Below are 922,746 nucleotides of genomic sequence, written 5' to 3'. Positions count from 1 at the left end.
CGGTCCATTGGGACCTCGACAACTTCAAACCCTTCAACGATCTCTACGGTTATCGGGCTGGTGACGAGATCATTCAACTCACCGCGCGAATCCTTCGGAGCGCGTGCGATAGCGAGGTCGACTTCGTTGGCCACATCGGAGGCGACGACTTCCTGTCCCTATTCTGCTCAGCTGATTGGGAGGAACGTATCCAGCGGGTCCTCATCGAGTTCGACAGCCAGGTGAGAGGCTTCTTTACGGAAGAGGACCGAGACGCTGGCGGCTTCACCACGCTCAACCGCCAAGGCGAGCGTGTTTTCCATCCGCTGACGTCCCTGTCTGCCGGCGCGGTGAAGGTCTCTGAAAACAGCTATGAAGCCCCGGCGCAGCTGGCCCGTGCGCTGAGTGGCGCTAAGAAGCACGCCAAACGGATGGACGGGAGTGCCTACTTCGTCGAGCGTCGACGTCCGGAACAGCCGATTAATCTGAGCGAAAACGCGGATATTCGACGCGGGCTGGCGACGCTTTGCACGGCGATCTAGCGAGCCCCGCTATCGTCCCTGGCTTGGTACTTGGGCGACGCGTGGCTCCAATTGTTGACCGGGCAGCTTGTCTCACCAATACCGTTGGCCGATGATAGCGGGCGTCGCGCAGAGCGCACCTGCTTCGACCCGTTCTCCCGATCGCAGCAAACTCGGTCCCCATTGCATGAATCAACGGATTCTCAAGCTGACGTTTCCGCTGGATGCACTGTCGTCCGTCCTTGCGTCACCCGCGCTCAGCGCCGCGCAGGCGCCCCACAAGCAAGTCTTCTGCGACGAGTACTTCGACACTCCCGACCTCGCGCTGGTACGTGCTGGTGTCGAGCTCAGGGTTCGGCATAGCGGCGGTGGTCGTGAAGCGCTCGTTCGCAGCCATGAGCCTGATATCCATGCAGTGATGGAGCATGTGGAGTGGGCGGGCGGGGGCGTCGCGTCCGAAACCTTCGAATGGATTACAGACGAGAAGACGCGCCAGCTGCTCGACACGCATCAGCCAAGGCTGCAGCCGCTGTTCCGGATCGCACAACAGCGAGAACTACGCGTACTGCGCCCGCGCGACGAGGTTGAGATCGAGGTGGTGATCGACACCGGTGAACTTCGCCACGAGTCGTCCTGCCTTCCGATTGCGGAGCTGAGCCTGCGCCTTCGTCGCGGACGCTTTGCCGATCTCCTCACTCATGCGATTGCACTCTGCGACGGGCTTTCGTTCTATCCGATCGGCCACAGCAAATCCGCCCGTGGCTACGCACTGGCCTCCCCGGCTTCTATTCGGCCTGTGCGTTCGAGCGCGCTCAAGCGGCCTGCCTGCAACGATGTAGTGGGTGTGTTTGTCGGGTTGGCGACGCAATTGCATTGCTGCTGGCGAACCAACCTGTGGGGCGCGCTGGGTTCCTCTGATCCGGAGTTCATTCATCAGTTTCGTGTTGCCATCCGGCGGCTGCGAGCGCTGATCCGCCTCTTCAAACCGGTGTTGCCGGGCGGCTTCGTGAAGCGCTGGGTTCGACTGTTGCGCGATGTGGCCAATACGGTCGGTAGCGCCAGGGACCTGGACGTCATCCTCGATTCGATCATCCGGCCCGCGTACCAGCGACGACCTGAGCCAGCCGTCGCGGCACTGATACGTCAGATCGAAGCAGCCCGCGCGCGGACTCGGCGAGCCAGCCACGATGCGTTGATCGCAGGTTCTCACGGCGTGCTGTTGCTCGACTTCCTGCACGACCTCGAATCCTTGCCGTCGCCCCCAGACCCAATGCCGCTTGGCGCATTTCTTGGGCGTCGGCTGGATCGAATGCGGGCGCGAGCAAGTTCGCGCCTCGCCGACGCCGAGCAGAGCGGACGTGCCGATGACCTTCACCGTCTTCGGATCGCGCTCAAGAATCTGCGCTATGGCTGCGATGTGATGGTCGTTCTGTTCGGCACACAAGCGGTCCGCGCGTACTCACAGCGACTGTCCGCACTACAGGATGATCTGGGCTACCTCAACGACCTTGCCGTGGCGCTGGAGCTGATCGCGAAGTGGGAACAGAGCAGTACGGTCACACAGGGGGCCCGACAAGCGGTCGCCCTCGAACACGCAAACCGCTCGGAAACTGTGGCGCTCTCCGCAATACGGACAGCGCACGACAGTCTGAGCGAAGCGGCGCCCTGGGCGGTCTAGCCTTCCCTGCCCCACCGCCATTAAAGCCTGCGCAAGGACACCACAGTGTCGGGCCGGATCACGCCTGAGCTCTCCGCCGTCATGAGTTCGTCATCACCTCGTCACGCCGTTATCAACACGCATCGCTAGGGTCATCGCAGCCGCCGTAGAAGGTCGGCGCCAACTGCGACACAGGAGCCCCCGATGATTCGAACGCTTGCGACGACGGCACTACTTGCCCTCACCCCCACGCTCTGCCTGGCGACGCCGATCACCCCATCAGACGGTTGGCAAACGTTCTATTTTGGCGATGCCGGTTCAGCGTGGCTGGACGCCCCGGCATTTGACGACGCAGCGCTCCCAACACGGTTCGAGTTCACGCTCGATGGGCCAGCACGGCTGGATGTAACGGATCTCGGCCTCGCTGGCGATCGCTTTGAGGTGGTCGTGAATGGTGTGCGCCTTGGCCTGACCTCCGCCATGCCCATCAACGATACCGACGTGGGCCTGGACTTCGACACGGCTTTCACCTCGCCGGCTTGGAGTCATGGCAGTTGGACGCTTGCGGCGGGCACCTACACAGTGTCCGGCCTCGCGAGCGATTCGCCATTCGGCGCAGGGGTTGGCGCCATACGGCTTGCTGCGGTACCCGAGCCCGCGACGATCGCGTTGCTGTCGGCCGGGTGTTGCCTGCTTGGTTTGCGTCGCCGTTCGCGCTAATGGGAGAAGCCGTCATGATGCGTTCAACCGTTCTAGCTTCGCTTCTGGCGCTGGCGGCGCCGAGTTTCGCCGCCACATGTGCGAACCCCGATACTCGCCCAACCGTTGTCATTGGCACAACGGACACGCTCGTTCCAAATCGCGATGCCGATGGCGCCGGTTCCGGTACCTGCACGATCAACGATCTGCTCGCCGCGAGCCTGCCCAATACCACTTGGAGTAGCCGCGCCCAGTTCGTATCCAACGCCAATCGCGTCATCGCGGGGCTGCCGGCTGACGTTGTCTCTGCAGCCCAACGCAGGGCGCTGCTTGAAGCAGTCGCCACATCGGATATCGGCTCCACGCTGACCGTCAAACTCATCGGCTTCAACGACTTCCACGGCAACATCAACCCAGTCTCGGGTAACTATTTCGGCGTGACCGGACCGACCGGCGGGGTCGCATACATGGCCAGCGCCGTAGCCGCCCTCAAAGCACAGAACCCGAACAACGTGGTGGTCTCCGCGGGGGACTTGATTGGCGCGAGTCCGCTCGCATCCGCGCTTTTTCACGATGAGCCGGCCGTTGAAGCGATGAATCGGCTCGGGCTGGAGTTCAACGCCGTCGGTAACCACGAGTTCGATGAAGGCCGCGACGAACTGGTCCGAATGCAGAACGGCGGCTGTCACCCGGATGCTGCCGAGCAGGCAAATGGTCACACCTGCCGTGGTGCAGAGGTCGGAACCCCCGTGCCATTCGAGGGTGCGAAGTTCAAGTTTCTGGCAGCAAATGTGGTTGATCGCGCGACAGGCAAGACCTTGTTCCCTGCCTACAAGGTCAAGACCTTCCGCGGCATTCCGGTCGCCTTCATTGGCATGACCTTGAAGGGCACGCCCAACATCGTCACGCCGTCCGGCGTCGCGAGTCTGGAGTTCCGCGACGAAGCGGAAACGGTGAACAGGTTGATCCCTCAACTAAAAAATCAGGGGATCCGCGCCATCGCGGTGATCGTCCACGAAGGCGGCTTCACCACCGGCGGCAAAGACGACTGCAACGGGGCTTCAGGCGCGATTCTGGACATCGTGAAGCGCCTCGATCCTGAGGTTGATGTTGTCGTTAGCGGACACACGCACTGGGCCTACAACTGTGTCTATGACGGGCGCCGTCTGACCAGTTCAGGGGCGTTCAGCCGGATGCTGACGGACATCGATCTGACGATCGACACGGCAAGTCGCAATATCGTCGCGACCTCGGCAACCAATCGCGTCGTGACCAACGCGGGCGCAACGCCGACGCCCGAAGTGAAGGCGATCATCGATCGCTACAACGCACTATCGGCGCCCCTTGCCAACGCCAAGGTCGGCTACATCACCGCCGATATGACCAAAGCGCAGAACAGTGCGGGCGAATCCATTGCCGGAAATCTGGTTGCGGACGCGCAGCTCGACGCCACGCGCCCTGCGGCGAAGGGCGGCGCAGTAGCCGCGTTCATGAACCCGGGCGGCCTACGCGGTACCGATCCGGTGCTCGGTTTCACTTCGAGTGCGGCCGGAGAAGGAGATGGTGTCATCACCTACGGCGAAGCGTTTACGTTCCAGCCGTTCGGAAACAGTTTGGTGGTCATGACCCTGACAGGCGCTCAGATCAAGCAAATGCTGGAGCAGCAGTTCGTGCCGTCGGCCACTGCTTCGGCCGCCTGCAAAGCCTACAACCCGCAAACAACGCAGCGAATCCTGCAACCCTCTGCCAGCGTTGCCTATAGCTGGAGCCCGGCGCGACCGGATTGCGACAAAGTCGACGCCACGACCCTCAAGATCAATGGCGTCACGGTCGATCCGTCCGCCAGCTACCGCATCACCGTCAACAGTTTCCTGGCGACGGGGGGCGACGGCTTTGCTGTGCTCTCGTCAGGCACCGAACGCGTGGGTGGGGATGTCGATCTCGACGCGCTGGTGAATTACTTCGGAAAGGTATCGTCGCCGTCCACTCCGCTTGCTCCACCCGCGTTAGGCCGCATCACGCGCTATTGAGCGAGTGCGCCTCACCGTGCGCGTTGCGCTCGTCCTCACCGGCCTCTTGCTGGGGCAGACGGCGGCGAGCGCGCACGGTGTCCATACGTCACCTCCTCTAGCCATCAATGAAGATGGCCCACTGGCCGGCGGTGCGCGTGAGGCGCTCTCATGTGACGGCGAGATCTCCGATTCGGTGTTTGAGTATGACCTGTGTCTGGACTCGCGATGGCCTGCGGTCGAGCCGAGCGCCGACGCCCGCCTTGGCTTCTGGCTGATCGCGACGCTCCGGGCGTATGGCGCGGCCGAGAATGGCTACCCGGACGCGCAAACCTATCTGGCCCACTATCGCGAACGCCTCGACGCGACGCAGCGGGAGACACGTGCACCGGTTGTCCAAGCGCTCTGCCAGGCGCTCGCGCTGCGCTGCCCGCTCGGGCTATGACTGTTACGTGGTCGCCGCAACGTCGCTGCGCTTTGTACGCCACGGCGACCATTCCGCGGGCGGCTTCAACTTCAAGGGCCTCGGTGGAAGCCGCCCGTATTGCGACGACGGCCTCTCTATAGCGAATGTTGTCGCCCGTTCTTCGTCACCTAAACGCGGTAACCCGAAACGCTCTCACTAAGCCGCGCAGCCACGCCCTCAAGATGCCCCGCCGCGTCTCGGGCTTCCCCTGCCGCGGCGGCATTCTCTTCCGTCAGTCGCGCGATTGTTTCCACGCCCCGGGCGATTCCCTGAGCGGCTTCGCCTTGTTGGCGGATCGCATCGGAGATGTCCGAAACATGCTCGACCGCCCTTCTGGCGCCGTCGCCGATCAGGCGAATCGCGCTGGTTGCCCCGTTCGCATCGGCAACGCCGCGCTCAACGCCCACGACCGCGTCACGCATGCCCGCCGCCGCCTGCTCAGCACTGGTTGCGATGTGAGCGATGATTTCGGTGATGTGCCGGGTCGACTTTGCGGTCCGTTCGGCGAGCTTGCGTACTTCGTCAGCGACGACTGCGAAGCCCCTGCCCTGCTCGCCAGCGCGCGCGGCTTCGATCGCAGCGTTGAGCGCGAGCAGGTTCGTCTGCTCGGCGACCTCACGGATCACCGCCACCACCTGGCCGATCTCCTGACTGTGGTGCTCAAGCTCTGCGAGGCGATCGGAGGCACGACCAACGGTCGACGCGATTTCGTTGATGCGCGCAACGGTCAGCGCGATTACTTGTTCGCCCTCTTGCGCCAAACGGCCAGACTCCTCAGCAATTGCGCGCGCTTCGACTGCGCGATCGGCGACATGGTTGATGCTGACGGTGACCTCTTCCATGGCCGCTGCCATCTCGGCAACTCCATCCGACTGCGCCAGACTGCGGTCCGACAGATGCTGGGCCGCACCGCGCATCTCGCCCGCTACGTTCGTGAGTTCGCCGATCCCGCTCCGGATGGTGCCCAGGTTGGCTCGTAGCGTGCCCAATAAGCGGTTGAAAGCAGCCACCGTGTCGGCCACTTCTGCATGGCCGTCCGCTGGCGCTTCAAGCAGGAAGTCCCGCTCGGCTTCGACCCTCACAACGACATTGCGCAAGCCGGCAAGGGGGCGTGCGGTATGGCGGTAGATCCGGCGCCCATACAACGCCATTAGCGCCGCTCCGATCAAGGTGATTGCAGCTCCCATCCACACAATCGTTCGGAACGTGGCGTTCGCGTCGCGCGCCTGCGCATTCGCCTTCTGCTGCAGGAATGCTTGGTGGGATGCCAGCGCTTGCGCCACCTTTTCCGCGAGCGGTGCCGCATCGAGCAGCGTGTCGCGCGCCTCGACCATCACTTGGTCTCGGTTGAATTGCAACGCTTCATCCATCTTGGCCAAGTAGGCGTTCAGTGCGGCACTTGTTGCCTCCAAAAGGCGGCGTTCGTCATCGCTGTTGGCTTGCGTTCTCTGAGCATTCAGCGCCTTCTCCAACGCAGAACGACGCTCAGCCAAGAGCTTGTCCACCTCGGCGATCTTCACCGCGTCGTTGTTCAGCACATGGAAGTTGGCCAGTGCTCGAATCTCGGCAAATTCGCTTCGCGCGCCGCCGAGCGCCTGAATCTCCGGCAGCGTGTGAGAGTAGACGTAATCGAGGCTCTGGTTGATACGACCGGCTTGCCAAGCACCGGTCCCACCGACAATCAACAGGAAGAGGATTGAGGCAACAACAAAGACGATCAGGCGATGCGCGATAGACATGGTTCGTGGAGATCCGGGGGGATACAAATTCAAGTGACCAGCCCTTATCGGCGCGGCACGTCCGGTATGAAGGCCTTGTCACGAAAGGTTCACACGCGGTCGGCCTGGCCCTTGGACGATGTGAAGCACGCTCGGGGCTTCGGCTCAGCTCCGCTGCGTCCGTTGAAATCTATCCACAGAAGTTGTGGGTACCTCTGTGGGCAATCTGTGGAAAAAGGTTGCTCGATCCTTACAACCCGACTGCCTGGGAGCTGCTGCCTAATTCTTGTGCGTAGGCGCTCCTGCGATCCGGCAGGTCGCAACGCGATCAGCTGATAGGCCGCGCTCAGCGAGCTCAAACTTGTGTATCAAGTCATCGGCAGATAGAGGGCGGCTGAAAAGATAACCTTGGCCATACTCGACACCGCGTCCTTGCAGATAGTCACATTGCACCTCCGTCTCAATACCCTCGGCGACCGTGGCGAGACTGAGGGAATGGGCCATATCGATGATGTGACTGATGACGCCCCTATCGGACTCTGGGCTGTCGATTGTCATCACGAACATTCGGTCGATCTTCAAGGCGTCCAAAGTCACTTCCTGCAGCAGACCTAGGCTCGAGTAACCAGTGCCAAAGTCATCTAGCGCAACCATGTGACCCGCCTCGCGAAGCCTTCGAATAACCTCGATGGCCGCTTGCGGCGTGATGAAGCTCCGCTCGGTTGCTTCTACTCTCAGCTGAGCAGGCTGAAGATCATGCGTTCGGGCGCCTTCGCGCAGAATTGGAAGAATGCGCGGTGCCGTCAGGTCCTCAGCGGCGAGGTTCAAGGCGATGTAGAACTCAGGCCGCCTGTGAAGAAAGCTACCCAATTCGCGCAGGCTCCGCTCCACAACAAGGTCGGTGAGGCGTTGCACCACGCCAAGCCGCTCCGCGAGCGGCACGAACTCGTCAGGCCGTAGTGTCGGCGTATCGTCTTCGGGCCATCGCGCGAGAACCTCGCAACCAACCCAAGAGCGATCCGCTAAACGCACGATGGGCTGGTAAGCCAGATCAATTCGACCATCCTTTAACAGGCGCGTCAGGCGATGCTCGGGCTTGCGTTCGTCCTTAATGCGCCTTGCAGCGATGAACACAAGAACAAGAGCAAGCAATCCCGCCACTGGCAACTGTGTCTTCAGGTAGCGGTCAGCCAACGCATCGGCAGCCCATTTAGGCGAAGAAACCCGAGCACGAACCGGGAAGCGTTCGGAAGCGTGTTCGGTCTCAACGAAATCAGTCGCGTTCACCGTGCCGCGCTGGATATCTGCAAGTAGCCGACCTTGATCGCTCAAGATCGAAATGCGCACAGCGGGGAGCTCACTACTTCGAACATCGACGAACTGGCGCGGGTCCAGAAGGACGTTGTGGTCAGCCCACTGGACGACCATTGACCTTGCGCGGGGGGAAGCCAGGGGTTTGATTGAGAACCAGATCCGGAAGCCCTCACTGTCATCCCAGTCGGGAGCACCCGACCACAAAGGTGGGCCCACAACGCCAAAACTTGTGCAAAGCAGCCAGTTGCCCGCGACGAACCCCGCTTCGCGCAGGAAAGCGGATTCGAATGCGACCTCTCTTAGCCGCGCAATGTGCTCAGGACCGCAATCTTTGGGTTCCTGCTCATGTAATTCATGGAGAACGTCACCCGCTTCATTAAGCACGGTATCTGTGCGATCGATTGCCTCACTCGCGATGCGTTCAATCGCATGCAGCTGGTCCTGACGGGCAAGGTAACCAGCCACGAGGAGCGCAATACCATACAAGGCGGCAACGCCAGCGAGCACGATCAGCCAGGTTTTCAGCTGTCGTAAGCGCTGGCGTTTCATGCGGGAACTCGAAGCATTCCGCCATTCTCAGCAATCTTGTTTCGATTGTGTGACAGCGGCGCTATAAGCTACGGCCACCTCGTGCACGCGAGGCAGCCTTGGTCGCACCCTTACTTTGCGGGCCGCCCAGTCTTTATCCGCTCCACGCGATCTAAGATCACGTGCAGGTTCTGCGATGACATCGCTGCCAGGGCCATCAACCCGGCGCGAAGAACCTCACTTTTTTTCACCTCACGACCTGAGTCCAAGGCGCGTCGCTTGATCTCTGCAATAAGCGCGAAGTCGCTTTCCGGAAATGTGAAGCTATCGCGAATCAGTTTCAGCTTCTTCGAAGCCGGCTTCTTGACCTTCGGGAGCTTCTCGGGTTCGACCGCAGCGTCAGCCGCAGTGCCGACCGCTGACTTCCGCGCACGAACCGGCGTCTTGCGCCCCTCCGTCGCGGTGGCTCGTTTTGCGGGACGTGCGCTTGCGGTTGCACCTTGCCCCTTTGCCGTTGAAGCTGTGCGCGTTGCTGGCGAGGCGCGCTTTGCCGTGCTTCGTGTCTGTCGCACTGGTACCGCAGAAGTGTCCACTTCGGCGCTGGCAAGTGGTGCCATTTCGGCAGCTGCGGCAATCGTACCGACAGGCGTCGGTACAGATGCATCTGATTGTCCGTTTTCACTCGCCCCTTTAACGCTGTTACTGCGTGATGCGCGACCTGCCATGACTGTCCTCCCGAATTGAACGATATAAATCGTATAAACGGTTTATATAACGTTCGGCGGATCCACCGCAAACTGAAAGACCAGGCATCTGGGCTGTCCGCTTGACGGCCGAGGGCAGGCCCCCTGTTCACATGATCCACAAGCACGCGAGCGTGCACTGCTTGCGGCATAGTTTCGCGCCCCGCTTGTTGGCGGCTGGGACGGATGTGCGCACGATTCAGTTGCTGCTGGGTCACCGTAGCGTGCAGACCACAATGATCTACACACACGTCGAGGCTACCGCGCGCAATGCGATCAGCACGCTTGATCTGCTTTGACACTCGGGTACGCGAGGGTGGCGTGCGCACCCCTCGCAGCCGAACCGCCGCGCCGCCGCGTCAGGGCCGGCGGTCGAGGCGTCTCAGACCTGCGCGCCACCGCCAATCCGAAGTCTCCGTGGTAGTGGGTGCAATTCCCGAGAGCTGCCGTTCGAATGGCCGCTTGTAAGAGAGTTGGGATAGATGCCCTGCCTGGCAATGAAGGACTGCTTTGGGTCGAGTCCTGCCCTTAACCTGCGACCTTCGTCTGACCGCTTCCAGCCTCTAGCAGACAACAACACCATAGTGCCCATGACATCTAGTGTCTGGACCCAGAAGGGACTTTGACGCCAAGAATCGGCCCCTCCACTGGGCCTCAAGCGCGAGTCGCGCCAGCCATATCTGCCTTCGGATATGACCACCGGCGAAATGGACACGCAACGCGCCATTGAATTGGACTGCATCCTCACTATAAGGAACTGGTTGCTTTTGTATCATTATTGCGAATCGTTCGCATTCGTATTATGGTGCACGTCGCCACGAACCCAGACAGAAACAAGAAGATGCCTACGACATCGCTTCACTCGCCCATCCAACGCCTGCAACCGCTAGCGCTCGCAATGATTTGCGCCTTTGCCGCCCCCGCCTTTGCCGCCGAAACCCAGCTTGCCGACGTGGTCGTCAGCGCCACCCGGCGCGACAGCAACGCCGACGACGCTGCGCTCACCATCACCCAGCGCAGCGGCGCCGACATCGAAACGCAGCAGCCGGTGGATGCCACCGCGCTGGTGGCAGACGAGCCGGACGTCGCCGTCAGCCGCGACCGCCGCCGCTTCGGCGCCACCAACTTCAACATCCGCGGCATCGAGGACAACCGCGTGCTGATGCTGGTCGATGGCGTGCGCCTGCCCGACTACTACTCGCGCGGCGGCCCCTCGAACATTTCCACCGCCACGCGCGACATGCCGGAACAGGACTTCCTCAAGCGCGTCGAGATCGTGCGCGGGCCGGCCTCCAGCCTGTATGGCTCGGATGCGATCGGCGGCGTGGTCAGCTTCGTCACCAAGGACGCGAGCGACTTCATCACCCAGGGCAAGACGGTCGGCGGCGAGCTTGTCCTGCACGCCGCCAGCGCCGACCAGAGCTGGGGCACGACTGGCAGCGTCGCCGTCAAGGGCGAAACCGTCGAAGCCTTGTTGATGGTGAGCCGTCGCGAGGGCCACGAACTGGGCAACCAGGGCGATGTGGATACCGTTTCGGTCAGCCGCACCGCGCCGAACCCGCAAGACAACACCGCCACGGCAACGTTGGCCAAACTGGGCTGGACGCCCAGCGCCGAGCACCGCTTCACGCTTGCACACGAAACGCGCAAGTCCGAGTCCGAGACCGAACTCAAGCGCCTCTCCAGCTCGCTGCCACGCGTCACCGCTGCCAATGGCACCGAAGACAACGAGCGCCAGCGCGCCACCCTTGGCTACACCTGGACGCCCGCCAGCGGCGTGCTCGACCGCCTCGTCACCAGCGCCTCGTGGCAGAAGAGCGACATCGCTACCGATACCCTACAGCGGCGCAGCAACACCAGCGCCACCTGCTCCGCCACGCTCGCGGGCAAGAACAACTGCGACGTTCAGCTCGGCTTTGAGTTCGCGCAGGAGCAGTGGGCGGCTTCGATCCAGGGCGAGCGCACGTTCGCCTGGGGCAGCAGCACGCACCTGCTGATCGGCGGCCTTGACTGGCTCGACACGCACAGCGAAGAGCTGCGCACCGCCACCCGCAGCAACCTCACCACCGGCAGCGTATCGAACGCCCTGGCGGGCGAGACCTTCCCGCTGCGGGACTTCCCGCCCGGCAGCACGCAGCAGATCGGCCTGTTCCTGCAAGACGAGATCCGCCTCGCGAACGATCGCGTGATCATCACCCCCGGCCTGCGCTGGGATCGCTACGAGCTTTCGCCCGAAGCCGATCCGCTCTACGACACCCACACCGCCAAGCCGGCGGTCTCGAAGTCAGATTCCGCCTTCTCGCCGCGCCTCTCGGCCGTGTGGCGCCCGACCGATCCGCTCACGCTCTACGCGCAGTGGGTCACCGGTTTCCGCGCCCCGAGCTATGAAGAGGTGAATGGCAGCTTCATGAACCTTGCCCAGGGCTACGGTTCCAGCCCCAACCCCGACCTGGAAGCCGAAAGCAGCCAGGGCATCGAGATCGGTACCCGCTGGACGACGCAGAGCCTCGCGCTGAGCTGGGCGGCCTACCACAACCATTACGAGAACTTCATCGAGCAGGTCGTCCTCAACTGCCCGGCTGACCCGGCCTGCATTGCCGGCCTCAAGACCACCTACCAGTACCGCAACCAGAACAAGGTCACGATCTACGGCACCGAGCTGCGCGGCGCCTGGCAGTTCGCGCCGCAGTGGAAGCTTGACGGCGCCACCGCCTGGGCACACGGCACCAACAACACCACCGATCAGCCGCTCAACACGGTTGAACCGCTGCGCGCCACGCTCGGCCTGAGCTGGCAGCGCGACGCGCAGGCCACGCTGGGCACCAGCCTGCGGATGCGCGCGGCCGCCGGGGTGAGCCGTGTCGATGAAAGCAGCGGTGAGCTTTACAAACCGGGCGGCTGGACCACCTTCGACGTGTACGCCTGGTGGAAGCCACTCGCCAACACCCGCCTAAACCTGGCGCTCACCAACCTCGCCGATCGCAAGTACTGGCTGTGGAGCGATGTGCGCCAGGTCGGCCTGGCGGCCAGCGACCCCGGCCTCGACTTCTACACCGCCACCGGTCGTGCTGTGTCGGCCAGCCTTGCGGTGAGCTTCTGATGCGCCCACTCTTCGGCGGCAGCTTTGCGGTGCCGCGCCTGATCGTCAGCGTCTGCATGCTGGCGCTGCTGCTGTGGTGGACCACCGCGCCCGCCACGGCGGCAACACCCACCGTGCGCATCCTCACCGCCAACCCGGTGCCCGCAGCCAAGTTCGCGCTGCTCGCCGAGGCCGGCCGCAAGGCTGGCGTTGCGCTTGAGCACCGCTACGCGGAACAGCTCTCGCCCGACGAGGCGGCCGGCTGGCTGGCCGGCGCGGCGTTCGTGATCGTCGATGCGCCGCGCGCGCACATCGTCGATTTCGTCATGAGCAAGCTCGGCCCCGCCTGGGCCGAGGCCAGCACCCCGCGCGTGCTGCTGATGACCGAAGGCGCACGCGCCTTCGGTACCGACGCGGCTTTCGCCAGCAGCCTCAACAGCTACTACCAGAACGGCGGCGTCGCCAACTTCGATGCCGCCATGCGCCTGATCGCCGCGCGCCAGCTCAAGCTGCGCGAGGACGCTACGATCCCGCCGCCGATCGTCTTCCCCAAGGCGGCCTGGTACCACCCGAAGCTGCCGCAGGGCGTGAGCCCGCGCATGAGTGATCTGCCCGGCCGCAGCGATGTGCCGCAGATTGCGATCGCGCTGCATCAGGCCTACGTCAGCAGCGGCGAAACCGCCTTCATCGACGCGCTGATCCGCGACATCGAGGCCGCCGGCGGCCGCGCGCTGCCCTTCTACACCCCGATGATGGAGCCGGACGCCTTCACCCGCCTACTCGCCCCCGCGGGCAAACCGGTTGCGCAGGCGCTGATCAACACCCAGATCGTGCTCGACGCGCAGGCGCGCAAGGCGGAGTTCGAGAAGCTCGGCATCCCGGTGCTGCAGACCATGGCCTACCGCAAGGGCGACGCAGCAGAATGGGCGCGCGACCGCGAAGGCGTGAGCCTGATGGATGTCCCCTTCTACCTCGCGCAACCGGAGATCGCCGGCACGATCGATCCGATAGTCGCCGCCGCCGTCGCCAAGCCCAGCGGCCGCACCGAACCCATCGCCGCGCAGGTGCGCAGCGTGGTCGGCAAGGCGATCAACCTCGCGCGCCTGCAAACCACCCCCGCGGCCGAAAAGCACGTCGCGATCCTGTTCTACAACTACCCGCCCGGCGAGCGGAACCTCTCGGCCAGCTTCATGAACCTGCCGGCGAGCCTGCACAACACGCTCGCCGCGATGAAACAGCACGGTTACAGCACCGATGCGCCGGACGAGAAGACGCTGATCGAGCAACTCGGCCGCCTGCTCGCCCCCTTCTACCGCGACGGCCAGCTCGAAACCCTGCTCGACGCCGGCCTCGCCGCATGGCTACCGATGCGCGACTACCGCCGCTGGTTCGATGCGCAAACGCCCGAACTGCGCGCCGAAGTCAGTGCCCGCTGGGGCAAGCCGGAAGCCAGCGCGATGGCCACCACCCGCAAGGGCGAAGCGGGTTTCGTGATCCCGCGTCTGGCGCTCGGCAATGTCGTGCTGATGCCGGTACCGCCGCGTGGCGAACGCGACGAAGCGAAGGAAAAGGCGATCTACCACAACACCAAGGAACCGCTGAACCACTTCTACCTCGCCGCCTACCTGTGGGCACGCGAGGGGCGCAACGCGCTGGTGCACTACGGCACCCACGGCACGCAGGAATGGACGCCCGGCAAGGAACGCGGCCTCGCGGTCAGCGACCAGCCCTTCGTCGTGCTCGGCGATGTGCCGGTGGTCTATCCCTACATCGTCGACGACGTTGGCGAAGCGATCCAGGCCAAGCGCCGCGGCCGCGCCACCATCGTCAGCCACCAGACGCCCGCCTTCCGCCCCGCCGGCCTGCACACCGAGCTGAACGACTTGCACGACCTGCTGCACCAGGTGGTGGCGCAGGAAGCCGGCAGCGTGCGCGAGCGATTGGTCGCGCAACTCCTCGACCGCTCGGAGAAGCTGCATCTCTTCGCTGATCTGGGCACCTCCCGCGCCGCCGCGCAGGCCAATCTGCCCGCCTGGCTGAACCAGATGCACGACCACCTGCACGCACTCGCCAGCCAGTTGCAGCCGATCGGCCTGCATACCTTCGGCCGCGCGCAGCGCGACGAAGTGCGCCTGTTCAGCACCATGGCCATGCTGGGCAAGGACTTCCTCGCCCGCGTCTTCCCCGAGGAGCCCGAGGAGCTGTTCGCGCAGGATTTCTCGCGCATCACCGAATCAAGACCCTTCATCTTCCTCAAGCCCTACGTGCTCGAAGGCCGCCCGATCAGCGAGATCCGCGACGCGAAGCTGCGCGAAGATGCCGAGCGCGCCCAGCGCTACTTCGCCGCACTCGACCCCGCGCCGGAACTCGCCGGCCTGCTCGCCGCGCTCGACGGCAAGCACCTCGCCAGCAGCACCGGCGGCGACCCGATCCGCAACCCGGACTCGCTCACCACCGGCCGCAACCTGTACGGCTTCGACCCCTCGAAGGTTCCGAGCAAGGCGGCCTGGGAAGCCGGGCTCGCCGCCACCGAAGCCCTGCTCAAGGATCACCGCGCCCGCAAGGGCAGCTACCCGAGCAAGCTCGCCTTCAATCTGTGGAGCGTCGAGACGATGCGCCATGCCGGCATCCTCGAAGCACAAGCGATGGCCGCGCTCGGCGTGCGGCCGAAGTGGGACGAAGGCGGACGGCTGGTCGGCGTCGAACTGATCCCGGCGAAGGAACTGGGCCGCCCGCGCGTGGACGTGGTGCTCTCGGCCACCGGGCTCTACCGCGACCACTTCCCCAACGTGATGAAGTGGCTCGCCCAGGCGGTGAAGCTCGCCGCGGCCGCCGACGAACCGGACAACGCCGTCGCAGCCAGCACCCGCGCAATCCGCGGCGCGCTCGCCGCCAAGGGCTTGCCGGCGGCGAAGCTCTACAACCTTGCGCTGACCCGCATCTTCTCCAGCGAATCGGGCGCCTACGGCACCGGCCTGGACGAAGCCACGCTCGCCACCGACACCTGGGGCAACGACGCAGGTGAAGCGCGCGGCGACCGGCGTGCCGGCGAAGCGAAAATGGCGCAGCTCTACCTTGCCAAGATGCAATTCGGCTACGGCCCGGACGAAGCCGAATGGGGCAGCAAACTCGAAGGCGGCAACCTCTACGCCGAAAACCTCAAGGGCGTGCAGGCCGCGCTGCTGGCACGGTCCAGCAACCTCTACGGCATGCTCACCACCGACGACCCCTTCCAGTACCTCGGTGGCCTCGGGCTCGCGGTGCGCCACCTAACCGGCAAGTCGCCCGAGCTGCTGATCTCCAACCTGCGCGACCCGCGCGACGCCCGCACCGAAACCGCCGCCGGCTTCCTTTCCACCGAACTGCGCACGCGCCAGTTCCACCCCGGCTGGATCCAGGCCATGCAGGCCGAAGGCTACAGCGGCGCGCTCAACGTGCTCGACGCGGTGAACAACTTCTGGGGCTGGACCGCCGTGGCGCCGGAGATCGTGCGCGACGACCAGTGGCAGGAATTCGCCGAGGTGTACGTGCGCGACAAGTACAAGCTGGGCGTGAACGAATGGTTCGAACGCGAGGCCCCGCAAGCCCAGGCACAGATCATCGAACGCATGCTCGAAGCCGCCCGCAAGGGCTACTGGAAGACCGACGAGAAGACCGTGCGCGAACTCGCGCAGCGCTGGCAGCAGCTCGCGAGCAAACACGACCTGCGCAGCTACAACGCGAAGTTCAGTGCCTACGTGGCCGAGCAGGCGCAAGGCGCCACACCGGCCGGCTACGGCGTGGCACGCCAGGCTGCCACACCGGCCGCCGCGGCGCCCACCCCATCGCCCACGCCAAGCCCTGCGCAGACCGTGCAGCCACCGATGGAAGCGGTAAAGCCCAAGGTGCAGGGCATGGTGCTGGAGCAGAAGAAGCCCCGCGTCGAAACGGCGCCGGTGGCGCTGAGCTGGTTGATCGGCGGCGCGCTGATGCTGTGGGCGCTGCTGGGCGGGGCAGTCCGCCAGTTCGCGCGACCTGCGGCCCGGCTGCTGGATTTGCCTGCACGCGGGAATGCGGGCGCGGTCAGGAAGGTGGCTTGAGTGATGGCAATGCCTTCAGAGCCGCTGCGCGCGTTTAGCTGTCGTCGCCCTCAATCCGGGTCGCGCCCCAGCCGGCACAGCCGGGCGCAGCCGGGCGCGATTTCCGCAGCCGCCCCACCCTAAGCCTAACGGCGCCGGCCGCGGAATCATCATCCCACTCATTCACCTTATAACCGAGACCTAACCTCATGCAGTCCACCGTCCTCGAAACCCTGATGTACGACATCGCGCAGCTCTTCATGCTGCCCGTCCTGATCCTCGTCGCCGCCGCGTTCCTCTACGCCTTCTGGGCCCTTGGCAGCTTCGCGATGCAAACCGTGCAGCGCGTCCGCAACCGGCCCGGTGCGGGCCCCGGCTATCCGCTGATCGCGCATGTGCACGCGCACCACCTGCATCTGCGCGACGACCAGGAGCTGGCCGCCCACAAACTGATGGAAACCGATCGCATCGTCACCCGCGTGTGCCCGATGCTGGGCCTGGTGGCGACCATGATTCCGATGGGGCCGGCGCTCAAGTCGCTCTCGGATGGCCAGCTCGCGGCGGTGAGCCAGAACCTGATGATCGCGTTCTCTGCAGTGATCCTGGCGCTGATCGCGGCGAGCATCACCTTCTGGATCGTCAACGTGCGCAAACGCTGGCTGGCCGAAGAACTGCAATGGCTCGCGGCGCATCCGCATGCGGCGATCCACGTGCTGGCGCCCACGTCAGCAGCAGTCGGGGCGGCGGCATGAAGTTTCTCGCCGACCACGACAGCGACGATCCGATCCTTTCGGTCGTGAACCTGATCGACGTGTTCCTCGTGATCATCGCCGCGCTGCTGATCACGGTGGCGCAGCATCCGCTCAACCCCTTCACGCTGCAGGACGTCACCGTGATCAAGAACCCCGGCAAGCCGGACATGGAGATCGTGATGAAACAGGGCGAAAAGCTCACCCGCTACGAAGCGAGCGGGAAGATCGGCGGCGGCGACGGCGAGAAGGCCGGCGTCGCCTACAAGATGAAAGACGGTTCGATGGTCTACGTACCGGAGGGCGAAAAACCATGATGCCGACGTCCGACACCAACGAGGTGGAGCGCAGCCGGCCGGAACTGGCGCTCGCCGCCGCGCTGCACCTGCTTTCGTCCTCGGTGGCGCGCGGCATCACCGCCGCGAAGACGCAGGCGCTGGTGCAGCACCTGCAGCATCTGGCGGCCGACCCCTCACTCGATCCTGCACTGCGCCAGGTGTGCAAGCAACTGCGCGCGCAATGGGCCGGCACCTTGACCTCACATTGCGCAGGCTGTGCGCTGCCGGCCACCTATCATTGAGCATGACACGCACCCTGCTCACCGCATTGCTCGCCGCCGTGCTCGCCGGCGGCCCCATCACGCAGGCACTCGCCACCCAGCCCGATCCGGCGACGCTGGCTCACGCCATTGCGCCCTACCCGCTGGTGCTGCTTGGCGAGGTACACGACAACCCGCAGGTGCACCAGCTCCGGCTCGATGCGCTGCGGCTGCGCATCGCCGCCGGCTGGCGCCCGGCGCTGGTGATGGAGCACTTCGACCGCGAGCGCCAGGCCGACATCGACCGCGCCCGTAGCGAGCACCCGCGCGACGTCGACCACCTGATCGAACAGGCTGGTGACAAACGCTGGCCCTGGCCGATGCTCAAACCCTTGCTCGTGCTGGCGCTTGATCACGACTTGCCGATCATCGCCGCCAACGTCTCGCGTGCCGATGCCGGCCGCGCGATGCGCGAGGGCCTTGGCGCGGCGCTGCCAGCCGAAGTCCTTGCCGCAGCCGGTCTGCCGCAGCGTGCACGCCCGGTCCTCGAGGATGAACTCGTCGCCGGCCAGCAGCGGTCCATCGACGCCGGCCACTGCGGCCAGACACCGCCGGACATGCTGCCTGGCCTGGTGCAGGCGCAAGTCGCGCGCGATCTGTTCATGGCCGCCCAGCTGCGCGCCCAAGCCAGCCGCGGCGCGGTGCTGCTGGCCGGCAACGGCCATGTGCGGCGCGATATCGGCGTGCCGCTCTGGCTGGCCGACCTGCCCGGCGTGTTCGCCGTGAGCCTTGGCGAAGACGATTCCGACGCCGCCAAGTTCGACCTCAACTTCACGCTGCCCGCCGTCGAGCGCGACGACCCCTGCGCCGCACTCGCCAAGCCCGCGAGCCGCTGACTTTCACCCTGCTACGGAGTATCCATGTCCCGTTTTACCGGCCCTCGCCTCAAAGCCATGCGTGCCGTCGGCGTCGAACTGCCCGGCCTGTCGCGCAAATCGATCGCCGATCGCCCGCACCCGCCCGGCCAGCATAGCAACCGCCTGCGCAAGAAATCGGGCTTCGGCCTGCAGTTGCAGGAAAAACAGAAGCTGCGCCTGAACTACGGCCTCTCGGAACGCCAGATGCGCCGCGTGATGAGCGATGCCAAGCGTGCGCAAGGTTCGGCCGGCGACAAGCTCGCCGAATTGCTCGAACGCCGGCTCGACAACGCGGTGTTCCGCGCCGGTTTCGCGCCCACGATTCCGGCGGCGCGCCAGCTGGTGAATCACTCGCATTGCCTGGTCAACGGTCGTGCGGTGAACATCCCCTCGTACCGCCTGCGGATCGGCGACGTGATCGCGCTGCGCGAAAAGAGCCGCAAGCACCCGGTGGTGCAGCAAAGCTTCGCGGAGCCCGCGCTCACCCGGCCCGAATGGCTCAACTGCGATGAGGTCGCCCACACCGCCACCGTGGCGCACTTGCCGGCGCTGAGCGACATCCCCTTCCCGATCGAGATGCAGCTGGTCGTCGAGTACTACGCACAGCGCTTGTAACCGAGCAGCGGCCCGCGGGCACGGTAACCTCAACCGGATCCGATGCGCTGCTGGCGCTAGGATTCAGCCCGCCGGCTTTGACGGCGCGATCGTTGACCATCTATCCACTCGACGGCTTACGATCGCGCGTCCTTTTTCATTTGGACTTTTGCGGCTTGCAACGTGCACATTGCACCCGACGGGGTCCCCGGCGCGGACTTGTCCCGGCGTGTTCGTTGGCGGCGGTTCTTACCTTCGAACGGACTTGGGCATTGAACCGGCCTGCCGATCATCTGGCGAGCGCGGCGACACATCTTTGAGACAGTGCTTTAAGCCTTAGAACGAGCGTTCCCGAGTGCCGACAACTTCGTAGTCGAAGCGCTATGTCGTGGAACATGAGCGCGAGCGTTCGGCGTCCTCCATCAAGCGCGTCCGACTGAACGATCGGTATGGGGTGGCGAACGGACCTTCGAAACGCAGGCCGTCGAATGACCGGTCTTATGTCCTGCCGACGCTCACGTGTTGCAAGCGAATGTCCGTTTCCCAGCCTTCACTGACCGCTTGTGTCGTCGTTGGGAGCGACTGCTTCTGGATGGACGCCGACTAGTGCATCGGTGCTCGTTAGCTGACGTTCGCTGTCAATTGGCCCCGGAGCTCACCGACCGCTAAGGCCGAATCCGGACACCGTGCCCCGCAATAAAAAGCATCTAGACAGGCGAAGGGGCTTCAGAAGGCGCAACTTTCTGGGCTCTCCAGAACGTCATGCTCTTCAATTTCGGACGCAGGGGAGAGCGTAGCGCGTGCCCCGAACTGTGCGCATCGCGACGCATGCCGACAAAGCTGAATTTCGCCCCACTCCACCGCGCTCGCGCCTGATCCAACAGCGAAATCTGAGAACGACCGCCAGCCGCCGTCGCTGCGCACGACTGCGCAGATGCGGCTGACGCGAGGATCGCCGGTATCACACAGCGAAATCGGAAAGGGATCGAGTTGTGGCACGCACATCGACGCATCTCCGGAAAGATCCGTCAGACACTAACAGGCCGGCGCATACGGCTAAGCGCCCGATCCGCTCTCGCAGCCGCTTAGGGTGGAGGCCTACGTGTATAGCTTTGGAGACCTTCTCACAAGGCGGCCTCCATGCCGACATCCCCGCAGTCGTCCTTCGTCAATTACTACTCGTGCCGGACGTGCGGCCACTTCCATCAGCGCGCAGGCACGTTACTGCAGCGGGGCCGCTGCCCCAAGTGCCACTCCGATACGCCGGCTGCGCTCTGCGACGAAATGATCGATGGCTTGGGCATCGTCATCGTGCATCAGGGCGACTTTGACGCGCTCCGCGATACCCAGCTCGAAACGTGATCACCATGATCAGACGGTGTATTTGATTGAAATCGCCGCCCGATCGGCGGTGACCGCGCATCAAATCCTGTGCTGACGTCAGCCAAAATTGGGACAGGCTTAGCGGGGCGCCGCTGGCCGGATCCGCAACCACTATTCAAACCTATTTTGGAGGAACGCATGGCACAACGACTAATCCGGATGCGCGAGGTCACTCACCGCGTCGGACTGCAGAAGACGGCGATCTACCGGCGCATTCAGCGGGGCGAGTTCCCCCGCCCCATCAAGGTCGGCCGAGCGTCGGGGTGGATCGAGATCGAGGTCGAACAGTGGATTTCCGCGACGATTGCTGCAAACCGCGCCTTCGCGCAATAGCGACGCCGCCCGCCCCGCAGGCGCCGACTGCCTGACCAAAGCCCTCGGTGACAACCTTCGCCGAGGGCTTTGTCCGTCCACCGTCTCAACGACAAAGTGCCCGGACCCGTTCAAATCACGCTCGAAGCCCCGCTCATTTCGGGACAGTTAGCGGCGCCGCAATGAGCATCCGGATGATGGGTTTTATGATGGGTAAAACAAATGCGCCCCGAAAGGCGCATGTTTGTTAGTGCGGTGGCGGATGGGGTGGGATTCGAACCCACGAGCCCCGCGAAGGGCCGCCGGTTTTCAAGACCGGTGCATTCAACCACTCTGCCACCCATCCACAATTTGCTATTTTAACACGGTGGGCCAAGAATCGATCGCTGAGCGGCTCGCAGAACCATTCGGCGCACGCTCGGTCTTAATCGCAACTGAAACACTCCACTGGAGGATCTGAATGACCCTGAACACCTACGCGTCTGGCGGCATTGCTGCATCGTCGCGCAACCGCGTGCTGCGCAATACGTATGCGCTGCTTGCACTATCGATGCTGCCGACGATCCTCGGCGCCTTCATCGGCGTGCAACTCGGCTTCTCGTTCTTTGCCGGCAGCCCGATGCTGGGCTTCATGCTCTTCATGGCGGTCGCCTTCGGCTTCTTCTTCGCGATCGAAAAGTTCAAGAACAGCAGCGTGGGCGTTCTGCTCCTGCTTGGCTTTACCTTCTTCATGGGCCTGATGCTGTCGCGAAGCCTGCAGTACACGCTGGGCTTCTCCAACGGCGCAAGCCTGATCGCGTTGGCCGCAGGCGGCACCGGCGTGATCTTCTTTGCGATGGCAGGGCTTGCGACGGTAACGAAGCGCGATCTCTCCGGCATGGGCAAGTTCCTGTTCGTCGGCATGATCGTCGCGCTGATCGCGGGCGTGGCAAACATCTTCCTGCAGTTGCCGGCGCTGTCGATCGTCATGGCGGTCGCGTGCCTCGGCATCTTCTCGGCATACATCCTCTACGATGTGAACCGGGTCGTTACCGGCGGCGAGACGAACTACGTCACCGCCACGCTGGCGATCTACCTCGACATCTACAACGTATTCGTCAGCCTGCTCCAGTTGCTCGGCATCTTCGGCGGCGACCGCGACTGATCACGTCGCCAGTCAATGCAACGGGCGGCCTCGGCCGCCCGTTTTCTTAGTCGCGCTCGAATAGGGCGATCGACTCCACATGCGAGGTATGCGGGAACATGTTCGCCACCCCCGCACCCTGCAGTCGGTAACCCTTCTCGTGGACCAGCACTGCCGCATCACGCGCCAGCGACGACGGATTGCACGACACGTAAACGAGGCGGCGCGGCGCATCGTCACCCAATGCCTTGACCACGGCAATCGCGCCCTCGCGGGGCGGATCGATGAGCATCTTGTCCAGCCGCCCTAGCGCGGCAATGCTCCGCGGCGTTGCCTCAAAGAGGTTGGCCACCGAGAACTCGCTGCGCGCGGACAGGCCATTTGCCGCGGCGTTCGCGGCAGCACGCGCGACCAACGCGGCACTGCCTTCAACGCCGACGACGTGCGCCCCTTTGCGCGCAATCGGAAGGCTGAAGTTGCCTAGACCACAGAAGAGATCCGCAATACGTTCGCCCGGCTGAGGATCAAGCAACAGCATCGACCGCCGAATCAACAGACGATTGATGTCGACATTGACCTGCGTGAAATCGGTCGGGCGGAATGCGAGCCGCAAACCGAATTCCGGCAGCGTGTAGAACAGCTCGCGCCCCTCGCCCTTGGCCAGCGGCTGCACGGTGTCTGGCCCCCCGGGCTGCGACCACATGCTGAATCCATGCGCTTCGCCAAACGCCAACAAGGTCGAAACGTCGGATGACGTCAAAGGCACAAGGTTGCGCACCACAAGCACCGTTCGATCCTGCGTCACCGCAACTTCGATCTGCGGAATCCGATCCGGCGCTGAGAGTTGCGCGACCAGTTCGCGCAATAGCGTCAATTTGTGGCCGATCTGCGGCGGCAGGATCTCGCAGGACCGCATGTCCGCGATGTAGCTGCTCTTCTTCTCATGGAATCCGACCAGCACGCCGCCGAGCCTCGGCACCTGTCGCACGCTTAGCCGTGCACGATACCGGTAGCCCCAGGTCGGCCCCTGAACCGCCGGATAAACGATTGCAGGACGTATCCGTGCAATGTGCCAGAGGTTGTCTTCAAGCACCCTTTGCTTGGCCGCCACCTGGGCACTCGGCTCCAGATGCTGCATGCTGCAACCGCCGCACACGCCGAAGAACTCACAGCGCGGCTTGACGCGCTGTGAGCTCTGCGTGATCGAGCGAGTCATCGTCGCCTGTTCGAACTTCGGCTTCTTGCGGTAGCTGGAGTACTCAACCCGCTCACCCGGCAAGGCGCCTTCGATGAAGATCGCCTTGCCGTCCACGCGCGCCACGCCACGCCCTTCGTGGTCCAGCGATTCAACCTTAGCGACTGGCATTTGCAAGCCCCTTGAAGCCATGCTTAAAAGGGGCCGGATTGTACCAGCCGGCCTCCGAACGGTCGTCGCTATAATCTTGCGATGATCTCCACTCTTCTTGGCGGCCTGAGTGCCGACGAATTTCTTCGCGAATACTGGCAGCGCAAGCCGCTCCTGGTACGTGGCGCGCTCAAAGATTTCAAGGGCGTGTTCAGCAAACCCGAGCTGCTTGAGCTGGCCACCCGCGACGACGTCGAATCGCGTCGCGTCTGGAACACCGACGGCCAATGGCAGCTGGAACGCGGGCCTTTCAGCAGTCGCGCGTGGCGCCAGAAAGGCCCCTGGACAGTGCTTGTTTCCGGCACAAACCTCGTCTCCGACGAAGCCGACGCGCTTCTCCGTCAGTTCGATTTCATACCCCAGGCACGTCTTGACGATCTGATGGTCAGTTACGCCACCGACTGCGGTGGCGTCGGGCCGCACTTCGACAATTACGACGTATTCCTGATCCAGGGTATCGGCCAGCGTCGCTGGCGCATTGGCGCCCAGCGTGACCTCACCGTCATTGAAGGGGCACCGCTGCGCCTGCTGAAGGACTTCCGCCCCTCGCGGGAGTGGGTGGTCGAGCCTGGCGACCTCCTGTACCTCCCCCCGCAATACGCTCATGACGGCGTCGCGATCGGCGAATGCATGACCTATTCGGTTGGTTTCCGGACAGCAACTAACCAGGAGTTGGCGGAAGCCTTTCTGGGCTATCTGCAGGAGAACTTGTCGTTGAAGGGGCGCTATGCGGACCCGGGTTTGAAGCGCCCGAAGAATAGCGCCGAGATCAGCAACGAAATGATCGAGCAAGTCGCAGCCACCCTCGCCCGGATCAGCTGGAACAAACAAACAGTTGCAAATTTTCTCGGCGCCTACCTCAGCGAGCCCAAGCCCCACGTCTTCTTTGAGCCGCCGGAGTTGCCGATGAGCGAGCGGAAATTCGCGACAACCGTTGGCCAGCGCGGCTTTCGGCTCGACATCAAGACACAGCTGCTATACCGCGGAAACCGCTTCTTCCTGAACGGCGAACCGTTCGACGCCGAGCCTGCGCAACGCGCCGCCCTGAAACTTTTGGCGCGCGATCGAAAACTGAGCGCAAATGCTGTCAACCCGACGCTGCTTTGTGCGTTTTATGATTGGTATTGCAGCGGATTTGGGGCTCCGGCGTAACAGCAGCAGTAGGCGCAGAGCGCTTGAGCTTTGAAAAACATGCTAGAATCTGAGATCGGTTAGGCGTCTAGCCGTGCCGACCAAAAGAATTTGGCGTTTGTCTTTATCGATAAGGGAAACCAACAATGAAGCAATCTCTCCTCGTCGCCGCCCTCGTGGCGCTGGCCGTTACCGCTTGTGGCAAGAAAGAAGAAGCGCCGGTTGAGCAATCCGCTCCGGTCGCTGTTGAGCAGTCCGCTCCGGCTGCTGAGCAATCGGCTCCGGCTGCTGACCAGTCGGCTCCGGCCGCTGAAGCTCCGGCCGCTGAGCAATCGGCTCCGGCTGCTGACCAGTCCGCCGCCAAGTAATTCGCGCCAGCGGAAGAAAGAGCCGACCTTCGGGTCGGCTTTTTTTCGTCTAACAACTTGGTAGCACGCGGCCATTTGGCCCACCCAGATCTACAGGCAAAAAAAACGCGCCCGACGGGCGCGTTTTTGTGGGTGTCGCCAATTACTTGAGCTGCTCGTAAAGCAACTTTAGGATCTTGCTGGCCTCTTCACCCTTGTCAATGTTGCCATCCTTATCGAGAACGCGCACCAGCGACCGCTTGTCGTCGCCCTTCACGAAGATCCGATAAGCCGCACCGGCCTTAAGCTGCGCAGCGGGGCTTACGACCGGCTCAGCCGGCGCACTGCGCCAGAAAGCCAGCTTGTCGAGCCAACCGCTCTCCTGCTTCTGCTCGACCTTCGCGCCTGCAACGCGCACATCGAACAGGCCGATATCGCGATCGCGATCCTCGACCAACAAACCGTTGCGATCCAGCGCAAGACCAACCTGACGCCATGCGTCGTCGATCGAGCCCGCCAGGATCAGCGCCGCGCCGCCATCGGCAGCACGCTCGAAACGCGCCTTGTCGGTTGCAGGCGAACCAGCCATCAGTTCCTTAGCACGATCTTCGGACGCGCCGAGCGACAGCATCAGGCGGCGAAGCATCTCGGCCTCCATGCCCGGATCCGGCTTGCGCCAGGTCCAGACGGAGGAGTCTTTCTCCACGCCGCCCGTCAGTACCTCTTCGAGCCCACGGTGGCTGATGAACACGTCAGTTGAACCCGGCTGGGCGCCCGGCTCGATACGAGTACGGAAGCGATCCTTCTCCGGCGAGCTGTACATGCCATCGAGGAACTTGCCGACGGTGTCGCGGACGATGTCTTGTTTGATCTTCGTACGATTCTCAAGCCAGTCCGTTTCGAGAATGCCGACTTCAGGACTATCGACGACGAGTGCATAGCCGTTCTGCAACCAGAAGGTCTTGATCTTCGGGTAGAGCTGGGCCGGAGCAAGTGGCACCGTCAGCCAACGCTCTGAACCAGCACGGCCGATCGTCATTTTGGCAACGTCGGGAACAACCTCGGGGCCGCTGGCAACCGCCATGCCGCCAGCCGACGGCTTACGCCCCGCCTGATATTCAGACAGGGTCGCGGCGGCCGACTCTCCTTCGACCGCATAGCGGTCATCGCGGCCCGGCTTGGTCAGGTCAGGCGGAACATCCAGAGGCGTTGCGCGCTGTTGAGCGCCCGCCTTGTAGTCGACCTTGCCCACATCCTTGGTTGAAAACGTGCACGCGCCGAGCACGACGAGCAGGCACACCGGTGCAACGCTTTGCAGCTTGAACATACTGCAGACTCCTCAGGCCTCAATGCCGGCCTGACGCAGTGCGTCGAGCAGCTTGGATTCGTTTGCGACGGTCAGTCGCGTCAATGGAAGACGGATACCCGAACCGATAAGCCCCATACGCTCAAGGGCCCATTTCGCGGGAATCGGATTGGGTTCGCAGAACAGGTGCTTATGCAGACCGACCAGCTTGGCGTTGATCGCACGCGCGCGAGTCAGGTCACCCGCAGCCGCCGCAACGCACATTTCGTGCATGGCGCGCGGCGCGATGTTGGACGTCACCGAGATGACACCGTGGCCGCCGAGCAACAGGAAGGCCAGCGAGGTCATGTCGTCGCCGCTGTAGAGCGCGAAATCGGCCGGTGCTCGCAAAATCAGATCGAGCGCACGATCGATCGCCCCGGTTGCATCCTTGAGGCCGACGACGTTCGGAATCTCGGCAAGGCGCAGCGCAGTGTCGTTCGACATGTCCGCCCCGGTCCGCCCCGGGACGTTGTATAGGATCACCGGGATATCGACTGCTTCGGCGATCGTGCGGAAGTGCCGGTACAGGCCCTCTTGCGTGGGCTTGTTGTAGTACGGTACCACCGACAGGATGCCGTCGGCTCCGGCAGACTTTGCAAATTGCGACAATTCAATCGCTTCTGCCGTCGAGTTTGCCCCAGTTCCGGCAATCACAGGCACACGGCCGGCGGCATGACCGACCGCAGTCCGGATCAGTTCGCAATGCTCTTCGACGTTGACGGTCGGCGATTCACCGGTCGTCCCGACGATGACGATGCCGTCGGTTCCTTCCGCGACGTGCCAGTCGATAAGACTCTTGAGCCGCGCCAGGTCAAGGCTGCCATCCTCACGCATCGGCGTGACGATCGCGACAATCGAACCCTTAATCATGCGTTTGCCGCCACAAAGACAAAGCCGAGATTCTAGCGCATACGTGGAAAATCAGCGTCAAAGGTCCGCCAGCGCCTTGATATGAGCAACCGCACTGCGCGCAAGTGCAGACAGCGCATAGCCCCCCTCGAGCATCGACACGATGCGGCCGCCGCAATGCTGCTCGGCAAACAGCCGCAACTGCTGTGTCACCCAAGCGTAGTCCGCCTCGACGAGGCCAAGGGACGCCATATCGTCTTCGTAGTGCGCATCGAACCCAGCCGAGATGTAAAGCATCTCCGGTGCGAAGTTCCGCAAGGCCGGCAACCAGACGTCTGTGACGATATCGCGGAAAACATCGCCACGCGTACCGGCAGGCACCGGCACATTGACCATGTTCGCCGCGGGTTTATCCGCCCCGGTGTAGGGATAGAAGGGGTGCTGGAAGAAGCTGACCATCAGCACCCGCTCGTCGCCGGCGAAGATGTTTTCCGTGCCGTTGCCGTGATGCACATCGAAGTCCACCACCGCGACTCGCTTCAAGCCGTGCGATTCGAGCGCATGAGACGCCGCAACGGCGATGTTGTTGAAGAAGCAAAAACCCATGGCGCGATCGCGCTCGGCGTGGTGCCCGGGCGGCCGCACCGCACAGAACGCGTTGTCGACTTCCCCGCGCATCACGAGATCTGTTGCCAGCACGCCGGCGCCCGCGGCACGCAGGGCGGCACGGATGGTGTGCGGACACATGGCGGTATCGGGGTCGATATGCTTGATACCCCGCTCCGGCGCACTGCCGATAAGATCCTCGACATGCCGCTTCGGATGAACGCGCGACAATTGTTCGATGCTCGCCTGCGGCGCGTCATGAAAATTGAGGAACGAATCGATGCCGGAGGCGATCAATCTATCCTGAATCGCAGAGAGGCGATCCGGGCATTCGGGGTGCATGGCCCCCATGTTGTGCATCCAGCAATCCGGATGCGTGATGAATGCGGTCGCCATGTGGCCCCTCGCCGCCTCGTTCTGATCTGAATAAATGGGCCGACCAAACGCGACGACCCTCCCCCATACCGATATTATCCGACCGACACCATGAGCCCACAACAAAAACTGCCCATCACCGAAGCGCGCGCCCTGGCCCATGCCATTGCCGCCGCGGTAGGCGAATCCATTCTCGGCAAATCGGCGCAGATCCGGCTCGCAGTCGCGTGCCTGATTGCGCGGGGCCATCTGTTGATCGAGGACGTACCCGGCGTCGGCAAGACAACCCTGGCGCATGCGCTGGCCGATGCCTGCGGCCTTGCCTGGCGGCGCGTGCAGTTCACCAGCGATCTGCTGCCGGCGGACCTGGTCGGCGTATCCGTCTGGGAAAGTGCAAACGCACAGTTCGCCTTCCGGCCAGGCCCGGTGTTCTCGGAAGTGCTGCTCGCCGACGAGGTCAATCGCGCCTCACCCAAGACACAGAGCGCCTTGCTGGAAGCCATGGAGGAACGCCGCGTCTCGGTCGACGGCGTAACGCATCCGCTGCCGGATCCGTTCTTTGTTATCGCGACGCAAAACCCTGCCCACCATGCGGGCACGTTTGAACTGCCGGAATCGCAGCTGGATCGCTTCCTGATGCGACTGGCGCTCGGCTACCCGCCGGCAGATGCCGAACTCGCCCTGCTGGCCGGGCGTGACCGGCGAAATCGTAGTGTCGTCGCACGCGTCACCGACCGAAGCACCCTAACAGCGCTACAGGCCAGTTGCGCCGACGTCTTCGTTGGCGAACCGGTCGCGCGTTACGTGCTGCGCTTGGTCAGCGCAACACGCAGCCATCCAGCGATCGCGCTCGGCCTGAGCCCGCGGGCCGGCCTTGCGCTCCTGGCTGCGGCGCGCGCCTATGCGCTCACCGAGGGGCGCGACTTCGTGGCGCCGGAGGACGTTCAGGCGGTATGGCATCCGGTGGCAGCGCATCGCCTGCACACGCCCGATGGTCGTCATCTGCCGGACGCGCTGGTCGCCGAATTCCTGCAGGGCACGCCTGTCGCGTGAGCCTCTCGATGCGGCAAACCCTGCGCGAGCGCCTGCAACGCTGGATGCTGCGCGGCCGGCCACCGGAGCAACTGCCGGTCACGCTCGGCCAGCGACGCATCTACGTGCTGCCAACCGGCCCCGGCCTGAGCTTCGGCCTGCTGCTTCTGGCGATGCTGCTGGCAAGCCTCAACTACACCTTGTCGCTCGGCTTCGCGCTGACTTTCGTGCTGGCCGGCGTGGGCCACCTCTCCATGGTGCGGGCGCATCGCAACCTACTTGGCGTCACGCTGCAGAGCGGACGCTGTGACGCCGTGTTTGCCGGCGAACCGCGTGCGCTGTCCCTGGTCATGCAGGAGCAAGCGGGGCGCGAACGGCCGTCGCTGGCGATCATGCATACCGCGTCGGCACCAGTGGGTTTCTCTATCCCCGCACGAGGCGCACAAGCGCTGAGCTTGCCGCTGCCCGCCCAATCGCGCGGCCGGCACCCGGTCGGGCGCCTGCGTCTGGAGACCCGCCATCCACTCGGGCTGATCGTCGCCTGGAGCTATTTCGAGCCCGCCGTGTACGGCCTCGTCTATCCGACCCCGGAAGTAGAGCCGCCGACGGCGCCCTCGCATCACGGGAACGGCGAGGGGCGCCCGGTTCCGGGTAGCGACGGCGTGCTGTTCGACAGCCTTCGCCCCTACCGCGCCGGTGATCCGCTGCGTCAGATCGCCTGGCGACAGCTCGCGCGGGGCGGCACGCTGGCAACCAAGCACTTTGCGGCCGAGGCTGGCGGTGAGCAATGGCTGCGCTGGGCCGACTGCCCGGCATCGATGGACACTGAAGCACGCCTTTCGCGCCTGTGCGCCTGGGCACTCAAAGCGGACGAAGCAAAGCAGCGCTTCGGCCTCGAACTACCGGGCCGCCACATCGCCCCCGGTAGCGGCACGGCACACCTGCGCGAAGTACTCGAAGCACTCGCCCGCCATGGGGTGACTGAGCATGCGTAAATCCGAGCCAGTCGATCGCCATGGCCAGCTGTGGATCCTCGCAGCGGTCTTGCTGACCCTGCTGCCTTTGCTGCCACGCCTGACGCTGGAAGTCGGCCTGGTCGCGGGCCTGCCGCTGCTATGGCAAGGGTGGCGGCTGCACGCTGCAACGCCCGCTCGCCCGCCCAATCGAGTCGTGTTGCTGCTGATCGCGGCTGTCGCAGTGGCGACCACCGTTGCGCGCTATGGCACCGCCTTCGGGCGCACACCCGGCCTTGCGCTGCTGGCCATGCTGCTGGGGCTGAAAATGCTGGAAGCCCGCACGCGGCGCGATGCGCACATCACGATTCAGCTTTGCTTCTTCGTGCAACTGGGCTACTTCCTCATCGAACAGAGCGCACTGACCGCCGCCTGTGCCCTGGCCGCCTGCGTGCTGGCGCTGACTGCGCTGCTGCGGGTTGAGCAACCGGACTTGCTTCTAAAGCCGGCCCTCAGCGGTAGCGCGCGGATGGTGGGCATTGCGCTGCCGCTGGCTGCGCTGCTGTTCGTGCTGTTCCCGCGCATCGACACGCCGCTCTGGGGCATGCCCACCGATGGCGCCAGCGCCACCACCGGAATGTCGGATCGCATGCGCCCCGGCTCCATCGCAGACCTCTCGCTGTCCGGCGAGATTGCCTTTCGTGTCGAGTTCTCCGGCTCGCCGCCCCCGCCAGCAGAACGCTACTTCCGAGGCCCGGTGATGAGCCAGTTTGACGGGCTTGAATGGCAGGCAAGGCCGGCGGTTCGCGCGACATCGCTGCCGCAGGGGAAAAGACGGATCGACTATGTGATCACACTGGAACCCCACCAGAACCGCTGGCTCTTCGCGCTAGAGCACGCAACTCCGCGAGAAGGTCAGACACTCGATGCCTTCAACGTGCTGCTCGCTGGGGCGACGATACGCAGCCGCGTACGGGCACCGATGACAAGCTATGCCGACGCCCAAATAGGCCTGGACGCCTCGCCGGCCGCCCTGGCCGTCAACCTCGCTTTACCCGCCGGCAGCAATCCGCGCACCGCTGCATTCGGGGCGAAGCTTCAGCAAGAGCAGACAGCACCAGCCGATCGCGTGGCAGCGGCGCTACGATTCCTGCGCGAGGGCGACTTCGTCTACACGCTGTCACCTCCGCGTCTTGGCCAAAATGCCGCGGATGACTTCCTGTTCGAGACGCGACAAGGCTTCTGCGAGCACTTCGCGAATGCCTTCACGGTCTTGATGCGCGCGGCGGGCGTGCCCGCCCGCGTCGTGGCCGGATACCAAGGGGGCGAAATCAATCCGATTGACGGCACCTTGGTCGTTCGACAATCCGACGCCCACGCATGGTCGGAGGTATGGCTCAGTGAGCGGGGCTGGGTCCGTGTGGACCCAACCGCCGCTGCGGCCCCGAAGCGCATTGACGGCGGACTGACTGCGTCCCTGCCCGCCAGCGACCCGATTCCCGGCTTGGTGCGTATCGATTCGCAATGGTTGCGTACGCTGCGCAACCGCGCCGAGGCACTGTCGCACACATGGAATACCTGGATTCTCGGCTATACCGCCCAACGGCAGCGCGACCTCTTTGCCGGGCTGGGCATTGATGCCGACTGGCGCAACCTGACGCTGGGGCTCGTCGCAAGCGGCGCCCTCTGGCAAGCAGCGGTGTGGATCGGCATGTTCCGCAGCCGACGCCGCCTGACGCCAGCCGAACGTGCGTGGCAACTGCTGCTACGCAAGCTCGCGCAACAAGGACTCGTGCCGGCGATCAGCGAAGGGCCGATTGCCTTCGCGGCGCGTGCAGGTACCATCCACCCCGAATGGCAGGCTGCGCTCACGGATTTCGCAGCGCGCTACGCTCGCCTCATTTACGGCCCCACAGCATCGGCGGAAGACGCCGAGGCGCTCAGAATCGCAATCACCGAATGGCTCGCACGCACCTTCTGAAACACATCACCATCGCCCTTGCCATCACGCTCGGCGCACATTCGCTCGCACACGGCGCCTCGGCACCCGAGCCACAACCCTACGGCGAACGCGACGAGGTCAAAGCCTTCGCACACGAACTCGCGCAGAAGGAATCGCTGAACGAGACCCAGGTGCTCGCCACCCTCGCCGAAGCGCGCTACCTACCCGCGGTGATCAAGGCCATCCTTCCGCCTGCGAGCCCGAGCGTGAAATCCTGGGTACGCTACCGGGCCCGATATCTCGACCGCACGCGCATCGCCGCCGGTACCGCCTTCTGGCGCGAACACGCCGCCACCCTTGCGCGCGCCGAGGCAGAGTTCGGCGTACCGGCCGACATCATCGTCGGCATCATTGGCGTCGAAACCATCTACGGCCGCAATCAGGGCAACTTCCAGACCCTCTCCGCGCTCGCCACGCTCGCCTTCGACTACCCGCCACGCGCGGAACTCTTCCGGCGCGAGTTGGGAGAGCTGTTCCTGCTGGCGCGCGATACCTCGATGCCGGTCACCAGCTACAAAGGGTCCTACGCAGGCGCGCTTGGTCTGCCGCAGTTCCTTCCGAGCAGCATCCGGCGCTACGCGGTCGACTACGACGGAGACGGCAAGGTATCGCTCGACGCAAGCGCCGACGACGCCATCGGCAGTGTTGCGAGCTTCCTAAGTCAGCATGGATGGGAACGCGGCGGCGCCATCGCAGTGCCGGCACGCGTGACGGATCCGCAACGCGCGGCCGCTTTGGTGGAGGCGGGCATCGCACCCAGTTTTCGCAAGCAGGACTTCGAACGCCTTGGGGTTGCGGCCGATACACCTGCGGCCGAAGACAAGCCCGCGGCGTTGATCGATCTCGTCTCGCCCGATGCGGCAACCGAATACTGGCTGGGGTATCAGAACTTCTACGTGATCACGCGTTATAACCGCAGCAGCTTCTACGCAATGGCGGTCTTCCATCTGGCCACGGCGATTCGGCTGGAGCGGGAGCGCGGCGCGTAGCCGCACAGACAGCGTCTGGCGGGCTCAGAGCAGAACGTCGCGGGAGACTCCGCGACGTTTGAGGATCCGCCGCAGTTGCGCAAGCGCCTCAAGCTGGATCTGCCGCACCCGCTCACGCGTCAAGCCAAGTTGCAGCGCGAGCTCTTCCAGCGTCTGCACATCGCAGTCGTCGAGTCCGTAGCGACGCTGGATCACCATGCGCTGCTTCTCCGATAGCTGCCCGATCCACTGACGAACCAAGTCTTCGATTTCGGCGTTCTGCAGCGTGGATTCCGGCCCGTCTGAGGCTTCGTCGGCGAGCGATTCGCCGATTGACAGGTTGGGGTCGATATCAAGCGGTGCATCGAGCGAGGCCGTGTGCTCATTGAGCGCCAGAATCGCCCGCACATCGTCGACCGGCCGCTCGAGGCGCTTTGCCACGTCCTCGATCGTTGCGCCACCGTGGCTCGATTCAATCGAGCGCTGCGCGCGCAAGACCTGGTTCAGTTCCTTCACCACGTGAACCGGCAGGCGGATCGTGCGCGACTGGTTCATGATCGCGCGCTCGATGTTCTGCCGGATCCACCAGGTTGCGTACGTGGAGAATCGGAAGCCGCGCTCCGGATCGAACTTCTCCAAAGCGTGAATCAAACCCAGATTGCCCTCTTCGACCAGATCGAGGAGCGGGATTCCACGGTTGAGGTAGTGCTTGGCGATATTCACAACCAGGCGCAGGTTGTGCTCGATCATCTTCTGCCGTGCAGAGAAGTCGCCGAGTCGCACACGGCGCGCCAAGGCCACTTCTTCGTCGGCGGTGAGCAGCGGATTCGCGCCGATCTCGTTGAGGTAGATCTGCGTGACGTCGTTGAGGAATTCATTCTCGGGCGGCGCCTGAACAGGCTCCGCGCCGAACGCTTCGATCTCAGGTGGAAGATCCGGTTCCTTTTCGTCTTCGTCGTCGAAAAAGGTTGCCGGATCGTACATATCCCACCCTTAGCGTTTAGGAAGGTACTTCAGAGGATCAACGGGTTTGCCTTGACGCCGAATCTCGAAGTGCAGCTTGGCGCGATCCGCATCACTGTCACCCAACGCCGCGATCTCCTGCCCCTTTTTCACTGACTGCCCTTCTTTCACCAGAATCTTCTGGTTGTGGGCGTAGGCACTGAGGAAGGTCGCGTTGTGCTTGATGATGACGAGATTTCCATAGCCACGCAAGCCGGCACCGACATAAACAATTTTGCCCGCCGCTGCGGCGAGCACCGGCTCACCAATCTGGCCGCCAATATCAACGCCCTTGTTGGTCGAATCATTGAAACCGTTAACGACCTTTCCGGCTGCCGGCCAAACCCATTCGAACTCGTCGTCCGCGGAAGGCTTCGCCTCATCCTTCTTGGGTTCTTCCTTCTTCGTCGCGTCTGCGGCGGGTTTCGCGTCAGCAACCGGCGCAGCAGCAACCGGCTTTACGCCGGCGCGCGAGGTTTCGTCAGCCTTCACGGCAGCTGCAAGCGCCTGATCCGAGTAGGCGACCTTTCCACCCTTGGGATCACGCCGCAATGATTCGTCCACCTTGCCCGACGGAGCCGCCGCGGTTGTCTTCGGCTCCAATGGTTTGGATTCGATCGTCGGTGAAACGACAGGCTTCGCGGCAGTACCGTCGGCCGGCTTGACTCGAAGCTCCTGCCCAACCAGGATCAGATTCGGATTCTCGATCGCGTTCCAGTTGGCAATGTCACGCCAGTCCTGACCGTGCTCCAAAGCGATGCTGATCAGCGTGTCGCCACGCTTAACGATGTAGTAGCCCGGTCTCGCAACGGCGGGCGCTGCATCCTGCGCGGGCACGCCGGCAGTGGGCCGCGACGGCGCCGTACGGTCTTCCACCGGCGCACGGCCACTGCTGGTGCAGCCAGCGATTCCAATCAGGGCAATCAAAGCAAAGGGCAGCCCGCTACGGGCGACAAACAGTCTCATTCGGTTCCTGCCAACAACGGTACAAATCGAACCGCATCGTAACGCGATTCCTTAAGCCTTCCATCCGCCGAGCGCTCCACCATCAACAAGGTCTGGTCGACGCTGCCCAACGGAAGGATCAGTCGCCCAAGTGGGGCCAACTGCTCCAGCAATGGTTTGGGCACACTCGCCGTGCCGGCGGCGACGATGATCGTGTCAAAAGGCGCCGCCTCCGGCAATCCAACGCTACCGTCACCGTATTTCAGCCGCAGGTTCGGTAAACGCAGCGGTCGAAGATTGTCCTTCGCACGTTCGATCAGCGTACGGATTCGCTCAATGGCGTACACCTCCTTCGCCATGCAGGACAAAACCGCCGCTTGGTACCCGCACCCCGCCCCTACTTCAAGCGTTTTGCCAAGTTCACGCCCGTGCGCAAGCAACTCGATCATGCGCGCAACGACGTAGGGCTGCGAAATCGTCTGCTGGCAGCCAAGCGGCAGCGCGGTATCTTCGTAAGCGCGGCTAGCTAGGGCTTCCTGAACAAACAGATGGCGGGGAACCTGGTTCATCGCTGCGAGCACGCGCGAGTCCGCAATTCCCTGTTCGCGAAGGCGCTCGATCATCCGTGCGCGAGCGCGAACAGCGGTCACGGCCGAAGCACTCCGCTGATTCATGCGGACAAACGCTCCTGCCACGACGATAACGCCGAAAACTGTGTCAGATCCACCTGCAGCGGCGTTATCGAAACGAAACCGTTCGCGACCGCATGGAAATCAGTGCCTTCGCCCGCATCCTGGGCTGCACCAACAGCCCCGACCCAGTAGATCGTCTCGCCGCGTGGATTGACCGACCGCACAACTGGCTCCGCCATGTGACGCTTACCCAGGCGAGTGACCCTGCGGCCCTTCATTGCCGACGAGGGCAGATCCGGAACGTTTACATTGAGCAGATAAGGGGCGCCGGACGCATCGTCAGCGCAGGCACGTACAACGTCGGCAGCAACGGCCGCTGCGGTACTGAAATGATTCAGTTCGCGCCCGACGAGCGATACGGCAATTGACGGTATCCCCAACAGGTAACCTTCCATTGCGGCAGCGACCGTGCCCGAGTAAATCGTATCGTCGCCCATGTTGGCGCCGTGATTGATGCCGGAAACCACCAGATCAGGGCGAAAGCCAAGAAATCCAGTGACAGCAAGATGCACGCAATCGGTCGGCGTACCATTCACGAAATGGAAACCACTCGGCGCACGCCGCACAGAAAGCGGACGATCCAGTGTGAGGGAATGACTCGCTCCGCTGCGATCACGCTCGGGCGCTACAACGAAGACTTCTGCGAATCCAGACAAGGCCTCTGCCAACGCGGCGATGCCTGGGGCAAAGTAGCCGTCGTCGTTACTGAGGAGGATTCGCATGGACCGAGCGCTCTAAGGTATTGAGTAAAGCCGAAGGACGCCGGAGGGGAAGAATTTGGTCGGGGCGGCGGGATTCGAACTCGCGACCCCTTGCACCCCATGCAAGTGCGCTACCAGGCTGCGCTACGCCCCGACACGGCAAAAATTATAGCAGGATTCGAAACTCCTGCTGGATTTATTTAACTCCGCAGTAGCGAGAGCACATCTTCCAGCTCGCCGCGGATTGCGCCGAACAAAGCCTCTTCGCGTTCGCTCTGCGCGGCCTGCTCACGCTCGCGCTCGGCCTGGTCATCCAGACGGTTGCGCGCACCACTGATCGTGAAGCCGTCGTTGTAGAGCAGATCGCGGATCCGGCGCACCAGCAACACTTCGTGATGCTGGTAGTAGCGACGGTTACCGCGGCGCTTGACCGGCTTGAGTTGCGTGAACTCCTGCTCCCAATAGCGCAGCACATGCGGCTTCACACCGCATAGTTCGCTAACCTCACCGATGGTGAAGTAGCGCTTCGCGGGAATCGGAGGCAGTTCAGCCGCATCAGGCGGCGCGCTGGTTTGCGACATTGACCTCTGCATCACTCAACAAGTCCACCGCCGCCTTGAGTTTCTGGCTGGCGTGGAAGGTGACCACACGGCGCGCCGTGATCGGGATCTCCTCCCCGGTCTTGGGATTGCGACCAGGACGCTGCGGCTTATCGCGCAACTGGAAATTGCCGAAACCGGACAGCTTCACGGTTTCGCCCCGTTCCAACGCATTACGGATTTCGTCGAAGAAGCCATCAACCATGTCTTTGGCTTCCCGCTTGTTCAGGCCGACCTTCTCGAACAGAAGATCGGCCAATTCGGCTTTCGTTAGCGTCATCGACACAATCAGCTCCTCAATTGGGCGCCCAACCGCTCACTGGCACGACCAACCAATACGTCGATTGCGGCGTCGACTTCAGCGTCTTCAAGCGTCTGGTCAGTATGTTGGAAGCGTACCCGGAAGGCAACACTCTTGCTGTCCGGATCGATACCTTTGCCCTGGTAAATATCAAATATTTCAATCGCCTGCACGATGTTCAAGGGTGCCTCACGCAGCACGGCAAGCAGCTCCCCAACCGGCGTCGCGGCACGAACAACCAAGGCCAGATCGCGCACCACCATCGGGAATTTCGACGGCGCAACAAAGGCCGGCAGCGGGCGGTAGGCCGCGGCCTGAAGGTCAAGCTCGAAGACCACCGGCGCTGTCGCGAGGTCGTAGCGTTGAACCCAGTTTGGATGCAACTCACCGATCCAGCCGATGGCAACCCCATCGCACCGCACTTCTGCAGCACGTCCTGGGTGCAGAGCGGGATGCGTCAAACGCACAAACTCCAGCGAGCGGCCATCAAGCATGGCCTCGACATCAGCCTTGACGTCAAAGAAATCCACTTTCCGGGTAGCAAGACCCCACTGCTCCGCCGACGCAGGCCCCCATGCAAGGCCCGCAACTTTCATCGGCTGGCGATAGCCTGCAACCGGCTGACCGCTGGCGTCCTTCGCGAAGCAACGACCAATCTCGAAAATCCGCACGCGGGACGCACGGCGACGCTGATTGGTCGCCAGCGTGCCGACCAGGCCACCAAGCAGACTCGACCGCATGACGGAAAGATGGCTCGCGATCGGGTTCGCCAGGCGGATCGGATCAAGGTTGCCGCAGAAGTCGCGCTCCCATGCCTCTTCCACGAAGGCGTAGTTCACAACCTCTTGGTACTCGCGCCCTGCCAGCAGTCGGCGCAAGGCGGAAGCGCTGCGCCGGGACTCCGGCAGTGGCAGCATGCCAAGTGTGCCTTGCGGCAGGTTCTCCGGGATGTTCTCGTAGCCATGAATACGCGCGATCTCTTCGATGAGATCTTCCTCGATACGCAGGTCGAAGCGATAGGAAGCGGGCGTGACGGTCACGCGATCTTCCTCGATCGTCACCGGCATACCGAGGCGCCCCAGGATCTCGCCAATCTGCGCAGCAGTGAAGGGAATGCCAATCACTTGCGAGGCGCGCGACACGCGCAATGTCACGGACTCCCGCTTTGGCAAGGCCTGAGCATCCAGCGACTCGACCGCCGGACCAGCTTCACCGCCGCAGATCGAGAGAATCAGTTCAGTGGCGCGCTCCATCGCGCGCGGCGCCAGTTCAAAATCGACGCCGCGTTCGAAGCGATGTGAGGCATCAGACGAGAATCCGTAAGCGCGAGCGCGACCAACAATCGCGTCCGGCTGGAAGAACGCGCTCTCAAGAAACACATCGCGGGTCGCGTCAGTAACACCGCTCAGTTCGCCACCCATGACCCCAGCCAGCGCAAGGGGGCCCGATGCGTCGGTAATCAGCAAGGTGCGAGCGTCCGGCTCCACCTCCTGCCCGTTCAGCAGCAAGAGCTTGTCGCCAGCCTGCGCCCAGCGAACAACAACATCGCCTTGAAGCTTGTCGTTATCGAACGCGTGCAGTGGCTGTCCAAGCTCCAACATCACGTAATTGGTCACATCAACGATGGCACTGATCGAGCGCACTCCGCAGCGCTCCAAGCGCTGCTTCATCCACGCCGGCGTCGGTCGCGTCGGATCGACATTGCGCAGAACACGCCCGACATATCGAGGGCAACCATCCGGCGAAGCGAGACGCACACCGCGAGTGATCTCGTGACGCGCCGGCACCGGGGTGACCACGGGCTCAGTCAGCGCGGTACCCGTGAGCGCGGACACATCGCGCGCGACGCCAAGCAGACTCAGACAATCGGCACGGTTAGGCGTGAGCTTGATCGTGAAGCAGACATCGTCGAGCGCCAACGCATCGCGGATGTTCGTCCCCACCGTGAAGTCCGCCGGCAATGCGAGCAGCCCTTCGTGCGCATCCGAGATGCCAAGCTCGCGCGCCGAGCACAGCATGCCGAAGGATTCGACGCCGCGCAGCTTGGCCGCCTTGATCTGAAAGTCTCCCGGCAGCACCGCACCAACTACCGCGCACGGGACTTTCATCCCCGCAGCCGCATTCGGCGCACCGCAAACGATCTGCAACGGCTCACTCGCCCCTACATCAACCTTGCACACGCGCAAACGGTCGGCGTTGGGATGCGGATTGGCTTCCAGGATTTCGGCGACGACGACGCCCTCGAAAGCCGGCGCCACCGCGTCGGATTCCTCGACCTCGAGGCCCGCCATGGTAAGCAAATGCCCCAACGCGGCGGAATCCAGCGCGGGACTGACAAACGTACGTAACCAGTGCTCGGAGAACTGCATGGCTTACCTGAATTGGCTGAGGAAGCGAAGATCGTTTTCGAAGAAGAGGCGCAAGTCGTCGACGCCGTAGCGCAACATGGTGAGACGATCGAGCCCCATTCCGAATGCAAAACCGGTGTAACGCTCCGGATTGATACCGCCGTTGCGCAGCACGTTCGGGTGCACTACGCCGCAGCCCGCAATCTCGAGCCACTTGCCCTTGTTCGGACCGCTCATGAAGGCGAAATCAATCTCGGCGGACGGCTCGGTGAACGGAAAGAACGACGGCCGGAAGCGCACCTGCAGCGCATCCGTTTCGAAGAAGCGGCGCAGGAATTCGGCGATTACGCCCTTGAGATCGGCAAAGCTCACGCGCTCGCCAACCCAGAGGCCTTCGATCTGATGGAACATCGGCGAATGCGTCGCATCGTAGTCGACGCGATACACGCGCCCCGGCGCAATGATGCGAATTTCGGGCATCACTTCGGCAGCCTCGTACTGCGCGACATGCTCACGCATGTAGCGCACCTGAACCGGGCTGGTGTGCGTTCGCAGCAGCACGCCCGGGGCGTCCTGCAAATAGAACGTGTCATGCATTGAACGCGCCGGATGATTCTCAGGCGTATTCAAGGCGGTGAAGTTGTACCAATCCTCTTCGATTTCGGGGCCGTCCGCGACCTCAAAGCCGATACTGGCAAACAGTTGTTCGATTCGGTCCAGCGTGCGCGTCACCGGGTGAAGGCCGCCACTACCCTGACCGCGCCCCGGCAAGGTGACATCCAGAGCCTCGGCTGCAAGCTGTTCGGCAAGTGCGGCCTCGCGCAGAGCTTCGCGACGAGCTTCAAGGGCCTGCTCAACCGCGACTTTCGCGCGATTGATGGCGGCCCCAGCCTCGCGGCGCACGTCCGGATCCATCTTGCCGAGCCCCTTCAGGAGATCGGTCAGCGACCCGCTTTTGCCAAGATATGTCGCCTTGGCCTGTTCAAGGCTGTTGGCGTCCGATGCAGCGCCGAAATCGGCGATCGCTTGTTCTACAAGCCGTTGCAGATGATCCACGAACACGCTTCCGGGATGTTTGGGACAAAAAAAAGGAGGCCAGGCCTCCTTTTTTTACGCTACGACAACTTACGCAGCGAGCTGGGCCTTGGCCTGGTTCGCAATCGCGGCAAACGCCGGCTTGTCGAACACGGCCAGGTCGGCCAGCACCTTGCGGTCGATCTCGATCGATGCCTTCTTGAGGCCGTTCATGAACTTCGAATAGTTCAGACCGACTTCACGAGCAGCTGCATTGATACGAGCAATCCACAGCGCGCGGAACTGACGCTTGCGCTGACGGCGGTCACGGTAGGCATATTGACCCGCCTTCATCACCGCCTGTTTGGCGATGCGATAGACGTTCTTGCGACGACCGCGGTAACCCTTGGCCTGGTCGAGGACTTTTTTGTGACGAGCACGTGCGGTAACACCGCGTTTTACGCGAGACATGACGTTCCTCCTGAATTACGCGTAGGGAAGCATCGACTTGACCTGGGCGACGTCGGACGCGTGCACGCCCTCCATGCCGCGCAGCTGGCGCTTGGTCTTGGTCGTCTTCTTGGTCAGGATGTGGCGCTTGAACGCCTGCGAACGCTTGATGCTACCGCTCGAGCGCACCTTGAAACGCTTCTTGGCGCCGCTCTTGGTCTTCATTTTGGGCATGAAACACACTCCAAACTGTTAGTCGATGAAGCCGGGTGGCCTTCCGCAGAAGACGCTTCTGGAACCTGGCTCCACTTGTATGCAGCCCCTTTCGGGGCTGTTTCCTGGAGCTGCTTGCGCAACTCCGGAATGCTTTTGCTGCCGGCGATCAGACCGGCTGCTTCTTCTTGCTCGGCGCCAGAACCATGATCATCTGGCGCCCTTCGAGCTTCGGAAACTGTTCAACCGTGCCCACTGCCTCAAGATCAGCCTTGATCCGCTCCAGCTGGCGCACACCAAACTCCTGGTGAGCCATTTCGCGGCCGCGGAAGCGAAGGGTCACTTTGACCTTGTCGCCCTCCTGCAGGAAGCGCGTCATGTTGCGAAGCTTGATCTGGTAGTCATTCTCGTCGGTGCCCGGACGGAGCTTGACTTCCTTGACCTGAATCTGCTTCTGCTTGAGCTTGGCCTCGTGCGCCTTCTTGGACTCTTGGTACTTGAACTTGCCGTAGTCCATAAGCTTGCAGACTGGCGGCTTTGCGAGCGGCGCGATTTCAACGAGATCAAGCCCGGCCTCTTCGGCCATTTCAAGTGCTTGTCGCGTCGCAACGATACCGAGCTGCTCGCCTTCTTCTCCTACCAAGCGCACTTCGGAAACATTGATTTCTCCGTTAAGGCGCTGCGGCTTTTCCTGAGCGATGGTCTAAGTCTCCAAAAAATAAAAATTAAGCCGCACTGCCACGGGTTTCCACCTCGTGGCGCCAGCGATCGAGCAATTGATCGAGAGGCATTTGGCCAAGATCTTGACCGCCTCGGGCACGTACGGCCACTACGCCAGCCGCCTTTTCTTTCTCACCGACGACCAGCTGATAGGGTAGCTTTTGCAAGCTATGTTCTCGAATTTTATAGGAAATTTTCTCGCTGCGCAAATCCGTCTCGACGCGGAATCCAGCCGCAATCAGCGCGCGAGCAACATCCTCAGCGTAGTCCGCCTGATGCTCCGAGATGCTCATTACGACGGCCTGCTTCGGTGCCAACCACAGCGGGAAATTGCCGGCAAAGTTCTCGATCAGGATGCCAATAAAGCGCTCGAGCGAACCGAGGATCGCGCGGTGCAGCATGACGGGACGCTTGCGCGTGTTGTCTTCGGCGACGTACTCGGCATCGAGACGCTCCGGCAACACGAAATCCAGCTGCATCGTGCCGCACTGCCACGAGCGACCCAGCGCATCCTTGATGTGGTACTCGATCTTCGGACCATAGAACGCCCCCTCGCCGGGGAGCTCCACCCACTCGACGCCTGACGCCTTCAGCGCGTCACGCAAGCCCTGCTCCGCCTTATCCCAGACCTCGTCCGACCCGGCACGCTTTTCCGGCCGAAGCGATAGCTTGACGACGACATCCTTGAAGCCGAAATCGCGGTACACCGCCATCAGCAGATCGTTGAACGACTGCACTTCGGAAACCACCTGATCTTCGGTACAGAAGATATGCGCGTCGTCCTGCACGAAGCCACGAACCCGCATCAGGCCATGCAAGGCACCAGAAGGCTCGTTGCGATGACAGGATCCGAACTCTGCAAGACGCAAGGGAAGCTCGCGGTAAGAGCGCAGACCGTGATTGAAGATCTGAACATGGCCAGGACAGTTCATCGGCTTCACAGCGTAGTCGCGCTTTTCCGACTCCGTGACGAACATGTTCTCACGGTAGTTCTCCCAGTGGCCAGAGCGCTCCCATAGGACGCGATCCATGACCAATGGTGTCTTTACTTCACTGTATCCCGCAGCATCGAGACGCCGACGCATGTACTGCTCGATCTGCTGCCACAAAGTCCAGCCCTTGGGGTGCCAGAAAACCATCCCGGGCGCCTCATCCTGGAGATGGAACAGGTCGAGCACTTTGGCCAGCTTGCGGTGATCGCGCTTTTCCGCCTCTTCGATCATATGCAGGTAGGCATCAAGATCTTCTTTGCTTGCCCATGCCGTGCCGTAGATCCGCTGCAACTGCTCGTTACGCGAGTCACCACGCCAGTAGGCACCAGCGACCGACATCAGCTTGAAGTGCTTGAGCTTGCCCGTAGACGGCACGTGCGGGCCGCGACACAGATCGACGAAGTCGCCCTCGCGATAGAGCGAGATTGTCTGGTCCGCTGGAATGCTGGCGATGATCTCCGCCTTGTAAGCCTCGCCAATCCCCTTGAAAAACTCGACTGCAGCATCACGAGCCCACTCTTCGCGTACCACCGGGATGTCGCGGCGGGACAGTTCAGCCATACGCTCCTCGATACGCACGAGGTCATCAGGCGTGAAGCCGCGCGGGAACGAGAAGTCGTAGTAGAAGCCGTTTTCGATGACCGGGCCGATGGTGACCTGCGCCTCGGGAAACAACTCCTTCACGGCATACGCCAGCAGGTGGGCCGTAGAGTGGCGGATCACTTCAAGACCTTCGGCATCCTTGGCCGTCAGGATCGAGAGCTCGCAGTCCGACTCAATGAGGTGGCTCGCATCCACAAGGGTGCCATTCACACGCCCTGCAAGGGTCGCCCGAGCAAGGCCTGCGCCAATGTTCGCCGCCACATCGGCGACAGTTACCGACTTTTCGAAGGACCGGACCGAACCATCCGGCAGACGCACGTTAGGCATGAATACTCCCGCTTGGGCAAAAAAAAAGTGCGGCCATGGGGCCGCACTTTTTCGTTCAATCGAAGCGTATGAACCCGGCGAACCCGCGTACTACGGACAAACCGTGGTGCAAGTTCGCAGAATCATCACCGCTCCGCATGGGTGTTGGTAGGCGCGATTGGACTCGAACCAACGACCCCCACCATGTCAAGGTGGTGCTCTAACCAGCTGAGCTACGCGCCTGAAAGAGAAGCGATTATAGCCTGAATTTCTGGGCTGTCAAAACTTTTTTTGAAAATCAGCCCTGTCACCGAGCCGGGCTGTCACCCGCGCCAAACCGCTATGCACGCCGTGCAGCGATCGCCCGCTCGGCCGCTGCACATTGCGCTCCGTCGATCACGCCGGCCACACATCGGGCGCGCAACAAGACGTGCAGGGTCGCAAACGCGCGACGCTCACATTCCGCAGTGACGGACTTCAAGTCGCCGCCTTGCCACGCACTCCACACGGCTGCGTCGTCAAGCGCGCGCGCCGGGGCTGCGCCAAGCAGGCGGATCAGTTGGTCGACGGGAACGTCCAAATCCGGTGAGGCGCCCTGCAACTGACCTGACAGGTCTGCGACGCGCCCCAGGAGCTCAAGCGCGTCTTGCTGAGCACTGCTGCGCTTCACGCAAACCTGCGCGGCATGAGTCAGCGCGCGCAATCGAAGGATAGGTATCTGGCGGCGCATAGCGCCCCAACACGCCACTTCCCCGTCGCGCGCCGCGAGTCGTGCGACAAAGCGCTCGATCAGTAGCCCCTCATCCCGATCGGCGGCGGACAAAGAGGACACTGTCAAACCGGCGTCACCCCATTCGGCAAGCGAGATCTCGACCACGCGCTGAAGGTGCGGCGGCAAATTGTCGCCACCGCTGGCGGCGCGCTGGCGCTGGAATGCGTACTCGGCCACATCACCATCGGACAGTGCGACATCAAGGTCGTAGATACAACGAATGCCGGCTATATCCGGCACGGTGACGATCTCGAACGCCACCGAAGAAGGCTTGATCGCTGTCACCCCGGAAACACCCCGGTGGAGAGGTAGCGGTCTCCACGATCGCAGACGATGGACACGATCACTGCATTCTCAAGCGTGGCCGCTAGGCGCACAGCCACTGCCATGGCGCCGCCCGATGAAATGCCTGCAAAAATGCCTTCCTCACGCGCCAGGCGACGCGTCATCTCTTCCGCTTCCGCCTGAGCCACCGACTCGACCTGGTCGACGCGATCCGCCTGATAGATCTTCGGCAGATATTCCTGGGGCCACTTCCGGATACCGGGAATTTGGGCGCCATCGGCTGGCTGACAACCAACGATGCGGATGGCCGGGTTTCGCTCCTTGAGAAAGCGCGACGTTCCCATGATCGTACCGGTGGTACCCATGCTGCTAACAAAGTGGGTAATGCGCCCGCCGGTTTGCTCCCAGAGTTCAGGCCCAGTGCCCTCGTAGTGAGCGAGCGGGTTGTCCGCATTGGCAAACTGATCAAGGATGATGCCCCGCCCCTCGTCGCGCAGGCGTTCCGCAACATCGCGAGCCATCTCCATGCCGCCTTCGCGCGGCGTGAGGATCAACTCCGCGCCAAACGCACGCATCGTCTGGCGCCGCTCCAAGCTCTGATTCTCGGGCATGACGAGAATCATCTTGTAGCCGCGCATCGCCGCGGCCATCGCCAAAGCGATACCGGTGTTGCCACTGGTGGCTTCCACCAGCGTATCACCGGGCTTGATGTCGCCGCGCGCCTCGGCATGCTGAATCATCGACAACGCGGGGCGATCTTTCACCGAACCGGCGGGGTTATTGCCCTCCAGCTTGGCGAGGATCACGTTGTTGCGCCCAGCATTGATCCGCTTCAGACGCACCAAGGGTGTGCGACCAACGTAGTCCTCAAGCGTCAGAAACGTCATGCGAACCCCTGGCTCAGACGCCGGCACGCTGCTGCAGCGTGGCGACGTACTTGCCAACACCCTGGGCAACATCGTGGAAGGCGTCTGCGTAACCGGCATCACGCAGCAACGAGATGTCGGCCTGAGTAAAACTCTGGTATTTGCCCTTCAGCGCCGCGGGGAACGGGATGTACTCAATCACGCCCTGAGCCTGCATTTCGGCGAGCGAAAGCGCAGCCTCACCCTTTGCCGCGCGGCACGCATTCACGGTTGCGACGGCAACATCGTTGAAGCTCTGCGCGCGGCCGGTGCCAAGGTTATAGATGCCGGACAGCGCGGGGCTGTCGAGGAAGTACAGATTGACGTTTACAACGTCCTCAACGAACACGAAATCGCGCAACTGGCCGCCATTGCCGTAGCCGTCCTGACCTTCAAAAAGCTTGACCTTGCCATGCTCACGGTACTGATTGAAGAAGTGATAGGACACAGAGGCCATACGCCCCTTGTGCTGCTCATTCGGCCCGTAGACATTGAAATAGCGGAAGCCCGCGATTTGCGAGCCACCTTCGGTCAGCGCCCGCCGCACCACCTGATCGAACAGGTACTTCGAATAGGCGTAGACGTTCAAAGGCGCTTCGTACTGGCGGTCTTCCTTGAACACGGAACCACCGCCATACACCGATGCGGACGAGGCGTAGAGAAACTGTGCCTCCTGCTCCAGGCAGAAACGCAGCAGCTCAAGCGAGTACCGATAGTTGTTCTCCATCATGTACTGGCCGTCCTGCTCCATCGTGTCGGAACAGGCACCTTGATGCAGGATAGCCTCGACCGAACCGTCCAGTTCGCCACCCTCGATCATTTCGAGGAAGACCTTCTTGTCGAGGTAGTCGGCGATCTCGCAGCCGACCAGGTTCTTGAACTTGTCGCCCTTCGAGAGGTTATCGACCGCGATGATGTTATCGATACCCTTGGCGTTGAGCCCGGCAACGATGTTGGAGCCGATGAAGCCGGCGGCGCCGGTCACGACGTAGTAGCGCGACATACGCGTCTCCTCAGTCTGGAATCTTGATTTCGTCGAGCGTCACGGTCGCCGTGCCGAGCTTGCCGACAACAATGCCCGCGGCGTGATTGGCCCAGCGCATCGCGTCGGCCATCGGCGCCCCCGCGGCAAGCATGACGGCCAGCGTCGCGATCACGGTATCGCCTGCACCGGATACATCGTAGACCTCGCGTGCGCGCGTACCTTCATGAAGCGCCCCTTCGTCGCGGAAGAGCGTCATACCCTCCTCCGAGCGCGTCACAAGCAGCGCGTCGAGGGCAAGCTCTGCGCGCAACTTCTGCGCGCGCGCAGCGAGATCGGCGTCATCGCGCCACTTGCCTACCACCTGGCGCAGCTCGGAGCGGTTAGGCGTCAGCAAAGTGGCGCCGCGATACTTCGAATAGTCATCCCCTTTCGGGTCGACCAGCACAGGCTTGTTGGCCTCTCGTGCCAGCTGAATCATCTCGGCAACGTGCGTCAGGCCGCCCTTGCCGTAGTCGGACAGCACCACGACGTCGACGTTCGGCAAGCGCGCGCGAAATTCCGCAAGCGTCGCCTGCAAGGATTCGTGATTCGGCCATGTTTCGAAGTCGATGCGCAGCAACTGCTGCTGACGGCCAATGACACGCAACTTCACCGTCGTGGCCAAGTCCGGGTCGGTTTGCAGCGAGGCCACAACGCCTTCGCTTTCGAGCAGACGACCAAGCGCTTGCGCTGGCTCATCCTGCCCCACCACCGATAGCAACACGGTATGCGCCGCGAGCGCCGCAGCGTTGCGCGCCACGTTGGCTGCGCCACCAGGTCGCTCCTCGCTGCGTTCAACCTTGACCACCGGCACCGGCGCCTCAGGGGAGATTCGGCTTACATCGCCAAACCAGTAGCGATCCAGCATCACATCGCCGACCACCAGCACGCGAGCACGGCTCGTATCAGGAAGCGGAGGCAGGTTTCGCATATCAGGCCCGCCCGATTGGCAGGTATTCGAGGCCAAAGCTGCGCGGCAGCTTGGGATCGTAAAGGTTACGCCCATCGACGATCACCGGACTCTTCAAGACGCTCTTGATGCGCTCGAAGTCCGGGCTGCGGAACTCTTTCCATTCAGTGACGATGAGCAACGCATCGGCCCCTTCGAGGGCATGCATCGGCGAGTTGGCGTAGGCAAGACGCGCCTCGTCGCCAAAAATGCGCCGCGCCTCGTTGATCGCGACCGGATCGTACGCAGTCACGGTCGCGCCACGCTTGAACAACTCGTCGATCACCACACGGCTGGTCGCTTCGCGCATGTCGTCGGTATTGGGCTTGAATGCCAAGCCCCACAGCGCGAACTTCTTGCCGCTCAAATCGGCGCCAAAACGATTGACGATCTTTTCCACGAGAACAAGCTTCTGCGCGTCGTTGGCGTCTTCGACCGCCTGCAGCACCTTGAGGCCTTGGCCGGCGTCGCTCGCAGTCTTGATCAGGGCCTTCACGTCCTTCGGGAAGCAGGACCCGCCGTAGCCGCAGCCCGCGTAGAGGAAGTGGTAGCCAATGCGGGGGTCCGAACCGATGCCCTGGCGTACCAGTTCGATGTCCGCACCGAGCTTCTCGGCAAGCAGCGCAAGTTCATTCATGAACGAAATGCGCGTGGCGAGCATCGCATTGGCCGCGTACTTCGTCAGCTCCGCCGAGCGCACATCCATCACAACCAACTTGTCGTGATTGCGCTGGAAGGGCGCATAGAGCGCACGCATCAAATAGACGGCCTGCTCGTCGTCAGCACCCACAACGATACGGTCCGGCTTCATGAAGTCTTCGACCGCAGCGCCTTCTTTCAGGAACTCCGGGTTCGACACGACCGCATACTTGATGTCCACGCCGCGCTTTTCGAGTTCTTCGGCAATTGCCGCGCGCACCTTGTCGGCGGTCCCCACCGGCACCGTGCTCTTGTCGATGACCACCTTGTAGTCGGTCATCAAACGACCAATGTTCCGCGCGGCCGCCAACACGTACTGCAAATCCGCCGAACCGTCCTCGTCGGGCGGGGTACCCACCGCGATGAACTGCAGCGTGCCGAAGCGGACCGCCTCTTCGACGTCAGTCGTAAAGTGGAGCCGGCCCGCCGCCACGTTCCGCTCGACGACCTTGTCGAGACCCGGTTCGTGGATCGGAATGCCGCCTTCCTTAAGGATGCGAATCTTGTTCGGATCGACGTCGAGGCAGAGCACGTCGTTGCCCATTTCCGCCAGGCAGGCGCCCGACACCAAGCCCACGTAGCCAGTGCCGACAACGGTAACTTTCACCTTGGTGACTCCATTCAGGTCAACGCCCTATCAAGGCGTCAGGTCGAATTCTTCACTGCGCCGCGGCGGGTAAGTCTCCCATCCGCCGCAAGCGGGGCAGCGCCAGTAGAACTGACGCGCCTTGAAACCACAGGCATCGCAGCAGTAACGGGCGACACGACGGGTGTGGCCATGGATCAGGCCTTTCACCATCTCGATATCCTGCCGCTGCTCCGGCTGAGCATTCAGCAGTGCCGCCTCGAGCAACTTGTCGAGCCCCAGCACCGTCGGATTACGCTTGAGCTCTTCACGTACCAGCTTGTACGCCGCATCGGGGCCATCGCGCTCAAGCTCCCACTGGAAGACCGCGTCAAGCAGATCGAGCGACGGATAGCGCTCCAGGTACGAATGCACCAGCTGCATGCCGTCGTCCTTGCGCCCCAGGCGACGGTACGCATCCATCATACGTTCCGCTACGAGCGCGAGATAAACCGGATTCTGCTGCTCCACACGCTGCCAAGCCTCGATGGCCGCAGCCGCATCGTCACGCGCCAGATGCACATCGCCAAGCAGCATGTTGGCGCGCACGCACTGCCGATTCACATCCAGCGCACGCTGGAGTTCGGTTGCGGCGTTATCAAGCTGCCCGCGTGCGAGCTCGTTGGCGCCCAGTTCGCAATGGAAGTTGGCAATCTCCTTGAGCATCAGCGCCGAATCAGCGTTCGGCAACGCGCGGGCCACTTCGATCGCCTTGGCCCAGTCTTTTTCCTGCTGATAGATCTCAAGCAACTGCTTCAACGCAAACTCGCGCATGCCCGTCTCGCGCAACTTCACGAATACGGCTTCGGCGCGATCTAGCAAGCCCGCCTTAAGGAAATCCTGCCCCAGTTCCGACAAGGCGTTGGAGCGCTGCTCCGCGCTCAAGTCATCGCGATCGACCAGCGTCTGATGCATGCGGATCGCGCGGTCAAGCTCACCGCGACGGCGGAACAGGCTGCCGAGCGCAAAGTGCAACTCCACCGTCTGCGGGTCGATCTTGACCGCTTCCAGAAAGGCGTCGATCGCCTTGTCCGGCTGCTCGTTAAGCAAGAAATTGAGGCCGGTGAGATAGGAGCGCGGCAACGCACGCGACTCTTTCACCAGATGTTTGATGTCAATACGGGCCGCAAGCCAACCGAGCGCAAAAAAGATCGGAAAGGCCAGCAGCCACCAGAGTTCGAATTCCATGGACTCAGAGCGATCGCAGGTAGTCGGCGGGCGGGGTGTCCCGCACGGAAATGGCTGAAACCGATGCCGAAGCGCCAGACGCGTTCTCGCGCAGGCGACGGATCTCGCGCCGTTGATTGCGCAGCGTCAGCACAGCCGCTGTCACGCCAAGCAAGACGCCAACAACAAAGGTCAGCAGGATCACCGCGATCAGCGGCAATCGCCATTCGGTTTCAAAGAAGAAGCGGAGCGTGACAATCCCATCGTTCTTGAGCGCGAAGCCAAGAAGAAGGAAGAACACCAATCCCCGCAGGAGCCAAAGCAGTAAGCGCATCGCGCAATTATCCCGCAATACGGCGCGACTCGCCAAAAAAGCGAAAGGCGGCTTTCGCCGCCTTCCTGGTACTGCAACCGCCACAGGCTTACTGCGCGTCTACACGCTCACGCAGTTCCTTGCCGGCCTTGAAGTGTGGCACGTACTTTTGCGGTACCTGCACCTTCTCACCCGACTTGGGATTGCGCCCCATACGCGGCGGACGGTAATTCAACGCAAAACTGCCGAAACCCCGGATCTCGATGCGGTCCGCACGCGACAACGCGAGCGTCATCGCATCGAGAATCACTTTCACGGCGTAGTCGGCATCCTTCACACCAAGCTGCGGAAAACGCTCCGCGAGCCTGGCAATCAACTCCGACTTCGTCATGACAGACAAGGCTTACTGCTGCGGGTTGTTGAGCTTGGCCTTGAGCAGCGCACCAAGGTTGGTGGTGCCGCTGGCAGCCGAACTGTCGTTCGAGAACTTCTGCATCGCTTCGTTCTGCTCAGCCTGATCCTTGGCCTTGACCGACAGGTTGATCGAACGGGTCTTGCGATCCACGTTCACGATCATCGCCTCGACAGCGTCACCGACCTTCAGCAGCTGCGACAGGTCTTCAACGCGCTCACGGGCGAACTCGGACGCGCGCAGGTAGCCTTCGACGTCATCGTTCAGCGCGATCACGGCGCCGCGAGCGTCAACCGACTTCACCGAACCATGGACGACGCTGTTCTTGTCGTGCGTGGCGATGAAGTTGGTGAAGGGGTCCCCATCCATCTGCTTGATGCCCAGCGAGATGCGCTCCTTCTCGACGTCGATCGACAGCACGACGGCCTCGACTTCGTCACCCTTCTTGAAGTTGCGGATCGCTTCTTCACCCGGCAGCGACCAGGAGAGGTCGGACAGGTGGACCAGGCCGTCGATCGCACCGGTCAGGCCGATGAACACGCCGAAGTCGGTGATCGACTTGATGGCGCCCTTGACGCGGTCGCCCTTCTTGAAGGTCTGAGCAAAGTCATCCCACGGATTGGCCTTGCACTGCTTCATGCCCAGCGAGATACGACGACGGTCTTCGTCGATTTCGAGGATCATCACTTCGACTTCGTCGCCCAGCTGGACAACCTTGGTCGGGTGAATGTTCTTGTTGGTCCAGTCCATTTCGGACACGTGGACCAAGCCCTCGATACCCTGCTCGACTTCGACAAACGCGCCGTAGTCGGTGATGTTGGTGACCTTGCCGAACAGGCGGGTGCCCGACGGGTAACGGCGAGCGATGCCCACCCACGGATCTTCGCCCAGCTGCTTGAGGCCCAGCGAGACGCGGTTCTTTTCGGCGTCGAACTTGAGGACCTTCGCGGTGACTTCGTCGCCAACCTGCACGACTTCCGTCGGGTGGCGGACACGGCGCCAGGCCAGGTCGGTGATGTGCAGCAGGCCGTCGATGCCGCCGAGGTCAACGAACGCACCGTAGTCGGTGATGTTCTTGACGATACCCTTGACGACAGTACCTTCCTGCAGCGACGAGAGCAGCTTCTCGCGCTCTTCGCCCATGGAGGCCTCGAGCACGGCGCGGCGCGACACAACGACGTTGTTGCGCTTGCGATCGAGCTTGATGACCTTGAATTCGAATTCCTTGCCTTCGAACGGGGTCGTGTCCTTGACCGGACGCATATCGACCAGCGAACCCGGCAGGAATGCACGGATGCCATTGGTCATGACGGTCAGACCGCCCTTGACCTTGCCAGTCACGACGCCCTTGACCAGATCACCGTCGTTCAGTGCGGCTTCAAGGTGGTTCCAGGCGGCGATGCGCTTGGCCTTGTCACGCGACAGACGGGATTCACCGAAACCATCTTCGAGGGCTTCGATGGCGACCTGGACGTAGTCGCCCGCGGCAACTTCGAGCTCACCACGGTCATTGCGGAACTCGTCGAGCGGAATGTAGCTCTCGGACTTGAGGTTGGCGTTCACAACGACGAAGTTGTGATCGACGCGCACGACCTCAGCGGTGATGACTTCACCGGCACGCATTTCCTGGCGATTCAGGCTCTCTTCAAAGAGGGCCTCGAAGCTTTCCGGAGCGGGAATAGAAGTAGACATGGAAAAATTGACCTGTTGCCGTCTTGCGACAGCGGGAAAAAGAAAAAACAAACCCGGTCCGCGGCGAAAAACGCAGCGGCCGGAGCCTCAACCATCGGACTCAGTGCTTCAGCAGAGCTTGTGCGTCTGGGCTTGCTGCAGGACGAATGCGACCGCCTCGTCAATCGTAAGCGGCGTGGTGTCCAGCAGGATGGCGTCTTCACAGGGCTTCAGCGGCGCAACCGGGCGACTGGCGTCGCGTGCGTCACGCTCGCGCAACTCCTGCACAAGACTATCTAGGTTAGCAGCCAATCCCTTTTCAATCAACTGCTTATAACGCCGCTCTGCGCGCGCCTCAGCGCTGGCGGTGAGAAAAATCTTCAGCGGCGCGTCCGGGAAAACCACTGACCCCATGTCGCGACCATCACCGACGAGGCCGGGCGCCTGACGAAAGGCGCGCAGGCGCGCCATCAAGGCGGTCCGCACACCCGGCAGCACGGCAATCTTCGACGCGGCGTTGCCGGTGGTTTCGCGCCGTACATCGAGACTGGCTTCAACCCCGTCAATGTAGATGGCTTCGCCATCAAAACGCACTTCGAGCTTAGGCGCCAGGTCGGCCAGGCTTGCCTCGTCGTCGAGCGCGATACCTCGCTGCAGACCGGCGAGTGCCAGAACGCGGTAAATCGCGCCGGAATCGAGGTAATGCCAGCCCAGGGCACTGGCCACGCGCGCGGCCACCGAGCCTTTACCCGACGCGGTCGGGCCGTCGATTGCGATGACGGGGGTGTTCATGTTCGGTCCTTCCAGTTCCACCACTTGAGCAGTTCAGGGTCGTGTGCCGTGTGCCGCGCGAAATACGCGGCACAACGGAAGGTGTAGAGCACGCAGGGGTCTTGCCGCGCACCCGAGAGACGGCACAGGCGCTCATAGAGCACCTGTGGATCCGCCTCGACAAGATCCGCTACCCGCCGGATGCCGAGCGCGTACAGATCGCCCGCCATCGCCGGCCCGATGCCCGGGATGCGCAGCAACTCGGCCGCAACATCCCGTGGCAGCGCAGCCGGCGCGCGGGGCATTTACATGACCTCGAGCGTGGCGATGCCGAGCAAGCCGAGGCCAGTCTTGATCGTGTCCGCCGTCAGGCGGCACAACTGCAGGCGGCTGGCCCGTTGTGCGCCTTCGCTCTTGAGCACCGGGCAGTTCTCGTAGAAACGGCTGAACACCACGGCAAGCTCGAACAGGTAGGCGCACAGTTGGTGCGGTGCCGTGTCCTTCGCAACCGCATTCAACGCGTCAGCGAAACGTGCAAGTTGTAGCGCCAGCACTTGCTCGGCACGTTCTTCCAGAATCACCGGCGCATCCGCCACGGCCGAATCCGCCGCGTCGCGCAAGACCTTGGCGCTACGGGTGTAGGCGTACTGCAGGTAGGGCGCAGTGTTGCCGTCGAAGGCCAGCATCGACGACCAGGAGAATACGTAGTCGCTCGCGCGGTTCTTTGACAGATCGGCGTACTTCACGGCGCCGACGCCCACAGCGCGGGCGATCTCCCAGCGCACATCCTCGGCGAGATCGGGGTTCTTTTCCGAAACCAAGACGAAGGCACGTTCGACGGCCTCTTCGAGCAGTTCCGCCAGCTTGACGGTGCCACCCGACCGCGTCTTGAACGGCTTGTTGTCTTCGCCAAGCATCACACCGAAGCCGACATGCTCCAGCGACACGGAGGCATCGGCGTAGCCCGCCTTGCGCGCCAGCGTGAACAGTTGCTGGAAGTGCAAGCCCTGACGCTGATCGACCACGTAAAGCACGCGGTTGGCCTTGAGCTCATCGACGCGATAGCGAACAGCCGCCAGGTCCGTCGTGGAGTACAGGAACCCGCCGTCCTGCTTGCGCACGATGTACGCCTGCGGCTCGCCTTCCTTGTTCTTGAATTCGTCGAGGAACACGACCTGCGCGCCTTGGCTCTCAACAGCAAGGCCCTTCTGCTGCAAGTCGGCAACGATGCCCGGCAGTGCGTCGTTGTAGGCACTCTCACCACGCAGGTCGGCACGCGTCAAGCCGACGCCAAGCGTCTCGTAGACCGCCTCGCAGTGATGCATCGACACTTCAAGGAAGCGCCGCCACAGCATGTTGATGTGCGGATCGCCGCCCTGAAGCTTGACTACGTATTCGCGTGCGGTGTCGGCAAAAGCGGGGTCCTCGTCCATCCGCTGCTTCGCGCGGCGGTAGAAGTCCTCCAGGTCGGAGAGCGCCATCTCAGTATCGGCGCCCTGCTCCACCTCGACCAGGAAGGCGGTCAGCATGCCGAACTGGGTCCCCCAATCGCCGATGTGATTCTGCGCGATGACCTCATGGCCGAGGAAGCGCAGCACGCGCGCCAGCGCGTCACCGATGATGGTGGAGCGCAGGTGCCCGACGTGCATTTCCTTCGCCAGATTGGGCGAAGAGTAGTCAACAACCACTCGCTGCGGCGCGGGATGTGGCACAGCCAGATCTTCACGGCCAAGCGCCGCAGCCACGCGCTGAGCGAGGAAGGCCGGATCGAGCGTGATATTGATGAAGCCCGGCCCTGCGATTTCGACCTTGCTGGCGATGCCGCCAAGATCGAGCTTGTCGACGACCTGCTGCGCCAGCTCGCGCGGGTTTTGCTTGCGGGCCTTGGCCGCACCCATCACGCCATTCGCTTGGTAGTCGCCAAATTCAGGGCGCGCAGCCGGTGTAATCACGGCAGGCACACCCTCGCACCCGGCTGCGGCGAGTGCGGCCGAAACGCGGGAATCGAGAAGCTGATAGATCGTTTGTGTGAATGTCATGGCACATCTGAACGGGCGGCCGCCAACGGCGCCGCGGCGTTCTTATCTCCTGCAGACCGACGCGAAGGCGTCGAAGTAATCGGGGAAAGTCTTGGCGGTGCACTTCGGGTCGTTGATGCGCACCGGCGCGCCACCCAGGCTCACCAGCGAGAAGCACATCGCCATACGATGATCATCATAGGTGTCGATCGCAGCGTCCGCGGTGAGCTGTGACGGCGCCGTCACACGCAACCAGTCCGGCCCCTCCTCCACCGTTGCACCGACCTTGCGAAGTTCGGTCGCCATCGCTGCGATGCGGTCGGTTTCCTTGACGCGCCAGCTCGCAATGTTCGTCAGGCGGCACGGGCCGTCGGCAAACAGCGCGGCGACAGCCAGCGTCATTGCCGCGTCCGGAATGTGGTTGAAATCGCGGTCGAAAGCGCGAAGTTTGCCGTTGGCTGGCGCCGCAGCCTCGATCCAGTTGTCGCCCATGCTGATCTGCGCACCCATTGCTTCCAGCGCCTCGGCGAACTTCACGTCGCCCTGGATGCTGGCACGCCCTACCCCTTCAACACGCACCGGGCCACCGCCAATCGCGCCGGCGGCCAGGAAGTAGGAGGCGGACGAGGCGTCGCCTTCAACATGAATCACGCCGGGGCTGCGATAGGCCTGCCCGGGGACATGGAAACGCGCCCAGGCGTCGCGCTTCACCTCAACGCCAAAACGCGCCATCAGGTTGAGCGTGATCTCGATGTAGGGCTTGGAGATCAGTTCGCCGACGACCTCGATCGTGGTGTTCTGGCCCGTCAGCGGCAGCGCCATCAGCAGTGCAGTCAGGAACTGGCTCGACACATCACCGCGCACCTTGACCACCCCACCCGCGGTGATCTTCGATGGCAGCAGCTCAAGCGGCGGGAACCCCTCGTTGCCGAGGTAGCGGATATCGGCGCCCAGCTGGCGCAGCCCGTCGACGAGGTCGCCGATCGGGCGCTCGTGCATACGCGCCACGCCAGAGAGCTTGTAATGACCGCCGGCAAGCGCCAGTGCTGCCGTCAACGGGCGAAACGCGGTACCCGCGTTGCCCAGGAAAAGATCCGCCTGTGCCACCGGGAAACGCCCACCGCCGCCGGTCACGGCCCAGCTCGATCCGCCCAACGACTCGGGCGGCAGCCCCAGGGTGCGCAGCGCCTCGAGCATGCGATCCGTATCGTCAGAGGCAAGCAGATCGCGGATCTCGGTGCGGCCCTCGGCCAGCGCCGCCAGCAACAGCGTGCGGTTGGAGATGCTCTTTGAGCCGGGCAAACGGATGTTGCCGACAGCACCCTTAGCAGGTGCAAGGTCCAGGTATTCCATGGGTCAGTCTCAGAAAACGTCGTTGTGCCGACGACAAACGCGTGGCGCAGGGTCGGTCGCCTGCACGCCGAGATCGAAGCGCACCGCACAGCTATCCATACGGTAGTGCAAAGCTTGCAGCTTCGAAATCGGCGGGGGCAGCGGAATCATGCGCAGCCCGTCAGGCGTCGAAACGGCCGGCCAGCCATGCCTCGCGGGCGTCGCGCGCTTCGCTGAAGAGTTTCAGCAGCGAATCGCCGTCGCCTTGCGACAGCAGCGCCCGAATCCAGGCCAGTTCGGTGATGTAGGTGTCGAGTTCGGCCAGCAGCGCATGGCGGTTGGCCACACTGATGTCGCGCCACATCTCCGGATGGCTGCTGGCGATCCGGGTGAAGTCGCGGAAGCCGCCGGCGGCGAATCCGAAGAGCTGTTCCGCATTGGCACGCCCCGCGATCTCATGGACCAGCGCGAAGGCAAGCAAATGCGGCAGATGACTTACCGCAGCGAACACACGATCGTGTTCCTGCGGCGACATGTCGTGTAGCGATGCGCCCGTCGCAGCCCAGGCCTCGCGCACGCGGGCCACAGCCTCGGGGCGATTCTCGGACAGCGGCGTGATCACGACCTTGCGGCCCGCGTAGAGGTCCGCGCGCGCGGCGTCCGGGCCACTCTTCTCGGCCCCGGCGATCGGATGCGCCGGCACCACCTGCTCAAGATGAGACTTGAGGTTCGAGTAGATCGCCTCGATCACATCGCGCTTGGTGCTGCCCGCATCGGTGACCAAAGTATCGGGCCCGAGATGCGGCGCCATGGCCTGCATCACGCCGAGCATCTGTCCCACCGGCATCGCCAGCAGCACGAGTTCAGCACCGTCGAGCGCGGTCGCCCAATCCGTGGCGAAACGATCGATCACGCCCAGTTCGCGCGCGCGCTCCAGCGACGCCGTCGTCCGGCCGATGCCCACCACCTCGCGCACCAGACCGCGCGCTTTCAAAGCGAGCGCAAACGAGCCGCCAATCAGGCCAACGCCGCAGATGACGACACGACCAAATGGCTTCATGCGCGGCCCAGCGCCTTGGCCAAGGCGCCAAGGAAGCGCTCGTTCTCGGCCGGCAAGCCGATGGTGACGCGCAGCCACTCAGGCATCTGGTAGCTGGCGATCGGACGCACGATCACCCCTTGCTCCAGCAGCTTGCGATTGATCGTGGCTGCATCGCCGACGCGGAATGTCAGGAAGTTGCCCGAGGACGGGATGTACTCAAGCCCGAGCGCCTTCAGGCCCGCAATGATCTGGGCCATGCCATCACGGTTGACCGCATAACTGCGCGCCACGAACGCTTCGTCCCCCAAGGCCGCAGCAGCCGCCGCAAGGGCGACGTTATTGACGTTGAAGGGTTCGCGAACACGATTGAGCAGATCGGCCAGCTCCGCGCGCGCCAGACCGTAGCCGACACGCAAACCACCCAGACCGTAGATCTTGGAGAAGGTACGTGTGATGACGAGGTTCGGATACTTCTCGAGCCATGCGACGCTGTCGTAGCGCTGCTCCGGCTCAAGGTATTCGTTGTAGGCCTCGTCGAGCACGACCAGCACGTCGTCGGGCGCCGCATCCAGGAAGGCCTCGATCTCCACCGCAGGCAGGAAATTGCCGGTCGGGTTGTTCGGGTTCGCGATGAACACGATCCGGGTGTCAGGACGAATCGCCGCCAGCATTGCCGGCAGGTCATGCCCGAATTCGCGTGCAGGCACTTCAATGCCGTGCGCCCCGGCGCTCTTGACCGCCAGCGGATACACCGCGAATGCGTGCTGCGAGAACACAGCCGAAGTCTCGTGGTTCAGGTACGCCGCCGCGCACAGGTTGAGCAGATCATTCGAGCCATTGCCGAGCACGATCTGTTCCGGTGCAACGCCAAACTTCTTGACCAGGGCCGCGCGCAGCTCGAAGCCATTGCCATCCGGATAACGGTGGATTTCGGAAATCGCGCGCTGAGCAGCTTCCAGCGCCTTCGGGCTCGCGCCCAGGGGGTTTTCGTTGGACGCCAGTTTGACGATGTCCTGCTCGCGCAGCCCCATCTCGCGCGCCAGTTCCGAAATCGGCTTGCCCGGGATGTAGGGCGAGATCGAGCGGATGTACTCGGGTGCCTGCTGGACGACTTTGCTCATGCGGAATCCTTAAAGCGCTGCGGCCGGGTAGCTGCCCAGCACCTTGACGAAAGCGGCACGGTCCTGCAGATCAGCGAGCGCCTTCGCCACCGCCTCGTCCGCCCGGTTGCCTTCGACATCGATATAGAACACGTACTCCCAAAGGCCGGTACGCGACGGACGCGATTCGAGCTTGGTCATGCTGACGCCGTGCTTCGCGAACGATTCGAGCAGGAAGAACACCGCGCCCGGGCGGTTCGGCGCGGAACACACCAGCGAGGTCTTGTCCTTGCCGGAAGGGCCGGCATCGTGCTTGCCGATGACCAGGAAGCGGGTCGTATTGTTCGGATCGTCTTCAATGTCCGAAGCAAGGAAGCCCAGGCCGTAGAGTTGCCCCGCCGCCTCGCCGGCGATGGCGGCAGACTCCGGGTCGGTCGAGGCCATGCGCGCCGCTTCCGCATTGCTCGCGACCGGCACCCGATCAACGCCAGCGGCGTGGCGCGCCAGCCAATCCTGGCACTGCGCGAGCGACTGCGAATGCGAGTAGATGCGCTTGACGTCGCCGATCGACGTCGCCTGCGACAGGAAGTGCTGGCGGATGCGCAGCTTCACCTCGCCGCAAATGCTGGCCGAGCTGGCAAGCAGCAGATCGAGCGTGCGGCCCACAGCACCTTCGGTCGAGTTTTCGACCGGCACGATGCCGTAGGCGACACCGCCGGATTCGACCGCGTGGAACACCTCATCGATCGTGCCCTGCGGCAGGAAATCCGGCGCGCCGCCGAAGTGCTTGCGTGCGGCAGACTCTGAGAAGGTACCGGCCGGCCCGAGGAATGCCACTTTCAGCGGCTGCTCGAGTGCCAGACACCAGGACATGATCTCGCGGAAGATGCGCTGGACCGCCTCGCCCGATAGCGGGCCGGGGTTCAGGTCCGCGATCTTGCGCAGCACCTGCGCTTCGCGTTCCGGCCGATAGATCGGGCCGCGTTTGATCTCGCCAATTTTCTTCGCGCAGCCGGCACGTTGGCCGAGGCGCTCCAGAATCTCTCGATCGAGCCGGTCGATATCGGCCCGCAGACGGGACAGTTCTTCTTCGCTCACGGACAGCCCTCAGGCGCGGGTTTGTTCAAATTCGCGCAGGTATTCGACCAGCGCCTGCACACCCTCGATCGGCATCGCGTTGTAGATCGACGCACGCATGCCACCCACCGACTTATGGCCCTTGAGCTGCAGCAGCCCGCGCGCCTTCGCGCCGGCGAGGAACGCGTCGTTCAACGACTCGTCACGCAAGAAAAACGGCACATTCATGCGCGAACGCACCGACGGATCGACATGGCAAACATAGAGCTCACTGGCGTCGAGCGCGTCGTACAGCAGCTTGGCCTTGGCAATATTCTGCCGCTCGATCGCCGCGACACCGCCCTGCTGCTTGAGCCACTGGAAGACCAGCCCCGCGATGTAGATCGGGTAGGTCGGCGGCGTGTTGAACATCGAACCGTTCTCAGCCACGGTCTTGTACTGGAAGGCCGAGGGGCACGCCGCCTGCGCCTGATCCAGCAGATCGTCGCGCACGATCACGATCGTCAGCCCCGACGGACCGATATTCTTCTGCGCCCCGCCAAACAGCAGCCCGAATTTCGAGATGTCCATCGGACGCGACAGGATGTCCGACGACACGTCGGCGACAACCGGCACATCGGGCGCACCGAGCGCAGCCATGTCCGGCCATTCGAAGTACTCGACACCGTCGATCGTTTCATTGCTGCACAGATGCAGGTAAGCCGCGTCACTGCGCAGACGCCACTCATCAAACGACGGGATACGCGTGTACTTGCCCTGCGCCGCGTCCGGATCAAGGCTGGATGCGGCGATGTGCACATCACCGTAGCGGCGCGCCTCTTTCAGCGACTTGGTGGTCCACGAGCCGGTCTCGACGAAATCGATCTTCGGATTCTTGCCCGCAAGGTTCATCGGGATGATCGCGTTCTCCGCGATCGCCCCGCCCTGCATGAACAGGATCTTGTAGTTCGACGGCACGCTCATCAGCGCACGCAGGTCCGATTCGGCCTGCTCGATGATGGACATGAACTCCTTGCCGCGGTGGCTCATCTCCATCACCGACATGCCGGATCCGTGCCAGTCGAGCATTTCCTCTGCGGCTTGGCGCAGCACCGCCTCAGGCAGCGCCGCCGGGCCGGGCCCGAAGTTCCACGGGCGCGTCATTCTGCGGCTCCGGTATCGGCGGCTTCTCCCTCTTCGCCTTCAGCGCCATCGACCGCAGCGTCACTCTCGATGATCTTCTCGATGCTCGCCAGTTTGGCGCCGTCATCGAGGTTGATCAGGGTCACGCCCTGCGCCGAACGGGACGTTTCACGGATGGTGTCGACATGGGTACGGATCAGCACGCCGTTGTCTGCGATCAGCATCACTTCGTCGGACGGATCAACCAGCACCGCGCCCACCAGCTTGCCGTTACGCTCGGAGCCCTGAATCGCGATCATGCCCTTGGTGCCACGGCCGTGCAGCGTGTAATCGCCGATCGGCGTGCGCTTGCCATACCCGTTCTCGGTAGCCGTCAGGACATGCTGGGTTTCGCCGTTGGCGACCAGCATGCAGATCACGGACTGTCCGTCTTCCAGCATCATGCCGCGCACACCGCGCGCAGTGCGGCCCATCGGGCGCACATCGGTTTCATCGAAACGCACCGCCTTGCCGGCATCCGAGAACAGCATCACCTGCGAGTTGCCATCGGTGATCGCAACGCCGATCAGGTAGTCACCCTCGTCGAGCCCGACCGCGATGATGCCGGCCTTGCGCGGGTTAGCGAAATCGGTCAACGGCGTCTTCTTCACGGTACCCTGCGAGGTTGCCATGAAGATGAAGTGCCCCTCGTCAAACTCCTTGACCGGCAGCACGGCGGTAATCTTTTCGCCCTCGACCAACGGGAACAGATTGACGATCGGCTTGCCGCGCGAATTGCGGTTGCCTTCCGGCACTTCGTACACCTTCAGCCAATACAGGCGGCCGCGGCTCGAGAAGCACAGGATGTGGTCGTGCGTGTTGGCGATGAAGAGCTGATCGACCCAGTCGTCTTCCTTCACCGATGCAGCCTGCTTGCCGCGCCCGCCACGCTTCTGCGCGCGGTAGTCAGCAAGCGGCTGACGCTTGAAGTAACCGGTGTGCGACAAGGTCACGACCATGTCCTGCGGCGCGATCAGATCCTCGATGTTGATGTCGGCCGCGTGCAGCACGATCTCCGAGCGACGTGGATCGCTGAACTGCGTGCGGATCGCGGTGAGTTCGTCGCCGATGATCTGCGTCACGCGTGCCGGCTTGGCAAGGATATCGAGCAGATCAGCGATCAGCTCCATGACCTCGCGATACTCATTGACGATCTTGTCCTGTTCCAGCCCGGTCAGGCGCTGCAGGCGCATCTCAAGAATCGCCTGAGCCTGCGTATCCGACAGGCGATAGCCTTGCGACGAGAGGCCGAATTCCGGCAGCAGACCTTCAGGCCGATAGTTGTCGGCCGCTGCACGCGACAGCATGTCCTCGACCAACTGCGACCGCCAGGTGCGCGCCATGATCTCGACCTTCGCGACCGGCGGGGTCGGCGCAGCCTTGATCAACGCAATGATTTCGTCGACGTTCGACAACGCGACCGCCAGACCTTCCAAGATATGGCCGCGCTCGCGCGCCTTGCGCAGTTCGAAAATCGTGCGGCGGGTCACCACTTCGCGGCGATGCGACAGGAAGCAGTCGAGCATCTGCTTGAGGTTCAGCAGACGCGGGCGGCCGTCGACCAGCGCCACCATGTTCATGCCGAAGCTGTCCTGCAGCTGGGTCTGCTTGAACAGATTGTTCAGCACAACCTCGGGCATCTCATTGCGCTTGAGTTCGATCACGATCCGCATACCGTCCTTGTCGGACTCGTCGCGGATCTCGCTGATGCCTTCGATCTTCTTGTCGTTGACCAGCTCGGCAATCTTTTCGAGCAGCGTGCGCTTGTTAACCTGGTACGGGATTTCGTCGACGATGATCGCCTGTCGATTGCCCTTCTCCATGTCTTCGAAGTGCGTGCGCGCACGCATCACGACACGGCCACGGCCGGTGCGGTAGCCCTCGTGTACGCCGTGCAGGCCGTAAATCAGTGCGGCGGTCGGGAAGTCCGGCGCCGGCACCAGCTTGATCAGATCCTCGATGTCGATATCGGGGTTGGCCAGCAGCGCGTGGCAAGCCTCGATCACTTCGCCCAGGTTGTGCGGCGGAATGTTGGTCGCCATGCCCACCGCGATACCGCTGCTGCCGTTGATCAGCAGGTTCGGAATGCGGGCCGGCAGCAGCAGCGGCTCTTTTTCGGAGTTGTCGTAGTTCGGCCCGAAGTCGACGGTTTCCTTGTCGATATCGGCCAGCATTTCGTGGGCGATACGCGACAGGCGAACTTCGGTGTATCGCATCGCCGCGGCGCCGTCGCCGTCGATAGAACCGAAGTTGCCCTGACCATCTACCAGCATGTAGCGCAGCGAAAACTCCTGCGCCATGCGGACGATGGTGTCATAGACCGATTGGTCGCCGTGCGGGTGATACTTACCGATCACGTCGCCGACAATACGAGCCGACTTCTTGTAGGCCTTGTTCCAGTCATTGCCCAGTTCGTGCATGGCAAACAGCACGCGGCGGTGAACCGGCTTGAGGCCGTCCCGGGCATCCGGCAAGGCACGCCCCACGATCACGCTCATCGCGTAATCGAGGTAGGAATGCCGCATCTCGTCTTCGAGGCTGATCGGTAGCGTTTCTTTGGCGAAGGAATCCATGTGTCGCGCGATGAAGTGTCCAGCTTTGGGCCGGAGAGACGGCAAATTGCCAAAAGCTTAAGATTTTAGCACGTCCGGCAACCCCACCCTAAGCCGCCTCCGGCGGGCGAGAAACCAGCCCGTTCCCGCGCCAGCTACGCGCCACAAATGCTCGTCAGCCCCGCTGCGCTTGGCTAAGATCGCGCCACCCCGCCACGGAGCCAGACGATGCACCCAGCAGAACCCGTCGACCTGTTGATCACGCCACGCTGGCTGATTCCGGTCGAGCCGCACGCCGTGACACTGGAAGACCATGCCGTCGCCGTGCGCAACGGTCGCATCGTCGCGGTATGCCCGGTCACCGAGGCGGAGACACGCTTTGCACCGGCCGAGCGGACAGACCTGCCGGACCATGTCCTGATTCCGGGCCTCGTCAATCTACATACGCACGCAGCGATGAGCCTGATGCGTGGCATTGCGGATGATCTTCCGCTGATGCGCTGGCTGCAGGAGGCCATCTGGCCCGCAGAGGCAAAACACGCCAGCGCGGACTTCGTCCGCGACGGCACCCTGCTGGCTGCCATCGAGATGCTCCACGGCGGCATCACTTGCGCCAACGACATGTATTTCTACCCTGACGCGGCGGCCGACGCCTTCTCACAAGTCGGCATGCGCGCAGTCATCGGCATGACGGTGATCGAGTTCCCAACCGGCTACGCCGCCGACGCGGAGGACTACCTGCGCAAGGGCCTTGCGGCGCGCGACCGCTGGCGCGGCGAAGGGCTCCTGCGTTTCGCCTTTGCCCCGCACGCCCCCTACACCGTATCGGACGCAAGCTTCGAACGTATCGTGCAGCTTGCCCACGAGCTTGGCTGCCCGGTCCACATGCATCTACACGAAACCACGCACGAGATCACCGAGAGTATTGCCACCTGCGGACAACGACCGCTCGCGCGACTGGAACGACTCGGCCTGCTCGACACCGACCTGATTGCCGTACACGCAGTACACCTCGACCTACACGAAATCGAAACGCTGGCGGCACACAATTGCAGCATTGCTCACTGCCCGACCTCAAACATGAAACTTGCCAGTGGCGCAGCGCCGATCAAAACCATGCTCGCGCGTGACCTGCGTGTCGCGCTCGGCACAGACGGTGCGGCCAGCAACAACCGGCTGGACATGTTCCAGGAGATGCGGCACGCGGCACTGCTTGCGAAAGTCACAACCGGCGATGCTTCGGCCTTTGATGCCCACGAAGCACTGCGAAGCGCCACGCTTGCGGGCGCCACGGCACTGCGAATGGAGAACGAGATCGGTTCGATCGTGGCCGGCAAGGCTGCCGATCTTGTTGCTGTATCGCTTGCGTCGCCTGAGTGCAGCCCCTGTTTCAGCCCTGCAAGCCATCTGGTCTATGCAGCCGGAAGGGAGCACGTCACCCATGTGTGGGTCGACGGCAAGCCGCGTATCCGCGACAACACACTGTTGTGGCAGCACAACAAGGAATTGCTGCAGCGCGTTCGCGTGTGGCAAACTTTCCTGAAAGAATCGGCTTCTAGCCAATAATTTCGGGCGTATCGTTCATACAACACGGTGCGCCGGGGGACCTCGGGCCATCACGGTTCGCAAAACACTTGCCTTGCAACGAGGAGAATATGAAACACGGTTACACGAAGCTGGTGGTGGCGTTTGCCGCCGTTCTGGGCATGGTGCCTGCTGCGATGGCGCAACAGCAGGAAATCAAGATCAACCCGACCTCGAAGATCCTTCCGTATTCCATCGACGCGCGTAACGTCGTTGTCCGCAGTTCCAACGGCCTTTGCTGGCGCACCGGTTACTGGACCAAGGAACTCGCCGCAACCACCATGGTGGAAGGCAGCGAATTCCCGGTTGGCTGTTTCTGTGACAAGGACCTGCTGCCGAAGGAAGTCTGCGAGCCGAAGCCGGTTGAGCAGAAGAAGGAAGAGAAGCCCGTCGTTCCGGCCACCAAGCCTGCAGCCGAGAAGGTGACGATCGCTGCTGACGCCCTGTTCGACTACGACAAGGCCGTGCTGCGCGACGAAGGCAAGGCTACGCTGACCGAGTTCGCGGCCAAGGCGAAGGCGCTGTCTATCGAAGTCATCATCGCGGTCGGCCACACTGACCGCCTGGGTGGCGACAAGTACAACCAGGCTCTGTCCGAGCGCCGCGCTGCTGCGGTCAAGGAATTCCTGGTCGGCCAGCAAATCGACCCGAACCGTGTCTACACCGAGGGCAAGGGCAAGACCCAGCCGGTCTCGCAGTGTAAGAACCTGGGCGCGGAAAGCGGCAAGAACAAGAAGCTGGTCGAGTGCCTGCAACCTGATCGCCGCGTTGAGATCGAAGTCATCGGCACCAAGCAGCAATAAGCCGGGAACTTCCGAAAAAAGCCCTGCTCTGCTGAGCAGGGCTTTTTTTTCGCCTCTTATCGCCGGACAATGCCGCCCTTGCCTGCCACCTTTGCAGTAGGACCATGAACACCACTGTCACCCAGCAGAATGCCGATCCGGCCGAACTCCAGAAATTCAGCGAGCTTGCACATCGCTGGTGGGATGCCGAGTCCGAATTCAAGCCGTTGCACCAGATCAACCCGCTCCGCCTCGACTGGATCGACCAGAACGTCGGCCTAGCGGGAAAGCGAGTCATCGATATTGGTTGCGGAGGCGGCATCCTCGCCGAAAGCATGGCTGCCCGCGGCGCACAGGTAACCGGCGTCGATCTCTCGGACAAGGCGCTCGGGGTCGCTCGGCTGCATTTGTTCGAGAGCAACCTGACGGTCGACTATCGCAAGATATCTGCCGAGGACATTGCAGCGGCGGAACCCGAATCGTTCGACGTCGTCACTTGCATGGAGATGCTGGAGCACGTCCCAGATCCAGCAAGCACTGTCGCCGCGGCGGCGCGCCTTGCAAAACCAGGCGGCAGCGTCTTCTTCTCTACGCTCAACCGCAATCCGAAGTCCTATCTTTTTGCGGTGATTGGCGCGGAATACATCCTCCGCATGCTGCCGCGCGGCACGCATGAGTACGCCCGCTTCATCAAACCGTCGGAACTCAGCCGCTTTGCGCGCGATGCAGGCCTGGAGGTCGAAGAAGTGATTGGCATGACCTACAACCCGATCACCAAGGTCTACGCGCTCGGCCGCGACACCGATGTGAACTATCTCGTCCGCTGCCGCAAACCCGCATGACCCAAGCCCCGACGTGCTGCGTGCTGTTCGATCTGGACGGCACGCTGGCCGACACCGCGCCGGACCTCGGCGCAGCGCTTAACCATGTGCTTGAGGAAGAAGGGGTCGCCCTGCTTCCGATCGAAGCGACGCGACCAGTCACATCCCAGGGCGTACGCGGTCTGCTCCGGGTCGGACTCGGCATCGGCCCCGACGATACCAATTACCAGACACTCGCGCAGCGCGTGCTCAAGCACTACGCAGCGGGCATCTGCCGGCACACCCGGCTCTTCGATGGCATGCCAGGCGTTCTCGCCACGCTTGAATCGCGCGGCATCAAATGGGGCATCGTGACCAACAAGCATGCACGCTTCACTGAGCCGCTGGTCGACGCACTGGGCCTCATGCAGCGCGCCGCATGCGTCATCAGCGGCGACTCTGCAGCGCACCCCAAGCCACACCCGGCGCCGCTGCTCATGGCGTGTGAGCGCGCAAACGTCGCGCCCACCCACAGCATTTACGTCGGCGACGATCTGCGCGACATTCAGGCAGGGAAAGCCGCAGGGATGTGCACGATCGCCGCTGCCTGGGGCTATCTCGGCGAGGGCGAAGCAATCCATGAGTGGGGCGCCGACCATATCGCGCCGACACCGGAAGCTTTATTGGACGTCGTGTTCAGCATCAACGTACAATGAGCGACTTTCCCGGCTGCCTTGAAAACGCGTCCGGGAACCCAATATCAAGAACATGGGGGCGACCTGGTCTCGACGGGGGTCGCGAAGCAGCTTGGTGCATACCGAGGACCAGTCACCTCGTAAATCCATCTGGAAAACCACAAACGCCAACGACGAGCGTTTCGCTCTAGCCGCTTAAGGCTGGACCACTGCACTGATTGGTCTCTGGGTCAGGCGGGGCAACCCGCAGCAGTGTCATTTACAGAGAATCGTGATGCGTCGGGTTACTTGGCGCAGAACTAAATCCAAGGTGACTCGCTTCGTACCGGCCTGTCGTCCGGCTAAGTGCGGGGTTAAATCAAAATAGGCCGACTAAGTATGTAGATCCAGTTGTAGAGGGCTTTCGGACGCGGGTTCGATTCCCGCCGCCTCCACCAAAATAGCATCCAAGTAGATGCAACAAGGGCTGTCCCGTTAAGCATAAAGTGGCCATCTGGCCACCTTATGCTTGATGTTCCGACGGGACATATTTTGATTTTCCGACGTTTTGTGACATGCGCGGGAGCGCCCTCACGGTCGGACGCAGGAAACAATAAAGCCGGCAAATCTGCCGGCTTTTTTTTGCTTTCGCGGCGTTCATAGGGAACCGCCGAGGACTGAGGGCCTGACGCCCCCGACTTAGCTTTGTCGATGAATGGTCGCCCGAACTTCGTCAACCATGTCGAAGAGTGAATCGACACTCGCGAGAATCGGTTTGGGGACACGCGTTTCGAGTTCGCGCAGGCTGATGGCCCGACCTTCGTCGAGCACGGCACGGCATGCCGCTTCGACATAGGGTCGAGCGTGAGCCTGCCTAGCTTCAGCGTTCATCCTCAGATGCGCCTTCCAGCGCTCGCCCAAAACGCGCGCCTCGCGGTTTGCACGCAAATAGAGATGGCGCGCATCAACTTCGAGACAGCGCCCTGCTTCCGAGACGCTGATTGGGTTGGGCGAGTGAGCAAACTCAGTCAGCCTCATTCGAATTTCATTCCAATCCAGATGGCGAGGCGTCCCCCGTCTGTCGTGTCCCTTCGTCGAAAGCGGAAGCTCTAACTGCCCCATCTGCGGGGGAGTCCAGCCGGACAAATCGCCTCGGAGCATTGCTGGCAGGGCCAGCCCAGCATGCGCAGCGATGGCAAGGCTACCCGCCAGTGTCGGGATGCCATCTTGCTGAAGCCAGTGGTGGAGGGTCGACTTGCTCAAACCAACCCTGCGCGCAAATACCGCACTCTTGCCACTATCCATCCGGCTGATGACCTCCACCACGGCGTCGCGCCAAAACTGTCGCGAGGGCGTCTGCGTAAGCGAGCCTTGTTCCGCCAACAGCAATCCGACCTGGCGGGCTGTCCATAGCTCTTCAGGCGAAGCGGGCCGGCACCCCGCCTCCCCGGTCCCCAAGAATGAACCACAGTGACAACACCACCCCGGAACAACATAAGTACCCTTGTGGCGGGTCCCGACACGACCGCAGTCTGGACAGGTATCGGCCAAGACGACACGATGGCGATAGCAGGCGGTGACAGCACCAATGTCCCAACCCAGACGAAAATAGGGGTCACGGCTTTCCGCGAGGTCCTCTGCGAAGCACTGCGGACACCATCTTGCCCGCGTCGTAGCGAGCCCTTTCAACGCCATTACTTCGCGCCAAGGCTGTTGAGGATCACCAAAAACTGACCCACTTATAGGGTCCGCGATCGCCGAAAACTGACCCACGTAGAGACACTGTCCCGCTCTGAGCTGAGCGGGGGAAACAGGAGTGATCAGCGTGGGCATGTTGGCCAAGATCAGGCGGCTGCATTTGCGCGATGGACTGTCCATCCGCGAGGTGAGTCGTCGCACGGGGTTGTCGCGCAACACCGTGCGTGAGTGGTTGCGCCAGGAGGGCGTAACCGAACCGAGGTACGCGAAGCGCGAGCGCCCCAGCGTGGTCGCGCCGTGGGCCGAGCAATTGGAAGCGGCGCTGCGCGCCGATGCGCATCGACCGGTGCGCGAGCGTCGTACGGCCAAAGCGCTTTTCGAGCAGATCCAGGCGTTGGGCTATTGCGGCAGCTACCCGCGCGTGGTGGTATGGGTGCGCCGCTGGCGCGAAGCGCAGGCGGCCGCGCCCCGGCGTGCGGCGTTTGTGCCGCTCGCCTTCGAACTCGGGGAAGCCTTCCAGTTCGACTGGAGTTGCGAGTACGTCTTCATCGGCGGCCTGCGTCGGCGCCTGGAAGTCGCGCATACCAAGCTTGCCGCCTCGCGTGCGTTCTGGCTTAGCGCCTACCCGAGCCAGAGCCATGAGATGTTGTTCGATGCGCATGCACGCGCGTTTGGCGCCTTCGGTGGTGTGCCGCGGCGCGGCATCTACGACAACATGAAAACGGCTGTCGATAAGGTCGGCGTCGGCAAAGCGCGTGCGGTGAATGCACGCTTCGCCGCGATGTGTTCGCACTACCTGTTCGAGCCCGAGTTCTGCAACCGCGCCAGCGGTTGGGAGAAAGGGATTGTCGAGAAGAACGTCCAGGATCAGCGACGCACGATCTGGCGCGAGGCGGCCGAGCAGCGCTGGCCGGATCTGGCGCACCTGAACGACTGGCTCGCCTCGCGTTGTCGCCAGAGCTGGGAAGACACTGCGCATCCGGACTGGCCGCTGCTGACTGTCGCCGACGTGCTGCAGGATGAGCGCGCCCAGTTGCTGCCGCTCGCCCAACGTTTCGATGGCTACATCGAACACCCGGTACGCGTCTCGCACACCGCGCTGATTCATTTCCAGCGCAATCGCTATAGCGTGCCGACCGCACACGTGAATGCCGTGTTGAGCCTGCGCATCTATCCGGAAGAGCTCGCGCTGATCGCCGAAGGTGGCATCGAAGTCGCGCGTCATCCGCGCTGTTTCGAGCGCGATCAGACGCGCTACGACTGGCGTCACTACATCGACCTGGTGCAGACCAAACCCGGTGCGTTGCGCAACGGCGCACCGTTTCGCGTCATGCCCGAGGCGCTGCAGCGCCTGCAGCGTCACCTGCTGCGCCACGCCGGGGGAGATCGCGTGATGGCGCAGGTGCTCGCGGCCGTGCCGATCCATGGGCTCGACGCCGTGCTGGTCGCGGCCGAACTCGCGCTGGAGGCCGGCCGCCCCAGCGCCGAGCATGTCCTCAACGTGCTCGCGCGGCTCAAGGAGGGCACGCCCAAGCATGTATCAACCGCCGCCTTGGTGCTGACCCTCAGCGAGGAGCCGCGGGCCGATGTGGATCGCTACGACCGACTGCGCGGAGGGCTGCAATGAGCAACGCGATTGTGATGCGCCTGAAGGCGCTCAAACTCCATGGCATGGCGGCCAACTGGCCGGAACTGCTGGCCCGCTGCCAGCATGCTGCGCTCGGCCCCGAGGCGCTCATCGAACAACTGCTCGAAGCTGAAACGGCCGAACGCACGGTGCGTTCGATCGCCTATCAGATGAGTGCGGCGCGCTTCCCGGCGCATCGCGATCGGGCGGGCTTTGATTTTGCGGCCGCACGCGTCGACCAAGCCCTCTTCGATACGCTGCACACCACGGCCTTCACCGAAGCCGCGCACAACGTGGTGTTCATTGGCGGTCCCGGCACCGGCAAGACGCATCTGGCTACCGCGCTCGGCGTGGAAGCGGTGCAGCGACACGGCAAGCGGGTGCGCTTTCACGCCACGATTGAGTTGGTGAACGCGCTCGAACAGGAGAAGGCAGCCGGCAAGGCCGGACAGATCGCGCATCGGCTGATGTACGCCGACATGCTGATCCTCGATGAGCTCGGCTATCTGCCGTTTAGCCAGGCGGGTGGCGCCTTGCTATTTCACCTGCTGAGCAAGCTCTACGAGCACACCAGCGTTGTGATCACCACCAACCTCAGCTTTTCCGAGTGGGGCTCCGTGTTCGGCGACGCGAAGATGACCACGGCGCTCCTCGATCGCCTCACCCATCACTGCCACATCGTGGAGACGGGCAACGATTCCTGGCGCTTCCGGCACAGCACAACCACCGCTGACGCACTTCGCGCCGCATCATCCAAGAAACGAAAAGGAGGAAAAACCGAACCGCAGGAACAACTGACTTTCACAGACCAAGGCCCCCTCGGGTAGCCTTGCAGGGTGGGTCAATTTTCAATGATCGCGCTGGGTCAGTTTTAGGTGATCCTCAACAGACGTCCATCGACCGCATCAGCCAGCACCATTAGCACGTGGGAGCGCCCCTCCTCGATAGCCGCTATCGACCCCTGCTAGCCCCAGGCTACAAAGCATCCGCACTAACCTGACTGCAGGCGCGGGCAACTGGTAGCCACCTTGGCGGTCATCGCTGGCATCAGCTGCTGGCCGTGACCGTGACCATCTCCAGACGGCCAAATCTAGGCGTTCGGCTTCTTGTTCCGGGAACGTCGGGAAACTGAGGACGGCGGTCAGACCGGATTGCCTCTCGCCACCAAGTCCTCGGCCAAAGCGGTCGGTCAAGAGGCAAACCCACGAACGACCGCTAAGTACTACGAACGCTAGCCCCCCCGCCGGAAGCAGTCCTCCGGAACGGCCGGTTCAAGCCAGCGTGGGTCCTCTCTCCGAGCTGTTTAAAGAGGCAGTCCATAATCCCGCCTCAGTCCCTCTCTGCAAAGCGATGTAGTCACCAACAAGCTCCGCAACACGCCGAACGATGCGACTTGCCGCTGGTCTTGAATCTGACGAAAGCCAGCTCGCGTCAGCTCCGAACCGGTAGCGACGAACCCATTTTGCTAGCGCCTCATCGGTCCATAGCTTCTGGAATGCGGGCCGTCTCCGCACCCGAGGCAGATTATCGGTGAAGGTCTGCAGTAACTCGGCCCGCCGAACCCGTGCGCACATGTCCGCAGACTCTTGGAGTTCAAACTCAGCGCTACTCTCCGCCATTCCCTCAGAACCTAGGTTTTGACATACGGGCACCAAACGGGCACCAGAACACTGCCGGAGGGCCAGAAAGCAAAAAGCCCAGTCCGAAGACTGGGCTAAGTGCTTGAAGAAGTTGGTACACCCGGAGCGATTCGAACGCCCGACCCCCTGGTTCGTAGCCAGGTACTCTATCCAGCTGAGCTACGGGTGCAACCGAGAGCAGAACTATAGACTACCTAATTCCGCTTTGCAAGTATTTTTTTAACACCTGCATTTTTCTGTTTGGCGGAGAGTGAGGGATTCGAACCCTCGATACGAGTTTTAGCCCGTATGCTCCCTTAGCAGGGGAGTGCCTTCGACCTCTCGGCCAACTCTCCGCACTTAAGAGGCGCGACTATAGCGGTTTTTTACCTCCGCCGTCAATCGCGCCGGTACAACTTTAGTTCGCGTGATCCAGCTCGAAAGCCTTGTGCAGCACGCGAACAGCCAACTCCAGGTACTTCTCGTCGAGCACGACAGAAATCTTGATTTCGGAAGTCGAGATCATCTGGATGTTGATGCCCTCTTCTGCCAGCGTGCGGAACATCTTGCTCGCGACGCCCGGATGCGAGCGCATGCCAACGCCTACGGCAGACACCTTGCAGATACCCTTGTCGCCGACCACTTCACGGGCGCCGATATGGGCCTTGACCTCTTCGAGCACGCCGCGGGCCTTGTCGAACTCGCTGCGATTGACGGTGAAGGAGAAGTCGGTGGTGCCGTCGTGGCCGACGTTCTGGATGATCATGTCGACATCCAGGTTCGCATCCGCGATCGGGCCGAGAATCTGATAAGCGATACCGGGACGGTCCGGCACGCCGAGAACCGTAAGCTTGGCTTCGTCACGGTTGAACGCGATACCCGAAATGATCGGCTGTTCCATGCTGCTATCTTCCTCAACGGTAATCAACGTGCCCTCTCCATCTTCCTGGAAGCTGGAGAGCACGCGCAGTTTGACTTTGTATTTGCCAGCGAATTCGACAGAGCGGATCTGCAGCACCTTGGAGCCAAGGCTGGCCATCTCGAGCATCTCTTCGAAGGTGATGCGATCAAGCTTGCGTGCTTCCGGAACGATGCGCGGGTCGGTCGTGTAGACGCCGTCGACATCGGTGTAGATCTGGCATTCATCGGCGTGCAGGGCTGCGGCCAGCGCAACGCCGGTGGTATCGGAACCGCCGCGCCCCAAGGTCGTGATGTTGCCGGCCTCGTCGACACCCTGGAAACCGGCCACGACAACGACATGGCCTTCGTCCAGATCCTGGCGGATACGGTCCTCGTCGATCTTGAGGATGCGCGCCTTGGTGTGCGTGTTGTCAGTCAGGATGCGGACCTGCGGGCCGGTGTAGCTGCGCGCCTTGAGGCCCTGCTCCATCAGCGCCATCGACAGCAATCCGATGGTGACCTGCTCACCCGTCGACACGACCACGTCCAGCTCACGCGGATCGGGTGAGGCCTGAATATCCTTGGCCAGACCGATCAGGCGGTTGGTCTCTCCGGTCATCGCGGAGACAACAATCACCAGCTGGTGACCTTCCTTCTGGAAGCGGGCGATCCGCTTGGCCACGTTCTTGATACGCTCAGTGGTACCAACCGACGTGCCGCCGTACTTTTGAACAATCAGAGCCATCGTCTTATCTGTTTCGCGTAGGACCCGCGATTGTACACGAACTCCCCTGCCCGCCGCAGATCCCGGGTGACACTGTTTAACAGTTGCTCGCACAATGGCTTGGCATATGGAACTATGGCAATCAGATATTGATCTATAATTCGGGAACTGGACGATCAGTTTCCGGTCTTCGCAAGGCAGGCCGTTTTTATAACGACGGTCGGGGAAGCGCAAAAAAACGAAGTGAGGTTGCCATCATGAAGAGTACTAACGACAAGGTTGATGTTCGCGAGATCCGCCGCAAGCTTGGACTGAATCAATCCCAGTTCTGGTCGAAGATCGGCGTCACGCAGAGCGGGGGCTCGCGCTATGAAAGCGGTCGCAACATTCCGCGCCCGGTTCAAGCCCTGCTCCGTCTGGTGCACGTTGAACAGGTCGACATCGGCAAGATCCGCAAGGATGATCTGGACGTGATCGAGTACTTGAAGCAGGCCGATCCGGATCTGCTGAAGAATCTGAAGAAGGAAGCCAAGGCGAAGAAGAAGGCTGGCTAAGCCCCGACTTCCCGGCATAATGAAAAACGGCATCCTGCAGGATGCCGTTTTCTTTTGCTGACTCCGGTACGGACTCAGCAGGCAGCACCAACGCACCCGTAAGACCGCAGAACATGAAAATTACCCGCCGCCTGGAGTTCGATGCAGGTCATCGAATCCCGCACCACGCCAGCCAGTGCCGCAATCTGCATGGCCACCGCTACACGCTGGAACTGACGCTGCAAGGCGAGCCGATCAGTACCAAGGGGTCGTCGGACGAAGGGATGCTGCTGGATTTTTCCGACGTCAAATTCATCGCAAAACGCGAGATCGTCGATCGCTGGGATCACGCGTTCCTGGTGCACGCCGACGATACGGCGGTCCGCAGCTTTCTGGAATCGCTGCCGGATCACAAGACGGTCGTCCTAGCGCTCGTGCCAACGGCCGAGAATCTGGCACGAATTGCGTTTGACACCCTCGCACCGCATTTTGACAACGCGTATGCCGGTCGGCTGAAGCTCGCTCGGGTTCGGCTGTACGAAACGCCCAACTGCTGGGCCGACGCAGAGGCCTGAGCGTCGCCCCAAAAACGCACACCAGCGCGATCAAACTGACCCATAAGCCTCAGGCTCCGCTGCCTAGGCGGAGGGGCATGTAGCCGGGAGTGTCAGGTGACGAACCGTTCGAGCGTGCGGGCGATGGTGTCGCTATCGTTGGGCCCCGCGAGCCAGTCTGCGGCCGCGCGGACTTCTGGCAGGCAGCCCGCCATTGCAACGCCAACGCCAGCGAGTTCAAGCATGCTGATGTCGTTGGGGCTATCGCCAAAGGCGATCACGTCTTCAGGGGCGATGGCGTTCTCGGCAAGCCAGCGGGCGAGCAGCGCACCTTTGCTGTTGCCGCCTTGCGCGATATCCACGCGGTTGCTGCCTGACCATTCGCACGCCAACCCCATTTCACGCTGAACCTCCGCAACGAGCTCGACCAAGGGCTCCGCGATCGGATGCGTGAGCGCGAACTTCCAGACGATGTCGGCGGTGACCGCCACATCCTCGAATCGAGCGACTTGCTGGAAGGCGGCGCGGTCTGACGGGTGCTGCGTCTCGATCCACTTGAGCAAGCGCGCTAGGTGGGGTTCGATGCGCTCGTAGGTGATGGTATCGCGGATGTACATCAAAGCGTGGATGCCGCTCTCGCGAATCTTGCGCAGGAGGAACAGCGCCTGGGTGCGCGACAACGGATTCGGCATCAGCGCCTCTCCACGCGCGTAGTCGTACAGGTAGGTGCCGTTGCAGCAGATGGCCGGTAGTTCAAGACCGAGCGCGCGATGGTAAGGGGCCGCTGCGGCGTGGTGACGACCGGTCACCAGCATCACGTCGACACCGCGCTCACGCAAACCTGTGATTGACGCAACCGACTCGGGGCGGATCTGCAAGCGGCTGTCGAGCAGCGTACCGTCCAGATCAAGCGCCACGAGGCGGATTGTCATCCCCTGATCCCTTTCTGCAAGGCCTCGAAGGCAAAGTTCGATAGCGGCGCCATCAACTGCGGATCGACCAGCGGATGAGGCTCGGTGTCGCAGGACTTGCGATAGCCGCTCGGGCTGATGCCGACCCGTTTTCGGAACACGCGCGAGAAGTAGAGCTGGTCTTCGTAGCCAACGATTTCCGAAACGCGCGATACGGGCGTGCGCGTGCTCTGCAGCAGGTGCTTTGCCAACAACACACGCTGATCTTCGCGCCAGCGCACGATGTTCATGCCCATCTGCTCGCGGAACAGGTGGGCGAGCCGCGAGGGCGACAGGCACACATGCCGCGCAATGTCGTCCAGCCCCAGGTCGTCGGCAAGGTTCTTGGCGATGAACTGGCAAGCAGCCTGCACGCGGCTGTCGATCGGCTTGGGGAGATTCTCCGGGCGCTCTTCGTAGGCCCGGATCAGCAGCCGTTCGAGCAGGTTGATCGCGAGCTCTTCCGACGTGCGCCGCTCGCCGCGATGGGTGCGGTCGATTTCCTGGAACAGCGCATCGAACTCGGCGATCAGTTCCGGCGAACCGAGGCTCAGCTTGCCCACGCGTCGCGTCGGGTGTGGCCATTTTAGCCAGTTGGCCCAGTAGCCACGCGGACGGAAGTACACCCAGCGGTGATACCAGTCCGGGCTGCCCGGCGCGCGGCCGTAGTAGTGCGGGGTTTCAGGCGAGAACAGCAGCAGGTCGCCAGTGCGGCAGATGAAGGATTCATCGCCGTCAACCACCTTGCCCTCGCCCTTCACCGTCATGTTGATGATGAAGCCCTTCATGCCGTTCGGGCGGTCGATGAAGAAATCCAGCGGCCCGTTCTCGATGATCGGGGTCACCCCTGCTACCAGATACAGGTTGAAGGAATAGCCCGGCAACAAGGGGTTGAGCTGCTTGCCCCCATTGTCGCCGTAGTTCATCGCGGATGCCGGCATCGGCTCATGCATCGCAAGCGCTCACTTGTTCTTGTTGTAGACATCGACGAACACGGCGGCGACCAGCACCAGGCCTTTGATCACCTGCTGGTAGTCGATACCGATACCCAGGATGGACATGCCATTGTTCATCACGCCCATGATGAATGCGCCGATCACTGCGCCCATGACCTTGCCCACCCCGCCGGAGGCCGACGCGCCGCCGATGAAGCAGGCGGCGATCACGTCGAGCTCGAAACCCAGGCCCGCCTTCGGCGTTGCGGTATTCAACCGCGCAGCGAAGACCAGGCCGGCGAGCGCCGCAAGCGCGCCCATGTTGACGAAGGCGAGGAAGGACAGCCGTTCGGTCTTGATGCCCGACAGCCGTGCGGCCTTCTCGTTGCCGCCCAGCGCGTAGATGCGGCGACCGATCGTCGTGCGCTTGGTAACGAAGTCGAACATCAGCGTCAGCGCCAGCATGATCACCAGCACGTTCGGCAGGCCCTTGTAGCTGGAGAGCAGGTAGGTGAAGAACAGGATCGCCGCTGCAAAGATGCCGGTCTTCGCGAGGAACAGGCCTAGCGGCTCAACCTGCGCACCGTAGCGCGTCTTGTTCGCCCGCGCCCGCAGCCCGGTATAAAGCAGCGCTACCGCACCGACAACGCCGAGCGCCATCGAGGTCAGCCGTAGCGCTTCACCAGCAAATGGATCTGGGATGAACCCCGAAGACAGCAGTTGGAACTCGGGCGGGAAAGGGCCGACCGACTGCCCGGCGAGCAAGGCCAGCGCCAGCCCCTTGAACACCAGCATGCCACCCAGCGTGACGATGAAGGACGGGATCTTGTGGAAGGCTACGAGGTAGCCCTGCAGGCCGCCGACCACCGCGCCGACGCCCAGGCATACGAGCGCCGCCGGCAGATAGTGCCAGTGGTAATTGACCATCAGCACCGCAGCGAGCGCGCCGATGAAACCTGCAACGGAACCGACCGAGAGGTCGATATGCCCGGCAACGATCACCAGCAACATGCCCAGCGCCATGATCACGATATAGCTGTTCTGCAGCACCAGGTTCGTGATGTTCAGGGGCTGCAGCAGCGTGCCTTCGGTCATGTACTGGAAGAACACCATGATGACCGCCAGCGAGAACAGCATGCCGTAGTCACGCAGGTTGGTCTTCACAAAGCCGAGCAGGGATTTGCCACGGCTGGCGGCCGGTGCCGCACTTTCCATCATCGTATCCATGTCTTTCATTTCCCGACTTCAGCCTTCTTTGCCGGCCGTGACGATGGCCCGCATGATTTTTTCCTGGCTCGCTTCGGCGGCCGGCATTTCGGCCACGAAAGCACCTTCATTCATCACATAGATCCGGTCGCTCATGCCCAGCAGTTCGGGCATTTCGGACGAGATCAGGATGATGCATTTGCCCTCGGCCGCCAGTTGCGCCATCAGACTGTAGATCTCGAACTTCGCGCCAACGTCGATGCCGCGAGTCGGCTCGTCGAGGATCAGCACTTCGGGCTCCGAGAACAGCCACTTCGAGAGCACGACCTTCTGCTGGTTGCCGCCCGACAGGTTGCCAACGTGCTGAAACACGTCCGCGCTGCGGATGCGCATCTTGCGGCGGTACTCGGTGGCGACCGAGAACTCGCGGCCAACGTCGATGACCCCACGCGCGGCGACACCCTTCAGGTGTGCCAGCGAGATGTTGTGCTGGATCTCGTTCTCGAGCACCAGGCCGTAGCCCTTGCGGTCTTCGGTGACGTAGGCCAGACCGTTATGCACCGCACGCTCGACGCTGCTGACGTCGATCTGCGCGCCCTTCAGGAAGGCGTTGCCCTTCACATGCCGGCCGTATGAGCGGCCGAACAGGCTCATTGCAAATTCGGTGCGCCCCGCGCCCATCAGGCCGGCGATACCGACGATCTCGCCGCGGCGCACGTTCAAGCTGACACCCTTGGTGACCTCGCGCTCGCGGTGCAGCGGATGCATCACGGTCCAGTCACGCACCTCGAACACGACATCGCCGATATTCGGCGTGCGCGGCGGGTAGCGATCGGCCATCTCGCGGCCGACCATGTTGCGGATGATCACATCCTCGCTGGCAGGCCCGCCGCTGCAGTCGAGTGAGGTGACCGTTGAGCCGTCGCGCAGCACGGTGATGGTGTCGGCGACGCGCGAGACTTCGTTGAGCTTGTGCGAGATCAGGATGCTGGTGATGCCTTGCGACTGGAACTCCAGCAGCAGGTCGAGCAGCGCCTGGCTGTCGTTCTCGTTCAGGCTCGCCGTCGGTTCGTCGAGGATCAGGAGCTTCACACGCTTGGAGAGCGCCTTCGCGATCTCAACCAGCTGCTGCTTGCCGACGCCCAGGTCTCCGACCGGCGTATCCGGCGACTCCGAGAGCCCTACTTTCGCGAGCAGCTCGACCGTGCGGCGATGTGTCTGTGCCTCGTCGATGATGCCGCGACGTGATTGTTCGTTGCCAAGAAAGATGTTCTCGGCGATCGACAGCATCGGCACCAGCGCCAGTTCCTGGTGGATGATGATGATGCCCTGTTCTTCGCTGTCGCCGATCGATTCGAAGCGCTGTTCCCGCCCTTCGAAGCGGATCGTTCCTTCGTAGCTGCCGTAGGGGTACACGCCGCTGAGCACCTTCATCAGCGTCGACTTGCCCGCGCCGTTCTCGCCGACGATCGCGTGGATCTCGCCGGCTCGCACCGCGAGGTTCACGTCCTTCAGCGCAACCACGCCCGGAAAGCGCTTGGTGATGCCGCGCATCTCGAGGATGGATTCCACTCTGCTCCTCCGATTACCGGGCGTGCGGCGCACCGCCCACTCGGTTTCAAACGCAGCGGTGCCGCACCGCGCGGCACCGCATCCGGCTTACTTCAGCTGGTCGGCGGTGTAGTAGCCGCTATCCACCAGCACCTGCTTGTAGTTGGTCTTGTCGACGGCAACCGGCTTGAGCAGGTAGGACGGCACGACCTTCACGCCGTTGTTGTAGGTCTTGGTGTCGTTGATCACCGGCTGCTTGCCCTGCAGCACCGCGTCGACCAGGTCGGCCGTGACCTTCGCGAGCTCACGCGTGTCCTTGAACACGGTGGAGTACTGCTCGCCGCGCAGGATCGACTTGACCGACGGGATCTCCGCATCCTGGCCGCTGACGTACGGCCAGGGCTGACCGGCCGTGCCATAGCCAACACCCTTCAGGGAGGAGAGGATGCCGATCGACAGACCGTCATACGGTGACAGCACCGCGTTGACTTTGTCCTTCGTGTAGAAGGCCGACAGCAGGTTGTCCATGCGCGCCTGCGCAACAGCGCCGTCCCAGCGGAGCGTCGAAACCTTGTCCATGCCCATCTGCTTGGAGCGCACCACGAGCTTGCCGCTCTTGATGTAGGGGTCGAACACCGACATCGCGCCGTTGTAGAAGAAGAAGGCGTTGTTGTCATCCGGCGAGCCGCCAAACAGCTCGATGTTGAATGGGCCCTTGCCCTGCTTCAGACCCAGCGCGTTCTCGAGCGACTGCGCCTGGATCACGCCGACCTGGAAGTTGTCGAAGGTGGTGTAGTAGTCGACGTTCTTCGAGTTCTTGATCAGGCGGTCATAGGCGATGACCTTGACGCCCTTGTCGTGCGCCTTCTGCAGCACATCGGTCAGCGTGGTGCCGTCGATCGACGCGATCACCAGCACCTTGACGCCCTTGGTGACCATGTTCTCGATCTGCGCGAGCTGGTTCGGGATGTCGTCGTCTGCGTACTGCAGGTCGGTCTTGTAGCCGCGGCTCTGGAAGACCTTGACCATGTTGTTGCCGTCGGCGATCCAGCGTGCCGAGGACTTGGTCGGCATCGAGATCCCCACCAAGCCTTTGTCGGCCGCGCTCAGTACGGGCATGTAGGCGGCTGCGGCCAAGGCCAGCGCGGTCGCCAAAGCAGTTCTGCGTTGCATCTTCTCGTCTCCTGTCTTGTTTGTGTCCGGAGTGCAGCCCCCGCTCTTCTGCGGTGCGCCACGCCCCCTTGTCCGGCAGCCGGTTCGGCCTGCCGCCTCCTGCATCACTACCGCCCCCGGTAGTGACTCTCTCCACATCCGGGGCCCGCCATTCGTCCATATCGGCGCACCCCGCGTTCCACACAAAAATCCATAAAACAGCACCGAGCACAACTGTTCGGGCGCCCTTGCATCCAGTGTTTTGCGTGAAATGCACCCACTGAACCGCCCGATTTCGCGTCGGCCAGCACGCACAGGCCAGTCCAACCCGAAACACAGAAATGCACGCCAAACCTTGCATTTACTTGCCTTGAAGACCAACTTGACTCCCCACCTCAAGGCTGCTCGACGACGCGGAACGGATCATAAGTCCCGATGATCGACCCATAAAAGGCTCTGCAAGACCAAACAGGCGGACTCAGCCGTTTTGTCCATAACTACGACAGAACTCAGTCAGTCCATCCATTTACTGCGCCGCAACATTCGGGGTCATAGCCGAAAAGTGCATGAAGCCAGCCGCCCCCTCCTGACACCCCTCTGACTCGAACTCCTAAGGTTCGCCACATCGATGGCATCAACGCGATGCCGCTGTCTGGAGATTCGATTCGTGCAAGCAAGCCCTTCAAGCGCCATCGCGATTGGCCTCGATTTCGGCAGTGACTCAGTGCGTGCGCTGGCGGTGCGCTGCGGCGACGGCGCAGAGCTGGCCACCCATGTCGCCTGGTATCCACGCTGGAAGCGCGGCGAGTTCTGCGACCCGGTGCGCAACCAGTTTCGCCACCACCCGCTTGATTACATGGAGTCGATGCAGGCAGCGGTGCGCGAAGTTGTCGCCCAACTCAGCGCCGAGCAACGCGCCGCGGTGGTCGGCATCGGTGTGGATTCCACCGGCTCAACGCCGGCGCCGGTGGACGCAGCCGGCCATGTGCTGGCGCTGCATCCGGACTTCGCCGACAACCCGAATGCGATGTTCGTGCTGTGGAAGGACCACACCGCGATCGACGAAGCCGAAGCGATCAACGCGCTGGCGCGCAGCGGCCAGTTCCGTGACTACACCCGCTACATCGGCGGTGTGTATTCCTCGGAATGGTTCTGGGCCAAGATCCTGCATGTCACCGCGGCGGACGAGCGCGTACGCCGCGCAGCGGTAAGCTGGGTTGAACTGGCCGACTGGGTGCCTGCCCTGCTCTCGGGCACCACCCGTCCGCAGGACATTCGCCGTGGCCGCTGCGCCGCCGGCCACAAGAGTCTTTGGCACCCGGAATGGGGTGGCCTGCCCGAACGCGGTTTCATCGAAGCGCTCGATCCGAAACTCTTCGAAGCGCTGCAGTACCCGATGTTTGCCGACACCTGGACGGCGGAACGCCCGGTCGGCCGAATCACCCCGGAGTGGGCCGAGAAGCTCAACCTGCCCGATACGGTGATCATCTCGGGCGGCGCCTTCGACTGCCACATGGGTGCGGTCGGTGGCGGTGCCGGCCCGCACACGCTGGTCAAGGTGATCGGCACCTCTACCTGCGACATCCTGATGGCGGACGCCGCCACGATTGGCGAGCGCGCCATCGCCGGCATCTGCGGCCAGGTCGATGGCAGTGTGCTGCCCGGCAAGATCGGCCTCGAAGCGGGCCAGTCCGCCTTTGGTGACATCTACGCCTGGTACGCGCGCCTGCTCGGCTGGCCGCTCGAATTCGCTGCCAAACACAACCCGTCGCTCGCCGGTCCGCTGGCCGAGGCGCAGGCACAGTTGATCCCGGCGCTCGCCGAGGCCTGGGCCGCCTCGCAGGATCTGGATCACCTGCCGGTGGTGCTGGACTGGTTCAACGGCCGCCGCACGCCCTTCGCGAATCAACGCCTCAAGGGCGTCATCACCGACATCAACCTCGGCACCGATGCGCCCGCATTGTTCGGCGGCCTCATCGCCTCAACAGCCTTCGGCGCCCGCGCGATCATGGAATGCTTCATCGACCAGAAAGTCGCCGTGAACAGCGTGCTCGCGATGGGCGGTATCGCGCGCAAGGCGCCGACGGTGATGCAGGTCTGCGCCGATGTGATGCAGCGACCGATCGACGTGGTTGCGTCGGATCAATGCTGTGCGCTGGGCGCCGCAATCTTCGCGGCCGTCGCAGCCGGCACCTACGGTACGGTGGAAGCCGCGCAGCAGAAGATGGCCAGCCGCATCGAACGCACCTTCACGCCCGATGCAGCACGCACCGGCAAGTTCGACGCGCTGTACCAGCGCTACCTCGAATGGGCCAAGGTCGGCGAACCGCTCTTCGCGGCGGAGATCCACTGATGTCGACCCTCGCCCTCCGCGAAGCGGTACTCGAAGCCAACCTCGCCCTGCCCCGCCACGGCCTGGTCACCTTCACCTGGGGCAACGTCAGCGGCGTGGATCGCGAGCGCGGCCTGGTTGCGATCAAGCCCTCCGGCGTGGCCTATGAGCACATGACCACCCGCGATATCGTGGTGCTGAGCTTGAGCGGCGAAAAGGTCGAAGGCGAGCTGCGCCCGTCGTCCGACACGCCGACGCATCTGGCCCTGTACCGGCGTTATCCCGAAATCGGCGGCATCGTGCACACGCACTCCACCCATGCCACCGCATGGGCGCAGGCGCACAAGCCGATACCGGCCTTCGGCACCACGCATGCCGACTACTTCCATGGCGAGATCCCCTGCACGCGGCCGCTCAGCAACGCCGAGGTCGAGAGCGAATACGAGCTGAACACCGGCAGCGTGATCATCGAGACGCTGGGCGAACGCAGCCCGCTCGCGATGCCCGGCATCCTCGTGTCCGAACACGCGCCCTTTGCCTGGGGCAAGTCGGCGGATGACGCGGTGCATAACGCGGTGGTGCTCGAAGAGGTCGCGCGCATGGCGCTGCTGACGCTCTCACTGAATCCACGGCAGGGGCCGATCGCCGACTACCTGCTCGACAAACACTACCTGCGCAAGCACGGCGCCAAGGCCTACTACGGCCAGGGCCGGGGCTGACGCACGCATCCATCCAAGGAAGGACATACCGTGGAACGCTACAAACAACTCGAAGTCTGGTTCGTCGTCGGCAGCCAGTTCCTGTACGGCCCGAAGACGCTGCAACAGGTTTCGGACAACGCCACGAAGCTGGTCGCCGGCCTCAACGCCGAAGCCGGCCTGCCGCTCAAACTCGTGCTCAAGCCCACCGTGAAGAGCGCGGAAGAAATCCTCGCCGTCTGCCGTGAAGCGAACAACGCGCCGGACTGCGTCGGCCTGATTACCTGGATGCACACCTTCTCGCCCGCCAAGATGTGGATCGCCGGCCTTCAGGCGCTCAACAAGCCGTGGATGCAGTTCCACACGCAATTCAACGCATCGGTGCCCTGGGCGACGATGGACATGAACTTCATGAACCTGAACCAGACCGCGCACGGCGGCCGCGAGTTCGGCTTCATCGGCGCACGCATGCGCAAGAGCTACGAGGTGGTGGTCGGCCACTGGCAAGACCCTGCCGCGCAGGCCAAGCTGGGCCGCTGGATTCGCGTGGCCGCAGCGGTGCACGACATGCGCCAACTCAAGGTGGCGCGCTTCGGCGACAACATGCGTGACGTGGCGGTCACCGAGGGCGACAAGGTCGAGGCGCAGATCAAGTTCGGCTACGCGGTCGATGGCTACGGCATGGGCGACCTCGTGAAAGACATCGAGGCGGTCGAAGACAGCGCCCTGAAGGCGCTGGTGGATGAATACGAAACGAGCTACACGCTGGCCGACAACGTGCGCGCGGGCGGCGAGAAACGCGTCAACCTGCTGGAAGCCGCGCGCATCGAGCTGGGCATCAAGAACTTCCTCGAACGCGGCAAGTTCGGCGCTTTCACCACCACCTTCGAGAACCTGCACGGCCTCGTGCAGCTGCCAGGCCTCGCGGTGCAGCGCTTGATGCAGCAGGGTTACGGCTTCGGTGCCGAAGGCGACTGGAAGACCTCCGCGCTGCTGCACACGCTTAAGTTCATGAGCGAAGGCCTGCCGGGCGGCGCCTCGTTCATGGAGGACTACACCTACGATTTCGCGATGTCGGGCGACCTCGTCGTCGGCTCGCACATGCTGGAGGTCTGCCCCTCGATCGCCGGCGACATGAAGCCAAAGCTCGACGTGCTGCCGCTGTCGATCGGCAAGAAGGATGACCCGGCGCGCCTCATTTTCAACGCCAAGGCCGGCCCGGCGGTGAACGCGAGCCTGATCGACATGGGCAACCGCTTCCGCCTGATCGTCAGCGAGCTCGATGTCATCGACCCGCCGCACGATCTGCCCAAGCTGCCCACCGCGCGTGCGGTGTGGAAGGCACTGCCGAGCCTCGCGGTGTCGGCCGAAGCGTGGATCCACGCGGGCGGCGCGCACCACGCCGTATTCACGCAGGCGCTGGATGCCGACACGCTGCGCATCTTCGCCGACATGCTCGACATCGAGTTCCTGCAGATCGGCCGCGACACGCGCATCGAAGCCTTCCGTAACGAAATTCGGTGGAACGAGCTGGCCTATGCTTTAAAGCACTAAGTCACCCGAAGATTGACTGGTTGAATGCCGCGTCCAGCGGCTGCGCATTTCAAATCACACAAGGCGCCAAAGAGCGCCGCAAGACCGGAGCAGGAAACACAGGCACACGCGGTCGGAGCCCCGCCAAAAAGGCCCCAAACACCAAAGGAGACAAGAAGATGAGCATCAGCAGACGTTGTGTCCTCACGCTGGCGGGTGGCTTGCTGCTCGCAGCAACTGCCGGCGTACAGGCAGCGGACAAGAAGATCACGCTTGGTTTTGCACAGGTGGGGGCAGAAAGCGAGTGGCGCACCGCCAACACGCAGTCGATCAAGCAGTCGGCCAAGGAAGCCGGCATCAACCTCAAGTTCTCCGATGCACAGCAGAAACAGGAGAACCAGATCAAGGCGATCCGCTCCTACATCGCGCAGAAGGTCGACGTGATCGCCTTCTCGCCGGTAGTGGAGAGCGGCTGGGAAACCGTGCTGCAGGAAGCCAAGGCCGCGAAGATCCCGGTGATCCTCACCGACCGCGCCGTCAGCGTGAAGGACGATTCGCTGTACGTCACCTTCATTGGCTCGGACTTTGTTGAAGAAGGCCGCCGCGCAGGCAAATGGCTGCTCGACAACTACAAGGGCCAGGGCGATGTGAACATCGTCGAGCTGCAAGGCACCGTTGGCTCCGCCCCTGCGATCGACCGCAAGAACGGCTTCGAAGAAGTGATCAAGGCCCAACCGCGCTTCAAGATCATCCGCTCGCAAACCGGCGACTTCACCCGCGCCAAGGGCAAGGAAGTGATGGAAGCCTTCCTCAAGGCCGAGGGCAAGAAGATCAACGTGCTCTACGCACATAACGACGACATGGCGATCGGCGCGATCCAGGCCATTGAAGAAGCTGGCCTCAAGCCGGGTAAGGACATCATCATCATCTCGATCGACGCCGTGAAGGGCGCGTTTGAGGCGATGATTGCCGGCAAGCTCAACGTCACGGTTGAATGCAACCCGCAGCTCGGCCCGCAGCTGATGGAAGCCGCAAAGGCCGTGGTTGCCGGGAAGCAACTGCCCAAGCGCATTGTGACGAAGGAAGGCGTGTTCCCGATGGAAGTCGCGGCCAAGGAATTCCCGAACCGCAAGTATTGAGCCCCGCCTGATCGCACCGGGCTCGCCCGGTGCGACGGCTGACGCGCAACCGGTTCCGCCGCGGGGCATCCCCGCGGTAGTGGCCCGCCGGGGCCCCGCGACGGAATCCTTTCCAGCAAGGGACGGTCATGGTCGTCAACGCTTTACAGCCGGTGCTCGAAATGCAGGGCATCGACAAACGCTTTCCGGGCGTTCATGCGCTCTCGAAAGCCGCGCTGCGCCTTTTTCCCGGCGAAGTGCATGCCCTCATGGGGCAGAACGGCGCGGGCAAATCCACGCTCATCAAGGTGCTGACCGGCGTAGAAGCGCCGGACGCCGGCGAGATCCGCCTCGGCAACGAGGTCGTGCACCCCGAGTGCGTCGGGCACGCTCAGCAGTTGGGCATCAGCACCGTGTATCAGGAAATCAACCTCTGCCCGAATCTCTCAGTGGCGGAGAACATCTACATCGGCCGCTTCCCGATGCGCCACGGCATGGTGAACTGGAAGCACATGCAGCAGGACGCTGTGGCCGCCCTGAAGGCGTTGAACGTCGATGTCGACGTATCGCTGCCACTTGGCCACTACCCGGTCGCGATCCAGCAGATGGTCGCGATTGCGCGTGCGCTGTCGACCGACGCACGCATCCTGGTGCTCGATGAACCGACATCCAGCCTCGACGAAGACGAAGTCGCGCGGCTGTTCGATACGCTGCGCGGGCTCAAGGCGCGCGGTATCGCGATCCTCTTCGTCACGCATTTCCTCGATCAGACCTACGCGATCTCCGACCGCATCACCGTGCTGCGCAACGGCGAATTCGTCGGCGAATACCTCGCGGCCGAACTGCCGCGCATGGCCTTGATCGAAAAGATGGTTGGCCGCGCGATTGAAGAAAGCGCCTTCGCGCGCCCCGCCGAAGACGCCAGCGCCGAACACGCCGCGCAGGACACCGGCGCCCCGCTGTTCAGCGCCCGCGGCCTCGGCAAGCGTGGCGCGGTGCAACCGCTCGATCTGGAGTTCCGCGCCGGCCGCGTGCTGGGGCTCGGTGGCCTGCTCGGCTCCGGCCGCACCGAGACCGCGCGCCTGCTGTTCGGCATCGACCGTGCAGACGCCGGCAGCGTGGATTGCGGCGGCGCCAAGCGCCAGTTCCGCAGCCCGGCCGATGCGATCCGCGCGGGCATCGGCTTCTGCCCGGAAGACCGCAAGACCGAGGGCATCGTCGCCGAACTGTCGATCCGCGAGAACATCGTGCTCGCGCTGCAGGCGCGGCGCGGCATCTTCCGCTACATCCCGAAGCGCAAGCAGCGCGAGATCGCCGACCGCCTGATCGCGCAGCTCGGTGTGCGCACACCGGACGCCGAAAAGCCGATCGGCCAACTCTCTGGCGGCAACCAGCAGAAGGCGCTGCTCGCGCGCTGGCTCGCCACCGAACCGAAGATGCTGATCCTCGACGAACCGACACGCGGCATTGACGTGGCGGCCAAGCTGGAGATCATGGACATGGTGAAGGCGCAGTGCCGCAAAGGCCTTGCGATCCTGTTCATTTCGTCCGAGATGGCCGAGGTGCTGCGTGTGAGCGACCGCATTGCGGTGCTGCGCGACCGCCGCAAGGTCGGTGAAATCGACGGGGCCGGCGCGCAAGAGCGCGACGTGTTCCGCCTGATCGCCGGAGCCGAACAATGAAAGCCGAGACCATGCCTCAACCCGCCCGCTTCGCACTGCCGGCCCCGCTGCAAGGGCTGACCCGCCGCCGGCTGTTCTGGCCCTGCGCCACGCTCGCGCTGCTGCTGATCATCAACGGCGCCTTCAACCCGAACTTCTTCAGCATCACGGTGAAGAACGGCCACCTCTACGGCGCACTGATCGACATCCTCAACCGCGCAGCGCCGCTGATGCTGGTCGCGATCGGCATGACGCCGGTGATCGCCACACGCGGCATCGACATCTCGGTCGGCGCGGTGGTTGCGATCTGCGGTGCAGTGGCCGCAAGCCTGATCGGGGGCACGCTGATCATCCAGAACGGCACACCGGTGTATGTGTCGCAGACCCCGATGGCGCTGGCACTCTTGATCGCACTCGGCGCCGGCCTGCTGTGCGGGCTGTGGAACGGCGCGCTGGTCGCCGGTGCCGGCATGCAGCCTATCGTCGCCACGCTGATCCTGATGGTGGCGGGCCGTGGTGTCGCGCAGTTGATTACCGAAGGCCAGATCATCACGGTGTACTACGAGCCCTTCTTCATCATCGGCAACGGCTTCCTGTTCGGCCTGCCGGTCGCGCTCTACATCGTGGCCGCGGTGGCGCTGCTGATGTTGCTGCTGGTGCATCGCACCGCGCTGGGCCTGTTCATCGAAGCGGTGGGCATCAACCCGGTGGCGGCGCGCTTTGCCGGCCTCAACGCCCGCCGCATCCTGATCATGGTGTACGCGTTCTGCGGTTTGTGTGCCGCGATCGCCGGGCTGATCGTCGCTTCGAACGTGAAGAGCGCAGACGGCAATAACGCCGGCCTGCTGATGGAGCTGGACGCGATCCTCGCCGTCACGCTCGGCGGCACCTCGCTCGCTGGCGGGCGCTTCTCGCTTGCAGGCAGCCTGATCGGTGCGCTGATCATCCAGAGCCTCACCTACGCGATCTACTCACTGGGCGTGCCGCCGGAAATCAACATGGTCGTCAAATCGGTGGTGGTGCTCACGGTCTGCCTGATGCAGTCCGACAGCTTCCGCGCCACCTTGCTGCAACACCTGCGTCGGGAGCCCCGCTGATGAGCCGCAACCGTCTCTTCAACCCCGCCCTGCTGCCGCTGGCGGTCACGAGCCTCTTGTTCGTGCTGACCTTTGGCTACGGCGCAGTGGCCTACACCGGCTTCCTCTCCAGCCAGGTGTTCCTGAACCTGCTGATCGACAATGCCTTCCTCGTCGTGGTCGCGATCGGCATGAGCCTGGTGATCCTCACCGGCGGCATCGATCTGTCGGTCGGTTCGATCATCGCGCTGGTCACCATGGTGTCGGCGAGCCTCGTCGAGCATCACCACTGGCCGGTGTATGTCGTGGTGCCACTGTGCCTCGCGATCGGCGCGGGCTTCGGTGCGCTGATGGGCTGCCTGATCCACTTCTTCCAGTTGCAGCCCTTCATCGTCACGCTCGGCGGCATGTTCCTCGCACGTGGCCTGTGCTACGTCATCAGCATCGATTCGATCGAGATCACGGACCCCGCCTACATGGCCATCGCGCACCACAAGATCATGCTGTGGGGCGAGAACTTCATCTCGATCAACGTGGTGATTGCACTCGCTGTGGTCGCGCTCGGCGTGTTTCTCGCCCACTACACCCGCTTCGGTCGCACGGTTTACGCGATCGGCGGCAACGAGCGCTCCGCGGTGCTGATGGGCTTGCCGGTCGGCCGCACCAAGATCCTCGTCTACACCTTCAGCGGCACATGCTCCGCGCTCGCCGGCGTGGTCGTCACCTTTTACATGCTCTCCGGCTACGGCCTGCATGCGCAGGGCATGGAGCTCGATGCGATCGCCGCGGTGGTGATCGGCGGCACCCTGCTCACCGGCGGCGTCGGCTATGTCGCCGGCTCGCTGGTCGGCGTGCTGATCCTCGGCGTGATCCAGTCGCTGATCACCTTCGACGGCACGCTCAGTTCCTGGTGGACCCGCATCGCCGTCGGCGTGCTGCTATGCGCCTTCTGCCTGCTGCAACGTGGCCTCGAGCACGGCGGCAAACGGCAACTCGCCACCGCCTGATCGCACAGCGCAACCCTCGGGACGCCGGCACCCCCGCGAACACCGCCCGCGTCCCATTTCCTCCCGCCCGGCATCATCCCGCCAGGCGCTACGGTGACCCCGGATTCGTCCGGGGTCTTTTTTTGCCTGGCGTCATTTCGGTGTGAACAAGGGCGTAGGCAGCCGACAGGGCTTGGGGCAATATCATGGCTGGTAAACGTCAGAATCGAGGCAGCCATACCTCGACCGCAGGAGCGTCGGTCAATAGTGAAACTCGCCTCGCTATCCCGCTTCCGGATATTTCACGGAGTGATTGCTCGACCATGAGTTACGTATTGCAGATATGGGAGCAGCGGCTGGACCTGGCCGTGCCCACGACCCTCTTCGAGGCAAGCCAGCTGGAAGAGCAACTCAGCGAGCAGCGCACGCAGCAGAACCCGAAGTTCATTGAGCTGGCGCGCCGGCTGAACGAACAGTTTCCAGTTAGCCACGACGACCCCGATGGCGACGACGCCGTGTCGATCTGGGCCGAAGCTCCGCCGACAGGGCGCAGCGATCGGCCGGTCTTGGTACTCGGGCTGAACGACGAACTGCTGGCCGTCGCGATCCCCGCGGTGCGCCGGGCTGCACTGGCGCTGGGCCTGGTGGTGTTCGACATGCAGGCCGCCGAGGCGGCTCTGGCCGATGGCAGGCTGTTGACCCTGCCGGGGCGAGCGCCGGTCGACTTCGCGGCCCCGTCGCCGGAAGCGGATGCGGAGCCGAGCAAGGCCGAGGTGCTTGCGTATGCGCAGGCGCAACTGCAACCGCTGATGGCGCGATACGGCTTCGTCTGGAACGCAGCGGATGAGGCGTTTCGTCAGCCGAACACGCACTGGTGGATCAGCTTCTACTACCGCGATGGCCTGTGCCGGGTCGGATCGAGTTGGGCAAGTAGCGCCTTGACGGCCTTCGAGCATTACCTCTGCGAGTGGGACACGGAAAAATTCCCCTTAACGGTGTACCGCTGCGACATGAAGCAGTTCGCCGCGCATGCCAAACTGCCCGAGGCAGCTCGACCCGATCCGGCGCTGTTCGAGGATTTAGGTTACCGCTGGGGAGTCGGCACGCAGTCCCGCATGCGTGCCAACATGGAACAACTTAAGACCTACTTGGCGGACGCGGTGCTCCCGGTGCTCGACGATTGCCAAGATTGGTTTCGTATCGACCGCCATACCAACCAGCATGGCCCCGATGGCAGCCTGATCGACCGCCGCGCGGGCGCCTTATCCATTCCATCGCTGGCAGCCTCATTTGCCGCTTACATGGCCCGCAATCGCGACTTCGCCACGGTGGTGGACGGCGTTCGTGGCATCGACTTGCTGTTCGGCCGTGCCGTCGCGCTGCTCACAACCCCCGACACCGCGCTGCGTTTTGCCGAGGCCGAGCCCTTGGCGCAATCCAATACGGCGGCCATGCCGGACGATGCAGCCTTGCAAGGCCCGGCGCAGATCCTGGCGCATATGCGCGACGCCTTGCAGCCCATGATGGCCCAACACGACTTTGCTTGGGATGCCGCGCGCCGCGCCTTTGTGCGCCACTACCCGGATTTCAATCATGTGCTCAGCCTGGTCTGCGAGGGCTGGCAGGCGCCCTTCAAGTTCACCGTGCATGTGCACGTATGGGACAGCCCGGCCTACAAGGCGTTGTTGGCACGCGTCAAGAAAGTGGATCTGGACTATCCGTTTCTGGAGAGTGGTCTGCGCGCAAGGCTGGGCAGCTTTGCGCACTATGCAAAAGTGCCGGTGCCCGCGCTCGAGAAGACAGATCACTTCCGCCTGAGTCTGCAGACCGTGGACGAACTCAAAGCCTGTCAGGGCGTTTTCGCCGCCTACCTTGCCGATGCGGTCTTGCCGGTGCTGGCTGATTGCGCTGACTGGGCCGGGGTGGATCGTTATTGCAACCATCCGCCGCCCGGGGTCGAGCCTTTCTTCTTTGAAACATACGCACCGCCGAAGAAGGGAATGGTCACAAAGTGCTGGCCCGCTGAGGACGAGTGTCCCTTTGGGACATTCAGCGCGCTGGAATACTGGATTGACTCGCTCAAGATCAATCGCTATCGCGTGGGCGTGGACAGCACCGCAAAGGCGCTCGTGGCTCACCTGGCCGGCAACCCGGATATTGCAGACCTGTGTGAGCAGTTGGAACCCATGAGCGGCGTCTACTGCAGACTTCTGCTCGTCGAATTCCAGGAGCGTGTGCGACCGATTGTGTTGGCACGAACGGAATCGTCTGGTCTAGTGGAGTAGCGCGTGTGTTTCACTGAGCTTAGCGAAACCGAGTAATCAACGAAGTAAACCGCCTCCGCCGTGGCGGTTTCGCCGAACTCACCCTAACCTACAACGCTCGCAACCAGACCTGACGTCACCCACGATCATGAGATTCGACGGCACATTGACGAAATGGAACGATGACCGGGGCTTTGGTTTTGTGACGCCGGATATCGGTGACGGCGAGTTGTTCGCCCACATTTCTGCGTTCCCGAAAGGTGGGGGGCGCCCGACGGTCGGGGAACGCATTTCATTCGAAGTCGCGGCAGATTCGGCGGGCAGGAAAAAATCGTTGAACATCGCCTATCTGGAGCGACCGTCGCGCCGAAATTCGCCACGGCGCGAACGTCCAGCGGCGGCCCGATCCTCTTTCAGCAGTTTGGTCAGCGCGATGTTGGTCTTGCTCGTTGCAGTCGGCGGCTACTACGTTTATGGAACGAGAAGTCAGGCGGGATCGGCGCACGCGATCGCGACGCCACAAACGGAAAGCCAGTCGGCTCGATTCTCATGCGACGGCCGCACGCATTGCTCACAGATGACCTCGTGCGCAGAGGCCACATATTTCCTGCGTCATTGCCCAGGCGTAGAAATGGACGGTGATCACGACGGCGTGCCCTGCGAGCAGCAATGGTGCACAACGCCGTTCTCAAAATAGTCGTGAGACGCGCGGGTCTCGAACACTCACGCAGCACCGCCTGGCATTGTGAACTAGCTGCAATCTGATGCGAGCGTTGCGAAATCAAAGCATTGCCAGGGCCGCGCGCCATTTCGAATCCGCCACAACCATACATTGCCATACCGAACCGCCATGACGACCAGCATCGTGATCCGCGACGAACAAAGCGCGGACGCAGCCCAGATTGCCGCAGTCACCCTTGCCGCTTTCGCGACGCTGGAAATCAGCGGCCACACCGAGCACTACATCGTTGATGCGCTGCGCGCCGCCGGGGTGCTGACGGTGTCGCTGGTCGCGGAGATTGACGGGCGTATCGTCGGCCACATCGCCTTCTCGCCGGTACGGATGTCCGACGGCAGCGCTGGCTGGTACGGGCTCGGCCCGGTGTCGGTGGCGCCAGATCTGCAGCGCCAGGGCATCGGCACCGCACTGATTTCCGAGGGGCTTGCGCGATTGCGAGCGATCGGTGCAAGCGGTTGCTGCCTGGTGGGCCACCCGGCTTACTACGGCCGATTCGGTTTCAGCAACCCGCCGGAACTGGCGCTCGCGGGCGTGCCGCCAGAGGTGTTCTTTGCGCTGTCGTTCACGGGGCAAACACCTCGCGGCGAAGTCGTGTTCCACGATGCATTCAAGGCGACCGGGCCAACGCCAGCCTGAGCGGGAAAACGGCGCAACCAAGTTACTGAACTGCAAAGAGGATTTCACATGATCAGCCTCTCCACCCTGATCGCCTTCACACTGCTCAACATGAGCTTCGCGCTCATTCCGGGGCCGGACGTGCTTTGCATCCTGACCAACTCGGTATCACGCGGCACGCGTGCCGGAGTGCAGGTTTGCCTGGGCATCGCCTGCGCGGCGCTGGTGCACGTCACCGCAGCGTCGCTCGGCCTGAGCGCTTTTCTCGCTGCCGTGCCCACGGCCTTTGTGGCGGTGAAGGTGCTCGGGGCAATGTATCTGGTGTGGATTGGCTGGCAGATGCTGCGCAGCCCCGTCACGGTATCCGCCGAGCCGCGCCCAAGCCGCTGGAACGCGCCCTTCGCACAAGGCGCCGTGTCGAACCTGCTGAACCCGAAGATAGCGATCTTCTTCCTTGCGATCCTGCCGCAATTTGTCGACCCGGCCCGCGGCCACCCCGGCCTTCAGGCGGCGTTGCTAGGTATTGTCTCGATTGTCTCGGGCACAGCGGTCAACCTTTGCACTGCGACGCTGGGCGGCCGCGCGCGCAGCTTCATCATCGAACGGCCAAGCCTGTTCCAGCGTTTTCAGCAGTTGGCCGGAGCAGCACTGGTCGGGCTCGGGATCAGGGTCGCGCTGGACCGGGCGCGATAGTAGCGCCGCGTGGCCGCAGTGCTCCGGACGCCTCTTCAACTGGCTCCAAAGTCGAGTCGCGGCGAGCCTTTCTTCAACCCAAAAGCACGTCACCCACCGCCCAGGAGCAAGCATGCGTGGCACAGCCGTAGCCGTCATCGGTATCGCGTTCGCGTCAATTGCAGCCCCCGCTTTGTCGCAGACGCCAGACAGCAAGCTTCCGCGCCTTGTCATCGACACTGGCCGTCAGTACGCGCAAGGCAGCTTCCCGCGCGCGGCGAAGTGGCAAGGGCTTTATTGCGACAAGTCGGGATGCGAGCTCAAACCGACCCAGCTTCGCATCACGACCGCGAGCGCGCGCAACGTGCTTGACGAGGACGAAGCGCTGGATGCGCTCACCCCGGATGGCGCACCGCTGGTTCTGTTTGCGGACATGGCGCTGAACGCGGGAAAAGTCGTGTCCTGGTACTGGGCGAGCCCGGACGGTGCCGAGTCGTCACCGGGGCTGCGGCTGGCGAAGCTGGGCAAATGGGTGATGCCGTGGGGCGCACGGCCGCTCACCCTTTCTTGGGTCAAGACGCCCGAGGGCTACAAGCGCTACCACGTCAGCGACGGCACGACCAAGCAGTTCCTGTTCAGCGTCGAGTCGGAGAGCCACTACGGCGGCGACACCACGCCGATCATCCACTGGGTGGGCGACCTGGACGGCGACGGCATGCTGGATCTCGTGCTCAGCATCCCGGATGACAACTGCGGTTTCGACGAACGGCTCTACCTGTCGTCCGGCGCGGGCGATGGAAAGCTTTTGCGCAAGGCGGCGCAACTGGCCGGGCAAGAAGCCGCCTGCGGGTGCTGAACGCGCCGTGAAAGCGCCCGCTGCGTGCGGGCCGTTCGTTCAGTCGGCTCTCGTGTCGCTGCCGGCGGGCACACTGTTAAGGTGGGTGATCAGTTCGTCGAGCAGCCCCTTGAGCGCAATGCCCTTTTCGATCGGCAGATTCAGCGATTCGAACATCGCAGTCGGCACGCAACCGCATCGGCCCTTGAGTTCGGCGCCAGCGTCGGTAAGGCTGATTTGCACAACGCGCTCGTCCGCTGTGCTGCGGGTGCGACGCACATAGCCGAGTTGTTCGAGCCGCTTGAGCAAGGGGGTTAGCGTATTGGTGTTGAGCATCGCGCGTTCGACGATGTGCGACACGGTACAGGGGGCGTCTTCCCACAGGATCATCAGCACAATGTACTGCGGGTAGGTGAGCCCGAGCGGTTCGAGCAGCGGCTGATACAGCCGCGTCACAAGCCGCGATGCGGCGTAGAGCGGAAAGCAGAGCTGACGGTCGAGCCGCAGGTAGTCGTCGGTATTCGGGGCCTGCGGCTGCGACACATCAGTCATTTCAAACTCCAAGGGCTGTGCGGATCTCGCCCTCGATTTTCGCCGGTTGCGCGGTGGGCGCAAAGCGCCGCAGCGGTTGACCGTCGCGCCCGACGAGGAACTTCGTGAAGTTCCACTTCACGTTGCTGCCCAACAAACCAGGCAGTTTCGCTGTGAGCCACTTGAACACCGGGTGCGCTTTGGGGCCCTTCACGTCAATCTTCTCGAAGATCGGGAAGCTCACGCCGTAGTTGATCAGGCAACTGCCCTCGATGGTGCTGGCGTCGCCCGGCTCCTGGTTGCCGAACTGGTTGCAAGGGAAGCCCAACACCACAAGCCCGTCTTTTGCGTACTTGCGGTACAGCGCTTCGAGCCCCTCGTACTGCGGCGTGAGGCCACACTTGCTTGCGGTATTGACCACCAGCACCACCTTGCCTTCGTAGCGCGACAGGGGGATCTCCTCCCCCCGCAACGAACGGGCGCTCAGCGCATGGAATTCGCTCATGCCGGGCTCCCGCCGCGCCTCAGCGCAGCACCAGTTCGACGTTGATGTTGCCGCGCGTCGCGTTCGAGTACGGGCATACCTCGTGCGCCTTTTCCAGCAGGGCCTGGGCTACGTCGCGCGACACATCCGGAATCGTCACTTCGAGCTTCACCGCCAGCGCGAAGCCGCCGGCGCCGTTCTGGCCGATGCCCACGGTGGCGTCGACGCGGGTGCCGGTCAGTTTGATCTTCTGCCCCATCGCGACGAAGTTCAGCGCGCTGTCGAAACACGCGGCGTAACCGCAGGCGAACAGTTGCTCGGGGTTGGCAGCAGCGCCGCCGGCACCGCCGAGGCTCTTGGGCATCGCGAGTTGCAGGTCGATCACGCCATCGTCGGTGGTCACTCGACCATTGCGGCCGCCGGTTGCTGAGGCATGGGCTTCGTAAAGTGCTTTCATGGGATTCTCCGTTTGTTGTCTCATGCGATTCGATCGCGTGCGATCTATATTCCATCAAGCCGGATCGTTCGTCAAGCGGGCACATTCACCAACCGCCCCGATCCCCACTCAGCCGTCTGCGCCGCCAATACGCTGCACCGCGCGCCATGCGCGATCTAGAATCACCGCACCGGCACCCTCCGCTCATCGCGGACACGCCAAGCCCCGCGCGACGCGCTGCTCGCCCCACCACCACCCAGCCAGGATGACGACATGCTGATCCGCGAGATCGATGCCAACGCAACCGACGAAATCGACCTTGTCGCCGCGCGCATGCGCGCCACGGTTGTAGAAGTTGAGGGCGAGGAGAACGCAGATCGGCTGCATTCGCGGGAATGGATACGCGAACGGCTCCTGTGGCATGTCACCGGCACCGATGTCGTCGCCAAGGTACTCGTCGCATCGATCAGCGGGCACGGCATCGTGGGCCACACCATCCTGCGGCGCGAAACCGACGCAGCGGGCCAAGCGTTCGGACTGTTCTCGACCAGCTATGTCGCGCCGGAGCATCGCCGCCAAGGCATCGCCAACGCCTTGCTCGAAGCCGGCGAAGCGTGGTTTGCCACAATCGACCTGAACGCCTTCGCAACGTGGACCTCAAGCACCAACAGCAAGCTGATCCGCCTTTACGAACGCCACGGCTACCGCATCACTGAACGCGGCCCCAACGACGTAACCGGCACCCCGATGGTTCGGCTCAGCAAGACCATCTGAAGCCGCACCGGAGCGGCACAACCGTCCCCCAAGTCGCGGAGGAGCACCCATGACGACGCCCGACACCCCAAACAACACTTCGGCCTCGCAGCAGATCGACCACAAGCTCGCCGAGCTCGGCGATTGGCGCGCCGAAACGCTCGCCAGGATTCGCGCACTGATCAAGGAAGCCGACCCCGAGGTCGTCGAAGCCATGAAGTGGATGGGCACACCGGTCTGGGAGCACGACGGCATCCTGTGCACCGGCGAAACCTACAAGGCGAAGGTCAAACTCACCTTCACCAAGGGGGCCGCCCTGCCCGACCCGTCGGGTCTATTCAACTCAAGCCTAGACGGCAACGCGCGCCGCGCGATCGACATCGCGGAAGGTGAGTCGATTGATGCCGATGCCTTCAAGGCGCTGATCCGCGAGGCCGTGGCACTGAATCGTTCCGCCAAACAGAGCAAACGGGCACGGTAGGTTCGCCGCGGCGTAACAAGAAGGCAGCGCCGCCGCGCATAGAATCGACCCCTGACTCCATCAATACCGAGCCCCCCGAGAACATGGAAAAGACCCGATCGCCCAGCAGCGCAACCGGCGGACTGACCGAGGTCGAACGCCAACAACTCGCGCAACACCACCGCCTGTGGGCGGAACGCGCTGCGCGCACCAAACCGCTTGAGCGGGCCGTGATCGAACCACTCGTCCGCCAGCTCTATGCGCAGGCCGGACTGCGCGAACCAGCCGTCGTAGCCGCATCCAGCCCCGGCGTGATGGCCGTCGCCGGTACGCTCGCGCGCTTCATTCTGGAGGACCTGCCCGGTGGGGCCGCCAGCGTATTGCCGCTTCCGGCTGCCGATACGATCGCCTGCGACGCCCAATACCGCCCGCTGGTCCGTGAAGTTATCGGCACCCTCGGCGAGGTGCTGGCGAATGCCGCGCCCGACCCCGTGGCTGACACACGCATCAATGCCTGTGACCGCACGCTTAGCGCAAGCTACGCCCGCGTCGACCCGCTGATCGCCGAAGCCTTGGATCGCCCGACCTACACCACCATTAGCCGGACCTGCGACCACGCGCCGCTGCAAGATATGGCGAACGCCATCAAGGATTCGATGAAGGACGACTTCGGCAACTCGGTGCTGACCGAACTCATGCGTGGCCATGTCGATGCCTGGGTGCACGCACTGGCCACCGCTGTCTTCAAGAACGATGCCGCCGCGGACAAAGCGCTTGAGCAGGTATGCGACTGGTGGATGAGCGCGCAACCCGGCGCCGCCGATTGCTACTGGGACTTCTGCCTCACCGCGGCGCGCGACGTGCTGGGCATCCGCGTCGACGGGCTGGCGCAATACGCCGTCTGGGAAGCGTGCAACACGCACAGCGCCTACCGCTACATGCGCCCCAGCTTCTGCCTCGCGTGCGAGCTCCCGTCGAGTATCACGGACAAGCAAGCCGCCAGCTATACGCTTGGCACCGGCCAGAACCTCTACCGTTGGAACGACGGCTGGACCGTTTAGCCCACGACAGCGCCACGGCCTGACCGATCAACCATGAGAACCGTGTTCGCCCTGCTTTGCGCGGGCGCACTCATGCTGCCAAGTGTGACCTTGGCTGCCGTCGGCCTGTCCGAGCTACCGGCAACGTCCGCCAGCGGGCCGCTCACGCTGCTCTACCCAAGCCGTACTGAGGCGCACGCGCTTGAACGCGCCGGTTTCCATCTTCAGGCCGCCGTCGATGGGCCACCCGACACGGGCAATGGCAAGTTGATCGCCATCTCGCATGGCTCGCCCGCGCCGGTATGGGTGTATTTCGACCTGGCGCGTGCGCTGGTCGAAGCCGGCTACGTCGTGGTGCTGCCGGAACATGCCGGTGACAACCCGCGCGATGGCAGCGCCGTTGGCCTTGAGAGCTGGAAGCGTCGACCTCAAGAGGTTTCCGCCGCAATCGACCGCGTCGCGACCGACGCCCGATTCGCGCGGACGCTGGATTTTGCGCATGTCGGCGTCTACGGCATGTCGGCCGGCGGCCTCACCGCCTTGTCGCTTGTCGGCGGACGCTGGTCGCCCGCGCGGCTGAAGGCGCACTGCGAGCGCCACATCACGGAAGATTTCCATGCCTGCGCCGGCCCCGCCATGTCGCTTGACGGCGGTGCGTTTGACGGACTGAAACGCTGGGTCGTCGGCACGGTGCTCGCATGGAAACTGGACGATGCCCAAGCCTACGGTGGCCGCGACCCACGAGTGGCTGCGGCAGTGGTTGACGTGCCGTTCGCGGCGCACTTCGATCCGCAGAGCCTGCGCGAGATTTCCGTGCCGGTAGGCATCATCTCCGCGCAGCGCGATCGCTGGCTGAATCCGCGCTACCACAGCGAGCAGGTGCTGCAGCACTGCCCGCGCTGCAGCCGCCTGCTGGATCTGCCCACCGGCGGCCATGGCGCGCTGCTAAGTCCCCTACCGGACGCGGCAGCGGCCGCTGGTTCGTTGGTTGCCGATCCGCCGGACTTCGATCGCCCGCACGAAGTGCCACGCATCAACGCGGCAATCGTCGACTTCTTCAAGCAGAATCTGCCGCGATGAACGAGGGCCGCTTCAAGCCCTGCACCCCAACCTTTCCCCCGAACAAACCCGCCATGCAAATCAGGGAAGCCCAGCCCGAAGACAACGCCACGCTCGCTAAGCTGATCAGCGAGTCGAACAAGGACGTCGTCACCCGCTTCGGTTTGAACGCCGACAACTGCCCGAAGCATCCATCGTTCTGCACCGCAGCCTGGGTCAGCGCCGACTTCGCACGCGGCGAGCGCTACTTCGTCGCCGACGTCGAAGGCGAGCCGGTGGGCTGCGTGGCCTATGAAGTGCCGAATCCATCCGTGGCCTACCTGAACCGCCTCTCGGTGCTGCCCGGCCATCGCCGGCAGGGGCTAGGCGAGCGGCTGGTTCAACATGTGCTTGCGCTCGCTCGCGCCGACGGCATCGCTACAGTGAGCATCGGCGTGATCGGCGAACACGCGGAACTGCAGCGCTGGTACGCCAAGCAGGGCTTCGTGGCCGGCGAGCAAAAGCACTTCGCGCATCTGCCGTTTTCGGTGCGCTACATGTCATTCGCGACCGCAGCGTAGGCCCGCTCATGCAGAACCACACCGGCCGGCTGCCGGGCCTCGACTTGCTGCGCAGCATCGCCATCGTCTGGGTGATGCTGTTCCACTCCTTCCTGCTCGGCGGCCTCGGGCCGGACTGGGAATGGCTCTCGCGCTACGGCTGGATGGGCGTCGATCTGTTCTTCGTGCTAAGCGGATTCCTGATCGGCACACAGGTGCTGCAGCCGCTGGCGCGCGGCGAACGGCTCTCGTTCGCGGATTTCTATCTGCGCCGCGCGTTCCGCATCCTGCCCGCCTACTGGGCGGTGCTAGCGATCTACCTCGCCTGGCCCGGCTTCCGCGAAGCGCCGGGCATGGAGCCGGCCTGGAAGTTCGTCGCCTTCCTCACCAACCTGAGCATCGACTACAGCGCGAACGCAGCCTTCTCGCATGCCTGGTCGCTGTGCGTCGAAGAGCACTTCTACTGGCTATTCCCGGTGCTCGCGGTATTGCTGATGCGCCGGCCCGCGGCGTGGAAGTTCGGCGCACTGTGCGCAGCGCTGGTGCTGGGCGGCATCGCGCTACGCGCCGGCATCTGGCTGCACCACACCGCGCTGGACCCGAACTTCCTGCGCAACTGGTTCATCGAAGATCTCTACTACCCCACCTGGAACCGGCTCGACGGCCTGCTCTGTGGCGTCGCACTGGCGGTGTGGAAGTGCTTCCGGCCGCAGCACTGGGCCCACGCCCGGCGCCATGCCAACGCTGCGACGCTGGCCGGCATTGCCCTGGTCGCGCTGGCGTGCTGGCTGTTCCGCGACCGCATCGGCCTGCTCGGCAACAGCCTCGGCTGGCCGGTGCTCTCGGCCAGCCTCGGCCTGCTGGTGTTCGCCGGCGCGGGGCGCGACAGCCTCATCGGCCGCTGGCAGGTGCCCGGCGCAGGCTGGCTCGCCGCGATCTCCTACAGCCTCTACCTCGTCCACAAGGCGATCTACCATGTCGTGCAGGCTCACTGGGGCGACGCACTCGCCGGTCACGGGCTGCTCGCGTTCGCGGTGTACGGCGCAACGGCCCTCGCTGCCGGCGCGGCGCTGCACTACGCGGTGGAGCGACCTTTCCTGCGGCTGCGCGACCGGCTTCCCTTCTTGACTCGCCGCGCAGTGCAAGCAGCGGTGCCCTGAACGAGGTCGCACGGGGTGCCGTCCGCGCTGACGACCGATTGCCGCAGGAGAACAGCGAATGACGATTCCCGACTCCCTTCGCCCGTTCTGGGAGGCATTCAAGCGCGCCCGCAACGGCGTCAGCGACGCGCAGTTCTACGACGTCTGCACCTTCGGCGACAGCGCCGAGTTGATCGACGAACTGGCGGAGCTGGTACTGCGCGGCACCAAGCGCGCCACCACGGGCGCCATGTGGGCCTACGAAGCGGAGGGCTGCCGTGTGCCCCGCCCGGGGGATCTGAGCATCGTCACCAACGCGGCCGGCGACCCGCTCTGCGTCATCGAAACGCGCACAGTCGAGGTCGTGCGCTTCGATGCGGTGACGGCCGACTTCGCTGCGGCGGAAGGCGAAGGTGACGGCTCGCTCGCGTACTGGCAGGAAAGCCACCGCGCCTACTTCGAACGCGAGTGCGCGCAGGCGGGCCGTCACTTCTCGCCTGACATGCGGGTCGCCTGCGAACGCTTCGATGTGGTCTACCAACCAGTGCGAGGCGAGCACCCACCGGTTGGCGATTCCACCGCCTGAACCCCGCCTACAACGCTGCGCGGTCCAAATGGAGCCGGGTTCCAATATACTGGAACCATGGATTTCGACGCCGCCCTTTCCGCCCGCGTCCGCGCCCTGCGCAAGGCGCGCGGCTTCACGCTGGATCAGCTCGCCGAACTGAGTGGCGTGAGCCGCTCGATGATTTCCCTGATCGAGCGGCAGGAAACCAGCCCCACCGCCGCCGTGCTGAACAAGCTGGCCGATGCGTTGAGCGTATCGCTGCCGACGCTGCTCGCACCCGACGCGCCCTCGCCCGCACCGCAGCCGATTGCGCGGCAGGCGGATCAGCCGGTGTGGACCGACCCCGGCTCCGGCTATGTGCGCCGGCAGCTCTCACCCGCCGGCTGGCCTTCGCCGATCGAGCTGGTGGAGCTGCGCTTTCCGGCCGGCCAACGGGTCAGTTTCGACAACCCGACACGCAGCATCACGATCCACCAGCAGCTCTGGCTGCTCGAAGGCGTGATGGCGATCACCGCGGGCGATCAACACTGGCAACTCGAAGCCGGCGACTGCCTCGCGATGACGCTGGGCGACCGCGTCGTATTCCACAACCCGGGTAAGCAAGACGCCCGCTATCTGCTGGCGCTGAGCACCAGCGCCCCACAGCCGACACCCGCGACGAGATCCACATCATGAGTACGCACACCCTGATCGATTGCACGTTGGAGCGCCACGCCGACGCGATCCTCGCGATTTTCAACGAGGCCATCGTCAACTCGACCGCGCTGTACGACTACACGCCCCGCCCGCCCGAAAGCATGGTCACCTGGTTCGAGACCAAGCGAAAAGGCGGCTTTCCGGTGCTGGGTATCGAGGATGCGGATGGCCGCCTGCTCGCCTTCGGCAGCTACGGCACCTTCCGCGCCTGGCCGGCCTACAAGTACAGCGTCGAGCACTCGGTGTATGTGCATAAGGATCACCGCGGCAAGGGCCTCGGGCCGGAGCTGATGCAGGCGCTGATCGCCGCCGCACGGCGCAACGGCGTGCACGCGATGATCGGCGGCATCGACGCCTCCAACGCAGGGAGCATCGCGCTGCACCAGCGGCTCGGCTTCAAGCATGTCGGCACCCTGCCGGAGGTCGGCTTCAAGTTCGGCCGCTGGCTGGATTTGGCCTTCTACCAGCTGCTGCTCGACACGCCCGCGCAGCCGGTGGATGGCTGAACGCGCAGCCGGCCGACGACAATGAACGTCTCCCTCACCCTCGCCATGCTCGCCGCCGCGGGCGCCGCACTGGTGATCCAGAACCTGCTGATGGTGCGGATCACGCAGTCGGTGTCCACCATCGTCATCACGCTGGTCGCGAACTCGGCGGTCGGGCTGGTGCTGCTGGTCAGCACCCTGCTCGCGCGCAACGGCGTCGCCGGCATCACCGAAGCGCTCGGCGCTGCACGGTGGTGGTGGCTGCTGCCGGGCCTGCTCGGCTCCTACTTCGTGTTCGCCGGCATCATGGGCTACCAGAAGGTCGGCGCCGCCGCGACGATCTCGGTGCTGGTTGCAAGCCAGCTGCTCGCCGGCCTCGCCGCCGACGCCCTGAAGGCCGAAAGCCCCCTTTCGCGGCTCGGCCTGCCCTCGCTCATGGGCGCGGCGCTGCTCGTCGCTGGCGCCTACCTGATCGTGCGCGATCGGGTCTGATCTCCGAGTCAGTCCGCGCGCCCCGTGCCTCATCAGGCGGTTCGCGCCACACACTCATTGCAAGGTGTGACGCGCCGTGGCCAGCCAGCCGGCATTCTGAGAGCATTGGCTGTTCCCTTACCGGCCACGCGTTGGAGTACCCCATGAGCCTACGGAGTCTGCTCACCACTGCCGCCACCGCTGGCGCAATCAGTCTCAATGCCGCCCACGCGGCCCCCGCCGCATCGGACCTGGTATTCGATGCCGATCACTACGTGAAGCGGGAAGTCGAACTGCGCGGCCAGCGCATCGTCGTGCGCGCCTACGAGAACATCGTCTACGTCGCCAAGCCGGTCGACGCGAGCCTACAGGCGATGAACATCTACGTGCCGGACGCCTACTTCCGGGGCGAACGGATCGGCGACTTCACGGCCGACACCGCGCCGATCTTCCTGCCCAATCAGGTCGGCGGATACATGCCCGCGCCACCGGGGTCGCTCGACGGCGCCAAAATGCCCGGCCCGCCCAACCGCCCGAACACCATCGCCGAAGCCCTGCTGCGTGGCTATGTCGTGGCCGCCCCCGGCGCACGAGGCCGCACCAGCCAGGGCGCCGACGGGCGCTATACCGGAAAGGCCCCGGCCGCCATCGTCGATCTGAAGGCGGCGGTGCGCTACCTGCGCTTCAACGACGCCCGCATGCCCGGCAGCGCCGAGCGCATCATCTCCAACGGCACCAGCGCTGGCGGCGCACTGTCCGCCCTGCTGGGCGCCAGCGGCAACAGCGCCGACTACGACGCCGCCCTGCGCGCACTGGGCGCCGCCCCGGCACGCGACGACATCTTCGCCGTCTCGGCCTACTGCCCGATCACAAATCTCGAACACGCCGACGCCGCCTACGAATGGCAGTTCCAGGGCGTGAATGACTACAAGGCCATCTCGATCGCCATGCTCGACTTCAAGGTCGAGCGCAAGGAAGTCGCTGGCACCCTCACGCCGGACCAGGTGACGCTCTCCAGTGCATTGAAGACGCGGTTCCCGACGTACCTCAACAGCCTCGCGCTACGCGGCCCCGACGGGCGCGCGCTGACGCTCGATGCCGACGGCAACGGCACATTCAAGGACTACGTGAAGCAGCTGCTGACTGCATCGGCCCAGCAGGCCCAGGCCGCCGGCCAGCCAGTCGGCTCGGCGCCCGGTGTGAAGTTGGAAGACGCCAAGGTGCGTGACATCGACTTCGCCGCCTACGTACGCGGCATGGCTCGCCAGAAACCGCCGCCGGCGTTCGACGCGGTGGACCTCGGCAGCGGCGAGAACGACCTCTTCGGCACCGAACAGGTCAAGGCACGCCATTTCACCGACTTCTCGTTCGCGCACAGCCGCGTCGCCGGCTCAATACGTGCCGATGCGCAGACGGTGCGCATGATGAACCCGATGAGCTACCTGGGCGCCCCCGGCGCCACGCCAGCCAAGCACTGGCGAATCCGCCACGGCGCGAGCGACCGCGACACTTCGTTCGCGATTCCCGCCATGCTGGCGCTCGCCCTGCAAAACAAAGGGCTGGATGTCGACCTCGCGCTGCCCTGGGGCATCCCCCACAGCGGCGACTACGACCTCGATCAACTGTTCGCCTGGATGACCCAGATCACCGGCACGCCGGCCACCGAGCGCTGAACACAGCCCTTCGCCCACGCCGTCTCGGCAAGCGTTTGCCCAAGGGGCTTGCGGCGAACTCAACCAGCCGGGCGACACGCTAAACTCCTGCCGGCTGCAACCCGTTCGCGCACAACCCAACGTCCGGCACTGAGTCTTTTGATCGATGGACCGCGTTTCATATTTTCTGGCTGGCGCCACCTTGATCGCCGCGCTGATTGCCTCGACCTTCTCGCTGGGCATCGCAGCGTTCGCCCTGGCACTCGCCTTCGTGTTCTTTCGCGCGCCACGCTGGATAGACAACGACGCCCCGCTGTTTTCCGACCCAAGCGACAACAGCGAAGACCGCAGCGACTTCGAAGTGCTGTCCGAGTCTGAAGACGAGCTGACCATCCGCGGCAGCTTCCAGGCGCTCACCCTCAATCGCAAGACGAAGTCCGTTTCGAACGTAAGAGGCGTGCTGTGTCGCTTCGACCAGGTGCGCCACATCCGCGTCGCGGACGTTTATGCGCACGAAGGCAGAACGAACAGCCGCTATGCCGTCTCGCTGTCGCTGGGCGGCTTCTCGTCGATCGCGCTCGGTGAATCCAACGACGATGTCGGCGCATCGATCGCCGCCGCAAAGCTCAGCACCTGGACCGGCAAGCCGGTTAGCACCTGATGCGCGTTCGCTGGTGCTGCGGCGCAGCCCTCGGTCGCGCGCCCTTCGCCCAGACGTTACGCGGCCAGGTCGGGCAGCGAAGTCGCGCTGGAGCTCCGCAGAGAACGTCGCCGCGGGGCGGATACGCGTCGCGGTGACAACGAACCCATAGGCAGGCGACGGCGCTTGCGGCAAGATCATGTGGCGCCGCCGCCAGGGCGCCAAATGTGGTGTCGTGGGTCCAGCGATGCCGCACGGCAAGGGGGCACGGTCGTAGTGCGCGCCTCGGTCAAGTCCGACTTGGCGCACGAAAGTACGCCTTTGATCTCGATACGGTTCGTGCGGCGCTCACGCCGATGGATATCCGGCGGACTTGGGTTGCTGACGCATAACTCGGAATACCCATGGCGAAGCACGATATGAGCGAATCGATACTGACGATGAACGCGCAAGCGAACTGGGAAGCCTGGCTCGAGCAACATGGCGCCACTTCGCCGGCGGTATGGCTGCGCATTGCGAAGAAAGGGGCCGCGCAGCCAACGCTCACTTATGCCGAGGCCCTTGAGAGCGCGCTGTGTTTCGGCTGGATCGATGGGCAGAAGAAGTCCCAGGATGAGCACTACTGGCTCCAGCGATTCACGCCCCGAACACCGAAAAGCATCTGGTCACAGGTCAACAAGGCCAAGGTGGAGACGCTGATCGCATCGGGCAGGATGCGAGCCGCCGGCCTGCTGGCGATTGAGCGTGCGAAGGAGGATGGACGCTGGGACGCGGCCTATGCCTCTGCCAGCACGGCAGAGGTCCCCGGCGATTTGCAGCAAGCACTGGACGGGAACAGTGAAGCAAAGGCGTTCTTCGCGGGGCTCGACAGCCGGAATCGATACGCCATCCTCTTCCGCGTCCACAACTGCAAGAAACCGGAAACCCGCGCCAAGCGGATCGCTCAATTTGTGGACATGCTGAGCAAGGGCGAAACGATTCATCCGAAGTCAGGCAGCAATGCCTAGCCCTTCCGTCGAGGTCACTTCACCCGGCACGCGGGGCGCCGCCGCTCATCTCGAACGTCGCCACCCGGCCAGCGGCCGTGGCAGGCCCCGTCGCCGGCGGGATCTGGCAAATCCGCCATGCTCGCCGTACGCTCGGCGGGCGCGCGGACGCCGGAAGCTCCGCGCTTTGGCCGGTCGCCCGCAGGTCAAGATTCGAGTCGGGTTTTCAAACACTCAAGGCCCCAATCCGTGAGCAAAGCATTCGCCGCAATTTATGTCGTCGCCGTGCTAGCGCTGGCCGCGTGCGTCGTGTTGATATGGCGACTGCGGTGCGAAAGCTTCGGGTGCATGGGCATCGGGGTGGCGTGGTTTGCCTGGGTGCTGGCGTACTTCCCGGTGCTGCTGGTCGGCGTGCTTGTCAGGTCGCGCGAATCGCTGGGTGCGGGGTTACGGAAGCTCATGCGGGCGGCGGTGTGGGCGCAAGTTGCCATGGGTGCGGCCCTGGCGGTGGTCTGGGTGCTCAAGCAGGCGGGCTGAGCGGGCAACCGGTGTCGCATTCGATGCGGTTGCGCATCGCGCCGAACCAAGTCGAACATTCGGGCATGGTTTGAAATCGAGGGGGACGGCAATGACGCGAGTGCGAGTCGAGAGCTTCACGATTTCCCTGGATGGCTACGGCGCCGGTCCGGATCAGGACATCAACAACCCGCTGGGTGTGGGCGGTACAGATTTGCACCAGTGGGCTTTTCCGACGCGCACCTTCCAGCGCGCGCTGTTCGGTGTGGACGAAGGTACCACGGGCGTCGACGACGAATTCGCCCAGCGCGGCTTCACCAACATCGGCGCGTGGATTCTCGGGCGAAACATGTTCAGCCCGATGCGCGGCCCGTGGCCGGACCTGAACTGGAAGGGCTGGTGGGGCGACGAGCCACCCTACCACGTACCGGTTTTCATCCTCACGCACCACGCCCGCCCTTCGATCGAAATGGCGGGCAACACGACGTTTCACTTCGTCACCGGCGGCATTGTCGAAGCGCTCGATCGCGCGCGCGAGGCAGCCGGCGACAGGGACGTGCGTATCGGTGGCGGCACCAACACGATTCAGCAATATCTGCGCGCGGGCCTGATTGATGAGATGCATCTGGCCATCGCGCCAGTGCTGCTGGGCCGCGGCGAACGCCTGCTGGAAGGCGTTGATCTGCGCGCCGCCGGGTTCAGATGCGTGCAGCATCTAGCGAGCGAGAATGCGACTCATGTTGTGCTTCGATGCGACGCCGAGGGCAATTGAACGCCGCTTTGAGTCAAACACCGCGCAACGCTGGCCCGCAAACGCCGCACCAAGCTGCTAGGCTTTTGTCCCCAGCGCGCTCGCGCCCCGTTCATCGAACACCGATTCACCAAGGAATCCACCCGTGAAGATCGCACAACTCGCCCTCGCCCTTTGCCTCAGCACCGCCGTACTGCCAGCCTTCGCGGCTGATCGTCCGGCCAGCGAAGCGTCGGTCAAGCGCCTCATCGAAGTCACCGACTCGAAGAAGCTGGTGGACAACGTGATGCTGCAAATGGATTCAATGATGAAGGCATCCATGAAGCAGGCGTTGGCGGATCAGGCGTTCACCGCTGAGCAAGAAAAGGTGATGCTTGAGACGCAGGACAAGCTGGCGGGCCTGGTAAAGGATGAATTGAAATGGGAAGCCCTCGAACCGATGTTCCTCGACATCTACCAGAAGTCATTCACCCAGAAAGAGGTGGATGGGATGCTGTCGTTCTATAAGTCACCGGCGGGCCAGGCGGTGATCAAGAAGATGCCGCAGGTGATGCAGACCACGATGCAGATCATGCAGGCGCGCATGTCCAAGCTCGTGCCGAAGATTCAGCAGATCACCGCTGAAGGCGCGGAGAAGATGAAGGCGCTGTCACCACAACCGAATAGCTGAGGGCTGGTCAGCCGCTGATCAAGAAGCCGGAGCATCAGCCGCCCACTGCGCCGAACGAAGCGGGAAGCCCTTTCATGCGCACCACACTTCGCCTGCTGACAGCCCTCGTCTGCCTGCTCTGGATGGCGCCGCCCGTCTTGGCGCAGGGCCGGCCGACGCGGCTGGTGACCTTCGACTACCCGCCCTTCATGGTGGCCGATAGTGCAGGCCAACTTTCCGGTTTGATGATCGACGTGGTCACTGAAGCGTTCAAGCGCATGGGCAAGGCGGTCAGGATCGAGTTGTATCCGTTTTCGCGCTGCCTCGCGATGGTCGAAGCCGGCGACGCCGACGCCATGTTCACCATCAAGAGGACGCCGCAGCGCGAAGCGCGCTACCTGTTTCCCAAAGAGCCGGTGCTCACCCAGCACTACGTCTTCTTCGTGCGCAGCAACTCGGCGCTCGAATTCAAGGGAACACTGACCGACTTCGCGAACACGACCATTGGCGTGGTGGATAACACCTCTTACGGCGGCACTTTCGACGCCGCGGTCAAGCAAGGCGTGTTCAAGAAACTCGACACCGCACCCAACTACGAGAGCAACTTCAGGAAGCTGCTCGTGGGGCGCGTCGACGCGGTCATCATCAGCCAGGTCGTCGGCCAGGCCATCGTCAAACGGCTCAACGCGGCCGAGCAAGTCAGGGTCAGCGGGCCAGCGGTCGAAACCGCCATGAGCTACATGATGTTCAACAAGAAGACCCAGCCCGCGCTCATCAGCGAGTTCGACAAGGCCATCGCCTCCATGCGCGAGGACGGCACGCTGGGCCGAATCCAGAACGCCTACAGCCAATAGGCCACCCGCACGCCGCACCGGCTGGCGCCCGTTTCACCTGCATACAGGCGCCCCGTCATACCGGGCAACTTGGCTGAGGCGCAACCCGCCTCAACGAGCCACCGAAACGCAATTCGCACGGCAATACGGTAGGCAGCCCACACACCTTGCGGCATCATCCGCAACGGCGCCACGCCACATCGACGCCGAGCCCCCAACCCGACCGTTCAGCAAGGCCCGCGATGCCGATTGAACTCGACAAACTCGACCGCCAGCAGGCCGTCGAGTCCATCCAGCGATACTTCTCCGAGAACATGGAAGCGCCGATCGGGAACATGACGGCCGGCGCGCTGTTGAACTTCTTCCTCGAAGAGATCGGCCCCTGCATCTACAACAAGGCCGTCGCCGATGCGCGCGCACGGATGCAAGCGCGCCTCGACGACCTTGAGTTCGAAGTGCAGGAAGACGTCTTCACCTACTGGCGGAAGTTCGACAAGGCGCGCGGCAGAAAGGGCTGAGGATGAACGGAGCGACGCGCGATTGGGTTTCTCGGCCGCTCTGCGCGCTGGGCTTCATTTCATTCAGCCCAACCTACCGCGCTGCAATGGTTTTGACTTTGGTTCCCGTCGAGAGCGCCGAGTGGCGCAGCGGGGTCGGGGGATCGGCGCGCAGCGCCGACGGCGAGGACTGTTTGAGGCCCGCAGGGCCGAGTTCCGCAGCCGCCCGACGTCGCGAGCACGCGAGGGAAGTCAGGCGCAAGGCGCCTGACCGCGAACGCCGGGCGGCACTCTTTGCTTACTTTCTGGTGCTGTTGCCAGAAAGTAAGACGCCCGCCGGGGGCGGGACCCCGGCCGACGCACCGTCGCCATGCGGCGGCGGTTGCGAAGGCGTTGGGCTTCGCTGCGCTCAACCCAACCTACGGCCTGAGGGCTCTAGGGAAACACAGGCGTCGTGGTTACACTGGCCATGGAGCTCCATTGCATTCAAACCAGCCCGTCGTGCGCAAAAGGTTCGGAGAGGTTGGATTGCGAAACGCGGCGTACAAAGATCCGAGAAGGTCTATGCAAACTAAATAAATCGTTGATCGATTTAAGATCGCTCAAGACAGTCTAGTTATTCAGCAGTCCGACTTCTCTTTGGCTGCGATTCACAACATGGTCTCAAACGGTGCCATAAACGTGTCGCCGCATTACCAGCGGCGCGACAGGTGGCCGACCGACAAGCAATCCGCCCTGATTGAATCGTTTCTTCTAAATGTCCCCGTACCCCCTATCTATCTGTCAGAAGATGAGTACGGCCAGTACAGCGTCATTGATGGCAAGCAACGCATAACGGCCATTGAGGATTTTCTCAATGGCAGCTTGCGACTCCGAGCATTGAAGAGGTTTCCGGAGTTGGAGGGGTCGCGTTTCAAGGATCTACCTACGCAACTGCAGAATGCACTCACGGTCCGGCCATACATCCGCGTTACGACTCTTTTGAAACAGTCGGACGCAAACCTAAAATATGAGGTCTTCCTCCGACTTAATACCGGTGGAGACAAGTTAAAGGACCAAGAAATACGGAACGTAGCCTATGCAGGACCACTTAACGATATGCTGTTCGTACTATCCGAACACGCCTTCCTAAAGGATCGCCTCAAGATCTCTGGTGAGAAATCCGCCGCCTATCGGAATATGGACGACGTTGAGCACGTCCTTAGATTCTTCACACTTCATGAACGCTGGGAGGCAATGGGAGGTTCTCTCAGCGAGGCGATGGACGAGTTTATGGCTCGTTTCAGGAACGTGTCCTCAACGGAAATGGAATCCCTATTTCTTCACTGCCTAGAGTCTTGCCAGCGGATATGGGGACGGAATGCCTTTCAAAAGCCCACATCGTCAGGTTGGCGCGACCAGCTGATCTCCCCCCTTTATGACGCTCAAATGGTTGGAGTCTCTTTCTTGTCGGAGGCAGAGGTGGAGGCGGTCGCCGGCAACCGTCCGGCGGTGGTCAGGGCCACTCGCAAGCTATTTACTGATTCCGCCTTCTTAAAGGCCGTAACTCAGGGAACAAACACCCCGTCATCAGTTCGTTATCGAGTGGCTGAGGTGCGCAACATGCTCAAGCACGTGGCTGCTCTCTAGCAGTGTCTAGCGCCCGAACACTATTTCTCAGCCGCTTAGAATCGCTGAGGAAATCGCTTGCCATTGACGCCGTCACTTCTCGTGCTCTAACTGAGCGAGCACACAACGATGTGGCGCGGATGTTGCGAAACGGGCTTGCGGTGGTTGGCTTCGCGGCCCTTGAAGACTTCTTGAAGTCAAGAACCTCCGAAGTCCTCTCCGAAGTTGGCAAAACAAACGTTCCGTTCCGGGATTTGCCCGAGAAGCTACGTTTCGCGACCACCTTCGAGGCAATATCAGCCTTGACTTACCAACTTTCCATCAGGCCAAAGTCAGATCGCGTTTTGTATATTCAGGAGCAAGCGCAGAAAACTGCGTCGACAGCCGCAGCCGCTTACGAGCTATCGCCGCACGCTCTTGGGTTCGATCAAGCAAACCTCCCAGACGGCGTGATCAAAGACATTCTCAAGTGCTTTCTGATCGAAAACCCATGGGGAGAAATGGCGCAATTGTCTTCGCGCCTTGGACTGACAGCGCTCCCACTTGATGAGACCTATAGAACCGCTGCACTCCGCCGCCACCGAGCCGCTCACGTTGCTCACGCGGACACTCCACAGACCGACTTAATCCAGTTCGCAAGGGAAGCTCTAGCAATCGCGATTAGTTTTGACGCCTTGATCACACGCGCACTGACCAAAATGCAACGTCATGATGCCCATTACTTGACGAGCACCCAGCGCATCACGGCAGCCTCCATCGTGATCCGTTCTATACACCCCAAGGGAAACAAGTGGCGCGAGAGCGTTGAAGGTCGGGCGGCGGCGGTAAAGATTGAATCGGCAGCGGATGCGCTCCTTGCGTTGGCAAGGCCACGTGCTATAGCAGGCAACAACCTCTTGGCCATCTACGATTCCAGTTTGCAACTCTCCGGATGGGAGTGCTACTAGCCCCGGTCTATTGGGCTGAGCCAGAGAAACCCAACGCAAGCTGCGGATTACGGAATGATCAAAGAACAAAGCCGCCCATTAGGGCGGCTTTTTCATTCCTGCCGCAGGGCTTTGGCCCCGGCTTCTTAGCTACTGCGACCCCTCAAACACAAACCGAATCGTCCCCTTCCCCACTTGCCCCGGCCGCAGGATGCAGCCGGACCAGGCGCGCTGGTTTGGGCTGTCTGGTGGGTAGCCGGGTTCGAGGGCGATGCCGGCGTGGGCGGTGTATTGCTGGCCGCCGCGAGCGGGGATGCCGGTGAGGAAGTTGCCGGTGTAGCACTGGATCGCGGGCTGGTCGGTGTAGACGCGCATCGTGAGCTTCCAGTCGGCGGAGGCGAGTTCGGCTGCCGGCACGGTGGCGTGGCGGCAGGCTTCGTCGAGCAGGTAACTGTGGTCGTAGCCGGCGCCGTTGCGCAGTTGTTCGTTGTCGCGTACCGCGTCGGGCCAGGCGCTGCCAATGCGGCAGGGTGAGCGGAAATCGAAGGGTGTGCCGGCGACCTCGGCCGGTTCGCCCAAAGGGGCCAGCGTGGCGTCGACCGGCACGTAGCGCTCGGCCGCGATCTTCAGCGTCTGGGCGCGGATGTCGCCATCCGGCGTAACGCCGTCGAGGTTGAAGTAAGCGTGGCTGGTCAGCGCGATCGGGCAGGCCTTGTCGACTTCTGCCGTGAAGTCGATCTGCACCGTGCCGGCGTCGGTGAGTGCGTAGCGCACCTGCACCTGAGCGCGGCCGGGGAAGCCCTGGTCGCCATCGGGCGAGTCGATTGCGAGCACCAGCTCGGTCGCGCTGTGCGAGACGAGCGTCCAGCGCTGGCGGTCGAAGCCTTCCGGGCCGCCGTGCAGGTTGTTGGGGCCGTTGTTGGCGGCGAGGGGGTATTCCTGCCCGTCGAGCGTGAAGCGGGCGTCGGTGATGCGGTTGGCGTAGCGGCCGATGATGGCGCCGAGGTACGCGCTCTGACCCACGTAGTCCTCGGCGCTGTCGCAGCCGAGCAGCACCTCGCGGTGCCGGCCACCGGCGAGCGGCACTTCACAGGACAGCCAGGTCGCCCCGATGTCCATCACCGCGATGCGCAGACCGCCCGGGTGCTCCAGTTTGAAGATGCGTGCCGCTGCCGTGTCCATCATGCTTCCCCTGCTCCATTTGTTGCCCTGCACACGTACACCGTGGCCGGTTTGCCTTCCGGCGAGCGGTACTGCGCCGCCACTGCCGCTTCCACCGCGGCGACTTGCGCCAGCGGCACCAGCGCGACGACGCAGCCGCCGAAGCCGCCACCCGTCATGCGCACGCCGCCATCTTCGCCGATGACTTCCTTGACGATGTTGACCAGGGTATCGATCGGCGCGACGGTGATCTCGAAATCGTCGCGCATCGAGGCGTGCGAGGCGGCCATCAGCGCGCCCATGCGGCGCAGCGCGCCGGCGGCCAGCGCGTCGGCGGCAGCCAGGGTGCGGGCATTTTCGGTGACGACATGGCGGGCGCGGCGGTAGGTGAGCGCGTCGAGCCCGGCCTTGCCGACTTCCAGCGCTACTTCGTCGATGTCGCGCAGCGCCTTGACGCCGTAGTGGCGCGCGACGGCCTCGCATTGCTCGCGGCGGGTGTTGTACTCGCTGTCGACCAGACCGCGGCGCACGTTGGAATTCAGGATCATCACCGCGACGCCTTCGGGCAGCGCGACGGCGCGGGTTTCCAGCGAGCGGCAGTCGATCAGCAGCGCGTGCGCGGCCTGACCTTGCGCGGAGATCAGCTGGTCCATGATGCCGCAGTTGCAGCCGACGAACTGGTTCTCGGCCTGCTGGCCGTTGAGCGCGAGTTCGGTGGCCGACACCGGCAGGCCGAACAATGTCTTGAAGGCCTGACCGACGGCGACTTCGAGCGCGGCGGAGGACGAGAGCCCCGCGCCTTGCGGCACGTTGCCGGAGATCACCAGATCCGCGCCGCCGAGCTTCAAGCCACGGGCGAGCAGGAACTTGACCACGCCGCGCACGTAGTTGGCCCACATCGCGTCGTCGCGCGGCACGATCTCCGCATCCAGCGAGAACTCGTCGAGCGCGTCAGCGTAGTCGGCGGCGATGACGCGCACGATGCGGTCGGCACGCACGCGGCCGGTGACCGCGGTTTCGTAGTCGATCGCGCAGGGCAGCACGAAGCCGTCGTTGTAGTCGGTGTGCTCACCGATCAGGTTCACCCGGCCCGGCGCGCGGACGGTGATGCCGCCGTCGCCGAAATGTTTGGCGAAGGTGTCGCGGGTGCGTTCTTGAGGGGTACTCATTCCGCAGCCTCCAGATAGTGGACATCGCTGACGGCGCGCAGCTTGTCGGCGGCCTGTTCGGCGGTGAGGTCGCGTTGCGCCTCGGCCAGCATCTCGTAGCCGACCATGAACTTGCGCACCGTGGCCGAACGCAGCAGCGGCGGGTAGAAGTGCGCGTGCAGTTGCCAGTGCTCATTCTCTTCGCCATCGAACGGCGCGCCGTGCCAGCCCATCGAGTACGGGAAAGAGCACTGGAACAGGTTGTCGTAGCGGCTGGTGAGCTTCTTCAGCGCAATCGCGAGGTCGGCTTTCTGTGCAGGCGAGAGCTCGGTGATGCGGCGCACATGGGCGGCCTTTGGCATCAGCAGGGTCTCGAAGGGCCACGCAGCCCAGTAGGGCACGACGGCGAGCCAGTGTTCGGTTTCGACCACGGTGCGGGCGCCATCGGCGACTTCACGCGCGGCGTAGTCCAGCAGCAGCGGTCGGCCGTTCTTCGCGAAGTACTCGGCCTGCGTGCGTTGCTCGGCGGCGGCTTCGTTCGGCAGGAAGCTGTTGGCCCAGATCTGGCCGTGCGGGTGCGGATTGGAGCAGCCCATCATCGCGCCCTTGTTCTCGAAGACCTGCACCCAGGGGTAGGTCTTGCCGAGATCGGCGCTCTCAGCCTGCCAGGTGTCGATGACATGGCCGATGGCCGGCAGCGTGAGCTCCGGCAGCGACTTGCTGTGGTCCGGCGAGAAGCAGATCACCCGGCTGGTGCCGCGCGCGCTCTGCAACTGGAACAGCGGGTCGGCCGATTCCGGCGCGGCCGGCGTGTCGGTCATCAGCGCGGCGAAGTCGTTGGTGAAGACAAAGGTGTGCGCGTAGTCCGGGTTGGTTTCGCCGGTGACGCGCTTGTTGCGCGCGCACAGGTAGCACTCGGGGTCGTGCGCGGGGCGCGCGCTGCGGTCCGGCGTTTCTTGCTGGCCTTGCCAGGGGCGCTTCGCGCGGTGCGGCGAAACCAGCACCCAGTCACCCTTGAGCGGGTTGTAGCGGCGATGCGGGTGATCGATCGGGTCAAACATCTGGGGTACCTCTTTCCTTCAAATTCAAGATTCGGACAGCCGGGTGACGATTCGCGGTCAGGCGTCCTGATATCCATTGGGGTTGAGCGACTGCCACTTCCAGGTGTCGCGCGTCATGTCGTCGAGGCTGCGCGTGGCGCGCCAGCCCAGTTCGCGTTCGGCGTAGGCCGGGTCGGCCCAGCATTCGGCGATGTCGCCGGGGCGGCGATCGACGAGCTTGTAGGGCAGCTCGCGGCCGACCGCGCGGCCGAAGGCGGCGACCATTTCGAGCACGCTGTTGCCGTGGCCGGTGCCGAGGTTGAACACGTGCACGCCTGCCCTGCCCTGGCGTGCCTTCAGCGCGGCGATGTGGCCGTCGGCCAGATCCATCACATGGATGTAGTCGCGCACGCCGGTGCCGTCCGGCGTCGGGTAGTCGCTGCCATACACCGAGAGATACTCGCGGCGGCCGACGGCGACCTGCGCCAGATACGGCATCAGGTTGTTCGGGATGCCTTGCGGGTCTTCGCCCATCAGGCCGCTGGGGTGCGCGCCGACCGGGTTGAAGTAGCGCAGCAGGGTCACCGACCAGTCCGGCGTGGCGTGCTGGAAGTCGGTCAGCACCTGCTCCATCATCAGCTTGGTCCAGCCGTAGGGGTTGGTGGCGCGGGTCGGGAAGTCCTCGCGGATCGGCACCGAAGCCGGGTCGCCATACACGGTGGCAGAGCTGCTGAAGACGAAGTTCTTCACGCCGGCCGCGCGCATCGCTTCGAGCAGCACGAAGGTGCCACCGAGGTTGTTCTCGTAGTACGCCAGCGGCTTGGCGACCGATTCGCCGACGGCTTTGAGCGCGGCGAAGTGGATCACCGCGTCGATCTTGTGCTCGGCGAAGATGCGGTCGAGCAGCGCGCGGTCGCGGATGTCGCCGGTGTAGAGCGTGGGGCGGCGGCCTGCGATGTGTTCGATGCGGTCGAGCACCTTGGGGCTGGCGTTGCAGAAGTTGTCGACGATCACCGGCTCGTAGCCGGCGCCGATCAGTTGCACGCTGGTGATGCTGCCGATGTAGCCGGCGCCACCGGTCACGAGGATCTTCATGGTCTTCCTTTCGCGGCGCAGGCGTTACCGGCGCCGTTCTTGAAAATGGGGGCTGGCCGCCACCACCCCGGGGGGAGGGATTGGGGGATTAGGGTGATGCGGCCAGCGTACTGCACGGTCAGGCCATCTGCACTTCAGGTGCAGCGTGGCGGCTTGTTTCGTTGTTGAGCCAGGGCAGTTTGAAGCCCGCCAGCTCATGGCACGGGCGCGGCAGCGCCTGGCCCGCATCGTCGAACAGGTGGCAGGCGGCAGGCGGTATGCCCAGCGCGACCATCTCGCCGCGCGGCACAGGCTGGTCGCCCTTGGCTTTGGCGATCAGCGCATCGGCCGAGCAGGCTTGTTCGAGGTAGATGAAAGTCGATTCACCGAGGCGCTCGGCCCACATGACCTGGCGATTCAGCGTCTGCATATCGGTGGCGCCCGGCTGGATGTGCTCCGGCCGCACGCCCAGCGTGACCTTCGCACCCAGCCGCAGGCGCGTCGCGTCGAGTTCGGCTGTCAGCAATTCGCCGGTTTCGATGCGCACCTCGGCGTGTGTCGGGGTGGCGGACACCAGCATGCCGGGAATCAGGTTCATCTTCGGCGAGCCGATGAAGCCGGCCGCGAACAGGTTGCGCGGGCGGTGATAGAGCTCAAGCGGCGAGCCCACCTGCGCAATGCTGCCGTAGCGCTGGGTGTCTTCGCCGGTGTTCAGCAGCACGATCTTGTCGGCCAGCGTCATCGCTTCCACCTGGTCATGCGTCACGTAGATCATGCTCGCCTTGCCGAGCTTGCGCTGCAGGCGGGCGATCTCGATGCGGGTCTGCACACGCAGCGCTGCGTCGAGGTTGGAGAGGGGCTCGTCGAACAGGAACACGCCCGGCTCACGCACGATGGCGCGGCCGATCGCCACACGCTGGCGCTGGCCGCCAGAGAGCTCCTTCGGCTTGCGTTCGAGCAGGTGTTCCACCTGCAGGATGCGCGCGGCCTTGTCCACGCTGCCGTCGATCGCCGCCTTGGCGGTGTGCGCGAGGCGCAGCGCGAAGCCCATGTTGCGCGCCACCGTCATGTGCGGATACAGCGCGTAGCTCTGGAACACCATCGCGATACCGCGCGCCGAGGGCGGCAGTGTGTTGACCAGTTTGCCGTCGATCAGCAGGTCGCCCGAGGTGATGTCTTCCAGCCCCGCGACCATGCGCAGCAGCGTCGACTTGCCGCAGCCCGAGGGGCCGACGAATACGCACAGCTCGCCGTCGGCGATTTCGAGATCGACGTCGCGGATCACCGGAACGTTGCCGGCGTAGGACTTGTTGATGCCGCGGAAGGAAATGCTGGCCATGCTTGGTTCTCCTGATGTGTTGCCGGTGGTGAGCGAACTCACCACTCCGCGACGCTGCCGTCGGCGTGTCGCCAGACCGGGTTGCGCCAATCGGGCGCATCGCGGCTGGCGGCGATCACGCTTGCCTCGTCGATCTCGACGCCCAGGCCCGGCCGTGGCAGCGCTGCGATGCAACCGCCATCGATGCGGAAGTCTTCGCGGTTAACCACGTAGTCGAGCAGATCTGCGCCCTGGTTGTAATGGATGCCAATGCTGTGTTCCTGCAGCACGGCGTTGTATGCGACGAAATCAAGCTGCAGGCAGGCCGCCAGCGCGATCGGCCCGAGCGGGCAATGCGGTGCGAAGGCCACGTCGTGCGCTTCCGCCATCGCGGCGATCTTGTGGCATTCGGTGATGCCGCCGGCGTGCGAGGGGTCGGGCTGCAGGAGCGCGAGGCCGCCCTCGGCCAGCACGCGCTTGAAGTCGAAGCGGGAATACATGCGCTCGCCGGCCGCCAGCGGAATCGAAGTGCTGTCGGCAAGCCGGCGGTAGTGCTCGGCCTGCTCGGGCAGCACCGGCTCCTCGACGAAGAGCGGGCGGAAGGGTTCGAGCTCGCGCAGCAGCACACGCGCCATCGGCGCTGAAACGCGGCCGTGGAAGTCGATACCGAAGTCGACCCGCTCGCCGAAGGCTTCGCGCACCGCGACGACACGCGCGACGACGGCATCCACCGCGCGCGGGCCAGCGAGCATCGCCAGTTCTTCGCTGCCGTTGAACTTGAAGGTGTCGAAGCCGGCTTCGAGCTGTTCGCCGATCGCGGCGACAAGTTCGGCCGGACGGTCGCCGCCGACCCAGCGGTAGGTGCGCATGCGGTCGCGCACGCGGCCACCGAGCAGCTCGTAGACCGGCACGCCGAGCGCCTTGCCCTTGATGTCCCACAGCGCCTGGTCGATGCCGGCGATCGCACTCATCAGCACCGGGCCGCCGCGGTAGAAGCCGCCGCGGTACAGCGTCTGCCAGATGTCGTTGATCTGTGCCGGGTCGCGGCCGACGACGTATTCGGCCAACTCATGCACCGCGGCTTCCACGGTGCGCGCCCTGCCCTCGATCACAGGCTCGCCCCAGCCGGTGATACCGGCGTCGGTCTCGACCTTCAGGAACAGCCAGCGCGGTGCGACGCGGTAAGTCGTGAAACGGGTAACTTTCATGCTGCAACGGCCTCCATTGCCGCTTGCAGCGCGATCGCGCGCGCGTAGGTCTGGCGCGCCGTCTGGCCAGCGCGGTAGAGCGCCCCGCCAAGGCCGGCGCCCGTGCAGCCGGCAGCGATGAAGGCCGCCAAGTTGCGCTCGTCGATGCCGCCCACCGCGTACAGCGGTACCGGCGGCAACACCGCGCGCAGCGCCGCAATGAAGCCGGTGCCGAGGCTCGCGGCCGGGAAAATCTTCAAGGCCGCAGCGCCTGCTGCCAGCGCGGCGAAAGCTTCGCTCGGCGTGGCGACGCCAACCACCGCTTCGATGCCCTGCGCTGCCGCCGCATGCACCACCGCATCGTTCAGGTTGGGTGTGAGCACGAAATGCGCGCCGATGCGTGCGACGCGCGATAGCGCCGCGGCATCCAGCACCGTGCCGGCGCCGATGCGCATCTGCGTGCCGGCGTAGCCCAGCGCGGCTTCAAGCGAGGCTTCGGCCCCCTGCGCGTTGAGCGGAATCTCCACGGACTCGATGCCCGCTGCGCGCAGCGCATCGAGCTGCGCGGCGACCTCGTGCTCACGCACGCCACGCAGGATCGCGATGATGCGCGGCGTGCTCACAGCGCACCTCCGAACCGGGTTTCGGCGAGCCCACGCAAGCCGGGAATCCGCAGTTCGAGCATTGCGCCGGCAAGCGGTTCGCGCCGCTGCACATCCGGCGGCAGGAAGGCGCGCGCGGTGGCCACATAGAGCCGCTCCAGCGCCGCACCGCCGAAGCCGGGGCACGCCGGCTGGCTCACCGGCAAGATGTATTCGTCGCTGATGCGGCCGCGTGCATCCAGCCGCACCACGCGGCTGCCGCCCCACAGCGCGCACCACACACCGTCGGCGTCGTCGACGACCGCGCCGTCCGGTTCCACGCCGGCGCCGAAGTACGGGCCGAAGGGGCGCACCGCGCTCACGCGACCAAGCTCGGCGTCGTAGTCGGCGCAGCGCATGCGCGAGTCGAGCGAATCGGCGAAGTGGATCCGCGAGCCGTCGCGGCTGAAGCACAGACTGTTGGTGATCACCACCGGCGGCAACGCCAAGGGCTGCAAATCGCCAGCCGCGGTATAGCGCCAGAAGCTCTCGCGCGGCGTGCGATCGCGTTCGTTCTTCAGGCCGAACACGAAGTTGCCGGCGCGGTCGCAGCGGCCGTCGTTGATCCGCAGGCCGGCGCCGATTGGCAACTGGCACAGGTCGGTCAGCGTTGCAGTGTCGAGGTCGAAGCTCGCGAGGGTGCGTTCAAGGCCCAGCAGCACGCGACCGGGCTGTTCACCCAGCGCGAAGCAGGCGAGCCGCGACGGCATTGCCCAGCGCTGGACTTCGCCGCTGGCGGGCGTCCAGGCGTAGAGGCAGCGACCCTCGATATCGGTCCACAGCAGGCGGGCGGCGTCGGCATCCCAATGCACGCATTCGCCCAGCTCGCACCGCAGGCCGGTAAGCGAGAACGGCACGGCCGCGATCGGCGGTGTGACGATGCCGTTCATGACCAGCCCCCGTCGATAACGAAGTCCTGCCCGGTGCACATCGCGCTGTCGTCCGCCGCGAGGAACAGCGCGAGGCGCGCCACATCCCCCACCTGAAGACGCTGGCGCAGACATTGATTGCGTTCGATCTCTTCGTCGGCACCGGGGCCGACCCACAGCTTGAGCTGGCGTTCGGTCATCACCCAGCCAGGCACCAGCGTGTTCACCCGCACCCCGGCGGCGCCGAACTCGCGTGCGAGGCTGCGCGTGAGGCCGTGGATCGCCGCCTTTGCGGCGGCATACAGCGGATAGCCCGGCGCCTTGATCATCCAGCCATTGGAGCCGACGTTGATGATCGCGCCGCGCCCCGCCGCACGCATATCGGGGAACACCGCCTGCGCGGCGAAGAAGTGATGGCGCAGGTTCACCGCGAAGGCCTGCTCCCAGTACTGCGGGCTCACTTCGCCGACGGTATGGCGTTCGTCGTTCGCGGCGTTGTTGATCAGCACCTCGATGCCGCCGCGCGTGCTGCGCGCCTGCACGATAGCCGCCTCCAGCGCCGCCACGTCGCACACATCGCAGGCGACAAACAGCGGGCGATGGCGCACGCCGGCCAACCGGGCGACGAGTTGCTCGCCCGCTTCGCGGTCGATGTCCAGAAAGCTCACGCGCGCATGCTGCTGCGCAAAGTGTTCGACGAGGCTCGCACCGATGCCGTTCGCGCCACCGCTGATCAGCACATGGCGGCCGGCAAGGCTGGGGTAGTACGCGTAGGCTGTGCTCATGCCGGCACCTTCGCGCGCGCAGGTTTGCGCCGTGTCGCCACCGCAGCGGGCTGCGGGAAAAAGGCTTCCGGCACCAGGCCGCGCACGCGTGCAATGCACAGCGCGCCCCAGCCGGCCAGATCGGCCTGTTCGATATCGCTGGTGACCGTGACACGACCAGAGAAGAAATCGTCCCCCGCCACCAGCAGCGCCAGCGCCTCGCGCAGCAGCGGCTTGCCGGTGATCACGAACTGCGTGCCGGGGCTCATGCGCACTGCGCTGCTGTTCTTCAGCGTCATGAGATCCGCCGCCAGCACCGCGCCAAGCAGGTAGTTGGCCCGCGCGTTGCGGCCATACACCGTGAACTGATCGAGGATGCGCACGACAAAGCCTGCGCGGCCGAGGCCGATGTCGCGCGCGGCGCGCGCGCCGGCCAGCAGCATCTCGGCGTCGATCGAGTCGGCGAAGCCGCTCTCCAGCGAACCGGCCAGAATCGTGTTGTGCGTGAGCACATGCAGCAGCTCGCCCGCCAGCGTGGTGACGCAGCCGATCACCTGCTGCTGCGCATCGAGATGCACGAACTTGGAATGCGAACCGGGCAGCACAACGACCGCCGGCGCGGCGATGCCGACGCGGTCGATGAGGCCCATCGTCTCGGTCTCTTCGCCGCGCATCATGTCCATCGCCTCGCAGTTGTGCAGGCCGAGATCGGCGGCAACGTTGCGCACGCCGGGCACGAACCACAGCGTCTTGCGGCACACCTCGGGGATACGCGCCGAGGCCATCGCGGCGGCCAGCACATCACGCCCCGCCGGTACATCAACATGCGGCACCTGACGCAGCCCCAACTCCGAACTGATCATGCCCGATGCGATCACCCGCGTGACCGCATCGATGCCGATGCCAGCGCCTTGCAGCGCATCGGCAATCGTGTCACGCACACCGGCCTTCAAGATCTCACTGCTGCCGCTGATCGCGGTATCGCGAACGCCGACCTGGCGTGCCGCGCGATGCAGCACCGCGCCGTCGCGCCACACGGTGACGCGGGTGTTCGTGGTGCCGGTATCGATGGTGAGGACGTTCATGGGTCTTCGTGTCTGCCGCGATGCGACGGAGTGATCCTGAAAACTGCGCTCTCAGACTGAGTGCCATCTTCGCGATCGCGGGCGCGACGATCAAACGATCAATACTTGGGCTTTCGCCTCATTTTTCTTAACGACAACACGCCATCGAAATGCGGCACTCCGAAAGCAGGATTTCGCGAGTGCCGCACCCAAACTGCAGCCGGAAGTCAGCGTTCGCGGATACGCTTCGCGGCCGCGCCCAACAGCTCCGCAGGGGCCTTGCGGCCTTCGACGATGCCTTCCAGCGCGGTTTCCATCGGCGCCCAGAAGTAGGTCATCTCCGGGTTGTTCGGCATCGGTGCGCCGTTGCGTGCAGCCTCGCTCATGCCGCGCACATGCGGGTCACTCGCCAGCTCGGCGCGCACGCGCAGATCCGCTGGCACGCCGAGCGACTTGTCGGCGTTGCACGCCTTCAAAGCGGCCGGCGTCAGCAAGGCGTTCTCGATGAACTCGGCGGCGATCTTACGGTTGGGGCTGGCGCGACTCACCATTGCGCCGGTGACTCCGACAAACGGCGCGCCCGGCTTGCCACCAACGCGCGGAATCGCTGCGGTGCCGAAGTCGATGTTCGCGTCCTTGAGCTTGTCCCACACCCAGGGGCCGTCGATCGTCATGGCGACCTTGCCTTCGAGGAAGGCACTTTCGGCTTCCTCGCGGCTGGCGCCGTTCGGCAGCACGCCGTCTTTCACGAGGCGCGCGAGCAGATTGGCGCCCTTCTGCGCGCCGGCGTTCGCAACGCCCACGTCGTTGGCGTTCCAGCCGTCTTCACGCGACTTGAATGCGTAGCCACCATTCGCGGCGAGCAGCGGCCAGCTGTAGTAGATGTGCGAGAGATCCCACAGGATCGCCTTGCGGTTCTGCGGTGCAAGCCGCTTATCCAGCGCCACGACGTCGTCAAAGCTCTGCGGCGGTGCGTTCACGTAGCGCTTGTTGTAGATCAGGTGGATCGCTTCGATGCCGATCGGGTAGCCCCAGAGCTTGCGGCCAAGCGAGAAGGCCTGCCAGCCCTGCGGGTCGATGGCGTCGCGCACCCGCTGGCTCGGCACCACCGGTTGCAGCAGGCCATCGGCGACCCAGCGGCCGAGGATGTCGTGCGCCCAGATCACCACGTCCGGCCCTTTGCCGGCCGCGGCGGCGTTGTGGAAGAAGTCGGGAATGGTCGCTTCGACCTTCACCGGCACACCGGTCTGCTTCGTGTAGCGCTCGGCCGTGCCAACCCAGGCATCGAAGCATTTGTCTTTGTTGACCCACACCAGCAATTTGCCCTGCTCGGCAGCGGCAACACCGCCCGCTGCGAGCGCGAGACTCAGCGCGGCAAGGCAACGAAGGCGACGAGTCCGTATTTTGTTTTTCATCATGCGCTCCGCAGTGCATCGCTGCAGCCGACGCGCGATGCACGAAAAAAATGCCGTCTTACCTCCGGGCAAGACGGCAACCACAGGAAGGAGGTGACCTTCCAGTCAAAGGAGGAATGCAGCGGTCCACACCCGTGCCCGCTTACGCGGGCACGGAGCCGACTCTTACCACCAGCTCTCGGCCTGGATGCCGAAGGAGCTGCCGCTGGTCTGCGTGCCGTAGGCGTCGTACGCAACCCAACCCTTGGCGTTCTCGTTCCAGGTTGCGTAGGTGTAGAACACGCGCAGTTCCGGGCGCGAGTACGGCGTGCGGCCGGCCGCTGCGGTCAGCGCGATCGTGCCCTTGGTCAGGTTGCGCGACTTGTCGTCACCCGAGGACTTCAGCTGCGTCCAACCGATTTCGGTCGCCACACCCCAGATGTCGTCGAAGTGGTAGTGCGGGCGGGCACCGACCGAGAACCAGGTCTGGTCTTTCCAGATGTCGGTACGCTTGTCTTTGCGGTAGATGACGTTCGCCAGCGCGGTCCATTTGCCATCGCCCGAGGTGTAGCTGACGTTGTCCAGAATCTGGAGGGTGTCGTCATCCTTCGTCGTGTCGGTCGCGATCTGACCGAAGTTGCCGTTCGCCATCGACGCGGTACCGTACTGAATGCCAACACGGTTCCAGGCGTTCAGGCTGCCCAGCTGCGCATCGTAGAAGGCGCCGACGTACCAGCCGTCCTCAGCCTTGTAGGCCTTGTTGCGGCTTTCCTTGCCCATCGCAAAGCCGGCGTTGACCGTGAGATAGCCGTTGTCGTGCAGCTTGACGCTTTCGAGCTTCAGCAGGTTGGCGTAGTACAACGTGTCGTCGTCGGTCTTGCCCGAATCGTTCCAGGTCACAGCGGTGCGTTCGATCGCGTAGCTGAACTTGCCGAAACCGAAGTCGAGGTTCTCGATACCGGCGCCGTCACCATCGCTGTTCTGGTACTTGTAGTCGAGGATGTGGATGTCCGGGCGGTCGTAGTAACGGCGGCCGGCCCAGATGCTCGCGCCCTTCAGCACGCCTTCACCCAGGTTGTGGCCCGACAGGTACAGCTGCGACCAGTTCACATCGGCGCCGTTGATCGAGTTCGGATAGCCCTTCCAGCCGGTCACCATCGCGTGGCCTTTCCACACGGTGCCATTGGCCATCGCGGGCGCTTCGACATCCAGGCCCAGTTCAGCGTAGTTGTCGCATTCGTTACCCAGACGGTACTTCGCCGGGCCGAGGCCGAAACAGGCCTGATCGCCCTCGTCGCTGGCGCCAAAGCCGGCGCGGAAATAGCCGTTGCTGGAAAGCCCCGGCGCAGCGATTGCGCTGGTGCCGGCCATCATGAGTGCAGCTGCAATCACACGCATCGGAAACCGTTTTTTCATGATTTGTTTTCTCCTCAAAAAACCTTGTCCACCCACTGTGGCGTGCTGCCGCCCGCATCGATTGCGGGCTGACATTCCTGTTGTCGTCGCCGACGACATGCGGGTATCGGCGACGATGTATTTCCTGGATCAGGTGCCGCGTCGCGCTCGAAACTCGCGTGTGACCGGCGGCCTGTTTTGCATTGTTCGTTTGACTGGAATTGCGCTGCAAACGAGCTTTTTTGGGCGCTTCGTCAAATTTGATTTAACGAAGCGCTTGCCTTCGAAGGCGTGCAGAAGCCTTGCCCGGCGCGGGGTTCGCGCAGGCGACGACTGGCATTGAGGCTTGCTGTTGCTGCGCTGCGCGCTAAGGCGCGCCAGCCCTGGGTGGGCCGCAGCCGGGTAGTTGTGTGCGCGTCATCGGATCAGGCCAGCCGATAGGCCGAGATGGCCCGCTGCATGTCGACCGCGAGGCCGTCGAGCTCGCGCGCAAGCGATGCGCTGACGCTGGAGGAGCGACTTGCGTCCTCCGCCATCTGCGCGATCTGCTCGACACGTTGCGCTACTGCAACACTGGTACGGCCCTGCTCGCGAATCGCATCGCTGATCTCGGTGACGCGCGCTTCGGCGCTCGCGTTCGCATGGGCGATGCGCTGCACCGCGTGGCTCGCATCGTTGGCACGCGCCACGCCCTGCGACACGCAGTCGACAGCGTGATCCATGCCCTCGATCGCTGCGCGTGCGCCACCGCGGATCGCGTCCACCATCTTGGTGATCTCGCGTGTGGAACTCGCTGTACGTTCGGCGAGCTTGCGCACTTCGTCCGCCACCACCGCGAAGCCGCGCCCCTGCTCACCCGCTCGAGCAGCTTCGATTGCGGCGTTGAGCGCCAGCAAATTGGTCTGTTCGGCGACTTCACGGATCACCGCCACGACGGACGAGATGCGGTCGCTGTCCGCACCCAACGCGCGGATGCGGTTGGAGGCCTCATCCACCGCCGCGGAAATCTGGGCAATGTCGTCCAGCGTGCGGCCGATCACCTCGCCACCGCTGGCGGCCAGCGCGCCGGATTCGCGCGACAGTGAATGCGCTTCGCCGGCCTGGTCACCGATATGCGACACGGTGACCGTGAGCTGCTCCATTGCCGCGGCCATTGCGGCGGCGGCTTCGCTCTGCGCATCGGCACTCGCCGCGCCGTCGTCTGCGCCCTGCGCCACGCGCGCTGCAGCGGTACCGACCCGCGACGCACCACCGGCGAGCGCCGCCAGGTCCGCCTGCAGCGATTCGAACAGCGTGTTGAGCGATTGCGCGATGCGGCCCAGCTCGTCGGCGCGCACCACCGGCACGCGCAGCGTGAAGTCGCGCTCGGCGCCGATGCGCGTCACGGTGTCCTGCACGCGCCGCAACGCGTCGGCAATGCCGCGCACCAGCATCGCACCGAGGCCCGCAACCGTTGCAATCGCCAGCACGATCACCGACGCAATCATCAGGTGGCCGCGCTGCGCGTCGTCGGCCGCGGCCTTGGCCGATACGCTGGAGCGTTGCGCGTTGTAGTCGGCATGCGCACGCAGCGCGGCGAGCGCCTTGGCGCCCGCGGGCAGCAGATCGTTTTCAACTGCGTGGCGCGCGGCGTCGTCCATGTTCTTGCGCGACAGGTTCAGCACTTCAGGCACCACCACCAGAAAGGCTTTGACGCCCTCGCGGTCGGCCTTCATCAGCTTGCCCTCATCGGCACCGTTGACGCGCTTTTCCTGCGCGGCGAGTTGCTGTTCGAGCGCCGCGAGGTCGGCGTTCAACGCCTTCTCGATTTCGTCCTTCTTGCCGTCGGCAATGTTGGTCATGTGGCTCAGCACGTTGACCTGTGCGCGCAGCAGCGCAGTTTCGGCGCCGTCGATCGCGGTGATCGACGGAATCGTCTGCCCGTTCGCAACGCCCAGCGCGCGGTCGAGCGCGCCAGCAGCCAGCAAACCTGCAGCGCCCACCAGCAACAGCGCCGCCGCAGACACGCCGACGATCAACCACAGCCGAAGCGATATTCCTTTGTGCTTCATGGAATGTCCCCCACTCCATTGTTTGATTCATGCCGGGCGCGGCTTGTGACTGCGCCCGGCATGCCGCTCAGTTCGCGCCGTCGCGAATGAACTCGAAGTCGTCGAGGTTGCCCCAGTTGCCGGTCTGGCCGTCGATCGCAACACCCACGGTGCAGGCACCGTTGGTCACCTTGATGCCGCTGACGGTGTATTGCGCCCACTTCTGCCAGCCGGTGTTGGTGATCGTCTTCGTGTAGCGCTTGCCGTCGCCACAATCGCGGGCGATCAGTTCGATCGACTTCTCTCCACCGCCGCCCGCAGCCCAGGCCTTGAGGCTGTAGGTGCCGTTAGGAATGCCGGCGTAGCTGCGGGTCGCCTCAACCTTGAACGGCTCGCCGAGCCAGTAGTGCATCGATTGCTGGCCGGTCTTCGCATTGCCGGGGTTGCGTTCGTTGCTGATCGCCGCTGCGGTGCCGGTGATCGTCCAGCCTTCCAGCTTGCCGTTCTCGAAACTCGGGTCTTCGATCAGGTTGCGGCGCGGCACGACCGCGACCGCCGCCTCGACCGGTACATCGAAGTTGCTCAGGTGGCCGACGAGCTTGAAGTTGCCAGCCTGCTTGAGTTGCTCGGCCGATACGTCGTTCCAGCTGACCCAGACCTCGCGCTGCGCATCGTCCGAGAACGCGACGCGGATCTTCTCCGGCGGCGCGAAGTTCTCACCCACGTAGGTCGTCAGCTTCAGTGGCGCGACAGGCAGCAGGGTCGGCACATCGGCCGCCGTGCCCGCTTCGCGAACCCGCTTGAACACGGCCAGCGAGGGCAGCGCGCGGCCCTTGAAGTCGAACATCGCCTGGTTGTCCCACGCGTTGCCTTCGCCGGTACGCCAGCCTGCTCCCTTGACCGGAATCCAGCCCGGCTCCCAGTAGAAGACGCCAGCACCGCGCTGCCCCGGCACTTGCGCAACGGCGTTGATCACGTCACGCACCAGGCTCGCCTGCCCCTGCGATGTGGCCTTGTAGCCCACGCTCTTCTGCATGTCGCGATTGAACAGGTTGGGGAAACCGTCGCCGTCTTCCGTGGTGTAGGCGTAGGCGGTTTCCATCACGACCACTTCCTTCGCGTAGCGCGAGGAGATGTCGTCGACGTTGCTCTGGAAATCGTCGAAGGTGCCGTGCCAGTACGGGTAGAAGGACAGGCCGATGACGTCGTAGTCCACACCCTTCTTGGTCAGCAGATCGAACACGCGACGGTAGAGATCATTGGTCGCACCGTTCGCGAGATGCACCGCCACCTTGGTCTTGCGGCTCGGGTCCGATTCGCGCACCGCCTTGATGCCCTGGCTCAGCAGCGCGACGAAGCCATCGTCACCACCGATCTGCTCTTCAGGCTTGGCTTTCCAGGTCTTGCCATCCGGCCACAGCATGCCGCCGTTGAGCTCGTTGCCGATCTGCACCATGTCCGGCGAGGCATTCGCCTCACGCAGCGCCTTGAGCACATCGGCGGTGTATTGATGCACCGCAGCTTCGAGTTCCTTGCCCTTGAGCTTTTCCCACGCAGCCGGCTTGAATTGTTTGTCCGGATCGACCCAGAAATCGCTGTAGTGGAAGTCCAGCAGGAACTTCAGGCCCTGCGCCTTGGCGCGTTGCGCCATGCGGATCGTTGCAGCGAGGTCGTTGTTGCCGCCGCCGACCGGCTCGCCCTTGCGCGAGATGGTCTTGCCGCCTTCCACCACGTCGGCCGCGTTGACCGGGTTGTTCCAGATCCGCAGGCGGATCCAGTTGACACCGTTTTCCTTCAGGATCGCGAAGATGTCTTTCTGCTGGCCCTGCGCGTCATAGAACTTGCCGCCGAGTTTTTCGATCTCGTCGGTCATCGACACATCGGCGCCCATCATGAAATCGGCGCGCAGCTCGGGCACCGGTTGCACCGTCACCGCGGCGGGCGCGGCAGCGAAGGCAGCGTTCGGCAGCGCGGCAGCGCACAGCAAGGCGACGGCCAGCGTGCGCAGTCGGAACGAAGTCTGGTTCATGTTCGTTTGTCCCCTGTTATTTTCGGTCTGTGTTGCGTGGTCGATAGGCGTGCGCCGCCCGCACCGGCCGCCGAACGGCCGGTGACGGAGACACGCTTGTGGAGAGATTCAGCCCTTGACTGCGCCCGAGGTGAGGCCCGAGACGAGCCACTTCTGCGTGACAAGGAAGAGCACGGTCAGCGGCATGCCCGCGAGGATCGCCGTCGCCGCGAAGTCGCCCCACAGGTAGCGCTGATTGAAGAGGAAGAGCCGCGAGCCGATGGCGAGCGTGAGCTTGCTCTCGTCGTGCATCAGCACCGACGCGACGGGGTACTCGATCATGCCGCCGAGGAAGGCGAGCACGAACACCACCACCAGAATCGGCACTGCCATCGGCAGCAGCACATGCACGAAGGCCTGGAAGGGTGTTGCACCATCCACGGCAGCCGCCTCTTCGAGTTCGCGCGGCACGCTGTCGTAGTAACCCTTGATCAGCCAGATGTGCTGCGCCACACCGCCGGTGTAGGCGAGCGCCAGGCTCCAGTGGCTGTTGAGGCCCAGCCAGGGCACGAAGTCGCCGATGCGGTCGAACAGTGCGTAGATCGCCACGAGTGCGAGCACCGACGGGAACATCTGCAGCAGCAGCAGCGCGTTGAGCATCGTGTCACGCCCGCGGAAACGCATGCGGGCGAAGGCATAGGCACTGGTGATCGAGAGCACCAGCGACACGATCGCGGAGATCAGCGCCACCTTCATCGAGTTGATGATCCACTGCAGCACCGGGAACGGCGGCTTCACCAGCGTACCGTCGGCGTCGATGTAGGACATGCCGAGCGCGAGCTTCCAGTGCTCGAAACTGATGTGCGAGGGGATCAGGCTGCCGCCGGCGAAGTTGCCGGGGCGCAGCGAGATCGACACGATCATCAGGAAGGGCATCACCGTCAGCGCGATGAAGGCAATCATCGCGGCGTGGGTGGCAAACACGCGCCAGCGGTGCGATTTCTTGAGAACGATGGCCATGGTCTTGGATCCTTCAGGCGTTGGCGTGGTTGACCTTGAACAGGCGCAGGTTCACCACCGCCAGCGTGGCGACGATGAGGAACACGATCGACGAGATCGCGCAGGCCAGTGCGTAGTTCTGCCCCGAGTCCTGGAACGCGATGCGGTAGGTGTAGGACGCCAGCAAGTCCGTCGCCCCCACCGGCACCTGGGTGTCGAGGTAGTCCGGCGCACCGCCGGTGAGCAGCGCGATCAGCGTGAGGTTGTTGAAGTTGAACGCGAACGAGGCGATCAGCAGCGGCGCAATCGGGCGGGCGATCAGCGGCAGCGTGATGCGGAAGAAGTTCGTCAGCGGGCCGGCACCGGCCAGCGCCGAGGCTTCGTAGAGCTCCGACGGGATCGCCTTGATCAGCCCCATGCACAGAATCATCATGTACGGGTAGCCGAGCCAGGTATTCACGATCAGCACCATGCTGCGCGCCAGCGTGGCGTCCGAGAACCAGCTCGGGCGCACGCCGAAGAACATGTCGAGCACCATGTTGATCTCGCCGAGGTTCTCGTTGAACAGCCCACGGAACACCGGAATCGAGATGAAGGCCGGCACCGCATACGGCAGGAACAGCATCAGCCGGTAGAAGTTGCGGTAGCGCAGCGCGTCCCAATTCAGCGCATTCGCCAGCAGGATGCCAATCGCGAAGGTGAGGATGGTGTTGATCGCGGCGAAGCTGATCGTCCAGCCGAACACCCGACCGAAAGGTTCGAAGAAGCGCGGATCCTTGAAGATCTGCACGTAGTTTTCCCAACCGACATACACCCGGAAACCCGGCTCGACCGGATCGCCGTTGGCGCGCAGCCAGTAGCCGCGGGCGAAGTCGGCCGTCAGGCGCGAGCCGTCCGCCGCATCGGTGAGCGAGCCATCCTTGTTGCGCGAGAACGCCGGGTGCATTGCCGAGAAGCGACGCAGGCTGCTCATGCGCATTTCGGTGCCGTCGGGCATCACGGCGACGAGATCCTTGATCTGCGCCTGCAGGCCAATCACATCCTTGAGCGTTGCCGGCTCGCCTTGCGGTTCATCGGCGACCGCTGCCACCTTAACGCGCTGCACACCACCGAGCTTCACCGGCTCGGATGCGAAGTGCTGCTCCGCGTCGTCGGTAAACACGAAACGGTAAGCGCCGCCCTGCTCCGGCAACATGCGGAAGCTCATGCCTTCGCCACTGCTGACGGTGCGACCGAGCAGCACATCGGTTGCCCGCTCGAACGACAGCAGGTGTGCCGAGCTGTAGTTGGTAAAACCGATGGTGAGCGTGTAGGCCATCGGGAGGACGATGAAGAGCAGCGCGGCAAAGATGCCCGGCACCACATAGCGCCACGCATAGAAACGCGGCGACAGGTAGATCCAGACCGAACCGCCGATCAGCCCGAGCGCGGCAAGCGCCAGCGCGGGCTGGCGCGCCATGTAGAACACCACCACCAGCGCAAAGCCAGCCACCAGCGCAATCACGCCGAGTGCCGCCAACGCCATGTGCAGATACGAGCGCTTCATTCCCTCACCGCTTTCATCATCACTTCCCGATTAACCTGTTTGCTTCACTCGCCGCGGATACGCTTGGCTGCGCGGGCGAGGCCGTCCTTCACCGATTCACGACCCTGGGTGATGTTCTGCAGCGCGGCCTGCATGGCCGACCAGAAGCGCGTCATCTCGGGGTTGTTCGGCATCGGCGAGCCCGCCTGCGCAGCCGCCATGGTGCCGGCGATCAGCGGATCGCTCTTCAGCTCGTTGTAGAACGCCTTGTTGGCCGGAACACCCAGCGGCACATGTGCATGCATTGCCTTGAGGCCGTCTTGCGACAGAAGGTAGTTCTCGAGGAACTCGTTGGCCGTTTCCTTGTTCGGGCTGGCGGTGCTGACCATCGCGCCGAGCACGCCGACAAAGGCGCCACCCTGCTTGCCATCGACCTTCGGGAACGGAGCAACGCCGAAGTTGATCTTGCTCTTCTTCAGGTTGTTCCACGCCCACGGGCCGTTGATCGTCATCGCCACGCGGCCTTCGTTCATCGCCGCTTCGGCCTCGGCGTAGCTCGCCGTCTTCGGCATCACGCCGGCCTTGATCAGCGACATGATGGTTTCCATGCCGCGGATTGCGCCGGGGCTGTCCATGCCGGTGTTCTTGGCGTCGTAGGTGCCGTCGTCGTTACGCTTGAAGGCATAGCCGCCGCCTGCCGAGAACAGGCCGTAGGAGTAGTAGATCTCGGTCATCGGCCACATGATGGCGCGCTTGCCCTTCGGCGCCAGCGTCTTGTCCAGCGCGATGACTTCTTCCCAGGTCTTCGGTGCGGTCGGCACGAGATCCTTGTTGTACAGCAGCGCCACGGCTTCGATCGAGATCGGGTAGCCCCAGGTCTTGCCGCCGATGTTCCAGGCTTTCCACGCCAGCGGATCGATCGATTCGACTGTCTTCTTCGACGGCGTTACCGGCGTGACGAGGCCAGCCGAGATCCAGCTGCCGGCGCGGTCGTGCGGCCACATCCAGATGTCCGGGCCCTTGCCCGCTGCCGCGGCCTGCTCGAACTTGGCGATCGCGTCTTCCGGATGCTCCACCTTCACCGCGATGCCGGTGTCCTTGGTGAACTTCTGCGCGATCTTGGCGATGCCCTCATAGCCCTTGTCGCCGTTGATCCAGATGAGCAGGCTGCCCTTCTCTGCCGCCATGGCCGGGAAGGCGGCACTGCCCAGTGCGCCGATCACGCCTGCTGCAATGAGACCCAGCGCCCGACGACGGGGAGTGAATACTGTCATTACATGTCTCCTGATTTTTCTAACACCCGAACTCACGCCGCGCACCCACTGGCGCACGACCCACCTTGGGCGGCCCGCAACCGGGGCCACCCCCCAATTGCTAGTAACCCAGTCGCTCGCAGGCGCGGCCATCGGCGTCGAACAGATGGCAAGCCTGTGGTGGTACATGCAGCCGCACGGCGTCGTCGATGCGCACCGCGTGCGTACCATCGATGCGCGCCAGCAGATCCTCACCTTCACCGCCATCGAGGTAGGCGAAAGTCTGGTCGCCAAGGTGCTCGACCCAGCGCACGCCGCACCCAATCGTATCGGCGTCGTGGCTGGCGCACAGCGCCACATGCTCCGGGCGCACGCCCAGCGTTGCACGGCCACCCACGGCCAGCGCGCCCGGCTTGACAGCCGCGTTGAGCACATCACCACGGCGCGTGCGCACCTGTACGCCCTGCGGCGCGATGCCGCAGACCTCGACATCGATGAAATTCATCTTCGGCGAACCGATGAAGCCCGCCACGAACCGATTGGCCGGCGCGTTGTAGAGCTGCATCGGCGAGCCGACCTGCGCCACGCTGCCGTAGCGGGCGACGTCGTCGCCGGTGTGCAGCAGCACGATCTTGTCCGCCAGCGTCAGTGCTTCCACCTGGTCGTGCGTCACATAGATCGTGCTGGCCTTGCCATATTCGCGGTGCATGCGGGCGATCTCGACGCGCATCTGCGTGCGCAGCGCGGCATCGAGGTTCGACAGCGGTTCGTCGAACAGGAACACCCCCGGGTCGCGAACCAGGGCGCGGCCAATTGCCACGCGTTGCCGCTGCCCGCCGGACAGCGCACGCGGCCGGCGCGCCAGCAGGCGCTCGATCTGCAGCATCTCGGCGATCTTCGCCACGCGGCTCTTGATCGTTTCCTTGTCGTGGCCGGCGAGCCCCATACCGAAAGCGATGTTGGCCGCCACATCCATGTGCGGATACAGCGCGTAGTTCTGGAACACCATCGCGACGTTGCGTTCCGACGGCGCGAGGTCATTCACCCGTTGCTCGCCGATCAGCATGTCACCGGCAGTGATGTCTTCCAGCCCGGCCACCATGCGCAGCAAGGTGGACTTGCCACAGCCGCTCGGCCCGACGAACACGCAGAACTCGCCGTTGGCGATTTCGAGCGAGACATCCCGTACGACCGGCGCATTGCCGTCGTAGGACTTGCTGACGTTCTTAAGCGTTACCCCTGCCACACCATGCTCCGATTCTGTGAGTCGTCTGTTCGGTCAGATCGCCGAAGCGAGGAGTGCCTCGCGCCATGCACTGAGCTTGACCGTCACCAGGCAGCCGCGATGCGCGGCATTGTTCAGACGCTCACGCGCCGCGGCCTCCAGGAAGATCGGCAAATCGGGTCGTGCAGCGACGATGCGCAGTTCAAGCGTTGGCCACTGACCGTCGCGGATGAAGCGATCGAGGCCGACGTACCAGGGTTCGCCGTCGAAGAAGTTGTCGTCGACCAGCACACCATCGGCGTAAAGCCGGGCAGCGTCGCCAACGTAGTTGATCTCAGCCAGCAGGCGGCCCTTGATGCCGGCCCATTCGGCGGGCGGCTGCAGGCGCACCGTCGTGGCGTCTGCAAATTCAGCGTCGTCCGGTGCGAGCGGCACCGGGCCGGAGCGCCAGGAAATGTGCGGACCGAGGCGCACGGCCGGCGGCATCGGCTGATCCTGCTGCACCGTGAAACCGACTTCGGCGGCGAGCGGTGCTGCCGCGGCTTCGGCCACCGTCACCCGCACGATGCCGGCGCCCAGCGCATCGCCGACGAGGTCATCGCCGGGGAAGAAGCTGATCGTCGCGGCCTGCGCGGCGGGCGAAGCCACCACGATGTCGGCGCCGCGCTGGTAGGTCGCATGCTCACTGAATGCCAGCCGCTCACGGCCACGGAACTGCACGCGGGCGGCCTGCTCGGCGAGCTGGCGGTCGAGCAGCAGCACCTCGTGCTGCACACCCGAGGCATCAATCAATTGCAAGCGCGTTGCCGGGGCGCCGCCAGCCGGGCGAACGATCAAGTCGTTGCCTACGGTTTCAAGCGTCGCGCCGCCGGCGTCGACAACCGTGACGGTTGTGGCGTCGAACGCAAGGCTCGGCGCGATCGACGGATGCACGAACGCAACCCAGGTCGTGCGGCCATCCTCGACCCAGCGCGTCAGCGGCTGCACGGTAGCGTTGCGCAGCACCGCTGCGCCGATACGCGCACCCAGCGGCCAGATCGTGTAGGCGCCGGTCGGCACGTCGACCTGCGGGAAGCGCTGCTCACCGGCCGTCGTCTTGACTGAAATCTGCACTGCGGGGAAATCCGGCAGCGGGTGGTGGCGCACATGGTTGTTGATGAACACGAAACCCTGCTCGCCGGCACCGCGCGCGGCAACCCGCAGCGGCTCACGTGCCGCGGCGTCGAGGCTCGCGCCCTCGGCCATCACAGCTTCCATCGGCGCCAGTTCCTCACCGAAGGCCTGCAGGAACAGGTGCAGACAGCGCAGCCGGCCATAGGATTCGCGCGTCTGGCCGTACTGCCCGAGCGGCGCGCGGAAGTCGTAGCCCAGCACTGCAACGTCGTTGGGGTAGCCGGTGTCCTGCGTTTCGTTATAGCGGCGCGGGCCAAGCGGGTTGGTGCCGCCGTGATACATGTAGTAACCGTACAGCGAGGCGCCGGAGCCAATCTGCACCAGCGTCGTCGCGGCCAGATCGTCGGCCATCAGCGTCGGGCGGCGGTGGTAGGAAACATGCATGCCGCCGCCGGCCTCGGCGAGGAAGAACGGATAGTGCGTCTTGTCGACACGGCCTTCGGCTGGCGTGCCGCCAACGTTGCCCATCTCCCCGATCGCGCGTTCGGTGTTGAACACGAACACGCCAGACGGCGGCAGCGGCTCGCTGCTGCCCTGCCAGAAGCCATCCGGATAGGCGCCGGAAACCGGCACCACATCGTGCGGCGGAATATCCAGCGTCGGCCAGCCGGTCACCGTGTAGAGGGGCACGCGCAGGCCAGCCTCGATCGCGATGCGCTTGAGCTCGGCGATGTGCTCGGCGCCACAGCCAGGGCCGGTCCGGTCGTATTCGTTTTCAAGCTGCACGCCAACGACCGGGCCGCCGTCCGCCCACATCAGGCCCGCCACTTGCGCGCCGATCTGCTGATAGAAACGGGTGACTTCAGCGAGATAGGCCGGCGCATTGCAGCGCAGTTCGCCGATGCCGATCAACCAGTCCGGGAAGCCGCCATAGCGCGACTCCGCATGCACCCAGGGGCCGGGACGCAGATAGACGTAGAGCCCCGCGGCGGCTGCGAGCTGCACGAAACGACGCAGATCGCGCGAGCCCGCCCAGTCGAACTGCCCTCGCTCGGCTTCGTGGTGATTCCAGAACACGTAGCTGGCTACGATGCTGACGCCACCGGCGCGCATCTTGCGCAGTTCTGCCTCCCACTCGTCGGCCGGATAGCGCGAGTAGTGGAACTCGCCCATCACTGGCAGCCACGGCTTGCCATCGAGTTCAACGTAGCGGCTGTTGACCGTCAGGCGGCGCGTCGCCGGCTGGTAGTGCCCGAGGTTGAGGAAATCACGCTCCACGGGAGCGAGGTCGGCAGGAAGGCTGAGCGAGATCAGAGAGGTCACGTTTTTGGTTAAGCGTTTAAGTTTCGGCGCAGTCTCAGGTTTCGATGATACACAAGCAATGAGGGTAAACCCCTACGTATTCGCAATTCTCGTCAAACATAGAACCCTTGCTTGGTCGCCAACCCTTTGCTGCACAAGGCCCTCACAAAGCAAACACCCAGCGCGCTTGCACGTTCGGCATGTAGCCAGGGCTTTTGATCCAACGCAAAAACCAAACCCCACCCGTACAAGCCAGGTGACAAGAATCGGCGGACGCGTATGATTCGCAGCGCGTTAATCGCTTAACCTCACCAATAGGATTCGTCGGAACATGGAGCCCCTACCCGCCCGGACGATGCAGCTTGGCGTCTGCTACTACCCCGAACAATGGCCGCAGGCAATGTGGGCCGACGACGCGCGTCGCATGCACGCGATGGGTATCCGCATTGTCCGGATTGCCGAGTTCGCCTGGAGCAAGCTCGAGCCGAAACCGGGCCAGTACGACTGGGCGTGGCTCGATGAAGCAATCGAGACACTGGCTGGCGCGGGGCTGCAGATCGTACTCGGCACGCCGACCGCCGCGCCGCCACGCTGGTTGCTCGACCAACACCCTGACATGCTGGCGCTGGATGCCCACGGCCACCCGAAAGGCTTTGGCTCACGCCGCCACTACTGCTTTTCCAACGAAGCCTTTCACGCCGCCAGCCGCAGCATCGTCGAGGCGATGGCGCGCCGCTACGGCCAGCACCCGGCGGTGATCGCCTGGCAGACCGACAACGAGTATGGCTGCCACGACACGGTGCTCTCGTACTCGGCCGCAGCCGTGCAAGGCTTCCGGCGCTGGCTGGCCGAGCGTTACGGCACGATTGCCGCGCTCAACGAGGCCTGGGGTAACGTGTTCTGGAGCATGGAATACAGCAGCTTCGAGCAGATCGGCGCGCCGGTGGCCTTGCCGACCTTCGCCAATCCGATCCACTCACTGGATTACCGCCGCTTCGCGTCCGACGAGGTGATCCGCTTCAACCGCATGCAGGCGGAGATCCTGCGCGTGCACTCGCCGGGCCGCGACGTGCTGCACAACTTCATGGGCTTCTTCGCCGAGTTCGAACACCACGAAATGGGCCGCGACCTGGACGTGGCGAGTTGGGACAACTACCCGCTCGGCTTCACCGACATGGCGCACTTCATCCCGGACGAAGATCGCCTGCGCTGGATGCGCACCGGCCACCCCGATGTGTCCGCCTTCAACCACGATCTCTACCGCGGCGTCTGCAAAGGCCGCTGGTGGGTCATGGAACAACAGGCCGGCCCGGTGAACTGGGCCAACGCCAACCCCGCGCCGCTGCCCGGCATGGTGCGCACGTGGACTTGGGAAGCCTTCGCGCACGGCGCCGAAGTCGTCTCCTACTTCCGCTGGCGCCAGGTGCCTTACGCGCAGGAGCAGATGCACTCGGGCCTGCACACGCCCGACAATCAAATCGACATCGGCGGCACCGAGGCCACCCAGGTCGCGCGTGAGCTCGCCCGCCTGCAGCCCGGCCCCGCCGGCCGTGCCCGGGTTGCGCTGGTGTTCGACTACAGCGCGAAGTGGATGCACGAGATCCAGCCGCACGGCGCCACCATTGACTACTACAGCGAGGTATTCAGCTGGTACAGCGCGCTGCGCCGGCTCGGCCTCGACATCGACATTCTGCCCGCCAGTACTACCAGCTTCGCCGGCTACGCACTGATCGCCGTACCCGCACTGAGCACGATCAGCGAAACACTCGTCGAGCGTCTGCGCGCCAGCGGCGCCCAACTTGTGTTCGGCCCGCGCAGCGGCGCCAAGACGGCGCGCTTCTCGGTGCCAGAAGGGCTGCCGCCCGGCGCGCTCAAGACCCTGCTGCCGATGCGGGTGACGCGAGTGGAGAGCCTGCGGCCCGGTATCAGCATCCCGGTGCTGGCGGCCGGCCGTGAGCTGGGGAGTGCCGGCACATGGCGCGACTTCGTCGAACCGCTTGGCGCCACCGAGGTGCTGGCGCGCTTTGGCGACGGCCACCCGGCGATCCTGCGCCATGGCAACGCGCGCTATTTCGCCGGCAGCTTCGCCGCCGCGCTGCTGCTCGACCAGCTCGAAGGCTGCGCACGCGAGGCCGGTGTGATGGTCCGGCGGGTTGACGACGGCCTGCGCCTGCGCCGCCGCGGCAAGCTCCAGTTCGCGATCAACCACGGCCCGCACAGCGCGCGCGTACCCGCGCCAGCCGGCGCGCGCTTCGTGCTCGGCAGCGAAGTCCTGCCTGCCGCCAGCGTCGCAGCATGGGAAGTCGGCCCCCAAGACGAGCCCGCCTGATGGATACTCGCCCCCTTGACCGGAACCGGAGTCAGCCATGAGCCCGTACACGCCAACAGACAACCGCTACGGCGCCCTGCCCTATCGCCGCTGCGGCCGCAGCGGCCTAAAGCTGCCCGCAGTCTCGCTCGGCCTGTGGCACAACTTCGGCGGCGTCGATCGTTTCGAGAACGCGCGGGCCCTGGTGCGTTGCGCCTTCGATCACGGCATCACGCATTTCGACCTCGCGAACAACTACGGCCCGCCGCCCGGCTCCGCCGAGGAGACTTTCGGTGCCCTGCTCGCAGGGGATCTGAAGCCTTATCGCGACGAGTTGGTGATTTCGACAAAGGCCGGCTACACCATGTGGCCCGGCCCCTACGGCGACTGGGGCTCGCGCAAGTATTTGGTGGCGAGCCTGGACCAAAGTCTGCAGCGCCTAGGGCTGGACTACGTGGACATTTTCTACCACCACCGGCCGGACCCGGAGACGCCGCTCGAAGAGACGATGGCAGCCCTCGCGCACATCATCGCCAGTGGGCGCGCGCTGTACGTCGGCCTCTCCAACTACCCGGCGGAGCTCACACGCCGCGCGGCGGCGATGCTGCGCGAGCTGGGTACGCCCTGCCTGATCCACCAGCCGCGCTACAGCATGCTGGATCGCTGGGTGGAAGGCGGCCTGCTCGACGCACTTACCGATGAAGGCATAGGCGGCATCGCCTTCTCGCCGCTCGCGCAAGGCGTGTTGAGCGACCGCTATCTCGGTGGCGAGATCCCTGCCGACTCACGCGCGGCGCGCGGCGCCTTCCTGAAGCCGGAGCAGATCACGCCGGCGCGCCTTGCGCTGGTGCGTGCTCTCAACGACATCGCCGCGGCGCGCGGGCAGAAGCTCGCGCAAATGGCGCTGAGCTGGGTGTTGCGCCAGCCAGCGATCAGCTCGGTGCTGATCGGGGCGAGTCGAAGCGAGCAGATTCTCGATGCGGTGGCCGCAGCAAACGCAGCGCCGCTCACTCAGGAAGAAATCCACGCCATCGAAGCTGTTTTGAGCACGCACTGAACAGCCCACCTGCGGTCACGCTGCTAAGATCCACACATGTCCACCCTCGTCGAAGTCGGGCGCCTGGCCGGCGTTACCCCCGCCACCGTATCCAATGTGCTGCGTGGCCGTGGCCGCGTGAGCGACGCAACCCGCGAGCGCGTTCTCGCCGCCGTGCAGCAACTGGGCTACCGCCCGAATCTGAATGCACGCGCGCTGGTCGAGGGGCGTCCGCACACGATCGCGCTGATCGTTTCCAGCATCGCAAACCCGTTCTATCCCGAGTTCGCACTCGCGGTGGAAAAGGCGGTGCGCAAGCGCGACTACTTCCTGCTCGTCTGCAACACCAACAACGATCCGGCGCAGGAAGCGGCCTACCTCGATGCGGTGGGCGGCTCGCTGGCGCAGGGCGTGCTGGTGATGAACGCGGACTTCGTGCGCGTTGAAGAGCTGCTCGCACTGCGTCGCCGCGGCGTGCCGGTGGTGCTGTGCATGTGGGAAAAGCCGGACGAAGCGCCGGAACTGCCCTACATCGGCGTGGACTTCCACCAAGCCGGCGTGATCGCGGCCGAGCATCTGCTCAAGCTTGGCCACACACGCATCGGCGCCGTGGTCGGCAGCGAGCCGACCGGCAACCACATCTGGCGTTACCGCGGTTTCTGCGATGCGCTGGCGCGCGCTGGCGTGCCGCACCCACCCGAGGAAGTGCGCTTCGGCGGCGACACCATCGACGCTGGCCGCAACGCTGCGCACGGCCTGCTCGCCGCGGTGCCGGATCTGTCTGCGATCTTCGTCTCGAACGACCTACCGGCGATCGGTGTGCTGCAAGCGGCGGCGGATCTCGGCCTGGAAGTGCCGTCGGATCTGTCGGTCATTGGCATTACCGACATCCAGCTCGCGCACCAGGTTCGCCCCGCGCTGACCACCGTCGCCGTGCCATCGGAGGAGGCTGCGGAACTGGCCGTGCAGCTGATGATGGAGGTGATCGAGGATGGCAACAACGCCGTCCCGCGCCATGCGATGACCTCGGTGCCGCAACTGGTGGTGCGTGATTCCACCGCGCGGGTGCGCAGGTCGCGCAACTGAGCGCGACCCACACGCCCCCCTGATCTAGTCGCTGTAGGCCTTCAAGGCCTCGGTCAGGCGACCATTGCTGTCGACCGCGCCCATCGTGTAGCCCTGCCAACCGGGCCAAGCGAGCGGCTCCCAGTAGAAAACGCCGCGCCCGTACTCACCCTGTTGCGCAATGCGGGCGATCAGGTCGCGAATCATCGCGCGCGAAGTCGCCGCCTTCTGCCAATCCATGCCGACTTCGGTGACGATCACCGGTTTGCCGTAGCGACTCACCATATCGGCCATCGTTGCGCCAATCAGCTGGTTGTAGCGCAGCCAGTCATTCGCGGGCGGATAGTGCGACATCCCGATCACATCCCACTGCCCGCCCGCTGCCTTCAGCGCATCGAAGAACCAGCGGAACAATGAGTCGTCGCTGCCGTTTTGCAGATGAACCACGACCTTCGCTTCCGGATACACCGACTTCACCGCCGCGTAGCCGCTGTTGATGAACCCGGCGAGCTGGTCGAAATGCTGATAGCTGCCTTCCGGCCACAACATGCCGCCACCGATCTCATTGCCAACCTGGACCCATTCCACGCTCACGTTGGCTTGCTTGAGCGCCGCCAACACGTCGCGGGTGTGCGCGGCAACATCATCCTTCAGCGCAGCATAGTCATGCGTCGCCCAGGCGGTCGGTTTCGTCTGGTGCCCGGGGTCGGCCCAGGTATCGCTGTAGTGGAAGTCGATCATGATGCGCTGCCCGGCAGCCTGCGCCCGGCGCGCCTTCGCCACGACATCCGCAACGCCGTTCCAGCCATCGGCCGGATCAACCCAGACACGCAGGCGGATCGCATTCACCCCGTTCGCGCCGAGCAGCGCGAAGGCATCGGATTCGACGCCGCTTGCGCTCTGAAAGCGATAGCCCGCCGCTTCTTCTGCACTCAGCCAGCCCACATCAGCACCGCGAGCAAATGCGGCAATCGGCTTGGCGGCAGGCGGGTCGCCTCCCGACGAGCCTCCATCTGTCGCCCCTCCACCTCCACCACACCCGACCAGAGCCAGCATCAACGCGAGGCATAGCCCGCGACCGCATTGTTGCGGATTCATCATTCAAGTCTTCCCAGTTAAAGACGCCAGACGGGCGACCGACACCACTACAGCGAAGGAACACGCATCTTCGTACGCAAGCTGCAAACAGAGTTGCCGGACCACGCCGACCAACCCCACCCAATCCAAACCCGGGCGATCGCCCGCCCATCTTCCTCCACGCGCGAGCTCAACGCCTTCACGGCGTGCTGCGATGCGCAATCGCTGCACAGTTCCAGTTGGCGCCACTCGAAGCCATATCCGGCTCCATCTTTTCGCGCCGCACCAGAGCCCATTCGAGAGTGCCGCCCGGATCTCCCATGTTCAGCGGCTCAAAACGGCAGTTTTGCTTAAAGCTTAAATCTCAAGACAAGCGCCCCCTTGGCAGACTCCGAACACGCACGAGAGCGCCTTGTTTTTTCTAACATTATTTGACACCCATGACCGCCTGGCGCCACAAGATAATCCTTGACTGCGGCGCGGCAAATGGCAAACTACATAAACTTAATGAAACGATTAATCAGACTCAAGGCATGCACGCACGCAGACGATTACCGCCGCTCAACGGGTTACGCGTGTTCGAGGTCGCAGCGCGGCACATGAGCTTCACTCGCGCCGCAGACGAACTGTGCGTCACGAATGCCGCGGTGAGCCACCAAGTCAAACAGCTTGAGGAGTTTCTCGGCCTGAAACTGTTTGATCGCCATAACAACCAGTTGCTGCTGACCGGAGCCGGAGAGAACTACCTGCCCCGCATCCGCGAGGCCTTCCGCTCGGTCCAGCAGGCCACCGAATTACTGCTCTCGGACACCGCCCGGCCACTCCGGATCGGCGTCCCCCCCGCACTTGGGAGCAAGTGGCTGGTGCCGCGTCTGTTCAGGTTCCTCAATGCCAACCCGGACCTACGCGTCGAGGTCATCACCGAACCCGAACTGCAATCGCTCGACTCGCTTGACCTCTTGATCGCCGAGCGCCAATCCGCCGAGCGCGGCACCGTCACCGAACGCTTCGCCACAACGGGCTTCTTGCCAGTCTGCAGCCCCGCGGTCGCGGCAGAGCTCGACGGCCTGCCCAGCCTGCTTGAGCACAACTTGCTGCACGACCGCAGCGCCCAACGCCTCGCGCACGTGCCAACCTGGCGGCAATGGCTGGAAGAAGTCGGGCTGTCGGAAAACCAGGCGCGCCGCAGCATGGGGCTCAGCGACACACAACTCGCCCTGCAAGCAGCGATCGATGGCCAGGGCATCGCCCTCGGCCAGCAGCTTCTCGTCGAATACGACCTCGCCGCCGGCCGACTCGTCAGCCCTTTCCGCACCGAAGTGTCGCTCCGGCTCTCCTACTACCTGATGTATCGGGACGGATTGCTGGAGCAAGAAGGCCCCGCCGCGCTGCGCCAATGGCTCATGGATGAGGCCCGGCCAAACACGCCGGACTCCTAAGAAGACGTAACGGACAGAAGACTCCGGGGCTGCCAACATTGTCGAAAGTCGTAAATCTAGCCAAAGGGCTCTCGACGCGTCGACGTCGATAACAGCGACATATGCCGCCTAATTCTGCATGGCAAATCTCCCGCTCCGATCAAGGTCTGGCGAGCATCTAGCTGGATCGAACAAGAGGTACACCGTTAGCTCGCATGGCTCGTCGCCGCCCAACGAACGTAGTCAGCACGAATTCGCCGCCCTCACGGCACAGGCAACAAGCAAACCAACGCCCCCGGCAGTGTCAGCCGGGGGCTTATCTCTTTAGCGCGGCGACTGCGCGTTGCCTTTAACTGCTGGGCAGAACGTGTTGTTGAAGGCCGGCGCGGTAGAAACAGCCTTGAATGCGCTGCCCTTGCGGGCGCCCAGTTGCTCAGCCATCACCGGCCTCTGCGCTCTGGGCGTTGAGCACCGAGACCTGCTCGCGCGTGAGCAGGCGCGCTTCGACCACCCGGATCGCCGGCGTGGTGGCGACCGTCGCGCCAGACGCAACCCAATTGACGTTGATCCGGTTTGATTAGCAGGGTGTCGACTCGGACAGCCAGCTCGCCGAGGACGCCGCGGTGCATATAACTTCACGTATAGCGACGAACCCCCATTCGCGGCCCCTTCGAGTGAAGGCGAACGGGTGTGACGAATGGCCGCGTCGCGGCTTAGGGGCAGCATGGCCTGCACCCGGTCTGGACGCCCGGTCGGCCATTCGTGCGGGCGGACGCCACACGTGCCCCAAAACGATAGGGCGCCCCACGCCTTCCGCGGTCCGCTGCGCGCACCGCTACACGCGCGGGAAACCCGCTCAACCGTCTGTGCTGAACGCACCGCCGGCTTAGGCCTCGCCTGCGGTCTCCCTCCGTTTCGACTTGACCGGATTTCCCGCGCCTGCGGCTCGGGGCGCCGGGGCGTTGCCGCCCCTGCTGGGGCAGGTTGCGGCGCCGGGGGCTGCGGGCTGTGCTGCCCTTGCCCCATGCCACTCCCTACGGTCGCGTCGCGGCGCCCCTTCGTCGCTCGCAGTCCGCCAAACGACTGCGCGCTAGGAGCTTGCCGCATTCATGGCACGGACCGTCCCCGGACCGTGCGAGTCGTCGCGTCAGAGCTGCCGCGACAACCGGCCCCGACGCACCGGAGGCCCCGCTGCCTCCCAAGTCCATCGCCGAACCATTGGCGAACATCCCCCAGGCCGGCCAAACGGCAAGGACCATTGGCACCCGATGCGCTCTTTCATCCGGTCCCTGCGGGCTGCGGCTTCAGCAGCACCCTTGCGCTTCCGACCTGTGGGCTAGGCGCCTTTGCGCTAAGGGCGACGAACTCAGGAAGTACGGCAGCAAGCACAAGGCCCCTCAACGCCAAGCCGGGAAGGCACGAGGGGACTCGGAATCTAGGAACCCGGTCTATTGAATGAAAGGAGCTCCATCGTGGAGCAACACCAAAACACCAGCGAATCGGAAGTCTGCAACCTGATTTATGCCTACACGCGAGCCAATGCAATCGCGGACAGCACTCTGGGGGACGCCAGTGAGACCGGCGTCCGAGTCGGTTGCCTTGACACATTCCGCAGTGCCACGAACGGACTCACAATCTTTGACCATCATCAATTGCGATGGCGACACCTCTCCACATTCATTGGTCCTGCGCAAGTAGAATGGGCGCAAGAACTAATCGTTCTGAAATTGGCAAACCTGCCGAAAGGCTGGGACGCAAAGCTTCTGGGCTACAGCGCAAAGGGAAACGCGATGCCAGCAGGGCTGCCGATGCAAAGCATCGTCAATCATCGGGCCCCGTACCTTCTTTGCGCTGATACTGAAAAACAAAGAACGAACCGGAGGTGCGATTTGAATTCACTCGTCAAGTCAAATGCGCGTCATATACGTACGCAGCGGCGCTTACGCGACTTACTTTTAGCTTCACTTGCCTTTTTGGCCTGCCCGGGGTTCGCTTGGGCGGAAGCGTCTGCAATCGCTTTCAGCAGTGACAAGCAATGGGGCTGGGCAACGCGCGCCACTCAACAGGAGGCAAACACGGTTGCCTTGCAGAGCTGTAACAAAGTTGCCAAGACAATGGATTGCAAACTGGACGACACCAAAGCCATTGTCCGCGCTGAAGGCAAAGGCAGGGTTGGAATCGCGAGAAGTTCTTTGGGCCTTGACGACGCGAAGAAGCGAGCACTGCAGAGCTGCGGCAAACCGGATTGCAAAGTCGTCGTCAAAGTTGCGAAACCTGGTTTCTATTCAGTTGCAGAGCCTGATGAGGGCGACGGAAACTACTTCATCGCCTATCACTATAGCGACAGCGACAAAGCCGACGCCGAGGCAAACCAAGGCTGCTTCGAACTGAATGGCAAAGCCTGTCGAGTGCTTTGGTCGGGAGCAATAGCGGGCACTTACACGACTGGGTCCGCACCAGCCGCACGCCCATCTCCTGTGGCATCCGAGAGGAATTGCCGTCCAAACACCCCAACAATTCGCTGTTCGTCCCAATGCACAAATGGCGATTGCACCGTCACATATGAGAACGGCTGCAAAATGCGTGTTCAGGTTCAACCGTTGTTCGATAGTTTTTCGAATCAATGGACCTATCCGGCGCCAAGCTGCTAGCCTTCTAGTTGCATCATGGGAAGGTGAGACGCAGTGGCCCGCTTGGTGTTGTGGCTCAATAGCAGGGTTGCAACTGTGGCTCAACGCCAAATTGATGTCGCGTAACGTATTGAATTTATAGCGCTTTAAAAACAAGCCTCAGATTCCGCCCATCACCACCAAGGCATTCAAGGCCGCTGATTCCGCAAGGATCAGCGGCTTTTTCATTTCCGGCAGCCGTCACCGCCACCCCGCTTCGCACACCCACGGCCAAGCACGAGGCAGGCGGGACAACCGTCGCCATACTAGGGCGCGACGCGGGCCGCCGCAATCGCGCGCCGGGTCGGCGCAAGCGACATCCGCCGTCGTTGCCGACGCACACATGCTCATTGCAGCGGCTTGGTCGGGTTAAAGTAGTACTTGCGGTAATCGAAATCGATGCGGTCGATGTCAGGGGTTTCCAGCGCGAAAATCCGGCGCGACCCAAGTTGCGCGAACGTCAGCGCGTCGCGGTATTGCGCAAGCCAGAGCTTGCGCGCCGAGCCGTCGAGCCGTCGAGCCACGCAGCCTGCAGCCCTTCCGTGATGCGGCGCAGGATGCGGTCATTCTTCTTGTTGGAAAAGAAGAAGCGCGGCAGCAAATAGGCCAGCGCAAAGCTACGGTCATAGTCGAGATTGCGGATGTGCGCGTGCGCCCTGAGCTCTGGTTCGAGTTCGTTGATGCCACGGCAGAACAGATCGAAGCGGCTTGACGCGACCATGCCGAACAACGCCTCGTAGCCCCCGACCTCCTCCACCCTGAAGCCGTTATGGCGCAGGATGCCGACATCGGCCCAACCACGCCCCTGCCCGATGCTGAACTTGCGCAGCGCATCGAGCGTGCTTACCTGGCTCACCGCATCGCGCGCTTCGGGCGAGACAAAACAGATCCGGTAGCCGGTGACACCAAAATCCACCGGGAACCGCACGTAATCGAAACCGTCGTCCAGCAGTCGGTTTTCGAACGTGGTCATCACGATCAGGTTGGGCAGCGAGCCTGCGCGGGCCTCTTCGATCGCGCGGGCTGTGTTCATCGGCGGGCTGATACGGATCTCGAATTCACCTGATCGGGCGCGCGTCTTCTCCAGCGCAAGCTGAACCAACTGCACGTTGTAGGCAGTGCGCGGATCGTTGCTGCTCTCGGGCGCTGTCAGCGTGACGATGTCGATCGCGCCGGCGAGGCGTGGCATCAGGCAAGCCACCAGCAACACGCAGACTCGCGGGCAGCGCAGTGCGCCGATCATCAAGGCAAACATCCGGTTCCCGGGCGTGGTGGCGTTCGGTCCATTCTAGTTGCGGTCCATGCGTTCGTCACGGCAAGTAGCCGCACCCTGCGGCCACCGCTACGGCGAATGTCCCCTGTTGTTTGCCGGCTCAACAACTACGATGGAAGTTGATGTCGCGCCAGCGGCCGGAGGCACAGGAATGAAGGCGGTGATCGCACTGTTGTCGATGCTGATGCTGGGTGCCTGTTCCTCGATGGCGCCAGGCCCCGGCGCGCCTGCGCTTTTCAACGATCAGGCGTTTGCGGCACCCACCGCCCGCGTTTCCGCACAGCAGGTGTTTGCCGTCAGCGAGGCGATGCAGCGCTATCTGCAAGGCCCGGCAGCCGAGCGCATGAGCCGGCTGGGTGTGAAGGCCGGTCTGGTCGATGCGCTCTACCGCCAGGACCAGCTCAAGCTGGAGTACGACTCCGAAACCACGCGCACGGCGGCGGAGGCGTTCGACGCGAAGTCCGGCAATTGCCTCTCATTGGTGATCATGACGGCGGCCTTCGCGAAGGAGCTCGGGCTGGCGGTCCGTTTCCAGCGCTACACGGCCGATCCGGCACTGGGGCGCAGCGCGAACCTTCAGTTCTCGATCGATCACATCAACGTCACGCTGGACACCCGGCCGCCCGATCCGCGACTGAGCCAGTTGATGGTCGACTCGATGACGGTGGACTTCCTGCCACCGGAAGACCTGCGTGGTTTGCGCGTACGGCAGGTCAGCGAGTCCACCGTCATCGCGATGTTCATGAACAACCGCGCCGCGGAGTCCCTTGCCCGCAGCCAGGTCGACGATGCCTACTGGTGGGCCCGCGAAGCGATCCGTGCGGACCGCCGCTTCACCAGTGCGTACAACACCCTTGGCGTGATCTATCGGCGGCACGGGCAGCCTGCGGCCGCGATCCGGGCGTTTGACGAGGCGCTGGATCTGGAGCCCACCAACACGCAAGCGCTCTTCAACCAAGCCGACGTGATGACGGAGCTCGGTCGCGTCGCAGAAGCCGCCGCGCTGCGCGAGCGCCTGGCGAAAGTGGACCCGGAGCCTGCATTCAGCTTCTTCGAGCGCGGTCGCGCCGCGATGGATGCCGGCGACTACGCTGCCGCGCGTGACCTGTTCACGCGCGAAGTTGCGCGAGCGCCCTACTACCATGAATTCCACTTCTGGCTTGCGCTTGCGCACTTTCATCTTGGCGAATTGCCGCTTGCCCAGCGTGAGTTGCAACTCGCGCGCGAAAACAGCACCACCGGCAAGGACCGCTCACGCTACGGCGCTAAACTCGAGCATCTGCGCAGCCTCGAAGCCGCCCGTTGACCACGCTTGACCCCGCAGCCCTGCCCGCCCGCCCTGCGGCACGCCTGATCGTGCTCGATGCGTCCGATCGCGTGCTGCTGTTTTGCTTCTGTCACAGCGCAGGCCCGCTTGCGGGCAGCAACTTCTGGGCAACGCCGGGCGGCGCATTGATGCCCGACGAATCCTGGCGCGACGCGGCTGCGCGCGAGCTGCGCGAAGAGACCGGATTGGCGGGCCTCGCGATCGGGCCAGAACTGGGCGAACGCAGCTTCGCCATGCCGCTGCCGGACGGCACATGGGTCCGCGCCGAAGAACGCTTCTATCTCGTGCGAACGACGCACACCGAGATCAGGCACGACGGCTGGAGCGAAGCGGAGCGCTCCATCATGCAGGAGCACCGCTGGTGGTCCGCCGACGCGCTGGCTACCGCGCACAACGAGCGCTTCCCGCGCACGCTGCCCGAACTGCTCGCGGCAGCGGCGCGCGTGAGATGAGGCGCACTCAACGCGGCGTCAGTTCCACCTCCCGGCGGTACATCGTCTGCATCATGCAGGCGTAGTCAGCCATTGAAGGCAGCCCCATCGCTGCACGCCGACTCTCCAGCGACTCTGGCGCCTCAACCGGCTGCAACACCAGCCGACCATCCTTGTCGTCGAACTGCGAACCGTAGCGCTGTAACTTGCCTTCGCCCACAAGTGTCCGGTCGGTCAGCAAGGCGATGTCGTCCTTTCGTACACCGTAGCGCTCCGGCTCTGCCAGAAAGGCCTCCAGCGCCTTCTTCTGGAATGCCCGATCGGTGTCTGCATGCTGGATCAGCAGCCATGCGGCGCGAATCCCGTCATCGCCCACTTCCGCGCGCGCCGGGAATCCACGCCGCTCGACGTCGGCCTTAAGCCAGGCGAGGTTGCGCGCGTCGACTTCCTTGACCTTGCTGATCGCCTCGGCGTTGCTCATGTCGCGCACCAGCTCGTCGCGCAGTGCCTGATCCTCGGCCACGCGCTCAAGCAACGCGGCCTGGCGCGCCTTATCGGTTGCCACAACGGGCGCCGGCTCCTTTTCGGCCGACTGCTTCGCGTAGAAGGCTGCAACGCCGGGGCAGGCCTTGAACAAGGCCGCCTCGTCAAAGTCCGCGCGCGCTGTCGCCAGCGGCGCCCATGCCAGCGCCGCCGATAAGATCACGCCAAGTCGCAATTGCCGCATCGCACCGCCCTCCGGAAGATGAAGGCGTCATCATGCCGCAGGGCATGCGGGACGACCGTGATGCACGCCGCGGCACGCCCCCTCGCGACTTAAGGTGCGAGACGTAACACCTGCAACGACTGAGGCGCCACGCGGATCTGCGACGGAGCCTCGGAGGCCTTGGCAGAACGTTGACCCTTGGGTGCTGCAGCCTGGCCCAAACGCAACGCGGTCGCTGCCGGGAACACGGGTGCCCAGGCCGCCGCATCGAAATCTGCGGGCGCCGCGATGCTGGCCTCGCGTGCCGAATAGTTGATCAGCACCAGCAACTTCTCCCCGCCTGCCTCACGCGTGAAGGCAAAGATCGCGTCGTCATCCTGCGACCACAAGGTGAAGTCGCCGGTCTGCAGCGCCGGATGCGCGTTGCGCAGGGCGATCAGCTGGCGGTACCAGTACAGCAAGGAATCGGTATTCGCCTCCTCGGCCGCCACATTGTGCGTACGCCAGTTGTCGACCAGCGGGCGAAACGGCGTCGCCGTGCTGAAACCCGCGTTCGCCTCGGCGCTCCAGCTCATCGGGCCACGTATCGATTGATCCTGGTAGTCCACCGGCTGCGCGTGCGAGAGGCCGATCTCCTCGCCGTAGTAAAGGAAGGGGTGGCCGGGTAGCGTCAACAGCGTCGCGGCGGCCAGCTTGTAGCGCGGCTCGTCGCCACCGAACTGCTTGAAAGGGCGCGCACCGGCGTAGTAATCGTGGCTGGAAAGGATCGTGCCCATGCGCGCCACCGGCATCGTGCGCAGCATGTAGCGCAAATCCGGCATCACGCGGCCCATCTGGATGCTCTTGATGATGTACTTCTGCAGGCCGAACGAGAACGCGCTGCCGCAGGAATCCTCGCCCGAGAAGGCCACCGGATCGCTCGCTGCCTCGCACACCATGTAGCGCTTGCCGTAGCTCGCCAGCAGATCCTGCGCCCGCTTCATCAACACATGGTTCTCGGGCTGGTTGTCCCACGCGATCGGGCCGTTCTCGTACAGCACGCCGACCGCGTCGAAGCGGAAGCCATCGACACCACGGTTGAGCCAGAAACGCAGGTTGTCGAGATGGAAGTCGACGACCGCCGGATTGCGCAGATTCCAGTCCGGCATGATCACGTCGAAGGCGCCGTAATACCAGTCGTCACCGTTCGCGCGCCATGGGTCGCCACCGTAGGTGGTCCAGCCCTTCATCTCGGTATCGCTGAACACATACCAGTCACGGTACGGCGATTTGCGGTCGGCCGCGGCGGACTCGAACAGCGGATGCGCAGAGCCGCTGTGGTTGATCACGTAATCGAGGATCACGCCGATGCCACGCTTGTGTGCCTCGGCAACCAGGCGGTCGAAGTCGGCCAGCGTGCCGTAGGCGGGCTCGATGTCGCGGTAGTTCACCGGCGCATAGCCGTGATCGTGATCCTGGCTCGCGGTGATCGGCATCAGCCAGATGCCCCGGATACCGAGTGACTGAAGATAGTCGAGGCGTTGCGTCACACCGTTGAGGTCACCGATGCCGTCGCCGTTGCTGTCCTGATAGGCGCGTACGAGGATCTCGACGAACACGCCCTTGCGATCCCAGCCGTCGGGCAAGCCGCTGTCGCGCGGCATGGCGGCGACGGCACCAACCTCGCCCAACTGCGGTGATGCCGCGGCGCCAAACGCAGCGGTGGCGCCGCCGATGCATAGCCATAGCGCGGCCGCGCGCGCGATCCAGCGAAACCTCATTGCCAGCTCCTGTCCAGAAAGGTCGTCACGCACCGGTGCGTGATCGTTCGGGCATGGAGTCTGGCGGCCGCGCGGGCCGCAACGCATTCAACCCCTGGGTTGATTCAAGCCGGTGGAACGGCGGTGCTCGCCTGCAACGCACGGGCACGCTGCATCGCTTCGGCGCGCGTGGCGATGTCCAGCTTCGCGTAGAGCCGGTTGATATGGGTCTTCACCGTCGGCAGCGACACATGCAGCGTGACGGCGATCTGTTCATTGCTGAACTGCTGGCCGATCAGTTGAAGCACCTGCCATTCACGCTCCGTCAGATCAGCCGGGCGCCCGGCCGGGCTGATGCGCGGAGATTCGGCAACCGGCGGCTGCAGCCGCGCGAACAAGGCCATCGCGCCGGCACGTACCGCCGCGTCCTGCACCGCGGCCGGGTGGCGCAGCCAACGTGCGAGTGGATCGCTCAGACAGGGCGCCAGCCAAAGCGCATCCATCAGGCGGCCATTGCTGACCGCCGCGTGAAGCCAGTCGCCAAGGAGCGTGATATCACCCGCTGGGTCACGCAGCGCGGCGATCAACTTCGCGGTGGCATGCAGGCGCCGCAGCCCGCGTTGCGCCAGGGCGTCGATCAGCGCTTGCAGCTGCGGGGCCGGCCAGGCCTGGTGCCGCAGCAAAGCAGCCGCGGCGCGGTGCACCGCGCCAGTCCAGGCATGCAACCCGGCGTCTGGCGGCGGCAGGCTCGCGTCACCGGCATAGCTGCGCAGCCGTTCCACATCGCCACGCAGCCCGGCGATCCAGATGCCGACGTAAGCCGCTTCAAGCCGCCATTTGGTACTGCAGAAGCTGGCGAGCAAGCGGCTGTCCAGCTGCTCGCCGAGCATCATCGCGTCGCCAATCCGGCCGGTCAGCAGCGCTTCGCGCGCGCGGGCAACCAGCCATGCAAAGGCAAAGAGGTCACTGTCGGCAGGTGGCTGCAACATCGGCGCTGGCGTTTGCAATTGCTCATGCGCGTCGAGCAGGGCGAGCCTCGCGAGCGACTGCGCGGCGGTTTCGTTCGCCAACCCGCTTTGCGCGATGTGCGCCTGCGCCTGACGAAGCGTTTCGGTGAGCCCCTGGTAGTCGCCGTGTTCCTGCAGCGAGCGCGCCAGCACATGCAAGCCATCGAGTTCGAGGTTGGCGAAGCCGTCACGCCGCGCAGCGCTGACTACTTCGCGCAGCAGCGGGATCGCGCGCATCGGCTGCCCCAGTTCGAGGCAGGCATACCCGAGCGCAGCGGCTGCCAGCAAGGCCTCCGGCGCATCGCGGTCTGCCAGTCCCGCGAGCGCCGATTCGGCAAGGCGCGCCGCGCCTTCGGCGTCGTCGAACATCAACTTGCAGCGCGCCTGGATCGCATCGGCCTGCGGCCCTTCGAGCTGGTCCGAGCGGAGGATGCGCTCGGCCTCCACCGGCGCGCGTTCGAGCTCGACCCACCAGGCCGCTCGCAACAAGCGCATGGCGGGTTGCCGGGCAGCTTGTGGTGACAGGCCGCTCAGCAGATCGCCGAGCAGATCGCGGCGCGGCCCAAGCAGAATCAGCCAGCCGAGCTCGTCGAGCAGGCGCGCGCAGTGCTCAGGCTTGCCGCTCGCCTGCGCGAGCCGGATTGCGCGCGGCGCATCGCGCAGGGCGAGTGCATCGGCAAAGGCAGCCTCGACAAACCGGGCCGCCAACGCGGGTTGGTGCAAGCACCAGGCGGCCGCAAGCGTTTCACCCAAAGCGGCCCCGGCCCGGCATGCCTCGAGCGGCGCGCCGTCAAGGTTCAGCGCATGCTGAGCCAGCGCCACTCGCACCGCGCCAATGCCCAGCCAGCCGCCCAAGGCGACCGGGCTCGCGGCAGGCTCCAGCGCCTGGGCACCCAACACATTGGCGAGATCCGGCGACAAACTCGGCAGGAACACTCGACGCAGCCATTCGATCTGCGCGGCCACCGAATCGCCAGCAAGACGCAGCCCCCACCATCCTTCACACCCCGCCCGCGCGGTGTCGTTGCGGCCGAAGGCCCGTTGCCACTCGGCGGCCGTCGGGCGCAGTTGCGGGGCGTCGAACACCGCCAACTGGCCACGCGCACGCCACTGCTCGAGCATCGGCAGCGCTGCGGTTGTTCGCGTCGCGAGCAGCAGGCGCGCGCGAGCCGTACCCTCGACACCGGCATCTCGCCATGCCTGCTCGGTGGGCGCCGGCAGGCTGTCGATCGCATCGACAATCAGGAGCCCAGCTTCCGGCGTGGCACGAAGCGCGGCCGCCAGTGCCGGCCAGCGCTCGGGCTCCGCCAGTTGATCCAGCGCCAGCCAGCAGCAAGGCTTCGCGCTCCCATGGGCGACCAGGGCTGCGATGGCGGTCTTGCCGAAGCCGGCCGGCGCCACGATCACGGTGACAGGGTGGCGAGCCGTCGCAGCGAGGATCTGCGACGTCAGGCGTGATCGCGCGACGGTCGGGCGGGCCGGCAGGTGAGGAAACGAAGGCTGGGCGACAGGCATGCGCGCGATGTTAGCGCGCTGCGGCCCACCGCCGGCATGTCATTGGAGGCCCTTCACCACAGGCACCGCCATCGCAATGTCTCGACAGGGGGAATGGCTGCAACCCGGAATCGCCGCACTGGGGGCCGATGTACCGCCGCGCGACATCGGCCTCTTCCTGTCGCCGGACGGCGCGCAGGCCCAAATCGGATTCACGCTGGCGCGCTTCGCGGTGACGGGGCTGCGGGCGCTAGATGCGCGCAATCTCGCATCGGCCCGCCTACTGCAGCGACACGGCATCTCATTGCAGGCGCGCAGCGAAACGACTTTCCGCGGCGCGCCATGCGTCGAACTCGACTATCGTCGGGCGAGCATGGCCCAGAAGCAAGGCAAGGCAGCTCGCGCAGCCCTTCTACCCGCCCCGATTACTGCCAGCCGAGCAGCGCCGGCGGCGCCAGCAGTACCAACGCCATGATCAGGTAAAGGCCCTGCAGCGGCAGCATCCAGCGCACCCAGGTGGTGTAGGGCACGCCCGAGAGTGCCAGCACGCCGACCGTGATGCCGGAGGTCGGGATGATCGCGGTGGCCAGTTCGCCGAACTGGAAGGCGAGGATCGCGGTCTGGCGGGTGATGCCGACCAGATCGGCCAGCGGCGCCATGATCGGCATGGTCAGCGCGGCTTGCCCGGTGCCGGAGTGAATGAAGAAGTTGATCACCGATTGGATCACGAACATCTTCTGCGCGGCGAACACCGGGCTGTCGGACGCGACCAGCGGCGCCAGCGCGTTGAGCAGCGTGTCGATGATCTGCCCGTCGCGCATCAGGATCACCGTGCCCTTGGCCAGCGCGATCACCAGCGCGGTGCCGACAAGGTCCTTCGCGCCATGGAGAAAGGCGCCGGTCAGCTCGTCGGCCGATAGCCGCGCGACGAGGCCGACCGCCAGCGCCATCACCAGGAACAGCGCAGCGATCTCCTCGATGTACCAGCCGAAGCGCACCACACCGAAGATCATGCCGAGCAGGGTGGCGGCGAACAGCCACAGCACCAGCTTGTGCCGCGCGGTCATCCCTGCGAACTGCTCAAAGCTGACGAGGTCGAGCGTCTTGCGGCGCTCCTGGTCCAGCGCGAAAGTGGGACTCAGCTCCGGCGTGCGGCGGATGCGCACCGCCCACCACTGCAGGAAGCCGATGGTGATGGCGGTCGCGACCGCCCAGCAGATCGCGCGATAGCCGAGGCCGGAAAACATCGGCACGCCAGCGATGCCCTGCGCGACGCCGACGTTGAAGGGGTTGAGGAATGCGGTGGCGAAGCCGATCTGCGAGCCGACGAAGGGGATCGCCATGCCGGTCAGCGTATCGAGCCGCAGCGCCAACGCCAGCGGAATGAAGATCATCACGAAGGGGATCGCCTCTTCCGCCATGCCGAAGGTGGCCCCTCCCAGCGCGAACAGCCCGACGAAGACCGGGATCACCGCGGCGCGAACCCAGGCCGAGCGGCTGTGGGCACGGGCGACGGACTTGATCATGGCGTCGATCGCCTCGGTCTTCTGCAGTACCGAGAAGGCACCGCCGACGATCAGCACGAAGCCGATGATCAGTGCGGCCTCGACGAAGCCCTTGATGGGCGCAGTCAGCAGTGCGGCGAGGCCCTGCGGCCGCGCTTCGACCAGATGGTAGCTGCCGGGCACGACCAGGGTCTTGCCGGCGACGACGGTGGTTTCGAACTTGCCCCCAGGCACGACCCAGGTCGACAGCGCGATCAGCGCCAGTAGCGAAACCAGCAGCACATAGGTGTTGGGCAGGCGCAACTTCATGCCGGATACCTCAATGAATTGGCCACCGACCGCGCCACTGCGGGCTGATGACAGGATGGAACAGCAGTCGAAAGCGTCGCGGGCCCGAGGCTGATCATGTCGATCCTCTGGCCGCCCCACACCACGCCACGTTGCTCATGCACGCAGGCACCTCAGGCGTCGGGCGCCGAGTGGCCGCCGGCGGGCATTGCATCGAAGTCGCTGCGCAATGGCGCGGCCCACACCTGCTCGCCGGCATGGGCACCGAGTCGAGCGAAGTCGTCCGGCAGCAGCGCCAGGCGGCCGCCATGAAGGGTGGCCTGCGCGATGACCGCATGCCAGTTGCCTGCATCGCCATGCACCACCAGCATCGGCACGCCGGGGCCCGCTGCATCGCGCTGAACAAGCGACCAGAGGCGGCCCGCGGTCACGGTACCGAGGGTGTCGACATCCGCCTCGAGCACCGGTCCGCCATCGTCGATGCTGATGTGGTGGCTGTAGCGCATGCCGGCGGCCTCAAGTACATCCTGCAGAACGCGCGAGAACGGGGCCGCGTGCGCAATGGCATCCTGCGCGGCGGGCGACAGGAAGGAGGCATACACCGTCTGACGCGGCAGCAGCGTTGCAGCGTGCGCACGCCACGCGTCGCCGAACTGCTCCCGCGCCAGCAAGGGATCGAGCCGGCAGAACTGGCGACCCAGGCCCTGCCAGAAAGGCGCCTGCCCGGCTGCGTCGCGCGGCCCCGGCAACTCGACAATCAGATGGCTGGCGAAGCCATCACGACGCCGCGCGATCAGCAGCAACGCGGTCTGCACCAGGAGGTTCAGCACAGCGGCCTGCGCGGCAAGCGGCACGCCGCTACGCGCCCAGGCGATCTCGGCCAGCTCGCTCGCGCCGGTATGGTTGTTGCCCAGAAGCAGCGTGCGCTGACGATGGAAGAGTTGCAGGTCCTTCGCCGCATGAACGGTGCAGCCGACGTGATACCAGTATCGCGGCAGCGTGAGGCCGATTGCCGCACGCAAGCGAAGGCAGCCCAGTACCGCGCCGCCAGCGCCGGATTCGGCCACCAGCATTGATTCGCCTGCAGTATCGGCGAGCGCGACGGGTCCGGATGGTCTGCCGCAGTCAGCCAGCAAGGCTGTGATCACACCAAGGTCGTCAGCACCTGCGGTGCGGATGCGCAGATGGTTCATACGGCGCCCTCCTCGGCCGATACGCCATCGCAGTCGCCGCCCTCATCGGCCTCGTCGATCACGAGCGGCGCGCACCGCAGCGTGGCGCCGTCCGCTTGGCCCAGGCGGGCAAGCGCCGCGGTATCGAGCGCAAGTTCGCCCCCCGTGACGTCGGCCTGCGCGAACGTGGCGCGAAAGCCTTCGCGCTGCGTGCCCGCCACCAGGTACCAATCGCCATGCACGGCGCTGACCGCGCGTGCGCGCCGCCGCTGCGCATGGCGCACGGTGCGCAGCATCGCGACACGCGCCTCGACCGTAGGGCCGCCGTCGAACACATCGATGTAGGTGTCGGCATCAAAGCCTTCATCGAGCAGGATCGAGAACGGCAGCTCGCCGTCGGGATGCAACTGCCCGATCGCCCACTGCGCGTCTTCCGGCAACAGCGGCACATAGATCGGCGAATGCGGCAGCAGCTCGGCGATGAAACTCTTGCTGCGGCCGCCGGCAAGGCGTTCGGCCTGCGGATAGTCCATGTTGAAGAAACGGCGCCCGACGGCATCCCAGAACGGGCTGTGGCCAAGGCTGTCGCACAGGCCGGGGGTTTCGGCGGCGATACGATCGGCAAACCGGCCAGCGAACTCGCGAATGAAAAGCAGCCGCCCGCGCGACAGCAGTTGCGGTGCAACCGTGTTGGCGTAGGCCGGTTCGATGTAGAACGACGTCAACAGCGTGTAGCCGGTCAGGTCATGGCACAGATGCAGCGTATGAATCCGGTTGCTCTCGTTGAGCGGCTCGCTGGTGTGCACCGCGAACTCGTTGCGATAGCTGTAGAAACGATCGTGGAAGCCCGCGCTCGCGGCGATCCCGCTGGTGCCGATCACCGCACCGCGCGCGAGATCCTCCAGCACGAACAGGTAGCTCTCTTCACCGCTCGCGTCATCCTGCGTCTGGAACGCATGCAGCGAGCGCTCGATACGCGCACTCAGCAGCGCCCGGTCGGGCGGCAGCGAATTGATGCCGAAGGTGCTCGCGGCGGCGATGCGCTCGATCGCCGGCAGGTCTTCCGGCGCGCAGGGGCGCAGCACGAACTGGCTGGGAGACGGATCATTCATTCGGGGGACTCCTCTCGTACCGCGGGGCCACTGCGCCAGGCGTTGGCGCGCTGACTGCGCTCCTCGCGTGGGGTGCGCCCGAAGTGGTTGCGATACGCGTTGGAAAAATGAGGCCCTGAGGCAAAGCCGCAGGCAAGGCCGATCTGCAGGATCGACTGGCTGCTCTGCTGCAGCAGGCGGCGTGCGCGGGTGAGCCGCAAATCAAGGTAGTAGCGCGAGGGCAAGGCGTCGAGGTGTTGCTTGAACAGCCGTTCAAGCTGCCGGCGCGAGACCCCCACCAGGCGCGCGATGTCTTCTGTGGGCAGCGGTTCGCTGAGGTTCGCTTCCATCAGCGCGAGCGCCTCGGCGAGCTTGGCCGACCCGCCGGCAACGCGTGCGGCACTGGGCACCAGTTGGCGTTCGTCGCGCCCGCGAATGCGCTCAAGCCCGAGCTGGGCGGCCAACTCCTGCGCCGTGCGCTCGCCGTGCCGCACACCGATCCAGCTGAGCAGCATATCCATGCTCGCCGTGCCGCCGGCGCAGCTCAAGCGGCCGCGGTCGATCTCATAAAGGTTCGACGACACCACGGTTTCGGCGTGCTGCTCGGCCAGTTCTGCCACATGCGCCCAGTGCACGGTGGCACGATGCCCACGCAGCAGGCCGGCTTGCGCCAGCACCGCGGCACCGGTGCCGATGCCGCCGAGCAACAGGCCGGCGGCAGCGCAATCGCCCAACCATGCATGGCAAGCCGCGAGTTCCAAATCTGCGATGTCGCCTTCACAAACCACGAACACCGCATGCAGCGTTGGCGCACGATCGATGCCGCCACGTACTTCGAGCGACGGCCCGGACGCGGCGCGCACCGGCATACCGTCAAGCGACAGCATCGACGGCAGGTAGGCATCCTCACCCAGCAAGGCATTGGCGGCTGCCAGCACTTCGAGCGCGCCCGAGAGGGCAAGCATCGAAAAGCCGGGCAGCAGCAGGAAGCCGTATCGCTGGGGCGTATTCACAGAGTCGTTATGTCGGACGCGGATCAGGCACTGAGCAGTTTGCCGCTTCGCAAGGCCTCACGGCCCGCGACCTTGGCGACACGCATGCCGGCCGTGGCAAACCGCCGGTTATCGCGAGCATAGAGCAGACCGTCGATGCTGGAACGCAGCGTCTGCACCCGCCCATCGTAGGGGTCAATCACTTCGGCCACCACGTCGCCGCACGCCACCTCATCACCGACCTCGCGCACGAACACCAGCACCCCGCCCTGCTGCGCGTGGATCGGTATCGATCCGGCGAGCGGCATCGGTTCGCGCAACAGCGGCGGCAGGCTCGCGGGCGGCTGCGCGATCACGCCGCGGTGGGTGAGGAAGGCCACAATCGCAGCGGCATCACGCTCGGCATTTGGATGGCTGACGTCGGCAAAGCCGCGCAGCTCGATCGTGGCTGCCATGCAGGCCATCGGCAACGGGTGGCGCCCGGCCCAACGCTCGGCCAGCTGCCACCAGATCTGCGAGCAGGCCTCGTCAAACGGGGCGTCGCCCGATTCGGTTGCAAGCAAGCTCACCTCTGCGCCCAGATAGCGCGCGAGCGGTTCGGCCTGGGGCCACAGTGGCGTGCCGGTGTAGAGATGCAGCACCGCTTCGGTATCGCAGTGCAGATCGAGCACCACATCGGCATCGCACGCAAGCCCCATCAGCCTGCGGCGCAGGCTCGCAAGCTCAGTATCCGCAGGCTGCTTTGCCACCGCATCGCGCAGCGCTGCGCGCACGAGCGCAACGTTGTGATCGGCGCGCGGCCCCAGGTGCTGCGCCACGGCTTGCTCGACCTGATCGGCCAGGCTGGGGTAGTAACGGTTGAAGTTCTCGCCGCTGGCGAACTCGAACCGCCCTTGCGGCACATGCAGCAGCGTCTGCGACAGGCCCAGCGGATTGGCGACCGGCACCAGCACGATCTCGCCACGCAAGAGGCCTTCACGCTCCAGACGCGAGAAGTGCTGGCGAAGGTGATGCGCGACCAGCATGCCGGGCAACTCGTCGGCATGCAGCGAAGCCTGGATGTAGACCTTCTGCCCGCTCGCCGGCGCGCCGAAATGCAGGCTCACCAACTCGCGCGCGGTACCGGGCGTGGCGGCAGTCAGGGGGTGTCGTTGTTGCTGCATGGGTGGCTCAATGTCCTGCTGGGGTTCGGCGAAAACGGGTACTCAGTTGATCCACGGCCGGTACAAGGGCTGCGCGACGCGGACCGGCGTGACATCGAGGTACAGGTTGGCGACCGTGTAGTCCTCGCCACCGAAAGCGCCGGTGTACCAGCCAACACTGTCCTCACCTTTGTAGAGCCGGAACTCGAAGCCCAGCGACGGCGCCGGATCGTCGGCCGCCGGCCGCGCGTTGAAGGCGAGGCCACGCACTTCCCGGCGGGCGTTGTCGATCAGGTTGCTCATCGCGTTCACGATGGTCGTGTCGCCCAGCATGTCGAGGTGGAAGGCGTCGTTATCGAAAAACGGCTTGAAGTCGGCTGCATTCGGATCAACCCGGTGGTCGGCCAGCTTGGCGGCGGATGGCAACACCGTGCGGGTCGACATGCGATAGCGATCACCGCGATCGAGGTAGCTCAGGCGCGCGCCACGCAGGTTGAATGGCCCCGAATCCGCATCGCGCTTCATCGATGAGAGATCGACCAGCAAGGCCCCCTTGCCGCCAATGACCTCGATCTCGTCGCCATGGATGATCGCGGCGGAGTTCTCTTCCACGCCAAGGCCAAGCGTGTAGCCCTTGGCCACCATCAGCGGCAGCATGCGGCCGATACGGCCACGCTTGAGGAAGTGCTGGTCGACGAACAGCGACTCGCCTGCAAAGCCGAGCCCGCGGTCGTATTCCTTGCCCTGGCGCAGCTCCCCCTTGAGGATGCGCATCACATCCTGCGCGTCGCGGAACATCACGCTGCTCATGATCGCCGCGCCCGCGCTGGTCCCCGCAACGACCCCGCCACGGCGATGCAGCGCACGAATCTCGGCGAGCAGCGGCGACTCCACGCCGGCCGGGGCGAGGCTATCAACGATGCGCTCCTGCGCACCGCCAGAGAAGAACACGCCGCGCGCGGCACGCACCTTTGCAATCAGTGCAGGATCACGCACTGCGGCCGTGACATCCGCGTCGTTCAGCTTCGGCGAAACTGGCAGCACTTCGGCAAGCGCACCACGCCGCGCCAGCGCGTCGGCAATCTGGCGCCCTGAGCGCGCCGGGTTGCCCGCTGCGGTAGCGAGCACGACGAAGCGCGCGCCCTTGCCGCCCGCAAGCTCGACCAGCCGGCCCCACACCGCTTCGTTGTCGTACTTCAGCGCCCCGCCGATCGGCACCGCATAGCCGGCGGGCACAGCGTCCGCTGCGGCCACAGGTGTAACACCGAGGGCCATCGAGAAAAGCGCCAGAGGCCAGAGAAGGATTTTGCTTCGCATGAAATCGCAGTATCTGAGCGCGGCCGGCAGACCCGGTCGCCATGGGGAGCGATGGTGTCATCGATGCGCAGGCGATTCCACGCTCCCCACCGCCAACGGAGCAAACACGCAAGTCGATGTCGCCTTGCGGCAAACGCGAAATCCCGCGTTTTACGGATTGCGACCCTAACTTGCCGGCTTGCGACGACGGGCCTCCCGCCCCGTTCGCAAAGCCGGCCCCCCTCCCTAGACTGCGTCGCCATGCCTCGCCAGCAGCGGGCACCGAGGCCCCGGATCACCGAAGCGGGGCCCGACATGCAACAGCATCCACGGAGAGGATTTTCAGCATGACCGACGCTCACCGCCCACCGCCCACCCTGCCCCTGCCCTTTCGCATGACACCCTGCGCGCAAGCCGTTGCGATCGTGCTGGCACTGGGGGCCCAGGCCGCCACTGCCGAAGAGGTGGTCACCCCGGCCCCCGCCCGGATTCTGGTCACGGGTTCCAGCATCAAGCGCATCCAGGGTGAGACCGCACTGCCGGTGCAAACGATCAAGAAGGACGACATCATCAAGAGCGGCGCGACCACGGCCGCCGAACTGATGAAGATGATCAGCGCCAACAACGCGCCGCTGACCGATGGCGCCAGCATCACCGACAACACCGGCGGCCAGCGCGGCTTCAACGGCGCGAACCTGCGCGGTATCGGCGTATCGAGCACGCTGGTCCTGCTCAACGGCCGGCGGATGGCGAACTTCGCCTCGCCAGGTGACAGCGCCGGGGTCGACCTCAAAAACATCCCGGCTGGCGCGGTCGAGCGGGTCGAGATCCTCAAGGACGGCGCGTCGGCGATCTACGGCACTGACGCGATCGGCGGCGTGATCAACTTCATCACACGCAAGGACTACGTGGGTGCGGACGTCAACGTCTACGCTTCAACCACCCAGGAAGGCGGCGCCGGCAAAACCGCGGCATCGGTCGGCGGCGGCTACGGCGACCTGAACACCGACCGCTTCAATGTGTTCGGCGTGTTCGATTATCAGAAGCTCGACAGCCTGCGCTCGACGCAACGCGAGTTCCTGAAAGAGCGCCCGCTTGCGACCAACCTGCCGTTCTACATGTCGAGCCGCACCGATCCGGCGAACATCCGTTTGACCAGCAAACAGCGAAGCGATTTGCAGGCGGCGGGCTACCTGATCGGCGGCGAAGCGGTGACCGAGCGCACCATCAACCCGTTCTCGCCCGCCTGCAACCCGCCGGCCACGATCTACGCTGCGAATCAGGTCTCGCAGGGCTGCAGCTACGACTACATGCAGGACACCGAGATCTACCCTGAGCAAGAGACGATGGGCTTCCTCGGCCGCGGCGTCTATCGCATCAACGAGCGCACCGACATCTCGCTCGAACTGATGAAGAACCAGACCACGACGACCTACGTCTCCAGCCCGAATCCGCTGCAGATCACCGGCGTTCCGGTCTCCGTGGTGAACGGCTGGCTGGGTGACCGCGCACTGCCAACAAGCGGCAACGTCGAGCTGCGCCAGCGCGTGACCGAGGGCGGCAACCGCAGCAATGAAGTGGTGTCAGACGCGCAGCGCTTCGTGCTCGCGCTGACGGGCGGCGTCGGCGGCTGGGACTACGACCTGGGCCTCAACTACGCCAGCAACGAAACCAGCGACCGCATGGTCAACGGCTACTTCCTCTACGACGAGTTCGTCGCCGGCATCAAGGGCGGGCAGATCAACCCGTTCGGCCCCTCGCCGGCCGCCGGCAAATCCTTGATCGACTCGATCAAGGTGGACGAGGTGGGGCGCCGCTCCAAGGGCGTCACGACCAGCATCGACGGCAAACTGACCGGCTCGCTGATGTCGCTCGGCGGCGGCGAACTCGGGCTCGCAACCGGCTTCGAATTCCGCCGCGAGACAGCCGACTTCACGCCGTCTGCGCTGCTGAACTCGAACAACATCGCGGGTGACCGCAGCAGCAGCGGTGCAACGCTGGAAGCCACCTCGAACAGTCGCAACATCTCCAGCCTGTTCGCCGAGCTGAACGCGCCCTTCACGCAGCAGCTTGAAGTGCAGTTCGCGCTGCGTTACGACAACTACAGCGACGTCGGCAACACCGTGAACCCGAAGCTGGGCGTGCGCTGGCAACCGAGCAAGAGCCTGCTCGTGCGCGGTTCGGCGGGTACCGGTTTCCGTGCGCCGACCTTCAGCGAGCTGTATCGGCCAACCTCGTTCGGCAGCAGTTCCGCGATCCTGCCCGATCCGGGTTGTGTTGCAGCCGGCAATGCGCTGGTGGACTGCACGGACCAGGTGCCGGTCGAGCGCCGATCCAATGCGGATTTGAAGCCGGAGAAGTCGCAGCAGTTTTCCTTCGGCTTCGTCTTCGAACCCCTGCGCAATACCAGCGTCAGCGTCGATTACTGGAACATCAAGAAGAAGGACATCATCAGCGGCCTTGCTGAAGAGATCATCCTCGAGAACCTCGACAAGTACGAAGCGCCCTACGTGACGCGCGACGCCGACGGCTTCATCACGAACATGGTGCTGCAGAAGCAGAACCAGGGCGTGCTGAAGACATCCGGCATCGACTTCGAGGGGGCATGGCGCAGCGATGCCACGCTTTATGGCCGCTTCGGCGCCAAGTTTTCCGGCACCTGGGTGCTGGAATACAAGCGCCAGTTCGGCAGCGAGGAATTCGTCGACAACGTCGGCCGCTTCCTGGTGGACCAGGTGGTGCAAGAGTGGCGCCACCGGCTGTCGTTCGACTGGGAACTCGGCCAGGTTGGCCTGACTGTATCGAACTCCTTCTCGTCCGGTTACACCGACCACAACAAGGCGGTCGACCCGAATGCCGCCGGCGGCGATGGCGCGCTGCTGCCGCCGCGCGATGTCTCGTCGTATTCGACCTGGGATCTCGTCGGGAACTGGAATGTGAGCAAGGCGCTCAAGCTGCGTGCGGGTGTCCTGAACCTGTTCGACACCGCGCCGCCGTTCTCGAACCAGTCCTACTACTTCCTATCGACCTACGACCCGACCTATACCGATCCGCGCGGCCGTACCTACTACCTGTCAGCGAACTATTCCTTCAGGTAACGAAGCAAGTCGTCAGTGTGCTGTGACAACCCCCGCGAAGTCCGCGGGGGTCTTTTTTTGCGAGTCAGGCGAGCCTTGCGGCCGGTTCGCTGGGCAGCGAAGTCAGCGTCGTGTGGCCGTGCGTCATTTCGCCGGCGGTGACCACTTGCCCGCGGCCACCGTGCTTCGCCGCATAGAGGGCCTGGTCGGCGAGCTCGAGCAGTTCGGTGCCGTCGCCGGCGTCGTCCGGGAACAGCGCCAGGCCGGCACTGGCGCCGACCCGCAACACCTTGTCCTCGTGACGGATCGGCCGCGAGATGCGCAGCACCAGGTCGCGCGCGCGGCGTACGGCATACACCGGGTCATCCACTTCGCCGATGATCACGACGAACTCGTCGCCGCCCATGCGGCAGACGGTGTCCTCGCTGCGCAGTGCGCTCTTCATGCGCTTGCTCACGCGCCGCAGCACCACGTCGCCGATCGCATGGCCGTGGGTGTCATTGACCGGCTTGAAACCATCAAGGTCGATCACGACCACCGCCGCATGGCAGCGCCGCCGGCGCGCACGCAGCACGGCCTGTTCCAGCCGGTCCTGAAGCAACCGGCGGTTTGGCAGGCCGGTCAGCGGATCGCGGTTGGCCTTGGCCTCCAGCGACGAGATCCGCGCATGGCCCTGGTGCGACAGATGCCGCATCACGCGGATCAGCACCAGTCCGAACAACAGCGCCGCAATCAACGCCGCCGCAACAGCCCACTGCACCCACTGCAAGGATTCCTGATGGCGCGCCTGACTCAGCGCCAGGCGGTCTTCGAGGGAAACCTTCATCGCGTCGATCCACGCATGGGCTGCCAGCAGCACATAGGTGTTGCCGAGTTCGCCCGGCTGCATCGGGCCCGCTTGCGGATCCTGATCCAGGTTGATCGGCGGCTGGCGTTGCCGCATGTCCAGCAGGGCACCCAGCTTGGTCAGCCGCCTTTGCTGGGCGGCGTCGTCCGAAGATAACTGCAGGCAATCCGCCAGCAGGCGGGGCACGTTGGCGTCGTCATCCGGCGCCGCAACGGCCGGAATCGCGTTGGAGAGGATCGCCGCGCGCAGCGACTCCAGCCGGTGCAGCACATGCGCCAGCCGTTCACCCTCGCGCTGTGCGTCGATCATGCGCGACGCAGCCCATCCCGCGACGACGCAGCACAGCAGCGCAAGCAGGCTGAGCGCAATCAGCTTGCGGCGCGACGGGGCATCGAGGATGTATTTGACAGACATGCGCAGGGGGCTCGGATTTCCGCGCACCAGCGCGGCTTGAAGCCTGCACCACCCGATACGCAACCTGGGATGTTAGCAGCGCCGCCGGGCCCTACAGCCGTCACGACCGCACGTCCGCGACGGGCGTCACAGGTACTGCTGTGGCAAGAATCACAGCCGGGCGTTCAGCGCAGAAAGTGCTGCGCCAGCCATAGCGCCAGCAAGCCCGCGCCGATCGTCAGCGATACGCTGCGGGTGTAAAGCGCCACCACGGCGGCAAGCAACGCCGCGATGGGCCTTGGGCTCAATAGCGAGAAATCGACCACGCCCTCACGCACAAAGATCTCGGGCGCGATCAGCGCCGCCAGCACGGCCGGCGGCACGTAGCGCAGCAGCGCCTGCAGCCGCGGGCCGAGGGCCAGCCGCTGGCCGCCGGCGATGAAGGAGAAGCGGGTCAGGAAGGTCACCAGCCCGCAGGCGACCAAGGTAAGGATCAGCCCGATACCGTCACGCATGGTCGGCCCTCCGGTCGAAGCGCCGGCTGGCGGCGCCCGCCGCAATGCCAGCAACCGCTGCCGCGATGATCCACAGTTTGTGCGGCAGCCCCTGCGCAGCCAGGGCGACGCAGCCGGCGACGAGCGCCGCCACAAGTTCGCTGCGGCGGTGGATGCCGGGCAGCAACAGCGCAATGAAGGTCAGCGCAATCGAGAAGTCGAGCGACCACGACGACGGAATCGCCGCGCCGAGCAGTACGCCCGCCACGGTGGATAGCTGCCAGGAAGCCCACAAGGTGAAGCCGGTGCCGAACAGGAACCAGTGCCGATTCGGCGTCGCGGGGCCATCGGCGAAACGGCGGATCGTCGGCGCATAGGCTTCGTCGGTCAGCAGGTAGGCCAGCAACACGCGCCAGCGCATCGGCAGTTCGCGCAAGTACTGCGCAAGGCTTGCGCTGTACAGCGCATGACGCAGATTCACCACGCCAACGGTAGCGGTGATCACCGGCCCCGGTACCTGCGCGCCCCAGAGTTGCGCGAACACCACTTGCGACGAGCCGCCGAACACGACTGACGACATCGCAACCACCGCCCATGCCGGCAGCCCGGCCGCCAGCCCGAGCACGCCAAAGATCAGGCCAAAGGGAACAACGCCCAACAGCAGCGGCAGTTCAGCCTTGACCCCGGCAAGGCACTCGGCCCACGCAGAAGCCGCCTCGGCGGAGGTACTCGAATCTGGAACAGCGGACACGACGCAGACTTTCTTCGGGCAGGAGGCAGGATTATCGCCGAGCCGCCACACCCATCGCGCACACATGTTCGACACATGGCGTTGCTATGCTGCGCAGGCTTGCTATTACGCCTGCGGAGGGCACGATGTCGCGCGTTGTTCAGATCCTGATTGCCGCCTCGGAAGGCGCCCCGATGTCGCCGATGCAGGAAGTTGAGGCCGTCGCCGGCTGCGGCCTGCGCGGCGATCGCTACTTTCGCCCCGGCGGCGACGCAGACCCCGCCGCGCAGATCACGCTGATCGAACATGAGTGCATCGACGAGTTCGTTGCAGCGTCGGGGCTCGCCCTCTCGACCGATCAGCCGCGGCGCAACCTGATCACCCGCGACGTGCGGCTCAACGCACTGTGCGGCAAGCGGTTCCGGGTTGGCGAAGTGGAGCTTGAGGGGATAGAGCTGTGCGAGCCGTGCCGAACCTTTGCCGAGCGCACCTATGCGCAGGTCGTGAAGGCCTTTGTCGGCAAGGGCGGCCTGCGTGCGCGCATCGTCACCGGCGGCCTGATCCGGCCCGGCGACGCGATCAGCGAGCTGGCCTGATCAAGCAGGTTTGCGCGGTGTTCGGTACGGTGCCGGGCGCTCGTTCGCAAGTCGATCCAGCTCGTTCTGGCTGAACCCGGCCTGCAGACGTGCCGGCACATTGAACGGCGGCTTGGGCCACGGCGCATCGAAGCGCACGATCAAGTCACGGTATGCGGATTCGGCTTGCAGCCCGCGCGCCGCGCAGCCGGCGCGGAACCAGCGATCACCGATCGCGACATGGCCGATCTCGTCGCGCAGGATGATCTGCAGCACCGCCACGGTGTCCGCGTCGCCACCCTTGATCAGCTTGGCTATCATCGGCGGCGTGGCATCCAGCCCGCGTGCTTCGAGCAGGCGCGGCACCAAGGCCATGCGGGCGACGAAATCGCCGGCAGTGTCGCAACACATGTCCCACAAGCCGTTGTGGGCCGGAAAGTCGCCGTAGGCGTAGCCATCCGCAGCAAGCCGGCCGCAGACCAGGCCGAAGTGGTAGGCCTCCTCCACCGCGACACCGAGCCAGTCGGTCACGAACTCGTCGGGTTGATCCCAGAACCGCGCCACGCAATCGAGCGCAAGGTTGATCGCGTTGAACTCGATGTGCGCCACCGCGTGCAGCAGCGCTGCATGGCCTTCGCGGCTGCCGGGGGCGCGGCGCGGCACCGCGTCCGGTGATACCAGCTCAGGTCTGGGCGGGCGGCCCGGTGAGCACACGGGCCCATCGACGACGGCGCGCCCGGCACGCAGCAGCGCGCCAGACTGCCAATCCGCGAGCAGCGCACGCACGGCGATGGCCTTCTCCGCCGGGTCCGCACACATCAGCGCCGCCAGCGCGGCGGCTTCAACCGTGGCCTGCTGCGCCGAACTCATGCGCCCGCTTCAGCCTCATCGCCATCCGGCAGATGGATCAGGCCGGTGTGGTAGTTGTACTCGAACACCTCGCCGTAGCGGCCCCACTCGATCGCGGTGCGCAAGGTGCGCTCGGCGTCCGTCGCATCCATCGTCTCGGCGAGCAGGCGCAGGAAGGGTTCTTCGGCAAGTTCGCCCGACGTTTCCTGCTCCAGGCTGTGGCGGATGTGTGCTGCGATCGGCACATGCGCGAGCAATTGCTGGCCGAACAGCTCGTGGCGCAGCGTGTTCTGCCCTTCGACATAGCGGCGCCCGAGCGGCGTGACCGAGATGTCGCCGCGTGCCAGATGAACGAAGCCGAGCAGTTGCAGCGCTTCGGTAAGCGGCAGCAGTTCTTCGTCGGTGAGCTCCGACTCTTCGGCGAACTGTGGCAAGTCGGCGATGCCATTGAAGGGCTCGCCAACCAGCAGTTCCAGCACGCCTTCCATGCGGCTGACGTCGGCTTCCGGCAGGCGGTCGCCCAGGTGCAGGCGCACCGGCTCTTCCGCCGGGCGGCCGGCTCGCGGTGCGCTCGCGGTCATCAAGGCGTAGACCTCGTCGATCAGCGCACGGATTTCGGTGCTGTCGACTTCGCGCGGGCGGCGCAGATCGATCGCCAGTTCGGCGCGAACACGGCCCGGATTGTTGGCGAACACCAGCACGCGGTCGGCCATCATGACCGCCTCTTCGATGTTGTGCGACACGATCAGCATGCCCTTGGTCGGCATCTTGCCGCTGTCCCACAGCTCCAGCATGTCGTCGCGCAAGCGCTCACCGGTCAGCACATCGAGTGCCGAGAAGGCTTCATCCATCAGCAGCACTTCCGGGTCGGTCACCAGCGCACGCGCGATGCCCACGCGCTGACGCATACCGCCGGAAAGTTCGCGCGGCAGCGCGCCTTCGAAGCCGGACAGCCCGATCAGGTCGATCGCCGCCTCGGCCTTGGCCTCGCGCTCATCCGGGGATACGCCGCGGGCTTCCAGCCCCAACTCGACGTTCTGCTGGACCGTCAGCCACGGAAACAACGCGAAGGACTGGAACACCATGCTGATGCCGCGCGCCGGCCCGTACAGCGGCTGACCGCGATAGCGCACGTCGCCCGCGTCGGCCGGAATCAGCCCGGCGAGGATGCGCAGCAGCGTCGACTTGCCGGAGCCGGACTGGCCCAGCAGCGCCACGATCTCGCCTTCGCGCAATTCGAAGTCGACGTTCTCCAGCACCGCACGCGGCGTGCCATCACTGGTGCGGAAGGACTTGCCCACGCCCTTGAGGGAAATGATCGGCCCGGTCATCGCGGACTCCTAGAAATGCATCCGGTCTTCGGCGATGCGATACAGCCGCCGCCAAACGAAATGATTGAAACCCATCACGAATACGCACATCACGCCGATGCCCAGCGCGATGCGCGGGAAGTCGCCAGTTGCCGTCATCCGCGCGATGTAGCTGCCGAGCCCGTGCGCCTCAAGGGTTGTGTTACCCCAGGTGACGTACTCGGACACGATGCTGGCGTTCCACGAACCGCCACTCGCGGTGATCGCGCCGGTCACGAAACTCGGGAATACCGCCGGCAGCAGGTAGCGCTTCCACTTCAGCCAGCCTTTCAGGCCCAGGTTCTTCGCGGCGTAACGCAGCTCGGTCGGCACGCTCGATGCGCCGGCGATCACGTTGAACAGCAGGTACCACTGCGTGCCCAGCACCATCAGCGGCGACAGCCAGACATCCGGGTTCAGGTGCCAGTGCACGATCGCGAGCACCGCGATCGGGTACATCAGGTTGGCCGGGAACGCCGCAAGGAATTGTGCGACCGCCTGCAGGCGATCCGCCGCGCGCGGATGCAGCCCGATCCAGATGCCGACCGGCACCCACACCAGCGCCGCAAGCCCGATCAGTACGATCACGCGCAGCAGTGTGATGAGCCCGAGCCCGAAAACATGCGCCACTTCGCCCCAGCCCACTTCCGCATGCACGAAACTCACGAGCCGCCAGGTCGCGAACAGCACCAGCGCGGCGAGCACTGCATCCCACGCACGGCGCACGCCATCGCTCACCGGTTTCGGGCGCGCGCGGATCGAGGTGCCGTCGTAGTCACGCTTGAACAGCGTGAACGAGCGTTCGAGCAACTTTGCAGCGCCAACCGCGATGCCCTGCAAGCGATCGGTGCGGCGTAGCCAGGTCAGCAGCCACGAGGATTGCGCGGTCTCGCCCGAGGCCTGCTCGAAGCGGAACTTGTCGGCCCACGCCAGCAGCGGGCGGAAGAACAGTTGGTCGTAGCAGATGATGCCGATCAGCATCGCGCCGATCGCCCAGCCGATCGCGACCATGTTCTGCTCCTCGATCGCACGCGCGATGTAGGAACCGATGCCGGGCAGTTTGATGCTCTGGTTCGACACCGAGATCGCTTCCGACGCCACGACGAAAAACCAGCCGCCGGACATCGACATCATCATGTTCCACAGCAAGCCGGGCATCGCGAAGGGCAATTCCAGCCGCCAGAAGCGCTGCCAGCTCGACAGCTGGAAGATGCGCGCCGCCTCCTGCAATTCGCCCGGCACGGTCTTGAGCGACTGGTACAGACTGAAGGCCATGTTCCAGGCCTGCGATGTGAAGATCGCGAAGATCGCCGCACATTCCACACCCAGCAGATTGCCCGGGAACAGCGCGATGAAGCCGGTCACCGTGATCGACAGGAAGCCGAGGATAGGGATCGACTGCAGGATGTCCAGCGCCGGCACCAGCACCTTCTCCGCCACCCGATACTTGGCCGCCAGCGCGGCGAAGATGCAGCTGAAGATCAGCGAAGCGCCGAGCGCGAGGAACATGCGCAGCGTGGTGCGCATCAGGTAGTAGGGCAGCCACAGCGGATCGAGCGACAGCGGCAACTGTTCGCCGATCGCGTAGGGGCGCGCCATCTGCGATGCGCCGTAGGCCAGCATCGTCAGCAGCGCGAGGAACAAGGGCAGCAGGGCCCAGTCCCAGCGGTTGCCGCCAGACTCGACCACCTGGCGCGGGAAGAACTGTTTCGGATTCATCATGTCAGGCGGGGCGGTGCCGGCCGTGGGCGGCGCGAAGCGGGGGTGGACTTTACAGGGATGCCGCGTCGGTGATGTTACGAAACGTCAGCCCGATCCCCTGCCCCGGCGTCTCGGCGCGTCAGCTCAGGTAGCGCGTCTCCAGATGCCGGCGGAAGTGTTCGGGGTTCAGTGCCTCGCCGCTGGCGCGTTGCACCAGTTCCGGCGTGGTCCAGCGGCTGGCTTGCGACCAGATGTTGGCACTCAGCCAGTCGAACACCGGCGCATCATCACCTGCGGCGATACGAGCATCCAGATCCGGCGTCGTGCGGCGAATTGCCGCGAACCACTGCGCGGCATACAGCGCACCGAGCGTGTAGCAGGGGAAATAGCCGAAGGCGCCGCCGGCCCAGTGCGGATCCTGCATGCAGCCATCACGGTAGTCGCCGCGGGTGTCGAGGCCAAGCAGATCGCACATGCCTTCGTCCCACGCAGCCGGCACATCTTCGGCCTGCATCTCGCCGGCGACCAGCGCGTGCTCGATATCGAAGCGCAGCATCACATGGCAGGGATAGGTCGCCTCATCCGCGTCCACACGGATCTTGCCGGCCACCACACGCGTCGCCGCGCGCAGCCAGTTCTCCGGCTCGAATGCCGGCTGGGCGCCGAAGTAGTGAACCAGGCGCGGCGCAAGTCGTTCGAGAAAACCACGCGAGCGCGCCAGTTGCATCTCGAATGCGAGGCTTTGGCTCTCGTGGATGCCCATCGAACGCCAGGACCCAATCGGCCGCCCCAGCCAGGCGCGCGGGCTACCCTGCTCGTAGCGCGAGTGGCCGGTTTCGTGGATCGTGGAGAACAGCGCGACCGAGAAATCGTGCTCGCGGAAGCGCGTGGTCATCCGCACATCCTCAGGCACGCCGCCGCTGAAGGGATGAGTGCTCTCGTCGAGCCGGCCGCGTTCGAAATCAAAGCCGAGCGTTTCGGCGATTTCGCGCACCAGTGCTCGCTGCGCATCGAGCGCGAAGGGGCCGACGGGTTCGATCACCGTCTCGCTTGCCTGCTTCTCGCGAATCCGCGCGATCAGAGCCGGCAACCAGGCGCGCATCGCACCAAACACACGCGCGACCTCAGCGCTGCGCATGCCGGGTTCGAAACCGTCCAGCAACGCGTCGTAGGGCGACACGCCCAGCGCGTCGGACAAGCGGGCCGCCTCTTCGCGGCTCAGGCGCAGCACTTCGCGGAAGTTGGGCAGGTAGGCCGCCCAGTCGTTCGCCTGGCGTTGGGCGCGCCACTCGTATTCACAACGCGACGCGGCCAAGCCCTTGGCTTCGACGAGCTCAGCCGGCAAGGCGGTGGCGAGCAGGTAGCCGCGCTGCATCTCGCGCAGATCCGCGCGGGCCTCGTCGTCGAGCGTCTCCTGCTCAGCCGCTTTCAGCTGATCGGCGATCACCAGATCCGTACTGCGCGCGTGCATCAGCTGTTCCAGCTCCGCCAGCGCGAGCGCTCGCGCCTCGGCGCCGCCCGGCGGCATCAGGGTCTCGCGATCGACGCTGGCGATCTGCGCCAGATGATTCAAGCGGTGCAGCGAGCGGCTGCGCGCCATCAGCGCGTCGTAAGCAGGGGTGTTTGACATCGGTGGTGTCCTTCCAGTCGGTACGGCGCGACCTCGTGAGTCGCGCCGGTGGGTATGGCAAGCGTATGTGCTGCGCCTTGACGTCAGCCCTTGGGCGGCCAGCTCGGCAGATCCAGGCGCGGGCGTTGCGAAAAGTCAGGCACCCGCGGCGGCTGTTTGCTGAGTGCCGCGAGTGCCACGTCGACCGCCTTGTCGAGCTGCGGATCGCGGCCGTTTGCGTAGTCCTGCGGCGCGATGTCGACATGCACATCAGGCTCGGTGCCCCAGTTCTCGACCCCCCAGCCAACATCCTTGAACCAGAAGCTGAACTCGGGCTGCGTGGTGATCGTGCCGTCCACCAGGCGATGGCGCGGCCAGATACCGATCACACCGCCCCAGGTGCGCGTACCCACCAGCGGGCCGAGGCCCATCAGCTTGAAGCAGTGCGAGAAGATGTCACCGTCCGAGCCAGCATGCTGGTTCGTCACGCACACGACAGGGCCGGCCACGGCATGCGCCGGGTAGGGTTCCGGCGCGCCCCAGCGCGAAACGTCGTAGCCCAGCACACGGCGCGCGAGCTTTTCCAGCAGCAGTTGCGAGACATGGCCACCGCGGTTGAAGCGCGCATCAACGATCAGCCCGTCGCGCAGGCTTTCGGTACGCAGATAGCGGTGGAATTCCGAGAAGCCCCAGGTCACCATGTCCGGGATGTGAAGGTAACCGAGCCGACCACCCGAGGCTTCGCGCACGCGGGCGCGGTTGGCCTCGACCCACTCGCGGTAGCGCGCGGCGTCTTCGCCCGGCAAGGCACGCACCACCGCGCGGCGGCGGTTGGCGCCATCGGCATCGGCCAGCAGCAGTTCCACCTTGCGACCCGCGCGCGCCACCAGCCGCGCCTGCGGCGGATGTTCGCGGTCGCACGCAAGGCCGTCGATCGCCAGCAGGCGTTCGCCCGGCTTGGCTTGCACGCCCACGGCAGCGAGCGGCGAATCGTGCCCTTCGCGCCAGGCATCGCCGCGCACCAGGCGCTCGATGCGGTAGCAGGCGTTCGCTTCGTCCCACGAGAATTCGGCGCCCAGATGGCCCAGCGGCAGCGCGGCAACGCGCTTGCGATCGCCGCCCGATTCGTAGCAATGCGAGGTCGCCAGTTCGCCCTGCATTTCCCAGATCAAGTCCGACAGCTCTTCGCGCGTCGAGATCCGTTCGACCAGCGGCGCGTAGCGCGCCCAGATGCGGCCCCAATCCACGCCACTCATGTCGGCCGTCCAGAACTGATCGCGCTGCAGGCGCCACACTTCGCGCAGCATCTGGCGCCACTCCGAACGCGGGTCGACTTCGACCTGCACGCGATCGAGATCGACCCAGCCGGATTCACGCGAGAAGTCGCCGACTTCGGTTTCCTCCTTCGGCTTCTCGCCGATCTTGAAGGCGCGCACACCCTCGCTGGTGTCGGCGATCAGCGCCTTGCCAGGCAGCGCGAGAAGGAAACCGGCCACATCGCCGAGCACCGTGTCGAGCTTCTGCTCACGCATATCCCAGCTTTGCAGCAACGCGTCGGCGACGTCGTGATCCTCATCGCTCTCGGTGGTCACCGGGTGCAGCGTCCAGTAGACGATGCCCTTCGCGGCATCGATGCGACCGTAGCGACCGGCCCCGACCGGGAAGGCGCGCACACGGTCGGCAAGGCCTTCGAGTTCGACGACGACCGGCTTGGGCGGGCGCTTGCGCTCGGCCTGTTCGGCCTTCTTGTCGCCCTCCTCCTTGCTATCGCTTTCCTCGTCGCCGTCGTCCTCATCCTCGTCGTCTTCGTCTTCGTCCTCGTCGTCGCCAAAGCCACGCGGCAAGGGCTCGAACGGGTCAACGCCGTCGGCCTGCAAGGCCACCAGGTAAGGGCGCGTGGCGCGCGGGAAAGAGAGGTCGAAGACGATCTCGTCGTACACCGGCTCAAAGGCGCGGGTCGAGAGGAAGTACAGGTACTTGCCGGACGGGTCCCAGGCAGGCGAGAAGTCGTCGAAATCCTCGCCGCTGGCCATCCCGCTGCGGCCGGAGGCGATCTCCAGCAGCTTGATCGCGCGCGTGGCACGGCTCACCGAGAAGTCGTAGGCAAGCCAGGCACCATCCGGCGAGAACGCGGGCTCGTCGATGCGCCGATAGTCGCAGCGGTCCAGCAGGCGCACTTCGCGCGTAACGAAATCCGCCAACCACAATTCATTGCGATGGTTGGTCACCACCACGCGCAGGCCGTGCGGTGCCGCCACGATGCCGGTGACGCGGCCGAAGTCCGCCTCCAGCACGCTGACACCCTCGTCCGCATGCAGCTCCAGGCGCTCTTCACCGCTGGCGTCGGACACCATCACGACCCCCACGCCCTCGGCCAGCCACACCGGCAGGCGGTAGCGCGCGCCCTGCTCTTCGCCGAGCTGGCGCATCGCGCCTTCCCACAGCGGCAGGCTCACCGCCTTGCCGCGCACAGCCAAAGCAACGGTGTGGCCATCCGGATGCACGCTGAGTGCTTCGAGTTCGGCGTCGCCGCTGACGAACTTGCGCGCCAGTTGTGGCCGCGCAGCCGGCACTTCGATCTCGATACGCGTTGCGTCGCCGCCAACGGGGTTGAGTCGATAGACGTCGCCGCCGCTCTGGTAGACGATCGTCGTGCCATCGGTGGAAGCGTGCCGAACATAGTGTTCGCCATGCTCGGTATGCCGGCGCAAGCCAGCCCCAGAGGGCTCGCACGAATACAGGTTGCCAATGCCTTCATGGTCGGAGATGAACCAGATGCGGTCGCCAATCCACATCGGGCACGCGAGGTTGCCCGCCTTGCGCGGATCGCCGAAGGGATCGAGCGCGGCAAACTCGCCCTTGCCATCGACATCCACCCACAGGTGGCCAACGGTGCCGCCGCGGTAACGCTTCCACAACGCCGGATCACTGGTGTTCCGGCCCAGCACACAAGCGCCGTCGGCGGACCACGAAGCCTCGCTCGCCATCCCCCAAGGCAACAGCACCGGCAGTGGCGCATCCAGCGCCACGGTGAACAGGCGCCGCATGTGGAAGAAAGGCTGATCGGCATTGCTCGCAACAACGACACGGCCGTCCGGCGTCCAGCCAGTCACGGCGGTATGCGCGCCGAGCCAGGTCAGGCGCCGCGCGGCGCCGCCCTGCGCCGGCATCACGTACACCTCTGAATGACTCTCATCGGTGGCGATGAAGGCGAGCCACTTGCCACAAGGCGAGAAACGCGGAAAACCGACCAGGCCGCGCCCGCCGGAAATCCGCCGCGCCACCCCGCCCGCCAGCGGCACCGACCACAAATCGTCGTCGGTGACGAACACCAGCGTGTCGCCCGAAACGGTCGGGAAGCGAAGATAGGCGGGGACATGGGACATGCGGTGAACTCCAGCCAGGGCGCAGCCGCAGCAACGCCCCGTCAAATCAGGGGAAACGGCGAATTATGCCACCGCCCCCCGGCCCCGCTGCGCCGCCCCACTTGGCAGGACAAAAAAACTAGCTATAATTGCGGCCTCGCGTGGGGGGGTAGCTCAGCTGGGAGAGCGCCGCGTTCGCAATGCGGAGGTCGGGAGTTCGATCCTCCTCCTCTCCACCACAGAATTCTTAAGTGCTTGATCTGTCTGAACATCAAGCATATCAGCTGGTCTAGGGCGGTTGTCTTGGGAACAAATCTGGTCACACGACCGGTAAAATTCTCGGATGGCTACCCGCAAGATGACCCACCCCAAGCTCGAAGCTCACGGCGACAAACTCCGGTACAAGAAGCGGATTCCGCGGAATCTCGTTGACCACTTTGGCGGCCGGCAATTCGAAGTCTTCTCGACCCAAACCAAAGACAAGGCAGCGGCCAGGGCTGAATGTGCCCGCTGGCTCGCAGAGCTTGAGACCCAGTTCGAGCAAGCACGCAAGATCCTGAACGGTGCAGCCTCAGAACCCTCGGTGCGCACCATCTCTGCCGAGGGCCTCGGGGCCGCTTTGGCGGTCGAGGTCGAACGCTTCAAAGCCGAACGCCTTGCAGCTGATGAGGTCGCCCTGTCTGAGCCGCCTGGCGCCATGGAGCGATCCCTTGGCCTGCCCTCCTGGGGCATGCACGCCACAGCCGAGCACCGCATCCGCGCCTTGAATATCGACGAGGAAGGAGCTCTGTTAGCTGCACGCGGCGCTGCCGATGAACTCGCACTCTTCGCCAAGCAGGCCGCAAAGTACCTGCGCGCGGTGGGCATCCATCTCGAACCAGACAGCCGGGAAGCACATCAGGCCGGCATCGCGTTCGCACGGGCCAATCGCGAAATCGCTGAGACGATCCGGCGACGCGACGCGGGCCAACTGGACATCACGCCCAATCCAAAGCCACGCGCCGCAGCGCTGTCAGCCCCGTCTGGCGCCCCGTACCTTTCCACGGTCATCGATGCGTTCATGAAGAAGCAGGACGCAGCTGCACCGATGTTCAAGAAGTACCAGGCCGTGTTGCCCATGCTCCTGGAAGTGCTAGGCGACTCGCCCGTCGATGCGATCAAGCAACGCCATATTGAGGACTACTTCGAACTGATCCTCCGGCTGCCGCCGCACTGGACGCATCGCAAGCGCCAGCTCGGCAAGTCGGTTGTGGAGTTGGCCGCGATGGAGTGGGAGCAGACCATGGCCCCGGCAACCTTCGAAGGCACCTACGTCGCTGCGATTCAGCAGTTCCTCAGATACGCCCGCCGCACCTACGGTGACCAAGGATTCCCGCAGCACCTTACGACCGATGGCATCAAGTACCTGGGCGAGCGCGACGAAGGCGAACGCAAGCAACGCGCCATGACGCCCGGCGAGCTCAAGCGCCTGTTCGAAGGTCCAGAAGCTGTCGAATTCGCCAAGGATGCCGCCTGCGCCTCGCGCTACTGGCTGCCCCTTGTCGGGCTCTACACGGGCGCCCGCGTGAACGAGCTCTGCCAGATCAACCCACAGCACGACATCTTGATCGACGAAGCATCAGGCGCGTGGTGCCTGAACATCACAGAGGAGACCGACGCCGCGGAAGGTGTCACCAAGTCGGTCAAGAACGAACCCTCGGCGCGCACGATTCCCGTCCATTCGGCTCTGGTCGAGCTGGGCTTCATCGATTATGTCGAGAAGCTCAAGGCATCCGGCGCGGAGCTGCTGTTCCCCGAATGGCCGCCTCTGCGGGGAAAGGCTTCCGGCAATGCCGAGAAGTGGTTCCGGCGTCACCTGCAGAAGCTGGGCCTGCGCGACGAGACCCCGAAGGCCTGCCTCACAGGCTTCCACACCTTCCGGCACACTTTCATTACTCAGGCGGAAGCCATCAACGAGCCCCGCTACGACGTGATTACCGGCCATGCACGCGAGGGCGAAAGCAAATCGCAGCGGGGCTATAGGGCGCGCAACACACCCATCGCGATCAAGCAGGAGATCATGGAGCGTTTCCGTTTTGATGTAGCGCCGCCACGCCCCGAGCACTGAAGTCCCCTACCCCTCGCCGAATCGAGGCGTCGCAGATTGACTCACTCGCGGCGCCCCCTAGAATGAACCGCTTGCTGCTCCGGCAGCGCCTACGCCCTCTGCGGCAATCGAGATTGAACACCCATGCAGTGGATTGCACCCTCAGAAAAAGACACCGCCTCGGCCACCCTTGAAAAGCGCCTGTGGGATGCGGCGGACCAGTTCCGCGCGAACTCGGGGCTGAAGGCGCAGGAGTATTCCGGCCCCATCCTAGGGTTGATCTTCTTGCGCTTTGCAGCGGTCCAGTTCGCAGCTCAACGGGCGAAGCTGGAGGCTGCGGGGGCTTCGTCTCGGCGTGGCAGCCGTGTGGATGAACCGGCCGCATACCACGCGGAGGGCGTGCTCTTCCTGAGCCCTGAAGCTCGCTTCGAGTACCTGCTCACGCTGCCCGAAGCTGCCGATGTCGGCGCCCAGGTGAATGCGGCGATGCGCGAGATTGAGAAGCACAACGCCCAGCTCGCAGGCGTGCTGCCAAAGACCTACAACCTGTTCACCAGCACGCTGCTGAAGGAGCTGCTGAAGAAGGTCTCGGAGATCCCGGCCAGCGTGGACTACGACGCCTTCGGCCGCATCTACGAATACTTCCTGGGCGAGTTCGCGCGCACCGAGGGCCAGAAGGGCGGCGAGTTCTACACGCCCAGCAGCATCGTGAAGCTGCTCACCGAAATCATCGAGCCCTTCCATGGCCGCATCCTGGACCCAGCCTGCGGCTCGGGCGGCATGTTCGTGCAGTCGGCGCGCTTCGTGGCTGAGCACAAGCACAACCCCGCTGCAGAGCTCGCCATCTGCGGCGTGGAGAAGACCGACGAGACCGGCCGCCTGTGCCGCCTCAACCTGGCCGTGCATGGCCTGGAGGGGGACATCCGCCACGGCGGCAACGTCAATAGCTACTACGACGACCCGCACAACGCCACCGGGCAGTTCGACTTCGTCCTCGCCAATCCGCCGTTCAACGTCAATGCGGTGGATAAGGAACGACTGGAAGGCATGGTCGGCGAAGGCCGGCGCTTCCCGTTTGGCCTGCCGCGCACCGATAACGCCAACTACCTCTGGATTCAGCTTTTCTACTCGTCGCTCAACGCCAAGGGCCGCGCCGGCTTTGTGATGGCGAACTCTGCCTCCGACGCCCGTTCGTCGGAACAGGAGCTGCGCCAGAAGCTGATCCAGGCGCGCGCCGTGGACGTGATGGTGGCCGTAGGCCCCAACATGTTCTACACGGTCACGCTGCCCTGCACCCTGTGGTTTTTCGACAAGGGCAAGGTAAAGACCCTGCGTGCGCACCTGGCCGCGCTGCGTGCATCCCCCGAGACGGATTGGGCGCAGGAAGAAAAACTGGCCAACGCTGCGCTCGCCGACTGTCGCAAGGTTGCGCGGAACGGCAGTCGCGCTGCTGTGATACCGCTACTCGATTTCCATCGATGCACAGGCGCGTGACCAGCCGGAACTCATCGACGCCGTGAATGCAGATGCCGTGCTCCTGGCCGAAGCCTTGCTCGACGTCCTGCAGGGTCGGCGTGTGCTCGCGACGCTCGCAGCGCATCCGCAAGAGATGCTCGTGCGTGGGGCTACTCCGACGACGCGGCGCTGGTGGACCTGATGGCGCTGACCGGCGCCCGGCTCGGCGAGATTCTGCAGTTGCAGGCCAAGCAGGTCGTGCTCAACGGCACGCAGGCAATCATTGCCTTCGATGGTCCACGGATGAAAACGTCGGCGTGGCGCTGACAGATTCCGGCGCTGCTCGATGGCCTGCCAGCCTTGCGCACATGGCTTGCCAACTGGGTCGAGCAAAGCGGCGCGCTGCTCTGTCCGGACCGCCGTATCGTGCTCGAGAGCACGCGCAACGCGGCTGCGAAAGCCCTGCGGCGCGGCGGCGTGGACCCGAGGGTTCGCCGCCGCGCACTGGGGCACCAGGACGTGGATGTCCATGAGCACCATCACGACCCGGCCGCTCGACTCGACGATGAGGACCTTGCCAGCGCCGCGCCGGTCCTCAACGCGGCGCTACGGGCAGTGTGTGACTCGGGACACGCAAGCGCACACACGACTGTGCTCACGGCATCCCGTCCGGACGCTGCACGAGATGGCCCTGGAGCCAGTCCAGCGCCGAAAGCAGGTCCCGGTTGAACGGAACCACGCCGCCGGGAGAGTCCAGCAAGCCGGCGTCGAGGTGCAAGGTGCGTGTCGCCAGATCCACCTGCGGGCACTCGCCCTCCGGCGCATCACGAACGAGCCTGACGCGCCAGCCGATGCGCGGCATGGCGAGCAGCGCCGAGCCATCCGTTGCGTAGGTCAACGCCAACGGGACGCCACCCTGCTCCGCCTCAACCGCCAGCAGCGCCGCTGCGACCACCCGTGAGTCATCGAGCGTCGCGGTCTCTCTCAGATGACCCCGGCGCAGCAGTTCGCGTCAGAGCAGTAAGCCGGCCGGTCGCAGTTCCTGCACCCCGACGCTCGCAAATACACGCGTCAGCACCCCAGCACGCCGCAGCTCCGAACACAGCTGCGGCGCCAGCCGCCAGAGCGACGGCGCGCGGTCGCACCCGAGGCGCAGCAGGGCCGCAACGGCCGCCGCCTCACCGCCGCGCTGGAACACGGAGCCGGTCAGTTCAGCATGCCACCCCAAGGCCGCGGAGACTTGCGTCCGCAGGCGCGGTCGGGTGACCAAGGATTTCCAGAGGATCGGATGCCGTGTGGCGAGTTCGGTGAAACTTGCGATTTGGAAGAGTTCGATCTGGTCCATCGCTGCCAGCAAGCGACGGTCAGAGCTTGAGACGACCGTGTCGTAGAGTTCATCCATGCCGCACCTCCTCCTGCTCGATGCGCGGCAGCGCGACGGGCAGTTCGATGCGGGCGATGGCATCCACAAGCGGCCCGAGCGGCATCTCGCCGTAGGTGCGGCCCACGGTGCCCGACACATGCCCGGTGAGCGCGTCGTGGATCTCTTCTTTCAGGTCAGCTGCCCGGCAGAGCGTCTTGAAGCCATGGCGGAAGGAATGGAACACGACCCTGGGTTCCTCGATCTGGGCACCGGACTTCGAGCGGATCGCGCGCATGAACCACTTGCCGAAGTTCGCGCCCCGGCGCCCGTCGTGATCGGGCTCCAGTGCCGGAAACAGCCACTGGTGCCCGGCCTCGCGAACCGAGTCCCAGTATTCGAGCAGCCCTGCAGCCACCAGATCCCGATGCAGCGGGATCCGGCGGCGGGAGCCTTCTGTCTTCAGGCGCTGCTCGCCGTGGGTATCACGGATGTGGAGAATCGGGCCGAATGCGGGGGCGATTTCGATGTCTTCGACACGAAGCTGGGCGAGTTCTTCCAGCCGGGCGCCGGTAGCAAGCGCCAGCATCGGGATCCAGACACAGGCCTCGCCGCCCCCGGCTGCAGGGCGCCGCGCGCCGCGGAACACCGGCATCGCAAACACACGCGCAAGTTCAGCGCTGGTGAAGCCCCGGCGCATGAGGGTCGGCACTTCGGCCTTCGGAATCCGCAGACCGCGCGCGACGTTAGCGGCGAGCATGCCGGCATCGACCCCCACCTGCAGCAAGGTGGACAGCATGCCGACCCGTTTGGCGACGGTGCCACGGGCGGCGCCGCGCTTGAGGAGATGATTGCGATACGCCGAGATCTCCACGCGGGTAAGTTGCTTAAACGGCGTGCGGCAAGTGCGGCGGAACTCGCGCACAACCGACTCCATGTCCCTCACGGTCGTGCTGGCCCGATCCGGATCGAGCTGGCGCCAGGCGCTGAGGAGTTCTGCGTCGCCCCAGGCACTGCGCTTCGTACGCTTGCCTCCGGCGACAGCGGCCGCGACGGCCGGCGTCTTGCTGTCCAGCCCCCCTGCGGCGATGGGTGGCGGATGCAGCGCATACGGGGACAATGGGGTGAATTCGGGGGAACCGAGAACCGGCGCAGGCGCGCCGCTCAGCGCTTCCGCGCGTGCGGCGTCAAAGCGGGAAAGCCACTCGGATGCAAGCCGCAGTGCCATCGGTTTGGCGAAGGCGTGGTCGGTCGTTTGGAGATTGACGCGGACAACGGGGCCGAAGCGGCTTTGAAGTGAGACCGGCACGCGGATCGAAAACCAGAACGTGCCGTGGTGCTGAACGAGATAGGCCATGAAGCGTCTCCTGATGTGTCGAAGGAACGCTTCCGGTGCCGTGTAACACCACTTTGTAACACCAAAGCAAAAGAGCCGCTAAGCGGCTCCCTTGAATGCCAAGCCCCATAAGGGATTGACAGGTGTTATGGCGGAGAGGGCGGGATTCGAACCCGCGTTAGGTTATTCACCTAAACACGCTTTCCAGGCGTGCGACTTAAACCACTCATCCACCTCTCCGTGGTGAGCCGGCGAATATATCAGAAAGTGGCGCGATTATCCAAGTCCGATGTATTGGCGCCGGCGGCCGCTTTTGGGCGCGGGGTGCGGAGCGAGAGGACCAGTGAACGCGCCGCTTCGCTGGGTTTCGGGGTAACGAGGCTGACCAGTACGATGGTGACGAAGCCGGATACGACGCCAAAGATGCCGCTGGCGATCGGATGAATGCCCCACCACGCGTTGGCCATGGAACCGCCGAAGAAGGGGTGCGTGAGCACCGCGTAAGACAAGGTGGTCGCCAATCCGGCCGCCATGCCGGCAATGGCGCCCCACTTGTTGGCACGCTCCCAGAAGATGCCGAGCACAAGCGCGGGGAAGAAGCCGGCCGCGGCGATCGAGAACGCGAAGCCAACAGTAAACACGATGCTGTCCGGGCGTTGCGAAGCCAGCCATGCAGCGAGAAAGGCCACCAGCAGCAGGGTCGTTTTCGAGATGACCAGACGCCGGGGCGTTGAGGCGCGCGGGTTGATCATGCGGAAGTACACGTCGTGCGAGAGCGCGCTCGAAATCGTCAGCAGCAGTCCGTCGGCCGTCGATAGTGCAGCGGCCAGCCCGCCCGCGGCGACGAGCCCGGAAATGACGTAGGGCAGGCCCGCAATTTCGGGCAGCGCAAGCAAGATCACGTCCGGATTGAGCGTGAGCTCGGCAAGTTGCAGCACACCGTCGTGGTTGAGATCTTCGATCTTGACGAGCCCGACCTTGCCCCAGGATGCCACCCAGGCCGGCAACTCCGCGATCGGGGAACCAACGATGCGGGTATAGATTTCCCACTTGGCGAAGACTGCATAAGCCGGCGCAGTCAGGTAGAGCAGCAAGATGAAGAACAGCGACCAGAACACCGATCGCCGCGCGGACGCCACGCCCGGCGTGGTGTAGTAGCGCGCCAGGATGTGCGGCATGCCGGCGGTGCCGACCATCAGGACGAACACCAGCGCGAGGAAGTTGTTGCGGGCGTCGGTTGTCTCCTGCCCGGTTGTGCCCGCGTGGGGTTGCGCGTGCGGCAAGGGCGGGCGCGCACGGGCCAGTTCGTCGCTACGCGCACGCGACCACTGACTGTGCGCATCAAGCGTGTTGGCCGGCATCTCCCGCAACTGGCGTTGCACGACAGCGATTTCCCGGGCAGCGGCATTCGGTTGCGAGCGCAGCGCATCAAGCCGCGCCTCCGCCGATTCGCGCGCCTGAACCAGCGAGCCCGGCAGCGCGGCGGTCTGGGCCTCCAGCGCTGCCGCGCGCGCCACGCGCAGCTCACGCACCTCCATCTCGTGTGGGTCCGTAGCTAGCCGCTGCTCGACCTTCGTGAGGTCATGCAGCACCTTGCCGTACATGATTTGCGGCGCCGGGATGCCGGTCACGGTCCAGGACAGGATGAACACCGGCGCGAGATAGGCGACGATCAGCACCGCATACTGCGTGACCTGCGTCCAGGTCACCGCGCGCATCCCGCCCATGAAGGAACACACCAGCACGCCGGCGAGCCCCACGAACACACCAATCTCAAACCGGATGCCGGCAAAGCGGCTCGTGATGAGGCCGACGCCGTAGATCTGCGCCACCACATAGACGAAGCTCGCCAGCACCACCGCCGCCACGCCGATGAAGCGCGGCAGGTTGCCCTCGTAACGGGCGCCGAGAAAATCGGGAATCGTGAAGGCGCCAAAACGGCGCAAGAACGGTGCGAGCAGCAAGGCTACCAAGACGTAGCCACCTGTCCAGCCCATCACGAAGGCGAGCCCGTCGAAGCCCGAGAAGTACAAGGTACCCGCCATGCCGATGAAGCTGGCGGCGCTCATCCAGTCCGCAGCAGTCGCCATGCCGTTGAACACAGCCGGGATGCGGCGACCCGCAACATAGTATTCGACGACATCCGAGGTACGGCTCGCCACGCCGATCGCGGCGTACAACACGATCGTGGCCAGCAGGAAGGTGTAGCCGATCCAGCGCGGCGGCAGCCCCGCGCGTTCCGCCCCCGCAAGGAATGCCAGAAAGCCGAGCAGGCCCAGCAGGTACATCAGGTAGAGCTTGGTAAGGCGCTGGCTGTAGGGATCCATGACGAGCGCTCAGGTGCCGCGAGAAGCTGCCGAGTATAGGGCGGTGGCGATCACAACCGGTAATCGGCGCGCAGGCGATCCTGCAGGCGGTTGGCCTGGCGGAAGGCGTGCTTCAGCACTTGCCGTTCGAGGTGGTTGATGCTGCGTACCGGATCGATGCGGTTGGGCGAACCGTACTCCGCTTCGCCCTTCTGGTTCTTCAAACGCAGTAGCTGGATGAAGTGGTAGCCATCAATCACGGCGGCAATGTCCTCGCCGCCGAAGGACACATGCCGCGATGCGTCGCGCAGGCGTTGCGCGGTGTTCGTCGCACGCAAGCCCTGCTCCAGCGCAAACAGCCGCGCGGCATCCACGTAGGGGCGAACGCCATGCAGCTTCAGATCCAGGGTGCGCGGATGCTCGCTGTGCTTGTCGAACACAAAATCGCGGATCAAGCCGAGCGGCGGGCGCCCCTGCAGTGCATTGGCCGCCATCAGGCGCAGGAACAGGGCGCTGCCGACCGTGTGATCGAGCAGCCAGTCGCGCAAGGATTCGGCCAAGGCCGCATCGCCATACAACGGGCGAAAGTCGAAGAAGATGCTCGCGTTGAGCAGTGCAACCGGCTCGGCATGCGTGATCCAGCCGAGAAAGCGCGCACGCCACTCTTCCGCCGAGAGGCACCACTTCGGGTTGCCCGCCATGATCTCGCCCTTGCAGAGGGGGAATCCACAGTCTGCGAGCGCCGCATTCACCGCTTGCGCAAAGGGCAAGAACTGCGCACGCAGCGCCGCCGTATCGGCCTCGCCATTGGCTTCAAACAGGATGCCGTTGTCCTGGTCGGTGGCCAGGGTCTGCTCGAAGCGGCCCTCGGAGCCGAAAGCCAGCCAGCACCATGGCACATCCGGCAAGCTGTGTTGCGCCCGCACCAGGTCGATCGCATGCAAGGCAATCAGATCGTTGAGTGACGAAATCCACTGGATCGTCTGCTCAGCGGCCATGCCCTGTGCAACCAGCCGCGCCGAGAAGGCACGCACCGCATCCGCCGCGACGGCCAGTTGCACGAGATCTCGCGCCGACAGCACTGCATTGACCACCTCTTCCGACGCGATCCGCTGCGCGCTGTAAAGATCGCCGCGCGACACCACGCCGGCGAGGCGGCCGTTGCGATCCATCACCGTCACGTAACGCACGTTGCGGCGCGCCATCAGAAGCACCGCCTCGTAGGCGGTCGCATCGGGGCCAAGTTTCACCACGCCGGGAGTCATCACCTCGGTCACGGGCCGCCACAGGTTTGCTTCTTCCGACAACACAACGCGCCGAAGCACATCGCCGAAGGTCAGGATGCCCTGCGGAATACCGTCCTCCGCGGCGATCAGCACCGAACCGATGCGGCCCGCATCCATCAGCTCCAGCGCTTCGCGTACGCTGGCCTCGGGCGTGACGGTGACCGGCGCCCGCCGCACAAGCGCACGCAAAGGCGTGTGCAGTGAGAACGCGGTGCTCGCCGGCGTGCTGTCGGGCAATACCGGCGCCTCAGTATCGGATGCGGGCATAGAAGGTTTTCTCGGAGGCTTCGCGTGCTTCGCCAAGGGTCACGATACCGCGCTCGGCAAGCAAGGGGATCATGCGCAGGAACAACTGCCCCGTCACCAGCGCGTCGCCAGCCGCGTCGTGGCGGTCCAGCAAGGGTACGCCGAAGCGTTCGGCAATGGCGTCGAGCTTGTGGGTTTCCTGGTTCGGGTGCAGTACGGCGGAAAGCAGCAGCGTATCAAGCACCGGCTGATCAAAGCGCAGCCCCGTCGCGGCCTCCTTCAATTGAAGGAAACGCATGTCGAAGGCGGCGTTGTGCCCCACCAGCACCGTCTCGTGCGCAAAAGCGTGAAAGCGCGGCAGCACGGTCAGGATGTCCGGCTCGCCGCGCAGCCGTTCGCGCGAGATGCCGTGTATCGCCTCCGAAGCGGGGTCGATCTCCCGACGCGGATCGACCAGTTGCTCAAAACGTTCACCGCGCAGCAGGCGGCCATTGACGATGCGAATCGCACCGATCTGAATGATTTCGTCACCGGCGGACGGGTCCAGACCCGTGGTCTCGGTATCGAAAACGGTGTAGGCCAACTCCGCGAGCGGGCGGTCTTCCAGCGCCCGGCCCCGCTCACCCCACGCGAAAAGGTCAAAGTCGTAGAACTCCGGCCGCGCCCCATCGCTCTCAGGCCCACTCTGGACTTCGTCGCCAGCGCCCGCACGCGGTAACAGCACGCGGAACCACGACCGCGCGCTCGCACGCTCGCGCCCGTACGCGAGCTCGCCTTCGTGGCGCCGCAACACCTCGCGGATCGAGCGTGGGCTGGTCTCGCCCGCCAGCAGCATGGGCTCCATTTCCCAGCCGGCGGCCGATTCGCTCGACAGCGCCGTGCCGCCCCACGACAACTCAACCTGCGCCATGCTGGCATCGCCGCGCAGCGCAAGGCGCACTTCGCGCGGCTCGATCGATTCGTACACCCGCTGGGCGAGCACCGTCAGCACTTGCACGATCGCAAAACTATCGACGCGCAGCCAGATCTCGGCATCGACGTCGTCGAGCTTGGTCAGCATGCCGGTGCGGGCCTCGATGCGACGCTGCGCCGCGCCGACGAGGTCGACCCCGTGCATCGCCTCCAGCGCGGTGTTGCCGCGTAACACGTCGGAAAACTCGCGCGCCGTGTCGCTCACCCGCTCGCCAAGGCGAACCGCCTCATCGCGGATCACTTGAAGGAAGCGGCGCTGCTGGCTCGCGTCCAGGTCATCGAATTCAATCAGGTTCTCGGCCGCTGCGCGGATGCTGGCAAGCCCGCCCCGCTGCGATTGCGTCAGCAGCTCGACCAGGCGATCGCGCCGTGCCGCCTGCTCAGACTCGCGCGTAATGTCTTCGGTGAGGATCAGATAGCCGTTCAGGCGCTCCATGACCGGCCGTTCGGTATCAGCGTCGAGCACCGGCGACACTCGGGCGCGGATCAGGCGCCCGGCGGCGGTCGCAGTGACGAAACTGACCACCACGCGCCCGTTCACGCGCGCCATCTGGCGCCACAGCCGATCGCGCGTGTGCGCGAGCAGGCGGCGGTCAAACACCGATTCGATCGGCCGCCCGAGTCCGATCAGACCACCGTCGCCGATGCCGCCGAACAGATCGCGCGCATGGCCGTTGTAGAGCAGGATGCGCCCTTCCCGGTTGCAGGCGAGCACGCCTTGCGGCATCTCGGTGACCAGTGCGGCGAGCTGGTTGCGCTCGCGCTCCACGGTTGCGCGCGCCTGCTCGGCTCGTAACTCGGCATCGCGCCGCGCGGCCTCGAAGGCAATGATCAGGCGATTTACGCGACCGGCAAGTTCGACGAGCTCGGGCGCACCGCTCGGTTCGATCGCACGCCCATGCTGGCCACCCAGCACCAGTTCAACATCGTCGGCCATGCGCAACGCCGCCGGGGCATAGCGCTCGCCAAACTTCCACGCCAGCGCCGCGGCAAGCCCACTGGCGACCAAGCCCACCAGCACCAGAAGCGGCCACTGGTTGCTCAGCAGCGTGGCTAGCGCAGCGCGTGCAGCCTCGTCGAGCTCACTGCGGACGGCCGCAGCAGCGAGCAAGACCGCCAGCAGCGGCAAAGCTGCCAGCACCACACACCACACGATCCGCTCACGCTTCGCGCTCAAGCATCCCCCGTTGCCAGGCGCGCGACGCGCTCAAGGAATTCCCGGGTCGGGAACGGTTTGGCAAGAAAATCCGCCGCCCCCACCGCACGCGCCTTGGCCGCATCGGCCTCGCGTGCGCGCGACGCAAGCATCAGCACCGGCGGCGCGAGCCGCTCCGCACTCACCGCACGGCAAAGCTCGAACCCATCGAGCGCGCCGCGTTGCTCATCGGCAATCACGACCACATCGGCGGCTTCGCTGACAACACGTTCGACCAACTCCGCGGCGTGTTCGACCACCACCACCACGTACCCGGCGCGATGCAGCAAGAACTCGAGCGAGACAACGATTGATTCGTCCGGATCGGCGATCAGGACACGCTTGGCCATTTCTCTCCTCCTCGCCCGCCTTACGTTGAAGCGGGCTTTTGGTATCCACCGCCTGTGTGATGCCCGGTCAAACGGCGCCGGGCAGGCAGCAGTGGAATTGTGCGCCATCAAGCCGCTTGGCGCAGAGAAAACGAACGGTAAGGGCGTCCCCCAACGCCCTTACCGTTTCAATACCGCCGGCGCTCGGCGCCGGCGATTTCCCCTGCTAGCCAATCAGGGCGGCGGCAGCACGCGGCTGCCGCCAGGCATCAGGCCTTGAGCTGATCGAGGATCGCCGGATTCTCAAGCGTGGACACGTCTTGCGTGATTTCCTCGCCCTTCGCCAGCGCACGCAGCAGGCGCCGCATGATCTTGCCGGAGCGGGTCTTCGGCAGGTTCTCGCCGAAGCGGATGTCCTTGGGCTTGGCGATCGGGCCGATTTCCTTGCCGACCCAGTCCTGCAGTTCCTTGATCATCTTCTTCGCCGCATCGCCGGTCGGGCGCTCGCCCTTGAGTACCACGAAGGCACAGATCGCCTCACCGGTCAGTTCGTCCGGACGCCCGACGACGGCCGCTTCGGCAACCAGCGGGTTCGCCACCAGGGCCGACTCGATTTCCATCGTGCCCATGCGGTGGCCCGAGACGTTCAGCACATCGTCGATGCGGCCGGTGATGGTGAAGTAGCCGTTGTCCTTGTCGCGGATCGCGCCATCGCCCGCGAGGTAGTACTTGCCCTGGAAATCCTGCGGGTAGTAGCTCTTCTTGAAACGCTCCGGGTCACCCCAGATGGTGCGGATCATCGACGGCCAAGGTTTCTTCACGACCAGGATGCCGCCCTGCCCCCAAGGCACGTCATTGCCGGTTTCATCGACGATCGCGGCCTGAATGCCCGGGAACGGCAGCGTGCAGGAGCCCGGCACCAGCGTGGTGACGCCCGGCAGCGGCGTGATCATGTGGCCGCCGGTTTCCGTCTGCCAGAAGGTATCGACGATCGGGCAGCGCGCGCCGCCCACGTTGTCGTAGTACCACTGCCACGCGGCGGGGTTGATCGGCTCGCCGACCGAACCCAGGAGACGCAGACTGTCGAGCTTGTACTTGGTCGGATGAACCGCGGGATTCACATCTGCCGCCTTGATCAGCGACCGAATCGCGGTCGGTGCGGTGTAGAAGATCGACACCTTGTGCGACTCGATCATCTTCCAGAAACGGCCGGCATCCGGATAGGTCGGCACGCCTTCGAAGACGATCTCGGTTGCGCCGCAGGCCAGCGGGCCATAGGTGATGTAGGTGTGGCCGGTAACCCAGCCGATATCGGCGGTGCACCAGAAGACATCGTCCGGCTTGATGTCGAAGGTCCACTTCATCGTCAGCACCGCGTGGAGCAGGTAGCCGCCCGACGAATGCTGCACGCCCTTCGGCTTGCCGGTGGAGCCCGAGGTGTAGAGCAGGAACAGCGGGTGTTCCGCATCGACCCATTCCGGTTCGCAGGTCTCGCTCTGGTTCGCGATCAGCTCATGCAGCCACACGTCGCGGCCTGCGGTCATCGGAATCGAGCCGCCGGTGCGCTGATACACCACGACGTTCTTGATCGACTCGCAACCGCCCATTGCGAAGGCCTCATCGATGATCGGCTTGAGCGGAATCGCCTTGCCGCCACGGCACTGCTCGTCCGCAGTGATCACCGCCACTGCGCCGGCATCCTGGATGCGTTCCTGCACGCTCTTGGCCGAGAAGCCGCCGAACACCACCGAATGCGTCGCGCCGATGCGGGCGCATGCCTGCATCGCGGCAACGCCTTCTACCGACATCGGCAGGTAGATCAGCACGCGATCGCCCTTCTTGATGCCGATCGATTTCAAGCCGTTGGCGAACTTGCTGACCAGCGCGAGCAACTGCTTGTAGGTGACCTTGGTGACCTTGCCGTCGTCTGCCTCGAAGATGATCGCGACCTTGTCGCCAAGCCCTGCCTCGACATTGCGATCGAGACAGTTGTACGAGACGTTCAGCTTGCCGTCTTCAAACCATTTGAAGAAAGGTGCGTTCTCGGCACCCAGCGTCTTCGTGAATGGCTGCTTCCAGCTCAGATGCTCGCGCGCCAGCCGGGCCCAGTAGCCTTCATAGTCGGTCTCGGCTTCCTTGCAGAGGGCTTCGTACGCAGCCACACCAGACACGGCGGCAGCTTTGACAACCGCCTCCGACGGCGGGAATACGCGGTGTTCATGCGTTGCGGTTTCGACGTTCGACATCGCCACTAGCCTCCTCGGGTTCTGACTGGTTTGAGTGCCGTTCGGCCCTTTCGATCTGCCCGCAGGCAAACGAAGCGACCCGGCTCTTATGGGTCTGAATTACATCGGCAGCGCCTTACGCAGCTCTTACATAAGACTTGGGGCTTTCCCGCACAGAGCGCCATCGACGGCCTGCTAGAATCCATTGCTGCACTGCGGCGCCTGAACGCGCAACACCACCAACCCCAAGCAATTCCCAAAAGAAACCATGAGCACAAAAGCCATCAACGCGCTTGAGAAATTCATCTTCGCCAGCCGCTGGCTGCAAGCCCCGCTCTACCTGGGCCTGATCTTCGCCCAGGGCGTCTACGTCTATAAATTCCTCGCAGAGCTGTACCACCTGGTGTCGCACGCGACCTCGTTGTCTGAAGTCGAGATCATGCTGATCGTGCTCGGCCTGATCGATGTGGTCATGGTTGCAAACCTGCTGATCATGGTCACCGTGGGTGGCTACCAGACCTTCGTCTCGAAACTCGACCTCGATGAGCATCCGGATCAGCCGGAATGGCTCAGCCATGTGAACGCCGGCGTGCTGAAGATCAAGCTCGCCACCGCGCTGATCGGCATTTCGTCGATTCACCTGCTGAAGGTGTTCATCGACGTGGGCAACAAGATGAGCCAGGCCACCGACGCCTTCCAGCTCATGGTGATCGAGCACGGCGTGATGTACCAGATCGGCATCCATGTCACTTTCGTCATCTCCGCGCTGGTGATGGCGTACACCGACCGCATCATGAACAGCACGCTGCTCATGGGCAAAGACCACTGATCAATCCGGGGGGAGAGACCACATGACCATCATCAAGCAGAGCGACCTGATCGACAGCGTCGCCGGCGCCTTGCAATACATCAGCTACTACCACCCGGTCGACTACATCACCAACCTGGCGCGCGCCTACGAGCTCGAAGAGAGCCCCGCCGCCAAGGACGCGATGGCGCAGATCCTGATCAACTCGCGCATGTGCGCCGAAGGCCACCGCCCGATCTGCCAGGACACCGGCATCGTCACCGTATTCGTCAAGGTCGGCATGGACGTGCGTTGGGAGGGCTTCACCGGCTCGCTCGACGACGCCATCAACGAAGGCGTGCGCCGCGCCTACAACGATCCGGACAACAAGCTGCGCGCGTCGATCCTGCTCGACCCGGCCGGTGCCCGCAAGAACAGCAAGGACAACACGCCGGCGGTGATCCACTACTCGATGGTGCCGGGTGACAAGGTTGACATCACCGTCGCCGCAAAGGGCGGTGGCTCCGAGAACAAGTCGAAGATGGTGATGCTCAATCCGTCCGATTCGATCGTCGACTGGGTGCTCAAGACCGTGCCGACCATGGGCGCCGGCTGGTGCCCGCCGGGCATGCTCGGCATCGGCATCGGCGGCACCGCCGAGAAGGCCGTGCTACTGGCGAAGGAAGCGCTGATGGACCCGATCGACATGCAGGAGCTGCTCAAGCGCGGCCCGCAGAACCGCATCGAGGAACTGCGCATCGAGCTCTACGAGAAGGTCAATGCGCTAGGTATTGGCGCACAGGGTCTCGGCGGCCTCACCACGGTGCTGGACGTGAAGATCCTCGACTACCCGACGCACGCCGCTTCGCTGCCGGTGGCGATGATCCCGAACTGCGCCGCGACCCGCCACGCGCACTTTGTGCTCGACGGCTCCGGCCCGGTCTTCCTCGACCCGCCCTCGCTCGCGGACTGGCCCAGCCTCACCTACGACGCTTCCAAGGGCAAGCGCGTGAACCTGAACGCAGTCACCCGCGAGGAAGTCGCCTCCTGGAAGCCGGGCGACGTGCTGCTGCTCAATGGCAAGATGCTGACCGGCCGCGACGCCGCGCACAAGCGCATGGTCGACATGCTCAACAAGGGCGAGGCGCTGCCGGTCGATCTGGCCGGCCGCTTCATCTACTACGTTGGGCCGGTCGACCCGGTGCGTGACGAAGCCGTCGGCCCCGCCGGCCCCACCACCGCGACGCGCATGGACAAGTTCACCGAACAGGTGCTGGCGCAAACCGGTTTGCTGGGGATGATCGGCAAGGCCGAACGTGGCCCGGCGGCGATCGAGGCGATCAAGAAGCACCAGTCGGTGTACCTGATGGCCGTCGGCGGCGCCGCCTACCTCGTATCCAAGGCGATCAAGACCGCCAAAGTGGTCGGCTTCGCCGATCTGGGCATGGAAGCGATCTACGAATTCGACGTGGTCGACATGCCGGTCACCGTTGCCGTGGATTCGCTCGGCACCTCGGTGCACCAAACCGGCCCGGCCGAGTGGCAGGCGAAGATCGGCAAGATCCCGGTCAAGACCGTCTGAGCGTTTCTGCTCGGATAATGAAGCGGCGGGCGCATTGGCGCCGCGCCGCTTTTCTTTTGGCAGCTGCGGGGGCTTACGTCACTGCCGGCGCAGGGCGCCGCGCCACGCGGCGATACAGCAGCCCACACAGCAGGCTGGCTATTCCGCAAGCCGCGAGCGTGTCACGGATACCCAGCACATGACCGAAGCTCCCGACGGCGAAGCTGCCCAAAGGCGCGATGCCCAAGAAGGCCATCGAGTACAGCGCCATCACCCGACCGCGGAAGGCATCTTCGACACGTGTCTGGATCAGCACATTGCTGCCCGCAACGGCGAGGATCACCGCAAAGCCGACCCCCATCAGCAACGCCGTCGCAAGCCAATGCCACGGCGTCAGCGCGAAACCGGCGAGGCAGGCCCCAACCGCTGGCGCCGCCCACGCTACCCAGCGCGCGATTCGTCGCGGCTCGCCGTGCGTCGCCAGCAGCAGGCTGCCCGCAAGCGAGCCGGCACCCGCACTGCCGACCAGGAAGCCATAGGTGCGCGCATCGCCGCCGAAGATCTCGCGCGCGAACACCGGCAGCATCACCGCATAGGGCGTTGCGAGGAAGCTGATGCTCGCCACCAGCAGCAAGGACAGCCGGATAAACGGATGCGCCACAGCGTAGGCGACGCCCTCGCGCAATGCCTGCAGCGCCGGCGCCTGCACGCGCGGCGGCGCAGGCTCCAGGCGGATCGCCACCAGCGCCAGTAGCACCGCAAGATACGAAGCTGCATTGAGCACGAAACAGGCCGTCTCGCCGAACGAGGCAACCACAATGCCCGCCAGTGCCGGGCCAACGAAGCGTCCGCCGTTCATCAGCATCGAATTCAGCGCGATGGCGTTGGGCAGGTGCTCCGGGTCATCAACCAGTTGCACGGCAATCGCCTGCCGCACCGGCACATCCAGCGCATTGACGCAGCCAAGCAGGAAAGCCAGGCCAATCAGAATGGCCGGTGTGACCAAGCCGAAGCCGGCAAGCACCGCCAACAACACCGCCTGCAGCATCGCCACCGCCTGCGTCCAGATCATCAGGCGGCGCCGGTCGAACCGATCCACCCACACGCCGCCGAACGAACCGAAGACCAGAATCGGGATCTGGCTTGCAAAGCCGATCGTGCCGAGCACGAAGGCAGAATTCGACAAACGGTAGGCCAGCCAGATCATCGCGATCTGCTGCATCCAGGTGCCGGCGAGCGAGATCAACTGGCCAGCGAAGTACAGGCGGTAGTTGCGCGACTTCAGCGCGCGGAGGAATGCGGGCACGGGGCGTCCAGACTGGCCGCTGCGCGGATCGCAGCGGCATCACCGTTGTGACCAGGCATTGTCCCGCAGGTTTCGCGTCGCCGATTTGCTCTGCCTGAAAGGCGGCGCATCTACGACGAAAAACGCCTCGTCTCCGACCACGTCACCCGCTCGCTTGCGCGACAATTCGATCCACTTGCGAACGCGAACCTGCGCCACTTTCCCCCGACCGGCGCAACGGATCGAAGGATATTCATGCTGGCCCGCCTCAGACGTTTCGGAATCGACGGTTTCCTGCTCAGCCTCATCGCAGCGGTAGTCCTCGCCTCACTTTGGCCCACACTGCTGAAGACGGGCGGGCTGATCCACATCGATGTGTTCACCACCTACGGCGTGGCGCTGGTGTTTCTGCTCTACGGCCTGACCCTGTCGCCTCAGAAGATGCGTGAAGGCATCGTTAACTGGCGCCTGCACCTGCTGGTACAAGCCTCGACCTTCCTGCTGTTCCCGCTGCTCGGTATCGGCTTCCACCAGCTCTTCGGGCAGCGGCTCGACCCGGCGCTTGCGCTCGGCGTGTTTTACCTCTGTGCCCTGCCCTCGACGGTATCGTCATCCGTCGCAATGACCTCGATCGCACGAGGCAATGTGCCCGGCGCAATCTTCAACGCCAGCCTCTCCAGCCTGATCGGCGTATTTATCACGCCGCTCTGGATCAACGCCTATCTGCATGCGCAGGGCAGCGGCATGGCACTCGGCCCGGTCATCCTGAAGATCGTGCTGCTGGTGCTGCTGCCGATCGTGCTCGGCCAGCTGCTGCGCCCCTTCGTGCTGCGCTGGGTCGAGGCACACCTCTCGGCAGCAAAGCTACTCGACCGCGCGACGATTCTGGCGATCGTCGCAAATTCATTCGCCGACTCGGTCGCCGAGGGCGTTTGGGCGGCCCACGGTTTGCGCACGCTGCTACTGATCGCGGTGATCTCGATCGCGCTGTTCGCGCTGATGTTCGCGCTGACGAGCCTCTTGTGCCGTAGCTTTGGCTTCAGCCGGGAAGACCGCATCGCGGCCATCTTCTGTGGCTCGAAAAAGTCGCTTGCGAGTGGCGTGCCGATGGCGAAGATCATGTTCGGCGGCAATCCGGCGCTCGGCCTGATCATCGCGCCGATCATGCTGTTTCATCTGCTGCAGTTGATCATGGTCAGCGTGATTGCCCGACGCTTCGCCGCCGAGGCTACAAAAGCCTGAGCTGCGCTTGCCGCGCGCCAAGCGCCTTGCCAGAATCGAAGCACAGCCACACTCACGCGCCGGGAGGCATCAGCATGGCACTACGCTACATGGTCATCGAGTTCATCGACGGCAAGAAGGAAACCTTCACCTTCCCGGAACAACTCGAATCGGAAGCGGGCAAGAAGGTTGGTATCGAGCGCTTCCTGCAAAGCCCATGGATCATTGTGGAAACCGAGAGCACGGTGCTCGCCTTCCCGGTCGCCAACATCAAGAGCGTGCAGTTTTCCGGTGCGATCGACGACCGGCACGCGCTACCGCTGCCGGCCGTCACGATCCGCGGCGCCGAGCAGCGTTAAGCGCGCCCGGGCAGCGCCGCCCGCTCCGCGTTGCGCGGAGCGGTCAAAGCCGTCAGCCGAAGTGGCAGACGTAATGCAGGGTGTCCAGCGTTTCGATATCGAAGCTGCTGTTGCCCGGCACGTTGAAAGACTGGCCTGCCACGTACTCCACCGCAGCAGTGGCGCCGGCGAGTTTGACGCGGCAACGCCCGTCGATGACTTCCATGATCTCCGGCGCGCCGGTGTTGAAGGTCAGGCTGGACGGCAGAATCACACCGACCGACTTGCGCGTGCCATCGGCGAACTGCACCGTGTGGCTGACGCACTTGCCATCGAAGTAGACATTGGCTTTCTTGACGACCGACACGCCGTCGAACTGATCCGCTGCAGACATCAGACTCTCCGAATTGAGCTGGAAATGAAAAAGGCCACGGATTATAGCCGTGGCCTCTCGTCGTCCTGCGGAATGCGAATTACTCGATGCCCAGCACCTTCGCAATCACCGACTTTGCCATGAAACCGAACATGCCGGTGCCAAGCGCAAAAAACAGCACTGCAGTGCCAACCTTGCCCGCTTTCGACTCGCGCGCAAGATTCCAGATGATGAAGAACATGTAGGCGATCAGCGCGGTCAGGAAGAACTTGAGCGACAAGTCTTCAAACTGCGCAACGGTCAGGCCGAACAGGGTGACGGTTTCCATGGGCTCTCTGATTATGGGATTTGTCCAAACCCAAGCTCCATGAACCGGCTTTGGACAAATACCAGAGCGCGTGATTTTACCCAGCGCGCCCGCACCGCACAATAAGAAAATCGCCTACATTTCAGCAACTTGGCCTGACACCACGCTGACAATTCGCGCAACGCCAAAAAGACAAAAGCCGCCCGGAGGCGGCTTCTTCTTGGCGCAAAACCGCGTCAGAACAGCTTGGCGCTCAGATCAAACAGTTCCTGGTTGAACGGGCGCTTCATGTTCTCGATACAGTCGATGATGTCGTGATGCACCATCTCGTTGTGCTGCAGACCGATGCAACGGCCACCGTGCCCCTGCAGCAGAAGTTCGACGGCAAATGCGCCCATGCGGCTTGCGAGCAGGCGATCGCGCGCGGTCGGCGAGCCACCACGCTGGATGTGGCCGAGAATCGTGGCACGGGTTTCCAGTTCGGTACGTGCTTCGATTTCCTTGGCCAGCGCGTTCACATCGGTCACATGCTCGCAGATCACGACCAGCGCATGGCGCTTGCCGCGAGCGATGCCAGCCTCGATCTGCGACAGCAGCGACGCCTTGTCGAACGGCTGCTCTGGCACCACCACGAACTCGGCACCGCCGGCCACCGCGGCCGACATCGCGAGGTCACCACAGTGGCGGCCCATCACCTCGACGACCGAGATGCGCTTGTGCGAACTGGAGGTGTCGCGCAGGCGGTCGATCGCTTCGAGGATCACGTTCAGCGCGGTGTCGAAGCCGATCGTGAAGTCGGTACCGGCAATATCGTTGTCGATCGTGCCCGGCAAGCCGATGCAGGGGTAGCCCATTTCGGTCAGCTTCTTGGCGCCCATGTAGGAGCCATCGCCGCCGATCACGACCAGCGCATCGATCGCGTGCTTCTTCAGGTTCTGGATCGCCTCGCGACGCACCGACTCTTCCTTGAAGGCCGGGAAGCGGGCAGAGCCGAGGAAGGTGCCGCCACGGTTGATGACGTCCGACACGCTGTAGCGCTCGAGCTTCTCGATGCGGTCTTGGTGCAGGCCGAGGTAACCATCGTGAATGCCGTAAACCTCAAGCCCGCTGGACAGGCCCGCGCGCACCACCGCGCGGATCGCCGCGTTCATGCCGGGCGAATCGCCACCGCTGGTCAGGACACCGATTTTCTTGATCATGCTGCGCCTCATTCTTGAACGAATCTAGGGGGTCAATTCGGGGGATCAATCCGTCTGACGCTGCCCGGCGGGGTGGTTCCACCGCTCTTGGCAGCGAGCGCGGCCTTGAAACGCAAGGGCCGCCCTAAGGCGGCCCGCACTACTTCAAAGCTCAGGCACCGCGCTTGCGACGCGCATTTTCCGCGATTCGCATACGCAAAGCATTGAGCTTGATGAAACCTCCTGCATCCGCCTGGTTGTATGCGCCGCCATCGTCGTCGAAAGTTGCGATGGTTTGATCGAACAACGTGTCCTTCGAATCACGCGCCACGACCGACACCGAGCCCTTGTAGAGCTTCACGCGCACCCAGCCATTTACGTTGGTCTGCGTGTGGTCGATCAGCACCTGCAGCGCGCGGCGCTCCGGCGCCCACCAGTAGCCGTTGTAAATCAGGCTGGCGTAGCGCGGCATCAGATCGTCCTTCAGGTGCGCCACTTCGCGATCGAGCGTGATCGACTCGATGCCACGGTGCGCCTTGAGGAGAATCGTGCCTCCCGGGGTTTCATAGCAGCCGCGCGACTTCATGCCGACATAGCGGTTCTCGACCAGATCCAGACGGCCAACGCCGTGCTTGCCACCCAGCTCGTTGAGCTTGGCCAGCACTTCGTGTGCGGCAAGGCGGGTTCCGTTGATCGCCACGACGTCACCGCGCTCGAATTCCAGATCGACGTACTCGGGCGCGTCCGGTGCCGCTTCCGGCGACACGGTCCAGCGCCACATCGATTCTTCAGCTTCGTTCTTCGGGTCTTCCAGATGGCGGCCTTCGAACGAGATGTGCAGCAGGTTGGCGTCCATCGAATACGGCGCGCCACCGTTCTTGTGCTTCATCTCGACCGGGATGCCGTGCTTCTCGGCGTAAGCCAGCAGCTTCTCGCGCGACAGCAGATCCCATTCGCGCCACGGCGCGATGACCTTGACGTTCGGCATCAGCGCATAGGCACCAAGCTCGAAACGGACCTGATCGTTGCCCTTGCCGGTCGCACCGTGGGAGATCGTGTCAGCGCCGGTCTGGCGCGCGATGTCGATCAGGCGCTTGGCAATCAGCGGGCGTGCAATCGAAGTGCCGAGCAGGTACTCGCCTTCATACACGGTGTTGCAACGGAACATCGGGAAAACGAAATCGCGGACGAACTCTTCGCGCAGATCGTCGATGAAGATGTTTTCCGGCTTGATGCCGAACTTCAGCGCCTTGGTACGCGCCGGCTCCAGTTCTTCACCCTGACCGAGGTCGGCGGTGAAGGTCACCACTTCGCACTGGTAGGTGTCTTGCAACCACTTCAGGATGACCGACGTATCCAGGCCACCGGAGTAGGCCAGAACAACTTTCTTTGCTTCACTCATTTCCGTTCCTCGATGATTCCGACGCATCACCCACCGGCAGGCTCAAAGTGGTGCATACAGGCCGGGTAGGTCACCATTCGCGCTGAGCGTGCCGATGCGCGAACAGGATCCTGCACAGCCCCCGCCCGGCGTTCGGGGGCCAGACTAATCGTTGTCACTCAGGGTCGTGGCATACCGCCTCGACGTTGTTACCTTCAGGGTCGATCACAAACGCGCCGTAGTAACCCGGATGGTAGTGCGGGCGCAGACCCGGCGCCCCGTTGTCACGCGCCCCCGCAGCCATAGCCGCAGCGTAGAAAGCGTCGACCGCAGCGCGGTTCGGTGCCCGCCAAGCGAGATGGCAGCGCGTCGTCACATCCGCTGCGCTGACAAACCAGGTATCGATCTTGCTGTCACAGGCAAAGCCCAGCACCCGGACCCCGTCATGCACCGCATCGTAAGCCGGCAAGTAACCCAACGGCGCCAGCGCCGCCGCATAGAACGACTTCGTACGCTCGATATCGGATACACGAAAGGTCATGTGATCGATCATGGTGCAGCCTCCGTCAGCTTACTTTCCGTCAACCCGCCCCATCACCAGATACTCAAGCAAGGCCTTCTGCGCGTGCAGGCGGTTTTCGGCCTCTTCCCACACGACGCTCTGCGGCCCGTCGATCACTTCTGCCGATACCTCTTCACCACGATGCGCCGGCAAGCAGTGCATGAACAGCGCACCGCGGTTGGCCACGCGCATCATGTCGGCATCAACCTGCCAGTCGGCGAAAGCCTTGATCCGTGCTTCGTTTTCCGCCTCGAAACCCATCGAGGTCCACACGTCGGTCGTAATCAGATCGGCGCCGCGCGCGGCTTCCATCGGATCGGCAAATTGCTCGAAGTGACCCGTGCCGTAGAGGTTCGCCCGCTCGGGTTCGACCTCGTAACCCGGCGGCGTCGACACACGAACGTTGAAGTCCAGCACCTCAGCCGCTTGCAGCCAGGTGTTGCAGACGTTGTTGGAGTCACCGATCCAGGCCACGGTCTTGCCCTGGATCGGGCCACGCTGCTCGATCCAGGTGTAGATGTCCGCCATGATCTGGCACGGGTGGTATTCATTGGTCAGACCGTTGATGACCGGCACGCGCGAGTTGGCCGCGAAGCGCTCCACGATGCCCTGCTCAAAGGTGCGAATCATCACGACGTCCGACATGCGCGACATGACCTGTGCGGCGTCTTCCACCGGTTCGCCACGGCCCAACTGCGAATCGCGCGTATTCAGGTAGATTGCCGATCCACCGAGCTGGAACATGCCGGCCTCAAAAGACAGCCGCGTGCGCGTGCTGGCTTTCTCGAAAATCATCACCAGCGTGCGGTCGAACAACGGATGGTAGGGCTGGTAGCGCTTGAACTTGTCCTTGATCCAGCGTGTCCGCTCGAAGAGGTAGTCGAACTCTTCACGCGAAAAGTCGTTGAACTGAAGAAAGTGCCTGGGCGCAGTCGCCATCATCATCTCGCTCGGCCGCGATCCGTATCGCGCGCGGCCCCGTTGGTCATGCAGTTGGTGGTGCGTTGCTCTGAGTACTCGATGCGATCGCGTCAGGCTGACGTCAGCCGCATAGAGGAACCTTCAATTTTACGGCAGCCGTCAAATCACGTCGACCCAATGGAACTTTCTGCCGCAACACCGATTGCAGCCCATACGCCACCGTCCGGCTTTGGCGCCCCCGCCCGCTCTGCTAGAATCCGCGCCACACAACGTTTCAGACCGGCAGTTCAACGGGGTCACAAACCCTCGTCAGGCCCCGGAGCACGCCATGTCGATTGAGAGTTTCGTGATCGTCGGCCTCACGCGCGAGGGCCGCAAATTCCGCCCGAGCGACTGGGCCGACCGCCTGTGCGGCATCATGTCGGCCTTCGGCGCCGAAAAACGGATGCGCTACTCGCCCTATGTGCGGCCTGGATGCACGCTGGGTGGCGAAAAGTGCGTGGTTGTCGACAAGCGGCTGCACGAACTCGAACCGCTCGCCTACAACTTTCTCGTCAACTTCGCGAAGGACAACGACCTTCAGGTCGATCCGCTCGCCGACGAACAAGGCTAAGCCGCGCCGAAGGCGAGGCACAAAAGAAAACGGCTTCCCAAGGGAAGCCGTTTTTCATGCCAGATCAGCAAGAACTCAGGCGGTAGCGCCCAGTGCCTTGATCGCAGCCGACAGACGCGACTTGTGACGGGCAGCCTTGTTCTTGTGGATGATCTTCTTGTCAGCGATCGAATCGATGGTGCTCATCGACTGGTCGAAGACTTGCTTTGCAGCTGCCTGATCGCCCGCGTCGATGGCCTTACGAACCGCCTTGATCGCGGTGCGCAGGCGGGAACGGAGGCTGGCGTTGTGAGCTCGCGCCTTGAGCGCCTGGCGCGCGCGTTTGCGGGCTTGTACCGAGTTGGCCATGTTGGAACGTCCAGTTAGTATTCGTACAGAAAGCCGGCGATTTTAACGACCTTCTGCTAATTAGGCAAGCACTTAAGTTGCCCGCGGCATGCGGGGGTGGCTATCATCCCCTGCTTAGCTTCCCTCCGGCAAACTCAGTGAATCTCCTCAAGGCTCTTGCGACAGTCAGCGGCATGACTCTGCTGTCGCGCATCCTCGGCTTCGTTCGGGACTTTGTCATCGCGCGCGCATTCGGCGCCGGCATCGCGACAGACGCATTCTTCGTTGCCTTCCGCCTCCCCAACCTGCTGCGGCGGCTCTTCGCGGAAGGCGCGTTCTCGCAGGCCTTCGTGCCGATTCTGTCGGAATACAAGAACCGCCGCACCGAGGAAGACACCCGCGCGCTGGTGGACCATGTGGCAAGTCTGCTCGGCATCGCCGTGGCCCTGGTGGCGCTGCTCGGCGTGATCTTCGCGCCCGCCGTGATTCTGGTTTCGGCGCCGGGCTTCGCCAAGAACGCGGACAAGTTCGCCCTGACCGTCGAACTCACTCGCATCACCTTCCCGTACATCCTTTTCATGGCGCTGGTCGCGCTGGCAGGCGGCATCCTGAATGCGTGGAGCCGTTTCTCGGTGCCGGCATTCACACCGGTGTTGCTGAACGTCGCTTTCATCGTGATGGCGCTATTCGCCGCGCCATACTTTGATCCGCCCGTACTGGCACTGGGTTGGGCGGTGTTTCTCGGCGGCATCCTGCAGCTGGCCTTTCAGGTGCCTGCACTGAAGAAGATCGGCATGCTGCCGCGCTTCCGCCCCGACTGGTCCGATCCCGGGGTGCGTCGGGTACTTAAATTGATGGCGCCAGCCACGCTGGGCGTATCGGTGGCGCAGATCAGCCTGCTGATCAACACCATCTTCGCCTCCTTCCTTCCGACCGGCTCGGTTTCGTGGCTCTACTACGCCGACCGCCTGATGGAATTCCCCTCCGGCATGCTGGGCGTGGCACTCGGCACGATCCTGCTGCCAAGCCTGTCCAAACTGCACGCCAAGGGCGACCACGAGGAATTCGCGGCCCTGCTCGACTGGGGGCTGCGCCTGGCACTGCTGCTGACGCTGCCCGCGGTGGTGGGTATCGGCATCCTGGCCGTGCCGCTCGTAACAACGCTCTTCCACCATGGCGCCTTCTCGGCCAATGACGTGATGCAGACGCGCTCGGCGCTGACCGCTTACGCGGTAGGCCTCTCGGGCATCATCCTGGTGAAGATCCTGGCGCCGGCGTTCTATTCGCGGCAGGACATCAAGACGCCGGTCAAGATCGCATTGCTGACACTTTGCGTGACACAAGCACTTAACCTCGCTTTCATCGGGCCGTTGAAGCATGCTGGGCTTGCGCTGTCGATCGGCCTGGCGGCAACGCTCAATGCCGCGCTACTGTTCCAGGGGCTGCGCAGCCGCGGCATCTTCAAACCGCAGCCGGGCTGGGGCCGCTTTGCTATGCGGCAGGCCGGTGCGCTGGTGGTGATGGCGGTGGCGTTGTGGCTGGGCATGGGCGGCGAGCAACGCTGGCTCGAAATGCACGGCCTGCAACGCGTGCTCTGGCTCACGGCGGTGGTGTGTGGCGGCGCGGCCATCTACTTCGCAACCCTGTTCGCGCTCGGCTTCAGAGTCGCCGACTTCCGCCGGCGCGCTTGAGAGGCTGGACGTGGCATCGGACGGATTTCGCAGTTCCTGCCGGTAGCGGTTCGCCGCCGGCGCAATGACACCCAGGGAGGCACCCATGAAGCTCTGGAGTAACAGCATTCGCGACGGCGCACCGATCCCAGGCGAGTTCGCCTTCGCAGTCCAGGCCACGCACGGCCATGTCGCGCTGTCGGCCAACCGCAACCCGCACCTCGCCTGGTCCGGCGCGCCCGCCGGCACCCGCTCCTACGCCCTGATCTGCCACGATCCGGACGTCCCAAGCCGCGGTGACGACGTCAATCAGGAAGGCCGCAGCGTGCCGATCACCTTGCCGCGGGTGGATTTCTTTCATTGGGTGCTGATCGACATCCCGGTCGGCATTGACGAGATCGCTGCCGGCAGCTTCAGCGACGGGGTCGTGGCCCGCGGCAAACCCAGCGCCGGCCCGCTCGACACCCGCCAGGGGCTCAACGACTACACCGGCTGGTTTGCCGGCGACGCCGACATGGCGGGCGATTACCACGGCTATGACGGCCCTTGCCCGCCGTGGAACGACGAACTGCCGCACCGCTACATCTTCACGCTTTACGCGCTCGACACCGATCGGGTGCCGATCGAAGGCCGCTTCGGCGGCGCCGAGGCGCGCGCGGCCATCGCCAAGCACATCCTGGCGCAGGCCTCATTCACCGGCCGCTACACGCTCAACCCCGCAGTCCGCCTCTAAGCCTGCGCCCACACGGGAACCGCCATGCCCGACGCCAGTTACGACGCGGCACGGATCGGCGACATCCTGCGCGGCAGTCGCCTGTTCGGGCAGATTAACGACGCGGCGCTGTCGCAACTCGTCGCGCTGCTCAAACCGGTCCGCAAAGCCGCGGGCGAAGTGGTCTATCGCGAGAAAGAGCCCTCAGGGAGCCTCGTGATCGTGCTGGCCGGCAGGCTGCGGGTATCCCGCAACGACCGGGAAGGGAATCTGCTGCTCTACAACGAGCTGTGCCCGGGCGAGTGCATCGGCGAGACCGGCATGATCCTGCAGCAGCCGCGCACGGCCGACGTCGTGGCCTTGCGCGACTCGACCGTGGCGGAGCTCAGCCGCGCCGACTACGAAACGCTGCTGCAGCAAAACCCGCTGGTATTCAGCCAGATCTTTTCTCAAGCGATCTACCACTACCTGCGCCACCTGCCCCAGATCGCAGAGCGCAAGCGAGCGCAGGCCTTCGCGATCATCCCGCTGCATCGTGGCGAGGAGGCCGCCTTGCTCGCACGCGGCCTCGCCCAAGCGTTCGCGGCGCGGCGGGTCACGCACCTCCGCCCGCCATCGCCCGGCGAAGCCGCGGACGATCAGGCGATCGCCCGCCGCCTTGGCACCGTGGACGCGATGGAAGTCTCGGCCGACTTCATCCTGTACGAAGCGGAAGCGGCGCTCTCGCCCTGGACAAAGTTCGCCGTGCGGCAAGCCGACCAGGTGATCTTCGTTGCACGCAGCACCGATACCCCGACGGTTGGCGCGCTCGAACAACAACTCCGCATGGAGCCGGGGCTGACCTACAAGCGGCAGCATCTGGTGCTATTGCACCCAGCCGGCACTAGCGTGCCAACCGCGCCGACCCCGTGGCGCGCGGCGCGTGAGGTGGAGCGGATCTACCTCCAGCGACACGACGCACCCGGTGACCACGAAAGCCTCGCGCGTTTTCTGACCGGACACGCAACCGGCATCGTGCTTGGTGGTGGCGGTGCGCGCGGCTTCGCGCATCTGGGCGTGCTACGGGCGCTCGAAGAAGCCAACATCCCGATCGACCTGATCGGCGGCAACAGCATGGGCGCCCTGATTGGGGCGCAGTACGCCTGCGGCATTGGCTTTGACGATATCCGCGAGAACATCCTGCGCTTCACGCGCACCGGCGAGCGACCGTCGCTGCCCGTGATTTCGGTGCTCTCCGGACGGCGAATCGAACGCGAGTTGCGGCGCCTGTTCGGCGACGCCACGGCCGACGCGCTCTGGCGCCCCTACTTCGCCGCCGCCTGCAACCTGAGCCAGGCCTGCACCACGGTGCAGGACACCGGCCCGCTATGGCGCGCCGTGCTGGCCAGCAACTCGCCGGCCGGGCTATTGCCGCCGGTGCTGCTCAACGGCGATCTGCTTGTCGACGGCGCCATACTCGACAACGTGCCGGTCGAAGCGATGCGGACACGGCTCGGCACCAAACTCGAAAAACGCCGCGGCAACGGCACCGTGATCGCCGTCGATGTGGACGTGCGCGAAGCGCTGCAGGTCGATGCCGAAGTCAAACGGCTGTCACCCTGGCGCAAGATCCGCGGCCATATGTCGGCCGACGCGCCGGTGGTGCCCGGCATCGGCGACATCCTGTACCGCGCCAGCCACATGGGTGGCCTCACCCAGCGTGGTCGCACGATCGCCCTCTCTGACTACTACCTTGAGCCACCGGTCGCGGAGTTCCCCTTGATGGCCTACCGCCGCGCGCGCGAGATCGCTGAGGCGGGCTACCGCTACGCCAGCGCCGAGATCGAACGATGGGATCGCCAGAACTTCGCGCTGTAGTGCAGGGTGTGCTGCCGCTGTCGCTCAGCCAGCATGAAGTCTGGCTCGACCAGCGCGCGTGGCCTGGCAGCCCGCACTTGATCATCGGCGGCGGCATCCTGTTCAAGGGACGCCTCGATCGCCTGCTGCTTCAGGCTGCACTCGATCGCACCGTGGCGGAATGCGAAGTGCTGAGGCTCGTGCCGCAGGCAGCGGGCGGTCAACAACTGCTCGCAGCCCATCAGCAAGCGCTCGTCTTCGCAGAGATCGCAGCGAACCTGCCCATGCGCGAGGCAGTGCAGCGATGGTGGAACGCCTCGCTGGCAACCCCGTTCGCACTGGACGGCCCGCCGCCGTGGCGTATCGCGCTGCTCAGCGCCGGTGAAGCGGAGCATTGCGTGGTCATCCAGTTTCACCATCTGGTCATGGACGGCTGGGGTACCACGCAGATCATGGCGCGCTGGGCGGCCCACTATGCCGCGCTCGTCGCCGGCGACGCACAGCCAGCGGCGGAAGACGGCGACTACCGCTGCTTCATCGATGAATCACTTGCCTATCGCGCATCGCAAGACTTCGCCGACGACGGCGCCTTCTGGGCGGGGCAACTGCCGAGCTTGCCGCCGCCGCTGTTTGAACGCCACAGCGCCGCCCGCGCCGACCATCACACTCGCCTGCCGGCCGCCACACTCAGCCGGTTGCCGCTGCCGCGCACCGACTATCAGCAGATCGTCGCGGCCGCCAACGCACCGGGCCAGAGCGCTTTCTGCGTCTTCCTCGCCGCGCTTGCGCTCTATTTTTGCCGCGTGCGCGGACTGAGCGAAATCGTCGTCGGCGTCCCCAGCCTCAACCGCAACGGCAAGCGCCACAAACGCACGCCCGGCATGTTCGTCGGCGTACTGCCATTGCGGATCAGCGTGACGCCCGAGGATACGGTGGCGAGCCTGATCGCCGGCATCAGCCGCACGCTGCGTAGCGCGCTACGCCATGCGCGCTACCCGTTAAGCGAAGTCGCTCGCCAGCTGCAGGCCATCCGCAGCCATCGCGACAGCGTGTTCGACGTGCTGCTTTCCTTCGAACGGCAGGACTACTCGGTGCGCTTCGGCGAAGCCTCTGCCGTGGATTCCTGGCAGCTCTTCTCCGGCGTGGCTCGCTACCCGCTCGGGCTCACCGTATGCGAATTCGACGACAGCGGTGATCTGGAATTGGTACTTGAAGGCAGCTCCGCCTGTTTCGCGGAGGGCGAACTTGCGCTGCTCGGCCGCCGCATCCGCCATGTGATGTGCGAGATCGCCCGTCAGACCAGCCTGCCGGTGGCGGCGATAGACATCCTGCCGCCCAACGAACGTGCCGCGGTGCTCGATGGCGTGCACCGCGGGCTGCTGGAAACGGTGTCCCCTGCAAGCTTCATCGCGCAGTTCGAAACCCAGGCGCGCCAAGCGCCCGACGCACGGGCACTGGTTTGGGATGGCGGCAGCCTCAGCTACGGCCAGCTCAACCTCCACGCCCAAGCGCTGGCCACCCGGCTACGCGGCGCCGGTGCCGCACGCAATTTGATCGTTGCAGTCTGCATGCGGCGTTCGGCCGACATGGTCGTGGCGCTATTGGCCATCGCCAAGGCCGGCGCGGCCTTCCTTCCGCTCGATGTCGACGCGCCGGACGCGCGCCTGGCAGTTGTGCTGCAGGAGAGCCAAGCGGTGGCGGTGCTGGTTGATCCGGCGGAGCGCCCGCGGATCGCCGCGCTGCATCCGCAGCCAATCGCGCTTGGGCCGCTGCCCAGTTCGCCGGGCAACAATGTCGCACCCACGTGGCCTGCGCCCGCGCAAGACGATCTCGCCTACGTACTCTTTACCTCGGGCTCAACCGGCCGGCCCAAGGGCGTCATGATCGAGCACGGCGCCCTCGCACGGCGAATCGCATGGCTCGCTCGCGAATGGGCGATTGGCCCGACTGATCGCTCAGCGCAGGCGACTCAGATCACCTTTGACCCAGCCCTCATCGAGCTGATACTGCCCCTTGCCTGCGGCGCCAGCGTTGCACTGCCGCCACCGGGCCGTTTGGCACCGGAGGCGGTGGCGGAATTCTCGGCACGCCACGGCGTTACGTTCACGAGCTTCGTGCCATCCACGCTGCGGCGCTTCGTCGATGCCGCCGGCGGGCTGCCGCGCCTGCAATTGCGTTTTGCGTGTTGCGGTGGCGACGTTCTGCCGCCAGCACTGGCACAACGTTTCCGCGAGACCTGCGGCGCACGGCTCTACAACGTCTACGGCCCCACGGAAGCCTGCATCTTCGCGACGGCCTGGCCCTGCAGCGCGTCGGACGGCGACGGCGCACTGCCTGTCGGACACCCGGTCGACGACACACGCATTTACGTGCTGGACGATGCGGGACGCCCTGCGCCCTTCGGCTGCCAGGGCGACATCTGGATTGGCGGCAACACGATCGCTCGCGGCTACCTCAACCGGCCGGATCTGGACGCTGATGCTTTTGCAGCCGACCCATTCCGCACCACCGGACGCATGTATCGCACCGGCGACCGCGGCTGGCTCACGACGGATGGCACGCTGCACTTCGCCGGCCGCAGCGACCGCCAGATCAAACTGCGCGGCTATCGCATCGAACCAGCCGAAATCGAAGCCGCGCTGCTCGCGGTAGGCGGCGTGAATCAAGCGGCCGTACGCCTTGTCGACGCGGATCACAAGCCGCGCCTGCATGCCTGGGTCGCAGCCGACGGGCAGGACACAGCTGCACTCAACCGCCATCTGCGCAGCCACCTGCCCGACTACATGCTGCCAGCCGGCATCACGATCCTCGCCACCCTTCCGCTCAACAGCACCGGCAAGGTCGATTACGCCGCGCTACCGGAACCGGCCAGCCCGAACCACGGCGACACCATCCGCCAGCCGCGCACAGTGCTGGAGCGCGATCTGCTCCGGCTGTGGGAGGCCGGGTTGAAGATGCACGGGATCGGGATCGATGACGACTTCTTCGAACTCGGCGGCGACTCGCTTGCGGCGGTCGACATCCTGGCCGGCGTTCAACGCCTGACGGGCAAGTCTGCCTCGCTGCTGATGCTGACTGAAAACCCCAGCGTCGCGCTGCTCGCCGAGGCGCTGCAGGATGAGGCAGGCCCGACGCGCCTGATGCTGCCGCTCGGCCAGCAGAGTGGCCGCATCACCCTGTATGTCGCCGCGTCGGGGCATGGCGACCTGATGCGCATGCAAGCGCTGGCACGAGCGCTGGGCCCGGAGATCAACCTGTTCATGCTGCAGCCGCCCACCTCCGGCAAACTCGCCGACATGGCCGACCTCGCAGCGCAGTACGCAGACAAGATCGCCCAGCATGCGCGTCAGCCGGTGATGCTGGCGGGTTTCTCGGTTGGCGGCATTGCTGCGCTGGAAACCGCGCGTACGCTGCAGGCGCGCGGCGTGACGGTACGCGGGCTGGTGCTAATCGACACCGTCTATCCGGGCCCGCTGCTGCGTCGCCCGCGCTTCTGGCGGCTGCTCGCGTGGCTGACGCGCAGCCTGTACGTGCAGGAACTCAGCATGAACGGCCGACGCCTCGGCGCAATGTTCGCCGACACCGGCCTGGTGGCCCAGGTCATGGCCCTCCACGACTACCGGCCGCAGGCCTTTGCGGGCCGCAGCTGCCTGATCAAATCGTCTGGTCTGGCGAACTGGGATCGTTGGCTGTTCCGACCCTGGCTGCGTCTCGGCCAAGGCGCGTTGGCAACGCGCGAGATCGCCGGGCTGCACGGCTCGGTTTTCGAAGTCGGCCATGTGGAAGCCCTCGCCGCCGCGCTACGCGCCGAACTTGGCGAACCCGATTGAGCGCACCGATGCACGACGGCCCCACCGAGGCACACCACGCGCGTTTGCGCCATCGCCGCCGCGGCTTCTTTCTGGCAATCGCGGCGGTCATCGGGCTAGCGCTGGCATGGCAACTCACGCCACTGCGCGACACGCTGGACCTCAATCGCATGGTGGCCGGTCTTCGCCAGCTCGGTCAGCAACTTGGCCCGGCCGCAGCCGTCGGCAGCTTCGCGCTGGCTTGCGTGATCGCTGTGCCGCTGTCGATTCTGATGCTCGTTTGCGCGCTGGCGTTCGGGCCGACGCTCGGCATCGTGTATGGCATCTGCGGTGCGAGCCTCGGCGCCGCGCTGAGCTTCCTGTTCGGTCGCTGGCTCGGGCAGGAGGCGATCAGCCGCGTGGCCGGCCCGCGCGTGCGCTACATCAGCCAGCGCTTGGGGCATCGCGGCGTGCTCAGCTCAATCGCGCTGCGGCTGGTGCCCGTGGCGCCCTTTGCGTTGGTGAACATGGTGGCCGGAGCAAGCACGATCCGCCTGCGCGACTTCCTCTTCGGCAGCGCGATCGGCATGTTGCCGCTGGTATTGGTGAGTGCTGTGTTCGCCGAGCAGATCGTGAACGCCGCAACACGACCCGGTTGGCTGACGCTGCTGTTTGTCGGGATCACGCTGGCGCTGGTGGTGGGTGGCAGCGCGGTGTTGCGCCGGTGGTGGCGCGAGGCGGAAGACTGAGATGAGAACGGCGCGACCCTTGCCGGGTCGCGCCGGATTGCCAATCAGGCCAATGCTTCAAGTGCGCGCGTGGTGATCGCGTCCACACTGCCCTGGCCAGAGATCATGCGGTACTTCGGCGCCTTGGCATCCCCCGTCGCCGCCCAGTCGCTGTAGTACTTCACCAGCGGCGCGGTCTGCGAGTGGTAGACCTCGAGGCGCTTCTTGACGGTTTCCTCGCGGTCGTCGTCGCGCTGCACCAGCGGTTCGCCGGTCACGTCGTCCTTGCCTTCCACCTTGGGCGGGTTGAACACCACATGGTAGGTACGGCCCGAGGCAAGGTGAGCACGGCGCCCGCTCATGCGGGTGACGATCTCGGAATCTGGCACATCGATCTGCAGCACGAAGTCGAGCGCCACGCCCGAGCTCTTGAGCGCTTCGGCCTGCGGAATCGTGCGCGGGAAGCCGTCGAACAGGTAGCCCTTGGCGCAGTCCGGCTGGGCGAGACGTTCCTTGACGAGGCCGATGATCAGATCATCCGATACCAGCTGACCGGCATCCATCACCTGCTTGGCGGCAAGGCCCAGCGGCGTGCCTTCCTTGATCGCGGCGCGCAGCATGTCGCCGGTCGAGATCTGCGGGATGCCATATTTTTCGGTGATGAACTTGGCTTGGGTACCCTTGCCCGCACCCGGCGGGCCCAACAGAATCAGACGCATCTCCCCTTCTCCTGATATGTGTGGCGGCAATCACCAGTATCGGCTGCCGCGCTTACCCTGAACTTACCGCCCCGGCCAACTAACCGGCGGCAGATTCGAAATGGGCCCGCACGCGGGCCAGGTCTTCGGGCGTGTCCACGCCGGCCGGCGGCGCCGACGCAAGCGTGATCACGCGGATCCGGTAGCCATGCCACAGCGCACGCAACTGCTCGAGCATCTCGATCGATTCGAGCGGCGACGGCGCCAAAGCGGCGTAGCGGCGCAGAAAGGACACCCGATAGGCGTAGAGCCCGACGTGGCGCAGCGCGCCGAGTTCGACCGGCAAGACACTGCGGTCGCGGGCAAAGGCATCGCGTGCCCACGGGATCGGTGCCCGCGAAAAGCTCATCGCATTGCCGGCCGCATCGCACACCACTTTGACCACCGCCGGGTTGAAGAACTCTTCGGCATCATGGATCGGGTGCGCGGCGGTCGCGATCGCGGCATCCGGATCGTCAGCCAATGCCTGCGCCACCGCTGCAACGACGGCCGGGTCAATCAGCGGCTCGTCGCCCTGCACGTTGACGACGATCGTCTCGTCCGGCCAGCCGAGCGTCTCGACCACTTCTGCCAGACGGTCGGTGCCACTCGGATGCTCGGGCCGTGTCATCAGCACCTTGCCGCCGCAAGCACGCACCGCCGACTCCACATCGGCGTGATCGGTCGCCACCCAGACCGACTCGGCACCAGAGGCCTGTGCACGCTCCATCACGCGCACCACCATCGGCTTGCCGGCGATGTCGGCCAGCGGCTTGCCCGGCAAACGAGTTGACGCGTAGCGCGCCGGCACCACGGCCTGGAAAGGCGCTGCCATGTTCAGGCGCTCGCCTCGTCGTCGCCCAAGGCGCGGGCCTCGTCTTCAAGCATCACCGGGATGCCGTCGCGCACCGGGTAAGCAACCCGGCAGGGCTTGCAGACCAGTTCGTTGGCCGCCTTGCGGAACTCGAGCGGCCCCTTGCACAGCGGGCAGACCAGGATTTCAAGCAGTTTTGCATCCATTCAAACGCTCCAGTACGCGCTCCAGCGCCCCTTCCCTGATGTCGGCATCCACCGGCAGCACCCAGGTTTCGCGTGGCGCAAAAGCTTGCAATTTTATCGCATCCTTCTCGGTCACCACGAGCGCATCGGCGTCGCGCAGCGCAACGTCATCTGCCGTGAACGGGTGGTGATCGGCGAAGGCCTCTTCAGCCACCGGGTGGAGGCCGAAATCGTGCAGGGTCGAAAAGAAACGCTCGGGCCGGCCGATGCCGGCCAGCGCGCGCAGCTTCAATCCGGAAAATTCGCCCGGCGAACGCCGTTGGCGCGGGTCCGCCAGTCGGTAGAAGGCCGTCGGCCACAGGCGCATCGAATACACCGGTGCCGGAGGGCACTTGGCCCGCACCGCCGGTGGCATATCGCCGTGCGCCAAAACCAGGTGAGCCTGCGCCAAACGCTTCACCGGCTCGCGCAATGGCCCCGCCGGCAGCATCAGGCGGTTGCCCATCTGGTGCGCATCAACCACGACGATCTCGACGTCGCGCTTCAGACGGTAGTGCTGCAGACCGTCGTCCGTCACAATCACATCGACTTCCGGGTGCGCTTCGCGCAAGGCCCGCGCGGCGGCAACCCGGTCGCGCCCGATCCAAACCGGGCAGCGCGAGCGCCGCGCCAGCAGCACCGGCTCATCGCCGCAGACTGCGGGATCGCTGTCGGGCTCGACGCCTTGCACGCCTTCGGCGCTGCCACCATAGCCCCGGCTCACGACAGCTGGCCGAAAACCCGCTGCGCGCAAGTGCTCGACGAGCCAGATCACGACCGGCGTCTTGCCACTGCCGCCCACCGCGATGTTGCCGACAACCACGACCGGCACACCGACCGCATAGCTGCGCAGCCAGCCGAGGCGGAACATCGCGCACCGACACGCAACGACAGCACGGAACAGGAGCGAGAGCGGAAAGAGAAACGCCGCGGGGACGCCGCGGCGTTTCCAGAAGCCTGGAGCAGAACGCACGGTCAGTTCTGGCTGGCCTGCGTGGCGAAGGTGATCTGCGGCAGATCGGCAGCCTGCGCGGCCTGCATCACGTCGATCACCGCCTGATGCGGTGTCTTGGCATCGGCGTTGATGATCACGACCGGCTCCTTCTCGCTCTGCGGACGCGCACGACGCAAGGCATCGGCGATCGCGGCAGGCTCACGGCTGCTGACGGGCACACGATTGACGATCACATCCCCTACCGCCGTGACGATCACGTCGATCTCGTTCGGCACGCTCTTGGCGGCCGGCGCAGCGGCGGTCGGCAGGTTGATCTCGAGCCCCGAAAACTTCGAGTAGGTCGTCGTGAGCATCAGGAAGATGATGATCACGAGCATCACGTCGATCAGCGGGATCAGATTGATCTCGACGTCCTCAGTACGACGTCCGCGGCGAAAGTTCATCTGGAGACTCCGGGCCGCTCAGCGGCGCTCGCCGTGCAGCACTTCCACCAGCTTGATCGCCTGCTGTTCCATCTCGACGACAAAATCGTCGACCTGGGCGCGGAAGTGGCGATAGGCGATCAGCGACGGAATCGCGATGATCAGGCCGAAACCGGTGTTGTAGAGCGCCACCGAGATACCGTGCGCCAGTTGCTGCGGGTTGGTACCACCCGGCGACGTGGAGCCGAAGATCTCGATCATGCCGATCACGGTACCGAACAGGCCCATCAGCGGCGTGACGGTGGAAATCGTGCCCAGGGTCGTGAGGAAACGGCCCAGCTCATGCGCCACGGCACCGCCGGCCTCTTCGATCGACTCCTTCATCACGTCGCGCGAAGCCTTGGCGTTCTTGAGCCCGGCGGCAAGCACGCGGCCCAGCGGCGAGTGGTTCGCCACCCGCAACACCAGCTCATCGGTGATGCCGCCCTGACGGAGATCGCCAATGATCTTGTCGACCAGCCCGACAGGGACAATTTTGCTGCGACGCAGCGCGACGACCCGTTCAAGGATCAAAGCAAGGGCGATGACGGACGCCACGATCAGGAAGTAGATCGGCCAACCGGCAGCCTGAATGATCGCCAACACGTGTGCAGCTCCTTTAGATGCGGGGGATATCGCGAAGCATGGGACTTTAGCGCGGCGGCATGGCGACCGGCAAGCCGGACGACAGTGCACACAATCCACAGATTCTGTGGATAAGTCGGTGGATTGCCGTCGTGACAGCGCGCTAAGTCACCGTCCCACAAGGGATTTTTCTGCTCCGATGCAAAATGAAGCTATGATGAAAGATCATATTTTTCAGTAACTTACAAGCCCTGATTGCCGATTCGTCGATCTGCCGCACGAATTGCCCTGCAAGCAGCGCGGGATGTGGATTCCGCTAGAATGGAGCCAATGTTTACGCGCCCTGACGCCCCATTTCGCCCCGCAGACGAAGCCCTGGCCGTGTCGGAATTTGTCCGACACGCGCGGCGCGTGCTTGAGGGCGCATTTCCGCTCGGCTGGATCAGCGGCGAAGTGGCCAACCTCACCCGAGCGGCATCGGGGCACCTCTACTTCACGTTACGGGACAGTGCAGCACAGGTGCGCTGCGTGATGTATCGATCGCGCGCCCAGTTGCTGCCGTTCCGCCTTGAGGAAGGCCTCCAGGTCGACGTACGCGCGCTCACCACGCTCTACGAACCGCGCGGCGAGTTTCAATTGCAGGTGGAAGGCATACGTCAGGCGGGGCGCGGTGGCCTTTTCGAGGCTTTTCTGCGGCTCAAGGAGCGTTTGGCCGCCGAGGGCCTGTTCGACGAAGCGCGCAAGCGCCCCCTGCCGCCAATGCCGCGCGGGATCGGCATCGTCACGTCGACTGCCGGCGCGGCCCTGCACGATGTGCTGGTCGCGCTTGAGCGCCGCGCACCACATCTGCCGGTAGTGATCTATCCCAGCCCAGTTCAGGGTGCCGACGCGGGCGGGCGCCTTGCCGCCGCAGTTGCCGAAGCAGGCGCCCGCGCGTCGGCCGACGGTATCGACGTTTTGCTGGTATGCCGTGGCGGTGGCAGCCTTGAAGACTTGTGGGCCTTCAACGACGAGCAACTGGTGCGCGCAATCGTACGCAGCCCGATTCCGGTGATTTGCGGCGTCGGCCACGAAACAGACTTTACGCTCGCCGACTTTGCGGCCGACCTTCGCGCGGCAACACCGACGGCGGCCGCTGAACTGGCCAGCGCCGGGCTGATGCTGGCGGCACAGCGGCTGAGCCGCCATCGCGATGCGCTGCGACGGCTCGCCCTGCGCAGGGTCGAAAGCGCCTATGAAACCCTCGACCGCGCCCGCCTGAGACTGCGCCATCCTCGCGAACGGTTGGCGCGACAACGGGATCGCGTCGCAGCCCTCGCGCCTCGGCTTGACCGCGCCGCGGCACTGCGGATCGAAAGGCTTCGCGCGCGCTGTGGCTTGCTCGGGCAACGGCTCGGCCATGCACTGCCGGACCCCGCAGCCAAGCGAATCGTCGTCGAGCGACTTGGGCAAGCACTTTCCGCCAGCTTTGACCGCCGGCTGACAGGTAGCCAACGCCAGCTCGACGCGCTGCGCGCCCAATTGGGTCAGCTCAACCCCGATGCCGTGCTGGCGCGCGGCTACGCAATCGTGCGCGACGAGCAAGGCCGGGTCGTGCGTGACGCCGCCGGGCTGATGCCGGGCGATCTGATCGATGTGCAAACGCGCGACGCGCAAATTGCAGCACGGATCGAGACCCTTTCCGCGAAAGGGTCGAAACCCGGGCCCCAGCACGACTAGAATTCGACTTCCAACCCACAGGAGCACACAAAAAATGGAACATACGCTGCCCGCTCTGCCCTACGCGAAAGACGCACTGGTCCCGCACATCTCGGTCGAGACCTTTGACTATCACTACGCCAAGCACCACCAGGCCTATGTGACCAACCTGAACAACCTGATCAAGGGCACCGAATTCGAAGCCCTCGACCTGGAAGCCATCGTGAAGAAGGCGCCGGCTGGTGGCGTCTACAACAACGCCGCGCAGGTGTGGAACCACACCTTCTTCTGGAATTCGATGAAGCCGAACGGCGGCGGCGCCCCGAGCGGCAAGCTCGCCGAAGCGATCAATGCCAAGTTCGGCAGCTTCGACGCTTTCAAGGAAGCCTTCACCAAGAGCGCAGTCGGCAACTTCGGTTCCGGCTGGACCTGGCTGGTGAAGAAGGCTGACGGCTCGGTCGACATCGTGAACATGGGCCCGGCAGGCACGCCGCTGACCACGGGCGACACCGCGCTGCTGACGATCGACGTGTGGGAGCACGCCTACTACATCGACTACCGCAACGCACGCCCGAAGTTCGTTGAGGTGTTCCTCAACAACCTCGCAAACTGGGACTTCGCCGCCGCCAACTTCGGCGCCTGACCCCGGTAACAACGCCGGGCCTGCGGGCCCGGCGCGCCCTCAACCCGGGCCCAACAGCGTCGCACGCGCAAGGCAGGTAGTATTGCGCGTCTGGCAACAACCCCCTTCACGGCAGATTCCCCTACAGTCCGGGAACGAAATGCCGTAATCGCGAGAATCGGGGGCGCGACGTCGGCCATGCCTGTGGCCGGAACGACACGGGAGATCAAGGTGAGCGAGGCGCAGAACCAGCCGGACGACGAACTGGAGTTCATAGACGACGAGCCGGAAGCCGGAAGCGCGACGGGCCACGAGAGCCTGCGCAAGTCCTGGCGGGTGCTGATCGTCGACGATGATCCGGATGTCCACAGCACGACCGTCCTTGCCCTGCGCAACACGCAGATCCTGCATCGACCGCTGCACTTCCTGCACACCTACTCGGCAAGCCAGACCCGCGAGCTGTTGCAGCACGAGCACGACATTGCGGTGATCTTGCTCGACGTGGTGATGGAGAACGAAGACGCCGGCCTGCGTCTCGTGAAAACCATCCGTGAAGACCACGGCATGAACGAAACGCGGATCATCCTGCGCACCGGGCAGCCCGGATATGCGCCAGAGATCGACGCGATCCGCGACTACGACATCAACGACTACAAGACCAAGTCCGAACTCACCCGCAACAAGCTCTACACGACGCTGACGGCCGCGATCCGCTCCTACGAGCAGATCCGCACCATCAACGCAAGCCGGCGTGGCCTCGACATGATCGTGCAGGCTAGCGCCGAACTGATGGCGCTGCACGGCGTGCGCAACTTTGCCGCTGGCGTGATCACGCAGATCGCCGCGTTGCTGGGCTTGGCGCCCGAAGGCTTGGTGTGTGCGCAGGAAAGCAGTACCAGTGTCGACGCCGGCAGCGACGAAGTCACGGTGATCGCCGCGGCAGGCCGCTATGCGGACCTGATCAACCGGCCGCTCGATGCAATCAACGACCCGGAAATCCGTGCCGCGCTGACGCGCTGCCTGCATGATCAGCGCAACCTCTACGATGGTCCGGGCACGACGCTGTTCTTTCAGGGCAATGCGCACCGCGATGTGGCGGCTTACCTGGATACGCGCGAAACGCTGGACGACATCGACCGTCGGCTGCTTGAAGTCTTCTGTACCAACATCGCTGTCGGCTTCGACAATGCGGCGCTGTTCTCGCGGCTGCACAGCTTTGCGTACTACGACCAGCTCTCGCGGCTGCCGAACCGGATCCACTTCATCACGCAGATCGACCGGCGCCTCGCCACGCACGACCATGCAGACCAGATCCTGGCGCTGGTGGACCTCGATCACTTCGCCGAAACCAACGACGCGCTCGGTCACCGCTTCGGCGACCAGTTGCTGCAGGAAGTTGCTGCGCGACTCAAGCAGGCGGTCGGCGATCAGGTGGTGGTGGCACGTGTTTCGGGCGACACGTTCGGCCTCCTCGGGCCAACCTCGCAGCTCTCGCCCAGCTACATCATGGGGCTGTTCAACGACCCCTTCGTGATCGACGGGCAAGAGCTCATGGTATCGATCACCTGTGGCGTGCTGAGCCTCTCCGACGCGGGCTCAAGCGGTGGTGAGGCGCTGAAAGACGCCAACATCGCGCTCAAGCGCGCGAAGCAACGCAACCGCGGCGAGATCAACTACTTCACCCGCGAGATGAGCGTCGAGATCCAGGAACGGGTAATGCTGTTGCAGGCGCTTCGGCAGGCCTTCGACAACGAACGCCTGTTCATGGTCTATCAGCCGCAGGTCAGCCTGGTCACACGCAAGGCGATCGGTCTTGAGGCGCTCATTCGGTGGCGCGACGACGACGGCAAGTTCATCGCGCCAGACCGCTTCATCCCGCTTGCCGAGCACTCGGGCCTGATCGTCAACATCGGCGAGTGGGTCATGCGGGTCGCCTGCCATCAGCAGGCACGGCTCGCGCGTGCCGGCTATGGCTATCTACGCATGGCGATCAACGTCTCCGTCGCGCAGTTCCGTCACCCGCGCTTCCCGTACATGCTCAAGCGCGCGATTGAAGACAGCGGTTGCGACCCGGCCTGCATCGAGCTGGAAATCACCGAATCGATGGCGATGGTTGAGGCTGACTTCCTGCTTCAGACGCTCGACAAGCTCAAGGAGTCTGGCATCACGGTTGCGGTCGACGATTTCGGCACCGGATTCTCGTCGCTCTCGTACCTGCAGCGCCTGAAAGTGGATCGCCTGAAGATCGATCGCGCCTTCGTGAATGAAATCACCGATTCCGAACGCGGTGCAAAGATCCCGGAAATGGTGATCCAGCTCAGCCACAAGCTCGGCTTGAAGGTGATTGCCGAGGGCGTGGAGGATCTGGCGCAGGCCGACGTCCTGCAAAACCTCGGTTGCCATGAAGCCCAGGGCTACTACTTTGGCCGACCGATGGAACCCAGCGCACTGATGGACTGGCTGGCGGCTCAGAAAGACTGAAACGTCCACCGGCAGCACGACCCCAAAGCCAAGCATGGCACGCCGCCTTAATGTCCGACGCGCGATCATTGCAGCGGTGTTGTTTGGCCTGCTGGTGCCGGGCACGCTGGTCGGGCTGATCGGCGGCCGGCAACTCTACGCCGACACACTGCGCGCGCGAACCGACGAGGCCCTCAATCAGTACGGCGACGTGCTCGCGCTTGGGCTGCAAGAACCCCTCTGGGCTTTCAACCCGCCCGCCGCGCACAAACTGATCGAAGCCGTGATGCGCAGCCCGGACGTGCAGCGGGTGGTGGTTCAGGACACCAGCCTTGGCGTCTTCGTGGAGGAGCATCGGCCGGAGCGGGCGACCGGCTCCACTTACCAGACGACGCGCACGATCCTGCATGACGAGCGCCCGCTGGGCACCGTGCGCATCGAGATCTCCGACGTGCAGGTGATGCGCTCGCTGCGCTCCCAGTTGATCGCGCTGGTGAGCGTACTGGTTGCACAGACCTTGCTGGCCTTCGCGCTGATCGCACTGGTGCTGGAACGCCGACTCGTGAAGCCGCTCAAACGCGTTGGCGCCGAGGCCGATCGACTCGCCTCAGGCGAGCTGGACACGCCGATCGTGCCGCAGTCGGACGATGAGATTGGTGCGCTCGAAGGGCGACTCGAATCCACCCGCCGCTCCCTCGGCGAACTGCTCGGCACGCTGGGCGAGAAGAACCTGCAGCTTGAAGTGGATCTGCTTGAGCGCCGCAGGGCTGAAGACGCCGCCCAGCGCAGCGAAGCGCACATGCGGCTGCTGGTTGCGCAAAGCCCGATCGCGATCATCGAGATCCAGCTCGATGGCACCGTGCTGGCATGGAACACCGCAGCCGAACAGATCTTCGGTTGGCGTGCGCAGCAAGCCATCGGCCGCGAGATCACCTTCCTGCTTCCCGACAACAGTGCGCTTGGTGCCGCAGAGCTCATCCGCGCCGGCGACGACGCGACAGGCGCGGACGGCTCGGGCTGGCGTCAGGAGCTCGACGCCCTGCGGCAGGACGGCACACGCATCACCTGCCAATGGCACAACAACGTGGTGCGCGACGCGCAAGGGCTGCCCCAACGGATCGTCGCGATGGCGGAGGACATCACTGAGCGCAAGGCGGCCGAGCTGCGCATCCGAGAATCGCGCCGCATGCTGCAGAACGTGCTCGACACCATTCCGGTACGTGTGTTCTGGAAAGACACCGAAAGCCGCTACCTGGGTGCCAACACGCTTTTCGCCCGCGATATCGGCCTGCCGATGTCCGAACTGGTCGGCCGCACCGACAGCCAGATCGGCGTACGCAATGCGGCCGGCCACGAATCGGATGACCGCGCCGTGATGAGCGGTGGTGAGCTTCGCATCAACACCGAAGAAGCCGTTACCGTCGCAGACGGTAGCGTGCGCTGGCACCGCAGCAGCAAGGTCGCCCTGCGCGATGCCAACGACAAGGTCGTCGGCGTATTGGGCGTCTATGACGACATCAGCGACCGTAAGTCCGCCGAACTCGCGCTGGCGCAGTCCGAAGCACGCCTGCGGGCGCTCATCGACTATGCGCCCCTTGGCGTATTCGAATACGAACTCGATGCAGGGGCACGGCTGGTGCTCATCACTACCAACCGCGCCGCCGATCGCATTCTCGGCATCGACTGCGCTCGTCTGCGCGGCCAGGCGCTGGAAGAAGCCTTCCCTGGCCAGGCGGAGACGCCGATGCCAGCCGCGTTGCGTCACGTGGCCCGCAGTGGCGAGCGCTATGCGAACGATGACTTCCGCTTTGCCGTGAGCGGGCAGCTGATGACATTCGACGTCCACGCGTTCCAGACGGGGCCGAACCGCGTGGCCGTCCTGTTCCGCGAAGTATCAGACCTGCGGCGCGCCGCATCGGCCCTGCGCGGACTCGCCAGCGCCCGTGACAGCGATGGCGACCCAGGCTTCTACAGTACCGTGCTTACGCTCTTCGCAGATGCGGTCGGCGCCACTCGTGCCTCGATCGGGCTGCTCAGCAACGAAGATTGGCACCCCCTCGCACGAATCGGCGAAGGAGAATTGGGGCAGTCCGATACCCAATTGGCAGAGCTCGCACGGCGAGGCGAGCATGTGCTGTTGCCGGATCATTCGCGTGAGGATCTAACACCCTCAATCGCAGCGCTTGCGCCATCGCGCGGCGGCTACCTGTGTGTACCGCTGACCAGCGCTGACGGTCAATCATTCGGCCTGCTGAGTGCAAGCTTTGACAAGCCGATCAGCAACCCCGAGCTCGCGCGATCCCTGGGCGACGTGTTCGCGCTACGGGCGAGCACCGAGTGGGCCCGCCAGCGCACCCTCAATGCGTTGCGTGAAAGCCAGGAGAAATTCTCGCTGGCCTTCAACGAGGCCCCGGTCGCCATGACGCTCGCCAACATGAGCAACGGCGAGTTGCTCGACGTTAACCGCGCTTTCTCCGACCTATTCGGCTACAGCCATGCAGAAGCGGTTGGGCACACCAGCACGGAACTGGGACTCTTCGTCGAGCCGTCGGTTCGGGTGCAATGGGTCAACGAAGTGGCCAAGCATGGCTATGCGTCCGGCACCGACCTGGAACTCAAGGACAAGGCCGGCCGCCACCTGAAGACACGGGTCTGGGCACGGGTGCTGCCCGATGGCAACACCGACACGATTCTCGTGAACATCATCGACATGACCGAGCAACTTCGCATTCAACGCGAGGTTGAAGAACTCAATCGCACACTCGAGGCCCGCGTCGAGCAACGCACGCGCGACCTCAAACAGACACTGGAGCGCCTGCAGCTGACGCAGAACGAGCTGGTGCAGGCCGAAAAGCTGGCCGCACTGGCCGGGCTGGTCGCAGGTGTCGCCCATGAGCTGAACACGCCGATCGGCAATAGCATGATGGTGGCCAGCACGCTACGCGATTCCACGCTCGGCGTGCATGCCAGCATGCAAACCGGGCTGCGTCGATCACAACTGAACGAATACCTCAACGAAGCCGACTCCGCGACCGACATCCTGATGCGTAACCTGCATCGTGCGGCGGAACTGATCTCCAGCTTCAAGCAAGTGGCCGTGGACCAGACCAGCCAGCAGCGTCGCACCTTCAAACTCGAAGAGCTCGTCAGCGAGATCGTCCTGACGCTGCAACCCACCTTCCGCACCACCCCGTTCCAGGTCGAAACCGAGGTCCAACCCGGCGTGCGGCTCGATAGCTACCCCGGACCGCTTGGCCAAGTGCTGACCAACCTGATCGCCAACGCCATCATCCATGGCCTGGAGGGTCGGGATAGTGGACGGATCCGGATCGTTGGCGGCGAAGACGGTGAAAACGCGATCAGCCTGACGATCCAGGACAACGGCTGCGGCATTCCGCCCGAGCACATGCGCAAGATCTTCGACCCCTTCTTCACCACCAAACGCGGCCGCCAAGGCAGCGGGCTGGGTCTCCACATCGTGCACAACATCGTCACCGGCATCCTCGGCGGCCAGATCTCGGTTGAGAGCGAAGTCGGTGTCGGCACAAGCTTCCGCGTCACCGTACCGCGGATTGCACCGTATATCGACGAGGCAGCACGCGAATGATCCGCTACAATGCGCGCCCGCCTGCCCGAATGGCGAAATCGGTAGACGCTGCGGACTTAAAATCCGCTTCCGTAAGGAGTACGGGTTCGAGTCCCGTTTCGGGCACCACCTGATCTGATGGCGATTCACGGCCAGCACGATTCGCGTGCCGAGCCCCGCGCCGACGAACCGAACTATTCAGCCTCACCCGCCCTCCCCTTCGACCGAGCTACTGCGCGCTGCAGACCACCCGCATCCCGAAACTCAGATCGCTCAGCCCCACCGCTTTGGCTAGCTCCCCCGGCAGGCCTGCGCCGTCGGGAATTCGTTGGTGCGCCCGACAAATCCCGCAATTGAAGTCATGGAGCGCAAATCACGACGGGCCTAGTATCCGGGCCAAGGATCATCACCGTTGCAAGCGAACGCGGGCAAAGGCTGGGTCGACCATTGGCTCACAGGTATCGCACTCGACGGCACAAGCGCGGCCCAGTTCGGATCCAGCGACGGATTGGAGCGATGCGATCCGTCTCAAACGCAGAGTGGCATCGTTAGCTCGCAAGGCAGGCGCCTCGGGAGACGCGTGTGCGGCCAAGCGGCGCCCGGAGCGGGCTCGTCCGTCGCGAGGTTTTCAGCGCCATCGTGCGGCGTGCCAAAACGTCGCGGCATCCGCCCCGATTTGGGCGGCCTGCCGGAGGTTGGCAGGCTTCAAGTGGCGAGCCCCGTCGGAGTCTGGCGGACAGGCTCGAGAGGCAATCCAGTGAATTGGCCGGAAGCGCGGGCGTGCGAGCCCCCGCCCGGACACGCGCGGCTTAACGCCCTAAACAAACAGGTTTCACTCTCGAGCAGCACATGGCCGGACGCAAACGTATCGGATTTCTCGTAAATCACCTTGGCTGGGAGGGGCACTACACGAACCGGCTTTGGCGGGCGGCCGTGGAGATATGTCGTCGCAGGGGGTTCGATCTGCTGGTGTTCACTGGCCCTCAGGACGTTGGCGACTATCTTTCGTTTCGCGTTCAGTCGGCGGTGTTTCGGCTGATCGATGAGCGACGGCTCGATGGCCTGGTACTCAACGCCGGACTGTGCCAGTTCAACGGAAGCGAAGCGTCGTCCCCTTACCTGCAGGACTTCGGCGGGATTCCCACCGTATCGATTGCGGCCACCCTTGCCGGCGTGCCCTCGGTTCTGGTCGACAACGTGAGCGGAATGCGCGAACTCGTCGAACATCTGATCGTCGACCACGGCTACCGCCGCCAGGCGTTCGTGTGCGGGCCCGCCAGCGCTGAAGACGGCCTGATCCGCTACAACACGTGGCAGCAGACGCTGCGCGCCCATGGCATCGAACCTGACCCCGCTCTGGTGCTGCAAGGCGATTTCATCGTAGTGGACGGCGCCGAACGTTTGGCCGAAGCGTGGCGCGCCGGGCACCGGTTCGACGTGGTGGTGGTGGCGAGTGACTTGATGGCCCGCCACATGATCGCCGTGCTCCGCGAAGCCGGCATCCGCGTACCCGAAGACGTGGCCGTGGTCGGATTCGACGATGATCCACACAACCGCTATTCGGACCCTCCTCTGACTTCGGTTGCACAGCCGATTGATGCCCAGGTCGAAACCGCGATCGATCTGTTGGTCAGCATGTGGGCCGGTATGACACCTGCCCCTGTGACCACCCTGCCCTGTACGCTTCAGAAGCGCGCCTCGTGCGGATGCGATAGAGCCCGGTGGACGGTCGCCGCCGAGCTGCGACAACAGGTGATCGAGGCAGCGGGCAGAGGCACACCGTTTGTTGCGGCTGTGCGCGGCATGCTGGGTGCCGCGGAGAACGCAGCGGACCGCGCCTTCGATATCTGGTCCGTCATCGACAGCATGGCGGCGGAGAAGCATCCCGCGCTCGCACATCTGACGCCCGGCGATTTGCAGGTAGTGCGACGCGAGCTGTTCAGCCGCGTCGCGCGCGCGGCGCACCTGCAGCATATGCGCGCGCCAGCCGATCCGCGATCGGGCTGGGATGCCGCGTTGGACGCCTTGCGGGTGGCCAGCCTTTCATCGTTGCCGGATTTCATGGCGCAAGGGCTGCCTCGACTTGGGATCGAAAAGTACTGTCTATCGGTGATGCCGACGCTTGCAAGCTCTCCGCTCGAGAATGGCGCCGAACGATTCACGCCACTCGACGTGCCGGCAGAACTCGAAACCGGGCCAACCGGACAGACTCGATTCGCCGCAGTCGCGACCTACCCAGCCTTGAACGGACATCCGGACGCAGGGGTTTTCAATGCGTCGCTGATCGCACCTGACGCTTGGTTCGACCGCCTCGACGAGTCGGCGCTCCTGGTGCTCCCGGTTGCGTCGCGTTCGACCTGGCATGGGCTCTTGGTCGTTGAGCTGCATCCCGGCAGCGAAGCGATGCTGGTTCAGCTTCAAGCAGCACTGGCCCTGGTGTGCGACCGCGAGTACGACATCGCGCGAGCGATCCGAAAGAACCTGGCCGACTGGAACCGAAGCTTCGTCCTCGCAGAGAAGACGCGGACCGTTGGCACCCTCGTGCGCGGAGTCGCGCATGAGATCAATACCCCATTGGGTGTGAGCGTTACGGTTGCCTCGGTCGTCCGCTCCGAGCTCGACGCACTGGAGGCGAAGTACCACAGCAATCGATTGTCGCGAACCCATGTTCTGGACTTCTTCGCGGCTTGCCGCGAGGGTCTGGGCCAGCTCGAACGCAACCTGTGCCGTGTCGCAAAACTGGTTGAGACGTTCAAGAAGGTTTCGATCACGCAGTTCGCGGACCAACTGGTTGATTGCGATCTGGTCGACGAACTCGCGGCGGTGCTGCAGGGCTTCCGTGCGGAACTGGGCGCCCGCTTCATCAAGTCGGCCGTCGACGCAGTTCGCCCGATGTGGATACGCGCGCAGTTGCCCGTCATCCATGAAATCGTGACGGACCTAATCCAGAACGCGCTCGATCACGCCTTCCCGCCCGGCATGCAGACCGAACCACGGCTCGTCATCTCGGCGCAATTGATCGACAACAACGCGACCGCTCAGATCCGCGTTGCGGACAATGGCACCGGCATCGCGGACGAGCTGCGCGGCAAGGTTTTCGACCCGTTCTTTACCACGCAGCGCATGTCCGGCAACGTTGGTTTGGGTTTGGCGATCGTCAACAATCTGGTCGCGGATGGATTGGGCGGCCTTGTCGAGTGCCAGCCTAACCCGGGTGGCGGCACCGTGTTCGAGATCCGCTTTCCCGCCAATCGCTGCGCGAATTGCTAGCCTGGGCAGGGGCGATCCGATCGGCGCGCCCCTGACCGAAGCCAGAGCGCCGCCGGCTATCTGACCCGCTGTTCGCCCCCTGCAGCGTCGCGTGCAGCTTTGCGGCGGGACTTCTCCTCATAGAGGAAGGAGTCGGCTTGGCTGATAACCGTTTCCAGCGATATGGCCGAATGAGCAGGCAGCTCGCAATAGCCAATACTGCAGCCGAGCGGGTAGCCCTTGCCGCTGCGGGCATTGAAGTTGTCGAACATGCGGTAGATCCGGGCGCGGATTCTCTCCGCCGCGGCGGGCGAACACTCGACACCAAGAATCACGAACTCGTCGCCGCCCATGCGACTGACCACGTCGCCACTGCGAAACGCGTGGGCCAGGATTTGTGCCGCCATGCGGATTGCGAAGTCGCCCTCTTTGTGACCGAAGCTGTCGTTGATGTACTTCAAGCGGTCGAGGTCGGCGAAGATGACAACAAGCGGCCGGCCCGCATTCGCGACCATGGCCGCCTCAGCTCGGGTGAAGAAACCGCGGCGGTTGTACAGCCCGGTCAGCTCATCTCGTTCGGCCAGGTCGGCGAGTCGCCTGTTCTTCTGCGCAACGTCGGCCAGGTCGTTTCGCAGCATGTCGCGCGCGCGAGCCAACTCGGCGGCGACCAGGGCACCACAAAGTGTCGAGGTGATCTCTTCAATCACCACTTCCAGCCGTGAGGTGGGCGGCTCGCTGGTGACATCCAGCGCAAGGTAACCGAAGTGATGGTTGAGCTGGGCGACGGGAAACAGACACATCACTTCAAAGCCACTGGCGCGAAAGAGCGCATCCGGCACCAAGTGCGTTGCCGGGAACGACGCGGCACCGTCGAGTTTCTGGCGAACGCCATCAACCACCGAAAAGATCAGGTGCGCACGGACCAGCGTTTCGCTATGCCGGATGCCATCGAAAGAGACGGGCGCGTCGTAGAGGCCGATATAGCAGCTGCGTTGGCCGAGCCGTGCGATCGCGTTTTCGATCAGGTCCAGGGTCTGATCGATTTCAAAGCTGGACACGCGCGCACGAAGCTGGCCGGTGAACTGCGTGTCATTGAACTTCGAGGCGAACGCGATCCTGAGCTGGTCGAGCGCATAGGCGTTCGAGATCAGGATTTGCCCGTTCTGCAAACGCTCACCGTAGCGTTGCAGCTCCTGCCGCGTCATCGCACTGTCGGCGAACAAGCGCCGGTACATCACGAACAGCAGCGCCTGCAGGGTGCTGAGGTCACCTTGTTGCGCGAGGCAAGCCTCGGCAACATCGCTCACGCACGCATCAAAGGGCTTTGTATCCTCGTCGAAGAGAGACCGATGCAGGCGAGCGATGTGCTGACGATAATCGTCCCGGTACTCGTTCTGAACGACGGCGGCGTTGAGCATCTGCTCGACCACCGAATCATCGGCATTCGTCGATGCGGACACGCCAAGCATCGCAGGCGGCGGCAAACGATCGCTGCGGCAGCCACAGGTCTGGCGCAGTACCAGGCGAGTCGGAACGATATAGCTGTCGCTGACCGCCTCGCCGCGCAACTTTGCGAGGAGCACGTCGAGGGCCAGCTCCGCCTGCTCGCGCAGCGGTTGCCGCACGGTACTCAACGGCGGCCCGGTGCGGTGAAGTGACAGCACATCGTCAAACCCAACGACTGCGAAGTCCTCCGGAATATGCAGACCGCGTTCCGCCGCCACCGACATCGCGGCCAGTGCCATTTCGTCATTCGCCGCAACCAACGCGTCGAAAGGGCTTTGGCGCTCAAGCAGAGCCTCCATTGCGAGGCGGCCGTGGTAGTGGTCAAACTCGCCGCAGACGATCAGTCTCTCGTCGATCGGCAAGCCGGCCGCCTCCATACAGGCGAGGAACACCTCATAGCGGGCGATCGCGTCTGGGTTGCTCTCACGCCCCTTCATGAACGCGATCCGCTTGCAACCATGATCCTGGATCAAGTGTTCGATGAGCGCGCGAAAACCTGTCGTGTTGTCAGGCGCGATGGTCGGCGCCCATGGCAAGGTCAAGCCCAGGCTGACCATCGGCACATGCGCCAGGCGCGCCAGCGCCGCCACCGTCGCGTCATGGTCGCCCGCCGACATGAAGGACGATGTCACCGATATCAGGCCATCGATGTGCGGCGTATCGGCGAAGTTCAGCAGCTGGTTGTACTGACGCTCAAACGCCGACTCGACGTCGATGATGCGCACCGGGAAGAAGAGAAGCTTCAGACCCAGCTGTTGCGCCTTGGCACGAAATCCGTCGATCAGCGGACGGTTGAAGAACCCATCGATCTCATTGATCAGGATGCCGATGCGCGGGCTGTCTTCCCCGTGATTGTCCATGTCCAATTGTGGGTATCTCCCAGCTCAGCCGCGCCCGCAGGCGCATGGCTTAGGAGCGTCGAACGCACGATATGGCCGACTGATCACAAGCCAGCGTTGAATATCACCTTCTTGCTAACGGCAATCGCTGGCGCAACTTGATTGATGCACGCGGCGGGCGCGGGCCGGACTTGCACGTCAAGCCGGCGCGTGCGGTCTGCGCGCGACAACCACCCAAGACAATGCAGCATGCTCGGCACGGTGCCTGACCTTGCGCCCGGGCGCCGCCCTCAAGCGAGGCTTGGCGAAATCCGCCGCACCTCCGCTGCACGACGGCTATGGGCCAACCATTGCTGCAGCGAGGGCCGCATCGGCGCTGCGCAGTAAGCCAGCGTTCCGGTAGCGTCCTTGGGCAGCCAGTCCGGCTGATCGAACTGCGATTGCTGCTCGACGATCCAGAGCAAACCGTTGGTGTGCCAGCCGTCTTCAGGTTGCAAGGCCAACGCAACAACCCCAGTCGCCTGCTGGAGCTCAGCGAGCATCAAGGTCCTGGCTTCGCTGGAAGAACTGTCGCCCCAGCGAGCATCGGGGCTAACTGCTTTCAGCAGCAGATAGCAGATGCCGCCGGCAGTCACCGCCGTATCAATCGCGGCCTTGGGTGCCGCGGCCGCCGGCTGCGGCACCCATGCGCCCGGCTGTAGCTGATTCACATGGCTTTCGAGTGCTGCACGGTTGGTGATTGCGTAGTCGGATTTGCGCCCCACCATGACGAGCCGAAGCCCGCCATGACTGCGGGAGAACTGGACAAGGGCGCTGCGCTCGGAAGCGGAGAATTCGGCGGTCGGAACGCGCCCGCTGGAGGACAGGAGCCGGACGAGGGCACGCACCAAGGGGTCGTCAATGGTCATGGCACAAGAGAGAAAATCAGCGTCGCTGTGGTTGTGGAACATGAGCGGCGCAAAGCCGCGCCCGTCACCGAACCGGCGACATATCGCAGATCGGTTCCGAGCGGCGGATATTGCCTCAAATCCGCGGCAAGTCGCTCTGGCCGTGCGGCGCGGGGCCGGATAGCCTCGGCACCAGATGCGCTGCGTCGAACCCCAGGTGATGCAAGAACTCCCTCAGGATCAGAAGCGTGCTCGGTGATACACGCTCGCTTGACGCTTCGCCGCCCCCTGCGACGCCAAGCGACGCACGCGCCACCATCATCTGAAAGAGGTTCTCGACCGCGTCGCGCGTCACGGAGGCCTCAGACTGGCCTGCGCTCAACTGTGTGACGAGCGGCCCCACCGATTCGCCGCTCACAAGCAGCGCCGCCGGTCTGGTCCAAGCTTTTGCCAAAGGCACCAGCGCATCTTCAACGACGGCGATGGCGTTTTCGAGGTCGATTGGTGCGGGTGGATCGTGACGGAACGGTTGGCCACCGATGGCGCCGGCACCCAGTGGTAGCGACCAATGGTCGCGTGCGGCGTCAGCCGTGCCCGCAACAACCCGGCTTTCGCACTCGCCAATCTGTAGCAGCACCAGCGCCGAGTCCGAAGCAGGCCCTAACCGCGCCCGCGAGTCGCTGTAAAGGCTCGCTAGAGCCGCATCGATCGTCATATGTGACCCCGATTTGTTGTTCCCGCCGGGCCTCGGCCGCACCTCCGCTAGTGCGCAGCTGCGCAGCTGCGCAGCAACAATCTCGCTCACGCAGCCGACAGATGATCGCGGATCTGGTGGTCGGACTTCAGGATGTGGGCGGTCAACCAGTCTGACAGAAACGTGAGCACCGTTTCAGGAGTCGCAAGATTGCCCATGATTGCGACGCTCAAATCCGCCACTGCTTCGATAAAGCCGGCGTGCTCCTCCACATGCAGCTCTAGATTCGGAAAACAGATCGAGCGCATGAACGCCTCTTCCGTCGCGAAGTGCGTCCGTGAGTACTCAAACATCTCGGCAAGAATGTCGTGAAAACGCTCGGAATGCACTGCTTCCGGGGCGCGACAACACTCGGCAAGTTCGTTGCGCAACGCGAAAAGTGTGCGGTGCTGCTCGTCGATGACATCAACGCCAACGCTATACGCGTCACTCCATTCCATGTGCTTCATAGTTCTCCGACGGCGCAAACCCCGACCACGCGCGGCCGGCAAGCATGCGCACCGCAGCATCAGCGATTGGCGCTTCGCCCGGCATGACACAGAACAAGCCCCAGCGGAACAGGCGGTCTTTCGTCAATCTTGTCGGTGACCGTGCGACAGACGCAGCCCGTCTTGTCGTGGGAAATTGGGCCAGCCTAGAATCGGCCGTGCGCTGGCGCCGGCGCCGGAGTGCGTGCTGCGCCCGCCTTGATCGCGTCCCCGACGACGCGCTACCAACGAAGGAGTACCCAGATGCCGCGTCGCCCACACACCCTGCCGAGCCAGCTCTTGGCTGCCTTGTTGAGTCTCACGCTGGGCATCGGGCCCGCGCTCGCCGGCCCTCCCCCCGGGAAGGGCAACAAGCACGGCAACCAGGGCCAAGGTAATCAAACCGAGTATCAGGAATCGTCGGATGTCGGCGTATCGGTAACGCTCAGCTCGGCCGGCATTAGTGTCAGCGCGGCACGTGGCATTGCCGTGGATGTGGGCTATCAGCAGGGTAGCTACAAGCCGCTGCCCCCGGGCATCCGCAAGAACCTCGCGCGCGGCAAGCCTTTGCCCCCCGGTATCGCAAAGAAGGCGGCGCCCGCGCCGATGATCGCCCGCCTGCCGAAACACCCCGGCTACGAATGGCAGGTTTGCGGCACAGACCTCGTGCTGGTTGCGATTGGTACGGCGATCGTGGCGGATGTGCTGATGGACGTGTTCCGCTAAGGTCTGGCCGCAGTATTCGCGCCGAAGCGCCGGTCATCCGCCACGCGGAGCGGCGCGAACGTCCCCACTTCGTCACCCGGCCGCAGGCAGGTTAGCCTGCGCTGCGAACTGCAGAACACGGCTACAGCAGGCTGCAAAGCGGGCTCACAGCATCGACGTACCGCGTCTCATACCCCCCGCCCGGACGGCCAGCACAGGCACGCCCGCCGGGCTGCGCTGTGGGAAACGCCCTTGGAACGCCCCCTCGTCATAAGTCACGGTCGTCGCTCGTGGGCGTCCCGTTTTCGACAACACCCGCCGCACACCGGCAAGCCGCATCCGCCCCCGCAGTCTTTAATGCCGTCACCGGAAGACACCGCATCACGGCTTCCGGTGAGCGGACGCGCGTTCGGGCAATCCCTGTACGCACGCCCAACATGTGGGGGGACACGATCCCCCCGCTTCGTCTCTCCTCGGGGCGAAGCCACTTCGCTTCTGGGGGGAATGCGAGTGGATTGCGGCTGTGTGACATCGCGCATGTTGGTTGTACGTACGAGTACCGGCTTGCCCGGCTGCGCGTCCGCCCTTCTTTTTTCATCCGGCAGGCTCTCTGCCCGCCAAGCTCAAACGCCTTTCCATCCCGATCGCCTTGTGGCCGGCACACGCCTGCCACCACGGCAAACAGCGGGCTCTGCTTTACCCATCGGTAACAAGAATTCGGCCCACGGCACAACCGTGCGCGCTGAGCACTGACGACTGCCATCAAGGCAGCGCACCTCCAACCCACAACGGAGAGAGACACTTGATGTATCCGATTCTGATCCTCGGCGCCGGCAAGATCGGCGCATCCATCGCAAAACTGCTGCACATGAGCGGCGACTATCAGGTCACGGTCGCCGATCGCGATCCCGTCACGCTGGAGCGCCTCGCCAAGCAACTTCATGTGGCGACGCAATTGATCGACCTGTCTGCACCCGAGCAGTTGCGCCAGGCACTGGTCGGTCAGCGCGCGGTGTTCTCGGCGTGCTCGTTCGACGTCAACCCGGCGATCGCGCAAGCGGCGCTGGACGCGGGCGTCTCGTACTTTGATCTGACCGAGGATGTCGAAACGACGCGTCGGGTGCGACAGTATTCAGCCGATGCGCGCGACGGCCAGATCTTCATGCCGCAATGCGGGCTGGCGCCAGGCTTCATCGGCATCATTGCGCACGCCATGAGCCGCCGCTTTGACCGGCTCGACAGCATCAAGATGCGCGTCGGCGCGCTGCCGCAGTACCCGCACAACCACATGAAATACAACCTGACCTGGTCCACCGATGGGGTCATCAACGAGTACTGCAACCCCTGCGAAGTGATCCACAAGGGGCGCCGCATGGAAGTGCTGGCGCTCGAAGGGCTCGAGCGCTTCTCGCTCGACGGCCTCGAATACGAAGCCTTCAATACCTCGGGCGGGCTCGGCACGCTGTGCGAAACCCTGGAAGGCCGCATCAACGACCTCAACTACAAGACCGTGCGCTACCCCGGCCACCAGTACCTGATGGACTTCCTGATCAACGGGCTGAAGATGGGCCACAGCCTTGAGCGCCGCCACGAGCTGCGCGAGATCATGGAGTCCGCCCTGCCGATCACCAAGCAGGATGTGGTGCTGGTGTACTGCGCCGTGTCCGGCTGGAAGGATGGCCACTACTGGCAGGAAACCGACGCCCGGAAGATCTACCATCAAAATCTGTTCGGCGAAGCGTGGAGCTCGATCCAACTCACCACCGCGGCCGGCGCCTGCGCCGCGGTCGATCTGCACCGTGAGGGCCGCTTGCCAAACAAGGGCTTCGTGCGGCAGGAGCAGGTTGACCTCGAACACTTCCTGGCCAACCGTTTCGGCCGCTACTACTCCACCGAATCGCATCACGCCGAACGCGTGACGCTTTGAGGACTACGCTGCATGACTGACAACACCCTGCCGGTGCTCGCCGGCGTTCAGCCGCCGGTGCGCGGCTCCACCTACCCCGCCGCCATCATCGACGGCGAAGCACGCTTCCCGGAAGGGGCGCCCACCCGCGCGCTAAAAAGCCCGCTCGATGGCGCCCCGCTGGGCAGCCAGTTGCTGGCCGACCCCGCGCTCGCCGCCGAGGCGGTCGAGCGCGCGCAGGCGGCCTTCATGGCCTGGCGCACAGCGCCCGCGCCGCGCCGCGGTGAGCTGGTACGCCGAATCGGTGAGGCGGTGCGCCAGCACAAACGCGAACTCGCCCGCATCATCACGCTGGAGGCCGGCAAGATCCCGGCCGAAGCCGAAGGCGAGGTGCAGGAGTGGATCGACATCTGCGAGTTCGCCGTCGGGCTGTCGCGCCAATTGCACGGCCTCACCATCGCCAGCGAGCGGCCGGACCACCGGATGATGGAGCAGTGGCTGCCGCTCGGCCCGGTCGGCGTCATCACGGCGTTCAACTTCCCGGTGGCGGTGTGGGCGTGGAACGCAATGCTCGCCTTCGTCTGCGGCGACTCGGTGATCTGGAAGCCTTCCGAGAAAACGCCGCTCTGCGCGCTCGCCGTGCAGACACTGGTGGGGCAGGCGATTGCGTCGATGGATGAAGCGCCAGCGGGTTTGTCGCAACTCGTCGTGGGCCTCGCTGACGTGGGCGAGGCGATCGCCGCGGACACACGGGTACCGCTTGTCTCGGCGACCGGCTCGGTACGCATGGGCAAGCGTGTCGCGGCCACGGTGGGCGCACGCCTTGGCCGCAGCCTGCTGGAACTGGGCGGCAACAACGCGATGATCGTCACACCCTCGGCGCGGCTGGATCTTGCGCTCCGCGCCATCGTTTTCGCCGCCGCGGGTACCGCTGGCCAGCGTTGCACTACGCTGCGCCGCCTGATCGTGCACGAATCGGTGCTGCCCGCGCTGATGCCCAAGCTGATCAAAGCCTACGAGAGCCTGCCGGTGGGCGATCCGCGCGTGCCAGGCACGCTGGTCGGGCCGCTGATCGACGCCGCCGCTTTCGAAGCGATGCAACTCGCGCTGGACGACGCGAAAACCCAGGGCGGCCGGATCGTTTGCGGCGGAAAGCGCATCACCGACAACCTGCCGGCCGGCGGCTTCTACGTGCAACCGGCCATCGTCGAAGTGCCTGGCAACCTCAAGGTTGTCTGCCATGAGACCTTCGCCCCGATCCTTTACGTGATGCCCTACCGCGAACTGGACGAAGCGATCGCGCTGAACAACGGCGTGCCGCAAGGTCTGTCGTCCGCAATCTTTACCGAACGCATGCAGGAGGCAGAACGCTTCATGGCGGCGGCCGGCTCGGATTGCGGCATTGCCAACGTGAACATCGGCACCTCAGGCGCCGAGATCGGCGGCGCCTTCGGCGGCGAGAAGGAGACCGGCGGCGGCCGCGAGTCCGGATCCGATTCGTGGAAGGCCTACATGCGCCGCACCACGAACACGATCAACTACGGCGATGCGCTGCCCTTGGCACAAGGGATCCGCTTCGACGTCTGAAGCATCGGAATCACCCAGTAGCACCTGTGGTTTCGGGGTCGCCATTACGGCGACCCCTTCTTTCTTTTACGATGCCGGTTTTGCCAGGATGCACACCACGTGCGCAAGAAGCTGATCATCAGCATTGCAAGCCTGTTGCTGGGCCTCGACAGCGTGCATGCGAGCATCGCTGATGATGGCGCCTTGCCCGGCGACTGGCACCGCATTGCGCTGACCGGTGACAAACGCCCGACCGAGTACCGCCTCGAACACGACGGTGGCAAAGCGGTGATTCACGCCCATGCGGCATCGGCCGCGCTCGCGCTGGCACACGAGCCGCCTGCGGACTGGATCAAACGGCCGATCATCCACTGGCGATGGAAGATCTCCCATCCGCTGGAGCATGCCGATAACCGTGTCGGCACACGCGAAGACGCGGCGGCGCGGGTGGTGCTGAGTTTTGATGGCGATCGAAATTCGCTCGGGCTTTTCGACCAAGCCGCGCTCGCCATCGGCAGCCAACTCGCTGGCCGCGAAATGGCCTACGCCACGCTGATGTACATCTGGTCAAACCGCGACCCGATCGGCACCGTGATCGACAATCCCCACACCAGCCGCGTGAAGATGATCGTCGTGGCCAACGGCCCGGGCGGCGTGTGGCAGAGCGCTACGCGCAACTGGGTCGAGGACTATCGGCACAGCTTTGGCGAGAGCCCGGTCCGCCTGACCGGCTATGGCGTGCTCACGGATACCGACAACACCGGCGAGACGGTGGATGCGTGGTACGGCGACATCGGTTTCGACGAACGCTGACCACGCACGACCCGATCACTGCAGCTGCCGCACCGACGAGATGCGGTCGTTCATGCCGCTGCGATCAAAGTTGGCGACATTACCGCTCACCACCTGGCAACGGCCGCGGAAGTTGGCATCAGAGCACACCTCCCAGCGCCCGCTCGACATCCGCATCGACGACACCTGGTCGTTGAATCCGAGGCGCGACAAATCTGCAACCTCGCCCACGATGCGAAGCTGTCGCCCGCGGTAGTCGGCGTCGGCGTAAAGCACGGCAGCGTCATGCGGGCGCTCGCCAAAGTTGCCGTCGTTGCCCGACCAACCGCCGCCTCCACCCCCCCAGCCCTGATTGCCCCCGTCATGCATGCGGCGGATCGACGAAATCTGGTCGTTCATGCCGAGTGGTTCGATGTTTTTTACGTTGCCGTACAGCACCACGCAACGGCCGCTGAAGTCCGCATCGGTACAGGCTTGCCAACGCCCACCCTGCAGACGGACCGACGAGACCCGATCATTGAACCCCCAGCGGCCGAGATCGCGCACGCCCTCAGTCACCGAGATCTGGCGGCCGCTGAAATTGGCGTCTTCGTAAAGCACCGCCACATCGGGATCGCCACCGTCATCGCCATCGCCGCCGGCGTTGCCCCACTGGTTTCCACCCCCGTCATCGCCGCCGAGCCGGCGGAGCGAGGAGATCTGATCGTTGAGCCCGATATCGGCGAAATTGTTCACGCTGCCATCCACCGTCACGCAACGCCCGCGGAAGCCTGCATCGCTGCACAGCTGCCAGCGACCGCCGTCGAGGCGGACCGACGAGACACGGTCGTTGAAACCCCGTCGGGCCAGATCCGGTTCGTGATCGGTCACCGCGATCCGCTGGCCACGGAAATCGGCATCTTCGAACAGCACAGCGGAGCCCTCGTCCCGATGCGCGCCGTCGCCATCCCAACCGCCCTCACTCATCGGACGCAAGCTGACGATGCTGTCCTGAAACTGGGAGCCGGAAAGGTCGCGTTCGCTCTCGTCGAACACACGGCAGACGCCGTGAAAGTCGCGGCGGGTGCACATGAGCCAGGCGCCGGACTCGATCGAAAAGCTCGATATCGCGTTTGCCAAGCCCAGCTCCGACAGATCGCGGTACGGTTGCCGGAGTGTCGTACAAGGCGAGTGATAGTTCGCATTTGCGCACACTTTCACTGCGGGAAGACCCGCCAACACCGCAGCCGACGCAATGCCCCCCGCAAATGCCACCATCACCCGTACGCCGATCCGCTTGTAACGCATTCGCTTCTCCATCTTCTGGGTCCTGCCACTTGGGCTGACTTGCATACGATGCCGCTTCGGCTCATCGTAGCCGCGTGGCAGTTTGCCGCCCGCGCGATCGCAGAACAAGCGTGCGCGGACGCTGCATTGGCGTGCAGGCCAAATTTGCTGCGGCGCAAAATTGATCCAGCGCATGGCTCTCTGAGCTTCGGGCGCTAGGCTTGCGGATCACGTAGCATCGGCACCAGGTATTCCGGGGGAGAACATGGGCAAGGCAATCGAACGAATCGGCAACATCACGGTGGGCCATGTCGGCCTCGGCGGACACGGCGGCGGTATTGGAAGCGTCCGCACGCTGGTACATGACGGTGATACGGTGATGGTGCGCCCGCTCGGCAATCTCGCCGTGCGCTTCCTCGGCGTGGATACGCCGGAAATCAGCCTTCCGCTGCCCGGCTCCAGCGCCTTCGTGCGTACCGACCATCCGGCGTGGGAAGCCTTCCTGAGTGATCCGTTCGCGCCGCATCTGCCGCCGATCGACCTCGACGCGGGCCTGCGTGACTATATCGCGGCGCGCGTCGGGCCGGGCTGCGCCACCAATCACCACCGGCACGCCGAGGCCGCTGAACGCGGGCTGGAAGGCGAAATCGCGTCGGACCTCGCCAGCACCGGCCTGACGCCGGAAGCGTTCCGCTTCTACGTACGCTTTTCGCGCGAAGTGATGGACAGCTACGGCCGCCTGCTCGGCTGGATCAACCGGGAAGAAGCATCGGACGATCGCCCGCCCACCTACAACCACCGCATGATGCTCAAGGGGCTCGCACTGCCCTACTTCATCTGGCCCAACGTAGCGCCGTGGCGGCGAATCGGCGCCCTGCGCGACGCGGTGCCGATCCCCGGCAGCCAGGCGCGCATCGCAGAAACCGACAACCGCCTCAAACAAGCGCGCGAATGGTTCCGCGCCAACCGTGAAGCAGGCGTCGGTGTGTTCGATACCGAAGATCCCCTGCGCCTGCAGGCCTTCGAATTGCGTTACCTCACGCAGCGTAAGGCGCCCAATCGCTGGGTGATCGATCTCTCGAAAGCCGACAACCTGCTGATTGATCCGCAGCGCTACTACACCGTCGAAAACCCGGAAGACCGCCTGTTCGTGCCCGACGACTACCTTGAACTCTTCCTCGCGAAGGGCTGGCAAATCGCTCGCTGACGCAGCACCGGCGGCTCGGCATCAGCTTTCAGCTACGACACCATAGCCGGCCGCTCGCCAGATACGCGCGCCATCAATAAGAAAGGCCGCCCGACAATTGTCAGGGCGGCCTTTTTCTTACCCGCGCCTCGCGGCGCGGGTACTTCAGAAGGGTTTAACGGAAGCTGCCGTTATCCACTTCCGCATTCGCGGTCGGGAGCGTGTAAACGTAGTTGCCACCGTTTTCCCAAGTCACGTTGCCGTTACCGATCTTCTGGTACTTGTACTCGATACCAACACCGCCCTGCGGGAACTTGATCACGCAGGTCCATTGCGGATAGGCCGTCGGCGAGCACTGGCGGAAGCTGTCAGCGTTGGTGCTCCAGTTGCCGATTTCCGCGGTATTGCCAACGATGTAGACGCTCTCGCCCCACACCGTCTCAGCCGTCACCTTGAAGCTAACCGTCACCGAGGTGTCCACCGCCGGCGTCACCGGAAGATTCCAGTTGCTGCCGCCGTTGTTGTCCCAGTTGGTGCCGTCGGTCACGACGAAGTTGATCGCGTTCGCATTGCTCGGCGGCGTGATCGTGGCGGACCAGAAACCGTCGCCGCGCTTGGTCAGCACGGTGTCGGTCACGTTGTTCCAGCCCGAGTAGCCCCAACGCAGCGTCAGTGCGGCGCTGTTGGCCAGCGTGCCGTTGTAGTACAGCGTGACCGGCTGGCCGCCAGTGATCGATGACGGCGTGTAGTCAAGCGGTGCCTTGGTCGGGCAGTAGGCTTCGACACACACGTTGCCCGCCGTAGCGACCTTCCACACACCGCTCTGCGCGCCGATCGTGACACCGACAAGCTTCACGGTGTGATCGGTGGCAGCCGCCGCGGTACGCAGACGGAACACCTGACCCGGCTGGATCGTTGCCGGACCACTCACGAACGCCCCGCCATTCACACTCAACTGGCCGTTGGTGACCGAGATCGTCGCCGGCTTGTAGTCGAGGTAACGCAGCGCTGCCGAGGTGACGAGTTGGTTACGCGCGACGTTCAGACTATCCGGCACGCGGGCCGGCAGGGTCTTCAGCGTCAGCGGCTGCACGATCGCGCCGAAGTGCAGCGCCACCGCGCTGTTCGCGGCGATATTCAGCGTCGCCTGACCGTTGACCACCTTCACCTGCGCGCTCGCCGGGCAGATGCCGGTTTCCGGCGCACCGCTCGCCACCACGTTGCAGTAGGTTGCATCCGGCAGGTTGGTCGCGAACGATTTGCTCCATGCGTCCGTCGTGTTGTTGATCGCGACGAAACCCTTGTTGCCACGGCTGAACGAGATGCGGTTCGCGCCATCAGCCGCCCAGTAAAGCAGCGGAGAAGCGGCGGTGTAGTTGCGGAAGCCGACCATGTTCGCCACACGCTTGTCGCGGTGCACGCAGTCCCACTTGCCGGTGGCGGTCGGGTCGCTGCTGCAGTTCGAAGGCACCAGCTCGAAGCCCTTGTACGGCTGACCAACCGGACCCATGTCGTGGCTGTTGAAGTGATAGCCCGACATCACCTGCGGATAGCCGTACGGATAGCCGAGCATGAACACGTTGGCGAGGAAGAGCTTGTCGCCGTTGAAGGTGTTCATCGAATCGCAATTGGCCCCCGGCGCGTACTTGTCGCAGTACTTGCGCTCGGTATCGTGGTTGTTCACGAACACCGTGGCCTTGCTGCTCGGGTACATGCCCCAGTTGGCAAACGCTTCCGGCATGCGCGAGAGGTTGAAGCCATAAAGATTCATGAACATGTTCTTCATGGCATAGACGTAACTGAACTCGTTCACCGTCCCGATTTCCGGGTAGCGGTTGATGTCGCCCGAGTCGTACAGCGAACCGTCCTTGATCACTTCCTGCGTCAGGAAGTATGAGCCCGGCACCTTCGCCTTGATGGCCGCCAGCTCGTCGGGTTTGATGTGCTTGGCGGCATCGATGCGGAAGCCCGCAACGCCAAGCGAGAGCAGGTCCTTCATGTAGGCCGCGATACGGTCCTGCACCGCCGGGTTGCTGGTATCCAGGTCCGGCAGGCCCGGCATTTCGCACTGGGTCACGTTGTTGCGATTGCCATCGTAATCGGTCGACGCAATCGTGCACTTCGGGTGGAAACTCGCGGCGGTATAGGGCACAGCCGGGAAGTTGTAGCTGCTGTAGCTGGAACCACCGACACCCACAGCCGTCGTCGCAGGCGGCGTTGCCATGTGGTTGATCACGGCGTCGACGTAGACGTCCACGCCCGCTGCCTTACAGATCTGCACCATCGCGTAGAACTCGCGACGATTCCCGCTGCGCGAATCCAGCTTGTAGCTCACGGGCTGGTAGCGGGTCCACCACTCGGTACCCTTCACATGCTCCTGCGGGGGCGACACCTGCACCGCCGCATAGCCTTTCGGACCCAGTTCGGTCACGCATTCGCGCGCCACCGACGCCCAGCTCCACTCGAATAGATTGACGTAGGCCGTGCGCGGTACGCCCGGCTTCCAGTCAGCAGCCCATGCGCCCGGGGCCAGCGAGAGTCCGGCACCCGCGAGCGCCAGCCAGATCGCGCAACGGCGACCAAGAGTCGAAGAAGTCATTCCTGCTCCAGAAACAACTCCGGCCCGGAGTATGAATGGGGGCTCCAGGCCAAAAGTCGGTGAGGGTTCGACAGGTGCACTTGCACATGCCAAACGGATTCTGGAGGTGCCGCCAGCAGCGAATTAGTCGGAAATTGCTGAATCTGACGTTTTAAGGGTTTTCCCTAGTCATCCCAGCGAAACCCCTTGCGCCAAGCGGCGTGCAGCGAAGCGGTGATGACGTGGGAGACAGGCAGCTCAGCGCTGAAATGCCTGTGTCAAACGAAGTACGCGAAGAGAAATACGCCGATCATGGCGACCGTGATACCCAACTTGGCTGCCATGGCGACGACGAAACCAAGCCCAGCAGCAACACCCGCCTTGGCCGCTTGTTGCGCATCCTTGCGGGCATAGAGCTCGCCTGCCGCCGCGCCGATGACGGGCCCCAGGATCAGCCCCGGAATGCCGCCAAAGAGCCCGACGAGCCCTCCGATTCCGGCGCCCGCCATCGCATAACCGCTGGCGCCAACCAGCTTCGTTCCAAGGATGCCAGCGACGAAATCAATCGCCCAGGCGAGCACCGCCAGCGCACCCAGCACCACCACCGCGATAACACCGACCTTGCCGAAATCGTCCAGCCAGGCACCCAACAGCATGCCCGCAAAGAGTAGCGGCGTGCCCGGCAGAACCGGCAGCACCACGCCGGCAATTCCGATCAACATCAGCGCGATCGCCAAAAGCCACAGCCATTCCATGTCCGTTCCTTTGCTTGAATTCGTCAGCCGTATTGGCGGGCATGGCCCTTGAGCACTTCGAGGAACTCTTCGCCGTAACGCTCCAGCTTCTTGTCGCCGACGCCGGAGAGCTCCGACATTTCGGCGAGGCTCGCCGGCCTTCGCTCCAGCATTTGCTTGAGGGTCGCGTCGCCGAACACGATGTATGCCGGAACGTTGTTCTCTTCGGCCAGCTTGCGTCGGCATTGCCGCAGCGCGGCCCACAAGGCACGCGCCTCGTCGCTCTCGAACTCGATCTCCTTGCGCACGCTGGTGGCACCGCCCGGCGTCGCTTCGCGCACCTTGCGTGCCATGAACTCCGCCTCGCCACGCAGAATTGGCCGGCACGGCTCCAACAGTAGCAAGCCGCCGTGCTCGTTCACGCCAATCAAGCCTTGCGCCACCATCTGGCGCAGCAGCGAGCTCCACTGCACGTCGCTCACCGCCTTGCCGATACCGAAGGTGGTCAGATGCTGGTGGCCGCGCTCGACCACCTTGGGGGTCTCACGCCCCTGGAGGATGTCGATCAGATGGCCAGCGCCATACCGCTGGCCGCTTCGATAGATCGTCGACAGCGCTTGCTGCGCCGCGACGGATGCATCCCAGGTTTGCGGCGGCGTCAGGCACATGTCGCAGTTGCCGCAGGGCGACGAAGTCTCGCCAAAATAGCGCAGCAGCACTTCGCGCCGGCAGGCGGGCGCCTCGCAATAGCCGAGCAGCGCGTCAAGTTTTTGCCGCTCAACCCGCTTCACTTCGTCTGGCGCCTGCGATTGCTCGATCATCTCGCGCTGCAGCACCAGGTCCTGCAAGCCGTAGGCCATCCATGCGTTGCTTGGCAGGCTGTCGCGCCCCGCACGGCCGGTTTCCTGATAGTAGGCTTCAAGCGACTTGGGCAAATCCAGATGCGCAACGAAACGCACATCGGGCTTGTCGATGCCCATGCCGAAGGCAACGGTCGCAACCATGATCACGCCATCACCGCGGATGAACTTGTTCTGGTGCGTGGCCCGCGTTTCGGCGTCGAGCCCCGCGTGGTACGGGTAGGCGTTGAGCCCTTCCCCGCGCAGCCACTTCGCGGTCTCTTCGACCTTCTTGCGCGACAGGCAATAGACGATGCCGGAATCGCCCTCGTGCGTGCTGCGAATGAATCGCAGCAGCTGCTTGCGCGGGTTGTCCTTCTCCACCACCGTGTAGCGGATGTTCGGACGGTCGAAGCTGGAGAGGAAGACCTCGGCGTGCTGCAACTGCAAGCGCTCGATGATCTCTGCGCGGGTGGCGTTATCCGCCGTGGCGGTCAGCGCGACGCGCGGAATGTTCGGGAAGCGTTCGTGCAGCACCGAGAGCTGGATGTACTCTGGGCGGAAGTCGTGCCCCCATTGCGATACGCAATGCGCCTCGTCGATCGCGAAAAGCGCGATCCGCGCCTGCCCCAGCAATTGCTGGAAGCGCGGCGTCATCAGGCGCTCCGGCGCCACATAGAGCATGTCCAGCTCGCCCTCAAGCAACTCGCGCTCGATCACCGACACATGCTCGAGCTCCAGCGTCGAGTTCAGAAAGGCAGCACGCACACCGAGCAGCTTCAGCGCGCTGACTTGATCCTGCATCAGTGCGATCAGTGGCGAGACGACAATGCCGCAGCCTTCGCGCAGCAGTGACGGGATCTGGTAACACAAGGACTTGCCGCCACCTGTGGGCATCAGCACCAGGGCATCGCCCCCGTTTGCTACATGCTCGACGATCGCCTGCTGCTGCCCGCGGAAGGCCGGGTAGCCGAAGACATGGCGAAGGGTGTCGAGCGCAGGTGCCGCTGGCGCGGCGTCGAGGGTGGGCTGCATCGGGCCAATTATAACGACCCGCCGCCGCTGCCCCGATCCGGTCAATCAGGTGGCGTGCCGCGCGGCTAAGATGCCTGGGCCTCCAACGTGCCAAACACTCATGCGAATCGCCACCCTGCTCCTCTGTCTGTTCTCGCTGCCGGCTCACGCAGGTCTATACAAATGGACCGACGAGCAGGGCAAGGTCCACTACAGCGACGTTCCACCACCCAGGCAAAGCGCGCAGTCCGTCGATGTCGTAAAGCCCGGCGGTATCACACCAACGCCCGTCCAGGCCACGCGCGAGCCCTCTGCCACTGCACCTGCACGAAGCCGCCGCAATAGCCTTGCCGACGAATACGGGCCCACCAGCGCGGCCTGTCGCAACCTGTCGTCATCGGCGTCGCTGAGCGAGGCCAGGGAGAAAGGCTGCCGGATCGAGCAGTCAGGCTGCACGGCAATGCGCCAGTATCAAGAGGAAACCGAGCGCGCCATCACGCGCCGGCCACGCGATGAGCCGGCCTTCGTACGCGACGTCGGCGACTCGATGCTCGAACAACTCAAGGAGCACATGCGCGCCAAAGGCTGTTGACCGCCTAGTGCGCTCAGCCCAGCTGGGCCCCGCGACGCGCTCGCATCGACGCAACTGCCGCAGCGCCTGCGATCAGCCAGCAGACCGGCCATAAGCCCGCTATCGCCGCGGTCGCGCCAAACAGCCACGGCACGCCAACACCCGACAGATTGCCGAACAGCGAGCGCAGGCCAATCGCCTCCCCAACCCGCCCCGCCGGCGCGAACCGATGCAGCAATGACAGCACGTTAGGCTGACCACAACCAACGCCGGAGCCGAGCAGGAAAGCCAGCAGAAACAATGGCGCACCCGCGCGCGCAAACGGAAGCAGTGCCCACACGCAGGCGATTAGCGCGAGAGCGGCCGCCAACATCCGCCATTCGCCCAGGCGGTGCGCCACCCACGGGATCACGGCGCGCACAGCGAACGTGCCCAGCGCGAAGCAGGACATCATCGTGCCGATCGCCGTCGCGCTCAGCGCGGCGCGGTGCCCCAGCACCGGCCCGAGGAAGGTGAAGGCATCCCACGCCACAGCGTTGGCCGAGGTCAGCAGATAGATGGTTCGCAGCCATGGGTCAGCGAGCAGACCACGCCACCCCTGGGCATGCTGGCTTTGCGGCGGCATGGCTTCATCGCCGTGTGTATCGGCGACCCTGCGTGTGAGCAACAGCGCCAGCAACGTGCCCATGCACAACACGGCAAACGCCGCGCGAAATCCGGCGGCATCGATCATCGCCCCGGCAATGAACGGGCCGAGCACTGACGAAGTGGAATGCCCCAGCGTGAGCCAGCCGAACAGCGCAACGCGCTGCTGTGTGGTTTCTATCGGCAAGCCGCCGACCGCATGCTGTATCGCCACGGAGGCCACCGTCACCCCGGTGCCGCAGAACACCGCGCCCGCCAGCATCGATGGCAGCGCTGGCCAGCACACCGGCAGCAAGATGCCCACCAGGATCGACAACAAGCCGCCACGTACCACGCGGCGCGGACCGAAGCGGTCACTCCAGCGACCGAACTGCAAACCAAGCAGCACCGACACAACGCTGTAGAGACCAATCAGCAAACCAACCGCAGATTCGCCTGCGCCCGATTGCAGCACGAACACGGACGATGCGACCCGTCCACCGGATACCGCGACATGGCCGAACAGCATGATCGCGATCAACGGGAAGAGCGGCTTGGGCAGGCGGGATGGGCGCACCACTCGATTGTAGAGCGCCACACGGCGAGTCTGGCGCGACGTGTTGCAACGCCGTAACAACCGGCACCCGCTGCCGAGGCCGAGGGTACAGCAATGGCCTGTCGGCGCCCCTGCGCCATGCGTTTCACCATACCGGTCGGTATGGGAATTTTGTGCGCTGGCAGCAGCGCAACAGGCCCTCAAAGCCTGTCACCACAGGGGCATGCGAGGCGGATATATTGCGGCGCGTTTCCTCGCCCAGCCCTGCCGCGAGGCAACACTCGCTTGCCCCGAAGGCCGTAGATCCGGCAAGCCCGACTTCGACGCGCGCCACCCGCTGCGTTGAAGCGCATCGCATCGTGTCACTCACCCAAACGGAGCACGCACCATGACGAAACCGCAGCGCCTCGCCATCGCAGTCCTTCTTACCCTCCTCGCCGCACCGGCCATGGCCGCCAACTTCACGCTCTGGATCAACGGCCGCAACGGCGGTGGGCAGATCGGCAATTACGACAGCTTCACCTACTGGGGGCCGGCCAGCACGGCGGCCGGCGTGAACAAGAAGGCGGTGAACTGGGATGGCAAGAGCCACATCGCCGAACAGAACTACCTGATCCGCAACGCGCTGGATTGCTTCTGCACCGGCAACAACTGGTGCTACATCGCGGTGCATAGCGCGGGCGACCTGATGATCGGCTACACGATGGCCAACTACGGTGGCTCCACCCGTTACAAGAAGAACCCGCAGCCCGATGCTTCAGGCACCTGCAGCAACAGCGACGGCACCACGCAGACAGGCTGGAACATCAAGTGGATCAACGTTGCGTCCGGTGCCGGCGGCGGTTCCGAACTCGCTGATATCGGCTCCTGGGCGGTGTCCGACGTGCTGACGCAGGATCTGAAGACCACCACCGCCCGCGCGCTTTACAACCACAACGCAACGCGCGCGGTGTCGTTCAATATGTTTGCTGGTGCCAAGGGCACCTTGTATTCCAGCGTGTTGCCGGGGCAGGACGACGAGGTCGTCGCCTATCACTCGACGGGCGGGGTCTCCGGCTCTTCCGGCGCGAGCTTCTGCAATCCGTCCGACTGGTTCTGCAACGATCTCACGCTGGGCACGGCGAACAACGAGGGTGGCTCCGCGAAATGGAGCTACCACACGGTGAAGTTCCGCGACGATGGTGAAGCCTACAACCACTACACCAATGGCGCCTGGGGCGGCATTGTTTCGGTTGTGCGAACCGATGTGGTGAACAATGCCCGCTGAAAAGCGGCCGCATGGCGCGCGCGGCCCCTTGCTGCGCGCCGCCGCCCGCATCGCCGCATTAGCACTTGGCGCCGCGGGGCTGGCATGGCTTCTCTGGCCCGCGGCATCGGCACATCTGGCGGAACGCATCGGTTCCAGCGCTCGCGTATCGACGCCAGATCAGCCAACCTTCGCCGCCAATGCCGCAACGGACGGCGGCAGCCTGATGACGGCCTCCGAGCGGGCGGCCGCGCTTGCCCTGTGGCAAGAGCGCGCCGCACGAGCCAAGGCCGCGTTGGAGGGCTACCGCAAAGCCACCATGTACCCTTTCAGCTCGCGCCCCGCAGCCGAGAACGCAGATCAGCTCTACCCCAACCGGCCAGTCACGGAAGATCGCCCGCTCAACAATGGCAGCGACGAAGCGGATCCCTCGATCCGCATTCTCACCAGTCAGAGCCGCGTGTTCGTCGCCAGCGGCGAGGATGTGGTCTTCATGATCGCCGCACGCGACCGCGACGGCAACCGCCTACCACTGGAGGTCACCAACGCTCGCGCGACCGGTCTGGCAAACGCCGCGAACGCTTCGCCGCAATCGGTGGCGATGCACTTCAATGACCAAGGCCAGGCGGGCGACGCGGAGGCCAACGACGGCACGCAATCCTCAGTGCTGTTGCCAGCGCAAACGACGCTCGCCGCCTTCGACGGCACGATCCGCGTGGAGCTGGCCTTTCGCGCGGGCGAACGCACCGGGCAGCACATCTTCGACGTGGTCTATTCGCCACAGCCACCGGCCTTATGGGCCGGCCCCTTCAAGGATTCGCTGGAAGCGGGCTCGCTCGTCCTCCGCGTACCGATCGACGTGAGGCAGGCAGGCCGTTACATCATCAACGCCCGGGTCGACGACGCCAGCGGCCACGCCTTCGCACTTGCGACCTTCAACGATGAACTTGAAACGGGCACCAAGGAAGTCGCACTCACCGTGTTCGGGAAACTGATCCGCGACGCAAAGCCCAGCTTCCCGCTCACAGTGCGCGACGTCGACGGTTACCTTCTTCGTGAACAAGGCCATCCGGACCGCGCCTTGATGCCAAGGCTCCCCGGAGTCGTCCGCACGACGGCCAGCTATTCACTCAACAGCTTCTCCGACACCGAGTGGCAGAGCGATGAGCGAACGCGCTACCTCACGGAATACGGCAAGGATCTCGACGACGCTCAGCGGCAACTCGCCGCACTCAACGCCGGCCGCTGAATGCCGGAGGTGTTTTCGAAGACGCTACACCGAGCGACAGAGCAAATAAGAAACGCACCGCCCGATCCACTCGGGCGATGCGCTTCCTTTTCGACTTAACGAGCCGAGAGCCGCGGGCTTACTGACCCGCAACGATCGCCTTTGCGGCGGTGTCAAGCGCGTCCTTCGGCTTCTTGCTGCTGGTGGTGATGTCCTTGAGGGCGCTGGACAGGTTCTTCCAGAAGTATTGCATTTCCGGGTTGTTCGGCATCGGCCGCCCCGCAAACACGCCTTCCATCGCTTGCCTGATCTGGGTGTCCTGGAAGAAGTCCCAGAACACCGCCTTGCTCGCGGGGACACCAATCGGCTTGTCGTCATTCACAAGTTTGATACCTTCCGGCGTCAGCAGGAAATTCTCGATCAGGTTGACCGCCGCAGCACGGTTCGGTGAGCCCTTCGGCAGCATGGCGCCGAGCACGCCCACGAACGGGCGTGCAGGCTGGCCTGCGACGGTTGGCAGCGGAGCAATACCGAACTTGATCCCCGCTTTGTGCAGGCCTTCCCAAGCCCAGGGGCCGTTGATCCACATCGCCTGCTTGCCGGTCTTCATCGCCTCTTCGGCATCCGCGTAGGACAAGGCCGGCTGCACAGCGCCAGCCTTGATCAGCTTGACCAGCACTTCGGCCCCTTTCACCGCACCGGCATGATTGATGCCCGTGTCCTTGCCAAGGTAGTTACCCAGCAAATCGCGCTGAAACGGATAGCCACCGTTAGCCGCGAGCATCGGCCATGTGAAGTAAGGGCTTTGCGTCTCCCAGCCCACGGCGCGAATCCCCTTGCCCTTGAGGCTGGCTTCGATCTCGGCGAACTCTTCGTAGGTGCGCGGCGGCTTGTCGATCAGCGCCTTGTTGTAAATCAGCGAGATCGCCTCGACGGCAATCGGATAGCCCCACTGCTTGCCCTGGGTCGTAAAGCCGTCCCACGCGATCTGCACCGTACCAGTCTTCAATGCCGGGCTGGGTTCGACCGGCGTCAGCCAGCCATTCTTGACCCAGTCACCGATGCGGTCGTGCGGCCAGATCCAGATGTCCGGTCCATTGCCCTTCGCCATCGCGGCGGCAAAGGCCTCGGTCGGATTGTCAGGCGTCTCGACCTTGACCTTGATTCCGGTCTTCTTGGTGAACTCGTCGCCCACCTTCTGAAGCCCCTTCCAGCCCTTGTCGTTGTTCACCCAGATGAGCAATTTCCCGTTCTCCCACGCAAACGCGGGTTGGGCAGCCAATGCGCCGGCGAATACGACTCCCGCCAGCACCTTTACGACAAGGCGCGAACATTTCATGACTTGCTGTCTCCTCCGGTTTGCAGCCTGCGGGAATTGGGCGACGTACGTCGCATCGCCCTTTAATGATCAGTCTTCTTATGCCGCGCGGGGCTTGACCCGCCCTGCGGCTTCCTTTGCTCGCGCCCGGGCCGTGTCCGTGTCATCGGCAGTCGCAAGCGCAACGCCCATGCGCCGTCTGACAAAGGATTCCGGCTTGCCAAACAAGCGCAGATCGCTCTCAGGCACTTGCAGCGCTTCCGCGACGCCATCAAACACGATGCCCTTGGCATCGACGCCGCCGTAGATTACCGCACTGGCTCCGGGGCGCCGCAGCGTCACATCAACTGGCAGGCCAAGAATTGCACGCGCATGTAGTTCGAATTCCGAGAATCGCTGCGAGGCAAGCGTCACAAGACCAGTATCGTGGGGCCTCGGGCTGACCTCGGAGAACCAGACCTGGTCACCCTTCACGAAGAGTTCGACACCAAAGATCCCGCGCCCGCCCAAAGCTGCCGTCACCTTCCCTGCGATATCACGGGAACGCTCCAAGGCCGTCGCCGACATCGCCATCGGTTGCCAGCTCTCGACATAATCCCCCGATACCTGCACATGGCCGATCGGGTCGCAGAAATAGGTCTCGACTTCGCCACCCGCGCCCACCGCGCGCACCGTCAGTTGCGTAATCTCATAGTCGAAATCGATGAAGCCTTCGACGATGACCCGCCCCTGATTCACGCGGCCGCCGCGCGCCGCATAGTCCCACGCAGCAGCCAGCTCGTCCGGTGAGCGCACGGTCGACTGCCCTTTTCCCGAGGACGACATCACCGGCTTGATCACGCACGGGTAGCCGATGCCACCGTCGATCGCAGCCCGCAACTCGTCGAGCGAGTCGGCGAATGCGTAGGGAGATGTTGGCAAGCCAAGCGTCTCACCGGCGAGCCGACGGATGCCTTCACGGTGCATCGTCAGCTGCGCGGCACGCGCGGTCGGGATCACCTCTGCCAATCCGTCCGCCTCGATCCGCGCCAACTCGTCGGTGGCGATCGCCTCAATCTCCGGAACAATCAGCGCGGGCCGCTCGGACTCGACCAACGCTCGCACGGCGGAGGCATCGGTCATATCAATCGTATGTGCCCGATGCGCAACCTGATGGCCTGGCGCATTCGGGTATCGGTCCACCGCAATGACTTCGCAGCCCAGGCGCTGCAATGCAATGATGACTTCCTTGCCGAGTTCGCCGGCGCCAAGCAGCATCACGCGGGTGGCCGATGCGGTCAGCGGGGTTCCAAGTGTCATGGATCTCTCCGGATCATATAAACAGCGAATCATGCCGCGCCCACAGTGAATACACCACCGAACCGGTCAACCAGGCCGTGCGCAACAGTGCGGAGAGGCAAAGCCGGAAACAAAAACGCCCACCTTTCGGTGGGCGCTTTCTCCGCCTAAAACACGCGTTTAGACGCCGTTCGCTATGTTCTTCGCGGCAGCATCCAAGGCGTCCTTCGGCTTGCGACCGTTGATGGTGATGTCCTGCAATGCGCCGCCGAGGTTCTTCCAGAAATACTGCATCTCCGGATTGTTCGGCATAGGCTTACCGGAAAAAACGCTCTCCATGGCTTGCCGGATCTGCGGGTCTGCATAGAAATCCCAGAAGATCTCTTTCGACGCCGGAATCCCTAGCGGACGTTCCTTGTTGAACGCCAGCAGGCCCTCAGCCGGAAGCAGGTGTTGTTCGAGCAGCTGAACCGCCGCTTCGCGGTTCGGCGACTTTGCCGTGATCATCGCGCCCAGGACCCCTACAAACGGGCTCGCCGGTTGCCCGTTCAGCGACGGAATCGGAGCAATGCCGAACTTCACACCTGCCTTGCTCAGCCCTTCCCATGCCCACGGGCCGGTCAGCATCATTGCAAGCTTGCCACCCTTCATCGCCGCTTCCACATCGCCGGTCTGTTGGCTGGCATTCAACACCCCTGTCTTCACAAGCTTCTGAAGTACGTCCGCCCCCTGCACCGCGCCCGGATGATTGACCCCGGTGTTCTTCGGCTCATAGTTACCCAACAAGTCGCGCCTGAACACATAACCACCGTTCGAAGCAAGCAGCGGCCAGGAGAAATACGGGTTGTTCACCTCCCAACCAATCGCCGCGACGCCCTTGGCCTTGAGTCCGGCATTGAGTGCAGGGATCTCCTCGAACGACTTCGGCGGTGTGGCGACAAGCGTCTTGTTGTAGACGAGACTCAGCGCTTCGACCGCCACCGGGTAGGCCCACACCTTTCCCTTTGACGTCACGCCATCCCAGGCAACCTGAACGATGTTGCCCTTGAGCGTTTGCGTCACGGCGAGCGACGCGAGCCAGCCGTGCGCTGACCACTCGCCAATGCGGTCATGCGGCCACATGAACACATCCGGCCCGTTACCGGATGCCATGGCCGCCTCGAAGGCGCCGGTCGGGTTCTCCGGCACTTCGACCACGACCTTGATCCCCGTCTTCTGGGTGTAGCTCGCCGCAATCTTCCGCATTCCCTTCGCCGCCCGATCGTCGCCAACCCAGATCAGTAGCTTGCCCTTCTCCCAGGCCATAGCGGGCGCCGAACAAGCTACCAAGACACCGAGCGCCAACGCGCGCACACCACACTTCATCAGACGATTCAACGAATTCACTTGGGATCCTCGTGGGTTATCCGTCCGCAGCACACCAGAGGGATTCTCGGCGCCCTGCCCGCAAAAAAACGAAAAGCGCTGCACGAATGCAGCGCCTTCTTGTAAGCCAAGATACTGATTCAATTGGAGAAGTCGTGCTTGACCGCACTTGCTCGAAGGCCATTCGAGTGAGCAGCGCGGGGACAGGTCACCAGAGGCGCCACGTAACCGCTATCCGACCGTTCTGCGCTTCGCTTCGGGCGCCACTGCCTTCAACAGGTGCATCTATCGCCCCCCGTCAGCGATGGACTTTTGAATCGGCAAGCCGGCGCAACGCGTTCTGACGTTATTAGATGGCGAAGCGAGCCCGACCTCAAACGCCTCATCTGGGTCTTGGGTTCAGTGCAGCGAAACGCAAGCGCGTACGTCGGGCGTCGCGAGGCGCTTCTGTTTCGGCTCAATTGCGGTTGGAGGGTACGACGTGGTTGAGTGGCCCGCTACGGCGGCCACAGAAGATGAGATGCTGAAAAGAAAAACCCCCACCGGCTGAATAGCGGCGGGGGTTTTTTGAATGGGGTAGTCTGACGCTGACCTACTTTCTCACGGGAGACCGCAATATCATTGGCGCGGCTTTGTTTCACGGTCCTGTTCGGGATGGGAAGGGGTGGTACCAAAGCGCTATGGGCGTCAGACTGTAACTGGTAGGCATGTATAGGTTGCGATCGCTGATTTGGCGATATGTCGCACACCTTGATTAGCTCAAGGTTATAGGATCAAGCCGCACGGGCAATTAGTACTGGTTAGCTTAACGCATTACTGCGCTTCCACACCCAGCCTATCAACGTGGTGGTCTTCCACGACCCTTTAGCGAGATCGAGTCTCGAGGGAAGTCTCATCTTGAGGCGAGTTTCCCGCTTAGATGCTTTCAGCGGTTATCTCTTCCGGATTTAGCTACCCGGCAATGCCACTGGCGTGACAACCGGTACACCAGAGATCCGTCCACTCCGGTCCTCTCGTACTAGGAGCAGGCCCCCTCAAACTTCCAGCGCCCACGGCAGATAGGGACCAAACTGTCTCACGACGTTTTAAACCCAGCTCACGTACCACTTTAAATGGCGAACAGCCATACCCTTGGGACCGGCTACAGCCCCAGGATGTGATGAGCCGACATCGAGGTGCCAAACTCCGCCGTCGATGTGAACTCTTGGGCGGAATCAGCCTGTTATCCCCAGAGTACCTTTTATCCGTTGAGCGATGGCCCTTCCATACAGAACCACCGGATCACTATGACCTGCTTTCGCACCTGCTCGACTTGTGGGTCTCGCAGTCAAGCCTCCTTTTGCCATTGCACTATCAGTACGATTTCCGACCGTACCTAGGAGACCTTCGTACTCCTCCGTTACCCTTTAGGAGGAGACCGCCCCAGTCAAACTGCCTACCATGCACGGTCCCCGATCTGGATTCACAGACCAAGGTTAGAACCTCAACGACGCCAGGGTGGTATTTCAAGGACGGCTCCACGGCAACTAGCGTCACCGTTTCATAGCCTCCCACCTATCCTACACAAGCCCCGTCAAAGTCCAATGCAAAGCTACAGTAAAGGTTCATGGGGTCTTTCCGTCTAGCCGCGGGTAGATTGCATCTTCACAAACATTTCAACTTCGCTGAGTCTCAGGAGGAGACAGTGTGGCCATCGTTACGCCATTCGTGCAGGTCGGAACTTACCCGACAAGGAATTTCGCTACCTTAGGACCGTTATAGTTACGGCCGCCGTTTACCGGGGCTTCGATCAAGAGCTTGCACCCCATCACTTAACCTTCCGGCACCGGGCAGGCGTCACACCCTATACGTCCACTTTCGTGTTTGCAGAGTGCTGTGTTTTTATTAAACAGTCGCAGCCACCGATTCTCTGCGGCCCCATCGCCCTTCGGATGTACTCCTACAAGCTACCGGGGCATACCTTCTCCCGAAGTTACGGTATCAATTTGCCGAGTTCCTTCTCCTGAGTTCTCTCAAGCGCCTTGGTATTTTCAACCTGCCCACCTGTGTCGGTTTGCGGTACGGTCACTCTTTGACTGAAGCTTAGAGGCTTTTCCTGGAAGCTTGGTATCAGTCACTTCGCGAACAAGTTCGCTCGTTATCACCCCTCAGCTAAGCCGCGCGGATTTGCCTACGCAGCACGCCTACAGGCTTGAACCGGGACGTCCAACACCCGGCTGACCTAACCTTCTCCGTCCCCCCATCGCATCAAAGAGCGGTACAGGAATATTGACCTGTTTCCCATCGACTACGCATTTCTGCCTCGCCTTAGGGGCCGACTCACCCTACGCCGATGAACGTTGCGTAGGAAACCTTGGGCTTTCGGCGAACGGGCTTTTCACCCGTTTTATCGCTACTCATGTCAGCATTCGCACTTCCGATACCTCCAGCAGACCTCTCGATCCACCTTCGCAGGCTTACGGAACGCTCCCCTACCATGTGTCATAGACACATCCGCAGCTTCGGCTCGTGGCTTGAGCCCCGTTACATCTTCCGCGCAGGACGACTCGACTAGTGAGCTATTACGCTTTCTTTAAAGGGTGGCTGCTTCTAAGCCAACCTCCTAGCTGTCTATGCCTTCCCACCTCGTTTTCCACTTAGCCACGCATTTGGGGCCTTAGCTGGCGGTCTGGGTTGTTTCCCTCTTGACCCAGGACGTTAGCACCCCAGGTCTGTCTCCCGTGCTCGCACTTCTCGGTATTCGGAGTTTGCTATCGCGAGGTAGATCGCAATGACCCCCTCAACGATTACAGTGCTCTACCCCCGAGAGTGATACACGAGGCGCTACCTAAATAGCTTTCGGGGAGAACCAGCTATCTCCGGATTTGTTTAGCCTTTCACCCCTACCCACAGCTCATCCCCTAGTTTTTCAACACTAGTGGGTTCGGACCTCCAGCTGGTGTTACCCAACCTTCATCCTGGCCATGGGTAGATCATCCGGTTTCGGGTCTACGCCCAGCAACTAAAGCGCCCTTATCAGACTCGCTTTCGCTACGCCTCCCCTATTCGGTTAAGCTCGCTACTGAACGTAAGTCGCTGACCCATTATACAAAAGGTACGCAGTCACCCCACAAGGAGGCTCCCACTGTTTGTATGCATGCGGTTTCAGGATCTATTTCACTCCCCTCCCGGGGTTCTTTTCGCCTTTCCCTCACGGTACTTGTTCACTATCGGTCGATCACGAGTATTTAGCCTTGGAGGATGGTCCCCCCATGTTCAGACAGGGTTTCTCGTGCCCCGCCCTACTTGTCGTACGCTTAGTACCATCGATTTGCTTTCGCGTACGGGGCTATCACCCTTTATTGCCGGACTTTCCAGACCGTTCCACTAGCAATTCGATTATCACGTACAGGCTCTTCCCAATTCGCTCGCCACTACTATGGGAATCTCGGTTGATTTCTTTTCCTGCGGCTACTTAGATGTTTCAGTTCGCCGCGTTCGCCTCCGCGCACCTATGTATTCAGTGCGGGATACCTCGTAAGAGGTGGGTTTCCCCATTCGGACATCCCCGGATCAAAGCTTGCTTGTCAGCTCCCCGAGGCTTTTCGCAGACTGCCACGTCCTTCATCGCCTGTGATCGCCAAGGCATCCACCACATGCACTTAGTCGCTTGATCCTATAACCTTGAACCCTGAATTGCTTCAGGCGGTTACAGTGTTTGATTCAAACGCCAAATGTTTCTTTACACCCCATCGCTGGTTCAAAGGATGGAATGTAATTCGATGCAATCACAACCTATGAAGCCCAGCGCTCATCACGCTGACTTCATACATGCCTTCCAGATTTTTAAAGATCGACAGCTGACTCAAGAAGAGTCATGAATGCAGACACCATCTGCATTCATGACGCGACTTTTGACGTAACCAAGATTGGTGGAGCTGGACGGGATCGAACCGACGACCCCCTGGTTGCAAACCAGGTGCTCTCCCAGCTGAGCTACAGCCCCATGTTCCGTGGTACGAGCCGAACCCATCAGTATTTGATGGTGGGTCTGGTTGGATTCGAACCAACGACCCCCGCCTTATCAAGACGGTGCTCTAACCGGCTGAGCTACAGACCCTGCACGTCCGCTGTCTTTACTGAACAACCGATAAGTTGTGGGAGCTCGGCATCTGCTTTGCTCTAGAAAGGAGGTGATCCAGCCGCACCTTCCGGTACGGCTACCTTGTTACGACTTCACCCCAGTCATGAATCCCACCGTGGTAGGCGCCCCCCTTGCGGTTAGGCTACCTGCTTCTGGTGAAACCCACTCCCATGGTGTGACGGGCGGTGTGTACAAGACCCGGGAACGTATTCACCGCGGCATGCTGATCCGCGATTACTAGCGATTCCGACTTCACGTAGTCGAGTTGCAGACTACGATCCGGACTACGATCGGCTTTCTGGGATTGGCTCCACCTCGCGGCTTGGCAACCCTCTGTACCGACCATTGTATGACGTGTGAAGCCCTACCCATAAGGGCCATGAGGACTTGACGTCATCCCCACCTTCCTCCGGTTTGTCACCGGCAGTCTCATTAGAGTGCTCTTGCGTAGCAACTAATGACAAGGGTTGCGCTCGTTGCGGGACTTAACCCAACATCTCACGACACGAGCTGACGACAGCCATGCAGCACCTGTGTTCAGGCTCCCTTTCGGGCACCAATCCATCTCTGGAAAGTTCCTGACATGTCAAGGGTAGGTAAGGTTTTTCGCGTTGCATCGAATTAATCCACATCATCCACCGCTTGTGCGGGTCCCCGTCAATTCCTTTGAGTTTTAACCTTGCGGCCGTACTCCCCAGGCGGTCGACTTCACGCGTTAGCTACGTTACTCAAAGGTTTTACCCTCCGAACAACTAGTCGACATCGTTTAGGGCGTGGACTACCAGGGTATCTAATCCTGTTTGCTCCCCACGCTTTCGTGCATGAGCGTCAGTACAGGCCCAGGGGGCTGCCTTCGCCATCGGTGTTCCTCCTGATATCTACGCATTTCACTGCTACACCAGGAATTCCACCCCCCTCTGCCGTACTCAAGTCTTGCAGTCACAACCGCAGTTCCCAGGTTGAGCCCGGGGATTTCACAGCTGTCTTACAAAACCGCCTGCGCACGCTTTACGCCCAGTAATTCCGATTAACGCTCGCACCCTACGTATTACCGCGGCTGCTGGCACGTAGTTAGCCGGTGCTTCTTCTTACGGTACCGTCATCCTCCGAAGGTATTAGCCTCGAAGTTTTCTTTCCGTCTGAAAGAGCTTTACAACCCGAAGGCCTTCTTCACTCACGCGGCATGGCTGGATCAGGCTTTCGCCCATTGTCCAAAATTCCCCACTGCTGCCTCCCGTAGGAGTCTGGGCCGTGTCTCAGTCCCAGTGTGGCTGATCATCCTCTCAGACCAGCTACGGATCGTTGCCTTGGTAGGCCTTTACCCCACCAACTAGCTAATCCGACATCGGCCGCTCCAATCGCGCAAGGTCTTGCGATCCCCTGCTTTCTCCCTCAGGACGTATGCGGTATTAGCGTAACTTTCGCTACGTTATCCCCCACGACTGGGTACGTTCCGATGCATTACTCACCCGTTCGCCACTAACCTAGGAGCAAGCCCCTAGATCCGTTCGACTTGCATGTGTAAGGCATGCCGCCAGCGTTCAATCTGAGCCAGGATCAAACTCTTAAGTTCAATCCAAATTGGCCAAACTCATCATCACTGACGATGTAGTATTGGCACTCAAGTCTCTTGCTTTTTCGAAACCGAAGTTTCGATTCGCTTCAACCGAGCACCCACACTTATCGGTTGTCCAAATTTTTAAAGATCAACTGCAAACTGCTCAACTTCTTACTGCGCACATCCGACTGCGTCGTTTGTGCTGAGCCGGCTATATTACCAACTCAAAATTTTCTGTCAAGCGCAGTTTTGATTCATCAAAACACTCTCGCTCTTCCAGGGAAGAAAAACCCCCACCGGCTGAATAGCGGCGGGGGTTTTTTGAATGGGGTAGTCTGACGCTGACCTACTTTCTCACGGGAGACCGCAATATCATTGGCGCGGCTTTGTTTCACGGTCCTGTTCGGGATGGGAAGGGGTGGTACCAAAGCGCTATGGGCGTCAGACTGTAACTGGTAGGCATGTATAGGTTGCGATCGCTGATTTGGCGATATGTCGCACACCTTGATTAGCTCAAGGTTATAGGATCAAGCCGCACGGGCAATTAGTACTGGTTAGCTTAACGCATTACTGCGCTTCCACACCCAGCCTATCAACGTGGTGGTCTTCCACGACCCTTTAGCGAGATCGAGTCTCGAGGGAAGTCTCATCTTGAGGCGAGTTTCCCGCTTAGATGCTTTCAGCGGTTATCTCTTCCGGATTTAGCTACCCGGCAATGCCACTGGCGTGACAACCGGTACACCAGAGATCCGTCCACTCCGGTCCTCTCGTACTAGGAGCAGGCCCCCTCAAACTTCCAGCGCCCACGGCAGATAGGGACCAAACTGTCTCACGACGTTTTAAACCCAGCTCACGTACCACTTTAAATGGCGAACAGCCATACCCTTGGGACCGGCTACAGCCCCAGGATGTGATGAGCCGACATCGAGGTGCCAAACTCCGCCGTCGATGTGAACTCTTGGGCGGAATCAGCCTGTTATCCCCAGAGTACCTTTTATCCGTTGAGCGATGGCCCTTCCATACAGAACCACCGGATCACTATGACCTGCTTTCGCACCTGCTCGACTTGTGGGTCTCGCAGTCAAGCCTCCTTTTGCCATTGCACTATCAGTACGATTTCCGACCGTACCTAGGAGACCTTCGTACTCCTCCGTTACCCTTTAGGAGGAGACCGCCCCAGTCAAACTGCCTACCATGCACGGTCCCCGATCTGGATTCACAGACCAAGGTTAGAACCTCAACGACGCCAGGGTGGTATTTCAAGGACGGCTCCACGGCAACTAGCGTCACCGTTTCATAGCCTCCCACCTATCCTACACAAGCCCCGTCAAAGTCCAATGCAAAGCTACAGTAAAGGTTCATGGGGTCTTTCCGTCTAGCCGCGGGTAGATTGCATCTTCACAAACATTTCAACTTCGCTGAGTCTCAGGAGGAGACAGTGTGGCCATCGTTACGCCATTCGTGCAGGTCGGAACTTACCCGACAAGGAATTTCGCTACCTTAGGACCGTTATAGTTACGGCCGCCGTTTACCGGGGCTTCGATCAAGAGCTTGCACCCCATCACTTAACCTTCCGGCACCGGGCAGGCGTCACACCCTATACGTCCACTTTCGTGTTTGCAGAGTGCTGTGTTTTTATTAAACAGTCGCAGCCACCGATTCTCTGCGGCCCCATCGCCCTTCGGATGTACTCCTACAAGCTACCGGGGCATACCTTCTCCCGAAGTTACGGTATCAATTTGCCGAGTTCCTTCTCCTGAGTTCTCTCAAGCGCCTTGGTATTTTCAACCTGCCCACCTGTGTCGGTTTGCGGTACGGTCACTCTTTGACTGAAGCTTAGAGGCTTTTCCTGGAAGCTTGGTATCAGTCACTTCGCGAACAAGTTCGCTCGTTATCACCCCTCAGCTAAGCCGCGCGGATTTGCCTACGCAGCACGCCTACAGGCTTGAACCGGGACGTCCAACACCCGGCTGACCTAACCTTCTCCGTCCCCCCATCGCATCAAAGAGCGGTACAGGAATATTGACCTGTTTCCCATCGACTACGCATTTCTGCCTCGCCTTAGGGGCCGACTCACCCTACGCCGATGAACGTTGCGTAGGAAACCTTGGGCTTTCGGCGAACGGGCTTTTCACCCGTTTTATCGCTACTCATGTCAGCATTCGCACTTCCGATACCTCCAGCAGACCTCTCGATCCACCTTCGCAGGCTTACGGAACGCTCCCCTACCATGTGTCATAGACACATCCGCAGCTTCGGCTCGTGGCTTGAGCCCCGTTACATCTTCCGCGCAGGACGACTCGACTAGTGAGCTATTACGCTTTCTTTAAAGGGTGGCTGCTTCTAAGCCAACCTCCTAGCTGTCTATGCCTTCCCACCTCGTTTTCCACTTAGCCACGCATTTGGGGCCTTAGCTGGCGGTCTGGGTTGTTTCCCTCTTGACCCAGGACGTTAGCACCCCAGGTCTGTCTCCCGTGCTCGCACTTCTCGGTATTCGGAGTTTGCTATCGCGAGGTAGATCGCAATGACCCCCTCAACGATTACAGTGCTCTACCCCCGAGAGTGATACACGAGGCGCTACCTAAATAGCTTTCGGGGAGAACCAGCTATCTCCGGATTTGTTTAGCCTTTCACCCCTACCCACAGCTCATCCCCTAGTTTTTCAACACTAGTGGGTTCGGACCTCCAGCTGGTGTTACCCAACCTTCATCCTGGCCATGGGTAGATCATCCGGTTTCGGGTCTACGCCCAGCAACTAAAGCGCCCTTATCAGACTCGCTTTCGCTACGCCTCCCCTATTCGGTTAAGCTCGCTACTGAACGTAAGTCGCTGACCCATTATACAAAAGGTACGCAGTCACCCCACAAGGAGGCTCCCACTGTTTGTATGCATGCGGTTTCAGGATCTATTTCACTCCCCTCCCGGGGTTCTTTTCGCCTTTCCCTCACGGTACTTGTTCACTATCGGTCGATCACGAGTATTTAGCCTTGGAGGATGGTCCCCCCATGTTCAGACAGGGTTTCTCGTGCCCCGCCCTACTTGTCGTACGCTTAGTACCATCGATTTGCTTTCGCGTACGGGGCTATCACCCTTTATTGCCGGACTTTCCAGACCGTTCCACTAGCAATTCGATTATCACGTACAGGCTCTTCCCAATTCGCTCGCCACTACTATGGGAATCTCGGTTGATTTCTTTTCCTGCGGCTACTTAGATGTTTCAGTTCGCCGCGTTCGCCTCCGCGCACCTATGTATTCAGTGCGGGATACCTCGTAAGAGGTGGGTTTCCCCATTCGGACATCCCCGGATCAAAGCTTGCTTGTCAGCTCCCCGAGGCTTTTCGCAGACTGCCACGTCCTTCATCGCCTGTGATCGCCAAGGCATCCACCACATGCACTTAGTCGCTTGATCCTATAACCTTGAACCCTGAATTGCTTCAGGCGGTTACAGTGTTTGATTCAAACGCCAAATGTTTCTTTACACCCCATCGCTGGTTCAAAGGATGGAATGTAATTCGATGCAATCACAACCTATGAAGCCCAGCGCTCATCACGCTGACTTCATACATGCCTTCCAGATTTTTAAAGATCGACAGCTGACTCAAGAAGAGTCATGAATGCAGACACCATCTGCATTCATGACGCGACTTTTGACGTAACCAAGATTGGTGGAGCTGGACGGGATCGAACCGACGACCCCCTGGTTGCAAACCAGGTGCTCTCCCAGCTGAGCTACAGCCCCATGTTCCGTGGTACGAGCCGAACCCATCAGTATTTGATGGTGGGTCTGGTTGGATTCGAACCAACGACCCCCGCCTTATCAAGACGGTGCTCTAACCGGCTGAGCTACAGACCCTGCACGTCCGCTGTCTTTACTGAACAACCGATAAGTTGTGGGAGCTCGGCATCTGCTTTGCTCTAGAAAGGAGGTGATCCAGCCGCACCTTCCGGTACGGCTACCTTGTTACGACTTCACCCCAGTCATGAATCCCACCGTGGTAGGCGCCCCCCTTGCGGTTAGGCTACCTGCTTCTGGTGAAACCCACTCCCATGGTGTGACGGGCGGTGTGTACAAGACCCGGGAACGTATTCACCGCGGCATGCTGATCCGCGATTACTAGCGATTCCGACTTCACGTAGTCGAGTTGCAGACTACGATCCGGACTACGATCGGCTTTCTGGGATTGGCTCCACCTCGCGGCTTGGCAACCCTCTGTACCGACCATTGTATGACGTGTGAAGCCCTACCCATAAGGGCCATGAGGACTTGACGTCATCCCCACCTTCCTCCGGTTTGTCACCGGCAGTCTCATTAGAGTGCTCTTGCGTAGCAACTAATGACAAGGGTTGCGCTCGTTGCGGGACTTAACCCAACATCTCACGACACGAGCTGACGACAGCCATGCAGCACCTGTGTTCAGGCTCCCTTTCGGGCACCAATCCATCTCTGGAAAGTTCCTGACATGTCAAGGGTAGGTAAGGTTTTTCGCGTTGCATCGAATTAATCCACATCATCCACCGCTTGTGCGGGTCCCCGTCAATTCCTTTGAGTTTTAACCTTGCGGCCGTACTCCCCAGGCGGTCGACTTCACGCGTTAGCTACGTTACTCAAAGGTTTTACCCTCCGAACAACTAGTCGACATCGTTTAGGGCGTGGACTACCAGGGTATCTAATCCTGTTTGCTCCCCACGCTTTCGTGCATGAGCGTCAGTACAGGCCCAGGGGGCTGCCTTCGCCATCGGTGTTCCTCCTGATATCTACGCATTTCACTGCTACACCAGGAATTCCACCCCCCTCTGCCGTACTCAAGTCTTGCAGTCACAACCGCAGTTCCCAGGTTGAGCCCGGGGATTTCACAGCTGTCTTACAAAACCGCCTGCGCACGCTTTACGCCCAGTAATTCCGATTAACGCTCGCACCCTACGTATTACCGCGGCTGCTGGCACGTAGTTAGCCGGTGCTTCTTCTTACGGTACCGTCATCCTCCGAAGGTATTAGCCTCGAAGTTTTCTTTCCGTCTGAAAGAGCTTTACAACCCGAAGGCCTTCTTCACTCACGCGGCATGGCTGGATCAGGCTTTCGCCCATTGTCCAAAATTCCCCACTGCTGCCTCCCGTAGGAGTCTGGGCCGTGTCTCAGTCCCAGTGTGGCTGATCATCCTCTCAGACCAGCTACGGATCGTTGCCTTGGTAGGCCTTTACCCCACCAACTAGCTAATCCGACATCGGCCGCTCCAATCGCGCAAGGTCTTGCGATCCCCTGCTTTCTCCCTCAGGACGTATGCGGTATTAGCGTAACTTTCGCTACGTTATCCCCCACGACTGGGTACGTTCCGATGCATTACTCACCCGTTCGCCACTAACCTAGGAGCAAGCCCCTAGATCCGTTCGACTTGCATGTGTAAGGCATGCCGCCAGCGTTCAATCTGAGCCAGGATCAAACTCTTAAGTTCAATCCAAATTGGCCAAACTCATCATCACTGACGATGTAGTATTGGCACTCAAGTCTCTTGCTTTTTCGAAACCGAAGTTTCGATTCGCTTCAACCGAGCACCCACACTTATCGGTTGTCCAAATTTTTAAAGATCAACTGCAAACTGCTCAACTTCTTACTGCGCACATCCGACTGCGTCGTTTGTGCTGAGCCGGCTATATTACCAACTCAAAATTTTCTGTCAAGCTTTTCATTTTCGCCGCCGCATTCGCGACAACCAGAACCGCTTGAAACCCTACTGCGCCGTTGCTTTCGCTTCGTCAGCAGCAGAGAGGTGAGACTATAGCGACCCCGCCTTTTCGCGTCAACCGTCAAAGCAAATTAATCTGCCAAGTTTGGTCTTACCCTGGAAAGAGCCGAGCAGAGAAACCTCTGCTCGGCCGTCAGACAGCCGTCACGCGTGCGAATTTGCGTTTGCCGACCTGAAGAACCATCACGCTGCCGGCGTTAACCACCAACCCCTTGTCGGACAACTTTTCTCCGTCGGCTCGCACGCCGCCCTGCTCGATCATGCGCATGGCTTCTGAAGTACTCGCAGTCAGACCCGCCTGTTTAAGAAGCTGGGCGATCGCCATGCCCGCGCCGACCTCGACGGTGACCTCCGGAACATCGTCCGGAATTGTATTGCGCTGAAAACGCGCTTCGAAATCGGCCAACGCATCCTCCGCGGCGGCGCGGCCGTGGAAGCGCGTAATGATTTCTTGCGCCAGTTCGACTTTCACATCACGCGGATTGCGCCCAGCAGCCACTTCGGCCTTGAGTGCACCAATCTCAGCGTTCGAGCGGAACGACAGCAGGTCGTAGTACCGCCACATCAGTGTGTCGGAGATCGACATCAGCTTGCCGAACATGTCGCGCGGCGGCTCGTTGATGCCGACATAGTTGCCCAACGACTTGGACATCTTGTTAACACCGTCCAAGCCTTCGAGGAGCGGCATCATCAGCACAACCTGCGGCGACTGGCCGTGGTGCTTCTGCAACTCGCGCCCCATCAGCAGGTTGAACTTTTGATCCGTACCGCCCAGTTCAACATCGGCCTTCATCGCGACCGAGTCGTAGCCCTGGCATAGCGGGTAGAGGAATTCGTGGATCGCAATCGGTTGGTTGTTGCCAAAACGCTTGGCGAAGTCGTCGCGCTCGAGCATCCGCGCCACGGTGTGCGTTGCAGCGAGCTTGAGCATTCCGGCGGCACCCAGCTCGTTGAACCAGGAGGCGTTGAAGCAGATTTCGGTCTTTGCCGGATCGAGGATCTTGAAGACCTGCTCTTTATAGGTCTCGGCGTTTGCAACGACCTGCTCAGCCGACAGCGGCGGCCGGGTAGTGTTCTTGCCAGTCGGGTCACCGATCAACGCGGTGAAATCCCCGATCAGGAACATGACGTGATGGCCCAGATCCTGAAAGTGCCGCATCTTATTTAGTAACACTGTGTGACCAAGATGCAGATCAGGCGCAGTCGGATCGAAGCCCGCCTTGATGCGGAGAGGACGACCAGTCTTGAGTTTCTCGACCAGTTCGGCCTCGATCAGGAGTTCGTCGGAGCCGCGCTTGATGAGTTCGAGTTGCTCAGTGATCGCTGTCATGCCTTCTATCCGGAAACGTGAAATTTGCTACTATCGCCCGCATTTAACCGCGCGGCCAGTTGCAAATGAGCCACACAAAAGTTTCTATTCTAGCGCGGCTTAAGGGACTTAAAGAGCAGGGTCCTGTCTGGTTTTGGTCGGGGGTCGGCATTGCCGGGGCCTCGGTGTTCGGCATGGTGGCTGCGGTTGCGGTCATTCCTGGCCCTGACGCCACGACGATCAACCAGAAGGCGGTCATCGAGAACCTGCTCGTTTCGCCCGAAGCCGAGATTCTTCCTGACGATGCGGCCTTTTTCCGCGAAGACCGCATCCAGCGCGGCGATACCCTCGCCTCGCTGCTGCAGCGTCTCAATATTGACGATCCGGAAGTCGCCGATCTGCTGCGGACCCACACGCTCGCGCAGAACGCAATGCGTCGCCTGACGCCGGGCGCCACGGTGCATGCGTCGATGACGGCCGGTGGCCGCGTGCTGACGCTCGCACTGCCCGGCAGTTCAAACGATCGGCAATTGCTGGTTGAGCGGCGTGACGGATCGATCGTGGTTCGCGACGTCGCGGTTGAGTTCGACACTCGCATCCAGGCCAAGTCCGCCGAGATCCGCAACTCGCTGTTCGGCGCGACCGACGAAGCGGGTCTGCCGGACTCCGTCGCAGTCGGGTTGGCCGAGATTTTCGGTTCGGAGATCGACTTCCATCGCGATTTGCGCCGCGGCGACCATTTCCGCGTGATCTACGAAGTGCTCTACCACCGTGGCATGCCGGTCAAGACCGGCCGGATTCTCGGGGCGGAGTTCGTCAACGACGGCCACCGCTACACCGCTGTGTGGAACGAGAACGGCGGTCGCGGCGACTACTACACCGCCGAGGGCAAGAGCCTCAAGCGCGGCTTCCTGCGCTCGCCGCTGGAGTTTTCCCGTGTCACTTCCGGCATGGGCATGCGGATGCACCCGATCTACGGCACGATGCGCGCACACAAGGGCGTCGACTACGGCGCACCGATCGGTACCCGCGTGCGCTCGACGGCCGACGGCACCGTGGAATTCGCCGGCCGCCAGGGCGGCTACGGCAATTTCATCGTGCTGCGGCACGCTGGCGGCATCACCACCGCCTACGGCCACTTGTCGCGCATCGATGTGCGCCAGGGCCAGCGTATCCACCAGGGCGACACGATCGGCGCCGTGGGCAATACGGGTTCCTCTACCGGCCCACATCTGCACTACGAATTCCGTGTCGCCGGCGAGCACAAGGATCCGCTCAAGGTCATCCTGCCCGATGCGCCGCCGCTGTCGGGCAGCGAACTGGCGCGTTTCCGCCAGCACAGCGCGACGATCATTGCGCAGCTGAACGACGCGGCGCCGACCTCTCGCGTCGCACGCGCGGAGTGAGCAAACAAACGACGCTGTTTGCCGGGCTGATGTCCGGCACCAGCCTTGATGGCGTGGATGCCGTGATCGCGGATTTCGCGACGCCGCATCCACGCGTCGTTTCCAACGCCTTCGTCCCCTACCCCTCAGACCTGCGCGACGCGCTGCTGGCGCTGAATGCCGCGGGGCACGACGAACTACGCCGTGCGTCAGAACTGTCAGTGCGCCTCGCAGCGCTCTACGCCGATGCCACCCAGGCCGCACTGCAAGCCGCAGGTTTAGCGGCGGAAGATGTTGCGGCGGTCGGCTGCCATGGCCAGACGGTTCGTCACCAGCCCGCGCTCGGCTACAGCCTGCAACTGAATCAACCCGCCTTGCTCGCAGAGCGTTGCGGCATCACGGTCGTTGCGGACTTCCGCAACCGCGATATCGCGGCGGGCGGACAGGGCGCACCGCTGGTGCCGGCTTTCCACGACCGCATCCTGCGCGATGCGCGCGAGCACCGCGTGGTGCTCAACGTGGGTGGCATCTCGAACGTAACCGACCTCGCACCGGGCCGCAGTACGCGTGGGTTCGATACCGGGCCGGGCAACATGCTGCTCGACGGTTGGGCCGCGCGGCATCTGGGCACGGCGTATGACGCAGGCGGAGCATGGGCCGCCCAGGGCGCGGTGCAGCCGGATCTGCTTCAGGCTCTGCTGGCCCACCCTTTCCTGGCCCAACCCGCACCAAAGAGCTGTGGGCGCGAGGAATTCAACCTCGACTGGCTCGATACGCTGGTACTAAGTCACCACATGGCGGTCGACGTACAGGCCACCTTGCTGGAACTGACCGCGCGCAGCATTCTGGATGCCACCTGGCGCGAATGCGGCCGCCCTGATGCGCTGCTGGTGTGCGGCGGTGGCGTGCATAACCTGAGCTTGATGAGGCGACTGACTTCGCTCGCTCCGGGCGTACGCGTCGCCTCGACAGCGGAACTGGGCGTATCGCCCGACTACCTTGAGGCGCTCGCGTTCGCATGGCTGGCGCAGTGCTGCCTTGCCGGCAGCGCGGGCAACCTGCCTGAGGTTACGGGGGCGCGCGGGCCGCGCGTGCTCGGCGCCATCTACCCTGCCTGAACGGATCCCGGCGCCGATGGGATCGCTCTGGATGCTCGTTGCGAGCCTGCTGTTCGCCTGCATGGGGGCCTGCGTCAAGCTCGGTGCGACGCGCTTCAATGCAGCCGAACTGGTGTTCTGGCGGGGTTTCGTATCGCTGCTGCTGATCGGTGCCTGGATCGCATGGCAACGACGCCCCGTGATGACGCCGATGTGGCGCACCCACCTTGCGCGCTCGGTATCCGGCTTCGTTGCGCTGGTGCTGTACTTCCTGGCCATCGTGACGCTGCCACTGGCGGCTGCCGTGACGCTCAACTACACCTCGCCGCTGTGGCTCGCGGCACTTGTCGCGATACTTGCGCATGAGCCGATGCGGCGCGGCATGTGGGGCGCGCTGGCAATCGGCCTGGCCGGCGTGGCGATGGTGCTCAAGCCCAGCATCGACCCGGCACTCTGGTACGGCGCGGTCTTCGGGCTGTGCTCCGGCGCGCTCTCGTCGGTGGCCTACCTGAACGTACGCAAGCTCGGCGAAGCCGGTGAGCCGGAATGGCGCACGGTGTTCTGGTTCTCGGCCGTGTGCGCCGCAGGCGGCCTGCCGTTCGCGCTGTTCAAACCACACGCTGGCGCATGGACGCTCACCGACGCCGCCATTCTGCTTGGCGTCGGCGGCTTTGGCGCACTCGCACAACTCGCCATGACGCGCGCCTACCGCTATGGCAAGACCCTGGTGGCGGCCTCCCTTTCTTACACCACGGTGGTGTTCGCCGCGATGTTTGGCGCAGCGATCTGGGGCGAGCGGCTGGACCCGCTCGCGCTGGTCGGGATCGTCGCGGTCGTGCTGTCGGGCGCGCTCGCCGGGCGGCTCTCGCGCAAACCCGCACCGCCGGCTGAAACGGACTGAACTGCGACGACGCGGGCACTAAATTGATGCCCCGCATTGAAGCGCCGCGTGCCCCGCGCGGATAATGGGCGTGTCCCATCCACAAGGAGTGCGTGATGATCACTGCAGAACTGCGTGACAACTGCGTCGAGGCAGTCGTGTTCGGAGAACTCACGCTGGCCGATTTCCGCCAGTTCGAGGCCCAGGTCGAAGCAGCGATCGGCACCGGGGCGCCGCTGCGCGCGCTGGTCGATTTGCGCGAGATGAATGGCCTTACGCTCGACGCCGCAATCGAGGACTACCGCTTCGCTCGCCGCTACAAGAACGAGGATGGCCGCATCGCGGTACTGACGACCAACGATCTCGATTCGATCGGTGCCTGGCTGGAGCAATCGTTGATCAACGCCGAGCTTCGGCTGTTCGACGACGAAATCATGGCCCGCGCCTGGCTGGCCGGAGAAACCGTCGAATGAGTACCTGGCACACGCTGGTCGAGGCGCCTGCACTCGCGGCGCGCCTCGGTGCGCCTTCGCTGGTGGTGTTCGATTGCCGCCACGACCTTGCGAAGCCGGGGTACGGCCGCGACGCATTCGCCAGTGGCCGCATCCCCTACGCCCGCTTCCTTCATCTCGACGACGATCTCTCTGGCCCCAAGACTGGCCGCAACGGCCGCCACCCGCTGCCTTCCGCGGAAGACTTCGTCGCCCTGATGCGAAGCCACGGCGTATCGGAGACGACGCAGGTCGTCGCCTACGACGACGCTGGCGGCATGTACGCGGCGCGCCTGTGGTGGATGCTGCGCTGGGTCGGGCATGACGCGGTGGCGGTGCTCGATGGCGGCTTCGCCGCCTGGCGAGACGCGGCGCTGCCGATCAGCACCGATGCACCGCTGAATCTGCCGCACGGCACGTTGAGCCTTCGCCCGGGCGTGGCAAGCGTCAGCGCCGACGATGTGTTGGCCAACCTGGCGTCGGCCGCGTTTCAGGTGGTCGACGCCCGCGCGCCGGATCGCTTCCGCGGTGAGAACGAGACGCTGGACCCGGTTGGCGGCCATATTCCAGGCGCGATCAACCGCTTCTTCCGCGACAACCTCGCGCCGGACGGCCGCTTCAAAACGCCGGCGCAACTCGCCGAGGAGTGGCGCAGCCGGCTTGGCGACCGACCCGTGGCGCAGCTGGTATGCCAGTGCGGATCCGGCGTTACCGCCTGCCACAACCTGCTGGCGCTCGAAGTCGCAGGTCTGAGCGGCGCGCGGCTCTATCCGGGATCGTGGAGCGAATGGTGCGCCGACCCGACGCGCCCGGTCGCGCAGGGCGACTGAGCGCCACGCCGCCCGATGCGTCGGCTGCCGCCGCTCGCCAACCTTGAAGCCTTTGATGCCGCCGCGCGCCTGGGCAGCTTCCTGGCCGCGGCGGAATCGCTTGCACTGACGCCCTCTGCGGTCAGTCACCGCATCCGCGCACTCGAAAACGCCCTTGGGCTGAGGCTCTTCGAGCGCCGCCACCGCAGCATCGCGCTTACCGCCGCCGGCGCCGCCTACCATGCGGAGGTCGCACCGGCGATCGATGCGCTCGCGCGCGCGACCGAACGCATCCATGCGGACGGGCACCGCGCGCTTTCGGTGTCGGTCGCGCCCGCCTTCGGGCGTGCCTGGCTGGTTGAGCGCCTCGCGGCCTATCAGACACTGCATCCGCAAATCGAATTTGCGCTGTCCACCTCGACACGGCTGGACCCGGTGCAGCGCGGCGAGGTCGATCTCGCGATTCGCTTCATCGAAGCGGTGCCAGCGGGCCTGGATGGCTGGAAGCTGTTCGACGAGGCGGTGTTCCCCGTCTGTCGCCCGGCGCAGGCGCGCGAACTCCAGCGAGCGTCGGACCTGCTCCACGCCCGCCTGATCCGGCACCCGCTGCTGTCGTGGGCGGCGTGGTTCGCCGCAGCCGGCGTGCAAGCCGCCGAGCCGACCGAAGGCCCGCGGTTTGACGACGGTGCGCTGATGCTGGACGCCTGCACCGCCGGCCAGGGCATCGCGCTCACCACCACCACGCTCGCCGCGCCGCTGCTGGCGAGCGGGCAATTGGTGAGGCCTTTCGCGACGGAGTTGGCGCAAGGTAGCTACTACCTGCTCGCCGCGCCGGGCGTGAATGACAAGCCGTGGGTGATCGCGTTCGCGCGCTGGCTTTGCGGCGCGGCACAGCACTCCACACCGTCCGCCTGAGGCTGCTCCGGCGCCAGGCGGGGCCTGCGTAGGCAGCGTTTGATCTGGCGCACTGTGATGGTGCTCAGATTGATCCACGGCAAGATTTTCCAGCCGCGCAAGACTAGTCTCGGCACTGACCGACGCCCCATCGCGCCAATACATAGACACAAGGGCGAGGTCTCGCGCAGCAACACCAACAGAGCGCGGTCGTGATCATCTGGTTCCTCGGGGGGGGTGCCATGTCCGACTTCGAAATCGTCGCACGCTCGGATTTTTCCGACGTGACCTTCTCGCTTGAAGTGCGCCATCCGCTGATGGCACGCGCCGCCAAGCCTGGCCAGTTCGTCATCGTGATGGAACACGAACACGGCGAACGCATCCCGCTCACGCTCGCGGACTTCGACCGCGACAAGGGCACGATCACGCTGGTGATCCAGGCGGTCGGCAAGACCACCCGCGAGATGCAGCAGAACTGCCGCGTCGGCACCCGCTTGCATGCGCTGGTCGGGCCGATGGGCATTCCGAGCCATATCGGCGCAGCCAAGAAGGTGATCTGCGTCGGCGGCGGGCTCGGCGTTGCGCCGATCTATCCGCAGGCCCGCGCCTACAAGGAAAGCGGCGCCTACGTGATCGGCGTGCTGGGCTTTCGCAACAAGGGGCTGATCTTCTGGGAGGACAAGTTCCGCGCCTGCTGCGACGAGCTGATCCTGTGCACCGACGACGGCTCGGCTGGCATCAAGGGCCTGGTCACCGAGGGCATCAAGCAATCGATCAGCGCACACGCCGACATCGACGAAGTCGTTGCGATCGGCCCGCCGATCATGATGAAAGGCTGCGCCGAGGCGACCCGCCCCTTCGGCATCAAGACCATGGTCAGCCTCAATCCGGTGATGGTGGACGGCACCGGCATGTGTGGCGGCTGCCGCGTGAAGATTGGCGAGGTGGTCAAGTTCGCCTGTGTCGACGGGCCGGACTTCGACGGCCACCTGGTCGACTTCGATGACCTGATGGCCCGTCTGGGCCGCTTCCGCCCCACCGAAAAAGCCGCGCTCGAGGCGTGGCAGGAGAGCTGCCGCCTGCGTGGCGGCGCCGGACACTGAACCCGTCTCTCGCCACCGCGAGCAGGAGGCCAGCATGGCCAAGAGAAAGACGATCCGCACCATTCCGCAGGCGCGGACGCCGATGCCGGAACAGGCGCCGGAGATCCGCATCACCAATTTCGATGAGGTCGCCTGCGGCTACCGGCTGGAGGACGCGCTGCTCGAAGCCGAGCGCTGCCTCGACTGCCCCGACCAGCCTTGCGTGCGCGGCTGCCCGGTCGGCATCGACATCCCCGGCTTCATCCGCAAGATCGCCGAGAAGAACTTCCACGGCGCCTACGACGTGATCACCGACACCAACCTGCTGCCCAGCGTCTGCGGCCGGGTGTGTCCGCAGGAGAGCCAGTGCGAAGGCGTGTGCACCGTCGGCGAGCGGCTGGAGCCGGTGGCGATCGGGCGGCTGGAGCGCTTCATCGGCGACAGGGCGATCGCCGAAGGCTGGACCAACCTGCCCTACATCGAGCGCAACCGGCACAAGGTGGGCGTCGTTGGCTCGGGGCCGGCCGGCATGGCCTGCGCCGCCGACATGGCCAAGGCGGGCTGCGAGGTCACGGTGTTCGAAGCCTTCCAGGAACCGGGCGGCGTGCTCAAGTACGGCATCCCGGATTTCCGCCTGCCCAACAGCGTGGTCGATGCGGAGATCGAAAAGCTGCGTCAGCTGGGCATCCGCTTCGAGTGCAACACCCTGGTCGGCCGCCTGTTCACGCTCGAACAGATGATGGGCGAGATGGGTTTCTCGGCGGTGTTCGTCGGCACCGGTGCGGGCTACCCCAGCTTCATGGGCATCCCCGGCGAATCGCTCGGCGGCGTGCTGTCGGCCAACGAATGGCTGACCCGCTGCAACCTGATGCACGGCCGCGACTTCCCCGCCTACGACACGCCACTGCAGCCGGGCAAGCATGTCGCGGTGATCGGCGCCGGCAACACCGCGATGGACGCGATGCGCGTTGCGCTGCGGGTGGGCGCCGAGAAGGTCACCTGCGTGTATCGCCGCAGCGCCGCCGAAGCGCCGGCCCGCGCCGAAGAGATCCACCATGCGCAGCAGGAAGGCATCGACTTCCAGTGGCTGACCAGCCCGGTTGAACTGATCGGCGATGAGCAGCACCGGGTGCGCGCGATGCGCTGCGAACGCATGGAACTGGGCGAGCCGGATGCCTCCGGCCGCCGCCGCCCGGTACCGGTTGCAGGCAGCGCATTCGAGATCGAGTGCGACATGGTGGTGTTCGCGATCGGCACCAACGCCAACCCGATCCTCGGCCAGACCTCCGGCCTCAAACTCGACAAGCGCGGCTACATCTGGACCGACGACACACTCGCCACCTCGATCGCCGGGGTGTTCGCCGGCGGCGACATCGTCACCGGCGCGGCAACGGTGATCCAGGCCATGGGCGCCGGCCGCCGCGCCGCACGCGCGATGAAGGCCTATCTGGGCCTGCGTGACACCGATGCGGTGTACCTCGCCGCGCCCACCGACCCCGCCGAACGCCTGTTCGGCATCCCGCGCCGCGAACGCGGCTTCGCCCGCGTGCACTTGCCGGAGACCGCCTCATGAGCGCCACCGCCACCCTGGATCGTCCGTCGAGCACCGCATCGCGCGCCGCCGTGCCGCTCGCCGAGCACATCATCGAAGTGATCAGCGATTCCGGCGAGGGCGCGCAGCGCTGCGGGCAATCGCTGGCCGCCATCGCCGCCCGCATGGGTAACGGCATCTGGACGACCGAGATCATCCCGGCCGAGATCCAGCCGCCGGCGCGCAGCGTGGCGGGCGCCAGCGGCATCCGCATCCGCATCGGCGCGCAGCGCGTCACCAACGGCGGCGACCAGACCGAACTGGTGGTCGCTTTCAACGAACAGGTGCTGATCGGCCGCGTGCGTGCCGGCGAGCTCAAGCCGGGCGCGACGATCCTGCTCGAATCGATGTGGCGCAGCCACCGCGATCCGGCGATCGTCGCCTCCTACACCGAAACGGTGGAGGCGCTGCGGCGCGACGGTTTCGATGTGCACGAAGTGCCGCTGGAAGAACGCTGCCGCGAACTGGTGAGCGACCCGCGCAAGGGCAAGAACATGTTCGTGCTGGGCATCCTGTGCAACCTGTACGGCTTCGATGCACGGCTGGCGCGCGAGCAGATCGCGCGCATCTTCGGCAAGAAAGATGCGAAGGTGATCGAGAGCAACGTGATGCTCTACGAAGCCGGCGCCGCCTGGGGCGAGGCCAACCTGCCCTTGCGCTACCGCATCCCGGCGCAGCGATCCGATGTGCCGCAGATCGTGGTGAACGGCAACACCGCCATCGCACTGGGCGTGATCGCATCCGGCATGGATATCTGCGCGATGTACCCGATCACGCCGGCGACTTCGGCCTCGCACTACCTGAGCGAGGTCTTCGAGAAAGTTGGCGGGCTGGTGCATCAGGCGGAAGACGAGATCGCCGCCTGCGCCTTCGCGATTGGCGCGAGCTACGCCGGCAAGTGCGCGGTGACGATCACCTCCGGCCCCGGCTTCTCGCTCAAGCAGGAGGCGATGGGCCTTGCGGTGATGGCGGAAATTCCGCTGGTGGTGGTGAACGTGCAGCGCGGCGGCCCCAGCACCGGGCAGCCGACCAAGGTGGAACAGGGCGACCTGCTTACCGCCATCTACGGCAGCCATGGCGACGCGCCAAAAGTGGTGATGGCACCCTGCTCAATCGAGGATTGCTTCTACTCGATCATTACCGCGCGTAAGATCGCGGAGACCTTCGGCATGGTCGTTGTGGTGCTCTCCGACGCCAGCCTCGCCACCGCACAGCAACCCTTCCCGCGGCCTCAGTTCAGCGAAGACTGGCTCGCGCCACCGGTGGATCAGACCCCCGTCCCGCCCGGTGCCAAGCCCTACGACTGGGATCCGGTCACCGGCCTCTCGCGCCGCTTCCAGCCAGGCCAGCCGGGTGGCATGCACACGCTGACCGGGCTCGCGCACGACCGCAACAGCCGTGTCGCCTATGACCCGGCGATCAATGAAGAGGGTCTGCGCGCGCGCAGCCTCAAACTCGCGGCGCTGCAAAAGACCTTGAAGGCGCCCACCGTCTTTGGCGGTGATTCGGGCGACATGCTGCTCGTAGGCTGGGGTAGCACGATGGGCGCGATCGAGGAAGCAGTCACCCGCCTGCGCAAGGAAGGCCTCGCGGTGTCGGCGATGCACCTGCGCTTCATCCAGCCGATGCCCTCGGGCATCCGCGAGATCTTCAAGCGCTTCAGGCATGTGATGACGATCGAGGGCAACTGGTCGGACAAGCCCACCGACGAACTGATCGACGAGGACAACCGCCGCTACTCGGCGCTGGCAATGATGCTGCGCGCGCGCTTCCTGGTCGATGTCGATTGCTGGAGCGAGGCCCGCGGCCAGCCGATCAAACCCGGCGACATCTGCCGCGTGGTGCGGAAAGCGATGCAACGCAAGGAGCGCGAATCATGAGCGGACTCTTGAGCCAGTGCGTGATCAAGCTGCATGAGGCGCACCATGCGCTGGAGGACTATCAGGGCGGCGTGCCGCGCTGGTGCAACGGTTGCGGCGACAACGCGATCCTCACCGCGATGCAGCGCCTGTGCAGCGAAGAGGATCTGGCGCCGGAAAACACGGTGTTCGTTTCCGGCATCGGCTGCTCCAGCCGGCTGCCGCACTACATGAAGACCTACGGCTTCCACGGCATCCACGGCCGCGCTTTCCCGGTAGCCGAGGGCATCAAGATGGCGCGGCCGGATCTGAACGTGTTCGTCAGCACCGGCGACGGCGACTGCTGCAGCATCGGCGCGGCGCACTGGATCCACGCGCTGCGCTACAACATGAACATCACCGTGGTGCTGCACGACAACCATGTCTATGGGCTGACCAAGAAGCAGGCCTCGCCCACCTCGCCGCGTGGCCTGAAGACCAACACCACACCCTTCGGCGCCACGCTGGAGCCAATGAACCCGCTGACCGTATCGCTCGGCGTGCAGGGCGCGTCGTTCGTAGCGCAGGCGGTGGATTGGGTGCCGGAAGTGCTCTACGACATCCTGCATGCCGCCTACCGGCATGAGGGCTTCTCGCTGGTGCGGGTGCTGCAGCGCTGCCCGGAATTCATGCCCAAGTCCTTCGACCCGTGGCTGCACGACCCGATGCGCACGATGATGCTGACGCACGCAAAAGGCATTCAGCTGAGCGCATCGCTCGCGAAGGTGTACCGCAACCACTGCGAGCACGACCCGATCAACCTCGACCGTGCGCGGCAACTTGCCTCGCTGGAAGACCCGATCCCGGTCGGCATCCTCTACTGCAACCCGGACGCCCCGCGCTACGAGAACCTGCGCCACGCCGGCCAACTGCGATCCCCCGCGGCGATACAAGCCGGGCTGGAACGCGAGATGGACAAATACACCGTGTGGCCCGACAGCGAAACCGCGCCCGCCACCTGACCCGGAGCCTGTGATGGACATGCATGCCAAGCATCAGGATCAACTGGTCTTCCACCTCACCGGCCGCGTCCAGGGCAATGCGCTCGCCAGCATCGACGGCACGGATCTGCGCCCTGCCCTGCTGGCGCCCTATCGCGACCTCGACGCCCTGCGTCACGACTTTCCGCTGGTGCTCGATCCGCAGGGCGAAGGCGGCGATTGCGTGCACACGCTCGCCGCGCTGGTCGACGACATGTTGCAGAAGGTGGCGCCGCGCGGCTTCGAAGGCGAACGCCTGCGTCGCCATGCGCTGCAGCTGGAAACCGCGATCCGCCGTGCAGTGTCTGGCGGCGCCCGTGGCACCCTGAGCGATTTGTGGGATGCCGCAGCCGCACAACTCGGCGCAGCAGAGGACGACACGCTGGAACAGGTGCTGATGCACGCCGGCAGCGCAGTCGCCTGCGATGGCGAGGTGATCGGCTGCACACAGGACGCGCCGGCACAGCTCCTCACCCACGCCTGGCGCATCGCCACCCGCGCCAAGTCGCGCCAGTTCCACGCTACCGCCAGCCGCCTGGTGCAGAAACTGTCGGACATCCTGCGCGCGGCGCACAGCCACTCCCAATCCGGCCGCACGCCGCAAAGCCTGATGGCCGCCCTCGGTGCGCCGCACCAGGCGCAGTTCGACTTCGAGGCGCTCTCGCGCGTGATCGGCAAGGGCGTGCCGCGCGACGAACTGCCGGCGCCGCGCCGCGCGCGCATCGAGCACGCCTTGAAGACACTTGAAACCCAACGTTTCTTCGCCCCCCCAGGGGAGGAAGACGACGCGCCGAGCCGCTACGAATTTGCCTTCGACAATTGCGCTGCCGCCGCGCAGGCCTACCGTGAGCGCCTGCCCGCGCTGGCCAAAGTGGTGCGCGCGATAGGCATCGCCGAGCTTGAAATCACCGGCGCCTACAACGAAACCGAGCACGACCTGATCTTCGCGGCACTCGACGAACACGCGCTGACCGCCGAAGACCTTGCCCGCTTCCCGGACTACCTCGTCTGCATTCCACCGGCGCAGAACGACGCGGCAGACAACGCCATGCTGATCGACCTGCTCTCCGCGGGGATGCCTTTGAAGGTGCTGGTGGAAACCGCAGATCTGCTCGACGACGCCTCGATCGGCACCGGTCATTTCGCCTTCGGCGTACGCGGTGCGCGTCTCGCCACCACCGCCATGGGGCTGGGCGGCATGTTCGTGCTGCAGACCGCGGTGGCCAACTTGTACGCCTTGCGCGATCGCATGATGCGCGGCGTCTCGTGCGCCGGGCCGGCACTGTTCAGCGTGTTCGCCAGCCCTGCAGGTCAAGGCAGCCTGCCGCCTTACCTCGCGGCCGCCGCGGCGATGCAGTCGCGCGCCTTTCCCGCCTTCAGCTACGACGCCGCGGCGGGCAGCAACTGGGCAACCCGCTTCTCGCTCGAAAACAACCCGCGAGCCGAAGACGACTGGTCGATCGAAACCATCGACTACGCCGACAACACCCTTCAGCGCCAATCAGTGCGACACGCGTTCACTTTTGCGGACTTCGTGCTGTGCGACCCACGCCATGCCGCGCACTTCGCCCTGGTCCGACCCAGCGACTGGCACGACGGCATGCTGCCGGTGGCCGACTGGCTCGCGCTCGATGAAGCCGACGCCAGCCAGCACGCGCCCTACCTGCTGGCGGTCGACGAAACCGACACCCTGCAACGGGTGATCGTTGACGCACGCTTGATGCAGGCAACCCGCCGTTGCCTGCTGCTGTGGCGCCGCTTGCAGGAACACGCCGGCGTGCACGACTCCTACGCCGAACGCATCCTCGCCGGTGCAGTTCCGGCACCGATGCCTTCAGCCGAAGCACCCGCGACACCGCCGGCAGCGACGCCAGAAGCCCCGGAACCGGAAGCGCCGGCAGCATCCGAACATTCCCGCGACGAAGCCTGGATCGAGACCGCCCGATGCCCCAGTTGCAACGAGTGCCAGAACATCAACCCGCGGATGTTTGCGTACGACGCCAACAAGCAGGCCTACATCAAGGACATCACTGCCGGCACCTATCGGCAACTGGTTGAAGCGGCGGAGAGCTGCCAGGTCGCGATCATCCATCCGGGCGCCCCGCGTGACCCCAACGAGCCGGATCTGGAGGCCTTGCTGGCCAGGGCGGAGCCCTTCCGCTAGTGCGCGCAGCGCCGCCTTGCGGCGGCAGGCAAACCTGTTTGCTAGGCGCGGCGTGTGCTGAGCGTGTCGCCGGACTTCATGCCCATCGGCTCGGCTTCACTCACTGGAACGACGTTCTCGTCCCAGCACTTGCCGCATTTCTTCGAGGGCGTCGGCTTTCTCGTTTTCCAGCGATATCCGCATGCGTGGCAAAGCATATGGCCATACCACTTGCGTGGGTTCCTGCGGAACATGAACGCCACCCCGGCCGCCAGCGCGACGGAGATGGCGAAGATGATGGCGAATGCAAACATGGATAGGTTCAACCGATGCTGTAGCGAGTCAGAGGATGCAAGTGTCCCGTGAGACACGCAGTCTGCCGATCAATTCCAAGAAAATCGTCAGAAGTTGTATCACCGGCCGAGTCAGCTCGCCCGAGGCGGACGAACGCGGCTGGATTTGTGGCGCGAAGTGACAAGGGTCTAAAGGCGAATTCGCGTCCCACACCGTGGGACGCGCCGACAACGCCGCGCAACGGCGTAGACTGCGATCAGTCCGGACCCTGAATGCCTGCCGACTGCGAGCGTGCCATGACACACGAAGCCACCCGATTCCCGCTTGAAGGCGGCTGTGACTGCCGACAGATCCGCTACCGCATGGAAACCGCGCCACTTTTCGTGCACTGCTGTCACTGCCGCTGGTGCCAGCGTGAAAGCGGCGCTTCGTTTGCGCTGAACGCGATGATCGAGTCGAGCCGGCTCAGCTTGCTGAGCGGCACGCCAGAACTGGTGCAGACGCCTTCGCTGAGCGGCTACGGCCAGCAGATTGCGCGCTGCCCCAGCTGCCGGATTGCGCTGTGGAGCCACTATGCCGGCGCAGGGCCGCTGATCAGCTTCGTGCGCGTGGGCACCTTGGACGAACCGGACCATTTGCCACCCGATATCCACATCTTCGCCGCAAGCAAGCAGCCTTGGCTGGTGCTGCCGCCGGATGCCCTGGTGGTGCCCGAATACTACGATCGCGATCAGTGCTGGCCGGCGGAAAGCCTTGCACGGCGCGAAGCGATCCTGCCGCAACTGGAAGCGTACCGGGCAAGCCTGAAGCCGCCTGGCGGCTGATGTTCGCTGCAGAAGGCAATCGCGGCACTAAGCCCCGCGCGCCATGTCGAACGCATGGCGCTGACGTGTAAGCAATTCAATCTTCGGCGCGCCGTGCCGTTATGGTTGCGTGGCACCCACTGCTGCCGGCGTGTGCATCGCGCCGCGCACCCTTGCAGCAGATTGCTTCCGTAATCGCAACGCAGGATCGACTGATGAACGACGCAAGCCCGCTGGTCCCCCCTAACACCGTTCCAGCGGATATGTACGCGACGCTGTTCGACAACCTGATCAACGGGCTGGCGTACTGCCGAGCGGAATACGAAGGCGACACCGCGGTCGATTTCATCTACCTGCTGGTGAATGAGGCGTTCTGCCGGCAAACCGGGCTGCCCGATGTAACCGGCCGACGTGCATCCGAAGCGATACCCGGCATCACGCAAACCGACCGCGCACTGATCGAACGCTACGGCCGCGTTGCGCGGGGGGGCGCTGCGGAACGCTTCGAGCATTACGTCGAAGCGCTGAAGATGTGGTTCTCGATCTCGGTGTTCAGCCCGGCGCCGGATCATTTCATTGCGGTATTCGACGTCATCACCGAACGCAAGAACGCCGAACTGGCGTTGCGCCAGAGCGAGCGTCGCCTGGCACGCGTCATTGAAGGTTCGGATCAGGGCTTCTGGGAGTGGAATCTGCAGACCGGGGAGTTCTCGGTTTCACCGCGCTTCGAAACCATGCTGGGCTACGCACCCGGCGAGATGAAGCTCGATCCGGCGAACTGGCCCGCCTATGTTGATCCGGACGATCTGCGACTGGCGCACGAATCGATCCGCCGGCACACCGAAGGCGCGATTCCGGCACACGAAGTCGAACTCCGAATGCTCACGAAGTCGGGCGCGTGGCATTGGGTGCTGACCTGCGGTCGGGTGGTGGAGCGCGACGCCGCGGGCAACCCGACGATGATGTCGGGCACGCATACCGATATCCACCAGAAGAAGCAGGCCGAACTGGCGTTGCGGCAAGCCGCCGCGGTGTATGAGAACACCCAGGAAGGCGTGCTGATCACCGATGCCGACGGCCATATCGTGTCGGTCAACCGCGCCTTCACCGCGATGACCGGCTACACGCTCGACGAAGTGCTCGGCATGACCGCATCGATACTGAAGTCCGGGCGTCACGATGCGGTCTTCTTTGCCGCGATGTGGGCCGAGATAGCGGCGACCGGCCGCTGGCAGGGCGAGCTGTGGAACCGGCGCAAGAACGGCGAGATCTATCCGCAGCTGACCAGCATCAGTGCGGTGCGCGACGGGCGTGGCCATGTGTCGCGCTACGTCGGCGTGCTGACCGACATCTCGGCGATCAAGGCCTCGGAGGAGCGGCTGGAGTTTCTCGCCCACCACGATCCACTGACCAACCTGCCCAACCGGCTGACGCTGTTCTCGCGCATCGAACGCGCGATGAAGGTGGCCAAGCGCGAGGGGCATTCGACCGCGCTGTTGATGCTCGATCTCGACCGCTTCAAGGACGTGAATGACAGCTTCGGGCATCTCGTGGGCGACAGTCTGCTGCAACGCGTGGCGGAAGGCCTGCGCTGCCGGCTGCGCGAAGTCGATACGCTGAGCCGGCTGGGCGGCGACGAGTTCACGATCCTGCTCGAAAAGCTGCACCGCCCGGACGATGCATCCCGGGTGGCGGAAGACATCCTCGACACACTGCGAACCCCTTGGACACTGCCAGGCGGATCACAGCTACGTGTATCGGCAAGCATTGGCATTGCCCACTACCCCGGCTCCGCCGTTTCGCCCGAAGAACTGCTGCAGCAGGCCGATGCCGCGATGTACCGCGCCAAGCGCGAGGGCCGCGGCCGCTACCACTATTTTTCGCAAGATCTCACGCACGCCGCGCGTGCCCGCCTTGAATTGGAAAGTGCCCTGCGCAGCGCTATCGAAAACGGCGAACTGCGCGCCTACTTCCAGCCGCAGATCGACATCCGGAGCGGCCACCTTGTCGGCGCAGAAGCGCTGGTGCGCTGGCACAAGAATGGCGACCGGGTAATCGCGCCGGACGCCTTCATCCCGCTCGCCGAAGAGACCGGGCTGATCGTGCCGCTGGGCGAATGGATGCTGCGGGAAGCCTGCCATCAGGCCAGCAGTTGGCCAGCGCGCCGCGGCAACCCGCTGGGGGTGGCGGTGAACGTGGCGGCAGCACAGATCCGCCGCGCCGATTTCGCCGATATGGTGCTGGGCATCCTGGCTGGCAGCGGCCTGCCGCCCGAACGCCTGGAGCTCGAACTGACCGAATCCTCGTTGCAGGGGGAGGAAGATGCGGGCCTCGCACAACTCGCGCGCCTGCGCGACGCCGGTGTGCGCATCGCGATCGACGATTTCGGCACTGGCTACTCGTCGCTCGCCTACCTGAAACGCTTGCCGCTGGATGTGCTGAAGATCGACCGCAGCTTCGTCGAACATGTGGTCAACCGGCGCGACGATCGCGAGATCGTGACCGCCATCGTGCAGATCGGCCGCACACTCGGGTTCAAGGTCATCGCCGAGGGCGTCGAAACGCAGGCGCAGCTCGACATCCTCGATGGTCTCGCCTGCGACCTGTACCAGGGCTACCTCTGCAGCAAGCCTCTGCCGGCCGAAGATTTCATGGCCTTCGCCAAGCACGGCACCGCGCTCGGTAACCGCAGCCCGCAGTAAGGCCGGTGAGCCCCCGCAGGTGCCGGCACGACGCGCCCGCACCTCACCCACCCGCGGCATGCGCCGTGTTCGAGTGAAATTCCCTCACCCCAAGCCGCACGCTTTTCGTTCGACCCCGCACCACGCCGCCGGCAAAGTGGCCCTACCCCGCACACCGGTGCCGCCACAGCCCTCCAGTACCCCGAGCTGATTCGCACCGCCCGCCGCCCAACCCGGGTCGGCCCGTTTGCCCGCCTTGGCGCGGGCGATTCCCGGATCGCTTTGGAGTGAACGAAATGAAACTGTCGGAACGTGATGGCTGGATCTGGCTGGATGGTGAATGGCTACGCTGGCGCGACGCAACGGTGCACCTGGGCACCCACACCTTGCATTACGGACTGGGCTGCTTTGAAGGCATCCGCTGCTATGCAGGTGCCGATGGCGCGGCGATCTTCCGCCTTGACGAGCATCTGGCACGCCTCGAAGGCTCCGCCCGCCTGCTCGGCATCGAAATCCCGTTCAGCCGCGCAGCACTGCACGAAGCCTGCGTTGAAGCAATGCGCCGCAACGGCCTCACTGAAGGCTATTTGCGCCCGTTGGTGTTCCTTGGCGATGAGCGCCTCGGCATGGACCCCGCCGGCTTGTCGGTGCGCGTTGGCGTGATGGCGATGCCCTGGGGCCGCTACCTCGGCGCCGATGCGCTGACGCACGGGGTGCGGGTGAAGGTGTCGACCTGGGCACGGCAGCACCCCAACGCCTACCCGTGCCGCGCCAAGGCGATCGGCGGCTACACCACGGCGATCCTGGCGGCGCGGGAAGCGCGTGCGGATGGCTACGATGAAGCGGTGCTGCTGGATACCGAAGGCTTTGTCGCCGAAGGGCCGGGCGAGAATGTCTTCATCGTGCGCGGTGGCGAAATCCTGGAACCGGAGGTGACCGTCGCGCTCGACGGCATCACCCGCCGCACGCTGCATGCGCTGGCGGCTGACCTGGGCTACCCGGTGCGCGCTGCGCGCCTGACGCGCGACGACCTCGTGCTGGCAGACGAACTCTTCTTCTGCGGCACCGCGGTCGAAGTGACGCCGATCGTTGAAGTGGATCGCCGCCGTGTCGGCGATGGCACGCCGGGCCCGATCACGCGTGCGCTGCAGTCGCGCTACTTCGCCTGCGTGAAGGGTGAAGTGCCGGCACACGCCGACTGGCTGACGCCGATCAGATGACGTCCGCAGTAACCAGCGCCCCCTCGATCGTTGGGGCGCACTTAGGGAAGATCTGAAAAAGTGAGCGAGACGGATGCAGCGCAAGGCGTGGCGCGCGCAGCGACCAAGACATATCAAATGGATAGGCGCGGGAGCGAGCACGCCACAACGCCGCGATGCGCCGTCGCAGCCACTTATTCAGACCTTCCTTAGCCGAGGCGTAGCGGTACGTCTGGCAACTCGTTCGGATTCGCCTCACCGGGCGCCAGCGGAAAATGCTGCCGCAGCAAACCGCCCACGGCAGCCACGGCGGCCGCCAGACCCTGCTCGAAGCGGCCTGCGGCAAATTCGGCCCGCATGTCGCCCAGCAGGTTGTGCCACTCGATGATGCTGACCCGCCGATCCAGTCCGCGGTCGGCAATGATTTCGATGCGCCGTTCCGCGAGCAGCAGATAGATCAGCACCCCGTTGTTGTGCTCGGTATCCCACACCCGCAGCTTGCCGAACAGCGTGATGGCGCGGTCGCGCGCGCTGAGCCGCTTCCAGAGGTAGGAGTTGGGCAGGCCCGCTTCGACCACGATGCGGATTTCGCCGCTGTGCTGCGTTTCGCTCTCGCGGACGAGCGACTGCAAGCGCTTCATGGCCGCATCGTCGATTGCGCGGCGGACGTGGCGCCCGCCGAACAGGCCGTGGCGGATGAAGCGCCATGGGCGCGGAGTTTGAGGGCCGATCGAACCGGGCATCACCAGTCTCCCGAGGCGCCGCCGCCACCGAAATCGCCACCGCCGCCGGAGGAAAATCCACCTCCGCCATCGCCACCGCCACCGAAGCCACCGCCTCCGCCGCCATGCGAGCCCACGCTGAGCGCATTGCCGAGCAAGCTCGCCAGATTGCCGACGCCGACCGCAGCCAGAATGAGCCCAACAACACCGGCGATCGCGGCCAGCACGATGCTGGATGACAGCAACCAACCCGCCAGGCCTGCCACTGCACTGGTGCCCATCACACCGAGGGTGCGGCCGAGCACCGCTTTGAGCAGCACGCTGGCCGCGAGTACGCCAAGGACAAAGAAGATCAGCGTCGATTCCCCGCCGCCACCGGCGTCGCCACCCGTGCGGTATTGCGAGGCGCGCTCAGGCGGTGGCGCCGGCAAGCCCTCGCCACGAATCCGCGCCGCGAGCAGGTCTACTGCCGCATCGAGCCCACCGGCGAAGTCGCCCTTCTTGAATGCCGGCTTCAGTGCTCGATCGATGATCTGCTTGGCAGCCAGATCTGGCACCGCGCCTTCGAGCGCCTTGGCGACTTCGATGCGTAGCCGTCGGTCTTCCTTCGCTACGACGATCAGCAGCCCGTCGCCGACATCGCGCCGGCCGATCTTCCAGGTGTCCGCCACCCGCTGCGCGTAGGCAGCGATGTCCTCCGGCTGCGCCGTCGGCACCATCAGGACGACGATCTGGCTACCGACCTCGTGCTCGAACTGTTCGAGCTTGCTGCTCAGCGCAGTGCGCTGAGCAGCCGACAGCGTGCCGGTCTGGTCGATCACGCGGCCGCTGAGCGCGGGCACCGGCTGCACATCCTGCGCCCAGGCGGGTGCGAAGCAGCAGGCCAGAAGCAGCAGGAAGGCGCGGAGCAGCATCACGCGCGCCGGATCACTTCTTCGCAGGCTGGTCGAAGTTCACTGCCGGGGGCTGCGAGATCTGCGCTTCGTTCTGCACCGTGAAGCTCTCCTTCGGCTTGTAGCCCATCGCCATCGCGGTGAGGTTGCTCGGGAAGCTGCGCGCCAGCACGTTGTAGCTCTGCACCGTCTTGATGTAGCGGTTGCGTGCCACGGTGATGCGGTTCTCGGTGCCTTCGAGCTGCACCCGCAGGTCCTGGAAGGCCTGGTTCGCCTTGAGATTCGGGTACTGCTCGCTGACCACCATCAGGCGCGACAACGCGCCGGTCAGCTCACCCTGCGCGGCCTGGAATTTCTTGAAGGCCTCGGGGTCGTTCACCAGTTCCGGCGTGGCCTGGATGCTGGTGGCCTTGGCGCGAGCCTCGATCACCTTGGTCAGGGTGTCCTGCTCGAAGCTGGCTTCACCCTTTACGGTGGCGACGATGTTCGGAATCAGGTCCGCACGGCGTTGGTACTGGTTGAGCACTTCGGCCCAGCCGGCTTTCACCTCTTCGTCCAGGCGCTGGAAGTCGTTGTAGCCGCAAGCGGTCAGGCTCGTGGCCAGAATCAGGGCAGACAACAGGGTCAGTACGCGACGCAACATCGTGACTCCTTTCGAGAACCGGGACCGAAGGACCGCCGGGCGCGGCCAATTCTACGCATGCAAGATGGGTCCGGCAGGCGGCGATTTCAAGTCCGCGCGCCGTAAAGCGTATTTGTGCCACATGCGGAACTCGCCGGCGATGGCGCTCAGCCAGTCGGCGATGCCGCGCCGCCGCTAGTCCCTGAGGTACTTGTCGTAGATCGCGCGGTAGCGCCCGCTCTTCTTGAGCAGGGCAAGCCCGGCATTGAAGTCGTCGCGCACCTTGGCGCTGCGAAACACCGGCCGGTAGTCCTGCGGGCGCGCGATGGTGAACGCGTGTTCCTGTATCGGCTGCTGCTTGAAGCTGCCGGTCCGGGTGAGCTGAAGCGAGAAGTAGCGGAAGATGTTGCGGTCGCTCAGCACCACATCGTGGCGCCCGTCGTTGAGCATGCGTACCTGCAGCGACTGGTCGTTCTGCTCGTGGTAATTGCCGGCCTGCTTCACCGGCCCCAGCCATTCGGGGTAACGCTTGTCGGCGCCCTGGAAGGCAATCACCGATAAGCCCTTCAGGTCTTCCGGCCGCCGGATCTTCAGCCCGCGTGAGCGCAGCGTGATGAACACGTTGTCGTAGAACACCGCCGGGTCACCATAGTGGCCGCCGTGCGGCTGCATGTCCTCGCCCAGATCGGTCATCGCGGCATCGACTTCGCCAGCCTTGAACGCCACCGGCACGCGAGCAAAGGGAAAGTACACGGGTTTGAGCCTGTGCCCGCCGCCTACGGCGAGCGCCTCGGCGATCACTTCGATCTCGATGCCCGAATTCGTCTCCGGGAAGCAGAACGGCGGGATCTTCTCGCCGAACGCCATCGTCACGTCCTCCGCCAACACGGTGGGCGCAATCAGCATCAGGAGCACGGCAAACAAACGGCGCATTGACGTCCTATCCAGAGTGAGTACCGCGAAGGGCACTTTAGTGCGCTTGCGCAAGCAGAGCCAGCAAGGGCTTTCCCTAAACCCGCCCCGCCCGCTGCCGCACCCGCGCCGCGGCGTGGCGCAAGGCGGCGGCGAACGTATCGGCCAGTGGCGTGCTGGGCCGCTGCTGCGGGCGAATCAGCGTAACCCGAAACGGGATCGACACGCTGATCGGGCGCCAGTGCAGGCCCAGGCCTTCCAGCTCGATCGCGGTGAGCGGATTGACGATCGACACACCCAGCCCCTGCCGCACCAGCGCGCAGACCGACACCGCGCTGGTGGTCTCGATCACCAGCCGGCGCTGCACGCCCTGCGCGGCGAACATCGCGTCGATGGCCTGACGGTACGCATCCTGCGGCGCGAGGCTGACGAAGGACTCGCCCGCGAAATCCGCCGGGTGCAGCACGTTCTGGCCAAGAAGCCGATGGCCATCCGGCAGCACCGCCACTTCGTCGCCAACGAAGATGTCTTCCGCGGTGGTGCCGGGCGGCGGCTCGGCGTGTTCGGTGAGGCCCAGATCGAAGCGCTGCGCGCTGAGCCATTCTTCGAGCAGCGGGGATTCCTGCGGCGTGATCGACAGGCTGGCCTGCGGATGCGCCGCGACAAACTCGGCGCAGGCCGCCGGCAGCAAGCCGTGCGAGAGGGCCGGCAGACACGCCACGCTCAAACGCCCCTGCGCGAAGTGACGCAGCGATTCGGCGGTGGCGGCGACCCGCTCCAACCCCACATAGCTGCGCTGCACTTCGTCGAACAACTGCACTGCCCGCGCCGTGGGCTGCAGGCGGCCGCGCACGCGGTCGAACAACGTCATGCCGACCACCTGTTCGAGCCGCGCGAGCTCGCGGCTGACTGTGGGCTGCGAGGTGTGCAGCAATTCGGCGGCGCGGGTGACATTGCCGGTGTTCATCACGGCGCGGAACACATCGATCAGGCGGTGGGTCAGCAGCATGGCTTATCCATATCAGCAGTGCATGATTGACGCACAAATTCGCATTTTTCGAAATACCTCGCGCGCGGCACACTGTCGCCATTCCCAAATTCAAACCGGACGCGCGACGATGAAGCCCAGCCTGAACCCCACCCAGCTCCTTGCTCTGACCCGCCAGCACGGCACGCCGCTGTGGGTGTACGACGCCGCGGTGATCCGCGCGCATGTCGCCGCGCTGCGCGCCTTCGACACGATCCGCTTCGCGCAGAAAGCGAACTCCAACATCCACCTGCTACGCCTGCTGCGCGAAGAAGGCGTGAAGGTGGATGCGGTGTCGCTCGGCGAGATCGAGCGCGCGCTCGCGGCCGGCTACAGCTCGCGCAAGGGCGAATCGGGCATCGTGTTCACCGCCGACCTGATCGACCGCGCCACGCTGGCCCGCGTGGTGGAGGAAGAGATTCCGGTGAATGCCGGTTCGATCGACATGCTGCATCAGCTCGGCGCCGTGTCGCCGGGCCACCGGGTGTGGCTGCGCATCAACCCCGGTTTTGGCCATGGCCACAGCAACAAGACCAACACCGGCGGCGAGCACAGCAAGCACGGCATCTGGCACACCGACCTGCCGGCCGCGCTGGCCGCGATCCGCCAGCACGGCCTGAAGCTGGTCGGCCTGCACATGCACATCGGCTCGGGTGTCGATTACAAGCATCTGGAACAGGTGTGCGGCGCGATGGTCGAACTCACCCGCCGGCTCGACGCCCCGCTGGAGGCGATTTCGGCGGGCGGTGGCCTGTCGATTCCCTACCGCACGAACGACCCGCAGATCGACACCGAACACTACTTCGGCCTGTGGGATGCGGCGCGCCGCGAAGTCGGCCAGATCCTCGGCACGACGCCGCACCTGGAAATCGAGCCGGGCCGCTACCTGGTGGCCGAATCCGGCCTGCTGCTGACCGAAGTGCGCGCGGTGAAGCAAGCCGGCAAGAACCGCTTCGTGCTGGTGGATGCCGGCTTCAACGACCTGATGCGGCCGTCGATGTACGGCAGCTTCCACCACATCAGCCTGCTGCCGCAGGACGACAGCCCGCGCGCCGAGCACGCCACCGTGATCGCCGGCCCGCTGTGCGAATCGGGTGATGTGTTCACGCAGGGCGAAGGCGGCGTGGTGCAAACGCGCCACCTGCCCGAAGCGCGCGTCGGCGACCTGCTGGTGATCCACGATGCCGGCGCCTACGGTGCCTCGATGTCGTCGAACTACAACTCGCGCCCGCTGATCCCGGAAGTGATGATCGACGGCGACACCGCCCGCCTGATCCGCCGCCGCCAGACGGTGCAAGAACTGCTGGCGCTGGAACTGGAAGCCGGGCGCTAAACCCGCGATTCAGGTTGGCCATCGCATCGCCACCGCGATGCGATGGCCACCGTTCCGAACAAGTTGAGAGCCCGCGCAGCGGGCAGCATCAAGTCAAAGCCCTGCCCGTCGTTAACCGCCTCATCACGAAGGAATCGGGAGCGACCTGCATGCTCGTTTCACTGCCGCTGGCGGCCGTGCTGTTCAGCGCGCTGTTGCTGACCAGCGCGAGCGCTTTCGCGCGCGAGCTGTTCGTCGTCAGTGAGGCGTTCGCACCTTATGTTTTTGAAACCAACGGGCAGCCGAGCGGCTTCGACTACGAGGTCAGCAAGGCCGTCCTCGGCAAGATGGGACACACGCTGAAGCTCGGCTTCATGCCCTGGCGGCGCGCCCTGGTGATGGCCGAGAAAGGCGAGGTCGATGGCGTACTGGGCATCGGCCGCGGCGACCAGAACGAACGCGAAGACTATCTTGCGTTTCCAGAAGAGGCGCTGTCGGCTTCGCGTACAACGCTGTTCTACCTCAGCGCCAAGCCGTTCCGCTACCAGGGCCTGTTCAGCCTTGCCGGCAAGACGGTCGGAACGCTGTCCGGCTACGCCTATTCGCCCGACTTTGCCAACGCGCCCTATTTCCAGCGCGAGCCAGTGGACACCCACAGCCAGAATCTGCGCAAACTGCTGCGTGGGCACATCGACCTTGCCATGATGGATACCGCTGTCGGGGTGTACACCGCACAGCAGATGGGGGTCGCGAATCAGGTGCGATACGAACCGGTCTCGATATCGGGCGGCAAGCTCTATCTCGCGTTCTCTCGATCACGCGGGCTCGAACCGCTCGCGCAAGCGTTCGGCCAGGCGCTGCAGGGGTTCAAGCGGACAGAGGAATTCCGCGCAATCTTCCGGCGCTACGGCATTGATCCGGCCAGCGTGGCGCCGCCGGAATTCTGATGCCTGCCATGCGGTCCGTCGCCATCGCGCTCATTCTGCTTGCCTGCCTGCGTTGCCAGATCGCACAGGCGGCGCCCGAGAAGCCTGCCATCGATCGTTGGCTCAAGGAATTTCAGCCCAGCACACTCACGCGACAGGAACAACGGGCCGAGCTGGAATGGTTCATCAATGCGGCCAAGCCGTTTCGCGGTCAGACGATTCGGGTGGTGTCGGAGACGATCGACACGCACAAGTACGAATCCGCCGTGCTCGCGAAGGCGTTCACCGAACTCACCGGCATCCGCGTGGTTCACGACACCATCCCGGAGGGCGAGCTCGTCAGGCAGCTCAAGCAGCAGATGCTGGGCGGCAAAAACGTCTATGACGCCTACGTCAACGACAGCGACCTGATCGGCACACATTTCCGCTATGGCAAGACGCTGGTTCTCAGCGACTGGATGCAGGGCGACGGTCGCGACGTGACGCTGCCAACGCTCGATCTGAAGGACTTCATCGGACTTGCATTCACGACGAGCCCCGACGGCAAGCTCTACCAGCTGCCGGATCAGCAGTTCGCCAATCTCTACTGGTTTCGTTACGACTGGTTTTCGCGCCCCGAGCTCAAGCAGCGCTTCAAGCAGAAGTACGGCTACGAGCTGGGCGTGCCGCTCAATTGGTCGGCGTACGAGGATATCGCCGCATTCTTCAGCAACGACGTGCGCGAGCTCGATGGCCAACGCATCTACGGCCACATGGACTACGGCAAGAAAGACCCGTCGCTGGGCTGGCGATTCACGGACGCCTGGCTATCGATGGCAGGCGCGGCCAGCAAGGGTTACCCGAACGGCACGCCGATCGACGAATGGGGCATTCGGGTCGAGAACTGCCGGCCAGTTGGTGCTTCCGTGACCCGCGGTGGCGCAACGAACAGCCCGGCCGCCGTGTACGCCCTGCGCAAGTATCTCGACTGGCAGACCCAGTTCGCGCCACCGGGCACGCTGCAGCTGGACTTCACCGACGCCGGGCCGATCCCCGGCAAGGGCCAGGTGGCGCAGCAGATCTTCTGGTACACCAGCTTCACCGCCGCCCTCACAAAACCCGGCCTGCCGATCAACAACCCGGACGGCTCGCCCAAGTGGCGCGTGGCCCCATCGCCCCACGGCGCCTACTGGGAGCCCGGGATGCAGCGCGGCTACCAGGACGTCGGCGCCTGGACGCTGCTCAGCGGCACCCCGGTGCAGCGGCAGAAGATGGCGTGGCTGTACGCGCAGTTCACCGTGTCACGGACCGTATCGCTGAAGAAGTCGATTGTCGGCCTGACCTTCATCCGCGATTCGGATATCCGCTCGCCTGCGATGACACGCTTGGCCCCGAAACTGGGCGGTTTGATCGAGTTCTACCGCAGCCCTGCCCGCGTCTACTGGACGCCCACCGGCCCGAATGTGCCGGACTACCCGGCGCTGGCGGAGCTCTGGTGGAGGCAGATCGGCGCGGCGACCACAGGCGAAAAGACACCGCAGCGCGCGATGGACGACCTCGCACAGGACATGGACAGCGTGCTCGCCCAGCTTGAGACCAGCGGGCTCGCGCGCTGCGCCCCCAAACTCGGCAACGAACGCAGCAAGGAATTCTGGTTCAGTACGCCGGACGGCCCGCGACGCCCGCTGCCGGACGAACGACCGCGTGGCAAGACCATCGATTACGACAAACTGCTGCGTATCTGGCGCGAGGGCGGCGACAGCAAGTAGGCGCCACCGGCCCGCGCTGATCGCCTTGCCAAAGACGGCTCAGCCGGCAGCTACCTCCGCCATGATCCAGGCACGAAAGCGCTGCATCAGCGGCGTTTCGCGTGCGCGATCGGCGGTGACGTACCAGTAGGCGAGATCGGTCGGCACCTCTTGCGGGAACAGCTTGACCAACCGCCCGGCGGCGATTTCCCCCGCAGCAATGCTGCGTCGGGTCACGGCAATGCCGCGGCCATCGATGGCCGCCTGCAGGGCGAGCGATGAATCGTTGAAGACGAGGCCGTTGCTCGGCACCGTCAGTGACAGGCCGGCGCCGCGGAACCAATCGTCCCAGAACGGGTAATCCTCGCGAATCAAGGGATGCGCCAGGAGCGACTCGGGCGTCGTCGGCAGGCGCCCATTCGCATAGCCGGGGCTGGCGACGACAAGTAGCGTGTCAGCCATCAGCCTCACTGCGTTGGGCTCGTTGCAGGGCCCAAAGCCGACGCGGATCGCGACATCGATGCCGTCTCGCGCGAAGTCCAGAACCTGCGCGGTGGTGATGATGCTGAACTCGACGCCCGGCTCGACATCGAGAAAGCGCGAGATCCGCGGGGCGAGCCAGCGCGCCGCGAACGACGGCATCGTTGTGATCGTGAGTCGATTCGGGTTGGTTCGCCGCTTGAGCTTGGCTGCAGCGTCGCCAACGCGACACAGTGCCTCATTCGCTGCGGCCGCAAAGCTGACCCCTTCCGGCGTCAGCGAGACGCGGCGCCCGCTGCGTTCGAACAGTGGAACACCTAGCCAGTCTTCGAGTGCGCGCACCTGCTGACTGACCGCGCCGTGGGTCACCGCCAGCTCTTCGGCTGCGGCACTGAAACTCGGGTGGCGCGCCGCCGCCTCGAACATCCGGAGGGCGCTCAGTGGCGGCAGTCGCGGCGGCTTCTGCATGTTAGCTCAGCTCACAAAGAGGTCAGAAATCATCGACGCAAACATTCGCGGCAAAGCCAATAATCAATCAACAGTTGGCGTATGCACGGAGAAGTGACGATGAAAGTGAATCTAACACACGGCGCAATTGATCTAGCGCAAGGGAAGCTGCTGTCACTTGACGCAGCAGGCGGCTGGACGCTGCAGGTCAGCCACGGCAGCATCTGGGTCACCAGCCCGGATATGCCCGGCGATCACTTCATTCATGGCGGTCAGAAGATCCGCCTGTCGGGTGCTTCACGTGTCGTTGTCGAAGCCCTGCGGGACTGCGCAATCCAGCTCGCCCCCGCAAGCGCAACGCCGAAGTCGCCTGCCCGGCGCGCCGCAGCGCCGGTCACCGCTTTCAACGCGTGTGCGGCGTGATGACTTGAGACCGGGGTAGCGCGTCGGGCCAGATGTGCTCACCCCATAGCACGTCGATGGCGTGAGCCACGGTGCCGGGGTTGCCGCTACACCAGAAACGCACCGGCTTCGCTTCGCCAGCCGGTGCACGATGGCCTTTTTCATCGAGCTTGCGCGCAAGTTGCCGCGCCACAGCGGCGCCGGTGTCGATCACCTTGACCTGCGGGCCAACGATCGACTCGACCAGCTCACGCAGGAATACGTAGTGCGTACAGCCGAGCACGATCACATCGGCGCCGGCGGCCAGCAACGGTTTGAGGTGTGCTTCGAGCATGTGGCGGGTGCCGTCCGCACTCAGTTCGCCGCGCTCCACCGCCTCAACCAGCCCGACACCCGGTTGCGTCACCACCCGCACATCGTGTCCGAAGGTATCCAGCAAGGCCGCAAACTGCGCGCTCGATAGCGTGCCCACGGTGGCGAGTACGCCCACCGTGCCGCTGCGCGTTGCTGCCGTAGCCGGCTTCACCGCCGGCTCCATGCCGATCACCGGCAGCGAAGGCCAGCGCTCGCGCAGCGCACGACCGGCTGCCGCGGTGGCCGTGTTGCATGCGATCACGAGCGCCTTCACGTCATGCCGCACGAGGAACTCGGCCAGCTCAAGCGAACGCTCGCGGATCACCTGCTGCGGTTTATCGCCGTAGGGTGCGTGACCGGAATCGGCGCAGTAGATCAGGGTCTCATCCGGCAGCAGGGCACGGATCTCGCGCAGGACGGAGAGTCCGCCTACGCCGGAGTCGAAGATGCCGATCGGGCGGGTGTCGTTATTGGCCACGGGCGTTTGTGCAGAGCGTTCGAGAAGCGGGAATCATAGCCCGCTCAGGCCGACACGCCACAGACTCCACCGAGGTAACTCGCGAAGCTCTCAGCCGCCGCGACATCGAAGCCGCCATCCGGCGACTTGGTCGTACGCAGGTACTGGTACAGCGCCACGATCAGCTTCATGGCCGCTTCGTCGGTCACTGAAATTTCGCGCGCCCCAAGTTGCTTCACGGTGAGGCGAACCGCGTGCTCAAGCGCCGCCATATCCACCACTTCGGCCTGCCGATAGCGGTAGCCGGCGCCCGTTGCGAGCCATTCGAGTGAGCAGTTGGCCGCCCGCGCAATCTGGTTGGCCTTCGCCAGGCCCGGCTCGGACCCCGCGAGGTACTTGCGGATCAAGGCTTCGGATACGCCCACGCGGCGCGCAAATGCGGCGACCGGGGTATCTCCGATCAGCTCGCGCAGCCGTGCTGCAAAGCCCTCTTCCCCCGACGAATTCGTACTTTGGTTCGACATTAACGCACCATGTTGCGAGACGCGACAATCGCGACTAGACTCGCACCATCGTACGCAATCTCGTACTTCATTACCAAATTCCGATGAGAACCGAATCCACCCTGAGCCTCCTTGAAGCCCGCGCCGCGATCGACGCAATGCGAAGCGAACTCCAGCGTTGGGGCCGTGCCGCGGTGATGGCCGTGGCCGACATGCGCGGGGAATTGATCAGCCTCGAACGCATGGATGGCGCGCAAACCACCTCAGTCCGCGTCGCCACCAACAAGGCCTGGACCAGCGCCCGACTCGACAGCCCGAGCGGCGACGTCGGCCGCGCAGCGCACGAACAGGGCTGGGACTTCTGCTACTACGACGACACACGCTACGTCGGCTGGGGCGGCGGCCTGCCGGTACGCGTAGGTGGCGCGGTGGTCGGCGGCGTCGCCGTCAGTGGTCTATCTCAAGAAGAAGACATTGCAATCGCCGAGATCGGCGTTCGCGCGATTCACGACCTGCTCGGAGCCCAAGCATGATCAGCCCTCGCATTCAGTTGGCCGAGCACGGCCCGGAACTCTCCCGCATCGTGGCCGGCGCCTGGCGCATGGCGGACTGGCAGTGGTCGGCGCAACAGCGGCTGGACTGGATCCGCGGCTGTATCGACCTCGGCGTGACCACCTTCGACCATGCCGACATCTACGGCGGCTACACGGTTGAAGCCCTGTTCGGCGAAGCGCTGGCGCTTGAACCCGGCCTGCGCAACCGGATCGAGCTCGTCACCAAAACCGGCATCGCGCTGACCACGCCGAACCGGCCCGAGCACCGGATCAAGCACTACCGCACCGGGCGCGAACACCTCTTTGCCTCGGTGGACGCCTCGCTGCAGCAACTGCGCTGCGACTGGATCGACCTGCTGTTGATACATCGGCCAAGCCCGCTGATGGATCCGTACGAAATCGCAGACGCGTTCGATCGCCTGCTGCAGTCGGGAAAAGTGCGCGCATTTGGCGTATCGAACTTCACCCCGACCCAGTTCGCGATGCTCAACGCACGCGTGCCGCTGGTCACAAACCAGATCGAACTCTCGCCCTTGCATCGCGAACCGCTGCACGACGGCACGCTCGACCAGGCGATCGCCCTGGGCCGGCCGCCGATGATCTGGTCTGCGCTGGGCGGTGGCCGCCTCTTTGGCGACAGCCCGGAAGCACACCGGGTGCGCGGCGCACTCGATGCCTACGCGCGCGAACACGGTGTATCGCTGGAAACCGCCGCCTATGCGTGGATCCTTCGCCACCCGGCGCGGCCACTTCCGCTTACGGGTAGCCAGCGCCTGCCCGCAATTGCAGCAGCGGTTGCTGCGACCGCGCTGACGATGGACGAGCAGTCGTGGTTTGCGATCTGGCAAGCCGGTGCGGGGCACGAAGTACCCTGAGGGGCCGGGCGATGCCGCGCCTTGCCCCGCGCGGCATTTGGCCACTATTACAACTTTGTTGATTGTAATAATTCCAACATTTCGACTCGCCAGAATGACGGTTTATTGAAGACCGCCTTTCTGGCCATGCAACGACTTCTCTCGGTACTCGCCTTCGCCGTGCTCCCGCTGTCCGCACAAGCTTTTGCACAAACCCGCAGCACCCCAGCCATACCGCCGGTGGCACAGGCAGCCGAGCTGCGCTCGCTGTCTCAACGGCTGGCAAAACTTCACCTCCAACTGCGCCTGAACCTCAACGCGGAGCCCGCGCAGCGCCAGATCGAACAGGGCGTCACCCGCTTCGACGCCACGCTGGCCAGCTTGCGGCAGACCCCGCTGCAAGGTCCGGCGGCCGCGACCTTCAAACGCGTGGAAGCCGGTTGGCAGGAGCAGAAGCAGCTGATCACCGCGATCCCGACTGCGAGCACCGCCGAGCGCGTGATCCTCAGCGCCGAAGAGCTGACGATTGCCGCCGGTCGCCTCGCGATGCAGCTGGAAGGTGCGGAAGAAAGCCCTGTATGGCGGCTGTCGGACCTGGCTGGCCGCAACAACATGCTGGCGCAGCGCCTCGCCCGCCTCTACCTGCAGACACGCCTGGGCGACAAATCACAGGGCCGCCGCGTGGACATCGAAACCACCCGCAAGGAATTCGTCACCAGCCTGGACGAACTGACCCGTGCGCCGCAGACCTCGCCCGCAGTCGCAGACAGCCTCAAACTCGCGCGCCAGCAATGGATCTTCTTCGATGCCGCGATCGGGCCTGACGGCGGTGACGCCAACGCCGCGCGCCATGTCGCGACAACCAGCGAGCGAATCGGCGAGATGATGGACGCCATCGGCAGCAGCTACGCGCGCCTGGCGGCCGAGAAGCCGGCCCGCTAAGCCGACAAACCGACTCAGCGCTCGGCGGGCGCGAGCAGGTCGTAGCTGCCGAGCAATTTGTGCAGCGCCGGGATCGCCTTGACGCCCGCGCCGTTGAGCATTGGCACGACAAGGCGCCGCGCGTTGACCTGCTCGGCATCATCCCGGCTCAGGGCGCCGTAGCCGCGCGGATACGACCAGCCATAGCCCCAACGGTAGGTGGTTGGAAAATACGGTGTTCCGCCCGCCCGGACACCGGCGAGCATCAGTTTCGCAATCGCCGGCTCGGCGACCGCGGCCACACATTGCTCCAAGGTCTCGTCGGCGGCGACACGATCTTCCTTGGTGCCGCCGATCCAGTAGGCGATGTCGTGCTTCACGCAGCAGTCGAGCCACAGCGTCTGTTGCCACGGGGTGCCATCGGGGAAGCTGGAGCAGCCATCGGTCGTAAAGGGTTTGAGCGTATCGGCCCAAGCGACGCTCGCCGCGAGGCCGCAGAGCACAAAAACCGACTGCGCCAAGTGGCGCCAGCCGGGCCGGTTGTGTCGTTTCAAGTTGTCGCCTCCATGTCTTGCCCCGCGCCCCCGCGGCGCGCAGCGTGCTGCGCAAGTGCCCAGCCAACATGTTCGCGCACCAGTTCGGACTGATCCGCCGCGCGCGACTGCAACGCCGCCAGCACGGTCGGTGTCGTCGGCGCATTACCGAGGGCAACCGCGATGTTGCGCAGCCAACGCTCATGCCCGATCCGGTTGATCGCGCTGCCCGCCATGCGGCTCGCGAAATCCTCCGCGCTCCAAGCGAACAGCTCGACCAGCGCCGCCGAATCCAGCCCATTGCGCGGCGCGAAATCCGCCTCCGAAGTGGTGCGCGAAAAACGGTTCCAGGGGCACACGAGCTGACAATCGTCGCAACCATAGATGCGGTTGCCCAGCTGCGGACGCAGCGCTTCGGGAATCGGCCCTTTGAGTTCGATCGTCAGGTAGGAAATGCAGCGCCGCGCGTCCACCTTGTAGGGCGCCACGATCGCCCCGGTCGGGCAGGCATCGATACAGGCCGAGCAGCTGCCGCAGTGGGGCGCGATCGGCGCATCGGCTGGCAGCGCGAGGTCGACGAATAGCTCGCCAAGGAAGAAGGTCGAGCCACCATTTCGATCGAGCAGCAGCGTGTGCTTGCCCCGCCATCCGGTGCCTGCGCGGGTCGCCAGCGCAACTTCGAGCACCGGGGCCGAATCGACGAACACGCGGTGGCCGAATTCGCCGATCGCGTCACCGATCCTGTCCGCCAGCTTCTGCAGCCGGTTGCGCAACACCTTGTGATAGTCGCGACCCAGTGCGTAGCGCGACACATAGGCGCGCTCCGGATCAGCCAGTTGATGCTGGGCGTCGTGCGCCTCGGGCCAGTAATCGAGCCGCACCGATACCACCGACAGCGTGCCGGGCACGAGTTCGGCGGGCCGCGCACGCTTGAGCCCGTGGCGGGCCATATAATTCATCTCGCCGTGGTAGCCGGCCGCGAGCCAGGCCTCCAGGGCTCCTTCCGCGTCACCCAGGTCCACGCCTGAAATGCCGACTGCGGAGAAGCCGAGCGCCCGCCCCCATTCCTTGATCTGCGCCGCCAGTTGCGCCGCGTCCGGAGAAGAATTGTGTCTGACCGCCTGCATGCCCCCGATGATAGCCGCTCGCCCGCCGCAGATTGCCTGCTTGCGGACGAGGCAGCGACGCGCGCACTCGGTGCCGCGATAGCGCCGGCGCTCGAAGGCGGGCTCACGATCTACCTGCTGGGGGATCTCGGCGCGGGCAAAACCACCCTGGTGCGCGGGCTGTTGGAGGCACTCGGCCACCGTGGTGCGGTACGCAGTCCGACGTACACCTTGATTGAACCTTATGCTGTTTCTAAATTAGACTTGTATCACTTTGATTTCTATCGGTTCACGGACCCGGAAGAATTTGTCGATGCAGGGCTTGAAGAGTACTTCGGAGGCCAGGGCATATGCCTGGTCGAATGGCCGGACAAAGGGGCGCCCTTTGTGCCGGCTGCGGACCTTGAAGTCCAGCTTGAGCCGGAAGGCGACGGGCGTCGCGCGCGCCTGCGCGGCTGCAGCGAGCGAGGCCTCCAGTGTCTGAACCGGATCACGCTGCCGTGCCGATGATGCAACGCCGTCGCTTCATGAAGTTCGGCGGTGCGGCAATGACGCTGCTCGTCTCGCGCGTCGGCTTCGCGGCCGAAACCAGCATCCTGGCCGTACGGGTATGGCCTTCGCAGGACTACACACGCGTCACGCTCGAAGGCCGCGACACGCTCAAGTACAGCCATCAGATCGTCAAGAATCCGGAACGTCTGGTGATCGATCTGGAAGGCGCTGAGTTCAACAGCGTGATCCAGAGCCTGCCAGGCAAGATCACCGATAGCGACCCCTACATCAAACTGATCCGCGCCGGTCGCAACCGCCCCGGCGTAGTGCGCCTGGTCATCGAACTCAAGGCCGAGGTCAAACCACAGGTGTTCACGCTGGAGCCGGTCGGCCAGTATGGCCATCGCCTGGTGCTGGACCTCTACCCGGCCGAGCCGATCGACCCGCTGCTCGCGCTGATCGAAAAGCCCGATCCGATCGTCGCCGCGAGTGGCGAAGCCGCGTCCCCGACGCGGCCAACTGCGCAGCCAGGCGGCGACGCCGGCAAACTACCGAGCCCCCCCCTGAACCGGCGTCCTCCGCACCGGTTCAGGCCGCTGAACCAGTCAAGCCGGCTCAGCAAGACAACAAGGAGGAGGTCAGCCCTGCCGACCGCAAGCACCGCGGCGGCAAGGGACAGGTCACCCGCCTGGCCACGATCGCGATCGATCCGGGCCACGGCGGCGAAGACCCGGGTGCAGTCGGCAAGGCGGGTACGTTTGAAAAGAACGTCACGCTGGCAATCGGGCGCCGCCTGAAAGCCAAGATCGATGCCGATCCGCTGTTGCGCGGCATGCTGACGCGTGATGGCGACTTCTTCGTACCGCTCGGCCAGCGCGTTGCCAAGGCGCGCGCGGTGCAGGCGGATCTCTTCGTGTCGATCCATGCCGACGCCTTCATCAAACCCGATGCGCGCGGCAGTTCGGTATTCGTGCTGTCCGACAAGGGTGCATCGAGCACGGCTGCGCGCTGGCTGGCACAGAAAGAAAACGCAGCGGATCTGGTCGGTGGCGTGAACCTCGGCGTCAAGGACGCCCTGCTCGCCCGCACCCTGCTCGACCTCTCGCAGACCGCCACGATGCAGGACAGTGCCAAGCTGGGCCGCGCCGTGCTGGGCGAACTCGGTGGCATCAACCAGCTGCACAAGGGCCAGGTCGAACAGGCAGGCTTCGCGGTGCTGAAGGCACCGGACATTCCATCCATCCTGGTCGAGACCGCTTTCATCTCGAACCCGGAAGAAGAATTGCGTCTGAAGGACGAGGCGTACCAGGACAAGATGGCCGAGGCGATCCTGCGCGGCATCAAGCGCTACTTCGCAAAGAACCCGCCGGTCCAGCGCAACACCGTCGCCTTCATCGGCTAGTGCGTCAGCAAAACATAGTTGTTACTTGAGGAAAACAGTCGTTACCTCAAAAAGTTAGTCGTTACCAGGTCTGCTGTGCGCCGCTCAATGGAGAATCCAGCCTGGTCCCTTGTGCGGCGGGGCACTGCAATCTCACCAACGGTGCCTCCGGTGGCTGCCTCGTACCGCGTTCTGCTGTCGCAATTACTCCGGCCTCTGCGCCGGCTCGACGCTGAGTCAAACCCCTGGGCGAGACGATTCCTTGATGCACAGCGCCACCATAGGAAACATAGAGTCCCTGCAACATCGCGTTCAGCAGCGTTTCGGTCGCTGCATCCTGCAGGCTCCAGCAGTATGAACGCCTGTTGAAAGCGCTCGTTGGCTCTGGTCTGCTTGTTTTGATGCGTCGCAGGTTCTGCCTACTCGGTACAGCCCTTCTACTGTGCGAGGGGTGCGCCGACTCCGAGCTCGGGACTCGGTGCGGATTCCGGTCTGTTTCACCGTCGATGCCGGTAACCGAGGACGACATTGCTGGTCCTGACCGAGCTGCCGTTCCCGGCCAATAGCCGCCATTGGCGACGCCTGCCAAATCTCCATCGCCGGCCTGCCCTGGATGACCGGTTCCCGGCGACCAACTTAGACCATGTCTTGGCTCGATTTCGGCCATTCCGGTCTGTCGTTGACGCTGCCCAATTCAGCCAAAACCAGACATTCGGAACTACTGTTTGCCTGGAAAATTCGGTCCTCCCCTCAATCGAGTAGTCAAACCCTGATTGGCGCGTGTGGCATATCGTATGGCGTGATTGGCATATATATAGCGCCACTGAGCTCCTAGACTTCTTACATCCCGAGAACTTCTCTCGGTCCACCAAAAGGAGTCTGAAATGTCCAATCAAGTAGCCCTGATTACTGGCGGCGCCACCGGCATCGGCAAGGCCGTTGCCCTCAAGCTTGTCGCCAAAGGCGTCACTGTCGTCATGAGCGGCCGTCGTGCGGACGTCGGGCAAGCCGCCGTCGCCGAGGTTTCCGCCGCGGCCCGCGACGGTGCACAGGTTCGCTTTGTTCAGAACGATGTGGCCGATGAGGCTGCGGTCAAGTCGATGATTGACGGCATCGTGGCTGAGTTCGGTCGCCTAGACATGGCGGTCAATAACGCTGGTCTGTCCAACGAGACTGGCACTCTTGTGCAGTCGAGCAGTGACAACTACCGTGCAATGGTTGAGACCAACGTCATGGGTGTGTACTTCAGCATGAAACATGAGCTCGTTCAGATGACCAAGCAGGGAGGCGGTGCCATCGTCAACTTGGCGTCCATCGCTGGTCTAAATGGCATCACCTGGGCGGGGCCATATGCCTCGACCAAACACGCGGTGGTGGGAATGACCAAGTCGTCTGCCCTGGACCACGCGACTCAAGGCATCCGGGTCAACGGCGTGGCACCTGGCGCCATCAAGACCGACATCATTGCCGCCCAGCTCGGCGGTGGCGACCCCAACTACAATGAGGCGAGTATCTCGGCAATGCATCCCATGAATCGACTGGGCCGCCCTGAAGAAGTCGCCAATGCGATCTGCTGGTTGCTGTCGGACGAAGCCAGCTTCGTCACCGGTCACATACTTAACGTAGATGGCGGCTTCCAAGCGAAGTAAGGGCAATGAATAGCACCGCTCCAGACAAGTTGAAGATTCCGGCCACGCTGTGGGAGGGCCTCAAGCGGGCCGGAGTTGATCGTGCAGAGGTTATTCGACGCGCGAACCTGCCTCTGAGTGTGCTGAGGGACGATGCGCCGATTGCCACGACGCAGTTTTTCGCCCTGTGGCGGGCCATCGAAACTGTTAGCCAAGACTCGACCATTGGCCTTCGTATCGCAACGAGTCTGGACGGGGCTGTGATGCCTCTCGCTTTTGTAGCAGCCCAGCACGCTCGAACTTTTCGGGACGCTCTGAATCGGGTCGCTCGTCTTAAGCGACTGTGCGCACCCGAGGAAGTTTCGGTCCAAGATCTTGCCGACCACAGCGCGCTTAGCATCAGTTGGCCACATGGTGGTTCAGATACAGTTCCTCGCGCTTTAGTCGACGCGACCATGGTGTCGTTCGTGGAGTTGGGACGCAGAGGAACAGGCGAGCGCCTGATACCTCTGTCGCTTGAGCTTGCTCGTTCGGCTGTAGCAAGGTCGGCACTTGAGAAATACTTCGGGTGCGACATCAAGTTCGATGCGACGGTCGACCGCATCGCGTGGCGTCGAGAAGACCTAGACAAGCTGTTTGCCACCTACAACAAGGACCTGCTCGATGTTCTCGCTCCGGAATTGGACAGACGTCTTGAACATCATGACGCGTCCGAGTCCGTGACCGAGCAGACCAAGTGGGTTTTGCGGCGTCGTTTGACTGCCGGTCGCCCGGACATTCGCTCCGTGGCCGCTGAACTTGCCATGAGCGAGCGTTCTTTGCAGCGCCGCCTGACGGATGAAGGCGTCAGCTTCCAAGCCCTGGTGACTCAGACCCGACATCAGATGGCACTCGAGCATCTGGCAGACCACTCGCTCACGCTTATCGAAATTGCTTATCTGCTGGGCTACGAAGACCAGAACTCTTTCTTCCGTGCCTTTCGGCAATGGGAGTCGCAAACCCCTTCCGAGTGGCGCGCTGCACATGCTGTTGAGTGTCACGCGGGCAACTAAGTAAGTTCCCATGAACCCCACTGAAGCCCTTGCACCGCTGCAGTCTTTGATTCGTGAATATTTCAAAGGCGAGTACCACGAAATGCTGCTCATCTTCGCGGGCTCAGCTGCGTTGACCTGCATTGCCGTTTGGCTCTGGGTTGCGACGCACTCCGGTTTTGCCATGGGGTTCGGCATCACCGTCTTGGCAACTGCGATGCTGCTGTGTGGAACGGCAGCATCGCTGCTTGTACGGGACAAGGGCTTGGTCGAAGAACTGACCTTGAGTATCGGCAAACCTCAACAAAGCCAGGTGTTAGCCAAAGAGCGAGCACGCATAGAGGTTGTGATATCAAAGTATCGGTATTACCGCTACAGCGCGGCAGTGCTGGCGGCCTTGAGTGTGTTGGGCCTGCTGCTTACAAACAGAGGCTGGGTGCACGGCGTCGTGACTGGATTGCTTCTACTGGTGGTCGCACAGATCGTCATCGACCACTTTTCGGAGCAAAGGGCCACCCAGTACCTCGCAGCGCTTCCGTGAACTGCGGGAGCTGCCCAAGAGGCCTGAGGAGTCGGTGGCCGCTTCGGAGGCGACTTAAGTTCCGCTTCGGGTCGCCATGCGACGGTCAAGCCCAGCGGGGGTGTTAGCCAGGACCGGCACAGCGGTCAACGCATACCAGCGCCAGCAACTCGGTGCTTCACGTCGCAAAACAAGTTTGCGCAGCGGCATAGCCGCGTCGACCTGCACTCGGAAAAAATCCTGGGGCCAGGCCACGTCCGAGCGCTGTTTTCTTGGCGTGGCCTGCCAGTCCTCTAATGCCCGCTCGGGTACGGGCGAAAGCCGGGCCTTCTGGCCGCTGATGGGTAACAACTCTTTTTTTCGCCGAACATAGGTGAACGACGCCGTGACGCCGTTTCGCGTAACAACATTTTCTCGTGCACGCTCTGGCTCTGGCTCTGGCTCTGGCTCTGGCTCTGGCTCTGGCTCTGGCTCAGGCTCAGGCGAGCTAAGCCTATGATTGACGGGCCCGCGAAGTAACGAGTCTTTTTTCCCGGCCCAGCTAGTTCGCCCGCTCATCACGCCGCAGCTGCAGCGCGGCTTCCACCTCCCGGAGCAAGGCTGGATTGCCCGCACGCAGCTCCAGCTTTGGCGGTAGCGGGCGGACGAACCAGCGCACCGTGTAATCAAGTACGGCACCCGGCGCCAGCGACACGCATGCGCCGTGGTTTTCAAGCTCGATATAGACGCCGCCGTCCTGCCCCCAGAGTTCGATCGGCGCATGACCCTCGGCGCACTGTGCCGCACCGACCCGCTCGAACTGCTTCACGAACAGCAGGCGTTCCGGCGTGACATGAGCGAGCCATCCGTCGCGAGCGACCCCGAAATGTTTGCGCCCGACAGCCAACTGTTCCCGCTCAAAGGCGTACCAGGCGAATCCACGCTCACAACGCTGCACGGCAAGCGCCGACGGGGGTACGTGAGGGTCGTCGCTCCCGGGGTAGAAACTCAGCCCGCCCGGAACGCGCGTGACCTCCCAAGGCGCCAAGCGTTGTGCTTGAGCACGGTGGTTACGAATGCGGTAGCGAATCGCGAAACCCTGTTCCTCGGGTAATGCCACGAAGCGCTTGTTGAAACTCAGGCCACAGGAAGCGTCGACATGGCTCTGGCAGACCAGCGCGTCGCCTTCGACCGTGCTTTCGTACGGCGCCGAATCGAGGCCTACCCTCGGTGGCCATCCCCACGCGGCCTGCGGCGCGTCCCAGAAAGTCGAGCCGTAGTTGTCCGGATGCGCATGCGGCTGAGAAAGCACTTCCGATTCGCCCAAGCGGAGCGAAACCACGCGTGCCCCGACGTTCGGATCGACTTCCAGGCAAACGCCCGCCGACGCAAGGCGAAAGCGCCCGTTCGCAAGCCGAATGGGCTGAGTTTCAGCGATCAAAACACTCATGCAGAACCCCTGTTCATGAAAACGTTATCTTAGCTACCCTGAAATCGGAGCGCCCAACGACAGCACCGACTGCACCGGACAATTCAGGGCGAAGACCATACACAGCAGCGCCTATTGAGCCGGCCCATACTTCGTCCATGCGCAATCAGAAACAAATCCATGCTCTCAGAGGGCTTTCATTTTTGCAAACGTTTTCATATCATGACGCCTGACATGAAAGCAGGCCGGCAACGACGCAGTTTCAGCCAAGCAAGTCGCTGAAGATGCTTCGCACAGAGCCCCAACTGGACCCACCCACACCATGAATAGCGCGAGCACCTTCAAGTACGGTCATTTCGACGACGCCACCCGCGAATACGTCATCACCCGCCCCGACACGCCCCTGCCCTGGCTCAACTACCTCGGGCAGGACGAGTTCTTTGGCCTATGCACCAACACGGCTGGCGGCTATAGCTTCTGGAAGGACGCCAAGCTGCGGCGCCTGACCCGCTACCGCTACAACAACGTGCCTTACGACCTCGGCGGCCGCTACTTCTATGTGAATGACGGCGGCGAGGTCTGGAACCCGGGCTGGAAACCGGTCAAGGCCAAGGGCGTGAAGTACGAATGCCGCCACGGCCTGGGCTACACGCGCATCGTCGGCGAACGCGACGGGCTGGAAGTGGAAACCCTGTTCTTCGTACCGCCGGGCGAAAACCTCGAAGTGTGGAAGGTAACGGTGCGCAACAAGTCGGCGCAGCGCAAGACGCCGAAGCTGTTCTCCTACCAGGAGTTCTGCTTCTTCGAAGCGCTCAACGACATGACCAACTACCAGCGCACCTACTCGATCGGCGAGGTCGAGGTGGAGGGTTCGGCGATCTATCACAAGACCGAATTCCGCGAGCGCCGCAACCACTACACGCTGTTCGCCTGCACCCGCCCGATCGCCGGCTTCGATACCTCTCGCGACGCCTTCGTCGGCATCCACGAAGGTCTGCACGAGGCCAAAGTGCCCTTCGCCGGCCAGGCCACCAACTCGGTCGCCTTCGGCTGGAACCCGATCGGCTCGCACCAGATCGATCTGGATCTGGCGCCCGGCGCCGAGGAATCCTTCGCCTTTGTGCTCGCCTACGTTGAGCAAGGCGATGCGCCGAAGTTCGATGCGCCCTTCGTGATGAACAAATCGGTCGGCCGCGCGATCGTCGAGAAGTACTCGGCGCCCGGCGCGGTGGATGCCGCGCTAGCAAGCCTGAAGGCCTACTGGGATGCGCTGCTCGGCAACTTCCAGGTCGACTGCCCGAACGAGCACGCCCAGCGCATGGCCAACACCTGGAATCAGTACCAGTGCATGGCGACCTTCAACATGAGTCGCTCCGCCTCGATGTACGAAACCGGCATCGGCCGCGGCATGGGCTTCCGCGATTCGAACCAGGATCTGCTCGGTTTCGTGCACATGATCCCGAGCCGCGCACGCGAACGCATTCTCGACATCGCTGCGACGCAACTCTCGGACGGCACCTGCTACCACCAGTACCAGCCGCTGACGAAGAAAGGCAACGCCGACATCGGCGGCGATTTCTACGACGACCACCTGTGGCTGGTGCTCTCAACCTGTGCGTACATCAAGGAATCGGGCGATACCTCGATCCTGCAGGCGCCGTGCGCTTACGCCGACAAGGCTTATGAAAACGTTATCACCGATACGCTGCTCGATCACCTCGAAACCTCCATTGCCTACACGATGAAGAAGCGCGGCCCCAACGGCCTGCCGCTGATCGGCCACGCGGACTGGAACGACTGTCTCAACCTCAACTGCTTCTCGACCGAGCCGAACGAGTCCTTCCAGACCGCCGGCGACGTGCGCGACTCGAAGGCCGAGTCGGTGATGATCGCGGGCCTCTTCCTCTACGCCGCACGCGAGATGGCCGGGCTCTACGAGCACCTGGATCGCAATTCCGACGCAGCGCGGATGCGCGGCCACTACGCCGAGATGCTGGATACGGTGGAACGCGTGACCTGGGACGGCGCCTGGTACACGCGCGCCTACGCGGCCGATGGTTCGGTAGTCGGCTCGCACACCAACACCGAAGGCAAGATCTTCATCGAGAGCCAGGGCTGGTGCGTGCTGGGCGGCGCCGGCGCCAATAACGGCCGTGCGCGGCAGGCGATGGAATCGGTGCACCGGCACCTCTACACGAAGAACGGCGTGGTGCTGCAACAACCGGCCTACTCCACCTACGACAAGGCACTCGGCGAGGTGACGTCCTACCCGCCGGGCGTGAAGGAAAACGCCGGCATCTTCAGCCACAACAACACCTGGATTCACCTCGCCTGGTGCCAGCTCGGCGAAGGCGACCGCGCGCTGGAGTACTACCTCTCGATCTGCCCCTCGGCCAAGCAGGACCAGATCGACACCTACCGCGGCGAGCCTTATGTCTATGCCCAGATGATCGCAGGCAAGGATGCGCCCTGCTTCGGCGAAGCCAAGAACAACTGGCTCACCGGCACCGCGGCCTGGACCTTCGTCGTCGTCAGCCAAGGGCTGCTCGGCATCAAGCCGGACTACGCCGGCCTGCGCATCGACCCCTGCATCCCGAAGGACTGGCCCGGCTTCAAGGTGACGCGGCGCTTCCGCGGCGACACCTTTGAGATCACCGTCAGCAACCCGCAGCACGTCAGCAAAGGCATCAAGGCGGTACGAGTGGACGGCAAGGACATCGATCCGACGCAAGCGATCAGGCCCGCTGGCGATGGTCGCACCCATCAAGTGGAAGTCGTGCTGGGCGAATAAGCCCTGACGGAAGGAAAAGGCCGGCGGCTGAATCGCCGTCGGCCTTCTAGCGGTAACGCCCGCTCGGCTCAGTAAGCCGACGCCACCACGGCAACCGGCCGCTTTGCGACCACCGTGATGCGCGGAATCTGCTGGTCTGCAACGGGACGCCCCGAGAGAGCCTCAGCGGTCGCAACGCTGATCTGCACGTCACTGCGGCCAAAACTCTTGCCATCGCTCACGCCGATCGCCGTCAGCATCGCCAGGCAGGCGAATACCACAACGAGCAGCGCGTTCATCACGTCGTCCAGGCGGTTCATGTTCGTGTTCATGGCGGTCTCCTTGGGGGCTTTTTCGGGGCGTCTCGCGACGCGTTCAACGTGATGACACTGTGCCCCACCCCTCTTCGCCAAACGATGACGCGATGCGCAGCGGGAATGTGACCTTTTCACGCCGCGCCCCGTTACACTGCAGCGGCTACACCCTCACACCGCTCCGATGCCAAGCTCCCAGCCCAACAACCCACTGCACGGCCTGACACTCGAGACGATTCTGACGCAGCTCGTCGAGCGCTATGGATGGGAAGAGCTTGGGCTGCTGATCCCGGTACGCTGCTTCCAGCACGAACCCAGCATCAAATCCAGCCTGAAGTTCCTACGCCGCACCCAATGGGCGCGCGAGCGCGTTGAGGCGCTCTATCTTCGCGGCGTCTGACCGGCCGCCGAACAGCAGCCGCCTCCACTCCGCGCTCAGTTCGCCCGCCCCCAAGCCCGGCCGCCCAATGCGGCACTGCCGCAGGCTATAATTCGCGTTTTTTGTCAGACGCTTATGCTGGTCTTCCGCGGCCTCCCCGATCGCGCTGAACACGGTTCGGTGCTCACGATCGGCAACTTCGACGGCGTGCACCGCGGCCATCAGGCCCTGCTGCAATTGCTCGTGCGCGAGGCGCGCGAGCGCGCGCTGCCGGCCACGGTGCTGACCTTCGAGCCGCATCCGCGCGAGTTCTTCGCCCCCGAATCGGCCCCGCCGCGTCTTTCGCGCCTGCGCGAGAAGCTCGAATACATGGCCGAATGCGGCGTCGATCGCGTCTATGTGCTGCGCTTCAACAAGGCGCTGGCTTCGCTTGATGCCGAGGCCTTCGTCGAGAACGTGCTGGTGCGCGGCCTGGGCGTGCGGCATCTGTTGATTGGCGACGACTTCCGCTTCGGCCGCGGCCGTGGCGGCGATTTCGCTTCGCTGCAGCAAGCCGGCGAAACCTGGGGCTTCCGCGTCGAATCGATGCCGACGCTCGATTTCGACGGCGAACGGGTGTCGAGCTCGGCGGTGCGCGATGCGCTGGTCTCCGGCGACATCGAACGTGCCGAGCGCCTGATCGGCCGCCCATACACGATGAGCGGCCGGGTAATGCATGGCGACAAGATCGGCCGCACGATCGGCTTCCCGACTGCGAACATCCAGATCAAGCGCAACCGCGCGGCGCTGCACGGCATCTACACGGTGACTGTGGATGGCATCAGCGACGCGCCCTGGCCGGGCGTGGCGAGCCTCGGCAACCGGCCGACGATCACCAAGAACGGCGCGGCGCGGCTGGAAGTCTTCCTGTTCGGCTTTGAAGGCAACCTGTACGGCAAGCATCTGCAGGTGCACTTCCTGCACAAGCAGCGCGACGAGGAAAAGTACGGCTCGCTTGAAGAACTGACCGCCGCGATCAAGCGCGACTGCGAGATCGCGAAAGAAATCCTCGCGCAGCATCGAATTCCGGTGCCGGCGACCTGAGCGGTCGTCGGCGCCCCGCCTTGTCGGCGGCAGCCCTGCGTGAGTACCCCGCGGCGCCCGCCCTGAACCGAATCCCCTGCATTCACGCAAAGATTGAAGAGATAGCAAGCCATGGCTGATTACCGGAAAACGATGAACCTGCCCGACACCGCCTTCCCAATGCGCGGTGACCTGCCCAAGCGCGAGCCGGGCTGGGTGGCGGGCTGGCAGAAGGGCCAGCTGTACCAGAAGATCCGCAAGGCCAGCGCCGGCCGGCCGAAGTTCGTGCTGCACGACGGCCCGCCCTACGCGAACGGCAACCTGCACCTGGGCCACGCGCTGAACAAGATCCTCAAGGACATCATCGTCCGCTCGAAGACCCTGGCCGGTTTCGACGCCCCCTATGTGCCGGGCTGGGACTGCCACGGCCTGCCGATCGAACACAAGATCGAAGTCACCCACGGCAAGAACCTGCCCGCCGACAAGGTGCGCGAGCTGTGCCGCGCCTACGCCGCAGAGCAGGTCGAGATCCAGAAGAAGGAATTCATCCGCCTCGGCGTGCTGGGCGACTGGGACAACCCCTACCTGACGATGGCCTTCGCCAACGAGGCGGGCGAGATCCGTGCGCTGGCCGAGATGGTCAAGCAAGGCTATGTGTTCAAGGGCCTCAAGCCGGTGAACTGGTGCTTCGACTGCGGCTCGGCCCTGGCCGAAGCGGAAGTCGAATACGCCGACAAGAAGTCGCCGACGATCGACGTGGCTTTCGCCGTGTCGGACGCCGACGCCGGCAAGCTCGCCGCCGCCTTCGGCCTCGCTGCGCTGCCCAAGACCGCCTACGCGGTGATCTGGACCACCACGCCCTGGACGATCCCCGCCAACCAGGCGCTCAACATGCACCCGGAGTTCGAGTACGCGCTGGTCGACACCGGCGCGAAGCTGCTGGTGCTGGCCAAGGACCTGGTCGAGGATTCGCTCAAGCGCTACGGCCTCGAAGGCGCCGTGCTCGCCACCACCAAGGGCCAGGCGCTCGATCGCATCGAGTTCCGCCATCCCTTCTTCGACCGCGTCTCGCCGGTGTATCTGGCCGACTACGTGGGGCTGGATGCCGGTACCGGCGTGGTGCACTCGGCGCCGGCGCACGGCGTGGACGACTTCAATTCCTGGCTCGCCTACGGCCGCCGCAACGACGAGATCATCTCCATCGTCAAGGGCAACGGCGTCTACGTTGAAGACCTGCCGTTCTTCGGTGGCCAGATGATCTGGAAGGCCAACCCGGTCATCGTCGAGAAGCTCACCGAAGTCGGCGCTCTGCTCTCGCACGGCACCGTCAGCCACAGCTACATGCACTGCTGGCGCCACAAGACGCCGGTGATCTACCGCGCTACCGCTCAGTGGTTCGTCGGCATGGACAAGCTGCCGAAGGATGGAAAGAGCCTGCGCGACAAGGCGCTGGGCGCCGTCGAGGCGACCGCCTTCTACCCCGCCTGGGGCAAGCCGCGCCTGCACGCGATGATCGCCAACCGCCCGGACTGGTGCATCTCGCGCCAGCGCACCTGGGGCGTGCCGATCCCGTTCTTCCTGCACAAGGAAACCGGTGAGCTGCACCCGCGCACCGTCGAGCTGATGGAAGAAGTCGCCAAGCGCGTCGAAGTCTCCGGCATCGAAGCCTGGTCCAAGCTCGACGCCGCCGAGCTGCTGGGCGCCGAGGCCGAGCAGTACATCAAGATCAGCGACACGCTGGATGTGTGGTTCGATTCCGGCACCACGCACTGGCATGTGCTGCGCGGCTCGCACAACGACGGCCACACCAGCGGCCCGCGCGCCGACCTGTACCTCGAAGGTTCGGACCAGCATCGCGGCTGGTTCCACTCCTCGCTGCTGACCGGCGCCGCGATCGACGGCCACGCGCCCTACAAGGCGCTGCTGACGCACGGCTTCACCGTGGACCAGCAGGGCCGCAAGATGAGCAAGTCGCTCGGCAACGTGATCCTGCCGCAGGAAATCAGCGACAAGATGGGCGCCGAAATCCTGCGCCTGTGGGTCGCCGCGACCGACTACTCGGGCGAGCTCGCGGTGTCGAAGGAGATCCTCGACCGCGTCGTCGAAACCTACCGCCGCATCCGCAACACGCTGCGCTTCCTGCTCGCCAACACCGCCGACTTCGACATCACGAAGAATGCCGTGCCGGTCGAACAGTGGCTGGACATCGACCGCTACGCGCTGGCCTTCACCCGCAAGCTCGCGACGCAGGCCGAGTCCGACTACGCGAAGTTTGAATTCCACCGCGTGGTGCAGGCGCTGCAGATCTTCTGCTCGGAAGACCTCGGCGCCTTCTACCTCGACATCCTGAAAGACCGCCTCTACACCACCGCGCCGGATTCGGTCGCGCGCCGCGCCGCGCAAACCGCGCTGTGGCACATCGTGCAGACGGTGGTGAAGCTGATGGCGCCTATCCTCTCCTTCACGGCGGAGGAAATCTGGGCGGTGCTCAACGGCAACAACCCGGACGAATCGGTGATGCTGCACACCTTCCACGCCCTGCCGGCGCAGGAAGGCGAAGCCGGGCTGATCGCCCGTTGGGAGACGATCCGCGCAGTGCGTGGCGAAGTCTCCAAGGCGGTTGAAGCGGTGCGCACCGAAGGCAAGATCGGTGCCTCGCTGCAAGCCGAAGTCGAGATCCGCGCGGGCAGCGACAAGTTCGATGCGCTGGCCTCACTCGGCGACGACCTCAAGTTCGTGCTGATCACCTCGGCCGCGACGCTGGTGAAGGTGGCGGGCGAAGCCGACGAGGCGATCGTCGTCACGCCGACCGCGCAACAGAAGTGCGAGCGCTGCTGGCACTGGCGCGCGGACGTCGGCGTGAACGCCGAACACCCCACGCTATGCGGCCGCTGCGACAGCAACCTGCACGGCGACGGCGAGGTGCGTACGCATGCCTAAGCGTTTCCTGGCTTGGCTCAGCCTCTCGGGCCTGGTGATCGTGCTCGACCAGATCACCAAGCTCGCGGTGCTGCGCAACCTGAAGCTCGGCGAGGCGATCCCCTACACCGACTTCTTCCAGCTGGTACTGGTGTACAACCCGGGCGCGGCGTTCAGCTTCCTCGCCAACCAACCGGGCTGGCAGAAGTGGTTCTTCGTCACGCTGGCGATCGTGATCTCGACCTGGCTGCTGGTGCTGTTGAAGCGCCACGCCAGCGAGCGCCTGCAGCCGCTGGCCTTCGCGCTGATCATCGGAGGCGCGCTGGGCAACGTGATCGACCGCATCGCCTACGGTGCCGTGGTCGACTTCCTGTATTTCCATGTCGGCCGTTACGGCTGGCCAGCGTTCAACGTGGCGGACTCGGCGATCTCCGTCGGCGCCGTGTTGATGATTGCAGCCCAACTCTTTGCGGGCCGCCAGCCGGCCGCGGACACCAAGTCATGAACCTGATTGGCAACGAAAGCCTCGTCACGCTGCACTTCCGTTTCGCGCTGCCGGACGGCACCGTGATGATCTCGACCTTCGAATCGACGCCGGCCACGCTGCAGATCGGTCGTGGCGAACTCGGCCGCAAGATCGAGGACTGCCTGATCGGGCTGTCGGTCGGCGCCGAGCGTAGCTTCGATCTGGCCGCCGGCGAAGCCTTCGGGCCGCGCCACGAAGAGCTCGTCGAGCGAATCCCGCGCAGCGAACTTCCCGCCGACGTGGAGCTCGAAGCGCAAGCGGTGCTGACCTTCACCGCGCCGGACGGCAATGCCTTCTCCGGCCAGGTGCTGGAACTGGACGACGAAAGCGTGGTGATCGATTTCAACCACCCGCTCGCCGGCCGAGCCGTGCGTTTCGATGTGCAGGTGGTCGGCGTCAGCTGACATCCTCACTTCCAAAAAGAACAGAACCAGCCCCATACAGAGACCGAACATGGAAGTCCTCCTCGCCAACCCCCGCGGCTTCTGCGCCGGCGTGGAACGCGCCATCACCATCGTCGAACGCGCGATCGCGCTGTACGGCGCGCCGATCTACGTACGGCACGAAGTGGTGCACAACAAGTTCGTCGTGGATGACCTGCGCAACAAGGGTGCGGTGTTCATCGAAGACCTCGCCGATGTGCCGGCTGGCAACACGGTGATCTTCTCCGCGCACGGCGTGTCACAGGCGGTCCGTGCCGAGGCCGAGGCCCGTGGCCTGAAGGTCTTCGACGCAACCTGTCCGCTGGTGACGAAGGTGCACATCGAGGTCCAGCGCATGCGCGATCAGGGCCGCGAGATCATCATGATCGGCCACAAGGGCCACCCGGAAGTCGAAGGCACGATGGGCCAGAGCGAGGGCGGCATGTACCTCGTCGAGACCGTCGAAGACGTCGCTGCGCTGCAGGTCAAAGACGAAAACCTGCTCGCCTACGTGACGCAAACGACGCTGTCGGTGGACGACGCGCAGACGGTGGTGGATGCACTGCGCGCGCGCTTCCCGGCGATCGTCGGCCCGAAGAAGGACGACATCTGCTACGCCACGCAAAACCGCCAGGATGCGGTGAAGTTCATGACGCCGCAGGTGGATGTGGTGTTCGTGGTCGGCTCGAAGAACAGCTCAAACTCCAACCGCCTGCGCGAGGTTGCAGCGCTGCGCGGCGTGCCCGCCTACCTGGTCGACAACGCGGCGGGCATCGACCCGGCCACGCTGGAAGGCAAGCGGCGGATTGGCGTCACCGCTGGGGCTTCTGCGCCCGAGGTGCTGGTCAACGAAGTGATCGAACGGGTCAAGGCGCTCAGCGGCGCCAGTGTGCGCACGCTGGAAGGCGTGACCGAGAACGTGAACTTCCCGATTCCCGCGGAGCTGCGGCCGCAGTCGTAAGCGACAAACCGCTCGCGACGAAAGCCCGGCCTCGGCCGGGCTTTTGCTTTGTCGCGGGCGCGACAAAGCTTGAGCCATCGCAAGCGCGCTGCCACTACAAGCCCTTAATCTGACAGTGATTTCTGCGCTCCGATTCAGTCTCCCCCGACCTTGGAGCGCGAGGAGCTTGCCATGTTCACGATTCTCGCCCTGCTGACCGTTGCAGCAGCCTACCCGACCTGGAAGGCGTTCAAGGACGCCGAGGCCGGCAAGTTCGACAAGCCGGTCTACAAGCGGCCGAACTTCTACATTTGAACCCACTTGCGGGGGCCGTCGGCGCGGCTGACCGACCCTTACGAGTTGGTCCAGCCGCCTTGGCGCGGCTCAGCCCGGCTGGTTTCGCATCCAGTCGGCAGTTTTGAAGAGCGAGCCCTCGAGATGCTGCCGCAGCGCGGCTGACATGGGCTGCGCATCCATCGCCTTGTGCATGCAGGCGAGCCACTGGTCGCGCTCCTTGACCCCGATCGGGAAAGGCATGTGACGGGCGCGCAGCATCGGGTGGCCCTTGCGCTCGACGAACATGTCCGGCCCGCCCAGCCAGCCCGACAGAAACCAGTACAACTTGTCGCGCGACTCATCCAGATGCGCCGGATGCAAGGCGCGCAGCTCAGCAAACTCGGGCTCCAGGTCCATCAGATCGTAGAAACGATCGACCAGGGCGCGCACCGCGGCGTCGCCGCCGAGCATGTCGTACGGGGTGTTTTCGGGGCTCGGATGCATCGTGAGGCTCTCATGAAACGAGCCGCGATAATGCCACGAAGCCGGCACACGCCCGAGCCTGCGGCCATCGCCCTCTCACCACCCTCACCCTTTAGGCGGATTCGTCTTGCGCGGCGAGCGCAGCGCAGCCTCGATGCCCTTGCGTGCCCAGCGCAGAAACTCCACGTCGTCATCCATCGCGGCTTCCGGCAAGGGGTAGTAGCGCAGGGATTGCGGGCTGCCATCCTTCATCGCATAGGTAAATGGGCGCAAACCCTCGCGTTCGAAATCGGGCACGCTCAGTGAGTCCGCCTTCACGTAGAACACATCATCACTGACGATTGCGAAGAACAGCTCACCGCTGTAGAGCCCGTAGGCGCCAAACATCCGCCGCGCGCGAATCGCCCCGAACGGTGCGAGGCGTTCGCAGAGCCAGTCCACATACTCGTTGCATCGCGTCGCCATGCTTTCTCCTGCCCGCTCAAGTTTCTTGAATACCCGCCGAAATCCCTCGTCAGGAGCGCGTTCCGGCGTTTCAGGTGACAAAACTTTACTAGGCCGCTCATAGGCCGGGAGCTAACATGCCCTTCGTCCGCCGAAATCCGCAAGGAGAGATTGTCGCGATCCTGCGGGATCAGGAAGCGGATGCGCAGGAAGAGCTGTCCAACGACCACCCGGATCTGCTGGCATTCATCGGTCGCGACCCCGGCGAGAGCTTCGCTGCGCTGGATGCAGACTTCATCCGCGTGCTGGAAGACCTGATCGACGCGCTGATCGACAAGGGCGTCCTGCGGGTGACCGATCTGCCGCACGGCGCACAGCGTAAACTCTCGGCCCGCAAGGGCCTGCGGCGGCGCCTCGTCGGCGCGCTCGATCTGCTTGGCGACCAGGACGTGATCTGACCCCGCGCGCCCAGCGACAGGACCGGAATTCTGAATGAGCGACACCCAGCCGAACACGAAACCCTGGGAGGTCAACGAGCACGGCGTGCATGACGATCCGCTGCTCGACTGCCTCGCCGCCCTCACCCGTATCCACGGCAGCCCCTGGACCCACGAAGCGCTGGCCGCCGGCCTACCGCTGGTGAACAACCGGCTGACACCCTCACTGTTGCCGCGTGCCGCCGCGCGGGCAGGCCTTTCCGCCCGCCTGGTGCGCCAGGCGCTGTCGGCCGTTCGCCCGGCGCTGCTGCCAGTGATCCTGCTGCTCAACGACGGCCGCGCCTGCCTGCTGCTTGAACTGGGCGAGCAAGGCGATGCGCGGGTGCGCTTCCCCGAGGCCGGCGAGACCGCCGTCGCGCTCAGCCAGGACGAACTCGCAGCCCTGCATGCCGGCGTGGTCTGCTATGTGCGCCCCCGCTTCCGCTTCGAAGCACGTGTACCCGAAGTCGGCAAGGTGCGCGCGCGGCACTGGTTCTGGGGTGCGGTGTTTTCCAACTGGCGGCTGTACCGGGACGCGGTGTTGGCCTCGATGCTGGTGAACATCTTCGCATTGGCGATGCCGCTGTTCTCGATGAACGTGTACGACCGCGTCGTACCCAACCGTGCCGAGGAAACCCTCTGGGTCCTCGCGGTGGGCGCGGTACTCGTACTCGGCTTCGACCTCGCGCTGCGAACGCTGCGCGCCTACATCATCGACACCGCCGCGAAGCGGATCGACGTGTCGCTGTCGTCGAAGATCCTCGAACGCGTGCTGGGCATGCGGATGGAGTCGCGCCCCGAATCCGTCGGTTCGTTTGCGTCAAACCTGCGGGCGTTCGAGAGCGTGCGCGACTTCATCGCCTCGGCCACCGTCACCACGCTGGTCGACCTGCCCTTCGTGTTTGTCTTTGCCTTCGTCGTGGCCTGGCTGTCGCCCTGGCTGCTGCTACCCGCATTCGCCGGTGCGGTGATCGTGCTGTTCCTCGCCTTCGTGGTGCAGGACAAGATGCACGAACTGACCGAGACGAGCTATCGCGCCAGCGCCCAGCGCAACGCCACACTGGTCGAGAGCCTGGTCGGCATCGAGTCGATCAAGACCGCTGGCGCCGAGGGCTGGATCCAGCGCCGCTGGGAACGGACCACGCTGTTCCTCGCCCAGGTCGGCACGCGCTCCAAGCTGCTCTCTTCGCTGATCGTCAACTTCTCGCAGACGGTGCAGCAGGCGGTGTCGGTGGTGGTGATCATCACCGGCGTGTATCTGCTGCTTGATGCCAAGCTCTCGATGGGCGGCATCATCGCCGCAAGCATGCTGACCGGCCGGATGCTGGCGCCGCTGGGCCAGGTGGTCGGGCTGTTGCTGCAGTATCACAACGCACGCACCGCACTGACCGGCATCGAACAGCAGATGACGCTGCCGATCGAACGCCCCGAAGACGCACCTTTCCTGCACCGAGCCCAGTTCCGCGGCGAAATCGAATTCCGCGACGTGAGCTTCCAGTATCCGGGCCGCGAGCAGTACGCGCTGCGGCGGGCTTCGTTCCGCATCACTGCCGGCGAGAAGGTCGGCGTGATCGGGCGCGTCGGCTCCGGCAAGACGACGCTGGAGAAACTGATCCTCGGCCTCTATCAACCAACCGATGGCGCAGTGCTGGTCGATGGCATCGACGCGCGCCAGATCGATCCGGCCGAATTGCGCCGCGCGGTGGGCTTCGTGCCGCAAGACGCCACGCTGTTCTACGGCAGCCTGCGCCAGAACATCGCGCTGGGCGCGCCCTTCGCCGACGATGCGGCGATCCTTGCGGCTGCGGACATCGCCGGCGTCACCGAGTTTGCCAATGCGCATCCGCGTGGCTTCGACATGCCGATTGGCGAGCGCGGCGAATCGCTATCGGGCGGGCAGCGGCAGGCGGTCGCGATCGCGCGCGCCTTGCTGAACGATCCGCCGATGCTGCTGCTCGACGAACCCTCCAGCAACATGGATCACCAGAGCGAAGACCGGCTCAAGAAGAAGCTGCGCGAGTTCGCGCACGCCAAGACGCTGCTGCTGGTCACGCACCGCACCGCACTGCTGGAACTGGTGGACCGCCTGATCGTCATCGACAACGGCCAGATCGTCGCTGACGGCCCCAAGGCGCACGTCGTGGAAGCCCTGCAGCAAGGCCGTATCGGGAGGGCGCACTGATGAAGCTCCGCATCCCCGCCCTGCTCCAACGCGCCGGCCAGTGGTCCTTCCGCAAGACAACCGGGGCGCTCGATCGTTTGCTGCTGTTCGCAAGCAAGCGCGATCTGCACGACGACGCAGACTTCCTCGCCGATGCTGACTGGGCGATCGCCGAGCAAACGCCGCGCGGCGCGCGCCTCGCAGTCTGGATCTCGCTCGCCGCAGTAGTGGTACTGATCATCTGGGCCGCGTTTGCGCAAATCGACGAAGTCACGCGGGGTGACGGCAAGGTGATCCCGTTCTCGCAGAACCAGCTGATCCAGAGCCTCGATGGCGGCATCGTGCAGCAGATCCTGGTGCGCGAGGGACAGACCGTCGAGAAGGGTCAATTGCTGCTGAAGATCGACCCCACCCGCTTCGTCTCTTCGCTGCGTGAAAACCGCTCGCAGTACTTGTCACTGCTGGCCAAGGCAGCGCGCCTTGAAGCGATTGCAGAGGGGCGCGCATACGAGCCGCCACCGGAGGCATTGAAAGAGGTGCCGGACGTGGTGGAGCAGGAGCGCGCCGCCTTCGAATCGAAGCGGCTTGAAGTGGAAGCCACCGTCGGCATCGCACGCCAGCAGCTCACCCAACGCACCCAGGAGCTCAACGAAGTGCGCGCGCGCCGCGAGCAGGCCTCGCAAAGCTACGACCTCACCGCCCGCGAGCTGGAAGTCACCCGCCCGCTGACCAAGACCGGCGCCGTGTCCGACGTCGAACTGCTGCGCCTGGAGCGCGACGTGGCACGCTACCGTGGCGAGCGCGATGCGGCGAATGCGCAGATCCCACGCATCCAGGCGGCGATCGGCGAAGCCCAGCGCAAGATCCAGGAAGTCGAGCTGCAGATGAAGAACCAGGCGCGCTCGGATCTTTCCGACGTCAGCGCAAAGCTTGGCACTTTGTCCGAAGGCAGCGTCGCGCTCGCCGACCGCGTGAAGCAATCTGAAGTGCGCGCACCGATGCGCGGCACCGTGAAACAGATCTTCGTGCACACCGTCGGCGGCGTGGTACAGCCGGGCAAAGAAGTGGTCGCGATCGTGCCGAGCGACGATGCGCTGCTGCTGGAAGCGCGCGTACTGCCCAAGGACATCGCCTTCCTGCGCCCGGGCCAGAAGGCGCAGGTGAAGTTCACTGCCTACGATTTCTCGATCTACGGCGGGCTCGAAGGCACGCTCGAACAGATCGGCGCCGACACCGTGGTGGACGAAAAAGGCAACGCTTTCTACGAAGTGCGCGTGCGCACGACGACCAGCACGATCGGGCCGAAGAAGCTGCCGATCATTCCGGGCATGGTCGCGGAAGTCGATATCCTGACCGGCAAGAAGTCGATCCTGACCTACCTGCTCAAACCCGTGATCCGCGCCAAGGCCGCGGCAATGACTGAACGATGACGCGTCCGCTGCTGGTTCTTGCCACCCACGACGACCACCTTGCCCGGCGCTGGCATGCGCTCGGCGAGCACTGGCCGATCGTGCGCGCCAATCGCTTTGATGCCCTGCCCGCTGGCGCGCGGCTTGCACTGATCGACGCCGAACTACCCGATCTGCCGCCGTTGGGCGACCCGCGCTGGCCGCGCCTTGCGGCCAGTTTGCGCATGGTCTTCGCGAGCAGCAGGCCGAACGATGGCGAGGGCCTCGCCGCAATCGAAGCCGGTTGCAGCGGCTACTGCCATGCTTTCGCGTCGCTGGAGCAACTGACCCAGGTAGTGGATGTTGTGGAGTCTGGCGAACTGTGGGTAGGCCGCGCGATCCTCAACCGCCTGTTGCGCGCGGTGGACCACGCCAGCAAGGCCCCCGCCGCACCCGGCTGGGCCGCCGGGCTCACCGAGCGCGAACAGGAAGTCGCACAGCGTGCCGCACTCGGCGAATCGAACGCAGACATCGCCGCTGCGCTCGAGATCACCGAGCGGACGGTCAAATCCCACCTCAGCGCGGTGTTCGAAAAAATGGGCGTGGCCGACCGCCTGCAGCTCGCGCTGCGTGTGCACGGCATCAAATAGGCGCGCCGTGTAACACCGTTTCACAAGCAGGGCCCGTCTCCCTGTCCTCGAGTACGATGCGCCGCCCCGCCGGGCGGCGTAGTTTCGAGGGCAATCTGAATCAGTCCGACCGGGAGACATTTCATGGCCACCACCACCAACCACGCTGAAGGTACTGTTGCCCGCCTCGAAGGCAAGGCCTGGGTACGCGAAGCGGACGGCAGCCTGCGCCCGATCCACCTTGGCGATCGCATCGCCGAGGGTCAGGTGGTGGTAACGGACAACGGCGCGGTGATCGAACTGCGTGGCCCGCATGGCGACCCGGTGACCCTGGGCGGCGGGCGCGAGGTGCTGGCGGACGCGGGCTTGCTGACGCAGGACGCAGTGCCGGCGCAGGATGCAGCCCTGACGCCGCCCGACGCCGAACTCGAACGCGTGATCGCATCGCTTAACGCGGGCGCCGACCCGCTTGCCGAACTGGACCCGACGGCGGCAGGCCTCGGTGGTGGTAGTGGTGGCGACGGGCACGGTTTCGTGCGCCTGCTGCGCATCAGCGAAGGTGTAGACCCGCTGAGCTTCCAGACGAGCGGCCCGATCGCGACCGACACGGTCGAGCAGCAGACGCTTTCAGCCATCACCACCGACGCCAACGCGGCGCCGGAAGCAGCCCCACTGTCGGTGACCCTGCCTGAAGACACCAGCACCGGCATCCGGCTCGACGGCGTGCTGAGCGACCCCAACGGCGACCCGATAACGCTGGTTGGCACGCCCACGGCTAGCGTCGGCACTGTCACCGTCAACACCGACGGCACCCTCACCTATACCCCGCCGCCCAACTACAACGGGCCGGCAACAATCATCTACACCGTCAGCGACGGCCGCGGCGCCACCACCGACGGCACCATCACCGTTAACGTCACGCCGGTGAATGACGCACCGACCGCAACCAACGTTGCCGTCACAACACTGGAAGACACGCCTGTTGCAGGCCGCACGCCGGGGTCGGACGTTGATGGCGATACGCTGAGCTACGCCAAGGGCTCGGACCCCACGCACGGCAGCGTCACCGTTAACACCGACGGCACCTGGGTCTACACCCCGACGAAGGATTACAACGGGCCGGACTCGTTCACGGTCACCGTGTCGGACGGCAAGGGCGGCACGACAACGGCCACCGTCAGCGTCGGTGTCACGCCGGTCAACGACGCGCCGGTTCCCGGCACCACCGATGGGCCCGCCGGCACGCCGGTCAGCGATGCCAACATCGACCCGGCAACCGGCCACTACACGCTCAGCACCCCCGAGGACACGCCGATCAGCGGACAGGTGAAGGCCACGGACGTTGATGGCGACAGCCTGAGCTTCGCGAAGGCGAGCGACCCGGCTCACGGCAGCGTCACCGTTAACACGGACGGCACCTGGACCTACACGCCGGCGAAAGACTTCAACGGGCAGGACAGCTTCACCGTGACCGTATCGGACGGCAAGGGCGGCACGGCCCTCGCCACGGTGGATATCGGCGTCACCCAAGTAAATGATCCGGCAACCATTTTGCCGGGTGCAGCCGGTGGAGATGCCGGCGCGGTGAAAGAAGACGTAAGGCTGACCGCTAGCGGTCAGTTGGTGGTCTCCGACGCGGATGCAGGCCAAGCGGTGTTCCAGCAGCAGACGGCAGTGGCAGGCACACACGGTTCGTTCTCAATCGACGCCGCGGGCAACTGGACATACCTCCTCAATAACACCGACCCTGCGGTGCAAGCGCTGGGCGAAGGCCAGTCGCTGCCGAGCGAAGTGTTCACGGTCAAGAGTGCCGACGGCACGACCAGCACGGTGACCGTGGCGATCACCGGTACCAACGACGGTGCGCAGATTACGCCGTCGGTTCCGGGCGGTGACACCGGCAGTGTCACCGAAGACGCGGTGCTGCTGGCTTCCGGCAAGCTGCAAGTCAGCGATGTCGACACCGGCGAGGCAAGCTTCCAGGCCGGCACTCAGACCGGCACCTATGGCTCGCTCACGATTGACGCTGCCGGCAACTGGAGCTACTCGCTCAACAACGCAGCGGCCAATGTGCAGTCGCTCAAGGGCACTGACACGGTGACCGAGACGATTGTTGTGAAGAGCCTGGATGGCACGCCGCACAGCATCGTGATCACGGTGCACGGCCAAGACGAAACGACCGCGTCGGGCAACGGTACCGTACAGGAAGACACCACGCTAACCAGCACGGGCACGCTCACCACCTCGGGGGTCGCCACCTTTGTGCCGGAGACCGCGGCAGGCGCATACGGTGACCTGGTGGTTGCCGCTGACGGCACGTGGACGTACACGCTGCGCAACGCCGATAGCGCGGTGCAAGCGCTGAATGGAACAGACAGCAAAACGGAGACCTTCACGGTTGCGCTGTCCGACGGATCGAGCACCAGCATCACGATCAACGTGCTCGGCACCAACGATGCCGCGCAGATCAACCCGTCCGTTCCGGGCGGTGACACCGGCAGTGTCACCGAAGACGCGGTGCTGCTGGCTTCCGGCAAGCTGCAAGTCAGCGATGTCGACACCGGCGAGGCAAGCTTCCAGGCCGGCACTCAGACCGGCACCTATGGCTCGCTCACGATTGACGCTGCCGGCAACTGGAGCTACTCGCTCAACAACGCAGCGGCCAATGTGCAGTCGCTCAAGGGCACTGACACGGTGACCGAGACGATTGTTGTGAAGAGCCTGGATGGCACGCCGCACAGCATCGAGATCACGGTGCACGGCCAAGACGAAACGACCGCGTCGGGCAACGGTACCGTACAGGAAGACACCACGCTAACCAGCACGGGCACGCTCACCACCTCGGGGGTCGCCACCTTTGTGCCGGAGACCGCGGCAGGCGCATACGGTGACCTGGTGGTTGCCGCTGACGGCACGTGGACGTACACGCTGCGCAACGCCGATAGCGCGGTGCAAGCGCTGAATGGAACAGACAGCAAAACGGAGACCTTCACGGTTGCGCTGTCCGACGGATCGAGCACCAGCATCACGATCAACGTGCTCGGCACCAACGATGCCGCGCAGATCAACCCGTCCGTTCCGGGCGGTGACACCGGCAGTGTCACCGAAGACGCGGTGCTGCTGGCTTCCGGCAAGCTGCAAGTCAGCGATGTCGACACCGGCGAGGCAAGCTTCCAGGCCGGCACTCAGACCGGCACCTATGGCTCGCTCACGATTGACGCTGCCGGCAACTGGAGCTACTCGCTCAACAACGCAGCGGCCAATGTGCAGTCGCTCAAGGGCACTGACACGGTGACCGAGACGATTGTTGTGAAGAGCCTGGATGGCACGCCGCACAGCATCGAGATCACGGTGCACGGCCAAGACGAAACGACCGCGTCGGGCAACGGTACCGTACAGGAAGACACCACGCTAACCAGCACGGGCACGCTCACCACCTCGGGGGTCGCCACCTTTGTGCCGGAGACCGCGGCAGGCGCATACGGTGACCTGGTGGTTGCCGCTGACGGCACGTGGACGTACACGCTGCGCAACGCCGATAGCGCGGTGCAAGCGCTGAATGGAACAGACAGCAAAACGGAGACCTTCACGGTTGCGCTGTCCGACGGATCGAGCACCAGCATCACGATCAACGTGCTCGGCACCAACGATGCCGCGCAGATCAACCCGTCCGTTCCGGGCGGTGACACCGGCAGTGTCACCGAAGACGCGGTGCTGCTGGCTTCCGGCAAGCTGCAAGTCAGCGATGTCGACACCGGCGAGGCAAGCTTCCAGGCCGGCACTCAGACCGGCACCTATGGCTCGCTCACGATTGACGCTGCCGGCAACTGGAGCTACTCGCTCAACAACGCAGCGGCCAATGTGCAGTCGCTCAAGGGCACTGACACGGTGACCGAGACGATTGTTGTGAAGAGCCTGGATGGCACGCCGCACAGCATCGAGATCACGGTGCACGGCCAAGACGAAACGACCGCGTCGGGCAACGGTACCGTACAGGAAGACACCACGCTAACCAGCACGGGCACGCTCACCACCTCGGGGGTCGCCACCTTTGTGCCGGAGACCGCGGCAGGCGCATACGGTGACCTGGTGGTTGCCGCTGACGGCACGTGGACGTACACGCTGCGCAACGCCGATAGCGCGGTGCAAGCGCTGAATGGAACAGACAGCAAAACGGAGACCTTCACGGTTGCGCTGTCCGACGGATCGAGCACCAGCATCACGATCAACGTGCTCGGCACCAACGATGCCGCGCAGATCAACCCGTCCGTTCCGGGCGGTGACACCGGCAGTGTCACCGAAGACGCGGTGCTGCTGGCTTCCGGCAAGCTGCAAGTCAGCGATGTCGACACCGGCGAGGCAAGCTTCCAGGCCGGCACTCAGACCGGCACCTATGGCTCGCTCACGATTGACGCTGCCGGCAACTGGAGCTACTCGCTCAACAACGCAGCGGCCAATGTGCAGTCGCTCAAGGGCACTGACACGGTGACCGAGACGATTGTTGTGAAGAGCCTGGATGGCACGCCGCACAGCATCGTGATCACGGTGCACGGCCAAGACGAAACGACCGCATCGGGCAACGGTACCGTACGGGAAGACACCACGCTAACCAGCACGGGCACGCTCACCACCTCGGGGGTCGCCACCTTTGTGCCGGAGACCGCGGCAGGCGCATACGGTGACCTGGTGGTTGCCGCTGACGGTACCTGGACCTACACGCTGCGCAACGCCGATAGCGCGGTGCAAGCGTTGAATGCAACGGACAGCAAGACGGAGACCTTCACGGTTGCGCTGTCCGACGGATCGAGCACCAGTATCACGATCAACGTGCTCGGCACCAACGACATTGCCAGCATCCAGGGGCCGGGGGTTGGCGCCGTGCAAGAGGCCGGCGGCATTGCGAACGCCATCCCGGGCACGCCCAACGCGTCCGGCACGCTGCTGGCCGCCGATGCGGACAACGGCGAAGCGGGCTTCCAGGCAGTTGCTCCCGCCGCGCTCAACGGCACCTACGGCACCTTCACCTTCAACGCCGCGACCGGCGCCTGGACGTACGCACTCGACAACGCCAAGGCCGCGACGCAAGCGCTCACCAACGGCCAGATCGTGCATGACACGCTGACCGTCACGAGCCTGGATGGCACCGCCACCAAGGCGATCGATGTGACGGTGACCGGTGCCAACGACACCGCCGCGATCACCGGTACTGCGACCGGCACGATGACCGAAGACGTTGCCGTCACCTCGGGCAACCTCACTGCGTCGGGCAACCTGGCGGTGACCGATGTCGATTCGGGTGAAGCGGTCTTCGCGACCCCGGCGACGCTGGCCGGCACCTACGGCACCTTTACCTTCAACACCACGACCGGGGCCTGGACCTACGCTGCGAACAACGCGCAGTCCGCAATCCAGTCGCTCGGCGCAGGCCAGTCGCTGACGGACTCGATCACGGTGAAGTCCGCGGACGGCACCGCTTCGCAAGTGATCTCGGTGACCATCAACGGCACCAACGATGGCGCAGTCATCACCCCCGCGACGCCGGGTGCCGACGCGGGCGCCGTGAAGGAAGATGTGACGCTGACCGCGAGCGGCCAACTCGTCGTCACCGATGTGGATGCCGGTCAGGCGGTGTTCCAACCGCAGACGGCGGTCGCCGGTGCGCACGGCACCTTCTCGATCGACGCCGCGGGCAACTGGGTCTACACGCTCAACAACGCCGATCCGGTGGTGCAGGCCTTGGGCGAAGGTCAGTCGCTGCCCAATGAAGTATTCACGGTGAAGAGCGCCGACGGCACCGCCAGCACAGTCACAGTTTCAATCACCGGCACCAACGACGGCGCGCAGATCACCCCGTCCGTACTCGGCGCGGATACCGGAGCGGTGAAGGAAGATGTAACGCTCACGACCGGCGGCCAGTTGCAGGTCTCCGACGTCGACGCCGGCCAAGCGGTGTTCCAGCCGCAGACTGCCGTTGCCGGTGCGCATGGCTCGTTCTCGATCGATGCATCGGGCAACTGGACCTACACGCTCAACAACGCCAACCCGGCGGTGCAAGCGCTGGGCGAAGGCCAATCGCTGCCGAGCGAGGAATTCACGGTGAAAAGTGCCGATGGCACCACCAGCACCGTCACGGTCGCCATTACCGGCACCAACGATGGTCCCGTCGCAGCGATCGACACCAACAGCCTGGTCAAAACGGATACCACTGCAGCGTCCGGCAACGTGCTGACCAACGACAGCGACATCGATACGGCGCATGCAAGCCTGATCGTGTCTGCCGTGGGCGCCACGCCGGTAAGTGGCACCACGGTGGTGGTGGGCAACTACGGCACGCTCACGATTCACGCGGACGGCAGCTACACCTACGTTCAGGACGCCAGCAACGCCGCTGTGATCGCGCTGAAGCCGACCGACGCGCCGCTGCATGACGTATTCAATTACACGCTCTCCGACGGTAGCGCGACGAGCAATGCCACGCTCGATATCGCGATTTCCGGTGCGAACACCGCGCCGGTCGCCATGCCTGCGCATGAGAACGTGACCGAGGGCGGCGCCCTGTTCAACGGCAACGTCGTCGCCACCGATGCCGAAAGCGACGCGCTGAGCTATTCGCTGATCTCGCCAGCACCGGCGGGGCTTACGTTCAACACCGACGGCAGCTACAGCTTCAACCCTGCCAACCCGGCTTACGACCATCTGGCAGCGGGCCAAACGCAAGATGTCGTGGTGACCTATCAAGTCGCTGACGGCAAGGGCGGTTTCGACACCGATACGCTCACCATCACGATCGTCGGTACCAATGATGTACCGGTCATCGGTGGCACCACCACCGGCACGGTGGTCGAAGCCGGCGGCGTCGCGAATGCGATCGCCGGCACGCCGAATGCGTCCGGTACGGTCACCGTGTCCGATGCAGACGCCGGCCAATCGAGCTTCCAGGCCGTCGCGCCCGCTTCGCTCAACGGCACCTACGGTACCTTCACCTTCAACGCCGCGACCGGCGCCTGGACGTACGCACTCGACAACACCAAGGCCGCCACGCAAGCACTCACCAACGGCCAGATCGTGCATGACACGCTGACCGTCACGAGCCTGGATGGCACCGCCACCAAGGCGATCGATGTGACGGTGACCGGTGCCAACGACACCGCCGCGATCACCGGTACGGCGACCGGCACGATGACCGAAGACGTTGCCGTCACCTCGGGCAACCTCACCGCCGCCGGTGCGCTCGCCGTCACCGACGTGGATTCGGGTGAAGCCGTCTTCGCGACCCCGGCCACGCTGGCCGGCACCTACGGCACCTTTACCTTCAACACCACGACCGGTGTCTGGACCTACGCTGCGAACAACAGCCAAGCCGCGATCCAGTCGCTCGGCGCGGGTCAGTCGCTGACCGATTCCATCACGGTGAAGTCGGCCGATGGCACCGCTTCGCAGGTCATCAGCGTCACGATCAACGGCGCCAACGACGGCGCCACCATCGGTGGCACCGCCACCGGCACGGTGGTCGAAGCCGGTGGTGTCGCGAATGCGATCGCCGGCACGCCGAACGCCTCGGGCACCGTGAGCGTCAGTGACGCCGATGCGGGCCAGTCGGTCTTCCAGGCCGTGGCCCCGGCGTCGCTCAACGGCACCTACGGTACCTTCACCTTCAACGCCGCGACCGGCGCCTGGACGTACGCACTCGACAACACCAAGGCCGCCACGCAAGCACTCACCAACGGCCAGGTCGTGCATGACACGCTGACCGTCACGAGCCTGGATGGCACCGCCACCAAGGCGATCGATGTGACGGTGACCGGAGCCAACGACACCGCCGCGATCACCGGTACTGCGACCGGCACGATGACCGAAGACGTTGCCGTCACCTCGGGCAACCTCACTGCGTCGGGCAACCTGGCGGTGACCGATGTCGATTCGGGTGAAGCGGTCTTCGCGACCCCGGCGACGCTGGCCGGCACCTACGGCACCTTTACCTTCAACACCACGACCGGGGCCTGGACCTACGCTGCGAACAACGCGCAGTCCGCAATCCAGTCGCTCGGCGCAGGCCAGTCGCTGACGGACTCGATCACGGTGAAGTCCGCGGACGGCACCGCTTCGCAAGTGATCTCGGTGACCATCAACGGCACCAACGATGGCGCAGTCATCACCCCCGCGACGCCGGGTGCCGACGCGGGCGCCGTGAAGGAAGATGTGACGCTGACCGCGAGCGGCCAACTCGTCGTCACCGATGTGGATGCCGGTCAGGCGGTGTTCCAACCGCAGACGGCGGTCGCCGGTGCGCACGGCACCTTCTCGATCGACGCCGCGGGCAACTGGGTCTACACGCTCAACAACGCCGATCCGGTGGTGCAGGCCTTGGGCGAAGGTCAGTCGCTGCCCAATGAAGTATTCACGGTGAAGAGCGCCGACGGCACCGCCAGCACAGTCACAGTTTCAATCACCGGCACCAACGACGGCGCGCAGATCACCCCGTCCGTACTCGGCGCGGATACCGGAGCGGTGAAGGAAGATGTAACGCTCACGACCGGCGGCCAGTTGCAGGTCTCCGACGTCGACGCCGGCCAAGCGGTGTTCCAGCCGCAGACTGCCGTTGCCGGTGCGCATGGCTCGTTCTCGATCGATGCATCGGGCAACTGGACCTACACGCTCAACAACGCCAACCCGGCGGTGCAAGCGCTGGGCGAAGGCCAATCGCTGCCGAGCGAGGAATTCACGGTGAAAAGTGCCGATGGCACCACCAGCACCGTCACGGTCGCCATTACCGGCACCAACGATGGTCCCGTCGCAGCGATCGACACCAACAGCCTGGTCAAAACGGATACCACTGCAGCGTCCGGCAACGTGCTGACCAACGACAGCGACATCGATACGGCGCATGCAAGCCTGATCGTGTCTGCCGTGGGCGCCACGCCGGTAAGTGGCACCACGGTGGTGGTGGGCAACTACGGCACGCTCACGATTCACGCGGACGGCAGCTACACCTACGTTCAGGACGCCAGCAACGCCGCTGTGATCGCGCTGAAGCCGACCGACGCGCCGCTGCATGACGTATTCAATTACACGCTCTCCGACGGTAGCGCGACGAGCAATGCCACGCTCGATATCGCGATTTCCGGTGCGAACACCGCGCCGGTCGCCATGCCTGCGCATGAGAACGTGACCGAGGGCGGCGCCCTGTTCAACGGCAACGTCGTCGCCACCGATGCCGAAAGCGACGCGCTGAGCTATTCGCTGATCTCGCCAGCACCGGCGGGGCTTACGTTCAACACCGACGGCAGCTACAGCTTCAACCCTGCCAACCCGGCTTACGACCATCTGGCAGCGGGCCAAACGCAAGATGTCGTGGTGACCTATCAAGTCGCTGACGGCAAGGGCGGTTTCGACACCGATACGCTCACCATCACGATCGTCGGTACCAATGATGTACCGGTCATCGGTGGCACCACCACCGGCACGGTGGTCGAAGCCGGCGGCGTCGCGAATGCGATCGCCGGCACGCCGAATGCGTCCGGTACGGTCACCGTGTCCGATGCAGACGCCGGCCAATCGAGCTTCCAGGCCGTCGCGCCCGCTTCGCTCAACGGCACCTACGGTACCTTCACCTTCAACGCCGCGACCGGCGCCTGGACGTACGCACTCGACAACACCAAGGCCGCCACGCAAGCACTCACCAACGGCCAGATCGTGCATGACACGCTGACCGTCACGAGCCTGGATGGCACCGCCACCAAGGCGATCGATGTGACGGTGACCGGTGCCAACGACACCGCCGCGATCACCGGTACGGCGACCGGCACGATGACCGAAGACGTTGCCGTCACCTCGGGCAACCTCACCGCCGCCGGTGCGCTCGCCGTCACCGACGTGGATTCGGGTGAAGCCGTCTTCGCGACCCCGGCCACGCTGGCCGGCACCTACGGCACCTTTACCTTCAACACCACGACCGGTGTCTGGACCTACGCTGCGAACAACAGCCAAGCCGCGATCCAGTCGCTCGGCGCGGGTCAGTCGCTGACCGATTCCATCACGGTGAAGTCGGCCGATGGCACCGCTTCGCAGGTCATCAGCGTCACGATCAACGGCGCCAACGACGGCGCCACCATCGGTGGCACCGCCACCGGCACGGTGGTCGAAGCCGGTGGTGTCGCGAATGCGATCGCCGGCACGCCGAACGCCTCGGGCACCGTGAGCGTCAGTGACGCCGATGCGGGCCAGTCGGTCTTCCAGGCCGTGGCCCCGGCGTCGCTCAACGGCACCTACGGTACCTTCACCTTCAACGCCGCGACCGGCGCCTGGACGTACGCACTCGACAACACCAAGGCCGCCACGCAAGCACTCACCAACGGCCAGGTCGTGCATGACACGCTGACCGTCACGAGCCTGGATGGCACCGCCACCAAGGCGATCGATGTGACGGTGACCGGTGCCAACGACACCGCCGCGATCACCGGTACTGCGACCGGCACGATGACCGAAGACGTTGCCGTCACCTCGGGCAACCTCACTGCGTCGGGCAACCTGGCGGTGACCGATGTCGATTCGGGTGAAGCGGTCTTCGCGACCCCGGCGACGCTGGCCGGCACCTACGGCACCTTTACCTTCAACACCACGACCGGTGTCTGGACCTACGCTGCGAACAACAGCCAAGCCGCGATCCAGTCGCTCGGCGCGGGTCAGTCGCTGACCGATTCCATCACGGTGAAGTCGGCCGATGGCACCGCTTCGCAGGTCATCAGCGTCACGATCAACGGCGCCAACGACGGCGCCACCATCGGTGGCACCGCCACCGGCACGGTGGTCGAAGCCGGTGGTGTCGCGAATGCGATCGCCGGCACGCCGAACGCCTCGGGCACCGTGAGCGTCAGTGACGCCGATGCGGGCCAGTCGGTCTTCCAGGCCGTGGCCCCGGCGTCGCTCAACGGCACCTACGGTACCTTCACCTTCAACGCCGCGACCGGCGCCTGGACGTACGCACTCGACAACACCAAGGCCGCCACGCAAGCACTCACCAACGGCCAGGTCGTGCATGACACGCTGACCGTCACGAGCCTGGATGGCACCGCCACCAAGGCGATCGATGTGACGGTGACCGGTGCCAACGACACCGCCGCGATCACCGGTACTGCGACCGGCACGATGACCGAAGACGTTGCCGTCACCTCGGGCAACCTCACGGCGTCGGGCAGCTTGGCAGTGACCGACGTTGACGCAGGCCAGGCGGTCTTTGCGACCCCGGCGACGCTGGCCGGTACCTACGGCACCTTCACCTTCAACACCACGACCGGTGCCTGGACCTACGCTGCGAACAACGCGCAGTCCGCGATCCAGTCGCTCGGCGCAGGCCAGTCGCTGACCGATTCCATCACGGTGAAGTCGGCCGATGGCACCGCTTCGCAGGTCATCAGCGTCACGATCAACGGCACCAACGACGGTGCCACCATCGGTGGCACCGCCACCGGTGCGGTGGTCGAAGCCGGTGGTGTGGCGAACGCGATCGCCGGCACGCCGAACGCCTCGGGCACCGTGAGCGTCAGTGACGCCGATGCGGGCCAGTCGGTCTTCCAGGCGGTGGCCCCTGCTTCGCTCAACGGCACCTACGGTACCTTCACCTTCAACGCCGCGACCGGTGCCTGGACTTACGCACTCGACAACAGCAAGGCCGCGACCCAGGCACTCACCAACGGCCAGATCGTGCATGACACGCTGACCGTCACGAGCCTGGATGGCACCGCGACCAAGGCGATCGATGTGACCGTGACCGGTGCGAACGACACCGCCGCGATCACCGGTACCGCAACCGGCACGATGACGGAAGACGTTGCCGTCACCTCGGGCAACCTCACCGCGTCGGGCAGCTTGGCAGTGACCGACGTTGACGCAGGCCAAGCGGTCTTTGCGACCCCGGCCACGCTGGCCGGTACCTACGGCACCTTCACTTTCAACACCACGACCGGTGCCTGGACCTACGCTGCGAACAACGCGCAGTCCGCGATCCAGTCGCTCGGCGCAGGCCAGTCGCTGACCGACTCGATCACCGTGAAGTCCGCGGACGGTACGGCCTCGCAAGTCATCAGCGTCACGATCAACGGCACCAACGACGTGGCAATGATTCAGGGGCCCGCGACGGGATCGGTTACGGAAGCTGGCGGCGTGAACAACGCAACGGCAGGCACGCCGACCACGTCGGGCACCTTGATCGTCAGCGACACCGATGCGGGTCAGTCGAGTTTCCTGGCTCCCGCATCGCTGGCAGGCACCTACGGCAACTTCACCTTCAACACAACGACGGGTGCCTGGACCTACACGCTCGACAACACGAAGGCCACCACGCAGGGGCTAGTTGGCGCCCAGGTGGTACACGACACGCTTACGGTCAGCAGCCTTGACGGGTCGGCGTCGAAGACCATCGACGTCACGGTCACCGGTGCTAACGACAACGCGGCAATCACTGGCTCGGCAACGGGCTCGGTGACGGAAGATGCTGCAGTGTCTGGTGGCAACCTGATCGCGTCAGGTGCACTGACCGTGACCGACGTGGATGCAGGTCAGGCCGTATTCCAGTCGCCGGCTTCGCTCGCCGGCACCTACGGCACTTTCACCTTCAACACCAGCACCGGAGCCTGGACTTACGCGGCCAACAACGCACAGAGCGCAATCCAGTCGCTCGGCGTCGGTCAGACCCTGACCGACTCGATCACGGTGAAGTCGGCCGATGGCACGGCCTCGCAAGTCATCAGCGTCACCATCAACGGCGCCAATGACGCTCCAGTGGCCGCAGCCGATACCGCGGCGGTCAAGGAGGACACCACGCTGACGGCAACCGGCAACGTGATCACCACAGCCCCTGGTCGCGACACCGATGTCGATGGTGACCCGCTCACCGTCACCGGTGTCACCAGTGGAACGCCGGCCACCACACCCGGTGGCGGCGTGGGAACTGCGATCGTGGGCACCTACGGCACCCTGACGCTCAACAGTGACGGCACGTACAACTACGCGCTGAACAACACCAGTACCGCGGTGCAGAACTTGACCGCCGGGCAGGTGGCCAACGATGTCTTCACCTACACGATCAGCGACGGTCACGGCGGCACTGCCACCACGACGCTGACCGTGGCCGTGACCGGCACGCAGGATCTCACCGCCGGCACGCCGTCTGTGGTCAGCGTAAATGCCACCGGCCTTAACGGGGAGTTCTTCGGCTACAACGAAACGGCCAGCCCTGGTAGCGGCTACCGTACGCACAGTGATGATGGCACGGCCACTTTCGGCAACCATCTGGTGGCGGGCAACCTCAACTCGGTTGAGGATATGTACACCATCATCAACGGCCGCAACGCCCTCGCGGGTGGCAGTAATAACCTGGTCGGCAGCTCGGCCACGGCGACCACCAACGCCGCCGACGTGGCGTTCAAGGCCCGCTCGCTGGACTACGGTTTCAACCCTACGGTGAACTCGGCGCTGGGCTCTAACAGCAACGTGGCTGCTGGCTCGGCCCTGCCCACCGGTGACGGCAACGCAAGCTCGACGACACGTGGGCTCAGCAACTTCCTCGATCAGGACCAGCCCACCGGCATCGTTCAGACAGGCGCCGGCAATACCGGCGGCACGTCGGGCCTTGGCCTCACCACGGACGCGGCAATTCGCCTCTCTGGCCAGATGTACGTCCAGCATGGCTCGTATGACTTCCGCGTCACCGCCGATGATGGCTTCCGCCTCAATGTCGCCGGACAGACGCTGTTGGAATATGACGGCAACCAGGGCCCCACCACGCGCATCTTTACCAACGTTGCCCTTGGCGATCTGAACGGCGGCTTGCAAGCATTCGAGCTGCTTTATTGGGAGCAAGGCGGCAATGCGCGTCTGCGCATCGAGTACAAAGCCAGCGGCGATCCAGCATCGAGCTACCAGGTGATGGCGCTCACCAACACCGCGCTATTTACCAACGAGTCAGCGCCAACGCTCGTCGATCCGCGGATTCAGGATCTGGTGTACGACGCCGCCTCTGGTTCGTGGCAACTGCGCACCGGCAGCATTCTCGACGGCGACGCATCGAACAATACGATCACCGGTGGTACCAGCCGCGACTGGCTGACAGGTGGGGCCGGCGATGACACGCTGATCGGCAACGGCGGCGCAGATACGCTCGACGGCGGAGCCGGCAATGACATCCTGAACGGCGGGATCGGCAACGATCTCCTCACAGGCGGTGCCGGCACCAACACGCTGACCGGCGGTACCGGCGATGACACCTATCGCCTGACAACCGGCACCGACACCCTGGTCGAGAACGCCAACGAAGGGACGGACACCGTCATCCTCGACAGCACGTACTACGCCGCACATCCGACGGTGACGATCTATACGCTCGCAAGTAATTTCGAGAACCTGACCGCCGAAGGCTCGTTCGCCATCAACTTGTCCGGCAACTCGGCGAATAACCGGATCGAAGGCAACAGCGCGGCCAACGTGATCAGCGGTGGAGGCGGCAACGACTACATCGTGGGTGGCGGCGGCAATGACACGCTGACCGGTGGCAGCGGATCGGATGTGTTTGTCTGGCACCTTGCCGATGCTGGGCCCACCGGCACGCCCGCGGTGGACAAGATCACCGACTTCACTTACGGAGGTGGATACAACAACATCCAGTCCGGCACGGCCGGCGTGCCGACAGGCGGTGGCGATGTGTTGGATCTGCGCGATCTGCTGCAAGGCGAGCACACCAGTTCGGGCAATACCGGTAACGCCGCCTCGGCGGTCGAGATTTCGAACCTGCTGAATTACATCGACGTCGAGGTAACCGGCAGCGGTGCGACCCTCGCCACCGTTCTGCACATCAGCAAATCGGGTGGTTTCACCGGCGGAACCTTCAGCGCTGGCGCGGAAGACCAGACGATCGTGCTGCAGGGGGTGAACCTCTACACGGCGACGAGTGTCACGGCTGGCGACGAAAGCACCCTGCTCAAGACGCTCATCAAGAACGGCACCTTGATCGTCGATTGAAGCTGGAAACCTGACCGCCTCAACCCAACGAGGCCGCTCAAGAGACAACGGGCAACGCCAAGGCGTTGCCCGTTGCTTTTTCCGCTTACTGCGACCGCCCCGCCGCGGCACTCGCACGCCGGCTTGCCGCGGGCCCCGTGACGCCCGCGACCCCGAGCTCGGCCAAGGTGTGCCATTCGGCATCGGTGTGCACCCGCTCGGCGATCACCTGGATCTCCAGGCCGCGCGCGACGTCGGCAATTGCCTTCACCAATCGCTGGTTGCCTGCGTTGTCCTCAATACCTGCAACAAAAGTGCCGTCGATTTTCAGGTAGTCAACGCGCTGGGCGTAGAGCCGTGGAATCGCCGAGAAATGGCGACCGAAGTGCTCGATGCCGAGCTTGACGCCGAACTGCGCAAGGATCGGCGATACCGCCGCGAGGCCAGCAAGCCCCTGATCGAGCCCCGCTTCGGCCACTTCCACCCACAGCCGGCGCGCAGCGGCCGGGGCGCCGGCTAGCAGGCGTTGCAGCCCTTCGCGGAAGCGCAAATCCTGCAAGGAGATGGGCGACAGGTTCACCGCAATCGCACCGCTGTGCGTCTGCAGCCGCTGCAGCGCCAGCTCAACCGCAAGCAGATCGAGGTCACAGGTCATGCCAAGACGATCTGCCGCCGGCATGAACTGGCCTGCGGTCCAAGGCGTGCCATCGTCTGGCGCGCGCATGCGGATCATCGCTTCGTCATGCCAGGCGCGACCATCGACATGCAGCACCGGGAAGGTCGCCAACGCAAAGCCGCGGGCGCGCAGCGCGTCACTCAACAACTGGCGCCATTCGTCATGGGTGCGCGCGGCCAGTGGCGCGTCGTCCAGGCTCACCACCGGCTCGCTGCGGCCGGCACTCTCCGCTGCCATCAAGGCCGCATCGGCCCGCGCCAGCACGGTGCCCAACTCATCGCCACGCTTGTAGCGGGCTACGCCAATGTGCGCCACTGGCGTCTGGTCTGCATGGCCGTGCCGGTGCAGGGCTTCGAGGCCACGTGCTACGGTAGAGGCCCATTCGCCGGCCTCGGTCGCGGCGGCGCCCGGCATCAGCCATGCGAAGTCGGCGCCGTTCAGGCGTGCCACGACATGGCTCTCCCGCCCGCCAGCCACTTCCCGCAGGACGTCGGCAGTGGCGCGGATCAGTGCGTCGGTGCGTTCGCGGCCGAGCCGACGGTTGACCTCGGCAAGCTCGGACAAACGAACCAACGCCAGCGCACCGCTCGGCGCGCTATCGTCACCGTCCAGCTCGCTGCGCAGGCGGCCACTGAAGAAGCTGCGGTTGGGAAGCGCTGTCATGCTGTCGCGGTTGGCATCGGAGCGCAGATCCTCGATGCGGTTGGCTTGCTCGGCAAACATCGCCTTGACCTGCTCGACCATCAGATTCAGCGCGCGCACTGCACTGCGCAGTTCCACCACCCTCGGCTCCGGCATCGTGACGAAGCGCCGCTCGCCGATCGCTTTGGCTTGCTGAACCATCTCGTTGATCGGCCGGCGGATCCAGCGAATCATCCGCGTCACGGCCCAACCGAGCAGCGCGCCGATCACCAGCATCACTCCCAACAGCTGCAAGGTGCCGCGCCACAGCGCATCGTAGGCAAAGCGTTTGTGGGCGATCACGGTGACCTTGCCGGCCTGGCTCCAACCGTCGCTGACAAGTGCCTCACCGGGCTTGGCCTCGATCGGCAGCATGTGTACGAACCACGCAGGCGCATCGGTCTCCACTACCTGCTGGCGCCGCTCCACGCTCACTGCGCCGCCGACGTCGCTGAATCGCACCAACTCGAAATGGCCGGAATCGAACAGCGCGGTCACCATCAATTCGCGCATCGCCGGGTCCTTCGCGTTCTGCGTCATCGACAGCGCAAGCGAGGTCGCCGCATCGGCGCCCTGCGCCAGCAACTGCTGTTCGAGATAGTTGCGCGCGGTCACGGTGCTGACAGCAAAGCTGCCAAGCCAGGCGAGCAGGCTCGCGAAAATCACCGTGATCCAGAGTTGGCGGAGCAATGACATCGTTTCTCCTCAGGGCGTGTAGCCCTCGGCCTTCATTTTGAGTTGCAGGTCTTTCCATCGCGACAGCCGTTCGATCGAGCTGACCGCGCCGCCGGCGTATACGCCCTCGGCGTTGAAGCTGAATACCGGCACCAGATCCGGGCGCTGTGCTGCAGGTCGGATCTCGCCGATCAGGCTGTCCAGCACCAGCGGCTGCGCGTCCGGCGTCTCGTAGTAACCGAGCACCATGTGAGCCTGCGTGATCGAACTGGCAGGGCCGCCGATCCGTGCCTTCACATAGATCAGCCGCAGCTTGGCGGCCGGCACGCCCAGCTCGCGCAGCGAAAAATACTTGGCAATGGTGTAGTCCTCGCAGTCGCCTGCGCCCTTGCCCATCATTTCGATCGGGGTTGCCCAGTAGTCGGGCTGGCGCCAGATCTCAGCGTCATCGGCAAAGCGGATCCGGCGATTGAAGAAGTCGTTGACCCGCTTGAGTGCATCAGCCTCCGGCACGCCCTTCTGCGCCACGATGAACTCGCGCCACTCCTGAACCAGCGCGCCCGCCGCGGCACCATAGCGCTGCTTGGCCAAGGCGATGAGCGACGCGTCGTCCGCCAGCGTGAGCATGGCGCTCGCCGCCAGCACAACGCACGCCAAGGCACCCCACAAGCGTGCGGTAGCCCTGCAGGCGAAGGCGGATTTGATACGAACGGAAGTCACCAGAAACCGGCTCGGCGCAATCTTCTTCAGACAGGCAAATCAATAAGGATGATCGACAGGTGTTCGGCAGTCTTGACCGCCGCCGGCGATGCGAAATCGCTAATTTCGCAAACACCCGTTAAATCCGCGAGCCTATGTGTGAAATACGGCACGATAACGCCTTCAAGCCTTTGTTTTTCTTGATCTTACGTGAATAATCCGCGCGACATATCCCGTCCAGCCACCCTGGCGCTGGGATTTTGCATTGCAGACAGGACACAATCACCCATGCGTTTGGCGAAATATTCGCTTCTTGCCGCACTCGTCGCTACAGCCTTTGTCAGCCCCGCTTTTGCCGGGAACAGCCTGCCGGAAGCCGTCGAGCAGGCGATCATGAAGAACCCCGAAGTCATGGCGCGCTACCACGCGCTTCGGGCCGCCGAAAACGAACAGGGTGCCGCGCGGGGCAACTGGTTTCCCCGCGTGGACGTCGAGGCCTTTGCCGGCCAGGAACGCCGCGACTATCCGAGCGTGGATACCGGCTGGTTCAACCGCCCCGGCGCAAGCGTCACGCTGCGACAGTTGGTGTTCGATGGTTTCGCCACGTCGAGCGACGTGAAACGGCTCGGCTACAGCAAGCTCGCACGCTACTACGAGTTGCTCGCCACGTCCGATGATGTCGCGCTCGGGGCCGCCCAGGCCTACGCCGATGTGCTTCGCTATCGCAAGCTCGAGGAGCTTGCGCGCGACAACTGGGCCACGCACCGCGAGGTATTCGGCCAGATCGAAGATCGCGTCAAAGCCGGTGTCGGCCGGCGGGTGGACCTTGAGCAGGCCGCTGGCCGCCTGGCCCTCGCGCAGTCCAACTGGTTGACCGAAACCTCGAACCTGCACGACGTCACCGAACGCTATCGCCGCATTGTCGGCCAGATGCCCGGCGCGACGCTCGCTTCGCTCCCCGATGTCAGCACCGCCTTGCCGCAGGGTACGAATCCGGTCACCGACGCGGTTGCCGCGAACCCCTCCTTCCAGGCTGCGGTCGCCGCACTACGTGCTGCACGTGCCGAAACCGAGCTGCGTCGCGCAGGCTACATGCCGAGCGTAGAGCTGCGCGTCGGGCAGAACTGGGACCGCAACCTCGACGGCGCGCCCGGCAACTACAATTCGACGCAGGCGCAGGTCGTCCTCAACTACAACCTCTTCCGTGGCGGCTCCGATCAGGCGCGCGTCAAGCAGTCATCCGAGCTGTACTACCAGGCAATCGATCTGCGCGACAAAACCTGCCGCGATGTCGCACAACAGACCGGTATCGCCTACAACGATGTGCGTGCACTGCGCGAACAGATTGCCTACATGGAGCAGCACGCGCTCTCCACCGAGAAGGCCCGCGACGCCTATCGCCAGCAGTTCGATATCGGACAGCGCACCTTGCTCGATCTGCTTGATACCGAGAACGAGTTGTTCGAGGCTCGCCGCTCGCTGACCCGCGCGCGCACCGATGCCATCGTTGCCGAGTACCGGCTCCTTGCGCAAGCACACCGCCTGCTGCCGGCGCTGAAGCTCGCCCCGCTGGCGAAAGAAGCTCCGGAAGAAGATCGCCGCGAGGCACCGGCCGAGGACGCGGCAGTCACCTGTGCAACCGACGTCGTGATTCCCAAGCCGCTCGATACCGCGGCAGCCCTTGCAAACCGACCCGCTCGAAGCGACGCGCTCGCCGAGCGCGCTCGCACCGCAGCGCTGACCAGCAAGCAAGGCGCCGACGCCCTCTTCCATTACCGTAGCGATGCGCTACGGCCGGAGGGAACTGGCTCGCTCGACAAGTTCGTCAGCGACGCCAGCCGCTTCAAGATCGACCGCATCACGGTAACCGGTTACACCGATCGCCTGGGGGCGCCCGAGTTCAATCGCAAACTGTCAGAACGCCGTGCCGCTACCGTCCGCGACTATCTGGTCAAGAAGGGTCTGCCGGCGGAAAAATTCGAAGTGGTCGGCAAGGGCAGCAGCGATCCGCTCGCGAAGTGTGACCAGATCAATCCGAAGAACCGCGACAACGCGGAGTACGTGGCTTGCCTGGCCCCCGATCGTCGCGTTGTCATCGAGCTTCAAGGGCAGCCGAAACCCTGAGCTACGCGCTTGCATGAACAAAAGGCCGCCAAATTGGCGGCCTTTTCTTTTTGCGCATCCGTCGCACCGAAATCACGCGCCCAGCGCTTCGCCCATCACACGACGATAGAACTCGTGGAAGTGCTGCATGCCATCTTCCATCGGCGTCTGGTAAGGGCCCACTTCATTGCGCCCCTCCGCCAGCAAGGCGCGACGGCCACGGTCCATCCGCTCACCGATCTCGTCATCTTCAATGCAGGTCTCCATGTAGGCGGCCTGCTCAGCTTTGATGAATTCCGGCTCGAAAGCGGCAATCTCTTCCGGGTAGTAGAACTCCACGACGTTCGTGGTCTTGTCGACGCCACGCGGAATCACGGTGCTCACCACCAAGACATGCGGATACCACTCGACCATGATGTTCGGGTAGTAGGTGAGCCAGATGGCGCCGTGCTTGGGTACCTCGCCGCCATAGTAGTCCAGCACCGCCTTGTGCCACTTCGCATAGCTCGGCGAGCCCGCCTTCGCCAGTGAGGTAATGCCGACGCGTTGCACCGAATACCAGTCGCCGAACTGCCAGGTCAGATCGTCGCAAGTAACGAAGTTGCCCAAGCCAGGGTGGAACGGCGCAACGTGGTAATCCTCTAGGTAGACCTCGATGAAGGTCTTCCAGTTGTAGTTGCACTCGTGGATCTCGACGTGGTCGAGCACATAGCCGTCGAAGTTGAGCTCGCTGGCGAGTTTCATGCCGGCCAAATCGACGTTTGGCGAGCGCGGCCCCTTGAACAGCAAGCCGTGCCAGGACTCCAGCTTCTGCTTGTTCAGATGAAGGCACGGATTCTGCGGAAAGTGCGGCGCCCCGATCAGCTCACCCGCGTTGTCGTAGGTCCAGCGGTGGATCGGGCAAACGATGTTGTTCGCCTTGCCCGAGCCCTGCAGCATGATCGCCTGACGATGACGGCAGATGTTCGACATCAGCCACACCGCATCGTTGTTGCGGATCAGCATTTTCGCGTGGTCCAGCCACTCGATCGAGCGATAATCAGCGACTTCGGGGACCATGCGTTCATGCCCCACGTAGCCAGGGCCGGCATCGAAGATAAGGCGCTGCTCCAGCTCGAAGACCTTTTCATCGAAATACCAGGACACGGGCAATTGCGACACCGCCGGTGCCAGCTGTTCACGCAGAGACATAATGGGTATCCCCAACCTCCACTGCCGGCAAGGCCGGCGAGCAAAAAGCGTTAAAGTATAATTAAACCAACAACCTACGAAAAGGTCTTTGGCTCGGGCATGATACCGCTCCCGCCAAGGAACTCCACGCCTTCCGGCCAAGACATCCTCGATGGCAAAGACCAGCGACAAACCCAAGTCTTTCGAAGCCGCAATGACCGAGCTTGAATCGATCGTTGCCGCCATGGAAGCCCCCGATCTGCCTTTGGAACAAGCGCTCGCGCATTTCGAACGCGGCACCCGGCTGCTCCGCTACTGCGAGGGTACGCTGAGCGAGGCCGAGAATCGTATCCGCATCCTTGAGAACGGGCGCCTGGAAACCTTCGGCGACGAAAGCAACGCGTCATGAGCGATCCGCAGCTCGCCGCATGGATGCGGCAACGCCAGGCCGAAACCGAAGCCGCGCTGGAACGCCTGCTGCCCGATGCACGCATCGCGCCGCAGCGCCTGCACGACGCCATGCGATACGCCACGCTGGGTGGCGGAAAACGGGTACGCCCGATGCTCGTCTACGCGGCGGGCGAACTCGCCGGCGCCAACGCTCGCGCCCTGGATCATGCGGCCTGTGCCGTCGAAATGATCCATGCCTATTCGCTCGTGCATGACGACATGCCCTGCATGGACGACGATGTGCTGCGTCGCGGCAAGCCAACGGTGCACGTCGAATACGACGAAGCGACCGCGCTGCTGGTTGGCGACGCATTGCAGACGCAAGCCTTCCTGGTTCTCGCCGAACCGGATCTGTTCGACGATAGCCGTCGCCAACTCGAAGCACTGCAGCTGCTTGCACGCGCTTCCGGTTCGCGCGGCATGGCCGGCGGCCAGGCGATCGACCTTGCATCGGTCGGCCAGACGCTGGATCGCGAATCGCTCGAAGTCATGCACCTTCACAAGACCGGTGCGCTGATCCGCGCCTCGGTCCAACTCGGGGCGCTGTGCGGTGACGTTCCCCCTGACGCACTGCAGGCGCTCGATCGTTTCGGCAAGTCCATCGGCCTGTTGTTCCAGGTCGTAGACGACATCCTCGACGCCGAAGCGGACACCACCACTCTGGGCAAAACCGCCGGCAAGGATGCCGCCAACAACAAGCCGACCTACGTGACCCTGCTCGGGTCGAGCGAGGCCAAACGGTTTGCCGCGGACCTGCGCAGCGACGCACACGCCAGCCTCGCCATGTTCGGCGAACGCGCCCGTCGCCTAGCCCAGCTGACCGACTACATCGTGGACCGTTCCTTCTGACGACACGACAAGAATTTGGGGACTTCGTAACACATGAACGCCTATCCCTTGCTTGACCGCATCGAGCACCCGGCCGACCTGCGCCAGCTCGAACGCAAGGACCTTGCCCAGCTGGCCGACGAATTGCGCAGTTTTCTGCTCGACTCGGTATCCAAAACGGGCGGACATCTCTCGTCCAACCTTGGCACGGTCGAGCTGACCATCGCGCTGCATTACGTCTTCAACACACCGGCAGACCGCATTGTCTGGGACGTGGGCCACCAGACCTACGGCCACAAGATCCTCACCGGTCGCCGCAAGGCAATGTCGACGCTGCGGCTCTATCAAGGGATCTCCGGCTTCCCGCGCCGCTGCGAAAGCGAATACGACACCTTCGGCACCGCACACTCGTCCACCTCGATTTCCGCCGCACTCGGCATGGCGATCGCGGCACAGCGCAGCGGCGAGGCGCGCAAGGCGATCGCCGTGATTGGTGATGGCGCAATGAGCGCCGGCATGGCGTTCGAAGCGCTCAACAATGCCGGCGTGGCGGACAGCGATGTACTCGTCATCCTGAACGACAACGAGATGTCGATCTCGCCGCCGGTTGGTGCGCTGAACAAGCATCTTTCGCGCTTGCTTTCGGGCCGCATCTTCAACGGCGCGCGCGACATCGGCAAACGCTTCCTGGAGCAGTTACCGCCACCAGTCTTTGAGTTTGCGCGGCGCACCGAAGAGCACGTGAAGGGCATGATGATGCCCGGCACGCTGTTTGAAGAATTCGGCTTCCGCTACTTCGGCCCGATCGACGGACACGATCTCGACGCCCTGGTGCCGATGCTGCAGAACCTGCGTGACCTGAAGGGTCCGCTCTTCCTGCATGTCATCACGCGCAAGGGCCAAGGCTACAAGCTCGCCGAGAACGACCCGATCCTGTACCACGGTGTCGCTAAGTTCGACCAGACAGAGGGCATCGCAACCGGCGCCGGCAAAGCCGCCGGTAAGCTCACGTTCACCCAGGTATTCGGCGACTGGCTGTGCGACATGGCCAAGGCGGACCCGAAACTGATGGCGATTACCCCTGCGATGCGCGAAGGCTCCGGCCTGGTGCGTTTCGAACAGGAGCACCCCGATCGCTATTTCGACGTTGGTATCGCCGAGCAGCACGCGCTGACCTTCGCTGCGGGTCTCGCCTGTGAAGGCGCCAAGCCCGTCGTCGCGATCTATTCGACCTTCCTACAGCGCGCCTATGATCAGCTGATCCATGACATCGCGCTGCAGAACCTGCCGGTGATGCTCGCAATCGACCGCGGCGGTCTGGTCGGTGCCGACGGCGCCACCCACCATGGCGCGTTTGACCTCTCCTTCCTTGCCTGCATACCGAATATGGTCATCATGGCACCGGCGGACGAGGACGAGTGCCGCAAGATGCTGACCACGGCCTACCGCCACGACGGCCCGACCGCCGTCCGTTATCCGCGCGGCAGCGGCACCGGTGTCGTGCCCGATGCGGCACTGACCACGCTACCGATCGGCAAAGCCGAGCGTCGTCGCGACGGCAAGCGCGTCGCCCTGCTCGCTTTCGGCACCCTGCTGTCGGCCGCGCTCAAAGCCGGTGAGGCGCTGGACGCAAGTGTCGTCAACATGCGTTTCATCAAACCGCTGGACCTCGACATGCTGCGCGACGTCGCCGCAAACCACGAATTACTGGTCACACTGGAAGAGAACGCGGTAATCGGGGGCGCCGGCTCGGAAGTTTCCCGCGCGCTGGAAGAAATGGGCATTGCGATACCGCACATGCGCCTGGGCCTGCCGGATCGATTTGTCGATCACGGCGACCAGGGCCAACTGCTCACTGAAATCGGCCTCACCCCCGAGCAGATCATTGAGCGGGTGCGCGCACGGCTCGCAACTATCGCCGCAATAGTTTAGTAACTTAGTCGGGAATGTTAGGATGGCGCCTTGATTCGGGGGCCATCCGCCCCCAACTAGCCAGAATCCGGGCGCACACCCAGCCCACGCAGGACCACGCCTCCTCCCGGCCAATCCGACGCGCGCCCGGCAGGAAAGGACGTATGGATACCAAGAACACCCCCGACGTCGCCGCCCCGATGCCCGACGTTCAGAGCACGGAAGACCGCCGCCGGCTCGCAATCAACAAGGTTGGCATCAAGTCGATCCGCCATCCGGTCAAGGTTGCCGACCGCAGCGGCGGGGTTCAGCACACGGTCGCGACGTTCAGCATGTATGTGGGTTTGCCGCACAATTTCAAAGGCACCCATATGTCACGCTTCATCGAGATCCTGAACGGTCACGACCAGGAGATCTCGGTCGAGTCCTTCGAGCCGATGCTGCGCGAAATGGTCGAACGACTGGAAGCCGAGACCGGCCACATCGAGATGACCTTCCCGTTCTTCATCAACAAGGCTGCGCCGGTGTCCGGCGTGAAGAGCCTGATGGACTACGAAGTCACCTTCGTGGGCGAGATCAAGCCGGGCGGTGAGTGTGAGTTCACGATGAAGGTACTGGTGCCGGTCACCAGCCTGTGCCCCTGCTCGAAGAAGATTTCCGAGCGCGGCGCGCACAACCAGCGATCCCACGTCACGGTCACCGCTTTCGCAAAAGAGCGTGTCTGGATCGAAGAGATCGTCCAGCTCGTCGAGTCGGAAGCCTCATGCGAGCTGTTCGGCCTGCTCAAGCGGCCAGACGAAAAATGGGTCACCGAACGCGCCTACGACAACCCGAAGTTCGTCGAAGACATGGTGCGTGACGTCGCTGGCCGCCTCAACGCCGAGGCGCGAATCTACGCCTATGTCGTGGAGTGCGAGAACTTCGAGTCGATCCACAACCACAGCGCCTATGCGCTGATCGAGCGCGACAAGCGCACTTCAGCCGTCGCCTGAGCGCAAATCAAACCGGCAGGCGCGGGGATCCGCAATGCCTGCCGGTGTCGCGCGAGGCCGCCCGCTAAAGCCTCGTTCGAGGCAAACCCACCGGATTCACTTCAGACCAGCCTGTCGTGCCACGGCATTGCACCGTGAGCGGGATCTCACCGAACCAGGCGAACCTACGGCCCAAGGGGCCAGCAAGCGTAACGCCACGCGATGCGGCGTTACGCCCAGAAAAACTCAGACCGAGAACGACGACCCGCAACCACAGGTGCTGGTGGCGTTCGGGTTCTTGATGACGAACTGAGCACCCTCAAGACCTTCCGTGTAGTCGATCTCGGCGCCGGTGAGGTACTGGTAGCTCATCGGATCGATCAAAAGCGTCACGCCTTCCTTCGTCACCACCGTATCGTCGTCGTTGGTGATCTCGTCGAAAGTGAAGCCGTACTGGAAGCCCGAACAACCGCCGCCGCTGACGAACACACGCAGCTTGAGATCCGGATTGCCCTCTTCGAGGATCAACTCCTTGACCTTGCTGGCAGCACTGTCGGTAAAGACCAGGAAGTCTGGCACTTCAGTCACTGTAGTCATTGCAAACTCCTGATTCAGAAGGGTTTGATTATGGATTTTGGGGCGCGAGGCGTCAAACCGTTCGACCGGTGAAACAGCCCCGCGTTCCCCACCCGCTGCAGTTGCTCTACCGCACCGGACGATTGTTCAGGGCAATACCGGGATATGGGTAAGGCCCGCCGTTTCTTCAAGCCCGAACATCAGGTTCATGTTCTGCACCGCCTGACCGGCAGCCCCCTTGACCAGATTGTCTTCGGCAACCAGCACGACCACCGTATCGCCGCCCTGCGGGCGATGCACCGCAATCCGCACCATGTTCGAAGCGCGTACCGAGCGGGTGTCCGGCGTGCTGCCTGCGGGCATCACATCGACGAAAGGCTCCCCCGCAAAGCGCTTCTCATAAAGCGCCTGTACGTCGATATCCGGACTAACACGTGCATACAGCGTTGCGAGAATGCCGCGGATCTGCGGCAGCAGATGCGGCACGAAGGTCAGCCCGACCTTGCGACCGGCGGCCTGCTCCAAGCCCTGGCAAATCTCAGGCAGATGGCGATGGCCGGCCACGCCATAGGCCTTGAAGTTGTCGCTCGCTTCGGCAAACAGTGACCCCACTTCCGCCTTGCGGCCAGCGCCGGACACGCCGGATGCAGCATTCGCGACCAGGTGGTCCAGATCGGCCACGCCGGCCTCGACCAGGGGCAGGAAACCCAGCTGAACCGCGGTCGCATAACAGCCCGGATTCGCGATCACACGCGCAGAGGCGATCGCCTTCCGATTCAGCTCCGGCAAGCCGTATACAGCCTCTTCCAACAAGTCTGGCGCGGTGTGCGGAATCTTGTACCACTTGCTGAACTCGTCGAGCGACTTAAGCCGGAAGTCGGCCGCCAGATCGATCACCTTGGTGCCCGCCGCCAGCAACTGTGGCGACTGTGCCATCGCGACGCCATGTGGGGTCGCAAAGAACACCACATCGCACTGATCCAGCCCGGCACTTGCTGGGTCCTGGAAAACCAGATTCACTCGGCGACGCAGGCTCGGAAACATGTCGGCAACCGGCATGCCCGCCTCGGAGCGCGACGTAATCGCCGTAAGTTCGACATCCGGGTGCTGCGCGAGCAAGCGGAGCAATTCGACGCCGGTGTAACCGGTGCCGCCGACAATCCCAACCTTGATCATGGTTCCAACTCCGTAATTCGACGAGACATTCTAAGGCGCCAGATATGACAACGCCCCGACTCGCGGGGCGTTGTGCGACACAGCGAGTGCTGCGTGGCGACCGATTACTCGGCTGCCTTCGCGGCAGCGCGGGTCGGCAGCTTTTCCTTGATACGTGCGGACTTGCCCGAACGATCGCGGAGGTAGTACAACTTGGCACGGCGCACGTCACCACGACGCTTGACTTCGATCGCGGCAACCAGCGGCGAGTAGGTCTGGAACGTACGCTCGACGCCTTCGCCCGACGAAATCTTGCGGACGATGAAAGCCGAGTTCAGGCCGCGGTTACGCTTGGCGATGACGACGCCTTCGTAAGCCTGCAGACGCTCGCGGTTACCTTCCTTGACCTTCACTTGAACGACCACGGTATCGCCCGGGGCGAACTCGGGGATCGTCTTGCCAAGGCGGGCAATCTCTTCTTGTTCCAGTTGCTGAATCAGATTCATCGCGTATCTCCTAAGATTGATCAATGGCCAGTGGCCTCACACGCAGAGCAGGTCGCCACCTGGTACGTGCCTTTCTTCATTCGGAAACGTTGCCATTCCCGGTTTTTGGCGCTTCCGCCTGCTCCTGCCGGTATTCAGCCAGCAGTCGCACTTCTTCCTTGCTCAAGCTGCGCGCCTGGAGCAGATCCGGCCGCCGTTCAGCGGTCCGCCCAAGCGCCTGCTTCAGACGCCAGCGCCGAATCCGCGCATGGTCACCCGACAACAAGACCTCAGGCACCGGGTCGTCTTGCCACATCTCCGGCCGGGTGTAATGCGGGCAGTCCAAAAGACCATCCACGAACGAGTCCTCAACCGCAGATGCCGCGTCATTCAGCGCCCCGGGCAAATGCCGCACCAGCGCATCAATCAGCAGCATCGCCGGCAACTCACCGCCTGACACCACGAAGTCGCCGATCGACACTTCCAGATCGACATGGCGGTCGATCAAACGTTGATCAACGCCCTCGTAACGCCCACACAGCAAGACCAGCGCATCCTCATCAACCAACTCGCGCACCAGATCGTGGTTCAACGTACGACCTTGCGGCGACAGGTACACAACCTTGCCAGCGCGACCAACTCGTTCGCACTGGGCGGACTTGGCGGCCTCGATTGCAGCCTGAAGTGGATCCCCCAGCATCACCATCCCGGGGCCACCACCGTAGGGGCGGTCATCCACCGTGCGGTGATTATCGAACGCGTAGTCACGCGGATTCCAGCAATCCAGCTGCCACAATCCCCGATCAATCGCCCGCCGCGTGATACCGCTTCCGGTCAGCGCAGAGAACATCTCCGGAAACAGCGTCACCACACCGTAATGGCGAGGGCGCTGCGCGGTCGAGATCACCAATCGGCTTCCCAATCCACGCGAATCCGCTTTTCGGCAAGATTCACGTCCAGCACATAGGCGCCGACGAACGGAATCAACCGCTCCGTGTCGCCGTCCTGCACCTGAAGCACATCATGCGCCCCGGTGCTCAGCAAGCCACTGACCGAACCCAACGCGACACCAGCGGTATTCTCGACCGCCAAGCCGATCAGGTCAGCCCAGTAATACTCGTCCAGTCCGGTTGCGGGTAGTGCTTCACGCGGCGCGGCGATGTACAGGCCCACCAGCTTTTCAGCTGCCGTGCGGTCTGCCACACCAACGAACGCCGCGACTATTCCTTTGCCGTGCGCCTTGCAACCACGAAGGCGGTACGGCTGCCAAGCTGATTCTGGCGCATCAGGATCCGCGCACAGCCACCACTGCGGCATCGTGCGCCAAGAGATCGGATCATCCCCGAAGGCATGAACCTTGACCCAACCCTGAATGCTGAACGGGTCCGCGACGCGACCGAGCACTATCATCGGCGCCCGCTCCAGCGAATCAATCAGGCCGAGACCTTTGCGCCCTTGACCAGACGCTCAACGGTCGGCGACAGCAGCGCGCCGTTGCTCTGCCAGTAGGCAAGGCGCTCGGCGTTAACGACCAGACCCTTTTCGGATTCGCTGGCCATCGGGTTGTAGAAGCCAACGCGCTCGATAAAGCGGCCGTCACGACGGCTACGCGAGTCGGTTGCAACGATATTGAAGAACGGGCGCTTCTTGGCGCCGCCCCGGGCAAGGCGAATCACAACCATGTCGAAATCCTGTATGCGGTGTGCAGAAAAGCTCGCCAAAATACCAGATCCACGCAAACTCTGCAAGGACAGCCGTACGTGGAGCTTCCAGCCGACCGCGGCAGCTCTGCGACCCTCACAAGGGTCGACGAACTTTCAGGATTCGCTAATAGAATAGCGGGACTTAACCTGACCGCCCCGCAATGACCTCGACCACCGCCGAATCCGGTAGCACCTCAGCGATCCTGGACTGGCTCGCCACGCAACCGTCTGCGGATCTGGCCGACGAGGCGGTGCAGATTCGCCGGCAGCTTGACCAGCTGGCGACGCCGGGCGTAGCGCCGACGCAGTTTCATCGCTGCATCGAATTGTTTTACGGGCGCGCGCTGCGGGCCGGGAGTGAGCTCAAACCGCGGCTATGTGAAGCCGGGCTACCGCTGGATCGCAATTTGCACACCACCGCCCGCCAAGTGGTCGAAGCGATGTGCGCAATCGCCGGCGGATTCCTGCAGGTGGCCGGTCACGTTCGCAGTGGCGCGATTCGGCCGCAACCGCGGCTGATTGAAACGCTGGCCGCACGAGGCCTGCGTATGCTGAGCGAGGCATGGGAAATTGCCGGGCTCTCCGGTGGCATGCATGTCGCAGAGCTCTGGCCGCTGTCGGTTTCGCTGATATCGGCCGCCGGCGACGAACCGGTGCCGACCGACGCCAGTGGCGAAAGTGCGCAATTTGCGTTCAAACGACTGGTCTCGCTCGGAACGCTGCAACTCGAACGCTTCTCGCAAGCGGAGATCGGCTGGATCTGCGAGTACCTGAATCGAGTAGCAACGCTGCTGCAGCTCGAGCTCAAAGCACCTGCGGCCCCGGATAACGGTTGGTATTGGATTGCAGCAGTGAGCGACGACGGGCCCCAGGCTGTGGTTCGTCGCGCACCGCCTGCGGGGCAACAGTTGGTTTTTGCATCGCCGACCGCGCTCGCAAAGCGGGTGGCCGAACACCTCGCACGCTTGGAGGCGGGCCAACAACCGTTTGAACTGAACCTGCCCCGCGTTGCAGTGGGGGTGCAACCCCTGTCACTGCTGCAGCGACTGCGCAGCGAATGGGCGATTCCCGTCAAACGCGAGCAGCCGCGCCGCAAGACGCAGTACACGGTTCAGGCATGTACCGGGATCCCTGCGATCTGGGACATCATGCGCGGCGATACGCCACGGCGTGACGGCGCGGTACAGGAATGGCAGGTCATCAACGAAAGCCCGGGTGGCTTTGCAATCATGCATGTGGCAGGCGTCGCAGCGGGCTTGGCAGCCGGCACGGCCGTGGCGCTCAGACGTGACGATGAGCAGCCGTGGAGTGTGTGCGTGGTGCGCTGGATTCGCAGCGAGAACCCGTCGCAGATCGAGCTTGGCCTGCAGATCGTCTCGACGGGCGCTACGCCGGTGACGGTCGGCTTCCGCGGCGCGCGGGAGCGTCCAAGCAAAATGGTGCGAGCACTGGTACTGCCGGCGATGCCCGCACTGCGCCACCATCCGGCCATCCTCGCCCCAACCGGCACTTACACCTCGCGGCGATTCGCGCTGGTGTCGGACCTTGACCGCATCTACATTGCTCAAGGCCGGCTGCTCAGCCTTGACATGCAGACCGCCAACATCGAACTGTTCCAGTTCGAGATCGACCCCTATCCAATCTGATCCGTGCTCGGTCGATCAAGCGCGCGCGCAAGAGCGGCCGCCATCTGCTGTGCCGACTGCGCAGCACCAGACTGATCGCCACTAGCCAGCCGCGCCACATCGGCGGCGGACAACACAAAGCGGCTGAAGAGCTGCCCTGAGCTGACGGTACCGGCGGCTCCGACCAGCAGCCAGCCGCCGTCGTCACTCTCGCAGACCCAACCAGCTTCGCGCATTGATTCGAGCATCGCGTCGGTCTCTTCGATCCGCTGTCGCGACGCGGCAGCAAGCTCAGAGAGCGTAGACAGCACGCCCGCCCGCTGCGCCTGCTCGAGTGCAGCAAGTAGCCGTGTGCTCGCGTAGAAGCGGCCCGCAACCGTTGGCGGCAGCACTCTGCGGCGCGCGAGAAAATCGGGAATCACCGCCGTAACCATGGCACCCACCAGAATCACCAGCCATGTCGAGTAAAGCCAGACAAGGAAGATCGGTATCGCCGAGAACGTGCCGTACAACAGCGTATAGCTCGGGAAGCGGGCGAAGTAGACGCCAAGCAAGCGCTGCAACAGCACGATACCGACGCCCGCGAACGCGCCGCCAACGATCGCGTGCCGTGGATTGATCCGGCGGTTCGGCATCGCGAAAAACAGGTAGGCGAAGAGCGCCGAAAACAGCAGCACCGGCATCAGGCGCAACACCATGCTGCGTAGCCAGACCGGCTCATCAACCGCGCCAAGGGACGCCGTCACCGCATACGTGGTTGCAGCTATGCTCGCCGCCAACACGACAGGTCCGAAGGTGATTGCAAGCCAGAACAGGGCGATCCGATTCCACACCGGGCGCGGCCGCTTGACCTGCCAGATTGCGTTGAACGAGCGGTCGATCGTCATCAACAGCAACACGGCAGTGGCAATCAGGGCGACACCACCAAAAAGCGTGAGATCGCTCGCCTTTTGCGAGAACTGAACCGCGTAGGTGGCAATCACCTTTCCTGCCTTGTCGGGCAGGAGGTTGGTGAGGAGGAAAACTTTCAGGGTGGTGCCGAGCTGCGCAAACATTGGCAACTGCCCCATCACCGTAAAGCTCACGGCAACCAGAGGCACCAGCGACAACAGCGTCGTAAAGGTCAGACTGCTTGCGACCAACGAGCCGCGCACTTCCTTGAAGCGCTCAATCAGCAGTTCGAGAAATCGGCGAACTTCCTCCATCCAGCGGCCCCACTCCCTGCCCTGCGTATAATCCGCCCGCATTCTATCGACCCATCTCCGATGAAAGAAATCCTGGTTCTCTACTACAGCCATCGAGGCTCGGTGCGCGCAATCGCCGAACAGATCGCACTCGGCATTGATTCCACTGGCATTGTCGCGGCCCGGCTGCGCACCGTACCACGGGTCAGCAGCAACATCGAAACGCCTGAGGCTGCGATTCCGGAAAACGGCCCGCCCTACGCGGAGCATTCCGATCTTGAAGATTGCATCGGACTCGCGCTGGGTAGCCCGACGCGCTTCGGCAACATGGCCGCACCGATGAAGTATTTTCTCGATGGCACGTCCGCACAATGGCTGTCGGGCGCGCTTGCAGGCAAACCCGCCTGCGTATTCACGTCCACCGGCACGTTGCACGGCGGACAGGAGACCACCTTGCTGTCGATGATGCTTCCGCTGCTTCACCATGGCGCACTTGTGCTGGGCCTTCCCTACACCGAAGGTGATCTGCACAGCACGCAGAGTGGCGGGTCACCCTACGGCGCGAGTCATGTCTCGGGACCACAAGGCGACGCGCGTCTGTCGGACGCCGAGCGCCGCCTCGCTTTCGCACAGGGACGTCGATTGGCGGATGTCGCGGCGCGCCTCGCCGGAGTCGCGCGATGAACATCCGGCGCCTGCAATGGTTAAGCGTCGCCCTGCTGCTCAGCCTGATCGCACTTAGCGTCGCCTGGGAGCTCTGGCTCGCTCCACTGCGGCCAGGCGGTTCCTGGCTGGTGCTGAAGGTGCTGCCGCTGCTATTCCCGCTGCGCGGGATGCTTCACGGCCGTCGCTATACGTTCCAGTGGACGACCCTGATGATCTGGCTCTACTTCACCGAGGGCGTGGTGAGGGCAAGCAGCGATCGTGGCTTGTCGGCCTGGCTCGCCGCGCTCGAAACCGCGCTGTCAGTGGCGCTGTTCGCAAGTTGCGCAGCGTACTCCCACTACAGCGCGCCTTCACGGAGCAAAGGCGCCAGCACTCCCTAAGCAATCGGGCGCCAACGGCGCCCGATTGTCAGTCACACCGTTTCGGCTTGCGGGTTCAACTTCTCAGAACCGGCCTGCAGCTTGTTCAGTGCATTGAGATAGGCTTTCGCCGACGCGATGATGATGTCGGTATCGGCCCCCTGGCCGTTGACCACACGGCTTTCGCGCGACAACCGAACGGTGACTTCGCCTTGGGCGTCCGTGCCGGTCGTGATTGCATTGACCGAGTAGAGCTGCAGCGTCGCGCCGCTCTTGGCAACCGCCTCGATCGCCCGGAACGCGGCATCGACCGGCCCGCTACCTTCGGATTCGGACTTCACTTCCTGCCCATCCACCGCAAGGGTCAGCGCTGCAGTCGGCGTTTCGCCAGTCTCCGAATGGAAGCGCGCCGACACCAGCTTGTAGTGCTCCCGTTCGAGCTCTTGCGCCTCATCAGACATCAAGGCCTGCAAGTCTTCGTCGAAGATCTCGCTCTTCTTGTCGGCAAGATCCTTGAAGCGTGCGAAGGCATGATTCAGCTGCTCTTCCGATTCGATGACGATGCCCAGTTCCTCAAGCCGCTTGCGGAAGGCGTTGCGCCCCGAGAGCTTACCCAGCGTCAGTCGGTTCGTCGTCCAGCCCACATCCTCCGGCCGCATGATCTCGTAGGTTTCGCGATGCTTGAGTACGCCATCCTGATGGATGCCGGACTCATGCGAGAACGCATTCGCGCCGACGATCGCCTTGTTCGGCTGAACCGGGTAGCCGGTAATCGTCGACACCAGCTTAGAGCACGCCACGATCTGGCTCGCATCGATGCCCGTCTCGACGGCAAACACGTCGGGGCGCGTCCGCACCGCCATCACCACCTCCTCGAGCGAGGCGTTACCAGCCCGTTCGCCGAGGCCATTGATCGTGCACTCGACCTGGCGCGCACCGGCCTGAACAGCGGCGAGCGAGTTCGCGACGGCCATGCCCAGATCGTTGTGGCAGTGCGTCGACCAGATCACTTTGTCGGCGCCAGGCACACGCTCGATCAGGGATCGGAAACGATCCCCCCACAGGGCCGGGACGGCGTAACCAACCGTATCGGGCACGTTGATCGTCTTGGCGCCGGCTTTGATGACGGCGTCGAAAATACGCACCAGGAAGTCCATTTCGGAGCGAACAGCATCCTCGGCCGAGAATTCAACATCGTCCGTGTATTGGAGCGCCAGCTTCACCGCCGCGACAGCCGCTTCGACCACCTGGTCGGGCTGCATGCGCAGCTTCTTTTCCATGTGGATCGGGCTGGTGGCAATGAAGGTGTGAATGCGGCCGCGCGCCGCCGGACGTATCGCCTCGCCGGCAGCTCGGACGTCGCGCTCGTTGGCTCGCGCCAGCGAACAGACGGTGGAATCCTTGATGACCTCGGCAATGGCGCGAATCGCCTCGGCATCGCCCGGGCTTGCGGCAGCAAAGCCGGCCTCGATGACGTCCACCTTGAGGCGCTCAAGCTGACGCGCGATACGCAACTTCTCATCACGCGTCATCGCCGCGCCGGGGCTCTGCTCGCCATCGCGCAGCGTCGTATCGAAAATAACCAGACGATCCTTCATTGCATCCTCTCCCGGGCCAAGCTCAGCCCAACAGTCGCCGGCCGCTCAGCCGGACCACGCATTCAAATCACTTTGCCGCCAGAGGCTTACGGCGTACCAAGCGCCAGGCCGCCATCACATAGCCCGACAAGGCATACGCGACGAACAAGCCGAAAAGCACGCCTTCCGGATAGCTGGAGATCGCCAGGAAGACGCCGACCATGGCGAGCACCACCGCAAACGGGACTGAGCGCCGAAGGTTGATGTCCTTGCCGCTCCAGAACTTCACGTTGCTGACCATCGTCAGGCCCGCAAAGATGGTCACAACGCAGGCGATCCAGCGGATTTCGCTTGAATCGATCGAATGACCGATCATGATCCAGACGAATCCGGCAACCAGCGCCGCCGCGGCAGGCGACGGTAACCCCTGAAAATAGCGCTTATCCACGACGTCGATATTCGTATTGAAGCGCGCCAGACGGAGCGCCGCGCCCGCGCAATAGACGAACGCGGCAATCCAGCCCAGTTTGCCCAAATCCTTCAGCGCCCACTCGTACATCACCAGCGACGGCGCGACGCCGAACGACACCATGTCGGACAGAGAATCGTATTCGGCGCCAAACTCGCTCTGCGTGTGCGTCAGGCGCGCAACCCGACCATCGAGCCCATCGAGCACCATCGCCACGAATATCGCGACTGCCGCGTTCTCGAAACGCCCGTTCATCGCCTGAACGATGGCGTAAAAACCCGCGAACAGCGCACCAGTCGTAAACAGATTGGGAAGGATGTAGATGCCGCGGCGGCGAATCAGGGTATCGCGTGGCATCAGGCGGGGTGGGCGCAACTTGGTCATGCGGGTTCTGATCGGTCGGAACAGCAGCATCTTGCAGGCAAATCTGCCACCACAAACACTCGCTGCCCTCAAATGGACAAGCGCCCGATGGTACCAGAGCGCTTCCACTGCAATCCACGGCGCTGGTGCGCCAAAATGAAAACGGCCACCCGCAGGTGGCCGTCTCGCAAGCGTCAGATCAATCAGTTCTTCGACTGATCAACCAGCTTGTTCGCCTTGATCCACGGCATCATGTCGCGCAGCTGGCCACCGACGGTTTCGATCGGGTGCACAGCGTTGAGGCGACGACGTGCGGTCATCGACGGGTAGTTGGTCTTGCCTTCGAGGATGAACATCTTCGCGTATTCGCCGGTCTGGATGCGCTTGAGCGCATTGCGCATCGCTTCACGCGACTGGGCGTTGATGACTTCCGGCCCGGTCACGTACTCGCCGTACTCGGCATTGTTCGAGATCGAGTAGTTCATGTTGGCGATGCCGCCTTCGTACATCAGGTCGACGATCAGCTTGAGCTCGTGCAGGCACTCGAAGTAGGCCATCTCCGGCGCATAGCCAGCCTCAACCAGGGTCTCGAAGCCCATCTTCACGAGTTCAACGGCGCCGCCGCACAGCACGGCCTGCTCGCCGAAGAGATCGGTTTCGGTCTCTTCGCGGAAGTTGGTCTCGATCACACCGCCCTTGGTGCCGCCATTGGCTGCAGCGTAGGACAGGGCGATATCGCGCGCCTTGCCCGACTTGTCCTGATGCACCGCGATCAGCGACGGAACGCCGCCACCCTTGAGGTACTCGGAGCGCACGGTGTGGCCCGGGCCCTTCGGCGCAACCATGATCACATCCAGATCAGCACGCGGCACGACCTGGTTGTAGTGCACGTTGAAGCCGTGCGCGAAGGCCAGCGTAGCGCCCTGCTTGATGTTCGGCTCAACGTCGTTCTTATAAACCTCGGGGATGTTCTCGTCCGGCAGCAGGATCATGACCAGATCCGCGCTCTTGACTGCATCCGCCACTTCGGCAACCTTCAGCCCTGCGCCAGCAGCCTTGGCCCACGAGGCGCCGTTCTTGCGCAGACCGACCGTCACATTGACGCCCGAATCGCGCAGGTTCTGCGCGTGCGCGTGGCCTTGCGAGCCATAGCCAACGATGGTGACCTGCTTGCCCTTGATCAGCGAGAGGTCGGCGTCCTTGTCGTAGTAAACCTTCATGGTATTTCCTTGAATAGCGTGTGAATGGGGCAAATCAGATCTTGAGCACGCGGTCGCCGCGGCCGATACCGCAGACGCCGGAGCGCACTGTTTCCAGAATCAGGTCACGATCAATCGCGCCGACAAAGGAATTGAGCTTGTCCTGCGTACCAGTCAGCTCGATCACGTAGCTCGAATCGGTCACGTCGATGATGCGGCCGCGGAAGATTTCCGCCATGCGCTTCATCTCTTCGCGATCCTTGCCCGTCGCTCGCACCTTGACCAGCATGAGCTCGCGCTCGATATGCGCAGCTTCGGAAATATCGACCACCTTGACCACGTCGATCAGCTTGTTCAGCTGCTTGGTGATCTGCTCGATGATGTCATCCGAACCCGACGTCACGATCGTCATTCGCGAAAGCGAAGGATCTTCGGTCGGCGCTACGGTCAGCGACTCGATGTTGTAGCCACGCGCAGAAAACAGCCCGGACACACGCGACAGCGCGCCAGCCTCGTTTTCGAGCAGCAATGAAATGACGTGTCTCATAAGTGTTGCCTGCTTGTGAGCACACTGCAGTACGGCCACGGAAAGCCCTCGGGTGACCTTCCGCCGCCCAGCATGCCGGTAAGCGCGCTGGGCGGGTGCCGCCGCGGTTGAGCGGCACCCCGTTCTAACGGTGCGCGGGTGTTACAGATCCTCGGACGACAGGATCATCTCGGTGAGACCCTTGCCGCCCTGAACCATCGGGAACACGTTTTCGGTCGGATCCACCTGGAAGTCCAGGAAGACCAGATCGTTCTTACGGCTGAACGCCTCACGGATGGCGCCTTCCACATCGCCCGGCTTCTCGACGCGGATGCCGACATGCCCGTAGGCCTCGGCAAGCTTGGCGAAATCAGGTAGCGAATCCATGTAGGACTCGGAATACCGGTTACCGTGGAAGAACTGCTGCCATTGGCGAACCATGCCCAGATAGCGGTTGTTCAAACTCAGAACCTTGATCGGCAAACGATACTGTTTGCAGGTCGAGAGCTCCTGGATACACATCTGGATCGAGCCTTCGCCGGTGATTACGGCGACCGGCTTTTCCGGGTGCGCGAGCTGAACGCCCATTGCTGCTGGCAGACCAAAGCCCATCGTGCCCAGACCACCCGAGTTCACCCAACGACGCGGCTTGTCGAACTTGTAGTACTGGGCCGCCCACATCTGGTGTTGGCCCACATCCGAGGTCACAAACGCGTCGCCGTTGGTGATCTTCCACAACGTCTCGACGACGAACTGCGGCTTGATGACCTCGGTGCTGTTCTTGTAGCTGAGCGAATTGCGGCTACGCCACTCTTCGATTTGCTTCCACCACGGCTCGATCTGGGCCGGATTCGGGCGATCGCCTGACGACTCCAGCATCTTGATCATGTCGTCCAGCACATCGGCGAGATTGCCAACGATCGGCACATCGACCTTCACGCGCTTTGAGATCGACGACGGATCGATGTCCACGTGGATGATCTTGCGCGGCTCGGACTGGAAGTGCGCCGGATTGCCGATCACGCGGTCATCGAAACGAGCGCCGATCGCGAGCAGCACATCGCTGTGATGCATCGCCATGTTTGCTTCGATCGTGCCGTGCATGCCCAGCATGCCGAGGTTCTGGCGATCAGTGGCCGGGTAGCCACCAAGCCCCATCAGCGTGTTGGTAACTGGGAAACCGAGCAGTCGGGTCAGCTTCGTCAGCTTGTCCGCCGCATCGGCCAGAATCACGCCGCCACCCGCATAGATCATCGGCCGCTTGGCTTCGAGCAACAAACCGAGCGCCTTGCGGATCTGCCCCTGGTGACCCTTCACGATCGGGTTGTAGGAGCGCAAGGTCACAGACTTCGGATACTCGTACTCGCACTTGTGCGCGGAGACATCCTTAGGAATGTCGACGAGCACAGGGCCAGGACGTCCGGTCTTGGCGAGGAAAAAGGCCTTCTTGATTGTCGAAGCGATGTCGCGGACATCCTTGACGAGGAAGTTGTGCTTGACGCACGGACGGGTGATCCCGACCGTGTCGACTTCCTGGAAAGCATCTTGACCAATGGCGGCAGTCGGGACTTGCCCGCTGATGATCACCATCGGAATCGAATCACAATACGCGGTCGCGATACCGGTCACGGCGTTGGTGACGCCCGGGCCGGAAGTTACGAGCGCAACGCCCACCTTGTCGGTGGAGCGTGCGTAGCCATCCGCAGCGTGTACGGCGGCCTGCTCATGGCGAACCAGCACGTGACGAACTTTGTCCTGCTTGGACAGTTCGTCGTAGAGGAAAAGCACGGCGCCGCCGGGATAGCCGAAAACATACTCGACCTTTTCCTCTTGCAGACACCTGATTACAATCTCCGCACCAGTCAAAACCATTGCAGCACCCAAAAAAGACAGAAGCCCCTCCGGAGGGAGGGGGAGGTACATTGTCAACGGTGTGCAACGGATTGGTCAAGGCATCCTCGCTGCAGCACACCATGAAGCGGCGACGGCCACACGAGGTTTCACCTGGCTTCCCGGATCGAACTTTCAGACTTTCTCTCCAGCGTTGAGCGTCGGGCCTTCAAGCAGGCCTTTTTTGCGCTGCGGGATGAAGACACGGCACTCGACGTTGTGCAGGACGCCATGATGAAACTGGCCGAACGCTACGGCGATCGGCCGGCCGAGGAATTCGGCGCGCTCTTTCAGCGCATCCTGCAAAACGGGATCAACGACCATTTCCGGCGCAGCAAGGTTCGAAACCTGTGGACCACTCTGCTGTCTGCGTTCTCGCCAGACAGCGAGGAAGACGGCGGGGACCCGCTGGAAACACTGGGCGCCGAGTCTGACATTGCGGCATTCAAGGCGCCGCACCTGCAGGAAGAGCAGCGGCAGACGCTCGGCGTGATTGAACAGGAAATTGCGAAATTGCCACCACGTCAACGGGAAGCCTTCCTCATGCGTTACTGGGAGGAAATGGATATAGCCGAGACGGCCGCGGCGATGGGCTGCACCGAGGGAAGTGTCAAGACACACTGCTCGCGGGCAACGCACACGCTGGCGGCCGCATTGCGTGCCCGGGGGATCGAGCCATGAACACAGAAGACATCATCGCCAAGCGGATCGTTGCGACGCTTGACCGTAGCCTCAGCGGCCTTGGCCCGCAGGTAGAAACACGCCTTCAACTCGCTCGCCGTGCCGCACTGGAGCATCAACGCGCCCGCACCAGCGGGCTGAGCCTTGCTGGCGTCAGCAGAACCGTGACGGATCTGTGGAATACCCACAGCCGCCTCGCAATGGTGACGCTCACCGCGATTCTGATGCTGGTCGCAGCGGATACGCTTCGCGACAGCGTCATGAGCTCGGAACTCGAAGAGGTCGACAGCGCCCTGCTTTCGGACGACCTCCCGATCGACGCCTATCTTGATCATGGATTTGACCGATGGCTCAAGCCGGACGACTCGGCCAGCTGAGGGCCTGGCTGATTGTCCTGGCGCTACTCGTAGCGCCCTTCGCGGGTGCGGCGACGCCAGCGCCGGATTGGGCCGCGCTGACGCCGGAACAACGCGCGATTCTCGCGCCGCTGGAAAAAGAATGGTCCGCGATGGGGCCGACACGTCGCAACAAATGGATCGGGATCGCTGCGCGTTTTCCTGAAATGACACCCAACGAGCGTGATCGCATCACGCGCCGGATGGAATCCTGGGCCCAACTGACGCCGGAAGAGCGGAAGAAGGCGCGCGATCAGTACAAGCGCCTTCAGAAGCTACCAAGCGACCAACGCCCCGCCCTGCGGCAGCAATGGGATGCGTACAAGAATCTGCCGGATGAAGAGAAGGACAAACTGCGCTCGCGTGCCACCCGCACAAAGCCCAGCATCGGCGGCGCGATTCCGCAGGAGTGGTTGATTCCGCCCTACCTGCGGCCATACCGCAGTGAGCTTCGTCCGCCACCGCCGCCACCGGTCGAACCGCCCCCTGAGCCCGCCCCGGTACTGCCCGAGGCGCTCTACCCCCGCTATTAAACACCGCACGCCGCCACCTGTGGCGGCGGCATTCCTCAAAGATCGCCGTGACCGAAAAACGCCTCGTCGCCGAACTGGCCGGCCTGCGCCGACGCCTTGCCTGCATGCTCTATGAAGCCCTGCTCCTGCTCGGCGTGCTGGCGTTCGCGTTCCTATTGCCGCAGATGATTCTTGGCATGATGACCAAGACCCTGCCCCCTGGTTGGGTCAGCCTGATGCATGTCTTCGGCGTGCTCGGCTTGTACTTCTATGTGCTGTGGGGACGGAACGGGCAGACCCTGGCCATGCAGACGTGGCGGCTGCAGATTGTTGATGCGCAGAGCGGGAAACTGCCGAACGCCTCGCAGCGGCTCATGCGCTACGTGCTGTCATGGCCGTCGTTGTTGTTCTTCGGCGCGGGGCTGATCTGGAGTCTCTTTGACCGCGACGGCCAGTTTCTCCACGACCGCTTCGCCGGCACCTGCGTCGTACTGCTGCCGGGCCGGCCTGGCGAATAAGCGAACAAGACAGCGCCGCCTCAGCGGCGCTCGACCCACCAGAGCATTCCCGCTGTCGCGAGCAGGAACAGGACGCTCGGCGCGAGAGCGCTGACCGCGGGCGGCCAGCCATTGATCACGCCGAGGTTGGTGAACAACCCATTGAGCAGGTGGAAGGTCATGCCAATCACCACGCCAAGCAGCACCTTCGCGCCCACCGCCCCGCTGCGGTGATGGATAAAAGCGAACGGCAGCGCAAGACACATCATGACGATGGACGCGAACGGGTAAACGAGCTTTTTCCAGACCGCCACTTCGTGCCGGCCGGTCTTCTGGTTGTTGTCCTTCAAGTGCTGCACGTACGGGATCAGCGTCTTCAACGCCATTCGCTCCGGCGTCACCATGACCACGCTGACCAGTTCAGGTGTCAGCTCTGATTGCCATTGCATCGATGGCAAGCGTTCAAGCACCGTTCGATCGGCGAGAAACTGCGTCCGCTTTACATCCGTCAGCCGCCAGCCCTCACGCGGCTTGTATTCGCCGCGAACCGCTTCGGACAGCGACACCAAGCGCAGATCCTTGTCGAACTCGTAGATCCGCACGCCCTCCAGGCCCTTGTCCGGCTGAACGCGTTGCGCATTGACGAACAGGCGTCCGTCACGCACCCAGAAGCCGGACTTCAATTCCTGTGGCAAGGTCGAGTTGGTGCTGCGCAGGCGCCACTTCTGCGCCACGCGCTCAAGCGGCGGCGCAACAAATTCGCCCAGCACAAAGGTCATGGTCGCAAACAGCAATCCGATCTGGGCGATCACGATCACCGCGCGCCGCGTAGAGAGACCCGCCGCCCGCATGGCGGTGATCTCGGAGTTGCGCGCCAATTGGGTCAGGGCGAACAGCGTGCCGATCAGCGCGGCAATCGGGAAGATCTCGTAAGCACGACTGGGGAGCGAGAGCGCGACAAAGATCAATGCGTGCTTGAGGCGGTATCCCGCCTTGCCGACTTTATCGAGCTCTTCAACGAGGTCGAAGAAGCCGAACAGCGCCAGAAAGGCGAGCATCACCAGCGCTGACGCCGCGATGATCTCAAGACTCAGGTAACGGCGGATGGTTTTCATCGGCGGAACAGGCGCGACAGCAACTGCATGCGGTGCGCGAACATGCCGATCAGCAGCACAGCCATCGGCACATGCAGGGCCGCGAGGCCCGCACCGAAGCCGATCTTGCCCTGCCCGATCCATGCCTGCATGACCTGCAACAGACTGATGTAGGTGGAAAACACGAAGACCGCGAAGAGCAGGTTGACCGCCCGCCCCGCACGCGGATTCACGAACGAGAGCGGCACGGCGATCAACGTCAGCACCAATGCAGCGAGCGGCAAGCCAAGCCGCCACGACAGTTCACCGCGATTCTGCGGTGTCGGCACCGCAATCAACTGCGGGGTTGGCGTGATGCGCGGAGTGATCTCGAGAACGCCGACCTCTTTCGCCTCGATCCGGATCGCATAGGTATCGAAACGCGTGACGCTGAATTCTGGCGTTCCGGGCCGCCCGTCGTAGCGACGGCCATCCTTCAACACCGCGAAACGATCACCATTCGGCTGAACCTCAACCGACCCGTGCGAAGCCACGATGATCCGCAGGCGATCCGCCAGGGGCATCGACACGAATACGTTCTTCACCTCGGCATCGTTCTCCGCCACCGATTCGACGAAGAATACGCGCCGGCCACCAGTGTCCTCGCGGAACGTTCCCGGAGACACGCTCGATACGTCGTCGCGCGCCTCAAGCTGCTTGCGATACTCCTGCGCCCGCCCCTGCGCCCACGGCGACAGGTAGCCGGAAAGCACCGCAATGACTGCGACGATTGGCAGCGAGAACTTGAGAACCGGACTGATCCAGGCCGACAGCGGCACACCACTCGCAAACCAGACCACCATCTCGGAGTCGCGATAGACACGCGTCAGCGACATCAGTACCGAGATGAAGAGCGTCAGCGAAAGCAAGGTGCCCAGGTGATTGAGCGCGGTGAAGCCGATCAACGACAGCACCGCGTCAGGCGGCAGCCGACCGCCTGCAGCCTGGCTGAGCAGGCGGATCAGGATCACGGTGAGCAGGATGAAAAACAGTGCAACGAAAATCGCCACCGCATTGGCGGCGAATTCGCGCATAGCTGCGCGCTGAAAGACCATTCGAGTAAGCGCCGGTGCGGTTTTGACGGCGCTGGAGGGACACGGGATAATCGTCCGCTCTGCGCGCAAGCGTCCATTGCCAGGAGCAATTGATGGAATTTAGCACGAAATCCGTAACCCCGGAAAAGCAGAAATGCGCGTGCCTCGTGGTCGGTGTATTCGCCGGGAAGACCCTCGGCACCATCGCCACACGACTCGACGAAGCCAGTGCCGGGACCCTCGCCAAACTCATCGCTCGCGGCGATCTCGACGCCAAAGCGGGTGCAACGCTGATGCTGCATCACCTGCCCGGAGTCCTGGCAGAACGCGTACTGCTGGTGAGCTACGGCAAGGAAGACGAATTCAACGAAAAGGCCTATCGCAGCGCGCTGACTGCCGCCGCCAAGGCCCTTGCAAGCCTGAAGGCCGGCGACGCCGTCGTCACGCTTGCTGACGTGGAACTCAAGGGGCGCGATGCCAAGTGGCTTGCGGCTCAAGCGACGCAGATTCTTCGCGACACCGCCTACAAATACGACGCGCCGCGCGCCAAGAAGGATGACGACAAGCGCGGCGCCAGCAAGATCACCCTCGCCTTCGCGGCAAAGCCGAGCGCTGAAACCACGCGCGGCGCAGCCCAGGGCAGCGCAATCGCAGCCGGCATGGCGCTGGCGCGCGACTTGGGCAATCTGCCCGGCAACGTCTGCACCCCCACACACCTTGCCGACACGGCGAAGAAGCTCGCGAAGGAATTCAAGTCCATCAAGGTCGAGACCTTCGACAATGCCGGCATCGAAAAGCTCGGTATGGGCTCCTTCCTGTCGGTCACCAAGGGCTCGCACGAACCGGCTCGCTTCATCGTGATGCAGTACCACGGTGCCAAGAGCAAGAAGGCCAAGCCAATCGTGCTGGTCGGCAAGGGCCTGACCTTCGATTCCGGCGGTATTTCGCTCAAGCCGGGCGAAGGCATGGACGAAATGAAATACGACATGTGCGGCGGCGCATCGGTTCTGGGTACCTTCCGTGCGCTGGCCGAACTCGAACTGCCGATCAACGTGGTCGGCCTGATCCCGAGCACCGAGAACATGCCGGGCGGCTCAGCGGTGAAGCCGGGCGATGTGGTCACTTCGATGTCAGGCCAGACGATCGAGATCCTCAACACCGATGCCGAAGGCCGCCTGATCCTGTGCGACGCGCTGACCTACGCCGAGCGCTTCGAGCCTGAGTGCGTGATCGACATCGCCACACTGACCGGCGCCTGCGTAATTGCCCTGGGCAACCACACGACCGGCCTGCTTGCCAACGACGACGAACTCGCGCGCGAGCTCCTGGACGTGGGCGTTGCCGCGGGCGACCGCGCTTGGCAGTTGCCGCTGTTCGACGAGTATCAGGAACAGCTGAAGAGCAACTTTGCGGACATGGCAAACATTGGCGGCCGCGCCGGCGGCACCATCACCGCGGCATGCTTCCTGTCGCGCTTCACGAAGGCCTACAAGTGGGCACACCTCGACATCGCCGGTACTGCATGGAAGTCCGGTGCCGACAAGGGCTCCACTGGCCGCCCGGTGCCGCTGCTGACGCAGTTCCTGATCAAGCGCGCCGGCGCCTGATGAGATCGCCCGCACAGTGACCGAAGTCCGTTTCTTCCACAACGCGCCGGACAAACTCTCGGCGGCCTGTCGCCTGACGGCCGCCGCGTACCGGCACGGACGCAAGGTCACCGTGTTTGCGCCCGAAGCGGGCCAGGCGACCCGCTTCGACGCGCTGCTCTGGACGTTTCAGCCGCTCGCGTTCGTGCCGCATGTGATGAGCACGTCACCGCTCGCGGCCGAGACACCGGTGTTGATTGATACCCATCTGGAAGATCCGCAGCACCTGGATGTGCTGATCAACCTCGGCAACGATGCTCCGCCCGCTTTCGAGCGCTTTACGCAGGTCATCGAGATCGTGACATCGGACCCCGCCGACCGTGCCCCCGCACGCGCGCGCTGGGCCTTCTATCGTGAGCGCGGACTTGAACCCGAAGCAAACGACCTTTCCGCACGCGAGCGCTCATGACGCCTATCACTCCGAACGATGACCTGGACGCGTCGGACACCCTGCTGGTGAAAGCCGATGCGCTGATTCATCGGCATCGCTCCAGTACCCTGCCGCGGGCCGACGATCTGCCAGTCTTGACGGATGTGCTCGGCGAGGACCTTCCGGTCCTTGAGGACATCGCGGACGAGATTGCGCTTGACGATGAGGTTGCCGAAGCCGCCGCCGCTGTCGCGACGGAACCCGTCACCGAGCCCCCCGCAGATTCCGCCCCGGTGGTCGTCGAACCCGACCCCGCAATCATTGCAGCCGCCGCCGAAGCCGCCGCCAAAGCAGCGCGAGAAGAGGCCTCGGTTCAGGCGCAGGCCGCGCAGATGCGAATAGCGGAGCAACTGATTGAGTTTGACGCGCACATCGCTCAGACCCTCGAGAGCTGGATCAGCAACGAATTGCCCCAGATCGTCGCGGCCGAAGTCGACGGCATGGTTGAACGGCTGCGCATCAAGACGCTGGCACATATGCGGGCAACGCTGGTACCGGATCTGTCGCACAAGCTATCCGAGTTGCTCGACGCAACGCTGAACACGCCCAAACAAGATTGACCCCCGCGGACGGTCGTCACCCTGCACCGCATCGGCGGCGGGGGTGACCGTCCATTCGCTATAATCCAAGGTTTTGATTTTCCAGACGAAAATAATGGAACTCGCAAAGAGCTTCGAGCCCGCCGAGATCGAACGGCGCTGGTACGCAAACTGGGAACAGTCGGGCTACTTCAAGGCCGGTCTGGACAAGTCCAACCCCGACGCCTTCTGCATCCTGCTGCCGCCGCCCAATGTCACAGGCACACTGCACATGGGCCACGGCTTCAACCAGACAGTGATGGATGCGCTTACCCGCTACCATCGCATGCTGGGCCACAACACGCTTTGGCAGCCGGGCACCGACCACGCCGGCATCGCCACGCAGATCGTCGTCGAGCGCCAGCTCGATGCGCAGGGCGTGTCGCGCCACGATCTGGGGCGCGAGAAGTTCCTCGAGAAGGTGTGGGAGTGGAAGGAATACTCCGGTAACACCATCACCCAGCAGATGCGCCGCCTCGGCACCTCGCCCGACTGGAGCCGCGAGCGCTTCACGATGGACGCGGGCCTCTCGAAAATCGTCACCGAGACCTTCGTGCGCCTCTACCGCGAGGGGCTGATCTACCGCGGCAAGCGCCTCGTGAACTGGGACCCGAAGCTGCACACCGCAGTGTCGGACCTGGAAGTCGTATCCGAAGAGGAAGACGGTTTCCTGTGGCACCTGCAGTACCCGCTCACTGACGGCAGCGGTTCGCTGACCGTGGCCACCACGCGCCCGGAAACCATGCTCGGCGACACCGCCGTGATGGTGCACCCGGAAGATGAGCGCTACGCCCACCTGATCGGCAAGACGGTCACGCTGCCGTTGGTTGGCCGCGAAGTGCCGATCATTGCCGACGAGTATGTGGACCGCGAATTCGGCACTGGCGTCGTCAAGGTCACGCCCGCGCACGACCAGAACGACTACCAAGTCGGCCTGCGCCACAACCTGCCGATGATCATCGTGCTGACGCTCGAAGGCGCCGTGCCCGCCGAGGGCACCGTCGTCACCGGCGGCAAGATCAGTGGCAGCACGCCGCTGCCGGCGCACCTGGCCGGGCTGGACCGCTTCGAGGCGCGCAAGCAGGTCGTCGCCGGCTTCGAGGCGCTGGGCCTACTGGGCGAAGTCAAGCCGCACAAGCTGATGGTGCCGCGTGGCGACCGCACCGGCGTCGTCATCGAGCCGATGCTCACCGACCAGTGGTTCGTTGCGATGAGCAAAGCCGGCCCGGACGGCACGAGCATCGCCGGCAAGGCGCTTGAATGCGTGGCCTCGGGCGAGATCAAGTTCGCGCCCGAGAACTGGGTGAACACCTACAACCAGTGGCTCAACAACATCCAGGACTGGTGCATCTCTCGCCAGCTGTGGTGGGGTCACCAGATCCCGGCCTGGTACGCCGACGACGGCCGCGTCTTCGTCGCCCACGACGAGGCGGAAGCCAAAGCCGTTGCTGCGGCCGAGGGCTACACCGGCGCCCTGAAGCGTGACGACGACGTGCTCGACACCTGGTACTCGTCCGCCCTGTGGCCCTTCAGCACCCTGGACTGGACGCCCGAGTGGCCGGCCCAGTCCAACGACGCGCTGGACCTCTACCTGCCCTCGTCGGTGCTGGTCACCGGCTTCGACATCATCTTCTTCTGGGTGGCGCGCATGGTCATGATGACCAAGCACATCACCGGCAAGATCCCGTTCAAGACCGTGTACGTGCATGGTCTGGTGCGCGACGCCGAAGGCCAGAAGATGAGCAAGTCCAAGGGCAACGTGCTCGACCCGATCGACCTGATCGACGGCATCAAGCTCGACGACCTCGTCGCCAAGCGCACCACCGGGTTGATGAACCCGAAGCAGGCCGCGCAGATCGAGAAGAAGACGCGCAAGGAATACCCGGAGGGCATCCCCGCCTTCGGTACCGACGCGCTGCGCTTCACCTTCGCCAGCCTCGCTACGCTGGGCCGCGACATCAAGTTCGACATGCAGCGCTGCGAGGGCTACCGCAACTTCTGCAACAAGCTGTGGAACGCCACGCGCTTCGTGCTGATGAACACCGAGGGCAAGGACTGCGGCCTGAACGAGCACGCGCCGAGCGAGTGCGACGGCAGCTACCTCGCCTTCTCCGACGCCGATCGCTGGATCGTCTCGCGCCTGCAGCGCGCCGAGGCCGCCGTCGCGCAGCACTTCGCCGACTTCCGCCTCGACCTGCTGTCGAGCGAGATCTACACGCTCGTGTGGGACGAGTACTGCGACTGGTACCTCGAACTCGCCAAGGTGCAGATCAACACCGGCAACGAGGCGCAGCAGCGCGCCACGCGCCGCACCCTGCTGCGCGTGCTGGAGACCATCCTGCGCCTGGCGCACCCGGTGATCCCCTTCATCACCGAGGAGCTGTGGCAGACCGTGGCCCCGCTCGCCGGCAAGAAGGACGCCGAGAGCCTGTGCCTGGTCGCCTACCCGCGCGCCAATCTCGAGCGCATCGACGCCAAGGCCGAGGCTCGCATCGAGCAGCTCAAGGCGCTGGTCAGCGCAGTGCGCAGCCTGCGTGGCGAGATGAGCCTGTCGCCGGCGCAGAAGGTGCCGCTGATCGTCGCCGGCCCGGTGGCCGACGTCGAGGCCTTCGCGCCTTACCTGACCGCGCTCGGCAAGCTTGAGAGTGTGGCGGCAGCGGGCGATGCCCTGCCACCCTCGCCCGCCCCGGTGCAGATCGTCGGCGACTTCCGCCTGATGCTTAAGATCGAGATCGACATCGCAGCGGAACGCGAGCGGATCACGAAGGAAATCACTCGCATTGAGGGCGAAGTGGTGAAGGCGAACGCCAAGCTGGCCAACGAAAGCTTCGTCGCCCGCGCGCCAGCAGCGGTGGTCGAGCAGGAGAAGAAACGGCTTGCCGATTTCGGAGCAACGCTTGAGAAGCTCAGAGAGCAACTGGGACGCTTGGGCTGACCTTTAATCAAACTCATGAAAACGGCACCGCTCGGTGCCGTTTTCATTTTCTGGGAGCGAAAAAAAGAGGCGCCAGCGGCGCCTCTGTAAAGGGACTCGAGCACCTGATGCTTAGAACTTGTGGCGGACGCCCAGGTTGAAACCGCTACGGTAGTCGTTGAAGGTGTTGGAGCCGTCGGACACACCGTACTTCACGGCAATCTTGTCATCCGCGTCGATACGCGCGAAGCCGAGATACATGTCGGTACGCTTGGAGAATGCGTAGGTGCCGCCAATGCCGATCTGCGTGGCCTTCTCGTCAAGATCGTTCTTGTCCTTGGAGTACGCATAGGACGCGAGCAGCGAGAAGTTACCAAACGGAACGGTCGCGCCCAGCAGGTAGCGGTTGTACTTCTTCGGTTCTTTCGCAGCGCCGACCGGCGTGCTTTCGAGCTTCGGCTGGGCGTAAGCGCCCGAGATCTTTGCCACCCCGAAGTCAACGATCGCACCGAGTTCAACCACGGTATCGGTGGTGTATTTGGCCTTGTCGTAGTCGTGGCTGTAGTTGGCGACAACCTTGAACATCTTGCCGAACTGGAGTTTCGGCGCAATCGCGTAGAAGCGCTTGTCGCCCGCGTTCGCAACAGCCTCGTCACCACCACGGTTGAACGAGTAGATCGCATCCACCGAGAAGACGTCACCAAAGTACGGCGTCGTGAGGTAGAACGCATTGTTGATGCGGTCGTACGTCTTCACGTGCTGGAAGATGTTGCTCGCCTTGGCAACCTGACCATGCGAGAACGGATCGATGTCACCGTAGATCAGGTATTCCGGCGAGTACTGGCGGCCCAGACGGGCCTCGACAACGCCTGCATCCAGACCCAGCCAGCTCTGGCGGCCCCAAGCAGCGCCACCCTGCGCGGCCGACCCTTGGTCCGCGTTGATACCGGCTTCGATCACGAACTTGCCCTTGAGGCCCGGCGAGATTTCTTCAACGCCACGAAAACCGAGGCGGGAACCGCTCGCGATGCCGCTATCGATGCCGTTGCGACCCGATTTGCTCGCATCGTAGTTGTCAGTGCGATAGGCATAGCCCATATCGACGAGGCCGTATACGGTCACGCTGCTATCGACGGCCATAGCACTACCGCTGATCAGGGCAACGGCGGCAAGTGCAATCTTCTGCTGATGTTTCACTGCTTCTCCTCAGTTTCAAGTGACGCGCGCGCCACGTTTGTGTGTGACACGCAACAGGAGAAGCTTAGTCAGCAAATGTTTCAAAACGACGAAACCGCCAAACCCCGCGTTCGATTGGCGTAAAAAACAAAAAGCCCGCTTTCGCGGGCTTTTTGACTGAGCAACTGAAACGGCGATCAGCGCTTCGAGAACTGCTTGCGACGACGTGCGCCGTGCAGACCGACCTTCTTACGCTCGACTTCACGCGCATCGCGCGTCACGAAACCAGCCTTCTTCAGCGCGGGCTTCAGCGTCTCGTCGTAATCGATCAGCGCGCGGGTGATGCCATGACGCACCGCACCGGCTTGACCCGACTCGCCACCACCGTCGACGTTCACCAGGATGTCGAACTTGCCGACGGTCTCGGTCACTTCCAGCGGCTGACGCACGATCATGCGGCCCGTCTCGCGAGAGAAGAACACGTCGACCGGTTTGCCGTTAACAACGATGTTGCCGTTGCCCGGCTTGATGAAAACGCGTGCCACAGCAGTTTTGCGGCGGCCCGTGCCGTACTTGTAAGGATTCGCGATCGCCATTACTCGGCTCCGTTAAATTTCGAGGGCCTTCGGCTGCTGGGCGCTGTGCGGGTGCGTGTCACCGGCGTAGCACTTCAGCTTCTTCAGCATCGCGTAGCCCAGCGGACCCTTCGGGAGCATACCCTTGACGGCCTTGGTCAGAACGCGATCCGGGAAGCGGTCTTGCAGCTTCTGGAAGTTGGTTTCGTAAATGCCGCCCGGGTAACCCGAGTGACGGTAGTACTTCTTGTCCAGCGACTTGGTACCAGTCACACGCAGCTTTTCGACATTGACGACGACAATGAAGTCGCCGGTATCGACGTGCGGCGTGTACTCGGGCTTGTGCTTGCCGCGAAGGCGACGCGCGATTTCGGAGGCAAGACGGCCCAGAACCTTGTCGGTCGCGTCCACCACGTACCAATCACGCTTAACTTCGTGCGGCTTGGCAGAAAACGTCCTCATGAGAATGTCCCTTGATTTCTTCTAGGACCCGTTCCAGGCCCAAATGCGGAAAGCCGGCAATTCTACTCGCCAACTTCTTCCAAAGTCAAACACTGATCGAAAAACACAAAAAAAAACGCAGCCCGAAGAGCTGCGCCAAGTCCACACCAAAGGAGGAGGGTGGAGGAGACAAACCCGGGATTGCTTCGGCTCGCTGTTGCGGCACCGAATCAATCACTACGGTTTGGATTATGGGCGCCGGGCTTGTGCATTGCAAGGTTCCGGACCCCCTCGCCGAACGAACCTCTTTATGTCGAAATAAGCCCACCTTATGCATCGCCAAGCCAATGATTTTTAATGAACTATTTTAGTGACTGACTTGTCGTTCAGTTGACGGCACGGGCCGCTCGCGCCCAACAATGATGCGGCGCAGCATTTTCGATCAAGCGGTAGAATCGCCCCTCCCCTGCTCGTAGCCTGGGCCCCAGACCAAAAGAGGATGAAGTATGGAATGCAGCGTGAAGTGGGTTGATGACGCGACGTTTCTTGCCAGCACCGGAAGCGGCCATTTTGTGACCATGGAAGGCGCCGCCGATGCAGGAGGGAAGAACCGCGCTCCTCGCCCGATGGAATTGTTGCTCGCGGGCGCGGGTGGCTGTTCCGCCTTTGACGTCGTGACGATCCTCAAGCGGGGCCGGCACGCTGTCACCGGCTGCGAGGCCCAGTTGAAGGCCGAACGCGCCGAGACCGACCCGAAAGTATTCACGCGCATTCATTACCACTTCATCGTGCGCGGCAAGGCGCTCAAGCGGGAAGCGGTCGAGCGCGCCGTCAGCCTGTCAGCCGAGAAGTACTGCTCGGCCTCCATCATGCTGGGCAAGACGGCTGAAGTTACGCACGACTTCGAGGTCGTTGAAGACTGAGCGCTGCCTGCCTAAGACAACGGCGGCCATCGGCCGCCGTTTCTGTTTTACTCGCATGTGGCCATAGCGAAACGATTCAGACCCGGTAGGCCACCGTGGTCATCACCTTTGAAGCGAGTTTCATCGCGAGTCGAGCCGGTGCGGGCAATTCCGCAGCGCCCAGCGCGACAGCGGTATCTGCATGGCCGGCCTCATCCTTGCGCATCTGATCAAGGATCGCGAGCGATCGGCCATCCTGGTGCGGCACGCGATCCATATGACCGGACAGATGGGCCTCGACCTGCCGCTCGGTCTCCGCAAGAAAGCCGAGATTCCAGCGATCGCCGAACTTGCCGGCCACCACGCCAATCGACAGCGCACCGGCGTACCAGAGCGGGTTGAGCAAGCTCTTGCGCCCCCCCATCTCGCCGATACGTTGCTCCGTCCAGGCCAGGTGCTCCGTTTCCTCGTCGGCGGCGCGGCGAAGCGCCTCGGTGACCGACGGGTCGCTGGACGTTAGCGCCTGCCCTTGATACAGCGCCTGCGCACAGATTTCACCGACGTGATTGACGCGCATGAGCCCGGCAACATGCGCCCGCTCCGACTCGGACAAGTCCGCCTCGGGCTGATCAGCACCCGGGGTCGGCCGCACGCTGCGTGCGGGCGCGAAGATCGTGCGCAGCGCGCGATCGAATTCGATGATCAGGCCGTCAATCATGATTGCTCGGATGCGCCTCACTCAATGCGTAGGCCGGCGGCCGTTCGGGCGCATGTACGCCACGGAACAACACACCGGAGAGTTCATTCAGCGCCAGTCGATAGACCTGCCGCTTGAACTCGATCACCGCTTCCAGCGGCACCCAATAGCCCGCCCAACGCCACGCGTCGAACTCCGGCTTCTCGGTTGCCCGCAGAGAGACATCCGAATCGCGGCCAAGCAGCCGCAACAGGAACCAGATCTGCTTCTGTCCACGATAGGTATTACGCCACTCTCTTTTCACCCAGTGGCGTGGGACGTCGTACCGCAGCCAACTGCGCGTGCGACCAAGAATCTTCACGTGCTCCGGCCGCAAGCCCACCTCTTCGAAGAGCTCGCGGAACATAGCCTGCTCGGGCGATTCCCCATGCTTGATACCGCCTTGCGGGAACTGCCAAGAATGCTCACGGATACGTTTACCCCAGAAGACCTCGTTTCGCGCGTTGACCAGGATGATGCCGACGTTGGGGCGATAACCGTCCCGGTCGAGCATGAGAACCACCTGAAAATTAGCTGAATTGCCACGAATTCTTCCACATGCGGCAAACGAAGGAAAGCGACGCCCCCTGAGCTAAAATGGCGGTTTGCCCCGATTTAGCGATTCGACATGCGCGCACGCCAGTTCTTCATCACGACCCTCAAGGAAGCCCCCGCCGACGCAGAAATCGTCAGCCACAAACTGATGATGCGGGCGGGCCTGATCCGCAAGCTCTCTGCCGGGATCTACAACTACATGCCGATGGGCCTGCGGGTGATCCGCAAGGTCGAGAACATCATTCGCGAGGAAATGAACCGCGCCGGCGCGGTCGAACTGGTGATGCCGCTGGTGCAGCCGGCCGAGCTTTGGCAGGAGACGGGCCGCTGGGACAAGATGGGCCCGGAGATGCTGCGCCTGAAGGACCGCCATGAACGCGACTTCGCGATGCAGCCGACCTCCGAAGAGGTGGTGACCGACATCGCCCGCCAGGAGCTGAAGAGCTATCGCGCGCTGCCGAAGAACCTGTACCAGATCCAGACCAAGTTCCGCGATGAACGCCGGCCGCGTTTCGGCATCATGCGGGGCCGCGAATTCTTGATGAAGGATGCCTACTCCTTCGACCGTGACGTGGAAGCCGCAGGCAAGAGCTACGAGAACATGTATGCGGCCTATCGCAAGATTTTCGACCGCCTGGGCCTGACTTACCGCGCAGTGGCGGCCGACACCGGCGCGATCGGCGGCGATCGTTCGCATGAGTTCCAGGTGATCGCCGAAACCGGCGAAGATGCGATCGTCTACTGCCCGCAGTCTGATTACGCCGCCAACATCGAACTCGCCGAAGCCCTGCCGCTGCTGGCCGAGCGCGCTGCGCCCACGCAGGCCCTGAACAAGGTGCCGACGCCGGGCAAGAGCACCTGCGCCGATGTAGCCGCCCTGCTGGGCACCTCGCTCGCCAACACCGTGAAGTCCCTTGTGCTGGCGACCGATGAGGTCGACGAGACCGGCGCAATCGTGAAGAGCACCGTCTGGCTGCTGCTTGTCCGCGGCGACCACGATCTGAACGAAGTGAAGGCCGGGAAGGTCGAGGGATTGAAGGACGGCTTCCGCTTCGCAACCGAAGCCGAAATCGTCGAGCACTTCGGCTGCAAACCGGGATACCTCGGTCCGGTCGGACTCAAGAAGCCGGTCAAGATCGTCGCCGACCGCACGGTGGCCTTGATGAGCGACTTCATCACCGGCGCGAACGAAGTCGACTTCCACATCGCTGGCGTGAACTGGAGTCGCGACCTGCCGGAACCGGACGTCGTTGCCGACATCCGCAACGTGGTGGAAGGCGACGCCTCGCCGGACGGCAAGGGCACGCTCGCGATCCAGCGCGGCATCGAAGTGGGCCACGTGTTCTACCTCGGCACCAAGTACTCCAAGGCGATGAACGCCACTTTCCTTGACGAGGACGGCAAGCCGAAGCACTTTGAGATGGGCTGCTACGGCATCGGTGTGACGCGCATCCTCGGTGCTGCGATCGAACAGAACCACGACGCCCGCGGCATCATCTGGCCGGATTCGATCGCACCCTTCACCGTCGCGATCTGCCCGATTGGCTACGACCGAGCGGAAGACGTGAAGGTCGCGGCCGATGCGCTATACGCGGAACTCACGGCTGCCGGCATCGACGTGATCCTGGATGACCGTGGCGAGCGCCCGGGCGCGATGTTTGCAGACTGGGAGCTGATCGGCGTGCCGCACCGTGTGGTGCTCTCCGACCGTGGGCTCAAGGAAGGCCAGGCCGAATACCAGGGCCGTCGTGACGCCGAAGCGACGAAAGTCGCAGTCACCGAGCTGGCGGCCTTCGTGAAAGCGCGCGTCGGGTCGTAAACAAAGCCATGCGCATGAAACCGCTCCACGCCCTGCCCCTGGTAATCGCCCTGCTCGCTCCGGCCGCATTCGCCGGTGCACAGCGGGAAGAGGACCTATCGGCGAGCGTGCGCGCGGCGCTGCACGGCGCGGTGTCGGACCGCGCCGCGCCGGAGCCGATCTTCCCGAGCCCGGTCGAACGCGTGACCTGGATCAGCGAGATGTCGCAACGCCTGATCAAGCGCATGCCGGATCCGAAAGAGCGGATCGACTTCCTCAAGACGGTCTACTACGAAGCACAGCGTGCGGGCCTCGATCCGCAACTGGTGCTTGGCCTGATCCAGGTCGAGAGCGGATTCAAGAAGTACGCGGTGTCGGGTGTCGGCGCGCGCGGCTACATGCAGGTGATGCCGTTCTGGGTGCGCCAGATCGGCACGCCGGATCAGAATCTGTTCCATATCCGCACGAACCTGCGCTACGGCTGCACGATCCTGCGCCACTACCTCGACATCGAAAAGGGCGACCTGTACCGCGCGCTCGGGCGCTACAACGGCAGCCTCGGGCGGCCAGAGTACCCGAACATGGTGCGGGCGGCCTGGGAGAGGCAGTGGGGCTGGCAGCCGGTCGACAAGGTCGCGCAGCAGACGCTGCCAACGCGGAACTAGAAGCCCGGCCAGAACTCGGGGCGGCGATGGAATAAACCGGCGCCCCCAGGTGTTTGTGAGGTACCCACCCACGGAAGGACACCGCCATGCGCACAGCTCTCGCCTGCCTCTGCACCGCAGCCCTGCTTCTCACCGGCTGCGCCACGACGACTACCAAGGCACCGACGCCCGCAACCGTGCGGGACGGCATTCTGACAAGCCATTCCGGCATGACGCTCTACACCTTTGACAAGGATGGCGCCGACAGCGGCAAGAGCGTGTGCAATGGCCCCTGCGCCACCAACTGGCCGCCGATGTACGCCGCGCCCGACGCAAAGGGCGGTGGCGACTGGAGTGTGATCAAGCGCGACGACGGCAAGCCGCAGTGGGCCTGGAAGGGCAAGCCGCTGTACTTCTGGAGCAAGGACGCGAAGGCCGGCGACCGCACGGGCGACGGCTTCAACGGCCTCTGGCATGTCGTGAAACCCTGAGCTGAAGCGGCGCTCGTGCTGTCGCACGCAGAACTGGTCGCCGAGATCCCGCGCCTGCGCCGCTACGCGCGGGCGTTGGCCGGCGACCGCACGCGCGCCGACGACCTGGTGCAGGACACGCTGCAACGCGCGCTCGAGCGCGCCGGGCAATGGCAAGGCGGTAATGCGCGTGCCTGGCTGTTTACCGTGATGCACCGGATCTGGCTCAACCAGGTCCGCCGTCCTGCGATTGAACAGGACGAGGGTGAAGACGGTTTGCCCGATTCACCAATCAGCCCCTTGCAGGACCGCTGGGGTGACAGGCGCGACCTGGAGCAGGCGCTCGCGCTGCTGCCCGATACCCAGCGCGAGGTACTGCTGCTCGTGGCGCTGGAGGAGTTCCACTACGACGAGGCGGCCGAGGTACTTGGCATTCCGGTCGGCACCGTGATGAGCCGCCTGTTCCGTGCGCGCGAACAATTGCGCCGGCTGCTTGGCGGCGAAGCGCTCCCGCAACCTGCTCTCAAGCGGGTGAAGTGATATGAGCCAGCAAGACACCCCGATTTCCACCGACGAACTGCAAGCCTGGGTCGACCGTCAAACCGATGCCGAGGCCTCGGCCCGTGTCGCCACGATCGTTGCGCAGGATGCCGTACTGGCCGCACGCGCCAGCGCCTGGGCCAGCCAGCGCAACGCGCTGCATGCAGCCTTTGACACGACGCTCGACGAGCCGATTCCGCAACGCTTGCTCGATGCCGCCCGCCCGCCACGGCCACGCTGGCCGCTGCAGCTTGCCGCCGCGCTTGCCTGTGTCGCACTCGGTGGCGTACTGGGTTATGCACTGCCCCGCCCGGCCGCCACACCGGCTGCAGGCGACCCGCTTGCCGGCTTGCCACGGGCGGCCGCCATCGCGCATGCGGTGTATGTGCCAGAGGTGCGGCATCCGGTCGAGGTCGGCGCCGAACAGCAGACGCATCTGGTCGCATGGCTGAGCAAACGGCTCGGCAGCCCGCTGACCGTGCCCGAACTGGGCGCAAGCGGGTTCATGCTGGTCGGCGGGCGCCTGCTGCCCGGCAGCGAAGGCGGCGCAGTGGCGCAGTTCATGTACCAGAACGAGGCCGGCCAACGGCTTACGCTGTATGTGCGGCACAACGCCGCGTCGCCGGAGACCGCCTTCCGCTTCGCGGCGGAGAAGGAGCTGTCGGTGTTCTACTGGGTCGATGGCGGCATGGGCTATGCGCTCTCGGCCAAGCTGCCGCGTGAAGCGCTGCTGCAGATTGCCGAACTGGTCTATCGCCAGCTGCAACGGGGCGGCGCGCCGGGTTGAACGCAATCGCGAGGCTCTGGTCGGAGGGGATGTAAGGTCGCGGCCCCAGCGCCGGTCATCTTAAGCAGGATCCGCCTGCGCGCCTGCACCAGGCCTGCTGCACCGCCCTACCGACGTCACGGAGACACCCATGCTCATCCGCATTCAGGACGACGCGCACCCGATCGTGCCGTCCGAAATCACCAGCGAATCGCTCTATCGCGGCCGGCGAGACTTTATCCGCGCCGCCGGCCTTGGCGGCATTGCGTTCGCAGCGCCAGCCGCCTTCGGGGCCGCGCCCTTCAGCAGCATCCAGAAGAGCCCGTTTTCCACGGATGAGAAGCCCACGCCGCAGAACAGCATCATCAGCTACAACAATTACTACGAGTTCGGCACCAGCAAGGACGACCCGGCGCGCAACGTGGGCCGCTTCAAGACGCGGCCGTGGACGGTGCGCGTCGAAGGGCTCTGTGCCAAGCCACGCACCTTTGCGATCGACGATCTGCTGAAGCTGGCGCCGATTGAGGAACGCATCTACCGGATGCGCTGCGTCGAAGGCTGGTCGATGGTGATTCCGTGGAACGGCTTTCCGCTCGCGAGCCTGCTCAAGCAGGTCGAGCCACTCGGAAGTGCAAAGTTCGTCGAGTTCACAAGCGCCGCCGATCGCGCCAGCATGCCGGGCCTCGCACTGCCCGTACTCGACTGGCCCTACACCGAGGGCCTGCGGCTGGATGAAGCCATGCATCCGCTGACCCTGCTTGCGCTTGGCCTGTATGGCGAAGAGTTGCTGGCGCAAAATGGCGCGCCGTTGCGGCTGGTCGTGCCATGGAAATACGGCTTCAAGGGCGCCAAGTCGCTGGTTCGGATCCGCCTCACCGACAAACAGCCGGGCACGGCCTGGAACAAGGCGGCGCCGAACGAATATGGCTTCTATTCGAACGTCAATCCTGAGGTGGACCACCCGCGCTGGAGCCAGGCGAGCGAGCGCCGCCTGGGCGAGTTCGGCAAGCGCAAGACACTGCCTTTCAACGGCTACGCCGAGCAAGTCGCCAAACTCTATGCCGGCATGGATTTGAGGAAGTTCTACTGATGCAAACCGCAACGCGCCGCCCGACGGCCCCGGCCCGCAACGCCCCCCGCGGGCCGGGCAGCGCACAGATCACGCTCGCCAAACTTGCGCTGTTCGTGCTGTGCCTGCTGCCGCTTGGCTGGTATCTGAACGGGCTGTGGCACGACCAGCTCGGCGCCAACCCGATCGAAGCCATCACGCGCGCCAGTGGTGAGTGGACGCTGCGCCTGCTGCTCGCCACCCTCGCGGTCACCCCCCTGCGCCGGCTCACCGGCTGGCACTGGTTGATCCGGCTGCGCCGCATGCTCGGCCTGTTCGTGTTCTTTTACGCCAGCCTGCACCTGGCCACCTACGTGTGGCTCGACCAGTTCTTCGACTGGGCTGCGATCGCGAAGGACATCGTCAAGCGCCCCTTCATCACCGTGGGGTTTGCCGCCTTCGTGCTGCTGGTGCCGCTCGCCGCAACCTCCAGCAACTTCGCGATCCGCCGACTTGGCGGCCGGCGCTGGCAGGCGCTGCATCGTTCGGTCTACGCGATCGGCGTGCTGGCGGTGTTGCACTTCTGGTGGCTGGTAAAGCGCGACGTCACCGAGCCGCTGATTTATGGCCTGATCCTCGCGCTGCTGCTCGGCGCCCGCGCCTGGTGGCGCGAGCAGGAACGCCGCCGGCAACTGGCGCCGCGTGCCGCACCGCTGGGCAAACGCATCATCCCGATCGTGCAGCGCTGAGTTCAGCGCTGGTCGGCAGCCGCGACGCAATGCGCAATGCATGGCGCCGCGGCGCAGTACACTCCGCGGCGACTCTTTTTGTTCATAGCCGCCATGCGCCTCGCCCCTCACGCTGTTCTCGCGCTCTTGCTGAGCGCCGGCCTGCTTGCCGCCTGCAAGCCCAACGCCTCCGCCACGAGCACACCGGCCACGACCACTGCGCCGGCAAGCAGCGCCGCCCCGGTCGTCGATCTGCTGCCAGGCGCACAGTTGCTGCTGGAGCGCTATCGCAAGCTGATCGTGCTGCTGGCGGACGAGCGCGCAATGAGCGACAAGGAGCGCGCCGCCGCCAATCAGGTCGGCCAGGCGCTGTTCCACGAAAACCTCGCCGACCGCGCGAAACTGGAAGCGCAGATCACCGAGTTAACGACTTCCGGCAACGACCGTCGCTTCGAGACCTTCGAAGCGCTGCTGGCACAGATTGAATCCGGCAAAGGGCTGTTCGATGCCGACCGCCTCGCCTACCGCGAACTGCTCAAGGCGCTGGAGCTCAGCCTGCAGCAGGATTCCACGCTGCCGGCAATCAAACTGCACAAACGCGTCGGCGAAGACCTCGACGCCATGCAGGAGATCGAACACCAGTACGACAAGGAGCTACGGCAGGTCTTCGACCGTTTCGATACGCGCGCGATCACGCTCAAACGCGAGAAGTGGGACGACTACCTCGCGCACCTGAAGAAGCTGTACTCGCGCGAACAGATCATGAAGGACTACGGGCAGATCGTGCCCTACCCCGCCGCCAAGGGGGATGATGACGACCAGGAAAAGCCGGTATTCGGTTACGACCTGCCGCCCAAGACGCTGGTGCTGACCTTCGACGATGGCCCGCACAACGCCTACACCGAAGAGATCGCCGCGATCCTCAAACAATACAACGCGCCAGCGGTGTTCTTCGAGGTCGGCAACAACCTCGGCACGGTATCCGACGCAGGCAAGGCCCAGCTCGGTGCGCGTGCGAGCGTCGCAAAGCGGCTGAAGGCGGATGGCTATGTGCTGGCCAACCATAGCTACAGCCATGCACAGCTATCGAAAGCGTCGGGCGACCCGCTGAAAGCCGAGATCAGCCGCACCGACCTGCTGCTGAAGGCAGTCGACCCGGCGCCGTCCGGCCTCTTCCGCTTCCCATATGGGGCAAGCAGCCGCGAGGCTATGAACGAACTGGCCGCGCTGAAACTGCGTTCGATCATGTGGAACATCGATTCGCTGGACTGGGCCGACCCGGTGCCCAACTCGATCGCCGACCGCGTGCTCAAGAGTGTCGCCAAGGAAGGTCGCGGCATCATCCTGTTCCACGACATCCACGAGCGCACCGTCACCGCGCTGCCCAAGATCCTCGAACAGCTCACGGCCGAGGGCTACCGCTTCGCCGGCTGGGACGGCAAGGGCTTTACCGCCGCGAGCGTGCCCGCCTCGCAGGCGGAGGAGAAGACCACCGTCACGACCGGCTACGAGGATTCATGGGCAGTCGTCGTCGGCATCGACAACTACGCCAAATGGCCCAAGCTGCAGTACGCCGCACGCGACGCCGACGCAATCCGCCAGACGCTGATCGACGAATTCGGCTTCGCCAGCGAACGGGTTTTCAGCCTGAAGAACGGCGAGGCAACGCGCAACGCGATCCTCTCGACGTTCCACGACCGGCTCGCCCACGGCGGCGTAAAGAAGAACGACCGCATCTTCGTGTTCTTCGCCGGCCACGGCGCGACCCGCAAGCTCAGCTCCGGCCGCGATCTGGGCTACATCATCCCGGTTGATTCCGACCCGGCCCAGATGGCGTCCGACGCGATCCCGATGACCGAGATCCAGAACATCGCCGAGAGCCTCACGGCCAAGCATGTGCTGTTCGTGATGGATGCGTGCTACAGCGGGCTCGGGCTCACCCGAGGCGGCGGCAACAACAGTTTCCTGAAGGAGAACGCACGTCGCATTGGCCGCCAGATGCTCACCGCGGGCGGTGCCGACCAGTTGGTGGCGGACGGTGGCCCCGGCGGGCATTCGGTGTTTACCTGGACGCTGCTGCAAGCGCTGGGCGGCAAGGCCGATCTGAACGGCGACGGCTTCATCACCGGCACCGAACTGGCGGCCTACATCGCCCCGGCCGTGGCCGGTATCTCGCAGCAGACACCAGCCTTCGGCAGCCTGCCCGGCTCGCAGGGCGGTGAGTTCGTGTTCCAGCTCAAGTCCGGCAACGAGTTCCTCAGCCCGAGCACCGAACAGCTGCCGCGCGACGCCGTCGCGCTGAACCAGAAACTCGCCGAAGCCGCGCCCACTGTTGCCAGCAGCGCGCCGGTGGTGGTGAAGGATCTGCAAGGCAACGAAACCAAGCTGGCGGTACCGAAACCGGTCGCGGCGAACGCTCGCCAACTGGCGCAACGCGCCAACGACCGCGGGCTGCAGTTGTACCGCGAGCAGCAGTACGCCGCCGCTGAGGCGCAGTTCACCGAAGCACTCAAGCAGCGCCCGGACTTCGCACTGGCCGCGAACAACCTCGGCTTCATCTACCTGAAGCAGCAGAAGTACAAGGAGGCGGCGCGCTGGTTTGAGAACACGATCAAGATGGACCCCTCACGCGCGATTGCCTACCGCAACCTGGGCGACGCCTGCGCGCAATCGGGCGACAAGGACTGCGCGCGCAAGGCCTTCGGCACCTACCTGGAACTCGCCCCCAGCGGCAGCGGCTCGGATTACGCCCGCCAACAGCTCAGCCAGCTCTGATCTGACGATCCCGGGGCGCGCCGGACCAGGGGCCGCCCCGAGCGCCCGCGGGCGGCTCCCGTCCGGCGGGGACGCGAATCGCATGGCGAGGGGCACGCCGGCCTTCTACGATCAAGGTAGCTGCAGGCGATGGCCTGCCCTGACGAGGATCGTCTCATGTCCGAAACTGCCCGCCCGGACGCGCCACCCACCGTTTCACCCGGCCGTTGGTACCCGCTGGGCGCCACGCTGACGCCGGAAGGCGTCAACTTCGCCCTCTACTCACGCAACGCCACCCGCGTGCTGCTGCACCTGTTCGACGAACCGAATGGCCCGGTCACCACCGTGCTCGAGCTGACGGAGCGCGAACGCTACGTCTGGTACGGATTCGTGGCGGGGATCAAGGCGGGCCAATGCTATGGCTACACCGTCGATGGCCCGTTCGACCCCGCCAATGGCATGCGCTTCAACCCGTACAAGCTGCTGCTCGACCCCTACGCACGCGCGATCACCGGCAAGCCGGTGAACACGGACAACCTACTGCTCGCCTACGACCCGCATTCGCCCTTGAAGGATCTGTCGTTCGACGCGCGGGACAGCAGCGCGGCGATGCCCAAAGCGATTGTCGTGGACTCGCACTTCGACTGGGGCAAGGACAGACCGCCGGCGATACCCTTCGAGCAGATGGTGATCTACGAAGCGCATGTGAAGGGCTTTACCGCAGACCCCGCGTCCGGCGTCAAAGCACCGGGCACCTACCTTGGCTTCATCGAGAAGATCCCCTACCTCAAGTCGCTCGGTATCAACGCAGTGGAACTGCTGCCGGTGCACGCCTTCCATGCGGAGGACTTCCTGACCGCGCGGGGGCTGACAAATTACTGGGGCTACAACACGCTCGCCTTCTTCGCGCCCGAGCCAAGCTACAGCACCCGCCACTCGCCCGGTTGTGAAGTCGCCGAATTCAAGACCATGGTGAAGGCGCTGCACGAAGCCGGCATCGAAGTGATTCTCGACGTGGTCTACAACCATAGCGCCGAAGGCAGTGAACTCGGGCCCACGCTCTCGATGCGCGGCATCGACAACCGCAGCTACTACGGCCTGCTGGGCCCGGCCGACGCACCCGCCCGCTTCTACGACAACACCACCGGCTGCGGCAACACGCTCGATTTCTTCAGCGCTGCGGTGATCCGCATGGTGATGGATTCGCTGCGCTATTGGGTCAAGGTGATGCATGTCGATGGCTTCCGCTTCGACCTTGCCTCCGTGCTCGGCCGCGAACGCGGCGGCTTCCAGCGCTCGGCGTCGTTTTTCGATGCCGTAGCGCAGGATCCGGTGCTCTCACGCGTGAAACTGATTGCCGAGCCCTGGGATCTGGGGACATACGAGGTCGGCAATTTTCCGGTGGACTGGTCGGAGTGGAACGGCCGCTTCCGCGACACGATGCGCCGCTTCATGCGCGGCGATCCGGGCCAGCTCGGCAGCATGGGCCGCCGCGTCACCGGGTCCGCCGATCTCTACGGCGATGATGGGCGTTCGGCCTACAACAGCGTCAACTTCATCACCTGCCACGATGGCTTCACGCTGAACGATCTGGTCAGCTACAACCAGAAGCACAACGAGGCCAACCTCGAAGACAACCGCGACGGCGCGAGCGACAACATCTCGTGGAACTGTGGCGTGGAAGGCCCCACCGACGACCCCGCGATCGAGCGCTTGCGCAGCCAGTTGATCCGCAACCACCTGTGTGCGCTGTTCTTCTCGCTCGGTACGCCAATGCTGCTGGCGGGCGACGAGGTGCGCCGCACCCAGCGCGGCAACAACAACGCCTACTGCCAGGACAACCCGCTCGCCTGGTTCGACTGGGGCGCGGTCGAACGCAACGCCAGCCTGCTGCGCTTTACCCGTAATGCGATTGCGTTGACGCGGCGCTACACCGTGCTGCAACGGCGCAAATTCCTGCTCGGGCGCGATATGAACTGCGATGGTGTCGCCGATATCAGCTGGTTCGGCACCGACCTGAACCCGCCGCGCTGGGACGACCCGCAAGCCCGCACGCTGTGCTACAGGCTCGACGGTGGCGAGATCATCTCGCCTGCCGGCCGCTATTACCTCTTCTTCATCCTCAACGCCGACAGCCAACTGCAAGACGTTCGCTTGCCGCCAGCGGGCGACGGCATGCGCTGGTATCGCATCATCGACACGAGTCTTCCGGCCGACGAGGATTTCGCCGAAGCAGGTGCCGAAGTGCTGCTTGAGCCCGACGACCACTACCTCGCCAACCCGCGTTGCACGGTCGTGCTGATCTCACGTTGACGCGTGCCGGCGGCGCGCGGCTCAAGTCGCGCGCCGCCTTGCCGATAGCCTTGCGGTAACGGGCGGCGTTCGGCATGCCCGATCAGACAGGAGCGCGGTGAGTGGCAGTCAGCACAGAGCCATTCGATGTCCTCAGACGCGGCACGATGGCCCTGCTGGCACTCTATGGCGTGCTGGTGTTGGGAGCGTCGCTGGCGTTGCTGCTGCCAGCACCTGCACACAGCGAACTGTGGCTGAACCCAAGCGCGGGCGGCATGGCGCTGGCTGCGGCGCTGGCCCTCAGTGCGGGCATTACCAATGCCCCGCGTTTGCGCGCTGCGACCCTTCTGGTGGCAGCTCTAACGCTCGTTCCACTGGTGCACGCGTGGCCGCCTGCCAGCCTGGCAAGCCGCCTGTGGCCGGAAGCTTCTCGCTCGTGGCCGGCCATCCTTTGCGCCGCGGCGTGGGCAATCTGGGCCTGGACGCTTCAGCGCCCCGCTCCGCGGCTTGCCCGGTTACTGACCCCGGCCGCCGTGACCCTGGTCTGCGGCGGCGCGCTTGTCATTGCCAGCAACCACATCCACCTCGATCTGATGTACGGGCAGCGCGCGCTGCGCCCTCAAGCGCTTCCGCTCGCCGGTGCGATGTTCATGCTCGCGATCCTGCTGCTGCGCGAGCGTTCGCGGCTGCGGCCAGGGGAGCAGCGCGAAGAGTCGCTGATCAGCCGTATCGGCCTCGGGCTGCTGACGATGATCGCCTTCGCCACCGGGCTGATCAGCTTCGCGGCGCTGCAGGCTGAGCTGGAGACGGCGCTCTACCAGCATCTTGAGGCGACGCTGCAGACCCGGCAGTTCGTCTTCTATTCGGCACTCGACGCGCTGCATCTGAACTCGGCGCCGCTGGTTCGCGATCGCCAGATCGGTGCGCTGCTGGCGCATGAAGCCGACAAGCCTGACGCCGCGACCGTGGCCAAGCTGCAGCAAATGGTCGACGAACTGCTACCGCCGGCGAACCCGTCGCAAACCGCCCGCGCCAGCATTGCGCGTGCGGTGTCGATCCGCAATGCGCGGGGGCAGGAACTGGCGCGTCATGGCGACTTTCTGGATGGCACCGTGTTGTGGTCAACAACCCGCCGGCGCAGTGATGTCAGCCTGCTGTGGCATCAGGGTGTGCCGTTCGCGCTGCAACGGCTGGACATTGAGGACGCCCAACGCAATCGCGTCGGCGAGATCGTGATCCAGCACGCGGTGCCGGCGTGGGAGCAACTCGCCGAGACCGATTTCGACCTCGGCAACACCGGGCAGATGGCCATTTGCGGGCTCTATCAAGGGGCTGTGCGCTGCCTCCGCTCGCGTAATCCGGACGCGCTGTGGATGCCGCGCGATACCGCCGTACGCAGCTTCATCGACGCCGCCACGCTATACGGCGAGGCGGGCGACTCCAGCACGCCGCAACTGCTGCGCGACGAGCAAGGGCGCACGGCAGTGATCGCCTACCGGCCGATGGGGCGCTTGAATCTGTCGCGCAAGGTCAGCAGCAATGGCTTGATGATGTTGATCACCGTTGATGCGCAGGAATTCTATGCGCCGCTGCGCCGGCTATTGCACCGCGTGCTGCTGTTTGCGCTGCCCACGATTCTGCTCGGCGGCTGGCTGCTGACCGCGCTGATCCGCCCCCTGGTGCGCGCTTTGCGCGACAAGCAGGCACGTTTCCGCGAGCTGACCGAACTCTCGTCGGACTGGTACTGGACGATGGATGCCGATCTGCGCTTGGTCGAGATCGTCGGCAAGGGCCTCGCCGACGCCGATATTCGCCCCGCGGACTGGGTCGGGCGTACGCTGGAGGGTCTGCCGCTCAGCACGGACGACGCAAGCGGCCTCGCCCCGCTGCTCGCGCGCATGACGCGCCACGCGCCCTTCCATGCGGTGGCACTCAGGCTCCAGACCCAGCCCGACGGGCCGCTGCGCTACCTGGAGCTTTCCGGCGCGCCGCAGTTCCTGCACGGCCGCTTCGTCGGCTACCGCGGCGTCGGCATTGACGTAACCGAGCGCCGCGTGGCCCAGCAGCATTTGCAGCGCGCCGAACAGGAGCTGATGCGCAGCGAGAAGCTGGCCTCGCTTGGGCGCCTTGTCGCAGGTGTCGCACACGAACTCAACACGCCGCTCGGCAACGGCATCACCGCAGCCAGCAGCCTGGCCGGCGAGTTGCGCGACTTCGGCCGGACGATCGAAGGCGGTAGCCTGCGCCGCAGCGCGCTGCAGGATTTCACCAACCTCGCGCAGCAGACGGTGAGCCTGATCGAACGGTCGCTCTCGCGCGCCGCGCATATCGTGCAGCAGTTCAAGCAGGTGGCCGTCGACCAGTCGACCGAGGGGCGTCGCCACTACCTCTTGCACCAGGTGACCGACGAGTTGTTCAGCCTGCTGCAGCCGCGCCTGCGGCCGCAGGGCGTGGCGCTGACCATCGCGATCGCCCCGGATATCGAGATGGATGGCTACCCCGGCGCGCTGGAGCAGGTGATCGAGAACCTTGCGATGAATGCGCTGATCCACGCCTTCGATGGCCGCGCCGAGGGCGAGCTCGAAATCGCTGCACAGCGCAGCGGCGCCGACCACGTGCGCCTTGTCGTGCGCGATAACGGCCGCGGCATGAGCGACCGGGAACTGGCGCGCGCCTTCGAACCGTTCTTCACCACCCGCCTTGGCACTGGCGGCAGCGGCCTCGGACTCTACATCGTGCACACCATCGTGTGCGATGTACTGGGCGGCAGCGTGACGCTGGACAGCGCACCCGGCGCCGGTTGCATCGTTACGCTCGAACTACCACTCGCCGCGCCCTGATCACCAAAGCAGCGGCTTCGCGCCGCCACCACTTTGCGGGTGCCGGTTCAAGTGCATCGCCACCTTGCCGTTAGTTAAGCTTGCGGACAAATACAAAGAGATTTGCTGTCCCGACTCGCATCGGCAAACAGCCCGCAACCACGACGCCAATCCGGGAGGGGGAGCATGGGACATCACATACCGCGGCTGGGCCTGCTCGCGCTGGCCGCTCATGCCTGCTGCGCCGCTGCGCAAGCCCCCGACGATGCTTCAGTGCTGGAACTCGACCTTGGCCAGCTTGGCAACGTAACCGTTCCACAAAGCGCAACGATCACGCCGACCACCTCGCGTCGCGTGCCAGCCTCGGTCACCGTGATCGATCGCCAGATGATCCGCGACACCGGGGCGCGCAATCTGTTCGATCTGCTTGAGACCTACGTACCCAGCTTCCACTACCTGCCGCACCATTGGGAAGCCCCCCATATGGGCATGCGAGGGCTGATCGGTGACCGCGACGACAAGTACCTGATCGTGCTGAACGGGCGCGTCTTGAACGAGCGGACCCATTTCGGTGCCATGAGCGAACGCGATCTGCCGATGCTCGACGATATCCAGCGCATCGACGTCGTGCGCGGCCCCGGCTCGGTGGTGTACGGCCCGGGTGCGGTGTCGATGGTGATCAGCATCCAGACGGAAAGCTTCAGTGACGCGAGCGGCGACGCCGCCACGGTGAAACTCGGTGCGATCGAGCAGTTCCAGAGCCTGGAAGCGAAGAAGACCATCGCGATCGGCGAACGACACGGCCTGCTGCTGTATGCCGGTATCGCCAACTACGAAGGCGCCGAGCCCGACGATGCGCCAGTGGTGTACGGCAACACCTTCAATACCGCCTGGGGCCAGCAGGTGAAGGCCGGCGAACCCGCCCCGTTCGATTACCCCGACAACCATGCAGCCTTCCGCGGGCAACCCAAGCTCAAGCTGCATGCGGACTACCAGCTCGACAACTTCCGCGCCTGGCTGCGCTATACCCGCGGCGGCGAGGAACTGGCTTGGGAGCACAAGGTGTTCGGCACCAAGCCGATCGGGTCGGCTGCCCCAGGCACGCCGCAGTCGGCGATACCCGACCAGGGCGTCGGCTACCAGCAGCTCACGCTGGACATGTCGCAACGCTGGACGCTGAGCCCGGCGATGTCGCTCGAGCTCAAAGGCGGCTACGACACGTTCGACTACCAGCGTGTGTTCGCCAACGTCGCCGCACCCTGGAACCAGGTCGAAAGCCACCGCGAAGAGCAGTACCTGCTGCGCGCCACGCTCAGCGGTCAGGCGAGCGAAACGCAGTCGCTGGCTGCCGGCGCCGAATACACCTATTCCCGCTACGGGCTGGCCAGCCCCGGCTATCCGGACGCGCCGCCCTACTCCTCGTCACTCGGCCTGATGTCTGAATGGGGTTCGGCCGCCTACGGCGTGTTTGCCGAACATCAGTGGCAGGTATCGGACACCCTGACCAACTTCCTCGGCCTGCGCGCCGATAAGGACGACTACACCGAGTGGATGTGGTCGCCGCGATGGTCGCTGGTGTACGCGCCAACCGAGACCGACACCTTCAAGTCGGTCCTCAGCCGCTCGGTGCGCAAGAACAACGCCGAAGAGCTGCGCAAACAGCATCTGGCCGGCCAACTCTCGACGCCAGAGCAGTTGCAAGGGGTGGAATTGATCTACCAGCATGCGTTCTCACGTGCGCTGCGGCTTGATCTCTCGGCGTACTACAACGACGTCGAGGTGATCGGCTTCAATTCCACCACCCTGGCGCCCACGCCAGTCGCGAACTTCACCTATGGCGGGGTGGAACTTGAACTCGAGTACAAGACCGACGCGCTGCGCCTGAGCTTCTCGCACGCCTATACCAAGCTCGATCACTTCGAAGTCGAGCCCGGCGCGCGCCAGAAGATCTCGGTCGCCAATCTCGGCTATGGCAATGACCTGAGCAACTGGAGCAACCACATGACCAAGCTCGCCGCCGTCTGGCAGGCGAACGGGGATTGGCGTGTCAGCGGCGCGCTGAGGGTGTTCTGGGGCTACCCCGGCTCGCAGGACACCACCCAGGCCACCAACGACATCAACAACAGGATCATTCCGGGCCCGTATTCCAGCACCGCAGTGTCCGACCCCGGCTATACCGACAGCTTCCAGGAGGCGGTATTTCTGGACCTCGGCGCGTCCTGCAGGGTGTTCGGGCGCGATACGGTGGCATTCAACGCCTACAACGTGCTCGGCTGGATCGATTCGAAATACAACAAGCGCATGTACCTGATCGATGTGAGCAACTACCGCGCCGAGGCGCCAGCCGTCGCGCTGACCTACCGTCATGCCTTCTGAACCGGACTCGCGCTACATCCTCCATCCCATGCATCCGACTGCACACGTGCGCAACCACGCCCACCGCTAGCCCGATGTCACGCTGCGCTCGCCTGATCCGCATCGGCGTCCTCGCCACGGCCCTTTCAGTGCAGGGCGTCGTCGCCCATTCGGCGCCGCTGGACGCGCAGGTCAAGGCGGCCTATCTGATCAATTTCACCCGCTACATTGTCTGGCCGTCCAACGCGGGGCATATGCTGTGCCTCGTCGGTGCCGACGAGGTGGCGGACTGGCTGGAGCGCAATCAGGGCAAGAGTGGGCTGCCGGTGCGGCGCCTGCTCGAACCCGCGGAAGTGGAAGGTTGCACCGTGCTGTTCCTGGGCCGTGACAGCACACAGACACGCAATTGGCTCAACGCAGCGCGCGACCGCGCGATTCTCACGGTGAGCGAACAGGGTGGCTTTCTTCAGAAAGGCGGCGTGATCAATCTGATCCCCCAGGGCAACACCCTGCGCTTCGAGGTAAACCTCGACAGTGCCGTGCGTGCCAAGCTGCAATTCAGCTCCCGGCTGTTGGCGCTGGCCGCCCATGTTGAAGGGGGCGGTCAATGAAGCTCGAACGGCGCCTGATCCGACTGAGCGTTGGCGTGCTGCTGCTGGGCGTGGTGCTGCATCTGGCGCTATTGCTGGCCTACGAGCAAAGCACCTATCGCGACCGCATCCTGCAGGACCTGCGCGGGCGCGCCGAAATCCTTGCCCTCAACAGCGCGGCCGCGATCTCGTTTGACGATGCCCGTGCCGCCGACGAGAACCTTCAAACGCTGCGCACCAACCCGAGCGTGACCCTCGCGTGCCTCTATGGCGATCGCGGGCGCATCGTGGCGACATACCGGGTCGGTAGCCGCAGCCCCTGCCCGCCGCTCGAAGGTGTCGTGCAGATTCCAGGGGCGATCCGTCATGTCGAACCGATACGGGTACAAAGCCAGACCATCGGTCACCTGCTGCTGCAGGAGCGCCTGCCATCACTGGCCGAGCGGCTGCCGCGTTACGGGTTGATGCTGTCGAGCAGCATCGCGGTGGAGGCCCTGCTGGTGCTGGTGATGGTGCTGACGCTGCGCGCCCGGGTGATCCAGCCGGTGAACGAACTCGCGGCACTCGCTGCGCATGTCACCGAGGCGCGCGACTACGCCCAGCGCATCCGGGTTCACGGCAACGACGAGATCAGCGAACTGGGCACGGCGGTCAACCGGATGCTGGCGGCAATCGAAGAGCGTGCGGTCGCCTTACGCGAGAGCGCGCAACTGCTGCAGGCCCTGATCGACCACGCCCCTGCCACCATCACCATGAAGGGCGACGACGGCCGCTACTTGCTGGTGAACGAACAGTTTGCACGCCAGGTCGGGCAACCGGCCGAGCGCATCCTGGGGCAACGCGACGACACGCTGTTCCCGCCTCAGCTCGCACGACTACGGGAAGAACTGGATCACGCGACGGTGCTCGCCGGCAGCGCTCAACGGCATGAAGAAGAGTTCGGTGATCGCACCTGGCTGACCGAACGCTTTGCGCTGCGCAACACCGCGGGTGAGATCTACGCCGTCTCCGCGATCTCCACCGACATCACCGACCAACGCGAAACACAGGCATCGTTGGCCGACGCGCTGGCGCGACTGACCGAACTCAACGAGTCACTTGAAAGCCGCGTCGCACAACGCACCACGGAACTCAAGCAGGCGATGGAACAGCTCGTTCAGAGCGAGAAACTTGCCGCGCTCGGCAGCCTCGTCGCCGGCATTGCACACGAACTCAACACACCGATCGGCATGGTCGTCACCGCGTCCTCGAGCATGGCGGATCTCGCGCGCAGCTTCTCCGCGCAGGTAGCGGACAACCGCGTCTCGCGCAGCGGCTTCCAGCGCTTCCTCGACGATCTGGCGATCGGCATGTCGCTGATCGAAAACAACAGCCTGCGCGCTGGCAGCCTGATCAACGACTTCAAGCAGGTGGCGGTGGACCAGACCAGCATGCGGCGCCGCAGCTTCCAGCTCGACGAGCTGATCGACAACACGCTGCACGCACTCGGCCCGTTGTTCAAACACTCGCAGCACCGGATCGAAAGCCGCGTCGAAGCCAACATCGAATGCGACAGCTTCCCCGGCGCGATCGAACAGATCCTCACGAACCTGATCCAGAACGCGCTGATACACGGGCTGGCGAACCACCCGGGTGGCCTGATCGAGCTCGAAGCGCGCCGGGACGGCGACGCGGTCGTGCTGGAACTCAGCGACAACGGCTGCGGCATTGCATCGCAGCACCTGGCCCAGATCTTCAACCCCTTCTTCACCACCCGCCTGGGCGAAGGCGGTAGCGGACTCGGGCTCTACATCGTGCACAACCTTGCCGGCGGCATCCTCGGCGGCAAGATCGAAGCTTTCAGCACCGAAGGCACTGGCGCCCGCTTCCGCCTCAGCTTCCCGCTCGTCGCTCCGCGGCGGGTCAAGGCGCCAAACTAGCTTGCCGATTGAATGGGGTTACGCTGGGCCGATTTGGGGCGGAACGCCTTCACGACCGATTCGTCGGTTTCGATGTACGGACCGCCGATCAGATCGATGCAGTACGGCACGGCGGCGAAGATGCCGGGTACGCGGATACTGCCGTCGGGGTTACGAGCACCCTCAAGGGTTTCGCGGATCGCCTTGGGTTGGCCCGGAAGGTTCAGGATCAGGCTCTGACCGCGGATTACACCGACCTGGCGAGAAAGGATCGCGGTTGGCACGAAGGCAAGACCGATCTGCCGCATCTGCTCGCCAAAACCGGGCATCACCTTGTGCGCAACCGCAAGCGTGGCCTCGGGTGTGACATCACGCGGCGCCGGGCCGGTGCCACCGGTCGTCAGGACCAGATGGCAGCCGGCAAGGTCGCACAGCTCGATCAGCGTGGCTTCGATGACAGCCTGCTCATCGGGAATCAGCCGCGTTTCCGCCTGCCACGGACTCCGCAGCGCGGCGCCGAACCATTCCGTCAGCGCTGGCAGGCCTTTGTCTTCATAGACCCCGGACGAGGCGCGATCGCTGATCGAAACCAGGCCGATGCGCAGCGTATCGCTCATGCCTCGTCGCCCTCGCCGCCCTCTTCGCCTGCGCTCTGCCCTTCGCCGTCGTCGGCGTACTCGAAGTCACGCAGGATGCGGAAGATCTCGCGATAAGCGCGCGGCGGCTTGGCCGCTTCACGTTCCTTGATGGCGTTGCGGCGCAGGTTACGCAGATGCTGCAGATCGGCGTCCGGGTAGGCCGCGGCGATATCGCCGAGCGTGCCTTCGTCTTCCAGCAAGCGTTCGCGCAGGCGTTCGAGCTTGTGCTGGCGGGCGATCTCGGCGCGCGACACGCCGGCGAAGGCGTCCAGCGCCTCGCGAATCGGCGCAGGGTCGACCTCACGCATCAGCTTGCCGATGTACTGCAACTGGCGCCGCTTGGCTTCGTGCTTGCCGACACGGGCGTATTCGAGGATCGCGTCGTGCAGGCGCTCGGGCAAAGGCACCTTGGCGAGGCGCGCGGGCGACAGCGCTACGAGCTCAGCCCCCATGTCCTGCAGCTTGTGCATGTCGCGCTTGCGTTGCGATTTGCTGGGGCCGTCGTACTCGTCCGAGTCGTCGTCATTCTGGTGTTGTGGATTGCGGTGCATGGAGTTTCCGAAGGCGATTTGGCCACATGAACGTAAAATTATAGCTTTCGACCCGACGGATGCCCCGGCATGGCCACTTCAAATGGATTCAGCTTCACCCAGGATGCACTGCGCGAGATTGCCGCCGATGTGCTGAAAAGCGCCAAGGGCCAAGGCGCATCGGCCTGCGACGTCGATGTTTCGGAGGGTTGGGGGCATTCGGTCAGCGTGCGCCAGGGGGAAGTCGACACGCTGGAGTACCACCGCGACAAGGGCATCTCGGTCACCGTGTACCTGGGGCAGCAGCGCGGCCACGCAAGCACAACCGACTTCGCACCGCAGGCGCTGCGCGATACGGTGGCCGCGGCGGTATCGATCGCCCGCTTCACCGCCAGCGACCCGGCGGCGGGTTTGCCCGACCCGGAGCAGCTGGCACGGGAGCCGCGCGAGCTGGATCTCTTCCACCCTTGGGCGACCGACGTGGACGCTTCGATCGAACTCGCCCGGCGCTGCGAGGCCTCGGGCTTTTCGGTCAGCGAACTCGTCACGAATTCCGAAGGGGCGAGCGTATCAACGCAGCAAACCCAGTTTGTATCGGCAAACAGCCTGGGCTTCTGCGAGGGCTATGCGACCACACGCCATGGTCTTGGCTGCTCGATGATCGCGGGCGAAGGCGATGGAATGCAGCGCGATGACTGGTACGTCACCCGGCGCAACGCGCTCGATCTGCCGGCCCCCGAAGCGATCGGCGACTATGTGGCGCGCCGCGCTCTGTCGCGCTTGAACGCCCGCAAGTTGAACACCTGCGAGGTGCCCGTGCTGTTCGAAGCCCCGCTGGCCGCCGGCCTGCTGGGGCATTTTGTCAGCGCAGCGAGCGGCGGCAGCCTCTACCGGCGCAGCTCATTCCTGCTCGACACCCTCGGCACCCAGGTGTTCTCGGATGCGGTAACGCTGCTCGAAGACCCGTTCATTCCCGGCGGCCTGGCCAGCAGCTGGTTTGACGACGAAGGCGTCGCGACCGCGCGCCGCGAAGTCGTCACGCGCGGCACGCTCAACGGCTGGTTCCTCGGCAGCTACTCGGCACGCAAGCTGGGCCTGAAGTCCACCGGTAACGCCGGCGGCTGCCACAACCTGATCCTGCAGCCCGGCAAGCTCGGCCTGACCGGCTTGCTCAAGAAAATGGGGCGTGGGTTGTTTGTCACTGAACTGCTGGGCCATGGCGTGAATACCGTAACCGGCGACTACTCGCGCGGGGCGGCCGGCTACTGGGTTGAGAACGGCGAGATTGCGTACCCGGTGCACGAGATCACGATTGCAGGCAACCTGCGCGACATGTTCCGCGACATCGTCGCCTGCGGTAACGACATGCTTGTGCGTGGCTCGAAACAATGCGGATCGGTGCTGATTGGCAACATGACGGTTGCCGGCGACTGAGCGAGCGCACTGGCAACCCCATGCCCCGCGAGGGGTTGCCGAATTTCTTACGAGAGCCTTACAGGACAAGGCTCTCGCGGCGCCGGCGCTGCGCCAAAACCACACTTCACCTTTGCGCGACAGCTCTCGTATAGTCGCGACGTTCCCACACGAACAACCCCATAACAGGAGAGGAGACAACGTGGAACGTCGCTCATTTTTGAAGAACGCTGGCGCTGGCCTTGCCGCAGGTGCCGCCGCCGTCGCCGGCCCGGCGATGGCCGCCGAGTTGCCCACCATCAAGTGGCGGCTGGCATCAAGCTTCCCCAAGAGCCTGGACACGATCTACGGTGCCGCCGAGACGATGGCCAAGCGCGTCGCGGAAGCCACCGGCGGTAAGTTCCAGATCCAGGTATTCGCGGCGGGCGAGCTGGTTCCCGGCCCCGGCGTGCTCGACGCGGTCAAGGATGGCACGGTGGAAATCGGCCATTCGGCGTCGTACTACTTCGTCGGCAAGGATCCGACCTTCGCCTTCGACACGGCCCTGCCATTCGGCCTCAACAGCCGCCAGCAGACGGCCTGGATGATGCAAGGCGGCGGCCTGCAGTTGCTGCGCGAGTTCTTCAAGGACTACAACATCTACAACATCCCATGCGGCAACACGGGGGTGCAGATGGGCGGCTGGTACCGCAAGGAAATCAAGACGGTCAAGGATTTCGAAGGCCTCAAGATGCGCATCGGTGGCTTCGCCGGCAAGGTAATCGCCAAGCTGGGCGCCGTACCGCAACAGATTCCGGGCGGCGACATCTACCCCGCCCTTGAAAAAGGCACCATCGACGCCGCCGAGTGGGTTGGCCCCTACGACGACGAGAAGCTCGGCTTCAACAAGGTCGCCAAGTTCTACTACTACCCCGGTTGGTGGGAAGGCGGCCCGCAGCTGTCGGTCTATGTGAACCAGAAGCAGTGGGAGTCGCTGCCGAAGGAATACAAGACGATTCTTGAAGACGCCTGCCTCTACGCACACGCGGACATGCAAGCCGAGTACGACGCGAAGAACCCGCTCGCGCTGAAGAAGCTCGTCGCGACCGGCACACAGTTGCGGCCCTTCAGCGCGGAAATCATGGCCGCGTCCTACAAGGCGGCCTTCGAGCTGTATGAGGAAACCGCAGCCAGCAACCCGAAATTCAAGAAGATCTACGACGCTTGGAAGAAATTCCGCGACGACCAGATCCTCTGGTTCGGCGTGGCCGAGAGTCGCTACGACAACTTCCTGCAGCAGCAACGAAGCGGCGCGAAGAAGTAGCCGCGTCCAGCCCGGCAACGAAGAAACCCCGCCACGGCGGGGTTTTCTTTTCCTCTTAGGTGAGGCTACCGAGTATTGGAGGCTCATCGCACCGGCAACCAGGGCCAACCATAGGCGTTTGGAATTGGCTGTGCGCTCCGCGCCGAACCCGAATTGCAACGCTGCATCGGCCCCGCCGCCGGGATCCCCCGCGGCAGCGTCAATCCGACTGGCAGCCGGGCCCGCTCGCGCTATCCTTGCGGCCGACACCGGCACACGCTGCACCAACACCCCCTCGGCGCGCATCGCGCCACCTACTGGAGAACACGTACTTGGCTCGCTCTCGCGCCGTGAAGATTCATACCCCCGCCGAACTCGCCCAGGCGCGCAAGGCAGGCGAACTCGCAGCCGCCGTGCTGGCGATGATCGCCCCGCATGTGCGGCCGGGCGTCACCACCGACGAACTCGATCGCATCTGTCACGACTACATCACCGGCCCGCTCGGCGCGATTGCGGCGAATGTGGGTTACGGCGGTTTCCCCAAAACGATCTGCGCGTCGGTGAATCATGTGATCTGCCACGGGATACCGAACGATCGCCCTCTGGCTAACGGCGACATCCTCAACATCGATGTAGCCGTGAACAAGGACGGTTGGTTCGGCGACACCAGCCGCATGTACTTCGTCGGCGAACCGAGCAAGCAAGCCCGGCGATTGGTGCGCAACGCCTTCGATGCGATGTGCGCTGGCATCGAAGCGGTGAAACCGGGCGCGACGCTCGGCGATGTGGGGCATGCGATTCAGACCGTCGCCGCGCAGGCCGGGCACAGCGTTGTGCGCGACTACTGCGGCCACGGCATCGGGCAGATCTATCACGATGCACCAGAGGTCCGACACTATGGCCGACGCGGCGAAGGCCTGGTTCTGGAGCCGGGCATGCTGTTCACCATCGAGCCGATGATCAATGCGGGCAAGGCCACCTCCGTCCTGCTCGCGGACGGCTGGACCGTAGTGACCAAGGATCGTTCGCTGTCCGCACAGTGGGAACACATGGTGGCGGTGACCGAGACCGGATTCGAGATTCTCACGCCCTGGCCCGACGACCAGGGCGACTACCCGGCAATCGGCTGATTGCGCTGAATCGCCGTGCAGCGAGCGGCGGATTCCCGAATCGCCCTGCCGCGCGGGAGCGCATCGCAAAAGAAATTTCTCGCTGGTTCGGAACTTTTGCAAAATGCTACTGACTGAGTAGCTAACAAAGGGGAGTAGCTCCCGATCGGATGTTCGTCATGACGCAGCCCGTGGCAGGGTTGCCGGGCATCCGGGCAGCACGTGCCGACGCGCGGTTGCGAGCAAGACCTTTGCCGTTACCGGCAAAGGTCCGTCCTGAAATGAGCGGCCTGACCGGCGACGGACAGGCCGTTTTCATTTCGACGTTTTCTCAGGAGCTTCAGATGGCAACAATCGGTACCTGGTGGATGTGGGCGGGCTTCTTCGTGCTCGTACTCACGTTCATCCTGATGGACCTCTTTCTGCTCGGCGGCCGCAAGGCGCACAAGGTGGGCTTCAAGGAGGCGGCCGGCTGGTCAGTCTTCTGGGTCAGCGTGGCAATGGGTTTTGCGGCGGCGCTCTGGTTCTGGCTGGACGCCACGGTTGGCCGCGAAGTGGCGAACCTGCGCGCGACCGAATTCGTCACCGGTTACCTGATCGAAAAATCGCTCGCCGTCGATAACGTCTTCGTGTGGCTGATGATCTTCAGCTACTTCGCCGTGCCGGTTGAATACCAGCGGCGTGTGCTGCTCTACGGCGTGGTCGGCGCAATCGTGCTGCGTACCGTGATGATCTTCGCCGGTGCGGTACTGATCGCCAAGTTCCACTGGATTCTCTACCTCTTCGGCGCTTTCCTGATCGTTACCGGCATCAAGATGCTGATCGTGTCGGAAGGCGAGGCGGACCTGTCGAAGAACCCGGTGTTGCGCTGGATGCGCGGCCATCTGCGGATCACCGACCGGATCGAGGACGAATCCTTCACGCTGATCCGTGACGGCGTCCGCTGGTTCACACCGATGTTCGTCGTGCTGGTGCTGGTCGAAATTTCGGACGTGATCTTCGCGGTCGATTCGATCCCCGCGATCTTCGCGATCACCACGGACCCGTTCATCGTGCTGACCTCGAACATCTTCGCGATCCTCGGCCTGCGCGCGATGTACTTCCTGCTCGCCGACATGGCGGACCGCTTCGTGTATCTGAAGCATGCGCTGGCGCTGGTGCTGCTGTTCATCGGCACGAAGATGATGATCGTGGAATGGTACAAGGTGCCGATCGGCATCTCGCTCGGCGTCGTTGCTGCGATCATCACAACCGGCGTGGTGCTCAGCCTGATGGCGACCCGCCGCAGCGCCGCAAAGCTAACCCAGCACTAATCAGAAAAAAGGCCCGCGAATCTCGCGGGCCTTTTCATTTCGCCTACTTGTTTGTCGCATCCGGCTCGGGCGGCGGGATATCGGGCGGAGGAATATCCGGCGCCGATTCTTCCGCAGGCGGCGGCGTCAGCTCCGGTGCATCCATCTGTTCCAGCGGCACGTCGATCTGCACCTTATCGACATCGACGTCGACCTTCTTGTCCAGGCCCATCGTCACCATGCCGGGGAACACGATTACCAGCCCCACCATGATGACCTGGATCACCACAAAGGGCACCGCCCCCCAGTAGATGTCGGTCGTTCGCACGCTCGCAGGCGCCACCGAACGCAGGTAGAACAATGCGAATCCGAAAGGCGGGTGCATGAACGAGGTCTGCATGTTCACACCCAGCAACACGCCAAACCAGATCAGATCGATCCCCAGCTTCTCGGCCACCGGCCCGAGCAGCGGCACAACGATGAACGAGAGTTCAAAGAAGTCGAGGAAGAACGCGAGCAGGAACACCAGGATGTTCACGACGATCAGGAAACCAACCTGGCCGCCCGGCAGATCCAGCAGCAGATGCTCGACCCACTTGTGACCGTCCACGCCATAGAAGGTCAGGCTGAACACCCGTGCACCAACGAGGATGAAGACCACAAAGGCCGTCAGCTTGGCGGTGGATTCCATCGCCTGCCTCAGGAGCTTGCTGTCCAGGCGCTTACGCATCACCGCCATGATCAGCGCACCGGTGGCCCCCATCGCGCCGCCTTCGGTCGGCGTTGCAATGCCGAGGAAGATCGTGCCCAGCACCAGGAAGATCAGCAGCAGCGGCGGGATCAGCACGAAGGTCACTTGCTCCGCCATGCGTGACAGCAGGCCGATCCGCAACAGCTTGTTGATCAGGGCAAGCAGAAACGCGAAGATCACCCCGGACGCCATCACCATGACGATCTTCTCGTCGGTCGGCGCGTCCGGCTTGTTGGCGTAGTACCAGTGCTCGAACGCCACGGCAGCCGCAACCGCCAGCGCCACCAGCACCGCCAGCGAACGCAGCCCGCTCTTGCCGTCCGGCTCGCGGATGGTGCGGGCTTCGGCGGGCAGCGCTGGTGCCCATGCAGGGCGCACCATCGTGACCAGGATGATGTAACCCACATACAAGCCGGTGAGCACGAAGCCGGGGATGAAGGCGCCCTTGTACATATCGCCCACCGAGCGCCCGAGCTGGTCGGCCATGATGATCAGCACCAGCGAAGGCGGAATGATCTGTGCCAGCGTGCCGGATGCAGCGATCACCCCGGACGCAAGCCGCTTGTCGTAGCCGTAGCGCAGCATGATCGGCAGCGAAATGAGGCCCATCGAGATCACTGACGCCGCCACCACGCCGGTGGTTGCCGCCAGCATCGCGCCGACAAAGATCACCGCAAAAGCGAGACCACCCCGCACCGGGCCGAACAGTTGGCCGATGGTTTCGAGCAGATCCTCCGCCATGCCGCTGCGTTCAAGAATCAGCCCCATGAAGGTGAAGAACGGGATCGCGAGCAGCGTGTCATTGCTCATCACCCCCCAGATCCGGTCCGGCAAGGCCTGGAACAGCGACGGCTGCAGCAGCCCGAGTTCGATGCCGACCAGCCCGAACACGACGCCGGTCGCCGCCAGCGCGAAGGCCACGGGGTAGCCGACCAGCAGCATCACGACCATCGACAGGAAGATGATCGGCGCGATGTTGTGGATGAGGAAGTCCATTACTTGCCCTCCCCTTCCGCCAGACCACGCATCTTGCGGATCTCCTCGGCCAGCTCTTCCTCTTCGGAAGGCCCGACAATCCCTTCGCTCGGGTCAGGGCCATGACCGGTAAGGAAGGCGAGCCGTTTGAAGATCTCCGAGAAGCCCTGCAGGATCAGCAGGAACACGCCCACCGGCAGGATCAGGCGCGCGGGCCACAGCTTCAGGCCGCCTGCGTTGGCCGAAGTCTCACCGCTCTGCAGGCTGGTCATGAACACCGGCCACGACAGCTTGAGAATGATGAAGGCCATCGGAAACAGGAAGAACACGGTGCCGAAGATGTCGATCCACATCTGCGTGCGCTTGGAGAACTTGCCGTAGATCACATCGATGCGGACGTGAGCGTTCTTCTGCAAGGCAAACGCAGCGCACAGCAGGAACACGCCGGAAAACAGGTACCACTGGATTTCCAGCAGCGAGTTGGAGCTCATGTTGAAGAGCTTGCGTACCACCGCGTTGCCGGCGCTGATCAGGGTCATGATCAGGATCAGCCAGAACGCGGCACGCGCGATCCGCTCGTTGAGCAGATCGATCAAGCGGGATAGCCGCAGCAGAATGCCCAAGGTTATGTCTCCTCACTGGTGGTGACGCACCCTCGTGTTGGGGCGCGTTTATCGTTGTGGCGCAAGTATGGCATCGGCGGGCGCAAGACATAAAATCCAGCTTCGCACCCAGATGGATACCACCTCCGCATGACCGCACGCCTCTGCCTGATCCGCCACGGCGAAACCGACTGGAACGTCGCTCGCCGCATTCAGGGCCACACCGACATCCCGCTCAACCACACGGGACTCGAACAAGCCCGCCTGCTCGCGCAGAGCCTCGCCGACGAACAGTTCGATGCGATCTACTCGAGCGACCTCGGGCGTGCCCGGCAAACCGCCGAAGCGGTCGCGCACCGCCTGCATCTGCCGGTTCGACTCGATCCGCTGTTGCGTGAACGCCACTACGGCGACTTCCAGGCGCTGACCTACGATGAAGCCCGGGCACGCTTTCCCGAGGCTTACACGCACTTCGAGACGCGCGTGCCGGATGCCGACTTCCCGGGTGGCGGCGAGAGCCTGAACGTGTTCCTCGCACGCGTGCGTGACGCCCTCAACCGGATCGCCGACGCACACCCTGGCGGCAGCGTACTGGTTGCCACGCATGGCGGCGTGCTCGACATGGCGCATCGCGTGGCGGCCGATCTGCCGCTCGAAAAGCGGCGCGATTTCCCGATCAGCAACGCCACCGTAAATTGGCTGATGCGTGAAGACGGCGATTGGCGGATTCTGGTGTGGGACGAACGCAGCCACCTCGATCGTGCGCTGGACGAACTGCCATGAGGCGCCAGCGCCTTGCCGCGCTGCAAAAAACCTGAGGAAACAAGCACCTGTCGCGTGCTAAAATTCGCGTTTTACCCCACTGCCAGACCAACATCGCCATGTTCTCAAAGCAGCAGACCCTTGCCAAAGTCGATCCGGAACTCTGGGCCGCGATCGAAGCGGAAAACCGCCGCCAGGAAGATCACATCGAGCTGATCGCCTCCGAAAACTACGTCAGTGCTGCGGTGATGGAAGCCCAGGGCTCCCAGCTCACCAACAAGTACGCTGAGGGTTACCCCGGCAAGCGCTACTACGGCGGCTGCGAGCATGTCGACGTGGTCGAGCAGCTGGCAATCGATCGCCTGAAGAAGGTCTTCGGTGCCGATGCCGCCAACGTTCAGCCGAACTCCGGTTCGCAGGCCAACCAGGCCGTGCTGATGGCCTTCGCCAAGCCGGGCGACACGATCATGGGCATGAGCCTCGCAGAAGGCGGCCACCTGACGCACGGCATGCCGCTGAACATGTCCGGCAAGTGGTTCAACGTCGTCGCCTACGGCCTCGACGCGAAAGAAGAGATCGACTACGAGGCGATGGAAGCGCTGGCGCGTGAGCACAAGCCGCGCATCATCGTGGCCGGCGCCTCGGCCTACTCGCTGCGTATCGACTTCGAACGCTTCGCCAAAATCGCGAAGGAAGTCGGCGCGATTTTCTGGGTCGACATGGCGCACTACGCTGGCCTGATCGCCGCCGGTTGCTATCCGAACCCGGTGCCGCACGCCGACGTCGTCACCTCGACCACGCACAAGACGCTGCGCGGCCCGCGCGGTGGCGTGATCCTGATGAAGGCCGAGCACGAGAAGGCGATCAACTCCGCCATCTTCCCGGGCCTGCAGGGCGGCCCGCTCGAGCACGTGATTGCCGCGAAGGCCGTTGCCTTCAAGGAAGCGCTGACGCCCGAGTTCAAGCACTACCAGGAACAAGTCATCAACAACGCCCGCGTGATGGCGCGCGTGCTGTCGGAACAACGCGGCCTGCGCATCATCTCCGGCCGTACCGAGAGCCATGTTTTCCTGGTTGATCTGCGAGCCAAGAACATCACCGGCAAGGACGCTGAAGCGGCATTGGGCCGTGCCCACATCACGGTAAACAAGAACGCGATCCCGAAGGACCCGGAGAAGCCCTTCGTCACCAGCGGCATCCGCATCGGCTCGCCGGCGATGACCACCCGCGGCTTCACCGAAATCGAAGCCGAACGCGTGGCACACCTGATCGCCGATGTGCTGGATGCGCCGGCCGACGAAGCGGTGCTGGCCCGCGTGCGCGAAGAAGTGTCCGCGCTGTGCAAGAAGTTCCCGGTCTACGGCGCGTGACGAGCACGCCTCGACACCGCTAGACTCGACGGGCGCCGCATTGCGGCGCCCGTTTCACATCCAGAACCTGTTACGAGCGCCCAGCCAGCCATGAAATGTCCCTTCTGCAGCACCCCGTCCACGCAGGTCACCGACACCCGTGAGAACGAGGAAGGCGACATCGTCCGCCGCCGCCGTCGCTGCCTGCATTGCGACAAGCGCTTCACGACCTACGAACGGATCGAATTGCGCATGCCGCAGGTGGTCAAGCGCAATGGCAGCCGCACCGAGTACGACCACGAAAAACTGCGTGCCAGCATGAAGCTCGCGCTGCGCAAGCGCCCGGTCACGGCCGAGAGCGTCGATTCCGCGATCAGCCGCATCGAGGAAAAACTGCTGTCGCTGGGCGAACGCGAGATCCCGAGTGAGAAGCTCGGTGAACTGGTGATGCGCGAACTGAAGAAGCTCGACAAGGTTGCCTACATCCGCTTCGCATCGGTGTATCGGAACTTCGAAGACGCGGAAGAGTTTTCCGAGGTGATCCGCGAAGTCAGTACCCGCGCGCGCCGCGCCAAGGCCGCCGAGTGAGCTTCAGCAGCGACGACCATCGCTACATGGCACGCGCGCTGCAACTTGCAGAGCGCGGCCGCTACATCACCTCGCCCAACCCCCGCGTCGGCTGCGTGATCGTGCGCGACGGCCGCATCGTCGGTGAAGGCTGGACGCAACCGGCCGGCCAGAATCATGCCGAGATCCAGGCGCTGAACGACGCCGCCGCACGCGGCGAAGACGTCCGCGGCGCCACCGCCTACGTCACACTCGAACCCTGCAGCCACTTCGGTCGCACCCCGCCTTGTGCGGACGCGCTGGTGCGCGCCGGACTCGGCCGCGTCGTCTCGGCGATGGAAGATCCGAATCCGCTGGTGAGCGGCAACGGGTTGCGTCGGCTCAACGAAGCCGGCATCGCCACCGCCAGCGGCCTGCTCGCTGGCGACGCGCGCGAACTCAACGCCGGATTCGTGTCGCGCATGACGCGTGGGCGCCCTTGGGTACGCGTGAAGATCGCTGCGTCGGCCGACGGCCGTACCGCACTCGCGAATGGCCAGAGCCAATGGATCACCGGCGAGGCCGCACGGCGCGATGTACATCACTGGCGGGCGAGCGCCTGCGCAGTGCTAACCGGTATCGGCACGGTGCTCGCGGACAACCCGCAACTGAACGTGCGGCATGTCGCGACCACGCGCCAGCCCAAACGCGTGGTTGTGGACGCGCGACTCGATACCCCGCCAACGGCCGCGCTGTTCAATGGCAGCGATGTCTGGGTCGCCACGGCAAACCCGCAGGGACCAAAGGCGGATGCACTGCGCGCGGCCGGCGCGACCTTGCTCACATGTCCGATCGATGCCGCGGGCCGGGTAGACCTTCCGGCATTGTTCGCAGAACTCGCTCAGCGCGGCGTTAATGAGCTGATGGTCGAGGCCGGTGCGCGCCTGTCAGGTGCCGTCATCGCTGCCGGCCTGGCGGACGAAATCCTGCTCTACCTGGCGCCGTGTCTGATGGGGCACGACGCCCGCGCACTCGCCGACCTACCGTCGATCAGCGCAATGGGCGATGTTGCTCGAATGCGCTGGGCGGACGCCCGCAAGCTTGGTGATGATCTGCGGCTGACGCTGCGTCCGTGAAGCCGCTTCGGCCATTGCTTGCAAGCGCCGCCTTCGTCGGGCTGTCGGTCATTTCGGTCGCGGCAAACGCATCGCCCTGCTCCGGCGTAGACCGCAGCCTGACCATGACACAACGGCAAGCCTTCCGCCCCGCGGTCGAAGCTCATCTCAATGCGCAACTCGCCGCGCCGCTGGGCACGACGATCTCACTCGCACCTGACGACATCTTGCAACAATTCCGAGTTGGGCGATGGCGCATCGTCTATGTGAACACGACCATCTCTGACGAGGCCTTCCTCTTTTACGACGGCCGTCCGGACAGGCGACCGGCCTACCTGGCCGACTGGGCGGGCGCCGCCACCTTCGATGAAGGGCCAGAGATCATTGCTTGGCTGCAAAAGGATCTACCTGGCTTGCCAGCCAAGCTCGCCGCCTGCTTCGCGTGGCATGTGACGCAAGCGCGAGACAAATAAACCGACGGCGCCCGGGTCCCTGTCAGCTCGCAGCGCCACAAACAGCGCATGTTGTGTCGCGCGGATAGCGCACCTCACGCCAGCGCATTGCGAGCGCGTCAAGCAACAGCAAACGCCCCACCAGCGACTCGCCGCAACCGGCAAGCAACTTGAGCGCTTCCGCCGCTTGTGTAGCGCCGACAATACCGGTGAGCGGCGCGAACACGCCGGTCACCGCGCAGCGCAACTCCTCCAATGATTCGCCTTCCGGAAACAGGCAGTGGTAGCACGGTGCGCCGTCCCGGCGGAGGTCGAAGACGCTGATCTGGCCGTCGAATCGGATCGCAGCGCCCGACACCAGCGGTTTGCGGAAGCGCACACAGGCCCGATTCACTGCATGGCGGGTGGCGAAGTTGTCGCAGCAATCGAGCACCACATCGGCCTTCTCGACTTCCTCGTCGAGCGCAGCACCCTCAAGCCGTGCCTGCAAGGCAACGATCTCGATCTCGGGGTTCAACGCCCGCAACGCGCGCTCGCCGGACACGACCTTCGGCTGACCCACCGTCGCCTGGGTATGCAGGATCTGCCGCTGCAGGTTGGTCAGATCAACCTCGTCGCCATCCGCCAGCACTAGCGTACCGACCCCGGCCGATGCCAGGTAAAGCGCAGCCGGCGAACCGAGGCCGCCAGCCCCGACCACCAGCACGCGCGCAGCGCAAATCGCCGCCTGCCCGGCAATATCGATTTCGGGCAGCAGGATATGGCGGGAGTAACGCAGCAGTTGTTCGTCGTTCATGGGCCCAATTCCAGATACAAAAACGGCGCGGAGTGTTTCCGCGCCGTCGGGTCTAGCTGCACCGCGGCCGCGCTATTTGTACTCGCGCAGTTCGGCCGGCGTGTCGTCGTGATCGCCATGCGGGTGATGCTCCCAAGCTTTCACATAGACCTCGTTTGATTTCTTGATCAACCGCTCGGGCGAGCGGAGGTTCCGCAGCTGCGTGTCTTCACAGTAGTGGATCACGGCATTGTGGATGCGCGTGTAGAACGACGGGTCGAGGTGAAAGCCCATGCTCACCAGAAGCCCCTCAACCTCTTCCAGGGAATGGTCGGCCAGTGAGTACGTGATCCACAGCGACTCGGGCCGCAGGCCGCGCTCCACCACCAGCCCCGGCACCGACGTCAGCCGCAGCAGAGCCTGTTCTGACTGCCCCGCGGGCTCGACATGAAAACGCACTTCGCGGCGCTTGCGCAGCACCTCGGCGTCGCAGTTGAGGCTGTGCGCCCTGTGTTTCCTGCCGGCGAGCCGGTAAGCCTTGTCGCGTTCCAACATGGCCAATCCTCCCTCGTTTGCCGGCGCCGCGCTCCCCCACGCCACGTCGCACCGAACCGCGTCCGGCGCGACGTGACATGCGGCTTCAGCGTGTCTTCTGGACGATCTGCATGCCCTTCAGCACGTTGAGCGCTTGCGCCAGTTGATGGTCGTTCTTGCCACCGATTTCAAACGGTGCGAGCGGCGCATCCTGCTCCTCACCGTCCTTCTCCTTGCCCTTGCCCGCCGGCTTCGCCTTGGCGCTTGGCTCGGCCTTCGCTGGCGCGGCTTCCGGCGCCGCGGCCGGGGTTTCCAGATGACGCTCCAGGTCCGCTTCGCGCAAGCGCTGGAACGAGCCATTCGGCGTGTCATCGACCACGATATCCGGCGCGATGCCCTTGGCCTGGATCGAGCGGCCGCTAGGCGTGTAGTAACGCGCTGTCGTCAGTTTGATCGCGGTGTTGCCGGCCAGCGGCAGGATGCTCTGCACCGAGCCCTTGCCGAAGGTCTGCGTCCCGACCACCACGGCGCGCTTGTGATCCTGCAGCGCGCCAGCAACGATTTCGGACGCTGACGCACTCGCACCGTTCACGAGCACCACCATCGGCGCGCTCTTCGCGGCGGCCGGCACCGTCTTCAGGAAGTCATCCTTGCTGCCACGCAGGTAGTCTTGCGGTGCAACGTAGAACTTGTGACGCGAATCGTCGGTGCGGCCGTCGGTCGACACCACCAGCGCCTGCGCCGGCAGGAAGGCACCAGACACACCGACGGCGGCATGCAGCAAGCCGCCCGGATCGTTGCGCAGATCCAGCACAATCGCCTTGATGCCCTGCTTGTCGAGCTTGGTCAGCTCCTTGGCGATCGCCGGCGCGGTGTTTTCCTGGAACTGTGCAACGCGCAGGTAGGCAATGCCCGGCTCGACCATCCGCGCCTTCACGCTTTGCACCTGAATCACTTCGCGCATCAACGTCAGCTCAATCGGCTTGTTCTCACCCTTGCGAGCGATCGTCAGCTTGATCGAGGTCTTCGGCTTGCCGCGCATCTTCTTTACCGCATCGTTCAGGGTCATGCCCTTCACCGCAGTGTCGTCGAGCTTGATGATCAGATCACCCGGGCGCACCCCGGCGCGGAAGGCCGGCGTATCTTCGATCGGCGAGATGACCTTGACGAAGCCGTCTTCCATGCCGACTTCGATGCCCAACCCGCCAAACTCGCCCTGCGTGCCGACCTGCAGATCCTTGTAGGCCTCCGGGTCGAGATAGGTCGAATGCGGGTCAAGGCCGGAGAGCATGCCGCTGATCGCGTTGGTGATCAGCTTCTTGTCCTCGACCGGCTCGACGTAGCCCTGTTTGATGGCGTTGAACACCTCGGCGAAGGCGCGCAGCTCTTCCACCGGCAGCGGCGCAGCGGCTTCTTTGTTGGCGCTGGCGGAATAGTTGAGGCTCAGTGCAACACCCGCGCACAAGCCAACCATCACCAACCCCGCCTGCTGCAACTTGCCGCGCATCTTTGTTTCCTGTGCCATCTGGTTCTCTGTTGTATCGGTCCGGCTCACTGGTTCTTCAACGCGATCCGACCCATTTCGCGGGATCCTGCGCCTGACCGTGATGCCTGATTTCAAAGTATAAACCCGATTCCTCGCTGCCCCCGCTTGCGCCAATGCTCGCGATCGGGTCGCCGGCGCGCACCGAGGTGCCAGCCGGTTTGTAGAGCGCCTCGTTGTTGCCGTAGACAGTCATATAACCATCGCCGTGGTCGATGATGACCAAGTTGCCGAAGCCGCGCAGCCAGTCGGCGTATACCACCCGACCAGCGGCAACTGCGCGGACGTCGCCGCTCGCGACGCGGATAAAGACGCCCTTCCATTGCGCGCCGCCTTCCGCCCTTGGAGCCCCAAAACGGCCGACAAGTTCACCGCGCACCGGCCATTTGAGTTTGCCCTTCAATTCGCCGAAGGCGATCGACGGCACGCTGTCGTCGGCAGATTCCTCGGCCTTGCCGGTTACCGGTTCGCTTGCTGGCGCTTCCGGCGTTTTGGCACCTGTCGTCGGCGAGCGCTCGGCCGGCGGTTTTACGGCGACTTCGGGTGCCGGTTTTGCTGCCGGCTTGGGCTTCACCGGCTTACGGGGTGGCGGCAGGCGCGAAAGGCCATCTAGCAGCTTGCCGAGCCGCTTCTCATCCTGTTTGAGTGAGCTGACCTCGCGCCGCTGCGCCTTGATCTTGTCCTGAATCCGCGCGAGCACTTCGGCTCGCCGCTTCTGCTCACGTTGCAGTTCGGCGGTCTCCGCGGCCTGCTCGCGCTCGAGTGCCGCGACTTGCTCGCGCCGCTGACGGACCTCCTCGATCAGGCGTTCGTGCTCGGCGAGTGTTTGGCGGGCCGCTTCGATCTCACGCTGGCGCGCCTCGGCGAGACGCTCAAGGTAGTACGCATCGCGCGCGATCTGGTTCGGATCATCCGCACTCAGCAGGGCGCGCGTGCCGGCACGGCGGCCGAACACATAGTAACGAAAGAGTGTGTCGCCGAGCGCCTTGCGCTGGGCCTCCAACTTTGCCGCGACGGCGTCGCGTTCAGCTTCGCGCTGCGCAATCTCGGCTTCGGTCGCGGCCCGCTCGGCTGCGATCTCGCGCAGGCGACGACGCGCGGCGGAAATCGCCTTCTCTGCCCCGGAAAGCTCATCTGCGGCCTCGCTACGCGACGCTTCGGATGAGGCGATTTCCTCCTGCAGCCCACGAATCCGCTGGTGGAGTTCATCGAGATCGGCCTTGCGGGCGTCGATCTCTGCGGTGTTGCGCGTCGCCGCACTGCCGGCGGTCGCAAACAAAAGGGCGAGGAGCGCCAAAGCGCCCCTCGCCCCGATCGGTAAGGATCGAATCACGAACCAGCCGGTCTTACTTGGCCTTGCCCTGGTTCGCAACAGCCGCTGCAGCAGCGGCGATCACGTCCGGATCAGCGAGGTAGTAGTGCTTGATCGGCTTGAGGTCGGCGTCGAGCTCATACACCAGCGGCTGGGCCGTCGGGATGTTCAGCTCGAGGATCTCGGCTTCCGACATGTTGTCGAGGTACTTGATCAGCGCACGCAGGCTGTTGCCGTGGGCGGCGATGATCACGCGCTTGCCAGCCTTCACTTCCGGCGCAATGGTTTCGAGCCAGTACGGCACGAAACGGGCAACCGTATCCTTCAGGCACTCGGTGCGCGGGAATTCGGCGGCCGGCAGGTCGTGGTAGCGCGGGTCGTTGGTGTTCAGGCGTGCATCGCCTTCTTCCAGCGCGGGCGGCGGTACGTCGTACGAACGGCGCCAGATCTTGACTTGCTCGTCACCGAACTTGGCCGCGGTCTCGCCCTTGTCGAGGCCTTGCAGCGCGCCGTAGTGACGCTCATTCAGGCGCCACGAGTGCACCACCGGCAGCCACAGCTGGTCGATTTCTTCCAGCACGGTATTGAGCGTCTTGTTCGCGCGCTTGAGCACCGAAGTGAAGGCCAGATCAAACGAGTAGCCCTTTTCCTTCAGCAGCTTGCCGGCGGTCTTGGCTTCCTCGACGCCCTTCGGGGTCAGGTCCACGTCGGTCCAGCCGGTGAAGCGGTTTTCGAGGTTCCAGGTGGACTCACCATGGCGCATCAGAACGATCTTGTACATACAGACTCCTGAAACACGTGTTTTTGCTAGGGGGACACATCAACCGCGCCCGGTCTGGAACGGAAGCCCGTCAAAGGCGTCCTGCGCGAGATGGTGGTATTTTATCGGATTCGGCCACCGCACCTCCCGCTTTTAGGCCGCTTTCTGAGTTGGATCATGGAGTTCATCAAGCAAAACGTCTTCCTTGTCGTGATCACTGTCGTCTCTGGCGCCATGCTGATTGCCGAATTCATGCGTGGCCGCGGGGGCGCCAGCGGCGTCACGCCGGTCGAGGCCACACTTCTGATCAACCGTGAGAATGCAATCGTCGTGGATGTGCGCGAGGCGGACGAGTTCGCCAGCGGCCACCTGCCGAATGCGCGAAACATTCCGCTCGGCGAACTGGCAAAGCGCGCCGGCGAACTGGCGAAGTTCAAGAACAAGCCGATCATCTTGGTCTGCCAGAGCGGCGCGCGTTCCAATAGCGCGCTGAGCACGCTGAAGGCAGCCGGCATTGAGAAGGCCTACAACCTTTCTGGCGGCATCGCCCTGTGGCGCAAGGACAACCACCCGGTCGTCAAGGGCTGAGGCACGCCATGGCAAAAGTCGTGATGTACGCCACCGCCGTGTGCCCGTTCTGCGTGCGCGCCGAGCAGCTGTTGCGGCGCAAGGGCGTGAGCGAGATCGAAAAGATCCGCATCGACCTTGATCCCGCCCAGCGCGACCACATGATGGAGATCACCGGCCGGCGTACCGTGCCGCAGATCTTCATCGGCGAACGCCACATTGGCGGCTGCGACGACTTGTATGCACTGGATCATGCCGGCGAGCTTGATCCGCTGCTTGCCGGCCCGGACGCCTGAACGCGGTCGGGCATAATCCAGTTTCGTTTGCAGGCCCCTCGCCTGCGCCCCATTCAACATCACCACACCAGGCAGTAAAAAATGAGCGAACAAGCACAACCGGTCTTCTCGATCGAAAAACTCTACGTCAAGGATCTCTCGATCGAGGTGCCGAACGCGCCGCAGATCTTCCTCGAGCGCGAAGCGCCGCAGATCGCCGTCGAGCTGAACACCGCCGCCAACAAGGTTGACGACGGCTACTACAACGTCGTGGTGAACGTCACCGTCAAGGCCACCTCGGGCGAGAAGACCGTATTCCTGGTTGAAGTCGCCCAGTGCGGCGTGTTCCAGATCCGCAACTTCGCCGAAGCCGATGTTCAGCCGGTGACGATGATCGGCTGCGCCAACATCCTCTTCCCGTACGCCCGTGAAGCCGTCTCCGACGCGATCACCCGCGCCGGCTTCCAGCCGATCCTGCTGGCCCCGGTGAACTTCGAAGCGCTGTACCAGGCCCGCCAGGAACAGCAGCAAGCCGCTGGCAGCGACGTGGTGATCCAGTAATCACGCATGCGCGCACTTGCAGCCTGGCTGTCCGCCGCCGCGATCGCCTTTCCGGGCGCCGCGGCGGCGCTTGAATTCCGTGCCGTGAACGAGGTGGCGGTGCTCTACGACGCACCCTCGAAGCAAGGCAAGAAGCTCTTCGTGATCCAGCGCGGTACGCCGGTCGAACTGATCGTCGGGCTGGATCAGTGGGCCAAGGTCCGTGACGCATCGGGTGGCATCGCTTGGATCGAGCGTAAATCGCTCGCCAATGCCCGCACCGTGATCGTCACCGCGGCCACCGCCGACATCTACCAGCAGGCCGACGCCGCCAGCCCGGTGGCTTTCCGCGCCGAGAAGGATGTCATCCTCGAGTTCGGCGAGAAGCTGAGTTCCGGCTGGGTCCGCGTCAAACATCGCGACGGCGCAAGCGGCTTCGCCCGCGCCCAGGATGTCTGGGGCGACTGATGCCCCCAGCGTGCGGCAGCGCCAGCGCGCTGCCTGCCACGCACTTTCCCGCCAACCAGCCTAGAGTGAAAGCACCATGAGCCGCATCGCCATCCTGGGTTCGGGCGCTTGGGGGACTGCACTGGCCCTCAGCTTTTCCGCGCGCCATTCGATCGCACTGTGGGGGCGGGAGACCGACCTCCAGGCGCAGTTGCGCAGCTCGCGCGAGAATCCGTTGCTACCCGGCGTGAAACTGCCAGCATCGGTCGACGTTGTCGACTCGCACGCCGAAGCATTCTCCGGCGCGGACCTGGTGCTGGTTGTCACACCCACGGCCGGCCTGCGTTTCTGCCTTCGCTCGGTCGCCGAGCTGGCGCCGTCGCTCCCGGTAATCTGGGCCTGCAAGGGGCTCGAGGTCGGCACCGGCAAGCTGCCACACGATATTGCGGCGGAAGAGCTTGGTGCCGAGCACCCGGTTGCAGTGCTGACCGGCCCGAGTTTTGCGCAGGAAGTCGCGGCCGGGCTTCCAGGCGCCGTCACGCTTGCCGGCAATTCGCTCGCTTTTGCAACGCATTGGGCGGCACAGCTGCATCACAACCGGCTGCGCATCTACGCGGCGGACGACGTAGTCGGCGCCGAGGTGTCCGGTGCGGTGAAGAATGTGCTGGCGATTGCAACCGGCATCTGCGACGGCATGGGCTTCGGGCTCAACGCCCGCGCCGCGCTGATCACGCGCGGCCTGGCGGAGATCACGCGCCTCGGCCTCGCACTTGGCGGGCGTCGTGAAACCTTCAGCGGCCTCGCTGGCGTAGGCGACCTCATCCTCACATGTACCGGCGATCTGTCGCGCAACCGCCGCGTCGGCCTCGCCCTGGCCGAAGGCCGCAAGCTCGACGAGATCCTCGACAGCCTGGGCCATGTCGCCGAAGGGGTACCGACTGCGCGTGAAGTGGCCGCGCTGGCGCGCAGGCTCGGCGTGGACATGCCGATCACCGCGGCGGTCGACGCCGTGCTGCACGAGGGATTGCCGCCACGCGAAGCGGTCGAGCGCCTGCTCGCGCGCGACCCCAAGATCGAAGGCTGATCGCGGCCCTCAGGCCGGCGCGGTGACGCGCTGCGCCGTAGAACCACGGACGATCAGCTCACCGCGCAGCACCACGCGGCGAACCGCCTGCGAGGGCTGCGCTATGCGCTGCAACAGCAATTCGATCGCGGCATGCCCGATGTCGTAGGTGGGCTGTGCAATCACCGTAAAGCCCGGATCCACCAAGCGGACCCAAGGCAGGTCATCGAAGCCTGCCACGGCGATACGTTCCGGGCACGGCAGGCCCAGCTCCCGCACCGCTTCTGCAACCCCGAGCAATAGCAGGCCGTTGCTTGCCATGAGCGCCTCGGGCGGCTGCCGACCGGCGAGGAGCTCAAGCGCGGCATCGCGCGCATCGGCCACCACCGGCCGCAAGGCGGAGGCTTGTGCAGCCAATCCGGCGCGCGCCATCGCCAGAGAGTAGCCCTCGTTCCGCTGCTGGCCCGTCGCACTGCCCGCACCATACAGAAAGGCGATGCGGCGGTGGCCGCGCTCGATCAGATGTTCAGTCAGGCGGTAGGCCGCGTCGACGTTGTCGAGCACGACAGCGTCGGCTTCGGTGCTGCGTTCGCAACGGTCCACAAGCACCACCGGGAAGGTGTAGTCGCTCGCGCGGAACTGCGAGAGCAGTTGCAGCGTCGGCGACAGGATCACGCCGCTGACGTTCTCGTTGTGCATCAGCTCCAGATAGAAGGCCTCCTTCTCCGGGTCCTCATCGGCATTGCACAGGATCACGCGCTGGCCGTGTTCGTAGGCCATGTCCTCCACCGCGCGGCTGACCTCGGTAAAGAATGGGTTACGGATATCCGACACGATCAGCCCGATGGTGTCGGTACGGCGCGAGCGTAGTCGCCGCGCAGCCAGGTCAGGCCGATAGTTCAACGCCTTCGCGGCGGCCTGGACGCGCGCCCGGGTGTCTTCGCTGACGCCAGGCAAGCCGGACAGCACGCGGGAGACGGAGGCCACAGACACCCCTGCGTGTTTCGCCACATCAATGATCCGAGCCATGCCCTACCCCGCCGCAATGTAATCGATTACGCATTCATTCTGCCCCAAAACCCGGGAGGTGTGCGTTCTGAGCAGCAATTTTCTTGCTGGAACGCTTTTAGCCACGGACCCAACCTCCATCCAGCAAAGGCTTTGAAGCCCGAACAAGCGAGGGATAAATAAAAATCTTTGACACATCAAATGTAATCGATTACAAAGAGAACATCCAATCTTGGCATGCACGCTCGGAGTAGGCGATGGAAACGATTACAAGCAAGTGCGTTTTGCTGAACGCTCAGGCCACCGACAAGACGGCTGCGATCCGCCTTGCGGGGCAACTTCTGGTTGAGGCCGGCTACATCGAGCCGGGCTATGTAGACAGCCTGCTCAAGCGCGAAGAAGTCGCGAATACGCTGCTGGGAGCAACGGTCGCGATACCGCACGGCATGGTCGACGACCGTCACCTGATCCGCCGTACCGGTGTGGCCGTGGTGCAGATCCGGAACGGCGTGAGCTGGAAAGACGGCGAGCCCGCACGGCTGATCGTCGCGATCGCGGCACAGTCCGACGAACACATTGCCCTGCTGCGGCGCCTGACCCGCCTGATGCAGCGTCCCGAGAGCATCGAGATGCTGGTCGAGACCGACGACCCGGAGCTGATCGTGAGCGCGCTGGCCGACGTCCCCGCGGCACCACCCTTCCCCGCCCCGGTCGCGCTGCCGTGGCCGGCCGACGCCGAGGCGAGCTGGGCGCTGGACTATCCGAATGGCTTGCACGCCCGCCCGGCGACACGCTGGACCGAGGTTGCCAAGCGTTTCAGCAGCGAGATCCGCATCGTCAAAGGGCTGGAGTTCGCTGACGCAAAAGCGCTCACCGGCCTGCTCTCGCTCGGCGCCACGCGCGGCGACACACTCAATGTTGCCGCACGCGGCAACGACGCACGCCGCGCGGTCGACGCCATGCTGGAAGTGATGCGTACGCTGTCGTCCGAGGAACAGGCCGATGCCGAGCGCGCACGCCGCAACGCGATGGCAGCGCGCCGCCAAGCGCCAGACTGGCTGCCCGAGCACGCCTCGCAAACGCTCTACGGCCTTGGCGCGAGCCCCGGCCTCGCAATCGGCCAGCTGGTGCATCACGCCGCGCAGCGCTTCGACATCCAGGACACCCCGGGTGACGTCATCGCCGACGGCGAAGCGCTGGAAGCCGCGGTGCTGAAGGTGCGCGATGCGCTCAGCGTGCTCGAAGCGGAAACCCGCAGCCGCCTTGGCGCCAATGAGGCAGCCATCTTCAGCGCGCATCGCGAACTGCTAAGCGACGCCGAACTGCTGCGCGATGCCATGGTGCAGATCCTGCACGGTCACGGCCCGGCGTGGTCCTGGCAGCATGTGATCAAGGCGCGCGTAGAGAAGTTGCAGAGCCTCGCCGATCCGCTGCTCGCCGCCCGCGCCACCGATCTGCGCGACGTCGGCGAGCGGGTGCTGGGCACCCTGCTCGGCGTGACACGGCAGCGCATGGTCCTGAACGCACCGAGCATCCTGGTCGCAGAAGACCTGACGCCGTCCGACACGCTGCAGCTCGACATGCGCTTCATCGTCGGCCTTGCCATCAGTGGCGGCGGGCCGACTTCGCACACCGCCATCCTCGCTCGCACGCTGGGCCTGCCGGCCATCGTCGCCGCCGGCAGCGCGCTGCTCGCGGCCCCCGAGGGCAGCAAGGCGGTAATCGATGGCAGCGTCGGCGCGGTGTACCTTGATGTGGCGGGCGCCGACCTCGACCGCGCCGAAGCGGTTATCGCCGCACAGGCCGCCGCCCGTGCCGCCCTGCGCGAAAGCCGCCACCAGCCCGCCGAAACAACCGACGGCCACCGCGTCGAAATCGCAGCCAACGTCGCCAACGCCAAGCAGGCCGCCGCGGCGATCGAGGCTGGCGCAGAGGGCGTGGGCCTGATGCGCACCGAGTTCCTATTCCTTGAACGCGACACCGCGCCGGACGAGGACGAGCAATACCGCATCTACCGCGAGATGACCGAGGTGATGGCCGGCCGGCCGCTGATCATCCGCACGCTGGACATCGGCGGCGACAAGCAGGTGCCTTACCTGAACCTGCCGGCGGAAGAAAACCCCTTCCTCGGCGTGCGTGGCGCGCGCCTGCTGCTGACCCGCCAGGACCTGCTCTACACCCAGTTGCGCGCGTTGTATCGCGCAGCCAAACACGGCCCGATCAAGATCATGTTCCCGATGGTCACGCACACCGTCGAGATCGAAGCCCTTCGCACCCATTGCGCCCGTGCCCGTGCGCAGGTGGATGGCCCGGTGGTGCCGATCGGCATCATGGTGGAAGTGCCCGCCGTCGCGGTCATGGCCGACCGCTTCGCGCCGCTGGTCGACTTCTTCTCGATCGGCACCAACGACCTGACGCAATACACGCTGGCGATCGACCGCCAGCACCCGGATCTGGCCGCTCAGGCCGATAGCCTGCACCCCGCGGTGCTGACGTTGATCGCCAGTACCGTACGGGCCGCAAAGGCATCCGGCACATGGGTGGGCGTGTGCGGCGGCCTTGCGGGGGATCCCTTGGGTGCCCGCATCCTCACCGGCCTCGGCGTCGATGAACTGTCGATGAGCGCGCAGGACGTCGCGTCGGTGAAGGCCGCACTGCGCAGCGAGTCGCTCGCCGCCATGCAGACACTGGCCGAACGCGCAGTCGCGGCCAGCACCCCCGAAGCGGTGCGCGCGCTATGAACTCGATCGCTACATCCCGCAGCCCCGTGGTGCTGACGCTCACGCTGAACCCGGCGCTGGATCACACGATCGCGGTGAGTGAGCTCAAGCTTGGCGAGGTCAACCGCGCGCTGAGCATGCAGGCCGACGTGGGCGGCAAGGGCATCAACGTCGCGTCCTGCCTCGCCGACTATGGCGTGCCGACAGCAGTCAGTGGCCTGCTCGGGCGTGACAACGCCGCGCAGTTCGAGGCACTGTTTGCCGCAAAGCAGATCGACAACCGCTTCCACTACCTCGACGGCCTGACCCGCATCAACACCAAACTGGTAGACCGCGCAACCGGCGAGACCACCGACGTGAACATGCCCGGCCCCAGCCTTTCCGCTGATGCCATCGCACAGGCGACGGCTCACTTCGAGGCCTGCCTGGATGCCCTGCTACCGCAGGCGGGCTGGGTTGTGCTCGCAGGCAGCCTGCCTCCGGGTTGGCCGGCCGAGATCTATGCCCGCCTGATCGAAGCGGTACGCCAGCGCGGCGGGCGTAGCCTGCTCGATGCCAGCGGTGCGGCACTGGCCGCGGCGATCGCGGCCGGGCCGGATATCGCAAAACCGAACCGCGACGAACTCGCCGAACTGGTCGGCCATGCGCTGCCGGACGTCGACGCAGTCGTCGCAGCAGGCCGCAAGCTGCTGCACGACACGCCGGCACTCCGCACCCTGGTCGTCTCGATGGGCGGCGATGGCGCGCTGTTCCTGAATCGCGAAGAAGCGCTGCTAGCACACCCGGCGGAAATCGAGCCCGTCAGCACCGTCGGTGCCGGCGACGCGATGGTGGCCGGCATCGTGGCCGCAACGCTGGAACGCGCAAGCCTCAAGGCCGCCGCACAGCTTGCAACCGCTTTTTCGGCAGCCAAGCTCGCCAGGCTCGGGCCGCATCTGCCGGCACCCGATGAGGTACGCGCACTCGCCGAACGCATACGCACCACCGTAGTCGCCTGACTCCGACACGCACACCACACAGCACACCAAAAGAGGAGATCCACCATGGCACGCATAGTCGCCGTGACCGCCTGCCCCACCGGCATCGCGCACACATTCATGGCCGCCGAAGCGCTTGAGCAAGCTGCTGCGCGGCTGGGCCACACGATCCGCGTCGAAACGCAGGGGTCGGTTGGCACCCGCAACGCACTGAGCGATGCCGACATCGCAGCAGCCGATCTGGTCATCATCGCCGCCGATACACAGGTCGACAAAGCCCGCTTCGGCGCCAAGCGGATCGTCGAGGGCCCCACCGCACCGGCGATCCGTGACGCAGACAGCGTAATCCGCCAGGCCCTGGCCGGCGCCGCTTCGCCGGCAGCGCAGCCCGCTGCCACTGCACGGAACCCCGCGATGCCGCAGATCGTGGCGATCACCTCCTGCCCCACCGGTATCGCGCACACCTTCATGGCCGCAGAAGGCCTGGAAGGCGGCGCCAAGGCGGTCGGCCGCACGATCAAGGTCGAGACCCAAGGCTCGGTCGGCGCGCAGAACGCGCTGACGGCCGATGAAATCGCGAATGCCGAGATCGTCGTGATCGCGGCAGACACCAAGGTGGACAAGAGCCGTTTTGCCGGCAAGCGCATCTACGAGACCAACACCAAGGCCGCCATCAACGACGGCGCGGCCCTGATCCGCACCGCGCTGACCGAAGCACGCGTCGGCGCCGCCGCTGACATGGCCGACAAGGTGAAGGATGTTAAGGCCCAGCAATCGGCCGCGCGCACCGGTGCCTACAAGCACTTGATGACCGGCGTATCCTTCATGATTCCCTTCGTCGTCGCAGGCGGCCTGCTGATCGCACTCGGCTTCGCGCTGGGCGGCATCTATGTGTACGACGACGCACACAAGGGCACGCTGGGTTGGACGCTGTTCACGATTGGCGCGAAGAGCGGCTTCGCGCTGATGGTGCCGATCCTCGCCGGCTACATCGCACACTCGATCGCGGATCGCCCCGGCCTCGCGCCCGGCATGATCGGCGGCATGATCGCCGCATCGATCGGCTCAGGCTTCCTCGGCGGTATCGCCGCGGGCTTCCTTGCCGGCTACACGGTGAAATTCCTCAACGACAAGATCCAGCTTGGCCGCAATCTAGACGGCCTCAAGCCGGTGCTGATCCTACCGCTGCTCGGCACCACCATCGTTGGCCTGCTGATGTACTACGTGGTCGGCGAGCCGGTCGCTGCAGTGCTCGGCGCGATCACCGCATGGCTCAAGGGCCTGCAGGGCTCCAGCGCGGTGTTCCTCGGCCTGCTGCTCGGTTCGATGATGGCCTTCGACATGGGCGGACCGATCAACAAGGCGGCCTACGCCTTCGCCACCGGCCTGCTCGGCAGTGACGTGTTCGCACCGATGGCCGCGGTGATGGCCGCCGGCATGACGCCGCCGCTGGGCATCGCGCTCGCGACGATGCTGTTCAAGAACCGCTTCTCGGAAGACGAACGCGAAGCCGGCAAGGCCACCGCGGTGCTGGGTATCTCGTTCATCACCGAAGGCGCGATCCCCTTCGCGGCGAAGGACCCGCTGCGCGTGATCCCGGCACTGATGGCCGGCTCGGCCACCGCCGGTGCGCTGTCGATGGTGCTGGGCTGCACGCTGCGTGTGCCGCACGGTGGCGTGTTCGTGCTGCCGATCCCGAATGCGGTGGGCAACCTCGGCGGCTACATCCTCGCGCTGGTCGCGGGCACCGCGGTCACCGCCGTGGCGCTATATGCGCTGAAGAAGCCGGTCGAAGCCACCGCCTGACGCAGCACTTCACGCAAGCCAACGCCCGCCGGCTAAAACCGGTGGGCGTTTTCCGTTCTGCGGGCGACAATCTCGCGCATACGATCCGGGCCACGTCGAGCCTGGACAATCCGTGAGCCCCCGACATGACGCACGCCTCACCCTCCGCCGCGCCGCCAGCGGTCAGCTTCCGCGAAGCCTTCCTGTTCTGGCTGAAACTCGGCTTCATCAGCTTCGGCGGCCCCGCCGGGCAGATTGCGATCATGCATGCGGAACTGGTCGAGCGCCGCCGCTGGATCTCCGAGCGCCGCTTCCTGCATGCACTGAACTACTGCATGGTGCTGCCCGGCCCCGAGGCGCAGCAACTGGCCACCTACATCGGCTGGCTGATGCACCGCACCTGGGGCGGCATCGTGGCGGGCGCGCTGTTCGTGCTGCCCTCTCTGCTGATCCTGATCGCGCTTTCGTGGGTCTACATCGCCTTCGGCAATGTGCCGCTGGTCGCCGGGCTGTTCTACGGCATCAAACCGGCGGTTACCGCAATCGTGGTGCAGGCGGCCCATCGCATCGGGTCGCGGGCACTGAAGAACCGCATCCTGTGGGGCATCGCGGCCGCGTCCTTCGTCGCGATCTTCGCGCTGAACCTGCCCTTCCCGGCCATCGTCGCGGCCGCGGCGCTGATCGGCTATATCGGCGGCCGCGTGGCGCCTGAAACATTCAAGACCGGCGGCGGACACGGCAGTGCGCAGAAATCGTACGGCTTGGCGCTGATCGACGACGACACGCCTACGCCGCCGCATGCGCGCTTCCGCTGGGGCAGGCTGATGAGCATTGCGATCGTTGGCGCCGCGCTATGGCTGATCCCGATGGGCCTGCTGACCTTGCACTTCGGCTGGCGTCACGATCTGACGCAGATGGGCTGGTTCTTCACCAAGGCCGCGCTGCTGACCTTCGGCGGCGCCTACGCGGTGCTGCCGTACGTCTACCAGGGTGCCGTCACCCACTACGGCTGGCTGACGCCGACGCAGATGATCGACGGGCTCGCGCTGGGTGAAACGACGCCCGGGCCGCTGATCATGGTGGTGGCCTTCGTCGGTTTTGTCGGCGGCTATGTGAAGGCGGTGTTCGGCCCCGACAGCCTGTTTCTGGCAGGCGCGGTGGCGGCCACCCTGGTGACCTGGTTCACCTTCCTGCCGTCCTTCCTGTTCATCCTCGCAGGCGGGCCACTGGTCGAAGCGACGCACAACGACCTGAAGTTCACCGCGCCACTCACCGCCATCACGGCAGCGGTGGTCGGCGTGATCCTCAACCTTGCGCTGTTCTTCGGCTACCACGTGCTGTGGCCGGCCGGGTTCTCGGGCCGCTTCGATGCGATATCAGCGGCCATTGCGGTAGCGGCTGCGATCGCGCTGTTCCGCTTCAAGCGCAATGTGATCCACGTGATCGGCGCTTGCGCGCTTGCCGGCCTGCTGGTCAGGCTGCTCGCCGGCTGAGCCGGGGCTCAAGGCACCAGTGAGAGGAACAGGAAGGCCGCAAAGATCACCAGGTGCACCGCGCCCTGCATCAGGTTCGTGCGGCCGGTGCCAAGCGTGATCGTGCTGACAAGGCACGCGAGCGCAAGCAACACCAAATCCTTCGGATCCAGCCCCAATACCAGCGGCAGATCGAACCAGACTGCCGCCAGCACGACCACCGGAATCGTCAGGCCAATGCTGGCCAAAGCCGAGCCAAGCGCGAGGTTCATGCTCGTCTGCAGCCGGTTCGCCATGGCGGCGCGCAGTGCTGCTGTGGTTTCCGGCAACAGCACCAGCATCGCGATCGCAATACCGATCACCGACTGTGGCGCACCAGCCGCAGCCACCGCCGCCTCAATCTGCGGCGAAAGCACCTTCGCGAGCCCGACCACCGCCACCAGAGACACCAGCAGCAAGCCAAAGCTGGCGAGCGCCGCTGCCTTGCTCGGCGGCGAAGCGTGCGTGTCGGCATCGTGAGCATCGTCCGGCGGCAAGAAGTAGTCGCGATGCCGCACCGTCTGCACAAAGACAAAGACCGCCCAAAGCACCAGTGACGCGGCCGCGATGAACACCAATTGCGAGGTCGAGTACTGGGCAATTGGCGCCGAGGTGGTGAAGATCGGCAGCACCAGCACCATCGTGGCCATCGTCACCAAGGCAGCCAGTGCGGGGCCGGCACCTTCGGTGCGAAAAGACTGTTCGCGGTGGCGCAAGGCGCCAGCGGCGAGGCAGGCGCCGATTACGCCAGTGCAGATGATCATCACCGTGGCGTACACCGAATCACGTGCGACCGCCGCCTTTTCAGGTCCGCCGGCAAGCATCATCGAGACGATCAGCGCCACCTCGATCACCGTGATCGCGAGCGCCAGCACCAGCGTGCCGAAGGGCTCGCCGACCCGATGCGCAACGACCTCCGCGTGATGGACGGCCGCAATGACAACCGCCATCAAGGCCACCACGCAGGCAATCGTCAGCGCCGTACCGAGCGGCAAATTGAGCGCCGCGCCAAGCAGGGCTATCGCCACCACGGGCACCAGCAGAGGCCAATGACGCATACGAGCAGTCCTTTCCAATCCCAGACGACCAGCCCGTCATTCTGCCCGCTGGCGCGACAGTGCGCTCAGATGCCTGCCGCGAAGCCGTGCTGCCGCCACGCTTCGTAAGCGACCAGCGCGACGGTGTTGGACAAGTTGATGCTGCGATTGCCCGGCCACATCGGCACACGCAGGCAGTGTTCCGCATCGAATTCATCGCGAATCGCTTGCGGCAATCCGGCTGTTTCGCAGCCGAATACCAGCACATCGTCCGGCGTATAGCGCACGGTGTCGTACCGCACCGTGCCGCGCGAGGTCAGCGCGAAGAAACGCTTGCCGGCGAGTGCCGCACGGCAGGCAGCCCAGTCTGGATGTACCGTGACATGTGCGAGGTCGTGGTAGTCAAGGCCGGCGCGCTTGAGCTGCTTGTCAGAGAGATCGAAACCCAGCGGCTCCACCAGATGCAGCCGGGCGCCAACGTTGGCACTCAGCCGGATCGCGTTGCCGGTGTTGGGCGGAATCTCGGGGTGAACGAGCACGATGTCCAGCATGGTTCAGCCCAGATTGCGGCGCAGCGCCGCGATGAAGTCGGCCGCCGCGGCGTCGCCCTCAGCGGGAGCCCAGGGCGCAAAGTCTTCGGGCGAAAAAGGCACATACGGCCCGCCCTTCACCTCGAGGAACACCGTACCCGACTCAAGTGCGACGAGCGAATGCCATACGCCAAGCGGCACATGAAGGCCGAAGGCATCGCTGCTCGCTGACAAGCGCGCAGCACGGATCACCGCACCGTCGTCATCGAATTCAAATACGCCGACGCTGCCGCGAACCACCAGCAAAGTCTCCTCCTTGCCGGCATCCAGATGCCGGTGCGGACGCACATAGCTGTCCGGCTCCATCGCGTTGAAGAAACGCTGCGCCGGAGCGTCGGTCGAGGTATGCAGGTTGAGGTTCTTGCGTCGGCGTGGCGCATCCTTCGCCGCATCCAGCGCCGGCGCCAACAGCGGCGAGTCAAGCAAAAGCGAGCGGGTCACATGCAACTCCTGAAACGACGACGGGCGCCCGCAGGCGCCCGCCAAGACCGCAACGAGGCGATCAGAAGCCAATCGTGATGCCGATGTTGGCAACCGGGTAGTACTGGAACTTCTTCAGGTCATCAGCGAGCTTGGCCTGCTCGGCCGCAACGTCGCTCTGCAGTTGCGAACAGGCCGGCGTGCCGACGATTGCGCTGCCGCAGTTGGCGGTCAGCTCCGCCTTCGGCGTCCCCTGGAATACCACACCGAGGTCGAAGTAGAAGTTCACGCCTGCGGTGGCGACGTTGCCGTAGCCAATGCCCAGGTAGGGCGCCGCCTTGTTGCCCACCTTGACGGTGCCATTCAGCGTGCCGACTGCGGCGGCCGGGTAGGTATTGCCGTTGATCGTGTAGGTGCTGCCCGTCGGCGTGCCGGTGACGTCGACTTTGTTGTCGTTGAGGATCAGGCCGCCGGTGATGCGGAACGGGCCCAGCGGGCTCCAGTCGAGCAGCAAGCTGCCGTTCGACAGCTTGAGCTTGCCGTCGTATTTGACGTCGGTCACTTCGACGGTGTTGCTGTAGTTCAGGTAGGAGTAACCAACCCGTGCGAGCAGCGTCGGCGCAACGCTGAAGCCAACGTCGGCACCAATACCGGTTGTGCCCGCGCGTACGCCAACACCCACGGCGTGTGCCTGGCTGGCAGCGGCAACGGCGGCAACGGCTACGGCAATGCGAAGTGCTCTCATGCGGAAATCCCTCCAAATCAATGTGGCGCGATTATCCGCGCGCAACCCGCGGACGCAAAGCCTGACAAAACTTTGCGTCGCGGATGCACAACGTCAGCAGGTCTTACCCCGCAGGTTTGGCCTGCGCTTCGATCCGCTTGTCCATCCACGCCCCACCGAGCGCGCGATAGAGTTCCAGCGACGCTCCCAGCACCGCGCTTTGTGTTGCGATGCGGTTCAGATCAGCCGAGAACAACGCACGATCGGCGTCGATCACTTCGAGATAGCTGGTGTAGCCATTCTCGTAGCGAAGCTTCGCGAGCTCGGCATAGCGCGTCAGCGCTTCAACCTGGCGTGTCGAGGCTGCGAGCTGTTCGCGCAGCTTCACGCGCGACACCAGCGCATCATCAACTTCGCGGAAAGCGTTCTGCACCGTCTTCTGGTACTGGGCGACCAAGGCTTCGCGCGTGGCACGGGCGCTGTCGACACTGGCGCCGATTCGCCCGGCGTCGAAGATGGGCTGAGTCAGTCCTGCGACACCGCTCCAGACCTGGTTGCCATCATTGAAGAGCGCAGAAAGATCGCCGCTCGCCACACCAAAGAGCCCGGTCAGGCTGATGCTCGGGAACCATGCGAGGCGCGCCGCATCGACGCGGGCATCTGCCGCCGCAAGCTGCGCTTCGGCGGAGCGGATGTCGGGCCGGCGAGTCAGCAGTTGTGAAGGCAGCCCAGCCGGCACATCCGGATCGCGCAGATCAGCAAGTGCCTTGCCGCGCTCGATTGGCCCCGGGTTGCGCCCCAACAGCACCGACAAGGCGTTTTCCGCTTTTCCGATCGCAGCCTCGATCTGCGGTACGGCTGAGACCGCCTGTTCGTATTCCGAACGCACCTGCGCAAGCTCGACTTCTGAGATCACGCCGCCGTCAAAACGCAGCTGAAACAGATCGAGACTGGTCTTGCGCAAAGCCAGCGTGCTGCGCGAAATCTCCAGCTGGCTATCGAGCTGGCGCAGCGTGAAGTAGCCTTGGGCAACGGAAGACGCGAGCGACAACCAGACGCCGCGCTGCACTTCGCGCTGGGCCAGCAGGTCGGCCCGAGCGGCGTCGGTCGCGCGCGCAAGCCTGCCCCACAAGTCGATTTCCCAAGTCAGGTTGAGGCCCACCGAGAAGGCATTGGCGGGTTTGGGCGGGAAGTCGCCTCCCTTGCCGCGCGCGGCCTGCGCACCAAGCCCCAATTGCGGAAAACGGTCGGCCCCGGTAGCCGTCACGCGGGCACGATAGTTTTCAACGTTGGCTGCGGCAATGCGCACATCCGGGTTGGCCACAAACGCCAGATCCATCAACTGGTTGAGCGTCGGATCGTCAAACGCGGTCCAGAAATCGTGCGCCAGTTCGGCATCCACGTCGGATGCGGACGGCGCGGGATTTTCGCTGCGCCACCGTTCGTACGGCTGAAGTGCTGGCTTCGTCTCGCTATGGAACAGCGCGCAGCCGCCCAGCATCGACGCAAGGGTGAGGCTCAACACAGAGCGCTGAAGCTTCTTACTCATGATGCGCCTCCCCGGTAGCGGCCTTCTTCCCGCCCAGCTTCTCGCCTAACGTCTGCACCATCACGAAGAACAGGGGTACGAAGAACAGCGCCAGCGTGGTCGCGCCGATCATGCCGCCGATCAGCCCGGTACCAATCGAGTGCCGCGAGTTCGCGCCCGCCCCGGTCGCGATCGCCAACGGTACGGCGCCTGCGATGAAGGCCATCGACGTCATCACGATCGGTCTCAGCCGCAATCGCGCCGCTTCAACCGCAGCCTCGACGATCGGCAGCCCTTCCTGACGTTTCAGCACCGCGAACTCGACGATCAGGATTGCGTTCTTCGCGGCCAGGCCGACCAACGTAACGAGACCGACCTGGAAGTAGATGTCGTTCTCCAGACCACGCAGGAAGATGGCTACCAGCGCACCGAAGATGCCGAAGGGCACCGCGGTAATCACCGAGAACGGCAGGCCCCAGGACTCGTACTGCGCCGCCAGGATCAGGAACACCATGATGATGCCGAAGGCGAACACGACGGCAGTGGTACCGCCCGCCTGTTTCTCCTCGTAAGCGAGGCCAGACCATGCGAACGAGAAGCCCTCGGGCAGCGTCTCCGCCGCCACTTCCTCCATCGCCTGAATCGCCTGCCCCGAGCTGTAGCCGGCAGCCGCGTTGCCGGTGACCTTGGCCGCCGAGAAACCGTTGAAGCGGCTGATCAGCTCGGCGCCGGTGGTGAAGTGCGTCGTGGTGACCGCGGACAAGGGCAGCATCTTCCCGCCGGACTGGCGAACATAGATGTTCTGCAGGTCGTCAGGCGATTCGCGGTACTTCGGTTCGGCTTGCAAGATCACCTGGAAGACGCGCGAGAAGGCGTTGTACTGACTCACGTACAGCGAGCCAAACAGCGTCTGCATCGCGGCGTACACATCCTGCACCGGCACACCGAGCGTCTCCGCACGGTTGCGGTCGACCTCCACCTTCAACTGGCGCGATGCCGCGTTCACCAGCGTGGTCATGTCGGCCAGCTCGGGCCGCTTCTTCGCCTCTGCCACAAACGCCTTGGTCACCCGGTCGACTTCGGCGTAGTTCGCGCCGCCCTTGCTCTGAATCCAGAACTCGAAGCCGCCTGAACTGCCCAGCCCCGGAATCGGCGGCGGCATCAACGGCACCACCACCCCATCCTGAATCGTGGCACTCGCCTTACGCGCCTGGAACACCGCCGCTTTGGCCGACGCCCGCAGGCCGCCGCCACGCTCCTCGAAGGGCTTCATCTCGACGAACACGATGCCGGCGCTCGACTTCATCTGGTTGTCGATCATGCTGAAACCGGGGATGGAAGACGTGTTGCGCACCGAGGGCAATTTGGCGAAGTCCTGCGCAACCCGCTCGGTCGTCTTCTGCGTGCGATCCAGACTCGCCGCGTCCGGCAGGATCGTGGCGGCCAGTACATAGCCCTGGTCTTCCATCGGCACGAAGGAGCCAGGGATGTGCTTGAAGAGGCCAAGGATGGCCGCGACCATCACGGCAAACACCAGCATCGCCACGGCGACGCGCTTGATGGTCAACTGCACCCCTGCCGCATAGCTCGTCGTCATCCGGTCGAACACACGGTTGAACCAGCGGAAGAAGCGGTTCGGCTCGCCGTGTTGGGGCTTCAGCATCAGGGCCGCCATCGCTGGCGTGAGCGTCAGGGCCACGAAGCCGGAGAGCGCCACCGAGATCACGATGGTGATGGCGAACTGCTTGTACAGGAGGCCCGTCGTGCCGCTGATGAAGGCGACCGGAATGAATACGGCGGAGAGCACCAGCACGATCGCGATCACCGGCCCGGTCACTTCGTCCATCGCCTTGAACGCCGCGTCACGCGGCGAAAGCTTGAACTCGTGCATGTTGCGCTCGACGTTCTCGATCACCACGATCGCATCGTCCACCACGATACCGATCGCGAGCACCAGGCCGAACAGCGTCAGCATGTTGATCGAGAACCCCAGCAGCGTCATGCCGATGAAGGTACCCACCAGTGACACCACCACCGCGACGGTCGGGATCACCGTCGCACGGAGGTTCTGCAGGAACAGGTAAACCACCAGCACGACCAGCACCACTGCCTCAAAGAGCGTATGCACCACTTCGTTGATCGAATCCTGCACGAAGGTGGTGGTATCGAGCGAGACGAGATAGTCCATCCCCTCCGGGAAGGTCTTCTTCATCTCCGCCATCATCGCGCGCACATCCTTTGCGACCTGTAGCGCGTTCGAGCCGGCTTGCTGATACACGGCAATCAGCGTCGTCGGTTTGCCGTTCATCGTTGCGCGGACGAGGTAGTCCTTTTGCCCGACCTCGGCCCGCCCGACGTCCCCGAGCCGCACGATCGCGGCACCTTTGGCGTCGGTGCGCAAAATGATCCGTTCGAATTCAGACGGATCCGAGAAACGCCCACCCGCGACAACCGGGAAGGTCAGCTCGACCGGCCGATCCGTCGGTGAAGCACCGACGCGGCCGATACCGAACTGCTGGTTCTGGGCCGACACGGCGCGCTGGATGTCGGTCGGCGTGATGCCCAGCGCCGCCATGCGGTCCGGCTTGAGCCAGATGCGCATCGCCAGGTCCGGCACGCCCATGATGGAGGCCTGGTTGGCGCCCGGAACACGCTTGATCGCGTCGAGCACATACACGTTCGCGTAGTTCGCAATCGTCTTGTCGTCGAAGCGCCCGTCGGGCGAATACAGGCCCAGCAGCATCAGGAAGCTGTTGGAGCGCTTCGCGACACTGACACCCGCCTTCTGCACGATGTCCGGCAGTTGGGTCATCGCGAGGCTGATGCGGTTCTGCACCTGCACCTGCGCGATGTCTGGATCGGTGCCGACCTTGAAGTACACCGTCAGTGAATACTGACCTGCGGCCGAGCTGGTCGACTGCATGTACATCATGTTGTCGACGCCATTGATCTGCGCTTCCAGCGGCGCGGCCACGGAATCCTCGATCGTCTTGGCATCGGCGCCCGGGTAGGCGGTGGATATCGTGACCTGAACCGGCGAGATGTCGGGGTACTGCGCGATCGGCAATGCGAACATCGCCGCGAGGCCCGCGATCGTCACGACGATCGAGAGCACCGAGGCGAGAATCGGCCGCCGGATACAGAGGTGGGAGATCATTTTCGCGCTCCCTTACTTCGCAGCCGCCGCAGATTGCTCGGTTTGCGGCATCAGCACCGGGTCGACGTCCGCCTTGAAGGGTTCAAGCGTTTTCACGACCTTCACCGGCACATCCGGCCGAAGCTTCATGCCGCCGTCCACCACCAGGTTGTCGCCCGCCTTGAGGCCGGCGGAGACGACCCAGTTGTCACCCTGCATGGACGCCAGCTGCAGCGGTCGCACCTGCGCCTTGCCCGCCGCATCGACCACGAAAGCAAGGTTGCCCTGCGCCGTCTGCAACACCGCGCGCTGCGGCACCACGATGCCGTTGAGGCGATAGGCGCCGTGGAGGCGCACCCTGACAAACTGCCCGGGGCGCAGCGTGCCCTTCGTATTCGGCAACTCGGCACGCGCCAGGAAGGTACCCGTCTCCTGACTGAAGGACGCATCGGTAAAGGTGAGCCGGCCGGTTTCCTCGAAGCGCGAACCATCGGCCAACACCACTTCAACGCGGAAGTCCCCTTCTTTCGGCGCCCGCACCACCCCCTTCTTCACCATGTCACCGAAACTCAACTGCTGATTCTCGGAGATGCTGAAGTTCACCCGCATCGGCGACAGGGCCGCGACATAGGTCAGCAGGCTGTTTTGCGGATCGAGGTAAGTGCCCTCCGCGACTTTGGCGAAACTCGCCAGCCCGGACACCGGCGAGTGAATGCCGGTATAGGAAAGATTCAACTCCGCCGTGATCACGGCTGCCTTGGCGGCCTCAACGCCGGCCGCCGCGGCACGGTAGTTGCCGATCGCGTCGTCGCGGTCCTTCTGGCTCACCGCGTTCTTCTCGGCCAGCGGTTCGATGCGTTTGCGGTTGGCCTCCGCCGTCACCAAGCGCGCCTCTTCCTGCGCCAGCTGTGCTTTCGCCACCTGCAACTGCGCCTCGAAGGGCTTGCGGTCAAGCTGGAAGAGCGGCTGCCCCTCCTTCACCATTGCCCCTTCGCGATATAGCCGCTTCTCAAGGAAGCCGCTCACCCGCGCGCGAATCTCCACCTGTCGGGAGCTTTCCGTCTGGCCGACGAACTCGGGCACGATCGGCACATCCTGCACCACCACCGGCTGCACTGTGACCTCAGGCGCCGAGCCGGCCTGTGGTGCCTGGTTACCCTTTCCGCATCCCGCGAGCGCCAGAAGCAGCGCGCACATCAGCGTGGAGGTCAGCGGGGAGCGGAGGGTGCGAAGCGATGCACCAGCGGAGCGAACAGACTGCGGTGACATGGAAGGTCCTCATTCACGCAAACGGAACGAGCCCCCATTGCTTCGAAGCCCGAATCCGGATCAGACGGATGGGTCATGCTGGGCTGCCGCAGTGCGCAGCCGGACTGGATTGGCTTGCCCCGGGGCATGAAAAGCCCCCTCGGGCGTCGCAGGTTGAAACGCTAATCCAGGTCAAACCCGCCGCGCAACCTCGACAGGCGCGCTTGCGTCAATTCCACTGCAGAAAAGTGGTTTTCGTCGCCAGAGAACAGGCTGGCAAGCGGTTGAGCGGCTGCATGCCTGCGGGGCGCGGGGCGCGGCGGCTGTGCGGCGCCACCGCCGCGGCGGCCGAGGCGGTCGAATTGGCGCGTCTAGTTGTAGATGATTTCGACCGCTTCCGGGCTCAGCCAGTCGCGCAGGTTTTCGAGCAGCGGCTCCTCAAGCCGCACCCGCCAGCCCTGGCCAAAGGGCAGATCGGCCTCTGCCACCGTGTTGCGGTAGCGCAGGCGGATCGGGCAACCGGTCACGCCCTCGCCCTGCGCACGGTATTGCGCCAGCAGGGTTTCGAGCCGCTCTGCGGCCGCTCGCGGACCGCCGCTCGCCGCCACCTCGCCGTTGATCGACAGCTTCAGCGTGCGGGCGAAACGCGCGCGCGCCTCACCCAACGTCATCAACTTGTCGGCGATGATGCGCAGGCCGCCGGTGAAATCATCGTGGCTGACCTTGGCTTCGACGATCAGCACTTCGTCCTGCACGATGCGGCCCTTGTTGGCCTCCAGCACCTCAGCAAACACCGACACTTCAAGCTGCGCGGTGCCGTCATCAAGCTGCACGAAGCACATCTTGCCGCGGTTGCCAATCTTGATGCGCTGGCCGGACACCACACCGGCAAAGACCTGCGGCTCCTTCTGCGGCTCCAGCCGCGCCAGCGGTTTGCGGATGAAGCGCGCAACTTCGGCCTTGAAGGCGTTGTAGGGGTGACCGGAGAGGAAGAAGCCGATCGCGGTCTTCTCCTCCATCAACTGTTCGCGCTCCTTCCAGGGGCGCGCTTCGACGTACTGGATCGCCTGCGATTCGGCGTGCTCCGGCGCATCGAACAACCCCACCTGGGCGGCGTTCGCGGCGGCCTGCTCGGCCGCTTCCATGGCGATGCCGACCGACGCGATCAGGCGCGCACGGTGGGTATCCAGGGTATCGAAAGCGCCGGCACGGATCAGCGCTTCGACCACGCGACGATTCACTGCACGGCGGTCCACCCGCTTGCAGAAGTCGAACAGATTCTTGAACGGACCGCCCTCTTTGCGTGCCGCGAGGATTGCGTTCACCGCCGGCTCACCGACGCCCTTCACGCCCCCCAGACCGTAGCGAATCGTCTTCGCGTCGGTCGGCTCGAAGCGGTAGTTCGAGGCATTCACGTCGGGCGGCAGCACCTTGATGCCGTTGGCCACGGTGTCTTCGAAGAAGATCTTCACCGTGTCGGTGTTGTCCATATCCGCCGACATGGTGGCGGCCATGAAGGCCGCGCAATGGTGGGCCTTGAGCCATGCGGTGTGATAGGTGACGACTGCATACGCGGCGGTGTGCGACTTGTTGAAGCCGTACTCCGCGAACTTGGTCATCAGGTCGAACAGGCGCTCGGCCAGCTCCGGGTCGTAGCCCTGTTTCTTCGCGCCCTCCGCGATGGTCTCGCGGTGCTTGGCCATTTCCTCGGGCTTCTTCTTGCCCATTGCCCGGCGCAGCATGTCCGCACCACCAAGGGTGTATCCCCCGATGATCTGCGAGATCTGCATCACCTGTTCCTGATACACGATCACGCCGTAGGTCGGCGACAGACAGCCTTCAAGGGCCGGGTGGTAGTAGTCGATCGCCTGCTGGCCTTTTTTCCGCAGGATGAAGTCGTCCACCATGCCGGAGCCCAGCGGGCCCGGGCGATAGAGCGCCAACACAGCGATGATGTCTTCGAAACGGTCCGGCCCGAGCTTCTTCAGAAGCTTCTTCATGCCGTCCGATTCCACCTGGAAGATCGCGGTGGTGTTCGCGTCTTTCAGGATCTGGTAGGCCGCCGGGTCGGTGAAACCCAGCGACATCAGGTCGATCTTCTCGCCCGTCAGGCGCTCGACGTATTCGAGCGCGAGCTTGATGATGGTGAGGTTTCGCAGGCCGAGGAAGTCGAACTTCACCAGGCCGACCTGCTCGACGTCGTCCTTGTCGTACTGCGACACCGGCGTGGCGTCTTCACCGTCGGCGATGTAGAGCGGGCAGAAGTCGGTCAGCTTGCCCGGCGCGATCAGCACGCCCCCGGCGTGCATGCCAACACCGCGCGTCATGCCTTCGAGCGGCAGTGCAAGCTCCCACAGCTCGCGGATGGATTCGCCGTCGCCCGGGTCGTCCATCATCTCGCGGATCGAGGGTTCCTGCTCCAGCGCTTCTTCGAGCGACACCGGCTTGTTCTGCACCACCGGAATCGCCTTCGACAGCCGGTCGCACAAGCCATACGGCAGATCGAGCACGCGGCCGACGTCGCGTACCACCGCTTTCGAGGCCATGGTGCCAAAGGTGGCGATCTGGCTCACGGCATCCTTGCCATAGCGCTCGCGCACATACTCGATCACGCGGTAGCGGTTGTCCTGGCAGAAGTCGATGTCGAAGTCGGGCATCGACACCCGCTCGGGGTTGAGGAAGCGCTCGAACAGCAGCGCGTACGCCGTCGGGTCGATGTCGGTGATCTTCAGCGAATACGCGACCAGCGAGCCGGCACCGGAACCCCGCCCCGGCCCCACCGGCACGCCGTTGTTCTTGCCCCACTGGATGAAGTCCGCAACGATGAGGAAGTAGCCCGGGAAACCCATCTGGATGATGGTGTCGGTCTCGAACTTGAGCCGCGCCTCGTAGCGCGGGCGCTCGCGTTCGCGGTCGTCTTCGTTCGGGTAGAGCTCGCGCAGACGGTCTTCGAGGCCCTTCTTGGCTTCCGCGACGAGGAAGTCGTCGAGCGTCATGCCCTCGGGCGTGGGGAATTGCGGCAGGAAGTTCTTGCCCAGCGTGATCGTCAGCGAACAGCGGCGCGCAATCTCGACCGAGTTTTCAAGCGCCTCGGGCATGTCCGCGAAGAGCTCGGCCATCTCGGCCTGTGTCTTGAAATACTGTTCCTCGGTGAAGTTCTTCGGACGGCGGGTATCGGCCAGCACATAGCCTTGCGCGATGCACACGCGCGCCTCGTGCGCCTTGAAGTCTTCCCGCTTGAGGAACTGGATCGGGTGCGTTGCAACCACCGGCAAGTCCAGCTCGGCGGCCAGCGCGGCCGCCTGCCGGATGTAGCTCTCGGTGCCCGGGTGGCCGGCGCGCTGCACCTCTACGTAGAAGCTGTCCGGGAACAGCCGCGACCAGTCGCCCAGCAGGCGGCGGGCAGACTCGATGTTGCCGGCGGCAATCGCAGCCCCTACATCACCCAGCATGGCGCCTGAGAGGCAGATCAGGCCCGATGCGGCGCCGTTCTCGAACCACTCCTTGCGCATTTCGGCGCGGCCGCGGTGCTGGTTGTCGAGAAAAGCCTTGGTCACCAGTTCGCACAACTGGCCGTAGCCGGCGCGGTGCTTGCAGATCAGCATCACGCGGAAGGGCTTTTCGCGATCCGCGTCGTTGGTGATCCACGCATCCACCGCCGCCACCGGCTTGATGCCGGCGCTGCGACAGCCCTTGTAGTGCTTGACCATGCCGAACAGGTTGGCCAGGTCAGAAATGCCCAGGGCCGGCATGCCATCGGCCGCGGCGGCCTTGATGGCGTCGTCGATCCGCACGATACCGTCCTCGATCGAGAACTCGGTATGCATGCGCAGGTGAACAAAGGCGGGCTGGTGCGGGGCGGGTGCGGCAGAAGTCATCCCGCGATTTTACCTGTGCCGGCGAATCAATCCTTCACATTCCCGCCATGCGTGTAGCGCTGCCGCGCGCACCACCCTTACGTTACATTCTCGGCTTCGTCCAAGCGCCAGCCCCGGCCGAAAAGAACAGGAACCCGACATGACGACCGCCCCGACACGCCGCCACGCCCTGCGCTGCCTGGTCCTGACCGCCGCCTTTGTCGCCGCCGCAGAGGCCCGCGCGCTCGATCTGATCACGCCCGAAGAAGCGGCCCGCCCGCCTGCCGAGATCCCGACGATGCGCGGCATCACGCGTGGCCCGAGCGTTACGCAAGTCTCGCCCGCACCGGATGCAAAGGCGCTGGCGACACCGCTGAAACTGAAGATTGCGTTCAAAGCCCGCGGCGGCGCAAAGATCGATCCAAAGACGGTGGAGATGACCTACCTCAGCACGCCGCCGGTGGATCTGCTGCCGCGCGCACGCGCCGGTCTGAGCGCCGAAGGCATCGAACTCGCCGATGTACGCATGCCGCCCGGCCTGCACCCGATCCGGCTGCGCGTGTCGGACAACGAAGGCCGCGAAACCGAAACCCTGCTGAAGCTGGATATCGCGAAATGAAGTGCCCCTACTGCGTTAGCGAAATCGACGCCGCTGCGCTCGCCTGCCCGCACTGCACCCGCGACCTCTACCTCTTCAAGCCATTGCTCGAACGCATTGGCGCGCTGGAGGCTGCACTGGCCGAACAGAAGCTGCGCCTTGATGCGGTGGCGCCCACAGCAGACGCACCGGACGACGATGTCGCGAGCGAAACCAACGGCTGGTGGCCCTGGATCGCGCCGCTGGTGCTCCTGCTGGTCGCCCATTTCACGATCACGGTGTGGCTCGACCTGCCCACGCTCTGGCTACGCGTAGCGTCGCTGTTCATCCCGCTGCCGTTCGGCTACTTCGCGCTGCGTGACAGCAAGCGCCGCTTCGGCCCGGTTTTGGCCGGTGCGGCTGCGATGGCGCTGCTCGCAGTGCTGCTGATGAGCGCGGTGATCGCGCTGATCGACCACACACCGGTGCTGCCAGCCAACTGGCGCGAATGGCAGGAATTCCTGCAGTACGCCACCAGCATCACGATGAGCTTCGCGACCGGCATGATCATCGGCCGCCAGCGCGGCACCCTCAAGCGCAGTGAGCTGCGCCAGCATGCGATGCTGATCAAGGCCGCGGGGGTGATCAGCAGCGGCAACCTGAATCCGGAACGCTTGCATGGCCAGGTCGAAGCGTTGCAAAAGCTGATGGCCGCCGCGATGGCTGCCGGCACCACACTCGCCTCGATCGCAACCGGCTTGAAAGACGTGGCGGGCGGCTGAGCGCCGCCGCCTCCGATTGATCTCGACACACACTGAAGCCCGATGCCGCAGACCTACGCCCGCAACCTGCTCCAGACCCTTGCCCTGGCCGGCCTGACCTTGCTGGCCGCCTGTGAAACCACCCAGGTCCAGCCGCCAACACCCGACGACACGCAGGTGATGCGCGGCAAGGAACCAAACTACAAGCGTGTGCAGGTGCACTTCGGCACCAACCGGGCTGCGGGCGATGGCAGCACGCCGGCACAGGCCTTCGGCACCACCTATTCGGACACGGTCAGCTACGGCAGCGCCGAAGTCAGCATCCCGCGCGACCATCGCATGGGCGAGCTGGAAGGCCCCAACCCCTGGCTGCTGGAATTCCGCCAGGACCCGGAAAAGCACGTCGTGCTGCTATCGGTGAAACCGATGGACCGCAAGCGCTTCCTCGACGAGATCGCAAGCGAGATCGACGAAGCCGGCTCACGCCACGCGCTGGTGTTCGTGCACGGCTACAACACCGGCTTTGAAGACGCCGCCCGCCGTACCGCGCAGATCAGCTACGACATTGGCTTCCAGGGCGTACCGCTGTTCTACAGCTGGCCCTCGCAGAATTCGCTGCTCGGCTATGGCGAGGACGAGCGCTCGGTGGCGAAGAGCCAGCCGCTGATGCGCGACTTCTTCCGCGACCTGGCCGAGCGCCTCGATGCCGAGACCATCTATGTGCTGGCCCACAGCATGGGCACCCGCGCCACCGCGGGCGCCCTGGCCGAGCTGTTCACCGAAAAGCCCGAACTGCGCAGCCGCTTCCGCCAGATCATGCTGATGGCGCCGGACATCGATGCCGACGTCTTCCGGACGCAGATCGCGCCCGCGCTGGTGCAGCCGGACAACCGCCTCACGCTCTACGCCTCGTCCAACGACATTGCGCTGAAAGCGTCGAAGGCGGTGCACCAGGCTGCGCGGCTGGGCGCAGCCGACCCGCTGGTGCTGATGCCCGGCATGGATTCGATCGACGCCAGCGACGTCGCGACCGACCTGCTGGGCCATTCCTACTACGCCGATGGCGACTCGGTCGTTGCGGACCTGGTGGAAGTGATCGCCGACAAGGGCCCGGCGGAACAACGCACCTGGCTGGAGCCTCGGCGCAGCGAGGTGGGCCGCTTCTTCCGCTTCAAGCCGGTTGTGCACCCGGCGCCGGCGCAGTAGCGATCAGGCGATCAAGTCCTCACTGTCGCACTCGCGCAAGCCGTTGCGAGCAACCAGCGCGAAGCGGCGCAGGCTGTTGACGATGTGAAAGGCGGGCAGCCCGCGCTGATAGAGCAGGCAGTAATCGGCGTAGAGCATGTCGTCGTCCACCACCGAAAAGCGCACCAGGATCAGCGAGGCGTTCAGGCGATTGGCAAGGCGCAGGCGCGCTTCGTGGTCGCTGGAATCGCGGAAGCGGTAGAGCGTGCGCATCACGAGAATCTTGCGATCGGTGTCGATCATCACCCGCACATGCGCGGATTCGGTTTCCACCACAAGCGAATCGGCATCGATCTCGAAGCTCAGCATCACGCGGCGGAACAGCGCGATCAGCGTGCCGAGCTCGAACTGATCTTCATGGATAAAGTCGCTCTCGGTGTTCCACGGGGCTGCGGGCAAGGACACAGCGGGCACCGGGGCGGCCGGCGTTGGCCCAGCCGCCGCGCCACCAAGGCCGCGCTTGAGCACGTCGAAGAGTTTGAACATTCTGCCGCCTCCCATTCGCAATAACCGCCGCAGCGGTCCATAAGGGGTTGGACGCATTTTCCCGCGAAAAGATCAGGGCCGCCCGTCGCACGACAAGCGGCCCACGAGGACGGATTTCACGCTTGCCCGGCGGAATCGCGCTGGCCGCCTGCCCCACATCCGGCGATCTGGCCTCGCGCTCGGGCAGAATCTGAGCGTCATACCTCCGCCCCCAATGAACGCCATGTTCCGCCCGTTTACCGCCTTCGCCTGCTTGAGTGGGCTTATCCTCGCCGCGGCAATTGCCTTTGCATTGCTCCAGTTCGGCACCGCCGTCGAGGCGCATCCGATCGGCGCCACGCAAATCGCGCTCGTCATCGCCTTCGCGCTGGCCACACAGATCGGCCTCTTCCTCGCGCCCGGCACGCTGGCCGATCCGAACGCTCGCGGCTGGCTGATCATGCTGCTGTGTGCGGCCTGGATGCTGGTGTTCGGCCATCTCACACTGGGCGGCCTCGGGCTCGGCGGCGGGCGTATGCGAAGTGCGACGCAGCTCGCGGTCACCAGTTTCGGCATGCTGGCCAACGCCTTCGTGCTCGTGCGCCTGATCCTCGCTGCAGCCGAAAAAGCCCGCGCACGGGCGTCCGACACCGCCTGACATCCGGCGCCGGCCATCGTCCCATCGCCAAGCCCACTGAGCGATGGACACCCGATGCCGACACCCCGCTTCCAACCCGACGACTGGCGAGCCGCACTCGCCACCGGCCGTATCGCGTTCCGGCTGACGCAGGACGCCACCTGCGTCACCGAAGGCCTGCTGCGCGAACCTGCACAATTGGATGTCCGCGTCGCGATCGCCACCCTCGACACCCGTACCGAGGCGCATATCGGCGGCGAATTCCTGCACTTCATCGCAAGCGGCCGGCGCAGCGCCACCTACCAGTGCCACGCCCATCGCACGATCGAGAAGTTCGGCCAGGCGATCCAGTTCTCCGCGCCATTCACGCTCCAACTCGCATGGATCGATCCCGCCTCGGCGGCGGCGCTTCACGCGCGCCGCGACCTGTTCGACTGGCAAAAGCTGACCGGCGCACGCGCAGTGCTTCGCCACTGGCGCGCCAAGCTGTGCCCTCGCCACTGACGCCCTGCCGCAAGCGGCGGGGTGCGGGCATACTCGCGTCGTCACGCACCGGCCCAACACGATGAAGTCACGCCCCCTGCTCCATGCGCTGTGTGTCGGCGCGCTCACGCTGGCCCAAGCGGTGCTCGCAAGTGACACCTTGCCGCACATTCCGCTCGCGTCGGCCACACAGGCACAGGGCGATTTGCCGCGGTTGCTGCGCGACGCGCTGACCGATTACGAAGCCGTGCTGCCGGATGCACATTCGATGCGCTGGCTCGAAGCCAACGGCAAGAACGAGCTCGTACCGCACTACTGGAGCGAGCGGGCGCACGCCTTTGAAATCGCCTGCGCCGCCCAGCGCGACGCCTGCGGCCCGCTGCTCGCCGCTCAGATCAAGGCGATGGACCGCGCGCTGCGCGAAGCCGGTGACGCCGCCTATTCGCTGGTCGGCGCGGCAACGCAGAGCGCGATCTCCGATCTGTGCATGCAAAGTCCGCCCGATAGCAGCTTTGCAGTCTGCGGACTGTCGCAGCGCGCGCACCATGCTGCGGCACTGTGGGCCCAGCTCGGGCGCGATGCGCCCTTCGTGCACTACTACAACCGCTATCAGGGCCAACGCACCCAGTATCTCGGCTGGCTGCAAAGCCGCGGCGAGAAGCCCTCGGCATCCACCCAGGCGGATCTGCCCGAACTGCCCGCCTGGATGTCGGCGCGCTACTTCGAAGCCACCTCGGCGCTGGACGGCGCCCGCGACGGCTGGCTCAGCGCGATCGTCGCGACCATGAAGACGCCCGACGCGCCCTTCCCGCTGGTCGCCGCGAGCTACATGGCGCGCTTGTCGTGGCGTTTGAATGATGGCGGCGCTGGCCGTGCATGGGACGCAATGATCGCCGCGCAGCCAGCGCAGAACAGTTGCCCGGCCCGCAGCGAACTGCTGCGCATCGATATCGCCCGCCTGCATGCGGAGGGCGGCAACGCCGCCGACACGAACAAACGGCTGCGCGCGCTGATCGCCGACAACTGCCCCTACACGCAAGCGCTGTTCGAATTCGCGAGTGACAGTCTGCAAGCCCCAGCGCCAGACGATGCCGCGCTCGCCGCGCTGCGCCAGACGCTCGCGCTCGGCATCGGAAGCTGCGACGCCTCCGGCCAGTGCTTGCGCCATCGCCTTGAACAACTGCGGCAGCTGCTCGCGCTCACCGGCACGGATGCAGGCGGGATCGCCACCGTTGGCAAAGCGCAGCAGCAGCGCTTCGACCAGCCGGAACACACGATGCTGGAGCCCGATCTGCAGATGGCCTGGGCCACCGCGATGACGTTGATCCGCACCCCGACGCTCAAATCGCAGGGCTTCACGCTGCTCAGTGCCCTGCAGCAGCGCTTGCTGATCGCCGCTGGCGCCGACCGCCAAGCCTCCGTCACCACACAGGCCAACTACAACCGCTTCGACGCCCTGCACCGTACCGTCGCCCGCGTATCGACCGAGCTGGGCATCGCGTTGCCGATCTCACAAGTGGAAGGCCTGCGCGCACAGACGCTGCTGCGCCGCCTGCGGCTGGAGAGTCTCTCGCGCCAACTCAGCGGCGTACACGATGCACAGGCCGATGCCGACTACGCTGTGCAGCTTGAGCAGGCGCAGCTGTGCCGCAACACGATGGCCTCGCTTGGCCGGCCGCTGGAGGCAGACTGGCGTTACACCGTGCTGCGGCTGGCCGCGCCGTGGTGCGAGCAACTGGTGTCGCTGGCCGACTTGCGGCGCCTCGAAACGCTCGCGACACGCAAGCTCTACGGCAACGACAAGGAGAAGGCCTGGCTCGGCTCGCTCGGTATCGGCGCCCTCAACACGCTGGACGCCTCAACGCAGAATCCGTTGCTCAAAACAGAAACCGACTCGCTCGGCGCGGACGAGGCCTACCTGAGCTGGCTGCAGGTCCCTGGCGGGTATGTCGCAAGCCTCGCTTTCGCCAAGGCGGACACACAGTACAGCCCGCAAACGCACAGCCTGCAAAGCCGCTTTGTGCCGCTGAGCGCAACGCAGGAAGCCACCGTGGCGCTGTACCGCGAACTGCTGATGGCGGGCAGCGCCACCAGCCGCGGCGCACGCCGGGCCGACGCGCTGCCGGATGCAGGCGATGGCCTGCGTTTGAAGGGCATGCCGGTCTGGCGCATGGCAGACGGCAGCTACATCGCGCAAACCACGGCGCCGGCCGGCGGCGTGCGCGCACAGTCGTTGAAGGAGATCGGGCAAGCGCTGTATGCGCTGTTGCTGGCGCCGATGCAGGCCGAATGGGGTGGCGCGAAACGCCTGACGATCAGCCCCGACGGCCCGCTCGCCTTCCTGCCCTTCGAAACCCTGTGGGCGGGCGATCGACAGGTGCTCGAGATGATCGACGTCGCCTATGTGCAATCGCTTGCGGTGCATGCAGAGCTGAGCCGCCGCGCGGCGCAATCGCGTGCCGCCCAACCGGCGCTGCTGTCGGTTGCCGACCCCGACTACGCGCGCCCGGTGGGCGATGAAGGCGCCCTGCCGGCCTGGATGGCCGCGCTGCGCTGGAATCCACTGCCGGGCACGCGGCGCGAAGCCGACGCACTGGCGCCACTGTTCAGCACATCGAGAACATTGCGCGGCAGCGATGCCTCGCGCAAGCGCTTCCTCGGCATGGATGCAAAGGGCGAGATCCGCGACTTCCGCGTGCTGCACTTCGCCACACACGGCTTCGCCGACAACCAGCGCAGCGCACTGGTGCTATCCACCCAGCAAGGCATGCAGCAGGCCTACCTGCTCGACAGTGACATCGCAACGCTGCGGCTGAAGTCCGATCTGGTGCTGCTCTCAGCCTGCGACACCGGGCTCGGCCGTAGCCAGTCCGGCGAGGGCGTGATGGGCCTGCCCTACGCCTTCATGCTGGCCGGCAACACCAACACCGTGATGTCGCTATGGCCGGTAGATGACGCCGGCGCCGCGCTGTTCATGCCCACGTTCATGAAGCACGCGCGTGAGGGGCTGGACCTCGTCGCCGCGCTCAACGCAACCAAGCGTGAATTCGCTGCCGGCACGCACGGCGAGCGCAATCGCGACCCGCGCATCTGGGCCGCCTTCGTGCAGTACGGCGTGCCCCTGGCGCTCGCCGGCACGCGCTGAGCCAGCACACACCGCTCAGGGCATACCCGGCAACACATACACCGGCCGCGGTGGAATCGGTACCGGCACCCAGGCACAGCGGTTCTGCCACGTCACCGGATCCCAGTACCAGCTGTTGCAGGCCGGCGGCGTGTAGTCGTACGCACGACGCCGGGCCTCGCGCCGTTCCAGCCGATCGGCCTCGGCGCGGTAGCGGCGGGTCTCGTATTCCTTGCGGGCATAGCACGCCTCGTCGAGCCCGCGCTTGGCGTCGTAGCAGTAATCAAAGTTGTCAGCCTGCGCGGCGCTCGCCGCAAGCAGCAGGATGGCGGAAATGATGCGAACGGGCGGGTGGCACATGGGCGCGGCATTCCTTGCTGGTGTTGGAATACCGCTTGGACGCAGCGCCGCCGGCGACGTCAGGTTGGCACGCGTCCGCGCTGCCCTTGGGCAACGCGGCCGGCGCCCAAGGCGTGTCAGCGGATCAGATCCACGACCAGCAGAAAGCCCTTGATCACCAGCGCGTTGGCGATGTCGATGAAGAAGGCGCCCACCATTGGCACGATCAGAAACGCCACCTGCGAAGGGCCGAAGCGATCAGTCACCGCCTGCATGTTGGCAATCGCGGTCGGGGTCGCGCCCAGGCCGAATCCGCAATGCCCAGCCGCGACCACGGCCGCGTCGTAATTGCGCCCCATGACCCGGAAGGTGACGAAGATCGCGTAGGCCGCCATCAGCGCCGCCTGGGTGAGCAGGATCACCAGCATCGGCAAGGCCAGCGCAGAGAGCTCCCACAGGCGCAGCGACATCAGCGCCATGGCCAGGAACAGCGCCAGCGCAACGTTGCCCAGCACCGACACCGCGCGCTCGAAGACCTGGTAGAGCCCGAGTGCCGCCAGGCCGTTGCGCAGGATCACGCCGACAAACAGGGTGCACACGAACACCGGCAACTCGAAGGCCGTGCCCTTGAGCACGCCGGCAATCGCATGCCCGCCCATCAGGCAGCAGGCGATCAGGGCCAGCGTTTCGATCATCGCGGGCGCGGTGATCAAACGCACCGTATCCGGCGCTTCGAACGCGGTCGGCGAAGCGTCCCCCGCCCCGCGCTGGCCGGGCAAGCGAAGACCCGCAGTCAGGTAGCGCGCAACCGGCCCGCCCAGCAAACCACCCAGCACCAGCCCGAAGGTGGCGCAGGCCATCGCCAGTTCGGTCATCGAAGCCAAGCCGTAGCGTTCGGCAAACACGGCGCCCCATGCCGCCCCGGTGCCGTGACCGCCCGAAAGGGTGATCGACCCTGCCAGCAGCCCGATCAGCGGATCGAGCCCCAACAGCGTCGCCAGCCCCATCCCAAGCAGGTTCTGCAGCGCCAGCAAGCCGAGCACCACACCGAGCAGCACCAAGAGCCGGCGGCCGCCGTGGCGCAGGCTCGCCAGATCGGCGTTAAGCCCGATGCAGGCAAAGAAGGTCAGCATCATCGGCGCCTGGAGCCCGGTATCGAATCGCATCTGGAAACCGGTGGTGGCGTGCGCCGCGAGCAATGCCAGCGCCACCAGCAGGCCGCCCGCCACCGGTTCGGGAATCGTGTAGGTCTTGAGTACGGCGATCCTCCCCACCAACAGGCGGCCGGTGAGCAAGACCAGCGAGGCCGCGACCAGGGTTCCGTAGATATCGAGCTGCACCATGCGTGATCCTCGCCGGGCGGTGTGGTGGTCATAGAAGCGGCGTGATCGTAACGGCTGCACGCCGCCGCTGGATAGCCTGCTTCGCAAGCGGTATGCGTCGCAGGCACGGCCGCCCTGCGCCACGAGCCTGCGCTAAAGTGCCCACGACTGACAGGGAGGCCAAACCATGTCCCGTATGCTCGAAGGCAAGCGCATTCTCGTCACCCAGGCTGGCGACTTCATGGGGCCGGCGTTGTGTGATGCGCTCACCGCGCAAGGCGCCATCGTTGTCGCCAGCGAACCGGCGCTCGTCGCACCCGATGCCGCAAGTGAAGTCGTCGCCGCCGCGGGCCCTGTGGATGTGCTGGTCGCCAATCTCGCGATTGCGGCGCCGACGACACCGGCGGTCGATGTCGGCGACGACGAGTGGCGCAGCACCTTCGCCGCCCTGGTCGACCCGTTGCCGCGGCTGGTTCGCGCGGTGGTGCCGGGCATGCTGGCGCGTGGCGGCGGCAAGATCCTCGTCATGGGCAGCGCCTCCGCGCTGCGCGGCATGCGCCGGGCTTCCACCTACAGCGCGGCGCGGGGCGCGCAGCTCGCCTATGTGCAAGCGATCGGTGTTGAATTGGCGCCGCGCAACATCCAGGTCAACGCCATCGCACAGAACTTCGTCGACAACCCGACCTACTTCCCGCCAGCCGTCCAGCAAGACCCGCGCTTCCAGGACCGGCTCAAACGTGAAGTGCCGCTGGGCCGCCTGGTCAGCGCCAGCGAAGACGCAGCCTTCGCCGCCTACCTATGCAGCGACGCCGCCGACTGCTTCATCGGCCAAGTCTTCCCGGTGTGCGGCGGTTGGGCGATTCGCTGACGGTTACGCACCCTCGGCGCCACCGTGCAACGCCACCGTGCAACGCCATCGCCACCCGAGCGCGGGCGATATAGTGGCGCCTTTAAGCCACCACCAGCCCGATGCATAACTTAGCGCTGACCCTGGGTCTGCTGGCCCTGCTGATCGCCGCCGTGCTTGGCGCAGCCTTCGCGTGCAGGCAGACGCTCGTCGCGCGGGATCTCGCGGCCGCTTGGCGATACCTGTCTTGGGACGACGCCAGCCTCACAGAGCTTCGCACCCGCCTTGCGCCGCGCAGTAGCATCACGCGCCTTTGGAAAGGCGGACCATCGCTGCGCGCCGTGGACGACGCAATTGCCATGAAGCGCGAGTTCGCCCGACGCATCGCCGGCGACCGCAGCGACTTTCACGCCGCTGGCGAACTCGAGGTAAGGCTGCTCGCGTTGGACGTGCACGGCATGCACTACGCGCTGGCGCCAATCTGCACCGGCCGCCTCGACCTGGAAGCGCTGCACCGCTCCGGGCGCCTGCGTTGCATCTCTGATCCGGTTCGCGGCCACACTGCATTTGCCGCAGTGATGACACGCGAGACCCTGCGGCACTTCATGCTGCCGGAGAACGACCCCTGGTTCGCACCGACCTTCCGCTGGTATTCGGGGCTGCCGACCTCAGTGGCTTTCGTACTGGCTCACCTGGTGCCGGCGGATCACCCTCGTGCCGAGCACTGAGGCGCAAAAGGCCTTGCACCGTCGACCGCGCCAGCGGCGCCGTGCGTTTGGATACCGATGGCGTGTTACGTACGCAATTGCCTGCGCGCATTGACACGCCCCGCCACGGCAGCAGAATGGGCCTGAAACCGGCAACCCAACGAGAGGAAGATCGACCGTATGAAGGGCTTTCGAATACATGGATCCATCGCCATGCATCGCCACGACCAGATTCTGTATTCCGAGATTGACGGCCCCTGGAATCTCGAGCTGATCGAACACTACCGCGAACGCGCAACGAAAATGGCTTGCGAACTCGCGGCCCAAGGGGCGTGGGCGGCGATCATCGAGATCCGCGGCGAAGCGATCTGTCCCCTCGATGCGCTGGAGGCGATCCGTCAGGGTGTTCATGCTTTTGCTGCACAAGGCCGCATCTGCACCGCCTATGTCATCGCACCCGATGTGAAGGGTGCCGCGATCTCGGCGCCGATATGGCGAGGCATCTACGCTGGTGTGATGCCCTTTGAGATCTTCGAAACACGCGAAGCGGCGATGGCTTGGTCCCTCAAGCACCTCGCTGGCTGAAGGCCCGTTTGGCTGAAAGCACCGCAGCCCGTCGCTTGGCTTGAATGCAATGAAGCCTAATTGCTCGCCTGCTCGGCCAGCGTAGTGCGGGTTAGCCAAACGCGTAACCCGCAATTTAACGGGTCACGAATCTGCAGCCGTTTTCTCCGCGCGGCTACGCCTGCGGCGGACCCGACCTACCGGGCTACTCTCCCCTCACCACGCGCAACAGCACTGCAATGCAGACAATGAAACCGACGCCGGGGATCAGCGCGAGCACGGCGAGGAAGGCACGTTTGGCTTCATCCCAGGCAAGGTCCGCGGTGCTACGCCAGACCCCCCAGGCGCCGATAAGGCTCACCAAGAGTACAAGCACCTTGAGGCCACCGCGTCCCACTGATGGTGCGAGCGTCAACAGCACGGCAAGGCTAAGCGCGCCGATCACAAGCGCGACATGGCCACCGTGCAAGGCGCGGCGGGGCGCATCGTCGGGCTCATCCTCAAGCTCCGATTCGGTTTGTGCCGCCGACACGGGCATCGACCTGGACGTCGTCCGCGACGTAACGACCGGCGCTGGCGCAGGGGTGCGCGCGGCAAGGCGTGCTTTGAGCAGCGCGGGGAGTTGCTTGATGTCGGCGCCCAGCTCGCGCGCCAGCGCCAGCACCTCGGCGGATTCGTCCGGCGTGGGGGTGAGCACCGGGAGCACGCCCGGATGTTCCGCGCAGACCTTGGCGGCGCGGGTGCGCGCGAGTTGCATCACCGCCTTGGCGGCAATGTCGTCGCGCGGCGTGCCAACTTCGTCGTAAAGGCGCACCGCAAGCCAGAACAGTGCGCGCGGGCTGCCCAGCGCGGCTGCACGCATCAACAGTTCCGGCACGCGGGCCTGGTACCGCAGGCTGGTCGGGTCGCTACGCTTCTCGATCCTGTCTGCGCCGGGCGGGCGGCGCACGCTCTTTTCGTAGAGGAACTGGGCGAGGAAGTTGAGGCCATCGACGTCATCCGCAGCGGCAGCCGACTCCAGCGAAGCGATGCCGCGCTCCATGTCGATCGGAAAACCGCGCCAGCCGCGCAGCAAGCCTTCGCCGAGCAGCGCCTGCGCCAGACTTTGCCCCTGCGCGGCGGATCGTTCGAGCCACAGCAGCGCAAGCTTGCCCGAGCCCGGCACAGCCGCTTCCGTAGCATGGAGGAAATCGATCGCCAGCTTGCATTGCGCCTGCGCGCTGCCCGCCTCGGCCCGTGCCACCAGCGCGGGGTCGATGCCCATCGCGGTCGCGGCGGCTGCGGTGGCGGCATCGGGCGGTGTGCTCGGCGCAGCGCCACCGCCCCCCGCCGCAGGGGCCGGCGCGCGCTGCAGTTCGGCGTCGACATAGGCCAGCACATCGGCCGCCGCGCGCAGGCCGGCGAGCAGGCGCGCCCGTTCTGCCTCGAGGGCCGGCGGCACCTTTTTCAGGCACCACTCGACGCGCCGATCCTTGGTCGCATCGACACCGCTGAACTGGGCCAGCGCAGCCCCCAGCGCGGGGTTTGCCGGCGCCATGCGGCCCTGCGTCACCATCAGCCCACACACCACCCACGCCTCGGCTTCTTTGCGCGGCGCGAGGCGACGACACTCGCCCCACGCGGCCGGCCAATCCTTGCGTGAAACCGCGTCGTCCAGCCTCGCGGTGCGTGAATGGGCTCCGAAGGCCAGCACCTCGCCGTTGGCGAGATACACAGCGCCGTTCTGGCCATCCATCACATGCAAACCGAGGTTGTTGGCCTGCACCACCAGGTGATTGAAGCCCACTTCGAAGCTGTCGTCGCGCGCCCACAGGCCGATGTTGTAGTAGCGGTCGTTATCCGGGCGCTGCTCGAGGATCTCCAGCCCGTGGTCGTACATGTCGCCGTCACCGTCTTCGGTGTTCGGAAAGCGGGCATCCAGCGCGCGCGCCAGCGCCAGGAAGCGTGGTTCGGGCTGCGTGCCCGGTGTGTCCTGCACTGCATCGAGCTGGGCTTGCGCCTGCATCACATCGGTAGGCAGGGGCAGATTCTCGGGCTGAGCCCAGACAGTCAGCGTAAAGCTCATGGCATGGGGGTCGGGTGTTGAGCAGCGCGCATGGTAGCGGAGCCGCCCGGCACCCAAACACGCCACGCGCGCCGAAACTTGATCTCGCTACAGGAACATGCCGCCCGAGGCTTCGATGCGCTGGGCGTTGACCCAGCGGGCGTCGTCCGAGAACAGCGCAGCGACGAGGTCGCCAATGTCGTCGGGCTGGCCGACGCGGCCGAGCGCGGTTTGCGAGGCGACGAAGGCGTTGAGCTGGGCGTTGTCGCGCACCGCACCCCCGCCAAAGTCCGTTTCGATCGCGCCGGGGGCAAGCACGTTCACCGCGATGCCGCGCGGGCCGAGTTCCTTTGCCAGGTAGCGCGTCAGCACCTCGACGGCACCCTTCATCGCCGCGTAGGCGGCGTAGCCCGGCAGTGCGAAGCGTGCGAGGCCGCTCGATACATTGAGAATGCGCCCGCCGTCGGCGATCAGCGGCAGCATGGCTTGCGTGAGGAAGAACACGCCCTTGAGGTGGATGGCCATCATCTGGTCGAACTGCGCTTCGGTGGTTTCTGCGAAGCCTGCGTGGACGCCAGCCCCGGCGTTGTTGAACAGGTAGTCGAAGCGATCGCGCTGCCACCGCGTTTGCAGCTGACTCCGGATTTCGGCGGCGAAGGCGGCGAACGATGTGCTGTCAGCCACATCCAGCCGCAGCGCCACCGCGCGCGCGCCGAGGGCCTCGATCTCGGCGACGGCGGCGTCAGCCTCGGTCTGCTGGTTGCGGTAGGTGAGGATGATGTCGACGCCACGGGCGGCGAGCTTGAGCGCGGCATTGCGGCCAAGGCCACGGCTGCCACCGGTGATGAGTGCGATCTTGCGGGTCATGTTGAATCTCCTGGACGTCGGTACTCGCCGAAGCACGGCGCGATGGGTGAGATCCTATTGATCCATACGTCAGCGATAAATCCGGCATTAATGATTAGACTGTTCGAATCTCGCGAACAATAAAGGTGACGCCGGTGGATCAACTCGATGCATTGCGGATCTTCCTGCGGGTGGCCGACATGGCGAGCTTCACGCAGGCAGCGCAAAGCCTGGGCTTGCCCAAAGCAAGCATTTCGATGGCCGTGCAGAGGCTTGAAACGCAGCTCGGCACACGGCTGCTCCATCGCACCACACGCCGGGTGCAGATGACGCCCGACGGGCAGACCTTCTACGACCGCAGCAAGGATCTGCTGGCCGATATCGAAGAGCTGCAAGGCATGTTCAAACAGGGCGCACTGCAACTGCAGGGCCGACTGCGGGTGGACATGCCGCTGGGTGTTGCGCGCGCGATCGTGATTCCGCAGTTGCCCGCCTTCATGCAAACGCACCCGGGCCTGCAGATCGAGCTGAGCAGCACCGACCGGCGCATCGACCTCGTGCGCGAGGGCTTCGACTGTGTGCTTCGCGTCGGGCCGCTCGGCGATTCAAGCTTGGTGGCGCGGCCACTCGGCCGCTACCGCATGATCAACTGCGCAAGCCCCGCATACTTCGCGGCGTTCGGCATGCCACAGACGCTCGATGACCTCTCACGGCATCGGCTGATCCACTACGCCTCGGCACTCGGTGGCAACCCCCCGGGCTTTGAATACACGGCCTCCGGGCAGGATGACACCGCGCAGTTCGTCGCGATGGCCGGTGCGCTGACGGTGAACAACTCGGATGCCTACCAGGCCGCGTGCCTCGCCGGCCTTGGCCTGATCCAGGTGCCGGAACCGGGCATCAAACCCTTGCTGGCCAGCGGCGCGCTGGTCGAAGTGTTGCCTCAATTCCGCGCGGCACCGATGCCGGTTTCGATTTTGTACGGCAACCGCCGCAACGTGTCTCGCCGCCTGCAGGTGTTCATGAACTGGCTGGGCGAGATCATGCAGCCGCATCTGCAAGGCTGACCGGCACCTCGCGCACAAGGCCCGGCGGCGACTTCGCGACATCCGCACGCCGGATACGCGCTGAAGCGGTCAGGGCTGCGCCGGCCGCAGCACACATTCCATCAGCGTGTTGTTCTGGCCAGACCAGCCGGCGAAGCCCCCCATGTGCCCCTCGCCACCGCGGATGAACTCGAGGTCGGACCAGCTGACAAACAAGGCACCCCGCTCCGCGTCGCTCGGGTCGCTCCAGGCGAGGCGCAGATAGTGCGCACGGCAGCGTTGGCAGCCACTCACTCGCCGTAAGCTGAGCCGGCGCTCGCGCGCGTCGGGGCCGGTGTAGTGCGCAACGCCCCCGGCGGCGATGCTGATACGGTGGGCGCCGTCTGCGCCACGCCAGTCGCAATCGACCGCGCTGTAGCGGGCGTCGAGCCACGGCGTACCCGGCGTTGGCGGCTCGCCCCCAACCGGCTCATCGGCGCGGAACGGGCCGAAGTGGCTGAGCTGTTCGGTATGCCAAGCCTCGGCACGCACCGCCCATCTGCCCGCGTTGTCGCGTTGCATGTCGGGCGGCAGGCGCTTGCGGATCGCCGCGAGCAGCGCCTCGCAGCCAGCACCGTGGCAATCGAGCGTCTGCCACCCCGCCGAATCGGCGGCCGATTCGCTCAGCACCGCATCGGGCGCTCGCCAACTGGCGGCGTCGTATGCCGCCAGCGCACGCGTGGGCACCATCAGCATTGCGCACAGCGCTACCGCGCGCAGCAAGGCTGCGCCGCTTGGTCGTGAGCTCACAGCCAGTCTCCACTCAATACGAAAGGTGCCCAGAAGTACGGATGTGCCCATGGACGCGCAGCGTCGCCCGGCGCGGCCTTGGTCGACGCGGCCCCCCGCGACGGTGGCGCCGCGCGCGGTGTCATCCGCCGACGCTTTCGCGCCGCCGCGCAGCAGGCTCAGTTGCGCGCTGCGAAGTGCGGCAGCACGGCCCCCGGCATGGCCAGCGTAGAACTGCTGCATCAGCGCGGCGGTGCTTGCATCAGCCACAGGCCACAGGCTCGCGAGCACGCTGCGCGCGCCCTGCCGGCGCACCGCCGCGGCAAGGCCCTCGACCTCGGCGCCATTCTCGTTGGTGCCGCCACCGCTTGCGGTGTTGCAGGCAGATAGTGTGAGCAGTTGCAGGCTCAGGTAATCCATCGCCGCGAGTTCGCGCAGGCTGATCGTCTGCCCGTCGCCCAGCAACAGCACCGAGTTGTTCGAATCCCCCGGGCGGAAGGCGAAGTGGCTGGCGATGTGCACCACGTTGTAGCGGCCGGACAGCGCATCTTCCAGGCCGTCGCGGTCGAACTCGGCATCGAGCTTGATCTGACCCGGCAGGGTGCCATCTGGATTCTTGGCATCACGAACGATGCGCGCCAACTCGCTTGGTACCGCCGGCAGGGGCTTGAAGCCGGCCGCGCCACGTGCGGCGCCGAGCCCTGCCACCTGCCAGTCGGTAACCGGCCCGCTCGCTGGCACGCCGCCGGCCTGCAGCCAGTGCACCAGACCGAAGCGTTCAATCAGGAACTGCTTGCCGTCGTGCAGGGCGGCAAACGGCAGGTAGCGCAGCGATTCGGTGAGCGCCAGCACCAGCGTGGTCGCCTTGGCCTGCGCCAGTTCGGCCGCCACCGGGGCGATCAATACCTGATGCAGCGCCTGCGCGGCCGGCAGCACATCGGCACGCGCTTCAATGGCTTGCCGCAGTGCGGCGATACGCCGATTGAGCTCGACCCGGCTGATCGCCACCTCGCGCCCGAAACTGCCGCGCCCGGTGGCCAGCACGATCGCCAGCCGCTGCTCGCCCACGATGTACGACAACCCCACCGCACCCGGATCGCGCCGCACCAAGGTCTGCAGATCGCTGCCGCGGTGCAGGATCTCGGCGCGCTCAGCCGCCGCCGGTGCGAGTTTGAGCCCATTGACCCACTGCTCGAATTCGACCTGCCACTGCACTTGCCGCAGCTTCAAGGCCTGCAGTCGAACCAGCTCCGTGTCGCCCAGTTTCTCACCGGCGCGCTGGCGCCGTTGCAGGGCCGCCAGCTCGGTGGCCTCGGACACGCCACTCGCCACGAGGGCATCGCCCTGTTGCGCCGCCGCTCTCTCCGCGCCAACGAAATCCGCCTGGGTGCGCTGCACATCCGAGCGCTGCACCAGATCGGCGAGCTCGACCTCCTTGAGCATCGTGAGCACCTGCTCGGCTTCGGCAAGGCGCCCGAGGTCAACCAACCAGCCCGCCAGTTCGCGATAGGCGCCGCCATGCTCCTGCATCAGGCTGCGCTGTAGCGCGGGGTCCAGCGTGCGCGACTGGCCACGGATGCGCTGCATCGCGTTGATCGCCTGCTTGCCGATGAACACCGCCTGCTCGGGGCGGCCCGCCGCGTGGTAGCGCGCGGCAAGCAGCACGCCGGTTTGGAATTCCACCTGCGGCACGCCAGCGGCGCGCGCGATGGCGAACGCGCGCTGGGCCAGCGACAGCGCTTCGGCCACTTCACCCCGTGCGGCAAGCACGCTCGCGAGCCGCGCCATCGTGTCCGCCGTGCGGGCATGGCCCGCGCCAAGCGCCTGCTCGCGAATTGCGAGGGCTTCGCGGTAGTGCTGTTCGACGCCCTTGCCATCACCCTGCAACTGCAACAGCCAGCCAAGGTTGTGCAAGGTGTCGGCGATGTCGGCATGGCCAGCCGGCAAGGCGGCACGGCGGATCGCCAGCGCCTGCACATACCAGGGCTTCGCCGCTTCAAGCTGGCCGGTGCGGCGCAGGATGTCGCCAATGCTGCTCTGTGCACTGGCGATGAACGGGTGGCCGGCGGGCAACACCCGCTCGCGCATCGCCAGCGCATCACGGTAGTGCTTCAGCGCGAGCGCGTTCTGGCCCAGGTTCTCGTAGGCGTAGGCCAGCTTGCTGAGGCTGTTGGCGGTATCGGCGTGGTCGGGCGGCAATACCTTGCTGCGGATCTCGTAGGCGCGCTGATAGGTCGGCAGCGCACGATCAAAATCGCCCAGCACCCGATAGAGGTCACCGAGGTTCGACAGGTCGGTCGCCACATCCGCATGCGTGGGGCCGTGCAGCTTCTCGTCGATCGCCAGGGCGCGCTTCAGATGCAGCGCGGCATCGTCGTGCCGGCCCAGTGTCTGCTCGACCAGGCCCAGCCCGCTGAGCGCCGCGCTCAGTGCGGACTGGTCGGCGCCCGGCGCGGTTTCAAGGATACGGATCGCGTCGCCATAGGCCTTCAGCGCCGCCTCGTACTCGCCGACGCGGTACTGCAGCACGGCGCGGTTGCCGGCGATCGTGCCGGCGAGGGCCGCGTCTGGCCCTGCCTGTAACAGCCCGACGGCACGCTGGTAGAAGGCATCGGCCTCGGCGTAGCGCCCCAGCTTCTCGCTCGCCACCGCGGCGTCGTTCAGCAGCAGCGCCTGCGTTCGGGCGTCGCGATCGGCAGCACCGTCAAGCAAGGTCGTCGCGCGCTGCAACGCCTCGTCGTAACAACCCTTGTCGTAAAGCGCGAGCACACCGCTACGGCCGGCCGCCGCGCTGGCTGCCTCTTTCGTGCATTCGAGCTTGGCGCCCGATGCCGTGCCGCAGGCCAGCGCACTCAGCACACCGAACACCGCGGCCACCTGCCGCCAGGGTGCACGAGGCGAAAAGCGCTTTCCGGCGCCGCGCTTCATCGGGTGCCGAATTCCAGCAGGTGGATCACCGTGACCACTGATGAGCCGGGGTTGTCGCACTGCGCATCCGCTGGCGTCGCGCTCGCTTCCGCGTCGCAAGCCGCGGGCGGTGTCCAGGTACGCACCGGCGATGCGATCGTTTCGATCTGCTCGGTCGCCACCCCTGCAACCAGAAAGTCGCGCACCAGATCGGCGCGGTGCCCAGCCACGGCGAGCCGATACTCGTCAGTGCCGGGCTCGTTGGCATGCCCTTCGATCCGGATCGGCCCGACGAGCCGGCGGCTTTGAGCAAGCTTCGCCACCTGCATCAGCGCTTGCCGCGCGTCGTCGTTCAGCTGGTTGGCATCCGCCGCGAAAGGCGTGTCGAGGGTAAGTGTGAGTTCACGCGGCGTTTCATCCGGATGGGCGACGTTGGCTTGCGCGGCTGCTTCAGCTTTCTGCTTCGCGGCGATCTCGGCGGCGCGGCGCGCACTATCCGGCTTACCGCTGCTCTTCGCCGCTTCTGCACGCGACACCGCTGCGCGCAGTTCGCTTTCGGCCTGGAGCTTGCGCGCTTCGGTACGCAACGCCGCTTCGCGCGCTGCACGTTCGGTCTGCGCCTTGCGCGCTTCACGTTCGGTCTGCGCCTTGCGCGTTTCAACATCCGGGTTATCGGCCGCATGCGCAGCCACCACACCAAAGCCGGCCGCAAGGCTTAACAGCCGCAGGCTCTGCCTCAATCGAACGATGTTCATCCACGCCACCCGATTCAATTGCTTTCGCCGCCCACCGCGGGCGACGCTGCCGCGCCCTGCCCCGCAGCGTTCGTCAGCCGGCAATGCCCCAGTTCCAGACCCTTCAGCGGCGCCAGCGCGGCGCCGAGCCCCGACAGTGACTGTAACGAATCCAGCCGCAGCACGCGCAGGCCCAAGGGCTTGTTCGGCAAGTGCAGTACCAGGGCTTGCCTGCGGTGCGCCGAACGCACGTGCGCCTTGTCTGCCGTGTTTTCCGGCGCGGCGGCGGACGCTTCCGCCGCGCACTGCCCCGCCACGATCATCGCCGTCAGGCTCGCAAACCTCACGCTGCGCTGAACCATTACACGCATCTGACACCTCGCCTCCAGCCGAAAGGGCTGCAACCCACACTAGGACGCCGCCAGCGCACGATCATCAGGCTCGCGCGACGCAAGCCCAGCGACCGCAAGCAGGATCAGTGGCCATTCCAGCCACGCATGCATGCCGGCTGCGACGGCGTAGAGGCCGCGCGCGGCCGGGTAATCGACGATGAAGTAGGCCAGCAAGAGGATGCTCGCGGCCAACGCGAGCGGGCGCAGCGGCATGCCGCGCCAGGTGCTGCCGATCGCGCGAGGCATCAGATGGATCACGGAAAGGTAGTGAAGGCACTGCGCCCACACCAGCGCCGGCAGCAGCGCATCGACCCATTGCGGCGCGTGCTGCTGAATCCAGCCGAACTCTGCCGGCCGCGTCGCCCCGCTTGCCGATGGCGCGCCGGCGAACGCCAGCACGACAAAGAGCAGGATTGGCGCGCTGAACAATGCGAGTAGCACGCCGCGCGCGGGCCAGGCACCGATACATGCCGACGGCGGCGCAAGACCGACCGGGGTGAAGTTATGCGCAATCGCCAACACCGCCAGCACGCCGAACACCTGCGGCGTATCGGCCACCGCCACCAGCGCCACCGGCAGGCTGAGCGCCGCGACCACGAACACCACGCGATGCCCGGCCGGCAGCCGGCGCGCCACGCCCAGCGTTGCCAGCAGCGCGAGCGCCAGCGTTGCCGCATCGCAAGCGGCCGCCGTTGGCGCATCAATCCGCCCCAACCACAGCGCAAGGCGTGATGCCGCTTGCAGCAGCAGCGCCGCCAGCAAACCGCACCACACGAACCGCGGTACCCGATCGCGCCAGAGGCGCCAGACCCAGGCCATCTCCCACAGCACATGCGGCAGGCCGAACACCGCCAGAGCGGCCAGATAGAGCGTGGCCGGTTGCCACACCGCGAGCAGGCCGGAGACAGCTGCCAACGGCATCCAAAGTTGATGGATGGACGTTCTCACAGCAGCGCTGCCCCCAGCACAGCCGACGCCGCATTGGCCGCTACCGACACCGCCGCCGCGATGCGCAGCGGCAAACTCGTAAGGCCCCAAAGCATCAGGGCTTCCGCCAAGGTGACCAGCACTTCGACCAGCCACCACCCGACAAGGTAGTCGTGCGCGCCAAAGTTACCGATCACGCGCCAGGCGAGCGGGTGTGTCACACAGCTTGGCAGCAGCGCCGCAGCAACGCGCCAACCCGGCCCGCGCGGCGCACGCGCCGAGGCCGCGAGGACGATCGGCGCCTCGATCAGCAGCGTGATGCCCAAGGCCGCAAGCTGTGCCGGCACTGTGCGAACCGCGCTTACTGGAACAATTTGCGCCAGGCGCTTACTGGCTTCAAGGTTGCCGCGGGGGCCGGATGCTCCGGCTCGCAGCTCACGACCGGGCGAGTCAGTGTGCGACGGCCCTGAAAGTAGGTGCCCTTGGTATCGAGCTGACGACGGCACACGCCGTCGAACCGCTGAACACGGTCGCCAAGCGACACTTCGGCTACACAGCGTTGCCCCGCCTCCACGCCCTTGCAGAAGCGATCGCTCAGCACCGGCGGTTCGGTGCAGGCCCAGCCTTGCGAGCGTACGGTCTGCGCGACCGAGTCCGAGCGTGCTGCCAGCGCACACACGTCGGCGTCTGCCTGCCAGGGGCCGTCGGGGATCGCTCGCTCAATGCGTGGTGCAGGCTTCACGACACAGTGCAGGTCGATCTGGTAATCGCGGCGATTCAGGTCGCGCTCGCAGATACCCGGCCCGCCGCCTTCGAACGCGTTGCCGTCAACCTGACAGGCGCCATCCACGCGCTTGCCCTCGCACCACTGGTCCGTGCGGTCGAAGGCGCCGGGGTTGTTGCGAAACCGTTCCGCCGCATCGGCCGCCTGCGGCGGCAACACATCGGCACAGGCAAGCACATGCCACGCGAGGAGGAGCAGGCAGGGCAGGATTCGTTTCATCGGAAGATCTCCAGATCTGAGTTCGCCGGTGGCGCCGCGCACGCAGACCACTCAGGGTTTGAACTCGACGCGAACACGGCCGGGTTTCACGGCCAGACCGATCGCCTTGAAATGCGCTGCCAGCGCCGGCTTAACCGGATCGGCAAGTTCAGTATCCACGGTGTAGACCTGCGCCGCTGCATAGATATCAGCCTGTATGCCTTCAGCCCGCAGTGCGGCGACAAGCTTTTCGGCGCTCGCGCGCGGCTTGGGCGTTTTGACTTCGAACTGCGCGTAGGCACCGCGCCAGATCGGAGGCTCGGCGTAGGCCACCACCTCGGTCGCTGGCGGGGTGGCTTGGCGCAGCACCGCAAGGGAGACGGCGGCAGCTGCCAGCGTGGCGGCAAGCGCTAGCCCCCAGGCCGGCAGGCGACGACGTTTGAGAAGGCCTTCGCGGCGCAGACGGAACAAGAGTTGCTCGGTGGCGTGCTCGTCATCCGCAGCGGGCGGCGCCGCATCGAGCCTTGCCTCGTTGAGAATGGCGCGCCGCAGGGCCTGCGACTCGCTTCGCTCGCCACGCGCTGCTTCACGCCCAGCCAGCTCGGCGAGCCAGCGGTCGAGATCGTCTGGGGGCTGGGCCATCAGTCCTCCTCCACGATCAGTGCTCGACACGGCTCAAGGAATTCGCGCAGGCGCTTGCGGCATTGCGAGAGGTACTCGCGCGTTGCCGCCTCGGTGCGTTCGAGAAAGTTCGCGACATCGCGCACGCTCCAGCCATCCAGCGCCGCGCGGCGCAGCGCCTCGGCCCGCTCCGGATGCGCGCGGCCGAAGGCGGCGAAGCCGCTGTTCACACAATCGTCCAACGCGGCCTTCGCATCGCCTTCCGTGCTGCATGCGGTCTCGTCGGCCACGCGTTGCCAGCCGGCATCGTCCAGGTGTTCTTCGCGGCGCGGTGCGCGCGACGCATCGGTCGCGAGGTTACGCGCGATCTGGTAGATCCAGCTTGAGACCGCAGCCTCGCCACGGAAACCCTCGGCATGACGCACCACACGCACGAACGTCTCCTGAAGCAGATCCTCTGCCAGATCCTGCTGCGCGCCGTGGCGGATCAGAAAGGCCAAAAGCGGGCGCCGGTACTCGCGGAACAGCGCGGCGACGGCGCGCTCGCCATCGCGCCCGCCCGCGGCAATGGCGCTCAGCCAGGCACGGTCCCGCGCGTTGCGTTCAGCGGTGTCCATCGCCACCCTTTGATGTGCCAGCCCGCGCACTCACTTCTGAATCGTCCAGTTGAAGACCTGCATCGAGGTGCGATCACCCGGCGTTTTCGGTGCACCGACACCCCGCGTGGTGTAGTCGGCAAAGCCTGCGTCGCGGAAGGCGGTAACGTCATCGTCCTCGACGCCGCGCGTTCGGTCCAACTGCTCGATCGGCGACTGTGCCAGGAAGGAAAAATCCGCCCGCTCGCCCAGGTTGCGCGCCTGCACGGCGATCGTCACCAGGCGCTCCAGCCCCGTCGTGTCGTCATTGATGTCGATCTCGAAACTGTAGCTGGCTTTCGCTTCGAGTCGGTTGCTGGCGCCGCCGTACGGGAACAGCGCGCTGACCCCATAGCTGGCGTCGAGGTACAGCACCGTCACATCGAGCGGCATCTGCCCTTCATTGAGCAAGGACACTTCCACCTTGTCACCCGCATGCAGCACCGGGCTGCGCTCGGCACTCAGGGGCAGAACCTTGCCCGCCCGCGTAATCTGCTTCATCGACACGGCCAGCTTGCCGCCGCCGTTGCGTTCGGTGAGCTGGCTGGCGATACGCATCAGGTTGGTTGCACGGGCGACACCGTGCAGCGCCGTCGCGAGCGTTTCACGCAGCGCGTCGCCCCCCTGCTCCGGCTTCCAGGCCAGCGTAAGCGAACCGCTGCGCAATTCGGCCTCGCAACGCTGACGCTCGGCCGCGGCCTTGCGTGCCTTGCAGCTGACGCCCTGCAAGGCCGGCGGCACCAGCATCACGCGGTCGCGGAACGCCACGATCGCCACGTCGCCGGCATCCGGCGCCTTGAGCCATTCGATCTGCGCACCGGCGATACCGCTCTTCTGCAGGGCGACAATCGGCGCCAGCGCGGGGCAATTGCCCTCACAGGCGTTGGTATCAACCACCACGCGCAACTGATACTGGCCTGCCACCCGCAGCAGGCGTGCATGCGCGGCCGCCGGGATCTCCTTCGGATCGAGCACCGGCTTGCCGTTCTGTGCGACAAACGTCAGCGCGGATGACGACAGCGCGACGTTGTGCGCCTCGGCATAACCAATCGCGGACTCCGTCTTGTCGAGCGGGTTCGCGACGATGGCGAAGAGTGAGCCTTCGGTAATGCGCGACAGCGCACCGGCCGGTATCGCGGGCGTCGCGGTGCGGTCCAGCTTCCATTGCTGAATCGGTACCGCGTCCTGCCCAAGCACCGGGGCGTCGAGCTGGGTGCCGGAAAACAGCGGCGTCACGCGCGTCTGATTCATGCCGCCGTACTGGCTCAGCACATACTGCGCGAGTTGGCGGTATGTCATCACGGCGCCGGATTCGAGCGCCTGCATCAGCGTGAAGCCGAACAGGCCGAAGGGTTTGCGATCGGGATGCCCGAGCGGCAGGCGCATCTCGGGTGCAAGTTCCGTGGTCTGTGCGGCGTAGAAGAACACGCCGCCGCCCTGCCCTTTCGCACTCGCGAATGGGTCTGGCGCGGCTGCGTCGCTCTTGCCACGCGAGTGCACGGCGTCGGCTTCGGCGCGATCCATCGCCTTGCCCGGCACGCCGAGCGCCTGCGGCGAAATGTGCCGATAGCGGATCTCTGCGCTGTCGTCTGCACCACGCACGAGTGTTGCGCTATGGCACGAATCGAAGACCCCCCAGACGAAGGCGCCCTTGTCGATGATGCGATCGACCGCGCGGCGGATCTCGAAATCCACCAGCGCGTTCTGTACCTTGCCGCCATCGTCCGACTCATCCCACTTGCCGATGTCGCGCGGCAGGAAGATCTCGAACAGGCCGTCCGGTTCTTCGCGCCCTTCGGGCGTGTTGCGATCCGCAGGCTCCTGGCTGCCGTGGCCCGAGAAGTACAGCAACACATAGTCGCCCTTGGCGGACTGCGTGGCGAGGCTGTCGAGCCCCGCAAGGATCGCTGCGCGCGTCGGCAAGCCACTGGCCCCCGCGACACCATCCGCCAGCAAGGTGATGTTGCGTGGTGCAAAGCCACGCTGCTGCAGGATGTCGCGCAGGCGCTGCACATCGTTGCGCGGCCCTTCGAGCTGGTAGTTCTTCGCCAGCGAGGGATACTCGGACACGCCCACGATCAGCGCGCGCATTTCGCGCGCCTGGGCGGGCATCAAGGGAATCAGCAGTGCCAGTACGACACCGAATGCGGACTTGGCGATTCGCCCCACGAGCGACCTCCGGCGAGTTCATGGAACACGGGCGCCGACCACCCCCCGGCCGGCGCCCGTGCTGACAGCCACCGCGTCCGGTGCTGCCGAACGGCAACACCCAGGCGCGGTGCTGATGATCAATTGGTGATCATCACATACTCGTTGGCGATGCCGCGGTTGCGCACGCGGATCGTGAACGTGCCGGTCCAGCGCGGCGTCCAGCCGCAGACCATGTCGTCGGAGTTATCGTCGTCCTTGCAGACCAGGTTACCGTTCTCGTCGTAGACGTAGAGGTCGAGGTCCGAGTCACCGTCACCGCTGACCAGCACGCGCGCCGGCTCTTCGCCATTGAAGGTCACGTCGAACGAGTCCACCTCACCGCCGCCCACGACCGTATGTATGCGGCCAGGCCCGCGGTCGCGACCGCGCGCCCCGGCCTTCGCCACATCGTCCGCCAGCGCGATGACATCCGGGCGACCTTCCGCCAACGCCTTGGCGCGGGCCAGGATCGCGTCCGGCGCATAGATATCGGGCTTGCCCTTGTCCGCCGCCGGCTTGCCGCCCGTGCGCTTGACCGTCGCGTCGCGCAGGCCCGCTTCCTTGAGCATCTTTGCCGCAGTGATCAGCGCCAGGGGATCGCCACTGGCGTCGCCATAGCGCGTCAGCGCATGCGCCGTTGCGACACGATCGACCGCCGCCGACGCCGGCGTCGCCGCCGCATGCTTGGTATCAACGTTCGGCTTCTTCGTCGCCGCCGCAGAGGCGGACACAGCAAATGCAGCCGCCATCGCGGCGATCAACAGCTTGCGGGTCAGGGACATTTATCGAGGCTCCTGTTCGCACGGCAAAGCGTGCTCGGGTTCAGGCGCAAATCGCCAAATTTGTATTTTTCGTTCAATTTAACAACAGGGCATCCAACCCTGTCATCAGAATCGCCGACAAGGCAAGCACATATCGGCCGGAGCGTCAGGCCCCTTGAGCGGAGCGCGACAAGACTGGCGACCATTGCCTACGACGAATCAAAGCTCGCCTCATCAGGCCGCCGTTCGCCGAACCCCAGACAGAAATGTGTTGCGTAACGTCGCCACTCCACGTGTCGACGTCATCGTGGACGGCGTGATGCGCGTTGCCTGGTCAGCCACCACTGTTTTCAGCCACCTGCCGGCATCGCCCGAGGGCCGGCATCGCGCCAGCCCCCCACGCAGCCATTCAAGAAGGATCAGACCTTGCCCGCTCCGCACCTGCTTCAGCTCTGCCTCGCCAGCGTCCTCGTCGCCGCGAGCCTTCCGGTCGGCGCGGAAGCTTTGCGTTGCGGCAACAACCTGGTCAGCCCAGGCGACACGAAGACGACCGTCATCCAGAAATGCGGCGAACCCGCCCGCAAGGACTACCTGTGCAAGCGAAAGCGAAGCTACACGCGGCTTGCCGACGGCGTCGAAACCGAGCCGGTACTCGTCACCGTATGCGACCAAGTGGAGGACTGGACCTACGACGCCGGACCCGGCACCTTCCTGACAGTGCTCCGCTTTGAGCAGAACGAGCTGAAATCGGTGCTCTACGGCGACCGAAGCAACTGAAACCCACTCGACGCGCCGCCGCCCGCATGCGAGATCGGTAAAACACGGCGCCTGCAGATCGCACAAGGAAAAAACCGCCACTTTGTGGTGAAATCAGGACACGGGTCGGCCTGAGTGCCGCCCCTGTCCGCAAAATCGCCTTCGTTGGAATCAGCCACCCGAGCAGTGCCGGGGCGCAGCCCGGGCCGCGGACCAACCCGGCCATCGGCCGCCAAACCATCTGGAATCTGCTTTGTTGGCACTCAAGACTCTTCGCAACTGCAACGACGCCCCGGTAAAGCCGTCCAGAACACCCGCCATGCCAATCCGCTGTCGCAACACGGAGTTCGGAGAGTGACGCAGCCTGCAAGCAGTTTGTCGGCACACGATCTGGCGTGCGTACGGGGTCACCGGACCTTGTTCGAGCACATCCATTTCACGCTCACCGCGGGCGAGTGGATGTATCTGCGCGGCAGCAATGGCGCCGGCAAGACGAGCATGCTGCGGCAGCTCGCCGGCTTGGCCCACCCGGCGGCCGGCAGTGTACGCTGGAACGATGAGGACATCCGCGAAGCCGGCGACGCCTATCGCGAGGCCTTGCTGTTCCTTGGCCACCACTCCGCCTTGAAGGAAGACCTGACGCCGCTTGAGAACCTGTGCCTCGCCGCCGCGTTGGACGGCCATGCGCTGGATGAGGCGACCGCGCTAGTCGCCCTGCGCCGTTTTGGGTTAAAGGGCCGTGAGGAACTGCCGGTGAAGTTTCTCTCCCAGGGCCAGCGCCGGCGTGTGCTGCTCAGCCGACTGCTGACGCGCAAGGCGAGCCTGTGGATTCTTGACGAGCCGCTTGCCGCGCTCGACACCCGTGCGGTGGATCTGCTCGGCGAAGTGCTCGCCGACCACGTTGGGCGCGGCGGCATCGCGATCCTCACCAGTCACCAAACGATTCCACTGCCCGGCGGGCGCGAGCTGATGCTGGAGGGCGTGGCATGAACGCGCTGCTCGCTGTCATCCGTCGCGATCTGCTGTTGGCGCTGCGGCGCAAGAGCGAAGCGCTGACCGCGCTGTTCTTCTTCGTCATTGTCGTGAGCCTCTTCCCGCTCGGCATCGGGCCCGACCCAAACCTGCTGCGCAAGATCGGCCCCGGCGTGCTGTGGGTCGCGGCGCTGCTCTCGACGCTGCTCGGGCTCAACCGCCTGTTCGCCGACGACTTCGCCGACGGCACGCTCGAACAGATGGCGGTATCGCCGACGCCGCTCGGTTGGCTGGTGGCAGGCAAGATCCTTGCTCACTGGCTGGTGTCCGGCCTGCCGCTGGTGTTGCTCGCACCGATGCTGGGGCTGCAGTTCGATCTGCCGGTCGATGCGCTGGGCTTGCTGACGCTTGGCCTGCTGATCGGTACGCCCTTGTTGTCGATGATCGGCGCGATCGGCGCAGCGCTGACGCTGGGCCTGCGCGGCGGCGGCGCGCTGCTGTCGCTGATCGTGCTGCCGCTCTATGTGCCGGCGCTGATCTTCGGCGCCGGCGCCGTTGAAGCGCAGATTGCCGGCCTGCAGGCTGGCGGACACCTTTCTTTGCTGGCAGCAATGCTGGCTCTCTCGGTATTCTTCGCGCCGCTTGCCGTCACCGCGGCCATCAGGATTGCACTCGAATGAGCTTTCGCCTTATCAACTGGTTCCGTTATTCCAGCCCCGCTACCTTCTACCCGCTGGCGGGCAAGCTGATTCCTTGGTTCACCGCGCTCGCCGTGCTGTTCGGCGTTGCCGGGCTGTGGGTGGGCTTCTTCGTCGCACCGACCGACGCGCAGCAGGGTGAGGGCTACCGCATCATCTTCCTGCATGTGCCGGCCTCGTGGATGTCGATGTTCATCTACATGGTAATGGCCTTCTGGTCGGCGGTCGGGCTGTCCTTGAACACCCGCCTGTCCGGCATCATGGCCACCGCGCTGGCCCCGACCGGCGCGATCTTCGCTGCGCTGTCGCTGATCACCGGCTCGCTGTGGGGCAAGCCGATGTGGGGTACGTGGTGGATTTGGGATGCGCGGCTGACTTCGGAACTCCTGCTTTTCTTCCTGTACCTGGGCTACATCGCATTGCGCGCCGCAATCGACGACCCGCGCCGTGCGGACCGCGCCTGTGCGGTGCTGGCGCTGGTGGGCGTGGTCAACATTCCAGTCATCTATTTCTCGGTGCAATGGTGGAACACCCTGCACCAGGGTTCATCGATTTCGCTAACCCGATCCCCGTCAATGGCGCACACCATGCTTTTGGGCATGCTGCTGGTCGCGCTGGCGGCGTGGATGTATTCGATCGCTGTCGCGCTGACCCGCGCGCGCGCCATCATTCTTGAAAGGGAACGGCACACCGACTGGGTTGTCCGACTGCCGGAGCTGAACGCATGAACTGGAATTCACCTGCCGAGTTTTTCGCCATGGGCGGCTATGCGCTGTACGTCTGGGGCAGCGTCATTGCCTGCGTCGTAGGGCTGGTCGGCGAACTCTGGCTGCTGCGCCAGCGCCGCAAAGCCATCCTGCAGAGCCTGCGCCGCGAAAGCCGGGCCAATGCCATTGAAGCTGAAGGAAATACCGCATGAAAGCCCGCCACAAACGCCTTGCGATCATTCTGGGTGCGCTCGCCTCGCTCGGCGTCGCGACCGGGTTGATCCTCAACGCGCTCAACAGCAACATCGCGCTCTTCGTCACCCCCACCGAGGTGGCCGAGGGCAAGGCACCTCAGGGCGCCGCCTTCCGCGTAGGCGGCCTGGTGAAGCCGGGCAGCCTCAAGCGTGATGGATTGACCGCACGTTTCGTCGTCACCGATACCGCGAAGGACATTCCGGTGGCCTACACCGGCATCCTGCCGGACCTTTTCCGCGAAGGGAAAGGCGTTGTCGCGCAGGGCAAACTCACGCCGAGCGGCGAATTCACCGCCACGGAAGTGCTCGCAAAGCACGACGAAAACTACATGCCGCCGGAAGCCAAGCACGCGGTGGAGCAAGCCCACAAAGCCGGAGTCACGCTCAAACAATGACCCCCGAACTCGGACACTTCGCGCTGATCCTGGCGTTTCTGGTCGCGATCCTGCAGGGATCACTTCCTCTTATCGGCGCTCATCGCGGCGACCGCACCTGGGTCGCCCTGGCGCGGCCGCTGTCGCAGGCGCTGTTCCTGATGCTCGCGACCAGCTTCGTGTGCCTCGCGATCGCCTTCGTCAATGACGACTTCTCGGTGCGCTACGTCGCCGAACACTCGAACTCGCAACTGCCGTCGATCTACAAGTTCGCCGCAGTGTGGGGCGGCCATGAGGGCTCCTTCCTGCTCTGGCTGCTGATGCTGTCGGGCTGGACGCTCGCCGTGTCACTGTTTTCGCGCAGCCTGCCCGATGACATGGTGGCGCGGGTGATCGGCGTGCTGGGGCTCGTCGCCGCCGGATTCCTGGTCTTCGTGCTGGTCACCTCGAACCCGTTCGATCGCCTGATTCCGGCCGCACCGGACGGACGCGACCTCAATCCGCTGCTGCAGGATCCGGGCCTTGTCGTGCACCCGCCGATGCTCTACATGGGCTACGTCGGCTTCTCCGTGGCCTTCGCCTTCGCCCTTGCCGCATTGCTCGCCGGCCGCCTGGATGCCGCATGGGCGCGCTGGTCACGCCCCTGGACGCTGGCTGCCTGGGTCTCGCTGACGCTCGGCATTGCGCTCGGTTCGTACTGGGCGTACTACGAACTGGGCTGGGGCGGCTGGTGGTTCTGGGACCCGGTCGAAAACGCGTCCTTCATGCCCTGGCTGGTCGGCACCGCGCTGATCCACTCGCTGGCTGTGACCGAAAAGCGTGGCAGCTTCCGCAACTGGACAGTGTTGTTGGCGATCAGCGCGTTCTCGCTGTCGCTGCTCGGCACCTTCCTGGTCCGTTCCGGCGTGCTGACTTCCGTACATGCCTTCGCGACCGACCCGCGCCGCGGCATCATGATCCTGATCCTGCTGGCACTGGTGATCGGCGCTTCGCTCACGCTCTTTGCCGTACGTGCGCCGAAGAGTGGCCTCGGCGGCCGCTTCGCGCTGCTGTCACGCGAAACCCTCCTCTTGTGCAACAACGTATTGCTGGTCGTTGCTGCCGCGTGCGTGTTGCTGGGTACGCTCTACCCGCTCGCGATCGACGCGCTTGGCCTGGGCAAGCTCTCGGTGGGCCCGCCCTACTTCAACTCGGTCTTCGTGCCGGTGGTACTGCCGATCTTCCTGCTTGCCGCGGTCGGGCCCCTGCTGCGCTGGAAAGAATCAGCGCTGAAAGATCTGCTGCCACATCTGCGTAACCCCGCACTGTTCGGCGTGGCAGGCGCGATTGCGCTGCCGATGCTGGCCGGTAAATGGACCCTCGGTGCTGCAATCGGAAGCTTCTGCGCGCTGTGGCTGGCCGCATCGATGCTGCTGCAACTGCGCGAACGCCTGCGCACCGGTCGCCCGCCAGCGGCCTACTGGGGCATGCAGATCGCGCACTTCGGCCTGGCGATCAGCATTCTCGGCGTCGCATTCGTGAAGCACTATGAAGCCGAGCGCGATGTGCGCATGGCGCCGGGCGACACCACCGTCGTCGGCGGCCACAGCTTCAAGCTGATCGGCGTCAGCGAACGACAGGGCCCCAACTTCGTCGCGATGGTCGGCGAAGTCGAGCTGTCGCGCGATGGCAAGTTCATCCGCACGCTGCGGCCGGAGAAGCGTCAGTACAGCACTTCCGGCATGCCGATGACGGAAACCGCGATCGACACCGGCCTGTTCCGCGATCTTTACGTCTCGCTCGGCGAGCCGCTCGACGGCGGAGCCTGGGCGGTGCGGGTCTACTACAAGCCGCTGGTGGACTGGATCTGGGGCGGTGCACTGCTGATGGCGCTGGGCGGCATTCTGGCCGCCAGCGATCGTCGATACCGCCTGCGCAAACGCGAGGCGCTGGCTGCTGAAGGAGCCCGCGCATGAAACGCGTGCTGCTGATTCCGATCGCACTGTTCGTGGTGCTGCTGGGCTTCCTCGCCGTTGGTCTGAACAAGGATCCGCACAGCATCCCCTCGCCCTTGATCGACAAACCCGCCCCCGCCTTCCGCCTGCCTCAGCTCGGCACGGAGGGCAAGACCTTCAGCCCGGAAGACATGCGCGGCAAGGTCTGGATCCTCAACGTGTGGGCTTCGTGGTGCGTGTCCTGCCGCGACGAGCACCCGATACTGGTTGCGTTCTCCCGCACGAACACGGTTCCCCTGGTGGGCCTCGACTACAAGGACAAGCCAGAGGACGCGAAGCGCTGGCTCGCGAGCTTCGGCAACCCCTACCAGATCGTCGCTATGGATGCCGATGGCCGCGTCGGCATCGACTATGGCGTGTATGGCGTACCCGAAACCTACGTCATCGATCGCAACGGCGTGATCCGCTACAAGCAGATCGGCCCCGTCACCCAGGAAGTCCTGGACCAGACCATCCTGCCCCTGATCCGGAAGCTCTCGACATGAAGCGCCTGACCCTGATGTGCGCAGCACTCTGCCTCACTGGCAGCGTGCTCGCCGGCGAAGCACGCCCGCTCGCGGAAGACCCGGTGGTCGAACAGCGCATGATCGCAATCAGCGAAGAGCTGCGCTGCCTCGTCTGCCAGAACGAATCGCTCGCCGGCTCGCATGCCGAGCTGGCCGAAGATTTGCGCCGCGAAATCCGCACCATGATCCGTGCCGGCAAGTCCGACACTGAGATCATGGATTTTCTCGTCGCACGTTACGGCGATTTCGTGCGCTATCGCCCACCGCTAAAAGCCACCACCGTGCTCCTGTGGGGCGGCCCTTTCGTGCTGCTCTTGGGCGGCATTGCCGGCCTGTTGATGCACTTGCGGCAACGTAACGCCCAAACCGACGCCCCCCTCGACGAAGCGGAACGCCGCCGCGTCGCCGCGCTGCTTGCCGACGCCGACAAACGGAACGTCTCTCAATGACCACCTTCATCATCGCCGCAGCCCTGATCGCCCTCTTCGCCCTCGCACTGATTGCGCGCCCGTTCATTTTCAGCCGCAAGCAGCACGACGAAGTCAGCATGGCGCGCCTCAACGCCCGCATCCTGCGCGACGAGATCGCCACCCTTGAGCGCGAGCGCGATCGTGGCGCCCTCACCGCCGCCGAATTCGACGCAGCACGCGAAGACATTCACCGCCGCCTGCTCGAAGAAGGCGACACTGCCGCGCCGGTGCAGCGCGCCAGCCGCCCTTGGCTGACCTTGGGCCCGGTTGCCCTGATGCTGCCGTTGCTGGCCGTGGTGTTGTACCTGCAACTCGGCACACCGGCGGCCGTCACCGGCAACCCGCATGCAGCCGCAGCGCCGAACGGCATGCCCGACATCAACAAGATGGTCGAGAGCCTCGCCGCAAAGCTCGAAGCCAACCCGGACAACCCCACCGGCTGGGCGATGCTGGGTCGCTCGTACAAGGTCATGAACCGTTTCGCCGATGCCGCCGCTGCCTTTGAGCGCATCGGCCCTGCGCTGGAGCAAAACGCCGACTGGCTCGCCGAATACGCCGATGTGCTCGCCATGAACGCCGGCGGCAAGCTGGAAGGCAAGCCTGAAGCACTGGTCAAGCAAGCACTTCAGGTCGATCCGAACAACCAGCTTGCCCTGATGCTGGCCGGCTCCGGCGCTGCCGGTCGTCACGACTACGCTGCGGCGGTTGGCTACTTCGAGCGCGCGCTGCCTCAGGTTGCGCCGGAATCCGAGGACGCCCGCTTCCTGAAGGATGCAATCGCACAGGTCAAGGGTCAGATGGGCGGTGCCGCGCCCACAGCGCCAGCCGCCGCCGAACCCACCGCAAAGGCCCCCGAACAGGCGCCGGCCGCCAGTCAGCGCTCGCTGGCGCTCGCGATCGGCATCGCGCCTGCCATGAAGGCGGAAGCCAGCGGCAAAACACTGTTCGTGATCGCCCGCGCCCCTGGCGAACGCATGCCCCTGGCGGTCGTCCGCCGCAGCGCCGACACGCTGCCGGCAACCATCACGCTGGACGACAGCGCCTCGCTCAATGCCCAGCGTCCGCTCTCGAGCGTAGCCAAGCTCGAAATCGAAGCGCGCATCTCGGCATCGGGCGTCGCACAGGCCGCCTCAGGCGATCTCTACGGCACTGCCAACGTGGCAGACGCCAGCGTATCGGCCCTCGCCCTTCAAATCGATCAGCGCCGGCCCTGATCGCCCGCTATCGGGGCGTAAATCGCCCCGATAGCCTCCACCCCGACGTAAGCGACGTACGCAGTGCGCACGTCTCGCTCTGCACGACAACCGCACGCCGAGAGAACAACGTAGCCTCGCAGTGGCATGCGCGGCACAAGCGATCGCGCCCCCTCCCAATCAGTGTCAAGCTCGCTCGGCGCAGGGAATTCATTCTGAACAGCGCTGCACTCGACGCGCATCAAGCGTTCCGTCCCGACACGGGATCAAACTTCCCGACTCCCCTCTGCACACACGCATACCATGAACAATCTGCACGACCTGCACGAACTCGACAACGAGGACGCAAAACCCGAACGCGAGGCCGCCACCAAACGCAGCACCTGGGTCAGCGTCGCCGTAAATATTGGTCTGACAATCTCGCAAGTGGCTGCGGGTCTGATCTCGGGATCGCAGGGCCTGATCGCCGATGGGGTGCACTCGCTATCCGATCTCGTTGCCGACTTCGTCGTGTTGCTGGCTGTTCATCACAGTCAGAAGGCACCAGATGACGACCACCACTATGGCCATCAGCGTTACGAAAACGCCGCCTCGCTGGTGCTGGGTGCGCTGCTGCTCGCAGTCGGGCTGGGAATGATCGGCTCAGCAGTGCACAAGCTGGAAGCGCCGGAGAGCATTCCCAAAGTACACATCGTCGCCCTGTGGGTCGCACTCGGCGCACTCGTCGTCAAGGAGGTGCTCTTCCGCTACATGCTTCATGTTGCAGAGAAGGTGCGTTCGAGCATGCTGGTCGCGAACGCCTGGCACGCACGCTCCGACGCCGCGTCATCGCTCGTCGTCGCGATCGGGATTGGCGGCAACCTGATGGGCTTTGGCCTGCTCGACCCGATCGCCGCCCTGATTGTCGGCTTCATGGTCGCTCGCATGGGCTGGGAGTTCGGATGGGACGCGCTGCACGATCTGACCGATCGGGCCGCAACGGAAGAACAAGTGGCCGGGATCGCCGCGGACATCCTCGCCACACCCGGCGTGCTCGGCATGCACGAACTCAAAACGCGCAAGACCGGCGACATGATTCTTGCGGACGTTCACCTTGAGATCGATGGCAGCCTCACCGTTGCTCAAGGCCACGACATCGCCCGTCAGGCGAAGCTCCGGGTTATGGCAAATCACCCCGTGCTCTACCTGATGACGCACGTTGACCCGGTTTCACGCACGGCTCCCGAGCCGATACTCCCCTGACAGCCCACAGATGCGCGCGCAGACGCGCATCTTTGATTCCAGTCCGACGCTCAAGAGACCGGCTTCGTCCTCCCCGACAAACGCCGAATAGTCGCAGCTGCGCCGCCTAAGGGCGCTCGCATGCCAGTGAAGTGAGAACAGCGAACCGCCACCCCAAGTGCGAACCTGGATCACACAGCCCCAGAAGGCGAAAAACCCGCCAGAAGGCGGGTTATTCTTGGGAAAGCTTGGGGCGCCATACCGGGATCGAAACGGTGACACCTGGAATCACAATCCAGTGAATTTTGTTTATCTGTCAGTACTGAATCGCGCTGGGAGTCGTAGTCAAGGTGGATGCGTATATAACCGCCGGGAAGGCATCCCTGATTGCAGATTTGCACATTGGCGACGAGGTCATTGTCTTCGGAGAATGGCAAGCCCGGCCGCCGAAAATATCTCCTAACAAGAAGCTACAAGCCTCGAAGTCCCCTGTAAAAACATGGAAGAACCGTCCTCTCAGGTTCTCCCTCACCCACGCAAAGCAAATCACGCGAACAAACACCCAACCATCAAAGACCGCGTGATGAAGGGAAATTCTTGCCGGGGTACATAGGGGGGTACGTAAAAACGAAAAACCCGCAAAGCCTTAAGCTATGCGGGTTTCCGTTGAATCTATGGCGGAGAGGGTGGGATTCGAACCCACGGTACGCTTGCACGTACGCCTGATTTCGAGTCAGGTACAATCGACCACTCTGCCACCTCTCCGCGGTCTCGAAATCGAGCCCACGATTATACAGCGATTTTTCGTTTTGGCTAGCGTTCCTGCCGATTAATTTGCGGGGCGCAGAACTTCGACGCCGCCCATGTAGGGACGAAGTGCTTCCGGCACGCTTACCGAGCCGTCTGCTTGCTGGTAGTTTTCCAGCACCGCCACCAGGGTTCGTCCGACCGCGAGGCCTGAACCGTTGAGCGTGTGAGCCAGTTCGTTCTTGCCCTGCTCGTTCTTGAACCGCGCCTGCATCCGGCGAGCCTGGAAGCTCTCGCAGTTTGAGCAGCTCGAGATTTCGCGATATGTGTTCTGGGCAGGCAGCCAGACTTCAAGATCATAAGTCTTGGCGGCCGAGAAACCCATGTCGCCAGCGCAAAGCGCGACGACGCGGTAGGGCAAGCCGAGGCGTTGCAGGATCTTCTCTGCATGGCCGACCATCTCTTCGAGCGCGTCGTAAGATTTGTCTGGATGCGCAATCTGCACCATCTCAACCTTGTCGAACTGGTGCTGGCGGATCAGGCCGCGGGTATCGCGGCCGTAGGAACCCGCCTCGGAGCGGAAGCACGGTGAATGCGCGGTCAACTTGATCGGCAGCTCTTCGACTTGCAACACCGATTCGCGCACCGTGTTCGTGAGCGAGATTTCCGATGTTGAAATCAGGTACTGCGTAACGACGTTCTCAGCACCGCCCTTTTCGACACGGAACATGTCTTCGGCGAACTTAGGCAACTGGCCTGTGCCGTAGAGCGCATCGGGATTGACGATGTAGGGTGTGTAGCACTCGGTGTAACCGTGCTCGCTGGTATGTGTATCCAGCATGAACTGCGCAAGTGCGCGGTGCAGACGGGCGATCGAACCCTTGAGCAGCGCGAAGCGTGCGCCGGACAGTTTCGCTGCAGTGTCGAAATCAAGGCCGAGGCGCTCCCCAAGATCAACGTGATCGCGAATCTCGAAATCGAATTGCGCCGGCGTGCCCCAGCGACGAACCTCGACGTTCTCCGTCTCGTCCTTGCCTGGCGGAACAGAGTCGTGCGGCAGATTCGGGATGCGCATCAGGAAATCGTTGAGACGCCCTTGCAGCGCGGCGAGCGCCGCCTCGTTCGCTTTGAGTTCATCGCCCAGGCCGGCAACTTCCGCCATCACCGCGGAGGCATCCTCGCCCTTCCCTTTGAGTGCACCGATCTGCTTCGACAAGCTGTTGCGCTTGGCCTGCAGTTCCTGCGTGCGGGTCTGCAGTTGCTTGCGCTCATCCTCCATGGCCTGGAAGCTGGCGCTGTCAAAGGTAACGCCACGGGCGGCGAGGCGCTGCGCAACGGTATCGAGTTGGGTGCGCAGTAGCTGAATATCGAGCATGTCTGAATCCTGATTTTCTTTTGCTATCAGCGAATTATGCCCCGAAGCTGGGGTGGTTTCGCAGGGATGCGCCGCAAGCGAGTGATCCGACTAGGAATTTCAGAATCTCGCTGCAATTGATGCGGCGCACTATTTTATTTGTATTTTCAATGACTTACAAACAACCGATAGAAATAGATGCATTGCTTTAGGGGCCGCCTCACCTAGCCTTAATCATGGCGCCGATCGCACGAAGACGATCCGCCCAACCCAACGGAGGAGCAGGCATGCTGTCACTGCGCGACTGCCTTGATTACTGCGACCTGACCGAAGACGACGTTGATCTGCTCGCGGAACATGAGCACCTGCCGCACGATGTGGCTGCGCACATTGCCTGCGGACTGGTACAGACGTCTTCCGGTGTGCTGCTGATTGATCACGTGATGGAAGACATGATCGAGCAGGCACGAACCGGCGGCCAGGTTGCTAAAGCCGAACACGTTTTACACGTGTATGCGCGGTTTAAAGCCGCGCACCCGCTCGCTCATTGACCCTCCGCCTCTCGTGCGTTGCGGTCTAACCCCTTCAGGTATGCGAGCTTCTGGGCGATCTTCGCCTCCAACCCGCGGTCAGTTGGGTCGTACCAACTGACCGCGGCCATCCCTTCGGGCAAGTAGTCTTCGCCCGCGGCGTAGGCTTCTGGCTCATCATGAGCATAGCGATAGGCCTTGCCGTAGCCCAACTCCTTCATCAGCTTGGTCGGCGCGTTGCGCAGGTGCACCGGCACTGGTCGGCTAATGTCTTCACTGACAAACTTGCGCGCCGCCTTGTAGGCCATGTAAACCGCATTGGATTTCGCTGCACAGGCAAGGTAGATCACGGCCTGAGCCAGGGCTAGCTCACCCTCGGGGGAACCCAGCCGTTCGAAGGTCTGACACGCCTCAAGGCTCATTGTCAGCGCGCGCGGATCAGCGAGGCCGATGTCCTCAACGGCCATGCGTACGACGCGGCGCCCCAAGTAGAGCGGGTCGGCGCCACCATCGAGCATGCGCACCAGCCAGTAGAGCGCTGCATCCGGATTCGAACCACGCACCGATTTGTGCAGGGCCGAGATCTGGTCGTAGAACGCATCGCCGCCCTTGTCGAAACGCCGCAGGTTCTGCGCGAGCGTGTTCTGCACGAATTCGGCGGTGACGTCAGTCAGGCCGCTCGCCTCGGCCGCGGTGCGCAGCGTTTCCAGCACATTCAGAAAGCGACGCGCATCGCCATCAGCCCAGCCGACGAGACGCTCAAGCGCCTCGGCGTCGAACGACAGATCCGCAAACGCATCACGCTGTGCGCGCACGAAGAGCGCCTGCATGTCTTCTGGCTTGATGCTCTCCAGCACATACACCGCAGCCCGCGAGAGCAGCGCGGAATTCACCTCGAACGACGGATTCTCGGTCGTCGCGCCAATGAAGGTGAAGAGCCCTGACTCTACAAAGGGCAGGAACGCGTCCTGCTGCGCCTTGTTGAAGCGATGCACTTCATCGACGAACAGAATCGTGCGGCGGCCCTGTGCGCGATGGATCTCGGCGCGCTGAACCGCTTCACGGATCTCCTTCACGCCGGAGAACACGGCCGACAGCGCGATGAATTCGGCGTCGAAATGCGTCGCCATCAGGCGGGCCAACGTGGTCTTGCCAACGCCGGGAGGCCCCCAGAGGATCATCGAATGCGGGCGCCCCGCCTCAACTGCAAGCCGCAGCGGCTTGCCCGGCCCCAGCAGGTGACGCTGCCCGACCACGTCGTCCAGCGTCTTCGGGCGAAGGCGCTCGGCGAGCGGCGCATTGTTCTCGCTGGGCGTCGAGAAAAGGTCAGCCGTCATGCTTTGCCCAATTCTTTCGCGCAGCGGACAGGCGCGTCGCACCCGTCATCGAGGCGCGGCGACGTACCTGCGCGCTCCGGTCGCAGCAGCGCAGCGCGGTGCCGGTCATCGGCTCACTCACCGACCACATCCGCCCCCTTGGGCGGCGTGAAGCGGAATTCCGCGGCATCAAGCGAGGGGTTGGTCTCAAAACTCGAAAACTGGATCAGCGTGGTCTGGCCAAAGTTGTCGCGCACTTCCATGCCACGCAGCTGCCCGCCCACGAAACCGATGCGCACACGATCAAAACCCGCATCCTGTTGTTTTGGCGTGGCTTCCACCCAGGCCATGCCGTCCGACTGACCCGCGTCCTTCAGCACGAAGTTGCGCTCAAGCTGACCGTCGCCCGTCAGCAAGGCTGCGGGGGTTGCACCGAGCGCCTGCGTCACGGGCTTGACCGTGACCTGATTCAGATCCTTGTCCCAGGTCCAAAGCTTCTGGCCGTCACCGACGATGATCTGAGCGTAGGGCTGCTCGTACACGAAGCGAAACTTGCCCGGCCGCTGGAACACGAAAGTGCCTGACGCTTTCTGAGTGGTCTTGCCATTGCGGCCGACCACCGTCTGCGAGAAACGCGACTTCGCCGCCTTTGTCTGTGTCAGGAACTGCTTGAGGTCATCAAGGCCGCCAGCGTTCGACGACCCGGAAAAGGCAAACGCCGCGACCAGCGCGGCGACTTTGAAATAACGCATCCAGTAATCCTCTCATGCACCGCGAACGGCAGGCGCAGCTCTCTGCGCGGCTTAGGCCGCCTACTCTTCCCGCTGCTGGTTGGGGGCAATCACCTCGCGGCCGCCACTGGGCCCCATCGGCGACACCAGGCCCGCCTTCTCCATCTGCTCGATGAGGCGTGCCGCGCGGTTATAGCCGATACGCAGATGACGCTGCACCAGCGAAATCGACGGGCGCCGCGTCTTGAGCACCACGTCCACAGCTTGGTCATACATCGGGTCGGCTTCGGCGTCCGCTTCACCACCGCCCTCGCCCATCAGGTCACCGCCGCTCTCATCGGCCCCGGTCAGAATACCTTCGATGTAGTCGGGCTCACCGGTTTGCTTCAGGTACTCGACAACCTTGTGCACCTCGTCATCCGCCACGTAGGCGCCATGCACACGGGTCGGGAATCCGGTACCCGGCGCGAGGTACAGCATGTCGCCCATGCCCAGCAGCGCCTCGGCGCCCATCTGATCGAGAATCGTGCGTGAGTCGATCTTGCTCGATACCTGGAACGCAATCCGCGTCGGAATGTTGGCCTTGATCAGGCCAGTGATCACATCCACCGACGGGCGCTGCGTTGCCAGAATTAGGTGAATCCCCGCCGCACGGGCCTTCTGTGCTAGACGGGCGATCAACTCTTCGATCTTCTTGCCGACCACCATCATCAGGTCGGCCAGCTCGTCGATCACCACCACGATGGCCGGCATCGTAGACAGCGGCTCCGGGCTTTCCGGTGTGATCGAGAACGGGTTGGTCAACGGCTTGCCCGCCTTCTGCGCGTCGGTAATCTGCTTATTGAACCCGGCAAGGTTGCGCACGCCCAGTGCGGCCATCAGCTTGTAGCGTCGCTCCATCTCGCCCACGCACCAGTTCAGCGCATGCGCGGCGTGGCGCATATCGGTCACGACTGGCGCGAGCAGATGCGGGATACCCTCGTAGATCGAGAGTTCCAGCATTTTCGGGTCGACCATGATCAGGCGGACCTTGTCGGGCTCGGACTTGTAGAGCAGCGACAGGATCATCGCATTCACGCCGACGGACTTGCCGGAGCCGGTCGTACCCGCCACCAGCAAGTGCGGCATCTTTCCGAGATCCGCCACCACCGGGTTGCCACCGATGTCCTTGCCCAAGCCCACGGTCAGCGCCGAATGCATGTTGTGATACGCCGCCGAGCCAAGGATTTCGGACAAGCGAACAGTCTGCCGCTTCGGGTTCGGCAACTCCAGACCCATGCAACTCTTGCCGGGAATCGTTTCGACGACGCGAATGCTCATTACCGACAGCGCACGCGCCAAGTCCTTCACCAGATTGACAATCTGGCTCCCCTTCACGCCCACCGCGGGCTCGATCTCGTATCGGGTGATCACCGGGCCTGGGTAAGCGGCCAGGATCTTTACCTCGACCCCAAAATCCGCCAGCTTCCGCTCGATGAGCCTTGATGTGTATTCGAGCGCCTCGACAGACGGCGGCTCCACATCATTCGACGCTGGATCGAGCAGCGAGAGCGCCGGCAAACCGCCGCTGGCTGCGTCGGCGAAGAGCACCTGCTGGCGCTCCTTCTCCACCCGCTCGGAGCGCACCACTTCAACCACGGCCGGTTCGATACGGATCTGAGGCGGCGGGGCCTCTTCACGCTTCTTGCGCTCGCGTTTGACCTTCTCTTCGCGCTTTTCGGCGACCTGCTGGCCAACCTTGCGGTCCTGCCACGCCTGAATTCGCGCACGCAATTCAGCGCCACCGTTCTCGACCCAATAACCAATGCGCTCAAGCGCATTCATCCATGAGAACCCGAAGAACAAGCTTGTTCCTGCAGCCCAGAGCGCCAGAAGCACCAGCGTGCCGCCAGTGAAACCCAGGTAGTTCGTGACGATCCGGCCGAGTTCGATGCCCAACACGCCACCCGGTTCGCCCGGCAGCGCCCAGGTGTGGGCGTAGAAGCGGACAGCCTCGATGGCTGCGCTTGCCAGCAGTACGACGATAAATCCGGCAACAACAAGGAAGGTCGAGCGTTTGCTGCCCGCAAGCTCCTGCCGCCAACGGCGCAAACCCGCGACGATGCCCCATACGAGCAGCGCAACCCACCACCAGGCTGAAACGCCAAACACCGAGAGCAGGAGGTCGGAGAACCACGCGCCGAATCGACCGCCCGGATTCAGCACCTTGTCGACCCTGACGGCATGGGACCAGCCCGGGTCGGACTTCTGATAGCCATACAGGATCAGGGCCAGGTAGAAGCCCAGCACGCCGAACAAGAGCCAGCGCGCCTCGCGCACCAAGCCCGCCATACGCTCAGGCAGGGGTTGGGACGGGGCGCGCATCGAACCGGAAAACAGCATCTGAAACCGCTACGGGAGTTTTAGGATTGTGCGCAGCGCCAGCCACGGCGCCGGGAGACCTTACAGGTCGTCAATGCTGTCGCAGAGCACGATGCCGTCGTCGGTTTCCTTGATCAGCCCTTGCACCTGCAGGTCCTTCATCACGCGGCTGACCATCTCGCGCGAGGCGCCGATCATCTTTGCGATGTCCTGCTTCGAGATCTTGCGCTTCACCACGCGGCCGCTGCCATCCTCGGCCGCCATGTCGAGCAGCAAACGCGCAACGCGGCCATAGACGTCCATCAGCGCAAGGCTCTCGATCTTGCGATCAGCCACGCGCAGACGGCGCGCCAGGTTACGCATCAGATGCAGCGCAACTTCGAAGTTCTCTTGCAGGATGCGGCGGAAGTCGGTCTTGGAAATCGTGACGAGATCGGCCGGCGTGACCGCAACAACAGTCGCCGAACGCGGCTCTTCGTCCACGACGCCCATCTCGCCGAACAACTCGCCCTGGCCGATCATGGTGAGGATCACTTCGCGGCCATCCTCGTCGCTGACGAGAACTTTCAGGCTGCCGGTGAGTACAAAGTACACGTAATCGGTTCGGTCGCCCGCGCTCACCACGCTGGAGCCGCGCGGCGCGCGGCGCATGATCGCGCAGCGGGCAATCGGCTGCAGCTTTTCGTCGGACAAACCCTGAAAGATCGGAAACGTCTTCAGGGCGGTGACAGAAACGGGAGTGCTTGTGCTCATGACGTTCTCCGGATCGCGAAGCTTGCGCGTGTAGCGTCTCTGCCGCGCGGGGCACACGGCAGCAGCGTTTAGCCCGCGGATTATGGCACAAGGAATATGCCAACCGGACCACGGGGCCGAGAGTCACCCGCTCGGCTATAATTTTTCGCTATCGGACAGGGAGATAACGCAATGAGCACGACCACTCGCCACACCAGCCTGATCATCCTGGGCTCGGGCCCGGCTGGCTATACCGCCGCCGTTTATGCCGCGCGCGCCAACCTCAAGCCGGTGCTGATCACCGGCCTCGCCCAAGGCGGGCAGCTGATGACCACGACGGACGTCGACAACTGGCCGGCGGATGCCGATGGCGTGATGGGCCCCGACCTGATGGCGCGCTTCGAGAAGCACGCTGCGCGTTTCAACACCGAAATGATCTTCGATCACATCCACACGGCGAAGCTTGACGCACGGCCGTTCACGCTGATCGGCGATTCCGGCACCTACACCTGCGATGCGCTGATCATCGCCACCGGCGCGACCGCCAAGTATCTGGGCCTACCGTCTGAAGAGGCCTTCGCCGGCCGCGGCGTTTCCGCCTGCGCGACCTGCGACGGTTTCTTCTATCGCAACCAGGAAGTCGCCGTCGTTGGTGGCGGCAACACCGCGGTTGAGGAAGCGCTTTACCTCGCCAACATCGCCAGCAAGGTGACCTTGGTTCACCGGCGCGACAAGTTCCGCGCCGAGGCAATCATGATCGACAAGCTGTACGAAAAGGTGGCCGCAGGCAAGATCGTGCTGGAGACGGATGCGACGCTGGATGAAGTCCTCGGCGACAAGACCGGCGTCACTGGCATGCGCGTGAAGAACGTGAAGACGGGCGAAACGAAGGACATCGCTCTCAAGGGCGTGTTCATCGCGATCGGCCACAAGCCCAACACCGACATCTTCAAAGGCCAGCTGGAGATGGATGACACCGGCTACCTGATCACCGAAGGCGGCCGCAACGGCAACGCCACGCAAACGTCCGTGAAGGGCGTATTTGCGGCCGGCGATGTGCAGGATCATGTCTATCGCCAGGCCGTCACCAGCGCCGGCACCGGCTGCATGGCGGCATTGGACGCCGAACGCTACCTCGACAGCCTCGGCAAGGCCTGATCGACCTCACGTTCAGCCCGGCCGCGACAGGCATAGCCCATGAGCAAGCGCAACGCACCGCCCGCGCCGCAGCACTTTGATGCGCTGCGGGCGCTGCGCAACAAGTTGCCAGCCGCGACACCGCGCCCGACGGAATCCCCGCGCGCGTTGCGCGAGGCCGCGCGCGACACGGAAGAGATCGACTTCGCTGCGGCAATGCGGGGCACCCAACCCTTGCCCGCGGCAAACATGGCCGAATTGTCGCGCCCAAAGCCGGCCCCTTTGCCACGCCCGAAGGTGGCGGAAGTCGAAACGTCGGCAGAACCGACGCCCAACACGCCGCGTGACGAGTTCGCCTCGTTCCATGACGCGATGCACGACGTCGTCGCGCTGCGAAAGGACGGCCGCGTTGATCCGGACAAGATGGGGCGGCGCGCGCCAAACCCGCATCCAGCGCATGAAGCCAGTGCCGACACGATGGGCGCGTGGCTCGATCGCGCCGAAAACCCGCACGACCCGGCCGCGCTGTTCCGCCACGCAGTGGGCCCAGCAGCGCCGCTGCGCGAATCCGGCCGGCTTCACCTGACGCCACCCGCGCCCGCACCGCAACCTCGGCAGCGCGAGGCGGACGAACAACAGGTGCTGACCGATAGCATCGTGGCGCCGATGAGCTTTGAGGATCGCCTGGATATTGGCGACGAAGCAGCCTTCCTGCGCCCCGGCATCCCGCGCAGGGTCCTTACAGACTTACGCCGCGGCCGCTGGGTGGTACAGGCCGAGCTGGATCTTCACGGCATGGATCGCGACGAGGCGAGGCTGTCGCTAGCCCAGTTTCTTGCCCTGCGACTGACGCGGGGCGAGCGATGCGTGCGGGTGATTCACGGCAAGGGGCTGGGCTCGCCAGGGCGCATTGGCGTGCTCAAGCAGCTCTCGCGCAACTGGCTTGCACAGCGCGAAGAGATACTCGCCTTCTGCCAAGCAAAGCCGCATGACGGCGGCGATGGGGCTCTGCTGGTTCTGTTGCGCGCCCCGCGCACTCCAACCTGACAGCCAGAGCAACGCAGAAGGGCAGCAACAAAAAGGCCGCCCAAGGGCGGCCTTTCCGGCGCTGACTCAGCGAGCAGCTTAGATAGCGGCTTCGTCGGTCTCGCCGGTACGAATCCGCACAATCTGTTCCACCGGCGTCACGAAGATCTTGCCGTCGCCGATCTTGCCGGTGCGCGCGGCCTTGATGATGCCTTCGATCGCCTGGTCGACCGTGCTGTCGGCCACCACGACCTCGATCTTGATCTTCGGCAGGAAGTCGACCACGTACTCAGCGCCGCGATACAGCTCAGTATGGCCCTTCTGACGGCCAAAACCCTTCACTTCAGTCACGGTCAGGCCGGTAATCCCAACTTCGGACAGCGCTTCCCGCACTTCATCGAGCTTGAACGGTTTGATGATCGCTTCGATTTTTTTCATCTGCTTACTCCTCCGAGATTGTGTTCAAAACTCGTCCTGGTACCGCGCCGTGATTGGGTAACGCCAATCCTTGCCGAAACCGCGCCGGGTGACGCGTATCCCGACTGGCGACTGGCGCCGTTTGTACTCATTCCGCTTGAGCATCCCCACCACACGGCGAACATCCGTCTCAGCGTAGCCAGCGTCGATGATCTCACGCGGGCTCTCGTCGCGCTCCATGTAGGCCTCGATGATCGCGTCGAGCACCTCGTATTCGGGCAGTGTGTCCTGGTCGGTCTGGTCAGGCTTGAGTTCGGCCGACGGCGGGCGGGTGATGATGTTGTCGGGGATCAGCTCACCGTCTCGGTTACGCCAGCGCGCCAGACGATAAACAAAGGTCTTGAAGATATCCTTGATGACCGCAAAACCACCGGCCATATCGCCGTACAGCGTAGCGTAACCCACCGCCATCTCGGATTTGTTGCCGGTCGTCAGCACCAGAGAGCCGGTCTTGTTCGACAGCGCCATCAGCAACATGCCGCGGATGCGCGCCTGAAGGTTCTCTTCTGTGGTGTCGGCCTTGAGCCCGGCAAACATCGGCGACAGGATCTGATCGAAGGTCGCCATCGCGGGCGCAATCGCGATCTCGTCGTAACGCACACCCAAACGCTGCACCAGCAGGCGGGAGTCGTCGAGGCTCATCTGTGCGGTATAGGGCGACGGCATCATCACCGCGCGCACCCGGTCTGCCCCCAGCGCGTCGACTGCAACACACAAGGTCAGTGCTGAATCGATGCCGCCCGATAGCCCCAACAGAACGCCCGGAAAGCCGTTCTTGCCAATGTAGTCCCGCACGCCCATGACCAGTGCCGACCAGACGTCCTCCTCGATCGTGCGCGGCGCGGTGACGCGGTCGCTGACGAGGTCACTGTCGCAATACGAGACGAAATCAAGGCTCTCTTCGAACGAGGGCCCCTGATAGCGCAAGCCGCCGTTGCGTGCGAGCGCAAACGACGCGCCATCGAACACAAGCTCGTCCTGGCCACCCACAAGGTTGCAGTAGACGACCGGGATACCGGTATCACCCACACGATCACGCAACACCTCATGGCGGACCTGGAGCTTGTCCATGTGATACGGCGACGCGTTGATCGCAACCAGCAACTCGGCGCCCGCAGCCCGCGACGCTTCCGCAGCACCGGCTTCCCATACATCGGCGCAGATGTTCAGGCCGATACGCACGCCCCGATGCTCAAACACACAAGCGTCGGTGCCGGCATCGAAATACCGCTCTTCATCGAAGACTTCGTAGTTCGGAAGGCGCAGCTTGCGGTAGGTCGCGAGCACGCGACCTCCAGATAGCACAGATGCGGCGTTGAAGCGGCGATCTCCTTCCTGCAGGGGATGACCGACGACGATCGCGAGATCATCGCTCTCCATGGCCAGCGAAGCCATTGCACGGTCGCAGCTGCGATAGAAGTCGGGACGAAGCAGCAGATCCTCCGGCGGGTAGCCACACAGGCTCAGCTCCGGGGTAACAAGTACATGCGCACCGGCCTTTCGCGCACGGCGGGCGGCCTGGCGGATCTTTTCGAGGTTTCCGTCGATATCGCCGACAACACAGTTGAGTTGCGCGACTGCGATCTTGAGGGGGTCTTGTGCCATAGGGCGAACTATACCGTGAGCGGCACGGGCTGCCGCGCAAAAGCAAACGAGGATTGCAGTCGCCCGCAATCCTCGTTGCCAAACCGAAACGGCTGCGTCACGACAGACGCAAAGCGCTTAGTTCGATTGCGAGAGGTAGATACTCCACAGCCCAGCCAGGGTCGCAGCACCATCGGTGCCAGTCACCGTCTTCATGACCTGGATCGCCTTTGCGCGTTTGCCGGCAACGTAGTAGGCATAGCCGAGGCGCAGCTTGGCATCCTCCGGGCGCTTCAGGCCGCCCTTCTTGATGCCAGCCTCCATCATCTCCAGCCCCTTGTCAGCCTGGCCATGAAGAACATAGTTGTAGCCCAGGTTCACCTGAGCATTGCCATCCTTGGCGGCAACGGCCTGCGCGTCTTGGGTGCCAAGTGCCTGCTTGTCCTCGGCCAGTTGCTTGTTGGTCATGTCGCCGAGGCGGCGATGACGATCGGCATCGCTCCCCTGCCCCATGATCTTCGCTGCCATGCCCTCGTCGTAGGCCTTCTTGGCTTCGATCGGGTAGCCCTGCTGAAGCGCCAGCGCAACGGCATCCTCGTACTCAGCGGAGGTACGCAGCGTGCCGGTCGCGCGCAGCAAGCGCGACAGATCCAGCGCGAGACGATCGCTCATGCCGGGCTGCTGCTTGACCGCGTAGATGACTGACTGCCAATACTCCTTCTTCGGGTAGTTGGAGAGCAGCCGCTCAACCGTCTTGCTGTACGACGTCTGGTCGTTCAGCTTCAGGTAGGCTTGAGCGAGCATCTGCAGCTGCTCTTCGCTTGGCTTCTTCTGGCCCTGCAACTCGGCGCTCAGCGCCTTGGCCGTGCCAGCGAAGTCACCGGAGAGGTAGAGCGACTGCACGTAAATCGTGCGCATCGTCGCGTCGGTGCCGCCGTCCTTCAGGTAGCGGCCAGAGATCGCGGCGGCTTTCGCATAGTCGCGCCCACTGTAGTACTGCCCTGCAGCGGCACTCAGAAGCGTCGTGCGCTCGGCAGCCGGAGCCCCCGGAAGTGCAGCAGCGGACTCGAAGGCGCGCGCAGCCGCCATGGCGTCACCCGCGCTGGCGTATGCCTGTGCTTTGACACGTTCGGTGAGATAGATCTCGTACGGGGTACGGTCCTTTACCGCTTCGGCATCTCGCACCTTGGCGAGCGCCTCTTTCGTTTTCTTTGCCTTGATCAGGTCAAGTGCAGCCTGGATCGGCTTGCCGACTTCCGAGCGCACGGCGGTCGCCTTAGCACCCTCCTCCGCCATCGAGACGGTTGGCATCGCGGCACCAACAAGCCCGACAAGCATTGCAGCAGCCAGATATCCCTTGATCATTCGTGTCCCTGCCGTATTACGCAAAAAGTAAGGGCGCGATGGGACTGCTCCCACCGCGCCACACGGTACTTACATGAACTGCTCAGCACCCACGAGGCCGATCTTCTTGACCCCGATACGCTGTGCCGATGCCATCACCATCGCCACCTTGTCGTATTTCACGAGCTTGTGGGGGCGAAGATGCACTTCCGGCTGCACCGGCATCGCTGCGATCTGCTCCAGCTTCTGCTCGAGGGCTGCGCGGTCAGGGACTACTTCGCCATTGAGCAGGATGGTGCCGTCGAAATCGACATCGATCCGGTAGATCACCGGCGGCTCCGCCGCGGTGGGCGGCGGTGCGTTGACCGGCATGTTCAGCTTGGTCGCATGCGTCTGGATCGGGATCGTGATGATCAACATGATCAGCAACACCAACATCACGTCGATCAGCGGCGTGGTGTTGACGTCGACGATCACATCCGGATCACCCGAACCACCGCCAGTACCAACATTCATTCCCATGTCGTTCTCCTATCCGTTCAGCGAACGACATCGCCAGCTGGCGGCTCGGTGATGAAGCCAACCTTGACGATACCCGCGCGCTGACAGGCAACGACCACCTTACCGACGAACTCATAGCGCGCGCCAGCATCGCCGCGGATATGCACTTCCGGCTGAGGGTCCATCACCGCCACGGTCTTGAGCTTCTCGACCAGCGCGTTGTTGTCAGGCACCGACTGCATGTTCCAGAACGTCTCGCCATCCTTGTTGACCGAGATGACGATGTTTTCCGGCTTGGTCTGCGTCGGCAGGTTCTTTTCTTGCGGCAGCTCGAGCTGGATCGACTGCGTGACAACCGGAATCGTGATCAGGAAGATGATCAGCAAAACCAGCATCACGTCCACGAGCGGAGTCGTGTTGATCGCCGATACGACCTCGTCTTCGTCGCCGCCCGACGAAGGGACGGACATGCCCATTTCTTAGCCCTTCTTGCCGCCGAGCAGCACCATGTGCAGCTCGCCGCTGAACTGACGGACGTAGTCGGAAGCTGCCTTGTTGCGGCGAACCAGCCAGTTGTAACCAAGCACCGCCGGAACGGCCACAGCCAGACCGATCGCCGTCATGATCAGCGCCTCACCGACCGGGCCGGCAACCTTGTCGATCGAAGCCTGACCGGCAACACCGATCGCAGTCAGCGCATGCAGGATGCCCCACACAGTACCGAACAGACCAACGAACGGTGCAGTCGAACCCACGGTCGCGAGGAAGGCCAGACCACCTTGCAGACGGCCGTGAATCGTGTCGTTCGCGCGCTGCAGCGACATGGCGATCCAGGAGTTCAGATCAACCGAGGCGGTCAGCGAATTGCCGTGATGGTGAGCAGCCTTGTTGCCCTCTTCGGCGATGTAACGGAAGGCGCTGTCTTCATTCAGCTCCTTGATGCCCGCCTCAACCGACGGAGCGCCCCAGAACTTTTCCTGGGCTTCCTTGGCCTGCTTGAAGATCTTGCCTTGTTCGATCAGCTTGACGACAGCGATGTACCACGTGCCCATCGACATGATGACGAGGATCACCAGGGTGCCGCGGGCGACGAGGTCACCCTGTGCCCACAGAGCGCCAAGGCCATAGGGGTTCTCAACCGAGATCTTCTCGCCTTGGGCGAGTGCTTCGGTCGCGAAGAACATCAGGGAAAACAGCGCGGCACCAAGGGCAGCGGACGCGCGGCGAGTGATCTTGTGAATGCTCATTTGTATTAGTTCCAATCGTTGATGATCTGTTCAAGAGGGACCGAGCGCCTGCGCTACTCAAGGGTCCATTCAAAATCGATGACTACCCACGCCTGTACGGCTTGGCCGTTTTCGATGGCCGGTTTGTACACACACTTCTTGAAAGCGTTGAGCGCAGCTTGGTCGAGCCGGCGATAGCCGCTCGAATTCTCGACACGACCTTCCAGCGGCTTGCCGGTGACGTCCAGCAGGAAGGCCAGACGGGTCGTGCCGTGCTCACCGGCATCAGCGGCGCCACGCGGATACACGGGCGTCTCGCAACTCACAAACGAAGCGGTATGGCGAACGTTCGACTGCTTGACCACCGGCGCCGGCGCAGCAACCGGAACCGGCTCGGTCGGCTTCGTCTGGGTCACAGTCGAAATCGTCGCGTCGGACGGTGCCGTAGCGGTCGTCACGCGCACCTCAGGCGGCGGGATAAAGGCCGGCGGTGGCGGAGCGAGCTTGGGCGGTGGAGGGGGCGGCGGCTTATCCTCGGGCGGCTTGACCTCTTCGATGATCTTCGTTTCGAGCGGCGCCTTCACGACCTCGACGACCTTGCGAGCAAGGCCTGATACGAGTGCGTAAAAGAGAATCGCGTGAAACAAGACCACGACGACGAGACCAACCGTCCTGCGGCCTGCAGCAGCGGGTTGGGCGTAACTCATGAACAAACCTCGGAAGAAAGCAAAGATCGACTAGCGGCTGAATCCCTGACGGCCAGCCGGCCACGGCCGCGCACGCGCTCGGCAGAGGTGACGGCTAAAGTGAATTCAAGCTTGGCGACTTGCATTTATCGTGTTGGATCCTGAATGGCGTATGCCGGCTCACTACCGCCCTTGTGGGGCAATCGTTCGCAGCACCCACCGAAGTGTCGCTTGAACATGGATCTGATGACGGGTTGAAAGACTGGGCAGCACCAAACAGCAGAGACACCCGGAACCAGAATCAGCGTGTCGGTCGATGATTACGTCACGCGAGGCTCTAGTTTTGCGCCCACGCCGACCGAAGACTTACTTCTGCGCGACGGGCGCGTACGAAAAAACGGCGGGTGCCGTTTGGGGCTGATAGCCGACAAACCGTCTCGACAAAAAGAAGAGAGCCCTTTCGGGCTCTCTTCTGACCCTCTGGCGCGATTACTTGAACTTGTAACCGGCTTGCAGGTAGTAGGTACGGCCGCGCGGATCAGCAACTTGCGGGTTGTAACCCACAGCTTGACCCAGACCAGCATTCAGGGAGAACGGCGGGTTGGCATCGAAGATGTTCAGAATGCCGCCCGTGACGTCCAGCCCCTTGACCGGCGTGCGGTAAGTCGTCTGCCAGTCGAAGGTCACGTACTCCTTGACCTTGTAAGTTGCCTTGGTGAGACCGCCACCGTCAACGAAGACATCACCCGTCGATTCGCCATCACGCGATTCGTAGTAACCATGCTTGTAATTCATGGTCAGACGGTGATCCCAATCGGCCATCGACAGCGTGTTCGCCCACTGGAACTGGTGACGCAAGGCCACTTGCCGCAGGACGTTGCTGTAGATCCCGACCATCTGGTAGTACTCGCCGCCGATCGTAGTCTGCTGCTTGTCGGTCAACATCCACGTGCCCTTGAAGCTGGAGAGAATGCGGCCGAACGAGTAGCGCGACCCAAGGGTGATGTCGTAATCGACCCCTTGTGCCTTACGCTCGCCAAGGTTCTTCAACGGCGTATACCACGCGAGGATCGGCTTGCCGGTCTGCGGATCGACGTACAAATCCGAACGTATTGACCCGTTTGACCAAGCCCCCTCGTAATCGGCAGCAACCTCTTCCTCTGAGATGGTGCCAAACGTGTTCTTGATCGACACGTTCCAGTAATCCGCACCGACACTCGACCAGCTCGTCGGCTCAAAGCGAATGCCGAACGAGAACTGCTTCGACTCTTCCGGCTTCAGCTCGCTGGAACCACCCGTGTACAGCGGGTATTGCGTGCCGGGCGGCTTGCAATACACCGCGCGGGCGTCCTTATAAGGGCAATCGTACGGATTCGCCGTAACGCCATACAGTTGGGTGATGTTCTGCGTTTGAGCAGGACGCGGCGCGCGGAAACCCGTATTGAAGCTTGTACGGAACAATAGGTTGTTCAACGCCTGCCAGCGAGCACCTACTTTGTAGTTGGTCGTACCGCCAACATCGGAGTAGTTGTCGTAGCGCAGCGCACCGCTAACCTCCAGGTTCTTCACAACCGGTGCAATCAGCTCACCAAACAGGCCATAGGAATCACGCGACACATCGAACGGCACGTCTGTGGCGAAGTCAGGGAATTGACCTCCGCGATCGGTGCCCTGAGCAAGACCGCTCGGCTCGTACTTGTCCGCTTCTCGCTTCCAATCAAGGCCGGCGCCGAGCATCAGGCCGCCCGCCGGCAACTGTGCGATTTCCTTGGAGCCACGCAACTCAACCGCGTCAAGAACGGCAGTGCCCTTCTTCCAAACGCCTTGAGCCAGAGCCGATTGGAGAGCCGCCTTGTTCGACCCCGGAGGACCAAAGGGGTTCAGCACACCCGACGTGATCAGCGCATTCAGATCATCGTTGTACAGGTAGCCAGACAGCAGCTCCTCTTGCCACTTGTTCTCCGAGTGCGTATAGGCAGCCGAATAGTCCCATCCAGCGATAACACCCTTCGAACCGCCAGAGAAGTGGATGGCCTCTGTCGTGCCCTTCGTACGACGAGGACCGGCATCGGAAATCCGCCACGGAGCCACCGCGTCAACAATGTCGTAACCGGCCGGTACCGTCCGCAGATAAGGCTGAATGTAGGTATTCCAAATTGAATCGCCCACCGTCAGCGGTACCTCACCCGGAGGAGGTGCGATATTCGAAATCATCGTGTGCTTCGAATAAAGCGCGTCTGCGAACAGGGTGTGATTCTCATTGATCTTGAACTGGAACGAGCCGGTAAAGGCGTCCTGCTTCTGCTCCGGGTAGATCTCGAGGTCGTACGGGTAAATATATCGGCACGACGAACCACTCAGGACGTGCTTCGCCGGACATGGACTCCCGGCCTTCACGGCCGGATTGAAGCTCTGAGTAATGTATTGGTCATCCGGCGCCGCACTCGGGTTATACCAAGTAATCGTGGCGTTTGCGGGGTTGCCGCGCGACGAACTCGGGCGCAGGCGGTAGATCCCGCCATCGGTGCCGGTGAATTTGTAATAGCCCTGGCTCGGCGGAACAGCGAACTTCTTGCGGTCGGCAGCGGCCAACGGATCGTTCTCGGTGTGCGCATAGGTCAGAACACATTGAAGCGATCTTGCTCGAGGTCGCCGAAGCCACCACTGACGCTGATACGCTTCTCTTCTGCGCCACCAGCTTCCGGCGCGTTGTACGAGACCGACGCGTCAAGACCTTGGTAGTTCGATTTCAGGATGAAGTTCACCACCCCAGCGACAGCATCCGTACCGTAGATGGCGGATGCACCGTCGGTCAGCACTTCGACGCGCTCAACCGCTGCGATCGGGATCGTATTCAGGTTGACGCCCGAGCTGCCGCCAATGAAGGTCTGGCCAGCGTAGGTCGCGAGGCGCTTGCCGTTGAGCAGCACCAGCGTGCGGCTGTCGCCCAGGTTGTGCACCGACGCGCTCGAGTAACCGACGCTGCCCGCGCCAACGTTAGACGCCGCGTTCGAGAAACCCTGCATCGCCGGCAGGTTCTGGATCAGTTCCGCAACGTTCGTGGCGCCAGTCTTCTTGATCTCAGCAGCAGAGATCGACTGAACCGGCAGCGCGCCTTCCGACGCAATCCGCTTGATCGCCGAGCCAGTGACCTGGATCTTCTGAACTTGCTCTTCCGCAATCGCCGGCTGCAAAAGCATGCCGAACGCGACGGTCGTGCCGAACGCCTGGAGCAGAGCCCGGTAGCCGGGTCTCAGTGCAAGTGCCATAGGTGCCTCTCCTTGTATTTTCTCAATCAATCTCGTCGGGGTCTCCAACGAGGAAGCTCAGTGGTGAGCGAGCTTATCCCGCAACACCTGAACGGACCGCCTGTCCCTCACAAGGCACTTTTTGTAACTATTGTTATGCCACCCTCTCTCGAGGGCGTCGCATTGTCGCGGCGCGGAAATTGGGGTGTCAATCAACCACCAAGCCCCACTGCAACAGCTACAAACGAGTGTTTTTGCCCCTTCCGGCGGCCCTGACAGCGACGATGTAACTCACTGCCGAAGCAGTCTCAGCAAGACTTGTGCCATGCAAATTCGGACGAAACACAAGGTATTGCGAGTGTTTACGAGATATTTCCGCACCAGATTGGTGCGGCGCACCACAACGAACACCCAGCCCCGCCAAGCGTTACATCGGACCCCTAACACGACTTTGATGTCGGATCTGTGACGCTTTCCCGGCAAAACATGTCGCCGATTCGAAAATCGAACTCGACACAGACTTGCAGGTTCTGAAAAACCTCGATTAGAATGCAGGGCTTCGCTGCTGTAGCTCAGTCGGTAGAGCAACTGATTCGTAATCAGTAGGTCACCAGTTCGATTCCGGTCAGCAGCACCAGACAATGCCAAAGGGGCCCGTTCGCGGGCCCCTTTGTCGTTCACGCCTCCAGCCGCTTTGTATCGCCCCTTCGGCGCGTGACACAAACCCGACAAACTGAAGTTCGGGGTGGCGCCTAGAATCAATCATCCCCAACCGCTCGCGCCAAACTGGCCGCCCTGGAGTCAGACAATCATGTTTCAAATGATTCGGCGCCCTTCTCGCCGTTGGGCGCTCGGTGGCATTGCGCTCGCCTTGGCCACGATCGGCGCGGTTTACGCGATCAGCGCGCGCAAAGATGTCCAGGCCAAGCCCGTCGACGCCCAAGCCAAGCCAACGCTGATGGAGCTTGCGCCGACGGACGTTCTGCTCGCCCAGCAAGTCGCGGTACAGCCAATCGTCTTGCTCGCCGGCACACTGAACCCGCTCACCCAGATTCATCTGCACGCCCCATTTGACGGCCGCGTGGCCGAGGTCAGCGCGCGCCCGGGCGACAAGGTTGTCGCCGGCCAGGTGCTCGCGCGTTTCGATGAGACCGACCTGCGTGCCCGCCATGCGGAACGTGCGGCCGCAGTAGCCAGCGCAGAGGAGCAGATGCGCGTCGCCGAACGCAACCGTGTATCCGGCCGCGCCCTGCTCGACCAGAACTTCATTTCGAAAAACGCGTTCGACAACACCCTCGGGGGCTATGCGGAACGCCAAGCGGCGCTCGATGCGCAAAAGGCGCAGCTCGCGATCGTTCAGCGCGCGTTGAAAGACGCCAAGGTGGTAGCCCCATTTGCCGGAACGGTTTCTTACCGGCAAGTTGAGCCGGGCCAATGGGTGGAGCCAAACCGAAAGCTCTTCTCGTTGGTCGACCTGCGCAAACTCGAAGTCGAGGCTGCAATCCCGAGTCAGCACATTGCGAGCCTGATGCCGGGCCAAAAGGTTCGCCTGCGCGCAGAGGGGTTTGGTGATGAGGTATTCGAGGGCAAGCTGACGCGGATCAACCCGACCACTCAGCCGGGCACGCGCAGCGTGCTGGCCTATGTCGCGGTGGACAACCCGGGGGAGCGCCTGCGCGCGGGGTTGTACGTCACCGGCGAGATCGAAACAGGTAAAGCGGACCCGCAGATCCGGTTGCCCGCCACGGCCATTCAGGCGTCCAAGACCGGGCGCGGCGTGTGGATCGTTGCCGACAACAAACTCAAGTGGCAGCCGGTTGAATACCAACAGCTTCGTGTTGATCTGGTGCGCATCACCAAAGGCCTGAGCGGCGGCGAGCAGGTCGTCGCAATGCCGCTGAAAGGCGCCGCCGAAAACGTCGCTGTCCGGCTCAAGCCCGCGGCCTGATCGAGCAGGAGCGCACGCCATGTGGCTGACACGGATCTCGGTCAAGAACCCCGTCTTTGCGGCGATGCTGATGCTCTGCCTCGCAGTGCTCGGCCTCTTTTCTTACAAACGCCTCACGGTCGAGGCAATGCCGGACGTCACGTTCCCGTCCGTCGCGATCACCACACCCTACCCCGGTGCCACGCCCGAGGTGGTCGAGACGGAGGTCTCGCGCAAGATCGAAGAAGCGATGAACACGCTGGCGGGCGTCAAGCGCGTGACATCCCGCTCCTATCAGGACTACTCGCTGGTGTTTGTCGAGTTCGAGCTTGATGTGAACGCCGACAAGGCGGTCGCCGATGTGCGGGACAAGCTCAGCCAGGTTCGCCCCTCGCTCAAGGATGAGGTCAAGCAATCGACGATCGGCACCTGGGGCGAGGAAGATCGGCCGATCATGTCGCTCAGCTTCACGTCTGATCGCCACACGCCGCGCGAGCTGACGGAGCGGGCCGACAAGCTGGTGCTCAAGCGTCTGCAAACGGTCAAGGGCGTCGGCCGAGCCGATCTCGCCGGCCGCATTGCGCGCGAAATCCAGATCCAGCTCGATCCGTTCCGTATGCGGGCACTGCATATCGGCGTCGAGCAGATCAGCGAGGCGCTGCGCCGCGAGAACCAGATGCTGCCGGCCGGCGCCCTGAAGAACGCACGGCAGGAGATGCAGGTTCAGGTGCAAGGCCGCCTGCGCGACCCCATGGCGTTTGCCGACATCGTGATCGCGCAACGCGGCGATGCGCAGATCCGGCTGCGCGACGTGGCGAGCGTGTCAGATGGCGAAGCAGAACCCACCTCACACGCGCTGATCAACGGCAAACCCGCGCTGTCGATCGACATCTACAAGGTTTCCAAATCGAACACCGTGGAGGTAGCGAACGGCGTGCGCAAGACGATGGATGAGCTGAACAAGTCCTTGCCTGAAGGCATGGTGCTGGACCTCATCTACGACGGCTCGGACGACATTCGCAACTCGCTCAACGATGTGCAGCACACGCTGATCGAAGGCGCATTGCTGACGATCCTGATCGTCTTCATCTTCCTTGGCTCCTGGCGCAGCACCGTCATCACCGGCCTTACCTTGCCGCTGGCCCTGCTCGGCTCGATCTTCATGATCCAGGCGCTCGGCTTCACGCTGAACATGATGACGCTGCTCGCGCTGTCGCTCTGCATCGGCCTGCTGATCGACGACGCGATCGTGGTGCGCGAGAACATCGTTCGCCACGCGCTGATGGGCAAATCGCCCTACCAGGCCGCGCTGGACGGCACCCATGAGATCGGCCTCGCGGTGCTCGCCACCACACTGACCATCGTCGCCGTGTTCCTGCCAGTCGGCTTCATGGGCGGCATCATCGGCCGCTACTTCTACCAGTTCGGCCTCACGGTCGCGTCCGCGGTGATGTTGTCGATGTTCGTCAGCTTCACGCTGGACCCGATGCTCTCGTCCGTGTGGCACGACCCCGATGCGCATGGCCCTACCCGCACAGGCCTGCTGGGCCGTTGGTTGAACGCGTTCGAAGCATTCCAGACACGGCTCTCCGAGCGCTACGGGCGCCTGATCGACTGGGCATTGGGGCATCGCAAGACGGTGCTGGGCGCCGCTACCGCTCTGCTGGTCGGTAGCTTTCTTCTCGTGCCGTACATCGGCTCGGAGTTCGTGCCGAAGGGCGACTTCGGCCAGTTGGGCGGCCGCATGGTGACGCCAACCGGATCCAGCCTCGCCTACACGCTCGCCAAAGCCAAACAGGTCGACGCCGCGCTGCGCGAGTTCCCGGAAGTACAGCGCACCTACATCACCGTGAATGCGGGCTGGCAAACGCAGGGCCCGGAGCAGATCCAGCTCGATATCAAGCTGGTGCACAAGACCAAGCGCAAAGCCACGCAGGAGGAAATGGTTGCCCGCCTACGCAGCCGCCTGCGCGAACTCGGCGGCGTGGAACTCAAGTCGCTCGGCATTGGTGAAGGCGGTGGCGACAACCCGATTGCGGTCAATCTGCAGGGCGATGACCTTGCAGTGCTGACGCGACTGTCGCAAGACCTGGCAAGCCGCATCCGGGCGATCCCGAACGCCGTGGATATCCAGACCACCGCAGAAGACACCCGGCCGATGCTCGAAATCGTCGTGGACCGCGCAATGGCTGCCGACCTCGGCATCTCTGTCGAGCGCGTCGGCACCACACTTCGGCCCTTCATCGAAGGTCAGGCCGCAACAACCTGGCAAGCACCCGATGGCGAAGCCTACGACGTGAAGATCCGCCTGCCGGCGGAGCTGCGTCGCACGGGCTCGGACCTCGACCTACTGTGGATGGCCAGCAGCACCACCGACACCACGACCGGCCTGCCCTACATGATCGCGCTGTCGCAAGTCGCCAAGGTGGTCGCATCGAGTTCGCCGACGCGTATCAACCGCAAGAGCCTTGCGCGCGATATCTGGGTCTTCGCCGGGGTCTCCGGGCGCTCGGCAGGCGATGTGGGCGCCGACGTGCAGAAGGTGCTGGCGGATTTCAAGAAGACGCTGCCGCCCGGCTACCGCATCGTCGAGGAAGGCGAGAACCAGCAAATGGCCGAATCCTTCGGCTATGCAGTGTCGGCATTGGCGCTCGCGATCATCTTCATCTACATGATCCTCGCCTCGCAGTTCGGCAGCTTCCTGCATCCGCTCGCGATCATGACTTCGCTGCCGCTGTCGCTGATCGGCGTGTTTCTCGGCCTGCTGGCGGCGCGCAGCACGCTGTCGATCTTCTCGGTGATTGGCATCATCATGCTGATGGGGCTGGTGACAAAGAACGCAATCCTGCTGGTGGACTTTGTCGAGCATGCGCAGAAGCGCGGCGAGCCGAGGCGGCAGGCGATCATCGACGCCGGTCGCATTCGCTTGCGCCCGATCCTGATGACCACCTTCGCAATGATCTTCGGCATGATCCCCGTCGCATTGGGCCTTGGTGACGGGGGTGAGCAGCGCGCACCCATGGCGCATGCCGTGATTGGCGGTGTGATCGCTTCGACAATGCTGACGCTCGTCGTCGTGCCGGTCGTCTACACCTACCTCGACGACTTTGGCGCCTGGATCAAGCGGCGTTTCCGCCGCGGCCAGCTCGCCACCGAAGCAAGCTGAGCTTCGGGCGGGGCGCGTACAAGGCGCGTTCCGCCCCAGCAACGGTCCGCGCCGCGACGGCCACGCAGCAGGAATGGCGCTGGCGCTCTACCATGGCGATCCAACGCAACCTTCCAGCGTTGCCGCGCACATGGAAACTCGCGTGCGCCGCAACGAGATCCAGGCTCGCCATGCAGCTTCGCCGATTCGCCCTCTATCGCCAGATCCTTGCCCGACCGCGCCTGTTTCTCTCGGCATTGACGGGGCTGCTGGTCGGATTGACGCTGCCCGACTCCCTTGCGCACCACACGGTGACACGCCTGATCATTGCGTGGAACGCGGGCGCCTGCCTCTATCTCGTGCTTGCGCTCAAACTGATCTTTTCGTCCGATCACGTGAAGATGAACCAGCGCGCCCGGACCCAGGACGAAGGTCGTCTGGTGATTCTCACCCTGGTGGTGATCGCCGCCGTCGTCAGCCTCACGTCGATCATCGCGGAGCTTGGCGTGGTCAAGGATCTGCATGGCACGATCAAGTACGCCCATATCGCGCTGGCCGCGCTGACCATCGTCTCCTCGTGGGGCTTCACGCAGGTGATGTTTGCATTCCACTACGCGCATGATTTCTACCTTGCGCGCGCCCAAGGCGGCACCGGAGGCCTGACCTTCCCGGAGTGCGAGACACCCGATTACGGCGACTTCCTCTACTTCGCCTGCGTGATCGGCACCTCCGGGCAAACCGCCGACGTCAGCTTCACTTCGCGGCCGATGCGCCGAACCGGGCTGCTGCACTGCGTGCTCGCCTACGTATTCAACACGACGGTGCTGGCGCTGACGATCAATATCGCCTCGGGTTTGCTCTAGCACCGCGCGATCGGGCCCAATTCGCAGCCTTACAGCCAGCCCGTGAGCCCCGCCAAGGCAGCGGGCCTGCGACAATGCCGCCCGGCACGTTACGGAGCGGGCAAATCCCCCTGGTTTTGCTCTAAGCTCCGCACTCTTTTCCGTATCCCGCATCAGGACGCCCTGCCTTGAGTTCGAGCTTTTCTTCTGCAAATCAGTCGATTGCAGACCACACCCCGATGATGCAGCAGTACCTCGCGCTGAAGGCGCAGCATCCGGGCACGCTGCTGTTCTATCGCATGGGCGATTTCTACGAGCTCTTCTTCGACGACGCGGAGAAAGCCGCCCGTTTGCTCGACATCACGCTGACCGCGCGGGGCAAATCGGCCGGCAAACCGATCGCGATGGCCGGCGTGCCCTTCCATGCGCTCGAACCCTATCTCGCCAAGCTGGTAAAGATGGGCGAATCAGCCGTGATTGCCGAACAAGTCGGCGATCCGGCCACCAGCAAGGGCCCGGTCGAGCGCGCCGTAAGCCGCATCGTCACCCCCGGCACGCTGACCGACGCTGCACTGCTCGACGACAAAACCGACGCGCCACTGCTGGCGGCCACGCAGCACCGCGGCCGCCTCGGGCTCGCCTGGCTCAACCTCGCCAATGGCGACTTCCGCATCCTCGAATGCGAGCCTACGCAACTGGCGTCCCAGCTTGAACGGCTGCGCCCGGCCGAGGCGCTGGTGCCGGACGGCCTGACGCTCGAAGGGCTGGAACAACGCGTACCCGCTGTGCGCCGCCTCGCCGACTGGCAGTTCGACGCTGAAACCGCGCGCCGCGTGCTGCCGGAACACTTCGGCACGCGCGACCTTTCCGGATTCGGTGCCGATGAATTCGAAGTCGCCCTCGCGGCCGCCGCGGCGCTGTTCGACTATGCGCGGGCAACGCAGCGACAAAGCCTCACGCACGTCTCCGGACTGCACGTCGAGCGCGAAGCCGAATTCCTGCGCATGGACGCAGCGACCCGCCGCAACCTCGAACTGACCGAGACCCTGCGCGGCGAGCCGGCGCCCACGCTGTTCTCGCTGGTCGATCTGTGCGAGACCTCGATGGGTTCGCGCTGGCTGCGGCATGCCTTGCATCACCCGCTCTCTGATCGCCAGGCGTGTGCGCAACGACACGCCGCGGTCGAAGCCCTCATCGAAGACCAGGGTCTTTCCGCCGAGGGGCTTGCGCGGGTGCTACGCGGTATCGCCGACGTCGAACGCATCACCTCACGCATCGCGCTACGCAGCGCGCGCCCGCGCGACCTTTCCGCACTGCGCGACACGCTCGCCCGCATGCCGGAATTGCAAGCCAGCGTGCCGACCGGCGCCGCGCCGCTGCTCGCCCAGTTGCACGGCGACCTCGCCGCGCCGCTTGCACCCACAAGCTTGCTTGCCCGCGCGATCGCACCGGAACCGGCGACCAACATTCGCGACGGCGGGGTGATCGCAGAAGGTTTCGATGCGGAGCTCGACGAGCTGCGTGGCATCCAATCCAACTGCGGCGCGTTCCTGATGGAGCTTGAAGCGCGCGAGCGCGAACGCACCGGCATCGCCAGCCTGAAGGTGGAATTCAACAAGGTGCATGGTTTCTACATCGAAGTCAGCCACGCCAACACCACCAAGGTGCCAGACGACTACCGCCGGCGCCAGACGCTGAAGAACGCCGAGCGCTACATCACGCCGGAGCTCAAGGCCTTCGAGGACAAGGCGCTGTCCGCGCAAGAGCGCGCGCTGGCCCGCGAAAAGGGCTTGTGGGAAGCGTTGCTCGACACGCTGGCGCAGGACATCCTTGCCTTCCAGCGCATCGCCCGCGCGGTCGCGCTGCTCGATGGCCTCACCAGCTTCGCACGCGCGGCACTGCGCTACGACTACTGCAAGCCGGTGTTCCGCAGCGAAGCCGGGCTCGCCATCGAGGCGGGTCGCCACCCGGTTGTGGAGCGTCAGGTCGACAGCTTCATTGCCAATGATTGCGAGTTCTCCGCCACGCGCCGCATGCTGCTGGTGACCGGCCCGAACATGGGTGGTAAATCGACCTACATGCGGCAGATTGCGCTGATCGTGCTGCTCGCGCACTGCGGCGCCTTCGTGCCTGCAAAGCGCGCGGAGCTGGGGCCGATCGACGGCATCTTCACGCGCATCGGTGCATCCGACGATCTGGCCTCGGGCCGCTCGACCTTCATGGTCGAGATGACCGAAGCCGCTGCGATCCTCAACAGCGCGACGGAGCGCTCGCTGGTACTGATGGACGAGATTGGTCGGGGGACATCAACCTTCGACGGCATGGCGCTCGCCTTTGCGATCGCGCGCCACCTGCTGGAAAAGAACCGCTCGCTGGCGCTGTTCTCGACGCACTACTTCGAGCTGACGCGCTTGTCGGTCGAGCACCCGGAATGCGCGAATGTGCATCTCGGTGCGGTCGAGCATGGCCATCGCATCGTCTTCCTGCACGCGGTGGAAGAAGGACCCGCGAGCCAGAGCTATGGTATCGAGGTTGCCGCGCTGGCAGGCATTCCGGCGCCTGTGGTGCGCGAAGCACGCCGGCGCCTGCGCGCGCTGGAAAACCGCGAGGCCTCAGGTGGCCCCCAGGCGGATCTATTCTCGGCGCTGCCGCCGGACGTCGAAGAAGCGCCGCCGCATCCGGTGCTGGAAAAGCTTGCTGGCGTGGACCCGGATGCGCTGTCGCCCCGCGAGGCACTCGAGCATCTCTACGCGCTGAAGGCGCTGACACGATGAGCCCGCGGCTCAAGCGCTGCTTCGCGCTACTCGTCGCGTTCGCCACGGTGCTGCTCGCAGTGCCGTCTGCGAATGCCGAGCGTTTCAGTTTTGCCGCCTTTGGCGATCTGCCCTACACCGATATCGAGCGCGCCGAACTGCCGCAGCTGATCACCGCGATGCGCGATTCGGAAGTCGCCTTCGCGGTACACGTCGGGGACATGAAGCACGGAAGCACCCCGTGTGACGACGTGACGCTGCAAGACTTCCGCGACTTGCTGGCGGCAGCCCCGTTCCCAAGCGTGTTCGTGCCCGGCAACAACGAGTGGGTGGACTGTGAGCGCCGCAGCGCAGGCGCCTTCGATCCGCTCGAGCGTCTCGACAAACTGCGCAGCCTGTACTTCGCCAAACCCGAATCGCTCGGCGCGACGCCCTTCAGCGTGATCCGCCAGAGCGACGCCGACTTCACCCACGGCGCCTATCAGGAGCACCTGCGCTGGCAGCGCGGGCCAGTGCTCTTCCTGACGCTGAACGTGCCAGGGAGCGACAACCACTACGGCAGTCAGCGCGAGCCCGGCGCCGAATACCGCCAACGCATGAGCGCGGTGCGCGACTGGCTCGACGCGGGCTTTGCGGAAGCGCAACGCAAATCGCTCCCGGCCGTCGTCATCTTCATGCACGCCAACCCCGATTTCGAAGCCTTCGCCGCCGGAAACCCGCCCCGCCCCTATGCCGAGCTGCTGTATGCGCTGCGCTCTGCGGTGCTGGGTTATAGCGGCGACGTGCTGCTGATCCATGGCGATACGCATGTGATGCGCGTGGACCGCCCGCTGCGCGACACCAACGGGGAGACGATCGAACGCTTCCGCCGTGCTGAAGTGTTCGGCTCGCCGATCCCCGGCTGGCTTGAGATCACCGTGGATACCGAAGCCGAACGGCTGGTTCGGATTCGCCCACGGCCGCTGCGCGACGAGGATTGAGCGTATGGCCCATTCGATTGACGTTTCCGAAGAAGCGGGCGTCCGCTACCTGCATTTCGGCTCGGATTGGGTACAGGGCGCGATGAAGGTGCGCCGCCCCTACGCGCTGGAACTCGAATACACCCGGCACATGGCCGCCGGGCTCCTGCTGCGGCCGGCCCCCTGGCCGCGCAAGGTATTGCTGATCGGCCTCGGCGCCGCGTCGCTCACCAAATTCTTCTACCGCAACGTGCCGCAGGCCCGCATCACGGTAGCGGAGATCGATGCCCGCGTGGTGGCCGTGGCACGCGCGCACTTCAAGCTGCCCGACGAAGACGCACGCCTGCGCATCGTCGTCGCCGACGGTGCCGAAGTGGTGATGCGCAACACCGGCTACTGGGACATGATCCTGGTCGATGGCTATGACCACAACGCCCGCGCCGGCGTGCTGGATACCGCGCCGTTCTACACCGCAGCACGCGCTGCACTGGCCACAAACGGCCTGCTTGCAAGCAACCTGTTCGGCAAGCGGAAAACCTTCCGCGACAGCCTTGCCCGCATCGGCGAGGCGTTCGACGGCCGCACGCTCGCGCTGCCCCAATGCGAAACCGGCAATGTGGTCGCCCTCGCCAACGCCGGGGAGCCGTTTGCGTTGCCCTTCGCTGAGATCCAGGCCCGCGCAGCAGCACTCAAACTCGAAACAGGGCTCGATCTGCGCGACACCTTCAAACGCCTTGCGATAGAGCTGGCCACGCCGGATGACATCCTCCGCTTCTGATTTGGTCACAGTCGATGTGGTGGTGGTCGGCGCGGGTGTCGTCGGGCTTGCCTGCGCGCGCGCCCTTGCGATGCGCGGCCTGCAGGTCGCCGTGTTCGAACGCGAGACGCATTTCGGCCAGGGAATCTCCAGCCGCTCAAGTGAGGTGATCCACGCTGGGCTCTACTACCCCACAGGGTCGCTCAAGGCCGAACTCTGTGTCCCCGGATCGCGCGCACTGTACGACTACTGCGCCACGCGGCAGGTGCCACATCAACGCGTCGGCAAACTGGTCGTCGCCACAGACTCCGCCGACCTGCCCGCGCTCGAACGTATTGCCAGCCAGGCACGCGCGAACGGCGTTGAGCAGGCGCGACTCATTACCGGCGACGCCGCTCGCAACATGGCATCGGAACTGCGTTGCTGTGCGGCGCTATGGTCGCCGGATACCGGCATCGTCGACAGCCATGCGCTGATGCAGGCACTGGCGGACGACGCCGAACAGGCCGGCGCCATGCTGATGTACGGCGCCCCCGTCATCGGCGGCGAATGCGCGGCCGCGGGCCAGGTGCTGCAGATCGGCGGCGCGGTACCGTATCGGGTCGAGGCTCGCTGGCTCGTCAACGCCGCCGGCTTCGGAGCCCAAACACTTGCCGGTGCCCTGCAGGGCTTCCCCGCCGCGGCAGTGCCGCCGCTTTACTTCGCCAAAGGGCACTACTTCGCGCTGTCGGGCCGCAACCCATTCAAGCATCTGATCTACCCGGTGCCGGAACCGGGCGGCCTCGGCACGCACCTGACGCTGGACCTGGCCGGCAACGCCCGCTTCGGGCCGGACGTCGAATGGGTCGATGCCCCCGACTACAGCGTGCCCACCAATCGCGCCCAGGCCTTTGCAAACTCCATCCGCCGCTACTGGCCGGATGTGGCGGTCGAGCGGCTGCAACCCGCCTACGCCGGTGTCCGGCCAAAGCTCGGCGGGCCGGACGCCCCGGCGCACGACTTCCGTATCGATGGGCCGGCGGGGCACGGCGTCCCGGGTGTCGTGCAACTGTTCGGCATCGAATCGCCGGGGCTGACCGCCTCGCTGGCGATTGCGGCGCGGGTATCAAGTCTCGTCGGCGGCTGAGCCAAACATCGCAGCAAGAAACCGTGCGGGCCATCGGCACGCTGCTGATCTATGCTGGATTCACCAGTCGCGCTAGCTGAGCGTAGTGCCGCTGCGCCCAGCAGCACCGGAGCGCACCGGCAGGTGCGACTGTCCTCGCAGGGAGGACAATCCGATGGATTCGTCAGACGCCAAAGCGGAACGCTCACCGTTCCAGACCCCCGCCCTGCTGGCTGCGCTCATCGCCGCTCTGGTCGCCGCCATCAGTCTGACGCCGACACCGGTGCCGGACAGCGGCCGCCCGCCCGCGCTGCCGCCCTCCGAGCAGGCGGGCAGTATCGAGGCGCGCATGTGGGAAGACCCGCTCGCAAGCCCGCTCAAAAGCAGCGCAAGCGCGTCGGAATCAAGCACCGCAAACGACTGCGGCCAGATCGATAGCCAGTTTCACCGCAGTGTCGCGAAGGGCGAGCGGCACATGCGCCTCTTCATCATCGCCAACGCTGGCGGTGCCAGTGAAGACTCCGAGCGCCGCATCCGCGCCCGCGCGGCGGTGCTCTCCGCCCTGAACCGCTGGGGCTACGAGCCTGGCGATTCGGAGCATCTGATCGGCCCCTGCCGCTTCGCAGCGCTGGATAACCAGACTGGCTTCGAAACACCGGTGCGGGCAACGATCGAACGCTTCCAGCTGCGCAAGGACAAGGAACTGGCGCAACGCGGGCGAGGCCGCGGTGACCTCGGCCCCACCTATGCCGGGCGCGCCGACCAGGTCAGCGTGTTCTGGATTGCGGACGCACCCTTGCGCCTGGCCGACACGGTGCAGGAAGCGGCACGCCGCTATCGTCTGCTGGGCACCGCGTTCGACAGCATGGTGGCCGGTGACGAAGAGGGTGGCGGCGCCCGCTATGTGACGCTGGGTCCGCTCGATCGCGATGTCACCGACCGGGTGGAGTCCGGCATGCGCTGCCGCCCGCCCGGCGCCAAGAACGGCAACGGCAGCGACGAGGACAAGAGCCTGCCCGCCTGCCCTGCCGAAGCCAGTGCTGCGCTGGCGCTGCGCCACTTCCGCAGCCAGGTCACGATCGACGCCGACACCTCGCCCGGCGACCCGAGCCGCCATGTGCTCGAAATCGGCCCCACCGACGACATGCTCGCCAACACGCTGGTGGCGGAACTTGAACGGCGCGGCCTCAACCTGATGCGGCCAAGCGACCACACCGACGTGATCGACGCGCGGCGCAGCTCCGAGGCGCATCGCTACGCCTGCCTGTTCGATCATCACGTGGCGCTGGTCAGCGAATGGGATACCCATCATGCGCGCGACTTCCGGCGCGCCTTCGGCGGCCACCTGGGTCAGGTGGCATCACAGTGGCGTGCCGAGCTGCGACGCTCCGATGCCGCCAACGTGCATGGATTCGCCTTCACGCGCGGGCTAGACGGCAAGGGGCTGCAGAGCCGTTCTGGCGACGGCAACGCGACGGCGCCGAGCGGCACGGCGAAAAGCGGCAACAAGCCGCCAGACGCTGCCTATGAACGGTCAACGCTGCAAAGCCAGCGCGACTACGTGCGTCGCCTGGTCGAACAGATCGCTGAGCGCGACACCAACCTGAAGGCGGTGTGCGGGCGCGGTTCGGTGGGGATTCGCGCGATCGGCATCCTGGCCTCGGACTTCTACGACAAGCGTATGCTGCTGCAAGCGTTGCGCGCACGCTTCCCGCAGGTGCAGTTCTTCACCACCGGGCTCGACTCGCGCATGCTCGACCACGAGAGCATCAGCGCGATGCGGAATGTGCTGGTCGTGTCGCGCTTCGACCTGAAGCTCGCCCCGCCGGTGCAACGTTTCGTGATCCCTTTCCGCGATGGCGAGCAGACGGCGCTGTTCCTCACCACCTCTGTCGCGCTACTCGGCAACAGCGCAGATCGCGACGCGGTGGCCGGCTGGGTCGGACGCTGGAACGCGCTGACGCCGCGGCTGCACGAAATCGGCCTGACCCGCGCCCACCCGCTCAACGAATACGCGCGGCGCGAATCCTGCCCGCAACTGGACGTCACCGAAGCACCGGAGAACCTGTTGCGTTGCCAGGACATCCACCCGCCGCGCGACCATCTGAGCGGCGGCACCCTGATCACGATCACCGTTGCGCTGGGCCTCTTCATCGTTACGCTCTACCTGCTCGGCGCCACGGTCTGGTCACCCAACCGCGACGGCACCTTGCTCGGCCTGTGCATGGCGATCATCGTGCTGGTGGTGGTGCCGGTGGTCTGCTACGGCTGGTTGCGTGACACCGCGGAAGCCTGGGCGGAAGAGCCGTTTGCCTGGCTGGACGGGATCAGCATCTGGCCCAGCCTGTGGCTGCGCTGGTGCGCGCTCGTGCTGTCGGGCTGGCTGCTATGGCTGGCGCGCAAACGCATCGGGCGCACGCTGGATGGCGTGGCGCAGCGCTTCGGCCTTTCGGGCGTGCGGCCGCCCTCCAGCCGCCGGGCCTGGCGCTGGCGCCGCTTGCTGCGCGACACCAGCCTGACGCTGCAGCGCCGCCTGCGTTCTGCCTGCATCGGCCCACACCCAACGCACGGGCTTGTGGACGCCCATCACGCCTGGCTGATGTTCCGCCACGCAATGTCGCCTGGGCCGCAACTGCTGATCGGAACGCTGTGGGCCTGCCTGATGATGGGCGTCTTCGCGCTGATCGGTTTGAACTATCCGGTGCTGCCGCCGGTGCGCGGCAAGATCGCGATTGCCCTCTTCATCGCGGTGGCCGCGGCCGGCACCTTCCTGCTGCTGGTACTGATCTTCCTGTCTCTGAGCGTGGCCTTGCGCTTGATGGTGCTGGCGCGCCAACTCAGCGCGAATCGTTCCGACTGGCCACAAGAGGCGGTGGATGCCGCGATGGACGCCCTGCAGGAGCAGTACGTCGATCCGGCGGTCATCTCCGGTGCCGCGCAGGATGCGGGCAACACGATCGCGGAGCGACCGGGCCAACCCGGCAAGCGGCGCATCGTGAAAGCGGCGGATCCGACCCGCCTCGACCGGCTGTTCGACCACTACATCGACATCCTGCTGATCGAACAGATCTCGCGCCACAACGAGTGGCTGCTCTACTTCCCGGGCATCGTGCTGTCCTTGGTGCTGGCAAGCCGCTGGGATTACTTCGAGGCCTGGACGGTGGACCCGATGGCACTGGTGCTGTTCGGTGTTTTCGGCGTGTGTGCCCTGCTGACGGTATGGATCGGCCAATCGGCGGCCAAGAAAGCGCGGCGCACCGCGCTACGAGGCCTTGACGGCCTCGCCGCCAGCCTGCGCAACGATGAACAGTGCCTCACGCAGCTGCTGCGTCATGTGCAGCGTTACATCGGGGAGGTCGATTCGGGAATATTCCGTGCCAGCCACTGGAACATGGTGCGCGCCACGCTCCTGCCGCTGGCCAGTGCGGGCGGCTTGCGCGCGGTCGAAGTGCTGCTCGGGGCGCTGCAGTAGCGCCCCGTGGCCCGTATCGCTAGGCCTGGGCTTGCGGCTCCGGCGGCAGCCACAGGCACTTGCCCTTATTGGCCTTCGCGATCGCAGCAAGCACCTCGTCGTGCGCCGCCAGTTCCTCCGGCGAGGCGCGTACGACGCGCAGCGGATGACGCTCCAGCGGCGCGCCCGAATCGTCGCTACCGGCGGCCGGCGCGGGCTCGCTGTCCAGGTCCATGATCAGGCTGTCCTGCCCTCGCGTCATCGCGAGGTAGACCTCGGCCAGCAGCTCTGAGTCGAGCAGCGCGCCGTGCAGCTCACGGTGGCCGTTGTCGATCTCGTAGCGCTGGCACAGCGCGTCGAGCGACGCCTTCTTGCCCGGGTTCTGCTCCTTCGCCATCTTCAGCGTGTCGATCACGCCGGCGCACAACACGTCGAGCTTGGGCCGGCCGAGGCGGTCGAGCTCCATGTTCAGGAAGCCCACGTCGAACTGCGCGTTATGGATGATCAGCTCGCCGTCGGCGACGAAGGCCTCGAAGTCCTCCACCACATCCTTGAACTTCGGCTTGTCGGCGAGAAATTCATCGGTGATGCCATGCACCGCCATCGCCCCCGGGTCCACTGGGCGTTCGGGGTTGATGTAGACATGGAAATGCCGCCCGGTGAGCTTGCGCGCCACCATCTCCACACAACCGATTTCGATCACGCGATCGCCGGTGCGCCAATCAAGGCCGGTGGTTTCCGTATCGAGGATGATCTGCCGCATCATTTGCTCCTCACCTGCTCGACGCCACGCCGCGCAAGTTCATCCGCCCGCTCGTTCTCCGGGTGCCCGGCGTGGCCCTTGACCCACAGCCACTGGATCTGGTGCAGCGCAGCCAGCTGATCGAGCTCGCGCCACAGATCGTCGTTCTTCACCGGCTTGTTGTCGGCGGTCTTCCAGCCGCGGCGCTTCCAGCCGTGGATCCACTCCGAGATGCCTTTCTGCACGTACTGCGAATCGGTGTGCACACGCACCTGCACCGGCCGCGTCAGCGCCTGCAGCGCGCGAATCACCGCGGTCATCTCCATACGGTTGTTGGTGGTCGACGGCTCGCCACCGAACAACTCCTTCTCGTGTCCACCCGCGCGCAGGATCGCGCCCCAGCCGCCGGGTCCCGGGTTACCGGAGCAGGCCCCGTCGGTATAGATATCTACAATTGAATCGGTCATTCAGGGATGTTTCTTTCTATCGACACCGGGTCACGCTGGGCAACCGGTGCAAAGGCTTTCGCGCGGGCGCGGCGATCGCGCCACGCAGGGGCAACCAGGCGCATGCCGCGCACGCGTTTGGTTGCCTGAATCACATAGGTGCCGCCTGCAAACGGCCACCAGCGGGGGCCGGCATTGTCCATGAAATGCCACTGTTCAATCCAGCGCGGCGGCGTCACCGGCGGAATATAGGCGCCGAACACCGCGGGCTGGCTCTCGAAACTTAGCAGCGCGAGCCAGTCCTTCATGCGGCGTACGCTGAGGAACTGCCCCTGCCACGGGAACTCACCGGTACTGGCCGCAAGCAGACGGCGCACGCCCCACAGGCTGACCGGGTTGAAGGCCGAAATCAGCAACTGCCCTTCCGGCACCAGCACCCGCTCCACCTCGCGCAACACCTGGTGCGGATGCTCGGAAAACTCCAGCACATGGGGCAGCACGACGAGATCAACGCTCTGCGACGCAATCGGCAACTCATAGGTATCGCTGATCAGCGCCACATCACCCGAGCGGGCACAGCGGAACTTGAACCCGATACGGTTGTTGCGCAGGTAGTCGCGCTCGGGTAGGCCGATCTGGATCGCGTGAAAGCCGAACACGTCGGCCACACGGGCATCGACCTGCGCCAACTCCCAGTCGATCAGGTAGCGGCCCAGTGGCGTTTCAAGCCACGCGGCACATCCGGGAATTGACATCGTGAGCAGTGCGCCGAAAATTGCCGGGATGCAGATTGTTCCGCTTTCCGCCTTCTCGGACAACTACATCTGGGCCATCGTCGCCGATGGCCACTGTGTAGTGGTCGATCCGGGTGACGCCACGCCGGTCGAGCGATTTCTCGCCGAGCGCCATCTCACGCTTGACGCGATCCTCATCACGCACCACCACGGCGATCACACCGGCGGCATTGCGGCGCTTTCCGCGCGTCATCACCCCAAAGTCTTCGGGCCGGCGACAGAGGCAATCGCGGGCCTTACCGACACGCTGACGGACAGCGCAACGCTGAGCCTGCTGAACGGCGCCCTGAGCCTATCCGTCATGGCGGTACCGGGCCACACCGCTGGCCACATCGCCTACCTCAGCCCTGGCGCGCTGTTCTGCGGCGACACCTTGTTCTCGGGGGGTTGCGGGCGGCTGTTCGAAGGCACGCCGGCGCAGATGCACGCCTCGCTCGGGCGACTTGCAGCCCTCCCCGACGACACAAGGGTGTACTGCGCGCACGAGTACACCCAGTCGAACCTACGTTTTGCGCTGGCGGTGGAGCCGGGCAACCCGGATATCGTTGCTTACAGCGGGCAATGTGACGCGCTGCGGGCGCAGGCGCGCCCGACGATCCCGACCACAATCGGGGTCGAGCGGCGGATCAACCCGTTCCTACGCTGCGATCAGGCAGACGTGCGGCGCATGGCCGAAGCCGTGAGTGGTGAAACGCTGGCAGACGCCGGTGCAGTCTTCGCCGCGCTGCGCCGCTGGAAGAACGAGTTCCGCTAAGGGCTTCAGGCCAGCAGCGATTGCGCGATGAGCGCGCGATTGCGGCCCAGGCGCTTGGCTTCGTAGAGCGCCGCATCGGCCGACGCCATCAGGGCGCCCGGGGTCGGGGCCTCGCGCGGCGGCACCGCGGCGGCAATGCCAAGGCTGATCGTCACGTTCGGCAGGTCAGCGGTCGGCGCGTGCGGCAGCGCAAGTTCATACACCGCGCGGCGCATGGCTTCGGCGACCTGCAACGCGCCCTCGGCATCGGTATCTGGCAGGATCGCTGCGAATTCCTCGCCGCCGTAGCGTGCCACAAGGTCGGCGGGGCGCTTGGCCTGCTCTGCCAGGCACGCGGCAACCTGACGCAAGCATTCATCCCCGCCTTGGTGCCCGAAGTGGTCGTTGTAGCGCTTGAAGTGATCGACGTCGCACACCACCAAGGCGATCGACGAACTGCGGCGCTGAGCACGGCGCCATTCGCGCACAAGCGTGCTGTCGTACTGGCGGCGGTTGGCAATGCCCGTCAGGCCATCAATTGAAGAAAGGCGCTGCAGTTCGCGGTTGGCGTCGTCGAGGCGACGCGTGAGGACCACCAGCGAGTAGCGCATCTGCGACAACCGCTGCATGGCGCGCACCTTGGCGGCCAGCACAATCGAACTGATCGGTTTGAACAGATAGTCGTCGCCGCCCACCTCGATGCCGCGCTGCAAATCGTCGTCGCCAGTTCGCGCGGAAAGGAAGATGATCGGGGTCCACTCGCCGTGCTGTTCCAACTGGCGAATGCGCTTGGCGACCTCAAAACCATCAATGCCGGGCAGGATCACATCGAGCAGCACGAGATCGGGACGATGGGCCTTGAACAGCTCGATCCCCTCCTCTCCCTCGCGCGCGACCAGCGGCTCAATGCCGATCGCCCGCAACTGATGCGCGATCAATGTCGCGCTGGTGAGCGAATCCTCGATCAGCAGCGCTTTCATGCCCCCTTCGCGACGGAAAACCGGCGACCCGTCCATCAGCCCCGTCATCGTGCCGCCCCGCCAAACACTCGGCCGCGAGGCCGATTCAGTAACGCAACCCTATGAAACAAAAGCATTTTGACCCCATCGCCGCTAGCCCGATACAATCACGCCTTTGCACGTCGCCGGACCTTTCCCATGCAGTCTATCGCGCGCCGGTTCGCTGCGCTGCTTTGTTGCGCAGTCGCACTGGCCATTCCACCCGCCGGGAATGCGGCCGCCGATGACAGCGACCCGCCTCCACCGCCCGCACAAACGGGCGGCACCGCACCGATCGCGGCGACAGCGGGTACCGGCCTGACCGCAGTATCCAGCATCGATCTGTCGAAGCTTGGCACGCCTTCGGTGGCGACGGTGGACCTCACCACCGAATCGTCCGACCTCTGGGCCCGCATGCGCCAAGGCTTCGCGATGCGCGACCTGTCGATGGATTTGGTGACCGATCGCCAGATCTGGTACCTCGCCCGCCCCGGCGCGCTGCGCAACACCCTTGAGCGTGGCCGCAAGTACCTCTACTTCATCGTTGAAGAACTCGAAAAGCGCGGCATGCCGACCGAGCTGGCATTGCTGCCGATGGTGGAGAGCGCGTACAACCCGATGGCCTACTCGCCGGCCCGCGCGTCGGGCCTATGGCAGTTCATCCCGTCGACCGGCAAGGACTTCTCGCTCGACCAGAACTGGTGGGTGGATGAGCGGCGCGACATCGTTGCATCGACCAACGCTGCGCTCACCTACCTGCAGGCGCTCTACGAGATGCACGGCGACTGGCATCTGGCGCTGGCATCCTATAACTGGGGCGAGAACGCGGTCGCACGCGCCGTTGCGAAGAACAAGGCTGCCGGCCTGCCAACCGAATTTGCCTACCTGTCGATGCCGCAGGAAACGCGCTACTACGTGCCGAAGCTGCAGGCATTGAAGAACATCATCGCCAACCCGCAGCTCTTCGGTATCACGCTGCCGCCGATCCCCAACGAACCCTACTTCGTCTCGATCGGAACGCGCGGCGGCATGGATTTGCACACTGCCGCGCAGTTGGCAGAAATGCCGATGAAGGACTTCCTTGAGCTGAATCCGTCCTTCAATCGTCCGGTGATCCCGGGGGAATCCGACCACCACGTGATCGTGCCAAAGGACAAGGCGGGAACCTTCGTCACCAACCTCGAAAATCACGACCGTCCGCTGCTGAGCTGGAAGACTTACACCGTCGAACGTGGCGAACGTGTCGAGCAGATCGCGGCCCGCTTCGGCATCAGCCCAACCAAGCTCCGCGAAGTCAATGGCCTCGCGCCGCGCATGCGCCCAGGCCCCGGCTACACCTTGCTGGTGCCATCCGGCGACGCGGTGGCAATGGCCGAGAGCGCCCCGGTGCTCGCACCAAAGCTCAGCTTTGCATCCCAGGCTCCCGCCCCGGCGCCTCGACTCGGCAAACAGCCGCGTGGGGGCAGCACGGCGCGCCACAGCAGCAAGGCGAGCCACGCCTCAAAATCGGCTGGCGCAAAAGCGGGCGCCCACCACAACAAGCATCGCAAGTAGCGCGCGCTCCGCGCCCTGTCCGGGCCATCTGGGCGCATGTCACCACAGGGTAGTGCAGCACGAAGCTCGCAGGTATGATCCGCGACACACGCTGACTGCCCTGACTGTTACTGCAGAATGCTCCGCCGCCTGATCCTCGCCAGCTTCGCCCTGCTCCCGCTCGCCATGCCTTGCGCGCGTGCCGACGGCGTTAAGGTCGACGAAGCCTCGCGCCTGCGTACGCTGGTGCCCGCCGAGCAACTGGAGCAGTCCGCTGGGCAGCAATACCATCAAATGCTGCGCGCAGCGGCTGACAAGCGCGCGCTCGCGCCTGCCGACCACCCGGCGCTGAAACGACTGCGCGGTATCGCCGAGCGGATCATCCCGTTCTCGGCGCGCTTCAACCCGCGTGCCACCGCGTGGCGCTGGGAGGTGAACCTGATCGCCTCACGCGAGGCCAACGCCTTTTGCATGCCCGGCGGCAAGATCGCTTTCTACACTGGCCTGATCGACGGCCTGAAGCTCAGCGACGACGAGATCGCAATCGTGATGGGCCACGAGATCGCCCACGCCTTGCGCGAACACGCACGTGAGCGCATTGCGAAGACGCAGCTCACGCAGTTAGGCGTCGGCCTCCTCGGCCACTTCGTCGGCCAGGGCCGCTACGCGGACGCCTTCAACATTGGCGGCAATCTGCTCACGCTGAAGTTCTCGCGTGAAGACGAAAGCGATGCCGATGTGGTCGGACTCGACCTCGCCGCCCGGGCGGGCTATGACCCGCGTGCCGGCATATCGCTCTGGCAAAAGATGGCAAAGGCCGGTGGCGGAGGCGGATTTGCATGGCTCTCGACGCATCCGGCCGGTAAGGACAGAATCCGGGAGATCGAGCGCCACCTTCCGGAAGTCATGCCGCTCTACGAGCGGGCTCAGAATCCCCACACACAGAAACAGAAAGGCTGAAACGATGGCGAACGATGCCCCGATTTTCACCGCGGAGACATACAAGGTGCAGGATAGCTTCGGCTTCATGATCAACGCGTTGCGGGCGCGCATGATGGCGGTGATGGACCGCGAACTCGCGCCGCTGGGCATCACCAGCGCGCAATGGGCGGTGCTCGTGCAGGTTGCCGAAACGCCGGGGGTTACTGCCGCAGCACTGTGCCGGCGCGTGCACTACGACACCGGATCGATGACCCGCATGCTCGATCGCCTGGAAGAAAAGGGCCTGATCCGCCGCGCACGCAGCGACCACGACCGCCGCGCCGCCTACCTCCATTTGACCGAAACCGGGGCCGATGTGAACCAGAAGCTGCCGGAGTACGCCGCCCGCGTACTCAACGCGCACTTCGAAGGGTTCAGCGCCGATGAAGTGACACAGCTCCGCGACCTGATGGGGCGCATGCTGGCCAACGCAGAACGCCTGTCCGCCGGCACCTGAGCCAAAACCGCCGCAAATAAAAAGGGGCGCCCGTCGTACTGACGGGCGCCCCTTTTTTCTGTCAGTGCGCTGTGCTTAGCGCTTGGCGAAGGCTTCGGCAGCGCCGTTGTAGACGCCAACGAACTCCTCAACGATCAGCGATGCGCCGCCGACGAGACCGCCATCGATGTCCGGCATCGCGAACAGGCCCAGCGCGTTGCTGGCCTTGACGCTGCCGCCGTAGAGGATCGCCGTTTCAGCGGCAAAGGCATCGCCAGCCTTCTTGATGTAGTTGCGGATGAAGGCGTGCGTTTCCTGGGCCATTTCCGGCGTAGCGGTCTTGCCGGTACCGATCGCCCAGACCGGTTCGTAGGCAATCACGATCGAACCCGGAGCAGCGTTCGGCACAGCAGCCAGCATCGCGTCGAGTTGCTTCGCCAGCACGGCTTCGGTCTGGTTGCCAACGCGCTCGGCTTCGGTTTCGCCGACACACACCACCGGCACCAGGCCGCCGGCCAGCGCCGCAGCGGTCTTCTTGCCAACCCACTCGTCGGTCTCACCGAACAGGGCACGGCGCTCGGAGTGGCCGATCACGGCGTAGGTCACGCCAACATCCTTGAGCATCGACACCGACACTTCGCCGGTATAGGCGCCCTTGTCGTATTCCGACACATCCTGCGCACCCACCCCGATCACGGAACCGGCGGTTTCGGCGATCACCGACTCGAGATAAGCGAACGGCGGGCAAACGGCGATGGCCACACCAGCCTTGGCAGCGGGTACGCCTGCCTTGAGGCCATCCAGCAGCGCCTTGTTGGCGGCCTTGTTGCCGTTCATTTTCCAGTTGCCGATGACGTAGGTCTTGCGCATGGGAACTCCTTGTTTTCGGTTTTTGCCGGCGCGAAGCCGAAGGGGGAAATATTGAATTCTAGATTGACGCCGGTGTTCGGGACACCGGCCAGATCAAATCGGCGGCAGGTACGGCCCTCAAGCCTCGAGTTCGCGCGCCTTGCTCAGCGCATCCTCGATCCGGTCGACTCCGATGACTTCGATGCCGGCAATCGCCTGCTTCGGCAGATTGGCCTTCGGTACGAGGGCAACGCGAAACCCCAGCTTGGCCGCCTCGCGCAAGCGCTCTTGCCCGCGCGGTGCGGGGCGGATCTCGCCGGCCAGACCAACCTCGCCGAACATCGCCAAATCGCGACGCAGCGGCTTGTTTCGCAGCGACGAAACGATCGCAAGGCACACTGCCAGGTCCGCCGCAGGCTCGCCGATCCGCACACCGCCCACCGCATTGACGAACACATCCTGGTCCGCGCACATGATGCCGGCATGGCGATGCAGCACCGCAAGCAGCATCGCCAGACGGTTCTGCTCAAGACCAACACTGAGCCGCCGTGGGCTTGGCGCATGGGCGGGGTCCACCAACGCCTGTACTTCGACCAGCAAGGGCCGCGTGCCTTCTTGCGTCACCAGTACACACGCGCCCGAAACATCCTGTTCGTGCTGCGACAGGAAGATCGCGGAGGGGTTGCTGACGCCGCGCAAGCCCTTGTCGGTCATGGCAAAGACGCCCAGTTCGTTCACCGCCCCGAAACGGTTCTTGAACGCGCGCACCAGACGGAAGCTCGATTGCGTGTCGCCCTCGAAGTACAGCACCGCATCGACGATGTGCTCCAGCACACGTGGGCCGGCCAGCGAACCATCCTTGGTGACATGACCTACCAGCACCAGCGCACACCCGCTCTGCTTGGCAAACCGGGTGAGCTGCGCGGCGCATTCACGCACTTGAGCCACCGAGCCGGGTGCCGACTGCAGCACCTCGGAGTACAGCGTCTGGATCGAGTCGATCACCGCGAGCCGCGGCTTCTGCGTCTTGAGGGTGTCGAGAATGCGCTCGAGGTTGATCTCCGGCAGCATTTCCAGCGCTGCGGCATCCAGCTGCAGGCGCTGCGCGCGCAGCGCCACCTGCTCGCCCGACTCCTCCCCGCTCACGTACACCGCCTTGCAGTGCAGCGACAGTGTGGCCAGCGCCTGGAGCAACAGGGTGGACTTGCCGATGCCGGGATCGCCACCAATTAGCACAACACCGCCGGCGACGAGACCGCCGCCCAGCACACGGTCAAACTCCTCAATGCCGGTCGCAAAGCGCGAGTGTTCCTGCGGCGTGAAATCCGCCAGCTTCTTGATCTGGCTGACTTCGCCCGCGAGGGCGGTGAAACGGCTGGCAGCCCCACCTGCTGGTGCTGCAATCGACTCAACAAGGGTGTTCCATTGCGCGCAGCCGGGGCACTGCCCCTGCCAGCGCGGCGCCTGCGCACCGCATTCGGTGCACTGGTAAACCGTCTTGACCTTCGCCATCAAGCCGCGCCGATGACGCTGACTGGCACGCGATTGGCGAGTGCGCAGAACAACTCGTAGCTGATCGTGCCCGCCGCACTGGCAACCTCGTCGGCCGGCAAACCGCGGCCCCACAGCACCACTTCACTGCCAACCGCGGCATTCGGCAAGTCGGTCAGGTCGCAGGCCAGCATGTCCATCGATACCCGACCAAGGGTGCGAGTACGCTGCCCATCCACGAGGATAGGCGTGCCGGTCAATGCATGGCGCGGATAACCATCGGCGTAGCCGCAAGCAACGATGCCCACGCGAGTCGGCTTCTCCGCCACGAAGCGGGCGCCATAACCGACGGCTTCGCCAGCTTCGATCTGCTGCACGGCAATCAGGCGTGACTCTAGATGCATCGCCGGACGCAGGTCGAGCGACGCAGCCGACTTCAGATCCGGCATCGGCGAGCCGCCGTAGAGCATGATGCCCGGACGCACGCCATCGCGTGCAGCCTCCGGGAAACGCAGCAAGGCCGCCGAATTGGCAATGCTGTGCGGCAGGCCAAGGCTTGCCGCGGCGGCGTCAAAGCGTGCGAGCTGGCCTGCGATACCGGTTTCATCGTCGGCACGCGCGAAGTGCGTCATCAAGGTCACGCTGGCGACGTTGCGCGCCGCCTTCAGGCGCGCACTCAACGCACCCGCCTGCTCGGGCGCGAAACCGAGCCGGTTCATGCCGGTATTGAGCTTGAGAAACACGTCTACCGGCCGCTCCAGCGGCTCGGTCTCCAGCATCCGGATTTGCTCGGCTTCGTGTACCGCGAGGCTCACGCCCAGCGCGCCGGCCATGCGCGTATCCGCGCTGTCGAACGCACCTTCCAGCATCAGCAGCGGTTGCTTGAAACCAGCCTCGCGCAAGGCGACGGCCTCGGCGAAATCCAGCATCGCGTAACCATCAGCGACATCGGCGATCGCTTGCGCGCACCGCACCAAGCCATGGCCATAGGCGTTCGCCTTGACCACGGCCCAGGCTTTGGCGGCTGGGGCGAGCGCTTTCGCTCGCAGGTAGTTGTGACGGAAAGCAGGCAGGTCGATCGTTGCCCGAATCGGTCTAGGCATCGCGATTGATCCCCCGCGACTTGAGGTGCTCGGTCGCGAAGTCGGCGAAGATCGTTACGACACGCGAGCGGAACTTGTCCTTCGGCAGCAGCACCGATAAGGTCTCATAGAGATGCGGCTCGAGCGGCAATGCAACCAGACGGCCGCTCTGGACATCTTTTTCAATCGATGCGCGCGCGGCAATCGCGAAACCAACGCCCTGCTGCACAAGGTGCTTGATCGTCGAGAGGCTGGAGAGCTCCGCGGTTACATCGAGGTTTTCGGGCGGGAATCCGGCTTCGCGGAAGAAACGCTCCGCAGCCTCGCGAATCGCCGCACCGGGGTCACGATCGATGAAGGGCAGTCCGACCAGATCATCGGCCCGCACGCGAACATGGCGGGCCAGCACATGACCCGGCGGCACGATCGCGAACAACTCGTCGCGCCCCACTTCGCGGCATTCAATGCCTGCGTCTGAGGACTCCAGCTCGACGAGGCCGACGTCCAGCTCCTTGTCAGCCACGCGACGCTCAACCCATTCGGAGTTGCCCACGAAGACTCGCGGCACCACTTTAGGGTACTGACGCTTGAAACCGTCCAACAGCGAAGGCAGCCAGTACGACGCGATGGTTGGCGAAAGGCCCACCGACACGACGCCGTTGGGCTCCTGCGTCAGGCCCGCAACCTGATCTTCCATCTCGGCACTCATGCCAAGGATGCGTTCGGCGTAGTCCAGCACGATCTCGCCAGCGGGCGTAAGAGTGACCTTGCCGTAGCCGCGGTCGAGCAGGCGCGTGTTGAAATGCTCCTCCAGCTGTTTGATCTGGAAGGTGACGGCCGGCTGAGTCATGTAAAGCGCTTCAGCCGCGCGCGTGAATGAACGGTGTTTCGCGACGGCCAGGAATACCTGTAACCGGCGGTCGGCCATGGTTGCCATGGTGGATGCTCCTGACGGGAAAAGGGCTCCGATATGCAGGCAGGGTTCTGCATTGCCGCGGACGCCCCCGAAAAGCCCGTCAAACAAGGGTTTTTGCAGCGCACGATTGCATCACAAATCAGGCGGGGCCGCCAGCGACGCAGCCCGAGCGCCTTCGCCGATTCGGCCGAGTCACGCGTTCGTGATATAAAGCCGCGTCCCTCCGGGGCCACGCGAACAGTATCAGGATGACCCCAGGCTTCTACATCATCATGGCCGCGCAGTTCTTTTCTGCGCTTGGCGACAGTGCTTTGCTCATCGCAGCGATTGCGATCCTGCGGGATATGCAGGCACCGGCGGCATACGAACCGCTGCTGAAGCTCTTCTTCACGGTGTCCTACGTCGTCTTGGCGGCCTTCGTGGGCGCGTTCGCCGACTCGATGCCCAAATGGCGCGTGATGCTGATCAGTAACGGCATCAAGGTACTCGGCTGCGGCATGATGTTCTTCGGTGTCCACCCCTTGCTCGCCTACGCAGTTGTCGGCCTCGGCGCGGCAGCCTACTCGCCTGCGAAGTACGGCATCCTCACCGAACTCTTGCCAGCGCGGTTGCTGGTCGTCGCCAACGGCTGGATCGAAGGCCTGACCGTCGGGGCAATCGTCATCGGCACCTTGGTGGGTGGCCTGCTGATCGAGCCAAGCTTTGTCGGAAAGATGCTTGCGTTCGACTTCCCCGGCATCGATACCGGCATCGATACCCGTGGCGAACTCGCTATTTCCATCATCGCCGTACTCTACGCAGTCGCCGCGATCATCAATCTGCGCATCCCGGACACCGGCGTCGACCACAAACCACTACGTAGCGGTCCGATCTACCTGATGCATGAGTTCGTACATTGCAGCCGGCTGCTGTGGCGCGACCGCCTGGGCCAAATCACGCTGGCCGTAACCACCTTGTTCTGGGGCGCCGGTGCGACCCTGCAGTTCATCGTCATCAAATGGGGAGAGGAGAACCTGCACCTGAGTCTCTCCAAGGCGTCGATGATTCAGGGCGTTTTCGCGCTTGGGGTTGCACTCGGTTCGATATTGGCAGCCCGAATCATCTCGATGCGGCGATCGATCAGCGTGCTGCCTGTCGGTATCGCGATGGGTCTGATCGTGAACGTCATGATCTTCGTGCACGACATCCGGCTCGCGATGTTCCTGATGGTCATCATCGGCGCGCTGGCAGGTTTCTTTGTCGTTCCGATGAATGCGCTGCTGCAGCACCGCGGCCACATCCTGATGGGCGCCGGCCACTCAATCGCCGTTCAGAACTTCAACGAGAACCTGAGCATCCTGGCCATGACCGGCCTCTACGCCCTGCTGATCTGGGGCGGCCTGTCGGTCCACGCGGTGATCGTCATGTTCGGCGCCTTCGTCGCCGGCACCATCTTCCTCGTCAAACTCCGGCACGAGGCCAATCAGCGCGAACGGGACTCCGTCAGCCAGCTGGACGATTGCCGGCACTAGGCCGGCTCGCGGAGTTCAACGGACTGAACCGCCTAGCGCAACTCGAAGAGTTCAGGCTGTCTCTTTCACCTTGGGCGGCGACGACGCCAAGGTCTTTCGGGCAAAACACAAGTCCGCCCACGCCTTGCCCTTATCGGCTGGATTCCGTAGCAGATAGGCCGGATGGTAGGTCACCACCACCGGGATCTCGCCAAATCGGAACACTTGCCCGCGCGCTGCACCGATCCGAATTTCTTGTTTCAACAAAGCCTGTGCAGCCGGCCGGCCTAGCGCGACGATGACACGCGGCCGAATCAACTCGATCTGCCGCTGCAGATAGGGGAAACACGCCTCGATCTCATCCGGCTCGGGCGTGCGATTATTCGGCGGCCGGCATTTCACCGCGTTGGCAATATAAACGCCGTGCCCCCGCGCAATCCCCAGACCAGCAAGCATCGCATCGAGCAGCTTCCCGGCTTGGCCTACAAACGGTTCGTCGCGCAGGTCCTCCTCGGCGCCGGGACCCTCACCAACAAAAAGCCAGTCGGCCTGTTGGTCACCGACCCCAACTACCGCATGGTTACGTTGCTCGCACAACCGGCAATGCACACATTCGGAAACTGCCATTTTGATTTCGGACCACCCCCACACATCAGGGAGACCCTTCGAAAAATCCTTACCGAGTTTGCCGACTGCCGACACAAGACTCGAGGTAGAGTCTCCGAAGCGGGCGACCCCCAGCGAAGCGGAAGCGCGAACCTCATCGCCCGAACCCCCATCCACTAAATGATCTGTGCTATCTATTGGCGCGCCAACAACTCGCAACGCATTCGCCGCAGCACCGCGCAAGCGCCATAGCGGTCCAAGTCCGAGTTCCTTACACAACGCTCTAGTCATAAGTCGGAGAGTGCTCAAGACGCACCGTCTGAATCATCCGGGATCTCGCAAAGGCTATTTGGCTCAAAGCAGACAGAGACGCTGTCCCGCTTCAGACCTCGGTCAAAGGTTGTCTCAGCGGAGGCATTCGGGGACAGTCCGACTCGCGATGGTCGCGAAGCCGCGCGGCCATCAAACGCATGGAGCTGGATTCGTCAGCCATGGTCTCGCGGACAGCAGCACTCCGTGCGATCGCTATAAGCCGAATATACACGGTGGACGACGACCTTGATGCTGGACTGCCCCGCCTCGACTAGGGGCAGTCCACCAATCCAGGACTGGGGCCGAAGTCGCAATCGAACTCAGCGGCCCACTGGACAAGCTGATTCAAAGGATCCGTGAACGCAAACGTCAAAGCGGCGGCGCTGCAACGGCGTCCTTGCTGGTCGATGAAGGAGGTCGGCCCATCGGCAAGGCGCAGCTCCGTTATCGCTTCAACAGGGCGCGAAAGCGCGCTGCCAAACGCGCGAGTGACGAGAAAGCCCGAGCCCGATTACTGTCGATTCAGTTCCGCGATCTTCGCGCGAAAGCAACCACAGACAAGCGCAACAGCGAGGGCCTGGAGGCTGCGCAACGGCTCCTTGGACATGAAGCCTACGACATGACGCAAGAATACACCCGCAAGCGCAAGGGCGACGTCTGCAAGCCAGTGAAGTGAGAATTGCGAACCGGCACCATGCTTCCGCAGAAAGCGAAAAACCCGCCAGAAGGCGGGTTTTTCTTGGGAAAGCTTGGGGCGACATACCGGGATCGAACCGGTGACACCTGGAATCACAATCCAGTGAGTTTTACTTATCCGTCAGTACGTTAGTCCAAAATCTCGGTCGCAAAAGGCGGACAACTAACAGTGTCAAAGCCTTGCGCGGCCTAGGGACTCAGGATCTTTGCGAACCGGATTTCCTATGCCTTGTAGCTCTGCGTGCGCATAGGGCGTCCGTCGGGCCAAGATCCGAGTAAGGAGCCCGCAACGACCCAAACGGGCGAGAATTATCACTTGCGGCGTCCCAGTCCTCATCAAAGACCGCGGTGACCGACGGGCAATGACAAAGCTCAGGGGAGTCAATCTCGCGCGCGATCGCCGAGGCGACGGCCCCTTTCGTCGCGATACCGCTTGGCGCACCGGAGCAAGACGAGGCCTCCGCCCACGACGACAACTGCGATAACCGCAAGAGCGAGGCGATCCGACGTCACTTTAGCAATCCTTTTTGGCTGATTCACAGCGTCCACAGTTTAACCATGTCACCGGATAGCCCGCTCGCTGCCGCAAGAAACACCAGCGCGCAACGTCATGAACGGCCGCTCCGCAGCGGTAGCGGGCACCGGCTCTGCCCCTCCCCTCGCCTCCTAACGGCCAATAGCGGTCGTTGGCGCTCGCCCGCGCGCTCAACGAACACACAACAAAAGCCGACGTTCGCGCCTCGCGGCAACGCTTGAGCTCAGGCCGCGGCCCGTCTGGGCCGTCGCACCTGCAACGAATGGTCAGCCGCCAGCACTTTGAACCTTCGCCTCAACGTAGCGCGCAAAGTTGTTAAGGATCGCCTGCCAACCACCTTGCTGCTGCTCGACGGAATGCGTGGTTTCGGCGTCGAAGGTGACTCTGACATCTACCCCACCTGGCGCCTCGATGAACTCTACCGTCGCAGCCCTGTCACCAAACGAGTACTCGAGCAACTGGTTCGGAATGACTTTGGTATAGGTACCGGCAAAGTCAAAGCCAAAGCTTCCGTCCTTTGCCTGCATTCTCGAAGAAAACTGCCCGCCGACACGCAGGTCTACACTGGACTTGGTCGTATGCCAGTCATCGGACGCGGCGTTCCAATGGACGATGTCTTCTGGGGTTGTATATGCCTTCCATACGCTCTTACTCGGAGCGCGAACGAATTTCTCTACCGTAATCTTCATGTCTGCTCCGAATTTTCTATGACTGCTAACGTTGAAAGTAACCGGCACCGGAGCGCAGCGGAGGGAACCAAACTGCGCAGCAGTTTGGTGTCCGGTTGACTGCACTGTTAGGCGGCTGCTGGTAAGCGAGACTAGTTGCCACGGTCGGCTGGAAGTAGAGGCAAGCGTGCGTACGTCTGAAAGAATGCAGCGTCTAGATGCTCGGCCGCAATCAACGGCCGATCAAGAAAGAACGCGTTATCGAACGTGGCGACACTAACCAGCCTACTGCCTATCTTCACCATGAACCCAATGTCGACGAGCGAGCATCTTTGGGGTTCTCCCGAGCTGAAAAGCAGTTCAGGATTAATAAGGGTTGTATTGAATGTTCTACTCCGAAATCTCTTCTCCAAACTCTCGACCATTCGATCCAGATTTGCATTTCCGGATTCAAGCGGCTCGTTGGGAGTCTCCTCAGAAAAGACGACCGCGCATCGCAAAATGGCAATGTCCGTAGCAATACCCGCCGCCACATTGGAATCCGCTTTCGGCTCTTGGTTTGCACCGTACTCTTCTTCGCGCAGTTTTGCGCGTTTAACCCACGAGTAGCCCACTTCGTCGAAGCTCCGCGACGACACCCAAACCTCTTCAGGTTCAGCAGAAATCCCAAATCCGGACTGGCAGGCAATGTCAATGAAAAGATGGTTTTCTGCTTTGACCCACGTAACTTCTTGCCCGGAAAGTCGCCGCAACAGATCCAGCTCTTGTTCTGTATAGAGAAGGTTAGATAGATCGTTCATCCCAGGCGCCTAACGAATGAAAGGGCATTCCCCATCCCGCGGTGCCGGTGGAGCGGCGTCGCGTTTTGAGTGCCACGATGGGATTGCACAACTCATCGTCATCTCGATGGAGGGGAAGCCCATGAAAATTGTGGTCCTTGGAATCGATCTGGCCAAGAACGTGTTTGCGTTGCATGGCGTGGATGAACACGGCAAACCTGCCCTTGTACAACCCTCGGTACGACGCGAGAAGTTGCTCGAGGTTGTCGCCCAACTGCCGCCCTGCTTGATCGGCATGGAAGCATGCTCGGGCGCGCACCATTGGGCGAGGGCATTTTCCCGCTTCGGTCACACCGTGCGTTTGATGGCGCCCAAGTTTGTGGTGCCTTACCGGCTTTCAGGCAAGCGCGGCAAGAACGACGCGGCGGACGCCGCTGCGATCTGCGAAGCGGTGCAACGGCCGGCGATGCGTTTCGTGCCGGTGAAGGATGAAGCGCAACAAGCGCATCTGACGCTGCATCGGGTCCGACAAGGCTTTGTCACCGAGCGCACGGCAATGATCAACCGCCTGCGTGGGTTGCTCGCCGAATTTGGCCATGTGCTGCCGCTCAAAGCGAGCGTTGTCCGCCGTCAGGCGCGTGCGGCGATCGAGACGCTGCCAAGCTTGGCGCGTGACGCGCTCGAAGATCTGCTCGTCACCATCGCCCAGCTCGACGAACGCATCAATGCCTACGACACCAAGCTGCGTCAGATCGCGCGGCAGGATCGGCGCATTACACGCCTGATGGCCCTGCCTGGTGTCGGCGAGACCAGCGCGGGCGCCCTGGTGGCGAGCATTGGCAACGGCCACGAATTCAAGAACGGACGGCAGTTCGCTGCCTGGCTCGGACTCGTACCGGGTCAATACAGCTCAGGCGGCAAGTCACGCCTGGGGCGCATCACCAAAGCCGGGGATGCCTACTTGCGAAGCCTGCTGGTGATGGGCGCTCGTGCGGTGTTGGCGCTGGCCGCCCAGCGTGAAGATCGCATTAGCCGCTGGGCGCGCGCACTCGCAGTGCGACGCGGCTACTGGCGCGCCGTGATCGCTGTCGCGGCCAAGAACGCAAGACTGGCGTGGGCTTGCCTTGCACGCGGCGACACGTTTGAACTCATTGCCGACTAACTCGTTTCCCGCCGATCGAGACGGCACGCGTTGATGAGCCAGGGTTGGACCCGCGCGAGGCATGTCCTGTTTAACTCGTGGCGGAAGCAAGCGCTTTCCGCGACTAACGAATGAGGCCCCCGCGCGCGTCTTTCATCAGGGTCCGCAGCCACAAGCGCTGCATCGATGACCGTTTGTAGTGTCGCAGTCCGTACCCCTCACTCAATCGAGCGACGCAGCCCAACGACCGGAAGAACAAAGCGGTTTGGCAGGAAGCAAAACGGCCACGTGTTGCGTGGCCGTTGGATCAGTTCGCCTTGACTACCGGGGAAGCCCTTGTAGTCCGACGTAAGGGGCCTGCCGCAGGCAGGTCCCCTTGACGGAGATGTTAGGCATCACGGCCGCCCCTACGGAACAAGGCGGTTGCCTTGTGGACCACGCTGCGCCAGAAGGCTGCTTCGGCTGCGGCAAGCTTGGCTGCCCAGGCTGGCATACCAGCTTGCGCCTGCAGCGAGGCCGCTGCCTCCTGACGCGACGCTCCAGCGAACACAGAGCGATAGACGGCGAGCATGACCTTGAACTCAACCAAGAGAATGACGGCAAGCGCCAGATAGCGGACGGACCAAAGAGAATGAATGATGAATTGACCAGACTCTGGCAGCAACTTGGAGGCACACCAGAACCCCAGAGATGCCAATGCAATGGCCCGCAGATAAGCGGGCTTGCCGCGACGCCAATAGCAAGCCAGATACAGGCCGGGAACAACTAGGGCGAGATCTGAAAGCAGTCCGACCTCGAGCAGGCGAGGTGACGACCACTTGGGAGTGTGGAGCGCCACCATGTCGGTGGCCACCACCAAGGCGGCGGCGAGGAAGAACCAATTGGCCTTCAGCCAGATGGGAAGCGATTGGACTCGGCTCATGGTTCGATTCTCCCTCCTCTTGATGCCTAACGTTGGACGTAACGGGCGCCGGAGCGCAGCGGAGGGAACCAAACTGCGTAGCAGTTTGGCGTCCCGTTGACGGACTGGTTAGGCCGCATTTTCCAATGTTGCCGTCTGGCCCTCTTCATCTAGCAATCGCAGTTCGTTGACAAAACGGTCGATGTCAGAAGGAACGACGACAAGGAATATGGCGCAAGACTCTGGCTTGTCTGATGGATCGGAGGGGGCACAGAACATCTTGATATGCACGCCCACATGCCCCGTTGAATCGCGACAGCTAAACGTGACCTGTATTTGCCCAAGGCTCGGGATGTTTGTTTGACCTAGCGTGAATTCTCTCTGGTCAGCGTGCGATGTAGGAAATCCGCTCAAACGCTCAGCTAGATCTGGAAGTTCGCCTGGCGCCACATACAAACTGATAACGCCTGAGAAATGATCACTGCGAGCGACTACGACAAGCTCCTGCAGGGCTGCATCTGACCAATCTAGCGTGAACAGCAGTTGATGATGTGGACGAGCCATATGCGGCCTAACGTTTGACGTGAGGGGCGGCCGGAGCCGCGAAGCGGCGGAGGGGACCGAAAAGCGCAGCTTTTCGGACGTCCCTCTCGACGGAATTGTTAGGGCTCATGCATTGCCCCGAGACACTAGTATCTGGTGATACCGGGAGGCCGGCATGCCTGCTTGAATTTCCCGCGCCAGCGCATGCGATTCGCTTTGCGCAAAAGCGAGCTTCGGGCGCTGGCTGCTTATGCCAAAGCGAATTCGTACAGGCAGACCGAGCGTGGCGCCATATTCTTTGATGTTGTTTGCCAAGAGGCCTTTGGCTTCCGGCTCATCGGTGGCGTCTACTTCGTAGATGGCAAGGTAGCGCTCAAATACCGGCCATTCCACCTCAGCCCAGGCGCCCCAGCCGTAATAACCGGAGGTGTCACTGAACGGAACCGGCAAGAGACAACGAATGAAATACCTCTCACCAAACTGACAGAGGTCAGAAGTCCACTTTGCACGCGCAGACCGTTGTTCTTCTGGTAGCGCCCAAACATCGTCGGGGAGCGCGAAGGCGGTGTCTGTGGGTGCCCCTTCATGCGACTTGCCGCAGACCGAGCAAAGGAAGGATTGGGGGGACGTCACTTTGAGCCCTAACGAATGAAAGGGCATTCCCCATCCCGCGGTGCCGCTTGAGCGGCGTCGCGTTTTGAGTGCCACGATGGGATTGCACAACTCATCGTCATCTCGATGGAGGGGAAGCCCATGAAAATTGTGGTCCTTGGAATCGATCTGGCCAAGAACGTGTTTGCGTTGCATGGCGTGGATGAACACGGCAAGCCTGCCCTTGTACAACCCTCGGTACGACGCGAGAAGTTGCTCGAGGTTGTCGCCCAACTGCCGCCCTGCTTGATTGGCATGGAAGCATGCTCGGGCGCGCACCATTGGGCGAGGGCATTTTCCCGCTTCGGTCACACCGTGCGTTTGATGGCGCCCAAGTTTGTGGTGCCTTACCGGCTTTCAGGCAAGCGCGGCAAGAACGACGCGGCGGACGCTGCTGCGATCTGCGAAGCGGTGCAACGGCCGGCGATGCGTTTCGTGCCGGTGAAGGATGAAGCGCAACAAGCGCATCTGACGCTGCATCGGGTCCGACAAGGCTTTGTCACCGAGCGCACGGCAATGATCAACCGGCTGCGGGGGTTGCTCGCCGAATTTGGTCATGTGCTGCCGCTCAAAGCGAGCGTGGTCCGCCGTCAGGCGCGCGCTGCGATCGAGACGCTGCCAAGCTTGGCGCGCGAAGCGCTCGAAGATCTGCTCGTCACCATCGCCCAGCTCGACGAACGCATCAATGCCTACGACACCAAGCTGCGTCAGATCGCAAGGCAGGATCGGCGCATCACACGCCTGATGGCCCTGCCTGGTGTCGGCGAGACCAGCGCGGGCGCCCTGGTGGCGAGCATTGGCAACGGCCACGAATTCAAGAACGGACGGCAGTTCGCTGCCTGGCTCGGACTCGTACCGGGTCAATACAGCTCAGGCGGCAAGTCACGCCTGGGGCGCATCACCAAAGCCGGGGATGCCTACTTGCGAAGCCTGCTGGTGATGGGCGCTCGTGCGGTGTTGGCGCTGGCCGCCCAGCGTGAAGATCGCATCAGCCGCTGGGCGCGCGCACTCGCAGTGCGACGCGGCTACTGGCGCGCCGTGATCGCCGTCGCGGCCAAGAACGCAAGACTGGCGTGGGCCTGTCTTGCACGCGGCGACACGTTTGAACTCATTGCCGACTAACTCGTTTCCCGCCGATCGAGACGGCACGCGTTGATGAGCCAGGGTTGGACCCGCGCGAGGCATGTCCTGTTTAACTCGTGGCGGAAGCAAGCGCTTTCCGCGACTAACGAATGAGGCCCCCGCGCGCGTCTTTCATCAGGGTCCGCAGCCACAAGCGCTGCATCGATGACCGTTTGTAGTGTCGCAGTCCGTACCCCTCACTCAATCGAGCGACGCAGCCCAACGACCGGAAGAACAAAGCGGTTTGGCAGGAAGCAAAACGGCCACGTGTTGCGTGGCCGTTGGATCAGTTCGCCTTGACTACTGGGGAAGCCCTTGTAGTAGAGCTAACCGGCGCTGCGCGGCTTTATCGCGCAGCGTCCAGCGACCAAAGGGAGCGAGGTTGAGCGCCGGGTTGGGCCTTGGGGTCACTGTTCGTCCTCCGGTTGAAGCGAAGAATATTGCCACGGGAATGCCGCGAGGATAGCCCGCGCCTCCGAATCAAATTCGTGGCGGTAATGATGCGCATGTGGGCCAAGAGTTGGTTTTGTCCCTTGCGAAAAGCCTAGGCTACAGAGAGCATTACTAAAACACTCGATCGGGCCGTAGCCATAGATGAGGTTGTGACGATCCCAGACTATCGTGGCGCCATCCGCCGGCGAATGCACCCAAAGATCGAAGCGCGCGTCGGCGGCGAAGAACGACGAATACTGCGAAATGAATGCTTGGAGTTCGGGTAGTTCAAGTCTTGGGCTTTGATAGCGGCCAGGCTCCCCCTCGCCGCGCGGTGTGTGCAACACGTATAGCGCGAAGAACGGTGGCGTTATGCATTCGATGAGCTTGAGCAATACCGCGGCGTCGCCACCTGGAACACCGGCAACGATACGCTGGGTATGAACTGACGTGGTTTCAACGGCGAAAACCGGAGCGTGGGAATGCGGAACCCATTGTTCCTCGGACTGATGGTCGAGCTTATGCATGAGAGGCCCAACGTTGGACGTAACGGGCGCCGGAGCGCAGCGGAGGGAACCAAACTGCGCAGCAGTTTGGCGTCCCGTTGACGGACTGGTTGGGCGTCACTTCCACTTGAGATTGAGCTTGCGGTTCGACGCAGCGCAGTCCCGGAGGTACAGGTTGATGAGGCTTTGGTAGGGGATGCCAACGTCTTCAGAGATGGATTTGAAGTAGTTGATGCACTCTTCGTCCAAGCGGATGGTGATTTGCTTCTTGAGCTGCGGAGCGTAGGGGTTCTTCGTGGATTTCGAGAAGTCGTATTCAGCGCGCATGGCTTGCACCTTTTCAGTAGGACGCGGCCTCTTGCTTCGTGGCTTTTCGAGCCGAGATGATGCGAATTACGTTCTCGGACGTGCGGTAGCAATGGCACACGACAAGCAGTTTCAGGCCTGAGCTGTAGCCCAGGAGGATGAACCGCTCTTCGTCTTCGGAATGGTCCGGGTCTGCGATTAGCCTTGCCCGGTCGTCGTAGAAGACGGTCTTGGCTTCTTCGAAGCTCACACCGTGCTTCTTGATGTTGGCCTTGGCCTTCGGCTCGTCCCACTCGAAGTGAAGTGTAGTCATGAAGTGACTGTAACTACGGTGTAGTTACGCGTCAAGATCTCGGGATGCCCTAGCCGGTGACGCCCAACGTTGAAAGTAACCGGCACCGGAGCGCAGCGGAGGGAACCAAACTGCGTAGCAGTTTGGTGTCCGGTTGACTGCACTGTTAGCCGGCGGCATAGGTTTCAATGAACTCGCCTTCTCCAGTAGCCCAGGACGACACGGATGCGGCAGAGACAGAAATGCTGGCGCCGGATGTGAAGGTGAGTGAGAGAGTGACATTTCCCGACGCGGTGAATGGTAGCGGGACAAGCGACATGGGCTGACCGTCGACAACAAGCTCACCGTCCGAAACGCGGCCGACGCAACCAGCCGCGGGCCCCGACAAAACGGCTTGGGAGAGAACCAACTCAGCCGGTTGTAAGTAGCCCGACCCTGCATCGAAACCCGGGCGCCCCGTGGAGTGATGGGTGTAGGCCCTCGAAAACAGGACACGAAGTGAACCGTCAGCGCCAAGGATTGCGCCAACATTTGAATCGTGAAATTCGAGGGCGACGTTCATTCGAGACGGCTAACGTGGAAGTAAGCGGACGCCGGAGCGCGAAGCGCGGAGGGAACCTGCAAGCGCCAGCTTGCAGGCGGTCCGCTTGACTGCAGGGTTAGGCAGATTCTTCATCTAGCCAAGTATCGGGAACGGGAAGCGGCGAGTACCAACCCTGTAACGCACGGGTTCTCACATCGTGTAGGGCATCGGGTATGCGGCAACAAGCCTCCATCACATACCCAGAAATTTCAATTGCAAGTGACTCAAGGTTTGCCGCCGTAAGGTCGTACGCAGCTGGTGCAGAGGGAGCCAGTCGTTCGAGTCTGCCATCAGCATGAAACTTTGAGGTTTCTCGTAGCGGGACTCCATCAATCGCCACGGCAACATTGATGTAAAAGTGCCAAGGCTCATCACCAGAATTCCAGGAACTGCCTTGAACTGAAACCAGCTCCGTATAGCCTTCGGACTTTCTCGTGAAATTTCTACCTTGTTTTTTAAAACCCATCGCCTTCATGTGCTTTTCGTGAAGGTGAGAACAAAAGGCATCGCCGAGTTTTCGAGCGGACATAGCTATGGGGCAACTTGCCTAACGTTGGACGTAACGGGCGCCGAGGCGCAGCCGAGGGAACCCAAATCCGTAGCATTTGGGTGTCCCGTTGACGGACTTGTTAGGCGCCGCCGACATACTTCTCGAAGTTGTTGATGTAGTCGTCTACGTTGTCTTCAAGCATGGCCCGATATTGATCGACAAAATAGTTGATCGTTTCTTCACGCTTGGCCTTCATTTCTTCCGCGCTCTCGGCCCAGCAGGCGGCGTTCCAGGCTTGGAAGCGCGCGCAGCCGTACATCATGGAGGCACTCACTTTGCCGCGACCAATGTTCGCGCAATGCTCATTCGCCAGGTGAATGTGGCTATCGGCGCGATCGTAGAACGTCGGGTCTTCCTTAAGGTCTGCGGCCATCAAATTCTCTGTTCTTTATTGAGTGCGCCGTGTAAATCTTGTGCGCCTAACGAATGAAAGGGCATTCCCCATCCCGCGGTGCCGGTGGAGCGGCGTCGCGTTTTGAGTGCCACGATGGGATTGCACAACTCATCGTCATCTCGATGGAGGGGAAGCCCATGAAAATTGTGGTCCTTGGAATCGATCTGGCCAAGAACGTGTTTGCGTTGCATGGCGTGGATGAACACGGCAAACCTGCCCTTGTACAACCCTCGGTACGACGCGAGAAGTTGCTCGAGGTTGTCGCCCAACTGCCGCCCTGCTTGATTGGCATGGAAGCATGCTCGGGCGCGCACCATTGGGCGAGGGCATTTTCCCGCTTCGGTCACACCGTGCGTTTGATGGCGCCCAAGTTTGTGGTGCCTTACCGGCTTTCAGGCAAGCGCGGCAAGAACGACGCGGCGGACGCTGCTGCGATCTGCGAAGCGGTGCAACGGCCGGCGATGCGTTTCGTGCCGGTGAAGGATGAAGCGCAACAAGCGCATCTGACGCTGCATCGGGTCCGACAAGGCTTTGTCACCGAGCGCACGGCAATGATCAACCGGCTGCGGGGGTTGCTCGCCGAATTTGGTCATGTGCTGCCGCTCAAAGCGAGCGTGGTCCGCCGTCAGGCGCGCGCTGCGATCGAGACGCTGCCAAGCTTGGCGCGCGAAGCGCTCGAAGATCTGCTCGTCACCATCGCCCAGCTCGACGAACGCATCAATGCCTACGACACCAAGCTGCGTCAGATCGCAAGGCAGGATCGGCGCATCACACGCCTGATGGCCCTGCCTGGTGTCGGCGAGACCAGCGCGGGCGCCCTGGTGGCGAGCATTGGCAACGGCCACGAATTCAAGAACGGACGGCAGTTCGCTGCCTGGCTCGGACTCGTACCGGGTCAATACAGCTCAGGCGGCAAGTCACGCCTGGGGCGCATCACCAAAGCCGGGGATGCCTACTTGCGAAGCCTGCTGGTGATGGGCGCTCGTGCGGTGTTGGCGCTGGCCGCCCAGCGTGAAGATCGCATCAGCCGCTGGGCGCGCGCACTCGCAGTGCGACGCGGCTACTGGCGCGCCGTGATCGCCGTCGCGGCCAAGAACGCAAGACTGGCGTGGGCCTGTCTTGCACGCGGCGACACGTTTGAACTCATTGCCGACTAACTCGTTTCCCGCCGATCGAGACGGCACGCGTTGATGAGCCAGGGTTGGACCCGCGCGAGGCATGTCCTGTTTAACTCGTGGCGGAAGCAAGCGCTTTCCGCGACTAACGAATGAGGCCCCCGCGCGCGTCTTTCATCAGGGTCCGCAGCCACAAGCGCTGCATCGATGACCGTTTGTAGTGTCGCAGTCCGTACCCCTCACTCAATCGAGCGACGCAGCCCAACGACCGGAAGAACAAAGCGGTTTGGCAGGAAGCAAAACGGCCACGTGTTGCGTGGCCGTTGGATCAGTTCGCCTTGACTACTGGGGAAGCCCTTGTAGTTGAAAGTAACCGGCACCGAGGCGCAGCCGAGGGGACCAAAATGCGCAGCATTTTGGTGTCCGGTTGACTGACCTGTTAGGTGGCGGGGTTAAGAAGTTTCTGGGCGGCATCAACGTAGTTAAAACCCAAATTTCCGTGGTGCTTCGATTGGTAGTAACGAAGTCGGCCGATGAATTCCTCGCTGCTCCAGTGCCCCCAGCCATACATTTCCAACGGCAAATTGTGAAACGCATACGCCAGATCGTGCGCTTGCTCGCCATCGAGATAGCGAAGCTCTACGAACGCGTTGTGCATTAACTCGCACAAGCCTTTCCTTTGCTGTTCCGAAGGAAGGGACATAGACACCTAACGTGGAAGTAACCGGCACCGGAGCGCCAGCGGAGGGAACCCAAATGCGCAGCATTTGGGTGTCCGGTTGACTGCCTTGTTAGCCGCGCAACCGCTGCCCGATTGAGCCACCGAGCGGCGGGCCGAAGGCACAAGGCGCCGAGCAAATTGAACCGCACCGCCAACAGCGCCGGCAAGGGAAAAAGCCCTCACTCTTGCACCAGCCCAAAAGTGCGTTGCCATGCGAACCGCAAGCCCTGAACGCCACAAGCCTGGAGCGCCCAGACCACCACCAACCGATGAAGGCGCCGCACTCGAAGCCCGCAGCTGTTGAGTGAGACGATGCCCAGCAGTGTGATGACCCTCGGAAGAACTGGAGCGTTGCGGCGCCCCGCAAAACGCCCTGCGCACGGATAGCGTTTCACCAGGTGCCAACTGGAATTTGGCTAAACAGAGCAAGTGGCTAACGTTGGACGTAACGGGCGCCGAAGCGCAGCGGAGGGAACCAAACTGCGCAGCAGTTTGGCGTCCCGTTGACGGACTTGTTAGGTGCGGCGCTAATTTGCATTGAGGTTAGCGCGGCCGCTGGAGCGCCGGTAGTAAGACATGGCCCATATGAGCGCTGCGCCAAGCCAGACTGCGGCAACTGGGCGAATGAATGGCCCGAGCGGGCCGCCCATGGCGCGAGCGAGCACAACCGTGACCGCAGTGACGGGAATGCTATGTGCCACGACTTGCCAGAGGGAGAGCGTGCCGAGCGCCTGAGAGACAGCCACTAAGACGGCGGAGACTATTCCCAGGTAGACCACCTCGGGAAGCCACCGCGGAAGCTCAACCATTGGCCCAGCGAAATGAAGGAAAGCGCAGACGAGGCCAAGGCAGAAAGAGCAAGCAATTCGCGCGGGAAGCGATCGAAGCATTAAGCACCTAGCGTTGGACGTAACGGGCGCCGGAGCGCAGCGGAGGGAACCAAACTGCGCAGCAGTTTGGCGTCCCGTTGACGGACTTGTTAGAGGTCGCTGACATCACTTCTTCAGGCGCCAATTTCCGTCGTTCTGAAGCTCCAATGTTGCCACGTCGGGTTCATCGCGTTCCGCGCTCGATAGCCAGGAGCGGTGCCAATGCGTGAATTCGAGCACAAGATGTCTGTCTCCGTGGGAGACCACTCGTTCAACGTAATGTGTTGGGACTGGGAACTTAACGACAGGCGTTGATAGAACTGGATCTGCAAAGAATGTGTCTCCCGCGCCGATACGTATCGTTGTTACTTGCGGCGAATAGCTGCCACTGCCCCCATTGCAGCCAACATCACCATGCCAAAGCAGGACGAACAGCGCGGAGTCGCGGGTTTCGATCGAACAGTTGTCCCACCGGTGAAGGGCGACTAAATATTTGGGGTTCGCTTCAACGTCACAGGCGATCGAGTTCGCAAACTGCGTGCCTGCTAACAACGCACGCTCGCGAACCGCAGATTCCAAGCAGTCTGCGCCCGCGACTGTTGCCAACAGCGACAGGCTAACGCTCATGACAAGTGGGAGCCACCTCAAAACGGATGACCTCTAACGTTGGACGTAACGGGCGCCGGAGCGCAGCGGAGGGAACCAAACTGCGTAGCAGTTTGGCGTCCCGTTGACGGACTTGTTAGCCCGCATAGCGCTTGAACCATGGGAGCGCCACAGCCCGAGAAAGTTGGGCGACTTCGAATTCAAACCCAAACGACACCGAGTGCCAGAAGGCGCTGTTTTCGCGCTGGACCTCGTAGCCGGTAGTGCCATGAACGGCAATGTTGCCACGCGAAGTAACCGACGATACGACGAGCTTGAGTTCGTTTGGGGAGATGGATTTGAGCGTTGCTTCACCACGAAGGGTGCGCTCAAGCTCCACGAGCCTGGAGCAGAAGGATCTGAGACTTGGGCCGGCCACCCAAAGGTCGTTGTGCCCGGCGAACCCATTTGAGCGCACCGCAACCGTCAGATAGGCGTCGGCTTCCATTTGCGGTTCGGAGTTTCCGTCTGAGGCAAGCGTCAATTCGAAAGCGTCGTCGCCGTTTGAAAAGCGGACCATATTTGTGTGCGGGCTAACGTTGGACGTAACGGGCGCCGGAGCGCAGCGGAGGGAACCAAAATGCGCAGCATTTTGGCGTCCCGTTGACGGACTGGTTAGCCGGCTTCATCGTTGCTGTGGCCGGCTGCTGCCGTAATGCGCGCGATTTCTTCTGGCGTTGCCCAAGATATTGCACGAACAAGGATTGCGGCAAACGAAAACCAAACGATCGCAACAGCACCGGGCGGAAAGCGGCCGAACCAAAGGCCAGCAAGGACCGCTACCGAAATACTGATGCTAAGGAAGGCAATGAGTTTTCGATCGGCGGCTAATTGATGCAGTCTTTGGTTGATTTCGGTCATGACGTTATACGAGATTGGAATTGTTTGACGGCTAACGTTGGACGTAACGGGCGCCGGAGCGCAGCGAAGGGAACCAAACTGCGCAGCGGTTTGGCGTCCCGTTGACGGACTGGTTATGCGTTGAGTTGCTGCAGAAAGTGCTTTGCACGATCTAGCTCCTCCGGGCAATAGATGCCCCAATGCTCGTGGTGCTGCCAGTAGGCGACTAATTCGAGCAGGCATTCAATTTGTGGCTTGCTTAAAAGCGAAAGCCTTTGTTTTGTTTCTTCTTCGTACTCCGCAAGTGGCGCGAGGCTGTAAATCAAGAACTCAGTTGCCATTTCCATGGCGTCCGACTCGCTCAACACGTGGCGCAGATAGGAAGGCAGGACCCAACGCGTTGCGGCGGAGGAAAGCGTAGACAGTTCGTCAAATAGATAGCGAACCACCTCTAAAGAAAGCTGAGGTCCGGGATGTTGAGCTAGCTCGCGGTATGACATCTCACAGTGGGCGCAACCATCGGTATGGAACGAAATGTCCGTTAGTGCCGGGCGCGGCACATAAGGAAACGCCTTTTCTACAAGGGGAAGAATGTCAGAGGCCGTCATCGGGAGACGCATAACGTTGGACGTAACGGGCGCCGGAGCGCAGCGGAGGGAACCAAAAATGCGCAGCATTTTGGCGTCCCGTTGACGGACTGGTTAGGCGTGTTCGCATAGGGCCGACCAGCCGAGGCTACTGACATGATGCGACTTGCGTTTGTTCAACTGTGCCAACGTATTTTGATTCATCACCACAGTTTGAGCGGAGCTGAAACGTATATGCCAACCACAAACCACCAAGAAAAACCAGAATTGCTAGTGCGAAACGAAACCCGTATTGACGAGGTAGCCGAATAAGCTGGCCTGCGGCAACCGCACCACCCAAGACGAAGCATGCCGAAGAGAAGTTTCGCCAATGGTCTGTGGCCACCCGACCCGGCAGCCATGCTTCGAGCGCGTTTACCGAGCCGATAGCTAATGCCCATGGCAGCACGAATGCGGAAACGAACAGCAACGCCCACCGCCAGCCACCTTGTGTCGGGGTTGCTGCGGTGTATTCGTTTTGACTCTCGGTACCAGGCATAGGGGTACGCCTAACAGTTATTCAAACGACAGAAAGGTCCACCTACTTCCAATACGGAGTCACCGCTCTCGCCCTGTAACCTTCTGATTTTCATAGGGTTCTTTGGTGGCGTGTCAACCTAACCCTTATATACTACTGTCACGCTGAGCTCCCGGCTTTGACGCGATCCGCCTAGAGTGAGAATTTTCACTCAGTCAGGGAGTAACGTTATGGGGTAACAGCCCCCGAGCACCCCGGTTGCTGGATCAGATCTCGATCGTCTGCCGCCGCCGGCACTACAGTCCGCGCACCGAAGAGGCATATCGTCATTGGACGAAGCGCTTCGTGCTGTTTCACGGCAAGGCCCACCCCGCCACGATCGGCGCACGGGAGGTGGAAGCCTTCCTCAATCACCTCGCGGTCGCTCGGACGGTATCCGCTTCTACGCAAACCCAGGCACTGAATGCGTTGGTGTTTCTCTACCGCGATGTCTTGCGCCAGCCGCTGGGGGAAATGAAGGACATTAAGCGCGTGCAACATCGCGATCGCTTGCCTGTCGTGCTCACCCAGGCCGAGACGCGGTTGGTGCTGGCGATGATGACGGGCACGACCCAACTGATGGCGAACCTGATGTACGGATCGGGTCTTCGCGTCAATGAATGCGTGACGTTGCGGGTGAAGGACATCGATCTGACGACAAAGACGATTTCCGTTCGCAACAGCAAAGGCAGCAAGGACCGCACAACCGTGCTGCCAGCACAGCTCTGCACGCCGATAGAGCAGCACCTGACCCGGGTACTTCAGTTGCACGCGGACGACCGGTCGCGCGGCGGCGGGCTGGCGCCAATGCCCGATGCGCTGTACCGCAAGTATCCGACTGCGGCGGGATCCTTCGCGTGGCAGTTCGTGTTTCCGTCCGCTGCCGTACGTCCCTGGGGCGATAGCGACCGTCTGGTGCGCTGGCACGCATCCCCTTCAACGATCCAGAGAGCATTTAAGGCCGCGGTGAGAAAAGCTCAGGTCAACAAGCATGTCAGCGTTCACACGCTTCGCCACTCGTTTGCAACCCATTTGCTTGCTGCAGGCACCGACATTCGTACCATCCAGTTGCTGCTTGGACACCGCAATCTGCAGACGACGATGATCTACACCCATGTCGAGGCGGCGGTTCGTACCGTAAAGAGTCCGTTCGACCTGCTTTGAGCGATGGCGCCCGGGGCCATTGACCCGCCGCGGGCGCCACGTTCGCCGGAAGTCCAGTGCCCACAGCCATAAAGCCGTCGTTTGAATGTCTGCTTGCGCGCAAACCGGACCACATACCCCTCTTGGCAATGAAGTTCCGCTATGGGTCGACCTCTGCCCTTTACCCGCGATCTTCGTCTGACCGCTTACAGCCTGAAGCAGCCTTGAGTGTCGGCAGTCGGCCCAGCAGCTGGATGTTTCGGCTTGAGCCCGTCCAAAGATACAGGGGCAAGTCCAAAAGACGCCTCACCTGATCTGATCTCTTTTGGAACGCTTGGCAAGAAAGCTATGCTTCAAGGGCTATCGCTGTGCCCTTTGGTTAGCGCACGGGCGGGATACAATGTGTATAGCAACACACATAACAAAGATCACCGCCATGTTCGCTCGCGTCGCTCTGTTTGGTCGCCGCAACGAAACCCTTGTTCGTTCGTGCCAACCCGCCATGTACGCCGCTTCGACCGGTTTCACCCGGGCAGCCGAAGTGCGGTTCAATGCGCTGGAGCGCCGTGCAACTGTGGTGGCAAAGCCGGTTGTATTTATGCCTGCAGCCAAAGCCGTGTCAGCCCGTCGTGAATCTATCGCAAAGTACGGAACCGTGGCAGATCTTTCTAACTTCCAGCAGTACGAAGATGAATTTGAATCCTCGTTTTATGCCCATCTTGGCGGACGAGTTGATCCAGACGTCACTAACTTGCTCGGTTCGTGTTTTCTTGACTAATCGTCCCAGGCGCCTTCTTCGCCAGTTGCGAGCGAACCTTCATCTTCAACCGGCTTCACATATCTAAGGGCAGCCAGGTCACTCATAGACTTGTCCGACAACTCAGTACGGATCACCGTCGACCACTTTCTCAACAGGTGGCACAAAGTCGCGTAGCTCCCCGCGTAGGCGGTTGTGATCTCAACCCGATCATGGCCCAACTCTTCGCTGATTTCCTTCCGCGTCTTAGTCAGCCGTTCCAGATCTTCCAAGTCCCACGGATTGAAAGTCGCCCAACGCGTCCGCTTCACATAGTGGATCAGTTCAACCAGGCGCGATCGTTCGGACTCCAACGCCTCATCGAGAATCTGGTTGATCTCCAGCATCTTCTCAGTGAGCTTGATAGGGCTTTCCATCCCTCCGTCGACTGCCAGGATTCGCTCGTGGTAGTACTGGTGCCGGAGCCCATGCAATGTCACCCCTTTGGACTTCTTGGTGATCCCGGCCTGCTCTACTACCCACTTGAATTTCATGATCGCGGCTTTCTTTGAAAGCCCGAAGCGGGACATTACTGCTGCTGACTCACTATCGCAGTAAGACTTTGCTTCCTCGATCACATCAATCTGGCTTTGCGACAGGATAGGAACAAAGCGCTCTCGACCACCCTTTGTTCCCCACCCACGCTTCCTAAGCCAAACAACTTGGACGCCATCGCGGATGGTGAGGGCGATGCAAGGACGAAAGCACACCGCTTCGGATCGCCGCAATCCAAACGCGCGGACGAGCTTGAGTAGAGTAGCGGCCCATGGATAGCTCTGACCAACTGTCGCGATGATCTCGTCGACATCAACATCCGCTGCGGCCCATGACTTATCCAGCTTCGCGACGAGGGATCGCTTCGTTGGCACTCCGCTAGGCAGATACTTATCAAGTGGCTCAACCAGTCCATGCTTGCCTGATAGGTCCGCCAACCACTTTAGTACGGTTCGCTTGTTCTGCAGCGTGCCAAGCGATTGCCTCTGGTCGTACCACGTCTTGAACAAGTAACAAACGTGCCGACTACCCAGCCCTCTGATTGATCGAATGGCAAAGCCGCCGGCAAGCAAATCATCGCAAATCGCTAACGCCATCTCTTCGCGCTGTCTTTGGCGGATTCCACTTACATCCTTGGCTTTCTTGATGCTTCTTGGTGACTCCAGTTTGATCAACGCCAGTACGGAGGCTCGAAGGCCATTGACGTCATCAATGGCACCAGGCTGGAGCTCACGAGTCGTTCTTCTTCTGTGTATGACTTTCATAACGTCTTGCCGTTGCTCTGTTTATCTCTACTGATCAGTGTCATCAGCGTGTGTGGAAAGTGTATGCGTAAGCATGAAGACTCACCCTTGCCAAGCCCCTATCGGCCACAGCCTGAGTCGCACTTGATTCAATGCGCCTTAGGAGTTTCCACCCAATCCGTGGGTGATCGCGGTCGGCCGCGTGCGGCCTCACTGATTTGGAGCTGGCCCCCACACGGGGTCTGATGGCCTCCACCTACGCAAGCCGATCGCAATTTGACTGGGCCCACGTCGATGCTGTCATTCAGACAGCCGACCACTTCGCTCGCTCAACTTCTTCACAATAGCTATCACCGCACTTCGCTTTCTTCGCCCAGCGCTTGGCCCACAAAGGCTTACCCAGATTCAACTGAGGGCTGGAAAGCAACCATTTACTGCCTAGCTTTGCCACTGTCCTACTCGGCCATGGCACAGCGTTTTAGCTCGGGACAAAGCCCGGCATTCAACTCGACTACGAATGCCGCGGCGCACGCAGATTTGCGATCGTGATTTGAGACGCGGACCACATTTGATCCGGAGATGCGAGCCTTGGCTCGTGATGTGATGCTGGAGGGACGCCTTGCAGTGCAGCTCCATTGGATTGCACAGCCCACATTTTCCCACTCGAAATGGAGCAGCCTCTTTAGGCAGCCACGCTTTGCCCAGAGGGCGAAAGATGTGGCAATCCTATTTGTAATTTGCAGTTAGCGTCAACTCACTTTTTTTTCACTGCATGTTCACATAGTTAATTGGCCTCCTGCCCTTGTCTTTGCTGATGTTCGCCGCGCCTCACTGGTGAGTGCCCCATAAAGACACCGTCCCTTCTTGTGCGCTTTGCGGTGGCTCTGCCAGCCCAGCGGGTCGAATTGTCACCTGTTCAAGCGTCACGGTTTTCCCTTCCTACAAAATAGAGCCGGCCCCTTCGACCAAATTGAGGACTGAGCAATGGGGACTCAAGGGGTACTAGCTGCCGCATATTTCGCGTCGCCAGCGCCCAAAATTACCAATAACAAGAGCATTGTTTTGGTCGCCCACGACGCGAAGTGCGTTCTAACCAAATCGCCGTGATTGATTTTTGGTCGTGTGCGACCCGTTCTTTAGCTAAGAGAGGTGGCGCTGCGTAGGTTTTGGGTCGCCCACGACCAAGATCGGTCTGCGCGAAGTACGTCTTCTGCCTATTTTTGGTCGCCCAACACCAAACACTCAGCCGAGCGATTCAGTGATGTACTCTATTCGTGTCGCCGGCGACCAAAGGAATTGTTCGTTGTGGCGCCGTTTCTAATGGCTAGCTGTAAGAGAATACTCAGCAGCCTCGTAAGCAATCTAGCTCAACTGCTCTTCTCACTGAAAGGTCACCACATCCGTTCCGCCTTTGTCCCCTAGGTTCTTCCGGTTGATGTTGCCTTTGGGAACACAAAGTCACTAGTACCTAAAGACCACCCAACCGGGAATTGTCTGTGTGTTCGTGATCGCCACGATTAAGTGCTGGTCGAATCGATCGTTGCTGACGATGATGAAAGCAACGATCGGGTCGACGGTTTCCATTGGGACTCCTGCGCGATCTTCGCGGTGGGCGAACAAACGTTCGCGGTTGGCGCTGGCGCTCGAAAGCTGCTGACCGGCAACTCAACGTGCAAGACGTTCAATCCTGACTTCTGTACTACTGAGCATTATCGAGCTCTGGTATATGCGGCGATGGCGGCTCAGTCGTCGAATCGCATCGATGTCCTGGTGCTTGGATTGCCAGTCCATACATTCGAGCTTTATCGCGATCGTCTGATTGAGGACTTCACTGGTGAACGCCAGATCACGGCTACGCGAAAAGTGACCGTCCAGCCGCTCAAAGTCGGCCCGCAGCCCATGGGGGGCTTTTACGATCACGCAGAGCGAGTCACGTACGAAGAGGTGAAGATGGCGCGGATGTTGACCATCGCTCCAGGCCACAACACGCGGGATGGGTACTGCACGGTAGGCGCGCGCCCGATGGATACGCGTCGCACGCGGAACCGACTTCCTGCATGCAGAGCTTATAAGCGCGCTCGCGAAGAAGGGAATGCGTGCTCGGCAAAAGCTCACCATTCAAAGATCGATTCCGCTCCTTGAACTGCGCTGGAGCCGAATTCCCCTACTCGGCCTTAGCGGTCGGTGGACTCCCCGGCAGTCTGCTCGCGAACGTCAGCTAACGAGCAGCGACGTACTCATCGCCATCCGACCTGAAGCCGCCGCTCGCCATGGCGAGACAAGCGGTCAATTATGGCTTGAAGCGGGCGGCTGCACTTGGCCAACGACAGGCGACTGCACGATGTCCCAAAGCGGCCGTTTGCGTAGCTGCGCGTCCTGACCAAGCACTGCGTCAGTCAGGCCCACGGTTGGCGCGTTTGCCGGATCGGTGTGCACCGTGGACGTGATGCCTGTTAGTGTGGCCCGCACTCGACCGAGTAGCGCCCTCGGGGCGCGACAGGTCTTCCAGAATGCCGCAATGGGCTGCGTCCTGGGCTTCCACGCACTGGGCTCGCAATCGTTTGAGTTCTTGCTCCAGCGCGCGCAGTTCGCGTACTCGCTGCACCACATGCCCGATATGCGCGTCGAGCAGGGCGTTGACCTCGCCGCAGTTCTCGTGCGGAGAATCCTTGAAACGCAGCAGCACTCGAATCTCGTCGAGCGTCATGTCGAGTGAGCGGCAGTGGCGGATGAAAAGCAACCGCTGCGCGTGGGACTCGGTGTAGAGGCGGTAGTTGCTCTCAGTCCGCGCAGCGGTGGGCAGCAGGCCCTCGCGCTCGTAGTAGCGGATCGTGTCGATCGGGGTGCCGGTTGCGGCGGCGATGTCGCCAATCTTCATGTTTTTCGGTGCCTTCCGGGTTCGCTTGCCTGTGCCTCGATCATAGGCTTGACTCTGGACTGGCTCCAGAGTTTCAAATGGCACCATGCATACACCCTCAGAACTTGCCATCCTGACCGCCCAGCCCGCGCCATGCTCGGGCGGCTGCTGCCAGCACGCCGTGGAGGGCGCGACGCCAGCTACCGTGCCGGAGGCCACACGCGGTGCGCGTTTCCGCATCCCGAGTATGGATTGCCCCGTCGAGGAGGGCGAGATCCGGCGAGCGCTCGATGCCGTGCCGGGCATTCGTGCACTGCGGTTCGAACTCGCGCAGCGTCAGCTCACGATCGATGCCGACGAGCGGGTGCTGGCCGCTGCGCTGTCGGCGATCCGGGCCGCGGGTTTTGACGCGACGCCGGCCGTGGAAGGAGCGGAGCCGGCTGCCCGCGCGACATGGCTGGCCGAAGGCTGGCCGCGCCTCGTTGCCGCGCTGTTGCTGGCGATCGGCGCCGAAGCACTAGGCTACTTCGCGCCAGCGGGGCGTGTCTGGCAAGTTGCGGGCATGTCGCTTGGCGTCGCAGCGATCGCACTGGCGGGCCTGGGTACCTTTCGCAAGGGCTGGTCCGCGCTGCGCCAGGGGCGGCTCAACATCAATGCGCTGATGAGCGTCGCCGTCACCGGCGCTTTCCTGATCGGCCAGTGGCCGGAAGCGGCGATGGTGATGGCCTTGTACGCGATTGCCGAGCTGATCGAGGCGCGCGCCGTCGACCGGGCGCGCAACGCGATTGCCGGCCTGATGTCGTTGGCGCCAGCCGAGGCCGAAGTGCAGGCGAGCGACGGCAGTTGGCGCACGGTGGCGGCGGCGGAGGTGTTGGTGGGGGCGCGCGTGCGGGTCGGGCCGGGTCAGCGTATGCCGCTCGATGGCGTGGTCGTCGCGGGCACCAGCAGCGTCGACCAGTCGCCGCTGACCGGCGAGAGCCTGCCGGTCGAGAAAGTGGCGGGTGACGCGGTGTTTGCCGGCACGATCAACCTCAGTGGCGGGCTTGAATTCACCTGCACGGCCGGCGCCGACGATTCGCTGCTCGCGCGCATCATCCACGCGGTGGAGGCGGCGCAGAGCACACGCGCACCGATGCAGGGTTTCATTGATCGATTCGCCCGCATCTACACGCCCGCGGTGTTCGTCATCTCGTCAGCCGTCGCCTTGTTTGCACCGCTCTTGCTGGGCTGGGGTTGGACACAGGCGCTCTACAAAGCACTGGTGCTGCTGGTGATTGCGTGCCCCTGCGCGCTGGTGATCTCGACGCCGGTCACGATCGTCAGCGGGCTGGCAGCGGCTGCGCGGCGCGGCATCCTGATCAAGGGTGGGCGCTTTCTCGAAGAGGCCCGGCGCCTGCGCGCCGTGGCGCTGGACAAAACAGGGACCGTCACCGAGGGCAAGCCTCGCCTGGTGCACTGGGAAGCGCTATCGAACTCCGACCCCATCGCGGTCGGCGCGAGCCTCGCGGCGCGCTCCGATCACCCGGTGTCGCAGGCCATCGCTGCTGGTCTGCCCGACCACGGCTTGGCGGTGGAGGGCTTCGTCGCCGAGCCCGGACGTGGCGTTCGTGGAACGATCGAGGGCCACGACTATGTGCTGGGCAAGCACAGCCTGATCCATGACATGGGGCTCTGCGACGCCGCACTGGAAGCGCGCCTGGCTGAGCACGAGGCGCAGGGCCGTACGGTGACGCTGTTGGCTTCCGAGCACGCGGTGCTGGCGTTGTTCGCGGTGGCCGACACAATCAAATCCGGCGCGGCAGCTGCGGTGACGGCCCTACGTGCGCAGGGCGTCGAGGTTGTGATGTTGAGCGGCGACAACACGACTACGGCGCGCGCAATCGCCACGCAGGCGGGGATCACGAACGTACGGGGCGACCTTATGCCGGAGGACAAGCTGTGCGCGGTGCAGGCCTTGCAGGCTGAATATGGTGCCACCGCCATGGTGGGCGACGGTATCAACGATGCGCCTGCACTTGCAGCGGCCGACGTCGGTTTCGCAATGGGCGGCGTGGGCACTGACATCGCAATGGAAGCCGCCGACATCGTGATCATGACCGACGAGCTGCACAAGCTCGCCGACACGCTTGCGCTCTCTCGACGTACCTACGCCGTGCTGTGGCAGAACATCGCGCTGGCACTGGGCGTCAAGGGCGTGTTTCTGGTATTGGCACTGTTCGGCTCGGCAACGATGTGGATGGCCGTCTTCGCTGACATGGGCGCGAGTTTGCTGGTCGTCGCCAACGGGTTGCGCATGCTGCGGCCGGCGCGCGATGTGACGGCGACCGCGTTCCCTTGATACACTCCGCCGCCATGCGACGCCTTGTCTTCGTCCTGCTGCTCGTTTTCCTGCCTCTCCAGTCGGTCTGGGGGGCGGCGGCGAGCTATTGCCGACACGAGACAGGCTCGGCTGCCAAGCACTTCGGCCATCACGAGCACCAGCACCAACAGGGCCAGGCCGACCGCAGCGCGGACGCCAAAAGCGGGGTGAAATTGTCTGGTTCGGGCGACTTCGACTGTGCCACCTGTCACTTGACCACACCCACCCTGACAGCGGACCTCGTCGTAGGCGTCGTTCCCACCGACGCGCCACCGCAGTTCATCTATCACCGCAGCGATCTTTCGCACATCCCCGCAGGGCCCGAACGGCCTGATCGCGCGCTCGCCTGACTCCCGGCGAGCCCATCTCTTCACACCTCCCTTCGTGAGCTGACCGTCAGGCAACAAGCCTCTCGGCAGTGGCAATGCGCTCGCCGGATCTCCCACGTCATTTCGTCGTACTCAGGAGAATCCGATGCGATTCAAGATTTTGGTCGCGGCCACCATGTGGGCTGCGACAAACGGGACGAGCTTCGCCCAGAGCACCGAGCCCCAGGCGGCGCGAGCGCTCACGCTCGAAGAAGCCTGGCGCCAGGCTGAGCAGGCCAATCCGGCGCTGCGGCGCAAGGCCGCGCAACAGGCGGCCTTGGAGGGCGCAGCGCAGGACGCGAGCGCGCTGTTCTTCAACAACCCCCAGATCAACTGGGAGGGCACTCGGCGCGAGGTGCCCCAGCCCGGTTTGCCGGACGAGCGCCGCAAGGAGTGGTCCGCGGGACTTTCGCAAACGCTGGAGATCGGCGGGCAGCGCGGCTATCGCGTCTCGGCGTCCGAGGCTGCGATGGCCGCGCAAGCGGCTGAGCTGGAGAGCTTGCGGCGCGAGCTTCAGGTACTGGTCGCGCAGCAGGCCTACCGGGTGCAGGCCTTGCAGCAACGGGTCGGTGTCGAGGAAGCCGCTCTGATCCTCTTCGAGCAGACCGCCACGGCTGTGGCCAAGCGCCGCGCGGCAGGTGAAGACACCAAGCTCGATGCGAACGTCGCCGTCGTTGAAGCCGAGCGCGCCCACAGCCAACTGGAAGCCACCCGCGAGCAGTTGATCGACGCGCGCAATGAACTTGCAGCCACGCTGCAGTGGCCCGCCGGCACGCAGCCCGAGGTGTCGGCGGATCTCGCCGACGGGCTGGAGCAGCCGCTCCCCGCGTTAGCGCCGTTGCTCTCTGCACTGCCGACCCAGCCGCGCGTGCGTGCGCTCGCTGCGCAGGAGGAGAGCGCCCGTTCAAGGCTGGGCTTGGAACGGGCGAGCCGTATTCCGGATGTGACGCTGGGTCTGAGCGTTGGGCGTGAAGGGGCGGTAGACGCGCGCGAGCGCCTGACGACACTGTCGTTGTCCGTCCCCCTGCCGCTATTCAAACGCAATGCCAGCGGCGTGGGCGAAGCCAGCGCCGCACTGACGCAGGCGCAGATCGAACGCGAGAGCAGCTTGCGCGATGGCGAGGCGAACGTGCGCAGTCTGCATGCCCGGCTGCAGAGTTTACAGCGCCGTGTGCAGCGCTTGCAGAGCGTGGTCGCACCGACGCTCGGAAGCAACGCACAGCTCTCGGAGAAATCCCGGCGTGCCGGGCAGATTGGCTTGCTCGAACACATCGTCGTCAGCAGGCAGGCGCTCGACGCCCGCCGCGACCTGATCGATTCCCAACTCGATTTCCAGAACACGCGCCTCGCGTTGATGCACGCCGCGGGCCGGCCCCTCGCCCCCGAACAAGGAAAACAACCATGACTCCAAGCCGCAAATACCGTGGCCTGACGCCACCGCTCAGCCTTGTCGCCAGTGCTGTGGCGCTCGCCCTGCTGGTCGGCTGTGGCGCCAAGAGCGAAACCCCTGAGTCGGCCGACAAAGGCGCGAAGACGGAAACAGTGGCACCGCACAGCGAGGGCGAACTGAGCCTGAGCAAGGACGAGCTGGAGCGCAGCGGCCTCAAGGTCGAGGTGCTGCAAGCAACGCCGCAGAAGGACGAGATTGAGGTCACCGCGACCATCCAGCCCAACGCTGAGCGCTTTGCCCGCGTGGCGGCTCCGGTGGAGGGACGCGTCGTCAGTGTGGCCGCCGCTCTGGGTGCGCCGGTACGCGCCGGCCAACTGCTTGCTGTGGTCGAGAGCGTGGCGCTGGGCGAGGCAAATGCAGGCCTGAGTGTTGCGCGCGCTTCGGCGCGCATTGCCGAGGCGGATCTCAAGCGCGCCGAGGCGCTGCATGCCGACGAGATCATCGCGCAGAAGGACTACCTGCGCGCACGCGCCGAGCACGAAAAGGCAGCAGCCGAGCTGCGCGCGGCCGAAGAGCGCGTGCGCGTGCTCGGGGCCGACCCGTCCGCCGCAGGGCGAGGCGGTGCGTGGCTGAATGTTGTTGCCCCGTTTGCCGGTGCGGTTGTCGCTCGCAAGGCAACGGTGGGCGAGCTGGCGACGCCTTCGGAGCCGATGTTTGCGGTGGCCGATCTGACCACCGTGTGGATCGAGGCCAGCCTCACGGAGGCGATGCAGGCGCGGGTACGCACCGGGGCTGTGGCGACGGTGAGCGTCGACGCCTATCCGGGCGAGCGCTTCGAGGGCAAGGTGACCTACGTCGCCGGCATGCTCGACAAAGCGTCGCGTACGGTGCTCGCGCGCATCGAACTTGCCAACAAGGATGGCCGCCTGAAACCCGAGATGTTTGCCAAGGCGCGCATCGTGGCGAGCGACACGCCCGCCACTGCGCACCTGGCCATCCCCGACGACGCAATCGTGCTGCTGCAGGGGCAACCCACGGTCTTTGTCGCCGAGGGTGAGGGCTTCGCGCCGCGCGCGATCGACGTCGGCGAGAAGCGCGGTGGCAGCACGCTGGTGCGCTCGGGCGTTGCAGCCGGCGACAAGCTGGTCGTGGCGGGCGCGTATGCCTTGAAGGCGCGTCTGCTCAAGTCGCAGATCAGCGACGAGCATTGAGCCAAGGAGAACGAAGATGCTCAATGCAATCGTGGATGCCGCGCTGCGGTACAAGGTGCTGGTACTGGTGGCCTTCGCAGTCGTCGTCGGCCTAGGGGTGCAGGCGTTTCGGGATGTGCCGGTCGATGCCTTCCCGGATGTCACGCCGGTGCAGGTCAACATCTATACCGAGTCGCCGGGGCTCGCAGCCGAGGATGTCGAGAAGCTGCTGAGTGCGCCGATCGAAGGCGCGATGGCGGGGCTTGCGGGCGTGGAGGAAGTGCGCTCGGTGTCGCTGTTCGGCCTCTCCTATGTCGGCGTCTATTTCAAGGACAACGTCGACATCTACTTCGCACGCCGCCTGGTCGGCGAGAAGCTGCAGGAGGCCAAGGAGCGCTTGCCGCAAGGCTACGGCGAGCCGGTGTTGGGGCCGAACAGCTCCGGCCTCGGGCAGGTGTTCTGGTACACGGTGGAGTCGGCCGACAAGAAACTTACAGCGATGGACCTGCGCACCTTGCACGACTGGACGGTGCGGCTGATCCTGCGCACTGCGCCGGGCGTGGACGACGTCATCACCTGGGGCGGTGAAGAGAAGCAGTACCAGGTGCAAATCGATCCGGCGAAGCTGATCAAGTACGAGCTCGGTTTCAAGGAGGTCATGGAGCAGCTCACCGCCAACAACAAGCAGGTCGGTGGGCAGTACCTCAACATCGGGCGTGAGCAGTACCTCGTGCGCGGGCTGGGGCTGGTGGCCAACACGCGGGATATCGGTTCGATCGTGCTGGCTGAGCGCGACGGCGCGCCGATCTATGTGCGCGATGTGGCGACGGTGACCGAAGCTCCGGCGCTGCGTTTCGGTGCGGTGACCCGTGACGGCAAGGAAGCTGTGCTCGGCATGGCGCTCTCGCGTGTCGGCGAGAACGCGAAGAGCGTCGTCGATGCGGTGAAGGGCAAGCTCGCCACCGCGCAAGCCGCGTTGCCCGAAGGCGTGAGCCTCAAACCGATCTACGACCGCACCGATATCGTCGACAAGGCGCTCAAGACAGCGGAGCGCGCGCTGGTTGAAGGCTCCATCCTCGTTGCGATTGTGCTGTTCCTGTTCCTCGGCGAAGTGCGCTCGGCGATCGTCGTGATCGTCACCTTGCCGCTGGCGATGCTGATGGCCTTCCTCATGATGAATCAGTTCGGCATGTCGGCGAACCTGATGTCGCTTGCGGGGTTGGCAATTGGCATCGGCATGATGGTCGACGGCGCGGTGGTGATGGTCGAAAACGCGTTCCGGTTGCTCGCGCACGCGAAGGCGTCCGGTAAGCCGATCAACCAGACGCACCTGATCCTGGAGGCCGCACGCGAGGTGGCCAACCCGATCGCCTTCGCGATCTTGATCATCATCGTGGTGTTCCTGCCGCTGTTCTCACTCACCGGCCTTGAAGGCAAGCTCTTCAAGCCGATGGCGCTGACGATCACCTTTGCCATGGCTGGCTCGTTGGTCCTCTCACTGACCCTGGTGCCGGTGCTTGCGGCCCTGATCCTCAAGCCCAAGGAGGAGAAAGACACCTTTCTGATTCGCCGCGCGAAGGCGGTGTACCTGCCGCTACTCGACTGGGCGCTTGGCAACAAGAAACGGGTAGTGGCCGGCGCAGTGGCGTTGCTGGTCGCCTCGCTCGCGCTCTTCCCGCTGCTGGGCAAGGAGTTCATGCCCACGCTGCAGGAGGGCACGATCATGTTCCGCATCACTGGCATCCCCTCGACCTCGCTGGATGAGTCGATCCGCGTCTCGCACGTCGTGGACGCGACGCTTCGCCAGCGCTTCCCGCAGGTGCGCTCGGTGCTCGCGACGATCGGCCGCGCGGAGAAGGGTGAGACCGCCGACGTGAACTACATGGAAGTGCTGCTCGACATGAAGCCTGAGACTGAGTGGCCAGCGAAGGTCTCGTACGCAAAACTCTCGGCGGACATGCAGGCGGTGCTCGAAGAGACGGTGCCGACGGCGGTCTTCGGCGCGACACAGCCGATCCAGATGCGGGTTGAGGAGCTGATCTCCGGCGTGCGCGCGACCCTCGCGCTAAAGCTCTACGGCGAGGACCTTGCCACGCTCGACCGCTTGAGCGGGCAGGTGAAGTCGGTGCTCGACAAGGTGCCGGGCGTCGCGGATCTCTCGGCCGAGGCCAACAAGGGCAAGCCGCAGTTGGTCATCCGGGTCGATCGTGAGGCGGCGGCACGCTACGGCGTCAACGCTGACGAGGTGCTGGAGATTGTGCAGTCCGGCATCGGAGGCAGCGCGGTGTCGACATTGATCGACGGCACCAAGCGCTTCGACATTGCGGTACGCCTGGCCGAGAACTACCGCGCCAACCCAGCCGCAATTGCAGCGATACCGCTGCGCACCCGCGAAGGCGCGCTGGTGCCTTTCGGGACTGTGGCGAAGATCGAGCTCGACGAGGGCTACTCCTTCGTGCGCCGTGAGGCCCTGCAGCGCTATGCCGTGCTGCAGATGGACGTGAAGGGGCGTGACGTCGACAGCTTCGTGAAAGAGGCCGATTCACGCCTGCGCGAGCAGGTCAAACTGCCGCCGGGGTACTGGGTCGAATGGGGCGGCGCGTTCGAGAACCAGCAGCGCGCAATGGCGCGGCTCGCGACGATCGTGCCGCTGACGATCGGCCTGATCTTTCTGCTGCTCTACACCGCGTTCAATTCGGTGCGGCACGCGACCCTGATCATCGCCAACGTGCCCTTCGCGATCATCGGCGGCATCGTCAGTCTCTTCGTGACCGGGCAGTACATCTCGGTGCCCTCGGCGATTGGCTTCATCGCGGTGTTCGGTGTGGCAATGCTCAACGGCATCGTGATGGTGTCCTTCCTGAACGATCTGCGGCAGCGAGGCCGCAGCATCAGCGAAGCCGTGCGCGAAGGGGCCGCGTTGCGTTTGCGCCCGGTGCTGATGACCGCGACCGTGGCGATCCTCGGCCTCGTGCCGATGTTGCTGTCCACCGGGGTAGGCGCGGAAACCCAGCGCCCGCTGGCCACGGTCGTCGTCGGGGGGCTCTTCACCTCCACGGCCCTGACCCTGCTATTGCTGCCCTTGCTGTACGAGTGGTCCGAACAACGCGCCGAGGCGCGCCGCGCGGCTGCGCTCGACCTCGCCAACGAAGGAGTCTGAGATGAAGGAAATCAAAGCCTACGTGCATCGCAGCCGGATTGCAGACGTGATGCAGGCGCTCAAAGAGTCGGCGCCCTTCACCGGCCGCGATGGCGCACATCGCCACAATCTAACCGCTTACGTCGTGAAAGGCTCGCTGCAGGCGCTCGATCGCCAGGAACAGCACTATTCGCTGGATCTAGGTGACGCGGTGATCGACGAGTACAAGCTGGAGTTCGTCTGTGAGGACGCCGATGTCGATGATTTGGTGGCGATAATCAAGTCAGCTGCTCACACCGGTCGCGGCACCTGTGGATGGGTCTACGTCGTTGACGTCATCAGGGCGGAGCACATCGAATGAGCCCCTCGAATGCCACAGACCGCCTACGGAACACAGGGTGCCGACGGCGCCCGTGGCTGGCCGCGATTCTGTTGCCCTGGCTTGCCGGCTGTGCCTGCTTCAGCGGCGTCAGTGAGGCAGAGTCCATACCGCTTCGTACGGGCAAGATCGTAGCCGTTGGTCTGCTAGCGGAACTACATCCAACGCGGCCCGATCGATGCGCGTGGCCCGGCAGCGAGCTTCATCAGCAGCTCGGCTACGTCGTGATGTACCGCTCGCAGGTGGGCTATCGGACGCGAGTGGTTGCGCTCAACGGCGAGCAGCGTGTGAGTGTGGGCGATGCGGTGGGCGTGGATGCCAGCACCTGTGATGCAGTCGCTGTGAGCAACGCCGCACTCTAATGTGGCCCCACAAGGCTGGACAACGCCGCGACGGATCACTTCTGGGTGGTCCGTCGCGCAGTCTTCGGCCGAACCGTTGATTCAGCGCTCATGGCCCAAGCGGGCGCATTGCGCTGTGATGAGCCGATTGGTCCTGTCTGCCGACAGAGCCTCCGACGAATTGCATCCTGTGGGCTGTGCGTCGACCAGGCATAGATGCAATTGCTCGCATGGTTCCAGCAGCCTCAACAATCGTCCGATAGTCTGCAACACCTTATATACGGGTCGTTGGGGGCTGGCCAGCCTGGTTGGGATGATTGACTGCTTGGTGTCGCATTCTGCGGGGAGCGAACCAGACCGCCCCCCCCGACCGTAAATGCTGCGGAGCCGCGGTTGCGGTGACAGGTCCGAACGTCCGCTTTGGGTCGGACACTTGCAACCATGGCATTTCAAAGCCGACGTTCGCGTGCTCACGGAACACGTCTACCTGAATGTCGGATAAGGCCGAGGATCTGCCCGTCGCGAGCAGCCCCGTCTGACCGCTTCTTTCCTTTGGTGTTAACTGGCAGCAGGATGAGGCTCGATTGGCCAATCCGGCTGCCGCGATCGCCGAGCCGATGATATCGGCGCAGATGTCGTGGCGGGCGAGCGGTTTCCTTTCATCATGGACCTGAGGCACCGTCGCCAACAGCCGATCCCACAGTCGTCGCGGCAAGTAATCGGCGACCGAGCTTCAGAACGCGCGATTGTCAGCGCTGCCGAAGGCGTCGTGCGAGTCGATCTCAAGTACGGGCCTGGACGGCGCCGCGCACGCTCCGAACTGCGAGCACTGCGACGCCAGAGGGCACATAAGCAGTCCGCCTTCCTGCTGCGCACTGGCACCCGATCCCACAGAAAAATCCGAATAGGATCGCCACTGGCCGCCGACCCATGCCACCGCGCAGATACGGCTAACACAAGGGTCGCGGGCTTCACACAAGGATGTCGGAAACAGATGCGATCGGAGCGTACTCATCAACGGTACTCGCGGGGAATCCGTTGGACGCTAACAGACCCGCCTCTCCAGCTAAGCGCCTCTCACGCCAACGCCCCAGTAAAGAACGCTTAGATTCACCTACGAGGCGTATAGCTTTGGAGACCTTCTCAACAGGAGGTTCCAAATGCCTGATCGTGCATCCTCGGTGTTCATCAACTACTTCTCTTGCGACACCTGCGGAAACTTCTTCCAACTTCCGGGGGAGTTGCTTGAGGACGCCACTTGCCCACTGTGCCGAGCGCAGGTCCCAGCTGCGCTCTGCGACGAGATCCTGCCCGGCCTCGGTGTCGTACTCGTCCATGCAGGCACCGGCGGCACGCTCAAGGATGCACGCTTGACTCTTATGCACTGAGCAAAAGCTCTGCTTTTGTTTGCGGTCGGCGCCGATTTGGCGCCGATTCGCGAGCAAAGAGACGTCGGAAGCGAGCAACACTTGAATCAAGACCTACCCGATCCACCCCTGCTATGACTCCAGACCATTCTCTATCTCATAACGCGATTTTTCTGACCCCCGATGAGCTTATCCAGCTCACGGGGCGAAAGCTGCACGGCAAGCAGCTCGCTGCACTTCGCAGCATGCGCATCCCATTTCTTGTAAACGCACTCGGCCGTCCTGTGGTCTCGCGATCAATCTTTCTCGCATCCCAAGCCACGATCGGCAGCCCGACCAAGACGCCAAGCTGGTCACCAGCTCCCCAGAAGGGCTAGAAATGGCCCGCCGACCGTATGCCCACCAACACCTCCCACCTCGCATGCGCGTTCGCTTCAAAGGTAAGCAGAAGACGGCGTACTACTACCTTGAGCTGGCGATTCAATCGCCGGGCAAACGGGCTGAAGTTGCATTGGGCAGTAGTTTCCTAGAAGCGCTACGACGATACGCAGACCTATCGCAGACTGACAATGCGCCGCCAATGACCGTGATCGAGCTGCTCGCAAGCTCGCAGCAGCAGACGGCACCAGGACGGCGCCGTTCAACCCAAGACGACATCAGCTATGCAATCAAACAGCTCTGCCGCTTTTTTGGAGGCGAACGCCCCGCTCCTCTCAGTGCCGTAAAGCCGCCACATATCCGCCAGTACCTGGACTCGCGCACAACATCACCGGTCCGCGGTAATCGTGAAGTGGCATGGCTCTCAAGCGCGTGGAACTGGGCACGCGAGCGCGGGCTAACGGACAGCAGCAATCCTTGCGATGGGGTCAAGCGCAACAAGGAAAGATCTAGGTCTATCTACATCGAGGATGACGAACTTGATGCCATCCTGGCGGTTGCCGACGAGCCGTTGAAGGAGGCGATTGAACTCGCCTATCTGATTGGCCAACGACCATCGGATCTCCGAGAGCTGACCGAAGACGACCTCCGCCGTGGGGTTCTTGAGGTCCGCCAATCCAAGACCGGGGCCGAGGTCGCAATCGAACTCAGCGGTGCACTAGACAAGCTGATTCAAAGGATCCGTGAGCGCAAACGTCAAATCGGCGGTGCCGCAACGACCTCCTTGCTGGTCGATGAAGGAGGTCGGTCCATCGGCAAGGCGCAGCTCCGTTATCGCTTCGATAAAGCGCGAAAGCGCGCTGCCGAGCTTGCTAGCGACGCGAAAGCCCGAGCCCGACTACTGTCGATTCAGTTCCGCGACCTGCGCGCGAAAGCTGCCACGGACAAGCGCAACAGCGAGGGCCTGGAGGCTGCGCAACGGCTACTTGGACATGAAGCCTACGACATGACGGAAGAATATACCCGCAAGCGCAAAGGCGACATCTGCAAGCCGGTGAAGTGAGAATTGCGAACCGGCACCCAAATTGCGAACCGGCACCATACTCTCCCAGAAAGCGAAAAACCCGCCAGAAGGCGGGTTTTTCTTGGGAAAGCTTGGGGCGACATACCGGGATCGAACCGGTGACACCTGGAATCACAATCCAGTGCTCTACCGACTGAGCTAATGCCGCCACTGGGTACTACCTTGCGTTGCTTGGTCCGCCCGACAGGACTCGAACCTGTAACCCCCGGCTTAGAAGGCCGGTGCTCTATCCAGTTGAGCTACGGGCGGGTTCTGTCCGAACGATTTTCCCAAACTTCGCTGGTCGGGGTGGAGAGATTCGAACTCCCGACATCTTGCTCCCAAAGCAAGCGCGCTACCGGACTGCGCTACACCCCGAGAGGGCAAGAATATACACAACCAATCCGGGTTCGTCAAACATAACGTGTGCCGCCGCCGAATTCTGATGCAACGCAACCTTCCCGCAACGTCCCTCATCAACCGGGATACACTCGCTTGGCATTTCCTTGCGAGCCAAAGTTGATTCTGCTATTAACGCTGCTTTCTCACTTGGACCGAGGAAAGCCATCATGGCTGAGGAGATCTACCGCCACTTCAAGCCGTACGAGCCGAAGAAAGGCGAGCAGTACATGAGCGCCAAGCAACTTGCTCACTTCCGTTCGATCCTTGAGGCTTGGAAGCAGGATCTGCAGTCAGACATTGAGCGCACTGTGCACACGATGCAGGACGAGGCAACGTCGTTCGCAGACCCAAACGATCGCGCCAGCCAGGAGTCGGACATCGCGCTTGAATTGCGGAACCGCGACAGGGAACGCAAGCTCGTCAAGAAGATCGATCAGACCTTGGCGCGCATTGACGCCGAAGACTACGGCTATTGCGACAGCTGCGGGGTCGAGATAGGTTTAAAACGTCTTGAAGCCCGCCCGACCGCCACCCAATGCATCGACTGCAAGACACTGGACGAGATCCGGGAAAGGCAAGTCGCTCGCTGACTTCAAGGGCGGCGTAATTGGCCGCCGCGCCCACTTTTTTACAAGCAGGCATCAGAAAACAAGAAGGGCGCCCTACGGCGCCCTTCTTTTCTGCTACGTGGCGTGCAGATCAGAACGTGTGACGAACACCGAACTGAGCACCCTTGCGATAGCCAAAACCGCTGTTGGTCGCGTCAGCCACTTCGTAGCCGCTCTTGACTTCGTCGCTGGTGTTGATCTGGCCGTAGATACCGTACAGCGTGGTGCGCGGCGACAGGTTGTACGTACCGCCGAGGCCGCCCTGCTGAGCCTTCTCGTTCAGATCGTTCTTGTCCTTCGAGTAGGTGTAGGAGGCGAGCAGCGCAAAGTTGCCCACCGGAACCGTCGCACCGACGAAGAAACGGTTGTACTTGATCTTGTTGCCGTTGGCATCCAGCTTGGTGCCATCCTTCGGTTGCGCATAGGCAGCGGTGATCTTGGCCGCGCCGAAGTCGACCGCACCACCGATGTCCCACGACTGAACCGAAGCAGCAGCGCCCTTCACCTTGGCATCACTGTAGTTGGCCATGATGAAAACGTTCTTGCCAAACTTCAGCTTCGGAGCGATCGAGTAGTAACGACGGTTGCCCGCGTTTTCGATGGTTTCGTCACCAGCCAACGACTTGGTGTACATCGCTTCCACTGCAAACACATCACCGAAGAACGGCGTGGTGAGGTAGGCAGCGTTGTCAGCGCGAGCGACGATGTGCGTGAAGACGTTGTTCGTCTCAGCAACGCCACCCAGGCCGAACGGATCGATATAGCCGGCGTACAGGTTAAATTGCGGGGTGTACTGGCGACCGAAGCGCACTTCAGCAGCGCCAAAGTCCAGGCCAACCCAGCTCTGACGGCCCCAAGCCAGGCCACCTTGGTTGCTACCGCCGGTGTCAGCCTTCACGCCGGCTTCGATCTGGAACTTGCCCTTGAGGCCCGGAGTGATTTCTTCAACACCACGAACACCGAGGCGCGAGCCGTTCAACTGGCCGCTATCGAAACCTTGACGGTTAGCCTTGGTGGAATCGTAGTTGTCACCGCGCCACGAATAGCCTGCGTCCACCAGACCGTACAGCGTCACGCTGGTATCGACGGCGAATGCCGGGGCGGCAGCCAGGCCGGCGATGGCCACAGCGATCAGTTTCTTTTGCATGCGATTCTCCTCTTAGTCTGAAGATGCGACGCCGGCGGAAACCCCCGAAGCCGTCGTCCTTCCTGCCTCTCAATGAGAGAGATGGGAGGATGTTGCGGGTGCAGCATTTCGGCGGCAAGGCAAAAGCCGTGTTTAGCCCCCGGAAACGACGCCGATTGTTGCTCGAACACAACAAACGTCAGTATCGCGCTACGGCATGAGAGTACGTCGAAACCCACAGATCCGCTTGCAGGCCTTGTTGAACAATCACTTGCAGACGAATCAGAACGCAATGGCGAGCGTGAAATGCAGGCGGAATTTCTTGTCTTCCTGGCCATAGGCGACGTCCATTCCGAGCGGACCGGCCGGGCTACGCCAACGGCCACCAACGCCGTAACCCAGCTTGAGTCGCATGTCGTTCCACGTATCCTTCGCGTCACCTGCATCCACAAAGGTGGCGACACCCCACGGACCGCTGACCCAGTACACGTACTCTGAACTCAAGACCATCAAGGTCCGACCACCCACGACGGCCGAGCCTTCAGCCACACCCAGGCTCTGATAGTCATAGCCACGCACCGACTGGGAGCCACCGGTGCGAAACAAGAAATCCTGAGGAATACCTTGGCTGGACGGCGCAATGGTGTAACCGCCCTCCCCGCGCAAAATGAGCGTGCCGGACTCAGCTACCGGTTGGAAATACTGCGCACGTCCGTAGAGGCGCAGGAAATTCTGGTCCGACAACAGCGCCCGGGCTCCACCACCAATCTGGAACCCGGCGCTGTAACCCCTACGCGGGTCCGCCGGGTTATCCACTGTGCGAACGTCGGCCCCATAGTTCAGCGTGAACGCAGTGCTGACCTGCTCCTCCGCGCCCTCAGGCCGCGTGATCTCACGCTGATAGTTGAGGCTGACGCGCACCGTGGAGCGCTGCAGCGTACGCATCCGCTGCACACCTACGGAGAAACGCTGGGTAACAAGGTTCTGTATGTCTTCGTTAAGCCAGGTGATCCCGGCTGCGTCTCGGAAGCCGGAATGCGTTTGCGGCAGGAAGACGTCGGCGAACGCGGACTGACGCTTCTCTTCAACCCGCACGGAACTGTTGAGCTCAAAGGCACGGCCGAAAAGGTTGGCGTCGCGATAGTTGACTTCCGAGCGCGCACCGGTATTACTGCTGAAACCTACGCCCACGCCGAAGCGGCGCGGCTCCGCTTCCGTAATCGCAATCCGCACCGGGGTCGCGTCGGCAAGCGCGGGGTCACGGTCAATCTCGACGATGGCGCCAGAAAAATAGGGCGTGCTTTGCAGCGCATTCTGCAAAGCAACCAAACGTTCGTAGTCGTAGGGCTCGCCCTCACGCAAGACGTTGTAGCGCTCGACCAGGTCACGGTTGTACAGGGACAGCCCCTGCAGGTCGATCGCGCCAAGGCGGAAGGCCGGACCAGAATCAACGACGACGAGCAACCGCGCCGCTGCACGCTCCGGATCCACGTCCACCGCCGACTCGGCGATTCGTGCGGCGGCGAAATCATGGCTGGACACATCGGCCAGCAGTTTGCCCTTGGCGGCCGCCCAGGCCGCTTGCGTAAAGGGCTGATCCTTAGTGAGCGGCCATGCGGCAACCAGTGCCGCCCGCCTCGCCTGTCGCTCATCCTTATCCGCCGCCAACTCGCCGGCGAAACGGATCTCGACCTCGCGAACCGTCGTCCGCCGTCCGGGCGTTACACGCACAAGCGTGCGGCCGTTGGGCTCCTGCTCCACCTCGATGCGCGGCGAGAAATAGCCTTCAGTCTCGAGAAGCCCAGGGATCTCTTTGCGCGCACGCCGAACACGGGCAAGGGTATCGCCCTCATCCGAGATCTGTTCGGCCTCCTCGTCCTCTGTTGTGTCCGCTCGCTTCGCATCGAACGCCGAGACGTGCTTGAGGATCAGCGTGCGGACGGTGTCGGGCGCACTCAACTTCAACGCGGCGGCGTTCGCAAAGGCGGCGTATAGGGATAGAACCGTGACCGCGGCCACTCGCAGCCAAAGCTGGTTCGTGGCACGGCTCAAACGCAGCAATTTGGGGGAGTCGGAAGGCACGGCCGGATTCTATCCGCGCCATGCCTGAACAAGACACCCCGACGAATCACGCTTCTGAGTAATAGCGAACGACGCGCTCGACTTCGTTGCGTGACCCCAACACAACCGGCACGCGTTGATGCAGATGCTCCGGCTGAACATCGAGAATCCGCTGGTTGCCCGTCGACGCAGCCCCTCCCGCCTGCTCGACGATCATCGACATCGGGTTCGCCTCGTACATCAAGCGCAAGCGCCCCGGCTTGCTCGGATCACGCTTATCACGCGGATACATGAAGATGCCGCCACGTGTCAGCAGGCGATGCACGTCCGCCACCATGGACGCGACCCAGCGCATGTTGAAGTCCTTGCCGCGAGGCCCCTCCTTGCCCGCAACCAGCTCGTCGATATAACGCTGTATCGCGGGATCCCAGAATCGCGCATTCGAGGCGTTGATGGCGTATTCACGGGTGTCTTCCGGAATTCGCATGTCGGGGTTGGTCAGCACCCAGGCGCCGAACTCGCGATCCAGCGTAAATCCGACCACACCAGCCCCGACGGTTAGCACCAGGAGTGTCTGCGGGCCGTAAAGTGCATAGCCCGCCGCGACCTGCTGGGTGCCGGGTTGCAGGAAAGCGTTTTCGTCGGCCTCGGCGCCCTCGGGGCAACGCAGCACCGAGAAAATAGTGCCAACCGAGATGTTGACGTCGATGTTCGACGAGCCGTCGAGCGGATCGAACAGCAACAGGTACTCGCCCTTCGGATAACGATTCGGTATCGGATACGGCAGCGGCATCTCTTCCGAAGCCATCGCGGCCAGGTGCCCGCCCCACTCGTTCGAGAGCAGAAGAATCTCGTTTGCGACGACATCGAGCTGCTTCTGCGCCTCCCCCTGAATATTGTCAGTACCCGCCTCGCCAAGCACGCCGGCAATGGCGCCTTTGCCGACGTTGACGCTGATCGCCTTGACGGCGCGCGCAACGACCTCGATCTGCAACCGCAAATTCACCGGAATCTGCTGATGCTCCCGCTGCTGTTCAATCAAATACTGCGTGAGCGTGACGCGACGCATGGCTCCCCCCAAGGTTCGTGCGTAGGGCGCGCCCGCGTCAGCCGTAAACAGACCCCCCGATCCGATTACGCCCTTGAGACGCCGACACACCGTTACGCCGTAGCGTTTGTGCACTGCGATTATGGGTCGCGAACCCGCGTGCCGACATTAGAGGCAACACCTATGCCGCGCGGCGCAACGGCACTCGCCAGAGACGCCGGGTACAATTGCCGTCGGGACAGGGATGGGCAACCGTCGTAGAACGATCGGTCACATGAAAATAGTCATCATCGGCGCCGGCCTCGAAGGCGTCGTCAGCGCGTGGTACCTCGCCCGCGACGGGCACGACATCACCGTCATCGAAAGGCGCGAAGGCGCGGCCCTCGAAACCAGTTTCGCGAACGGCGGCCAGGTTTCGGTGAGCCATCCGGAGCCCTGGGCCAACCCGCGCGCACCAGGGCAGATACTGCGCTGGCTGGGCCGCGAGGATGCGCCCCTCTTGTTCCGGATGCCGGCCGAATGGGCGCGCTGGCGCTGGGGCCTGTCGTTCCTGCGTGAATGCACGCCCGGCCGAACCCGCCGCAACACCGAAGCCATCGCGCATCTTGCAGCGCACAGCCTCGAATGCCTGAAGGCGATGCGGCGCGCGGTAGCGCTGGACTATGACGCCGAACGCCGCGGCGTGCTACACCTCTTCTTCGACGCAGGCGAGTTCCGCCGGGCCCCGCATCGCGCGGACGAACTGACACGTTGCGGGCTTCACGCGCGCGTCGTCACCGCGCGTGAATGCATCGACCTGGAGCCTGCGTTGGCCGCCTGCGGCGCCCGCCTGCTTGGCGGCCTTCACGGACAGGACGACGAATCGGGAGATGCCCACCTGTTTGCCGAACGCCTTTCGCACGAACTTGCAGCATCTGGCGTTCAGTTTCTCTACTCCACCACCGCAACGGCAATCGGGACCGTCGGCGAGGCGTTTGCAACCGTTGAGATTGTCGACCAGCACGGCCGCACCGGCGCGCTATCCGCTGACGCCGCCGTGGTCTGCGCCGGACCATGGAGCGGGCGGCTGCTTGAGCCGCTCGGGGAGCGTCTTCCGATCTATCCGGTCAAGGGCTACTCGGTCACGCTACCGATTCTGGAGCCTGACGCCGCACCGCATGTCAGCCTGACAGATGAGACACGCCGTATCGTCTGCTCTCGACTCGGCAACCGTTTGCGTGTCGCGGGCACGGCAGAGTTGAACGGTTTCGACACCGCTCCAAACCCTGCACGCACCGCTGCGCTTCTGCGCTGGACCGAGGAGCACTTTCCCGGCGCTACCGATCTGCAGGCAGGCGAAACCTGGAATGGGTTGCGCCCGGCGACGCCGAACAACTTGCCGCTGATTGGCGCAACGCGTACCAAAGGCCTGTGGCTCAATACTGGACACGGCACCTTGGGGTGGACGCTCGCCTGCGGCTCAGGCGCTGCGTTGGCGGATCTGGTTGCAGGCAGAAAGCCGCCAATCGAGGGCTTCCCGTTTCGCCTGCCAGGCTAAATCGAGCCCTCTGTTTCGTCCCGTAAACGGAACAGGCCGCCCACCACAGCCTACGCTGCACATGGGCGGCCCCTCGAAAGCCCTGACTAACGCATCATGCCGGGCAGCATGCCCTTCATCGACCGCATGAGTTTGCCCATGCCGCCCTTCGAGAGCTGCTTCATCACCTTCTGAGTCTGCTCGAACTGGTTCAGCAGGCGATTAACCTCCTGCACCTGCACGCCCGCACCAGTCGCGATCCGGCGTTTTCGACTCGCCTTGATCAACTCGGGCTTCGCGCGCTCGGCAGGCGTCATCGAATTGATGATGCCCTCGATCCGGCGAATGGCCTTCTCCTCAACACCGCCCTGAAGTTGCGATGCGGCCTGGGCGAACTGGGCCGGCATCTTGTCCATCAGCGAGGACAAGCCGCCCATCTTTCGCATCTGCGAGATCTGGTTCTTGAAATCGTTGAGGTCAAAGCCTTTGCCGGTCTTGAGCTTTTGCGCAAAAGCCCGGGCCTGCTCTTCGTCGACGTTCTGACGCGCCTCCTCGACCAGCGACAGGATGTCGCCCATGCCGAGGATCCGGCTCGCCATCCGATCCGGATAGAACTCATCAAGTCCGGTGAGCTTCTCGCCCACACCGGTGAACTTGATCGGCTTACCGGTGACATGACGCACCGACAAGGCCGCGCCGCCGCGTGCGTCGCCGTCGAGCTTGGTCAGCACGACACCAGTGAGCGGGAGCGCTTCATTGAACGCCCGTGCCGTATTGACGGCATCCTGGCCCAACATCGCGTCGACGACAAACAGCGTCTCGATGGGTTTGACCGCGGCATGCAAGGCCTTGATCTCCTCCATCATTGCCTCGTCAATCGCGAGGCGACCCGCCGTATCGACAAGCAACACATCGAAGTAATGCCGGCGCGCGTGGTCAATTGCAGCATTGGCAATGTCGATCGGCTTCTGCGCGACCGTAGAGGGGAAGAACTCCGCCCCCGCCTGCTGCGAGACTGCCTGCAATTGGTCGATAGCCGCAGGTCGGTACACGTCACACGAAACCGTGAGAACCTTTTTCTTCTGCTTCTCGCGCAGCATCTTCGCGAGCTTGCCCACCGTGGTGGTCTTACCTGCGCCCTGCAAACCAGCCATCAGAATGATCGCCGGCGGCTGGGTGGCAAGATTGAGCGTTGCCTGAGCACCGCCCATCAATTCGGTCAGCTCGCGATGAACAACGCCAACCAGCGCCTGGCCAGGTGTGAGCGAGCCGATCACATCTTGACCGACGGCCTTCTCGCGGACTTTCGCGATGAAGTCCTTCACCACCGGCAGCGCAACGTCCGCCTCCAGCAGCGCAAGGCGAACCTCGCGCAACATCTCGGAAATGTTGTCTTCCGTCAGGCGGGCTTGGCCGCGCATGGTCTTGACGACCTTGGCGAGCCGTTGAGTCAAGTTATCGAGCATGATCCGGGAGCAATCTCGGCCGTGCTGAGCGCACAGCCGTTCAGGTAAACTGCGAAGATGCCTGCGATTCTACTTCATCTGCCCGCCGCCTCGATCTACATCGGCCTGGCCATTGCCTACCGCAGGCTGCAGGGCGAAACGACTGCGCGCCAACAGTTCCTGGCACGCTTTGCGCTGCTCGGCGCACTGCTGCTGCACGCAGCCTCGCTGGGCCTCGACATCACCGACGGCAGCGCACCGCGCTTCGGCTTTTCCGCCGCGCTGTCGATGACGCTGTGGTTGGCCTTGGTGTTCTACTGGATCGAGAGCTTCTTCGCGCATATCGAAGGTTTGCAGGCGCTGGCCATGCCGGTAGCCGCGGTGGCCGTGCTGCTTCCGACGATATTCCCTAGCGAACATGCGCTCCCCAACGCGAGCACCCTTGCATTCCGCATGCATTTCGTTGTCGCGATGTTGGCATACAGTTTGTTCACGCTTGCAGCCCTGCATGCGTTGCTGATGGCCGCCGCCGAGAAACAGTTGCACAGCGCCCGTTTAACCCGCGCGCTTGCCTCGCTCCCCCCTTTGATGACGCTCGAGAGCCTGCTATTCAAACTCGTCGCAGTTGGCTTCGTTTTGCTGACGCTGACCGTTGGCTCAGGCGTGTTCTTTTCCGAAGCCCTCTTCGGCAAGGCGCTTTCGCTGTCTCACAAGACCGTCTTCGCCATCGCAGCCTGGCTCCTCTTCGGCGTTTTGCTTACTGGGCGGATGCTCTGGGGATGGCGTGGCCGGCGCGCCCTGCGCCTCACCCTCGCAGGCTTCACCTGCCTGCTGCTGGCATACGTTGGCACGCGCTTCGTTCTGGAGGTCTTGCTCGGCCGTCCGTGAACGGTTTGAGTTCATAGCCGCGTTACTGCCACCGAATGGCAGAACTCGCCGCCAACACGTTCGGCCATCCCCCAAAGAGTCGGCACCGCAGCGGCGACACGCCGCCGAGCCCCGCCGGCCGTGGCTTTACAAGGCCTGAGCGCTAGCGCATGATCGCGCACCGGTCGCTATCCCTTGTCGAGACAGCTGTTTCATGGTTGCAAATCCTCAGCAAATCGCACTAAGCGGTCTCGCCAGAGCCCTGGTGCAACACGGTCGCCTGACCGAAACCCAAGCGGCAGAGATCGCGGAACATGCACGAACGTCGAAACAACCTTACGCAGCCGAACTGACGCAACGCGGCGTCATCAGCTCGCGCGATCTCGCCCGCTTCTGCGCAGAAACGTTCGGATTCCCGATGTTGGATATTGGCGCTTTCGACGAGAACCAGATCCCTCGCGAAGCGATCGATCGCAAACTGATCGGCCAGCATTCGGTCGTCCCGCTCGCCAAACGGAATAACAAGCTCACTGTTGCAATCGCAGACCCGACAAACCTGCGGGCGCTCGACGAGATCCGGTTTCAGACAGGCCTTGCCGTCGACGCAATCATTGTTGAAATCGACAAGCTGCTGAAGCTTTCTCAAAAGCTTGGCGAGAGCACGAACGACGCGCTGTCAAACCTCACGGGCAACATCGACGAAGAACTCGGTGAGATGGCCGACGCCGAAGGCCTCGCCGAGGCCGACACGGCTCAGAGCGCCGATGTGGACGATGCACCGGTAGTCAAGTTCATCCAGAAAATTCTGGTGGACGCGATCAACGAGGGCGCGTCGGATATCCACTTTGAGCCCTACGAAAAGTACTACCGCATCCGCTTTCGCACTGACGGCATCCTCCGCGAGGTCTCACAACCACCGCTCGCGCTTCGGGAAAAGATCGCTGCACGTATCAAGGTAATCTCGCGGCTCGACATATCGGAGAAGCGCGTCCCACAAGACGGCCGCATGAAGCTGAAACTGTCGGCCACTAAGGCGATCGACTTCCGTGTCAGCACACTGCCTTGCTTGCACGGCGAAAAGATCGTCATGCGTATTCTTGACCCGAGTTCGGCGATGCTCGGCATCGACGCTCTCGGCTATGAGCCCGATCAGCGCAAAGCCTTGCTCGATGCCGTTGAACGGCCATACGGTATGGTGCTGGTGACAGGACCAACCGGCTCAGGCAAGACGGTTTCGCTCTATACCTGCCTGAATATCCTCAACAAGGCCGGCGTCAACATTTCGACAGCGGAAGACCCCGCAGAAATCAATCTACCCGGGATAAACCAAGTCAACGTCAATGACAAGGCGGGACTGACTTTTTCGGCTGCACTCAAGTCATTCCTCCGCCAGGATCCGGACGTGATCATGGTCGGCGAAATACGGGACATCGAGACCGCCGAGATCTCGATCAAGGCCGCCCAAACCGGCCACCTGGTGTTGTCCACGCTACACACCAACGACGCGCCGACAACCTTGGAACGACTCAAGAACATGGGCGTCGCGCCGTTCAATATCGCGTCAAGTGTGATCATGATCACCGCCCAACGCCTTGCCCGACGTCTGTGCAACTGCAAAAAGCCCATCGATGTCCCGATCGAAGCTTTGTTGCAAGCAGGCTACACCGACGAGGATCTGAGCGAGCCATTCGAACTATTTGGCCCGGTTGGATGCGATCGTTGCAAGGGTTCGGGCTACAAGGGTCGTGTCGGCATCTATCAAGTCATGCCCGTAGGCGAAGAGATAGCGCATATAATTATGACAAACGGCAACTCTATCGATATCGCTGCGGAAGCCCAACGACAAGGGATTCGGGATCTGCGGCAGTCAGGCTTGGTCAAGGCTAAGCAAGGCGTCACATCGCTGGCCGAAGTGCTGGCATGTACCAACGACTAAGAACAGGGCAGGCAGATGGCGACAGCAGCGAAAACAGTTCGCAAGCCAAAGGGCTCCGAAGAGGGCGTATTCACTTGGGAAGGCAAAGACAAGAACGGTCGAGTGGTTCGGGGGGAGACTCGCGCAGGCAGCGCGTCGATCGTCCAGGCCAACCTTCGACGCCAAGGGATCAGCAACGCCAAGGTGAAGAAGCGCTCCTTTTCCAAAGGTGGAAAAGTCACGGACAAAGACATTGCGCTGTTTACGCGTCAGCTTGCAACGATGCTCAGGTCGGGAGTGCCGCTACTACAGACATTTGACATTGCTATCAAGGGGGCTTCTAACCCAGCCCTCGCTCGCCTGCTGAACGAGATTCGGGCGGACATTGAAACCGGTGCGGGTCTGGCGAACGCCTTCAGGAAGCACCCCGTCTACTTTGACTCTTTGTATGCAAACCTTGTTGCAGCAGGGGAACAGTCAGGCGCGCTAGAAGCGCTACTTGATCGACTGGCAATCTACAAAGAGAAAATTCTCGCCATTAAGAGCAAAATTAAAGGCGCTCTGTTCTACCCAATATCGGTTGTGGCGGTGGCGTTCGGCGTCGTTGCGGTCATGATGCTATTCGTCATTCCACAATTCAAATCGGTGTTCACCAGTTTCGGCGCAGAACTTCCGGCTCCAACACTAATGGTCATGGCGATGTCCGATTTCTTCATCGCATATTGGTGGCTAGTATTTGGAACAATTGCTGGCGTTGTCATCGGTTTGTCTTTCGCATACAAGCGATCGCCGAATATGCAGTTCACGATGGACCGCCTGATACTTCATATCCCGGTAATCGGCGAGATCATTCGAAAGGCAACCATCGCGCGATGGACTCGCACATTGTCTACGATGTTCGCAGCAGGCGTTCCGCTCGTCGAGGCACTTGACTCGGTCGGAGGGGCCGCGGGTAACCGCGTATATCAGCTCGCGACTAAGCAGGTGCAAAACGAAGTTAGCACCGGCACCAGCCTAACCATTTCGATGCAGAACGTGAACGTATTCCCGACAATGGTCATCCAGATGGTTTCCATTGGAGAGGAGTCCGGCCAGCTGGATGGTATGCTCGGAAAAGTTGCTGACTTTTTCGAACGAGAGGTGGACGACGCAGTCGACGCGCTATCCCAACTCCTTGAGCCCCTCATTATTGTTTTCCTGGGCACCGTAGTCGGCGGCTTGGTTGTGGCAATGTATCTGCCAATCTTCAAGCTTGGCACTGTAATCTAATGTCAATGCCTAGGAGGGGCGAGGGCATTCCTCTCGCCCACTCGGCTTGCCCCTCACCCAATTAGCCTTTGCGCCCTTCTTCGCTGGCGCTCCTTTCTGGCTGTCGTACACGCAGCTGAGGAAACAATTGCATGAACGACCTCGCCGCGCCGCCTGAACTATTCGCAATAGTGAGCTGCGTTATTGGACTGTGCATTGGCAGTTTCCTGAACGTTGTGATCCATCGACTACCGAAGATCATGGAGAGAGAGTGGTATGCTCAGGCGGCGGAACTTAGCGGTGTGCCCGTTGCCAACGCACCCGCTCTGTCGATTTCACAACCGCGCTCCCGATGCCCGCATTGCGGGACGCAGATCGCCAGCTGGCAAAATGTGCCTTTGCTGAGTTACTTGATCTTGCGTGGGCGGTGCGCCCATTGCCGGGCGTCGATTGGTATCCGATACCCGTTCGTTGAGCTACTCGGAGGGGTATCCGCTGCGGTCGCGGCGTGGCACTTTGGTTTCACTTGGGCCGCGCTGGGCGCAATGGCGTTTGGATGGGCGATGATTGCCTTGACCTTCATCGATCTTGACACCCAGCTGTTGCCGGACTCCATCACACTGCCCCTACTTTGGTTGGGCCTGTTGCTCAACGTTGGGGGCACCTATGTACCGCTGGACGTCGCGGTCATCGGTGCTGCGGCGGGCTATCTTGCGCTTTGGTCGGTCTACTGGTTGTTCAAGCTGGCCACAGGCAAGGAAGGCATGGGGTATGGCGATTTCAAGCTGCTGGCTGCGATTGGTGCTTTTGTTGGGTGGCAACAGCTTCCGCTGGTGATATTGGCCTCGTCGGCGATCGGCGCAGTCGTTGGTATCGCACTTATCGTTTTTGCACGGCACGGTCGAAGCACCCCTATCCCCTTTGGCCCCTACCTCGCCGGCGCCGGAGTCGTTGCGCTGTACTGGGGGCCCAGCCTGACCAGCAGTTACTTGGCGCAGATGTAGTTCGCGCCATCCGGTGCGACGATCAGCACCCCATCCGGCCGGCTTGCCCTCTTGTCAAACCGGGTCGGCGGCCCGAAATTCCCACTAAGCGCCCTCGCAAGCAATCCATGCTGCGATGCGTTAGAATTTTGGGCTTGATTTTCAGGAGCTTAGCCATGCCGATCTACGAATACCGCTGCGCGGATTGCGGTTTCCAGAAGGACGTCCTGCAGAAGGTCTCAGATGCGCCCCTGACAACCTGTCCGTCCTGCGGGCACGATGCGTTCAGCAAGGCGTTGACGGCGGCCGGGTTTCAGCTAAAAGGTTCCGGCTGGTACGCAACTGACTTCAAAGGCGGTGGCGCCAGCGCGAAGCCTGCCGACACATCCACGAGCACCGAAACCCCTAAAGCCGCCGGGTGCGGTGGAAACTGCGCCTGTCACTGATGCCTTTCAAGAAGTACCTGATTGCCGGGCTCCTGATTTGGGTCCCACTGACGATCACCGTGTGGGTCCTCCACCTGATTGTAGGTACGCTCGACCAGTCGCTGTTGCTGCTGCCCGAGACATGGCGCCCTGAGCATTTCCTAGGATTCGCAATTCCCGGGCTGGGCGCGTTGCTCACGCTGCTGGTCGTCGTACTGACTGGGGTGGTTGTTGCCAACTACTTCGGCCAACGCATTCTTGGCTTCTGGGAAGGTTTGCTCGCACGCATTCCTGTGGTCAAGTCGATCTATTCCAGCGTCAAGCAGGTGTCGGACACACTGTTCGCGCCCAACGGCCAAGCTTTTCGCAAGGCGCTTCTGGTGCAGTACCCGCGTGAAGGCAGCTGGACCATCGCGTTTCTTACAGGGGCGCCGGGCACAGAGGTTGCGCGCCATTTGCCCGGAGAGCATGTCAGCGTCTACGTGCCGACCACACCGAACCCCACATCGGGTTTTTTCCTGATGATGCACAAGGAAGCCGTCGTCGAACTCGATATGACGGTCGACGAAGCGCTCAAGTACATTATCTCGATGGGTGTCGTGACGCCCAGCAGTCACCACGGCGGGCACAAGCGTTGACGCTGCCTGACCATTCTGGACAATGGGCGCCCTGCCAGAGGCCCAACCCAAGGACCGGCCGGGCCAATCCAGGGCGAAATCGGCCGGGTTGAATGCCTGGCTCGCATTCAGCCCTGAGCGTCAGTCAGACGCCGCAGCGCCCAAATCAGAATTCCTGCTGCCGAACACTTCGCGGCAGCAACAGAACAAATAAAGCACTCCGGAGTTTTTCATGCGTACCTGTTACAGCGGGCTCGTCAGCGCCGCCCATCTTGACCAAATCGTTACCCTCACTGGCTGGGCTCACCGCCGTCGCGATCATGGCGGTGTGATCTTCATCGATCTGCGCGACAGAGAAGGCCTCGTGCAAGTCGTTTGCGATCCCGACCGTCCGGACACCTTCGCCGTTGCAGAATCGGTGCGTAACGAGTTCTGTCTGAAGGTAGTCGGCAAGGTGCGTCGTCGCCCGGAAGGCACGACCAACGCCAACCTGATCTCCGGCGAAGTCGAAGTGCTGTGCCATGAACTGGAAGTGCTGAACCCCTCCGTGACGCCCCCGTTCCAGCTCGACGATGAGAACCTCTCCGAGACCGTGCGGCTGACGCACCGCGTGATGGATCTGCGCCGTCCGTACATGCAGAAGATCATGCAATTGCGCTATCGCACTGCGCGTGCCTTCCGCCGCTTCCTCGACGACCAGGGCTTCATCGACATCGAAACTCCGATGCTGACGAAGAGCACGCCGGAAGGCGCGCGTGACTACCTGGTGCCGAGCCGCGTTCACGACGGTCAGTTCTTCGCGCTGCCGCAGTCGCCGCAGCTCTTCAAGCAGATGCTGATGGTGGCCGGCTTCGACCGTTACTACCAGCTGACCAAGTGCTTCCGCGATGAGGACCTGCGCGCCGACCGCCAGCCGGAATTCACCCAGGTCGATATCGAGACCTCGTTCCTCTCCGAGACCGAGATCACGGCGATCATGGAAGAGATGTTCCGCACGGTCTTCAAGGAAGCCGCCGGCATCGAGCTGCCGAACCCCTTCCCGCGCATCAGCTACGCCGACGCGATGGCCAAGTACGGTTCGGACAAGCCCGATCTGCGCGTCACGCTCGAGCTCGTCGATGTCGCCGATGCATTGCAAGACGTTGCCTTCAAGGTCTTCGCCCACGCAGCGGCCGACCCGACCTGCCGCGTCACCGCACTGCGTATCCCGGGCGGCGCCGCACTGTCGCGGGGCGAAATCGACGGCTACACCGAGTTCGTGAAGATCTACGGCGCCAAGGGTCTTGCATACATCAAGGTCAACGATGTCACGCAACCCAACGAGACCGGCCTGCAGAGCCCGATCGTCAAGAACATCCATGAACAGGCGCTGCGCACGATCCTAGAACGCACCGGAGCGCAGTCTGGCGACCTGATCTTCTTCGGCGCAGACAAGGCAAAGATCGTTTCGGATGCATTGGGTGCACTACGTATCAAGATCGGCCACGAAAAGGGTCATGTTGACGGCCGCGCCTGGGCGCCGGTGTGGGTTGTCGACTTCCCGATGTTCGAATATGACGAAGACGAGAAGCGCTGGAACGCCTGCCACCACCCCTTCACGTCACCGAAGGACGAGCATGTGGATCTGCTCGCCACCGATCCGGGCAAGTGCCTCGCGAAGGCCTATGACCTCGCGTTGAACGGCTATGAGGTAGGCGGCGGGTCGGTCCGTATCCACCGCGAAGATGTTCAGTCGAAGGTTTTCTCGGCCATTGGCCTGTCGAAGGACGAGGCGGAACTCAAGTTCGGCTTCCTGCTCGACGCACTGCGTTATGGCGCCCCGCCGCACGGCGGCCTGGCCTTCGGCCTGGACCGCGTCGTGATGCTGCTGGCTGGAACCGATTCGATCCGCGACGTGATTGCCTTCCCCAAGACCCAGCGCGCCCAGTGCTTGCTGACGCAGGCCCCAAGCCCGGTCGACGAGAAGCAACTGCGCGAACTGCACATCCGCCTGCGCAACGTTCAACCCGCAGCCTGACCAACGCATCACGCCAACAAAACGGCCGCGCCTCCCTTCGGAGCGCGGCCGTTTTGTTTGGTGTCGCCGAGCGGGGGCTCTCACCCCGTCGAGCGGCCAGCGGCGGAATGTCTCAAGCCGGTTGGCCTTGCTGCCGTTGACCGGTGCACTCAGGCGGGGGGCGCAACATGGCGGGCAAGGTCGAGGATCTCACCGTCCTCGTAGTCGAAAACCAGAGCAACATGCGCACGCAGCTGCGCAACATGCTGGCGATGTGCGGCATCACCAAACTGCAGGCTGCGCAAAGCGCTGGCACCGCGATCCGCAAGCTGCGCGACGAGGTCTTCGACATCATCCTGTGCGAATACCACCTCGGCGAAGGCCAGGACGGGCAGCACTTCCTTGAGGACATCCGCAATCATCACCTGATCCCGCTCTCGACGCTGTTCATCATGGTCACCGGGGAGCGCAGCTATGAACGCGTGGTCGGCGCGGCAGAGCTGGCACCCAATGACTACATCCTCAAACCCTTTGCGCCCGATCTGCTGCGCAACCGTCTGGAGCGCGCGCTGAACAAGCGCGAGGCCTTCATGCATGCCTGGCAATTGATCGAGGCCGGCAATGCAGCGGACGCCATCACCGCCTGCGAAGAAGGCGAGCTGAAGTACCCGGCCTACGCGATCGACTTCCTGCGCCTGCGCGCGGAGCTGCTCGCAAATACCGGCCGTGCCGAGGATGCTCAAGCGGTCTACGAAAAGGTGCTGGAACGCAGAGCCGTGCCGTGGGCCAAGCTGGGCCTCGCCAAGGCGCTTCATATGCGCAAGCGTTACGACGAGGCAGAGCAAGTACTGATCGGCCTGCTCAACGAGAGCGAGCAGTATCTCGACGCCTGGGATTGGCTGGCAAAGACACGCGAGGCCGTTGGCGCCCTTGCAGAAGCGCGCGCCGCGCTGGAGAAAGCATCCGAACTCTCCCCGCACACGCTTCGCCGCATGCGGCGGATTGGCGAGGTGGCGCTGGAGCTCGGTGACCTCGAAACCGCCGAGCGAACACTTAACGAAGTGGTGCGGAAGGGCAAATATTCCGATTTCCGCGACCCCGAGGACCACGTCAAGCTCGTAAAGGCTCAACTGGGCGTCGGTGCGCCAGACCGTGCCACCGCGACGATGCGCGATCTCGAGAAGTCGATGCAAGGCTTGCCGAAGACCGAACTTTGCAAGGCGCTCTCGTCCGCGATGGTGTTCGCCCAGCAGGGCGACACCGTCAAGGCCAGCGAGGCCGCGGAACGGGCAGTCAACCTGCTTGACCCACGCCTCGGCGCAACTTCGTCGCTCAAGAAGGACCTCGCCAAAGTCTGTATCGAACAGAAGCTCGACGCCCAGGCCGCCGACGTTGTGATGGACATCATGCGGAACGCCCCTGACGATGCGGCCGTCGATGGCGTGACGAAGATGCTTGGCGATCTCGGGCGATCGGAGCTCGGCAACCATCTGGCGCAGAAGATGAAGACCGAAGTCCGCGACATGATGGGCGAAGGCGCGCGGATGGCGCAGCGCGGCGATTTCGAAGGGGCCGTCGAGCACATGCTGGAAGCGGTGCGGCGCATGCCGGGTAACACGATGGTCCTCTATAACGCAGCGCTCGCACTGCTCAAGTACATCGAGCACTGCGGTTGGGAGCCCCATCACGCCGAACAGGCTCGCGGCCTGATCGACAGGCTGCAAAAAGCCGACCCGGGCAACCCGAAACTCGGGGCGCTACACCTGTACTTCGACGGCCTCGTCAAACGCTTCGGCGTGCGCGGCGACAAACGCGCCTAGCGAGGTGCCCCGCGCCGGGGCCCTGCTACACTGCCGCCGCCACCACCAATTTTCGTTCCATGCTCCGTCGCCTGATTCAAACCCTCGCCATCACGGCAGCCTTGAGCATCGGCGTTGCCTGCCACGCTCGCGAAACCCCTGCGATCGGGGACATCAACGTCACCGCGTTACCACCCGAGGCCCAACAAACCCTGCGGCTCATCTCGCGCGGTGGCCCATTTCCATATCGCAAAGACGGCGTGGTCTTCCAGAATCGTGAGCGCCGCCTTCCCCCGCGCGAACGCGGCTGCTACCGCGAATACACCGTGCCAACGCCGGGTGAGAACGATCGTGGTGCTCGCCGCATTGTCACGAGCTGCGATGGCGACAACTTCTACACCTCAGACCACTACCGCAGCTTCCGGAGAATCCGCCCATGACCCCCGCCAAGCCCAAACCGGTCCTGGCCGGCGTTTTTCGTTGCAGCGCAGAACAGGCGAGCGCGCTGAAGCGCGAGGCCGAGGCGCAGCGGTATCTCACCGCATCGATCGATTTACCGTCTCAGGTCACACCCGCAACATTGTTTGAAGGCTTCGCATCCGCACTGCGCTTCCCTGAATGGTTTGGCGCCAACTGGGACGCGCTGGCCGACTGTCTGACGGACCTCAGCTGGCTCGATGAGTCCGGCTATCTCATCACGCTGCGTGGCTACGGCCGAGCGTTTCCCGCCGGGAGCGCGGATGCGGAAACACTTCAGGGCGTACTCGAAGATGCCTGTGCGTACTGGCAGGACGAGGGCACGCCTTTCGGTGTGCTTGTCGAGGATGGCCCCGCTGCGCTGGCTGAGCTACCGATCCGATGACGTACAAGAAGCCCGTTTCGGTGCTGGTGGTGATTCACTCTCCAGCGCAGGAAATACTGCTGATCGAGCGTGCGGCGCACCCGGGCTACTGGCAATCCGTCACCGGCAGCCAAGAGGATGACGAACCCCTGCTTGTTACCGCGGCGCGCGAAGTATTTGAAGAGACAGGCATTCGCGCAGCGGCGGGAGCACTGACCGACTGGCACCTCAGCCAGCAATACGAGATCTTCCCGCAGTGGCGCCACCGTTATGCGCCGGGAGTCACCCACAACACCGAACATGTGTTCAGTCTGTGCGTGCCGCGCGGCACACCAATCACGCTTGCGCCAGACGAACACCGGGCATGGCGCTGGCTGCCGCTGCGCGAGGCCGCCGAGGCGTGCTTCTCATGGAGCAATCGCGACGCAATCCTTGCGCTGCCACAGCGAATCGCGGCAGCAAGCGGCTCGGCCTAAGCGCAACCCAAACGATTCCTCGCCACTCCCGCCCTGACAAAAACCCTTTCATAACAAGGGTCTGGCGCCACACCAAAGCTTTGACGAGAGGCAAATCGCAGCGTCCATATCCTTGCACATGCGGCGACCGGCTCTAGATTCAGAGTAGGAACAAGGGCCGAATACGGCCCGGCATTCCTGAATCACAGCAACGGAGGACATCATGGCCAATCTGATTAGACATGATCCGCTGGACGACCTCTTCCGTGGCTTCTTCGTACGCCCGGTGGAGTTTGCCCAAGATACCGAAGCGCCGAGCATCAAGCTCGACGTGAAGGAAGCGGCTGAGAACTTTACCGTCCATGCCGAATTGCCCGGCGTGAAGAAAGAGGACATCCATGTCCATATCGACGGACCGATCGTGTCGATCGCCGCCGAACGCAAGGAAGAAAAAGAGATCAAGGAAGGCGAGAAAGTGCTGCGTACCGAACGTTACTTCGGCAAAGTCAGCCGCAGCTTCCAGCTCGGCACCGACATTGATGACGCTCGTGCGGTCGCCAAATTCAACGACGGTGTCCTTGAATTAACGCTGCCGAAAAAGGCCACGACGCAAGCGCGCCGCCTGACAATCAACTGATCCTTACAAACTCATCCCCCGCGGCGGAAGGCTTAGGCCTTCCGCCGTTTTTGTTTGCGCTAAACTCGCGCAGTTCTTTCCGTTTCCTGGAATCGCAATGTCCGACCTCGAATCCCTCGCGCCGGCGCTCAAGGCCAGCGTGCTCGCCGAAGCGCTCCCCTACATCAAGCGCTTCTTCGACAAGACCATCGTGATCAAGTACGGCGGCAACGCCATGACCGATGCGAACCTGAAAGACTGCTTTGCGCGCGACGTGGTGCTGCTCAAGCTGGTCGGCCTCAATCCGGTGGTTGTTCACGGCGGCGGCCCGCAGATTGATGACCTGCTCAAGCGCATCGGCAAGCAGGGTCAGTTCATTCAGGGCATGCGGGTTACCGACGAAGAAACCATGGATGTCGTTGAGATGGTGCTCGGCGGCCATGTGAACAAGGAAATCGTGAACCTGATCAACCGGCACGGCGGTAAGGCGGTTGGTCTGACGGGTCAGGATGGCAATTTCATCCGCGCCCGCAAGCTGCTGATGCCAAACAAGGACAAGCCGGAAGAGATGATCGACATCGGTCTCGTCGGTGAAATCACGTCGATCGACCCAAGCCTGATCAGTTTCCTCGACCAGGGGGACTTCATCCCGGTCATCGCGCCAATTGGCGTCGGCGAAGAGGGCGAGACATACAACATCAATGCCGACGTCGTCGCCGGTAAACTGGCGGAGATCCTCAAGGCAGAGAAGCTGGTGCTGCTGACGAACACGCCCGGCGTGCTCGACAAGGATGGTCACCTGCTGACCGGCATCACGCCACGTGAGATCGACGAAATGGTCGCGGACGGCACGCTGTCTGGCGGCATGCTTCCAAAGATCCACTCGGCCCTGGAAGCCGCTCGTAACGGCGTGCGTTCGGTTCACATCATCGATGGCCGTGTCGAACACTGCCTATTGCTTGAGATCCTGACCGACCATGGCGTCGGTACGATGATCAAGAGCCGGTGATCCGGCGCGTCTCGCTAGCGAAACGCCATCGAGAAAAACAAAGGGCCACGCAAAAACGTGGCCCTTTGTTTATCGCCCGCTTGATGACTAGGGCATCTTCGGCGGTGCTGCGGCAGCGGGTGCTGACTGTGGCACTACGGGTTGCGACTGCGATGCTGCGGGCGCCGACTGCGCCGCGACCGGGGCAGACTGCCCTGCCGCTGGCGGTGGCATATCGCGCCACGCCCCCGCACGCTTGAGCTTCTCCCGCAATCCCGGCAGCGGGTAGTTCAGCGCATAGGCCTTGTGTGCATAGCGCAGTGCGTCGTCATAGCGCTTCAGCTCAAAGTACGCCAAGCCGAGGTTGTAGTACAGGTTCGGGTCTTCGGTCTCAGCTTTCTCCGCCTGCTGGAACAGATCCACCGCCTCCTGCTGCCGCCCGGTCTTGAGCTTGTAGATTCCCCACAGCATCTTGACCACCGCGTCGTCCGGTCGCCAGCGGGCTCCGCGCTCAAACCAGCAGTCAATGCTGTAGCGCGACCCCACGGGCTTCGTCTTCTTCTCTTTGAACGAGAGGTTCATCATCGCCAGCAACGCGCGATGATGGTTCGGGAACGCACGCAGCGTGTAGTCAATATCGTGCCCGGCGGTAGTCGAGGTCTTGCCTCTTACTAGGGCCTCAACTTCCGGCGTGAAGTGCGCCCCCTCGACAAGCTGGATATTGCTGTGCCCACCGTCACTGCCGACCGTCTTGCCGACTTCGCTACGGTAATCAAACGGACCAAAGGCATTCGCCAATTCGCCGCACATGAAACTCATGGACTCGTCCGCAAACGTAGCGCTCGCAGCCGTCACCATCGCGAAACAAAGCAGGGTTCGTATCAACTGAGCACACTCCAGTGAGAATTTCGGTTCTGGCACAGGGCAAGCGCGACGGGTACCCGCACGGATCAGTCCGGGAAGTTGGCGTTCAACCAACCGCTCGTCGCGTTTTCCACGTCAGCGCGCCATGCGGCAGACGAAAACGTGTGATTCGCCGCTTCGATCGCATGGCGCGTGATCTGGCATCGCGCGAGGCCTTTTGAAAGGTAACCGGACTCTGCGGCACGCAGGAACTCGGCTGCTGTGAAGTCGTTACCGGACGTAATCAGAAGGATCGGCTTTCCAAATCGCGCAAGGCTCACGCCGAGGCGGTCCGGCAGGCTGTTTGACGGTTCGGAATCGCTTACATTGCGCGCACGAGCGCTGCGCCAGTTCGCGACGAATTCACGCAGGCGCCTGAGCAGATCCATCTCTCCGCTGAGCAGCTTGCGCCAGAAATCTGCCGACATGAAGCGCTTGCCATAGTAATTTGAGACCAATGCTGCAGCTTCGCCCGCGGTCGTTCGCACCCAAGGGTTGAGCATCACCAGCCCACTAACCCCGGCACTCTCAGCTGCGTAGAACGCGGACGCGGTCGCGCCATCGCATAGCCCCCACAGCACAACATGCTTGATCGACGGCACGCGCGTGCGCAACGATGCCACTGCAGCCCCGATGTCGTCCGCGACGCGCTCGAAATCACGTTGCTCGCCAGAGGAATCGCCCATTCCGCGGTAATCGAACCGCAAGCACGGTACGCCTGCCGCCGCCAACGCGCGAGCAAGCAGTACAAACTGGCGGTGCGAGCCCACGCGTGTCTGCGGCCCGCCGACGACAATCACTACGCCGACGGACGCTGGTACCGGCGGCATCGCGAGGATCGCCGTCATCGGAGTGCCGTCGCAATCAATCAGAAGCGCTTGTTCGATCACGCGGCCGCTCCGGATGTAAGGCGGCCCAGCATCGAAACGAGCGCTGCGGGGAGCCCCGTAACCGTCTCGATTTCCTGAGTCTGCCAAAAAGCGGGCCCGACCAGCGCTTCCGTTTGAATATCGGCGCCTTTCGCACTCAATTTCTCGATTGTGCGCGCAGTGGCTGGCGGCAGATCGCCCCCCGCGACACTACCAATCTCGATCCAGCCTAGCCGCGAGGCGCCACCAAACAGGTCGAACTCGCTCGCTTCCATGCCGGCTGCAAGCGCTGGCGACAAACCGTAGCCGGCAATCTCAACGGTTTCGCCGCGATCGAGCCGCTCGCGAAGCCCGCGGGTGTCAATCCGCGCACTGGCATCTGCTCCCAGTTCGCCGGCAGCCCCGAGCCGCAAAAACTGCGTCAACGCCATCTTTCCCGAGATCACAGGATTGATCAGCACAACGGCGTCGGCAGTCAGCCCGCGCTGGAGAGCTCCAGCCAGCAGGAGCGCACCGAACCGAACGCCACACAACACTATGGGCGTATTACCGGGCGCCGCCTCGCAGAAACGCACAACGTCAGCAAGCCAGGCATCCCAGTCCGCATCGGCGAAATCGCCCGCACTGTCGCCGGTCCCGAACACGTCGCCCAGCAGCACCTGCCAGCCAGCCCCCGCTGCCGCGCGGGCACATTCGCTCAACATGCGCCGCGACTTGTTGGCCTCTTCTGCAAAGGGCTGCAGCAATATCAGACGCCCGACCGGTGCCGCACGCGGGGAAAAGCTCAGGATGAAACGATCGCCACCCGGCCCCGGCAGAAAGCCGGGCTGGCCGACGATGGCAGACGACACGGTCACGACAGTTTCGCGTCGATCAACTTGGCGAGGCTCCCAAAACTGGCGAACGAGGTGCCATCAATCTCGTCGTCGTCGAAGACCAGCCCAAAACGCTCTTCGATCGCGCCGATCACGCCAACCACTGCCATCGAGTCGAGCTCGGGCAAGGCCCCCAGCAAGGGCGTCGCGTCATCAAAGGCCGCAGCGCGGCCACCCAGACTCAGCAGCTCATCAAGAATGGCTGCAAGTTCCTTGCGAATATCCAAGAGATTCCCCAAAACCGTGAACAGGCAGGCGCCAAGGACTTAACGGCAACCCAGATTGCAAGGCCCGTATTATAGGGATCCGAGGGGTGTGCCCTCGTGACAAACTGCAAGCACAAACCTTCACGATGCCCGTACCGCTCCGCGCCCTACCCGTTCCCCGGCTTCCGGTACTCTCCTGGCGCTACTTTCTCGACCGGCGCGCCTGCCCGCTGCCGGCCGTCACCGACGCCGGGCCGGCACTGCCCACGACAAGCGGAAGAGCCGCGATTGCCATTGCGCTGAAGGCGCTGGGCTGTGGTGCAGGGCAACGCGTGTTGGTGCCCACCTACCACTGCCCCACGATGGTGGCCCCCATCGTTGCGCTGGGCGGGCAACCCGTTTTCTACCCGATCAACGCCGACGGCTGCGCGAAACTCGATGTGCTCGAGCAACTGTTGAAAGACGGCGCCACGGCAGTCATCGTCCCGCATTACTTCGGTTTGCCGCGGCCGATGCGTGCGATACGCGCGCTCTGTGATCGATACCGCGCCGCGTTGATCGAAGACTGCGCGCACGCGTTCTTCGGTCGGGTGGACGGGCGAGGCATCGGCGAATGGGGAGATTTCGCGATCGCGAGCCTGACGAAGTTCTTCCCGGTTACCGAAGGTGGCTGCCTGATCCAGCACCAGACCGCGGCACGCCGGGTGAGCCTGGGGCGTCGATCACACAGCGTAAACCTGAAAGTCGCGGTCGATGCGCTGGAACTGGGCGTAATGCATCATCGGCTCGCGGGGCTGAATGTGCTGCTTGGCGGACTTGTGCGCGCCAAGCATCGCCGCAAAGGCGAGCCCACTCAAGCCCACCTCACGCCGGTAGAACCGATCGACTTGCACACGGCGACCGCGCGCGCAGAAGCGGACTTCGCGGAACATGCGCTGCCATTCCGCAAGATCGCGGCGGTCGCCTGGCGCATCGTGAAAGCCGGAGGTACCGGTCGCATCGTCGCGAGGCGCCAGGCTAATTTCAACCGCCTCGCGGAGCAGCTCTCGCAGCTGAAAGGGGCTCGTCCTCTGGTCATGAAGGCGGGCGAAGATGCCGCGCCCTACGTGTTTCCGCTCTGGGTGGACGACCCCGAGCGGGTTTATCAAGCCGTGCGCCGAAGCGGGGTGCCCGTGTTTCGCTGGGACGATCGCTGGCCAGGTACGCCAGAACTGATCGACGACGCGGGCGGCGAATGGTCCCGTCATATTTTCCAGATCGGCTGCCACCAGGACCTGAATAGCGCGGAACTTGCATGGATCGTTCAAACGCTCAAGCAGATCATCGACGAAGGAGCAGCCCCGTGCGCAGGGTGCTGATGGTTGCGTATCACTTCCCGCCCTTGGCGGGGAGCAGCGGCATTCAGCGCACGCTGCGCTTCGTCCAGCAACTCCCGCAGCACGGCTGGGAGCCGATCGTGCTGACAGCAAATCCGCTCGCCTACGATCAGACCAGTAGCGATCTGCTGGGTGAGGTTCCGACGAGCACGCCGGTCCACCGCGCCTGGGCGCTGAACACTTCCAAGCACCTGGCGATTGGCGGACGCTACATTGCCAGCATGGCGAGGCCTGATCGTTGGGTAAGCTGGCGTCTTGCCGCGGTGCCACTCGGCATGCACCTGATCCGCAAGTATCGGCCGGATGTCATCTGGAGCACCTACCCGATCGCGACTGCGCATCTGATCGGTGCTCGGCTTGCGGCGCGCAGTGGCGTTCCTTGGGTCGCGGATTTCCGTGATCCGATGGCCCAATCGGGCTATCCGGCGGACCCGGAAACCTGGAAGCAATTCAAGCAGATCGAAACCGAAGCCGTCAGCCGTGCTGCGCACTCGGTCTTCACAACACCTGGCGCCGCGGACGAGTACCGACGTCGCTATCCGAATCACGCCGGCAAGATCGCGGTCATCGAGAATGGTTACGACGAGTCGAGTTTCAGCGCTGCAAGCAACACCAGCGCGGCGCTCGAACCCGGCAAGTTCACGCTGCTGCATAGCGGCATCGTCTATCCCTCAGAGCGCGACCCTCGACCACTGTTCGCCGCGCTCGGACGCTTGAAACGCGAGGGCGTGATGACCGCCGAGCATTGGTCGATCCGCTTCCGCGCGTCCGACAATGACGCGATGCTTTCCGAACTGGCACGCAAGTACGACATTACCGACCTGATCAAACTGCTCCCGCCAATCCGCTACCGCGAAGCGCTCAGCGAGATGCTATCGGCAGACGGTCTGCTGGTCATGCAAGGGCGAGGCTGCAACGCGCAGATCCCAGCCAAAGCGTACGAATACATCCGCGCGCGCAGACCAATCCTTGCGCTCGCAGACCCGGTGGGTGACACCGCGGGTCTGCTGCGCAACGCCGGCGTACAAACGCTGGCAGCCCTGGAGGACGAACACGCCGTCGAGGGGGCGCTTCGGCAGTTCAGCGAACTCTTGCGCAATGGCAACGCAAGCGTCGCATCGGATATGGTGGCGCAATCGCACTCTCGCGAATCGCGCACCCTGGAACTCGCAAGGCTTTTCGACCAGATCGTCGGTTGATTTCCGCGCGCAAGTGATTTGTTCCTTGGCACTTCGAACAACGCGGCACTACGATCGCGGGCCTCGTAAAGGAGTCTTCGTCCATCATGACGATCGCATGGTCACTACAGCCGGCGAAAGCGTTTCCTGGCCTCTGCGCCGACTGGGACGAACTGGCGCAAAAGATCGGCGACCTGCCGTTTCTCGAATCGATCTTCTTGCGCCCGCTGCTTGAAACCTTCGGCAAGGGTAACGAACACATCGCGTTCGCGCGGCGAAACGGTCAGATCATCGCCGCGGCGATCCTCGAACCCAAGGGGCTTGCGCAATGGCAAACCTTTCAGCCATCTCAGCTCCCGCTTGGCGCCTGGATCGCCTTGCCCGGTGAGTCACTCGACGTCCTTACAAAGGCGCTCGTACCAGCATTGCCCGGACTGAGCCTCGGCCTCGGCATCACCCAACTCGACCCCTTGTTTTGCAAACGTCCCGACGATGCGGCAAACCTGCGCTCGCTCGACTACATCGATACCGCATGGGTCGACGTGCAAGGCGAGTTCTCCGACTATTGGAACCAACGCGGCAAGAATCTGCGCACCAACGTCAAAAAGCAGAAGACCAAGCTGGCGGCCGATGGAATTGAAGCGAAGCTCGATATCCTTACCCGGCCCGAGGATGTCGCGGGTGCAATCGGGGAATACGGCCGGCTTGAAGCGAGTGGATGGAAGGCCGAGACCGGCACTGCTGTGTCGGAAGGCAATGCACAGGTTCAGTTCTACAGCGCCACGATGGAGCGCTTCTGTGCCGCCGGCCGAGGACAGATCTGGCGCTATCGCTTCGGCGACGCAACTGTCGCCATGGATCTTTGCATCAGCGCCGGCAATACGTTGGTAATCCTCAAGACTGCCTTCGACGCAGCACACAAGGCCGTGTCACCCGCCACGCTTATGCATCACGATGCATTCAACGCGGTCTTCGACGCAAAGCAGATCCGACGCATCGAATTCTATGGCCGCGTGATGGAATGGCACACGCGCTGGACAACCGAGTCGCGCAAGCTCTTCCATGTGACTGCGTTCCGTTGGTCAACCCTGCACCGCCTTCGCGACTGGGTGGCTGCAAGGCGCAGCAAAGCCATGGACGAACCCCAAGCGGCGAGTGAATCCAATGCTTAGCATGACGCCGCGCCCGCTGTCGTTGGGCCTCAAACTTCGCTGGCAGCTCTTCAACTTGATGTCGCGAATCGCAGAGCGTTCGCACGCGCTGACTGAAGCGCCCCCAGCACCGGAAGCGGCGAAACCATCACTTTGGGTTTTCGTGTCAACGATTGGCGAGTTACACGCCACGGCGCCGTTCCTCAACGCCCTCATCGAACTCGCAGCCGCTGATGGCCAAGAGATCGTTCTGTTGACCGACCGGGATGGCTACGCCGAGTCGTACCGGAGCCTCCACCCGTCGGCCCATGTCGTCCGCGTGACCGGTAGTCAGTTCCAGGCCGAGGCGCTGGCAGCGACGCTCCGGCCAACCTTGTTCGTCATCGCCGAGATCCCCTGCTGGCCGTCCGATGCGCCATGCCGCCTGCCCTTCGGTTTTCTATACGAAGCGAAACGCCTTGGCGCCGGCACCGCGCTCATAAATGGATGGCTCTACGGCTATCCCACCTCATGCCGCGCCGACGCGATCGAACGAAAGCTATTCCAGCGAGACTGGCTACGCCTGATTGACGTCGTTTGCGCCCAGAATGAACGGGTTGCGAACACACTGCGTGACGCAGGTGCAAACCTCGTCCACATCACCGGCAATATCAAGTTCGACGCACTCGAGACGCTACCGCGCGCCTTCGAGAACACCCGCAGCCCGCGCCTGCTGCAGTCGATTCAGTCATCAGGCCGCCCAACGGTGGTGGCGGGCTGCGTCACCGAGGCCGACGAGCGTGATCTGGTGCTTGCCGCGTTCGAGCCACTTGCCGTAGCCGTGCCGCGCGCCCTGCTCGTGCTGGCGCCGCGCCATCCGGAAAACCCGAAGGTCATGCAGGCCCTGGGCAAACGACTGAACGCCAGCGGGCTACCTTTCGTACGTCGCGCGGAACACGGGGACCAGGCGCTCGATGATGACGTGAAAGTCCTCGTGCTCGACACGATGGGCGAGTTGCGCGACTTTTATGCGCTGGCCTCGATCGCCCACGTGGGCCGCGACCACAACATTCTCGAACCGCTCGCTTACGCCTGCCCTGTCAGCGTTCGGCCTGGCTGGAACAGCACCTACCCGAGTTTCCCGGTGTACGAAATGACGCGCGACGGCGGGTTGCTGATCGAATCCGACGACCCCACAACGCTCGAAACACTCTGGCAATCGCTGCTGACAGACAGCGGCCGGCGCAAGCAGCAAACCGACCGAATGCGCTCGTTGCTTGAACACGCACAAGGCGCCACGGAGCGCACTTGGTCGGCCATGCGTAGCGTCTTTCCGATCACTCGGGAGCACGGATGACCACTGTTCGTCAGGCGCTCGGCCTGGCTGCAACGCAACGCCTGCTAGCTTTTGCCATCAACCTCGTCACCACGATGACGATCGCTCGGTTGATCACGCCGGCCGAGAGTGGGATCTATTCGCTGGCAGTGGGGCTGGTTGCCATCGTTCAGATGTTCCGTGACTTCGGTGTCGGCGAGTACCTCGTCCAAGCACAAGAACTCACGGAAAAGACGATCCGCTCGGCTTTCGGCATGTCGTTGCTGCTGGCATGGACGCTCGGCGGACTACTCCTCGCAGCCGCAATTCCCGCCGCCCATTTCTACAAGGAACCGGTCGTCGCCAACGTCGTGCGCATTCTGTCGATCAACTTCTTCCTTGTGCCTTTCGGCTACATCACGCACGCGCTCCTGACTCGGGAGATGCGCTTCGGCACCATGTTGATCATCCAGACCAGCAGCGCCGCAGTCGGCTCCGTCGCTGCAATTCTGTTGGCTTGGCGTGGTTTTGGAGCCATCGGGCTTGCCTGGTCACTAGTCGCCGCCATGGTGGCCAACACACTGATGCTGCTGGCGGTTCGTCCGGCAAGCGTCGCTTTCAGGCCCGACTTTTCGGCGTGGCGAAAAATCGGCGGCTTTGGCATCTACAAAACAAGCGGCATGCTATTGGAACAACTCGCGCGCCGAACGCCCGACTTCGCACTTTCTCGCTCGCTTGGATTCGCGGCCTCAGGGCTCTATAGCCGTGCAAACGGGTTGGCCGACACCTTTGGCGACTTCGTCGTCGGGACGGTATATCGTGTAGCGCTACCGCAGTTCGCGAAGATCAAGAATGAGGGCGGTCCGCTGGGGCCGACGTACATCGAAACATATCGGATGTTCGCGTGCATACCGCTCTCCTTTTTCAGCTTCATGGCCCTCTACTCGGAACCGGTGATCAACGTCCTGTTCGGGCATCAATGGTTATCGGCCGCGCCAGCCATGTCGCTCATCGCGATTGCCGGCTTGCTCTCGACGCCTGTCATGCTGGCGGCCCCTGCACTAACCGGCACGGGGTCGATCGACAAACTGTTCCGGGCACAATTGATTGCCAATCCGGTTCAAATCCTGGCGATAAGTTTCGCTGCGGCATTCAGCATTGAGGCCGTCGCGCTCTGCATGTGCGGGATGAGCCTTCTACGCGTTGCGCTGTATCACCAGCAAATCAAGCGCGCGCACAAGGTTCCCTTGTCAGCCGTCCTCAGCGCGCTAGTGCCAAGCCTTACAGTAGTCGCCTGTTCGTTGGTGGCACCAGTATTATTCCTAGCTTGGTCCCGCAGCCACAACATTCCCGCATTAGTCACGGCGACCGCAGGCGGCACGATCTTTGTCTCCGGATGGCTCGCCAGCCTGTACGCGCTGAAGCACCCCTACCGGGCGGAACTTGGCCGGATGTACCGTCAGCTCCGATCCGGACGCGCCTGACCGTCAAGCTGACGGGCTGCCGCATGCAGAATAGACAGAAGACCCTACTGCTGCTTAACACGGGCGCCGGCGAAAACCTCGGCGACCGAGCCATGCTCACAAACACCGTGGGGCGCTTGCGAGCGCAATATCCGGATTGGCAACTGCTCGTCAGTGCGCGAACCCCCGGTTTTTTGGTCGAAGAGTTCCGGCTCGAACGCGTGAGCTTCATGATTGACTGCCTTAGCCGTTGGGGCCTTCGGCCAAGTTCTGCGGTCCACGGCTCACGCCTGACTCAACTCTTATACGCCACGCTTGGCACGACCGAATTCGTCCTGCTAGCGCTGGTCGCGCTGGTTTGCAAAGCCGCATCTCGGCGCCCCTTGGGCCGTTTCATGGAGGCTGAGTTCATTCGAACCTTGCTGGATGCCGACGCGGTGCTCTTTGTTGGCGGAGGCTACCTGACTGATCAAGGGAAACTAGAGTGCCGTGCACTGCTGACTACGGGCCTGCTTGCAATGTACTTGAGGAAGCCAGTCATCTTGAGTGGCCAGGGTCTGGGACCGTTTTCGACGCGGCTTACGCGGTGGTTGATGCGGCGCGTCACCAATCATGCGGAGATGATCGGTCTACGCGACTCAGGACACGGGAAGAGTCTTCTGGTCTCGCTTGGCGTCTCTACGGCAAAAGCCGAAACCGTCTGCGACGATGCGCTGACCTTGTCGCCAAGCTATATCGCGCAGTCGTTGCCCAAGACCATCGGTATCCACTGGCGCGTCTCTCCACATCAAGCAGACACGCAGCGAGTACAAAATGTCCTGGAGTGCATGCTCGACAAGCTTGCCTGCGACGGCTGGACAATCCTGTTGTTCCAGTTTCATGAGCGCGAAAAGTACGAGGCGAGCATCTATCGGCAATGGCTATCGTCTGGGCGGTGGCCCTCGGCTCGCTTGATAAAGGATCGCGATCCCCGGGTGCTGCGGGCGGAGATCGCGAGCTGTACCGTCGCGCTGGGCATGGCCTACCATTTTTCAGTGTTTGCACTAGCTGCTGCGGTGCCAGTGCTGGGGCTCTGGCACAAGCCGTATTACCGCGACAAGATCGGCGGTCTCATGACCGCGTTTGGGCACCCGGAGTGGGCGTTGGATGACCGGGTGATCTCGCCCGACTCGCTATACGAAACGCTGACCAAGATGGCCGCGTCGGACTGCCGACCGGCTCTTGTGAAACGCGGAAGCGAATTGGCGGCCCTTCACGAAGACTGGCAAACACGGGTCGACACTCGCCTGTCACAGATTTGAAGCGCTCGCGGCGTTGCCGGCGCGCAGTGTTGCCGTCGCGCCGTGCCAAGCCGCACAAGCGCCCCCACGCTCGCGCACTAGAATGAAGCCTTGTCTTCCGGGCTCCCCGCAGATCATGACGACATTGCTGCACCAACTCCCCTGCGTTTGGTCAGACCGCGCACCAGAAAGGCCCGCGCTCACGTTTTCCGGGCAGACGCTGCACTACGGCGAACTGGCCGAACAGATCGAGCGCTTCGCCCACGGCGTTCTGGCGCTAGGCCTGTCACGTGGCGAACGCGTCGCAATCTGGCTCGACAAACGGCCGGAGACGGTTGTCGCAAGCTTCGGTGCCACCGCGGCGGGCGGCGTCTTCGTACCGATTAATCCGCTGCTGAAGCCTGAGCAAGTCGCGTACATCCTCCGCGACTGCAACGTGCGGATTCTCGTCAGCTCGCCGGAACGCCTGGCCTTGCTCGACTCGGTCTTGTCCGACTGTCACGATCTGCGTCATCTGGTTTCTACCAGCACCTCACCAACGCTTGCCTCGCCGCAACCGGCGACGACTTGGGAGGCATTGACGAATTCAGCTGCCCGAACGCCGCATCGCGTCATCGACAGTGACATGGCGGCGATTCTCTACACTTCGGGCAGCACCGGGCGGCCCAAGGGTGTCGTGCTATCGCATCGGAACATGGTCGCTGGCGCGAAGAGCGTTGCAAGCTATCTGCAAAACACTGCAGACGACACACTACTGGCCGCACTTCCGCTCTCCTTCGATGCAGGCTTCTCGCAGCTGACCACCGGCTTTGCGGTAGGCGCGCGCGTCGTGCTCCTCAACTACCTGCTCCCGCGCGATGTCATCAAGGCGATGGAACGCGAGCAGGTTACCGGGCTGACAGCGGTCCCTCCGCTCTGGATTCAGCTCACGCAGGTCGAATGGCCAGACGCGATCCGAAGCCATTTGCGCTATTTCGCCAACACGGGTGGGCGCATGCCGCTCGAAACGCTCAAAGCGCTGCGCCAGCGCGTGCCGGAGGCCAAGCCCTTCCTGATGTACGGCCTGACCGAAGCCTTCCGCGCCACCTACCTTCCGCCTGAGGAGGTTGACCGCCGCCCGGACTCGATCGGCAAGTCGATTCCCAACTCCGAGGTCATGGTGCTGCGAGAAGACGGCACTCCTTGCGCGCCGCAGGAACCCGGGGAACTGGTCCAACGCGGTGCGCTGGTTGCAATGGGTTACTGGAATGACGCCGAGAAGACGGCCGAACGCTTCCGGCCATTGCCGTCAGGCGTTGCCGGGCGTGAGAGTGGCATCGTGCTACCGGAGATCGCCGTATTTTCGGGCGACACCGTCCGAATGGACGAAGAGGGCTTTTTGTACTTCATTGGTCGCCGCGACGAGATGATCAAGACCTCGGGCTACCGCGTCAGCCCGACCGAAGTGGAAGAAGTCATCTACGGCACACAACTGGTCGGCGAGTGCGCAGCGTTTGGCGTCGAGCATCCGACGCTGGGCCAGGCCATCGTACTCGTCGCGTGCGCACCCGCTGGTCGTACCCTTGATCAAGCTGCGCTGCAAACCGAATGCCGTGCACGACTGCCCGCATGGCAAGTGCCGGCGCACATTGTGATCCGCGACGGCGCGCTGCCCCGCAACCCGAACGGCAAGATCGACCGCAAAGCGCTGTCCGCCGAATTTCAGACCTTTTTTCTAGACGCCACAAAATGAGCGAAACGCGAACCCCGCCGCGCCACGTCGAGATGAGCCAGTTTCCGCACGAAGGCGGCGAGCTACTGGTCGGTGGCATACCGTTGAGCCGACTTGCGGCACGCGTGGGGCAAACTCCCTTCTACGCGTACGATCGCGGCCTGCTTGCGGCGCGGGTCGATACGCTTCGCAGCACCCTGCCCGCCGGCATCCAGCTTCACTATGCGATGAAGGCCAACCCCATGCCGGCACTGGTGAGCTTCATGGCGCGGCTCGTCGATGGGCTTGACGTCGCGTCGGGACGCGAACTGCGCGTGGCACTCGATACCGGCATGGACCCGAGCGAGATCAGCTTCGCCGGGCCAGGCAAAAGCCTCGCGGAGCTGGAGCAGGCAGTGGCCAGCAACGTACTGCTGAACATCGAGTCGGCGCGCGAAGCTCGGCTTCTGAGCGATATCGGTGAGCGGACCGGCTGGGTTGCACGCGTCGCAGTGCGAGTGAATCCGGACTTTGAACTGAAGAGTTCCGGCATGAAGATGGGCGGCGGACCGAAGCAGTTCGGCGTCGATGCCGAGAGCGTGCCTGCGCTGCTCGCCGAGATCGGCCAACTGGGTCTGCAGTTCGAGGGCTTTCATCTTTACGCCGGGTCGCAGAACTTGCGCGCCGAATCCATCGTCGAGGCGCAGCGCAAGAGTTTTGAACTCTGCGTGCGCCTCGCCGAGTCGGCCCCCTCCGAGGTCAAGAGCTTCAATCTCGGCGGCGGGTTCGGCATTCCGTACTTCCCGGGTGAGGGCCATCTGGACCTGGCGCCGGTCGCCGACAACCTTGCACAGCTTCAGCAGGAAGCGGCCGGCAAGGCGCCAGGGGCACACCTTGTCATCGAACTCGGGCGCTACCTCGTCGGGGAGGCCGGCGTGTACGTCGCCCGCGTAGTCGAACGCAAGCTGTCGCGCGGCCATGTTTACCTCGTTACCGATGGCGGCATGCATCACCACCTGGCCGCATCAGGCAACTTCGGCCAAGTGATCCGCAAGAACTATCCGGTTGCGATCGGAAACCGCATGCGTGCGGGCGAAACTGAAAATGTATCGGTCGTTGGCCCGCTCTGCACGCCGCTGGACTTGCTGGCGGACAAAATGGACCTTCCGCCGGCGCAAGAGGGCGATCTGGTGGTCGTTTTCCAGTCCGGTGCCTACGGCTTCACGGCCAGCCCGCGCGACTTCCTATCTCACCCGCAGCCGCTTGAGGTGCTGGTATGACGGCCCGCCTCAACCGGCTGGTCTGCCGCTTCGATCCTGCTCAGATCGACTCCAGTCGCGACCTGCCTGCCGCGTTAAGTGATGCGTTAGACATCACGTTGCCTGGCCTCCAGCTTCAAGCTGCGGGGCCTGATATTCGTTTTGACCGGTCGAGCCGGCAACTCGTGGTGCAAATCGGCCGCCCCACGGTGCAAGACCCCGCTCTCGCTTCGGCCTATGCAAGCGCCGGTCCGTCGGCGTTGCTTGACGCGTTGATTAACGATCCGATCGGGCTCGCCAACAGCCTGGGCGGCCGCTTCGCATTGCTTTGGATCGACCTCGATCGCGCTCGCCTCGGCTGCCTCAACGATCGCTTCGCCACCCATCCACTGTGCTGGGCCGTGGAAGCCTCAGCCATTGCCGTAGCGTCGCGCGCAGATGCGGTCCCGATCAGACAGAGGGAAATCGATCCGCAGGCGATCTTCGATTACCTCTATTTCCACGTCATTCCTGCGCCAAGAACGATATTTCGCGGCGTTGCGCGCCTGGAGCCCGGCCACATGCTCAGCCGCGACAGCGTCGGGCTTCGCGATACGCAATGGTGGCAACCGCGTTTCACGCAAACGCCTGTCAGCGATATCGACACGCTAAAGGCGCAGTTCGTCGGCGCGATCCGTGGGGCCGTCGAACGGGAATCATCGGGGTCCGGACGCGTCGCAGCCTTCCTTTCTGGCGGAACGGATAGCTCAACCGTCATCGGCATGCTGCGTGACGTCTCCGGTGAGCAGCCACGGGGCTACTCGATCGGTTTCGACACCGCGGGCTACGACGAAATGGAGTACGCACGGATTGCGGCCAAGGCTTACGGCGTCGACCACCGCGAGTACTACATCACGGCACAGGATCTCGTCAGCCATATCCCTACCGTCGCAGCCAGCTACGACCAGCCGTTCGGAAATTCGTCAGCGCTGCCGGCCTACTGCCTTGGACTGATGGCACGTGCCGACGGTTACGACAAGCTGCTCGCGGGCGACGGCGGCGACGAACTCTTTGGCGGCAACGCGCGTTACGCGAAGCAAAAGGTTTTTGAACTCTACCAAGCGATTCCCGCCGCGATACGCAGCAGTCTGATCGAACCAGTTGCGGGCGCCGGATGGGCAAGCCGCATTCCCGGCGTAAGCAAGGCCTGCAGCTATGTCGAGCAGGCACGTATGTCGCCGCTCGCTCGAACGGAGCAATACAACCTGTTGCAACGTCTCGGGCAGGACTCGGTGCTCGGCCCGCAATTCCGCGCCCTGACTGACGCCGACGCGCCGCTTCAATTGCGTCGGCGCGTCTGGGATGGCGTGCGTGCCGACACCGTGCTCGATCACGAGCTCGGGTTCGACTGGCGTTTCACCCTCGCCGACAACGACTTGCCGAAGGTGATCGGCACGACCTCATTGGCAGGGCTTGATGTTGGCTTCCCTCTGCTGAACGAGGATCTCATCGCAATCGCCTTGTCGCTGCCTGATGCGATGAAACTCAAGGGTTTCAAGCTTCGCTGGTTCTTCAAGGACGCACTGCGGGGCTTCCTGCCCGACGAAATTCTGACGAAGAAGAAGCACGGCTTCGGCCTCCCCTTTGGCCACTGGGCCTTGTCGGACCCCGCCTTGCGCACGCTCTCGCGCGATTCGGTGCATGGGCTAGTAGACCGCGGCATCCTGCAGCGAGGCTTCGTCGATGCGCTCTTCGGTGAGCTGTTGCCCGCCCATCCCGGCTATTACGGTGAGATGGTGTGGATCGGCATGATGCTTGAGCAGTGGCTACGCGCCAACGCGCCAGACACCCGTTTCTAGCCCGTTATACCAGCGCCTCGCGCAAGGGTTGCGCGAGGTTCTGTGCCATCCGGATCCCGAAACGAAGGCGCCCCGCGTCCCAAGGCGTGAACCGACGCAGCTGGAAGATATCGTCACCGGAAGCAGAGGCCCCCCAGGCCGTCGACACCGCTGCATCGAAGCCAAGTTCGCTTACGAGCGCAACGTGCTCGGGCAGGTAGTCGCGCCCGGGCTTACCGTTCGGATAGGCAAACAATGGCACGCGCGCGCCGATCAGCCGCTCCAACACGTCACGCCCGCCTCCAATCTCTTCCCTCGCACGCGGCAGCGAGATCTTCGCCAGGATCGGGTGGCTCACCGTATGCGCACCGATCGCGAAACCAAGCCGGTGTAGCTGAACGACCTGAGTACTGCTCATCATCAGATCGGTCGGCAGCGTCGTGTGAGCGGCGCGCGCCACGTCAACGACAGCCTGTTCCCGAGCAGTGGGTTCGAGGTACTTGATCTGGTCGATCAAGCGCAACGCAGCCGCTTCCCGCCCTCGCCAGTCCGCCAGGGAGAAGCGGCCCCACTGCGGGGTGTCGAGAACATCGAGCGGCGAACGGCGCACCGCTTCGATCAAACCGTCGTTCCACATGCGCCCACCATCGAGATAGCCGGTGGCAACGAAGAAGGTGGCATGCAAGCCGGCCGCCTGCAAGATGGGCGCGGCGACGGTCAGGTTGTCTGCATAGCCGTCATCGAAGGTAATGGCGGCAGCGCGCGCCGGTAAGGCGCCGTCGCTCAGGCGCCTTACCGCCTCGTCCAAGGGCAGCACATTGAACCAGCGCTTGATCCAGCCCAGCGTGCGCGCAAAGCGCTCAGCATGCAGTTCGCCCGGGAACATCGGATCCGGCGTCGGAGCAACCCGGTGCCAGATGAACACCGACAATCGCGCACGCGTGCCCCGAGGCGACAATACGGTCAGGCCTGCACGGATCATGTGGCGGCTTCCACTCGTTTGGCGGATCTGTTTCCAATGAGCGGCGCGTCGGCAGGCTCAGTCAGCCATGCACGCTCGGCAACCCAGCGCCGCGTAAGCGCCGTCAGCACCAGAAGGTTATACGGAAGGTCAAAGTACGCGAGGCTGAGGAACGCGCCGCCAACCAGATAACCGACCAGCGCCACTTGGCACATCGACCCCAGATCCCGTGCCCACCGCGCCTCCGGCAGGTCCTGAGTGTGCTTGCGCAGCCATGCGCCATCGCGCCAAACCATGAACCACAGCAGCAGGAACAGGAACAAGCCGACGAAACCATGCTCGCCCAGCACCTGGAAATAAATGCTGTGTGCCGCATGCACATCGGTCGGATCGGGGGCGTACTGCTGGAACACGATCAGCGAATAGATCTGGAAACCCCCGCCGAAGAAGCGATCACTCGCCAGGTTCCAGGCCATCCACCAGGCATTGATCCGGCCCATCGCTGAGGCGTCTTGCTGATACTCGCCGATGGTGTGCATGCGCGAGCTCCACTGCTCGGGCATGAAGGCGACCAGCCCGACGGCTGCAACGACCATGACAATGCCACCGGCCAGCTTGTTCGGACTGCGCAACCAGAGGAACCCGGACATGGCCGCGATGGCCAGCAGCGCACCGCGTGAGTGGCTACCCACTGCCGCAGCCGCGGTCAAGAGCATCGCCAAAGTAAAGGCGTGCCGCTGCCACTTTTTGTCGGGCGCCAATTGCAGTTGCAGGTAGCGCATCAGCGGAATCGTGATGATCATCGCGAGCGCGATTTCGTTGTTGCCTTCGATGAAGGATTCAGCCGGGCCCCAGACGCGGAAGTTGCCGCCGGTGGCAATCGTGAATAGGCCGCCCTTGACACCAAAGAACCCGATCGAAAACACGATAGCCCAGGTCAGCCACTGAATATGCGCGCGCGTTCGCAACAGCATCAGTGCGACGAGAATCATGAAATCAATCTTCATGACACGGGTGAACATCTCCCAACTCTTATCCTCGAAGATTGAGAACGGATAGGTGATGCACATCCAGATCATGAACATGAGCAGCACGGCAACCGAGGGCGAGATGAAAGGCTGACGCTTCTCTCGCGTGAGCGTCAGGCCGATCAGGGTGCAGCCGGCCATCAGCGCAGCAACGGGCAAGTCTTCAAGCCGCCAGGTCAGGCGGTGGGGGTTCATGATCGAGATCCAGGTCCACCCCATCACGCCGATCCATGGTCGACGCAGCGCCGCCAAGGCAAAGCCAAGGATGAGAAGCAGGATCAGTATGTCACGCATATTTGCGCCTCACGCCGCCGCACCGCTGATGCGGGAAAAGAGATCCACCTGCGCCTGTGAGGTCGGCTCCCAACCGAAGTTCTCTGCATAGCGGCGCACCGCGGCGCGGTCGGGCGAACGCTCGAAGAGTCGCTGTACAGCTTGAGCAATGCTTTGCGCATCGCGTCGGTCGACCAGTTCGCCGGCCTCCGGCGCAGCGACGACCTCCGGCGTACCCCAGATCCGCGTCGCCACCACGGGCGTACCGCAGGCCATGCTCTCAAGCAGGACGTTCGCCCAGCCCTCGCGGCTCGACGCCAGCACGAGGGCATCCGCAGCGCTGTACCACTCGGAAAGCGCGGTATTGGGTTGCGCCCCAGCGAAGAGCACGCGGCCCTGACGCCCCGGCAGCGCAGCCGCTTCATGCAAACGCGCGCGCTCCTCGCCGTCGCCCACGATGACAAGGCTGGCATCAGGCAGGTGATCCAACGCCTCAATCACTAGATGATGCCCCTTGCGTTCGACCAGATGCCCGACCGACACCAGCAACCGCCCCTGTATCGGCAAGCCTAGTCGCGCTCGGCATTCAGACTGCGAGCGCGGCGAGAAGCGCTGAAGATCGACGCCGTTTCGCATTACATGGAGACGGCTGTCGTCCGCCCCCATCTCGCGCAGCACATCGAGCAAAGCGCTGCAGACTCCGATCGAGCCAGCCGCCTGCGCCGCGGCCCACTGAATCATGCGCCGCGGCAGGGGGTAGCACGGGATCAGGTTGAGGTCGGTGCCGCGCGCGGTAATCACGAACGGCTTCTTGAACCAACCCGCAAGCATGGCGGCCGCCACGCCGTCCGGGTAGTAGTAGTGCGCGTCGATCAAGTCGAAATCAAAGCCCTCGCGCAGCAACCGGGAAACCGTCGCCCGCGCACCCAGCGCAAGGGTCAGCGGTGCAACGGTCATCCCCACCTTGGGCGGTAGCAGGTAGCGTGGATGCCAGATCTTGACGCCATCGCGCTCTTCGTATGCCGGGGTCGCGGCCATGCGCGCCCAGTCGCCGAAGCGTTCAGCGCGCGACGGGAACCATGGCACCGGCGCGACGACGCGCGTTTCAACCTTGCCGGTCTTGAGCAGTTCGCGCAGCCGCGTTTCGACAAACACGCCATGTGTCGGCCGCGCGACGCTTGGATAAAGCGTCGAAAACAGCAGGGTACGGATCGGCCGACTCACGCGCAGACAGGCCCGGCAACCAGCCTACGGTAAATTGCCTGATAGCGCGCAACGCTGTTTCGCCAGGTCCGTTCGCTTTCGACGAACTGCCGGCCAGCTGCGCGCAAGGCGGGCCAGCGCTCTGGCGACGCCAGCAGACGCGACACCGCGTCAGCAAGCGCAACCGGGTTGCCGGCGCGGAACAACACACCGGTCTCGCCGTCGCGGACAAGCTCACGATGGCCGCCGACGTCCGACGCGACGAATACACGTTGCTGCGCCATCGCCTCCAGCGGCTTGAGCGGCGTCACAAGCTCGGTAAGCCGCATCGGGTGTCGCGGATAGACCAGCACATCGACGAGGTCGTAGTAGCGGCCGACCTCTGCATGCGGCACCCGCCCGGTGAATATCACTTTGTCACCCAAGCCCAGGGTCTCCGCCTGACGCTTCAGCGCAGCATCCTGCGGACCACCGCCGACCAGCAGCAACCGCGCCTTCGGGCGTCGCGCGAGAATATCGGGCATCGCTTCAAGCAACAGATCGAGCCCTTCGTAGGCATAGAAGGAACCGATGAAACCAAGCACCTCGGCGCCATCGAGCCCGAGCGACTGTTTGAGTGCGAGGTCCGGGGCCGCCCCTGCGTCGAACGCCTCCGCGTCGACCGCGTTCGGAATCACCGTGACCCGCTCGGCAGGAATTCCGCGCGCAACGATGTCCGCACGCAACCCCTCGCAAATGCAGGTGACATGATCCACGCGACGCAGCGCCCAGGTCTCCAGCGCACGGGTGGCGCGGTAACGCAGGCTGCCCTCCTGTGTGGTGCCATGATCAACCGCAGCGTCCTCCCAGAACGCCCGCACTTCATAGACCACAGGCAGCCCATGTCGGCGCGCAGCACGGATTGCGGGAATTGCGTTAAGGACGGGCGAATGCGCATGCAGGACCTGCGGCTTGAGCTGAACAATCAACTCGTCAATCCGCCGTTCCAACTGGCGCATCAGCTCCAGTTCGCCCAACAGTGGCTTGCCCGACCACGCTGCGGTGGGCATTGGTGTACGAAAGAACCGCAGGCCGTCGACCGTTTCGTCCGCAGCCGCGCATGGCCCCTGTTTTGGCGAGGTCACATGGAAGGTCTCCCACCCCAGGCGGCGCTGCTCGCGAAGGATCGCCGCAGTTCGGAAGGTGTAGCCGCTGTGCAGCGGAATGGAGTGGTCGAGGATATGAAGAACACGCATGTCAGCTTGCCATCCCAAGGGCGGCGGGTTGTACCGCATCACCGGCAACATTACGCAGGAACGCTTCGAACATCAGCAGCGCCCAGATGGAGGCGCTGTAATCCTTCACGCCAGACTGGTGATCGCTGACGAGATGCTGCAAGTACGATTGGTTGAACAAGCCGGTATCGGCCATGCGCTCGCCAAGCAAGGACTCTCGAACGCGTTCGCGCAAGGGGCCGCGGAACCAGCGGGCAAGCGGCACCGCGAAGCCCATTTTGGGCCGATAGAGCACATCCGCTGGCAGATAGGGTTCCATCGCCTTCTTGAAAATGAATTTCCCCTCCATGCCGCGCAGCTTCAGATCCGATGGCAGGGTTGCAAGCCATTCGACCAGCTTGTGGTCCATCAAAGGCTCGCGTACTTCCAGCGAGTGCGCCATTGATGCGCGATCGACCTTGGTATTGATGTCACCGACGAGGTAGGTCTTCAAGTCGAGGTACTGGATCAGCGCGAGCGGGTCGTCAGTGCCGGCGTGGCGGGCATGGCGGTGGAACACCTCGACCGCCGAGTAGCCACCCAGACGTGCGCGGAACGCATTGCTGTAGAGCGCATGGCGTTGGTTGTCGCGGAGGACCGACATGGTATGGAAGTAGGCTTCGACCGAATCGCGTGCGAGCGCTTCGAACGTCGTCTTTGCACGAAACACGCGCGGCGCCCAGTCTGCTTTCGGGTACAGACGCCCCAACAAGCCGAAGACCGGTTTGCGCACGCCCAACGGCAAGGCTGTACGCATGCGCTCCTCCATCACATGCAGCCGGTGTCGGCGGTAGCCGCCGAGGCTTTCATCACCGCCGTCGCCGGACAAGGCCACCGTCACCCGCTTGCGAGCGAGCTGGCAAACCCTGTAGGTCGGAATCGCAGAGCTGTCGGCATAGGGTTCGTCGTACAGCCGGGCGAGTTCGTCGATCAAATCGAAATCGTCGCTCGCCACCGTCTCCACATGGTGATTGGTGCCATACCGGCGTGCAACCATTGCGGCGAACTCGGACTCGTTAAACGCTGGGTCATCGAATGCGATCGAACAGGTGTTGACGGGCTCCGACGATAGATGCGCCATCGTTGCCACGACGGCACTTGAGTCCACGCCGCCCGACAGGAAAGCACCGAGCGGCACATCCGCGATCATGCGCAGTCGCACCGATTCGCGCAGGCGCTCGACCAATTCATCCGAGGCTGCTTCAACACTGAGCCGGTTATCGCAGGTGAAGCGGACGTCCCAATAGGGCGCTGGCCGGCACTGCGTGTCACCTCGGCGCAGGACAAACGACTCGCCTGGCGGCAGCTTGAACGCGCCGCGGAAAATGCAACGCGGCTCCGGGATGTAGCCCAACGCAAAGTAATCCTCGACACACTCCGGTTCAATCTCGCGCGGGAAGCGCGGATGCGCGAGCAGGGCCTTGAGTTCGGAGCCGAACAGGAACATGCCGTCGTCCAGCAAGGCGTAGAACAGGGGCTTTACGCCAAGACGGTCACGCGCAACGAAGAGCGTCTCGCGCTTGCGATCCCACAGCACGAACGCAAACATGCCGCGGAAGCGCGCCACACACGCCTCGCCCCAGGACTCCCAGGCATGCACGATCACTTCGGTATCGCTGTGCGTGCGGAAGGTGTGGCCAAGCGCCTTAAGCTCCGGCACCAACTCCTGGAAGTTGTAGATCTCGCCGTTGAAAACGACGACAACGGAACCGTCTTCGTTGCTCAAAGGCTGTTGGCCCAGCGTCGGATCGATGACCGACAGGCGGCGATGGGCGAACGCCACACCTGGTTCGAAGTGAAACCCGGTCTCATCCGGCCCACGGTGGCGCTGCACGTCCGCCATGCGCTCGACGATTTCGCGCGGCGGCTCGCGTCGCCCCCGCGTATCAAACATGCCGGCAATACCGCACATACTCGCGCTACCTCATCATTCGATGCGCTGCGGCGCACCGGGTTTGCGATTCAAGCGCGCCGATCGATTGCCTCGAGCGCACGCGAATACAGACTTCCATAGCGCGCCACCATGGCGTCGAGGCTGAAATCGGCCTCGATACGGCGACGCGACGCGAGCCCCTGCGCTCTTATCCGCGCAGGATCCGTCGCAAGGGCCAACAATGCATCGGCCAAAACCTGCGGCGCAGCAGGCGGAACCAAGCTACCCGTTTCACCGTCGCGCACGAGCTCCGGCGTTCCACCGACGGCGGTTGCAACCACGGGCAAGCCGCTCGCCATCGCCTCCAGCACGGTATTCGAAATCCCCTCGGCGATGGATGGCAACGTGAAGATGTCAAAACTCCGCATGACGTCCGGCACGTCCGCCCGCTCGCCGGCGAGCCAGACCTTCGACGCAAGTCCGGAGTCCCGAACAGCGGTCTCGATCGCGCCGCGCATGCCGCCCTCGCCAACGATAGCCAGTCTCAGGTTCGGCGCACGATCAGCGATCAGCCCGAAAGCCTTGACCAATCCAACCTGATCCTTTACGGCCTGAAGGCGCCCCACAGTGCCCACCACGCGCAGCGCGGGGTCGTTGAACGGTGAGCCGTCCAAACGTTGTCGAGCCCCAGCCGCCGGATGGAATCGCGTCGCGTCGACGCCATTGCAAAACAGGTGAACACGCTGTTTTCCGATGCCGACGCGGGTGGTGAGATAGTTCTCCAGCTCACGCGACAGCGCAATGTATTGCGTCACGAAGGGGCTGTACGCGCGCCGTACCCAGCGAGGTTTGGCACGATCACCCTGCGGATCATCCACGTCACGACCGTGCTCTCCGTGAATGCGCACCGGCACCCGCGCCGCCCAGGCTGGCGCCACCATTTCCAGCGCGGCCAGATTGCGCGTGTGAACGATGGCGGGCTGCAACTCGCGCAGGACTCGAAACACTTTCGGGAACAGGGCCGCGCCGGGGCCGGGTTGCTTATGCAGTTCAATGACCTGCACATCGGGCCGTGTTATCCGGGCGACGAAGGCCGGATCGGCGTCGGTAAGCGAAATGATGGCGTGGCGAAATTGCGAGGCAGGCAGCCGGTTGATCAGGTTGACCATGCCGTTCTCCAGCCCGCCGACGCGAAAACTGAAGACGATGTGCGCAATCAGCGGCGGCATCAGCTTCGTGGCGTGGCGCGCAGTACGCGCTCGATCTCGGCCTGATGTGCCAGCACGAAACGCTCGACCAGTCCGCGTGCCTCCGGCAAACCTTCACCCTTGCGCGCAATCACGATCACGGCCGCGGAATCGTCCGGTCGATGCGCGAAGCGATCTGCCACCAATGCCAACTTGGCGCGCTTCGGGTCCGACGTGACGCTGTCGCCCAACCAGAGCCAAGACCACACTTCCAGCCGATCCGGCTCGCCCAGCAGTTGGGTCCGCAAAAGGTCGTATCCGTTGCTGAACTGATCGGGCTGCTCGCCACCATAGCGCCAGCGCTTATCTTCCGCGGTAACGAAGCGGTTGTCCCACTGCACCAACTCATGGCCCGGCGTCTGGCTCGCGTAGTAGGCGATGAAAAGCGTGACTACATCGTCGCCGTGACGATACGTCCGCACCAAACGCGCCCGCTCGCCCACATAGGTCGGCTGCCAGCCGGCGACGGGCGGTTCATTCGTCATGACCCAGCCGGCCGTGGCATGCGGTGCCTCCAGCGTGTAGGCCGCCGCACCTGGCGTCGCGGCAAGCCAGGCTTCAAGTGGCCGCCAGACGAGCAGCACCGCCAGAATTCCGAAACAGCAAACCGCAATCGCCCGCGTCGAAGCCGGCGGTGTCGTCGCGAGGCGGTCGGTAGACGGTTCCACGCCGGATTCAGCCGCATCGGACTCACGCCAGAACGAGCCAACCCAGAACAAGGCAACGATGACGACACCAAAGAACAGCCAGCCATAGATCAGGTGATCAACGCCGGTCGCGATCTTGTTGCCCGATAGATGACCCAGCATCACGATCAGGTAAGCGCGTAGCCAATTGGCAACCAGTGGCACCAGAGTGGCGGCAAGAATGAAGAGCAGCCGTCGGCGCAGGGTTCGATAGTTGAGCCAGGCAAACAGGACCCCCACCATCACGGATGCGATCAGGTAGCGAATCCCGCTACAGGCTTCGACCACCGACCACGCGCCACTGGGGATCACAAAACTGTTCCCTTCCCTGAACACTGGCACGCCGGTAAGCCGCAAGGCGGCAACCGTGAAGTCCGCCGTGTGATTCATCAGGGTCGGAATCAGGAACTCACCGAACGGCACACCGAAGAACAGGAAGGCCAGCGGAAAAACGGCCGTGCGCGCCAGCGCGTTGCCCCAGACGCACCACAGCGCCGCGCAGACCATCGCCACCAGGGCGAAGTGTGTCACGGCGGCCACGCTCGCGCTCTCCCCCGCGAGCCAGGCGAAACCGGCCACCGCAAGCGGAATCAGCGCAATCGGAGCCGGGCGCAGGCTCTGGCGCAGAAGCTGATCGCGCATCCCCCAGAGCAGCCAGAGCGAGATTGGCACTACGACGAGTCCGTGAGCGAAGGTCTCGGATCGCCACCAAATCGACGCCATCTCACGCGCGGTCGGCCAAAACAACCCAACCACCAGCGCAAACGCGGCCAGTCCGCTGCTGATAATCAACGCCCCAGACGACGAGGTCTTCACTGCATCCATCGTTGCTGTGCTCATGTCCGTGGCGCCCTCTCCATCAGAACGTCCAGCTGCGCAAGGTGCGCCTCCCAGCTGTAGCGATCCAGCACACATTGGCGCGCGGCTCGCCCTATCGAGCCCGCCCGTTCAGGGTCTGCCAGCAACGAACGAATCGCCTCGACATAATCGGAACTCGTCTGCGCGATCAGGAAGTCCTGCCCATTGATCGCGTTGATGCCGGTCGCAGCGTCGGTCGACACCACGACCGCGCGGCTCATCGCCATTGCCTCGAGCACCTTGTTCTGCACGCCGCGCGCAACCCGCAACGGTGCGACGACGGCGGCGGCATGGCGCAGATAGGGGCGGACATCCGGAACCGTGCCGGTGACGTGAACGCGGGGATCAAGCGCCAGCGCCAGCACCTCGGGGGCCGGGTTCATGCCGACAATCCAGAACTGCGCCTGCGCATCGAATGCTGCAATGGCCGGCCAGGCCTCGCGCACAAACCAAGTAACGGCATCGACATTCGGCCAATAGTCCATCGCGCCGGTGAAGACAATATGCGGCCCGCTCCCGGGGTAAGGCGAGGGCTGGTCGCCCTCTGGCGAAAAGTACGTCGCGTTGACTCCGTTGCTGACGGCAAAAACCTTGGCTGCCACCTCCGGGGCCTGCGACCGGAAGAGCTCAGCCTCAGCCTCGGATACAAAAGTTACCGCACTCGCACGGGTTGCTGCGTGGCGTTCATACGCCAGCAACTTCCTCCCCTCGCGGCGGTACAGCCAAGCCATCGGGCCGCTGTGCTGCGGGGCGTATTGCGTCCACTTCGCCGAGTCGACATCACAATAGTCCGCCAAGGTACGCAGACCCGGTATCGCCTCAATGTATTGCATCATGGCGGAGCAGAACACTGCTGCTTCCTGAATCCCCTGAGCAGCAACGACACTGCGCGCCCACTCAAGCATCGATGACGTACGGTAGTACGCCAGCGTCAGTGCTTCATTGGTCAAAAGGCCGCGCAGACTGGCAATCCGCGCCCAGCGCGGCGCCAACCGCTCGCAGTGCACACCCCCACACCATTCGGAAAGCGCCGCTACATGCTGTTCGTCGGCCGGATCGTCGACGAAGGCACCGAGGTACACCCGATAGTGGCGCGAAAGGTACTTCAGCAGATTGAAGGATCTGACCTTGTCGCCCTTGTTCGGGGGATAGGGGATGCGGTGCACCAGATACAGCAGCGACGGTTTGCTCATCGATACCGGTCAACCCAGGTTGCGGACAATCATCGGCCCAAGACGATTGGCCACGGCCAATGGCAGGCGCTGCCAGAGCGCGATGAACGCGCGGTACTTCGGATTCATCGGATTGTTCTGCGGGATGCTGTCGCGCTTGAACAAACGGTATTCATAGGCGAGCGGCGTCGGCTCAAAGCCCCAGTTCTTCTTGAACGCATACGGGCCGGTGCCCACCTTGCTACGGCCGTAATCGAATACTTTGCAATCGCGTTCGAGGGCGCGACACATCAGCGACCAGTACTTGAAATCATTGGCGGCGAGGTCACGCGCCGCAGGCAGGTCCCCAGCGTAGTACGGCAAGATCTCATCGCGGAAGAAAAAGCTCAGGACGCTCGACAGCGGCGCACCATCGGCCGTTGTGACCGTCATGACTTCGCAATCATTGGCGAAGGCATCCATCAGCGCCGCAAACCAGCGGCGGGACATGGCCGGCGTGCCGTGGCGGCGCACATTGTCGGCGTACACCGAGAAGAACCGATTTACGTCGGCGTCACGGCTGGCGATCAGGCCGTTTTTGATGCCTTTACGCACCATCGCCCGCTGCTTCCGCGGAATCGCCGCCATGTTCGCCTCGTCATCGGCCGCCAGCGTTTTGCGAAACGTCACGTAAAGATCCTGACTGGGCCAATCGGAATGCCTCGGTGCGACGTTGCGATATTCCAGATGACCCACCCCGAGGCGTTGAGCGATCCGTTCGGCTTCCATCTCAAGTGCAGCGATAGCCTCCGCGTCCTCACTGGCAACGCCGCCATATACACAGAACGGGAGCGAGGACAGGGAATGCCCGAAAAGGCGGCTTCGCACCTCGGCCAGCGGTAGGACGCCAACGATTTCGCTGCCGCGCTCCGCCAGCAGGAAGTAGGTGTCGTGCCCTTGATGGTTCTCGATCAACCCCTGCCAAGCAGACAGGTGGAAGAAGGTCGCAGACGGACACGCGCGCACGAAGGCATCCCAGCGCGCACGCTCAGCCAATTCCAGTCGCCGCACGACGACCGGCTGCATCACAGCATCTCGCATCATTCGTTCAGGCCTTGGGAAGAAACACCTGATCGACGCGATCCCAGGCGAAATCGCCCAGCAATCGACGCAGCCGACCTTCCATGTGTTCGAGGTTTACGTAGTGCCGAAACTTCGTCCGTGCATCCGCAGCATCGACGCGCGGCTGGGCGGGATCGATCTCCCAAGGATGGAAGTAGAAGATTGCAGAACGCTTATCCAACTCGTTCACCCGCCTCAAGGACCAACGCGATACCGGATAGGGCAACAAGCGAAAATATCCGCCGCCGCCAGCTGGCCAATTACGGCCAGCCCAACGTACCGTCGTCACCGGGATCTCGAGCAGCCCGTTGGTCAGGTAGTACGGAAACCGCGGCGAATCGGGCATGCCATAGTGATCATGCGCGATCGGGTACACGCTGGAGCTGTAGCTATGTCCGGTTTCGCGGAGCACATCGTGCGCCCACAGGTTCTTCGCCCCAACCGAGAAGCTTGGCGCGCGGTAGCCACGGATCTCGACGCCGGAGATGTCCTCCAGCACCGCTTTCGCAAGAGAAACATCTGCGCGGAAGGCTTCCGGCGTCTGGGCACTTGCCCGCTCGTGGCCATAGCCATGGCTCGCGAGTTCATGCCCTTCCATGACGATCAGACGCACAAGTTTCGGATATCGCTCGGCAACCCACCCCAAGGTGAAAAACGTTGCCTTCGCGCCGTACTCGTGAAGCAGGCTCAGGATTCGATCGACGTTCGCTTCGACTCGGCAAGGCACAGCATCCCACTGGGCGCGAGGGAAATGCGAGGCCAGCGCTGAGACCTGGAAGTAATCTTCCACGTCGATCGTCAGCGCGTTCGACACCGCCGACTTCATCTTGGCGTCATCAGTTGGCACGGGCGACCAACCAGGCATGCAAGTGCGCAGCAATACGTTCCGCGGCGCGCCCGTCCCACAACGCCGGCGAGCGCCCGGCCTTGCCACCGCCGACCAGAATCTGATCCAACGCCCGGATGATTGCGTCGTGGTGGCGGCCAACAAGCGTGTTGGTGCCCTCATCAACGGTAATCGGGCGTTCGGTGTTTTCACGCAGGGTCAGGCATGGGACGCCAAGCGCGGTGGTCTCCTCCTGGATGCCGCCGGAATCCGTCATCACCACTCGCGCCGCTGACATCAGCCCCAGCATCTCAAGGTATCCCTGCGGCGGCAGCTGCACGATTCGCTCGCCTGCAAGGCGCGCAAACAGGCCGAAACGCTCCAGGTTGCTGCGCGTGCGGGGATGCACAGCAAACGCAATCGGCAAACGCTTGCTCGCCTCGCACAGCGTATTGACCAAACCGCTCAGCGTTTCCTGATCATCAACGTTGGACGGTCGATGGAGTGTTACAAGCGCAAATCCGTTGGGCGAGTGCAGCGCATCCGACGCATGCCCAGCCGCGCTGAGCGTCTGGGCAACGGGGACCGCCTGCGCAAGGTTGGCGCGCAACGAATCGATCATCACGTTGCCGACGAACTGTATGCGCGGCTCCGCAATGCCCTCGCGCGCCAAGTTGACCGAGGCGCCCGCCTCTGTCGTGTAGAGAAGATCCGCAATCTGGTCGGTCAGAACCCGATTGATCTCTTCAGGCATGCCACGGTCAAAACTGCGCAAACCAGCCTCGACATGCACGACCGGGATGTTCTTCTTTGTCGCCACCAGCGCACAGGCAATCGTTGAATTAACGTCGCCGACAACCAGTACGGCCGACGCGCCGTGCTCATCCAGGATCGGTTCGAATCGCTTCATGATCTCGGCGGTCTGCACCGCGTGCGAAGCCGACCCTACTTCCAGGTTCACGTCCGGGTCGGGCAGCTTCAGATCGCCAAAGAGTTTGGCGTTCATGGCATGGTCGTAATGCTGGCCCGTATGAACCAACAGATACGGCAGAGGGGGCTGGTGCGCCGCAAACGCTTTGACGATCGGCGCCATCTTCATGTAGTTAGGGCGCGCGCCCACCACGCAAATAACCGGTTTCATCCGGGCTCCTTCAACCGGCATGCCGGCGTTCCTTGTCTTGATCCGCACCGTCCGTGGTGTTGGCACCCAACCCCAACAGTGCACAAATGACCTTTTCGAGCTGCTCTACACGCGCTTCAAGGCGCGACGCCTGATAGCCGGCAGCCACCTCTGCCAGCCGTCGTGCAGCGGCCGGATCAGCCATCAACCTCGCCAGCGCAGACGAATCGAGGCCTGGCATGGCATTGATCGGCGTGACCGAGCGCTCAGGCCCTGACTCTTCACGCATCTCGGTCACAACGTTGTCGACGTCGCTTGCCGTAAGCCCATGCTTCTCCGAAAGAAAGCCTGCCAGCAGCACGCGATCGCAGAGGGTATTGATCCGCCGAGGAATACCACCGGAGGCTGCATGAATCACGTCGAATGCGCTGGCCTCGATGCGGGGATCCCCCTTCCAGCCAACGCAGCCGAGCCGGTGTTCGACGTACGCCCGGGTTTCCGCTAGATCCAGCGGCCCGAGGTGGTACGAAGCGATCACGCGTTGCCGCAGTTGCTGCATGTGCTCGCTTTGCATCGTCTGGCGGAACTCGGGTTGGCCAACCAGAAAACTCTGCAGCAGCGCGTGATCCTCCAACTGGAAATTGGAGAGCATCCGGAGTTCCTCGACCGCTCGCGGAGTGAGGTTCTGCGCCTCGTCGACGATCAACAGGGCACGTTTGCCCGCAGCGGTGAGCTTGACGAGAAAAGTCTCGAGTTGCAGCAGCAGGTCTGCCTTCTCGACGTTCTTCGCTGGGAGCCCGAACGCCGCCGCAACGAGACGAAGGATGTCGTCCGCATCGATCTGCGTACTCACCAGATGGGCAGCAACAACCTTGCTGGAATCAAGCCGCTGCAACAAGCTGCGGACAAGCGTCGTCTTGCCGGCACCGACGTCCCCGGTAATGACGATGAACCCCTCGCTCTGATGCAGCCCGTATTCGAGATAGGCCATCGCACGGCGATGCCCACGGCTACCGTAGTAGAACGACGGGTCGGGGTTAAGCTGGAACGGCTTTGAAGTAAAGCCGTAAAAGGACTCGTACATAAACCCTCAGAAACGCATGCCGAGCGTCGCGGCGACCGAGTTCTCGTCGTAGCTGGAGGCACCACGGCTCGCTTGGTATCGATAGCTCACCGATCCGATGATGCTCTGGCCGAACGAGGTGCTGCCCGACAGGGACGCATCGCGGCGCCGTGTTGTCGTCGTCAAACCCAAGGTCTCGCCGTTTGAACGGCTCGCCCCAAGCAAGGCGGTCAGATTGCTGATTGGCGTTAAGCGATGGTTGAACACCAGCGTTCCACCCATGTCTTCAACGACATCGAAGTTCGCCAACTGATCACCCGGCACGAGCAGCGCGGGATCCACGAGGCGACGCCGGTCTGTGTAGGTCAGTGACAAGGCAAGGCCATTGCGAGCGCCGGTCAGACCGCCACTGACCTGGGCACGTTTCTCCAGGTAGTAGCTCCGGGTCACGAAAGTCGCGCCAGCCAGGATCTCTTCCAAATAGGGCAAGCCTCGATCGTGCCAGGTTTTCGCCGCCGATTTGCCGCCATCGGGCGACTTCGAGCCGGCTTCCGCGTACGCCACCATCAGCCCCAACAACTGGAGACTGCTCAGCGTCGAAGATGTCGTCGTCACATCCCGTACAAAGGTCGCCGAAAACGAGCTCAGAGCGCCTCGCCAGGTAAACTCATAGTTGTAGCCATTGCCGAAGAAGCGCTTCTCGGTCATCCCGGCAAATCGCGTACGGGGCGATGGCGTCCACTCAAATCCGCCGCCATAAATCTGCTGCTCCTCGCCACCAAACGCCGCGAAATTGTTGCGCTCATATCCCACATCGGCGCGCAGCTTGAACATCGGATCGATCGCGTAGATCCCGTAGAGGCGCGCATCTGACGTCTTCGAGTCATTTGCCGTGTCGTACTTGATGACCGAATGGTTTCCGGTGAGGAACCAACCCAGTGGGTCCGGACTCGCACCATTGCCAACGACCAAACTGACATCTTGTCTCAGACTATTGTTGAGGAAGTTGTTCGAAGAGTCGCTCAACGTGGCGCGGTATCGAATCTCGCCGTTCTCACGCGCGCCCCACTGCCAACGAAAGTACGGGCTCAGCGAAAACGTCGTGAGTTGCGTTGCGTTGTTCGGGTTGTAGGCTGCGCCCCCCGCTGGCGCCCCAAGCGTCGTGATTTGCTCCTGACTCGCAGTTGCGCTCGCGTCGAGCAGCAGTTTCCGCTCATACAAATCGACCGTACCGGTGCCGTACATGTTCAGGTTCGTCCGGTTGAGCGAATCTTCGCTCGCATAGACGTTCGCATTCACGCTTGCGCGGAACGAGCCGTAAGAACGGCTGGTGCGACCACTGGTCGCAAAACCTGGTTCGACACGCAAAGACCAATCCGCGACGTGCTTGCCTTCGTTCGACAAGCGAACGTTGTCGGACCAAGTCAGCCCCACGCCCAGTGTCGGCTCGATCCGCCAGTTGTTCGACGGCCCTTCCCCTGCAAAGCCGCTGCCCTGCGGTGTCGCACCATTGAACAGCCCTGTGGATGCATAGTCCGCCACCGCCATGGCGGGAACGGCACCCACGCAGGCTGCCAGCACACACAGCGAAAGCGGCTTACGAGCCGGCCTCATTTTTGCCGTAGCCATAGCCGTATCCATAGCCGTAGACACCGTAGTGACCCGACGACGATTGCTGACGAACCTTGTTCAGCAGCATCAACTTGACCGGACACGCCTCCAGTGTCGCCAGCGACTGCTTGACCATTGCATGCGTGCTGCGCTCGGACTCCACCACCACGATGACTTGCCCCATATGCGTGGCCAACGCGCGCGCTTCGGTCGTTACCAGAACCGGCGGCGAGTCGAAAATGACGATTCGGTCCTTGTAGCGCGTCGCAAGTTCTTCGAGCAGCGCGTTCATGGCGTCGCTGGCGAGCATTTCGGTTGCGCGCTGCTGCGGCCGGCCAGCAGGCAGAATCGTGAGCTTCGCGATGTTCGTATGCAGCATCACGTCGCCGATCGAAGACTCATGCCCCTGGAGCACATCCATCATGCCCGACGAGGCTGGCAGGCCCAGTGCAGCCAGAACCGACGGCTTTGAAACGTCGGCGTCGACCAGCAGCACGGTGTGGTCGAGTTCCATGGCCATCGATATCGCGAGGTTGATAGCCGAGAAGCTCTTACCTTCACCCGGCACCGAACTCGTCACCATGATCAGATTGCCGTTCTCGATCGGAGCGGCCCCCTTGCCCTGCGCGTTGCGCAGCACTGGGCGTTTAATAATCCGGTATTGCTCCGCAATAGGGCTGTTCGGCTTTGACGGCGACACGAAACCAAGCGCGCCAAGTCGGTCCAGGTCGATGTGCACCGTGCGGCGTTCGCGCGCCGGTTCGGCGTCCGGTACCGGAGCTGGCGTCGGCGGCAGTTGAGTCGTTGCCGAAGCAACCACACTCGGCTGCGCGACCGGGGCCTCTGGCCGCGCGCCGGCATCGTCGCCTACATCAAGACCGGCCCGCTTGAGCTGATCGAGACGCTCGACTGCTTTTTCAATGATGCTCATAGCAGCCCCTTTAAAGACCGAATGCCCGAAGCGCCAGAACCGCCGTCATCAGCGCAAAAACACCGACGAGCGACAAAAGGCCACCAGCAAAGTAAATGGATTGCATGCGTTCGCGCTTCGCCCGTACCGGGGTGTCGATCATCGTAACGACGCCCAGTACCGGGAGGCCCGTCACGTCACGCAAGGCACGGCCGTCAAAGAAGATCGGACGGACCTGGAACACAAGGAACGCAACGAGCAGCCCGATCGCGAGCGATACCAGACCCGAAGCTGGCATCAAGAGGGCACGATTCGGCGCCGCGGGCTTGCTTGGGACAGACGGGGGATCGATCAAGCGGAATTCGGCCACACCGGACGAGGCATCCATCTCCACCGACATGTTGGCTGCCTCACGACGAGAGACCAAACTCTCGTAGTTCTTCTTGTTGATCTCGTAGTCACGGTTAAGTTGCGCGAACTCGGCCTCCATCTCGGGCAGCATGCGCTGCGAGCCGCGCATGGCACCGAGGCGCGCTTCGTACTCAGCAACGCGCGTCTGCAGCGAAGCCACGTTTGCCTCCGCCTCGCTCAACGATAGCTTGAGCTGCTGATAAACGGGGTTAGCCCCAAGCGAACCAGACATGCCACCGCTCTTGCGACGTGACTCCACCTCTTGCTTCTTCTGCGCCTCAAGCTGCTCGATGACCCGACGCGTCCCGACGACGTCTGGATGTTGGTCGGTGTAGCGCTGGAGCAGTGCATCCAGTTGTTTCTTCATGGCGTCGATACGACCGTCGATCTCCGGGATGGAGATGCTACCGGCCGAGGCCTGGCCGCTATCAGGCAGGAAAACCGGGTCTTCGCCTGCGAGCTGACGCTTGAGCGCATCGCGCGAGTTCTGAACCTCGCGAAGTTCGAGCTTGGCCTGATTGAGCTTGGCTGTTAGATCGCCAATCTGCGAAACGGCGTCTTTTCCGGAGTCTCCAAACAACGCAAGGTTCTTGAGCTTGAATTCCTTCAGGCGATTCTCGGCGTCAGCCAGTTTCGTTTCGTAACTCTTGATCTGCTCTTCGATGAAGCGGCGCGCCTCATCGGAATCCTTACGCTTATCGCCAAGACCGGATTCGACGAAGATCGAAACCAACGCCTGCACAACCCGTTTGGCACGCTCCGGATTTGTGTCTTTGAAGGTGAGCACAAAGAGATCGTCGCGACCGGCGCCTGTGACCTGAAGACGTTTGATCAGGTCATCGATCAGCACCTCACGTTGCTCACGGGTCTTGACGTCGAGATCAAGGTCCGCCATACGGATCAGTTTTTCGACGTTGGGTCGGCTAATCAGCGTCCGACTCAGAATCGTGACCTGCTGCTCAACGTTGGTTGGGACCGCCAAACCTTGCATGAGCGGTTTCAACACCGACTGTGTGTCGACGAACACGCGAGCGCGTGCCTCGTATTTGTCGGGGATCAGCATCACCACCACGGCCAGTACGACACCGCCGATCCAGGCCGCGAGCAAGCCCCACCAGCGATACCGCCACATTCCGCGGGCGTGAGCTATTGCACTTGCGAGAAGTTCTTCCAATTTTTACGACCTGTCGAATGTGGGCGAGACGTGCTTAGAACCAACCTTGGGGAATGATCAGAACGTCACCCGGGCGCATATCCACGTTCGCGGAAACGTCGCCACGCTTGAGCAGATCCTTCAAGCGAACGCTGTACTGCTTGCCACCTTCGGCAGTGCGCAAAATGCTTGCCTTGTTGCCGTCCGCGAAGTCAGTGATACCGCCCACGGCGATCATGACGTCAAGAAGACTCATCTTCTGTTTGTAGGGGAGGATCTGCGGCTTGGCGGCCTCGCCGACAACCCGGATCTGTTCGCTGTAGGGCCCGACAAAACCCGTCACCACAACGGTGACAATCGGATCCCGAATGTATTTGGCTAGCTGCTTCTCGATGTCACGAGCGAGCGTTGAGGGATCCTTTCCCATTGCAGGCAGATCCTCAACCAGCGGGGTCGTGATCTTGCCATCGGGCCGAACAGGAACCCCCATCGACAACTCCGGGTTGCGCCACACGACAACGCTCAGCATGTCGCCAGCACCGATCAGATAGTTGTAGTCCGACGCCACAGCGCCGCTTGGCGCTGGCGGGTACTGAGTAGCACACCCGCTAACGAACAATGCAAGAGCGGACACAACACATGCAAACCAAGACGCTTTGACCAGAGTACCGCGAGCCATGACGACCCCCCAATGAACGAGCACAAACACGCAAACGCCTGAACGATGGTACGCGAGCCCCGCCAGTGGATGCGCCAAAAATGACACGGTTCGGTTTGTCGACCGCAAAAAAGCGGAACGGCCCTTTCGGGCCGTTCCGCTTTGCTTGATGCGAAGCTACTTGTTACTTCATCTTCCGACGTGCACCGGCAGCCAGTCCGAGCATGCTCAGACCCAGCAGCGACAGCGTGCCCGGCTCCGGAACTTCGAAGTCGATCGACGAGTCGAGTTGCGACTGGCGAACATAGCGGGTTTTACCATCGGCACCGACGAAGGCACGAAGTTGCGACGGCGTCGGGATCGGCGGATCGACGTTGGTATCAAGCGACCACGACAGAATTCCGTTATCGCCTTCAACTTCGGCAAAGGTCTTGCCCGACAGGATGTCGTTCCAGAACCCAGCCACGAACGGATCAGCCGTCTCGTTCGCGTCGGTGATGTCGCCGTCACCATTGAAATCAAACGTGAAGGTACCAAGGATATCCAAGTTCGCAGCTGCGATATCGGAGTCATTCACCTTCATGTGCAGAAGCTGCTTGCCGTTGTTGGCATCGCCGCTCACATAAAACAGGTCGAAGTAACCGCCGTTGAAATACGGCGTGCCGCCAGCGCTAATACCGCCGGTGAAGTAGTAGTTGAAGCTCATGCCCCAACCACCCGGGGTGTTGAAGCCCTCGGTATCATCCGTCAGCGGATCGAGCGGATTGAGCGCGTCAATATTGCGCTGACCGGACGAAGCGGTATCCTTGATATTTACGCCCGGAGTGCCGTTGATCGACGCCCCCGTGGTGTTGCCGATCACGCCAAAGTTATTCAGGATCGACTTGATGTTGGTATCGTAAATCTTGGCGCCGGGGCCAATCGGGCCGCCAGGAACCACCGGCTCGTAGATCGAGGTAGCAAGGCTACCCGTCAGACCGAGTTGAGTGATTTCACCGGTTTTGCCGTCACCGAAGATGCTTGCACCACGGTTGATGTACACCGGACCCGCGACCGCTTGCGCAGCCGCACCGACGAGCACCAACGACGCAGCAATCTTTGAGAGCTTAGTCAGTTTCACGGTTGCTTCCTTTCAGTTATCTCTATCGATCGGGGCCAGTTCGCCCGTCGAATAGCTATAAGCAACCGGTGTGCCACGTTTTAGCCGATCTTGCGATTCTTTGATTTATCAAACACTTAGAGAGCCCAAAAACCGCGCACGACAGATCACGTTCAGTTTCAAATCCGGTGGCTGTAAGGCCTGCCGACACCCACCGGATCGCAGGCTAAGCGGACTTGGCCAACATGCGCGCGCCGATGCTGATCGCCATGCGCTGCAAGGGATTCCGATGCCCACCGGGTCGCCAGGTGCGCACCAAGCGGTTGGTGTAGGCATCGAAGTGATAACCCCACGGCGCGCCGCGGACGCCGCCGCGATTGAGGATCAGCTTGAGTGTCTCGGTTGCAGCGGCGCCAGCGCACAGCATGCAACCCATGACGGTGGACGGCCCTTTGCGATCCTTGAGACTGATTCGGTTCGGCTCAACCAGGTAGTCGTTGTGCAAACGACGAGGGGCAAGCCCAACCAGGAAGCGAAGCGCCTTTTCAGTGTCGGATCGCCCCTCGAAGCCAAAATAGTCCTCAAAACTCATGCCGCCCGGCAAGAAGACCAGCACTGAGGTTCCCATCCCGAGCGGAGCAGCAGTCACTGCCGGTATGCCGAGCCGGTGGCAGGTCGCGAAAGCGAGCTGGCGAGCCTTGAAGGCAAAGAAGTCGAGGCCATCAACATAGACCGAGGCGCCGTCCAGAAAGGCCTCGATGTTCGACTCATCGACGCCCTTCGGAAACACGCGGATGTCAGCCTCAGGGTTGATGTCCTTGGTCATCGCAGTGATGACTTCCGCCTTCTGCTTACCAACGGTGCTGACCATGGCACCGGCTTGACGGTTGAAGTTCGGGTAGTCGAAGGCGTCGAAATCCGCGATCGAGAACTTGCCGACCCCAAGACGCGCGAGCGTCGTGACGTGGAAGCCCCCGACCCCTCCGAGACCCGCGACGGCAACGCGCGCGTCACGCAACCGAGCCTGCTCGGCTTCGGTCGTCCAGCCGAGGTTGCGCGAGAACGCGTTGTCGTAATCAAAACCTGACGCCATACTTTGATTCATTTCTGACGCTCCTCAAGTAATCAGCCGCACAGGCCGGCAAGCACATAGGCGCTCACGTCATCATAGCCTCACGTTAGCGGCGCATTAAGGCAATACGCCCGGCGATTGGCACAACAGAGCTTCCGCAGGCACGGAGACAAAGATGTCAGCCGAACTGGTTCCAGGCAATCTGGGTGATAGCTTCAGCAAGTATTTCGAGATCGTTCCGGCGCTCGACGACGCGGTTCGGCATGAGGCGTTCTACGTTCGCCATGAGGTGTATTGCAAGGATCTGCACTTCGAGGACGAGCGGGCGAACCGTGAGGAGACGGATGACTACGACGCCCAGTCCCTGCATTGCGTACTGCGGACGCGCGGCGAGCATGCGCGGCCGGTTGGCTGCACTCGGATGATCCTGGCCAATCCGGACGATCCGACAGCGCCGCTCCCGTTCGAGAAATACTGTGCGGCGACGCTCGATCGCTCGGTGATCGATCCGGCAGAACTCCCCCGCTCGGCGATTGCCGAGGTGTCCAGATTGGCCGTGGTCTCCGACTTCCGGCGCCGGAAAGATGAGCAGGACAAGCCGGTGTCGATCAGTGACGACGACTTCCGCTCGGGCGGGGCAACGCCTCGCTTCCCATTTATCCCGGTGAGTCTGTACCTCGCGTGCGTCGTCATTTCGCTGCGGGAAGGTATCGACCACTTGTTCGTGCTGACCGAGCCTCGGCTGGCGATGCACTTCGCGCGGATTGGTTTCGATATCCGCCAGATCGGCGGACCGATCGAACACCGCGGCAAACGCGTGCCGTCATACCTGCGGCCGGCCGTAATCAAACGCGACTTGAAGCCGATGATGCGGCCGCTGTATGACGTCGTAGACGCGTCGATAGCGCGGGCTTACGCCGCGGCGGGGCGTTAGGCGGTCACGCGTCGTCGCGCCTGGCGTCGGCCAAGGCCGCACGCGCCAGCATGTGAGCGCTGACCGGCGCTGTGATGAAGACAAAGCCAAGCGGGATCAGGTAGCGCAGGCTGAGCGGGCCATCAAGGAAGTAAAAGTGGACTGCCAGCGCAGCCAACGCGCAGCCGGCACCAAGCGTGGCCGCCTTCGTCGGCGCATGCAGCCGCAGCATGAACTCGGGTAGCCGCACGAGGCCCCAGGCCCCCACCAAGGCAGCGAAGCCGCCCACCACCAACAGCACGGCGACGATAGCATCAGCCCAGATCGGCATCGCGCCCTCCCCGCGAACGAATCAGATAACGGGCCGCCGTCACGGTGCCGACAAAGCCAAGCATTGCGATGGCGAGCATGCCCTCGAAATTGAACGGATTGCCCGAAGTCATGCCGAGCACTGCAATCAGCGACAGCGCCACAACGTAAAGCGTATCAAGTGCCAACACGCGGTCGTGTGCCGCAGGCCCGCGCAGAAGACGGACACCGCAGAGCAGCAGGGCAAGCAGATAGGCAAGCGCGGCGAACGGCAGAACCTGTGCGGTCATGCGTAGATCTCCAGCAGCAAGGATTCATAGCGCGTCTTGATCGTCTGAGCCACGGCTTCTGCGTCGTCGGTATCCAGCACATGCACCTGGAGCCGCGCCATCTTGGCATCGTAGTCGACCGACAAAGTCCCCGGCGTTAGCGACACGATCGCTGCCAATGCCTGCACCCGCACGTCGTCCGGCAACGCGAGCGGCACGCTGATCCACGCGGGCTTCAGGTGGTCTGGGCGCGTCAGGACCAGCCAAGCCACGGCGAGATTCGACGCCGGAATGTCCCACGCCACGCGACCTATCAACCGAATGACGGGCACGATCCGAATGCGCGATTGAAGCGCACGCTTGGGGGCAAGCCAATACGCAATCAGGTAGGCCAAGGGAAGGCCGAGCAACATGTTGCCAACGGAGGCGTCGCCTTGCAGCAACAGCCAGCCGGCCCAGAGGCCGATCACCCACGCGATCGACACGCGCCGGGCCGTCACGGCATCACCCCGACGGGGCGGGCACCAAGCACAGCGCGAACATAGGCGTTCGGGCTGGCAAGCCCCGCTGCCGCGGCCAAGGCATATCGCTGCACCGGCGCAGCAAAGACGGTGAGCGCCACCACACCGCCACACAGCCAGAGCAAGGCTAGACGTTCGACGCAGTGCGCCGGCCCGCCCACCGCACCTGCAGCCCTCAGGCCGGCGCGGGCAAAACCGATCACCAGCATGAGACTGGCCAGCAGCAACGCGACCGCAACCCACGCGAAGGCGGAGGACGCCAGCAACCCATGCAGCGCCTGGATCTTTGCAAGGAACGACGCGGCCGGCGGCAGCCCACCAGCGCACACGGCAGCAGCGAGCAACCAGAGTTTTGCGTTGCCGAGACGGCCGCGGGCGTGCAGATCCGCCACCAGGTACAACGCACTGGCACTGGCCGCGCTCGCAGGCAAGTACATCAACCCTGCCGCAAGCGTTTGCAAGGATCCGACGTTGAAGACAATCAGCAAGAACCCACTCGACCCAAGGACACCCCATGTAGCGACTTGAGTGAGCGAGAGGCTCGCAAGCGCCCCAAAACCCGCCAACAGCATCGTGCCAACACCGGCGAGCAGCACGCAGTTCGAAAAGCTACCGTCGTCAAGCGCCGGACCCCAGAGCGACGTGATGCGAAGTAGCGAATAGGCGCCGAGCTTGGTCAGCAAGGTAAACGCCGCCGCCGATACCGGCGAGATCCGGCCATAGGTTTGCGGAAGCCAGGCGCTGAGCGGCAGCGCCGCGGCCTTGAGCAGAAATACCACCGCCAACAGGCCCGCACCGGCGCGCGCGAGCGGCTGGTCGGCCGGCGCAAGCGCCGGCAAACGCTGAGCTAGATCGGCAAAGGACAAACTCCCCGCAACGCCGTAGAGCAAGCCCGCAGCGATCAGGAACAGCGCGGATCCGGCCAGATTGATCGCGACGTAACGCAAGGTCGCGCCCGCTTCGCGCGGCCCCGCACCCAGCAGCGCTAAGCCGTACGACCCAACAAGCATGACCTCGAAAAACACGAAGAGGTTGAAGACGTCAGCAGTCAGGAAAGCCCCGTTGACACCCATCCACAGCACATGGAACAAGGGGTGTGTAAACGCGGCGCGGTCCTGGTCTCCCCCGACGATGAACACCAGCACGCCAAAGAGCACCCACGCTGTAGCCAGCACGGCCCATGCGCTCAGCCGATCCGCGAGCAACGCAATGCCGAATGGCGCTTGCCAGTTGCCCAGCAGATAGACCGCATCGTTGCCGGATGCTGCCTGGGTGACGAGTGCCATGGCGGCAGCGAGCGTTGCCAGCGCACCAAGCAGGCTCAAGGTGCGGCCGAAACGCGGCAGCGCGAGTGTCAGGATCGCCGACAACAGCGGCAACGCGACCGGCGCGATCGTGAGATGGGCGCTGGAAAGAAACGCCACCGGCTCAGCCCTCCGCCGCGTCGGCACTTGGCCGCGCGCGTTTGATGGCGAGCGCCACGACCAACGCGGTCATCGCAAACCCGATCACGATGGCTGTCAGCACCAAAGCCTGTGGCAGCGGATCGACATGCGCGCTCAGGGTGACGGCGCCCTGTCCCGGCACGATCGGCGGCTTGTTGGCTGCCGGACGCCCCATGGCAAAGAGGAACAGGTTCACACCGTAGGACAGCAGCGTGATGCCCACGATCATGTCGAACACCCGGCCACGCATCAGGCAATACAGCGCGCACGCGACCAGCACGGCGATTGCCGATGCAAGCATCAGTTCAAGCGTCATCGGGCGGACTCCTTGCGGCCAAAGGCAAAGGCCAGGATCAACATCAGCGTGGCGCCGACCACCACAGCCATGACCCCCAGATCGAAGGCTGCCGCGCTTGCAAGCGGAACCTCGCCCACCCAAGGCAACACCGGGTGGCCAAAGGCGCTGGTGAGGAAGGGATAGCCCACCAGCAAACTCGCCGCACCGGTCAGCCCCGCGATCGCCAGACCGGATGCCAACCAGCGCACCGGCCGTGCGTGCGGCGAGCGCCAGGTTCCGAGCGCAAGCGCCTCAAGCACCAAGCCGATGGCCAACAGCAAACCAGCCACAAAGCCACCGCCAGGCAGGTTGTGGCCCCGCAGGTACAGGTAGGCGGCAACAAGGCCCACGCAGGGCATGAGCAACCGCACCGCAAGCGGCAACATGAATGAGCCGCGGAAGCGCCCCAGCACGCCCGCCCGCTCGCGAGCCAGGAAGGCCCACACGATCAGCGCCGCTGCGGCCAGAACGGTAATCTCACCCAGGGTGTCGAAGCCGCGGAAGTCAACGATGATCACGTTGACCGCGTTGGTGCCACCAGCCCCGCTCACGGCGTGCGTCAGGTGATAGTCGGATATGACCTCGGGCTTGCGCTGCATCGCTTCCCAAGCCAGCCAGCCAGCGCCGCCGCCACCTGCCGCGGCCAGCGCGATGTAGCGCAACCGGACGGCGAGTCGGCGCGCTCTTGGCGCCTCGACCGGCAAGCGTTCGAGAGCCAGCAGCAGCAAGAGCACCGTTGCGACTTCAACGAACAATTGAGTCAGCGCCAGATCAGGGGCCGACAAGCCCGCAAAGGCAATCGCAACAGCCAGGCCCACCGCCCCCAAGAACAGCAATACCGTGACCGGCCGCACTCGAGTACTCACCGAAGCCACGGCGAAAACGATTCCGACCGTCCAGATCATCCACGCGCCTGTCACGGTCACCCCGGAAAAGACCGGCCAGTGCGCAACGAAACCGCCTGAAACCAGCGGTAAAGCTGCCGCGAGCACCGCGGCGAACGCCAGGATGGCCATCTGCAGGCGCAGGCGGTCGCCCCGCATTTGCCGCACCAACATCCGCCCACTGCGCGCAAACGCCAGCAAGGTGCGCTCAAAAGCGAGGTAACCGGTCGGCGTCGGGTTAGCCTGGCCATGCAACCAGCGCCCACGCATCAAGCCAGCGTAGATCGCGACGCCCGCAATCAGCGCCACTGCGCTCATCGCCAGGGGTGCGTTGAAACCATGCCACAGCGCAAGCGAGTACTCGGGAAGCGAGCCACCAATTGCAGCTCGTGCGGCGGCAGCCAGCGGCTGGCCGAGGATGGGTTGCGGCATAAACCCGACTGCGACGCAGATCACCACGAGGATGGCGACCGGCAGCGCCATCCAGAGCGGCGGTTCGTGCGGCGTGCGCGGCAGGCCGACCGGCTCGCCGTTGAAGAAAACATCGTGGATGAAGCGAGATGAGTAGGCCACCCCGGCCGCCCCTGCCAGCAGCGCCGCCAGTGGCGCGAAGAAGGCGACGGGGTCATGCCCTTCCAGTGCCAACGCCTCGCCAAAGAACATCTCCTTCGAGAGGAAGCCGTTGAGCAAAGGCACGCCCGCCATGGCAGCCGCAGCGACGATGGCCAGCGAGCCGGTAAGCGGCATGTAGCGCCAAAGGCCGTTCACTTTGCGCAGATCGCGCGTGCCGCACTCGTGATCCACGATGCCTGCGGCCATGAACAGCGAGGCCTTGAAGGTCGCGTGGTTGATCACATGGAACACCGCCGCAACGATCGCGGTATCGGCCGAAAAACCGATCAACAAGGTGATGAGTCCGAGATGGCTGATCGTCGAATACGCCAGCAGACCCTTCAGGTCATGCTGGAAGACAGCAGCCACGCCGCCCAGCAACAAGGTGGTCGCGCCAACCGTACTCACAGCGAAAAACCAAGCCTCCGTGCCGGCCAGCGCCGGATAGAAGCGCAAAAGCAGGAAGATCCCGGCCTTTACGAGCGTGGCCGAATGCAGATAAGCCGAGACTGGCGTCGGCGCCGCCATCGCGCGCGCCAGCCAGAACTGGAATGGAAACTGCGCCGATTTCGTGAATGCGGCCAGCAGCACACAGGTGAGGATCCACGGATAGGCAGCATCGGCCCGCAACAGTTCGCCGCTGCGCAGCACGATGTCGAGGTCGTAGCTGCCGACCACACGCCCGATCAGCACGACACCGGCCATCAACGCCACGCCGCCAAGCGCCGTGACCGACAGGGAAACCCGCGCGCCCCGGACCGCGCCGCGATCGGGCGCATTGAAGGCAATCAGCAGGAACGACGCTACGCTGGTCAGTTCCCAAAACAACGCCAGCAACACAAGGTCGCCAGCAAGGACGACGCCCAGCATCGCCCCCATGAACGCGCACAGCAACGCGAAGAACCGCGGCAGGCGTGTGTCACCGGCAAGGTAGTAGCGGGCGTAGAGCATGACCAGCGCGCCGATGCCACACACCAGCGCAGCGAAAAGCCATGCCAGGGCGTCGAGCCGCAAGGTCGCCGATACGCCCAGTGCGGGCAGCCACTCGATGGCCACCTTGAGCGGGGCGCCGGAAAGCACCCCCGGAGCTGTCTTTGCCAAGAGGGCCAGCAGCGCCACAGCGGACGAAGCTGCCAGTGCAAAGGCGGCGCCACCGTTGCGCAGACGCGACACCAGCAGTGCAGCACACCAGGGCAGCAGGGCCATGAAAATAAGGGTCATGCGTCTCCGTTAGCGCGACAAACGACTGACAGCCAGGGCGGATCTTAGCTGCCTTAAAGGCGCTGGCACACCGGCCCCGTCAAACCAAGCCGCCACAAGTGAGCATATATGACAAAGGAATTTACTTGCTTTTTTCGGATTTACGATATTTACTAATGAGACCATAAAGACAGCTCCCGTGAGGGCTGTCACCCGATGCCCTGTTTGCACACACGGGTCAGGCTCCAAGAGCCCGGCTGCGCGACGTGAGTGCGGATACCAGACAGGGCCGGCAACAAGTCGGAGTGTCATCAATGTTGCTTGAGCGTTACCGCGCGACGCAGTCGGCCATCCATGGGCCGTCGCATCAGCCCACCCGCCATCAGCGTCTTGCTGCAACCGTGCAGCTCGGCCGTGCCGCCCATTCCGGGCCACGCACCGCCACCAGACCGACACCCTGAATAACCGACCCGCTGCAGGCGATTTGGTTCGCCCGCAGTGTTGCATGACGAGGTTGTGCCAATGCCGCACAGCCCGAATCCACAGGCGTGCATGCGGTCAAGGCGACAACGCCCGCCCGCTGCCGTCGAAACAATCGACACCAAAGGAGATTTGGATGCAACAGCAATTCCGCGTACTGGGCGTTGCGCTCGCGCTCGCCGGTGCGTTTGCCACCTCTTCCGCCACCGCCGCAACCCAACAGGCTGGCGCCAGCAAAGCAATCCTGCTGCAAGGTTTTCACTGGAACTCCCCCAATTACACCGGCCCGAACTGGCTGCAGACGCTCGGCGGCAAAGCTGCCGACCTCAAGGACCTGGGCATCACCCACGTCTGGTTCCCGCCGGCATCGGACTCGGCTGACGCGAACGGCTACCTGCCGCGCCAGCTCAACATCCTGAGCAACAAGTACGGCACCGAGACCGACCTGAAGAATGCCGTCAACGCACTCAAAGGCCAGGGCATCAAATCGATCGCCGACATCGTGATCAACCATCGTGTCGGTACGGCGAACTGGGCCGACTTCACGAACCCCACCTGGGATTGCCGCGCGGTCGTCAACAACGACGAGTGGACCGGCAAGTGCGGTAACGCCGATTCGGGTGACGGCTACGCATCCGCACGCGACGTCGACCACAGCCAGGCTTTTGTGCAGACCGACATCAAGGCCTGGATGGCCAAGCTGAAGGCCGACGGCTTCACCGGTATTCGCTATGACTACTCGAAGGGCTACGCCCCCAGCTACGCCAAGCTCTATCACGACGCCTTCGCGCCCGACTTCTGCGTTGGCGAAGTGTGGACCAACCTGGACTACAACAACGTCGACGCGCATCGCCAAGTGTTGATGAACTACATCAACGGCACCGGCAACACCTGCGCGGCGTTCGACTTCACCACCCACGGCCTGCTGGTGCAGGTGCTCAACAACAATGATTACTGGCGCCTGAAGGACAGCGCAGGCAAGCCGGCCGGTGCGATCGGCTGGTGGGGCCAGATGTCCGTGACCTTCGTGGACAACCACGACACCGGCCCTTCGGAAACCAGCACCACCGGTCAAAACCACTGGCCGGTTCCGGCCGGTTCGGTGATGCAGGGTTACGCCTACATCCTGACCCACCCGGGCATCCCGACGGTCTACTACCCGCACGTCTACAACTGGAACCTGCGTGCCGGCATCAAGTCGCTGATCCAGGCCCGCACCGCCGCCGGTGTGACGTCGACGTCGGCCGTCTCGATCCAGCAGGCCACCACCGGCCTCTACGCCGCAATCATCACCGGCACCACCGGCAAGCTCGCGATGAAGATCGGCCCGAACAGCTGGTCGCCCGGCACGGGCTGGACGCTGCTGACCTCCGGCACCAACTACGCCGTCTGGAAGCAGTAAGCGGCGCGGCCCGGGTGTAGTGCCTGCCCTGCCCGGGCCATTGAGATTTGCATTAACGAGGCTGCGCCAATGTCGCGCAGCCCAATACCAGGCCGACGTCAGCGTCCGCCGCGCGCCCCCGGCACCTTGTGCCTCGCGCAAGACGCATGACGTTCGGGCTCTTGTCACACACGAAGGAGACTTACCCATGAAGGTGCATCACCGCGTCGCCCTCACGGCGCTTGCAGTCAGCAGTGCATTGGCCTGCCTTTCCTCCGCACAGGCCGCCACCGAACAGGACAAGGCCAGCTCGGCGATCCTGTTCCAGGGTTTCCACTGGAATTCCGCCAACGGCAGCTGGTATGCCGATCTGCAGTCGAAGGCTGCCGACCTGAAGGCGCTAGGGATTACCCATGTCTGGTTCCCGCCACCTTCGGACGCGGCATCCACGCAGGGCTATCTGCCGCGCCAGCTCAACGTGCTGAACTCCAGCTACGGCACCGAGACCGCGCTGACCGCAGCGACCTCGGCACTGAACGCACAGGGCATCAAGAGCGTTGTTGACGTGGTGATCAACCATCGTGTCGGCACCGCAGGGTGGGCCGATTTCACCAACCCGACCTGGGATTGCCGCGCCGTCGTCAATAGTGACGAGTGGACCGGCAAGTGCGGCAATGCCGACACTGGTGACGGCTACGCCGCCGCACGCGATATCGACCATACGCAGACCTTCGTCCAGAACGACATCAAGGCCTGGCTGTCGTCGCGCCTCAAAGGCGCCGGCTTCACCGGCATCCGCTTCGACTATTCGAAGGGCTACGGCGCCAGCTACGCCGGCATGTACCAGGATGCAATGGCGGCTGACTTCTGCGTCGGCGAAGTGTGGACCAACCTCGACTACAACAACGTCGATGCCCATCGCCAACTGCTGATGAACTACGTCGACGGTTCGAGCGGCAAGTGCGGCGCATTCGACTTCACGACCAAGGGCCTGCTGAACCAGGCGCTGTCGGCGAATGAGTACTACCGCCTCAAGGACAGCAGCAGCAAGCCGGCCGGCGGCATCGGCTGGTGGCCGATGAAGATGATCACCTTCGTCGACAACCACGATACCGGCCCGTCGGAATCGTGCTCGGTTGGCCAGAACCACTGGCCGGTGCCGTGCGACAAGGTGATGCAGGGCTACGCCTACATCCTGACCCACCCGGGCGTGCCGACGGTGTACTACCCGCACGTGTACAACTGGGGCCTGAAGGCTGACATCAAGGCCCTGATCGATGCACGCAAGGCGGCCGGTATCACCTCGACCTCCGCAGTCTCGATCCAGCAGGCAGTCACCGGCCTCTACGCGGCAATCATCACTGGCACGAACTATCAGCTGGCGATGAAGATCGGCCCGAACAGCTGGGCGCCTTCGGGTACCTGGACGCAAGTTGCCTCCGGCGCCAACTACGCCGTGTGGAAGTCTGGTGGTGGCGACACGCAAGCGCCGACGGTGCCGACCAACCTCGCCAAGGGCACCGTCACCGCGACCAGCGTGCCGCTGACCTGGACCGCTTCGACCGACAACGTGGCTGTCACCGGCTATCGCGTCGCACGTAACGGCACCGCGCTGGGCACCACGACGAGCACCAGCTACACCGACAACACTGCAGTCGCCAACACCACCTACACCTATGCGGTGCAGGCGTATGACGCCGCGGGTAACACGTCGGCCTACAGCTCGCCGGCGCTGTCCGTCACCACGCCGAATGGCGGCACCGGTTGCACTTCGGTGGCAGTGACCTTCAGCATCGCCAACGCCAACACGGTGGTCGGCCAGAACCTGTATGTCGTTGGCAACCAGACTGCCATCGGCAACTGGTCGCCGGCATCCTCCTTCGCGCTGACAATCCAGGGCACGGGTGCCAACGCGACCTGGTCCGGCACGGTGAATCTGCCTGCCGGCGCCGCCACGCAATACAAGTACGTGAAGTACAACCCGAGCACTGGCGCCACCGTCTGGGAAAGCAACCAGACCACCAGCAGCGGCAACCGCGAGTTCACGACGACGACCGTGTCGCCCTGCACCGCATCGCGCGCTGACGGCAACTTCAAGTTCTAAAGCAGTTTCAGCAGCAAACGCGGGGCGACTTGATCGCCCCGCTTTTTTTTCGCCCACCCGCGCAGCGGCGCCCCCCAAGTTCCGCGCCGCCGCGTTCGCAGCGAACGCCACACCACCCGGTGCGGCGCATCTACGAGGAGATGACTGTGTTGAGACCCATTGGAACGTTGCTGCTGCTCAGTGCTGCGGCAGCACCTTTCGCAGCCAGCGCAGACTGGTACTTCCGCGGCACCCCCAACGCCTGGGGCACCACCGCGATGACCGCCATGGGCGGTACGCTCTACCAGACCTGCCAGAGCTTCACGACCGGCGACGCCAACGGCGGCCCGCGCTTCAAGATCGACCGAACCGGCACGTGGACCGAGGCCTATCCGTCCGCCGACTACGGCGTGTCGGCCAACACCAGCTACACGATCAAGTTCTACAGCGACACCCACGCGATCAGCGTTACCCCCGTGACGAGCTGTGCACCGGATACCCAGCCGCCGACAACGCCCGGGGTGCCGACCAGCAGCACGGTGAACTACAACAGCGTCGTGCTGAGCTGGACAGCCTCGACCGATAACGTGGGTGTGACCGGCTACAAGGTCGCCCGCAATGGCGCCCAGATCGGCACCACGACCTCCCCATCGTTCACCGACACCACCGTAGCGGCTTCAAGCGCCTACAGCTACGCGGTGGCGGCGTTTGACGCAGCCGGTAACGTATCCCCCTGGAGCAGCAGCCTCGCGGTGGTCACGCCCGCCGCGCCCCCGGAGTGGTACTTCCGCGGCACGGCGAACGCCTGGGGCAAGACCCAGATGACGGCGCTGGGCGGCACGCACTACCAGACCTGCCAGTACTTCGCCGGCGGCGACAGCGGCGGCGGCGCGCGCTTCAAGATCGACCGCTACGGCGACTGGACGCAGGCCTTCCCGGCCACCGACTACGCCGTGACGAGCCCGAAGAGCTACACGATCGATTTCTACAGCGACACCAAGGCCATCACTGCCACCCCGGTGGCCAGCTGCGGCACGCTGCCGGCCTCGGAAGCGACGACGCTCGGCGCCGAATGGTCTGCGACGAAGACGGTGTTCTCGCTCTGGTCGCCCGACAAGACCGATGTAAAGCTGGTACTCGATGGCGTCAGCTACCCGATGAAACGGGTCGCCGACTTCAACGGCTACAGCGACGTCTATCAGGTCTCCGTAGCCGGCAACCAACACCTGAAGAAGTATTCCTTCCTGGTGAACGGCGTCTCGGTGCGCGACCCCTACGGCAAGATGGTCGAGCCCAACACGAACAACAACATCGTGATGGACATGAGCACCAGCGCGCTCGCCACCAGCTGGGCCGCCCGGCCAGCGCTGACCAATCGTGAAGACGCGATCATCTACGAGACGCATGTCCGCGATTTCACGATCAGCGCCAACTCCGGCGTATCGGCCACCAACAAGGGCAAGTTCCTCGGCATGGTCGAAGCGGGCACCACCTTCAGCGGTGTGAAGACCGGCATCGACCATCTGAAGGAACTCGGCGTCACCCATGTCCAACTGATGCCGGTGTATGACTTCGGCTCCTGCCCGCTGGTCACCGACACCGCCTGCTACAACTGGGGCTACGACCCGCGCAACTACAACGTGCCGGAAGAGCGCTATTCGCTGACACCCTTCGATTACGTGAACCGGGCGAAAGAGTTCAAGCAGATGGTGGACGCCTTCCACAAGGCAGGCATTCGCGTGGTGATGGACGTGGTCTACAACCACACCTTCGCGAAGGAGATGTTCGACCCGATCACGAGCAAGTACTACACCGCGACCGACCTTTCGGGTACCGGCAACTCGATCGACGCAGACCAGCCGATGGTCAGCCGCATGATCCAGGATTCGCTCGAATACTGGGCGCGCGAGTACAACATCGACGGCTTCCGCTTCGATCTGATCGGCATCTTCAGCTACGCCGAAGTGCAGAAGTGGGCCGACAACCTGAACACCAAGTTCCCGGACCGCAACCTGCTGATCTACGGCGAGCCGTGGAATGGCTACGCCACCGATACGAAGGAAGCGCAGCGGGTGCGCCTGGGTACGATCGGCCGCATCTGGAACAGCCATGTCGGCGTGTTCAATTCGAAGTTCCGCGAAGCGATCAAGGGCCAGAACGACAACGGTGGCTGCAACGCGGGCGATTGCTTCGCGTTCAACGCCAACCCGGACACCTGGCGCATCCAGGTCGGTAGCCGTGGCGCGATCCGTGCGACGAAGGACGCCAACATCACGATCGACACCTGGGATCCGATGTTCGCGATGGACCCGGAGCAGTCGATCAACTACGTCTCCGCCCACGACAACCTGACGCTGCGCGACAAGATCCTTGCATGGGGCACGCTCAACGGCGTCACCAACGCGAGCTACCTGCGCCGCATTCAGGACTTCGCCAACGGCGTGGTACTCACTGCACAGGGCATCCCCTTCCTGCACGGCGGTGAAGAGCTGCTGCGCACCAAGGGGGGCGACGCGAACAGCTACAAGTCGCCGGACTCGGTAAACCAGATCAACTGGCAGTGGAAGGTCGATAACGCCGACGTGTTCGCCTACTACAAGCAGATGGTGAACCTGCGCAAGGCCACCCCGGCACTGCGCCTCACCTCGTGGGACGCGATCAGCAGCTGCGTAACGACGACGCGCCCGCGCTACGGCGTAGTGGTCAACACGATCAGCGGCTGCGGCGTCACCGACACCATCGTGATCGAGAACTCGTCTGACAACTACACCCACGCGCTGCCCGCCGGCACATGGACGGTGAAGGCTGAAAAGTCAGACGCCTCGGTTGCGCCACGCACGGTGAGCGGCACGGTGGTCGCCGAAGGCACGGCAGTGACGGTGCTCACGAAGTAACACAGCTGCACGCATCAAGCAAAACGGCCGGGCATTGCCCGGCCGTTTTCTTTGCTCGATCGGTGGCCTCAGTTGCCGCCGAGCGCCTCGCGGATCTGCTGCAAGGTCGTCGGATCATCGATCGTCGTCAGGTCGCCCGGGTCGCGCCCTTCGGCCAGCGCCTGGATCGAGCGGCGCAACATCTTGCCGGAGCGGGTCTTGGGCAGGCCGCTGACGAAGTGAACCCGACCGGGTCGCGCAATCGCACCGAGCAGGCCATCGACCGTCTTCATCACCTCCGCCTCGAGCGCCGCGCGCTTTTCCTCCGTATCACTGCGGCTCGGGTCCTTCAGTACTGCAAAGGCAATCGGCAACTGCCCCTTCAACGCGTCATTCACCCCCACCACCGCCACTTCCGCGATGGCGTTGTGCCCCTGCACCGCCTCCTCGATTTCGCGGGTGCCGAGTCGGTGGCCGGCGACGTTGATCACGTCATCGGTGCGACCAAGGATGAAGTAGTAGCCATCCGCATCGCGAATACCCCAGTCGAAGCTCGAATAGACCTGCGGCTCCTTGAACAGCGTGAAGTAGGTGCTGACAAAGCGCTTGTCGTCGCCCCATACGGTCGAAAGGCAGCCCGGCGGCAGCGGCGGCACGACACCCACCACGCCCTTCTCGTTCGCGGCGGCCTCGGAGCCGTCTTCACGGAAGATGCGCAGGTCGTAGCCATACACCGGGAAGCTCGGCGAACCGAACTTGATCGGCGTCTGCTCCACGCCCGGCATCGCGGACAACATCGCCCAGCCCGTCTCGGTCTGCCAGTAATGGTCGATTACCGGCCGCTTGAGCTCGCCCATGATCCATTCATGGGTCGGCTGGTCGAGCGGCTCTCCGGCCAGATACAGGCTGCGCAGGCTCGACAGATCGTGCTTGTGGATCAGCTCGGCCGGATGCTTCTTCAGCACACGGATGGCCGTGGGCGCCGAGAACATCACGCTGACCTTGTATTTCTCGACGATGCTCCACCACACGCCGGCGTCCGGCTTGATCGGCGTGCCCTCGAACATGATCGTCGCCATGCCGGCGATCAACGGGCCATAGATGATGTAGCTGTGGCCGACGACCCAGCCGATGTCCGAAGTCGAGAACATCGTTTCGCCAGCGTTGCCGCAGTAGATGTACTTCATCGACGCCGCCAGCGCGACCGCATAGCCGCCGGTATCGCGCTGCACGCCCTTGGGCTTCCCGGTGGTACCTGAGGTGTACAGGATGTACGAAGGCTCCGATGACTCCAGCCATTCGCACGGCACCTCGGCATTGAGGTGGTGCGCGCGCAGCGTGGCGTAGTCCAGATCGCGGCCTTCCACTCGCGGGAAGCCAACGTCAATGCCGCGATCAACAATCAGCACCCGCTCGGGCGGGTTCTGCGCGAGGCGGCAAGCTTCATCCACCAGATGCTTGTAAGGAACCGCCTTGCCGCCACGCATGCCGGCGTCCGCCGTCACCATCACCTTCGGGCGCGCATCGTCGATCCGTGTCGCCAGGCTACCCGCAGCGAAGCCGCCGAACACCACTGAGTGGATCGCGCCGATGCGTGCACAGGCCAGCATGGCAAACGCCGCCTCGGCAATCATCGGCATGTAGATCAGCACACGATCGCCACGCCCGACACCCAAACCACGCAGGATCGCGGCGGCGCGCTCCACCTCACGCTTGAGTTCGGCAAAGCTGTAGGTGCGCTCGACGCCGGTTTCGGTCGAGATGTAGATCAGCGCAGGGGCATCAGGCCGCTGCGCGGCGTGACGATCGACCGCGTTGTGGCAGAGATTGGTTCGCCCACCGGCGAACCACTTGGCGAACGGCGGGTTCGAGAAGTCGCACACCGTCGTCGGCGGCGTCTGCCAGTCGATCAGATTCGCCTGTTCGCCCCAGAAACCGTTGCGATCGTCGATCGAACGGCGATGAAACTCCTTGTAGCTTGTCATGCTCTCCCCCCGAAGACCAAAACAAAATCCCCTGTTTTGAGCAGGGGATTCTTGGGGGTCAGCCTTACATTGCACTGACGCAGGCGCGGCGGCCTGCGGGGATCAGAGATGCGTGCGGATCGGGTTGCCGATCTCGGTGCGCTCGATGTTGATCAGGTTCGCTCGCTCAGCCAGCAGCGCGAGCGGCATCCCGGTGCGGAACTCCGCGTCGATGAACTCGAGCAGCGGCATCATCGTGCCGACCAATTCGCGCACCCGACGGCGCACTTCGTCCGTCTGGCCGGTACGCAGTTGCGTCAGTGCGTGGTCCACGCTGACTGCGAGGCGGCTGAAGCGGCCGACGTTTTCTGGCGTGACCTCTCCGGAATCCGACACGACGGTGTTGCCGCCCATCAGCTTGCCGTCCTGCACACGCTGCACGGCCAGCGCGATCAGCGATTCGAGCGTCATGTGCGCATCGCCGCCAGCGGTAGCCAGACCGATTGTCAGGCTGATGCGGATGCGCTCTTCCTTGTAGGTCATCACGATCGTTTCGATCGCGCGACGCAGGCGCAGCGCAAACGCACCGCAGGCATCAAGGTCGGCCGACGGCGAGATGATTGCAAACTGCCCTTCGGCCAGATGCGCCACCGTGTCTTCCTTGCGCACCTTGGCCGACAGCAGCTTGGACATCTTGCGGTGGATCAGCTGCGCCACATGGTGGCCATAGCGGGCGGAGAGATCGGCGTAGTGGTCGATCTCGATCGCCATGACCGACACGTCGCCGTGGTAGTTGCGTACCAGCTGCTCGCGGCTCTTTTCGAGGTCGCGGCGGGTCTGCGCCAGCTTCACCAGGGCTTCAAGGCGCGCCAGCAACTCAACGGTAGGCGTGCCTTTGCTGATGAAGTCGGTCGCACCGGCTTCCTTTGCCCGCACGCGCGCTTCCTCCTCGTCCTCGCCCGAGATGATGATCACCGGCAGGTCGTGGATGCGGGCGAGCCGCGAGGTGCGGATGCGTTCGAGCAGGCCGTAGCCGTCCAGCCGCGGCATGCCGATGTCGGAGATCACCACCTCGATTGTCGGATCGAGCAGCAGCGTCTGCCAGCCGGCTTCGCCGTCGGCTTCCTCGCGCACTTCGAAGTTCGCACGGATCTGTTTGATCAGCGACGCGCGCACCATGCGCGAATCGTCCACGATCAGCACACGAGGCAGTTGGGTCGCGTGTTGCTCAGGGGCTTGGCTCATGTCGGGGGTGAGTCCGGAAACGATTCAGGAAGCAATCCGCACCACCACGCGGCCGTGTGCCTGGCCGGCGATGAAGCGGTCGAATTCAGTCGGCAGTGCATCAAACGCGACCTCGCGCGTCAATGCGTCGAGATGGCGCGGGCGCAGATCCGTCGCCAGCCGCGCCCACACATGTTCGCGGATCGCCGCGGGAGCGTATCCGGAATCAATGCCAAGCAGGCTGGCGCCACGCAGGATGAAGGGCATCACCGTGGTGTTCAGATCGGTACTGGCCGCAAGGCCGATGCTCGCGATCGTACCCCAGGGCTTCATCGTGCTGGCGATCCAGGCCAGCACATCACCACCGAGGTTATCCACCGCACCGGCCCACAGGCCTTTGTCGAGCGGCTTCATGTTCGCCAGGTCAAGCTCACTGCGCAGCATCACGCGCGCCGCACCGATCGATTTGAGCCAGTCCGCCTGGTCAGCCTTGCCGGTCAGCGCAACCACCTCGTAGCCCCGCCCGGCCAGCATGTCGATCGCCAGGCTGCCCACCCCGCCGGTGGCACCGGTCACAATCACGGCACCGTTCTCGGGCTTGAGGCCGTTGTCTTCCATGCGCTGCACGCCAAGCGCCGCGGTGAAGCCGGCTGTGCCCAGCGCCATGGCCTGGCGCAGATCCATGCCCGCAGGCAAGGGCAATACCCAACCGCCGGGCACCAAAGCGTATTCGGCATAACCACCATGGTGTGCCACACCGATGTCGTAACTGGTTGCGATGACCTTGTCGCCCGGTTTGAAACGCGGCGCAGCGCTGCGCTCCACCACGCCGGCCAAGTCGATTCCGCCCACGCACGGGAAGCGCCGGATGATGCGGCCTTTGCCGGTGGCAGCCAGTGCGTCCTTGTAATTGATGCTGGAGTAGGCGACACGGATCAGCACGTCGCCCTTGTCGAGCGCATCCTCGGACAGGGTGCGGAAGCCCGCGCTGACGCGGCGGTCAGCGTCCTGATCGACCACAAAGGCCTTGAACGACTTCATCGGTGTCCCCATTCCTGCGCCCCCCGGCAAGCCCGAAGCGTGACGTATTTGACGTTATCGGCCGATTATACGCTGGGCATGAGGGCCAATCGGGCCCCGTTCGGCGCCAGACTTGAGAGCCCTCAAGCCGCGCCGCTCGGGTGCCGTTATTGCCTTATGGCGCCAGTCGGGCCGGAGACCATGCTTACCAAACCATTCGCCGAACTCAACAGCTATGTGCTGTACCTGCGCAGCGTCGAATTCCCGGTGCTGCGCCGCACCGCGCAGGAGCTCAACGCGCTGAAGGACGACGAAGACAACGTCTCGGCGCGCCAGATCGCGGGCTGCGTGCTGCAGGATCCGCTGATGGCACTCAAGCTGATGATCCATCTGCAGCGCAACCGCAGCAGCACGCAGAATCACGACATCACGACGATCGAGCGCGCGATCATGATGCTCGGCGTGACGCCCTTCTTCCGCCGTTTCGGCGAGATCCCGACGGTGGAGGATCAACTTGCGAACCACCCGCGCGCCCTGCTGGGCGTGCTCAAGGTAATCACGCGGGCCAAGCGCGCCGCTTACTTCGCGCGCGACTGGGCCTTGCACCGCCACGATATCGATGTCGACGAAATCACCGTGGCGGCACTGCTGCACGAGGTCGCCGAGATCCTCTGCTGGTGCTTTGCGCCAGATCTGGTGCAGCAAGCCTTCGCGCTGCAGCGCGCCAACCCGGGCATGCGCAGCAGCGCGGCGCAAAAGGCCACGATGGGGATCGCGATTCCCGACCTGCAACTCGCGCTGGTACGCGAGTATTCGCTGCCGGAACTTCTGATCACCCTGATGGACCCGCAACGCACCGACAACCCCCGGGTACGCACCGTGTTGCTGGCCTGCGACCTCGCCCGCCACTGCGCCAACGGTTGGGACGACCCGGCGCTGCCGGACGACTTCCGCGCGATTGGTGACCTGCTGCACATGGATGTCGGCCATGTGATGCAGCGGGTTGGCGTGCCGGCCGACGCCGCCGTATTGCGGATCGGAGAGTCGCCGGAATCCCCGGATTCGCTCTGATCGGATGGGCGACAGACGCGGGCAGCCCCGCTTAACAATACGGCGCTACCTGGGCCGCCTACTACCGTGGCTGCTGGGTCTCGCCGCCACCAATGCCATCGCCGAGCCTTTGCAAGCCTGCACCCGGCCGCTATCGGTCGGCTTCTATGCCATACCCCCTTACTACTACCGCGGTAGCGACGGCGCGGAATGGCGCGGTATCGACCGTGATCTCATCGACGAACTGGCGCGCCGAACCGGCTGCCGATTCGAGCATCGCTTCGAGTCGCGTGTGCGCATCTGGCAGCAACTCCAGGCCGGCTCGCTCGATCTGAGCGCGTCTGCAGTCCAGACGCCGGAGCGCGACCGCTTCGCACGCTTCATCCCCTACACCACGGAACGCAATCTCGTTGCGGTGCGGTCTTCGGCACCGGCGTCGATCAATGCGACGACGGTGATGACGGACCCGACATTGACGCTGGCGATCACGCGGGGCTATCGCTACGGCGCGCCCTTCGACGACTGGATCGAGACGCTCAGGGCCGCCGGCCGCGCCACGGAAGCGGCCGACGAAGAAGCCGCACTCCGCCTGGTGACGATCGGACGCGCCGATGCGGCAATCGTGCGGGATTCCGCCTGGCGTTTGCTTGCGCGCTTGTATCCGGCGGCAAGCCTGCGGCGGCTCGACGTCGGTGCGCCGGTCATCGAGGTCAACCTGGTCCTGTCGCGCGCCCAGATCGGCGCCGGCCTCTACGACAAGTTCAACGCCGCCATTGCATCGTTGAAGCACGACGGCAGCCTGCGCCGGATCATTGATCGGCATGTGTCGCCGGAGGCCGCGCCGGCTCGCGGCAACGAGAGCCCGGCGCCCTGAGGGCCCGATGCGGCCAGCGTCGGAATCAGCGCTGCCGTAACTCGGTGCGAACCGCGAAGAGCTCCGGGAAGAAACTCAATTCAAGCGCCCGGCGCAGAAACCCCACACCGCTCGACCCACCAGTGCCGGGCCGGAACCCGATCACCCGCTCCACGGTCTTCATGTGCCGGAAGCGCCAGAGCTGGAAGTACTCCTCCACATCGACGAGCTTCTCGCACATCTCGTAGGCTTCCCAGCAGTCGCGCGGGTTTTCGTAGATGCTGCGGAACACCTCGACCAGCGCGTCCACCTTGCGGTAAGGCTGCGACCAGTCGCGCTCGATGCACTCGGCCGGCACTGGCAGGCCACGCCGCGCGAGGTGGCGCAGGAACTCGTCGTACAGGCTGGGGGCTTCAAGCGTTGCGCGTAGCGCCGCCTGCTGCGCCGGATCATGGCGAAACACCTCCACCATCGCGGCGTTCTTGTTGCCGAGCAGGAATTCGATCGTGCGGTACTGGTGCGACTGAAAGCCGGACGAGTTGCCCAACACACCGCGGAACTCCATGTATTCGGAGGGCGTCAGCGTCTCGAGCACCGCCCACTGCTCGAACAGCTGCATCTGCACCTGCTTCACACGGGCGAGAATCTTGAAACACGGCCCCAGCTCATCGCGCTGCACATGGCGAATCGCGGCGGAAAGCTCATGGATCATCAGCTTCATCCACAGCTCCGACACCTGATGCTGCACGATGAAGAGCATTTCATCGTGATGCGGCGGCTCGGAGAGCGGCTTCTGCTGCGCCAGCAGGCCGTCCAGGCACAAATAGCCACCGTACGAGAGCCGATCACGCAGGTCGGTGACGATGCTGTCTTCGAGTTCGCGCTGATTGTCCAATTCAGGTCACCGCACTGCGTTCGGCGAAGCGGGCTTCCAGCCACTCGCCGGTTTCCAGCACCGCCGCCAGGGCTTCGGCCGCGTCCCACACATCGGTGAAGCGGATGTAGAGCGGCGCAAAGCCGAAGCGCAAGATGTCCGGCGCGCGAAAGTCACCGATCACGCCGCGCGCAATCAGCGCCTGGCAAACCGGCCACGCCGAATCGAATGCGAAACTCACCTGCGAGCCGCGGCGCGCGGCCTCGCGTGGCGTGACCAGCGTGAGCCCCTGGCCGGCGCAGCGCGCCTCCACCCGCTCGATGAATAGCTCGGTCAGTGCGAGCGACTTGGCGCGCAAGGCGGCCATGCCACCGTAGGGCTCCGCCGCAAGCAGCGTTTCGACGCCACATTCGAGCGCGCTCATGGCGAGGACGGACGGCGTACCGCACAGGTAGCGCGCAACGCCCTCGCCCGCCTCATAGCCGGGCACGAAGTCGAAGGGCCGCGCATGCCCCATCCAGCCCGACAGCGGCTGGCGGAAGCGACTCACATGGCGCGGCGCCACCCATACGAAAGCCGGCGCACCCGGCCCGCCATTGAGGTACTTGTAGCCGCAGCCGATCGCGAAGTCGGCGCCATCATCGTTCAAGGCCACCGGCAGCGCCCCGGCCGAATGCGCCAGATCCCACACGGTCAGCGCACCGGCGGCGTGTGCGGCGGCAGAGAGCGCCGCCATGTCGTGCAGCGCGCCGGTGCGGTAATTCACCTGGGTGAGCATCAACACGGCGGTCTTCGGGCCCAGCGCCGCCGGAATCTCGTCTGCCGATTCGACCAGGCGCAGCGTGTAGCGGCCGCCAAGCAGTTCCGACAAGCCCTGCACGATGTAGAGATCGGTCGGGAAGTTGTCGCGCTCCGAGACGATCTCGCAGCGCGCCGGGTCGTCTTCGCCGACGATGCGCAGCGCCGCGGCGAGCACCTTGAAGAGGTTCACCGACGTCGAATCCGCGGCAATCAGCTCGCCAGCGCCTGCGCCCACCAGCGGCGCGATCTGGTCGCCAACATCAGCCGGCAGGTCGATCCAGCCAGCGCTATTCCAGCTCTTGATCAGATCCGTGCCCCACTCGCCGCGGATCACCGCTGCAATGCGGTCGGGCGTGGCGCGTGGCAGCGGGCCAAGCGAATTGCCGTCGAGGTAGATCACGCCCGGCGGCAGTTCGAACTGGTCGCGCAAGGGCGCCAGCGGGTCGGCGGCGTCGCGCAGGAGGCAGTCTTCACGCGTGGTCACGGCAGCTCCCGCAACACCGCGCGCACCGGGCTGGCATCTGCGGTCGTCAGTTTGAGGGGCAGTGCGATCAGCTCGTAGTCGCCGGCAGGCACCTCATCGAGCACGAGGCATTCGAGCACCGCCATGCCGTGAGCCCGCACGCGCTGGTGGCTATCCAGCGTCTTCGACTGCTCCGGATCGAGCGAAGGCGTATCGATGCCGACCAGCTTCACGCCCAGCGCGGCGAGCAGGTCGATGGTTTCCGGCGCCAGTGCAGTGAAGTCCGCATCCCATTCGTCCACCGCGGCGCGAAAGCGGGTGCGCACCAGCACGCGCGGCGGTGTATCCACCAGTTGCGGTGCTATCAGGTCTGGCGTGATCAGCGCGCGGCGGCCGATTGCGTGAATCACACGGCAGGGCCCGAGGTAAGCATCGAGCGGCACCGCGCCGATCGCCGCGCCGTGCGGGTCGTAGTGCAGCGGTGCGTCGGCATGGGCGCCGGTGTGGGGCGATAGCGTCAGCGTGCTGACGTTGACCGGGCTGTCGGGCCCGATCTGCCAGGTCCAGTGCTGCTGAAACGGTGTATCACCGGGGAAAACCGGGCTGGCGGCCGCAACCGGCGGCGAGATGTCCCAGAGACGGGCAGGCTGCATGGTCTATCCGGCCCGGGGCCGGCATGAATCGGTAAGCGTTCAGTCTAGCCGTGGCGTGAAGCCAGGTCATGTTGCCGCGCGACAGTTCTTCCGGGTTCATGCCAATGGTTTTTTGGCGTTTTTGTCGGATAATGCAATTTGAAGCCCCGCCGTCGAGTGCCGCCCATGACCGAGTCCGAATTCCGCAACCTCGTCGCTCACCTTGAGCGCGAGTGCGACATTGCACCTGGCCGCTACCGCGCCAAGGTCACCGCACTGGCGGGGCTGGGCTACGCCTACGCCGTGGGCATGCTGGCACTCACACTTGGCGGGGTGTTCGCCGGTATCGGGCTGGTGGCGTCGCGACATGCACTGATTGGCGGCAAGCTAGTGCTGATCTGCGGTGTGGCAGCCTTTCTGGTGATCCGTGCGCTGTGGGTGCGGCTTGATCCACCCAGCGGGCGGCGCGTCTCGCGCGAGGAAGCACCGCACCTGTGGCGGCTCGTCGACAAGCTGCGCGCCAAGCAAGCGGGGCCGGAAATCCACGAGATCATCATCGATGAGGCGTTCAACGCATCAATCGTGCAGACGCCGCGCCTGGGCATCTTCGGCTGGTACCGCAACACGCTCACGCTGGGCCTGCCGTTGCTGCAAGCCCTGTCGCCAAAGGAATGCGCCGCCGTGATGGCGCACGAATACGGCCACATCTCGGGCGCGCACGGCAAGACCGGTGCCTGGATCTACCGCATCCGGTTGGTGTGGATGCGGCTGGCGGAAGTTTTCGCGCAGGAAGAGGGTTGGTTCGACAAACTCTTCACCCGCTTCTTCCGCTGGTACATCCCCTGGTTCAACGCCTACAGCTTCGTGCTCGCGCGCCAGCAGGAATACGAAGCGGACCAGGCTTCCGCCCGCTTCGTTGGCCGAACCACCACCGCAAGCGCCTTGATTGCAGCGAGCGTGAAAGGCCGCTTCATGGCCGAGAAGTTCTGGCCCGCGCTGTACGCACAGGCGGACCATCAACCGCGGCCCGGCTTCATGCCGCATGCCGCGATGCGTACCGCATTGCGTGTCGCCGGCGACTCGGAGGACTTCAAGACCTGGATGTGGGATGCGCTGGCCCGCCTGACCACCTATGACGACACCCACCCCAGCCTGCGCGACCGCCTCGATGCGCTCGGCATGAAGCCCGTTGTGCCGACACATCCGGAGCACAGCGCGGCACAAGTGCTGCTGCGTGACGCCCTGCCCCGTATCACGAGCGATCTGGACGCCGCGTGGCTCACCGCGGTGGAGGCCCAGTGGCGCGAGCGACACAACAAGGTGCGCGCAGCGCAAGCCGAGGTGGAGCGGCTTGGCGATGCAAACCCCGCCCGACTCGAAGTCGAGGAGAAATCCCGCTACGCCTTGGCGCTGCTGACGCTTGACCGCGTGAATGAAGCCCTGCCCTTGCTGTGCGAGGCCGCCGAACACGCGCGCGGCAACGCCGAAACCGCAATGGCAGCCGGCCGCATCCTCGCCGAACGCGGAGACGACGCAGCGGTGCGCTACTTCGAGATGGCGATGGACCGCGACGGCGACATGATTCCCGAAGCGACCTGGCGCGCCATGCAGTTGTACGAACACATCGGCAACGAAGCGCTCACCGAGGAATGGCGGGCGCGCTACGAACGCATCATCGCGGACTAAGCTGGCCGCACCGGAAAGCTCAAGCCCTTGCCCACCATTTCACGCAGGCGGGCGCCGGCGAACCAGAACGCCAGATCACCGGGCTCGCGGCCCATGCGCACAGCAAACTGCCGTTTGCAGTCTTCCTGCTGAAACTCGTTGGCAACGACCGTCAGATCCGGGTTCAGCGCGGCGAAGGCATTAATCAGTGCAGCCCACGCGGTGCGTTGCCGGCCGCTGGCGATCATGAAATCAATCACCAACGGGCGCGCCACTGCGCCAGCCACGCGCCGCGCGTGGCGCACCCAGCAGTGCAGGCATCGGGGCCACGGCGTTATGGCGCGAAGCAGTCATGAGCCAATTATCGACAGGCCCGCACCGCGCCGGTGTAAAGACCAGTGACAAAGGCCGCGATGGGGTGGCGGGTAGCGGTGCAGGTGACTCACCAGCGCCACGCCAGCCCTACGCCCGCACCGTGATGCGCCTCAGACTTGTTCAGACCATGCCGGTAACCGACGTCAAGGTCGAAGGTGGGCGCAACACGGTAAATCAGCCCAAGCGTCAGCAGGGCCGGCCCCTGATTGACGTCGGGCTCGGTGCCTGAGCTGTAGACGACTTCGCCGACGGCCTGCAGCGCGTCGTTGAACGCGTGACCAAGGCCGGCAGACAGCGCCCATTGCCGTTTCCGAACGCTGGCGGCGTCGCCGCAGGCGTATGCGCCTACTGCGTTGGCAATCAGCGTCCAGGCTTCGTACTCATAGGTGGCGATTGCCGACACGCCGTAAAACGGCAAGCCGTTGCCGAGGCCACGACTGTGGTCACCCGTGGGCATTGTCGCGAAAGGCTTTAGCGCCAGCGAGGCGCCGTCGGCAGAATAGAAGCGCCACTTGGCGCCAAGGCTCACGTCGCCAGCGCCCTGTGTCGCCAGTACGCCGCCGCTGTCATCAAGGGCTTCGGCGCGCAGCCATGTGGCGTTGAGGTAAACATCCAGCGTATCGATCGCACCGCGCGTCAGCGTGGCATTGGACACCCGCTGGCGGGTGCTGGCATCGCGGTCGCGGGTGTAATCCCCGCTCAATTCAAGTTGCCAGCCACCCTCACCTTGCGTCGCCGCGTCATCCGAAATCAACGGATGCGCTGCATGCACGCAGATCGGGAGGCACAGCAAGAGCGAAGCGCAGCGAATCATGGTCGAAATTCCGTCGGTTTGCCTGGACGCCGAATGTAATCACGGCCGCATTGCGCCAAGCTTGATCCAGACGAAACTCGTTGCGATTGATTCGCATTACCACCGCATCAACCCGCTTTGCCCTCCAGCGCCTCCCAACGCTCCAGCAGGGTCAGAAGCTCCAGCTCGATTTCCTCAAGCCGCGCATTGAAGCGTGGCACGTTCTCTGGCTGCGCCTTGTATATCCCGGGGTCCGCCAGTTGTTGCTGCAAACTGGCCTGTTCGTTCTCCAGTTGCGCGATCTTGCCCGGCAGCTGTTCAAGCTCGCGCTTCTCGTTGAACGAGAGCTTGTTTCCGCGGGCGGGCGCCTTGCGCTCTGCCTCCGGCGCCTTCGCCGTTGGGGCGGGCTTGGCGGCTTCCTTCTCGGCCGCGGCAGCGGCGTCGCGCACGCGCTTCCAATCGTAGTAACCGCCGGCGTACTCGCCCCAGCGGCCGTCGCCGTCCGCGGCGATGGTCTGCGTCACGACGTTGTCGAGGAAGGTCCGGTCGTGGCTGACCAGGAAGATCGTGCCGTCGTATTCGGCGAGAAGTTGTTCCAGCAGCTCAAGCGTCTCGACATCCAGATCGTTGGTCGGCTCGTCCAGCACCAGGATGTTCGCAGGCTGCGCAAACAGGCGCGCCAACAACAAGCGGTTGCGCTCCCCGCCCGAGAGTGACTTCACCGGTGAGCGCGCCCGCTGCGGCGAGAACAGGAAGTCTTCCAGATAGCCAATCACATGCTTGCGCGACTTGCCGATCTCGACCCAGTCGCTGCCAGGGCTGATCACATCGCGCAGCGGCATCTCGGGATCGAGCTGGGTGCGGAACTGGTCAAAATAGGCGATCTGCTGCTTGGTGCCACGGCGAATCTGGCCCTCGTCGGGCTCCAGATCGCCGAGGATCAGCTTGAGCAGCGTCGTTTTGCCCGCACCGTTCGGGCCGATCAGGCCGATGCGGTCGCCACGCATCAGGCGCGTGGAGAATTCGCGGATCACCACCTTGTCCCCAAATCGCTTGGTGACGTTGTGCAATTCTGCGATCAGCTGGCCGCTCTGGTCGCCGCGGTCCAACTGCAGGCTCACGTTGCCCATGCGGTCACGCCGCGCCGCACGCTGACGGCGCAGGTCCTCCAGCCGCTTCACGCGACCTTCGTTACGAGTGCGACGCGCCTCGACGCCTTTACGTATCCACACCTCTTCCTGCGCGAGGAACTTGTCGAAATCCGCAGCCGCCTTGGCTTCGATATCGAGCAGATCTGCTTTGCGCTTCTGGTATTCGCTGAAGCTACCGGGGAAGCTTGCGAGCTTGCCGCGGTCCAGCTCGACGATGCGGGTCGACACCGCGTCCATGAAGGCGCGGTCGTGCGTGATCACCACGACGCCACCACGGAAGGAGCGGATCAATTCCTCCAGCCAGCCAATCGCATCGATATCGAGGTGGTTGGTCGGTTCGTCGAGCAACAACAGATCCGGCTCACCCGCCAGAGCCCGCGCCAGCGCCACCCGCTTGATTCCACCGCCAGACAAGGCGCTGACCTTCACAGCGCCGTCGAGCTTGAGCCGGTCGATCACTTGCTCAACCTTGTGGTGCAGGGTCCAGCCGTTGGTCGCTTCGAGCTGATGCTGCAAATCCTCCAGCCGCGTCAGCGCCGCCGCATCGCCCTGCCCCACCAGCGCCGCACAGGCGTGATATTCGGCGATCAGACGGGCGGCTTCGCCCACGCCGTCTGCCACCGTCGCAAACACGTCTCGGTCCAGATCGAAGTCCGGCTCCTGCGACACGTAAGCGGTCTTGAGGCCCGGCTGGCGCCAGACCGTGCCGTCATCCAGCTTCGCCATACCGGCCAGGGTCCGCATCAGGCTGGACTTGCCGGCGCCGTTGCGCCCGATCAGCGCCACGCGCTCGCCCGGCTCAAGCACCAGCTCGGCATGGTCGAGCAAGGCCACATCGCCAAAGGCAAGGCAGGCAGCATCAAGGGTCAGCAAAGGCATGGCGGTACTCAGGTGATTCAAAGGAAGGCGGTGATTCTACCGGCTCCCTTGCTCAAGCCGGCCGCTGCGTCACCCCAGCCTGTCGAGCGGGCTCGTTACGGCCAGCCCGCCGCAGTTCAGGACGTGGGTGTAGATCATCGTCGTCGAAACGTCGGAATGGCCCAGCAGCTCCTGAACCGTGCGGATGTCCTGCCCCGCCTCCAGCAGATGCGTCGCGAACGAATGGCGCAGCGTGTGCGGCGTGACCGGCTTATCAATCTTTGTCGCCGAAAGCGCCCGCTTCACCGCGCGCTGAATCATCTGCTCGTCAACATGGTGCCGACGCTCCGCACCGCTTCGCGGATCCACCGACAAGGACGCCGCTGCAAACACATACTGCCAACCGAACGCCGTTTCGGAGCCGGGGTACTTTCTCGCCAACGCATGCGGCAAATACACACCGCCGCGACCTTGCTCCAGATCGCGCAAATGAACTTCCCGCCGCCAACGCACCTGCGCCCGCAAACCCTCCACCAACGCCGCAGGCAACATCGTCACGCGATCCTTATTGCCTTTCCCCTCGCGAATCAGAATCTCACGGCGAGAAAAGTCGACGTCTTTCACGCGCAGCCGAACCGCCTCCATCAAACGCATACCGGTCCCATACAACAAACGCACGATCAGGTTCATCAGGGGATCATCAACAGCTGCCACGAGGCGCGACACCTCAGCCTGTGTCAGCACGCACGGTAGCCGTTTCGGTTTCTTGGCCCGCTTCACCTCGTCGAGCCACGGCAAGGTCTGCCCCAGCACCTCGCGATACAAGAACAGGATCGCCGACAGCGCCTGCCCCTGCGTCACCGCGGCAACGTTGTGCTCAACGGCAAGACTCGTGAGAAATGCCTCAACCTCCCCCTTGCCGAGGCCTTCCGGATGACGCTTGCCGTGAAAGAGAATGAAGCGTTTGACCCAACCCAAATAGGCCGTCTCGGTGCGAATGCTGTAATGCTTCACCCGCAGCCGATCCCGCATGAGGTCGAGCAACTTCGGCTGCTGGCCATCCGTACGTACAACCATTGCGAGACCTCAGGATATTCGTCAATACAGGCTGCATATTTCCCCCGTACGGCAATAGCTTCCATGACTTATGACACAGTCTTGGATTGATGAATATCCTGGGATAACGGTTTACTGAAGTCTACTTAACGTTAGCCACTGCAAAACCAATGTCCGCAATTGCGCTGCTTACTGAACCAGGGAGACTTGTTGGTTTCCTGTTGCTGTCCAACCCGGACGCACTTGCCAGTGCTCCGTCGAGTTCCGACTGCATTCTCTCGGGTGTTCCAACCGATCCTACGTTGCTCACGCACCCGCTTGGCGCATTCGTTCAGTCCCACAAGAACACCGAGTTTTCGTGCCATGTCGAGAAACGTGGCGATCTCCTCGTATTAGTTGGCCGGCCGTCGGTTGAGAATGTACTTACCGTCGAAGTTGAACCAACCGGTGCTGGTCACTGGAAAGCATCGACAAATGGCGAGCAACACGAAGGTTTCTGCGAACTTGCCCGGAAATAGCAATGGCTAACAGGTCAGTCAACCGGACACCCAAACTGCTGCGCAGTTTGGGTTCCCTACGCTGGCGCTCCGGTGCCGGTTACTTTCAACGTTAGCGCTCAAGGAGTCTCACATGTCCAATACGCAGTACGCATTTCTTGAGAAGTCCAACGTTCCTAGCCGCGCTTCACTACAGGCGTCAATCGATGCGCTAGGCTACGATCTGAAACTCGACCCTGCCCTTGATCTCACTAGTGACGAAGGTTTCTCGCCATGCATCTTCTATGGAGTACCGGACGTCGGCTTCGAACTTCTTTCTGAGCCGGCCGAAGACGTCATTGGCGACAGCGAGGACTTCAAGGACACAATTGCAAGTCGAGATTTGTGCCTGAGTTTGGTTTGGCGAAGCAGCATGAAGGACTGCGCTGCCGTAATGATTGTTAGCTGTGCCTTGGCTCGGGACTTCGGCGCAGTAATCTCCTACGAGGGGGAGCCACCAGAAACACTTGAAAGTCTCTTGCAGGCGGTCCCACAGATCATTGCGGAGGCGAAACTTGAGCGCTAACCCCTCATTCCAGGGGACCGCCGAGAAGCTGCGCTTCTCGGTTCGCTCCGGGCTTCGCCCTCCGCCGGCCCCTGAACTCGAACGTTAGCGCTTGCTTTGAAGACCACGCTCCCAATCGCTCGATGGCTTGCAGTCGCGCCACTTTGCCTGTCCGTGGTCGGCGGGGTTTTCTTTGGCCTATTCAGTTGCGGCGGCTATGCATGGCACGCCGTCGTGTATTGGCTCGCACTTTCGTCGCTCACAGCCATTGTTGTTGTCGCGCCAACGTGCGGCGTTGCTGGCTGGTGGCGGAAAGCGCTTTACGTATTCTCAACGCTTAGCCTGTTCGTGCTTGCTCAATCCGCCGCAGCTCCGTTCTACCCGTCGGAACCCCAATCGCTTGCTGAGTATGGCCGCAACTTCCTCATCGCAGTCAAATACGGCCCCTGCGCATGAAAGCCCCTCTCAACCAACGCGCTAACAGGTCAGTCAACGGGACACCCAAACGCTGCGCGTTTGGGTTCCCTCGGCTGCGCCTCGGTGCCCGTTACTTTCAACGTTAGGTTGCAACAAGAATGAAGCGCTGGTTTATCGTCTCGGGCGGTCTTTTCATCGTTGTTGGGGTGTTTTACGACGCCATGCCACTTGAACTCTTCGGCGCACTGTTTAGCAGGTTCAGCGACCGCTCGGGCCATGTTTATTACCGCGTCGTACCTGTCGATAGTCCTGACATGCTTAAGCTAGGGCTGCTTTGCGGCGGCACAGCGCTTCTCGTGGCAGGGTTCCTTACCCGTTCCAATCGAGAGAAGTAGGGCAAAACAGGTCCCGCGGAGATGCCACATAATTTTGCAGTCAGCAGGACACCAAACTGCTGCGCAGTTTGATCCGCTATGACGGCGCTCCAGTGCCGGCTACTTTCAACGTTGCCGCCCAAGAATGAAGAGCTTGCACTTACACCTATTTCTATTAATCCCGCTGTTGTCGGCATGCGATCAAGTCGTCGGGTGCCAATTCTCGGACAAGACGCAAACTGTGGTGGCACATGCGCTTGAAGGGCTAACGAACCAGCGACCGCTGATTGGAGTGGCGTCAAAGTCAGACCGCGGCACTCGTCCGAAACTCACGTTCTCCATCGGGTTTGACGGCGCACCAGACCGCGTTTCTGTGCTGGAGATTCGGACCACGGCGCAGCGCGCGATTGAGAAGACTTGCCAAATGGAGGCGCCTCCCATGGAAATATCGTTTTCCTTTCTTCCGAGGGAGGATAGATAGGTGACAACCCTAGTGGGGCGTGGTGATCGCGCAAACAAGTGCATCAGCGGGACGCAAAATTGCTGCGCAGTCTTGCTCCCTCCTCTGCGCTCCGGGGCCCGCTACGTCCCACGTTCTCGGCCGATCAGTAATTGATGTCCGATCCAGATCTTCCTCACCTTTCGAAAGTGGGCCCCACGCCCTTCGAGCTGACCGCCGGCCACGAGGGCGAATTGCAGGCGTTCTTTGAGGCGAACCCGGCCTACTTCCTTGCAGTGCAGGGTGCGCCGGCTGGGGCACAGGAGGCGTACGACGAGATTCACGGGGAGTTACCCGCTGGTTGGTCGTACACGAAGAAGTGGTTGATCGGTTATCGCGATCCGGCGAGTGGCGAGCTGGTGGCCTTTGCCAGCCTGGTGTCCGATTTGTTGGCGCATACGGTGTGGCATATCGGGCTGTTCGTCGTTGCAACCGAGCACCATGGCTCCGGGCTTGCGGCCTCGATCTTTCATGGAATCGAGGCTTGGGTACGATCGAATGGCGCGCAGTGGTTTCGCCTCGGCGTGGTGGCTGGGAATCAGCGCGCGGAGCGCTTCTGGGCTCGCCAGGGATTCACTCAGGTACGCATGCGCGAAGGGGTTGAAATAGGTGGAAGGCTGAACAACGTGCGGGTAATGGTGAAGCCTCTCGCCTATCAGGATCTGCGCAGCTATCTGAAGCTTGTGCCGCGCGACGATCCAGCACTGGACTGACGCAAACAACCCCTCGCATTGGGCCCCCATGCAGCGCACCCACACCCGAACGCTTACATCCTGAGAAGACATTTCGGCTCGATTCGGGGCAGGATTCGCGCTTGATCCAAAGGAAACCCCGCGTGTCGAAGTCTATTGCCCACATCGCCGTGTTGCTCTGCGCCTCAGGCCTGCTCTGGTCGAACGGCGCCCTTGCAGGCACAAAGAAGCCGCACAAGGCGCAGCCTGCCCGCACGGAGCAGGTGCAAGTTCAGGTGAATGACCTGTCGGAGCGCTTCATCGATTTCTATAACGCTGCCAACAAGCCTGGCGTGACCGAGACGCAGCGGTGGAAGCTTTGGCGCACCCATTACGGGTTTGGCGCGGTGCCGCCTGGGCAAGCAGGCGAAGCGGTAGCGCAGGCAATGTTGGCAGACGCTTGGCCTCGCTACCCTGCTGTGATGGACCGCATCGTTGCCGGCTACGGTGGCATGCGCCCGTCACCAGAGCGGCAAGTCCGTTCGATCGCGGATTTGCTCAAACTCAACCAGCCCTTGCACCTGCGCATCACTGCCTATGTCGGCTTCCTTGAAGGCAATGCATTTACCTTGGGTAACCGTGGTGAGGTACGCGTCGCGATTCCGCTTGAGGATGCGCCGGAGCACCGCGCGATTACCGCCGCACATGAACTGACGCATGCGGTGCACATTGCTCTTGGTGCGCTGGATGGCGACGGCGCGCAATCCGTCGCGGCGATCGCAATCTCCGAAGGGCTCGCGATGCATGTATCGCGCGCCGTAGTACCCGGTGCCCGGGTCGAGCGCTACGTAGAGTTCATTCCCGGCTGGTTCCGCGACGCCGAGGGCATGCAACGTTCGATCTATGAATCGATCCGCCCGCAGTTGGCGCGCGAGGATGCCGATACCGTTGGCCGCCTTACGCAAGGACACGGCAACACCGGCCTTGAACGCGAGGCCTATTACGTCGGCTGGAAGATCGTCGAGCTGTGGTTGGCAGAAGGGCGCAGCTTTGCGCAGATTGCGCGCATTCCGCCGACCAAGATGGCCAGCGAGGCCGGCGCCGCGCTGGCCCGCCTGCTCGCCAAGCTACCGCCGCGCGACACCAGCGAGTTGAAGCTCTAGCGCACCCCTGCGGCGATCGTTTGTATCAAGCGGTCGCACGGTGAAACATGAGCGCACCCGGCATCGGGAATAATCCGTAGCGTTTGCTGCGCCGCCAAGTGCCGGCCTCCTCCGGCACCCGCACGCGGCGCTTCGTCATTCGGAGCCCCTTGATGCCCACTCTCACCGCACGCACCGCGGTTTCGTTGCTGGCGCTCGTCGCCGCCATCGGCGCCACCTTCGCCGCTGACCCGGAAACCCCGCTCGACGCCCTGCCCTACACGCCCAGCCTCGACGTCACGGCGATGGACCGCACCGCCAACCCGTGCGAAGACTTCTACCAGTACGCGTGCGGCAACTGGATCAAGAACAACCCGATGCCGGACGACCAGGCACGCTGGAGCGTCTACAGCAAGATGGCGGCGGACGGCCAGCGCTTCCAGTGGGGCATCCTGCAACGCCTCGCCGAAGCTAAGAACGGCAACACCCCGCTGCAGCAGAAGCTGGGCAACTACTTCGCCGCCTGTATGGACGAGGCGCACGTCGAAGCGGCTGGCATGACGCCGATGGCTCCGACACTCTCACGCATCGCGGCACTGCAGAGCACCCGCGAGCTGCCAGCACTGCTCGCCGAGTTGCATCAGGAGCTGCCCGGCAGCAGCCCGCTGTTCGGTTTTGGCGCTGCACAGGATTACGCGGACGCCACGCAGGTCATCGCCTTCGCGGTGGCAGGCGGACTGGGCCTGCCCGATCGCGACAACTACCTCAAGAACGACGCGCGCAACCGCACGCTGCGCAAACAGTATGTCGAACACATCACGCGGATGTTCGGCCTGCTCGGCGACGACGCGACTACGGCGGCGCGCAACGCAGCGACCGTGATGCGGGTGGAAACCGAACTCGCACGCGCCTCGATGTCGCGCGTCGACCTGCGTGATCCGCACAAGCAGTTCAACAAGATGGACGCCCGCCGCCTCAAGGCGATGACGCCCCACTTCGACTGGTCGGCCTACCTCGCAGGCCTGCAGCATGCCGATCTGAATCAGTTCAACGTCACCGAGCCGAAGTTCTATGCCCGCCTCGATGCCCTGCTTGCGCGCGAATCGGTCGGCACGCTGAAGACCTACCTGCGCTGGCACACCGCGCACGCATACGCACCGCACCTTTCCAAGCCCTTCGTCGACGAGAACTTCGCGTTCTTCGGCAAAACCTTGCGCGGCACGCCGCAACAACAGCCGCGCTGGAAGCGCTGCGTTGCGCTGGCTGACCAGCAGCTCGGCGAAGCACTCGGACAGGAATTCGTCAGCCGCGCCTTCAGCGCCGAGCTGAAAGCCCAAACACTGCGCATGACGCAGCAGATCGAAGAAGCGATGGCCAAGGACATCGAGGGGCTCGACTGGATGAGCCCGGAGACCAAGGCACGCGCGCAGGAAAAGCTGCGCGGCATCGTCAACAAGATCGGCTACCCGGAACGCTGGCGCGATTACGACGCCTTCGTCGTCGCGCGTGAAGACCATGCCGGCAACGTCGTGCGCGGCAGCCGCTTCGAAGCCCAGCGCCAGCTCGCCAAGATCGGCAAGCCGCTCGACCGCGGCGAATGGGACATGACGCCTTCCACGGTGAACGCGTACTACAACCCGCAGATGAACGACATCAACTTCCCGGCAGGCGTGCTGCAGCCGCCGCTGTTCGACCCGAAGCTCGATGACGCACCCAACTACGGCAACACCGGCGGCACGATCGGCCATGAGCTGATCCACGCCTTCGACGACGAGGGCCGCAAGTTCGACGCCCAGGGCCGCCTGCGCGACTGGTGGACCAAGCGCGATGCCAAGGCCTTCGAAAGCCGTGCGCAGTGCGTGGTCGACCAGTACGGCAAGTACGTCGTGATCGACGACATCAAGATCAACAGCCGCCTCACGCTGGGCGAAGACATTGCCGATCTGGGCGGCATGATCCTCGCGTGGTCTGCCTGGAAGGCCGAAACCGCGAACAAGACGCTGGAAGCACGCGACGGCCTCACGCCGGAACAGCGCTTCTTCGTTGGCTTCGCGCAGTGGACCTGCGGCGAAGTGCGGCCGGAAGAGCAGCGCATCCACGCGATGACCGACCCGCACTCCCCGGGCAAGTACCGCATCAACGGCGTGGCCGTGAATCTGCCTGAGTTCCAGCAGGCCTTCGCCTGCAAGCCCGGCCAGGCGATGGTGAAGGAAAAGCGCTGCCGCGTCTGGTAAGCGCCGGGCCGGCACGCATGGCCGGCCTGCTACCGCCGCGCCCGCGAGCGGACTAACATGGTGACTTTCCCTTCTGTGGAAAGTCACCATGCGCCGGATCATCCCAGCACTGCTGCTCTGCGTTGCCGCCTCGGCCGAGGCCGGCGTGTACAAATGGACCGACGCTAACGGCAAGGTGCACTACAGCGACCAGCCGCCCCCGGCCGCCGAGGCGCAGAAGGTGCCAATCCGCAAACCGGAGGGCATTACCGCGCCCGAAGTGCCGGAAGAGCACACCAGCACCACCCGCAAAACCAAGCCGGACGATGAAGCCATCGCACGCGAACGCGCGCGCACCTGCGAGATGCTGCGCGCCGAACAGACACGGCTTGAGAATTCACCCAGCGGCAACGCCCTGCGGAATGGGGACGAACGTGCCAAGCGTGCGGCGAACATTGAACAGAATGCCCGCGCCCTGAAGGAGAACGGCTGCTGACCGGAGTTGCGCGGGCCACTTGCCGCCGACAGCCGCCGAAACGGCCATCGCCCCAGATGGCCGGTGCCCTTCCCTCTCAACCCGCGCCCAGCGCGAGCGCAGCGACAGCAATGCTGCCGCTGTCCGAAATCAGGCCTTGCGCCCGATACGCAGCGTCAGCGGCCAGCTGATCGACACGGTGTCCTGCGGATGGCCCCAGACGGCCAGCAGCTTCTGCGTCAGCGCCTCGGTCGGGTCGCTGCCATACATCGCCACATAGCGCCCGCAGGCCGACCAGCTGCGCAGATAGCCTAGAAGTTGCGCCAGCGTCCACTGCACCGACAAGGTGTAGGGCGGGGTCTGGATTTCTTCGAATGGAAAGGCGAGTCGCGCGTAGCGCGTATCCACATGCTCGCGTTCGGGGTTCCAAAGGGCGCCCAAGGTTTCGGTGCGGAACGCCTGCACCAGCGCGTCGATCGCTTCGTGGTCGACTTCCACCGTGCCGTAGGTCCAGGCCGCAATCATGCCGCCCGGCACAAGCACGCGATTGGCTTCGGCGTAGAACGCATCAAGCGGGAACCAGTGCAGCGACTGCGCGCAGGTAATCAGGTCGACGCTGGCGTCGGCAAGGCCACTCGCCTCGGCGGGCGCAACGCGCCATTCAACGCGCGGATGGCTCGGCGCGGCGGCAATCTGCGCCTCGCTGATGTCGGTGCCGACCACATGGTCGAAGCGCTCTGCCAGATCCAGCGTCGCCTGCCCGCTGCCACACCCGACGTCCCACGCCAGCTTGTGGTGCGGCACCCAGGCCAGCAGGTAGTCGTAGAGCGACCGCGGATAGCGCGGCCGGAACAACACATAGCCCTGCGCCAAGGGCGAGAAATGATCAGCCGAATCGTCGGCCAGCAAATGATTGGTCATGGCGATACTCTCGATCGGGGGATGCAGCCAGAAACCGCATTGTCGCGCAATGCGCTGACGGTACGCTGACCACTGTCAAGGCTGCCAAGTCGATTCATTTTCCCACTCCGGGCAAAGGCCTGGCACCAATAGAAACGGCCGGCGTTGGTACGCCGGCCGTCGCCCTGTCGGTAAAACAGGCCACTCACGCAACGGCTACCCCGGTTGCGAGCACCGGGCTGTGTCGTCGCGCGTGCGGGTATTACTTGTCGCTCAGTGCATCCACGCCCGGCAGTGCCTTGCCTTCGAGGAATTCGAGCGATGCGCCGCCACCGGTGGAGACGTGCGAAACCTTGTCTTCCAGACCGGCCTTCTCGACTGCAGCAACCGAGTCGCCGCCGCCGACGATGGTGATCGCGCCGCCCGCGGTGGCTTCAACCAGTGCGTGCGCCACGGCGTAGGTGCCCTTGGCCGACTCGTCGATTTCGAACACGCCCATCGGGCCGTTCCACAGCACGGTCTTCGCGCCACGGATGATTTCGGCGTAGCGCGCGGCGGTCTTGCTGCCGATGTCCACGCCTTCCTGGTCGGCCGGGATCGCGGTCGAATCAACTTCAACCAGGCCATCCAGCGTGCGGGCGTCGAAGTCCAGCTTCTTGGTGATCATCGTGTCGATCGGCAGTTCCAGCTTGTCGCCGGCCTTCGCGATCAGTGCCTTCGCGAGTTCAACCTTGTCGTTCTCGCACAGCGACTTGCCCACTTCCAGGCCTTGCGCCTTAAAGAAGGTGAAGGCCATGCCGCCACCGATCAGCAGCTTGTCGACCTTCGGCAGCAGCGCTTCGATCACGTCGATCTTGCCCGAGATCTTCGAGCCACCAATGATCGCGACCAGCGGGCGCACCGGCTTGTTGACGGCCTCGCCGAGGAAATCCAGCTCCTTCTTCAGCAGGTAGCCCGACGCGCGCGGCAGGTTCACGCCGACCATCGACGAGTGCGCGCGGTGCGCGGTGCCGAAAGCGTCGTTGATGAACACATCGCCCAGGCGGCTCAGCGCGGCGCGGAAAGCAGCCACGGCTTCCGGCGTCGCCTTCACGCTGTTGCCAGCGGCATCCTTCGCCTTGCCTTCTTCTTCCAGGTAGAAACGAACGTTCTCGACCAGGGTCACGTCGCCCGGCTTCATTGCGTTCACAACGGCTTCGACTTCCGGGCCGACGCAGTCATTGACGAACTTCACCGGCTTGCCCAGCAGCTCTTGCAGGCGCCCAGCCACCGGCTCGATCGAGTACTTCGCGACCTTGGCGCCGTTCGGGCGGCCCAGGTGTGACATCAGCACCACCGAAGCGCCCTTTTCCAGCGCGTAGCGGATCGTCGGCAGCGCAGCGCGGATGCGCTTGTCGCTCTCAACCACGCCGTTCTTGATCGGCACATTGAAGTCCACACGGATCAGGGCGCGCTTGCCGGCGAGGTCGAGGTCTTCGATGAAAAGTTTGGTCATGGATGTTCTCGCATGAAAGGTAGAGGGGATGTTCTTGCTTATGCTGGCGCAGCCAGGTTTCAACACAGCGCGAAGCACGGCCGCAGCGGCGCTTCACGACTCGACGCCACCGGCCCGGCGCGCATGCGCACCGCCGACGGCTCGAACCTGCCCAGGCCGGCTTCCGCTGGCGATACGGCAGGCCCGGCTGCGGACCGGGCAGCACTTTAACGCATCCAGCGGCGCGGGGATTTGGTTAGGGTCAGGAGATTGATTGGTTGGTTTCGTTTTACTTGTCGAGTTAACCGCGTCACGCGAGTTGAGCGCTCGGCGTCTGAGAGGCGTGCGTTGGCCGGGGTCCCGCCCCCGGCGGGCGTCTTACTTTCTGGCAACAGCACCAGAAAGTAAGCAAAGAGTGCCGCCCGGCGTTCGCGGTCAGGCACTGCGTGCCTGACTTCCCTGCGTTGCTCGCACGACCGGGGGCCTGCGGAACTCGCCCTCGCTGCGCTCGGAGCTCAGACAGTCCTCGGCCTTCTTCCCGGTCGCGCTCCGCTACTCGGCGCTCTCAACGGGATCCGAACATCGAAACCATCCGCGACTTCACGAGTGTGCCTTGTTCGGAGTCGGCAGCCTGTATGGCGCGCAGCGGAGTCCGGGCCTGCCTCGGCGAAGACGTGAATCGCCCGTCCCGGGTTCCAAGCTGCGGCCTGCATCCAGCCAAAGGTAAGACCGCAACGGTTGAGCGTCGACGCCTTCTCCTTCCCCCCTCTGAAAACGCCGAGCAGCACAGAAGCATCGGGTTCCGACGCGCATAGCGCGGCGGTGGCGAGGACTGTCTGAGGCCCGCAGGGCCGAGTTCCGCAGCCACCCGATGCTTCGAGCAGCGCAGGGCACCCCTTGCGCAGCAAGGGGCGTTGAAGCGGGGCGACTTTCTTTGGGTACTTTCTTTGTTCGCACAAAGAAAGTACCCCGCCCGCCGGGGCGGGACCCGGCTTCAGCGGACAAACGACCGCAACGCGACACGGCGAATCGCAAGCCGAACGATGAGAACCTCGAGCCTCACCCAACCCAGCGGCTCGGCGCCCTCCCCACGAGGCGCTAGAGAAGATCCCGCCGCATCAACACACTGAGATAGTTCGTCTTGGGCCGCCAGTCGTGCGTGCCGACCTCGACGTAACCCCAACGCCGATACATATCGATCAGATCGGTCGCCGGCGCCGCGGTATCGATCATCATCGAGGCGGCGCCGTGCTCGACAGCCAACGCCAAAGCCACTGCGTGCAGCGCGCGGCCGATACCCTGCCCCTTGAAGGCGGGCGTCACCGCGAACTGGCACAGCGTCCAGACCTTTGGATCGCGGTAGCGCTCGACGTCGGACGTAGGCTGCGGCGGCCGAGAGGTGATGGTGCCAACGATGCTGCCGTTGGCTTCCGCCACCAGGCCATGTCCGGCAGCGAATCGCGCGGCGGTATCTTCGGGTGACTGATGTGTCGCCCAGTAACGCAACCCCCGCGCCGCCTGACTGGCATAGCCAGCGCGGATGACGTCGTGCGTCAGGGCGACGAGATCATCGGAATCACTTAGCGGGCGGACGATCAGCGAATTGCTCATCGTCCGCTCCACACCAGACAACGAGGGCTCACTTACCCCAGCTGTCCTTCAGCCCAACCGCCAGGTTGAAAACCGGCTTGCCCACCACCGAATCCTTGCGGTCGGCAACAAAGTAGCCGTGGCGTTCGAACTGGAAGATGTCGCCCGGCTGCGCGACGGCGAGGCCCGGTTCTAGGTAGGCGGTGATCACGCGCTTGGAGTTCGGGTTCAGCGCTTCGAGGAAGTCGCGGCCGCCAGCGTCTGGCTGGGCTTCGGTGAACAGGCGGTCGTAGAGGCGCACTTCGGTTGCCACGCCTTCCGAGGCCGAGACCCAGGTGATGACGCCCTTGACCTTGATGCTGTCGGCGCCCGGCGTGCCGCTCTTGGTGTCCGGCACCAGCTTGGCCAGCACGGCCGTCACATTGCCTTCGGCATCCTTCTCGCAGCCGGTGCATTCGATGATGAAGCCGTACTTCAGGCGCGCCATGTTGCCGGGGAAAAGGCGGCGGAAGCCCTTGGGTGGCACTTCTTCGAAGTCCTCGCGCTCGATCCACAGCTCGGGCGTGAGGTTGAACTTGCGTTCGCCGAATTCCGGGTGGTGCGGATGGGCCGGGGCCGAGCAGGGTTCGACCTTGCCGGCGCCGATCACGTCGTCCCAGTTCGTGAGCTTGAGCTTGAGCGGGTCGATCGCGGCCATCGCGCGCGGCGCCTTGGCTTCGAGGTCTTCACGCAAGCAGCCTTCGAGCACCGAATAGTCAATCCAGGTGTTGTGCTTGCTCGCACCCGTGCGCTCCGCGAGCATCTGCAGGCTCTGCGGCGTGTAGCCGCGGCGGCGCAGGCCGACGATGGTGGGCATGCGCGGGTCATCCCAGCCATCGACGATCTTCTCGTCCACCAGCTGCTTCAACTTGCGCTTGCTGGTGATGATGTAGGTGAGGTTCAGCCGCGCGAATTCGTACTGCTTCGGCAGCGGGTCGGCAAGCAGGCCTGCGTCGCGCAGGTGTTCGAGCAGCCAGTCGTAGAACGGGCGCTGGTCTTCGAACTCCAGCGTGCAGATCGAGTGCGTGATGCGTTCGAGCGCGTCTTCGATCGGGTGCGCGAAGGTGTACATCGGGTAGATGCACCAGGCGTTGCCGGTGGCGTGGTGCTCGGCAAAGCGGATGCGGTAGATCGCCGGGTCGCGCAGGTTGATGTTCGGCGAGGCCATGTCGATCTTGGCGCGCAGGATCATGCTGCCTTCGGCGTGCTTGCCCGCGCGCATCTCGCGGAACAGGCGCAAGTTCTCTTCGACCGAGCGATCACGCCAGGGCGAATTCTTGCCCGGCTCGGTCAGCGTGCCGCGGTTGGCGCGCATCTCGTCCGGCGTCTGCTGGTCAATGTAGGCGTGGCCCCGCTCGATCAGTGCTTCCGCCGCGCGGTACATGAACTCGAAGTAGCTGCTGGCGTAGAACAGGTGGTTGGTGCCGTTCTGCTCCCAGCCGAAACCAAGCCACTTCACCGCATCGAGAATCGAGTCGACGTATTCCTGCTCTTCCTTCTCCGGGTTGGTGTCGTCGAAGCGCATGTGGCAGACACCGCCGAAATCACGCGCCAGGCCGAAGTTCAAGCAGATCGACTTGGCATGGCCAATGTGCAGATAGCCATTGGGCTCCGGCGGGAAGCGGGTGCGGATCTTTGCCGGATCAGGCTGGCCGGCGCCGTGATGGGCGGCATCGCCGGGCGAACCCGCCCAGTTGCGATGGGCGTAGGTGCCGGCTTCGAGGTCGCGCTCGATGATGTTGCGCAGGAAGTTCGCGGCCGGCGCTGCGGCCGGGGTGTTCTTGTCGTTGGGCGTGCTCACGGCGGATGCGGAATCTGGATTCGGAAACCGTGATTGTAACGGCTCCCCGGCCTGTGCCCGCGTATGTGACAAACGCCTCGCCAACGCTTACTCAGGATCAATCCGCACGCAATTGGCATCGCTATAGTGCAAAGCACATGATCTACGCGTAAAGTTCAGCCCGAACCCGCTCCACCATTCGCTTCCTGATGCCAATTACAAAACAACCGGCCCAAGCGGGCTCTCGCGCCCCACAAGGTGTGCGATGACGCCGGTCATAGCCAGCGCCCGTGTGCTGGTCGTCGATGACGACCTCACCACGCGCTCGATCGCGATGGCCGCGCTCAAGGACGCCGGATTCGAGCCCTTTGAGGCCAGCGATGGCGTTGAAGCACTCGAACGCTTTACCGAGCTGCAGCCCGAACTGATCCTGCTTGACCTGATGATGCCGCGGCTCGACGGCTTCGAGACCGCGCGTCGCCTGCGCCGCACGCCGGGTGGCGAACGCGTGCCGGTGATCGTGATGACCGGGCTGGAAGATTCCGGCGCGATCGAACAGGCCTACCAGGCCGGCGCGACCGATTTCATCTCCAAACCGATCAACTGGATGCTGCTGCGCCACCGCATCCTCTACGTGCTGCGCTCGGCGCGCGCGATGGATGAACTGGCCAAGAGCGAATCCAACCTGGCCGATGCACAGCGCATTGCACGCCTGGGCAGCTGGGAATGGCATCTGCGCGAAGGCTATGTGCGGCGCTCGGAGCAGTTCTTCGCACTCTTCGGCGACGACCCGGTAGCCTTCCCGCCGGCGATGGATGCGGTGCTTGAACGCGTCTATCCGCAGGATCGCACGATCGTGCGCGAGGCCTACTCGCAGGGCAAGCGTGGCCAACCCTTCCGCATTGAATACCGCATCGTGCGGCACGATGGCGCGCTGCGCACGGTACTGGAACAAGCCGAACCGATCGCCGCATCGGACGGCGCAGTGACCCGCCTGCAGGGCACGACGCAGGACATCACCGAACAGGTCGAGGCCGAGAAGCGTATCCGCTACCTCGCCTACTACGACAGCCTCACCGGGCTACCCAACCGCCAGTACTGTCGCGAACTGCTGAAGCAGACGCTGCGTCGCGCCACGCGTGCCCGCCACTGGGTGGCGGCGATGGTGGTCGATGTCGACCGATTCGGCCGCATCAACGAAAGCCTCGGCCAGAGCGTCGGCGACCAGGTTTTGCAGGTCGTCGCGCGGCGGCTGTCCGAAGCCGTCGCAGCCCTGCCCGGCCGCGAAGACACCCGCTCCACCGCCGCGGTGGTCGCGCGCATCGGCGGCGACCAGTTCGTCGTCTTCGTCGACGGCGCGCCGGCCGGTGAATCACCCGAAGCGATCAGCGCGCGCCTGCTCGACGCAGTGCGCAAGCCGATCCTGCTATCGGCCACCGAAGTCGCACTGACCGCCAGCATCGGCCTCGCCGTGTTCCCCGAGCATGCCGACGATGCCGACGCCCTGCTCAAGTGCGCAGACATGGCGGTGAGCCTCGCAAAGCGCGAGAACCGCGACGCGGTGCGTTCCTTCTCGCAGGATCTGCGTGTCGCCGCCGAATTGCGACTGGCGCTCGAAAACGAAATGCGCAAGGCCCTCGAACAGGGCGAATTCGAGTTGCACTTCCAGCCGGTCATTTCCTGGCCGGAAGGCACCGTACTCGCGGCCGAGGCGCTGATCCGCTGGCGCCACCCGAAGCGCGGCCTGCTCGCGCCGGGCGAGTTCATTCCGCTTGCGGAAGAAACCGGGCTCATCGTCGAGATCGGCGAATGGGGCCTGCAGGCCGCTTGCAAGCAGATGGCAGCCTGGGTTGCGCAAGGCGTGGCGCCGCATGCCGTTGCGGTGAACCTGTCGGGCATCAGCTTCCGCCATGTGCGACTGCTGTCGGCCGTCAGCAGCGCGCTGGCCGCTGCCGGCCTGCCGGCAAACCGGCTCGAACTGGAAATGACCGAGAGCGTGCTGATGCGCGACGTGGAACTCACCTACGAGATCCTCGCCGAGCTCAAACGCATGGGCGTGCGGCTGATGGTGGACGACTTCGGCACCGGCTATTCGTCGCTCGCCTACCTCAAGCGCTTCCCGATCGATGTACTGAAGATCGACCGCTCCTTCGTCAAGGATCTGGATCGCGACAGCTCGGATGCCGCGATCACGTCGGCGGTGATGGCGATGTCGCAGGAACTGGGGCTCGCCGTGGTGGCCGAGGGCGTTGAAACCGAAGCGCAGGCCGCTGCATTGGCGCGGCGCGGCTGCAAGGCGATGCAGGGCTTCCTGTTCGCACGCCCGCTGCCTGCGGCCGACTTCATCGAGTGGACCCAACGCGGCTGGCCGCGTGCGATGAAGTCCGCCTGAAGCCCTGCCCGCGCTACAGAACGCCCGCCCGGCCAAGCCGCGCGGGCGTTTTTCATGGCGCCTCAGATCTTCCAGCGCACGTTGTCGCGCACCGCAGCCGCCATCGCCGCAACAGCCGCATCGTTCTCGGCCACGATCGCGATATGCCCGCGCCCGGCAGGTTCGGCAAGCGCGCGGTAGCCCTGCATCGTGCCAGTCTGTGGCACATGCACCTTGTCACCCGGAATCAGGAACAGCGACACCATGCCCTTGTCGGTATCCAGCACCACATGCCAGCCGGTACCTTCCGGCCCCGGGCACAGCTTCATGTAGCGCACATGACCGAGCGAGTGCGTCAGCTCGCCGCCGAAATGCGCGAGCACTGCGCGGAACTGATCGGGGTCGGCCAAGCGCGCGGTGGAGAAGGATTCCGGCTCGTGCATCACATGCTCGATCGCAAAACGCGGCGCGTCGTAACGGCCGTGCCCCTGCCACACCGAAACACCAAGCCCGATGCTCAGCACCACCGACGCCGCCACGGCCCAGGCACGCCAGGGCATCTGGCGGCGGCCGCTGACGGCGAGCAGGATGCGCTCGTCGAGACCTTCCGGCACCGGCACATCCAGCACACGGGCGATTCGCGCCTCCTGTGCGTCGATGCGGCGCGCAAACAGGCGGCAAGCGTCGCAGCCGGCTTCGTGGGCGCGGGCTTCGGCGGAGATGCGTTGCGGATCGGCGAGTTTCGCGCGCCGGTACGCGAGGCAGTTCATTTCAGTGGGCGCGTTCATGCGTGTCCTCTTTTCTGATCGGCCGGCGTGCCCTCCAGCAAACCGCGCAACGCCTGACGCGCGCGGGTCAACCTGACCATGATGGCCCCTTCGGTGGTGTCCAGTTGCTGCGCGATCTCGGCACACGAAAACCCGCCCAGCGTCTGCAGCAGAAAGGGTTCGCGCAGCGACAAGGGCAGGCTGCCGATCAGTTGTTCCATCTCATAGAGCGCGATCGGCGAATGCTCGGCCGGCAGGTCGAGATCTTCCGGCGCCTCGTCGGCATAGTCGAACTGCTTGCGCTCGTAGAGTCGTGCATGCTCGTTGCGCAGGATCTGTAACAGCCAGGGCTTCGGATTGTCCTTGTCGCGCAGGCTTTCCCATGCGTTCCATGCGCGGGTGCAAGTCTCCTGCACCAACTCCTCGGCAACGAAGCGGTCACGGCAGAGCCAGAAGGCGAAGCGATAGAGATCCGCGCTATAGGCACGGACCACACGTTCGAAATGGCGTTGGCGAAGCATCAGCAGCATGGCGCTTCCAGTAGGTTCTGCCCGAGCAGACCGGGGGCCGGCCGCAAACCTTACATCGCGTGATCAATGCGGTCGGGGCAGCAAGGCAATTTGCCGCCTAAACTGCGGCCATGTCACCCACTGCTTCGCCCGACGCCACGCCTGATGCCTTGCGCAACCTCGGCCCGCGCTCACGCGAGATGCTGGCTGCGGCGGGCATTCACTCGATCGCGGACCTGACCGCGCGCGGCGCCGTGCGGGCTTGGGACGATGTGCGGCGGGCGGGCCAGCCGGCCAGCCTGAATCTGCTGTGGGCGCTGGTCGGCGCGCTGGACGGCCGCGACTGGCGCGATGTGGCGCGGAACGACCGCCTCGACCTGCTGATGCAGATCGAGGCCATCGCAGAAGCGCGCAAGGCGCTATCGGATCAGGACACCGACGCGCCCTGAGCAAGCGGGCGCGCGCGGCGGCAGATATCCGACACCAGCGCCGCATGGGCGTCCGGTACCGGTTGCTCGACGCGGCGATAGACGCGGCCATCCGGCGTGCGGGCCAGCAGGCCATGATTGACCAGCTCGCGCCGAATCAGCACATAGTCCTCGAACCCCAGCGCAGCCTGGATCCAGCCGTTCACGTCGCGCTCATTCATCGCAATGCGCGCAGGCAGTTGCGCCCACACGCCGAGCACGCACGGCAAGCGGTGGCCGGCTTTGGTGGGCCAACGCAGCAGGCGACCGCTCGCATCAAAGTAGCGCAGCAGCGCCGTCTGGTCCTTCGGCGGGGGCGGTGCTTCCGGTTGCGGCCGCGCTGTCGGCACCGTGTGGCGGTGTTCCGCGCGATAGCTCTGGTAGTTGCGATAGCCGGTAGCGCGCGACAGTGCGTTGAGCAACTGCAGATGGCCGGGTGGCCCGTCGATCTCGGCAAGCTGGCGAGCAAGCGAACGGGCGAGTGCCGAGATGTCGTCGGCGTAGTAAGGCAGGGTAGTACGGGACACGATCAATCCTTTCATCGTGCCGGCCCCGGATTCGGGGTGTCGGTGGTCGCCGTTCCGACGCGGCACAGGACGCGCGTCAGGGTGTGGTACGTGGCAGGTTTAGCTTCCCTTGCGGGGGCGACGCCTCGGTGATCTGCCGACCGGGGCCGGAGTATGCCGCGTGCAGCGCCGCCCGGCAAGCTTGATCAGCACGCCTCGGCAGTACAATCGCCCCAAGGCCCGCGCGCTAAGGGCCTGACCTGATGGAGCTTCCATGCTGTATTCGATTCTTGCGATCAGCCTTGGCGCCGCCGCCGGCGCGGTGTTGCGCTGGCTGCTCGGCACCTCGCTCAACGCGCTGTTTCCCACGGTGCCGCCGGGCACGCTGGCGGCCAATCTGATCGGCGGTTATCTGATCGGCGTGGCGATCGTGTTCTTCGCCGATCAGCCGGGCCTCGCCCCCGAATGGCGGCTGTTCGTGATCACCGGCTTCCTTGGTGGCTTGACCACTTTCTCCACCTTTTCGGCCGAAGTTACCACCCTGCTGCAGCAGGGGCGGCTCGCCTGGGCGCTCGGCGCGGTGTCGATCCACGTGGCCGGTTCGCTGTTGATGACGCTCGCCGGCATGGCCAGCGTCGGGCTGCTCAAACGCTTGTAAGGAGACCACCATGCAAGGCGTGCTGCTGAACTTCTACACCGAACAGAACCGCAAGCATCACGGCCGCCCGCTCGCCGACTGGTTGCTCGACGAGGCGCGCCGCCTCGGCGTAACGGGCGCTACGGTGCTGCACGCGGCCGAAGGCTTTGGCCGCGCGGGGCGGCTCCACGCCGCGCACTTCTTCGAACTCGCCGACCAGCCGGTGGAGGTTTCGATGGCCGTCTCGCCAGCGGATGCCGATCGCGTGATGGCGCGCCTGCGCGAGGAAGGCATCAAGCTCTTCTACGTGCGGATCCCGGTGGAGTTCGGCACCACGGCCGACTAGCTGATCCACACCGTCGGCGGCATTCGCTGCCGGGGGCCACTCTTCCTTGCCGGCGCAGCGGCAGATCTTGCCGCTGCAGCGTGCGCTGACCTCGCTCGTTTCCCCGAGACCCAGCGGCAAAACCGTGGCGTGAACTGCGACCGGACCGTACGCATCTGGTAATAACCATGACTGCATTCTGGTGTGGAACTGGCGTGTACAGGTCATAACTGCCCGCCCGGCAGCGGCCGCCCATCGCAGGCGCGGCAACCCACACGGAGGAGCACACCATGAGCATCAGCGGCATTTCATCCGGCGCCAGCCAGTTCGCCAGTGCGCTGTTTTCGAAGATCGACACACGCCAGCAGGGCTACATCTCGGAAGACGACCTCACGACCGCCTTCAGCATGGTCGACAAGGCGCGCGGCAAGAGCAGCAATATCGACGCGGCCGAGGTCTTCAAGCAGTTCGACAGCGACAGCGACGGAAAGGTCACGAAGGACGAATTCTCAAGCGCGATCGAGAACCTCGCTTCGCAGCTCGACCAGCAGTTGATGAGCTCGCGCATGGGCGGCCCAGGCGGGCCTGGTGCTGCCGGCGGCATGCCGCCCCCGCCGCCGAAGGACGACACCGGTTTCACGAAGGATCAGCTGAGCAGCCAGATCGAGGAAATCGGCAGCAAGGACAGCAAGCGCACCGACCTGCTGAACAAGATCGTCAACAACTTCGACGATGCGGACAGCGACGGTGACGGCAAGGTCAGCTTCAAGGAAGCGATGGCCTACGACAAATCGACGCAGGCCAGCGACAGCGGCACGACGTCGGACACCAGCAATACGAACGCGCAGGCCAACAGCGAGGCGCAGTTGATGATGAAGATCCTGCAACTGGCGCACGCTTACGGCACCTTCGGCACCGATCAGAACAGTGCCGGGGTCGCCAGCCTGCTCTCGACGCAGGCCTGATGCGACGCCAACGCCGGGGTGCCGTCGCGCCCCGGCAGGTCAGCGCAGCAGCGAGATCGCAATGATCCCCATGCCGACGCCGATCATCGCATCGAGCACCCGCCACGAGGCCGGCTTGGCGAACAACGGAGCCAGCCAGCGCGCGCCGTAGCCGAGCAGCATGAACCAGCTGACCGACGCCGCAATGCAGCCGAGCCAGAAGCCAACGCGGTCCAGCCCATGCTCACGCCCGCCGATCGAGCCGATCAGCACGATCGTGTCGAGATAGGCGTGCGGGTTGAGGTAGGTAAAGCCCAGCACCAGCACGATCGCCTGCTTCAGCGGCATCGGCGGCGCGTCAGCGGGCGTCAGTGCGTGCGCACTGAAGGCCGAGCGCAAGGAACGCAGGCCGTACCACATCAGGAACGCAGCACCACCCCAGGTCGCCACTTCCACCGCCACCGGGAAGTGTTCGATCACCTTGCCCATGCCGGTCACGCCGAGCCCGATCAGGAAGGCATCGGACAGCGCGCACACGAGAATCGTCGGCAGCACATGCTGCCGCGTGAGGCCCATCTTCAGCACATGCGCGTTCTGCGCGCCAATCGCCATGATCAGACCGGCGGTAACGAGAAAACCTTGAAAGATGACGTGGGTGTTCATGCTGCACCTGATCGCTCTGCTTGTTATCGAGGCCCGTCGATACGCCCGCCGCCGCGCGAGGCAGCAAGGAGAGGCGGCAACGCTGACCGGCACCGGATCGGTGTGCGGACGTATCGACTGCGTGGGCACTCGCGGCACCTTTGTAGGACCGCGGAGAACAGGATAGCGGCCGAAGCAGCATCGAATTAGCAATCTGAAATATGCAGACAGATCATTAGCATTGCTAATAGTTTGACCCGGCACCGCGCTCCCCTGACTTCCATGCTGTCTGAAAGCGAACGGACGTCGCTCGCACCGCTGCCGCTGTCCAGTCTTTGAACACGCGGTGTTCCATTACTGGACACCGCGGCACCCAAAACCCTCCACGCGCACTCAAGGCCAATCGGGGCGCAATGCCCGCCCGGCATGGGTTTCCGGCTGATCGAGCTGCGCCGCCCAAACGCTTGGCACGGGCACTGCACAGGTACGCCACGAGGCGAAGCAATCGCCCGCACACCTACAACAGGAGGAGACCATGACCTACGCACTGCCCGGCCAAGCTGGCGCGCCCGTCCAGTTCAAGCAGCGTTACGACAACTTCATCGGAGGCAAATGGGTGCCCCCGGTGCGTGGCGAATACTTCGACAACATCACGCCAATCACCGGCAAGCCCTTCTGCCAGGCAGCACGATCCGGCGCCGAGGACATCGAACTGGCGCTCGACGCCGCACACGCCGCCGCCGACAAGTGGGGGCGCACCTCGCCGGCCGAGCGTTCGAACATCCTGCTGAAGATCGCCGAGCGCATCGAGGCCAACCTCGAGCGCCTCGCCTATGCCGAGACGGTGGACAACGGCAAGGCGATCCGCGAGACGCTCAACGCCGACATCCCGCTCGCGGTCGATCACTTCCGCTACTTCGCCGGCGTGCTGCGCGCGCAGGAAGGCTCGATCAGCGAAATCGACGAGAACACCATCGCCTACCACTTCCATGAGCCGCTGGGTGTGGTCGGCCAGATCATCCCGTGGAACTTCCCGATCCTGATGGCCGCGTGGAAGATCGCGCCGGCGCTGGGCGCCGGCAACTGCGTGGTCCTGAAGCCCGCAGAATCGACGCCGATCAGCATCCTGGTACTGGTCGAACTGATCGCCGACCTGCTGCCGCCCGGCGTGCTCAACATCGTCAACGGCTTCGGCCGTGAAGCCGGCATGCCGCTCGCGACCAGCAAGCGCATCGCGAAGATCGCGTTCACCGGCAGCACCGCAACGGGCAAGGTGATCGCGCAGGCTGCCGCCGGCAACCTGATCCCGGCGACGCTGGAGCTGGGCGGCAAGTCGCCCAACATCTTCTTCGCCGACGTAGCGGCGCAGGACGACGACTTCCTCGACAAGGCGATCGAGGGCCTCGTGCTGTTCGCCTTCAACCAGGGCGAGGTCTGCACCTGCCCGTCGCGTGCGCTGATCCACGAATCGATGTACGACGAATTCATGGACCGCGTGCTGGCCCGCGTGCGCGCGATCAAGCAGGGCAACCCGCTTGATGCCGCGACGATGATGGGCGCACAGGCCTCGCAGATGCAGATGGACAAAATCCAGAGCTACCTCGCGCTGGGCAAGCAGGAGGGCGCAAGCTGCCTGATCGGCGGCGAACGGGCACAACTTGGCGGCGTGCTGGCAGAGGGCTACTACATCCAGCCGACGATGTTCCGCGGCCACAACAAGATGCGCATCTTCCAGGAGGAGATCTTCGGCCCGGTCGTGGCCGTGACCACCTTCAAGGACGAGGCGGAGGCGCTCGCAATTGCCAACGACACGGTCTACGGGCTCGGCGCAGGCGTGTGGACGCGCGACGCCAACACCGCCTACCGCATGGGCCGCGGCATCAAGGCCGGCCGGGTGTGGACCAACTGCTACCACGCCTATCCGGCGCACGCGACCTTCGGCGGCTACAAGGAATCGGGCATTGGCCGCGAGACGCACAAGATGATGTTGGACCACTACCAGCAGACGAAGAACCTGCTCGTCAGCTACTCCCCCAAGGCCCTGGGCTTCTTCTGAGAATCCGCCGCTCGGCTGCTGCGCCCGGCGATCTCGGGACTGCGGTGCTCGCCGTACCACTTGTACGGCTGCGCTCCTCCTCCCGACCTCGCCGCGCTCGCGACGCCGATCGACGGACTCTCGCTGGAAGAGCCGCGACTGTTGCGCGGCGAAAACTCGAATCGGGAAGCTCCATCCTTCCCTTGCGGGGGCGACTTGTCGCCCCTTCTTTTTCTGACACGGCTATCGGCCACACGGCGCGATCTGCTGCCAGCCCGAAAGCAGCCGCGGCAGTGCGCGCGCCGGCTCGTAAGCTGCGCGAAGGCTTGACCGACCATGCTGCCTGCCCCAGATCCGCCACGAGGTGATCCGATGCCCCTGCCCGCCACGCTCGACGCCCACCGCCAACGCCTCGCACAAGCCCGCGAACTGGCCTTCGTACAGGGCGAGCGGCCGGATACGCTGGTCGGCGAGGAAGTGCTGGCCTCGTGGCAACGCAGCAGCGCTGCTGGGCTCTCGCCGGACGTGCCGAAGCCACCTGCGCTGGTACCGCAGCCGCGACTGCGCGAGGCGCATGAGCGCAACGGCCAGCTGATCGCGCTGGCGCAGCCCGTGATCGACACCGTCGCGCGGCAGATCCGCGACAGCGCCTCGACCCTGATCCTCGCAGACGCCAATGGGCTGATCCTGCGCTCGCTCGGCGATGCAGACTTCCTCTCGCGTGCCGAGCGCGTCGCGCTGTGCCCCGGCGCGGACTGGAGCGAAACACAGCGTGGCACCAACGCGATCGGCACCGTGCTGGCCACCTCGCGCGCGCTGGAGATCGTCGGCGGCGAACACTTCCTCGCCCACAACACCCAACTCACCTGCAGCGCCGCCCCGCTGTTCGACCCCACCGGCCGGCTCGTCGGCGTGTTCGACATCTCCGGCGACTACCGCGCCTACCAACCCCACACGCTGGGGCTTGCGCGCATGGCGGCGCAGTGGATCGAGCAGCGCCTGTTCGAAGCGGATTTCTCGCGCCACCTGCTGCTCGCCTTCCATCCGGAAGTCGACTACGTCGGCGTGCTCGGCGAAGGCGTCATCGCGGTCCGAGAAGACGGCGCGGTGCTCGGCGCCAACCCCGCCGCGCTGGCGATCCTCGGCCTGCGCCGGCGCGCGCTAGACGGACTCGGCTTTGCACAGTTGTTCGAACAACCGCTCGCGCGGCTGCTCGATAGTGCCCGCCGGCATCCGGCTGCGCTGCATGAGCTCGATGCCCGCGGCGGCCTGCGGGTGTATGCCCGCCTGCGCGGCGAGCTGCCAGCGCCAAGCAGTAGCCCGGCCCGCACGCGCCCCGCGCCGCTGCCCCGCCGCCATGCGCCGGACCTCGACGAACTCGCCGCTGGCGATGCGACGATGGCTGCGCTGGTTACGCGCGCACGCAAGCTGCTGGCACACGACATACCGATCCTGATCCAGGGCGAATCCGGCGCCGGCAAGGAGATGCTGGCGCGCGCACTGCACGAAGCCGGGCCACGACGCGATCGCCCCTTCGTCGCGCTGAACTGTGCCGCGATCCCGGAATCGCTGATCGAATCGGAACTCTTCGGATACGAACCCGGCGCCTTCACCGGCGCGCGGCGCGAAGGCGCCGCCGGGCGCATCCAGCAGGCCGATGGCGGCACGCTGTTTCTCGATGAAATCGGCGACATGCCGCTGGCCTTGCAGGCCCGCCTGCTCAGGGTGCTGCAGGAACGCTGCGTGAGCCCGCTGGGCGGCGATCGCACGATCGCGGTGGATCTGCGGCTGATCTGCGCCACGCACCGGCGGCTGCGCGACGAAGTGGCGGGCGGCGGCTTCCGCGAAGACCTGTACTACCGGATCAACGGCCTCGCGCTGCAGCTGCCGGCGCTGCGCGAACGCAACGATCTGCCGCAACTGGTCAGCCGCCTGCTGCGTGAGGTGTCCGGCGGACGCGAGATCGGCGTCAGTGACGAGGTGCTGCGCGCGTTTGCGGCCTACAGCTGGCCCGGCAACCTGCGCCAGTTGCACAACGCGCTGCGCGTGGCGGTCGCCCTGCTCGACGAAGGCGAAACCACGATCAGCTTCGAGCACCTGCCAGACGACCTGCGCGAGGACATCGCACGGCCGGCGGCGCCCTCGGCTTTGGCGAACGACGCGCTGGCGCAGATCGAACGCGAGGCGGTGCGCCGCGTGCTGGCCGAGGCGGGTGGCAACGTATCGGCCGCCGCGCGCCGGCTCGGCATCAGCCGCACCACGCTGTACCGCAAGCTGCACTGAGCGCCACCGGCCAATTAGCCTGGCCGATGCGATTGCGCCAACATAAGCCGCGCTAATACACTGGGCGGATGAAGATCGATTTCGCCCTGCTCGAATGCTTGGAAGCGGTGGTTACCGAAGGCAGCTTCGAGAAAGCCGCCCGCACGCTGTCGATCACGCAATCCGCAGTGTCGCAGCGCATCCGGCAATTCGAACAGCAAGTCGGCGCGCCGCTGCTGTTCCGCACCCGCCCGGTCACCCCCACGCCCGCCGCACAGCCGCTGCTGCGCTTCGCGCGGCAGACCCAGCTGCTGGCGCTGGATGTATGGCCCGAGTTGCTCGAAACCGTGTCGCGCGGCCGCGTGCGCATCGCAGTGAACGCGGACAGCCTTGGCTCCTGGGTGCTGCCTGCGCTCGCCCCCTGGGCCGAACGCAACGCGGCGATGCTCGACTTCGTCGTGGACGACCAGGAACACACGCAGGAATGGCTGCGCAACGGCGAGGTGATCGGCTCGATCAGTTCCGACCCGGCGCCGGCGCACGGCTTCCGCTCGGTCGCCCTCGGGGTGATGCGCTACCGCTGCGTGGCCTCACCGGCCTTCATTGCGCGTTACCTGCCGCGCGGACTCGACCGCACGGTGATCCACCGCGCCCCGGCGCTGGTTTTCAACCGGCGCGATGCACTGCTGACCGAACACCTGCGGCGGCATTTGCGGATCAAGGAGCCCTACTTCCCGAACCACTTCGTGCCTGCCTACGAGGCCTTCCTGAGCGCTGCGCTACTGGGTTACGGCTACGGCCTGCTGCCGGAAGTGCAGTGCGCGCAGGCGCTGGCAAGCGGCAGCCTGGTGGACATCACGCCGAACACGCCGCTCACGGTGCCCTTGTACTGGCACACCTGGGGCCTTGCGACCGAACTGGTCAGCACACTCAGCGCAGCCCTGGTGGAGGGCGCTGCGCACGCGCTCGAGGCGATGCCGGCGCCAACCCGCGCCGCGCGCAAGACACCGCGCGCCTGACCCGGCGCGCCATTCGTTTGTCGGCGGCGGCCGTTCCACCGCCGTGGCCCGGCGGGTCAAATCGTGGCTTCAGCGGCGCCCTAAGCTGCAGGGCAGATCCAGCGCGCCCCGTTGCGCGGATCGGTCGCCAAGGAGCCACCCGCCATGCCGAAAACCCATGCCGCCCATACGCTGGAAATTGCAGCGCTGATCGAGTCGATCTGGGGCCCCGCGTTTGGTCGCACCGAATGTGCGACCGAATACAAGTACCACCACGTGAGTCGCTTCGGCCTGCACCTGCGGCTGCGCGGCCACGGCTTCCGGTATGCGGACGGCCTGCCCTGCGAGGGACACATCTGCTACATCGAGACCGGGATGGACGAAAAGATGCTGCACGCGGTTTCGATCAGCATGGACGTCGAATCGATGACACGCACGGCGCGCCGCCCGCAGGACGGCCTGTCGCTCGCAGAGGTGCTAATGGTGCATGGCGTGTTTCACGGTAGCCGCGACGCAAGCGAGCTGGCCGACGCCCACCTGCCTCCACCGCCGCCGCTTGGCCTCGCTGATCTGGTTGCGATCGAATCGACGCTGGGCATGCCGGGGGTGCCCTTGCCGCCCCCCGGCACGCAAAGGCCTCAGGCCACCGCAGGCAAGCCGGACAAGGCCATAGCCAGTTCAGCCTCGTCGTAGTCCTGGTCCACCAGGCCGCCCGAGAGGTAGTTCTGGTAGGCGGCCATATCGAAGTGACCATGACCCGACAGGTTGAACAGGATCGTCTCGGCACGGCCCTCGGCCTTGCAGCGCAGCGCTTCGTCAATCGCGCAGCGCACCGCATGGTTGGCCTCCGGCGCCGGCACGATGCCTTCGGCGCGCGCGAACATCACGCCGGCTTCAAAGCAGGCGGTCTGGTGGTAGGCGCGCGCCTCGATCAGGCCAAGCTCCTTCACATGGCTGACCAGCGGCGCCATGCCGTGGTAGCGCAAGCCGCCAGCGTGGAAGCCGGCGGGCGTGAAGGTCGAGCCAAGCGTGTGCATCTTCACCAGCGGCGTCAGGTGCGCGGTGTCGCCAAAGTCGTAGGCGTACTTGCCGCGCGTAAGGCTCGGGCAAGCGGCCGGCTCCACTGCGATGATGCGGCGCCGCTTCACGCTCGCACCGCCGCGCAGCTGCATGCCGATGAAGGGGAAGGCGATACCGGCAAAGTTGCTGCCGCCGCCGGTGCAGCCGATCACCACATCCGGGTCGTCGCCGGCCATCTCCAGCTGCAGCATGGCTTCTTCGCCGATGATGGTCTGGTGCAACAGCACATGGTTGAGCACCGAGCCGAGCGCGTACTTGGTGTCTTCGTTCAGCGCCGCCACCTCCACCGCTTCGGAGATCGCGATGCCGAGCGAGCCCAGGTGATTCGGGTTCTGCGCCAGCACCGCGCGGCCCGACTGCGTCTCGTTGCTGGGCGAGGCAACGCAGCGCGCGCCGTAGGTTTCCATCAGCGCGCGGCGGTAGGGCTTCTGGTCGTACGACACACGCACCTGGTAAATCGTGATGTCGAGCCCGAACAGGCTGCCGGCAAAGGCCAGCGAGCTGCCCCACTGGCCGGCGCCCGTTTCGGTGGCGAGCTTCTTCACACCGGCCTGGCCGTTGTACCAGGCCTGCGGCACCGCGGAGTTCGGCTTGTGGCTGCCAGCCGGCGACACGCCCTCGTACTTGAAGTAGATCTTGGCCGGCGTGCCCAGCGCTTTTTCGAGGCGGCGGGCACGGATCAGCGGGCTCGGGCGCCACAGGCGCAGCACCTCGCGCACCGGCTCCGGGATCTCGATGCGGCGTTCGGTCGACACTTCCTGCTCGATCAGCGCCATCGGGAACAGCGGCGCGAGATCCGCCGGGCCGATCGGCTGCTGCGTGGCCGGATGCAGCGGGGCTGGCGGCGGCACCGGCAGATCGGCGGCGATGTTGTACCAGTCCTTCGGCATCTGGTCTTCGCTCAGCAGGAACTTTGTCGTTTCGCTCATCCTTCTCACTCCTCCGGTTTCGCTATCGTGTTATCCGCTGGCACCGCCAGCGCCGGCAGGCATTCTGACCGATGGTGCTGACGCGTCTCTGACCTGCCTCATGCCCGTGCCATGCGCATCGGTTCATCGCGCGAATCTGCAGTTCATTCCCCGATCACGGCAGGCTGTCGCAGCACGCTCGCGAACCGGCACGGCAGCGTTCAATCTGCAGCCATCGAAAGACGACGCAGACAGGAAAGGAAGCCGCCATGAAAACCGCCGCCAGCCGTATCGCCACCCGAGCATTCGCAGCCCTGATCGCCGCCGCAGGCGTGGCGTTCAGCATCGGCGGCACGCTGTTTCTGATGAGTGCGCCGTCGCTCGAATACGCTGCAGCAAGCAGCATCGCGGCGCAGTCAACGCCGGTGGTGGTCGCGAGCCGCGACTAAGCGCGGTGCGGCCGGGTCGCCCCTGGCCGCCCGGCCTTTCACGCGGCGATGATGTCGGCCGCGCCAGCGACCGCGTAGTGACCCTTGCCTGATGTCTTGACGCGATACATCGCTACATCGGCTCGGTGGATCAGATCGGCGACCGTCATGCCATCGTAGGGAAACAGGCACAGGCCGATGCTCGCGCCGGTTTGAAGGCCGGGGGCGATCGACTGCATCGGGGCGCTGATCTGATCGAGCAGTTTGGTGGCGAGCGCTTTCGCGTCCGCCTCGCCGGCGATATCGCGCGCGATGACGAAGAATTCGTCACCGCCGATCCGCGCCACCGTATCGACCCCGCGTACCGCCGCCACCAGGCGGCTCCCCACCTCCCGCAGCACCTGGTCGCCCACCTTGTGGCCAAGCGTGTCATTGATCTGCTTGAAGCCATCAAGGTCGAGGAAGAAACCGCAGTTGATCTGACCGGTGCGTTGCGAGGCGGATATCGCCTGGGCAATCCGGTCGTAGAGCAGATCACGGTTGGGCAAACCGGTCAGCCCATCGTGCAGCGAGCGATCGAGATGATGCCGGCGCTCCTCGTCGAGCATGCGCTCGCGCAGGAACAGCAGACGACGCTGGCGCTCGGCGAGGTAGCCGGCCGAACCGCCGATCAGGTTGGCCGACACGATGAAGAAGTCGTGCCCCAGCAGCACATGCAGCGGGTAGCCCATCAGCGCGCCGAAGAACAGGTTGTAGCCGAGCAGCATCAGCAGATCCACGCCGAGCGCATAGATGAAGCGGGTGCCGACGAAGTTGTAGGTGTAGAAGGTCACCACCACCATCATCGGGTAGTAGTACGGCGCGCTTTCCAGCGGCAGATGGGTCTGCATCGCAATCAGGCCAACGCCCGCGGCGAGCCCGACCAAGGCCAATACCAGATGGGACGAGCGCGCGAACCAGGGTGTCAGCGAAAAGATCAGCACCACCAACGGCACGCAAAGCGCAGTGCCGCGCGCGACCCAGAGGTGTGCGACAACATCCGGGCTGACGAACCAGCGATCAAGCACGCCGTGCAGGATGTACACGAACATCCCGACCAGGATCGCCGCCTGCCCTTGGTGGCGCGTGCGGGCCCGCGTCGCTTCGAAGAATCCGTCCTCAAGATCCGCGTCGCGAAACCGCAGCGTCAGCGGGTGCATCACGGCCATCTGCTTCCCCCTCCCTCGGTGACGCCCGCCGCCCCGCAGTACGGGCGCCAGGCTGCGGTGTCGCGGTGATTCTCCCACGCCCGCGCTTGCCGGCAAAAGGGTGCCACAAGGCTCCCTCACCCCCAGCGCAACACACCGTCGGCGCGCTGCGCGCCGGCGCTGGCGGCAAGCTTCGGGCGGCTGCTGGATAGCGCCACACCGCCGCGACTGCCGTCCGTCCATCGCGCAAATCTGCAGTCCATTCCGCAACTGCTGCAGGCCATCGCAGCGCGCTCGCGACGCGACGTCGCGAAGTCCATTCTGCAGCCATCGAAAGACGACGCAGAGAGAAGAGGACAACGCCATGAAAACCACCGCCCCCCGCACCGCCACCCGCGCACTCGCAGCCCTGATCGCCGCCGCTGGCGTTACCTTCAGCATCGGCGGTACGCTGTTCCTCATGAGCATGCCGTCGCTTGAGTACGCTGCGGCAAGCGGCATCGCGGCGCAATCGGCGCCGGTCGTGGTCGCGACCAATCGCGACTGAACCTGCAGCCCCCGGAATGGAAACGCCCAATGCGATTGATCGGTAACCTGCTGTGGCTTGTGTTCGGTGGCCTGTGGATGGCACTCGGCTGGTTTCTCGCCGGAGCCATCTGCTTTCTCTCCATCATCGGCATCCCATGGGGGCGTGCCTGTTTCGTGATCGGCCAGCTGGCTTTCCTGCCCTTCGGTAACGAGGCGGTCGACCGCCGCGTCGTCACGCAACGCGAGGATATCGGCACCGGGATCCCCGGGGTGGTCGGCAACGTGCTTTGGTTCATCGTCGCCGGCTGGTGGCTGGCGCTAGGCCACCTGTTCCACGCGCTGCTGTGCTGCATCACGATCATCGGCATCCCGTTCGGGCTGCAGCACCTGAAACTCGCCGGACTCGCGCTGGCGCCGATCGGCAAGACCGTCGTGCAGCTGGACCGCACGCTCGCACGCTGATCCAATGGCGAAACCGCGATCTATCGGAACCGCATCATGCTGACGATTCTTGGCAAAGCGACATCGATCAACGTGCGCAAGGTGCTGTGGACCTGCGACGAGATCGGGATCCCCTTCGTGCGCGAAGACTGGGGCGCCGGTTTTCGCACCACTGACACCGCGGAATTCCGCGCGCTGAACCCGAACGCAATGGTGCCGGTGATCCGGGACGGCGACTTCGTGCTGTGGGAATCGAACACCATCTGCCGCTATCTCGCCGGTCAGCACGGCCGCACCAATCTGCTGCCCGCTGCGCCTCAGGCCCGCGCGCAGGTTGAAAAGTGGATGGACTGGCAGGCGACCGAACTCAACAACAGCTGGCGCTACGCCTTCATGTCGCTGGTGCGACAGCACCCCGATTACCAGGACGGCGAACGACTCGCGGCCGGTATTGCAGCATGGCACCACCACATCGGCATCCTGGAGCAGCAGCTCGCGCGGACCGGTGCTTATGCCGCGGGCGACAGCTTCACGCTGGCGGACGTGGTGCTGGGGCTATCGGTGCATCGCTGGTTCATGGCGCCGATACCGCCGACCTCGCGGCCAGTCTTCCCGGCCGTCGGTGCCTACTACGAACGCCTGAGCGAGCGGCCCGCCTTCATGCGCCACGGCCGCAACGGCACGCCATGAGCGGCCGAACCGACCACACCGATAGCCGTCTCGCGCTCTACGACCCAACCCGCCATGAAGCACTTCGGGCCAGCGCATGGGATGCGGTGCGCGCGCGCACAACGATCGACGAGATCGTCCGCGATGCGGAAGCGCACTTCTCGCCAGACCGCTACTGGCCGCTGCACCCGCGCGATCTTGCGCCCGACGACGATCCGAACCTGCCCGCCACCACGCTGTACTTCGGCGCCTGCGGCGTAATCTGGGCGCTGCACTACTTGCAGGCTCGCGGCGCCGCCCGCCTTGAGCGCGACTATCTCGACCAGCTCGACGCGCTGCGCGAGCGGAACCGTGCCTGGCTCGCATCAATCGGTAGTCAGGACTTCGCTGCCTACCTGATGGGCGATACGCCGATCCGGATGCTCGCGTACGGCGCAACGCGCAGCGAAGCGGATGCGAAGGCGCTCGCCACGCTGATCGACGACAACCGCGAGCACCCGGCGCGTGAACTGATGTGGGGCGCGCCCGGTACCTTGCTGGCCGCCCTGTGTCTCTACGAGCTCACCGGCGACGAGCGCTGGGCGGCGCAGTTTCGCGACACGGCGGCGGTGCTGTGGTCACAGCTTGAGTGGTCTGAGAAGCACGAATGCGCGTTCTGGACGCAGGACCTCTACGGACACCGCACAAACTACCTCGATGCGGTGCATGGATTTGTCGCGGCCGCGGCACCGATCTTGCGCGGCGCACACCTGCTGCCTGCCGCCGACCGCGACGCCTGGCTCAGCTGTATCGCCAACACCATGCAGCGTAGCGTCACCCGCGATGGGCCCTTCGCGAACTGGCGCGTTTTCCTCGACACGCCACCCGGACGCGCCCCCCTCTACCTGATGCAGTTCTGCCACGGCGCGCCGGGTTTCGTGATCTGTCTCGCCGATCACCCGGACGCGGCGCTCGACCCGCTGCTGCTTGCGGCCGGCGAAACGATCTGGAAGGCGGGCCCCCTCACCAAGGGTGCAAACCTGTGCCATGGCACAGGTGGCAACGGCTACGCCTTTCTGAAACTCTACCGACGCAGCGGTGACCCGGTCTGGCTGGAACGTGCGCGCGCGTTTGCGATGCATGGCATCGAACAGGTCGCCGCCGAACGCGAGCACTACGGCCACGGCCGCTACTCGCTGTGGACCGGCGACATCGGCTTCGCGATCTACCTCTGGGATTGCCTGCACGGCGCAGCGGCGTTTCCGACGCTGGATGTGTTCTACCCCTGAGCCAGGCGGCAGCGCGCATCTGCGGCTACTGTTACCGTATCGCATTCAGCACCACCGGCCCACGACGATGACCCAGCAACCCGATTCCGACGAGATCGCCAAGCACATCACTCAGCTTACCGATCTCATCTATGTCGCCAGCAACAGCGACGAAAGCCTTTCGCTGGAACTACGCGTCGCAGCGATGGGGTTTGCGGCGCGCGAATTGTGTGTCTCGGACTTGGCCGAGCGAGACTGCGACCCGGCCGAGCGCATGAACGCCATCAAGGGGCTTTTCATTGCCGCCTTCGAACATGAATTCGCGGCGACGATTGCGACCGTGGAAACGGAACGCGCGATGCGACGCATGACCGCCAAGCGGGCCGACTAGTCCGCGCGCCAGCATCCTCCGCGGCCCCGGCGCGCGCAGCGCGCAGGCGGCCGACGTGCTACCCAGCGCTGCAGCAGTGTGCCGCGCCGGATCCGTCGCGCAACTCTTCCAGGATCGGGCACTCGGGCCGCTCGTCGCCGTGGCAGCGCATGGCGAGCGCGGCGATGGCGTCGCGCATGCGCGTGAGATCCGCGATGCGGCGATCGAGCTCCGCCACTTGCGCCAGGGCCAGCGTTTTCACGTCCGCACTGCTGCGATGCTGGTCCTGCCACAGCGACAGCAAGTGCCGGATCGTCTCAAGCGGAAATCCCAGCTCACGGGCATGGCGCACGAAACGAAGGGTGTCGAGATCGCGCGCCGAATAGCGCCGATAGCCATTGTCGCCACGCACACCGGGCGGCAACAGTCCGATCGATTCGTAGTGGCGGATCATCTTGGCCGAGAGGCCGGATGCCTTGGCGGCAGCACCGATGTTCATGTCTTCAACTCCGCAGAACGCCCGCCTCGCGCGACGGGGCCAAACAGTTCGAGCCTGTGCATCGTCATGGCAATGCCGGATCAACGCTGCCGGCTGCTCGGCACCGGCCGCCAGCGTGTGAGCAGCAGCGCGTTGGTGATCACGCTGACACTCGAGAACGCCATCGCCGCACCCGCGATGACCGGCGACAACATGCCTGCGGCCGCGAGCGGAATACCGACGACGTTGTAGGCGAATGCCCAGAACAGGTTCTGCTGGATCTTGCGCCAGGTGCGCCGGGAGATATCGAGGGCGTCGGCAATCAGTGCCGGGTCACCGCGCATCAGCGTGATGCCCGCCGCATGCATCGCCACCTCGGTGCCGGTCGCCATTGCGATGCCGACATCGGCGGCAGCGAGCGCCGGAGCGTCGTTGATGCCGTCGCCCACCATCGCAACCCGCACACCGCCGGCCTTGAGCGCGGCGACACGCGCAGCCTTGTCGCCCGGCAAGACGTTGGCGAGCACCTCGTCGATGCCCAGCTCGGCCGCCACCGCTTGCGCGGCACCTGCGTTGTCACCGGTAATCATCACGCTCTTGACGCCCATCGCCCGCAACTCACGCACTGCAACGATGGCCTGCGGCTTGACGCGGTCGCCGAACGCGAGCAGCCCGCGCAACTCGGGCGCGCCGCCTGCCGGTATCGCCATCAGCCATGACACGGTGCGCCCCGCTGCCGCGAGCTCGTCGGCGCGCGCTGCAAACGGGCCCGCATCAAGCCCGAGTTCGTCGCGCAGACGGGTGTTACCCAACTGCAGCGTGACACCGTTCAGAACACCGCTCACGCCGCGGCCTGGCAGGGCGCGCAAATCGCTGGCGGCCGGCACCGCAATCGCGAGCGCCTTGGCCGCATCGAGCACCGCCTGCGCCAGCGGGTGCGCGCTGCCAGCCTGCAGGGCGGCGGCGTCTGCGAGGAGCGCCGAGTCCTTGCCCACCGCGGCGATCGCCGCCAGGGTCGGGCGGCCTTCGGTAAGCGTGCCGGTCTTGTCGAAGGCGACCACACCAACGCTGTGCGCGATTTCGAGCGCCTCGGCATCCTTGATCAGGATGCCGTGCTTGGCCGCGACACCGGTGCCGGCCATGATCGCAGCCGGCGTGGCGAGGCCGAGTGCGCACGGGCATGCAATCACCATCACCGCAACCGCGTTGATCACCGCGTTGCTCACATCGCCGGTCGCAAGCCACCAGCCCACGAATGTGATGAGCGCGATCACCAGCACCACCGGCACGAATACCGCGCTGACCTTGTCGACCTGGCGTTGGATCGGCGCCTTGGCTGCCTGCGCGCTTTCGACAAGGCGGATGATGCGGGCCAGCGTGCTCTCGGCCCCCAGCGCGGTGGTGCGCACCACCACCCTGCCCTCACCGTTGATCGCGCCGCCGATCACCGGTTCGCCCGGTTCGCGCGCCACCGGCAGACTCTCGCCGGTGATCAGCGATTCGTCGAACTGGCTGATGCCTTCAAGGATTTCGCCATCCACAGCGACACGCTCGCCCGGCAGCACAACCACCTGGTCGCCGAGGCGCAGTTGCGCCAAGGGCAGCATCTGCTCACGGCCGTCACGCAACACGCGTGCGGTGTCCGGGCGCAGGGCCTGCAAGGCGCGGATCGCGGCCGCGGTTTGCCGCTTCGCGCGCCCCTCCAGCCACTTGCCCAGCAGCACCAGCGTAATCACCACCGCGGACGCCTCGAAGTAGAGATGCATGCCGCCAGCGAACCACTGCCACACCGACAAGCCGAACGCAGCCGACGTACCAAGCGCAACCAGCAGATCCATGTTGCCGGCACCCGCGCGCAGCGCATGCCAGCCGGCGCGGTAGAAGCGCGCCCCGAGCCAGAACTGCACCGGCGTTGCGAGAACAAGTTGCAGCCAGCCTGGCAACATCCAGTGGCGGCCGACGAGTTCGCCTAGCATCGGCACCACGAGCGGCAGCGACAGCAACGCGGCCAGCACCACGCGGATGCCGTCGCGGTCGACGGCAGGGGCCCGCTCGGCCTCGGGGGTCGCGTCCGCTTGCGGCAGCACTGCTTCAAAACCCGCCGCCTCGATCGCCGCGGCAACCGCCTCGACACCAACGCCGGGCAACGTGCGGATGCGCGCAGACTCCGTCGCCAGATTCACCGCCGCATCCAGCACCCCCGGCACCCGCTTGAGGCCCTTCTCGACCCGTGCGACGCACGAGGCGCAGGTCATTCCCTTGATACCGAGGTCTAGCTCGGCGAGCGGCACCTCAAAGCCAGTCTTTTGCACCGCCTCGCGCAGCACTGCGGTGTCGAGCACGGCCGCACTCGTGACACGGGCGCGCTCGGTGGCCAGATTGACGCTCACCGACTGCACGCCGGGCACGGCCTGCAACGCACGCTCGACGCGCGCAACACAGGAAGCGCAGGTCATGCCGCTGATCGGCAGGTCAAGCTCCTTCGAAACCGGGGTGATCGTTGTGTTCATCGCTGTTACGTCCATTGCTGTACCTGGAGCCCGTAGCGTCAGCCTTACCATCATGGGAAGGTCAAGCGCTATTTTCACCCGAGTGGCGCCATGCGAGTGCCGATCTCAACAGGGCAATTACTGATCGTCGAATTCAAGCCGATCGGTGAAGATGTGCACTCCTGCCCAAGCAAGCAACAGCATGAAAGCCACCACCTTCCGACGCCTGATCAACCTGTGGCCACCGTTCTTCTTTGCCGGCATCCGGGCAAAGCGGATCTCAGACGACTTCCGCGAAGCCGACGTCGCACTCCAGCTGCATTGGTACAACCGCAACTACGTCGGCAGCCATTTCGGTGGCAACCTGTTTTCGATGACCGATCCGTGGTTCATGCTGATGCTCCTGCAGGTACTCGGCCCCAAGTACCTGGTGTGGGATCGTGCCGCAACGATCGAGTTCGTCACGCCGGGGCGCGGCACCGTCACCGCGCGCTTTCGCCTCGACGACGCGCAGATCGCCGATGTGATCGACAAGACAGCCAACGGCGACAAGTACCTGCCCACTTTTCATGTCGACATCCTCGACGCCCAAGGGCAGCTCGTGGCCAAGGTCACCAAGACCGTCTACATCCGCCTGAAATCGGCCCATCGCCCCGCCGCAGGCTGATGCACGTCAGTTTCACCCGCTCCACGCAAGGGTCATAATCAGTTCGCGCGAGCACCGCGCCAACCTGACGGAGTCCTGCATGTCCCACGGAGCGGCCACACCTTCCACCGCCAATGCAGCATCCGGCGGCCCAGGCTTGAAATTCGACGTGATCGCCGGCCTCACTGCGGCCGCGGTCGTACTTCCGAAGGCGATGGCCTACGCCACGGTGGCGGGCCTTCCCGTCGCGGTCGGCCTGTACACAGCCCTCGTCCCGATGGTGATCTATGCGCTGCTTGGCACCTCGCGGGTGCTTAGCGTCAGCTCCACCACGACCCTCGCAATCCTCGCCGGTACCGAACTGGCGCTGGCCGTGCCGGACGGTGATCCGACGAAACTGATCGCGGCGGCGGCCACGCTGACGGCGCTCGTCGGCGTCCTGCTGATGCTCGCGTCCGCGTTGCGGCTGGGCTTTGTCGCGAACTTCATTTCCACGCCGGTCCTGACTGGCTTCAAGGCCGGCATCGGGCTGGTGATCGTGCTCGATCAGGTTCCCAAGCTGCTTGGCCTGCACATCACGAAGCAGAACTTCTTCCACGATCTGGTCACCGTCGTACAGCACCTGCCGGACGCGTCGATGATGACCGCGTTGGTCGCAGCGGCAACGCTCGCTGTATTGATCGGCATGGAGAAACTCTGGCCACATTCGCCGGCGCCGCTGGTCGCCGTCGGCGGCGGGATCGCGGCATCCTGGCTGCTGGGTTTGAACGCGATGGGTGTGTCGATCGTCGGCTTGATCCCGCAAGGCTTCCCGTCGCTGACCCTGCCGGATGTCAGCCTGGTGGCGCAGTTGATTCCTGGTGCAGCCGGTATTGCGCTGATGAGCTTCACCGAGAGCATCGCAGCCGGGCGCGCCTTTGCGCGTAACGACGAACCCCGCATCAACGCCAACCGTGAGCTGATCGCGACCGGCGCGGCCAACCTCGGCGGCGCCTTCCTCGGCGCAATGCCGGCCGGTGGCGGCACGTCGCAAACGGCGGTCGTTCGCTCCGCGGGTGCGCAATCGCAGAAGGCCTCGCTGGTGACCGCCGGCGCTGCACTCGCGACAATGCTGCTGCTCGCGCCAATGCTGGGCCTGCTGCCGAACGCGACGCTGGCGGCGGTCGTGATCGTGTATTCGGTCGGCTTGATCCGGCCGAAGGAATTCATGGCGATCCGCAAGATCCGCAACATGGAATTCCGCTGGGCCTGCGCGGCGATGCTTGGCGTACTGCTGTTCGGCACGCTCAACGGGATCCTGATCGCGATCATCATTTCGCTGGTGGGCCTCGCCAGCCAGACCGCACGCCCGCACGTCTATGCGCTCGGTCGCAAGCCCGGCACCGACGTGTTGCGCCCGCTATCTCCCGAGCATCCGGAGGATGAACGCTTCGAAGGTCTGCTGGTCGCACGCCCCGAAGGCCGCATCTTCTTCCTCAATGCGACGGTCGTCGGGGATCGGCTCAACGAACTGGCCGCAGAACACAAACCTAAGGTCATCGTGCTGGATATGAGCCGCGTGCCAGACATCGAGTACTCGGCACTGCAGATGCTCGCCGATGGCGACAAACGCGTCGCCGAACGCGGCATCACCCTCTGGCTGGCGGGGCTGAACCCCGACGCGCTGGCGATGGTGCAACACTCCGGCCTGGCCGATCGGCTCGGGCGCGATCGCATGATCTTCAACGCACAGACCGCAATCGAGCGTTACATCGCACAAAACAAGAAACCCGCCTGAGCGGGTTTCTTGCAAGTCGCAGCAGGCGGCCGGTGCCGAAGCTCCGGCCCGCCTGATCAGTACTTTTCCGGCACGTACTTGAACGGATAGTCGGTCGCCTTCACGCGGCCGATCTTGCGCTTGGGCAGCTTGACCTTCTCTGCCGGAATCTCTTCGTAAGGCACATGCGCGAGCAGGTGGCTGATCACGTTGAGGCGCACTTTCTTCTTGTCCTCAGAACGCGCGACAAACCACGGCGCCCAGGACGAATCGGTCTTCTCGAACATCTCGTCGCGGGCCACGGTGTAGTCGTCCCACTTATCGAAGGACTTCACATCCATCGGCGAAAGCTTCCAGACCTTGCGGCCGTCGTCGATGCGGTCGCTCAGGCGGCGCTCCTGCTCCTCGGGGCTGACTTCCAGCCAGTACTTGAGCAGGATGATGCCGGATTCGACCATGGCCTTCTCGACCATCGGCACCACATCGAGAAACTTCTTCACCTGTTCCGGCTTCGCAAAACCCATCACCCGCTCGACCCCGGCGCGGTTGTACCAGCTGCGGTCGAAGATCACGATCTCGCCGGCCGCCGGAAAGTGCGGGATATAGCGCTGGATGTACATCTGGGTCTTTTCGCGCTCGGTCGGCGCTGGCAGTGCCACAACGCGGAACACGCGCGGGCTGACGCGCTCGGTGATCGCCTTGATGGTGCCGCCCTTGCCGGCACCATCACGCCCCTCGAAGACAATGCAGACCTTCAGCCCCTTCGCCACCACCCACTGCTGCAGCTTGACCAGCTCGACATGCAGGCGCTTGAGCTCCTTGTCGTAAGCCTTGGCGCTCATCGGTTCAGTCGAAACCGGCGCGGCCGGTTCGGACTTCTTGGCGGAATGCTTCTTCTTGTTGCCGGACATGACGACCTCCTTTGGATGAGGCAGACCGGCTTCGGCGTGGATGCTGCGGCCGCGTCGGCCTGCAATCGGGTTTGGCGGCCGCCGCCGCCGGTTACCCGGCAGCGGCGGTTTGCCCTTACTTTGTTGTCGCCGCAAGCGGCGCCGACGGCGCAAAATCGCCGCCGAGCGCCAGATGCAGATTCACACGCTGCACGCGCGCATCACTTTGCACACGCAGCTGTTCGCCCTGCACGGCGATCAGACCAAGCTCTTCGTTGATCAACGCACGACGGTCTATCGACCCGACACGCAGCCGATGGTTCGCAAGCTCCACCTGGCGGCGGTTTTCGAGCACGCGGGCATCAAGCTGCTTGGCACGCGTCTGCAAGGTCACGTTGGCAGCCAGCGCGTTCTCGACATCGGCGAAGGCACGTTGCCCGGCCGCGGTGTAAGCGGCTACGGCGGCCTTCTGCTCGGCCGTCTTCGCCTCGACCTGCGCCTGCAATGCCCCGCCGGTGAACAGCGGCGCCACAATGCCGGCCCCCATGCTCCACACCGGGTTGTTGCGGTCGGCCAGAACGAACAGCGAGCTGTCGATCGAGTTGACGCCTGCGGTCAGCTTGATTGCCGGCAGCCGCGCAGCCTTGGCCTCTTCGACCATGTAGAAGCTCGCGGCGACCTTGCGCTCGGCCGAGATGATGTCCGGGCGGCGCTCCAGCAGCTGCGACGGCAAACCGGCCGGCACCGCTTCGGGCATCGCAGGCATATTGCCCGCCACCGCCAACTCAGCCGCGGGATAGCGACCCAGCAAGAGCTCCAGCGCGCGCTGGGTCTGCGTTTCCGCCAACTTGAGCTGCTCGAGCGAATCCTGCCGTGCCGCCAAGGCCTCGCGTGCAGTTGACACCGCAGTGCCGTCGGTATTGCCGACGCGCTGGCGGGTCTCTTCCAGCTTGATCAGGCTTTGCGTCGCGGCGATCGATTGCTCGGCCAGCTTGCGTTGCTGCTGCGCCTCGATCGCGAGATACCAGGCACGCGCCACACCAGCCGCGAGCGACTGACGCGCCCAGGCCAGATCGGCAACCGTGCTGTCGTACTGCGCGGTAGCGGCAGCACGTTGCGAACGCACACGCCCCCACAGGTCGAGTTCCCAGTTGACGCTGAGACCACCGCCGGTCAGGCCGCTGCCGTCCGACATCTTGCCGCCGGTGCGGCCATAGGCCATCACGCTGGGCCAGAGGCTGCCGCCGGACGCCGTAACGATTGCACTGGCCTGCTCGATGCGGGCCGCAGCGACCTTCAGATCCGGGTTGTTGGCGATCGCCTCGTTGACCAGTGCAATCAGTTGCGGGTCATTGAAGCGGGCCAGCCAGCCATCTTCGAATTGTCCGGAGGGCGCGCCAGCCTTCCAGCTTTCGGGCAGCGGCGCGTTCGGCAAGGTCTGCGCGCGCAGATCCGCCCCTTTGGGCGGAGACTGCAGCGCGCATCCGCCCGCTACGAGCGCCAGCGCGACGGCGAACGCCGCGCGGCTTAGGTTGAAATCAGCCATGGTCCGTTCCTCAGTGAAGCTTCAGGACCAGGTAATTCAGAATCGAATTCACCCGTACGATCACGCGGCGAACCAGCTGCACCGGTTTGATATGTTCGGTGTAGATCGCGCCGTGCCCAGTAGCGCCCGCGGCGAGGAACAGATCGCGATGCTTCTCTTCAAGTTCCAGCTTGACCGCGAAACGGCCCGGCGGCAGCGGCTGCGCACCGGTTTGCGGGATCTGGCCGCTCATCGGGATCTGCCCCTGGCCCTGTGCCCACACGATCGACTGCACCTTGGCCTTGATCACTTCGCCCGGATAAGTCGGCAAGGCAATCTCGGCTTCGTTACCCGGCTCCACGTTGTAGAGCTCGTTCTGCGCGTAGAGGGCGAGAATCTGCTGCTCGTCCTCGACAAACACCATCGCGGGCTGCAGCGGCATCGGCACCACCCAGGAGCCAACGCGCAACTGGTTGTTGATGACGGTACCGTCGGCCGGCGCATACATCGTGGTCTGTGACAGCTCCCACTTGGCGTTGTCGAGTTGCGCGCGGATTGCAGCGACCTGGGCTTGCTCGCCGTTCACCTGAGCACCGATCTGCTCCTTGACCTGACGCTCACTCGCCTCGGCGGCTGCCAACTCGGCCTTGACCTGCTTGACGTTAGCCAGCGCCTGTTCAAGGTCGAACTTGGTGCCCGCCTCGGTTTTCGCCAGTTCCGTGAACTCGGCGACGCGCTTCTGCGCAAGATCGAGTTGGGCACGGATGCCTTCAGTCTTGCTGGTCGCAGCCTTCAGCTGTTCGCCGAGGTTCTTCGCATTCGCGATCGCCGAAGCAAGTTGCGACTCGAAGGAGCGGACCGTCTGCTCATAGGGCGTCGGGTCTAGCTTGAACAGCACGTCGCCCTTCTTCATGTGCACGTTGCCCTCGGCCGGCACGGCGATGACACGGCCACGCACTTGCGGTACCACTTGCACGGTGTACTTGATGACGCGCACATCGGCGGACGACGGCGCGATGACGTTAAGGGTGAGGATCAACCAAGTCAGGCCCACCACCGGAATCGTGACAACGATGACCTTCGAGGTGGTGTTCCACGGCAGCAGCTTGAACTTGAAAAAGATCAGCCAGACGAAGAAGGCGTAAATGCCTACGAGGATCGCTTCCATCAGACGGCCCCTCCCTGGCTGCGCGCCGACAACTGGGCGCGAATCGCTTCGAGTTCGGGGCTCAGTTTGCGAACCTTGGCCATCTGATCGAGTTCTTCCTTAAGGTGGGCAATATCTTTCCGGACGACATCGTCATCAACTGCGGCGGAGAGCTTCTCGCCGTGTTCAAGATAGTAGTCGTCGTGTTTGTCGGTGCCGTAGGCCATCTTGTAGCCGATCGGCTTGGTATAGGCCCACAGCCACGCAATCGGCCACAGCAGACCACCGAAAACCAGCGAGAGCAGGCACAAGGTTGTGATGCCTTCGGTTTGCGGATGGTGTTTCTTGTGCGCCACCTTTTCCGGAAGGATGTGTACCAGCCAGAAAAGCGCAATCGCGCCGGGCGGCAAAGCGATCAGGATGAACCACGCAAGAAAGTTGGCAACCTTGTCTTCCATTTCGGGTGACATGAGGGAAGCCTGTACGCCACGAGAAAGCAGCAGCAACGCCGCTACACAGATCAAGCGCAGTGCGGGCGATTTATGAAACCGGAGCATCGGGGATTCTCCACCGAGAGGTTGGGGGCGTCTGAAACTAGACTGCCGCGTCAGCAATGCGCCGCGGACGCGCGGTGCAATTGTTTGCTTCGGATGACTCGCACGCAAGCCAATCCTGCGTTTGCGGTTGATATGCGTCACGCGACAGGCAGGCCGGCCCGTGAAAGAGACTGTCGCCGGAAGGCAGACAAGAAAACTCTTGCGTCAGCCGCTCAAGGCGTCGCTGGTCCGCAACTCAGCGAAACCACTCGCTCGCCACGCCGCCAGCACGGCGCTGCGTCCTTCGACAGATGGGCGGTACCCGCCTCATCCTGATGCGCGACCACAACGCTGAACGCTGAAGCGCCTTGACGATCGAGATCGAGCCGCAACACCCAGCCGGTTGTCGACGCGGCCGTATTGAAACCGTCGAAGACGAAGTTACCGAGGCTCCAGATGATCGGCTTGCCGCGGTAAAGGCTCGCACCCTGCGTGACATGCGGATGCCCACCCACGACCACATCGGCGCCCGCGTCGATCATCCGGTGCGCAAGTTCAACCTGGCGCGGACCGGGCTCAGGCTCGTGCTCCCAGCCCCAGTGCATAAAGGGGATCACCAGATCCGCGCCCGCCTTGCGCGCATTCTTGATGTCCGCAACGACCTGGCTATCCTCGCTCCACGCAATGCCGGGCCACTTCGCACCCGCCTCGAAACTGCGCGGCTTGAATTCGTTGTAGGCCAACACCGCGATGCGCAGGCCCTTCTGTTCAATCCACAACGGCGCGTGGGCCTCGACCAGATTGGCGCCGCCACCAAAACTCGCGATACCCGCCGCGCGCACATACTTGAGGGTTTCGACGAACGCCTCACGGCCGTAATCGCCCGAATGGTTGTTGGCAACCCCAAGTGCATCGAAGCGGCCTTTCAGCACGCGCATCACGGACGGATCGGCGCGAAAGGTCCAGGGCTTGTTGTCGAGCGCCTTGCCAGTCGTCGCGACCGGACACTCCAGGTTGCCGATCGTAAAGTCGGCGCCGCGCAGCAGCGCATCGAACTCGGCCAGCGGGTCACCGCCGGCGGCAATCGTCTTACCCGGACCGTCGTCCAGCATGATGTCGCCGACGAACATCAGGCGAAGCGTATCCGCCTTAGCCGGCGCGACCAGTGCAAGCACCGACAGCGCCGCCACAAGCATCTTCGTCGCGCTCATTGTGCTGCCCTCTTCTTGCCAAACTCACACCAGTATTCAAGCTCGCCGTCGCGCACCGGCTCGTACACCCGCTGCATGCCGGTGAAGCCGAAACGCCCGCCGCTCGCGAGCGGCAAGGGGAATTCGGCCACATGGATCGGCACCGCTGCGTCGTCGCGGTCGGCATAGGTGTACAGCTTCACGGATGCGCTCTGCGCCGGCGGGCGCTCGAATACGATGCGGAACAAGAAGTACGAGCCGATCGAAACCGGCGCGACTTCGTAGGAAGAGCTGACCGCATTGGCGCGCAGCAGCCGGGTTTCGCCGCCGTAGCTGACATGGCAGCGCACCTCGTCGGTAGCCTGCGCCGAGGTCGCGAGCAGGCTCAGCGCAAGCGCGGCCAGCAAGCCACTGCAACCCAAGCGCCGCGTCATTTGCCGGTGTGCGCCGGGATGTTGATCAACGGTGCCGACGTCATGTTGGCCGGCACAACGACGGTATTGGTGTTGCCCTTCTCGGCGAAGGTCTGCAGCGCCTGATTGGCTTCGTGCTGCAGGTATTCTCGGGTGAGGCTGTCGGCGATGATCTTGTTGGCGCGGGCGATGCCCTCGGCTTCGGTGACGCGGATCTCCGCCTGCTTCTTGGCGATTTCGGTCTGGATCGTCATCGCTTCGAGCTTCTTCTGGTTCGCCACCGCGGCGCGAATCGACTCCTCGATCGACGGGTCCGTCACCACAGCGCGGATCACGACACGCGTCACGGTGAAGACATGCGGATCGTTGCGATCCAGTTCTGCCTGAACATTGCGCCGGATCGATGCGGCCATCTCGTCGCGCTTGGTGTGCATCACCAGGGAGTCAACGCGGGCAACTTCTTCATACACGGCATTGCGCACGATGCGCATCACCACACCCTGCGCCGGCAACCAGATGCCCGAGTGCTCATCGCGCACCGACTGGCCGGCGTACTTCACCTGCAGGGCCGGGATCTGCGAATCGGCGACCTTATAGTAGACGCTCACATCCATGTCGCGCAGGCTCAGGTTGTCCTTGGCCTTGGGCGTCAGGTCCTGCAGATCAATCGCGACTTCTTTTGCGCTGAATTCTGAAATGCTCGAGATGAAGGGCCATTTCAGATAGACGCCGGGGGTCACCGCCTCGGAGGAGATCACCCCTAGCGTGGTGCGCACACCGACGTTGCCGGAACCGATCGTGCCGGCGAGTCCAAAGATGACCGCCCCGAGCAGGAGCACCGCCAACACCAACAACGGAACGCGACTCCGCGATTGAAACTCCATGAAGCACTCCATGCGTGACACGAAATGCACGCATGGTATCGGCTCCGCGCCGGCTAGGGCAGCGCTGGATCAGATTCTGCTCAAGCGCAGATCTGCGGCGGTCAGTGCTTGGGTCGGTGACTTGGAATCCAAGCCCAGATGAATTCGCACTCAACTGGGTGCTCGCCGGCCTCGTCGGTCACGGTGACCGCGACGCTGACCTCGCCCTTGTCGGTGTCCTGCATCAGTTGCCGCTGCTCGGGCGTCAGCGTGGCGACCGCACGCAGACTACCGGTGGCGCGCTTGCGAAAATGCACGGTGAGTGACTTCGCGAGCGGCAGGCAGTCGTCACGCACGTTCATGCCAACCACCATGCCGGTGGCGGTCTCTGCCAGCAAGGTCGTTGCCGCCGCGTGTACGCCCTGGATGTGGTTCTGCACCGGGCGGCGATTCGCAATCGCGATCTCGACCCGCGTCGGGGTCATCTCGAGGTAATCCAGCTTCGCCGTGCCGGTGAAGGGCACAGCGCGGCGCAGCGCGAGGTTACGTGCCGCGGGGCGCAGGAAGGCGGGTAGCGCATCGAGCTTGGCCAGTGTGCGGGCGAGGCGGTTTGGTTTGGCGCTCATGCGACCTCCGCTCAAAGCGATGCGGCCAGTTCAGCGCCCTGGCGGATCGCCCGCTTGGCATCCAGCTCGGCAGCCACATCAGCGCCGCCGATCACATGGGCGGTCTTGCCCATTGCGGCAAGCTCGTCGGCCAGCTTGCGCTGCGGCGTTTGCCCGGCACACACCACCACGTTGTCGACCGGAAGCACTTGCTCCTTGTCGCCAACGCGGATGTGCAGACCTGCGTCATCCACCTTCAGGTACTCGACACCGGTCATCATCTGCACGCGCTTGTTCTTCAGCGCCGCGCGATGAATCCAGCCAGTGGTCTTGCCGAGGCCTGCACCCATCTTGCTCGTCTTGCGCTGGAGCATCACGACTTCGCGCGGGCTCGGTGCGGGTTGCGGCTTCGCGAGCGCGCCGCCGCGTTCGTACGTCGGGTCGACGCCCCACTCCTTGAGCCAGCCATCGAGATCCAGCGCCAGCGAGTGACCTTCGTGCGTGAGGAACTCCGCCACATCGAATCCGATACCGCCCGCACCCACCACCGCCACGCGCTTGCCAACCGGCTTCTTGTCGCGCAGCACGTCGATATACGAGAGCACTTTCGGGTGATCGCCACCGGGCACCGACAGACCGCGCGGCTGGATGCCGGTGGCGATGACCACCTCGTCGAAACCCTTCAGCTCTGCGGCTTCGACCCGCTTGCCGAGCTTCAGATCGACCTTGGCGTTTTCGAGCTGGCGCTTGAAGTAGCGGATCGTCTCGTAGAACTCTTCCTTGCCGGGCACCTGCTTGGCGATGTTGAGCTGGCCGCCGAGTTCTTCCTGCGCGTCGAACAGCGTCACCGCATGGCCGCGCTGGGCCGTGTACATCGCGGTGGCCATGCCAGCCGGGCCGGCACCGACGACGGCAACAGTCTTCTTCCTGGCAGTCGGAATGAACTTGAGCTCCGTCTCGCGGCCCGCGACCGGGTTCACGAGACAGGAGGCGAGCTTCTGTTCGAACACATGGTCCAGGCAGGCCTGGTTGCACCCGATGCAGGTGTTGATCTCGTCGGCCTTGTTCGCCTTCGCCTTGTTCACGAAGGCCGGATCGGCGAGGAAGGGGCGCGCCATCGACACCATGTCGGCGCAGCCATCGGCCAGCACCTGTTCGGCCACTTCGGGCGTGTTGATGCGGTTGGTGGTGATGAGCGGAATCTTCACCACGTTCGCATCCTTCAGGCGCTTGGTCACCCAGGCGAAGGCGGCACGCGGCACGCTGGTGGCGATCGTCGGCACGCGGGCCTCATGCCAGCCGATGCCGGTGTTGATGATCGTCGCGCCAGCGTCTTCGATCGCCTGAGCCAGCTCGACCACCTCCGGCCAGGTGCTGCCGCCCTCGACCAGATCGAGCATCGAGAGGCGATAGATGATGATGAAGTCGGGGCCGACTGCCTTGCGCACCGCCTTCACGACTTCGATCGGGAAGCGGATGCGGTTCTTGAAATCGCCGCCCCAGGCATCGGTGCGGTGGTTGGTGCAGGAGGCGATGAACTGGTTGATCAGGTAGCCCTCGCTGCCCATCACCTCGACGCCGTCGTAGCCGGCCTTGCGCGCGAGCGCCGCGCAGTTGGCAAAGTCGCGGATCGTCTTGGCGATGCCGAAGCGGCCCAGCTCCCACGGCTTGAACGGGCTGATCGGCGACTTGATGCGTGAGGCCGACACCGCTAGCGGGTGATAGGCATAGCGGCCGGTATGCAGAATCTGCATCGCGATCTTGCCGCCGGCTTCATGCACTGCATCGGTCACCGGTTTGTGGTGGCCGACCTGCCAGGGCCAGGACAACTGCGCGGCCGAGGGGTAGGCACGGCCTTGCAGGTTCGGCGCGATGCCACCCGTCACGATCAAGCCGACACCACCCTTGGCGCGCTCCGCGTAGAAGGCGGCCATGCGGTCGGCGCCATCCTTGGCCTCTTCCAGCCCGGTATGCATCGAACCCATCAGCGTGCGGTTACGCAGCGTGGTGAAGCCCAGATCAAGCGGTGCGAGCAGGTGCGGATAGGGATTGGCGACGGTCATGGCGCGATTCCTTACATACGTTGCGAAGCTGGATCTCAGCCCCCGATGCGGCGCATTACACCATACCGTACCGTATGGTGCCAATCATGCACTGCAGCACATTTCGAGGCCGGGTTGCTGCGCGCTCTGGAACATCGCAAGCGCAACACGCCCCATGTCGGGCTTGCGCACTTGGCGCCGGCCGCCCCGAGCTGGTGCGCTGCAGGTGCACAATGCGCCGATGGTGGGCGCGCACCTGATCTGGCGCAACAGCCCGCCGCGCCGCCATTGCGGCCCTGGCAGCGGCGGTGATACTTAATTCAGAAAAGCGCAAGATTCCGCTTGAACAGCACGCGGCATCCGGCTTGCTTTATCACACGCTGGCAACACCAGCCTGAAAAAGTCCGGGTGCCGAGGCGGTCGGGGGACCGCAGCGGAGCAATCCGGGTTCACACATCTCAACGGGGGACATCATGGCAGCCGATCAAGCATCGACGGCGGGCGGACGCAGCGCTCGCGAACCACGCTTTGTCAGCCAGCTCACTCGCAACACCTTCGCCATCGTATTGGCCGGTGGTCGCGGTAGCCGGCTCAAGCAACTGACCGACTGGCGTTCGAAGCCCGCGGTACCTTTCGGGGGCAAGTTCCGCATCATCGATTTCACGTTGTCCAATTGCGTGAACTCGGGCATCCGCCGCGTCGGGGTGGCAACACAGTACAAGGCCCAAAGCCTGATCCGGCATCTGCAGCTCGCCTGGAGCTTCCTCGACGGCCGCCTCGGCGAGTTCATCGAGATCATGCCGGCGCAGCAACAGGTGGATGAATCGCAGTGGTATCAGGGCACCGCCGACGCGGTGTTCCAGAACCTGCACGAGATCCGCCATGCGAATCCGGAATACGTGCTGGTGCTGTCGGGCGATCACATCTACCGCATGGACTACGGCCGCATGCTTGCCGCGCACGCGGAATCGAAGGCGGATCTGACCGTAGCCTGCATCGAAGTGCCGATTGAAGAGGCCAAGGGCTTCGGCGTGATGTCGGTGGACGACAACAATCGCATCGTCGACTTCGCCGAGAAACCCGCCAATCCGCAGCCGATGCCCGGCAAACCGGACGTCGCGCTGGCCAGCATGGGCATCTATGTGTTCAACGCGCGCTTCCTGTTCGAACAGCTGCTGCGCGACGCGGACGATCCGAAGTCCACCCACGACTTCGGCAAGGATGTGATCCCGCATTGCGTGAAGCGCTATCGCACCTTCGCGCACAGCTTTGCCGAAAGTTGCGTCGGCGATCCGGGCAAGCCCGCCTACTGGCGCGACGTCGGTACGCTCGACGCGTACTGGGAAGCCAACATGGATCTGGTGCAGGTGATCCCGCAACTGAACCTGTACGACGAAGACTGGCCGATCTGGACCTGGCAGCCGCAGAGCCCACCCGCCAAGTTCGTCTTCGATGACGACGACCGACGCGGCGCAGCCGTCGATTCGATGGTCTCGGGCGGTTGCATCATCAGCGGCTCGACCATCCGGCGAACGATGTTGTTCTCCGGCGTGCGGGTGAACAGCTACTCGCTGATCGAGGATTGCGTGATCCTGCCCAACGTGGACATCGGTCGCCACTGCGTGTTGAAGAAGTGCGTGCTCGACAAGCGCTGCGTGATACCGGAAGGCACGCAGATCGGCGTCGACCCGGTGCAGGACCGCAAACGCTTCCATGTCACCGAATCCGGCATCACGCTGGTCACACCGGCCATGCTCGGGCAGAAGATGAATCTGATTCGATGAAGAAGAAGCGGCAACCAATCCACGTCCTTTTCGCCAGCGCGGAGATTGCCCCCTGGGTAAAAACCGGGGGGCTGGGCGACGTTGCCGCAGCGCTACCGCCTGCGCTTGCGCAGGCGGGCTGCAAGGTGCGCGTGCTCGTCCCACGCTATCCGGCAATGGCCGAGGCCTTCCCGAACGCCAGGGAATTCGTGCGAATTCCCGGCCTCGCAGTGCGCCTGCCCGAGTCCCGCGTGCTGGATGCGGGCGAGATCGCGCCCGGCGTCACCCTGTGGTTGCTCGATTGCCCGAGCCGTTTCGAGCGCGCCGGCAACCCGTATGTGGATTCAGACGGCAAGGAATGGCACGACAACGTCTGGCGCTTCGGGCTGCTCTCGCGTATCGCGAGCTGGCTCGCCGAAAATGGCAAAGACACCGGTTGGCCGGTCGATGTGCTTCATTGCAACGACTGGCATACCGCGCTGGCCCCCGCCTACCAGCACTACCTGGGCGGCGACACGCCGAGCGTGGTCACGGTGCACAACCTGGCTTTCCACGGCCAGTTTCCCGAATCCGCCATCGGAGACCTGGGACTGCCGCGGCGCGGCTTCCGCTTCGACGGCATTGAATTCCACGGCAAGCTCTCCTTCCTCAAGGCCGGCCTGCAACTGTGTGACCGCATCACGACGGTAAGCCCGACCTACGCCGCCGAGATCCAGACGACCGACTACGGCTGCGGGCTCGACGGCCTGTTGCGCTACCGCAAGGCACGCCTGCAGGGCATCCTCAACGGCATCGACGAGAACCAGTGGAATCCGGCGACCGATCCGCTGATCGAGGCATGCTACGACGCCGACAGCCTCGACAAGAAGGCTGCCAACACGGTCGCCCTGAGACGCGAACTCGGGCTCGACCCCGGCACCAGCCCCCTGCTGGGCGTCGTCAGCCGCATGGGCCATCAGAAGGGTTCGGACCTGCTGGTCGAAGAGGGCGACGCGCTGGTCGCCATGGGCGCGCAGGTGGTGGTACTTGGGTCCGGCGAAAAGCCACTCGAAGCCGCGTTCGAAGCCTTTGCCACTCGCCATCCGGGCCGCGTGTCCGTCACCGTGGGCTACAACGAGCGCCTGGCCCACCGTATCGAAGCGGGCGCGGACATCTTCCTGATGCCGTCGCGTTTCGAACCCTGCGGGCTCAACCAGATGTACAGCTTGCGCTACGGCACGCCACCCATCGTGCGGCGCACCGGCGGTCTTGCCGACACGGTGGTCGACGCAACGGCGGAAACGCTGAAGGACGGCAGCGCGACCGGCTTCGCGTTCGACTACGCCAGCGGCGAAGCCCTGCTCGCCTGCGTACGCCGCGCGCTGGATCTTCACCGCGACCCACTGCACTGGCGGCAGCTGCAGCGTGCCGGCATGCAGCGTCACTTCGGTTGGGAGCTTGCCGCGCGGCAATATCTCGCACTCTACGAATCCCTGTTGCCCGCGGCGCGCTGAGGGCCCGGCGGCCTCACCTTCGGTCGCGGACTAACGAGGGCGCGTGCGCGCTCGATCGAACGCGGGCTACACTGATGTCATGAAGCCCGGAATCACGATCATGAATGCTCGACTGTGCGCGCTCTTCCTGCTGCTGCCGCTGCTCATCGCATCGGCCCCGTCGCATGCGGCGGACGATGTATTCAAGTGGCGTGACGAGAAAGGCCGCTGGCAGTACGGCAACCAGCCCCCTCCGGGGGTGAAGGCCGAGCGGGTCAATGCAACGATCTCGACAGTTCCGGCTTACAAGCCGAAGCCACTTGGTGGCCTGCCGCGTGCGCAGGAGTCCACTGAAGCGCCCGCAGCCGAAGCCGGTGGCCCGGCGGTCACGTCCGCCTCACGGCAACAGATGATGGACGCTTGCGAACAGGCGGGCGGCACCGACTGCGATGCAATCGTCAATGCCGCGTTGAACGCGTCGGTGGGCCAGGCGGCAGCGCGGCGTGTTGGTACCGGTACGTCTTCCGGATCGGGCGGTTCCTCCAGCTCGTCGTCTGGTTCAGGGGCGACCTCGAAGTCCACAACACCGCCGCCGCAGTAGCCACCGCGATCACGCTGTCGCCGGCGACGAATCAGGCCGCGCGAGCATCGGCGCAAGCGCGGTCGACAAAGCGCGATGCAGCGGCGTGTGCGGCAAGGTGCCGATCAGTTGGCGCAAGCGCGCGTCATCCAGTCGGTGTGGCCTCAGCCACAGGTAGCGCATCGCGAACAAGGCCCGGAATATCGGCACGAAGGGCGATGCCAGACGCAGCGCCCACCACGGTAGCTGCGCTCGCTTCAACGACCGCCCGCATACCTCTTCGATCGCCCGATGCAGCTCCGCGCCGGTCAAGGTTTCGCCTGCGTAGTGCAGGGTTTCGAAGGGCGCGAGCTGGGCCCGCCGCGCGGCCACCGCGACAAACACCCGCGCCAGATCAGGCAGGTACGCCCAGGCATGGGGCAGGTCGGCAGGCCCCGGCAAGGTCACACGCCCTTTTCCGACATCCTTCGCAATAACCAGATCGAACCACGAGCCAGGGCCACCGCCGAAGAAGTCACCGGCGCGGATCACGATACTGCGCACCCCCTCCTCTGCCGCAGCGCGCATCTGTTGCTCCAGCGCGATACGTATCCGCGCCTTGTCGGTATTCGCCACTTCCGGCGTCACTTCAGTCAGCACCGGCGGCAACTCGGCGCCGAAGTTATACACATTGCCCGGCAGCATCAGCGTGGCGCCACTTGCGCGCGCAGCGGCCAGCACGCTGGCCGCGAGCGGCGGTACAAGCGTGTCCCAGCGCGTGTAATCGGGGTTCAGCGCGTTGATGAGAACGTCAGCGCCGTGCGCGGCCTCGATCAGCGCGGCCGTATCCAGCGCATCGCAGATCACCGCGCTGACGCCCGCCGGCAACGGAGTCGTGGGTTCGCGGCGCATCTGCGCACGCACCAGCCAACCGGCCGCAGAAAAGGCCTCGACCAAGGCGCGCCCGATTCGCCCATTTGCCCCAAGTACAAGCACCGTTTCTCGCATGATCTGTTCTCCACTGCATCGGTTCGATGTGGCCCCATTGTGCTGCGGCACCAAATGCAAAAGAATGCGCATCAATGAAAGACAGCCATTCACAAATGAATAGCAAGGCCGCTGCCGCGCCAATGCCGGACTGGGACTTGGTCCAAGCCTTTCTGGCCGTGGTGGAGGCAGGTTCGCTGACGCGCGCGGCGACGCAGTTGAACACCAGCCAGCCGACGCTATCGCGCCAGATCGCAGCTCTTGAAGCCCAGACAGGCGCTGCGCTGTTCGAGCGCACCACCCGCGGCCTGAGCCTCACCGAAGCCGGTGAGGCGCTGGTCGAGCCTGCGCGCCGTATGCAGGCGGCGGCGCAGGCGCTATCGCTGGCGGTGGCGGGCCGGGCGCAGACGCTCGCAGGTACCGTACGGCTCACCGCCAGCGAGATGATGTCGGCCTATGTCCTGCCGCCGGTGCTCGCGCAACTGCGCACGGCGCATCCCGAGATCGAGATCGAACTGGTTGCCACCAACCGCATCGATAACCTGCTCGCGCGCGAGGCCGACATCGCAATCCGCATGGTGCGGCCCGAACAGGGCAGCCTCGTGACCCGCCATGTCGCCGACTACCCGCTCGGCTTCTACGCGCACGCCGACTATCTCGCCGGCCGCCCGCCCGTCACACCGAACACGCTGGCCGATCACGACTGGGTCGGCCTGGATCAGTCACCTCAGTTGATCGACGGCTTCCGCGCCGCCGGTTTCGCGATCGACCGGCACTTCTTCGCCTTCCGTTGCGACAACCAGATCGTCGGGTGGGAAGCCGTGCGCGCCGGGCTGGGCATTGGCATCACGATGCAACGCGTCGCGGCACGTGACCCTGACCTCGTACGCTTGTTGCCCGAATTCGCCGTACCGCCGCTGCCCGTCTGGCTGACGGCGCATCGCGAACTGCGTGCCACGCCGCGCATGCGCATCGCGTTCGATGCACTGGCGACCGCCCTCGCGGCCTGAAGACACGCAATGCCGCTGCGCCCCCTCGTCACTTGCCTGATGCCGACCTTCGCGCGGCACACCTGGCTGCCGGCGGCGGTTGGAGGTTTTCTGTCGCAGGACTTTGACGACGCGGAGCTCCTGATCGTCAGTGAAGACGGGCTACCCGAGTCGCTCGCGCCCGCGCTGGCAAGCGGCCGCGTGCGCCACCAACCGTGCCCCGCGGGGCTGCCGCTGGGCACCAAACGGAACCTCGCCTGTGATGCCGCGCGCGGCCAGATCCTGCTGCACTGGGACGATGACGACCTGCAAGCGCCGGATCGTATCCGGCGCCAGATAGCCGCGCTTAAAACGAGCAAGCGCGCGATCCATGGATCCCGCAGCGTGGTATTTCACGAGCCCGCCACCGGTCGCTGCTGGCTCTACCGCTACGAAGACGCCGATCCCTGGGTGTGCGGCGCGACCTTGGCCTACCGCCGCGACTACTGGCAGCGACACCCGTTTGAAGCCCGCACCGTCGGTGAGGACAACGCCTTCGTGTGGGCCGCAGCCGACAACGAGGTCATGGCGGCCGACGATCCAAAGCTGTGCCTCTGCCGCATCCACCCCGGCAACACAAGTCCCAAGGACACCTCGGCTGACTGGTGGCGGGAAATTGATCTGCCGCCATACTGGCGCGCACGGGTCACACCGATGCAGCATCCGGGCGACTAGACTTGCGTTGACCGTACCGCTTCACTCGGGAGGACATCGATGAGTACCGAAGCGCTCAGCACATTCCTGCGGATCGCCCGCTCGGACGCCGCGCTGCTTGCCGAACTACGTGCCGCCGCCGATGCCGAGGGCCTGCGCGTGGTGGCCCTTGCTGCAATCGCAGCACGCCACGGGCACACCATCGACCCAGCCTCGCTCGCAGTCACGCCGCCACGGCGCAACACCGGCACGCAAACGCTGAGCGATTCGTCGCCACCGAATCCGGTACGCGCCCGCTTCGGCGACGCACAACTGTTCCGCGACGCCGCGGGGGAATTGCGCGTCCGCCTCTAGGCGCGGTCACCATTGGCGCGCCCTTGGCCTCGATCACCCCTGGCGGGGTTCAACCAGCTCCAAGGGCAGTCCGTCCGGGTCCGCAAAAAACGTGTAGCGCGCACCGGTGAGCTCGTCGACCCGCACCGGCTCCACCTCCACGCCGGCAGCCGTCAGCGCAGCGAGCTCCGCGTCGAGGTTGTCTACCACGAACGCCAGGTGCCGCAAGCCCTGCGCCTCCGGCCACGACGGCCGAGGCGGCGCACCGGGGAAAGAGAACAGCTCGATCTGCGCACCGTCCGGCAGCGCCAGATCCAGCTTCCACGAATCACGCGCCGCTCGGTAAGTCTCGGCTACAACCCGCAGCCCCAGCACCTCGGTGTAAAAGCGCTTTGAACGTGCGTAGTCGCTGCAGATGATGGCAGCGTGATGGATGCGGCGTGGGGTCATGGGCGTCGTTCAAGGTGGGAAACTATTTGCACCGCACCGGCCGCGCGCCATCTTTGCTGGCGGCACGGGAAAACCTGGTCACAGCGAACACGGCGGGCAAAAGACGAAAGCACATCAGCGCGGCCGCGCGTCCCAGATCTTCTGCAGCCGCTTCACGCTGACCGGCATCGGCGTCTTGAGCTCCTGCGCAAAGAGCCCCACGCGGAGCTCTTCGAGCAGCCAACGGAATTCCTCGAGCTGCGGGTCGATCACGCCGGCCTTGGCCTTGGCGAGCCATTCGCGCTCGAAGGGCTGGGCGAGCGACTTCCATTCGGCGAGCAGTTGCAGGTCGCGCGCAGGGTTGGTGCGCAGCTTGTCGATGCGCACGCCCATCGCCTTGAGGTAGCGGCTGAAGTGCGTGAGCTTTTCGAACGGGTACGCGAGCAGGAAGTTCTTCGGCATCAGCTTGGCGAGCTGCTGCTGCAGGTCGGCGAGCGTGTCGGGCTGGCCCTTGAGCGTGAGGAAGCGCTTGGTCAGTGAAGCGTGCTCGACGACCAGCGCACCGGCCAGGCGCATCAGCTCCTGCGCGACCAGCGAGATGCGTGACTTGGCGTCCTGCGCGCGTTGTGCGAAGGCATCCGCGTTAGTCGGCAGCGGGTCCATCAGGCAGGTGCGTTCCAGCGTCGCGGCGACGAGCTGCGCCTTCAACTCCGCTTCGGTGCCGAAGGGGATGAAGTGCAGCGCCAGCTCGCGCAGGCCGGGCAACTTCTCGACCGCCTTGACCTGGTCCTTCAGCGTGAGCGCGAAGAGTCGTGCGAGGCCCTTGCGATGCACGCGCGCGGCCTCCTCCTCGGTGTCGACTGCAGTCAGACTCACCGACTCGCCGTCGTCCTGCAGCGCGGGGAAGCCGATGACCATGCGGCCGGCGACCTTCACTTCGAGCAGTTCGGGCAGTTCGCCGAAGCTCCAGCTGGTGAGGCCGGTGAGCTGCGCCGGCTGACTCTTCGCGGGCGCCTCCGCCTGCGGCGATGGGGCGCCCGGCTTCGCGGCGGCCCCGCGCTGTGCAGGCTCAGGCGATACTTCCGCCGGCTTGCCTGCCACCTTCAGTGCCGCCAGCTGCGCCCCCATCGACCCCGGCACCTGCGCCGCCTTGAAGGCCGCCTGCACCTGGTCCTTGAGCCGCGTGCGCAGCTCCGGCAGGTTGCGCGACATGCCCAGCACGCGGCCGTGCTCGTCGATGACGCGGAAGTTCATGAAGCAGTGCGGGTTGAGGTTCTCGGGCCGGAAGCTCTCCAGCGGCAGCTTCAGCGAGACGCGGTCCTCGACGAATTTCTGCAGCGCGCGCATCAGGCCGTCTTCGCGATTCACCTCGCCCGCCTCGACCTGTTCGATGAAAGCCTTGCTGCTCTGCCCGATCGGCTGCAAGCGATGGCGATGCTTCTGCGGCACGGTCTTGAGCAGCGCCGTGACCTTCTCTTCCAGCAGGCCCGGCACCAGCCACTCGCAGCGCGCGAGTGGAATCTGGTTGAGCATCGCCAGCGGCACGGTGAGCGTGACGCCGTCCTCCGCGTCGTTCGGCTCGTGCAGATACGTGAGCTTGAGCTTCTGCCCCAGCACCTCGAAACCGGCCGGGAAGCGGTCGCTGGTCGCGCCCTCGGCCTCGTGCCGCATCAGCTGCTCGCGCACCAGGAACAGGCCCTTGGCGTTGCCGCGCTCGGCCGTCTTGCGCCACGCCTCGAAGCTGCGCAGGTCAGTGACGTTGTCCGGAATCTGCGCATCGTAGAAGGCGTAGATCAGCTCGTCGTCAACCAGCACGTCGGGGCGGCGGGTTTTATGTTCGAGGCGCTCGATCTCGGCCATCAGGCGCTGGTTGTGCGTCAGGAAGCCCATCTGCCGCAGGGCAGCTTCGTCGACATCGCCCTGCACCAGGCCTTCGCGGATCAGCAACTCGCGGCACAGCTTGGGGTCGTGCTCGGCATAGCCCACCGCACGCCGCGGGTAGAGCGTGATGCCATGCAGCACACCGCGTTCCCATGCGCGCACGGCGCCGAACTTCTTCTCCCAGTGCGGCTCGTAGACGCTGCGCTTGATCAGGTGGGCGCCCACCTCCTCCACCCACTCCGGCTCGATCTTGGCGATACAGCGGGCGTAGAGCCGCGAGGTGTCGATCAGCTCGGCGGCCATCAGCCACTTGCCGACGGTCTTCTTCAGATACGAGCCGGGGTGCGGCCAGAACTTGATTGCGCGCGCTCCCAGATAACTGCCGGCCGCCGGCCCCGAAGCATCTTCGACTCGGCAGCCGATGTGACCGAGCAGGCCCGTCAGCAGCGCCTTGTGGATCGCTTCATACGAAGCAGGTAGCTCGCTCTCCTTCCAGCCGTGCTCGGCGCACAGCGAATGCAGCTGGCCGTGGATGTCGCGCCACTCACGCATCCGCATCCAGTTGAGGAAGTGCTGCTTGCACCAGGCTTTCTGCTTGCTCGACGACTCGTGCTTCCAGATGTGATCGAAGGCCTTCCAGGCATTCACGAACCACAGGAATTCGCTCTTCGGCTCGTCCTTTGAATCCGGCGACGAGCGGAACTTCGCATGCGCCTGGTCGGCAGTGCCGCTTTGTTCCTGCGGCCGCTCGCGCGGGTCCTGCACCGACAGCGCGGCGGCGATGATCAGCACCTCGCGCAGCGCGCCGCGGTCGCGCGCGGCGAGGATCATGCGGCCGATTTTCGGGTCCAGCGGCAGCTTGGCAAGCTCGCGGCCGATGGCGGTGAGGTTGTTCGCATCGTCGGTCGCACCCAACTCGTTCAGCAGCTGGTAGCCGTCGGCGATCATCCGCGGCAGCGGCGCTTCGAGGAAGGGGAATTCCTCCACCGCGCCCAGCCGCAAGGACTTCATGCGCAGGATCACGCCCGCCAGCGAGGAGCGCAGGATCTCCGGCTCGGTGTGCGCCAGCCGGCGGTTGAAATCCTCCTCGTCGTAGAGGCGGATGCAGATGCCGTTCTGCACCCGGCCACAGCGGCCCGCGCGCTGCTTGGCGGCGGACTGCGCGATCTTCTCGATCTGCAACAGTTCGACCTTGTTGCGGTGGCTGTAGCGGTTCATCCGCGCCAGCCCCGAATCGACCACGTAGCGGATGCCCGGCACCGTCAGCGAGGTCTCGGCCACGTTGGTCGAGAGCACCACGCGGCGCCCGTTCGAGCGCGAGAACACGCGCGCCTGCTCGGCGGCGGTCTGGCGTGCGAACAGCGGCAGGATCTCAGCCCCCGGAGGGTGGTTCTTCCTCAGCGCCTCGGCCGCCTCGCGGATCTCGCGCTCGCCGGGCAGGAAGACCAGCACGTCGCCCGGCCCCTCGCGCTGCAGCTCGCTCACCGCGTCGCAGATCGCCTCGTACAGGTCCTCGCTTTTGCCACGACTCGGATTGCGGCTCTTCGATTCCGCGACCCGCACGCCTGCGCGCACAGGCGGCTTCTCGACCGCATCCTCGTCCTCGATCGGGCGGTAACGCACCTCGATCGGGTAAAGCCGGCCGGACACCTCGATCACCGGCGCAGGCTTTCCGTGCTGCGCGAAGTGGTTGGCGAAGCGCTCGGCGTCCAGCGTCGCCGAGGTCACGATCACCTTCAGGTCCGGCCGCTTGGGCAGCAGTTGCTTGAGGAAGCCGAGCAGGAAGTCGATGTTGAGGCTGCGTTCATGCGCCTCGTCGATGATCAGCGTGTCGTAGGCGGCCAGCAGCGGGTCACCCTGCGTTTCGGCGAGCAGGATGCCGTCGGTCATCAGCTTGATGTAGCTCTCGCGTTTCGTGTGGTCGGTGAAGCGCACCTTGAAGCCGACCGTCGTGCCCAGCTCGCTCTGCAATTCCTCAGCGATGCGCGTCGCGGTCGCACGCGCCGCCAGCCGCCGCGGCTGCGTATGCCCGATCAGCCCCGCCTCGCCCCTGCCCAATTCCAGGCAGATCTTCGGAAGCTGCGTCGTCTTGCCCGAGCCGGTCTCGCCGCAAACGATCACCACCTGGTGCGTACGAATCGCCTCCGCGATCTCCGCACGCCGACCGCTGACCGGCAGCTCTTCCGGGAAGCTGGGCTTGGGCAGGTTCGCCTTGCGCGCCGCGCGCTCGGCAATCGAGGACTCGAACTTCGCGCGCAAGGTCTCCGGCAAGTCGGCAAGCGCATTTGCGCGCTGAGGCAGCTCGCGCAGCGCGCGGCGCAAGCGCGGACGGTCGGCGGAGAGGACGAGGTCAATCAGTTGCGGCGGAGCCATCTCGATAGGGCAAGAAAAGCCCGATTCACGGAAGGCCGGCATTTTACCGCCCTTGCAGGAGCCAAGCCTGACGATCAGGCTCGCGACGCACCATCACCCGGTTTCGTGACATATGTCGCGACGCCGGTCGCAAATGTCGATGAGGGGTTTCGCTGCGGCGGGCTCGGCTGATCCGCATCAATCCTGCCGCTCGCCGGCGCGGCCTAGTCTGGCGACTTCGCTCAGCGCAATCCCCTCGTGCAACACCATCACGCTCGATTTGCGAGGCGCGCGCAGGGGTAGGCTCACGACTGAGGGGGCAACATGCTGCGAGAACTCTGGAAGAGCCTCAAGCGCTGGCGCGCCATTCCTTTCGGTCCAATCGCCGTGGTGTTCCGGCTGGATCGATCCGTTCCGGTCACTCGCAACGCCGCACGGCGCGTGCGCCTCGCAGCAGCGCGACACCGTCGCTGGCTCGCCGCGCCCAAGCCCAGCCACGCCCCAACACACGCTCCTCTGGCAACAACCCAGGACTTGCCGCAGTCACGAGAGAAAGAGATCGCCATGATCGTTGGCGTTGGGCCGGGTTATGGCCACGCGCTCGCTCGGCGGCTCGCGCATGATGGGATGGCGGTCGTTGTTGCTGCGCGCAATGCGGTACGCCTGGATACGCTAGTCGCGCAAATTGAGCGCGAGGGCGGCACCGCATTTGCGTACGGCTGCGACGCGACGAATGAGGCCTCGGTCGCCGAGCTCTTCGCTAAAGTCACAGCCAACCATGGCGCGCCCAATCTGGTTGTCTATGCCCTGCAGAGCTTCGGCCCGGGGCTTACCGTCGATATCGAAGTGCCTGCGTTCGAGGAAGGCTGGCGGAAGAACTGTCTGGGTTCGTTCCTGGTCGCGCGCGAGTCCGCACGCGCGATGCTTCCGCTTCAACGTGGGACGATCATCCTGACCGGCTCCACATCGTCCCTGCTCGGCCGCGCCGGCCACCTGAACCTCGCGGTGGGCAAATTCGGTCAGCGCGCGCTCGCGCAGGTGCTGGCTCGTGAGCTGTGGTCTCAGGGCATCCATGTCGCCCATATCGTCATCGATGCTGACATCCATGAAGGCGTCCAGCGCGACGACGGCGGGCCGCAGTCCGACCCTGTGCACATTTCCGAAACCATCATCGCTCTGCACCGGCAGCCGCGATCGGCGTGGTCCAGCGAGATGGACCTACGGCCATGGAACGAGCTTTTCTGGGAACACTGCTAAACCCTAGCGCATTTGCCTCGCAGGACGTCTGCCTCACGGTGGAAAGAACGTCGCGACCTTAGCGCGTGCATCGCCCCGGCCCAAGCGCCTTACCGCTGACGTCCATGCCATAGCCCAAAGCCCACACCAAACTCGCGCACCGCATGTCGAGCGGTGCATCGGCGCGTTGGTAACCGGCCGCGCTAGCGGGCCAGCCGACTGGCAGGCGGCCGGTGAAGGGTTTGTCGCCGAACAGCACGTCAGCCAGACCAGCGCCTTCGCTGCCGGGTAGCCAGGCCATCACGACGGCATCGACCTTGTCGATGACCTTGTCGAGCAACTGCGGCCGGCCGGCAACGACGACCAGCACGAGTTTGTCGACGCGGCTGCGCATGGCGTCGATGGCGCTCACTTCACGCCGATCGAGCGCAAGCTCGTCGATGTCTCGGTCGCCCACACCTTCGGCGTAGGGCGGTTCGCCGACAAACACGATGCCTACATCGGCGCGGCCGTCGAGCTTGCCGTCTTCCTTGAAGCTGACAGCCGTCGTCGCGCCGCCGACCTGTTTGATGCCTTCGAGTAGCGTGGTGCCGACGATCTCGCCGTTGCCGCTGACGCCCTGCCATTGCAAGGTCCAGCCGCCGGACTGGAAGCCTAGGTTGTCGGCGAATTCGCCGGCAACGAAGATCGACTTGCCGCGCGCCAAAGGCAAAGCGCCCGCGTTCTTCAGCAGCGTCGCCGACTTGGCGACCGCCTCACGCGCGACCGCCCGATGGGCCGCGCCGCCGAATTCGGCCTGCAGGCTGCGTAGCGCGCGTGGGTGCTCGAACAGCCCCATCGCGAACTTGGCACGCAGGATGCGGCGCACCGCATCGTCGATTCGCGCCTGCGGCACAGTGCCCTTGTTCACGGCGTCGGTCAGCACGCGCACGAAGGCGCGGTAGTCCTTCGGCACCATGGCCATGTCGACGCCGGCGTTGATGGCGGTCGTCACCTGCTGTTCGAAGCTGCCGGGCAGTTGCTGGATGCCGTCCCAGTCTGAGATCACGAAGCCCTTGAAGCCGAGTCGCTCCTTCAATACGCCGGTCAGCAGCGCGTTATTACCGTGCAGCTTGTCGCCGTTCCAGCTCGAAAAACTGGCCATCACGCTGCCGGTGCCGGCGTCGATCAAAGCCTTGTAGGGAGGCAGGTAACGTGCAAGCAGCGCCTCGCTGTCGCCTTGCGCGTCGCCCTGGTCGAGCCGGTACTGGACGCCCATGATGCTCTGGCGCGAACTCCCCCACGCCGTGCCGCCGTCGCCGATGAAATGCTTGGCGGTGGGCAGGATCTGCGCGGAGTCCGGTGCGATCGGCGCCATCAGCCCGCCAACGTAAGCGGTGGCGAGCGTGCCGACCGTGGCGGCATCTTCGCCCAGTGATTCGGCGGCGCGGCCCCAACGGATGTCCTGCGTTACGGCGACCATCGGGCTGAAGTTCCAGTAGATGCCGGTTGCCGCCATCTCGCGGGCGGTGACCTCGCCGATGCGCTTCATCAGATCGGCGTCGCCCGCCGCGGCGAGGCCGATCATCTGCGGGAACACGGTGGCGCCAATGACCGACTGGTGTCCGTGCACCGCGTCGATGCCGTAGATCACCGGTATGCCCAGCCGCGTCGCGGTGGCTGCGTCCTGGTAGGCGTCGATCATGCTGGCCCAGCTCTCAGGCTTGTTCGGGCTCGGCCCACTGCCGCCGCCGGAGAGCACGCTGCCGAGCATCAGTGCCGTCACATCACCCGGCCGCGCCTCCGCACGCTCGGCCTGCGTCATCTGGCCGATCTTCTCGGCCAGCGTCATGCGCGCCAGCAAATCCTCCACCCGTGCCTCGACAGGCTGCGATGCGTCCTTGTAACGCGCGTTCTTCGGCACGGGCGCAGGCGTCGGAGCGGACGCGGGCTTGGCAGCGTGGCTGACCCCGGCATCGCAGGCAGCGATACACAGCAGAACGGCGGCGAACGAACAGTGAATCGATCCAGCAAGCCTCACGTGACACTCTCCAGGGCTGATGCGCCGAGTCGGCGACAGATCAGTCGATTCTAGGGCGTGGGTGCTTCGCAGAGGCTGTCCCGGCTTGCGGAGTTTGCTGCGTGTTCGCGCAAATCCGATGCGCGATCGCGTTGTGGCGCGCAGGTTCCGGGACTAGGCTGAACCATAAGGAGCCCCTCGCGGGCGACGCGCAACGATGTCGGTCACAGAACCGGGGCGTGGAACATGAATTCGGGTGGCTCGCGGCAGGCTTGGGCCGGCGATGCGTGGGGAGGTCTGGCAGCGATGCTGGTGGCGCTGCCCTCGGCTATCGCCTTCGGCGTGACGATTTTCGCCCCGCTAGGCGACGACTTTGGCTCACGCGGCGCGATGGCCGGGATTCTCGGCGCGACCGCGCTGGGCTTGATTGCATCAATATTCGGCGGCACCGATCGGCTGATCACCGCGCCCTGCGCTCCGGCGGCCGCCCTGCTCGCTGCGCTGTCGCTGGATCTCGGCCGGCGCGGCACACCCCCCGAGACCGTGCTGTTGATGCTGATGCTGATTGGGCTCATCGCCGGCGCCCTACAGATCGCCTTCGGCCTCTCTGGCATCGGCAAACTGATCCGCTATATCCCCTATCCGGTGGTCAGCGGTTATCTGTCCGCCGTGGGCCTGACGATCATCGGCGGGCAGCTGCCCCGCGTGCTGGGTGCCGACAAGACCGCCAGTCTGTGGGGCGCGCTGCTGCATCCGCAGGGCTGGCGCTGGGAGGCCCTGCTGGTCGGTGCGGTCGTCATCGGCGTGATGCTCGGCGCTCCCCGCGTGATACGCGCGGTGCCGGCCGCGATCATCGCGCTGCTCAGCGGCGTGCTCGCTTATCTCGCACTTGGAGGCGCCAACCCGGCGCTGTGGCAGCTGCAGCACAACCCGCTGATCGTCGGTCCGCTGAACCAGAGCGAGGGGCATCTGTTCGACGCGATGGGGCAACACATGCTGACGCTGCACGCCTGGACGCCCGCGCTGCTCGCGCAGGTCTTCATGCCCGCGCTGTCCCTGGCCGCCCTGCTGTCAATCGACACGCTGAAGACCTGCGTGGTGCTCGATGCAATGACCAAGTCGCACCACAACCCCAACCGCGAGATGATCGGCCAGGGCCTTGGCAACATCGGGTCCGCACTGCTGGGCGGCATCCCTGGCGCGGGCACCATGGGGGCCTCGCTGGTTAACGTTTCCAGCGGGGCGCAGACACGTCGCTCCGGCATGCTGGAAGGGCTGTTCGCGCTGCTCGCCTTTCTGCTGTTGTCCTCGCTCGTAGCATGGGTGCCGATCGCAGCACTGGGCGCGATCCTGCTGGTGGTCGGCTACCGCATGATCGACTGGCACAGTCTCGCCTTCTTCCGCACGGAATCGACGCGCTTCGACTTTCTCGTGATCCTCACCGTGATCGGCGTAGCGCTGGTGTTCAACCTGATCGCTGCGTCCGGCGCGGGCATCGCCCTCGCCGCAGTGCTGTTCCTGCGCGAGCAAAGCCGCAGCACGATCCTGCGACGCAAGCTCGAAGGCGGCGAGATGTTCTCGCGCGTCGTGCGGCACGAGGTTGAGCTGCAGATCCTGCTGCGCGACGGGTTCAAGATGGTGATCGTCGAGCTGCAGGGCGCGCTGTTCTTCGGCACCGCGAATCAGCTCTACCAGGCTCTTGAACCGGAGATCGGCCAGCGCACCTATGTCGTGCTGAACCTGCGCCGGGTGCAATCGCTGGATCTCAGCGCAACGCACGCGCTGGAGCAGATCAAGGAACGCCTCGACGCGGCCGGCGCCTACCTGATCTTCACCGAGATACCCCGCGGCCTGCCCAGTGGTCTTAAGATGAAGCGCTACCTGCGCGAGGTGGGCCTGGTGCGCGATACCGAGAAGGCGCTCGCCTTCCGCGATCTGGATCAGGCGCTGGAATGGATCGAGAGCCAGATGCTCAGCACTGAACCGGGGCTGACGCCGGTCGACGAAGCGCCGCTCGAACTCGACGAGATCGAAACCCTGCTCGGCTGGAGGCCGGGCAGCCTGACAGCCATCGCATCGGTGATAGAAGAGCGCCGCTACGCCGCGGGCACCAAGGTGCTCAATCTCGGTGGCCCGGAGGACGAACTGCTATTCATCCGCAAGGGGACCGTCCGCGTCGTGCTACCACTGCAGGGCAAGGACCACTGGCATATCGGCACGTTCGGCCGCGGCGATTTCATCGGCGAGATGGGCTTCCTTGATCCCTCGCGCCGCGCTGCCGACGCCACAGCGCTCGACGAAGTCGATTGCTATGTGCTGTCGCGCGAACGCTTCAACGCGCTGGCCGATTCGCAGAGCGCGGCGGCGGCGCATATTTTCGAAGGCATCGCCTGCGTGCTGGCAATGCGGGTGCGCTTCATGAACAAGGAACTGCGCGCGCTGCGCACCTGAATCCGCCGTCGCACCGGTCAGCCGACGGGTTCGAACGGTGCCCACGCTACAATCTGGCCGACTAGCCAGTGCGTCGCAGCCCGCCGCGGCACACGGATCACGCAAACCCGCTTCGAGCCCCCGCCATGTCTCTTTCGCCCGCCATTGCCAAATATCTGCCGCAGAAGCTGCGCACCTACTGCGAAGGCTTGCGCTATCCGCATGTGTTCCTCGCGACGATCCCGCTCTTCATCGTCACGCTGGTGTCGTTCGAGCACATCCCCTACGGCAAGGATGTCGTGACCGGGCTGGGGCTGGCGTTGTTCATCAGCTCACGACTGCGCACCTGAAACCCGTTACCACTGGCGGCATCGCGGAAGCGGGCTGGCCAGTGCTCAGGCGCCCGCCATCACCACCTTGCCGGCTTCGATGCCGACAACCTGTGCCAGCGTTGCCACCGGTACATCCATCGCTTCGATGATGTCGCGCCCGTTCTTGAAGCGCTTTTCCATGATGAAGGCGGCGGCAAAGACTTCGGCGCCGGCCTCGCGGACCATTTCAATCAACGCCTGGCTGGTCCGTCCGTTGGAGAGAATGTCGTCGACGATGACGACGCGCGCGCCTTCCCACAGATAGCGCTTGCCAATCACGAGGCGCGTTTCACCGCCCTTGGTCGGCGACGGCACGATGCGCGAATACGCGGGCGGCTCGATCATGGGCGCGTATTTCTTCGCGTAGACCATCGGCACATCGAGCGCGATTGCAGCAACCAGCCCGGGCGCGATGCCGCTTGCTTCCGCCGTCAGCACGATATCCGGCTTGTAGGTCGCCAGACGCCGCGCAATCTCCTGCCCCATCGCGGTCATGAATGCGGGCTCGATGCGGTGATTGAGAAAGTGGTCGATCTTGATGATCTGGTTGTCGACAACGGTGGCTTCGCGATGGATGCGTTCGACCAACTGAGCGAAAGGCGCGGACAGGGCGGCAGGCGAGGTAATCATGTTCAGCAAGTAGCGGCGAGGGAGGAATGCGAACTCTAGCGCGACAGCTCGTACCGCCCACTGAGTCAGCGCAAACCGCGCCGGTAATCCCGGCGGCCACGCTCATCACCCAACCCTGCGCGTCGCGCAGTGGGGACACACGCCTACATCGTGTTCCAGGCTGTGCAGTAGCCGGAGGGCGAGATCTCGTCATCGCCCGGCATCAGCTTGCATCCACCGGGTGCGGTGTCAGACGCGCCGGGCAGGAACTCAAGACAGTTCGCACATTGTGAGATGCCGTTTGGCGTCGGCTGGTACTTCAACGCGGCACGCTGCGCGGCATTGGTGCTGGCAGGGGCCGAACGCGCAAAGAAAACGAGGGGAACACTCAGCACGGCAGCGCCGGATAGCTTGAGCATGCGGCGGCGGGTCAACGGAGCTGTCATCTCGGGCCTCTGTCTGGGTTGGATGTTCTTGTCTGCGCCGCCGCAGCGTGGCGGCCCGCCTTTCCACTATAGTCATCCGAAACTTGGGAGATGGACATGCCGCTTTGCCGTTTTGGCCTCGCCGCCCTCGTCAGCCTGGCGCTCATTGCGCCGGCGATGGCGGACGACCCTGCCACGCCCGCGCTGCTGCCGTTCAACAGCTCGGCCGGCATGGCGCGCCTGGCCCATGCAAGCGGCACCGCGGACTTCCCTGCCCTGGCAAACCAGTTCGAACCGCAATCGAACAGGGCCTTCTGCGGGCCGACAACGGCAGCGATCGTGCTGAACGCGATCCATGCCGGGCGCGGGGATGCGCCACACGATCGAAGCCGATTGCGTCCGGAGGACGAGAAACACCTGCCCGCGGGGTTCGATCTGACGGTGCCACGCTTCACGCAGGAAAGCGTCATCGAACAGGGCCCCAAGACTCGCGCCCAGGTGCTCGGCGAGCCCATCACGCTTGGTGGCAAGACGGTCCAGGATGGGGGCTACCAACTGCGGCAACTCGATGCCTTGCTGCGTGGCCATGGGGTGAGCACCCGCCTCGTGGTGGCGACCGACTCAGTCAGCGACGCGCAGATCCGGCACGACCTGTCCGAGAACCTTGAGCGTTCCAGCGACTACGTGATCGTCAACTATCGCCGCGACGCCGTCGGCCAGAAAGGTGGTGCACACATTTCGCCGCTTGGCGCCTACGACGCCGAATCGGACTCAGTGCTACTGATGGATGTGAACCCGGACAGCGCGGGCTGGGTATGGATGCCGCTGGCAACACTGATCCGCGGGATGCGCACCTTCGATCTGGTCGAGAACCGCGGCTACATCCTGGTGCGCTCGCCCTAGCCGGCGGCCGATCTGCGGCGACGACCGTCGCAGAATGAAAACGGCCGCGTTACTGCGCGACTTCAGCGCGGGGTGATGTTGCCCACTTCGTCAGACAGCACGATCTCTACGCGGCGATTGGCCTGCCGACCGCCAGCACTGTCGTTTCCAGCCACCGGGAAGGCTTCGCCGTAGCCGTGGGTCGTCAGGCGCTCACCGCCCACTCCCATGTCGACCATGGCGGTACGCACCGCATCCGCACGCCGCCCAGAAAGCGACAGGTTGTGGCTGTCGCTGCCGGTGTTGTCGGTGAAGCCTTCGATCATGGCCCTGCGCTGAGGGTATTGCTTCATGAACGCGACCAGCTTGTCGACGTTGCGTGCGGCGCCGGAGCGCAGTTCGGCCCGGTCGGTGTCGAACAACACATCACCGATGCTGATCACCATGCCACGCTCGGTCTGCTTGGCGTTGAGGTCAGCGAGCTGGGCTTCGAGCGCCGTTGCGTGGGCTTGAGCGTCGCTGGCGTCGCGTTTGGCCGAGGCGGTGTCGCGCTGGGCTTGCGCTGTCTTGAGCCCGGCCGCGTCCGCCTCATTCGTGCGCGCATCGAGCCGCGCCTTGTCGCGCGCGGCGCCGGCGTTGCTCACCGCCAGCTCAGCCGCCTTCTGCTTCGCGGTTTCGTTTGCAATCGCGACGCGCTGCCGGGCGACGTAGGCCAGATGGTCGACTTCAACGGTCTGCTCGCCGCGCTGCAACGCTGCGTCGGCGGTGGTGACGGCATCGCCTGCCAACTTGAGTTCGCCACCGGCGAGGTCACGCGTCTGCGGGTCGTCCTGGGCGCTGCGGTAGTCCGAGCGCGCCTGATCCAGCATGGCGTTGTTCATGGGGGCTGTGCTGCAGGCAGCCAGCACGGCGGCGGCGATGAGCGTCATCGCAAAGCTTCGATTTTGGGTCATGGTCATTCCTTGTCTGTGGGCGACTGGGCTTTGCGGTCAAGCTCTTCGCGCAGCACCTTGGCGTCGGTACTCACCTCCTGCGAGGCGTTGCGGGCTTTGCCGGTACGGGCCTTGGCTTCAGCGAGCTGTGCATCCACCTGGGCTTGCTGTGCCAGCCGACGCGCCACGTCAAAGTCCTCGGCGGCCATCGCGAGCTTCGCGCGGTCCAGCTTGTCGCGCGCGGTCTGCATCTCTGCCGGTGCCGCCTCGCCACCGCCTGCGCTTGCGGCACGTGCAACCGCCGCACTGGACACAGCCACCTGCTCTGTCGGGGCTGGCACGCTCGCGCAGGCTGCCGCGAAGATCAAAATGCCCAGCATGATTGCGGGCCGGCCGCTCGCGCGGGTACGGCGCCAAACGCTGTAGTTGCTCGGGAGTTTCATTGTTTCCTCGATCCATTCGTGGTCTTGAGTGCACGGCGCGCTCACTGCGGGAAAGATCCTTCTGTGCGCCGACGACTACGAACGTGGTGTTCAACGCCCAGGCCGTGCCGACAGAAAACCGGGGCCTCGTCGCGCTATGCGCGCCAAAGCTCACGACGTCAGGGTGACGGAGATCGCCCGCGGGGTCGGTACGCTGGCGCACACCAGGCATGGCCCTCGGCGCGGCGCCCACGACCGAGTGGACTCGGGTTCAGCATTTGACGCCGAGCAAGCCGCCCCCTTGCGGGCTGAAGTTTCAGCAAAGGCGGTCGTATACCGGGGATAGCGTCAATAGAACGAAGGCCAAAGAGCCTTCGCACCATTCGGGCTGGCGACATCTCTGGAGAAACCGATGCACCTTCGTACCCTGATCCGCGGCCTCGCCGGCCTGCTCGCGCTTGCGGCGGTGGTGCCCCTGTATGCGGCGCCCAAGCTCGTGTTCTGGAATTCGCAGCAGAACGCGGAGCTGCTGGCCGCGATCACGGCGGACTTCTCCAAGACCTCCGGCATCAAGGTCGAGACCAACTGGCTCAACCAGGCGGATCTGCGCGGCTCGTTGTTGCGACATGCGACGGACGGTGATTTGCCGGACGTGGTGCTGGTGCCAACCGACTTCCTCGCGCTCGACAAGGAACTCAAGTACTCGGACGTGCCCCCCGTCGGCAAGTCGAGCGATCTCGTCCCCAACGCGGCGGGGTCTGGCCTCTTCGAAGGGCGCAACCTCGGCGCACCGATGTTCTGGGGCAACCACCTGATGCTGTTCTATAACCGCTCGCTGGTCAGCAAGCCGGCGCGCACGCTCGCTGAAATGACCCAGCAGCTGCCGGCCCTTCAAGCCAAGGGCGTGAAAGCGCTCGGCACCAACTTCGGCGAGATGTACTGGATGGTGCCGTTCTACGGCGCCTATGGCGGCTGGCCCGTGGATGCCAAGGGCGGCATCACGCTCGATACGCCCGCGATGGCCAAGACACTGGACACCTATTTCGGCCTCGTCACCCGCGGGCTGACCCTGAAGGAGTGCCGCACCGACTGCGCGCTGGACCGCTTCATGGCGGGCGAATTCGCCTATGCGATCAATGGCGACTGGGCGATGCGCGAGTTACAGGATGCGCTGGGCGACAAACTGGGCGTCACCGTCCTGCCCCAGGTGGAGCCGGGCAAGAACCTGGTACCGATGTACTCCGGCTATGTGCTGGCGTTTCCGGGGCTGTCGCTGAAGGGGCCCAAGCGCGACGCCCTGCTGAAGTTCATGCGCTACATGCAAAGCGCCGAAGTTCAGCGCCGCTGGTTCGACGAAACGCGCCACCTGCCGGTTAACGCCACGGTGTACCGCGATGTGCTGGCCAAGGCAGACGACAACCTGAAAGCCTCGCTGAACCAGCTCAAGCTTGCACGCGCAATGCCCAACGACCGCGGCATGGCCTTCGCCTGGGAAGGCCTGGCGAAGGGCTTCTCGGCCATGTACCAGGGGCGCGTCAGCGCCACCGAGGCCGCCAAACTGATGCAGCAGCACGCCGAGCGCGCGCAGCGGCGCACCGACTACTGAACACGGCGCGACGCATGAATACCCGACAGCGTATGCCGGCCCACGCCGGCCGGCCCAACACCTGATCGCGATGCTGCGCAGCTTCCGCTCGACCATCCTGGTCTTCATTCTCACCGCGGCGCTGGTGCCGGTGCTCACGGTGTCGATTCCGTACATCTGGCATGTGTATGCCAGCACTCGGGACGGCGCGGTGACCGAGCTTCGGCTGACCGCCGAACGCCTGGCAACCGAGATCCGCCACGAACTGAGTTTCGCCGCATCGCGCTTCCTGGCAGCCGCGCACGACAAGGATCTCGCGCTGTCGATCAGCAGCCCCTTTTTCGGCACCCGTGCGACCGCCATCGCAGACGAATTCATCCGCGAGTCACCCGCAGTTGCCGCCAACTTCCTGCTCGACAAGAACTACGAGTTGATCGACGTGGTGCCGGAACCCGCCGGCATCGCCGAGCTCGGCCCACTGCTCGCCTACATCCGCGCCGCGATGCCCGATCCGCAGCGCTACCGCGAACACGGCCTGTGGCTCAAGCTCAGCGATGCACGGCTCGCCAACCAGTTACTGCGCGTCGCCGGCAACGAAGGCAAAGCGGCGGACCCACGCCTGCTGGTGCTGGTTACCCCGCTGTTCCTGCAACGCTACAGCCGACAGACGCCGATGGAAGGCTTGGTGGTGGCTGTGATTCCGCTGGCCTCGCTACGCGAGACCGCGAACCGCTACCTCGCCCGCGCGCAGTCGGTCTCGCTTGATTTTGACGATGCGCCGGCGCAGGGCGCGCGCGACGATGTGCAACAGGCGCAAGCGAGGGTCGAAGGCGGCTCGGCCGCCGGCGAGTTGCCGCGCCTGATCGTGAGCGTTTCGGAGCCGAACAGCGTGCGCTTTGCGGACCTGCGACGAACCCTGTGGCTGCTCTGTCTGCTGCTGGTGGTTGCGGTGGGGACGCTCGCCCTCGCCGTAACCTACCTCGGCCGCAGACTTGGGCGGCCGCTGCGCGAGCTTGAAACCCTCGCGCGGGATTACGCCGAAGGTCGCTACGCTGCGGCGCCAGCCAGTTCGGGTTTCGCCGAGTTCCGCCGGGTGTACAGCACGCTCAGCGAAATGGGCCAGCGCATCTCGCGCCAGCTCGACGAACTGCGCAATACCAACGAACAGTTGCAGCAGGCCGACAAGCTCAAGGACGACTTCCTCGCCAGCACCTCGCACGAACTGCGCACGCCCTTGCACGGCATCATCGGCATTGCGTCCTCGCTACTCGACGGCGCCGCGGGCGACCTCTCGCCCAAGGTGTTCCGCAACGTGCGGCTGATCGAGCAAAGCGGCAAGCGGCTCGAAACCCTGGTCAACGACATCCTGGACTTCTCCAAGATCAAGAACCGCGCGCTCGCGCTGGAGCTGCGCCCGGTTGAGCTCTCCAGCCTCGTGGACATCGTGCTGTCGCTGCATGAAGCCGCCGCCCAGCGCGTCGGACTGGAGCTCGTCAACGAGGTGCCGGCCGATCTGCCGCCCGCGTGGGCCGATGAATACCGCCTGCAGCAGGTACTGCACAACCTCGTTGGCAACGCGATCAAGTTCACCCCCGAAGGTACGGTCACGGTGCGCGCGTCTGCAGCCGCGGGCGAATTGCGACTCTCGGTCGCCGATACCGGCATCGGCATTCCAGCGGAAAAGCGCGATCTGATCTTCGACCCCTTCGTGCAGGTCGAGGGGTCGCTCACACGCCGCCACGCCGGCACCGGTCTCGGCCTGTCGATTTCGCGCCAGCTCGTCGAACTGCACGGCGGCACCCTGGCCGTCGACTGCCCCGCGGAAGGCGGTACCGTCTTCACGCTCACCCTGCGTGCGGCGGAAGGCGAAGTTCCGGTGGATGTGACAACGCTGCGTCACCGCCTACCCGGTTTCACGCTCCCGGATGATGAACCGGGCGACGACGCCGACGCCCCCGCGCTGTCGGCGGATTCACTGCCGCGCCACGACGCCAGCGTGCTGATCGTGGACGACGAGCCGATCAACCTGGAGATCCTCTCCAACTACTTCTACAACGAGCCCTACACCCTGCACCGCGCCAGCAGCGGCGCTGAGGCCCTGGAAATGCTCGAGGCGCACGGCCCGGTCGACCTGCTGCTGCTCGATGTGATGATGCCGAAGATGTCCGGCTTCGAGGTGTGCCGCCGCATCCGCGAGAACCCACGTTTCGCGGCCACCTCCATCCTCTTCCTCACGGCACGGGAGCAAGCGCAGGACATCCACCAGGGCTTCGCGCTCGGCGCAAACGACTACCTGATCAAGCCGATCTCGCGCGTCGAGCTGCTGACCCGCTGCCGGTACCACATCCACTACGGCCGCGTGAAGAACGAGCTGGCCCTGCTGAACCAGTCGCTGGAGCAGAAAGTCGAAGCCCGCACGCAGGAACTGCAGGAAACGCTGGCGATCATCCAGCGCAATAGCGATGTGTTCCGCGCGCTGCTCGAAATCAGTATCGAGCTGCAAGGGGACGAAGACCTCGCCAGCAGCGTGGGCGGCTCCCTGGCCAAGCTCTCGGCGCTGTATCCGGGCCGCGGCTTCGCAGTGCTGCTGGGCGGCGCAGGGGCGCGACAAGCGTTTGTCAGCGGATCGGTCGCGGAACCGGGCGCCGGCATTGCCGACGCGTGGGCAGGAGACGAACACTTCCCGACTGCGGACTGGCTGACGGCGCATGACATGATCGCGTTGCCGCTCATCGGCCCCCGCCGCATCGGTCTGGGTCGCATGCTCGCTTGGCCTGCTGCGCTCGACCAGCACGAACGCGAGGTGGTCGAGCTCTACGGCCGGCAGCTCTCCGCGGTGGCCGCGAACCGCCGGCTGCAGGACGAGCTGGAACGCATCGCGCTGACCGACGCACTGACCGGCGCCTTCAACCGCCGCTATTTCGAGCAGACGCTGCTGCAGATGCGCTACACGCAGCAACGCTGCCCGGAGCGGCACTTCGGCCTGATCTCGATCGACGTCAACGGGCTCAAGACCACCAACGACCTCTACGGCCACGAAGCCGGCGATGCACTGATCTGCGCCGTGGTCGAAATGGTCGCCGGCGCGCTACGGCAAAGCGACATGGTGTGCCGCATCGGCGGCGACGAGTTCGTGATCCTCGCGCAGGATGCGACGCTCGACGCCTGCGAACATCTGGTCGCCCGGCTGGAGGAGCGGCAACGGCAGACCCGCATCGTCGTCGACACCCCCCAGGGCCGGCTGACGCTGCCGGTCAGCTTCAGCATCGGCTACGCCTCGAGCGAGGAAACGCCGACCGATGCGCTGCAGCGCGTGGCAGACCAGCGCATGTACACACGCAAACAGGCCCACTACGCCAGCCTGCCCGAGGCAGCCGGCGCCCCACCCGAGGCACTATAGCGGGCGCTCGCGCGGGGCCAAATATGTCATCGGCACGTCGCACGCGTTAAAGCACAATGCCGCTCGTGCAGGCCGGCGGCCCTGCCGCCCCCTGTGATTGCCGCCCGGGAGTGCACATGCGTGGTCTCAAAGGCTTGCTGATCCGCAAGATCGTCATCACCGCCATCTTCTGGTGTGTGCCCTTGCTGCTGTTTCCGTCGCAGTGGTTCATCGCGCTGGGCATGCCAGCGCCCGAGCCACTGTTGATCGCTCGCCTGCTTGGCGCCGCCTACCTCGCGCTGCTGGTCGGCTACGGGGCCGGCCTGCAGGCCCTGCGCCGCGGCGAGAGTCCGCTGGCAGTGATCGACATGGGGATCACCAGCAACGGTGCAGCCGCCCTGCTGATGCTTTACTTCGGCACGACCGGCAGCTGGGCGCAGTGGGGTATCGGAGCGCAGGTCTTCATGTGGCTCTCGGCCCTTGGCGCCGGATCGATCGCGGCTAGCCTGCTGCGCTTCCGCTTGCGCCATCGCGCCGAGCCGAAACCCTCAAGGCCAGACTGACGCGCCAACGCCACGCAGGCTGTCCGGCGCCTGTGATCGGCCACGCACACGGGTTAAGCTTCCGGCATATTCGTTGGAGGCAGACATGCGTGAGGCAATCGTGATCGTGGCGGCACTGCTGGCGGGCTGCGGCGGAGGCGGCGGATCGTCCGGCGGGCAAGACACTGGTGGCGCCGGTGGCGGCAGCAACACCGGCGGATCGGGTGGCGGTGGCGCGGTCGTGTGGGCCGACCCCTACCCGGCCGCCGGCAACCCGGACGGCCATTGCGCGGTGCCGGCAGAGGCCGCCGCCGAAGACGCATCGAAGCCCAGCACCGTGATCGGCGACGGCACACCCGCCAGTTGCACCAGCGATGCAGTCGTCGCCGGTATCGCCAAGGGTGGCGTGATCGCCTTCAACTGCGGCGCCAGCCCGGTCACGATCACCATGACGCAACCGGCTCGCATCTTCAACAACACCGGCCCGAAGATCGTCATCGACGGCGGCGGCAAGGTCACGCTGAGCGGCGGCGGCAAATCGCGCATCCTGTACATGAACACCTGCGATGCCGATCTGGTGTGGACGACCTCGCACTGCCAGGACCAGGATCACCCGCAGGTGTCGGTGCAGAACATCAGCTTCATCGACGGCAACGCCAACGGTGCCAACCCCGACGGCGGCGGCGCGATCTGGGCGCGCGGCGGCCGGCTCAAACTGGTGAACACCCGCTTCTTCCGCAACCAGTGCGACGCCACCGGGCCTGACGTCGGCGGCGCCGCGGTGCGCGCGTTCAGCCAGTCGCAGAACCTGCCGCTCTATGTGGTGAACAGCAGCTTTGGCGGTGCGGCGGGGCTCGGCAACAGCTGCTCGAACGGCGGCGGGCTGTCGGCGATTGGCGTCTCGTACAGCGTGATCAACGGCGTCTTCACGCACAACAGCGCGATCGGAAACGGCGCCAACCCGGCCCGCAGCGGCACGCCCGGCGGTGGCAGTGGCGGCGCGATCTACAACGACGGCAACACCTTCGACCTGAAGCTGTGCGGCACCCGCATCGCCAACAACAGTGCGAAGGAAGGTGGCGGCGCGATCTTCTTCGTCAGCAACGACCGCACCGGCACCTTGTCGATCACCGATTCGGTGTTGAGCGCCAACCCCAGCGCGGGCTTCGAAACCGCCGGCTACCCGGGTATCTTCTATCTCGGCGAGGGCGCGCCGAAGATCAGCGGATCGACGCTCACGCCTTGAGCCGGCGCTACGATGTGCTCGGCGATACCTCGGAGCGGCACATGAGCGACCGGTTGCACGGTTCAAGCGCGAACATCCTGAAGCGGCCTACGGCGTGCGGCCTGCTGTGGCTGAGCTTGCTCAGCCCCCCCGCGATGGCGCTGGACATCACGAGCCTGTGGGACTTCGGCAACCCGACGCTCAGCGAGCAGCGCTTTCGCGATGCACTGAACGGCGCCAGCGCCGACGAGGCGCTGATCCTGCAAACGCAGATTGCGCGCAGCTATGGCCTTCGCAACGAAGCCGAGCGCGGGCGGGCGCTGCTGGCCTCGATCAGCGAGGCGGCCAAACACGCATCGCCCGAGGTCCGCGCGCGCTACGCGCTTGAGCTGGGGCGCACCTGGGCCTCGGCTGCCCACACGCCAGAATCGCAAACCGCGGAAACCCGCGAGACAGCCCGCCGGCTCTACACCGAGGCCTTCGAGACCGCGCGCGACGCCAAACTCGATTACCTCGCGATCGACGCGCTGCACATGATGGCCTTTGTGGACACTGCGCCCGAGGCGCAGCTCGCGTGGGATTTGAAGGCGCTCGCCTACATGGAGTCATCGCCCCAGGCTGAAGCCAAACGCTGGGAAGGCTCGCTGCGCAACAACATCGGCTACGCACTACACGAACAAGGCCGCTACGACGAAGCGATGGCGCAGTTCCGGCTCGCCCTCGCCGCGCGCGAGCGCGAAGGCAAGGCAGAGCGAATCCGCGAGGCGTGGTGGATGATCGCCTGGACGCTGCGCGCGCAGGGCAAGCTCGACGATGCGCTGGCGATCCAGCTTCGCCTGGCGAGCGAGGCTGACGCAGCCGGCAAACCGGACCCGGACGTATTCGAGGAACTCGAACTGCTTTACCGGGCCAAGGGCGACGAAACACGCGCAACCGCCTACGCGGCAAAGCGGCAGGCTGCCGGCTGAGCCCACGCCCTGCCGCACAAGCGGCACGGGCTACAATACCGGCCGTTTCAACCCGGTCCGATTGTCCCCATGCTGCGCCTTACCGAAATCAAACTGCCGCTCGATCACGCCGCTGAAGAATTGCCAGCCGCGATCTGCCAACGGCTGGGCATCAAGGCAAAAGACCTGCTTGAAGTCTCGATCTACCGGCGCGGCTACGACGCACGGCGACGCAACCGCATCCTGCTGGTCTACACGGTGGACGTCTCGGTCGCCAACGAAGCCGGCGTAGCCAAGCGCCTTGCCGGTGACCGCCATGTCGGCTCCACGCCCGACATGGCCTACAAGTTTGTCGGCCAAGCGCCCGAGGGTCTGCAGGAGCGCCCCGTTGTGATCGGCATGGGCCCGTGCGGGCTCTTTGCCGGGCTGATCCTGGCGCAAATGGGCTTCAAGCCGATCATCCTTGAGCGCGGCAAGGCGGTGCGCGAGCGCACCAAGGACACCTGGGGCCTGTGGCGGCAGAGCAAGCTGAACCCGGAATCGAACGTGCAGTTCGGCGAAGGCGGCGCGGGCACCTTTTCCGACGGCAAGCTGCACACCCAGATCAAGGACCCGAAATTCCACGGCCGCAAGGTGCTGACCGAGTTCGTCAAGGCCGGCGCCCCGGAAGAGATCCTCTACGTCAGCAAACCGCACATCGGCACCTTCCGCCTCGTCGGCATGGTCGAGGAAATGCGCGGCAACATCGAAGCGCTGGGCGGAGAGATCCGCTTCCAGAGCCGCGTCGCCGATTTCGACATCGCCGACGGCCAGGTCCGCGGCGTGATCCTCGCCGACGGCAGCCGCATCGAGACGCGCCATGTCGTGCTCGCGGTGGGCCACAGCGCGCGCGACACCTTCAAGGCCATCTACGACCGCGGTGTCTACGTCGAGGCGAAGCCCTTCTCGGTCGGCGTGCGGATCGAGCATCCACAATCGCTGATCGACACCGCCCGCCTCGGCCCCAACGCCGGCCACCCGATCCTCGGCGCCGCCGACTACAAGCTGGTGCATCACGCCAGCAACGGCCGCGCTGCTTACAGCTTCTGCATGTGCCCGGGCGGCACCGTGGTCGCTGCCACCTCGGAAGAGAACCGCGTCGTCACCAACGGCATGAGCCAGTACTCGCGCAACGAGCGCAACGCCAACAGCGGCATCGTCGTCAGCATTTCGCCGGAGAAGGACTACCCCGGCCACCCGCTCGCGGGCATCGACTTCCAGCGCTACTGGGAAAGCCGCGCCTTCGAGGCCGGTGGCGGCACCTATGCGGCCCCTGCGCAGCGCGTGGGCGACTTTCTCGCCGGCCGGCCATCAACTGCCTGCGGCAGTGTCGAACCCTCGTACAAGCCGGGCGTGCACTGGACCGACCTGTCGCAATGCCTGCCGGACTTCGTTGTCGAGGCACTGCGCGAGGCGCTGCCCGCCTTCGCCAAGCAAATCAAGGGCTTCGCGATGGATGACGCGGTGATGACCGCGATCGAGACACGCACCTCATCGCCGATCCGCATCAAGCGGGGCGACGACTTCCAGAGCATCAACACCCGCGGCCTCTTCCCGGCCGGAGAAGGCGCCGGCTACGCGGGGGGCATCCTTTCAGCCGGCGTTGATGGCATCAAGGTCGCCGAAGCGGTGGCGCTCGACATGCTGGGCCAGACGGCCAGCGGCGGCAGCCGCGGCGAATCGACCGAGTGGTAAACCTGCGCCCAAGGACTTCGGCAAACTGACATGACGAAATCTCGCTTCATCACTGCGCTGATCCTGGTCGCCCTCGCGATCTGGGGCTCGATGGCCCTGCGCAACCCTTACCGCGCACAATTGCCGGTCGGCAGCACGGACCTCTCGGCGATTCAGGCAAAGCTCGACAAGCTGCCGAAGAATGAACGCGCACTCGTTTATGGGTATGTGAAGCGCAGCCGCGGTGATGTGCTGCCGCCGCAATTTGCAGACCCGGACGAACCGCTGACTGCGCGCACCGTTGGCGAGGCGATCGCGCTGCAGCGCAAGTTCCTCGTACGCATGGCCGAGCAGGAAAAGAAGATGGAGGCGCGCCGCGCCGAACGCGATGCCGCGCTGGCGCCGCTTCGCGAAGTGGTGTCGATCGACCTCGTGCGGCGCGAGATCATGCCTGCCAGCGAAGCACAACGAGCCCCTGGCGACCGGGGCAGTGCTAAACGTGCGCAGAGCAACGAACACGACGTACTGGTGACAACCTATCGCCTTGAGAACCTGACGAACCAGACGATCCGCTCACTGGAGGCGACGGTAAACCTGCGCAAGGTCCATCCCCGCGAGGACGAACTGGGTATCGCGGACCACTGCTACTTCAATCGCAGCGAAGCGCTGGAACCCGGCGCACCGGTCGAAGTGCGCTGTGCCGATTTGCGCAAGGGGGTATCGGAAGACGACCGCGACTTTGTCGCGATGCCCGGCAGCGAACTCCTGATCGACTGGGAGCCGAAGCACATCCGCTTCGGCGACGGTTCCGAGCTCGAGTACCGAAACTGAGTCGCACCGGGCTCCCAACTCAGAGCCGGTAAGCCGCCACCACCGCCTGCATCTGCTGGGCCAAACGGTCCAGTGATTGGGCCGCCTCGGCACTGCTTTGCGCGGCCGAGGCGCCCTCTTCCGCCATCTGCGCAATGCGTTCGACGTTCTGCGCCACCGAGGTGCTCGCGCTGCTCTGCTCGCGCATCGCATCCGCAATCTCGCCGACGGTTTCGACGGTGCGCCGGCTGCCTTCCTCGATCTGGCCAATCGCTGCACTGGCGTTGCTGGCGCGCTCGACCCCGCTTTCGACGCGCTGCACGGCGGCACTCATCTGCTGTGAGGCAGCAACCGTCGCCTCACGCATCGCGCTGATCGTTTGGCTGATCTGCTGTGTCGACGCTGCAGTGCGCTCCGCCAGCTTGCGCACCTCATCTGCCACCACCGCAAATCCCCTGCCCTGCTCACCTGCCCGCGCGGCCTCGATGGCGGCGTTGAGCGCCAGCAAATTGGTCTGGTCCGCGACTTCCTTGATCACCTGCACAACGGTCGAGATCTGCTCGCCCTGTTCGCCAAGCCGTTCGAGATGGCCCGAGGCCGCGTGGACCACGCTGGCAATCTCGTTGATGTCGCCCACGGTCTGTTCGATCACCTGGCGCCCGTCACTTGCCTGTTCGCCCGAGGCGCCGGCCAGCGCGCGGGTTTCCCCGGCACGGTCGCCAACATGGTTGATGCTCACGGTCATCTGCTCAACGCTGGCTGCCATACTCGCGGCAGCGCTGCTCTGCTGCTCCGATGCAGTCGCCACTTCGCTCGATGTCGTCGCCAGCGTGCCGGCGGCGCCCGCGACTTCGCACGCCGATTGCTGAATGTCGCGCAGATTGGCCTGCAGGCGCTCGATCAAGCCGTTGAAGGCATTCGCCATGTTGCCCAGCTCATCGCGCCCATGTACCGGGGCCCGCACGGTGAAGTCCAGCTCGCTGCCGATCCGCTGCACGCTGTGCTCCAGCGCATGAATCCCTCGACCGATATCACGCACCAGCACCGCGCCAAACGCGAACATCAGCGCCGCACCAACGACGATGATGCCCCATGAGGTCCACTGACCCTCGCGTTCATCAACGGCGGCCTGGGCGCGCGCCTCGTCAGCCAGGCGCTTGTGGTAGTCGGTATGCGCCTTGAGGGTCGCCGTCACCTCATCGCCGGCCGGTTTCCAGCGGTTCGCGACGACGTCGCGCACCGTTGCAACATCGTTGGCGCGCGAGGCGGCGAGGACTTCCTCAAGAATGCCGAGGTACTTGCCGAAGGCCTTGCGGTCGGTCTCGAGCAGGGTCTTGTCGGTGTTGTCGATCAACTGCTTGTCGATGTCACCGAACAGCGTCGCCACCGCGTCACGCGCCGTCTGCACGTTAGCTTCCAGCGCCGTTTTGCGATCCGCCGCATCGGCAACGACATGCGCGTAGGCATTGACGCGGATGAGGAAGAAATTGCGCTCCACCGCGTTCAGCGTCTGCAGGGCGGGCAGCGTGCTGGTGTGCACATGATCGAGCCGCCCGAGCGCCGAGCGCGCCATGTAACCCCCGATCGCGCCAACCGTCACAAGCGCCAGCAACGCAGCTGCCACCAGCATCCAGAGACGCTGGACGATGCTAATCCTCATGATTCACTCCAGTATTCAGAAGAGCGCGCCTGAAGGGGCGCACCACGCGGTCATTGACCCAGGCGTCGCGGCAAACGCCGCTTGGAAAAACGCCAACGAGAATTCCGACATCGGACTGGCATACGGCTGGTGACGAAAGTGCTTGAGGCTGCCTGCAAAGGCGTTTGATCCTGATTAAAGGCGCCGCGCGCGTGAACTTCAAGTTGGCAGATGTCATAGCGGCCGCCGACGCACTGTGGTAGCCGCAATCGACGGACTGCTGCACGTAAGACTGCATGCCGTGATTGCGCTAGCCGCGCGGCCAGTCTATGCCTTCAGTTGAGGACCACGCCCCACAGCGAAGGAGGCCCGCCATGCCGAACGTCACGCTCACCGATGCATTGCGGCGCGAGTACGACACGCTGTTCAACAGCGTGATCATCCGCCCGGAACGGGCAGGCGAAGTCGAGGCGAGCGTCCGCCGCATCAATGGCGATCGCGATCGCCACACGGCGGTGGCCGAAGCAACGGGTATTCCATGGGGGTTCATCGCCGTGGTGCACAACATGGAGGCCAGCGGACGATTCGACCGCCATTTGCACAACGGCGACCCGCTCACCGCGCGAACCGTGCAGGTACCCGCTGGCCGGCCGAAGACCGGGCAAGCGCCCTTCACCTGGGAGGAGAGCGCGATCGACGCGCTCACGCTAAAGGGGCTTGGCGCCAGTACCGACTGGAGCCTCGCCGGTACGCTGTACCAGCTCGAACGCTACAACGGATGGGGCTATCGCCTGAGCCACCCGCATGTTCTTTCGCCCTACCTGTGGTGCTATTCGCAGCATTACAGCAGCGGCAAGTATGTTGCCGACGGCACCTGGTCCGACACCGCCGTGTCACGCCAGTGCGGCGCAGCGGTGCTGTTACGCCGCATGGCGGAGAGTGGCCTCGTCGATTTTCACGACCAGCCCGCCCCCGCAGCCGATGCCGAGCCACTGATCGTGCGCTACACCACCGAAAAACCGACCGACCCCGCCGAGCTCAAGCGTGCCGAAGCCCTGCAGCAATGGCTCAACACCTTTCCCGGCGTATTCGTGAAGGTGGACGGCGAAGCCGGCAAGCGCACCTCGGAGGCCTACAAGAAAGTGACCGGGCACTACCTGCCCGGTGATCCGCGCGGCACTTGATCCGAGTACGGATCAGATGACGTAGTCGGGTTCCGCCGGCGTGCCGATCAAGCGCATGGCCGAGTGGGTGGAAAGATGCACCGCGCCGCTCAGCTCCGCGAGAAAGCCACTTTGGCGCAGGCGATCCATCACCGGGCCCTTCACCTCCGCCAGATGGAGGGCGACGCCCTGCTCAGAGAGACCGCGGTTCAAGTCACGCAGCCCCTGCAGGGCCGACACATCTATGGCGTTCACCGCCGACAACACGAGCAGCACGCTGCGCGTATCCGGGCGCTGGCGCAGCATGCCGACAATCGCATCGCTGACAAACCGGATGTTGGCGAAGTAAAGGCTCTCATCGACCCGTATCGCGAGCACGCCCGGCTGCATCTCAACCGCATGGCGCAGTCGGTTGCGGTAGTGCTCGCTGCCCGGCACGCGGCCCACCTCGGCCAAGTGTGGTGAGCTGGTCCGCCACACGAAATGCGCCAACGACAGGCCGACACCCAGCAGCACCGCGTCAACAACACCTGCCACCAGCACAGCGGCGGCCGTCGCGAGAAAGATCCACGCGTCGCCACGCTCATAACGCCAGGCCAGCCGCAGGACCGACAGATCAATCAACTGGATCACCGCCACAACGATGGTGCAGGACAGGGTCGCGAGTGGCAGCAGCGCAAACAGCCCCGCCGCCGCGGCCAGGATCACCAGCATCCAGAGCGCCGCGAGCACGCCGGCCAGTTGTGTGCGAGCGCCGGCAAGCTCATTCGCGGCAGATCGGCTGAAACTCGCCGACACCGGGAACCCGCCAGTCACGCCGGCCGCCATGTTGGCGAGGCCCAGCGCAACCAGCTCACGGTTCGGATTGACGGTTTCGCGCCGCTTGAGCGCCAGCACCTGCGCAATGGAATAGCTATCGATGAAACCGATCAGTGCAATCGCCGCGATCGCCGGCATCAGGTCGATCAGCAGGCCGATTTGCGGCATCGGCCACGTCAGCGGTGGCAGGCCTTGCGGCAGCGCACCGACCAGTTTGACCGGCAGCCCCAGCGCATGCACCGCGGCGGCAGCCACGGTGATGACGAACAAGGGTGCCGCCTTGCCGAAAAGGTCCGCCGCACGCGCGGCCAACCCGATGCGCCGCAAGCCCTTGGCGAGCCATGCGCGGCACGCGAACAGCGCGAGCAAAGTCGCCACCGAAAGCGCTGGCGACGCCCAGCTCAACTCATGCCGCACCGCCCACACCCGCGCCAGCATCGACTGCGCGTCCGCCGCATGGCTCTCGATGCCGATCAGGTTGGGCACCTGCGTCAGCAGGATCAGGAGCGCCGAGCCGGTCACGAAACCACCGACCACCGGGGACGACAGGTAGTTCGCGACAAAACCGAACCGCAAGCCGCCGAACACCACACGCAGCAAGCCCGAAAACAGCGCCAGCGCGGCGGCCAGCATCGGGTACTGCGAGGGCGCGACCTGCGACAGCCCGGCGAGCACCGCAGCGGTCATCAACGAAGGCAGCGCGGCGGGGCCAACCGACAAGGCCGCACTGCTGCCGACGATCGCGTAGCAGATCACCGGCAGGATGCTCGCGTACAGACCAGCCTGTGGCGAAAGCCCGGCCAGCAGCGCATAGGCCAGGCCCTGCGGCACGAGAAACATCACCAGCGTTGCGCTGGCAACGACGTCATCCCACAAGTCGGCGCGGCGATAGTCGCGCAGCCAGCCGAGCACCTTGAACGAGGATTCCAAACCTTGCCCCTGCGTCACGGTGCCGCGGCACCGAAGCGTCCACCCTACCGCAAACCGGCAAACCCTCGCTCGCCCGCGCCACACACGCGCAGCGCCGGGCGGCGACTCCGGCTCAAGCCTTGCGCACGAACTCCGACTTCAGCGACATCTGGCCGATGCCGTCGATCTTGCAGTCGATATCGTGATCGCCATCGACCAGACGGATGTTCTTGACCTTGGTGCCGACCTTCACCACCAGCGAGGAACCCTTGACCTTCAGGTCCTTGATCACGGTGACCGAATCCCCGTCCTGCAGCACGTTACCGTTGGCATCCTTGATCACGCGCGCCTCTTCGGCAGCCTCGGCCGGCGCGGTGGCCGACCATTCGTGAGCGCACTCGGGGCAGATGAACATCCCGTTGTCCTCGTAGGTGAATTCGGATTTGCATTGCGGACAATTGGGCAGCGTGCTCACGTTGAACCTTGTATGGATTGAAAACCGCGACTTGGATCGGAAAACGCGACATGCCCAGCCCTGCGCGCGGAGTCGGAAGGGCATCAAACGGCATCGCGTTTGCACAAAGGGGGCGCATTTTACCCCTTCACGGCACATGGTTTTCGGCGCACATAACTTGCCGGGCGGAAATGCGCACGCCACACTGGCCGCCTGCCGATTACCGTGGAGCGCGATCGATGCCCGAAATCACCGGCTTCGACCATCTTTACCTGAGCGTTTCCGACCTGGCGCGTGCCGAGGCGTTCTACGACCGCGCAATGCTGGGCGTACTCGGCTTCCGCAAGAACACGTTTGCGCTGCATGGCGAACCGCATGTGCAGTACTACAACCGCCACTTCGGCTTGGTCATCAGGCCAGCGCGCAGCGCCGCAGCGCACGACGCGTACGCCCCCGGCCTGCACCATGTGTGCTTGCGGGTTGAGTCGATCGACGACGTGATCGCCGCCAGCCGCGAATTGCGCGCAGCGGGCATCGACGCTAGCGAGGCGGCCTTGCATCCGGGCTATGCGCCGGACTACTGGGCCACCTTCTTCAGCGACCCGGACGGCATCCGGCTGGAGATCACCAATTACCGCGCCGAGCGCCGTGCGCGGCACGACGACTGGCCGAACGCCTGAGCCGCGCAGGATCAACAACCCTGCCGCTTGCCGGCTGGCACAGCCCCGCTCGCACGCACAAGGGACTATCCTTCGGCCCTTGGTCCGCGTTACGCGGACCCCGCCCTACATTACACAGGTAGCCCAGTGAGCGACTTTCCCCTGATCGAATGGACCGAAGCCGATGCGGCGCGCAGCACACGCTGGCGCTCCGAGGCTGGCGTTGCACCCCCGAAGCGCGTGGTGATCGCCGACGACACCACGAACGCCGACACCGCCTACAAGCTCGCGTGCGAAGGCACGGCGCTGCTTTACCGCGGCGACTTCCAGAACGCCCGCCTGCTGCTGCAGGCAATGGCGCGCCGCGCTGACCGCAAGAAGGCGAAAACCGGCAACACGCCGACCGAGGCCTTCAACCTGCACCGCATGGCCCAGGCCCAGCGCGCCCGCACGCTGGGCATGCTGCTGATCCCCTTCGATGCCGGCCACATGATTCCACTGCGCCGCGCACCGGATGTGCACGACGCCTGCCTCGAAGCCTACGGCGCGGCCGATGAAGCCTATGTCGCATCGCTGCGCGAGTTGCTTGGCCTGATCGGCGCGCACGAATGGCGCAAGAAAGGGGTCGAGATCCCTGCGCTCGGTTCGCGCATCCACCCGTACTACGGCGTGTTCTCGCCGGTGCGTGGCGAGTATGTCGATCTGGTCGCACGCACCGCACTGCCCGCTGCGGCCGAATCGCTGGCCTTTGACATCGGCACCGGCACCGGGGTGATCGCGGCGATGCTGGCCAAGCGCGGCGTCAAGCGCATCGTCGCCACCGAGCAGGACCCGCGCGCCATCGCCTGCGCAAAGGAGAACATGCAGCGCCTGGGCTTCGCCAACCGTGTCGAGGTCGTGAAAGCGGATCTCTTCCCGCAAGGCCGTTCGCCGCTGATCGTGTGCAACCCGCCCTGGGTGCCGGCCAAACCCAGCTCGCCGATCGAACACGCGGTGTATGACCCCGACAGCCGCATGCTCAAGGGCTTTCTTGCCGGGCTGGCCGCGCACCTCGAGCCGAAGGGCGAAGGCTGGCTGATCCTGTCAGACCTGGCCGAGCACCTGGGCCTGCGCACGCGGGAGCAACTGACCGAGTGGATCGAGCAAGCCGGCTTGAAGGTGGTCGGCCGCGAGACGATTCGCCCGCGCCACGGCAAGGCCGCCGACGCCGACGACCCGCTGCACGCCGCCCGCGCGCAGGAAGTCACAACGCTGTGGCAGTTGGCTGCGGCGAACAAGTGAACCGCCTGGCCCCGTACCGGCGCGGCCCGATCCAGCCCTGTGCCCCTTGTGCGCTAGGCGCCCGACTCAGAGCCTGAGAAGGATTTCGTCGCGAGCGGCTCAAGGTCGAAGAGAGAAGCGCAGCCGTACAAGTGGTACGGCGAGCATCGCAGCTTCGAGATTGAGTCGCGCAGCAGAAATACGCTCAGGCTCTCAGAACAGATTGGCCTTCTGTGCCGCTTCGGCCAGCACCTTGGCGAGATCGGCGAGTTGCTGATTGACCTGTTCGGAAGGTGGCGCCACCGCCTTCGCGGACCACAACACGCGACCGTCCGCCACATTCAGCAGCGCGCTCTCGGCGCCGTAAGCGGTACTCACGCTGCTGCCGCCCACCGGCATCGAAATGCCGACGCCAGCGCCACCGCCGCCGCCGCCCCCCCAACTGCCGCCGCCGAAGCCAAAACTGATTGAAGGCCCAGGCGCCACGTAGGAGGCGTCCGGCGCCACCGCTGCGAACCACAGCGCACTCGCACCCGCCGCCTTCGCTGCCGGCAACTGCTGCGCCGCGGCGGCAGCGCGGTCAGCAACTTCGGGCCCAACCCCCGACCCCGCCACTGCGCGCGCGCCGAAGCGCCCGAGCTGCGCGGCAATCTGCTCCTGGCACAAACGCTGGATCGACAGCTCAACGGCCTGGCACACCACCAGCACCTTGGCACCGCGGAGCGGCGCGCCGGACAAGGCCGGGTCCACCCACTGGGAATTGATTTTGGTGCTGGCGCAACCGCCCAGGGCGCCGAGCCCGACCAGCAGAGCCGCGCCTGCGCTCGGCAGCGCAAGAAGCCGTGAATTCAAGCGAAGCATGGCGATATCCCCCATAACGAGCATCCAGCTTACTCCAGCCACGGCAGCCCGATCGAGCCCGGCTTTTCACCGCGCCAACAGGCGCCGAGACAGAAACGCCACAAAGCCTTAACGCCCCTGACATGGACACTGCGCAGGCTTGCCGGTTTTCACTCACAAGGTGACACCGATGCTTGTCCGAAACAGCCTCCTGACCGGCGGCCTCATTTCCGCACTGCTGCTGGCTGGCTGCGGCAGCGACGAGGCCGCGCCCGCGCCCGTCGTAACCCCTGCAACACCGAAGATCGAGAAAGGCACCGCCGCAACGCTGGCGCTGCTGGAGACGACCGATCTGCACACCAATGTGCTCAGCTACGACTACTTCAAGCTTGCCGAGGACAAGTCCTTCGGTTTCGAGCGCGTCGCGACGCTGATCAAGAATGCGCGCAGCGAATTCCCGAACACCCTGTTGCTGGACAACGGCGACACGATCCAGGGCACCGCACTGGCCGACTACCAGGCCCAGGTTGCCCCGATCAGCTGTAGCACCACGCTGGCGATGTACAAGGTCATGAACGCCATCGGCTACGACGGTGGCGGCATCGGCAACCACGAGTTCAACTACGGCCTGCCCTACCTGAACCAGGTCACCGGCAACAAGTTCAACATCGACGGGCTGCCCGACCCGGCCAAGCAAACCGCCTGCGCCGGCCCCGCCTTCCCGCAGGTGCTCGCCAACGTGCTGAGCGTGAAGAGCAAGGCGCCGTTGTTCCAGCCCTACGCGATCCTGACCCGCGAACTGAAGGCCAAGACCGCGGATGGCAAGGAAGTCACCGCGCCGATCAAGGTCGGCATCATCGGCTTCACGCCGCCCACCATCATGTCGTGGGACAAGCGCTGGCTCGACGGCAAGGTCTACACCGCCGGCATCAAGGAACAGGCCGAGAAGTACATCCCGGAGATGCGCGCCAAGGGTGCCGACCTGGTGGTCGTGATCTCGCACGGCGGGCTGGATAACTCCGCCTACTCGCCGACGATGGAGAACGCCAACTACTACGTGTCGCAGGTCGCCGGCGTCGACGCGATGCTGATCGGCCACTCGCACCAGATCTTCCCGAACGCAACCAGCACGGTGCCGCAGTTCAACCTGCCGGGCGTCGACAAGGTCAACGGCACGGTCAATGGTGTGCCGACCGTGATGGCGAACTTCTGGGGCAAACACCTGGGGGTGATCAAGTTCGAGCTGGCGTACGACGGCAAGGCCTGGGTCATCGACAAGACCAAGACCAAGGTCGAGGCGCGCTCGATCCAGAACGCCGACAAGACCTATGTTGCGGTAGAGCCGAGCATCGCCGCAGCAGTGGCGAATGAGCACCAGGCCACGATCGACTATGTGAAGACGCCGATCGGCTCGACCGACTTCCAGATGACCAGCTACTTTGCCGATGTCGGCGAAGTTGGCGCGATCGAACTGGTGAACCAGGCGCAGGCGGACTACGTGGCGAAGTACGTGAAGGCGAACCTGCCGGCTTACGCAACGCTGCCGGTGCTGTCGGTCAGCGCGCCGTTCAAGAGCGGCTTCGGCGGAGGCAACGACTACACCGACGTAGCGCAAGGCAACGTCGCGATCAACAACGCGGCCGACCTTTACCTCTACCCGAACACGATCTACGCGGTGAAGGTGAGCGGCGACAACATCAAGGCCTGGCTGGAGACTGCCGCCAAGCGCTTCAACCAGATCGACCCGGCGAAGACGACCGAGCAGAACCTGATCAGCAGCTTCCCTGGCTACAACTTCGACATGTTTACGACGCCGGATATCACCTACGAAATCGACGTCACCCAACCAGTTGGTAGCCGCATCAAGACCCTGATGTACAAGGGCGCAGCCATCGTCGGCACGCAGGAATTCATCGTCGCGACGAACAACTACCGCGCCAGCGGCGGCGGCAACTTCCCCGGCCTGGACGGCAGCAAGACGATCCTCGCCGCGCCGGACGCCAACCGCGATGTGCTGATCGCGTACATCAAGTCGATCAAGACGGTGACCCGCACCGCCAACGGCTCGGACCGCAGCTGGAAGTTCAGCAAGGTCACGACGGCAGGCCCGGTGACCTTCACCTCGTCGGCCGGCAAGCTCGCGCTCGCCAGCGCGGCGGGGCTCAACAACGTGTCGCTGCTGCGTGCGGACGACGGTTCGGGCAAGAGCCTCTCGGTCTACGCGCTGGATCTCTCGAAATGACCGCCGCGGCCGTGACGGATCAGCTCCGTGCCCGGCCCGGCGTGCTCAAGGCGCTCGCAGGCGTGGCGTTGGCCGCCGCGCTTGCGGGGCTGCTCGGCGCGGCATGGACCCATCATGCCGCGCGCACGCCAGCGCCCGCAGCGATCGAAGCCCTCGCCCAGCAAGCGGGCGCCGGGCGCGACGACGATGCCTTGCAACGGCTCCGCTTGCTGGCCGCGCCGCGCGACGCCGCGATGTCTCAGCGCGCATTGGGCGAAGCCCTTCTGGCGCGCAACAACACCCGCGATAGCGCCGAGGGCATCGCATGGCTGGAGAAGGCGGCGAGCCAGGGTGATGCCGATGCCCACATGGCGCTCGGCAAGTTGCAATTCCTCGGCTCGCCCTACGTCGAACGCGACTACCCCTCGGCCTATCGCCACTTTGCGGCGGCCGGCGCGCAAGGCCATGCGGGCGCGGCCTACTACCTTGGCCTGATGCTGCGCAGCGGCTACGGGGTGCGCGAAAACCGCGCGGCCGCCGCACGCTGGTTTGCCCTCGCAGCGGCAAAACAATCACCCGCCGCGATGTTCATGCTCGCCAACGCCTACCGCGATGGCGACGGCGTACCACGCGACGAGCGGCGTGCGCGCGAGCTCTACGAAGAAGCGGCCGAACTCGAACTGCCGGAAGCCATCCAGACACTGGCCATGGCCTATCGCAACGGCGAACTCGGCCTTCCGAAGGACGAAATGCAGGCACGGCATTTCAGCCTCGAAACCGCCCATGCACTGAAGCACCCCGCGCTGGTGCCCTGAAAGCAGCACCCACAGCGCCGGGACTGTGGGCGCTCTCGTCTGCAGAAAGACCGCGCGATCGGTCACGCAGGCGAGAGATCCAACCGAGATCGACATAACGACCACACGTCGCGGCAGAATGGCGCTTCGCGTCGTTAGCGCGCCGCTCCGGGCGCATATCAACGCCCGAGTTTTGCGTCGTGCCGCAGGAGGGAATCGCCCGCGCTAGCGGTCGCGTCCAAAAGGCGTTCGTCGCGATTGATCTGGCGGCAAGGCTCGGAAAGCCCACTTACGGTTCGGAACAGCCAATGGACTACTTCGTCATCGTGTGCGAGGGCAAACACCCGGTTGCGCCGATCAATGTCTCCCCTCGCATACCCGGCTGGATGCTGGGTCGTGTCGTTGAAACACCAGCCGAACAACCATTGCAGTATGTGTTGAACCCGAAGTACCCGGGGAACCCGAAGGCGATGTACGACGAGAAGTCAGTGCCGATCATGCACGACTCGGTCCGCACGGCGCTGGAAGCGGCTGGCGTGTCGAACATCCAGTATTTCGATGCAGCGCTCAGCAATCCGCTCACCGGCGAAGTCCGTCACGACTACAAGGCATTCAACATCGTCGGGCTGGTCGCCTGCGCCGACATGGCGACTTCACAGTTGATGGGCACGTCGTCTTCGCCGATGGGCGACGCCGACTTCCACAGCTTGGTGATCGACGAATCAAAGACCGGCGGCGCGCTGATGTTCCGCCTGGCGGAGAACATCAGCGCGATCGTCGTACACAAGCAGGTGAAGGACGCCATCACGGCCGCGGGCATCCCCGGTTTTGTGTTCTACGGCCCAGGGGAATGGTCCGGCTGAGCACCTGAAGCGCCCCTGCTGGCGAAACCAGCCACCCGCGGTCATTCCCATGTGGCGGAAGCGCCTTGCGACCCCGCCCGTGGCGGGCCCATCTCTTTGATTCAAGTTGCAGCCCCCGGGAGCCGTAATCCCGGCAGGGGAGCGAACGACTTCGGGCGGGAGGGGGCATGAAATACAAGGTCCAGCCGACAAGCGTCGAGCGGGTGATGCGGGAAGACGATTTCATCGTCTCCAAGACCGACTTGAAAGGTCGTATCACCTACGGCAACCGCATCTTCATGGAGTTCTCCGGTTTCTCCGAAGCCGAGCTGCTGAACGCCCCGCACAACATCATCCGGCACCCGGACATGCCGCGGGGGGTCTTCAAACTGCTGTGGGACACCCTTGCCGACCGGCAGGAGGTCTTTGCCTATGTGAAGAACATGGCAAAAGACGGCAGCTTCTACTGGGTCTTCGCCAACGTGACGCCTTCGTTCGACGCAAACGGCATCGTCACCGGCTACCTTTCCGTCCGGCGCAAACCCAAGGCCAGTGGGGTCAGCGTGTGCGAGGGCCTTTACCGCGCGATGCTCGATGCGGAGCAGAAGGCGGGGCCACGCGATGCGTGCGAGGCATCGATGGCGTTGCTGCAATCCGTACTCCGTGACAAGGGGATGAGCTATGGCGAACTGGTTCTCGCGCTTTGACGCGCGCCACAGCGCGACGGCGCTGTATCTGGTGCTCGCCATCTTCGCCCTGCAGGCGGGTTGGCAGCAGGGCGCGATCGGGTGGCCGGCCGCCGTTCTGCTCGTGGGTGCTGCACTGCTTGCCATCGCATGGCGCTCGCGCCGAGGCAAGGGTGGCGAGACCGCACGCCTGACCGCCTTGTGCGAGGAAGTCGCCGCCGGCAAGTTCGAAGGACGCATCACCGGCATCCAGCCAGGCTCGGCGGACGAAGCCCTCTGCTGGGCGTTCAACGACATGCTTGACCAGCTCGAGGCCACATTCCGCGAGCAGAAGACCGCGCTGGCAATGGCCGGCGAGGGCAAGTTCTATCGCCTGACGCAAACCAGCGGTCTGCACGGCGAGTTCCGCGCCGAGCTCGCGCGCACCAACGCCGTGATCGAGAGCCTTGCGGCCAGCCATGCGCTCCAGCACCGGAATGAACTGCTCTCGCGGCTGGGCACGCTCAACAGCACGCATCTGCTATCCGACCTGCAAACCAATGTCCGCGACATGCAGACCGTGGCGGAAGCCTCGGATGCCCTCAACGCGATTGCCCGCGCGAACTTCGAAGACGCGCAGCAGAGCCGCGCCGCAATCGACCAGTTGGTGCACAGCCTTGGCGATATTTCCACCCGGGTGGACACCACGCTCGCGGCGATCAAGGTATTCAACGAACACAGCGAGCAGATCAGGCGCTCGGTCGACCTGATCACCGGCATCGCAAATCAGACCAATCTGCTCGCACTCAACGCGGCGATCGAAGCGGCGCGGGCGGGCGAGCAGGGGCGCGGCTTTGCCGTGGTGGCCGACGAGGTACGCAAGCTCGCCGAGAACACGAAGCAATCGTCGGAGCAGATCGCAAAGGTGATGGAAGTGTTCTCCGATGACGCCCGGCAGATCCTGCAGAACGCCCACGAGATGCATGGCGCCACCGCGTCCTCGCGCGATCAGATCGCCACGCTGGAACAGAGCTTTGTCCGCTTCGAGGCTTCGTCCCAGAAAGCACTCGTCGAGGTGGAGAAGGTCGGCGACATCAGCGCGGTCTCGCTCGCGAAGACCGATCACATTCTCTACAAGCAGAACGCCTATCTGGTGCCGGTCAACGGTCCGGCCTCCAGCCAGGCCGCCGCGATCGCGACAACCGAGGCGGAGTGCCGTTTCGGCAAATGGCTCGCAGGCGGACACGGATTGTTCACCGCCCCCGCTGCACGCGGCCTGGAGGCGCCCCATCGCACAGTGCATGACGCACTGCAGCAGATGGTGAGCGTACTCAGCGCGGGCGATTGGGCGTCCAACGCCACGGCGAAGCAGATGGCCTACCAGCATTTCGAGACCGCGGAGGCCGCCAGCAGCCAGATGATGGCCATGCTCGATCGCATCGTCGTACAACGCGAGGCCGAGCGGGCACAACACTGAGCGCCGCCGGCCCGGGGTCAGTCGAAGAACGCCGAGTCGGACTTGAAGATGGTCTGGCTGTTCGCGGTCAAGGTGTACTCGTAGCGCCCCTTGTCGAGCAGGCGTTTGCTGCAAGCAGCCGATGGCACGAAGGTCGCCGTTGGGTGAGCGTTGTCGAGTATCGCATTGCGTTCGCCCTTCCGGTTCTGGATCTCCATCGGGCAACGTACCCATGCATCGCGCAGCTGCTCATAAGCGAGATTGACTCCGACCAAGACTGGCGGCCCGCCGTCACGCGCAACCTGGAGCGTGTCGCCACGGCGAGTCACGTGGAGCTGAGGCGGTGCTTCGCCAGCGGGCGCATGCGTAACGCCACGCATTCGGCGCGCCCGGTCACGCGCGGCCTCGGCTTCGTACTCCGAAGCGCTGAGCCGGGTCTGCGTGCCATCGGCGTTCTCAACGATGGTCGGCTTGGGGCGATTAGCCACGCCCGACCACAACAGCACGCCCAGGCAAACACAGGACACCGCGATACCGATGCGCCTGCCGATGCCGTGCGATGGGGGGTCCGCATACGCCGCGTCGAGCATGCCGCCGACCCCCTCCTCCAACTTGCGGCGCGACACCTCAGGTCGCTGGCGCTGGTAGTTGCTCGCCACCTCGTCCGCCACCGCGTTTGAGACTGCAACGGCCATCGCGCTCTCGCGCGGCCGGACGATCGCACGGCAATGCGGGCAAGCGGTATCGCGGCTCGGATCGAGCATGCCACCGCAGGCCTCACAGGCAACCTGCGCCGCCGTCGGCTTGAGCGCGACCGGCGCGGCGACCTGCTCGCGGTCGATCGCAGCGGCCAGGCGTGCGGGGTCATACACACCCACTGGCGATGCGCAGTAGGGGCAAGCGTTCTGCGGGCGCCCTTCGAGCGTGGCGCCACACTGGTTGCATTTGATCGCCTTGCCCGCCGCGGTCAAGGCATGGATGTCGTGCCACTCATAAGGCCGGAAGTAACCCTTCTCGGCCAGGAACAGCATGAAGCTCTGGTAGATGCCATGTTCCTGCGGGCATTCCAGATGCGCGGTGCGCCCGTAGCGCGTGAGGTCGAACACCCGCTTGAGCGGCTGGCCGCAAACCTGGCAAGGCAAGGTCTGCGGCAGGGGCCGGAAAGTCGGCTCGATGGCCATGCAGGCATCGATCTCATGCACCAGCGCCACCAGCCCGGGCCCCGCAATCCGGATCGACTCCATCGCATCGAACCAGATCAACGAACACGGCGCGCAGACGTCGATCTCGACCGTGCGCTTGTAGTGGCCGGCCAGACGCAGCACACGCATCGGCGCGCCGCAGTGGCCGCAGCGGCGCGGCTGGCCGTACGACCTATCGTTCATTTGATCCGTGTCGGGCATCCAGAGACCTGACGCTACGGGAGGGAAGGAACCGTCAAATCAGCATACCAGCGCCAGCACGCACGGCTTCTGGCATTCGACTCGTAGCCCAATTCATGCCTCGCCGGTTTCATACAACAGCCACGCTCTGAAAGCTCGCATCACGGGCGTATCGCCACGCCCCTCCGGCCACACCAGCCAATACGCCCGCCCTTCGTCGAGCACGGCTTCACTTGCGCGCACAAGGCGCCCGCTCGCGAGTTCCTCGGCGATCAGCAGGGGCGGGATCAGCGCGACGCCGGCACCGCCGGCTGCCGCCTCGGCGAGCATCGAGAACAGTTCGTAGCGCGGGCCGGCGAGGTCGCCCTCGACGGTGAGGCCCTGCGCCGCGAACCACTGCCGCCAGGCGTAGGGCCGGGTGCTCTGCTGCAGGCGTGGCAGGCGCGCGAGCTCGCTGGCCGGCAGCGGCGCCGAGCCCCCCAGCAGGGCCGGGCTGGCCACCGGCACCGACACCTCGCCCAGCAGCCGCTGCGCGTGCGTGCCCGGCCAGGGCGCGAGCGCCGCAGTGATCGCCGCATCCAAGCCCGACTCGTCGAACAGGAAGGCTTGGGTGCGGACCGAGAGGTTCACCGTGATGTCCGGGTGCTGCTCGTGAAAGCGCGAGAGCCGCGGCACCAGCCAGCGGGTCGCGAAGGTCGGCACCACGCCCACCTCCAGCGTGCCGCCCTGCCCGCGCCCGGCCATCAGTTCCAGCGTGTCGCGCTCGACCGCATCGAGCCGGCTTGCGACCTGCCGCCGGTAACGCTCGCCCGCTTCGGTCAGCAGCACGCCGCGCCGGGTGCGGCGGAACAGTTCGACACCGAGGAATTCCTCCAGCCCGGCGATCTGCCGGCAGATCGCGCTTTGCGTCAGCGCCAGCTCTTCGCCCGCCTTGGTGAAGGAGCGGTGTCGGGCCGCGGCCTCAAAGGCGACCAAGGCAGCGGTGGAGGGGATCTTGCGGCGCATCGGCGGCTCCGGAGTGCATCGAACTCAATCAGCAGCCCGCATTCTGCGCCCAGCAGCCACAACAAGTGCGCATTTTGCACACCGTCATGCAGGAAAAGCGTTTGCGCCCCGCATGCGCCGGCGGCACGATGCGGGCTACCACAGGCTGCTGACGATGCGCGTTCCGGGGGGACTGTGCACCGCTCGCGCCCGCAGCCCCGACACTAAAGGAGAGAGACATGGCCGGCACCGCCACCTTCAGCTGGGACGACCCGCTGCACCTGCGCGCGCAACTCACCGAAGACGAGCGCATGGTCTGCGACGCCGCAAACGCCTATGCGCAGGAGCGCCTGCTGCCACGCGTGACCGAGAGCTTCCGCCATGAGCGCACCGACGCGGCGATCTTCCGCGAGATGGGCGAACTGGGCCTGGTCGGTGCGACGATCCCGGCCGAGTACGGTGGCGCCGGGCTGGGCTATGTCGCCTACGGCCTCATCGCGCGCGAAATCGAGCGCGTGGATTCTGGCTACCGCTCGATGATGAGCGTGCAGAGCTCGCTGGTGATGCTGCCGATCTACGAATTCGGCAACGAGGCCACCCGGCGCAAGTACCTGCCCAAACTTGCCAGCGGTGAGTGGATCGGCTGCTTCGGGCTGACCGAACCCAACCACGGCTCCGACCCCGGCAGCATGGTGACCCGCGCACGCAAGGTCGAGGGCGGCTACAGCCTCTCGGGCAGCAAGATGTGGATCACGAATTCGCCGATCGCCGATGTGTTCGTGGTGTGGGCAAAGGACGACGAAGGCAAGATCCGCGGCTTCGTGCTGGAGAAGGGCTGGAAGGGTCTCAGCGCGCCGGCGATCCACGGCAAGGTCGGCCTGCGCACCTCGATCACCGGCGAGATCGTGATGGACGAGGTTTTCGTGCCGGAGGAGAACGCCTTCCCCGCGGTACGCGGCCTCAAGGGCCCCTTCACCTGCCTGAACTCGGCGCGCTACGGCATTGCCTGGGGCGCGCTGGGTGCGGCGGAAGACTGCTTCGCCCGCGCCCGCAGCTACGTGCTCGAACGCAAGCAGTTCGACCGCCCGCTCGCTGCGAACCAGCTGATCCAGAAGAAGCTCGCCGACATGCTCACCGAAATCAGCCTCGGCCTGCAGGGCTGCCTGCAGCTCGGGCGCATGAAGGAGGGCGGCACCGCCTGCGTCGAGCTGACCTCGATCATGAAGCGCAACTCCTGCGGCAAGGCGCTGGACATCGCGCGGCTGGCGCGCGACATGATGGGCGGCAACGGCATCAGCGACGAATTCGGCGTCGCCCGCCACCTCGTAAACCTTGAAGTCGTGAACACCTACGAGGGCACGCACGACATCCATGCGCTGATCCTTGGCCGGGCAATCACGGGCATTCAGGCATTTTGTTAAGGACGACACGATGAGCACCGAAGGCGCCCTCTCCCACCTGCGGGTACTGGATCTATCGCGCGTGCTCGCCGGCCCCTGGGCCACGCAGCTGCTGGGCGACCTCGGCGCCGAGATCATCAAAGTCGAGCGCCCCGGCTCGGGTGACGACACCCGCGCCTGGGGCCCGCCCTGGGTCAAGGATGAGGCGGGCGAAGACACCGACGTCGCCGCCTACTACCTCTGCACCAACCGCAACAAGCGTTCGGTCACCATCGACTTCACCCAGCCCGAGGGCCAGGCGCTGGTGCGCGAACTGGCGATGAAGAGCGATGTGCTGGTCGAGAACTTCAAGCTCGGCGGGCTGGCGCAGTACGGGCTGGACTACGCCACGCTGTCGGCGCTCAACCCGCGCCTGATCTACTGCTCGATCACCGGCTTCGGGCAGGACGGCCCCTACGCCGAGCGCGCCGGCTACGACTTCCTGATCCAGGGCATGGGCGGGCTGATGAGCATCACCGGCCAACCGGACGGCCCGCCCACGAAGGTCGGCGTCGCCCTCACCGATGTGCTGACCGGGCTCTACGCCAGCAATGCGATTCTCGCGGCAGTGGCGTGGCGCGAGCAAAGCGGCAAAGGGCAGCACATCGACCTCGCCCTGCTCGACGTGCAAGTCGCCTGCCTCGCGAACCAGGCGATGAACTGGCTCGCCAGCGGCAAGGCACCGCGCCGCATGGGCAATGCGCACCCGAACATCGTGCCCTACGACGCCTTCCCCACTGCCGACGGCCACATGATCCTCGCCATTGGCAATGACGGGCAGTTCGCACGCTTCTGCAAGGAAGCCGGCACCGACTGGGCGCAGGACGAACGCTTCGCGACCAACGCCGCCCGGGTGAAGCACCGCGACACCCTGATCCCCGCGATGCATGAGGTCACCCGCACGCGCAGCACCGCCGACTGGGTGGCCGCGCTCGAATCCGCCGCCGTGCCCTGCGGCCCGATCAACGACATCGGCCAGGTCTTCGCAGACCCGCAGGTGCAGCACCGCGGCATGCGCATCGACCTGCCCCACCCGGCCGCCGGCCATGTACCGCTGGTCGCGAACCCGATCCATCTGTCTGAAACGCCCACCACCTACCGCAATTCCCCGCCAATGCTGGGCGCAGATACCCGGGGCGTACTGGCAGACGTGCTCGGCAAGCAGCCAGGCGAACTGGACCAGCTTGCCGCTAAAGGCGCGATCTAGTCCCGCGCCGGCCGGGGCTCGCACACCCGCCGGCACAGGCGTATCGTCGTCGATGCCCAGCGACGTGGCGCAATCCGAGAATGCCTGACCCACGCGGTACTGGACCGGCAGGATTGCCGCTCACGACCTCCAGGGAGGGCTCATGGCAGAGATCGACAAAGTGTTCGCGGGATCCATCCCGGCGTTCTACGACACCCTGATGGTCCCAATGATCTTCGAGGCCTACGCAGCGGCCACAGCAGCGCTCGTCGCAGCAACCTCGCCGCGCACTGTCCTCGAAACCGCGGCCGGCAGCGGCGTCGTCACGCGGGCGCTCGCGCCGCAGCTCGACGCCGACACGTGCTACGTGGTGAGCGACCTGAATCGCCCGATGCTGGACTTTGCCGCCGCGCGCCAGGGGCCCGACGCGCGGATCGGATGGCGGCAGGTGGACGCCCTCGATCTGCCTTTCGACGACGCCACGTTCGACGTGGTGTGCTGCCAGTTCGGCGCGATGTTCTTTCCTGATCGGGTCGCCGGCTACGCCGAGGCCCGCCGCGTGCTGAAGCCAGGCGGCCGCTTTGTCTTCTGCGTGTGGGACCGCATCGAAGAAAACGCCTTTGCCGACGAAGTCACCCAGGCGGTCGCCGCGGTGTTTCCGCACGACCCACCGCGATTCCTCGCCCGCACCCCGCACGGTTATCACGACGTCGCACGGATTCGTGACGATCTGCGCCGCGCCGGCTTCGCCGACATCAAGATCGAAACGCGCGAAGAGGTCAGCCGCGCGGCCTCTGCCCACGACGCCGCCACCGCATACTGCCAGGGCACGCCGCTGCGCAACGAAATCGAAACCCGCGACGCCAGCCTGCTTCAATACGCGACCGACCGTGCCGCAGCCGCGATCGCCAACCGGCATGGCAACGGACCGGTGGCAGGCAAGATCCAGGCGCATGTGATTGTGGCCGCCGGATAGCCGTACCGACCGCCACCGACGGCGGGTATTCGCTGTGAAGGGCCCTCAGCGCTCCACGCCGAAGGCTTGCACCTGACGAGCGATGCCTGCCGGCCAAATGCTTGATCGGCGCCGGCGCGTCGCCCCCTCCGCGAGCGCGCACCCAAACGTTCTTGAGCCGCTTGCCGTGATCCGATGAGCCACTTCGCCTGCGGCCTCGATCGATCGCAGCCAATCGGATAGCTGACGTGGACGGATCGGACCCGCAACAGGCGACCCCCAGACATCCCGCCGGGCGCTAGGATGGAGTTATTCACTGCACGCCCAATCGGTCGAAGCGCTATTCGATGCCGCGTCACCACCATCACGTCTACGTCATCGAACTCTCGCGGCGAGTGCTCGCCGAGCCGCGCTTTCTAAGAGCAAATCCCCATTACCTTGGCGATAAACCTTGCGTTTATGTCGGCATGACGGGCCAGTCACCGGACATACGCTTTGACAAACACAAGGCAGGGTTGAAAGCGAACCGGTTTGTGAAGGAGTACGGCTTACGCCTGATGCCGGAGCTCTACGAATGCTTCAACCCGATGCCGTACGAGGCGGCAAGGGAGATGGAAGTGGAGCTGGCGATCGGACTACGCGAGGACGGGTACGCGGTATGGCAAGCATGAGTATCCGATCTGCGTGTCACGGTGTCGGCCTGGCTGCAAGCCAAAAATGGAATCGGCGGGCTGCCGTGCCCGCTCGTCGTTAGGAAGGAGCAACGCCATGCCCCGTTACTTGATCTCGTTTGACGACGGCTCGATGGACCACATTCCCGAGGCGCACTTGCCCGCTGTAAGCGAGGCCGCGCACGCGGTACTCCGCGAAGCGAAGTCCGCCGGCGTCTGGATTTTCGGAGGTGGCCTCCAACGCCAGCAGTCGAGCATCGTGAATGCCGATGGAAGCATCACCAACGGGCCCGTGCCGGAGACCAAAGCGGTCCTCGGCGGTTTCTCGATCATCGAGGTGCCCTCGCGCGCCGATGCGCTCGCGTGGGCGGCAAAGATCGCCCAAGCGTGTCGGTGCGCCCAAGAAGTCCGAGAAATCATGTTTGATCCAGAGTCCTGATCGGCGGGTGGGTATGCGCCGCGATCGGGGCTTGATCAGCGACTGACTCGCTTGCGGCATCCGCTGACTGCGACGAGTCCCGTGTCTGCCGCGTCGGGGGACAGTTCGATCCAGCACCGGCGTCTAGTCATCGCAAGTGGCGCCGCGGTCTGATTGACAAGCACCGCCGCGCCGTCGCGTTAGGCAGGCGTCATGCGGCTGCGATGTGCCGGAATCTTCCACCCCTTTCCCTCCTGGCACGGCCCCTCGAACACGACTCGGCGAGTCGCCCGGCTTTGGCACGTGCTTCGTCGTGTTTGCCACAACGTTAGCAAGGTCCGCCAACTGCGTGGCCAGCCACACTGAGACACGGAACCCGCGCCGAAAGCCGACCAAACGCCCCCCACTCACCCAGTTCGTAGGGCATTCCCAGACCAAGGCCACTGCGAAAGCCCGACCCTAAATACTTTCGTAACCCCGTCAAACTAAAGTGCGCGCTCCACAATATTCGTTACTGCCGGAGCAGCTGCATGCAGACCCCAACCCCTTTCCGTACAGCCGCGCTAATCGCCGCCATCGTTTCAGCCCTGAGCCTCGTCGCTTGCGGCGGCAACGACAGCGTTGACACGACTGCAACCACACCAGCCACACCATCAGCGCCAGCCGCGCCGACCGGTCTTGGCAAGGAAGACACCGCCCCCGTCGCAAGCAACGTAGCGGCTTACGTTGACAACGGCGCAACCAACGTGCGCGGCGATGCCTGCCATGCCACGGTCGACACCAACGCTGGCGTCCGGGTGGTGTCTGGCTTCCTGAATATCTGGACGCCGCGAAGCCTGCTCGTCGACGCAGGCCAGACGGCGCCAGCCAGCGGCGCCTGCGCGGCAATCACGGCGTCCGACTGGAGCGGCATCCCCGGCAGCGCGACCGACGGCGTGGTGAAGAACGCCACGGTGCACGCCGCCAACATCGCCTACGTCGAAGCCGCGACCGCCAGCCGCACGGCCGACCAAGAACTCGCCGCCTATCTGGACGACCGTCGCGCCAAGGGTTACAGCGTCTCTGACGGCATGGGCCCCTTGACCAACGCCTGGCGCACCGGCGCCCAGCAAACAACGACGATCACCAGCATCGCGGCCGATGCGAGCACCGTGAAATACGACGACAGCGGCAATAACCTGGGCGTCGGAAGCGCCAGCAACACGAATCTTGGCCTTGCCGTGGACTTCATCGCCGCCATGAGCGGTGACGGCTCCACCGAGCCCGCGAAGCGCTTCTTCAAGTACGGCCGTCCGTGGCGCTGGAGCAGCAAGGTCGTGGTCGCGCCGTCGCTGGTGCCGGCAAAAGGCACAACGCCGGCGACCGACGGCGGCTTCATCAGCGGCCACACGGCCGAAGGCTGGCGCGACGCGCTGGCGATGGCCTACCTAGTGCCGGAGCGCTATCAGGAAATGCTGACCCGCGCGATGGAACTGGGCGAGAACCGCATCCTCGCCGGCATGCACTCGCCGCTGGATGTCATCGGTGGCCGCATTCAGGGTACCGCCGTGGTGGCCTACAACCTCAACAAGGCGGCCAACGCCAGCCTTAAAACCACCGCGGTCACGCAGGCGCACAACTGGCTGCAGACGCAGGCCGGCGTGAACTCGGCAGCAGACCTCAATACCTATGCGCATGCGGCAACGACCAGCAGCGACCGTTTCGCGGACTACACAACCAACAAGGCCAATTTCACCAAGCGCCTGACCTACGGCTTCCCCCAGATCGCCAGCGCGAACGCAGCCGCAGTCGTGCCCAAGGGGGCCGAAGTGCTGCTTGAAACCCGCCTGCCTTACCTCAGCGCCGAGCAGCGCCGCGTCGTGCTGATGACCACGGCGATCGCATCGGGCTACCCGGTCATGGATGACGCAGAGGGCTGGGGACGCCTGAACCTGTTCGCGGCGGCCGACGGTTACGGCGCCTTCAATGGCGATGTCACCGTGACGATGGATGCCAGCCAGGGCGGCTTCAACGCGGCCGACAGCTGGAAGAACAACATCAGCGGCGCAGGTCTGCTGACTAAGAAGGGTTCGGGCACACTGACCCTGGGCGGCGCAAACACCTGGACAGGCGGCAGCGTCGTTTCCGCCGGCACGCTGACCGGCGTATCCACCACCGCGTTCGGCAAGGGCGATGTCTATGTCAGTGGCGGCACCGTCAAGATCGCCGCGCCCAGCACCTTGACCATCGCAGGCAAGTACTCGCAACTGGCCAACGGTAACCTCGAACTGGCACTGGGCAACGGGTCGCGGGGACGGCTCGCGGTCAACGGCGCGATGACGCTCGTCGGCGGCGCGCTGAACATCAGCTTCGCCAATGGCTACCAACCTGCGTTGGGTGACACGATCAACCTCATCACCGCAGGCAGCGTCGCCGGCAAATTCAGCAGCGTCAGCATGCCGGGCTACAAGGTCACGCCGATCTACACCGCTACCTCGGTGCAACTGCGCATCGACGGCTAAGCGGCTTGCCCCCTGCCGCGCGGGGGCGTTGGTGCTTCGAGCGGCATTTCTTTGCCAGTTCATCTCAAAGCCAAAATCATCGGCACCGAAGGCGCCGGGCCAACGGCGCGCCCCCTGAGCGTTTCCCGGCGATTGCTGGCCCGGCACGCTGGCGCCCCTCTCCAGCTGTTGATCGCCCTAGGGCGAACGGGCCGGGTGGCGGATTCTCGCCGCCACCTCATCGGCGGTGCGCGGCCGATGAGGTGGAAGGGCAAGGGCCAAGTCGGCACGCTCAGCGAACACTGTCGCAAAGACGCTCCGCAACCTGCCAGAAGACCTTAACAAAGGGCCCCGGCTCGCCCGGAGGCCGCATCAGACCGACTTGCCAGCCAGCCTCGGCGGCAGAGAGCGGCTCGGCCCGCACCAACCGCTGATCAATCGCAGTCGACGAGGGCACGATGGCCCACGCCACGCCTGATGCCGCGAGAGCAACCGCTGAGGCAAAGTCCGACACGGTCTGCAGCTCACTCACTCGGACGCCGGCACCGGCGAAGTAGCTCATCAGGTGGTCGTAGAAGGCTGGTGCGCCGGCGCGCGCGACGGTGGCGAGTGGATGCCGCGCGAAGTCGGCGAGCGTGCCACCCACACCCCAGGCTTGCGGCACGACGGCGACGAAGCACGCCTCGGCCATCGGCAGCACCGGCCAGCCTGACGGTGCGGGCAGGCGACAGAAGCCAAGGTCGAGCCGGCCGGACTGCAGCAGCTGGATCTGGTGGTGGGTAGAGAGGTCGAGCAACTCGATCCGCACATCGGGCCGCAGTTCGCGGAAGCGTGCGATTGCGCGCGGCACGATGTCCTTGCTGGCGACACCGAAACCGATCCGCAGCACGCCAGCCACCCCCGCCACCACGTCGCGCGCCTTGCGATCGAGGGTGCCGGCATCGTCTAGCAGGCGCTCGGCGTCCGCGAGCAACGCCTCGCCGAGCGGCGTCAGCCGCGTCGCCGCCGCGCTGCGCTCAAAGAGCGCGCCGCCCCAGGCGTCCTCCAACCGCCGGATCTGCTTGGACAGCGCAGACTGGGTGAGGTGCAGGCGCGTCGCGGCCTGGCCGAAGTGCAGCAGTTCTGCCAGGGTAACGAAAGCACGCAGGTCTCTCAGATCCATCATTCCCCGAAGGAATCGTTAGACAGAACATTCATCATTGGCAGGAATTCTGCGCGCGAACCACACTGTTTGTCAGATAGCCCGCGAAAACGGGCCGCCCGCCCGGAGACCAACCATGCAGCACCGCGAACGTAAACCCTTCCCCGCCGACTTCCTGTGGGGTGCCGCCTCAGCCGCCTACCAGGTGGAGGGCGCGTGGGACGCCGACGGAAAAGGGCCATCGGTGTGGGACATCTTCACCCGCGAACCCGGCCGCACCTTCCAAGGCAGCAACGGCGAGGTGGCGGTCGACCACTATCACCGCTTCGAGGAAGACGTGGCGCTGATGGCCGAGATGGGGCTCAAGGCCTACCGCTTCTCGGTGAGCTGGCCGCGCATATTCCCGACCGGGCGCGGCGCGCCGAACGAGGCCGGGCTGGCCTTCTACGAGCGCCTGATCGATGCGCTGCGTGCGCACGGCATCGAGCCGGTGCTGACGCTCTACCACTGGGATCTGCCGCAGGCACTGCAGGACGAGTACGGCGGCTGGGAGAGCCGGCGCATCATCGCGGACTTCGAGCACTACTGCGTCACGCTGTTCCAGCGCTTCGGCGGCAAGGTGAAGTGGTGGGTCTCGCTCAACGAGCAGAACTACAACCTCACCAACGCCTACCAGCTCGGCACGCACCCGCCCGCGGTGCAGGACCGCAAGCGCTTCTTCGCCGCCAACCACGTCGCCTTCCTCGCCAACGCTACAGTCATCGCCGCCTTTCGCCGCCACGTGCCGGACGGCCACATCGGGCCGAGCTTCGCCTACTCGCCAGCCTACCCCGCGAGCTGCGACCCGGCCGAGCTGCTGGCCTTCGAGAACGCCGAAGAATTCACCAACCACTGGTGGCTGGGCACCTACTGCTTCGGGCGCTACCCGCGAGGCACGCTCGCCTGGCTCCGCGAAACCGGCGAGGCGCCAGAGATCATGCCCGGCGACGAGGCCATCCTGCGCGCCGGCACGCCGGACTTCGTCGGAATCAACTACTACCAGACGCTGACCTACACGACCAACGCGCTCGACGGCGTGACGATGCAGCGCATCAACACCACCGGCGAGAAAGGCACCACACCCAGCAGCGGCGTGCCCGGCCTCTACCGCACCCTGCCCAACCCGCGCGTCGAGACCACCAACTGGGACTGGGCCATCGACCCCGTTGGCCTGCGCATCGGCCTGCGCAGGTTATCAAGCCGCTACGCGCTGCCGATCCTGATCACCGAAAACGGCCTCGGCGAATTCGACACGCTGACCGAAGACGAGCGCGTGCACGACGACTACCGCATCGATTACCTGCGCCGCCATATCGAGGCTTGCCGCGATGGGATCAGCGACGGCGTGCAGCTGCTCGGCTACTGCGCCTGGTCCTTCACCGACATCCTCAGCTGGCTCAACGGCTACCAGAAGCGCTACGGCTTCGTGTACGTCGACCGCGACGAACACGACCCGCGCGATCTGCGCCGGGTGCGCAAGGACAGCTTCTACTGGTATCGGCGAGTGATCGCGAGCGGTGGGGTAGACCTCTGACGCGGCCGTAAGGTCCCGCGTCAGGCAAGCGCCGCTTCGTCCGCTTCCTCGCCCAGAAAACCTCCGCTCTGGTGCGCCCATAGCCGCGCATAGAGGCCGTTCTGCGCCAGCAGGCTTCGGTGGTCGCCTTCTTCGACGATGCGGCCGCGGTCGAGCACGACGAGGCGGTCCATTGCTGCGATGGTGGACAGGCGGTGCGCGATCGCGACCACTGTCTTGCCTTCCATCAGCGCATAGAGGCTGCTCTGGATCGCGGCCTCGACTTCGGAATCCAGCGCGCTGGTGGCTTCGTCGAGCAGCAGGATCGGCGCGTCCTTGAGCATCACGCGTGCGATTGCGATGCGCTGGCGCTGCCCGCCCGAGAGCTTCACGCCGCGTTCGCCGACATGGGCGTCATAGGCCTGGCGCCCCTTCGGGTCGGTCAGCGTCTGGATGAAATCGTGTGCTTCAGCGCGCTTGGCGGCGGCGATCATCTCGGCATCCGACGCATCGGGTCTGCCGTAGAGGATGTTGTCGCGCACCGAGCGGTGCAGGAGCGAGGTGTCTTGCGTGACCATGCCGACCTGAGCGCGCAGGCTGTCCTGAGTGACCCGCGAGACGTCCTGCCCGTCGATCAGCACGCGCCCTTGCGGTACATCATAGAAGCGCAGCAGCAGGTTCACGATGGTCGACTTGCCTGCACCGGAACGCCCGACGAGGCCGATCTTCTCGCCCGGCCGAATCGTCAGCGAAAGGTGTTCGATCACGTTTCGTTCGCCGCCGTAGGCAAAGCAGACATCCTCAAAGCGGATCTCGCCGCGGGTCACGACAAGCGGTTTGGCGTCCGCCCGATCGACGATCGCGTGCGGGCGTGCGAGCGTGTTGATGCCGTCCTGCACCGTGCCGATGTGTTCGAACAGCGAGGCCATTTCCCACATGATCCAGTGCGAGATGCCGTTGAGCCGCAGCGCCATCGCTGTCGCAGCGGCCACTGCACCGACACCCGCGAGATCGCGGCTCCACAGCCAGAGCGTCGCCCCGGTGGTTGCTACGATCAGCAGCATCGACAAGGTGTGATTGACGATCTCGAAGCCGCTGACCAGGCGCATCTGCGCATGCGCCGTCTGCATGAAGTCCTGCATCGCGGCGCGCGCAAAGCCGGCTTCGCGCCGTGCGTGCGAAAACAGCTTCACGGTTGCGATGTTGGTGTAGGCATCAGTGATGCGCCCCGTCATCAGCGAACGGGCATCCGCCTGGGCCTGCCCGACCTTGCCAAGGCGTGGCACGAAGAACCATAGCGTGGCCACATACAGCACCAGCCAGCCGAGAAACGGCAGCAGCAGGATCAGATGCAGATTGCCCACTACGGCCACCATCGTGACGAAATAGATCACGACGAAGACCAGGATATCGGTGACCACCAGCACGGTATCGCGCACCGCCAGCGCGGTCTGCATCACCTTGGTCGCGATGCGCCCAGCGAACTCGTCCTGGTAGAAGCTCATGCTCTGCCCGAGCATCAGCCGGTGGAAGCTCCAGCGCAGACGCATCGGGAAATTCCCCGCCAGCGCCTGGTGCTTGATCATCGTCTGCAGTGCGATCACCAGCGGGCTCGCCAGCAGGATCAGCGCGAGCAGCATCAGGTGGCGCCCCTCCACTTCCCACAGTCGCGCGCGGTCGACATGTGCCAGCCAGTCGACGATGCGCCCGAGCATGCTGAACAGCAGCGCCTCGAATGCACCGATAGCCGCGGTCAGCAAGGTCATGCCGAGAATGAAACGGCGCAGGCCGACCGTGCCTGCCCACAGGAATCCGAAGAAGCGTGCCGGCGGCGTGGCCGGCGGCGTATCGGGGTAGGGATGAACGAGTCGTTCGAAGAAGCTGAACACGCTGAAAGTCTCCGCAGCCTGCACGGCAGGCGCTCGCGCAGGGCAACCCAAGCGTAGCCGAATTACGCCGCGCAGCGCGAAGTGCTGCCGCGCAAACGCTGCAGCCTGAGGCTATGCTGTCGCATCCGCCGCTACCGACCGACTCGCCGCCGATGTCCGCCCCCCGTATCGCACCGTACTGGACCCGTTTTCCGTCCTTCTTTCTCTACCCGCTCAGCGGGGAACCGCTGCTTGCATGTATCGGAATCGCGTTGATCGCGACCGCCGCGCAATTGCTGCCGCCTTTGCAGATTCTCGTTTTCGCCGGCAGCGTGCGTTACGGATTCCTGGTCCTGGAACGCACCGCCCGCGGCCATATCGACGACAGCATGGTGCTGTTCAATTCGCACCATGGCGGCAAGCATCTGCCATGGAAACAGGTGGCCGTCGTACTGCTAGGCGCGATCGTGGTCGGCATGACGGCCGGCGTTGCGGGCCGCAATGCCGCGATGCTGGTGCTGGTGCTGCTCGGGCTGCTGTGGCCGGCGAACACGATGGTGCTGGCCGTCACCAACGACATGGGCGAATCGATCAACCCCGCACGCCTGTGGCAGGTCGCCTCGCGCATCGGCATGCCCTATCTGGGACTGTGCGGCTGCCTGCTGTTGCTGTTCTTCGGCAGCGGGCAGTTGCTCACCCACCTCGCACCCGTGGTGCCGCGCGCGCTGTTCCCGACCATCGCCGGCTTTGTCGGCACAGCGTTCACGATTGCGATGTATCGCATGATGGGCTACGTGCTGTACGAGTATCACGAAGAACTCGACATTGATGTTCAGGTGGGCTTCGAGCGGCAAGCCGAACGCCTGCCCGAGCCCGACCAGAAAGCAGCGCGTGCAGCACGCATCGCAACACTGCTGCGCGAAGGGAAGAGCGACGAGGCCCTGCAGGAAGCACGCGCGGCGGTGTCCGAGGCGCCCGACGATCACGATGCGCGCTTGCGTCTGCACAAGTTGCTGCTGGCCCTGCCGGGCCAGGAAGCCGCGCTTGCAGGCAACGCGCGCACGTGGTTGCCGGTGCTGCTGCGCGGAGGCCGCGCCGCGCTGGCGACCGAAGTGCTGGAGGCGGTTCAGAAGCACGACGCGGCCTTCGCGCCCGCCGATCCGGGTGACGTCCTGCCGCTCGCCACCGCAGCGTTCGATGCGCATCGATTCGAGGCCGCCACGCGGCTGCTGCGCGGCTTCGATCAACGCTACCCCGGCCACCGCGACACCGCGGCGGTCTACCTCCTGGGCGCGCGCCTGTTGATCGAACATCGGCGCGACGAAGCGCAGGCCGAACGCGTGCTCGCCGCGCTGCGCAGCCGCTTCCCGGATCACCCCGCCTCGGGCGAGGCGGAAAAACTGCTGGGGCTGATCGCGCGCCTGCGCGCGGCGAATTAGAGCGTGACCAGCTGCGGATAGCGCTGCTTCAACAAGCGGCGCGCACGCTCGGCGCGTTCCGGCTGGCCGGCCTCCTGCAACGCCCGCACCAGACCATTCAGCACCTTCGGCGCAGCCTCGCCCGCTGCGTCGCGCGAGACAAGGCGCAGCGCCAGCGCTTCGGCCGCGTCGAACTCTTCGCACGCCAGCAGGCGCATCGCCACCCGCGACCACGCCCCCAGCGACATGCGCGGTGGTGCGGCTTCCGCGAGCGTCAGGGCCTGCGCAAGGACCGCACCGTCCATCTGCGTCGCGAGCCGCGACGCAGATTTCAGAACGAGTGCAGCCGCCTCGCGTTGCAAGCCGGCGTCGCGCGCCAGGCCGGCCACCCGCAAATGCTCGGCCAAGAGCCCCTCGTCGTCCGGCAAGCGCACAACCAACTGTCGATAGCACTGTGCCGCGCGCTCAAACTGCAGACCGGACACCAGCTCCACCGCACGCGCCCGCAGCTGCGCGGTGGCGGCGTCGGCATCCATGCGTTCGACGGATTGCGCGGTGCCACCGGCCTTGCGCCACCGATAGAGCCCGGCCAACAGCGCACCGCTCACGAAGCCGCCGAAGTGCGCGAGGTAGTTCACTTGCCCATGCGGATCAAGCACGAAGCGCTGCAGTAACTCGTTGCCGATCCACACCGGCAGGATCGCCAGTGCCGGCCAGCTCACCGTACCGAAGACAAAGATCAGCCAGTAGAAGAAGCGGATCTTGCGCAAGCCGAACAGCACGAGGTAGGCGGCCATCACCGCGGAGATCGCCCCCGATGCGCCCAGCGAATAGCCCACCCGATCACCCGCGAAAAGCAGGTCCGGCACCGCGGCGCCGAGCCCACCGACCAGGTACAGCGCGAGAAAACCCCAGGCGCCGAGCGCCGCTTCGACGGTGTAGCCGACGATGAACAGCACGACCATGTTGCCGGCCAGATGCATGATGTCGCCATGCAGGAACATGTGACCCAGAAGCGAGCCTGCGCGCGGCTCACCCGGCTTGAGACTCCAGCGCTCGGTGAATACCTTGCCACGCAGGGCCTCGTAACGCTGGCGCGCGTCGCGCCAGGCTTCGTAGCCCTGGTCGCTGGGCTTGATCACCTGGTCGGCGTGCAGCCGCTGCATGAAGGCGCGGTCGAACTCCATCGTCTCCAGCACAAGGCGGCCTTCGCCCCCCTTGAGAGCGGTTTCCAGCTTGTGCGCCTGTACGTCGCGCCCACGGCTGCGCAGGTCGGCGAGATAGGCCGGCAGCTCGGTATCCGGCAACCCGGCGCTGCCGTAGTACTTGATCGCAGCCGCTTCGCGCTCGTCGTCGCCGCCTTGGCCGAACACGAAGATCAGGATGCACGCGAGCATCAGCGCAAGCGTGACGACCGGTGGTCGCGACCAGTCAGGGCGGGGGGGCAAGGGCAGTATCAGCATGAGAGTCGGTGAGCAGGCACTGGCCGCGGAGTATGAACGATTGCAAAGCAGTCATAGTGCGCGGACGCTTGAAACACAGGCAGGGATAATGCCCGCACCGACCACCCTGCCCCCCACAGAACATGTCCGACCTATTTCGCGTCGTCCTCACCGGCAATGTCCTCGCCGGCCATGACCCCGCTGCCGTTCGCGATCGCATCGCGCAAACCTTCCGCCTCGATGCCACACAGCTCGACGTGGTGTTCTCCGGGCGCCGCGTTGCCGTGAAGCGCAACGTAACCCAGGCCGAAGCGGACGCATTGACCCAGCGAATCGTGGCGCTGGGGCTGAGTGCCGAGTCAGAACCGATGCCGGAAGTTGCGCCGGTGCCGGTGGCCGCCCCGGTTGCACCGATGGTTGCGCCGGTGCCAGCCAAACCTGTGCCGGCGCCGGCGCCGGCGCCAGCCGCCAGCGCATCGGACGAACTCTTCAGCCTTGCGGCACCGGCGGCGCCCGCCCCAACGCCGACAGCCGGTAATGCGACGAACCCAACGGCAGCCGATGCCTCGGTTGAAACCGTGACCTGCCCGCAATGCGCCGAAGTGCAGCCCAAGCGTACGCTTTGCCGCGCCTGCGGCATCGACATGCCGCGCCTGCGCGCAGCGCGCGCCGAAGCAAGCCGCGATGCGAACGAAACCCGCCTTGGCATCAACAACGGGCCGAAAACCACCTTCGGCCCGGCAACGGTTGCGGCGCCGCAGCGCTACGCCGGCAGTGAAGATACGTCGATGCTCGGCTTGGGTTTCTCCGGCCGCTTCAATCGATCCACGTATCTGGCGTCTGCCTTTTTCAGTACGGCGCTGATGTGGGTGCTGCTTGGCATTGGGGCCTACAGCGGGCAGATGTGGCTCGCGGTCGTCGGATTCGTGCTGGGCACGATCTACGGCCTTCGTTGCATGGTGTTGCGGCTGCACGACATGGGGCGCACCGGCTGGATGTCGCTGCTGATGATCGTGCCGGTGGTCAACTTCATCCTCGCGGTGATGCTGCTCTTCGTCTCCGGCGATGATGATGACAACGCCCATGGCCCTGCCCCCGAGGGCGGTGGCGCGAAGCTGGTGTGGTTCTCGATCGCGATGATGGTGCTGGCGAGCGGATTCGCGTCCAAGGGCATCGCGAGCAACCCGGCGGCGGTGGTGGCCATGGCGAATCAGTATCGCCACCATGGCACGCAGGACGCTGACGAGGACTCCGACGAGGACACCAACTTCACCGCAGACAACGTGGTGGTGATGTATTCCATCAAGGGCTGCGAAGACTGCGCCAAGATGCGCACCTGGCTGGACGCGAACGGCTTGCAGTACACCGACTACTCCGTCGACACCGATTCGCGCGCTGCCGATCAGCTCAGCAACAAGATCGCGGCGAAGGGCGGCGCGAACGTGCGGCTACCCGTCATGGAGGTCAATGGCGAGCTGTTGATGGACAACCCGTCCACCGCCACGGTGCGCGCGCACCTGCGCGGCGAGTAGCGCGGCCACCGGCGAGCTGCGGCGCGCCGGCGCGGCCCGCATGTCGCGACATCAAGCCGCCGCGTTGCAGACCGTCCGAAGTTGCTGCGCGGCGTAGAACAGGTCGCGCTCGATCGCGCGGCGCACGCCGGCACTGTCACCCTGCTCAGCAGCTGCGACCACGTCTTCATGCGCGTCGTTCAAGCGCAATGCAAAAGCCGGATCCTCGAACAGCCGGTTCGAGACCGGCCCGACCTGTAACCAGACGGTCTCGATCAGTTCAAGCAGCAACGGCGACCCGCAAGCGCGATACAGGATCAAGTGGAAGCGCTCATTCGCGTCGAGATAGGCCTTGGCATCCTGCTTGTCGAGCGCCGCCCGCATCGCCTCTGACAGCGCACGCAGCTCGGCCCGCCCGGCGTCGTCGAGGCGGTGCGCGCCCTTCTCCGCCGCCTCGCCCTCGAGCATCAATCGGACCTGCAGCACATCGTCGAATTGCGCGCGCGAGAGCTGCGGCACCGTGACACCGCAATTGGGCACATTCACCAGCGCCCCCTCGGCCGCCAACCGCTGCAAGGCCGACCGTACCGGCATCTCGCCGACACCGAGCGCCTCGGCAACCTGGCGGATCTTCAACCGCTCGCCGGGCAGAAACCGGCCCACCGTGAGCCAGCCGCGCAGCGTTGCGTAGGTGTCGTCCTGAAGGGTGGTGCCGGTCGGTGTCTTCATGGGTCAGGATTCTACGGAAACCCGCTCAGGATCGGCCGCATGGCGCTCGGGCCGCGCCCATGTGCGCGAGCCAACTTCTCGCTCGATGAACATGCTCACACGATCGCGGCAAGCACTTCATCAAACGCGGCGATCAAGCGGTCCACGTCGCTGGCGGTGGTGTCGGGGCACACCAGGATCATGTTGTGGAACGGCGTAATCAGCAGGCCACGATTGAGCAAGTAGAGGTGGATTACATGCTCGAGTTCACTGTCGAGAATGCGCTCGGCCTCACTGCCATTGCGCGGCGGCGCCGGCGAGAACTGAAACTCGGTGCGCGCGCCAACCTGCGTGACACACCAGGGCACGCCGCGGCGCTCGATCACACTGCGCAAGCCCTCGGCCAGCCGCTCGGCGAGCGCGAACATGTGGGCGTAGGCGGCCTCGGTCATCACCTCGGCGAGTGTTGCGCGCATCGCCGCCATCGCAAGCAGATTGGCGGCCAGCGTTGTGCCGACGCCGCTGTGCCCCGGCGGCGCGTTGCGCTTGGCGGCCTGCACCCGCTCGGCAAGCTCGGCCGAGAAGCCATACACCGCGCAAGGCACGCCACCGCCGATCGGCTTGCCCAGCACGAAGGCGTCGGGTGCCAGGCCATGGGCGCGCGTATAGCCACCGGGGCCGGTGCTGATCGTGTGCGTTTCGTCGATGACGAGCAGCGTGCCATGGCGGCGGATGATCGCCTGCGCCGCCTCCCAGTACCCGGGCTCGGGCAACACCATGCCGATGTTGGTCATCGCCGGCTCGGCCAGCACGCAGGCGACTTCACCATCGGCCAGGGCCGCTTCAAGCGCTTCAAGGTGGTTGAACTCGACGACGCGGGTGTGCTGCGTGAGGTCGTAGACCTGGCCCAGCAGGCTGTCGCGTTGCCTCGGCCTTCCATCGACCAGATCGACGAACACATCATCCACCGTGCCGTGGTAGCAACCGTTGAATACCAGCACCTTGCTGCGACCGGTCGCCGCACGCGCCCAGCGCAGCACGAAGCGGTTCGCATCAGTCGCGGTCATCGCGAACTGCCAGAACGGCAGGCCGAAGCGGCGTGCGAGTTCGCGCGACACCCACACCGCGTCCTCCGACGGCAGCATCGCCGTGAAGCCCTTGGCGCCCTGCTCGGCAAGTGCGCGCGCAACCGGCTCCGGCGCATGGCCGAACATCGCGCCGGTGTCGCCAAGGCAAAAGTCTGTGTAGTCGAAACCATCCACGTCGCGGAAGCGCGCGCCTTTCGCGCGCTCGACATACAGCGAGAACGGCGTTGACCAGTCGTTCATCCAGTGCAGCGGCACGCCAAAAGCGAGATGCTCGGCCGCTTGTCGCGACAGTTCGCGCGAGCGCGGCCGTTGGGCGGCAAAGGTCTCGCGCTCAGCCTCGAACAGCGCCTGCGCCTTGTTCCAGTCGATACCGTGGCGGGTGCTCATGTCGGGGCCTCAAACGGTCAGTTGCAGATGTTCGCGCTCCCAGGCGGTGATGCCGCGCTGGAAGGTTTCGAGTTCGGTTTCCTTGACCGCGCAGAAGGCCTGTACGAACTCGGCGCCAAGGATCTGATGCAAAGCTTCGCAAGCGCTCAGCGCATGAATCGCCTCTTCCAGGCTGCGCGGCAACTCGTAGTCCAGGTTGTAGGCGCTGCCCGCAAGCGGATCTGACGCCTCCAGCCCCTCCACCATGCCGAGGTAGCCACACGCGAGCGTGGCCGCCATCGCAAGGTAGGGGTTCACGTCCACGCCCGGCACACGGTTTTCCACCCGCCTCGCGGCGGGGCCGGAATTCGGGATACGGATGCCGCAGGTACGGTTGTCGTAACCCCAGCGCACGTTGATCGGCGCCGCGGTATGGCGCGACAGGCGGCGATACGAATTCACATACGGCGCAAACAGCGGCATCGCTTGCGGCAGGTACTTCTGCATCCCGGCGATATGGCTGAAGAAGAGCGGGCTCGCGGTGCCATCCGCGTTCGAGAAGATGTTCTGGCCATCGTCGATACGCACGATGCTCTGGTGGATGTGCATCGCGCTGCCCGGCTCGTGCTCCATCGGCTTGGCCATGAAGGTGGCAAATATCTTGTGGCGGTAGGCGGTCTCGCGTACCGCACGCTTGAACAGGAACACCCGGTCCGCGAGGTCCAGCGCGTCGCCGTGGGTGAAGTTGATCTCCATCTGGCCGGCACCGACCTCGTGGATCAGCGTTTCGACACCCAGGTTCATCGAATCCGAAAAGGCCGACAGCTCCTGAAAGAAGGGGTCGAAGTCGTTTACCGCGTCGATCGAGAAGGATTGCCGGCCCACTTCGGTTCGACCGTTTCGGCCCGGCGGCGGCCGCAGCGGTTCATGCGGATTGGAGTTCTGCGCGATCAGGTAGAACTCCATCTCCGGCGCCACCACCGGCCGCCAGCCGCGGTTCTCATACAGCTTGAGCACCTTGCGCAGCACCGCGCGCGGCGAGATGCCGACCGGGCGTCCATCAAAGTCCTGGCAGTCATGGATCACCACCGCCACCGGCTCGATCGCCCAAGGGGCCCAGCGGATCGTGTTGGGATCGGGCACGCAGACCATGTCCGGGTCGCTCGGGCCGACGAAACGCTCGAAATCCGCGAACTCGCCATTCACCGTGATCGTCAGCACCGCCTTGGACATCTTCATGTTGTCCTCGGCCATGAACAGCGCGCGCGGCAGGATCTTGCCGCGCGCCACGCCGGTCATGTCCGAGATGATGCACTCGACCTCATGAATGCTGTTTTCCCGCAAAAACTGATGCAACGCCTCACTCATGACGACACCTTTTGATCATATCCAACACCATGAACACAGACTCGACTCACCACGCCAGCCAGAAATATCGACAAGCAAGAGACCGACCGATCCGCGCAAGATTTGATCAAATACTAAGGCGCCATCCACTCAAAATCAAATTTGATCAAATAAGACATCACGACAGGCGGCTGTCACATACCGAGCAATGCCTCACACCCGGTGCCGCCAACGCGCCCCCGGCAGGCCGGCCGCTGCGTATGATTCCGCTCCTGAATTGGCCACCCGCCATGCCATCGAGATAACCCGGAACCATCAGCCAGGAAGACGCCATGCCCGCCATCCGCATCACGCCCGTAGTCATCGCCACCGCCTTGCTCGTCACCGCCTGCGGGAAAGTCGAAGAGAAGGCGTCCGAAAAACTCGCCGAAGCGGCGATCGAATCTGCGATGAAGAAGGATGGCGCCAGCGACGCCAAGGTCGACCTCTCGACCGGCGGCGTAAAGGCCACCGTCACCGACAAGAACGGCAAGTCACAAACGCTCGAACTGAACAACGCCAAGGTCACCGAGCAGGACGCCGGCATCCCGTTCTATCCGGGCGCAACGCCGATCGAAGGCTCGTCCTCGCGCATCAGTTCGGCAGAAGGTAACGCGGTGAGCACCACGCTTAGCACCGGCGACGCACTCGACAAGGTGGTCGCCTTCTACTCGCCGCAGATCAAGCGCCTCGCGGCCGGCAAACAGATGATCGAATCATCCGAGGGGGGCGAGTATTCGTGGATGGTGAGCGGTGCGAGCGGCACCGCAAACGACAGCCTGATGGTTCAGGCCAGGCGCAATGGCAACGCCACAGAGATCATGATTCACGCCACGCACGCGAAGTAGGGCTCGCGGCGATGCGGGCCAGGGCCGCCGCGCGCGGCCCAGCAAGATCCACGGGCGCTAGCGCGCCGAGCGTTGCTTAAGTGCGGCCATGACTTCGGCCGCGTGGGTATCCGGGTCCACCTTCAGCCATTTCTCGCGGATCACCCCTTGCGGGTCGATCAGGAAAGTCTGCCGCTTCGCGAACTTCACCAGGGCGAGGTTGGTGAGCGCCCCGTAGCGTTCGGCCACCGCGCCGTCCGCATCGGCGAGCAAGGTGAAGGGCAGCTTGTACTTCTTGGCAAAGGCAAGATGCGAGGCAGTGTCATCAACGCTGACGCCCAGCACCTGTGCACCGAGTGCTTTGAGCTGGCCGTAGCCATCACGGAAATTGCAGGCTTCGGTCGTGCACCCGGGCGTATCGTTCTTCGGGTAGAAGTACAGCACCAGCCATTTGCCCCGGTAGTCGGCCAACGCATGCATCGCACCGTCCTGGTCGGGCAGCGAGAAGCCGGGAGCCGGCTGGTCCACCGCAGGCAACTCTGCCCACGCGGGCACCAAAAGCACGCTACTGAGCAGCAGCGCAAAGATCGTTCTCAGCCAGGCATTCATCTCAATTCCGCTCCTTCAATCCAAGACTTGCGGCGGTGCAGGCAAGCGCCAGCGTCGCGACCAGCATAAACGCAAGTGCCGCCCCGCCACGCTGCCAGATCGCACCGAAAATCAGCCCCGCGGGGATCGCCACTGCGCCCGAAAGCAGGTAGTACCAGCCGAAGGCGAGGCCGCGCGATGCGGAAGGTGCGAGCACACCAACAAGCGTGCGCTCCACGCCCTCTGACAGTCCGGCCAGCAAACCGTAACCGACCGCTGCGAACCAAAGCCCCAGTGGCGCTTCGATCAGGGCAAGCAACGCATAGCCCGACGCCAACGCGAGCCATCCGACACGCAGCATGGCCAACGGACCGATGTGGTCCGCAATCCGACCGCCCAGCATCGAGGTGACACTCTTGGCTAGGCTCATCAGCGCCCAGAGCACCAGCAACTCGGCGCTGCCACACCCGATCTCATGACCGCGCCACATCACAAAGGTTTCTGACACCCGCGCGAGGCCGAAAACCGCAACGACCGCCAGGTAGTGTCGCAAGCCGGCAGGCATCGCACGCCAGCGAAGCGGCGGGCGGGATGCGGCGGGCGCCGCGGCGCGGGGCTGCTCATGCAGCGCAAGGATGATCACCACCACACCGGCCAAGCCGGGCAGCGCCGACCACAGCATCACCTGCGGCAAGGCCATGCCACCCCAGGCCACCGCGGCGGCGGCGAGCAGCGCGCCGAGGCAAGCACCACCGTTATCCATCGCTCGATGAAAGCCGTAAGCGGTGCCGCGCAGCGCCGCGGGCGTGGCATCCGCGACCATCGCATCGCGCGGCGCGCTCCGCAGCCCTTTGCCCACCCGATCTATCGCACGCAGACTGACAAGCACCGGCCAGTGCCCAGCCAAACCAAAGAAAGGCCGCACAAGGTTCGACAGCAGGTAACCGCCGAGCACCCAGGGTTTGCGCCGGCGCCCGTCCGAACGCCCGCCGGACCATAGCTTGAGCCACGCGGAGACTGCCTCCGCCACGCCTTCGAGCAGGCCCAGCACAATCGGCCCTGCCCCCAGGCTCCCCGCCAGCACGAGCGGGATCAGGGGCGTGACCATCTCCGACGCGAGATCGTTGAAGAAACTGACGAAGCCGAGTGTCACGACGGTAGTTGGCAAGCGCAGCATGAGCCCCCCATTCTTCAAACCGCCCCGCGCGCGAGGCCGCCGGCTCCGATGGTACAATCCGCGCCCTCGGTGCCACCGTAGTTCAATGGATAGAACGGCCGCCTCCTAAGCGGCAGATACAGGTTCGATTCCTGTCGGAGGCACCACACCCGAAATTCCTGATGCGCCAGGGTGGCGGCAAGTATGCGGCGACAGGCCTGCGTGCGGGCCAATCGCTCACCCGGCGCAACGATGCAGGGGCTGCCGTGTTCAAGCGAATCACCCTCGTCTGCCTTGCAGCATGCCTCACGGCGCTTCCGGCGTTTGCGGCCGAGACCCCGGTTCGTGTTGTCGGCGTTGAGTTGCCGCCGCTGATCATGAGCACACCGTATGGCAGCACCGGGATCATCGTCGATATCGTCAAGACGGCATTCCGACGCGCCAACCTGAAAGTCGACATCGCGATCGAGCCCTGGGCGCGCGCCTATGCCAGCGTCCGCGACGGTGAAGGTGACGCCCTGATTCCGACGATTCGCTCGACTGAGCGCGAGGCGCTGTTCGACTTCCCGGACGAACCGGTGTTCAAATCGGAAATGTCTTTCTTCCGCTCGTCACGCAAGCCCATCGCGTGGAGCGGCAAACTTGCGGACGTGCAGGCCCGTCGCTTCGTGAAATTGCGCGCAGCCTTGTTTGCGCCCGAGTTCGACGCAGCCGTGCGCGAGGGGCGGATTGCCTGCGAGGAGACCAACTCCTTCGCGTCGGCGATCCGAATGGTCGATGCCGATCGTGTCGATCTGGCTGCAGTGCCCAAGCTCGCAGGGCTGCAGATCATCGCGGCAGAGGGCTTGCAAGGCCGTGTCGCCGCGCTCGACCCGGCCTTCTATGTGCAGAACTTCTTCATCGCGTTCTCGCGCAAGAATGCGTTGGCCTCGCAGCGGCAGAAGGTCGACAGCCAGCTTGCCGCAATGTGGAAAGACGGCACCATCGCCGCGATCATCGACGACTACCGCAAGCGCAACTGGCTGCCGGCGTCCACCTCCGAAGCCCTGCCGCACTGAGGCAATGCGCCGTGATGGTGCATTGCTCAAGTCGCCGACCAATGCAGCCGTAATCCCCGCATTACCCGGAACACGCAGCATGGGCTGCCATAACCGGGACATGCAGGGAGGCTGCAATGTCACTCCGAAACAAGCTGCTGCTGCTCGCCGCAATCGGCGCTGCAGCCCTCGTATTCCTGTCCGGTTACGCCCTGTGGCAGTTCCGCACGGTGGGCAATCAGCTGCACCACAGTCTCGGATCGATGAAGGTCGCCACACGACTGCTGCTTGAGGTCGATGGCGCGAACCTGGCTTTCAAGACCCAGGTGCAGGAGTGGAAGAACATCCTGATCCGCGGCAACGACGCCGCCCAGCACGACAAGTACCTCAAGCAGTTTGGTGAGGAAGAGGAAAAGGTCGCCGCGCATCTGAAGAGCGCAGGCGCTGACCTGCAGGCATTCGGAATGGATCCGAAGCTCGCGGAACGGGTGCTCACCGAACATCAGCAGCTAGGCACGAAGTACCGCGAGGCGCTCAAAGGCTTCGATGGCGCCGACCCGGAAACAGGCAAGAAGGTCGATGCCGCCGTGAAGGGCATGGATCGCCCAGTATCGGCCGCGATCAAGGAACTCTCCTCCGCCGTTGAGAAGCAAGTCACCGCACGGGCGGCATCGAGCGTGACGGCGTCGGAGCAGGCGATCGCCAGCACCACGCTGTGGCTGATCGCCGGCGGCGCGGTGTCGCTGGTAGCGATGCTGGCAGCCAGCCTGCTGATTTCGCGCGCCATCGTGATCCCGGTCCGCCAGCTCGATCAGGTGATGGCGCGCGTCGCCACTGACTGGGACCTGCGCAATCGCGCGGCACTCACCGGCGGCGACGAAATCGCCGACTGCGGCCGCGCGCTGGACACCATGCTCGAGCGCTTCCAGCAAACGATCGCGGCGCTGCATGGTGAATCGCGCAAGGTGCGCAACGAGACGCACGACGTGTCGCAAGCGCTCTCGGACCTCGCGATGAACGCCGACAACCAGAGCGATTCAACCTCGTCCGTCGCCGCTGCAATTGAGGAACTGACGGTCGCCGTTAGCCAGGTGCGCGATTCGGCAGAAGAAGCTCGGCGCCTCGCGCAGAGCTCGCATCAACTGTCTGCTCGCGGCCGCGAACTGATCGGCGCCACCGCCGCGGAGATGGGCGCCATCGCGACACGTGTCGAAGAAACCGCCCACACGCTGGACGACCTCGGCGCCCAGTCCGAAGCCATCAGCGGCATCGTCAACACCGTCAAGGAAATCGCGGACCAGACCAACCTGCTGGCCCTCAATGCCGCGATTGAGGCGGCACGCGCGGGCGAACAGGGCCGGGGTTTCGCCGTGGTAGCCGACGAGGTCCGCAAACTCGCCGAAAAGACCGCCCATTCGACGCAGGAAATCAGCGGCCTGGTGCAGAAGATCCAGGCAAGCACCTCGCGCGCGGTGGCCGACATCAACGCGGTCGTCGAGAACGTCCGGCTGCAGCGCACCCGAACCGGTGAGGCGGACGCCGCGATCGGCTCGATCGAAGATGCAGCAACCCGGTCCAGCATGGCAGCCTCACGCATCACGGAAGCGCTGGCCGAACAATCCACGGCGAGCCAGCTGATCGCGCAGCAGGTGGAGCGCATCGCGCATATGTGCGAAGAAAACACCTCCGGGGTGCACCAGATCGGAGGCAATGCCGGGCAGCTCAGCGCGCTTGCCCAGCGGCTGGAGGACGAAGCGGCGCGCTTCAAGGTCTGAAGCGACTCGCAGCACAAAACAGAAGCGGCCCGATCGGGCCGCTTTGCTTTACTTGATCACCCTCAGATGCGGGCGCCCGCCTTCGGGTGGTGTCGGCGAATCATCGCTGTCCGCAGATTCTGCCGGCGCGGGCACCGCTGCCGGCTCGCTATTCACCGGCGCCGCCGTGGCCGCGCCGTCGAGCTTGGGTTCGACTTCAAACGCCATGCCCTGCCCGTTCTCACGTGCATAGATGGCCGCGATATTAGCGATCGGCACGTAAAGCATCTGCGCCACCCCACCAAATCGCGCCTGACAGCTCAGGGCTTCGTTATCCAGATTGAACTGGTGGGTCGCGTCCGGTGCGATGTTCAGCACGATCTGCCCGTCACGCACGAACGCTCTCGGCACCCGCACGGTGTCATCAACGACGACCGCAACATGCGGTGTGAAACCGGCATCGACGCACCACTCGTACAGCGCGCGAACCAGGTAAGGCTTGGTGGACGGAATGTTGCTCATTTCAGCTGCTCATCGACAAACAAGGACGCAATCGACGCATTTCGGCAATCAGCGCGCGCCGCCAAACGGGGAGCCCAAGAGCCAATACGACCCTGGGCGCATCCCCGAACGCAGCTGCGGGCGCCAGGCGCCGCGCGACAGGTGTTACCGGCGCATCGCGCGCTCGGACGGCGTCAATGCGTCAATGAAGCCCTGGCGGGAGAACACGCGCTCGGCGTACTTCGCCAGCGGCGCAGCGGTCTTCGGCAGGTCGATGCCGTAGTGCTCAAGGCGCCACAGCAACGGGGCGATCGCCACGTCGAGCATCGAGAACTCTTCGCCCAGCATGAACTTCTGCTTCACGAACATCGGAGCGAGTTGCACCAGCTGATCGCGAACGAGGGCGCGGTTCTTCTCGACACCCTTGGCGTTCTTTTCCAGCGCTTCGATGTGGGAGAAGAGTTCCTGCTCGAGCGAGTGCAGCAGCTGACGCGCCTTGGCACGCATGATCGGGTCGGCCGGCATCAGCTGCGGATGCGGAAAGCGCTCGTCGATGTATTCGTTGATGATGTTCGGCTCATAGAGCACCAGATCGCGATCGACCAGCACAGGCACGCGGTTGTACGGATTGATAACCGCAATGTCCTCGGGCTTGTTGAACAGGTCGACGTCGATAACCTGGAAGTCCATGCCCTTTTCGTAGAGCACGATCCGGCAGCGGTGGCTGAAGGGGTCCGTCGTACCGGAGTACAGGTTCATCATCGTAGGCAATCCCCGCGAAGTAGTTAAATCAGAAATGGACGACGCGCCGCACAGGCGGCGCGTCGTTCGCACAGCGTAACGGCAGGCGCGAGCCCGCCGCCTCTGGCTGGTTTAGTGAACGTCTTTCCAGTAGGCCTTCTTGAGCAGGAAGGACACCAGAGCGAGCAAGGACAGGACGGCAATCACGAAGAAGCCGATCTGCTTGCGCGTCTGCTGGGCCGGCTCGCCCATCCAGACGATGAAGGACACGAGGTCGGCCACGTTCTGGTCGAACTGCGCCTTGTCCATCTTGCCCGGCTTGACCAGTTCGAAGCCTTCAAAGTGCTTCGTCTTGTTGCCGTGCCCGTCGTCTTTCTCGGCGAATTTCGCGACCTGCTCGCCCTGCAGCTCCCACAGCACATGAGGCATGCCGACGTTCTCGAACACCACGTTGTTCCAGCCCGTCGGGCGTTTCTCGTCGTGGTAGAAGCTGCGCAGGTAGGTATAGAGCCAATCAGCGCCGCTGCCAAACTCAGATGCACGGGCACGGGCGATAACGGTCAGGTCCGGCGGCGCAACGCCAAACCACTGCTTCGCTTCGTCACGTTGCAGCGCAACCTTCATCTGCTCGCCCACCTTGTCGGCGGTGAACATCAGGTTGTCGCGGATCTGGTCCTCGGTCAGCCCGATGTCCTTGAGCCGGTTGTAACGCAGATAGCTCGCACCGTGGCAGTTCAAGCAGTAGTTGACGAACAGCTTCGCGCCGTTTTGCAGCGACTTGTTTTCAAAGCTGACCGGCGCCTTGTCCAGGTGCAGCTCGGGGCCGCTCGCGAAAGACGCCAGCGGCGCGGCGAAGGCGGCAACCGCCAGCGTGCGCAGGAATTTCATCGTGCGGCTCATTTCCAGGTCACCCTTTCCGGTTCCGGTTTGGTCTTGTCCAGCTTCGAGTAGATCGGCATCAGCGCGAAGAACAGGAAGTAGATCACCGTGCAGATCTGGGCCGTCAGGTTACGACCCGGGGTCGGGGGCAGTACGCCCAGGTACCCCAGGATCACGAAGGCCACGACGAAGATCGCGATCGCAAGCTTCGTCAGCGCGCCCTTGTAGCGGATCGACTTGACCGGGCTCTGATCGAGCCAGGGGAGGAAGGCGAGCACCACGACACCGGCACCCATCATCACAACGCCCCAGAACTTGGCGTCGATGAAGAACATGCCCGGAATCACGATCACGGCGACCGCAGTGGCGATGGCCTTGCCCAGCACCGGTGCGCGCAGCAGCGCCCACACCCAGATCGCCGCAACACCCGCTTGCAGCACGATCAGGAAGTCAGAGGTCACCGCACGCAGGATCGAATAGAACGGCGTGAAGTACCAGACCGGCGCGATATGCGGCGGAGTCTTCAGCGGATCGGCCGGGATGAAGTTGTTGAACTCCAGGAAGTAGCCGCCGCCTTCCGGTGCGAAGAAGATGATCGCGGAGAACACGATCAGGAAGACCGCGACACCGAAGATGTCCTTCACCGTGTAGTACGGGTGGAACGGGATGCCGTCGAGCGGAATGCCGTTGGCGTCCTTCTTCTTCTTGATCTCGACCCCGTCCGGGTTGTTCGAGCCGACTTCGTGCAACGCAACGAGGTGAGCAGCCACCAGACCCAGCAGCACCAGCGGCACCGCAATGACGTGGAAGGAGAAGAAGCGGTTCAGCGTCGCGTCGCTCACCACGTAGTCACCACGGATGAACACGGACAGGTCCGGCCCGATCAGCGGAATCGCGGAGAACAGGTTCACGATCACCTGCGCGCCCCAGAACGACATCTGGCCCCACGGCAGCAGGTAGCCCATGAAGGCTTCGGCCATCAGGCACAGGAAGATCAACGCGCCGAAGATCCACACCAGCTCGCGCGGCTTGCGGTAGGAACCGTAAAGCAGGCCGCGGAACATGTGCATGTACACGACGATGAAGAACGCCGAAGCGCCGGTCGAGTGCATGTAGCGGATGATCCAGCCGCCCGGCACGTCGCGCATGATGTACTCGACGCTGGCGAAGGCCACCGGCACGCCGGCCGCATTCAGCGACGCATCCGGCTTGTAGTGCATGACCAGGAAGATGCCGGTCACGATCTGGATCACCAGCACCAGCAGGGCCAGGGAGCCAAAGAAGTACCAGAAGTTGAAGTTCTTCGGTGCGTAGTATTCGGCCAGGTGGGCCTTGTAGGTCGACGTAAGCGGGAAGCGCTCGTCGATCCAGTTCAATAGTGCCTGCGACTTGGTCGTCATGGCTTAGGCCCCCTTGCTGTCGTCGCCGATCAGCAGCTTGGTGTCGGCGAGGTACTTGTGCGGCGGGATCGGCAGATTGTCCGGCGCCGGCTTGTTCTTGAACACGCGGCCCGCGAGGTCGAACGTCGAGCCGTGGCAGGGGCAAAGGAAGCCGCCCTTCCAGTCCGCGCCCATGCCGCTCTCGGCGCCGGGCTGGAACTTGGAACTCGGCGAGCAGCCGAGGTGGGTGCAGATGCCGATCGTGACGAGGTACTCGTCCTTGATCGAGCGATACGTGTTCTTGCAGTACTCGGGCTGCTCGGAGCGTGCGGAATCCGGATCCGCCACCTCGCCCTTCACTGCCGCCAGCGAAGCCAGCTGTTCCTTGGTGCGGCGCAGAATCCAGACCGGCTTGCCGCGCCATTCCACAGTCATCATCTCGCCCGGCTGCAGCTTGCTGATGTCAGCCTCGACGGGCGCCCCCGCCGCCTTGGCTCGTTCGGACGGCGAAAGGCTGGCCAGAAATGGCACCGCCGCGCCGGCCACTGCACCGCCACCGACCGCAGCCGTGGCAATGACCAGTGTTCTCCGGCCGTTGTCCGTATTTTTGTCGTCGCTCATGACCCTCTATCCCCGGTGATACGTCCCGAAAGCACAAAAACCGCAGAAAAACCGCGGGATTATACCGGAGCGGCACCCCCTATTAGAAGCCCGCCGACGCGCTTGCAGGTGCAGAGCGGCTCAGATGGCGCCGGATTCGCGCAACGCGGCGATGTTTTCAGCCCCCAGACCGAGGGCCGCCAGCACACTGTCGGTATGCTCGCCGAGCCGCGGCCCGAGCCAATCGGTCGCGCCGGGGGACTCGGTCAGCCGCGGCACCACACCCGGCACATGGAACGCCGCGCCGTCGGGCAAGGCCGCCTCCTCCAGCATGCCGCGGGCGGCGTATTGTGCGTCGCGGAAGATGTCGGCAATCGAATAGACCTTGGTCGCCGGCACGTCGGCCCGCTTCAGAACGTCCAGCACGTCGCCGACATCGTGTGCGCCGACCCAGGCGTCGATCGCGGCATAGATTTCGTCGGCCCTCGCGCTGCGCCCTGCGTTGCCGGCCAGCGCCGGATCCTCGGCCAGATCGCTGCGCCCGATCGCCAACATCAGGCGTTTGAAGATGGCGTCGCCGTTCCCGCCCACCACGACGTGCTCGCCATCGCGCGTGGTATGGGTGTTCGACGGGGTGATGCCGGGCATGATGTTGCCGGTGCGTTCCCGCACATGGCCGCCCATCGAGTACTCGGGAAGCAGGCTTTCCATCATCGCGAACACTGCTTCGTAGAGCGCGACGTCCACAACCTGGCCGCGTCCGCCATTCACCTCACGATGCCGCAACGCCATCAAGGCGCCGATCGCGCCCCAAAGGCCTGCAATCGAATCGCCGATCGAGATGCCAGACTTGACCGGCGGCCGATCCGGAAAGCCGGTGACAAAGCGCAACCCGCCCATCGATTCGCCGATTGCGCCAAAGCCTGGCTGCTGCGCCATCGGGCCCGTCTGGCCGAAACCTGACAGCCGCACCATGACCAGGCCGGGGTTGTCCGCCGACAGCACCTCCCAGCCGAGACCGAGCTTCTCCATCACGCCCGGACGGAAGTTCTCGATCACGATGTCGGCATTCGCGCAGAGTTTGCGCGCCAGCGCGACGCCATCCGGATGCTTCAGATTCAGGGTCACCGACTTCTTGTTGCGCGCCTGCACATACCACCAGAGCGAGGTGCCCTCGTGCAGCTTGCGCCACTGCCGCAGCGGATCGCCGCCGTCCGGCGACTCCACCTTGATGACCTCGGCGCCGAATTCGGCCAGCACCCGTGCACAGAAAGGCCCAGCGATCAGCGTGCCGAACTCGACCACCTTCACGCCCTGCAACGGTTTCTGGCTCATTTCCGGCACTCCGAACGCAGGACCGATTGTTTGAGGCTTGTGGCAACGATATGCATGGCGAGCGCCGAGACAGAACGGGCCGGCATCTTAGCCGGCGCGGCGAGCGTGCGTCACGGCCCACTGCTCGCCTAGAATCGACGCCAGACATCTCGCGCGCACGGCCAACCGGGAACCCCACATGAAGATTTCGCTTGAAGCGCTGGCCATGCTGGACGCGATCGAAGCACGCGGCAGTTTCGCCGCCGCTGCGGACGCGCTGCATCGCGTGCCTTCCGCGCTGACCCACGCCGTCAGAAAACTCGAAGAGGATCTCGGCTTCGAGCTGTTCCAGAAAGTCGGGCGTCGCGCCGTGCTGACGGCCGCCGGGCGGACCTTGCTCGACGATGGCCGGGCGTTGCTGCGAGCCGCAGGCGATCTTGAATGCCGCGCCCGGCGGATTGCCACCGGGTGGGAATCCGAGTTGCGTATCGCGATCGAAGGCGCGCTGGACGCCGCCGCCTTGAACCCGATCATCGCGGAGTTCTACGCTAACTATGGCGGCACCCGCCTCAAGCTGATGTACGAAGTGCTTGGCGGCACCTGGGATTCCCTGGCAACCGGGCGGGCTGATCTGGTGATCGGCGCCGTCGGCGATCCGCCACCGGGTGCCAGCTACGCCACCCGCAGCTGGGGCACGCTGGAGTTTGCCTTCTGCGTGGCGCCCCACCACCCGCTGGCCGATGCACCGGAGCCGATCCCGGCCGACCTGGCTCGCCAATACCGGGCAATCGTCGTGGCGGACACCTCGCGTCAGTTGGTCGCTCGCACCGCTGGGCTGCTCGACGGACAAGACACGCTGACGGTGCCGGATATTGCGGCCAAAGCGGCAGCACAGCGTATCGGCCTGGGCGTTGGCCACCTGCCGATAGCGCTGGCTGAAAGAGAGGCCGCAGCGGGGCGGTTGAAGATCAAGAAACTCGACGCCCCAAAGCCCATCGCGCCGCTCTGGCTTGCTTGGCAGTCGAACCAGCGCGGGCGAGCGCTCGACTGGTTCGTCGAGCGTCTGCTGGAGCCCGGCTGCGCAGCGCTGCTGCAGCGGATTGAGGACTAGCGCCCGCGGCGCAGCTCAGCCGCCTGATCCGCCTTAGCGCAGGCGCGCTGCTTCGCGCGCGGCGGCCACAGCCTTGCGCCGCTCGGCCTCCGCGGCGTCAACCTGGGCGCGGATCGCCTCCGGGAACTCGGCGCCACGCTGATGCTCGAGCGTGGTCACGACCCGCACAGCGGGGTTCGAAATGCGGCCTTCGGCTGGCATCACCTTGCGGATCGAGGCCTCGGAACTGCCAGTTATCCGCGCAACGTCGCGCACGAAACGGTCATCGGCCTTGCGTGTTTCAGCCTTGAAGAATGCCGCCTGGGCCGGCGTAAACGGCGCCTCCGGTGGCACTTCGGCCGCGCGCGCCGTCGCAGCAAAGGCCGCGACGACAAGGATCAGGCGATAGAACAGGTTTCGCATGGGCAGCAGAGGATCAGGGCAGCAAGATTGTCGAGCCAGTCGTCCGGCGTGCTTCAAGATCGCGATGCGCCTGCGCAGCGTCCGAAAGCGGATAGCGCTGGCGGATCTCGATTTTCACGGTGCCATTCTGCACTACCTCGAACAGCTCCGCCGACATCGCGAGCAGGTCTGATCGTTTCGCGGTGTAAGTGAAAAGCGTCGGTCGCGTCACGTACAGCGAACCCATTTTTGCCAGCAGGCCAAGATCGAGCGGCGGCACCGGCCCCGTGGCATTGCCGTAGGTCACCATCGTGCCCAGCGGACGCAGGCAGGCGAGCGAATCCATGAAAGTATCTTTGCCGATCGAGTCATAGACGACGGCCACACCGGCACCGCCGGTGATTGCTTTCACCTGGTCGGCAAAACGCTCACGCGTATAGATAATCGCATGGTCACAGCCATGCGCTTGGGCGAGCGCGGCTTTTTCGTCGGACCCAACTGTGCCGATCACCGTTGCGCCAAGCGCCTTCGCCCACTGGCACAGGATCAAGCCAACCCCGCCTGCGGCGGCATGCACGAGGATCGTGTCGCCGGCCTGAACGCGGTAGGTGCGTCGCAACAGGTATTGCGCGGTCAGCCCTTGCAGCATCATCGCCGCGCCGGTTTCAAACGAAATCGCATCCGGCAGGCGCACCAGGCGGTCCGCCGGCAGATTGCGGACCTGCGCGTAGGCTCCGACTGGCCCGCCAGCATAGGCAACGCGATCGCCGACCGCGACATCGACCACGCCAGGCCCTACGGCCACCACTTCGCCGGCGCCCTCAACACCGATGCCGCTCGGGAGCGTCAGGGGATAGAGGCCATTGCGGTGATAGACGTCGATGTAGTTCAGTCCAACCGCGTGATGACGGACCTGAGCCTCACCCGCAGCGGGCGGCGCGACATCCACAGCCTGCCATTCGAGCACTTCAGGGCCACCATGGCGGGGAATGCGAATTGCCATCGACATGCGAATCTCCTTGCGAAAGCGGGCGGCATGCTTGATGCCGCCCAGCTGCGTTTTAGCGGTCGCGCACCGTCGCTGCGGCCGCATCCACCACCGCGAGGGCGGTGATATTTACCAGACGCCGCACGGTCGCCGAGGGCGTCAGGATGTGCACTGCCTTGGCCGCGCCGAGCAGGATCGGGCCAACCGTGACGCCGTCACCGCCAGACATCTTGAGCAGGTTGAACGCGATGTTAGCCGCATCGAGGTTGGGCATCACGAGCAGGTTCGCTTCACCCTTCAGCGTCGATTCCGGATGCACCCGCTCGCGGATCTCCGGCGACAGCGCTGCGTCACCGTGCATTTCGCCATCCGCCTCAAGCTCGGGCGCGAGCTCGGCAAGGCGCTCGCGCGCAGCACGCATCTTGCGCGCCGAGGCGGAGCGCGAGCTTCCAAAGCTGGAATGCGACAGTAGCGCCGCACGCGGTTCGATGCCGAAACGGCGCAGCTCTTCCGCCGCCATGCGGGTGATCTCGGCAATCTCTTCGGCGTCCGGGCTTTCGTTCACGTAGGTATCCGTGATCGCCATCATGCGTGCCGGCAGCAGCAGCAGGTTCATCGCCGCGAACAGCTTCGCACCGGTGCGCAGGCCGATGATGTCGGACACGCGGCGCAGGTGGTTCTCGTAGGCGCCGTAGGTACCGCAGACCAGCGCATCGGCGTCGCCCTTATCCAGCAGCATGCAGCCGATCAGCGTGGTGTCGCGGCGCAGTTCGGCCTTGGCGATATCGGGCGTTACGCCGTCGCGCGACATGCGGCGGTAGTAGCGTTGCCAGAGGTCGCGATAGCGTGGGTCGGACTCGGGGTTCACCACCTCGAAGTCTCGGCCGAGCGTCAGGTTCAGGCCGAAGCGCTCGATACGCTTTTCGATCACCGCGGGGCGCCCGACAAGGATCGGGTGCGCCAGGTTTTCATCGACCACGACGCGTACCGCACGCAGCACGCGCTCGTCTTCACCCTCGCAATACACCACCCGCTTGCGGTTGGCGGCTACGCGCTTGGCCGCATTGAAGACGGGCTTCATCACCATGCCCGAGTGGTACACAAACTCGGTCAGATGCTGGACGTAGGCATCCATGTCGGCGAGCGGGCGCGTGGCAACCCCGGAGTCCATGGCCGCCTTGGCCACCGCCGGCGCAATCCGCACGATCAGCCGCGGGTCAAAGGGCTTCGGGATCAGGTAGTCGGCACCGAAGCGCAGCTCCGCGCCGCCGTAGGCCATCGCTACCACGTCGCTCTGCTCTGCGCGCGCGAGTTCGGCGATGGCTCGCACACACGCCAGCTTCATCTCGTCGGTGATGCGCGTAGCCCCAACGTCCATCGCACCGCGGAAGATGAACGGGAAGCACAGCACGTTGTTCACCTGGTTCGGATAGTCCGAACGACCGGTCGCAATGATGCAGTCCGGCCGAACCGCCTTGGCCTCCTCCGGCATGATCTCGGGCGTCGGGTTTGCCAGCGCGAAGATCAACGGGCGCGGCGCCATCTTGGCGACCATTTCCGGCTTCAGCACGCCAGCCGTGGACAAGCCGAGGAAAACGTCCGCCCCCTCGATGACCTCGGCCAGCGTCCGCGCGCTGGTCTCCTGCGCGTAGCGGGCCTTGTTCGGCTCCATCGTCGCGTCGCGCCCACGCCAGATGACGCCCTTCGAATCGCAGACGTACACGTTCTCGCGCCGCAGACCGAGGCGGCACATCAAGTCCATGCAGGCGATTGCAGCGGCACCTGCGCCGGAGCAGACCAGCTTCACCTCGTCGATGCGCTTGCCAACCACCTCCAGCCCGTTGATCAGCGCCGCAGTGGAAATGATCGCAGTGCCATGCTGGTCGTCGTGGAAGACCGGGATGTTCAGCCGCTCGCGCAGCTTCTGCTCGACATAGAAGCATTCGGGCGCCTTGATGTCTTCGAGATTGATGCCGCCCAGCGTGGGTTCGAGCGCCGCGATGATGTCGATCAGCTTGTCGGGATCGTTCTCGTTGAGCTCGATGTCGAACACATCAATGCCGGCGAATTTCTTGAACAGGCAGCCCTTGCCTTCCATCACCGGCTTTCCGGCGAGCGGGCCGATGTTGCCAAGGCCAAGAACGGCGGTGCCGTTGGTGATGACGCCGACGAGGTTGCCGCGCGATGTCAGCTCTGCTGCCTGGGCCGGGTCCGCCACGATGGCCTCGCACGCGGCTGCGACGCCGGGCGAATACGCAAGCGCAAGATCGCGCTGGTTGGTCAGCCCCTTGGTCGGCGTGACCGAGATTTTACCGGGCGTGGGATAGCGGTGATAGTCGAGCGCCGCAGCGACGAAATCCTTGTCCATTGTTCTTGCCTCGCGTGATTGTCTGAATGCAATGCCCGCCGCAGCCACTCTGGGTGGGGCTGACGACACTGGGCGTGCTGCACGTGACACCGGTGCGGAGCAGACCTCCGGATACACACCGGCAAGCCGTTGTCCCGATCGGACAACGCTGGGGGGAAGGACGTAGCAGTACGTTCGGCGCGATTCTACCGCAGTGCGTCATGGCCGGTACGCCACGCGGCACATATCACCCTAAAGTAGGAAATGGCAAGTGCCGTTGTAACAGTTACACGTCGAAGAACGTGCGGTAATCAGACTCGGGAGAATCGTAATGAAGAGCAGCCTAATCGGACTTGTCATCATCGGCGCCGCAGCAGCCGCGGTGTCTTTCAAGCCGCAAGCCACCAAGGAGGACGCACAGGCCGCGATGGATCGTGCCACCCGTTACGCGGCCAGCAACGGCAACGAGGCGCTCGTAAAGAGCCTGCAGAAGGCCAACAGCCCGCTCCATGCTGGCGCGACGCGCGTGCTGGTGCTGGACATGGCCGGCAACGTCGTCGCCGACCCAACCCAACCCCAGCGCGTCGGTCGTAACGTGCTGGATCTGAAAGACACCCACGGCAACTACCTGTTCGTGGATGCGCTGCAGGTTGCCAACGCGAGCGGTGAAGGCTGGGTGTATTACAAGACGCGCAGCCCGATGACCCGCGCCGAACGCCGCGAGGCCGCACTGGTGAAGCGCCAGGGCGACGTGGTGCTGCTGGCGACGCTGAACGACTGAGCAACGCAGATCCACAAACAAAACGGCGACCCGCGGGTCGCCGTTTTCACGTCTGGATAGCGTTTAGCGCGTTAGCGCGTCACGCGCCCTTCGCGGTCAATCACCGACATCTCGATGTACTTCGCGCCACTGCGCGACGCACTGCCGAAGGTGTAGCTCAGGCCGCCAACGTCGTAGCCGGACATGCTCGCGATGCCGCGCGCCAGGCCAGCCTTGCCGCCGCCACGCTTGAGGCCTTCGGTGACGACCTTGGCGGCGAGATAGCCTTCCATCATCGCCTGCGTCGGCTCCTCGGTGTAGGGGCCGTACTTGCGGTAGTTGGTCGTGAATTCACGCACCACCGCGTACGCCTCATTGCGCGGATTCGGCGCGACCTGCACGAGTGCTACGCCACGCGCAGCCTTGGCACCGGCAAGCTCCGACAAGCGCACGCCTTCAACCGTGGAGAGACCCACCAGCTGACCTGCGCCACCCTGCTCGCGATAACGCTTGACGAAGGCGGCAGCAGCCGGCGCCTCAACCGCCAGCAACACGGCCTGGTGCTCCTTCTCAAGCACGGCGTCGGCCAGCGCGGCGATCTTGTTGAGCTCTTTCGGCTGTGCAACCGCGGCCTCGACGGTTTGCCCCTGCTTCGCGGCCACCGACTTTGCCAGGTCCCGGTACTCAAGACCCGCCTGGTCTTCCGAGTAGAAAACGACGAACTTGCGGATGCCGATCGTCGCCAGCTGCTTCATGACCTTGTCGATTTCATCCGCGTAGCTCGGGCGCGTCAGGAAGACCATCGACGCCGCCTTGTCGTTCGCGATGAAACCAGCGCCAGTGCGCGGGCCAACCAGCGGAACCTGGGCGCTGTCGAGCACCTTGTCGGCCACAAGCTTCTGCACAGCCGCGGCACCAACGGTGCCAAACAGGGCGGCGGGCTGGTGCTCCTTGATCAGCGCCTTCGTTTGCGCGGAGATATCCGCACCCTCATCCACCGCCATCAGCTTGATCTGCTTGCCGCCAACGCCGCCGCGGACGTTGACTTCATCGAACCAGCTCTTGGCCCCCATCTGGATCTGCCAGCCGACACTGCCTTCCTTCGTCGCGCCCGGCGCAACCTGAAGTACCACCAGATCTTCGGCCCCTGCCTGCGGAGCAATCCCCCCAAGGGTCAGCGCCACGAACAGCGCGTTAAGACTGCGCCTCACCATCCACCTCCTGATTTTTGTGCCGGACTCTTGGTCCGCATTCTGTTCTTGGAATTCGGGCAATTCACGCCGAACGTGAAAAGAGTAACTGAGTTTCACAAATTTCGGTTGCTTCGCGTTTGTAAAACTACATCAAACGGAAATTGCTGTCAGACCCCCCAGTCAAACCCCATATCGCCCTGCCCCATCACCTGTGCTTTTGGCACAATGCCGTGGTGCACCAATCAGACAAGGATTCCATTGTGCGACGCGTCGTGTTCAACCAAAAAGGGGGCGTGGGCAAGTCCACGATTACCTGCAACCTGGCCGCCATCGCCGCCAGCCGCGGCAAACGGACACTGGTCGTCGACCTGGATCCGCAAGGCAACAGCACGCATTACCTGATGGGCAAGGCGGCCGACACGCTGGAGAAGACGCTCGCCGACATGTTTGACCAGACCCTGCGTCTGCGCCTGCTGAACGACCGCGTCGAAAGCTATGTCCACCGCACGCCGTTCGAGCGGCTCGACATCCTGCCGTCGGCACCCGCGCTGGAAGAGCTGATGAGCAAGCTCGAGTCGCGCTACAAGATCTACAAGCTGCGCGACGCGCTCGACGAGCTGGCCGACGACTACGACATGGTGTTCATCGACACGCCGCCGGCGCTCAATTTCTACACCCGCTCCGCGCTGATCGCCGCGCAGCGCTGCCTGATCCCTTTTGACTGCGACGACTTCTCGCGCCGGGCCTTGTACGCGCTACTGGAGAACGTGACCGAGCTGAAGTCCGACCACAACGAGGATCTCGAAATCGAGGGCATCGTCGTGAATCAGTTCCAGCCGCGTGCCGCGCTGCCGCAGCGCATCGTTCAGGAACTCCAGCAGGAAGGTCTGCCGGTACTGACCAGCTTCCTGTCAGCGAGCGTGAAGATCCGCGAGTCGCACGAACAGGCCAAACCGATGATCCACCTGGACCCCAGCCACAAGCTGGCCAAGGAGTTCACCGCGCTTTACGACTCGCTGCAGGGGCGGCGCGCCGCCACCTGAGCACCCGACTGGCTAGCGCAGAAAGTCGAGCAGCAGGCGATTGAACACCGCCGGTTGCTCGACGTTCGAGAGGTGCGCGGCCTGTTCGATCACGCGCAGTTCGGCCCCCGGAATACCCTCGGCCAAGGTTCGAGCCATCGACACCGGTGTGCCGACATCCTGCTCGCCAACCAGCACGAGTGCCGGCGTCGCGATCTGCGATAGACGGTCGGTCGTGGCGAGCCCCGCAATGGCGTGGCAGCAGCCCGCATAGCCCTGGCGCGGGGTCGTTTCGATGATGCGGCCGATCTCGCAGACGCGCTCGGCGTGGCGTTCGCGATAGGGTGCGGTAAACCAGCGCTCCAGGGTCGCCGGCACCAGCCCGTGCAAACCCTCTTCGAGCACCGTCCGGATCCGCGCCGGCCACTGGGCGGCCGCCTCAGGCGGGTAACCGCTGGATGTGTCCGCCAGCACCAGGCGACCGATACGCTCCGGCCACCCCAGCGCGAGGTGCTGCGCGATGAAGCCGCCGAGCGAAATCCCGACCACATGGCTTTGCTCGACATGCAGTGCGTCCCACATCGCCACGATGTCTCCCGCCAGCATATCAAGGCTGTAGGCACCCGCCGGCGCATCGCTGCGGCCATGTCCGCGCAAGTCCGGCCGCAGCACGGTGAAACGCTGCGCCAGCGCTTCGGCCTGCGCGTCCCAGATCGCGTGGTTCGCACCCAGCGCGTGCAACAGCGTCACACAGGGGCCGTTACCCTCTTTGCGGACATGCAGTCGCAGCCCGTCGAGTTGAAGATCCATGCTCCCGACTCCCTGGCGTTTGATGAGGCCGGAACCTTTGCCGGCGCGAAGTGCCTGAGGGCTGCGGCGCTGCTTATTTGACGAGGATTGCTGCGGCGCCACAGCGACTGACCTAGATCATATTCATTTTCTGCACGATCCTTATACTCCGCGGAAAACATACGCAGGCCGCTGCCGCCAACCGATACGCGCACATCCCCGCGTGGATCCCGAAGGCTCCCCCGACACTGCGCCCGATTCCCCTTGATGCAGGAGCATTGTAATGACCGTTACGAATGTCGCCGAGCTCGACGCCCTCTTGGTTCGAGTAAAGGCTGCCCAGCAGAAGTTCGCCAGTTTCTCCCAAGAGCAAGTTGACCTGATCTTCCGCAGCGCAGCGCTGGCCGCCGCCGATGCGCGCATCCCGCTGGCGAAGATGGCCGTCGAGGAAACCCGCATGGGCATCCTGGAAGACAAGGTCATCAAGAACCACTTCGCATCCGAGTACATCTACAACAAGTACAAGGACGAGAAGACCTGCGGCGTGCTGGACGAAGAGCCGGAATTCGGCATCATGACGATCGCCGAACCGATCGGCATCATCTGCGGCATCGTCCCGACCACCAACCCGACCTCGACCGCCATCTTCAAGGCGCTGATCGCACTGAAGACCCGCAACGGTATCGTCTTCTCGCCGCACCCCCGCGCCAAGAAGGCCACCTGCTACGCAGCCAAGCTGGTGCTGGATGCAGCAGTTGCCGCCGGCGCCCCGAAGGACATCATCGGCTGGATCGACGAGCCGACGGTTGAGCTGTCGAACGCGCTGATGCGTCACCCGGAAATCAACCTGATCCTTGCCACCGGCGGCCCCGGCATGGTCAAGGCAGCCTACTCGTCCGGCAAGCCGGCGATCGGCGTCGGCGCGGGCAACACCCCGGCCGTGATCGACGAAACCGCCGACATCAAGCGCGCCGTCGCGTCGATCCTGATGTCGAAGACCTTCGACAATGGCGTCGTCTGCGCATCCGAGCAGTCCGTGATCGTCGTCGACAAGGTGTACGACGCAGTGCGTGAGCGTTTCGCCCACCACGGCGGCTACATGCTGAGCAAGAAGGAAACCGAGGCTGTCCGCAAGGTCATCCTGGTTGATGGTCACCTGAACGCAGCTATCGTTGGCCAGTCCGCGATCAAGATCGCCGAGATGGCCGGCGTCACCGTGCCGCCCTTCACCAAGGTGCTGATCGGCGAAGTGACCGACATCAACGACGCAGAAGCCTTCGCACACGAGAAGCTGTCGCCGTGTCTGGGCATGTACCGCGCCAAGGACTTCTACGACGCCTGCGACAAGGCTGTCGCACTGGTCACCATGGGCGGTATCGGCCACACCTCGGCCCTCTACACCGACCAGGATCTGCAGCAGGATCGCATCCGCCACTTCGGCGACAAGATGAAGACCGCTCGTATCCTGATCAACACCCCGTCGTCGCAAGGCGGTATCGGTGACCTCTACAACTTCCGGCTTGCACCCTCGCTGACGCTGGGTTGCGGTTCGTGGGGCGGCAACTCGATCTCCGAGAACGTCGGTCCCCAGCACTTGATCAACAAGAAAACCGTTGCGAAGCGAGCCGAGAACATGTTGTGGCACAAACTTCCGAAGTCGATCTACTTCCGCCGCGGCTGTCTGCCGTTCGCCCTTGACGACCTGCAGGGCAAGAAGCGCTGCCTGATCGTGACCGACCGTTACCTGTTCGAAAACGGTTATGTCGATGAGCCGGTTCGCCTGCTCAAGAGCCTGGGCATGGAAGTCGAAGTGTTCTTCGAAGTGGCTGCCGACCCGACACTGGCCGTCGTGCGCAAGTGCCTGTCGCTGGCCAACGCCTTCCAGCCGGACGTGATCCTGGCGCTGGGCGGCGGTTCGCCGATGGACGCTGCGAAGATCATGTGGGTGATGTACGAGCATCCGGAAGTCGCGTTCGAAGACCTGGCGCTGCGCTTCATGGACATCCGCAAGCGCATCTACAAGTTCCCGAAGCTGGGCGTCAAGGCGATGATGGTTGCCGTGCCGACGACCTCGGGTACCGGCTCGGAAGTCACCCCGTTTGCCGTCGTGACCGACGAAGTGACCGGCGTGAAGTACCCGATCGCCGACTACGAACTGACGCCGAGCATGGCGATCGTCGACGCGAACCTGGTCATGAACATGCCCAAGTCGCTGACCGCCTTCGGTGGTATCGACGCTGTGACCCACGCGCTCGAAGCCTATGTGTCGATCATGGCCAACGAGTACTCGGATGCACAGGCCCTGCAAGCGCTCAAGCTGCTGAAGGACTACCTGCCCTCCGCTTACGAGAATGGCGCCAAGGATCCGAAGGCCCGCGAGCAAGTGCATAACGGCGCGACCATCGCCGGTATCGCGTTTGCCAACGCCTTCCTGGGTGTTTGCCACTCGATGGCGCACAAGCTGGGTGCCGAGTTCCACATCGCTCACGGTCTGGCCAACGCACTGCTGATCTCGAACGTCATCCGCTACAACGCGGTCGACATCCCGACCAAGCAGGCTGCGTTCTCGCAGTACGACCGTCCGAAGAGCGTTGCCCGTTACGCCCAGATCGCCCGTCACCTCGGCATCGAAGCGTCGCGTGACCATGAGCGTGTCGAGAAGCTGGTCGAGTGGGTTGATGGCCTGAAGAAGACCCTCAACATCCCGGCATCGATCCAGGCTGCTGGCGTGTCCGAAGCCGACTTCCTGGCCAAGGTCGACAAGCTGGCCGAAGATGCGTTCGACGATCAATGTACCGGCGCCAACCCGCGCTACCCGCTGATCAGCGAACTCAAGCAGATCCTGCTCGACAGCTACTACGGTCGCGCCTACGTCGAAGCGTACGAACGCGAAGAAGAGACGGAAGCCGCTCCGGTGGCTGCCAAGAAGGGCGGCAAGAAGGTTGCCTGATCGCTTCGGTTGAAGTCGTAAAGAAAAGCCCCGGGTGCGAACCCGGGGCTTTTTGTTTTCAGTGACTCAAACGCCAGCGCCACCTACTCGAAAGCCACGCTGCGCGTGATCGAATCAGGGGCTTGGCGTCACATGTGTGGCCGGGTACTCGACGAAGCCGTTCTGGCGGCAGAAGCTCAGCAGGCGAATGCCGGCCGCGTGCGCGATCCGAATTGCCAGCGTCGTGGGCGCCGATATAGTTGCCAGCACCGGCACGTTCATGCGCGCACACTTGCGCACCAACTCGTAGCTCGCGCGGCTCGTGAGGAAGACGAGGCCGCTCGACGGCGTAACGCCGGACTTCGCCATCCAGCCGAAGAGCTTATCGAGCGCGTTGTGCCGCCCGACGTCTTCGAACACCCGCACGATCTCGCCTTGCGCATCGCACCAGGCGGCCGCGTGTGCGCATCCGGTCGCGCGCGTCAGCGCCTGTTGCGCCGGCAAACCTTCAAGGATGCGCTGCAGGCGCGGATGATCGAGCTCGAACGTCGGCGCCGCACTCACCCGCTCCGGCGTCAGATCGAGCAGCCCCAGACTCTCTGTGCCACACACGCCACAGCCGGTGCGCCCGGTGAGGCTGCGTCGATGCGCTTTCAAACAGGCAAATGCGGACTGCGCGATTTGGAGCTGCACCTCGACGCCGTCTGCATGTGGCAGCACCTCGATGTCGAAGACCTCCCGCCTGTCCTTGACGATGCCTTCAGACAGCGCAAAGCCCAGTGCGAAACAGTCCAGATCGGCGGGTGTCGCCATCATCACTGCATGCGAGATGCCGTTGAACACCAGCGCGACCGGAACTTCTTCCGCAACCTCGTCGGCGCAGTCCTCCACGCCGCCTTGCGAGTGCCGCAGGATGCGGACCTCCTGCAAGGCGTCCGGAAGGCTCTCTAACACATCGTCGGACATGAACGTCCTTCTGTTGGAGCGAAACGCGGCGACCGGGCGGTTAAGCCCGACCGCCGCGGCGGTCAGTCGGCCATGGCCGCTTTGCGCATGCCGGCCTTCATCTTGCTGTACTCAGTCTGGACATACTTCTCAGCCCAGGCCTGATCCGCGATCGCTTCAACCTTGACCGCGCTGAACTTGTACTCCGGCGTTTTCGAGATCGGATCGAGATGGTCGACGGTCAGCTCGTTACAGGCGCCGATCCACCACTGGTAGGTCATATACACCGCGCCCTTGTTGACCCGATCGTTATGATTGGCGCGGGTGATCACCTTGCCGCGGCGCGACGACACCCAGACCAGGGCCTGATCCTTGACGCCGTAGGTCTTCGCATCATCCGGATGGATCTGCACATAGCCCGGCTCGTCGGCCAGGGTCTGCAGCGCGGTGCAGTTGCCGGTCATCGAGCGGCAGGAGTAGTGGCCGACCTCGCGAACGGTACAGAGGCCGAGCGGGTAGTCGGCATCCACCTTCTCCAGCGGCGGGCGCCATTCGGTGCCAAAGAGCAGCGCCTTGCCGCTCGGAGTGTCGAACTTGTTGCCCTTGTAGAGCCAGGGCGTGCCAGGGTGATCCTCGCTCTCGCAGGGCCACTGCACATAGCCGAGGTCGGCCATCTTCTCGTAGGTCGCACCGGTGTACAGGTGGCACAGCCCGCGCAGTTCGTCCCAAATCTCTTGCGCGTTGTTGTACTTCATCGGGTAGCCCATGGCCGTCGCCATCAGGCTGTGGATTTCCCAGTCGTCCTTGACGTCGCCCTTCGCGTCCACCGCCTTGTAGCAACGCTGGAAGCCCCGGTCGGCGCTGGAGAACACGTTCTCGTGCTCACCCCACGAAGTGGCCGGGAAGATCACGTCGGCCATCATCGCGGTCTTCGTCATGAAGATGTCCTGCACGATGATGAGCTCGAGCTTCGCGAAGGCCTCGCGCAGCATGCCCAGATCCGGGTCGGTCTGCAGCGGGTCTTCGCCGAAGATGTAGTAGGCCTTGAGCTTGCCTTCGTGGATCTTGTGCGGCACTTCGGTGATGCCGAAGCCCTTCTCGGCGGGGATGCTCGGCACGCCCCAGGCCTTCGCGAATTTCTCGCGCGCTGCTGCATCGGTCACCGGGTAGTAGCCCGGCAGCGTGTTGGGCAGTGCGCCCATGTCGCAGGCGCCCTGCACGTTGTTCTGGCCGCGCACCGGGCCGACACCGACGTTCGGCCGGCCGAGGTTGCCGGTGATTGTGGCAAGGCTGGAGAGCCCCTTGACCACATCCACCGCCTGCCCCCACTGCGTCACACCCATGCCCCACAGGATCGTCGCGCTCGGCGCACCGGCGTACATGCGCATCGCATCACGCACCAGTTGCGGATCGAGCCCGGTGATCTCGGCGGTGTATTCCGGCGTGTATTTGGCGACCGCCGCCTTGTATTCCTCGAAGCCCTCGGCGTACTGCGCGACGAAATCGGGCTTGTAGAGGTTCTCGTTGATCAAGACGTTGGCGAAGGCGTTCACCAGCGCCATGTTGGTACCGTTCTTCAGCGGCAGGTACAGATCGGCGAGGCGCGCGGTTTCGATGTAGCGCGGGTCGCAGACGATGATCTTGGCGCCCTTCTCCTTGGCCTTGATGATGCGGCGCGCGACGATGGGGTGCGAATCCGCCGCGTTGTAGCCGAACACCAGGATGCACTTGGTGTCTTCGATCTCGTTGATCGAATTGCTCATCGCGCCGTTGCCCAGCGTGACCATCAGGCCGGCCACCGAGGGGCCGTGGCAGACGCGGGCACAGCAGTCGATGTTGTTGGTACCGATCACCGCACGGGCGAACTTTTGCGCGATGTAGTTCGATTCGTTGCCGGTGCCGCGCGACGAGCCGGTGACCATGATCGAATCCGGCCCGTGCTTGTCCTTGATCGCCTTCAGGCGCGTCGCGGCGAAGTCGATCGCCTCATCCCAGGACACCGCCTCGAAGTCGGCACCGCGCTGGCGGCGGATCATCGGCTTGGTCAAGCGCGGCGTCAGCAGCTTGGTGTCGTTGAGGAAGTCCCAGCCGTAGTAGCCCTTCAGGCACAACTCGCCCTCGTTCGTAACACCGTTCGCGCCTTCGGCGCCGACGATCTTGTTGCCTTCGACCAACAGGTTGATCTTGCAGCCCGAACCGCAGTACGGACACACCGTAATGACCTTCTTCATCTCACAAGTCCTTTTCCGGAGGGATTCGAATTCAGTTCAGAACTGCACGCCGGCAGCCAGATCGAGCGCCGCCTGCGCCTGACGCTTGCGCAGCGTCGCGGCCATGCGGTCCTTGTCGATCAGGTGCAGCGCCTTGGTCGGGCAGGAGGGAATGCACGCCGGGCCTTCGGCACGATCGATGCAGAGGTCGCATTTCTGCGCCTCGGATTTGGTCTTGCGCGAGGCCAGCACCGTGTCCGAACCGGCCGCCGCAGGCACCGTCACCACCGTCATCGCGCCGTAGGGGCAGGCCACCACGCAGGTCTTGCAGCCGACACAGCGCTCTTGCAACACCTGGACGCTGTCCTGCTCGTAAACAATTGCGCCGCTCGGGCAGGCGCGCACGCAGGGTGCGTCATCGCATTGGCGACACAGGATCGGCGTCGTGATCGTGCCACTACGCACCACCGTCAGACGTGGCGCGAAGCTCCGTGGCGTCAGCCCGTCGGCAGCATCGCCGGCCGGGTGCGCCATCGCACAGGCAATCTCACAGGTACGACAGCCGATGCACTTGCTCGCCTCGGCGATGACAAACCGGTTCATGCGTAAACTCCTGACAAGGTGAAGGAAGCCGCCAGCTGGGTGAGCGTCACCTGCGCGCCTCAAACTTTCATCATCAGCGCATTCCGATCGCCACAAATAGACAGGGATCAATGTTTCCGCGCCGACAATTCGCTGATTCGAAGCGAGGGCGAGGGTCGGGGCCGTCAGCCCTCAGGGCACGCCATATAGATATCTGCGCGCACGGACCGGCGCGCGCAAGCGCCACTCACCGCTGCTGCCGATACTTGCCCGGGACGCACTTGACCACGGTCAGATCAGCGCCAAGCTGCCGCGGCCGCTGGCAGTGGATGGTGGACAATGCGCCGATGCATGAACTGTCCCTGGCCGAACGCGTGATCGGCATCGTCGAAGGCGCAGCCCGCAAAGCAGGCGCGCGGCGCGTGACCCGCATCGCGCTGGCGATCGGCGCACTCGCGCATGTCGAGGCCGAGACCCTGCAATATTGTTGTGAGGTCGTCAGCCGTGGCACGCTGGCCGAGGGCGCCAGGATCGAGGTCGAGCGCACGCCGGGCCGGGCGTGGTGCGAAACCTGCCAGGCGGAAGTCGAACTGGAACAGGTCGGCATGCCTTGCACGACATGCGGCGGCTTCCGACTGAAGGTGACGGACGGCGATCAGATGCGCGTGGTCGATGTCGTGATCGAGCCGGGTGCTCCGGCCTGACAAGGTAGTACCGCTGCGGAACGCGGCCCGCGTGGCCCGTGTCGCAGCCTGGAAGATTTGGAGAACTGTGCGATGTGTGTGACCTGCGGATGCGGGGGCGGCGACGCCCACATTGACGGACACGGGATGCGTTACGCTCGCCCGCGGCGCGCTGCCGCCACGCCCCCAGCGGCCGCATCGTTCAGGCCCGCCCACGGCGCGCTCGACGCGCGGCATGCGCCGGGCACCAGCGAGGCGCAGATCCTGCGCATCGAGCAGGACATCCTCTCTGACAACGACACGCAGGCCAACGCCAACCGCAGCCGCTTTCTTGCGCGCGGGCTGTTCGTGCTGAACTTCGTGTCCAGCCCGGGCTCCGGCAAGACCACGCTGCTGGTCGATACGATCCGGCGTTGGGGCACGCGCTCACCGGTGGCCGTGGTCGAAGGTGATCAGCAGACCGCCTTCGATGCCGAGCGCATCCGCGCGACCGGCGCGGCGGCGGTACAGATCAACACTGGCAAGGGCTGCCATCTCGACGCCCACATGGTCGCCCAAGCGGCGGATCAGCTCGCCGAGCAGGCGCAGCTGCCCTCCGACGGGCTATTGCTGATCGAGAACGTCGGCAATCTGGTCTGCCCGGCCGCCTTCGATCTGGGCGAAGCGCACAAGGTCGTGATCCTCTCGGTCACCGAGGGTGAGGACAAACCGCTGAAGTACCCGGACATGTTCCGCGCCGCCGATCTGCTGCTGATCAGCAAGATCGACCTGCTGCCGCATCTGGACTTCGATGTCGATCTCGCCGTGCGCTACGCACGGCAGGTACGCCCGGATCTACCTGTGATCCAGCTCTCGACACGCAGCGGTGAGGGCTGCGAGGCCTGGCTGGACTGGCTCGCGGCCGGCGTGGCCGCCGTTACGAAGGCCCCGGCCGCTTGATGATCCGCCGGCGGCTGCGCGTCACCGGCATTGTTCAGGGCGTCGGCTTCCGGCCCTTCACTCATCGCCTCGCGCACGCGCTGCAGCTCAGCGGCTGGGTCCGCAACGACGCAAGCGGCGTCACGATCGAAGTACAGGGCGATGCGCCCGCGCTGGACGCCTTCGCAGCGCGCCTGCGTACCGATGCGCCGTCTTCCGCACAGATCGACACGCTGGAGGTCGAACCCTGCGAACGCCTTGGCGACGGGGCGGGCTTCCAGATTCTCGACAGCGAAGCCGGCGGCACGCAGCGCGCGACAATCGGGCCGGACCTCTGCATCTGCCCCGCCTGCCTCGCCGAACTCTTCGACCCAGCCAATCGCCGCTACCGCTACGCCTTCATCAACTGCACCGATTGCGGCCCGCGCTACACCATTGCCGCACGCCTGCCATACGACCGCGCCAACACCAGCATGGCGCGCTTCGCGCAATGCCCGGCGTGCCTGGCGGAGTACCGCGCGCCGGGTGACCGGCGCTTCCATGCCGAGCCGAACGCCTGCCCCAGCTGCGGCCCGCGGCTGGGCTTCTTCCGCGCAGCGGACGACGGCAAGGCCCTGCCCGTGAGCCCGACCGTCGATCCGGTGGCGGAAGCGCTCGCGCACCTGCGCCGCGGTGACGTGGTGGCAATCAAGGGTCTGGGCGGCTTCCACCTTGCCTGCGATGCGCGCAACGCCAGTGCGGTGGAGAAGCTTCGCACGCGCAAGAACCGCGAAGAGAAGCCGCTCGCCGTGATGGTCGCCAACCTCGCCTCGCTCTCCGAGTTCGCGGCGTTCGGCGCCACGGAAGCTGCCGCGCTGAATGATGTCGCCCGCCCGATCGTGCTGCTGCCTAAGCGCGGGGACACCGATGCACGCCTGCCCGGCGTCGCGCCCGGCCTCGGCTGGCTGGGCGCGATGCTGCCCTACACACCGCTGCAGTACCTGCTGTTCCACGAAGCCGCGGGTCGGCCTTCCGGCACCGACTGGCTCGCAGAACCGCAGCCGCTGACGCTGGTGATGACGAGCGCCAACCCGCACGGTGAGCCGTTGATCACCGACGACGACGAAGCGCTAGAACGCCTGCGCGGCATTGCCGACGCCTGGCTGTTACATGACCGGGAGATCCTGATCCGCTGCGACGACAGCGTAGTGCGGCCGCTTGCGGGTCAGGCAACACCACAGTTCCTCCGCCGCGCCCGCGGCTACACGCCTCGCGCGATCCCGCTCGCCGCAGCGGCCTCACGCCACGACGTGCTCGCACTGGGCGGATTCTTCAAGAACACGTTGTGCCTCACCCGCGGCGATCAGGCCTTCCTGTCCCAGCACATCGGTGACCTCGACCGCGTCGCAAACTGCCGCGCGCTGGAAGCTGCGGTCGATCACCTGACCGGGCTGCTGCAGGTGAAGCCCGAGGCGCTCGCGCACGATCTGCATCCGGACTTCTTCAGCACCCGGCTCGCGCTGCAACTGGCCGAGCGCTGGCAGGTGCCGGCGCTGGGCGTGCAGCACCACCATGCCCACATCGCCGCGGTGCTGGCGGAACACAAACGTGACGCGCCGGTGCTCGGCCTGGCGCTGGACGGCGTCGGCTTCGGCACCGACGGCCAGCCCTGGGGTGGCGAACTGCTGCGGGTCGACGGCGCGCAGTTCGAACGGCTCGGCCACCTGCGTCCGCTGCCCATGCTGGGCGGCGACCGCGCCGCACGCGAACCCTGGCGCATGGGGGCCGCGGCGCTGGCGCTACTTGGCCGCCAAGACGAGATCACAACCCGCTTCGCCAAGGAACCCGGTGCCGCAGCGGTCGCACAGATGCTGCGCGGCCACGCACCGACAACCACCAGCATGGGGCGTTGGTTCGATGCCGCCGCCGGCCTGCTGGGCATCCAGCCCCGCATGAGCTTCGAGGGGCAGGCTGCGATGCGACTGGAAGGCTTGGCTCAGGCCGTCGGCCCGCTGCGCCTCGCGGCGCCGCTACATCGGATCGACACCGTCGCGGGCCGTATGCAGCTGGATCTTTCCCCCGCGCTGGCCGAACTCAGCGAGATGGCGGACGTCAAGCAGGCCGCCGCGCTATTCCACGCAGCCTTGATCTATGCACTGGCGGACTGGGTCGGCGCTGCGGCAGAGTCGCAGGGAATCCGCACCGTGGTGTGTGCCGGCGGCTGCTTCCTCAACGCGATCCTCGCGCTGGGGCTGCGCAGCGCGCTGCAACACCGCGGGCTGACGATGCTTGAAGCACAGGCCGCACCGCCCGGCGATGGCGGCCTCGCGCTGGGTCAGGCCTGGGTTGCCCGACGCATGATTGAACAACCGGGCGCCTGGAAAAACCCTGGTTTCTAAGCGAGACAAGGCGCGAACGGAAAATTGCGACGCCGCATATGGCTGATATGCAAGACGGAATTTTTCGTGAGCAACGCAGTATCGCGACGAAAGCAGGTGTTTTTCGAGGTACCCAACACGACCGGCCCGAGGCCGGCGCCCCAAGAGGACTGACCATGTGTCTTGCGATACCTGCCCGCGTCGTCGAACTGCTCGCTGACGACCGCGCGCGCATTGAACTCTCCGGCGTCCAAAAAGAGGTGTCGCTGGCGTTGGTGGAAGACGTGGCGGTCGGCGACTATGTGATCGTGCACGTCGGCTTTGCAATCGGGCGGCTCGACCCGGAGGAAGCCGCGCTGACGCTGGCCACCTTCGCCGAACTGGATGCCGCCATGGCGGGCGAACGCCTGCTGACGCCGCCGCTGGCCTGAGCATGAAGTACATCGACGAATTCCGCGACGGCGACATCGCCCGCAAGCTCGCCGCAACGCTCGCAACCGAAGTGCAGCCCGGTCGCAGCTACCGGCTGATGGAGTTCTGCGGCGGCCACACCCATGCGATCTCACGCTACGGCCTGCTCGACCTTCTGCCGCCCGGTGTGCAGATGATCCACGGCCCCGGCTGCCCGGTCTGCGTGCTGCCGATCGGGCGCATCGACAGCGCAATCGAACTGGCGCGCGACAAGGGCGTGATCCTCTGCACCTATGCCGACACGCTGCGCGTGCCGGCGTCCGGCGGGCTCTCTCTGATGCGGGCGAAGGCGCAGGGGGCGGACGTGCGCATGGTGTATTCCTGCGACGACGCGCTGCGCATCGCGCGTGAGCACCCGGATCGCGAGGTGGTGTTCTTCGGCATCGGCTTCGAGACGACCACGCCGATGACGGCGGTGGTAATCCAGCAGGCGGCCGCGCTCGGCCTCACCAATTTCAGCGTGTTCTGCAACCATGTGCTGACGCCGGCCGCGATGGTGCACATCATGGAATCCGAAGGCGATCCATCGCGCGTCGCGCTCGACGGCTTCGTCGGCCCGGCCCATGTCAGCACCGTGATCGGCTACGGCCCCTACGAGGGCTTCGCGCAGCACTACCGCAAGCCGGTCGTGATCGCGGGCTTCGAGCCGCTCGATGTGCTGCAGTCGATCCTGATGCTGGTGCGCCAGATCAACGAAGGGCGCGCCATCGTGGAAAACGAGTTCACCCGCGCCGTGACGCGTGAAGGCAACCGCAAAGCGCAGGCGCGCGTCGCGGAAGTCTTCGAGCTGCGCGAGTGCTTCGACTGGCGAGGCCTGGGCGAAGTGCCGGACAGCGCGCTGCGCATCCGCGCCGAGTACGCCACCTACGATGCCGAGCGCCGCTACGGCATGGCCTACCGCCAGGTGCCGGACCCGAAGGCCTGCGAATGCGCGGCGATCCTGCGCGGGCACAAGCATCCGCGCGACTGCAAGGTGTTCGGCACGGTGTGCACGCCGGATCACCCGATCGGGGCCTGCATGGTCTCGTCCGAGGGCGCCTGCGCGGCGCATTACACCTACGGCCGCTTCAAGGAAATCCCGTTGCGCGCGGAGGTGAGCGCATGAGCTACACCCGCCCGCTGGACCTCAAGCACGGCCGTGTCGACCTGAGTCACGGCAGCGGCGGACGCGCGATGGCGCAGCTGATTCACGACCTCTTCGTGCGCCACTTCGACAACGACTACCTGCGCGCGCAGAACGACGGCGCCTGCTTTCCGCTGCCTGCCGGCACCGGCCGCATGGTGATGGCGACCGACAGCCACGTCGTCTCGCCGCTGTTCTTCCCCGGCGGCGATATCGGCTGCCTGTCGGTGCACGGCACGATCAACGACGTCGCGATGGCCGGTGGCAAGCCACTCTATCTCGCGGCCGGCTTCATCCTCGAAGAGGGTTTCCCGCTCGCCGACCTGCAGCGCATCGTCGTGTCGATGGCAGAAGCGGCGCGTGAAGCCGACGTGCCTATCGTCACCGGCGACACCAAGGTGGTTGAACAAGGCAAGGGTGACGGCGTGTTCATCACCACCACCGGCATCGGCGTGGTGCCGGACGGCATCCTGCTCGACCCGCGCCGCATCCAGCCCGGCGACCGCATTCTGGTGTCCGGCTACCTTGGCGACCATGGCGTGGCGATCATGTCGCTGCGCGAAAACCTGTCCTTCGACACCGCGATCAAATCCGACACTGCTGCGATCCACGGCCTTGCTGCCGACATGCTGGCCGCTGTGCCGGGGCTGCGCGCACTGCGCGACCCGACGCGCGGCGGGCTCGCCGCCGTGCTCAACGAATTTGCCAGCGCCGCCGGCTGCGGCATCGTGATCCGCGAAAAGGCGGTGCCGGTGCGCGACGAAGTCGCTGCGGCCTGCGAGTTGCTCGGGCTCGACCCGCTCTACGTCGCCAACGAAGGCAAGCTCGTCGCGGTCTGCCCGGCCGAGGATGCCGAGCATCTGCTCGATGTCATGCGCAGCCACCCCCAGGGCCGCGATGCCGCCATCATCGGCGAGGCCATCGTGGACCCGAACGGCTTCGTACAGATGGAAACCACCTTTGGCGGACGCCGCATGGTGGATTGGCTCACCGGAGAACAACTACCCCGCATCTGCTGAAGCCGACGGCGACGCCCCCCGAACTACGTCGCCCGCCCCCTCCTGCCTACCGCTGCTCGCGCAAGTCACCACCGCCGAATCATGCCGGTGACATGCGCGTGAGAGCCTCCTTTTCGCCGGCCTCTCGGCGCCCGTAACGATCTCGTCCCCCAACCGCATCGAAACCCGATCACGTCAACCAAGACTGTCGTCCAAGTTTGATGCGCCCCAAATGTTCGCCCTCGAAGGCACGTTGTAATGGGCGGCGTTTTTTGTGTCGTGCCACGCAGATGCTGATGGCCGCAGTGAGCCAACCGTGGATCCGACACCGGTGATGCCTTACACCCCGAGGAGGAAGGCTGGATGAACCGTTTCGTGATCGCGGAACCTGCACGATGCATCGGCTGCAATACCTGCATGGCCGCATGCTCGATGGTGCATAGGGCCGCGGGTCTGCAGAGCCAGCCACGGCTGACCGTGACGCTGCATGGCGGCAAGACAGCACCCGTGCTGTGCCGCCAATGTGAGGATGCGCCGTGTGCGCGGGTGTGTCCGGTCAACGCCATCACGCACGCCGACGATGCGATCGTGCTGAACGAGACGCTGTGCATCGGCTGCAAGCTCTGCGCCATCGCCTGCCCCTTCGGCGCCATCACCCCGTCCGGCACGCCGGCCTCCGGTGTCGTGCCCTGCGGCCGCGACTATGTGTCGCCGGACATGCTAACCGCCACCGAGCCCACACTTGAAGGCTCGGACAGCGCAGCGACACTACATCCGATCCTGGTGTCCGTTACGGGTGTGCGCAGCATCGCAGTCAAATGCGACCTGTGCGACTTCCGCGCTGAAGGCCCCGAGTGCGTGCGGGTCTGCCCGACGCGCGCGATGCATGTGGTGGACAACCGCGCGCTGGACAACGCCGGCGACCTGCGTCGCAAGCAGGCAGCCACCGCGCTGGCCGCACACACCCCGTTCGGCGGGGAGCAGGAGCAATGATGAACACGCCTCTCGGTCTCCTGCTGCTGTCTGTCCTGCTCTATCTTGCTGGCGCGCTCGGTTCGCTTTTACTGGCACGACGCGAATCGCTCGCAATCCTCTGCTCGGGCATCACAGGCCTGCTTGGCGGCCTGGTCGGCGTCGCCGCCAGCCTGCCCGTGCTGCTGAGTGGTACGACCCTTCGTTACCTTGCTGACGGCCCCTTCGCCTTCGCGCACTTTGCGATTCGCCTCGATCCGCTTGCCGCGTTGATGGTGTTCGTAATCTCGGCGCTGGTTGCGGTGTGCTCGCTGTATGCCACCGCCTATGTGCGCGAGTACGCCGGGCGCGGCGCCTGGGCGATGGGCTTCTTCATGAACCTGTTCGTCGCGTCGATGGTCGCGCTGGTGGTCAGCGACAACGCGTTCTACTTCCTCATCTTCTTCGAGATGATGTCGCTCGCCTCCTACTTCCTGGTCATCTTCGACCAGCATGAAGAGGCAGTCAGTGCGGGCTTCCTGTATTTCCTGATCGCGCACGCCGGGTCGGTGCTGATCATGGCGGCCTTCTTCATTCTCTACAGCTACAGCGGCAATCTGGACTTCGACAGCTTCCGCACGCTGCACCTGACCGGGCCGATGGCCTCGCTGGTGTTCCTGCTGGCCTTCGTCGGCTTCGGCGCCAAGGCCGGCATGGTGCCGCTGCACAGCTGGCTGCCACGCGCCCACCCGGCGGCGCCGTCGCACGCGTCCGCGCTGATGTCCGGCGTGATGGTGAAGATCGGCGTATTCGGCATCATCAAGGTCGGCATCGATCTGCTCGGCGCCACCGCAAGCTGGTGGGGCCTGCTCGTGCTGGCCGTGGGCGCGATCTCGGCAGTCCTCGGCGTGCTCTACGCGCTGGCCGAGAAAGACCTCAAGCGCCTGCTCGCGTACTCGACCGTCGAGAACGTCGGCATCATCCTGATGGGTGTCGGCGCCGGCATGGTTGGTATCGCAAACCACCTGCCCCTGCTCGCCGCGATCGGCCTGCTCGCTGCGTTCTACCACCTGCTCAACCACGCCGCCTTCAAGGGCCTGCTGTTCCTCGGTGCCGGGTCCATCCTTTACCGCACACATACCAAGGACATGGACCAGCTCGGTGGGCTCGCGACCCGCATGCCCTGGACGGCCGGCGCCTTCCTGATCGGCGCGATGGCGATCTGTGCGCTGCCGCCGCTCAACGGCTTCGTCAGCGAGTGGTTCACCTATCAGGCGTTGTTCTCGATGGGCAGCTCCAGCGACATCTTCGCCCGCCTCGCCGGACCGGTCGGCATGGTCATGCTGGCGCTGACCGGCGCGCTTGCCGCGGCCTGCTTCGTCAAGGCCTACGGTCTGAGCTTCTCCGGCCTGCCGCGCAGCGCCCATGCGGAGCATGCGCAGGAAGCGCCCCTGCCGATGGTGATCGCGATGCTCTTGCTGGCAGGGCTGATCGTGCTCTGCGGCATCGGCGCCGCTTGGGTGAGCCCGGTGATGGCCACGGTTGCCGCCTCGCTGACCCACTCCGCCGCCGCGCCGGTAGCGATCGGCCAGACCTTGTTCCCGGGTGACCCGGGGCAGGCGCATCTGTCGATCCCGCTGGTCACCGTGTTGCTGCTCGCGCTGCCGATGCTGCCGATGCTGCTGGTTGCCGGCCTGCGCGGCGCACGCCTCGGCCGCCGCCACGGCGGCGACGCCTGGGCCTGCGGCTATGCGCAGGAACAGGTGATGGTGCCCTCCGCTGCCGGCTTCGCCGCTCAACCGCTGGGTCATATGTTCGCGCCGCTGTACCGAGTGCGCGACACGCTGGACCCCGGTGCCGCATCGCGGCGCGCAGTGCAGTGGTGCATCGACGCGACGACGCGGATCGAACCGCTGTGGGACGCCAAGGTCGTGCAGCGGGTGGTCGATGGCGTGCAGTGGTCGGGCCGCAAGATCCAGCATCTGCAGCATGGCGACTTCCGGGTGTACTGCCTCTATGTGGTCGTCACGCTGGTCGTCCTTCTTCTGGTTGCGGTCTAGGAGCCCGCCATGCCCAGTTTCGAGTTGCTCTGCCTCGCCGTCCTGCAAGCGCTGGTGCTGCTGGCCATCGCACCGCTGATGACCGGCATTTCGCGGATGATCCGCGCCCGCATGCATTCCCGGCGCGGCCCCGGCGTGCTGCAGGACTATCGTGACATCGTGAAGCTGCTCAAGCGCCAGGATGTCGCCCCAGCCTCCGCCGGTTTCGTATTCCAGGCGACGCCGTATGTGATCCTCGGCGCGATGCTGCTGCTGGCGATGGCTCTGCCGGTGTTCACCCGCCACTCGCCAGTCGGCGCCGCGGCAGACCTGATCACCTTCGCCTACGTCTTCGCGCTCGCCCGCTTCTTCTTCGCACTCTCCGGCCTCGACTCCGGCAGCTCGTTTGCCGGCATCGGTGCGAGCCGTGAGGTGACGATGGGCGTGCTGGTCGAGCCGACCATGATCCTCTCGCTGGTCGTCGTCGCGCTGGTCGAAGGCAGCACCAACCTCGGCAGCATGAGCGCGGCCATCTCCGGCGGCTACCTGCAAGCGCCAATGGCGATCCTGCTGGCGATGGTCGCTTTCGCCTTCACCGTGTTCATCGAGATGGGCAAGCTGCCCTTCGACATGGCCGAGGCGGAACAGGAGTTGCAGGAAGGCCCGCTGACCGAATATTCCGGCGCCTCGCTCGCAGTGCTGAAGCTGGGCCTGGGTCTGAAGAAGATCGTGCTCGCGCAGTTCCTGCTCGGCGTGTTCCTACCCTTCGGCAACCTGGACAGCTTCACCGCCGGCGACATCGCGCTCGCTGTCGTCGCACTGCCGCTGAAGCTGCTGACGATCTTCGTGCTCGCCGGCCTGATCGAGAACAGCATGGCGCGCGGCCGCTTCCTGATGACCTCGCGCGTGACCTGGATCGGCTTCGGGTGCGCGGTGCTGGCCTTTGTCTTCTACCTCACTGGGCTCTGAAACGGATCATGGAGAACCTTGCGCTCACGATCATTCTGTTGCCCTTCCTCGGCGCGATCATCACCGCGCTGAGTCCGCAGCGTTTCGCCAAATGGGTGGCTACTGCTTTCTCGGCACTCGCTGCGACGGCGGTTGTTGCACTCGCGATCGGCTTCGACCAGGCCGGCAAGCTCGCACGCGAAGTCGATCTGCTGTCCTTCGGTCAGGCCTCCCTGATGGGCCTGACGATCGACCGCCTCAGCGTGTTGGTCTGCGTTGCGGTCGTCGTGCTGGGCTTCCTGGTGGTCGCCTACTCCACCGCCTACCTCACCGACGGCAATCGCGAGCACCCGCATGACGGTCGCCCGCGTTACTACGCCTTCCTGCTGCTGTTCATCGGCGCGATGGCGGGCCTGGTGCTCTCCTCCACGCTGGTCGGCCAGCTGGTGTTCTTCGAAATCACCGGCGCCTGCTCCTGGGGGCTGATCGGCTACTACGAGAAGCCGAAGGCACTGAAGTCGGCAATCAAGGCGCTGATCATCACGCACATCGCCGCAATCGGCCTCTACTTCGCGGCCGCATGGCTGTTCGTCGACACCGGCTCCTTCGCGCTCACCGGCCTCGCGCAGCTGAACGACGGCGCCAAGATCGCGGTGTTCCTCGGCATCCTGGTCGCGGCCTGGGGCAAGTCGGCACAACTGCCGCTGCACGCCTGGCTGCCGGATGCGATGGAGGCGCCGACACCAGTGTCGGCCTACCTGCACGCGGCCTCGATGGTGAAGGTGGGCGTCTACCTGTTCGCTCGTGCGCTGTACTCGGCTGGCGCGGTGCCGGAAGTGATCGGCTGGGTCGGCGTAACGATGGCGGTCGTGACCATGGTCTACGGCTTCGCGATGTACCTGCCGCAGCGCGACATGAAACGCCTGCTCGCGTATTCGACGATCTCGCAGCTGTCGCTGATCTTCATGGCGCTGTCGCTGTCGGTGTTCGGCTCCGAACTCGCCTTCAAGGGCGCCGTGGCGCACATCTTCAACCACGCCTTCGCGAAGAGCCTGTTCTTCCTCGTTGCCGGTGCGCTGAGCTACAGCTGCGGCACCCGCATGCTGCCGTCGCTGCGTGGTCTGCTCAAGCACATGCCGCTGCTGGGCATCAGCTTCTGCGTCGCCGCGCTATCGATCACCGGCGTGCCGCCCTTCAACGGCTTCTTCAGCAAGTTCCCGATCTTCACCGCGGGCTTCCAGCTCTCCGCCGCCCACCTGCTGCTGTTGCCGCTGGTGGTGATCGCGCTGATCGAATCGGTCGCGAGCTTCGCATGGTTCCTGCGCTGGTTCGGCGACACGACGCCGGGCGAAGCGTCCGAAGCGGTGGCCACGGCGCAGCCGGTACCGCTGGCGATCCGCTTCGTGCTGGTGACGCTGATCGTGATGTGCGTGGCGTCGAGCTTCATCGCCGCGAGCTGGCTTGGTTAAGGAGTTCCCATGAACGGACCATTGATCGTCAACGCGCTGGCCGGGCTGCTAATCGTCACTTCACTGCTGGTGACGATGGCCGGCAACGCGACCCGCGCAGCCCGCCTCTATGCCGCGCAATCGCTCGTGCTGGTGCTGATCTTCCTGACCCTGGCCTACACCCACGGCGCACACGAGCTGTACTGGTGGGGCCTCTCCGCCTTCGTGACCAAGGTCGTGCTGGTGCCATGGATCATGCTGCGAACGCTCGCCACGCTGCCGGAGAAGGAAGACCTGCCCGGCGTGCTGAGCCCGGCCGTGCTGATCGTCGTGGCGGCCCTGATCGTCGGGCTGTCGTGCTACGCGGTCTCATCGGTACATCTCGCGGTGGTGGACCCGCTCAAGCCGGCGCTGGGCGTGTCGCTCGGCCACTTCCTGCTCGGCCTGGTATGCATCGTCAGCCAGCGCAATCTCCTCAAGCAGGTGTTCGGCTTCTGCCTGATGGAAAACGGCTCGCACCTGACGCTTGCGCTGCTGGCCTGGCGTGCGCCCGAACTGGTCGAGATCGGCATTGCGACCGACGCGGTTTTCGCGGTGCTGATCATGGTGGTGCTGGTGCGCCGCATCCAGCGCTCGATGAACACGCTCGACGTGCGACAACTCACGGCCTTGAAGGGCTGACGACATGACTTCGATGGAACTGCTCCCCGCCCTGCTGCTGGTCCCGCTGGTCGCCTCGGCCCTCGCGTTCGCATCGCGCTGGGCCGGCGCCGCCGCGAAGCCGCTGGTCACGCTGATCCACGCTGCGAGCATGACGGTGCTGCTGCTCGGCACGCTCAGGCTCGCCGGCGAGTTGCTGCTGGTCGACCAGATCACCGCGCTGCACGGCTGGATGCAGGTGGATAGCCTCGGCGCTGTCTTCCTCGGCCTGATCGGCGTGGTGGGGTTCCTGATCGGCCTCTACGCGATCGGTTACATGAACTACGAGCTGGCGCATGGCGCCATCGACGTCGGCCGCCTGTGCAACTTCTACGGCATCTTCAACCTGTTCGTGTTCACGATGCTGCTGGCGGTGACCGCCAACAACGTGATCATGATGTGGGTGGCGGTCGAGGCGACGACGCTGGGTTCGGCCTTCCTGGTCGGCTTCTACGGCAAACGCTCCTCGCTCGAGGCGGCCTGGAAGTACGTGATCATCTGCACCGTCGGCGTAGCCTTCGGCCTGTACGGCGTGGTGCTGGTGTACTCCAACGGCGTCGCGGTGCTGCCGGTCGTGGGCGATGCCTCCAGCTGGACGGCGCTGCTCGCGCAAGCGCAGCTGCTGGACCCGACGCTGGTGAAGCTGGCCTTCGTGTTCGTGCTGATCGGCTTCGGCACCAAGGCCGGCCTGTTCCCGATGCACGCCTGGCTGCCCGACGCGCACTCCGAAGCGCCCAGCCCGATCAGCGCCCTGCTCTCCGCCGTGCTGCTCAACTGCGCAATGCTGATCGTGCTGCGCTTCGGCATGGTCGCCGCAAAAGCCGTCGGCCCCGCATTCCCGCAGACGCTGCTGCTGATCTTCGGCCTGCTGTCAGTGGGCGTCGCCGCGTTCTTCATCGTCGTGCAGCGCGACATCAAGCGTCTGCTTGCTTATTCCAGCGTCGAGAACATGGGCCTGATCGCCTTCGCGTTCGGCCTCGGCGGCCCGCTGGGCATCCTCGCCGGGCTGCTGCACACGATCAACCACAGCCTCGTGAAGGCGCTGATGTTCTGCGGCTCCGGCAACATCCTGATCAAGTACGGCACGCCGTCGATGGATTCGGTGAAGGGTGTGCTGAAGGTAGCGCCGGTCACCGGCGCGCTGTTCATCGCCGGCGCGCTCGCGCTGGGCGGCGTGCCGCCCTTCAACATCTTCATCAGCGAGTTCATGGTCGTCACCGCCGGCCTCGCAGCCGGCCACCCGTGGCTGATCGGTTTGTGTCTGCTGCTGCTGACCATCGTGCTGGCGGGCCTGGTGCGCATGCTCGCCGCCACCGTATTCGGGGCCGCGCCGGAAGGCATTCCGCGTGGCGACACCGGCGCGCTGACGCTGCTGCCGATGGGCGTGCTGCTGGTCGCGATGCTGGTGATGGGGATTCGTGCTCCGGCGCCGGTCAGCCAGTTGCTGGCCCGTGCCGCCGCACAGGTTCAGACAGGCAGCCAGCCGCAGATGGCACAAGTGCAGGCACCCGACGCGGCGGCCACGCCGTCGCCCGACGCTGCGCCAGCGGCCCAATAAGAAGCGCCCCGGGAAAGGAGACCCAGAGCATGTCCGTAGCAGAAGAATCCCGCGTGGGCCGCAACTACATCGCCGGGCTGGCGGAGAAGTTCCCCGCCGCGATGCTGGAGGTTGAATGGCAAACCGCCGACCAGGTCACCGTCACGGTGAAGCCCGACGCCCTGCCAGATGTGGTCGCCTGGCTGTACTACGACCAGGGCGGTTGGCTGTCGGTGCTGTTCGGCAACGACGAGCGCACGCTGAACGGCAACTTTGCGGTCTATTACGTGCTGTCGATGGAACAGGGCGTGAAGTGCTGGGTGGTGGTACGCGTACTGGTGGACCCGGTGGAGCAGGAGTTCCCCTCGGTGACGCCCAAAGTGCCGGCCGCCGTGTGGGGCGAACGCGAAGTGCGCGACATGTACGGCCTGCGCCCGGTCGGCCTGCCCGACCAGCGCCGCCTGGTGCTGCCGGACGACTGGCCCGAAGACCTGCACCCGCTGCGCAAGGACACGATGGGCTACAACCAGCGTCCGGCGCCGACCTCCGACACCGAGACCTACGAGTTCGTCAATGATGGCGGCGAGAGCCGCGTGGTGCCGCTGGGCCCGCTGCACATCACCTCGGACGAGCCGGGCCACTTCCGCCTCTTCGTCGACGGTGAGGACATCGTCGACGCCGACTACCGCATGTTCTACGTGCATCGCGGCATGGAGAAGGTCGCCGAAACCCGCATGGGCTACGACGAGGTGACCTTCCTCGCCGACCGCGTCTGCGGTATCTGCGGTTTCACGCACAGCGTGGCCTACGCCAGCTCGGTGGAGAACGCGCTGGGCATCGAGGTGCCGGCCCGCGCCAAGGCGATCCGCAGCATCTTCCTCGAAGTCGAACGCCTGCACAGCCACCTGCTGAACGTTGGTCTCGCGAGCCACTTCGTCGGCTTCGACACCGGCTTCATGCAGTTCTTCCGTGTACGCGAGAAGGCCATGACGATGGCCGAGTTGCTCACCGGTGCGCGCAAGACCTACGGCATGAACCTGATCGGCGGCGTGCGGCGCGACATCCACAAGGACGAGCGCAACAAGACGCTGAAGCTGATCGCCGAGTTGCGCAGCGAGATCACGCCGCTGGTCGACATGCTGATGGCCACGCCCAACCTGACCCAGCGTACGCAGGGCGTCGGCCGGCTCGACCCGAAGGTGGCGCGCGACTTCAGCCCGGTCGGCCCGGTGGTGCGCGCCAGCGGCTACGCGCGCGACATCCGCATCGATCACCCCTACGCCGCTTACCCCGACCTGCCCTTCGGCCTGCATGTGCTCGACGGCTGCGACGTGCTCTCGCGCGTGCTGATCCGCGTGAAGGAGTTCTACGACTCGCTGGTGATCATCGAACACGCGCTGGCCAACATGCCGGAAGGGCCGATCCTCAACGAAGGGTTCAGCTACCAGCCGCACCGCTTCGCGCTCGGCTACGCCGAGGCGCCGCGCGGCGAGGACATCCACTGGAGCATGATCGGCGACAACCAGAAGTTGTTCCGCTGGCGCTGCCGCGCGCCGACCTACGCGAACTGGCCGCCGCTGCGCTACATGCTGCGCGGGAACACCGTGTCCGACGCGCCGCTGATCGTCGCCAGCATCGACCCCTGTTACTCCTGCACCGACCGCGTCACGCTGGTCGATGTGAACAAGGGCAAATCCACGACCGTGCCGTACAAGGAAATCGAGCGCTACGGTCGCGAACGCAAGAACTCGCCGCTCAAGTAAGGGGCTGATGGATGTTCAAGCTGCTCAAAATCATCCGCAAGGCGGGCGAGGCGACTGAAAAGTACCCGTTCGCACCGATGCCGGTCAGTCCGGGCTTTCGCGGAAAGCCCGAGTTCACCGCCGAGCAGTGCATCGCCTGCGCGGCCTGCGTGGTGGCCTGCCCGCCCAATGCGCTGACGATGCACACCAACACCGAGCGCGGCGAGCGCACCTGGCAGCTCAACCTGGGGCGCTGCATCTTCTGCGGCCGCTGCGAGGAAGTCTGCCCGACCCGCGCGATCGCGCTGTCGCCCGACTTCGAGCTGGCGGTGGGCCGCAAGGAAGACCTGATGCAACGGGCAACGTTTTCGCTGACCCGCTGCGTCGCCTGCGACACGCCCTTCGCGCCGAGCAAGGAGATCGAGTTCACGATGGCGCTGATGGTGCACAGCGGGCTCTCCGAGGCCGAAGCCGAAGCGATGCGCCCGCAGTTCGAGACCTGCCCCGACTGCAAGCGCAAACAGGCGCTGTGCAGCGTCGAGCCGGAAACCTTCGTGAAGCGAGGCTGAGATGAACAAGCCCATCGAATTCGCGCCCCGCAACGCGCAGGGCATGCCGACTCCGATCAGCGAGAGCGAGCACATCGCGCAGTTGAAGCAGACGCTGCTCGGCGACATCAAGCGTTCCGCCTACGTCTATCGCGTCGACTGCGGCGGTTGCAACGGCTGCGAGATCGAGATCTTCTCGGCGATCACGCCGGTCTTCGATGCTGAGCGCTTCGGCATCAAGGTCGTCGCCTCGCCGCGCCATGCCGACATCCTGCTGTTCACCGGCGCAGTCACCCGCTCGATGCGGATGCCAGCGATCCGCGCCTACCGCGCCGCGCCCGATCCGAAGATCGTCGTCTCCTACGGCGCCTGCGGCTGCAGCGGCGGCATCTTCCACGACCTGTACTGCGTCTGGGGCGGCACTGACCAGATCGTCCCGGTCGACGTGTTCATCCCCGGCTGCCCGCCGACCCCGGCTGCGACGATCTACGGCTTCGCGGTCGCGCTCGGGCTGCTCAACCAGAAGCTCAAGGGCAGCCACCATCAGGAAGCCGAGGGCGAAGTCGCGCAGGTGCGGCACCCGGACGTACCGCTGGATCTGCGGGTGCTGATCGAACGCGAGGCGCGCCGCATGGCGGGCTACCTGCACGGCGGACGCATCGCGGATGACTTCATGGGCCTGATGGTCGCTGCGCCGACGCCGGAAGGGTTCGTCGCCCGTGCGCGTGAACACCTCGCGGAGAAAGACGACCCGCGTCTGTCGGAGATCTTTGCCCATCTGCAAAGCACCTGCCTCGGAATCGGCGGAGCGACCGCGTGAGCGGCAAGGTCATCTTCTACCAGCTCGGCCAGAAGTTCCTCGACCGCAAGGAGGACATGCCGGCCGAGGCGAAGCAGGTGGTCTACTACTCGCTCGCGATCGGGCACCATATCGGCGTGATCGACTGCCTCAAGCCGATCCTCGAATGCCCGGCCGACGACTACGCCGCCTGGCTCGCGAAGCTGCCGGAGGGCGCCGCCCGCAGCAAACTCGAAGGCTTGCTCAAATGGGGCGAGATCAACATCGACAGCACGGCTACGCACTTGCTCGCCAGGGCGCTGGACGGCGCCCGCCCGGGCTACAGCGAAACCGAGAACCAGTGGGCGACGCGGCTGATCCAGTCGCTTGCCGATATCGAAGCCGAACCTGCGATCTACCTGATCGCGAAGCACCGCGATGCCTGACCTGATCCTCACCGTCGGCAACAGCATGATGGGCGACGACGGCGTCGGCCCGCTGCTGGCCGAACTGCTCACGAACGCGCCCGCCAGCGGCTGGGCGGCGATCGACGGCGGCTCCGCGCCGGAGAACGTCGCACATCAGGTGCAGGCGCTCGCGCCGCAGACCGTCGTGATCGTGGACGCGGCGGACATGGCGCTCGCCCCCGGCGAGGTGCGCCTGGTCGACGATGCGAACATCGCCGACATGTTCATCATGACCACGCACAACCTGCCGCTCAGCTTCCTGATCGAGCGGCTGCGCGAAACGGTGCCGCAGGTGCTCTTCGTTGGCATCCAGCCCGACATCGTCGCCTTCGGTTTCCCGATGACCGAACCGGTGCGCAACGCCGTCACCACGCTGCACGCGCAGCTTGTCGCCGGCGCAGACCTCACCGCCCTGCCCTGGCTCTGAGCCTCCTCCGGCCCGTCGCCTGACCGCCCGCGCGCGCGCCATGCGACGCGCCAGCGGCCGCCTGCCCTCGCGCTTACCGCCAATCACCGTGGCGGATTGCGGATTTGCGCGCTAAACCTCAACGTGGGCCCAAGCGGAACACAGCGCCGCTTATCGACCCATAGAGCGATTTTTAGATCCGCGCCCTACGCCTGATGGATGTCAAAAACGCTGAACTCAGCGCAAACGCGAGCAAGTCGGACACATAAAGTGCAAGGAAACTGCTTGCGATGACAACGCACGCGGTGTCATTCCCCTGACGACAAAACCAAGGAATCAAGCGAAATGGAACGTCCGATCGTCGAGAAGTCCGCAGCCAGCGGATTGCGCAAATTCTCGCTGCTGAAGGAAGACCCGGGCCGCTACCTGATGCGCGCGGTGCTGGCAGGCATGTACCTGTCCATCGTCGTACTGGTGTATTGGTCGCTGCTCAACAACCTGCACGACACGCCGTTCGGCAAGGTGCTGGCGAGCCTCTTCTTCGGCGTCGGCCTGTCGGTGATCGTGTTCACCAACTCCGAGCTGTTCACCAGCAACAACATGTACCTCGCGGTGTCGTCAGCCGAAGGGAAGACGAGCTGGCCGCAGACGGTCGCCCTGTGGGTGGTCTGCTACCTGGGCAACCTGATCGGGGCCGTGGTGCTCACGGCGCTGCTCTATTTCGCAGGCGTGCTCGACTCGCTGCCACCGGAACATGCGCTGAACCAGGGCGCGGTACACAAGGCCGAGCAGGCTGCGCAAGTGATCTTCTTCAAGGGCATCCTCGCGAACTGGGTGGTCTGCCTCGCGGTGTGGGTCGCACTACAGTTGAAGGAAGACCTCGCGAAGATCGTGGCGATGATCCTCGTCGTGTTCATCTTCCTCTACCTCGGCTTCGAGCACTCGATCGCCAACATGGGCACTTTCTCGATGGCGCTGCTGAGCCACGGCGGGCTGACCTTCGGGCAAGCGGTATACAACCTGATCTTCAGCACACTCGGCAACGTGGTGGGTGGCGCGGTGTTCGTCGGCCTGGCTTACCGCTACCTCAGCCCCGAAGCGATGGATCAGGCGGAAGCCGCCGAAGCCGCGCGCGAACTGCCCCCGCCGCGCAAGGCCCCGAAGGCCGCCGCGCACTGAGGCATCAGGCCTGCGGCGTCGCCAGCCGGCGCCGCAGAAAACGCATCAAGGCGCCCAGCACCGGCAGCTGGGCATACAACTCCTCAGCCGCATCCCAGTAGTCGCGGTGCATCGTGACCAGCCCCTGCGCATCGAAGCACAGGTGGCTCGCACCGCGAATCACGCGCTCCGCGGACTCGCCGCGGAAGCGCAGGTGGAACTCCCAAGTCAGCATCGCCGCGCCCTCCGCCGGGAATCTTCCCGTCACGATGAACCGCGGCACATCCACCTGCTCGAACATGTGCCGGAACACGCGGGCAATTGCCGCGCGTCCGACCACCTCGTTGAACGGGTCCTTGAAGCTCGCTTCCGTGGCATAGCGCGCGGCGAGCGCGTCCACGCTGTCCAGCGTCAGCCTCTCGTAGGCATCAACCAGCGCGTCGAGCGCTGACTGGGTGCTCATGCGCCAGTCGCGCGCCGCACCGCACGCAGGTAGAGCCATTCAGGGAGCAAGCGCAGGAACTTGAGCAGCAGGGTGAACCTGCGCGGGAAGTGAATCTCGAAGCGGCCGCGGGCGATGCCGCGAAGGATCGCATCGGCCGCCTCGGCCGCAGTGATCAGTGCCGGCATGCGGAACTTGTTCTGCGCGGTGAGCGGTGTTTCGACGAATCCCGGGTTCACCAGAAAGACGCTCACGCCGCGCGGCGCGAGGTCCATGTAGAGCGACTCGGCGAAGTTGATCACGCCGGCCTTCGATGCCCCGTAGGCCAGCGCCTTGGGCAAGCCGCGGTAGCCGGCGACACTGCCAACAATCACGATGGCGCCTTCGCCCTGTTGCAGCAGTTGCGGCGCGATGGCCGCAACGCCGTTGATGACGCCCATAAGGTTGATCTCGATCGTCGTGCGTGCGCCTTCGACGGTGAGGTCCCACGCATGCATCGGCGTGTAGGTGCCGGCATTGAAGACGACCACGTCGATGCCACCCCACAGGTCGAGCAGCTGCAACACCGCGGGCAGCAAGGTGGCATGTTCGGCCACATCGAGTGGTATCGCGATGCTGCCGGGGAAACGAGCGGCGAAGACGCGCAAACGCTCCGCGCGCCGGGCCGACAGCGCAAGATGAGCGCCCTGCTCCGCAAGCGATTCCGCTAGGGCTGCGCCGATTCCCGTCGAAGCACCGACGATCCACACACGCTTGCCGCGCCAGTCACGAATCGGCTGATTCATCGCCATGTGTACCTGCTAACGCTTGCGAAAGCTCAGCGTCACCTGCCCGAGCTCGACACCAAACTTGGTCATGAAGGACCGGTTCAGCATCGTCTTGTCATCCATCAGGAACATCCAGTCGTCGAAGGCGACGTGATAGACGCTGCCATCCACCGGCAAGGCCATCGTATAGCGCCAGCGAAGGGCGTTGCCCTGCGCCTCACCGATCGCCTCACCCACCACATCGTCAGCACGGCCAGTGTATCGGCCGTCCGCCAGCTTTGTCACGGTCCACACGCGGCGTTGCGTGCTGCCATCCGAGTATTCGAAGTGTTCGTCGAGCGTACCGACCTCGCCGCGCCACTGCGCGGCTATCGTCACCTTAAAGCGCTTCGCCACCTTGCCGGAACGGTCCTGAAACACACCCCACGCGTCGACGGTACCGTCGAAGTAGTGCGCCAGATCGAGCTGCGGTTTCTCGTTGCGGTAGTCCGCGATATCGACGCTGGAACAGCCGCCAAGCACCAGCGCCGTCATGGCCGCGATCAGCCAAGTCTTCATCAGGAAGCTCCTTCAGGTTCCACATGCTTTCGAAGCCGCCACAAGAGCGCAGCGGCGGCGCATTTCAGCGCGATCGGCAACACGGCATACACCGCGGCCAGCGCGAGCAAGGCACCCGCGTCGCGTGCGCCCGGGCGGTAACCAAGCCAATCGAGCAAGGGCAGCGCGACGCCCGCAGCGAGCGCGAGATTGAGTTTGGTGACGAGGTTCCACCAGCCGAAGTAGATGCCACCCGCCGCGGCGCGCGCCGGGCGTGCCAGCAGATCGGCCAGCAGCGCGGGCGGAAACGTGATGTCCGCACCCAGCGCGATGCCGGACATCACGCAGATCACGAGGAAGGCGATCACATCGCCCTCACCCAGCGTCACCGCCCAGCCGAACGCCAGTACCGCGAGCAACATTGACGCAAACCAGGCTGGCACCTTGCCGATGCGCGTAGCGAGGCGGACCCAGAACGGCAGGATCAGCGCGCCGCTGACAAAGTAGGTGGCGAGGAACAGCCCCGACAAGCGCTCGCGCGCCAGCACGTCCGCCACAAAGAACAGGAACAGCGTTGCCGGAATTGCCGCCGCGATACCGTTGAGGGCGAAGATCGCCATCAGAGCGCGCACCGGTCGGTCCCGCAACGGCGCAATCGCCTGCTCAAAGCGGCCGACGGTGCCGGGCGCATGCAGCTGCGCGCGCGGCAAGGGTGCGAAGCGTGCGCTGAGCAACGCGGCCAGGCCAAGCAGCGGAATGAACACCCACAGCAGCCGCACGAGCCCCTGCGCCTGATCTGGCGCAAGCAGTTCGGGCAGCGCCGACGCCAGCACCACGCCCAGCAGCGCACAGCCTTCGCGCGCAGCAGTCAAGCGCGTGCGCTCGCCGGCATCGCAGCCAGCCTCTGCCCCCCAGGCCGCGTAGTTCACGCTGGCCAGTGAGTAGCCGGCATACGCCACCACGAGCATCGCGGCGAGCCAGGTCAGCCCTGCCCCTGAAGGCGGTCGCAGCAAGCCGACCATGCCCAGCGCCAGCACCGGCAGCGCCAGCAAGGTGAGCCTGCGCCGCGCCTGCAGGCGATCGCTCCAAAGCCCCAGCAGCGGATCTGCCACCGCATCGCCCAGCCGCGCCGCCAGCAGCACCGCCCCGACCGCACCGAGCGACAGGCCAAGCGTGTCCGCGTAGAGCTTCGGCACATGCACATACATCGGCAATGCCGCGAAGGCGAGTGGCACCGCCAGCGCGCCGTACGCCAACAGACGTGCGAGCGACGCCGGCGCGCCTGCCGCAACGCGCGCGATGCCAAGCGTCATAACGCGCTGCCAAGCAAGCGGGAGCGCAACTCCGGCGCGCGGGTGCGCGGGTCAAGCCAGATGCCGAAGAACGCCCGCGCAAAGGCCGGATCGCGCACCTCGCCGGTAAGCTGGCCGCGGTGGTAGAAGGCCGCGCCGCGATCGGGCCAGTGCACGCCCACGATCACATCGCCCTTGCGCACATCGGGAAACACGCGCGCCAGTTCGGCACGCCAGCGCTCCAACGTCGCTTCGTCACGCATGCCCAGTCGGCGCATTTCTTCCACGCTGGTATCAACCAGGCGTTCGGCCGAGAAATCGCGCGCGTAGGTCAGCGCCAGCGCGTAAGGCGAGGCGCCTCGGAAGCTGGGCCCCGCCGTCCATAACTGCGCGTCGTACAGGCGCAGGCCGAACCAGGTCATCTCTCCGGCGCCAAGCGGCCGCCACTCGCTCGTCTGGCTGCGCAGCGCCTCGGGCAAGGCGCGCGCGCCTTCGTTGGCCGCGAGCGGCAAGCCCAGGCTCACAGCCAGCAGGATCAGGAAGCAGCGGATGGCGCGCATGATCCGCTCAGGCCGGTGCGGCGGCGAAGGTGTAGTGGTGCACATCGGTGGAGCCCGCGCGGAAGCCCGCCTCGCAGTAGGCGAGGTAGAACTGCCACAGGCGCATGAAGCGCTCGTCGAAGCCCTGCGCCGCAACCTGTTCGCGCACCGCGTTGAAACGCTCATGCCAGATTGCCAGCGTGCGCGCGTAGTCAAGCCCGAACGCGAGGTCGTCCACCACCTCGAGCCCCGCCTTGGCCGCCTGCTTGCGGATACGCTCCGGCGACGCGAGCATTCCGCCCGGGAAGATGTAGCGCTGAATGAAGTCCGGGTTCTTGCGGTAGAAGCCGAACAACGAATCCTCGATCGTGATCGCCTGGATCACGACCCGCCCGCCGGGCGCTACGCGGTCGCGCAGTTGCTGGAAGTAAGACGGCCAGAAGCGTTCACCCACCGCCTCATACATCTCGATCGATACGATATGGTCGTAGTGGCCGCGCACGTCGCGGTAGTCACACAACTCAAACGCGGCGAGTTCGCCAAAGCCGCCGCGTTCGGCCCGTTCGCGCGCGAACTTGAGCTGGGCCGGTGACAGCGTGAGCCCCAATACCTCGCAGCCATATTCGAGCGTCGCGATCTCGGCAAAGCCACCCCAGCCACAGCCCACTTCGAGGATGCGCTGGCCGGGCTTGGCGCCGAGCTGTTCGAGAATCCGGCGGTACTTGGCGCGCTGAGCTTCGGCCAACGGCTGGTGCGGCTCGGCGAATAGCGCGCTGGAGTAGGTCATCGTTTCGTCCAGCCAGAGCTGGTAGAAATCGTTACCCAGATCGTAGTGCGCCTCGATGTTGCGGCGCGCGCCCTTGCGGGTGTTTGCACGCAGCGAATGCCAGATCTTGTAGCCGAGCAAACGCAGCGCGTTGCCATGAATCGCACGGCTCATCGCATCGCGGTTCTGCGCCGAGAGCGTGAGCAGCGCGGCGAGGTTGTCGGTGCGCCAGAGCCCGTTGACGAAGTCTTCCGCAAAGCCGATCGAGCCCTTGCTGATCAGCGTCTCGAACACGCCCCAATCACGAATCTCCAGGCTCGCAACGCGGTGGCCTTCGCCCACGTTCACCCGCTCGGAGTTCGGCAGGGTGATGTCCAGGCTGCCGCCACGCATCGCGCCGAGCATCTTCAGCACCGCGTTCGCGGCGCCCGGCAACAGGTCGATGCGGGAAGCGAGCGTATTTTCGATCGCGCTCATGATGTCGTCTCCTTGAGAGGCGGAACGGGTTTGCGGTGAAAGGGCACGCGCTTGAGGAACAGCTTCAGCGCCTGCCAATGGATACGGGCGACCACGCCCAGCGTCATGAACGGAAAACGCAGGGCCACGCGCATCAGTCCCGGCGCCGACAACGCCTCGGCGCGGCCTGACATGCGGGTCGTCAGCTGATGGCGGCCAGCGTCGAAAAGATCGATCGCCACACTCGCGACGCTACCGCGCTCGGCGAATCGGAATCGGTACTCCCCGCGCACCGGGAAGAACGGCGATACATGAAAGACCTTGCTCGAGCGGAAGCTGTCGCCACTCACGATCGGGCGCGCGTCCGGATGCGCGACCAGGTAGTTGTGACGCTCGCCGAAGGTGTTGTTCACCTCGCACAGCACCGCGCGCAACACCCCCGCCCGGTCATGGCAGAACCAGAAGCTGACCGGGTTGAAGACAAAGCCCATCAGGCGCGGAAAGGTCTGCAGCACGACTTCGCCGTTACAGGCCTCGGCCAACCCATGCTGAGCCAGCAGCGCGCGAATCCAGGGCAGCAGCGGGCTGCCGTCGCGCGCACCATGATCACGATAACGGAACGAGAACAGGCGAGCACGCTCGACGCCAAATAGCACGTTGCCCGCCTCGTGCAGACGCGAAAGCGGCAGGCGCACCCAGGCCAGCGGATAGGCAAAGCGGTGCATGACCGGCCAATGGCGAGCGTGCATCACGCCCCCCAGGCACAGCCGCGGAGCGGTGTCCGCTCTCATGCACGCGCCTCGACGCGCACTGGCTCGGCCTTCCACGGCGCGACCGCACCCAGCACGCTGCACACGTCCACCGCCGACTTCAGGCCGTCCTCATGGAAGCCATAACCGGTCCAGGCACCGCAGAACCAGGTGTGATTGCGCCCCTGCAGCATCGGCAGATGCGCTTGCGCAGCAACGGCGGCCGCGTCGAACACCGGATGGGCATAGTCGATTTCTGCAATCAGATGCGACGGCGACGGCTCGCGGAAGGGGTTCAGCGACACCACCACCGGCGTCTTCCATGGCAAGGGCTGGAGCTGGTTGATCAGGTAGGACACCGCGACCGAACGGTCGGCGGACGCGCCCGCGCTGGCGGCGTAGTTCCACGCGCTCCAGGTTGAACGCCGGCGCGGCAGCAGCGCCGGGTCGGTGTGCAGTAGGGCGCGATTGGGCTGATAGCGCACCGCCCCGAGCACCGCGCGCTCCAGCGGCGTGGCCGCACTGCCAAGGATGGCCAGGGTCTGATCGGAATGACAGGCAAAGATCACCTGATCGAAGACTTCCGCGCCGCCCGCGGTGAGCAGCTCCACCTTGCCGGCCTCACGCCGCACACCGCCCACCGGGCAGCCCAGGCGGATCTCCGGCAACTGCGCGGCGATGCGGCGTACGTACTCGCGTGCGCCGCCCTTCACCGTCATCCATTGCGGCCGATCGCTCACCTGCAGCAGCCCGTGGTTGTGGCAGAACTGCAGGAAGGTTGCGACCGGGTATTCAAGCATCGTACGCGGCGGGCAGGACCAGATCGCCGCCGCCATCGGTACCAGATACCAGTCGCGGAACTCGACGCCATAGCCGTTGCGATCGAGGTAGTCGCCCAGCGATATCGGCGGCAGTGCGTGCTCGCGCGCCTCGCGGGTCGTTTCGCGATTGAAGCGCACGATGTCCTGCAGCATGCGCCAGAAGGCCGGCCGGGCTAGGTTGCGTTTCTGCGCGAAAACCGTGGCGAGGCTGCTGCCCGCCCACTCGATATCGGGCTCGGCAACGCTCACCGCAAAGCTCATGTCGCTGTTGACCACCGGTACATCAAGCGCCGCGAACAGCGCGCAGAGGTTCGGGTAGGTGCGGCGGTTGAATACCAGGAAGCCGGTATCCACCCCATGCGTAACACCTTCCAGCGTGACATCCACCGTGTTGGTGTGCCCGCCCAGCCGCTGGGCCGCCTCAAACACCACCACATCGTGCTGCTCGCGCAGCAGCCACGCCGCACCCAAGCCAGCGATCCCCGAGCCGACAACGGCAATGCGCTGGCGTGGCCCTTGCGCCAATGAGCGCGCGTTGAATTCATGCATGTGCATCGCGAGTCCCTCTCGTCTGAAATGTCGCGCCCACTCAGGGCGCAGCGAGCAGCGATTCGATCTTCGCCACGATCGCCGGGCTTTCCGGCTGCATGCCGCTGTCAAAACTCACAACGCGATTGCCGCTGCGATCAATCAGGTACTTGTGAAAGTTCCAAGAGGGCGCTGCGCCTGTCGACTTGGCGAGCTGGCGGTAAAACGGATGCGCCGCGGCACCGACCACTGAGGTCTTCGCCGCCATCGGGAACTTCACACCGTAGGTCATCTTGCAAAACTCGGCGATCTCCTTCTCGCTGCCCGGCTCCTGCTGGCCAAAGTCGTTCGACGGGAAGCCGACTACGACCAGTCCGCGGCCGGAGTACTTCTGGTAGAGCCGCTCGAGGCCTTCGTACTGCGGCGTGTTGCCGCAGAAGCTGGCGGTATTCACCACCAACAGCACCTTGCCGGCGTAGTCGCACATCGAAAACGTCTCGCTACCGGACAAGCGCTTGAAGCGGTGATCGAGCAGCGGGGAACACGTCGCTGCCGCACTCGCGATGCCCGGCAACATCAACAGCAGCGCAAGCACTTGGAAGCGAAAGCGATTCATCAGCAGCCCCATCGCTCAGCGCGCCCCGTCAATCGCCGGCAGACGCGGAACCGCCAGCTCAGCACCATTGTTGTGTAGGACAATAAGCAAGCGGTCATGCTCAATCTCGGCCGCAACCGGACATGCCTCGTCGGCGGCGTGGGCCATTGTCCACCCCAAAGCGCCGAGCAACACCAAGGCCGACGCCATGAACAGCAAGACTTTGCGGTTTGTTGAAGCAATCGCTGCGGGTTTCATGGTGAGCTCCTTTTGTCCTGGACAAATCAGGTTTGTGTTCGTACGATAGACACATGCATTCTCGCAGTCAAGCTTTTGTCCAGGACAAAACACCAATGTCGAAGGACCCAACCAAACTTGCGATCGCCGCCGTCGAGCGCGAAACCGGGCTGCCAAAAGACACGCTCCGCATGTGGGAGCGGCGTTACGGCTTTCCGCAGCCCGAGCGCGACGAGCACGACGAGCGTCTGTACCCGGCCGACCAGGTAGAGAAACTCCGCCTGCTCAAACATCTTGTGGACCAAGGCATGCGGCCGGGCAAACTGATCGAGGCTTCGATCGAAACCCTCGGCGAGATGCTGCAAGCCAGGCAAGCGCAGACGATTGACTGCCCCAATGCAGCGAGCCGCTGCAACAGCATCGTCGAGTTGCTGCGCCTGCATCGCAGTGAGGAGCTGCGGCGCACCCTGCAGCAGACCCTGCTCAAGCAGGGCTTGCAGGCCTTTGTGGTGGAAACCGTCGCACCGCTCAACACGCTGATCGGCAATGCCTGGCTACGCGGCGAGATCCAGGTGCCGGAGGAGCACCTGTACACCGAGCAGGTGCAGAACCTGCTACGCAGCGCAATCAATGCTCAAGGCGGCGGCCAGCGCCCACGTGTGTTGCTGACCACCTTCCCGGACGAACTCCATGTGCTGGGCCTGCTGATGGCCGAGGCCCTGCTCGTCAGCGAAGGCGCGAGTTGCGTATCGCTCGGGACACAGATGCCGATCGCGAACATCGACAGCGCCGCCCGCGCCGGCGACTTCGACATCGTGGCCTTGTCGTTCTCCGCGGCCTTTCCGGCGCGTCAGGCGGTGGAGGGATTGACGCAGCTGCGCGCGGCGCTGCCCGACGGCGTCGCGCTATGGGCCGGCGGCAGGGCGATCGCCGGACGCCGCGACGCAATTCCCGGTGTCAGCATCATCACGGACATTCGCGAAACCCTCAGCGCGCTCGAAGCGTGGCGTACCGCCAACGCTGCGTAGGCACCCGCAACCGGCAAGTCACGAACACGATCTAGAATGAGACCCGCAGATTGACGTTGCGGGAGGTATCCGATGCTCTACCCCGACCTCTACCAGTCGCTTGAAGCGGCCCGCTGGAACATGGCTAAAGACGTGCCGTGGGAGCGCTTCGACAGCAGCCTGCTCTCGGACGAACAAGCGCTCACGGTGAAGATGAATGCGATCACCGAGTGGTCCGCGCTGCCCGCCACCGAGATGTTCCTGCGCGACAACCGTGACGATTCCGACTTCTCGGCCTTCATGTCGATCTGGTTCTACGAGGAACAGAAGCACGCGCTGGTCTTGATGGAATACCTGCGGCGCTTCCGCCCCGAGCTTGCCCCCAGCGAGCCGGAACTGCACGCGGTGCGCTTCGAGTTCGACCCCGCTCCGCCGCTGGAGACGCTGATGCTGCATTTCTGCGGTGAGCTGCGCCTGACGCAGTGGTATCGCCGCGCATCGGCATGGCACACCGAGCCGGTGATCAAGAAGATCTACGACCTGCTCTCGCGCGATGAAGCGCGGCACGGCGGCGCCTACCTGAAGTACATGAAGCAGGCGATCGATCGCGTTGGCGACAGCGCTCGCGCCGCCTTTGCGAAGATCGGCGTGCTGATGGCCAGTTCTGCGCGCAGCGGCAAACCGCTGCATCCGACCAATCTGCATGTGAACGAAGCGCTCTTCCCGCGCGACACGATCCAGTCCCGACTACCGGATCCGGAATGGCTCGAACACTGGCTGTCCGAACAGATCCGCTTCGACAAGGACTGCGAGCAACGCGTCATCGGCGGCATCCTGCGCAACCTCTCGAGCCTGTTTGGCCAGGCCTTCGAGACCGCGCAGGACCTCAACCGCTTCCGCAAATCACTCAGCCCGGCGCCAGGCTGAGCCAAGGGCTCGATATGCCTTCAGAATCCCGCGGCCGCATCCGATAAAGCAGGATGAAGGGCGCTTTCGGGCGCCCGCGGGAGGGTCTCAATGCGGCGCGCCCTGCTTCGCATCGGATTACTGCTCTGCTGCCTGCAACTGCTCGCGCCCGGGCCATGTCTGGCGGCGCAGGACCTCCACGGCCGCCGGGTTCTGCTGCTCTACTCGTATCACCCAGGCTTCCCCACCACCAGCAAGATCCACGACGGCGTGTTCGCGGTGCTGGCGCCGCAAGGCATCCAGATCGACGAAGAGTTCATGGATGCGCGCCACCTCACCGACGCCGAAAGCGCCGTGCGCTATCGCGAGTGGCTCGCCTACCGCCTTGCCCGCAAACCGCGCTACGACCTGGTCATCGCCGCGGACGACGCCGCCTTCAACCTTGCAACGGATTACGGGGCCGGCCTGTTCGGCAATGCTCCGGTGGTCTTTCTCGGCGTTAACAACGTCGAACGCGCCATCGCGCAGCGTGGTTCGCCGCGGGAGACGGGTGTTGTGGAGCATGTCTCGATCCCGGAGACGTTCGCGCTCGCCCGCCGACTGATGCCCGGATTGCAGCGGGTTGTCGTGATTGCCGACGACAGCCCCGGCGGCCGCGCCGACCTGCAAACCCTGCGTGCCAAACAGAAGTTCGGCTTCCCGGACATCGCGATCGAGGTCGCAGATCTCACGCAGATCAGCTGGGATCAGCTCGCCAGCCGCCTCGAGCGCCTAAACCCGGACGAGGCGGCCCTGCTACTGGCGGCCTATCACGACGCCAGCGGCCAACCGCGCAGCTTTGAAGACGGGGTCGATTGGATCGTCAAGCATGCGAGCGGGCCAGTGCTCCACCTCTGGGAGCACGGCGTCGGTCGTGGCCTGCTCGGCGGCTACGTCATGAGCCACCGCGAGCATGGCCTGGTGGCGGCTGACATGGCCTTGCGCATCCTGCGCGGCGCTGCACCGAACACCATCCCGATCCGCGAAACAAGCCCGAACCGCCCGATCTTCGACCACCGCGCGCTCGTCCGCTGGCGGCTCCCGGAAGACCAGTTGCCGCCTGACACGCTGATCCTCAACCAGCCGGTCCCGGTCTGGCGCGCGCACCCCGCGGCCAGCGCCGCCGCCGCCACGCTGGTGGCTGGCCTCACCCTGCTCGCGGCAGCCCTCGCGCTGCGTACTGCGCAGCGCCGCCGCGTGCTCGACCGGACGCTGCGCGAGCGGGCGCTGCTGCGCACCCTGCTCGACTCGATCGCCGACCCGGTTTTCGCGAAGGACCAGGACGGCCGCTTCGTCGCCTGCAACCCCGCCTTCGAGCGGCTTAGCGGCAACGCCGAGGCGCAACTGATCGGCCGCTGCGATCACGACTTCTGGGAGCGCGGCCTGGCAGACTTCTACCGCGCCCACGACCGCGCCGTCATGACAACCGGCGAGGCGCGACGCAACGAGGAATGGGTCGTTTACCCGGACGGCCACCGTGTCAGGGTCGATACCTTGAAGAGCCCGATCATTGGCGGCGACGGGCAAGCGATCGGAATCGTCGGCATCTGCCACGACATCTCGGCGGCATACGAGGCAGCGCTGCGCCTGAGACAAGCCGACGCGGTATTTCGCAACACGGCCGAGGGGATTCTCGTCACCGACGCCAACCATAAGATCCGTGCGGTGAACCCGGCGCTGAGCGAGATCAGCGGCTATCCAGAAGACGAGTTGCTCGGCCAGCACCCGCGCATCCTCGACGCGGAACGCCCCGCAAGTGAAGCACGTCAGGCGATGAGCGAAGTCTTGCAGCGCGATCACCGCTGGATCGGGGAGTTGTGGCTACGCCGCAAGAGCGGCGAGCCGATTCCGGTCTGGGCGACTGTCATTGCGGTGCAAACCGAGGATAACCAGATCGCTGAATACATCGCCGTGCTGGCGGACATCACGCCCTTGAAGAATCGCCAGCAACAACTGGAACTACAGGCCCACCACGATCCCCTGACGGGCCTGCCGAACCGGGTACTGCTGCAGGACCGCCTCCAGGGCGCACTCAACCGCGCACGGCGCGACCGGCGGGAGTTCGCGCTGCTCTTCATCGACCTCGACCGGTTCAAGGAAATCAACGATCAGTTCGGCCACGCCACGGGGGATGACGTGCTGTGCGAGGCGGCGCGTCGGATCGCCGGCAGCCTGCGCCTCGGCGACACGGTTGCACGGCTCGGCGGCGATGAATTCGTCGTGATCCTCGACGGACTTGAGCACGAGAACACGATTGAACAGGCGATCGACCGGATCCAGACCGCGCTTCGCGAGCCCCTTCCGGCCATGGGGCGCAAGAGCTTCAATCTGCGCGCCAGCATCGGCGTCGCGCGCTATCCCGACGATGGCGAAGACGCCGACGCCCTGCTCAGCCACGCCGACGCCGCGATGTATCAAATCAAGAGCACCCACCGCCGCTGAGCCACGCGCGTGAGCGGCTGCCCCCAGCTAGGCTAGACTCTCGGCTTGTCATCGAATCCGACCAACATGAGCAATCGCTATCTCCGCCCGCGCTTCGAACAGCGCATCTGCCCGCCAGAGCAACTGGCCGCCCGCGTCGCGATGCTGCCGCGGCCGCTGGTTTTCACGAACGGCTGCTTCGACATCCTGCACCGCGGACACGTTACCTACCTGGCCCAAGCCCGCGAGCTCGGCGCGGCGATGGTGGTCGCGCTGAATACCGATGCGTCGGTCAAGCGCCAAGGCAAAGGCGACGACCGACCGATCAACTGCCTTGAAGACCGGCTCGCCGTGATGGCCGCGCTGGACAGCGTCGACCTGGTGACCTGGTTCGACGAAGACACCCCGATTGCCCGGATTCTGGATTGCCGCCCCGACATCCTGGTCAAGGGAGGCGACTGGGCGCCGGACCGCATCGTTGGCGCGCCCGAAGTGATCGGCTGGGGCGGCACGGTGCACTCGATCCCGTTTGAGCACGAACGCTCGACCACAGCCCTGCTCGGGCGGATTCGCGGCGCGAGCTGACATGAAAAAGGCCCGCGACAGCGGGCCTTTCTTTCAAACGGCGCCGGCTCAGCTGGCCGCGCGCCCGCGCCGCTGGAACTGAGCCAGCCGCGCCTGGATATAACCCTTGAGCTCTTTGAACGGCACCGGCTTGCCATAGATCGTCACGTCGTCAGGCAATCCGCCACGCTCGGCGATATCCTCCTGCGACAGGCCGGTCACCACGATGATGTCCATGTCTTCAAGCTTGGGGTCCGAGCGCAGCTTAGAAATCATCGCGAACCCGTCGAGGCCAGGCATCACAAGGTCGGAAATCAGCAAGTCGGGCTGCTGACGACCGATTTCCAAGAGACCATCGAAGCCAGACTCGACGAGGCGTACCTCGATCGGCAGGTTCCAGGTCTCAAAGGTGTGGGCATACAAGCGCTGGAGGATACGATCATCCTCCGCCACAAGAATGCGCAACACGCCCACCGGATGGGGTGCCGCGACGCCTGAAGATCGACGCCGCAGATAGTCTTCAACCGAACCGATGCGGATGCGACGGTGACCGCCCGCCGTCTTCCACGCCTCCAGCAGGCCGTTTTCGACCATTTGCTGAACGGTACCCAAGGAGACGCCGAGCATCTGTGCAGCTTCGCTTGTGCTGCAGTACTCGCGCTCCGGCTTCGAAGGAAGTGCGTGAAGGTCGCTCATGACCACGGGATGATACCGAAATCATCCCGGCGGCGCAGCGTCGAGCCGCACTGGGCGTGACCGGTGTCGCGTTTCAGAGACTGTTGCGCCCCGAAGCCTGTTGCGTCCAGACCAGTCCGCCCAGAATCGCCGCCAGCCCGACGTAGTGGTAGAGCGCCAGCGCTTCACCAAGAAATGCCGCCGCCATCAAGGTGCCGAACGCGGGAATCAAGTGAAGGAAAGCCGCCGCACGCGAAGCGCCAATCTCGGCCACTGCGCGCATGTACGCAAACAGCGCAAGGACCGACGGGAACACCCCCAGGTAGAGAATGCCGGCAAAGGCCCGCCCGCTCGGGTGCGGCAAGCCCTGCAACCAGAGCTCGCCGGCCCAGGCCGGCAGAAGCATCAGTAGTCCGAGCACCACAGACACCCAGAGCAGGACCAGTTTGTCGATCTGCGGCGCCACATTACGCAACAGCAGCGTGTAGCCGGCCCAGCAGGCCATCCCCGCGACCACCCACAGATCGCCGGCGCCGGAATCCATCGAGAACACCTGAGTCGGCTGGCCTCGCGTGACAATGAACAACACACCAATCACCGACACGCCCATGCCGAGCCAGGCGCCGGGCCGCAAAGGCTTGCGCCAGACGGCTGCGGCGAGCAGAGCCACCATGATCGGCATCAGCGCGTTGAGCAACACGCCGTGCGTTGCCGGTGTGGTTTGTAGCCCAACATAGACGAGCGTGTTCGAACAAGCGATGCCGAGAAAGGCCAAACCGAGCAGGCGCCCACGCATCCTCAACAGAGGCGCGAGTCCGGCTTGCAAGCGAGGCAGGGCCAAAGGTGCGAGCAAGACGGCGGCAACGAACCAGCGGCCCATCGCGAGTGAGATCGGCGGCACTTGTGCGCTGACACCGCGGGCAAGCACGAAGTTACCGGCCCAGCAGAGCGCGGCAAAGATCAGCAAAAGCTGGGGGCGAAGTGGCGCGAGAACACGCGCCGACGCAGCAACAGGGGTGGCGAACATCCGTAAAACCTCGGGTAGAGGTGACCAAACGCCTGGCAGGGGTGGCGCCAGACAACTCGATCGAACGGATTGATTGCCCGCCGACCGCAACTAAGGCTGAAATTCTAGTTGCGATCGAAATTGCAGCAGGAGATTGTTGCCGTATCAGCCGAAAATTCGCAACAAACCAAAAACAGATCCGAATCAAAACACTGTGTATTGCCGAAAAAACCGGGCCCACACACCAATCATTGCTGCACCACAGCAATGCATTGCTGTCCAAGCAGGTGCATGACGCTATGCCGACTCTGCATGCCGCGTCAGATCGAGCAGAGAAACGACACGAAGCACGGATTCGTGGGTTGCCTCGAGCACGACCGGCGGCGCGACGCCCGCATCCAGCGCCTCCTTCCACCGCAACGCGCAAAGGCACCACCGATCACCCGGTTTGAGCCCCCGAAAGCGCAGCTCGGGGCGTGGCTGCGAAAGGTTATTGCCGCGCTCGGCCGAAAACGCCAGGAATTCAGCGGTGACGCGTGCGCACACCACATGGCGCCCGAGATCGTCGGGCCCGGTTTCACAGCATCCAGTGCGGAAAAATCCGGTCAACGGGTCGTAGCTGCATGCCTGCAGTGGCCCACCCAGCACGTTGCGCTCTATCGTCACGACTCCCCCTGTCCTTCCAGATCGCCGCGCCCCCGCGCGGCGCCCGGATTAAACCGCAAACACGTGTTTGACTCGCAGCACTGCAAGCTGCCCTTCGGCGATCGAGATCAGCCGATCGATATTCGGATGCTTGCCCGGATTCGCGCGCGCATCTTCCGTATGTTCAGCGTAGAGCTCGACGCCCTTCTTCGCTGCTTCGATGTTGATCGAGCCGTGCAATTGCGCAAGGTGGTTGTACACCGCCAACGAACCGGCCTGGCCCGGCTTGTTTTCGATCGTCGCAACGACGGCGCCTTCCGCGTCGATCAGCTGAATGGCTTCGAGGTGGGAAACCTTGGGAAGTTGCTTGAGGGTGTCGGCAAAACTCATATCGAAATCCTGGTGCGGAAATGAAAAACCACGCCGCAGCGCGCGGCGCCGGGGCGTGGTCAGAATCAAAGAAACCTCAGATCTTCTTGGCCAGCGCAGCCGCTTCACCGATGTAGCTGCCCGGCGTCATGTCGAGCAGGCGCTGCTTGTCGGCCTCGGGAATCGCCAGCGTCTTGACGAAGTCCTGCAGCGCGGCCTTGGTGATGCCGGTGCCACGCGTGAGCGCCTTGAGCTGCTCGTACGGATTCGGCACGGCGTAGCGGCGCATCACGGTCTGGATCGGCTCGGCCAGCACTTCCCAAGCGGCGTCCAGATCGGCGGCGAGCTTGGCCGGGTCGGCTTCGAGCTTGTTCAGCCCGCGCAGGCAGGATTCCAGGCCCAGCACCGTGTGGCCGATGCCGATGCCCATGTTGCGCAGCACGGTCGAGTCGGTCAGGTCGCGCTGCATGCGCGAGATCGGCAGCTTTTCGCTGAAGTGGCGCAGGACTGCGTTGGCGACGCCGAAGTTGCCTTCGGCGTTCTCGAAGTCGATCGGGTTGACCTTGTGCGGCATGGTCGAGCTGCCCACTTCGCCGGCCTTGAGCTTCTGCTTGAAGTAGCCGAGCGAGATGTACATCCAGATGTCGCGACAGGCGTCGATCAGCATGGTGTTGCCGCGGCCGATGGCGTCGAAGAGCTCGGCCATCGAGTCATGCGGCTCGATCTGGATGGTGTAGGGGTTGAACACCAGGCCCAGCGACTCGATGAAACGCTGGTTGAAGGCGGCCCAGTCGAAGTCCGGGTAGGCGGAGAGATGGGCGTTGTAGTTGCCGACCGCGCCGTTGAACTTGGCGGTCATGTCCACCGCGGCGAAGGCCTTGCGCGCGCGACGCAGGCGGTAGGCGATGTTGGCCATCTCCTTGCCCAGCGTGGTCGGGCTGGCGGTCTGGCCATGGGTGCGCGAGAGCATCGGCAGCTCGGCGTGCTGGTGCGCCAGCGCGACGAAGCGGTCCACCACCTTGTCGAAGGCCGGCAGCAGCACGGCTTCGCGGGCTTCGGCCAGCATCAGCGCGTGCGAGACGTTGTTGATGTCTTCCGAGGTGCAGCCGAAGTGGATGAACTCGGTGACCTTCATGACTTCGGCGTTGGCGGCGAAGCGCTTCTTCAGCCAGTACTCCATCGCCTTGACGTCGTGGTTCGTCGTCGCCTCGATCTCCTTCACGGCTTCGGCATCTGCGACCGAGAAGTTGGCGATCACTGCGTCGAGCTCGGCGATGGTAGCCGGCGAGAAGGCGGCGGCTTCGGCGATGTGCGGCTCGGCGGCCAGCGCCTTTAGCCACTCGATCTCCACCCGCACGCGGTTACGGATCAGCCCGAATTCGGAGAAGTGCGGGCGCAGCCCGTCGACTTTGGCGGCGTAGCGGCCGTCGAGCGGCGAGAGCGCGGTAAGCGGCGTGGTGGTCATGATCGATCAGCCAGAAGTGAGCAAAGCCTTGAATTATAACGAATCGCTTGCCATTCCCGAAGCTGATAATTGTGCAAGGCCTCGCCTAGGTGGAGGCCCGGAGCAGGGCCTCGTATTGCGCGGCCAAACGCTCAGCCACGTTCTCGATCGCGTAGCGCTCGACAATACGGCGGCGGGCGGCATCAGCCGTCGCGGGATACTCGGGGCCGGACATCAGTGCGGAGAAGGCTTCGGCAAAGGCCCCCGCCGTGGCCGCGACGATACGCCCGCCCTCGCCAACGATCTCCACAGCATCGCCGACATCGGTGCTTACCACCGGCACCCCACAGGCCATGGCCTCGGCGAGAACGTTCGGGAAGCCCTCACTCTTCGACGTGAGGGCCAGCAGATCGAATGCGGGGTAGATGCACTCCAGGTCGTGTCGAGCCCCCAGAAGATGCACCGCATCGCGCAGCGCATACTCATCCAGCCATGCCGCAAGTTCGGCATTCTCGGCGTCAAGCCCCTTGCCAACCAGGACAAAGCGCGCGTCGGGGCGCACTTGTCGCCACACGGCAGCCGCTTCAATGAACAACCGGTGGTTCTTCACCGGGCTCCAGCGTGCAACCATGCCGACAACCGGAGCGTTTTCGCCCATATCGAGCTCAAGGCGAAGACGTCGACGCGCATCGTCGTCAGGGTGAAAACGCCGCACGTCGAGCCCGTTCGGCAGAACCTCGGTTCTGGCGGCCGGCCAGCCGAGTCGCTCGCAGCAGTATGCAGCGCTACGCGTCGACACGTTGAAGATCTTCGCCACTCGACCGACATACCACCGGGACAGCGCAATGGTCATGCGAGTAAAGCGGCTGTGGCCATGCGCCGGGTCCGGTGTGTCACGCACGCTCCAACAAACAGGTAGCCCAAGGCGAGCACCCAAGAAACTTGCCGCGAGGTTGCCGTGGTACATCCAACCCTGCAGCAGATGCGGCCTCAGATCACGTACGGTGCGGATGAAACGGCCGATTTCGGTGAACGGCCACCGCCCGGCTTGAAAACCGATGAATATCGGCTCGATACCGATTGCGCGATACTGCGGTGCCAACGTATCCAAGCGACCGAGCACGATCAGGGACACTTCGATACGGCGCCGATCAAGCGCCGTCAGAAGCTTGAGCAGCGCGTGCTCTGCGCCGCCAATGCCCAAGCCGGTGATGACGATGCACACGCGAACGGTCGTCATGAGTCAGGCCTCGCGCCGTTCTTCAGCGGCTTCGGGCGCGTCCACCTCTTCCCAAACGCGCATCCACAGCATCTTGCCGACGAGAATGCCGATCCACCCGAGCAGCAAGACGCCTTGGGACGCCCCCATCCGCCAGAGCATCAGACCACACAGGGCAATCAGCGCATTCAGGGCCCATAGCAAAGGAACCGACAGCTCTACCGACAAACCCTTCAGGCAAAGAATGTGATGCAGATGGGTGCGGTCCGGCCGCATGGGTGAGGCCCCCTGCAAGACGCGGCGTACAGACACGGTGGCCATGTCTAGGAGGGGAAGCGCCACGGCGTACAACAGCAGAACCGGCGGCATCGCCGGCTTCGCGCCACGCGACAAATGAATCGCGAACCAGCACAGCAAGACGCCCAGCGCCAAAGCACCCGCGTCGCCCAGGAAAACATGAGCACGCGCCAACATCGGATGGCGCGCGTTCACCACGAGAAAGCCCACGACACAGGACATCAGGCCCACGATCAACAGCACTTCGGTCTCGCGCCCGGCAGCCTGCGCAACAAACAGGAAGACCGAAAGCGCAATCAAAACGTGGCCGCCAGCCAGCCCGTCAGCGCCATCAGAGAGGTTGAGCGCGTTCACGACACCCACTATGACAAACACCGTTACCGCGGTATCGAGCGCGCCGAGCGGCAACCCACCCTCCACGCCGGGAACGGGAAGCTCGCCGAGAGAAAAGCCGGTGGCACGCAGCAATAGCCATGCGGCAACGCATTGCGCGATGAGCTTCGCCCGCGCAGACACCGGCCTTGCATCATCGACCACGCCGACGGCAAGCACGAGGCCGACCGGCAGCATGGCCTCATACAGATTGCCACCGATCCCTCGCAACTTCAGCGCGAGGATGTAGGCCGACATGATCGCCAGACCGCCGACGACCGGCACCGCACGGCCGTGGCGCTTTCGCTCGTCCGGCTTGTCCATCAGGGCAAGCCAAGGAGCGAGTCGCGCCAACACGAGGCAGAAGATCAGCGAGAGCGCGAAGGGATAAAAGACGTAGTTGAAGCTCATGCGCCGCCTGCGAGGGGAAAGTACACATCAAGCGTGCGCGCGATTATTCGATCGTCAGACAACTCCGCAAGCACTTTGCGCCGCGCCGCGGCACCCATAGCGCATGCCCGCTCGGGGGCTTCCAGCAGCGCGAGAACCGCCTGCGCCAGCGCCTTGGCGTCGCCCGCGGGCACCAGCAGTCCGTTGACGCCATCCTCCACCAGTTCGCGTGATCCCGGTACGTCCGTCGCAACCATTGGGCGCCCACAGGCAGCGGCTTCGAGCAAGGCTCGCGGCATTCCTTCACCCTGCGTGCTCGCCAGCACTGCGATATCCGCCTGCTGCTGCAGTTCCCGCACGTCGCTGCGATGGCCAAGAAACTCGACCACCCCTTCGGCTCGCCATTGCTCAAGCACGGCGTCGGGCACGCTCTCTGGATTGCCGGAATCGGGCGCTCCCGCCAACAAGAATCGCGCATTGGGTCGGGCGGCGCGCACGATACGCGCTGCCTCAACGAAGACACCGACGCCTTTCGACCAGAGCAGACGCCCCATCATCAAGACGTTTGCGCCTGCCACGCGCGGCTGCGGCGGGCAGAACGCTTCAACGTCAACACCATCCCCGGGAATCACATGTACCGACGCATGAGTCAGCGCCCCGAACGCGGCCAGCGTGTCCCGGTTGTCATGGTTCTGGAAGATCACCTGGGTGCCGATCAGCGACCTCCGATAAAAACCGACGACAACCGGGCGGATCAGACGCGCCTTCAAGCTCGTACCCAGCAGCGCAAAACCGAGGCCGGTTATCGAGTTCACCACTCTGGCGACATTCGCCCTGCGCGCCGCCCAGGAGCCGTACAGCACACACTTGATCGTAAAGTGGTGAACGAGATCGGGCCGTACCGCGCGATAAAGCGCCAGCAGGCGACGCATCGCACGCGCCTCCTCCAGCGGATGAATGCCTGAGCGCGATAACGCGAAGGCGCGCCAATCAAAGCCCTCGTTGCGCAAGCGCGCCCCGAACTCGCCCGCCGGGCTCAGGAGAATGACCTCGTGGCCCGCTGCCCGCAGCGCACGCGCGAGCGGCAACTTGAAGTTCCAGAGGAACCAATCGGTATTGGCGAACAGGAGCACCCGCATCGTTCAAGACACCTGCGAGCGGTAACGCTGATACCACGCTTGGAACATAAGGATGTCCCACAGATAGTAGTGCCATGCAGCCTGGCCCCGCAGATGCTCCTCCCACTTGCGGCGAATCGGCGCCGGATCGAACAGCCCGCTCTCCGCCAACGCAGAGGGAGACAGCAGGCACTCCGCCCATTCACGCAACGGCCCCCTCAGCCATGGGCCAAGCGGAATGCCGAAGCCTTGCTTCGGACGCTCGAAGAGCGATCGCGGAACGTGCCGTGCAAGGAGTTCGCGCATCAGCCATTTGCCGTTGCCCTGCCTTACCTTGAGAGACTCCGGCACCGTCCAAGCGAATTCGACAACGCGGCGGTCAAGAAAGGGCGCGCGCGTTTCCAAACTCACTGCCATCGCAGCACGATCGACCTTGACCAGGATATCGTTGGGCAAGTAGGCAAGCGTGTCGTGCGCCTGCATGAATTCGATGTCGCTGCGTCCAGCGCGCGCAGCCAATTCGGCCGCATCCAGAGCAGGCAAGCGCGCACCCGGCACAAGCAGCGCCGGGTCCTTCCAGTGCGAGATCAACTCGTCATAGAAACCAGCGGGCGACCGTTCACGCAACATGCGCGCGATACGACTGAACTTGTCCCCGGGTGAGTTGCGCAGCAAGCGTGGGCACAGGGGCCCGAGCCCATGCCCGAGCGCGTCCCACGCTTTGCTTGGCACAAGGCCTAACCCCGCCGCCGTCGCCCGCCGCAGCGGATACGGCACGCGCGAAGCAGCACGCCAGAACCCATCGCCGACAAAGTAACGCGTGTATCCCGCAAACAATTCGTCACCCGCATCGCCGGAAAGGGCGACGGTGACGTGCTGCCTGGCAAAATGAGACACGAGCCAAGTCGGCAACTGCGACGAGTCCGAGAACGGCTCGTCGTAAAGATCGGCCACGCGTGGCACGACATCCAGTGCGTCGCTACCGCTGAAGTAGAACTCGCGGTGGTCGGTGCCAAGGTGTGCTGCCACTTCGCGTGCATAGCGGGCCTCGTCGAAAGCATCTTCGCGAAAACCGATCGTGAAGGTCTTCACCGGCCGCGCGGTGCGCTTCTGCATCATCGCGACCACGAGCGACGAGTCAATGCCGCCAGACAGGAACGCCCCGAGCGGCACGTCGGAAAGCATCTCCTGCTCAACGACCTCGCCCAGCACCGCTTCCAGCCGATCAACCCAGGGCTCGTCTGCCCCCGGAGGCGCCATGCGACTCGATTCACCGGCCAACATCACATCACGAAGCGACCAGTATGGTTGCGGCGTGCTGGCTCGGCGATCACGCACTTCAAGCCAATGGGCGGGAGGTAACTTGTGAACGTTCTGCCAGATCGACCAGGGCGCTGGGATGCTGTTGTAATGCATCAGCAGCCCCACCGAGTCACGGTCAATCTGCCCACGCCACGACGGATGGGCATACAGCGCGCGAAGTTCGGAACCGAACAGAAACGCCCCATCGGGCATGCTGCCGTAGTAGAGCGGCTTCTCGCCAAGGCGGTCGCGGGCGAGAATCAAACGGCCAACCGCGTGGTCCCAAGCGGCGAAAGCGAACATGCCGTCGCACCGAGAGAGCGTTTCTTCAACGCCCCAGTAATCCAGCGCCTCGATCAGAAGTTCCGTATCCGAGTGTCCGCGCCAAGCCACCCCGCCCCGAGCACGCTCAAGCTCAGCTCGTACGACAAGGTAGTTGTATATCTCGCCGTTGAACACGATGGTCCAGCGGCCAGATGCTGCGTGCATCGGCTGAAACCCGGCCTCGGTCAGATCAATGATCGCGAGACGGCGATGCGAGAGCGCCAGCCCGATGTCCGACTGAGCCCATTCGCCACGCCCGTCGGGGCCCCGGTGGGCGATCGCCTCCCCCATCGAGCGGGCCATCGCGCCAAGCACCTCAGACGGCGCCGAGACGCTCCAAAAGCCCGCTATGCCGCACATACCGTTCCATCCCGCAATGCAAAGTTCTGGAGATTAAATGCAGCACCCGGTGTCATCAAGCAGAGGCATCTCGCAAGAAGGCCGCCAACTTGTGACCCAGCTTCGCCGTAGCGTATCCGTTTACCACTTGTTCTCGCCCCGCAACACCGGCAGCGGTACCCACTTCAGGCTCACGGATCAGCATCACCAGCGCATCTGTCCAGTCATCGCTCGTGACTGCGCCCCAAGCGCCACCGCCGTCGATCACCTTGCGATTCATGCCCCACGGCGACGCCACGGCTGGCACGCCGCACGCAAGGTAGGTGAGCATTTTGAAACTGCACTTGCCACGGGTCCAAGGCGTATCCGGCATCGGCATCAACCCGACCCATGCCGACTGCACCGCGGCGACCTCGCGCTGGGGGGACCAAGGAATGAACTCAATCCGATCGGGGTCGAGCGATGCAAACACAGGGGGCGCGTTACACACCACGCGCAACCGCGCTTGCGGAACGGCAGCCAATGCGCCAGCCAGAGCCTCCTCGATCTCATAGAGATACGGCAACCCAGCCGAACTGCCGGACCACACGATCACCGGCCGCGCATCCCGATCACCAGGCCGCCAGACGTCCGTATCAACGCCCGTCGGCAATATCTCCACGCGGGTCTGTCGCGCGAAATGGTCGGCAATGTACTCGTTGCCGCACAGCACCAGCCGAGCGCGTGCCGCAAGGCAATCGACCAGCCCCGCGCGCTGCGTGAGCCAGATTGCATCGTCCACATCAAGCACGGTTGGCGCGCGACACAAGTATTCCGGCAAAGAGAGTGTCGACACCATCTCGCGTTGGAACATCACCACATCCGCAGCGTTCGCGGTCGCAGCGGCGTACGCCCGCTCGGCCAGCGTCATGGCCAGCCAAGGCAGGCGTTGTATACGAGACTCTGGTGGATAGCTACCAAAGCGCGCTGGACGCTCCTGTAACGAAACGCCAGCTTCAGCAAGTTGCGGCAGATACTGACGAACGCGGAATCGCGCAGAGGGAACATTGACCCCCTGCGTGAATGCCACGGCGCGGAGCGGCTGAATCATGGTAGCCGCCTGAAAAGACGCAGGCGGCCAGCAATCAAGCGGCGCAGGCCCGCAAGATCCGTCGCAAGCACGACTACGCAATACGTGGCTGCACCAAGCAAGACCTTGATACACAACCCCAAAGCACCGCTGATCGGCACCATGAAAACCGCAAGCGCCATCGCGGCTGCCGCACCCGCCACCACCAGCAAGTCCCTGGCCGCCCACCGCGGGCTCAGGGTATGCCGACCAACCAAGTAACTTGCTATGCAGCCGCTAGCTTGCGCGAGCACCGCCACAACCGCGGCCGCGCCAATTCCGTAACGTGGGACCAGCAGCAAGTTCAGCGAAACGCCCAACACCGCACAACCGCCCGCAATCAGACTCTGCGTACCCATACGCTGCGCAAGGTGCAGCGGCAAGTCGAACAAATAGGAGCGCATGCCTCCTAGCAACGCGGCCAGGGCAAGCCAAGGCATTACGTTTGATGCATCCGCACGGAACGCCGACCCTAGCAGCACGTCAGCCAAATCGTGCGCAACCAGCGCGAATCCCAGCGCTGCAGGAACCATCACAAGCAATGACAGTTGCGCATAGCGGTTCACCTGCGCCTGCAACTCGTGGCTACCCGCCTCCCACTGGGCGATCAGCCGCGGAAACCACGCGAGATGAAATGCGCTGAAGAGCAGCCCGAACCCTTGTTGAGCAAGATCCCCCCCCGCGCTGTACGCGCCTAGTTGCGCCGGCGCGACATTCGCGGCGAGCACGAGTCGGTCACCCCATTGCAGCAGCGCGCCAGTAAGCAGAGCGAACATCACTGGCAAGGCATAAGCGTGCACTTCAGGGAGTTTTGCGGCATCGAAACGCCCTCGCGCCACCTCCAGCCACGCCAAGCGGCCAAAGAGCGCAGTGGCACACAAGAAACCCAAGCATGTGCCCGCAACCGCGCCTGCAGCCCCCCAACCCAGCAGCAAGGCAACGCCCCCTGCGATCAGCGCGATGATCGCTTTGCAAAGATAAAGGCGCCCGTAGCGACGGGCCTGCAGTGTGCTGGAACAGTGTTGCGCCGAGAAATCAAAGCCGGCCTGAGACAAACCCAGTGCAAGCGCCAGCCCCACCACGCCAGTCGGCAACCAGTGTGGCGAAGCAATCCCGAGCGCAATCGCGAGCAGGACGACAACGCCCGCCGCGATAAGGAGCAGACGGCCCAAGGTCCCTACAAACGCCGCCCCCCCGGGGCGCGGCAGGAAACGGGCGAGCGCCGAATGAATCGGCTGTACCAACACGCCGGCAATGAATCCACTGACGACGACCGCCAGCGTCCAGCGCGCGTAACCCTCCGGGCCGAGCAAGCGTGCAAATACGGAAACGGTCAGAACCGCGAGCGCACCCGATGCCCCCCGAAAGACGAAGTACGCGAGACTCGAACGCAGCGACATCGCCAGCTCAAATGCGACGCAGTCGATACTCGACTTCGTAGCACGGCAGCAAATAGCAGAGATTTTCCTCGTGGAATTCCTGTAGCCAAGTCGTAAGGTTAAACACCGGCCCGATAAGACGCCGGATCAACCCGCGGAACGGAAACGGCGAATCGAAACCCAAATGCACGGAGGTGAGCTCGAACACCGGTGTGCGACCGTAGTTCGGCACCTTGCGCGTCAACAAGGCGTCACGCGCAAAGTACGACATCGTGTAGAGACCGAAAGCGCGCCTGTGCGTCGGGTCCGAATAAAAGTATGGGTTCGAAAAGTGGGGTACTTTTATGGTCGCCACGGCACCTGGCGCAAGCGTGCGCCCAAGCTCATCGACCAGACGTACCAAGTCGTCGACGTGCTCAAAGAAGTGAGCGGAATAACACGCCGACACGCCCGCAGTAGGCAACTCAGCAAGCACCTCGAATACATCGCCGACGAGGTCCACGCCTTCAAAGTCGAGCGCATCAATTCCAACTGACGCAGCATCTTGTTTTCGCGGGCCGCAACCGAGTTCGATACTTAGCCGCTCGCCGGCCCGGAAGCGGGGCAACACCCCGCGCTTGTCAAGAACAGCCATGTAGGTAGGAATCTTCGGTTCAATGCAACGGCGCAGTATACCGTCTCACCTACGCCTCACTATCCGCGCAGGCAGTTCTCAGACCGAACAGAGGTGACAGGGTGAGCGCGGTCGGCAAACTCAGCCCAATCACGTAACATCTGGTGGTGCCGAGGAAACCCCTCGCACAGTATGAGCGACATGCGTGCGACACCCGGTCGGTCGCCCGCCGTGGCCATCGCAAGCAGACATTGGGTTCCTAGCCCCCAGGAGGGACGCAGCTTTAACGCGTACTCACATTCACTCGCAGCTTTTACGGCGGTCAAGGTATCGGGAGCCCAAGTTTGCAACGCTAGAGCCCGTGCATGGTCGCCAAAGATCGACCAGGCCGGCACGTTCTCTACGGCGCGCCTTACGCGGTCGCGATCCGCAGCCGTCGCGGCGCTGCGGATCGACGCCCACTCATCGTAGGCACGCTGCACGGCCACGTAATCGCGGGCAACCCAAAATAGGCAGGCGGCCAAGCCTAGAAGTACTGCGCGGGTCACCCAATTTGGGACAAGGAGGAACCGAGCTTGCGAATCAGATCGAAGCAAAACGCCGCACAGCATTCCCGCCGGTATCACAAAATAGGTATACCAAAGCGGATACTCGACAAAGCTGTGAAGGCCGACCACCACCAATCCGCAGAGCGCAAATAGGCGCTCGGAGGTAACCGGCTGCCGCAACTGGTGCAAGCCCCACCAACCGACCGCGCCGAGCAGCCCTACAGCAAAAGGTAGCCCCATTGTTGCAGCCAGATGCAGCGGAAGATTGTGCGCATGCTCAGCAAACTTTGAGAATGGCAGCGACGGCGTTACAGCCATCTGCGCCACCGCCCAACCGTGAAACCCGCCAACCCCGACGCCCATCCAAGGGTGTGCTCGGATAGCAGAAAGAGCGAGGGACCAATCGTACAAACGCTGGCCATTGCTGCCTGCATCCGCTGCACGGGCAATCGAGGAGGTCAGCCCAAGAAGATCAAGCGCGCCGCTGTACGCAAAAGCGATCTGGATCAGCAATGCTGCAATACCTACCGCCACGGCTCGCCGGCCAGCCACTCGCCCCGCCGGGTCAGTTCCGCGACCGGCGACTAACCCGAGCAGTACGAAGCCAAGCATGTAGAACCAAGGCGCGCGTGAGGCCGACGCCGCAATTGAGATGCTCAGCCAAACAACAACCGCGCCGGTTAGCCAACGTGGCCATTTCCAGTTCTCTGCACCAACTACGACCGCGGCCAACCCTAAGGCCAGCAGCGCGGCATAGTGGTTCGGTTGCCCAACGTTGCCATAAGTTTGGCGATACGCCTTGGCAAGTACGGCGCCGCCTAGCGAAACGTCGAATAACTGCAGCGCGCCAATCATCGACTGACAAAGCGCCACTGCGAGCACCGCCTTCGCGACAAACCCCGATTCGCGGCCAGCACCAAAGTCAGCCGCAACCAAGAACACCAGCAGATATGCCAAAAAACCCACAACCAAGGCATTAGCGGAATGGCCCCATGTCACCAGCACCCAAAGCGAACTCATCGCCAGCGGCAATAGTGGTGCTATTGGCAAGCGATGTACTGTTTCGCGAAGTTGCTGACCAATAAACACAGCCAATAAGACCACAACAAGCAAAAATTCTGGCCAAAAGACCGCCTGTGGGCTACTACGAAAACTCAAAGCGGTAGGTAACGCAAACAGCAACGCAAGTGCGCAGTTCTTTCCCGAGCCTCGATCACCGCCCCCCATCATCGCCCCCACCACGGACTGGCGTCGACGAAGCCCAGCACCTTTGCTGTCTTGGCATCAATGATCGCCGTCATATCGCGCCGTCTCGCAGCAACAGGAAGCCACCGAACGTCCTCCGCCTGCTTGGCGTGTGCTGCCAGCCAGGTAGCCACAGCCGCCGACTGCTCCTTGGTTGGAAGCATACCTACCTGTTTTGCGACTTGCCGCACATCACCCGCCATCGACTCGTACGAATGGAAGTACTGCGGAAAGGCGTTCAGGTCTGGCCCGCCGCTGGCTGCGGATAGCAGGATACGATTTTTCTCTTCAACCGCCGTCGGAATCCGCGCGCCAACGATGACGGGACCCCAAAGCGGAATCGACTTGAAAGCTGGATCGCGTACTGCGGCAAGCTCTGCCGGAGCAATCTCGGATGCCGACGTCACATCAAAACGGTCGACGTTGAAGACCACGTACGCAGGACGTGAGCCAAAGATCGTGTTGGCCCCGTAGCCAAAGGCCGCGAACTGGGCGATTGCGATGACGGTCAAATCCAATAACAAGGTGCGTTTGCCGGGCTCGTATACGATGAAGGTCAGCATCGGACCGATCACCACGTCCACGCCGAGTAGCACAAGGAGCACCTTATTGACGCCTAACGCCTGATCCAGAGGAGTCGGGTACCAAACCATAAGCGTCAGAACAACAAACCCGCCCACAATCAACGCGCTGAGTGCGAAATGGACGCCTGCAGCCCGAAGCTTCTTCATGGATTCGCCTTCAGAATAGGAAAAGCCAAGGCTAACGCCTTGGCTCTTAGTGCTAACCGCGCGGGCGAACCCGCAGCATCAGGCCCTTCGATAGTTAGACTGCGCCGCGGCAGTTAGCCGGCGAGAAGCGGCCCGAAACGGTGCCGGCGGTACCAGGGCCGAACGTCGAAGCGGCGCCCTTGCAATGCCAATCGATGTTGCCTTGGGAACCAGCAGCCAATGCGACACCGCCGATAGTCGGAACAAGCACCAGGGTGTTTGCGCCAGCCAGCTGCGGGATGCCCGTTGCGGTCGTATCGTAAGTAATAGTGATTTCGCCATTACCGGCAGCGCCGCTTGCGATCTGAATCAGCGAAACATACTTAGAGGTATTGAAGCAGTAAACGATGTTGGCAGCGCAACCAGCAGCACCAGCGGCCGTCGCTTGCGTCAAGTTCGCAAGGCTACCATCGTTCTGCCAAGCCTCAGAAACCGCACTCTTAGCCGACTCCGCCAAAGTGAGACCTTCCGAAACTTTTGCGCGAACGGTGTAGTCCTGATAGGCCGGCAGCGCCACGGCAGCCAAGATGCCGATGATCGCAACCACAATCATCAGTTCGATCAGGGTGAAGCCTTGTTGAACCTTTTTCATGCTGTTCTCCTCGTTGAGAAATTCGGGCGGGGACACCGCTCGGGTTCATATGAGCAGATTACGTGCCAGCGTCATGACACTACCCAAAAATCAGCGTAGAGCGCCGCAACGCTGGCGCCTCGAGCTCATCCGCCTCGGACACGACGCCGGCGAGTGACGTTTTTTGTCACATCGACTGACGCGGCACGACAAACCATTTAACGAATACACACCTTCCGCACCTGTTTCATGTCCGTCACCCCCTGCAGCACCTTCTCAATACCGTCCTGCCGCAGTGTACGCATGCCATCAGCTAGCGCAGCGGTGACCAACTCCGAGACCGGGGCGCGTGTCTGCACCAGATGCTTGACCTCGGCAGAGCCGACCATCATTTCGTGTAGGCCGACGCGGCCTTTGTAGCCGTCGGTGCAGTGTTCGCAGCCTTGCGCTCGGTAGAGCAGCAGCTGCCCTTCGTGGCCGAATTGCGCTTTCCATTCGGCGAGTAGCGCCGCCTCGGCGGCCGCCGGATCTGCCTGAAACTCGGGCGTCTGGCGCATGTCTTCGCAGTACTCGGCGATCAAGGCCGCCACCTCTTCGTCGTCGGGGTGGTAGGCCTCCTTGCAATGCTTACAAAGCCGCTTGGCGAGGCGCTGGGCAAGCACGCCGAGCAGCGCGTCGGCAAAGTTGAACGGGTCCATCCCCATGTCGAGCAGGCGCACGACCGATTCTGGCGCGCTGTTTGTATGCAGCGTGGAGAGCACGAGGTGGCCCGTCAGCGAGGCTTCGATGCCGATCGTCACGGTTTCCTTGTCGCGCATTTCGCCGACCATGATTACGTCAGGGTCGGCGCGCAGGAAGGCACGCATTACCGCAACGAAATCCAGCCCGGCCTTGCGGTTGACCTGAACCTGGCGCAGGCCGCGCTGCGTGATCTCGACCGGGTCCTCGGCGGTCCAGATCTTGGTGTCGGGCGTGTTGAGCTCTTTCAGGATCGAATGCAGCGTGGTGGTCTTGCCGGAGCCGGTTGGGCCGCAACAGAAGAAGATGCCGTAGGGCTTGTTGATCGTGTTGCGCAGGCGCTCGAGATTGCGCGGCGACATGCCCAGATCCGACAGCGGCAGCGGCTCGCCGTTGGCCAGCAGACGCATCACCACGTCTTCCATGCCGCCCGCGGTCGGGATGGTCGCGACGCGCAGCTCGATATCCAAGGGCCCGTACTTGCGGAAGCGGATCTTGCCGTCCTGCGGTTTGCGGCGTTCGGAGATATCGAGGTCGCACATGATCTTGATGCGCGTGACCAGCGGGTTGCGGTAACTCGCAGGTACCTCGATGTACGGCACCAGTGAGCCGTCCTTGCGGAAACGGATCAGCGTCTTTTCCTTGCCCGGGCGCGGCTCGATGTGGATATCCGAGGCGCCCTGCCGATGCGCCTCGATGATGATCTTGTTGACCAGCTTGACGAGTTCGTTGTCGGCGGCCGCGGAGATTTCGTCCTGCGACGGCGCGTCGCGCTCGTCGTCGCCCAGGCCAGACAGCATGTCGGACACCGAAGCCTCATCCATGCCCTGCTCGAACAACTGCTGCGCCGTCTTCTCGAACTCGCGCCGTGTCGTGACGCGGAACGATAGCTTTGCGCCCGGGAAGACATTGTCGGCCACCCGCGCGCCGCGCACCTGCTCGGGGTCGGTTGTGAGGACAATGATCCCTTCCTGCGTCTCCTCCAGCGGCAGCCAACCCGCCTGCAACACATAGTCCTTCTTGATGTTGCGCAGCAGATGCATTGACTTGACCCGCTCCTGCCGAAACGGCTCGTAGGGCACGCCGTAGAACCGGGCCATCGACTCACCAACCAGCGCTGCGGCTATCCGCACTTCGTCGAGCAGAATTGCTTCGATCGTTGTATTCCGCGCGCGGGTCTGCTTTTCGATCTCCTCAAGTTGCTCGGGAGTCACGGCGCCAGTGCGCGTCAGGTAGTCGTACTTGTTGCGTAGCGGTTTCTCTTGGGAAAGACGCTGCGCGAACGCGACGCCCAAAGTCTGCGCAAGCCCCTGCAGCCCCTCTTCGTCGATGGCGGTAAAGGCCGAGCCATCCCGCGCGTTGATCAGTTGCACAACGCCAAGCAGTTCGCTTTCCGCCGCCCCCATGATCGGCGCCACCAGCATCTGCTTGCTGTGGTAGCCGCTGCGCTCATCCACCTCGCGGCGAAACTCAAGATTGGGCGAGATCTGGCTCAGCTCAGCCGCGTCGTAAACATCGTGGATGTTGAGCAGCGTCTTATGCAGGGCAACGTAGCCCGCGACGCTGCGGTCCGAGATCGGCAACCGGATCGCCTTGATCGAATGCAGACCGGTCTTGACCTTGGAGACGATCGCCGCCCCCGACTCGTCCACCGTATATAAAGTGATGCGTTCGGCGCCAAACAGGCTGCAGATATCGGCCGAGAGCTCGAAGATGATCTCGTCGATATTGTTTGTGGCGTGTATGCGCGCCGTCAGCGCCTGCAGGCCCTTGAAAAACGCGAGCCGCCGGCTCAGATCGCCGGCGCTGGTGCGCCCCGGAATGGCACTCATCGATCAACCCCCAGATGGCTTACTGCCAAGGCCCGATGATACTGCCACCAACCCTGGCTTGCGCCGGGATCAGAGCGTGAACACCTGGTCGTTCCGAAGAATCTGTGGCTTCAAACGGCCGCTGTACGCCGCCAGCTCGGCGGTGATCTCGGCAGCCTGCGCCGGCTTGAGGTGTGTCACATAGATCTCGGGCGACACGATCAGCCGATCAAGCACCGAAAACAGCATCTGCGGACACAGATGGCGCGCGGCGAGCGCCAGGTCATGCTGCATGTTCGGGAACGCAGTTTCGATGATCAGGGCGCGCAGGTCGTTGATTGCGTTGATTGCCTCGATCTGCGCGTCACACACGGTGGTGTCACCCGAGAAAACGAGGCTTGCCCCTGTCTCGGAACGGATCTGGTAGCCGACCGCGGGCACCGCGTGCAGCGCCGGCAGCGCTGTAATCCGCCGGCCATCAATGTCAGCCCACTCGCCAATGCGCAACTCGTTGAAGCGCATCAGCGGATGCGCGCGATCCGGTATCGCAGAAAAATCGGGCCAGATCAGCCAGTTGAAGATATGTGAGCGAATGATGCGCAGCGTTTCCGGCGCCGCATGAACGGTCAGCGGGCGACTGCGGTAGTCACCGACGGTGTCGATGATGAATGGCAGGTAGGCAATGTGATCGAGATGCGCATGCGTCAGGAACACATGGTCGATTGCCATCAGCGCCGGAACATCCAGTACCCCGGCGCCAGTGCCGCAATCGATCAGGATGTCGTCGTCGACCAGAAGCGAAGTCGTGCGGACATCGAGCCCACCAATGCCGCCGCTACAGCCGAGTACCCTGACCTCCACGGCCCGATCCGCCTGCGAGCGCTCAGCCGGCGCGCAGGTAGAACTCCATCTTGACGCCGGCAAGCTCGATCACGTCGTGATCCTGCAGCGGATGCGCCTGCGCATCGATCTCACGGCCGTTGACCACCGGGAAAGCAGTGCCCTCGACATGCGTAATGAAGTAGCCATGCGCACGGCGCGTGATGACAGCCACCTGCAGGCCCGGTTTGCCAAGCGTGGTCAGCGATTTGGTCAGCTCAAGCTCGCGGCCCGCATTGCGGCCAGAGAGAATCTGCACCACGCCGATCTGGTTAGCCTGGTCCGCCTCCGGCTGCGACCAATTGGTGCCGGAGAGCCCCCCAGTCGTCACCCCTTGCGTCGCGCTCTGTGCTTCCGCGAAGCCCGTCACCATGGTGTCGGCGGCAGCGCGCATCGTGGTGTTCTGGGTCTTCGTGAAGTCCTGCGGCACTTCGAAGGCCTTCTCGAAGGTGTTGGCCGACGCCGGTGGTGGCGTGTCCTTGAGGAACTTGAGCCGGTACTTGCCGAGCTCGACGATATCGCCATCCTTCAACGCATGCTTTTTCACCGGCTGCCCATTCACATAGGTGCCGTTGGTGCTGTTCAAGTCCTCAAGGAACGCATCCTGGAGGATGGTCGCAATCGATGCATGCTCGCCGCTGATCGCCAGGTTGTCGATCTGGATGTCGTTGTGCGGCTTGCGGCCGATCGTGATGCGCTGTTTGTCCAGCGCGATTTCCTTCAGCACGAGGCCGTCCATGCTCAGGACGATTTTGGGCATGCGGAACTCCAAATTGGGGTAAGTGCCACTTGCGGACAAGCTCACCAAGGGTGGAATCATGCCGCGCCCCGCCTCGGGGGGCAACGGGTTCCGGTCAAATCAATAGGGCAAGGCTGTGCCGAGTTTGGCACTGCGCGCGCGCGCCAGCACCTCGACGCCTAGCGCGAGGTCCTGCACCGCCAAGCCTTGCGACTCGAACAACGTGATCATGGCCGGATCGGTGCGCCCCGCGCGATGTCCTGCGACGATCTCGCCAAGTTCCACCAACCGCCCTTCGGTCAGCCGCCCTTTCTCAAGCGCAGGCAACAAATCGCCCGCTTCCCGCAACGCCGTCGCCCGTGTGTCGACGACGATGAGGCCAGCGCGTCCGACGGTTGTTTCGTCGATCTCGCGCCGAATCAGCGCGTTGGAGCCCGCGGCGTTGATGTGACAGCCGGCCGGTAACCACGCGCCGTCGAACAGCGGCTTGGGCGATGTGGTGATGGTGACCACCACATCGGCCGCGCGCACTTCGGCTTCGACATCCTTGGCGGGCGTCACCGAGCGCCCGACTTGCGCCGTCATCTCGGCGCAGAAGGCATCGCACTTCGCAGCATCGCGCGCGACCACGGAGAACTGTTCAATCGGCAGGCTGAGCGCCAACGCTTCGATCTGCCCGCGCGCCTGCCAACCGGCACCGAAAATTACGGCGCGGCGGGCGTTCGGCCGTGCGAGCCAGCGCGCCGCGACGCCGCCTGCTGCGCCCGTCCGCATCATGCCGAGCCGGTCAGCTTCGATCACCGCCAGTGGATCGCCGTTGTCGGCATCGAACAGGTGAAGCCAGAACCGCACACCGGCGCGCGACGAGGTATAGGTCTTGTAGCCGGTGACGCGTCGCGCGTCGAGCAGACCGCCTTGCAGCAGGTGCTGGATCACGGCGCCGGCCCGCACGCGCTGGCGTGGGTAGTCGACCGCCTCACCGGCAGCAAGCGCGCGATGGGCAGATTCCACCGCGGCAAGCGCCAGCGGCATATCGACCACCTGTGCAACCTCCGTCTCGGACAAATACAGCGCAGCCATGTTAGCCCTCCTCCAACACCCTGTAGCCCGCCTGCCGGCGACGAGCTATCAGCCAGCCGATCAGCACGACCACCAAGGCCCCGACCGCCGAGGCGACGTAATGCAGCCAAGCCGGCTGCCCCGCCACCAACGGCCGCATTGCCGGATCGCTGAAGATCATCGCGCCCGCGACCCAACCGAGCAGCCCGGCACCAAGGGTGACGATGATCGGCATGCGCTCCATCGCCTTCATGATGATCTGGCTCGCGAACACGATGATAGGAATGCTGACAAGGAGCCCGAACACCAGCAGCGGAATGCTGCCGTGCGACGCGCCGGCCACCGCGACGACGTTGTCGAGGCTCATCACGAAATCCGCCACGATGATCGTCTTGACCGCGCCCCAGACGTTGCCGGCACCGTGGATCTCGTGCTCGCCTTCCTGCTCCGGCACCAGCAGCTTCACGCCGATCCACAGCAACAGGATCCCGCCGACGATCTTGAGCCACGGCCAGTCCATCAGTAGTGCCGCAAAGGCCGTCAGCACCACACGCAGCCCCACCGCCCCGAGCACGCCCCACAGGATACCGACCCTGCGTTGCGCGGGCGCCAGGTTGCGACACGCCAGCGCAATCACGACCGCGTTGTCGCCCGACAGCACCAGGTCGATGACGATGATCTGCGCAACGGCGTACCAGAAAACGGGATTGGAAAAATCGGGCATCGGGGCGGGGGCGTTTAAAAGTGAGAGTTTAGCGGAGCATGCCGCGCGGGCGTTCGACGCCTCAAAACGAAAACGCCCGGCTCACGCCGGGCGCTTGATGCAGCGGACCTCGACGGATCAGAGCATCGCCTTGAGCAGGCGCGCCATCTCAGACGGGTTGCGCGTCACCTTGAAGCCGCACTCTTCCATGATGGCGAGCTTGGCGTCGGCCGTATCAGCACCACCGGAAATCAACGCACCGGCGTGGCCCATGCGTTTGCCGGCCGGGGCGGTCACGCCAGCGATGAAGCCAACGATCGGCTTCTTCATGTTGGCCTTGCACCACATTGCCGCTTCGGCTTCGTCCGGACCGCCGATCTCGCCGATCATGATCACCGCGTCGGTGTCCGGATCGTCATTGAACATGCGCATCACGTCGATGTGCTTCAGACCGTTGATCGGGTCACCACCGATGCCGACTGCCGAGGACTGGCCCAGCCCGATTTCAGTCAGTTGCGCCACGGCTTCGTACGTCAGCGTGCCAGAGCGCGACACCACACCGATACGGCCCTTGCGGTGGATGTGACCCGGCATGATGCCGATCTTGATTTCGTCCGGCGTGATCAGCCCCGGGCAGTTCGGCCCCAGGAGCAGGGTCTTCTTGCCGCCGGCCGCTTCCTTGGCCTTCATCTTGTTGCGCACTTCGAGCATGTCGCGCACCGGAATGCCCTCGGTGATGCAGATCGCCAGATCCAGGTCGGCCTCGACGGCTTCCCAGATCGCAGCGGCAGCCCCCGCCGGCGGCACGTAGATCACCGACACGGTGGCGCCGGTTTCCGAAGCGGCCTCCTTCACCGAACCGAAGATCGGGATGTTGAAGATGGACTCGCCCGCCTTCTTCGGGTTCACACCCGCGACGAAGCAGTTCTTGCCGTTGGCGTATTCCTGGCACTTTTCGGTGTGGAACTGGCCGGTCTTGCCCGTGATGCCCTGGGTGATGACCTTGGTGTCTTTGTTGATCAGAATCGACATTTCAGAGTTCTCCGGGCATTACTTGACGGCAGCAACGATCTTTTCGGCCGCTTCGGCCATGGTGTCCGCCGAGATGATCGGCAGACCCGATTCGGCAAGGATCTTCTTGCCGAGGTCTTCGTTGGTGCCCTTCATGCGAACGACCAGCGGCACGGCCAGATGCGTTTCCTTGGCCGCGGTCACCACGCCGGTGGCGATGGTGTCGCACTTCATGATGCCGCCGAAGATGTTGACCAGGATGCCCTTCACCTTGGGGTTCTTGAGCATGATCTTGAAGGCTTCGGTGACCTTCTCGGTCGTCGCGCCGCCGCCCACGTCGAGGAAGTTCGCCGGCTCGGCGCCGAAGAGCTTGATCGTGTCCATGGTCGCCATCGCCAGGCCGGCACCGTTCACCAGGCAGCCGATGTTGCCGTCGAGCGAGATGTAGGCGAGGTCAAACTTCGAGGCCTCGATTTCGTCAGCGTCCTCTTCATCCAGGTCGCGATAGGCAACGATTTCCGGATGGCGGAACAGCGCGTTCGCGTCGAAGTTGAACTTGGCGTCGAGCGCCTTGATGTTGCCGTTGCCTTCGAGGATCAGCGGATTGATTTCCGCCAGCGAGGCATCGGTTTCCATGTAGCAGGTGTACAGGCGCTTGAGCGTATCCACGGCTTGCGGGATCGAGGCTTCCGGTACGCCGATGCCACTCGCGAGTTCCTTGGCTTGCGCGTCGGTCAGGCCAGCCGCCGGATCTACGAAGACCTTGATGATCTTCTCCGGCGTGTTGTGCGCGACTTCCTCGATGTCCATGCCGCCTTCGGAGGACGCCATCATGGCAACCTTCTGCGTGGCACGGTCGGTCAGCGCGGCAACGTAGTATTCCTTCTTGATGTCGGCACCTTCCTCGATCAGCAGGCGGCGGACCTTCTGGCCCTCCGGCCCGGTCTGGTGCGTGACCAGTTGCATGCCGAGGATCTCGTTGGCGAGCGTGCGCACTTCGTCGAGCGAACGGGCCAGCTTCACGCCGCCGCCCTTGCCACGGCCACCGGCGTGAATCTGGGCCTTCACCACCCAGATCTTGCCGCCCAGCTCCTCGGCGGCCTTGACGGCCTCATCGACGGAAAAACACGGAATGCCGCGCGGCGTAACGACGCCATATTTGCGCAGGACTTCTTTCGCCTGGTACTCGTGAATCTTCATGGTTGCCCTTCGATCTCTGCCCCCGCCCGGGGTCGCCGGGCTCAGCGGGCTCAATGTTGGTATCGGGTCGGAACACGGGCAGACGAGACGGACTGCGCCCCCTTTGACGCAGCGGATGCCGACTCTCCCCCTCCCTCGGCAAAAGCCAGACCGGGCGCTCGGCAGCCCCGTTGCCGCAGTGCAACACCCGGATTCGGCGGATTGTAACCGAATCGCCCTTGCGGGTTACTTACGTGTTTTCCGAGTCGGCAACGGTACGCGGCCGGTACCACCGCGGGTAGTACTTGCGCGCCGCGGCGCCTGATGAATCCAGCGCGTGGCAGCGGTCGAGCTGGTAGGGCTTGCGGTCGCCGGAGTCATCTTCGCGCACCAGGGTCGCAAAGGTTTGCAGCGCGACGGTTGGCAAAGTCAGCAGCAGTTCGGTGACATGGGTGCAGCCCTTCACTTCGGCGAACCGCTCCATCATTGCCTTGCGAAAGCCTTGGAACAGATTCAACCCGATCAGCTGGCGATAGGCTGGTGCGATCGTTTCGCAGTAGCCGGTGTACGGCGCCCATGCGGTATCGGCCAGTGCATCAACGATGTTGAAGTGGCGATCGATGGTCAGGCGCACCCGCATCTCGTGCACCGGCGTGCCGGCCGGCCGCACGCCAGAGAGTATTTCGTAGTCTGCGTCCTTCAAATCCACCAGCGTGGCATCGAGGTCGAACAGGCCGTCGTCGCGCACAAAGCCTTCTGCCTCGATGCGGCGCGTGTGGAGTCGCCGGCGCGCAATGGCCGGTTCCGGAAAAGCCATGATTCCCCCTGCTTCAGCCCGCGCCCCCTGCGCGATCGGCCTGCGTAACACCGCCAGATGATAGCAATGCCTGCATCGGCAGCCAGGCCTGAATGGGTGATGGCCGACAATGCCAAGGCACGGAGCGTTGGGCGTACTCGCCCCGCGCGACCGTCGTCACCGCTCAAGCATGGATCACACGCCAGGCATGGCGCGCGATCATCAACTCTTCATTGGTCGGGATCACCCAGGCATTGACCCGGCTCGCACGCGCGCTGATTCTCGCGAAACCACGAACCGCGTTGGCTTCGCGGTCCAGGTCGACGCCGAGCCAGCTGGCCTGTTCCAGAATTTTCGCGCGCACAGTCGGCGAGTTCTCGCCGATCCCGGCGGTGAACACCACCGCATCGAGCCCGCCCATGGCCCCGGCCAGCGACGCCAATTCGCGCGAGGCTCGGTAACAGAAGTGATCCAGCGCCAGCTTGGCGTTGCGATCGTCGGACTCTTCCAGCACCCGGCAGTCACTCGAAACACCCGACATACCCAGCAAGCCGGAGCGGTGGTAGATCAGCTTCTCGATCGCGCGTGCATCCATGCCGCGCTGATCCATCAAATAGAGCAACACGCCCGGATCCACGGAGCCACAGCGGGTGCCCATCGGCAGCCCCTCAACCGCGGTAAAGCCCATCGTGGTCGCCACACTGCGGCCGTTGAGGATCGCACACATGCTCGCGCCATTGCCCAAGTGAAACACCACAGTGCGGCCCGCTGCAGCGCGCTCGTCATGCTGCGCCAGCACCGACGCAATGTATTCGTACGAGAGCCCATGAAAGCCGTAGCGCCGAATGCCGGCCGCGGTCATTTCATGCGGAAGCGCATACATCTGGGCGATCAGGGGCTGATCGCGGTGGAACGCGGTATCGAAGCAGGCCACCTGGGCCGCCTTGGTGCCGCTTTCGAGCAGCAGGCGAATCGGCAACAGGTTGTTTGGCTGATGCAGCGGCGCAAGCGGTACGAACGCCTCAAGCCGCCGGAGCGTGGCCGGATCCACACGCACCGGCTCGGCAAACTCGACGCCGCCATGCACCACGCGGTGCCCGAAGGCCTTGATCCGGAGGCCGTTCGTATGTGCATCGAGAAAGGCCGTCAGGTGCGCCATTGCGCCTTCGTGGCCGAGCTGAAAGCCACTTGGCCAGCTTTGTTCGCCAAGCACCACACCATCGGCATCCTTGCCGACAAACCTTGGCGCAGTGAACAGCCCCTCAAGTTGCCCGCGCAAACGCAGTTGCAGATCGCCATCGACTGCGGCGAAGACGGAGAACTTCAGGCTCGATGAGCCCGCATTCAGTACGGCAATCGCTTCTGTCATAACCCCTCCCCCGAAGGGTGCCGTGAATTCGGCACGACAGCAGGCCAGCCAAGCACGCCTGCCCCGTCCGCCATCGTAGGCAAGGCCGGTTGCAGCACTCTTGCGCTGGGGCAGGAAACGACGATGGCCGGCGCCTTGCGGCAACCGGCCATCGGGAGCGGGCTAAGGGAAGATCAGCCGCGCAGGGTGCGGCGCACGTGGCGCGCGATCATCAGCTCTTCGTTGGTCGGGATCACCCACACTGCAACGGCGCTGTCGTCCATCGAGATGCGCGGACCACGCGTCTGGTTGGCCGCCGAGTTCAGGCGAACACCCAGCCAGTGCGACGCTTCGCAGATGCGCGCACGGATCAGCGCGGCGTTCTCGCCGACGCCGCCGGTGAACACCAGCGCATCGACACCACCCAGCGCAGCAGCGAACGAACCGATTTCGCGCGCAACGCGATAGACGTAGTAATCGACGGCCAGGCGGGCGCGCGACGAATCGCTCGCAAGCAAGGCACGCATGTCGCTCGACACACCCGACAAACCCAGCAGGCCGGATTCGCGATACAGCAGCTTCTCGATATCGCGCGCGTTCATGCCCTTCTGGTCCATCAGATACAGCAGCACGCCCGGGTCGATCGCGCCGCAACGCGTGCCCATCGGCAAACCGTCCAGCGCCGTGAAGCCCATCGTTGTCGCAACACCCAGCCCTGCCGACAGCGCCGCCATGCTGGCGCCGTTGCCCAGGTGCAGCACGATCGTGCGGCCGGAGGCGGCACGCTTGTCATAGTCCCCCAGCACGCTGGAGATGTACTCGTACGAGAGGCCATGGAAGCCATAGCGGCGGATGCCCTCTTCCGCGTATTCGAGCGGCAGCGCAAACAGTTCGGAAACCTGCGGCTGCGTACGGTGGAAGGCCGTGTCAAAGCACGCCACCTGCGGCAGATCCGGGAACTGCTCCATCAGCAGGCGGATCGGCGTGAGGTTGTGCGGCTGATGTAGCGGGCCGAACGGCACGTACTTCTCAAGACGCGTCATCACGCTCGCGTTGAGCTTGGCCGGTGCCGAGAACTCCAGACCGCCGTGCAGAACGCGGTGGCCGACGGCTGCAGGCCGCGGGACGCCGTGGTCTGCAAGGAAGCCGCTGATGCACTTCATCGCGCCTTCATGGCCCAGTTGCGTACCCTCAGCCCAATCCTGGCTGGCGAGCACGGTGTCGCCCGCATCTTTGGCGACGAACTTGGGGGCCGTGAACAGGCCTTCGACCTGACCACGCAGACGCAGGGCGAAATCGTCGCCAATCGATTCGAAGACGGAGAACTTCAGGCTCGATGAGCCCGCATTGATAACGAGGATAGGTTCAATCATTTTGTTTCATGGGGGTTTCGCCGGTCTGGCGATAGTGGGCAATAAGCGCCATAACGGCAGTCGAAGCCATCCGGGTTTCGACTGAATCGGCGCGGCTGGTAAGTACGATCGGCACTTTCGCACCGAGCACAATGCCGGCGCTGTCGGCGCCGGCCAGATACTGGAGTTGCTTGGCAACCATGTTGCCGGCCTCGAGGTCGGGCACGATCAGGATGTCGGCCCGCCCCGCCACCGGCGAGACGATCTTCTTGGTCTTGGCGGCCGCTTCGCTCACCGCGTTGTCGAACGCCAGCGGGCCGTCGATCACGCAGCCGGTGATCTGCTTGCGATCGGCCATCTTGCACAGCATCGCGGCATCGATCGTCGACTGGATCTTCGGATTCACCGTTTCCACCGCCGACAACACCGCCACCTTGGGCACGGCAATACCGAGGATGTGCGCCAGCTCCACCGCGTTCTGCACGATGTCGACCTTCTCCTCCACCGTCGGGAAGATGTTGATCGCCGCATCCGTCACCAGAAGCATGCGCGGATAGGCCGGCACATCCATCACGAATACATGCGTCACGCGGCGCGAGGTACGCAGGCCGTTGCTGGCCTTCACCACGGCGCCCATCAACTCGTCGGTATGCAGGCTGCCTTTCATCAGCGCCTGCACTTTGCCGTGGCGTGCCATGCCGGCGGCGTGGTCCGCGGCAGCGTGGCTGTGCTCACAGTCGATCAGCTGGTAGCCGCTCAGGTCAATGTTCTCGGCCTGCGCAACGGCATGGATCTTCGCCGCCGGCCCGATCAACACCGGGATGATCAGGCCCTTGCGCGCCGCCTCGATCGGCCCGAGCAAGGAATCGCGGTCGCAAGGGTGTACCACCGCCGTCAGCACCGGCGGAATGCCCTCGCACGCGACGTACATCTTCTCGAACGCGTCATTGCGCGGCATGTAGAACGCGGCCTTGCGCGTGTCTGCAAAACTGCCCTTGGTGCCCGGCGGCAACACCGTCAGCGACCCCCAAAGCAAGTCATCGCCGTGCTGATTGACGACGCGAATATCGAGCTGCACCGAACGGTCGGACGCATGCTTGTGACGCACCCGGACGGATGCGGTGAGCTCATCGCCATCGGTGATGAACCCGTCCGCGTGCAGTTCCTGACCGACGATGCGCGAGCCAGGGCCGGGCAGTCGCCGCGTCACCACGTTGGACATCAGCGCAACGGCGCACACGCCCTGCACGGACAGCTTCTCGTCGGTCTTGTCGGTCTCGGGGTGGAAGATTTCGGCGTCACCGGACAACTGCGACAACATCGCCACGTTGGACGCTGTCACGGTGTGGGTGATTTCCATCGACGCGCCGACGTGCAGATCGTCGTAGGTGAGGTTCTTCAACTCATCCATAGCGTCGTGTCCGCGGAAGGGGTGCTGCTGATTCTGCCCGCCATACTGCAGTGCAATATTGACAGCGATCAGCCGCGTCCCCGTCCTCGTTCATTTTGCTTAGTACACCTTCAGCCCGCGGGCGCGGAACTGCTCCTTGACCCGCTCGGTCAGCTCATTGGTTGGCGGCACGGCATCCGCCAGCGGGTACTTCAGATTCAGCGCATCCCACTTCGAACGGCCCATCTGGTGGAAGCGCAGCACATCAACGCGCTCGACGCTGCGAATGCTCGCAGTGATGTCGGCAACGCGTTCGACGTTGTCGTAATCGTCGGTCAAGCCCGGCACGAGCACGAAGCGCACCCAGGTCGGCCGGTTCAAGTCGGACAGCCGCTTGGCGTAGTCGAGCGTCGGTTGCAGCGGCTGATGCGTAACGCGGTAGTAGGTGTCCGGATCGCCGGACTTGATGTCGAGCAGGTTCAGGTCGACATCCATCAGCTCTTCGTCCGATAGCTTCTCGCCCAAGCGGCCACAGGTGTCGAGCGCAGTGTGCAGACCGAGCTCCTTGCAGCGGCGCAGGATGCGCTTGGCAAAGCGGTGCTGCACCAGGGGCTCACCGCCACTGATCGTCACGCCGCCCTTGGACAAGGTGAGCGGGCGCACGTACTTCTTCAGCTCCGCCATCAGGTCGCCCGCGGTCGTGGGCGTCCCGTGCATCTTGTGCCAGGTATCGGGGTTGTGGCAGTACTGACAACGCATGAGGCAGCCCGACAGAAAGACCACGGCGCGAATGCCGGGGCCATCTACCGCGCTGCCCATTTCGTACGAGTGGATGTAGCCGACGAGCTGCTGGTCCTCGTTTTCCGCGATGTCCTCGAGGTCGGCCTCGTGGATCGCAAAATGATCCGGGCCACCCGACTGGGTGGCCCCGGATTGGACCTTCAGCTCGTAGCGACTGCCGGAAAGGCGTGTCGCCACGAGGGGATCTCCTTACATGGAACCGTGGAAGGTACGGTTGATCACGTCCATCTGCTGCTCACGCGTCAGCTTGACGAAGTTCACCGCATAGCCAGAAACACGGATGGTCAGCTGCGGATACTTTTCCGGGTGCTCCATCGCATCGACCAGCATATCGCGGTTGAGCACGTTCACGTTGACGTGGAAGCCTTCGCTGCCGAAGTAGCCATCAAGGCTGCCCTTGAGCTTCTCGGTGCGCTCTTCCGACGAACCGAGCGCGCTCGGCGAGTAGGACAGCGTCAGCGAGATGCCGTCGGCGGCGTCTTCGTACGGGATCTTGGCAACCGACATCATCGCGGCCAGCGCACCGTGCGTGTCCTTCTGGTTCGACGGGTTGGCACCCGGCGCGAAGGCTTCGCCCTTCTTGCGGCCGTCCGGCGTCGAGCCGGTCTTCTTGCCGTACACCACGTTGGAGGTGATCGTCAGCACCGACTGGGTGTGCATCGCGTTGCGATACGTCGGGTACTTGCGGATCTTGTCCATCATGGTCGTCACGAGGCCGGTGGCGATTTCATCCACACGGTCGTCGTTGTTGCCGTAGCACGGGAAGTCGCCTTCGGTGACGTAGTCGACGATCAGGCCGCGCTCGTCGCGCACCACCTTGACCTTGCCGAACTTGATCGCCGAGAGGCTGTCCGCGGCGTGCGACAAACCGGCGATACCGCAGGCCATCGTGCGCAGGATGTCGCGATCATGCAGCGCCATCTCGATCGCTTCGTACGCGTACTTGTCGTGCATGTAGTGAATGATGTTCAGCGCATTCACATAGGTCTTCGCGAGCCAGTCCATCATCGTGTCGAGACGGGCCATCACGGTGTCGTAGTCGAGGTAATCGCCTTCGAGCGGGGGCAGCACCGGGCCGACCTGCTCGCCGGAGATTTCATCGCGGCCGCCGTTGATCGCGTAAAGCATGGTCTTGGCGAGGTTCACACGGGCACCGAAGAATTGCATCTGCTTGCCGACGCGCATCGCGGACACGCAGCAGGCGATCGCGCAGTCATCGCCCCAGCGCGGACGCATCAGTTCGTCCGACTCGTATTGGATCGACGACGTGTCGATCGACACCTTCGCGCAGAAGCGCTTGAAGCCTTCCGGCAGCGCCGGCGTCCAGAACACGGTGAGGTTCGGCTCAGGAGCCGGTCCCAGCGTGTAGAGCGTGTTCAGCATGCGGAAGCTGGTCTTGGTGACCAGGGTGCGGCCGTCTTCGGCCATGCCGCCGATCGATTCGGTCGCCCACACCGGGTCGCCCGAGAACAGCTCGTTGTATTCCGGCGTGCGCAGGAAGCGGACCAGACGCAGCTTCATCACGAAGTCGTCCATGACTTCCTGGGCGAACTGCTCGGTGATGCGACCTTCCTTCAGGTCACGCTCGAAGTACACATCGAGGAAGGTCGACACGCGGCCCACCGACATCGCGGCGCCGTTCTGCTGCTTGATCGCGGCGAGGTAGCCGAAGTAGGTCCACTGCACCGCTTGCTGCGCGGTCGCGGCCGGCTTGGAGATGTCGCAGCCGTAGTTGGCGGCCATTTCCTTGAGTTCGGCCAGCGAACGGATCTGCTCCGAGAGTTCCTCACGGGCGCGGATCACGTCTTCGGTCGAATGCACGTCGTTCAGTTCAGCCTTCTCGCGCTTCTTCGCGGCGATCAGGAAATCCACGCCGTACAGCGCAACACGGCGGTAGTCGCCGATGATGCGGCCACGGCCGTAAGCGTCCGGCAGGCCGGTGACGATGCCGGACTTGCGGCACGCCAAAATGCTCGGGGTGTAGGCATCGAACACGCCGGCGTTGTGGGTCTTGCGGTACTTCGTGAAGATCTCGGCAACGCGCGGATCGGCCTTGTAGCCGTAGGCCTCGAGCGAGGTCTCGACCATCCGCCAGCCGCCGTACGGCATGATCGCGCGCTTCAGCGGCGCTTCGGTCTGCAGGCCAACGACCAGTTCCAGATCCTTGTCGATATAGCCGGGGGCGTGCGCGGTGATGCCGGACGGAATCTGCGAGACATCCAGGATGCCCTTCTCGCGCTCCTCAGCCAGCAGCGGCTGGAGCTTTGCCCAGAGGGTTTTGATGCGGTCGGTCGCGCCGCAAACGAAACTGTCATCACCTTCGTACGGGGTGTAGTTACGCTGGATGAAGTCGCGCACGTCGACTTCCTTCTGCCAGCGCCCTTCGACGAAGCCGCGCCAGGGTTCGCCTACGACCTGAGTGTCATTCTTGACCGCTACATCCATGATTGCCCTCCTGTGGCATTTCTGATTTGTCGCCGTGTCCAAGGGACACGCTGTCAGCCGGGTTGCCAGACGAAACACGTTCGCGGCGGCGATTGATGCACCGGACATCGCACGCACGGCTGACGCGATCACACGCTGGAACCGTCAATTCACCTGTGCAGCGTATGCCTCCTAAGTGGCAACAACAAGAAAGTCAGGTCAACGATTTTGCGCTTTGCGTTTGCTATAATGCGAAACATCATTGCGCATGGCGAAATCTATAAATTTCGTACATGACGCCATTAGTCGATCTAGCGGCTTTTCCGCGCCGCACAATCGAGCCTGCAGGCGCCTTTGTTGTTACTCAATAGCTGGCCAAAGCGCCCATTTGCTCGCTTTGAAGACGGTATCGCCTTAAAGTTCACCTGAATTCGGCCGAAACAAAGGTGAAGGTGCACTCCCGCACAACAACAATGCAGCCGCATGTGACCGAACGCATGTACCTGAAGCCCGGACGGCACACTCTCTTTGCCACATCCCTTGTTTGCGCGAGCGTCGCCGCGCAAGCCGCCGGGCTTGGCGAAGCATCGCTGCGCAGCGGCCTCTCGCAGCCCCTTCGTGTTGAGATTGCGCTGGTCGGTGATGATGTCGGTGCACTTGGAAACGAGTGTTTCCGTGTGCTCACGCCAAGCGGCGCGAGCGACGATCTGCCCTGGGTTCGCAGCGCTCAGATGCGGCTGGAGCAGAGCGGCAACCGACACACGCTGGTCGTGACAACCCGTCAGGCGATCCAAGACCCCGCCTTGATGCTGGGCGTCCAGATGGACTGCGGCGTGCAGGTGCGCCGCGAGTACGCATTGCTGCTGGGCCCCACATCGGTTGACGCACCACGGACTGTGCCGGCGGAGGGCGTTTCGGCACTGCCAGCCGCCCGCCCGGCCGCTTCCCGCGGGCGCGTTGAGACCTGGACCGCCGCGGAAGGCGAGAGCGCCGCATCGATCGCCGCCGCCTTGGTACCCGGCGATCGCGCAGCGCAGCGCCGGACCGCGCGCGAAATAGTTCGTGCGAATCCCGAATTGTTTGCCGGCAATCCAAATGCCGCCCAGACGGCGCTGCCGGCCGGTACGCAACTTCAGGTGCCGATGCCGGGCGCCAAGCCCACTCCGCGTGCAGCACCGACCGAGGCTGAAGCCCCGAAGTCAGCCCCTGAACGCCGCGTCACCCCCGAGCGCCCGGCAGAACCGTCTCCCGTGCCGCGCCCGCGGCGGGATGCGGCGAAGTCGGCTGATCGCTTGACCGTCACAACCGAGGATGGAGACGGCGCGCTGCGCCAGTCGCTTGAGCTCGACGAGTCGCGTCGGCAATCCGTGCCGGACGAATCGGCCCGGTCGCGCCTGCGCCGCGAGCAGCAATTGATCCTCGCGATCGACGACCGGATTGCAACCACGCTCGAACTCAATGAGCGCATCAGGCAACTGGAAGCAGCCCAGCAGCGCCTGCAGGCGGAAAACCAGCGCCTCGCAGGACTGATCGCCCAGCAGAGCGGGGCCGGCGGCGCGCCCTCGCGCCTGAGCTCGTCAGCAACCCCAATCGACTGGCGCCTGATTGCCGGCGGCACGGTGCTCGTGCTGGCTGCGATTGCCGCCAGTCTCGCATGGCGGCGCCGGCGGATCCGCATCCTTCCGGTTGAGCCCCTACCCGCCGCTGGCAGCCCGGAGCCAACGCCGGAAGAAGAGGATGCCGAGTTCGAAGGCGAGGAGCCGCTGACCCCGGCCGATATCTGGCCGGAGCGCGAAGGCGCGCCTCCGATGGGGGGCGCCACGCACGAGAGCATCGACTGGACGCCGCCGACCCTGTCGCCGGGCGCGCTCGGACCGAGCAGCCTGCTGCACATCGACGACGAAGTCGAAGAGCACGATTCTGCGGTTGAACTCGCCGAGATCATGATGTCTTTCGGGCGCGTCCAAGGTGCCGCTGAAACGCTGGCCGACTTCATCCGCGCCAATCCGAAGCAGGCTGTACGCCCGTGGATCAAGTTGCTTGAGGTCTATAAGGCGGCATCGATGCGGGTCGAATTCGACGCACTCGCCGGCCAGTTGAACAAGACCTTCAACGTCAAGGCGGTTACCTGGGAAGAGTTCGATCAAGTCAAGGAGGCCAACGAGTCGGTCGAACAGATGGGCCACATCATCGGTCGCATCCTGAACACCTGGCGCACGCGCGAGTGTCAGGTCTATCTGCACACGCTGCTGCGCGACAACCGCAAGGGCACGCGCCAAGGATTCCCGCTCGGCATCGTTGACGACATCCTCTGCCTCAACGGCGTACTGGAAATTGAGCTCGGCGCGTTCAAGCCAACACCGGAAGAACTTGCCGCGATGGAGACACCCCCACCGCCTCCGAGCGAGACGGCCGCCGGTCCGAGCACGGTGGCCACCGAGGTCAACAGCACCGCGTTGCCAGACGAAATCACTTTCGATGAGCACGCCCTGCCGCCTTCGCGCCCGCGTGCCCCAGCACCCGCATTCGAGCCGGAACGCACCGAGTCGATGATCGAGTTCAACCTCGACGAAGAACTCCCGCCGCTCAAACCGCGCGACCAGTAGGTCGCAGTGACGACTCAGACCGGGTTGTCGATATCCACGAAGACGCAGTGAATGCCCAGTTGCGCTTGCAGATGGGCGCCCAGTGCATGCACGCCGTAACGTTCCGTCGCATGATGGCCAGCGGCAATGTAGGGGACACCGCTTTCGCGCGCGAGATGCACGGTCGGCTCCGAAACTTCACCCGACACAAAGAGTTCGGCGCCCGCCGCAATGGCGGCCTCGAACATGCCTTGCGCCGCTCCAGTGCACCAGGCGATGCGCTCGATCTCGCCAGCCGCATCGCCCACCACCAGCGGCTCGCGGCCGAGCCGCGCGGCGAGCGAACGGGCCACCTGATCCAGTGAGGTTGGCCCCGGCAATCGACCGATCACCCCGACATCCTGATCGCCAAAGCGGGCCACCGCCTCCCAGCCCATCACGCGGGCAAGCTGAGCGTTGTTGCCCAACTCCGGGTGCAGATCGAGCGGCAGGTGATAGGCGTACAGGTTCAGATCGTGGCCAAGCAGGCGGGCCAGGCGACGGCGGCGCGTTGCGATGACTCGCGGATCTTCGCCACGCCAGAAATAGCCGTGATGCACCAGCAGGCCGTCCGCATCGTGCGCAATTGCAGCGTCGATCAACGCAAGGCTCGCGGTCACCCCGCAAACCAGGCGGCGGACCTCGGCGCGACCTTCCACCTGCAAACCGTTTGGGCAATAATCCTTGATCCGCGGGGCTCCCAGCAGTTCGTCCAGATAGCGTTGCAGTTCATCGCGATGCATTGTTTTATCTCCCTCCCCACGGTGGGCATTCGACCACAAGGCGCCGCAGCACCCGGGAGGCCGCGCTACCCGACTCGGAATTTTGGATTATGCGCCGCTTGTGGCTGATCTTCTGCCAGGCCGTCACCGCCTCGCTGGCGGTGGTTTTCGTGCTCACCACGCTGAAACCGGGCTGGTTCTCGGACCGCCGTACGCTTGCGCAATTCGTGCCGGTACAGGAAGCCCCACCCGCGGCCAGCGGAAGTCAGGCAGGCGCAGGCAATACCGCAGTCTCGTATGCGCCGGCGGCGGCGAAAGCCCTGCCATCGGTGGTGCACGTATTTACCAGCAAGGAAGTGCGCCAGCCACGCAACCCTTTCGCGGACGATCCGCTGTTCCGGCACTTCTTTGGTGACCGCAACGATCCATCTGCGTCGCGACGTGCGTCCGGGCTCGGCTCGGGCGTCATCGCCAGCCCCTCCGGTTATATCCTGACCAACAACCATGTCGTTGAACAGGCGGACGAAATCGAAGTCGCGCTCTACGACGGTCGCAAGCTCGCCGCGACCGTGGTCGGTCGCGACCCCGATACCGATCTCGCTGTGCTGCACATTGCCGCGGACAAGCTCCCGGCTGTCACCTTCGGGGCGCCCGAGGCCCTAAGGGTTGGCGACGTGGTGCTGGCCATCGGCAACCCGTTTGGCGTCGGCCAGACCGTCACAATGGGCATCGTCAGTGCGCTGGGGCGGTCGCAACTGGGGATCAGCACGTTCGAACACTTCATCCAGACCGATGCCGCCATCAACCCCGGCAATTCGGGTGGCGCGCTCGTGGACGGAAGCGGCAACCTCGTCGGCATCAACTCTGCAATCTACTCACGATCGGGTGGCTCACTGGGTATCGGCTTCGCGATCCCGGCGTCGCTGGCGCGCAACGTGATGGAGCAGATCATCAAGAATGGCGAAGTCACGCGCGGCTGGATCGGCGTCGAGGTCCGCGAGGTCTCTGCAGAACAAGCCGTCAGCCTCGGGCTGCCGGCTCAGGACGGCACGCTGGTAACCGGCATCGTCAACGGCGGCCCGGCCGACAAAGGCGGGGTCGAGCCCGGCGATTTGCTGGTATCGATCAACGGCAAGGCGGTGGGCGGGCCGCAACGCATGCTCGAAACGATCGCCGCTTTGCCACCCGGCGCCGACGCTACGCTGTCGCTACGCCGCGGCGCGAAAACGGTGGAATCGCGCGTGAAGATCGGAAAACGCCCGCCGCCCGACGCAGGTAGCTAAGGCCCTGCGGCTGCAAGCCGCTCGCGCCCGGAGGCCTCGCTCAATCGCGCCCTTGAACCGCGGGGGCGTCAGGCCGCGGCGACATGAAGCGCGCCACCAGGATGCCCGCCTCGTAGAGCAGGCACATCGGCACCGCCAGCATGATCTGAGAAGTGACGTCCGGCGGGGTGATGACTGCTGCGACGACAAAAGCGCCGACGATGACGTAGGAGCGGATTTCCTTGAGTTTCTCGACGGTCACCAGGCCCGCCTTGACCAGCAGAATCACCACCACCGGCACTTCAAACGTCATGCCGAACGCGAGGAACATGGTCATCACGAAAGCCAGGTACTGCTCGATGTCCGGCGCGGGGGTGATGCTCTTCGGCGCAAATTGCGTGATGAAGGTAAACACCGTGCGGAACACGAAGAAGTAGCAGAACGCCATGCCGAGCAGGAAGAGCAGCGTGCTGGCGATCACCAGCGGCGCAGCCAGGCGCTTCTCGTGCGCATAGAGCCCGGGCGCGATAAAGGCCCAGGCCTGCCAGAGAATGAACGGTAAGGCGACAACGAAGGCCGCCATCATCGTGACCTTGATCGGCACGAAAAAGGGCGTCACGACACCCGTCGCAATCATGCGTGTGCCTTGCGGCAAGGTCTGCATCATCGGCGCAGCGAGCAGATCGTAGATGTGCGACGCAAACGGCATCAGGCACAGGAATACGATCAGGAACGCCGCAGCGGCCCGCACCAGGCGAGTACGCAACTCGATCAGGTGCGAGATGAAACTCTCTTCTTGAAGATCTGACATGGCCGTGCTTAGCGTCGGGTTAAGTCGCCCGCAGCGGGCTGTCCGAACAGATCGAGCTGCGAATCGTTGTGGGTCGGCTCTTCCGCCGTGCTTTCGACAAGCGGCGTTTCAGTAGCCGCCTCAGCTTTCGCGACCCGCACCGGCGCGAGCTCGCTGAGCTGCTCGACTTGTGGCGCGGTCACCTCGCTGACACCGGTAGCCACTGCGGATTCGACCTCGGCGGCGACGGGACGCATGCTCTCTTCGAATTCGCGCGCCTGCTCGCGGATCGAGCTTTCGACTTCACGCGCCGACTCAACCACTTGAGATTGCAGGCGACGCATTTCGTCGAGCTGGATCTCACGGCTGATGTCGGCTTTCACCTCCGCAACATGGCGTTGCATGCGGCCGAGCAGATGCCCGATCGTGCGCGCAACGCGCGGCAGCTTTTCCGGGCCGATGACAACCAGCGCCACCAACCCGATCACCATCAGCTCGGAGAATCCAACGTCAAACATGCAAGGGCTCGCTCAGAAACGGAAAGGGCGCCGCCAGCGGCGCCCTGCAGTCGATCACGCAGAGGGCGATCAGCTCTTTTCCTTCTCGCGCGCAGGGGCGTCGATGGTCTGCTTGGCGATCTGAGCCGTGTCGGCCGAACCCGCGGCCGCATCGCTGCCTTCACGCATGCCCTGCTTGAAGCCCTTCACCGCGCCGCCAAGATCCTCGCCGATGTTGCGAAGCTTCTTGGTGCCGAACACGAGAAGAACGATGACCAGCACGATCAGCCAGTGCCAGATGCTGAATGAACCCATTTGAAGCGCTCCTCAATACTTGATCATGGCTGGCAACGGTGCACCGCCGCCAATGATGTGGGCGTGGAGATGATACACCTCCTGTCCACCCACCTTGCCCGAGTTGATGATCGTGCGGAATCCATCGGTCGCGCCTTGCTCGGCAGCAATTTTTCCCACGACGGAGAAAAGGCGTCCCAGCACTTCGGCGTCGTCAACCGTCGCAGTAGCGAGCGACTCGATGTGTTGTTTCGGGATTACAAGCACGTGCACCGGGGCGATCGGACGGATGTCCTTGAACGCCAGCACGAGTTCGTCTTCGTAGACTTTTGCCGCCGGGATCTCTCCGCGTGCGATGCGGCAGAAAATACAGTCGCTCATGGCTGCACCCGGGCGGCCTTTTCGTCGATGCCCGAGATGCCCTCGCGACGACGGAATTCGACCAGCACATCGTCAACCGACAGGCCGAACTGGGACAGCAACACCATGCTGTGGAACCAGAGATCCGTCACTTCGTAAACGATATGGCGCAAGTCACCATCCTTGGCGGCCATGATGGTCTCGGCCGCCTCTTCGGCGACTTTCTTGCAGATCGCGTCGGTCCCCTTGGCATACAGGCTCGCGACATAAGAACTGTCCGCCGATGCACCCTTGCGTTCGGCGAGCGTGCGCCCGAGGCGCTGCAGCACTTCCGGGTCGATCATTTGTAGATGTCCTTCGGGTCTTTGAGAACCGGATCGACCGCCTGCCACTGCGCACCATCGTGCAGGCGGGTGAAGAAGCAGGAACGCCGACCAGTATGGCAAGCGATGCCGCCCTCCTGCTCGATCTTCAACAGCACGACATCGCCGTCGCAATCGAGGCGGATTTCGCGCACGCGCTGCACATGGCCCGACTCCTCACCCTTGTGCCAGATCTTGCGGCGCGAACGGCTCCAGTACACCGCCTCGCCGGTCTCGACGGTACGAGCCAGAGCGTCGCGGTTCATCCATGCGAACATCAGCACGTCGCCGGTATCGGCATCCTGCGCGATCACCGGCACGAGGCCCTGGTCGTCCCAAGTGACTTCGTTGAGCCAGCGGGTTTCCGTCACGGCCGCATTCACAGTCGCACCTCGATGCCTTGGCTACGCATGAACTCCTTGGCTTCGCGCACCGTGTGCTGGCCGAAGTGAAAGATGCTCGCCGCGAGCACCGCGTCGGCACGGCCTTCGGTGACACCGTCGGCCAGATGCTGCAGATTGCCGACACCGCCGCTCGCGATGACGGGAATCGACACCGCATCTGACACTGCGCGCGTCAGGCCAAGGTCGAAACCGTTCTTCGTGCCATCGCGATCCATGCTGGTCAGCAGGATCTCGCCCGCGCCGAGTGCCGCAACCCGCTGCGCCCACTCGATGGCGTCGAGCCCGGTGTTTTTGCGGCCGCCATGCGTAAAGACCTGCCACTTGCCCGGCGCGACCTGCTTGGCATCGATCGCAACGACGATACATTGCGAGCCGACCTTGCCCGAGGCATCCGCCACCAGTTGCGGGTTGTTCACGGCGGCGGTGTTCATCGAAACCTTGTCGGCCCCCGCGTTGAGCAGGCGCCGCACATCGGCGACTTCACGCACGCCACCGCCGACCGTCAGCGGGATGAAAACCTGCTCTGCGACCTGCTCAACCACATGCAGGATGATGTCGCGGTCGTCGGAACTGGCCGTGATGTCGAGAAAGGTGATCTCGTCCGCGCCCTGGTCATCGTAGCGACGCGCGATCTCAACCGGGTCGCCCGCATCACGCAGCTCGACGAAGTTCACGCCCTTGACCACGCGCCCGGCGTTGACATCGAGACAGGGGATGATGCGTTTGGCCAGCATGAATCAGCCTTCCGTCACGCCGTTGAGCTCATCGGCGCGCGCCTGCGCGACCTTGAAGTCGAACTTGCCTTCGTAGATCGCACGGCCGGTAATTGCCCCGATCACGCCCTCTTCTTCGACCGCGCACAAGGCGTCGATATCGGCAAGGCTGCCGATGCCGCCGCTGGCGATCACAGGAATGCGCAGCGCCTGGGCGAGCTTCACGGTGGCTTCGATATTGACGCCGCCGAGCATGCCGTCACGGCCGATGTCGGTGTAGATGACCGATTCGACACCGTAATCCTCGAACTTCTTGGCGAGGTCGATCACGTCATGGCCGGTGAGCTTCGACCAGCCATCCACCGCCACCTTGCCATCCTTCGCGTCGATGCCGACGATGATATGGCCCGGGAAGGCGCTGCACGCATCGTGCAGGAAACCGGGATTCTTCACCGCGGCGGTGCCGATGATGACGTAGCTGATGCCATCGTCGAGGTAACGCTCGATCGTATCCAGGTCACGAATGCCGCCACCGAGTTGCACCGGGATGTCATCGCCCACGGCAGCGACGATCTGCTTGATGACGCCTTCGTTCTTCGGCTTGCCGGCAACAGCCCCGTTGAGATCGACGAGGTGGAGCCGACGCGCGCCCTGGGCGAGCCAGTGGCGAGCCATTTCAGCCGGATCTTCAGAAAATACGGTCACATCTTCCATGTCGCCCTGTTTGAGGCGCACGCAGTGTCCGTCCTTGAGGTCGATCGCGGGAATCAGGAGCATAGTCAGGTCAACGCAGCTAGGTTGGTAGTTGGCGCGCCCGAAGCAACACGGCTTCGATCCATTCGCACCTGTTGGAAGTTGGAACCGGCCTCAGGGCTTCCAGCGCACGAAGTTCGCGAGCAGCTGCAGCCCTGCAGCAGCGCTCTTCTCCGGGTGGAACTGGGTCGCAAAAATATTATCCCGCGCCACCGCACTGGTAAAGGCAATGCCGTAGTGCGTGCGAGCCACCGCATCGGCCGCGTCGCGCGGCGCGCAATAGAAGCTATGCACGAAGTAGAAGCGGGCGTTCGGCGCGATGCCGTCGAACAGGGGATGCGCGCGCAGCGCCTCGACCTCGTTCCAGCCCATATGTGGCACCTTGAGATGACTTCCGTCTCCGGCCGTCATGGCCGAAGAGAACTTCGGCACCTCACCACCGATCAAGCCGAGGCCGGCGGTGTCGCCCTCCTCGCCATGATCGAACAGCATCTGCATCCCGACGCAGACGCCCAGAAACGGCTTGCTGCGCGAAGCACGTTCCACCGCATCGCGCAGGCCACGCGCGAGGAACTCGCGCATGCAATCGTGCAGCGCGCCCTGCCCCGGCACGACCACGCGATCGGCGGCGTCAAGCTGAGCCGGCTCGGCAGTAACAATCACCTGCGCCTCAGGCGCAACATGCTCGAGCGCCTTGGCCACCGAGCGCAGGTTGCCCATCCCGTAATCAACAACGGCAATCTTCATCGCGACCTCAGAGCGAACCTTTGGTCGACGGCATCATGCCCGCAGCGCGGGGGTCTTCCGTCGTTGCCATGCGCAGCGCACGGGCAAAAGCCTTGAAGATGGTTTCGCACTGGTGGTGCGCATTGCGACCACGCAGGTTATCGATATGCAGCGTGACACCAGCGTGGTTCACAAAGCCCTGGAAGAACTCGTGCACAAGCTGGGTATCCAGCCCGCCGATCATGCCCGCCGTGAAGTCGCAGTGCAGTTCGAGCCCTGGACGACCGGAAAGGTCGACCACAACGCGCGACAGCGCCTCGTCGAGCGGCACATAGGCGTGACCGTAGCGGGTAAGACCTTTCTTGTCGCCGACCGCTTTGGCGAAGGCCTGGCCGATCGCGATACCGACGTCTTCCACCGTGTGGTGGCCATCGATATGCAGGTCGCCTTCACATTGAACGTCCAGGTCGATCAGGCCGTGGCGGGCGATTTGATCGAGCATGTGATCAAAGAACCCGATTCCGGTGGCGAGCTTGGACTGACCGGTGCCGTCCAGGTTGAGCCGCACGGTGATACGGGTCTCGAGCGTGTTACGGGTGACTTCGACTTGCCGCATGGCGCACTATCGGGCGGGAACGCCCATCGGGGGTTGGGATCGAAGGGCCATGATAGCATTGCCTCGTTGCGCCGCAGCAGTGTTGCAGGCTCGCCACGACCCCCGAATTTTCCACCCGCCAAGATCACCATGAGCCGTTTCTGGAGTGACGTCGTCCGAGGCCTGACGCCGTACGTACCGGGCGAACAGCCCAAGCTGGCCAACCTGGTCAAGCTCAATACCAACGAGAACCCCTACGGCCCGAGCCCCCGTGCGCTGGAAGCCATCGCCGCCGAGGCCGGGGACTCGCTGCGCCTTTACCCGGATCCGAACGCCGATCGGCTCAAGGCCGCGATCGCCGTCCACCATGGCATTACCCCGGCGCAGGTATTCGTCGGCAATGGTTCGGACGAAGTACTGGCGCACGCCTTCATGGCGCTGCTCAAGCACGACGCGCCGTTGCTGTTTCCGGACATTTCCTACAGCTTCTATCCGGTCTATTGCGGCCTTTACGGCATCGAGCCGGGCATCGTGCCGCTCGATGACCATTTCCGCATCCGCATCGACGATTACATCGGCCGCGCCAATGGCGGGATCATTTTCCCGAACCCGAACGCACCGACCGGCAGCCTGCTGCCGCTGAGCGAAATCGAACGCCTGCTGGAACACAACACCAATTCGGTCGTCGTCGTTGACGAAGCCTATGTCGATTTCGGCGGCGAGAGCGCAATCAGCCTGATCGATCGCTTCCCCAATCTGCTGGTGGTGCAAACGCTATCGAAGTCGCGCTCGCTCGCAGGCCTGCGTGTTGGCTTCGCGGCGGGCCATCCTGATCTGATCGAGGCCCTTGAGCGGGTGAAGAACAGCTTCAACTCCTATCCGCTTGACCGGCTGGCGATCGCCGGCGCGGTCGCGGCGTTTGAAGACGACGCGTATTTCCGTGCGTGCTGCGACAAGGTCGTCGCGAGCCGGACGCGGCTCGTGGGCGCACTCGCAGGCCTCGGTTTCGAGGTGCTGCCGTCCGCCGCCAACTTCATCTTTGCGCGACATCCGCAACGCGATGCCGCTCAACTCGCGGCGCAACTGCGCGAACGCAGCATCATCGTGCGGCACTTCCGTCAGCCGCGGATCGAACAGTTCCTGCGCATCACGATCGGCACCGACGCGCAGTGCGACACGCTGCTGCAAGCACTGGCCGAGATTCTCGCCGGCTGAGCTGGCGCACCGGCATAAGTAAAACGGCCGCCCGAGGGCGGCCGTTTTGTTTCAGTCCGCTTCGACCCGCAACTCGGCGGATCTCGCGTGTGCCTGTAACCCTTCGCCGTGCGCGAGGATTGACGCTGTTTTGCCCAGGCGCTGCGCGCCAGCCTTCGACATCCGGATCACCGAGCTGCGCTTCTGGAAGTCGTACACGCCAAGCGGCGACGAGAAGCGCGCACTGCGAGAAGTCGGCAGCACATGGTTCGGGCCCGCGCAGTAGTCCCCCAGCGCCTCAACCGACCAGTGGCCAACGAAAATCGCGCCGGCATGACGGATCTTTGCGACCAGCGGGTCGGCGTCCTCGACCGACAGCTCCAGGTGCTCGGGCGCAATCTGGTTCGCGATCTCGCAGGCCTCATCGAGATCGCGCACTCGAATCAACGCGCCGCGGTTATCGAGCGAGGTGCGGATCGTTGCGGCACGCGGCATCGTCGGCAGCAGCTTGTCGATAGACGCCGCCACTGCATCAAGGAAGGCCGCATCGGGACACAATAAAATCGACTGCGCCATCTCGTCGTGCTCGGCCTGCGCGAACAGATCCATCGCCACCCAATCGGGGTTGCCACTGCCATCGGAGATGATCAGCACTTCGGACGGGCCGGCCACCATGTCGATGCCCACCGTGCCAAATACGCGACGCTTGGCTGCCGCCACATAGGCGTTGCCCGGGCCGACGATCTTGTCCACCTGGGGGATCGTCTGCGTGCCGTAAGCCAGCGCAGCAACCGCCTGAGCGCCGCCGATCGTAAACACGCGATCGACGCCCGCCACCGCAGCAGCGGCCAGCACCAGCGCATTGCGCTCGCCGCGCGGCGTCGGCACCACCATGATCAATTCGCGCACACCCGCGACTTTGGCTGGGATCGCGTTCATCAGCACCGAGCTTGGATACGCCGCCTTGCCACCGGGAACGTAGAGTCCGGCGCGGTCAAGCGGGGTGACCTGCTGACCAAGACGCGTGCCGTCGGTCTCTTCATAGTCCCAGCTCGTTAGCGGCTGGCGCTCGTGGTAGGCGCGGACCCGTGCGGCAGCCTCTTCGAGTGCGGTGCGCTGCGCCGCCGGCAAACCCGCCAGGGCCGCATCGAGATCGGCGCGGGAGAGTTCGAGTTCGGCAAGCGACGCGGCCTCCACGCCGTCGAAACGACGGGTGTAGGCAAGCACCGCCGCATCGCCCTCAAGGCGCACAGCGGCCAGGATTTCGCTGACCGCGCGCTCGACCGCTTCATCCGTCGATGCCTCGAACGCGAGCAACTTTGAAAGCCGCGCGTTGAAACCGGCTTCGGCCGACGAAAGACGCAGGATTCCGGTCATTTGACCACCCCGGCAAACGCATCAATCACAGGTTGCAGCAGCGCATGCTTCATCTTCAGCGAAGCCTGGTTCACCACCAGCCGCGAGCTGATCGCCATGATTTCCTCAACCTCGACCAGATTGTTCGCGCGCAGCGTGCCGCCGCTGGAAACCAGATCGACGATCGCGTCAGCCAGCCCGACCAAGGGCGCGAGTTCCATCGAGCCATACAGCTTGATCAGGTCGACGTGCACACCCTTGCTCGCGAAGTGGTCGCGCGCAGTTTGCATGTACTTCGTCGCGACGCGGATACGCGCACCACGCTGCACCGCCGCGGCGTAGTCAAAGCCTTTCGGCACCGCAACGCACATGCGGCAGCGCGCGATCTTCAGATCGAGCGGCTGGTAGAGCCCTGCGCCACCGTGTTCGATCAGCACGTCCTTGCCGGCAATGCCGAGATCGGCCGCGCCGTACTGCACATAGGTCGGCGTGTCGCTCGCACGAACGATGACCAAGCGGACGTCTGGCCGGTTGGTGTCGATGATCAGTTTGCGCGACTTCTCCGGGTCATCGATCGGCGTGATGCCGGCGGCAGCCAGGAGCGGCAGCGTGTCTTCAAAGATGCGCCCTTTCGAGAGCGCAAGCGTGATGCCATCAAAGGCCATATCAGCTCACCCGCTTGACCGTGGCGCCCAGCGCGCCGAGCTTCTCTTCCAGCCGCTCGTAACCGCGATCGAGGTGGTAGATGCGGTCGACCAGGGTTTCACCCTCGGCCACGAGGCCGGCGATGATCAGGCTGGCCGATGCACGCAAATCGGTCGCCATCACCGTGGCGCCCTGCAGTTTGTCGACGCCGGTCACGACCGCGGTATTGCCGTCGATACGGATGTTGGCGCCGAGGCGGATCAGCTCGACCGCGTGCATGAAGCGGTTCTCGAAGATCGTCTCGCGGATGATCGCGGTGCCGTCAGCCACCACGTTGAGCGCCATGAACTGCGCCTGCATATCGGTCGGGAAGGCCGGATACGGTGCCGTGCGCAAACTGACCGCCTTGAGCCGTGCGGGGGCCTTGAGCGTGATCGCGTCGCGCTCCGAACCGATTTCGCAGCCGGCGTCCATCAGCTTGTCGACGACCGAATCGATGTAGTTCGTGCTGGTGCCGGTGAGGCGTACCTGGCCGCCGGTGACCGCCGCGGCGCACAGGTAGGTGCCGGTCTCGATGCGGTCCGGCATGATGCGGTGCGTCGCGCCATGCAGCTTGGCGACGCCACGGATACGAATCACGTCGGTACCGGCGCCGGAAATCTGGGCGCCCATCGACACGAGGCAGTTGGCCAGATCCACCACTTCCGGCTCGCGTGCGGCGTTCTCGATCACCGTCTCGCCCTCGGCGAGACAGGCCGCCATCATCAGGTTCTCGGTGCCGGTCACGGTGACCATGTCGGTGAAGAGCCGCGCACCGCGCAGCTTGCCGACCTTGGCGTCGATGTAGCCGTGCTCGACTTGCACTTCGGCGCCCATCGCCTGCAAGCCCTTGATGTGCTGATCCACCGGCCGCGCACCGATTGCGCAGCCACCCGGCAGCGACACCTTGGCATGACCGACGCGCGCCATCAGCGGGCCGAGCACCAGCACCGCAGCACGCATGGTCTTCACCAGCTCATACGGCGCGAGCGGGTTGTCGAGGCCCTTGGCATCCAGCGTCACGGTGTCGCCATCGCGCTCGACCTTCACGCCCATCTGCGCGAGCAGCTTGAGCATGGTGCCGATGTCGTTGAGACGCGGCACATTGGTCAGCACTAGCGGTTCATCCGACAGCAGCGCGGCACACAGGATCGGCAGTGCGGCGTTCTTGGCGCCGGAGATGGCGACTTCGCCGGCGAGCGGGCGGCCGCCGGTAATCAGCAATTTGTCCATCTTATTCGCCGAGCTCCTTGCGGAACGCGGCCCATTGTTCGGGGGTGTAGGTAGTCAGCTGCAGCGCGTGAATCTCGTTGCCCATCAGCGGGCCCAGCGTGGCATAAACCGCCTGATGCTGGCGCACCCTCGGTTTGCCTGCGAACTCGGCGCTGACAACGATGCCGGTGAAATGCACACCGTCGTCGCCCTGGATCTGGATGAAATCGCAGGGCAAGCCTTGCGACACGAGACGTTCGATTTCTTCAGCCTGGAACATGATCTTCTTGGTTGGTGGCGACGCGAACGTTCGCCGTCAGCCGCGCAGCTTGTACCCGGACGCCAGCATGCGCAGCGTCAGGGCCGCAAGGACGGCCAGAAACACGGAAACGATCGAAAGACTCAGCCACGGCGAGACATCGGAAACACCGAAGAAGCCGTAGCGGAAACCATCGATCATGTAGAAAAACGGGTTGAAATGCGATACCCGGTGCCAGAAAACCGGCAACGAATGCACCGAGTAGAACACGCCGGCCAGCATCGTGAGCGGCATGATCAGGAAATTCTGGAAGCCGGCCAGCTGATCGAACTTCTCGGCCCAGATGCCCGCGATCATGCCGAGCGACCCCAGGATCGCGCCGCCGGCCAGCGTGAAGGTCAGCACCCACAGCGGCGCCTTCGGTGCGACGAACACAAAGATCAGCGACGCAAGCCACACGCCAAAACCGACCAGCACGCCACGCAGCACCGAAGCCAGCACATACGCGGCGTAGAACTCGCGATACGAAATCGGCGGCAGCAGCACGAATACGATGTTGCCGGTGATCTTGCTCTGGATCAGTGATGAGCTGCTGTTGGCGAAGGCGTTCTGCAGCACCGCCATCATCACCAGCCCGGGGACGAGAAAGGCGGTGTACTCGATGGCGCCATACACGGTGACATGCGGATCGAGCACATGCGAGAAGATCATCAGGTACAGCACGGTCGACAGGACCGGCGCACCGATGGTCTGGAAACTGACTTTCCAGAAGCGCAGCAACTCCTTGTAGAGCAGCGTTTTGAAGCCCGAGAGGTTGACGCCGCTCATCCGGCCCTCCGCATCACGTCGACAAAGACCTTTTCGAGGTCCGGCTGACCCACTTCAAATTCGGAAATCGCGGCGCCGGCGTCACGCAGCGCCACGAGGCGGTCGAGCAGGACCGTGTAATCGTCCGAGGCGAACACCCAGTGATCACCGTCGCGCTCGGGCGCCGCGCCGGTCAAACCGGCCGGCAAGTCGCCGGCGATTCTGACGCGCAGCGTGTGGCCATCGACCGCGCGCAGAAGATTCGCGGTGTTGTCGAGGGCAACGATACGACCTGCTTTCAACATCGCGATGCGGTTACAGAGCGTCTGCGCCTCTTCGAGGTAGTGCGTCGTCAGCACGATCGTGTGACCTTGCTCGTTGAGTTTGCGCACAAAGGCCCACAAGCCCTGCCGCAGCTCCACATCCACGCCGGCCGTCGGTTCATCCAGCACGATCACTGGCGGGCGATGCACCAGCGCCTGCGCGACCAGCACGCGGCGCTTCATGCCACCGGACAGTTGGCGCATGTTGGCGTCGGCCTTTTTCGTCAGATCGAGGCTCGCGAGCAGTTCATCGATCCAGTCGTCGTTGCGCTTGAGGCCGAAGTAGCCCGACTGCAGGCGCAGCACTTCGCGCACCGAGAAGAAGGGATCGAACACCAGTTCCTGCGGCACGACGCCCACCATGCGACGCGCTTCGCGGTAGTCGTCGACGACGTCATGCCCCATCACGCGGATGGAACCTGCGCTAAGGCGGATCAAGCCCGCCAGGGCCGAGATCAACGTGGTCTTGCCAGCACCGTTGGGGCCCAGCAGCGCGAAGAACTCACCCTGCGCCACATCGAGATCAACCCCGCCAAGCGCCTGCAGGGCGCCGTAGTGCTTGACCGCCCCGCGAACCGAGATCGCGGCGGTCACTGTGCTGCCTCGCCGAGCGGCAACACGTCTGCCAGGTCATAAAGTGCTGCGAGCGAGCGCAGCTGCGGCGGCACGCCTTCGATACGAAGCGTGCGCCCGCTTCCGGCTGCGCGCATCCACGCCAGCACAACGGCCAGCGCCGCCGAATCCACCGAGCTCACGCCGGACAGGTCGATCACGCGGCCCGCACTGCATTCGACCTGCCCGCACAGGCGCCGGCCGGAGTCCAGCAAGCTGGCGGCCGTCTCCATCGTGATCGGCCCTTCGATGATCAGGCGCTCGCCTTCCTCGCGGATCATTTCTTTGCCGCGCCCTCGCCGCCAGCGGCGTTCTGTGCGTTCTTGCTACGCAGCGACTTGATCAGTCCGTCGATACCGCCGGCCTTGATCTCTTCACCGAACGCATCGCGGTAATTCGTGATCAGGCTGACGCCAGCGACTGCCACGTCGTAGACCTTCCACTCCTCACCCTTCTTGTACAGCGTGTAGTCCACCGAATCCGGCGGTGAGCCCGCCTTGCGGACCTCGGAGCGCACGGTGACTTCGGTGTCTTCCGGTTTCAGCTTGAGCGGCTTCACGGTGATCTGGTGATCCTTGAATCGCACGATCGCGTTGGCGTAGCTGCGCACCAGCAGGGTCCGGAACTCGGCGGTGAGATCCGTCTTCTGCGCCGGCGTAGCGCTGCGCCAGTCGCGGCCGACCGCGAGCGAAGTCATGCGTGCGAAGTCGAAGTTCGGCAGTACCTTGGCGTCGATCAGCTCGAGCGTCTTGCGCATGTCGCCGGACTGGATGGCCTTATCCTGCCGCACGATCGTCTGCACATCGGTGGCCACCGAGCGGATCAGCTCATCCGGGGCGGTAGCCGCCAGGGCGAGCTGCGCGGCACCAACACCCGCCACGATCAGCGCGCTGGTGAAGATCCTGTTGAAGAACCTGCGGTTCATGCTTACTCCTTCTTCGTGACACCCGCGTCAGGCGCGGCGTCGGTTTCATCCCACACGTCGTCGTCCCCTTTGGGGCGCGGCGGATTGCCGTCGTACACAAGGTTCTGCCTGCGTTGCAGGTAGAAGTTGCGGATGAAGACGTACTTGTCGAGGGCGGCCTCATCGAGAGCCTTCTCGGCATCAAGCAGATTGGCGCGGTCGTTCACAACTTCAAGCCCTGCGAGCGAATTCCGCACCGCAACGCTTTCGATCACGAGATGGCGCCCGCCGGTGTAGTAGTCGACCGGCAAGGCCGCCGTGTCACGCAGCGTGCTCGGGCCCAGCAGCGGTAGCACCACATAAGGCCCGCTCGACACGCCCCAGCGACCGAGTGTCTGGCCGAAGTCCTCGTTGTGACGCTCCAGCCCGAATTCCGAGGCCACATCAATCACGCCGAGGATGCCGAACGTGGAGTTGAGCGCGATCCGGCCGACATCCGACGCGGCCTCGCCCAGCTTGCCCTGCAGCAAATTGTTGATGACGTTCGGAATATCGCGGAAGTTGTTGATGAAGTTGCCGAAGCCCACCCTCGCAGGTAGCGGCACGGCCGCGGCATAGCCCTGCGCGAGCGGCTTGAGCGCGACGCGATCAAGCCCGTCGTTGAAGCTGTACATCGCCCGATTGAAGGGCTCGATCGGGTCGGCCGTCTGCGCCACCGCGGGCACGGCTTGCATCAACAGCCAGAGCCCTGCGGCGAAAATCGAAGCGCGCATTACTTGCCTCCTTGGGCTCCCTCGGACGCCTTGTCGAACAGGAAGCGTCCAATCATGTCCTCAAGCACCATTGCCGATTGGGTTTTCGTGATGGTGTCACCGGACTTCAGGTTCTGTTCGTCGCCACCCGGCTTAAGTGCAACATATTGTTCGCCAAGCAGGCCGGCGGTGTTGATGGTCGCAAAGGTGTCGCGCGAGAAGGCGTAGCGCCCATCTACCGAGAACGTCACGGTGGCCTGGAAATGCTCGGTGTCGTAGCGGATATCCGTCACACGGCCAACCAGCACGCCCGAGGCCTTCACCGGCGCACGCACCTTGAGCCCGCCGATATTGTCGAAGCGCGCATGCACCTGATAGGGCTGCTGGATCTTCTCGCCACCGAGGTTGCCCACCTTGAGCGACAGGAACAGCAACGCAATGATGCCGATCACGACAAAAACGCCGACCCCGAGGTCGATCGTGGAACGATTCATGAAAGCTCCCGAAACATGAACGAGGTCAGCACAAAATCGAGCGCCAGAATCGCCAGCGCCGAACTGACCACGGTGCGGGTAATCGCGCGCGAAATGCCTTCGGCCGTGGGCACGCAGTCCCAGCCTTCGAACACCGCAATCAGCGACACCGCCACCCCAAAAACGAAACTCTTGATGACCCCGTTGACGATGTCGTAGCGGAAATCCACGGCCGCCTGCATTTGCGACCAGAACGAACCGCCATCCACACCGATCAGCACGACGCCGATCAGCCAGCCACCGAAGATACCCATCGCCGAGAACAGCGCCGCGAGCAAAGGCATTGCGAACACGCCCCCCCAGAAGCGCGGCGCAACGACGCGGGAGATCGGATTCACCGCCATCATGTCCATCGCCTTGAGCTGCTCGGTCGTCTTCATCAAGCCGATTTCGGCTGTCACCGCAGTGCCAGCGCGGCTCGCAAACAGCAGGCCGGCCACGACGGGGCCGAGCTCGCGCGTCAAAGACAGGGCCACGAGCGTGCCGAGCGCGTCACTGGAACCAAAGCGCTGCAAGGTTTCAAAGCCCTGCAGGCCGAGCACCAAACCGACAAACAGGCCCGATACCGTGATGATGAGCAGCGACAGCACGCCGCTCATGTAGATCTCGCGCATCGTCAGGCTGCGGAAGCGCCGGAAGCTTTGCCCCGAGTACGCCAACAAGCCAAAGAAGAAGCGCGCGGCAAAACCGAGCCGCCAAACCGCGTTGATTGCCCAAGCGCCGAGCCGGGATACCGTTTTACGCATCGCGCTCAGACCCCTTCTGCTCGCAGCAGGCTCGCCGCGTAGCCCGGAGCCGGATAGTGGAAGCGCACCGGGCCATCCGCCTCCGAATAGATGAACTGGTGGACATAGGGATCGGACGACGCGCGGATTTCGTCCGGCGTACCCTGCGCAACCACCTTGCCCTCGCCAATGAAATACACGTAATCGACGATCGCAAGCGACTCGACAACATCGTGTGTCACGAGGATCGACGCCGCGCCCAGCGCATCGTTGAGGCGGCGGATCAGTTGCCCGATAACGCCCAGCGAGATCGGATCAAGCCCGGCAAAAGGCTCGTCGTACATCATCAGCATCGGATCGAGCGCCGTTGCCCGCGCCAGCGCCACGCGCCGCGCCATGCCGCCGGAAAGTTCGCTCGGCCGCAGCTTCGCCGCGCCGCGCAACCCCACCGCGTGCAGTTTCATCAGCACGAGATCGCGGATCAGTTCTTCCGGCAGCTCGGTGTGCTCACGTAGCGGAAACGCAACGTTGTCAAAGACAGGCAAGTCGGTAAACAGGGCGCCGAACTGGAACAGCATGCCCATCCGGCGCCGCATCGCGTACAGCGCATCACGCGGCAGCGCGGCGACGTCCTGGCCGTCCACACGCACTTCACCGGCCTGAGCGCGCAGTTGCCCGCCGATCAGCGACAGCAGCGTCGTCTTGCCCGAGCCGGAGCCGCCCATGATCGCAACCACCTTGCCGCGCGGCACGACGAGGTCGACACCACGCAGGACCTGGCGGCCCTGGTAGGCAAACGAAACATTGCGGACTTCGACAAGCGCGTCGGACACGGCGTGAAGGGGGAAGGCGGAAGGGGCGCGATTTTATCAGAGCCTGCGCCCGAACCCTCGGCAGATGTGGCGTTGCAACATCATTTACTCACGGCAACAGGTATTCACGCGAGGCGCGGCAAGCCGCTACACTGTGAGTGTCCAAATTTCGACACCTGCCGATGCCCGCTCCACCCGACGACCGCCCCCTGCTATTGCTCGTCGACGACGACACCTCGATCGTCGAGACCTTGGCATGGGCGTTCGGGCCGGATTTTGAAACGCTGACCGCCGGCTCGCGCCCGGAAGCGCTGAACTTGCTGCGTGGCTGCAAGCGGCCGATCGACGCTGCCCTGATCGACCTTGGTCTGCCGCCGGTGCCGCATCGCCCGGACGAGGGCCTTGCGCTCGTCAGCGAGCTGATCGCTGCGGCGCCCGACCTGCATATTGTTGTGCTCTCCGGCCAGGACGCGATGGCGAGCGCCCGCCACGCCCGCGCGATCGGCGCCTTCGAGTTCCACCCCAAGCCCTCGGCGCCGCCCGTGCTGCGGGAAGCCTTGCTGCGTGCCGTAGCGCGCACACGCCAGGCGCGTGCCCGCAAGCCTGACGCGGTAAAGCTTGTCGGGGAGTCGCCGGCGATCGTCGCGCTACGCCAGCAATTGCGTCGCCTGGCAGACGCCCCCTTCCCCCTGCTGCTGGAAGGTGAATCCGGCACCGGCAAGGAACTCGCCGCCCAAGCCCTGCACCAGACCGGCTCGCGGGCCGGAAAACCCTTCGTGGCTGTGAACTGTGCCGCCATCGCGCCCGGCCTGATCGAGGCTGCGCTGTTCGGCCATGCGCGCGGCGCCTTCACCGGCGCCACCGCGGCGCGGACCGGCTTTTTCGAGGAAGCGGGTGACGGCACGCTTTTCCTCGATGAGGTCGGCGAACTGCCGCTGGAACTGCAACCCAAGCTGCTGCGCGCGCTGGAGAACGGCGAGTACCTGCGCGTCGGCGAGACCGCCGCGCGGCACGCAAGCGCTCGCGTTGTCACGGCAACCAACCGGAATCTGCGCGACGAGGTGAAAGCCGGTCGCTTCCGCGCCGACCTCTACCACCGCCTCAGCGTCCTCACCCTCACGCTGCCGGCGCTGCGCACGCTGGGCGACGACCGTTTCGTGCTGCTGGAACACTACCTGCCGCAGCTCGCAGCCGAGTCCGCGCTGCCGCCCTTCGCGCTGGACCGCGACGCGCGCGCACTGTGGGGCGATTACGCATTCCCCGGCAATGTGCGCGAGCTGCGCAACATCGTGCTGCGCCTGCTGGCCCGCCACGCCGGCGAGACCGTAGGCCGCGCGCAACTCGCCGCCGAACTGGATCTCGACACCGGCCCGCGCGCCAACGCCGATGAAATCGACTCGCTGCAGGAGGGGTTCTCACTGGACGACGCACTACGCCGTACCGAGCGGCGCTATATCGAATCGGCGCTCGCGCTCGCGCGTGGCAGCATGTCGCAAGCCGCGCGTCTGCTGGGCATCAACCGCACCACGCTGTACGGACGTATCGGCGTGCTGGGCCTGCGCATGCCCGCCGGCGAAACCCGCGAGGACTGACGCGTGAGCGCGGCGATGTACCTCGAACATTACGGCCTCAGCGAGGCGCCGTTTCGAATTACCGCCGACCCCGGCTATTTCTTTTCGGGTGCCGAACGAGGGGCGACACTCGACGCCCTGCTCTTCACGTTGCGCTTCGAGGAAGGCATCGTGAAGGTCACCGGCGAGGTCGGCGCAGGCAAGACGATGCTGTTGCGGATGCTGCTGGAACGCCTGCCAGCTGAAGCGCTGCCGATTTGGCTCGCAAACCCGTCGCTGACGCCAGAGCAATTGCTGCAAGCGATCGCCCGACAGATCGGCGTGCCGCCCGATGCACAGTCCGAGAATCGCTTGCTCGACGCGATCGAGCAGCGCCTGATCGCACTCTATGGCGAAGGCCGCCGCGTCATCGTGCTGGTCGATGAAGCGCACGCCATGCCGAGCGCTTCGCTCGAGCAAGTGCGGCTGCTCTCCAACCTGGAAACGCCGCGGCACAAACTCCTGCAGATCGTGCTGTTCGGTCAGCCGGAACTCGACGCGCTCCTCGCCGGGCCGACGCAACGCCCCTTGCGCGACCGCATCACGCATCACTTCCGGCTCGCCCCCCTTAGCGCCGCCGAGACCCGCGCCTATCTGCTCCACCGACTGCAGGCCGCCGGCCACCGCGGACGCCCGCCCCTGTCAGTACGTGCGATGAATGCCATCAGCCGCAGCGCCGCCGGGCTGACGCGGCGTATCAACATCCTCGCCGACAAGACGCTGCTTGCCGGATTCGCCGCCGGGAAACACGACATTGGCCTGCGCGAAGTACGCCTCGCCGCGCGCGATGCGGGCCTGCCTGATCCGTTGCCGATACGCAGTGCGGCAGCGCTGGTCGCGCTCACAGTAATCGGAGGAGCCGCCTTGCTCTACGCAATGCCTGGCCGTATTGCCAGCGGAACCAGTGCAACTGCAGCGCCCACCGCCGCACCGGAAGTACCGGCCGCTAGGGCCGCGGTCAGCCCGGCCGCCAGCGCAGCAACGATGAAGACTGCGCCACCACATGCCGACCTGCTGGGCAGTTTTGTGGCGGAACGCTTGATGCAGTCCCGCGACTGGGTCGCGCAGAGCAAGGGGGAGCGATGGACCGTGCAAGTGGGCGCGGCGGCTCCGGAGCAGGCTCGCGAGCTTGAAGCGCTGATTCACCGTATCGAAGCGCTCGGCGACGGCACCCCGGTCAACTTGTATGCGGCGCCCGGCACCCCCGTCGGCCGCATCGGCGTCGTGTGGGGCGACTTTGCCAGCGCCGCCGAGGCACGCAGCGCGGTGGCCGCCGCGCCCGACTGGCTGCGCATCGCGCGTCCTTACGTGAGGCCGATTGCGAGCATACGGCCAGCACCCCGCAAGGCAAAAACTGCCAAGGCCGCGCCGGCCGCGGCCGAATCGAATTCGGTTAAGATGGGATTCGATCCCACCGCCCCAGAGGAAGCCGGACCCCGTCCATGATGCGACGCGCTGTTTCCGCCCTTTCCGCCGCCACCCTGCTGGGCCTGGCCGGCTGTGCGCAAAACCCCGTTCAGCCGGATGCGGCCAAACATATCGCCGCTGCGCCGGCCGCCGCGCCCACCGCAGCCGGCACACCCGCCCCGATCCCGGACCCGGTCGCGCAGAGTTTTGCGCTGCCACGGCCCAAGGCCAGCGCCCATACCGATACGCATTCGGTGGTCGTACACAACGTGAAGGTGCAGGATCTTCTGTTTGCCCTCGCGCGCGATGCCCGGATCAACGTGGATGTGCATCCGGGCCTGGAAGGCACGGTCACGCTGAACGCGCTGGACCAGACCCTGCCGCAACTGCTCGCTCGGATCGCCAAGCAGGTCGATATGCGCTGGGAAATGCAGGGCAACACCTTGCTGGTGATGCCGGACTCGCCCTTCCTGCGCAACTACAAGATCGACTACGTGAACATGAACCGGGATACCACCGGGGCCGTGTCCATCCTGAGCGAGATCGCCGCCACGAGTAGCGGCGCAGAGCGGAATGGCGGTGCAGGCCGAACCGGGGGCATCGGTGGCTCGAACAACGGCTCGTTCAGCCGGGTGGAGAACCAGTCGCAGAACCGCTTCTGGGACACGCTGATCCAGAACGTCAAGGATCTGCTGCGAGAAACCGACCGGGTGATCACCGAGCCAGCCAACACGGTGGTGATCGACGAATCCCGCCCAGGCGCAGCGCAGGCCAGCCGCCAGATGGCGCGCGGCAACGCAGCGGTGCAACAAGACAAATACCAGCTCGACCGCTGCAAGAAGCTCTACCCCGACGACGCTGACGCGATGCGCAATTGCTATGCGACAGCAACGCGGCGCGGCGCGCCGGATGGTGACAACGACGAGTCCTTGGGCCAGTGGCCGACGCAGGTTGTGCGCTTCCGCGAGTCGGCGTCGGTCATCGCGAACAAGGAAGCCGGCATTCTGGCCGTCCGTGCGACTGCCCGGCAGCACGAGAAGATCCAGGAATTCATCGACAAGGTGGTCAACAGCGCGCGGCGCCAGGTACTGATCGAGGCGACGATTGCCGAGGTCGAGCTTTCCGACAACTACCAGCAGGGCATCGACTGGAGCAAGCTGAACCTCTCTGGCACCGGACTGACGATCGTGCAGAAGGCGGCTGGCGCGATCACTGGCCCGACTTCCAGTCTGATAGAGATCGGTTTTACCTCGTCGGGCGGCAGTTTCATGGGCACGGTGAAGCTGCTCGATTCGTTCGGCACGACCAAGGTCCTGTCGAGCCCCAAGATCTCCGCACTGAACAACCAGACGGCGGTGCTCAAGGTCGTCGACAACACCGTCTATTTCACGATCAACACCACGTCGAGCCAGAACCAGACGCAAACGCAGATCACCTACGACACTGAATTGCACTCGGTGCCGGTCGGCCTGGTACTGAACGTGACACCGCAAATCGCCGACAACGACACCGTCACCCTCAACGTGAGGCCTAGCCTGACACGGATCTCGGGCTACGCGAACGATCCCAACCCGGTGCTCAAGCCACTTGGCATCACGAACCAGGTGCCGATCATCCGCTCGCGCGAGATCGATTCGGTGATCCGCGTTGAGAACGGCAACGTCGCCGTGATGGGCGGGCTGATGGAGGACGCGATCGACCTCAACAAGGACACGGTACCGGTGGTCGCCGGCCTGCCCTTTGTCGGCGCCTTGTTCCAGAACCGCAACGACACCCGCCGCAAGAGTGAGCTGGTGATCCTGCTGCGACCGACGATCGTGCGCCAGGCGAGCCTCGACGGCGACTATCGCAACCAGCGGGGCAACCTGCCCGCGACCGACTTCTTCAAAGGCGAAAGCGGGCCCAGCCTGCTCAACCTCGAACAACTCCCGTCGCCGGCGAGTACCCAGTGAGCCTGCTGATCGACGCGCTCCGCAAAGCCGAGGCAAACCGCCAGCAGGCGGGCAACGGCAATGCCACCACCGCGGCAGAAGTGGCCGAGGCGCTGACGCTGGAGCCGATCGATCTTGACAGCGCGGACCTGCCCAAGGCGCCCCCCGCCGGTGCCCCACGTACCGCGAGCGGGCCGACGCGCCCGCCACTGCCAAGTGCCACCGCGACCGCCACCGCAGCCGCGGACGAAGCGGCGCGACGCAATGCACGCCAGTTGTTCGGTGCAAAACCGGTGCGGCGCACCTCCCCCGCCTGGTGGGCCGCGGGCATTGGCGCGGCGATAGCCGCTGCCGGCGTCGGCTATGTGTGGTGGCAAACGCAACCGCGCAGCCTGGGCGTCGTCACGCCAATCAGCGGTGTCGCGCCTGCCCGTGTCACCGGCACCCCGGAACCGATCGCCGAACAAGCCGAACCGGCGCCAACCGTAGGTGCTTCGCAGCCTGACGTAACAGCGCGCAGCGCGCCCAAACCGTCGCCGGACGCACCCAAATCGCCGCCGCGTACAGTGCGCCAGCCGGTCAGCGACCTGGTTGATGGCTCCGCGGGCGCGGTGTCAGTCCGTGCTGGCGCAACTGCTGCACGCTCGCCTGCAGCGGTCGCGATCGATACCGCCTACGCGGCGTACGAACGCGGTGATCTGGTTGTTGCGCGTGCGCTGTATCAGGAGGCGCTGCGCAGCGACCCACGCGCCGCCGACGCGCTGAATGGCCTCGCCGCCACTGCGCTTCGCCAGGGCCAAACCAAGGAAGCCGAGCATTACTTCGCACGAGCACTGCTGAATAACCCGCAAGACCCGGTTGCGGCCGCCGGCATGCTGGCGCTGGGACGGGAGGCCGATCCGATCACGGCAGAAAGCCGGCTGAAGACGGCGATTGCGGAACAGCCGGAAAGCGCCGCCAACCACTTCGCACTTGGCAACCTGCAAGCCGCCGCGGGGCGCTGGCACGATGCGCAGCAAGCCTACTTTCGCGCGCACACGCTGGAGCCGGACAACCCGGACTACCTCTTCAACCTTGCGGTTGCGCTCGACCGCGTGAATCAGCCGCGGCTGGCGCGGCAGTACTACGAACGCGCGGTGCTGGCGGCAGACAAGCGACCAGCAGCCTTCGACCGTGGCGCCGCGATGCGCCGTGCGCAATCGCTCGCCAGCCAATAGCCGGATGACCGACCCGTTCTCGCTTAATCGCCAGCCCTTGGGGCAACTGCTGATCACGCAGGGCCTGATCGGCGAAGACCAGCTCCGCATCGCGCTGATGGAGCAGGCGCGCACCAACCAGGCACTCGGCAAGCTGCTCATCGAGCTGGGCTTCGTCTCGGAAAGCACGCTGCGCGATGCCTTGTCGGAAACGCTCGGCAAGCAGGCGGTCGATCTGTCGCGTGCGATTGTCGATCCGATCGCGCTGAGCCTGGTACCGCAAGAGCTGGCAAAACGGCACCGCCTGCTGCCGCTGTCGTTCGACCCGCAAGGGCGCGCGCTGACCGTGGCCATTTCCGATCTCGACGACATCGTCGCGCTCGACAAGCTGCGCAGTTCGCTGCCCGACGACATCTCGATCGAAACGCTGCTCGCCGGCGATTCCGAGATCGTCCGCGCGATCGACCAGCACTACGGCTACGAACTCTCGATTGACGGCATCCTCAACGAGATCGAGACCGGCGAGGTCGACTTCCGCAGCCTCGCGTACTCGGGCGATGAATACAGCCAGCCGGTCGTGCGCCTGGTGGACGCCCTGCTTGCCGATGCGGTGAAGCGCGAATCCTCCGACATCCACTTCGAGCCGGAAGCCAACTTCCTGCGCATCCGCTACCGCATCGACGGCATGCTGCGTCAGATCAGGGCCTTGCACCGCTCGTACTGGGCGGCGATGGCCGTGCGCCTGAAGGTGATGTCCAACCTCAACATCGCCGAAACGCGCGCGCCGCAGGATGGCCGCATCTCGATCAACATCAGCGGCCGGCCGGTGGACTTCCGCGTATCCGCACAGCCGACGATCCACGGCGAGAACATCGTGCTACGCGTGCTCGATCGCCAGAAGGGCATCGTGCCGCTCGATGATCTGGGGCTGGCCGAAACCCAGCTCGACATGCTCAAGCTGATGATCGCGCGGCCCGAGGGCATCATCCTCGTCACCGGCCCGACCGGCAGCGGCAAAACCACCACGCTTTACTCAATCCTTCGCCACATCAACGACGAAGGCATCAACATCATGACGCTGGAGGATCCGGTCGAATACCCGATGCCGATGATCCGCCAGACCTCAATTTCGGAAGCCACGAAGCTCGACTTTGCGAACGGGGTGCGCGCGATGATGCGGCAGGACCCGGACGTGATCCTGGTCGGCGAGATCCGCGATGCAGACACCGCCGAGATGGCCTTCCGCGCCGCGATGACCGGCCATCAGGTGTATTCCACCCTGCATACGAATTCCGCACTCGGCGTGATCCCGCGGCTGCTCGATATCGGCATCCAGCCGGACATCATGTCGGGCCACATCATCGGCGTGGTCGGCCAGCGCTTGGTGCGCAAACTCTGCCCACACTGCAAGCGCGCCCGCGCGCCCGAGGCCTTCGAGCTGCGATTGATGGGCATCGCGCCGGAGCGCGCACCCGCTGCGATCCATGAACCGGGTGGCTGCACGCGCTGCGAATTCCAGGGCTTCAAGGGCCGCAGCGCGATCATGGAAGTGGTGCGCATGGATGGCGACCTCGATGAGCTGGTCGCACGCCGCGCCACCTTGCGCGAGATCCGCAACGCCGCGCGCGCCAAGGGCTTCCGTACGCTCGCCGAAGACGGCGTGCGGCGCGTTCTGGACGGCACGACCTCGCTGGCGGAGCTCGCCCGCGTCGTCGACCTGACCGACCGCATGTCCTGAGGCCAGCGCAAGTCATGGCCGTGTTCGCCTACCGCGCAATGAACCGCACTGGCCGCGTGATCCGCGGCGAGATGGAAGCGATCAACCTGGTCGACCTCGAGCTGCGGCTGCGCCGCATGGACCTCGATTTCATCAACGGCGAAGCCGCCCGGACCGGCATCGCATGGCGTCGCGGCAAGATCCCGCGGCGCGAGCTGATGCACTTCTGCTTTCACCTCGAACAACTGACACGCGCAGGCGTGCCCATCCTCGAGTCGCTGTGCGACCTGCGCGACTCCACGGTACATCCACGCTTCCGCGAGATCGTGGCGGGCCTCGTCGAGAGCATCGAAGGCGGCCGCAGCCTCTCGCAAGCGATGCAGGAACAACCCAGCGCGTTCGATTCGGTGTTCTGCGCGCTGATCCGCGCCGGTGAAGCCACTGGCAACCTGCCCGAAGTGCTCGGCGCGCTCAACGAATCGCTCAAGCGCGAGGATGAACTGGCGAGCTATACACGGCGACTGGTGATCTACCCGAGCATTGTCGTGACGGTGATCTTCGCTGCCATCGGGGTGTCGATGATCTACGTGGTCCCCGAGCTATCGCGGCTGTTTCTATCTACCGGCCAGCAACTGCCGCTGCACACCCGCATCCTGATCTGGGTTTCGCAGATCGTGAGCAACTACGGCGGCTGGCTGCTCGCCCTGCTGACGGCAAGCGTGATCGGGGTTCGCCTGCTTGCGCTCAATCACCCGGGCATGCAGGTACGAATCGACCGCGCGAAACTCTCGGCGCCGCTGTTCGGCGATGTGTATCGCAAGATCGTGCTGGCGCGCTTCGCATCGCTGTTCTCGATGATGTATGGCTCCGGCATCGCGATCATCGACGCCGTGCGCATCGCGCAGGATGTCGCCGGCAACAAGCTGGTGCAACGTGCGCTCGGGCAGGTAGAGCAGCACATCGCCGAGGGGCAGAACGTCACCGCCGCATTCGGCAAGGTCGGCCTGTTTCCTCCGCTGGTCACGCGCATGTTGCGCATCGGCGAGAACACCGGCGCGCTCGACAAGGCGCTCGAGAACGTCAGCTACTTCTACGAACGCGATGTGCGCGAGTCCATCGCGCGCGTGCAGGCCATGCTGGAACCCTTGCTCACGCTGCTGCTCGGCGCCCTGTTGCTGTGGGTGATGATGTCGGTGCTGGGCCCGATCTACGACATCATTACGCGCATGAAGGTCTGACGTGTCCCTGCGCCATCTGCTCTATCTCGATTCGGGCGGGCTCGCCAGTTGGTTCTGGCAGTCAGGCGAACTCAGCCCCGGCCCTCGCTTTGAAGGTGATGACGCGGGACTGGCCAGCTTCAGCACCTGGCTTGAGCAATGCCGCGGCGCGCACTTCACGCTGGTGGCGGACTGTGTGGAAGAGGGGTTTCAGGTCGATACCACCCCGCATGTGGTCGGTCCGGATCGCCGCGCGCTGATTGCACGAAAGCAGAACCAGCATTTCTACGGCTCGCCCTACGCGACCGCGATCTCGCTCGGGCGCGAACGCGCCGGGCGCCGCGACGAGCGCATCCTGTTTGCCGCGCTGACCCGCCCCGCGCTGCTCGACCCCTGGATGGAGCGGCTGCGCACCGCCGACGTGGTGCTGACAGGCATCACATCACCCGCACTCTTGCTACAGCACGTATTGCGGCAGCACGTACGCAGCCACGCGCGCCTCCTTGTTGTCACCCTCACGCCAGCGGGCCTGCGGCAAACACTGTTTGAAGACGGCAACCTGCGTTTCTCCCGCTTGGCCACGAGCGCCGAGTCGCATACGGCGGCCTGGGGCGCGGCGATCCCGTTCGAAGTCCAGAAAACTTACCAATATCTGGTGACTCAGCGCGTCATCGCACGCGGCACCCCGATCGTCACGGCCGTGCTGGCGCACGAGGGTGACATGGCTGCGGTACGCAACGCCTGCGTGGATTCCGATGTGCTGCGTTACGTCCTCGTCGATCCGGTCGAGCGCGCGCAATCGCTCGGGCTGCGTCGCCCTCCGGCAGACTCGGACTCAAGTACCTTGCTGCTGCACGTGGCCGCGCGCGAGAACAGCGCCGCTCAGTTCGCCCCTGCGCGCGATCGGCTTGCCTGGCGCTGGTGGATCGCGCGGCGCATCGCCGTCGCATGCGGCCTCGTCGGCATGAGCGCAGCCCTGCTCTTCGCCAGCAAGACAGTATTCGACACACGGGCGCTGCGACAGTCGATCGAGGAAATCGGACTCGACACCCAAGCACGGCATCTGCGCTACGAGCGGCTGCTCGCAACCCTGCCGAAACTGCCGGTATCACTCGACGCACTTCAGGCCGGCGTCGGCGGCTTCGAACGCTTCGACCACCTGGCCCTTGGGCCTGCGGATTCACTGGTACGCCTCAGCCGCGCGATCGATCGTCACCCGGGTATCGAACTCAAGCGCCTTGAATGGTCACTCGCGGCCGAGGCGCTGGACCGCGCCAACGGCGCACGCCCGGCGAATACCACGACCGCACCGAACGCCCCATCACAGACACCGGTGCGCGACATGCTGACGCTGGAAGCCACCCTGCCCTCATCGGCCGGCCTGAGCCAACGCGAAGCGGTCATGGCAATCAACGCCCTGCTCGACGATATCCGGCGGGAAGGGGCCATCGAGGCCAGCATTGTGCGTTTGCCGTTCGAGTACACGTCGGACCGCACGTTGCGCAGCAGCACCGGGCCGCGCGAACCCGAATCGCGCTTCGTGCTCAAGGCGAGCTATCCGGAAGGGAGGCCGCGGTGATCAACGCCCCGGCCATGCGCCGCTTCGTCATCGCCCTACTGCTGGCGGCAAGCATGATCGGCATCGGCTTTGCCGCGCTGTCGGTCGCACTGCACGGCAAGGAGCAAGCCGAAATCGACTATCGCCGCGCCAACGACGAACGCACCGCGATTGCGTCGCGCCTCAGCCGCGCCCAGCAGGACGAGCCAGAGATCCGACGCGCATTGGCGCAATACGAAAACCTCCGCAAGCAGGGTGTAATCGGCCCGGAACGTCGGCTTGAATGGGCCGAAGCGCTCACGCGAGAACGCGCGCAGCGCAAGCTCTCTCAACTGGAGTTCGAGGTCGCGCCGCAACGTATGCTCTCAACCGCCACGCCGGAACTGCCGCTGCAGGCCAGCACGATGACGCTGCGCGCCCAACTCTGGCATGAGGGTGACCTCTTGCGCCTGCTTGCCGACCTTCGCGGGATCCGCAGTGCAACGGTGCTACCCCGACGCTGCACACTCGACCGCGGCACCGATGCCGCGGCGGATGGCGCTCCCGTGTCGGCGGTTTGTGAGCTAGACTGGATTACGCTTGGTACTCCAGGCCCGCACACGCCATGAAACTCACCCCCCTGATCCTTCTGCTCGCTGCCGGTACGGCATTCGCGCAAAACGCGACGCCGGACCCTTCCGCGCCGCTGGGCCGCCTGTTCAATAGTGCCGAACGACGTGCCAAACTCGACGCCATGCGCGAACGCAACGTCGAGCCAGGCGTCGCCGCGCCGGCGGAGACCGAATTACGGCTGGACGGCATCGTGCGCACCAGCGACGGCCGCAGTACGGTGTGGGTGAACGGCGTTGCACGCAATGACCGCGCCTCGGTACTCAAGATCGGCGAGCGCAGTGCGCGCGTCGCCACCGGAAACGGACAATCCATCGAATTGCCGGTCGGCGCTTCGGTCCGCATGGTTTCCGACGACGGCACACGGTGAAGTCAAAGGGCTCTGGCGGCTTCGCGCTGCCGATCCTGCTGATCCTTTTGAGCGCCATTGCCGCCTTTGTCGCGGTTCGAACCCTGCGCACCTTTGGCGGCTTTGAGCTGCAAGCGAGCATCCGCACGGACAAAGCCTTGATGCTCGCTCGTGACGCGGTAATCGCGTATGCCGCTTGGGAGGACAGCTCCCCCGGCAGCCTCCTTTGCCCGGACTTCGACAACAGCGGTGTTGCTGACCTGAACTGCAGCAGCCGCGCAGTCGGGCGTCTTCCCTGGAAAACGCTGGGCGTTGAAATGCCTCTGGATGGCAGCGGCGAGTGCCTGTGGTATGCCATCTCGCCCAACGCTCGCAACAATATCGCCCCTGCGTCGCGGGGTTCGGGCGGCACGATGCCGGCAATGAACCCCAGCTACCTCGGCGATCTGACCCTCAGGGACAGCACCACCGGAATGAGCCAACCGGTGGTCGCCGTGATCATTGCGCCGGGCCGCCCCCTGTCTGGACAATCCCGAACGGCCACACCATCGGGCTGCAACGGGGGCAGCGCAAATGCGTTTCTGGAAAGCCGCGGGGGGATCGATAACGCGGCCGGCGGCCCCGGATTCATCACCGGCACGCCGGATACCGCGTTCAACGACCGTGTCATTGCCATTACGTCTGAAAAACTGTTCGCGGCCGCAAAAGCGCGAGTACTGATCGCGCTCGCAGGGCGTGACGCCCCGGCGACACACGGTCTGCGGGGCTTGTACGCCTCTGGCGTCGACGCCGCTTCATTGCTTGCCGATGACGGAACCGGCCGCTTGAAGCTCAACTTCCTGGACACAACCGTTCTGGCCGTGTTTTCGCCGCCCGCCAGCGTCTCACCGAAAGCGGACGGCGATTGCAGTCGCTACGATACGGCGGGCAACTACACTGCCGAATGGCTCTGCTTCAACCGCTGGCTCGACTACACGCAATACAGCCCGATCGCGCCGGACAGTGCTCGCCTCAGCCTGCCAGGCTGGCAGGCTGAATTCAGCATCGCCAATCCGCCTCGACTCGTTCGCGCTCCGACCCCATGACCAGCACACCCATTCGTCACAATAGCAGCGGCTTCACACTGATCGAGCTTGCTGTCGCAATGACCGTGATCGCGATTCTCGGCGCAAGCGTGCTGATGGCTGTGCGCGTTCAGATGGTACAGCGACAGACCTCGGAGACACGGGCAGCGCTTGAGGAGGCACGGGAGGCGCTACTGGCATTTGCAGCTGCAAATGGTCATCTCCCCTGCCCGTCGCTCGGCGGAGCTCCCGATCAGGGGCAGGAAAACCGCGACCCCAATACCAAAGCCTGCAAGTCGCGCCGGGGTCTTCTGCCCTGGAGCGATCTCGGCATTGTGGCGATCGACGGATACGGCCGTCGCCTCGCCTACGCCACCGGCAATGAGGTGAGTGACGCGTCACCGCCAATCACACTCGACACCAGTGTTGCGGCAACGAAACTATCCGTCCAAGGCGGCCAAGCTTTGGGCACGCGGATCGCCAGCGATGGTGCCGCTGTCGCCGCGATCTGGTCGTTCGGCCCCAATGGACTGTTCGGCACCACTGCCGATGGAAACACCATCGACGGCAGCGCGACCGCGGGCGCCGACGAGACAACCAACGGGACTAACAGCGCGTCAGTCGTCATCTCGCGACCGATCAGCGAGAACGCGGGCGCCCCAGGTGGCGCGTTTGATGACGAAGTGATCTGGATCTCGCGCTATGTGCTGTTCAACCGCATGATTACCGCCGGCAAGCTGCCTTGACCCGCGTCGCGTTACGGCGACACACTGTCTGGCATCATGCACAGCACGATGAGCTTCATTGAACGCCTGCGCAACGCGGGCATCACCCCCAACGACAGCGAGGAGCTGCGGCTGCAGAAGGCGCTGCTTGTGCTGGCGAGCGGCCTCGTGTCGGTCGCGGCAATCGGCTGGCTGCTGATCTACTGGGCGCTTGGCCCGAAGCTATCGACCACCCTGCCCTTCGTACTGCAGGTGCTGGTTGCCGCGAATCTGCTGATCTACGCGGCAAGTGGGAACTTCGCGGTGTTCCGTTTCAGCCAGCTGGCGATCTTCTTGTTCTTCCCTTTCATTGCACAGTGGGCGCTGGGCAATTTCGTCACCGCGTCCGGCGTCATCCTGTGGGGCTTGCTCGCGCCCGTCGGGGCACTGCTGTGTGCCGGGCCACGCGAATCGGTGCCGTGGTTTGCCGCCTACGTTTTCCTGACCCTGCTGACCGGTACCTTCGACTTCCTGCTTGCCGATTACCTCGTCGCTGCACCGTCGCCCGTGCCGTTGAAGGCCTCGATGGCCTTCTTCACGCTCAACTTCGCCACCATTTCCACGATCGTGTGGTTGCTGATGCGTTTCGCTATCGTTGAGCGGCAAAAGGCGCGCGGCGAGCTGGAAGACGCCCACCGCCAGCTGCATGTCGAGCAGGAGCGCTCCGAGCGCCTGCTGCTCAACATCCTGCCTCACCCGGTTGCCCAACGGCTCAAGGACGATGACTGCACGATCGCGGATGGTTTCGCCGAAGTCACCGTGATGTTCGCCGACATTGTGAACTTCACCGAATTGGCTTCGGACATGACGCCGCAGCAGGTCTTCGGCATGTTGAACCGCGTCTTCTCGCAGTTCGACGAAATGGCAGAACGCCTCGGGCTCGAGAAGATCAAGACGATCGGCGACGCCTACATGGTCGCGGGTGGTCTCAATACCGATCTGCGCGACCCCTGCGAGGCGGTGGCACAACTGGCGCTCGACATGCGCGACTGGCTCGCCGGTGCTGGCGCGCGTGGCGCCAATCCGCTGCGGGTGCGGATCGGCATTGGTACCGGGCCGGTGGTCGCCGGCGTCGTCGGCAAGAAGAAGTTCATCTATGACCTTTGGGGCGACACGGTGAACCTCGCGAGCCGGATTACCGGCGAGGGCGCCCCCGGGTCGATCCAGTGTGATGCCGCCACCTACGACCGGCTCCGCAATCGGTTCGTGTTCGACCCTCCGCACATTGTCCCGATCAAGGGCAAGGGCACGGTCGTAGTGCACCGCCTGTCGGCCCGTCGCGACCTGGTGGAGATCGCGCCAGATCTGCCTCAGCGCGTCGTATCGCCGGCCTGAGGGCGATCCAGGCGGAAGCAAACGCCGCCATCCCGGTTTTCCGCCAGCCGCACACGCCACCCCAACAAGGCAGCCTCGCGCGCGAGTTGCATCAGCCCGACACCGAGTCCCGCGTCCGATGCCACCGGCTCGCGCATCAGGCGCGTGGCACGCTCCGGTGGCACCGCCATGCCGTCATCGCGAACCTCAAGCGCAAAACCACGCCCCTCCCCGCGCAGATGTACCGCAATCGTTGGCCGACCGCGGGAATCAGCTTTGTCGCGTGCGTTCTGGACACAGTTGTCGACGAATCGATCGAATAGGCCCGCCGGCACGCTCAACATCGGATCAGGGCTACCGACGCACGCCACATCGTGCAATCGCACCTGCAGTCGCGCCCACCAGTCGGGCAGCATGATCGACTCGCTTGCATCGGGGCCGGGCTGGCGCAGCTTGTCCAATGTCAGCCGCAGACGCGCGGCCAAAGTGGGCAGCTGGCGCTGGATCAGCGCTTGCGTTCCCTCAGGGTCGCGATTAAAACCGCTCTCCGCCGCGTAGAGAATCGCCTCAAAGGACTGCAGCAGATTCTTTACATCGTGGGTCAGGCGCGCGCCGGTCTCATGGATCGCGCGCAGATAGCCAATCTCGGCGAGGTCGGCAGCCTGCCGCCGGGACACCAGGAATTCGGCAAGGATGTTGACCATCAAATCCCAACGCCAGAGCGTGACCGCATCCGCCGTGCCGCGTGTACCGATGGTCACCACCAGATCACCGTGTGCGATCCGGTTCGTATGGCGCCCGAGGCGCCCGACACTCCCATCAAGCCCCGGCTCTGCTTGCCAGGCGACACCCGTCACACCGGGCAACTCCAGCATCCGACTCGCCGCGGCGGCAAGAAAGGCCGTCGCCGAGGGCGCATTGCGCGCTTCTTCCGATACCTCGCCCAGCCATTCCTCAAGCGGCAATGACCCAGCCAATGCGCGGCGCGACAACAGCAGCGCCACGCCGGAATAGCCCCCCCTCGGATTCCAGAGCCAGCCCAACATGAGCAGCACAACGGCGACCGAGCCCACCGACTGAAGCAGCGCTCGCTCGTAAGAAGCGCCCGTCAGAAACATGAAGGCCAGCGCGGTCAGCACGATCACGCCCACCGCCAGCATCGCAGTGGCCGCGGCGGCGAAGTCCGGCAGGGCGCCCGCGCGCTGCCACCGCTTCGTCAGCGCAGCCAGGGCAACCAGAACGACGACCACGTAGCCGCTGTCACGAGCGAGCCGCGCGAGCAGACTTCGCACGTCCGGATCCAGCGGCACGCCGAGCGGCACCACCCAGGCCAGCAGGACGAGTACGAGATAGCCGAAACCGAGCAGATCGGGCAACCGCTCCCGCCGAGCGCTACGGCTGGCCGCCTGCGCAACGACCAGGCCAGCCAACATGCAGAGCCATACCGAGAGACTCACCCAGCCAAGGGCCCACTGGAAAGCGACAAGCCCCGCGAGCAGCAGCACCAGCGGCATCACGTCGAGCCGGCGATTGGCCGACACCATGGGCTGCCAAAGCAGAAACGCACCCAAGTGCGCCGTCAGCAACATGCGGCCGGCCCAGCCGTCGAACCCCGCCACCAGCGCAAGTTGCAGACACGCCAACATCGCGGCCAGCGCGTGGCCTGGCTTGCGCACCGTGTCGCGCCATTGGTCGCCGGCGCTCACTGCCATTTCGACGATGCGTCCAGATTACGTCGCAATAGCGTCGAATTTTCGACACCACACCCCAAACAGCAACGCCTCCCTCGCGACAAACCCACGGTATCACTTGACTGCCGCGCCGCCCGCGGTCGGGCACGGATCCTGCTGATCATCTCGGGCACACAGCCTCCAACGGAAGTCCTTCATGAAACGGCAAGCCGGCTTCACCTTAGTCGAGATCGCAATTGTATTGGTCATCATCGGTCTGCTGCTTGGCGGCGTCCTGAAAGGCCAGGAGCTAATCGAGAGCGCCAAGGTCAAGAACATCGCCCAGGACATTCGGGCGATTTCAGTTGCAGTGCTGACTTACCAGGACAAGTATCGGGCGCTTCCAGGCGACGATACGAAGGCTGGGGGCTCCACTGGTCGATGGGGCGCCGACGCGTGCAGCGTGTCAGGCGCTGGCAACGGCGTTATTGACGGCGATCCGTTTGCCGCGAAAGACTCCGACACCGAGCCGATTTGCGCTTGGGAGCATCTTCGTCGCGCAGGGCTTCTCACCGGCGAAGTCACGGATGGAAACCCCAAACATACTGATCTCGGGGTGTTTGGACTGACCAGTTCCCCTATCAGCAACGGCGCGAACCGTCTGCGCGGCGTGCTCTACATCTGTGCGAACAACGTTCGGGGGCGCCGCGTTATTCCGTTAGACGCACTCATGGATGACGGAGACCCAGCGACTGGATCAATGGTCGCGACGAGCGCGCTGAAAGCAGCCAGCAGCGGTGGCTTTACGTTGACTCCCGTGTCATCAGGTACGGTCGTCGACGGCGATTCCTACATCGTGTGTATGGGTTTTTGATCGCCCTACGCGATTACAACGGGCCGCAATAGCGGCCCGTTGTCATTCACACTCCCTGCAACAACCTTGCCTCCGCCGTCGCAAGAGACTCTGGCGTCCCCAGCAGCACCACCACGTCGCCGGTCTCGAATACCAGATCCGATTCAGGGTTGATCGCACGCACCCCGCGCCGGCGCACCGCGGACACTTTCGCCCCCGCCTCCGGCAAAGCCAACTCGGCGATCGATCGCCCGATACAGCCGGCGCCGTCGGGCAAAGCCACTGAGTGCAGGCGCTCAAGCGTAGCGTCCGGGTCATCCGCGGCATCGGAGCGCCCGTGGAAGTAGCCACGCATCAGCGCGTAGCGCTGCGAGCGGATGTCGCGCACGCGGCGGATCACACGCGACAGCGGCACGCCGGTCAGCGCCATGGTGTGGCTGGCCAGCGTGATGCTGGTCTCAAAGATGTCGGTGACGACCTCGGCAGCCCCCGCAGCCGTCAGCTTCTCAAGCTGTGCTTCTTCAAGCGCACGAACAACCACCGGGATGTCCGGCCGCAACTCACGCACCAGATCCGTAACCCGACACGCAGAGCCCACGTCCGCGTAGGACACCACGATCGCAGCGGCGCGCGCCACGCCCGCCGCAATCAGGGTTTCGCGACGCGCGGCGTCACCATACACAACGGTCTCGCCGGCCGCCGCGGCTTCGCGTACGCGATCGGGGTCCAGATCGAGGGCGACGTAGCCGACGCCTTCCTGCTCGACGAAGCGCGCCAACAGCTGCCCCGTGCGGCCATAGCCGCAGATGATCACATGCCGTTCGGTCGTCATGGATTGCGCAGCCACGCGCGTGAGCTCCATCGATCGCAGCAGCCACTCCGACGCGACGAAACGCATCACCAGTTTATTGCTGGCTTGCACGATGAAGGGCGCAGCCAACAGCGACAGCACCACGGCGGCAACGGCGGCCTGTATCAGCGCATCGCTGCCGAGTTTGTTGGCGGACATCTGCGAAAGCAGCACGAAGCCGAATTCGCCGCCAGCGCACAGCCACAAGCCGCTGCGTACCGCGTTGCCCGGCGTGGCGCCGAAAAGGCGCGCTGCCGCAAACACCACCGCGAATTTCGTCGCCAGAATGCCAACCAGCATGCCCAGCACCAACAGCAGATGCCCGAAGATCACCCTCGCATCGAGGAAGGTGCCGACCGTGACGAGGAAGAGCCCGAGCAGCACGTCGCGGAACGGCTTGATGTCCTCTTCAACGCGATAGCGATACTCGGTCTCAGAGATCAGCATGCCGGCGACAAACGCGCCCAGCGCCAATGACAAGCCAAAGTGCTCGGTTAGCCAGGCCAGCCCCAGCGTCACCAGCAACACATTGAGCATGAACAGTTGCGACGAACGCCGCCGGGCCACCAGCAAGAACCAGCGCCCGAGCAGGCGCTGCCCGAAATACAGCACGATCGCCAACAAAACCGTGGCCTTGAGGCCCGCAAGCAAGAGCAACTGCAGTTGCGCCTCGGGCGGCTGAGAAAGCGCCGGGATCAGCACCAGCAAGGGCACCACAGCAAGATCCTGGAACAAGAGCACCCCCATCACCATGCGGCCATGGGGTGCATCAAGCTCCATCCGATCAATCAACAGTTTCGACAGCAACGCGGTGGAGGACATCGCGAGCGCCCCCCCCAGAACCAGCGCAGCCCCCGGCTGCACACCCAGCAGCGCGCCGAATCCAAGTGTCAGCAGCGTCGTCGCCCCGACCTGCGCCGCACCGAGGCCGAACACCAGCCGCTTCATGCTCATCAGATGGGGCAGCGAGAACTCAAGCCCGATCGTGAACATCAGGAACACCACGCCGAACTCCGCCAGCGCGCGAGCGCTCGACTCATCCGGTATCAGGTTCAGTCCCGCCCGCCCGATCAACGCACCAACGGCAAGGTAGGCCAGTTCGCCCGGCAGGCGCATGCGGTGAAACAGCATCACACCGACCACGGAGGCGGCGAGCAGCAACAGGACGAAATCGAGCGTATGCAACGGCGACATGGGCGTGGTGGCAGCGGGCCTCACCTCGAAAGGGCGGCAGGACCCGTCTGTTATAATGAGGATCGAGTTTAACCGTTGCGCGACCATGCAAGAAACCAAGCCACAAGCCGTTTCCCGGGCGACCGACGACGAATTGCTGTCACTCGGTCGCGACGTGCTGTCGATCGAAGCTGAGGCGGTTCTGACCCTGGCGCGCAGACTGGACGCCAGTTTCGTTGCTGCGACCCGGATGATTCTGGGTGCCAGCGGTCGCGTCATCGTTACCGGCGTCGGTAAATCCGGCCACATTGGCCGCAAGCTCGCCGCCACCTTTGCCTCCACCGGCACGCCGGCCTATTTCGTACACGCAGCCGAGGCGGCGCATGGCGATCTAGGCATGATCACAGCGTCGGATGTCGTGATTGCGCTCTCGAACTCCGGCACCACCGGGGAGGTCCTGACGATTGCCCCGCTGATCAAACGCCATGGCGCGCACCTGATTGCGATTACCGGCAATCCGTCCTCGGCACTGGCCAAGCTTGCGGACGTGCATCTCGACGCGACGATCGAGCGCGAGGCCTGCCCGCTGAACCTCGCACCTACAGCCAGCACCACCGCAGCCCTTGCGTTGGGCGACGCGCTGGCGGTTGCACTGCTCGACGCGCGCGGCTTTGGCCCGGACGATTTCGCCCGTTCGCATCCTGGTGGCGCACTGGGTCGCAGGCTGCTAACCCGCGTGTCCGACGTGATGCGCACTGGGGAGCGCATTCCACGCGTACCGGAAACGGCGACGTTTGCCGAAGCGCTGCTTGAGGTCACCCGCGGCGGCATGGGCATGACCGCAATCGTGAACGATCAAAACCACGCTATCGGCATCTTCACTGATGGCGACCTTCGCCGCCTGCTTGGTGCCGAAACCGACATGCGCGGCCTGAAGGTCGCCGACGTGATGCACCGCAACCCACGCAGCATCGCACCCGATGCGCTCGCTGCGGAAGCTGCCGCAACGATGGAGCGCGCGCGCATCAACCAGATTCTGGTGATCGACGATGCGCAGCAACTGGTCGGCGCCCTGAATACGCACGACTTGATGGACGCAAAGGTAATCTGATGGATCGCGCACACGAACGCGCAGCACGCCTCAAACTAATGGCCTTCGACGTCGACGGCGTACTGACCGACGGAACCATCTGGTTCACCGCAGAGGGCGACGTCATGAAGGGGTTTTCGACCCTTGATGGCCATGGCCTGCGCATGCTGCAGATGGCCGGCATCGAACTCGCGATCATCACCGGCCGCCGCTCCAAGGCACTGGAGCAGCGTTGCGCGAATCTTCAAATCGAGCGCCTCTATCAAGGCGTGGAAGACAAGCGCGCAGTGCTTCACAGCCTGCTTGGCGATCTCAAGCTCGAACCGGCTCAGGCTGGCTACATGGGTGACGATGTCGTGGACCTGCCGATCCTGCGTGCATGCGGGTTCTCGGCAACGACGTCGGATGGCCACGCGCTGGTGCGCAATCACGTGGATTGGGTTGCGGGCAGACCCGGCGGGCGCGGTGCGGTGCGCGAAGTCTGCGACTTCATCCTCGCAGCGCAAGGCAAGCTCGACGCCTTCCACGCCCGTTACCTGGCCGACTGATGAAGCGCACCTGGTCCGGTCTGTTTCCGCTGCTTCTTGCGGCTTTGCTGGCTGGCACGGCGTTCTGGCTCGAACGCTACGTCAGCGGCCAAGCCACGCGAGCCGATGGCCGCTTTCGGCACGACCCGGACATGGTTGCGACCCGCTCGGTGCAAGAACGATTCGACGCCACCGGCAAGCGACTGTACGTGCTGGAAGCCGCCGTCGCGCGCCACTATCCCGATGACGACAGCACGCACGTCGAGGACGCGAACCTGCAGCACTTCGGCAAACCGCAGACGCTGCATGTCACCGCGCGGCAAGCCCGCATTTCCGGGCCGGGCGACGAAGTGTTCCTGAGCGGTGAAGTGCGCGGCCGTCGCGACGCCGCAGAAGGACTGCCAGAAATGACCTTCGAAACCAGTGAAATCACCGTGCGCCCGGACGAAGAGAAAGCCGTCACCGACAAGCCGGTGCACATGACGCGCGGCCAATCGGTGATCGACGGTGTCGGCTTGGAAATTGACCAGATCAACGGCGTTGCGACCATCGGCCAGGCCCGCGCAACGCTCTATCGCAATACGAAGGGAAGCGGGCAATGACTCTCGCACGCATCGTAAGTTCACTGCTGCTCGCAGGCGTTCTGTTGGCGTCAGCAACGGCGGCCCACGCCGAACGCGCTGACCGAGACAAGCCGGTCAACATCGAAGCGGACCGTGTCACCGTCGACGACAAGAACAAGGTCCAGATCTTCGAGGGCCGCGTAAAGCTTACGCAAGGCACGCTGACGATCCTGTCCGACAAGGTGGTCGTGACCCAGGACATCGAAGGCTTCCAGAAGGGCGTCGCCACCGGAGGCCAAGGCGGGCTTGCGCGCTTCCGCCAGAAACGCGAGCAGAAGGAAGAGTGGGTGGACGGCGAAGCCGAGCGGATCGAATACGACGCGAAGACTGATCTGGTCCAGCTTTTCAACCGCGCCAAGGTGGTGAGCGGCAAGGATGATGTGAGCGGCCAGTACATCAACTACGACGGCTACAACGAGACCTACCTCGTCACCAACGGCCCCAACGCCACCGTCGTCCAGAACACTGAGGCACGCGTCAAAGTCACGATTCAGCCGAAGAAGCAGGACGCCGCCGGCAAACCCGCCGGTACCGGCCAGCGCTAGGCATCTCGCCCACGGCCGCTCCGGGGGGTGCGGCCTTCAGGCACATCCATCGGAGGGGGAATGGACTACCAGACGATTCTGGTCGAACGCCGTGCGCGTGTCGGCCTCATTACGTTGAACCGGCCCAAGGCGCTCAATGCCTTGAACGATGCGCTGATCGACGAGTTGGGCGCCGCGTTGAACGGTTTTGAGCACGACGACGATATCGGCGCGATCGTCATCACCGGGTCGGAAAAAGCCTTCGCTGCCGGCGCCGACATCAGCGCAATGGCCGACTGGGACTACATCGACGTCTACAAATCCGACTTCATCACCCGCAACTGGGAGCGCATCAAGAGCTGTCGCAAGCCGATCATCGCTGCGGTAGCGGGATTCGCTTTGGGTGGCGGCTGCGAACTCGCGATGATGTGCGACATCATCATCGCGGCCGACACGGCGCGCTTTGGGCAGCCCGAAGTCAAACTTGGGATTCTGCCCGGCGCCGGCGGCACCCAACGCCTGCCACGCGCAATCGGCAAAGCCAAAGCCATGGATCTGTGCCTCACCGCCCGGATGATGGACGCGCTCGAAGCCGAGCGCGCCGGCTTGGTGTCCCGCGTCGTGCCGGCCGAGCGCCTGCTCGACGAAGCCCTTGCCGCGGCGGATACGATCGCAAGCTACTCCCTACCTGTCGTCATGATGATCAAGGAGTCGGTCAACCGCGCGTATGAGAGCAGTCTTGCCGAAGGGCTTCTGTTTGAGCGGCGGGTATTCCATGCAGCCTTCTCGCTTGCGGACAAGCGCGAAGGCATGAGCGCGTTTCTCGAAAAACGTGCAGCCCGGTTCACACATCGCTGAAACCAGTCGCCACGCAGTCATTCTCCTGTCATGCGGCATAGCGCAAACTGCGCGTCGAGAGACGCGCAAAGCGCATTAGGTCACAACAGAAAATTGCAATCAGATCAGTGAATTAGATCGCCATCGGCTTGACTGCCCGGTCAGATATTGCACCGCAACAAAAAATACTTGACGCGACCAAAGTCGCCTCTATAATCGGAATTGTTGCGGTGCAAAATCTTTTGCCCCTGAGTCAATCAAAGGAGATCAACCATGTTCGCTACCCCTGAACAATTCGCCGCTGTGAGCAAGGCCCAAGTCGAATCGCTGCTGAGCATCGCCAACACGGCGTTTGCCAGCGCCGAGCGTCTGGCCAACCTCAACCTGACCGCCGCCCGCGCGCTGCTGGAAGACAGCATTGCCAACGCCAAGACCGTACTCGGCGCCAAGGACGTGCAAGAGCTGCTGACGCTGCAAACCTCGCTGGCCCAGCCGATCGTCGAGAAGAGCGTTGCGTACTCCCGCAGCGTCTATGAAATCGGCGCCCAAGCTCAGGAAGAAATCTCCAAGTTGGTCGAAGGCCAACTGGCTGAAGTCAACAAGTCGGTGTCCGCCACCCTGGACAAGGCGGCCAAGTCTGCTCCGGCTGGTTCTGATGTCGCCATCGCCGCCGTCAAGTCGGCCATCGCAGCCGCCAATTCGGCCTACGACAGCCTGACCAAGGCGACCAAGCAAGTTGCCGAAATCGCAGAAGCCAACGTGACCGCCGCGACCGACGCAACCGTCAAGGCCGTCAGCGGCTCCGCGCCGGCCAAGGCATCGAAGAAGGCCGCCTGATCGCCTCCTTCTGAGGGCAGCTTCGGCTGCCCTGCAACAGCCCTCCATCGGGCGTCGCGTGCAGGCGCGATTCGTGACGTCCGACTTAAGGCCGCAGCGCAACCCTGCGGTCTTTTCTTTTGTGCCGTCGAATCACGTGCTCGCCAGCGATTCGGTCGGAAACCCCATCGCGGCCAACGACGTGCGCAATGCATCCATCGCCGCCACCACGGCAGCCGGCTCGCCCTTGGCACCCAGCTCGATCTGGCGGCGACCGCCCGGGGCATGTGCATTCGGAAGGCTAAAAACCGTGACGCCGAACTGCTCCTGCACCGAAAGCATCAGCGCGCTGATCTGACTCTCCTGCGCGTCGAAGACCCACATCGATGACTCCACATACGGCTCGGCGTGATGCAGTGCAGACAGTTCGCCGTCCAACACCCATTCGAGCATCGGCCACGCCATGACCGGGAAGCCCGGCACAAAGTAGCCGTTTTGAATCGCAAACCCGGGAATGCGGTTGTAGTGGTTGGGAATGATGCGCGCGCCTGTCGGATAGGTGCCCATCTCGAGCCGATTGGCCGTCGTCTCGGCCCCGAACCGGCCGCGAATCTCGGCCTCGGCCTCTGGATGCAGCGCTAGCGGCACTCCAAGCGCCGCGGCGGCGGACTGCCGCGTATGGTCATCCGGCGTCGCGCCGATTCCGCCGAATGAGAAGAAAACATCGCCACTCGAAAAACAGTCGCGCAAGGTGGCGATCAACCGGTCACGCTCGTCGCCGCAGTAGCGTGCCCAAGCGAGCCGCATGCCCCGCGCCTTGAGCAACGCAATCGCTTTGGGTAGATGCTTGTCCTCCCGCCTGCCGGAAAGGATTTCATCGCCAATGATCAGAACACCTATCGCCATGCCGCCAGCTCCGCTTCGTCAGGCGAATGATGATACGCCCCACCCTGGCGAAGGCGGCAGGCAGTCAGGCGCTCACGGCGAAATCAAACACCCGTCGCAGCGCTGCACCCGCAAGGAAAACACGTACCGGCGCAGCGCAGTCAAAGAAACACCCGAAGCCGGTATTGCCCGCCTGCTCAACACGCATGAATGGGTCGACCCGCAGCAACACGTCATGGTCGGTCACCAAGGTCGCCTCGAACACCAGGCCTTGTTCGGGCGCACGTGAGAACAGCGCGTTGCGCAGGGTCGGATCGCTATGCACACGATGGCGCTCACCGCGCGGCGTCGCAAACCGGGTGAGCGCGGCAGCGCCGTCGCCATGCACCGCACCGGCGCCGCTGCGCACACCTTGCAGCATCACCGACAGATAGGCCGACAGCGCGTCGCCCACCACCTCGTCCTGGGATGGTGCGCCCAGGCGCGCAAGCGCGCCTGGGGTCAGCACCCCAAGATACCCTCGGCCGTTCCCCAGCACCGCCTGGCCATCACGGAAGGTTACGCCAGGCAGCGCAGTCGGGCCGGCATCCAGGTATTGCGCATACGGCAGATCGAACAGCACGCTCACGTTGCGCCCTCAACTCACCTTGTAACTGAAGCCACCCTTCTTGCTCACGCCCACCTTGATCCGCGCAATCGCAGCGCCTTCCGCCATGCGCGCAAGCACGCTTTCCGAAATCTCGGGCAACAAGGTGCCACTGAGGATGTTGTCGACGTTGCGGGCGCCGGAATCCGCCTCCACGCAACGTGCAAGCACGGCCTCTACCAGCGCATCGTCATGGCTGAAGACTGCCTTGTGGTTCTCCGCCACACGCCGCGCAATCTTGGCGAGCTTAAGCCGGATGATCTGAGCCAGCACATCGTCAGCGATCGGGTAGAAGGGCACGACGCTGAGGCGCCCGAGGAAGGCCGGCTTGAAGGCTTTGTAGAGTTGCGGACGTATCGCATCGAGCAAGGCGTCAGGCGTTGGCAGTTCCTCCGGCCCCTTGTTCAGGCACGCCGACATCAGCGTCGACGAAGCCACGTTCGAGGTCAGGATGATGATGGTGTTGCGGAAGTCGATCTCGCGCCCCTCTGCGTCTTCCATGACACCCTTGTCGAAGACCTGGAAGAACAGTTCGAGCACATCGGGGTGCGCCTTTTCGACTTCATCAAGCAGCACGATGCTGTAGGGCTGGCGACGCACCGCCTCGGTCAACACGCCGCCCTCGCCATAGCCCACATAGCCCGGGGGCGAGCCCTTGAGGCCGGACACCGAGTGAGCTTCCTGGTATTCACTCATGTTGATCGTAACGAGACTGCGCGCACCGCCATAAAGGATTTCGGCCAGGGCATGGGCAGTCTCCGTTTTCCCGACCCCCGAGGGGCCGACAAACAGGAACACGCCTTTGGGTTTGTTCGGATCCTCAAGATTGGCGCGTGCAGTCCGCACCCGCTGCGCAATCGCCTCCAACGCGTGATCCTGCCCGATGACCCGTTCAGCCATCGCGTCGCGCAGACCGAGCACGGCGCGGATCTCATCTTTCACCATGCGCCCGAGCGGAATACCGGTCCACGCGGCAACGATCTCGGCGGCTGTGCGGCCATCAACCTGCAGCGGTACCAGAGGCGCTTCGCCCTGCACGCCCGCCAATTGCACCGTGAGCGCTGCCAGCTCGCCATGGCGCGGATCATCCGTAGGAGCACCTTCGGCCAGGGCTGCGCGCAGCGCCAGTATCTGTGCAACCAATGCGCGCTCCTGTTGCCATTGCGCATCAAGCCGAGCAAGTTCGGCGGCGTGGGCTTCACGCCGGGCGCCAAGATCCTTGCGACGCGCGTCATGTGCCATGCCCAGCGCCCCTTCTCGAGCAAGGCTTGCCAGCTCTACATCGAGGCGATCGATCTGTTTGCGCAGATCGTCTATCGGCCCCGGTGTCGCGCTCTGGGCCAGCGCAACGCGCGCGCAAGCAGTATCGAGTACCCCAATCGCCTTGTCGGGGAGCTGTCGGCCCGTGATGTAGCGAGCTGACAGCATCACCGCCTCGGTGATCGCCTCATCCAACACGCGAACACCGAAGTGCCGCTCCATCAACGGCGCCATGCCACGCAGCATTGCGCAGGCAAGCTCAGGCGTCGGCTCCTCGACCTTGACGACCTGGAAACGCCTCGCCAGCGCGGCGTCCTTCTCGAAGTACTTCTTGTACTCGCCCCAGGTCGTGGCGGCGATCGTACGGAGCTCTCCGCGCGCCAACGCGGGCTTGAGCAGGTTGGCCGCGTCGTTCTGACCGGCCGCGCCGCCAGCACCGATCATCGTGTGCGCTTCATCGATGAACAGGATGATCGGATGCGGACTCTTCTTCACCTCGTCGATCACGCACTTCAAGCGATTCTCGAACTCCCCCTTCACGCTCGCGCCGGCCTGCAACAAGCCCATGTCGAGCACGTGCACCGATACACCTTGCAACGGCGGCGGCACGTCGCCCTGCGCAATACGCAGCGCCAGGCCCTCGACGACAGCGGTCTTGCCGACACCAGCCTCGCCCGTGAGGATCGGGTTGTTCTGTCGGCGCCGAAGGAGGATGTCCATCGCCTGACGGATTTCAGTATCGCGCCCGATGACCGGGTCAATCTTGCCTTCCGCAGCGCGCGCCGTGAGGTTGGTCGTGTATTGATCAAGCGCTGGCGTGCGCGAGCGCGCGGGGGCGGCATCCGCGGGTCCAGCCTCGGGGCTGACTCCCTCTTGGCGCGTTGCCGTTGCGAGTTCCGCCTCGGCCGACCCCGCCGTCAACGCGGCGAGATCATGCTTCAACGCGTCGACGGGAAACTTGGCGAAGAGCTTGGATGCGCGATACGCCATCTGGGCCAGTTTGCGGTCCGACAGCAGGCCATGCAGCAAGTGCGCGCTTCGGATACGCGCCTGCGCGTCATCGATCGATGCAATCAGCCAGGCCGCTTCGAGCAACTGCGGAATGCGCTCGGCGAACACCGGCGTGCGGGTATTACCGGTCGGGAGGCGTGACAACTCCGCCTCCAGGTCCTGTTGCAGGCCTTGCACACTGACGCCGGCACGATGCGCGACCACGGCAAAGTCGCTGCCAGCTTGTTCCGCGAGGGCCGAGAAAAGATGTTCAATGTCGACCTCATAGTGCCCTCGCCCCATGCAAATCGCCGCGGCGCGTTCAGCCGCTTGGCGGCAAGTGTCGTTGAGTTTCCCGATCAGGACTTTGAGATGCGTACTCATGTTGGGCTCATTGAAGGTTGCGTTTGCCCGCGCATGAAGCCGGGCATGAATCGGTAGGTGGCATCGTCCGGGTCATCGGCCAGAGGCTCGCTCGCAAGCCAGCTGTCCCAACCGAGGCGCCCGCCACCTGCGAGGCCAACCTTCAAGGGTTGAACCTCACGGCGATCGAGCAGCACACGGAGCTCGACCTCGATGGTCGGTCCAAGCGCGATGCCGAGAAGTCGGTCGAGAGCGCGCGCCGCAGAGCCCCCCGGCATGAACGATAGGAATGCACTGCGCGCAAGCGGCCCGACCTCGATGCGGATGCGCGAATCGCGCTGGTAGATCCGCGCGCCGCAGACGGCATCGACGCCCAGCGTGGCGTTTGCCATGCCGAGTTGGGCAAGGCTCTCGTCCGGCAAGCGGAACCATTGACCAACAAACGGAACCAGCTTGATCGGCGCGTCAAAGTACTCGGCCAGCACCGCCGCAATCGCCGACACCGAGCGGGGCGCGGTGCGCAAAATGCCTGCGTAGTAAGCCAGCGTCTCGTCGTGTAGCGATGCGTCGGAGCCATCGTCGAGACGCTCGCGCAAGGCCGTCGCGCCAAACCCAGCGAACGACAATACCGTGGGCAGATAGCGCGAGCGGCCTTCTGCCTCGAACTGAAAATGCGGCCGGTATTTCTCCCAGGCGCCAAAGAACTGAACGGCGCTCCGGTTGGCGAAAATATCCAGGAAGGCGCGCGCAGCGCGGTCACGGTGCAGCACCTCGCGGTCAAGCAGGCGCTCGGTGTAGTGCTGCGGCAGCACACCCTGGTTGCCTGTGAATCCGAGAAAGGCCGGCGTCAGCTTGACCCGTTGCGGCGAGCCGTCCTCCGCGCGGGACTCAATCTCCAGCTGCTCGATTTCGCTGGCCGGAAACGACAGCGCAAGCGAGTTACCAAACCGGACATGTTCGCCCAAGGCCTCGTGCGCGCGCTCATTGCGCCGCCGAAGATGTCGCCGCAGCAAGCGGACAGCCTGGAAGAACTCGGTGCGCTGCGGGGCCGCAAACAACCGCCCGACTGCACTTGAGAACGGACGCCTCACACGAGCACCATGTCACCGCTGCGCGGTTTGCACACGGTCAGGATCTCGCCACTGCGCGTGGAACGGACGCGCAAGCGCGTGAAGCTGTTGAGATGCACGTACAGTGCGAAGAAGTGCTCGAGCACCGCGACAAAGAGTGACAGGCCGACGCCTACGAAAGCCTGCTCGTCGACGCTGATCTCGATGTCAATGCCACGTACGAAAGCCGGAAAGGGATCGCCCGGCAGCATGGCACTCGACGGTCGATGCTCGATCGACGTCAGCCCATCGATGATCCGCTGATTGCTCGCCGTACGGCTGGCGTTATAAAGCCCGAAGGTTTCCTTCAGCGCGTCTACGCCATTCTCCGCAAGCGACAATCTGTTCAACGAGAGATGCGAGATCAGACGCCACAGCCCCTCATCCTCGGTACGAAAGCGGTGGCTAGGCGTAGGCCGGCGCAGGAACGAAATGCGCCGAGCGACTGATCCCCCCTCGATGAACAGATCACCTTCTGGCAGACCGTAAGGCAGCTGAGACGGCAGGTTGCGATTGGTCGCCGTGACCTCGATGCTGAGCGTTTCGGTCCGCTCCTCGGCGCCATCGTCCGCCACATCGACCAAGGCGATTTCGTACTCGTAGCCGGGCGACACTTCCGCGACCCGGGCATCACGACGCAGATGCCAGTAGCGCGCCTCGTGCGCCGGCGTCTCGGCATGCCGCAACCCGTAGAAGGGGCGGAACTCGGAAATGCGTTCGCCGCGGCTGCTCTTTTCAACACGCGACACGCGATTGATCGAATAGAGCTCGAAGGCCGCCGCGCGACGCGCGTCAACAACCAGCGGATAGTGCGCACGCGCATGGTCCAGACGAATCGGCTCTGCGTTGCGCTCAAACAGGTTAACCACCGGGGTGCAGCCCGTAACGAAGTTCGCCGCCGTGACGCGCTCGAGAAGCGCCGGCTCGAGCTCCGTGGCACCCTTGCCAAGGAAGAACTTCAACTGGATTTGCCGCGTGTTCGGCGGCAACGCTGTGCGAATCGCCGCGAAGTCTAGATCGAAGAAGTCGAACTTGCTGGGGAACAGGAAGAACTCCGTCAGTAGGCGATACGCCAGCTGCGAACGCGCGTCATAGTCAAGCAGCCCTTCATCGATACCGAAACCCACTGGCCGGATCGCTGCGCATCCAAGTACCTGCCATGCGCTGTGCTCCGGCGTCCCCACCGCAAGCCCGCGCAGCGACGAGAACAACGCCTCGCGCAAGTGACAAACGAGAGAGGGCTCGCCATCGAGAAACAGGCGCAAATGCGGGATGTCGATCGCGTTAAGCGGCAACGCGCTCCCGGTTGCCTCCAGCGTCAGAGTCAGCGCACAGGTCGTTTCTGCAGGTACGCGCAAGCTGCGCCCCGATACCACAGGCTGCTCAAACCCAGCAGCAGCAATGCGCAAGGGCGCCAGCGTAACGTCGTAGGCGGTGCGGAAGCGGCACGCAACGCCACCCGAGGGGCGAGTCGCCAGGGAAGTGCCGCGCGGCAATACCACCGGGGCGGACAACTGCGCATCAGCCCCGCCAGTATCGAAGCGCGCAATCGAACACGACGGCAGCGGCCGCAAGTAGTGCGGTGCGAGCACGCCGAGCAGGCTCTCGGTCAACTCGGGGAAATCATCGTCGAGCTTCTTGTGCACCCGCGCCGACAGCAGCGCGAATGACTCCAGCATGCGCTCGACGTGTGGGTCTTCGCACGCCTCACCAGACAACAACAGCCGCGAGGCGATCTTTGGAAACTGTTCGGCGAATTCGCGCGAATGCCGACGCAGGAAGGTCAACTCGCGCTCGTAATAGGGCAGCAGATCGTTCATGCGACCGCCTGAAGCGCACGTCGGCTGCTCGCGACGGAGTACTGTTGCGTGCAAGGCTGCAACACCGCATCGAAGCCAACCGGCTCCGCCGTCGGCGGCACATACAGCACGGCCTGGATCGCGAAATTCAAACGGCCAACGCTACGTTCGTCGCCACGCAGTGCGACGTGCACCCGTTTGAGCCGTGGCTCATGTTGCAAAATCGTCCGCTCGAGCGTTGCGCAAATTCGCGCTCTGTCGGCCGGATTGGCGAGGCTCAGGCCGACGAAATCCATCATGCCAAAACTGGCCAGCGAGCGCGCCGCCTCCGGGTAGCTTTCCAACAAGGCTTCACGCAAGCCGCAACGGCTATTGAGCAGGGACTCAAGGTCCCGCGCGACACTGTCCTTGAGCTCTTCAATCGACCAGCGCCGCAGCGGCGCCGGATCGTCCCCACGGTGCGGCGCATCGTCGAACAGTCGCTCAAACAAGGTTGGGGAAAAACCCTTCATGACATCTCTTCTGCGTTGAAACACGGCGCCGCTGGATGCATTGCCGTGTTCCGGTTCGGCGAATTAGATCTCGTAGGTCGAGTTGTTCTTCGCCAGGCTCCACTTGGCAACCTTGTTGCCCTTGACACCGCCAGCGATGTCCTGTGCGGTGTAGGTCCATTGCACAGCGGCGTACTTCAGCGTGAAAGTCTCCGTCGGGATGCCTTCGCCGGCCACCGACGGCGTCACCGACGCCAGCAGTACATGCTTGAGCTTGATCTCGAGGTACTTCACGCGCTTATCGCCATCCGCACGCATGAAGTCGATGGTCACTTCGTCGAAGGTGTGACCGGCCGAGCAGCCTTCCCAGATGCGCGGCGAGGTCAGATCCAGGTCCTTCACGAAGATCATTTCGCCGTGCTCGCAACGCTCGGCGGTGTGGCCGCCGGCGGTCGACGCGGTCGCCGAACGCGGCTGGCGAATCAGGTGGCTCCAGGAGCTGACCTCGATCCATTCCTTGTGCTCAGCATCGCGGGACTCGCCCTTGATGTCGTACTTGCCTTTGAACTGAACGTAAATGTCCTTCACGTTGTGGCTCCTAAGTTACTTGGGGTAGAAAGTTACGCGCCTGAGGATTGAGGCAGCTCGGCCACCAGGCGCAGTGAAACCGTGAGCTCGTCCAGCTGGAAGTGCGGGCGCAGGAACGCGACTGCACGGTAGACACCCGGTTTGCCCGGGACCTCGGATACCTGAACCGATGCTTCGCGCAAAGGAAACTCCGCCTTCGCCTCTTGCGAGGCCCCGTCATCAAGCAGGACGTACTGCGAGACCCAGCCGTTCAGATAGGTCTCGACGTTGCCAGCAGATGCGAAACTGCCGATCTTGTCGCGCATCATCGCCTTGAGGTAATGCGAGATGCGGCACACCGCGAAGATGTACTGCAGCTGGGCGGAGAGCACCGCGTTGGCATTCGCGGCATCGGTGTTGTACTTCTTCGCCTTCTGCACCGACTGCGCGCCAAAGAAGGCTGCATAGTCAGTGCCCTTGCAATGCACCAGCGGGATGAAGCCGAGATCGGAAAGTTCCTTCTCACGACGATCGGTAATCGCAACTTCCGTGGGGCACTTCAGCGCGACTTCACCCTCGTCCGTCTTGAAGGTGTGGGTAGGCAGATCTTCCACCAAGCCACCGCCTTCGACCCCGCGGATCGCAGCGCACCAGCCATACTTGTCGAAGGCGTCGGTGATGCGGGACGTAAAGGCATAGGCGGCGTTCACCCACAGGTACTTGCTGTGGTCCGTGCCGTCCACATCCTCGACGAAATTGAAGCCCTCAACCGTCGTGCCATCCTTGGGGTTGTAAGGCAGACGACCGAGGAAATGCGGCAGGGTCAGGCCAACGTAACGCGCGTCTTCGGACTCTCGGAACGACTTCCATTTCGCATACTCGACGGTGTCGAACACTTTCGACAGGTCGCGCGGCTTGCCGAGGTCGGTGAAGCCTTCGAGGCCAAAGAGCTCTGGCGACGCGGCGGAGATGAAGGGGGCGTGCGCCGCAGCAGCCACATGCGACATCTGCTCGATGAAGTACATGTCCTCAGGTTGACGCGTGATGTCGAAGTCACCGAGCAAGGTGCCGAACGGCGCGCCACCGAAGGTGCCAAACTCTTCTTCGTAGACCTTCTTGAACAGCGCGCTCTGGTCAAATTCGACCGCACCGCGAAAGTCCTTGATGAGCTCGCGCTTCGTGACGTTGAGCACCTTGATCTTGAGCATCTGACCCGTCGCGCTCTGCTTGCAAAGGTACTCAAGGCCGCGCCAGGACGACTCCAGTTTCTGGAACTCAGGCGCATGCATCACTGCGGAGAGCTGATCGGACAGCATCGCGTCGAGCTCAGCAATACGTGCGTCGAGCGTCGCGGCAAGGTTCTCTGATACGACCACCGTGCCACTCATGACCTGCTGCACCAACTCGCTGATCAGGTCGCGCGCACGGCTGTGCTCTACCGGCGAGCGCGCAACGCGGCTCTCCGAGACGATTTCATCGAGCAGGCTGTAGCCCGCTTCATTGGCTTGCTGAGCAAGCGCCAGGGCGGATGCACTCATTGCTTACTCCTCCACCTTGGCTTCTGCACTCAATGCTGCGAGCTTCTCGGTGCTGTTGAGCACGTCTTGCAGCAGGTCTTCAAGCTTGTCGTTTCCAGCGAGCTTGTTTCGCAGGTCGGCCAACTTGCTGCGCGCCTCCAGCAGCTTACGAAGCGGGTCGACTTGCTGAACAACCGACTCCGGACGGAAGTCCTCTAGCGAGCGGAACTTGAGGTCGACTGCGAACTCGCCCCCCTCACCCGTCAGCTTGTTCTCGACACGGTAGGCGGCACGTGGCTCCAACCCCTGCATCACATCGTCAAAGTTGTCGCCATCGATATTCACGAAGCGACGGTCCCGCAGACGCGGTTGCTCGACGTCGGACTGGCCAGCAAAGTCACCAACAACCCCGACTACAAACGGGAGCTCCTTCTGCTCGATCGCGTCACCGCGTTCAACTTCATAGGTCAGCTGCACGCGCGGCGGGCGCACACGGGTCAGCTTCTGCTGAACACTTTCCTTCTTGGCCATGATTGGTTTCCTGTTCGTATCGGGGTCGGTTACTTGAGAGCGCCGAAGGGGTCGGCAGAGGCTTTGGCTGCAGGAGCGGGGGACTTCGATGCAGTCGGCGTTGCGGGGGCAGGTTTGACGGCTGGGGTCGCCGCAGCCGCGGTTGTCGCGGGAGCAGCGGCAGAGGAGGTTGCTGGCTTCGCAGAGCGGCTCGCAGTCCGCGCCTTCTTCGGATCGTTCGCCGGAGCGACCGGAACGAGTACATCCTCCTTGATCGTCTCGCGCAGGGTGCGCGCCAGTCGCTCAGCTTCGCCGCGCGTATCGCCGCCGAGCGCGACACCACCACGCAACTCTTGAATATTCCGCACTGCGATCCGAAGGCTGGCGACGAGCGCCAGCCCCTTCGCCTGAACGTTCGCCGGGTCCCGCTGCACAGCCTCATCCGCAGCGGCAATCGTTCCCGAGTAGTTACCGCGATCAAATTGCAACTGGGCCATGCGCACCCACGGCGCCGGATCGGTGGGATTGGCCTTGGCGGTGCTTTCGAGCATCGCCTGCGCCTTCTGGACATCCCCCGACGCCACCAGTTCATCGACGCGCTGCTGGACTGCCGCGACATCCTTGAATTGGTCCAGCTCGGAGAGCTGTGAGGTGGTTGCGCAGGCACTCAAGAGCAGCGCTACGCAGACGGAAGCCGCCGATGTAGCAGTGTTAAAACGACGTCCGGAATTCTTCATTGTTTGGCTCCCATTCTCGATTCAGGGTGGCAAAGCACCGAGCTATGTCGCACTTCACACCCGCTTCGCATATCCCGTTGGCGTATGCAACATGGGTGGTACTCTACGAACAAGAAAACGCCGTTTCAATGACGATGCCATACGCACTGTGCAGTTCTTCCGCATCGGGAGTCCGTCAGAAAATCGCACGAGGGGCGCTGCTGACGCTCGCCCTTAGCTTGTTGGGATGCGCCTCGAACGAGACAACCAACCTGATCAGCTCGGCGGCGGATAGCGCCCTCGGGTCCGTCGGACTCAAACGGGCAAACGCCGATTCGACCAGCGGCTTTGATGAAGTGGCATTGCGGATTCACGCATCCAAAGTGCTTAACGCGGGGCCGGACGGCAAAGGCACGGCGCTCGTTGTTCGCGTGTACAAGTTGCGCAGTGCGGAGGCGTTTCTGGCGATGCCGCCCGACGCAATCCTGACGCCGAATCGCGAGAAAGAAGCCCTCGGTGCAGATCTGGTGGAAGTCAGAGAACTGGTTTTGACACCGCTTCAGTTGCTCGATCTCAAGGAGAAAGTGACACGTGAAGCGTCCGTGCTTGCGGTTGCGGGCGCGTTTCGCACGCCCTTGCCACAGCGGTGGCGTGCGGTGTTCGAGAGAACAGCAGCTGCGAAGACCGGGCTTGTGCTCGGTGCCCACGCATGCGCATTCAGCGTAAGCGTCGGAAGCCCCGCAGGTTGGGGATATGACGCACCAGCGAAGCTCGGTTCAACGCGATGCGGTCAGACCGAGACGCAAGGGCAGTCGATGCAATCAGGAGAATTGATGTGAAGGCAGCAGCAAAGGTCTTGTGGGGAGAGGGGCTCTTTTTGCGGCCCCAGCACTTTCAACGGCAGGATCTCTACCACGAAAGCCGACTGACGGAGCTTGGACGCACCATGCACCCCTATGCATGGGGCTTCAGGCTGTTACGGTGGGACAAAGACGCGCTCAGTTCTGGCGTACTACGGCTCGAAGAGGTAAGAGCCGTGTTTCCGGACGGCGAGTTCTACGCTGCGCCAGACGCCGACGAGCTACCTGAGCCCGTCAACCTTGCACAGCTATCGTTTCCGCGGGAAGCGATCACCTTTCACTTGGCTTTGCCCCACCTACGCACGGCGGGCGGCAATCAAACACAGGCGGGAGATACTCGCGGCAACGCGCGCTTTCGCCCAGCGAGCGAACTCGCGGCCGATCTATTCACCCGCGCCGCCGAGGCCGATGTCATGCTCCTACGCAAGCAACCTCGCCTGCTGTCGGACCAGGATGCGATCGAGCAATTCATCACCCTTCCGGCAGTGCGTATCCGCAAAACGTCAACCGGCGGCTACGAAATCGATCCGGCTTTCATGCCACCCGCGGTTGCCATCGAGGCGCTGCCAACGCTCTACGCGCTGCTGCGGCGCACGCTGGATATTCTGCAGGCCAAGTGCGCCGCGCTTTACGGCTTCCATCGCGAGCCCAGCAAGAACATCGTAGAAATCCGTTCCGGCGACATTGCATCCTTCTGGCTGCTGCACACGGCGAGCAGCGCATTCGCACGTCTCAGTCATCTGTTCAAACACCCGCGTCTGCATCCCGAGCGCCTCTTTGAGTCGCTGCTGGAGGTCGCGGGAGCCCTGATGACCTTCGCCAAGAGCCACACGCTCGAGGATCTCCCGGTCTATGACCACAACGATCCAGCCGAGGGCTTCTTTCGCCTCGACAGAATCATCCGGGAGTTGCTGGAGACTGTCATATCAACCCGATGCGTAACGATCACCCTTACGGAGACCAAACCATCGTTCTTCGTGGGTCGTATGGACTCTGACAAGCTCGGTGCCGATACCGCCTTCTACCTCTCCGTCAGCGCAGATATGCCGCCCCCGGAGTTGGTCGAGGCTGTGCCGCTGCGTTTCAAGCTGGGCGCCCCTGACGACGTGGACAAGCTGCTGTTGTCCGCGATGCCTGGCGTGAAGCTCACAGCAGCCCCACAAGTCCCGGCGGCAGTGCCTGTACGACCCGGCAACTACTACTTCTCGCTGGAACCGAACGGACCGCTATTTGAACGGATGCGCCAAGCGCAATCTGTTGCCCTCTATGTGCCCACAGGCTTCCGCGATTTGCGACTTGAACTCTTCGCTCTGGTGCAGTGATGAATCCCTCCCTTCCACCGTCCCTGTTCGCCGATAGCGAACTCCGTCGCCGTCCGAGCGAATCCTCGCGCCAGCCGAAAACGCTCGTCGACATGATGTACGACGGTTTCTACCTGATGTTCCTGATTCGCAACCGCAACGCGCCAATCGACGCGGATCAGTTTCGAGAGCGCCTGCGCGAATTCCTTGATGAGTTCGAACGTTCGGCAAAACGCGCAAATATCGCGACCGACGACATATTCGCTGCGAAGTACGCCTTCTGCGCCTCGATGGACGAGCACATCCTCGCATCGCGCTTCTCCATCCGCGATGCATGGGAACGGCAACCCCTGCAGCTGGCATTCTTCGGCGATCAGCTCGCAGGCGAGCGATTCTTTGAACGCTTAGAGGCCCTGCGTGCCGAGGGCGCCACACGACTCCAATCGCTCGAGGTCTACCACCTTTGCCTTCTGCTCGGCTTCCGTGGTCGATACCTGCTCGAGTCGCCGGAGAAGCTCGGCTACCTGGTGGGTCGGCTCGGCGATGAGATTGCCCACTACAAAGGAAAACGCGCCGCGTTCGCCCCTGACTGGGCAGCACCGGATTCGATACGACATGCCCTGCGCGGAAACCTGCCGTTATGGGGAGTGATTTCCGGCTACGCCCTGATCACGTTGGCGGTGTTTGTTGGTCTGAGTTCATGGCTCGACAAATCCACCGCCCAATCAGTTTCGAATTTTCACGAGGTCGTGAAAGTCGCACCACGACAGGCTCACGTCACGATCAGCCTGCCATAAGAGGAGAGAGCGTTCGCGCAACCCTTTTAGCCGCTGCGTTGGGCGCTGTGGTCTGAATCAAACGTAGAGAGATTTCCGCCAGAGAAGATGAATGGCGATCACTCGACCTGGCGCCGCCCGGCCTCCCGCAGGCCCGACTGCCTCATCTGGGTCTTGGGTTCAGTGCAGCGAAACGCAAGCGCGTACGTCGGGCGTCGCGAGGCGCTTCTGTTTCGGCTCAATTGCGGTTGGAGGGTACGACGTGGTTGAGTGGCCCGCTACGGCGGCCACAGAAGATGAGATGCTGAAAAGAAAAACCCCCACCGGCTGAATAGCGGCGGGGGTTTTTTGAATGGGGTAGTCTGACGCTGACCTACTTTCTCACGGGAGACCGCAATATCATTGGCGCGGCTTTGTTTCACGGTCCTGTTCGGGATGGGAAGGGGTGGTACCAAAGCGCTATGGGCGTCAGACTGTAACTGGTAGGCATGTATAGGTTGCGATCGCTGATTTGGCGATATGTCGCACACCTTGATTAGCTCAAGGTTATAGGATCAAGCCGCACGGGCAATTAGTACTGGTTAGCTTAACGCATTACTGCGCTTCCACACCCAGCCTATCAACGTGGTGGTCTTCCACGACCCTTTAGCGAGATCGAGTCTCGAGGGAAGTCTCATCTTGAGGCGAGTTTCCCGCTTAGATGCTTTCAGCGGTTATCTCTTCCGGATTTAGCTACCCGGCAATGCCACTGGCGTGACAACCGGTACACCAGAGATCCGTCCACTCCGGTCCTCTCGTACTAGGAGCAGGCCCCCTCAAACTTCCAGCGCCCACGGCAGATAGGGACCAAACTGTCTCACGACGTTTTAAACCCAGCTCACGTACCACTTTAAATGGCGAACAGCCATACCCTTGGGACCGGCTACAGCCCCAGGATGTGATGAGCCGACATCGAGGTGCCAAACTCCGCCGTCGATGTGAACTCTTGGGCGGAATCAGCCTGTTATCCCCAGAGTACCTTTTATCCGTTGAGCGATGGCCCTTCCATACAGAACCACCGGATCACTATGACCTGCTTTCGCACCTGCTCGACTTGTGGGTCTCGCAGTCAAGCCTCCTTTTGCCATTGCACTATCAGTACGATTTCCGACCGTACCTAGGAGACCTTCGTACTCCTCCGTTACCCTTTAGGAGGAGACCGCCCCAGTCAAACTGCCTACCATGCACGGTCCCCGATCTGGATTCACAGACCAAGGTTAGAACCTCAACGACGCCAGGGTGGTATTTCAAGGACGGCTCCACGGCAACTAGCGTCACCGTTTCATAGCCTCCCACCTATCCTACACAAGCCCCGTCAAAGTCCAATGCAAAGCTACAGTAAAGGTTCATGGGGTCTTTCCGTCTAGCCGCGGGTAGATTGCATCTTCACAAACATTTCAACTTCGCTGAGTCTCAGGAGGAGACAGTGTGGCCATCGTTACGCCATTCGTGCAGGTCGGAACTTACCCGACAAGGAATTTCGCTACCTTAGGACCGTTATAGTTACGGCCGCCGTTTACCGGGGCTTCGATCAAGAGCTTGCACCCCATCACTTAACCTTCCGGCACCGGGCAGGCGTCACACCCTATACGTCCACTTTCGTGTTTGCAGAGTGCTGTGTTTTTATTAAACAGTCGCAGCCACCGATTCTCTGCGGCCCCATCGCCCTTCGGATGTACTCCTACAAGCTACCGGGGCATACCTTCTCCCGAAGTTACGGTATCAATTTGCCGAGTTCCTTCTCCTGAGTTCTCTCAAGCGCCTTGGTATTTTCAACCTGCCCACCTGTGTCGGTTTGCGGTACGGTCACTCTTTGACTGAAGCTTAGAGGCTTTTCCTGGAAGCTTGGTATCAGTCACTTCGCGAACAAGTTCGCTCGTTATCACCCCTCAGCTAAGCCGCGCGGATTTGCCTACGCAGCACGCCTACAGGCTTGAACCGGGACGTCCAACACCCGGCTGACCTAACCTTCTCCGTCCCCCCATCGCATCAAAGAGCGGTACAGGAATATTGACCTGTTTCCCATCGACTACGCATTTCTGCCTCGCCTTAGGGGCCGACTCACCCTACGCCGATGAACGTTGCGTAGGAAACCTTGGGCTTTCGGCGAACGGGCTTTTCACCCGTTTTATCGCTACTCATGTCAGCATTCGCACTTCCGATACCTCCAGCAGACCTCTCGATCCACCTTCGCAGGCTTACGGAACGCTCCCCTACCATGTGTCATAGACACATCCGCAGCTTCGGCTCGTGGCTTGAGCCCCGTTACATCTTCCGCGCAGGACGACTCGACTAGTGAGCTATTACGCTTTCTTTAAAGGGTGGCTGCTTCTAAGCCAACCTCCTAGCTGTCTATGCCTTCCCACCTCGTTTTCCACTTAGCCACGCATTTGGGGCCTTAGCTGGCGGTCTGGGTTGTTTCCCTCTTGACCCAGGACGTTAGCACCCCAGGTCTGTCTCCCGTGCTCGCACTTCTCGGTATTCGGAGTTTGCTATCGCGAGGTAGATCGCAATGACCCCCTCAACGATTACAGTGCTCTACCCCCGAGAGTGATACACGAGGCGCTACCTAAATAGCTTTCGGGGAGAACCAGCTATCTCCGGATTTGTTTAGCCTTTCACCCCTACCCACAGCTCATCCCCTAGTTTTTCAACACTAGTGGGTTCGGACCTCCAGCTGGTGTTACCCAACCTTCATCCTGGCCATGGGTAGATCATCCGGTTTCGGGTCTACGCCCAGCAACTAAAGCGCCCTTATCAGACTCGCTTTCGCTACGCCTCCCCTATTCGGTTAAGCTCGCTACTGAACGTAAGTCGCTGACCCATTATACAAAAGGTACGCAGTCACCCCACAAGGAGGCTCCCACTGTTTGTATGCATGCGGTTTCAGGATCTATTTCACTCCCCTCCCGGGGTTCTTTTCGCCTTTCCCTCACGGTACTTGTTCACTATCGGTCGATCACGAGTATTTAGCCTTGGAGGATGGTCCCCCCATGTTCAGACAGGGTTTCTCGTGCCCCGCCCTACTTGTCGTACGCTTAGTACCATCGATTTGCTTTCGCGTACGGGGCTATCACCCTTTATTGCCGGACTTTCCAGACCGTTCCACTAGCAATTCGATTATCACGTACAGGCTCTTCCCAATTCGCTCGCCACTACTATGGGAATCTCGGTTGATTTCTTTTCCTGCGGCTACTTAGATGTTTCAGTTCGCCGCGTTCGCCTCCGCGCACCTATGTATTCAGTGCGGGATACCTCGTAAGAGGTGGGTTTCCCCATTCGGACATCCCCGGATCAAAGCTTGCTTGTCAGCTCCCCGAGGCTTTTCGCAGACTGCCACGTCCTTCATCGCCTGTGATCGCCAAGGCATCCACCACATGCACTTAGTCGCTTGATCCTATAACCTTGAACCCTGAATTGCTTCAGGCGGTTACAGTGTTTGATTCAAACGCCAAATGTTTCTTTACACCCCATCGCTGGTTCAAAGGATGGAATGTAATTCGATGCAATCACAACCTATGAAGCCCAGCGCTCATCACGCTGACTTCATACATGCCTTCCAGATTTTTAAAGATCGACAGCTGACTCAAGAAGAGTCATGAATGCAGACACCATCTGCATTCATGACGCGACTTTTGACGTAACCAAGATTGGTGGAGCTGGACGGGATCGAACCGACGACCCCCTGGTTGCAAACCAGGTGCTCTCCCAGCTGAGCTACAGCCCCATGTTCCGTGGTACGAGCCGAACCCATCAGTATTTGATGGTGGGTCTGGTTGGATTCGAACCAACGACCCCCGCCTTATCAAGACGGTGCTCTAACCGGCTGAGCTACAGACCCTGCACGTCCGCTGTCTTTACTGAACAACCGATAAGTTGTGGGAGCTCGGCATCTGCTTTGCTCTAGAAAGGAGGTGATCCAGCCGCACCTTCCGGTACGGCTACCTTGTTACGACTTCACCCCAGTCATGAATCCCACCGTGGTAGGCGCCCCCCTTGCGGTTAGGCTACCTGCTTCTGGTGAAACCCACTCCCATGGTGTGACGGGCGGTGTGTACAAGACCCGGGAACGTATTCACCGCGGCATGCTGATCCGCGATTACTAGCGATTCCGACTTCACGTAGTCGAGTTGCAGACTACGATCCGGACTACGATCGGCTTTCTGGGATTGGCTCCACCTCGCGGCTTGGCAACCCTCTGTACCGACCATTGTATGACGTGTGAAGCCCTACCCATAAGGGCCATGAGGACTTGACGTCATCCCCACCTTCCTCCGGTTTGTCACCGGCAGTCTCATTAGAGTGCTCTTGCGTAGCAACTAATGACAAGGGTTGCGCTCGTTGCGGGACTTAACCCAACATCTCACGACACGAGCTGACGACAGCCATGCAGCACCTGTGTTCAGGCTCCCTTTCGGGCACCAATCCATCTCTGGAAAGTTCCTGACATGTCAAGGGTAGGTAAGGTTTTTCGCGTTGCATCGAATTAATCCACATCATCCACCGCTTGTGCGGGTCCCCGTCAATTCCTTTGAGTTTTAACCTTGCGGCCGTACTCCCCAGGCGGTCGACTTCACGCGTTAGCTACGTTACTCAAAGGTTTTACCCTCCGAACAACTAGTCGACATCGTTTAGGGCGTGGACTACCAGGGTATCTAATCCTGTTTGCTCCCCACGCTTTCGTGCATGAGCGTCAGTACAGGCCCAGGGGGCTGCCTTCGCCATCGGTGTTCCTCCTGATATCTACGCATTTCACTGCTACACCAGGAATTCCACCCCCCTCTGCCGTACTCAAGTCTTGCAGTCACAACCGCAGTTCCCAGGTTGAGCCCGGGGATTTCACAGCTGTCTTACAAAACCGCCTGCGCACGCTTTACGCCCAGTAATTCCGATTAACGCTCGCACCCTACGTATTACCGCGGCTGCTGGCACGTAGTTAGCCGGTGCTTCTTCTTACGGTACCGTCATCCTCCGAAGGTATTAGCCTCGAAGTTTTCTTTCCGTCTGAAAGAGCTTTACAACCCGAAGGCCTTCTTCACTCACGCGGCATGGCTGGATCAGGCTTTCGCCCATTGTCCAAAATTCCCCACTGCTGCCTCCCGTAGGAGTCTGGGCCGTGTCTCAGTCCCAGTGTGGCTGATCATCCTCTCAGACCAGCTACGGATCGTTGCCTTGGTAGGCCTTTACCCCACCAACTAGCTAATCCGACATCGGCCGCTCCAATCGCGCAAGGTCTTGCGATCCCCTGCTTTCTCCCTCAGGACGTATGCGGTATTAGCGTAACTTTCGCTACGTTATCCCCCACGACTGGGTACGTTCCGATGCATTACTCACCCGTTCGCCACTAACCTAGGAGCAAGCCCCTAGATCCGTTCGACTTGCATGTGTAAGGCATGCCGCCAGCGTTCAATCTGAGCCAGGATCAAACTCTTAAGTTCAATCCAAATTGGCCAAACTCATCATCACTGACGATGTAGTATTGGCACTCAAGTCTCTTGCTTTTTCGAAACCGAAGTTTCGATTCGCTTCAACCGAGCACCCACACTTATCGGTTGTCCAAATTTTTAAAGATCAACTGCAAACTGCTCAACTTCTTACTGCGCACATCCGACTGCGTCGTTTGTGCTGAGCCGGCTATATTACCAACTCAAAATTTTCTGTCAAGCGCAGTTTTGATTCATCAAAACACTCTCGCTCTTCCAGGGAAGAAAAACCCCCACCGGCTGAATAGCGGCGGGGGTTTTTTGAATGGGGTAGTCTGACGCTGACCTACTTTCTCACGGGAGACCGCAATATCATTGGCGCGGCTTTGTTTCACGGTCCTGTTCGGGATGGGAAGGGGTGGTACCAAAGCGCTATGGGCGTCAGACTGTAACTGGTAGGCATGTATAGGTTGCGATCGCTGATTTGGCGATATGTCGCACACCTTGATTAGCTCAAGGTTATAGGATCAAGCCGCACGGGCAATTAGTACTGGTTAGCTTAACGCATTACTGCGCTTCCACACCCAGCCTATCAACGTGGTGGTCTTCCACGACCCTTTAGCGAGATCGAGTCTCGAGGGAAGTCTCATCTTGAGGCGAGTTTCCCGCTTAGATGCTTTCAGCGGTTATCTCTTCCGGATTTAGCTACCCGGCAATGCCACTGGCGTGACAACCGGTACACCAGAGATCCGTCCACTCCGGTCCTCTCGTACTAGGAGCAGGCCCCCTCAAACTTCCAGCGCCCACGGCAGATAGGGACCAAACTGTCTCACGACGTTTTAAACCCAGCTCACGTACCACTTTAAATGGCGAACAGCCATACCCTTGGGACCGGCTACAGCCCCAGGATGTGATGAGCCGACATCGAGGTGCCAAACTCCGCCGTCGATGTGAACTCTTGGGCGGAATCAGCCTGTTATCCCCAGAGTACCTTTTATCCGTTGAGCGATGGCCCTTCCATACAGAACCACCGGATCACTATGACCTGCTTTCGCACCTGCTCGACTTGTGGGTCTCGCAGTCAAGCCTCCTTTTGCCATTGCACTATCAGTACGATTTCCGACCGTACCTAGGAGACCTTCGTACTCCTCCGTTACCCTTTAGGAGGAGACCGCCCCAGTCAAACTGCCTACCATGCACGGTCCCCGATCTGGATTCACAGACCAAGGTTAGAACCTCAACGACGCCAGGGTGGTATTTCAAGGACGGCTCCACGGCAACTAGCGTCACCGTTTCATAGCCTCCCACCTATCCTACACAAGCCCCGTCAAAGTCCAATGCAAAGCTACAGTAAAGGTTCATGGGGTCTTTCCGTCTAGCCGCGGGTAGATTGCATCTTCACAAACATTTCAACTTCGCTGAGTCTCAGGAGGAGACAGTGTGGCCATCGTTACGCCATTCGTGCAGGTCGGAACTTACCCGACAAGGAATTTCGCTACCTTAGGACCGTTATAGTTACGGCCGCCGTTTACCGGGGCTTCGATCAAGAGCTTGCACCCCATCACTTAACCTTCCGGCACCGGGCAGGCGTCACACCCTATACGTCCACTTTCGTGTTTGCAGAGTGCTGTGTTTTTATTAAACAGTCGCAGCCACCGATTCTCTGCGGCCCCATCGCCCTTCGGATGTACTCCTACAAGCTACCGGGGCATACCTTCTCCCGAAGTTACGGTATCAATTTGCCGAGTTCCTTCTCCTGAGTTCTCTCAAGCGCCTTGGTATTTTCAACCTGCCCACCTGTGTCGGTTTGCGGTACGGTCACTCTTTGACTGAAGCTTAGAGGCTTTTCCTGGAAGCTTGGTATCAGTCACTTCGCGAACAAGTTCGCTCGTTATCACCCCTCAGCTAAGCCGCGCGGATTTGCCTACGCAGCACGCCTACAGGCTTGAACCGGGACGTCCAACACCCGGCTGACCTAACCTTCTCCGTCCCCCCATCGCATCAAAGAGCGGTACAGGAATATTGACCTGTTTCCCATCGACTACGCATTTCTGCCTCGCCTTAGGGGCCGACTCACCCTACGCCGATGAACGTTGCGTAGGAAACCTTGGGCTTTCGGCGAACGGGCTTTTCACCCGTTTTATCGCTACTCATGTCAGCATTCGCACTTCCGATACCTCCAGCAGACCTCTCGATCCACCTTCGCAGGCTTACGGAACGCTCCCCTACCATGTGTCATAGACACATCCGCAGCTTCGGCTCGTGGCTTGAGCCCCGTTACATCTTCCGCGCAGGACGACTCGACTAGTGAGCTATTACGCTTTCTTTAAAGGGTGGCTGCTTCTAAGCCAACCTCCTAGCTGTCTATGCCTTCCCACCTCGTTTTCCACTTAGCCACGCATTTGGGGCCTTAGCTGGCGGTCTGGGTTGTTTCCCTCTTGACCCAGGACGTTAGCACCCCAGGTCTGTCTCCCGTGCTCGCACTTCTCGGTATTCGGAGTTTGCTATCGCGAGGTAGATCGCAATGACCCCCTCAACGATTACAGTGCTCTACCCCCGAGAGTGATACACGAGGCGCTACCTAAATAGCTTTCGGGGAGAACCAGCTATCTCCGGATTTGTTTAGCCTTTCACCCCTACCCACAGCTCATCCCCTAGTTTTTCAACACTAGTGGGTTCGGACCTCCAGCTGGTGTTACCCAACCTTCATCCTGGCCATGGGTAGATCATCCGGTTTCGGGTCTACGCCCAGCAACTAAAGCGCCCTTATCAGACTCGCTTTCGCTACGCCTCCCCTATTCGGTTAAGCTCGCTACTGAACGTAAGTCGCTGACCCATTATACAAAAGGTACGCAGTCACCCCACAAGGAGGCTCCCACTGTTTGTATGCATGCGGTTTCAGGATCTATTTCACTCCCCTCCCGGGGTTCTTTTCGCCTTTCCCTCACGGTACTTGTTCACTATCGGTCGATCACGAGTATTTAGCCTTGGAGGATGGTCCCCCCATGTTCAGACAGGGTTTCTCGTGCCCCGCCCTACTTGTCGTACGCTTAGTACCATCGATTTGCTTTCGCGTACGGGGCTATCACCCTTTATTGCCGGACTTTCCAGACCGTTCCACTAGCAATTCGATTATCACGTACAGGCTCTTCCCAATTCGCTCGCCACTACTATGGGAATCTCGGTTGATTTCTTTTCCTGCGGCTACTTAGATGTTTCAGTTCGCCGCGTTCGCCTCCGCGCACCTATGTATTCAGTGCGGGATACCTCGTAAGAGGTGGGTTTCCCCATTCGGACATCCCCGGATCAAAGCTTGCTTGTCAGCTCCCCGAGGCTTTTCGCAGACTGCCACGTCCTTCATCGCCTGTGATCGCCAAGGCATCCACCACATGCACTTAGTCGCTTGATCCTATAACCTTGAACCCTGAATTGCTTCAGGCGGTTACAGTGTTTGATTCAAACGCCAAATGTTTCTTTACACCCCATCGCTGGTTCAAAGGATGGAATGTAATTCGATGCAATCACAACCTATGAAGCCCAGCGCTCATCACGCTGACTTCATACATGCCTTCCAGATTTTTAAAGATCGACAGCTGACTCAAGAAGAGTCATGAATGCAGACACCATCTGCATTCATGACGCGACTTTTGACGTAACCAAGATTGGTGGAGCTGGACGGGATCGAACCGACGACCCCCTGGTTGCAAACCAGGTGCTCTCCCAGCTGAGCTACAGCCCCATGTTCCGTGGTACGAGCCGAACCCATCAGTATTTGATGGTGGGTCTGGTTGGATTCGAACCAACGACCCCCGCCTTATCAAGACGGTGCTCTAACCGGCTGAGCTACAGACCCTGCACGTCCGCTGTCTTTACTGAACAACCGATAAGTTGTGGGAGCTCGGCATCTGCTTTGCTCTAGAAAGGAGGTGATCCAGCCGCACCTTCCGGTACGGCTACCTTGTTACGACTTCACCCCAGTCATGAATCCCACCGTGGTAGGCGCCCCCCTTGCGGTTAGGCTACCTGCTTCTGGTGAAACCCACTCCCATGGTGTGACGGGCGGTGTGTACAAGACCCGGGAACGTATTCACCGCGGCATGCTGATCCGCGATTACTAGCGATTCCGACTTCACGTAGTCGAGTTGCAGACTACGATCCGGACTACGATCGGCTTTCTGGGATTGGCTCCACCTCGCGGCTTGGCAACCCTCTGTACCGACCATTGTATGACGTGTGAAGCCCTACCCATAAGGGCCATGAGGACTTGACGTCATCCCCACCTTCCTCCGGTTTGTCACCGGCAGTCTCATTAGAGTGCTCTTGCGTAGCAACTAATGACAAGGGTTGCGCTCGTTGCGGGACTTAACCCAACATCTCACGACACGAGCTGACGACAGCCATGCAGCACCTGTGTTCAGGCTCCCTTTCGGGCACCAATCCATCTCTGGAAAGTTCCTGACATGTCAAGGGTAGGTAAGGTTTTTCGCGTTGCATCGAATTAATCCACATCATCCACCGCTTGTGCGGGTCCCCGTCAATTCCTTTGAGTTTTAACCTTGCGGCCGTACTCCCCAGGCGGTCGACTTCACGCGTTAGCTACGTTACTCAAAGGTTTTACCCTCCGAACAACTAGTCGACATCGTTTAGGGCGTGGACTACCAGGGTATCTAATCCTGTTTGCTCCCCACGCTTTCGTGCATGAGCGTCAGTACAGGCCCAGGGGGCTGCCTTCGCCATCGGTGTTCCTCCTGATATCTACGCATTTCACTGCTACACCAGGAATTCCACCCCCCTCTGCCGTACTCAAGTCTTGCAGTCACAACCGCAGTTCCCAGGTTGAGCCCGGGGATTTCACAGCTGTCTTACAAAACCGCCTGCGCACGCTTTACGCCCAGTAATTCCGATTAACGCTCGCACCCTACGTATTACCGCGGCTGCTGGCACGTAGTTAGCCGGTGCTTCTTCTTACGGTACCGTCATCCTCCGAAGGTATTAGCCTCGAAGTTTTCTTTCCGTCTGAAAGAGCTTTACAACCCGAAGGCCTTCTTCACTCACGCGGCATGGCTGGATCAGGCTTTCGCCCATTGTCCAAAATTCCCCACTGCTGCCTCCCGTAGGAGTCTGGGCCGTGTCTCAGTCCCAGTGTGGCTGATCATCCTCTCAGACCAGCTACGGATCGTTGCCTTGGTAGGCCTTTACCCCACCAACTAGCTAATCCGACATCGGCCGCTCCAATCGCGCAAGGTCTTGCGATCCCCTGCTTTCTCCCTCAGGACGTATGCGGTATTAGCGTAACTTTCGCTACGTTATCCCCCACGACTGGGTACGTTCCGATGCATTACTCACCCGTTCGCCACTAACCTAGGAGCAAGCCCCTAGATCCGTTCGACTTGCATGTGTAAGGCATGCCGCCAGCGTTCAATCTGAGCCAGGATCAAACTCTTAAGTTCAATCCAAATTGGCCAAACTCATCATCACTGACGATGTAGTATTGGCACTCAAGTCTCTTGCTTTTTCGAAACCGAAGTTTCGATTCGCTTCAACCGAGCACCCACACTTATCGGTTGTCCAAATTTTTAAAGATCAACTGCAAACTGCTCAACTTCTTACTGCGCACATCCGACTGCGTCGTTTGTGCTGAGCCGGCTATATTACCAACTCAAAAATTTCTGTCAAGCTTTTCATTTTCGCCGCCGCATTTCGCGACAACCAGAACCGCTTGAAAGCCCGCTGCGCCGTTGCTTTCGCTTCGTCAGCAGCAGAGAGGTGAGACTATAGCGACCCCGCCTTTTCGCGTCAACTGCCAGAGCAATATTTTCTGATCCGCGCTCGCTCGCCTACTCACGCTGATAGCCGGAAAGCTGTGTCGCGTCAGTAGCTCGGTGCGGCGACGTAGTTCTCGAAACGCGTACTCTCGCCGCGGAACGTCAGGCGGACCGTGCCCGTTGGGCCGTTACGGTGTTTGCCGACAATCAGCTCGGCCGTGCCCTTGTCCGGAGAGTCCGGGTTATAGATCTCGTCGCGGTAGATGAACATGATGATGTCCGCGTCCTGCTCAATGGCGCCCGACTCACGAAGATCCGACGCAACTGGGCGCTTGTTAGGGCGCTGCTCAAGACTGCGGTTGAGCTGCGAGAGCGCGAAGATCGGCACGTTGAGCTCTTTCGCCAACGATTTGATCGACCGCGAAATGTCGGACAGTTCCTGCGCGCGGTTGTCGGTCTCCTTCAGCGAGGTCATCAGCTGGAGGTAGTCGATGACGATCAACCCTAGCTTGCCGCATTGACGATGCAGGCGACGGCAGCGCGCGCGCAGATCGGTCGGGTTCAGGCCAGGCGTTTCATCGATGAAGATGGGCGCTTCGTGGAGCAGCCCAAGCGCCATCGTGAGGTTCTGCCAGTCATCGTCAGTCAGCTTGCCGCTGCGCAACCGGGTCTGGTCGAGTCGCCCAACGGACGCGATGAAACGCATTGCCAACTGGGTCGCGGGCATTTCCATCGAAAAGATCGCAACGGGGAGCTTTGAATGAATGGCGACGTTTTCGGCCACATTCAGCGCAAAAGTGGTTTTTCCCATACCAGGGCGGCCGGCGATAACAATCATGTCGCTGCCGTGCAGGCCCGACATCTTGTCATCTAGATCAACTAGGCCGTAGGGAATTCCCGTGACTTCGTCCGGGTCGTCGCGGTCGTAGAGTTCCTGGATGCGGTCGACCACTTGCCCGAGCACCGGCTGAATCGGCACAAAGCCTGACGCGTGGCGGGCGCCTGATTCGGCGATCTCGAAGATCTTCGCTTCAGCCTGATCGAGCAGGTCCTTGGCATCACGACCGGCAGGCGCGAGCGCATTGGCCGCGATGTCATCGCCGATAGTGACCAGCCGACGCAGAATGCAGCGCTCGCGAATGATCTCGGCGTAGCGACGAATATTTGCCGCCGACGGGGTGTTGTTTGCGATTTCGGCCAGATAGGCAAGGCCACCGATTTGTGCGGCCTCAGCCGACTTGTCGAGCGACTCGAACACAGTCACGACGTCGGCAGGTTTGCCCTGCTCGACCAAGGTGGCGATGTGCCGAAAGATGCGACGATGGTCGTCGCGGTAGAAGTCGCTTTCGTTGACCAGATCAGCGATGCGGTCCCATGCCTCGTTGTCCAGCAGCAGACCACCAATCAAGGACTGCTCCGCCTCGATTGAGTGTGGCGGCAGCTTGAGCTTGGCAAGCAACGGATCGGGCGCGTCGGCGGACATACTGAACTGGGACATGAATTACCTCGAATCGATCGGCGATTCTAACCAAGCACCGACCACTGCGCGGACAACACAAAAAACAAAAGGCCCGCGAACGGGCCCTTTGCTTGACGACGGAAGCGCTTACTGCTGCTGTTGCTGCGCCTCTGCCTCAACTGCCTTTAGGCTCAGGCGAATCTTGCCCTTGTCGTCGGTCTCGATGACCTTGACGCGGATGACTTGGCCTTCCTTGAGGTAGTCGGAGACGTTCTCAACGCGCTTATTCGCAATCTGAGAGACGTGCAGCAAGCCGTCGCGGCCCGGCATGATGTTGACGATTGCGCCGAACTCAAGAATCTTGAGCACCGGGCCTTCGTAGATCTTGCCGATTTCGACGTCAGCCGCAATCGCTTCGATCCGGCTCTTGGCGAGTTCCGCCTTGGCGCCATCCACCGAAGCGATGGTCACGGTGCCATCATCCTGGATGTCGATCACGGTGCCGGTTTCTTCGGTCAGCGCACGAATAACCGCGCCACCCTTGCCGATCACGTCGCGGATCTTCTCCGGATTGATCTTGATGGTCAGCAGACGCGGCGCGAACTCGGACAACTCGGTCCGGTGCCCGCCCATGGCCTGCTTCATCAGCTCCAGAATGTGCATGCGGCCTTCGCGCGCCTGCTCCAGCGCCTTCTTCATGATGGCCGGGTTGATCGAGTCGATCTTGAGGTCCATCTGCAGAGCGGTAACACCGTTTTCGGTACCGGCAACCTTGAAGTCCATGTCGCCGAGGTGATCTTCATCACCCAGGATGTCAGTCAGCACCGCAAAACGGTTGCCGTCCTTGATCAGGCCCATGGCGATGCCTGCCACGTGATTCTTGAGCGGGACACCGGCATCCATCATCGCGAGCGACCCACCACACACCGAAGCCATCGAGGACGAGCCGTTCGATTCGGTGATCTCAGAGACCACGCGCATCGTGTAGCTGAACTCGTTGTCCGGCGGCAGGGCTGCAACCAGGGCGCGCTTGGCAAGACGGCCATGGCCGATCTCACGGCGCTTCGGCGCGCCGACACGGCCGGTTTCGCCGGTCGCAAAGGGCGGGAAGTTGTAGTGGAGCATGAAGCGCTCCTTGTACTCACCGGCGATGGCATCGATGATTTGCTCATCGCGGCCAGTACCGAGGGTCGCAACGACCAGCGCCTGAGTCTCGCCACGGGTGAACAGGGCCGAGCCGTGGGTGCGCGGCAGCACGCCAGTACGGATCGTGATCGGGCGCACCGTGCGGGTGTCGCGACCGTCGATGCGCGGCTCGCCATTCAGGATACGGTTGCGGACGATCCGCGACTCCAGGCCGAACAACAGATCCTTGATCTGCGCATCGGTCGGCGCACCGTCTTCACCGGTTGCGAGCGCAGCGATGGTCGCGGCGGTCACTTCCTTGATACGGTCGCTGCGCTGCTGCTTGACCGTCAGGCCGAAGGCTTCGTTCAGACCAGCCAGCGCGAGCTCTTCAACCTTGGCCGCGAGCGCCTCATTCTTGGCCGGCGGCTGCCAGTCCCATTCCGGCTTGCCCGCTTCATCAGCCAGTTCGTTGATCGCGTTGATCACGGTCTGCATCTGCTGATGGCCAAAAACGACGGCGCCGAGCATCACGTCTTCCGGCAGCTCGTTTGCTTCCGATTCGACCATCATCACGCCAACTTCGGTACCGGCCACCACCAAGTTCATCTGGCTGGTCTTCAGTTCGGTAACGGTCGGGTTCAGGATGTATTCGCCATTCGCGTAGCCGACGCGGCAAGCGCCGATCGGGCCTTGGAACGGAACACCGGACAGCGCAAGTGCGGCCGAAGCGCCGATCATCGCGGGGATGTCGGCATCGACTTCCGGGTTCTGCGACAGCACGGTCACCACAACCTGGATTTCATTATAGAAACCATCCGGGAACAGCGGACGGATCGGGCGATCGATGAGGCGCGAGGTCAGCGTCTCTTTTTCGGTCGGGCGACCTTCGCGCTTGAAGAACCCGCCGGGGATACGGCCCGCGGCGTAGAACTTCTCCATGTAGTCGACCGTCAGCGGGAAGAAATCCTGACCCGGCTTCGGGTTCTTGGCGGCGACGACGGTGGCGAGAACAACGGTATCTTCAACAGAGACGACGACGGCACCGTGTGCTTGACGGGCGATCTCGCCGGTCTCCATGGTGACCGTCTGGGAGCCGTACGTGAAGGTCTTCTTGGTCGGAGTAGGCAGCAAGGGAAATCCTTTCAGTCTGCCCGTCGCGGAGCAACGCCTGCGGCGAATGCCGCGCGTCTGCGCAACGGAGCTTCAAATGGAACAATGCCGGCGTGGCCCGTAGGGCTCGCCGGCATTGCGATATCAGCCGAACCGCGGGAGTTGCGTCGTGATCACGGCTGACAGCCGTCGATTACTTACGCAGGCCCAGGCGTTCGATAACGCTGCGGTAGCGGTCGACTTCCTTGCGCTTCAGGTAGTCCAGCAGCTTACGACGCTGGCTGACAAGCGCGAGCAGGCCGCGACGGGAGTGGTGATCCTTGGTGTGTTCCTTGAAATGACCGGTCAGGTCATTGATGCGGGCGGTCAGCAGTGCGATCTGCACTTCCGGCGACCCGGTGTCACCCTTGGCGCGCTGGAAATCAGCAACGATCTGCGCCTTTTGTTCGGTAGCAATAGCCATCTCTTCTAATCCAGTTGTCTGTGTCTTCAGTCGAGCCGCGCATTATAGCGGCGAATTTTCTGTTGCATCAAGCACCTGCGACGCTCGCAATGAGCCTGCGAGGTGCCAGCCGACCGTCGGGATCCACCCGGCCAAGGCCGAGAAAACGCCCATCGGCAAATACACGGCATTCCACCGCGCCTGGCGGCAGCGGGACAGCGACAGACTGACCGTGCAGAAAACTGCCTGCTGCATCCGGAGCAAGCGGAACAGCAGGCAAATGTGACGCGAGCAGATCGGCCGGACGCAGTGCGTCGGCGCGGGCCTGCTCGCCAGATTCAAGAACTTCGAGCGATACGGCGTGATCGATGACAAACGGACCGATTGCAGTGCGCCGCAAGCCAACGAGATGTGCGCCACAACCGAGCACCTCGCCAATGTCTTCCGCGAGCGTCCGGATGTACGTCCCCTTGCTGCAACACACTTCAAGATCGAACTCATCACCGCACAGCGGACCACATCCGATGCGGTGGATCGTTACGCGGCGCGGCGCCCGCTCAAGCGTCACACCCTCACGCGCATACTCGTAGAGCGCCTTGCCGTCGCGCTTGAGCGCCGAGTACATCGGCGGCACCTGATCGATCTCGCCTTCGAATCGAGCAACGACCTCCGCGATCTGCGCGTCGTCGGTCACCACCGGTCGTGTGGACGTCACCTCGCCCTCAGCATCGCCCGTGGTCGTTGTCACGCCGAGCTTCACGCGCGCAAGGTAGGTCTTGTCCGCATCGAGCAGCATCTGGCTGAACTTGGTGGCTTCACCCAGGCACAACGGCAACAAGCCACTCGCCAGCGGATCGAGCGTGCCAGTATGACCGCCCTTGGCCGCCCAATAGAGGCGGCGCACGGTCTGCAGGGCGCCGTTCGAACTCATGCCGGAAGGCTTGTCGAACAACACGACCCCATCCACTTTCAATCGAGGCGCGCGAGCGGGCCGTTGCGCACTCATGCGTCCGGCTTCTCCGCCTCGTCGGGCGAGGCAGCGGCCTCATCCACATCATCACTGTGTGCGGCGTCGCTACGAACCGCCTCGTCGATCAGCGCGGATAGCTGTGCACCACGCTCGATCGAGCGGTCATAAACCCAGTGCAGATCCGGGATCGTGTGAATGCGGATTCGGCGCCCCAGCTCACGGCGCAAAAAGCCGCTCGCACGACGCAGGCCTTGCGCAAGCTCCGGCACGGCACGCTCGCCTTCGATCGTCGTAAAGAATACTTTGGCGTGCGAGTAATCCGGACTCACTTCAACCGACGTCAGCGTGACGAAGCCGACACGGGGATCTTTTACTTCCATGCGGATCAACTCCGCCAATTCACGGCGGATCTGCTCGGCGACACGGTCGCCGCGCGAAAATGTCTTTGCCATACGGCTACTCCTGCCCCCATGCAAGGGGCTTCAAACAAAACGGGCCCCGTCGCGGGGCCCGTTGGCGCTTCACCGCGACGCGGATCAGAGCGTCCGTGCGATTTCCTGGATTTCGTACACTTCCAGGTGATCGCCTTCCATGATGTCGTTGAAGTTCTTGATCTGCAGGCCGCATTCGAAGCCGAACTTCACTTCCTTCACGTCGTCCTTGAAGCGCTTCAGCGACTCCAGTTCGCCGTCGTGCACCACCACGTTGTTGCGCAGCACGCGGACGCGGGCATGGCGCTTGACGTTGCCGTCCAGCACATAGCAACCGGCCACCGCACCGACCTTCGAGATGCGGAAGACCTGGCGGATCTCCACGGTACCGATGATCTGCTCGCGACGCTCAGGCGCCAACATGCCCGACAGCGCTGCCTTCACGTCATCCACAGCGTCGTAGATGATGTTGTAGTAGCGGATATCAACGTCGAACGCCTCGGCCGTCTTCCGCGCGCCAGCGTCGGCCCGGGTATTGAAGCCGATAACCACCGCCTTCGAGGCTTGTGCGAGGTTGATGTCGCTCTCGGTGATGCCACCGACGGCAGCGTGGATGACCTGCACCCGAACTTCATCGGTCGAAAGCTTGGTAAGCGCATGCACCAAGGCTTCCTGCGAACCCTGCACGTCCGCCTTGATGATGAGGGGCAGCGACTTGATTTCGCCTTCCTTCATCTGCTCGAACATGTTCTCCAGCTTCGCAGCCTGCTGCTTGGCGAGCTTCACATCGCGGAACTTGCCCTGACGGAACAGTGCGATTTCGCGCGCCTTACGCTCGTCGGCCAGCGCCATGGCATCGTCGCCCGCAGCCGGAACGTCCGACAAGCCAAGAATCTCGACCGGGATCGACGGGCCCGCCTCGTTGATCGGCTTGCCGTTCTCATCAAGCATCGCGCGGATCTTGCCGAACGTCGCCCCCGCCAAGACCACGTCGCCGCGCTTGAGCGTGCCGCTCTGAACCAGCATGGTCGCAACCGGACCACGCCCCTTGTCGAGGCGCGCTTCGATGATGAGACCCTTGGCCGGCGCCTTCTCGGCGGCGGTCAATTCGAGCACTTCGGCCTGCAGCAGCAGGTTCTCGAGCAGGTCGTCGATGCCCATGCCGGTCTTGGCCGACACCGGGATGAACGGCGAGTCGCCACCGTACTCTTCCGGCACGACGCCTTCGGCGACCAGTTCCTGCTTGACGCGGTCCGGGTGTGCATCGGGCTTGTCCATCTTGTTGATCGCAACGACGATCGGCACACCAGCTGCCTTCGCGTGGTGGATCGCCTCCTTCGTCTGCGGCATCACGCCGTCGTCGGCAGCCACCACCAGAATCACGATGTCGGTCGCCTTGGCACCACGCGCACGCATGGCGGTAAACGCCTCGTGACCCGGGGTATCGAGGAAGGTGACCATGCCGCGGTCCGTTTCGACGTGGTAGGCGCCGATATGCTGCGTGATCCCGCCGGCTTCACCCGACGCAACCTTGGCGCGACGGATGTAGTCGAGTAGCGAGGTCTTGCCGTGGTCGACGTGGCCCATGACGGTCACGACCGGCGCGCGCGGCAGTTGCTCAGCATCCTTGCTCTGCGAATCGTCGAGCAGCGCCTCAGGATCGTCGAGCTTGGCGGCGATCGCCTGGTGCCCCATTTCCTCGACGAGGATCATCGCCGTTTCCTGGTCCAGCACCTGGTTGATCGTCACCATCTGACCCAGCTTCATCATCTGCTTGATGAGCTCGGTCGCCTTGATTGCCATCTTGTGGGCGAGGTCAGCCAGCGAGATGGTTTCCGGCACATGCACTTCGCGCACGATCGGCTCGGTCGGTGCCTGGAAGTTGGTGTCCTGCTGACGGTTGTCCTTGCCATGACGGCCGCCGCCACGCGCACCACGCCATCCAGCGGCTCCGCCGCCGGTGTCGCCACGCGTCTTGATCTGGCGACGCTTGGAATCGTCCTCACGGTCGCCCTTCTTGGCCGGGCCCTTCTTCTCTTCCTTCGCGCCCTCAGCCTTGACGGGCTTGTGCAGGGTGCCGGACTTGCCGGCAGGCGCCGCAGCTGCAGCGGCCGGCGCAGCCGGTTGACGCGCCTTCTCAGCAGCCTCGATGGCGCGCTGACGCGCAGCCTCTTCATCAGCCTTCTTGCGCGCTTCGCGTGCCTGCTTCAAGCGCAGCTCTTCAGCCTGAATGCGGGCAAGCTCCGACGCACGGCGTGCTTCGCGTTCGCGAGCCGCGCGCTCTTCGGGCGACAGCATGTCAAGGATCGAACGCGGCGCCGCAGGAGCGGCTTCAGGCGCAGGCTCGGCAGCAGGAGCGGTCTCAACAGCAGCCTCAACGACGGGCGCTGCGACCGGCTCAGGTTCGGGCTCTGGCTGGGGTTCCGGCTCAGGCACGGGCTCCGGCTCGGGTTCGGGCGCCACTTCGACGACCGGCTCGGGTTCGGGCTCGGGAGCCACCTGCACTTCGGGTTCGGCCGCCACAGGGGCAGCTTCCGCGACGACCTCGGGAAGCGTCGAAAGATCTTCCTCGTGGTGATCGAGCGCCTCTTCGCCTTCCGGCTGCGCACCTTCGGCAAGCAGCTCCGAAGGATCACGCTTGACGAAAACGCGCTTCTTGCGCACCTCGACCTGAATCGTCCGTGCCTTGCCAGTGGCATCAGAAGCCTTGATCTCGGACGTCTGCTTGCGCGTCAGCGTGATCTTGGCTTTCGGAGCCGTTTCTCCATGAGAGCGACGCAGATAGTCCAGCAAGCGCGCCTTGTCGGCTTCGCTCACTCCATCGTTTTCGCCCGACTTTGCAACACCGGCCTTTTGCAACTGCTCAAGCAAGACGGATGCAGGCATCCTCAGCTCGCTGGCGAACTGCGCCACGCTCATTTCTGCCATATACGAAACAACCTCCGTCTTACTCGAACCAGTGCGCACGGGCCTTGGTAATCAGGTCCTTGGCACTTTCTTCGGTGATACCCGCAATCTCGGTCAGCTCGTCGACGGCAAGGTCAGCGAGATCGTCGCGGGTTTTAACGCCGGCACGCGCCAGTTTGGCGGCGAGCGGCTTGTCCATGCCTTCGAGTGCCAGCAAGTCTTCAGCGACATGCTCGAGTTGCTCCTCGCTGACGATGGCTTCGGTCAGCAGAACGTTGCGGGCACGTGTCCGCAGTTCGTTAACCGTCTCTTCGTCAAAGGCTTCGATTTCCAGCATTTCAGAAAGGGGGACGTAGGCGATTTCCTCAAGAGAGGTGAAGCCTTCGTCAATCAGGATGTCGGCGACTTCGTCGTCCACATCGAGTTTCTCAGTGAATGCGCTACGCAGACGGCCGCGCTCGGCCTCGCTCTTCTGCGTGCTCTCTTCCACCGTCATCAGGTTGATCTGCCAGCCCGTCAGCTCGGACGCGAGCTTGACGTTCTGGCCGCCGCGGCCGATCGCGATCGCGAGATTGCTCTCATCGACCACCACATCCATCGCATGAGCTTCTTCGTCGACCACGATCGACGACACTTCGGCCGGCGCCAGCGCCTTGATCACAAATTCCGCGGGGTCGGCTGACCACAACACGATATCGATGTTCTCGCCACCGAGCTCATTGCGCACCGCGGTAACCCGCGAACCACGCAGGCCGACGCAAGTGCCGATCGGATCGATGCGGGCATCGTTGGCCTTGACCGCGATCTTGGAACGCATACCAGCATCACGTGCGCAGGCCTTGATTTCGAGGAGGCCGTCTTCCATCTCCGGCACTTCAAGCTCGAACAGCTTGGTGACGAACTCCGGCGCGGTGCGCGACAGGATCAGTTGCGGACCGCGGGCGCCACGGGCGATTTCCTTCAGATAGGCGCGCGTACGGTCGCCCACGCGAAGGTTCTCCTTCGGCACCATCTGGTCCTTGGGCAGAACTGCTTCGAGGCGGCCGACTTCGACGATCGCGTTGCCACGCTCCATGCGCTTAATGTTGCCGGTGACGAGATGCTCGCCGCGCTCGAGGAAGTCATTCAGGATCTGCTCGCGTTCGGCGTCGCGGATGCGCTGCAGGATCACCTGCTTGGCCGCCTGCGCACCGATACGGCCGAAGTCGATCGGCTCGAGCGGTTCTTCGACGTACTCGCCAACCTGGATGTCCTCGAACTGCTCGCGTGCATCGATGATGCCCATCTCGGCCTCATCGTTCGTCACTTCGGCGTCCGGCAGCACCAGCCAACGGCGGAACGCTTCGTGAGCGCCCGTCTCGCGGTCGATCGTGACACGCACATCGGCGTCGTCGTGAATGCGCTTTTTGGTGGCCGAAGCCAGCGCCGACTCAAGCGCCTGGAAAACGATCTCCTTGGAGACGTTCTTCTCGCGCGACAGCGCATCGACAAGCAGCAAAACCTCGCGGCTCATTGCATCAACCCCTCAAATCTCTCAAAACTTGGGAACGATCCGCGCACGCTCGACATCGTCGAATGCGAAGCGCTGCTCGCCGGTTGCGGTCTCAAGGATCACGGTCTCGCCGTCGACCCCTCTCAGGGTGCCGCTGAAATTGCGTTGATTGGCGACTGGGATCCGCACGCGCAGCTGGACTTCCTCGCCAGCGAAGCGCTCGAAATGCGCCAGCTTGGTCAGCGGGCGATCAAGCCCGGGCGATGAGACTTCCAGCCGGTCGTAGTCGATGTTCTCGACCTCGAACAGACGGGTCAGTTGGTTGCTGACGGTTGCGCAATCCTCGACGGTAATGCCCTCAGGCTTGTCGATGAACACGCGCAGAAGCCGGCCACGGGGCGACGACTCGATGTCGATCACCTCGAAACCCAGGCCCTCGGCCGTCTTTTCAATCAGCAGTTTCAGATCCATGCGCCGCTACAAACAAAAAGTGGGCGCAATGCCCACTCATCAAAAAACAACAATCGCGGCCCAAAGCAATGCGGCCGCCAGATCGTATAACCGGCGAGAGTTTAGCAGACCTGGCGTGCCACGTAAATGCGTTTACTCGGCAACCGGCGGCTTGCGCGGCCGACGGCCACGACCAGCTGGGCGCTTGCGTGCGCCGGCTTCACCTTCCGGACGCGGCGCAGCCCCATCCTGCGGGGCGGGCGCGCCTTCGGGACGCGGCGGGCGCGGCCCGCCTTGCGGCTTCCTTGGTTTGTTCGGGCGCTTCGGGCGGCGCGGCTCAGCGCCCTGCTCCGGCCTCACGCCATCAACCGGCGCATCAGCACGCCCGACTTCACCGGGCTGACCTGCCTCGACCGGACGTGCACCGCGTGGCGGACGGGGCCCCTTGCCGCCCTGCGGGCGCGGCCCTTGCCCACCTTGCGGACGCGGACCACCGCCTTGCGGGCGTGGGCCACCATCGCCGCCACGGCGACGACCGCCTTGCGGCGCGCCACGACCGGGCGCGCGATCGCCACGCGGGGCGCCGCCAGGATTGAGCGGGCGCACGCCGGGGACGGCCAGGCGCTGCGCCTTGGCCCAAGCCTCGGCGTCTTCCGCCTCCAGATCGACCTCAAGCTGATGCTCGTCCGGCTCTGCAAACGGCGATTCAGGCTCGACATCCTCCGGCAGCGCCGCCATCAACGCACGCACATCGGCGTCGGACATCTCAGTCCAGGCGCCGCGCTTGAGCTGACGCGGAAGCTGGACCGGGCCATAGCGAACACGCATCAGCCGGCTCACCGTCAGCCCAACCGATTCAAACATGCGACGCACTTCGCGATTGCGACCTTCGGAGATCGTGACGCGATACCAGTGGTTGCTGCCCTCGCCGCCGCCATCGTGCAGCGAGTTGAAACGCGCTTCGCCGTCTTCAAGGGCGACGCCCGTCGTCAGCGTGGCTTGTTGTTCTTCGGTCAGCTCGCCAATCACGCGCACTGCGTATTCGCGCTCGAGTTCGTAGCGCGGATGCATCATGCGGTTGGCCAGATCGCCGTTGCTGGTGAAAAGCAACAGGCCGGAGGTATTGAAGTCGAGTCGGCCGATCGCGATCCAGCGCCCGCGATTGAGCACCGGCAGGCGCTCGAAGACCGTGGGACGGCCTTCCGGATCGTCGCGACTGACGATCTCGCCCTCCGGCTTGTGGTACATCAGCACACGCGGCGCGCGTTCGGTGAAACGGATGTTCACCAACTTGCCGTTGATCTTGATCCGATCGCCCGGGCCGATCTTCTGACCGAGCCCTGCGGGCAGGCCATTCACGCTGACGCGGCCGGCGATGATCCACTCTTCGAGTTCGCGCCGCGAACCGTAGCCGGCTTCAGCGAGCAGTTTGTGCAGTCGCTGCGGCTCGTAGGCCTCAGCCTGCGCCTTGACGCCACGGCCACGGCGGCCAGGCGCGGGTGCGTTGCTATTCCGCCGCTGCTGCGGGCGCGGTTTGCGTTGCGGTATCGACAAGATCCATCACCTTTTCAATTTCGGCCAGAGGCGGCAGCTCGGTGAGGCTGCGCAGGCCAAGTTCATCCAGGAAGCGTCGCGTGGTGGCGTACAGGCCCGGGCGCCCCGGGGTGTCGCGATGGCCGACAACATCGACCCATCCGCGCGATTCCAGCGTTTTCAACACGTTCGGAGAGACGGCAACGCCGCGAATATCTTCAATATCGCCTCGCGTGACCGGCTGACGGTAGGCGATGATCGCCAGGGTCTCCAGAACAGCACGCGAATATTTCGGCGGTTTCTGTTCGCGCAACCGATCGAGGTAGGGCTGGTACTCCGCACGAGTACGGAAACGCCATCCGGTCGACAGTTGGGCTAGTTCGGCGCCGCGATCATTCCAGCGCTCACGCAGGGTTTCGAGCAGGCGGCGAATCAGATCCGCATCCAACTGCTCATCGAAGAGCCTGCGCAGCTCGGCCATTGCAAGCGGCTCGGCGGCTGCCAGAAGGGCAGCTTCCAGCACGCGCAAGGCAAATTCGAAGTCTATCGAATCTTCGGCTTGCACCGGAATGCCAGCTTCAGTCGGCATCCGAGGTGTTAAGTCTGACATAAATCGGCTCCAGAGGTGCAACCTGGCTGACAACAACCAGGCGCTCCTTCACCAGTTCCAGCACGGCAAGGAAGCTGACAACCAGCATCGGCACGCCCGCCGTCAAATCGAACAACTCGACGAAGGGTTGGAATTGGCCACCGCCGAGCTGGCGCAGGATGGCGGTCATCCGTTCGCGAACCGAGAGTTCCTCACGCTGGATCGTGTGGTGACGGGTCAGCTTCGCCTTACGCACGAGACCCAGCCAGGCGACCTGCAGATCGTGCAGGCTCACTTCAGGCAAACGTTCCGCCACCTTTTCGGCCACCCACACGGTGACCCATTCGTAATCGCGCTCCACCCGCGGCAGTGCATCGAGTCGTGCGCCGGCGATCTTCATCTGTTCGTATTCGAGCAGCCGGCGCACGAGTTCGGCACGCGGGTCGGCCTCCTCCGCTTCCGCCTGGGCAGGCCGCGGCAGCAGCATGCGGGACTTGATCTCGAGCAGCATCGCGGCGATCAGCAGATACTCGGCCGCAAGCTCAAGGTTGCTGCGGCGCATTGCCTCGACGTACTTCAGGTACTGCGCCGTCAGCGGCGCCATCGGAATATCGAGGACGTTGATGTTCGCCTTGCGGATCAGATAAAGCAGCAAGTCGAGCGGCCCCTCGAAGGCTTCGAGGAACACCTGCAGCGCATCCGGCGGGATGTAGAGATCCTTCGGCAGCTCGAACAGCGATTCGCCGTAGATCCGCGCCAGGGCCGGGGGCAGCGGTTCCTCGTGCGGGCGCAGGTCGAGCATCGGCGTCTCGACTTCGCTCACTGCGCGTCACCTATCGTCAGATTGCAGCGAACAGCACGCCCCTTCATGAGCCGGTCAATAACAGGATCAAACGCTTCAGTGGGGCGATCAACGGCCACAGCACGTAATCCAGCACCCGCAGGTACAGCAAGCCGATCAGAATCATGAAACCGTAGGGCTCAAGGCGCGCGAACTTCCATGCCAAGGGCCCCGGCAACAGGCTGATCGCGATGCGGCCGCCATTGAGCGGCGGAATCGGCAGCAAGTTCAACAGCATCAGCGCGAGGTTCACGACGATACCGGCAGTCGCCATGGCGAAGAAGTAGTCACCGCCATAGCCATCCAGTGCCGTCTGCAGACCAATCATCAAGCCCCATCCGAAGGCCTGCGCGAGGTTCGCGGCCGGCCCCGCAGCGGCGACCCAGAACATGTCGCGCTTGGGGTGGCGCAGGCGGCCGAAGTTGACCGGTACCGCCTTCGCCCAGCCGAAGGGCGGGAAGCTCGCGCCAGTGGCGAGGTTCAGCAGCACGATGCCGAGCGGCACGGCGAGCGTGCCGACCGGATCGACGTGACGCAGCGGATTGAGGCTGATGCGTCCGGCCAAATGCGCGGTGGGGTCGCCAAGGCGGAAGGCCGCATAGCCGTGTGCGGCCTCATGCAAGGTGATCGCCAGCAACACAGGCAGCGCCCAAACCACGATCGTCAGGACGATGTCCATGGCCACTCAATTTCAGGGAAAACAGCAGTTTACCAGACGACCTCAGTCGTCCAGCCCGAGCGGCCCGAGCGGCCCGAGGCCGCGTCGGATCACCTCCGGCGCACCGCCGGTCAGGTCGATCACGGTCGTCGCTTCCGGGCCGCAGGCGCCCGCCTCGATCACCAGATCGACCTGCTTTTCGAGGCGCTCGCGAATTTCCTCGGCGTCGGTCAGCGGCAGATCTTCGCCCGGCAGCAACAGGGTCGAGGTGAGCATCGGCTCATTGAGTTCGCCAAGCAGGGCCGCGACAACCGGATGGGAGGGGCAGCGGATGCCGATCGTCTTGCGCTTGGGGTGCAGCACGCGACGGGGCAGCTCCTTGGTGCCTTCGAGGATGAAGGTGTAGGGGCCGGGGGTCACCGCCTTGAGCAGTCGGTACTGCGCGTTATCGACCCGCGCATAGTGCGCAATCTCGGAGAGATCCCGCACCATCAGGGTCAGGTGGTGGCGGTCGTCCACGCCACGGATGCGGCGGATGCGCTCGATCAGGTGCGCGTCGCCCGTCTGCCCCGCCAACGCGTAGGCCGAATCGGTCGGGAAGACCACAAGGCCGCCGTCGCGGATGATCTCCGCGGCCTGTCGCAGCAGCCGTGGCTGTGGGTTTTCAGGAAAGAGTGAGAAGAACTGGGCCACGTTTGCAGACCGGGCAGGAAAGCGCGGATTCTATGCCTGCAGCCCCAAGGCTGTCGCGGGTTTCAGAGCTTTGACCAGACGGGCGTCAGATCCTCCGGCAGCGGATCGGATCCGCCGAGGTCGACGCTACTCTCGCCAGGCCCGTGAAAGTCCGACGCGCGCGACGCAAGAAAACCGTAGCGCCGGGCGACGCGAGCGAACTCCAGCGTGGCCTCGCGATTATGCGACCCGGAGACCACCTCGATTGCCTCGCCGCCCAAGTCGTGAAAGCGCACGAACAGTTCGTCGAGCTCGCGCTTGGACAACCGATAGCGGCCCGGATGCGCGATCACGGCCAGGCCGCCCGCGGCATGGATCCACGCCAGCGCGTCCTCCATCGTCGCCCATACATGCTCGACGTAGCCCGGCTTTCCGCGCACAAGGTAATGGTCGAACACGCTCTTCACGTCACGCGCGGCGCCGATCTCGGCAAGGTA

At 63.8% G+C, this 922,746-nt stretch carries 796 protein-coding genes, 23 tRNA genes, 12 rRNA genes, 1 other RNA gene, 5 pseudogenes and 1 riboswitch (2 of these 838 only partly in view); of the genes and pseudogenes, 388 read left to right on the top strand and 449 right to left on the bottom strand.

All coding sequences use genetic code 11. The features are described from left to right. The 5 genes from JY500_RS08400 to JY500_RS08380 all read left to right on the top strand — a co-directional run. Window positions 1–521 carry the end of a GGDEF domain-containing protein gene (locus JY500_RS08400; RefSeq protein WP_206256005.1) on the top strand. 1,351 nt of this gene lie to the left of the window's left edge, so 521 of the gene's 1,872 nt are visible here — the last part of the coding sequence; its start codon lies off the left edge, out of view; the stop codon is at window positions 519–521. 166 nt (window positions 522–687) lie between these two features. Continuing rightward, window positions 688–2,178, top strand: coding sequence for a CYTH and CHAD domain-containing protein (locus tag JY500_RS08395; protein ID WP_206256004.1), 1,491 nt, complete (start codon window positions 688–690; stop codon window positions 2,176–2,178). Window positions 2,179–2,361: 183 nt separating this feature from the next. Continuing rightward, complete coding sequence (locus JY500_RS08390) at window positions 2,362–2,877, top strand: PEP-CTERM sorting domain-containing protein (RefSeq protein ID WP_206256002.1); 516 nt, start codon at window positions 2,362–2,364, stop codon at window positions 2,875–2,877. 14 nt (window positions 2,878–2,891) lie between these two features. Continuing rightward, on the top strand, window positions 2,892–4,886 hold the full coding sequence (locus tag JY500_RS08385) for a bifunctional metallophosphatase/5'-nucleotidase (RefSeq protein ID WP_246479839.1): 1,995 nt from the start codon (window positions 2,892–2,894) through the stop codon (window positions 4,884–4,886). 4 nt (window positions 4,887–4,890) lie between these two features. Beyond that, a complete protein-coding gene (locus tag JY500_RS08380; protein ID WP_206256001.1) occupies window positions 4,891–5,310 on the top strand; it encodes a hypothetical protein in 420 nt (139 codons plus the stop codon). 149 nt (window positions 5,311–5,459) lie between these two features. On the opposite strand, the gene JY500_RS08375 is transcribed toward JY500_RS08380, so the two are convergent. The 3 genes from JY500_RS08375 to JY500_RS08365 all read right to left on the bottom strand — a co-directional run bounded on the left by JY500_RS08375 (window position 5,460) and on the right by JY500_RS08365 (window position 9,616). Continuing rightward, window positions 5,460–7,070 carry a methyl-accepting chemotaxis protein gene (locus JY500_RS08375; protein ID WP_206255999.1) on the bottom strand — a complete coding sequence of 537 codons (1,611 nt, stop codon included), beginning with the start codon at window positions 7,068–7,070 and terminating at the stop codon, window positions 5,460–5,462. Window positions 7,071–7,328: 258 nt separating this feature from the next. Continuing rightward, on the bottom strand, window positions 7,329–8,912 hold the full coding sequence (locus tag JY500_RS08370; protein WP_206255997.1) for an EAL domain-containing protein: 1,584 nt from the start codon (window positions 8,910–8,912) through the stop codon (window positions 7,329–7,331). 110 nt (window positions 8,913–9,022) lie between these two features. Then, window positions 9,023–9,616, bottom strand: a complete 594-nt coding sequence (locus JY500_RS08365; RefSeq protein ID WP_206255995.1) for a hypothetical protein — start codon at window positions 9,614–9,616, stop codon at window positions 9,023–9,025. A 131-nt stretch (window positions 9,617–9,747) separates the two neighbouring features. Here JY500_RS08365 and JY500_RS08360 point away from each other — a divergent pair, with 131 nt between their 5' ends. From JY500_RS08360 to JY500_RS08315, 10 genes are all read left to right on the top strand, one after another. Beyond that, window positions 9,748–9,933: a tyrosine-type recombinase/integrase gene (locus JY500_RS08360; protein ID WP_206255994.1), complete on the top strand. Its 186-nt coding sequence runs from the start codon at window positions 9,748–9,750 to the stop codon at window positions 9,931–9,933. Between the two features lie 542 nt (window positions 9,934–10,475). Then, window positions 10,476–12,734 carry a TonB-dependent hemoglobin/transferrin/lactoferrin family receptor gene (locus tag JY500_RS08355; RefSeq protein ID WP_206255992.1) on the top strand — a complete coding sequence of 753 codons (2,259 nt, stop codon included), beginning with the start codon at window positions 10,476–10,478 and terminating at the stop codon, window positions 12,732–12,734. Then, a complete protein-coding gene (gene cobN / locus JY500_RS08350; protein ID WP_206255991.1) occupies window positions 12,734–16,792 on the top strand; it encodes a cobaltochelatase subunit CobN in 4,059 nt (1,352 codons plus the stop codon). The genes JY500_RS08355 and cobN overlap by 1 nt, the downstream gene beginning before the upstream one ends. Before the next feature lie 188 nt (window positions 16,793–16,980). Beyond that, window positions 16,981–17,523, top strand: coding sequence for a MotA/TolQ/ExbB proton channel family protein (locus tag JY500_RS08345; RefSeq protein ID WP_206255989.1), 543 nt, complete (start codon window positions 16,981–16,983; stop codon window positions 17,521–17,523). Continuing rightward, the gene (locus JY500_RS08340) at window positions 17,520–17,837 is read left to right on the top strand and encodes a DUF2149 domain-containing protein (RefSeq protein ID WP_183638386.1); all 318 of its coding nucleotides are present in this window, start codon (window positions 17,520–17,522) and stop codon (window positions 17,835–17,837) included. Before JY500_RS08345 ends, JY500_RS08340 begins: the two co-directional genes overlap by 4 nt. Beyond that, complete coding sequence (locus JY500_RS08335) at window positions 17,834–18,100, top strand: hypothetical protein (protein ID WP_206255987.1); 267 nt, start codon at window positions 17,834–17,836, stop codon at window positions 18,098–18,100. The genes JY500_RS08340 and JY500_RS08335 overlap by 4 nt, the downstream gene beginning before the upstream one ends. A gap of 2 nt (window positions 18,101–18,102) precedes the next feature. Then, the gene (locus tag JY500_RS08330; protein ID WP_206255986.1) at window positions 18,103–18,954 is read left to right on the top strand and encodes a ChaN family lipoprotein; all 852 of its coding nucleotides are present in this window, start codon (window positions 18,103–18,105) and stop codon (window positions 18,952–18,954) included. A 24-nt stretch (window positions 18,955–18,978) separates the two neighbouring features. Further along, window positions 18,979–19,590, top strand: a complete 612-nt coding sequence (rpsD, locus tag JY500_RS08325; RefSeq protein WP_206255984.1) for a 30S ribosomal protein S4 — start codon at window positions 18,979–18,981, stop codon at window positions 19,588–19,590. Window positions 19,591–20,709: 1,119 nt separating this feature from the next. Then, window positions 20,710–20,931, top strand: coding sequence for a hypothetical protein (locus JY500_RS08320; protein WP_206255982.1), 222 nt, complete (start codon window positions 20,710–20,712; stop codon window positions 20,929–20,931). 159 nt (window positions 20,932–21,090) lie between these two features. After that, complete coding sequence (locus JY500_RS08315) at window positions 21,091–21,285, top strand: helix-turn-helix transcriptional regulator (protein WP_206255981.1); 195 nt, start codon at window positions 21,091–21,093, stop codon at window positions 21,283–21,285. A 235-nt stretch (window positions 21,286–21,520) separates the two neighbouring features. On the opposite strand, the gene JY500_RS08310 is transcribed toward JY500_RS08315, so the two are convergent. Continuing rightward, a tRNA-Ser gene (locus JY500_RS08310) sits at window positions 21,521–21,610 on the bottom strand. A gap of 114 nt (window positions 21,611–21,724) precedes the next feature. On the opposite strand from JY500_RS08310, the gene JY500_RS08305 reads away from it, so the two are divergent. After that, complete coding sequence (locus JY500_RS08305; RefSeq protein WP_206255979.1) at window positions 21,725–22,408, top strand: Bax inhibitor-1/YccA family protein; 684 nt, start codon at window positions 21,725–21,727, stop codon at window positions 22,406–22,408. Window positions 22,409–22,454: 46 nt separating this feature from the next. On the opposite strand, the gene rlmD is transcribed toward JY500_RS08305, so the two are convergent. Continuing rightward, a complete protein-coding gene (gene rlmD, locus JY500_RS08300) occupies window positions 22,455–23,753 on the bottom strand; it encodes a 23S rRNA (uracil(1939)-C(5))-methyltransferase RlmD (protein ID WP_172204405.1) in 1,299 nt (432 codons plus the stop codon). A gap of 81 nt (window positions 23,754–23,834) precedes the next feature. Between rlmD and JY500_RS08295 the strand changes: the two genes are divergently transcribed. Further along, window positions 23,835–24,944, top strand: a complete 1,110-nt coding sequence (locus JY500_RS08295) for a cupin domain-containing protein (RefSeq protein ID WP_206255978.1) — start codon at window positions 23,835–23,837, stop codon at window positions 24,942–24,944. 125 nt (window positions 24,945–25,069) lie between these two features. Further along, on the top strand, window positions 25,070–25,291 hold the full coding sequence (locus JY500_RS08290; RefSeq protein WP_206255976.1) for a hypothetical protein: 222 nt from the start codon (window positions 25,070–25,072) through the stop codon (window positions 25,289–25,291). A gap of 142 nt (window positions 25,292–25,433) precedes the next feature. Here JY500_RS08290 and bamC read toward each other — a convergent pair whose 3' ends face one another. From bamC to JY500_RS08275, 3 genes are read right to left on the bottom strand one after another with little or no spacing between them, the layout of a single operon-like run. Beyond that, complete coding sequence (gene bamC, locus JY500_RS08285; RefSeq protein ID WP_206255975.1) at window positions 25,434–26,597, bottom strand: outer membrane protein assembly factor BamC; 1,164 nt, start codon at window positions 26,595–26,597, stop codon at window positions 25,434–25,436. Between the two features lie 12 nt (window positions 26,598–26,609). Further along, complete coding sequence (gene dapA, locus JY500_RS08280) at window positions 26,610–27,488, bottom strand: 4-hydroxy-tetrahydrodipicolinate synthase (protein ID WP_206255974.1); 879 nt, start codon at window positions 27,486–27,488, stop codon at window positions 26,610–26,612. A 57-nt stretch (window positions 27,489–27,545) separates the two neighbouring features. Continuing rightward, on the bottom strand, window positions 27,546–28,469 hold the full coding sequence (locus JY500_RS08275; protein ID WP_246479837.1) for a histone deacetylase family protein: 924 nt from the start codon (window positions 28,467–28,469) through the stop codon (window positions 27,546–27,548). A gap of 90 nt (window positions 28,470–28,559) precedes the next feature. Here JY500_RS08275 and JY500_RS08270 point away from each other — a divergent pair, with 90 nt between their 5' ends. The 4 genes from JY500_RS08270 to mltB are packed head-to-tail and all read left to right on the top strand — an operon-like array spanning window position 28,560 to window position 33,424. After that, entirely contained in the window at window positions 28,560–29,501 is a 942-nt protein-coding gene (locus JY500_RS08270) for an AAA family ATPase (RefSeq protein WP_172204395.1), read from the top strand. Window positions 29,502–29,509: 8 nt separating this feature from the next. Beyond that, on the top strand, window positions 29,510–30,475 hold the full coding sequence (locus tag JY500_RS08265; protein ID WP_206255972.1) for a DUF58 domain-containing protein: 966 nt from the start codon (window positions 29,510–29,512) through the stop codon (window positions 30,473–30,475). Next, window positions 30,468–32,414 carry a transglutaminase TgpA family protein gene (locus JY500_RS08260; protein WP_206255971.1) on the top strand — a complete coding sequence of 649 codons (1,947 nt, stop codon included), beginning with the start codon at window positions 30,468–30,470 and terminating at the stop codon, window positions 32,412–32,414. Before JY500_RS08265 ends, JY500_RS08260 begins: the two co-directional genes overlap by 8 nt. Beyond that, window positions 32,393–33,424 carry a lytic murein transglycosylase B gene (gene mltB, locus JY500_RS08255; protein WP_206255969.1) on the top strand — a complete coding sequence of 344 codons (1,032 nt, stop codon included), beginning with the start codon at window positions 32,393–32,395 and terminating at the stop codon, window positions 33,422–33,424. Before JY500_RS08260 ends, mltB begins: the two co-directional genes overlap by 22 nt. A gap of 24 nt (window positions 33,425–33,448) precedes the next feature. Here the strand turns inward: mltB and rpoS are convergent, their stop codons facing one another. The 32 genes and pseudogenes from rpoS to gyrA all read right to left on the bottom strand — a co-directional run bounded on the left by rpoS (window position 33,449) and on the right by gyrA (window position 64,185). Continuing rightward, the gene (gene rpoS / locus JY500_RS08250) at window positions 33,449–34,387 is read right to left on the bottom strand and encodes an RNA polymerase sigma factor RpoS (protein ID WP_172204387.1); all 939 of its coding nucleotides are present in this window, start codon (window positions 34,385–34,387) and stop codon (window positions 33,449–33,451) included. A 9-nt stretch (window positions 34,388–34,396) separates the two neighbouring features. Beyond that, the gene (locus JY500_RS08245) at window positions 34,397–35,371 is read right to left on the bottom strand and encodes a peptidoglycan DD-metalloendopeptidase family protein (RefSeq protein ID WP_206255968.1); all 975 of its coding nucleotides are present in this window, start codon (window positions 35,369–35,371) and stop codon (window positions 34,397–34,399) included. Then, window positions 35,368–36,024 carry a protein-L-isoaspartate(D-aspartate) O-methyltransferase gene (locus JY500_RS08240; RefSeq protein ID WP_206255966.1) on the bottom strand — a complete coding sequence of 219 codons (657 nt, stop codon included), beginning with the start codon at window positions 36,022–36,024 and terminating at the stop codon, window positions 35,368–35,370. Before JY500_RS08240 ends, JY500_RS08245 begins: the two co-directional genes overlap by 4 nt. Next, on the bottom strand, window positions 36,021–36,764 hold the full coding sequence (gene surE / locus JY500_RS08235) for a 5'/3'-nucleotidase SurE (protein ID WP_206255964.1): 744 nt from the start codon (window positions 36,762–36,764) through the stop codon (window positions 36,021–36,023). Before surE ends, JY500_RS08240 begins: the two co-directional genes overlap by 4 nt. Window positions 36,765–36,820: 56 nt before the next feature. Next, a tRNA-Pro gene (locus JY500_RS08230) sits at window positions 36,821–36,897 on the bottom strand. Window positions 36,898–36,943: 46 nt separating this feature from the next. After that, a complete protein-coding gene (locus JY500_RS08225) occupies window positions 36,944–37,324 on the bottom strand; it encodes a MerR family transcriptional regulator (RefSeq protein ID WP_172204378.1) in 381 nt (126 codons plus the stop codon). Beyond that, window positions 37,299–37,628, bottom strand: coding sequence for an integration host factor subunit alpha (locus JY500_RS08220; protein ID WP_172204376.1), 330 nt, complete (start codon window positions 37,626–37,628; stop codon window positions 37,299–37,301). Before JY500_RS08220 ends, JY500_RS08225 begins: the two co-directional genes overlap by 26 nt. Before the next feature lie 2 nt (window positions 37,629–37,630). Continuing rightward, the gene (pheT, locus tag JY500_RS08215) at window positions 37,631–40,012 is read right to left on the bottom strand and encodes a phenylalanine--tRNA ligase subunit beta (protein ID WP_206255962.1); all 2,382 of its coding nucleotides are present in this window, start codon (window positions 40,010–40,012) and stop codon (window positions 37,631–37,633) included. Window positions 40,013–40,015: 3 nt separating this feature from the next. Continuing rightward, on the bottom strand, window positions 40,016–41,047 hold the full coding sequence (pheS, locus tag JY500_RS08210) for a phenylalanine--tRNA ligase subunit alpha (protein WP_206255961.1): 1,032 nt from the start codon (window positions 41,045–41,047) through the stop codon (window positions 40,016–40,018). 69 nt (window positions 41,048–41,116) lie between these two features. Beyond that, window positions 41,117–41,476 carry a 50S ribosomal protein L20 gene (rplT, locus tag JY500_RS08205; protein WP_172204370.1) on the bottom strand — a complete coding sequence of 120 codons (360 nt, stop codon included), beginning with the start codon at window positions 41,474–41,476 and terminating at the stop codon, window positions 41,117–41,119. A gap of 15 nt (window positions 41,477–41,491) precedes the next feature. Then, window positions 41,492–41,689 (bottom strand): 50S ribosomal protein L35, encoded by a 198-nt coding sequence (rpmI, locus tag JY500_RS08200; RefSeq protein ID WP_172204368.1) that lies wholly within the window; start codon window positions 41,687–41,689, stop codon window positions 41,492–41,494. 148 nt (window positions 41,690–41,837) lie between these two features. Further along, window positions 41,838–42,368 carry a translation initiation factor IF-3 gene (gene infC, locus JY500_RS08195; protein WP_172204480.1) on the bottom strand — a complete coding sequence of 177 codons (531 nt, stop codon included), beginning with the start codon at window positions 42,366–42,368 and terminating at the stop codon, window positions 41,838–41,840. A gap of 25 nt (window positions 42,369–42,393) precedes the next feature. Beyond that, window positions 42,394–44,310: a threonine--tRNA ligase gene (gene thrS / locus JY500_RS08190; protein ID WP_172204366.1), complete on the bottom strand. Its 1,917-nt coding sequence runs from the start codon at window positions 44,308–44,310 to the stop codon at window positions 42,394–42,396. A 145-nt stretch (window positions 44,311–44,455) separates the two neighbouring features. Continuing rightward, a tRNA-Val gene (locus JY500_RS08185) sits at window positions 44,456–44,532 on the bottom strand. Between the two features lie 97 nt (window positions 44,533–44,629). Beyond that, window positions 44,630–45,346, bottom strand: coding sequence for a 3'-5' exonuclease family protein (locus JY500_RS08180; RefSeq protein WP_172204364.1), 717 nt, complete (start codon window positions 45,344–45,346; stop codon window positions 44,630–44,632). Beyond that, on the bottom strand, window positions 45,343–46,233 hold the full coding sequence (gene cysM / locus JY500_RS08175) for a cysteine synthase CysM (protein WP_172204362.1): 891 nt from the start codon (window positions 46,231–46,233) through the stop codon (window positions 45,343–45,345). Before cysM ends, JY500_RS08180 begins: the two co-directional genes overlap by 4 nt. 13 nt (window positions 46,234–46,246) lie before the next feature. Continuing rightward, on the bottom strand, window positions 46,247–47,254 hold the full coding sequence (rfaD, locus tag JY500_RS08170) for an ADP-glyceromanno-heptose 6-epimerase (protein ID WP_172204360.1): 1,008 nt from the start codon (window positions 47,252–47,254) through the stop codon (window positions 46,247–46,249). A 10-nt stretch (window positions 47,255–47,264) separates the two neighbouring features. Next, entirely contained in the window at window positions 47,265–48,206 is a 942-nt protein-coding gene (gene rfaE1 / locus JY500_RS08165) for a D-glycero-beta-D-manno-heptose-7-phosphate kinase (RefSeq protein ID WP_172204358.1), read from the bottom strand. Between the two features lies 1 nt (window position 48,207). Continuing rightward, window positions 48,208–49,530 carry a UDP-glucose dehydrogenase family protein gene (locus JY500_RS08160; protein WP_206255959.1) on the bottom strand — a complete coding sequence of 441 codons (1,323 nt, stop codon included), beginning with the start codon at window positions 49,528–49,530 and terminating at the stop codon, window positions 48,208–48,210. Between the two features lie 30 nt (window positions 49,531–49,560). Further along, window positions 49,561–50,736, bottom strand: coding sequence for a lipopolysaccharide assembly protein LapB (gene lapB, locus JY500_RS08155; protein WP_172204354.1), 1,176 nt, complete (start codon window positions 50,734–50,736; stop codon window positions 49,561–49,563). Window positions 50,737–50,740: 4 nt separating this feature from the next. Beyond that, window positions 50,741–51,133, bottom strand: a complete 393-nt coding sequence (locus tag JY500_RS08150) for a LapA family protein (RefSeq protein WP_246479834.1) — start codon at window positions 51,131–51,133, stop codon at window positions 50,741–50,743. Window positions 51,134–51,137: 4 nt separating this feature from the next. Continuing rightward, window positions 51,138–51,419, bottom strand: a complete 282-nt coding sequence (locus JY500_RS08145) for an integration host factor subunit beta (RefSeq protein WP_172204478.1) — start codon at window positions 51,417–51,419, stop codon at window positions 51,138–51,140. Window positions 51,420–51,431: 12 nt separating this feature from the next. Further along, the gene (gene rpsA, locus JY500_RS08140) at window positions 51,432–53,132 is read right to left on the bottom strand and encodes a 30S ribosomal protein S1 (RefSeq protein ID WP_172204350.1); all 1,701 of its coding nucleotides are present in this window, start codon (window positions 53,130–53,132) and stop codon (window positions 51,432–51,434) included. A 108-nt stretch (window positions 53,133–53,240) separates the two neighbouring features. Continuing rightward, window positions 53,241–53,894, bottom strand: a pseudogene (gene cmk, locus JY500_RS08135) ((d)CMP kinase); the annotation flags it as partial. 5 nt (window positions 53,895–53,899) lie between these two features. Next, the gene (locus tag JY500_RS08130) at window positions 53,900–54,187 is read right to left on the bottom strand and encodes a helix-hairpin-helix domain-containing protein (protein ID WP_206255958.1); all 288 of its coding nucleotides are present in this window, start codon (window positions 54,185–54,187) and stop codon (window positions 53,900–53,902) included. Then, complete coding sequence (gene argS / locus JY500_RS08125; protein ID WP_172204344.1) at window positions 54,188–55,921, bottom strand: arginine--tRNA ligase; 1,734 nt, start codon at window positions 55,919–55,921, stop codon at window positions 54,188–54,190. A gap of 48 nt (window positions 55,922–55,969) precedes the next feature. Continuing rightward, window positions 55,970–57,253, bottom strand: a pseudogene (aroA, locus tag JY500_RS08120) (3-phosphoshikimate 1-carboxyvinyltransferase); the annotation flags it as partial. 160 nt (window positions 57,254–57,413) lie between these two features. Next, window positions 57,414–58,292 carry a prephenate dehydrogenase gene (locus JY500_RS08115; RefSeq protein WP_172204340.1) on the bottom strand — a complete coding sequence of 293 codons (879 nt, stop codon included), beginning with the start codon at window positions 58,290–58,292 and terminating at the stop codon, window positions 57,414–57,416. Then, window positions 58,289–59,395 (bottom strand): histidinol-phosphate transaminase, encoded by a 1,107-nt coding sequence (hisC, locus tag JY500_RS08110; RefSeq protein ID WP_206255955.1) that lies wholly within the window; start codon window positions 59,393–59,395, stop codon window positions 58,289–58,291. The genes JY500_RS08115 and hisC (JY500_RS08110) overlap by 4 nt, the downstream gene beginning before the upstream one ends. Window positions 59,396–59,404: 9 nt before the next feature. Beyond that, window positions 59,405–60,472: a prephenate dehydratase gene (gene pheA / locus JY500_RS08105; RefSeq protein WP_172204336.1), complete on the bottom strand. Its 1,068-nt coding sequence runs from the start codon at window positions 60,470–60,472 to the stop codon at window positions 59,405–59,407. A gap of 9 nt (window positions 60,473–60,481) precedes the next feature. Next, on the bottom strand, window positions 60,482–61,594 hold the full coding sequence (gene serC, locus JY500_RS08100; RefSeq protein ID WP_172204334.1) for a 3-phosphoserine/phosphohydroxythreonine transaminase: 1,113 nt from the start codon (window positions 61,592–61,594) through the stop codon (window positions 60,482–60,484). After that, complete coding sequence (gene gyrA / locus JY500_RS08095; RefSeq protein ID WP_206255953.1) at window positions 61,591–64,185, bottom strand: DNA gyrase subunit A; 2,595 nt, start codon at window positions 64,183–64,185, stop codon at window positions 61,591–61,593. Before gyrA ends, serC begins: the two co-directional genes overlap by 4 nt. Before the next feature lie 207 nt (window positions 64,186–64,392). On the opposite strand from gyrA, the gene JY500_RS08090 reads away from it, so the two are divergent. The 5 genes from JY500_RS08090 (at window position 64,393) to ssrA (ending at window position 68,462) form a co-directional block, all read left to right on the top strand. Then, window positions 64,393–65,730: a TRZ/ATZ family hydrolase gene (locus JY500_RS08090; RefSeq protein WP_206255952.1), complete on the top strand. Its 1,338-nt coding sequence runs from the start codon at window positions 64,393–64,395 to the stop codon at window positions 65,728–65,730. Window positions 65,731–65,819: 89 nt separating this feature from the next. Further along, entirely contained in the window at window positions 65,820–66,551 is a 732-nt protein-coding gene (locus JY500_RS08085) for an OmpA family protein (RefSeq protein WP_206255950.1), read from the top strand. 104 nt (window positions 66,552–66,655) lie between these two features. Next, window positions 66,656–67,372, top strand: coding sequence for a bifunctional 2-polyprenyl-6-hydroxyphenol methylase/3-demethylubiquinol 3-O-methyltransferase UbiG (ubiG, locus tag JY500_RS08080; protein ID WP_206255949.1), 717 nt, complete (start codon window positions 66,656–66,658; stop codon window positions 67,370–67,372). After that, window positions 67,369–68,046, top strand: a complete 678-nt coding sequence (gene gph / locus JY500_RS08075; RefSeq protein ID WP_206255947.1) for a phosphoglycolate phosphatase — start codon at window positions 67,369–67,371, stop codon at window positions 68,044–68,046. Before ubiG ends, gph begins: the two co-directional genes overlap by 4 nt. Window positions 68,047–68,100: 54 nt before the next feature. Further along, window positions 68,101–68,462, top strand: a transfer-messenger RNA (tmRNA) gene (gene ssrA / locus JY500_RS08070). Window positions 68,463–68,703: 241 nt separating this feature from the next. On the opposite strand, the gene JY500_RS22120 is transcribed toward ssrA, so the two are convergent. Beyond that, the gene (locus tag JY500_RS22120) at window positions 68,704–69,387 is read right to left on the bottom strand and encodes a hypothetical protein (RefSeq protein WP_246479832.1); all 684 of its coding nucleotides are present in this window, start codon (window positions 69,385–69,387) and stop codon (window positions 68,704–68,706) included. Window positions 69,388–69,564: 177 nt separating this feature from the next. Further along, window positions 69,565–69,699, bottom strand: a pseudogene (locus JY500_RS22405) (TniQ family protein); the annotation flags it as partial. Window positions 69,700–69,829: 130 nt separating this feature from the next. Between JY500_RS22405 and istA the strand changes: the two are divergent. Then, a complete protein-coding gene (istA, locus tag JY500_RS08060; RefSeq protein ID WP_206252477.1) occupies window positions 69,830–71,329 on the top strand; it encodes an IS21 family transposase in 1,500 nt (499 codons plus the stop codon). Next, on the top strand, window positions 71,326–72,156 hold the full coding sequence (gene istB, locus JY500_RS08055; RefSeq protein WP_206252475.1) for an IS21-like element helper ATPase IstB: 831 nt from the start codon (window positions 71,326–71,328) through the stop codon (window positions 72,154–72,156). The genes istA and istB overlap by 4 nt, the downstream gene beginning before the upstream one ends. A gap of 905 nt (window positions 72,157–73,061) precedes the next feature. Here istB and JY500_RS08050 read toward each other — a convergent pair. The 3 genes from JY500_RS08050 to JY500_RS08040 form a co-directional block, all read right to left on the bottom strand. Continuing rightward, a tRNA-Arg gene (locus tag JY500_RS08050) sits at window positions 73,062–73,138 on the bottom strand. Window positions 73,139–73,210: 72 nt separating this feature from the next. Next, window positions 73,211–73,304, bottom strand: a tRNA-Ser gene (locus JY500_RS08045). Between the two features lie 62 nt (window positions 73,305–73,366). Further along, a complete protein-coding gene (locus tag JY500_RS08040) occupies window positions 73,367–74,593 on the bottom strand; it encodes an aspartate kinase (RefSeq protein WP_172203101.1) in 1,227 nt (408 codons plus the stop codon). 236 nt (window positions 74,594–74,829) lie between these two features. On the opposite strand from JY500_RS08040, the gene JY500_RS08035 reads away from it, so the two are divergent. Together JY500_RS08035 and queD are read left to right on the top strand one after the other, a co-directional pair. After that, entirely contained in the window at window positions 74,830–75,126 is a 297-nt protein-coding gene (locus JY500_RS08035) for a helix-turn-helix domain-containing protein (RefSeq protein WP_172203102.1), read from the top strand. A 113-nt stretch (window positions 75,127–75,239) separates the two neighbouring features. Continuing rightward, complete coding sequence (queD, locus tag JY500_RS08030) at window positions 75,240–75,680, top strand: 6-carboxytetrahydropterin synthase QueD (RefSeq protein ID WP_172203103.1); 441 nt, start codon at window positions 75,240–75,242, stop codon at window positions 75,678–75,680. Between the two features lie 92 nt (window positions 75,681–75,772). Here queD and JY500_RS08025 read toward each other — a convergent pair whose 3' ends face one another. The 5 genes from JY500_RS08025 to chvE all read right to left on the bottom strand — a co-directional run bounded on the left by JY500_RS08025 (window position 75,773) and on the right by chvE (window position 81,474). Next, entirely contained in the window at window positions 75,773–76,591 is an 819-nt protein-coding gene (locus JY500_RS08025; protein ID WP_172203104.1) for a pyridoxal phosphatase, read from the bottom strand. Then, a complete protein-coding gene (araC, locus tag JY500_RS08020; protein WP_343073453.1) occupies window positions 76,588–77,562 on the bottom strand; it encodes an arabinose operon transcriptional regulator AraC in 975 nt (324 codons plus the stop codon). The genes JY500_RS08025 and araC overlap by 4 nt, the downstream gene beginning before the upstream one ends. Before the next feature lie 9 nt (window positions 77,563–77,571). Further along, entirely contained in the window at window positions 77,572–78,771 is a 1,200-nt protein-coding gene (gene mmsB, locus JY500_RS08015; protein ID WP_172203162.1) for a multiple monosaccharide ABC transporter permease, read from the bottom strand. Between the two features lie 18 nt (window positions 78,772–78,789). Next, window positions 78,790–80,322, bottom strand: coding sequence for a multiple monosaccharide ABC transporter ATP-binding protein (mmsA, locus tag JY500_RS08010; protein ID WP_281391250.1), 1,533 nt, complete (start codon window positions 80,320–80,322; stop codon window positions 78,790–78,792). A gap of 87 nt (window positions 80,323–80,409) precedes the next feature. Next, on the bottom strand, window positions 80,410–81,474 hold the full coding sequence (gene chvE / locus JY500_RS08005; RefSeq protein ID WP_172203105.1) for a multiple monosaccharide ABC transporter substrate-binding protein: 1,065 nt from the start codon (window positions 81,472–81,474) through the stop codon (window positions 80,410–80,412). A 646-nt stretch (window positions 81,475–82,120) separates the two neighbouring features. Between chvE and JY500_RS08000 the strand changes: the two genes are divergently transcribed. From JY500_RS08000 to JY500_RS07945, 12 genes are all read left to right on the top strand, one after another. Further along, window positions 82,121–83,806, top strand: a complete 1,686-nt coding sequence (locus JY500_RS08000) for a ribulokinase (protein WP_246479831.1) — start codon at window positions 82,121–82,123, stop codon at window positions 83,804–83,806. Next, window positions 83,806–84,504 (top strand): L-ribulose-5-phosphate 4-epimerase, encoded by a 699-nt coding sequence (locus tag JY500_RS07995; RefSeq protein ID WP_206255942.1) that lies wholly within the window; start codon window positions 83,806–83,808, stop codon window positions 84,502–84,504. The genes JY500_RS08000 and JY500_RS07995 overlap by 1 nt, the downstream gene beginning before the upstream one ends. Window positions 84,505–84,534: 30 nt before the next feature. After that, a complete protein-coding gene (araA, locus tag JY500_RS07990; protein ID WP_206255940.1) occupies window positions 84,535–86,037 on the top strand; it encodes an L-arabinose isomerase in 1,503 nt (500 codons plus the stop codon). 158 nt (window positions 86,038–86,195) lie between these two features. Beyond that, complete coding sequence (locus JY500_RS07985) at window positions 86,196–87,155, top strand: ABC transporter substrate-binding protein (RefSeq protein ID WP_172203109.1); 960 nt, start codon at window positions 86,196–86,198, stop codon at window positions 87,153–87,155. Between the two features lie 128 nt (window positions 87,156–87,283). Further along, window positions 87,284–88,816, top strand: a complete 1,533-nt coding sequence (locus JY500_RS07980) for a sugar ABC transporter ATP-binding protein (protein WP_206255939.1) — start codon at window positions 87,284–87,286, stop codon at window positions 88,814–88,816. Next, entirely contained in the window at window positions 88,813–89,892 is a 1,080-nt protein-coding gene (locus JY500_RS07975; RefSeq protein WP_246479829.1) for an ABC transporter permease, read from the top strand. The genes JY500_RS07980 and JY500_RS07975 overlap by 4 nt, the downstream gene beginning before the upstream one ends. Further along, window positions 89,892–90,878: a galactofuranose ABC transporter, permease protein YjfF gene (gene yjfF / locus JY500_RS07970; RefSeq protein WP_206255937.1), complete on the top strand. Its 987-nt coding sequence runs from the start codon at window positions 89,892–89,894 to the stop codon at window positions 90,876–90,878. Before JY500_RS07975 ends, yjfF begins: the two co-directional genes overlap by 1 nt. Window positions 90,879–91,180: 302 nt before the next feature. Continuing rightward, window positions 91,181–93,142: a hypothetical protein gene (locus JY500_RS07965; protein ID WP_206255935.1), complete on the top strand. Its 1,962-nt coding sequence runs from the start codon at window positions 91,181–91,183 to the stop codon at window positions 93,140–93,142. Window positions 93,143–93,269: 127 nt separating this feature from the next. Beyond that, on the top strand, window positions 93,270–93,818 hold the full coding sequence (locus JY500_RS07960) for an excalibur calcium-binding domain-containing protein (RefSeq protein ID WP_206255933.1): 549 nt from the start codon (window positions 93,270–93,272) through the stop codon (window positions 93,816–93,818). A 153-nt stretch (window positions 93,819–93,971) separates the two neighbouring features. Next, window positions 93,972–94,496: a GNAT family N-acetyltransferase gene (locus JY500_RS07955; RefSeq protein WP_206255931.1), complete on the top strand. Its 525-nt coding sequence runs from the start codon at window positions 93,972–93,974 to the stop codon at window positions 94,494–94,496. 48 nt (window positions 94,497–94,544) lie between these two features. Beyond that, a complete protein-coding gene (locus JY500_RS07950; protein WP_206255930.1) occupies window positions 94,545–95,168 on the top strand; it encodes a LysE family translocator in 624 nt (207 codons plus the stop codon). A gap of 112 nt (window positions 95,169–95,280) precedes the next feature. Next, window positions 95,281–96,003, top strand: coding sequence for a hypothetical protein (locus JY500_RS07945; protein ID WP_206255928.1), 723 nt, complete (start codon window positions 95,281–95,283; stop codon window positions 96,001–96,003). Between the two features lie 39 nt (window positions 96,004–96,042). On the opposite strand, the gene JY500_RS07940 is transcribed toward JY500_RS07945, so the two are convergent. The 3 genes from JY500_RS07940 to JY500_RS07930 are packed head-to-tail and all read right to left on the bottom strand — an operon-like array spanning window position 96,043 to window position 97,454. Further along, window positions 96,043–96,534, bottom strand: a complete 492-nt coding sequence (locus JY500_RS07940) for a MarR family winged helix-turn-helix transcriptional regulator (protein WP_206255926.1) — start codon at window positions 96,532–96,534, stop codon at window positions 96,043–96,045. A 1-nt stretch (window position 96,535) separates the two neighbouring features. Beyond that, window positions 96,536–97,018 (bottom strand): glutathione peroxidase, encoded by a 483-nt coding sequence (locus tag JY500_RS07935; RefSeq protein ID WP_206255924.1) that lies wholly within the window; start codon window positions 97,016–97,018, stop codon window positions 96,536–96,538. 19 nt (window positions 97,019–97,037) lie between these two features. After that, on the bottom strand, window positions 97,038–97,454 hold the full coding sequence (locus tag JY500_RS07930; RefSeq protein WP_172203118.1) for an organic hydroperoxide resistance protein: 417 nt from the start codon (window positions 97,452–97,454) through the stop codon (window positions 97,038–97,040). A 252-nt stretch (window positions 97,455–97,706) separates the two neighbouring features. On the opposite strand from JY500_RS07930, the gene JY500_RS07925 reads away from it, so the two are divergent. The 20 genes from JY500_RS07925 (at window position 97,707) to JY500_RS07830 (ending at window position 113,722) form a co-directional block, all read left to right on the top strand. Further along, complete coding sequence (locus JY500_RS07925; RefSeq protein ID WP_206255922.1) at window positions 97,707–98,207, top strand: GNAT family N-acetyltransferase; 501 nt, start codon at window positions 97,707–97,709, stop codon at window positions 98,205–98,207. A 49-nt stretch (window positions 98,208–98,256) separates the two neighbouring features. Continuing rightward, the gene (locus JY500_RS07920; protein ID WP_206255921.1) at window positions 98,257–98,667 is read left to right on the top strand and encodes a DUF1801 domain-containing protein; all 411 of its coding nucleotides are present in this window, start codon (window positions 98,257–98,259) and stop codon (window positions 98,665–98,667) included. Window positions 98,668–98,750: 83 nt separating this feature from the next. Continuing rightward, a complete protein-coding gene (locus tag JY500_RS07915) occupies window positions 98,751–99,707 on the top strand; it encodes a hypothetical protein (protein ID WP_206255919.1) in 957 nt (318 codons plus the stop codon). Window positions 99,708–99,740: 33 nt separating this feature from the next. Beyond that, window positions 99,741–100,766 (top strand): alpha/beta hydrolase family protein, encoded by a 1,026-nt coding sequence (locus tag JY500_RS07910; protein WP_206255917.1) that lies wholly within the window; start codon window positions 99,741–99,743, stop codon window positions 100,764–100,766. A 53-nt stretch (window positions 100,767–100,819) separates the two neighbouring features. After that, complete coding sequence (locus tag JY500_RS07905) at window positions 100,820–101,305, top strand: GNAT family N-acetyltransferase (protein WP_206255915.1); 486 nt, start codon at window positions 100,820–100,822, stop codon at window positions 101,303–101,305. 8 nt (window positions 101,306–101,313) lie between these two features. Continuing rightward, window positions 101,314–102,444, top strand: coding sequence for an acyltransferase family protein (locus tag JY500_RS07900; RefSeq protein ID WP_206255913.1), 1,131 nt, complete (start codon window positions 101,314–101,316; stop codon window positions 102,442–102,444). 58 nt (window positions 102,445–102,502) lie between these two features. Beyond that, window positions 102,503–103,009, top strand: a complete 507-nt coding sequence (locus JY500_RS07895; RefSeq protein ID WP_206255911.1) for an ASCH domain-containing protein — start codon at window positions 102,503–102,505, stop codon at window positions 103,007–103,009. A 57-nt stretch (window positions 103,010–103,066) separates the two neighbouring features. Next, a complete protein-coding gene (locus JY500_RS07890) occupies window positions 103,067–103,666 on the top strand; it encodes a helix-turn-helix domain-containing protein (protein WP_206255910.1) in 600 nt (199 codons plus the stop codon). Next, window positions 103,663–104,193, top strand: coding sequence for a GNAT family N-acetyltransferase (locus JY500_RS07885; protein WP_206255908.1), 531 nt, complete (start codon window positions 103,663–103,665; stop codon window positions 104,191–104,193). Before JY500_RS07890 ends, JY500_RS07885 begins: the two co-directional genes overlap by 4 nt. Window positions 104,194–104,214: 21 nt before the next feature. Next, window positions 104,215–104,664, top strand: coding sequence for a DMT family transporter (locus tag JY500_RS07880; RefSeq protein WP_206255906.1), 450 nt, complete (start codon window positions 104,215–104,217; stop codon window positions 104,662–104,664). A gap of 143 nt (window positions 104,665–104,807) precedes the next feature. Beyond that, a complete protein-coding gene (locus tag JY500_RS07875) occupies window positions 104,808–106,316 on the top strand; it encodes a subtype B tannase (RefSeq protein ID WP_206255905.1) in 1,509 nt (502 codons plus the stop codon). Between the two features lie 145 nt (window positions 106,317–106,461). Continuing rightward, the gene (locus JY500_RS07870) at window positions 106,462–106,956 is read left to right on the top strand and encodes a hypothetical protein (protein ID WP_206255903.1); all 495 of its coding nucleotides are present in this window, start codon (window positions 106,462–106,464) and stop codon (window positions 106,954–106,956) included. A gap of 383 nt (window positions 106,957–107,339) precedes the next feature. After that, complete coding sequence (locus JY500_RS07865) at window positions 107,340–107,942, top strand: YdeI/OmpD-associated family protein (protein ID WP_206255902.1); 603 nt, start codon at window positions 107,340–107,342, stop codon at window positions 107,940–107,942. A gap of 228 nt (window positions 107,943–108,170) precedes the next feature. Then, window positions 108,171–108,458 (top strand): hypothetical protein, encoded by a 288-nt coding sequence (locus JY500_RS07860; protein WP_206255900.1) that lies wholly within the window; start codon window positions 108,171–108,173, stop codon window positions 108,456–108,458. Between the two features lie 91 nt (window positions 108,459–108,549). Then, a complete protein-coding gene (locus JY500_RS07855; RefSeq protein ID WP_206255899.1) occupies window positions 108,550–109,209 on the top strand; it encodes a dihydrofolate reductase family protein in 660 nt (219 codons plus the stop codon). 124 nt (window positions 109,210–109,333) lie between these two features. After that, a complete protein-coding gene (locus JY500_RS07850) occupies window positions 109,334–109,858 on the top strand; it encodes a DUF2059 domain-containing protein (RefSeq protein ID WP_206255897.1) in 525 nt (174 codons plus the stop codon). Between the two features lie 74 nt (window positions 109,859–109,932). Next, window positions 109,933–110,691, top strand: a complete 759-nt coding sequence (locus JY500_RS07845) for a substrate-binding periplasmic protein (RefSeq protein ID WP_206255895.1) — start codon at window positions 109,933–109,935, stop codon at window positions 110,689–110,691. Between the two features lie 221 nt (window positions 110,692–110,912). Beyond that, complete coding sequence (locus tag JY500_RS07840; RefSeq protein WP_206255893.1) at window positions 110,913–111,188, top strand: DUF2164 domain-containing protein; 276 nt, start codon at window positions 110,913–110,915, stop codon at window positions 111,186–111,188. Between the two features lie 636 nt (window positions 111,189–111,824). Beyond that, complete coding sequence (locus tag JY500_RS07835) at window positions 111,825–112,796, top strand: DUF262 domain-containing protein (RefSeq protein WP_206255891.1); 972 nt, start codon at window positions 111,825–111,827, stop codon at window positions 112,794–112,796. Between the two features lie 170 nt (window positions 112,797–112,966). Next, window positions 112,967–113,722, top strand: a complete 756-nt coding sequence (locus JY500_RS07830; protein WP_206255890.1) for a hypothetical protein — start codon at window positions 112,967–112,969, stop codon at window positions 113,720–113,722. A 129-nt stretch (window positions 113,723–113,851) separates the two neighbouring features. Here JY500_RS07830 and JY500_RS07825 read toward each other — a convergent pair whose 3' ends face one another. The 12 genes from JY500_RS07825 to JY500_RS07770 form a co-directional block, all read right to left on the bottom strand. After that, window positions 113,852–114,886: a galactose-1-epimerase gene (locus JY500_RS07825; protein ID WP_206255888.1), complete on the bottom strand. Its 1,035-nt coding sequence runs from the start codon at window positions 114,884–114,886 to the stop codon at window positions 113,852–113,854. After that, window positions 114,883–116,031: a galactokinase gene (gene galK, locus JY500_RS07820; protein WP_206255886.1), complete on the bottom strand. Its 1,149-nt coding sequence runs from the start codon at window positions 116,029–116,031 to the stop codon at window positions 114,883–114,885. The genes JY500_RS07825 and galK overlap by 4 nt, the downstream gene beginning before the upstream one ends. Further along, window positions 116,028–117,071 carry a galactose-1-phosphate uridylyltransferase gene (gene galT / locus JY500_RS07815; RefSeq protein WP_206255884.1) on the bottom strand — a complete coding sequence of 348 codons (1,044 nt, stop codon included), beginning with the start codon at window positions 117,069–117,071 and terminating at the stop codon, window positions 116,028–116,030. Before galT ends, galK begins: the two co-directional genes overlap by 4 nt. 57 nt (window positions 117,072–117,128) lie before the next feature. After that, on the bottom strand, window positions 117,129–118,145 hold the full coding sequence (gene galE, locus JY500_RS07810; RefSeq protein WP_206255882.1) for a UDP-glucose 4-epimerase GalE: 1,017 nt from the start codon (window positions 118,143–118,145) through the stop codon (window positions 117,129–117,131). Between the two features lie 118 nt (window positions 118,146–118,263). After that, window positions 118,264–119,463, bottom strand: a complete 1,200-nt coding sequence (locus JY500_RS07805; protein ID WP_206255880.1) for an ABC transporter ATP-binding protein — start codon at window positions 119,461–119,463, stop codon at window positions 118,264–118,266. A 38-nt stretch (window positions 119,464–119,501) separates the two neighbouring features. Further along, the gene (gene dgoD / locus JY500_RS07800) at window positions 119,502–120,650 is read right to left on the bottom strand and encodes a galactonate dehydratase (RefSeq protein ID WP_206255878.1); all 1,149 of its coding nucleotides are present in this window, start codon (window positions 120,648–120,650) and stop codon (window positions 119,502–119,504) included. Then, window positions 120,647–121,252, bottom strand: coding sequence for a 2-dehydro-3-deoxy-6-phosphogalactonate aldolase (locus JY500_RS07795; RefSeq protein ID WP_206255877.1), 606 nt, complete (start codon window positions 121,250–121,252; stop codon window positions 120,647–120,649). The genes dgoD and JY500_RS07795 overlap by 4 nt, the downstream gene beginning before the upstream one ends. Beyond that, on the bottom strand, window positions 121,249–122,160 hold the full coding sequence (locus JY500_RS07790) for an SMP-30/gluconolactonase/LRE family protein (protein ID WP_206255875.1): 912 nt from the start codon (window positions 122,158–122,160) through the stop codon (window positions 121,249–121,251). Before JY500_RS07790 ends, JY500_RS07795 begins: the two co-directional genes overlap by 4 nt. Further along, complete coding sequence (locus tag JY500_RS07785) at window positions 122,157–122,924, bottom strand: SDR family NAD(P)-dependent oxidoreductase (protein WP_206255874.1); 768 nt, start codon at window positions 122,922–122,924, stop codon at window positions 122,157–122,159. The genes JY500_RS07790 and JY500_RS07785 overlap by 4 nt, the downstream gene beginning before the upstream one ends. Beyond that, on the bottom strand, window positions 122,921–123,988 hold the full coding sequence (locus JY500_RS07780) for a 2-dehydro-3-deoxygalactonokinase (RefSeq protein WP_206255872.1): 1,068 nt from the start codon (window positions 123,986–123,988) through the stop codon (window positions 122,921–122,923). Before JY500_RS07780 ends, JY500_RS07785 begins: the two co-directional genes overlap by 4 nt. A gap of 206 nt (window positions 123,989–124,194) precedes the next feature. Next, window positions 124,195–125,382, bottom strand: coding sequence for a maltose/maltodextrin ABC transporter substrate-binding protein MalE (malE, locus tag JY500_RS07775; protein ID WP_206255870.1), 1,188 nt, complete (start codon window positions 125,380–125,382; stop codon window positions 124,195–124,197). A 165-nt stretch (window positions 125,383–125,547) separates the two neighbouring features. After that, a complete protein-coding gene (locus tag JY500_RS07770; protein ID WP_206255868.1) occupies window positions 125,548–126,777 on the bottom strand; it encodes a maltoporin in 1,230 nt (409 codons plus the stop codon). Here JY500_RS07770 and JY500_RS07765 point away from each other — a divergent pair. Then, window positions 126,776–127,099, top strand: a complete 324-nt coding sequence (locus JY500_RS07765) for a hypothetical protein (protein WP_206255866.1) — start codon at window positions 126,776–126,778, stop codon at window positions 127,097–127,099. The genes JY500_RS07770 and JY500_RS07765 overlap by 2 nt on opposite strands. A gap of 82 nt (window positions 127,100–127,181) precedes the next feature. Here JY500_RS07765 and JY500_RS07760 read toward each other — a convergent pair whose 3' ends face one another. From JY500_RS07760 to JY500_RS07730, 7 genes are all read right to left on the bottom strand, one after another. Beyond that, window positions 127,182–128,807 (bottom strand): methyl-accepting chemotaxis protein, encoded by a 1,626-nt coding sequence (locus JY500_RS07760; RefSeq protein ID WP_206255864.1) that lies wholly within the window; start codon window positions 128,805–128,807, stop codon window positions 127,182–127,184. A 67-nt stretch (window positions 128,808–128,874) separates the two neighbouring features. Then, window positions 128,875–130,815, bottom strand: coding sequence for a glycosyl hydrolase 53 family protein (locus JY500_RS07755; protein ID WP_206255862.1), 1,941 nt, complete (start codon window positions 130,813–130,815; stop codon window positions 128,875–128,877). Between the two features lie 108 nt (window positions 130,816–130,923). Further along, window positions 130,924–131,814 carry a maltose ABC transporter permease MalG gene (gene malG, locus JY500_RS07750; protein ID WP_206255861.1) on the bottom strand — a complete coding sequence of 297 codons (891 nt, stop codon included), beginning with the start codon at window positions 131,812–131,814 and terminating at the stop codon, window positions 130,924–130,926. A 13-nt stretch (window positions 131,815–131,827) separates the two neighbouring features. Further along, entirely contained in the window at window positions 131,828–133,339 is a 1,512-nt protein-coding gene (malF, locus tag JY500_RS07745) for a maltose ABC transporter permease MalF (protein ID WP_206255859.1), read from the bottom strand. Window positions 133,340–133,383: 44 nt separating this feature from the next. After that, window positions 133,384–134,592 carry a maltose/maltodextrin ABC transporter substrate-binding protein MalE gene (malE, locus tag JY500_RS07740; RefSeq protein ID WP_206255857.1) on the bottom strand — a complete coding sequence of 403 codons (1,209 nt, stop codon included), beginning with the start codon at window positions 134,590–134,592 and terminating at the stop codon, window positions 133,384–133,386. A 100-nt stretch (window positions 134,593–134,692) separates the two neighbouring features. After that, window positions 134,693–135,817 carry an ABC transporter ATP-binding protein gene (locus JY500_RS07735; protein ID WP_172204416.1) on the bottom strand — a complete coding sequence of 375 codons (1,125 nt, stop codon included), beginning with the start codon at window positions 135,815–135,817 and terminating at the stop codon, window positions 134,693–134,695. A 33-nt stretch (window positions 135,818–135,850) separates the two neighbouring features. Beyond that, window positions 135,851–138,232, bottom strand: coding sequence for a beta-galactosidase (locus tag JY500_RS07730; RefSeq protein ID WP_206255855.1), 2,382 nt, complete (start codon window positions 138,230–138,232; stop codon window positions 135,851–135,853). A gap of 310 nt (window positions 138,233–138,542) precedes the next feature. Here JY500_RS07730 and JY500_RS07725 point away from each other — a divergent pair, with 310 nt between their 5' ends. The 3 genes from JY500_RS07725 to JY500_RS07715 are packed head-to-tail and all read left to right on the top strand — an operon-like array spanning window position 138,543 to window position 142,641. Continuing rightward, window positions 138,543–140,540 (top strand): beta-galactosidase, encoded by a 1,998-nt coding sequence (locus JY500_RS07725; protein WP_246479827.1) that lies wholly within the window; start codon window positions 138,543–138,545, stop codon window positions 140,538–140,540. A 37-nt stretch (window positions 140,541–140,577) separates the two neighbouring features. Beyond that, window positions 140,578–141,576, top strand: coding sequence for an aldo/keto reductase (locus JY500_RS07720; RefSeq protein ID WP_206255853.1), 999 nt, complete (start codon window positions 140,578–140,580; stop codon window positions 141,574–141,576). 36 nt (window positions 141,577–141,612) lie between these two features. Continuing rightward, complete coding sequence (locus JY500_RS07715) at window positions 141,613–142,641, top strand: LacI family DNA-binding transcriptional regulator (protein ID WP_206255852.1); 1,029 nt, start codon at window positions 141,613–141,615, stop codon at window positions 142,639–142,641. 24 nt (window positions 142,642–142,665) lie between these two features. Here JY500_RS07715 and JY500_RS07710 read toward each other — a convergent pair whose 3' ends face one another. After that, window positions 142,666–143,721: a glycoside hydrolase family 53 protein gene (locus tag JY500_RS07710; RefSeq protein ID WP_246479826.1), complete on the bottom strand. Its 1,056-nt coding sequence runs from the start codon at window positions 143,719–143,721 to the stop codon at window positions 142,666–142,668. 416 nt (window positions 143,722–144,137) lie between these two features. On the opposite strand from JY500_RS07710, the gene JY500_RS07705 reads away from it, so the two are divergent. After that, window positions 144,138–145,136, top strand: coding sequence for a LysR substrate-binding domain-containing protein (locus tag JY500_RS07705; protein ID WP_206255850.1), 999 nt, complete (start codon window positions 144,138–144,140; stop codon window positions 145,134–145,136). Window positions 145,137–146,834: 1,698 nt separating this feature from the next. Continuing rightward, window positions 146,835–146,925, top strand: a riboswitch (cyclic di-GMP riboswitch). Further along, window positions 146,924–147,766, top strand: coding sequence for a DUF4189 domain-containing protein (locus JY500_RS07700; protein ID WP_206255848.1), 843 nt, complete (start codon window positions 146,924–146,926; stop codon window positions 147,764–147,766). (Overlaps the previous riboswitch by 2 nt.) Before the next feature lie 478 nt (window positions 147,767–148,244). Here the strand turns inward: JY500_RS07700 and JY500_RS07695 are convergent, their stop codons facing one another. Then, window positions 148,245–149,039 (bottom strand): hypothetical protein, encoded by a 795-nt coding sequence (locus tag JY500_RS07695; protein ID WP_206255846.1) that lies wholly within the window; start codon window positions 149,037–149,039, stop codon window positions 148,245–148,247. Window positions 149,040–149,208: 169 nt separating this feature from the next. On the opposite strand from JY500_RS07695, the gene JY500_RS07690 reads away from it, so the two are divergent. Further along, window positions 149,209–150,363 carry a tetratricopeptide repeat protein gene (locus JY500_RS07690; RefSeq protein ID WP_206255844.1) on the top strand — a complete coding sequence of 385 codons (1,155 nt, stop codon included), beginning with the start codon at window positions 149,209–149,211 and terminating at the stop codon, window positions 150,361–150,363. After that, complete coding sequence (locus tag JY500_RS07685) at window positions 150,360–150,836, top strand: NUDIX hydrolase (protein WP_206255842.1); 477 nt, start codon at window positions 150,360–150,362, stop codon at window positions 150,834–150,836. The genes JY500_RS07690 and JY500_RS07685 overlap by 4 nt, the downstream gene beginning before the upstream one ends. A gap of 7 nt (window positions 150,837–150,843) precedes the next feature. Here JY500_RS07685 and JY500_RS07680 read toward each other — a convergent pair whose 3' ends face one another. The 9 genes from JY500_RS07680 to JY500_RS07640 all read right to left on the bottom strand — a co-directional run bounded on the left by JY500_RS07680 (window position 150,844) and on the right by JY500_RS07640 (window position 163,226). Next, window positions 150,844–151,542, bottom strand: a complete 699-nt coding sequence (locus JY500_RS07680) for a DUF6624 domain-containing protein (RefSeq protein ID WP_206255841.1) — start codon at window positions 151,540–151,542, stop codon at window positions 150,844–150,846. 89 nt (window positions 151,543–151,631) lie between these two features. Continuing rightward, a complete protein-coding gene (locus JY500_RS07675) occupies window positions 151,632–153,281 on the bottom strand; it encodes an alpha-amylase family glycosyl hydrolase (protein ID WP_206255839.1) in 1,650 nt (549 codons plus the stop codon). 104 nt (window positions 153,282–153,385) lie between these two features. Beyond that, the gene (locus JY500_RS07670) at window positions 153,386–155,782 is read right to left on the bottom strand and encodes a LuxR C-terminal-related transcriptional regulator (protein ID WP_206255837.1); all 2,397 of its coding nucleotides are present in this window, start codon (window positions 155,780–155,782) and stop codon (window positions 153,386–153,388) included. Between the two features lie 404 nt (window positions 155,783–156,186). Continuing rightward, window positions 156,187–157,575, bottom strand: coding sequence for a YfcC family protein (locus JY500_RS07665; protein WP_206255836.1), 1,389 nt, complete (start codon window positions 157,573–157,575; stop codon window positions 156,187–156,189). Window positions 157,576–157,727: 152 nt separating this feature from the next. Further along, window positions 157,728–158,747: an arginine N-succinyltransferase gene (locus tag JY500_RS07660; protein WP_206255834.1), complete on the bottom strand. Its 1,020-nt coding sequence runs from the start codon at window positions 158,745–158,747 to the stop codon at window positions 157,728–157,730. After that, window positions 158,744–159,838, bottom strand: a complete 1,095-nt coding sequence (locus JY500_RS07655; protein ID WP_206255832.1) for an arginine N-succinyltransferase — start codon at window positions 159,836–159,838, stop codon at window positions 158,744–158,746. The genes JY500_RS07660 and JY500_RS07655 overlap by 4 nt, the downstream gene beginning before the upstream one ends. Beyond that, on the bottom strand, window positions 159,835–160,830 hold the full coding sequence (locus tag JY500_RS07650) for a GlxA family transcriptional regulator (protein WP_206255831.1): 996 nt from the start codon (window positions 160,828–160,830) through the stop codon (window positions 159,835–159,837). Before JY500_RS07650 ends, JY500_RS07655 begins: the two co-directional genes overlap by 4 nt. 23 nt (window positions 160,831–160,853) lie before the next feature. Continuing rightward, window positions 160,854–161,972 (bottom strand): succinylglutamate desuccinylase/aspartoacylase family protein, encoded by a 1,119-nt coding sequence (locus JY500_RS07645; RefSeq protein ID WP_206255829.1) that lies wholly within the window; start codon window positions 161,970–161,972, stop codon window positions 160,854–160,856. A 42-nt stretch (window positions 161,973–162,014) separates the two neighbouring features. Next, the gene (locus JY500_RS07640) at window positions 162,015–163,226 is read right to left on the bottom strand and encodes a cyanophycinase (RefSeq protein WP_206255827.1); all 1,212 of its coding nucleotides are present in this window, start codon (window positions 163,224–163,226) and stop codon (window positions 162,015–162,017) included. Between the two features lie 368 nt (window positions 163,227–163,594). Here JY500_RS07640 and JY500_RS07635 point away from each other — a divergent pair, with 368 nt between their 5' ends. Next, window positions 163,595–166,345 (top strand): TonB-dependent receptor, encoded by a 2,751-nt coding sequence (locus JY500_RS07635; RefSeq protein ID WP_206255825.1) that lies wholly within the window; start codon window positions 163,595–163,597, stop codon window positions 166,343–166,345. A gap of 64 nt (window positions 166,346–166,409) precedes the next feature. Here the strand turns inward: JY500_RS07635 and JY500_RS07630 are convergent, their stop codons facing one another. The 3 genes from JY500_RS07630 to JY500_RS07620 all read right to left on the bottom strand — a co-directional run bounded on the left by JY500_RS07630 (window position 166,410) and on the right by JY500_RS07620 (window position 168,809). Beyond that, window positions 166,410–167,585 (bottom strand): GGDEF domain-containing protein, encoded by a 1,176-nt coding sequence (locus tag JY500_RS07630; RefSeq protein ID WP_172196647.1) that lies wholly within the window; start codon window positions 167,583–167,585, stop codon window positions 166,410–166,412. A gap of 164 nt (window positions 167,586–167,749) precedes the next feature. Further along, window positions 167,750–168,079 carry an AzlD domain-containing protein gene (locus tag JY500_RS07625; RefSeq protein ID WP_172196645.1) on the bottom strand — a complete coding sequence of 110 codons (330 nt, stop codon included), beginning with the start codon at window positions 168,077–168,079 and terminating at the stop codon, window positions 167,750–167,752. Then, window positions 168,072–168,809, bottom strand: a complete 738-nt coding sequence (locus tag JY500_RS07620) for an AzlC family ABC transporter permease (RefSeq protein ID WP_246479825.1) — start codon at window positions 168,807–168,809, stop codon at window positions 168,072–168,074. Before JY500_RS07620 ends, JY500_RS07625 begins: the two co-directional genes overlap by 8 nt. 125 nt (window positions 168,810–168,934) lie before the next feature. Between JY500_RS07620 and JY500_RS07615 the strand changes: the two genes are divergently transcribed. Beyond that, the gene (locus JY500_RS07615) at window positions 168,935–169,384 is read left to right on the top strand and encodes an MOSC domain-containing protein (protein ID WP_206255822.1); all 450 of its coding nucleotides are present in this window, start codon (window positions 168,935–168,937) and stop codon (window positions 169,382–169,384) included. Here the strand turns inward: JY500_RS07615 and JY500_RS07610 are convergent, their stop codons facing one another. The 5 genes from JY500_RS07610 to JY500_RS07590 all read right to left on the bottom strand — a co-directional run bounded on the left by JY500_RS07610 (window position 169,385) and on the right by JY500_RS07590 (window position 178,257). Beyond that, window positions 169,385–170,233 (bottom strand): ferritin-like domain-containing protein, encoded by an 849-nt coding sequence (locus JY500_RS07610; RefSeq protein ID WP_206255820.1) that lies wholly within the window; start codon window positions 170,231–170,233, stop codon window positions 169,385–169,387. Further along, on the bottom strand, window positions 170,230–171,543 hold the full coding sequence (locus JY500_RS07605) for an ABC transporter ATP-binding protein (RefSeq protein WP_172196637.1): 1,314 nt from the start codon (window positions 171,541–171,543) through the stop codon (window positions 170,230–170,232). The genes JY500_RS07610 and JY500_RS07605 overlap by 4 nt, the downstream gene beginning before the upstream one ends. Window positions 171,544–171,552: 9 nt before the next feature. Further along, window positions 171,553–173,280, bottom strand: a complete 1,728-nt coding sequence (locus JY500_RS07600; protein ID WP_246479824.1) for an ABC transporter permease — start codon at window positions 173,278–173,280, stop codon at window positions 171,553–171,555. 121 nt (window positions 173,281–173,401) lie between these two features. Next, entirely contained in the window at window positions 173,402–174,892 is a 1,491-nt protein-coding gene (locus tag JY500_RS07595; RefSeq protein ID WP_246479823.1) for a carboxypeptidase M32, read from the bottom strand. 83 nt (window positions 174,893–174,975) lie between these two features. Then, window positions 174,976–178,257: a S41 family peptidase gene (locus tag JY500_RS07590; protein ID WP_206255817.1), complete on the bottom strand. Its 3,282-nt coding sequence runs from the start codon at window positions 178,255–178,257 to the stop codon at window positions 174,976–174,978. 142 nt (window positions 178,258–178,399) lie between these two features. On the opposite strand from JY500_RS07590, the gene JY500_RS07585 reads away from it, so the two are divergent. The 5 genes from JY500_RS07585 (at window position 178,400) to JY500_RS22300 (ending at window position 182,104) form a co-directional block, all read left to right on the top strand. Beyond that, a tRNA-Ala gene (locus JY500_RS07585) sits at window positions 178,400–178,475 on the top strand. A gap of 104 nt (window positions 178,476–178,579) precedes the next feature. After that, entirely contained in the window at window positions 178,580–180,343 is a 1,764-nt protein-coding gene (locus JY500_RS07580; protein ID WP_206255815.1) for a site-specific integrase, read from the top strand. Window positions 180,344–180,466: 123 nt separating this feature from the next. Then, complete coding sequence (locus tag JY500_RS07575) at window positions 180,467–181,816, top strand: type I restriction-modification system subunit M (RefSeq protein WP_206255813.1); 1,350 nt, start codon at window positions 180,467–180,469, stop codon at window positions 181,814–181,816. A 37-nt stretch (window positions 181,817–181,853) separates the two neighbouring features. Beyond that, window positions 181,854–181,979 carry a hypothetical protein gene (locus JY500_RS22305; protein WP_281391249.1) on the top strand — a complete coding sequence of 42 codons (126 nt, stop codon included), beginning with the start codon at window positions 181,854–181,856 and terminating at the stop codon, window positions 181,977–181,979. Further along, a complete protein-coding gene (locus JY500_RS22300) occupies window positions 181,979–182,104 on the top strand; it encodes a site-specific integrase (RefSeq protein ID WP_281391248.1) in 126 nt (41 codons plus the stop codon). Before JY500_RS22305 ends, JY500_RS22300 begins: the two co-directional genes overlap by 1 nt. A 328-nt stretch (window positions 182,105–182,432) precedes the next feature. Here the strand turns inward: JY500_RS22300 and JY500_RS07570 are convergent, their stop codons facing one another. From JY500_RS07570 to acs, 9 genes are all read right to left on the bottom strand, one after another. Further along, complete coding sequence (locus tag JY500_RS07570) at window positions 182,433–182,732, bottom strand: hypothetical protein (protein ID WP_206255811.1); 300 nt, start codon at window positions 182,730–182,732, stop codon at window positions 182,433–182,435. Between the two features lie 57 nt (window positions 182,733–182,789). Continuing rightward, window positions 182,790–183,179, bottom strand: a complete 390-nt coding sequence (locus JY500_RS07565) for a hypothetical protein (RefSeq protein WP_206255810.1) — start codon at window positions 183,177–183,179, stop codon at window positions 182,790–182,792. Then, complete coding sequence (locus JY500_RS07560; RefSeq protein WP_206255809.1) at window positions 183,172–184,494, bottom strand: site-specific integrase; 1,323 nt, start codon at window positions 184,492–184,494, stop codon at window positions 183,172–183,174. Before JY500_RS07560 ends, JY500_RS07565 begins: the two co-directional genes overlap by 8 nt. A gap of 128 nt (window positions 184,495–184,622) precedes the next feature. After that, window positions 184,623–184,713 (bottom strand) — tRNA-Ser (locus JY500_RS07555). A 20-nt stretch (window positions 184,714–184,733) separates the two neighbouring features. Continuing rightward, window positions 184,734–186,800 carry a sodium:solute symporter family protein gene (locus JY500_RS07550; protein ID WP_206255807.1) on the bottom strand — a complete coding sequence of 689 codons (2,067 nt, stop codon included), beginning with the start codon at window positions 186,798–186,800 and terminating at the stop codon, window positions 184,734–184,736. Between the two features lie 50 nt (window positions 186,801–186,850). Continuing rightward, window positions 186,851–188,332: a DUF294 nucleotidyltransferase-like domain-containing protein gene (locus JY500_RS07545; RefSeq protein WP_206255806.1), complete on the bottom strand. Its 1,482-nt coding sequence runs from the start codon at window positions 188,330–188,332 to the stop codon at window positions 186,851–186,853. Continuing rightward, window positions 188,313–190,460: a 3'-5' exonuclease gene (locus JY500_RS07540; protein ID WP_246479822.1), complete on the bottom strand. Its 2,148-nt coding sequence runs from the start codon at window positions 190,458–190,460 to the stop codon at window positions 188,313–188,315. The genes JY500_RS07545 and JY500_RS07540 overlap by 20 nt, the downstream gene beginning before the upstream one ends. Continuing rightward, on the bottom strand, window positions 190,457–190,828 hold the full coding sequence (locus JY500_RS07535; protein WP_172204273.1) for a response regulator transcription factor: 372 nt from the start codon (window positions 190,826–190,828) through the stop codon (window positions 190,457–190,459). The genes JY500_RS07540 and JY500_RS07535 overlap by 4 nt, the downstream gene beginning before the upstream one ends. 248 nt (window positions 190,829–191,076) lie before the next feature. Beyond that, on the bottom strand, window positions 191,077–193,053 hold the full coding sequence (acs, locus tag JY500_RS07530) for an acetate--CoA ligase (protein WP_172204271.1): 1,977 nt from the start codon (window positions 193,051–193,053) through the stop codon (window positions 191,077–191,079). A gap of 247 nt (window positions 193,054–193,300) precedes the next feature. Here acs and JY500_RS07525 point away from each other — a divergent pair, with 247 nt between their 5' ends. Together JY500_RS07525 and JY500_RS07520 are read left to right on the top strand one after the other, a co-directional pair. Then, window positions 193,301–193,861 (top strand): TIGR00645 family protein, encoded by a 561-nt coding sequence (locus tag JY500_RS07525; RefSeq protein WP_172204269.1) that lies wholly within the window; start codon window positions 193,301–193,303, stop codon window positions 193,859–193,861. Window positions 193,862–193,883: 22 nt separating this feature from the next. Continuing rightward, on the top strand, window positions 193,884–195,401 hold the full coding sequence (locus tag JY500_RS07520) for a fumarate hydratase (RefSeq protein WP_172204267.1): 1,518 nt from the start codon (window positions 193,884–193,886) through the stop codon (window positions 195,399–195,401). 73 nt (window positions 195,402–195,474) lie between these two features. On the opposite strand, the gene JY500_RS07515 is transcribed toward JY500_RS07520, so the two are convergent. Continuing rightward, a complete protein-coding gene (locus JY500_RS07515; RefSeq protein ID WP_206255805.1) occupies window positions 195,475–196,686 on the bottom strand; it encodes an MFS transporter in 1,212 nt (403 codons plus the stop codon). A gap of 234 nt (window positions 196,687–196,920) precedes the next feature. Between JY500_RS07515 and JY500_RS07510 the strand changes: the two genes are divergently transcribed. Then, window positions 196,921–197,907 carry a bile acid:sodium symporter family protein gene (locus JY500_RS07510; RefSeq protein WP_206255803.1) on the top strand — a complete coding sequence of 329 codons (987 nt, stop codon included), beginning with the start codon at window positions 196,921–196,923 and terminating at the stop codon, window positions 197,905–197,907. 74 nt (window positions 197,908–197,981) lie between these two features. After that, entirely contained in the window at window positions 197,982–198,245 is a 264-nt protein-coding gene (locus JY500_RS07505; RefSeq protein ID WP_206255802.1) for a hypothetical protein, read from the top strand. A 52-nt stretch (window positions 198,246–198,297) separates the two neighbouring features. Here the strand turns inward: JY500_RS07505 and ppnP are convergent, their stop codons facing one another. The 6 genes from ppnP to argF form a co-directional block, all read right to left on the bottom strand. Continuing rightward, the gene (gene ppnP, locus JY500_RS07500) at window positions 198,298–198,618 is read right to left on the bottom strand and encodes a pyrimidine/purine nucleoside phosphorylase (protein ID WP_172204259.1); all 321 of its coding nucleotides are present in this window, start codon (window positions 198,616–198,618) and stop codon (window positions 198,298–198,300) included. Window positions 198,619–198,697: 79 nt separating this feature from the next. Then, window positions 198,698–198,925 carry a DUF2788 domain-containing protein gene (locus JY500_RS07495; RefSeq protein ID WP_172204257.1) on the bottom strand — a complete coding sequence of 76 codons (228 nt, stop codon included), beginning with the start codon at window positions 198,923–198,925 and terminating at the stop codon, window positions 198,698–198,700. A 215-nt stretch (window positions 198,926–199,140) separates the two neighbouring features. Beyond that, complete coding sequence (gene pfkA / locus JY500_RS07490) at window positions 199,141–200,103, bottom strand: 6-phosphofructokinase (RefSeq protein WP_172204255.1); 963 nt, start codon at window positions 200,101–200,103, stop codon at window positions 199,141–199,143. Window positions 200,104–200,254: 151 nt separating this feature from the next. Continuing rightward, on the bottom strand, window positions 200,255–201,484 hold the full coding sequence (locus tag JY500_RS07485) for an argininosuccinate synthase (RefSeq protein ID WP_172204253.1): 1,230 nt from the start codon (window positions 201,482–201,484) through the stop codon (window positions 200,255–200,257). A 154-nt stretch (window positions 201,485–201,638) separates the two neighbouring features. Beyond that, window positions 201,639–202,016: a VOC family protein gene (locus tag JY500_RS07480; protein WP_172204251.1), complete on the bottom strand. Its 378-nt coding sequence runs from the start codon at window positions 202,014–202,016 to the stop codon at window positions 201,639–201,641. A gap of 18 nt (window positions 202,017–202,034) precedes the next feature. Next, window positions 202,035–202,964, bottom strand: coding sequence for an ornithine carbamoyltransferase (gene argF / locus JY500_RS07475; protein WP_172204249.1), 930 nt, complete (start codon window positions 202,962–202,964; stop codon window positions 202,035–202,037). A gap of 310 nt (window positions 202,965–203,274) precedes the next feature. Here argF and JY500_RS07470 point away from each other — a divergent pair, with 310 nt between their 5' ends. Next, window positions 203,275–203,559 carry a DUF3579 domain-containing protein gene (locus JY500_RS07470; protein WP_172204247.1) on the top strand — a complete coding sequence of 95 codons (285 nt, stop codon included), beginning with the start codon at window positions 203,275–203,277 and terminating at the stop codon, window positions 203,557–203,559. Between the two features lie 75 nt (window positions 203,560–203,634). Here JY500_RS07470 and rpsT read toward each other — a convergent pair whose 3' ends face one another. Next, entirely contained in the window at window positions 203,635–203,907 is a 273-nt protein-coding gene (gene rpsT / locus JY500_RS07465; protein WP_172204245.1) for a 30S ribosomal protein S20, read from the bottom strand. Window positions 203,908–204,044: 137 nt separating this feature from the next. On the opposite strand from rpsT, the gene murJ reads away from it, so the two are divergent. From murJ to JY500_RS07440, 5 genes are all read left to right on the top strand, one after another. Continuing rightward, a complete protein-coding gene (gene murJ, locus JY500_RS07460; protein ID WP_172204243.1) occupies window positions 204,045–205,577 on the top strand; it encodes a murein biosynthesis integral membrane protein MurJ in 1,533 nt (510 codons plus the stop codon). An 85-nt stretch (window positions 205,578–205,662) separates the two neighbouring features. Beyond that, on the top strand, window positions 205,663–206,289 hold the full coding sequence (locus JY500_RS07455) for a YbhB/YbcL family Raf kinase inhibitor-like protein (RefSeq protein ID WP_206255800.1): 627 nt from the start codon (window positions 205,663–205,665) through the stop codon (window positions 206,287–206,289). Between the two features lie 24 nt (window positions 206,290–206,313). Beyond that, entirely contained in the window at window positions 206,314–208,125 is a 1,812-nt protein-coding gene (locus tag JY500_RS07450; protein ID WP_206255799.1) for a cyclic nucleotide-binding and patatin-like phospholipase domain-containing protein, read from the top strand. Next, the gene (locus JY500_RS07445) at window positions 208,098–211,934 is read left to right on the top strand and encodes a non-ribosomal peptide synthetase (protein ID WP_206255797.1); all 3,837 of its coding nucleotides are present in this window, start codon (window positions 208,098–208,100) and stop codon (window positions 211,932–211,934) included. The genes JY500_RS07450 and JY500_RS07445 overlap by 28 nt, the downstream gene beginning before the upstream one ends. Window positions 211,935–211,942: 8 nt before the next feature. Further along, on the top strand, window positions 211,943–212,641 hold the full coding sequence (locus JY500_RS07440; protein WP_206255795.1) for a TVP38/TMEM64 family protein: 699 nt from the start codon (window positions 211,943–211,945) through the stop codon (window positions 212,639–212,641). Between the two features lie 44 nt (window positions 212,642–212,685). On the opposite strand, the gene adk is transcribed toward JY500_RS07440, so the two are convergent. The 6 genes from adk to JY500_RS07410 all read right to left on the bottom strand — a co-directional run bounded on the left by adk (window position 212,686) and on the right by JY500_RS07410 (window position 216,417). Further along, window positions 212,686–213,339 carry an adenylate kinase gene (gene adk, locus JY500_RS07435; protein ID WP_206255794.1) on the bottom strand — a complete coding sequence of 218 codons (654 nt, stop codon included), beginning with the start codon at window positions 213,337–213,339 and terminating at the stop codon, window positions 212,686–212,688. Window positions 213,340–213,418: 79 nt separating this feature from the next. After that, window positions 213,419–214,192, bottom strand: a complete 774-nt coding sequence (gene kdsB, locus JY500_RS07430; protein ID WP_206255792.1) for a 3-deoxy-manno-octulosonate cytidylyltransferase — start codon at window positions 214,190–214,192, stop codon at window positions 213,419–213,421. A gap of 2 nt (window positions 214,193–214,194) precedes the next feature. Continuing rightward, window positions 214,195–214,377: a Trm112 family protein gene (locus JY500_RS07425; protein WP_206255790.1), complete on the bottom strand. Its 183-nt coding sequence runs from the start codon at window positions 214,375–214,377 to the stop codon at window positions 214,195–214,197. Next, complete coding sequence (lpxK, locus tag JY500_RS07420; protein WP_206255788.1) at window positions 214,358–215,368, bottom strand: tetraacyldisaccharide 4'-kinase; 1,011 nt, start codon at window positions 215,366–215,368, stop codon at window positions 214,358–214,360. Before lpxK ends, JY500_RS07425 begins: the two co-directional genes overlap by 20 nt. Window positions 215,369–215,370: 2 nt before the next feature. Beyond that, a complete protein-coding gene (locus JY500_RS07415) occupies window positions 215,371–215,793 on the bottom strand; it encodes an ExbD/TolR family protein (RefSeq protein ID WP_172204225.1) in 423 nt (140 codons plus the stop codon). An 18-nt stretch (window positions 215,794–215,811) separates the two neighbouring features. Continuing rightward, window positions 215,812–216,417 carry a MotA/TolQ/ExbB proton channel family protein gene (locus JY500_RS07410; protein WP_172204223.1) on the bottom strand — a complete coding sequence of 202 codons (606 nt, stop codon included), beginning with the start codon at window positions 216,415–216,417 and terminating at the stop codon, window positions 215,812–215,814. Window positions 216,418–216,717: 300 nt separating this feature from the next. Between JY500_RS07410 and xseA the strand changes: the two genes are divergently transcribed. The 6 genes from xseA to JY500_RS07380 all read left to right on the top strand — a co-directional run bounded on the left by xseA (window position 216,718) and on the right by JY500_RS07380 (window position 228,032). After that, window positions 216,718–218,115, top strand: coding sequence for an exodeoxyribonuclease VII large subunit (gene xseA / locus JY500_RS07405; protein WP_206255786.1), 1,398 nt, complete (start codon window positions 216,718–216,720; stop codon window positions 218,113–218,115). A 34-nt stretch (window positions 218,116–218,149) separates the two neighbouring features. Further along, entirely contained in the window at window positions 218,150–218,737 is a 588-nt protein-coding gene (locus JY500_RS07400) for a superoxide dismutase (protein ID WP_172204219.1), read from the top strand. 177 nt (window positions 218,738–218,914) lie between these two features. After that, window positions 218,915–221,197, top strand: coding sequence for a GGDEF/EAL domain-containing response regulator (locus JY500_RS07395; protein ID WP_172204217.1), 2,283 nt, complete (start codon window positions 218,915–218,917; stop codon window positions 221,195–221,197). Window positions 221,198–221,231: 34 nt separating this feature from the next. Continuing rightward, entirely contained in the window at window positions 221,232–224,783 is a 3,552-nt protein-coding gene (locus JY500_RS07390; protein ID WP_206255785.1) for a PAS domain S-box protein, read from the top strand. Window positions 224,784–224,806: 23 nt separating this feature from the next. Next, window positions 224,807–224,891: transfer RNA gene (locus JY500_RS07385), tRNA-Leu, on the top strand. Window positions 224,892–225,611: 720 nt separating this feature from the next. Next, on the top strand, window positions 225,612–228,032 hold the full coding sequence (locus tag JY500_RS07380; protein ID WP_206255783.1) for a substrate-binding domain-containing protein: 2,421 nt from the start codon (window positions 225,612–225,614) through the stop codon (window positions 228,030–228,032). A gap of 56 nt (window positions 228,033–228,088) precedes the next feature. Here JY500_RS07380 and JY500_RS07375 read toward each other — a convergent pair whose 3' ends face one another. The 4 genes from JY500_RS07375 to JY500_RS07360 all read right to left on the bottom strand — a co-directional run bounded on the left by JY500_RS07375 (window position 228,089) and on the right by JY500_RS07360 (window position 232,446). Then, entirely contained in the window at window positions 228,089–230,377 is a 2,289-nt protein-coding gene (locus JY500_RS07375) for a substrate-binding and GGDEF domain-containing protein (RefSeq protein ID WP_206255781.1), read from the bottom strand. A 269-nt stretch (window positions 230,378–230,646) separates the two neighbouring features. Continuing rightward, window positions 230,647–231,264, bottom strand: a complete 618-nt coding sequence (locus JY500_RS07370; RefSeq protein ID WP_206255779.1) for a hypothetical protein — start codon at window positions 231,262–231,264, stop codon at window positions 230,647–230,649. Between the two features lie 115 nt (window positions 231,265–231,379). Then, window positions 231,380–231,880 (bottom strand): hypothetical protein, encoded by a 501-nt coding sequence (locus JY500_RS07365; RefSeq protein WP_206255777.1) that lies wholly within the window; start codon window positions 231,878–231,880, stop codon window positions 231,380–231,382. A gap of 164 nt (window positions 231,881–232,044) precedes the next feature. Beyond that, window positions 232,045–232,446: a bacteriohemerythrin gene (locus JY500_RS07360; RefSeq protein WP_206255775.1), complete on the bottom strand. Its 402-nt coding sequence runs from the start codon at window positions 232,444–232,446 to the stop codon at window positions 232,045–232,047. Window positions 232,447–232,728: 282 nt separating this feature from the next. On the opposite strand from JY500_RS07360, the gene JY500_RS07355 reads away from it, so the two are divergent. The 4 genes from JY500_RS07355 to JY500_RS07340 all read left to right on the top strand — a co-directional run bounded on the left by JY500_RS07355 (window position 232,729) and on the right by JY500_RS07340 (window position 237,454). Beyond that, entirely contained in the window at window positions 232,729–233,190 is a 462-nt protein-coding gene (locus tag JY500_RS07355) for an anti-virulence regulator CigR family protein (protein WP_172204203.1), read from the top strand. 784 nt (window positions 233,191–233,974) lie between these two features. After that, a complete protein-coding gene (locus JY500_RS07350) occupies window positions 233,975–235,096 on the top strand; it encodes a saccharopine dehydrogenase family protein (protein WP_172204471.1) in 1,122 nt (373 codons plus the stop codon). A gap of 12 nt (window positions 235,097–235,108) precedes the next feature. Continuing rightward, the gene (gene amaB, locus JY500_RS07345; protein WP_206255774.1) at window positions 235,109–236,662 is read left to right on the top strand and encodes an L-piperidine-6-carboxylate dehydrogenase; all 1,554 of its coding nucleotides are present in this window, start codon (window positions 235,109–235,111) and stop codon (window positions 236,660–236,662) included. 99 nt (window positions 236,663–236,761) lie between these two features. Next, entirely contained in the window at window positions 236,762–237,454 is a 693-nt protein-coding gene (locus tag JY500_RS07340) for a DUF3047 domain-containing protein (protein WP_206255772.1), read from the top strand. Between the two features lie 15 nt (window positions 237,455–237,469). Here JY500_RS07340 and JY500_RS07335 read toward each other — a convergent pair whose 3' ends face one another. Next, window positions 237,470–238,720, bottom strand: a complete 1,251-nt coding sequence (locus tag JY500_RS07335; protein ID WP_206255770.1) for a beta/gamma crystallin-related protein — start codon at window positions 238,718–238,720, stop codon at window positions 237,470–237,472. Between the two features lie 244 nt (window positions 238,721–238,964). Between JY500_RS07335 and JY500_RS07330 the strand changes: the two genes are divergently transcribed. Further along, complete coding sequence (locus JY500_RS07330; RefSeq protein WP_172204195.1) at window positions 238,965–239,906, top strand: hypothetical protein; 942 nt, start codon at window positions 238,965–238,967, stop codon at window positions 239,904–239,906. A gap of 154 nt (window positions 239,907–240,060) precedes the next feature. Here JY500_RS07330 and JY500_RS07325 read toward each other — a convergent pair whose 3' ends face one another. The 3 genes from JY500_RS07325 to recQ all read right to left on the bottom strand — a co-directional run bounded on the left by JY500_RS07325 (window position 240,061) and on the right by recQ (window position 245,071). Further along, entirely contained in the window at window positions 240,061–242,484 is a 2,424-nt protein-coding gene (locus JY500_RS07325; protein WP_206255768.1) for a carbohydrate-binding module family 20 domain-containing protein, read from the bottom strand. 257 nt (window positions 242,485–242,741) lie between these two features. After that, entirely contained in the window at window positions 242,742–243,218 is a 477-nt protein-coding gene (locus tag JY500_RS07320) for a DUF456 domain-containing protein (protein WP_206255767.1), read from the bottom strand. A gap of 23 nt (window positions 243,219–243,241) precedes the next feature. Then, entirely contained in the window at window positions 243,242–245,071 is a 1,830-nt protein-coding gene (gene recQ, locus JY500_RS07315; protein ID WP_206255765.1) for a DNA helicase RecQ, read from the bottom strand. A 100-nt stretch (window positions 245,072–245,171) separates the two neighbouring features. Between recQ and JY500_RS07310 the strand changes: the two genes are divergently transcribed. Beyond that, window positions 245,172–245,642, top strand: coding sequence for a DUF4124 domain-containing protein (locus JY500_RS07310; protein ID WP_172204187.1), 471 nt, complete (start codon window positions 245,172–245,174; stop codon window positions 245,640–245,642). Window positions 245,643–245,655: 13 nt separating this feature from the next. Here the strand turns inward: JY500_RS07310 and JY500_RS07305 are convergent, their stop codons facing one another. After that, window positions 245,656–246,822, bottom strand: a complete 1,167-nt coding sequence (locus tag JY500_RS07305) for an MFS transporter (RefSeq protein WP_206255763.1) — start codon at window positions 246,820–246,822, stop codon at window positions 245,656–245,658. A gap of 367 nt (window positions 246,823–247,189) precedes the next feature. On the opposite strand from JY500_RS07305, the gene JY500_RS07300 reads away from it, so the two are divergent. Both JY500_RS07300 and JY500_RS07295 read left to right on the top strand, forming a co-directional pair. Next, a complete protein-coding gene (locus JY500_RS07300; RefSeq protein ID WP_206255762.1) occupies window positions 247,190–248,068 on the top strand; it encodes a hypothetical protein in 879 nt (292 codons plus the stop codon). Then, window positions 248,058–249,296 carry a hypothetical protein gene (locus tag JY500_RS07295; RefSeq protein ID WP_206255760.1) on the top strand — a complete coding sequence of 413 codons (1,239 nt, stop codon included), beginning with the start codon at window positions 248,058–248,060 and terminating at the stop codon, window positions 249,294–249,296. The genes JY500_RS07300 and JY500_RS07295 overlap by 11 nt, the downstream gene beginning before the upstream one ends. A gap of 118 nt (window positions 249,297–249,414) precedes the next feature. Here JY500_RS07295 and malE (JY500_RS07290) read toward each other — a convergent pair whose 3' ends face one another. From malE (JY500_RS07290) to tyrS, 14 genes are all read right to left on the bottom strand, one after another. Next, window positions 249,415–250,614, bottom strand: a complete 1,200-nt coding sequence (gene malE, locus JY500_RS07290; protein WP_206255758.1) for a maltose/maltodextrin ABC transporter substrate-binding protein MalE — start codon at window positions 250,612–250,614, stop codon at window positions 249,415–249,417. A 78-nt stretch (window positions 250,615–250,692) separates the two neighbouring features. Beyond that, entirely contained in the window at window positions 250,693–251,892 is a 1,200-nt protein-coding gene (purT, locus tag JY500_RS07285) for a formate-dependent phosphoribosylglycinamide formyltransferase (RefSeq protein ID WP_206255756.1), read from the bottom strand. A 159-nt stretch (window positions 251,893–252,051) separates the two neighbouring features. Then, on the bottom strand, window positions 252,052–253,380 hold the full coding sequence (malE, locus tag JY500_RS07280) for a maltose/maltodextrin ABC transporter substrate-binding protein MalE (protein WP_246479820.1): 1,329 nt from the start codon (window positions 253,378–253,380) through the stop codon (window positions 252,052–252,054). 435 nt (window positions 253,381–253,815) lie between these two features. Beyond that, window positions 253,816–253,928 (bottom strand): 5S ribosomal RNA (gene rrf / locus JY500_RS07275). A gap of 77 nt (window positions 253,929–254,005) precedes the next feature. Then, window positions 254,006–256,891 (bottom strand): 23S ribosomal RNA (locus JY500_RS07270). Between the two features lie 254 nt (window positions 256,892–257,145). Continuing rightward, window positions 257,146–257,221 (bottom strand) — tRNA-Ala (locus tag JY500_RS07265). A gap of 37 nt (window positions 257,222–257,258) precedes the next feature. Next, window positions 257,259–257,335 (bottom strand) — tRNA-Ile (locus tag JY500_RS07260). 66 nt (window positions 257,336–257,401) lie between these two features. Further along, a 16S ribosomal RNA gene (locus tag JY500_RS07255) occupies window positions 257,402–258,932 on the bottom strand. Between the two features lie 318 nt (window positions 258,933–259,250). Next, window positions 259,251–259,363: ribosomal RNA gene (gene rrf, locus JY500_RS07250) — 5S ribosomal RNA — on the bottom strand. A gap of 77 nt (window positions 259,364–259,440) precedes the next feature. Further along, window positions 259,441–262,326: ribosomal RNA gene (locus JY500_RS07245) — 23S ribosomal RNA — on the bottom strand. Between the two features lie 254 nt (window positions 262,327–262,580). After that, window positions 262,581–262,656 (bottom strand) — tRNA-Ala (locus JY500_RS07240). A 37-nt stretch (window positions 262,657–262,693) separates the two neighbouring features. Further along, a tRNA-Ile gene (locus JY500_RS07235) sits at window positions 262,694–262,770 on the bottom strand. Window positions 262,771–262,836: 66 nt separating this feature from the next. Further along, window positions 262,837–264,367, bottom strand: a 16S ribosomal RNA gene (locus JY500_RS07230). Together the 16S, 23S and 5S rRNA genes with 4 tRNA genes alongside form the textbook arrangement of a ribosomal RNA operon. A 424-nt stretch (window positions 264,368–264,791) precedes the next feature. Then, a complete protein-coding gene (gene tyrS, locus JY500_RS07225) occupies window positions 264,792–265,988 on the bottom strand; it encodes a tyrosine--tRNA ligase (RefSeq protein WP_206255755.1) in 1,197 nt (398 codons plus the stop codon). 173 nt (window positions 265,989–266,161) lie between these two features. Here tyrS and JY500_RS07220 point away from each other — a divergent pair, with 173 nt between their 5' ends. From JY500_RS07220 to JY500_RS07170, 11 genes are all read left to right on the top strand, one after another. Continuing rightward, window positions 266,162–267,373, top strand: coding sequence for a M23 family metallopeptidase (locus JY500_RS07220; protein WP_206255754.1), 1,212 nt, complete (start codon window positions 266,162–266,164; stop codon window positions 267,371–267,373). Then, window positions 267,370–268,470, top strand: a complete 1,101-nt coding sequence (locus JY500_RS07215; RefSeq protein ID WP_246479819.1) for an anhydro-N-acetylmuramic acid kinase — start codon at window positions 267,370–267,372, stop codon at window positions 268,468–268,470. Before JY500_RS07220 ends, JY500_RS07215 begins: the two co-directional genes overlap by 4 nt. A 16-nt stretch (window positions 268,471–268,486) precedes the next feature. Next, complete coding sequence (locus JY500_RS07210) at window positions 268,487–269,350, top strand: DMT family transporter (RefSeq protein WP_206255752.1); 864 nt, start codon at window positions 268,487–268,489, stop codon at window positions 269,348–269,350. Window positions 269,351–269,445: 95 nt separating this feature from the next. Beyond that, window positions 269,446–269,802 (top strand): SpoIIAA family protein, encoded by a 357-nt coding sequence (locus JY500_RS07205; RefSeq protein WP_172205089.1) that lies wholly within the window; start codon window positions 269,446–269,448, stop codon window positions 269,800–269,802. Further along, window positions 269,799–270,650, top strand: a complete 852-nt coding sequence (locus tag JY500_RS07200) for a sulfurtransferase (protein ID WP_206255750.1) — start codon at window positions 269,799–269,801, stop codon at window positions 270,648–270,650. The genes JY500_RS07205 and JY500_RS07200 overlap by 4 nt, the downstream gene beginning before the upstream one ends. 15 nt (window positions 270,651–270,665) lie before the next feature. After that, window positions 270,666–271,544, top strand: a complete 879-nt coding sequence (locus JY500_RS07195; protein ID WP_206255748.1) for a LysR substrate-binding domain-containing protein — start codon at window positions 270,666–270,668, stop codon at window positions 271,542–271,544. Between the two features lie 221 nt (window positions 271,545–271,765). Then, window positions 271,766–272,626: a sulfide/dihydroorotate dehydrogenase-like FAD/NAD-binding protein gene (locus JY500_RS07190; RefSeq protein ID WP_183638480.1), complete on the top strand. Its 861-nt coding sequence runs from the start codon at window positions 271,766–271,768 to the stop codon at window positions 272,624–272,626. Between the two features lie 34 nt (window positions 272,627–272,660). Then, window positions 272,661–274,178, top strand: coding sequence for an NADPH-dependent glutamate synthase (gene gltA / locus JY500_RS07185; protein ID WP_206255747.1), 1,518 nt, complete (start codon window positions 272,661–272,663; stop codon window positions 274,176–274,178). Beyond that, complete coding sequence (locus JY500_RS07180) at window positions 274,175–276,076, top strand: 2-oxoacid:acceptor oxidoreductase subunit alpha (protein WP_206255745.1); 1,902 nt, start codon at window positions 274,175–274,177, stop codon at window positions 276,074–276,076. Before gltA ends, JY500_RS07180 begins: the two co-directional genes overlap by 4 nt. Then, a complete protein-coding gene (locus JY500_RS07175; RefSeq protein ID WP_172205102.1) occupies window positions 276,073–277,056 on the top strand; it encodes a thiamine pyrophosphate-dependent enzyme in 984 nt (327 codons plus the stop codon). The genes JY500_RS07180 and JY500_RS07175 overlap by 4 nt, the downstream gene beginning before the upstream one ends. Window positions 277,057–277,069: 13 nt before the next feature. Then, window positions 277,070–279,238, top strand: coding sequence for a ferredoxin (locus JY500_RS07170; protein ID WP_206255744.1), 2,169 nt, complete (start codon window positions 277,070–277,072; stop codon window positions 279,236–279,238). A 41-nt stretch (window positions 279,239–279,279) separates the two neighbouring features. On the opposite strand, the gene JY500_RS07165 is transcribed toward JY500_RS07170, so the two are convergent. After that, window positions 279,280–279,531 carry a hypothetical protein gene (locus JY500_RS07165; RefSeq protein ID WP_172205107.1) on the bottom strand — a complete coding sequence of 84 codons (252 nt, stop codon included), beginning with the start codon at window positions 279,529–279,531 and terminating at the stop codon, window positions 279,280–279,282. 276 nt (window positions 279,532–279,807) lie between these two features. On the opposite strand from JY500_RS07165, the gene JY500_RS07160 reads away from it, so the two are divergent. From JY500_RS07160 to JY500_RS07150, 3 genes are all read left to right on the top strand, one after another. Further along, entirely contained in the window at window positions 279,808–280,335 is a 528-nt protein-coding gene (locus JY500_RS07160; protein ID WP_206255743.1) for a GFA family protein, read from the top strand. A 194-nt stretch (window positions 280,336–280,529) separates the two neighbouring features. Beyond that, on the top strand, window positions 280,530–283,016 hold the full coding sequence (locus JY500_RS07155; RefSeq protein ID WP_206255742.1) for a sensor domain-containing protein: 2,487 nt from the start codon (window positions 280,530–280,532) through the stop codon (window positions 283,014–283,016). A 275-nt stretch (window positions 283,017–283,291) separates the two neighbouring features. Then, the gene (locus JY500_RS07150; protein WP_206255741.1) at window positions 283,292–284,215 is read left to right on the top strand and encodes a branched-chain amino acid transaminase; all 924 of its coding nucleotides are present in this window, start codon (window positions 283,292–283,294) and stop codon (window positions 284,213–284,215) included. A 188-nt stretch (window positions 284,216–284,403) separates the two neighbouring features. Here JY500_RS07150 and JY500_RS07145 read toward each other — a convergent pair whose 3' ends face one another. The 5 genes from JY500_RS07145 to JY500_RS07125 form a co-directional block, all read right to left on the bottom strand. Next, on the bottom strand, window positions 284,404–284,937 hold the full coding sequence (locus JY500_RS07145) for a TPM domain-containing protein (protein WP_206255739.1): 534 nt from the start codon (window positions 284,935–284,937) through the stop codon (window positions 284,404–284,406). Further along, window positions 284,937–285,830: a TPM domain-containing protein gene (locus tag JY500_RS07140; protein WP_206255738.1), complete on the bottom strand. Its 894-nt coding sequence runs from the start codon at window positions 285,828–285,830 to the stop codon at window positions 284,937–284,939. The genes JY500_RS07145 and JY500_RS07140 overlap by 1 nt, the downstream gene beginning before the upstream one ends. A gap of 13 nt (window positions 285,831–285,843) precedes the next feature. After that, window positions 285,844–286,452 carry a LemA family protein gene (locus JY500_RS07135; protein ID WP_172205125.1) on the bottom strand — a complete coding sequence of 203 codons (609 nt, stop codon included), beginning with the start codon at window positions 286,450–286,452 and terminating at the stop codon, window positions 285,844–285,846. 174 nt (window positions 286,453–286,626) lie between these two features. Continuing rightward, complete coding sequence (locus JY500_RS07130; RefSeq protein ID WP_206255736.1) at window positions 286,627–287,364, bottom strand: substrate-binding periplasmic protein; 738 nt, start codon at window positions 287,362–287,364, stop codon at window positions 286,627–286,629. A gap of 76 nt (window positions 287,365–287,440) precedes the next feature. Continuing rightward, on the bottom strand, window positions 287,441–288,352 hold the full coding sequence (locus JY500_RS07125) for a LysR family transcriptional regulator (RefSeq protein ID WP_206255734.1): 912 nt from the start codon (window positions 288,350–288,352) through the stop codon (window positions 287,441–287,443). A 109-nt stretch (window positions 288,353–288,461) separates the two neighbouring features. Between JY500_RS07125 and lysA the strand changes: the two genes are divergently transcribed. Genes lysA through JY500_RS07110 form a run of 3 tightly spaced genes read left to right on the top strand, consistent with a single transcriptional unit; the run spans window position 288,462 to window position 292,356 of the window. Next, window positions 288,462–289,703 (top strand): diaminopimelate decarboxylase, encoded by a 1,242-nt coding sequence (gene lysA, locus JY500_RS07120; RefSeq protein ID WP_206255732.1) that lies wholly within the window; start codon window positions 288,462–288,464, stop codon window positions 289,701–289,703. A gap of 14 nt (window positions 289,704–289,717) precedes the next feature. Continuing rightward, window positions 289,718–290,629 carry a substrate-binding periplasmic protein gene (locus JY500_RS07115; protein WP_206255730.1) on the top strand — a complete coding sequence of 304 codons (912 nt, stop codon included), beginning with the start codon at window positions 289,718–289,720 and terminating at the stop codon, window positions 290,627–290,629. Continuing rightward, window positions 290,629–292,356 carry an ABC transporter substrate-binding protein gene (locus JY500_RS07110; protein ID WP_206255728.1) on the top strand — a complete coding sequence of 576 codons (1,728 nt, stop codon included), beginning with the start codon at window positions 290,629–290,631 and terminating at the stop codon, window positions 292,354–292,356. Before JY500_RS07115 ends, JY500_RS07110 begins: the two co-directional genes overlap by 1 nt. Before the next feature lie 39 nt (window positions 292,357–292,395). On the opposite strand, the gene gcvA is transcribed toward JY500_RS07110, so the two are convergent. Then, window positions 292,396–293,283 carry a transcriptional regulator GcvA gene (gcvA, locus tag JY500_RS07105; protein ID WP_172205158.1) on the bottom strand — a complete coding sequence of 296 codons (888 nt, stop codon included), beginning with the start codon at window positions 293,281–293,283 and terminating at the stop codon, window positions 292,396–292,398. Between the two features lie 99 nt (window positions 293,284–293,382). Between gcvA and JY500_RS07100 the strand changes: the two genes are divergently transcribed. After that, window positions 293,383–293,685 carry a DUF2917 domain-containing protein gene (locus JY500_RS07100; RefSeq protein ID WP_206255727.1) on the top strand — a complete coding sequence of 101 codons (303 nt, stop codon included), beginning with the start codon at window positions 293,383–293,385 and terminating at the stop codon, window positions 293,683–293,685. On the opposite strand, the gene murI is transcribed toward JY500_RS07100, so the two are convergent. Together murI and JY500_RS07090 are read right to left on the bottom strand one after the other, a co-directional pair. Beyond that, window positions 293,666–294,496, bottom strand: a complete 831-nt coding sequence (murI, locus tag JY500_RS07095) for a glutamate racemase (RefSeq protein WP_172205164.1) — start codon at window positions 294,494–294,496, stop codon at window positions 293,666–293,668. The genes JY500_RS07100 and murI overlap by 20 nt on opposite strands. A 44-nt stretch (window positions 294,497–294,540) precedes the next feature. After that, the gene (locus JY500_RS07090) at window positions 294,541–294,999 is read right to left on the bottom strand and encodes a helix-turn-helix domain-containing protein (protein ID WP_172205167.1); all 459 of its coding nucleotides are present in this window, start codon (window positions 294,997–294,999) and stop codon (window positions 294,541–294,543) included. Window positions 295,000–295,082: 83 nt separating this feature from the next. Between JY500_RS07090 and JY500_RS07085 the strand changes: the two genes are divergently transcribed. Genes JY500_RS07085 through JY500_RS07075 form a run of 3 tightly spaced genes read left to right on the top strand, consistent with a single transcriptional unit; the run spans window position 295,083 to window position 297,328 of the window. Then, a complete protein-coding gene (locus JY500_RS07085) occupies window positions 295,083–295,511 on the top strand; it encodes a GlcG/HbpS family heme-binding protein (RefSeq protein ID WP_206255725.1) in 429 nt (142 codons plus the stop codon). Then, window positions 295,508–296,407: an aldo/keto reductase gene (locus JY500_RS07080; protein WP_206255723.1), complete on the top strand. Its 900-nt coding sequence runs from the start codon at window positions 295,508–295,510 to the stop codon at window positions 296,405–296,407. The genes JY500_RS07085 and JY500_RS07080 overlap by 4 nt, the downstream gene beginning before the upstream one ends. Before the next feature lie 21 nt (window positions 296,408–296,428). Further along, window positions 296,429–297,328, top strand: a complete 900-nt coding sequence (locus JY500_RS07075) for a type IV pili methyl-accepting chemotaxis transducer N-terminal domain-containing protein (protein WP_206255721.1) — start codon at window positions 296,429–296,431, stop codon at window positions 297,326–297,328. A 14-nt stretch (window positions 297,329–297,342) separates the two neighbouring features. Here the strand turns inward: JY500_RS07075 and JY500_RS07070 are convergent, their stop codons facing one another. Together JY500_RS07070 and queG are read right to left on the bottom strand one after the other, a co-directional pair. Continuing rightward, window positions 297,343–297,861, bottom strand: a complete 519-nt coding sequence (locus JY500_RS07070) for a hypothetical protein (protein WP_206255720.1) — start codon at window positions 297,859–297,861, stop codon at window positions 297,343–297,345. Further along, window positions 297,858–298,967 (bottom strand): tRNA epoxyqueuosine(34) reductase QueG, encoded by a 1,110-nt coding sequence (gene queG, locus JY500_RS07065; RefSeq protein ID WP_206255718.1) that lies wholly within the window; start codon window positions 298,965–298,967, stop codon window positions 297,858–297,860. Before queG ends, JY500_RS07070 begins: the two co-directional genes overlap by 4 nt. Between queG and tsaE the strand changes: the two genes are divergently transcribed. The 6 genes from tsaE to JY500_RS07035 all read left to right on the top strand — a co-directional run bounded on the left by tsaE (window position 298,950) and on the right by JY500_RS07035 (window position 304,019). After that, on the top strand, window positions 298,950–299,456 hold the full coding sequence (tsaE, locus tag JY500_RS07060; protein WP_172205182.1) for a tRNA (adenosine(37)-N6)-threonylcarbamoyltransferase complex ATPase subunit type 1 TsaE: 507 nt from the start codon (window positions 298,950–298,952) through the stop codon (window positions 299,454–299,456). The two genes, queG and tsaE, sit on opposite strands and share 18 nt — an antisense overlap. Beyond that, window positions 299,453–300,235, top strand: coding sequence for an AMIN domain-containing protein (locus JY500_RS07055; RefSeq protein ID WP_206256429.1), 783 nt, complete (start codon window positions 299,453–299,455; stop codon window positions 300,233–300,235). The genes tsaE and JY500_RS07055 overlap by 4 nt, the downstream gene beginning before the upstream one ends. Continuing rightward, window positions 300,127–300,840: an N-acetylmuramoyl-L-alanine amidase gene (locus JY500_RS07050; RefSeq protein ID WP_206256428.1), complete on the top strand. Its 714-nt coding sequence runs from the start codon at window positions 300,127–300,129 to the stop codon at window positions 300,838–300,840. Before JY500_RS07055 ends, JY500_RS07050 begins: the two co-directional genes overlap by 109 nt. An 863-nt stretch (window positions 300,841–301,703) precedes the next feature. Further along, on the top strand, window positions 301,704–302,468 hold the full coding sequence (locus JY500_RS07045; protein ID WP_206255716.1) for a glucose 1-dehydrogenase: 765 nt from the start codon (window positions 301,704–301,706) through the stop codon (window positions 302,466–302,468). A gap of 5 nt (window positions 302,469–302,473) precedes the next feature. Then, entirely contained in the window at window positions 302,474–303,499 is a 1,026-nt protein-coding gene (locus tag JY500_RS07040; RefSeq protein WP_206255714.1) for an AraC family transcriptional regulator, read from the top strand. Window positions 303,500–303,509: 10 nt separating this feature from the next. Next, window positions 303,510–304,019: a hypothetical protein gene (locus JY500_RS07035; RefSeq protein WP_206255713.1), complete on the top strand. Its 510-nt coding sequence runs from the start codon at window positions 303,510–303,512 to the stop codon at window positions 304,017–304,019. Window positions 304,020–304,539: 520 nt separating this feature from the next. Here the strand turns inward: JY500_RS07035 and JY500_RS07030 are convergent. Beyond that, window positions 304,540–305,427 (bottom strand): hypothetical protein, encoded by an 888-nt coding sequence (locus JY500_RS07030; protein WP_206255711.1) that lies wholly within the window; start codon window positions 305,425–305,427, stop codon window positions 304,540–304,542. Window positions 305,428–305,728: 301 nt separating this feature from the next. On the opposite strand from JY500_RS07030, the gene JY500_RS07025 reads away from it, so the two are divergent. Then, window positions 305,729–308,197 carry a glycoside hydrolase family 94 protein gene (locus JY500_RS07025; protein WP_206255710.1) on the top strand — a complete coding sequence of 823 codons (2,469 nt, stop codon included), beginning with the start codon at window positions 305,729–305,731 and terminating at the stop codon, window positions 308,195–308,197. A 68-nt stretch (window positions 308,198–308,265) separates the two neighbouring features. Here the strand turns inward: JY500_RS07025 and JY500_RS07020 are convergent, their stop codons facing one another. Further along, window positions 308,266–308,508: a hypothetical protein gene (locus JY500_RS07020; RefSeq protein WP_206255708.1), complete on the bottom strand. Its 243-nt coding sequence runs from the start codon at window positions 308,506–308,508 to the stop codon at window positions 308,266–308,268. A 166-nt stretch (window positions 308,509–308,674) separates the two neighbouring features. Here JY500_RS07020 and JY500_RS07015 point away from each other — a divergent pair, with 166 nt between their 5' ends. From JY500_RS07015 to JY500_RS22295, 7 genes are all read left to right on the top strand, one after another. Beyond that, window positions 308,675–308,890, top strand: coding sequence for a VF530 family protein (locus JY500_RS07015; protein WP_206255707.1), 216 nt, complete (start codon window positions 308,675–308,677; stop codon window positions 308,888–308,890). Between the two features lie 114 nt (window positions 308,891–309,004). Then, window positions 309,005–309,952: a bifunctional riboflavin kinase/FAD synthetase gene (locus tag JY500_RS07010; protein ID WP_206255705.1), complete on the top strand. Its 948-nt coding sequence runs from the start codon at window positions 309,005–309,007 to the stop codon at window positions 309,950–309,952. Window positions 309,953–310,063: 111 nt separating this feature from the next. Continuing rightward, window positions 310,064–312,871: an isoleucine--tRNA ligase gene (ileS, locus tag JY500_RS07005; protein ID WP_206255703.1), complete on the top strand. Its 2,808-nt coding sequence runs from the start codon at window positions 310,064–310,066 to the stop codon at window positions 312,869–312,871. After that, window positions 312,864–313,355, top strand: coding sequence for a signal peptidase II (gene lspA, locus JY500_RS07000; protein ID WP_172205212.1), 492 nt, complete (start codon window positions 312,864–312,866; stop codon window positions 313,353–313,355). Before ileS ends, lspA begins: the two co-directional genes overlap by 8 nt. After that, complete coding sequence (locus tag JY500_RS06995; RefSeq protein WP_172205215.1) at window positions 313,352–313,780, top strand: FKBP-type peptidyl-prolyl cis-trans isomerase; 429 nt, start codon at window positions 313,352–313,354, stop codon at window positions 313,778–313,780. The genes lspA and JY500_RS06995 overlap by 4 nt, the downstream gene beginning before the upstream one ends. Window positions 313,781–313,829: 49 nt before the next feature. Further along, window positions 313,830–314,759, top strand: coding sequence for a 4-hydroxy-3-methylbut-2-enyl diphosphate reductase (gene ispH / locus JY500_RS06990; RefSeq protein ID WP_172205217.1), 930 nt, complete (start codon window positions 313,830–313,832; stop codon window positions 314,757–314,759). Between the two features lie 171 nt (window positions 314,760–314,930). Further along, window positions 314,931–315,053: a hypothetical protein gene (locus tag JY500_RS22295; protein ID WP_256378377.1), complete on the top strand. Its 123-nt coding sequence runs from the start codon at window positions 314,931–314,933 to the stop codon at window positions 315,051–315,053. A 69-nt stretch (window positions 315,054–315,122) separates the two neighbouring features. Here JY500_RS22295 and JY500_RS06985 read toward each other — a convergent pair whose 3' ends face one another. Both JY500_RS06985 and JY500_RS06980 read right to left on the bottom strand, forming a co-directional pair. Next, window positions 315,123–315,518, bottom strand: coding sequence for a group II truncated hemoglobin (locus JY500_RS06985; RefSeq protein ID WP_172205220.1), 396 nt, complete (start codon window positions 315,516–315,518; stop codon window positions 315,123–315,125). 84 nt (window positions 315,519–315,602) lie between these two features. Further along, complete coding sequence (locus tag JY500_RS06980) at window positions 315,603–315,962, bottom strand: TfoX/Sxy family protein (RefSeq protein ID WP_206255701.1); 360 nt, start codon at window positions 315,960–315,962, stop codon at window positions 315,603–315,605. 116 nt (window positions 315,963–316,078) lie between these two features. Between JY500_RS06980 and JY500_RS06975 the strand changes: the two genes are divergently transcribed. The 5 genes from JY500_RS06975 to JY500_RS06955 all read left to right on the top strand — a co-directional run bounded on the left by JY500_RS06975 (window position 316,079) and on the right by JY500_RS06955 (window position 335,607). Further along, complete coding sequence (locus tag JY500_RS06975) at window positions 316,079–316,399, top strand: hypothetical protein (RefSeq protein WP_172205227.1); 321 nt, start codon at window positions 316,079–316,081, stop codon at window positions 316,397–316,399. A 34-nt stretch (window positions 316,400–316,433) separates the two neighbouring features. After that, window positions 316,434–318,599, top strand: a complete 2,166-nt coding sequence (locus JY500_RS06970; RefSeq protein WP_206255700.1) for a type I secretion system permease/ATPase — start codon at window positions 316,434–316,436, stop codon at window positions 318,597–318,599. Continuing rightward, entirely contained in the window at window positions 318,599–320,008 is a 1,410-nt protein-coding gene (locus tag JY500_RS06965) for an HlyD family type I secretion periplasmic adaptor subunit (protein ID WP_172205234.1), read from the top strand. Before JY500_RS06970 ends, JY500_RS06965 begins: the two co-directional genes overlap by 1 nt. Then, on the top strand, window positions 320,005–320,616 hold the full coding sequence (locus JY500_RS06960) for a helix-turn-helix transcriptional regulator (protein ID WP_206255698.1): 612 nt from the start codon (window positions 320,005–320,007) through the stop codon (window positions 320,614–320,616). The genes JY500_RS06965 and JY500_RS06960 overlap by 4 nt, the downstream gene beginning before the upstream one ends. A gap of 123 nt (window positions 320,617–320,739) precedes the next feature. Next, on the top strand, window positions 320,740–335,607 hold the full coding sequence (locus JY500_RS06955) for a VCBS domain-containing protein (RefSeq protein WP_206255696.1): 14,868 nt from the start codon (window positions 320,740–320,742) through the stop codon (window positions 335,605–335,607). Window positions 335,608–335,692: 85 nt separating this feature from the next. On the opposite strand, the gene JY500_RS06950 is transcribed toward JY500_RS06955, so the two are convergent. Beyond that, on the bottom strand, window positions 335,693–337,639 hold the full coding sequence (locus JY500_RS06950; RefSeq protein WP_206255694.1) for a bifunctional diguanylate cyclase/phosphodiesterase: 1,947 nt from the start codon (window positions 337,637–337,639) through the stop codon (window positions 335,693–335,695). Window positions 337,640–337,648: 9 nt separating this feature from the next. After that, a complete protein-coding gene (locus JY500_RS06945; RefSeq protein ID WP_246479817.1) occupies window positions 337,649–338,338 on the bottom strand; it encodes a transglutaminase-like cysteine peptidase in 690 nt (229 codons plus the stop codon). A gap of 267 nt (window positions 338,339–338,605) precedes the next feature. On the opposite strand from JY500_RS06945, the gene JY500_RS06940 reads away from it, so the two are divergent. Continuing rightward, window positions 338,606–340,441: a TolC family outer membrane protein gene (locus tag JY500_RS06940; protein ID WP_206255693.1), complete on the top strand. Its 1,836-nt coding sequence runs from the start codon at window positions 338,606–338,608 to the stop codon at window positions 340,439–340,441. A gap of 72 nt (window positions 340,442–340,513) precedes the next feature. Here the strand turns inward: JY500_RS06940 and JY500_RS06935 are convergent, their stop codons facing one another. After that, window positions 340,514–341,611 (bottom strand): aromatic ring-hydroxylating oxygenase subunit alpha, encoded by a 1,098-nt coding sequence (locus tag JY500_RS06935; RefSeq protein ID WP_216661985.1) that lies wholly within the window; start codon window positions 341,609–341,611, stop codon window positions 340,514–340,516. A gap of 151 nt (window positions 341,612–341,762) precedes the next feature. Here JY500_RS06935 and JY500_RS06930 point away from each other — a divergent pair, with 151 nt between their 5' ends. The 4 genes from JY500_RS06930 (at window position 341,763) to folE2 (ending at window position 345,771) form a co-directional block, all read left to right on the top strand. Then, window positions 341,763–341,999: an exodeoxyribonuclease VII small subunit gene (locus tag JY500_RS06930; protein WP_172203789.1), complete on the top strand. Its 237-nt coding sequence runs from the start codon at window positions 341,763–341,765 to the stop codon at window positions 341,997–341,999. Beyond that, window positions 341,996–342,889: a polyprenyl synthetase family protein gene (locus JY500_RS06925; RefSeq protein ID WP_206255691.1), complete on the top strand. Its 894-nt coding sequence runs from the start codon at window positions 341,996–341,998 to the stop codon at window positions 342,887–342,889. The genes JY500_RS06930 and JY500_RS06925 overlap by 4 nt, the downstream gene beginning before the upstream one ends. 33 nt (window positions 342,890–342,922) lie before the next feature. Further along, complete coding sequence (dxs, locus tag JY500_RS06920; protein WP_206255689.1) at window positions 342,923–344,800, top strand: 1-deoxy-D-xylulose-5-phosphate synthase; 1,878 nt, start codon at window positions 342,923–342,925, stop codon at window positions 344,798–344,800. 143 nt (window positions 344,801–344,943) lie between these two features. After that, window positions 344,944–345,771, top strand: a complete 828-nt coding sequence (gene folE2 / locus JY500_RS06915; RefSeq protein ID WP_172203795.1) for a GTP cyclohydrolase FolE2 — start codon at window positions 344,944–344,946, stop codon at window positions 345,769–345,771. A 225-nt stretch (window positions 345,772–345,996) separates the two neighbouring features. On the opposite strand, the gene erpA is transcribed toward folE2, so the two are convergent. From erpA to rpsP, 6 genes are all read right to left on the bottom strand, one after another. Beyond that, the gene (gene erpA, locus JY500_RS06910) at window positions 345,997–346,347 is read right to left on the bottom strand and encodes an iron-sulfur cluster insertion protein ErpA (protein WP_172203797.1); all 351 of its coding nucleotides are present in this window, start codon (window positions 346,345–346,347) and stop codon (window positions 345,997–345,999) included. A gap of 126 nt (window positions 346,348–346,473) precedes the next feature. Further along, window positions 346,474–347,502, bottom strand: coding sequence for an N-acetyl-gamma-glutamyl-phosphate reductase (argC, locus tag JY500_RS06905; RefSeq protein ID WP_206255688.1), 1,029 nt, complete (start codon window positions 347,500–347,502; stop codon window positions 346,474–346,476). A 104-nt stretch (window positions 347,503–347,606) separates the two neighbouring features. Then, a complete protein-coding gene (rplS, locus tag JY500_RS06900) occupies window positions 347,607–347,987 on the bottom strand; it encodes a 50S ribosomal protein L19 (RefSeq protein ID WP_172203801.1) in 381 nt (126 codons plus the stop codon). A gap of 76 nt (window positions 347,988–348,063) precedes the next feature. Then, a complete protein-coding gene (trmD, locus tag JY500_RS06895; protein WP_206255686.1) occupies window positions 348,064–348,888 on the bottom strand; it encodes a tRNA (guanosine(37)-N1)-methyltransferase TrmD in 825 nt (274 codons plus the stop codon). After that, window positions 348,870–349,376 carry a ribosome maturation factor RimM gene (gene rimM, locus JY500_RS06890; protein WP_172203805.1) on the bottom strand — a complete coding sequence of 169 codons (507 nt, stop codon included), beginning with the start codon at window positions 349,374–349,376 and terminating at the stop codon, window positions 348,870–348,872. Before rimM ends, trmD begins: the two co-directional genes overlap by 19 nt. A 23-nt stretch (window positions 349,377–349,399) precedes the next feature. Beyond that, window positions 349,400–349,648: a 30S ribosomal protein S16 gene (gene rpsP, locus JY500_RS06885; RefSeq protein ID WP_172203807.1), complete on the bottom strand. Its 249-nt coding sequence runs from the start codon at window positions 349,646–349,648 to the stop codon at window positions 349,400–349,402. A gap of 182 nt (window positions 349,649–349,830) precedes the next feature. Here rpsP and JY500_RS06880 point away from each other — a divergent pair, with 182 nt between their 5' ends. Next, window positions 349,831–351,315, top strand: coding sequence for a hypothetical protein (locus JY500_RS06880; RefSeq protein WP_206255684.1), 1,485 nt, complete (start codon window positions 349,831–349,833; stop codon window positions 351,313–351,315). Here JY500_RS06880 and JY500_RS06875 read toward each other — a convergent pair. After that, window positions 351,303–352,499 (bottom strand): YihY family inner membrane protein, encoded by a 1,197-nt coding sequence (locus JY500_RS06875; RefSeq protein ID WP_206255682.1) that lies wholly within the window; start codon window positions 352,497–352,499, stop codon window positions 351,303–351,305. The genes JY500_RS06880 and JY500_RS06875 overlap by 13 nt on opposite strands. A 60-nt stretch (window positions 352,500–352,559) precedes the next feature. Between JY500_RS06875 and wrbA the strand changes: the two genes are divergently transcribed. After that, window positions 352,560–353,162 carry an NAD(P)H:quinone oxidoreductase gene (gene wrbA, locus JY500_RS06870; protein ID WP_206255681.1) on the top strand — a complete coding sequence of 201 codons (603 nt, stop codon included), beginning with the start codon at window positions 352,560–352,562 and terminating at the stop codon, window positions 353,160–353,162. Beyond that, window positions 353,159–353,524 carry a DUF2069 domain-containing protein gene (locus JY500_RS06865; RefSeq protein ID WP_206255679.1) on the top strand — a complete coding sequence of 122 codons (366 nt, stop codon included), beginning with the start codon at window positions 353,159–353,161 and terminating at the stop codon, window positions 353,522–353,524. Before wrbA ends, JY500_RS06865 begins: the two co-directional genes overlap by 4 nt. 32 nt (window positions 353,525–353,556) lie before the next feature. Here JY500_RS06865 and JY500_RS06860 read toward each other — a convergent pair whose 3' ends face one another. The 5 genes from JY500_RS06860 to JY500_RS06840 all read right to left on the bottom strand — a co-directional run bounded on the left by JY500_RS06860 (window position 353,557) and on the right by JY500_RS06840 (window position 359,509). Continuing rightward, entirely contained in the window at window positions 353,557–355,101 is a 1,545-nt protein-coding gene (locus tag JY500_RS06860) for a 2-isopropylmalate synthase (RefSeq protein WP_206255677.1), read from the bottom strand. A 67-nt stretch (window positions 355,102–355,168) separates the two neighbouring features. Beyond that, entirely contained in the window at window positions 355,169–355,933 is a 765-nt protein-coding gene (gene pssA / locus JY500_RS06855; protein WP_206255676.1) for a CDP-diacylglycerol--serine O-phosphatidyltransferase, read from the bottom strand. A 182-nt stretch (window positions 355,934–356,115) separates the two neighbouring features. Further along, on the bottom strand, window positions 356,116–357,132 hold the full coding sequence (gene ilvC / locus JY500_RS06850; RefSeq protein ID WP_172203821.1) for a ketol-acid reductoisomerase: 1,017 nt from the start codon (window positions 357,130–357,132) through the stop codon (window positions 356,116–356,118). A 34-nt stretch (window positions 357,133–357,166) separates the two neighbouring features. Next, a complete protein-coding gene (gene ilvN / locus JY500_RS06845) occupies window positions 357,167–357,658 on the bottom strand; it encodes an acetolactate synthase small subunit (protein WP_172203823.1) in 492 nt (163 codons plus the stop codon). Between the two features lie 141 nt (window positions 357,659–357,799). Continuing rightward, window positions 357,800–359,509 (bottom strand): acetolactate synthase 3 catalytic subunit, encoded by a 1,710-nt coding sequence (locus tag JY500_RS06840; RefSeq protein WP_172203825.1) that lies wholly within the window; start codon window positions 359,507–359,509, stop codon window positions 357,800–357,802. Window positions 359,510–359,641: 132 nt separating this feature from the next. Here JY500_RS06840 and JY500_RS06835 point away from each other — a divergent pair, with 132 nt between their 5' ends. The 4 genes from JY500_RS06835 to JY500_RS06820 are packed head-to-tail and all read left to right on the top strand — an operon-like array spanning window position 359,642 to window position 361,633. After that, the gene (locus JY500_RS06835) at window positions 359,642–360,208 is read left to right on the top strand and encodes an RNA polymerase sigma factor (RefSeq protein ID WP_172204147.1); all 567 of its coding nucleotides are present in this window, start codon (window positions 359,642–359,644) and stop codon (window positions 360,206–360,208) included. Further along, entirely contained in the window at window positions 360,205–360,585 is a 381-nt protein-coding gene (locus JY500_RS06830; protein ID WP_172203827.1) for a DUF3619 family protein, read from the top strand. The genes JY500_RS06835 and JY500_RS06830 overlap by 4 nt, the downstream gene beginning before the upstream one ends. Continuing rightward, window positions 360,555–361,136, top strand: coding sequence for a DUF3106 domain-containing protein (locus JY500_RS06825; RefSeq protein WP_206255674.1), 582 nt, complete (start codon window positions 360,555–360,557; stop codon window positions 361,134–361,136). The genes JY500_RS06830 and JY500_RS06825 overlap by 31 nt, the downstream gene beginning before the upstream one ends. Before the next feature lie 47 nt (window positions 361,137–361,183). After that, window positions 361,184–361,633: an RDD family protein gene (locus tag JY500_RS06820; protein ID WP_246479816.1), complete on the top strand. Its 450-nt coding sequence runs from the start codon at window positions 361,184–361,186 to the stop codon at window positions 361,631–361,633. Window positions 361,634–361,653: 20 nt separating this feature from the next. Here JY500_RS06820 and lptG read toward each other — a convergent pair whose 3' ends face one another. Together lptG and lptF are read right to left on the bottom strand one after the other, a co-directional pair. Next, window positions 361,654–362,727, bottom strand: a complete 1,074-nt coding sequence (lptG, locus tag JY500_RS06815) for an LPS export ABC transporter permease LptG (protein ID WP_206255672.1) — start codon at window positions 362,725–362,727, stop codon at window positions 361,654–361,656. Then, on the bottom strand, window positions 362,724–363,800 hold the full coding sequence (gene lptF / locus JY500_RS06810) for an LPS export ABC transporter permease LptF (RefSeq protein WP_172203834.1): 1,077 nt from the start codon (window positions 363,798–363,800) through the stop codon (window positions 362,724–362,726). The genes lptG and lptF overlap by 4 nt, the downstream gene beginning before the upstream one ends. 92 nt (window positions 363,801–363,892) lie before the next feature. Between lptF and JY500_RS06805 the strand changes: the two genes are divergently transcribed. From JY500_RS06805 to JY500_RS06790, 4 genes are all read left to right on the top strand, one after another. Further along, entirely contained in the window at window positions 363,893–365,386 is a 1,494-nt protein-coding gene (locus JY500_RS06805) for a leucyl aminopeptidase (RefSeq protein ID WP_206255671.1), read from the top strand. A 16-nt stretch (window positions 365,387–365,402) separates the two neighbouring features. Next, window positions 365,403–365,834, top strand: a complete 432-nt coding sequence (locus JY500_RS06800) for a DNA polymerase III subunit chi (RefSeq protein WP_172203838.1) — start codon at window positions 365,403–365,405, stop codon at window positions 365,832–365,834. Then, window positions 365,831–366,415, top strand: a complete 585-nt coding sequence (locus tag JY500_RS06795) for a hypothetical protein (protein ID WP_206255669.1) — start codon at window positions 365,831–365,833, stop codon at window positions 366,413–366,415. The genes JY500_RS06800 and JY500_RS06795 overlap by 4 nt, the downstream gene beginning before the upstream one ends. Before the next feature lie 94 nt (window positions 366,416–366,509). Beyond that, window positions 366,510–369,368: a valine--tRNA ligase gene (locus JY500_RS06790; RefSeq protein ID WP_206255667.1), complete on the top strand. Its 2,859-nt coding sequence runs from the start codon at window positions 366,510–366,512 to the stop codon at window positions 369,366–369,368. A gap of 111 nt (window positions 369,369–369,479) precedes the next feature. On the opposite strand, the gene JY500_RS06785 is transcribed toward JY500_RS06790, so the two are convergent. The 3 genes from JY500_RS06785 to rplM all read right to left on the bottom strand — a co-directional run bounded on the left by JY500_RS06785 (window position 369,480) and on the right by rplM (window position 371,560). Further along, entirely contained in the window at window positions 369,480–370,544 is a 1,065-nt protein-coding gene (locus JY500_RS06785) for a porin (protein WP_172203844.1), read from the bottom strand. Between the two features lie 176 nt (window positions 370,545–370,720). Then, window positions 370,721–371,113, bottom strand: coding sequence for a 30S ribosomal protein S9 (rpsI, locus tag JY500_RS06780; protein ID WP_425493203.1), 393 nt, complete (start codon window positions 371,111–371,113; stop codon window positions 370,721–370,723). An 18-nt stretch (window positions 371,114–371,131) separates the two neighbouring features. Next, the gene (rplM, locus tag JY500_RS06775; RefSeq protein ID WP_172203848.1) at window positions 371,132–371,560 is read right to left on the bottom strand and encodes a 50S ribosomal protein L13; all 429 of its coding nucleotides are present in this window, start codon (window positions 371,558–371,560) and stop codon (window positions 371,132–371,134) included. Between the two features lie 485 nt (window positions 371,561–372,045). On the opposite strand from rplM, the gene JY500_RS06770 reads away from it, so the two are divergent. Beyond that, on the top strand, window positions 372,046–372,462 hold the full coding sequence (locus JY500_RS06770) for an OsmC family protein (RefSeq protein ID WP_172203850.1): 417 nt from the start codon (window positions 372,046–372,048) through the stop codon (window positions 372,460–372,462). Between the two features lie 76 nt (window positions 372,463–372,538). Here JY500_RS06770 and coq7 read toward each other — a convergent pair whose 3' ends face one another. Together coq7 and JY500_RS06760 are read right to left on the bottom strand one after the other, a co-directional pair. After that, the gene (gene coq7 / locus JY500_RS06765; protein ID WP_206255666.1) at window positions 372,539–373,159 is read right to left on the bottom strand and encodes a 2-polyprenyl-3-methyl-6-methoxy-1,4-benzoquinone monooxygenase; all 621 of its coding nucleotides are present in this window, start codon (window positions 373,157–373,159) and stop codon (window positions 372,539–372,541) included. Further along, window positions 373,152–373,691, bottom strand: coding sequence for an RNA pyrophosphohydrolase (locus JY500_RS06760; protein ID WP_172203854.1), 540 nt, complete (start codon window positions 373,689–373,691; stop codon window positions 373,152–373,154). The genes coq7 and JY500_RS06760 overlap by 8 nt, the downstream gene beginning before the upstream one ends. Before the next feature lie 114 nt (window positions 373,692–373,805). Here JY500_RS06760 and JY500_RS06755 point away from each other — a divergent pair, with 114 nt between their 5' ends. The 13 genes from JY500_RS06755 to JY500_RS06695 all read left to right on the top strand — a co-directional run bounded on the left by JY500_RS06755 (window position 373,806) and on the right by JY500_RS06695 (window position 392,455). After that, window positions 373,806–375,551 (top strand): proline--tRNA ligase, encoded by a 1,746-nt coding sequence (locus tag JY500_RS06755; protein WP_206255664.1) that lies wholly within the window; start codon window positions 373,806–373,808, stop codon window positions 375,549–375,551. 14 nt (window positions 375,552–375,565) lie between these two features. After that, a complete protein-coding gene (locus JY500_RS06750; RefSeq protein WP_206255662.1) occupies window positions 375,566–376,195 on the top strand; it encodes a lytic transglycosylase domain-containing protein in 630 nt (209 codons plus the stop codon). An 86-nt stretch (window positions 376,196–376,281) separates the two neighbouring features. Further along, the gene (locus JY500_RS06745; protein WP_172203860.1) at window positions 376,282–376,665 is read left to right on the top strand and encodes a COG4315 family predicted lipoprotein; all 384 of its coding nucleotides are present in this window, start codon (window positions 376,282–376,284) and stop codon (window positions 376,663–376,665) included. Between the two features lie 15 nt (window positions 376,666–376,680). Then, window positions 376,681–377,184 (top strand): RNA polymerase sigma factor, encoded by a 504-nt coding sequence (locus JY500_RS06740; RefSeq protein ID WP_343073438.1) that lies wholly within the window; start codon window positions 376,681–376,683, stop codon window positions 377,182–377,184. Between the two features lies 1 nt (window position 377,185). After that, the gene (locus JY500_RS06735; RefSeq protein ID WP_206255660.1) at window positions 377,186–377,971 is read left to right on the top strand and encodes an anti-sigma factor family protein; all 786 of its coding nucleotides are present in this window, start codon (window positions 377,186–377,188) and stop codon (window positions 377,969–377,971) included. A 130-nt stretch (window positions 377,972–378,101) separates the two neighbouring features. Beyond that, window positions 378,102–379,040 carry a protein-methionine-sulfoxide reductase catalytic subunit MsrP gene (gene msrP / locus JY500_RS06730; RefSeq protein ID WP_206255658.1) on the top strand — a complete coding sequence of 313 codons (939 nt, stop codon included), beginning with the start codon at window positions 378,102–378,104 and terminating at the stop codon, window positions 379,038–379,040. Then, window positions 379,040–379,747 (top strand): protein-methionine-sulfoxide reductase heme-binding subunit MsrQ, encoded by a 708-nt coding sequence (locus tag JY500_RS06725; protein ID WP_206255656.1) that lies wholly within the window; start codon window positions 379,040–379,042, stop codon window positions 379,745–379,747. Before msrP ends, JY500_RS06725 begins: the two co-directional genes overlap by 1 nt. A 93-nt stretch (window positions 379,748–379,840) precedes the next feature. Beyond that, window positions 379,841–382,501 (top strand): polysaccharide deacetylase family protein, encoded by a 2,661-nt coding sequence (locus JY500_RS06720; RefSeq protein WP_206255654.1) that lies wholly within the window; start codon window positions 379,841–379,843, stop codon window positions 382,499–382,501. A gap of 156 nt (window positions 382,502–382,657) precedes the next feature. Continuing rightward, window positions 382,658–384,793 carry a glycogen debranching protein GlgX gene (gene glgX, locus JY500_RS06715; protein ID WP_206255652.1) on the top strand — a complete coding sequence of 712 codons (2,136 nt, stop codon included), beginning with the start codon at window positions 382,658–382,660 and terminating at the stop codon, window positions 384,791–384,793. Between the two features lie 101 nt (window positions 384,794–384,894). Beyond that, a complete protein-coding gene (locus JY500_RS06710) occupies window positions 384,895–387,612 on the top strand; it encodes a PAS domain-containing sensor histidine kinase (RefSeq protein ID WP_206255650.1) in 2,718 nt (905 codons plus the stop codon). A gap of 165 nt (window positions 387,613–387,777) precedes the next feature. Next, window positions 387,778–389,967 (top strand): TonB-dependent receptor plug domain-containing protein, encoded by a 2,190-nt coding sequence (locus tag JY500_RS06705; RefSeq protein ID WP_206255648.1) that lies wholly within the window; start codon window positions 387,778–387,780, stop codon window positions 389,965–389,967. Window positions 389,968–390,041: 74 nt separating this feature from the next. Further along, window positions 390,042–390,557 carry a YfiR family protein gene (locus JY500_RS06700; protein WP_206255646.1) on the top strand — a complete coding sequence of 172 codons (516 nt, stop codon included), beginning with the start codon at window positions 390,042–390,044 and terminating at the stop codon, window positions 390,555–390,557. Then, window positions 390,554–392,455, top strand: coding sequence for an ATP-binding protein (locus JY500_RS06695; RefSeq protein ID WP_206255644.1), 1,902 nt, complete (start codon window positions 390,554–390,556; stop codon window positions 392,453–392,455). Before JY500_RS06700 ends, JY500_RS06695 begins: the two co-directional genes overlap by 4 nt. Here JY500_RS06695 and mog read toward each other — a convergent pair. Continuing rightward, the gene (gene mog / locus JY500_RS06690) at window positions 392,452–393,051 is read right to left on the bottom strand and encodes a molybdopterin adenylyltransferase (RefSeq protein WP_206255643.1); all 600 of its coding nucleotides are present in this window, start codon (window positions 393,049–393,051) and stop codon (window positions 392,452–392,454) included. The two genes, JY500_RS06695 and mog, sit on opposite strands and share 4 nt — an antisense overlap. Then, window positions 393,048–393,623, bottom strand: a complete 576-nt coding sequence (gene yjgA / locus JY500_RS06685; protein WP_206255641.1) for a ribosome biogenesis factor YjgA — start codon at window positions 393,621–393,623, stop codon at window positions 393,048–393,050. Before yjgA ends, mog begins: the two co-directional genes overlap by 4 nt. A gap of 69 nt (window positions 393,624–393,692) precedes the next feature. Between yjgA and pmbA the strand changes: the two genes are divergently transcribed. The 4 genes from pmbA to JY500_RS06665 all read left to right on the top strand — a co-directional run bounded on the left by pmbA (window position 393,693) and on the right by JY500_RS06665 (window position 398,719). Beyond that, window positions 393,693–395,036 (top strand): metalloprotease PmbA, encoded by a 1,344-nt coding sequence (gene pmbA / locus JY500_RS06680; protein ID WP_206255639.1) that lies wholly within the window; start codon window positions 393,693–393,695, stop codon window positions 395,034–395,036. 181 nt (window positions 395,037–395,217) lie between these two features. After that, a complete protein-coding gene (locus JY500_RS06675) occupies window positions 395,218–396,318 on the top strand; it encodes a TRAP transporter substrate-binding protein (protein WP_172203887.1) in 1,101 nt (366 codons plus the stop codon). A 311-nt stretch (window positions 396,319–396,629) separates the two neighbouring features. Next, window positions 396,630–397,427, top strand: coding sequence for a type I methionyl aminopeptidase (map, locus tag JY500_RS06670; protein WP_206255637.1), 798 nt, complete (start codon window positions 396,630–396,632; stop codon window positions 397,425–397,427). A 323-nt stretch (window positions 397,428–397,750) separates the two neighbouring features. Continuing rightward, the gene (locus JY500_RS06665; RefSeq protein ID WP_172203891.1) at window positions 397,751–398,719 is read left to right on the top strand and encodes a TerC family protein; all 969 of its coding nucleotides are present in this window, start codon (window positions 397,751–397,753) and stop codon (window positions 398,717–398,719) included. A 43-nt stretch (window positions 398,720–398,762) separates the two neighbouring features. Here the strand turns inward: JY500_RS06665 and JY500_RS06660 are convergent, their stop codons facing one another. Next, complete coding sequence (locus tag JY500_RS06660) at window positions 398,763–400,445, bottom strand: TRAP transporter large permease (RefSeq protein WP_206255635.1); 1,683 nt, start codon at window positions 400,443–400,445, stop codon at window positions 398,763–398,765. Next, window positions 400,445–401,047, bottom strand: coding sequence for a TRAP transporter small permease subunit (locus JY500_RS06655; RefSeq protein ID WP_172203895.1), 603 nt, complete (start codon window positions 401,045–401,047; stop codon window positions 400,445–400,447). The genes JY500_RS06660 and JY500_RS06655 overlap by 1 nt, the downstream gene beginning before the upstream one ends. 129 nt (window positions 401,048–401,176) lie before the next feature. Here JY500_RS06655 and JY500_RS06650 point away from each other — a divergent pair, with 129 nt between their 5' ends. From JY500_RS06650 to JY500_RS06630, 5 genes are all read left to right on the top strand, one after another. Beyond that, window positions 401,177–401,809 carry a histidine phosphatase family protein gene (locus JY500_RS06650; protein WP_172203897.1) on the top strand — a complete coding sequence of 211 codons (633 nt, stop codon included), beginning with the start codon at window positions 401,177–401,179 and terminating at the stop codon, window positions 401,807–401,809. Window positions 401,810–401,907: 98 nt separating this feature from the next. After that, window positions 401,908–403,158 (top strand): serine hydroxymethyltransferase, encoded by a 1,251-nt coding sequence (gene glyA, locus JY500_RS06645; RefSeq protein ID WP_172203899.1) that lies wholly within the window; start codon window positions 401,908–401,910, stop codon window positions 403,156–403,158. Window positions 403,159–403,248: 90 nt separating this feature from the next. After that, entirely contained in the window at window positions 403,249–403,725 is a 477-nt protein-coding gene (nrdR, locus tag JY500_RS06640; protein ID WP_172203902.1) for a transcriptional regulator NrdR, read from the top strand. Further along, a complete protein-coding gene (ribD, locus tag JY500_RS06635) occupies window positions 403,722–404,819 on the top strand; it encodes a bifunctional diaminohydroxyphosphoribosylaminopyrimidine deaminase/5-amino-6-(5-phosphoribosylamino)uracil reductase RibD (RefSeq protein ID WP_206255633.1) in 1,098 nt (365 codons plus the stop codon). The genes nrdR and ribD overlap by 4 nt, the downstream gene beginning before the upstream one ends. A 104-nt stretch (window positions 404,820–404,923) precedes the next feature. Then, complete coding sequence (locus JY500_RS06630) at window positions 404,924–405,271, top strand: hypothetical protein (RefSeq protein WP_206255632.1); 348 nt, start codon at window positions 404,924–404,926, stop codon at window positions 405,269–405,271. Between the two features lie 22 nt (window positions 405,272–405,293). On the opposite strand, the gene JY500_RS06625 is transcribed toward JY500_RS06630, so the two are convergent. From JY500_RS06625 to gpmA, 5 genes are all read right to left on the bottom strand, one after another. Further along, window positions 405,294–406,046, bottom strand: coding sequence for a HesA/MoeB/ThiF family protein (locus JY500_RS06625; protein WP_206255630.1), 753 nt, complete (start codon window positions 406,044–406,046; stop codon window positions 405,294–405,296). Between the two features lie 72 nt (window positions 406,047–406,118). Further along, window positions 406,119–406,580, bottom strand: coding sequence for a hypothetical protein (locus tag JY500_RS06620; protein ID WP_246479815.1), 462 nt, complete (start codon window positions 406,578–406,580; stop codon window positions 406,119–406,121). An 85-nt stretch (window positions 406,581–406,665) separates the two neighbouring features. Continuing rightward, on the bottom strand, window positions 406,666–408,066 hold the full coding sequence (locus tag JY500_RS06615; protein ID WP_206256426.1) for a S41 family peptidase: 1,401 nt from the start codon (window positions 408,064–408,066) through the stop codon (window positions 406,666–406,668). A gap of 55 nt (window positions 408,067–408,121) precedes the next feature. Further along, on the bottom strand, window positions 408,122–409,399 hold the full coding sequence (locus JY500_RS06610; protein WP_206255628.1) for a murein hydrolase activator EnvC family protein: 1,278 nt from the start codon (window positions 409,397–409,399) through the stop codon (window positions 408,122–408,124). A gap of 49 nt (window positions 409,400–409,448) precedes the next feature. After that, on the bottom strand, window positions 409,449–410,195 hold the full coding sequence (gene gpmA, locus JY500_RS06605) for a 2,3-diphosphoglycerate-dependent phosphoglycerate mutase (RefSeq protein WP_172203910.1): 747 nt from the start codon (window positions 410,193–410,195) through the stop codon (window positions 409,449–409,451). 156 nt (window positions 410,196–410,351) lie between these two features. On the opposite strand from gpmA, the gene JY500_RS06600 reads away from it, so the two are divergent. The 5 genes from JY500_RS06600 to JY500_RS06580 all read left to right on the top strand — a co-directional run bounded on the left by JY500_RS06600 (window position 410,352) and on the right by JY500_RS06580 (window position 413,087). Further along, complete coding sequence (locus JY500_RS06600; protein ID WP_206255626.1) at window positions 410,352–410,762, top strand: rhodanese-like domain-containing protein; 411 nt, start codon at window positions 410,352–410,354, stop codon at window positions 410,760–410,762. Window positions 410,763–410,770: 8 nt separating this feature from the next. Beyond that, window positions 410,771–411,037 (top strand): glutaredoxin 3, encoded by a 267-nt coding sequence (gene grxC / locus JY500_RS06595; protein WP_172203914.1) that lies wholly within the window; start codon window positions 410,771–410,773, stop codon window positions 411,035–411,037. A gap of 81 nt (window positions 411,038–411,118) precedes the next feature. Further along, window positions 411,119–411,577 carry a protein-export chaperone SecB gene (gene secB, locus JY500_RS06590; RefSeq protein ID WP_172203916.1) on the top strand — a complete coding sequence of 153 codons (459 nt, stop codon included), beginning with the start codon at window positions 411,119–411,121 and terminating at the stop codon, window positions 411,575–411,577. Window positions 411,578–411,583: 6 nt separating this feature from the next. After that, entirely contained in the window at window positions 411,584–412,024 is a 441-nt protein-coding gene (locus JY500_RS06585; RefSeq protein ID WP_172203918.1) for an SH3 domain-containing protein, read from the top strand. Between the two features lie 76 nt (window positions 412,025–412,100). After that, window positions 412,101–413,087 carry an NAD(P)H-dependent glycerol-3-phosphate dehydrogenase gene (locus tag JY500_RS06580; RefSeq protein WP_206255624.1) on the top strand — a complete coding sequence of 329 codons (987 nt, stop codon included), beginning with the start codon at window positions 412,101–412,103 and terminating at the stop codon, window positions 413,085–413,087. A gap of 9 nt (window positions 413,088–413,096) precedes the next feature. Here the strand turns inward: JY500_RS06580 and JY500_RS06575 are convergent, their stop codons facing one another. Further along, window positions 413,097–414,095 (bottom strand): LacI family DNA-binding transcriptional regulator, encoded by a 999-nt coding sequence (locus JY500_RS06575; RefSeq protein WP_172203922.1) that lies wholly within the window; start codon window positions 414,093–414,095, stop codon window positions 413,097–413,099. Between the two features lie 236 nt (window positions 414,096–414,331). On the opposite strand from JY500_RS06575, the gene ptsP reads away from it, so the two are divergent. The 4 genes from ptsP (at window position 414,332) to chrA (ending at window position 421,049) form a co-directional block, all read left to right on the top strand. After that, window positions 414,332–416,815, top strand: a complete 2,484-nt coding sequence (gene ptsP, locus JY500_RS06570; RefSeq protein WP_206255622.1) for a phosphoenolpyruvate--protein phosphotransferase — start codon at window positions 414,332–414,334, stop codon at window positions 416,813–416,815. Continuing rightward, window positions 416,812–417,792 carry a 1-phosphofructokinase gene (gene pfkB, locus JY500_RS06565; protein WP_206255620.1) on the top strand — a complete coding sequence of 327 codons (981 nt, stop codon included), beginning with the start codon at window positions 416,812–416,814 and terminating at the stop codon, window positions 417,790–417,792. The genes ptsP and pfkB overlap by 4 nt, the downstream gene beginning before the upstream one ends. Before the next feature lie 45 nt (window positions 417,793–417,837). After that, a complete protein-coding gene (locus tag JY500_RS06555; protein WP_246479814.1) occupies window positions 417,838–419,577 on the top strand; it encodes a PTS fructose-like transporter subunit IIB in 1,740 nt (579 codons plus the stop codon). Between the two features lie 125 nt (window positions 419,578–419,702). Beyond that, window positions 419,703–421,049, top strand: coding sequence for a chromate efflux transporter (chrA, locus tag JY500_RS06550; RefSeq protein ID WP_206255619.1), 1,347 nt, complete (start codon window positions 419,703–419,705; stop codon window positions 421,047–421,049). 8 nt (window positions 421,050–421,057) lie between these two features. Here the strand turns inward: chrA and JY500_RS06545 are convergent, their stop codons facing one another. The 8 genes from JY500_RS06545 to dnaE all read right to left on the bottom strand — a co-directional run bounded on the left by JY500_RS06545 (window position 421,058) and on the right by dnaE (window position 433,628). Further along, window positions 421,058–422,125: a calcium:cation antiporter gene (locus tag JY500_RS06545; protein WP_206255617.1), complete on the bottom strand. Its 1,068-nt coding sequence runs from the start codon at window positions 422,123–422,125 to the stop codon at window positions 421,058–421,060. Window positions 422,126–422,190: 65 nt separating this feature from the next. Continuing rightward, window positions 422,191–422,655 carry a tRNA (cytidine(34)-2'-O)-methyltransferase gene (locus tag JY500_RS06540; RefSeq protein WP_206255615.1) on the bottom strand — a complete coding sequence of 155 codons (465 nt, stop codon included), beginning with the start codon at window positions 422,653–422,655 and terminating at the stop codon, window positions 422,191–422,193. A gap of 3 nt (window positions 422,656–422,658) precedes the next feature. Then, window positions 422,659–423,135 carry a WbuC family cupin fold metalloprotein gene (locus JY500_RS06535; RefSeq protein WP_206255613.1) on the bottom strand — a complete coding sequence of 159 codons (477 nt, stop codon included), beginning with the start codon at window positions 423,133–423,135 and terminating at the stop codon, window positions 422,659–422,661. 61 nt (window positions 423,136–423,196) lie between these two features. Continuing rightward, window positions 423,197–423,859, bottom strand: coding sequence for a hypothetical protein (locus tag JY500_RS06530; protein WP_172203936.1), 663 nt, complete (start codon window positions 423,857–423,859; stop codon window positions 423,197–423,199). 103 nt (window positions 423,860–423,962) lie between these two features. Next, complete coding sequence (locus JY500_RS06525) at window positions 423,963–425,387, bottom strand: efflux transporter outer membrane subunit (protein WP_172203938.1); 1,425 nt, start codon at window positions 425,385–425,387, stop codon at window positions 423,963–423,965. After that, window positions 425,380–428,523 (bottom strand): efflux RND transporter permease subunit, encoded by a 3,144-nt coding sequence (locus JY500_RS06520; protein WP_246479813.1) that lies wholly within the window; start codon window positions 428,521–428,523, stop codon window positions 425,380–425,382. The genes JY500_RS06525 and JY500_RS06520 overlap by 8 nt, the downstream gene beginning before the upstream one ends. Window positions 428,524–428,535: 12 nt before the next feature. Next, window positions 428,536–429,771 carry an efflux RND transporter periplasmic adaptor subunit gene (locus JY500_RS06515; RefSeq protein WP_172203942.1) on the bottom strand — a complete coding sequence of 412 codons (1,236 nt, stop codon included), beginning with the start codon at window positions 429,769–429,771 and terminating at the stop codon, window positions 428,536–428,538. 350 nt (window positions 429,772–430,121) lie between these two features. Next, window positions 430,122–433,628 (bottom strand): DNA polymerase III subunit alpha, encoded by a 3,507-nt coding sequence (gene dnaE / locus JY500_RS06510; RefSeq protein WP_206255611.1) that lies wholly within the window; start codon window positions 433,626–433,628, stop codon window positions 430,122–430,124. A gap of 139 nt (window positions 433,629–433,767) precedes the next feature. Here dnaE and JY500_RS06505 point away from each other — a divergent pair, with 139 nt between their 5' ends. Genes JY500_RS06505 through JY500_RS06495 form a run of 3 tightly spaced genes read left to right on the top strand, consistent with a single transcriptional unit; the run spans window position 433,768 to window position 436,151 of the window. Continuing rightward, window positions 433,768–434,226 (top strand): hypothetical protein, encoded by a 459-nt coding sequence (locus JY500_RS06505; RefSeq protein WP_206255609.1) that lies wholly within the window; start codon window positions 433,768–433,770, stop codon window positions 434,224–434,226. Continuing rightward, window positions 434,223–434,966: a hypothetical protein gene (locus JY500_RS06500; protein WP_206255608.1), complete on the top strand. Its 744-nt coding sequence runs from the start codon at window positions 434,223–434,225 to the stop codon at window positions 434,964–434,966. Before JY500_RS06505 ends, JY500_RS06500 begins: the two co-directional genes overlap by 4 nt. Before the next feature lie 42 nt (window positions 434,967–435,008). Continuing rightward, complete coding sequence (locus tag JY500_RS06495) at window positions 435,009–436,151, top strand: alpha/beta hydrolase (protein ID WP_206255606.1); 1,143 nt, start codon at window positions 435,009–435,011, stop codon at window positions 436,149–436,151. Between the two features lie 3 nt (window positions 436,152–436,154). On the opposite strand, the gene JY500_RS06490 is transcribed toward JY500_RS06495, so the two are convergent. After that, window positions 436,155–436,676 carry a YbjN domain-containing protein gene (locus tag JY500_RS06490; protein ID WP_206255604.1) on the bottom strand — a complete coding sequence of 174 codons (522 nt, stop codon included), beginning with the start codon at window positions 436,674–436,676 and terminating at the stop codon, window positions 436,155–436,157. Between the two features lie 223 nt (window positions 436,677–436,899). Between JY500_RS06490 and JY500_RS06485 the strand changes: the two genes are divergently transcribed. The 3 genes from JY500_RS06485 (at window position 436,900) to JY500_RS06475 (ending at window position 440,920) form a co-directional block, all read left to right on the top strand. Then, the gene (locus JY500_RS06485) at window positions 436,900–437,313 is read left to right on the top strand and encodes a hypothetical protein (protein ID WP_206255602.1); all 414 of its coding nucleotides are present in this window, start codon (window positions 436,900–436,902) and stop codon (window positions 437,311–437,313) included. 54 nt (window positions 437,314–437,367) lie between these two features. Continuing rightward, window positions 437,368–437,796: a hypothetical protein gene (locus JY500_RS06480; RefSeq protein WP_206255601.1), complete on the top strand. Its 429-nt coding sequence runs from the start codon at window positions 437,368–437,370 to the stop codon at window positions 437,794–437,796. A 61-nt stretch (window positions 437,797–437,857) separates the two neighbouring features. Further along, window positions 437,858–440,920, top strand: coding sequence for a CHAT domain-containing protein (locus JY500_RS06475; protein ID WP_206255598.1), 3,063 nt, complete (start codon window positions 437,858–437,860; stop codon window positions 440,918–440,920). A 15-nt stretch (window positions 440,921–440,935) separates the two neighbouring features. Here the strand turns inward: JY500_RS06475 and JY500_RS06470 are convergent, their stop codons facing one another. Both JY500_RS06470 and gltS read right to left on the bottom strand, forming a co-directional pair. After that, window positions 440,936–441,259 (bottom strand): hypothetical protein, encoded by a 324-nt coding sequence (locus JY500_RS06470; protein ID WP_172203960.1) that lies wholly within the window; start codon window positions 441,257–441,259, stop codon window positions 440,936–440,938. 116 nt (window positions 441,260–441,375) lie between these two features. After that, complete coding sequence (gene gltS / locus JY500_RS06465) at window positions 441,376–442,581, bottom strand: sodium/glutamate symporter (RefSeq protein ID WP_206255597.1); 1,206 nt, start codon at window positions 442,579–442,581, stop codon at window positions 441,376–441,378. Window positions 442,582–442,747: 166 nt separating this feature from the next. On the opposite strand from gltS, the gene JY500_RS06460 reads away from it, so the two are divergent. The 3 genes from JY500_RS06460 (at window position 442,748) to JY500_RS06450 (ending at window position 444,699) form a co-directional block, all read left to right on the top strand. Continuing rightward, complete coding sequence (locus JY500_RS06460) at window positions 442,748–443,428, top strand: SDR family oxidoreductase (RefSeq protein ID WP_206255595.1); 681 nt, start codon at window positions 442,748–442,750, stop codon at window positions 443,426–443,428. Window positions 443,429–443,529: 101 nt separating this feature from the next. Beyond that, window positions 443,530–444,135, top strand: a complete 606-nt coding sequence (locus tag JY500_RS06455; protein WP_206255593.1) for a hypothetical protein — start codon at window positions 443,530–443,532, stop codon at window positions 444,133–444,135. Window positions 444,136–444,327: 192 nt separating this feature from the next. Next, window positions 444,328–444,699, top strand: a complete 372-nt coding sequence (locus JY500_RS06450; protein ID WP_206255591.1) for a hypothetical protein — start codon at window positions 444,328–444,330, stop codon at window positions 444,697–444,699. 184 nt (window positions 444,700–444,883) lie between these two features. Here JY500_RS06450 and JY500_RS06445 read toward each other — a convergent pair whose 3' ends face one another. After that, the gene (locus JY500_RS06445; protein WP_206255590.1) at window positions 444,884–446,743 is read right to left on the bottom strand and encodes a tetratricopeptide repeat protein; all 1,860 of its coding nucleotides are present in this window, start codon (window positions 446,741–446,743) and stop codon (window positions 444,884–444,886) included. An 87-nt stretch (window positions 446,744–446,830) separates the two neighbouring features. Continuing rightward, window positions 446,831–447,589, bottom strand: a complete 759-nt coding sequence (locus JY500_RS06440; RefSeq protein ID WP_206255588.1) for an SDR family NAD(P)-dependent oxidoreductase — start codon at window positions 447,587–447,589, stop codon at window positions 446,831–446,833. 134 nt (window positions 447,590–447,723) lie between these two features. Here JY500_RS06440 and JY500_RS06435 point away from each other — a divergent pair, with 134 nt between their 5' ends. After that, window positions 447,724–448,635 carry a LysR family transcriptional regulator gene (locus JY500_RS06435; protein ID WP_206255586.1) on the top strand — a complete coding sequence of 304 codons (912 nt, stop codon included), beginning with the start codon at window positions 447,724–447,726 and terminating at the stop codon, window positions 448,633–448,635. A gap of 69 nt (window positions 448,636–448,704) precedes the next feature. On the opposite strand, the gene JY500_RS06430 is transcribed toward JY500_RS06435, so the two are convergent. From JY500_RS06430 to JY500_RS06385, 10 genes are all read right to left on the bottom strand, one after another. Next, on the bottom strand, window positions 448,705–452,310 hold the full coding sequence (locus JY500_RS06430) for a CHAT domain-containing tetratricopeptide repeat protein (RefSeq protein ID WP_206255584.1): 3,606 nt from the start codon (window positions 452,308–452,310) through the stop codon (window positions 448,705–448,707). Further along, entirely contained in the window at window positions 452,307–453,044 is a 738-nt protein-coding gene (locus JY500_RS06425; protein WP_206255582.1) for an OmpA family protein, read from the bottom strand. The genes JY500_RS06430 and JY500_RS06425 overlap by 4 nt, the downstream gene beginning before the upstream one ends. A gap of 14 nt (window positions 453,045–453,058) precedes the next feature. Further along, window positions 453,059–453,385, bottom strand: coding sequence for a hypothetical protein (locus tag JY500_RS06420; protein WP_206255581.1), 327 nt, complete (start codon window positions 453,383–453,385; stop codon window positions 453,059–453,061). Window positions 453,386–453,433: 48 nt separating this feature from the next. Then, window positions 453,434–454,336: a hypothetical protein gene (locus tag JY500_RS06415; RefSeq protein ID WP_206255579.1), complete on the bottom strand. Its 903-nt coding sequence runs from the start codon at window positions 454,334–454,336 to the stop codon at window positions 453,434–453,436. Between the two features lie 23 nt (window positions 454,337–454,359). Then, entirely contained in the window at window positions 454,360–454,689 is a 330-nt protein-coding gene (locus tag JY500_RS06410) for a hypothetical protein (RefSeq protein ID WP_206255577.1), read from the bottom strand. Between the two features lie 14 nt (window positions 454,690–454,703). Further along, window positions 454,704–455,345 carry a hypothetical protein gene (locus JY500_RS06405; protein ID WP_206255576.1) on the bottom strand — a complete coding sequence of 214 codons (642 nt, stop codon included), beginning with the start codon at window positions 455,343–455,345 and terminating at the stop codon, window positions 454,704–454,706. Between the two features lie 51 nt (window positions 455,346–455,396). Then, window positions 455,397–455,966, bottom strand: a complete 570-nt coding sequence (locus JY500_RS06400; RefSeq protein WP_206255575.1) for a hypothetical protein — start codon at window positions 455,964–455,966, stop codon at window positions 455,397–455,399. Further along, on the bottom strand, window positions 455,966–456,562 hold the full coding sequence (locus JY500_RS06395; protein ID WP_206255574.1) for an RNA polymerase sigma factor: 597 nt from the start codon (window positions 456,560–456,562) through the stop codon (window positions 455,966–455,968). Before JY500_RS06395 ends, JY500_RS06400 begins: the two co-directional genes overlap by 1 nt. A gap of 30 nt (window positions 456,563–456,592) precedes the next feature. Further along, on the bottom strand, window positions 456,593–458,749 hold the full coding sequence (locus tag JY500_RS06390) for a caspase family protein (RefSeq protein WP_206255572.1): 2,157 nt from the start codon (window positions 458,747–458,749) through the stop codon (window positions 456,593–456,595). A gap of 119 nt (window positions 458,750–458,868) precedes the next feature. Next, on the bottom strand, window positions 458,869–459,552 hold the full coding sequence (locus JY500_RS06385; protein WP_172203996.1) for a PPC domain-containing protein: 684 nt from the start codon (window positions 459,550–459,552) through the stop codon (window positions 458,869–458,871). Window positions 459,553–459,957: 405 nt separating this feature from the next. On the opposite strand from JY500_RS06385, the gene JY500_RS06380 reads away from it, so the two are divergent. The 11 genes from JY500_RS06380 (at window position 459,958) to JY500_RS06330 (ending at window position 468,697) form a co-directional block, all read left to right on the top strand. Next, entirely contained in the window at window positions 459,958–460,308 is a 351-nt protein-coding gene (locus JY500_RS06380; protein ID WP_206255570.1) for a DUF2845 domain-containing protein, read from the top strand. Between the two features lie 333 nt (window positions 460,309–460,641). Further along, complete coding sequence (ccmA, locus tag JY500_RS06375) at window positions 460,642–461,277, top strand: cytochrome c biogenesis heme-transporting ATPase CcmA (protein ID WP_246479812.1); 636 nt, start codon at window positions 460,642–460,644, stop codon at window positions 461,275–461,277. Further along, window positions 461,274–461,939 (top strand): heme exporter protein CcmB, encoded by a 666-nt coding sequence (gene ccmB, locus JY500_RS06370; protein WP_206255568.1) that lies wholly within the window; start codon window positions 461,274–461,276, stop codon window positions 461,937–461,939. The genes ccmA and ccmB overlap by 4 nt, the downstream gene beginning before the upstream one ends. Next, the gene (gene ccmC, locus JY500_RS06365) at window positions 461,936–462,685 is read left to right on the top strand and encodes a heme ABC transporter permease CcmC (RefSeq protein WP_172204002.1); all 750 of its coding nucleotides are present in this window, start codon (window positions 461,936–461,938) and stop codon (window positions 462,683–462,685) included. Before ccmB ends, ccmC begins: the two co-directional genes overlap by 4 nt. Then, a complete protein-coding gene (ccmD, locus tag JY500_RS06360) occupies window positions 462,682–462,876 on the top strand; it encodes a heme exporter protein CcmD (protein ID WP_172204005.1) in 195 nt (64 codons plus the stop codon). Before ccmC ends, ccmD begins: the two co-directional genes overlap by 4 nt. Then, window positions 462,873–463,313 carry a cytochrome c maturation protein CcmE gene (ccmE, locus tag JY500_RS06355; protein ID WP_172204006.1) on the top strand — a complete coding sequence of 147 codons (441 nt, stop codon included), beginning with the start codon at window positions 462,873–462,875 and terminating at the stop codon, window positions 463,311–463,313. Before ccmD ends, ccmE begins: the two co-directional genes overlap by 4 nt. Beyond that, window positions 463,310–465,247: a heme lyase CcmF/NrfE family subunit gene (locus tag JY500_RS06350; RefSeq protein ID WP_206255567.1), complete on the top strand. Its 1,938-nt coding sequence runs from the start codon at window positions 463,310–463,312 to the stop codon at window positions 465,245–465,247. Before ccmE ends, JY500_RS06350 begins: the two co-directional genes overlap by 4 nt. Further along, window positions 465,244–465,771, top strand: a complete 528-nt coding sequence (locus JY500_RS06345; RefSeq protein ID WP_172204010.1) for a DsbE family thiol:disulfide interchange protein — start codon at window positions 465,244–465,246, stop codon at window positions 465,769–465,771. The genes JY500_RS06350 and JY500_RS06345 overlap by 4 nt, the downstream gene beginning before the upstream one ends. Then, window positions 465,768–466,241 carry a cytochrome c-type biogenesis protein gene (locus JY500_RS06340; protein WP_172204012.1) on the top strand — a complete coding sequence of 158 codons (474 nt, stop codon included), beginning with the start codon at window positions 465,768–465,770 and terminating at the stop codon, window positions 466,239–466,241. The genes JY500_RS06345 and JY500_RS06340 overlap by 4 nt, the downstream gene beginning before the upstream one ends. Then, window positions 466,238–467,476: a c-type cytochrome biogenesis protein CcmI gene (ccmI, locus tag JY500_RS06335; protein WP_206255565.1), complete on the top strand. Its 1,239-nt coding sequence runs from the start codon at window positions 466,238–466,240 to the stop codon at window positions 467,474–467,476. The genes JY500_RS06340 and ccmI overlap by 4 nt, the downstream gene beginning before the upstream one ends. Window positions 467,477–467,758: 282 nt before the next feature. After that, the gene (locus JY500_RS06330; RefSeq protein ID WP_206255564.1) at window positions 467,759–468,697 is read left to right on the top strand and encodes a cation diffusion facilitator family transporter; all 939 of its coding nucleotides are present in this window, start codon (window positions 467,759–467,761) and stop codon (window positions 468,695–468,697) included. A gap of 654 nt (window positions 468,698–469,351) precedes the next feature. Here JY500_RS06330 and JY500_RS06325 read toward each other — a convergent pair. Next, window positions 469,352–469,441, bottom strand: a tRNA-Ser gene (locus JY500_RS06325). A gap of 64 nt (window positions 469,442–469,505) precedes the next feature. Further along, window positions 469,506–470,798 carry a serine--tRNA ligase gene (gene serS, locus JY500_RS06320; protein WP_206255562.1) on the bottom strand — a complete coding sequence of 431 codons (1,293 nt, stop codon included), beginning with the start codon at window positions 470,796–470,798 and terminating at the stop codon, window positions 469,506–469,508. 266 nt (window positions 470,799–471,064) lie between these two features. Between serS and JY500_RS06315 the strand changes: the two genes are divergently transcribed. Next, window positions 471,065–471,328 (top strand): hypothetical protein, encoded by a 264-nt coding sequence (locus tag JY500_RS06315; protein ID WP_206255561.1) that lies wholly within the window; start codon window positions 471,065–471,067, stop codon window positions 471,326–471,328. Here JY500_RS06315 and JY500_RS06310 read toward each other — a convergent pair. The 4 genes from JY500_RS06310 to JY500_RS06295 form a co-directional block, all read right to left on the bottom strand. After that, a complete protein-coding gene (locus tag JY500_RS06310) occupies window positions 471,322–472,644 on the bottom strand; it encodes a replication-associated recombination protein A (RefSeq protein WP_172198326.1) in 1,323 nt (440 codons plus the stop codon). The genes JY500_RS06315 and JY500_RS06310 overlap by 7 nt on opposite strands. Window positions 472,645–472,757: 113 nt before the next feature. After that, window positions 472,758–473,375, bottom strand: coding sequence for an outer membrane lipoprotein periplasmic chaperone LolA (gene lolA, locus JY500_RS06305; protein ID WP_172198323.1), 618 nt, complete (start codon window positions 473,373–473,375; stop codon window positions 472,758–472,760). A gap of 60 nt (window positions 473,376–473,435) precedes the next feature. Next, a complete protein-coding gene (locus JY500_RS06300) occupies window positions 473,436–475,736 on the bottom strand; it encodes a DNA translocase FtsK (protein WP_206255560.1) in 2,301 nt (766 codons plus the stop codon). 60 nt (window positions 475,737–475,796) lie between these two features. Further along, a complete protein-coding gene (locus JY500_RS06295; protein WP_172198317.1) occupies window positions 475,797–476,468 on the bottom strand; it encodes a Crp/Fnr family transcriptional regulator in 672 nt (223 codons plus the stop codon). Between the two features lie 171 nt (window positions 476,469–476,639). Between JY500_RS06295 and trxB the strand changes: the two genes are divergently transcribed. Both trxB and JY500_RS06285 read left to right on the top strand, forming a co-directional pair. After that, the gene (trxB, locus tag JY500_RS06290; RefSeq protein WP_172198314.1) at window positions 476,640–477,605 is read left to right on the top strand and encodes a thioredoxin-disulfide reductase; all 966 of its coding nucleotides are present in this window, start codon (window positions 476,640–476,642) and stop codon (window positions 477,603–477,605) included. A 39-nt stretch (window positions 477,606–477,644) separates the two neighbouring features. After that, entirely contained in the window at window positions 477,645–478,631 is a 987-nt protein-coding gene (locus JY500_RS06285; protein ID WP_246479811.1) for a Smr/MutS family protein, read from the top strand. 78 nt (window positions 478,632–478,709) lie between these two features. Here the strand turns inward: JY500_RS06285 and JY500_RS06280 are convergent, their stop codons facing one another. From JY500_RS06280 to JY500_RS06240, 9 genes are all read right to left on the bottom strand, one after another. Continuing rightward, window positions 478,710–479,048 (bottom strand): P-II family nitrogen regulator, encoded by a 339-nt coding sequence (locus JY500_RS06280; RefSeq protein ID WP_172198308.1) that lies wholly within the window; start codon window positions 479,046–479,048, stop codon window positions 478,710–478,712. Window positions 479,049–479,072: 24 nt separating this feature from the next. Next, window positions 479,073–480,692 carry an NAD+ synthase gene (locus JY500_RS06275; protein WP_172198305.1) on the bottom strand — a complete coding sequence of 540 codons (1,620 nt, stop codon included), beginning with the start codon at window positions 480,690–480,692 and terminating at the stop codon, window positions 479,073–479,075. A 117-nt stretch (window positions 480,693–480,809) separates the two neighbouring features. Beyond that, window positions 480,810–482,036 (bottom strand): hypothetical protein, encoded by a 1,227-nt coding sequence (locus JY500_RS06270; RefSeq protein WP_206255558.1) that lies wholly within the window; start codon window positions 482,034–482,036, stop codon window positions 480,810–480,812. 69 nt (window positions 482,037–482,105) lie between these two features. Then, window positions 482,106–482,537 (bottom strand): ExbD/TolR family protein, encoded by a 432-nt coding sequence (locus tag JY500_RS06265; protein ID WP_172198299.1) that lies wholly within the window; start codon window positions 482,535–482,537, stop codon window positions 482,106–482,108. A 17-nt stretch (window positions 482,538–482,554) separates the two neighbouring features. After that, on the bottom strand, window positions 482,555–482,986 hold the full coding sequence (locus JY500_RS06260; protein ID WP_246479809.1) for an ExbD/TolR family protein: 432 nt from the start codon (window positions 482,984–482,986) through the stop codon (window positions 482,555–482,557). A 9-nt stretch (window positions 482,987–482,995) separates the two neighbouring features. Beyond that, window positions 482,996–483,763: a MotA/TolQ/ExbB proton channel family protein gene (locus JY500_RS06255; protein WP_172198293.1), complete on the bottom strand. Its 768-nt coding sequence runs from the start codon at window positions 483,761–483,763 to the stop codon at window positions 482,996–482,998. Window positions 483,764–483,816: 53 nt separating this feature from the next. Then, on the bottom strand, window positions 483,817–484,449 hold the full coding sequence (locus JY500_RS06250; protein ID WP_206255557.1) for an energy transducer TonB: 633 nt from the start codon (window positions 484,447–484,449) through the stop codon (window positions 483,817–483,819). Between the two features lie 468 nt (window positions 484,450–484,917). Continuing rightward, the gene (locus JY500_RS06245) at window positions 484,918–487,020 is read right to left on the bottom strand and encodes a TonB-dependent receptor domain-containing protein (protein ID WP_206255555.1); all 2,103 of its coding nucleotides are present in this window, start codon (window positions 487,018–487,020) and stop codon (window positions 484,918–484,920) included. A 26-nt stretch (window positions 487,021–487,046) separates the two neighbouring features. After that, window positions 487,047–487,697, bottom strand: coding sequence for a TonB-dependent receptor plug domain-containing protein (locus JY500_RS06240; protein ID WP_206255553.1), 651 nt, complete (start codon window positions 487,695–487,697; stop codon window positions 487,047–487,049). 540 nt (window positions 487,698–488,237) lie between these two features. Between JY500_RS06240 and JY500_RS06235 the strand changes: the two genes are divergently transcribed. The 9 genes from JY500_RS06235 to JY500_RS06195 all read left to right on the top strand — a co-directional run bounded on the left by JY500_RS06235 (window position 488,238) and on the right by JY500_RS06195 (window position 502,636). Beyond that, window positions 488,238–488,313: transfer RNA gene (locus tag JY500_RS06235), tRNA-Thr, on the top strand. 174 nt (window positions 488,314–488,487) lie between these two features. Next, entirely contained in the window at window positions 488,488–489,624 is a 1,137-nt protein-coding gene (locus JY500_RS06230; protein WP_206255551.1) for an efflux RND transporter periplasmic adaptor subunit, read from the top strand. Between the two features lie 19 nt (window positions 489,625–489,643). Next, window positions 489,644–492,769, top strand: coding sequence for an efflux RND transporter permease subunit (locus JY500_RS06225; RefSeq protein ID WP_206255550.1), 3,126 nt, complete (start codon window positions 489,644–489,646; stop codon window positions 492,767–492,769). Between the two features lie 170 nt (window positions 492,770–492,939). Beyond that, window positions 492,940–493,611 (top strand): DUF1345 domain-containing protein, encoded by a 672-nt coding sequence (locus tag JY500_RS06220; RefSeq protein WP_172198280.1) that lies wholly within the window; start codon window positions 492,940–492,942, stop codon window positions 493,609–493,611. 221 nt (window positions 493,612–493,832) lie between these two features. Continuing rightward, window positions 493,833–496,364 (top strand): DNA mismatch repair protein MutS, encoded by a 2,532-nt coding sequence (gene mutS / locus JY500_RS06215; RefSeq protein ID WP_425493202.1) that lies wholly within the window; start codon window positions 493,833–493,835, stop codon window positions 496,362–496,364. Continuing rightward, window positions 496,361–497,323 carry a metallophosphoesterase family protein gene (locus JY500_RS06210; protein WP_206255547.1) on the top strand — a complete coding sequence of 321 codons (963 nt, stop codon included), beginning with the start codon at window positions 496,361–496,363 and terminating at the stop codon, window positions 497,321–497,323. Before mutS ends, JY500_RS06210 begins: the two co-directional genes overlap by 4 nt. 4 nt (window positions 497,324–497,327) lie before the next feature. Then, window positions 497,328–498,080 carry a fused MFS/spermidine synthase gene (locus JY500_RS06205; RefSeq protein ID WP_206255546.1) on the top strand — a complete coding sequence of 251 codons (753 nt, stop codon included), beginning with the start codon at window positions 497,328–497,330 and terminating at the stop codon, window positions 498,078–498,080. Then, a complete protein-coding gene (locus JY500_RS06200) occupies window positions 498,061–499,185 on the top strand; it encodes an NAD(P)/FAD-dependent oxidoreductase (RefSeq protein WP_206255545.1) in 1,125 nt (374 codons plus the stop codon). Before JY500_RS06205 ends, JY500_RS06200 begins: the two co-directional genes overlap by 20 nt. A gap of 154 nt (window positions 499,186–499,339) precedes the next feature. Further along, complete coding sequence (locus tag JY500_RS06195; protein ID WP_206255543.1) at window positions 499,340–502,636, top strand: hypothetical protein; 3,297 nt, start codon at window positions 499,340–499,342, stop codon at window positions 502,634–502,636. A gap of 19 nt (window positions 502,637–502,655) precedes the next feature. Here JY500_RS06195 and dnaQ read toward each other — a convergent pair whose 3' ends face one another. From dnaQ to JY500_RS06180, 3 genes are read right to left on the bottom strand one after another with little or no spacing between them, the layout of a single operon-like run. Next, a complete protein-coding gene (dnaQ, locus tag JY500_RS06190; protein ID WP_172198269.1) occupies window positions 502,656–503,378 on the bottom strand; it encodes a DNA polymerase III subunit epsilon in 723 nt (240 codons plus the stop codon). After that, entirely contained in the window at window positions 503,378–503,824 is a 447-nt protein-coding gene (gene rnhA, locus JY500_RS06185; RefSeq protein WP_172198266.1) for a ribonuclease HI, read from the bottom strand. Before rnhA ends, dnaQ begins: the two co-directional genes overlap by 1 nt. Further along, window positions 503,821–504,558: a methyltransferase domain-containing protein gene (locus tag JY500_RS06180; RefSeq protein WP_206255542.1), complete on the bottom strand. Its 738-nt coding sequence runs from the start codon at window positions 504,556–504,558 to the stop codon at window positions 503,821–503,823. Before JY500_RS06180 ends, rnhA begins: the two co-directional genes overlap by 4 nt. A gap of 28 nt (window positions 504,559–504,586) precedes the next feature. Here JY500_RS06180 and gloB point away from each other — a divergent pair, with 28 nt between their 5' ends. Beyond that, window positions 504,587–505,351, top strand: coding sequence for a hydroxyacylglutathione hydrolase (gene gloB / locus JY500_RS06175; RefSeq protein ID WP_206255541.1), 765 nt, complete (start codon window positions 504,587–504,589; stop codon window positions 505,349–505,351). A 5-nt stretch (window positions 505,352–505,356) separates the two neighbouring features. On the opposite strand, the gene JY500_RS06170 is transcribed toward gloB, so the two are convergent. Beyond that, entirely contained in the window at window positions 505,357–506,310 is a 954-nt protein-coding gene (locus JY500_RS06170; protein ID WP_206255539.1) for a diguanylate cyclase, read from the bottom strand. A 177-nt stretch (window positions 506,311–506,487) separates the two neighbouring features. Here JY500_RS06170 and JY500_RS06165 point away from each other — a divergent pair, with 177 nt between their 5' ends. The 3 genes from JY500_RS06165 (at window position 506,488) to JY500_RS06155 (ending at window position 509,299) form a co-directional block, all read left to right on the top strand. Beyond that, window positions 506,488–507,882 (top strand): transglycosylase SLT domain-containing protein, encoded by a 1,395-nt coding sequence (locus tag JY500_RS06165; protein ID WP_206255537.1) that lies wholly within the window; start codon window positions 506,488–506,490, stop codon window positions 507,880–507,882. A gap of 117 nt (window positions 507,883–507,999) precedes the next feature. Further along, a complete protein-coding gene (locus JY500_RS06160; protein WP_206255535.1) occupies window positions 508,000–508,821 on the top strand; it encodes a M48 family metallopeptidase in 822 nt (273 codons plus the stop codon). Window positions 508,822–508,825: 4 nt separating this feature from the next. After that, on the top strand, window positions 508,826–509,299 hold the full coding sequence (locus tag JY500_RS06155; protein ID WP_172198253.1) for a MarR family winged helix-turn-helix transcriptional regulator: 474 nt from the start codon (window positions 508,826–508,828) through the stop codon (window positions 509,297–509,299). A gap of 75 nt (window positions 509,300–509,374) precedes the next feature. Here the strand turns inward: JY500_RS06155 and tpiA are convergent, their stop codons facing one another. The 4 genes from tpiA to JY500_RS06135 all read right to left on the bottom strand — a co-directional run bounded on the left by tpiA (window position 509,375) and on the right by JY500_RS06135 (window position 513,637). Next, a complete protein-coding gene (gene tpiA / locus JY500_RS06150) occupies window positions 509,375–510,148 on the bottom strand; it encodes a triose-phosphate isomerase (protein WP_172198251.1) in 774 nt (257 codons plus the stop codon). Window positions 510,149–510,265: 117 nt separating this feature from the next. Then, window positions 510,266–511,639: a DNA repair protein RadA gene (gene radA / locus JY500_RS06145; protein WP_206255534.1), complete on the bottom strand. Its 1,374-nt coding sequence runs from the start codon at window positions 511,637–511,639 to the stop codon at window positions 510,266–510,268. Next, on the bottom strand, window positions 511,639–512,721 hold the full coding sequence (gene alr, locus JY500_RS06140) for an alanine racemase (protein ID WP_206255532.1): 1,083 nt from the start codon (window positions 512,719–512,721) through the stop codon (window positions 511,639–511,641). Before alr ends, radA begins: the two co-directional genes overlap by 1 nt. Next, window positions 512,714–513,637, bottom strand: coding sequence for a LysR family transcriptional regulator (locus JY500_RS06135; RefSeq protein ID WP_371814558.1), 924 nt, complete (start codon window positions 513,635–513,637; stop codon window positions 512,714–512,716). Before JY500_RS06135 ends, alr begins: the two co-directional genes overlap by 8 nt. Window positions 513,638–513,864: 227 nt before the next feature. On the opposite strand from JY500_RS06135, the gene lplT reads away from it, so the two are divergent. Next, a complete protein-coding gene (lplT, locus tag JY500_RS06130; protein WP_172198244.1) occupies window positions 513,865–515,127 on the top strand; it encodes a lysophospholipid transporter LplT in 1,263 nt (420 codons plus the stop codon). A 51-nt stretch (window positions 515,128–515,178) separates the two neighbouring features. Here lplT and JY500_RS06125 read toward each other — a convergent pair whose 3' ends face one another. Next, window positions 515,179–516,003 carry a uracil-DNA glycosylase gene (locus JY500_RS06125; RefSeq protein WP_206255531.1) on the bottom strand — a complete coding sequence of 275 codons (825 nt, stop codon included), beginning with the start codon at window positions 516,001–516,003 and terminating at the stop codon, window positions 515,179–515,181. 310 nt (window positions 516,004–516,313) lie between these two features. Between JY500_RS06125 and JY500_RS06120 the strand changes: the two are divergent. Next, window positions 516,314–516,700: pseudogene (locus JY500_RS06120) on the top strand (tyrosine-type recombinase/integrase); the annotation flags it as partial. Between the two features lie 74 nt (window positions 516,701–516,774). On the opposite strand, the gene JY500_RS06115 reads toward JY500_RS06120, so the two are convergent. The 3 genes from JY500_RS06115 to JY500_RS06105 all read right to left on the bottom strand — a co-directional run bounded on the left by JY500_RS06115 (window position 516,775) and on the right by JY500_RS06105 (window position 518,723). Further along, window positions 516,775–516,870: transfer RNA gene (locus JY500_RS06115), tRNA-His, on the bottom strand. A 651-nt stretch (window positions 516,871–517,521) separates the two neighbouring features. Continuing rightward, window positions 517,522–517,944 (bottom strand): SRPBCC family protein, encoded by a 423-nt coding sequence (locus JY500_RS06110; protein ID WP_206255529.1) that lies wholly within the window; start codon window positions 517,942–517,944, stop codon window positions 517,522–517,524. Window positions 517,945–518,075: 131 nt separating this feature from the next. After that, window positions 518,076–518,723 carry a hypothetical protein gene (locus JY500_RS06105; RefSeq protein ID WP_206255528.1) on the bottom strand — a complete coding sequence of 216 codons (648 nt, stop codon included), beginning with the start codon at window positions 518,721–518,723 and terminating at the stop codon, window positions 518,076–518,078. Window positions 518,724–518,844: 121 nt separating this feature from the next. On the opposite strand from JY500_RS06105, the gene JY500_RS06100 reads away from it, so the two are divergent. Next, on the top strand, window positions 518,845–519,864 hold the full coding sequence (locus JY500_RS06100; RefSeq protein ID WP_206255526.1) for an IS110 family RNA-guided transposase: 1,020 nt from the start codon (window positions 518,845–518,847) through the stop codon (window positions 519,862–519,864). A gap of 367 nt (window positions 519,865–520,231) precedes the next feature. Here the strand turns inward: JY500_RS06100 and JY500_RS06095 are convergent, their stop codons facing one another. From JY500_RS06095 to JY500_RS06085, 3 genes are all read right to left on the bottom strand, one after another. Then, window positions 520,232–520,765 (bottom strand): hypothetical protein, encoded by a 534-nt coding sequence (locus JY500_RS06095; RefSeq protein WP_206255524.1) that lies wholly within the window; start codon window positions 520,763–520,765, stop codon window positions 520,232–520,234. Between the two features lie 108 nt (window positions 520,766–520,873). Continuing rightward, window positions 520,874–521,308, bottom strand: coding sequence for a hypothetical protein (locus tag JY500_RS06090; protein WP_206255522.1), 435 nt, complete (start codon window positions 521,306–521,308; stop codon window positions 520,874–520,876). Window positions 521,309–521,413: 105 nt separating this feature from the next. Further along, a complete protein-coding gene (locus JY500_RS06085) occupies window positions 521,414–521,947 on the bottom strand; it encodes a DUF2199 domain-containing protein (RefSeq protein WP_206255521.1) in 534 nt (177 codons plus the stop codon). A gap of 93 nt (window positions 521,948–522,040) precedes the next feature. Between JY500_RS06085 and JY500_RS06080 the strand changes: the two genes are divergently transcribed. After that, window positions 522,041–523,060, top strand: a complete 1,020-nt coding sequence (locus JY500_RS06080; RefSeq protein WP_206255513.1) for an IS110 family RNA-guided transposase — start codon at window positions 522,041–522,043, stop codon at window positions 523,058–523,060. A gap of 407 nt (window positions 523,061–523,467) precedes the next feature. Here JY500_RS06080 and JY500_RS06075 read toward each other — a convergent pair whose 3' ends face one another. The 5 genes from JY500_RS06075 to JY500_RS06055 form a co-directional block, all read right to left on the bottom strand. Next, a complete protein-coding gene (locus tag JY500_RS06075; RefSeq protein ID WP_206255519.1) occupies window positions 523,468–524,019 on the bottom strand; it encodes a hypothetical protein in 552 nt (183 codons plus the stop codon). 96 nt (window positions 524,020–524,115) lie between these two features. Continuing rightward, window positions 524,116–524,325, bottom strand: coding sequence for a BrnA antitoxin family protein (locus tag JY500_RS06070; protein WP_206255518.1), 210 nt, complete (start codon window positions 524,323–524,325; stop codon window positions 524,116–524,118). Between the two features lie 13 nt (window positions 524,326–524,338). Continuing rightward, on the bottom strand, window positions 524,339–524,617 hold the full coding sequence (locus JY500_RS06065) for a BrnT family toxin (protein ID WP_206255517.1): 279 nt from the start codon (window positions 524,615–524,617) through the stop codon (window positions 524,339–524,341). Between the two features lie 638 nt (window positions 524,618–525,255). Further along, complete coding sequence (locus JY500_RS06060) at window positions 525,256–525,654, bottom strand: DUF4304 domain-containing protein (protein ID WP_206255516.1); 399 nt, start codon at window positions 525,652–525,654, stop codon at window positions 525,256–525,258. A 154-nt stretch (window positions 525,655–525,808) separates the two neighbouring features. Further along, on the bottom strand, window positions 525,809–526,102 hold the full coding sequence (locus tag JY500_RS06055; protein WP_206255514.1) for a DUF3144 domain-containing protein: 294 nt from the start codon (window positions 526,100–526,102) through the stop codon (window positions 525,809–525,811). Between the two features lie 158 nt (window positions 526,103–526,260). On the opposite strand from JY500_RS06055, the gene JY500_RS06050 reads away from it, so the two are divergent. Continuing rightward, complete coding sequence (locus JY500_RS06050) at window positions 526,261–527,280, top strand: IS110 family RNA-guided transposase (protein WP_206255513.1); 1,020 nt, start codon at window positions 526,261–526,263, stop codon at window positions 527,278–527,280. A 397-nt stretch (window positions 527,281–527,677) separates the two neighbouring features. On the opposite strand, the gene JY500_RS06045 is transcribed toward JY500_RS06050, so the two are convergent. From JY500_RS06045 to JY500_RS06025, 5 genes are all read right to left on the bottom strand, one after another. Continuing rightward, window positions 527,678–527,941: a hypothetical protein gene (locus JY500_RS06045; RefSeq protein WP_206255511.1), complete on the bottom strand. Its 264-nt coding sequence runs from the start codon at window positions 527,939–527,941 to the stop codon at window positions 527,678–527,680. 1,013 nt (window positions 527,942–528,954) lie between these two features. Beyond that, window positions 528,955–529,455 carry a hypothetical protein gene (locus tag JY500_RS06040; protein WP_206255509.1) on the bottom strand — a complete coding sequence of 167 codons (501 nt, stop codon included), beginning with the start codon at window positions 529,453–529,455 and terminating at the stop codon, window positions 528,955–528,957. Between the two features lie 115 nt (window positions 529,456–529,570). Then, entirely contained in the window at window positions 529,571–529,921 is a 351-nt protein-coding gene (locus tag JY500_RS06035) for a hypothetical protein (RefSeq protein ID WP_206255508.1), read from the bottom strand. Between the two features lie 167 nt (window positions 529,922–530,088). Beyond that, entirely contained in the window at window positions 530,089–530,334 is a 246-nt protein-coding gene (locus JY500_RS06030) for a hypothetical protein (protein WP_172205381.1), read from the bottom strand. A 113-nt stretch (window positions 530,335–530,447) separates the two neighbouring features. Further along, window positions 530,448–530,921, bottom strand: a complete 474-nt coding sequence (locus JY500_RS06025; RefSeq protein ID WP_206255506.1) for a DUF6714 family protein — start codon at window positions 530,919–530,921, stop codon at window positions 530,448–530,450. A 754-nt stretch (window positions 530,922–531,675) separates the two neighbouring features. On the opposite strand from JY500_RS06025, the gene JY500_RS06020 reads away from it, so the two are divergent. Both JY500_RS06020 and JY500_RS06015 read left to right on the top strand, forming a co-directional pair. Further along, window positions 531,676–532,620 carry an integron integrase gene (locus tag JY500_RS06020; protein ID WP_246479807.1) on the top strand — a complete coding sequence of 315 codons (945 nt, stop codon included), beginning with the start codon at window positions 531,676–531,678 and terminating at the stop codon, window positions 532,618–532,620. Window positions 532,621–533,035: 415 nt separating this feature from the next. Then, on the top strand, window positions 533,036–533,377 hold the full coding sequence (locus tag JY500_RS06015) for a hypothetical protein (protein ID WP_206255505.1): 342 nt from the start codon (window positions 533,036–533,038) through the stop codon (window positions 533,375–533,377). Here JY500_RS06015 and JY500_RS06010 read toward each other — a convergent pair. After that, window positions 533,374–534,654: an integrase domain-containing protein gene (locus JY500_RS06010; RefSeq protein ID WP_206255503.1), complete on the bottom strand. Its 1,281-nt coding sequence runs from the start codon at window positions 534,652–534,654 to the stop codon at window positions 533,374–533,376. The two genes, JY500_RS06015 and JY500_RS06010, sit on opposite strands and share 4 nt — an antisense overlap. A 1,500-nt stretch (window positions 534,655–536,154) precedes the next feature. Between JY500_RS06010 and JY500_RS06005 the strand changes: the two genes are divergently transcribed. Then, complete coding sequence (locus tag JY500_RS06005; RefSeq protein ID WP_206255501.1) at window positions 536,155–536,775, top strand: ParM/StbA family protein; 621 nt, start codon at window positions 536,155–536,157, stop codon at window positions 536,773–536,775. 250 nt (window positions 536,776–537,025) lie between these two features. Here JY500_RS06005 and cadR read toward each other — a convergent pair whose 3' ends face one another. Then, window positions 537,026–537,511: a Cd(II)/Pb(II)-responsive transcriptional regulator gene (cadR, locus tag JY500_RS06000; protein WP_206255499.1), complete on the bottom strand. Its 486-nt coding sequence runs from the start codon at window positions 537,509–537,511 to the stop codon at window positions 537,026–537,028. 85 nt (window positions 537,512–537,596) lie between these two features. Between cadR and JY500_RS05995 the strand changes: the two genes are divergently transcribed. The 10 genes from JY500_RS05995 to JY500_RS05950 all read left to right on the top strand — a co-directional run bounded on the left by JY500_RS05995 (window position 537,597) and on the right by JY500_RS05950 (window position 549,464). Further along, window positions 537,597–539,828: a heavy metal translocating P-type ATPase gene (locus JY500_RS05995; RefSeq protein WP_206255498.1), complete on the top strand. Its 2,232-nt coding sequence runs from the start codon at window positions 537,597–537,599 to the stop codon at window positions 539,826–539,828. Between the two features lie 14 nt (window positions 539,829–539,842). After that, window positions 539,843–540,199, top strand: coding sequence for a hypothetical protein (locus tag JY500_RS05990; RefSeq protein WP_206255496.1), 357 nt, complete (start codon window positions 539,843–539,845; stop codon window positions 540,197–540,199). Between the two features lie 124 nt (window positions 540,200–540,323). Beyond that, entirely contained in the window at window positions 540,324–541,622 is a 1,299-nt protein-coding gene (locus JY500_RS05985; RefSeq protein WP_206255494.1) for a TolC family protein, read from the top strand. After that, complete coding sequence (locus JY500_RS05980) at window positions 541,619–542,818, top strand: efflux RND transporter periplasmic adaptor subunit (protein ID WP_206255493.1); 1,200 nt, start codon at window positions 541,619–541,621, stop codon at window positions 542,816–542,818. Before JY500_RS05985 ends, JY500_RS05980 begins: the two co-directional genes overlap by 4 nt. A gap of 16 nt (window positions 542,819–542,834) precedes the next feature. Beyond that, window positions 542,835–545,957, top strand: a complete 3,123-nt coding sequence (locus tag JY500_RS05975; protein WP_206255491.1) for an efflux RND transporter permease subunit — start codon at window positions 542,835–542,837, stop codon at window positions 545,955–545,957. Window position 545,958: 1 nt separating this feature from the next. Continuing rightward, a complete protein-coding gene (locus tag JY500_RS05970) occupies window positions 545,959–546,297 on the top strand; it encodes a P-II family nitrogen regulator (protein WP_206255489.1) in 339 nt (112 codons plus the stop codon). After that, window positions 546,294–546,677: a hypothetical protein gene (locus JY500_RS05965; protein ID WP_206255488.1), complete on the top strand. Its 384-nt coding sequence runs from the start codon at window positions 546,294–546,296 to the stop codon at window positions 546,675–546,677. Before JY500_RS05970 ends, JY500_RS05965 begins: the two co-directional genes overlap by 4 nt. Window positions 546,678–547,816: 1,139 nt before the next feature. Next, window positions 547,817–548,044: a hypothetical protein gene (locus JY500_RS05960; RefSeq protein WP_206255486.1), complete on the top strand. Its 228-nt coding sequence runs from the start codon at window positions 547,817–547,819 to the stop codon at window positions 548,042–548,044. A 113-nt stretch (window positions 548,045–548,157) separates the two neighbouring features. Beyond that, a complete protein-coding gene (locus tag JY500_RS22400) occupies window positions 548,158–548,400 on the top strand; it encodes a DUF4224 domain-containing protein (RefSeq protein ID WP_206255485.1) in 243 nt (80 codons plus the stop codon). A 44-nt stretch (window positions 548,401–548,444) separates the two neighbouring features. Next, a complete protein-coding gene (locus tag JY500_RS05950; RefSeq protein ID WP_206255483.1) occupies window positions 548,445–549,464 on the top strand; it encodes a tyrosine-type recombinase/integrase in 1,020 nt (339 codons plus the stop codon). A 93-nt stretch (window positions 549,465–549,557) separates the two neighbouring features. Here the strand turns inward: JY500_RS05950 and JY500_RS05945 are convergent. The 3 genes from JY500_RS05945 to JY500_RS05935 form a co-directional block, all read right to left on the bottom strand. Next, window positions 549,558–549,633 (bottom strand) — tRNA-His (locus JY500_RS05945). A 24-nt stretch (window positions 549,634–549,657) separates the two neighbouring features. Continuing rightward, a tRNA-Arg gene (locus JY500_RS05940) sits at window positions 549,658–549,734 on the bottom strand. Between the two features lie 31 nt (window positions 549,735–549,765). Next, a tRNA-Pro gene (locus JY500_RS05935) sits at window positions 549,766–549,842 on the bottom strand. A gap of 191 nt (window positions 549,843–550,033) precedes the next feature. Here JY500_RS05935 and dksA point away from each other — a divergent pair. Continuing rightward, window positions 550,034–550,456 (top strand): RNA polymerase-binding protein DksA, encoded by a 423-nt coding sequence (dksA, locus tag JY500_RS05930; protein WP_172204018.1) that lies wholly within the window; start codon window positions 550,034–550,036, stop codon window positions 550,454–550,456. A 109-nt stretch (window positions 550,457–550,565) separates the two neighbouring features. Here dksA and JY500_RS05925 read toward each other — a convergent pair whose 3' ends face one another. From JY500_RS05925 to JY500_RS05915, 3 genes are all read right to left on the bottom strand, one after another. Further along, window positions 550,566–551,621 (bottom strand): porin, encoded by a 1,056-nt coding sequence (locus tag JY500_RS05925; RefSeq protein ID WP_206255482.1) that lies wholly within the window; start codon window positions 551,619–551,621, stop codon window positions 550,566–550,568. A 261-nt stretch (window positions 551,622–551,882) separates the two neighbouring features. Next, window positions 551,883–553,682 (bottom strand): autotransporter assembly complex protein TamA, encoded by a 1,800-nt coding sequence (locus tag JY500_RS05920; RefSeq protein ID WP_246479805.1) that lies wholly within the window; start codon window positions 553,680–553,682, stop codon window positions 551,883–551,885. Between the two features lie 46 nt (window positions 553,683–553,728). Next, window positions 553,729–554,730 (bottom strand): class 1 fructose-bisphosphatase, encoded by a 1,002-nt coding sequence (locus JY500_RS05915; RefSeq protein ID WP_172204022.1) that lies wholly within the window; start codon window positions 554,728–554,730, stop codon window positions 553,729–553,731. 223 nt (window positions 554,731–554,953) lie between these two features. On the opposite strand from JY500_RS05915, the gene JY500_RS05910 reads away from it, so the two are divergent. Continuing rightward, window positions 554,954–556,246: a D-amino acid dehydrogenase gene (locus JY500_RS05910; protein WP_343073429.1), complete on the top strand. Its 1,293-nt coding sequence runs from the start codon at window positions 554,954–554,956 to the stop codon at window positions 556,244–556,246. An 86-nt stretch (window positions 556,247–556,332) separates the two neighbouring features. Here JY500_RS05910 and ffh read toward each other — a convergent pair whose 3' ends face one another. After that, window positions 556,333–557,691, bottom strand: coding sequence for a signal recognition particle protein (ffh, locus tag JY500_RS05905; protein ID WP_206255480.1), 1,359 nt, complete (start codon window positions 557,689–557,691; stop codon window positions 556,333–556,335). Window positions 557,692–557,748: 57 nt separating this feature from the next. Here ffh and JY500_RS05900 point away from each other — a divergent pair, with 57 nt between their 5' ends. The 13 genes from JY500_RS05900 to argB all read left to right on the top strand — a co-directional run bounded on the left by JY500_RS05900 (window position 557,749) and on the right by argB (window position 570,441). Next, a complete protein-coding gene (locus JY500_RS05900) occupies window positions 557,749–558,558 on the top strand; it encodes a cytochrome C assembly family protein (protein ID WP_206255479.1) in 810 nt (269 codons plus the stop codon). A 193-nt stretch (window positions 558,559–558,751) separates the two neighbouring features. Next, entirely contained in the window at window positions 558,752–560,473 is a 1,722-nt protein-coding gene (gene pilB / locus JY500_RS05895; protein WP_206255478.1) for a type IV-A pilus assembly ATPase PilB, read from the top strand. Between the two features lie 15 nt (window positions 560,474–560,488). Next, window positions 560,489–561,721, top strand: a complete 1,233-nt coding sequence (locus JY500_RS05890; RefSeq protein ID WP_206255476.1) for a type II secretion system F family protein — start codon at window positions 560,489–560,491, stop codon at window positions 561,719–561,721. Between the two features lie 131 nt (window positions 561,722–561,852). Further along, on the top strand, window positions 561,853–562,704 hold the full coding sequence (locus tag JY500_RS05885; RefSeq protein WP_206255475.1) for a prepilin peptidase: 852 nt from the start codon (window positions 561,853–561,855) through the stop codon (window positions 562,702–562,704). A 155-nt stretch (window positions 562,705–562,859) separates the two neighbouring features. Further along, window positions 562,860–563,129 (top strand): FmdB family zinc ribbon protein, encoded by a 270-nt coding sequence (locus JY500_RS05880; RefSeq protein ID WP_206255473.1) that lies wholly within the window; start codon window positions 562,860–562,862, stop codon window positions 563,127–563,129. Then, on the top strand, window positions 563,129–563,746 hold the full coding sequence (locus tag JY500_RS05875) for a DUF502 domain-containing protein (protein WP_172204038.1): 618 nt from the start codon (window positions 563,129–563,131) through the stop codon (window positions 563,744–563,746). The genes JY500_RS05880 and JY500_RS05875 overlap by 1 nt, the downstream gene beginning before the upstream one ends. Before the next feature lie 211 nt (window positions 563,747–563,957). Further along, the gene (gene aspS, locus JY500_RS05870; RefSeq protein ID WP_206255472.1) at window positions 563,958–565,742 is read left to right on the top strand and encodes an aspartate--tRNA ligase; all 1,785 of its coding nucleotides are present in this window, start codon (window positions 563,958–563,960) and stop codon (window positions 565,740–565,742) included. A 167-nt stretch (window positions 565,743–565,909) separates the two neighbouring features. Continuing rightward, the gene (locus tag JY500_RS05865; RefSeq protein ID WP_206255470.1) at window positions 565,910–567,541 is read left to right on the top strand and encodes a tetratricopeptide repeat-containing response regulator; all 1,632 of its coding nucleotides are present in this window, start codon (window positions 565,910–565,912) and stop codon (window positions 567,539–567,541) included. Window positions 567,542–567,600: 59 nt separating this feature from the next. Further along, the gene (locus JY500_RS05860) at window positions 567,601–567,960 is read left to right on the top strand and encodes a guanyl-specific ribonuclease (RefSeq protein WP_206255468.1); all 360 of its coding nucleotides are present in this window, start codon (window positions 567,601–567,603) and stop codon (window positions 567,958–567,960) included. Continuing rightward, window positions 567,957–568,382 carry a barstar family protein gene (locus JY500_RS05855; RefSeq protein ID WP_206255467.1) on the top strand — a complete coding sequence of 142 codons (426 nt, stop codon included), beginning with the start codon at window positions 567,957–567,959 and terminating at the stop codon, window positions 568,380–568,382. Before JY500_RS05860 ends, JY500_RS05855 begins: the two co-directional genes overlap by 4 nt. Further along, window positions 568,379–568,837, top strand: coding sequence for a dihydroneopterin triphosphate diphosphatase (gene nudB / locus JY500_RS05850; protein WP_206255466.1), 459 nt, complete (start codon window positions 568,379–568,381; stop codon window positions 568,835–568,837). Before JY500_RS05855 ends, nudB begins: the two co-directional genes overlap by 4 nt. 202 nt (window positions 568,838–569,039) lie before the next feature. Continuing rightward, the gene (locus JY500_RS05845) at window positions 569,040–569,453 is read left to right on the top strand and encodes an Hsp20/alpha crystallin family protein (RefSeq protein ID WP_172204050.1); all 414 of its coding nucleotides are present in this window, start codon (window positions 569,040–569,042) and stop codon (window positions 569,451–569,453) included. Between the two features lie 97 nt (window positions 569,454–569,550). Continuing rightward, a complete protein-coding gene (gene argB / locus JY500_RS05840) occupies window positions 569,551–570,441 on the top strand; it encodes an acetylglutamate kinase (protein ID WP_172204052.1) in 891 nt (296 codons plus the stop codon). Between the two features lie 87 nt (window positions 570,442–570,528). Here argB and JY500_RS05835 read toward each other — a convergent pair whose 3' ends face one another. The 4 genes from JY500_RS05835 to JY500_RS05820 form a co-directional block, all read right to left on the bottom strand. Continuing rightward, window positions 570,529–571,239, bottom strand: a complete 711-nt coding sequence (locus tag JY500_RS05835) for a tetratricopeptide repeat protein (RefSeq protein ID WP_206255465.1) — start codon at window positions 571,237–571,239, stop codon at window positions 570,529–570,531. Window positions 571,240–571,370: 131 nt separating this feature from the next. Next, window positions 571,371–572,213 (bottom strand): hydrolase 1, exosortase A system-associated, encoded by an 843-nt coding sequence (locus JY500_RS05830; protein ID WP_206255464.1) that lies wholly within the window; start codon window positions 572,211–572,213, stop codon window positions 571,371–571,373. Continuing rightward, window positions 572,210–573,043 (bottom strand): hydrolase 2, exosortase A system-associated, encoded by an 834-nt coding sequence (locus JY500_RS05825; protein WP_206255462.1) that lies wholly within the window; start codon window positions 573,041–573,043, stop codon window positions 572,210–572,212. The genes JY500_RS05830 and JY500_RS05825 overlap by 4 nt, the downstream gene beginning before the upstream one ends. Before the next feature lie 2 nt (window positions 573,044–573,045). Continuing rightward, on the bottom strand, window positions 573,046–573,294 hold the full coding sequence (locus JY500_RS05820) for an acyl carrier protein (protein ID WP_172204060.1): 249 nt from the start codon (window positions 573,292–573,294) through the stop codon (window positions 573,046–573,048). A 125-nt stretch (window positions 573,295–573,419) separates the two neighbouring features. Here JY500_RS05820 and JY500_RS05815 point away from each other — a divergent pair, with 125 nt between their 5' ends. The 9 genes from JY500_RS05815 to JY500_RS05775 all read left to right on the top strand — a co-directional run bounded on the left by JY500_RS05815 (window position 573,420) and on the right by JY500_RS05775 (window position 585,802). Then, window positions 573,420–574,631 (top strand): DegT/DnrJ/EryC1/StrS family aminotransferase, encoded by a 1,212-nt coding sequence (locus JY500_RS05815; RefSeq protein ID WP_206255461.1) that lies wholly within the window; start codon window positions 573,420–573,422, stop codon window positions 574,629–574,631. Further along, complete coding sequence (locus JY500_RS05810; protein WP_206255459.1) at window positions 574,616–575,848, top strand: glycosyltransferase; 1,233 nt, start codon at window positions 574,616–574,618, stop codon at window positions 575,846–575,848. Before JY500_RS05815 ends, JY500_RS05810 begins: the two co-directional genes overlap by 16 nt. A gap of 86 nt (window positions 575,849–575,934) precedes the next feature. Beyond that, on the top strand, window positions 575,935–576,999 hold the full coding sequence (locus JY500_RS05805; protein ID WP_206255457.1) for a GNAT family N-acetyltransferase: 1,065 nt from the start codon (window positions 575,935–575,937) through the stop codon (window positions 576,997–576,999). Window position 577,000: 1 nt separating this feature from the next. After that, entirely contained in the window at window positions 577,001–578,314 is a 1,314-nt protein-coding gene (locus JY500_RS05800; protein ID WP_206255455.1) for a 3-deoxy-D-manno-octulosonic acid transferase, read from the top strand. Beyond that, a complete protein-coding gene (locus JY500_RS05795) occupies window positions 578,311–579,756 on the top strand; it encodes an oligosaccharide flippase family protein (protein ID WP_206255454.1) in 1,446 nt (481 codons plus the stop codon). The genes JY500_RS05800 and JY500_RS05795 overlap by 4 nt, the downstream gene beginning before the upstream one ends. 23 nt (window positions 579,757–579,779) lie before the next feature. Beyond that, window positions 579,780–581,036, top strand: a complete 1,257-nt coding sequence (locus tag JY500_RS05790; RefSeq protein ID WP_206255452.1) for a polysaccharide pyruvyl transferase family protein — start codon at window positions 579,780–579,782, stop codon at window positions 581,034–581,036. A 115-nt stretch (window positions 581,037–581,151) separates the two neighbouring features. Beyond that, complete coding sequence (locus JY500_RS05785) at window positions 581,152–582,747, top strand: acyl-CoA ligase (AMP-forming), exosortase A system-associated (protein WP_206255450.1); 1,596 nt, start codon at window positions 581,152–581,154, stop codon at window positions 582,745–582,747. After that, entirely contained in the window at window positions 582,744–583,985 is a 1,242-nt protein-coding gene (locus JY500_RS05780) for a pyridoxal-dependent decarboxylase, exosortase A system-associated (RefSeq protein WP_206255448.1), read from the top strand. The genes JY500_RS05785 and JY500_RS05780 overlap by 4 nt, the downstream gene beginning before the upstream one ends. Further along, the gene (locus JY500_RS05775; protein WP_206255447.1) at window positions 583,982–585,802 is read left to right on the top strand and encodes an asparagine synthetase B family protein; all 1,821 of its coding nucleotides are present in this window, start codon (window positions 583,982–583,984) and stop codon (window positions 585,800–585,802) included. The genes JY500_RS05780 and JY500_RS05775 overlap by 4 nt, the downstream gene beginning before the upstream one ends. Before the next feature lie 4 nt (window positions 585,803–585,806). Here the strand turns inward: JY500_RS05775 and JY500_RS05770 are convergent, their stop codons facing one another. The 18 genes from JY500_RS05770 to JY500_RS05685 form a co-directional block, all read right to left on the bottom strand. Next, window positions 585,807–586,763, bottom strand: coding sequence for a polysaccharide deacetylase family protein (locus JY500_RS05770; RefSeq protein ID WP_206255445.1), 957 nt, complete (start codon window positions 586,761–586,763; stop codon window positions 585,807–585,809). Then, window positions 586,760–588,064: a putative O-glycosylation ligase, exosortase A system-associated gene (locus JY500_RS05765; protein ID WP_206255443.1), complete on the bottom strand. Its 1,305-nt coding sequence runs from the start codon at window positions 588,062–588,064 to the stop codon at window positions 586,760–586,762. The genes JY500_RS05770 and JY500_RS05765 overlap by 4 nt, the downstream gene beginning before the upstream one ends. Before the next feature lie 9 nt (window positions 588,065–588,073). Continuing rightward, window positions 588,074–589,267: a glycosyltransferase family 4 protein gene (locus tag JY500_RS05760; RefSeq protein WP_206255441.1), complete on the bottom strand. Its 1,194-nt coding sequence runs from the start codon at window positions 589,265–589,267 to the stop codon at window positions 588,074–588,076. Next, entirely contained in the window at window positions 589,264–590,481 is a 1,218-nt protein-coding gene (locus JY500_RS05755) for a TIGR04063 family PEP-CTERM/XrtA system glycosyltransferase (protein WP_206255439.1), read from the bottom strand. Before JY500_RS05755 ends, JY500_RS05760 begins: the two co-directional genes overlap by 4 nt. 1 nt (window position 590,482) lies before the next feature. After that, window positions 590,483–592,411, bottom strand: a complete 1,929-nt coding sequence (locus tag JY500_RS05750; RefSeq protein WP_206255437.1) for an XrtA/PEP-CTERM system amidotransferase — start codon at window positions 592,409–592,411, stop codon at window positions 590,483–590,485. A 50-nt stretch (window positions 592,412–592,461) separates the two neighbouring features. Continuing rightward, on the bottom strand, window positions 592,462–593,601 hold the full coding sequence (locus JY500_RS05745; RefSeq protein ID WP_206255435.1) for a TIGR03088 family PEP-CTERM/XrtA system glycosyltransferase: 1,140 nt from the start codon (window positions 593,599–593,601) through the stop codon (window positions 592,462–592,464). Continuing rightward, complete coding sequence (xrtA, locus tag JY500_RS05740; protein WP_206255433.1) at window positions 593,601–595,145, bottom strand: exosortase A; 1,545 nt, start codon at window positions 595,143–595,145, stop codon at window positions 593,601–593,603. The genes JY500_RS05745 and xrtA overlap by 1 nt, the downstream gene beginning before the upstream one ends. Further along, a complete protein-coding gene (locus tag JY500_RS05735; RefSeq protein ID WP_206255431.1) occupies window positions 595,142–596,356 on the bottom strand; it encodes a TIGR03087 family PEP-CTERM/XrtA system glycosyltransferase in 1,215 nt (404 codons plus the stop codon). Before JY500_RS05735 ends, xrtA begins: the two co-directional genes overlap by 4 nt. 9 nt (window positions 596,357–596,365) lie before the next feature. Then, entirely contained in the window at window positions 596,366–597,415 is a 1,050-nt protein-coding gene (locus tag JY500_RS05730) for a FemAB family XrtA/PEP-CTERM system-associated protein (RefSeq protein ID WP_425493201.1), read from the bottom strand. A 7-nt stretch (window positions 597,416–597,422) separates the two neighbouring features. Continuing rightward, entirely contained in the window at window positions 597,423–598,262 is an 840-nt protein-coding gene (locus JY500_RS05725) for an XrtA system polysaccharide deacetylase (protein WP_206256415.1), read from the bottom strand. A 10-nt stretch (window positions 598,263–598,272) separates the two neighbouring features. Beyond that, on the bottom strand, window positions 598,273–599,403 hold the full coding sequence (gene wecB / locus JY500_RS05720; protein WP_246479804.1) for a non-hydrolyzing UDP-N-acetylglucosamine 2-epimerase: 1,131 nt from the start codon (window positions 599,401–599,403) through the stop codon (window positions 598,273–598,275). A gap of 10 nt (window positions 599,404–599,413) precedes the next feature. Next, entirely contained in the window at window positions 599,414–600,466 is a 1,053-nt protein-coding gene (locus tag JY500_RS05715) for an XrtA/PEP-CTERM system-associated ATPase (RefSeq protein WP_206255428.1), read from the bottom strand. A gap of 6 nt (window positions 600,467–600,472) precedes the next feature. Further along, entirely contained in the window at window positions 600,473–602,074 is a 1,602-nt protein-coding gene (locus JY500_RS05710) for a TIGR03016 family PEP-CTERM system-associated outer membrane protein (protein ID WP_206255426.1), read from the bottom strand. Beyond that, window positions 602,043–602,987 (bottom strand): XrtA-associated tyrosine autokinase, encoded by a 945-nt coding sequence (locus tag JY500_RS05705; RefSeq protein WP_206255425.1) that lies wholly within the window; start codon window positions 602,985–602,987, stop codon window positions 602,043–602,045. Before JY500_RS05705 ends, JY500_RS05710 begins: the two co-directional genes overlap by 32 nt. A 10-nt stretch (window positions 602,988–602,997) precedes the next feature. Next, complete coding sequence (locus tag JY500_RS05700; protein WP_172204113.1) at window positions 602,998–604,551, bottom strand: XrtA system polysaccharide chain length determinant; 1,554 nt, start codon at window positions 604,549–604,551, stop codon at window positions 602,998–603,000. A 34-nt stretch (window positions 604,552–604,585) separates the two neighbouring features. Then, entirely contained in the window at window positions 604,586–605,209 is a 624-nt protein-coding gene (locus JY500_RS05695) for an XrtA/PEP-CTERM system exopolysaccharide export protein (RefSeq protein ID WP_172204115.1), read from the bottom strand. A 163-nt stretch (window positions 605,210–605,372) separates the two neighbouring features. After that, window positions 605,373–606,308 carry a PEP-CTERM sorting domain-containing protein gene (locus JY500_RS05690; protein ID WP_206255423.1) on the bottom strand — a complete coding sequence of 312 codons (936 nt, stop codon included), beginning with the start codon at window positions 606,306–606,308 and terminating at the stop codon, window positions 605,373–605,375. 205 nt (window positions 606,309–606,513) lie between these two features. After that, window positions 606,514–607,380 (bottom strand): ThiF family adenylyltransferase, encoded by an 867-nt coding sequence (locus JY500_RS05685; RefSeq protein WP_206256414.1) that lies wholly within the window; start codon window positions 607,378–607,380, stop codon window positions 606,514–606,516. A gap of 154 nt (window positions 607,381–607,534) precedes the next feature. Here JY500_RS05685 and JY500_RS05680 point away from each other — a divergent pair, with 154 nt between their 5' ends. After that, a complete protein-coding gene (locus tag JY500_RS05680) occupies window positions 607,535–608,293 on the top strand; it encodes a PEP-CTERM/exosortase system-associated acyltransferase (protein ID WP_172204117.1) in 759 nt (252 codons plus the stop codon). A 4-nt stretch (window positions 608,294–608,297) separates the two neighbouring features. Here the strand turns inward: JY500_RS05680 and mnhG are convergent, their stop codons facing one another. From mnhG to JY500_RS05650, 6 genes are read right to left on the bottom strand one after another with little or no spacing between them, the layout of a single operon-like run. After that, window positions 608,298–608,603 carry a monovalent cation/H(+) antiporter subunit G gene (gene mnhG, locus JY500_RS05675; RefSeq protein WP_206255422.1) on the bottom strand — a complete coding sequence of 102 codons (306 nt, stop codon included), beginning with the start codon at window positions 608,601–608,603 and terminating at the stop codon, window positions 608,298–608,300. Continuing rightward, complete coding sequence (locus tag JY500_RS05670) at window positions 608,587–608,871, bottom strand: monovalent cation/H+ antiporter complex subunit F (protein WP_206255420.1); 285 nt, start codon at window positions 608,869–608,871, stop codon at window positions 608,587–608,589. Before JY500_RS05670 ends, mnhG begins: the two co-directional genes overlap by 17 nt. Beyond that, the gene (locus tag JY500_RS05665; RefSeq protein WP_206255419.1) at window positions 608,868–609,350 is read right to left on the bottom strand and encodes a Na+/H+ antiporter subunit E; all 483 of its coding nucleotides are present in this window, start codon (window positions 609,348–609,350) and stop codon (window positions 608,868–608,870) included. The genes JY500_RS05670 and JY500_RS05665 overlap by 4 nt, the downstream gene beginning before the upstream one ends. Continuing rightward, a complete protein-coding gene (locus JY500_RS05660; protein ID WP_206255417.1) occupies window positions 609,347–610,795 on the bottom strand; it encodes a proton-conducting transporter transmembrane domain-containing protein in 1,449 nt (482 codons plus the stop codon). Before JY500_RS05660 ends, JY500_RS05665 begins: the two co-directional genes overlap by 4 nt. Before the next feature lie 4 nt (window positions 610,796–610,799). Beyond that, complete coding sequence (locus JY500_RS05655; RefSeq protein WP_172204135.1) at window positions 610,800–611,132, bottom strand: Na+/H+ antiporter subunit C; 333 nt, start codon at window positions 611,130–611,132, stop codon at window positions 610,800–610,802. After that, complete coding sequence (locus JY500_RS05650) at window positions 611,129–613,870, bottom strand: monovalent cation/H+ antiporter subunit A (RefSeq protein ID WP_206255415.1); 2,742 nt, start codon at window positions 613,868–613,870, stop codon at window positions 611,129–611,131. Before JY500_RS05650 ends, JY500_RS05655 begins: the two co-directional genes overlap by 4 nt. Before the next feature lie 595 nt (window positions 613,871–614,465). On the opposite strand from JY500_RS05650, the gene JY500_RS05645 reads away from it, so the two are divergent. The 3 genes from JY500_RS05645 (at window position 614,466) to JY500_RS05635 (ending at window position 620,687) form a co-directional block, all read left to right on the top strand. Next, window positions 614,466–615,731: a glucan 1,4-alpha-maltotetraohydrolase domain-containing protein gene (locus tag JY500_RS05645; RefSeq protein ID WP_172204139.1), complete on the top strand. Its 1,266-nt coding sequence runs from the start codon at window positions 614,466–614,468 to the stop codon at window positions 615,729–615,731. A gap of 187 nt (window positions 615,732–615,918) precedes the next feature. Continuing rightward, entirely contained in the window at window positions 615,919–617,814 is a 1,896-nt protein-coding gene (locus JY500_RS22290) for a glucan 1,4-alpha-maltotetraohydrolase domain-containing protein (protein ID WP_206255413.1), read from the top strand. Between the two features lie 149 nt (window positions 617,815–617,963). After that, a complete protein-coding gene (locus JY500_RS05635; RefSeq protein WP_206255412.1) occupies window positions 617,964–620,687 on the top strand; it encodes an alpha-amylase family glycosyl hydrolase in 2,724 nt (907 codons plus the stop codon). Window positions 620,688–620,755: 68 nt separating this feature from the next. On the opposite strand, the gene JY500_RS05630 is transcribed toward JY500_RS05635, so the two are convergent. The 3 genes from JY500_RS05630 to JY500_RS05620 form a co-directional block, all read right to left on the bottom strand. After that, window positions 620,756–622,651: a propionate--CoA ligase gene (locus tag JY500_RS05630; protein ID WP_172205253.1), complete on the bottom strand. Its 1,896-nt coding sequence runs from the start codon at window positions 622,649–622,651 to the stop codon at window positions 620,756–620,758. A 102-nt stretch (window positions 622,652–622,753) separates the two neighbouring features. Continuing rightward, on the bottom strand, window positions 622,754–623,875 hold the full coding sequence (locus tag JY500_RS05625) for a response regulator (protein ID WP_172205256.1): 1,122 nt from the start codon (window positions 623,873–623,875) through the stop codon (window positions 622,754–622,756). Between the two features lie 24 nt (window positions 623,876–623,899). Then, entirely contained in the window at window positions 623,900–624,895 is a 996-nt protein-coding gene (locus tag JY500_RS05620) for an oxidoreductase (protein WP_172205259.1), read from the bottom strand. 180 nt (window positions 624,896–625,075) lie between these two features. Here JY500_RS05620 and JY500_RS05615 point away from each other — a divergent pair, with 180 nt between their 5' ends. Further along, window positions 625,076–625,945 carry an HDOD domain-containing protein gene (locus tag JY500_RS05615; protein WP_172205263.1) on the top strand — a complete coding sequence of 290 codons (870 nt, stop codon included), beginning with the start codon at window positions 625,076–625,078 and terminating at the stop codon, window positions 625,943–625,945. A gap of 4 nt (window positions 625,946–625,949) precedes the next feature. Then, the gene (locus JY500_RS05610) at window positions 625,950–626,798 is read left to right on the top strand and encodes a substrate-binding periplasmic protein (protein WP_206255410.1); all 849 of its coding nucleotides are present in this window, start codon (window positions 625,950–625,952) and stop codon (window positions 626,796–626,798) included. A 25-nt stretch (window positions 626,799–626,823) separates the two neighbouring features. On the opposite strand, the gene kynA is transcribed toward JY500_RS05610, so the two are convergent. From kynA to kynB, 3 genes are read right to left on the bottom strand one after another with little or no spacing between them, the layout of a single operon-like run. Further along, window positions 626,824–627,672: a tryptophan 2,3-dioxygenase gene (gene kynA / locus JY500_RS05605; RefSeq protein WP_206255408.1), complete on the bottom strand. Its 849-nt coding sequence runs from the start codon at window positions 627,670–627,672 to the stop codon at window positions 626,824–626,826. A gap of 1 nt (window position 627,673) precedes the next feature. Then, on the bottom strand, window positions 627,674–628,936 hold the full coding sequence (kynU, locus tag JY500_RS05600) for a kynureninase (protein WP_206255406.1): 1,263 nt from the start codon (window positions 628,934–628,936) through the stop codon (window positions 627,674–627,676). After that, complete coding sequence (gene kynB / locus JY500_RS05595) at window positions 628,933–629,568, bottom strand: arylformamidase (RefSeq protein WP_172205273.1); 636 nt, start codon at window positions 629,566–629,568, stop codon at window positions 628,933–628,935. Before kynB ends, kynU begins: the two co-directional genes overlap by 4 nt. A gap of 165 nt (window positions 629,569–629,733) precedes the next feature. Between kynB and JY500_RS05590 the strand changes: the two genes are divergently transcribed. After that, entirely contained in the window at window positions 629,734–631,233 is a 1,500-nt protein-coding gene (locus tag JY500_RS05590; protein ID WP_206255404.1) for a M48 family metalloprotease, read from the top strand. On the opposite strand, the gene JY500_RS05585 is transcribed toward JY500_RS05590, so the two are convergent. The 4 genes from JY500_RS05585 to JY500_RS05570 all read right to left on the bottom strand — a co-directional run bounded on the left by JY500_RS05585 (window position 631,230) and on the right by JY500_RS05570 (window position 635,433). Continuing rightward, window positions 631,230–631,460 (bottom strand): hypothetical protein, encoded by a 231-nt coding sequence (locus JY500_RS05585; protein WP_206255403.1) that lies wholly within the window; start codon window positions 631,458–631,460, stop codon window positions 631,230–631,232. The two genes, JY500_RS05590 and JY500_RS05585, sit on opposite strands and share 4 nt — an antisense overlap. Window positions 631,461–631,654: 194 nt before the next feature. Beyond that, window positions 631,655–632,401 carry a transporter gene (locus JY500_RS05580; protein WP_206255401.1) on the bottom strand — a complete coding sequence of 249 codons (747 nt, stop codon included), beginning with the start codon at window positions 632,399–632,401 and terminating at the stop codon, window positions 631,655–631,657. Window positions 632,402–632,508: 107 nt separating this feature from the next. Next, window positions 632,509–634,410, bottom strand: a complete 1,902-nt coding sequence (locus tag JY500_RS05575) for an ATP-binding cassette domain-containing protein (RefSeq protein WP_206255399.1) — start codon at window positions 634,408–634,410, stop codon at window positions 632,509–632,511. A gap of 69 nt (window positions 634,411–634,479) precedes the next feature. Then, a complete protein-coding gene (locus JY500_RS05570; RefSeq protein ID WP_425493193.1) occupies window positions 634,480–635,433 on the bottom strand; it encodes an integron integrase in 954 nt (317 codons plus the stop codon). A gap of 642 nt (window positions 635,434–636,075) precedes the next feature. On the opposite strand from JY500_RS05570, the gene JY500_RS05565 reads away from it, so the two are divergent. From JY500_RS05565 to JY500_RS05540, 6 genes are all read left to right on the top strand, one after another. Continuing rightward, on the top strand, window positions 636,076–636,507 hold the full coding sequence (locus JY500_RS05565; RefSeq protein WP_206255397.1) for a hypothetical protein: 432 nt from the start codon (window positions 636,076–636,078) through the stop codon (window positions 636,505–636,507). A 554-nt stretch (window positions 636,508–637,061) separates the two neighbouring features. Next, on the top strand, window positions 637,062–637,298 hold the full coding sequence (locus JY500_RS05560) for a hypothetical protein (RefSeq protein ID WP_206255395.1): 237 nt from the start codon (window positions 637,062–637,064) through the stop codon (window positions 637,296–637,298). Between the two features lie 594 nt (window positions 637,299–637,892). After that, a complete protein-coding gene (locus tag JY500_RS05555) occupies window positions 637,893–638,489 on the top strand; it encodes a GNAT family N-acetyltransferase (RefSeq protein ID WP_206255393.1) in 597 nt (198 codons plus the stop codon). Window positions 638,490–638,611: 122 nt separating this feature from the next. After that, window positions 638,612–639,610, top strand: coding sequence for a DUF2268 domain-containing putative Zn-dependent protease (locus JY500_RS05550; RefSeq protein WP_206255392.1), 999 nt, complete (start codon window positions 638,612–638,614; stop codon window positions 639,608–639,610). Between the two features lie 152 nt (window positions 639,611–639,762). Further along, window positions 639,763–641,823 (top strand): M13 family metallopeptidase, encoded by a 2,061-nt coding sequence (locus JY500_RS05545; protein WP_206255390.1) that lies wholly within the window; start codon window positions 639,763–639,765, stop codon window positions 641,821–641,823. 88 nt (window positions 641,824–641,911) lie between these two features. Further along, window positions 641,912–642,298, top strand: coding sequence for a DUF4124 domain-containing protein (locus JY500_RS05540; RefSeq protein WP_206255388.1), 387 nt, complete (start codon window positions 641,912–641,914; stop codon window positions 642,296–642,298). Between the two features lie 129 nt (window positions 642,299–642,427). Here JY500_RS05540 and JY500_RS05535 read toward each other — a convergent pair whose 3' ends face one another. The 4 genes from JY500_RS05535 to JY500_RS05520 form a co-directional block, all read right to left on the bottom strand. Next, window positions 642,428–643,198 (bottom strand): class I SAM-dependent methyltransferase, encoded by a 771-nt coding sequence (locus JY500_RS05535; RefSeq protein WP_172203744.1) that lies wholly within the window; start codon window positions 643,196–643,198, stop codon window positions 642,428–642,430. A gap of 241 nt (window positions 643,199–643,439) precedes the next feature. Next, window positions 643,440–644,672 carry a phosphoglycerate kinase gene (locus tag JY500_RS05530; RefSeq protein ID WP_206255386.1) on the bottom strand — a complete coding sequence of 411 codons (1,233 nt, stop codon included), beginning with the start codon at window positions 644,670–644,672 and terminating at the stop codon, window positions 643,440–643,442. Window positions 644,673–645,749: 1,077 nt separating this feature from the next. Next, window positions 645,750–646,262 carry a GNAT family N-acetyltransferase gene (locus tag JY500_RS05525; RefSeq protein WP_206255384.1) on the bottom strand — a complete coding sequence of 171 codons (513 nt, stop codon included), beginning with the start codon at window positions 646,260–646,262 and terminating at the stop codon, window positions 645,750–645,752. A gap of 28 nt (window positions 646,263–646,290) precedes the next feature. Beyond that, window positions 646,291–648,081, bottom strand: a complete 1,791-nt coding sequence (locus JY500_RS05520; protein ID WP_206255383.1) for a glutamine--tRNA ligase/YqeY domain fusion protein — start codon at window positions 648,079–648,081, stop codon at window positions 646,291–646,293. Between the two features lie 244 nt (window positions 648,082–648,325). On the opposite strand from JY500_RS05520, the gene JY500_RS05515 reads away from it, so the two are divergent. Continuing rightward, a complete protein-coding gene (locus tag JY500_RS05515) occupies window positions 648,326–650,452 on the top strand; it encodes a putative bifunctional diguanylate cyclase/phosphodiesterase (RefSeq protein ID WP_172203736.1) in 2,127 nt (708 codons plus the stop codon). Window positions 650,453–650,514: 62 nt separating this feature from the next. Here the strand turns inward: JY500_RS05515 and JY500_RS05510 are convergent, their stop codons facing one another. Continuing rightward, window positions 650,515–651,219, bottom strand: a complete 705-nt coding sequence (locus JY500_RS05510; protein WP_206255381.1) for a DUF3379 family protein — start codon at window positions 651,217–651,219, stop codon at window positions 650,515–650,517. Further along, window positions 651,216–651,728, bottom strand: a complete 513-nt coding sequence (locus JY500_RS05505; protein ID WP_172203732.1) for a sigma-70 family RNA polymerase sigma factor — start codon at window positions 651,726–651,728, stop codon at window positions 651,216–651,218. Before JY500_RS05505 ends, JY500_RS05510 begins: the two co-directional genes overlap by 4 nt. 110 nt (window positions 651,729–651,838) lie before the next feature. Between JY500_RS05505 and JY500_RS05500 the strand changes: the two genes are divergently transcribed. Further along, window positions 651,839–652,156: a TfoX/Sxy family protein gene (locus JY500_RS05500; RefSeq protein WP_206255380.1), complete on the top strand. Its 318-nt coding sequence runs from the start codon at window positions 651,839–651,841 to the stop codon at window positions 652,154–652,156. On the opposite strand, the gene JY500_RS05495 is transcribed toward JY500_RS05500, so the two are convergent. Beyond that, window positions 652,135–652,701, bottom strand: coding sequence for a DUF2087 domain-containing protein (locus JY500_RS05495; protein ID WP_206255378.1), 567 nt, complete (start codon window positions 652,699–652,701; stop codon window positions 652,135–652,137). The genes JY500_RS05500 and JY500_RS05495 overlap by 22 nt on opposite strands. A 253-nt stretch (window positions 652,702–652,954) precedes the next feature. Here JY500_RS05495 and crcB point away from each other — a divergent pair, with 253 nt between their 5' ends. The 3 genes from crcB to JY500_RS05480 all read left to right on the top strand — a co-directional run bounded on the left by crcB (window position 652,955) and on the right by JY500_RS05480 (window position 654,607). Continuing rightward, window positions 652,955–653,338, top strand: coding sequence for a fluoride efflux transporter CrcB (gene crcB / locus JY500_RS05490; protein WP_206255376.1), 384 nt, complete (start codon window positions 652,955–652,957; stop codon window positions 653,336–653,338). A 10-nt stretch (window positions 653,339–653,348) separates the two neighbouring features. Beyond that, a complete protein-coding gene (locus tag JY500_RS05485; protein ID WP_172203724.1) occupies window positions 653,349–653,663 on the top strand; it encodes a DUF190 domain-containing protein in 315 nt (104 codons plus the stop codon). A 269-nt stretch (window positions 653,664–653,932) separates the two neighbouring features. Continuing rightward, window positions 653,933–654,607: an EF-hand domain-containing protein gene (locus JY500_RS05480; RefSeq protein WP_206255374.1), complete on the top strand. Its 675-nt coding sequence runs from the start codon at window positions 653,933–653,935 to the stop codon at window positions 654,605–654,607. Between the two features lie 39 nt (window positions 654,608–654,646). Here the strand turns inward: JY500_RS05480 and JY500_RS05475 are convergent, their stop codons facing one another. Then, window positions 654,647–655,249, bottom strand: a complete 603-nt coding sequence (locus JY500_RS05475; RefSeq protein ID WP_172203720.1) for a LysE/ArgO family amino acid transporter — start codon at window positions 655,247–655,249, stop codon at window positions 654,647–654,649. 514 nt (window positions 655,250–655,763) lie between these two features. Here JY500_RS05475 and adh point away from each other — a divergent pair. The 4 genes from adh (at window position 655,764) to JY500_RS05455 (ending at window position 661,216) form a co-directional block, all read left to right on the top strand. Continuing rightward, window positions 655,764–657,284, top strand: a complete 1,521-nt coding sequence (gene adh, locus JY500_RS05470) for an aldehyde dehydrogenase (protein ID WP_206255372.1) — start codon at window positions 655,764–655,766, stop codon at window positions 657,282–657,284. Between the two features lie 351 nt (window positions 657,285–657,635). Then, window positions 657,636–659,546 (top strand): sigma-54-dependent Fis family transcriptional regulator, encoded by a 1,911-nt coding sequence (locus JY500_RS05465; protein ID WP_206255370.1) that lies wholly within the window; start codon window positions 657,636–657,638, stop codon window positions 659,544–659,546. 68 nt (window positions 659,547–659,614) lie between these two features. Further along, window positions 659,615–660,544: a LysR family transcriptional regulator ArgP gene (locus JY500_RS05460; RefSeq protein ID WP_206255368.1), complete on the top strand. Its 930-nt coding sequence runs from the start codon at window positions 659,615–659,617 to the stop codon at window positions 660,542–660,544. Between the two features lie 144 nt (window positions 660,545–660,688). After that, window positions 660,689–661,216 carry a hypothetical protein gene (locus tag JY500_RS05455; protein ID WP_206255367.1) on the top strand — a complete coding sequence of 176 codons (528 nt, stop codon included), beginning with the start codon at window positions 660,689–660,691 and terminating at the stop codon, window positions 661,214–661,216. Here the strand turns inward: JY500_RS05455 and JY500_RS05450 are convergent. Continuing rightward, complete coding sequence (locus JY500_RS05450; RefSeq protein WP_206255365.1) at window positions 661,162–662,532, bottom strand: TrpB-like pyridoxal phosphate-dependent enzyme; 1,371 nt, start codon at window positions 662,530–662,532, stop codon at window positions 661,162–661,164. The genes JY500_RS05455 and JY500_RS05450 overlap by 55 nt on opposite strands. Before the next feature lie 248 nt (window positions 662,533–662,780). Here JY500_RS05450 and JY500_RS05445 point away from each other — a divergent pair, with 248 nt between their 5' ends. Then, window positions 662,781–662,960 (top strand): hypothetical protein, encoded by a 180-nt coding sequence (locus tag JY500_RS05445; protein WP_172203708.1) that lies wholly within the window; start codon window positions 662,781–662,783, stop codon window positions 662,958–662,960. Between the two features lie 38 nt (window positions 662,961–662,998). On the opposite strand, the gene JY500_RS05440 is transcribed toward JY500_RS05445, so the two are convergent. Further along, the gene (locus JY500_RS05440) at window positions 662,999–664,147 is read right to left on the bottom strand and encodes a GGDEF domain-containing protein (protein WP_206255363.1); all 1,149 of its coding nucleotides are present in this window, start codon (window positions 664,145–664,147) and stop codon (window positions 662,999–663,001) included. 116 nt (window positions 664,148–664,263) lie between these two features. After that, complete coding sequence (locus tag JY500_RS22285) at window positions 664,264–664,389, bottom strand: hypothetical protein (RefSeq protein ID WP_281391247.1); 126 nt, start codon at window positions 664,387–664,389, stop codon at window positions 664,264–664,266. A 101-nt stretch (window positions 664,390–664,490) separates the two neighbouring features. Here JY500_RS22285 and JY500_RS05435 point away from each other — a divergent pair, with 101 nt between their 5' ends. From JY500_RS05435 to JY500_RS05415, 5 genes are all read left to right on the top strand, one after another. Continuing rightward, the gene (locus JY500_RS05435; RefSeq protein WP_172203706.1) at window positions 664,491–664,673 is read left to right on the top strand and encodes a hypothetical protein; all 183 of its coding nucleotides are present in this window, start codon (window positions 664,491–664,493) and stop codon (window positions 664,671–664,673) included. Window positions 664,674–664,702: 29 nt separating this feature from the next. Then, the gene (locus tag JY500_RS05430) at window positions 664,703–665,116 is read left to right on the top strand and encodes a YccF domain-containing protein (RefSeq protein ID WP_206255361.1); all 414 of its coding nucleotides are present in this window, start codon (window positions 664,703–664,705) and stop codon (window positions 665,114–665,116) included. Between the two features lie 36 nt (window positions 665,117–665,152). Next, the gene (locus tag JY500_RS05425; protein WP_206255359.1) at window positions 665,153–665,785 is read left to right on the top strand and encodes a glutathione S-transferase family protein; all 633 of its coding nucleotides are present in this window, start codon (window positions 665,153–665,155) and stop codon (window positions 665,783–665,785) included. Beyond that, complete coding sequence (locus tag JY500_RS05420) at window positions 665,782–667,032, top strand: lanthionine synthetase C family protein (protein ID WP_206255358.1); 1,251 nt, start codon at window positions 665,782–665,784, stop codon at window positions 667,030–667,032. The genes JY500_RS05425 and JY500_RS05420 overlap by 4 nt, the downstream gene beginning before the upstream one ends. Before the next feature lie 67 nt (window positions 667,033–667,099). Then, window positions 667,100–667,402, top strand: a complete 303-nt coding sequence (locus JY500_RS05415) for a hypothetical protein (RefSeq protein WP_172203701.1) — start codon at window positions 667,100–667,102, stop codon at window positions 667,400–667,402. A gap of 58 nt (window positions 667,403–667,460) precedes the next feature. Here JY500_RS05415 and cueR read toward each other — a convergent pair whose 3' ends face one another. Next, window positions 667,461–667,880 carry a Cu(I)-responsive transcriptional regulator gene (gene cueR / locus JY500_RS05410; RefSeq protein WP_172203699.1) on the bottom strand — a complete coding sequence of 140 codons (420 nt, stop codon included), beginning with the start codon at window positions 667,878–667,880 and terminating at the stop codon, window positions 667,461–667,463. Window positions 667,881–667,960: 80 nt separating this feature from the next. After that, window positions 667,961–670,369: a heavy metal translocating P-type ATPase gene (locus JY500_RS05405; RefSeq protein WP_206255356.1), complete on the bottom strand. Its 2,409-nt coding sequence runs from the start codon at window positions 670,367–670,369 to the stop codon at window positions 667,961–667,963. A gap of 181 nt (window positions 670,370–670,550) precedes the next feature. Here JY500_RS05405 and JY500_RS05400 point away from each other — a divergent pair, with 181 nt between their 5' ends. After that, window positions 670,551–671,015 (top strand): DUF4442 domain-containing protein, encoded by a 465-nt coding sequence (locus JY500_RS05400; protein WP_206255354.1) that lies wholly within the window; start codon window positions 670,551–670,553, stop codon window positions 671,013–671,015. 79 nt (window positions 671,016–671,094) lie between these two features. Continuing rightward, entirely contained in the window at window positions 671,095–672,771 is a 1,677-nt protein-coding gene (locus JY500_RS05395) for a SulP family inorganic anion transporter (protein ID WP_206255353.1), read from the top strand. A 56-nt stretch (window positions 672,772–672,827) separates the two neighbouring features. Here JY500_RS05395 and ppk2 read toward each other — a convergent pair whose 3' ends face one another. The 9 genes from ppk2 to JY500_RS05350 all read right to left on the bottom strand — a co-directional run bounded on the left by ppk2 (window position 672,828) and on the right by JY500_RS05350 (window position 681,982). Beyond that, window positions 672,828–673,661 carry a polyphosphate kinase 2 gene (gene ppk2, locus JY500_RS05390; RefSeq protein WP_172203691.1) on the bottom strand — a complete coding sequence of 278 codons (834 nt, stop codon included), beginning with the start codon at window positions 673,659–673,661 and terminating at the stop codon, window positions 672,828–672,830. A 115-nt stretch (window positions 673,662–673,776) separates the two neighbouring features. Next, entirely contained in the window at window positions 673,777–675,186 is a 1,410-nt protein-coding gene (locus JY500_RS05385) for an efflux transporter outer membrane subunit (RefSeq protein WP_172203689.1), read from the bottom strand. Between the two features lie 10 nt (window positions 675,187–675,196). Then, on the bottom strand, window positions 675,197–676,333 hold the full coding sequence (locus JY500_RS05380; protein ID WP_206255351.1) for an HlyD family secretion protein: 1,137 nt from the start codon (window positions 676,331–676,333) through the stop codon (window positions 675,197–675,199). Beyond that, window positions 676,333–676,782 (bottom strand): DUF3302 domain-containing protein, encoded by a 450-nt coding sequence (locus tag JY500_RS05375; protein ID WP_206255349.1) that lies wholly within the window; start codon window positions 676,780–676,782, stop codon window positions 676,333–676,335. Before JY500_RS05375 ends, JY500_RS05380 begins: the two co-directional genes overlap by 1 nt. A gap of 299 nt (window positions 676,783–677,081) precedes the next feature. Beyond that, window positions 677,082–678,059: a CapA family protein gene (locus JY500_RS05370; protein ID WP_246479802.1), complete on the bottom strand. Its 978-nt coding sequence runs from the start codon at window positions 678,057–678,059 to the stop codon at window positions 677,082–677,084. Further along, a complete protein-coding gene (locus tag JY500_RS05365; protein WP_246479801.1) occupies window positions 678,056–678,472 on the bottom strand; it encodes a hypothetical protein in 417 nt (138 codons plus the stop codon). The genes JY500_RS05370 and JY500_RS05365 overlap by 4 nt, the downstream gene beginning before the upstream one ends. After that, window positions 678,469–679,335 carry an SPFH domain-containing protein gene (locus JY500_RS05360; RefSeq protein ID WP_206255347.1) on the bottom strand — a complete coding sequence of 289 codons (867 nt, stop codon included), beginning with the start codon at window positions 679,333–679,335 and terminating at the stop codon, window positions 678,469–678,471. The genes JY500_RS05365 and JY500_RS05360 overlap by 4 nt, the downstream gene beginning before the upstream one ends. Window positions 679,336–679,436: 101 nt before the next feature. After that, complete coding sequence (locus tag JY500_RS05355) at window positions 679,437–679,940, bottom strand: DUF4442 domain-containing protein (RefSeq protein ID WP_206255345.1); 504 nt, start codon at window positions 679,938–679,940, stop codon at window positions 679,437–679,439. Window positions 679,941–679,951: 11 nt separating this feature from the next. Beyond that, window positions 679,952–681,982 (bottom strand): NADPH-dependent 2,4-dienoyl-CoA reductase, encoded by a 2,031-nt coding sequence (locus JY500_RS05350; protein ID WP_206255343.1) that lies wholly within the window; start codon window positions 681,980–681,982, stop codon window positions 679,952–679,954. A 452-nt stretch (window positions 681,983–682,434) separates the two neighbouring features. Between JY500_RS05350 and glgC the strand changes: the two genes are divergently transcribed. The 3 genes from glgC (at window position 682,435) to JY500_RS05335 (ending at window position 685,797) form a co-directional block, all read left to right on the top strand. After that, a complete protein-coding gene (glgC, locus tag JY500_RS05345; protein ID WP_172203678.1) occupies window positions 682,435–683,745 on the top strand; it encodes a glucose-1-phosphate adenylyltransferase in 1,311 nt (436 codons plus the stop codon). Next, window positions 683,742–685,217, top strand: a complete 1,476-nt coding sequence (glgA, locus tag JY500_RS05340; RefSeq protein WP_206255341.1) for a glycogen synthase GlgA — start codon at window positions 683,742–683,744, stop codon at window positions 685,215–685,217. Before glgC ends, glgA begins: the two co-directional genes overlap by 4 nt. A 100-nt stretch (window positions 685,218–685,317) precedes the next feature. After that, entirely contained in the window at window positions 685,318–685,797 is a 480-nt protein-coding gene (locus tag JY500_RS05335) for a DUF4124 domain-containing protein (RefSeq protein ID WP_206255339.1), read from the top strand. A 9-nt stretch (window positions 685,798–685,806) separates the two neighbouring features. Here JY500_RS05335 and JY500_RS05330 read toward each other — a convergent pair whose 3' ends face one another. Then, complete coding sequence (locus JY500_RS05330) at window positions 685,807–686,763, bottom strand: NmrA family NAD(P)-binding protein (protein ID WP_206255338.1); 957 nt, start codon at window positions 686,761–686,763, stop codon at window positions 685,807–685,809. Window positions 686,764–686,858: 95 nt separating this feature from the next. On the opposite strand from JY500_RS05330, the gene JY500_RS05325 reads away from it, so the two are divergent. From JY500_RS05325 to JY500_RS05315, 3 genes are read left to right on the top strand one after another with little or no spacing between them, the layout of a single operon-like run. After that, complete coding sequence (locus tag JY500_RS05325; protein ID WP_206255337.1) at window positions 686,859–687,752, top strand: LysR family transcriptional regulator; 894 nt, start codon at window positions 686,859–686,861, stop codon at window positions 687,750–687,752. 9 nt (window positions 687,753–687,761) lie between these two features. After that, on the top strand, window positions 687,762–688,445 hold the full coding sequence (locus JY500_RS05320; protein ID WP_206255336.1) for a glycosyltransferase family 2 protein: 684 nt from the start codon (window positions 687,762–687,764) through the stop codon (window positions 688,443–688,445). A gap of 39 nt (window positions 688,446–688,484) precedes the next feature. Beyond that, on the top strand, window positions 688,485–688,778 hold the full coding sequence (locus JY500_RS05315; RefSeq protein ID WP_172203673.1) for a Nif11 family protein: 294 nt from the start codon (window positions 688,485–688,487) through the stop codon (window positions 688,776–688,778). A 33-nt stretch (window positions 688,779–688,811) separates the two neighbouring features. On the opposite strand, the gene gloA2 is transcribed toward JY500_RS05315, so the two are convergent. Both gloA2 and hrpA read right to left on the bottom strand, forming a co-directional pair. Beyond that, the gene (gene gloA2, locus JY500_RS05310; RefSeq protein ID WP_206255334.1) at window positions 688,812–689,207 is read right to left on the bottom strand and encodes an SMU1112c/YaeR family gloxylase I-like metalloprotein; all 396 of its coding nucleotides are present in this window, start codon (window positions 689,205–689,207) and stop codon (window positions 688,812–688,814) included. Between the two features lie 114 nt (window positions 689,208–689,321). Then, window positions 689,322–693,440, bottom strand: coding sequence for an ATP-dependent RNA helicase HrpA (hrpA, locus tag JY500_RS05305; RefSeq protein WP_206255332.1), 4,119 nt, complete (start codon window positions 693,438–693,440; stop codon window positions 689,322–689,324). A 303-nt stretch (window positions 693,441–693,743) separates the two neighbouring features. On the opposite strand from hrpA, the gene JY500_RS05300 reads away from it, so the two are divergent. Beyond that, on the top strand, window positions 693,744–694,676 hold the full coding sequence (locus JY500_RS05300) for an SDR family NAD(P)-dependent oxidoreductase (RefSeq protein ID WP_246479800.1): 933 nt from the start codon (window positions 693,744–693,746) through the stop codon (window positions 694,674–694,676). A 58-nt stretch (window positions 694,677–694,734) separates the two neighbouring features. Here the strand turns inward: JY500_RS05300 and JY500_RS05295 are convergent, their stop codons facing one another. Beyond that, window positions 694,735–696,675: a glycoside hydrolase family 3 protein gene (locus JY500_RS05295; protein WP_206255330.1), complete on the bottom strand. Its 1,941-nt coding sequence runs from the start codon at window positions 696,673–696,675 to the stop codon at window positions 694,735–694,737. A 225-nt stretch (window positions 696,676–696,900) separates the two neighbouring features. Here JY500_RS05295 and JY500_RS05290 point away from each other — a divergent pair, with 225 nt between their 5' ends. Both JY500_RS05290 and JY500_RS05285 read left to right on the top strand, forming a co-directional pair. Beyond that, the gene (locus JY500_RS05290) at window positions 696,901–699,105 is read left to right on the top strand and encodes an SLC26A/SulP transporter family protein (protein WP_206255329.1); all 2,205 of its coding nucleotides are present in this window, start codon (window positions 696,901–696,903) and stop codon (window positions 699,103–699,105) included. 125 nt (window positions 699,106–699,230) lie between these two features. Then, window positions 699,231–699,434, top strand: a complete 204-nt coding sequence (locus JY500_RS05285; RefSeq protein ID WP_172203669.1) for a hypothetical protein — start codon at window positions 699,231–699,233, stop codon at window positions 699,432–699,434. Between the two features lie 45 nt (window positions 699,435–699,479). Here the strand turns inward: JY500_RS05285 and xpt are convergent, their stop codons facing one another. After that, a complete protein-coding gene (gene xpt, locus JY500_RS05280; RefSeq protein ID WP_206255327.1) occupies window positions 699,480–700,085 on the bottom strand; it encodes a xanthine phosphoribosyltransferase in 606 nt (201 codons plus the stop codon). Window positions 700,086–700,228: 143 nt separating this feature from the next. Continuing rightward, on the bottom strand, window positions 700,229–700,510 hold the full coding sequence (locus JY500_RS05275) for a high-potential iron-sulfur protein (protein WP_206255325.1): 282 nt from the start codon (window positions 700,508–700,510) through the stop codon (window positions 700,229–700,231). Between the two features lie 96 nt (window positions 700,511–700,606). Between JY500_RS05275 and JY500_RS05270 the strand changes: the two genes are divergently transcribed. Beyond that, on the top strand, window positions 700,607–701,392 hold the full coding sequence (locus JY500_RS05270; protein ID WP_206255324.1) for a phytochelatin synthase family protein: 786 nt from the start codon (window positions 700,607–700,609) through the stop codon (window positions 701,390–701,392). A gap of 62 nt (window positions 701,393–701,454) precedes the next feature. On the opposite strand, the gene JY500_RS05265 is transcribed toward JY500_RS05270, so the two are convergent. Then, window positions 701,455–702,324, bottom strand: coding sequence for an OmpA family protein (locus JY500_RS05265; protein WP_172203665.1), 870 nt, complete (start codon window positions 702,322–702,324; stop codon window positions 701,455–701,457). 2 nt (window positions 702,325–702,326) lie between these two features. After that, window positions 702,327–702,746, bottom strand: coding sequence for a DUF4398 domain-containing protein (locus tag JY500_RS05260; protein ID WP_246479799.1), 420 nt, complete (start codon window positions 702,744–702,746; stop codon window positions 702,327–702,329). Window positions 702,747–703,137: 391 nt separating this feature from the next. Between JY500_RS05260 and JY500_RS05255 the strand changes: the two genes are divergently transcribed. The 7 genes from JY500_RS05255 to JY500_RS05225 all read left to right on the top strand — a co-directional run bounded on the left by JY500_RS05255 (window position 703,138) and on the right by JY500_RS05225 (window position 712,947). Beyond that, entirely contained in the window at window positions 703,138–704,331 is a 1,194-nt protein-coding gene (locus tag JY500_RS05255) for a sugar ABC transporter substrate-binding protein (RefSeq protein WP_206255322.1), read from the top strand. 70 nt (window positions 704,332–704,401) lie between these two features. Then, window positions 704,402–707,710 (top strand): diguanylate cyclase, encoded by a 3,309-nt coding sequence (locus tag JY500_RS05250; RefSeq protein WP_206255321.1) that lies wholly within the window; start codon window positions 704,402–704,404, stop codon window positions 707,708–707,710. Between the two features lie 116 nt (window positions 707,711–707,826). Next, window positions 707,827–708,252: a hypothetical protein gene (locus tag JY500_RS05245; protein WP_206255319.1), complete on the top strand. Its 426-nt coding sequence runs from the start codon at window positions 707,827–707,829 to the stop codon at window positions 708,250–708,252. Window positions 708,253–708,337: 85 nt separating this feature from the next. Then, on the top strand, window positions 708,338–709,477 hold the full coding sequence (locus JY500_RS05240; protein ID WP_206255318.1) for a hypothetical protein: 1,140 nt from the start codon (window positions 708,338–708,340) through the stop codon (window positions 709,475–709,477). A 41-nt stretch (window positions 709,478–709,518) separates the two neighbouring features. Then, on the top strand, window positions 709,519–710,424 hold the full coding sequence (locus JY500_RS05235) for a tetratricopeptide repeat protein (RefSeq protein WP_206255316.1): 906 nt from the start codon (window positions 709,519–709,521) through the stop codon (window positions 710,422–710,424). 69 nt (window positions 710,425–710,493) lie between these two features. Beyond that, window positions 710,494–712,137 (top strand): NAD(P)/FAD-dependent oxidoreductase, encoded by a 1,644-nt coding sequence (locus JY500_RS05230; protein ID WP_206255314.1) that lies wholly within the window; start codon window positions 710,494–710,496, stop codon window positions 712,135–712,137. Between the two features lie 30 nt (window positions 712,138–712,167). Then, window positions 712,168–712,947, top strand: coding sequence for a hypothetical protein (locus JY500_RS05225; protein WP_206255312.1), 780 nt, complete (start codon window positions 712,168–712,170; stop codon window positions 712,945–712,947). Between the two features lie 19 nt (window positions 712,948–712,966). Here JY500_RS05225 and JY500_RS05220 read toward each other — a convergent pair whose 3' ends face one another. Continuing rightward, a complete protein-coding gene (locus tag JY500_RS05220; RefSeq protein WP_206255311.1) occupies window positions 712,967–714,586 on the bottom strand; it encodes a methyl-accepting chemotaxis protein in 1,620 nt (539 codons plus the stop codon). Window positions 714,587–714,939: 353 nt separating this feature from the next. Between JY500_RS05220 and JY500_RS05215 the strand changes: the two genes are divergently transcribed. Further along, a complete protein-coding gene (locus tag JY500_RS05215) occupies window positions 714,940–715,749 on the top strand; it encodes a hypothetical protein (protein WP_206255309.1) in 810 nt (269 codons plus the stop codon). A 12-nt stretch (window positions 715,750–715,761) separates the two neighbouring features. On the opposite strand, the gene JY500_RS05210 is transcribed toward JY500_RS05215, so the two are convergent. Beyond that, window positions 715,762–717,477, bottom strand: a complete 1,716-nt coding sequence (locus JY500_RS05210) for a SulP family inorganic anion transporter (RefSeq protein WP_172203656.1) — start codon at window positions 717,475–717,477, stop codon at window positions 715,762–715,764. A gap of 112 nt (window positions 717,478–717,589) precedes the next feature. Further along, window positions 717,590–717,931, bottom strand: a complete 342-nt coding sequence (locus JY500_RS05205; RefSeq protein ID WP_206255307.1) for a zinc ribbon domain-containing protein YjdM — start codon at window positions 717,929–717,931, stop codon at window positions 717,590–717,592. 218 nt (window positions 717,932–718,149) lie between these two features. Here JY500_RS05205 and JY500_RS05200 point away from each other — a divergent pair, with 218 nt between their 5' ends. Both JY500_RS05200 and JY500_RS05195 read left to right on the top strand, forming a co-directional pair. Next, entirely contained in the window at window positions 718,150–718,590 is a 441-nt protein-coding gene (locus tag JY500_RS05200; RefSeq protein WP_206255305.1) for a VOC family protein, read from the top strand. A gap of 126 nt (window positions 718,591–718,716) precedes the next feature. Further along, on the top strand, window positions 718,717–719,850 hold the full coding sequence (locus JY500_RS05195; RefSeq protein WP_206255303.1) for a methyltransferase: 1,134 nt from the start codon (window positions 718,717–718,719) through the stop codon (window positions 719,848–719,850). A gap of 192 nt (window positions 719,851–720,042) precedes the next feature. On the opposite strand, the gene JY500_RS05190 is transcribed toward JY500_RS05195, so the two are convergent. Further along, window positions 720,043–720,690, bottom strand: coding sequence for a hypothetical protein (locus tag JY500_RS05190; protein ID WP_172203652.1), 648 nt, complete (start codon window positions 720,688–720,690; stop codon window positions 720,043–720,045). Between the two features lie 169 nt (window positions 720,691–720,859). On the opposite strand from JY500_RS05190, the gene JY500_RS05185 reads away from it, so the two are divergent. The 5 genes from JY500_RS05185 (at window position 720,860) to JY500_RS22280 (ending at window position 726,668) form a co-directional block, all read left to right on the top strand. Further along, window positions 720,860–722,911: a bifunctional 2',3'-cyclic-nucleotide 2'-phosphodiesterase/3'-nucleotidase gene (locus JY500_RS05185; protein ID WP_206255301.1), complete on the top strand. Its 2,052-nt coding sequence runs from the start codon at window positions 720,860–720,862 to the stop codon at window positions 722,909–722,911. Further along, window positions 722,908–723,705 (top strand): tetratricopeptide repeat protein, encoded by a 798-nt coding sequence (locus JY500_RS05180; RefSeq protein WP_206255300.1) that lies wholly within the window; start codon window positions 722,908–722,910, stop codon window positions 723,703–723,705. Before JY500_RS05185 ends, JY500_RS05180 begins: the two co-directional genes overlap by 4 nt. Window positions 723,706–723,992: 287 nt before the next feature. Further along, the gene (locus JY500_RS05175; RefSeq protein WP_206255298.1) at window positions 723,993–724,547 is read left to right on the top strand and encodes an imm11 family protein; all 555 of its coding nucleotides are present in this window, start codon (window positions 723,993–723,995) and stop codon (window positions 724,545–724,547) included. Between the two features lie 167 nt (window positions 724,548–724,714). Continuing rightward, complete coding sequence (locus JY500_RS05170; RefSeq protein ID WP_172203647.1) at window positions 724,715–725,233, top strand: PAS domain-containing protein; 519 nt, start codon at window positions 724,715–724,717, stop codon at window positions 725,231–725,233. Next, window positions 725,208–726,668, top strand: a complete 1,461-nt coding sequence (locus tag JY500_RS22280; protein ID WP_206255297.1) for a methyl-accepting chemotaxis protein — start codon at window positions 725,208–725,210, stop codon at window positions 726,666–726,668. Before JY500_RS05170 ends, JY500_RS22280 begins: the two co-directional genes overlap by 26 nt. A 17-nt stretch (window positions 726,669–726,685) precedes the next feature. Here the strand turns inward: JY500_RS22280 and JY500_RS05160 are convergent, their stop codons facing one another. Together JY500_RS05160 and JY500_RS05155 are read right to left on the bottom strand one after the other, a co-directional pair. Next, window positions 726,686–728,032: a TFIIB-type zinc ribbon-containing protein gene (locus JY500_RS05160; protein ID WP_206255295.1), complete on the bottom strand. Its 1,347-nt coding sequence runs from the start codon at window positions 728,030–728,032 to the stop codon at window positions 726,686–726,688. A gap of 111 nt (window positions 728,033–728,143) precedes the next feature. Continuing rightward, complete coding sequence (locus JY500_RS05155; protein WP_206255293.1) at window positions 728,144–729,034, bottom strand: LysR substrate-binding domain-containing protein; 891 nt, start codon at window positions 729,032–729,034, stop codon at window positions 728,144–728,146. Between the two features lie 218 nt (window positions 729,035–729,252). Here JY500_RS05155 and JY500_RS05150 point away from each other — a divergent pair, with 218 nt between their 5' ends. The 6 genes from JY500_RS05150 to JY500_RS05125 all read left to right on the top strand — a co-directional run bounded on the left by JY500_RS05150 (window position 729,253) and on the right by JY500_RS05125 (window position 736,183). Further along, window positions 729,253–730,434 carry an acyl-CoA dehydrogenase gene (locus JY500_RS05150; protein WP_206255291.1) on the top strand — a complete coding sequence of 394 codons (1,182 nt, stop codon included), beginning with the start codon at window positions 729,253–729,255 and terminating at the stop codon, window positions 730,432–730,434. Between the two features lie 10 nt (window positions 730,435–730,444). Beyond that, window positions 730,445–731,659 carry a CaiB/BaiF CoA transferase family protein gene (locus tag JY500_RS05145; RefSeq protein ID WP_206255289.1) on the top strand — a complete coding sequence of 405 codons (1,215 nt, stop codon included), beginning with the start codon at window positions 730,445–730,447 and terminating at the stop codon, window positions 731,657–731,659. 142 nt (window positions 731,660–731,801) lie between these two features. Next, window positions 731,802–732,614: a class I SAM-dependent methyltransferase gene (locus JY500_RS05140; RefSeq protein WP_206255287.1), complete on the top strand. Its 813-nt coding sequence runs from the start codon at window positions 731,802–731,804 to the stop codon at window positions 732,612–732,614. 326 nt (window positions 732,615–732,940) lie between these two features. After that, a complete protein-coding gene (locus JY500_RS05135; protein WP_206255285.1) occupies window positions 732,941–733,264 on the top strand; it encodes a hypothetical protein in 324 nt (107 codons plus the stop codon). Between the two features lie 97 nt (window positions 733,265–733,361). Further along, window positions 733,362–733,703: a YciI family protein gene (locus JY500_RS05130; RefSeq protein ID WP_206255283.1), complete on the top strand. Its 342-nt coding sequence runs from the start codon at window positions 733,362–733,364 to the stop codon at window positions 733,701–733,703. Window positions 733,704–734,212: 509 nt separating this feature from the next. Continuing rightward, a complete protein-coding gene (locus JY500_RS05125; protein ID WP_206255281.1) occupies window positions 734,213–736,183 on the top strand; it encodes an acid phosphatase in 1,971 nt (656 codons plus the stop codon). Between the two features lie 271 nt (window positions 736,184–736,454). On the opposite strand, the gene JY500_RS05120 is transcribed toward JY500_RS05125, so the two are convergent. Continuing rightward, window positions 736,455–737,327: a LysR family transcriptional regulator gene (locus JY500_RS05120; RefSeq protein ID WP_206255279.1), complete on the bottom strand. Its 873-nt coding sequence runs from the start codon at window positions 737,325–737,327 to the stop codon at window positions 736,455–736,457. 112 nt (window positions 737,328–737,439) lie between these two features. On the opposite strand from JY500_RS05120, the gene JY500_RS05115 reads away from it, so the two are divergent. Beyond that, complete coding sequence (locus tag JY500_RS05115) at window positions 737,440–738,876, top strand: glycoside hydrolase family 1 protein (RefSeq protein ID WP_206255277.1); 1,437 nt, start codon at window positions 737,440–737,442, stop codon at window positions 738,874–738,876. 20 nt (window positions 738,877–738,896) lie between these two features. Here JY500_RS05115 and JY500_RS05110 read toward each other — a convergent pair whose 3' ends face one another. Further along, window positions 738,897–740,744, bottom strand: a complete 1,848-nt coding sequence (locus tag JY500_RS05110; protein WP_206255275.1) for an ABC transporter ATP-binding protein — start codon at window positions 740,742–740,744, stop codon at window positions 738,897–738,899. 152 nt (window positions 740,745–740,896) lie between these two features. Between JY500_RS05110 and JY500_RS05105 the strand changes: the two genes are divergently transcribed. Further along, entirely contained in the window at window positions 740,897–742,162 is a 1,266-nt protein-coding gene (locus JY500_RS05105) for a tetratricopeptide repeat protein (protein WP_206255273.1), read from the top strand. Here the strand turns inward: JY500_RS05105 and JY500_RS05100 are convergent. After that, window positions 742,159–743,589 carry a rhomboid family intramembrane serine protease gene (locus JY500_RS05100; RefSeq protein ID WP_206255271.1) on the bottom strand — a complete coding sequence of 477 codons (1,431 nt, stop codon included), beginning with the start codon at window positions 743,587–743,589 and terminating at the stop codon, window positions 742,159–742,161. The two genes, JY500_RS05105 and JY500_RS05100, sit on opposite strands and share 4 nt — an antisense overlap. Window positions 743,590–743,726: 137 nt before the next feature. Here JY500_RS05100 and JY500_RS05095 point away from each other — a divergent pair, with 137 nt between their 5' ends. Then, window positions 743,727–745,115: a DUF805 domain-containing protein gene (locus JY500_RS05095; protein WP_206255269.1), complete on the top strand. Its 1,389-nt coding sequence runs from the start codon at window positions 743,727–743,729 to the stop codon at window positions 745,113–745,115. Between the two features lie 51 nt (window positions 745,116–745,166). Here JY500_RS05095 and JY500_RS05090 read toward each other — a convergent pair whose 3' ends face one another. The 3 genes from JY500_RS05090 to JY500_RS05080 all read right to left on the bottom strand — a co-directional run bounded on the left by JY500_RS05090 (window position 745,167) and on the right by JY500_RS05080 (window position 748,624). Further along, window positions 745,167–745,823: a GntR family transcriptional regulator gene (locus JY500_RS05090; protein WP_172203631.1), complete on the bottom strand. Its 657-nt coding sequence runs from the start codon at window positions 745,821–745,823 to the stop codon at window positions 745,167–745,169. A 95-nt stretch (window positions 745,824–745,918) separates the two neighbouring features. Continuing rightward, the gene (locus JY500_RS05085) at window positions 745,919–747,277 is read right to left on the bottom strand and encodes an aspartate aminotransferase family protein (RefSeq protein ID WP_206255267.1); all 1,359 of its coding nucleotides are present in this window, start codon (window positions 747,275–747,277) and stop codon (window positions 745,919–745,921) included. 9 nt (window positions 747,278–747,286) lie between these two features. Further along, window positions 747,287–748,624, bottom strand: coding sequence for a glutamine synthetase family protein (locus JY500_RS05080; RefSeq protein WP_206255265.1), 1,338 nt, complete (start codon window positions 748,622–748,624; stop codon window positions 747,287–747,289). A 311-nt stretch (window positions 748,625–748,935) separates the two neighbouring features. Here JY500_RS05080 and JY500_RS05075 point away from each other — a divergent pair, with 311 nt between their 5' ends. Beyond that, window positions 748,936–749,490: a hypothetical protein gene (locus JY500_RS05075; protein WP_206255264.1), complete on the top strand. Its 555-nt coding sequence runs from the start codon at window positions 748,936–748,938 to the stop codon at window positions 749,488–749,490. Between the two features lie 57 nt (window positions 749,491–749,547). Here JY500_RS05075 and JY500_RS05070 read toward each other — a convergent pair whose 3' ends face one another. Further along, window positions 749,548–750,078 (bottom strand): peroxiredoxin, encoded by a 531-nt coding sequence (locus tag JY500_RS05070; RefSeq protein WP_206255262.1) that lies wholly within the window; start codon window positions 750,076–750,078, stop codon window positions 749,548–749,550. A gap of 1 nt (window position 750,079) precedes the next feature. Continuing rightward, window positions 750,080–751,234 (bottom strand): MFS transporter, encoded by a 1,155-nt coding sequence (locus tag JY500_RS05065; RefSeq protein ID WP_246479797.1) that lies wholly within the window; start codon window positions 751,232–751,234, stop codon window positions 750,080–750,082. A 71-nt stretch (window positions 751,235–751,305) separates the two neighbouring features. On the opposite strand from JY500_RS05065, the gene JY500_RS05060 reads away from it, so the two are divergent. The 3 genes from JY500_RS05060 to JY500_RS05050 all read left to right on the top strand — a co-directional run bounded on the left by JY500_RS05060 (window position 751,306) and on the right by JY500_RS05050 (window position 754,025). Next, window positions 751,306–751,380: transfer RNA gene (locus JY500_RS05060), tRNA-Arg, on the top strand. A gap of 15 nt (window positions 751,381–751,395) precedes the next feature. Beyond that, the gene (locus JY500_RS05055) at window positions 751,396–752,271 is read left to right on the top strand and encodes a substrate-binding periplasmic protein (RefSeq protein WP_206255260.1); all 876 of its coding nucleotides are present in this window, start codon (window positions 751,396–751,398) and stop codon (window positions 752,269–752,271) included. 116 nt (window positions 752,272–752,387) lie between these two features. Next, window positions 752,388–754,025: a methyl-accepting chemotaxis protein gene (locus JY500_RS05050; RefSeq protein ID WP_206255259.1), complete on the top strand. Its 1,638-nt coding sequence runs from the start codon at window positions 752,388–752,390 to the stop codon at window positions 754,023–754,025. 48 nt (window positions 754,026–754,073) lie between these two features. Here the strand turns inward: JY500_RS05050 and JY500_RS05045 are convergent, their stop codons facing one another. From JY500_RS05045 to JY500_RS05020, 6 genes are all read right to left on the bottom strand, one after another. After that, window positions 754,074–754,526 (bottom strand): ClpXP protease specificity-enhancing factor, encoded by a 453-nt coding sequence (locus tag JY500_RS05045; protein ID WP_172203624.1) that lies wholly within the window; start codon window positions 754,524–754,526, stop codon window positions 754,074–754,076. Between the two features lie 144 nt (window positions 754,527–754,670). Beyond that, window positions 754,671–755,267 carry a glutathione S-transferase N-terminal domain-containing protein gene (locus JY500_RS05040; protein WP_172203623.1) on the bottom strand — a complete coding sequence of 199 codons (597 nt, stop codon included), beginning with the start codon at window positions 755,265–755,267 and terminating at the stop codon, window positions 754,671–754,673. 111 nt (window positions 755,268–755,378) lie between these two features. Then, window positions 755,379–756,134: a cytochrome c1 gene (locus JY500_RS05035; RefSeq protein WP_246479795.1), complete on the bottom strand. Its 756-nt coding sequence runs from the start codon at window positions 756,132–756,134 to the stop codon at window positions 755,379–755,381. Window positions 756,135–756,142: 8 nt separating this feature from the next. Continuing rightward, a complete protein-coding gene (locus tag JY500_RS05030; RefSeq protein WP_172203621.1) occupies window positions 756,143–757,525 on the bottom strand; it encodes a cytochrome b in 1,383 nt (460 codons plus the stop codon). Between the two features lie 3 nt (window positions 757,526–757,528). Further along, the gene (gene petA / locus JY500_RS05025) at window positions 757,529–758,125 is read right to left on the bottom strand and encodes a ubiquinol-cytochrome c reductase iron-sulfur subunit (protein WP_172203620.1); all 597 of its coding nucleotides are present in this window, start codon (window positions 758,123–758,125) and stop codon (window positions 757,529–757,531) included. Between the two features lie 120 nt (window positions 758,126–758,245). Further along, entirely contained in the window at window positions 758,246–759,439 is a 1,194-nt protein-coding gene (locus JY500_RS05020) for a CaiB/BaiF CoA transferase family protein (RefSeq protein ID WP_206255257.1), read from the bottom strand. 178 nt (window positions 759,440–759,617) lie between these two features. Here JY500_RS05020 and JY500_RS05015 point away from each other — a divergent pair, with 178 nt between their 5' ends. After that, the gene (locus JY500_RS05015; RefSeq protein WP_172203618.1) at window positions 759,618–760,529 is read left to right on the top strand and encodes a LysR family transcriptional regulator; all 912 of its coding nucleotides are present in this window, start codon (window positions 759,618–759,620) and stop codon (window positions 760,527–760,529) included. 33 nt (window positions 760,530–760,562) lie between these two features. Here JY500_RS05015 and JY500_RS05010 read toward each other — a convergent pair whose 3' ends face one another. From JY500_RS05010 to JY500_RS05000, 3 genes are read right to left on the bottom strand one after another with little or no spacing between them, the layout of a single operon-like run. After that, window positions 760,563–760,931, bottom strand: coding sequence for a hypothetical protein (locus tag JY500_RS05010; RefSeq protein WP_172203617.1), 369 nt, complete (start codon window positions 760,929–760,931; stop codon window positions 760,563–760,565). A gap of 13 nt (window positions 760,932–760,944) precedes the next feature. Next, window positions 760,945–761,919 carry a quinone oxidoreductase family protein gene (locus JY500_RS05005; RefSeq protein ID WP_206255256.1) on the bottom strand — a complete coding sequence of 325 codons (975 nt, stop codon included), beginning with the start codon at window positions 761,917–761,919 and terminating at the stop codon, window positions 760,945–760,947. Window positions 761,920–761,971: 52 nt separating this feature from the next. Then, the gene (locus JY500_RS05000) at window positions 761,972–764,266 is read right to left on the bottom strand and encodes an NADP-dependent malic enzyme (RefSeq protein ID WP_172203615.1); all 2,295 of its coding nucleotides are present in this window, start codon (window positions 764,264–764,266) and stop codon (window positions 761,972–761,974) included. Between the two features lie 310 nt (window positions 764,267–764,576). Here JY500_RS05000 and JY500_RS04995 point away from each other — a divergent pair, with 310 nt between their 5' ends. Next, window positions 764,577–765,026: a cache domain-containing protein gene (locus tag JY500_RS04995; protein WP_172203614.1), complete on the top strand. Its 450-nt coding sequence runs from the start codon at window positions 764,577–764,579 to the stop codon at window positions 765,024–765,026. A gap of 71 nt (window positions 765,027–765,097) precedes the next feature. Here the strand turns inward: JY500_RS04995 and JY500_RS04990 are convergent, their stop codons facing one another. Then, window positions 765,098–766,216, bottom strand: a complete 1,119-nt coding sequence (locus JY500_RS04990) for an ABC transporter substrate-binding protein (RefSeq protein ID WP_172203613.1) — start codon at window positions 766,214–766,216, stop codon at window positions 765,098–765,100. Window positions 766,217–766,458: 242 nt separating this feature from the next. On the opposite strand from JY500_RS04990, the gene JY500_RS04985 reads away from it, so the two are divergent. Next, window positions 766,459–767,241, top strand: a complete 783-nt coding sequence (locus JY500_RS04985) for a ParA family protein (protein WP_206255255.1) — start codon at window positions 766,459–766,461, stop codon at window positions 767,239–767,241. A 12-nt stretch (window positions 767,242–767,253) separates the two neighbouring features. Here JY500_RS04985 and pcaD read toward each other — a convergent pair whose 3' ends face one another. Continuing rightward, window positions 767,254–768,030 (bottom strand): 3-oxoadipate enol-lactonase, encoded by a 777-nt coding sequence (gene pcaD / locus JY500_RS04980; protein ID WP_206255254.1) that lies wholly within the window; start codon window positions 768,028–768,030, stop codon window positions 767,254–767,256. A gap of 262 nt (window positions 768,031–768,292) precedes the next feature. Here pcaD and adhE point away from each other — a divergent pair, with 262 nt between their 5' ends. Then, the gene (gene adhE / locus JY500_RS04975; RefSeq protein WP_172203610.1) at window positions 768,293–770,959 is read left to right on the top strand and encodes a bifunctional acetaldehyde-CoA/alcohol dehydrogenase; all 2,667 of its coding nucleotides are present in this window, start codon (window positions 768,293–768,295) and stop codon (window positions 770,957–770,959) included. Window positions 770,960–771,073: 114 nt separating this feature from the next. On the opposite strand, the gene fdhD is transcribed toward adhE, so the two are convergent. The 3 genes from fdhD to JY500_RS04960 all read right to left on the bottom strand — a co-directional run bounded on the left by fdhD (window position 771,074) and on the right by JY500_RS04960 (window position 774,696). Further along, entirely contained in the window at window positions 771,074–771,904 is an 831-nt protein-coding gene (gene fdhD / locus JY500_RS04970; RefSeq protein ID WP_206255253.1) for a formate dehydrogenase accessory sulfurtransferase FdhD, read from the bottom strand. A gap of 62 nt (window positions 771,905–771,966) precedes the next feature. Further along, window positions 771,967–774,114, bottom strand: a complete 2,148-nt coding sequence (gene fdhF, locus JY500_RS04965) for a formate dehydrogenase subunit alpha (RefSeq protein ID WP_206255252.1) — start codon at window positions 774,112–774,114, stop codon at window positions 771,967–771,969. Between the two features lie 36 nt (window positions 774,115–774,150). Continuing rightward, on the bottom strand, window positions 774,151–774,696 hold the full coding sequence (locus JY500_RS04960; protein ID WP_172203607.1) for a 4Fe-4S dicluster domain-containing protein: 546 nt from the start codon (window positions 774,694–774,696) through the stop codon (window positions 774,151–774,153). 326 nt (window positions 774,697–775,022) lie between these two features. On the opposite strand from JY500_RS04960, the gene hypA reads away from it, so the two are divergent. The 18 genes from hypA (at window position 775,023) to JY500_RS04870 (ending at window position 793,967) form a co-directional block, all read left to right on the top strand. After that, window positions 775,023–775,379 carry a hydrogenase maturation nickel metallochaperone HypA gene (gene hypA, locus JY500_RS04955; RefSeq protein WP_206255251.1) on the top strand — a complete coding sequence of 119 codons (357 nt, stop codon included), beginning with the start codon at window positions 775,023–775,025 and terminating at the stop codon, window positions 775,377–775,379. Window positions 775,380–775,505: 126 nt separating this feature from the next. Further along, window positions 775,506–776,297 (top strand): hydrogenase nickel incorporation protein HypB, encoded by a 792-nt coding sequence (gene hypB, locus JY500_RS04950; protein ID WP_425493192.1) that lies wholly within the window; start codon window positions 775,506–775,508, stop codon window positions 776,295–776,297. Beyond that, window positions 776,297–778,654: a carbamoyltransferase HypF gene (gene hypF / locus JY500_RS04945; protein ID WP_206255249.1), complete on the top strand. Its 2,358-nt coding sequence runs from the start codon at window positions 776,297–776,299 to the stop codon at window positions 778,652–778,654. The genes hypB and hypF overlap by 1 nt, the downstream gene beginning before the upstream one ends. Before the next feature lie 155 nt (window positions 778,655–778,809). Continuing rightward, window positions 778,810–779,064 carry a HypC/HybG/HupF family hydrogenase formation chaperone gene (locus tag JY500_RS04940; protein WP_172203603.1) on the top strand — a complete coding sequence of 85 codons (255 nt, stop codon included), beginning with the start codon at window positions 778,810–778,812 and terminating at the stop codon, window positions 779,062–779,064. Window positions 779,065–779,066: 2 nt separating this feature from the next. Beyond that, window positions 779,067–780,209 carry a hydrogenase formation protein HypD gene (gene hypD, locus JY500_RS04935; RefSeq protein WP_206255248.1) on the top strand — a complete coding sequence of 381 codons (1,143 nt, stop codon included), beginning with the start codon at window positions 779,067–779,069 and terminating at the stop codon, window positions 780,207–780,209. After that, window positions 780,206–781,246: a hydrogenase expression/formation protein HypE gene (hypE, locus tag JY500_RS04930; RefSeq protein WP_206255247.1), complete on the top strand. Its 1,041-nt coding sequence runs from the start codon at window positions 780,206–780,208 to the stop codon at window positions 781,244–781,246. The genes hypD and hypE overlap by 4 nt, the downstream gene beginning before the upstream one ends. Before the next feature lie 342 nt (window positions 781,247–781,588). Then, a complete protein-coding gene (locus JY500_RS04925; RefSeq protein WP_206255246.1) occupies window positions 781,589–782,218 on the top strand; it encodes a 4Fe-4S dicluster domain-containing protein in 630 nt (209 codons plus the stop codon). Next, window positions 782,218–784,236, top strand: coding sequence for a hydrogenase 4 subunit B (hyfB, locus tag JY500_RS04920; RefSeq protein ID WP_206255245.1), 2,019 nt, complete (start codon window positions 782,218–782,220; stop codon window positions 784,234–784,236). Before JY500_RS04925 ends, hyfB begins: the two co-directional genes overlap by 1 nt. Before the next feature lie 9 nt (window positions 784,237–784,245). Continuing rightward, a complete protein-coding gene (locus JY500_RS04915) occupies window positions 784,246–785,184 on the top strand; it encodes a respiratory chain complex I subunit 1 family protein (RefSeq protein ID WP_172203598.1) in 939 nt (312 codons plus the stop codon). A gap of 8 nt (window positions 785,185–785,192) precedes the next feature. Beyond that, on the top strand, window positions 785,193–786,632 hold the full coding sequence (locus JY500_RS04910) for a hydrogenase 4 subunit D (protein ID WP_206255244.1): 1,440 nt from the start codon (window positions 785,193–785,195) through the stop codon (window positions 786,630–786,632). A gap of 9 nt (window positions 786,633–786,641) precedes the next feature. Beyond that, entirely contained in the window at window positions 786,642–787,292 is a 651-nt protein-coding gene (gene hyfE, locus JY500_RS04905) for a hydrogenase 4 membrane subunit (RefSeq protein WP_172203596.1), read from the top strand. A gap of 13 nt (window positions 787,293–787,305) precedes the next feature. Then, window positions 787,306–788,868 (top strand): hydrogenase 4 subunit F, encoded by a 1,563-nt coding sequence (locus JY500_RS04900; RefSeq protein WP_246479793.1) that lies wholly within the window; start codon window positions 787,306–787,308, stop codon window positions 788,866–788,868. 29 nt (window positions 788,869–788,897) lie between these two features. Next, window positions 788,898–790,610 carry a hydrogenase large subunit gene (locus tag JY500_RS04895; protein ID WP_206255242.1) on the top strand — a complete coding sequence of 571 codons (1,713 nt, stop codon included), beginning with the start codon at window positions 788,898–788,900 and terminating at the stop codon, window positions 790,608–790,610. An 11-nt stretch (window positions 790,611–790,621) separates the two neighbouring features. Next, complete coding sequence (hyfH, locus tag JY500_RS04890) at window positions 790,622–791,158, top strand: hydrogenase 4 subunit H (protein WP_172203593.1); 537 nt, start codon at window positions 790,622–790,624, stop codon at window positions 791,156–791,158. A 1-nt stretch (window position 791,159) separates the two neighbouring features. Further along, the gene (locus JY500_RS04885) at window positions 791,160–791,957 is read left to right on the top strand and encodes an NADH-quinone oxidoreductase subunit B family protein (protein WP_206255241.1); all 798 of its coding nucleotides are present in this window, start codon (window positions 791,160–791,162) and stop codon (window positions 791,955–791,957) included. Next, the gene (locus tag JY500_RS04880) at window positions 791,954–792,361 is read left to right on the top strand and encodes a formate hydrogenlyase maturation HycH family protein (RefSeq protein ID WP_206255240.1); all 408 of its coding nucleotides are present in this window, start codon (window positions 791,954–791,956) and stop codon (window positions 792,359–792,361) included. The genes JY500_RS04885 and JY500_RS04880 overlap by 4 nt, the downstream gene beginning before the upstream one ends. Further along, window positions 792,354–792,809 (top strand): hydrogenase maturation peptidase HycI, encoded by a 456-nt coding sequence (hycI, locus tag JY500_RS04875; protein WP_206255239.1) that lies wholly within the window; start codon window positions 792,354–792,356, stop codon window positions 792,807–792,809. The genes JY500_RS04880 and hycI overlap by 8 nt, the downstream gene beginning before the upstream one ends. A 324-nt stretch (window positions 792,810–793,133) precedes the next feature. Next, the gene (locus JY500_RS04870) at window positions 793,134–793,967 is read left to right on the top strand and encodes a formate/nitrite transporter family protein (RefSeq protein WP_172203589.1); all 834 of its coding nucleotides are present in this window, start codon (window positions 793,134–793,136) and stop codon (window positions 793,965–793,967) included. A gap of 4 nt (window positions 793,968–793,971) precedes the next feature. Here JY500_RS04870 and JY500_RS04865 read toward each other — a convergent pair whose 3' ends face one another. The 10 genes from JY500_RS04865 to JY500_RS04820 are packed head-to-tail and all read right to left on the bottom strand — an operon-like array spanning window position 793,972 to window position 801,696. Further along, a complete protein-coding gene (locus tag JY500_RS04865; protein ID WP_206255238.1) occupies window positions 793,972–794,409 on the bottom strand; it encodes a nuclear transport factor 2 family protein in 438 nt (145 codons plus the stop codon). Beyond that, entirely contained in the window at window positions 794,406–795,179 is a 774-nt protein-coding gene (locus tag JY500_RS04860) for an SDR family NAD(P)-dependent oxidoreductase (protein WP_246479791.1), read from the bottom strand. The genes JY500_RS04865 and JY500_RS04860 overlap by 4 nt, the downstream gene beginning before the upstream one ends. A 9-nt stretch (window positions 795,180–795,188) precedes the next feature. Continuing rightward, window positions 795,189–795,713 (bottom strand): DUF3833 domain-containing protein, encoded by a 525-nt coding sequence (locus tag JY500_RS04855; RefSeq protein ID WP_206255237.1) that lies wholly within the window; start codon window positions 795,711–795,713, stop codon window positions 795,189–795,191. Beyond that, window positions 795,713–797,005, bottom strand: a complete 1,293-nt coding sequence (locus JY500_RS04850; RefSeq protein ID WP_206255236.1) for an MFS transporter — start codon at window positions 797,003–797,005, stop codon at window positions 795,713–795,715. The genes JY500_RS04855 and JY500_RS04850 overlap by 1 nt, the downstream gene beginning before the upstream one ends. Then, the gene (locus tag JY500_RS04845; protein ID WP_206255235.1) at window positions 797,002–797,544 is read right to left on the bottom strand and encodes a chalcone isomerase family protein; all 543 of its coding nucleotides are present in this window, start codon (window positions 797,542–797,544) and stop codon (window positions 797,002–797,004) included. Before JY500_RS04845 ends, JY500_RS04850 begins: the two co-directional genes overlap by 4 nt. 7 nt (window positions 797,545–797,551) lie before the next feature. Beyond that, entirely contained in the window at window positions 797,552–798,766 is a 1,215-nt protein-coding gene (locus tag JY500_RS04840) for an SAM-dependent methyltransferase (RefSeq protein ID WP_206255234.1), read from the bottom strand. Next, entirely contained in the window at window positions 798,763–799,536 is a 774-nt protein-coding gene (locus JY500_RS04835; protein WP_206255233.1) for a DUF1365 domain-containing protein, read from the bottom strand. Before JY500_RS04835 ends, JY500_RS04840 begins: the two co-directional genes overlap by 4 nt. Continuing rightward, a complete protein-coding gene (locus tag JY500_RS04830) occupies window positions 799,533–800,864 on the bottom strand; it encodes an NAD(P)/FAD-dependent oxidoreductase (RefSeq protein ID WP_172203582.1) in 1,332 nt (443 codons plus the stop codon). The genes JY500_RS04835 and JY500_RS04830 overlap by 4 nt, the downstream gene beginning before the upstream one ends. Window positions 800,865–800,904: 40 nt before the next feature. Beyond that, window positions 800,905–801,459 (bottom strand): glutathione peroxidase, encoded by a 555-nt coding sequence (locus tag JY500_RS04825; protein WP_206255232.1) that lies wholly within the window; start codon window positions 801,457–801,459, stop codon window positions 800,905–800,907. Between the two features lie 15 nt (window positions 801,460–801,474). After that, window positions 801,475–801,696: a hypothetical protein gene (locus JY500_RS04820; protein WP_172203581.1), complete on the bottom strand. Its 222-nt coding sequence runs from the start codon at window positions 801,694–801,696 to the stop codon at window positions 801,475–801,477. A 95-nt stretch (window positions 801,697–801,791) separates the two neighbouring features. Between JY500_RS04820 and JY500_RS04815 the strand changes: the two genes are divergently transcribed. The 4 genes from JY500_RS04815 (at window position 801,792) to rfaE2 (ending at window position 806,633) form a co-directional block, all read left to right on the top strand. Next, window positions 801,792–802,703 carry a MerR family transcriptional regulator gene (locus tag JY500_RS04815; protein ID WP_206255231.1) on the top strand — a complete coding sequence of 304 codons (912 nt, stop codon included), beginning with the start codon at window positions 801,792–801,794 and terminating at the stop codon, window positions 802,701–802,703. Between the two features lie 72 nt (window positions 802,704–802,775). Beyond that, window positions 802,776–803,609 carry a ferritin family protein gene (locus JY500_RS04810; RefSeq protein ID WP_206255230.1) on the top strand — a complete coding sequence of 278 codons (834 nt, stop codon included), beginning with the start codon at window positions 802,776–802,778 and terminating at the stop codon, window positions 803,607–803,609. Between the two features lie 90 nt (window positions 803,610–803,699). Beyond that, window positions 803,700–806,069 carry a diguanylate cyclase domain-containing protein gene (locus tag JY500_RS04805; RefSeq protein WP_206255229.1) on the top strand — a complete coding sequence of 790 codons (2,370 nt, stop codon included), beginning with the start codon at window positions 803,700–803,702 and terminating at the stop codon, window positions 806,067–806,069. A gap of 66 nt (window positions 806,070–806,135) precedes the next feature. Beyond that, entirely contained in the window at window positions 806,136–806,633 is a 498-nt protein-coding gene (rfaE2, locus tag JY500_RS04800; RefSeq protein WP_206255228.1) for a D-glycero-beta-D-manno-heptose 1-phosphate adenylyltransferase, read from the top strand. Window positions 806,634–806,681: 48 nt separating this feature from the next. Here rfaE2 and JY500_RS04795 read toward each other — a convergent pair whose 3' ends face one another. From JY500_RS04795 to pflB, 28 genes are all read right to left on the bottom strand, one after another. Beyond that, window positions 806,682–807,308, bottom strand: coding sequence for a response regulator (locus tag JY500_RS04795; protein WP_206255227.1), 627 nt, complete (start codon window positions 807,306–807,308; stop codon window positions 806,682–806,684). Between the two features lie 73 nt (window positions 807,309–807,381). Next, a complete protein-coding gene (locus JY500_RS04790; RefSeq protein ID WP_206255226.1) occupies window positions 807,382–808,314 on the bottom strand; it encodes a DMT family transporter in 933 nt (310 codons plus the stop codon). Window positions 808,315–808,590: 276 nt separating this feature from the next. Then, window positions 808,591–808,959 carry a DUF2237 family protein gene (locus JY500_RS04785; protein WP_172203574.1) on the bottom strand — a complete coding sequence of 123 codons (369 nt, stop codon included), beginning with the start codon at window positions 808,957–808,959 and terminating at the stop codon, window positions 808,591–808,593. A gap of 48 nt (window positions 808,960–809,007) precedes the next feature. Further along, window positions 809,008–809,328: a DUF2322 family protein gene (locus tag JY500_RS04780; protein WP_206256408.1), complete on the bottom strand. Its 321-nt coding sequence runs from the start codon at window positions 809,326–809,328 to the stop codon at window positions 809,008–809,010. A gap of 76 nt (window positions 809,329–809,404) precedes the next feature. Then, the gene (gene purB / locus JY500_RS04775) at window positions 809,405–810,772 is read right to left on the bottom strand and encodes an adenylosuccinate lyase (protein ID WP_206255225.1); all 1,368 of its coding nucleotides are present in this window, start codon (window positions 810,770–810,772) and stop codon (window positions 809,405–809,407) included. 85 nt (window positions 810,773–810,857) lie between these two features. Beyond that, window positions 810,858–811,991 (bottom strand): glycosyltransferase, encoded by a 1,134-nt coding sequence (locus JY500_RS04770; RefSeq protein ID WP_206255224.1) that lies wholly within the window; start codon window positions 811,989–811,991, stop codon window positions 810,858–810,860. Between the two features lie 3 nt (window positions 811,992–811,994). After that, entirely contained in the window at window positions 811,995–813,050 is a 1,056-nt protein-coding gene (locus JY500_RS04765) for an MraY family glycosyltransferase (RefSeq protein WP_206255223.1), read from the bottom strand. Further along, a complete protein-coding gene (locus JY500_RS04760; RefSeq protein WP_206255222.1) occupies window positions 813,047–814,168 on the bottom strand; it encodes a glycosyltransferase family 4 protein in 1,122 nt (373 codons plus the stop codon). The genes JY500_RS04765 and JY500_RS04760 overlap by 4 nt, the downstream gene beginning before the upstream one ends. Before the next feature lie 3 nt (window positions 814,169–814,171). Continuing rightward, the gene (gene asnB / locus JY500_RS04755; protein ID WP_206255221.1) at window positions 814,172–816,133 is read right to left on the bottom strand and encodes an asparagine synthase (glutamine-hydrolyzing); all 1,962 of its coding nucleotides are present in this window, start codon (window positions 816,131–816,133) and stop codon (window positions 814,172–814,174) included. Window positions 816,134–816,188: 55 nt separating this feature from the next. Beyond that, window positions 816,189–817,202 carry a glycosyltransferase family protein gene (locus tag JY500_RS04750; RefSeq protein WP_206255220.1) on the bottom strand — a complete coding sequence of 338 codons (1,014 nt, stop codon included), beginning with the start codon at window positions 817,200–817,202 and terminating at the stop codon, window positions 816,189–816,191. Next, window positions 817,199–818,620, bottom strand: a complete 1,422-nt coding sequence (locus tag JY500_RS04745; RefSeq protein WP_206255219.1) for a lipopolysaccharide biosynthesis protein — start codon at window positions 818,618–818,620, stop codon at window positions 817,199–817,201. Before JY500_RS04745 ends, JY500_RS04750 begins: the two co-directional genes overlap by 4 nt. 7 nt (window positions 818,621–818,627) lie before the next feature. Then, on the bottom strand, window positions 818,628–819,233 hold the full coding sequence (locus tag JY500_RS04740) for a class I SAM-dependent methyltransferase (RefSeq protein WP_206255218.1): 606 nt from the start codon (window positions 819,231–819,233) through the stop codon (window positions 818,628–818,630). Between the two features lie 59 nt (window positions 819,234–819,292). Next, complete coding sequence (locus tag JY500_RS04735; RefSeq protein ID WP_206255217.1) at window positions 819,293–820,990, bottom strand: PglL family O-oligosaccharyltransferase; 1,698 nt, start codon at window positions 820,988–820,990, stop codon at window positions 819,293–819,295. After that, window positions 820,987–821,736: a TfpX/TfpZ family type IV pilin accessory protein gene (gene tfpZ, locus JY500_RS04730; RefSeq protein WP_206255216.1), complete on the bottom strand. Its 750-nt coding sequence runs from the start codon at window positions 821,734–821,736 to the stop codon at window positions 820,987–820,989. Before tfpZ ends, JY500_RS04735 begins: the two co-directional genes overlap by 4 nt. A 94-nt stretch (window positions 821,737–821,830) precedes the next feature. Then, window positions 821,831–822,367, bottom strand: a complete 537-nt coding sequence (locus JY500_RS04725) for a pilin (RefSeq protein WP_206255215.1) — start codon at window positions 822,365–822,367, stop codon at window positions 821,831–821,833. Window positions 822,368–822,564: 197 nt separating this feature from the next. Next, entirely contained in the window at window positions 822,565–824,916 is a 2,352-nt protein-coding gene (locus JY500_RS04720) for a GspE/PulE family protein (protein WP_206255214.1), read from the bottom strand. A gap of 69 nt (window positions 824,917–824,985) precedes the next feature. Continuing rightward, complete coding sequence (locus JY500_RS04715) at window positions 824,986–825,756, bottom strand: MBL fold metallo-hydrolase (protein ID WP_206255213.1); 771 nt, start codon at window positions 825,754–825,756, stop codon at window positions 824,986–824,988. Between the two features lie 22 nt (window positions 825,757–825,778). Further along, entirely contained in the window at window positions 825,779–826,534 is a 756-nt protein-coding gene (locus JY500_RS04710; protein ID WP_172203559.1) for an FHA domain-containing protein, read from the bottom strand. 99 nt (window positions 826,535–826,633) lie between these two features. Further along, window positions 826,634–827,593: an ornithine cyclodeaminase family protein gene (locus tag JY500_RS04705; RefSeq protein ID WP_206255212.1), complete on the bottom strand. Its 960-nt coding sequence runs from the start codon at window positions 827,591–827,593 to the stop codon at window positions 826,634–826,636. Window position 827,594: 1 nt separating this feature from the next. Continuing rightward, entirely contained in the window at window positions 827,595–828,296 is a 702-nt protein-coding gene (locus tag JY500_RS04700; RefSeq protein ID WP_172203557.1) for a TerC family protein, read from the bottom strand. 117 nt (window positions 828,297–828,413) lie between these two features. After that, window positions 828,414–829,307: a succinate--CoA ligase subunit alpha gene (sucD, locus tag JY500_RS04695; protein ID WP_172203556.1), complete on the bottom strand. Its 894-nt coding sequence runs from the start codon at window positions 829,305–829,307 to the stop codon at window positions 828,414–828,416. A gap of 18 nt (window positions 829,308–829,325) precedes the next feature. Then, window positions 829,326–830,486, bottom strand: a complete 1,161-nt coding sequence (sucC, locus tag JY500_RS04690) for an ADP-forming succinate--CoA ligase subunit beta (RefSeq protein WP_172203555.1) — start codon at window positions 830,484–830,486, stop codon at window positions 829,326–829,328. 229 nt (window positions 830,487–830,715) lie between these two features. After that, a complete protein-coding gene (locus tag JY500_RS04685; protein ID WP_172203554.1) occupies window positions 830,716–831,282 on the bottom strand; it encodes a DUF2889 domain-containing protein in 567 nt (188 codons plus the stop codon). 163 nt (window positions 831,283–831,445) lie between these two features. Continuing rightward, window positions 831,446–832,630, bottom strand: a complete 1,185-nt coding sequence (locus JY500_RS04680) for an acetate/propionate family kinase (RefSeq protein WP_206255211.1) — start codon at window positions 832,628–832,630, stop codon at window positions 831,446–831,448. A gap of 173 nt (window positions 832,631–832,803) precedes the next feature. Beyond that, window positions 832,804–833,982 carry an acetate/propionate family kinase gene (locus JY500_RS04675; RefSeq protein WP_172203552.1) on the bottom strand — a complete coding sequence of 393 codons (1,179 nt, stop codon included), beginning with the start codon at window positions 833,980–833,982 and terminating at the stop codon, window positions 832,804–832,806. Continuing rightward, window positions 833,975–835,372 carry a bifunctional enoyl-CoA hydratase/phosphate acetyltransferase gene (locus tag JY500_RS04670; RefSeq protein WP_206255210.1) on the bottom strand — a complete coding sequence of 466 codons (1,398 nt, stop codon included), beginning with the start codon at window positions 835,370–835,372 and terminating at the stop codon, window positions 833,975–833,977. Before JY500_RS04670 ends, JY500_RS04675 begins: the two co-directional genes overlap by 8 nt. A 99-nt stretch (window positions 835,373–835,471) precedes the next feature. Then, window positions 835,472–836,329, bottom strand: coding sequence for a pyruvate formate-lyase-activating protein (pflA, locus tag JY500_RS04665; protein ID WP_172203550.1), 858 nt, complete (start codon window positions 836,327–836,329; stop codon window positions 835,472–835,474). Window positions 836,330–836,341: 12 nt separating this feature from the next. Further along, entirely contained in the window at window positions 836,342–838,597 is a 2,256-nt protein-coding gene (gene pflB / locus JY500_RS04660) for a formate C-acetyltransferase (RefSeq protein ID WP_172203549.1), read from the bottom strand. A gap of 425 nt (window positions 838,598–839,022) precedes the next feature. Here pflB and JY500_RS04655 point away from each other — a divergent pair, with 425 nt between their 5' ends. Then, the gene (locus JY500_RS04655) at window positions 839,023–841,182 is read left to right on the top strand and encodes a type IV pilus assembly protein FimV (RefSeq protein ID WP_206255209.1); all 2,160 of its coding nucleotides are present in this window, start codon (window positions 839,023–839,025) and stop codon (window positions 841,180–841,182) included. A 14-nt stretch (window positions 841,183–841,196) separates the two neighbouring features. On the opposite strand, the gene JY500_RS04650 is transcribed toward JY500_RS04655, so the two are convergent. Then, window positions 841,197–841,943, bottom strand: a complete 747-nt coding sequence (locus JY500_RS04650) for a Nif3-like dinuclear metal center hexameric protein (RefSeq protein ID WP_206255208.1) — start codon at window positions 841,941–841,943, stop codon at window positions 841,197–841,199. 89 nt (window positions 841,944–842,032) lie between these two features. On the opposite strand from JY500_RS04650, the gene JY500_RS04645 reads away from it, so the two are divergent. Continuing rightward, the gene (locus tag JY500_RS04645; RefSeq protein ID WP_172203546.1) at window positions 842,033–843,205 is read left to right on the top strand and encodes a trypsin-like peptidase domain-containing protein; all 1,173 of its coding nucleotides are present in this window, start codon (window positions 842,033–842,035) and stop codon (window positions 843,203–843,205) included. Between the two features lie 40 nt (window positions 843,206–843,245). On the opposite strand, the gene tatC is transcribed toward JY500_RS04645, so the two are convergent. The 10 genes from tatC to hisB all read right to left on the bottom strand — a co-directional run bounded on the left by tatC (window position 843,246) and on the right by hisB (window position 848,699). Next, window positions 843,246–843,995, bottom strand: a complete 750-nt coding sequence (gene tatC, locus JY500_RS04640) for a twin-arginine translocase subunit TatC (protein ID WP_172203545.1) — start codon at window positions 843,993–843,995, stop codon at window positions 843,246–843,248. An 8-nt stretch (window positions 843,996–844,003) separates the two neighbouring features. Further along, the gene (gene tatB / locus JY500_RS04635) at window positions 844,004–844,492 is read right to left on the bottom strand and encodes a Sec-independent protein translocase protein TatB (protein ID WP_206255207.1); all 489 of its coding nucleotides are present in this window, start codon (window positions 844,490–844,492) and stop codon (window positions 844,004–844,006) included. Window positions 844,493–844,561: 69 nt separating this feature from the next. Next, entirely contained in the window at window positions 844,562–844,786 is a 225-nt protein-coding gene (gene tatA, locus JY500_RS04630) for a Sec-independent protein translocase subunit TatA (RefSeq protein ID WP_172203543.1), read from the bottom strand. A gap of 12 nt (window positions 844,787–844,798) precedes the next feature. Beyond that, the gene (locus tag JY500_RS04625) at window positions 844,799–845,146 is read right to left on the bottom strand and encodes a histidine triad nucleotide-binding protein (RefSeq protein ID WP_172203542.1); all 348 of its coding nucleotides are present in this window, start codon (window positions 845,144–845,146) and stop codon (window positions 844,799–844,801) included. Further along, on the bottom strand, window positions 845,143–845,469 hold the full coding sequence (locus JY500_RS04620) for a phosphoribosyl-ATP diphosphatase (RefSeq protein ID WP_172203541.1): 327 nt from the start codon (window positions 845,467–845,469) through the stop codon (window positions 845,143–845,145). The genes JY500_RS04625 and JY500_RS04620 overlap by 4 nt, the downstream gene beginning before the upstream one ends. Then, window positions 845,466–845,858, bottom strand: coding sequence for a phosphoribosyl-AMP cyclohydrolase (gene hisI / locus JY500_RS04615; RefSeq protein ID WP_172203540.1), 393 nt, complete (start codon window positions 845,856–845,858; stop codon window positions 845,466–845,468). The genes JY500_RS04620 and hisI overlap by 4 nt, the downstream gene beginning before the upstream one ends. A gap of 8 nt (window positions 845,859–845,866) precedes the next feature. Continuing rightward, window positions 845,867–846,625 (bottom strand): imidazole glycerol phosphate synthase subunit HisF, encoded by a 759-nt coding sequence (gene hisF / locus JY500_RS04610; protein ID WP_172203539.1) that lies wholly within the window; start codon window positions 846,623–846,625, stop codon window positions 845,867–845,869. A 3-nt stretch (window positions 846,626–846,628) separates the two neighbouring features. Beyond that, on the bottom strand, window positions 846,629–847,381 hold the full coding sequence (hisA, locus tag JY500_RS04605) for a 1-(5-phosphoribosyl)-5-[(5-phosphoribosylamino)methylideneamino]imidazole-4-carboxamide isomerase (protein WP_172203538.1): 753 nt from the start codon (window positions 847,379–847,381) through the stop codon (window positions 846,629–846,631). A 90-nt stretch (window positions 847,382–847,471) separates the two neighbouring features. Then, window positions 847,472–848,104, bottom strand: a complete 633-nt coding sequence (hisH, locus tag JY500_RS04600) for an imidazole glycerol phosphate synthase subunit HisH (protein ID WP_172203537.1) — start codon at window positions 848,102–848,104, stop codon at window positions 847,472–847,474. 7 nt (window positions 848,105–848,111) lie between these two features. Then, a complete protein-coding gene (gene hisB, locus JY500_RS04595; protein ID WP_172203536.1) occupies window positions 848,112–848,699 on the bottom strand; it encodes an imidazoleglycerol-phosphate dehydratase HisB in 588 nt (195 codons plus the stop codon). Window positions 848,700–848,828: 129 nt separating this feature from the next. Here hisB and hisC (JY500_RS04590) point away from each other — a divergent pair, with 129 nt between their 5' ends. Next, the gene (hisC, locus tag JY500_RS04590) at window positions 848,829–849,893 is read left to right on the top strand and encodes a histidinol-phosphate transaminase (protein ID WP_206255206.1); all 1,065 of its coding nucleotides are present in this window, start codon (window positions 848,829–848,831) and stop codon (window positions 849,891–849,893) included. Between the two features lie 51 nt (window positions 849,894–849,944). Here the strand turns inward: hisC (JY500_RS04590) and hisD are convergent, their stop codons facing one another. The 12 genes from hisD to JY500_RS04530 are packed head-to-tail and all read right to left on the bottom strand — an operon-like array spanning window position 849,945 to window position 858,872. Beyond that, complete coding sequence (hisD, locus tag JY500_RS04585) at window positions 849,945–851,249, bottom strand: histidinol dehydrogenase (protein WP_206255205.1); 1,305 nt, start codon at window positions 851,247–851,249, stop codon at window positions 849,945–849,947. Continuing rightward, window positions 851,246–851,893 carry an ATP phosphoribosyltransferase gene (hisG, locus tag JY500_RS04580; protein WP_172203533.1) on the bottom strand — a complete coding sequence of 216 codons (648 nt, stop codon included), beginning with the start codon at window positions 851,891–851,893 and terminating at the stop codon, window positions 851,246–851,248. Before hisG ends, hisD begins: the two co-directional genes overlap by 4 nt. Before the next feature lies 1 nt (window position 851,894). Further along, a complete protein-coding gene (murA, locus tag JY500_RS04575; protein ID WP_206255204.1) occupies window positions 851,895–853,145 on the bottom strand; it encodes a UDP-N-acetylglucosamine 1-carboxyvinyltransferase in 1,251 nt (416 codons plus the stop codon). A 1-nt stretch (window position 853,146) separates the two neighbouring features. Then, window positions 853,147–853,404 (bottom strand): BolA family protein, encoded by a 258-nt coding sequence (locus JY500_RS04570; RefSeq protein WP_172203531.1) that lies wholly within the window; start codon window positions 853,402–853,404, stop codon window positions 853,147–853,149. 36 nt (window positions 853,405–853,440) lie between these two features. After that, window positions 853,441–854,211: an ABC transporter permease gene (locus tag JY500_RS04565; protein WP_206255203.1), complete on the bottom strand. Its 771-nt coding sequence runs from the start codon at window positions 854,209–854,211 to the stop codon at window positions 853,441–853,443. Further along, window positions 854,208–855,107, bottom strand: coding sequence for an ABC transporter ATP-binding protein (locus tag JY500_RS04560; protein ID WP_206255202.1), 900 nt, complete (start codon window positions 855,105–855,107; stop codon window positions 854,208–854,210). Before JY500_RS04560 ends, JY500_RS04565 begins: the two co-directional genes overlap by 4 nt. Continuing rightward, window positions 855,104–855,406: an STAS domain-containing protein gene (locus JY500_RS04555; protein WP_206255201.1), complete on the bottom strand. Its 303-nt coding sequence runs from the start codon at window positions 855,404–855,406 to the stop codon at window positions 855,104–855,106. The genes JY500_RS04560 and JY500_RS04555 overlap by 4 nt, the downstream gene beginning before the upstream one ends. Continuing rightward, window positions 855,403–856,050 (bottom strand): MlaC/ttg2D family ABC transporter substrate-binding protein, encoded by a 648-nt coding sequence (locus JY500_RS04550; protein WP_172203527.1) that lies wholly within the window; start codon window positions 856,048–856,050, stop codon window positions 855,403–855,405. Before JY500_RS04550 ends, JY500_RS04555 begins: the two co-directional genes overlap by 4 nt. A gap of 2 nt (window positions 856,051–856,052) precedes the next feature. After that, on the bottom strand, window positions 856,053–856,802 hold the full coding sequence (locus JY500_RS04545; RefSeq protein ID WP_172203526.1) for an MlaA family lipoprotein: 750 nt from the start codon (window positions 856,800–856,802) through the stop codon (window positions 856,053–856,055). Then, window positions 856,802–857,275, bottom strand: a complete 474-nt coding sequence (gene mlaD / locus JY500_RS04540; protein WP_172203525.1) for an outer membrane lipid asymmetry maintenance protein MlaD — start codon at window positions 857,273–857,275, stop codon at window positions 856,802–856,804. Before mlaD ends, JY500_RS04545 begins: the two co-directional genes overlap by 1 nt. Beyond that, window positions 857,272–858,060 carry a lipid asymmetry maintenance ABC transporter permease subunit MlaE gene (gene mlaE, locus JY500_RS04535; protein ID WP_172203524.1) on the bottom strand — a complete coding sequence of 263 codons (789 nt, stop codon included), beginning with the start codon at window positions 858,058–858,060 and terminating at the stop codon, window positions 857,272–857,274. Before mlaE ends, mlaD begins: the two co-directional genes overlap by 4 nt. 5 nt (window positions 858,061–858,065) lie before the next feature. Next, window positions 858,066–858,872: an ABC transporter ATP-binding protein gene (locus tag JY500_RS04530; RefSeq protein WP_206255200.1), complete on the bottom strand. Its 807-nt coding sequence runs from the start codon at window positions 858,870–858,872 to the stop codon at window positions 858,066–858,068. Window positions 858,873–859,033: 161 nt separating this feature from the next. Between JY500_RS04530 and JY500_RS04525 the strand changes: the two genes are divergently transcribed. From JY500_RS04525 to JY500_RS04470, 12 genes are read left to right on the top strand one after another with little or no spacing between them, the layout of a single operon-like run. Then, window positions 859,034–860,443, top strand: a complete 1,410-nt coding sequence (locus tag JY500_RS04525; RefSeq protein WP_206255199.1) for a sigma-54-dependent transcriptional regulator — start codon at window positions 859,034–859,036, stop codon at window positions 860,441–860,443. A gap of 3 nt (window positions 860,444–860,446) precedes the next feature. Beyond that, complete coding sequence (locus tag JY500_RS04520) at window positions 860,447–861,907, top strand: ExeA family protein (RefSeq protein ID WP_206255198.1); 1,461 nt, start codon at window positions 860,447–860,449, stop codon at window positions 861,905–861,907. Continuing rightward, the gene (mshL, locus tag JY500_RS04515; RefSeq protein WP_206255197.1) at window positions 861,904–863,820 is read left to right on the top strand and encodes a pilus (MSHA type) biogenesis protein MshL; all 1,917 of its coding nucleotides are present in this window, start codon (window positions 861,904–861,906) and stop codon (window positions 863,818–863,820) included. The genes JY500_RS04520 and mshL overlap by 4 nt, the downstream gene beginning before the upstream one ends. Beyond that, window positions 863,817–865,016 (top strand): tetratricopeptide repeat protein, encoded by a 1,200-nt coding sequence (locus tag JY500_RS04510; protein ID WP_206255196.1) that lies wholly within the window; start codon window positions 863,817–863,819, stop codon window positions 865,014–865,016. The genes mshL and JY500_RS04510 overlap by 4 nt, the downstream gene beginning before the upstream one ends. Window positions 865,017–865,020: 4 nt before the next feature. Continuing rightward, a complete protein-coding gene (locus JY500_RS04505) occupies window positions 865,021–866,733 on the top strand; it encodes a GspE/PulE family protein (protein ID WP_172203518.1) in 1,713 nt (570 codons plus the stop codon). Window positions 866,734–866,747: 14 nt separating this feature from the next. After that, the gene (locus JY500_RS04500; protein WP_206255195.1) at window positions 866,748–867,950 is read left to right on the top strand and encodes a type II secretion system F family protein; all 1,203 of its coding nucleotides are present in this window, start codon (window positions 866,748–866,750) and stop codon (window positions 867,948–867,950) included. 1 nt (window position 867,951) lies between these two features. After that, window positions 867,952–869,508: a hypothetical protein gene (locus JY500_RS04495; RefSeq protein WP_206255194.1), complete on the top strand. Its 1,557-nt coding sequence runs from the start codon at window positions 867,952–867,954 to the stop codon at window positions 869,506–869,508. Then, complete coding sequence (locus JY500_RS04490) at window positions 869,505–870,095, top strand: hypothetical protein (protein ID WP_206255193.1); 591 nt, start codon at window positions 869,505–869,507, stop codon at window positions 870,093–870,095. The genes JY500_RS04495 and JY500_RS04490 overlap by 4 nt, the downstream gene beginning before the upstream one ends. After that, the gene (locus tag JY500_RS04485) at window positions 870,092–870,466 is read left to right on the top strand and encodes a hypothetical protein (RefSeq protein WP_172203514.1); all 375 of its coding nucleotides are present in this window, start codon (window positions 870,092–870,094) and stop codon (window positions 870,464–870,466) included. The genes JY500_RS04490 and JY500_RS04485 overlap by 4 nt, the downstream gene beginning before the upstream one ends. Before the next feature lie 47 nt (window positions 870,467–870,513). Next, entirely contained in the window at window positions 870,514–871,530 is a 1,017-nt protein-coding gene (locus JY500_RS04480) for a hypothetical protein (RefSeq protein ID WP_206255192.1), read from the top strand. Then, a complete protein-coding gene (locus JY500_RS04475) occupies window positions 871,527–872,255 on the top strand; it encodes a type II secretion system protein (protein WP_206255191.1) in 729 nt (242 codons plus the stop codon). The genes JY500_RS04480 and JY500_RS04475 overlap by 4 nt, the downstream gene beginning before the upstream one ends. Before the next feature lie 48 nt (window positions 872,256–872,303). Beyond that, window positions 872,304–873,608, top strand: a complete 1,305-nt coding sequence (locus JY500_RS04470; RefSeq protein WP_206255190.1) for an adenylate/guanylate cyclase domain-containing protein — start codon at window positions 872,304–872,306, stop codon at window positions 873,606–873,608. On the opposite strand, the gene JY500_RS04465 is transcribed toward JY500_RS04470, so the two are convergent. Beyond that, complete coding sequence (locus JY500_RS04465; RefSeq protein WP_206255189.1) at window positions 873,584–875,299, bottom strand: ATP-binding protein; 1,716 nt, start codon at window positions 875,297–875,299, stop codon at window positions 873,584–873,586. The genes JY500_RS04470 and JY500_RS04465 overlap by 25 nt on opposite strands. Window positions 875,300–875,474: 175 nt before the next feature. Here JY500_RS04465 and JY500_RS04460 point away from each other — a divergent pair, with 175 nt between their 5' ends. After that, window positions 875,475–876,131 carry a prepilin-type N-terminal cleavage/methylation domain-containing protein gene (locus JY500_RS04460; protein WP_206255188.1) on the top strand — a complete coding sequence of 219 codons (657 nt, stop codon included), beginning with the start codon at window positions 875,475–875,477 and terminating at the stop codon, window positions 876,129–876,131. A gap of 46 nt (window positions 876,132–876,177) precedes the next feature. On the opposite strand, the gene JY500_RS04455 is transcribed toward JY500_RS04460, so the two are convergent. After that, the gene (locus tag JY500_RS04455; protein ID WP_206255187.1) at window positions 876,178–878,154 is read right to left on the bottom strand and encodes a monovalent cation:proton antiporter family protein; all 1,977 of its coding nucleotides are present in this window, start codon (window positions 878,152–878,154) and stop codon (window positions 876,178–876,180) included. A gap of 85 nt (window positions 878,155–878,239) precedes the next feature. Here JY500_RS04455 and JY500_RS04450 point away from each other — a divergent pair, with 85 nt between their 5' ends. The 6 genes from JY500_RS04450 (at window position 878,240) to JY500_RS04425 (ending at window position 882,571) form a co-directional block, all read left to right on the top strand. Then, window positions 878,240–879,244 (top strand): KpsF/GutQ family sugar-phosphate isomerase, encoded by a 1,005-nt coding sequence (locus JY500_RS04450; RefSeq protein WP_206255186.1) that lies wholly within the window; start codon window positions 878,240–878,242, stop codon window positions 879,242–879,244. Further along, complete coding sequence (locus tag JY500_RS04445) at window positions 879,244–879,771, top strand: KdsC family phosphatase (protein WP_172203506.1); 528 nt, start codon at window positions 879,244–879,246, stop codon at window positions 879,769–879,771. Before JY500_RS04450 ends, JY500_RS04445 begins: the two co-directional genes overlap by 1 nt. After that, window positions 879,771–880,352, top strand: a complete 582-nt coding sequence (gene lptC, locus JY500_RS04440) for an LPS export ABC transporter periplasmic protein LptC (protein WP_172203505.1) — start codon at window positions 879,771–879,773, stop codon at window positions 880,350–880,352. The genes JY500_RS04445 and lptC overlap by 1 nt, the downstream gene beginning before the upstream one ends. Beyond that, on the top strand, window positions 880,349–880,918 hold the full coding sequence (gene lptA, locus JY500_RS04435) for a lipopolysaccharide transport periplasmic protein LptA (protein ID WP_206255185.1): 570 nt from the start codon (window positions 880,349–880,351) through the stop codon (window positions 880,916–880,918). Before lptC ends, lptA begins: the two co-directional genes overlap by 4 nt. A gap of 60 nt (window positions 880,919–880,978) precedes the next feature. Further along, window positions 880,979–881,755: an enoyl-CoA hydratase gene (locus JY500_RS04430; RefSeq protein ID WP_172203503.1), complete on the top strand. Its 777-nt coding sequence runs from the start codon at window positions 880,979–880,981 to the stop codon at window positions 881,753–881,755. A 252-nt stretch (window positions 881,756–882,007) separates the two neighbouring features. Continuing rightward, on the top strand, window positions 882,008–882,571 hold the full coding sequence (locus JY500_RS04425) for a phasin family protein (RefSeq protein WP_172203502.1): 564 nt from the start codon (window positions 882,008–882,010) through the stop codon (window positions 882,569–882,571). 132 nt (window positions 882,572–882,703) lie between these two features. On the opposite strand, the gene JY500_RS04420 is transcribed toward JY500_RS04425, so the two are convergent. The 10 genes from JY500_RS04420 to JY500_RS04375 form a co-directional block, all read right to left on the bottom strand. After that, window positions 882,704–883,456 carry a competence/damage-inducible protein A gene (locus tag JY500_RS04420; RefSeq protein ID WP_206255184.1) on the bottom strand — a complete coding sequence of 251 codons (753 nt, stop codon included), beginning with the start codon at window positions 883,454–883,456 and terminating at the stop codon, window positions 882,704–882,706. Window positions 883,457–883,520: 64 nt separating this feature from the next. Further along, entirely contained in the window at window positions 883,521–884,063 is a 543-nt protein-coding gene (locus JY500_RS04415; RefSeq protein WP_206255183.1) for a hypothetical protein, read from the bottom strand. Window positions 884,064–884,072: 9 nt separating this feature from the next. Continuing rightward, on the bottom strand, window positions 884,073–886,715 hold the full coding sequence (tssH, locus tag JY500_RS04410; RefSeq protein WP_172203499.1) for a type VI secretion system ATPase TssH: 2,643 nt from the start codon (window positions 886,713–886,715) through the stop codon (window positions 884,073–884,075). After that, window positions 886,712–887,752, bottom strand: a complete 1,041-nt coding sequence (tssG, locus tag JY500_RS04405; RefSeq protein WP_206255182.1) for a type VI secretion system baseplate subunit TssG — start codon at window positions 887,750–887,752, stop codon at window positions 886,712–886,714. Before tssG ends, tssH begins: the two co-directional genes overlap by 4 nt. Before the next feature lie 29 nt (window positions 887,753–887,781). Further along, a complete protein-coding gene (tssF, locus tag JY500_RS04400; RefSeq protein WP_206255181.1) occupies window positions 887,782–889,623 on the bottom strand; it encodes a type VI secretion system baseplate subunit TssF in 1,842 nt (613 codons plus the stop codon). Further along, window positions 889,620–890,114 (bottom strand): type VI secretion system baseplate subunit TssE, encoded by a 495-nt coding sequence (tssE, locus tag JY500_RS04395; protein WP_206255180.1) that lies wholly within the window; start codon window positions 890,112–890,114, stop codon window positions 889,620–889,622. Before tssE ends, tssF begins: the two co-directional genes overlap by 4 nt. 63 nt (window positions 890,115–890,177) lie before the next feature. Further along, window positions 890,178–890,681 (bottom strand): Hcp family type VI secretion system effector, encoded by a 504-nt coding sequence (locus JY500_RS04390; protein ID WP_172203495.1) that lies wholly within the window; start codon window positions 890,679–890,681, stop codon window positions 890,178–890,180. A gap of 32 nt (window positions 890,682–890,713) precedes the next feature. Beyond that, complete coding sequence (gene tssC, locus JY500_RS04385) at window positions 890,714–892,198, bottom strand: type VI secretion system contractile sheath large subunit (protein ID WP_172203494.1); 1,485 nt, start codon at window positions 892,196–892,198, stop codon at window positions 890,714–890,716. Between the two features lie 3 nt (window positions 892,199–892,201). Further along, on the bottom strand, window positions 892,202–892,708 hold the full coding sequence (tssB, locus tag JY500_RS04380; protein ID WP_206255179.1) for a type VI secretion system contractile sheath small subunit: 507 nt from the start codon (window positions 892,706–892,708) through the stop codon (window positions 892,202–892,204). A 29-nt stretch (window positions 892,709–892,737) separates the two neighbouring features. After that, window positions 892,738–893,424, bottom strand: coding sequence for a tetratricopeptide repeat protein (locus JY500_RS04375; RefSeq protein ID WP_206255178.1), 687 nt, complete (start codon window positions 893,422–893,424; stop codon window positions 892,738–892,740). A 44-nt stretch (window positions 893,425–893,468) separates the two neighbouring features. Here JY500_RS04375 and tssJ point away from each other — a divergent pair, with 44 nt between their 5' ends. Genes tssJ through icmH form a run of 3 tightly spaced genes read left to right on the top strand, consistent with a single transcriptional unit; the run spans window position 893,469 to window position 896,361 of the window. Further along, entirely contained in the window at window positions 893,469–894,242 is a 774-nt protein-coding gene (gene tssJ / locus JY500_RS04370) for a type VI secretion system lipoprotein TssJ (protein ID WP_206255177.1), read from the top strand. Beyond that, on the top strand, window positions 894,239–895,585 hold the full coding sequence (gene tssK / locus JY500_RS04365; protein WP_246479787.1) for a type VI secretion system baseplate subunit TssK: 1,347 nt from the start codon (window positions 894,239–894,241) through the stop codon (window positions 895,583–895,585). The genes tssJ and tssK overlap by 4 nt, the downstream gene beginning before the upstream one ends. Further along, on the top strand, window positions 895,585–896,361 hold the full coding sequence (gene icmH, locus JY500_RS04360) for a type IVB secretion system protein IcmH/DotU (RefSeq protein WP_206255175.1): 777 nt from the start codon (window positions 895,585–895,587) through the stop codon (window positions 896,359–896,361). Before tssK ends, icmH begins: the two co-directional genes overlap by 1 nt. 339 nt (window positions 896,362–896,700) lie before the next feature. Here the strand turns inward: icmH and rrf (JY500_RS04355) are convergent. The 24 genes and pseudogenes from rrf (JY500_RS04355) to JY500_RS04240 form a co-directional block, all read right to left on the bottom strand. Next, window positions 896,701–896,813 (bottom strand): 5S ribosomal RNA (gene rrf, locus JY500_RS04355). Window positions 896,814–896,890: 77 nt separating this feature from the next. Then, window positions 896,891–899,776: ribosomal RNA gene (locus JY500_RS04350) — 23S ribosomal RNA — on the bottom strand. Between the two features lie 254 nt (window positions 899,777–900,030). Further along, a tRNA-Ala gene (locus JY500_RS04345) sits at window positions 900,031–900,106 on the bottom strand. Window positions 900,107–900,143: 37 nt separating this feature from the next. Continuing rightward, window positions 900,144–900,220 (bottom strand) — tRNA-Ile (locus JY500_RS04340). 66 nt (window positions 900,221–900,286) lie between these two features. Beyond that, window positions 900,287–901,817, bottom strand: a 16S ribosomal RNA gene (locus JY500_RS04335). Window positions 901,818–902,135: 318 nt separating this feature from the next. Further along, window positions 902,136–902,248, bottom strand: a 5S ribosomal RNA gene (gene rrf / locus JY500_RS04330). Window positions 902,249–902,325: 77 nt separating this feature from the next. Next, window positions 902,326–905,211 (bottom strand): 23S ribosomal RNA (locus tag JY500_RS04325). Window positions 905,212–905,465: 254 nt separating this feature from the next. Next, window positions 905,466–905,541 (bottom strand) — tRNA-Ala (locus tag JY500_RS04320). Between the two features lie 37 nt (window positions 905,542–905,578). Continuing rightward, window positions 905,579–905,655, bottom strand: a tRNA-Ile gene (locus JY500_RS04315). 66 nt (window positions 905,656–905,721) lie between these two features. Next, window positions 905,722–907,252 (bottom strand): 16S ribosomal RNA (locus JY500_RS04310). Window positions 907,253–907,673: 421 nt separating this feature from the next. Further along, window positions 907,674–909,065 (bottom strand): replicative DNA helicase, encoded by a 1,392-nt coding sequence (dnaB, locus tag JY500_RS04305; RefSeq protein ID WP_172204728.1) that lies wholly within the window; start codon window positions 909,063–909,065, stop codon window positions 907,674–907,676. Between the two features lie 108 nt (window positions 909,066–909,173). Next, window positions 909,174–911,282 carry a polyribonucleotide nucleotidyltransferase gene (gene pnp / locus JY500_RS04300; protein ID WP_206256406.1) on the bottom strand — a complete coding sequence of 703 codons (2,109 nt, stop codon included), beginning with the start codon at window positions 911,280–911,282 and terminating at the stop codon, window positions 909,174–909,176. A gap of 175 nt (window positions 911,283–911,457) precedes the next feature. Next, window positions 911,458–911,727 (bottom strand): 30S ribosomal protein S15, encoded by a 270-nt coding sequence (gene rpsO / locus JY500_RS04295; RefSeq protein WP_172204726.1) that lies wholly within the window; start codon window positions 911,725–911,727, stop codon window positions 911,458–911,460. Between the two features lie 67 nt (window positions 911,728–911,794). Then, window positions 911,795–912,712, bottom strand: coding sequence for a tRNA pseudouridine(55) synthase TruB (truB, locus tag JY500_RS04290; protein ID WP_206255174.1), 918 nt, complete (start codon window positions 912,710–912,712; stop codon window positions 911,795–911,797). Further along, window positions 912,709–913,128 (bottom strand): 30S ribosome-binding factor RbfA, encoded by a 420-nt coding sequence (rbfA, locus tag JY500_RS04285; protein WP_206255173.1) that lies wholly within the window; start codon window positions 913,126–913,128, stop codon window positions 912,709–912,711. The genes truB and rbfA overlap by 4 nt, the downstream gene beginning before the upstream one ends. Before the next feature lie 84 nt (window positions 913,129–913,212). Further along, on the bottom strand, window positions 913,213–916,035 hold the full coding sequence (infB, locus tag JY500_RS04280; protein WP_206255172.1) for a translation initiation factor IF-2: 2,823 nt from the start codon (window positions 916,033–916,035) through the stop codon (window positions 913,213–913,215). A 19-nt stretch (window positions 916,036–916,054) separates the two neighbouring features. Further along, window positions 916,055–917,527 carry a transcription termination factor NusA gene (gene nusA / locus JY500_RS04275; RefSeq protein ID WP_206255171.1) on the bottom strand — a complete coding sequence of 491 codons (1,473 nt, stop codon included), beginning with the start codon at window positions 917,525–917,527 and terminating at the stop codon, window positions 916,055–916,057. Between the two features lie 21 nt (window positions 917,528–917,548). Continuing rightward, the gene (rimP, locus tag JY500_RS04270; RefSeq protein ID WP_206255170.1) at window positions 917,549–917,977 is read right to left on the bottom strand and encodes a ribosome maturation factor RimP; all 429 of its coding nucleotides are present in this window, start codon (window positions 917,975–917,977) and stop codon (window positions 917,549–917,551) included. Window positions 917,978–918,676: 699 nt separating this feature from the next. After that, window positions 918,677–919,510, bottom strand: a pseudogene (gene rluB / locus JY500_RS22090) (23S rRNA pseudouridine(2605) synthase RluB); the annotation flags it as partial. Then, window positions 919,464–920,078 (bottom strand): SMC-Scp complex subunit ScpB, encoded by a 615-nt coding sequence (gene scpB, locus JY500_RS04260; RefSeq protein ID WP_206255169.1) that lies wholly within the window; start codon window positions 920,076–920,078, stop codon window positions 919,464–919,466. The pseudogene rluB and the gene scpB, both read right to left, overlap by 47 nt. Then, the gene (locus JY500_RS04255) at window positions 920,068–920,880 is read right to left on the bottom strand and encodes a segregation and condensation protein A (protein WP_206256404.1); all 813 of its coding nucleotides are present in this window, start codon (window positions 920,878–920,880) and stop codon (window positions 920,068–920,070) included. The genes scpB and JY500_RS04255 overlap by 11 nt, the downstream gene beginning before the upstream one ends. A gap of 64 nt (window positions 920,881–920,944) precedes the next feature. Next, on the bottom strand, window positions 920,945–921,598 hold the full coding sequence (locus JY500_RS04250; protein WP_206255168.1) for a site-2 protease family protein: 654 nt from the start codon (window positions 921,596–921,598) through the stop codon (window positions 920,945–920,947). A gap of 42 nt (window positions 921,599–921,640) precedes the next feature. Further along, window positions 921,641–922,270: an L-threonylcarbamoyladenylate synthase gene (locus JY500_RS04245; RefSeq protein WP_206255167.1), complete on the bottom strand. Its 630-nt coding sequence runs from the start codon at window positions 922,268–922,270 to the stop codon at window positions 921,641–921,643. Window positions 922,271–922,332: 62 nt separating this feature from the next. Continuing rightward, window positions 922,333–922,746 carry the 3' portion of a 3',5'-nucleoside bisphosphate phosphatase gene (locus JY500_RS04240; RefSeq protein ID WP_206255166.1) on the bottom strand. 423 nt of this gene lie beyond the right edge of the window, so only the last 414 of its 837 coding nucleotides appear in the window; the start codon falls outside the window, past its right edge — the gene reads right to left on this strand; it ends in the stop codon at window positions 922,333–922,335.

It is taken from the genome of Niveibacterium microcysteis (assembly GCF_017161445.1).
GTDB classification, from domain to species: Bacteria; Pseudomonadota; Gammaproteobacteria; order Burkholderiales; family Rhodocyclaceae; genus Niveibacterium; species Niveibacterium microcysteis.
This window is presented reverse-complemented; position numbering and strand designations above follow the sequence as displayed.

Excerpts from the sequence above, each read along its gene's own strand:
- JY500_RS08395 (WP_206256004.1), top strand. The coding sequence starts at position 688 with ATGAATCAACGGATTCTCAAGCTGACGTTTCCGCTGGATGCACTGTCG.
- JY500_RS08390 (WP_206256002.1), top strand. The coding sequence starts at position 2,362 with ATGATTCGAACGCTTGCGACGACGGCACTACTTGCCCTCACCCCCACG.
- JY500_RS08385 (WP_246479839.1), top strand. The coding sequence starts at position 2,892 with ATGATGCGTTCAACCGTTCTAGCTTCGCTTCTGGCGCTGGCGGCGCCG.
- JY500_RS08375 (WP_206255999.1), bottom strand. The coding sequence starts at position 7,070 with ATGTCTATCGCGCATCGCCTGATCGTCTTTGTTGTTGCCTCAATCCTC.
- JY500_RS08370 (WP_206255997.1), bottom strand. The coding sequence starts at position 8,912 with ATGAAACGCCAGCGCTTACGACAGCTGAAAACCTGGCTGATCGTGCTC.
- JY500_RS08365 (WP_206255995.1), bottom strand. The coding sequence starts at position 9,616 with ATGGCAGGTCGCGCATCACGCAGTAACAGCGTTAAAGGGGCGAGTGAA.
- JY500_RS08360 (WP_206255994.1), top strand. The coding sequence starts at position 9,748 with ATGATCCACAAGCACGCGAGCGTGCACTGCTTGCGGCATAGTTTCGCG.
- JY500_RS08355 (WP_206255992.1), top strand. The coding sequence starts at position 10,476 with ATGCCTACGACATCGCTTCACTCGCCCATCCAACGCCTGCAACCGCTA.
- cobN (WP_206255991.1), top strand. The coding sequence starts at position 12,734 with ATGCGCCCACTCTTCGGCGGCAGCTTTGCGGTGCCGCGCCTGATCGTC.
- JY500_RS08345 (WP_206255989.1), top strand. The coding sequence starts at position 16,981 with ATGCAGTCCACCGTCCTCGAAACCCTGATGTACGACATCGCGCAGCTC.
- JY500_RS08340 (WP_183638386.1), top strand. The coding sequence starts at position 17,520 with ATGAAGTTTCTCGCCGACCACGACAGCGACGATCCGATCCTTTCGGTC.
- JY500_RS08335 (WP_206255987.1), top strand. The coding sequence starts at position 17,834 with ATGATGCCGACGTCCGACACCAACGAGGTGGAGCGCAGCCGGCCGGAA.
- JY500_RS08330 (WP_206255986.1), top strand. The coding sequence starts at position 18,103 with ATGACACGCACCCTGCTCACCGCATTGCTCGCCGCCGTGCTCGCCGGC.
- rpsD (WP_206255984.1), top strand. The coding sequence starts at position 18,979 with ATGTCCCGTTTTACCGGCCCTCGCCTCAAAGCCATGCGTGCCGTCGGC.
- JY500_RS08320 (WP_206255982.1), top strand. The coding sequence starts at position 20,710 with ATGCCGACATCCCCGCAGTCGTCCTTCGTCAATTACTACTCGTGCCGG.
- JY500_RS08315 (WP_206255981.1), top strand. The coding sequence starts at position 21,091 with ATGGCACAACGACTAATCCGGATGCGCGAGGTCACTCACCGCGTCGGA.
- JY500_RS08305 (WP_206255979.1), top strand. The coding sequence starts at position 21,725 with ATGACCCTGAACACCTACGCGTCTGGCGGCATTGCTGCATCGTCGCGC.
- rlmD (WP_172204405.1), bottom strand. The coding sequence starts at position 23,753 with ATGCCAGTCGCTAAGGTTGAATCGCTGGACCACGAAGGGCGTGGCGTG.
- JY500_RS08295 (WP_206255978.1), top strand. The coding sequence starts at position 23,835 with ATGATCTCCACTCTTCTTGGCGGCCTGAGTGCCGACGAATTTCTTCGC.
- JY500_RS08290 (WP_206255976.1), top strand. The coding sequence starts at position 25,070 with ATGAAGCAATCTCTCCTCGTCGCCGCCCTCGTGGCGCTGGCCGTTACC.
- bamC (WP_206255975.1), bottom strand. The coding sequence starts at position 26,597 with ATGTTCAAGCTGCAAAGCGTTGCACCGGTGTGCCTGCTCGTCGTGCTC.
- dapA (WP_206255974.1), bottom strand. The coding sequence starts at position 27,488 with ATGATTAAGGGTTCGATTGTCGCGATCGTCACGCCGATGCGTGAGGAT.
- JY500_RS08275 (WP_246479837.1), bottom strand. The coding sequence starts at position 28,469 with ATGGCGACCGCATTCATCACGCATCCGGATTGCTGGATGCACAACATG.
- JY500_RS08270 (WP_172204395.1), top strand. The coding sequence starts at position 28,560 with ATGAGCCCACAACAAAAACTGCCCATCACCGAAGCGCGCGCCCTGGCC.
- JY500_RS08265 (WP_206255972.1), top strand. The coding sequence starts at position 29,510 with ATGCGGCAAACCCTGCGCGAGCGCCTGCAACGCTGGATGCTGCGCGGC.
- JY500_RS08260 (WP_206255971.1), top strand. The coding sequence starts at position 30,468 with ATGCGTAAATCCGAGCCAGTCGATCGCCATGGCCAGCTGTGGATCCTC.
- mltB (WP_206255969.1), top strand. The coding sequence starts at position 32,393 with ATGGCTCGCACGCACCTTCTGAAACACATCACCATCGCCCTTGCCATC.
- rpoS (WP_172204387.1), bottom strand. The coding sequence starts at position 34,387 with ATGTACGATCCGGCAACCTTTTTCGACGACGAAGACGAAAAGGAACCG.
- JY500_RS08245 (WP_206255968.1), bottom strand. The coding sequence starts at position 35,371 with ATGAGACTGTTTGTCGCCCGTAGCGGGCTGCCCTTTGCTTTGATTGCC.
- JY500_RS08240 (WP_206255966.1), bottom strand. The coding sequence starts at position 36,024 with ATGAATCAGCGGAGTGCTTCGGCCGTGACCGCTGTTCGCGCTCGCGCA.
- surE (WP_206255964.1), bottom strand. The coding sequence starts at position 36,764 with ATGCGAATCCTCCTCAGTAACGACGACGGCTACTTTGCCCCAGGCATC.
- JY500_RS08225 (WP_172204378.1), bottom strand. The coding sequence starts at position 37,324 with ATGTCGCAAACCAGCGCGCCGCCTGATGCGGCTGAACTGCCTCCGATT.
- pheT (WP_206255962.1), bottom strand. The coding sequence starts at position 40,012 with ATGCAGTTCTCCGAGCACTGGTTACGTACGTTTGTCAGTCCCGCGCTG.
- rplT (WP_172204370.1), bottom strand. The coding sequence starts at position 41,476 with ATGTCTCGCGTAAAACGCGGTGTTACCGCACGTGCTCGTCACAAAAAA.
- rpmI (WP_172204368.1), bottom strand. The coding sequence starts at position 41,689 with ATGCCCAAAATGAAGACCAAGAGCGGCGCCAAGAAGCGTTTCAAGGTG.
- thrS (WP_172204366.1), bottom strand. The coding sequence starts at position 44,310 with ATGCCTAACGTGCGTCTGCCGGATGGTTCGGTCCGGTCCTTCGAAAAG.
- cysM (WP_172204362.1), bottom strand. The coding sequence starts at position 46,233 with ATGACGTTTCTGACGCTTGAGGACTACGTTGGTCGCACACCCTTGGTG.
- rfaD (WP_172204360.1), bottom strand. The coding sequence starts at position 47,254 with ATGTCGCGCTACTACGTCGTGACCGGCGCCGCCGGCTTCATCGGCTCC.
- rfaE1 (WP_172204358.1), bottom strand. The coding sequence starts at position 48,206 with ATGCGAAACCTGCCTCCGCTTCCTGATACGAGCCGTGCTCGCGTGCTG.
- lapB (WP_172204354.1), bottom strand. The coding sequence starts at position 50,736 with ATGGAATTCGAACTCTGGTGGCTGCTGGCCTTTCCGATCTTTTTTGCG.
- JY500_RS08145 (WP_172204478.1), bottom strand. The coding sequence starts at position 51,419 with ATGACGAAGTCGGAGTTGATTGCCAGGCTCGCGGAGCGTTTTCCGCAG.
- rpsA (WP_172204350.1), bottom strand. The coding sequence starts at position 53,132 with ATGTCTACTTCTATTCCCGCTCCGGAAAGCTTCGAGGCCCTCTTTGAA.
- JY500_RS08130 (WP_206255958.1), bottom strand. The coding sequence starts at position 54,187 with ATGCCCCGCGCGCCGGCTGCGCTGCCACGGGATGTTGCGGCCGAGTTG.
- argS (WP_172204344.1), bottom strand. The coding sequence starts at position 55,921 with ATGACATTCACACAAACGATCTATCAGCTTCTCGATTCCCGCGTTTCG.
- JY500_RS08115 (WP_172204340.1), bottom strand. The coding sequence starts at position 58,292 with ATGAAGCCATTTGGTCGTGTCGTCATCTGCGGCGTTGGCCTGATTGGC.
- hisC (WP_206255955.1), bottom strand. The coding sequence starts at position 59,395 with ATGAGCAAAGTCGTCCAGCAGGCACCCGAGTACATCCGCTCGATCTCG.
- serC (WP_172204334.1), bottom strand. The coding sequence starts at position 61,594 with ATGACGCGCCCGTGGAACTTCGGGCCCGGCCCGGCGGCGCTGCCTGAG.
- gyrA (WP_206255953.1), bottom strand. The coding sequence starts at position 64,185 with ATGGATTCCTTCGCCAAAGAAACGCTACCGATCAGCCTCGAAGACGAG.
- JY500_RS08090 (WP_206255952.1), top strand. The coding sequence starts at position 64,393 with ATGCACCCAGCAGAACCCGTCGACCTGTTGATCACGCCACGCTGGCTG.
- JY500_RS08085 (WP_206255950.1), top strand. The coding sequence starts at position 65,820 with ATGAAACACGGTTACACGAAGCTGGTGGTGGCGTTTGCCGCCGTTCTG.
- ubiG (WP_206255949.1), top strand. The coding sequence starts at position 66,656 with ATGAACACCACTGTCACCCAGCAGAATGCCGATCCGGCCGAACTCCAG.
- gph (WP_206255947.1), top strand. The coding sequence starts at position 67,369 with ATGACCCAAGCCCCGACGTGCTGCGTGCTGTTCGATCTGGACGGCACG.
- istB (WP_206252475.1), top strand. The coding sequence starts at position 71,326 with ATGAGCAACGCGATTGTGATGCGCCTGAAGGCGCTCAAACTCCATGGC.
- JY500_RS08040 (WP_172203101.1), bottom strand. The coding sequence starts at position 74,593 with ATGGCTCTGATTGTTCAAAAGTACGGCGGCACGTCGGTTGGTACCACT.
- JY500_RS08035 (WP_172203102.1), top strand. The coding sequence starts at position 74,830 with ATGAAGAGTACTAACGACAAGGTTGATGTTCGCGAGATCCGCCGCAAG.
- queD (WP_172203103.1), top strand. The coding sequence starts at position 75,240 with ATGAAAATTACCCGCCGCCTGGAGTTCGATGCAGGTCATCGAATCCCG.
- JY500_RS08025 (WP_172203104.1), bottom strand. The coding sequence starts at position 76,591 with ATGACAATCCGCCTCGTGGCGCTTGATCTGGACGGTACGCTGCTCGAC.
- araC (WP_343073453.1), bottom strand. The coding sequence starts at position 77,562 with ATGCATGAGCCGATGCCGGCATCCGCGATGAACTACGGCGACAATGGG.
- mmsB (WP_172203162.1), bottom strand. The coding sequence starts at position 78,771 with ATGGATACGATGATGGAAAGTGCGGCACCGGCCGCCAGCCGTGGCAAA.
- chvE (WP_172203105.1), bottom strand. The coding sequence starts at position 81,474 with ATGCAACGCAGAACTGCTTTGGCGACCGCGCTGGCCTTGGCCGCAGCC.
- JY500_RS07995 (WP_206255942.1), top strand. The coding sequence starts at position 83,806 with ATGTCGACCCTCGCCCTCCGCGAAGCGGTACTCGAAGCCAACCTCGCC.
- JY500_RS07985 (WP_172203109.1), top strand. The coding sequence starts at position 86,196 with ATGAGCATCAGCAGACGTTGTGTCCTCACGCTGGCGGGTGGCTTGCTG.
- JY500_RS07980 (WP_206255939.1), top strand. The coding sequence starts at position 87,284 with ATGGTCGTCAACGCTTTACAGCCGGTGCTCGAAATGCAGGGCATCGAC.
- JY500_RS07975 (WP_246479829.1), top strand. The coding sequence starts at position 88,813 with ATGAAAGCCGAGACCATGCCTCAACCCGCCCGCTTCGCACTGCCGGCC.
- yjfF (WP_206255937.1), top strand. The coding sequence starts at position 89,892 with ATGAGCCGCAACCGTCTCTTCAACCCCGCCCTGCTGCCGCTGGCGGTC.
- JY500_RS07965 (WP_206255935.1), top strand. The coding sequence starts at position 91,181 with ATGAGTTACGTATTGCAGATATGGGAGCAGCGGCTGGACCTGGCCGTG.
- JY500_RS07960 (WP_206255933.1), top strand. The coding sequence starts at position 93,270 with ATGAGATTCGACGGCACATTGACGAAATGGAACGATGACCGGGGCTTT.
- JY500_RS07955 (WP_206255931.1), top strand. The coding sequence starts at position 93,972 with ATGACGACCAGCATCGTGATCCGCGACGAACAAAGCGCGGACGCAGCC.
- JY500_RS07950 (WP_206255930.1), top strand. The coding sequence starts at position 94,545 with ATGATCAGCCTCTCCACCCTGATCGCCTTCACACTGCTCAACATGAGC.
- JY500_RS07945 (WP_206255928.1), top strand. The coding sequence starts at position 95,281 with ATGCGTGGCACAGCCGTAGCCGTCATCGGTATCGCGTTCGCGTCAATT.
- JY500_RS07940 (WP_206255926.1), bottom strand. The coding sequence starts at position 96,534 with ATGACTGATGTGTCGCAGCCGCAGGCCCCGAATACCGACGACTACCTG.
- JY500_RS07935 (WP_206255924.1), bottom strand. The coding sequence starts at position 97,018 with ATGAGCGAATTCCATGCGCTGAGCGCCCGTTCGTTGCGGGGGGAGGAG.
- JY500_RS07930 (WP_172203118.1), bottom strand. The coding sequence starts at position 97,454 with ATGAAAGCACTTTACGAAGCCCATGCCTCAGCAACCGGCGGCCGCAAT.
- JY500_RS07925 (WP_206255922.1), top strand. The coding sequence starts at position 97,707 with ATGCTGATCCGCGAGATCGATGCCAACGCAACCGACGAAATCGACCTT.
- JY500_RS07920 (WP_206255921.1), top strand. The coding sequence starts at position 98,257 with ATGACGACGCCCGACACCCCAAACAACACTTCGGCCTCGCAGCAGATC.
- JY500_RS07915 (WP_206255919.1), top strand. The coding sequence starts at position 98,751 with ATGGAAAAGACCCGATCGCCCAGCAGCGCAACCGGCGGACTGACCGAG.
- JY500_RS07910 (WP_206255917.1), top strand. The coding sequence starts at position 99,741 with ATGAGAACCGTGTTCGCCCTGCTTTGCGCGGGCGCACTCATGCTGCCA.
- JY500_RS07905 (WP_206255915.1), top strand. The coding sequence starts at position 100,820 with ATGCAAATCAGGGAAGCCCAGCCCGAAGACAACGCCACGCTCGCTAAG.
- JY500_RS07900 (WP_206255913.1), top strand. The coding sequence starts at position 101,314 with ATGCAGAACCACACCGGCCGGCTGCCGGGCCTCGACTTGCTGCGCAGC.
- JY500_RS07895 (WP_206255911.1), top strand. The coding sequence starts at position 102,503 with ATGACGATTCCCGACTCCCTTCGCCCGTTCTGGGAGGCATTCAAGCGC.
- JY500_RS07890 (WP_206255910.1), top strand. The coding sequence starts at position 103,067 with ATGGATTTCGACGCCGCCCTTTCCGCCCGCGTCCGCGCCCTGCGCAAG.
- JY500_RS07885 (WP_206255908.1), top strand. The coding sequence starts at position 103,663 with ATGAGTACGCACACCCTGATCGATTGCACGTTGGAGCGCCACGCCGAC.
- JY500_RS07880 (WP_206255906.1), top strand. The coding sequence starts at position 104,215 with ATGAACGTCTCCCTCACCCTCGCCATGCTCGCCGCCGCGGGCGCCGCA.
- JY500_RS07875 (WP_206255905.1), top strand. The coding sequence starts at position 104,808 with ATGAGCCTACGGAGTCTGCTCACCACTGCCGCCACCGCTGGCGCAATC.
- JY500_RS07870 (WP_206255903.1), top strand. The coding sequence starts at position 106,462 with ATGGACCGCGTTTCATATTTTCTGGCTGGCGCCACCTTGATCGCCGCG.
- JY500_RS07865 (WP_206255902.1), top strand. The coding sequence starts at position 107,340 with ATGGCGAAGCACGATATGAGCGAATCGATACTGACGATGAACGCGCAA.
- JY500_RS07855 (WP_206255899.1), top strand. The coding sequence starts at position 108,550 with ATGACGCGAGTGCGAGTCGAGAGCTTCACGATTTCCCTGGATGGCTAC.
- JY500_RS07845 (WP_206255895.1), top strand. The coding sequence starts at position 109,933 with ATGCGCACCACACTTCGCCTGCTGACAGCCCTCGTCTGCCTGCTCTGG.
- JY500_RS07840 (WP_206255893.1), top strand. The coding sequence starts at position 110,913 with ATGCCGATTGAACTCGACAAACTCGACCGCCAGCAGGCCGTCGAGTCC.
- JY500_RS07835 (WP_206255891.1), top strand. The coding sequence starts at position 111,825 with ATGGTCTCAAACGGTGCCATAAACGTGTCGCCGCATTACCAGCGGCGC.
- JY500_RS07825 (WP_206255888.1), bottom strand. The coding sequence starts at position 114,886 with ATGATGGACACGGCAGCGGCACGCATCTTCAAACTGGAGCACCCGGGC.
- galK (WP_206255886.1), bottom strand. The coding sequence starts at position 116,031 with ATGAGTACCCCTCAAGAACGCACCCGCGACACCTTCGCCAAACATTTC.
- galT (WP_206255884.1), bottom strand. The coding sequence starts at position 117,071 with ATGTTTGACCCGATCGATCACCCGCATCGCCGCTACAACCCGCTCAAG.
- galE (WP_206255882.1), bottom strand. The coding sequence starts at position 118,145 with ATGAAGATCCTCGTGACCGGTGGCGCCGGCTACATCGGCAGCATCACC.
- JY500_RS07805 (WP_206255880.1), bottom strand. The coding sequence starts at position 119,463 with ATGGCCAGCATTTCCTTCCGCGGCATCAACAAGTCCTACGCCGGCAAC.
- dgoD (WP_206255878.1), bottom strand. The coding sequence starts at position 120,650 with ATGAAAGTTACCCGTTTCACGACTTACCGCGTCGCACCGCGCTGGCTG.
- JY500_RS07790 (WP_206255875.1), bottom strand. The coding sequence starts at position 122,160 with ATGAACGGCATCGTCACACCGCCGATCGCGGCCGTGCCGTTCTCGCTT.
- JY500_RS07785 (WP_206255874.1), bottom strand. The coding sequence starts at position 122,924 with ATGAGCACAGCCTACGCGTACTACCCCAGCCTTGCCGGCCGCCATGTG.
- JY500_RS07780 (WP_206255872.1), bottom strand. The coding sequence starts at position 123,988 with ATGAACGTCCTCACCATCGATACCGGCACCACGAACACCCGCGTCACC.
- malE (WP_206255870.1), bottom strand. The coding sequence starts at position 125,382 with ATGAAAAACAAAATACGGACTCGTCGCCTTCGTTGCCTTGCCGCGCTG.
- JY500_RS07765 (WP_206255866.1), top strand. The coding sequence starts at position 126,776 with ATGATTTGTTTTCTCCTCAAAAAACCTTGTCCACCCACTGTGGCGTGC.
- JY500_RS07770 (WP_206255868.1), bottom strand. The coding sequence starts at position 126,777 with ATGAAAAAACGGTTTCCGATGCGTGTGATTGCAGCTGCACTCATGATG.
- JY500_RS07760 (WP_206255864.1), bottom strand. The coding sequence starts at position 128,807 with ATGAAGCACAAAGGAATATCGCTTCGGCTGTGGTTGATCGTCGGCGTG.
- JY500_RS07755 (WP_206255862.1), bottom strand. The coding sequence starts at position 130,815 with ATGAACCAGACTTCGTTCCGACTGCGCACGCTGGCCGTCGCCTTGCTG.
- malG (WP_206255861.1), bottom strand. The coding sequence starts at position 131,814 with ATGGCCATCGTTCTCAAGAAATCGCACCGCTGGCGCGTGTTTGCCACC.
- malF (WP_206255859.1), bottom strand. The coding sequence starts at position 133,339 with ATGAAGCGCTCGTATCTGCACATGGCGTTGGCGGCACTCGGCGTGATT.
- malE (WP_206255857.1), bottom strand. The coding sequence starts at position 134,592 with ATGACAGTATTCACTCCCCGTCGTCGGGCGCTGGGTCTCATTGCAGCA.
- JY500_RS07725 (WP_246479827.1), top strand. The coding sequence starts at position 138,543 with ATGGAGCCCCTACCCGCCCGGACGATGCAGCTTGGCGTCTGCTACTAC.
- JY500_RS07720 (WP_206255853.1), top strand. The coding sequence starts at position 140,578 with ATGAGCCCGTACACGCCAACAGACAACCGCTACGGCGCCCTGCCCTAT.
- JY500_RS07715 (WP_206255852.1), top strand. The coding sequence starts at position 141,613 with ATGTCCACCCTCGTCGAAGTCGGGCGCCTGGCCGGCGTTACCCCCGCC.
- JY500_RS07710 (WP_246479826.1), bottom strand. The coding sequence starts at position 143,721 with ATGATGAATCCGCAACAATGCGGTCGCGGGCTATGCCTCGCGTTGATG.
- JY500_RS07705 (WP_206255850.1), top strand. The coding sequence starts at position 144,138 with ATGACCGCCTGGCGCCACAAGATAATCCTTGACTGCGGCGCGGCAAAT.
- JY500_RS07700 (WP_206255848.1), top strand. The coding sequence starts at position 146,924 with ATGCAAAGCATCGTCAATCATCGGGCCCCGTACCTTCTTTGCGCTGAT.
- JY500_RS07695 (WP_206255846.1), bottom strand. The coding sequence starts at position 149,039 with ATGTTTGCCTTGATGATCGGCGCACTGCGCTGCCCGCGAGTCTGCGTG.
- JY500_RS07690 (WP_206255844.1), top strand. The coding sequence starts at position 149,209 with ATGAAGGCGGTGATCGCACTGTTGTCGATGCTGATGCTGGGTGCCTGT.
- JY500_RS07680 (WP_206255841.1), bottom strand. The coding sequence starts at position 151,542 with ATGCGGCAATTGCGACTTGGCGTGATCTTATCGGCGGCGCTGGCATGG.
- JY500_RS07675 (WP_206255839.1), bottom strand. The coding sequence starts at position 153,281 with ATGAGGTTTCGCTGGATCGCGCGCGCGGCCGCGCTATGGCTATGCATC.
- JY500_RS07670 (WP_206255837.1), bottom strand. The coding sequence starts at position 155,782 with ATGCCTGTCGCCCAGCCTTCGTTTCCTCACCTGCCGGCCCGCCCGACC.
- JY500_RS07665 (WP_206255836.1), bottom strand. The coding sequence starts at position 157,575 with ATGAAGTTGCGCCTGCCCAACACCTATGTGCTGCTGGTTTCGCTACTG.
- JY500_RS07660 (WP_206255834.1), bottom strand. The coding sequence starts at position 158,747 with ATGAACCATCTGCGCATCCGCACCGCAGGTGCTGACGACCTTGGTGTG.
- JY500_RS07655 (WP_206255832.1), bottom strand. The coding sequence starts at position 159,838 with ATGAATGATCCGTCTCCCAGCCAGTTCGTGCTGCGCCCCTGCGCGCCG.
- JY500_RS07645 (WP_206255829.1), bottom strand. The coding sequence starts at position 161,972 with ATGCAGCAACAACGACACCCCCTGACTGCCGCCACGCCCGGTACCGCG.
- JY500_RS07640 (WP_206255827.1), bottom strand. The coding sequence starts at position 163,226 with ATGGCCCTCGGTGTTACACCTGTGGCCGCAGCGGACGCTGTGCCCGCC.
- JY500_RS07635 (WP_206255825.1), top strand. The coding sequence starts at position 163,595 with ATGACCGACGCTCACCGCCCACCGCCCACCCTGCCCCTGCCCTTTCGC.
- JY500_RS07630 (WP_172196647.1), bottom strand. The coding sequence starts at position 167,585 with ATGTCTGTCAAATACATCCTCGATGCCCCGTCGCGCCGCAAGCTGATT.
- JY500_RS07625 (WP_172196645.1), bottom strand. The coding sequence starts at position 168,079 with ATGCGTGACGGTATCGGGCTGATCCTTACCTTGGTCGCCTGCGGGCTG.
- JY500_RS07615 (WP_206255822.1), top strand. The coding sequence starts at position 168,935 with ATGTCGCGCGTTGTTCAGATCCTGATTGCCGCCTCGGAAGGCGCCCCG.
- JY500_RS07610 (WP_206255820.1), bottom strand. The coding sequence starts at position 170,233 with ATGAGTTCGGCGCAGCAGGCCACGGTTGAAGCCGCCGCGCTGGCGGCG.
- JY500_RS07605 (WP_172196637.1), bottom strand. The coding sequence starts at position 171,543 with ATGACCGGGCCGATCATTTCCCTCAAGGGCGTGGGCAAGTCCTTCCGC.
- JY500_RS07600 (WP_246479824.1), bottom strand. The coding sequence starts at position 173,280 with ATGAATCCGAAACAGTTCTTCCCGCGCCAGGTGGTCGAGTCTGGCGGC.
- JY500_RS07595 (WP_246479823.1), bottom strand. The coding sequence starts at position 174,892 with ATGTCAAACACCCCTGCTTACGACGCGCTGATGGCGCGCAGCCGCTCG.
- JY500_RS07590 (WP_206255817.1), bottom strand. The coding sequence starts at position 178,257 with ATGTCCCATGTCCCCGCCTATCTTCGCTTCCCGACCGTTTCGGGCGAC.
- JY500_RS07580 (WP_206255815.1), top strand. The coding sequence starts at position 178,580 with ATGGCTACCCGCAAGATGACCCACCCCAAGCTCGAAGCTCACGGCGAC.
- JY500_RS07575 (WP_206255813.1), top strand. The coding sequence starts at position 180,467 with ATGCAGTGGATTGCACCCTCAGAAAAAGACACCGCCTCGGCCACCCTT.
- JY500_RS22300 (WP_281391248.1), top strand. The coding sequence starts at position 181,979 with ATGGCGCTGACCGGCGCCCGGCTCGGCGAGATTCTGCAGTTGCAGGCC.
- JY500_RS07565 (WP_206255810.1), bottom strand. The coding sequence starts at position 183,179 with ATGGATGAACTCTACGACACGGTCGTCTCAAGCTCTGACCGTCGCTTG.
- JY500_RS07560 (WP_206255809.1), bottom strand. The coding sequence starts at position 184,494 with ATGGCCTATCTCGTTCAGCACCACGGCACGTTCTGGTTTTCGATCCGC.
- JY500_RS07550 (WP_206255807.1), bottom strand. The coding sequence starts at position 186,800 with ATGGATCCCTACAGCCAGCGCCTTACCAAGCTCTACCTGATGTACCTG.
- JY500_RS07545 (WP_206255806.1), bottom strand. The coding sequence starts at position 188,332 with ATGCCCGCATCCGATACTGAGGCGCCGGTATTGCCCGACAGCACGCCG.
- JY500_RS07535 (WP_172204273.1), bottom strand. The coding sequence starts at position 190,828 with ATGGCCAAGCGTGTCCTGATCGCCGATCCGGACGAATCAATCGTTGTC.
- acs (WP_172204271.1), bottom strand. The coding sequence starts at position 193,053 with ATGTCGAACGTCGAAACCGCAACGCATGAACACCGCGTATTCCCGCCG.
- JY500_RS07525 (WP_172204269.1), top strand. The coding sequence starts at position 193,301 with ATGAGCACAAAAGCCATCAACGCGCTTGAGAAATTCATCTTCGCCAGC.
- JY500_RS07520 (WP_172204267.1), top strand. The coding sequence starts at position 193,884 with ATGACCATCATCAAGCAGAGCGACCTGATCGACAGCGTCGCCGGCGCC.
- JY500_RS07510 (WP_206255803.1), top strand. The coding sequence starts at position 196,921 with ATGCTGGCCCGCCTCAGACGTTTCGGAATCGACGGTTTCCTGCTCAGC.
- JY500_RS07505 (WP_206255802.1), top strand. The coding sequence starts at position 197,982 with ATGGCACTACGCTACATGGTCATCGAGTTCATCGACGGCAAGAAGGAA.
- ppnP (WP_172204259.1), bottom strand. The coding sequence starts at position 198,618 with ATGTCTGCAGCGGATCAGTTCGACGGCGTGTCGGTCGTCAAGAAAGCC.
- JY500_RS07495 (WP_172204257.1), bottom strand. The coding sequence starts at position 198,925 with ATGGAAACCGTCACCCTGTTCGGCCTGACCGTTGCGCAGTTTGAAGAC.
- pfkA (WP_172204255.1), bottom strand. The coding sequence starts at position 200,103 with ATGATCAAGAAAATCGGTGTCCTGACCAGCGGTGGCGATTCGCCCGGC.
- JY500_RS07485 (WP_172204253.1), bottom strand. The coding sequence starts at position 201,484 with ATGAGTGAAGCAAAGAAAGTTGTTCTGGCCTACTCCGGTGGCCTGGAT.
- JY500_RS07480 (WP_172204251.1), bottom strand. The coding sequence starts at position 202,016 with ATGATCGATCACATGACCTTTCGTGTATCCGATATCGAGCGTACGAAG.
- argF (WP_172204249.1), bottom strand. The coding sequence starts at position 202,964 with ATGGCGACTGCGCCCAGGCACTTTCTTCAGTTCAACGACTTTTCGCGT.
- JY500_RS07470 (WP_172204247.1), top strand. The coding sequence starts at position 203,275 with ATGTCGATTGAGAGTTTCGTGATCGTCGGCCTCACGCGCGAGGGCCGC.
- rpsT (WP_172204245.1), bottom strand. The coding sequence starts at position 203,907 with ATGGCCAACTCGGTACAAGCCCGCAAACGCGCGCGCCAGGCGCTCAAG.
- JY500_RS07455 (WP_206255800.1), top strand. The coding sequence starts at position 205,663 with ATGAAGCTCTGGAGTAACAGCATTCGCGACGGCGCACCGATCCCAGGC.
- JY500_RS07450 (WP_206255799.1), top strand. The coding sequence starts at position 206,314 with ATGCCCGACGCCAGTTACGACGCGGCACGGATCGGCGACATCCTGCGC.
- JY500_RS07445 (WP_206255797.1), top strand. The coding sequence starts at position 208,098 with ATGGGATCGCCAGAACTTCGCGCTGTAGTGCAGGGTGTGCTGCCGCTG.
- JY500_RS07440 (WP_206255795.1), top strand. The coding sequence starts at position 211,943 with ATGCACGACGGCCCCACCGAGGCACACCACGCGCGTTTGCGCCATCGC.
- adk (WP_206255794.1), bottom strand. The coding sequence starts at position 213,339 with ATGCGTCTGATTCTGTTGGGCCCGCCGGGTGCGGGCAAGGGTACCCAA.
- kdsB (WP_206255792.1), bottom strand. The coding sequence starts at position 214,192 with ATGGCAGCGCCTTTCCAGGCCGTGGTGCCGGCGCGCTACGCGTCAACT.
- JY500_RS07425 (WP_206255790.1), bottom strand. The coding sequence starts at position 214,377 with ATGGATGCAAAACTGCTTGAAATCCTGGTCTGCCCGCTGTGCAAGGGG.
- JY500_RS07415 (WP_172204225.1), bottom strand. The coding sequence starts at position 215,793 with ATGAACTTTCGCCGCGGACGTCGTACTGAGGACGTCGAGATCAATCTG.
- xseA (WP_206255786.1), top strand. The coding sequence starts at position 216,718 with ATGGAGCCAATGTTTACGCGCCCTGACGCCCCATTTCGCCCCGCAGAC.
- JY500_RS07400 (WP_172204219.1), top strand. The coding sequence starts at position 218,150 with ATGGAACATACGCTGCCCGCTCTGCCCTACGCGAAAGACGCACTGGTC.
- JY500_RS07395 (WP_172204217.1), top strand. The coding sequence starts at position 218,915 with ATGCCTGTGGCCGGAACGACACGGGAGATCAAGGTGAGCGAGGCGCAG.
- JY500_RS07390 (WP_206255785.1), top strand. The coding sequence starts at position 221,232 with ATGGCACGCCGCCTTAATGTCCGACGCGCGATCATTGCAGCGGTGTTG.
- JY500_RS07380 (WP_206255783.1), top strand. The coding sequence starts at position 225,612 with ATGGCCGGACGCAAACGTATCGGATTTCTCGTAAATCACCTTGGCTGG.
- JY500_RS07375 (WP_206255781.1), bottom strand. The coding sequence starts at position 230,377 with ATGGACAATCACGGGGAAGACAGCCCGCGCATCGGCATCCTGATCAAT.
- JY500_RS07370 (WP_206255779.1), bottom strand. The coding sequence starts at position 231,264 with ATGACCATTGACGACCCCTTGGTGCGTGCCCTCGTCCGGCTCCTGTCC.
- JY500_RS07360 (WP_206255775.1), bottom strand. The coding sequence starts at position 232,446 with ATGAAGCACATGGAATGGAGTGACGCGTATAGCGTTGGCGTTGATGTC.
- JY500_RS07355 (WP_172204203.1), top strand. The coding sequence starts at position 232,729 with ATGCCGCGTCGCCCACACACCCTGCCGAGCCAGCTCTTGGCTGCCTTG.
- JY500_RS07350 (WP_172204471.1), top strand. The coding sequence starts at position 233,975 with ATGTATCCGATTCTGATCCTCGGCGCCGGCAAGATCGGCGCATCCATC.
- amaB (WP_206255774.1), top strand. The coding sequence starts at position 235,109 with ATGACTGACAACACCCTGCCGGTGCTCGCCGGCGTTCAGCCGCCGGTG.
- JY500_RS07335 (WP_206255770.1), bottom strand. The coding sequence starts at position 238,720 with ATGCGTTACAAGCGGATCGGCGTACGGGTGATGGTGGCATTTGCGGGG.
- JY500_RS07330 (WP_172204195.1), top strand. The coding sequence starts at position 238,965 with ATGGGCAAGGCAATCGAACGAATCGGCAACATCACGGTGGGCCATGTC.
- JY500_RS07325 (WP_206255768.1), bottom strand. The coding sequence starts at position 242,484 with ATGACTTCTTCGACTCTTGGTCGCCGTTGCGCGATCTGGCTGGCGCTC.
- JY500_RS07320 (WP_206255767.1), bottom strand. The coding sequence starts at position 243,218 with ATGGAATGGCTGTGGCTTTTGGCGATCGCGCTGATGTTGATCGGAATT.
- recQ (WP_206255765.1), bottom strand. The coding sequence starts at position 245,071 with ATGCAGCCCACCCTCGACGCCGCGCCAGCGGCACCTGCGCTCGACACC.
- JY500_RS07310 (WP_172204187.1), top strand. The coding sequence starts at position 245,172 with ATGCGAATCGCCACCCTGCTCCTCTGTCTGTTCTCGCTGCCGGCTCAC.
- JY500_RS07300 (WP_206255762.1), top strand. The coding sequence starts at position 247,190 with ATGACGAAACCGCAGCGCCTCGCCATCGCAGTCCTTCTTACCCTCCTC.
- JY500_RS07295 (WP_206255760.1), top strand. The coding sequence starts at position 248,058 with ATGCCCGCTGAAAAGCGGCCGCATGGCGCGCGCGGCCCCTTGCTGCGC.
- malE (WP_206255758.1), bottom strand. The coding sequence starts at position 250,614 with ATGAAATGTTCGCGCCTTGTCGTAAAGGTGCTGGCGGGAGTCGTATTC.
- purT (WP_206255756.1), bottom strand. The coding sequence starts at position 251,892 with ATGACACTTGGAACCCCGCTGACCGCATCGGCCACCCGCGTGATGCTG.
- tyrS (WP_206255755.1), bottom strand. The coding sequence starts at position 265,988 with ATGACAGCGATCACTGAGCAACTCGAACTCATCAAGCGCGGCTCCGAC.
- JY500_RS07220 (WP_206255754.1), top strand. The coding sequence starts at position 266,162 with ATGGTGGCTGCGGTTGCGGTCATTCCTGGCCCTGACGCCACGACGATC.
- JY500_RS07210 (WP_206255752.1), top strand. The coding sequence starts at position 268,487 with ATGGGATCGCTCTGGATGCTCGTTGCGAGCCTGCTGTTCGCCTGCATG.
- JY500_RS07205 (WP_172205089.1), top strand. The coding sequence starts at position 269,446 with ATGATCACTGCAGAACTGCGTGACAACTGCGTCGAGGCAGTCGTGTTC.
- JY500_RS07200 (WP_206255750.1), top strand. The coding sequence starts at position 269,799 with ATGAGTACCTGGCACACGCTGGTCGAGGCGCCTGCACTCGCGGCGCGC.
- JY500_RS07195 (WP_206255748.1), top strand. The coding sequence starts at position 270,666 with ATGCGTCGGCTGCCGCCGCTCGCCAACCTTGAAGCCTTTGATGCCGCC.
- JY500_RS07190 (WP_183638480.1), top strand. The coding sequence starts at position 271,766 with ATGTCCGACTTCGAAATCGTCGCACGCTCGGATTTTTCCGACGTGACC.
- gltA (WP_206255747.1), top strand. The coding sequence starts at position 272,661 with ATGGCCAAGAGAAAGACGATCCGCACCATTCCGCAGGCGCGGACGCCG.
- JY500_RS07180 (WP_206255745.1), top strand. The coding sequence starts at position 274,175 with ATGAGCGCCACCGCCACCCTGGATCGTCCGTCGAGCACCGCATCGCGC.
- JY500_RS07175 (WP_172205102.1), top strand. The coding sequence starts at position 276,073 with ATGAGCGGACTCTTGAGCCAGTGCGTGATCAAGCTGCATGAGGCGCAC.
- JY500_RS07170 (WP_206255744.1), top strand. The coding sequence starts at position 277,070 with ATGGACATGCATGCCAAGCATCAGGATCAACTGGTCTTCCACCTCACC.
- JY500_RS07165 (WP_172205107.1), bottom strand. The coding sequence starts at position 279,531 with ATGTTTGCATTCGCCATCATCTTCGCCATCTCCGTCGCGCTGGCGGCC.
- JY500_RS07160 (WP_206255743.1), top strand. The coding sequence starts at position 279,808 with ATGACACACGAAGCCACCCGATTCCCGCTTGAAGGCGGCTGTGACTGC.
- JY500_RS07155 (WP_206255742.1), top strand. The coding sequence starts at position 280,530 with ATGAACGACGCAAGCCCGCTGGTCCCCCCTAACACCGTTCCAGCGGAT.
- JY500_RS07150 (WP_206255741.1), top strand. The coding sequence starts at position 283,292 with ATGAAACTGTCGGAACGTGATGGCTGGATCTGGCTGGATGGTGAATGG.
- JY500_RS07145 (WP_206255739.1), bottom strand. The coding sequence starts at position 284,937 with ATGCCCGGTTCGATCGGCCCTCAAACTCCGCGCCCATGGCGCTTCATC.
- JY500_RS07140 (WP_206255738.1), bottom strand. The coding sequence starts at position 285,830 with ATGCTGCTCCGCGCCTTCCTGCTGCTTCTGGCCTGCTGCTTCGCACCC.
- JY500_RS07135 (WP_172205125.1), bottom strand. The coding sequence starts at position 286,452 with ATGTTGCGTCGCGTACTGACCCTGTTGTCTGCCCTGATTCTGGCCACG.
- JY500_RS07130 (WP_206255736.1), bottom strand. The coding sequence starts at position 287,364 with ATGCGCCGTTTGTTTGCCGTGCTCCTGATGCTGATTGCGCCCACCGTG.
- JY500_RS07125 (WP_206255734.1), bottom strand. The coding sequence starts at position 288,352 with ATGCTGCTGACCCACCGCCTGATCGATGTGTTCCGCGCCGTGATGAAC.
- lysA (WP_206255732.1), top strand. The coding sequence starts at position 288,462 with ATGAAGCCCAGCCTGAACCCCACCCAGCTCCTTGCTCTGACCCGCCAG.
- JY500_RS07110 (WP_206255728.1), top strand. The coding sequence starts at position 290,629 with ATGCCTGCCATGCGGTCCGTCGCCATCGCGCTCATTCTGCTTGCCTGC.
- gcvA (WP_172205158.1), bottom strand. The coding sequence starts at position 293,283 with ATGCAGAAGCCGCCGCGACTGCCGCCACTGAGCGCCCTCCGGATGTTC.
- JY500_RS07100 (WP_206255727.1), top strand. The coding sequence starts at position 293,383 with ATGAAAGTGAATCTAACACACGGCGCAATTGATCTAGCGCAAGGGAAG.
- JY500_RS07090 (WP_172205167.1), bottom strand. The coding sequence starts at position 294,999 with ATGTCGAACCAAAGTACGAATTCGTCGGGGGAAGAGGGCTTTGCAGCA.
- JY500_RS07085 (WP_206255725.1), top strand. The coding sequence starts at position 295,083 with ATGAGAACCGAATCCACCCTGAGCCTCCTTGAAGCCCGCGCCGCGATC.
- JY500_RS07080 (WP_206255723.1), top strand. The coding sequence starts at position 295,508 with ATGATCAGCCCTCGCATTCAGTTGGCCGAGCACGGCCCGGAACTCTCC.
- queG (WP_206255718.1), bottom strand. The coding sequence starts at position 298,967 with ATGCAGGCGGTCAGACACAATTCTTCTCCGGACGCGGCGCAACTGGCG.
- JY500_RS07055 (WP_206256429.1), top strand. The coding sequence starts at position 299,453 with ATGATGCAACGCCGTCGCTTCATGAAGTTCGGCGGTGCGGCAATGACG.
- JY500_RS07045 (WP_206255716.1), top strand. The coding sequence starts at position 301,704 with ATGTCCAATCAAGTAGCCCTGATTACTGGCGGCGCCACCGGCATCGGC.
- JY500_RS07040 (WP_206255714.1), top strand. The coding sequence starts at position 302,474 with ATGAATAGCACCGCTCCAGACAAGTTGAAGATTCCGGCCACGCTGTGG.
- JY500_RS07035 (WP_206255713.1), top strand. The coding sequence starts at position 303,510 with ATGAACCCCACTGAAGCCCTTGCACCGCTGCAGTCTTTGATTCGTGAA.
- JY500_RS07030 (WP_206255711.1), bottom strand. The coding sequence starts at position 305,427 with ATGAGTGTTTTGATCGCTGAAACTCAGCCCATTCGGCTTGCGAACGGG.
- JY500_RS07025 (WP_206255710.1), top strand. The coding sequence starts at position 305,729 with ATGAATAGCGCGAGCACCTTCAAGTACGGTCATTTCGACGACGCCACC.
- JY500_RS07020 (WP_206255708.1), bottom strand. The coding sequence starts at position 308,508 with ATGAACACGAACATGAACCGCCTGGACGACGTGATGAACGCGCTGCTC.
- JY500_RS07015 (WP_206255707.1), top strand. The coding sequence starts at position 308,675 with ATGCCAAGCTCCCAGCCCAACAACCCACTGCACGGCCTGACACTCGAG.
- JY500_RS07010 (WP_206255705.1), top strand. The coding sequence starts at position 309,005 with ATGCTGGTCTTCCGCGGCCTCCCCGATCGCGCTGAACACGGTTCGGTG.
- ileS (WP_206255703.1), top strand. The coding sequence starts at position 310,064 with ATGGCTGATTACCGGAAAACGATGAACCTGCCCGACACCGCCTTCCCA.
- lspA (WP_172205212.1), top strand. The coding sequence starts at position 312,864 with ATGCCTAAGCGTTTCCTGGCTTGGCTCAGCCTCTCGGGCCTGGTGATC.
- JY500_RS06995 (WP_172205215.1), top strand. The coding sequence starts at position 313,352 with ATGAACCTGATTGGCAACGAAAGCCTCGTCACGCTGCACTTCCGTTTC.
- ispH (WP_172205217.1), top strand. The coding sequence starts at position 313,830 with ATGGAAGTCCTCCTCGCCAACCCCCGCGGCTTCTGCGCCGGCGTGGAA.
- JY500_RS22295 (WP_256378377.1), top strand. The coding sequence starts at position 314,931 with ATGTTCACGATTCTCGCCCTGCTGACCGTTGCAGCAGCCTACCCGACC.
- JY500_RS06985 (WP_172205220.1), bottom strand. The coding sequence starts at position 315,518 with ATGCATCCGAGCCCCGAAAACACCCCGTACGACATGCTCGGCGGCGAC.
- JY500_RS06980 (WP_206255701.1), bottom strand. The coding sequence starts at position 315,962 with ATGGCGACGCGATGCAACGAGTATGTGGACTGGCTCTGCGAACGCCTC.
- JY500_RS06975 (WP_172205227.1), top strand. The coding sequence starts at position 316,079 with ATGCCCTTCGTCCGCCGAAATCCGCAAGGAGAGATTGTCGCGATCCTG.
- JY500_RS06970 (WP_206255700.1), top strand. The coding sequence starts at position 316,434 with ATGAGCGACACCCAGCCGAACACGAAACCCTGGGAGGTCAACGAGCAC.
- JY500_RS06965 (WP_172205234.1), top strand. The coding sequence starts at position 318,599 with ATGAAGCTCCGCATCCCCGCCCTGCTCCAACGCGCCGGCCAGTGGTCC.
- JY500_RS06960 (WP_206255698.1), top strand. The coding sequence starts at position 320,005 with ATGACGCGTCCGCTGCTGGTTCTTGCCACCCACGACGACCACCTTGCC.
- JY500_RS06955 (WP_206255696.1), top strand. The coding sequence starts at position 320,740 with ATGGCCACCACCACCAACCACGCTGAAGGTACTGTTGCCCGCCTCGAA.
- JY500_RS06950 (WP_206255694.1), bottom strand. The coding sequence starts at position 337,639 with ATGTCATTGCTCCGCCAACTCTGGATCACGGTGATTTTCGCGAGCCTG.
- JY500_RS06940 (WP_206255693.1), top strand. The coding sequence starts at position 338,606 with ATGCGTTTGGCGAAATATTCGCTTCTTGCCGCACTCGTCGCTACAGCC.
- JY500_RS06935 (WP_216661985.1), bottom strand. The coding sequence starts at position 341,611 with ATGTCTCTGCGTGAACAGCTGGCACCGGCGGTGTCGCAATTGCCCGTG.
- JY500_RS06930 (WP_172203789.1), top strand. The coding sequence starts at position 341,763 with ATGGCAAAGACCAGCGACAAACCCAAGTCTTTCGAAGCCGCAATGACC.
- JY500_RS06925 (WP_206255691.1), top strand. The coding sequence starts at position 341,996 with ATGAGCGATCCGCAGCTCGCCGCATGGATGCGGCAACGCCAGGCCGAA.
- dxs (WP_206255689.1), top strand. The coding sequence starts at position 342,923 with ATGAACGCCTATCCCTTGCTTGACCGCATCGAGCACCCGGCCGACCTG.
- folE2 (WP_172203795.1), top strand. The coding sequence starts at position 344,944 with ATGGATACCAAGAACACCCCCGACGTCGCCGCCCCGATGCCCGACGTT.
- erpA (WP_172203797.1), bottom strand. The coding sequence starts at position 346,347 with ATGACTACAGTGACTGAAGTGCCAGACTTCCTGGTCTTTACCGACAGT.
- argC (WP_206255688.1), bottom strand. The coding sequence starts at position 347,502 with ATGATCAAGGTTGGGATTGTCGGCGGCACCGGTTACACCGGCGTCGAA.
- rplS (WP_172203801.1), bottom strand. The coding sequence starts at position 347,987 with ATGAATCTGATTCAGCAACTGGAACAAGAAGAGATTGCCCGCCTTGGC.
- rimM (WP_172203805.1), bottom strand. The coding sequence starts at position 349,376 with ATGATAGTGCTCGGTCGCGTCGCGGACCCGTTCAGCATTCAGGGTTGG.
- rpsP (WP_172203807.1), bottom strand. The coding sequence starts at position 349,648 with ATGGTTGTGATTCGCCTTGCCCGGGGCGGCGCCAAGAAGCGCCCGTTC.
- JY500_RS06880 (WP_206255684.1), top strand. The coding sequence starts at position 349,831 with ATGACCTCGACCACCGCCGAATCCGGTAGCACCTCAGCGATCCTGGAC.
- JY500_RS06875 (WP_206255682.1), bottom strand. The coding sequence starts at position 352,499 with ATGGAGGAAGTTCGCCGATTTCTCGAACTGCTGATTGAGCGCTTCAAG.
- wrbA (WP_206255681.1), top strand. The coding sequence starts at position 352,560 with ATGAAAGAAATCCTGGTTCTCTACTACAGCCATCGAGGCTCGGTGCGC.
- JY500_RS06865 (WP_206255679.1), top strand. The coding sequence starts at position 353,159 with ATGAACATCCGGCGCCTGCAATGGTTAAGCGTCGCCCTGCTGCTCAGC.
- JY500_RS06860 (WP_206255677.1), bottom strand. The coding sequence starts at position 355,101 with ATGAAGGATCGTCTGGTTATTTTCGATACGACGCTGCGCGATGGCGAG.
- pssA (WP_206255676.1), bottom strand. The coding sequence starts at position 355,933 with ATGACCAAGTTGCGCCCACCCCGCCTGATGCCACGCGATACCCTGATT.
- ilvC (WP_172203821.1), bottom strand. The coding sequence starts at position 357,132 with ATGAAGGTTTACTACGACAAGGACGCCGACCTCTCGCTGATCAAGGGC.
- ilvN (WP_172203823.1), bottom strand. The coding sequence starts at position 357,658 with ATGAGACACGTCATTTCATTGCTGCTCGAAAACGAGGCTGGCGCGCTG.
- JY500_RS06840 (WP_172203825.1), bottom strand. The coding sequence starts at position 359,509 with ATGGTTTTGACTGGTGCGGAGATTGTAATCAGGTGTCTGCAAGAGGAA.
- JY500_RS06830 (WP_172203827.1), top strand. The coding sequence starts at position 360,205 with ATGAACACAGAAGACATCATCGCCAAGCGGATCGTTGCGACGCTTGAC.
- JY500_RS06825 (WP_206255674.1), top strand. The coding sequence starts at position 360,555 with ATGGCTCAAGCCGGACGACTCGGCCAGCTGAGGGCCTGGCTGATTGTC.
- lptG (WP_206255672.1), bottom strand. The coding sequence starts at position 362,727 with ATGAAAACCATCCGCCGTTACCTGAGTCTTGAGATCATCGCGGCGTCA.
- lptF (WP_172203834.1), bottom strand. The coding sequence starts at position 363,800 with ATGGTCTTTCAGCGCGCAGCTATGCGCGAATTCGCCGCCAATGCGGTG.
- JY500_RS06805 (WP_206255671.1), top strand. The coding sequence starts at position 363,893 with ATGGAATTTAGCACGAAATCCGTAACCCCGGAAAAGCAGAAATGCGCG.
- JY500_RS06795 (WP_206255669.1), top strand. The coding sequence starts at position 365,831 with ATGACGCCTATCACTCCGAACGATGACCTGGACGCGTCGGACACCCTG.
- JY500_RS06790 (WP_206255667.1), top strand. The coding sequence starts at position 366,510 with ATGGAACTCGCAAAGAGCTTCGAGCCCGCCGAGATCGAACGGCGCTGG.
- rplM (WP_172203848.1), bottom strand. The coding sequence starts at position 371,560 with ATGAGGACGTTTTCTGCCAAGCCGCACGAAGTTAAGCGTGATTGGTAC.
- JY500_RS06770 (WP_172203850.1), top strand. The coding sequence starts at position 372,046 with ATGGAATGCAGCGTGAAGTGGGTTGATGACGCGACGTTTCTTGCCAGC.
- coq7 (WP_206255666.1), bottom strand. The coding sequence starts at position 373,159 with ATGATTGACGGCCTGATCATCGAATTCGATCGCGCGCTGCGCACGATC.
- JY500_RS06760 (WP_172203854.1), bottom strand. The coding sequence starts at position 373,691 with ATGCTCGACCGGGACGGTTATCGCCCCAACGTCGGCATCATCCTGGTC.
- JY500_RS06755 (WP_206255664.1), top strand. The coding sequence starts at position 373,806 with ATGCGCGCACGCCAGTTCTTCATCACGACCCTCAAGGAAGCCCCCGCC.
- JY500_RS06750 (WP_206255662.1), top strand. The coding sequence starts at position 375,566 with ATGAAACCGCTCCACGCCCTGCCCCTGGTAATCGCCCTGCTCGCTCCG.
- JY500_RS06745 (WP_172203860.1), top strand. The coding sequence starts at position 376,282 with ATGCGCACAGCTCTCGCCTGCCTCTGCACCGCAGCCCTGCTTCTCACC.
- JY500_RS06735 (WP_206255660.1), top strand. The coding sequence starts at position 377,186 with ATGAGCCAGCAAGACACCCCGATTTCCACCGACGAACTGCAAGCCTGG.
- msrP (WP_206255658.1), top strand. The coding sequence starts at position 378,102 with ATGCTCATCCGCATTCAGGACGACGCGCACCCGATCGTGCCGTCCGAA.
- JY500_RS06725 (WP_206255656.1), top strand. The coding sequence starts at position 379,040 with ATGCAAACCGCAACGCGCCGCCCGACGGCCCCGGCCCGCAACGCCCCC.
- JY500_RS06720 (WP_206255654.1), top strand. The coding sequence starts at position 379,841 with ATGCGCCTCGCCCCTCACGCTGTTCTCGCGCTCTTGCTGAGCGCCGGC.
- glgX (WP_206255652.1), top strand. The coding sequence starts at position 382,658 with ATGTCCGAAACTGCCCGCCCGGACGCGCCACCCACCGTTTCACCCGGC.
- JY500_RS06705 (WP_206255648.1), top strand. The coding sequence starts at position 387,778 with ATGGGACATCACATACCGCGGCTGGGCCTGCTCGCGCTGGCCGCTCAT.
- JY500_RS06700 (WP_206255646.1), top strand. The coding sequence starts at position 390,042 with ATGTCACGCTGCGCTCGCCTGATCCGCATCGGCGTCCTCGCCACGGCC.
- JY500_RS06695 (WP_206255644.1), top strand. The coding sequence starts at position 390,554 with ATGAAGCTCGAACGGCGCCTGATCCGACTGAGCGTTGGCGTGCTGCTG.
- mog (WP_206255643.1), bottom strand. The coding sequence starts at position 393,051 with ATGAGCGATACGCTGCGCATCGGCCTGGTTTCGATCAGCGATCGCGCC.
- yjgA (WP_206255641.1), bottom strand. The coding sequence starts at position 393,623 with ATGCACCGCAATCCACAACACCAGAATGACGACGACTCGGACGAGTAC.
- pmbA (WP_206255639.1), top strand. The coding sequence starts at position 393,693 with ATGGCCACTTCAAATGGATTCAGCTTCACCCAGGATGCACTGCGCGAG.
- JY500_RS06665 (WP_172203891.1), top strand. The coding sequence starts at position 397,751 with ATGGCAACAATCGGTACCTGGTGGATGTGGGCGGGCTTCTTCGTGCTC.
- JY500_RS06660 (WP_206255635.1), bottom strand. The coding sequence starts at position 400,445 with ATGGACTTCCTCATCCACAACATCGCGCCGATCATCTTCCTGTCGATG.
- JY500_RS06650 (WP_172203897.1), top strand. The coding sequence starts at position 401,177 with ATGACCGCACGCCTCTGCCTGATCCGCCACGGCGAAACCGACTGGAAC.
- glyA (WP_172203899.1), top strand. The coding sequence starts at position 401,908 with ATGTTCTCAAAGCAGCAGACCCTTGCCAAAGTCGATCCGGAACTCTGG.
- nrdR (WP_172203902.1), top strand. The coding sequence starts at position 403,249 with ATGAAATGTCCCTTCTGCAGCACCCCGTCCACGCAGGTCACCGACACC.
- JY500_RS06630 (WP_206255632.1), top strand. The coding sequence starts at position 404,924 with ATGACACAACGGCAAGCCTTCCGCCCCGCGGTCGAAGCTCATCTCAAT.
- JY500_RS06625 (WP_206255630.1), bottom strand. The coding sequence starts at position 406,046 with ATGAACGACGAACAACTGCTGCGTTACTCCCGCCATATCCTGCTGCCC.
- JY500_RS06620 (WP_246479815.1), bottom strand. The coding sequence starts at position 406,580 with ATGTTGGAACGCGACAAGGCTTACCGGCTCGCCGGCAGGAAACACAGG.
- JY500_RS06615 (WP_206256426.1), bottom strand. The coding sequence starts at position 408,066 with ATGCGCGGCAAGTTGCAGCAGGCGGGGTTGGTGATGGTTGGCTTGTGC.
- gpmA (WP_172203910.1), bottom strand. The coding sequence starts at position 410,195 with ATGTACAAGATCGTTCTGATGCGCCATGGTGAGTCCACCTGGAACCTC.
- JY500_RS06600 (WP_206255626.1), top strand. The coding sequence starts at position 410,352 with ATGGAGTTCATCAAGCAAAACGTCTTCCTTGTCGTGATCACTGTCGTC.
- grxC (WP_172203914.1), top strand. The coding sequence starts at position 410,771 with ATGGCAAAAGTCGTGATGTACGCCACCGCCGTGTGCCCGTTCTGCGTG.
- secB (WP_172203916.1), top strand. The coding sequence starts at position 411,119 with ATGAGCGAACAAGCACAACCGGTCTTCTCGATCGAAAAACTCTACGTC.
- JY500_RS06585 (WP_172203918.1), top strand. The coding sequence starts at position 411,584 with ATGCGCGCACTTGCAGCCTGGCTGTCCGCCGCCGCGATCGCCTTTCCG.
- JY500_RS06580 (WP_206255624.1), top strand. The coding sequence starts at position 412,101 with ATGAGCCGCATCGCCATCCTGGGTTCGGGCGCTTGGGGGACTGCACTG.
- JY500_RS06575 (WP_172203922.1), bottom strand. The coding sequence starts at position 414,095 with ATGGCTCGGATCATTGATGTGGCGAAACACGCAGGGGTGTCTGTGGCC.
- ptsP (WP_206255622.1), top strand. The coding sequence starts at position 414,332 with ATGGAAACGATTACAAGCAAGTGCGTTTTGCTGAACGCTCAGGCCACC.
- pfkB (WP_206255620.1), top strand. The coding sequence starts at position 416,812 with ATGAACTCGATCGCTACATCCCGCAGCCCCGTGGTGCTGACGCTCACG.
- JY500_RS06555 (WP_246479814.1), top strand. The coding sequence starts at position 417,838 with ATGGCACGCATAGTCGCCGTGACCGCCTGCCCCACCGGCATCGCGCAC.
- chrA (WP_206255619.1), top strand. The coding sequence starts at position 419,703 with ATGACGCACGCCTCACCCTCCGCCGCGCCGCCAGCGGTCAGCTTCCGC.
- JY500_RS06545 (WP_206255617.1), bottom strand. The coding sequence starts at position 422,125 with ATGCGTCATTGGCCTCTGCTGGTGCCCGTGGTGGCGATAGCCCTGCTT.
- JY500_RS06540 (WP_206255615.1), bottom strand. The coding sequence starts at position 422,655 with ATGCTGGACATCGTGCTCGTTCACCCCGAGATTCCGCCCAACACCGGC.
- JY500_RS06530 (WP_172203936.1), bottom strand. The coding sequence starts at position 423,859 with ATGAGAGCACTTCGCATTGCCGTAGCCGTTGCCGCCGTTGCCGCTGCC.
- JY500_RS06525 (WP_172203938.1), bottom strand. The coding sequence starts at position 425,387 with ATGAGTAAGAAGCTTCAGCGCTCTGTGTTGAGCCTCACCCTTGCGTCG.
- JY500_RS06520 (WP_246479813.1), bottom strand. The coding sequence starts at position 428,523 with ATGATCTCCCACCTCTGTATCCGGCGGCCGATTCTCGCCTCGGTGCTC.
- JY500_RS06515 (WP_172203942.1), bottom strand. The coding sequence starts at position 429,771 with ATGTCACCGCAGTCTGTTCGCTCCGCTGGTGCATCGCTTCGCACCCTC.
- dnaE (WP_206255611.1), bottom strand. The coding sequence starts at position 433,628 with ATGACTTCTGCCGCACCCGCCCCGCACCAGCCCGCCTTTGTTCACCTG.
- JY500_RS06505 (WP_206255609.1), top strand. The coding sequence starts at position 433,768 with ATGACGACCGCCCCGACACGCCGCCACGCCCTGCGCTGCCTGGTCCTG.
- JY500_RS06500 (WP_206255608.1), top strand. The coding sequence starts at position 434,223 with ATGAAGTGCCCCTACTGCGTTAGCGAAATCGACGCCGCTGCGCTCGCC.
- JY500_RS06495 (WP_206255606.1), top strand. The coding sequence starts at position 435,009 with ATGCCGCAGACCTACGCCCGCAACCTGCTCCAGACCCTTGCCCTGGCC.
- JY500_RS06490 (WP_206255604.1), bottom strand. The coding sequence starts at position 436,676 with ATGTTCAAACTCTTCGACGTGCTCAAGCGCGGCCTTGGTGGCGCGGCG.
- JY500_RS06485 (WP_206255602.1), top strand. The coding sequence starts at position 436,900 with ATGTTCCGCCCGTTTACCGCCTTCGCCTGCTTGAGTGGGCTTATCCTC.
- JY500_RS06480 (WP_206255601.1), top strand. The coding sequence starts at position 437,368 with ATGCCGACACCCCGCTTCCAACCCGACGACTGGCGAGCCGCACTCGCC.
- JY500_RS06475 (WP_206255598.1), top strand. The coding sequence starts at position 437,858 with ATGAAGTCACGCCCCCTGCTCCATGCGCTGTGTGTCGGCGCGCTCACG.
- JY500_RS06470 (WP_172203960.1), bottom strand. The coding sequence starts at position 441,259 with ATGTGCCACCCGCCCGTTCGCATCATTTCCGCCATCCTGCTGCTTGCG.
- gltS (WP_206255597.1), bottom strand. The coding sequence starts at position 442,581 with ATGGTGCAGCTCGATATCTACGGAACCCTGGTCGCGGCCTCGCTGGTC.
- JY500_RS06460 (WP_206255595.1), top strand. The coding sequence starts at position 442,748 with ATGTCCCGTATGCTCGAAGGCAAGCGCATTCTCGTCACCCAGGCTGGC.
- JY500_RS06455 (WP_206255593.1), top strand. The coding sequence starts at position 443,530 with ATGCATAACTTAGCGCTGACCCTGGGTCTGCTGGCCCTGCTGATCGCC.
- JY500_RS06450 (WP_206255591.1), top strand. The coding sequence starts at position 444,328 with ATGCATCGCCACGACCAGATTCTGTATTCCGAGATTGACGGCCCCTGG.
- JY500_RS06445 (WP_206255590.1), bottom strand. The coding sequence starts at position 446,743 with ATGAGCTTTACGCTGACTGTCTGGGCTCAGCCCGAGAATCTGCCCCTG.
- JY500_RS06440 (WP_206255588.1), bottom strand. The coding sequence starts at position 447,589 with ATGACCCGCAAGATCGCACTCATCACCGGTGGCAGCCGTGGCCTTGGC.
- JY500_RS06430 (WP_206255584.1), bottom strand. The coding sequence starts at position 452,310 with ATGAAGCGCGGCGCCGGAAAGCGCTTTTCGCCTCGTGCACCCTGGCGG.
- JY500_RS06425 (WP_206255582.1), bottom strand. The coding sequence starts at position 453,044 with ATGAACATCGTTCGATTGAGGCAGAGCCTGCGGCTGTTAAGCCTTGCG.
- JY500_RS06420 (WP_206255581.1), bottom strand. The coding sequence starts at position 453,385 with ATGGTTCAGCGCAGCGTGAGGTTTGCGAGCCTGACGGCGATGATCGTG.
- JY500_RS06415 (WP_206255579.1), bottom strand. The coding sequence starts at position 454,336 with ATGCCGTTGGCAGCTGTCTCCGGCCTGCTCGCGGTGTGGCAACCGGCC.
- JY500_RS06405 (WP_206255576.1), bottom strand. The coding sequence starts at position 455,345 with ATGAAACGAATCCTGCCCTGCCTGCTCCTCCTCGCGTGGCATGTGCTT.
- JY500_RS06400 (WP_206255575.1), bottom strand. The coding sequence starts at position 455,966 with ATGGCCCAGCCCCCAGACGATCTCGACCGCTGGCTCGCCGAGCTGGCT.
- JY500_RS06395 (WP_206255574.1), bottom strand. The coding sequence starts at position 456,562 with ATGGACACCGCTGAACGCAACGCGCGGGACCGTGCCTGGCTGAGCGCC.
- JY500_RS06385 (WP_172203996.1), bottom strand. The coding sequence starts at position 459,552 with ATGTCCCTGACCCGCAAGCTGTTGATCGCCGCGATGGCGGCTGCATTT.
- ccmB (WP_206255568.1), top strand. The coding sequence starts at position 461,274 with ATGAACGCGCTGCTCGCTGTCATCCGTCGCGATCTGCTGTTGGCGCTG.
- ccmC (WP_172204002.1), top strand. The coding sequence starts at position 461,936 with ATGAGCTTTCGCCTTATCAACTGGTTCCGTTATTCCAGCCCCGCTACC.
- ccmD (WP_172204005.1), top strand. The coding sequence starts at position 462,682 with ATGAACTGGAATTCACCTGCCGAGTTTTTCGCCATGGGCGGCTATGCG.
- ccmE (WP_172204006.1), top strand. The coding sequence starts at position 462,873 with ATGAAAGCCCGCCACAAACGCCTTGCGATCATTCTGGGTGCGCTCGCC.
- JY500_RS06350 (WP_206255567.1), top strand. The coding sequence starts at position 463,310 with ATGACCCCCGAACTCGGACACTTCGCGCTGATCCTGGCGTTTCTGGTC.
- JY500_RS06345 (WP_172204010.1), top strand. The coding sequence starts at position 465,244 with ATGAAACGCGTGCTGCTGATTCCGATCGCACTGTTCGTGGTGCTGCTG.
- JY500_RS06340 (WP_172204012.1), top strand. The coding sequence starts at position 465,768 with ATGAAGCGCCTGACCCTGATGTGCGCAGCACTCTGCCTCACTGGCAGC.
- ccmI (WP_206255565.1), top strand. The coding sequence starts at position 466,238 with ATGACCACCTTCATCATCGCCGCAGCCCTGATCGCCCTCTTCGCCCTC.
- JY500_RS06330 (WP_206255564.1), top strand. The coding sequence starts at position 467,759 with ATGAACAATCTGCACGACCTGCACGAACTCGACAACGAGGACGCAAAA.
- serS (WP_206255562.1), bottom strand. The coding sequence starts at position 470,798 with ATGCTCGATATTCAGCTACTGCGCACCCAACTCGATACCGTTGCGCAG.
- JY500_RS06315 (WP_206255561.1), top strand. The coding sequence starts at position 471,065 with ATGCTGTCACTGCGCGACTGCCTTGATTACTGCGACCTGACCGAAGAC.
- JY500_RS06310 (WP_172198326.1), bottom strand. The coding sequence starts at position 472,644 with ATGACGGCTGACCTTTTCTCGACGCCCAGCGAGAACAATGCGCCGCTC.
- lolA (WP_172198323.1), bottom strand. The coding sequence starts at position 473,375 with ATGCGTTATTTCAAAGTCGCCGCGCTGGTCGCGGCGTTTGCCTTTTCC.
- JY500_RS06300 (WP_206255560.1), bottom strand. The coding sequence starts at position 475,736 with ATGCTGTTTTCCGGTTCGATGCGCGCCCCGTCCCAACCCCTGCCTGAG.
- JY500_RS06295 (WP_172198317.1), bottom strand. The coding sequence starts at position 476,468 with ATGAGCACAAGCACTCCCGTTTCTGTCACCGCCCTGAAGACGTTTCCG.
- trxB (WP_172198314.1), top strand. The coding sequence starts at position 476,640 with ATGAGCACGACCACTCGCCACACCAGCCTGATCATCCTGGGCTCGGGC.
- JY500_RS06285 (WP_246479811.1), top strand. The coding sequence starts at position 477,645 with ATGAGCAAGCGCAACGCACCGCCCGCGCCGCAGCACTTTGATGCGCTG.
- JY500_RS06280 (WP_172198308.1), bottom strand. The coding sequence starts at position 479,048 with ATGAAAAAAATCGAAGCGATCATCAAACCGTTCAAGCTCGATGAAGTG.
- JY500_RS06275 (WP_172198305.1), bottom strand. The coding sequence starts at position 480,692 with ATGGCACAAGACCCCCTCAAGATCGCAGTCGCGCAACTCAACTGTGTT.
- JY500_RS06270 (WP_206255558.1), bottom strand. The coding sequence starts at position 482,036 with ATGATCAAGGGATATCTGGCTGCTGCAATGCTTGTCGGGCTTGTTGGT.
- JY500_RS06265 (WP_172198299.1), bottom strand. The coding sequence starts at position 482,537 with ATGGGAATGAATGTTGGTACTGGCGGTGGTTCGGGTGATCCGGATGTG.
- JY500_RS06260 (WP_246479809.1), bottom strand. The coding sequence starts at position 482,986 with ATGTCCGTCCCTTCGTCGGGCGGCGACGAAGACGAGGTCGTATCGGCG.
- JY500_RS06255 (WP_172198293.1), bottom strand. The coding sequence starts at position 483,763 with ATGAGCATTCACAAGATCACTCGCCGCGCGTCCGCTGCCCTTGGTGCC.
- JY500_RS06250 (WP_206255557.1), bottom strand. The coding sequence starts at position 484,449 with ATGAGTTACGCCCAACCCGCTGCTGCAGGCCGCAGGACGGTTGGTCTC.
- JY500_RS06240 (WP_206255553.1), bottom strand. The coding sequence starts at position 487,697 with ATGGCACTTGCACTGAGACCCGGCTACCGGGCTCTGCTCCAGGCGTTC.
- JY500_RS06230 (WP_206255551.1), top strand. The coding sequence starts at position 488,488 with ATGTTTCAAATGATTCGGCGCCCTTCTCGCCGTTGGGCGCTCGGTGGC.
- JY500_RS06225 (WP_206255550.1), top strand. The coding sequence starts at position 489,644 with ATGTGGCTGACACGGATCTCGGTCAAGAACCCCGTCTTTGCGGCGATG.
- JY500_RS06220 (WP_172198280.1), top strand. The coding sequence starts at position 492,940 with ATGCAGCTTCGCCGATTCGCCCTCTATCGCCAGATCCTTGCCCGACCG.
- mutS (WP_425493202.1), top strand. The coding sequence starts at position 493,833 with ATGCAGCAGTACCTCGCGCTGAAGGCGCAGCATCCGGGCACGCTGCTG.
- JY500_RS06210 (WP_206255547.1), top strand. The coding sequence starts at position 496,361 with ATGAGCCCGCGGCTCAAGCGCTGCTTCGCGCTACTCGTCGCGTTCGCC.
- JY500_RS06205 (WP_206255546.1), top strand. The coding sequence starts at position 497,328 with ATGGCCCATTCGATTGACGTTTCCGAAGAAGCGGGCGTCCGCTACCTG.
- JY500_RS06200 (WP_206255545.1), top strand. The coding sequence starts at position 498,061 with ATGACATCCTCCGCTTCTGATTTGGTCACAGTCGATGTGGTGGTGGTC.
- JY500_RS06195 (WP_206255543.1), top strand. The coding sequence starts at position 499,340 with ATGGATTCGTCAGACGCCAAAGCGGAACGCTCACCGTTCCAGACCCCC.
- dnaQ (WP_172198269.1), bottom strand. The coding sequence starts at position 503,378 with ATGCGGCAGATCATCCTCGATACGGAAACCACCGGCCTTGATTGGCGC.
- rnhA (WP_172198266.1), bottom strand. The coding sequence starts at position 503,824 with ATGACCGATTCAATTGTAGATATCTATACCGACGGGGCCTGCTCCGGT.
- JY500_RS06180 (WP_206255542.1), bottom strand. The coding sequence starts at position 504,558 with ATGTCAATTCCCGGATGTGCCGCGTGGCTTGAAACGCCACTGGGCCGC.
- gloB (WP_206255541.1), top strand. The coding sequence starts at position 504,587 with ATGCAGATTGTTCCGCTTTCCGCCTTCTCGGACAACTACATCTGGGCC.
- JY500_RS06170 (WP_206255539.1), bottom strand. The coding sequence starts at position 506,310 with ATGAAAGCGCTGCTGATCGAGGATTCGCTCACCAGCGCGACATTGATC.
- JY500_RS06165 (WP_206255537.1), top strand. The coding sequence starts at position 506,488 with ATGCAGTCTATCGCGCGCCGGTTCGCTGCGCTGCTTTGTTGCGCAGTC.
- JY500_RS06160 (WP_206255535.1), top strand. The coding sequence starts at position 508,000 with ATGCTCCGCCGCCTGATCCTCGCCAGCTTCGCCCTGCTCCCGCTCGCC.
- JY500_RS06155 (WP_172198253.1), top strand. The coding sequence starts at position 508,826 with ATGGCGAACGATGCCCCGATTTTCACCGCGGAGACATACAAGGTGCAG.
- tpiA (WP_172198251.1), bottom strand. The coding sequence starts at position 510,148 with ATGCGCAAGACCTACGTCATCGGCAACTGGAAAATGAACGGCAACAAG.
- radA (WP_206255534.1), bottom strand. The coding sequence starts at position 511,639 with ATGGCGAAGGTCAAGACGGTTTACCAGTGCACCGAATGCGGTGCGCAG.
- alr (WP_206255532.1), bottom strand. The coding sequence starts at position 512,721 with ATGCCTAGACCGATTCGGGCAACGATCGACCTGCCTGCTTTCCGTCAC.
- JY500_RS06135 (WP_371814558.1), bottom strand. The coding sequence starts at position 513,637 with ATGGCAACCATGGCCGACCGCCGGTTACAGGTATTCCTGGCCGTCGCG.
- lplT (WP_172198244.1), top strand. The coding sequence starts at position 513,865 with ATGACCCCAGGCTTCTACATCATCATGGCCGCGCAGTTCTTTTCTGCG.
- JY500_RS06125 (WP_206255531.1), bottom strand. The coding sequence starts at position 516,003 with ATGACTAGAGCGTTGTGTAAGGAACTCGGACTTGGACCGCTATGGCGC.
- JY500_RS06110 (WP_206255529.1), bottom strand. The coding sequence starts at position 517,944 with ATGAAGATTACGGTAGAGAAATTCGTTCGCGCTCCGAGTAAGAGCGTA.
- JY500_RS06105 (WP_206255528.1), bottom strand. The coding sequence starts at position 518,723 with ATGAACGATCTATCTAACCTTCTCTATACAGAACAAGAGCTGGATCTG.
- JY500_RS06100 (WP_206255526.1), top strand. The coding sequence starts at position 518,845 with ATGAAAATTGTGGTCCTTGGAATCGATCTGGCCAAGAACGTGTTTGCG.
- JY500_RS06095 (WP_206255524.1), bottom strand. The coding sequence starts at position 520,765 with ATGAGCCGAGTCCAATCGCTTCCCATCTGGCTGAAGGCCAATTGGTTC.
- JY500_RS06090 (WP_206255522.1), bottom strand. The coding sequence starts at position 521,308 with ATGGCTCGTCCACATCATCAACTGCTGTTCACGCTAGATTGGTCAGAT.
- JY500_RS06085 (WP_206255521.1), bottom strand. The coding sequence starts at position 521,947 with ATGCCCTTTCATTCGTTAGGGCTCAAAGTGACGTCCCCCCAATCCTTC.
- JY500_RS06080 (WP_206255513.1), top strand. The coding sequence starts at position 522,041 with ATGAAAATTGTGGTCCTTGGAATCGATCTGGCCAAGAACGTGTTTGCG.
- JY500_RS06075 (WP_206255519.1), bottom strand. The coding sequence starts at position 524,019 with ATGCATAAGCTCGACCATCAGTCCGAGGAACAATGGGTTCCGCATTCC.
- JY500_RS06070 (WP_206255518.1), bottom strand. The coding sequence starts at position 524,325 with ATGCGCGCTGAATACGACTTCTCGAAATCCACGAAGAACCCCTACGCT.
- JY500_RS06065 (WP_206255517.1), bottom strand. The coding sequence starts at position 524,617 with ATGACTACACTTCACTTCGAGTGGGACGAGCCGAAGGCCAAGGCCAAC.
- JY500_RS06060 (WP_206255516.1), bottom strand. The coding sequence starts at position 525,654 with ATGAAGGCGATGGGTTTTAAAAAACAAGGTAGAAATTTCACGAGAAAG.
- JY500_RS06055 (WP_206255514.1), bottom strand. The coding sequence starts at position 526,102 with ATGGCCGCAGACCTTAAGGAAGACCCGACGTTCTACGATCGCGCCGAT.
- JY500_RS06050 (WP_206255513.1), top strand. The coding sequence starts at position 526,261 with ATGAAAATTGTGGTCCTTGGAATCGATCTGGCCAAGAACGTGTTTGCG.
- JY500_RS06045 (WP_206255511.1), bottom strand. The coding sequence starts at position 527,941 with ATGTCCCTTCCTTCGGAACAGCAAAGGAAAGGCTTGTGCGAGTTAATG.
- JY500_RS06040 (WP_206255509.1), bottom strand. The coding sequence starts at position 529,455 with ATGAGCGTTAGCCTGTCGCTGTTGGCAACAGTCGCGGGCGCAGACTGC.
- JY500_RS06035 (WP_206255508.1), bottom strand. The coding sequence starts at position 529,921 with ATGGAAGCCGACGCCTATCTGACGGTTGCGGTGCGCTCAAATGGGTTC.
- JY500_RS06030 (WP_172205381.1), bottom strand. The coding sequence starts at position 530,334 with ATGACCGAAATCAACCAAAGACTGCATCAATTAGCCGCCGATCGAAAA.
- JY500_RS06025 (WP_206255506.1), bottom strand. The coding sequence starts at position 530,921 with ATGACGGCCTCTGACATTCTTCCCCTTGTAGAAAAGGCGTTTCCTTAT.
- JY500_RS06015 (WP_206255505.1), top strand. The coding sequence starts at position 533,036 with ATGTTCGCTCGCGTCGCTCTGTTTGGTCGCCGCAACGAAACCCTTGTT.
- JY500_RS06010 (WP_206255503.1), bottom strand. The coding sequence starts at position 534,654 with ATGAAAGTCATACACAGAAGAAGAACGACTCGTGAGCTCCAGCCTGGT.
- cadR (WP_206255499.1), bottom strand. The coding sequence starts at position 537,511 with ATGAAGATTGGCGACATCGCCGCCGCAACCGGCACCCCGATCGACACG.
- JY500_RS05995 (WP_206255498.1), top strand. The coding sequence starts at position 537,597 with ATGCATACACCCTCAGAACTTGCCATCCTGACCGCCCAGCCCGCGCCA.
- JY500_RS05990 (WP_206255496.1), top strand. The coding sequence starts at position 539,843 with ATGCGACGCCTTGTCTTCGTCCTGCTGCTCGTTTTCCTGCCTCTCCAG.
- JY500_RS05985 (WP_206255494.1), top strand. The coding sequence starts at position 540,324 with ATGCGATTCAAGATTTTGGTCGCGGCCACCATGTGGGCTGCGACAAAC.
- JY500_RS05980 (WP_206255493.1), top strand. The coding sequence starts at position 541,619 with ATGACTCCAAGCCGCAAATACCGTGGCCTGACGCCACCGCTCAGCCTT.
- JY500_RS05975 (WP_206255491.1), top strand. The coding sequence starts at position 542,835 with ATGCTCAATGCAATCGTGGATGCCGCGCTGCGGTACAAGGTGCTGGTA.
- JY500_RS05970 (WP_206255489.1), top strand. The coding sequence starts at position 545,959 with ATGAAGGAAATCAAAGCCTACGTGCATCGCAGCCGGATTGCAGACGTG.
- JY500_RS05965 (WP_206255488.1), top strand. The coding sequence starts at position 546,294 with ATGAGCCCCTCGAATGCCACAGACCGCCTACGGAACACAGGGTGCCGA.
- JY500_RS05960 (WP_206255486.1), top strand. The coding sequence starts at position 547,817 with ATGCCTGATCGTGCATCCTCGGTGTTCATCAACTACTTCTCTTGCGAC.
- JY500_RS22400 (WP_206255485.1), top strand. The coding sequence starts at position 548,158 with ATGACTCCAGACCATTCTCTATCTCATAACGCGATTTTTCTGACCCCC.
- JY500_RS05950 (WP_206255483.1), top strand. The coding sequence starts at position 548,445 with ATGCGCGTTCGCTTCAAAGGTAAGCAGAAGACGGCGTACTACTACCTT.
- dksA (WP_172204018.1), top strand. The coding sequence starts at position 550,034 with ATGGCTGAGGAGATCTACCGCCACTTCAAGCCGTACGAGCCGAAGAAA.
- JY500_RS05925 (WP_206255482.1), bottom strand. The coding sequence starts at position 551,621 with ATGCAAAAGAAACTGATCGCTGTGGCCATCGCCGGCCTGGCTGCCGCC.
- JY500_RS05915 (WP_172204022.1), bottom strand. The coding sequence starts at position 554,730 with ATGCGTCGCGTCACGCTCACGCAGTATTTGATTGAACAGCAGCGGGAG.
- JY500_RS05910 (WP_343073429.1), top strand. The coding sequence starts at position 554,954 with ATGGGCAACCGTCGTAGAACGATCGGTCACATGAAAATAGTCATCATC.
- ffh (WP_206255480.1), bottom strand. The coding sequence starts at position 557,691 with ATGCTCGATAACTTGACTCAACGGCTCGCCAAGGTCGTCAAGACCATG.
- JY500_RS05900 (WP_206255479.1), top strand. The coding sequence starts at position 557,749 with ATGCCTGCGATTCTACTTCATCTGCCCGCCGCCTCGATCTACATCGGC.
- pilB (WP_206255478.1), top strand. The coding sequence starts at position 558,752 with ATGGTTGCAAATCCTCAGCAAATCGCACTAAGCGGTCTCGCCAGAGCC.
- JY500_RS05890 (WP_206255476.1), top strand. The coding sequence starts at position 560,489 with ATGGCGACAGCAGCGAAAACAGTTCGCAAGCCAAAGGGCTCCGAAGAG.
- JY500_RS05885 (WP_206255475.1), top strand. The coding sequence starts at position 561,853 with ATGAACGACCTCGCCGCGCCGCCTGAACTATTCGCAATAGTGAGCTGC.
- JY500_RS05880 (WP_206255473.1), top strand. The coding sequence starts at position 562,860 with ATGCCGATCTACGAATACCGCTGCGCGGATTGCGGTTTCCAGAAGGAC.
- JY500_RS05875 (WP_172204038.1), top strand. The coding sequence starts at position 563,129 with ATGCCTTTCAAGAAGTACCTGATTGCCGGGCTCCTGATTTGGGTCCCA.
- aspS (WP_206255472.1), top strand. The coding sequence starts at position 563,958 with ATGCGTACCTGTTACAGCGGGCTCGTCAGCGCCGCCCATCTTGACCAA.
- JY500_RS05865 (WP_206255470.1), top strand. The coding sequence starts at position 565,910 with ATGGCGGGCAAGGTCGAGGATCTCACCGTCCTCGTAGTCGAAAACCAG.
- JY500_RS05860 (WP_206255468.1), top strand. The coding sequence starts at position 567,601 with ATGCTCCGTCGCCTGATTCAAACCCTCGCCATCACGGCAGCCTTGAGC.
- JY500_RS05855 (WP_206255467.1), top strand. The coding sequence starts at position 567,957 with ATGACCCCCGCCAAGCCCAAACCGGTCCTGGCCGGCGTTTTTCGTTGC.
- nudB (WP_206255466.1), top strand. The coding sequence starts at position 568,379 with ATGACGTACAAGAAGCCCGTTTCGGTGCTGGTGGTGATTCACTCTCCA.
- JY500_RS05845 (WP_172204050.1), top strand. The coding sequence starts at position 569,040 with ATGGCCAATCTGATTAGACATGATCCGCTGGACGACCTCTTCCGTGGC.
- argB (WP_172204052.1), top strand. The coding sequence starts at position 569,551 with ATGTCCGACCTCGAATCCCTCGCGCCGGCGCTCAAGGCCAGCGTGCTC.
- JY500_RS05835 (WP_206255465.1), bottom strand. The coding sequence starts at position 571,239 with ATGAGTTTCATGTGCGGCGAATTGGCGAATGCCTTTGGTCCGTTTGAT.
- JY500_RS05815 (WP_206255461.1), top strand. The coding sequence starts at position 573,420 with ATGCCCGTACCGCTCCGCGCCCTACCCGTTCCCCGGCTTCCGGTACTC.
- JY500_RS05805 (WP_206255457.1), top strand. The coding sequence starts at position 575,935 with ATGACGATCGCATGGTCACTACAGCCGGCGAAAGCGTTTCCTGGCCTC.
- JY500_RS05800 (WP_206255455.1), top strand. The coding sequence starts at position 577,001 with ATGACGCCGCGCCCGCTGTCGTTGGGCCTCAAACTTCGCTGGCAGCTC.
- JY500_RS05795 (WP_206255454.1), top strand. The coding sequence starts at position 578,311 with ATGACCACTGTTCGTCAGGCGCTCGGCCTGGCTGCAACGCAACGCCTG.
- JY500_RS05790 (WP_206255452.1), top strand. The coding sequence starts at position 579,780 with ATGCAGAATAGACAGAAGACCCTACTGCTGCTTAACACGGGCGCCGGC.
- JY500_RS05785 (WP_206255450.1), top strand. The coding sequence starts at position 581,152 with ATGACGACATTGCTGCACCAACTCCCCTGCGTTTGGTCAGACCGCGCA.
- JY500_RS05780 (WP_206255448.1), top strand. The coding sequence starts at position 582,744 with ATGAGCGAAACGCGAACCCCGCCGCGCCACGTCGAGATGAGCCAGTTT.
- JY500_RS05775 (WP_206255447.1), top strand. The coding sequence starts at position 583,982 with ATGACGGCCCGCCTCAACCGGCTGGTCTGCCGCTTCGATCCTGCTCAG.
- JY500_RS05770 (WP_206255445.1), bottom strand. The coding sequence starts at position 586,763 with ATGATCCGTGCAGGCCTGACCGTATTGTCGCCTCGGGGCACGCGTGCG.
- JY500_RS05765 (WP_206255443.1), bottom strand. The coding sequence starts at position 588,064 with ATGCGTGACATACTGATCCTGCTTCTCATCCTTGGCTTTGCCTTGGCG.
- JY500_RS05755 (WP_206255439.1), bottom strand. The coding sequence starts at position 590,481 with ATGCGTGTTCTTCATATCCTCGACCACTCCATTCCGCTGCACAGCGGC.
- JY500_RS05750 (WP_206255437.1), bottom strand. The coding sequence starts at position 592,411 with ATGTGCGGTATTGCCGGCATGTTTGATACGCGGGGGCGACGCGAGCCG.
- JY500_RS05745 (WP_206255435.1), bottom strand. The coding sequence starts at position 593,601 with ATGCCGCCGCTGATTGCGCACATCGTCTTCAGTTTTCGCGTCGGCGGG.
- xrtA (WP_206255433.1), bottom strand. The coding sequence starts at position 595,145 with ATGAGCACAGCAACGATGGATGCAGTGAAGACCTCGTCGTCTGGGGCG.
- JY500_RS05735 (WP_206255431.1), bottom strand. The coding sequence starts at position 596,356 with ATGAGCAAACCGTCGCTGCTGTATCTGGTGCACCGCATCCCCTATCCC.
- JY500_RS05730 (WP_425493201.1), bottom strand. The coding sequence starts at position 597,415 with ATGCGAGATGCTGTGATGCAGCCGGTCGTCGTGCGGCGACTGGAATTG.
- JY500_RS05725 (WP_206256415.1), bottom strand. The coding sequence starts at position 598,262 with ATGAAGTCGGCGGTGTCGAACGCGCTGACGATCGACGTGGAAGATTAC.
- wecB (WP_246479804.1), bottom strand. The coding sequence starts at position 599,403 with ATGAAACCGGTTATTTGCGTGGTGGGCGCGCGCCCTAACTACATGAAG.
- JY500_RS05715 (WP_206255428.1), bottom strand. The coding sequence starts at position 600,466 with ATGTACGAGTCCTTTTACGGCTTTACTTCAAAGCCGTTCCAGCTTAAC.
- JY500_RS05710 (WP_206255426.1), bottom strand. The coding sequence starts at position 602,074 with ATGGCTACGGCAAAAATGAGGCCGGCTCGTAAGCCGCTTTCGCTGTGT.
- JY500_RS05705 (WP_206255425.1), bottom strand. The coding sequence starts at position 602,987 with ATGAGCATCATTGAAAAAGCAGTCGAGCGTCTCGATCAGCTCAAGCGG.
- JY500_RS05695 (WP_172204115.1), bottom strand. The coding sequence starts at position 605,209 with ATGGCTCGCGGTACTCTGGTCAAAGCGTCTTGGTTTGCATGTGTTGTG.
- JY500_RS05685 (WP_206256414.1), bottom strand. The coding sequence starts at position 607,380 with ATGGCGTCAGGTTTTGATTACGACAACGCGTTCTCGCGCAACCTCGGC.
- JY500_RS05680 (WP_172204117.1), top strand. The coding sequence starts at position 607,535 with ATGTCAGCCGAACTGGTTCCAGGCAATCTGGGTGATAGCTTCAGCAAG.
- mnhG (WP_206255422.1), bottom strand. The coding sequence starts at position 608,603 with ATGCCGATCTGGGCTGATGCTATCGTCGCCGTGCTGTTGGTGGTGGGC.
- JY500_RS05670 (WP_206255420.1), bottom strand. The coding sequence starts at position 608,871 with ATGACCGCACAGGTTCTGCCGTTCGCCGCGCTTGCCTATCTGCTTGCC.
- JY500_RS05655 (WP_172204135.1), bottom strand. The coding sequence starts at position 611,132 with ATGACGCTTGAACTGATGCTTGCATCGGCAATCGCCGTGCTGGTCGCG.
- JY500_RS05650 (WP_206255415.1), bottom strand. The coding sequence starts at position 613,870 with ATGACCCTTATTTTCATGGCCCTGCTGCCCTGGTGTGCTGCACTGCTG.
- JY500_RS05645 (WP_172204139.1), top strand. The coding sequence starts at position 614,466 with ATGCAACAGCAATTCCGCGTACTGGGCGTTGCGCTCGCGCTCGCCGGT.
- JY500_RS22290 (WP_206255413.1), top strand. The coding sequence starts at position 615,919 with ATGAAGGTGCATCACCGCGTCGCCCTCACGGCGCTTGCAGTCAGCAGT.
- JY500_RS05630 (WP_172205253.1), bottom strand. The coding sequence starts at position 622,651 with ATGACAAGCTACAAGGAGTTTCATCGCCGTTCGATCGACGATCGCAAC.
- JY500_RS05625 (WP_172205256.1), bottom strand. The coding sequence starts at position 623,875 with ATGAGCCAAGCCCCTGAGCAACACGCGACCCAACTGCCTCGTGTGCTG.
- JY500_RS05620 (WP_172205259.1), bottom strand. The coding sequence starts at position 624,895 with ATGAAGTCGTTCAAGGCCTTTGTGGTCGATCAGGACGCTGACCGCCGC.
- JY500_RS05615 (WP_172205263.1), top strand. The coding sequence starts at position 625,076 with ATGCTTACCAAACCATTCGCCGAACTCAACAGCTATGTGCTGTACCTG.
- JY500_RS05610 (WP_206255410.1), top strand. The coding sequence starts at position 625,950 with ATGGGCGACAGACGCGGGCAGCCCCGCTTAACAATACGGCGCTACCTG.
- kynB (WP_172205273.1), bottom strand. The coding sequence starts at position 629,568 with ATGCAGCCTGCCCGTCTCTGGGACATCTCGCCGCCGGTTGCGGCCGCC.
- JY500_RS05590 (WP_206255404.1), top strand. The coding sequence starts at position 629,734 with ATGACCGAGTCCGAATTCCGCAACCTCGTCGCTCACCTTGAGCGCGAG.
- JY500_RS05585 (WP_206255403.1), bottom strand. The coding sequence starts at position 631,460 with ATGATCGCCAGCGGCCGGCAACGCACCGCGTGGGCTGCACTGATTAAT.
- JY500_RS05580 (WP_206255401.1), bottom strand. The coding sequence starts at position 632,401 with ATGATTCGCTGCGCTTCGCTCTTGCTGTGCCTCCCGATCTGCGTGCAT.
- JY500_RS05575 (WP_206255399.1), bottom strand. The coding sequence starts at position 634,410 with ATGCCTTTGCTGACCCTTGATGCTGCCTGCCTTGCCTTTGGCGATGTG.
- JY500_RS05565 (WP_206255397.1), top strand. The coding sequence starts at position 636,076 with ATGTCCAATACGCAGTACGCATTTCTTGAGAAGTCCAACGTTCCTAGC.
- JY500_RS05560 (WP_206255395.1), top strand. The coding sequence starts at position 637,062 with ATGAAGCGCTGGTTTATCGTCTCGGGCGGTCTTTTCATCGTTGTTGGG.
- JY500_RS05555 (WP_206255393.1), top strand. The coding sequence starts at position 637,893 with ATGTCCGATCCAGATCTTCCTCACCTTTCGAAAGTGGGCCCCACGCCC.
- JY500_RS05545 (WP_206255390.1), top strand. The coding sequence starts at position 639,763 with ATGCCCACTCTCACCGCACGCACCGCGGTTTCGTTGCTGGCGCTCGTC.
- JY500_RS05540 (WP_206255388.1), top strand. The coding sequence starts at position 641,912 with ATGCGCCGGATCATCCCAGCACTGCTGCTCTGCGTTGCCGCCTCGGCC.
- JY500_RS05535 (WP_172203744.1), bottom strand. The coding sequence starts at position 643,198 with ATGACCAATCATTTGCTGGCCGACGATTCGGCTGATCATTTCTCGCCC.
- JY500_RS05530 (WP_206255386.1), bottom strand. The coding sequence starts at position 644,672 with ATGACCAAACTTTTCATCGAAGACCTCGACCTCGCCGGCAAGCGCGCC.
- JY500_RS05525 (WP_206255384.1), bottom strand. The coding sequence starts at position 646,262 with ATGAGCAATTCGCTGATCGTCCGCCCGCTAAGTGATTCCGATGATCTC.
- JY500_RS05515 (WP_172203736.1), top strand. The coding sequence starts at position 648,326 with ATGACGCCGGTCATAGCCAGCGCCCGTGTGCTGGTCGTCGATGACGAC.
- JY500_RS05510 (WP_206255381.1), bottom strand. The coding sequence starts at position 651,219 with ATGAACGCGCCCACTGAAATGAACTGCCTCGCGTACCGGCGCGCGAAA.
- JY500_RS05505 (WP_172203732.1), bottom strand. The coding sequence starts at position 651,728 with ATGCTGCTGATGCTTCGCCAACGCCATTTCGAACGTGTGGTCCGTGCC.
- JY500_RS05500 (WP_206255380.1), top strand. The coding sequence starts at position 651,839 with ATGTCACCCACTGCTTCGCCCGACGCCACGCCTGATGCCTTGCGCAAC.
- crcB (WP_206255376.1), top strand. The coding sequence starts at position 652,955 with ATGCTGTATTCGATTCTTGCGATCAGCCTTGGCGCCGCCGCCGGCGCG.
- JY500_RS05485 (WP_172203724.1), top strand. The coding sequence starts at position 653,349 with ATGCAAGGCGTGCTGCTGAACTTCTACACCGAACAGAACCGCAAGCAT.
- JY500_RS05480 (WP_206255374.1), top strand. The coding sequence starts at position 653,933 with ATGAGCATCAGCGGCATTTCATCCGGCGCCAGCCAGTTCGCCAGTGCG.
- JY500_RS05475 (WP_172203720.1), bottom strand. The coding sequence starts at position 655,249 with ATGAACACCCACGTCATCTTTCAAGGTTTTCTCGTTACCGCCGGTCTG.
- adh (WP_206255372.1), top strand. The coding sequence starts at position 655,764 with ATGACCTACGCACTGCCCGGCCAAGCTGGCGCGCCCGTCCAGTTCAAG.
- JY500_RS05465 (WP_206255370.1), top strand. The coding sequence starts at position 657,636 with ATGCCCCTGCCCGCCACGCTCGACGCCCACCGCCAACGCCTCGCACAA.
- JY500_RS05460 (WP_206255368.1), top strand. The coding sequence starts at position 659,615 with ATGAAGATCGATTTCGCCCTGCTCGAATGCTTGGAAGCGGTGGTTACC.
- JY500_RS05455 (WP_206255367.1), top strand. The coding sequence starts at position 660,689 with ATGCCGAAAACCCATGCCGCCCATACGCTGGAAATTGCAGCGCTGATC.
- JY500_RS05450 (WP_206255365.1), bottom strand. The coding sequence starts at position 662,532 with ATGAGCGAAACGACAAAGTTCCTGCTGAGCGAAGACCAGATGCCGAAG.
- JY500_RS05445 (WP_172203708.1), top strand. The coding sequence starts at position 662,781 with ATGAAAACCGCCGCCAGCCGTATCGCCACCCGAGCATTCGCAGCCCTG.
- JY500_RS05440 (WP_206255363.1), bottom strand. The coding sequence starts at position 664,147 with ATGGCCGTGATGCACCCGCTGACGCTGCGGTTTCGCGACGCGGATCTT.
- JY500_RS22285 (WP_281391247.1), bottom strand. The coding sequence starts at position 664,389 with ATGGACTGCAGATTTGCGCGATGGACGGACGGCAGTCGCGGCGGTGTG.
- JY500_RS05435 (WP_172203706.1), top strand. The coding sequence starts at position 664,491 with ATGAAAACCACCGCCCCCCGCACCGCCACCCGCGCACTCGCAGCCCTG.
- JY500_RS05430 (WP_206255361.1), top strand. The coding sequence starts at position 664,703 with ATGCGATTGATCGGTAACCTGCTGTGGCTTGTGTTCGGTGGCCTGTGG.
- JY500_RS05425 (WP_206255359.1), top strand. The coding sequence starts at position 665,153 with ATGCTGACGATTCTTGGCAAAGCGACATCGATCAACGTGCGCAAGGTG.
- JY500_RS05420 (WP_206255358.1), top strand. The coding sequence starts at position 665,782 with ATGAGCGGCCGAACCGACCACACCGATAGCCGTCTCGCGCTCTACGAC.
- JY500_RS05415 (WP_172203701.1), top strand. The coding sequence starts at position 667,100 with ATGACCCAGCAACCCGATTCCGACGAGATCGCCAAGCACATCACTCAG.
- cueR (WP_172203699.1), bottom strand. The coding sequence starts at position 667,880 with ATGAACATCGGTGCTGCCGCCAAGGCATCCGGCCTCTCGGCCAAGATG.
- JY500_RS05405 (WP_206255356.1), bottom strand. The coding sequence starts at position 670,369 with ATGAACACAACGATCACCCCGGTTTCGAAGGAGCTTGACCTGCCGATC.
- JY500_RS05400 (WP_206255354.1), top strand. The coding sequence starts at position 670,551 with ATGAAAGCCACCACCTTCCGACGCCTGATCAACCTGTGGCCACCGTTC.
- JY500_RS05395 (WP_206255353.1), top strand. The coding sequence starts at position 671,095 with ATGTCCCACGGAGCGGCCACACCTTCCACCGCCAATGCAGCATCCGGC.
- ppk2 (WP_172203691.1), bottom strand. The coding sequence starts at position 673,661 with ATGTCCGGCAACAAGAAGAAGCATTCCGCCAAGAAGTCCGAACCGGCC.
- JY500_RS05385 (WP_172203689.1), bottom strand. The coding sequence starts at position 675,186 with ATGGCTGATTTCAACCTAAGCCGCGCGGCGTTCGCCGTCGCGCTGGCG.
- JY500_RS05380 (WP_206255351.1), bottom strand. The coding sequence starts at position 676,333 with ATGGAAGCGATCCTCGTAGGCATTTACGCCTTCTTCGTCTGGCTGATC.
- JY500_RS05375 (WP_206255349.1), bottom strand. The coding sequence starts at position 676,782 with ATGTCACCCGAAATGGAAGACAAGGTTGCCAACTTTCTTGCGTGGTTC.
- JY500_RS05370 (WP_246479802.1), bottom strand. The coding sequence starts at position 678,059 with ATGAGCGCGACGAAGATGCTTGTGGCGGCGCTGTCGGTGCTTGCACTG.
- JY500_RS05365 (WP_246479801.1), bottom strand. The coding sequence starts at position 678,472 with ATGACGCGGCGCTTGGGTTGCAGTGGCTTGCTGGCCGCGCTTGCGCTG.
- JY500_RS05360 (WP_206255347.1), bottom strand. The coding sequence starts at position 679,335 with ATGGAGTTTCAATCGCGGAGTCGCGTTCCGTTGTTGGTGTTGGCGGTG.
- JY500_RS05355 (WP_206255345.1), bottom strand. The coding sequence starts at position 679,940 with ATGAGCGCCAAACCAAACCGCCTCGCCCGCACACTGGCCAAGCTCGAT.
- JY500_RS05350 (WP_206255343.1), bottom strand. The coding sequence starts at position 681,982 with ATGACCGTCGCCAATCCCTATCCGCACCTGCTCGCACCGCTTGATCTG.
- glgC (WP_172203678.1), top strand. The coding sequence starts at position 682,435 with ATGGCAGCCGATCAAGCATCGACGGCGGGCGGACGCAGCGCTCGCGAA.
- glgA (WP_206255341.1), top strand. The coding sequence starts at position 683,742 with ATGAAGAAGAAGCGGCAACCAATCCACGTCCTTTTCGCCAGCGCGGAG.
- JY500_RS05335 (WP_206255339.1), top strand. The coding sequence starts at position 685,318 with ATGAATGCTCGACTGTGCGCGCTCTTCCTGCTGCTGCCGCTGCTCATC.
- JY500_RS05330 (WP_206255338.1), bottom strand. The coding sequence starts at position 686,763 with ATGCGAGAAACGGTGCTTGTACTTGGGGCAAATGGGCGAATCGGGCGC.
- JY500_RS05325 (WP_206255337.1), top strand. The coding sequence starts at position 686,859 with ATGAATAGCAAGGCCGCTGCCGCGCCAATGCCGGACTGGGACTTGGTC.
- JY500_RS05320 (WP_206255336.1), top strand. The coding sequence starts at position 687,762 with ATGCCGCTGCGCCCCCTCGTCACTTGCCTGATGCCGACCTTCGCGCGG.
- JY500_RS05315 (WP_172203673.1), top strand. The coding sequence starts at position 688,485 with ATGAGTACCGAAGCGCTCAGCACATTCCTGCGGATCGCCCGCTCGGAC.
- gloA2 (WP_206255334.1), bottom strand. The coding sequence starts at position 689,207 with ATGACCCCACGCCGCATCCATCACGCTGCCATCATCTGCAGCGACTAC.
- hrpA (WP_206255332.1), bottom strand. The coding sequence starts at position 693,440 with ATGGCTCCGCCGCAACTGATTGACCTCGTCCTCTCCGCCGACCGTCCG.
- JY500_RS05300 (WP_246479800.1), top strand. The coding sequence starts at position 693,744 with ATGCTGCGAGAACTCTGGAAGAGCCTCAAGCGCTGGCGCGCCATTCCT.
- JY500_RS05290 (WP_206255329.1), top strand. The coding sequence starts at position 696,901 with ATGAATTCGGGTGGCTCGCGGCAGGCTTGGGCCGGCGATGCGTGGGGA.
- JY500_RS05285 (WP_172203669.1), top strand. The coding sequence starts at position 699,231 with ATGTCTCTTTCGCCCGCCATTGCCAAATATCTGCCGCAGAAGCTGCGC.
- xpt (WP_206255327.1), bottom strand. The coding sequence starts at position 700,085 with ATGATTACCTCGCCTGCCGCCCTGTCCGCGCCTTTCGCTCAGTTGGTC.
- JY500_RS05275 (WP_206255325.1), bottom strand. The coding sequence starts at position 700,510 with ATGACAGCTCCGTTGACCCGCCGCCGCATGCTCAAGCTATCCGGCGCT.
- JY500_RS05270 (WP_206255324.1), top strand. The coding sequence starts at position 700,607 with ATGCCGCTTTGCCGTTTTGGCCTCGCCGCCCTCGTCAGCCTGGCGCTC.
- JY500_RS05265 (WP_172203665.1), bottom strand. The coding sequence starts at position 702,324 with ATGACCCAAAATCGAAGCTTTGCGATGACGCTCATCGCCGCCGCCGTG.
- JY500_RS05260 (WP_246479799.1), bottom strand. The coding sequence starts at position 702,746 with ATGAAACTCCCGAGCAACTACAGCGTTTGGCGCCGTACCCGCGCGAGC.
- JY500_RS05255 (WP_206255322.1), top strand. The coding sequence starts at position 703,138 with ATGCACCTTCGTACCCTGATCCGCGGCCTCGCCGGCCTGCTCGCGCTT.
- JY500_RS05250 (WP_206255321.1), top strand. The coding sequence starts at position 704,402 with ATGCTGCGCAGCTTCCGCTCGACCATCCTGGTCTTCATTCTCACCGCG.
- JY500_RS05245 (WP_206255319.1), top strand. The coding sequence starts at position 707,827 with ATGCGTGGTCTCAAAGGCTTGCTGATCCGCAAGATCGTCATCACCGCC.
- JY500_RS05240 (WP_206255318.1), top strand. The coding sequence starts at position 708,338 with ATGCGTGAGGCAATCGTGATCGTGGCGGCACTGCTGGCGGGCTGCGGC.
- JY500_RS05235 (WP_206255316.1), top strand. The coding sequence starts at position 709,519 with ATGAGCGACCGGTTGCACGGTTCAAGCGCGAACATCCTGAAGCGGCCT.
- JY500_RS05230 (WP_206255314.1), top strand. The coding sequence starts at position 710,494 with ATGCTGCGCCTTACCGAAATCAAACTGCCGCTCGATCACGCCGCTGAA.
- JY500_RS05225 (WP_206255312.1), top strand. The coding sequence starts at position 712,168 with ATGACGAAATCTCGCTTCATCACTGCGCTGATCCTGGTCGCCCTCGCG.
- JY500_RS05220 (WP_206255311.1), bottom strand. The coding sequence starts at position 714,586 with ATGAGGATTAGCATCGTCCAGCGTCTCTGGATGCTGGTGGCAGCTGCG.
- JY500_RS05215 (WP_206255309.1), top strand. The coding sequence starts at position 714,940 with ATGCCGAACGTCACGCTCACCGATGCATTGCGGCGCGAGTACGACACG.
- JY500_RS05200 (WP_206255305.1), top strand. The coding sequence starts at position 718,150 with ATGCCCGAAATCACCGGCTTCGACCATCTTTACCTGAGCGTTTCCGAC.
- JY500_RS05190 (WP_172203652.1), bottom strand. The coding sequence starts at position 720,690 with ATGCTTCGCTTGAATTCACGGCTTCTTGCGCTGCCGAGCGCAGGCGCG.
- JY500_RS05185 (WP_206255301.1), top strand. The coding sequence starts at position 720,860 with ATGCTTGTCCGAAACAGCCTCCTGACCGGCGGCCTCATTTCCGCACTG.
- JY500_RS05180 (WP_206255300.1), top strand. The coding sequence starts at position 722,908 with ATGACCGCCGCGGCCGTGACGGATCAGCTCCGTGCCCGGCCCGGCGTG.
- JY500_RS05175 (WP_206255298.1), top strand. The coding sequence starts at position 723,993 with ATGGACTACTTCGTCATCGTGTGCGAGGGCAAACACCCGGTTGCGCCG.
- JY500_RS05170 (WP_172203647.1), top strand. The coding sequence starts at position 724,715 with ATGAAATACAAGGTCCAGCCGACAAGCGTCGAGCGGGTGATGCGGGAA.
- JY500_RS22280 (WP_206255297.1), top strand. The coding sequence starts at position 725,208 with ATGGCGAACTGGTTCTCGCGCTTTGACGCGCGCCACAGCGCGACGGCG.
- JY500_RS05160 (WP_206255295.1), bottom strand. The coding sequence starts at position 728,032 with ATGAACGATAGGTCGTACGGCCAGCCGCGCCGCTGCGGCCACTGCGGC.
- JY500_RS05155 (WP_206255293.1), bottom strand. The coding sequence starts at position 729,034 with ATGCGCCGCAAGATCCCCTCCACCGCTGCCTTGGTCGCCTTTGAGGCC.
- JY500_RS05150 (WP_206255291.1), top strand. The coding sequence starts at position 729,253 with ATGGCCGGCACCGCCACCTTCAGCTGGGACGACCCGCTGCACCTGCGC.
- JY500_RS05145 (WP_206255289.1), top strand. The coding sequence starts at position 730,445 with ATGAGCACCGAAGGCGCCCTCTCCCACCTGCGGGTACTGGATCTATCG.
- JY500_RS05140 (WP_206255287.1), top strand. The coding sequence starts at position 731,802 with ATGGCAGAGATCGACAAAGTGTTCGCGGGATCCATCCCGGCGTTCTAC.
- JY500_RS05135 (WP_206255285.1), top strand. The coding sequence starts at position 732,941 with ATGCCGCGTCACCACCATCACGTCTACGTCATCGAACTCTCGCGGCGA.
- JY500_RS05130 (WP_206255283.1), top strand. The coding sequence starts at position 733,362 with ATGCCCCGTTACTTGATCTCGTTTGACGACGGCTCGATGGACCACATT.
- JY500_RS05125 (WP_206255281.1), top strand. The coding sequence starts at position 734,213 with ATGCAGACCCCAACCCCTTTCCGTACAGCCGCGCTAATCGCCGCCATC.
- JY500_RS05120 (WP_206255279.1), bottom strand. The coding sequence starts at position 737,327 with ATGATGGATCTGAGAGACCTGCGTGCTTTCGTTACCCTGGCAGAACTG.
- JY500_RS05115 (WP_206255277.1), top strand. The coding sequence starts at position 737,440 with ATGCAGCACCGCGAACGTAAACCCTTCCCCGCCGACTTCCTGTGGGGT.
- JY500_RS05105 (WP_206255273.1), top strand. The coding sequence starts at position 740,897 with ATGTCCGCCCCCCGTATCGCACCGTACTGGACCCGTTTTCCGTCCTTC.
- JY500_RS05095 (WP_206255269.1), top strand. The coding sequence starts at position 743,727 with ATGTCCGACCTATTTCGCGTCGTCCTCACCGGCAATGTCCTCGCCGGC.
- JY500_RS05090 (WP_172203631.1), bottom strand. The coding sequence starts at position 745,823 with ATGAAGACACCGACCGGCACCACCCTTCAGGACGACACCTACGCAACG.
- JY500_RS05085 (WP_206255267.1), bottom strand. The coding sequence starts at position 747,277 with ATGAGCACCCGCCACGGTATCGACTGGAACAAGGCGCAGGCGCTGTTC.
- JY500_RS05080 (WP_206255265.1), bottom strand. The coding sequence starts at position 748,624 with ATGAGTGAGGCGTTGCATCAGTTTTTGCGGGAAAACAGCATTCATGAG.
- JY500_RS05075 (WP_206255264.1), top strand. The coding sequence starts at position 748,936 with ATGCCCGCCATCCGCATCACGCCCGTAGTCATCGCCACCGCCTTGCTC.
- JY500_RS05070 (WP_206255262.1), bottom strand. The coding sequence starts at position 750,078 with ATGAATGCCTGGCTGAGAACGATCTTTGCGCTGCTGCTCAGTAGCGTG.
- JY500_RS05065 (WP_246479797.1), bottom strand. The coding sequence starts at position 751,234 with ATGCTGCGCTTGCCAACTACCGTCGTGACACTCGGCTTCGTCAGTTTC.
- JY500_RS05055 (WP_206255260.1), top strand. The coding sequence starts at position 751,396 with ATGCGCCAGGGTGGCGGCAAGTATGCGGCGACAGGCCTGCGTGCGGGC.
- JY500_RS05050 (WP_206255259.1), top strand. The coding sequence starts at position 752,388 with ATGTCACTCCGAAACAAGCTGCTGCTGCTCGCCGCAATCGGCGCTGCA.
- JY500_RS05045 (WP_172203624.1), bottom strand. The coding sequence starts at position 754,526 with ATGAGCAACATTCCGTCCACCAAGCCTTACCTGGTTCGCGCGCTGTAC.
- JY500_RS05040 (WP_172203623.1), bottom strand. The coding sequence starts at position 755,267 with ATGATGAACCTGTACTCCGGTACGACGGACCCCTTCAGCCACCGCTGC.
- JY500_RS05035 (WP_246479795.1), bottom strand. The coding sequence starts at position 756,134 with ATGAAATTCCTGCGCACGCTGGCGGTTGCCGCCTTCGCCGCGCCGCTG.
- JY500_RS05030 (WP_172203621.1), bottom strand. The coding sequence starts at position 757,525 with ATGACGACCAAGTCGCAGGCACTATTGAACTGGATCGACGAGCGCTTC.
- petA (WP_172203620.1), bottom strand. The coding sequence starts at position 758,125 with ATGAGCGACGACAAAAATACGGACAACGGCCGGAGAACACTGGTCATT.
- JY500_RS05020 (WP_206255257.1), bottom strand. The coding sequence starts at position 759,439 with ATGAGCCAGAAACCGTTGCAGGGCGTGAAGGTGGTCGAGTTCGGCACG.
- JY500_RS05015 (WP_172203618.1), top strand. The coding sequence starts at position 759,618 with ATGAAGATTTCGCTTGAAGCGCTGGCCATGCTGGACGCGATCGAAGCA.
- JY500_RS05010 (WP_172203617.1), bottom strand. The coding sequence starts at position 760,931 with ATGCGAAACCTGTTCTATCGCCTGATCCTTGTCGTCGCGGCCTTTGCT.
- JY500_RS05005 (WP_206255256.1), bottom strand. The coding sequence starts at position 761,919 with ATGTCGATGGCAATTCGCATTCCCCGCCATGGTGGCCCTGAAGTGCTC.
- JY500_RS05000 (WP_172203615.1), bottom strand. The coding sequence starts at position 764,266 with ATGGACAAGGATTTCGTCGCTGCGGCGCTCGACTATCACCGCTATCCC.
- JY500_RS04995 (WP_172203614.1), top strand. The coding sequence starts at position 764,577 with ATGAAGAGCAGCCTAATCGGACTTGTCATCATCGGCGCCGCAGCAGCC.
- pcaD (WP_206255254.1), bottom strand. The coding sequence starts at position 768,030 with ATGGATCTTCAACTCGACGGGCTGCGACTGCATGTCCGCAAAGAGGGT.
- adhE (WP_172203610.1), top strand. The coding sequence starts at position 768,293 with ATGACCGTTACGAATGTCGCCGAGCTCGACGCCCTCTTGGTTCGAGTA.
- fdhD (WP_206255253.1), bottom strand. The coding sequence starts at position 771,904 with ATGTCCGACGATGTGTTAGAGAGCCTTCCGGACGCCTTGCAGGAGGTC.
- fdhF (WP_206255252.1), bottom strand. The coding sequence starts at position 774,114 with ATGAAGAAGGTCATTACGGTGTGTCCGTACTGCGGTTCGGGCTGCAAG.
- JY500_RS04960 (WP_172203607.1), bottom strand. The coding sequence starts at position 774,696 with ATGAACCGGTTTGTCATCGCCGAGGCGAGCAAGTGCATCGGCTGTCGT.
- hypA (WP_206255251.1), top strand. The coding sequence starts at position 775,023 with ATGCATGAACTGTCCCTGGCCGAACGCGTGATCGGCATCGTCGAAGGC.
- hypB (WP_425493192.1), top strand. The coding sequence starts at position 775,506 with ATGCGTTACGCTCGCCCGCGGCGCGCTGCCGCCACGCCCCCAGCGGCC.
- hypF (WP_206255249.1), top strand. The coding sequence starts at position 776,297 with ATGATCCGCCGGCGGCTGCGCGTCACCGGCATTGTTCAGGGCGTCGGC.
- JY500_RS04940 (WP_172203603.1), top strand. The coding sequence starts at position 778,810 with ATGTGTCTTGCGATACCTGCCCGCGTCGTCGAACTGCTCGCTGACGAC.
- hypD (WP_206255248.1), top strand. The coding sequence starts at position 779,067 with ATGAAGTACATCGACGAATTCCGCGACGGCGACATCGCCCGCAAGCTC.
- hypE (WP_206255247.1), top strand. The coding sequence starts at position 780,206 with ATGAGCTACACCCGCCCGCTGGACCTCAAGCACGGCCGTGTCGACCTG.
- JY500_RS04925 (WP_206255246.1), top strand. The coding sequence starts at position 781,589 with ATGAACCGTTTCGTGATCGCGGAACCTGCACGATGCATCGGCTGCAAT.
- hyfB (WP_206255245.1), top strand. The coding sequence starts at position 782,218 with ATGAACACGCCTCTCGGTCTCCTGCTGCTGTCTGTCCTGCTCTATCTT.
- JY500_RS04915 (WP_172203598.1), top strand. The coding sequence starts at position 784,246 with ATGCCCAGTTTCGAGTTGCTCTGCCTCGCCGTCCTGCAAGCGCTGGTG.
- JY500_RS04910 (WP_206255244.1), top strand. The coding sequence starts at position 785,193 with ATGGAGAACCTTGCGCTCACGATCATTCTGTTGCCCTTCCTCGGCGCG.
- hyfE (WP_172203596.1), top strand. The coding sequence starts at position 786,642 with ATGAACGGACCATTGATCGTCAACGCGCTGGCCGGGCTGCTAATCGTC.
- JY500_RS04900 (WP_246479793.1), top strand. The coding sequence starts at position 787,306 with ATGGAACTGCTCCCCGCCCTGCTGCTGGTCCCGCTGGTCGCCTCGGCC.
- JY500_RS04895 (WP_206255242.1), top strand. The coding sequence starts at position 788,898 with ATGTCCGTAGCAGAAGAATCCCGCGTGGGCCGCAACTACATCGCCGGG.
- hyfH (WP_172203593.1), top strand. The coding sequence starts at position 790,622 with ATGTTCAAGCTGCTCAAAATCATCCGCAAGGCGGGCGAGGCGACTGAA.
- JY500_RS04885 (WP_206255241.1), top strand. The coding sequence starts at position 791,160 with ATGAACAAGCCCATCGAATTCGCGCCCCGCAACGCGCAGGGCATGCCG.
- hycI (WP_206255239.1), top strand. The coding sequence starts at position 792,354 with ATGCCTGACCTGATCCTCACCGTCGGCAACAGCATGATGGGCGACGAC.
- JY500_RS04870 (WP_172203589.1), top strand. The coding sequence starts at position 793,134 with ATGGAACGTCCGATCGTCGAGAAGTCCGCAGCCAGCGGATTGCGCAAA.
- JY500_RS04865 (WP_206255238.1), bottom strand. The coding sequence starts at position 794,409 with ATGAGCACCCAGTCAGCGCTCGACGCGCTGGTTGATGCCTACGAGAGG.
- JY500_RS04860 (WP_246479791.1), bottom strand. The coding sequence starts at position 795,179 with ATGGCGATGAATCAGCCGATTCGTGACTGGCGCGGCAAGCGTGTGTGG.
- JY500_RS04855 (WP_206255237.1), bottom strand. The coding sequence starts at position 795,713 with ATGAAGACTTGGCTGATCGCGGCCATGACGGCGCTGGTGCTTGGCGGC.
- JY500_RS04850 (WP_206255236.1), bottom strand. The coding sequence starts at position 797,005 with ATGACGCTTGGCATCGCGCGCGTTGCGGCAGGCGCGCCGGCGTCGCTC.
- JY500_RS04845 (WP_206255235.1), bottom strand. The coding sequence starts at position 797,544 with ATGCGCGCCATCCGCTGCTTCCTGATCCTGCTGGCTGTGAGCCTGGGC.
- JY500_RS04840 (WP_206255234.1), bottom strand. The coding sequence starts at position 798,766 with ATGAGCGCGATCGAAAATACGCTCGCTTCCCGCATCGACCTGTTGCCG.
- JY500_RS04835 (WP_206255233.1), bottom strand. The coding sequence starts at position 799,536 with ATGAGAGCGGACACCGCTCCGCGGCTGTGCCTGGGGGGCGTGATGCAC.
- JY500_RS04830 (WP_172203582.1), bottom strand. The coding sequence starts at position 800,864 with ATGCATGAATTCAACGCGCGCTCATTGGCGCAAGGGCCACGCCAGCGC.
- JY500_RS04825 (WP_206255232.1), bottom strand. The coding sequence starts at position 801,459 with ATGAATCGCTTTCGCTTCCAAGTGCTTGCGCTGCTGTTGATGTTGCCG.
- JY500_RS04820 (WP_172203581.1), bottom strand. The coding sequence starts at position 801,696 with ATGAAACCCGCAGCGATTGCTTCAACAAACCGCAAAGTCTTGCTGTTC.
- JY500_RS04815 (WP_206255231.1), top strand. The coding sequence starts at position 801,792 with ATGTCGAAGGACCCAACCAAACTTGCGATCGCCGCCGTCGAGCGCGAA.
- JY500_RS04810 (WP_206255230.1), top strand. The coding sequence starts at position 802,776 with ATGCTCTACCCCGACCTCTACCAGTCGCTTGAAGCGGCCCGCTGGAAC.
- JY500_RS04805 (WP_206255229.1), top strand. The coding sequence starts at position 803,700 with ATGCGGCGCGCCCTGCTTCGCATCGGATTACTGCTCTGCTGCCTGCAA.
- rfaE2 (WP_206255228.1), top strand. The coding sequence starts at position 806,136 with ATGAGCAATCGCTATCTCCGCCCGCGCTTCGAACAGCGCATCTGCCCG.
- JY500_RS04795 (WP_206255227.1), bottom strand. The coding sequence starts at position 807,308 with ATGAGCGACCTTCACGCACTTCCTTCGAAGCCGGAGCGCGAGTACTGC.
- JY500_RS04790 (WP_206255226.1), bottom strand. The coding sequence starts at position 808,314 with ATGTTCGCCACCCCTGTTGCTGCGTCGGCGCGTGTTCTCGCGCCACTT.
- JY500_RS04780 (WP_206256408.1), bottom strand. The coding sequence starts at position 809,328 with ATGAGTTTTGCCGACACCCTCAAGCAACTTCCCAAGGTTTCCCACCTC.
- purB (WP_206255225.1), bottom strand. The coding sequence starts at position 810,772 with ATGACCACCACGCCGCTTACCGCGCTCTCGCCGCTCGACGGCCGCTAC.
- JY500_RS04770 (WP_206255224.1), bottom strand. The coding sequence starts at position 811,991 with ATGACGACCGTTCGCGTGTGCATCGTCATCACCGGCTTGGGCATTGGC.
- JY500_RS04765 (WP_206255223.1), bottom strand. The coding sequence starts at position 813,050 with ATGAGCTTCAACTACGTCTTTTATCCCTTCGCGCTCTCGCTGATCTTC.
- JY500_RS04760 (WP_206255222.1), bottom strand. The coding sequence starts at position 814,168 with ATGCGGGTGCTCCTGTTCGCCAATACCGATTGGTTCCTCTGGAACTTC.
- asnB (WP_206255221.1), bottom strand. The coding sequence starts at position 816,133 with ATGTGCGGCATAGCGGGCTTTTGGAGCGTCTCGGCGCCGTCTGAGGTG.
- JY500_RS04750 (WP_206255220.1), bottom strand. The coding sequence starts at position 817,202 with ATGATTCAGCCGCTCCGCGCCGTGGCATTCACGCAGGGGGTCAATGTT.
- JY500_RS04745 (WP_206255219.1), bottom strand. The coding sequence starts at position 818,620 with ATGTCGCTGCGTTCGAGTCTCGCGTACTTCGTCTTTCGGGGGGCATCG.
- JY500_RS04740 (WP_206255218.1), bottom strand. The coding sequence starts at position 819,233 with ATGGCTGTTCTTGACAAGCGCGGGGTGTTGCCCCGCTTCCGGGCCGGC.
- JY500_RS04735 (WP_206255217.1), bottom strand. The coding sequence starts at position 820,990 with ATGATGGGGGGCGGTGATCGAGGCTCGGGAAAGAACTGCGCACTTGCG.
- tfpZ (WP_206255216.1), bottom strand. The coding sequence starts at position 821,736 with ATGAAGAAGCTTCGGGCTGCAGGCGTCCATTTCGCACTCAGCGCGTTG.
- JY500_RS04725 (WP_206255215.1), bottom strand. The coding sequence starts at position 822,367 with ATGAAAAAGGTTCAACAAGGCTTCACCCTGATCGAACTGATGATTGTG.
- JY500_RS04720 (WP_206255214.1), bottom strand. The coding sequence starts at position 824,916 with ATGAGTGCCATTCCGGGGCGCACCAGCGCCGGCGATCTGAGCCGGCGG.
- JY500_RS04710 (WP_172203559.1), bottom strand. The coding sequence starts at position 826,534 with ATGCCCAAAATCGTCCTGAGCATGGACGGCCTCGTGCTGAAGGAAATC.
- JY500_RS04705 (WP_206255212.1), bottom strand. The coding sequence starts at position 827,593 with ATGGCTGCGCTGTATTTGTCCGAGACGGAGGTTGCACAGGTGGTCGAT.
- JY500_RS04700 (WP_172203557.1), bottom strand. The coding sequence starts at position 828,296 with ATGCCCGATTTTTCCAATCCCGTTTTCTGGTACGCCGTTGCGCAGATC.
- sucD (WP_172203556.1), bottom strand. The coding sequence starts at position 829,307 with ATGTCGATTCTGATCAACAAAGACACCAAGGTCATCACCCAGGGCATC.
- sucC (WP_172203555.1), bottom strand. The coding sequence starts at position 830,486 with ATGAAGATTCACGAGTACCAGGCGAAAGAAGTCCTGCGCAAATATGGC.
- JY500_RS04685 (WP_172203554.1), bottom strand. The coding sequence starts at position 831,282 with ATGGCTTTTCCGGAACCGGCCATTGCGCGCCGGCGACTCCACACGCGC.
- JY500_RS04680 (WP_206255211.1), bottom strand. The coding sequence starts at position 832,630 with ATGACAGAAGCGATTGCCGTACTGAATGCGGGCTCATCGAGCCTGAAG.
- JY500_RS04675 (WP_172203552.1), bottom strand. The coding sequence starts at position 833,982 with ATGATTGAACCTATCCTCGTTATCAATGCGGGCTCATCGAGCCTGAAG.
- JY500_RS04670 (WP_206255210.1), bottom strand. The coding sequence starts at position 835,372 with ATGGATGAGTTGAAGAACCTCACCTACGACGATCTGCACGTCGGCGCG.
- pflB (WP_172203549.1), bottom strand. The coding sequence starts at position 838,597 with ATGGATGTAGCGGTCAAGAATGACACTCAGGTCGTAGGCGAACCCTGG.
- JY500_RS04650 (WP_206255208.1), bottom strand. The coding sequence starts at position 841,943 with ATGCATCGCGATGAACTGCAACGCTATCTGGACGAACTGCTGGGAGCC.
- JY500_RS04645 (WP_172203546.1), top strand. The coding sequence starts at position 842,033 with ATGCGCCGCTTGTGGCTGATCTTCTGCCAGGCCGTCACCGCCTCGCTG.
- tatC (WP_172203545.1), bottom strand. The coding sequence starts at position 843,995 with ATGTCAGATCTTCAAGAAGAGAGTTTCATCTCGCACCTGATCGAGTTG.
- tatB (WP_206255207.1), bottom strand. The coding sequence starts at position 844,492 with ATGTTTGACGTTGGATTCTCCGAGCTGATGGTGATCGGGTTGGTGGCG.
- tatA (WP_172203543.1), bottom strand. The coding sequence starts at position 844,786 with ATGGGTTCATTCAGCATCTGGCACTGGCTGATCGTGCTGGTCATCGTT.
- JY500_RS04625 (WP_172203542.1), bottom strand. The coding sequence starts at position 845,146 with ATGAGCGACTGTATTTTCTGCCGCATCGCACGCGGAGAGATCCCGGCG.
- JY500_RS04620 (WP_172203541.1), bottom strand. The coding sequence starts at position 845,469 with ATGATCGACCCGGAAGTGCTGCAGCGCCTCGGGCGCACGCTCGCCGAA.
- hisF (WP_172203539.1), bottom strand. The coding sequence starts at position 846,625 with ATGCTGGCCAAACGCATCATCCCCTGTCTCGATGTCAACGCCGGGCGC.
- hisA (WP_172203538.1), bottom strand. The coding sequence starts at position 847,381 with ATGCTCCTGATTCCCGCGATCGACCTCAAGGACGGACACTGCGTGCGC.
- hisH (WP_172203537.1), bottom strand. The coding sequence starts at position 848,104 with ATGAAGATTGCCGTTGTTGATTACGGGATGGGCAACCTGCGCTCGGTG.
- hisB (WP_172203536.1), bottom strand. The coding sequence starts at position 848,699 with ATGCGGCAAGTCGAAGTCACCCGTAACACGCTCGAGACCCGTATCACC.
- hisC (WP_206255206.1), top strand. The coding sequence starts at position 848,829 with ATGAGCCGTTTCTGGAGTGACGTCGTCCGAGGCCTGACGCCGTACGTA.
- hisD (WP_206255205.1), bottom strand. The coding sequence starts at position 851,249 with ATGACCGGAATCCTGCGTCTTTCGTCGGCCGAAGCCGGTTTCAACGCG.
- hisG (WP_172203533.1), bottom strand. The coding sequence starts at position 851,893 with ATGGCCTTTGATGGCATCACGCTTGCGCTCTCGAAAGGGCGCATCTTT.
- murA (WP_206255204.1), bottom strand. The coding sequence starts at position 853,145 with ATGGACAAATTGCTGATTACCGGCGGCCGCCCGCTCGCCGGCGAAGTC.
- JY500_RS04570 (WP_172203531.1), bottom strand. The coding sequence starts at position 853,404 with ATGTTCCAGGCTGAAGAAATCGAACGTCTCGTGTCGCAAGGCTTGCCC.
- JY500_RS04565 (WP_206255203.1), bottom strand. The coding sequence starts at position 854,211 with ATGAGCGGCGTCAACCTCTCGGGCTTCAAAACGCTGCTCTACAAGGAG.
- JY500_RS04555 (WP_206255201.1), bottom strand. The coding sequence starts at position 855,406 with ATGATCCGCGAGGAAGGCGAGCGCCTGATCATCGAAGGGCCGATCACG.
- JY500_RS04550 (WP_172203527.1), bottom strand. The coding sequence starts at position 856,050 with ATGAACCGCAGGTTCTTCAACAGGATCTTCACCAGCGCGCTGATCGTG.
- JY500_RS04545 (WP_172203526.1), bottom strand. The coding sequence starts at position 856,802 with ATGCGCGCTTCGATTTTCGCCGCAGGGCTCTGGCTGTTGATGCAAGCC.
- mlaD (WP_172203525.1), bottom strand. The coding sequence starts at position 857,275 with ATGAATCGTTCCACGATCGACCTCGGGGTCGGCGTTTTTGTCGTGATC.
- mlaE (WP_172203524.1), bottom strand. The coding sequence starts at position 858,060 with ATGCGTAAAACGGTATCCCGGCTCGGCGCTTGGGCAATCAACGCGGTT.
- JY500_RS04525 (WP_206255199.1), top strand. The coding sequence starts at position 859,034 with ATGCCCGCTCCACCCGACGACCGCCCCCTGCTATTGCTCGTCGACGAC.
- mshL (WP_206255197.1), top strand. The coding sequence starts at position 861,904 with ATGATGCGACGCGCTGTTTCCGCCCTTTCCGCCGCCACCCTGCTGGGC.
- JY500_RS04505 (WP_172203518.1), top strand. The coding sequence starts at position 865,021 with ATGACCGACCCGTTCTCGCTTAATCGCCAGCCCTTGGGGCAACTGCTG.
- JY500_RS04500 (WP_206255195.1), top strand. The coding sequence starts at position 866,748 with ATGGCCGTGTTCGCCTACCGCGCAATGAACCGCACTGGCCGCGTGATC.
- JY500_RS04485 (WP_172203514.1), top strand. The coding sequence starts at position 870,092 with ATGAAACTCACCCCCCTGATCCTTCTGCTCGCTGCCGGTACGGCATTC.
- JY500_RS04475 (WP_206255191.1), top strand. The coding sequence starts at position 871,527 with ATGACCAGCACACCCATTCGTCACAATAGCAGCGGCTTCACACTGATC.
- JY500_RS04470 (WP_206255190.1), top strand. The coding sequence starts at position 872,304 with ATGAGCTTCATTGAACGCCTGCGCAACGCGGGCATCACCCCCAACGAC.
- JY500_RS04465 (WP_206255189.1), bottom strand. The coding sequence starts at position 875,299 with ATGGCAGTGAGCGCCGGCGACCAATGGCGCGACACGGTGCGCAAGCCA.
- JY500_RS04460 (WP_206255188.1), top strand. The coding sequence starts at position 875,475 with ATGAAACGGCAAGCCGGCTTCACCTTAGTCGAGATCGCAATTGTATTG.
- JY500_RS04455 (WP_206255187.1), bottom strand. The coding sequence starts at position 878,154 with ATGTCGCCGTTGCATACGCTCGATTTCGTCCTGTTGCTGCTCGCCGCC.
- JY500_RS04450 (WP_206255186.1), top strand. The coding sequence starts at position 878,240 with ATGCAAGAAACCAAGCCACAAGCCGTTTCCCGGGCGACCGACGACGAA.
- JY500_RS04445 (WP_172203506.1), top strand. The coding sequence starts at position 879,244 with ATGGATCGCGCACACGAACGCGCAGCACGCCTCAAACTAATGGCCTTC.
- lptC (WP_172203505.1), top strand. The coding sequence starts at position 879,771 with ATGAAGCGCACCTGGTCCGGTCTGTTTCCGCTGCTTCTTGCGGCTTTG.
- lptA (WP_206255185.1), top strand. The coding sequence starts at position 880,349 with ATGACTCTCGCACGCATCGTAAGTTCACTGCTGCTCGCAGGCGTTCTG.
- JY500_RS04430 (WP_172203503.1), top strand. The coding sequence starts at position 880,979 with ATGGACTACCAGACGATTCTGGTCGAACGCCGTGCGCGTGTCGGCCTC.
- JY500_RS04425 (WP_172203502.1), top strand. The coding sequence starts at position 882,008 with ATGTTCGCTACCCCTGAACAATTCGCCGCTGTGAGCAAGGCCCAAGTC.
- JY500_RS04420 (WP_206255184.1), bottom strand. The coding sequence starts at position 883,456 with ATGGCGATAGGTGTTCTGATCATTGGCGATGAAATCCTTTCCGGCAGG.
- tssH (WP_172203499.1), bottom strand. The coding sequence starts at position 886,715 with ATGAGTACGCATCTCAAAGTCCTGATCGGGAAACTCAACGACACTTGC.
- tssF (WP_206255181.1), bottom strand. The coding sequence starts at position 889,623 with ATGAACGATCTGCTGCCCTATTACGAGCGCGAGTTGACCTTCCTGCGT.
- tssE (WP_206255180.1), bottom strand. The coding sequence starts at position 890,114 with ATGAAGGGTTTTTCCCCAACCTTGTTTGAGCGACTGTTCGACGATGCG.
- tssC (WP_172203494.1), bottom strand. The coding sequence starts at position 892,198 with ATGAGTGCATCCGCCCTGGCGCTTGCTCAGCAAGCCAATGAAGCGGGC.
- tssB (WP_206255179.1), bottom strand. The coding sequence starts at position 892,708 with ATGGCCAAGAAGGAAAGTGTTCAGCAGAAGCTGACCCGTGTGCGCCCG.
- JY500_RS04375 (WP_206255178.1), bottom strand. The coding sequence starts at position 893,424 with ATGAAGAATTCCGGACGTCGTTTTAACACTGCTACATCGGCGGCTTCC.
- tssJ (WP_206255177.1), top strand. The coding sequence starts at position 893,469 with ATGTCGCACTTCACACCCGCTTCGCATATCCCGTTGGCGTATGCAACA.
- icmH (WP_206255175.1), top strand. The coding sequence starts at position 895,585 with ATGAATCCCTCCCTTCCACCGTCCCTGTTCGCCGATAGCGAACTCCGT.
- dnaB (WP_172204728.1), bottom strand. The coding sequence starts at position 909,065 with ATGTCCCAGTTCAGTATGTCCGCCGACGCGCCCGATCCGTTGCTTGCC.
- rpsO (WP_172204726.1), bottom strand. The coding sequence starts at position 911,727 with ATGGCTATTGCTACCGAACAAAAGGCGCAGATCGTTGCTGATTTCCAG.
- truB (WP_206255174.1), bottom strand. The coding sequence starts at position 912,712 with ATGAGTGCGCAACGGCCCGCTCGCGCGCCTCGATTGAAAGTGGATGGG.
- rbfA (WP_206255173.1), bottom strand. The coding sequence starts at position 913,128 with ATGGCAAAGACATTTTCGCGCGGCGACCGTGTCGCCGAGCAGATCCGC.
- infB (WP_206255172.1), bottom strand. The coding sequence starts at position 916,035 with ATGGCAGAAATGAGCGTGGCGCAGTTCGCCAGCGAGCTGAGGATGCCT.
- nusA (WP_206255171.1), bottom strand. The coding sequence starts at position 917,527 with ATGAGCCGCGAGGTTTTGCTGCTTGTCGATGCGCTGTCGCGCGAGAAG.
- rimP (WP_206255170.1), bottom strand. The coding sequence starts at position 917,977 with ATGGATCTGAAACTGCTGATTGAAAAGACGGCCGAGGGCCTGGGTTTC.
- scpB (WP_206255169.1), bottom strand. The coding sequence starts at position 920,078 with ATGCCGACTGAAGCTGGCATTCCGGTGCAAGCCGAAGATTCGATAGAC.
- JY500_RS04255 (WP_206256404.1), bottom strand. The coding sequence starts at position 920,880 with ATGCTCGACCTGCGCCCGCACGAGGAACCGCTGCCCCCGGCCCTGGCG.
- JY500_RS04250 (WP_206255168.1), bottom strand. The coding sequence starts at position 921,598 with ATGGACATCGTCCTGACGATCGTGGTTTGGGCGCTGCCTGTGTTGCTG.